This is a genomic window from Novosphingobium ovatum (assembly GCF_009909235.1).
GTDB classification, from domain to species: Bacteria; Pseudomonadota; Alphaproteobacteria; order Sphingomonadales; family Sphingomonadaceae; genus Novosphingobium; species Novosphingobium ovatum.
In genome coordinates this window covers 229,803-909,361 of record NZ_JAAAPO010000001.1, presented here as the reverse complement: position 1 = coordinate 909,361, position 679,559 = coordinate 229,803, and the positions used below count along the sequence as shown (strand labels likewise).

General features: G+C 65.2%; 633 protein-coding genes, 7 tRNA genes, 1 other RNA gene, 4 pseudogenes and 3 riboswitches. Of the genes and pseudogenes, 306 read left to right on the top strand and 339 right to left on the bottom strand.

The genetic code is table 11. The features are described 5' to 3' along the window. Together GTZ99_RS04225 and GTZ99_RS04220 are read right to left on the bottom strand one after the other, a co-directional pair. A pseudogene (locus tag GTZ99_RS04225) lies at positions 1–148 on the bottom strand (electron transfer flavoprotein subunit beta/FixA family protein); the annotation flags it as partial. A gap of 96 nt (positions 149–244) precedes the next feature. Beyond that, positions 245–1,102 carry a MaoC/PaaZ C-terminal domain-containing protein gene (locus GTZ99_RS04220; protein ID WP_161716998.1) on the bottom strand — a complete coding sequence of 286 codons (858 nt, stop codon included), beginning with the start codon at positions 1,100–1,102 and terminating at the stop codon, positions 245–247. 222 nt (positions 1,103–1,324) lie between these two features. Here GTZ99_RS04220 and GTZ99_RS04215 point away from each other — a divergent pair, with 222 nt between their 5' ends. Continuing rightward, on the top strand, positions 1,325–2,128 hold the full coding sequence (locus tag GTZ99_RS04215) for an SDR family NAD(P)-dependent oxidoreductase (protein WP_161716997.1): 804 nt from the start codon (positions 1,325–1,327) through the stop codon (positions 2,126–2,128). 115 nt (positions 2,129–2,243) lie between these two features. Here GTZ99_RS04215 and GTZ99_RS17010 read toward each other — a convergent pair whose 3' ends face one another. Next, on the bottom strand, positions 2,244–4,100 hold the full coding sequence (locus tag GTZ99_RS17010) for a methyl-accepting chemotaxis protein (RefSeq protein ID WP_320076627.1): 1,857 nt from the start codon (positions 4,098–4,100) through the stop codon (positions 2,244–2,246). Positions 4,101–4,312: 212 nt separating this feature from the next. Between GTZ99_RS17010 and GTZ99_RS04205 the strand changes: the two genes are divergently transcribed. The 4 genes from GTZ99_RS04205 (at position 4,313) to GTZ99_RS04190 (ending at position 9,093) form a co-directional block, all read left to right on the top strand. Continuing rightward, entirely contained in the window at positions 4,313–5,416 is a 1,104-nt protein-coding gene (locus GTZ99_RS04205; protein WP_161716995.1) for a hypothetical protein, read from the top strand. Positions 5,417–5,504: 88 nt separating this feature from the next. Then, positions 5,505–7,184: an energy-dependent translational throttle protein EttA gene (gene ettA / locus GTZ99_RS04200; protein ID WP_161716994.1), complete on the top strand. Its 1,680-nt coding sequence runs from the start codon at positions 5,505–5,507 to the stop codon at positions 7,182–7,184. 178 nt (positions 7,185–7,362) lie between these two features. Next, positions 7,363–8,463: an RcnB family protein gene (locus GTZ99_RS16955; RefSeq protein ID WP_264960536.1), complete on the top strand. Its 1,101-nt coding sequence runs from the start codon at positions 7,363–7,365 to the stop codon at positions 8,461–8,463. A gap of 96 nt (positions 8,464–8,559) precedes the next feature. After that, the gene (locus GTZ99_RS04190) at positions 8,560–9,093 is read left to right on the top strand and encodes a hypothetical protein (RefSeq protein WP_161716993.1); all 534 of its coding nucleotides are present in this window, start codon (positions 8,560–8,562) and stop codon (positions 9,091–9,093) included. Here the strand turns inward: GTZ99_RS04190 and GTZ99_RS04185 are convergent. Together GTZ99_RS04185 and GTZ99_RS04180 are read right to left on the bottom strand one after the other, a co-directional pair. Beyond that, positions 9,087–9,641, bottom strand: a complete 555-nt coding sequence (locus GTZ99_RS04185; protein ID WP_161716992.1) for a DUF1003 domain-containing protein — start codon at positions 9,639–9,641, stop codon at positions 9,087–9,089. The genes GTZ99_RS04190 and GTZ99_RS04185 overlap by 7 nt on opposite strands. Before the next feature lie 44 nt (positions 9,642–9,685). Beyond that, positions 9,686–11,290: a lysine--tRNA ligase gene (locus GTZ99_RS04180; RefSeq protein ID WP_161716991.1), complete on the bottom strand. Its 1,605-nt coding sequence runs from the start codon at positions 11,288–11,290 to the stop codon at positions 9,686–9,688. Between the two features lie 163 nt (positions 11,291–11,453). On the opposite strand from GTZ99_RS04180, the gene GTZ99_RS04175 reads away from it, so the two are divergent. The 3 genes from GTZ99_RS04175 (at position 11,454) to GTZ99_RS04165 (ending at position 15,074) form a co-directional block, all read left to right on the top strand. Continuing rightward, positions 11,454–11,603: a hypothetical protein gene (locus GTZ99_RS04175; RefSeq protein WP_161716990.1), complete on the top strand. Its 150-nt coding sequence runs from the start codon at positions 11,454–11,456 to the stop codon at positions 11,601–11,603. A 70-nt stretch (positions 11,604–11,673) separates the two neighbouring features. After that, the gene (locus GTZ99_RS04170; RefSeq protein WP_161716989.1) at positions 11,674–14,508 is read left to right on the top strand and encodes an ATP-dependent DNA helicase; all 2,835 of its coding nucleotides are present in this window, start codon (positions 11,674–11,676) and stop codon (positions 14,506–14,508) included. Then, positions 14,505–15,074, top strand: coding sequence for a SixA phosphatase family protein (locus GTZ99_RS04165; RefSeq protein ID WP_161716988.1), 570 nt, complete (start codon positions 14,505–14,507; stop codon positions 15,072–15,074). Before GTZ99_RS04170 ends, GTZ99_RS04165 begins: the two co-directional genes overlap by 4 nt. On the opposite strand, the gene GTZ99_RS04160 is transcribed toward GTZ99_RS04165, so the two are convergent. The 5 genes from GTZ99_RS04160 to rpmF all read right to left on the bottom strand — a co-directional run bounded on the left by GTZ99_RS04160 (position 15,071) and on the right by rpmF (position 18,399). Further along, the gene (locus GTZ99_RS04160; protein ID WP_320076626.1) at positions 15,071–15,661 is read right to left on the bottom strand and encodes a MerR family transcriptional regulator; all 591 of its coding nucleotides are present in this window, start codon (positions 15,659–15,661) and stop codon (positions 15,071–15,073) included. The genes GTZ99_RS04165 and GTZ99_RS04160 overlap by 4 nt on opposite strands. Before the next feature lie 34 nt (positions 15,662–15,695). Further along, positions 15,696–15,992: an integration host factor subunit alpha gene (locus GTZ99_RS04155; RefSeq protein WP_161716987.1), complete on the bottom strand. Its 297-nt coding sequence runs from the start codon at positions 15,990–15,992 to the stop codon at positions 15,696–15,698. 138 nt (positions 15,993–16,130) lie between these two features. Further along, the gene (locus GTZ99_RS04150) at positions 16,131–17,117 is read right to left on the bottom strand and encodes a beta-ketoacyl-ACP synthase III (protein ID WP_161716986.1); all 987 of its coding nucleotides are present in this window, start codon (positions 17,115–17,117) and stop codon (positions 16,131–16,133) included. Continuing rightward, positions 17,114–18,187: a phosphate acyltransferase PlsX gene (gene plsX, locus GTZ99_RS04145; protein WP_161716985.1), complete on the bottom strand. Its 1,074-nt coding sequence runs from the start codon at positions 18,185–18,187 to the stop codon at positions 17,114–17,116. The genes GTZ99_RS04150 and plsX overlap by 4 nt, the downstream gene beginning before the upstream one ends. A 32-nt stretch (positions 18,188–18,219) precedes the next feature. After that, positions 18,220–18,399, bottom strand: a complete 180-nt coding sequence (gene rpmF / locus GTZ99_RS04140; protein WP_161716984.1) for a 50S ribosomal protein L32 — start codon at positions 18,397–18,399, stop codon at positions 18,220–18,222. A gap of 215 nt (positions 18,400–18,614) precedes the next feature. Here rpmF and GTZ99_RS04135 point away from each other — a divergent pair, with 215 nt between their 5' ends. Further along, on the top strand, positions 18,615–19,007 hold the full coding sequence (locus GTZ99_RS04135) for an MAPEG family protein (protein ID WP_161716983.1): 393 nt from the start codon (positions 18,615–18,617) through the stop codon (positions 19,005–19,007). Positions 19,008–19,049: 42 nt separating this feature from the next. On the opposite strand, the gene GTZ99_RS04130 is transcribed toward GTZ99_RS04135, so the two are convergent. Both GTZ99_RS04130 and GTZ99_RS04125 read right to left on the bottom strand, forming a co-directional pair. Beyond that, entirely contained in the window at positions 19,050–19,712 is a 663-nt protein-coding gene (locus GTZ99_RS04130; RefSeq protein WP_161716982.1) for an MBL fold metallo-hydrolase, read from the bottom strand. 51 nt (positions 19,713–19,763) lie between these two features. Further along, positions 19,764–20,474, bottom strand: coding sequence for a S24 family peptidase (locus GTZ99_RS04125; RefSeq protein ID WP_161716981.1), 711 nt, complete (start codon positions 20,472–20,474; stop codon positions 19,764–19,766). A 93-nt stretch (positions 20,475–20,567) separates the two neighbouring features. Here GTZ99_RS04125 and GTZ99_RS04120 point away from each other — a divergent pair, with 93 nt between their 5' ends. The 3 genes from GTZ99_RS04120 to GTZ99_RS04110 all read left to right on the top strand — a co-directional run bounded on the left by GTZ99_RS04120 (position 20,568) and on the right by GTZ99_RS04110 (position 21,978). After that, a complete protein-coding gene (locus tag GTZ99_RS04120) occupies positions 20,568–20,774 on the top strand; it encodes a hypothetical protein (RefSeq protein WP_161716980.1) in 207 nt (68 codons plus the stop codon). Then, entirely contained in the window at positions 20,764–21,177 is a 414-nt protein-coding gene (locus tag GTZ99_RS04115; RefSeq protein WP_227711049.1) for a hypothetical protein, read from the top strand. Before GTZ99_RS04120 ends, GTZ99_RS04115 begins: the two co-directional genes overlap by 11 nt. 87 nt (positions 21,178–21,264) lie before the next feature. After that, positions 21,265–21,978 (top strand): TonB-dependent receptor, encoded by a 714-nt coding sequence (locus GTZ99_RS04110; protein WP_161716979.1) that lies wholly within the window; start codon positions 21,265–21,267, stop codon positions 21,976–21,978. Positions 21,979–22,014: 36 nt separating this feature from the next. Here GTZ99_RS04110 and cysS read toward each other — a convergent pair whose 3' ends face one another. The 4 genes from cysS to fsa all read right to left on the bottom strand — a co-directional run bounded on the left by cysS (position 22,015) and on the right by fsa (position 27,163). Then, positions 22,015–23,490, bottom strand: coding sequence for a cysteine--tRNA ligase (gene cysS / locus GTZ99_RS04105; protein WP_161716978.1), 1,476 nt, complete (start codon positions 23,488–23,490; stop codon positions 22,015–22,017). 40 nt (positions 23,491–23,530) lie between these two features. After that, entirely contained in the window at positions 23,531–24,496 is a 966-nt protein-coding gene (locus GTZ99_RS04100) for a hypothetical protein (protein WP_161716977.1), read from the bottom strand. Between the two features lie 173 nt (positions 24,497–24,669). Then, on the bottom strand, positions 24,670–26,484 hold the full coding sequence (gene cobT, locus GTZ99_RS04095; RefSeq protein WP_161716976.1) for a cobaltochelatase subunit CobT: 1,815 nt from the start codon (positions 26,482–26,484) through the stop codon (positions 24,670–24,672). Between the two features lie 28 nt (positions 26,485–26,512). Beyond that, complete coding sequence (gene fsa, locus GTZ99_RS04090) at positions 26,513–27,163, bottom strand: fructose-6-phosphate aldolase (protein WP_161716975.1); 651 nt, start codon at positions 27,161–27,163, stop codon at positions 26,513–26,515. 188 nt (positions 27,164–27,351) lie between these two features. Between fsa and GTZ99_RS04085 the strand changes: the two genes are divergently transcribed. Further along, the gene (locus tag GTZ99_RS04085) at positions 27,352–29,523 is read left to right on the top strand and encodes a primosomal protein N' (RefSeq protein WP_161716974.1); all 2,172 of its coding nucleotides are present in this window, start codon (positions 27,352–27,354) and stop codon (positions 29,521–29,523) included. Between the two features lie 30 nt (positions 29,524–29,553). Here the strand turns inward: GTZ99_RS04085 and GTZ99_RS16950 are convergent, their stop codons facing one another. Then, the gene (locus GTZ99_RS16950; protein ID WP_161716973.1) at positions 29,554–30,084 is read right to left on the bottom strand and encodes a methylated-DNA--[protein]-cysteine S-methyltransferase; all 531 of its coding nucleotides are present in this window, start codon (positions 30,082–30,084) and stop codon (positions 29,554–29,556) included. A gap of 381 nt (positions 30,085–30,465) precedes the next feature. On the opposite strand from GTZ99_RS16950, the gene GTZ99_RS04075 reads away from it, so the two are divergent. The 5 genes from GTZ99_RS04075 (at position 30,466) to GTZ99_RS04055 (ending at position 35,247) form a co-directional block, all read left to right on the top strand. Then, positions 30,466–31,020: a F0F1 ATP synthase subunit delta gene (locus GTZ99_RS04075; protein ID WP_161716972.1), complete on the top strand. Its 555-nt coding sequence runs from the start codon at positions 30,466–30,468 to the stop codon at positions 31,018–31,020. A gap of 64 nt (positions 31,021–31,084) precedes the next feature. Next, positions 31,085–32,614 (top strand): F0F1 ATP synthase subunit alpha, encoded by a 1,530-nt coding sequence (gene atpA / locus GTZ99_RS04070; protein WP_161716971.1) that lies wholly within the window; start codon positions 31,085–31,087, stop codon positions 32,612–32,614. A 30-nt stretch (positions 32,615–32,644) separates the two neighbouring features. Then, positions 32,645–33,520, top strand: a complete 876-nt coding sequence (locus tag GTZ99_RS04065) for a F0F1 ATP synthase subunit gamma (protein ID WP_161716970.1) — start codon at positions 32,645–32,647, stop codon at positions 33,518–33,520. A gap of 29 nt (positions 33,521–33,549) precedes the next feature. Continuing rightward, positions 33,550–34,986: a F0F1 ATP synthase subunit beta gene (atpD, locus tag GTZ99_RS04060; RefSeq protein WP_161716969.1), complete on the top strand. Its 1,437-nt coding sequence runs from the start codon at positions 33,550–33,552 to the stop codon at positions 34,984–34,986. Positions 34,987–34,989: 3 nt separating this feature from the next. After that, entirely contained in the window at positions 34,990–35,247 is a 258-nt protein-coding gene (locus tag GTZ99_RS04055) for an ATP synthase F1 subunit epsilon (RefSeq protein WP_161716968.1), read from the top strand. A gap of 832 nt (positions 35,248–36,079) precedes the next feature. Here the strand turns inward: GTZ99_RS04055 and GTZ99_RS04050 are convergent. After that, positions 36,080–36,415, bottom strand: a complete 336-nt coding sequence (locus GTZ99_RS04050; RefSeq protein WP_161716967.1) for an HNH endonuclease family protein — start codon at positions 36,413–36,415, stop codon at positions 36,080–36,082. Positions 36,416–36,552: 137 nt separating this feature from the next. On the opposite strand from GTZ99_RS04050, the gene GTZ99_RS04045 reads away from it, so the two are divergent. Continuing rightward, a complete protein-coding gene (locus tag GTZ99_RS04045) occupies positions 36,553–38,079 on the top strand; it encodes a CpaF family protein (protein WP_161716966.1) in 1,527 nt (508 codons plus the stop codon). 22 nt (positions 38,080–38,101) lie between these two features. Here the strand turns inward: GTZ99_RS04045 and GTZ99_RS04040 are convergent, their stop codons facing one another. Next, a complete protein-coding gene (locus tag GTZ99_RS04040; protein ID WP_161716965.1) occupies positions 38,102–38,326 on the bottom strand; it encodes a hypothetical protein in 225 nt (74 codons plus the stop codon). A gap of 72 nt (positions 38,327–38,398) precedes the next feature. Here GTZ99_RS04040 and GTZ99_RS04035 point away from each other — a divergent pair, with 72 nt between their 5' ends. Beyond that, entirely contained in the window at positions 38,399–39,343 is a 945-nt protein-coding gene (locus GTZ99_RS04035; RefSeq protein ID WP_320076625.1) for a DMT family transporter, read from the top strand. Positions 39,344–39,363: 20 nt separating this feature from the next. Here GTZ99_RS04035 and gcvPB read toward each other — a convergent pair whose 3' ends face one another. From gcvPB to GTZ99_RS03985, 10 genes are all read right to left on the bottom strand, one after another. Then, a complete protein-coding gene (gene gcvPB, locus GTZ99_RS04030; protein WP_161716964.1) occupies positions 39,364–40,935 on the bottom strand; it encodes an aminomethyl-transferring glycine dehydrogenase subunit GcvPB in 1,572 nt (523 codons plus the stop codon). Next, entirely contained in the window at positions 40,935–42,290 is a 1,356-nt protein-coding gene (gene gcvPA / locus GTZ99_RS04025) for an aminomethyl-transferring glycine dehydrogenase subunit GcvPA (RefSeq protein ID WP_161716963.1), read from the bottom strand. Before gcvPA ends, gcvPB begins: the two co-directional genes overlap by 1 nt. 5 nt (positions 42,291–42,295) lie before the next feature. Further along, the gene (gene gcvH / locus GTZ99_RS04020; RefSeq protein WP_161716962.1) at positions 42,296–42,682 is read right to left on the bottom strand and encodes a glycine cleavage system protein GcvH; all 387 of its coding nucleotides are present in this window, start codon (positions 42,680–42,682) and stop codon (positions 42,296–42,298) included. Next, positions 42,679–43,866: a glycine cleavage system aminomethyltransferase GcvT gene (gene gcvT / locus GTZ99_RS04015; protein WP_161716961.1), complete on the bottom strand. Its 1,188-nt coding sequence runs from the start codon at positions 43,864–43,866 to the stop codon at positions 42,679–42,681. The genes gcvH and gcvT overlap by 4 nt, the downstream gene beginning before the upstream one ends. 32 nt (positions 43,867–43,898) lie before the next feature. Continuing rightward, positions 43,899–44,015, bottom strand: a riboswitch (glycine riboswitch). Next, positions 44,016–44,121, bottom strand: a riboswitch (glycine riboswitch). Positions 44,122–44,207: 86 nt separating this feature from the next. Then, positions 44,208–45,401, bottom strand: coding sequence for a deoxyguanosinetriphosphate triphosphohydrolase (locus GTZ99_RS04010; RefSeq protein ID WP_161716960.1), 1,194 nt, complete (start codon positions 45,399–45,401; stop codon positions 44,208–44,210). A 51-nt stretch (positions 45,402–45,452) separates the two neighbouring features. After that, complete coding sequence (locus GTZ99_RS04005) at positions 45,453–45,755, bottom strand: hypothetical protein (RefSeq protein WP_161716959.1); 303 nt, start codon at positions 45,753–45,755, stop codon at positions 45,453–45,455. A 64-nt stretch (positions 45,756–45,819) separates the two neighbouring features. Then, complete coding sequence (locus GTZ99_RS04000) at positions 45,820–47,202, bottom strand: NAD(P)(+) transhydrogenase (Re/Si-specific) subunit beta (protein WP_161717065.1); 1,383 nt, start codon at positions 47,200–47,202, stop codon at positions 45,820–45,822. A 62-nt stretch (positions 47,203–47,264) separates the two neighbouring features. After that, positions 47,265–47,561 (bottom strand): proton-translocating transhydrogenase family protein, encoded by a 297-nt coding sequence (locus GTZ99_RS03995; protein ID WP_161716958.1) that lies wholly within the window; start codon positions 47,559–47,561, stop codon positions 47,265–47,267. An 11-nt stretch (positions 47,562–47,572) separates the two neighbouring features. Then, entirely contained in the window at positions 47,573–48,706 is a 1,134-nt protein-coding gene (locus tag GTZ99_RS03990) for an NAD(P) transhydrogenase subunit alpha (protein WP_161716957.1), read from the bottom strand. A gap of 10 nt (positions 48,707–48,716) precedes the next feature. Further along, the gene (locus GTZ99_RS03985) at positions 48,717–48,842 is read right to left on the bottom strand and encodes an aa3-type cytochrome c oxidase subunit IV (protein WP_161716956.1); all 126 of its coding nucleotides are present in this window, start codon (positions 48,840–48,842) and stop codon (positions 48,717–48,719) included. 289 nt (positions 48,843–49,131) lie between these two features. Between GTZ99_RS03985 and GTZ99_RS03980 the strand changes: the two genes are divergently transcribed. Further along, positions 49,132–50,550, top strand: a complete 1,419-nt coding sequence (locus GTZ99_RS03980; protein WP_161716955.1) for a sigma-54-dependent transcriptional regulator — start codon at positions 49,132–49,134, stop codon at positions 50,548–50,550. A gap of 4 nt (positions 50,551–50,554) precedes the next feature. On the opposite strand, the gene folP is transcribed toward GTZ99_RS03980, so the two are convergent. The 3 genes from folP to GTZ99_RS03965 all read right to left on the bottom strand — a co-directional run bounded on the left by folP (position 50,555) and on the right by GTZ99_RS03965 (position 53,760). After that, positions 50,555–51,661 (bottom strand): dihydropteroate synthase, encoded by a 1,107-nt coding sequence (gene folP, locus GTZ99_RS03975; RefSeq protein ID WP_161716954.1) that lies wholly within the window; start codon positions 51,659–51,661, stop codon positions 50,555–50,557. A 21-nt stretch (positions 51,662–51,682) separates the two neighbouring features. Beyond that, on the bottom strand, positions 51,683–52,897 hold the full coding sequence (locus GTZ99_RS03970; RefSeq protein ID WP_161716953.1) for a site-specific DNA-methyltransferase: 1,215 nt from the start codon (positions 52,895–52,897) through the stop codon (positions 51,683–51,685). Positions 52,898–53,163: 266 nt separating this feature from the next. Continuing rightward, on the bottom strand, positions 53,164–53,760 hold the full coding sequence (locus GTZ99_RS03965) for a ribonuclease HII (protein ID WP_161716952.1): 597 nt from the start codon (positions 53,758–53,760) through the stop codon (positions 53,164–53,166). Between the two features lie 119 nt (positions 53,761–53,879). Here GTZ99_RS03965 and GTZ99_RS03960 point away from each other — a divergent pair, with 119 nt between their 5' ends. From GTZ99_RS03960 to GTZ99_RS03935, 6 genes are all read left to right on the top strand, one after another. Next, on the top strand, positions 53,880–54,410 hold the full coding sequence (locus GTZ99_RS03960) for a GNAT family N-acetyltransferase (RefSeq protein WP_161716951.1): 531 nt from the start codon (positions 53,880–53,882) through the stop codon (positions 54,408–54,410). 77 nt (positions 54,411–54,487) lie between these two features. Continuing rightward, complete coding sequence (locus GTZ99_RS03955) at positions 54,488–55,057, top strand: DUF1285 domain-containing protein (protein WP_161716950.1); 570 nt, start codon at positions 54,488–54,490, stop codon at positions 55,055–55,057. Beyond that, entirely contained in the window at positions 55,054–55,656 is a 603-nt protein-coding gene (locus GTZ99_RS03950; RefSeq protein WP_161716949.1) for a CoA pyrophosphatase, read from the top strand. Before GTZ99_RS03955 ends, GTZ99_RS03950 begins: the two co-directional genes overlap by 4 nt. Next, entirely contained in the window at positions 55,649–56,869 is a 1,221-nt protein-coding gene (locus GTZ99_RS03945; RefSeq protein ID WP_201742350.1) for a CCA tRNA nucleotidyltransferase, read from the top strand. The genes GTZ99_RS03950 and GTZ99_RS03945 overlap by 8 nt, the downstream gene beginning before the upstream one ends. Continuing rightward, positions 56,866–57,693, top strand: a complete 828-nt coding sequence (locus GTZ99_RS03940) for a retropepsin-like aspartic protease family protein (protein WP_227711048.1) — start codon at positions 56,866–56,868, stop codon at positions 57,691–57,693. Before GTZ99_RS03945 ends, GTZ99_RS03940 begins: the two co-directional genes overlap by 4 nt. Before the next feature lie 148 nt (positions 57,694–57,841). Beyond that, on the top strand, positions 57,842–58,471 hold the full coding sequence (locus GTZ99_RS03935) for a retropepsin-like aspartic protease family protein (RefSeq protein WP_161716948.1): 630 nt from the start codon (positions 57,842–57,844) through the stop codon (positions 58,469–58,471). A 38-nt stretch (positions 58,472–58,509) separates the two neighbouring features. Here GTZ99_RS03935 and GTZ99_RS03930 read toward each other — a convergent pair whose 3' ends face one another. The 6 genes from GTZ99_RS03930 to GTZ99_RS03905 form a co-directional block, all read right to left on the bottom strand. Then, positions 58,510–58,677, bottom strand: coding sequence for a hypothetical protein (locus GTZ99_RS03930; protein WP_161716947.1), 168 nt, complete (start codon positions 58,675–58,677; stop codon positions 58,510–58,512). Between the two features lie 12 nt (positions 58,678–58,689). Then, positions 58,690–58,881, bottom strand: a complete 192-nt coding sequence (locus GTZ99_RS03925; RefSeq protein WP_161716946.1) for a hypothetical protein — start codon at positions 58,879–58,881, stop codon at positions 58,690–58,692. 61 nt (positions 58,882–58,942) lie between these two features. Continuing rightward, a complete protein-coding gene (gene parC, locus GTZ99_RS03920) occupies positions 58,943–61,240 on the bottom strand; it encodes a DNA topoisomerase IV subunit A (RefSeq protein ID WP_161716945.1) in 2,298 nt (765 codons plus the stop codon). A 52-nt stretch (positions 61,241–61,292) separates the two neighbouring features. Beyond that, positions 61,293–61,625, bottom strand: coding sequence for a 2Fe-2S iron-sulfur cluster-binding protein (locus GTZ99_RS03915; RefSeq protein WP_161716944.1), 333 nt, complete (start codon positions 61,623–61,625; stop codon positions 61,293–61,295). A gap of 3 nt (positions 61,626–61,628) precedes the next feature. Continuing rightward, a complete protein-coding gene (locus tag GTZ99_RS03910) occupies positions 61,629–62,726 on the bottom strand; it encodes a cysteine desulfurase family protein (RefSeq protein ID WP_161716943.1) in 1,098 nt (365 codons plus the stop codon). Next, positions 62,723–63,775, bottom strand: coding sequence for a cysteine desulfurase family protein (locus tag GTZ99_RS03905; RefSeq protein ID WP_161716942.1), 1,053 nt, complete (start codon positions 63,773–63,775; stop codon positions 62,723–62,725). The genes GTZ99_RS03910 and GTZ99_RS03905 overlap by 4 nt, the downstream gene beginning before the upstream one ends. Positions 63,776–63,949: 174 nt before the next feature. Between GTZ99_RS03905 and GTZ99_RS03900 the strand changes: the two genes are divergently transcribed. Next, positions 63,950–64,606 (top strand): alpha/beta hydrolase, encoded by a 657-nt coding sequence (locus GTZ99_RS03900; protein ID WP_161716941.1) that lies wholly within the window; start codon positions 63,950–63,952, stop codon positions 64,604–64,606. 64 nt (positions 64,607–64,670) lie between these two features. Here GTZ99_RS03900 and GTZ99_RS03895 read toward each other — a convergent pair whose 3' ends face one another. The 4 genes from GTZ99_RS03895 to GTZ99_RS03880 all read right to left on the bottom strand — a co-directional run bounded on the left by GTZ99_RS03895 (position 64,671) and on the right by GTZ99_RS03880 (position 67,923). Next, on the bottom strand, positions 64,671–64,868 hold the full coding sequence (locus GTZ99_RS03895) for a hypothetical protein (protein ID WP_161716940.1): 198 nt from the start codon (positions 64,866–64,868) through the stop codon (positions 64,671–64,673). Positions 64,869–64,917: 49 nt separating this feature from the next. Continuing rightward, the gene (locus GTZ99_RS03890; protein ID WP_161716939.1) at positions 64,918–65,436 is read right to left on the bottom strand and encodes a hypothetical protein; all 519 of its coding nucleotides are present in this window, start codon (positions 65,434–65,436) and stop codon (positions 64,918–64,920) included. Between the two features lie 275 nt (positions 65,437–65,711). Further along, positions 65,712–66,071 carry a hypothetical protein gene (locus tag GTZ99_RS03885; protein WP_161716938.1) on the bottom strand — a complete coding sequence of 120 codons (360 nt, stop codon included), beginning with the start codon at positions 66,069–66,071 and terminating at the stop codon, positions 65,712–65,714. Between the two features lie 217 nt (positions 66,072–66,288). After that, positions 66,289–67,923 carry a phosphoenolpyruvate carboxykinase gene (locus GTZ99_RS03880; protein ID WP_201742349.1) on the bottom strand — a complete coding sequence of 545 codons (1,635 nt, stop codon included), beginning with the start codon at positions 67,921–67,923 and terminating at the stop codon, positions 66,289–66,291. Positions 67,924–67,949: 26 nt separating this feature from the next. Here GTZ99_RS03880 and GTZ99_RS03875 point away from each other — a divergent pair, with 26 nt between their 5' ends. The 8 genes from GTZ99_RS03875 to GTZ99_RS03840 all read left to right on the top strand — a co-directional run bounded on the left by GTZ99_RS03875 (position 67,950) and on the right by GTZ99_RS03840 (position 73,887). After that, entirely contained in the window at positions 67,950–68,288 is a 339-nt protein-coding gene (locus tag GTZ99_RS03875) for a hypothetical protein (RefSeq protein WP_161716936.1), read from the top strand. 1 nt (position 68,289) lies between these two features. Beyond that, positions 68,290–69,075, top strand: coding sequence for a response regulator transcription factor (locus GTZ99_RS03870; protein ID WP_161716935.1), 786 nt, complete (start codon positions 68,290–68,292; stop codon positions 69,073–69,075). Further along, positions 69,075–70,709, top strand: coding sequence for a sensor histidine kinase (locus tag GTZ99_RS03865; RefSeq protein ID WP_227711047.1), 1,635 nt, complete (start codon positions 69,075–69,077; stop codon positions 70,707–70,709). The genes GTZ99_RS03870 and GTZ99_RS03865 overlap by 1 nt, the downstream gene beginning before the upstream one ends. After that, positions 70,706–71,146 (top strand): HPr kinase/phosphorylase, encoded by a 441-nt coding sequence (locus GTZ99_RS03860; RefSeq protein WP_161716933.1) that lies wholly within the window; start codon positions 70,706–70,708, stop codon positions 71,144–71,146. The genes GTZ99_RS03865 and GTZ99_RS03860 overlap by 4 nt, the downstream gene beginning before the upstream one ends. A gap of 85 nt (positions 71,147–71,231) precedes the next feature. Beyond that, positions 71,232–72,179: an RNase adapter RapZ gene (gene rapZ, locus GTZ99_RS03855; RefSeq protein WP_161716932.1), complete on the top strand. Its 948-nt coding sequence runs from the start codon at positions 71,232–71,234 to the stop codon at positions 72,177–72,179. A gap of 77 nt (positions 72,180–72,256) precedes the next feature. Beyond that, complete coding sequence (locus GTZ99_RS03850) at positions 72,257–72,661, top strand: PTS sugar transporter subunit IIA (protein ID WP_161716931.1); 405 nt, start codon at positions 72,257–72,259, stop codon at positions 72,659–72,661. 11 nt (positions 72,662–72,672) lie between these two features. Continuing rightward, a complete protein-coding gene (locus tag GTZ99_RS03845) occupies positions 72,673–72,951 on the top strand; it encodes an HPr family phosphocarrier protein (protein WP_161716930.1) in 279 nt (92 codons plus the stop codon). Between the two features lie 132 nt (positions 72,952–73,083). Then, positions 73,084–73,887: a TrmH family RNA methyltransferase gene (locus GTZ99_RS03840; RefSeq protein WP_161716929.1), complete on the top strand. Its 804-nt coding sequence runs from the start codon at positions 73,084–73,086 to the stop codon at positions 73,885–73,887. Positions 73,888–73,896: 9 nt separating this feature from the next. On the opposite strand, the gene GTZ99_RS03835 is transcribed toward GTZ99_RS03840, so the two are convergent. From GTZ99_RS03835 to recR, 5 genes are all read right to left on the bottom strand, one after another. Next, on the bottom strand, positions 73,897–74,685 hold the full coding sequence (locus GTZ99_RS03835) for a hypothetical protein (protein WP_161716928.1): 789 nt from the start codon (positions 74,683–74,685) through the stop codon (positions 73,897–73,899). Between the two features lie 9 nt (positions 74,686–74,694). Further along, entirely contained in the window at positions 74,695–76,152 is a 1,458-nt protein-coding gene (gene rmuC / locus GTZ99_RS03830; RefSeq protein WP_161717062.1) for a DNA recombination protein RmuC, read from the bottom strand. 60 nt (positions 76,153–76,212) lie between these two features. Beyond that, positions 76,213–76,782 carry a peptide deformylase gene (gene def, locus GTZ99_RS03825; RefSeq protein ID WP_161716927.1) on the bottom strand — a complete coding sequence of 190 codons (570 nt, stop codon included), beginning with the start codon at positions 76,780–76,782 and terminating at the stop codon, positions 76,213–76,215. An 81-nt stretch (positions 76,783–76,863) separates the two neighbouring features. Next, positions 76,864–77,403 carry a hypothetical protein gene (locus GTZ99_RS03820; RefSeq protein ID WP_161716926.1) on the bottom strand — a complete coding sequence of 180 codons (540 nt, stop codon included), beginning with the start codon at positions 77,401–77,403 and terminating at the stop codon, positions 76,864–76,866. A gap of 148 nt (positions 77,404–77,551) precedes the next feature. Beyond that, positions 77,552–78,148, bottom strand: a complete 597-nt coding sequence (recR, locus tag GTZ99_RS03815; RefSeq protein ID WP_161716925.1) for a recombination mediator RecR — start codon at positions 78,146–78,148, stop codon at positions 77,552–77,554. A gap of 54 nt (positions 78,149–78,202) precedes the next feature. On the opposite strand from recR, the gene fmt reads away from it, so the two are divergent. From fmt to GTZ99_RS03800, 3 genes are read left to right on the top strand one after another with little or no spacing between them, the layout of a single operon-like run. Beyond that, positions 78,203–79,108, top strand: a complete 906-nt coding sequence (fmt, locus tag GTZ99_RS03810) for a methionyl-tRNA formyltransferase (protein ID WP_161716924.1) — start codon at positions 78,203–78,205, stop codon at positions 79,106–79,108. After that, positions 79,105–79,854: a tRNA pseudouridine(38-40) synthase TruA gene (truA, locus tag GTZ99_RS03805; RefSeq protein ID WP_161716923.1), complete on the top strand. Its 750-nt coding sequence runs from the start codon at positions 79,105–79,107 to the stop codon at positions 79,852–79,854. The genes fmt and truA overlap by 4 nt, the downstream gene beginning before the upstream one ends. A gap of 43 nt (positions 79,855–79,897) precedes the next feature. After that, on the top strand, positions 79,898–80,146 hold the full coding sequence (locus GTZ99_RS03800; RefSeq protein ID WP_161716922.1) for a hypothetical protein: 249 nt from the start codon (positions 79,898–79,900) through the stop codon (positions 80,144–80,146). Positions 80,147–80,170: 24 nt separating this feature from the next. Here the strand turns inward: GTZ99_RS03800 and cobS are convergent, their stop codons facing one another. Then, a complete protein-coding gene (gene cobS, locus GTZ99_RS03795; protein WP_161716921.1) occupies positions 80,171–81,163 on the bottom strand; it encodes a cobaltochelatase subunit CobS in 993 nt (330 codons plus the stop codon). Between the two features lie 101 nt (positions 81,164–81,264). On the opposite strand from cobS, the gene GTZ99_RS03790 reads away from it, so the two are divergent. The 5 genes from GTZ99_RS03790 (at position 81,265) to GTZ99_RS03770 (ending at position 84,354) form a co-directional block, all read left to right on the top strand. Further along, positions 81,265–81,891: a glutathione S-transferase family protein gene (locus GTZ99_RS03790; protein WP_161716920.1), complete on the top strand. Its 627-nt coding sequence runs from the start codon at positions 81,265–81,267 to the stop codon at positions 81,889–81,891. Between the two features lie 98 nt (positions 81,892–81,989). Further along, complete coding sequence (locus GTZ99_RS03785; protein ID WP_161716919.1) at positions 81,990–82,736, top strand: VOC family protein; 747 nt, start codon at positions 81,990–81,992, stop codon at positions 82,734–82,736. Between the two features lie 48 nt (positions 82,737–82,784). Next, positions 82,785–83,417 carry a glutathione S-transferase family protein gene (locus tag GTZ99_RS03780; protein ID WP_161716918.1) on the top strand — a complete coding sequence of 211 codons (633 nt, stop codon included), beginning with the start codon at positions 82,785–82,787 and terminating at the stop codon, positions 83,415–83,417. Continuing rightward, the gene (locus GTZ99_RS03775; RefSeq protein WP_161716917.1) at positions 83,414–83,917 is read left to right on the top strand and encodes a VOC family protein; all 504 of its coding nucleotides are present in this window, start codon (positions 83,414–83,416) and stop codon (positions 83,915–83,917) included. Before GTZ99_RS03780 ends, GTZ99_RS03775 begins: the two co-directional genes overlap by 4 nt. After that, positions 83,917–84,354, top strand: a complete 438-nt coding sequence (locus GTZ99_RS03770; protein ID WP_161716916.1) for an SRPBCC domain-containing protein — start codon at positions 83,917–83,919, stop codon at positions 84,352–84,354. The genes GTZ99_RS03775 and GTZ99_RS03770 overlap by 1 nt, the downstream gene beginning before the upstream one ends. A gap of 31 nt (positions 84,355–84,385) precedes the next feature. On the opposite strand, the gene GTZ99_RS03765 is transcribed toward GTZ99_RS03770, so the two are convergent. Beyond that, on the bottom strand, positions 84,386–84,988 hold the full coding sequence (locus GTZ99_RS03765) for a J domain-containing protein (RefSeq protein ID WP_161716915.1): 603 nt from the start codon (positions 84,986–84,988) through the stop codon (positions 84,386–84,388). 104 nt (positions 84,989–85,092) lie between these two features. Here GTZ99_RS03765 and GTZ99_RS03760 point away from each other — a divergent pair, with 104 nt between their 5' ends. Then, positions 85,093–85,365: a BolA family protein gene (locus tag GTZ99_RS03760; protein WP_161716914.1), complete on the top strand. Its 273-nt coding sequence runs from the start codon at positions 85,093–85,095 to the stop codon at positions 85,363–85,365. Positions 85,366–85,428: 63 nt separating this feature from the next. Next, positions 85,429–86,352, top strand: coding sequence for an alpha/beta fold hydrolase (locus GTZ99_RS03755; RefSeq protein ID WP_161716913.1), 924 nt, complete (start codon positions 85,429–85,431; stop codon positions 86,350–86,352). Between the two features lie 6 nt (positions 86,353–86,358). On the opposite strand, the gene GTZ99_RS03750 is transcribed toward GTZ99_RS03755, so the two are convergent. Further along, on the bottom strand, positions 86,359–87,429 hold the full coding sequence (locus GTZ99_RS03750) for a DUF2332 domain-containing protein (protein ID WP_161716912.1): 1,071 nt from the start codon (positions 87,427–87,429) through the stop codon (positions 86,359–86,361). A gap of 42 nt (positions 87,430–87,471) precedes the next feature. Here GTZ99_RS03750 and hisG point away from each other — a divergent pair, with 42 nt between their 5' ends. The 7 genes from hisG (at position 87,472) to GTZ99_RS03715 (ending at position 95,581) form a co-directional block, all read left to right on the top strand. Then, entirely contained in the window at positions 87,472–88,146 is a 675-nt protein-coding gene (gene hisG / locus GTZ99_RS03745; protein ID WP_201742347.1) for an ATP phosphoribosyltransferase, read from the top strand. Beyond that, positions 88,143–89,438 carry a histidinol dehydrogenase gene (gene hisD / locus GTZ99_RS03740; protein ID WP_161716911.1) on the top strand — a complete coding sequence of 432 codons (1,296 nt, stop codon included), beginning with the start codon at positions 88,143–88,145 and terminating at the stop codon, positions 89,436–89,438. Before hisG ends, hisD begins: the two co-directional genes overlap by 4 nt. An 11-nt stretch (positions 89,439–89,449) precedes the next feature. Beyond that, positions 89,450–89,920, top strand: a complete 471-nt coding sequence (gene nusB, locus GTZ99_RS03735) for a transcription antitermination factor NusB (RefSeq protein ID WP_227711046.1) — start codon at positions 89,450–89,452, stop codon at positions 89,918–89,920. A 75-nt stretch (positions 89,921–89,995) separates the two neighbouring features. Continuing rightward, positions 89,996–90,880, top strand: a complete 885-nt coding sequence (gene thiL, locus GTZ99_RS03730; RefSeq protein ID WP_161716910.1) for a thiamine-phosphate kinase — start codon at positions 89,996–89,998, stop codon at positions 90,878–90,880. A gap of 171 nt (positions 90,881–91,051) precedes the next feature. Continuing rightward, positions 91,052–93,160, top strand: coding sequence for a sodium-translocating pyrophosphatase (locus tag GTZ99_RS03725; protein ID WP_161716909.1), 2,109 nt, complete (start codon positions 91,052–91,054; stop codon positions 93,158–93,160). Positions 93,161–93,518: 358 nt separating this feature from the next. Then, positions 93,519–94,739, top strand: a complete 1,221-nt coding sequence (locus GTZ99_RS03720; RefSeq protein ID WP_320076624.1) for a GNAT family N-acetyltransferase — start codon at positions 93,519–93,521, stop codon at positions 94,737–94,739. Then, positions 94,736–95,581, top strand: coding sequence for a cupin-like domain-containing protein (locus tag GTZ99_RS03715; protein ID WP_161716907.1), 846 nt, complete (start codon positions 94,736–94,738; stop codon positions 95,579–95,581). Before GTZ99_RS03720 ends, GTZ99_RS03715 begins: the two co-directional genes overlap by 4 nt. 30 nt (positions 95,582–95,611) lie before the next feature. Here GTZ99_RS03715 and uvrC read toward each other — a convergent pair whose 3' ends face one another. Both uvrC and GTZ99_RS03705 read right to left on the bottom strand, forming a co-directional pair. Then, positions 95,612–97,564: an excinuclease ABC subunit UvrC gene (gene uvrC, locus GTZ99_RS03710; RefSeq protein WP_161716906.1), complete on the bottom strand. Its 1,953-nt coding sequence runs from the start codon at positions 97,562–97,564 to the stop codon at positions 95,612–95,614. A gap of 89 nt (positions 97,565–97,653) precedes the next feature. Continuing rightward, positions 97,654–100,254, bottom strand: coding sequence for a TonB-dependent receptor (locus GTZ99_RS03705; protein ID WP_227711045.1), 2,601 nt, complete (start codon positions 100,252–100,254; stop codon positions 97,654–97,656). Between the two features lie 302 nt (positions 100,255–100,556). On the opposite strand from GTZ99_RS03705, the gene infA reads away from it, so the two are divergent. The 7 genes from infA (at position 100,557) to GTZ99_RS03670 (ending at position 104,286) form a co-directional block, all read left to right on the top strand. After that, positions 100,557–100,799: a translation initiation factor IF-1 gene (gene infA, locus GTZ99_RS03700; RefSeq protein WP_161716905.1), complete on the top strand. Its 243-nt coding sequence runs from the start codon at positions 100,557–100,559 to the stop codon at positions 100,797–100,799. A gap of 5 nt (positions 100,800–100,804) precedes the next feature. Then, the gene (locus tag GTZ99_RS03695; protein WP_161716904.1) at positions 100,805–101,392 is read left to right on the top strand and encodes a Maf family protein; all 588 of its coding nucleotides are present in this window, start codon (positions 100,805–100,807) and stop codon (positions 101,390–101,392) included. Then, positions 101,392–102,447 carry a ribonuclease gene (locus tag GTZ99_RS03690; RefSeq protein WP_161716903.1) on the top strand — a complete coding sequence of 352 codons (1,056 nt, stop codon included), beginning with the start codon at positions 101,392–101,394 and terminating at the stop codon, positions 102,445–102,447. Before GTZ99_RS03695 ends, GTZ99_RS03690 begins: the two co-directional genes overlap by 1 nt. Further along, positions 102,444–102,620 carry a DNA gyrase inhibitor YacG gene (gene yacG / locus GTZ99_RS03685; RefSeq protein WP_161716902.1) on the top strand — a complete coding sequence of 59 codons (177 nt, stop codon included), beginning with the start codon at positions 102,444–102,446 and terminating at the stop codon, positions 102,618–102,620. The genes GTZ99_RS03690 and yacG overlap by 4 nt, the downstream gene beginning before the upstream one ends. 103 nt (positions 102,621–102,723) lie before the next feature. After that, a tRNA-Phe gene (locus tag GTZ99_RS03680) sits at positions 102,724–102,799 on the top strand. A gap of 218 nt (positions 102,800–103,017) precedes the next feature. After that, positions 103,018–103,512, top strand: a complete 495-nt coding sequence (locus tag GTZ99_RS03675) for a nuclear transport factor 2 family protein (protein ID WP_161716901.1) — start codon at positions 103,018–103,020, stop codon at positions 103,510–103,512. A 24-nt stretch (positions 103,513–103,536) separates the two neighbouring features. Next, complete coding sequence (locus GTZ99_RS03670) at positions 103,537–104,286, top strand: SDR family oxidoreductase (RefSeq protein ID WP_161716900.1); 750 nt, start codon at positions 103,537–103,539, stop codon at positions 104,284–104,286. 56 nt (positions 104,287–104,342) lie between these two features. On the opposite strand, the gene GTZ99_RS03665 is transcribed toward GTZ99_RS03670, so the two are convergent. The 4 genes from GTZ99_RS03665 to GTZ99_RS03650 all read right to left on the bottom strand — a co-directional run bounded on the left by GTZ99_RS03665 (position 104,343) and on the right by GTZ99_RS03650 (position 107,599). Beyond that, positions 104,343–104,531, bottom strand: a complete 189-nt coding sequence (locus GTZ99_RS03665; RefSeq protein ID WP_161716899.1) for a YgaP family membrane protein — start codon at positions 104,529–104,531, stop codon at positions 104,343–104,345. 98 nt (positions 104,532–104,629) lie between these two features. Next, positions 104,630–105,235 carry a Crp/Fnr family transcriptional regulator gene (locus GTZ99_RS03660; RefSeq protein WP_161716898.1) on the bottom strand — a complete coding sequence of 202 codons (606 nt, stop codon included), beginning with the start codon at positions 105,233–105,235 and terminating at the stop codon, positions 104,630–104,632. Positions 105,236–105,282: 47 nt separating this feature from the next. Beyond that, positions 105,283–106,809, bottom strand: a complete 1,527-nt coding sequence (locus GTZ99_RS03655) for a glycoside hydrolase family 30 protein (RefSeq protein ID WP_161716897.1) — start codon at positions 106,807–106,809, stop codon at positions 105,283–105,285. A gap of 127 nt (positions 106,810–106,936) precedes the next feature. Further along, positions 106,937–107,599 carry a TetR family transcriptional regulator gene (locus tag GTZ99_RS03650; RefSeq protein ID WP_161716896.1) on the bottom strand — a complete coding sequence of 221 codons (663 nt, stop codon included), beginning with the start codon at positions 107,597–107,599 and terminating at the stop codon, positions 106,937–106,939. A gap of 123 nt (positions 107,600–107,722) precedes the next feature. On the opposite strand from GTZ99_RS03650, the gene GTZ99_RS03645 reads away from it, so the two are divergent. Genes GTZ99_RS03645 through GTZ99_RS03625 form a run of 5 tightly spaced genes read left to right on the top strand, consistent with a single transcriptional unit; the run spans position 107,723 to position 112,086 of the window. Then, on the top strand, positions 107,723–109,312 hold the full coding sequence (locus GTZ99_RS03645; protein ID WP_161716895.1) for an FAD-binding oxidoreductase: 1,590 nt from the start codon (positions 107,723–107,725) through the stop codon (positions 109,310–109,312). Continuing rightward, positions 109,312–109,677: a c-type cytochrome gene (locus tag GTZ99_RS03640; protein WP_227711094.1), complete on the top strand. Its 366-nt coding sequence runs from the start codon at positions 109,312–109,314 to the stop codon at positions 109,675–109,677. The genes GTZ99_RS03645 and GTZ99_RS03640 overlap by 1 nt, the downstream gene beginning before the upstream one ends. Next, positions 109,674–110,078 (top strand): hypothetical protein, encoded by a 405-nt coding sequence (locus GTZ99_RS03635; protein WP_161716894.1) that lies wholly within the window; start codon positions 109,674–109,676, stop codon positions 110,076–110,078. Before GTZ99_RS03640 ends, GTZ99_RS03635 begins: the two co-directional genes overlap by 4 nt. Before the next feature lie 5 nt (positions 110,079–110,083). After that, complete coding sequence (locus GTZ99_RS03630; RefSeq protein ID WP_161716893.1) at positions 110,084–111,718, top strand: FAD-binding oxidoreductase; 1,635 nt, start codon at positions 110,084–110,086, stop codon at positions 111,716–111,718. Then, complete coding sequence (locus tag GTZ99_RS03625) at positions 111,715–112,086, top strand: c-type cytochrome (protein WP_161716892.1); 372 nt, start codon at positions 111,715–111,717, stop codon at positions 112,084–112,086. The genes GTZ99_RS03630 and GTZ99_RS03625 overlap by 4 nt, the downstream gene beginning before the upstream one ends. 19 nt (positions 112,087–112,105) lie before the next feature. Here the strand turns inward: GTZ99_RS03625 and GTZ99_RS03620 are convergent, their stop codons facing one another. Then, positions 112,106–113,572, bottom strand: coding sequence for a carotenoid oxygenase family protein (locus GTZ99_RS03620; protein WP_161716891.1), 1,467 nt, complete (start codon positions 113,570–113,572; stop codon positions 112,106–112,108). A gap of 145 nt (positions 113,573–113,717) precedes the next feature. After that, positions 113,718–114,467, bottom strand: a complete 750-nt coding sequence (locus tag GTZ99_RS03615; RefSeq protein WP_161716890.1) for a response regulator — start codon at positions 114,465–114,467, stop codon at positions 113,718–113,720. A 543-nt stretch (positions 114,468–115,010) separates the two neighbouring features. Here GTZ99_RS03615 and GTZ99_RS16945 point away from each other — a divergent pair. Further along, positions 115,011–117,107, top strand: a complete 2,097-nt coding sequence (locus GTZ99_RS16945; RefSeq protein WP_161716889.1) for an ATP-binding protein — start codon at positions 115,011–115,013, stop codon at positions 117,105–117,107. Beyond that, on the top strand, positions 117,104–117,988 hold the full coding sequence (locus tag GTZ99_RS03605; RefSeq protein WP_161716888.1) for an autotransporter outer membrane beta-barrel domain-containing protein: 885 nt from the start codon (positions 117,104–117,106) through the stop codon (positions 117,986–117,988). Before GTZ99_RS16945 ends, GTZ99_RS03605 begins: the two co-directional genes overlap by 4 nt. Here the strand turns inward: GTZ99_RS03605 and GTZ99_RS03600 are convergent. The 9 genes from GTZ99_RS03600 to GTZ99_RS03560 are packed head-to-tail and all read right to left on the bottom strand — an operon-like array spanning position 117,985 to position 126,642. Further along, positions 117,985–118,740 (bottom strand): sulfotransferase family protein, encoded by a 756-nt coding sequence (locus tag GTZ99_RS03600; RefSeq protein WP_161716887.1) that lies wholly within the window; start codon positions 118,738–118,740, stop codon positions 117,985–117,987. The genes GTZ99_RS03605 and GTZ99_RS03600 overlap by 4 nt on opposite strands. Then, the gene (virB11, locus tag GTZ99_RS03595; RefSeq protein ID WP_161716886.1) at positions 118,737–119,762 is read right to left on the bottom strand and encodes a P-type DNA transfer ATPase VirB11; all 1,026 of its coding nucleotides are present in this window, start codon (positions 119,760–119,762) and stop codon (positions 118,737–118,739) included. Before virB11 ends, GTZ99_RS03600 begins: the two co-directional genes overlap by 4 nt. Then, positions 119,762–120,817, bottom strand: a complete 1,056-nt coding sequence (locus GTZ99_RS03590; RefSeq protein WP_227711044.1) for a TrbI/VirB10 family protein — start codon at positions 120,815–120,817, stop codon at positions 119,762–119,764. Before GTZ99_RS03590 ends, virB11 begins: the two co-directional genes overlap by 1 nt. Then, complete coding sequence (locus tag GTZ99_RS03585) at positions 120,814–121,521, bottom strand: TrbG/VirB9 family P-type conjugative transfer protein (RefSeq protein WP_161716885.1); 708 nt, start codon at positions 121,519–121,521, stop codon at positions 120,814–120,816. Before GTZ99_RS03585 ends, GTZ99_RS03590 begins: the two co-directional genes overlap by 4 nt. Beyond that, positions 121,521–122,357 (bottom strand): virB8 family protein, encoded by an 837-nt coding sequence (locus tag GTZ99_RS03580; protein WP_161716884.1) that lies wholly within the window; start codon positions 122,355–122,357, stop codon positions 121,521–121,523. The genes GTZ99_RS03585 and GTZ99_RS03580 overlap by 1 nt, the downstream gene beginning before the upstream one ends. Beyond that, positions 122,354–123,592, bottom strand: a complete 1,239-nt coding sequence (locus GTZ99_RS03575) for a type IV secretion system protein (RefSeq protein ID WP_161716883.1) — start codon at positions 123,590–123,592, stop codon at positions 122,354–122,356. Before GTZ99_RS03575 ends, GTZ99_RS03580 begins: the two co-directional genes overlap by 4 nt. Continuing rightward, a complete protein-coding gene (locus tag GTZ99_RS03570) occupies positions 123,592–125,991 on the bottom strand; it encodes a VirB4 family type IV secretion/conjugal transfer ATPase (protein WP_161717056.1) in 2,400 nt (799 codons plus the stop codon). Before GTZ99_RS03570 ends, GTZ99_RS03575 begins: the two co-directional genes overlap by 1 nt. Next, positions 125,991–126,290: a type IV secretion system protein VirB3 gene (locus GTZ99_RS03565; protein WP_320076622.1), complete on the bottom strand. Its 300-nt coding sequence runs from the start codon at positions 126,288–126,290 to the stop codon at positions 125,991–125,993. The genes GTZ99_RS03570 and GTZ99_RS03565 overlap by 1 nt, the downstream gene beginning before the upstream one ends. A 10-nt stretch (positions 126,291–126,300) precedes the next feature. Next, the gene (locus GTZ99_RS03560; RefSeq protein WP_227711091.1) at positions 126,301–126,642 is read right to left on the bottom strand and encodes a TrbC/VirB2 family protein; all 342 of its coding nucleotides are present in this window, start codon (positions 126,640–126,642) and stop codon (positions 126,301–126,303) included. A gap of 415 nt (positions 126,643–127,057) precedes the next feature. Between GTZ99_RS03560 and purC the strand changes: the two genes are divergently transcribed. From purC to purQ, 7 genes are all read left to right on the top strand, one after another. Further along, positions 127,058–127,840: a phosphoribosylaminoimidazolesuccinocarboxamide synthase gene (gene purC, locus GTZ99_RS03555; RefSeq protein ID WP_161716881.1), complete on the top strand. Its 783-nt coding sequence runs from the start codon at positions 127,058–127,060 to the stop codon at positions 127,838–127,840. A 200-nt stretch (positions 127,841–128,040) separates the two neighbouring features. Further along, entirely contained in the window at positions 128,041–131,025 is a 2,985-nt protein-coding gene (locus tag GTZ99_RS03550; RefSeq protein WP_320076621.1) for a M16 family metallopeptidase, read from the top strand. Between the two features lie 130 nt (positions 131,026–131,155). Continuing rightward, complete coding sequence (locus tag GTZ99_RS03545) at positions 131,156–132,352, top strand: efflux RND transporter periplasmic adaptor subunit (RefSeq protein WP_161716880.1); 1,197 nt, start codon at positions 131,156–131,158, stop codon at positions 132,350–132,352. Positions 132,353–132,362: 10 nt separating this feature from the next. Further along, positions 132,363–135,569: an efflux RND transporter permease subunit gene (locus GTZ99_RS03540; RefSeq protein WP_161716879.1), complete on the top strand. Its 3,207-nt coding sequence runs from the start codon at positions 132,363–132,365 to the stop codon at positions 135,567–135,569. Beyond that, positions 135,566–136,954, top strand: a complete 1,389-nt coding sequence (locus GTZ99_RS03535) for an efflux transporter outer membrane subunit (protein WP_201742345.1) — start codon at positions 135,566–135,568, stop codon at positions 136,952–136,954. Before GTZ99_RS03540 ends, GTZ99_RS03535 begins: the two co-directional genes overlap by 4 nt. Before the next feature lie 100 nt (positions 136,955–137,054). Next, complete coding sequence (gene purS / locus GTZ99_RS03530) at positions 137,055–137,300, top strand: phosphoribosylformylglycinamidine synthase subunit PurS (RefSeq protein WP_161716878.1); 246 nt, start codon at positions 137,055–137,057, stop codon at positions 137,298–137,300. Next, positions 137,300–137,977: a phosphoribosylformylglycinamidine synthase subunit PurQ gene (gene purQ, locus GTZ99_RS03525; RefSeq protein WP_161716877.1), complete on the top strand. Its 678-nt coding sequence runs from the start codon at positions 137,300–137,302 to the stop codon at positions 137,975–137,977. The genes purS and purQ overlap by 1 nt, the downstream gene beginning before the upstream one ends. Before the next feature lie 109 nt (positions 137,978–138,086). Here the strand turns inward: purQ and GTZ99_RS03520 are convergent, their stop codons facing one another. The 3 genes from GTZ99_RS03520 to glmU form a co-directional block, all read right to left on the bottom strand. Beyond that, entirely contained in the window at positions 138,087–140,462 is a 2,376-nt protein-coding gene (locus GTZ99_RS03520) for a putative bifunctional diguanylate cyclase/phosphodiesterase (RefSeq protein ID WP_161716876.1), read from the bottom strand. Positions 140,463–140,618: 156 nt separating this feature from the next. Further along, the gene (gene glmS / locus GTZ99_RS03515) at positions 140,619–142,442 is read right to left on the bottom strand and encodes a glutamine--fructose-6-phosphate transaminase (isomerizing) (RefSeq protein ID WP_161716875.1); all 1,824 of its coding nucleotides are present in this window, start codon (positions 142,440–142,442) and stop codon (positions 140,619–140,621) included. A gap of 136 nt (positions 142,443–142,578) precedes the next feature. Further along, on the bottom strand, positions 142,579–143,952 hold the full coding sequence (gene glmU, locus GTZ99_RS03510; protein ID WP_161716874.1) for a bifunctional UDP-N-acetylglucosamine diphosphorylase/glucosamine-1-phosphate N-acetyltransferase GlmU: 1,374 nt from the start codon (positions 143,950–143,952) through the stop codon (positions 142,579–142,581). 62 nt (positions 143,953–144,014) lie between these two features. Between glmU and GTZ99_RS03505 the strand changes: the two genes are divergently transcribed. Together GTZ99_RS03505 and GTZ99_RS03500 are read left to right on the top strand one after the other, a co-directional pair. After that, the gene (locus tag GTZ99_RS03505) at positions 144,015–144,707 is read left to right on the top strand and encodes an HAD-IA family hydrolase (protein WP_161716873.1); all 693 of its coding nucleotides are present in this window, start codon (positions 144,015–144,017) and stop codon (positions 144,705–144,707) included. A gap of 92 nt (positions 144,708–144,799) precedes the next feature. Beyond that, a complete protein-coding gene (locus GTZ99_RS03500; protein ID WP_161716872.1) occupies positions 144,800–145,492 on the top strand; it encodes a DUF4328 domain-containing protein in 693 nt (230 codons plus the stop codon). Between the two features lie 8 nt (positions 145,493–145,500). Here GTZ99_RS03500 and GTZ99_RS03495 read toward each other — a convergent pair whose 3' ends face one another. From GTZ99_RS03495 to GTZ99_RS03480, 4 genes are all read right to left on the bottom strand, one after another. Next, the gene (locus GTZ99_RS03495; RefSeq protein WP_161716871.1) at positions 145,501–145,878 is read right to left on the bottom strand and encodes a DUF2794 domain-containing protein; all 378 of its coding nucleotides are present in this window, start codon (positions 145,876–145,878) and stop codon (positions 145,501–145,503) included. Between the two features lie 8 nt (positions 145,879–145,886). Then, a complete protein-coding gene (epsC, locus tag GTZ99_RS03490) occupies positions 145,887–146,585 on the bottom strand; it encodes a serine O-acetyltransferase EpsC (RefSeq protein ID WP_161716870.1) in 699 nt (232 codons plus the stop codon). A 26-nt stretch (positions 146,586–146,611) separates the two neighbouring features. Further along, on the bottom strand, positions 146,612–147,202 hold the full coding sequence (locus GTZ99_RS03485) for a P-loop NTPase family protein (protein ID WP_201742344.1): 591 nt from the start codon (positions 147,200–147,202) through the stop codon (positions 146,612–146,614). Between the two features lie 151 nt (positions 147,203–147,353). After that, positions 147,354–148,712: a heavy-metal-associated domain-containing protein gene (locus tag GTZ99_RS03480; RefSeq protein WP_227711043.1), complete on the bottom strand. Its 1,359-nt coding sequence runs from the start codon at positions 148,710–148,712 to the stop codon at positions 147,354–147,356. 69 nt (positions 148,713–148,781) lie between these two features. On the opposite strand from GTZ99_RS03480, the gene purM reads away from it, so the two are divergent. Both purM and purN read left to right on the top strand, forming a co-directional pair. Beyond that, complete coding sequence (gene purM, locus GTZ99_RS03475; RefSeq protein WP_161716868.1) at positions 148,782–149,897, top strand: phosphoribosylformylglycinamidine cyclo-ligase; 1,116 nt, start codon at positions 148,782–148,784, stop codon at positions 149,895–149,897. 10 nt (positions 149,898–149,907) lie between these two features. Continuing rightward, a complete protein-coding gene (gene purN, locus GTZ99_RS03470; protein ID WP_161716867.1) occupies positions 149,908–150,858 on the top strand; it encodes a phosphoribosylglycinamide formyltransferase in 951 nt (316 codons plus the stop codon). A 296-nt stretch (positions 150,859–151,154) separates the two neighbouring features. On the opposite strand, the gene ndk is transcribed toward purN, so the two are convergent. The 3 genes from ndk to GTZ99_RS03455 form a co-directional block, all read right to left on the bottom strand. Next, positions 151,155–151,577, bottom strand: coding sequence for a nucleoside-diphosphate kinase (gene ndk, locus GTZ99_RS03465; RefSeq protein WP_161716866.1), 423 nt, complete (start codon positions 151,575–151,577; stop codon positions 151,155–151,157). Positions 151,578–151,694: 117 nt separating this feature from the next. Next, positions 151,695–152,132 carry a DNA polymerase III subunit chi gene (locus GTZ99_RS03460; protein WP_201742372.1) on the bottom strand — a complete coding sequence of 146 codons (438 nt, stop codon included), beginning with the start codon at positions 152,130–152,132 and terminating at the stop codon, positions 151,695–151,697. Positions 152,133–152,162: 30 nt separating this feature from the next. Further along, positions 152,163–153,659, bottom strand: a complete 1,497-nt coding sequence (locus tag GTZ99_RS03455; protein WP_161716864.1) for a leucyl aminopeptidase — start codon at positions 153,657–153,659, stop codon at positions 152,163–152,165. Positions 153,660–153,831: 172 nt separating this feature from the next. Here GTZ99_RS03455 and GTZ99_RS03450 point away from each other — a divergent pair, with 172 nt between their 5' ends. The 4 genes from GTZ99_RS03450 (at position 153,832) to rsmA (ending at position 159,604) form a co-directional block, all read left to right on the top strand. Continuing rightward, positions 153,832–156,108 carry an LPS-assembly protein LptD gene (locus GTZ99_RS03450; protein ID WP_227711042.1) on the top strand — a complete coding sequence of 759 codons (2,277 nt, stop codon included), beginning with the start codon at positions 153,832–153,834 and terminating at the stop codon, positions 156,106–156,108. Between the two features lie 226 nt (positions 156,109–156,334). Continuing rightward, positions 156,335–157,741 carry a peptidylprolyl isomerase gene (locus tag GTZ99_RS03445; RefSeq protein WP_406818574.1) on the top strand — a complete coding sequence of 469 codons (1,407 nt, stop codon included), beginning with the start codon at positions 156,335–156,337 and terminating at the stop codon, positions 157,739–157,741. Positions 157,742–157,757: 16 nt separating this feature from the next. Further along, positions 157,758–158,771 (top strand): 4-hydroxythreonine-4-phosphate dehydrogenase PdxA, encoded by a 1,014-nt coding sequence (gene pdxA / locus GTZ99_RS03440; RefSeq protein WP_161716862.1) that lies wholly within the window; start codon positions 157,758–157,760, stop codon positions 158,769–158,771. A gap of 5 nt (positions 158,772–158,776) precedes the next feature. Then, positions 158,777–159,604, top strand: a complete 828-nt coding sequence (rsmA, locus tag GTZ99_RS03435; RefSeq protein WP_406818577.1) for a 16S rRNA (adenine(1518)-N(6)/adenine(1519)-N(6))-dimethyltransferase RsmA — start codon at positions 158,777–158,779, stop codon at positions 159,602–159,604. Between the two features lie 3 nt (positions 159,605–159,607). Here the strand turns inward: rsmA and GTZ99_RS03430 are convergent, their stop codons facing one another. Beyond that, on the bottom strand, positions 159,608–160,123 hold the full coding sequence (locus GTZ99_RS03430) for a PilZ domain-containing protein (protein ID WP_161716860.1): 516 nt from the start codon (positions 160,121–160,123) through the stop codon (positions 159,608–159,610). A gap of 97 nt (positions 160,124–160,220) precedes the next feature. Beyond that, a complete protein-coding gene (locus GTZ99_RS03425) occupies positions 160,221–162,377 on the bottom strand; it encodes a malate synthase G (RefSeq protein ID WP_161716859.1) in 2,157 nt (718 codons plus the stop codon). A 307-nt stretch (positions 162,378–162,684) separates the two neighbouring features. Here GTZ99_RS03425 and GTZ99_RS03420 point away from each other — a divergent pair, with 307 nt between their 5' ends. Next, positions 162,685–162,936 (top strand): hypothetical protein, encoded by a 252-nt coding sequence (locus GTZ99_RS03420; RefSeq protein WP_161716858.1) that lies wholly within the window; start codon positions 162,685–162,687, stop codon positions 162,934–162,936. Positions 162,937–163,091: 155 nt separating this feature from the next. Here the strand turns inward: GTZ99_RS03420 and ssrA are convergent. Both ssrA and mscL read right to left on the bottom strand, forming a co-directional pair. Next, positions 163,092–163,456, bottom strand: a transfer-messenger RNA (tmRNA) gene (gene ssrA / locus GTZ99_RS03415). 41 nt (positions 163,457–163,497) lie between these two features. Further along, positions 163,498–163,932, bottom strand: coding sequence for a large conductance mechanosensitive channel protein MscL (gene mscL / locus GTZ99_RS03410; RefSeq protein ID WP_161716857.1), 435 nt, complete (start codon positions 163,930–163,932; stop codon positions 163,498–163,500). A gap of 146 nt (positions 163,933–164,078) precedes the next feature. Here mscL and GTZ99_RS03405 point away from each other — a divergent pair, with 146 nt between their 5' ends. From GTZ99_RS03405 to GTZ99_RS03395, 3 genes are all read left to right on the top strand, one after another. Then, complete coding sequence (locus GTZ99_RS03405; protein WP_161716856.1) at positions 164,079–164,660, top strand: NUDIX hydrolase; 582 nt, start codon at positions 164,079–164,081, stop codon at positions 164,658–164,660. Next, positions 164,657–165,427 (top strand): SDR family oxidoreductase, encoded by a 771-nt coding sequence (locus tag GTZ99_RS03400; RefSeq protein WP_161716855.1) that lies wholly within the window; start codon positions 164,657–164,659, stop codon positions 165,425–165,427. Before GTZ99_RS03405 ends, GTZ99_RS03400 begins: the two co-directional genes overlap by 4 nt. A gap of 109 nt (positions 165,428–165,536) precedes the next feature. Continuing rightward, a complete protein-coding gene (locus GTZ99_RS03395) occupies positions 165,537–166,619 on the top strand; it encodes a LacI family DNA-binding transcriptional regulator (protein ID WP_161716854.1) in 1,083 nt (360 codons plus the stop codon). A gap of 74 nt (positions 166,620–166,693) precedes the next feature. Here the strand turns inward: GTZ99_RS03395 and GTZ99_RS03390 are convergent, their stop codons facing one another. Both GTZ99_RS03390 and GTZ99_RS03385 read right to left on the bottom strand, forming a co-directional pair. After that, on the bottom strand, positions 166,694–168,226 hold the full coding sequence (locus GTZ99_RS03390) for a DEAD/DEAH box helicase (RefSeq protein WP_161716853.1): 1,533 nt from the start codon (positions 168,224–168,226) through the stop codon (positions 166,694–166,696). Between the two features lie 230 nt (positions 168,227–168,456). Then, the gene (locus tag GTZ99_RS03385) at positions 168,457–168,918 is read right to left on the bottom strand and encodes a hypothetical protein (protein ID WP_161716852.1); all 462 of its coding nucleotides are present in this window, start codon (positions 168,916–168,918) and stop codon (positions 168,457–168,459) included. A 254-nt stretch (positions 168,919–169,172) separates the two neighbouring features. On the opposite strand from GTZ99_RS03385, the gene GTZ99_RS03380 reads away from it, so the two are divergent. After that, positions 169,173–170,651, top strand: a complete 1,479-nt coding sequence (locus tag GTZ99_RS03380; protein ID WP_161716851.1) for an FAD-binding oxidoreductase — start codon at positions 169,173–169,175, stop codon at positions 170,649–170,651. Between the two features lie 117 nt (positions 170,652–170,768). Further along, the gene (locus tag GTZ99_RS03375) at positions 170,769–171,551 is read left to right on the top strand and encodes a SapC family protein (RefSeq protein ID WP_161716850.1); all 783 of its coding nucleotides are present in this window, start codon (positions 170,769–170,771) and stop codon (positions 171,549–171,551) included. A gap of 334 nt (positions 171,552–171,885) precedes the next feature. Here GTZ99_RS03375 and GTZ99_RS03370 read toward each other — a convergent pair whose 3' ends face one another. After that, positions 171,886–172,920, bottom strand: coding sequence for an N-formylglutamate amidohydrolase (locus GTZ99_RS03370; protein ID WP_161716849.1), 1,035 nt, complete (start codon positions 172,918–172,920; stop codon positions 171,886–171,888). A gap of 229 nt (positions 172,921–173,149) precedes the next feature. On the opposite strand from GTZ99_RS03370, the gene cpdR reads away from it, so the two are divergent. The 4 genes from cpdR to GTZ99_RS03350 all read left to right on the top strand — a co-directional run bounded on the left by cpdR (position 173,150) and on the right by GTZ99_RS03350 (position 176,401). Next, the gene (gene cpdR / locus GTZ99_RS03365) at positions 173,150–173,524 is read left to right on the top strand and encodes a cell cycle two-component system response regulator CpdR (protein WP_161716848.1); all 375 of its coding nucleotides are present in this window, start codon (positions 173,150–173,152) and stop codon (positions 173,522–173,524) included. 158 nt (positions 173,525–173,682) lie between these two features. Beyond that, a tRNA-Val gene (locus tag GTZ99_RS03360) sits at positions 173,683–173,757 on the top strand. A 182-nt stretch (positions 173,758–173,939) separates the two neighbouring features. Then, positions 173,940–175,004 carry a glycosyltransferase gene (locus GTZ99_RS03355; RefSeq protein ID WP_161716847.1) on the top strand — a complete coding sequence of 355 codons (1,065 nt, stop codon included), beginning with the start codon at positions 173,940–173,942 and terminating at the stop codon, positions 175,002–175,004. A 173-nt stretch (positions 175,005–175,177) separates the two neighbouring features. Next, positions 175,178–176,401, top strand: a complete 1,224-nt coding sequence (locus tag GTZ99_RS03350) for an NADP-dependent isocitrate dehydrogenase (protein WP_161716846.1) — start codon at positions 175,178–175,180, stop codon at positions 176,399–176,401. A gap of 204 nt (positions 176,402–176,605) precedes the next feature. Here the strand turns inward: GTZ99_RS03350 and GTZ99_RS03345 are convergent, their stop codons facing one another. Next, positions 176,606–177,415: a tetratricopeptide repeat protein gene (locus GTZ99_RS03345; protein ID WP_161716845.1), complete on the bottom strand. Its 810-nt coding sequence runs from the start codon at positions 177,413–177,415 to the stop codon at positions 176,606–176,608. Between the two features lie 190 nt (positions 177,416–177,605). Here GTZ99_RS03345 and GTZ99_RS03340 point away from each other — a divergent pair, with 190 nt between their 5' ends. Further along, positions 177,606–179,378 carry a cation:proton antiporter domain-containing protein gene (locus tag GTZ99_RS03340; protein WP_161716844.1) on the top strand — a complete coding sequence of 591 codons (1,773 nt, stop codon included), beginning with the start codon at positions 177,606–177,608 and terminating at the stop codon, positions 179,376–179,378. A gap of 32 nt (positions 179,379–179,410) precedes the next feature. On the opposite strand, the gene GTZ99_RS03335 is transcribed toward GTZ99_RS03340, so the two are convergent. The 11 genes from GTZ99_RS03335 to GTZ99_RS03285 all read right to left on the bottom strand — a co-directional run bounded on the left by GTZ99_RS03335 (position 179,411) and on the right by GTZ99_RS03285 (position 192,404). Continuing rightward, positions 179,411–179,719 carry a hypothetical protein gene (locus GTZ99_RS03335; protein WP_161716843.1) on the bottom strand — a complete coding sequence of 103 codons (309 nt, stop codon included), beginning with the start codon at positions 179,717–179,719 and terminating at the stop codon, positions 179,411–179,413. A gap of 70 nt (positions 179,720–179,789) precedes the next feature. Beyond that, positions 179,790–180,260 (bottom strand): DUF1775 domain-containing protein, encoded by a 471-nt coding sequence (locus GTZ99_RS03330; protein WP_161716842.1) that lies wholly within the window; start codon positions 180,258–180,260, stop codon positions 179,790–179,792. Next, the gene (gene alaS / locus GTZ99_RS03325) at positions 180,257–182,908 is read right to left on the bottom strand and encodes an alanine--tRNA ligase (protein ID WP_161716841.1); all 2,652 of its coding nucleotides are present in this window, start codon (positions 182,906–182,908) and stop codon (positions 180,257–180,259) included. Before alaS ends, GTZ99_RS03330 begins: the two co-directional genes overlap by 4 nt. A 340-nt stretch (positions 182,909–183,248) precedes the next feature. Further along, on the bottom strand, positions 183,249–184,322 hold the full coding sequence (gene recA / locus GTZ99_RS03320) for a recombinase RecA (RefSeq protein WP_161716840.1): 1,074 nt from the start codon (positions 184,320–184,322) through the stop codon (positions 183,249–183,251). Between the two features lie 97 nt (positions 184,323–184,419). Next, a complete protein-coding gene (locus tag GTZ99_RS03315) occupies positions 184,420–186,930 on the bottom strand; it encodes a hybrid sensor histidine kinase/response regulator (RefSeq protein ID WP_227711040.1) in 2,511 nt (836 codons plus the stop codon). An 8-nt stretch (positions 186,931–186,938) separates the two neighbouring features. After that, positions 186,939–187,484 carry a DUF2062 domain-containing protein gene (locus GTZ99_RS03310; RefSeq protein WP_161717049.1) on the bottom strand — a complete coding sequence of 182 codons (546 nt, stop codon included), beginning with the start codon at positions 187,482–187,484 and terminating at the stop codon, positions 186,939–186,941. 65 nt (positions 187,485–187,549) lie between these two features. After that, the gene (smpB, locus tag GTZ99_RS03305; RefSeq protein ID WP_161716839.1) at positions 187,550–188,032 is read right to left on the bottom strand and encodes an SsrA-binding protein SmpB; all 483 of its coding nucleotides are present in this window, start codon (positions 188,030–188,032) and stop codon (positions 187,550–187,552) included. Positions 188,033–188,183: 151 nt separating this feature from the next. Next, positions 188,184–189,392: a type III PLP-dependent enzyme domain-containing protein gene (locus tag GTZ99_RS03300; RefSeq protein WP_161716838.1), complete on the bottom strand. Its 1,209-nt coding sequence runs from the start codon at positions 189,390–189,392 to the stop codon at positions 188,184–188,186. Between the two features lie 227 nt (positions 189,393–189,619). Then, entirely contained in the window at positions 189,620–190,804 is a 1,185-nt protein-coding gene (locus GTZ99_RS03295; RefSeq protein ID WP_161716837.1) for a carboxynorspermidine decarboxylase, read from the bottom strand. A 26-nt stretch (positions 190,805–190,830) separates the two neighbouring features. Beyond that, positions 190,831–191,175, bottom strand: a complete 345-nt coding sequence (locus tag GTZ99_RS03290; protein WP_161716836.1) for a DMT family protein — start codon at positions 191,173–191,175, stop codon at positions 190,831–190,833. Positions 191,176–191,192: 17 nt separating this feature from the next. Continuing rightward, positions 191,193–192,404, bottom strand: coding sequence for a saccharopine dehydrogenase family protein (locus tag GTZ99_RS03285; RefSeq protein WP_161716835.1), 1,212 nt, complete (start codon positions 192,402–192,404; stop codon positions 191,193–191,195). 180 nt (positions 192,405–192,584) lie between these two features. Here GTZ99_RS03285 and GTZ99_RS03280 point away from each other — a divergent pair, with 180 nt between their 5' ends. Both GTZ99_RS03280 and GTZ99_RS03275 read left to right on the top strand, forming a co-directional pair. Next, positions 192,585–193,826: a DUF3419 family protein gene (locus GTZ99_RS03280; protein ID WP_161716834.1), complete on the top strand. Its 1,242-nt coding sequence runs from the start codon at positions 192,585–192,587 to the stop codon at positions 193,824–193,826. Positions 193,827–193,831: 5 nt separating this feature from the next. Continuing rightward, on the top strand, positions 193,832–194,497 hold the full coding sequence (locus GTZ99_RS03275; protein WP_227711039.1) for a class I SAM-dependent methyltransferase: 666 nt from the start codon (positions 193,832–193,834) through the stop codon (positions 194,495–194,497). Between the two features lie 11 nt (positions 194,498–194,508). Here GTZ99_RS03275 and GTZ99_RS03270 read toward each other — a convergent pair whose 3' ends face one another. From GTZ99_RS03270 to GTZ99_RS03260, 3 genes are all read right to left on the bottom strand, one after another. After that, on the bottom strand, positions 194,509–195,663 hold the full coding sequence (locus tag GTZ99_RS03270; protein ID WP_227711086.1) for a class I SAM-dependent RNA methyltransferase: 1,155 nt from the start codon (positions 195,661–195,663) through the stop codon (positions 194,509–194,511). A 73-nt stretch (positions 195,664–195,736) separates the two neighbouring features. Next, complete coding sequence (locus GTZ99_RS03265; RefSeq protein WP_161716832.1) at positions 195,737–197,119, bottom strand: NAD(P)H-hydrate epimerase; 1,383 nt, start codon at positions 197,117–197,119, stop codon at positions 195,737–195,739. 4 nt (positions 197,120–197,123) lie between these two features. Continuing rightward, positions 197,124–197,561, bottom strand: coding sequence for a hypothetical protein (locus GTZ99_RS03260; protein ID WP_161716831.1), 438 nt, complete (start codon positions 197,559–197,561; stop codon positions 197,124–197,126). A gap of 207 nt (positions 197,562–197,768) precedes the next feature. Between GTZ99_RS03260 and GTZ99_RS03255 the strand changes: the two genes are divergently transcribed. Further along, positions 197,769–198,263, top strand: a complete 495-nt coding sequence (locus GTZ99_RS03255; RefSeq protein WP_161716830.1) for a hypothetical protein — start codon at positions 197,769–197,771, stop codon at positions 198,261–198,263. Positions 198,264–198,267: 4 nt separating this feature from the next. Here GTZ99_RS03255 and GTZ99_RS03250 read toward each other — a convergent pair whose 3' ends face one another. The 4 genes from GTZ99_RS03250 to GTZ99_RS03235 form a co-directional block, all read right to left on the bottom strand. Next, positions 198,268–199,776, bottom strand: a complete 1,509-nt coding sequence (locus GTZ99_RS03250; RefSeq protein WP_161716829.1) for an ArnT family glycosyltransferase — start codon at positions 199,774–199,776, stop codon at positions 198,268–198,270. 41 nt (positions 199,777–199,817) lie between these two features. Then, complete coding sequence (locus GTZ99_RS03245) at positions 199,818–200,573, bottom strand: N-formylglutamate amidohydrolase (protein WP_161716828.1); 756 nt, start codon at positions 200,571–200,573, stop codon at positions 199,818–199,820. Beyond that, positions 200,573–201,427: a 4-(cytidine 5'-diphospho)-2-C-methyl-D-erythritol kinase gene (locus GTZ99_RS03240; RefSeq protein WP_161716827.1), complete on the bottom strand. Its 855-nt coding sequence runs from the start codon at positions 201,425–201,427 to the stop codon at positions 200,573–200,575. Before GTZ99_RS03240 ends, GTZ99_RS03245 begins: the two co-directional genes overlap by 1 nt. 62 nt (positions 201,428–201,489) lie before the next feature. Beyond that, entirely contained in the window at positions 201,490–203,139 is a 1,650-nt protein-coding gene (locus tag GTZ99_RS03235; RefSeq protein ID WP_161716826.1) for an electron transfer flavoprotein-ubiquinone oxidoreductase, read from the bottom strand. Between the two features lie 129 nt (positions 203,140–203,268). Here GTZ99_RS03235 and GTZ99_RS03230 point away from each other — a divergent pair, with 129 nt between their 5' ends. The 3 genes from GTZ99_RS03230 to moaB all read left to right on the top strand — a co-directional run bounded on the left by GTZ99_RS03230 (position 203,269) and on the right by moaB (position 206,604). Then, positions 203,269–204,126 carry a uracil-DNA glycosylase family protein gene (locus GTZ99_RS03230; protein WP_161716825.1) on the top strand — a complete coding sequence of 286 codons (858 nt, stop codon included), beginning with the start codon at positions 203,269–203,271 and terminating at the stop codon, positions 204,124–204,126. A gap of 107 nt (positions 204,127–204,233) precedes the next feature. After that, positions 204,234–206,027: a lytic transglycosylase domain-containing protein gene (locus GTZ99_RS03225; RefSeq protein ID WP_161716824.1), complete on the top strand. Its 1,794-nt coding sequence runs from the start codon at positions 204,234–204,236 to the stop codon at positions 206,025–206,027. 37 nt (positions 206,028–206,064) lie between these two features. Further along, entirely contained in the window at positions 206,065–206,604 is a 540-nt protein-coding gene (gene moaB / locus GTZ99_RS03220) for a molybdenum cofactor biosynthesis protein B (protein ID WP_161716823.1), read from the top strand. A 4-nt stretch (positions 206,605–206,608) separates the two neighbouring features. Here the strand turns inward: moaB and GTZ99_RS03215 are convergent, their stop codons facing one another. From GTZ99_RS03215 to GTZ99_RS03200, 4 genes are all read right to left on the bottom strand, one after another. Further along, complete coding sequence (locus GTZ99_RS03215) at positions 206,609–207,514, bottom strand: arylamine N-acetyltransferase family protein (RefSeq protein WP_161716822.1); 906 nt, start codon at positions 207,512–207,514, stop codon at positions 206,609–206,611. A 906-nt stretch (positions 207,515–208,420) separates the two neighbouring features. After that, the gene (locus GTZ99_RS03210) at positions 208,421–209,230 is read right to left on the bottom strand and encodes a DNA adenine methylase (protein WP_161716821.1); all 810 of its coding nucleotides are present in this window, start codon (positions 209,228–209,230) and stop codon (positions 208,421–208,423) included. A gap of 158 nt (positions 209,231–209,388) precedes the next feature. Then, on the bottom strand, positions 209,389–210,483 hold the full coding sequence (locus GTZ99_RS03205; RefSeq protein WP_161716820.1) for a phage portal protein: 1,095 nt from the start codon (positions 210,481–210,483) through the stop codon (positions 209,389–209,391). 14 nt (positions 210,484–210,497) lie between these two features. Then, on the bottom strand, positions 210,498–212,414 hold the full coding sequence (locus GTZ99_RS03200) for a terminase large subunit domain-containing protein (RefSeq protein WP_201742343.1): 1,917 nt from the start codon (positions 212,412–212,414) through the stop codon (positions 210,498–210,500). A 158-nt stretch (positions 212,415–212,572) separates the two neighbouring features. On the opposite strand from GTZ99_RS03200, the gene GTZ99_RS03195 reads away from it, so the two are divergent. From GTZ99_RS03195 to GTZ99_RS03060, 28 genes are all read left to right on the top strand, one after another. Continuing rightward, positions 212,573–213,412, top strand: a complete 840-nt coding sequence (locus GTZ99_RS03195; protein WP_161716819.1) for a GPO family capsid scaffolding protein — start codon at positions 212,573–212,575, stop codon at positions 213,410–213,412. A 51-nt stretch (positions 213,413–213,463) separates the two neighbouring features. Further along, complete coding sequence (locus GTZ99_RS03190; protein ID WP_161716818.1) at positions 213,464–214,585, top strand: P2 family phage major capsid protein; 1,122 nt, start codon at positions 213,464–213,466, stop codon at positions 214,583–214,585. Between the two features lie 116 nt (positions 214,586–214,701). Beyond that, entirely contained in the window at positions 214,702–215,451 is a 750-nt protein-coding gene (gene gpM, locus GTZ99_RS03185) for a phage terminase small subunit (protein ID WP_161716817.1), read from the top strand. A gap of 113 nt (positions 215,452–215,564) precedes the next feature. Next, positions 215,565–215,777 (top strand): hypothetical protein, encoded by a 213-nt coding sequence (locus tag GTZ99_RS03180; protein WP_161716816.1) that lies wholly within the window; start codon positions 215,565–215,567, stop codon positions 215,775–215,777. Next, positions 215,774–216,265: a head completion/stabilization protein gene (locus tag GTZ99_RS03175; RefSeq protein ID WP_161716815.1), complete on the top strand. Its 492-nt coding sequence runs from the start codon at positions 215,774–215,776 to the stop codon at positions 216,263–216,265. The genes GTZ99_RS03180 and GTZ99_RS03175 overlap by 4 nt, the downstream gene beginning before the upstream one ends. Further along, complete coding sequence (locus tag GTZ99_RS03170) at positions 216,262–216,537, top strand: hypothetical protein (RefSeq protein ID WP_161716814.1); 276 nt, start codon at positions 216,262–216,264, stop codon at positions 216,535–216,537. Before GTZ99_RS03175 ends, GTZ99_RS03170 begins: the two co-directional genes overlap by 4 nt. Next, entirely contained in the window at positions 216,534–216,749 is a 216-nt protein-coding gene (locus tag GTZ99_RS03165; protein ID WP_161716813.1) for a tail protein X, read from the top strand. The genes GTZ99_RS03170 and GTZ99_RS03165 overlap by 4 nt, the downstream gene beginning before the upstream one ends. Before the next feature lie 4 nt (positions 216,750–216,753). After that, positions 216,754–217,218, top strand: coding sequence for a phage tail protein (locus tag GTZ99_RS03160; RefSeq protein WP_161716812.1), 465 nt, complete (start codon positions 216,754–216,756; stop codon positions 217,216–217,218). Continuing rightward, positions 217,218–217,697, top strand: a complete 480-nt coding sequence (locus GTZ99_RS03155; RefSeq protein ID WP_161716811.1) for a phage virion morphogenesis protein — start codon at positions 217,218–217,220, stop codon at positions 217,695–217,697. The genes GTZ99_RS03160 and GTZ99_RS03155 overlap by 1 nt, the downstream gene beginning before the upstream one ends. Positions 217,698–217,765: 68 nt before the next feature. Next, positions 217,766–218,614 carry a baseplate assembly protein gene (locus GTZ99_RS03150; RefSeq protein WP_161716810.1) on the top strand — a complete coding sequence of 283 codons (849 nt, stop codon included), beginning with the start codon at positions 217,766–217,768 and terminating at the stop codon, positions 218,612–218,614. After that, positions 218,604–219,242 carry a phage tail protein I gene (locus tag GTZ99_RS03145; RefSeq protein WP_161716809.1) on the top strand — a complete coding sequence of 213 codons (639 nt, stop codon included), beginning with the start codon at positions 218,604–218,606 and terminating at the stop codon, positions 219,240–219,242. Before GTZ99_RS03150 ends, GTZ99_RS03145 begins: the two co-directional genes overlap by 11 nt. Position 219,243: 1 nt before the next feature. Continuing rightward, positions 219,244–220,170, top strand: coding sequence for a hypothetical protein (locus GTZ99_RS03140; protein ID WP_161716808.1), 927 nt, complete (start codon positions 219,244–219,246; stop codon positions 220,168–220,170). A 22-nt stretch (positions 220,171–220,192) separates the two neighbouring features. Next, positions 220,193–221,836, top strand: a complete 1,644-nt coding sequence (locus GTZ99_RS03135; protein WP_161716807.1) for a pectate lyase family protein — start codon at positions 220,193–220,195, stop codon at positions 221,834–221,836. Between the two features lie 10 nt (positions 221,837–221,846). Beyond that, complete coding sequence (locus GTZ99_RS03130; RefSeq protein ID WP_161716806.1) at positions 221,847–222,062, top strand: hypothetical protein; 216 nt, start codon at positions 221,847–221,849, stop codon at positions 222,060–222,062. Further along, entirely contained in the window at positions 222,052–222,597 is a 546-nt protein-coding gene (locus tag GTZ99_RS03125; RefSeq protein ID WP_161716805.1) for a TIGR02594 family protein, read from the top strand. The genes GTZ99_RS03130 and GTZ99_RS03125 overlap by 11 nt, the downstream gene beginning before the upstream one ends. A 9-nt stretch (positions 222,598–222,606) precedes the next feature. Further along, positions 222,607–222,864 (top strand): DUF7940 domain-containing protein, encoded by a 258-nt coding sequence (locus GTZ99_RS03120; RefSeq protein ID WP_161716804.1) that lies wholly within the window; start codon positions 222,607–222,609, stop codon positions 222,862–222,864. Continuing rightward, a complete protein-coding gene (locus GTZ99_RS03115; RefSeq protein ID WP_161716803.1) occupies positions 222,861–223,301 on the top strand; it encodes a hypothetical protein in 441 nt (146 codons plus the stop codon). Before GTZ99_RS03120 ends, GTZ99_RS03115 begins: the two co-directional genes overlap by 4 nt. 2 nt (positions 223,302–223,303) lie before the next feature. Beyond that, positions 223,304–223,582, top strand: coding sequence for a hypothetical protein (locus tag GTZ99_RS03110; RefSeq protein ID WP_161716802.1), 279 nt, complete (start codon positions 223,304–223,306; stop codon positions 223,580–223,582). Between the two features lie 310 nt (positions 223,583–223,892). Next, positions 223,893–224,396 carry a hypothetical protein gene (locus tag GTZ99_RS03105; RefSeq protein ID WP_161716801.1) on the top strand — a complete coding sequence of 168 codons (504 nt, stop codon included), beginning with the start codon at positions 223,893–223,895 and terminating at the stop codon, positions 224,394–224,396. A 129-nt stretch (positions 224,397–224,525) separates the two neighbouring features. Further along, entirely contained in the window at positions 224,526–225,080 is a 555-nt protein-coding gene (locus GTZ99_RS03100) for a phage baseplate assembly protein V (RefSeq protein WP_161716800.1), read from the top strand. An 88-nt stretch (positions 225,081–225,168) separates the two neighbouring features. Beyond that, positions 225,169–225,534: a GPW/gp25 family protein gene (locus tag GTZ99_RS03095; RefSeq protein ID WP_161716799.1), complete on the top strand. Its 366-nt coding sequence runs from the start codon at positions 225,169–225,171 to the stop codon at positions 225,532–225,534. A gap of 13 nt (positions 225,535–225,547) precedes the next feature. Further along, positions 225,548–226,708: a phage tail sheath subtilisin-like domain-containing protein gene (locus tag GTZ99_RS03090; RefSeq protein WP_161716798.1), complete on the top strand. Its 1,161-nt coding sequence runs from the start codon at positions 225,548–225,550 to the stop codon at positions 226,706–226,708. Positions 226,709–226,753: 45 nt separating this feature from the next. Then, positions 226,754–227,263, top strand: coding sequence for a phage major tail tube protein (locus GTZ99_RS03085; protein ID WP_161716797.1), 510 nt, complete (start codon positions 226,754–226,756; stop codon positions 227,261–227,263). Positions 227,264–227,383: 120 nt separating this feature from the next. Further along, positions 227,384–227,773 (top strand): phage tail assembly protein, encoded by a 390-nt coding sequence (locus tag GTZ99_RS03080; protein WP_161716796.1) that lies wholly within the window; start codon positions 227,384–227,386, stop codon positions 227,771–227,773. Beyond that, positions 227,683–227,910: a GpE family phage tail protein gene (locus GTZ99_RS16720; protein ID WP_201742342.1), complete on the top strand. Its 228-nt coding sequence runs from the start codon at positions 227,683–227,685 to the stop codon at positions 227,908–227,910. Before GTZ99_RS03080 ends, GTZ99_RS16720 begins: the two co-directional genes overlap by 91 nt. Then, on the top strand, positions 227,907–230,147 hold the full coding sequence (locus GTZ99_RS03070; protein ID WP_161716795.1) for a phage tail tape measure protein: 2,241 nt from the start codon (positions 227,907–227,909) through the stop codon (positions 230,145–230,147). The genes GTZ99_RS16720 and GTZ99_RS03070 overlap by 4 nt, the downstream gene beginning before the upstream one ends. Continuing rightward, positions 230,147–230,548, top strand: a complete 402-nt coding sequence (locus GTZ99_RS03065) for a phage tail protein (RefSeq protein ID WP_161716794.1) — start codon at positions 230,147–230,149, stop codon at positions 230,546–230,548. The genes GTZ99_RS03070 and GTZ99_RS03065 overlap by 1 nt, the downstream gene beginning before the upstream one ends. Beyond that, a complete protein-coding gene (locus tag GTZ99_RS03060; protein ID WP_161716793.1) occupies positions 230,548–231,543 on the top strand; it encodes a contractile injection system protein, VgrG/Pvc8 family in 996 nt (331 codons plus the stop codon). Before GTZ99_RS03065 ends, GTZ99_RS03060 begins: the two co-directional genes overlap by 1 nt. Here GTZ99_RS03060 and GTZ99_RS03055 read toward each other — a convergent pair. From GTZ99_RS03055 to GTZ99_RS03045, 3 genes are all read right to left on the bottom strand, one after another. Further along, positions 231,540–232,238: a hypothetical protein gene (locus GTZ99_RS03055; RefSeq protein WP_161716792.1), complete on the bottom strand. Its 699-nt coding sequence runs from the start codon at positions 232,236–232,238 to the stop codon at positions 231,540–231,542. The genes GTZ99_RS03060 and GTZ99_RS03055 overlap by 4 nt on opposite strands. Before the next feature lie 99 nt (positions 232,239–232,337). After that, complete coding sequence (locus GTZ99_RS03050) at positions 232,338–232,952, bottom strand: hypothetical protein (protein WP_161716791.1); 615 nt, start codon at positions 232,950–232,952, stop codon at positions 232,338–232,340. Positions 232,953–232,961: 9 nt separating this feature from the next. Further along, positions 232,962–233,714 (bottom strand): XRE family transcriptional regulator, encoded by a 753-nt coding sequence (locus tag GTZ99_RS03045; RefSeq protein ID WP_161716790.1) that lies wholly within the window; start codon positions 233,712–233,714, stop codon positions 232,962–232,964. Here GTZ99_RS03045 and GTZ99_RS03040 point away from each other — a divergent pair. The 14 genes from GTZ99_RS03040 (at position 233,701) to GTZ99_RS02975 (ending at position 240,430) form a co-directional block, all read left to right on the top strand. Further along, the gene (locus GTZ99_RS03040; RefSeq protein WP_161716789.1) at positions 233,701–234,009 is read left to right on the top strand and encodes a transcriptional regulator; all 309 of its coding nucleotides are present in this window, start codon (positions 233,701–233,703) and stop codon (positions 234,007–234,009) included. The two genes, GTZ99_RS03045 and GTZ99_RS03040, sit on opposite strands and share 14 nt — an antisense overlap. After that, entirely contained in the window at positions 234,006–234,464 is a 459-nt protein-coding gene (locus GTZ99_RS03035; RefSeq protein ID WP_161716788.1) for a hypothetical protein, read from the top strand. The genes GTZ99_RS03040 and GTZ99_RS03035 overlap by 4 nt, the downstream gene beginning before the upstream one ends. Further along, positions 234,461–234,835, top strand: a complete 375-nt coding sequence (locus GTZ99_RS03030) for an ogr/Delta-like zinc finger family protein (RefSeq protein ID WP_161716787.1) — start codon at positions 234,461–234,463, stop codon at positions 234,833–234,835. Before GTZ99_RS03035 ends, GTZ99_RS03030 begins: the two co-directional genes overlap by 4 nt. 96 nt (positions 234,836–234,931) lie before the next feature. Continuing rightward, positions 234,932–235,189 carry a hypothetical protein gene (locus GTZ99_RS03025; RefSeq protein WP_161716786.1) on the top strand — a complete coding sequence of 86 codons (258 nt, stop codon included), beginning with the start codon at positions 234,932–234,934 and terminating at the stop codon, positions 235,187–235,189. Further along, a complete protein-coding gene (locus GTZ99_RS03020; protein ID WP_161716785.1) occupies positions 235,186–237,837 on the top strand; it encodes a bifunctional DNA primase/helicase in 2,652 nt (883 codons plus the stop codon). The genes GTZ99_RS03025 and GTZ99_RS03020 overlap by 4 nt, the downstream gene beginning before the upstream one ends. Beyond that, the gene (locus GTZ99_RS03015) at positions 237,834–238,373 is read left to right on the top strand and encodes a hypothetical protein (protein WP_161716784.1); all 540 of its coding nucleotides are present in this window, start codon (positions 237,834–237,836) and stop codon (positions 238,371–238,373) included. Before GTZ99_RS03020 ends, GTZ99_RS03015 begins: the two co-directional genes overlap by 4 nt. Then, positions 238,363–238,554: a hypothetical protein gene (locus GTZ99_RS03010; RefSeq protein ID WP_161716783.1), complete on the top strand. Its 192-nt coding sequence runs from the start codon at positions 238,363–238,365 to the stop codon at positions 238,552–238,554. The genes GTZ99_RS03015 and GTZ99_RS03010 overlap by 11 nt, the downstream gene beginning before the upstream one ends. Before the next feature lie 12 nt (positions 238,555–238,566). Beyond that, entirely contained in the window at positions 238,567–238,785 is a 219-nt protein-coding gene (locus GTZ99_RS03005) for a hypothetical protein (protein ID WP_161716782.1), read from the top strand. Further along, on the top strand, positions 238,782–238,991 hold the full coding sequence (locus tag GTZ99_RS03000) for a hypothetical protein (protein ID WP_161716781.1): 210 nt from the start codon (positions 238,782–238,784) through the stop codon (positions 238,989–238,991). Before GTZ99_RS03005 ends, GTZ99_RS03000 begins: the two co-directional genes overlap by 4 nt. Next, complete coding sequence (locus GTZ99_RS02995) at positions 238,984–239,223, top strand: hypothetical protein (protein WP_161716780.1); 240 nt, start codon at positions 238,984–238,986, stop codon at positions 239,221–239,223. The genes GTZ99_RS03000 and GTZ99_RS02995 overlap by 8 nt, the downstream gene beginning before the upstream one ends. 72 nt (positions 239,224–239,295) lie before the next feature. Continuing rightward, positions 239,296–239,661 (top strand): hypothetical protein, encoded by a 366-nt coding sequence (locus tag GTZ99_RS02990; RefSeq protein ID WP_227711037.1) that lies wholly within the window; start codon positions 239,296–239,298, stop codon positions 239,659–239,661. Continuing rightward, positions 239,654–239,953, top strand: coding sequence for a hypothetical protein (locus GTZ99_RS02985; RefSeq protein WP_161716778.1), 300 nt, complete (start codon positions 239,654–239,656; stop codon positions 239,951–239,953). The genes GTZ99_RS02990 and GTZ99_RS02985 overlap by 8 nt, the downstream gene beginning before the upstream one ends. Continuing rightward, positions 239,950–240,225 carry a hypothetical protein gene (locus GTZ99_RS02980; RefSeq protein WP_161716777.1) on the top strand — a complete coding sequence of 92 codons (276 nt, stop codon included), beginning with the start codon at positions 239,950–239,952 and terminating at the stop codon, positions 240,223–240,225. The genes GTZ99_RS02985 and GTZ99_RS02980 overlap by 4 nt, the downstream gene beginning before the upstream one ends. A 16-nt stretch (positions 240,226–240,241) precedes the next feature. Beyond that, entirely contained in the window at positions 240,242–240,430 is a 189-nt protein-coding gene (locus GTZ99_RS02975; protein WP_227711036.1) for a helix-turn-helix transcriptional regulator, read from the top strand. 3 nt (positions 240,431–240,433) lie between these two features. On the opposite strand, the gene GTZ99_RS02970 is transcribed toward GTZ99_RS02975, so the two are convergent. Both GTZ99_RS02970 and GTZ99_RS02965 read right to left on the bottom strand, forming a co-directional pair. Continuing rightward, positions 240,434–241,765, bottom strand: coding sequence for a tyrosine-type recombinase/integrase (locus tag GTZ99_RS02970; protein ID WP_161716776.1), 1,332 nt, complete (start codon positions 241,763–241,765; stop codon positions 240,434–240,436). Between the two features lie 152 nt (positions 241,766–241,917). Continuing rightward, positions 241,918–242,007 (bottom strand) — tRNA-Ser (locus GTZ99_RS02965). 153 nt (positions 242,008–242,160) lie between these two features. On the opposite strand from GTZ99_RS02965, the gene hspQ reads away from it, so the two are divergent. Beyond that, positions 242,161–242,541, top strand: coding sequence for a heat shock protein HspQ (hspQ, locus tag GTZ99_RS02960; RefSeq protein ID WP_161717044.1), 381 nt, complete (start codon positions 242,161–242,163; stop codon positions 242,539–242,541). Positions 242,542–242,631: 90 nt separating this feature from the next. On the opposite strand, the gene GTZ99_RS02955 is transcribed toward hspQ, so the two are convergent. Beyond that, positions 242,632–243,537: an ABC transporter permease gene (locus GTZ99_RS02955; RefSeq protein ID WP_161716775.1), complete on the bottom strand. Its 906-nt coding sequence runs from the start codon at positions 243,535–243,537 to the stop codon at positions 242,632–242,634. Positions 243,538–243,616: 79 nt separating this feature from the next. On the opposite strand from GTZ99_RS02955, the gene GTZ99_RS02950 reads away from it, so the two are divergent. From GTZ99_RS02950 to GTZ99_RS02930, 5 genes are all read left to right on the top strand, one after another. After that, positions 243,617–244,348: a GcrA family cell cycle regulator gene (locus GTZ99_RS02950; RefSeq protein ID WP_161716774.1), complete on the top strand. Its 732-nt coding sequence runs from the start codon at positions 243,617–243,619 to the stop codon at positions 244,346–244,348. A 107-nt stretch (positions 244,349–244,455) separates the two neighbouring features. Further along, positions 244,456–246,204, top strand: a complete 1,749-nt coding sequence (locus GTZ99_RS02945; RefSeq protein ID WP_161716773.1) for a hypothetical protein — start codon at positions 244,456–244,458, stop codon at positions 246,202–246,204. A 65-nt stretch (positions 246,205–246,269) separates the two neighbouring features. Beyond that, positions 246,270–247,475 (top strand): GGDEF domain-containing protein, encoded by a 1,206-nt coding sequence (locus GTZ99_RS02940; RefSeq protein ID WP_161716772.1) that lies wholly within the window; start codon positions 246,270–246,272, stop codon positions 247,473–247,475. Between the two features lie 300 nt (positions 247,476–247,775). Then, entirely contained in the window at positions 247,776–249,419 is a 1,644-nt protein-coding gene (locus GTZ99_RS02935; RefSeq protein ID WP_161716771.1) for a hypothetical protein, read from the top strand. Positions 249,420–249,458: 39 nt separating this feature from the next. Next, complete coding sequence (locus tag GTZ99_RS02930; RefSeq protein WP_161716770.1) at positions 249,459–249,986, top strand: DUF1993 domain-containing protein; 528 nt, start codon at positions 249,459–249,461, stop codon at positions 249,984–249,986. An 82-nt stretch (positions 249,987–250,068) separates the two neighbouring features. Here the strand turns inward: GTZ99_RS02930 and pnp are convergent, their stop codons facing one another. The 13 genes from pnp to pspF form a co-directional block, all read right to left on the bottom strand. Then, positions 250,069–252,378 carry a polyribonucleotide nucleotidyltransferase gene (gene pnp, locus GTZ99_RS02925; protein ID WP_161716769.1) on the bottom strand — a complete coding sequence of 770 codons (2,310 nt, stop codon included), beginning with the start codon at positions 252,376–252,378 and terminating at the stop codon, positions 250,069–250,071. A gap of 325 nt (positions 252,379–252,703) precedes the next feature. Next, positions 252,704–252,973 (bottom strand): 30S ribosomal protein S15, encoded by a 270-nt coding sequence (gene rpsO, locus GTZ99_RS02920; RefSeq protein ID WP_161716768.1) that lies wholly within the window; start codon positions 252,971–252,973, stop codon positions 252,704–252,706. A 5-nt stretch (positions 252,974–252,978) separates the two neighbouring features. Beyond that, complete coding sequence (gene truB / locus GTZ99_RS02915; RefSeq protein WP_161716767.1) at positions 252,979–253,917, bottom strand: tRNA pseudouridine(55) synthase TruB; 939 nt, start codon at positions 253,915–253,917, stop codon at positions 252,979–252,981. Then, complete coding sequence (locus GTZ99_RS02910) at positions 253,917–254,507, bottom strand: thymidine kinase (protein ID WP_161716766.1); 591 nt, start codon at positions 254,505–254,507, stop codon at positions 253,917–253,919. Before GTZ99_RS02910 ends, truB begins: the two co-directional genes overlap by 1 nt. A gap of 9 nt (positions 254,508–254,516) precedes the next feature. After that, positions 254,517–254,933 carry a 30S ribosome-binding factor RbfA gene (rbfA, locus tag GTZ99_RS02905; RefSeq protein WP_161716765.1) on the bottom strand — a complete coding sequence of 139 codons (417 nt, stop codon included), beginning with the start codon at positions 254,931–254,933 and terminating at the stop codon, positions 254,517–254,519. Next, positions 254,933–255,472, bottom strand: a complete 540-nt coding sequence (locus tag GTZ99_RS02900; protein ID WP_161716764.1) for a DUF1697 domain-containing protein — start codon at positions 255,470–255,472, stop codon at positions 254,933–254,935. The genes rbfA and GTZ99_RS02900 overlap by 1 nt, the downstream gene beginning before the upstream one ends. Before the next feature lie 188 nt (positions 255,473–255,660). Then, positions 255,661–258,315 carry a translation initiation factor IF-2 gene (infB, locus tag GTZ99_RS02895; protein WP_161716763.1) on the bottom strand — a complete coding sequence of 885 codons (2,655 nt, stop codon included), beginning with the start codon at positions 258,313–258,315 and terminating at the stop codon, positions 255,661–255,663. Positions 258,316–258,331: 16 nt separating this feature from the next. Next, complete coding sequence (locus GTZ99_RS02890; RefSeq protein ID WP_161716762.1) at positions 258,332–259,141, bottom strand: DUF448 domain-containing protein; 810 nt, start codon at positions 259,139–259,141, stop codon at positions 258,332–258,334. Then, on the bottom strand, positions 259,122–260,768 hold the full coding sequence (gene nusA, locus GTZ99_RS02885; protein WP_161716761.1) for a transcription termination factor NusA: 1,647 nt from the start codon (positions 260,766–260,768) through the stop codon (positions 259,122–259,124). Before nusA ends, GTZ99_RS02890 begins: the two co-directional genes overlap by 20 nt. A gap of 2 nt (positions 260,769–260,770) precedes the next feature. Continuing rightward, positions 260,771–261,349, bottom strand: a complete 579-nt coding sequence (gene rimP, locus GTZ99_RS02880; protein ID WP_161716760.1) for a ribosome maturation protein RimP — start codon at positions 261,347–261,349, stop codon at positions 260,771–260,773. A 170-nt stretch (positions 261,350–261,519) separates the two neighbouring features. Beyond that, positions 261,520–262,410, bottom strand: a complete 891-nt coding sequence (locus tag GTZ99_RS02875; protein ID WP_161716759.1) for a hypothetical protein — start codon at positions 262,408–262,410, stop codon at positions 261,520–261,522. A gap of 12 nt (positions 262,411–262,422) precedes the next feature. Then, entirely contained in the window at positions 262,423–262,911 is a 489-nt protein-coding gene (locus GTZ99_RS02870) for a hypothetical protein (protein ID WP_161716758.1), read from the bottom strand. A 19-nt stretch (positions 262,912–262,930) separates the two neighbouring features. Further along, complete coding sequence (gene pspF / locus GTZ99_RS02865) at positions 262,931–263,992, bottom strand: phage shock protein operon transcriptional activator (protein WP_161717043.1); 1,062 nt, start codon at positions 263,990–263,992, stop codon at positions 262,931–262,933. Between the two features lie 350 nt (positions 263,993–264,342). On the opposite strand from pspF, the gene pspA reads away from it, so the two are divergent. Genes pspA through GTZ99_RS02825 form a run of 8 tightly spaced genes read left to right on the top strand, consistent with a single transcriptional unit; the run spans position 264,343 to position 267,412 of the window. Then, the gene (gene pspA, locus GTZ99_RS02860; protein ID WP_320076629.1) at positions 264,343–265,074 is read left to right on the top strand and encodes a phage shock protein PspA; all 732 of its coding nucleotides are present in this window, start codon (positions 264,343–264,345) and stop codon (positions 265,072–265,074) included. A gap of 4 nt (positions 265,075–265,078) precedes the next feature. Further along, positions 265,079–265,348, top strand: a complete 270-nt coding sequence (gene pspB / locus GTZ99_RS02855; protein ID WP_161716756.1) for an envelope stress response membrane protein PspB — start codon at positions 265,079–265,081, stop codon at positions 265,346–265,348. After that, positions 265,345–265,719, top strand: coding sequence for an envelope stress response membrane protein PspC (gene pspC / locus GTZ99_RS02850; protein WP_161716755.1), 375 nt, complete (start codon positions 265,345–265,347; stop codon positions 265,717–265,719). Before pspB ends, pspC begins: the two co-directional genes overlap by 4 nt. Positions 265,720–265,745: 26 nt before the next feature. Then, the gene (locus GTZ99_RS02845) at positions 265,746–266,006 is read left to right on the top strand and encodes a hypothetical protein (protein WP_161716754.1); all 261 of its coding nucleotides are present in this window, start codon (positions 265,746–265,748) and stop codon (positions 266,004–266,006) included. 19 nt (positions 266,007–266,025) lie between these two features. Beyond that, complete coding sequence (locus GTZ99_RS02840) at positions 266,026–266,307, top strand: hypothetical protein (protein WP_161716753.1); 282 nt, start codon at positions 266,026–266,028, stop codon at positions 266,305–266,307. Positions 266,308–266,333: 26 nt separating this feature from the next. Beyond that, the gene (locus GTZ99_RS02835) at positions 266,334–266,576 is read left to right on the top strand and encodes a hypothetical protein (RefSeq protein ID WP_161716752.1); all 243 of its coding nucleotides are present in this window, start codon (positions 266,334–266,336) and stop codon (positions 266,574–266,576) included. 55 nt (positions 266,577–266,631) lie between these two features. Beyond that, positions 266,632–267,054: a SufE family protein gene (locus GTZ99_RS02830; protein ID WP_161716751.1), complete on the top strand. Its 423-nt coding sequence runs from the start codon at positions 266,632–266,634 to the stop codon at positions 267,052–267,054. A gap of 7 nt (positions 267,055–267,061) precedes the next feature. Next, positions 267,062–267,412: a YbaN family protein gene (locus tag GTZ99_RS02825; protein WP_161716750.1), complete on the top strand. Its 351-nt coding sequence runs from the start codon at positions 267,062–267,064 to the stop codon at positions 267,410–267,412. 218 nt (positions 267,413–267,630) lie between these two features. Here the strand turns inward: GTZ99_RS02825 and GTZ99_RS02820 are convergent, their stop codons facing one another. Continuing rightward, complete coding sequence (locus tag GTZ99_RS02820) at positions 267,631–268,149, bottom strand: sterol desaturase family protein (protein ID WP_161716749.1); 519 nt, start codon at positions 268,147–268,149, stop codon at positions 267,631–267,633. Between the two features lie 173 nt (positions 268,150–268,322). Here GTZ99_RS02820 and leuC point away from each other — a divergent pair, with 173 nt between their 5' ends. The 8 genes from leuC (at position 268,323) to GTZ99_RS02785 (ending at position 273,723) form a co-directional block, all read left to right on the top strand. Continuing rightward, positions 268,323–269,756: a 3-isopropylmalate dehydratase large subunit gene (leuC, locus tag GTZ99_RS02815; RefSeq protein ID WP_161716748.1), complete on the top strand. Its 1,434-nt coding sequence runs from the start codon at positions 268,323–268,325 to the stop codon at positions 269,754–269,756. Positions 269,757–269,913: 157 nt separating this feature from the next. Further along, positions 269,914–270,129, top strand: coding sequence for a hypothetical protein (locus tag GTZ99_RS02810; RefSeq protein WP_161716747.1), 216 nt, complete (start codon positions 269,914–269,916; stop codon positions 270,127–270,129). 81 nt (positions 270,130–270,210) lie between these two features. Further along, positions 270,211–270,381 (top strand): hypothetical protein, encoded by a 171-nt coding sequence (locus GTZ99_RS16715; RefSeq protein ID WP_201742341.1) that lies wholly within the window; start codon positions 270,211–270,213, stop codon positions 270,379–270,381. Between the two features lie 36 nt (positions 270,382–270,417). Then, complete coding sequence (gene leuD, locus GTZ99_RS02805) at positions 270,418–271,008, top strand: 3-isopropylmalate dehydratase small subunit (protein ID WP_161716746.1); 591 nt, start codon at positions 270,418–270,420, stop codon at positions 271,006–271,008. A gap of 267 nt (positions 271,009–271,275) precedes the next feature. After that, on the top strand, positions 271,276–271,599 hold the full coding sequence (locus GTZ99_RS02800; protein ID WP_161716745.1) for a DUF1476 domain-containing protein: 324 nt from the start codon (positions 271,276–271,278) through the stop codon (positions 271,597–271,599). 166 nt (positions 271,600–271,765) lie between these two features. Then, positions 271,766–271,999, top strand: coding sequence for a BolA/IbaG family iron-sulfur metabolism protein (locus GTZ99_RS02795; RefSeq protein WP_161716744.1), 234 nt, complete (start codon positions 271,766–271,768; stop codon positions 271,997–271,999). A 129-nt stretch (positions 272,000–272,128) separates the two neighbouring features. After that, positions 272,129–272,458 carry a Grx4 family monothiol glutaredoxin gene (gene grxD / locus GTZ99_RS02790; RefSeq protein ID WP_161716743.1) on the top strand — a complete coding sequence of 110 codons (330 nt, stop codon included), beginning with the start codon at positions 272,129–272,131 and terminating at the stop codon, positions 272,456–272,458. 470 nt (positions 272,459–272,928) lie between these two features. Further along, positions 272,929–273,723, top strand: coding sequence for an NUDIX hydrolase (locus tag GTZ99_RS02785; protein WP_161716742.1), 795 nt, complete (start codon positions 272,929–272,931; stop codon positions 273,721–273,723). On the opposite strand, the gene GTZ99_RS02780 is transcribed toward GTZ99_RS02785, so the two are convergent. Beyond that, entirely contained in the window at positions 273,720–274,058 is a 339-nt protein-coding gene (locus GTZ99_RS02780) for a PilZ domain-containing protein (RefSeq protein ID WP_227711035.1), read from the bottom strand. The genes GTZ99_RS02785 and GTZ99_RS02780 overlap by 4 nt on opposite strands. Before the next feature lie 122 nt (positions 274,059–274,180). Here GTZ99_RS02780 and GTZ99_RS02775 point away from each other — a divergent pair, with 122 nt between their 5' ends. The 3 genes from GTZ99_RS02775 (at position 274,181) to GTZ99_RS02765 (ending at position 278,629) form a co-directional block, all read left to right on the top strand. Further along, positions 274,181–275,968 (top strand): gamma-glutamyltransferase family protein, encoded by a 1,788-nt coding sequence (locus GTZ99_RS02775; RefSeq protein WP_161716741.1) that lies wholly within the window; start codon positions 274,181–274,183, stop codon positions 275,966–275,968. Positions 275,969–276,203: 235 nt separating this feature from the next. Next, complete coding sequence (locus GTZ99_RS02770) at positions 276,204–278,057, top strand: methyl-accepting chemotaxis protein (RefSeq protein ID WP_161716740.1); 1,854 nt, start codon at positions 276,204–276,206, stop codon at positions 278,055–278,057. A gap of 269 nt (positions 278,058–278,326) precedes the next feature. Beyond that, positions 278,327–278,629, top strand: a complete 303-nt coding sequence (locus GTZ99_RS02765; RefSeq protein WP_227711034.1) for an energy transducer TonB — start codon at positions 278,327–278,329, stop codon at positions 278,627–278,629. A 100-nt stretch (positions 278,630–278,729) separates the two neighbouring features. Here GTZ99_RS02765 and GTZ99_RS02760 read toward each other — a convergent pair whose 3' ends face one another. Next, positions 278,730–279,266, bottom strand: coding sequence for a GNAT family N-acetyltransferase (locus GTZ99_RS02760; RefSeq protein WP_227711033.1), 537 nt, complete (start codon positions 279,264–279,266; stop codon positions 278,730–278,732). Between the two features lie 311 nt (positions 279,267–279,577). Between GTZ99_RS02760 and GTZ99_RS02755 the strand changes: the two genes are divergently transcribed. Next, complete coding sequence (locus GTZ99_RS02755; RefSeq protein ID WP_161716738.1) at positions 279,578–281,209, top strand: DEAD/DEAH box helicase; 1,632 nt, start codon at positions 279,578–279,580, stop codon at positions 281,207–281,209. Between the two features lie 127 nt (positions 281,210–281,336). On the opposite strand, the gene GTZ99_RS02750 is transcribed toward GTZ99_RS02755, so the two are convergent. From GTZ99_RS02750 to GTZ99_RS02740, 3 genes are all read right to left on the bottom strand, one after another. Further along, positions 281,337–282,857: a helicase HerA domain-containing protein gene (locus tag GTZ99_RS02750; protein WP_161716737.1), complete on the bottom strand. Its 1,521-nt coding sequence runs from the start codon at positions 282,855–282,857 to the stop codon at positions 281,337–281,339. A 79-nt stretch (positions 282,858–282,936) separates the two neighbouring features. Next, entirely contained in the window at positions 282,937–284,571 is a 1,635-nt protein-coding gene (locus GTZ99_RS02745) for an NAD(P)/FAD-dependent oxidoreductase (protein WP_161716736.1), read from the bottom strand. A gap of 107 nt (positions 284,572–284,678) precedes the next feature. Beyond that, positions 284,679–286,298: an MFS transporter gene (locus GTZ99_RS02740; protein WP_227711032.1), complete on the bottom strand. Its 1,620-nt coding sequence runs from the start codon at positions 286,296–286,298 to the stop codon at positions 284,679–284,681. Between the two features lie 364 nt (positions 286,299–286,662). Here GTZ99_RS02740 and GTZ99_RS02735 point away from each other — a divergent pair, with 364 nt between their 5' ends. The 3 genes from GTZ99_RS02735 (at position 286,663) to GTZ99_RS02725 (ending at position 289,084) form a co-directional block, all read left to right on the top strand. Next, positions 286,663–287,778, top strand: coding sequence for a branched-chain amino acid aminotransferase (locus GTZ99_RS02735; RefSeq protein ID WP_161716735.1), 1,116 nt, complete (start codon positions 286,663–286,665; stop codon positions 287,776–287,778). Between the two features lie 203 nt (positions 287,779–287,981). Beyond that, positions 287,982–288,848, top strand: coding sequence for a glutathione-dependent disulfide-bond oxidoreductase (gene yghU / locus GTZ99_RS02730; protein ID WP_161716734.1), 867 nt, complete (start codon positions 287,982–287,984; stop codon positions 288,846–288,848). Positions 288,849–289,009: 161 nt separating this feature from the next. After that, a tRNA-Gln gene (locus tag GTZ99_RS02725) sits at positions 289,010–289,084 on the top strand. 72 nt (positions 289,085–289,156) lie between these two features. Here the strand turns inward: GTZ99_RS02725 and GTZ99_RS17100 are convergent. Together GTZ99_RS17100 and GTZ99_RS02715 are read right to left on the bottom strand one after the other, a co-directional pair. Beyond that, a pseudogene (locus tag GTZ99_RS17100) lies at positions 289,157–289,369 on the bottom strand (helix-turn-helix domain-containing protein); the annotation flags it as partial. Positions 289,370–289,384: 15 nt separating this feature from the next. Further along, positions 289,385–290,224, bottom strand: coding sequence for a site-specific integrase (locus GTZ99_RS02715; protein WP_161716732.1), 840 nt, complete (start codon positions 290,222–290,224; stop codon positions 289,385–289,387). 196 nt (positions 290,225–290,420) lie between these two features. On the opposite strand from GTZ99_RS02715, the pseudogene GTZ99_RS02710 reads away from it, so the two are divergent. The 3 genes and pseudogenes from GTZ99_RS02710 to GTZ99_RS02700 all read left to right on the top strand — a co-directional run bounded on the left by GTZ99_RS02710 (position 290,421) and on the right by GTZ99_RS02700 (position 295,219). Beyond that, a pseudogene (locus GTZ99_RS02710) lies at positions 290,421–291,521 on the top strand (IS3 family transposase). A gap of 222 nt (positions 291,522–291,743) precedes the next feature. Continuing rightward, the gene (locus GTZ99_RS02705) at positions 291,744–293,504 is read left to right on the top strand and encodes a GTPase (RefSeq protein WP_161716731.1); all 1,761 of its coding nucleotides are present in this window, start codon (positions 291,744–291,746) and stop codon (positions 293,502–293,504) included. Positions 293,505–293,554: 50 nt separating this feature from the next. Continuing rightward, positions 293,555–295,219 carry a LeoA/HP0731 family dynamin-like GTPase gene (locus GTZ99_RS02700; RefSeq protein WP_161716730.1) on the top strand — a complete coding sequence of 555 codons (1,665 nt, stop codon included), beginning with the start codon at positions 293,555–293,557 and terminating at the stop codon, positions 295,217–295,219. A 40-nt stretch (positions 295,220–295,259) separates the two neighbouring features. Here the strand turns inward: GTZ99_RS02700 and GTZ99_RS02695 are convergent, their stop codons facing one another. Next, a complete protein-coding gene (locus tag GTZ99_RS02695; RefSeq protein WP_161716729.1) occupies positions 295,260–296,168 on the bottom strand; it encodes a LysR family transcriptional regulator in 909 nt (302 codons plus the stop codon). Positions 296,169–296,261: 93 nt separating this feature from the next. Between GTZ99_RS02695 and GTZ99_RS02690 the strand changes: the two genes are divergently transcribed. From GTZ99_RS02690 to GTZ99_RS02675, 4 genes are read left to right on the top strand one after another with little or no spacing between them, the layout of a single operon-like run. Next, positions 296,262–296,957 carry a nuclear transport factor 2 family protein gene (locus GTZ99_RS02690; RefSeq protein ID WP_161716728.1) on the top strand — a complete coding sequence of 232 codons (696 nt, stop codon included), beginning with the start codon at positions 296,262–296,264 and terminating at the stop codon, positions 296,955–296,957. 1 nt (position 296,958) lies between these two features. After that, complete coding sequence (locus GTZ99_RS02685) at positions 296,959–297,717, top strand: SDR family NAD(P)-dependent oxidoreductase (RefSeq protein ID WP_161716727.1); 759 nt, start codon at positions 296,959–296,961, stop codon at positions 297,715–297,717. A 17-nt stretch (positions 297,718–297,734) separates the two neighbouring features. Then, entirely contained in the window at positions 297,735–298,244 is a 510-nt protein-coding gene (locus GTZ99_RS02680; RefSeq protein ID WP_161716726.1) for a DUF3237 domain-containing protein, read from the top strand. A gap of 1 nt (position 298,245) precedes the next feature. Continuing rightward, complete coding sequence (locus GTZ99_RS02675; protein ID WP_161716725.1) at positions 298,246–299,070, top strand: MBL fold metallo-hydrolase; 825 nt, start codon at positions 298,246–298,248, stop codon at positions 299,068–299,070. Between the two features lie 367 nt (positions 299,071–299,437). On the opposite strand, the gene GTZ99_RS02670 is transcribed toward GTZ99_RS02675, so the two are convergent. Next, entirely contained in the window at positions 299,438–300,418 is a 981-nt protein-coding gene (locus tag GTZ99_RS02670; protein ID WP_161716724.1) for an SDR family NAD(P)-dependent oxidoreductase, read from the bottom strand. Positions 300,419–300,510: 92 nt separating this feature from the next. On the opposite strand from GTZ99_RS02670, the gene GTZ99_RS02665 reads away from it, so the two are divergent. The 3 genes and pseudogenes from GTZ99_RS02665 to GTZ99_RS02655 all read left to right on the top strand — a co-directional run bounded on the left by GTZ99_RS02665 (position 300,511) and on the right by GTZ99_RS02655 (position 305,364). Continuing rightward, complete coding sequence (locus GTZ99_RS02665) at positions 300,511–301,428, top strand: AraC family transcriptional regulator (RefSeq protein ID WP_161716723.1); 918 nt, start codon at positions 300,511–300,513, stop codon at positions 301,426–301,428. 256 nt (positions 301,429–301,684) lie between these two features. Continuing rightward, positions 301,685–304,327, top strand: coding sequence for a hypothetical protein (locus tag GTZ99_RS02660; RefSeq protein ID WP_161716722.1), 2,643 nt, complete (start codon positions 301,685–301,687; stop codon positions 304,325–304,327). Between the two features lie 279 nt (positions 304,328–304,606). Next, positions 304,607–305,364: pseudogene (locus GTZ99_RS02655) on the top strand (IS5 family transposase). Between the two features lie 93 nt (positions 305,365–305,457). Here the strand turns inward: GTZ99_RS02655 and GTZ99_RS02650 are convergent. Together GTZ99_RS02650 and GTZ99_RS02645 are read right to left on the bottom strand one after the other, a co-directional pair. After that, positions 305,458–306,357 carry an HNH endonuclease gene (locus tag GTZ99_RS02650; RefSeq protein ID WP_161716721.1) on the bottom strand — a complete coding sequence of 300 codons (900 nt, stop codon included), beginning with the start codon at positions 306,355–306,357 and terminating at the stop codon, positions 305,458–305,460. A gap of 237 nt (positions 306,358–306,594) precedes the next feature. After that, complete coding sequence (locus GTZ99_RS02645; RefSeq protein ID WP_161716720.1) at positions 306,595–307,068, bottom strand: TetR/AcrR family transcriptional regulator; 474 nt, start codon at positions 307,066–307,068, stop codon at positions 306,595–306,597. Between the two features lie 223 nt (positions 307,069–307,291). Here GTZ99_RS02645 and GTZ99_RS02640 point away from each other — a divergent pair, with 223 nt between their 5' ends. Continuing rightward, on the top strand, positions 307,292–308,155 hold the full coding sequence (locus GTZ99_RS02640) for a 3-keto-disaccharide hydrolase (RefSeq protein WP_161716719.1): 864 nt from the start codon (positions 307,292–307,294) through the stop codon (positions 308,153–308,155). A gap of 3 nt (positions 308,156–308,158) precedes the next feature. Beyond that, positions 308,159–309,070 carry a sugar phosphate isomerase/epimerase family protein gene (locus tag GTZ99_RS02635; RefSeq protein ID WP_161716718.1) on the top strand — a complete coding sequence of 304 codons (912 nt, stop codon included), beginning with the start codon at positions 308,159–308,161 and terminating at the stop codon, positions 309,068–309,070. A gap of 91 nt (positions 309,071–309,161) precedes the next feature. Here the strand turns inward: GTZ99_RS02635 and GTZ99_RS02630 are convergent, their stop codons facing one another. From GTZ99_RS02630 to GTZ99_RS02615, 4 genes are all read right to left on the bottom strand, one after another. Beyond that, positions 309,162–310,373, bottom strand: coding sequence for an MFS transporter (locus GTZ99_RS02630; protein WP_161716717.1), 1,212 nt, complete (start codon positions 310,371–310,373; stop codon positions 309,162–309,164). 74 nt (positions 310,374–310,447) lie between these two features. After that, entirely contained in the window at positions 310,448–311,272 is an 825-nt protein-coding gene (locus GTZ99_RS02625; RefSeq protein ID WP_161716716.1) for a hypothetical protein, read from the bottom strand. Next, positions 311,269–312,309 (bottom strand): Gfo/Idh/MocA family protein, encoded by a 1,041-nt coding sequence (locus tag GTZ99_RS02620; protein ID WP_161716715.1) that lies wholly within the window; start codon positions 312,307–312,309, stop codon positions 311,269–311,271. Before GTZ99_RS02620 ends, GTZ99_RS02625 begins: the two co-directional genes overlap by 4 nt. A 66-nt stretch (positions 312,310–312,375) precedes the next feature. After that, the gene (locus GTZ99_RS02615) at positions 312,376–314,613 is read right to left on the bottom strand and encodes a TonB-dependent receptor (protein ID WP_161716714.1); all 2,238 of its coding nucleotides are present in this window, start codon (positions 314,611–314,613) and stop codon (positions 312,376–312,378) included. 456 nt (positions 314,614–315,069) lie between these two features. Between GTZ99_RS02615 and GTZ99_RS02610 the strand changes: the two genes are divergently transcribed. From GTZ99_RS02610 to GTZ99_RS02600, 3 genes are all read left to right on the top strand, one after another. Next, complete coding sequence (locus GTZ99_RS02610; RefSeq protein WP_161716713.1) at positions 315,070–315,576, top strand: YaiI/YqxD family protein; 507 nt, start codon at positions 315,070–315,072, stop codon at positions 315,574–315,576. Between the two features lie 268 nt (positions 315,577–315,844). Further along, the gene (locus GTZ99_RS02605) at positions 315,845–316,363 is read left to right on the top strand and encodes a (2Fe-2S)-binding protein (protein WP_161716712.1); all 519 of its coding nucleotides are present in this window, start codon (positions 315,845–315,847) and stop codon (positions 316,361–316,363) included. Beyond that, the gene (locus tag GTZ99_RS02600; protein WP_161716711.1) at positions 316,363–318,750 is read left to right on the top strand and encodes a molybdopterin cofactor-binding domain-containing protein; all 2,388 of its coding nucleotides are present in this window, start codon (positions 316,363–316,365) and stop codon (positions 318,748–318,750) included. Before GTZ99_RS02605 ends, GTZ99_RS02600 begins: the two co-directional genes overlap by 1 nt. 39 nt (positions 318,751–318,789) lie before the next feature. Here the strand turns inward: GTZ99_RS02600 and GTZ99_RS02595 are convergent, their stop codons facing one another. From GTZ99_RS02595 to GTZ99_RS02575, 5 genes are all read right to left on the bottom strand, one after another. Then, on the bottom strand, positions 318,790–319,884 hold the full coding sequence (locus GTZ99_RS02595) for a helix-turn-helix transcriptional regulator (protein WP_161716710.1): 1,095 nt from the start codon (positions 319,882–319,884) through the stop codon (positions 318,790–318,792). A 179-nt stretch (positions 319,885–320,063) separates the two neighbouring features. Continuing rightward, complete coding sequence (locus tag GTZ99_RS02590; protein WP_161716709.1) at positions 320,064–320,972, bottom strand: aldo/keto reductase; 909 nt, start codon at positions 320,970–320,972, stop codon at positions 320,064–320,066. Positions 320,973–321,027: 55 nt separating this feature from the next. Continuing rightward, complete coding sequence (locus GTZ99_RS02585; protein WP_161716708.1) at positions 321,028–322,014, bottom strand: sugar phosphate isomerase/epimerase family protein; 987 nt, start codon at positions 322,012–322,014, stop codon at positions 321,028–321,030. A gap of 98 nt (positions 322,015–322,112) precedes the next feature. Further along, a complete protein-coding gene (locus GTZ99_RS02580; protein ID WP_161716707.1) occupies positions 322,113–322,655 on the bottom strand; it encodes a VOC family protein in 543 nt (180 codons plus the stop codon). Then, a complete protein-coding gene (locus GTZ99_RS02575) occupies positions 322,652–323,407 on the bottom strand; it encodes a glucose 1-dehydrogenase (RefSeq protein ID WP_161716706.1) in 756 nt (251 codons plus the stop codon). Before GTZ99_RS02575 ends, GTZ99_RS02580 begins: the two co-directional genes overlap by 4 nt. Before the next feature lie 145 nt (positions 323,408–323,552). On the opposite strand from GTZ99_RS02575, the gene GTZ99_RS02570 reads away from it, so the two are divergent. The 7 genes from GTZ99_RS02570 (at position 323,553) to GTZ99_RS02540 (ending at position 332,683) form a co-directional block, all read left to right on the top strand. Then, on the top strand, positions 323,553–325,178 hold the full coding sequence (locus GTZ99_RS02570; protein ID WP_161716705.1) for a GMC family oxidoreductase: 1,626 nt from the start codon (positions 323,553–323,555) through the stop codon (positions 325,176–325,178). A gap of 154 nt (positions 325,179–325,332) precedes the next feature. Then, a complete protein-coding gene (locus GTZ99_RS02565) occupies positions 325,333–326,346 on the top strand; it encodes a phytanoyl-CoA dioxygenase family protein (protein WP_161716704.1) in 1,014 nt (337 codons plus the stop codon). Next, positions 326,346–327,932: an HAD family hydrolase gene (locus tag GTZ99_RS02560; RefSeq protein WP_161716703.1), complete on the top strand. Its 1,587-nt coding sequence runs from the start codon at positions 326,346–326,348 to the stop codon at positions 327,930–327,932. The genes GTZ99_RS02565 and GTZ99_RS02560 overlap by 1 nt, the downstream gene beginning before the upstream one ends. Before the next feature lie 222 nt (positions 327,933–328,154). Next, the gene (locus GTZ99_RS02555; RefSeq protein WP_161716702.1) at positions 328,155–329,135 is read left to right on the top strand and encodes a DUF459 domain-containing protein; all 981 of its coding nucleotides are present in this window, start codon (positions 328,155–328,157) and stop codon (positions 329,133–329,135) included. Then, on the top strand, positions 329,132–330,622 hold the full coding sequence (locus GTZ99_RS02550) for a GDSL-type esterase/lipase family protein (protein ID WP_161716701.1): 1,491 nt from the start codon (positions 329,132–329,134) through the stop codon (positions 330,620–330,622). The genes GTZ99_RS02555 and GTZ99_RS02550 overlap by 4 nt, the downstream gene beginning before the upstream one ends. A gap of 65 nt (positions 330,623–330,687) precedes the next feature. Beyond that, positions 330,688–332,109 (top strand): MBOAT family O-acyltransferase, encoded by a 1,422-nt coding sequence (locus GTZ99_RS02545; protein ID WP_161716700.1) that lies wholly within the window; start codon positions 330,688–330,690, stop codon positions 332,107–332,109. 19 nt (positions 332,110–332,128) lie between these two features. Continuing rightward, positions 332,129–332,683 carry a hypothetical protein gene (locus GTZ99_RS02540; protein ID WP_161716699.1) on the top strand — a complete coding sequence of 185 codons (555 nt, stop codon included), beginning with the start codon at positions 332,129–332,131 and terminating at the stop codon, positions 332,681–332,683. Position 332,684: 1 nt separating this feature from the next. Here the strand turns inward: GTZ99_RS02540 and GTZ99_RS02535 are convergent, their stop codons facing one another. Then, complete coding sequence (locus GTZ99_RS02535; protein ID WP_161716698.1) at positions 332,685–333,713, bottom strand: aromatic ring-hydroxylating dioxygenase subunit alpha; 1,029 nt, start codon at positions 333,711–333,713, stop codon at positions 332,685–332,687. Then, a complete protein-coding gene (locus tag GTZ99_RS02530) occupies positions 333,710–334,762 on the bottom strand; it encodes an aromatic ring-hydroxylating dioxygenase subunit alpha (RefSeq protein ID WP_161716697.1) in 1,053 nt (350 codons plus the stop codon). Before GTZ99_RS02530 ends, GTZ99_RS02535 begins: the two co-directional genes overlap by 4 nt. A 129-nt stretch (positions 334,763–334,891) precedes the next feature. Between GTZ99_RS02530 and GTZ99_RS02525 the strand changes: the two genes are divergently transcribed. Beyond that, complete coding sequence (locus GTZ99_RS02525) at positions 334,892–335,470, top strand: TetR/AcrR family transcriptional regulator (RefSeq protein WP_161716696.1); 579 nt, start codon at positions 334,892–334,894, stop codon at positions 335,468–335,470. A 9-nt stretch (positions 335,471–335,479) separates the two neighbouring features. Here GTZ99_RS02525 and GTZ99_RS02520 read toward each other — a convergent pair whose 3' ends face one another. The 3 genes from GTZ99_RS02520 to GTZ99_RS02510 form a co-directional block, all read right to left on the bottom strand. After that, positions 335,480–336,634, bottom strand: coding sequence for an oxidoreductase (locus GTZ99_RS02520; RefSeq protein WP_161716695.1), 1,155 nt, complete (start codon positions 336,632–336,634; stop codon positions 335,480–335,482). A gap of 17 nt (positions 336,635–336,651) precedes the next feature. Further along, positions 336,652–339,117, bottom strand: coding sequence for a TonB-dependent receptor (locus GTZ99_RS02515; protein WP_161716694.1), 2,466 nt, complete (start codon positions 339,115–339,117; stop codon positions 336,652–336,654). Between the two features lie 127 nt (positions 339,118–339,244). Next, positions 339,245–339,835 carry a TetR family transcriptional regulator gene (locus GTZ99_RS02510; RefSeq protein ID WP_161716693.1) on the bottom strand — a complete coding sequence of 197 codons (591 nt, stop codon included), beginning with the start codon at positions 339,833–339,835 and terminating at the stop codon, positions 339,245–339,247. Positions 339,836–339,903: 68 nt separating this feature from the next. Between GTZ99_RS02510 and GTZ99_RS02505 the strand changes: the two genes are divergently transcribed. From GTZ99_RS02505 to GTZ99_RS02485, 5 genes are read left to right on the top strand one after another with little or no spacing between them, the layout of a single operon-like run. Then, complete coding sequence (locus tag GTZ99_RS02505; RefSeq protein ID WP_161716692.1) at positions 339,904–340,773, top strand: SMP-30/gluconolactonase/LRE family protein; 870 nt, start codon at positions 339,904–339,906, stop codon at positions 340,771–340,773. After that, positions 340,748–342,004, top strand: a complete 1,257-nt coding sequence (locus tag GTZ99_RS02500) for an MFS transporter (RefSeq protein ID WP_227711031.1) — start codon at positions 340,748–340,750, stop codon at positions 342,002–342,004. Before GTZ99_RS02505 ends, GTZ99_RS02500 begins: the two co-directional genes overlap by 26 nt. Next, positions 342,001–343,551 carry an FAD-binding oxidoreductase gene (locus GTZ99_RS02495; RefSeq protein WP_161716690.1) on the top strand — a complete coding sequence of 517 codons (1,551 nt, stop codon included), beginning with the start codon at positions 342,001–342,003 and terminating at the stop codon, positions 343,549–343,551. Before GTZ99_RS02500 ends, GTZ99_RS02495 begins: the two co-directional genes overlap by 4 nt. Then, complete coding sequence (locus tag GTZ99_RS02490; RefSeq protein ID WP_161716689.1) at positions 343,551–343,976, top strand: c-type cytochrome; 426 nt, start codon at positions 343,551–343,553, stop codon at positions 343,974–343,976. The genes GTZ99_RS02495 and GTZ99_RS02490 overlap by 1 nt, the downstream gene beginning before the upstream one ends. A 5-nt stretch (positions 343,977–343,981) precedes the next feature. Next, on the top strand, positions 343,982–344,326 hold the full coding sequence (locus GTZ99_RS02485) for a GFA family protein (RefSeq protein WP_161716688.1): 345 nt from the start codon (positions 343,982–343,984) through the stop codon (positions 344,324–344,326). Here the strand turns inward: GTZ99_RS02485 and GTZ99_RS02480 are convergent. Both GTZ99_RS02480 and GTZ99_RS02475 read right to left on the bottom strand, forming a co-directional pair. Further along, positions 344,315–345,526 (bottom strand): BaiN/RdsA family NAD(P)/FAD-dependent oxidoreductase, encoded by a 1,212-nt coding sequence (locus GTZ99_RS02480; protein ID WP_161716687.1) that lies wholly within the window; start codon positions 345,524–345,526, stop codon positions 344,315–344,317. The two genes, GTZ99_RS02485 and GTZ99_RS02480, sit on opposite strands and share 12 nt — an antisense overlap. Before the next feature lie 5 nt (positions 345,527–345,531). Next, entirely contained in the window at positions 345,532–347,361 is a 1,830-nt protein-coding gene (locus tag GTZ99_RS02475) for a DEAD/DEAH box helicase (RefSeq protein ID WP_161716686.1), read from the bottom strand. 274 nt (positions 347,362–347,635) lie between these two features. Between GTZ99_RS02475 and GTZ99_RS02470 the strand changes: the two genes are divergently transcribed. The 13 genes from GTZ99_RS02470 (at position 347,636) to GTZ99_RS02410 (ending at position 362,360) form a co-directional block, all read left to right on the top strand. Further along, a complete protein-coding gene (locus GTZ99_RS02470; RefSeq protein ID WP_161716685.1) occupies positions 347,636–349,672 on the top strand; it encodes an acyltransferase family protein in 2,037 nt (678 codons plus the stop codon). 184 nt (positions 349,673–349,856) lie between these two features. Continuing rightward, a complete protein-coding gene (locus GTZ99_RS02465; protein WP_161716684.1) occupies positions 349,857–350,204 on the top strand; it encodes a hypothetical protein in 348 nt (115 codons plus the stop codon). Between the two features lie 219 nt (positions 350,205–350,423). After that, entirely contained in the window at positions 350,424–350,687 is a 264-nt protein-coding gene (locus tag GTZ99_RS02460; RefSeq protein ID WP_161716683.1) for an STAS domain-containing protein, read from the top strand. Further along, positions 350,684–351,052 (top strand): response regulator, encoded by a 369-nt coding sequence (locus GTZ99_RS02455; RefSeq protein WP_161716682.1) that lies wholly within the window; start codon positions 350,684–350,686, stop codon positions 351,050–351,052. Before GTZ99_RS02460 ends, GTZ99_RS02455 begins: the two co-directional genes overlap by 4 nt. Further along, positions 351,049–353,091, top strand: a complete 2,043-nt coding sequence (locus tag GTZ99_RS02450; protein ID WP_320076620.1) for a chemotaxis protein CheA — start codon at positions 351,049–351,051, stop codon at positions 353,089–353,091. The genes GTZ99_RS02455 and GTZ99_RS02450 overlap by 4 nt, the downstream gene beginning before the upstream one ends. Positions 353,092–353,094: 3 nt before the next feature. Next, positions 353,095–353,604: a chemotaxis protein CheW gene (locus GTZ99_RS02445; RefSeq protein WP_161716680.1), complete on the top strand. Its 510-nt coding sequence runs from the start codon at positions 353,095–353,097 to the stop codon at positions 353,602–353,604. 57 nt (positions 353,605–353,661) lie between these two features. Beyond that, positions 353,662–355,482, top strand: a complete 1,821-nt coding sequence (locus GTZ99_RS02440; RefSeq protein ID WP_161716679.1) for a methyl-accepting chemotaxis protein — start codon at positions 353,662–353,664, stop codon at positions 355,480–355,482. A gap of 144 nt (positions 355,483–355,626) precedes the next feature. Continuing rightward, positions 355,627–357,348: a methyl-accepting chemotaxis protein gene (locus GTZ99_RS02435; RefSeq protein WP_161716678.1), complete on the top strand. Its 1,722-nt coding sequence runs from the start codon at positions 355,627–355,629 to the stop codon at positions 357,346–357,348. After that, a complete protein-coding gene (locus tag GTZ99_RS02430) occupies positions 357,345–357,872 on the top strand; it encodes a chemotaxis protein CheW (RefSeq protein WP_161716677.1) in 528 nt (175 codons plus the stop codon). The genes GTZ99_RS02435 and GTZ99_RS02430 overlap by 4 nt, the downstream gene beginning before the upstream one ends. Further along, the gene (locus tag GTZ99_RS02425) at positions 357,872–358,747 is read left to right on the top strand and encodes a CheR family methyltransferase (protein ID WP_320076619.1); all 876 of its coding nucleotides are present in this window, start codon (positions 357,872–357,874) and stop codon (positions 358,745–358,747) included. Before GTZ99_RS02430 ends, GTZ99_RS02425 begins: the two co-directional genes overlap by 1 nt. Before the next feature lie 14 nt (positions 358,748–358,761). Next, a complete protein-coding gene (locus GTZ99_RS02420) occupies positions 358,762–359,832 on the top strand; it encodes a protein-glutamate methylesterase/protein-glutamine glutaminase (protein WP_161716676.1) in 1,071 nt (356 codons plus the stop codon). After that, on the top strand, positions 359,832–361,595 hold the full coding sequence (locus GTZ99_RS02415) for a hypothetical protein (RefSeq protein ID WP_161716675.1): 1,764 nt from the start codon (positions 359,832–359,834) through the stop codon (positions 361,593–361,595). The genes GTZ99_RS02420 and GTZ99_RS02415 overlap by 1 nt, the downstream gene beginning before the upstream one ends. Positions 361,596–362,000: 405 nt before the next feature. Beyond that, entirely contained in the window at positions 362,001–362,360 is a 360-nt protein-coding gene (locus GTZ99_RS02410) for a hypothetical protein (protein WP_161716674.1), read from the top strand. Between the two features lie 315 nt (positions 362,361–362,675). Here the strand turns inward: GTZ99_RS02410 and pgsA are convergent, their stop codons facing one another. Beyond that, positions 362,676–363,269, bottom strand: coding sequence for a CDP-diacylglycerol--glycerol-3-phosphate 3-phosphatidyltransferase (pgsA, locus tag GTZ99_RS02405; RefSeq protein WP_161716673.1), 594 nt, complete (start codon positions 363,267–363,269; stop codon positions 362,676–362,678). 143 nt (positions 363,270–363,412) lie between these two features. Here pgsA and GTZ99_RS02400 point away from each other — a divergent pair, with 143 nt between their 5' ends. After that, entirely contained in the window at positions 363,413–364,723 is a 1,311-nt protein-coding gene (locus tag GTZ99_RS02400; RefSeq protein WP_161716672.1) for an MFS transporter, read from the top strand. 82 nt (positions 364,724–364,805) lie between these two features. On the opposite strand, the gene GTZ99_RS02395 is transcribed toward GTZ99_RS02400, so the two are convergent. Together GTZ99_RS02395 and GTZ99_RS02390 are read right to left on the bottom strand one after the other, a co-directional pair. Beyond that, complete coding sequence (locus tag GTZ99_RS02395) at positions 364,806–365,141, bottom strand: hypothetical protein (RefSeq protein WP_161716671.1); 336 nt, start codon at positions 365,139–365,141, stop codon at positions 364,806–364,808. Positions 365,142–365,257: 116 nt separating this feature from the next. Further along, positions 365,258–365,650: an EVE domain-containing protein gene (locus GTZ99_RS02390; RefSeq protein ID WP_264960535.1), complete on the bottom strand. Its 393-nt coding sequence runs from the start codon at positions 365,648–365,650 to the stop codon at positions 365,258–365,260. Positions 365,651–365,752: 102 nt separating this feature from the next. On the opposite strand from GTZ99_RS02390, the gene GTZ99_RS02385 reads away from it, so the two are divergent. Next, complete coding sequence (locus GTZ99_RS02385; protein WP_161716669.1) at positions 365,753–366,688, top strand: isopenicillin N synthase family dioxygenase; 936 nt, start codon at positions 365,753–365,755, stop codon at positions 366,686–366,688. A 235-nt stretch (positions 366,689–366,923) separates the two neighbouring features. Beyond that, entirely contained in the window at positions 366,924–367,241 is a 318-nt protein-coding gene (locus GTZ99_RS02380) for a hypothetical protein (protein WP_161716668.1), read from the top strand. A 242-nt stretch (positions 367,242–367,483) separates the two neighbouring features. Here the strand turns inward: GTZ99_RS02380 and recG are convergent, their stop codons facing one another. After that, a complete protein-coding gene (gene recG, locus GTZ99_RS02375; RefSeq protein ID WP_161716667.1) occupies positions 367,484–369,550 on the bottom strand; it encodes an ATP-dependent DNA helicase RecG in 2,067 nt (688 codons plus the stop codon). Positions 369,551–369,768: 218 nt separating this feature from the next. Here recG and GTZ99_RS02370 point away from each other — a divergent pair, with 218 nt between their 5' ends. Continuing rightward, positions 369,769–370,155: a host attachment protein gene (locus tag GTZ99_RS02370; RefSeq protein ID WP_161716666.1), complete on the top strand. Its 387-nt coding sequence runs from the start codon at positions 369,769–369,771 to the stop codon at positions 370,153–370,155. Between the two features lie 84 nt (positions 370,156–370,239). After that, entirely contained in the window at positions 370,240–370,548 is a 309-nt protein-coding gene (locus GTZ99_RS02365) for an FAD assembly factor SdhE (RefSeq protein ID WP_161716665.1), read from the top strand. A gap of 102 nt (positions 370,549–370,650) precedes the next feature. Here the strand turns inward: GTZ99_RS02365 and mfd are convergent, their stop codons facing one another. Both mfd and GTZ99_RS02355 read right to left on the bottom strand, forming a co-directional pair. Further along, on the bottom strand, positions 370,651–374,163 hold the full coding sequence (mfd, locus tag GTZ99_RS02360; protein WP_161716664.1) for a transcription-repair coupling factor: 3,513 nt from the start codon (positions 374,161–374,163) through the stop codon (positions 370,651–370,653). A gap of 153 nt (positions 374,164–374,316) precedes the next feature. Continuing rightward, positions 374,317–375,678: a bifunctional diguanylate cyclase/phosphodiesterase gene (locus tag GTZ99_RS02355; RefSeq protein WP_161716663.1), complete on the bottom strand. Its 1,362-nt coding sequence runs from the start codon at positions 375,676–375,678 to the stop codon at positions 374,317–374,319. A 200-nt stretch (positions 375,679–375,878) separates the two neighbouring features. On the opposite strand from GTZ99_RS02355, the gene GTZ99_RS02350 reads away from it, so the two are divergent. Together GTZ99_RS02350 and GTZ99_RS02345 are read left to right on the top strand one after the other, a co-directional pair. Beyond that, positions 375,879–376,658, top strand: a complete 780-nt coding sequence (locus tag GTZ99_RS02350) for an NAD kinase (RefSeq protein WP_161716662.1) — start codon at positions 375,879–375,881, stop codon at positions 376,656–376,658. A 250-nt stretch (positions 376,659–376,908) separates the two neighbouring features. After that, positions 376,909–376,983, top strand: a tRNA-Asn gene (locus GTZ99_RS02345). Positions 376,984–377,153: 170 nt separating this feature from the next. On the opposite strand, the gene GTZ99_RS02340 is transcribed toward GTZ99_RS02345, so the two are convergent. From GTZ99_RS02340 to GTZ99_RS02320, 5 genes are all read right to left on the bottom strand, one after another. Further along, positions 377,154–379,604 (bottom strand): TonB-dependent receptor, encoded by a 2,451-nt coding sequence (locus GTZ99_RS02340; protein WP_227711030.1) that lies wholly within the window; start codon positions 379,602–379,604, stop codon positions 377,154–377,156. A 306-nt stretch (positions 379,605–379,910) separates the two neighbouring features. After that, on the bottom strand, positions 379,911–380,147 hold the full coding sequence (locus GTZ99_RS02335; protein WP_161716661.1) for a hypothetical protein: 237 nt from the start codon (positions 380,145–380,147) through the stop codon (positions 379,911–379,913). A 132-nt stretch (positions 380,148–380,279) separates the two neighbouring features. Then, a complete protein-coding gene (locus GTZ99_RS02330; RefSeq protein WP_161716660.1) occupies positions 380,280–380,924 on the bottom strand; it encodes a PilZ domain-containing protein in 645 nt (214 codons plus the stop codon). Positions 380,925–381,218: 294 nt separating this feature from the next. Next, a complete protein-coding gene (secA, locus tag GTZ99_RS02325; protein ID WP_161716659.1) occupies positions 381,219–383,912 on the bottom strand; it encodes a preprotein translocase subunit SecA in 2,694 nt (897 codons plus the stop codon). Between the two features lie 106 nt (positions 383,913–384,018). Beyond that, positions 384,019–384,348 (bottom strand): hypothetical protein, encoded by a 330-nt coding sequence (locus GTZ99_RS02320; RefSeq protein ID WP_161716658.1) that lies wholly within the window; start codon positions 384,346–384,348, stop codon positions 384,019–384,021. Between the two features lie 55 nt (positions 384,349–384,403). Here GTZ99_RS02320 and GTZ99_RS02315 point away from each other — a divergent pair, with 55 nt between their 5' ends. From GTZ99_RS02315 to GTZ99_RS02295, 5 genes are read left to right on the top strand one after another with little or no spacing between them, the layout of a single operon-like run. Continuing rightward, entirely contained in the window at positions 384,404–385,447 is a 1,044-nt protein-coding gene (locus GTZ99_RS02315; protein ID WP_161716657.1) for an acyltransferase family protein, read from the top strand. 32 nt (positions 385,448–385,479) lie between these two features. Continuing rightward, complete coding sequence (gene argJ / locus GTZ99_RS02310; protein WP_161716656.1) at positions 385,480–386,706, top strand: bifunctional glutamate N-acetyltransferase/amino-acid acetyltransferase ArgJ; 1,227 nt, start codon at positions 385,480–385,482, stop codon at positions 386,704–386,706. A gap of 11 nt (positions 386,707–386,717) precedes the next feature. Then, positions 386,718–387,341 (top strand): glutathione S-transferase family protein, encoded by a 624-nt coding sequence (locus GTZ99_RS02305; RefSeq protein WP_161716655.1) that lies wholly within the window; start codon positions 386,718–386,720, stop codon positions 387,339–387,341. An 11-nt stretch (positions 387,342–387,352) separates the two neighbouring features. Next, positions 387,353–388,153, top strand: coding sequence for an inositol monophosphatase family protein (locus GTZ99_RS02300; RefSeq protein WP_161716654.1), 801 nt, complete (start codon positions 387,353–387,355; stop codon positions 388,151–388,153). Continuing rightward, positions 388,150–388,419 carry a DUF1294 domain-containing protein gene (locus GTZ99_RS02295; protein WP_320076618.1) on the top strand — a complete coding sequence of 90 codons (270 nt, stop codon included), beginning with the start codon at positions 388,150–388,152 and terminating at the stop codon, positions 388,417–388,419. The genes GTZ99_RS02300 and GTZ99_RS02295 overlap by 4 nt, the downstream gene beginning before the upstream one ends. 64 nt (positions 388,420–388,483) lie before the next feature. Here GTZ99_RS02295 and trxA read toward each other — a convergent pair whose 3' ends face one another. The 9 genes from trxA to GTZ99_RS02250 form a co-directional block, all read right to left on the bottom strand. Beyond that, a complete protein-coding gene (gene trxA, locus GTZ99_RS02290; RefSeq protein WP_161716652.1) occupies positions 388,484–388,804 on the bottom strand; it encodes a thioredoxin in 321 nt (106 codons plus the stop codon). Positions 388,805–388,866: 62 nt separating this feature from the next. Further along, a complete protein-coding gene (gene addA / locus GTZ99_RS02285) occupies positions 388,867–392,415 on the bottom strand; it encodes a double-strand break repair helicase AddA (RefSeq protein ID WP_161716651.1) in 3,549 nt (1,182 codons plus the stop codon). After that, positions 392,412–395,507 (bottom strand): double-strand break repair protein AddB, encoded by a 3,096-nt coding sequence (gene addB, locus GTZ99_RS02280; protein WP_320076617.1) that lies wholly within the window; start codon positions 395,505–395,507, stop codon positions 392,412–392,414. Before addB ends, addA begins: the two co-directional genes overlap by 4 nt. Then, a complete protein-coding gene (locus tag GTZ99_RS02275; protein WP_161716649.1) occupies positions 395,504–396,250 on the bottom strand; it encodes a nucleotidyltransferase family protein in 747 nt (248 codons plus the stop codon). Before GTZ99_RS02275 ends, addB begins: the two co-directional genes overlap by 4 nt. Beyond that, entirely contained in the window at positions 396,247–397,266 is a 1,020-nt protein-coding gene (locus tag GTZ99_RS02270; protein ID WP_161716648.1) for an aminoglycoside phosphotransferase family protein, read from the bottom strand. Before GTZ99_RS02270 ends, GTZ99_RS02275 begins: the two co-directional genes overlap by 4 nt. After that, positions 397,247–397,723: a tRNA (adenosine(37)-N6)-threonylcarbamoyltransferase complex ATPase subunit type 1 TsaE gene (gene tsaE / locus GTZ99_RS02265; protein WP_161716647.1), complete on the bottom strand. Its 477-nt coding sequence runs from the start codon at positions 397,721–397,723 to the stop codon at positions 397,247–397,249. Before tsaE ends, GTZ99_RS02270 begins: the two co-directional genes overlap by 20 nt. Before the next feature lies 1 nt (position 397,724). Then, entirely contained in the window at positions 397,725–400,106 is a 2,382-nt protein-coding gene (locus GTZ99_RS02260) for a sensor histidine kinase (protein ID WP_161716646.1), read from the bottom strand. A 130-nt stretch (positions 400,107–400,236) separates the two neighbouring features. Then, on the bottom strand, positions 400,237–401,652 hold the full coding sequence (gene ahcY, locus GTZ99_RS02255) for an adenosylhomocysteinase (protein WP_161716645.1): 1,416 nt from the start codon (positions 401,650–401,652) through the stop codon (positions 400,237–400,239). A 246-nt stretch (positions 401,653–401,898) separates the two neighbouring features. After that, on the bottom strand, positions 401,899–402,411 hold the full coding sequence (locus GTZ99_RS02250) for an S-adenosyl-L-homocysteine hydrolase (protein WP_161716644.1): 513 nt from the start codon (positions 402,409–402,411) through the stop codon (positions 401,899–401,901). Positions 402,412–402,651: 240 nt separating this feature from the next. On the opposite strand from GTZ99_RS02250, the gene GTZ99_RS02245 reads away from it, so the two are divergent. Then, positions 402,652–403,131: a peroxiredoxin gene (locus GTZ99_RS02245; protein ID WP_161716643.1), complete on the top strand. Its 480-nt coding sequence runs from the start codon at positions 402,652–402,654 to the stop codon at positions 403,129–403,131. A 113-nt stretch (positions 403,132–403,244) separates the two neighbouring features. Here the strand turns inward: GTZ99_RS02245 and GTZ99_RS02240 are convergent, their stop codons facing one another. The 4 genes from GTZ99_RS02240 to plsY form a co-directional block, all read right to left on the bottom strand. Beyond that, positions 403,245–403,988, bottom strand: coding sequence for a ParA family protein (locus tag GTZ99_RS02240; protein WP_161716642.1), 744 nt, complete (start codon positions 403,986–403,988; stop codon positions 403,245–403,247). A 235-nt stretch (positions 403,989–404,223) separates the two neighbouring features. Beyond that, a complete protein-coding gene (locus tag GTZ99_RS02235; protein WP_161716641.1) occupies positions 404,224–405,021 on the bottom strand; it encodes a hypothetical protein in 798 nt (265 codons plus the stop codon). A gap of 136 nt (positions 405,022–405,157) precedes the next feature. After that, complete coding sequence (gene dprA / locus GTZ99_RS02230) at positions 405,158–406,339, bottom strand: DNA-processing protein DprA (RefSeq protein WP_320076616.1); 1,182 nt, start codon at positions 406,337–406,339, stop codon at positions 405,158–405,160. Between the two features lie 38 nt (positions 406,340–406,377). Continuing rightward, on the bottom strand, positions 406,378–407,001 hold the full coding sequence (gene plsY / locus GTZ99_RS02225; RefSeq protein ID WP_161716639.1) for a glycerol-3-phosphate 1-O-acyltransferase PlsY: 624 nt from the start codon (positions 406,999–407,001) through the stop codon (positions 406,378–406,380). Between the two features lie 122 nt (positions 407,002–407,123). Between plsY and murI the strand changes: the two genes are divergently transcribed. From murI to hemA, 3 genes are all read left to right on the top strand, one after another. Further along, on the top strand, positions 407,124–407,930 hold the full coding sequence (gene murI, locus GTZ99_RS02220; RefSeq protein ID WP_161716638.1) for a glutamate racemase: 807 nt from the start codon (positions 407,124–407,126) through the stop codon (positions 407,928–407,930). 5 nt (positions 407,931–407,935) lie between these two features. Continuing rightward, positions 407,936–408,940 (top strand): polysaccharide deacetylase family protein, encoded by a 1,005-nt coding sequence (locus tag GTZ99_RS02215; protein WP_161716637.1) that lies wholly within the window; start codon positions 407,936–407,938, stop codon positions 408,938–408,940. A gap of 188 nt (positions 408,941–409,128) precedes the next feature. Then, positions 409,129–410,343, top strand: a complete 1,215-nt coding sequence (hemA, locus tag GTZ99_RS02210; RefSeq protein WP_161716636.1) for a 5-aminolevulinate synthase — start codon at positions 409,129–409,131, stop codon at positions 410,341–410,343. 83 nt (positions 410,344–410,426) lie between these two features. Here the strand turns inward: hemA and GTZ99_RS02205 are convergent, their stop codons facing one another. From GTZ99_RS02205 to GTZ99_RS02195, 3 genes are all read right to left on the bottom strand, one after another. Then, entirely contained in the window at positions 410,427–410,951 is a 525-nt protein-coding gene (locus tag GTZ99_RS02205) for a DUF4402 domain-containing protein (RefSeq protein WP_161716635.1), read from the bottom strand. Positions 410,952–410,962: 11 nt separating this feature from the next. Continuing rightward, complete coding sequence (locus GTZ99_RS02200) at positions 410,963–411,511, bottom strand: DUF4402 domain-containing protein (protein ID WP_161716634.1); 549 nt, start codon at positions 411,509–411,511, stop codon at positions 410,963–410,965. 264 nt (positions 411,512–411,775) lie between these two features. Next, positions 411,776–413,680: a methyl-accepting chemotaxis protein gene (locus GTZ99_RS02195; protein WP_161716633.1), complete on the bottom strand. Its 1,905-nt coding sequence runs from the start codon at positions 413,678–413,680 to the stop codon at positions 411,776–411,778. 299 nt (positions 413,681–413,979) lie between these two features. On the opposite strand from GTZ99_RS02195, the gene GTZ99_RS02190 reads away from it, so the two are divergent. Continuing rightward, positions 413,980–414,438 carry a hypothetical protein gene (locus GTZ99_RS02190; RefSeq protein WP_201742338.1) on the top strand — a complete coding sequence of 153 codons (459 nt, stop codon included), beginning with the start codon at positions 413,980–413,982 and terminating at the stop codon, positions 414,436–414,438. 224 nt (positions 414,439–414,662) lie between these two features. On the opposite strand, the gene GTZ99_RS02185 is transcribed toward GTZ99_RS02190, so the two are convergent. From GTZ99_RS02185 to GTZ99_RS02165, 5 genes are read right to left on the bottom strand one after another with little or no spacing between them, the layout of a single operon-like run. Continuing rightward, positions 414,663–416,039, bottom strand: coding sequence for an LLM class flavin-dependent oxidoreductase (locus GTZ99_RS02185; RefSeq protein ID WP_161716632.1), 1,377 nt, complete (start codon positions 416,037–416,039; stop codon positions 414,663–414,665). Beyond that, positions 416,036–417,352, bottom strand: a complete 1,317-nt coding sequence (locus GTZ99_RS02180; protein ID WP_161716631.1) for an MFS transporter — start codon at positions 417,350–417,352, stop codon at positions 416,036–416,038. The genes GTZ99_RS02185 and GTZ99_RS02180 overlap by 4 nt, the downstream gene beginning before the upstream one ends. A gap of 5 nt (positions 417,353–417,357) precedes the next feature. Next, positions 417,358–418,536, bottom strand: a complete 1,179-nt coding sequence (locus GTZ99_RS02175) for a M24 family metallopeptidase (RefSeq protein WP_161716630.1) — start codon at positions 418,534–418,536, stop codon at positions 417,358–417,360. Between the two features lie 11 nt (positions 418,537–418,547). Further along, positions 418,548–420,293, bottom strand: a complete 1,746-nt coding sequence (locus GTZ99_RS02170) for an N-acyl-D-amino-acid deacylase family protein (RefSeq protein WP_161716629.1) — start codon at positions 420,291–420,293, stop codon at positions 418,548–418,550. Positions 420,294–420,296: 3 nt separating this feature from the next. Next, positions 420,297–421,655 (bottom strand): LLM class flavin-dependent oxidoreductase, encoded by a 1,359-nt coding sequence (locus GTZ99_RS02165; protein ID WP_161716628.1) that lies wholly within the window; start codon positions 421,653–421,655, stop codon positions 420,297–420,299. A 206-nt stretch (positions 421,656–421,861) separates the two neighbouring features. On the opposite strand from GTZ99_RS02165, the gene GTZ99_RS02160 reads away from it, so the two are divergent. The 9 genes from GTZ99_RS02160 to GTZ99_RS02120 all read left to right on the top strand — a co-directional run bounded on the left by GTZ99_RS02160 (position 421,862) and on the right by GTZ99_RS02120 (position 432,488). Continuing rightward, a complete protein-coding gene (locus GTZ99_RS02160; protein ID WP_161716627.1) occupies positions 421,862–423,136 on the top strand; it encodes an MFS transporter in 1,275 nt (424 codons plus the stop codon). Continuing rightward, on the top strand, positions 423,133–423,948 hold the full coding sequence (locus GTZ99_RS02155) for an alpha/beta fold hydrolase (protein WP_161716626.1): 816 nt from the start codon (positions 423,133–423,135) through the stop codon (positions 423,946–423,948). Before GTZ99_RS02160 ends, GTZ99_RS02155 begins: the two co-directional genes overlap by 4 nt. A 190-nt stretch (positions 423,949–424,138) precedes the next feature. Then, entirely contained in the window at positions 424,139–426,121 is a 1,983-nt protein-coding gene (locus tag GTZ99_RS02150; protein ID WP_161716625.1) for an MFS transporter, read from the top strand. A 21-nt stretch (positions 426,122–426,142) separates the two neighbouring features. Beyond that, on the top strand, positions 426,143–427,258 hold the full coding sequence (locus tag GTZ99_RS02145; RefSeq protein WP_227711028.1) for an LLM class flavin-dependent oxidoreductase: 1,116 nt from the start codon (positions 426,143–426,145) through the stop codon (positions 427,256–427,258). A gap of 21 nt (positions 427,259–427,279) precedes the next feature. Beyond that, entirely contained in the window at positions 427,280–428,113 is an 834-nt protein-coding gene (locus GTZ99_RS02140; RefSeq protein WP_161716623.1) for a phytanoyl-CoA dioxygenase family protein, read from the top strand. A 45-nt stretch (positions 428,114–428,158) separates the two neighbouring features. Beyond that, a complete protein-coding gene (locus GTZ99_RS02135) occupies positions 428,159–429,103 on the top strand; it encodes an alpha/beta fold hydrolase (protein ID WP_161716622.1) in 945 nt (314 codons plus the stop codon). 114 nt (positions 429,104–429,217) lie between these two features. Further along, complete coding sequence (locus GTZ99_RS02130) at positions 429,218–430,339, top strand: LacI family DNA-binding transcriptional regulator (RefSeq protein ID WP_161716621.1); 1,122 nt, start codon at positions 429,218–429,220, stop codon at positions 430,337–430,339. An 89-nt stretch (positions 430,340–430,428) separates the two neighbouring features. Beyond that, on the top strand, positions 430,429–431,910 hold the full coding sequence (locus tag GTZ99_RS02125; RefSeq protein ID WP_161716620.1) for an MFS transporter: 1,482 nt from the start codon (positions 430,429–430,431) through the stop codon (positions 431,908–431,910). Continuing rightward, positions 431,907–432,488: a cupin domain-containing protein gene (locus tag GTZ99_RS02120; RefSeq protein ID WP_161716619.1), complete on the top strand. Its 582-nt coding sequence runs from the start codon at positions 431,907–431,909 to the stop codon at positions 432,486–432,488. The genes GTZ99_RS02125 and GTZ99_RS02120 overlap by 4 nt, the downstream gene beginning before the upstream one ends. Before the next feature lie 78 nt (positions 432,489–432,566). Here the strand turns inward: GTZ99_RS02120 and GTZ99_RS02115 are convergent, their stop codons facing one another. Then, positions 432,567–434,741 carry a TonB-dependent receptor gene (locus GTZ99_RS02115; protein ID WP_161716618.1) on the bottom strand — a complete coding sequence of 725 codons (2,175 nt, stop codon included), beginning with the start codon at positions 434,739–434,741 and terminating at the stop codon, positions 432,567–432,569. 355 nt (positions 434,742–435,096) lie between these two features. Between GTZ99_RS02115 and kdgD the strand changes: the two genes are divergently transcribed. Further along, positions 435,097–436,023: a 5-dehydro-4-deoxyglucarate dehydratase gene (kdgD, locus tag GTZ99_RS02110; RefSeq protein WP_161716617.1), complete on the top strand. Its 927-nt coding sequence runs from the start codon at positions 435,097–435,099 to the stop codon at positions 436,021–436,023. Between the two features lie 17 nt (positions 436,024–436,040). Further along, positions 436,041–437,387: an enolase C-terminal domain-like protein gene (locus GTZ99_RS02105; RefSeq protein WP_161716616.1), complete on the top strand. Its 1,347-nt coding sequence runs from the start codon at positions 436,041–436,043 to the stop codon at positions 437,385–437,387. 90 nt (positions 437,388–437,477) lie between these two features. On the opposite strand, the gene GTZ99_RS02100 is transcribed toward GTZ99_RS02105, so the two are convergent. Next, positions 437,478–439,136, bottom strand: a complete 1,659-nt coding sequence (locus GTZ99_RS02100; RefSeq protein ID WP_227711027.1) for a tannase/feruloyl esterase family alpha/beta hydrolase — start codon at positions 439,134–439,136, stop codon at positions 437,478–437,480. 219 nt (positions 439,137–439,355) lie between these two features. Between GTZ99_RS02100 and GTZ99_RS02095 the strand changes: the two genes are divergently transcribed. Then, on the top strand, positions 439,356–440,384 hold the full coding sequence (locus tag GTZ99_RS02095) for an alpha/beta hydrolase (RefSeq protein ID WP_227711026.1): 1,029 nt from the start codon (positions 439,356–439,358) through the stop codon (positions 440,382–440,384). A gap of 45 nt (positions 440,385–440,429) precedes the next feature. Here GTZ99_RS02095 and GTZ99_RS02090 read toward each other — a convergent pair whose 3' ends face one another. From GTZ99_RS02090 to GTZ99_RS02075, 4 genes are all read right to left on the bottom strand, one after another. Continuing rightward, positions 440,430–442,211 (bottom strand): CocE/NonD family hydrolase, encoded by a 1,782-nt coding sequence (locus tag GTZ99_RS02090; RefSeq protein ID WP_227711025.1) that lies wholly within the window; start codon positions 442,209–442,211, stop codon positions 440,430–440,432. After that, on the bottom strand, positions 442,211–443,761 hold the full coding sequence (locus GTZ99_RS02085; protein ID WP_227711024.1) for an alpha/beta hydrolase domain-containing protein: 1,551 nt from the start codon (positions 443,759–443,761) through the stop codon (positions 442,211–442,213). The genes GTZ99_RS02090 and GTZ99_RS02085 overlap by 1 nt, the downstream gene beginning before the upstream one ends. A gap of 193 nt (positions 443,762–443,954) precedes the next feature. Further along, positions 443,955–445,247 (bottom strand): MFS transporter, encoded by a 1,293-nt coding sequence (locus GTZ99_RS02080; protein WP_161716615.1) that lies wholly within the window; start codon positions 445,245–445,247, stop codon positions 443,955–443,957. Positions 445,248–445,260: 13 nt separating this feature from the next. Next, positions 445,261–446,421, bottom strand: a complete 1,161-nt coding sequence (locus GTZ99_RS02075; RefSeq protein WP_320076615.1) for an L-talarate/galactarate dehydratase — start codon at positions 446,419–446,421, stop codon at positions 445,261–445,263. A gap of 170 nt (positions 446,422–446,591) precedes the next feature. Between GTZ99_RS02075 and GTZ99_RS02070 the strand changes: the two genes are divergently transcribed. Continuing rightward, complete coding sequence (locus GTZ99_RS02070) at positions 446,592–447,500, top strand: LysR family transcriptional regulator (RefSeq protein ID WP_161716613.1); 909 nt, start codon at positions 446,592–446,594, stop codon at positions 447,498–447,500. A gap of 42 nt (positions 447,501–447,542) precedes the next feature. Here GTZ99_RS02070 and GTZ99_RS02065 read toward each other — a convergent pair whose 3' ends face one another. Further along, on the bottom strand, positions 447,543–447,959 hold the full coding sequence (locus GTZ99_RS02065; RefSeq protein ID WP_161716612.1) for a hypothetical protein: 417 nt from the start codon (positions 447,957–447,959) through the stop codon (positions 447,543–447,545). A gap of 354 nt (positions 447,960–448,313) precedes the next feature. Between GTZ99_RS02065 and GTZ99_RS02060 the strand changes: the two genes are divergently transcribed. Continuing rightward, entirely contained in the window at positions 448,314–448,598 is a 285-nt protein-coding gene (locus GTZ99_RS02060) for a site-specific integrase (RefSeq protein WP_227711023.1), read from the top strand. Here GTZ99_RS02060 and GTZ99_RS02055 read toward each other — a convergent pair. Further along, a tRNA-Met gene (locus tag GTZ99_RS02055) sits at positions 448,593–448,669 on the bottom strand. The genes GTZ99_RS02060 and GTZ99_RS02055 overlap by 6 nt on opposite strands. Positions 448,670–448,928: 259 nt before the next feature. On the opposite strand from GTZ99_RS02055, the gene GTZ99_RS02050 reads away from it, so the two are divergent. Next, entirely contained in the window at positions 448,929–449,351 is a 423-nt protein-coding gene (locus GTZ99_RS02050) for a sugar transporter (RefSeq protein ID WP_161716611.1), read from the top strand. 12 nt (positions 449,352–449,363) lie between these two features. Here GTZ99_RS02050 and mltG read toward each other — a convergent pair whose 3' ends face one another. The 4 genes from mltG to aspS form a co-directional block, all read right to left on the bottom strand. After that, a complete protein-coding gene (gene mltG, locus GTZ99_RS02045) occupies positions 449,364–450,335 on the bottom strand; it encodes an endolytic transglycosylase MltG (RefSeq protein ID WP_161716610.1) in 972 nt (323 codons plus the stop codon). Between the two features lie 108 nt (positions 450,336–450,443). Continuing rightward, positions 450,444–451,709: a beta-ketoacyl-ACP synthase II gene (gene fabF, locus GTZ99_RS02040; RefSeq protein ID WP_161716609.1), complete on the bottom strand. Its 1,266-nt coding sequence runs from the start codon at positions 451,707–451,709 to the stop codon at positions 450,444–450,446. Between the two features lie 374 nt (positions 451,710–452,083). Further along, positions 452,084–452,320: an acyl carrier protein gene (locus tag GTZ99_RS02035; protein ID WP_161716608.1), complete on the bottom strand. Its 237-nt coding sequence runs from the start codon at positions 452,318–452,320 to the stop codon at positions 452,084–452,086. 137 nt (positions 452,321–452,457) lie between these two features. Beyond that, on the bottom strand, positions 452,458–454,269 hold the full coding sequence (gene aspS, locus GTZ99_RS02030; RefSeq protein WP_161716607.1) for an aspartate--tRNA ligase: 1,812 nt from the start codon (positions 454,267–454,269) through the stop codon (positions 452,458–452,460). Positions 454,270–454,488: 219 nt separating this feature from the next. Between aspS and rnd the strand changes: the two genes are divergently transcribed. Next, on the top strand, positions 454,489–455,748 hold the full coding sequence (rnd, locus tag GTZ99_RS02025; protein ID WP_161716606.1) for a ribonuclease D: 1,260 nt from the start codon (positions 454,489–454,491) through the stop codon (positions 455,746–455,748). Further along, a complete protein-coding gene (locus GTZ99_RS02020; protein ID WP_161716605.1) occupies positions 455,749–456,645 on the top strand; it encodes a hydrogen peroxide-inducible genes activator in 897 nt (298 codons plus the stop codon). Between the two features lie 139 nt (positions 456,646–456,784). Here the strand turns inward: GTZ99_RS02020 and GTZ99_RS02015 are convergent, their stop codons facing one another. Then, complete coding sequence (locus tag GTZ99_RS02015) at positions 456,785–457,855, bottom strand: 2-oxoacid:ferredoxin oxidoreductase subunit beta (protein WP_161716604.1); 1,071 nt, start codon at positions 457,853–457,855, stop codon at positions 456,785–456,787. 11 nt (positions 457,856–457,866) lie between these two features. Further along, complete coding sequence (locus GTZ99_RS02010; protein WP_161716603.1) at positions 457,867–459,747, bottom strand: 2-oxoacid:acceptor oxidoreductase subunit alpha; 1,881 nt, start codon at positions 459,745–459,747, stop codon at positions 457,867–457,869. A gap of 407 nt (positions 459,748–460,154) precedes the next feature. On the opposite strand from GTZ99_RS02010, the gene GTZ99_RS02005 reads away from it, so the two are divergent. Continuing rightward, positions 460,155–460,655, top strand: coding sequence for an RNA pyrophosphohydrolase (locus tag GTZ99_RS02005; protein WP_161716602.1), 501 nt, complete (start codon positions 460,155–460,157; stop codon positions 460,653–460,655). A gap of 66 nt (positions 460,656–460,721) precedes the next feature. Here the strand turns inward: GTZ99_RS02005 and GTZ99_RS02000 are convergent, their stop codons facing one another. The 5 genes from GTZ99_RS02000 to GTZ99_RS01980 form a co-directional block, all read right to left on the bottom strand. Further along, positions 460,722–461,273: a tetratricopeptide repeat protein gene (locus GTZ99_RS02000; protein ID WP_227711022.1), complete on the bottom strand. Its 552-nt coding sequence runs from the start codon at positions 461,271–461,273 to the stop codon at positions 460,722–460,724. Between the two features lie 92 nt (positions 461,274–461,365). Then, positions 461,366–462,541, bottom strand: a complete 1,176-nt coding sequence (locus GTZ99_RS01995) for an RsmB/NOP family class I SAM-dependent RNA methyltransferase (RefSeq protein ID WP_161716600.1) — start codon at positions 462,539–462,541, stop codon at positions 461,366–461,368. A 269-nt stretch (positions 462,542–462,810) separates the two neighbouring features. Beyond that, positions 462,811–464,277 (bottom strand): IMP dehydrogenase, encoded by a 1,467-nt coding sequence (gene guaB / locus GTZ99_RS01990; RefSeq protein ID WP_161716599.1) that lies wholly within the window; start codon positions 464,275–464,277, stop codon positions 462,811–462,813. Between the two features lie 221 nt (positions 464,278–464,498). Beyond that, on the bottom strand, positions 464,499–464,948 hold the full coding sequence (locus tag GTZ99_RS01985; protein ID WP_201742337.1) for a hypothetical protein: 450 nt from the start codon (positions 464,946–464,948) through the stop codon (positions 464,499–464,501). 142 nt (positions 464,949–465,090) lie between these two features. Then, positions 465,091–466,608 (bottom strand): M20/M25/M40 family metallo-hydrolase, encoded by a 1,518-nt coding sequence (locus GTZ99_RS01980; protein ID WP_320076614.1) that lies wholly within the window; start codon positions 466,606–466,608, stop codon positions 465,091–465,093. A gap of 264 nt (positions 466,609–466,872) precedes the next feature. Here GTZ99_RS01980 and ypfJ point away from each other — a divergent pair, with 264 nt between their 5' ends. Continuing rightward, entirely contained in the window at positions 466,873–467,781 is a 909-nt protein-coding gene (ypfJ, locus tag GTZ99_RS01975) for a KPN_02809 family neutral zinc metallopeptidase (RefSeq protein WP_161716597.1), read from the top strand. Between the two features lie 162 nt (positions 467,782–467,943). Here the strand turns inward: ypfJ and sdhA are convergent, their stop codons facing one another. Genes sdhA through sdhC form a run of 3 tightly spaced genes read right to left on the bottom strand, consistent with a single transcriptional unit; the run spans position 467,944 to position 470,546 of the window. Then, positions 467,944–469,749 carry a succinate dehydrogenase flavoprotein subunit gene (sdhA, locus tag GTZ99_RS01970; RefSeq protein ID WP_161716596.1) on the bottom strand — a complete coding sequence of 602 codons (1,806 nt, stop codon included), beginning with the start codon at positions 469,747–469,749 and terminating at the stop codon, positions 467,944–467,946. Next, positions 469,749–470,132: a succinate dehydrogenase, hydrophobic membrane anchor protein gene (gene sdhD, locus GTZ99_RS01965; protein ID WP_161716595.1), complete on the bottom strand. Its 384-nt coding sequence runs from the start codon at positions 470,130–470,132 to the stop codon at positions 469,749–469,751. Before sdhD ends, sdhA begins: the two co-directional genes overlap by 1 nt. 12 nt (positions 470,133–470,144) lie before the next feature. After that, positions 470,145–470,546, bottom strand: a complete 402-nt coding sequence (gene sdhC / locus GTZ99_RS01960) for a succinate dehydrogenase, cytochrome b556 subunit (RefSeq protein ID WP_161716594.1) — start codon at positions 470,544–470,546, stop codon at positions 470,145–470,147. A 295-nt stretch (positions 470,547–470,841) separates the two neighbouring features. On the opposite strand from sdhC, the gene GTZ99_RS01955 reads away from it, so the two are divergent. Further along, positions 470,842–471,795 (top strand): 50S ribosomal protein L11 methyltransferase, encoded by a 954-nt coding sequence (locus GTZ99_RS01955; protein ID WP_227711073.1) that lies wholly within the window; start codon positions 470,842–470,844, stop codon positions 471,793–471,795. Between the two features lie 43 nt (positions 471,796–471,838). Here the strand turns inward: GTZ99_RS01955 and GTZ99_RS01950 are convergent, their stop codons facing one another. The 6 genes from GTZ99_RS01950 to GTZ99_RS01925 form a co-directional block, all read right to left on the bottom strand. Continuing rightward, a complete protein-coding gene (locus tag GTZ99_RS01950; RefSeq protein WP_161716592.1) occupies positions 471,839–472,618 on the bottom strand; it encodes a hypothetical protein in 780 nt (259 codons plus the stop codon). Positions 472,619–472,695: 77 nt separating this feature from the next. Then, the gene (gene ligA / locus GTZ99_RS01945) at positions 472,696–474,792 is read right to left on the bottom strand and encodes an NAD-dependent DNA ligase LigA (RefSeq protein ID WP_201742336.1); all 2,097 of its coding nucleotides are present in this window, start codon (positions 474,790–474,792) and stop codon (positions 472,696–472,698) included. 49 nt (positions 474,793–474,841) lie between these two features. Further along, on the bottom strand, positions 474,842–476,524 hold the full coding sequence (gene recN / locus GTZ99_RS01940; protein ID WP_161716591.1) for a DNA repair protein RecN: 1,683 nt from the start codon (positions 476,522–476,524) through the stop codon (positions 474,842–474,844). 61 nt (positions 476,525–476,585) lie between these two features. Beyond that, on the bottom strand, positions 476,586–476,972 hold the full coding sequence (locus GTZ99_RS01935; protein WP_161716590.1) for a hypothetical protein: 387 nt from the start codon (positions 476,970–476,972) through the stop codon (positions 476,586–476,588). Positions 476,973–477,058: 86 nt separating this feature from the next. Further along, positions 477,059–477,559, bottom strand: a complete 501-nt coding sequence (locus GTZ99_RS01930) for an RrF2 family transcriptional regulator (protein WP_161716589.1) — start codon at positions 477,557–477,559, stop codon at positions 477,059–477,061. 236 nt (positions 477,560–477,795) lie between these two features. Beyond that, entirely contained in the window at positions 477,796–478,605 is an 810-nt protein-coding gene (locus GTZ99_RS01925) for an outer membrane protein assembly factor BamD (RefSeq protein WP_161716588.1), read from the bottom strand. 318 nt (positions 478,606–478,923) lie between these two features. Between GTZ99_RS01925 and GTZ99_RS01920 the strand changes: the two genes are divergently transcribed. After that, positions 478,924–480,882, top strand: a complete 1,959-nt coding sequence (locus GTZ99_RS01920) for a GGDEF domain-containing protein (protein ID WP_320076613.1) — start codon at positions 478,924–478,926, stop codon at positions 480,880–480,882. Positions 480,883–480,895: 13 nt separating this feature from the next. On the opposite strand, the gene GTZ99_RS01915 is transcribed toward GTZ99_RS01920, so the two are convergent. From GTZ99_RS01915 to dapA, 3 genes are all read right to left on the bottom strand, one after another. Beyond that, positions 480,896–481,495, bottom strand: coding sequence for a TetR/AcrR family transcriptional regulator (locus GTZ99_RS01915; protein WP_161716586.1), 600 nt, complete (start codon positions 481,493–481,495; stop codon positions 480,896–480,898). Between the two features lie 318 nt (positions 481,496–481,813). Next, complete coding sequence (locus GTZ99_RS01910) at positions 481,814–482,737, bottom strand: CmcJ/NvfI family oxidoreductase (protein ID WP_161716585.1); 924 nt, start codon at positions 482,735–482,737, stop codon at positions 481,814–481,816. A 164-nt stretch (positions 482,738–482,901) separates the two neighbouring features. Continuing rightward, positions 482,902–483,783 carry a 4-hydroxy-tetrahydrodipicolinate synthase gene (dapA, locus tag GTZ99_RS01905; RefSeq protein WP_161716584.1) on the bottom strand — a complete coding sequence of 294 codons (882 nt, stop codon included), beginning with the start codon at positions 483,781–483,783 and terminating at the stop codon, positions 482,902–482,904. Between the two features lie 138 nt (positions 483,784–483,921). Between dapA and GTZ99_RS01900 the strand changes: the two genes are divergently transcribed. The 6 genes from GTZ99_RS01900 (at position 483,922) to rlmN (ending at position 490,518) form a co-directional block, all read left to right on the top strand. Beyond that, positions 483,922–486,246 carry a lytic transglycosylase domain-containing protein gene (locus GTZ99_RS01900; RefSeq protein ID WP_161716583.1) on the top strand — a complete coding sequence of 775 codons (2,325 nt, stop codon included), beginning with the start codon at positions 483,922–483,924 and terminating at the stop codon, positions 486,244–486,246. Positions 486,247–486,292: 46 nt separating this feature from the next. Continuing rightward, positions 486,293–486,805: a GreA/GreB family elongation factor gene (locus tag GTZ99_RS01895; protein ID WP_161716582.1), complete on the top strand. Its 513-nt coding sequence runs from the start codon at positions 486,293–486,295 to the stop codon at positions 486,803–486,805. 12 nt (positions 486,806–486,817) lie between these two features. Continuing rightward, a complete protein-coding gene (locus tag GTZ99_RS01890; protein WP_161716581.1) occupies positions 486,818–487,006 on the top strand; it encodes a hypothetical protein in 189 nt (62 codons plus the stop codon). Positions 487,007–487,292: 286 nt separating this feature from the next. After that, positions 487,293–488,627, top strand: a complete 1,335-nt coding sequence (locus GTZ99_RS01885; protein WP_161716580.1) for an ammonium transporter — start codon at positions 487,293–487,295, stop codon at positions 488,625–488,627. A 55-nt stretch (positions 488,628–488,682) separates the two neighbouring features. Beyond that, positions 488,683–489,186, top strand: a complete 504-nt coding sequence (locus GTZ99_RS01880; RefSeq protein WP_161716579.1) for a hypothetical protein — start codon at positions 488,683–488,685, stop codon at positions 489,184–489,186. Positions 489,187–489,249: 63 nt separating this feature from the next. Continuing rightward, positions 489,250–490,518 (top strand): 23S rRNA (adenine(2503)-C(2))-methyltransferase RlmN, encoded by a 1,269-nt coding sequence (gene rlmN / locus GTZ99_RS01875; protein WP_161716578.1) that lies wholly within the window; start codon positions 489,250–489,252, stop codon positions 490,516–490,518. Between the two features lie 89 nt (positions 490,519–490,607). Here rlmN and folE read toward each other — a convergent pair whose 3' ends face one another. Further along, positions 490,608–491,228 (bottom strand): GTP cyclohydrolase I FolE, encoded by a 621-nt coding sequence (gene folE / locus GTZ99_RS01870; RefSeq protein WP_161716577.1) that lies wholly within the window; start codon positions 491,226–491,228, stop codon positions 490,608–490,610. 213 nt (positions 491,229–491,441) lie between these two features. On the opposite strand from folE, the gene GTZ99_RS01865 reads away from it, so the two are divergent. Continuing rightward, a complete protein-coding gene (locus GTZ99_RS01865; protein ID WP_161716576.1) occupies positions 491,442–492,356 on the top strand; it encodes a glycosyltransferase in 915 nt (304 codons plus the stop codon). 13 nt (positions 492,357–492,369) lie between these two features. On the opposite strand, the gene uvrA is transcribed toward GTZ99_RS01865, so the two are convergent. The 5 genes from uvrA to GTZ99_RS01840 all read right to left on the bottom strand — a co-directional run bounded on the left by uvrA (position 492,370) and on the right by GTZ99_RS01840 (position 499,995). Next, the gene (gene uvrA, locus GTZ99_RS01860) at positions 492,370–495,285 is read right to left on the bottom strand and encodes an excinuclease ABC subunit UvrA (protein WP_161716575.1); all 2,916 of its coding nucleotides are present in this window, start codon (positions 495,283–495,285) and stop codon (positions 492,370–492,372) included. A 117-nt stretch (positions 495,286–495,402) separates the two neighbouring features. Further along, on the bottom strand, positions 495,403–496,185 hold the full coding sequence (locus tag GTZ99_RS01855) for an ABC transporter ATP-binding protein (RefSeq protein WP_161716574.1): 783 nt from the start codon (positions 496,183–496,185) through the stop codon (positions 495,403–495,405). After that, complete coding sequence (locus GTZ99_RS01850) at positions 496,182–497,180, bottom strand: FecCD family ABC transporter permease (RefSeq protein ID WP_161716573.1); 999 nt, start codon at positions 497,178–497,180, stop codon at positions 496,182–496,184. Before GTZ99_RS01850 ends, GTZ99_RS01855 begins: the two co-directional genes overlap by 4 nt. Next, positions 497,177–498,082 carry an ABC transporter substrate-binding protein gene (locus tag GTZ99_RS01845; protein ID WP_161716572.1) on the bottom strand — a complete coding sequence of 302 codons (906 nt, stop codon included), beginning with the start codon at positions 498,080–498,082 and terminating at the stop codon, positions 497,177–497,179. The genes GTZ99_RS01850 and GTZ99_RS01845 overlap by 4 nt, the downstream gene beginning before the upstream one ends. An 11-nt stretch (positions 498,083–498,093) precedes the next feature. Further along, positions 498,094–499,995 (bottom strand): TonB-dependent receptor plug domain-containing protein, encoded by a 1,902-nt coding sequence (locus GTZ99_RS01840; protein ID WP_161716571.1) that lies wholly within the window; start codon positions 499,993–499,995, stop codon positions 498,094–498,096. A gap of 122 nt (positions 499,996–500,117) precedes the next feature. Beyond that, a riboswitch (cobalamin riboswitch) is annotated at positions 500,118–500,342 on the bottom strand. A 396-nt stretch (positions 500,343–500,738) separates the two neighbouring features. Here GTZ99_RS01840 and GTZ99_RS01835 point away from each other — a divergent pair. The 10 genes from GTZ99_RS01835 to GTZ99_RS01790 all read left to right on the top strand — a co-directional run bounded on the left by GTZ99_RS01835 (position 500,739) and on the right by GTZ99_RS01790 (position 514,707). Next, positions 500,739–501,872 carry a cell wall hydrolase gene (locus GTZ99_RS01835; RefSeq protein WP_227711021.1) on the top strand — a complete coding sequence of 378 codons (1,134 nt, stop codon included), beginning with the start codon at positions 500,739–500,741 and terminating at the stop codon, positions 501,870–501,872. 423 nt (positions 501,873–502,295) lie between these two features. Then, complete coding sequence (locus GTZ99_RS01830; RefSeq protein ID WP_161716570.1) at positions 502,296–502,616, top strand: hypothetical protein; 321 nt, start codon at positions 502,296–502,298, stop codon at positions 502,614–502,616. A gap of 324 nt (positions 502,617–502,940) precedes the next feature. Next, positions 502,941–504,812: a putative bifunctional diguanylate cyclase/phosphodiesterase gene (locus GTZ99_RS01825; RefSeq protein WP_227711020.1), complete on the top strand. Its 1,872-nt coding sequence runs from the start codon at positions 502,941–502,943 to the stop codon at positions 504,810–504,812. A gap of 460 nt (positions 504,813–505,272) precedes the next feature. Next, positions 505,273–506,235 carry a malate dehydrogenase gene (mdh, locus tag GTZ99_RS01820; protein WP_161716569.1) on the top strand — a complete coding sequence of 321 codons (963 nt, stop codon included), beginning with the start codon at positions 505,273–505,275 and terminating at the stop codon, positions 506,233–506,235. Positions 506,236–506,244: 9 nt separating this feature from the next. Further along, positions 506,245–506,847: a hypothetical protein gene (locus GTZ99_RS01815; protein WP_161716568.1), complete on the top strand. Its 603-nt coding sequence runs from the start codon at positions 506,245–506,247 to the stop codon at positions 506,845–506,847. Positions 506,848–506,972: 125 nt separating this feature from the next. Continuing rightward, positions 506,973–507,863: a succinate--CoA ligase subunit alpha gene (gene sucD / locus GTZ99_RS01810; protein WP_161716567.1), complete on the top strand. Its 891-nt coding sequence runs from the start codon at positions 506,973–506,975 to the stop codon at positions 507,861–507,863. Positions 507,864–508,026: 163 nt separating this feature from the next. Beyond that, complete coding sequence (locus tag GTZ99_RS01805) at positions 508,027–510,879, top strand: 2-oxoglutarate dehydrogenase E1 component (protein WP_161716566.1); 2,853 nt, start codon at positions 508,027–508,029, stop codon at positions 510,877–510,879. A 33-nt stretch (positions 510,880–510,912) separates the two neighbouring features. Then, positions 510,913–512,133: a 2-oxoglutarate dehydrogenase complex dihydrolipoyllysine-residue succinyltransferase gene (gene odhB / locus GTZ99_RS01800; protein ID WP_161716565.1), complete on the top strand. Its 1,221-nt coding sequence runs from the start codon at positions 510,913–510,915 to the stop codon at positions 512,131–512,133. Positions 512,134–512,153: 20 nt separating this feature from the next. Then, the gene (gene lpdA, locus GTZ99_RS01795) at positions 512,154–513,554 is read left to right on the top strand and encodes a dihydrolipoyl dehydrogenase (protein ID WP_161716564.1); all 1,401 of its coding nucleotides are present in this window, start codon (positions 512,154–512,156) and stop codon (positions 513,552–513,554) included. Positions 513,555–513,693: 139 nt separating this feature from the next. After that, positions 513,694–514,707 (top strand): LLM class flavin-dependent oxidoreductase, encoded by a 1,014-nt coding sequence (locus GTZ99_RS01790; RefSeq protein ID WP_161716563.1) that lies wholly within the window; start codon positions 513,694–513,696, stop codon positions 514,705–514,707. Positions 514,708–514,729: 22 nt separating this feature from the next. On the opposite strand, the gene GTZ99_RS01785 is transcribed toward GTZ99_RS01790, so the two are convergent. From GTZ99_RS01785 to rpsL, 33 genes are all read right to left on the bottom strand, one after another. Further along, entirely contained in the window at positions 514,730–516,877 is a 2,148-nt protein-coding gene (locus tag GTZ99_RS01785) for a prolyl oligopeptidase family serine peptidase (RefSeq protein WP_161717030.1), read from the bottom strand. 182 nt (positions 516,878–517,059) lie between these two features. After that, the gene (rplQ, locus tag GTZ99_RS01780) at positions 517,060–517,473 is read right to left on the bottom strand and encodes a 50S ribosomal protein L17 (RefSeq protein WP_161716562.1); all 414 of its coding nucleotides are present in this window, start codon (positions 517,471–517,473) and stop codon (positions 517,060–517,062) included. Between the two features lie 141 nt (positions 517,474–517,614). Then, the gene (locus GTZ99_RS01775) at positions 517,615–518,676 is read right to left on the bottom strand and encodes a DNA-directed RNA polymerase subunit alpha (RefSeq protein ID WP_161716561.1); all 1,062 of its coding nucleotides are present in this window, start codon (positions 518,674–518,676) and stop codon (positions 517,615–517,617) included. 125 nt (positions 518,677–518,801) lie between these two features. Then, complete coding sequence (rpsK, locus tag GTZ99_RS01770; RefSeq protein WP_068091513.1) at positions 518,802–519,191, bottom strand: 30S ribosomal protein S11; 390 nt, start codon at positions 519,189–519,191, stop codon at positions 518,802–518,804. Positions 519,192–519,246: 55 nt separating this feature from the next. Continuing rightward, positions 519,247–519,615, bottom strand: a complete 369-nt coding sequence (gene rpsM, locus GTZ99_RS01765) for a 30S ribosomal protein S13 (RefSeq protein ID WP_161716560.1) — start codon at positions 519,613–519,615, stop codon at positions 519,247–519,249. A gap of 433 nt (positions 519,616–520,048) precedes the next feature. Next, complete coding sequence (locus tag GTZ99_RS01760; protein ID WP_161716559.1) at positions 520,049–520,696, bottom strand: adenylate kinase; 648 nt, start codon at positions 520,694–520,696, stop codon at positions 520,049–520,051. A gap of 42 nt (positions 520,697–520,738) precedes the next feature. Next, complete coding sequence (gene secY, locus GTZ99_RS01755) at positions 520,739–522,106, bottom strand: preprotein translocase subunit SecY (RefSeq protein WP_161716558.1); 1,368 nt, start codon at positions 522,104–522,106, stop codon at positions 520,739–520,741. 120 nt (positions 522,107–522,226) lie between these two features. After that, positions 522,227–522,694, bottom strand: a complete 468-nt coding sequence (rplO, locus tag GTZ99_RS01750) for a 50S ribosomal protein L15 (RefSeq protein ID WP_161716557.1) — start codon at positions 522,692–522,694, stop codon at positions 522,227–522,229. A gap of 91 nt (positions 522,695–522,785) precedes the next feature. Continuing rightward, positions 522,786–523,814 carry an acyltransferase family protein gene (locus GTZ99_RS01745; RefSeq protein WP_227711070.1) on the bottom strand — a complete coding sequence of 343 codons (1,029 nt, stop codon included), beginning with the start codon at positions 523,812–523,814 and terminating at the stop codon, positions 522,786–522,788. A gap of 199 nt (positions 523,815–524,013) precedes the next feature. Next, the gene (rpmD, locus tag GTZ99_RS01740) at positions 524,014–524,190 is read right to left on the bottom strand and encodes a 50S ribosomal protein L30 (RefSeq protein ID WP_161716555.1); all 177 of its coding nucleotides are present in this window, start codon (positions 524,188–524,190) and stop codon (positions 524,014–524,016) included. Positions 524,191–524,195: 5 nt separating this feature from the next. Next, positions 524,196–524,915, bottom strand: coding sequence for a 30S ribosomal protein S5 (rpsE, locus tag GTZ99_RS01735; RefSeq protein WP_161716554.1), 720 nt, complete (start codon positions 524,913–524,915; stop codon positions 524,196–524,198). Positions 524,916–524,917: 2 nt separating this feature from the next. Beyond that, entirely contained in the window at positions 524,918–525,268 is a 351-nt protein-coding gene (rplR, locus tag GTZ99_RS01730; RefSeq protein ID WP_161716553.1) for a 50S ribosomal protein L18, read from the bottom strand. Continuing rightward, positions 525,268–525,801 carry a 50S ribosomal protein L6 gene (gene rplF, locus GTZ99_RS01725; RefSeq protein ID WP_161716552.1) on the bottom strand — a complete coding sequence of 178 codons (534 nt, stop codon included), beginning with the start codon at positions 525,799–525,801 and terminating at the stop codon, positions 525,268–525,270. The genes rplR and rplF overlap by 1 nt, the downstream gene beginning before the upstream one ends. Next, complete coding sequence (gene rpsH / locus GTZ99_RS01720; RefSeq protein ID WP_161716551.1) at positions 525,801–526,196, bottom strand: 30S ribosomal protein S8; 396 nt, start codon at positions 526,194–526,196, stop codon at positions 525,801–525,803. Before rpsH ends, rplF begins: the two co-directional genes overlap by 1 nt. Before the next feature lie 12 nt (positions 526,197–526,208). Continuing rightward, positions 526,209–526,514, bottom strand: a complete 306-nt coding sequence (gene rpsN, locus GTZ99_RS01715; RefSeq protein WP_161716550.1) for a 30S ribosomal protein S14 — start codon at positions 526,512–526,514, stop codon at positions 526,209–526,211. A gap of 32 nt (positions 526,515–526,546) precedes the next feature. Next, on the bottom strand, positions 526,547–527,125 hold the full coding sequence (rplE, locus tag GTZ99_RS01710) for a 50S ribosomal protein L5 (RefSeq protein WP_161716549.1): 579 nt from the start codon (positions 527,123–527,125) through the stop codon (positions 526,547–526,549). Then, positions 527,118–527,438, bottom strand: coding sequence for a 50S ribosomal protein L24 (gene rplX / locus GTZ99_RS01705; protein WP_161716548.1), 321 nt, complete (start codon positions 527,436–527,438; stop codon positions 527,118–527,120). The genes rplE and rplX overlap by 8 nt, the downstream gene beginning before the upstream one ends. Further along, positions 527,439–527,807: a 50S ribosomal protein L14 gene (gene rplN, locus GTZ99_RS01700; protein WP_161716547.1), complete on the bottom strand. Its 369-nt coding sequence runs from the start codon at positions 527,805–527,807 to the stop codon at positions 527,439–527,441. It abuts the gene before it with no gap. Positions 527,808–527,937: 130 nt separating this feature from the next. Then, entirely contained in the window at positions 527,938–528,207 is a 270-nt protein-coding gene (gene rpsQ, locus GTZ99_RS01695; protein ID WP_161716546.1) for a 30S ribosomal protein S17, read from the bottom strand. Positions 528,208–528,217: 10 nt separating this feature from the next. Further along, on the bottom strand, positions 528,218–528,421 hold the full coding sequence (gene rpmC / locus GTZ99_RS01690) for a 50S ribosomal protein L29 (RefSeq protein WP_161716545.1): 204 nt from the start codon (positions 528,419–528,421) through the stop codon (positions 528,218–528,220). Further along, positions 528,418–528,855 (bottom strand): 50S ribosomal protein L16, encoded by a 438-nt coding sequence (gene rplP / locus GTZ99_RS01685; protein ID WP_161716544.1) that lies wholly within the window; start codon positions 528,853–528,855, stop codon positions 528,418–528,420. The genes rpmC and rplP overlap by 4 nt, the downstream gene beginning before the upstream one ends. An 18-nt stretch (positions 528,856–528,873) precedes the next feature. Beyond that, entirely contained in the window at positions 528,874–529,569 is a 696-nt protein-coding gene (rpsC, locus tag GTZ99_RS01680) for a 30S ribosomal protein S3 (RefSeq protein WP_161716543.1), read from the bottom strand. Between the two features lie 3 nt (positions 529,570–529,572). Next, positions 529,573–529,950 (bottom strand): 50S ribosomal protein L22, encoded by a 378-nt coding sequence (gene rplV / locus GTZ99_RS01675; protein ID WP_161716542.1) that lies wholly within the window; start codon positions 529,948–529,950, stop codon positions 529,573–529,575. Further along, entirely contained in the window at positions 529,950–530,228 is a 279-nt protein-coding gene (rpsS, locus tag GTZ99_RS01670; protein ID WP_161716541.1) for a 30S ribosomal protein S19, read from the bottom strand. Before rpsS ends, rplV begins: the two co-directional genes overlap by 1 nt. A gap of 6 nt (positions 530,229–530,234) precedes the next feature. Further along, on the bottom strand, positions 530,235–531,071 hold the full coding sequence (gene rplB, locus GTZ99_RS01665; RefSeq protein ID WP_161716540.1) for a 50S ribosomal protein L2: 837 nt from the start codon (positions 531,069–531,071) through the stop codon (positions 530,235–530,237). 11 nt (positions 531,072–531,082) lie between these two features. Continuing rightward, entirely contained in the window at positions 531,083–531,388 is a 306-nt protein-coding gene (locus GTZ99_RS01660) for a 50S ribosomal protein L23 (protein ID WP_161716539.1), read from the bottom strand. Beyond that, positions 531,381–532,004 (bottom strand): 50S ribosomal protein L4, encoded by a 624-nt coding sequence (rplD, locus tag GTZ99_RS01655; RefSeq protein ID WP_161716538.1) that lies wholly within the window; start codon positions 532,002–532,004, stop codon positions 531,381–531,383. Before rplD ends, GTZ99_RS01660 begins: the two co-directional genes overlap by 8 nt. Positions 532,005–532,007: 3 nt before the next feature. Beyond that, positions 532,008–532,730: a 50S ribosomal protein L3 gene (rplC, locus tag GTZ99_RS01650; protein ID WP_161716537.1), complete on the bottom strand. Its 723-nt coding sequence runs from the start codon at positions 532,728–532,730 to the stop codon at positions 532,008–532,010. 315 nt (positions 532,731–533,045) lie between these two features. Then, positions 533,046–533,357, bottom strand: coding sequence for a 30S ribosomal protein S10 (gene rpsJ / locus GTZ99_RS01645; RefSeq protein WP_091146544.1), 312 nt, complete (start codon positions 533,355–533,357; stop codon positions 533,046–533,048). Positions 533,358–533,484: 127 nt separating this feature from the next. Then, a complete protein-coding gene (gene tuf, locus GTZ99_RS01640) occupies positions 533,485–534,675 on the bottom strand; it encodes an elongation factor Tu (protein WP_161716536.1) in 1,191 nt (396 codons plus the stop codon). A 161-nt stretch (positions 534,676–534,836) separates the two neighbouring features. Then, positions 534,837–536,909: an elongation factor G gene (gene fusA, locus GTZ99_RS01635; RefSeq protein ID WP_161716535.1), complete on the bottom strand. Its 2,073-nt coding sequence runs from the start codon at positions 536,907–536,909 to the stop codon at positions 534,837–534,839. A 147-nt stretch (positions 536,910–537,056) separates the two neighbouring features. Next, positions 537,057–537,527 carry a 30S ribosomal protein S7 gene (rpsG, locus tag GTZ99_RS01630; RefSeq protein ID WP_161716534.1) on the bottom strand — a complete coding sequence of 157 codons (471 nt, stop codon included), beginning with the start codon at positions 537,525–537,527 and terminating at the stop codon, positions 537,057–537,059. A gap of 142 nt (positions 537,528–537,669) precedes the next feature. Next, complete coding sequence (rpsL, locus tag GTZ99_RS01625) at positions 537,670–538,041, bottom strand: 30S ribosomal protein S12 (RefSeq protein ID WP_161716533.1); 372 nt, start codon at positions 538,039–538,041, stop codon at positions 537,670–537,672. Between the two features lie 555 nt (positions 538,042–538,596). Between rpsL and GTZ99_RS01620 the strand changes: the two genes are divergently transcribed. Beyond that, complete coding sequence (locus tag GTZ99_RS01620) at positions 538,597–540,054, top strand: hypothetical protein (RefSeq protein WP_161716532.1); 1,458 nt, start codon at positions 538,597–538,599, stop codon at positions 540,052–540,054. Between the two features lie 195 nt (positions 540,055–540,249). On the opposite strand, the gene GTZ99_RS01615 is transcribed toward GTZ99_RS01620, so the two are convergent. Next, positions 540,250–541,446, bottom strand: a complete 1,197-nt coding sequence (locus GTZ99_RS01615; RefSeq protein WP_161716531.1) for a Vps62-related protein — start codon at positions 541,444–541,446, stop codon at positions 540,250–540,252. Positions 541,447–541,755: 309 nt separating this feature from the next. On the opposite strand from GTZ99_RS01615, the gene GTZ99_RS16710 reads away from it, so the two are divergent. Next, positions 541,756–542,883 (top strand): hypothetical protein, encoded by a 1,128-nt coding sequence (locus GTZ99_RS16710; protein WP_201742335.1) that lies wholly within the window; start codon positions 541,756–541,758, stop codon positions 542,881–542,883. Between the two features lie 25 nt (positions 542,884–542,908). Here the strand turns inward: GTZ99_RS16710 and GTZ99_RS01605 are convergent, their stop codons facing one another. Then, positions 542,909–544,423 (bottom strand): glycosyltransferase family protein, encoded by a 1,515-nt coding sequence (locus tag GTZ99_RS01605; protein WP_320076628.1) that lies wholly within the window; start codon positions 544,421–544,423, stop codon positions 542,909–542,911. A 132-nt stretch (positions 544,424–544,555) separates the two neighbouring features. On the opposite strand from GTZ99_RS01605, the gene GTZ99_RS01600 reads away from it, so the two are divergent. The 3 genes from GTZ99_RS01600 (at position 544,556) to GTZ99_RS01590 (ending at position 547,590) form a co-directional block, all read left to right on the top strand. Next, positions 544,556–545,008, top strand: a complete 453-nt coding sequence (locus GTZ99_RS01600; RefSeq protein ID WP_161716529.1) for a tRNA (cytidine(34)-2'-O)-methyltransferase — start codon at positions 544,556–544,558, stop codon at positions 545,006–545,008. A 67-nt stretch (positions 545,009–545,075) separates the two neighbouring features. After that, entirely contained in the window at positions 545,076–546,629 is a 1,554-nt protein-coding gene (locus tag GTZ99_RS01595) for a hypothetical protein (RefSeq protein ID WP_161716528.1), read from the top strand. Positions 546,630–546,759: 130 nt separating this feature from the next. Next, positions 546,760–547,590 (top strand): hypothetical protein, encoded by an 831-nt coding sequence (locus GTZ99_RS01590; RefSeq protein ID WP_161716527.1) that lies wholly within the window; start codon positions 546,760–546,762, stop codon positions 547,588–547,590. Between the two features lie 15 nt (positions 547,591–547,605). Here the strand turns inward: GTZ99_RS01590 and GTZ99_RS01585 are convergent, their stop codons facing one another. The 25 genes from GTZ99_RS01585 to GTZ99_RS01465 form a co-directional block, all read right to left on the bottom strand. Next, complete coding sequence (locus GTZ99_RS01585) at positions 547,606–548,535, bottom strand: carbon-nitrogen hydrolase family protein (protein WP_161716526.1); 930 nt, start codon at positions 548,533–548,535, stop codon at positions 547,606–547,608. Continuing rightward, a complete protein-coding gene (locus GTZ99_RS01580; RefSeq protein WP_161716525.1) occupies positions 548,532–549,131 on the bottom strand; it encodes a GNAT family N-acetyltransferase in 600 nt (199 codons plus the stop codon). The genes GTZ99_RS01585 and GTZ99_RS01580 overlap by 4 nt, the downstream gene beginning before the upstream one ends. A 203-nt stretch (positions 549,132–549,334) precedes the next feature. Further along, positions 549,335–549,676 carry a hypothetical protein gene (locus tag GTZ99_RS01575; protein WP_161716524.1) on the bottom strand — a complete coding sequence of 114 codons (342 nt, stop codon included), beginning with the start codon at positions 549,674–549,676 and terminating at the stop codon, positions 549,335–549,337. 238 nt (positions 549,677–549,914) lie between these two features. After that, the gene (locus GTZ99_RS01570) at positions 549,915–551,204 is read right to left on the bottom strand and encodes a DUF3422 family protein (protein ID WP_161716523.1); all 1,290 of its coding nucleotides are present in this window, start codon (positions 551,202–551,204) and stop codon (positions 549,915–549,917) included. A gap of 15 nt (positions 551,205–551,219) precedes the next feature. Then, on the bottom strand, positions 551,220–553,604 hold the full coding sequence (gene hypF / locus GTZ99_RS01565) for a carbamoyltransferase HypF (protein WP_161716522.1): 2,385 nt from the start codon (positions 553,602–553,604) through the stop codon (positions 551,220–551,222). Continuing rightward, a complete protein-coding gene (locus GTZ99_RS01560; protein WP_320076612.1) occupies positions 553,604–555,106 on the bottom strand; it encodes a nickel-dependent hydrogenase large subunit in 1,503 nt (500 codons plus the stop codon). The genes hypF and GTZ99_RS01560 overlap by 1 nt, the downstream gene beginning before the upstream one ends. Then, positions 555,103–556,131: an NADH-quinone oxidoreductase subunit B family protein gene (locus GTZ99_RS01555; protein WP_161716521.1), complete on the bottom strand. Its 1,029-nt coding sequence runs from the start codon at positions 556,129–556,131 to the stop codon at positions 555,103–555,105. The genes GTZ99_RS01560 and GTZ99_RS01555 overlap by 4 nt, the downstream gene beginning before the upstream one ends. Further along, complete coding sequence (locus GTZ99_RS01550) at positions 556,128–557,603, bottom strand: sensor histidine kinase (RefSeq protein ID WP_161716520.1); 1,476 nt, start codon at positions 557,601–557,603, stop codon at positions 556,128–556,130. Before GTZ99_RS01550 ends, GTZ99_RS01555 begins: the two co-directional genes overlap by 4 nt. A gap of 7 nt (positions 557,604–557,610) precedes the next feature. Then, complete coding sequence (locus GTZ99_RS01545; protein WP_161716519.1) at positions 557,611–559,161, bottom strand: sigma-54-dependent transcriptional regulator; 1,551 nt, start codon at positions 559,159–559,161, stop codon at positions 557,611–557,613. A gap of 12 nt (positions 559,162–559,173) precedes the next feature. Continuing rightward, positions 559,174–560,217: a hydrogenase expression/formation protein HypE gene (hypE, locus tag GTZ99_RS01540; RefSeq protein ID WP_161716518.1), complete on the bottom strand. Its 1,044-nt coding sequence runs from the start codon at positions 560,215–560,217 to the stop codon at positions 559,174–559,176. Continuing rightward, a complete protein-coding gene (gene hypD / locus GTZ99_RS01535; RefSeq protein WP_161716517.1) occupies positions 560,214–561,371 on the bottom strand; it encodes a hydrogenase formation protein HypD in 1,158 nt (385 codons plus the stop codon). Before hypD ends, hypE begins: the two co-directional genes overlap by 4 nt. Continuing rightward, positions 561,368–561,634, bottom strand: coding sequence for a HypC/HybG/HupF family hydrogenase formation chaperone (locus GTZ99_RS01530; RefSeq protein WP_161716516.1), 267 nt, complete (start codon positions 561,632–561,634; stop codon positions 561,368–561,370). The genes hypD and GTZ99_RS01530 overlap by 4 nt, the downstream gene beginning before the upstream one ends. A gap of 29 nt (positions 561,635–561,663) precedes the next feature. Then, positions 561,664–562,677, bottom strand: coding sequence for a hydrogenase nickel incorporation protein HypB (gene hypB / locus GTZ99_RS01525; protein ID WP_201742334.1), 1,014 nt, complete (start codon positions 562,675–562,677; stop codon positions 561,664–561,666). Next, entirely contained in the window at positions 562,677–563,018 is a 342-nt protein-coding gene (gene hypA, locus GTZ99_RS01520; protein ID WP_161716515.1) for a hydrogenase maturation nickel metallochaperone HypA, read from the bottom strand. The genes hypB and hypA overlap by 1 nt, the downstream gene beginning before the upstream one ends. Beyond that, positions 563,018–564,010 (bottom strand): hypothetical protein, encoded by a 993-nt coding sequence (locus GTZ99_RS01515; RefSeq protein ID WP_161716514.1) that lies wholly within the window; start codon positions 564,008–564,010, stop codon positions 563,018–563,020. The genes hypA and GTZ99_RS01515 overlap by 1 nt, the downstream gene beginning before the upstream one ends. Beyond that, positions 564,007–564,507, bottom strand: coding sequence for a [NiFe]-hydrogenase assembly chaperone HybE (gene hybE, locus GTZ99_RS01510; protein ID WP_161716513.1), 501 nt, complete (start codon positions 564,505–564,507; stop codon positions 564,007–564,009). The genes GTZ99_RS01515 and hybE overlap by 4 nt, the downstream gene beginning before the upstream one ends. After that, positions 564,504–564,755 (bottom strand): rubredoxin, encoded by a 252-nt coding sequence (locus tag GTZ99_RS17005; protein WP_161716512.1) that lies wholly within the window; start codon positions 564,753–564,755, stop codon positions 564,504–564,506. The genes hybE and GTZ99_RS17005 overlap by 4 nt, the downstream gene beginning before the upstream one ends. Then, a complete protein-coding gene (locus GTZ99_RS01500; protein WP_161716511.1) occupies positions 564,752–565,588 on the bottom strand; it encodes a hydrogenase expression/formation protein in 837 nt (278 codons plus the stop codon). The genes GTZ99_RS17005 and GTZ99_RS01500 overlap by 4 nt, the downstream gene beginning before the upstream one ends. Next, a complete protein-coding gene (locus GTZ99_RS01495; RefSeq protein ID WP_161716510.1) occupies positions 565,585–566,061 on the bottom strand; it encodes a thioredoxin domain-containing protein in 477 nt (158 codons plus the stop codon). Before GTZ99_RS01495 ends, GTZ99_RS01500 begins: the two co-directional genes overlap by 4 nt. Before the next feature lie 22 nt (positions 566,062–566,083). Beyond that, positions 566,084–566,395: a HypC/HybG/HupF family hydrogenase formation chaperone gene (locus GTZ99_RS01490; RefSeq protein ID WP_161716509.1), complete on the bottom strand. Its 312-nt coding sequence runs from the start codon at positions 566,393–566,395 to the stop codon at positions 566,084–566,086. Beyond that, positions 566,395–567,102, bottom strand: a complete 708-nt coding sequence (locus GTZ99_RS01485; protein WP_161716508.1) for a HyaD/HybD family hydrogenase maturation endopeptidase — start codon at positions 567,100–567,102, stop codon at positions 566,395–566,397. Before GTZ99_RS01485 ends, GTZ99_RS01490 begins: the two co-directional genes overlap by 1 nt. A 258-nt stretch (positions 567,103–567,360) precedes the next feature. Further along, complete coding sequence (gene cybH / locus GTZ99_RS01480; RefSeq protein WP_161716507.1) at positions 567,361–568,089, bottom strand: Ni/Fe-hydrogenase, b-type cytochrome subunit; 729 nt, start codon at positions 568,087–568,089, stop codon at positions 567,361–567,363. A 13-nt stretch (positions 568,090–568,102) separates the two neighbouring features. Next, positions 568,103–568,675, bottom strand: coding sequence for a HupE/UreJ family protein (locus tag GTZ99_RS01475; protein WP_227711018.1), 573 nt, complete (start codon positions 568,673–568,675; stop codon positions 568,103–568,105). 20 nt (positions 568,676–568,695) lie between these two features. Next, a complete protein-coding gene (locus GTZ99_RS01470; RefSeq protein ID WP_161716505.1) occupies positions 568,696–570,495 on the bottom strand; it encodes a nickel-dependent hydrogenase large subunit in 1,800 nt (599 codons plus the stop codon). Beyond that, positions 570,495–571,622, bottom strand: coding sequence for a hydrogenase small subunit (locus tag GTZ99_RS01465; RefSeq protein ID WP_161716504.1), 1,128 nt, complete (start codon positions 571,620–571,622; stop codon positions 570,495–570,497). Before GTZ99_RS01465 ends, GTZ99_RS01470 begins: the two co-directional genes overlap by 1 nt. 121 nt (positions 571,623–571,743) lie before the next feature. Between GTZ99_RS01465 and GTZ99_RS17000 the strand changes: the two genes are divergently transcribed. The 4 genes from GTZ99_RS17000 to GTZ99_RS01445 all read left to right on the top strand — a co-directional run bounded on the left by GTZ99_RS17000 (position 571,744) and on the right by GTZ99_RS01445 (position 577,918). Continuing rightward, complete coding sequence (locus tag GTZ99_RS17000) at positions 571,744–572,088, top strand: DUF4169 family protein (RefSeq protein ID WP_320076611.1); 345 nt, start codon at positions 571,744–571,746, stop codon at positions 572,086–572,088. Between the two features lie 191 nt (positions 572,089–572,279). Next, positions 572,280–575,039 (top strand): TonB-dependent receptor, encoded by a 2,760-nt coding sequence (locus tag GTZ99_RS01455; RefSeq protein ID WP_320076610.1) that lies wholly within the window; start codon positions 572,280–572,282, stop codon positions 575,037–575,039. Then, the gene (locus GTZ99_RS01450) at positions 575,039–576,103 is read left to right on the top strand and encodes a phytase (RefSeq protein WP_227711017.1); all 1,065 of its coding nucleotides are present in this window, start codon (positions 575,039–575,041) and stop codon (positions 576,101–576,103) included. The genes GTZ99_RS01455 and GTZ99_RS01450 overlap by 1 nt, the downstream gene beginning before the upstream one ends. Positions 576,104–576,247: 144 nt before the next feature. After that, complete coding sequence (locus GTZ99_RS01445; protein WP_201742333.1) at positions 576,248–577,918, top strand: carboxylesterase/lipase family protein; 1,671 nt, start codon at positions 576,248–576,250, stop codon at positions 577,916–577,918. Positions 577,919–578,046: 128 nt separating this feature from the next. Here GTZ99_RS01445 and GTZ99_RS01440 read toward each other — a convergent pair whose 3' ends face one another. The 5 genes from GTZ99_RS01440 to GTZ99_RS01420 all read right to left on the bottom strand — a co-directional run bounded on the left by GTZ99_RS01440 (position 578,047) and on the right by GTZ99_RS01420 (position 586,041). Further along, complete coding sequence (locus tag GTZ99_RS01440; RefSeq protein WP_161716501.1) at positions 578,047–578,427, bottom strand: helix-turn-helix transcriptional regulator; 381 nt, start codon at positions 578,425–578,427, stop codon at positions 578,047–578,049. 192 nt (positions 578,428–578,619) lie between these two features. Further along, positions 578,620–579,807: a CaiB/BaiF CoA transferase family protein gene (locus GTZ99_RS01435; protein WP_161717026.1), complete on the bottom strand. Its 1,188-nt coding sequence runs from the start codon at positions 579,805–579,807 to the stop codon at positions 578,620–578,622. Then, positions 579,807–580,799, bottom strand: coding sequence for a hydroxymethylglutaryl-CoA lyase (locus GTZ99_RS01430; RefSeq protein WP_161716500.1), 993 nt, complete (start codon positions 580,797–580,799; stop codon positions 579,807–579,809). Before GTZ99_RS01430 ends, GTZ99_RS01435 begins: the two co-directional genes overlap by 1 nt. 113 nt (positions 580,800–580,912) lie before the next feature. Beyond that, positions 580,913–583,012: an alpha/beta hydrolase family protein gene (locus tag GTZ99_RS01425; RefSeq protein WP_201742332.1), complete on the bottom strand. Its 2,100-nt coding sequence runs from the start codon at positions 583,010–583,012 to the stop codon at positions 580,913–580,915. Positions 583,013–583,089: 77 nt separating this feature from the next. Beyond that, positions 583,090–586,041: a TonB-dependent receptor plug domain-containing protein gene (locus tag GTZ99_RS01420; protein WP_161716499.1), complete on the bottom strand. Its 2,952-nt coding sequence runs from the start codon at positions 586,039–586,041 to the stop codon at positions 583,090–583,092. Positions 586,042–586,869: 828 nt separating this feature from the next. Here GTZ99_RS01420 and GTZ99_RS01415 point away from each other — a divergent pair. Further along, positions 586,870–587,862 (top strand): LacI family DNA-binding transcriptional regulator, encoded by a 993-nt coding sequence (locus tag GTZ99_RS01415; RefSeq protein WP_161716498.1) that lies wholly within the window; start codon positions 586,870–586,872, stop codon positions 587,860–587,862. A gap of 96 nt (positions 587,863–587,958) precedes the next feature. On the opposite strand, the gene lepA is transcribed toward GTZ99_RS01415, so the two are convergent. Further along, positions 587,959–589,779, bottom strand: coding sequence for a translation elongation factor 4 (gene lepA, locus GTZ99_RS01410; RefSeq protein ID WP_161716497.1), 1,821 nt, complete (start codon positions 589,777–589,779; stop codon positions 587,959–587,961). Positions 589,780–589,923: 144 nt separating this feature from the next. Then, on the bottom strand, positions 589,924–592,632 hold the full coding sequence (locus GTZ99_RS01405) for an EAL domain-containing protein (protein ID WP_161716496.1): 2,709 nt from the start codon (positions 592,630–592,632) through the stop codon (positions 589,924–589,926). A gap of 220 nt (positions 592,633–592,852) precedes the next feature. On the opposite strand from GTZ99_RS01405, the gene GTZ99_RS01400 reads away from it, so the two are divergent. Continuing rightward, positions 592,853–594,172 carry an FAD-dependent oxidoreductase gene (locus GTZ99_RS01400; protein ID WP_161716495.1) on the top strand — a complete coding sequence of 440 codons (1,320 nt, stop codon included), beginning with the start codon at positions 592,853–592,855 and terminating at the stop codon, positions 594,170–594,172. A 98-nt stretch (positions 594,173–594,270) separates the two neighbouring features. On the opposite strand, the gene tig is transcribed toward GTZ99_RS01400, so the two are convergent. The 3 genes from tig to sppA all read right to left on the bottom strand — a co-directional run bounded on the left by tig (position 594,271) and on the right by sppA (position 597,892). Then, entirely contained in the window at positions 594,271–595,689 is a 1,419-nt protein-coding gene (gene tig, locus GTZ99_RS01395) for a trigger factor (RefSeq protein ID WP_161716494.1), read from the bottom strand. Positions 595,690–595,747: 58 nt separating this feature from the next. Then, positions 595,748–595,832 (bottom strand) — tRNA-Leu (locus GTZ99_RS01390). A gap of 110 nt (positions 595,833–595,942) precedes the next feature. Then, positions 595,943–597,892 (bottom strand): signal peptide peptidase SppA, encoded by a 1,950-nt coding sequence (gene sppA, locus GTZ99_RS01385; RefSeq protein WP_161716493.1) that lies wholly within the window; start codon positions 597,890–597,892, stop codon positions 595,943–595,945. A gap of 123 nt (positions 597,893–598,015) precedes the next feature. On the opposite strand from sppA, the gene GTZ99_RS01380 reads away from it, so the two are divergent. Both GTZ99_RS01380 and GTZ99_RS01375 read left to right on the top strand, forming a co-directional pair. Continuing rightward, complete coding sequence (locus GTZ99_RS01380; RefSeq protein ID WP_161716492.1) at positions 598,016–599,071, top strand: aspartate carbamoyltransferase catalytic subunit; 1,056 nt, start codon at positions 598,016–598,018, stop codon at positions 599,069–599,071. Further along, a complete protein-coding gene (locus tag GTZ99_RS01375) occupies positions 599,068–600,303 on the top strand; it encodes a dihydroorotase (RefSeq protein WP_161716491.1) in 1,236 nt (411 codons plus the stop codon). Before GTZ99_RS01380 ends, GTZ99_RS01375 begins: the two co-directional genes overlap by 4 nt. 123 nt (positions 600,304–600,426) lie before the next feature. Here the strand turns inward: GTZ99_RS01375 and GTZ99_RS01370 are convergent, their stop codons facing one another. The 4 genes from GTZ99_RS01370 to GTZ99_RS01355 form a co-directional block, all read right to left on the bottom strand. After that, entirely contained in the window at positions 600,427–601,173 is a 747-nt protein-coding gene (locus tag GTZ99_RS01370; protein WP_161716490.1) for a 3'(2'),5'-bisphosphate nucleotidase CysQ, read from the bottom strand. Positions 601,174–601,177: 4 nt separating this feature from the next. Next, the gene (cysN, locus tag GTZ99_RS01365) at positions 601,178–603,124 is read right to left on the bottom strand and encodes a sulfate adenylyltransferase subunit CysN (protein WP_161716489.1); all 1,947 of its coding nucleotides are present in this window, start codon (positions 603,122–603,124) and stop codon (positions 601,178–601,180) included. Between the two features lies 1 nt (position 603,125). Next, on the bottom strand, positions 603,126–604,031 hold the full coding sequence (gene cysD / locus GTZ99_RS01360; protein WP_161716488.1) for a sulfate adenylyltransferase subunit CysD: 906 nt from the start codon (positions 604,029–604,031) through the stop codon (positions 603,126–603,128). 114 nt (positions 604,032–604,145) lie between these two features. Beyond that, complete coding sequence (locus tag GTZ99_RS01355; protein ID WP_161716487.1) at positions 604,146–605,018, bottom strand: sulfite exporter TauE/SafE family protein; 873 nt, start codon at positions 605,016–605,018, stop codon at positions 604,146–604,148. 331 nt (positions 605,019–605,349) lie between these two features. Here GTZ99_RS01355 and GTZ99_RS01350 point away from each other — a divergent pair, with 331 nt between their 5' ends. From GTZ99_RS01350 to GTZ99_RS01340, 3 genes are all read left to right on the top strand, one after another. After that, positions 605,350–608,691, top strand: a complete 3,342-nt coding sequence (locus GTZ99_RS01350) for a glycosyltransferase (RefSeq protein WP_161716486.1) — start codon at positions 605,350–605,352, stop codon at positions 608,689–608,691. Between the two features lie 98 nt (positions 608,692–608,789). Further along, positions 608,790–610,001, top strand: coding sequence for a toxic anion resistance protein (locus GTZ99_RS01345; RefSeq protein ID WP_161716485.1), 1,212 nt, complete (start codon positions 608,790–608,792; stop codon positions 609,999–610,001). A gap of 4 nt (positions 610,002–610,005) precedes the next feature. Further along, a complete protein-coding gene (locus tag GTZ99_RS01340; protein ID WP_161716484.1) occupies positions 610,006–610,755 on the top strand; it encodes a hypothetical protein in 750 nt (249 codons plus the stop codon). Here the strand turns inward: GTZ99_RS01340 and GTZ99_RS01335 are convergent, their stop codons facing one another. The 9 genes from GTZ99_RS01335 to GTZ99_RS01295 form a co-directional block, all read right to left on the bottom strand. Continuing rightward, the gene (locus GTZ99_RS01335; protein ID WP_161716483.1) at positions 610,756–611,196 is read right to left on the bottom strand and encodes a DUF2721 domain-containing protein; all 441 of its coding nucleotides are present in this window, start codon (positions 611,194–611,196) and stop codon (positions 610,756–610,758) included. Positions 611,197–611,310: 114 nt separating this feature from the next. Continuing rightward, positions 611,311–611,598 carry a DUF2218 domain-containing protein gene (locus GTZ99_RS01330; protein ID WP_161716482.1) on the bottom strand — a complete coding sequence of 96 codons (288 nt, stop codon included), beginning with the start codon at positions 611,596–611,598 and terminating at the stop codon, positions 611,311–611,313. Positions 611,599–611,614: 16 nt separating this feature from the next. Then, entirely contained in the window at positions 611,615–612,274 is a 660-nt protein-coding gene (locus GTZ99_RS01325) for a PadR family transcriptional regulator (RefSeq protein ID WP_161716481.1), read from the bottom strand. Positions 612,275–612,375: 101 nt separating this feature from the next. Beyond that, positions 612,376–614,190, bottom strand: coding sequence for a glycogen debranching protein GlgX (gene glgX / locus GTZ99_RS01320; RefSeq protein WP_161716480.1), 1,815 nt, complete (start codon positions 614,188–614,190; stop codon positions 612,376–612,378). Further along, the gene (locus GTZ99_RS01315) at positions 614,190–615,833 is read right to left on the bottom strand and encodes an alpha-D-glucose phosphate-specific phosphoglucomutase (protein WP_161716479.1); all 1,644 of its coding nucleotides are present in this window, start codon (positions 615,831–615,833) and stop codon (positions 614,190–614,192) included. The genes glgX and GTZ99_RS01315 overlap by 1 nt, the downstream gene beginning before the upstream one ends. Continuing rightward, on the bottom strand, positions 615,830–617,329 hold the full coding sequence (gene glgA / locus GTZ99_RS01310) for a glycogen synthase GlgA (protein ID WP_161716478.1): 1,500 nt from the start codon (positions 617,327–617,329) through the stop codon (positions 615,830–615,832). The genes GTZ99_RS01315 and glgA overlap by 4 nt, the downstream gene beginning before the upstream one ends. 4 nt (positions 617,330–617,333) lie before the next feature. Next, on the bottom strand, positions 617,334–618,599 hold the full coding sequence (gene glgC, locus GTZ99_RS01305) for a glucose-1-phosphate adenylyltransferase (RefSeq protein ID WP_161716477.1): 1,266 nt from the start codon (positions 618,597–618,599) through the stop codon (positions 617,334–617,336). Positions 618,600–618,638: 39 nt separating this feature from the next. Next, entirely contained in the window at positions 618,639–620,834 is a 2,196-nt protein-coding gene (gene glgB / locus GTZ99_RS01300) for a 1,4-alpha-glucan branching protein GlgB (protein ID WP_161716476.1), read from the bottom strand. Then, on the bottom strand, positions 620,835–623,213 hold the full coding sequence (locus GTZ99_RS01295) for a glycogen/starch/alpha-glucan phosphorylase (RefSeq protein ID WP_406818576.1): 2,379 nt from the start codon (positions 623,211–623,213) through the stop codon (positions 620,835–620,837). 429 nt (positions 623,214–623,642) lie between these two features. On the opposite strand from GTZ99_RS01295, the gene GTZ99_RS01290 reads away from it, so the two are divergent. Together GTZ99_RS01290 and GTZ99_RS01285 are read left to right on the top strand one after the other, a co-directional pair. After that, positions 623,643–625,265 (top strand): alpha-glucosidase, encoded by a 1,623-nt coding sequence (locus GTZ99_RS01290; RefSeq protein ID WP_161716474.1) that lies wholly within the window; start codon positions 623,643–623,645, stop codon positions 625,263–625,265. Between the two features lie 76 nt (positions 625,266–625,341). Beyond that, positions 625,342–626,253: an XdhC family protein gene (locus GTZ99_RS01285; RefSeq protein ID WP_161716473.1), complete on the top strand. Its 912-nt coding sequence runs from the start codon at positions 625,342–625,344 to the stop codon at positions 626,251–626,253. Here the strand turns inward: GTZ99_RS01285 and GTZ99_RS01280 are convergent. Continuing rightward, positions 626,229–626,684: a hypothetical protein gene (locus tag GTZ99_RS01280; protein ID WP_161716472.1), complete on the bottom strand. Its 456-nt coding sequence runs from the start codon at positions 626,682–626,684 to the stop codon at positions 626,229–626,231. The two genes, GTZ99_RS01285 and GTZ99_RS01280, sit on opposite strands and share 25 nt — an antisense overlap. A 159-nt stretch (positions 626,685–626,843) precedes the next feature. Further along, positions 626,844–628,940, bottom strand: a complete 2,097-nt coding sequence (locus tag GTZ99_RS01275; RefSeq protein ID WP_161716471.1) for a RelA/SpoT family protein — start codon at positions 628,938–628,940, stop codon at positions 626,844–626,846. 216 nt (positions 628,941–629,156) lie between these two features. Here GTZ99_RS01275 and GTZ99_RS01270 point away from each other — a divergent pair, with 216 nt between their 5' ends. Next, the gene (locus GTZ99_RS01270) at positions 629,157–629,804 is read left to right on the top strand and encodes a hypothetical protein (protein WP_161716470.1); all 648 of its coding nucleotides are present in this window, start codon (positions 629,157–629,159) and stop codon (positions 629,802–629,804) included. Positions 629,805–629,814: 10 nt separating this feature from the next. On the opposite strand, the gene hemF is transcribed toward GTZ99_RS01270, so the two are convergent. Then, the gene (gene hemF, locus GTZ99_RS01265) at positions 629,815–630,699 is read right to left on the bottom strand and encodes an oxygen-dependent coproporphyrinogen oxidase (protein ID WP_161716469.1); all 885 of its coding nucleotides are present in this window, start codon (positions 630,697–630,699) and stop codon (positions 629,815–629,817) included. 80 nt (positions 630,700–630,779) lie between these two features. Here hemF and pdeM point away from each other — a divergent pair, with 80 nt between their 5' ends. Further along, on the top strand, positions 630,780–631,490 hold the full coding sequence (gene pdeM / locus GTZ99_RS01260; protein WP_161716468.1) for a ligase-associated DNA damage response endonuclease PdeM: 711 nt from the start codon (positions 630,780–630,782) through the stop codon (positions 631,488–631,490). A gap of 151 nt (positions 631,491–631,641) precedes the next feature. Next, positions 631,642–632,163 (top strand): translation initiation factor IF-3, encoded by a 522-nt coding sequence (gene infC, locus GTZ99_RS01255; RefSeq protein WP_161716467.1) that lies wholly within the window; start codon positions 631,642–631,644, stop codon positions 632,161–632,163. A 234-nt stretch (positions 632,164–632,397) separates the two neighbouring features. Here the strand turns inward: infC and pstB are convergent, their stop codons facing one another. The 4 genes from pstB to pstS are packed head-to-tail and all read right to left on the bottom strand — an operon-like array spanning position 632,398 to position 636,144. Then, entirely contained in the window at positions 632,398–633,222 is an 825-nt protein-coding gene (pstB, locus tag GTZ99_RS01250) for a phosphate ABC transporter ATP-binding protein PstB (protein ID WP_161717024.1), read from the bottom strand. A 35-nt stretch (positions 633,223–633,257) separates the two neighbouring features. Then, positions 633,258–634,121 carry a phosphate ABC transporter permease PstA gene (gene pstA / locus GTZ99_RS01245; protein WP_161716466.1) on the bottom strand — a complete coding sequence of 288 codons (864 nt, stop codon included), beginning with the start codon at positions 634,119–634,121 and terminating at the stop codon, positions 633,258–633,260. Further along, positions 634,121–635,098 (bottom strand): phosphate ABC transporter permease subunit PstC, encoded by a 978-nt coding sequence (gene pstC / locus GTZ99_RS01240; RefSeq protein ID WP_161716465.1) that lies wholly within the window; start codon positions 635,096–635,098, stop codon positions 634,121–634,123. The genes pstA and pstC overlap by 1 nt, the downstream gene beginning before the upstream one ends. A gap of 11 nt (positions 635,099–635,109) precedes the next feature. After that, the gene (pstS, locus tag GTZ99_RS01235; RefSeq protein ID WP_161716464.1) at positions 635,110–636,144 is read right to left on the bottom strand and encodes a phosphate ABC transporter substrate-binding protein PstS; all 1,035 of its coding nucleotides are present in this window, start codon (positions 636,142–636,144) and stop codon (positions 635,110–635,112) included. 509 nt (positions 636,145–636,653) lie between these two features. Here pstS and GTZ99_RS01230 point away from each other — a divergent pair. From GTZ99_RS01230 to GTZ99_RS01195, 8 genes are all read left to right on the top strand, one after another. After that, positions 636,654–638,033 carry a hypothetical protein gene (locus GTZ99_RS01230; RefSeq protein WP_161716463.1) on the top strand — a complete coding sequence of 460 codons (1,380 nt, stop codon included), beginning with the start codon at positions 636,654–636,656 and terminating at the stop codon, positions 638,031–638,033. A 128-nt stretch (positions 638,034–638,161) separates the two neighbouring features. Beyond that, positions 638,162–638,806 (top strand): nucleotidyltransferase family protein, encoded by a 645-nt coding sequence (locus GTZ99_RS01225; protein ID WP_161716462.1) that lies wholly within the window; start codon positions 638,162–638,164, stop codon positions 638,804–638,806. Between the two features lie 29 nt (positions 638,807–638,835). After that, positions 638,836–639,618 (top strand): 3-hydroxybutyrate dehydrogenase, encoded by a 783-nt coding sequence (locus GTZ99_RS01220; RefSeq protein WP_161716461.1) that lies wholly within the window; start codon positions 638,836–638,838, stop codon positions 639,616–639,618. A 208-nt stretch (positions 639,619–639,826) separates the two neighbouring features. Continuing rightward, entirely contained in the window at positions 639,827–641,008 is a 1,182-nt protein-coding gene (locus GTZ99_RS01215; RefSeq protein WP_320076609.1) for an efflux RND transporter periplasmic adaptor subunit, read from the top strand. 5 nt (positions 641,009–641,013) lie between these two features. Then, complete coding sequence (locus tag GTZ99_RS01210; protein ID WP_161716459.1) at positions 641,014–644,136, top strand: efflux RND transporter permease subunit; 3,123 nt, start codon at positions 641,014–641,016, stop codon at positions 644,134–644,136. Further along, complete coding sequence (locus tag GTZ99_RS01205; RefSeq protein WP_161716458.1) at positions 644,133–647,357, top strand: efflux RND transporter permease subunit; 3,225 nt, start codon at positions 644,133–644,135, stop codon at positions 647,355–647,357. Before GTZ99_RS01210 ends, GTZ99_RS01205 begins: the two co-directional genes overlap by 4 nt. Next, positions 647,354–648,808 carry an efflux transporter outer membrane subunit gene (locus tag GTZ99_RS01200; RefSeq protein WP_161716457.1) on the top strand — a complete coding sequence of 485 codons (1,455 nt, stop codon included), beginning with the start codon at positions 647,354–647,356 and terminating at the stop codon, positions 648,806–648,808. Before GTZ99_RS01205 ends, GTZ99_RS01200 begins: the two co-directional genes overlap by 4 nt. 815 nt (positions 648,809–649,623) lie before the next feature. Next, entirely contained in the window at positions 649,624–650,322 is a 699-nt protein-coding gene (locus GTZ99_RS01195) for a hypothetical protein (RefSeq protein WP_161716456.1), read from the top strand. An 11-nt stretch (positions 650,323–650,333) separates the two neighbouring features. On the opposite strand, the gene GTZ99_RS01190 is transcribed toward GTZ99_RS01195, so the two are convergent. Next, positions 650,334–651,140, bottom strand: a complete 807-nt coding sequence (locus GTZ99_RS01190) for a LysR family transcriptional regulator (RefSeq protein ID WP_161716455.1) — start codon at positions 651,138–651,140, stop codon at positions 650,334–650,336. A 62-nt stretch (positions 651,141–651,202) separates the two neighbouring features. Further along, a complete protein-coding gene (apaG, locus tag GTZ99_RS01185) occupies positions 651,203–651,601 on the bottom strand; it encodes a Co2+/Mg2+ efflux protein ApaG (protein WP_161716454.1) in 399 nt (132 codons plus the stop codon). A gap of 130 nt (positions 651,602–651,731) precedes the next feature. On the opposite strand from apaG, the gene GTZ99_RS01180 reads away from it, so the two are divergent. Beyond that, positions 651,732–652,169 carry a DUF6628 family protein gene (locus GTZ99_RS01180; RefSeq protein ID WP_161716453.1) on the top strand — a complete coding sequence of 146 codons (438 nt, stop codon included), beginning with the start codon at positions 651,732–651,734 and terminating at the stop codon, positions 652,167–652,169. 66 nt (positions 652,170–652,235) lie between these two features. On the opposite strand, the gene GTZ99_RS01175 is transcribed toward GTZ99_RS01180, so the two are convergent. Further along, on the bottom strand, positions 652,236–653,444 hold the full coding sequence (locus GTZ99_RS01175) for a trans-sulfuration enzyme family protein (RefSeq protein ID WP_161716452.1): 1,209 nt from the start codon (positions 653,442–653,444) through the stop codon (positions 652,236–652,238). 136 nt (positions 653,445–653,580) lie between these two features. On the opposite strand from GTZ99_RS01175, the gene GTZ99_RS01170 reads away from it, so the two are divergent. Together GTZ99_RS01170 and GTZ99_RS01165 are read left to right on the top strand one after the other, a co-directional pair. Beyond that, on the top strand, positions 653,581–654,930 hold the full coding sequence (locus GTZ99_RS01170) for a phospholipid carrier-dependent glycosyltransferase (protein ID WP_227711015.1): 1,350 nt from the start codon (positions 653,581–653,583) through the stop codon (positions 654,928–654,930). Next, the gene (locus GTZ99_RS01165; protein WP_161716451.1) at positions 654,909–655,718 is read left to right on the top strand and encodes an aspartate/glutamate racemase family protein; all 810 of its coding nucleotides are present in this window, start codon (positions 654,909–654,911) and stop codon (positions 655,716–655,718) included. Before GTZ99_RS01170 ends, GTZ99_RS01165 begins: the two co-directional genes overlap by 22 nt. A gap of 12 nt (positions 655,719–655,730) precedes the next feature. Here the strand turns inward: GTZ99_RS01165 and GTZ99_RS01160 are convergent, their stop codons facing one another. The 3 genes from GTZ99_RS01160 to recO all read right to left on the bottom strand — a co-directional run bounded on the left by GTZ99_RS01160 (position 655,731) and on the right by recO (position 658,854). Next, positions 655,731–656,867, bottom strand: coding sequence for a glycosyltransferase (locus GTZ99_RS01160; protein ID WP_161716450.1), 1,137 nt, complete (start codon positions 656,865–656,867; stop codon positions 655,731–655,733). 243 nt (positions 656,868–657,110) lie between these two features. Then, complete coding sequence (gene leuB / locus GTZ99_RS01155; protein WP_161716449.1) at positions 657,111–658,169, bottom strand: 3-isopropylmalate dehydrogenase; 1,059 nt, start codon at positions 658,167–658,169, stop codon at positions 657,111–657,113. Positions 658,170–658,215: 46 nt separating this feature from the next. Further along, entirely contained in the window at positions 658,216–658,854 is a 639-nt protein-coding gene (gene recO, locus GTZ99_RS01150) for a DNA repair protein RecO (RefSeq protein WP_161717022.1), read from the bottom strand. A gap of 164 nt (positions 658,855–659,018) precedes the next feature. Here recO and GTZ99_RS01145 point away from each other — a divergent pair, with 164 nt between their 5' ends. Beyond that, on the top strand, positions 659,019–659,840 hold the full coding sequence (locus GTZ99_RS01145) for an EF-hand domain-containing protein (RefSeq protein ID WP_320076608.1): 822 nt from the start codon (positions 659,019–659,021) through the stop codon (positions 659,838–659,840). Between the two features lie 52 nt (positions 659,841–659,892). On the opposite strand, the gene GTZ99_RS01140 is transcribed toward GTZ99_RS01145, so the two are convergent. Then, positions 659,893–660,435: a J domain-containing protein gene (locus GTZ99_RS01140; protein ID WP_161716448.1), complete on the bottom strand. Its 543-nt coding sequence runs from the start codon at positions 660,433–660,435 to the stop codon at positions 659,893–659,895. Between the two features lie 161 nt (positions 660,436–660,596). On the opposite strand from GTZ99_RS01140, the gene GTZ99_RS01135 reads away from it, so the two are divergent. Continuing rightward, on the top strand, positions 660,597–660,776 hold the full coding sequence (locus GTZ99_RS01135; protein ID WP_161716447.1) for a hypothetical protein: 180 nt from the start codon (positions 660,597–660,599) through the stop codon (positions 660,774–660,776). A 116-nt stretch (positions 660,777–660,892) separates the two neighbouring features. Here the strand turns inward: GTZ99_RS01135 and pal are convergent, their stop codons facing one another. The 13 genes from pal to hisB form a co-directional block, all read right to left on the bottom strand. Beyond that, the gene (gene pal, locus GTZ99_RS01130; RefSeq protein WP_161716446.1) at positions 660,893–661,429 is read right to left on the bottom strand and encodes a peptidoglycan-associated lipoprotein Pal; all 537 of its coding nucleotides are present in this window, start codon (positions 661,427–661,429) and stop codon (positions 660,893–660,895) included. 56 nt (positions 661,430–661,485) lie between these two features. Further along, on the bottom strand, positions 661,486–662,877 hold the full coding sequence (gene tolB, locus GTZ99_RS01125) for a Tol-Pal system beta propeller repeat protein TolB (protein ID WP_161716445.1): 1,392 nt from the start codon (positions 662,875–662,877) through the stop codon (positions 661,486–661,488). A gap of 2 nt (positions 662,878–662,879) precedes the next feature. Further along, positions 662,880–663,899 (bottom strand): energy transducer TonB, encoded by a 1,020-nt coding sequence (locus GTZ99_RS01120; RefSeq protein WP_161716444.1) that lies wholly within the window; start codon positions 663,897–663,899, stop codon positions 662,880–662,882. A gap of 5 nt (positions 663,900–663,904) precedes the next feature. Then, entirely contained in the window at positions 663,905–664,444 is a 540-nt protein-coding gene (locus tag GTZ99_RS01115) for a biopolymer transporter ExbD (protein ID WP_161716443.1), read from the bottom strand. Between the two features lie 4 nt (positions 664,445–664,448). Beyond that, complete coding sequence (gene tolQ, locus GTZ99_RS01110; RefSeq protein WP_161716442.1) at positions 664,449–665,180, bottom strand: protein TolQ; 732 nt, start codon at positions 665,178–665,180, stop codon at positions 664,449–664,451. A gap of 22 nt (positions 665,181–665,202) precedes the next feature. Next, a complete protein-coding gene (locus GTZ99_RS01105; RefSeq protein ID WP_161716441.1) occupies positions 665,203–665,670 on the bottom strand; it encodes a YbgC/FadM family acyl-CoA thioesterase in 468 nt (155 codons plus the stop codon). A 70-nt stretch (positions 665,671–665,740) separates the two neighbouring features. After that, positions 665,741–666,118 (bottom strand): histidine triad nucleotide-binding protein, encoded by a 378-nt coding sequence (locus tag GTZ99_RS01100; RefSeq protein WP_161716440.1) that lies wholly within the window; start codon positions 666,116–666,118, stop codon positions 665,741–665,743. A 26-nt stretch (positions 666,119–666,144) separates the two neighbouring features. Continuing rightward, entirely contained in the window at positions 666,145–666,489 is a 345-nt protein-coding gene (locus GTZ99_RS01095) for a phosphoribosyl-ATP diphosphatase (RefSeq protein WP_161716439.1), read from the bottom strand. Between the two features lie 83 nt (positions 666,490–666,572). Continuing rightward, positions 666,573–666,761 carry a hypothetical protein gene (locus GTZ99_RS01090; RefSeq protein WP_161716438.1) on the bottom strand — a complete coding sequence of 63 codons (189 nt, stop codon included), beginning with the start codon at positions 666,759–666,761 and terminating at the stop codon, positions 666,573–666,575. A 198-nt stretch (positions 666,762–666,959) separates the two neighbouring features. Next, positions 666,960–667,736, bottom strand: a complete 777-nt coding sequence (hisF, locus tag GTZ99_RS01085) for an imidazole glycerol phosphate synthase subunit HisF (protein ID WP_161716437.1) — start codon at positions 667,734–667,736, stop codon at positions 666,960–666,962. 1 nt (position 667,737) lies between these two features. Continuing rightward, a complete protein-coding gene (gene hisA / locus GTZ99_RS01080; protein ID WP_161716436.1) occupies positions 667,738–668,469 on the bottom strand; it encodes a 1-(5-phosphoribosyl)-5-[(5-phosphoribosylamino)methylideneamino]imidazole-4-carboxamide isomerase in 732 nt (243 codons plus the stop codon). Between the two features lies 1 nt (position 668,470). Continuing rightward, positions 668,471–669,091, bottom strand: coding sequence for an imidazole glycerol phosphate synthase subunit HisH (hisH, locus tag GTZ99_RS01075; protein WP_161716435.1), 621 nt, complete (start codon positions 669,089–669,091; stop codon positions 668,471–668,473). An 11-nt stretch (positions 669,092–669,102) separates the two neighbouring features. After that, positions 669,103–669,711, bottom strand: coding sequence for an imidazoleglycerol-phosphate dehydratase HisB (hisB, locus tag GTZ99_RS01070; RefSeq protein WP_161716434.1), 609 nt, complete (start codon positions 669,709–669,711; stop codon positions 669,103–669,105). 155 nt (positions 669,712–669,866) lie between these two features. Between hisB and GTZ99_RS01065 the strand changes: the two genes are divergently transcribed. Genes GTZ99_RS01065 through gmk form a run of 3 tightly spaced genes read left to right on the top strand, consistent with a single transcriptional unit; the run spans position 669,867 to position 671,361 of the window. Further along, a complete protein-coding gene (locus tag GTZ99_RS01065) occupies positions 669,867–670,358 on the top strand; it encodes an SspB family protein (protein WP_161716433.1) in 492 nt (163 codons plus the stop codon). Continuing rightward, the gene (locus GTZ99_RS01060) at positions 670,355–670,660 is read left to right on the top strand and encodes a hypothetical protein (RefSeq protein WP_161716432.1); all 306 of its coding nucleotides are present in this window, start codon (positions 670,355–670,357) and stop codon (positions 670,658–670,660) included. Before GTZ99_RS01065 ends, GTZ99_RS01060 begins: the two co-directional genes overlap by 4 nt. 41 nt (positions 670,661–670,701) lie before the next feature. After that, the gene (gene gmk, locus GTZ99_RS01055) at positions 670,702–671,361 is read left to right on the top strand and encodes a guanylate kinase (RefSeq protein WP_227711014.1); all 660 of its coding nucleotides are present in this window, start codon (positions 670,702–670,704) and stop codon (positions 671,359–671,361) included. Between the two features lies 1 nt (position 671,362). Here the strand turns inward: gmk and GTZ99_RS01050 are convergent, their stop codons facing one another. The 5 genes from GTZ99_RS01050 to GTZ99_RS01030 form a co-directional block, all read right to left on the bottom strand. After that, entirely contained in the window at positions 671,363–671,668 is a 306-nt protein-coding gene (locus GTZ99_RS01050; protein ID WP_406818573.1) for a GNAT family N-acetyltransferase, read from the bottom strand. Positions 671,669–671,695: 27 nt separating this feature from the next. Next, on the bottom strand, positions 671,696–671,842 hold the full coding sequence (locus GTZ99_RS01045) for a hypothetical protein (RefSeq protein ID WP_161716430.1): 147 nt from the start codon (positions 671,840–671,842) through the stop codon (positions 671,696–671,698). 34 nt (positions 671,843–671,876) lie between these two features. Further along, positions 671,877–672,131: an accessory factor UbiK family protein gene (locus tag GTZ99_RS01040; protein ID WP_161716429.1), complete on the bottom strand. Its 255-nt coding sequence runs from the start codon at positions 672,129–672,131 to the stop codon at positions 671,877–671,879. Between the two features lie 135 nt (positions 672,132–672,266). Then, the gene (locus GTZ99_RS01035; protein ID WP_161716428.1) at positions 672,267–672,821 is read right to left on the bottom strand and encodes a TspO/MBR family protein; all 555 of its coding nucleotides are present in this window, start codon (positions 672,819–672,821) and stop codon (positions 672,267–672,269) included. 361 nt (positions 672,822–673,182) lie between these two features. Further along, complete coding sequence (locus GTZ99_RS01030) at positions 673,183–673,977, bottom strand: TlyA family RNA methyltransferase (protein ID WP_161716427.1); 795 nt, start codon at positions 673,975–673,977, stop codon at positions 673,183–673,185. Positions 673,978–674,049: 72 nt separating this feature from the next. Here GTZ99_RS01030 and GTZ99_RS01025 point away from each other — a divergent pair, with 72 nt between their 5' ends. Then, on the top strand, positions 674,050–674,634 hold the full coding sequence (locus GTZ99_RS01025; protein ID WP_161716426.1) for a hypothetical protein: 585 nt from the start codon (positions 674,050–674,052) through the stop codon (positions 674,632–674,634). 576 nt (positions 674,635–675,210) lie between these two features. On the opposite strand, the gene GTZ99_RS01020 is transcribed toward GTZ99_RS01025, so the two are convergent. Continuing rightward, complete coding sequence (locus GTZ99_RS01020) at positions 675,211–676,656, bottom strand: SPOR domain-containing protein (protein ID WP_161716425.1); 1,446 nt, start codon at positions 676,654–676,656, stop codon at positions 675,211–675,213. Between the two features lie 371 nt (positions 676,657–677,027). On the opposite strand from GTZ99_RS01020, the gene GTZ99_RS01015 reads away from it, so the two are divergent. Both GTZ99_RS01015 and GTZ99_RS01010 read left to right on the top strand, forming a co-directional pair. Continuing rightward, a complete protein-coding gene (locus tag GTZ99_RS01015; protein ID WP_161716424.1) occupies positions 677,028–678,305 on the top strand; it encodes an SPOR domain-containing protein in 1,278 nt (425 codons plus the stop codon). Between the two features lie 15 nt (positions 678,306–678,320). Further along, on the top strand, positions 678,321–679,556 hold the full coding sequence (locus GTZ99_RS01010) for a DUF418 domain-containing protein (protein ID WP_161716423.1): 1,236 nt from the start codon (positions 678,321–678,323) through the stop codon (positions 679,554–679,556). The last annotated feature ends 3 nt before the right edge of the window (positions 679,557–679,559 follow it).

The window sequence follows — 679,559 nt, the reverse complement described above, 5'->3', positions numbered from 1 at the left end:
TCAGGCGAATCGCTTCCTCAACCGCGATCTCGTCGAACGGGTTCATGCTCATCTTGACGTTCGCCAAGTCCACACCCGAACCATCCGCCTTCACCCGAGGCTTCACGTTGTAATCCATCACCCGTTTGACCGGGACCACTATCTTCATTGGATGTCTCCCAGACGCCCGCCATACAACGGGTCGTTAGCCTGTCAGAGCTGCGCTATAGGCGTTTTTGGACAATGTTCGAAACCGCCCTTTTGATCAGGGGGCGGGGGAAAATGACAGGTGGGCGCGACCCTGGCTCAAGACCGCGCGGCCCGCCACATCGGCGGAAAAACGCAGCGCCGCGCCATCGCGCCACGCCGATATCGCCAGCCTGTCGCCCGGATAGACGGGCGCGGCAAAACGCACCGCCAGCGCGCCGGGCACAGCATCGCCCCACACCCGCCCCAGCGCCGTCATGACATGGCCCAGCGTGGCCAGCCCGTGCAGGATCGGCCGGTCAAACCCCGCCGCGCGCGCCGCCGCCGGATCCACATGCAGCGGGTTCATGTCGCCGTTCAACCGATAGAGCAGCGCCGCCTCTGCGGGTATCGCGCAGGCCACCGCCACATCGGGCGCACGATCGGACGGCGCGCTTTCCGGCAAGGGCGGCAGTACGCAATCCGGGCATGCCCATGCCTCCCCCTGCCCCACATCGCGCCAGATCAGCCCGGCGCGTGATGTCGCCAGCAAGGCGCCGGTATCGGCCCGCCGTGTCTGCCGCTCAACCGTCATCAGCCCATGCCCGCCGCGCAACGGCCGCCAGCCGACGACCCGGTTGGACGACAGCAACGGCATATCCAATGGCACGGGCGCATGCAGCCACAGCGCCTGTTCGCCATGCAGCGGCCCGCCCGGCGGCAGGCCCAGCGCCGCCTTGTCCCACCACGGCCCCGGATCGCCCAGCACCAGCGGCAGCGTGGGCGCCAGCCGCAGGCCCGCGCCTTCGTACACCGCCGCCAGATCCGCCGCGCCATGGCCGATCGAGAGCGCATACAGCAACGCCGCGCGCAGCTCCAACCGCTCGGCACGGTCGGGCAAGGCGATGGCGTGCAGCGCTTGCAAATCCAGCGGCATTCAAACGGCTCCCTGACGGCCGCGACGCGGCCTTGGCCACTGATATACGCCCCGGCCTCCGCCGCGCCTGACGCAAAGAATAGGTCTGGAGCACCCGGATTTCATCTATCATTGTTCGATAAAAATCAGGCCATGGTTCAGCGCGGCTGGTCATGGACAGAGGATGGCGTGTTTCACCTCTCCGGGCGCACCGGGGACCTATGTATGGGCAGGATAACTAGCATGAACGATAAGGGCGTATCCGCGGCCAACCGGCTGGATGGCAAGGCCGCGATTGTCACCGGCGGCGGCATGGGTATGGGCGCGGCAACCGCGCGCATCATGGCCGGCTATGGCGCCAGCGTGCTGGTGGCCGATCGCGATCTGGCCGCGGCGCAAAACACGGTGGCCGCGATTGTGGCCGCAGGCGGCGTGGCCAGCGCGGTGGCCTGTGACGTGGGCGAGGAAGACCAAGTGGCCGCGATGGTCGCCACTTGCGTTGCCACCTATGGCCGGCTGGACTGTGCGGTGAACAATGCCGCCATCGCGCCTGACCTGCTGCCCATCCACGAGGCCGACATGGCGGTATGGGACCGGGTCATTCACATCGATCTGCGCTCGGTCATGCTGTGCATGAAGCATGAGATCCGCCAGATGCTGGCGCAGGGCGACCGGCCCGATCGCGCGACCTATTCAGTGGTCAACATCGGCTCGGTGTCGTCGGTGCGGCCCCAGCCGGGCAATTCGGCCTATGTCGCGGCCAAGCATGGCGTCATCGGCCTGACCAAGACCGGCAGCATCGAATATGCGCCCAAGGGGATCCGCGTGAATGCGGTGATGCCGGGCGCGATCGATACGCCCATGCTGCGCGGCGCGCTGGCGGACACCGGCTTTACCGAGGCCGATTTCGCCCCCGCGCTCAGCCTGTTTGGCCGGTTTGGCCGCCCCGAGGAAGTGGCCGAAGCCAGCGCCTGGCTGTGTTCGGACGCTTCCAGCTATGTCACCGGCCACGCGCTGGCGGTCGAGGCGGGCTATCTGACGCGTTAAGCACGATACTTTTTCGGGCCCGCGACCGCTCTCCATATCGCGGGCCTGATGGTGCGGAGGCGCTGTTGCGGCGCCTCCGCATTTGCCGCAGGATCGGTGGCCCGTCAGGCGCGGATCAAAAGTCGGCCCAATCGCCGTTGACCACGGCCCGGATGCTTTCCCCCTGCGCGGCGATGGATTCGGCCGTGGCCGAACTGCGGCGCAGCATCACCACATTCTCGTCCTTGGCGGCCATGCCCTTCTTGCGCTTTTCAGGATCGCGGGTGCGGAACGTCTTGACCAGCTGGGACAATTGCTCCGCCTCGGCCGACAGGGCGCGGGTCGCGGCCGAGGTTTCCTCGACCATGGCGGCGTTTTGCTGCGTCACCTTGTCCATGTCGTTCATGGCGGTGTTGACCTGCTGGATGTTCAGCGCCTGATTTTCGGCGGACACGACGATTTCCTCGATCACGCCGTTGATCGTGCCGACGCGGGTCAGGATATTGTCCAGCAACACGCCGGTTTCGCGCACCAGCGCCACGCCGCCCGACACCTGCTCACCCGATGCCTGGATCAGTGCCTTGATGTCCTTGGCCGCGTCCGCGCTGCGCTGGGCCAGCGCGCGCACCTCGGAGGCCACCACGGCAAAGCCGCGCCCGGCGTCCCCTGCCCGCGCCGCCTCGACGCCAGCGTTCAGCGCCAGCAGGTTGGTCTGGAACGCGATGCCGTCGATCACGCCGATGATGTGGCTGATGCGTTCGGCCGATTGTTCGATGGCGGCCATGGATTCCACCGCGCGCATGACCACCGCGCCGCCCTCGTTGGCGGCCTGATGGGTGTCCGCGATCGAGCGGCGCACTTCAGCGGCGCGCAGGGCAGTGTCGCGCACCCCCTCGGTCACTTCGCCCAATGCGGCGGCGGTTTCCTCCAGCGTCCCGGCCTGTTGCGAGTTGCGGTGCGCCAGATCGTCGGCCGCCGCGCGGATTTCCTCGATCGAGGTGGTGACGCTGGCCGCGCCCACCCGCACCGTGCCCAGCGCCTTGGCCAGCGCGATCACCGCCTTGTTGAAATTGACCCGCAGCGTTTCGTAATCGGCGGGGAACGGATCGTTCAGGCGGAATTCCAGATCCTGTCCGGCCAGTTTGTCCAGACCCACGCTCAGTTCATTGACCACCGCGCGTTGTTCGGCATCGGCCACCTGCTTGTCCAGCGCGGTCTGGCGGAACACGGCGGCGGCGGCATACATGCGCTGCACCTCGTCGCCGTTTTCATCGCCCGACACCTCGCGCGAGTAATCGCCACGGGCCATCGCCAACAGCTCATCGGTAAAGGATTCCAGCGGACTGACCACCGATTTCCACACGAACAACCCGGCCCAGCCCAGCGTTGCCGCGCCCACAACAATGGTTGCCATCACCGCGGCAAAGGCAATCCACACCAGCCGGTCCTGATCGCCGCTTTGCGCGTTGAACTCGGCCTTGATGGCGTCGCCCAGATCGCCCTGCGCTTCCTCGAAACGGGTAAAGGCCAGCTCGAAGGTGGCCTTGTCGGCGGCATAGTCACCACCGCCCGCGATCTTGTCGCCCAGCGCGCGGGCCGCAGCGATATAGGCCTGCTCATCGGCCGCCCCGGCGCGGGCCTTGGCCTTGAGGCCGGCGGAGACCTGCGCCGCCAGCAACGCGGCATAGGCCCTTTGCAATTCGGCGATATCCTCGTTCAACCCCTCGCGATATTGCTGCAACGCGCCCTGATCCTGCTGTTGCCGCGCGGCGGCCATGTTCAACGTCACGGCGCGGATCGAGTCATGCTTCATGTCGGCGGCCATCTGTTCGCGCATGGCCAGCGTCGTCTCGCGCTGATCCACGCTGGAGCCGTGGATGCTGTATTGCAGGAAGCCGGACACCGACACCTGCACCACACTAACCGTCACCAGCGCCGCCAGACACACAGCCAGCCGCTGCTTGATTGATACCGTTCCGCTGTTCCAAAACACGTTGGCGATCCCTGTCTTGACGCGTTCAGACCAAGCCATTGGCCAGATGGATGGCTCCTCGCGCCCGCATGAGCCATTGCCTCTACACCCAATGGCCCAAAACATCGGTGACAGGCCTGTAACGTAAAAATCCATAGTCACGCTTGTCTCACAGGGCGGATTTCGCCGCATTGCCCCTTGCCAGCGGGCGCGGTTTGCCCAAAAGAACGCGCGTGTTAGCCCGTCTCCCCCGCCCGTTCGCCATTGCCTTTGTCGTGCTGATCGCCGCGATCGCGGCCTGGTGCGCCACGGCCACGCCACCACCGATCAAAACCGCCAAAAAGGGCGGCTATACCGATGTGCGCCTGTACCGCGACATATCGGCGCAGGTGGCGCAGGGCGTGCCCTATTATCAGGCCGCCGCGCAATTGCAGCGCGAACACCGCTATCCGTTGAAACCCGCCGTCACGGTGCGCCCCGGCACGCTGGTGATCGGCGCGGCGTGGATCGGCTGGGGTGGCATCCAGAAACTGTGCATGGCCGCCCTGATGGTGGCGGTGTTTGTCTGGGCGATCTGCCTGGAAACCAGCTTGCACTGGGTGGAACGCATCGGGCTGGGCTTTGCCATTGGGGCGGGCGGCGGCGGCGTGCTGCGCGACGTGCTGATGAGCCTGCATGAATATCCCGCCGGGCTGTTTCTGGGAATCGCCTTGGCCGGGCAGATCGGCTGGCCACGCAAATGGTGGTGGGTGGTGCTGCCTGCCGCGATTGGCCTTGCGGTGCGCGAACTGGTGTTGCCGTTCATTCTGCTCTCGCTGGCCTTTGCCCTGTGGGAACGCCGCTGGCGCGAGGCCGCCGCATGGAGCGCGCTGATCGCCTGTTTCGGCGTCTATCTGGTCTGGCATATCGCACAGGTCGAGGCGGTGCTGCGCCCCGGTGACATCGCCTCGCCGGGGTGGCATGCGATGCAGGGCTTCTCGGGCTTTTTGAAGGCGGTGATCTTTACCTCGGTGTTGCAGGGGCAAAAGCTGCCGGTGGCGCTGACGCTGGCCAGTCTGCCCTTGCTGGGCTGGCTGGCGATGGACGGGCGGCGGGGGGCTTTCGCCATCCTGATGGTGGTGGGCTATGCCGTGATGATCGCAGCGTTTTCGCGGCCCGACACGTTCTATTGGGGGGCAATCATGCTGCCGTGGTATTTTGCCGGTTTCGCGCTGGTGCCGCGCGCGCTGGTGCAAATCTATGGCGCGCTGCGGGGGCAAAGGCTGGGGGTGATGCCACCCGAAACGCCATTGCTGCCCGCGCCCGAGGCCGACACGCCCAAAACAGCCGCCTGCTGACGCGCACGCCCGCTTGGCAAGCGGGCGGCCAGCCTGTAGAGGCAGGCGCAATTGACCGACACCCGTTTCATCTTGCGGAGAACACCCAGTGGCCGCCCAATACGCCTTCGTCATGAAGAGCATGACGAAAACCTTCCCCGGCGCGCAAAAGCCGGTGCTGAGCAACATCAACCTGCAGTTCTATCAGGGTGCCAAGATCGGCATCGTTGGCCCCAACGGCGCGGGTAAGTCGACCCTGATCAAGATCATGGCCGGTATCGACACCGATTTCACCGGTGAGGCTTGGCCCGGCGAAAACATCACTGTCGGCTATCTGGAGCAGGAGCCGCAGCTGGACCCGACCAAGACCGTTCTGGAGAACGTCAAGGACGGCGCGCGCGCCACTGCCGATCTGGTCGACCGGTTCAACGAAATCAGCAACATCATGGCCGACCCGCCAGAAGATTGCGATTTCGACGCGCTGATGGAGGAAATGGGCGACCTGCAGGGCAAGATCGACGCGGTCGATGGCTGGACGCTGGACAACCAGCTGGAAATCGCCATGGAAGCGCTGCGCTGCCCGCCCAGCGACTGGCCGGTGGACAGCCTGTCGGGCGGTGAACGTCGCCGTATCGCGCTGACCCGCCTGCTCATCCAAAAGCCGGACATCCTGCTGCTCGACGAACCGACCAACCATTTGGACGCGGAAAGCGTGGAATGGCTGGAAAACCACCTCAAGGAATACCACGGCGCGGTGCTGATGATCACCCACGACCGCTACTTCCTGGACAATGTGGTGGGCTGGATTCTCGAGCTCGATCGCGGGAAATACTTCCCGTATGAGGGCAACTACTCCACCTATCTGGAGAAGAAGTCGGCCCGTCTGGCGCAGGAAGACCGCGAGGCCACCGGCCGCCAGAAAGCGATCAACGACGAGCTGGAATGGATCCGCGCCGGCACCAAGGGCCGCCAGACCAAGTCCAAGGCCCGTATCAAGAAGTTCGAGGAGCTGGTGTCCGGGCAGGAAAACCGCAGCCCCGGCAAGGCGCAGATCGTCATTCAGGTGCCCGAACGTCTGGGCGGCAAGGTGATCGAGGCCAAGAACATCTCCAAGGCCTTTGGCGACAAGGTGCTGATCAACGACCTCTCGTTCCTGCTGCCGCCGGGCGGCATTGTGGGCGTGATCGGGCCGAACGGCGCGGGCAAGTCGACGCTGTTCAAGATGATCACGGGGCAGGAAACCCCCGATTCCGGTACGATCGAGATCGGTCAGACCGTGCGTCTGGGCTATGTTGACCAAAGCCGCGACCACCTTGATCCGACCAAGAACGTCTGGGAGGAAATCTCGGACGGGCTGGACTACATGAAGGTCAACGGCTTCGACACCTCGACGCGCGCCTATGTCGGCGCCTTCAACTTCAAGGGTCAGGACCAGCAGAAGAACGTCGGCAAGCTGTCGGGCGGTGAGCGCAACCGCGTCAACATCGCCAAGATGCTCAAGCGTGGCGGCAACGTGCTGCTGCTGGACGAACCGACCAACGACCTTGACGTCGAAACGCTGGCCGCGCTTGAAGAAGCGATTGAAAACTTTGCCGGTTGCGCCGTGGTCATCAGCCACGACCGCTTCTTCCTGGACCGTCTGGCCACCCATATTCTGGCGTTCGAAGGCAATGGCCATGTCGAATGGTTCGAAGGCAACTTCGAGGCCTATGAAGAGGACAAGCGCCGCCGTCTGGGCGATGCGGCCGACCGCGCCAGCGCCGGGGCATACAAAAAGCTGACGCGCTGATCGGCGCTACAGCGTTGCAACAAAGGCCCTCGCCGCACCACGCGGCGGGGGCTTTTTGCTGGCGCAATTCTGAACAATTGCCCATGCAGGCGGTTCAGCATCCAGTCAGTCCGGCTGACATATTTCAGCAAACATGACGAGAGCGGCGCCGTTGCCTCGCTCTTTGGGAGGACAAGAGATGACCCGTTCGACACATAGCAAGGGGATGCGGCGGCGCGATGGTGTCAAGCTGGCGCTGGCCCTGACGGCATTGGCCGTGCCCTTTGCCGCAGAGGCCCAAGACCGCACCCGTGGTGATGACCGCGGCGGCGCCATTCCCGGCCGCCATGGCGCCCCTGCCCCGCAAGGTGGCGGTGGCAGTTGGGGCGGCGGCGCGCCCGCACCGGCACCAGCGCCCCAAGGCGGTGGCGGTGGTGGTGGCTTCAGCCCGTTCGGCAATTGGGGCGGCGGTGCCCCTCGCCCTGCGCCAGCCCCTGCTCCTGCTCCGGCCCCCGCGCCTGCGCCGGCCCCAGCCCCGCAAGGCGGTGGCTGGAATGGTGGCGGTCGCGTCACGCCACAACCCGCTCCCGCTCCTGCCCCGCAAGGCGGCGGTTGGAACGGTGGCGGCCGCATCACGCCACAGCCTGCTCCCGCTCCTGCCCCGCAAGGCGGTGGCTGGAACGGCGGTTGGAATGGCGGCGGTCGCGTCACGCCGCAGCCCGCCCCCGCGCCGCAGGGCGGTGGCTGGAGCAGCGGCGTTGGAGGCCCCGGCGGCCGAGAAGCGCCTCGCCCCGGTGAGCATGGCCGCGCCGCCCCTGGCGGATGGGACCGTGGAAGCCCGGATCGCGGTGGCTGGGATCGGCGCGATGCCGACCGTGGCGGCTGGGATCGGCGCGATGGCGACCGCGGCGGCTGGGATCGGCGCGATGGCGGCTGGGATCGGCGCGATGGCGGCCCGGATCGGCGCTCCTATGCCTATGGCGCGGGGCGGTCGTGGGATCGCGGCTGGCGCGAGGATCACCGCTATGACTGGCGCGGCTGGCGCGACCAGAACCGCAGCACCTTCCATATCGGCCGCTATTTCGCGCCCTATAATGGCTATTATTACCGCCGGTTGAGCGTCGGGTTCTTCCTGGAACGGCTGTTCTTTGCCCAGAACTACTGGATCTATGATCCGTGGAACTATCGCCTGCCGCCGGTCTATGGGCCGTATCGCTGGGTGCGCTATTATGACGATGCGCTGTTGGTGGACGTGCAGACCGGCATGGTGGTAGATATCGTCTACGACCTGTTCTGGTAAGGCATCGGTCCGCAGGGGCGGATCGGCACGGCTAAACGGGGAGCGGGTGGCTGTCGGTTGCGGCGGCCACCCGTTCCGTCATGAAAGGGGTATGTGATGCGATCTGTTATCGGCGCGTTGGGGGCGGTTCTGGCCTTGGCGATGGTGGGGCCAGTCGTGGCCATGCCGCGCGACCACCTGCCCGAAGACGATGTGTTTTACCGCTTTGCCACCGCGTTTCAGGGTGAGCGGATGCATCTGGACATCATCAATGGCGGGCCCGACAACAACCGCGCCGTGCTGGCCCGCGCGGGCAATTATTCGGGGCAGATGTGGGTGGTGCATCCCGCCGAGGACGGCCGGGGCTATCGCCTGACCACGCAGTTTCGCGGCGGGACGATGTGCCTGACGGCCATGCCGCGCGATGGGCGAGCGATGCTGATGCGTTGTGGGCCGATGCCAGGGCAGGTATGGGATCTGCGCCAGGACCGCCAGCGCCCGCAATATCTGCGGCTGATGAACCGCGACATGGGGCGCGGCATGTGTCTGGATGTGGAGCCGCGTCAGTTGTTTACCGTGGTGCGCCCCTGCGCCCAATATTCGGGCCAATTGTGGATCAGCATGCGCACCGATACGCCGGTGCGTTATTGATCGGCGGGTGGATCTTGCACCGGCAGGTGGCTGACGATCTGGCTGCCTTCGCGTTCCAGCCGGTGCAGATTGACCAAAATCAGGTCCACCTTGCGCTTGAGCAGCAGGATTTCCATCGTCGTGCGCAGGTTCACTTCGTAATCGTGGCGGCTGGCGATGCGGTCTTTCAATGACTGACGGTTCTGGCTCATCATGATGACGGGGGCCTGAAACGCGGCCAGCATTGAGAGCATCAGGTTGAGGAAGATATACGGATAGCCATCCCATGACGGCACAAAACGCGCCATGGGCGGGCTGTTCAGCACCATCCAGCTGACCAGCACCACGCCGAAAAAGATGATGAAGCCCCAACTGCCGCCCACCGCCGCCACCCGGTCGGCCAGCCGCTCGCCATAGGTCATGTGGATCTGTTCGCGCTCGTCCGGGTCCAGATCGGTGGTGTGATCGGCGACGCGGTGCAGCACGCGCTGCTCCACCGCGTCCAGATCGTGATAGGGGCGGCCCAGCAATTCCTCGGCCAGGCGTTCGGGCGAATGGTCAAAACGCATCGCTATCCTTCCTGTTCAAGGTGCCGGGCCTGCCCCGGTTACGATCACCCCTGATCCAGCGCCTGCGCGATCAGCGCCCGCGTGTTGCCGATGCCGTACAGCGCGATGAACGAGCCCATGCGCGGGCCAGCCGACGAGCCGAGCAGCGTTTCATACAAAGCCTTGAACCAGTCGCGCAGGTTCTCAAAGCCGTAATGCGGGTCCTTGCCGATCTCGTACACGATGTTCTGCAACAGGCTGGCGTCGGCGTCATCGCTGGTCGCGGCCAGTTCCTCGTCCAGCGCGGCCAAAGCGGCCGCCTCGTTCGCGTCCGGCTTGCGCCGGTGCAGCGTCGGGGCGATGAAATCGCGGTTATAGGCCAGCGCGCAGGTCACCAGCGTGTCCAGCGCCGGATGGGCGGCAGGATCGGCATCCTCGACATAATTGGCCAGATAGGACCACACCTGATCACGCGTGGCATGCGCGCCCAGCACGCCCACCAGATTGAGCAGCAGGCCATAGGTCACCGGCAGGCTTTCGCCCGCGCCGCCCGCCTGCGGGTCATTGGCGCGCAACAGGTGCCAGACCGGGTTGCCCAATTGCTGCTCGATCGGCTGGGTGGCCAGCTTTTCACGGAACTGCCAATATTCGTCCACCGCGCGGCCGATGATGCCGGTGTGCAGGCTCTTGGCGCTCTTGGGCTCGCGGAACAGGTAGAAGCCGAGGCTCTCCTCGCTGCCATAGGTCAGCCATTGTTCGATGGTCAGGCCGTTGCCCTTGGACTTGCTGATCTTTTCGCCGTTCTCGTCCAGGAACAGCTCATAGATCAGCCCTTCCGGCTTGGCCCCGCCCAGCACGCGGGCGATCTTGCCCGACTGCGTCACGCTGTCGGTCAGATCCTTGCCGCACATTTCATAGTCGACGCCCAGCGCCACCCAGCGCATCGCCCAGTCGACCTTCCATTGCAGCTTGGCGCCGCCCTTGAACACGCAATGTTCGATCACGGTGCCATCGGCGTCCTCGAAACGGACGATGCCGTTGTCAGCGTCCACCACCTCGATCGGCACCTGCAACACAACGCCCGTGGTGGGCGAGACCGGCAGGACCGGCGAATAGGTCTTGCGGCGCTCCTCACGCAGGGTGGGCAGCATGATCGCCTGAATGGCGTCATAGGCGCGCAGCACGCCGCGCAGCGCATCGTCAAACGCGCCCGAATTGTACCGCTCGCTGGCCGAGACAAACTCGTAATCAAAGCCAAACCGGTCAAGGAATTCGCGCAGCATCGCGTTATTATGCGCGGCAAAGCTGTCATGCGTGCCAAACGGATCGGGGATGCGGCTCAGCGGCTTGCCCAGATTGGCCTCCAGCACGGCCTTGTTCTCGACATTGTCGGGCACCTTGCGCAGGCCATCCATGTCGTCCGAAAACGCCACCAGCCGCGTCGGCGCGCCGCCGGTCAGCGTCTCATAGGCGCGGCGCACCAGCGTGGTGCGCAACACTTCCTGAAACGTGCCGATATGCGGCAGGCCCGAGGGGCCATAACCGGTCTCGAACAACACCGGCTCTCCGTTCGGTTTCCCGTTCGGATAGCGCTTGAGGATCTTGCGGGCCTCCTCGAACGGCCAAGCCTTGGAAACCTGTGCGGCGGCGATCAGTGCGTCATCAGTCATAGTGCCTGCCCTTTTGCGGAAAGGGCGCATTTGCGCAAGCATCAATGCGCGGGGCGGCCCTTCCTGCGTGTTCTGCGAGGCCTGTGATTAACCCTGCGGCAAGCCAGCCTGTGTCACCTTGTGTCCATCGTGGCCGCATCCGGCCATTGGTGAGGTTGTTGCCATGTCGTACCAAACCCACACGCCATCCCCGCGCGCCACAGCCAAGGCCGCCCCGCCACCGCTGGACCCGCGCGACCGTCTGCGCCGCTTTGGCCCGATCCGCCCGATGCAGCACAGCCCCAGCCTGATCGAACGCATCCTGTTCAGCTAAGCGCTGCACGGCGGACAAACACCGCGCGCCGGATTTACTTTGCGTGCAGCGCCCGGCATCAGCACAGGCGATGGACGAGAACGCCCTGCCCCCTGCCGATGACGCCGCCGCGCTGCCGCCCCCTTTGGGCCTGCCCGCATTGCACGCCAGCCATGGCGGCTGCTGGCTGCGCGAGGGACGCAGCGCCGATTCCATGGCCACCCGCCCGATTGGCAAGGGCGAGGCGATCATCACCGCCGCCGACACGCCGCTGTTGCTGTTGAACGCGCCGCTGGTGGCCAGCCGGCTGGGCTATCCCGACCTGTCGGGGCTGGACCTTTTGGAACTGTTCGCCTTTGTCCACCCGGCGCGGTTTGTGGTGCCAACGCCCAAGGGGCTGGCCCATGCCTTGGGCCTTGCCGAGCCAGCCGATGATGGCGCCGTCCCCGCCTTTTACCAGCAGGCCGCCGCGCTGTTGCTGGCCCAATGCGCCGCGCCCGACTGGGCCGAGCGCGAGGGCGCATGGACATCGCTGCAAGGGCTGATCCGCCTGCGCTGGCCTTGGGCCACGCTGTTGCAGGGGGCTATTGCCAAACCCTTGCGTGCCGAACGCTGGCTGTTCACCCGCCTGCCCGAATGGGACGAAACGCCCGAACGCCCCCAACCCGCGCAAATCACCCTGCCCGATGCGGCCGTGCATGACCGTCTGGCCGAAATCACCGGCGTGACCGCCGAACCCCGCCCGGCCCAGCGCGCCTATGCACAGGCGACAGCGCAGATCTTTGCCCCGCGCGCCACCGGGGCCCATCCGGCCGACCGCAGCCCCCACATGCTGCTGGCCGAAGCTGGCACCGGCACGGGCAAGACGCTGGGCTATCTGGCGCCCGCCTCGCTGTGGTCGGAACATGCGCAGGGCACCGTCTGGGTCAGCACCTATACCAAGGCGCTGCAACGCCAATTGCGCCGCGAGGCGGCCCGCGTCTGGGGCCCGGCCCCGGCGACCGGGCGACAGGCGGTGGTGGTGCGCAAGGGGCGCGAGAATTACCTGTGCCTGCTGAACCTTGAGGACGCGCTGCAGGGCGGGTTTGGCGGGCGGGCGGCGGTGCTGGCGCAATTGGTGGCGCGCTGGGCGGCCTATACGCAGGACGGCGACATGATCGGCGGCGATCTGCCGGGCTGGCTGGGCACCTTGTTCCGCCAGCGCGCGATCACATCGCTGACCGACCGGCGCGGCGAATGTGTCTATGCCGGGTGCCCGCATTACCGCAAATGCTTCATCGAACGCGCCGCCCGCGCCAGCGCCGAGGCCGATCTGGTGATTGCCAATCACGCGCTGGTGATGGTCAACGCCGCGCGCGGCAAGGACGCGGCGCAGCGCCCCACCCGCATCATCTTTGACGAAGGCCACCATGTGTTCGAGGCCGCCGATTCCACCTTTGCCGCCGAACTGACCGGCAGCGAGGGCGTGGAATTGCGCCGCTGGGTGATCGGCCCGGAAAAGGCGGCGCGCGGGCGGCGGCGTGGACTGTCGGCGCGATTGGCCGATGTCTCCAGCTATGACGAGGACGGCGCGGCCGCGATCACCGCCGCGCTCGAAGCCGCCGAGGCGCTGCCCGGTGAAGGCTGGCTGGCCCGCGTGGTCGAGGGCAACCCCTCTGGCCCGTTGGAGGAACTGTTGGCAGCGGCGCGCACCAGCGTCTTTGCCCGCGACGAAAGTGGCGGTCAGGACGCGGGATATGCGCTGGAGACCGAGGCCGCCGGGCTGGACGGCCCGTTTCTGGAGGCCGCCGCCAATGCGCAGGCAGCCCTTGCAGCGCTGCGCCAGCCGCTGATGCGTCTGGGCGCGCGGCTGGAGGCGATCATCACCGATCCGCCCGATTGGCTGGACGGCCAGGGCCGCGCCCGGATCGAGGGCGCCCGCGCCTCGCTGACCTGGCGGGTGGACCTAATTGCCGCGTGGGAGGCGTTGCTGGCGCGGCTGGGTGGGCCAGCCGATCCGGCCTTTGTCGACTGGCTGGCGGTGGACCGGGTGGACGCGCGCGAATATGATATTGGCATTCACCGCCATTGGCTGGACCCGATGCAGCCCTTTGCCGCCACGGTTCTGGGCGGCGCGCATGGCGTGATGATGACCAGTGCAACGTTACGCGACGGGCATGGGCGGGATGGACCCGACGATTGGGACGCAGCCATCGCCCGCTCCGGCGCGGCACATCTGACCCGCGCGCCGTTGCTGGCGGCGTTTGACAGCCCGTTCGATTACGCCGCACAGGCCGAAGTGCTGATCGTCACCGATGTTGCCAAGGGCGACATTCCCGGCCTTGCCAACGCCTATGCCCGGTTGATCGAGGCATCGGGCGGCGGCGCGCTGGGCCTGTTCACCGCGATCCGCCGCCTGCGCGCGGTGCATGGCCGCATCGCCGACCGTCTGGCGCGCGAAGGCCTGCCGCTGTTTGCCCAGCATGTCGATCCGATCGACACCGGCACGCTGGTCGATATCTTCCGCGATGATCCGCGCGCCAGCCTGCTGGGCACGGATGCTTTGCGCGATGGGGTGGACGTGCCGGGCCATTCGCTGCGGCTGGTGGTGATGGAGCAGGTGCCATGGCCCAAGCCGTCGATCCTGCACCGCGCGCGGCGGGCGGCCTATCCGGCGGGCGGTCAGGCGCATGATGACCGCATCATCCGCGCCCGTCTGGCGCAAGCGTTCGGCCGGTTGATCCGTGGCCGGGAGGACCATGGCCATTTCGTTGTCCTGTCGGCCGCGTTCCCCTCGCGCCTGCTCTCGGCCTTTCCGGCAGCGGCGCCGGTGCATCGCCTGTCGCTGGATGAGGCTTTACAACGGGTGCGCGCCGGTGTCTCTGGCCGTGCGATCACGCCCGCCGATGTGCAGAATGTTCCCGAAGATCCGGATGTATTACGATGAAAACCCTAGGCCTTTTCCGTCATGCCAAATCCGATTGGTCGGACGCGCGGGCGCGCGATTTTGACCGCCCGCTGAACCGGCGCGGGCAATTGGGCGCGCCGCTGATGGGGCGGCACATCCGCGATTACTGCGCGGAACGGGGCATGGTGTGGAACAAGGTGATGTCATCGCCCGCCGTGCGCGCCGCCCAGACGATCGAAATGGCAGCCGCTGGTGCGGGCATGGACGCGGGCCACAGTTTTCCCATCTCATGGGACCGGCGGATCTATCTGGCGTCTTCGGCCTCGCTGGCGGACGTCCTGCGCGAACAAAGCGACACGCTGAACACCATCCTGATGGTCGGCCATAATCCGGGGCTGGAGGATCTGATCTTTGATCTGGTGCCCGACGATGGCAGCAGCCCGTTGCGCGATGTGGTCGAGGCGAAATTTCCCACCGCCACCTTTGCCGTGCTGGACATCGACATCGACCGTTGGGCCGATCTGGACGAGCGGCAAGCGCGGCTGGTCCATCTGATGCGTCCGCGCGATCTGGACGCCGCGCTGGGGCCAGAAGTGTTCAGCTAACGCCCCTCGTCGCTGGACAATGCCTGTGCCAGCCGGGCGCGCAATTGCCGCATTTCCTGCAACAACCGGTCATCACGAACGGGCTGCGCGGGCATCGGAGCAGGTGTCAGCACCGCCGCCGAAACGGTGATCGGTTCCGACCTCTGCGGCATGGCCACTTCGGGCGCAGGCTCTGCCACCTCTGTCGCCAGCCGTCCGGCGTGGCGCTTGCTCCACAGGTCGCGCCCCTCACCCTCCAGCCATTGCCGCGCCCCGCGCAAGGTATAGCCCTGCGTGTGCACCAGCCGGTCAATCAGCGCCAGCAGCGTCACGTCCTGCGGCCGGTACAGCCGCCGCCCGCCAGCCCGTTTGACCGGGCGCAGCATCGGGAACTGTTCCTCCCAATAGCGCAGAACATGGGGTTTGAGCATCAAGGCGCGCGACACCTCACCGATGGTGCGGAATGCCGAGGGCAACTTGCCATCCATGGCCAGCGCCTCCAGCACCGCCTCGGCCGGAGAGGCGGCGTCACCCACCGGGTCATAGCCGAGATCCACCGGCGGGACAGCATCGGCCGCCCCGTCCCGGGTCATCGCGTTTTCAGTCATGCCGCAAAGCCTTCATCGCGGACATACGCCGCCATCAACCGTTGGCGACGCGGTCCTTCAACATCTGGCTTGCCCGGAAGGTCAGCACGCGGCGCGGCGTGATCGGCACTTCGACGCCGGTCTTGGGGTTGCGGCCGATGCGCTCGCTCTTGTCGCGCAACAGGAACGTGCCAAAACCCGAGATCTTGACATTCTCACCAGTGGCCAGCGCCTCGGTCATCATTTCAAGGATGGATTCAACCATCGCCAGAGAGTCTGTCCGCGACAGGCCCAGACGGCGATTCATCGCTTCCGCCAGATCGGCACGCGTAAGGGTACTCATGGAGCGCATATCGCCTCCCTGCCTTTCTTTCCAGACCCTCCCGACTCGAAGGGATAGCAAAATGGTAAGAAAAGACAATGCCATCCCGCCATCTTTTCAGACGGGATAGCGCCAAAAATCCGGCATTTTGGAACGAAAGGATCCGGATCAGACCCGGATCAGGCTGGCGCCCCAGGTAAAGCCGCCGCCCATCGCCTCGATCAGGATCAGGTCGCCCGCCTTGACCCGGCCATCGCGCACCGCCGTGTCCAGCGCCAGCGGCACAGACGCTGCCGAGGTATTGGCATGTTCGGGCACCGTCACCACAACGCGGTCGGGCGACATGTTCAGCTTCTTGGCGGTCGCCTCCAGAATGCGGGCATTGGCCTGATGCGGCACCAGCCAGTCGATGTCATCGGGCGTGTGCCCGGCATCTTCCAGCACCTCACCCACGACACTGGCCAGATTGGTGACGGCGTGGCGGAACACCTCGCGCCCCTTCATCCGCAGGTGGCCGACGGTTTGCGTCGTGCTGGGCCCGCCATCGACGAACAGCAACTGGTTATGCGCGCCATCGGCGTGCAGGCGCGTGGCCAGAATGCCCGCGCCGCCGTCCTGCGCGCTGTCCTGCGCCTCCAGTACCACGGCGCCCGCGCCATCGCCAAACAGCACGCAGGTGGTGCGGTCTTCCCAGTCCAGAATGCGGCTGAAGGTTTCCGCGCCGATCACCAGCGCGCGCCGGGCCATGCCCGAACGCAGCATGGAATCGGCCACACCCACCGCATAGACAAAGCCCGAGCACACCGCCGCCACGTCAAAGGCGATGCCGCCATTGGCGCCGATGGCGTTTTGAACGATGGTCGCGGTGGCGGGAAAGGTCTGCTCGGCCGTGGCGGTGGCCAGCACGATCAGATCGATGCTGCCGCCTTCCACGCCCGCCGCAGCCAAGGCAGCCTTGGCCGCATCGATCGCCAGCGAGGCGGTGGTTTCGCCTTCCCCGGCAATATAGCGCTGACGGATACCGGTGCGCTCGACGATCCACTCATCCGTGGTGTCGACCATCGCCGCCATTTCGGCATTGCTGACACAGCGCTGCGGCAGCGCGCTGCCGGTGCCGATCAAAACCGAGCGCCGCACGGTGCCCTGCCCGCTCATTGGGCGGCCTCGCCGGCGACCTTGCGGGGGCTGCGAAGCGTCTCTGCACCACCAAGGCGGGCGAGATCGGCGGCAATGCGCTCGTTCAGGTTTTCCTCCAGCAGCCGCGCGGTCAGGCCCACGGCGTTGGCCACACCCAGCGCGTTGGCGCTGCCGTGGCTTTTCACGACGATCCCGTTCAACCCCAGGAACAATGCCCCGTTGTGGTTGTTCGGGTCCAGATGATGCTTCAGCAATTCGGTCGCCGGGCGCGAGATCAGGAAGCCGATCTTGGACCGCAGCGAGCTGGCAAACGAGCGGCGCAACAGGTCACCCACGAAACGCGCCGTGCCCTCCACCGCCTTCAACGCGACATTGCCGGTAAAGCCGTCGGTGACAACGACATCCATTTCGCCGCGACAGATCTTGTCCGCCTCGGTGAAACCGTCAAACCGCATCGACAGGCGCTCGGCCGCGTCCTTCAGCACAGCGGCCGCTTCGCGCAGATCCTCGGTGCCCTTGATTTCCTCGGTGCCGATGTTCAGCAAACGGACGCGCGGCACCTGCTGGTTGTTGACGATACGGGCATAGCAGGCCCCCATCACCGAAAACTGCACCAGATTGCGCGAATCACATTCGGTATTGGCCCCCAGATCCAGCATCACGACATCGCTGGGCTGCAAGGTGGGCAGAATGGCGGCCAGCGCGGGCCGGTCGATGCCGGGCATCGTGCGCAGCGCCAGCTTGGCAATGGCCATCAGCGCGCCGGTATTGCCCGCCGAAACCGCAGCCCCGGCCGAGCCATCCTTGACCGCATGGATCGCCATGCCCATCGAGGTGCTCTTGGCCCGGCGCAGCGCCTGACTGGGCTTTTCCTCGCCGCTGATGACATCATCGGCATGCAGCACTTCGGCCACCCCGCCCCGCAGGGTGGGATGGCGATCGAGCGCTTTTTCAAGACGTGGGGCATCCCCCACGAGCAGCAGACGAATGCGCGAGTCGCGCTCGTGCGCCATGGCCGCACCAGCGACCATGGTCCGCACGCCATCGTCCCCGCCCATCGCATCCACAGCGATACGCGGCAGACTCATGGCGTGACTTCCCCCTGCTTATACGTGACGGATCAGAGACCGACCGCGATCACTTCGCGACCATTGTAATGGCCGCAAGAAGGGCAGAGGTTGTGCGGGCGCTTCAGTTCGCCACAGTTCGAGCACTCATGGAAGGCCTCAACCTTCAGCGCGTCATGGCTACGACGCATGCCGCGACGAGAGGGGGAGGTTTTCCGCTTGGGGACAGCCATTTCGGCACCTGTTCCTGAAAATACGAGTCAGACACAAAAAGCCGCCCTGGGCCGCATGAAGCGATGGGCGGATGCGAAGGCGCGCCTATAGCGAATTTCGCGTGTCATGCAAGCGGCTCTGCTCTATCGAGCGCAGATCGCGCAAGAAATGTTGCGGCAGGGCGCGCCCGTTGTGCCACCCCTGCCCCTGCCGCACTGCCAAGGAAAGGGCCACAATGCAGCTGTTACCCACCACTTTATGCCTGAGCGGGGCCGCCGCCGTGGTCAATTTCTGGCTGGCGACGCGGATTGGCCAGATCCGCATGGCAAAAAAGATATTCATTGGTGACGCGGGCGATGCGCAGCTGATCGCGCGCATGCGGGCGCAAGCCAACTTTATCGAACAGACGCCCATCACCCTGATTCTCTTTGCCTTGGTCGAACTGGCCGGCAAGGGCGGGGTGTGGCTGGCGCCGTTGGGCGCGGCATTCATGCTGGGCCGGGTGGCGCATGGCTTTGGCATGGACGGCCGGTTCAAGGCGGGGCGCCCTATCGGCATGGCCACGGCGATCATCACGCAACTGACGCTGGTGGTGGTCGCGGTACTGGCCACCATGGGCCGTATCTGATGACGCGAGCGGGGGCGCACATACCGCCCCCGCCCGACCCGTTCAACCGTAACGGCCGCCGACAAACGGGTTGGTCAGCATTTCATGACCAAAGGTGCTGTGCGGGCCATGACCGGGGACAAAGGTCACATCCTTACCCAGCGGCCACAGTTTTTCCGTGATCGAATCCAGCAATTGCTGATGGTTGCCCTGCGGGAAATCGGTGCGCCCGATGCTGCCCTTGAACAATACGTCGCCCACAATCGCCAGCTTGAACGGGGCGTAATAAAACACCACATGGCCCGGCGTATGACCGGGACAATGGATCACCGACAGCGTCAGATCGCCCACCGTGACGGTATCGCCATCGCTCAGCCAGCGGTCGGGCTCGAAACTTTGCCCCTCCAGCCCCATGCGGGTGTGGGGATCATCCAGCCCCTCGATCCAGAAACGGTCGCCTTCATGCGGGCCCTCGATCGGCACGCCGATATCGGCGGCCAAAACCCCCGCCAAACCACAGTGGTCCATATGGCCATGGGTGATCAACAGCTTCTCGATGGTGACGCCCAGACGGGCGACTTCGGCCTTGATCCGGTCCAGATCGCCGCCCGGATCGATCAGCGCCCCGCGCATGCTGCGTGTGCACCAGATCAGCGAGCAGTTCTGCTGAAACGGCGTGACGGGGATGGTGTGGATGCGCATCGGCATGTCAGAAGCATCAGTCATGCCCCGCCCGATACAATAGGCCGGGCGCCGATCCAATCCGCCTTTTGACGGCTATAGCCGCCCGCCCTTCCACACAACGCGACCAATGATCGCCACCTCTTCGCGGGGGAGATCCAGCGGGCGATAGGCGGGATTGTCGCTGATCAGCCCGATCCGCCCCGGCTGCGCCAGATCCAGCCGCTTGACCAGCAAGCCATCGCCCACCCGCACCACATGGATGCCGTCACGCATCGGGCGGGGAGTGCGGTCGACCAGGATCTCGTCACCATCGCGCAAGGTGGGCTCCATCGAATCACCCGTCACCGCGATCGCGGTCAGCATGGCCGGATCGAACCCCTGCCCGCGCAGCCAACTGGCGGCAAAGCGCAGCGCGCCAATCGCCTGTTCGCCCACGGCAAAGGCGCCCGGCCCTGCCGAGGCACCCAGTTCCAGCCGGGGCACATCGAACCATTCGGCCATGGGGCGCCGCGCGGGCACGGGCGGTTTTGCGGGCGCAACAGAACGCTGCCGCCCTGCCGCTGCGGGTTCGAAGGAAATTTCCTGCACAGAATCGCCCGTTCCGCCCAGTTCCGATTCGGCCACGCCAAAGAACCGCGCCAGCGTCCGCCGGTCGTCCTCCTCCAGCTTACGCGGACTACCCTTTCGTACAAATTGCTGCAAATATGTCGAATTTCTGCCAATCAGCGCCGACAGGGACGCCAGGCTGACGCCCTTGTCCGCCGACAGCTTCAGCAAATTTGCCCGAGGATCAATCTGTTCCATAACGGCGAACATACCATAGGAAATTTCCTAGACAACCCCCTCCAGATATGAGAACAAACACTGAACACAGCGAATCAGAACAGGAGGGGCAAAATGCTGCTGCTTCAGATCGAGAATTTTCTGCTTCAGTCCGGCATGAGCTGGACCCGCTTTGGCCGGATCGTCGCGCACGATCCGCGTCTGGTGGGCGACATGCGCAATGGCCGTCAGCCGCGCCCGGCCCTGACCCGGCGCATCATCGCCTTTATCACCACCCATCATCAGAACACCGCGACCACGGAGACCACCCATGCGCTTTGACGCCCGCAACACCCCCAGCCACCAGCCGCTGTTCGGCCATCCGCAGCCCGATCTGCCGCCGGTGGGGGCCGGCGCGCGTGGAGCACGGCTGCGCCATCCCTCGCTGCAACTGCTGCACGCGCTGTTGCGGCTGGCGGGCGACAAGGCCGAATTGATCAGCCACGCAGAACGTCCATGGGCCAGCGCCACCTTTCACGGCACGCGCCACACCGTCACGCTGGAGTTCAACGGCGTGGACGGCATCGCCGCCGCAGACGAGCTGATCGCCACCCTGCCCGAACATGAATTCACCATTCGCGGCCAGTTGGTGGCCGACGCCGTGGTGGCCGAAGTGACGCAATGGCAGATCCCCGCCCCGCGCATGGTCGTGGAATGCGAGCTGTTGTTGTTGGCCGATATCTGACATTTGGCGCGGCTTGACAGGTCGCGCCCCGGCCCACACCCTCCCGCCACAGCGCCAACAGAACGGCCGCACGTGGGAGGGACAAGCATGCGACATTTCATCACCGCCGCGCTGGCAGGCGCACTGATCGCGCCATCACTGGCCAGCGCGCAGGATCTGGGCAGCATGGAGGTGATCGTCACCGCCCGCCGCCGCTCTTCCGACGATTACAGCCCACAGATGCCCGCCATCGGTCTGCGCCGTCAGGCCGATTTTGCGGTGCAGGGCGTGGTGGTGCGCGGCGACACCCGCGATTCCGCCCAGCGCGAGCAGGAAATTTACGCGATGGTGCGCGGCGCGGTGGCGTTGGCGGGCAAGCAGGGCCTGCAACTGGCCTTTGGCGAGGAGGTGCTGCAACCGCTGACCGCCGCCAATGTCTCGGCGTTGGGCATTCAGCGTGACAGCCGCCCCGACAGCGCCAAGATCACCTTTCTGGTCAAGGCGCCGCTGTCGGCGGGCATGACGGCGCAGCAAGCGCAGGCGCGCATCACCGCTTTCCTAAAGGCCGTAACCCCGGTTGGCCGCGCCCAGATCGAGGCGGTCGATGACCTGACCTTTTCGGTCGTGGGGCCCGACCAGTACCGCCCGGCCATCAGCGAGGCGATCGCCGCCGACGCCCGCGCCATGGCGGCGCGCGTCGGGCCGGACTATGCCGTGCAGATCGAAAACCTGCAGGCCCCGGTCGAATGGGCCCGCAGCGGGCCTAGCGAGGTGTTCCTCTACCTGCCCTATCGGCTGAGCGTGCTGCCCCGCCGGCCATAGGCTGACCATAACCGGCGCGGGCCATCACACCCGCCATCACCCCTGCAGGAAAAACGCCAGGTTCCATTCCCAGCCCAACGGATCGCCATCCATCACCGCCACGCCCTGCGTGCCCAGTTCGTCGCGCAGGGCATCCAGCCGGGCAAAGTCCTTCTCGGCCCGCGCTGCCTTGCGCTCGGCCTGGATGGCCTCGATCGCGTCCTCGGTGATGGTGGCGGCCTTGGGACGCAGGCGCAGGTCCTCACGCGCCAGCTCCATCAGGTTCAGCCCCAGCACGCCGTCGATCACGCCAATGGCCGCCAGTTTTTCGGCGGCGGGCACCTTCTTGGTGGCGATCACCTCCTCCAGCGCGGTCAGCGCGACCGGCGTGTTCAGATCATCGCTGATCGCGGCGGCAAATTTGTCCATGGCGGGGGCAATCTTGGGCCCCCACGCCTCGGCGGTTTCGGCCCCGGCCTGCGTCCGCAACAGGCTCACCGCCATCAACAGCCGCTTCAACCGCACCAACGCCGCGTTCAGCCCGTCCCAGCTGAACTCCAGCTCTGACCGGTAATGCGCCTGCAGGCACATCATGCGATAGGCCAGCGGGTGAAAGCCCTTGTCGATCAGCAATTGCAGCCGCAGGAACTCGCCCGAAGACTTGCTCATCTTGCCGCTGCGTTCGACCAGGAAATTGTTGTGCATCCACATCCGCGCGCCCGAATGTGCGGGCTCGTCCAGCCCACCGGTGCAGCACACCGCCTGATTCTGGGCGATTTCGTTGGGGTGGTGGATTTCGCGGTGGTCAATGCCGCCGGTGTGGATGTCGAACGGAAAGCCCAGCACCTCGCCCGACATGACCGAGCATTCCAGATGCCAGCCCGGCGCGCCACGGCCCCACGGGGAATCCCATTCCATCTGCCGCTTCTCGCCATCGGGCGTCTTGCGCCAGATGGCAAAATCGGCCTGATTGCGCTTGCCATCGACCGCCTCGATCCGGCCCTCGCCATCCTCGGTCTGGGCGCGGGCCAGACGGCCGTAATCGGCCACCGTGGACACATCGAAATACAGCCCGCTGTCCAGTTGATAGCAATGCTTGTCCGCGATCTTTTGCGCGAATTCAATCATCTGCGGCACGTAATCGGTGGCGATCGTCCATTTGGCGGGCTGACGGATGTTCAGCGCGCGAATGTCCGCCCAATAGGCCTGCTTGTAATGCTCGGCGATGTCCCAGATGGATTGCGCCTGTTGGCGCGCCATCTTTTCCATCTTGTCCTCGCCCGCGTCGGCGTCATCGGTCAGGTGCCCAACATCGGTGATGTTGATCACATGCGTCAGCCGGTACCCCTTGTACGACAGCGTCCGCCCCAGCACATCGGCAAAGACATAGGCCCGCATATTGCCGATATGCGGGTAGTTATAGACCGTTGGCCCGCAGGAATAGACGCGCGCCTCGCCCTCATGGACGGGCTGGAACGGTTCGACTTGGCGGGTCAGGCTGTTGAACAGCTGCAAGGGACTGGCATCACTCATGCCCTGCCGGTTGGCAAGCCGCGCCCCAAACGTCAAGTGTTCACGGGCGCGGCGGGCCAATCGGTCCATCGGGCACACGGTCGGGTCGCAGGGCATAGCCATGGGGCTGGGCCGCGCCCATGTCATCAGCATCCACCGGCTTCAGCCGCTGGCCCAGAAACTCGCCCTCATCGGCCGGGCGGATAAAGGGGCGGGCGATCAGCGCGCTCATCCGCATGCGACACACGACAAAGCGGGTTTCGTCCGGCTCCACCTCCATCCGCAATTCGTCCGTGGTTTCCCCCGTCACCCGGAACGTGTGCAGGCCCGGCCGCGCAACCATGGCAAACCAGCGCCCATTGCCCAGCGAGCTGACCTTTTGCCCCTCTTCCTTGACCGTGCAGCCGATCCCGGCCCAATTCATCGATCCGGGACGGAAGAACACCACCAGCCCCGATCCGCGCGGCGGCATGGGCAGGCCATTGGGGCGCCGCGCGGGATGCGGCGGCTCTATCGCGACAGGGGGCGGCGGCGGGGTGAAATCGACAGCCTCCATGGTGCGCGCGATGATGCCGCTGCCCGCGCCCAGCGCGATCTCGCCGCCCTTGGTCACCGCGCCGATCATCCCGCGCGCGGCCGCCGTGGGGCTGACCGCCAACAGCGAATGCCGGGTGGTTGACCGGTCGATCTGCGCGACCCGGTCCTCGCCCACCGTTTCCGCCTCGGTCGAGCGCAGGCGGATCTGCCGCCCGCCCTGTTCGATATAGCGCACCGCGATGATCAGCACCCCCGGCCCGCCGCCATTGGTGGCGCGCTTGGCCTCGACCACCTCGCCCACGCCCAGCGCGCCAGCAGGCACCACCACTACACCGCCCACCACCAAAGGCGCGGCCAGACGCACCGGAAAGGCATCGCCGGGCCGGTTGCGCGCGCTGGACAATTCGGACAACAGCACCATCCGCACCGGAGAAAGCGCGGGCAGGATCAGCGCGCGCCCAGGCGTGGCTGAATCAGGCGTTACAGGCACAGGCTGAACAGCAACGGTCGCTGGCCTCGGCTGGGCACTGGCCCACCCGCCTGTTGCCAGCCACAAGGCCCCAATCAGGCCCCACAGCACCTTGCGACCGCTCCGTTGCCCCGCCATAGCCCCTCCGTATTTTTACGAAGGCTATGCCCGGTGGCGGGGCGCGGCAAGAAAAACTATTCGTCCTCGAACAGCGCGGCCAATTGTTCGATCATTGTGCCGCCCAATTGTTCAACATCCATGATCGTCACGGCGCGGCGGTAATAGCGGGTGACATCATGGCCGATGCCAATCGCCACCAGTTGCACGGGCGATTTCTTTTCGATCCAGTCGATGATTCGCCGCAGATGCAGTTCCAGATAGCCCGCCGCATTGACCGACAGCGTCGAGTCATCCACCGGCGCGCCGTCCGAAATCACCATCAGGATGCGGCGATCCTCGGGCCGGGCCAGCAGGCGGTCATGCGCCCATTTCAGCGCCTCGCCGTCGATGTTTTCCTTGAGCAGCCCCTCGCGCATCATCAGGCCAAGGTTCTTGCGCGCCCGGCGCCACGGCTCATCGGCCTTTTTATACACGATATGGCGCAAATCGTTCAACCGGCCCGGATGCGCGGGCTTGCCCGCCGCCAGCCACGCCTCACGGCTTTGCCCGCCCTTCCACGCACGGGTGGTAAAGCCCAGAATCTCGGTCTTGACGCCGCAACGTTCCAGCGTGCGCGCCAGCACGTCGGCCGAAATCGCCGCGATGCTGATCGGGCGGCCGCGCATCGACCCGGAATTGTCGATGAGCAGCGTGACGATCGTGTCCTTGAACTCGATGTCGCGCTCCACCTTGTACGACAGCGAGGAACCGGGCGCGACGACGATCCGCGACAGGCGGGCGGCATCCAGAATGCCCTCCTCCTGATCGAAATCCCAACTGCGGTTCTGTTGCGCCATCAGGCGGCGCTGCAAACGGTTGGCCAGACGGGTGACGATGCCCTGCAACCCCTTGAGCTGCGCGTCCAGATAGGCGCGCAACCGGCCCAGTTCATCATCGTCACACAGGTCAGTGGCCGAGACCACCTCGTCAAATTTGTCGCTAAAGACGGTATAGTCGAAATCGGCGGGCAGATCGGTCCAGGGGCGGTTGGGGCGGACGGGCAACATGCCCTCCTCGGCCTCCTGCGCCTCCTCGTCGGTGTTGGCGTCGTCGTCGACCTCGGTCTGCTCTTCGGCCTCGCCCTGATCATCGCCCTCGCGGCGCTCGGCGGCCATCTCGACGGGCTGCTGCTCCTGCCCCGCCTGCTCCTCGCCCTCGTCCTGTTCCTGCTCGTCCTCGGCCTCGTCATTATCCTCGTCATTGCCCGGCTCATCCGTGGGCAAAGGCAAGGTCAGGTCCAGATGGCGCAGCATGTCCAGTGTCACGGCCTGAAACGCCTGCTGGTCCTGCAAATTGGCGGCCAAAGCGTCAAAATCCGCGCCTGCGCGTTCGCTGATCCACTTGCGCATCATCTCGACGCCCATGCGGGCGGCCTCGGGCACCGGCTGGCCGGTCAGCTTCTCGCGCAGCATCAGCGCCAGCGCGGCCTGCATCGGCACTTCCTCGGGGCGGGCGGCGCGGGTGATCGGGTCCGCGCCCATCCGCACCATCAGCGCCGCGTCCAGATTGTCGCGCATCCCGGCATAATCATTGCTGCCGATCGCCTCGTACCGCACCATCTCAACCGCGTCATAACAGGCGCGGGCGGCGGGTTCGGAGGGGGCATTGCGGCGGTGCAACACCTCATTATGGTGATGCAGCTTCAGCGCGTAGCTGTCGGCAAAACCGCGCGCCTCCATCGCCGCGGCACGCGGGATGCTGCGGCCGGGCATCGGCACGCGCATATGCGTGCCGGCCAGAACCGGGGCATCGGCGGTCCATGTGATCTCCACCTCTGGATTGTCGGCAATGGCGCGCGATGCGCCCGTCAATGCCGCCTTGAACCTGTCGAGAGGAGTTTCGTCCGCCAATGCCCTGATCCGTCTTTACAATATCAACTTACAGCTTCTGACCGGTCTTGGCCCAGTCGGCAAGGAAACCTTCGATGCCCTTGTCGGTCAGGATGTGCTTGAACAGGCCCTTGATCACCGCCGGGGGGGCGGTCATCACGTCGGCACCGATCTTGGCGCATTCCAGCACATGCACGCCGTGGCGGATGCTGGCAGCAAGGATCTCGGTTTCATACGCATAGTTGTCATAGATCAGACGGATGTCGCGGATCAGGTCCAGCCCGTCAAAGCCGTTGTCGTCATGGCGGCCGATGAAGGGCGAGATGAACGAGGCGCCCGCCTTGGCCGCCAGCAGCGCCTGATTGGCCGAGAAGCACAGCGTCACATTGACCTTGGTGCCGTCCGAGGTCAGCGCCTTGCAGGTCTTGAGGCCGTCGATCGTCAGCGGCACCTTGATGCAAACATTGTCGGCGATCTTGCGCAGGATTTCAGCCTCGCGCATCATGCCTTCGTGGTCCAGGCTGATGACTTCGGCCGACACCGGGCCATCGACAATGGCGCAGATTTCCTTGGTCACTTCCAGGAAATCGCGGCCCGACTTGGCGATCAGCGACGGGTTGGTGGTCACGCCGTCCAGCAGGCCGGTGGCGGCCAGATCCTTGATGTCGGCGATTTCGGCGGTGTCGACGAAGAACTTCATTGGGGTGTCCCCTTTGGTTGTCACGCCACGGGAGGGCGGGCGCGATTCTGTCTATGGCTGGCGGCCAGCCTATAGGCAGGTGCGCGCGCTAACCCAAGCCCCCTTTCGGCACCCTTTTGGTGCAAGGGTTGGGGGCAAGCACCAAGCGGCCCCTTGTCGCGCGCGGCGGGCTTGCGCATAGGACAGGCATGACCCGCGCCCGCCTGCTTGTGTTGAACGCCGCCCTGCCGGTGCTGGACTATCGCGTCCCGCACGGGATGAGCGTTGAGCATGGCAGCGTGGTGGTCGCCCCATTGGGCCCACGCCAGATCATCGGCATCGTGTGGGAACCCGAACGCCTGCCGACCGAGGAGGTGGGCGACAACCGCCTGCGCAACCTGTTGCAGGTCTTGCCGGTGCCGCCGCTGTCTGCGCCACTGCGGCGGTTGATCGAATGGACGGCGGATTACTACTGCGCCTCGCTGGCCTCGGTGGCGCGGATGGCTTTGTCCTCCACCGCCGCGTTGCAGGGCGGGCGGACGATGACCGAATACCGGCTGGCCAGCGACGCCCAGCCCCCCGCCCGCCTGACCCCGCAACGCGCCGCCGCGATCGAGCGGCTGGCGGGCGAACAGGCCACCATGCGCGAACTGGCCGAAATGTCGGGCGTGACCGAAGGCGTGCTGCGCGGCATGGTGGGGGTTGGCCTGTTGCAGGCGGTGCAGGTGGATCTGGACCGCCCCTATCCCGCCGCCGATCCAGACCATGACGTCCCTGCCCTGTCGGCTGGCCAACAGGCGGCCGCGGACGAGATGGTGGCGGCGGTGGCGACCAGCGGCTTTGCCCCGTTCCTGCTGGATGGCGTGACCGGTTCGGGCAAGACCGAAACCTATTTCGAGGCGGTGGCGCAGGCGATCCGCATGGGTCGTCAGGTGCTGGTGCTGCTGCCCGAAATCGCCCTGACACAAAACTTCCTCCACCGTTTCGAGGACCGCTTTGGCGTCACCCCCGTCCTGTGGCACTCCAGCCTCAAGGCCGCCGAACGCCGCCGCGCATGGCGCGCCATCGCCAGCGGTCAGGCGCAGGTGGTGGTGGGCGCGCGCTCGGCACTGTTCCTGCCCTTTGCGCGGCTGGGCCTGATCGTCGTCGACGAAGCGCATGAGGTGTCGTTCAAACAGGACGAGGGCGTGCGCTATAACGCGCGCGACGTGGCGGTGATCCGCGCCCGGTTCGAGAGCATCCCGGTGGTGCTGGCCAGCGCCACCCCGGCGCTGGAAAGCATGACTCTGGCCGAGGCGGGCGTATATAAGCGTATCGTCCTGCCCGACCGTTTTGGCGGGGCGCAATTGCCCGACATCCAGATCTGCGACCTGACCCAGCAACCGCCGGAGCGCAACCACTGGATCGCCCCCCCGCTGGTCGAGGCGTTGAAGGCCCGGCTGGAGCGCGGGGAACAATCGCTGTTGTTTTTGAACCGGCGTGGTTACGCGCCGCTGACGCTGTGCCGGTCCTGCGGCCATCGGTTTGAATGCAACACCTGCAGCGCGTGGCTGGTCGAACACCGCCTGTCGCGGCGGCTGGCCTGTCACCATTGCGGGCAGGAACAGCCCATGCCCACCGCCTGCCCCGAATGCGGCGAGGCCGATTGTCTGGTCGCCTGCGGCCCCGGCGTCGAACGCATTGCCGACGAAGTGCGCGAAATCCTGCCCGAGGCGCGGGTCTTGCTGGCCACATCGGACACGCTGAACTCGCCCGAAAAGATCGGCGATTTCGTCACTGCCGCGCAGGAAGGCATGGTGGATGTGATCGTGGGCACGCAATTGGTGACCAAGGGCTATCACTTTCCGGAACTGACGCTGGTGGGGGTGATCGACGCCGATCTGGGGCTGGAGGGCGGCGACCTGCGCGCGGGCGAGCGCACCTATCAACAGATCGCGCAGGTGGCGGGCCGCGCGGGCCGTGGGGAAAAGCCGGGCGAGGTGGTGATCCAGACCCGCCACCCCAAGGCGCCGGTGATCGCCGCCTTGGCGGCGGGCGACCGCGACGCCTTTTACACCGCCGAAACCGAAGGCCGCCGCGCCGCCCACGCCCCGCCCTTTGGCCGCTGGGCCGCGATCATCGTTTCCAGCGAGGATGAGGCCGAAGCCCGCGAGGCCGCCCGCGCCATTGGCGGCACGCGGCCCAACCTGCCCGATGTGGCGGTGCATGGCCCCGCGCCCGCACCGCTGTCATTGTTGCGGGGCCGCTATCGCTATCGCCTGTTGATCAACGCGCGGCGCAGCGCCGAATTGCAAAAGATCATCCGCGAATGGCTGGGCGGGCTGAAATTCCCCGCCAGCGTCCGGGTCGGCGTCGATATCGACCCATACTCCTTTGTATAGGGGCGGCTAAACCGCGTCATTCAAGGGCGGCTAAACCGCCACGCCCTCGCGGCGCAGCAGGGCGCGCTTGATCTCCACGCCCCAGTGGTAACCGCCCATCGCGCCATCGCCGCGCAGGACGCGATGACACGGCACCAGCACCGCCACCGGATTGGCACCATTGGCCGTGCCCACCGCCCGCGCCGCGTCCGGCTGGCCGATGGCGGCGGCTACCTGTGCATAGCTGCGCGTTTCACCAGACGGAATGGCACGCAGCGCCGCCCACACATTCTGTTGAAAAGCCGTGCCGCGCAGGTCCAGCGGCACGTCCGCCCCATCCCCCCGCCCCTCAACCACGGCGACAACGGCGGCCACCCATGCGGCAAAAGCGTCATCAGCCCCCGCCTCCACCCGCGCGCCGGGATAGTGTGCGGCCAAACTGTCCGCCCCCTCGGCAAAGGCGACGCGGCATATCCCGCGCGAACTGGCCGCAATCAACACCTTGCCCAACGCGGTGGGGACGATGGCATGGCGGATCACCTCTGCCGCACCACCCCCGGATCTGTTACGGTTCCCCTCCATGGCAGGCTCCCAAAGGCGCGCGGATCTGAACGCGCGGTGAATCGAATCGGGACGCGCCGCCCCATTGGCACGATGATGCGCCCAATCGGAACATCATGGCAACCCCACCCCTTGCACGCCCGCCGGCAAACCGCAAAATCCGGGCAATCGCGCCAAAGGGGCGGTGCATCCGCGCCACCGTGGGATCGGAATGGGGCACAGATTGGAGGGAATGGTCCCGCCCCGCTTGCATCCATTCCTATTCATCGCTATGCGCGCCGCGAACTGAGGGTTGTCACGCAGGTTGCGCGGCAGTTCACCCGTCAGCGACTATTGGCTCCTGACCGTCCGGCAAAGAGGCTGGCGGGCATGGGGCGAACCGGCAAGAGGGGACCGACGCGCGTGGAGAATTCCGCCGGCATTACCGCCAGTCTGCAAGGGCGTTACGCTGCTGCCCTGTTCGAACTGGCCAGTGAAAAGGGCGCCGTGAGCGCCGTGGAGGCGGATCTCGAGACGCTGGGTCAGGCAATCGCCGGCTCGGAGGATCTGTCCGCGCTGATTCGCAATCCGCAGATCACCCGCGATGCGGCCGCCCGTGCGGTCGATGGCGTGGCCGCCCTGCTGGGCCTGTCTGATCTGACCAAGAACTTTCTGGGCGTGTTGGCGGGCAATCGCCGCCTTTCGGCCCTGAGCGACATCATCGTCGCCTTTGCCTCGATCGCGGCGGCTGCCCGTGGCGAGGTGTCGGCGCAGGTGACCAGCGCCCACCCGTTGAGCGATGAGCAGCTGTCGGCCCTGTCGGCCAAGCTCGCCGCGCGCGAGGGCAAGACCGTCAAGCTTCAGGCGAGCGTCGACCCGGATCTGCTGGGTGGCCTCGTTGTCCGCATCGGGAGCCAGCAGATCGACAGCTCGATCCGCACCCGTCTCAATTCTCTCGCCCAGGCCATGAAGGGCTAACGCCCTTTTCGGTTTTGGCCGATGAAGGGCTAAGGCCCGCACAAGGTTCGATGAAAGGCTGAACATGGAAATTCGCGCCGCAGAAATTTCGAAGGTCATCAAGGACCAGATCGCCAATTTCGGCACCGAAGCCCAGGTTTCGGAAGTCGGTTCGGTGCTCTCGGTTGGTGACGGTATCGCCCGCATCCACGGTCTGGACAAGGTTCAGGCCGGTGAAATGGTGGAATTCGCCAATGGCGTTCAGGGCATGGCTCTGAACCTCGAAGCCGACAATGTCGGCGTCGTGATCTTTGGCTCGGACTCCGAGATCAAGGAAGGCGACACCGTCAAGCGCACCGGCGCCATCGTGGACGTGCCGGTGGGCAAGGGTCTGCTGGGCCGCGTGGTGGACGCGCTGGGCAACCCGATCGACGGCAAGGGCCCGATCGTGTCGGACCTGCGCAGCCGCGTCGAAGTCAAGGCGCCGGGCATCATCCCCCGCAAGTCGGTGCACGAGCCCGTGCAGACCGGCCTGAAGGCCATTGACTGTCTGGTGCCCGTGGGCCGTGGCCAGCGCGAGCTGATCATCGGTGACCGTCAGACCGGCAAGACCGCCGTTGCGATCGACACCTTCATCAACCAGAAGACCGTCAACGCCGGCAACGACGAGTCGAAGAAGCTGTACTGCATCTACGTCGCCGTTGGTCAGAAGCGTTCGACCGTGGCGCAGATCGTGCGTCAGCTGGAAGAAAACGGCGCGATGGAATATTCGGTCGTGATCGCCGCGACCGCTTCGGAGCCCGCTCCGCTGCAGTATCTGGCGCCCTACACCGGCGCTGCCATCGGTGAATTCTTCCGCGACAACGGCATGCACGCCGTGATCGTGTACGACGACTTGTCGAAGCAGGCTGTGGCCTATCGCCAGATGTCGCTGCTGCTGCGTCGTCCCCCGGGCCGCGAAGCTTATCCGGGCGACGTGTTCTACCTGCACTCGCGCCTGCTGGAACGCGCTGCCAAGCTGAACGATGACAATGGCGCCGGTTCGCTGACCGCTCTGCCGATCATCGAAACGCAGGCGGGCGACGTGTCGGCCTACATTCCGACCAACGTGATCTCGATCACCGACGGCCAGATCTTCCTGGAAACCGGCCTGTTCTATCAGGGCGTCCGTCCGGCGATCAACGTGGGTCTGTCGGTGTCGCGCGTGGGTTCGTCGGCGCAGACCAAGGCGATGAAGAAGGTCTCGGGCTCGATCAAGCTGGAGCTGGCGCAGTACCGCGAAATGGCGGCGTTTGCCCAGTTCGGTTCGGACCTCGATGCTTCGACGCAAAAGCTGCTGAACCGCGGTGCGCGCCTGACCGAGCTGCTGAAGCAGCCGCAGTTCTCGCCGCTGGGCTTTGAAGAGCAGACCTGCGTCATTTTCGCTGGCACCAACGGTTATCTGGACAACGTCCCGACCAACCGCGTCACCGAATATGAGGCCGAGCTGCTGAGCTTCCTGCGCAACAGCCACGCCGACCTGCTGACCCTGATCCGCGACACCAAGGATCTGGGCGACGAGGCCAAGGGCAAGCTGGTTGCCGCTCTGGACGCTTTCGCCAAGCAGTTCGCTTAAGTCCGGCAGCCCTACGAAAGGTAGTTGGCTATGGCCAGTCTCAAGGAACTCAAGGGCCGGATCAACTCGGTCAAATCGACCCAGAAGATCACCAAGGCCAAGCAGATGGTGGCCGCCGCGAAGCTGCGCAAGGCGCAGTCCGCGGCGGAGGCCGCACGCCCCTATGCCGCCCGTCTGGCAGAAGTGATGGGCTCGATCGCCTCGCGCATCGTCGTGAGCGAGAACAGCCCCAAGCTGCTGGCCGGCACCGGCAAGGATGCGGTGCATCTGTTGGTCGTGGCCAATTCGGACCGCGGCCTGTGCGGCGCGTTCAACTCTAACATCCTCAAGGCAGCCCGTCTCAAGGCTCAGGCTCTGGAAGCCGAAGGCAAGACGGTGCTGTTCTATCTGGTCGGCCGCAAGGGTCGCGCGGTGATCCGTCGCGAATATCCCAACGCCATTCTGGCCCAGTTCGACACCACCGAGGTGCGCGAGCCGGGTTATGGCGAGGCCGAAAAGATCGCCGATGAACTGGTCGCTCTGTATGAGGCCGGCAAGTTCGACGTGGCGCACCTGTTCTTCAGCAAGTTCCGCAGCGCGCTGCTGCAGGAGCCGACCGAACAGCAGATCATCCCCGTCCCCACGCCCAAGGCCGAAGCGGCCACCGGCGGCGCTGTGGTCGAGTATGAGCCCGAGGAAGAAGAAATCCTCGGCGCGCTGCTGCCGCGTTACCTCAAGACGCAGCTGTTTGGCGCGTTGCTGGAGAACGCGGCGAGCGAACAGGGTGCATCGATGACCGCGATGGACAACGCCACGCGCAACGCCGGCGACCTGATCAGCAAGCTGACCATTCAGTACAACCGCAGCCGTCAGGCCGCGATCACGACCGAACTCATCGAAATCATCGCTGGCGCCGAAGCGCTCTGACGACGAGATAGAAGGCAAGGAAAAAACCCATGGCCACCAACACTGGCAAGATCAGCCAAGTTATCGGCGCCGTCGTCGACGTGACTTTCGACGGCGAACTGCCGGCGATTCTGACCGCTCTGGAAACGGACAACAACGGCAACCGTCTGGTGCTCGAAGTTGCCCAGCACCTGGGTGAAAACACCGTCCGCACCATCGCTATGGACGCCACCGAAGGCCTGACCCGTGGTCAGCCGGTGTCGAGCACCGGCGCACAGATCTCGGTGCCGGTCGGCCCCAAGACGCTGGGTCGCATCATGAACGTTGTTGGCGCGCCCATCGACGAACGTGGCCCCATCGGTGCCGAACAGAGCGCCCCGATCCACGCCAAGGCTCCCGACTTCATCGACCAGTCGACCGAAGCGGCCATTCTGGTCACCGGCATCAAGGTCATCGACCTGCTGGCCCCCTATGCCAAGGGCGGCAAGATCGGCCTGTTCGGCGGCGCGGGCGTGGGCAAGACCGTGTTGATTCAGGAACTGATCAACAACATCGCCAAGGGCCACGGCGGCGTGTCGGTGTTCGCTGGCGTGGGTGAACGTACCCGCGAAGGTAACGACCTGTACCACGAATTCCTGGACGCTGGCGTTATCGCCAAGGACGCTGACGGCAATCCGACCCCGGATGGCTCGAAGGTGGCTCTGGTGTTCGGCCAGATGAACGAACCGCCGGGCGCGCGTGCTCGCGTGGCTCTGTCGGGTCTGACCATGGCTGAATACTTCCGCGACCAGGAAGGCCAGGACGTGCTGTTCTTCGTGGACAACATCTTCCGCTTCACGCAGGCCGGTTCGGAAGTGTCGGCTCTGCTGGGCCGTATTCCTTCGGCCGTGGGTTATCAGCCCACCCTGTCGACCGACATGGGCGCGCTGCAGGAACGCATCACCTCGACGACCAAGGGTTCGATCACCTCGGTTCAGGCGATTTACGTGCCCGCGGACGACCTTACCGACCCCGCGCCGGCCACCTCGTTCGCCCACTTGGACGCAACGACCACGCTGAACCGCGCGATTTCGGAACTGGGCATCTATCCCGCCGTGGACCCGCTGGACTCGACCTCGCGCGTGCTGACGCCCGCCGTTGTCGGTCAGGAGCACTACGAAACCGCCCGCCGCGTTCAGGAAACGCTGCAAAAGTACAAGTCGCTGCAGGACATCATCGCGATCCTGGGCATGGACGAGCTGTCGGAAGAAGATAAGCTCACCGTTGCCCGCGCCCGCAAGATCCAGCGCTTCCTGTCGCAGCCCTTCCACGTGGCCGAAGTGTTCACCGGCATCAGCGGCAAGTTCGTGCAGGTCGAAGACACCGTCAAGTCGTTCAAGGCTGTGGTCGACGGCGAATACGACCACCTGCCCGAAGCCGCGTTCTACATGGTTGGCGGCATCGACGAAGCGGTCGCAAAGGCCAAGAAGCTGGCCGCGGAGGCCTAAGACATGGCACTGCAGTTCGAACTCGTCACGCCTGCGCGTCTGGTCCGTTCCGAGAGCGTCCACATGGTGGTCGTCCCCGGCACCGAGGGCGAGTTCGGCGTGCTGGAGGGCCACGCGCCCTTCATGGCAACGATCCGTGACGGCGCCGTCAAGGTCTACACGACCGAGAGCGGCGCCCCCGAGGAGATCGTCGTGCGCGGCGGTTTCGCCGAGGTGACGCCCAAGGGCCTCACCCTGCTGGCCGAGGCTGTCGAGGGCTAAGCCCAACGCGCCCCGCGTGCAAAAGGTTCAAAGGGTCGGGAGAGGTTCGCCTTTCCCGGCCCTTTCCTTTTGCGCGGTGCGCGGATGAAAAGGGGAAAGGTGCCTCCGGCGGGCAAAGGGCGGCGGCCCTTTGCAATCCCGATAATGGCCGCGTGGCGTCTCGCTCCATAGCGATGTGCACAGCGCAACCTTTGGTGAATAAGCCACTTGGCGGGAAGATAAATGGACACTGCGAACACGGCGAGATTTTGGACGTTAAGCGCGACCGCTTAGGCTATGACGTCCAACATCCGAGTGGTGATCCCCATATGCCCGGGGCCGATAGCCGATCCAGGTCGATACCCCAGAAAATCAGAAAGCGATCATATTCTGGCTGATATACAAGCCAATTGCCAACCGTACAGGCCACGCACATGCCGTGGATCGTAGACCCTACAGGAAACTGGGGGATACCCTGCCCCTCAACGATAGCCCTTATGGGGAATGGCGAACATATTGAATCGCGTAGCCCTTCTTCTACGCTCTTCAAATAGCTGCCTTCATCCCATCCCGCGCCAATATAGACATCCGACGTATCGCTCATACAGGCGTCAAGCCGCTCAAGAGGATCAACGTCCATGTCTGGACGATCTCACAGCAACGGCCAAACCACAAGCGTGCTTTGTCTCCCATCGCCTTCTCCCCAAAACCCACCGCGCAGCGGCCTTCAACATCGGCTACCTCACCGCGTCGCGCGACATCGCCACGCCCACACAATGCCGACATTCCCGGGATTGCAAAGGGCCCCCGCCCTTTGCCCGCCGGAGGCCCCTTTCCGCACTTACATCCCCAATCACCGCCCCTTCTTCGCGGTCGGCACGTAAAAGTCGGGGTCTTTGCCCTCCACCCATGTCAGGAATTTGGCCACACCATCGTTCCGGCGCAGCGCGTCCAGATCCATCGCGATGCGGGCCAGTTCGGCATTGGTGAAATTGTTGTGCAGCGCCTGATGGCAGATCGGGTGCAGCCGCACCGTGTCGCGCCCGCCGCGTGATTTGGGCACCGGGTGATGGGCCACCACTTCGCTGCCCAGCGGGCGTTCGCACAGCCAGCACGGTTCGGGCGGCGGAGCCTCGGCCTCGTCCTCGACATCCCAGTATGGGTCATTCTTTGCGCGGCGTTTCGCCATAATCCGTACTTCCCCTTTGTCAGACCTTCGCCATTAGCAAATCTTCAAAGTTTGCGCTCTATCAACGAAGTTTAAGAACCGACTGACGGCCCGACTCTGTCCAGAGCGGGTCTATAGCATCGAGGGAACGACAGGGTATGAGCGCATTCGGCCGCCGCAATGGCCCCGGAAGCTTTGGCCAGACCGCAGCGCGGCCGGCATTTGGCGTGGCACGCCCGATGCGCACCGCCGAAGGCACGTTGCCGCCCGCAGGCCCCGGCGGCGATCAATTCCCTCCGCTGCCCAACGCCGATCTGCCCGGCGCCGCCCCTGCCGAGCCGCTGTCGCGCAATTCGGACGCGATGGCGCGGCTGGCCGATCGCATGAACGCCACCAACGACGGCCCCAAAGCCGCCGAGGGGTTCGAGGCCAGCGTGCACAAGATCAAGGAGCAGGTGCTGCCCCGCCTGCTGGAGCGCGTCGACCCCGAGGCCGCCGCCACCCTGACCAAGGATGAACTGTCGGAGGAATTCCGCCCGATCATCATGGAAGTGCTGGCCGAATTGAAGATCACCCTGAACCGGCGCGAACAATTCGCGCTGGAAAAGGTGCTGATCGACGAGCTTCTGGGCTTTGGCCCGCTCGAAGAGCTGCTGAACGATCCCGACATTTCCGATATCATGGTCAACGGCCCCGACCAGACCTATGTGGAAAAAAAGGGCAAATTGCAGCTTGCCACCATCCGTTTCCGCGATGAAACACATCTGTTCCAGATCGCCCAGCGCATCGTCAATCAGGTCGGCCGCCGCGTCGACCAGACCACGCCGCTGGCTGACGCCCGCCTGAAAGACGGCAGCCGCGTCAACGTCATCGTCCCGCCGCTCAGCTTGCGCGGCACGGCGATCTCGATCCGTAAATTTTCCGAAAAGCCGATCACCATCGACATGTTGCGGGATTTCGGCTCGATGTCGGATCCCATGGCCACCGCGCTGAAAATCGCGGGCGCGTGCCGGATGAACATCGTTATTTCGGGCGGTACGGGTTCGGGTAAAACGACGATGCTCAACGCCTTGTCGAAAATGATCGACCCGGGCGAACGCGTGCTCACGATCGAAGACGCGGCCGAATTGCGCCTGCAACAGCCGCACTGGCTGCCGCTGGAAACCCGCCCTCCCAACCTCGAAGGCCAGGGCGCGATCACCATCGGCGATCTGGTCAAGAACGCCCTGCGTATGCGCCCTGACCGCATCATCCTGGGCGAAATTCGTGGATCGGAGTGCTTTGACCTGCTGGCGGCGATGAACACGGGCCATGATGGCTCGATGTGTACGCTGCACGCCAACAGCCCGCGCGAATGTCTGGGCCGTATGGAAAACATGATCCTGATGGGCGACATCAAGATCCCCAAGGAGGCCATCAGCCGCCAGATCGCCGAATCCGTCGACCTGATCGTGCAGGTAAAACGCCTGCGCGATGGCAGCCGCCGCACCACCAACATCACCGAAGTGATCGGCATGGAAGGCGATGTCATCGTCACGCAGGAGCTGTTCAAGTTCGAATATCTGGACGAAACGCCCGAAGGCAAGATCATCGGTGAATGGCGCTCGTCCGGCCTGCGCCCGTACACGCTGGAAAAGGCCCGCCAATTCGGGTTTGATCAGGCCTTTTTGGAAGCCTGCCTGTAACGCGCGCCGTCGGGGCGCGTCGTCACGACGCCCCCGACAGCCGCATCGCCAGCCCGGCCAGCACCAGCACCCCGGCGCAGGACCAGAAGGCCACCGCGCGCCACGGCATCCAGCCCACAGCATCCGCATCGGCCCGGCGCATCCGCCGCCGGTCGGCCCACCCGGCCACCACCGCCAGCGCGATCATCGCCCCCAGAGCCGCGTAAATCCATGCCGGATCACTATCCATGGCATTCCTTTTGCGCATCGCGGCATCGCCTGCCGCCTTGTTGGCAAACACGTGCTTGCCTGAACCGCGCCAGCGGGTAAACGCAGGCGCGTGTCGACGCAACCCACCCCCAACGCCCCCCGCCCCAACCGCCCGTTTCTGGCGATGGGCCTGCGACTGTGTGCGGCGCTGATGGTCTCCACCCTGTTCCTGCTGGTGAAACTGGCGGGGCAATCGGGGGTCAAACTGCCCGAAATCATGTTCTGGCGACAGGCGATCTCGCTGCCGCTGATCGGCGGCTGGCTGGCGGCGCAAGGGCAATTGTCGCGCCTGTCCACCCGCCGCCTGCCGATGCATGCCGCGCGCGCGGTGTCGGGCACGATCGGCATGGTGTGCAATTTCAGCGCCTCAATCCTGCTGCCGCTGGCCGTGGCGACCATCTTGGGCTTTACCACGCCGATGTTCGCGGTGCTGCTTTCGGCGCTGTTGCTGCGCGAACATGTCGGGCCGTGGCGCTGGGTCTCGGTGGCTCTGGGCTTTGCCGGGGTGCTGCTGATCGCGCTGCCGTCGGGCGGCGTGTCGGGGATCAACCCGCTGGGCGTGGCGGCAGGCATCGCCAGCGGCTTCATGGTGGCGCTGATCTCGATCCAGATCCGCGACATGACCCGCACCGAACATTCGCCCGCGATGGTGTTCTATTTCGCGCTGTTCGGCACGCTGGTCACCGCGCCGCTGTTGCCGCTTTACATGACCGCGCATAGCCCCGCGCAATGGGCGATCCTGATGGGCGTGGGGCTGGTGGGCACGGCGGGGCAATTCCTGCTGACGGGCGCGCTGCGCTTTGGCGCGGTCAGCAGCGTGATCGTCATGGATTATACCTCGCTGATCTGGACCACCCTGTTTGGCGAGGTCATTTTCAACCAGATGCCGCCCGCGACAGTGTGGCTGGGCGCGCCGCTGATCGTCGCGGCGGGGCTGGTGATCGCGTGGCGCGAACACCGCCTGCACCTGTTGCGCCAACGTCTGGCCGCGCAGGCCGAGGGCAGCGCCGCCTGAACGGCGCCGCCCCCACCCGATCACCCCTGCCAGACCAGCCGAGGCTTGCGCGCGGCCAGCGTTTCATCCACCCGGCGGCGCGGCGTATAATGCGGCGCGGTCTTCAGACTGGGGTCACCCGCCTTGGCGCGCGCGGCCAGTGACCGCATGCTGCTGATGAAGCGGTCCAGTCCGGCGCGGCTCTCGGTCTCGGTCGGCTCGATCAGCATCGCGCCATGCACGACCAGCGGGAAATAGACCGTCATCGGGTGAAAACCTTCGTCAATCAGACCCTTGGCGATGTCCAGCGTGGTCACCCCCTCACCCAGTTCGTCGTCGGTGAACAAGGCCTCATGCATGCAAGGCCCGGCGTCCGCAAAAGGCGCGTGCAGCACATCCTGCAATGACCGCAGCACGTAATTGGCGTTCAACACCGCATCATTGGCCACCTGCGCCAACCCGTCACCGCCATGCGACAACATATAGGCCAGCGCCCGGACGAACATCCCCATCTGGCCATGAAACGCCGCCATCCGGCCAAAGGGCGCGGCGCCCGGCAGGCTGGAAAGGTCTTCTTCTTCAACCAGATGCGCCACACCATCATCATCCCGCCGGACAAAGGGCAAAGGCGCATAGGCCGCCAACCGATCCGACAGCACCACCGGCCCCGACCCCGGCCCGCCGCCGCCATGCGGGGTCGAAAACGTCTTGTGCAGGTTGATATGCATCGCATCGACGCCCAGATCGCCCGGCCGCACCCGCCCGACGATGGCGTTGAAATTCGCTCCATCGCAATAGACATAGCCGCCGGCCGCATGAACGGCGGCCGAAATCGCCGGCATATCGCGTTCAAACAAACCACAAGTGTTTGGATTCGTGATCATAACCCCTGCGACATCACCCCCTGCCCCATCGGCCAGGCGGGCGGTCAGCGCGGCCAGATCGACGCGGCCATCATCGGTCGCGGGAATCGCCTCGACCCGGAATCCGGCAAAGGCGGCGGTGGCCGGATTGGTGCCATGCGCGCTGGTCGGCACCAGCACCACCGGGCGGTCCTCGCCCCGCGCCTCAACCGCGGCGCGGATCGCCAGCAAGCCGCACAATTCCCCATGCGCCCCCGCCTTGGGCGACAGCGCAACGCCCGCCATGCCGGTCAGCACCATCAGCCAGTCGGCTAATTGGGCAATCGCCTCGATCGCGCCGGGCACGGTGGCGCGCGGTTGCATGGGGTGGATATCGGCAAAACCGGGCAGCCGGGCAACGCGTTCATTCAGCCGCGGGTTGTGCTTCATGGTGCAGCTACCCAGAGGAAACGGCCCCAAATCAATGGCATAGTTCTGTCGCGAGAGACGGGTGTAATGGCGCACCACCTCTGGCTCGGACAGGCCGGGCAGCGCGGGCGGGGTTTTGCGCAAGTGGCGCGACAGGCCCGCGACCGGCGCGGCAGAGGCCTCTGGCAGGTCCACGCCTGTCCCCCCCGGCGCGGCCAGTTCAAAGATCAGCGGTTCTTCCAGCGCCAATCCACGGTCGCCACTGGCGGTAGCGGGCAGCGGCGTGGCGGCCCCATTGCTGGTCATTTCGGGACGCCATCCGGCGGTGTTCGGAGCGTTCATCACAGCACCTCCTGCAGCGCGTCAACCAGCGCGGCGATGTCGTCATCAGTCGTACATTCACTGGCCGCGATCAGCAGACCATTGGCCAAACCGCTGTTATCCGGGTACAAACGCCCCAGTGGCACGCCACCCAGCACGCCGCGCGCGCCCATCGCCCGCACCGCCGCGCGGGCATCCCCCGGCAGGATCACGGTGAATTCGTTGACATAGGCCTGGTTCAAAACGGACACGCCGGGGATCACCGCCAGTGCCGCCGCCGTCGCCTGCGCCCTTGCGTGGTTTTCGGCCGCCAGACGGGCCAGCCCCTCGCCGCCCAGCAAGCTCATGTGAATACTGAAGGACAGCGCGCAAAGCCCTGCATTTGTGCAGATATTGCTGGTCGCCTTTTCCCGGCGGATATGTTGTTCACGGGTCGACAGCGTCAAAACAAACGCCCGCCGCCCATCGGCATCCACCGTTTCGCCGCACAACCGGCCCGGCATCTGACGCACGAATTTCTCGCGGCAGCCGAACAGGCCGAGGTACGGCCCGCCAAAATTCAGGCCTACGCCAAGGGCTTGGCCCTCACCCACGACGATGTCGGCGCCCAGATGGCCCGGCGCCTCGATCAATCCCAGCGCGACCGGTTCGGTCACCACCACGATCAGCAATGCCCCCACCGCATGGGCCGCATCAGCCAGCGCCGCCAGATCCGGCACGCGGCCCAGCACATCGGGGTACTGCACCACAACCGCGCTGGTTTTGTTGTCAATGATAGCAATAAGGTCGGCACAATCTGGCGTTTCAACCAGCCTTGTCGGCAGCACATCCAGCACGTCACCGGTGAACCGCGCCATGCCCTGCGCCGTGGCCACATAATGCGGATGCAGCCCGCCGCTGATCACCGTCCGCCCGCGCCGGGTGATGCGGGCCGCCATGGCGATCGCCTCCCAACAGGCGGTCGAGCCGTCATACATGCTGGCGTTGGCGATGTCGGTGCCGAACAGGCGCGCCACCTGCGTCTGGAACTCGAACAGCACCTGCAACGTGCCCTGCGCGATTTCGGGCTGATAGGGGGTATAGGCGGTCAGGAACTCGCCGCGCTGGATCAGGTGGTCGACGCTGGCCGGGATGTGGTGGCGATAGGCCCCCGCCCCCAGAAAAAACGGCGCGGTGCCTGCCGACAGGTTTTGCGCGGCAAGCCGGGTCATGTGACGCTCGACCGCCATTTCGCTGGCATGGGCGGGCAGGCCGGGGATGGGTTCGGCCAGCAGAGCGTCTGCGGGCACATCGGCGAACAATTCGTCGATATGGCCCGCACCGACGCGCGCCAGCATCCCCGCGCGGTCCGCAGGGCTAAGAGGCAGATAACGCATGGGAATTACAGCCCTTCGATATGTGCCTGATAGGCGGTTTCGTCCATCAACCCGGCAAGGTCGGCCGGATCGGCGATCGTCTGACGCCACAGCCAGCCCGTCCCTTGCGGATCGGAATTGACCAGTTCAGGGGCATCGGCCAGCGCTTCGTTGACCTCTGAGACCTCGCCCGAAACGGGGGCGTAGATGTCGCTGGCGGCCTTGACGCTGTCGATGGCGCCGGCGGTTTCAGCCTTGGTCAGCGCGCCGCCCACCGCGGGCAGATCGACATAGGTGATGTCGCCCAGCGCGTGCTGTGCATAGGCGGTGATGCCCACGGTCGCGATCTGGCCAGCGGTGGCCTCGCCGTCAAACGCGATCCATTCGTGGTCAGCGGTATAAAGGACGGTCATTGGGCGGCTCCTTTGCGATGGTAAGTATGCGGAACAAAAGGCAAAGTGGTGACGGTGGCGGGTAGTTTGCGCCCCCGCACATCGATGAAAACAGCGGTGCCGGGGATGGCCTGCGCCAACGGCAGCGCCGCCATGGCGATGGCATGGTTGCAACTGGGGCCAAACCCGCCAGAGCTGACCGTGCCGATCGGCGCGCCATCGGCGTCCAGCACAGCGGCGCCTTCGCGCGCGGCCTGACGGCCCTCCAGCGCCAGACCGACGCGGCGGGTGGGCGTGCCCTTGGCGATCAGCGGCAGCACCGCATCGGCGCCAATAAACCCGCCCGTATCGCGGCGGCGGCGGCTGATGGCAAAGTCCAGCGCGGCGGTGACGGGATCGACGCCTTCATCCATGTCGTGGCCATACAGCGGCAGTCCAGCCTCCAGACGCAGGCTGTCGCGCGCGCCAAGGCCAATGGGGCGCACCGCCGGATCGGCGCACAGGGCATCGGCCAGCGCGGCGGAATCATCGGCCAAAAGGCTGATTTCAAAGCCATCCTCGCCGGTATAGCCGCTGCGGCTGATCCACAGCGCGACCTCGCCCCATTGAAACGCCCCCGCCTGCATAAAGCCCAGCGCCGCCACGTCCGGCACCAGCGCCGCCAGCGCCTCGACCGCCTGCGGCCCCTGCAACGCCAGCAAGGCATGTTCGTCCAGATGGGTCAGCGTGATGTCATCGGGCAGATTTTCGCGCAAATGGCCAATATCGTCCCATTTGGTCGCGCCATTCACGACCAGATAAAACCCATCGTCCCGGCGCGTGACCATCAGGTCATCCAGAATGCCGCCGTCTTCGCCCAGCAACAGCGAATAGCGCACCCGCCCATGCCGCAGCGCAGCAAGATCGGCAGGCAACAGCCCCTCCAGCGCGGTCTGCGCGGCGGCCTGATCGGCCATCGGCGCGCCGTCCGCGTCCTCCACCCGGACCAGCAACTGGCCCATGTGGCTGACGTCAAACAGGCCCGCATGTTCGCGCGTCCACAGGTGTTCGGCCATGATGCCGCCGCCCTCTGCGTCATATTGCACCGGCATCCAATAGCCGGCGAATTCGACCATCCGGCCACCACGCGCGCGGTGCCAATCGTCCAGTGGCAGGATCAGCGTTTCGGGCGCTTCATCATCGTTGGGATTGTAAGTGTCGCTCACAAATATGTTTTCCGTACAAGAGTGCACCAAACGGTGCCCCCTCTGTCACGGAAACCTGAGAGCTTGGTCCGCGGGCATCAGCCTCGCGGATTTACCCCTTCGGCGGCCCCGTGCGGCAATCCGCCGGGACACTTTCCAGAGTATCGCTGTTGACCCACACGGTCCATGGTGCCTGAGAGATTCCGGGGCGGTTGCTCCTTCGGCGTCCTGCGATCCGGGGCAACCGAATCGCGGGAACTCTCCCGCATGGGTCAGCGACGGCCAAGCGCTTCCCATGTTGCGGCGCAAAAGTCAAACCCGGCTGTCACCATTACTAACAGGATTGGATCTACCCGCCCAAATCACACATTGCTCAACCGCTCGGGCACTTCACCATGGATGCGCTGATAGCTGGCGATGGCAAAGCGATCCGTCATGCCCGCGATGTAATCGGCAATGTGGCGCGCGCGGGCCGTGGCGTCATCAGGTGCGCGGGCGGCCCATTGCCCCCCCATCAGTGCCGGATCCTGCGCAAAGGCGGCAAACAGCCCAGCCACCACCTGACGCGCGCTGGCGGCGGCGGCCAATTGCTCGTCATGCAGATACAGGCGCTGATACATGAAGCGTTTCAATTCACGCTCCGCCTCGGCCAGCGCGGGCGAGAAGGTGGCGCTGACCTGCCCGGCGGCGCGCACATCGGCAAGGCTCTCCATGCCCACGGTGCGCAGCCGCGTCTGCGCGATCACGTCATTGACCATGATGCCGATCTGGCTACGCACCAGCTCGCGCAACTGGCGCTCACGCGGGGCGCCGGGATGGCGGCGTTCGACCGCATACCATTGCTGCGCAACGAAAGGTTGCTCCATCAGATGGTCCAGCGTCAGGAACCCGGCGCGCAAGCCATCGTCAATGTCGTGGTTGTCATAGGCGATGTCATCGGCAATCGCGGCGACCTGCGCCTCCAGCCCGCTCCATTCGCGCAAGTTCAGCGGAAAGGCCGCGTCCAGCTGCGCCAGCGCCCAATTGGCCGCCCGCCCGCGCCCGCCCAATGGCTTGGTGTCTGCACCCACCGGGCCGTTATGCTTGGCCAGACCTTCCAGCAATTCCCACGTCAGGTTCAACCCGTCATGCTCGCAATAGGGGCTGTCGAGCAGCATCAGCACCCGCAGGCAATGGGCATTGTGGTCCCACCCGCCATGGTCGGCCAATGCTGCGTGCAGCGCGTCCTCTCCGGCATGGCCAAAGGGCGGGTGGCCGATGTCATGGGCCAGACACAGCGCCTCGGTCAGATCCTCGTCCAGACCCAGCTGGCGGGCGATGACGCGGCCGATCTGCGCCACTTCCAGACTATGGGTCATGCGGACGCGATAGTGATCGCCATCGGGGGCGATGAACACCTGCGTCTTGCTGCGCAAGCGGCGGAAGGCGATGGAATGGACGATGCGGTCGCGGTCGCGCTGATAACAACTGCGCGGGCCGCGCGCCAGCGCGCCTTCCATCGGGAATTGACGGCCACGGGTTTGCGCGGGATCACAGGCAAGCGGGGAAAGCGGCATGGCCCACCGGTTAGCCGCTTACCCCCACAAAAACCAGCCGAAAAGCGCCGATTACCGCCCGACCAACAGGCAGGTCCCGGCGGCCACCACCAGCTCTTCGCGCACCTGTGGGTCGTCAATCCGGCCCAGCGCCATCAGCATCGAGGGCAGATCGCGCCCGGTGCCCTTCAGCGCCTCCAGCTTGCGCAATTGGGCCATGGTCAGGCGGTCGACCAGATGATCGGCCATGCAGGCGGCGGGCGCGGGCGCCATGCCGCGCGCGGTCAGAGCGTTGGTGATACGGTGGCGGGCGGTATTCTCGCCACAGCCGGCCAAGGCCAAGGGCAGCATCAAACACAAAACGGCGCGGGTCACATCGGTCCTTTCAGGTTGCCGCTGTGGCCCGCGCCGCTTGGCGTGGGGGATGTCAGGTCCGGCGTTAGTGCGCCATCGCCTTGACGATATCCTCCACCATCTTCTTGGCGTCGGCCAACAGCATCATCGTCTGGTCCATATAGAACACATCATTATCGACACCTGAATAGCCCACGCCGCCCATCGAGCGCTTGACGAACATGACCGTCTTGGCCTTGTCCACGTCGAACACGGGCATGCCATAGATCGGGCTGGACTTGTCGGTCTTGGCCGCGGGGTTCACCACGTCGTTGGCGCCGATGATGAAGGCGACATCGCACTGGCCGAACTCGGAGTTGATGTCCTCCAGCTCGAACACCTCGTCATAGGGGACGTTGGCTTCGGCCAGCAGCACGTTCATGTGGCCGGGCATACGGCCCGCGACGGGGTGGATGGCGTATTTGACGCTGACGCCTTCCTTTTTCAGCAGATCGCCCATTTCGCGCAGGGCATGCTGTGCCTGAGACACCGCCATGCCATAGCCCGGGATGATGATGACGCTTTCGGCTTCCTTCATCAGGAAGGCCGCGTCCTCGGCCGAGCCGCGCTTCCACGGACGCTGTTCCTTGGGCGCGCCGCCGGCGCCAGCCTCGGGCGCGGCGCCAAAGCCACCCGCGATCACGCTCAGGAACCCACGGTTCATCGCCTTGCACATGATGTACGAGAGGATCGCACCCGAGGAGCCCACCAGCGCGCCGGTGATGATCATCGCCGAATTGTGCAGCGTGAAGCCCATCGCGGCGGCGGCCCAACCCGAATAGGAGTTCAGCATCGAGACGACGACCGGCATGTCCGCGCCGCCGATCGGAATGATCAGCAGGAAGCCGATGATGAACGAAAGCAGCGTGATCACGCCAATGACCCACAGCGACTGGTCAACGGTGAAATAGCCCACCAGCCCCAGAATGGCGATCAGCGTGCCCAGGTTGAGCACATGGCGCCCCGGCAGCAGGATCGGCGAGCCCGACATCTTGCCCGCCAGTTTCAGGAAGGCGATGACCGAGCCGGAAAAGGTGATCGCGCCGATGGCGATGCCCAGGCCCATTTCCACGCTGCTTTGCGCATGGATATGGCCGCCTTCGGCAATGCCAAAGGCCTCCGGATTGAGGTAAGCCGCCCAGCCCACCAGCACGGCGGCCAAACCCACCAGCGAGTGGAACGCCGCGACCAGTTGCGGCATCGCCGTCATGGCAATGCGCCGCGCGATGACAAAGCCAATGCCGCCGCCAATCGCCAGCGCCACCGCGATTTCCGGCAGGCTGGCGATGTTGTGCGTCACCAGCGTCGTCACCACCGCGATCACCATGCCGACCATGCCATAACGGTTGCCCGCGCGGCTGGTGGCGGGCGAGGACAATCCGCGCAGCGCCAGAATGAACAGCACGCCCGACACCAGATAGGCAAACATCGCCCAATCGGGCACCGCATCATGGGACACCGCCGCAGCCGCGCTAAGAAGCTGGAGAACCATCACTTCTTCTCCTTCTTCTTGTACATGGCCAGCATGCGGGCCGTCACGGCAAAGCCGCCAAAGATATTGACCGAGGCCAGCACCACCGCGCCCAGCCCCAGCCATTTCGACACGCCCGCGCCCTGCCCCAGACCGCTGGCGGCGGCCGCGATCAGCGCGCCCACCACGATGACGGACGAGATCGCGTTGGTCACCGCCATCAGCGGCGTGTGCAGCGCGGGCGTCACCGACCACACCACATAATAGCCGACGAAACACGCCAGCACGAAGATCGAGAGGATCGAGATAAAGTCCATGTGTCCCTCCATCAGCCCAAAAGGCGCGGATTGACGACCGCGCCATTGGCGGTCAGGCGGATGGCGTTGCCGATTTCCTCGTCCAGAACAGGCTTGCCCTGCTCCTTGTCCCAAAAGGCCGAGAGGAAATTGTACAGGTTGCGCGCGAACAGCGCCGAAGCGTCCGCCGGCAGATGCGCGGGCGTGTTGCTATAGCCCATGATCTTGACGCCATGACGCTCAACGATCTGGTCGGGCACGCTGCCTTCGACATTGCCGCCCTGTGCGACGGCCAAGTCAAAGATCACGCTGCCCGGCTTCATCGTGGCGATCTGCGCGTCAGAGATCAGGCGCGGCGCGGCGCGGCCCGGAATCAGCGCGGTGGTGATCACAATGTCCTGCTTGGCGATATGGGCGCTGACCAGTTCGGCCTGCGCCGCCTGATATTCCGCGCTCATTTCCGTGGCATAGCCACCGGCGCCCTCGCCCTCGATGCCTGCGACCTTTTCAACAAAGATCGGTTTCGCACCCAGCGACATGATCTGTTCCTTGGTCGCGGAACGCACGTCGGTGGCCGACACCTGCGCACCCAGACGCCGCGCCGTGGCGATCGCCTGAAGCCCCGCCACGCCCACGCCCATGATGAACGCCTTGGCCGCAGAAATGGTGCCTGCCGCCGTCATCATCATCGGAAACGCCCGGCCATAGGTGGCCGCCGCCTCGATCACCGCCTTGTAGCCGGCCAGATTGGACTGGCTGGACAGGATATCCATCGACTGCGCACGGGTGATGCGCGGCATGAACTCCATCGCCAACGCTTCAAAACCGGCCGCCGCATAGGCGTCCACACGGGCGCGCTGGCCAAAGGGGTCAAGGCCCGCCACGATCCACGCCCCCGGCTTTGCCCCCGACAGCAGCGCCACGTCCGGCCCCTGCACGCCCAGAACAATGTCCGCCTCCGCAATCGAGCCGCTGCCATCAAGGATCTGCGCGCCCATCGCGGCATAGTCCGCGTCTGCAATCGACGCGGCCAGACCAGCCCCCGCCTCGATCGCGACATTCGCGCCCAAAGCCTTGAATTTCTTTACAGTTTCGGGTGTGATCGCGACACGCGTCTCCCCGCTCGCCCGTTCACGCAGAACGGCGAGTTTTACAGCCTCGCTCATGTCAGACCTTTCAGCGGGTGATCAGGAAAACAACCAGAGCCGCAATCACAGCGACCACCGGGGTCGAATATTTGATCAGGCTGATAAACCCTGCATAGGTCGCCTCAGCCGCCTTCATGTCATGCCCATTGGCCATATTCGTCTTCCCCGTGCCCGCACGCCATTTTTGGCGCTCATGTCATTTATCGTCATGTCATACCACGCCCTTGACGTGGCTCAAGCCCTGGATACGCAGGTCGGATAGTCGGCATAAAGTTTACTGCGCCGCGCGCACCCGTCCATTTGATCAGGCTGGCACAAATACCAATGCCCGCACGCGTGTCTTACCGGGGGTGTGGCCACCCGCGCTTAACAGGCTCTTTACCCGATCAGTCTAGAAACGGGACGATCTGATAAGCGCATGACCACAGGGACCCCCAACCACAATGGCCGACACCGACACGCGCCTGTTGATGCTGATCGATGATGAGCCCGCGCAAAGCCGGTTGATCACCGCGCTTGCCGCGCGCGACGGCTGGCGCACGATTGTCGTGGCGGACGCCGAAACCGCGATCGCCACGCTGGGCACACGTCAAGGCATGGCTTTGGGGGCCATCATTCTGGATCAATGGGTTCCGGGCGATGGCGCGTGCGATCTGATCCAGCAATTGCGCCAACGCCGCCCCGGATTGCCGATCCTGATGCTGACCGCCAGCGCCTCGCCGCTGTTGGCGGTCGAGGCGATGCGGGCCGGCGCGACCGACTATCTGATCAAGCCTGTGGCCCCCGACCGCCTTCTGACGGCGCTGCGCAATTCCACCACGCGTGAGGCGCCGCGCGATGAATTGCAGCCGCTGACCGAAAAGATTACCGGCCCGGCCGATTTTGACGCGATGATCGGCGCGGCCCCCGCGTTCCGCACCGCTTTGGCCATCGCCGCCAAATCAGCGCGCGGCCATGGCCCCATGCTGATCGAAGGCCCCAGCGGCACCGGCAAGGAAATGCTGGTGCGCGCCGTCCACGCGGCATCGTTGCGGGCGAAGATGCCGCTGCGCATCATCAACGCCAATTCCACGCCCGCCAATTCGATCGAATCGATGCTCTTCGGCCATGAAAAGGGCGCTTTCCCCGGGGCCTTCGACCGCCAGATCGGCGCGTTGCAGCATTGCGACGGCGCCACGCTGGTGATCGACGAGGTATGCCGCCTGCCGCTGGGCGTGCAACAGCGCCTGTCCGAATTTCTGGCCACCGGCGCGGTGCGCCCGATCGGCGCGCGCCATTCGTTCCGCGTCGATGTCCGCCTGATCGTCTGCGCCAACCTGAACCTGAAAGAACTGGTCGGTTATGGCGAATTTGACGAAACGCTGTTTGACCAGATCAGCCAGACCACCGTCGCCCTGCCGCCCTTGCGCGAACGCCCCGGCGATATTCCGGCGCTGGCGCGCTATTTCCTGGCGCGGATTGGCGAACAGCCGGGCCTGCGCGAACTGGGCATTACCGAAGGCGCGCTGGCGCTGCTGTCCGCCTATGACTGGCCGGGCAATGTGCGGCAATTGCAGGCGGTGCTGTTCCGCGCGGCGGTGTTCTGTGACGGTGACGCGCTGACGGCGGACGATTTCCCGCAATTGTCCAGCATGATCAGCTCCGACCCCCTGTCGGGCGGCAATCAACACGAAAGCGCGGGCGTCATGCTGTTCACGGCGGACGGCAACCTGCGCCCGCTCGAAGAGATCGAGGCCGATGTCATCCGGCTGGCCATCGGCCATTACCGTGGCCGCATGACCGAGGTCGCGCGGCGGTTGGGTATTGGCCGATCGACGCTGTATCGCAAGCTGTCGGATCTGGGGATCAGCGAGGCGGGGTGACGCGTTACAGCGGCAACTGGCTGAAATCGGTCAGCGCCGCATCGCGCATCCCGCGCCAGACATGCGCCGCCTGCACCGTTTCGGGCACGTCATGCACGCGGATGATCTGCACGCCCGCGTCCATCATCCGGCAGGCCAGCGCCACGCTGCCGCCCAGACGCTTGTGCGCGGCCGCCTCGTTTGACAGGGCGCCGATCATCCGTTTGCGGCTGGCCCCCACCAGCAACACGCAGCCCAGCGCATGGAACAGCGGCAGCGCATTCATCAGCGCCAGATTTTCCGCAAGGCTTTTGCCAAAGCCGATGCCGGGATCCAGCAGGATCTTCGCGCGCGGAATACCCGCCGCCTGCGCCGCGTCACGCCGTTCACGCAGCCAGTCGAACACGTCCAGCACGACATCGGCATAGATGCCATCGTCATGCAGATCCTCGCCACTTCCGGGCGCGTGCATCAAGCAGACGGGCGCGCCGCTGCGGGCGGCAAATTCCATGCTGCGCGGATCATGGCGCAGGCCCGACACATCGTTGATCAGATGCGCGCCGGCGGCCAGCGCTTCCTCCATCACCGCGACACGGCGGGTGTCGATGCTGATCGCCGCGCCCATTTTGGCGCAATGGCTGATGGCGGGGATGACGCGCTTGATCTCGTCGCCTTCCCATACGGCGGCGGCGCCCGGGCGGGTGCTTTCGCCGCCAATGTCGATGATCGCCGCGCCCGCCTCCAGCATCATGGCGGCATGTTCATGGGCCACATCGGGGCGATCCATGAACTGTCCCCCGTCAGAGAAACTGTCGGGCGTGACGTTCAAAATGCCCATCACCTGCGGCTGATCCAGCCGGATGGTGCGCGGTCCCATCTGCAACGGCGCATGGGCTTTGCGCAGATCGGCCCATTGCGCCTGCGCCTGTTCGCGCGCCGCATCGGGCATTGCGGCGATGGCGGCATCCATGCCCGCAACGCCTGTACGCTCGCGCGCGACAATCCGCCCGCCGTCCCGCGCGATCAGCGCGAAACGGCTGGCATAGACCAGACCACCCGCCAGTCGGACGGCCTCGCCCTCCTCGGCCTGCGGGCTGTCACATAGGGCGATCGGGCGAAGATAAACCTGCATGGATCAGGGCTATAGCCGCGATCAGTCCTCGGTGGCCAGCAGGTAAAGCTGACGGATGGCGTCCAGCGGCTTGACCTCGCCCTGATGCGTCAGGTGCCAGAAGGTCCAGCCGTTGCAACTGGGCGCGCCCTGCAATTGCGCACCGCAGGAATGGATCGAGCCGGTGGTCTTGTCCGACACCAGCGAGCCATCGGCGCGCACGGTGGCGCTGAAACGGCCCTTCTTGTCCGACAGCACCGTGCCCGGCGCGATCCAGCCCGTCTCGATCAGTGTGCCGAACGCCACCTTGGGCGCGGCCTTCTTGCTTTGCATCGTGGTCAGCGCGCTCTCGTCCAGCGGCAATGCGCTCTCGATCCGCTCCAGCGCGGCCTCGCGGTAATTGCCCTCGCGCTCACACCCGATCCAGTGGCGGCCCAGACGCTTGGCCACAGCGCCCGTGGTGCCCGTGCCAAAGAAGGGGTCTAGCACCACATCGCCCTTGTTCGTGGTGGCCAGCATCACGCGATACAGCAAGCTCTCGGGCTTTTGCGTCGGGTGGACCTTGGTCCCGCCCTTTTTCAGCCGCTCCGACCCGTTGCAGATCGGCAGGACCCAGTCGCTGCGCATCTGCAATTCATCGTTCAGCGTCTTCATCGCGCGATAGTTGAAGGTGTATTTGGCGTCCTCCCCCATGCTGCACCAGATCAGCGTTTCATGCGCGTTGGTGAAGCGGGTGCCCTTGAAATTGGGCATGGGATTGGCCTTGCGCCAGACGATGTCGTTCAGGATCCAAAAGCCCAGATCCTGCAGGATGGCGCCCACGCGGAAGATGTTGTGATAGGAACCGATCACCCACAGGCTGCCATTGGGCTTGAGCACGCGGCGCGCCTCGGTCAACCATTCGCGGGTAAATTTGTCATAGGTGGCAAAGCTGTCAAACTTGTCCCAGTCATTGGTGACCGCGTCCACATGGCTGCCATCGGGGCGGGCCAGATCGCCGCCCAGTTGCAGGTTGTACGGCGGATCGGCAAACACCATGTCGACGCTGGCGCTGGGCAGCGAACGCATCGCCTCGATGCAGTCGCCGTCCAGAATGCGCCCTACCGGCAGATCGGCACGGGCGGGCGGTGGCGGGGCCAGGGCCTCGACCGGCAAGACGTCAACAGGAAGCGCGCGCGTGATCTGCCGCGCCAGCTTTCGCGGGGCACGGCGGGCGCGGGTGACGGTGGCGCGCTCCTGAACGAGGATCTGACCCATGGGATTCCTGTGAATAACTGTGACTAACAGCCCCAAGGGTGAGTCATTTGCGGAGTCACGTCAAGAGGCGACTCGCGCGAGTCCGCCGAGTCGCATGGAACAAACCGAGTCAATTGCCACGGGAACAGAATGAGTCTGACACAAGGGATAGAGTCCCGCACCCCCATCAAGACTCAACATCTTGTGTCCGCGACCGGCGCGATGGGGGTGAAAAATAAACGTCACAATGGACCCAACGATGGCCGCAAAGCCCGTATGCGCCGCGCTCAAATCAGCGACAATTGCGCCACGGGGGCAAAACTGCGGCGGTGATGTGGCGTGGGGCCATGCTGGCGCAGGGCGTCCAGATGTTGTGCCGTGCCATAGCCCGCATTGCGCTCCCAGCCATACTGCGGATGGTCCTGCGCGAGCGCCGTCATGATCCGGTCGCGGTGCTCCTTGGCGATGATGCTGGCGGCGCTGATGACGGGTTCCAGCGCGTCACCACCGACGATGGCACGGACCGGCCAGACCCATTCGGCCACCCGGCCTTCGGGCGTTTTGTTGCCATCAATCAACACGATATCGGGGCTATCGGGGATCTGCGCCACCAATCCGGCCACCGCCCGCGTCATCGCCTGCATCGTGGCGGCAAAGATGTTGATGCGGTCGATCTCGTCCGCCTCCACCACACCCACGGCCCAATGGCACTGGTCCTTGATCGCCGCCTCCAGCGCGGCGCGGCGCTTGGCGCTCAGCTTTTTGCTGTCGTTCAGCCCGGCGATGTCCGCCCCGTTCAGCCACACCGCGCCCGCCACCACGGGGCCTGCCAAAGGGCCGCGCCCCGCCTCGTCCACGCCGATGATGATCTGATGCTGTGCCATGGCGGCTGTGTGGGATGGCGCCTCGCGCCCGTCCAGCCCTTTTTCCGCACGCTTTTCCCGGCAGGTGGCCATGGTTTGTGTTGCGTTGCCCGCCCCCCTGCCCTACGCGCCAGCGCGCTATGACCCAGAACGCCGCGCCCACGCCCACGCTGATCCCGCTCGACAATGTCGATCCCGCCCTGGTTGAGGCGCTGCTGGACCGCGCGTTTGAACCAGAACGCCGCCAGCGCACCGCCTACAAGGTGCGCGGCGAGGCCGACTGCCTGCCCGCCCTGTCCTTTGCCGCAATCGACGAGGATCAGCATCTGGTGGGCACGATCCAGTGCTGGCCGGTGGCGCTGAACGATGCCGATGGCCGCGCGCATCCGATGATCATGGTCGGCCCAGTGGCCGTCCTGCCCGAACAACAGGGCCGCGGCTATGGTCAGGCGCTGGTGAGCGCGGCGATTGCCGCGCTGAACCCACAGGCGCCGCTGCCGCTGGTGATGATTGGCGACCCGGAATATTACGGCCGCTTCTGGGGCTTTACCAATCAGCACACCGCCGGCTGGCAATTGCCGGGGCCGTATGAACAGCACCGCCTGCTGGTGCGCGTGGCCAATCCGGCCGTGCTGCCCGCCAGTGGCATGCTGGGGCCGTGGACGCGCTGATCCTTGGGGGAAAAGCGGGATTTGCCCTCCGTGGCCTCTGGCATGGCGGGGCGATTGCCCCCATATGATCGCCCACCATGCCTATGGAATTGCTGCCTGACCTGACCGACCTGACGCTGGAGCAGATCCGCGCGGTGATCGCGCGTCGCCGTCTGCCGCCCGTCGAACGCTGGCACCCGGCCGAAGTGCTGGACAGCCAGATGGAAATCCGCGCCGACGGCAGTTGGTGGCATCAGGGCGGGCCGATCACTCGCCCCGCGATGGTCCAGACCTTTGCCGGATTGCTGATGCGCGATGATGCGGGGCAGCATTGGCTGGTGACACCACAGGACCGCCAGACGATCGCCGTGCAGGACGCGGCCTTCATCGCGGTGGACGTGTTTGCGCGCGATGGCGCGCTGGTGTTCCGCCTGAACACGGATGAGCTGGTGATTGCCGACGCTGACCACCGGCTGACCCTGCGTGGCACGGATGACGCGCCCGCTGCCTATCTGCATGTGCGCCACGGGGTAGAGGCGCGGCTGAACCGGTCAACCTGGGCACAAGTGGTGGATATGGCTCTGGACAGGCTGGAGACAAACCCCGGTACAGACGGTGGACTGGCTGTGGAAAGCCTGGGGATAACTTTCCCCCTGAGCGGCGCATGACCGGCCTCATCGGCCGCCTGACGCGCGCGTATGAGGCAGGCCATGCCGCTCCCGCGCCGCGCCTGTGGCCCGATCCGCGCACCGAGCAGATCGCCAGCTTCAAACCCGCCGCCGTGCTGATAGCGGTGACCGACCGGCCTGATCCGGGCCTGTTGCTGATCCACCGCCCCGGCACGATGCGCGCCCATCCGGGACAGGTTGCCTTTCCCGGCGGGCGTTTGGACCCCGGCGAAACCCCGGTGGAGGCGGCGCTGCGAGAGGCGCATGAGGAATTGGGCATCCCGCCTGACGCCGTTCAGGTGATTGGCGAGAGTGACCTGTACCAGACGGGTTCCGGCTATGCCGTGACGCCGGTTCTGGCCGTGGTGCCGCCCGATCTGCCGCTGGTCCCCAACCCGCATGAGGTGGCCCAATGGTTCGAGGCGCCGCTGTCTTTCGTTCTGGACCCCGCGCAGCACCAGACCGGCGCGATGGAATGGGCGGGCGAGATGCGCCGCTATGTCGAAATGCATTGGAACGGTCACCGCATCTGGGGCGTGACCGGCGCGATTATCGCCAATCTGGCACAACGGTTGAACTGGACGTCTGCGCATGACTGATACCCCCTCCGCCCGCTCGCTGCCGCTGGATGGCTGGATGGCGCGTGATGATCTGGCGATGCTGGTGGCCGCGCTGGGCTTGGACAACATCCGCTGGGTGGGCGGCGCGGTGCGTGACACGCTGTTGTGCCTGCCGGTCAAGGACATCGACGCGGCCACGCCCCTGCGCCCCGAAGAGGTGGTGGAGCGCTGCGCCGCGGCCGGCATCCGCACCGTCCCCACCGGCATCGAGCATGGCACGATCACCGCCATCCTGCCCGGCGGCCCGGTCGAGGTTACAACGCTGCGCCATGATGTGTCGACCGACGGGCGGCGGGCCACTGTGGCCTTTGCCAGCGAATGGCAGGACGACGCGGCGCGGCGCGATTTCACCATCAACGCGCTGTATGCCGATCCGCAAACCGGCGCGGTGCATGACTATTTCGGCGGGCTGGAGGATCTGGCGGCGCGGCGGGTGCGGTTCATCGGTGACGCGCCTCAGCGCATCCGCGAGGACCATCTGCGCATCCTGCGTTATTTCCGGTTTCAGGCGCGGTTTGGCGGGCAACCGGCCGACGCGCAGGCCGAAACCGCCTGTGCCGAACTGGCCGCGACGCTGAAGGGGCTGTCGCGCGAACGCATCGGCATGGAGGTGATGAACCTGCTGGGCCTGGCCGATCCCGCGCCGACTTTGGCGCGGATGGCGCAATTGGGCGTGCTGGCGGTGATCCTGCCCGAAGCGACGCCTGAGGCCCTGCCCGCGTTGATCGCCGCCGAAACCGCGCAAGCCATCGCGCCGGACGCGCTGCGGCGGCTGGCGGCGCTGATCCCGGCCGATGTCGCGCTGGCCGAAAGCATCGCCAGCCGGTTCCGCCTGTCGGGCGCGCAAAAAAAGCGGCTGGCCCAGGCCGCCGCGCGTTCCGATAATGACGCTGCCGCCGATCCGCGCGCGCTGGCCTATCGCTTGGGGCTGGACGGGGCGCTGGACCGGCTGTTGATCGCGGGGGCGGGTATTGCGCCCTTGCCCGATTGGGCGATCCCCGCTTTTCCGCTGAAGGGCGGCGCCATTGTCGCGCGCGGGGTCAAGGCCGGGCCGATGGTCGCGCGCCTGTTGCAGGCAACCGAAGCGCGCTGGATCGCCGAGGGCTTTCCCGATGCGATGCGCGCCGAGGCCTTGCTGGACGCGGTACTGGTGCAGGAAGGGCTGTTGCCCGTGGCCCCCGCCCGCGAATGAGCGCGCCCGCGCCCGATGCCGCCGCCCGCGCCACCAGCGCCTCGGCCGATGTGGCCGATTGGCTGGACCGGACGCTGAACGCAGAGGCACCGGCCCATGCGGCCACCCCACTGGACACACCGGTCAGCGCGGCCGCAACACAGTCCCCCACCGACCGCCTGATCGATCAGGCCGCCGGTGCCGCGCTGGACTATGGCGCGATACTGTGGGCCCAGCCTTTGTTCCGCATCGCGTTGGCGGCGATGGCGCTGGTGGTGCTGGGCGGGATGGTGCGGCGGGTCATCCCATGGCTGGGCGGGCTGATGCGCTTTATCGGCAATCTGGGCGTGATCGGCGTGATGCTGGCGGTGATCATGCAGGTTGTCGCCAAAGGCCCCGTGGTCTGGCGCAGCCCCGCCGCCTCCGCCGAGGCGCAGCAGACCATCACCGGCACCGACACCCGCATTCCACTGGCCGGTGACAACCATTTCTGGGTGCGGGCCGAATTGAACGGCGCGCGGCGGCGGTTTCTGATCGATACGGGCGCGACGCTGACGACAATCTCGCCCGCCAGCGCGCGGGCGGCGGGGATCGATCCAGAGCAGGGCGGGCAAACCATCGTGCTGAACACCGCCAATGGCACCACCACCGGCACGGTCGTGCGCCTGCATCAGATGCGCGTGGGCAATATCATCGCGCGCGATCTGGACGTGGTCATCGCCCCGGGCATGGGAGACACCAATGTGCTGGGCATGAATTTCCTGACCCGGCTGGCCAGTTGGCGGGTCGAGGGGCGCACGCTGATCCTGGTGCCGCATCACCCACAGGCCTCGCCCAAGCCATGAGCCTTGTTGTCCCAGCCTGATACGGTCCCGCTTTGACACACAGGCGGGCGGGCTTTGGCGTTGCCCGCATCCGCACAAATCCGGATCATGGCGGCATATATCCCCCCGCGCGGGCCTGATGGCCGGCCGTCAGGGGTAGCTTGACAGGATGGCTATGCTCAACACGCTGATCGAACTGCCCAACCCGCTGGTGCTGGGCGCGGCTTTTGCCTTTATGGCGCTGGTGCTGGTGGGCGGGATCATCCGCAACGAAGTCAGCGCCGGGATGGGCATGGTGCTGCGCGTGATCGGCAACACCGGGCTGGCGATCTCGTTTGGCGTGACCCTGTTGCAACTTGGCGGGGCCTTCACCGGCATGACCAGTGCCGCCCACGCCGCCGAGGTGGACGTGAACGGCATGGAAACCCGCATCCCGATGGGCAGCGATGGCCATTTCTGGATCACGGCCAAGATCAACGGCGTGGATCAGCGCTTTCTGGTAGACACCGGCGCGACCTATACCACCGTCTCGTCCGATGTGGCCGACCGCGCCGGGCTGGTGCCGGTGGAAGACGAAAAGGCCGGGATTGGCCGCGTCATGCTGCACACCGCCAATGGCGACACGCCCGCTGACATGGCCCGCATCGACCATGTGCAGGTGGGCAGCATCGACGCCGAGCGCATGCCCGCCGTGATCGCGCCGGGGATCGGCACCACCAACGTGCTGGGCATGAACTTCCTCTCGGGCCTGAAGAGCTGGCGCGTGGAGGACAACACGTTGATCCTGATGCCGCGATAAACGCGGCGGGATATCCTGATGCCGCGCTGAACGCTGCCCTACAGGGTGATCTTGTCCGGGTCGGTTTTGTCCACCCGCACGTTCAACGACTGGCCCTGCTCGACGGTATAGAACGCAGGCTCGGCCGCATCGATCACCAGGCGGCTTTCGTGCCACTGATTGTCCTGCGGCGATTGATAGCGCAGCAGGACCGTCGCGTGGCCCACCAGATGCTTTTTCTAGACCTCTGACGGATCGGCGCGCAGCCGGGAAAATTCCGCCTCACGCGTGCAGTCGTGTGACACCGTGCTGGTACGCTCGACACGGCCCTGCGCGCCATAGGTGGTGGCCGCCTTGCGCCCTTCGCCCAGCAGGGCGACACCGGCCACCATCGCGCCCACCAACACCAATCCCTGTACGGAAATCCCCATGTCGCCCCCGCACAATACATGTCTGCGCGGGGGAAACTACGGTTGCAGGCTTAATAAGTATTTATGCGAGAGGGAACTTGTTGTCGCGCGGGAAACCCTGCGGCGGGAAAGAACCTGCCGCGCCGCGCGCCACCTTCCACTGGCGCAGATCTTTCTCGGTACGGGTGCGGCCGGTTTCGCCACCCATGGCCCAGCTCAGCCCGTCTTCCAGCTTCAGCGTGATGACATCCGACAAACCGCCATCGCGATAGCGTTGCAGCGTCACCCCCTGCCCCTTGGCCAGCACCGGCAGTTCGGTCAGGCTGAACATCACCAAACGGCGATTTTCGCCCATCACCGCCACATGGTCATGCTCGGGCGGGATTTCGCGCACCACGGCCAGTTTCACGCCGGGCTTGACGCTCATCACGCCGCGTCCTTTACGGGTTTCGGCCAGCAATTCATCCGCCTCGGCGGCAAAACCGCGCCCGGTGTTGGCCGCCAACAGCAATTGCGCCTTGGGCCGATAGACCAGCAGGGCGACGATCTGCGCGTCGGCGTCAATGTCGATCGTGCTGCGCAATGGCTCGCCAAAGCCGCGCGCACCGGGCAATTTGTCGGCCCCCAGCGTATAGAACCGGCCATTGTCACAGGCGATCAACAGCTTGTCCGTGGTCTGGGCATGCAGGGCAAAGGCGGGGCCATCGCCCTCCTTGAACTTCCACTCCTGCTCCAGCGGCAGATGCCCCTTGGCCCCGCGAATCCAGCCGCGCGCCGACAGGATCACCGTCACCGGCTCCTTCTCGATCATCGCGTCCATGGAAAATTCGCGGGTGGGCGCGGCTTCCTCAACCGTGGTGCGGCGGCGGCCCAACACGGTGTCGGGGCCATATTCCTTGCGCAGGGCGGTCAGGTCGCGCTTCAGACGGGTGCGCTGACGGGCGGGGCTTTCCAGCAGCTTTTGCAGCTCGTCCTGCTCTTTCAGCAGGTCGTCCCGCTCCCCGCGCAGCTCCATCTCCTCCAGCTTGCGCAAAGACCGCAGCCGCATGTTCAAGATCGCCTCGGCCTGCCGGTCGGTCAGGCCAAACTCGGCCATCATCACCGGCTTTGGCTCATCCTCGGTGCGGATGATCTCGATGATGCGGTCCAGGTTCAGATAGGCAATGATATAGCCTTCGACCAGCTCCAGCCGGGCGGCGATCTTGTCCAGACGGTGCTGGCTGCGGCGTTGCAGGATGTCGATCTGGGCCACGACCCAGTTCAGCAACATCGGCTTCAGCCCCAGAACGCCGGGCGTGCGCGTGGCGTCCAGCACGTTCAGGTTGATCGAGAACCGGCTCTCCAGCTCGGTCAGCTTGTAAACGCTTTCCTTGAGCAATTCGGGATCGACGTTGCGCGATTTGGGCACCAGCACGATGCGGATCGCCTCATCCGATTCATCGCGCACATCCTCCAGAATGGGCAGCTTTTTGTCTGCGATCAGCGCGGCCAGCTGCTCGATCAGCTTGCCCTTTTGCACCATGTACGGGATTTCAGAGACGACCAGTTGCCACTGACCGCCGCCCAGCTTTTCAACGCCCGTGGCTTCCCACGCGCCGGCCTCGTCCCGCCCGGTCGAGAAACGCGCCCGCACCCGCACCGCGCCCTTGCCGCTTTCATAGGCGGCCGAAATCATCGCCGGACTGTCGACCACGATGCCGCCCGTGGCAAAATCGGGACCGTGGAACACGCTCATCAACTGGGCATGTTCGGTCTGTGGGTTGTCGATCAGCATCATCGTCGCGTCCAGAATTTCCGCGACATTGTGGCTGGGGATGCTGGTGGCCATGCCGACGGCGATGCCGGTCGCGCCATTGGCCAACAGGTTGGGGAACAGGCCGGGGAAGATTTCCGGCTCCTCTTCCTCACCATTATAGGTGGGGATGAAATCGACGGTGCCTTCTTCCAGCCCCGCCATCAACTGCATCGCGGTCTTGGTCAGGCGGGCCTCGGTGTAACGATAGGCCGCCGCGCCATCGCCATCGATATTGCCGAAATTGCCCTGCCCCTCAACCAGCGGGTAACGCAGCGAAAAGTCCTGCGCCAAACGCACCATCGCGTCATAGACCGAAGCATCGCCATGCGGGTGGTATTTGCCGATCACGTCACCGACAACGCGGGCCGATTTCTTGTAGGCCTGCGCCGGGTCCAGTTTCAATTGCCGCATCGCCCACAACAGGCGGCGGTGCACCGGCTTTAGCCCATCGCGCAGGTCCGGCAATGACCGCGCGGTGATCGTCGAGAGTGCATAGACCAGATAGCGCTCGGACAAGGCGCTGTCGAACGGCGCATCGACGATGGCGTCAAAAGGATCGGGCTCGGGGAAAGTTGTCTTGCTCATCGCCCCGACACGCTAGCAGCAGGCGCGCGCCCCGGCCAAGGGGCACGATGCCTCAGCCGCGCTGCATATCGTGGCTTTCCCCCGGAATTTTCACCAAGAGGCCATCCAGAGCCTGCGTCAGGGTGATCTGGCAGGCCAGACGGCTGGTGGCGGCAACGCCCGCGGCCAGATCCAGCATGTCCTCTTCGTCGGCCGAGGCGGCGGGCAATTTGTCAAACCATTGGGGCGCAACAATAACATGGCAGGTCGAGCAGGCCATCTGCCCCTCACACGTGCCCTCTAGCGGCATACCGCGAGCCTGCGCCACCTCTAACAGGCGGCTGCCCACGGCGCCTTCGCCCGCGACGCGATCGCCGCTGGCGGTGATGAATTCAACCCGAACCACGCTTTATCCTTCCTGCGCCGCTACGGCGGCATCGATTCGCGCTATGGCCTCGGCAAACTCCCCTTGCGCTGTATAGCGCCCGAAACCGATGCGAATAGAAGATTTTGCCGCAGCTGGCGAAAGCCCTAGGGCCGAGAGGACATGGCTGGGCCGCCCCGATCCGCTGGCGCAGGCCGACCCGGCGGAAAAGGCAATGTCGCGCAGGTCGCTCATCAGCCGGGCAACATCCAAAGGACCGCGGTCATCGGCACGGCGCAGGTTCAGATTGCCATGCCAGCGGCGCGTCGGGCCTCCATTCAGCACCCAGCCCGATCCGGGGCGCAGCAGCGTGGCGCAGGCGGTTTTCCACAGGCTGTCCACATGTTGCACATCACTTTCCCACCGGGCCTTGCACAGGGCGGCCGCCGCGCCAAACCCGGCGCACAACGCAGGCGACAGCGTGCCCGAACGCAGCCCCCCCTCCTGCCCGCCACCATGCAGCAACGGCACGATCTCTACCCCGTCACGCACCCACAGCGCGCCAATGCCCTTTGGCCCGTACAGCTTGTGCGCGGAAATGGCGATCAGATCGGCCCGCGCCGGGGCGGCGATTTTGCCCGCGCCCTGCACCGCATCGCACAGGAACAGCGCGCCCGCCGCATGGGCCGCATCAGCAAGCGCGTCGACTGGCTGGATCGTCCCGATCTCGTTATTCACCTGCATCACCGCGACCAGATCGGTACCGGGGACAAAACGGGTGGCGGCATCCACCACGCCATCGCCCCCCACCGGGATCAGCGTCAGCCCATCGGCATGGGCACGCGCAGTGTCCAGCACGGCGGCATGTTCGATGGCGGACGCAGCGATATGGCGCGCGCGGGTGCCGGCAATGGCCAGATTGATCGCCTCGGTCGCGCCGCTGGTGAATATCACGCGGCCACCGGGCGGGCACAGTGCCGCCACCTGTTCGCGCGCCACCTCCACGGCCGCCGCCGCCGCGCGCCCGGGCCTGTGCGGGCTGTGCGGATTGGCAAAACCATCCTCGCTGCCCAGCCAGCGCAGCATCGCCTCGCGCGCTTCGGGCGCCAATGGGGTGGTGGCCTGATAATCCAGATAGATCATGCGTGCAGGCGCTCCCACGCATCGGCAAAGGCGTCCAGCTCCGCCACCGTGCTCGACCAGCCCAGCGAGACGCGGATCGTGCGCCGCGCCACATCAGGGTCAATGCCAAAGCCTTGCAACACGCGGCTGGGTTTCAGGCTGCCGGACGAACAGGCACTGCCCGCCGACACGGCAAAGCCCATAGCGTCCAGCCGGATCAGCAAGGCCCGCGCGTCAAACCGGGGGCTGGCGATGGCGATGATGTGGTCGGCGCGGTCCTCTCCCCCCAGCAACACGCCCTGGCGCGCCAAACGCTCGGCAAAGGCGTGGCGGTCGGTAATGGTGGTCTGCCAACAGCTATGCCCATCTTCCAGCGCCGCCGCCAGACCCAGCGCGCCGGGCAGGTTTTCCGTGCCGGGACGATAGCCGCGCTCCTGCCCGCCGGTGGGGTGCAGCATGGCCAGATCCCGCACCAGCAACGCGCCGATACCGATTGGCCCGCCGATCTTGTGGCCGCTGATCACCGCCATGTCGACGCCCGCGGGCAAGCTGCGCCCGATGCCCATCTGGCTGTCATCACACAGCACCAGCCCGCCTGCCGCATGGGTGATCTGCACCACCGGATTGGGCGCGACATGCATCAGATAGCCGCCGGTTTCCGAATTGGTCGCCTGCACCGCCACCAGCGCCCGCCCCGGCCCGTCCAGCAAAGCGGCCAGCGCATCGCCATCGACCAGCCCATCGCGGATCGGCGCCACCGCCGCATCGGGCGCGGCGCGGAACACCGCCTCATGCTCGACCGCGCTGATGATACGGCGGTCAACGGCGGCGCGGGTCAGGGCAATGGCCAAAGCCTCGCTTGCGCCGCTGGTCAGGATCACCTCGCCATCCCAGCCCAGCGCGGCAGCGATGCGCGCGCGCGCGTCCTCCAGCGCGGCGCGGGCGCTGCGGCCCGGCGCATGCGGGCTGGACGGGTTGGCCCACAGGTCAAACCCGCAAAGCATTTGCGCCCGCGCATGGGGCAAAAGCGGCGTTGTGGCCGCGTGATCCAGATAAATGGCGTGGCGCATCCGGTTCAAATCATTCCGTTATGGCAGAACTTCGCAGAAAACTTGCGTTTTACAGTACCATTCCTATATAGCGCTTCGCTTCCAATCACAGTCCCTGACGCAAGGATATGCGCGGCTTTTCGCGCCCTTGGCCGGGGCCATTCGACCAACCATTCCGCTCAAGGGACAAAACCCATGCCCGCAGTGATCTTTCCCGGTCCCGAAGGCCGGCTTGAGGGCCGCTTTCAGCCCGGCACCCGCCCGCGCGCACCCGTGGCGATGATCCTTCACCCGCACCCGCAGGCCGGGGGCACGATGAATGATCGCGTGACGCAGGCGATGTACAAGACCTTTGTCGCGCGCGGCTTTGCCACTTTGCGCTTCAACTTCCGTGGCGTCGGCCGCTCGCAGGGGTCGTTTGACAACGGCATCGGCGAATTGTCGGATGCGGCGGCGGCGCTCGACTGGGTGCAGTCGATCCACCCCGAGGCCAGCACCACCTGGATCGCGGGCGTCAGCTTTGGCGCGCTGATTGGCATGCAATTGCTGATGCGCCGCCCGGAAATCCGCGGCTTTATCAGCGTGGCGCCGCCCGCCAACATGTATGACTTCAGCTTTTTGGCGCCCTGCCCGGCCAGCGGCATCATCGTGCAGGGAACGCATGACACCGTGGTCACCCCGACCGCCGTGCAAAAGCTGGTGGACAAGCTGCGCACGCAAAAGCACATCACCATCCACCACGATGAAATCCCGCGCGCCAACCACTTCTTCGAGAACGAGCTGGACGAGCTGATGCGCGCCGTGGACAATTATCTGGACATGCGTCTGTCGCCCGATTGCCCGATCAAGTGATCGGCGCGGGCCATCGGTAAATGCGAAAAGGGGGCCGCAACGCCCCCTTTTTTCATGGTCAGGATCAGCTGCGCGCGGCCTGCGCCAGTGTTGCACCGCCAGTGACAGGCGCGCTCCACAACACGACATTGCCCGCCATCACCACCGCCAACAGCCACATCAGCCCAGCCTTTGCCCGCAGGCCACGCCGCCACAGGATGATCCCCCCGCCCACCAGCGCCGCCGCCGTCATCACGGCCAGGGACAGGATGGCATCGATCATCTGGGCATACTCCGCTAAGCCGGGCGGCCCGACGCGGACCATGGGTGCATTAACGCGGGGAATTGTCCAGCAAGTCAAGCGCGTTTGCCGCCGCGCCAATGGCCAGCCACGCTTCAACCTGCGGCAGAGCGTCAACGCTGGCCAGCGCATCGCTTTCAAGCCGGGCCCCCATATAGCCACCGACCAACATGGCCAGCAGGTTCAGCAGAAGGCTCAGGCCCTCCTCACTCCACCCCGGCGCGGCCGCGTCAACATGGGCCAACAGCCTGACACGCAAGGAGGGCGTCATCATCGCGTCGATCAGCGCCTGCCCGCTGGCCCCATCATGCGGACCGGGCGCCATGACGGCCATCGCCATGTCGCCGCCGCCATATTGGTTCACCAGATCGCGCAAATGGGCCACACCGGCCGCCCCTCGCCCGGCCGCGTCAAACTCGCGCCGAAACGCCCCCAACAGCAACGGCAGCATCGCCTGCACAGCCAACATGGTGACCGGCGGCTTTTGCCCCAGCTTGCGAGAGAGCGATTCGATACCGCCACTTTGACGCAGGGTTGGAAGGATGGGCATGAAACGGTGGGGGCTACTCGTTACGCGAACAAGACACGGTAGCGAGAAATTTGGACAGAGAATAGGGGTTTTTCCGACAAAAGTCGCATTGCGCTGAAAATGAAATGCTTTCCATCACCCCCATGCGCGAGTCGTCCATGGACAACGCCCCACCTACGACACCCCACGGACAAGCCTCCACATAGGCAAGGGAAAGGCCCCGCAGGCAGCTTGTCCCACGGGGCCTTGTATGCCCGATGCGGTATCACAGGCCGCGCAACGCGACCTGATCAGGATCAGGATTTGCCGAAAAAGCCCTTGGCCATGCCCAGCACGTCGTCGATCGCGCTGCCATCGCCATTGCGGTCCAGCATGCCCAGAACGCTTTGAAACTGCGGATGGCCAACAACCTGCTGCGCCAACTGGCCCAGATTGCTCTCGCCCCCCATGGCACCGATCACCTGTTGCAGCGTGGCCGCATCCAGCCCGGTCTGCGCGGCGGCGGCATCCACCGTGTCGCCCGGCTGTGCATGGGCCTGCGACAGCGCGGCCACGGCATTCTGCGCCACAGCAGGATCAATCCCCACCTTGGCCGCGATCGAGGCGATGTCGACGTTACCGCCCAATTGGCTCAACACACTATCCAGCACGCTCATGCTATTGCCCCTATGGCCATTGGTTAATGCCGCTTTAATGCCATAGTTTTGCCCGACACGCCAATGGTCTGTTGGCATGCGCGCGCGGTTTGCACGGCGCCCGGAAAAAGAGATGCGCCGGCGGCTGCGTGGCCACCGGCGCTCCTCTCCAACCGTATGGGGCGGTGTGTGGCCGCCCCGGTCTGGCGTGGCGGGACGCCAGCGCCCCGCCGATCGCTTAGGCCGTCACCGGCACCACAGGGGCGGCGGCACGCACGGCCTCGTCCACATGGTCGGCGAACTGGGCAAAGTTCTCGACGAACTTGCCAGCCAGTTCGGCGGCGGTCTTGTCATATTCGGCGGCATTGGCCCATGCGCCGCGCGGATCCAGCAGCTTGCTGTCCACGCCCGGCACCGACACCGGCACTTCAAAGCCGAAGATCGGGTCCTTCTTGAACTCGACCTCGTTCAGCGAGCCGTCCAGCGCCGCGTTCAGCAGGGCGCGGGTGGCCTTGATCGGCATGCGCTTGATGCCTTCCTGCGTGGCCTTGCCGCCCGACCAGCCGGTGTTGACCAGCCAGCACTTCACGCCGCCCTTGTTGATGCGCTCCTTGAGCAGGTTGCCGTACACCGAGGGGTGACGCGGCATGAAGGCAGCGCCAAAGCAGGTGCTGAAGGTCGCCTGCGGCTCGGTCACGCCGATTTCGGTGCCCGCCACCTTGGCGGTGTAGCCCGACAGGAAGTGGTACATCGCCTGTTCGGGCGTCAGACGCGCGATCGGGGGCAGCACGCCATAGGCGTCCGCCGTCAGGAAGATCACGTTCTTGGGCACCGGGCCCAGATTGTCGACGCTGGCGTTGGGGATGAAGTCGATCGGATAGGCGCCGCGGGTGTTCTCGGTCTTGCTGGCGTCGGTAAAGTCCAGCTCGCGCGTAGCCATGTCGACCGTCACGTTCTCCAGGATCGTGCCGAACATCTTGGTCGTGGCATAGATCTCCGGCTCGCCCTCGGCCGAGAGGTTGATCATCTTGGCATAGCAGCCGCCTTCGAAGTTGAAGACCGCCGAGTCCGACCAGCCGTGCTCGTCGTCACCGATCAGCGTGCGCGAGGCGTCCGCCGACAGCGTCGTCTTGCCTGTGCCGGACAGGCCGAAGAAGATCGCCGTGTCGCCATCCGGGCCAATGTTGGCCGAACAGTGCATCGGCATCACGCCTTGCGCCGGCAGCAGGAAGTTGAGCAGGCCGAACACGCCCTTCTTCATCTCGCCCGAATATTCGGTGTTGCCGATCAGGATCAGCTTCTCGGCAAAATTGACCGAGATCACCGTGTCGCTGCGGCAGCCGTGACGTTCCGGATTGGCCTTGAAGCTGGGCAGGTTGATGATGGTGTATTCGGGGATGAAATTCGCCAGTTCCTCAGCCTTGGGACGCACCAGCAGGGTGCGCACAAACAGGCTGTGCCAGGCCATCTGGGTGATGACGCGCACATTGACGCGATATTCGGGCTGCGAACCGCCGAACAGGTCGGCCACATACAGCTGCTTCTGGTCCTTGATCGCCTCCAGGAAGTCCGCCTTGAGGTTGGCCCAGTGCTCGCGGCTCATCGGCTGGTTGATGGCGCCCCAGTTGACGGCGGCCTCGGTCACCTCGTCGCGGACGATATACTTGTCCTTGACGCTGCGCCCGGTAAACTTGCCGGTGTCGACCAGCAGCGCGCCGTCCTTGGTCAGAATGCCCTCACCTTTGGCAAGCGCGTGCTCCACCAGCGGCGCGGTGCCCAGGTTGGCAAAGATCTCGGCCGAGGTGGCAATGCCCTGACGGTCAAGCGGATAGCTGAGCGAGGCAGTCAACGTAGTCTCCCGAAGTAGGACCATCCGGAAGGGGGTTCCGGATGCTAAGGATGTGGTTCCCGCAAACGTATTTTGCATTGCACCATTGCGCCGCAGCACAAAAATGGGAAACGCATACGAATGCGAGTGTCGGTTTCGCGCATAATGCAGCCTTGGGCGCGCGTCAAATGGGCAAAATCAAGATTCCCGACACAATCGCGGCGCAATCGTTCATCACGCGGATATTGACGCATTTGCCCGAAGATATCGGCATGATCCGCCGCCGCCCGCAACCCCGCGGCGCCCGGCCGATCACGCGCGCGGACAGCATGCGTGATTGCCTTGGCGCTGCGGCTTGGGTAACGCATGGGGCCTGTCCCTTTTACCAGCCGGATGCCGCGCGCCCCTGATATGGTCGAGCCCAACAGCCCCACGCCCGAAGCCGCCCCGGACGCGTCCACGCGTCAAACACCAGCCGACGACGCCCCGCGCCAGACGATCGCGCTGGTCGATGATGACCGCAACATCCTGACCAGCGTGTCGATCGGGCTGATGGCCGAAGGCTTCGCCACGCGGGTTTATGCCGATGGCGCGACGGCGCTGCGGGCGCTGCTGGACAATCCGCCCGATCTGGCGGTGTTTGACATCAAAATGCCGGGCATGGACGGGCTGGAACTGTTGCAGCGCCTGCGGGAAAAATCGGCGCTGCCGGTCATTTTCCTGACCAGCAAGGACGAGGAGCCCGACGAGGCGCTGGGTCTGGCGATGGGGGCGGATGACTATATCACCAAACCGTTCAGCCAGCGCCTGTTGGTGGCACGCATCCGCGCCATCCTGCGCCGCGTCGAACTGGCCCGCAAGGACGAGGCCGAAAGCGCCGATCCCGCCCCCAGCGAGACGGTCCACCGGGGGCGGTTGGCGATGGACCCGGCCCGCCACGAGGTGCGCTGGGCCGGGCAGCCGGTGTCGCTGACGGTCACCGAATTCCTGATTCTGGAGGCGCTGGCCCAGCGCCCCGGCGTCATCCGCAGCCGCAATCAACTGATGGACTGCGCGTATAGCGACGACATCTATGTCGATGATCGCACCATCGATTCGCATATCAAACGGTTGCGGCGCAAATTCCGCGCGGTCGATCCGGCTTTTTCCGCGATCGAAACGCTGTATGGCGCGGGCTATTCGTTTACCGACGGATGATGTCGCCAGCCACCCCTGCCCGCCGCCACCGGCCACCGCCATGGCGCGGCGTATCGCTGACGACACGTATTCTGGTGATGAATGTCATCGCCTTTGCCATTCTGGCATTCAGCCTGCTGTATCTGGATTCGTACCGCAACCAGTTGCTGGCCGAAAGGTTCCGTCACGCCCGCACCAGCGCCGAGGTCATCGGTGCGGCTTTGGCCCGCCTGCCCACCGCCGAGCGGCGCGACAGCCTGTTGACGCAGGTGGGCGCAGACCAGCACTGGCGCTTGCGGCTGTATGACGAACAAGGGCAGCTGGTGGCCGACAGCTTTGCCCTGTCGCCGACGGGCCCGTCCTTTGCTCTGGTCGACCCCGAGCAGGACAGTGTGCTGGCCTGGGCGGCGCGGCTGCTGGACCGGGGGATGGACTGGGTTCTGGGTGCGCCCCAAGTGCGCCCCTATGCCGAGCCCCCCGTCGTGGACTCAGCTGCCCACTGGCCCGAAATCGCCCTGGCCAGCAAACTGCCCGGCACCGTGGTGCAGTTACGCTATGCCAGCGACCGCACGCCGATCATCACCGCCGCCACCCCCGTCCAGCCCGAAACCGCCAGCATGTGGCCGGGTCGACGCGCTTTTCGCGGCACCTTGCTGATCCTGTCGAATGACCGCGACATCACCCAATCAGTGCGCGACGCACGCCAGACCTTTGCGCTGGTGGTGCTGGCGGCGCTGTTGCTGACGGTGTTCCTGTCGCTGTTTCTGGCGCGCACCATTGTCCAGCCCCTGCGCGGGCTGGTGCGATCGGCGGTGCGGGTACGGCTGGGGCGTGACCGCGCGGTGGTGGTGCCGCGCCTGCCCGAACGCGGCGACGAGATCGGCCTGCTGGCCCGCGCCCTGTCCGACATGACGCGCGCCCTGCATCAGCGCATGGATGCGGTCGAACGCTTTGCCGCCGATGTCGCGCACGAGATCAAGAACCCGTTGGCCAGCTTGCGCAGCGCGCTGGAATCGCTGGACAAGGTGGATGATCCTGATCTGCGCCGCCAATTGGCCGACATCGCCCACCACGATGTGCAGCGCATTGACCGTCTGGTGACCGAAATCGCCGAGGCAAGCCGGATCGATGCGGAACTGTCGCGCACCACCTTTGTGCCCGTGGACATGCACGCGCTGGCCGTGGAATTGGCGGGGGAACGCACGCGGCGGGGGGCCAATGGCGCGTGCCAATTGCGGATCGTCCAGCGTGGCACCGAGCCCACTCTGGTCGACGGCGCGCCCGCCCGGCTGGAGCGGGTGCTGCACAATCTGATCGACAATGCCGTCTCGTTCTCGCCGCCCGATGGCACGGTGGTGGTCAGCGTCCATGGCGATGGCGGCGAAGTGACGCTGGAGGTGGAGGACGAAGGCCCCGGCATCCCGCCGCACCAGCGCGAGCGGGTATTCGAGCGGTTCCATTCCCTGCGCCCCGCGACCGAGGATTTCGGCGCCCATTCCGGGCTGGGTCTGGCGATTGCCCGCACCATCATCGAGGCCCATGACGGCACGCTGACCGCGCAAGAGCCGCGCATTGACCGCGACCATGGCCGGATCGGCGCGCGACTGGTGATCCGCCTGCCCGCCTATGCCCCGCCCGGAGAGGAAACCGAATGAGCCCGCCCGTCCCGCATCAGGCCAGTTGCGTCGTGATCGGCGGGCGCGCGGTGCTGATCGAAGGGCCGCCCGGTATCGGCAAATCCAGTCTGGCGCTGGGGCTGATGGATCGCGGCGCAGTGCTGGTGGGCGATGATGGCATATTGCTGCAACCGGACGGCGACGGGTTGATCGCCCTGCCCCACCCTCGCACGCGCGGCCTGATCGAAGTGCGCAATCTGGGTCTGTTGCCCATGCCGGTGTGCGATCGCGCGCCGGTGGCGCTGGTGCTGCGGCTGGACGTGCTGGCCCCGCGCTTTATCGAGTCTGCCCCCATCACCACGCTGCATGGCGTGCCATTGCCGGTCATCCGCCTGTGGCCAGACAGCCCGGTGCTGGCGCTGCGGGCGGAAATGGCGTTGGCCCATCACGGCCTGCCGCTCCGGCAAGTCACGTAAAGAGGCCATAAAAAGCGGCAATCTTGTGGGCCTATAGCATGACGGGGCTTTCCTTTTGCGCGGGCCCGGCGCAGTAGAACGCACCATGGTCGCCATCCTAACCTCAGACAAAGCCCCCGCTTCTGCACGACAACGCGTGCTGCTGGTTACTGGCGTGCTGGGCGCGGGCAAGACAACCGCGCTCAACGTGCTGGAAGATCTGGGCTGGGAGACGATCGACAACTTTCCCATCCGCCTGCTGGACCGCCTGATCGACAGCGGTGAGGCGCCGGCAGGTGATGGCGCGATCCACGCGCCGCTGGCGATTGGGTTCGATTCGCGCACCCGTGGGTTCAACCCGCATGAGGTGATCCAGTTGGTCAAACGGCTGACGGCGCGCGCCGATCTGGAGCTGACCACGCTGTATCTGGACTGCGCCACCGGAGAACTGGAGCGCCGCTATAACGAAACGCGCCGCCGTCACCCGATGGCCAGCGACCTGCCCGTGGTCGCCGGCATCAACGCCGAGCGCGAGATGATGGAGCCGCTGCGCCGCTGGGCCGACATCGTCATCAATTCGACGATGTTCAGCGCCAATCAGCTGCAACAGGCGATCCGCGAACAGTTTTCGCCCGATTCCGGCCCGGAATTGACGTTGACCGTCAGCAGCTTCGGCTTTTCGCGCGGGATGCCGCCGGTGGCCGATTTCGTGTTCGACATGCGGTTTTTGAACAACCCGCACTGGGACACGGTGCTGCGCCCCATGACCGGGCGCGAGGCGGCGGTGGGCGATTTCATCCGTCAGGACCCCGCATTCGACACCGCCTATGTCCAGATCCGCGATCTGTTGCTGACCGTGCTGCCCCGTTTTCGCGCGCAGGGCAAAGCCTATGTCCATGTCGCCTTTGGCTGCACCGGGGGGCGCCACCGGTCGGTGTTCATGGCCGAACAGATCTCCGCCGCCTTGCGCGCTTCGGGGTTTTCCCTCACAATATTGCACCGCAATCTGGGTTCGCGCGCGGCTGACCTTGTCGAAGGCGCGACCACGCGCTAACCCCAATGCCCGCCTTGTGTCGGATGGCCTGATTGGCCGCCGGCGCACAGGCCCCACTACCGGAGCCTATTTTCCGCATGATCGGTCTGATCCTGGTGACACACGGCAAGCTGGCCGAAGAATTCGTCCATGCCATGGAGCATGTGGTGGGCCGGCAGGAACAGGTCGCGACCGTTTGCATCGGCCCCAACGATGACGTCGAACGCCGCCGCCGCGAAATCGCCGATGCGATCCGCGTGGTCGACACCGGCGAAGGCGCGATCATCCTGACCGACCTGTTTGGCGGCACGCCGTCCAATCTGGCGATCTCGTTGATGCAGGCGGGCAAGGTCGAGGTGATCGCGGGCATCAACCTGCCGATGCTGATCCGGCTGGCAGGCGCGCGCAAGACAGGCGGCGTGCAGGCGGCAACCGTGGCCGCACGCGACGCAGGACGCAATTACATAACCATAGCGTCCGAATTTCTGGGACAAGATGCCTGAGAGAGGGTGTGATGGCAGAGGCACGCGAAACGATTGAAATCGTCAACGCCAAGGGACTGCATGCGCGCGCCAGCGCCAAGTTCGTCAACATGGTGGCGATGTTGCCCACGGGGTTGGAGGTTACCGTCGCCAAGGACGGGACCGAGGCGGCCGGTGGCTCGATTCTGGGGCTGATGATGCTGGGCGCGGCGCGCGGCGACACGGTGGAAATCACCGTGCGCGGCGAGGATGCCGACATGGCGCTGGCCAAGCTGTCGGGTCTGGTCAAGGACGGTTTCGGCGAGGATTGACCGCGCCCGACCAATGCCTGCCTGTCACCCAAGGATTGATTGCGCGCCCGTCAGCCTATAGGGGCGGTGCCGGCGCTGTTGCGGCTGATGCTGTTGGCCGCGCGCCCCTTTCCCTTGCTGACAGGCTGATCCATGCGCCGCGCGATTACCGGTTTTTCCAATCCCACTGTCAAACTGCTGCGCTCGCTGCGTGAAAAAAAGCACCGCAAGCGCGAGGGCCTGTTTCTGGCGGAGGGCCTGCGCCTGTTGACCGATGCGCGCGACATGGGCCGCCTACCGCAAACGCTGGTGATGGCGCAGGGACGCGACGCGCACCCCCTGCTGGACGAACTGGAAGCCGCCGTTGACGCCAATGGTGGCGAAATCATCGAAACCACCGACGACATTCTGGCCAAGATCACGGGCAAGGACAATCCGCAGGCGGTGTGCGGTGTGTTTGCCGAATTCGACACATCACTGGCGGGCGTGGACCGCCATGCCGCGCCACTGTGGCTGGTGGCGCAGGCGATGCGTGATCCGGGCAACCTGGGCACGATGCTGCGCACGGCGGACGCGGTGGGTGCGGGCGGCTTGATCCTGATCGACGACTGCGTTGACCCGTTCAGCGTCGAGGCGGTGCGCGCCAGCATGGGCGCCATTTTCACCCAGCATCTGGTGCAAACCCGCTGGGAGGAATTCCTGCCGTGGCTGCGTGACGGGCGCGGCGGCCAATTGGTCGCGGCCAGCCTGCGCGAGGCGGTGCCCTATCGCGGCGCGCCCTATGCCAGGCCGTGCTTTGTCATGGTGGGCAACGAATCGCGCGGCCTGCCCGAAGACTATGAACTGGCCTGTGACCTGCGCGTGACCATGCCAATGAAGGGCCGCGCCGACAGCCTGAACGCAGCGGTGGCCGGCGCGGTGCTGGCCTATGAAGTGCTGGCCTGTCTGGAGGGCTAAGCCACCGGTTCAGTCCCCTGCGACAAAGGTATCGATCCGCCAACCGCCAGCACCACGATGCACCGTCAGCCGGTAATCCACCACCGAGCGCAACCGTGACAAGGCGGCAAAACCGCTTGGGCCGGCCGGGCTGATCACTTTGACCCGGACGTCCTTGACGCCCTCATCGATCGATCCGGGCACCTCAACCAGCGCCCATGACAGGCGCGCGACCAGTCGTCCGCCACCGGCATGGTCATAGAGCGGCACATCCGGACCAACCGCCAGCATTGTGGAATAGGGCTCGGCCTCGCCAATGTCCTGCGCAAAGAACCAGGGGATCGTCGCGCCGCCATCCTGTTGCGCACAGCCCAGCGCCAGCGCCGCGTCCAACGCCTTCCACAAATCCGCGCCATCGGCCGAACGCAGCCGAGCGGACAGTTCCCTGCGTCCGGCTCCGCCGCCATAATCCAGCATCACATTGGCGTCAGCCAGCGCCGTCAGCGCCGCGACATCGCGCCCCCGCACCGCATCACCCAACCGCGCGCGAAAAGCGGCAAAGCCGGGCAAGACCCCACATTCATCGCGCGGCGCATAACGGCCCGCGATCAACGGCGCGGCCTCCACCGCGGCCGACGGCGCGACTGTCGGCGTCACGGTCGGCGTCGCGCTGGGCGGCACGGCAGGCGCGCTGGCTGCGCTGGCTGGATCATGCCCGCCCGTCAACCAACGGTTCACCCCGCCCTGCCACGCCCAGGTTACCACGGCCCCCACCGTGATACCCGCCACCAACAGACCACCCGCACCTGCCCACCGCATGTCGCCCCCTTACTGCGCGTTCAGTGGCAAGGCCGCCGGATCGGCCGCTTCCGCCACATCTTCCGGACCATAGCGCGGCGCCGTCTCGATCAAGGCGATCTCCTCGATCTCGCGCTTGCCCACCTCGATCCCCTTGTCTCGCAGACGCCTCCCAGCCGACAAGACGTTGCGCTCAAAGCTGCCGACGAACTTGTTGTAATTGTCGACCGCGCTGCTCAGCCCGCTGCCCATACGCTTCAAATGCTCGGCCGCAACCGCCAGACGCTCGTGCAATTCGCCGCCCATCCGGCCAATTTCGCGTGCTTCCTGCGCCAGCTTGTCCTGCTTCCACACCATCGCCACGGTGCGCGCGATCGCCACCAGATTGGTCGGACTGGCCAGCAACACGCGGCGGTCAAAGGCGAAATTCCAGATCTCGGGATCATGTTCCAGCGCGGCGGCGATAAAATGTTCGCCCGGCACAAACATCAACACATAGTCGGGCGCGTCGGGGAACTGGCTCTGATAGCTTTTGCTGGCCAGCGTCTGGATATGGGCGCGCATCGAAAGCGCATGCGCCTTCAAAGCCGCCTCGCGCACATTGTCCTCCTGCGCCTCGAACGCCTCCTGATAGGCGTTCAAGGACACCTTGGCGTCGATCACCAGCTTCTTTTGCCCCGGAATGTTGACGATGGCGTCAGGGCGCAACCGGCCTTCCTCGGTGTTGACGGAATGCTCGGTGACGAAGTCGGTGTGCTCGGCCAAACCGCATTGTTCCAGCACGTTACGCAACTGCTGCTCGCCCCAGCGCCCCCGCGCCTTGGGCGCATTGCGCAAACTGTTGCCCAGTCGCGCCGCCTCGGCCCGCACGGCCTCCTGACCGGTGCGCAATTGCTCGATCTGGCCGAACAACTGGCCAAAGGCATCCACCCGCCGCGCCTCCAGCGCCGCGACCTGCTCCTCATACCGGCGCAAGCGTTCGCCCACCGGGGCCAGTACGGTCTGGATGCGAGCCGCCTGTGTCTTTTCGCTTTCGGCAAAACGGGCATCCGCGCGGGCCAGAAAAGCCTCCTGGGCCTGCGCCAGCACGCGGGCCCCTGCCCGTTCGAACTCGCCCTGCAACTTGGCCTGCGACTCCAGCAACAGGCGCTGCTGTTCCTCGAAATGGCGGGCGTCAGCCTGCATCCGGGCCAGTTCCGCCCGCAGCGCCTCACGCTCGGCGCGGGCATCATTCAGTTCCAGCGCCAGCGAATCAGCCCGCGCCGCGCGTTCGCCCGCCGCCGCCAGTTCCACGATCGCACGACGAAACTTCTCGTCCAGCGCGCGGGCCTCGTCCTCGCGCTGGCGAGCGTCGATATCGCGCTGCCGCGCCTCGGCGTCGCGCGCTTCGAACCGGGCGCGCCAGTCAGCCACCGGCCGCCCGCCCAAAAACCAGCCCAGCGCCAAACCGGCGCCCAGACCCACAATAACAGCGATTACAGGAACCAGCGACTCCACACCACACTCCAACCAGAACGGAGCGTGAACGTAGAGCCGCCCGTCAAAACGTCAAGCGAGCTTGCGCGCCTTTTCCAGCTTCTTGAGCGCCATATTGCGCTTGAGGCGCGAGAGGTGGTCGATGAACAGCACGCCTTCGAGGTGGTCCATCTCATGCTGGATGCAGGTGGCCATCAGGCCTTCCATCTGCTCCTCATGGGTGTTGCCCTCCAGATCCTGCCAGCGCACGCGACAGGCGGTGGGGCGTTCGACATCGGCGTAAATGTCGGGGACCGACAGGCACCCCTCCTGATAGACCGAGAATTCCTCTGCCGGATCAAGGATTTCGGGGTTGATGAACACCCGAGGTTCCTTCTTGGTCGGCTGATGGTGGTGATGGTGGCCGCCATGCGCGGTGCACACTTCGGGCTCGGCATCGGGGTCTTCGGGTTGCAGGTCAATCACCACGACCCGCTTGGCCACGCCCACCTGAATGGCGGCCAGACCGATGCCCGGCGCGTCATACATCGTCTCGAACATGTCCGAGACCAGCTGGCGCAGTTCGTCGTCAAACGCCTCAACCGGCGTGGAAATCTGCTTCAGGCGCGCATCGGGCGCCTCGATGATCGGAAGAATAGCCATGGCCCCCAATATAGCGGGCGCGCCCATCAGGCAACAGGGCGCGCCCGCGATTGTGGCGATTGGTCAGAACGCTTTTTCCGATCAGGGTTTGCGCGCGGGCGCAGGCGCCGGAGCGGGCGCACCACCGGCAGGAGCGGGCGCGACGGAAATCAGCCCTGCGTCAATCGCCGCGCGCACTGTCACGCCAAAGCTTTGGGCAAAATTGTCCAAAGCAAGACGCAAGGCATCACGCTGCATACCCTGAGGGAACATCGGATAGGTCACCAGAACGATACCCGCGTCATTGACCAAAACCTTGCCCAAGCCATTGGTCTTGTTCGTTTTGGCCAACCACGCGTCAGTCACGTTCAGCTTGCCAACGCCGCCCAGCATGCTGACCAGATGGCAGCCCTGTCCGTTGGTGCAACCGCTGACGACCGCCTGCACCGGCAATTGCCCCAGCTTGACCAGAAAGCGCGCGCTGACGCCCGGCACCACCTGCTCGACCGGCCCGACTTCATAGCCCATTTCCTTGAGCACGGTGGCAAATGCCTCGGGCGTGCTGGCGTCAACCACGGCCACGCCCGGCGCCGCCACCGGGGCCGCCATCACGCGCGCAGGTGCCGCCATTACGCTGGCCATCAAGGCCGCTGCTGCTATCGTCTTGAAATACATGTCCACTCCCACCCGGCATTCGCCAACATCGGCGGGAATGGCACGTGGTCGCGCCTGCCGTCAATCAGGCCGGGGCGATAATGCGATCAACCGCGCGCAAAACACCTCCCGCGCCTCACACCATCGGCCGCCGCGCGCGCAAGGCCTGCGCCAGCGTGCCCTCGTCCAGATAATCCAGTTCGCCCCCCACCGGCAGGCCATGCGCCAATTGCGTGACGCGCACTGGCAAGCCTTCCAGCCGCTCGGCGATGTAATGGGCGGTGGTCTGGCCCTCCAGCGTGGCATTCATGGCCAACACCACCTCGTCCACGCCGCCGCCCTGCACACGCTCGATCAGCGCGGGGATCGACAGATCCTCTGGCCGCACCCCGTCCAGCGCCGACAGCCGCCCGCCCAGCACATGATAGCGCCCGGTAAACAGCCGCGCCCGGTCCAGCGCCCACAGGTCGGCCACATCCTCGACCACACAGATGCTGCGCGCATCGCGGCGCGGGTCGGCGCAGATCGCGCAAGGGTTGGTCGTGTCGACATTGCCACACGTGCCACATTCCACCAGCCGGTCGCGCAATGCCTCCAGCGCGCCCAGCAACTGGACCAGCGCGGTTTCGCGCCGCTTGATCAGCCACAGCACGGCCCGCCGCGCCGAACGCGGCCCCAACCCCGGCAGGCGGGAAAGCGCCTGCGCCAATGTCTCGATCTCTTGCGATGCCATGGCGGTGCAGATAGGGCATCGCCAAACCCTAGGCCAAGAGCCGGAAAGAGACTTATGCGCATCATCTATATGGGCACGCCCGAATTTGCCGTTCCAGCGCTGGAGGCGTTGGTGGCGGCGGGGCACGAGGTGGTGGCCGCCTATAGCCAGCCGCCGCGCCCCGGTGGGCGGCGCGGGCGCGAACTGACGCCCAGCCCGGTGCATAAACGGGCGCTGGAACTGGGGATCGAGGTCCGCCATCCCATCAGCCTGAAAGGCGCCGAGGAACAGGCCGAATTTGCCGCGCTGAACGCTGATGTCGCGGTGGTGGCGGCCTATGGGCTGATCCTGCCGCGCGGCATTCTGGAGGCACCCAAGCATGGATGCCTGAACCTCCACGGCAGCCTGTTACCGCGCTGGCGCGGGGCGGCGCCGGTGCAGCGGGCAATTCTGGCCGGCGACGATGAAACGGGCGTTGGCATCATGCAGATGGAGGCCGGGCTGGACACTGGCCCCGTCCGGCTGGAAGGCCGCACCGATATTGGCGACAAGACCACGGGCGAACTGACCAGCGAACTGGCCGCGATGGGCGCGGATCTGATCCTCCGCGTCTTGGACAATCTGGACGCCCACCCCCCGTTGGCGCAGTCCGCGGACGGCATTACCTATGCCCACAAGATCGACAAGGCCGAGGCACGCCTGGACTTCTCGCTCAGCGCAGAACAGGTGCTGCGCCAGATCCGCGCCTTCATGCCTGCGCCGGGCGCCTTCTTTGAACTGGAGGGCGAGCGGTACAAGGTGCTGGCCGCCGACATCGCTGCGGGCGCGGGCGAACCGGGCGTGACGCTGGACGACACGCTGACCATTGCCTGTGGCACCGGCGCGATTCGGCTCACCACCATCCAGCGCGCCGGCAAACCCGCCATGCCCACCGCCGACCTGTTGCGCGGTCGGCCCATCCCGGCGGGCACGCGCCTATGACCCGCTTTGCCCTGACGCTGGAGTTTGACGGCACCCCCTTCATGGGGCTGCAACGGCAGGCGCACGGTCCGTCCATTCAGGGCGCGGTCGAGGCGGCGATCCATCGCGTCACCGGCGAAACGGTCACCATGGCCGCCGCCGGGCGCACCGATGCGGGGGTCCACGCGCTGGCCATGCGCGCCCATGTCGATGTGGCCAAGGACATTGCCCCCTTCCGCCTGATGGAGGCGGTGAACCATCACCTGCGTCCCGATCCCATCGCGGTGCTGGACTGTGTGGCGGTGCCCGATGACTGGCACGCGCGATTCAGCTGCATCGGGCGGTCATACATCTATCGCATCGCCAACCGCCGCGCGCCGCTGACCCTTGGCCGGGACCGTGCGTGGCTGCTGGCCCATCCGCTGGACGCCGATGCGATGCACCGCGCCGCGCAACATCTGGTCGGGCTGCATGATTTCACCACCTTCCGGTCGGTCCATTGCCAATCGGCCAGCCCGGTGAAAACATTGGACAGCCTGAACGTGCGGCGCGAAGGCGAGGCGGTGATTATCGAGACGGCGGCGCGATCCTATCTACACCATCAGGTGCGCTCGATGGTGGGGTGTCTGGCGCTGGTGGGCATGGGCCGCTGGCGCGAGGAACAGATGAAGGAAGCGCTGGACGCCCGCGAGCGGCAGGCGCTGGGCCTGAACGCGCCATCCTGTGGCCTGTATTTCAATCAGGCGGTCTATCCCGAACAGGGCTAGGCATGGTATCGCGCGCGTTCCATTCCAACGCGAGATTTGGCCAATGACGCAACGGCCCACCTATTGGTTTCCGGCAAAGCAATATGGCTGGGGTTGGGGGCCGCCCACCTGCTGGCAAGGCTGGGGGGTGATGGCGGCGTTTGCCGTGGTAATGGCGGGCAATGGCGTGTGGCTGGGCCGCACCCACGATCAGGTGACGTTCCTGATCGTCACCGCGCTGGCCGTGGCTGGGCTGATCGCCATCTGCTGGGCCAAAGGTACGCCGCCCCGCTGGCGCTGGGGCGGCGATTGATCCTGTAACGGATGGTGGCCGGCCTTACGCCTTGGCCACCACGCTTTCGGGCAGGTCGGTGCCGAACACGCGCTGATAGTATTCGGCCACCAATACGCGCTCGGTCTCGTCGCACTTGTTCAGGAACGACAGGCGGAAGGCAAAGCCGATGTCCTTGAAGATCTGGGCGTTCTGCGCCCAGGTGATCACGGCGCGCGGGCTCATCACGGTGGAAATGTCGCCGTTGACGAAACCCTTGCGCGTCAGGTCGGCCACCTTGACCATGTCGGCGATGGTCTTTTCCGGCAGGTCCGTGACCTTTGCGTGGACGATGCCACTTTCCACGTCCTGCGGCAGATAGTTCAGGCCCACCACGATGTTCCAGCGGTCCATCTGGCCCTGATTGATCGCCTGCGTGCCGTGGTACAACCCGCTGGTGTCGCCCAGACCCACCGTGTTGGCGGTCGCGAACAGGCGGAAATTGGCGTTCGGGCGGATGACGCGGTTCTGGTCCAGCAGCGTCAGCTTGCCCTCGGTCTCCAGCACACGCTGGATCACGAACATCACGTCCGGGCGGCCCGCGTCATATTCGTCAAACACCAAGGCGACCGGGTGCTGCAACGCCCAAGGCAGCAGGCCTTCGCGGAATTCGGTGACCTGCTTGCCATCCTTGAGCACGATGGCATCGCGCCCGATCAGGTCGATACGGCTGATATGCGCGTCAAGGTTGATGCGGATGCACGGCCAGTTGAGGCGCGCGGCCACCTGCTCGATATGGGTGGATTTGCCGGTGCCGTGATAGCCCTGCACCATCACGCGGCGGTTGAAGGCAAAGCCCGCCAGAATCGCCAGCGTCGTATCCGGATCAAACACATAGGTGTCATCGCGGTCGGGCACACGCTCATCCGCAACGGAGAAAGCGGGCACCTGCATATCGATGTCGATCCCGAACGTTTCACGCACATCCAGCGTGATGTCAGGAGCGGACAGAACGGTGGTCGAAGCGCCCGGGCGCTGCATGTCAAGAATCTCGGTCATCGCGCAAATGGCCTATACGTGCGGGCGCTTGGCTGCAATATGTTTGCGCTGGCCCTGATGGGAATATCAGGGTCTTGTCCGAATGGCGGGAGATTTGACCGATGATCGTGTTTGGCGCGCTGCTGTCGCCCTATGTCCGCAAGGTGTGCGTGGCCCTGGCCGAAAAAGGCGTGGACTATGAGCTGAAACTGTCGCGCCCTCGCAATCCCGATCCCGATTTTCTGGCCGCCAGCCCCTTTGGCAAGATTCCGGCGATGAAGCATGGCGACTATACGCTGGCCGATTCCAGCGCGATCGTGGCCTATGTCGATGCGGTCTGGCCCGAACCGGCGCTGATCCCGGCCGATCCCAAGCTGCGCGGGCGGGCGATCTGGTTTGACGAATTTTCCGACACGATCTTGGCCGGATCGGGGCTGAAGGTGCTGTTCAACCGTTATGTCGCGCCGGTGGTGTTCAAAAAGGAGGGCAATGAGGCCGTCGCGCAGAAGGGGATGGAGGAATTACCTCCAATCTGGGCCTATCTGGAGTCGCAAGTGCCCGAGCAAGGCTGGCTCGTGGATGCGTTTTCCATTGCGGATTTGTCCATAGCCTCGATGATCCGCAGCTTGGAACATGTCGACGCCCAGCCCTGCGCCACGCTCTACCCCCGCACGGCGGCGTGGTATCAGCGCGTCTGCGCCCGTCCTTCGTGGATACAGGTTGCGGCCGAAGACAGCGCCAAGGGGTAGGCTGGCACGAGCGCTGGCCAAACCGCGCAACCGGAGAGAGATGTTTAATGAGCCAGTCACAGCCCAGTTTGCAAGGCGCATGGATCTGGTACGAATTGATGACCCCCGATGCCCCGGGCTCCCGCACCTTTTATCAGGACGTGGTGGGCTGGGAGATGACGGTGGGGACAAAGCCGCCGCTGTTCTATGGCGCGATCAACCGCGCCGACGGGCGGGCCATCGGCGGCGTGATGCCGCTGGGCCCGGACCTGGTCGCCCAGGGGGCAAAGCCGCGCTGGGTGGGGTATATCACGGTTGATGATGTGGATGCTTCGGCCGGGCTGATCACGCGGCTGGGCGGCCACATCCTGATGCCGCGCATGGATCTGGAGGTGGGCGCCTTTGTGCTGGCAGCCGATCCGTGGGGGGCGTGTTTTTACATCATGACGCCCAATCCGGGCGCGGGTGATGGCGCGTCGCAGGCTTTTTCCCCGACCGATGTCGGCAGCATCGGCTGGAACGAGGTATTTACCGACGACCAGCCGGCCGCGCTGGCCTTTTACCGCGAGGTGTTTGGCTGGGAAGAAGCCGGGTCGATGGATTTGGGGGCGTTGGGCAACTATGTGTTCCTGTCGCGCCGTGGGGTGCTGATTGGGGCGGTCATGCACCGGCAGCGCAACACACACGGGTTTGGCTGGAACCACTATATCCGCGTGGCCAATATCACATCGGCGCATCGGGCCGCGATCGCCGCCGGGGCCAAGGTGTTCCACGGTCCGACCGATGTGCCCGGCGGTGAGCAGATCATGAATGGCGTGGACCCGCAGGGGGCCACCTTTGCGATGATCGGCATGAAGGGCGATTGACGCGCCCGCCGTTCCGTGTACGTTCCAAACCACACAGGGGGGGACGGCATGGCGGATTACACCTTTTTCACCAATCCGATGTCGCGCGGCCAGATCGCGCGCTGGGCCTTGCACGAGGTGGGGGCCGATTATGCGACGGTGATCGTCGCCTATGATCAGCCGCGCCCCCCTGCCCTGCTGGCCGCCAATGCCATGGGCAAGTTGCCAACGCTGATCCACCACACGGCCGGTGGCGACTATCCGCTGGCCGAGGGGGCGGCGATCTGCGCCTATCTGGCCCAGACCGAGGGCGATGGCGCGCTGGCCCCAACGGCGCAGGAACGGGCCGCCTATTACCGCTGGCTGTTCTTTGCCGCAGGGCCTGTGGAGCAGGCGATCACCGCGCGGTCCATGGGCTTCGAACCGACCGAGCGGCAGCAGATGAGCGCCGGTTTCGGCAGCTATGACCGCGTGGTCGATTGTCTGGCGGGCCATTTCGCCGCATCGGATTTCGTGTGCGGGGCGCGGTTCACCATGGCTGATGTCTATGTCGGATCGCAGGTGTTGTGGGGGCTGGCCTTCGGCACGCTGCCCGACCACCCGGCCTTTGCCGCCTATGCCGCAAGGTTGGTCGAACGCCCCGCCTATGCCGCGGCCAAGGCGATCGACGATTCGTTGATCCGCGAAAGCGCCACGACATGACCACCCGGCCCAAGGCGCTGATCTGCCTGTGGTATGACACGGCGGTCCACGGCGGCGCGGAAAGTGCGGCGCGGTTTTATGCCGATCTGTTTCCCGACAGCCATGTCGGCGAGGTCAGCCGCGCGCCGGGGGATTTTCCGGGCGGTCGGGCAGGCGACGCGCTGGTGGTGGATTTCACCGTGCTGGGCATTGCCTGTATGGGGCTAAACGGGGGCGCGCATGCCCAGCATTCGGACGCGTTCTCGTTTCAGGTGGCCACCGATTCGCAGGCCGAAACTGACCGGTACTGGGACGCACTGATCGCCGATGGCGGGCGGGCGCTGGCCTGTGGCTGGTGCGTTGATCGCTGGGGCCTGCGCTGGCAAATCACCCCCCGCGCCTTGAGTGAGGGAATGAGCGACCCCGACCCGGCGGCCCGCGCGCGGGTATTTGCCGCGATGCAGACCATGGTGCGCATCGACATCGCCGCGATCGAGGCCGCGCGGAGGGGAGAGCTGTGATGCATGAATTGTCGATCACCCGCCACATCGCTGCGCCGCCCGCACTCGTGTGGGACGTGCTGGTCAACCGGCAGGCGGAATGGTTTTGCCCGCACCCCTGGCGCGCGGTGCCCGGCCATCAGGACCGCCGCGCGGGTGGCGTGTGCGAAATGGTGATGCACGGCCCCAATGGTGAGGTGATGCCCAATAACGGCGTCTATCTGGCATGGGACGAGGGGCGGCGTTTTGCCGTGACCGATGCGGTGACCGGCGATTTGCAACCCGCCGGCCCGTTCATGATCGGCATCTGGGAGATCGCGGCGGAGGGGAATGGCACACGCTATACCGCCACCGCCCGCCACTGGACGGAGGACGCCTGCGCCCAGCATGCGGCCATGGGCTTTACCGCGGGATGGGGCGCGGCCGCCGACCAATTGGCCGCCTTGTGCGAGGGGTAGTGCCCCCACCCCTCCGCCCGGCACATCCGGTTCAGGCAAAGGCTGGCAGGCGGCGCAGCAGTTGATAGGCCTCGACCACCTGTTGCAACCGCGCCTCGTGGCGGCGGTCGCCGCCGTTGCGGTCAGGGTGGAAACGGTGGACCAGATCGGAATAGCGCACCCGCAATGCGCGGCGGTCGGCATTCGCCTCCAGCCCCAGCGTGGTCAATGCCGCCTGTTCCTCGGCCTGTATCAGCCGCCCGTCGGGCCATGTGGCCGGCGCGGCCCGCGCCGCACGCGCGGCGCGGAAATCGCGGGCGCGGCGACTGATGGCCTCCAGCGGATCATCGTAATCGGCCCAGCGCGGCGTTTCATCCACCCCCGCCGTCGGGCGAAAGGCACGGGTTTCGCGCTCCCATCCGGCGATGGGCGATTGTGCGGCCCAGATCTCCTCGGCGCTCATCCCCTCGAAATAGTCGTATCCCGCGTTGAAGGCGCGCACATGCTCCAGACAGAACCAGCGGTAGTCGCCCGGCCCGTCAAATCCGCTCGGCTTGATACCGGGCGCGCGGAACTCGCCCGTTTCCTGGCAATTCGGCCAGTCGCAGATGCGCCCCGTTCCACCAACGCGGCCATGGAATCTGTCTCTAGTCATCATTTCCCCATGACCGCAGACGGGCTAGAAGAAAAGCCTGCGTTTACTCCATGCCTGTACGGACATGCCGCCATGCCCGGGCGCAAGCACATGATGAGGTTTCGATGACCACCCCCATTGCCGATGAAATCACCCGGAAACTGACCGCCGCGCTGCAGCCGACCCAATTGGCCGTCATTAATGATTCCCACCAACATCTGGGGCATAGTGGCCATGACGGCACCGGGGAGTCGCATTTCACCATCGAGATCGAAAGCCCAGCTTTTGTCGGCGTCTCGCGCATTATGCGGCAACGTATGGTGAATGCGGCGCTGGGCGATATTCCGGGCCAAAGAGTACACGCGCTGGCGATCCGCGCCCGCGCGCCGGGAGAATGATCTGACCGTTCGCTTTGGCGCGCGGTTTGCGATATTCTTGCCCCGAACCGAAAGGCTTTCCTGATGAACTCCTCGCTGCGCCCCGTGCGACTGGCCAGCGGCATGCAACTGGCCGTATGGGAATCCTCTCCGCCCCGCCTGGTACAGCGCTGGAACAACCGCCCCGCGCTGATCTTTCTGCATGGCTTTCCCGAAAACCACCGGACGTGGCGACATCAGATCGGGCTGTTGTCGCAAACCCACCGCTGCATCGCGCCTGATCTGCGCGGCTTTGGCGCTTCGGACAAGCCGCAGGACCCGCGCGAATACACCACCGCCAAACTGGTGCGAGACGTGTTCGAACTGGCCAATGCGATGCAGATCGACCGATTCATCCTGATCGGGCATGATTGGGGCGGCGTGATCGCCTGGTATGCCGCCATGCTGGAAGCGAACCTGCCCGAAAAGGACCGCCGCATTCAGCAATTGGTGGTGGCCAACGCGCCCCACCCGGCAGTGTTCCAGCAATTGCTGTTCACCGATCCGGCACAGCGCGCCGCCGCGCAATACATCACCTTGTTGCGCGACCGGGCAATCGACGCGCAGGTGGCCGCAGAGGGTATCGCGCCGCTATTGGTCCGCGCCTTTGGCGCCGGCACCTTCAGCGCGATGGAGCAGGCCGAACGCGCGTTGTTGCTGCAACAATGGCGCTCGGCCGAAACGGGGATCGCCATGCTGAACCTGTACCGGGCCAGCGACATCATCGTGCCTTCGCCCGCCGCGCCGCCAGATGTTCCGGCGCAATGGCAGGCCCCGCCCTATCCGCGGCTGAGCGTGCCGACACAAGTGCTGTGGGGCATGGCGGACCCGGTGCTGCTGCCCGCCAATCTGGATGGGATGGAAGCCCATTGCAGCCAGTTGCACATCACCCGCCTGCCCCAAGCCGGCCATTTCGCCCCGTGGCAGTCGTGGAGCAACGTCAACAGCTTGCTGAAACTGCCGACATAGGGCGCGTCAACCGCCGGTCCATTCCACCCACGCGCCATGGGCATGGGCAGTGCCCAGAAACGCCTCGCCGCTGTTCCGTCCGGTCCAATGGCCGACCCGCAATTCATGGCGGAATGTCTGGCGATTGGTTTCCAGCCGCACCCACGCCAGCGGGCGTTCGGGCGTGGCGCGGGCGGCGGCGGCGGCCATCGCGGCGCTGATCCGCGCGCGCCCGGCGGGGGGGATATATTGCCATACGATCGAATGGTACAGCACTCGGCACACGCCCTCTGCCTGCGGCGCGGCCAAGCGTTGCTCCACCCAGTCGGCGGCATCGGCACGGGTCAAATCGGGGCGTTGTTGCCGGGCCAGCGCGACCACCGCGTCCAGCCGGTCCATCCGTTCGCTCACTTCGGCCCAGACATAGGATTTCAGCCGCAACGCCGCCGGTGGATCGGTCAGGTCGATGGGGGACAGGTCACAGCCCGCGATGCGCTCGATCCGTACATCGGCGCGGGGCGGCGGAGCGCCGCGCCATTCGGGCCTGATCTGCACCGGCGAGTCCATCGCCCCCACCCGCACCCCGCCCAGATCATAGCCATAGCGATCAATCATCGTGTTCGCACCCGCGCTGGCGCCGATCTCGTTCAGGTCAAAGCGCGGCCCCACCCGCCCCGACAGCCACAACAGCCCCGCCATGATCCCGGCCGAACGCCCCGCCTCATTGGTTTGGGGCGGGCCGTCAAACCACGGCAACAGCGCCGCGTCATGGGTCTGCGCCACCGCCACGATCACCGCGTCCACCGCCCCCTGATCAACCAAGGCACCAGAATACACCGGCACCAACCGCGCATCCGCCCCGGTCAGGTGCAGGTAATGAAAGCCTCCCGCCAGACGCAGCGGCATCGCGTCCTCCAGGCTCAGCCCCGGCCAGTCGCGCATGCGCCGCGCCACCTGTGTGTCGCCCGCCAGCAACGCGTTGAACGCGCGCACCACCCGGCCCGTCAGCGGCGCGCCGTTCTTTTCGGCATGGGCCGCCTGCCAGTCCAGCGCATGGGCGACATTGCCGATTTCCATGATCGCTTTTCCGCTGTCCATACGATGTTGCCCTTTTGCGTCAGGGAACGTAATGCGCGCCCTATGTCTGACACTTTGCCCCAGCTGACTTTCGCCGTGCCCAAGGGCCGCATTCTGGACGAAGCCTTGCCGCTGATGGCGCGTGCGGGCGTTGTGCCCGATGCCGAGTTCCACGACAAGAAGTCGCGCGCCCTGTCCTTTGCCTGCGAAGGCAGCGACATGCGGCTGATCCGCGTGCGCGCCTTCGACGTGGCGACATTCGTGGCCCATGGCGCGGCGCAAATCGGCATTGTGGGTTCCGATGTGGTGGATGAATTCGCCTATGCGGACCTGTATGCGCCGGTTGATCTGAACATCGGCCACTGCCGCCTGTCGGTGGCGGAACCGGTGAATGCGGATGCCGCCGCCCGCGCCTCGGCCAGCCATTTGCGCGTGGCCAGCAAATACCCCAACCTGACGCGCCGCCATTTCGAACGGCAGGGCATTCAGGCCGAGGTGGTCAAGCTGAACGGCGCGATGGAACTGGCCCCGGTGCTGGGCCTTGCGGGGCGGATCGTCGATCTTGTCTCGACGGGCCGCACGCTGAAAGAGAACGGCTTGGTCGAGACGGACGTGATCATGCAGATTTCGGCCCGGCTGATCGTCAACCGCGCCGCGCTCAAGACCGACCCCCGCGTGGGTGAGGTGGTCGAGGCGTTCCGCGCCATGGCCGCCGCCGCCAAGGACGCCGCCCAATGATCCGCCTGAACAGCCGCGATCCCGGCTTTGATCAGGCGTTTGCCCGCATCGTGTCGGATCGGCGCGAGAGCGATGCGGGCGTCTCGGACACGGTCGCGGCGATCCTGCGCGATGTGCGGGCGCGGGGCGATGCGGCATTGGCCGAATATACCGAACGCTTTGACGGCCACCCGCTGACCAGCGATGCCGATTGGCGGATCGATGCCGCCGCGTGCAAGGCCGCCTTTGACAACCTGCCGCCTGATCTGCGCGGCGCGCTGGAATTGGCGGCGCAGCGCATCACCGCCTATCACGCCGCGCAAAAGCCCGAAGATCGCGACTATACCGATGCCGCCGGCGTGCGTCTGGGCGCCAAATGGGGCGCGGTGGACGCGGCGGGGCTTTATGTGCCCGGCGGGCGCGCGGCCTATCCCTCCAGCCTGCTGATGAACGCCATTCCCGCCAAGGTTGCGGGCGTGGGCCGACTGGTCGTTGTCACCCCCACCCCGCGTGGCGCGGTCAACAGCCTTGTGCTGGCCGCCGCCCATCTGGCAGGCGTGGACGAGATCTGGCGCATCGGCGGGGCGCAGGCGATCGCGGCGCTGGCCTATGGCACCGACCGCATCGCGCCGGTCGATGTCATCACCGGCCCCGGCAACGCCTGGGTCGCCGAGGCCAAGCGCCAGCTCTATGGCGTGGTGGGCATCGACATGGTGGCCGGTCCCAGCGAAATTCTGGTGATTGCTGACGCTGCCAACAACCCAGCGTGGATCGCGGCCGACCTGCTCTCGCAGGCCGAGCATGATCCCGTTGCCCAATCGATCCTGATCACCGATGATGCCACTTTTGCCGATGCGGTCGAGGCGGCGGTCGAGACCGAATTGCAGGGACTGGCCACGCAGACCACCGCGCGCGCATCGTGGAACGATTATGGCGTGGTGATCGTGCTGGATGATCTGGCGGCACAGGCCCCCGCGCTGGCCAATGCGCTGGCCGCCGAGCATGTCGAGATCGCCACCGACGATCCCGATGCCCTGTTCGCCCAGATCCGCCACGCCGGCAGCGCCTTTCTTGGCCGCCACACACCCGAGGCTATCGGCGATTACGTTGCCGGGCCCAACCACGTTCTGCCCACGGGCCGCCGCGCGCGTTTTGCCAGCGGCCTGTCGGTGCTGGATTTCATGAAACGCACCAGCTTTTTGCAACTGGATGCAACCAGCCTTGCCGCGATCGGCCCTGCGGCCGTATCCTTGGCCGATGCCGAAGGGCTGCCCGCCCACGGGCGCTCGGTCAGCATCCGGCTGGGCCAATAAGGATTAGAGTGATGACGTCGCGTACCCCCGCCCCCAAAATGCCCGCCCGTGGCATTGCCCGCTCTGCCGCGCGTCTGGCCGCCGTGCAGGCGCTGTATCAGCAACAGATGGAGGGCACGCCCGAAGCGCAGTTGCTGGATGAATTCCACCGCCACCGTCTGGGCGCCGAGATCGAGGACGTGCAGTTTGCCGATGCCGACCGCGTCCATTTCGACGATGTGGTCAAGGGCGTGCTGGCCCGGATCGAGGAAATCGACGCCTTGTTGAGCGAGCGTCTGGCCGATGGCTGGCGTCTGGACCGTCTGGACAAGACGATGGTGCAGGTGCTGCGCGCCGGGGCCTATGAATTGCTGGCTCGCGCCGATGTGGCGACGGCCACGATCATCACCGAATATGTCGATGTCGCCCACGCCTTTTTCGAAGAGCGCGAGGCCAAGTTCGTCAATGGTGTGCTGGATGCGGTGGGCAAGGGCGTCCGTTGACGCCCTGCCCGGCCTGACGCCAATGTCTGGCCTGACGCCAATGTCCGGCCTGACGCCCCTGACCCGCCGCGCCCGATGAGCGCCGAGCTGGACTTTATCGCCGCGCTGCGCGCGCTGGCCGGTGATCCGGCGGCGCGGGGCTTGCGCGATGATTGCGCGGTGCTGCCCTTTGGCGGGCAGACGCTGGTGCTGACCCATGACACCATCGTCGCGGGCGTGCATTTCCTGCCCGACATGGACCCGGCCGATATCGCGTGGCGGCTGGTGGCGACCAATATCTCGGATCTGGCGGCCAAGGGAGCGGCGCCTGTGGGCGTGCTGCTGGCCTATCAGCTGAACGGGGCCGAGGCGCGGTTTCTGGAAGGGTTGCGCGCGGCGCTGGCGGAATATGGCGCGCCGCTGCTGGGCGGTGATACAGTGGGCATGCCCGATGGCGCGGCGCAAACGCTGGGGCTGACGGCGATTGGCCGGGCCACCCATACGCCAGTGCCGGGGCGCGATGGCGCGGCTTTGGGCGATATTTTGTACATCACCGGGCCGGTTGGCGGCGCGATGATCGGGCTGGAGGCTTTGCGCGGCGGCGACAACGGCGCGGCCAGCGCCGCCTATCGCCGCCCACAGGCGCAATTGGCCGCTGGCATCGCGCTGGCCCCGCATGTGGGCGCGATGATGGATGTGTCGGACGGCGTGCTGCTGGACGCGGCGCGCATGGCAACCGCCAGCCGCGTCACCATCGCCATCGACTCTGCCGCCGTACCGATCGCCGCCCCCGAACCCCGCCGGGCCGAGGCCTTGCGCTGGGGCGATGACTATCACCTGCTGTTCACCGCCGCGCCCGATGTGGTGTTGCCGGTCCACGCCCACGCCATTGGCCGGGTGATCGCGGCGGGCAAGGCCCCGATCCTGCTGGACGGCGCGCCTTTGTCTCTGGGCGACGATCTGGGCTTTGCCCACGGCTGAACGCCCCCTTTGCCCCGGCAATCCCGTTCTGGAACAGGCGCTCGCATCAGCACTTGCGCCGCTTTACCATCGGCCTATACCTAAGCCTCGATGGGTACTGTTTGAACAACAAGAACAGGCCCGGGGGTGTGTAGCGGATTACCGGGAACACCAAAGCAGAGGGGATACATAATGGACCTGGTGCTTATGGCCATAGGCTTTGGCCTATTGGCGGTTATTTACGGCTTTGTCACGACACGTCAGGTATTGAGCGCCGATGCGGGATCGGCCCGCATGCAGGAAATCGCCGCTGCCATTCAGGAAGGCGCGCAAGCCTATCTGAAGCGGCAATACACCACCATCGCCATCGTCGGCGTGGTTGTCGCGGTGATCATCATGGCGACGCTGGGCGGCATTTCGGCGGTCGGCTTTGTGCTGGGCGCACTGTTGTCGGGCGTGGCGGGCTTTATCGGCATGAATGTGTCGGTGCGCTCGAACGTGCGGACGGCGGCCGCGGCGCAAAACGGCTTGCAGGCCGGGCTGACGCTGGCGTTTCGCGCGGGCGCGATCACCGGCATGCTGGTGGCGGGTCTGGCGCTGCTGGCGATTGCGGGCTTTTACGCGTGGCTGATCGGACCGGGCGGACATGCCGATGTGCAAAATGACCGCACCGTGGTCCAGGCGCTGACGGCCTTGGCCTTTGGCGCTTCGCTGATCTCGATCTTTGCGCGCCTTGGCGGCGGCATCTTTACCAAGGCAGCCGATGTCGGCGCCGATCTGGTAGGCAAGGTCGAGGCCGGTATCCCCGAGGATGACCCACGCAACCCCGCCGTCATCGCCGACAACGTGGGCGACAATGTGGGCGATTGTGCCGGCATGGCGGCCGACCTGTTCGAAACCTATGTGGTGACGGTTGGCGCAACGATGGTGCTGACCGCTCTGCTGGTCAAGGGCGCGGGGGCGGCGTTGATGCCGCTGATGTCGCTGCCGCTGTTGATCGGCGGGGTGTGCATCGTGACCAGCATCATCGGCACCTATTTCGTCAAGCTGGGCGCCAGCAACAACATCATGGGCGCCATGTACAAGGGCTTTGCCGTGACGGCATTGCTCTCGATCCCGGCGATCTGGTGGGCCATTTCCACCGCGCTGGGCGGCGATATGGCGGCCCCCATCGGCGATCAGGGCTTTACCGGCAATGCGTTGTTCGGATGCAGCCTGCTGGGTCTGGGTATCACCGGGCTGATCATCTGGATCACCGAATATTACACCGGCACCAATTACCGCCCGGTGAAATCCATCGCCAAGGCTTCGGTCACCGGCCACGGCACCAACGTCATTCAGGGTCTGGCCATCAGTCTGGAGGCCACCGCCCTGCCCACGTTGGTGATCGTGGCGGGCATCATCATCGCGTATAAGCTGGCCGGGCTGATCGGCATTGCCTATGGCGCCACGGCGATGCTGGCGCTGGCGGGGATGGTCGTGGCGCTGGATGCCTATGGCCCTGTCACCGACAATGCGGGCGGCATCGCCGAAATGGCCGGGCTGGACGACAGCGTCCGGGAAAAGACCGACGCGCTGGACGCGGTGGGCAACACCACCAAGGCCGTGACCAAGGGCTATGCCATCGGTTCTGCGGGTCTGGCCGCGCTGGTGCTGTTTGCCGCCTATACCACTGACTTGCGGGAATTCTTCCCCAGCCTGAACGTCAATTTCAGTCTGGAGAACCCCTATGTCATCGTCGGCCTGCTGCTGGGCGCATTGCTGCCCTATCTGTTTGGCGCGATGGGGATGACGGCGGTAGGCCGCGCGGCAGGGGACGTGGTGGTCGACGTGCGCGACCAGTTCCGCGAGAACCCCGGCATCATGGCGGGCACCTCCAAGCCCGATTATGCCCGCACCGTCGATCTGGTGACCAAGGCGGCGATCAAGGAAATGATCATCCCCAGCCTGTTGCCGGTGCTGGCCCCGATCGCGGTCTATTACATCGTGGGCGCTGTGGCGGGTCAGGACAACGGCTTTGCCGCGCTGGGGGCGTTGCTGTTGGGCGTGATCGTTGGCGGTCTGTTCGTCGCATTGTCGATGACCAGCGGCGGCGGCGCGTGGGACAACGCCAAGAAATATATCGAGGACGGCCACCACGGCGGCAAGGGCTCGGACGCCCACAAGGCGGCGGTGACCGGCGACACGGTGGGTGATCCGTACAAGGATACGGCAGGCCCGGCGGTCAATCCGATGATCAAGATCACCAATATCGTCGCCTTGCTGTTGCTGGCGGCTCTGGCTGGCGGTCACGCTGGCTAAGTGTTAGCGATGGTCCGGGGCGATGCAGTATCGCCTTGGCCATCGCCACACACTCCACGCGGTGCATCACGCACCGCCAAGGCGGCCTGACCGCCCGATTACAGGGACGGCATTTGCCTGCCCTGTGTGCCTTGCTCCCGCCCCGGTTTCACGACCCACCCACCGGGGCGGGATGCTTTGCCCCTCCCTCGATTGGCCATCATCGACAGTGCGTTAGCATTTCCTTCGCGCTTGGCTGTTACCTGCATGTCAGCGGCATATGCGAGCCGCGAAAGACAGGAACACCTTGCCCCAGCACCCCAATAGCGCGCGCCGCGACAGCGCGTATGAGGCATTGCCGGACGTGAAAGGGCCGGACGTGGATTGGCCGAACGTGGCCGCCACCACCGCGCCGCCCGCGCCCGCGCCCGCGCGCCTGGCACAGGCGGACGCAATCCGCCTGTGCACGCCCGACCAGATGGCCGACCGTGACACGGTGCTGGCGTGGGACGCGCTGGCGCAACGGGCCGCCACGCCCAACCCCTTTGCCGAAAGCTGGTATCTGCTGCCCGCGCTGCGCCTGATGGCGGGCGAGGAGGTGGTGCATATCCTGCGGTTTGACATCGGCGGCGATCTGGCGGGCGTGATGCCGCTGGTGCGTGCGCACCGCTATTACGGACGGGCAATCCCGCATCTGGCGGCATGGACCCACCCCAACGCCTTTTTGGGCGCGCCGCTGGTGGCGCGCGGGCTGGAGCGGGCATTTTGGGCGGCCGTGCTGAATTGGGCCGACCACCATGCCGGGGCGGGACTGTTCCTGCATCTGGCCGATGTGCCGCTGACCGGGCCGCTGCATGACGCACTGGCCGATGTGCTGGCCGGGCAAGGCCGCCCCGCCGCGCTGGTGGCGCAATCGGAACGGGCGATGCTGCAATCCGACCTGTCGCCCGACGCCTATCTGGAGGCGTCCCTGTCGGGCAAAAAGCGCAAGGAACTGCGCCGCCAGACCGCCCGCCTGTCCGAACTGGGCACGTTGCGCGTCGAACGCCATGCCGACGCCACCGGGCTGGACGCGTGGTCACGCGATTTCCTGACGCTGGAGGCCGCCGGATGGAAAGGCGCGGCCGGATCGGCACTGGCCAGCCAGCCCGCCACCGCCGCATTGTTCACGCAGGCCCTGCAAGGCGCGGCGGCGCGCGGGCGGCTGGACCGGCTGGCGCTGTTGCTGGACGGGCGGCCGATCGCCATGCTGGCCAGCTTTGTCACCGCGCCCTTGGCCTTTTCGTTCAAGACCGCCTTTGACGAGGCCTATGCCCGGTTTTCGCCCGGTGTGCTGTTGCAGCGCGAAAACCTGCAATTGCTGCGCCGCCCCGGTATCGCCGCCTGCGACAGTTGCGCGGCCGCCGGCCACCCTATGATCGACCATCTGTGGCGCGAACGCCGCCCCATCGGCAGCCTTTCGATCGCCATCGGCGGAGCGCTACGCCGGGGGCTGTTTGCGCCTTTGTCGCGCATGGAGACCGGCCGCTGGCCGACCCCGCGCCCGTTCCTCCCATCCCCCGCAACGCCCGCAACCCGCCCAGAAGGAGGCCAGTCATGAGCACCTTTCCGCCGCCATCGCGTGAGCTGTTTGCCCGCGCCTATCCTGAAACCCCGCACAAGTTGATCCATCAGTTGGACCATCACCCGCTGCTGGACCTGGACGCGCTGGCCGCCCTGGCTGAAAGCCTGCCGACCACCAGCGTCGAATATAACAAGGCCGATCTGCCCATCGGCATCGATGGCAAGCCCGACCCCACCGGCATCCCCATCGGTGACACCATCCGCCGCATCGAGCAGACCGGCAGTTGGGCCGCACTGAAGAACATCGAACAAGTGCCCGCCTATGCCGATCTGTTGCACAGCCTGCTGGAAGAGCTGCGCCCGCAGATCGAGGCCAAGACAGGCAAGATGTTGAAAACCCAAGGGTTCATCTTCATCACCTCGCCCAATGGCGTGACGCCGTACCATTTCGATCCCGAACACAACATCCTGTTGCAGATCCGCGGGTCAAAGGTGATGACGCAATTCCCCGCCGATGACGCGTTCTATGCCCCGCTGTCGGTGCATGAAAGCTATCACACCGGCGGCCCGCGCGAATTGAAATGGACCGAGGACATGCACAAGGGCGGGACCGAATTCCCGCTGCAGGCTGGTGAAGCGCTGTTCGTTCCCGTCATGGCCCCCCATTTCGTGCGTAACGGCCCAGAGGCCTCGGTCTCGCTGTCGATCACCTGGCGTTCGGAATGGAGCTTTGCCGAGGCAGACGCCCATGCGTTCAACAGCGTGCTGCGCCGTGTCGGACTGGACCCGGAACGCCCCGGCCGCTGGCCCGCGCAAAACACGGTCAAGGCGATGGGGTGGCGGATCATGCGCCGCATGGGCTATACGCCCGGACATTGATCGGCGGGCGGGGTAACGCGCCCCGCCCCCTCACCCGCCGGGGTGGTAAAAGTCATACACCGTCTGCGCCACCGCCTCTGACACGCCGGGGGTGCGTTTCAGATCGTCCAGCGCGGCGGCGCGCACCCGGCTGGCGGTGCCAAAATGCAGCAACAGCGCCCGTTTGCGCGCGGGGCCAATGCCGGGGATTTCGTCCAGCGGGCTGGCGGTGATCGCGCGGGAACGCTTGTCCCGGTGGGCGCCGATGGCATAGCGATGCACCTCGTCGCGCAAGCGTTGCAGGTGGAACAGCACTGGCGAGTTCACCGGCAGCATCTTTTCCCGCCCGTCGGGGAAATGGAACACCTCGCGCCCCTCGCGCCCATGGTGCGGCCCCTTGGCGATGCCGACCACCGCCAGATCCTCGACCCCCAATTCGGCCAGCACGCCCATCACCGCCGACATTTGCCCCTTGCCGCCGTCGATCAGCACCAGATCGGGCCACATGCCCTTTTCGCGGTCGGGGTCCTCCTCCATGGCGCGGCCAAAGCGGCGGGTCATCACCTCGCGCATCATGGCAAAATCGTCGTTGGTGGCCGCTTCCTTGATGTTCCACTTGCGGTATTGGCCCTTTTGAAAGCCCTCCGGACCGGCACAGACCATCGCCCCCAGCGCGTGGGCGCCCTGAATATGGCTGTTGTCGTAAATCTCGACGCGGGCCGGTTCCTCGCCCAGCTCCAGAAACTCGGCCATTTCGCGCCAGACCTTGGCCTTGCTGCCGCTTTCGGCCATGCGGCGGTCCAGCGCCTCGACCGCGTTGCGTGTCGCCTGCTCAACCAGCCGTTTGCGGTCGCCGCGCTGGGGGGTGGAGATCTCCACCTTGCCGCCCGCGGCCTCCTTCAACGCCTCGGCCAACAGGTCGCTTTCGGGCAGGGCGCGGTCCAGCAGGATGACGCGGGGCGGCGGCACCTCCTCGTAAAACTGCGCCATGAAGCTTTGCAGGACCTCGGCGATCTCCATCCCCTCGGTGCGGGTGGGGAAAAAGGCGCGGTGGCCCCAATTCTGCCCGCCCCGGATAAAGAACGCCTGAATGGCGATCTGCCCCGCCTTTTCCGCGCAGGCAAAGATGTCGGCGTTGGGCAGGCCTTCGGCATGGATCGCCTGCGACCCCTGAATAAAGGTCGCCGCGCGCAGCCGGTCGCGCAACATCGCCGCGCGTTCAAAGTCCAGCGCCTCGGCGGCCGCGCTCATCTGCGCCTCGATCTCGCGCTGCACGGCGTTCGATTTTCCGCCCAGAAAGTCCTTCGCCTGCCGCACCAGTTCGGCGTAATCGTCTTTGGCGATGCGGTCGACACAGGGGGCGCTGCACCGCTTGATCTGGTACAGCAAACAGGGCCGGTCACGCCGCGCGAAAAAGCTGTCGGTGCAAGAGCGCAGCAGGAACAGTTTTTGCAGCGCGTTGATCGTCGTGTTGACGCTGCCCGCGCTGGCAAAGGGGCCGTAATAATTGCCCGCCGCCTTGCGCGCGCCGCGATGCTTCATGATGCGGGCGAAATCGTGATCGGTGCGCAACAGGATGAAAGGAAAGCTTTTGTCGTCGCGCAGCAGGACATTGTAAGGCGGGCGGAACCGCTTGATCAGCTGCGCTTCCAGCAGCAGCGCCTCGGCCTCGGAATTGGTGGTGATGATGGTCATGCCGCGCGTTTGCGACACCATCCGTTGCAGCCGGATCGGCAACCGGTCGACCTGGGTGTAATTGGCCACCCGATTGCGCAGCGCCCGCGCCTTGCCCACATACAGCACATCGCCGCGCGCGTCCTGCATCCGGTACACACCCGGCCGCGCCGGCAGGGTCGCCAACACCTCGCGGATGGCGGCAACGCCCGCGTCCAGATCGGGGCGTTCGCCCTCGCCGCGCAACAGGCTGGTGGCCTTGTCCTCGTTGAACCGCTGATCGGAATAGGGCGAGGCGTCAGGCGAAAACGGATCAGGCGTGTCGGACATGCTTCCCAAATAGGCGTGCGCCAGCAAAAAGGGGAGAGGGCCAGCGCCCCCTCCCCACATCTTCTTCACCCGTCAATGGTCCGGCGGGATCAGAACATCTTGCGGAATTCCACCCCGATCACGCGGCCTGACGCGTCCATGTAATAGGGCTGATAAGCGGTGGGCGTCGCGCCGGTGCCATCGGTCACGCGCTGGCGCTGATCAAACAGGTTGTTGGCCATGATCGAGAAACGCGCGCCCTTGAAGAACGGCGCCTGTTCAACCAGCGTTTTCTGCTGGCCCAAATCAACGAACACGCGGGCGCTGACCTTGAACAGCGCGCCAAAGCGCAGGTCGCTGCTGCCCGGAACGCCACTGGCCGTGACGCGGGTGGGCGCGGTCCAGCCACCGTTCAGCCGTATCCCGGCGCCGGAATAGAAAAACCCGCCCTCGACCTCGACCGTGTGGCGCGCGATGCCCGCGCCCGACAGCGCATCGCCATTCAACAGGTTCAGCACCGGGCCTCCGGACGCCACCGTCACCCGGTCGACCAATTGCACCGTGTGATAGGCCGACAGGTTCCATCGCCCCGGATAGCGCACACGCGGCGCGCCACCCGGACCACCGGGACCTCCACCGGGCGGGCCAAAGCCGCCACCGGGGGGCGGGCCACCCGGCCCACCGGGACCTCCGCCAAAACCGCCCCGGCCGCCACCGCCAAATCCGCCCGGCGGCGGGCCTCCGGGCGGGGGACCGCCGGGGAATCCCTCGGCGCCAAAGCGGCGGGGCATCGGCATCGCCTTGCCCAGATTGCCGCCAATGTTGATGCCCCAGCGAATGCGCTCCTCGTTCTGCTGGGCCAGCGTGATCGCGCGGCGGTCGATCGCGGTGATGTTGCCCGCACTGTCGCGGCCCACCCGGCCGGGGAACGCGGCTTCCAACTGCGGCGTCAGGATGGTGGGGAAACTGGTGGTGACATTGTTCGACCGGTTGTTGAAATATTCGACAATCAGGTTCGAATTGCCCGACAGGATCGGCAGCGTCCAGTTCAGCCCCAGCTTGATGTCATGGCGGCTTTCGCGTTGCAGCGCCGGGTTGCCGCCCGACAATGTCGTCACCAGCGCCGAGCGCCCGGTGGCAAAATCATAGACCGACACGTTATACGCATAGGTCAGCGGCCCGCCCAGATTGGACAGTGACGGGGCGGCCTCGGCATACATATAGCTGGCCTGCAGGCCCAGTTTCGAGGTCAGGTTCCACGTCAGCCCCGCGTTCCAATTACCCAGCCAGCCAAAGTCGGACAGGTAATTCGCCCCGGCCGAGACATTGGCGCTGATATTGCCCAGCGCCTCGGCGACATGTTCCTTGGTGCTGGTGATCGGCAGGGCCAGGTTGGCGCTGGCCGACACATTGCCCCGCCGCAGCGTATTGGCCGCCGCCAGCGTGCTGGCGCTGTCCAACTGACTGTAATCATAGCCGGTCTTGAACGTCATCCCCGCCTTGCCCGCAGGCAGGCTCAGCGGGCGGCCCATCAGTGTGGCCATGCCCGACACGGTGGTCGTCTTGCTGGTGGAGAGCGTATAGCCCGCGTCCCCCACATCAGGCAGCGCGCCCAGAATGTTCAGCGTGCCGGCAGCGGCGGCGGCGGTCAGCGCGCTGGTGTCGGCGCGGTTGCTGCTGCGCTGGCGACTCTCGGCGCGGCTGGCGTCCATGGTGGCGGACAATTGCCAATCGCCCACTGGCTTGTTCAACCCCAGCCCCAGCTGGAACGTGTCGGTCTGCGTCACGCGGGCCAGCGCGCCCGGCAGGCTGCGCAGCACGCTGCTGCCATCCGGGGCGGTCAGCGTGACGGTGTTCAGCCCCGACAGGCTGGTGCTGTCCGCGCGCGAGGCGGTGGCGTTGAGCGTGAAGTTCCCGCCACTCACCCCCTGCCCGAACGGCTTGGTATAGGTGCCGTTGAGAACGTAATTCTCGGACCGGGCCACCAGCGTGCGGTTGGCCGCCGGATCGGGGTCGCTCGCCACACCCGGCACACTGCTGGCCGACTGGCTGACCCCGCGCTCGGCCTCGGTCAGGGGCGAGGTGTGGTCCACCTTGGCGGTCAGGTTGACGCGCTGCCCCTTGTCGATGCGCAGCACACCGGCCTGCCCCTTGACCGTGGAATAGCCGCCCACATCCGGTTGCAGGAACTCCAGCTCGGCATTGCGGGCGCGGAAATGGTCCTTCAGGATGAAATTGACCACCCGCTGATCGGCCGAATAGCCATACCGCAGCGCCACTTCCTCGGGCAGGATCTCGACCTTACGGATGGCTTCGGGCGGAAAATCGCGCATTTCGCGGAAAGAGGCGATGCGTTGGCCATTGACCAGAATCACCGGCATCGTCGCCCCGCGCCCGCGCCCGGACCCCGTCTGAGGCGAAATCGCATCCAGCAGATCGGTGATCGAGGACACGCCATAGGCGGCAATATCTTCTTCATCCAGCACGGCGATGGGCGGCTGGGGCGCGTCGACCTGGGCCTTCAGGCGGGTGGCGATCACCACGATCTCGCGCTTTTTGGCGGCATGTTCGGCGCTGGCGCCATCGGTCGCAGGCGCAGCCGCCGGATCGGCCGCCTCGGCAGGCGCCTCGGCCAGCGCCAAGCTGGGGGCCATCGCCAACGACAGCATCGTACCGGCCAACAGGCTGGAGACACACGACAACTTGCGCAATTCTCATACTCCCTGACAGGCGATGTGATCCACGCGCAGGGGATGCGCGCGGGCCCGGCCCATTTCAGTCTGGTGCAATGTCCACCGCCCGCCGGATGCGCGATCGCCCCCCGTTTTGCCAAGCGCGGCAAGGTAACATTTTGTCGCCGCATGGTTACACTGTGCGGACAGCCTGCAGAAAAAGCCGCAAGAACGCCCAGTTTGCCCACGCCAAGGCTTTCCTTTTGGCCTGCGTGGGGCTATGGGCGCGCCTGAGAACACCGCCAATTCCCGCAATTTTTATACGGACACCGATAAACCGGATGGCTAAAGAAGAACTCCTTGAAATGCGCGGCCAAGTGGTCGAACTGCTGCCCAACGCGATGTTTCGCGTGCGGCTGGAGAACGATCACGAGATCCTGGGCCACACCGCCGGCAAGATGCGCAAGAACCGCATCCGCGTGCTGGTGGGCGACGAGGTGCTGGTCGAGCTGACGCCCTATGACCTGACCAAGGGTCGCATCACCTACCGCTTCATGCCGGGTCGCGGCGGGCCGAGCTACTGAGCAAGATGACCACCTCTGGCGCCACGGCGCTGGTGCTGGCTTCTTCTTCGCCCCGGCGGCGCGAGCTGTTGGGGCGTTTGGGCGTTGAGCCCACTCGCATCGCCAGCCCCGATATCGACGAAACCCCGCTGCCGGGCGAAAACCCCCGCGCCTATGCCCTGCGTCTGGCGCAGGAAAAGGCGCGCGCGGTGCCTTTGGCGGCGGGCGAGATTGTGCTGGCGGGCGACACCACGGTGGCCGTGGGTCGCCGCATCCTGTCCAAGGCGGAAACGCCCGAGGAACAGCGCGCCATGCTGCGGCTGATTTCCGGGCGGCGGCATCAATGCATATCGTCGGTCTGTGTGATCGATGCCAATGGCCACGCCCGCGCCCGCCTGTCGCAAACCATCGTCATCTTCAAACCGCTGAGCACGGCCGAGATCGAGGCCTATGTCGCCTGTGGTGAAGGGCTGGGCAAGGCGGGCGGCTATGCCATTCAGGGCGCGGCCGAGGCGTTGATCCGCCGGATCGACGGCAGCCATTCGGGTGTGATGGGCCTGCCTTTGTACGAAACGCGGGCGCTGTTACGCGCCGCCGGGATGCCTTTGGGCTGATGGCCCCGCCCGCTGCCCCCCACCTTGCTGGCCCCGTCTGGCTGGTCGAGGACGGCATTGGCGAAACCCGCGCCGTTCTGGTGCCGCAGGACGGCATCACCAATGGCGCCCCCTGTTATGGCGAACCGATCGCGGCGCGGCTGGACTGGCCCGACACCGGCGGCGCGGCGCGCGCGGGCGCGGTGGTGCAGGCGCGGCTGATCCACCGCGCGGGCGGTGCGCGGCGCGGCGTGGTGCGGCTGGAGGATGGTCAGGAGGCGCTGGTCGACCAGTTGCCCAGAGAGGCCAGCGAAGGCGCGCCGATTCGCGTCCGCATCACGCGTGAGGCGATTGCCGAAACCGGCCGGTTGAAACAGGCCCACACCCGCCCGACCGATGACCCGCTGGCCCCCGCCCCGCCTCTGGCCGAGCAATTGCGCGCCACCGGCCTGCCGGTGCGCGTGGTCCACCACATGCCCGCCGGCCTGTGGGAAGGCGTGTGGGACGACGCGCTCTCGGGCCAGATCGGTTTTGCCGGAGGCAGCCTGATCGTGTCGCCCACGCCCGCCATGACGCTGATTGATGTCGATGGCGCATTGCCCCCGCGCGCGCTGGCGCTGGCGGCGGCACAGGCCGCGGCAGAGGCGATTCTGAGGCTGGATCTGGCCGGGTCCATCGGCATCGATTTCCCCACGCTGGAGGCCAAGGCCGACCGGCAGGCGGTGGACGCGACTTTGGCCGCCGCCCTGCTGGAAGGGGCGCTGCCCTATGTCCATGAACGCACGGCGATGAACGGCTTTGGCTTTGTCCAGATTGTCGCGCGGATGGAGCGCCCTTCGCTGCCCGCGCGGATGCGGCGTGACCCGCTGGGCGCGGCGGCGCGGATGCTGCTGCGCCGCGCCGAAAGGGTAGAGGGCGCAGGCGTGCTGTTGATCACCTGCCCCCCCGCCCTGCGCGCGCGCATCACGCCTGCGTGGGAGGCCGACCTTGCCCGGCGCAGCGGGCGGGCGCTGGACTGGCGGCTGGACGATTCGCTTGCGCTGGCCGGCGGTTTCGCGCAGGCCGTGGCGCGATGACCCAGACCTCCACCCGCAAATGCCCGATCTGTGGCCGCCCCCGCGTTCAGGCCCATTCTCCTTTTTGCTCAACCCGTTGCCGGGACAAGGACCTGGTGCAATGGCTGTCGGACGGTTACGCCCTGCCCGCCGGCCCGGCCGAGGAAGAGGATAGCCCCCGGCCTGACGAATAAGTTGTCCACAGGCGGTATTTTTGTCTTGCCAAGATCGTTTCGCTTGGCCATAGGCGCCGGACCGCAACGACGGTGGCAGCGAAAACCTCCTGCCAGACGCGATGCCCGGATAGCTCAGTTGGTAGAGCAGCGGATTGAAAATCCGCGTGTCGGTGGTTCGAATCCGCCTCCGGGCACCACTTCCCCCCATGGGGATCGGTGGTGACGCCTCGCTCGGTACTCCCCATAGATGACAGTGCGCAGACAGGGCGAAGGCATTGTGCCGCTCGCCCCTTTGCCTGTTTGGCCATCGGCGCCGTGGCCGCGCGGTTTATTTCTGACACCTGTCATTTGTCAGCCTTGCCCACGGCCGCCCCCACTGTCACCCCTGCGTCAAACAGCCACGCAGGAGAGGCCCATGCCCGAGACCACAGCCCTGCGCGCCGCCAATTGCGAACTGGCGCGCGCCTATCTGGATGCGGTGAATTTCTGGAAACTGGACGTGATCACCGCGCTGTCGACGCCCGATGTGGTGTTTGACGTGCCATTCTGCCCGCCCGGCTTTGAACGCACCACCCACGGCCGCGACCGCTATGTCGAGGTCTTGCGCCAGGCCAGCACGGTGATGATCGACGGCCCCGAAGGCCTGTATGACATCGCGCTCGACACGCTGGCCCATGACCCCAACCAGGTCATCGCCACCTATCGCAGCGCGATGATGCTGCGTTCGGGCGTGGCCTACAGCAATGAATATCTGGCGCGTTTCACGATTCGCGACGGGCGCGTGGCGCGCTTTACCGAATTTTGCGATCCCATCCGCCTGTACACCGCGATGGGTGGCCATGTGCCGCCGCTGCAATCGCTGGACGACACCTCCATGCTGCCCGAATTGCTCAGCACGGACAGCCAATAACCACACACATCCGGGAGAGAGACAATGCACAAACCCCTGAGCGGCAAGACCGCATTGGTAACAGGCGCCTCGCGCGGGATTGGCCGGGCGGTGGCGCTGCGGCTGGGCGCGGATGGCGCGCGGGTGGCGGTGGGCTATCGCAGCGGCGAGGCCGAAGCGCAGGCCGTTGTCGCCCAGATCCGCGATGCGGGCGGCCAGGCCTTTGCGCTGGCGGGCGATGTGGGCCATTTGCCCGCGATCGAGGCGATGTTCACCGCCTTTGACGCGCAGACCGATGGGCTGGACATTCTGATCAACAACGCCGGGATCGGCACCATGGCCGCGCTGGCCGACACGGACGAGGCCTGTTTCGACCGCCAGATGGACGTGAATGCCAAAGGCCCGTTCTTTGTCACCCGCGCCGCCCTGTCCCGGCTGCGCGATGGCGGGCGGATCGTCAACATCTCCTCGATGGTGGCGCAGGCGGCATACCCCTCCTGCCTCGCCTATGCGATGAGCAAGGCGGCCATCAACCACTTCTCGGTCTCGCTGGCGCAGGAACTGGGGCCGCGCGGGATCACGGTGAACGCGGTCGCCCCCGGCGCGACGATCACCGATTTCGCCCCCGATCTGTTCAATGATCCGGCCACGTTGGATTATCTGGCCAGCATGGCCGCGTTAAAGCGCGTGGGCCAGCCCGAGGACGTCGCCCGCATCATCGCCATGCTGTGCGGCCCCGATGGCGCGTGGATGACCGGCCAGGTAATCGAGGCATCAGGCGGCATGCACCTGTAACGCAACCGGGGGGCAAGGGCGCGACAAACGCCCCGCCCCCCGTCATGCCACGCGGATCAACCGCGCGGGCAGGTGTTCAGCCCCAGCACCGTATACAGCGGGCAAAAGCCCATCAGCCCGGTCAGCAGCGGCACCACGCCCACCCAGCCCCACGGCGTCTGTGGCCCGACAAACACCAGCGCGATCAGCACCAGCCCGGCAATGACGCGCAGCGCGCGGTCGATGGTTCCTTCATTGGTCGGCATCTTGGGTCCCTCCGATTGATTTCGATGGACCCGGTGTAGACGCCCGCCACGAGTCGGTCTGTGACATGGTCACGCAAACCGGCGGCGTGGGCAAAAATTCACCCCGCCTCGGCGATCTGACGCAGGGCGGCCGGGTTGGTCAGGCCCAAATGCCCGCGCCCGCTTTCGATCAGGCCGCCGCGCGCCCAGACGGACAATTGGCGGCTGACCACCTCACGCGCGGAGCCGATCTCGCTGGCCAATGTTTCATGCGTCACATCTACCTGCGCCCCGCCATCAGCCAGTCGCAACAGCGCGCGTGCCAGCCGCGCCGGAATGCCGGTCAGCGCCACTTCCTCGACCAACCGCTCCATATCGGCAAAGCGCCGCGCCACCGCGCCAAACAGGCGGGCGCGGAAATCGGCGTCCTGTGCCACCAGCGCATGGAAACGGGCGGGCGGCAGGATCTCGATCGTCAGGGCGGTTTCGGCCACCCCCTGCGCGGCATAGGGCGTGCCATCCACCAGACAGCCAAAGGTCTGCAAACAGATGTCGCCGGGCGCCACGCGGTACAGCACGATCTCGCGCCCGCTTTCACCCGTCAGCGTCACGCGCACCACACCATCGCGCACCACGACAAAGCCGGTGCAGTCCTGCCCGGCGCGGAACAGCACTGTGCCAGCAGGGACGGTGATCGGGGGGGCCAATGTGTCGGTGGTACGCATCGCCGCGCAGGCTGACAGCCCGCGCGGCGATGCGCAAGCGCAGACTATCAGGCCAGCATCGCGGCCGGCAGCACCACGGTGGACAGCGAGTCAGCCGGCAGTTCCAGCGCCAACATTTTGCCATTCCACGTATAGCGCACCTTCTGCGCCGACCCCAATGCGTTATTGGCCAGCAGCACCAGCGACCCATCGGGATTGCGGAAGACCATCTGGTCGTCAAAGCCCATGAAATTGTTGGCCGGCACCATGCGCGCGCCGGGCCGGACATAGGCCGCCAGATGGCGCATCAACCAATAGTCCTGCGTCACGCGGAAGGCGCGGGTGGCCGGGTCCACCACGATCAGGCTGTTCTGAGCCCAGCCCCAGTTCGACATGCCCCCGGCGGTCAGCGCAATGTTCCAATAGGTCCACGCGCTGGCGCCATGTTCAAAATAGCGCTTCATCGTGTTCCAGTTGTAGCGGGCGTAGCGCCAGTCATTGGTCCCCGTGCCGCATTCCTGCTCGCTGCCCCACAGTTCGACGTTGGGGAAACGGCGCGCCAGATGCGGCAAAGTGCCCTTGCCCGCCCATTGCACGCCGATCCCCTTGACCACGGCGGCCGCGGCCGGATCGGCCATCACCGCCTCGAACAGCGCGGGGTTGTTGCGCTCCAGCGTGCCAAAGAACACCTTGGTGCCCAGCTTGTCCATCTCGCGGCCCAGATGCGGCAGGAACCGCGCCAGTCCCTGCGGCGTCCAGCAGCAGGACGGGAACGGCTGGGCCGAGTTGAACTCGTTTTGCGGCATCACCGTGTCGATGCGGATGCCGGCCTTGGCGTATTCCTCGACATAGCGGCGGAAATACAGGGCATAGGCGGCGAAATAGCGCTCTTCCTGAATGAACTGGTCGGTGCCTTCGGCGCCCACCTGTTCCGGCTTGATCCCGTTCGACGGCGCCCCCGGCCATGCGGGCGCCATCGCGTAATGCCCGCCCTTTTTCATCCAGCTGGGCGGCGACCATGGCGAGGCCCACATGCGCAGATCCGGATTGAGCGCCTTGGCCGCCTGCATGAAGGGGATCAGCGTCTGACGGTCATTGGCGACCGAGAATTTGGCCATGGCAAAATCGCCCGGCGTTTCGTTGTACGAATACCATTGGCGGGCAAAATCGCTGGCCCCCATCGGCGTGCGGCACATCGAGAACGCACAGCCATCCTGCCCGAACAGCAACTCCATCGCCCGCGCCCGATCGGCCGGCGAGAGCAGCGCCAGCGCGTCCCAGCTCTTTTCACTGAAAGCCGCGCCAAAACCGGCGATCGTCTGCTGCGGCTTGGCCAGATCTAGGGCGACATCGCGTTCAAACAAGCCAACCGAATCGGCCGCGCTCAACGCGGGCACCGCGCGCTGCGTCCATGCGTTGTTCTCGCTGGTGGCAAACCACAGCGGCCCTGCGGCCCCACGCGGAACGGCAGGCACGCTGGGGGCGGCCTGTGCCACGCCCGCGCCAACGCCTGCGGACGCAGAAGCCGCAACCGCAGCCGTTCCGGCCAGTTTCAACGCGTTACGCCGCGACAGTTCAGGCGTTTTCAAAGTCATGCTGGGCTCCTCCAAGGATCGGGCGATGAAATGGGCCGCATGGCCCTGCCTCTGATTGGCGCCCTGTCTGACATCGCTGTCGGAGGTGGTCAAGCAAAACTGGTAACGCTAACAATGAAGCCAGATTTCATCCCCGCAGGGCATGGGCGGCAAAGCGGCGGAACTGCGCCAGCCGCTCGCCCCGGTCCGCCCGGCGCGAGGCCAGCCGCTCCGCGTCACCATCCTGCCCGCCCTCACCCATGCGCGTCGAGCGGGGCGGAATGTCCAGCGCGGCGGCCGTGACAAAGCGGATGCGCCAGTTCAACGTCTCAGGCTCAACATCGGGCAGACAGGCCGCCAAGGCCGCCCCCACGCGCGCCACACCATCGGCAAACACCGCCCAGATCTCGCGGTGCAGGCCGGGCGCGGCGCGCGAAAACATCTCGTCCAGCACGACAATGGCCCGGTATTCGGGCGACATCGCCGCTTCGGTCCACAGCGGCAGGACCAGCGCGTCCACGGCCGCGTCAAACCCCGCCGCATCCTCCAGCAAGGCCAGCCGCGCATCGGCAATCCGCGCCGCATTGCGCAGCGCCAGATCGCGCAACAGCCCGTCCGTCCCGCCAAAGTGATAGCGGATCAGCGCCGAATTGACCTGCGCCGCATTGGCGATCCGCCGCACCGACAGGGCATGGACGCCCTCGCCCACCACCAACCGCTCGGCGGCCAGCAACAGGCGATGGCGGGTGTGGGCGGCAGTGTTGGGCGTTACGTCAACAGGCGCGGTATCGGCGGGTGGGGTCGCATCCATGGGCCACTCCTAACAAATCGGCGCGGCAGGTCAAACGGGAGGGAGGGCAGGCTTGACCATGCCGCCGCGCCGTTTTACACGTTTGTGTAAGACGCGATCAGCGCCGATCGAGAGGATACCAGCATGACCACCCCACCCGGTCTAACGGCCGCCGTGTTTGACGATGCCCTGCGCGAGATCCGCGCGGCGGTGGGGGATGAATGGGTATTCACCACACCTGCCGACACGGCGCTGTACCGCGACGCCTATTCGCTGTTCTGGGACGAGCCCGAGGAGCGGCTGGCCAGCGCCGCCGTTGCCCCGGCCACTGTCGAGCAGGTGCAGGCCGTCACCCGCGCCTGCAACGCGCGCGGCGTGCCGCTCTATCCGATCAGCACCGGGCGCAATCTGGGTTACGGCGGCAGCGCCCCGGCCTATTCCGGCAGCGTGGTGCTGGACCTCAAACGCATGGACCGCGTGATCGAGGTGGATGAGCGCAACGGCTCGTGCATTGTCGAGCCCGGCGTGTCCTATTTCGACATGTACCGCCACCTGCAATCGCGCGGATCGCGGCTGTGGATCGACGTGCCCGATCCGGGCTGGGGCAGCATGATCGGCAATGCGCTGGATTTTGGCGGGGGCTATACCGCCAACCCCTATCGCAACCATTTCGAGGCCCATTGCGGCATGGAAGTGGTGCTGGCCGATGGCGAGATCCTGCGCACCGGCATGGGCGCCTTGCCCGGCGCGCAGACGTGGCAGCAATACCGCTATGGCTTTGGTCCCTATCTGGACGGCTTGTTCAAACAATCCACGCTGGGCATCACGACCAAGATGGGTTTCTGGCTGTTCCCCCAGCCCGAGGCCTATTTCACCGCCAGCATCAACCTGCCGCGCTATGACGATCTGCCGATGCTGGTCGACACCATTGGGGAATTGGAGAACGCCAATATCTTCAACGGGATGCCGGGCATATCCTCGCCCGTATTGTTCCGGGGTGGCAAGAACCCGCTGGACTTCCCCGAAATCCCCGAAGGCGCCGAGATGGACCGTCTGGCGCGCGAGACCGGCCTGCCCTGCTGGTCGGCGCGGCTGACCTTTTATGGCCCGGAACAGGTGATCCGCGCCCAATGGGCCTATGCAAAAAGCCGTTTCCCCACCGCCAGTTTCACCGAACACGCGCTGGTCAAACTGCCGCTCTCGCCCGCTGACATGGAGCGCATCCACAAGCCCAGCTTTGGCATCCCCAGTCTGGAGATGTTCGCCATGGGGGCCCGCAGCGCCCATAACCCCAACCCCACCGACGGCCATTTCTGGTTTTCGCCCATCATCCCGCGCACCGGCGAAGGCTTTATCGCGGCCAACCGCATCATCCGCCAGACGTGCCAGCGGCTGGACATTCCGGTGCTGTTGTTCAGCCCGCCGGTCAGCAGTTGGTGGCGCGCGTTCATTCTGGTGATGGCCATCCCCGTGCACAAGGACCCCGCCCGCAACCAGCACCTGCGCGCCGCGGTCAAGGAGCTGATCCGCGTTTGCGCCGATCACGGCTGGGGCGAATACCGCACCGCGCCCGCCTTCCACGACGCGGTGATGGACACCTACAGCTATAACAACCACATCGTCCGCCGGGTGAATGAGCGCATCAAGGACGCGCTGGACCCTAACGGCATCCTGTCCGTCGGGCGCTATGGCGTATGGCCCAAACGCCTGCGCGAACAGGGAGGGCGCAAGTGATGCGCGTGCTGACATTAATCGCGGCGCTCGCCATGGCCACCCCCGCCACCGCCGCCACAGAACGCCCCGCCCCCCGGCCCGATCCGGCCAAGGGCGCGGCGGTATTTGCCAAATGGTGCGCCCCCTGCCACGCGCCGGGGATGCGCCACCCCGGCACGGCGGCGCTGGCGGCCAAATATAATGGCCAATTGCCGCCCGAACTGGAACGCCGCAGCGATCTGACGCCCGACATGGTGGCGCTGTACGTGCGGGCCGGCATCAGCCTGATGGCCCCTTTCCGCAAGACCGAGATTTCCGATCCGCAACTGGCCGATCTGGGCGCCTATCTGTCCCCCCGCCCCCACGCCAAGGGAGCCCGCAAATGAGCCATACCCCCCTGCTGACCCACCGCCGCGCCGTGCTGAAGGGCGGCGCGCTGGGGCTGATCCCGGCGCTGAGCAGCGCGCCCGCATGGGCCGCCATCGCCCCCGGTGTGTTGATCGACGCGCATGTGATCGACCGGCGCGTGTGGCCCGGCGCCTTGCCTCGATCGGACGCGCCGGTGCTGCCGTTTGATGGCGATATCACCGCGCTATGGTATCACCGGCTGGACCCGCGCTGGCGGCGGCCGGGCTTTGTGCTGGGCGGGATCACCGGGGCCGACACATTGTTCGTACTGGAACAACTGGCCCGCACCCGCCACCGCGCCGTGGTCAGCCGCCGCCCGCTGTCGGCCGGTGCCACGCAATGGGTGATCGCGCCCGCCCATCCCTCGATCGCAGGATAACACCGATGGCCGTGCTTCCCCCCGGCGTCTCCGCCGCCGATTTTGCCGCCGCCCTGTCGCAAATGGCCACCGCGCTGGGCGCGGACTGGGTGTTTTCCTCGGATGATGATCTGGGGCCATACCGCGATTCCTTTTCCCCCGTATGGGACACCGCCCGCGAACGGCGCGCGGGCGCGGCCGTCGCGCCCGCTGATGTCGCGCAGGTGCAATCGGTGGTGCGCATCGCCGCGCGCTATGGCATCCCGCTGTTCCCGATCTCCACGGGCAAGAATTTCGGCTATGGCGGGCCATCGCCCAACGTCAACGGCAGCATCGTCGTTGACCTGAAACGCATGGACCGCGTGATCGAGGTGAATGACCAGCGCCACTTTGCCCTGGTTGAACCGGGCGTGTCCTATTTCGACCTGTACCGCGCGGTGCAGGAACGCGGGGCCAAGGTGTGGATCGACTGCCCCGATCCGGGCTGGGGCAGCCCGGTGGGCAATGCGCTGGAACGCGGGGTGGGCTATACCATGGGCCATTTCCGCGACCATTTCGGCGCCCATTGCGGGATCGAGGCCGTCCTGCCCAATGGCGAAGTGGTGCGCACCGGCATGGGCGCCCTGCCCGGATCGCAAAGCTGGCAGGAATACAAATACGGCTTTGGCCCGGACCCGGCGGGCCTGTTCGCACAGGGCAATTTCGGCATCGTGACCAAGATGGGCTTTCGCCTGATGCCCGCGCCCGAACATTACCGGTCAGGCCTGATCACCGTGCCGCGCCGGCGCGATTTTGTCGCGCTGGTCGATCACGTGAACTATCTGTCCGACAGCTTCATGGTGGGCGAGGCGGTGTATGGGTCGCCGCTGGCCAGCTTGATGGGGCGGCCCGATTTCCTGGCGCTGGCAACCAAACCGGGCGGCGCGTCCGACACCGATCTGGACGCGGCGGCCAGCGCGGCGGGCCTGCCCAGTTGGCAGGTGGAACTGCAATTCTATGGGCCAGAGGCGGCAACGGCGGCGCAATGGGCCTATGCCCGCGACCGCATCTGCAGCGCCATCCCCGGCGCGAAAGCGGTGGCTGGCGAGCACTTCTCCCTGCCGCCCACGCCCGACCAACTGGCCAACACCACCCAGCCCTATCACAGCCTGATCCGCCGCAATGGCGCGATGGGGGTGCCGTCGCTGGGCATCTGGAAAATCGTGCGCGACAATGGCCATGTCGGCTTTTTCCCGGTCCTGCCGCGTTCGGGTGAGGCCTGTTTCGACATGCAGCGGGTGATGTGCGACGCGCTGCGCGAATTCCCCCTGCCGCCCTTTTTCAGCGCGGTGACGGCGCCGCTGTACTGGCACACGTTCGCGTTCCAGATGGTGTTCGCGCCATCGGTCAAACGCGATGACCCCGCCCATAACGCCATGGTCGACCGCGCCATGCGCAAAGCGGTGGAGGTGGCGGCCAAGCATGGCTGGGGCGATTATCGCGCCGCGCCGATCTATCAGGATGCGGTGGCCGACACCTACAGCTTTGGCGACCACGCGCTGCGCCGGATGCTGGAAAGCATGAAGGACGCGATCGACCCACAGGGCATTATCGCGCCGGGCCGGGGCGGCATCTGGCCCCGCCGTTACCGAGAATCTCGCGATGGGAGGACCAGCGCATGACCCGCCCGATCCTGTGGCTGATCGCCGCCTTGGCCCCGGTGACACTATACGCCAAGCCCGCGCCCGCGCCATCGGTCCAGCGCGGTCAGGCGGTGTTTGGCAAATGGTGCGCCCCCTGCCACGGGGCGGGCCGGGGCGATGATGGCGCGCCGATGCTGCCCGGCACGGCGGCGCTGGCCGCGCGGTACAAGGGCGCGGTGCCAGCCGCCCTGCAATCCCGCCGCGACCTGCCGGCCGAGGCATTGCAGGTGTTCGTGCGCGGCGGGATCGGCGCAATGCCCATGTTCCGCCGCGCCGAGGTGTCCGATGCCGATATCGCGGCCATCGCCGCCTATTTGCGCTTTACCAGCGCGGGGGCAAGGCGCTAGCCCGCCCCCGCGCCGCGGATTACGCCTGCCCCAATTGTGCCGCGCTGGACCAATTGCCATGCAGCCCCTGCCGGATGCGCACCGGCAGTTTGGCGCGGGCGAATGGGCCTTCGTCCACCCGCTGTGCATCGAAAAAGCACAGTTCGGTGTAATTGGTGACATGGTTGTCGACCAGCGCGATGACATAACCATCGCCTTCGGGCGCGGTGGCGTTGCGCGGGACAAAGCACGGCTCCTGAATGGCGCATTGGGGGCCGGCCCACCACGTCTGTTCCGCGCCCGTGGCCAGATCCTTGTGGCACAGCGAATTGGTGATCGCCATGAACGCCCCGCCCGGGCCTTCGTAAGGCTTGGTCACGTCAAACACCAGCATCCACCCATGGCGATAGGCCTGCGTGGCATAGCGGTCATCGATGCGGGGGAACTCGTCGGCCTGATCGGTCAGCTTCTCGATTCTGTCAAAGCTCTCGCCATTGCTGGCCAGATCGACTGTCCAGCGCGTCAGATAGCTCATCCCGCCGATGGGGTCGAAGGGCGCGCCGGTGACATCGGGGAAAAAGGGAAAGCTGTTTTTCGCCGCGATCGGCAGGTCGAAATGGATGCGCGTCCCGTCCTGAAACGCGTTCATCACATGGCCGGTAAAGCAATTGGCGGGCGCCTTGAACCAGCGGATGTCCTTGGCCGACGCGCCCGCCTTGCGCGGGACCACGGCCAGCCACACCGGCATGGCATGGTCAAAGCCGAAATAGGGCATGCCCTTCTCCAGCCGTTCCAGATTGGTGATGCAGGGCATGACGTTGAACACGGCGTAATCATCGGTCACGCCAAAGTCGTGCATCATGCACAGATATTTGTTTTCAAAGGGGATCTCGAACAACACCTCACCGCTGGGGCTGATCTCGAAATAGCTCATGTCCAGCGTCAGATAGCCTTTGGACATGTATGAAAAGGCGCACATATTGCCGGTCTTGGGGTCGATCTTGGGATGCGCGCAAAAGGTCTGCGCCGCCAGCCGCCCGTCAAACTGGGTATAGCCCTGCGTCTCCAGCGTATTGGGGTCCATCAACAGGCAGGGGCTGTCCTCCTTCATCGCGTAGAGCCGTCCGGCGTGGACCATCACATTGGTGTTGGCCGTGCCGCGGATCTTGCCTGCCACGGATGGATCATCGGTCAGATGGTTGCGATAGGCCCCAAACAACGCGCGCCCGGCGGCGTTCTCGATCTTCCACTTGTCGGTCTGGGCATAGCGCTGTTTGAAATCGACCTTGCCGTTCTTCACGCGGAACATGCTGACCATGCCATCGCCGTTGAAAAACTGATCGTTGGGGTCATAGGGGGTGAATTGCGGGTCGGGGTGGACGCGATGGAACGCGCCATCCAGATCGGCGGGGATTTCCCCTTCGATCTCCACGTCCAGAATGTCGCCCTGCAACCGCAACGGCCGCATCGCGCCCTGAAAACCAGGGTTGGCCGGAAAATGCGCCATGGTATGATCCTCTCCTTTGTATGTGATACATACTAGGTCAGGATCGGCGGCAATTGTTGATCCAGATCAAAACCCCATGCAAAAGAGCGCCCCAGCCACATGGCCAGAGCGCTCCAATTCGAACCGTCATGCCGCCTGCGCGGGCCTATTCGCGGTTGACCGACGGGACAAACAAATAGCCCTCGTTGCGGACGGTGCGGATGATGTCCTCACTGCCGCGCCCGGTGGCCAGCTTGCGCCGCAAGCGCGAGAGCTGCACGTCGATCGCGCGGTCGTAATGCTCGGTCTCCTCGCCGCGCGACCATTCCAGCAGTTGGTCGCGGGTCAGCACCCGGCGCGGATGCTCGGCAAAGGCGCGGAGCAGGCGAAACTCGCCATCAGACAGACCGATCATCCGCCCTTCGGGGTCAAACACCATGCGCAGACCCAGATCCATGCGCCATCCGGCAAACATCAGATTGTCGCCCGAATTGGGCCCGCTGCCCGCGTCATCATTGGCCGGCGCCATCGCCACGGCCACGCTGGTGCCCGCCCGGCGGCGCAGCACGGTGCGGATGCGGGCCAGCAGTTCGCGCGGATTGCAAGGTTTGGCCAGATAGTCATCGGCCCCCATCTCCAGCCCGACGATGCGATCCACATCGGTCCCCACCGCCGAGAGCATGATCACCGGCGGCGCGTCCGGCCCCATGTTGCGCAGCGCGGTCAGCCCGTCCTCACGCGGCATCATCACGTCCAGCACGATGAGGTGGTAATGCTCCTGCGCCAACAGGTCGCGCATTTCGAACGGATCGGCGGCGGTCGCGGTGGCAAAACCGTGCTTGGCCAGAAATTCCGAAATCAGCGTGCGGATGCCTTCGTCGTCATCGACGATCAGGATGCGGGTTTCCATGTCCATGGGGAGGCGTTTTAGGTTCATTCGCCCCTGATACCAAGCCTGTTTGCCCGCCAGTTTTCAATTCCGCGCTTTTTTGCGGTGCAACATGTCAGACATTGCAATGCAGGTGAAACACGCGCGAAATTCGCCCGCAAACCCCACCGCCCAGAAAGCTGGTCATGCGGCACGGACCAACAGTGTCTTGGCACGGCAGCGCTTGTCACAAGCGCCGTACCTGCCCCACGGCGCCCCTTGCGCCGGGGCAAGTGCTGCAACGAAACTCGATGCGGGCGGATCGCATGACGCCTGCAACGATGAAGGGACCGTCGGTCGGTCGGGGTCACATGTCGCACCCGACCCGGCCGGCCGGCGGTACCGGATGGTCGGTCGCCTGCTCAAACCCTGCAAAGGATCGCCGCCCCCCCTGGTCCCTTTGGCAGATTGAGACGGCGGCCGACACCACCGGCCCCCACCGACAGATCACCGATCAGGCCCGCCACTGGCGCAAAACCGCGTCCTGTGGCACAGACCGCCCGCCCTGCCCCGCGTTTCGGAACCCCGCCCATGACCGTCACTGACCTGCGCCGCCGCCTGCCGCTGCCCACGGGCCTGCCTTTTGGTGTGCAACTGATGGCCCTGATCGTGTGCGCGCTGCTGGCCGCGCAACTGGTGACGCTGGGCCTGACGGTGCTGTTCCCGCCAGAGGCCCCGCGCCGCTGGGATCTGGCACAGGTCTCGCGCGCCTTGGCCGGGGGCGAGGTGGCCGACACGCTGGAAGTGCGCCGCATGGCCGGCCCGCCCGACATTTCACAGGCCGGCTGGCTGGTCTCGCAAAGCTCGCACAGCGCGCTGGCCCAGCAATTGCGCCTGCCCGAACACGCGGTGGTGCTGGGCTTTTACACGCAATTGCCGGTGGGCGGGGTGGCCGTGCCCGCCACTGCGCTGTTGAACCCGATGCACGCGCCGGGCGACAACGCCAGCAACGGCATGGCGCTGATTCCCCCCGCCCGCGCGCAGGGGGCTGGCGGGCCGACGCCCGGCGGACGCCTGCCCGGCGGCAGTTTCCCCGGTGGCGGCATGCCCGGCGGCGGTCTGCCCGGCGGTCACATGCCCGGTGGCGTCCTGCCCGGCGGCCTGCCCGGTGGACATATGCCGGGCGGTGGCCCCGGCGCGATGGCCGGACGCGGCATGCCCGGCGGGATGACTCCGGGCGGCACCAGCCCTGGCGCCGCGATGCCCGGCGCCGCAATGCCCGGTGGCGGCGGCGCGCAAATCGCCACCAGCCCCAGCGCCAATATCCAGCGCGGCGTGCCCACCATGGGACAGGGCGGCATCGGTGCCGCCGCCGCGGGCCAAGGCGCCATGGGGGGGGCAGGCCTGTCCCGCGCGGGACTTGGCGCCAGCGCGCCATTCAGCGCGCCGGTGTTGCGCGTGCCGCTGACCATCACGCCACAGGCGCTGCCGACCACCATTGCCAGCCCCGCGCCAATCATCATCCCGTCCGCCGCGCCCAGCGCCCCGGCGGCGCTGGCCCGCCACATCGCGCCGGTGGCCACGCCCAGCGATCTGGCCGCGCCCGCGCCGCATGTCACCACACCCAGCGCCGCGCCCGTACCCGCGCCCGTGGCCCACACCGCGCCCGCCGTTCGCCCGCTGCCGATCCCCTTCCGCCGGGCGAGCGGGGGCATCCTGTCGCTGGCCTCGCCCCCGTTCATCGAAGGCGACTTCATCGCCGCCGCGCGGCAGGCCGATGGCACATGGCTGGCCGTTGCCCCCCGCGCCGAACCCTTTCCCAACCGCTGGCAGGCAAAGGTGATGCTGTGGTTCATCCTCTCGCTGCTGGTGGTCAGCCCGCTGGCGTGGCTGTTCGCCCGCCGCATCGTCCACCCGCTGGAAGGCTTTGCCAAGGCCGCCGAAGCGCTGGGCCGCGACCCATCAGCCACCATTCTGCCGCTGTCGGGCCCGGCCGAAATCGGTCGCGCGGCCTATGCCTTCAATCAGATGCGCCACCGCCTGCGCGCCTTTGTCGATGATCGCACGGCGATGGTCGGCGCGATCAGCCACGATCTGCGCACGCCTTTGACACGCCTGCGTTTCCGCATCGAGGACGTGCCCGAGGACAGCCAGCCCGGCCTGTTGAAGGAAGTGACCGAGATGGAGCAGATCATCGCCCATGTCATCACCTTCATCCGCGATGCGGCCACGCCCGGCCCGCGCGAAACGGTCGATCTGGGCGATCTGGTGGCGGGATCTGTGAATGACGCAAGGCTGATCGGCGGCGACGTGGAATTTGAACAAACCGCCCGCCTGCCGGTCGAGGTGGACCCGGTGGGGATGCGCCGCCTGCTGGGCAACCTATTGGAGAACGCTGTGAAATACGGCACCCACGCCAAGGTGCGCCTGACCCTGCGCGATGGCGCGGCCGTGGCCGAAGTGATCGACAACGGCCCCGGCATCCCCGAAAGCGAATGGTCCCGCGTGTTCGAACCCTTTTACCGCACCGAGGCCGCCCGCAAATCGGGCAAGCCGGGCAGCGGTCTGGGCCTTGCGGTATGCCGGTCCATCGCGCGGGCGCATGGCGGCGATGTCGCGCTGGAACGGGGCGAGGAAGGCTTTGTCGCGCGCGTGTCGGTGCCGCTGGTGCTGCGGGACGCGGCATGAGGGGCGTGTTGCGACTGATGGCGGGCGCCGTGGCGCTGATCGCCGCGCCCGCTTTTGCCCAGACGACGGACGGCGGCGCAGCCGACCTTGGCACCACCACCGAACCGATCCGCATGTGGTCGGCCGAAGTCTCGGGCGGCTATGCCAGCCGCGATGACGGACCAAAGGGCGCCTTTGCCGTCACCGGCCTGACGCGCCAAATTGGGCGCTATTATGTGCGCGCCGCGCTGACCACCTATCGCAGCACGGCGCACCAACTGGATATGGCGCTGCCCTCGACCTATGTGGTGGGGACGCTGGGCGCGGGCGGCAATATCAACAACTGGGTGTTTGACGGCTGGATCAGCTATGGCCGCCAGATCTATGGCCAGATCGACACCGGCCAAGGCACGCGTGCCAGCACCAACGGCACCGGAGCTCCCTATTGGGCGGTCGGTGGCGATTTCGGCCGCATCCTGCCGCTGGGCCGGGATTGGTATCTGACACCCACGGTCATGGTGAACTATGCCTATGACCGGCTGCTGCGGCCTTCGCCCGATCTGGCCTATTGGGCCGATTACCAATCGCGCGAAGCCACCGTGTCAGGCGCGGCCACGCTGCGTCTGGACAAACGCATCGGCCCGGACAAACAGCACCTGATCGGCGTGGCGGCCGGTTGGCATGTGTCGAACAACGGACTGTCGATCCTGATCCCGCCCGAAGCGGGCAGCGGCGGCGCCTTTGACACGCGCCACTATACCGATGGCTGGGCGCAGATCGGCGCCAATGCCAGCCTGCGGCTGAACGCCCGCGCCCGGCTCGAAGGCTCGGTCACGCGCAGCATCGGCGCGGCGGCGGGCGATGCGACCTCGGTCTCGGCCGGGCTGCGCATCGCGTTTTAGGCGGGCACGGGGGCATAGCCCCAGGCCGAGACGTCGATCCCGGTGATCCGCTGCAACCGCGCCATGTCATCGGCCCAGATCGCGCGCAAATAGGCCACGTCATCCGGCGGCGGCGCGCCCAGATCCGGCCCGACATGGGCATGGATCGGCGCGCCATCGGCAAAGGGCGCGATGTTCAGAAACGCGGCAACGCGCGACAGCGTGTTAACGGGGTCTAACGCCAGTCTTATTGTTGTCAGGAACAACAAATTTTCGCGCGGGAACAGCGCCAGCGCCCGCAGGATCTGGGCCGCGTAAAACCCCCTTTCGACATAGCTCCACCGGCGCAAAGCGGTCAGATCGCCCCCCCACAACCGCCGCCGCCCATCGCGGATGGCGATTGAAAAGTCCAAATCCTCCCACCCCCGCGCGCGCTCCATCCGCCAATGCGACCACGCCCGCTCCACCGGATCGCGCAAGATCCAGATCAGCCGCGCATACGGGTTATAGCGTTGAATTCGCGCCAAAGATCCCGGCCAAAAGCCATAGATCGGCGTGGCATCATAGCGAATCCGCCCCGCATCCCCCGCCGCAAACGCCCCATGCAGCGCGGCATAATCCGGCGCATCCCAATTTATGCCCTCATCATCAAATACATGCAGCTCTTTTTGCGCGGGCGGTGACATCTGTGGATGCGCCGCCAAATAGGCGTGCAGCGTGCTGGTCCCGCCCTTTTGCGCCCCGCCAAAAAACAGCCCGACCCGCGCACTCACGCCCCATTTTCCCGCGTCAACGCGATGCGCGATACCCGCCGCCTGCCCCCCACCCGGTCCAGTTGCACGATCACATCCACCACCTGATGCAGGTAATGCACCACATCCGCGCGGGCCAAACCACACCCCGCCTGCAACGCCAACAAGGCCAATTGCTCCACCGCGCCTTCGGGGCTGTCAGCATGGATCGTGGTCATCGAACCGGGGTGACCAGTGTTGACCGCCCGCAGGAAACTGAACGCCTCAACCCCGCGCAATTCGCCCAGCAACAGCCGATCGGGCCGCAACCGCAGCGCCGCCTGCAACAGATCCTCCACGCCCACCCGCGCCTCACCCATCGCGCCGCGCACCGCCAACAGACCCACCGCATTGGGATGCGCCATCATCAATTCAGGCGTATCCTCGATCAGGATCAGCCGCTCCTCCAACGGGATTTCGGCGATCAGAGCGTTCATAAATGTCGTTTTCCCGCTGGATGTTCCTCCCGAAATCAACACATTGCGCCGGTCGCGCACAATTTGCGCCAACCATGCCGCCAATGCGGCGCCATCGCCCTGCGGCGGCGGTGGCACCGGCGCGCGCAGCCCCGCCCGCGCCACCACCACATCGCCCAGCCCGCCCGCACGCGCATAATCACCCAACCGCATCCGCGCCGCCACATGCCGGCGGATGGCAATCGCCATCCCCGCGCGCGTGGCTGGCGGCGCCACCACCTGCACCCGCGATCCATCGGCCAAAGTCGCCCCCATCAAGGGATGCTCACGACTGATCCCCTGATGGTTGGCCGCCGCGATCTGACGCGCGATACGCCACAACCGCGCCTCGTCCAGATCGTCCATTGCCTGCCGCTCGATCGCCCCGCCGATGGTTTCGACCCACACCTCACCCGCGCGGTTGATGAACAGGTCGGTCACATCATCCCGCGCCATCAGCGGCAGCAAAGGCGACAGCCACGCCTGCAAATAGTCCCCATCGGGCGCGGGAGGGGCCTCCACCGGCGAAGCGCGTGGCCATCCCGTCATCAGCGCAACGCCGGCATGCCTGAAAAGTCCAAGTCGCGCGCCACCAGCACAGCGATATTGGCCCCTTCGCGCACCTTGATCGTGTTGCCGCGTTGGGTGCCGGGCACCAATTGCTGACCCAACTGATTGTTTTGTAAAGGATACGTCATCCAGACCGCCCCACCATCCCCCAACCTCGACGCCACATTCACCCCCACCGTCAACGCCGATTGCAAAACCGCCGAGCTAAACCGTTCAAAAGCATGGCTATTCACCGAACCCGTCACGCCCGCGCCGCCCATACTGTCCGCCACCGGAGAACCAATCCGCACCGCCACCCCATCCGGCCGGATCAGCCTGCTCCACATCACCAGGATCCGCCGCTGCCCCGGCGTCGCATCCGCCTTGAACTCACCAATCAACCGGCTGCCACGCGGTATCAGCACCCGCGTCCCGTCAAACCCGCGCACATCCTGCGTCACCATGGCCCGCGCCATGCCGGGACGATCTGAATTCAAAGGGGTTTCCAGCACCGCCGCGATGATTGCCCCCTGCGGCACGGTGGCGCTGCGGGCGCGGATCAGTGTGGCGCGGGCGGTATCCTCACCCGTCATCACCCCACTGCCCGGAGGCCCCGCCGCCCCGGCCCCGCCGCCGTCCCCCGCCCCAGAGGTCAGGTCGATCACCAATCCCACCTCACCCGCGCCACCACGGCCCACCGCCCGTCCGGGCAAAGGCTCCTCGCCCACCAGTGAGCCGGCCGGCATAACCATCCCCGGCCCGACCGCGCTCGGCAAAACCGCCACCGGCGGGTGGTCCTCCCGCCCCACCGCCACGGGCGGGACCGGAGGCAATGCTGCCACCGGCGCGACCTCCGCCACAGCCGGATAGGCCAAAGGTGGCACAATAAAATCAGCCTCTTGCTCCACCACCGGCGGCGTGGCGGGCGGCACGCGCCGGGCCGAGAGCACCACTCCCGCGCCCAGCATCACCGCCACCAGCCCCAACACGCCCAGCGGCACACGCGGCGCGGGCAAGGGCACGACCGGACGCGGATCACCGGCCTCCCGGCTCATGGCCGCGCCCCCTCTGACGGAATGCGCGTGGCCGCCGCTCGTTGCCCGCCCGCCACAAACACCAACCGGGCATGCACCCCCTCGATCACATAAACCCCATCGCGCATCAGCCCGTTGACCAGTGCCAAAGCCCCGCCAGCCCCCTGCGCATAGATCGCCGGCAACCTCCGATCCGCCGCCCAGCGCATGCGGGTAAAGGTGCCGTCATCCGACATTTCCTCGGGCCACAGGGCAGCCTCACCACTCAACCGATAGCGCCCCTGCGCCGCCCCATCGGCCCGCGCGCCGCCGCCCGCATTGGCCCCCATATTGGCATCGCCATAGGTGAAACTCAGCAAATATGGCTGCACCCCATCCCCCGGCGCCGCGCCATACAACGAAAAGCCATAGGCGCGCTGATCGGTAATCACCGTCAGATTGGTCACCCGCCCCGGCGCCAGCGGCCGCACCACAAGTTGATCGGCGCGGCGGTTGGCCTGTACGCTCCACCCCGCCGGATCGCCCAGCGTCACCGTCTCGATCCGTTCATCCGCGCCAAACCGCAACACCACGGCAAAGCCATTGGCCACATGCAGCGCCACCACCTGTTGCGGATCATAGGCCACCGTCTGGATATGCGGATCGCCGGGACCGGGCGTGGGCAACACCTCGGCCCGCGCCGCGCCGCACCACAGCGCCATCAGCACCAACAGGCACCAGCGCATCACCGCACATGCCCCCGCATCCGCCCTACCACACCGCGTGCGGGTTCGGCAGGCCGTTCAGGCGGCGGCATCAGCGCGGCGGGCGCGGCCGGGCCGGGTGCGACAACCGGCGCGGCCACCACTGGCGCGGGGCTGGACGCCGCCACCGGCGTCATCGGCACCGCCTCTGGATCGCGACGGTAACTGGTCACGGCAAAGCCCAAAGGATTGGCCAGCCGCGCCTCCATCGCCATCGGCGCGCCGCTGTACCGCCAGCCCACCACCGCCACCCAATGATCGCGCGCCACCGCGCCGGTGGGATCACGCCGCTCCCGCGCAAACCGCACCAGCGCCGTATTGGCCGACAGTGGCGAAATGCTGGCGACCTGCACCGCCACCAAGGTCCCGCGCGGATAGGCGTTCAGCGGGCTTTGCGGATTGTCCCGCGCCATCGCCGCCAGATAGTCGGCCCGCACCGCCCCCTCGCTCCACCGCGCGACCTGTTGATAGCGGTCATTCAGCGCCAGCGGATCAAACCCCTCGCGCGCGACCACATATTGCGCCAACAGCGATTGCGTCAGCGCCGCGTCAATGCCGATCTGTGGCGCGCGGTCGCCCTGCAACGCCTGTACATGGCCCGTGCTGCGATCCACCAGCAACGTATAGGGCACCGTGGTTTTCAGCGGCGTCAGCGCGATCAACGCCATTGCCTCCAGCCCCGCCACACCGCAGGCCAGCGCCGCGATTGTCCACGCCAGCCGTGTATGCCGCCGCCGCGCCACCTCGGCATTGTCGGCCCAGCCCTGCGCCATGGGGTAATAGCTTTCGCGGCTGATCGCCGCCTCGGCCCCGCTCATCGCCTGATCCCCCCGCTGCGGCGGCGCGCCATGCCGCCGTGCCGCCCATCCGTCCGTCGCCCACCGGGCAAAGGCGATGGCAGTGGCGATAGCGATGGCGCGGCATCCGCCACCGCCGCCCGCGCCCGGGGCCACAGCCCGCGCGGCGCTGCCATGTGCGCCGCCGCCTCCGGCCGGGTCAGCGCCGCCACCCGATCCGCCAAGCCGCGCGCGCGGGGCCATTCGCCAGCGCCAGGCATGGGCAAAGCCGCCGCGGGCATCACAGGAGGCGCGGCAGGCTGGTCATGCCCGCTCCACAAGTTCTCCCTTTGCTCACCCCGCGCCACCCAGCCGCCGCCGCGCCCCATCGCCCACACCAGCACGCCCGCGCACAAGGCCAGCGTCCACGCCAGCACCCACGCGCTGACCACCAACGGCATCACAAAGGGCGCCACCGCCGCCCCGCCCTCATACCCGGCGCGCAACGTGGCCAATTGCGGTTCAACCACCGACAGCATCAGCGCCAGCACCAAAGGCACCACAGCCGCCCCCAGCATCACCCCCACCAGCCCCCGCGCCCAGCCCAGCCAGACCCAGCGCAGCGCGCCATCCAGCACGCCATCGAACACCGCCAGCGCCACGCAAATCGGCCCCACCGCCAGCATCCCGCCCAGCCCGACATGCAGCCCCACCAGCGCCACCAGCGCGGCCACCGCCACCACGCGGGCGGCCTGTGCCAGTCCCGCACGGTCTGCATTGGTGATCTGTGGCGGTTTGTCCGGTGTCAGCGCAACGCGCGGATTGGCGGGCGCGGCACGCCGCTCCCCCTCCACCGCATAGCGCGACCATGCCTCCAGCGCGGTGACCACGCCATCCACCCGCCCGGGCAAGCCACCAGCCGCCACGCCCGCAGGCGCCAGCATCCGCGCCGCCAGATCCTGTGGCCCGCGCAGCGCCGCATTGGCGACCACCGCCTGCCACGCGCTCCATTGCCCGCACAGCGCCAGCACCACGCCAATGCGCGCCACCAGCCCCAGCGCCATCCGCGCCCCGCCGCCATGGCCCAGCAGCCAGCGATAGCCCAGCGCCGCCACCGCCAGCGTGAACAGCCCGGTCGCCCATGCGCCCCCCAGCGCGCCAATGCCCAGCGCCTGCCAGCCCTGCGCCGCGATATCGGCCACGCGGCAATCGGCATAGTCGACCATAGGCGCCACCATTTGCCCGCCCGCCCCGGCGGCATAACCCGCGCAGCCCATCACGCCACCTGCAACAATTGCGGCAACCAGTCGGCCGGATCATCTCCACTGCGCGCCCGGATCTCGTCCAGCAGGCGCACCGTCCGTTCCCGCCCCGACAGCACCGTCAGCACGCCCTCCTCTCCGCCCAGATCCAGCCGCGCCACCACACTGTCGCGCCCGTGCTTCACCAGAAAGCACCGCGAGTCCGCCGGCAGGCTGCGCACCAGCGCGAATTCCTGCGCCGACAGGCCAAAGCCATCCATGTAATCGCCCGCCCGCGCGCGCGGATTGGGGGTGAACACCTGAGTCGCGGTCTGCTCGACAATGGCGCTGGCGATCCGGCTTTCCAGCGCGTCCGCCGCATTTTGCGTCACCAGCCCGACGATCCCGCCCCGTTTGCGGATGGTCTTTTCCCAATCGCGGATGCGCGCGACGAACACATCATCGTCCAGCGCCTTCCACCCCTCGTCCACGACAATGATCGCCGGATCACCGTCCAACCGTTCGTCTACCCGGTGGAACAGATACAGCATCGCCGGCGTGCGCAGCCGCGCGTCATCCAGCAGCGCCGTCATGTCGAACCCCACCGTGCGCTGCGCCAGATCGGCTGCATCCCCGCCCCCGGCCAAGGGCGGATTGTCAAACAGCCACGCATGCTCACCCGTCCCGCACCACGGCCGCAGCCGGGCGTACAGGTCATCACCATGGGGCCGATGCCCACCGCGCAACAGCCCGACAAAATGCGACAGGCGGCGCAGATGTAGAGGCGCGGCGTAATTGGCCTCCACCGCCTCGCGCAATTGGGCCTGTTCGGCGACACTCAACCCACCACCCGCCAACAGACGCAGCCATTCGCCCAGAAAGGCCCGGTTGCCCGGCGTATCGTCCAGCAGCAAAGGGTTCAGCCCGCTGCTCATCCCATGGCGCAGCACCATATACCGCCCACCGATGGCGCGGATAAACAGTTCCCCCCCGCGATCCTTGTCAAAGAACACCGTGCGCGGGGCAAAGCGCTGTGCCTGTGCCAGCAGGAAATTGACGATCACCGTCTTGCCACTGCCGCTGGGACCGATGACGGTGAAATTGCCCAGATCGCCACCCGCCCCATCGCCCGCGTGGAAATTGAAATGGTATGGCCCCGCCGCCGTCGTCTCAAACGTGGTGACGGCATCACCCCACAGATTGCCGGTTGCGCGGCCCACCGCGAAATTATGCCCACTGGCCAGCGCGGCGAAATTGGCCGTCCCGACCAGAGCCCGCCGCGCGATATGGCCGAAATTGCCCGGAAACTGCGCCCAGAATGCCGCCTCCAGCCCCAGATCCTCACGCACGCTGACCAGACCCAGATCGGCCAGGCCGGCCTGCACCTGCGCCACATGGGCGTCGACCTGCGCCGGACTGTCGCCCTCCACCCGCACCGTCAGATGATGTTCGCCATAGGCCGCCCGGCCCGCCGCCACCGCATCCTTGGCCGCCGTCAGTTCGCCCCGCAGGCTGATCGCCGCATCATCGGCCGCCCGCATCCGCCGCAACGCCAGATCCATGCGCGACAGGCTGTCGGCCCGGTCGACAAAGGCGAAACTTTGCGTGACAGCCATCTCACAAGGCAGGCGCAACAGCGCGTCCAGCATCCCCGGAGACGTCTCGGCCGGGTAATCCTTGATCGACACCATCGCGGCAAAGCGCCGTCCCTCGCCCCCGCCAGCGCCCCATTCGACCGTGTCCGCGCCAAAGCTGATCCGCCGCCACGCCAGCGCATCGCCCATATCACCCAGCGGCAGGCGCATCGGCTGCCCCGCGCCGTTCACCAGCGCACCCAGCATCTCCATCACTTCGCTACATGGCCCGTGGGGCGTGTCGTACACCTCCAGCATCCGCGCGCCATAGGGGGCCAGAGCGGCCAGCAATTGGTCCCCCGCCGCCTCAATCCCGCGCAATGCCGCCATTCGGGCCGCCGCCCGCGCCGCGCCATCACCCGCCGCGCCCCGCCACCATGGCGCGCGTTCAGGCCGCCGGATCAGCGTCAGAAACAGGCTGTTGCCATACATCGCCCGCGCCGCCAGCCGCGCCACCCACATGGCGTCCAGATCACGGGCGAAACCGGGCACAAAGTCCGCTTCCCGCGCCGAGACCGGCGGCAAACGGCGGCGCAGCACATGGTGGTACAGCGCATGCCGCCCATCGCCCACCGCCCGCAGCATCGCGTCGCGCAAGGTGGCGCGGTGGTTCAATTCGGCCGTGTCCGCCGTTTCAAACAACAGCCCATCCAGCCGCAGCCCCAGCATCAGCGATCCATCGCGCAGCGCCACCACGTGGTCGTTCACATGGCGCGCATAGGGCAATTGCGCGCCCACCGCCCTTTCCCGCGCGGGATCAGGCGCGCGCGCCCCGCCCCCGGCCCCGCCCAAGGCGCCCATCAGGCCCGATAGGAATTGCATCGCCAGAACCGATGATTGGGCACCGCGCGGCAATGGCGCGCACGGATCACCCATAGGTCAATCAGGCGCGGTTCGCGCCGACAGGCCAGCCACGCCGCCCCATGCGCGCCCAGCGCCAGCCCCACCACCCAGACCGTCCGCAACAGCAGGAATGCCTCTGCACACAGGATCAGGTTGAGCACAAAGAAGCCATAGGTCACCCCGCCGAACATCTGCGGCCGGGTCAGCGCGACAAACAACCGGTCGCGGCGCAGCGGTTCGTCCATCGGGTCGGCCACCACCCTCTCCCTAATGCCCCAGCGCGACGGCGGACTGGATGCCCGCCACGATGCTGGCCGCGCCAAACAGGATGAAACAGCCCAGAATGACCGTCACCCCATGCCGCCAGTTCATCCGCCCGCCCAGCATCATCAGCCCGACAAAGGCCACCGCGATGATCGCCACCACGCTGGCCACCGTGCCCAGCAAGGTTTGCTGTACCCAGCGCACCGCGCCAATGATCGGGCCAGACCCGGCCGGATCCACCCCGCCTCCACCCGCGCCATATCCTCCGCCATAACCCTGCGCATGGGCCAGCGGCAGGCCCGGCACGATCAGCGCCACGGCCACCACCAGCGCGATCAGCCCCAGCCAGCGCAACGCCCGCCTGCCCGCGACATTCCTGACCCCGACCGGCCTGTCACCACGACCAAAATCCCGCTCTTTTTCCATGCATACCGGGATACGGCAGGGGCCACAGCGCCCACAATGCTTTGCCCCCACTATGGACCTTCCTGCGGGGGTTGCCCGGTGGTCTGGATCAATCCCCCGCCGCCTGTCCCGCGCCCGCCACACCACGCCTGCGCCCAGTGTTGAAGAACCGCGCGCTTTGGTATAAAGGCCCGCCTCCGCTTTTGCCGTCTAGGCCGTCTGGCGCAATGCCTGCCCCACATCGCAGGTTGCCGATATCGGTCGGGGCGGCGTATGCTCTCATCCGGCCCGGACGCGGCGCGTGCTGCCCGTTTGTGCCCGCCCGTGTCACCGCTTTGTTCGAAGAGGAATGCCCATGTCCCGTCGCCGCCAGATCTACGAAGGCAAGGCCAAGATCCTCTATGAAGGTCCGGAACCGGGCACGATCATCCAGTATTTCAAGGATGACGCCACCGCCTTCAACGCCCTGAAAAAGGGCACGATCAACGGCAAGGGCGTGATCAACAACCGCATCAGCGAGTATGTGTTCACCCGTCTGAGCCACATCGGCATCCCGACCCATTTCATCAAGCGCCTGAACATGCGCGAACAATTGGTGCGTCAGTGCGAGATCGTGCCGATCGAGGTGGTGGTGCGCAATGTGGCGGCTGGCTCCATCAGCAAGCGTCTGGGCATCCCCGAGGGTGAGCCGCTGCCCCACACCCTGATCGAATATTACTTCAAGGACGACGCGCTGGGCGATCCGATGATCGCCGAAGAGCACATCGCCTGCTTTGGCTGGGCCAGCAACGAGGAGATGCAGGACATCTCGTCGATGGCGATCCGCATCAACGATTTCATGTGCGGCATGTTCGCGGCGATCAACATCCGTCTGGTGGATTTCAAGCTGGAATTCGGCCGTATCTGGGACGGCGATTACAGCCGCGTCATTCTGGCCGACGAAATCAGCCCCGATGGCTGCCGCCTGTGGGACATGGTCACCGGCGAAAAGCTGGACAAGGACCGGTTCCGCCGCGATCTGGGCGGCGAAGAGGAAGCCTATCAGGAAGTGGCGCGCCGTCTGGGCCTGCTTGACAATGAGGGCGGCCCGTCGGAAGTCTTTGACCTGTCGGTGCATCGCAAGCTGCGCGGCAAGTAAGACACGACACAAAGGGGCGGACGCAAGGCATGCGATGGAATTTTCGGAATGCCTTGCCCGCCTTGGCGGGTAAACCTGTGACTGCGCCCGCCTTGGCGGGTAAACCTGTGACTGCGCCCGCCTTGGCGGGTGCCCCCGTGACTGCGCCTGTGGGGGATGGGCGGAAGGCGGCCTTGCCTGCGCTGCGCGGGATTTGGCCTGTGGCGTTGGCCACGGCGCTGTTGATCGGCGCGGGGATGGGTGACGCGCTGGCGGTGGCGCCACGCGCCCACTCGGCCGCCCACCTGGCCCCCCACGCAAAGCCTCTGCCACCACGCCCGGCGCCCTATCGCCCCACAGCACCCGTCCCCGCCGCGCCCACGTGGCGCCTGCCAGACAGCGATATTCCGCTAGATCCGGGCTGGACCTTTGGCCGGCTGCCCAATGGCATGCGCTATATCATCCGCCACAACGCCACGCCGCAGGGTCAGGTGGTGCTGCGGCTGCGGATGGATGTCGGCTCGCTGGACGAGGCCGAGGGCGAACAGGGCTACGCCCATTTCATCGAGCATATGGCGTTCCAGGGCAGCACCCATGTCGGGCGTGGCGAGATGATCCCGTTGCTCGAACGGCACGGGCTGGCCTTTGGGGCGGACACCAACGCCTTTACCAATTTCGAAAACACAACGTTCCATCTGGACTTGCCCAAAAACGCCGCCGGGCTGGTGGATACCGCGCTGATGCTGATGCGCGAAACCGCCAGCGAACTGTCGTTCCTGCCCACAGCGGTCGACAATGAGCGCGGGGTGGTGCTTGCGGAAAAACGGGACCGTAATTCCGATGGCTATCGCGCCAGTGTCGCAGCCTCGGCGTTCTTTTACCCGCAGGCGCGGCTGAACACGCGCTGGCCCATCGGCACGGATGAAACGCTGAACGCGGCCACGGCTGAACGGCTGCGCGCCTTTTACCGCCGCCATTATGTCCCGGCCAAGGCAACGCTGGTGGTGGTGGGCGATGTTGATCCCGCCGCGATCGAGGCGATGATCAGGCAGCGTTTTGCCAGTTGGGCCGCCCGCCCCGCGCCGCCCCGGATGAAGGCGGGACCGATCGATCCGGCCGATGGCGGGCGGGTGTCGGTGCAATTGAACCCCTCGCTGACCGAATCGGTGACGCTGCTGCGCACCGGCCCCATTCAGGACGAGCCCGACACGCTGGCCACGCGCCACCGCAATCTGCTGCGCGCCATCGGCTATGGCATCATCAACCGCCGGTTGCTGCATGTCGCCCGTCAGCCCGACGCGCCGTTCCGCGACGCGGCGTACCGCACCACCGACAATCTGCACGCGTGGCGCACGACGATGCTGGACGTCGACGCGATCACCGGGCGTTGGCGCAGCGCGACACAGGCGGCGATCACCGAATTGCGCCGCGCGCTGGAACAGGGCTTTGCCCCGGCCGAGGTGGCCGAGCAATTGGCCATTCTGAATGGCCGGGTGGAGGCCGCCGCCACCGGCGCCGACACCCGCAGCCACGAGGCGCTGGTGCGCACCGCTCTGGCCGTGGCCGAGGGGGATTTCCTGCCCGCCAATCCGCGCGCGCTGCGCGACTGGCTGGCAACGCAACGCGCGACCATCACGCCGGAAACGGTGCTGGCCGCGTTGAAGGCCGAAGCATTGCCGCTGGATAATCCGGTGATCCTGTTTCAGGGCCGCACCGCCCCGCCCGGTGTCGAGGCGCAGTTGCGCCCGGCCGTGACCGAGGCCTTGGCTGCCGCCCTGCCCGCGCCGCGCCCGGTGGTGGCCGGACCGCCGCCGGCCGCCTTTGCCTATACGCAGTTCGGCACGCCGGGCCGCGTGGTCGAGGATCGCCGCGAGGCGGAACTGGGCATCCGCATGGTCCGCTTTGCCAATGGCGTGCGGCTGAACATCAAGCATACCGACCTGACGCGCGGATCGGCGCTGGTGGAAATGAATGTCGATGGCGGGCAGATGCTTGCCACGCAAAAGAACCCGCTGGCGGTGGAACTGGTCAGCGCGCTGCCCAGCGCGGGTCTGGGCCGCCACAGCCGGGACGAGCTGGAGAGCCTGTTGGCGGGCCATCCCGTTGCTCTGGGCCTGCGGGCAGAGGATGAGACATTCGTGTCGCGCGCGCAGGTGCGCAGCGGCGACATTGGCCTGCAATTGCAGGTCATGACGGCGCAAATCACCGATCCGGGCTGGCGTGGCGAAGCGGTGGAACTGTACCGCCAAAGCACCAACGCCCATTTCCAGCGCATCCGCGCCACGCCCGAAGGGGTGCTGGGCGCGCGGCTGGGGGCGATCCTGTCGGATGGCGACCCGCGCTTTTCGCTGGCCCCGGTCGAGGCGTTCCGCGCCCTGACATTCGAGCGATTGCGCGCCGATATCAGCGACCGTCTGGCCCATGGCGCGATCGAGGTGGCGATCGTGGGCGATGTGGACGAGGCCGAGGCCATCCGGCTGGTCGCCGGGACGCTGGGCGCGCTGCCCATGCGCGAGGCCGATTTCCGCCCCTATGCCGATCAACGCAGCCGCAGCTTTACCTCCAACCGCGCGCTGCGCACGCTGTACCATGCCGGCCCTGCCGACAAGGCGTTGATCCACATCACATGGGCCACGCGCGACGACAGTGATCCCGATGAAAAGCAGGTGCTGAACATGCTGCACCACCTGATGCGCATTCAACTGATGGACGCGCTGCGGCAACGGTTGGGCAAGGTCTATTCGCCCTCGGTCAGCAGCATGCCCAGCCGCATCTGGAAGGGCTATGGCACATTCATGATCCAGCTGTCGGTGGCGCCGCAGGATGTGCCGATCGCCCGCGCGGCGATCAATGACACGCTGGCGGCGCTGCGCCGCGCGCCGGTGTCGGACGACCTGATGCTGCGCGCCCGCGCGCCTTTGCTCGAAGATTTTGATTCGGTGTTCAAATCCAATCTGGGCTGGCTGTCTGTGGCCGATCGTGCCCAGACCAACCCCGATGGCATCACCCGTCAGTTGAAAGCGCCCGGCCGTCTGACCCGCGTCACCGCCGCACAGGTGCAGGCCGCCGCCGCCCGCTATCTGACCGACGAGGGCGCGGTGAATGTGCTGGTTCTGCCTGATCAGGTGCTGACCGGGGACGATACCCGCAAGGACAGCACCGCCGCGCGCAAGGATGGTGGCGCGTTGGGACGCCCTGCTCCCTGACCAACACGCGACCTTGCCGGGAATAGATGTGGCCATAGTCGTCAGACGGAAACATTTCTCGTCCTTTGCCTATCCGCGTTCACCCAGAAGCATTGACACACCGCTTGGCGCCAAGCGAAGGACCATCCCCATGCCCGCCACCGTATCGCCCCCCTCCGCCGCGCTTGCGCAACCTGCCGCCCGCCTGTCACGCGTGGCTTTGCTCGCCCTTGCGGGGGCGGCGCTGACCCTGACTGCCTGCAGCAAGGATGACGCCAAAAAGCCCAAGGGGCCCGCGCAGGTCGGCTTTGCCGTGCTGAGCGAGAGCGATGTGCCGCTGGAGGTCGAGCTGCCGGGCCGCACCGCCGCTTTCCGCATCGCGCAGGTGCGGCCGCAGGTGTCGGGCGTGATCCAGCGCCAATTGTTCACCGAGGGCGCGTTGGTGCGCGCGGGGCAGCCGCTGTACCAGCTGGACGCCAGCCTGTACCGCGCATCGGCCGCGCAGGCCGCCGCCAATGTTTTGAGCACACAGGCGAGCGCCGAGGCCGCCCGCGCCAAGGCGGACCGCTATCGCCCGCTGGCCGAGGATCAGGCCGTGTCGGCGCAGGATTACACCGATGCCGCAGCGCTAGCCCGCCAGACCGCAGGCGCTGCCGCACAGGCCCGCGCCGCGCTGTCCACCGCGCGGATCAACCTGCGCTATACCACCGTGCCCGCGCCGATCACCGGCCGGATTGGCCGCTCGCTCTATACCGAAGGCGCGCTGGTCACGGCCAATCAGGCGGACGCGCTGGCGACCATCTCGGTGCTGGACCCGATCTATGTCGATATTCAGCAAAGCGCGGGCGACCTGTTGGCGCTGCGCCGCCAGTTGGCGGGGGGCGGCGCCGTCCCCACCGCGCCCAAGGTGACGCTGCGGCTGGATGATGGCAGCGACTATCCCCTGCCCGGCGTGCTGGAATTTTCCGAAGTGACCGTGGCGGCCGACACCGGCACCGTGGTCCTGCGCGCCCGTTTCCCCAATCCGCAGGGGCTGTTGCTGCCTGGCCTGTTCGTCCGCACCCGCCTGACGCAGGCCAGCCAGAGCAAGGTCATCCTTGTCCCGCAATCGGCCCTGTCGCGCGATGCGCGCGGCAATGCGACGGTGATGGTGCTGGCCGGGAACAAGGCCATGCTGCGCGATGTCACCGCGCCGCGCACCTATGGCAATCAATGGGTCGTCACGCAGGGGCTGAAGGCCGGGGACAAGCTGATCACGCAAGGGTTGGGCAAGATCAAGCCCGGCGATGTCGTGCGCCCCGTGCCCGAAACCACGCCGCAACATCCCATGATGAAGCCGCGCAAGTAAGGCTGCCCGCATGTCACGCATCTTCATCGACCGCCCGATTTTCGCCTGGGTGATCGCGATTGTCACCATGCTGGTGGGGCTGGGCGCGCTGTACACACTGCCGATCCAGCAATTCCCCGACATCGCCCCGCCACAGGTCAATATCAGCGCCACCTATCCGGGCGCATCGGCGGCCACGCTGGAAGGCAGCGTGACGCAGATCATCGAGCAACAGCTGACCGGGCTGGACGGGCTATTGTACTTTTCGTCCACCTCCAGCTCGTCGGGGCAGGTGTCGATCAGCGCCACCTTTGCCAAGGGGACCGACCCCGACATCGCCCAGGTGCAGGTGCAGAACAAGGTGCAGCAGGCCATGAGCCGCCTGCCCGCCAGCGTGCAGCAGCAGGGTGTGCGCGTCACCAAGTCGAACCCCGACTTTCTGATGGTGGCGACCGTCTATGATGCCACCGACCGCGCCACCAATCTGGACATTTCGGACTTTCTGGTCAGCCGGATGCAGGAACCGATCGCGCGCATTCCGGGCGTGGGTCAGGTCAGCTCGTTCGGGTCGCAATATGCGATGCGGGTGTGGCTGGACCCGGCCAAACTGGCCGCCTATCAGCTGATCCCGGCCGATGTGAACAGCGCCATCGCCGCGCAAAACATTGATGTAGCCGCTGGTGAAGTGGGCGCCACGCCATCAGCGCCGGGGCAATTGCTGAACGCCACCGTCACCGCGCAATCGCGGTTGCAGACGGCATCGGAATTTGCCCAGATCGTGGTCAAAACGCTGCCCAGCGGCGCCAATGTGCTGTTGAAGGACGTCGCGCGGGTCGAACTGGGTTCCGAGAATTACAGCCTGGTCAGCCGCGTCAACGGCCACCCCGGCGCGGGCCTGCCCATCAGCCTGACACCCGGCGCCGACGCGCTGAAGGTGGCTGAACTGGTCAAGGCTGAATTTGCCAAGCAGAAGAAGGACTTCCCCCCCGGCTACGAATATGCCTTCGCCAATGACTCGACGCGGTTCATCACCAAATCGGTCATGGACGTGGTCACCACCCTGCTAGAGGCGGTGGTGCTGGTGGTCATCGTCATGTTCGTGTTCCTGCAAAGCTGGCGCGCCACGCTGATCCCGGCGATCGCGGTGCCGGTGGTGATGCTGGGGACATTCGGCGTCTTTGCCATGGCGGGATATTCGATCAACACATTGACATTGTTCGGCCTTGTTCTGGCCATCGGGTTGCTGGTGGATGACGCCATCGTCGTGGTCGAAAACGTCGAGCGGTTGATGGCCGAAAACCCCGGCATGACCCCGCGTGAAGCCACCATCGAATCCATGCGCGAGATCAGCGTCGCGCTGGTCGCCATCGCGCTGGTGCTTTCGGCGGTGTTTTTGCCGATGGCGTTCTTTGGCGGGTCGACGGGGGTGATCTATCGCCAGTTCTCGCTGACGATCATTTCGGCGATGGTGCTTTCGGTGCTGGTGGCGCTGGTGCTCTCGCCCGCGCTGACCGCCACGCTGCTCAAGCGGCCCGAGGAGGAGGACCACACCTCGCCCATCGGCCGCGCCAGCCACTGGATGCGCGAGCGGTTCGAGCATCATTTCAACCGCCTGCTGAACTGGTATCACCCCCGCGCCGAATGGATCGCGGAAAACCGCCGCTGGCCGCTGGTGGCCTATGGCGTGGTGCTGCTGGCGCTGGCGGGGCTGTTTGTGCGACTGCCCACCGGCTTCCTGCCGTCAGAGGATCAGGGCATGGCCTCGCTGACGTTCAACCTGCCCGCTGGCGCGACGCAGGAGAGGACCAAGGCGGCGGGCGATGCCATCCAGGACTATTTCCTGAAGAACGAGCGCGACAGCGTCGAGACCATCCTGACGGTCGCTGGCGGCGCGCAGGGCGGCACCAACGGCCAGAACGCGGGCCGCGGCTTTATCTCGTTAAAGGACTGGGACGACCGCCCCGGCAGCGAACACACCGCCGAAGCCATCACCCGCCGCGCCACCGCCGCGATTTCGGGCGGCTATCGCGATCTGGAATTCTATGCGCTGCAACCGGGCATCGTGCGCGGTCTGGGCCAGTCGGGCGGCTTTACCGCCGAATTGCTGAACACCGGCGATCTCAGCCGCGAGGCCTTTGCCAAGCTGCGCGACCAGATTTTGGCCGAAGCGCGCGCCGATCCGGTGCTGGCCAACGTTCGCCTGTCGAACCTGCCGGATCAGCCGACGCTGAAGATCAGCACCGACACGCAAAAGCTGACCGCGATGGGGTTGAGTGTGGCCAATGTGAACGCCACGCTGTCGACCGCGTGGGGCGGCAGCTATGTCAATGATTTCGTTGACCGGGGCCGGGTAAAGCGCGTCTATGTCATGGGTGATGCGCCCTTCCGGTCAAAGCCGGAGGACCTGTACCAATGGCAGGTGCGCAACACATCGGGCCGGATGGTGCCGTTCAGCGCCTTTGCCACGATCACATGGAGCAAGGCGCCCTCGGCCGCCTTCCGTTTCAACGGCATCTCGAATTACGAAATCAACGGGCAGGCAGCCCCCGGCGCGTCCAGCGGGCAGGCGATGAAAGCGATCGAGGATATCGTCGCCCGCCACGACGGCGTCGGGCTGGCATGGTCGGGCGCGTCCTATCAGGAACGGCTGTCCTCGGGTCAGGCGCCGGTGCTGTATGGCTTGGCGCTGATCGTCGTGTTCCTGTGTCTGGCGGCCCTGTATGAAAGCTGGAGCGTGCCGATCGCGGTGATGCTGGTGGTGCCGTTGGGCCTGATCGGCGCGGTGCTGCTGGCCAATCTGCGCGGTTTGCAGAATGACGTCTATTTGCAGATCGGCCTGATCACCACGATGGGGCTGGCGGCGAAAAACGCCATCCTGATGATCGAATTTGCCGAACAGGCAGAAAAGCAGGGCAAGCGCATCATCGAAGCCGCGCTGGAAGCGGCCAAGATCCGCCTGCGCCCGATCCTGATGACGTCCTGCGCCTTCATCTTTGGCGTGATGCCGCTGGCGCTGGCCACGGGCGCTGGCGCCAATGCGCGCATCGCCATCGGCACGGCGGTGATTGGCGGCATGCTGACCGCCACCGCGCTGGCGCTGCTGTTTGTGCCGCTGTTCTTTGTCATGGTGCGCCGCACCACCCGCGACACGCTGAACAAGCTGAAGGCGCGCAAGGGGCCAAGTGCCCCGCCGCCGCCCCCGCCCCTGACACTGGACGATCCCGAGGTGCAGGCATGATCCGCGCATTGTTGCACAGCGCCGCCGTGGCTGGCCTGATCGCCGCACCGCTGGCACAGGCCCGGACCAAGGCGCCGCCGGTGGCTGACATCCCCGCCCGTTTCGACGTGGCCGCCAGTGACGCGGCCCTGCCCGCCTATGGCTATGCGCAGGTATTGGCCGATCCGCGGCTGGTGCGGGTGATCGATCTGGCGCTGGCGCATAATCAGGACCTGTCGGCGGCCATGGCCAATGTCGAGGCCGCCCGCGCGCAGGCCCGCATCGCTGGCGCGCCGCTGTTGCCGCAAATCGATGCTTCGGCCGGGTTCAACCATGGCGATGGCGATGGACGCTACACCTCGGGCGCCAGCACCAAGGGGGATCTGGTCTCGCTGTCAGGCTCGGTTGCCAGTTACGAGCTGGACCTGTTTGGCCGCGTGCATGGACTGGCCGCCGCAGGCCGGGCGCAATATCTGGCGCAAGGCGCGGCGATGCGCGCCGCGCGCATTACCTTGATCGCCAATGTCGCCAATGGCTGGCTGCAACTGGCCGCCGACCGCAGCCTGCTGCAACTGGCTCAGGACACCGCCGCCTCTGCCCGGCAGAGCGTGGCCCTGACCACCCGGCGCGTGGCGGGCGGGATTGCCCCGCTGGCCGATCAGCGCAAGGCGGAGCTGACCCTGCGTCAGGCCGAGGCGGACATCGCGGCACAAACCACCGCCGTGGCACAGGATTTGAACAACCTGCGCCTGTTGGCAGGGACGGATGTGCCCGCTGACGCCCTGCCCTCTGGCATTGATGATGCCGCCGCCCGCCTGACGGCTGTCGCGCCGGGGCTGGACTCTGCCGTACTGCTGCGCCGCCCCGATGTGGTGCAGGCCGAATTTCTGCTGCGCGCGGCGGACGCCAATGTCGATGCCGCCCGCGCCGCGCTGTTTCCCAAGATCACGCTGACGGCGGTGGCGGGGACGGCCTCGCTGGCGCTGTCCAGCCTGTTTACCGGCGGGTCGTTTGCCTTTGGCGGGGGCGGCACGCTGTCCTATCCGATCTTCCGCAATGGGGCGTTGCGCAATGCGGCCAAACAGGCGCAGGCCCAGCGTGACGCGGCCACCGCCGCCTATCGCAAGGCGGTGCAGGCCGCGTTCACCGATGTGGCCAATGTGCTGGCCCGCCGCGCCACGATCGAGGCGCAATTGACCGCGCAAAGCGGCGCGCGCGATGCGGCGGCGGACAACTGGCGGCTGACCGATCGGCGCTATCGCGGCGGGGTGGGTACGTGGCTGGACGCGCTCAGCGCGCAGCAATCGTTGTATGCGGCGGAAAAGACGCTGGTGGCCGCCCGCCTGTCGCGTGGGGCCAATCTGGTGGCGCTGTATCGCGCCGTGGGGGGCGAAACGGCGCAATAAGCGCGCTGATCGGGGTTTCTCCCCCTTGGCTTTTGGCGCGCCACGCGCCATAGGCTGCGCCTGATTCCGTAATCCGCCAGCAGAAAGGCCCTTTTCGCCCATGCCCAGCACCACCAAAGTGCGCGTGTTCGTCAGCCTCAAGAACGGGGTGCTTGACCCGCAGGGCCGCGCCATCACCCACGCGATCGAAGGTCTGGGCTTTTCGGGCGTGACCGATGTCCGCGCCGGCCGCATGTTCGAGCTGGAGGTGGACGCCTCTGTCACCGATGCCGCGCTGGACGAAATGGCCTCCAAGCTGCTGGCCAACATGGTGATCGAAAACTATCGCATCGAGCGGGTGGCGTAATGGCGTTCCGCTCGGCTGTCATCACCTTCCCCGGCTCGAACTGCGACCGCGACATGGCGGTGGCGATCGAGCAGGTGTGCGGCGGAGAGGTCCACCGCGTGTGGCACGGCGAGGCTGCCCTGCCCGAAGGTCTGGACTTCATCGCCCTGCCCGGCGGGTTCTCGTATGGTGACTATCTGCGCAGCGGCGCGATGGCCGCCCGCAGCCCGATCATGCGCGCCGTGGTCGATGCCGCCAATCGCGGCGTCAAGGTGCTGGGCGTGTGCAACGGCTTTCAGGTGCTGACCGAAAGCGGGCTGTTGCCGGGCGTGCTGATGCGCAACGCAGGGATCCGCTTTGTCTGCCGCGAAGTGGGCCTGACCGTTGCCAACAACACCAGCGTGTTCACGCAGCGCTATTTCATGGGTCAGAAGATTACGATTCCGGTGGCGCATCATGACGGCAATTATTTCGCCGATGCCGACACGCTGGACCGGCTGGAAGGCGAAGGCCGCGTGGCGTTCCGCTATGCCGAAGCGGTCAATGGCTCGGCGCGGGACATTGCAGGCGTGCTGAACGAGGGCGGCAATGTGCTGGGCATGATGCCCCACCCCGAACGCTTTATCGAGGCGGCGCATGGTGGCATCGATGGCCGCGCCCTGTTCGAAGGCGTGGTGCGCGGGCTGGTAGAGGCCTGATCGGGGCCTGATCGGGGCCGGATCCCACATAACCGAAAGCAAAAAGGGGGCGGTGCGAACCGTCCCCTTTTTCATGCGCGCCTTTTGCATGGCGGCGGCGGGCCGTGGGTCAGACCGCCACGATGGCCTCGTCCGGGCCCGGTTGCGGCAGGACTTCGGTGCGGCCAAACAGTTGCTCGACCTCGGACAGGCGCATCGGGCTGCCATAGCAACTGCCCTGAATGCGGCCACAACCCAGCCCCGTGGCGACATCCAGATCGGTCTCGCTCTCCACGCCCTTGGCCGTCACCGTCATTTCCAGATTGTCGGCCAATGCCACAGCAGCGCGGATCATCGCCACGGATTCGGGATTGCCCGCGGCGGCGCCCTTGATCAGGCCGCGGTCCAGTTTCAGCCCGGCATAGCGCAATTCGCACAGATGGGTCAGCGCCGACGGGCCCGAGCCAAAATCATCCAGCGTCACCGTGCAGCCCAACGCCACAACGCGTTCCAGCATGGCGCGCACCGATCCGGCGTCGCGCTGGAACGCGCTTTCGCGCACTTCCAGCACCAGACGCTGCGGGGCCAGCGTGCTGACCGACAACGCCTTGACCACGTGATCGATGAAATGCGGGTCCAGCAACTGGCGGCCCGAAATATTCACCGCCACGCGCAGATTGGCAGGCCATTGCGCCGCCAGACGGCAGGCTTCTTCCAGCACCCATTCGCCAATCGGCAGGATCAGGCGGCTTTCCTCGGCCAGGCTGAGGAAACGGCCGGGCGAAAGCTGCCCATGCTCGCGCGTGTTCCAGCGCAGCAGCGCTTCCAGACAGATGATGCGGTCATTGCCGGCGTTGACCTCGGGCTGAAAAGCCAGTTCCAGTTCGCCATTCTCGATCGCCTGCCGCAGCGCCACCTCCATCTCGCGGCGGGCGCGGGTTTCGACATGCAGCCCCTCGTCAAAGGCGCAGTGACGGCCGCGGCCGCCCTGCTTGGCGCGGTACAGGGCAAAGTCGGCGTTGTGCATGATCTCTTCGACCGTGCTGCCATCGCGCGGCCCCAGTGCGGATCCGACGCTGGCGCCGATCGACAGCACATGATTGCCGATGTGATAGGGCGCCGACAGGCTGGCAATGATGTCGCGCGACAACCGCCCGACATAGCCCTTTTGCGAGGCATCGCGGATCACAACGCAGAATTCGTCGCCCCCCAGACGGCCGCACAGGGCGTTTTCGTCCATCAGCGCCATCAACCGTTCGGCCACAGCAGCCAGCAACTGGTCGCCCACCGGGTGGCCCTGGGTGTCGTTCACCGCCTTGAACCGGTCCAGATCCATCATCAGGAACGCACAAGGATAATTTCCGCGCACCGCCGCCTCGACCGCATCGCCCAGCGCGTCAGTCACCATCATGCGGTTGGGCAGGCCCGTCAGCGTGTCGTATTTGGCCAGCCAGGTGATCTTTTGCGTCGTCTCGCGCTCATCGGTGACATCGCTGGCCACGCCGCGATAGCCCAGGAACTTGCCGTCCTCGTCGGTACGCACCGTTGCGGTCAGTTCCCACCAGCGCGGCTGACCGCCCACCGTTACCCGCACCAGCAGGTTGGCAAAGCTTTCGCGGCTTTTCATCCTTTCGGACAGCGCATGCAGGCTGGGATCGGCGGGCTGGTTGGGGTCATGCGGGCCGGAAATCAGCTTGATCAGGCTCTCGCCCTCGATCTGTTCAGGCGCCAGCCCCAGCGCCTCGGCAAAGCGGCGGCTGACCTGACGCACGCGGCGCTGCGGATCGGTCAGCCACAGCCAGTTGGCATCGTCCTCGTCAAATTCGCGCAGCAACAGGCGAACCACCTCGCGGCCTTCGTTCACCCGTTCGGCCGCCAGACGCGACATCAGGAACAGGCGCGAGGCGCTGATCGTGCCGACGCCCACGCTGACCACGAAAAGCGTCGAGACCACCGCCATCCCCGGTTGGCCGCCAAACGCGAATTGCGCCACCGACGCTCCGCCGACGATCCCCGAAAACAACAGCGTTGCCAGCGGCACCGTCGGCAGCATCACCGCCGAAACGGTCATCAGCATCGCCAAAACGGTCCACAGTTCAAACCGCAAATGGATCATCGCATGCGGCGCAAAGGCAACGACCGGCACAGACCAGACCAACGCATTGATTACCGTGCCCAGCGCCTGACGCCAGAATTCCTGCCGCGTCATGGCGCGCTGATCGGTATCGCCCAACGCCCAATCGGTGCGTGTGGTATAGGTCAGCGAACCGCACAGCGCCCCCAGCCACCCGGCTATAAGCCCATACCCCACCACCGGTGTGAACAGCAGGATGGTCATCAGGGCCGCCATTGCCTGCGTCAACAGGCGCGCCCGCGCCACCTTGGCCAGTTGGGCATATTGCAGCCCGCGCAAACGCGACCATTCCTCGGTTTCATGGCGCGTTAGGCCAATCACCGACCAAATCGAGAGTTCACGGGTTTGCGGAGAGGAGTCTACGGCGTTCATCTTGGCGACAACATAGGCCGCCAATGCTTATCGCGGCGTAAACCAGCGGCCCGCAGCGCATGAAATATCGGTTACACAGTGTTTAAGTAAATGCCATATAGGCACAAAAAAGGCGACAGAGCAGCGCCCTGTCACCTTTTGTACGAAATATGCGAATTACTCGACAGTCACCGACTTGGCCAGATTGCGCGGCTGATCAACGTCCGTGCCCTTCACACAGGCCACGTGATAGGCCAGCAATTGCACCGGCACGGCATAGACCAGCGGCGCGATCAGCGGATGGACCTTGGGCATCTCGATCGTGGCGATGCAGCCATGGGCCGCCTCGGCCAAGCCTTCGGCGTCAGAGATCAACACGATCTTGCCCCCGCGCGCGGCGACTTCCTGCATATTGCTGACGGTCTTTTCAAACAGCGGGCCGGACGGGGCGATAACGATCACCGGCACATTCTCGTCGATCAGCGCGATGGGGCCATGCTTCATTTCGCCCGATGCGTAACCTTCGGCGTGGATATAGCTGATTTCCTTCAGCTTTAGCGCACCTTCGAGCGCCAGCGGGTAATCCTGGCCACGGCCCAGATACAGCACGTCGCGCGCCGGGGCGATCAGGTGGGCCATCGCCGCAATCGCATCGTCATAGGCCAGCGCCGCATTCAACGCGGCCGGAGTCTCGATCAACTGGCTGACCACATGGCGCTCTTCCTCGCGGGTCATGCGCCCGCGCTTGACCGCCAGATGCGCCGCCAGTGCGGCCAGAACCGCCAACTGACAGGTAAATGCCTTGGTGCTGGCCACGCCGATTTCGGGACCCGCATGGGTGGGCAGCAACAGATCCGCCTCGCGCGCCATAGTGCTGGTAGGCACGTTGACGACGACAGCGATGGTCTGGCCGTTGTCCTTGCAATGGCGCAGCGCGGCCAGCGTGTCGGCGGTCTCGCCCGACTGGCTGATGAAAATCGCCAGACCGCCCGGCTCCAGCACGGGATCGCGGTAACGGAATTCGGACGCCACATCGATGTCCACCGGCAGGCGGGCGAAATGTTCGAACCAATATTTGGCCACCAAACCCGCGTAATAGGACGTGCCACAGGCCACAATCGTCACGCGGTTGATGGTCGAGAGGTCAAAATCAATCTGCGGCAGCGCGACGCTTTCATCGTCACGGCGCACATAGCTTTGCAGCGTTTGCGCCACGACGGTCGGCTGTTCGTAGATTTCCTTTTGCATAAAGTGGCGGAAATTGCCCTTTTCCACCGCCGCCGCGCTGGCGCCGCTGGCCACCACCGGGCGCTTGACCGGATTGTTGTCCTTGTCAAAGATTTCGGCGCCGTCACGGCGCACAATCACCCAGTCGCCTTCTTCCAGATAGCAGATGCGCTGTGTCAGCGGCGCCAGCGCCAGCGCGTCCGAGCCCAGATAGGTCTCGCCCTCGCCAAAGCCCAGCACCAGCGGCGAGCCAAGCCGCGCGCCCACCAGCATGTCGGGGAACTGACGGAAGGCAATCGCCAGCGCAAACGCGCCGCGCAGTTCGGGCAGCGAGGCCTTGACCGCCGCGATCGGGTCCATCCCACCCTCAACCTTGTCCGAGATCAGATGGGCCACCACCTCGGTGTCGGTCTGCGATTCGAACACGCGGCCCTTGGCCTCGAGCGCTTCGCGCAAGGGGCGGAAATTCTCGATGATGCCGTTGTGCACCAGCGCCAACACGTCGGTGGCGTGGGGGTGGGCATTGGCGGCCGTGGGCGCGCCATGCGTGGCCCAGCGCGTGTGGGCGATCCCCGTCAGGCCGGGCGCGGGATTGACCACCAGTTCCTTGACCAGATTGTTCAACTTGCCCGGCGCACGGCGGCGGATCAGTTCGCCACCCTCGATGGTGCAGACGCCGGCCGAGTCATAGCCGCGATATTCCATCCGGCGCAGACCGTCGACCAGACGATCCGCCACTTCCTCTTTGCCGACGATGCCGATGATGCCGCACATGCGCGTGTATGCCCCTGATTCGTGTCGCTATGGGGCACAGCCCCGTCCTCGCCCATGGCTATACAGCCAGAGGCTTTCTGTTGGCTTAAGCGCGAAGATATCGCCGCGCCAAGGGCTTTAACCGGCCAGACGCCGCTTATCCGCCCTTCTTTTCGGCCTTCTTCTTTTTCATCGCGTCGTGGAAACGGTCGGCCCAACCCGGTTTGACCAGTTGTTCGGCCCGCACCAGACGCAATTCGCCATCGGCCACATCGCGCGACACGGCACTGCCGGCTGCCACAATGGCATCGGCCCCGATCCGCACCGGCGCGATCAGCGCGCTGTTCGACCCGATAAAGGCGCGCTCGCCAATCACGGTCTTGTATTTGAAATAGCCATCATAATTGCAAGTGATCGTGCCCGCGCCCAGATTGGCGCCCGCCCCGACCTCGGCATCGCCGACATAGGTCAGGTGGTTGGCCTTGGCCCCCTCGCCCAGCACGGATTTCTTGATCTCGACAAAATTGCCAACCTTGGCCCTGGCGCGAATGTCGGCGCCGGGGCGCAGACGAGCATAGGGGCCGATGTCGGCCTTGCTGGCCACCTTGGCTCCCTCCAGATGGCTGAAGGCATGGATCGTCACATGGTCGGCCACGGTGACGCCGGGGCCAAACACCACATTGGGCTCGATCACCACATCGCGGCCAATCTGCGTGTCCCAGGCAAACCACACCGTTTCAGGCGCGATCAGCGTGGCGCCATCGGCCATGGCGGCGGCGCGGCGGCGGTCCTGCCAGCGCCGCTCGGCCAAGGCCAGTTCGCCACGGCTGTTGATCCCGGCAACCTCATGCTCGTCATCGGTGACAACCACGGCGCACACCCGGCCATCAGCGTTGGCGATGTTGACGATATCGGTCAGGTAGTATTCGCCCTGCGCGTTGTCATTGGTCACGCGGGAGAGCAGCGCGAACAGGTCGCGCGCCTTGACCGCCATCAGCCCGGAATTGCACAGGCGGCAGGCGCGCTCGGCCTCACTCGCGTCCTTGTGCTCGACCATTTTGGCGATGACGCCATCACTGGCGATCACTCGGCCGTATTGCAGGGTGTCTTCAGGTTCAAAGCCCAGCACCACCACAGCCGGCGCATCGGGCGCGTTCAGCCGGGCGATCATCGCGCCCATCGTCGCGCTGCGCACAAAGGGCACATCGCCATACAGGATCAACACGTCACCATCGGGCGCGAATTCGGCCAGCGCCTTTTCCGCCATCTGTACCGCATGGCCGGTGCCCAATTGCGGATCCTGCACCGCGATCGTGGCGCGGCCATTCAGCGCCGCCTCCAACTGATCGCGGCCATGGCCGGCGACCACCACCTGCGCCTGGGGCGTCAATTCAGCAGCATTGGCCAGCAGATGTTCCAGCATCGGGCGCCCGGCGATGGGGTGCAACACCTTGTGGGTGTCGCTTTTCATGCGGGTGCCCTTGCCGGCGGCCAGAACGATGATGGCGAGCGGAGTATCTTGCGCGGTCATGAAGCGGCCCTTTGCCAGCAAATCCTTGCAGATTTCATACGAGCAAGGCATCGCCCACCGCAATGACCCAATTTCCTTTTTCCCTTATCGGATTCGACCTTGATGGCACGCTGCTGGACACCTCCGGCGATCTGGGTGTGGCATTGAACCATGCGCTGACGCAGGGCGGCTTTGCCTCGGTGCCGATGGATCAGGTGCGCACATTGGTCGGCGGCGGGACCAAACAGATGCTGGCCAAGGCATTGGCGCTGGATGGCGTGGTGCTGGACGCCGACGCGATGACCCGCCTGACGCAGGTGCTGGTCAGTCATTACGAGGCCAATATCGCCGTCCACAGCCGCCTGTTTCCGGGCGGAGAGGCGATGCTGGACGCACTGGACGCGCGCGGCGTCAAAATGGCGGTGGTCACGAACAAGATGGAGCATCTGGCGGTGCGCCTGCTGGACGAAATCGGCCTGTCGCACCGTTTCGTCACGATCATCGGCGGCGACACGCTGGGCCCCGGCCGGGCCAAGCCCAAGCCCGACCTGTTGCAGTTGATGCTGGAACGCGCGGGCGTTGCGGCTTCGCGCGCAGCCTATGTCGGGGATACCACATTCGACACCGGCGCGGCGGCGGCGGCGGGATTGCCCTGCGTTGCGGTACGCTTCGGCTTTTGCGACAAACCGGCCGATGACTTGGGCGCGGACCGGGTGATCGACCATTTCGATGATCTGGTCGATACGCTGGCGGATATGGGCCAAATCGCCGCCTGATTGGCAAATATACTCAGGAAACCGGCGATTGACCTGCCCGTTTCCATCCCTATCCTACCCGGCAGACCAAGACATCTGCCGGGGGGACGGGCATGTTTTCAAGCCAATATTTGGATGGCGCCAACAGCCTGCGCCGGATGACGACCATCCTGCGTGTCGGGATTGCCGCGTCATTGCTCTATGTCGCATTGCGGCTTTGCGCCATGATCGCGCTATTCGCGATGGCGCGGGGACTGATCGTTGTGGATGCTTGGCACCTTGGCGACGATACCCGGGCCAAGCTGCTGATCGCGGCCAGCATCGGCATGGTGTTGATGTTTCTGGCGGTGGCAGGGACATTTCTGCTGTTTCTGGTCTGGGTGTGGCGGGCACACGCCAATCTGCGGCTCAGCGGCATTGCGGGGTTGCGTTATAGCCCGGCATGGGCGGCGCTGAATTATCTGGTCCCGGTGGTAAACCTGATCGTGCCGCCGCGTGCCATGCGCGAATTGTGGAACCGCAGCCATGGCGAAAACGAATGGCTGGGCGACAGCGATGTGCCAGAGGTCGGCGCATGGTGGACGTGTCAGGTGGTGGGGCTGTTGATCGACAGCTTCATCGTGCTGGTGGTGGTCAACAACGCGCTTTCGCCGATCAAAATGACGGCGCCACCAATGGCCACGCTGCTGCTGATGGGGTTTGCCGTGGTTTTGCAGGCGATGGCGCTGATCTATCAATGGAAATTGGTGGGGGCGATCGCCACGGCGCAGGAAACCACGACAGGGATCAGCGAAACCTTTACCTGAGCGCGGCGTTACCCCTCGACGATCTTCATCAACCGCCGCTCGATCACACTCAACACGCCGGCCAGATCATGCCCGCGCTTGAGCACCTGCCCCGCCTCGCCATACAGCGCCCACATGCCCTGTTTGTTGCGCAGCGCGGGGCGCTTTTCGATGCGGGCCTGCGGGCGTTCGGCGCTGCGTTTGAAGGCGGCGAAACTGGCCGCTTCCTTGCCAAAATCCATGGCATAGTCGCGCCACTGACCGGCTGCGACCATCCGGCCATAGACATCCAGAATGCGCATCAGTTCGGCCCGTTCAAACGCCACCTGTGTGGGCGCACGGGGAAAGCTGACGATGTTGGCGTTCGCCGGGATGGTCGATGCCGGGGGCGGGCCGCTTGGCTCCATCCCGGAGATCAGCCCTTGGTGCCGTCACGCGGGGTGTCGCTGCACCGCGCCAGCACCTCGGCCAGTTGCCCGCGCAACGCGGCAACTTCTGCCTCCAGCGCTTCGATTCGCGCCACGGCCGGCTCGGCATCCTTGCACGGCTCCTTGCACGGCGTGCCATAGGGGATGAAGTCCTTGGCCCATGTCTCGGCCGCAACCAGCGTGCTGCGCGCCTTGACGCCCACCATCGTCGCGCCTTCGGGCACATCCTCGGTCACGACGGCATTGGCCCCCACGCGCGCGCGGCGGCCCACCGTGATCGGGCCCAAAATCTGCGCGCCCGAACCAATGATGCTGTCATCGGCCAGCGTGGGGTGACGCTTGCCCCCGATGCCGTTGGCCGGGTTCGTCCCGCCCAGCGTAACACATTGATAGATGGTGACGTTATCGCCAATCTCGGCCGTTTCGCCGATCACGGTAAAGCCGTGATCGATAAACAGATGCCGCCCGATCGTCGCGCCCGGATGGATATCAATCGCCGTCAGCAACCGCCCGATATGGTTCACCAGCCGCGCCAGAAAGAACAGGCGGGCCCGGAACAGACGATGCGACACGCGGTGGAACGCCACCGCCCAGATGCCGGGGTACAGCAACACCTCCCAGCGCGAACGAGGCGCCGGGTCACGCGCGACCACCGAGTCCAGATAGGCAAGCAGACGTCCAACCATAGTTCCCTAATCCCACGTCGCGCGGATCAAAGCAAGCTGGGCTGATCCGGCCCGATCATCACTTCCAGCGCCTCGCGCCAGACGGCAGCACCGGGCGCGCATTTGCGTTCCAGACTGATACGGTCGATCTCGGCCACCAGCCTTTCGGCCCCCATGTGGGAACGCTCGCACCGGCTGGCAAGGTATCGCAGGCCATCATCGGGCAAAATCAGCCCGCGCGCCTCGGCGTGGGCGGCGATCAGATCCGCCAGCATGGCGTCATCGGGCGTGTCGATTTCCACCCACAGCGACCCACCCATGCGTGAACGCAGATCGGGCAAGGCGATCGACCACACCGCGCCCTCTGCCCCCAGCGTGGTGGTCAGCAGCAGCGGCACGCCATCGGCCTGCGCCCGGTTCCAACGGTGGAACAGCGCGGTTTCGTCCATCTTGTCCGCGTCATCGATGGCATCCCCCATCCCGCTGTCCATGAACCATTTGGCCAGCAGGCTTTTGCCACTGCGCGGTTCGCCACACAGCACGGCGGTGCGATAGGGCCAGGTTTCGGGATGGGACAAAGCCTCGACGGCGGCGGCATTGGCATCGCCCACCACCACCCGGCGCGGTTGACCGGTCATTGCCGATCCCAACGGCAAGGCGATCTGGCCGCCGGATGCGTGTGCTCTGCTCATAATAATTCCATCATGCGTTCGTTTGCTGCTGATACTCGGTCAGGGCCATAGCCGGGCCATCGCTGGCCCGATCCGCTGCGCCCCGATTGCGGTAGGATCAGCGCTTGATCCTTAAAGTGGTGCCGCTGACGCTGACCTGCCAGCCCCGGCTGCGCAGCGCGGCGGCCACCGCCTCCAACGAGCCCGAGACGGTCGCGCGCATCACGCTGGTCCCGCCGATGGCGATGCTGGTGGTGCCCGCGCTGTCGACGCCGGGTGCGGCGCGCACCGCCGCCAGCGCCTGATCCACCGCCCGCGCATCGGGCGAGGCGAATTGCACTGTCACCGCCTGCGGCGCGGCTGCACTGGGCGAGGCCTTGGCGGCGGCCTTGGGCTCTGGCGATGGGGTAGCTACCGGGCTGGGCGTACCGCCGCTGACCGATGTGTCCTCCGCCGTGTCCAGCGCCTGCGCGCTGATCGCGGCGACATCGGCGGCCTCTGCCGCGCGGCCCAGCGCGATCAGTCGGGCAAGGCCGGGGTCCATATCAGGCTGTGCCAGCGAAAGCGTCGGATCGGCACGCAGCGCGCCCCGGTTAAGCGCGTCCGTGAACAGCTGATCCATCTTGGCCAGCGCCTGCCCCAGCATGGCTGGCACCCCCGCCTCGTCCGGCGCGGTCAGGGTAAAGCTGCCCAGCAACACATTGTCCGCGCCAAACCGGCCGGTAAACGTGCCCTTGACCGGGCCGCCGGGCCATTGCCGTTCCAGCCGCGCGGCCGCCACCAGTACGTCGGACGCGCCAAACTGATCCAGCAGGCCGCGCAGCCACACCCGGCTGCGCCGCCCCGGCTGCCCCGCCGTCAGCAGCAGCGAATCGCTGCCCGAGCCCGTCGGGCGGACGTAATCAATCGCGCTGGCCCCGGTGCGGAATTCGGCCCACACCTTTTGCCAGTCGCCGCGCACCTCGTACACTTGGCCCACGCCGCCGCTGTACAGCACGGGGATCAACAGCATCGGAGCGGACCGGCTGACAAAGCTGCCACCGCCCGAAATGAATTGCGCCGCCTTGCCGCGGTCGAACACGACGGTCAGCCGCGCCTTGTACCGATGCGGGCCGATCTGCTCCTGCTCGACCACCACGGCGGACACCAGCGCCTCGATCGTGGCGGCGTCCAGCGCGGGGCCATGCGCCTTGTCCCAGGCCAGCTTATAGGCCTCGCGGTAGCCGTTGGCGCGGGCCTCCTGCGCGGTGCGGCCGGTGGCGTTCACCTCAATGCCGCCGATTTCGATGTCACCACTGGCGACAACCGGGGCGATGCCACGCTCCCCCTCGATCTGGGCCGCGAGTCGCGCCCCGCCAAAGGCTGCCAAAGCCAGCGCACAGGCCGCCACCCCCGCCCACAGGGCGCGCGAACGGCCACTTTGGGGCAGAAAAGCGCGGAAATTGCGCGAGCGAAGGGGGTGGGTTGTGCTGGTCATGGCAAATTTGCGCGCCTTTTGCCCAAACCGGCATGGAAATCCAAGCGCGAAAGCGCTACGCGGCGCAGCATGTCAGAGAAAACCGAAAACACCGCTGCCCCCGCCTCGTACACTTATGAGAGCGCGGGCGTGTCCATCGCCGCCGGCAACGCGCTGGTAAAGGCTATCGGCCCGCTGGCCAAAAGCACGCGCCGTCCCGGCGCGGACGCCGATCTGGGCGGCTTTGGCGGCTTTTTCGATCCGCGCGCGGCAGGCTACAAGGACCCGCTGCTGGTGGCGGGCAATGACGGCGTGGGCACCAAGGTCAAGCTGGCCATTGACCATGACCGCCATGACAAGATCGGCATCGATCTGGTAGCGATGTGCGTCAACGACCTGATCGTACAGGGCGCCGAACCGCTGTTCTTCCTTGACTATTTCGCCACCGGAAAGCTGGAAAATGGCGTCGCCGAGCGCGTGATCGCCGGCATCGCCGAGGGTTGCCGCATCGCCAATTGCGCGCTGATCGGCGGCGAAACGGCCGAAATGCCGGGCATGTATGGGCCAGGCGACTATGATCTGGCGGGCTTCTGCGTTGGCGCGGTGGAACGCGGCGAACAACTGACCGGTGACAAGGTGGCGGCGGGCAACGTCCTTCTGGGCCTCGCCTCGTCCGGCGTGCATTCGAACGGCTATTCGCTGGTGCGCCGTCTGGCCGCGGACAAGGGCTGGAAGCTGGACCGCCCTGCCCTGTTCGACAACGAACGCCTGTTGATCGACTATCTGATCGAACCGACCCGGATCTATGTGAAGAGCCTGCTGCCCTTCATCCGTTCCGGCCGCATCAACGCGCTGGCGCATATCACCGGCGGCGGCTTGCTGGAAAACGTCCCCCGCGTCCTGCCAGAGGGGCTGCATGCCCATATCAGCGCCGACGCATGGGAACAGTCGCGCCTGATGGCCTTCCTGCAGGCGCAGGGCAATATCGAGCCGGGCGAGATGGCGCGCACGTTCAACTGTGGCATCGGCATGGTGCTGGCGGTGGAGGCGGACGCTGCCGACGCGCTGGCCGCCGATCTGGCCGCTGCGGGTGAAACCGTGTTCCGCATTGGCGAGATCCGCTTGGGGAAGCGCGGCTGCACCGTCACCGGCAGCGCCGAAGTGTGGAGCGCCCGCACGGCATGGGAAGCCACGCATAATGCGTGAACGCGCAGCTATGCGTAAAGTCAGGGTCGCCGTGCTGATTTCGGGCGGCGGTACCAATATGGCGGCGCTGCTCTATGCCAGCCGCGCCGCCGACTGCCCGTACGAGATCGTGCTGGTAGCCAGCAACAACCCGGACGCAGGCGGCCTGAAACTGGCCGCCGCCGAGGGCGTGGCCACCTATGCCCTGCCGCACAAGGGCATGGCGCGGGCCGATCACGACATGGCGATGGACGCGGCGATCCGCGCATCGGGCGCGGAATATGTCGCGCTGGCCGGCTATATGCGCATCCTGACGCCGGAATTCGTCGCCGGGTGGGAGGGACGGATGCTGAACATCCACCCCAGCCTGCTGCCCAAGTACAAGGGCCTGCACACCCACGAACGCGCGATCGAAGCGGGCGACAGCCATGGCGGCGTGACGGTCCATCTGGTCACGGCCGAACTGGATGACGGGCCGGTGCTGGGCCAGACTCCGGTGGCGATCCTGCCGGGGGATACGGCCGACACACTGGCGGGCCGCGTGCTGTTTGCCGAGCATCAGTTGTACGCGCGCTGTCTGGAACGACTGGTGACGCAACCCTATCGCGCCGACTGGCTGCTGGAACGGGTGGGCACGCTGGCCAACGCCCTGCCCGAAGTCGAAGAGCGCGACAGCCATGGTGCCCCCGGTTGGCGCGTGGGCGGCAAATTCTTTGCCTATTTCAACGATCAGCACCACGGCGAACCGCATATCGCGCTGCTGGTCAAAACCAGCGGTCAGGACGAAATGGCCGCCCTGATCGATGCCGATCCTGACGCCTGGTTCCGCCCCGCCTATTACGGCGCATCAGGCTGGGCCGGGCTGATCCTGAACCGCGCGGAAGTGGACTGGGATCAGGTGGCCGACTGGCTGACCCGCAGTTGGCGCGCCGTTGCGCCCAAGCGGCTGACGCGGCTGATGGATGCGGCGGATCAGTTTTAAAGGGTTTGGCGGGATTGGGGCCTCCGGCGGGCAAAGGGGGTTACCCCCTTTGCAATCCCGATACTGTCCACGTGGCACGTCTGATCAGCCTCGCGCAAAGTCGCCGCGCCGCAGGCAATAAACCGCTTCGCGGGATGGCGCTGTATCGCCGGTCTGGTGTCCCACCATTAACCGGATTGCAAAGGGCCCCCGCCCTTTGCCCGCCGGAGGCCCCCATCCCCGCACCCCAAACCAAAAAGCCGCCGGCGGGTCACCCCACCGGCGGCCTTTTCGTGGCCAAAAATGGCGTCAGGCGATTAGCCGACGATTTCTTCCGGCTTGAAGAAATAGGCGATTTCGATCGCGGCGTTTTCTTCCGAGTCCGAACCGTGCACCGAGTTGGCTTCGATCGATTCGGCCAGTTCCTTGCGGATGGTGCCAGCGTCAGCGTTGGCGGGGTTGGTGGCGCCCATGATGTCGCGGTTGCGCTTCACGGCGTCTTCGCCTTCCAGCACCTGCACGACCACGGGGCCGCTGATCATGAACGAGACCAGATCGTTGAAGAAGGGACGCTCGGCGTGGACGGCGTAGAAGCCCTCGGCCTGTTCCTTGCTCATCTGGATGCGCTTGCTGGCGACGACGCGCAGGCCGGCCTCTTCCAGCATCTTGGTGACAGCGCCCGTCAGGTTGCGGCGGGTGGCATCGGGCTTGATGATCGAGAAAGTGCGGGTAACCGCCATGGTACAATTCCTTGCGAAACGAAAAGGTGATGGGATTTGGCCGCGCCCCTAGCCGGAATGACAGGTGCGATCAAGGCTGGGCGTATCGGGAACGGTGTCCCGGCGCGAAACGGCGCGTTATGGCCCCTGTACCCAGCGCCCGTTCTGCTGCTTCCAGAACTGGCGCTCCACCCCGTCGCGGTCGGCCAGCAGGCGCCATGTGTCGCGCGCGCCGCCGATGGTGGCCTCGTCAAACAACAGCATGACGCGCTCGGTCCCCGGCGGCGGTTCGCGCCACACCCCATCGGCATAGGCGACAAAGCTTGCGCCATTGGCCGGCTCCCCCTCGCCCACGTCAGGGCGGATCAGGATGGGCTGACGCGTGTCATGGTCACCGCCCGACAGGCCATTGGCCAGAAAGGCCTCCTCCCGCCAGCCCCACAGCGCGTCAGACAAAGCCTGCGCGCGCGTGGGATCGGCCTCGACCACCAGCAACCGGCTGCCCCGCTCCAGCGTTTTGGACGCCAGCAGGGGCAGCGCGGCGGCCACCGGGCTTTCGCTCAAGCGATAGAACATGACCTGCACGCGCCGCGCCCCTGCCGGGCCTTAGCCCTCATACCCGCGGACAAAAGCGTCCAGCAGCCGCACGCCATAGCCGGTCGCGCCCTTGGCCCAGGTCGCGCCGGGCTTGTCCGCCCAGACGGTGCCCGCGATGTCCAGATGCGCCCAAGGCGTCGCCTTGCCGTCAGCGCCCTTCTCGACATAGCGCGCCAGAAATTGCGCCGCCGTGATCGAGCCGCCAAACTTGCCGCCCACATTCTTCATGTCGGCAATCGGGCTGTCGATCATCTTGTCATACACCGGCCCCATCGGCATCCGCCACAGCTGGTCGCCTGTGGCCTGCCCCGCCGCCGTCAATTGCGCGGCCAGATCGTCATTGTTGCTGAACAGACCGGCATATTCATGGGCCAGACTGCCGATGATCGCGCCGGTCAGCGTCGCCAGATCGATGATCAGGCGCGGCTTGTGCTCACGCTGCACCCAGGTCAGCGCGTCACACAGCACCAGGCGGCCTTCGGCATCAGTGTTGATCACCTCGATCGTCTGACCGGACATGCTGGTCACCACGTCACCGGGGCGCTGCGCATTGCCATCGGGCATGTTTTCCACCAGCCCCATGACGGCCACGACATTCGCGCGGGCCTTGCGGCGGGCGATGGCCAGCATCGTGCCGGCAACCGCGCCGGCGCCGCCCATGTCCCACTTCATGTCCTCCATGCCGCCAGCGGGCTTGAGACAGATGCCGCCGGTATCGAACGTCACGCCCTTGCCCACCAGCGCCACCGGAGCATCGCCCGCCGCGCCACCGTTCCAGCGAATCACCAGCAGGCGCGGCGTGCGCACCGAGCCCTGCGCCACGCCCAGCAGCGCGCCCATGCCCAGCGCGCGCATCTCGGCCTCTTCCAGCACGCTGATCTGCGCGTCAGTCCCGGCAAAACGCATGCGGCACCGTTCGACAAAGCTTTCGGGGTAAATGACATTGGCCGGCTCGGTCACCAGCTCGCGGGTAAACTCGACACCTTCGGCCAGCGCGGCAGCCTCGGCCCAGGCGGCCTGCGTGCCGTCGGCGGCGTTCAGCACCTCGATCCGGGTCAGCGAAGGCGTCTGGTCGGCACTCAGACGGGTGCGATAGACATCATGGCGCCAGCCGCGCAGCCGCGCCGCCAGCAAAAAGGACGCCGTATGCGCTGCATCCAGCCCGCTGTCGGCAAAATCCACCGCCAGCGCGCCCACGCCCGAGGTCTGGTACTGCGCGCTCAACGCCGCGCCCGCCTTTTCCGCCGCCGCGCGGGGATCGGCCTCGTCCGCCGCGCCCAATCCCAGCAGCACCAGCCGCAACACGCCGCCGTCCTGCGCCACGAAGCCTTCGCACAACTGCCCCGCCTTGGCCGCAAAGCGCGCCGCGCGGGCCGCCTCGGCCAAAGTTGCGGGCAAATCGGCCTGCCCGGCCGCGAAAGCCTCGGCAGTCAAGGGCCGCACCAGCACCCCGGCCCCCGCATCAGCGGCGGTCAGAAAGGCGATCTGCAACGGGGTATAAGGCATGTCATGCTCCGATTGATCGCGTGGCGGTCCGGGCAATCGCCTGTGGGCAATCGACCAAGCTCTGCAACGCAAGGGACTCTTGTGCATTGCAGTTAGGCATCCACTTTGCGATAGGCAACCCATGCAGCCTGTCTGGTGGCCTTTGAGCCCTGTGTCTTTCGCATCCATTTCCATGCCGCGCCCCACCGCGCAGGCATCCCTGCTGGCGTTGGCGCTGGGCCTGTGCCCGGCGTTGGCCCCAGGGCTGGCCTACGCGCAGGCCCCAGGGGCGGCCAACGCGCAGACGCCTTCCCCGCCGCCATCGGCCATGGCCCCCACCCCGCCGCCCGCCGCCGATGACATCCAGCGCAAGATCGATTTCGAGGCTGATACGGTCGACTATGACACCGACCATGACACGGTTACCGCCACAGGCCGCGTATTCCTGCGCCAGACCGACCGCACCGTGCGCGCCGACAAGGTGGTGTGGAACCGCAAGACGGGGCAAGTAATCGCCTCGGGCGGGATTCGCGTGGTCGATGGCAGCGGCAACGAACTGCTGACCGAGCGGATGGAACTGACCGACGATCTGGCCATGGCCACGACCGAAAACATGCTGATGCTGATGCGCGAAGGAGGCCGTCTGGCCGCCGCCACCGGCCAGCGTGAGGCCGATGGCACGCTGGTGCTGCGCCGCGTGGCCTATACCGGCTGCGATGTGGTGGACGCCGAAGGCTGCCCCAAAAAGGCAACCTGGCAGGTCACCGCCGCGCGCGTGGTCTATCTGCCCGAGCAAAAGCTGGTGCGGTTTCACAACGCCAGCCTGGCGGTGTTCGGCCTGCGCATCCTGCCTCTGCCCACGCTGCGGCTGGCGACCGACGGACGGGCGATTTCGGGCTTGCTGATGCCCGATCTGCGCCATTCGGCCACCAACGGGTTCGAACTGTCGTCCACCTATTACAAGCGTCTGGCCGATGACCGTGACCTGGCCCTGACCGGCTATGTCTTCACCAAGGCGCAGCCGATGATCAAGGCGCATTACCGCGCCCTGACCGATATCGGCGCCTATCAGGTGACTGGCTATGTCACGCAATCGACGGTGATCCCGGTCTCGGGCGACACCGCCTCGGCCAGCAAGCAGTTGCGCGGCTATCTGGACGCCAATGGCCGGTTCCAGTTCACCCCCGAATGGTCGCTCAACTTCTCTGGCCGATTGGCGTCCGACCGCACCTTCCTGTCGCGCTATTACATCAGCGGCGATGACCTGCTGCGCTCGACCATCAGCGCCGAACGGGTGGGCGAGCGGTCCTATCTCTCGATCACCGGCTGGGCGTTCCAGACGCTGCGCACGAACGAGGTGCAGGGCTTGGTGCCGGTGGCGCTGCCAGTGGTGGATTGGCGGCTGCGGCCATCGCGGCTGATCGCGGGCGGCACGGTGGAGTTTCAGGCCAATTCGCTGGCCATCACCCGCACCGCGGGCGAGGACGTGCAGCGCGCCTTTGCCAGCGCGCGCTGGGACATGCGCCGCATCACGCCATGGGGTCAGGTGGTAACGCTGACCGGACTGGTGCGCGGCGATGCCTATCATTCCAGCGACAATGCGTTGACCACCACGACCACCTATCGCGGGCTGCCGGGATGGCAGACGCGCGCGGTGGCATTGGGCGCGGTGGACGTCAAATGGCCGCTGGTGGGATCGGCGCTGGGCGGGACGCAGGTCCTGACCCCCCATTTCCAGATCGTCGCCGCGCCCGCCACGCGCAATCTGGCCATCCCCAACGAGGACGCCCGCGCGATCGAGCTGGAAGACAGCAACCTGTTCGCGCTGAACCGTTTCCCCGGATACGACCGGATCGAGGACGGCACGCGATTCACCTATGGTCTGGAATGGCAGTTGGAGCGGCCCCGTTGGCGGGTGAATGCAGTGATCGGGCAATCCTATCGCCTGAGCGCTGACGCAACGCTGTTTCCCAACGGCACCGGCCTGTCGGCGCGCACGTCGGACATCGTTGGCCGCACCGAGATCCGCTATCGCGACCTGATCAAGCTGACCCACCGCTATCGCATCGACAAGGACAGCTATGTCTTTCGCCGCAACGAGGTGGACGCCGCGGTCGGCTCTGACCGCACCTATTTCGAGCTGGGCTATGCCCGCCTGAACCGCAACATCGACAGCTCGCTGGAGGATCTGTCCGACAGCAACGAGGCCCGCGCCACGCTGCGCGTCGCCTTTGCCCGGTACTGGTCGGTGTTTGGCTCTGGCGTGTTTGACCTGTCGAACACCAATCTGGTGACCAACACGCGCATGTCCTCCTTCCAGCCGCTGCGCACGCGGTTGGGGGTGTCGTTCCAATCGGACTGCTTCCAATTGGATTTCACATGGCGGCGCGATTACGTGACGATTGGCGATGCCGCGCGCGGCAGCAGCTTTGAACTGCATTTCGCCATCCGCAATCTGGGGTTCCACTGATCGGGGGTACGCAGGCCGCTTGCCAAGGTTGGCAGGGGGCGGCAAACAGGCTATCGCCGCGTCCGACAGGGCGATCAGGCAGGCTGACGGGGCGCTCAGCCAAGGTTCAGCCGCCCCAGTTTACCACGTCCGTACAGGTGTTGACCTGATCGGACACAGCGCAGCGCGGGTGCCGGACGGGGCCAGCGCTGTTGATACGGGATTGAACGCGAAGGTGACGGGTCAGATGATGCAGGGCGGATACGGGCACGATCGCGGGCATGGGCGCGGAAATGGGCGCGCCAAGGGACTGCGTGGCGGCAAACTGGCGCTGACCGGCGTGGCGCTGGCAGGCTTTGCGCTGGCGCTGGGCGCGGTGGCGGATGTCGCCCGCGCGCAGGGTGGCGGTGCCGGTGGCCTGACGCTGCCGCAGAACATCACCATGCTGGGCACGGCCAGCCCCAATTTCCGCCGCGCGACCGCCGTGGTCAACGGCGATGTCATCACCGGCACCGATGTCAATCAGCGTCTGGCGCTGATCATCGCGGCCAATCAGGGCCGCCTGTCCCCGGCCGAGATCGAGCAGTTGCGGATGCAGACGCTGCGCAACCTGATCGATGAATCGCTGCAGATCCAGGAGGCCAAGAGCCTGGAAGTGTCGGTTGACGAGGCCGAGATGGACGCGACCTATGCCCGTTTCGCCACCGAAACCTTCCGCCAGACGGTCCCGGCACTGGACGCCTATCTGGCCAAGATCGGCTCCTCGCCCGCCTCGCTCAAGCGCCAGATCCGCGCCGAACTGTCGTGGCAGCGCGTTCTGCGCCGCAATGTTCAGCCCTTCGTCAACGTCAGCCAGGAAGAAGTGAAGGAGCTGTTGCAGCGCCTGAACGCCGCTAAGGGCACCGACGAATACCGCGTGGGCGAAATCTTTTTGTCGGCCACCCCCGAAAGCCGTCAGATCGTCTCGGAAAACGCGCGCCGCATCTATGACCAGCTGCGCGAGGGCGCCAGCTTTGTCGCCTATGCCCGCCAATATGGCGAAAGCTCGGCCAAATCGGTGGGCGGCGATCTGGGCTGGCTGCGTCTGGGCCAATTGCCCAACGAACTGGCCACTGTTGCCCGCGACATGCAGCCTGGCCAAATGGCCGGGCCGGTGGAACTGCGTGGCGGTTTCTCGATCCTCTACATGATCGACCGCCGCAAGGTGCTGACCGCTGACCCGCGCGATGCGGTGCTCTCGCTCAAGCAGATCACCATTTCGCTGCCCGCGAACCTGACCGATGCGCAGGTGCAGGCCCGCACTGCCGAGTTTGACAAGGCGATCAAGGGCGCCGGTGGCTGTGGCGGCGTGGGCGCCGTGGCGGCGCGTCTGGGCGCGCAGGTGGGCAGCAACGACCAGATCCGCGCACGTGATCTGCCCGCCCCGCTGCAACAGCCGATCCTGTCGCTGGCCGTGGGTCAGGCCACTCCGCCCTTTGGCAGCAAGGAAGACGGCATTCAGGTGCTGATGCTGTGCGGCCGTGACGATGCGGCGGCCAGCTCTGGCCCGAATTTCGACCAATTGATGTCGCAGATCGAGGATGAACGCGTGAACAAGCGCGCGCAGGCCTATCTGCGCGACCTGCGCCGCGATGCCATCATCGAGTATAACTGATTTGACGGCACCCGATATGCCCACCCCGCTGGCGCTCTCGTTGGGCGATCCGGCGGGGGTTGGGCCGGAACTGATCGGCGCGGCATGGCATGCGCGACAGGCGCAGGGGTTGGCGCCGTTCATGGCGGTGGGTGGCGCGCGCCTGTTGCAGGCGGCGGCCGCCACACGCGGGATTGCCCTGCCGGTGCAGATCATCACCGATCCGGCGCAAGCGGCAGACGTGTTCCCCCATGCCCTGCCGGTGCTGGGCGATGCGGATGGCGATTACACCCCCGGCGCGCCCTCCCGCGATGGCGCCTTGCTGGCGCTGGCATCGCTGAACCACGCCGCCGCGCTGGCCCGTGACGGACTGGCGGGCGCGATCGTAACCGGGCCGATTGCCAAATCCCATCTGGCCGCCGTGGGCTTTGCCTATCCGGGACAGACCGAATGCGTGGCTGACGCCTGTGGCGTGGCCGCCGATGACGCGGTGATGATGCTGGCCGGCCCCACGCTGCGCACGGTGCCGATCACCGTACATGTCGCGCTGTCCGCTGTGCCGCCGATGCTGACCAGCGATCTGATCCTGCGCCGCGCGGCGATCACGGCGGCGGCGCTGGAGCGCGATTTCGGCATTGCCGCGCCGCGTCTGGCCATCGCCGCGCTGAACCCCCACGCGGGCGAAGACGGCCGCATGGGGCATGAGGACGCAGCCATCATCGCCCCGGCGGTCGAACGGCTGCGCGCCATGGGGATCGATGCCACCGGGCCGCATCCTGCCGATGCGATGTTCGCCCCGCGCAGCCGCGCCAGTTTTGACGTGGCCATCTGCATGTATCACGATCAGGCGCTGATCCCGTTGAAAGCGCTGGATTTCGATAATGGCGTCAACACCACGTTGGGCCTGCCGGTGATCCGCACCAGCCCTGACCACGGGACCGCCTTTGCCATCGCGGGGCGCGGTCTGGCCGATCCGGGCGCCACCATCGCCGCCATCCGCATGGCGGGCCAATGCGCCGCCCGCCGCGCCGCGCAAAAGGCAAACGCATGACCGACCTGCCCGACCTGCCGCCCTTGCGAGAGGTAATCAACGCCCACGGCCTGTTCGCGTCCAAGGCGCTGGGCCAGAACTTTCTGTTTGACGAGCAATTGCTGGGCCGCATCGCCGCCATTCCGGGCCGTTTGCGCGACACCAATGTGCTGGAGGTTGGCCCCGGTCCCGGCGGCCTGACCCGCGCCGCGTTGCGCGCCGGGGCCCGCGTCACCGCGATCGAGATGGACAAGCGCTGCATGGCGCCACTGGGCGATCTGGCGGCGGCCTTCCCCGGCCAGTTGACGGTGATCGAGGGCGACGCCACCAAGGTGCCCGCCGACAGCCTGTTCCCCGGCGAACCCTATGCCATTCTGGCCAACCTGCCCTATAACGTCGGCACGCAATTGTTCACCGGCTGGATGGGGGGAGAGGCTTGGCCGCCGCGATGGTCCAGCCTGACGCTGATGTTCCAGCTGGAGGTGGCCGAACGCATCGTCGCGGCGCCCGGCAGCGATGCCTATGGCCGGTTGGCGGTGCTGGCCCAATGGCGCGCCACGCCGAAAATCGCGCTAAAGGTGCATCGCAGCGCCTTTACCCCGCCGCCCAAGGTGATGAGCGCGATGGTCCATGTCGTGCCCGGCGAAATGCCCGAAGGCGTCAGCGCCCGCGTGCTGGAGCGCGTGACCGAGGCAGCCTTTGGCCAGCGGCGCAAAATGTTGCGGCAGAGCCTGAAGGGGATGCCCGGCGCGCTGGCCGCGCTGGAGGCGCTGGAGATCGACCCGGCCCGCCGCGCCGAAACACTCAGCGTGGCCGAATTCGTCGCCATCGCGCGGATATTGACCGCCGCCTGATCCTTAGTGCGCGTGCGCGTTGCCGGTGGCAATCGCGGTGGTGACAGTCTGGAATACCTGCAACTGATCGGCGACGATCTGCGCCACCAACAGCGATGCCGCCATGCTGGCCCCCGCGACAAAGCCGAACTCGATCCGGCGGCCCCATTGGCGGGCGCGTTCGGCGTCCTCGTCGGGGCGGTGCGCATGTACCGGCGCGACCGAGGCCAACACCGGCATGGCCCGCGCGCGCGGCCGTGGCGCATAGTCCCCAGAGGCCAGCCGCGTCACGTCAATCGGATCGTAAAGCGTCAGGCCAAAGCGCCGCTCGCCCGCCCATTCGACATGGCCAACATAGCTGTCGCCAGCGATGCGCAATTCGACATATTCGCCGCGCGCCGGCGGCCGGGCGCAGGTCACCAGCATCCCGTGCGACGAAGCATCCATCACGCAGGCGTCATGGTCTGGCCCTCCGGCACGCAGGCGCGCGCGGATCAGCACCTTGGTCCGTGCCTCGCGTCGCTGCTTGCCCGTTGTCACACCGTCACCTGTTTCTGCCCCTGATGCATGACGTATCATGCACGCAGGGGCAGCATTAGGTATTGATGCTTATTCCTCGGTTAATTGCGGCGAATATTCATTCGGCAGCCTGCAATTGCGCCAGTGCCAAAGCGGCCTTTTTCTTGGCGCGCCAGGCGTGCAACAATGGTTCGGTATAGCCATTGGGCTGATCCACACCGTTGAACACCAGATCACACGCCGCCAAAAACGCGAAACTCTCGTCCCAGCGCCCGGCCATCGGTTCATAGCTGGGGTCGGCGGCATTTTGCGCGTCCACCTTGGCCGCCATCCGCTTCAACGCGGCCATCACCTGATCGCGACTGACCCAGCCATGCAGCAGCCAATTGGCCATATGCTGGCTGGAGATGCGCAGCGTCGCGCGGTCCTCCATCAGGCCGACATCGTGGATATCGGGCACCTTGGAACAGCCCACGCCCTGATCGATCCACCGCACGACATAGCCCAGCAACCCTTGCGCGTTGTTGTCCAGTTCTTCCTCGATCTCGGCGGCGGAAGGGCGCGTGGTGGCCAAGGGGATGGTCAGCAGCGGGTCCAGCCCCGGCACCGGTTCGACCGCCAGTTCTGCCTGACGGGCAAAGACGTCGCACTGGTGGTAATGCATCGCGTGCAACGTTGCGGCGGTGGGCGAAGGCACCCATGCCGTATTGGCCCCGGCGCGCGGATGGGCGATCTTTTGCGCCATCATGTCAGCCATCATGTCGGGCGCGGCCCACATGCCCTTGCCGATCTGCGCCCGGCCCGACAGGCCCGCGCCCAGCCCGATGCCCACATTGCGCGCCTCATAGGCGGCGATCCACGCGCTGCCCTTGATCGCAGCCTTGCGGATGACGGGGCCGGCGCGCATCATGGTGTGGATTTCATCGCCCGTGCGGTCCAGAAAACCGGTGTTGATGAACACGATCCGGTCGCGCACCGCATGGATGCAGGCCGCCAGATTGGCGCTGGTGCGGCGCTCTTCGTCCATCACGCCCACCTTGACCGTGTGGCGCGGCAGCGCCAGCAGATCCTCCACCGCGTCGAACAAGTCATTGGTAAAGGCGCATTCCTCTGGCCCGTGCATCTTGGGCTTGACGATATAGATGCTGCCGGTCCGGCTGTTGCGATAGCGGCCCAGCCCCGCGAGATCCTGCGCGCCGATGGCGCTGGTGATGACCGCATCCATGATGCCTTCGGGAATTTCGCCGCCATCGGACAGGCGGATCGCCGGATTGGTCATCAGATGGCCGACATTGCGCACGAACAACAGGCTCCGCCCCGCAAGGCTGAGCCTGGCCCCATCCGCCGTGGTCCATTCCCGGTCGGGCGCCAGCGCGCGGGTGATGGTGCGGCCATTCTTGCTGAAGGTTTCGGCCAGATCTCCGCGAATGACGCCCAGCCAATTGGCATAGGCGGCCAATTTGTCCTGCGCATCGACCGCCGCGACCGAATCCTCCAGATCGACGATGGTGGTCAACGCCGATTCCAGCGCGACATCGGCAATGCTGGCCCGGTCAGTCGCGCCGATCGGCACGGTGGCGTCAATCGTCACCTGAATGTGCAGACCGTTGTGGCGCAGCAACAGAGCGCCGCGATGGCCATCGCCCCGCATCGCGACCAATTGCGTGGGATCGGCTAGCGGCGGCGTGGGCACGTCGGCACTCACCCCCTGCCAATCGGCCCATGACAGCCCGTCCAAAGGCGCGGCCTGATCCAGAAACGCCTTGGCCGCGGCGATCACCGCCGCCCCGCGTGCCGGGTCATAGCCACCGGGCGCGGCCGCGGGCGCGTTCAGCGCGTCGGTGCCATACAGCGCGTCATACAGGCTGCCCCAGCGCGCATTGGCAGCGTTCAACAGGAACCTTGCGTTCAGCACCGGCACGACCAATTGCGGCCCGGCCATGGAGGCGATTTCGGCGTCGACGTTTTGCGTGCCGATGGCAAAGGGCGCGGGCGCATCGACCAGATAGCCAATCTCGCGCAGGAATGCCTGATGGGCCGCCGAATCGAACGGCTGACCTGCACGGGAATCATGCCACGCGTCGATCTGCGCCTGCAGCGAATCGCGCCGCGCCAACAGTGCCCGGTTGCGCGGAACAAAGTCCGCCAGCAACGCTTCAAAGCCCGCCCAGAACCCGGCCACATCCCGCCCCAGCGGAGCAAGCACCTGATTTTCGATAAATTCCGCCAGCGCCCGATCGATTGTCAGCGCGCCGCGCATCTCCATTCCGTTCATCTGTCTCACCATAGGGTCTGCGGCCCATGGCGTATGCCATGACCGATCAGCAAAAGGGGACTTCCGGGGAGGAGGTGCGGCGCCATTATGCCGCAATGCGGCACGCCGCGCAATGGGTTGCGGACATCGGCCTGTAACGGGTGTTTCATGTACCACCATGGCACAGGCAGGGTCATTTGTCCCGAATGCGGACAATACATGGTTAACAACCCATTACCTATCGCTTGCAACCTAGGGGCAAACACCACAAAAACGAGTCACAGACCAAGGCCGGTGCGACGGTGATCTGGAGCTGTTCGAGGATGTGATGCTGAAAAAGATCAAACGCCTGTTCGTCATCAAGACCAACCTGGAAGCCTATATGGTGATCTTCGCCTTGGCGACGGGCGCGGTTCAGCGGGGTCAGGTCTATCTGACGCAGTTCCCCGGTTTCGGCGGCAAGCTGTTGTTTCTGGCCTGTACCGGCGCGGTGTTCATGGCCGGTGGCAAGGTGCTGGACTGTCTGAAGTTCGAACGGGCCCGCGACGCGCAGGCCGTGGTGGCCCAAACCGCCACCTGATTCCCTCGCCCGCAGCATACCCCATCCCACTGCAAAAGCCGGACCACAGCGTCCGGCTTTTGCGTATCTGGCCCAGACGTGAACTCCCGCCCAGCCGATCAACCATCCATGTCAGGAAAGGTGGGGGTTTCTGTTGCTAGGCACCCCCGGGCCCCCGAATTCCCTTCTGTTACCCGGTGGGTTCAACCGTGTTCTGTATTTGTAACTTCAGACCGTTAGGTCCTAGAATTACGCAGCCAGAGCAAGTGCTTCGTTGTCGTTGGCACTTATGAGTTTTGAGCCTTGAACGGGTTACTCAGCCCGGGCGAAAACAGCGTTTTTCAACACACGTCGATCCTAGTTCGGCCCCGTCAACACCCCTGCGACAACAGGGCCCCGGCCAAAATTCCGGGTGGTGATGGTGGAGCCGCCGGGTACCGCCCCCGGGTCCGCTGCGCCTATTGCACGCCGCAGTTTATCGCCATATCCGGTCGAAACCGGCAGAACCGCATATAGGCCTGTGCGCCAAAAAGAAAAGGGGGCGCGATGGCCCCCTTCCCCATTTAGCTGAAATGACGCCGCTTATTTCTTCAGCGCGTCACGGATCTCGGTCAGCAGATCGATCTCGCTGGGGCCAGCGGGCGCGGCCGGTGCCTCGGGCGCGGCGGGCTTTTCGGTGGCCTTGTTGGCCGCCTTGACGATCAGAAAGATGACAAAGGCCATGATCAGAAAGTTGATAACCGCCGTGATGAACGAGCCATAACCCAGCATCGCCACGCCCGCCTTTTTCAGCGCGGCGTAATCGGTCAGCGAGCCGGTGTAGCTGGCCGGAACATCGCCCAGCAGCACAAATTTCGACGAAAAATCGATGCCGCCGGTAACCTTGCCAATGATCGGCATCAGCACATCATCGGTCAGCGACGCGACGATTTTGCCAAATGCGCCGCCGATGATCACACCGACCGCCAGATCCAGCACATTGCCTCGTGCGATAAAGGTCTTGAATTCCTGCAACATGGGCGCCCCCTTAAAGCCTCGTTAACCCTGCCGCCGGTCTGCCACAGCCGCCGGCCCTCCGCAACCGCCGCCAAGGCGCAGAATGGTTGCGCCTCGCCCCGCAGCGGTTATGCAGGACGCCCGAACGTTCAGCGACAGGACCAAGCATGGCCGACACCCCCACCCCGCATGACGCCCCGATCACCCAGACCTGGCGCAGCGCGCAGGAGGAAGTGGTGTGGCAGGGCCGCTTCATCACCACCAAACAGCGCGGCAATTGGGAATATGTCAGCCGCGCGCGCAACATCCGCGCCGCCGTGATTCTGGCGGTGGATGCCAATGACCACGTCCTGCTGGTCGAACAATTCCGCGTGCCGCTGGGCCGCAATTGCATCGAACTGCCCGCCGGATTGGTGGGCGACGTGGCCGCCAGCGCCGACGAGGACGCCACCGAAGCAGCCAACCGCGAACTGGAAGAGGAAACCGGCTATCGCGCCGCCCGGATGGAGGTGGTGGGGGACTTTTATTCCAGCCCCGGCATGGTCACGGAAAGCTTTACCCTGCTGCGCGCGCATGACCTGACGCGGGTGGGGCCGGGCGGCGGCGTGGACGATGAAAACATCATCACCCACCGCGTCGCGCTGGCCCATATCCCGCAATTCATCGCCGCGCGCAGGGCTATGGGCGATGCGATCGACGTCAAAATCCTGATGCTGCTGGCCCCGCATATTCTGGGCACGGCGCGGTGAAACTGGCGGGACGCGCCGCGCTGGTAACGGGGGCTGGCGGCGGGATCGGCGCGGCGATCGCGGCTGCCTTGGCCGCGCAGGGCGCACAGGTGTTGTGCAGCGATATCGATGCCGCCGCCGCCGCCGCCACGGCCGATGCGATTGGCGCCTCGGCGCTGTCCTGCGGGCTGGACGTGACCGATCAGGCGCAATGGGCCGCCGCACTGGACCTGTGCCAATCGACGCTGGGCGGACTGGCCATTCTGGTCAACAATGCCGGTATCGCCAGCGGCGGCCGGTTTGACGAGGTGGCGCTGGAAACATGGCGCGACACTTTTTCCGTCCATGTCGAAGGCACCTTTCTGGGCTGCCGCATGGCATTGCCGCTGCTGCGCGGCGCGGGCGCGGGGCTGGCGGGGGGCGCGGCCATCGTCAACATGGCCTCCTCGGCGGCGTTTTCGGCGCGGGCGGAACTGGCCGCCTATGGCGCGGCCAAGGCGGCGGTGTGGGCACTGACCCGCGCCATCGCCGTGGGCGAGGCACAGGCCGGCCACCCCGTGCGCGCCAATTGCGTCATCCCCGCCTATGTCGACACGCCGATGCTGGACCATTTTGCCCCCACCATGGCACCCGACGCCTTGCGCGCCCGGCTGGGGCGGCAATTGCCGATGGGCCGCATCGGCACCCCGGCCGAAGTCGCCGCCGCCGCGCTCTATTTGGCCGGCCCTGATGCCGCCTTTGTCACCGGCAGTGAAATCCGGCTGGATGGCGGGCTGGGCGCAGTGTAAGACCATCGCGGAGAGGACAGCGCAAACCCGCAGATTTCTTCCCCAAAAGGCACCGCAACGGCGCGATGCCCTCTGGACATTTTGCCCAAGCTGCTGACAAGACAAAACCATGGCGGACGAAAGCGACATCTCGATCAAGACCCCGTTCAGCGCCGCAGCGGCCGACCCGGCCAAGCGGCGCTATCGCGTGACGTCATTCGACGTCGCCGCCGAGGCGGGGGTGAGCCAGTCGACCGTCAGCCGCGCGCTGGCCGGTGACCCGGTGGTGAGCGAGGCGACACGCGCCCGCGTCGCGGCCGCCGCTGCCAAGCTGAACTATCATGTGGACGAGAACGCGGCCCGCCTGCGCACCGGCAAAACGGGCACGCTGGCGGTGGTCGTGGTCTGCCGCCCGGATGAAGAGTTCAAGAGTTTCAACCCCTTCCATTACGCCCTACTGGGCAGCGTCTGCGCAGCGGCGTCACGCCGGCGGCACGAAACGCTGGTCAGCTTTCAGGGCGCTCCCGACCGTTTGTGGGGCCTCTATCAGGAGCAGCGCAAGGCGGACGGGTTGATCGTCATCGGCACCAGCGAGAATCGCCCCGCGTGGGACTATTTCCACACACTGGGGCAAAGCGGGGCGCATCTGGTCTGCTGGGGCAGCCCGCATGAGGATCTGGACTGGATCCGATCCGACAACCACGGCGGCGCGCGCATGGCGACCGAACATCTGCTTGATTCGGGCTATCGCGATATCGTCTGCATCGCGTCCGAAACCTCGGCCCAGCGGCAGTTCTGGGAGCGCTATGAGGGCTATGCCGAATGCATGGTCGCCAATGGGCTGAAGCCGCGCCTCGCCCGGTTCGAGGAAGGCCACACGCGTGAGGAACAGGGCCGCCGCGCGGCGGTGCAACTGATCCGCTCGGGCGAGCCGTTTGACGCGATCTTTGCCTGCTGCGACGAAATGGCGCTTGGGGCGCTGAACGTGCTGCGCGAACAGGGGATTGCCGTGCCTGAACAGGTGGGGCTGGTCGGGTTTGACGGGATCAAGGCGGGGATGCACTCGGCGCCTCCCCTCTCCTCGGTCGAACCGGATTTTCAGGCGGCGGGCGAAATGCTGGTGGACCGCCTGTTGTCGGTCATCGCGGACAAGCCCAACGAAAAACAGCGCGTCCCCGTCCGCCTGCTGCCGCGTGGGAGCAGCCGGCGATAAAGCCCCAGCCCCAAACGGAAAAGGCCGCCCGGTAACAGGCGGCCTTTCGTGTTTTCAGCCTTGCGGCGCGGTGATCACACCAGCGCCGACACGCCGAGGAATTCGGGGATCGGGCCGTTCCATTCGCCCGGCTTTGACGGCGGGTCGTTGTCGCGCCAGCGGCCACGGCTGCGCTCTTGCTCGCGGCGGGGCTGTTCGTAACGGTCGTCACGGCCATAGCGGCGGTCCGAACGCTCGACATGGGCGTCGTTGCGTTCATCGCGCGCGCGCCGCTCGGTGCGGGTTTCGCTGCGCGGCGCAACGCTCTCCACCTCGGCACGCGGCGTTTCGGCAACAGGCTCGGCGCGCGAACGGTCGCGGCGGTTGCCACGGTCGCGGCTGCGTTCCTCACGCGGCTTCTCGTCGCGGGGGCGTTCCTCGCGGGGACGGTCCTCACGCGGCTTGTCCTCGCGGCCCTGACGGCGCACGCCCTTTTCCTCACCCTTACCGTCAAAATCGACGGTGATTTCAGGGATCGGGCTGCCGGTCAGCTTCTCGACATTGGCGATCGCTTCGGCGTCTTCGGAGGTATAGATGGTAAAGGCCCGGCCCGTCGCCCCGCCACGACCCGTGCGGCCGATGCGGTGGACATAGTCATCCGGGTGCCACGGCGTGTCGAAATTGAACACATGGCTGACGCCCTTGACGTCCAGACCGCGCGCGGCAACATCTGACGCCACCAGAATGCTGATCGAACCGTCCTTGAACCGGTCCAGTTCGGCGATGCGGCTGGACTGGTCCATGTCGCCATGGATTTCACCAGCGGCAAAACCGTGTCGCTTCAGGCTCTTGGCCAGTTCGCGCACGGTCGTCTTGCGGTTGGCGAAAATGATCGCGGTGCTGACATTGTCGGTGCGCAGCAGGTGACGCAGCAATTCGCGCTTCTGCTTGCTGCCGCATTTCACCTTGTGCTGGGCGATGCTGGTGTTGTTGCTGGCCGGGCGGGCAACCTCGATATATTTGGGATTGCTCAGGAAGCGGTCGGCCAGCTTCTTGATCGGCGGCGGCATGGTGGCGCTGAACAACAGCGTCTGGCGCTGGGCCGGCAGCTTGGTGCAGATGTTCTCGATGTCGGGGATGAAGCCCATGTCCAGCATGCGGTCGGCTTCGTCGATGACCAGCAGGTTGCACCCCGTCAGCAGGATCTTGCCCCGCTCGAACAGGTCCATCAACCGGCCCGGCGTGGCGATCAGCACGTCCACGCCCTCGGACAAAGCCTTGACCTGATCGCCCATCTGCACGCCGCCAATCAGCAGCGCCATCTTGAGATCATGGTTTTTGCCGTATTTCTCGAAATTCTCGGCGACCTGGGCGGCCAATTCGCGGGTCGGCTCCAGAATCAGGCTGCGCGGCATCAGCGCGCGGCGGCGGCCATGCGCCAGAATGTCGATCATCGGCAGCACAAAGCTGGCGGTTTTGCCCGTGCCGGTCTGCGCGATCCCGATCAGGTCGCGCATCATCAACACGCTGGGGATCGCCTGCGCCTGAATGGGCGTGGGCGTGTCATATCCCGCGGCAACAACGCTTTGCAGCAATTCGTCGGACAGGCCGAGATCGGCGAAACTCATGGCGTTTATGGTAATCCGGAAATAAGGGGATGGCACCATCCAGCCCGTTGGGGAGGTGCGACAATCGCTGCTACTACCCGAAAACAGCAGCGCGGGCGTTTGGCCTAAGCCAAATTGCCGGGCAAAAGTCAAGAAATTCGGCACATCCGCGCCATTTCGGCACGACGGCGTGACATCATCGCCGCAAAAACCGCCATTATCACCGCCAAATTGGCAAAACCGCGCGCGTTTCAGCGTTGAGACCAGCCGCGAATATGGCAATCAGTGCCACTGCGGGCGCGCAACCGGTCACGGTTGATGCACACCTGCCCATCGGCGTTACGCTCAATGTAAAAGCCGGAATAGAAATCCTGCGCCCGGCACACCTTGTCCAGCAAGGCGTCCAGCCTCCGGCCATCGCGCAGCATCAGGCTCAACACATGGCTGCCATCGCTGATAACCCCGACAATCGCGGCAGCAGGCACACAGCGGCCGATCGGACGGGCCAATCGGCGCGGATCGGGTTCGGGGGGACGCATCGGCATCACGGGGTTGAACGGCATCACCGGGCCCGGCGCGACGCGGATGGTGATGCGCTGCTCGACATGCACCTGCCGGGCGGATGTGGCCGCGTCGGGCAAAGGATCAGCCACAGCGCCGATCTGCGCCAGCGGCATTTCGACCGCGCCATGCGCATATCCCGCCAGCACCATCAGGCCCCCGGCCAACGCCACAGCGCTTGCCCGCCGCCAAGACGCCCTGCGCGCCCGCCAAGATGTGTGTTGATCCGTCATGACCTGCCTCGACCATCGCGCGGCGCCCCCATTGCGGGGCTTGCCGTTGACGGTCGTTTGCGACCTCACTGTTATGCGTTCCCTGTGGCCTGCCTTATCCTTGCCACAATTTGAACCGTGGCTGAACCTGCGCCCCACTGGCCCCACCCGCCCGGCTGTGGCATAGGCGCGCCATGACCCAGACCACCGTTTACGCCCCCTCGCCCGCCGATCCTGCCGCTTTTCTGGCCGAAGCCGCCGCCCTGCTGGGGCCGCGCGGTTTGACCGTGGACGCCGATCTGATGGCGCCATGGCTGACCGATTGGCGCGGGCGCTATCAGGGCGCGGCGCTGGCGCTGGCGCAACCGGCCGATGTGGGCGAAGTGGCCGCGCTGATGCGGCTGTGCAGCCAATATGGCGTTTGCGTTGTGCCACAGGGCGGCAATTCGGGCATGTCGGGCGGCGCCACACCCGATGGTGGCGGCCATGCGCTGCTGCTTTCGCTGCGGCGGATGGCCACCATTGGCCCGGTTGATGTCGACAACCGTCAGGTCACCTGCGGCGCGGGGGTTGTCCTGCAAAACCTGCACACCGCCGCCGAGGCCACCGGCCTTCGTTTCCCCCTCACGCTGGGGGGCAAGGGATCGGCCACGGTGGGCGGACTGATTTCCACCAATGCGGGCGGCACACAGGTGCTGCGCCACGGCAACATGCGCCAGCAGGTGCTGGGCCTGCAGGTGGTGCTGGCCGATGGCAGCGTGCTTGATTCGCTGACCCCGTTGAAAAAGGACAACCGTGGTTTCGACCAAAAGCAGTTGTTCATCGGCAGCGAAGGTACGCTGGGCATTGTCACGGCCGCCACGCTGAAGCTGGTGCCGGGGCTGGCCGATCGCCGCGTGGTATGGGCCGGGGTGGAGAGCATTCAGGCCGCTCGCCGTCTGATGCTGCATTGTGAAAACGCCGTGGCCGAGGCACTGGAAGGGTTCGAGGTCATCCCCGATCCCAGCCTGAGCGCGGTGTTTGATTATGCCCCCGACATGCGCCACCCGTTGCAGGGCCGTCACCCGTGGTACGCCCTGATCGAGGTGGTGGCCGACCGCGCCAGCGCCGACACCCTGAACGAGCGGGTCGAGGCGATGCTGGCCGAAGCCTTCGAGGCGGGGCTGCTGGACGATGCGGTGATCGCCGCCAGCGAGACTCAGGCCGAGGCGTTCTGGGGTTTGCGCGAAACGGTGCCGATGGCCGAGCGGTCCAAGGGCCCGGCCAAGCAGCACGACATTTCGGTGCCGGTGGACCGCATGCCCGATTTCATCACCCACGCCAGCGCCGCGATCGAGGCCGAGTTCCCCGGCTGTCACGCGGTGGCCTTTGGCCATTTGGGCGATGGCAATGTGCATTTCCACATTCTGGCCCCCGCCGGCGCCGATGCCGCCATGTGGGAGGCGGGTGATGGCGCGGCGATCAGCACCCGCGTGCATGATCTGGTGGTGGAATGGGGTGGATCAATCAGCGCCGAACACGGCATCGGTCAGCTCAAGCGCGCCGAACTGGCCCGCCTGTCCGATCCGGCCAGCGTCACCGTGCTGCGCACCGTCAAACAGGCGCTTGATCCGCTGGGGCTGCTCAATCCGGGCAAGCTGGTGCCGCTGGACCATGAGCTGACCAAGGGCTGAACCGTCACGCGGCTAGTGCTTGCGCCGATGCCGTCCAGCGCCTAAAGCCGTGCGCGATGTAACCCGCGCGGATTTTGGGCTTATTCGGACCCAGCGCGCCAATGGAGAGACGAGTTTATGGCCAGCGCGCCGCAGAACGCCAATTTGCCGCTGTTCTACAACGATCTGGTGCCGCTGAACAGCCGGGACCACGCCACCTGGAAGAGCCACACCACCGACAAGGCCTCGTGGCTGGTCGGTCAGCACGCCATCCCCCTGACGGTTGAGGAATTCCCGCAGGCGCAGCGCAATTTCCCGATCGTCTTCTCGGTCGGCGATCAGCCGGTGCCGCTGGCGCTGATGGGCCTGAACGAAGGCGTGAACGTGTTCGTCGATGACGAGGGCAAGTTCATCGAGAACGTCTATGTCCCCGCCTATGCCCGCCGCTACCCCTTCCTGCTGGCCAAGCTGACGCCGGACGCGCAGGAACTGTCGCTGTGCTTTGACCCGACCAGCGGCCTGCTGGGCGAGGATGGCGATGGCGCGCCCCTGTTCGACGGCGAAACCGCCACCGAAACCACCCAGGGCATGCTCAAGTTCTGCGAGCAGTTCGAGGAAGCCGGCATGCGCACCGCCGCTTTCGTCGAAGAGCTGAAGAAGCACGAACTGCTGATCGACGGCGAAGTGGCCATCCAGCAGGAAGGCAACGACCAGCCCTTCGTGTATCGCGGCTTCCTGATGGTTGACCAGAACAAGCTGCAGAACGTGCGCGGCGATGTGCTGCGTGGCTGGAACCAGTCGGGCTTCCTGCCGCTGTTGATCGCCCACCTGTTCAGCCTGGAACTGATGCGCGACGTGTTCGGCCGTCAGATCCAGCAGGGCAAGATGCCCCAGCCGCAGGTGGCGATTCCCGCCGCCTGAACCGGCCATGTTGCGGCACAGGCTACCGGCCTGACACCGTAGCGCTACGCTTCACACAGCCCCGCCAAACTGTTGCAGTTTGGCGGGGTTTTGTATTCTGCGCCTACAATTTGCGACACTCTGCCCCCATGGCGGGGGTTGCCAGCACCGGGACGCAAGCGTAAGACATGAGCGTCCGTTCGTTACTTCCCTCATGGTGGCGAGCGGGCTGGTGCAATCACTTGCACCTCCTCCCTGAACCTTGGCCACCTCGCGCACCCTATGCGCGGGGTGGTTCTTTTCAAACGGTTCGGAAATACGCCATTTCCCGGGGTTTTTCCCGTGCTGGACGCGCCTATTCGGCCGCGTCCGCCCACCCCTGCGACAGGCTGCCACCCGTGGCGCGGGCGCCGATCACGGCCACCTCTTCGGCCAGCGAGCGGACGATTCCCGCCACCATCCCGGCCACCGAATCGAACCCCGCCCCCAAATCCACCAACCGCGAATCGAGATAGGTGGCGCGGCAGATCTCGACCTGAAAGGCATGGATGCCCCGGCGCGGCGCGGCATGGCGATCCAGCACATAGCCCCCGGCATAGGGCCGGTTATGCGCCGCCCGCCGCCCGCAGGCCGCGACCCGGGCAAAGGCGGTCGCGATCAGCGCGCCCGAACAACTGGCGCCAAAGCGATCCCCCAGCACCAGTTCGGCCGCTCCACCGCCCTGCCCGACAGGCGCAGGCAGCGGCGGCATCGAATGCAGATCGATCAACAGCGCCGCCCCCCACCGCACCCGGATATCCTCCAGCGCGGCGCTCAGCGCGGCATGATAGGGGCGGTGTATCCCGTTGATTCGCGTAGCCAATTCCTCGGGCGACAGGCGGCCTTGCCACAATTCGCCCAGCCCCGGCACACGGCGCGGCACCAGACCCAGCCCCGCACGAGCACGGCCATTGCCCATCATCGCCGCCCCCGGCAGCGCCGGCGTCAGCCCCGGCAATTGGCCATTTCGCGGTGCGCCTGTGCCCAGCATGTCCCAATCAATGTCATCCTCGGCCCGGTTCAGGTCGATCACCGCGCGCGCCGCCCGCGCCACCAACAGGCTGGCCCCGGTTTGCGCCGCAACCGCCTCGCCAATCCGGTCGACCAGTCGATCCTCCAGCCGCAGTGCCGCCATTTCGGGCCGCCGCAACCGCGCCAGCACATCGGCCGGGTAACAGCGCCCGGCATGGGGCACCGCGATCAGCACGGGAATCGCGCTGGCCGAAGCCGCGTGCAGGGCATAGGCCGCGCCTTCCGCGCCCGCGATCCACCCACCATCACTCTGGCGCAGGGCCAGACCGGGGGAGACAAAGCTGTGTTCAGGCGCGCCCGGCGGCGGTGGGGTCTGCATCGATACAACCTGCCCCGCTTTGGTTCCCAAGTCAAAAACCGGCGCTGTGCTGGTCTTTTCGCGCATTGCCCGGCCCCCGACAAAGCGTCACCGGGCGGCCACGTTAACGCCACCTGTTTACTACCGGCATGAGGGGCTGTTCCAAACAGGGGCAGGCCGAAAAACACGCAAGAAAGTCTTTACGATTGGCGTTATACCGACAGCACACGCAATGAGAGGCACGAGCCCGATGATCCGAATTCTGCTGGCCGAAGATGACGCCGCGATGCGCACCTACCTCAGCCGCGCGCTGGAAAACGCCGGTTACGAAGTGGTTTCGGTTGATCGCGGCACAGCGGCCCTCCCCTTTCTGGAGCAGCAGAAGTTCGACCTGCTGCTCTCCGACATCGTGATGCCGGAGATGGACGGGATCGAACTGGCCCAGCGCTGCGCCGAGGTGTCGCCCGCGACCAAGGTGATCTTCATCACCGGCTTTGCCGCTGTCACGCTCAAAGCCAGCCGCGAGGCCCCGCAGGCCAAGGTGCTGTCCAAGCCGTTTCACCTGAAGGATCTGGTGCTGGAGGTGCAGCGCGTCTTTGGCCAGCCCTCGCAGGCCAGCATCTGAACCGCCGCCTATGGGTTTTCCACAGGCATTTCAGGAGAGTAACAAAAAATCGCATTTCCGATCAAAAGGGTGCTTGCCAAGCACGAGAAGTCGGACTAGAGGCCGCCTCCTACCCGGCGAGGACGAAACATCCCGCCTCGGTAGAGACGAAATAGCGTGGGCGTATAGCTCAGTGGTAGAGCACTGTGTTGACATCGCAGGGGTCGGAAGTTCAATCCTTCCTACGCCCACCATTTCCTCCCCCTTCTTATGACATGGCAGGCATAACGGGTTGAAACGGCGCGCTATTGCGTTCGTGCCTTCGCCGCCCCCAACGATCCATCCGCGTGTAGCACCGCATCCGGCCTGTCCGGCATGCCTGGTGACCGGCGGGTTCCATGCCGCGTTTTGCCTGCCGCCTTTGGCCCGGCAACGCGTGGACCGAACGCCAGCCTTTGGCCCGCCCTGCGGGCTGCACACCGGAGCCGCCCCCGCCATGCCCATTTTGCGCAACCCCGCCGCACCACCGCTCAGCGTGGCGATGAGCGTGTATAACGCTGGTCCCTATGTACGGCAGGCGATTGATTCGATCCTGAATCAAACCTTTGGCGATTTCGAACTGTTGATCGTTGATGACGGGTCAACCGACGAATCGCCGGCCATCATTCTGGACGCGGCGGCCCGCGATCCGCGCATCCGCCCGATCCTGCGCGAAAACCGTGGGCTGGTGGCCAGTTTGAACCAGATGCTGCATCTGGCCCGCGCGCCATGGGTGGCGCGGATGGATGCCGATGATCTGTGCGCGCCCACACGCTTTGCCCGCCAGATGGATTTTCTGGCGCAAAATCCGGACCATGGCATCATCGGCACCGAATGCGCGACGATCGGCCCGGATGGGGCCCCGCTGGCCCGCCCGCCGATTGTCCGCCCCACCACGCATGCCGGTCTGATCGACGCGCTGGAACTGCGCCCGACACTGAACCACAATGCGGTGATCTATGCCCGCGCGCTGGTGCTGAATGCGGGCGGCTATCGCCCCGCCTTTGCCCATGCCGAGGATTACGACCTGTGGCTGCGCCTGTCACAAGTCACGCGCATGGCCAATCTGGCCGATCCGCTGGTGTCCTATCGGGTCTATCCGGGCCAGGTGTCCGACCGCCATCTGATCACGCAGGCCTATAATGCGGGCGTGGCATGGCTGTGTCACCGCGCGCGGCTGGATGGGTGGCGTGATCCGGTGGGCAATGATTCATGCCTGCCGCAAGTGGATGAACTGGATGGGATTTTCGGCGCAGGAGCGGCAGCCTATGTGCGCCGCCGGGTGATCGAACGCGCCCTGTATGCGCCCGATGCCTTGACGCGGGAGGCATGGGACATGCTGTTGACGCACGCCCATGACAACCCCGGTGACGGGCGGCTGTGGCGTTTGGCGGGGCGGATTCTGCGCGCGGGCCAGCCCTTGCGGGCAGGTCGATTGAGCGCCGCATTGATCGGCGCCTGATCAGCGGCCTGACGCTTGTGACAGGGGCGGCCCGCCACGGCCGCCTCCGCACCTATTGCTAAGGCTTCGCAGCAGCAAAAATAACCTTGCACCCCCGGTTTCCCGCTGACTTGCGCTGTTTTCCCGGTCTGCTAAGGGGGCTGCATTCATCCACCCCGGGGAAAGTAAAGAACATGGCCAAGATCAAGGTTGCCAACCCCGTCGTCGAGATCGACGGCGATGAAATGACGAAGATCATCTGGCAGTGGATCCGCGAAAGGCTGATCCTGCCCTATCTCGACATCGACCTGAAGTATTATGACCTGTCGGTGGAAAAGCGCGACGAGACCAACGACCAGATCACCATCGATTCGGCCAATGCGATCAAGCAGTATGGCGTCGGTGTGAAGTGCGCCACCATCACCCCGGACGAAGCCCGCGTTGAAGAATTCAACCTGAAGGAAATGTGGAAGTCGCCCAACGGCACGATCCGCAACATCCTGGGCGGCGTGGTGTTCCGCGAACCGATCGTGATCAGCAACGTGCCGCGTCTGGTGCCGGGCTGGACCGACCCCATCGTGGTGGGCCGTCACGCCTTTGGTGACCAGTACCGCGCGACCGACTTCCTGGTGCCGGGCCCGGGCAAGCTGCGTCTGGTGTGGGAAGGCGACAACGGCGAAGTGATCGACCGCGAAGTGTTCAAGTTCCCTTCGGCTGGCGTTGCCATGTCGATGTATAACCTGGACGATTCGATCCGCGATTTCGCCCGCGCCTCGTTCAACTATGGCCTGTCGCTGGGCTGGCCGGTGTATCTGTCGACCAAGAACACCATCATCAAGAAGTATGATGGCCGCTTCAAGGACCTGTTCGCCGAAGTCTTCGCCACCGAAGGTTTCAAGGAAAAGTTCGACGCCGCCGGGATCATCTACGAACACCGCCTGATCGACGACATGGTCGCCTCGGCGCTGAAGTGGTCGGGCAAGTTCGTCTGGGCGTGCAAGAACTATGACGGCGACGTGCAGTCGGACACCGTGGCGCAGGGCTTTGGCTCGCTGGGCCTGATGACCTCGGTTCTGATGTCGCCCGACGGCAAGACCATCGAGGCCGAAGCCGCCCACGGCACCGTTACCCGCCACTATCGCCAGCACCAGCAGGGCAAGGCGACCTCGACCAACCCGATCGCCTCGATCTTTGCCTGGACGCGCGGCCTGATCTATCGCGGCCGTTTTGACAACACGCCTGACGTGGTCAAGTTCGCCCAGACGCTGGAGCGCGTCTGCATCGAGACCGTCGAAAGCGGCAAAATGACCAAGGATCTGGCGCTGTTGATCGGCCCCGAACAGGGCTGGCTGACGACGGAGGCTTTCTTCGAAGCCATCGTGCAGAACCTGGAAGCCGAGATGGCCAACTGGGCGTAATCGCCCTGGCCTTTGGCTGAACACAATGGGGGCCTCGGGAAACCGGGGCCCTTTTTGTTTGGGCGGCGGGGGCGCAGGCGGCGCGTGCTTTTGTTGTCAATGATAGCATTATCGAGGCATCTAGACGCACATAACGCCCGCACAGCAAAAGGCCGGCAACGCGGGAAACGCGCCACCGGCCTTTTGCCTGCGAAGAGGTGCGAATCAGGCCCCCGGTTGCGCCACCGTCACCGCCACGGCGGCGGCCCGCTTCTTGGCAATCAGCGCCAGTTCGGACGCGGCCACGCGGCTGTCGGGATCATCCTTCAGGCTGGCGCGATAGGCAGCCTCTGCCCCGTCCCAATCCTTGGCGTCGAACAACAGGAAACCGATGCCGCGCAGCGCCGCCGCGCGATAGCCGCCAAACTGCGCCGCCCGGCCTGAGTCATCAACAATCTGGCGCGCCTGCTGATAGGCGGCCATCGCCTTTTGCGGCTGCCCGGCGCGGCGATAGGCAAAGCCCAGCTCGACAAAATACTGCGGATAGGCGGGCGAGAGCGCCGTCAGTTGCTCCAAAGCGGCCACCGCATCGGCGCGCTGCCCCATCTCGGTCAGGGCAAAAGCGCGCAAATACAACGCGTCACAGTCATCCCCCGGCAGAATGTCCGCCGTTGCCCCCTGCGGCGCCATGCCCATATAGGTCAGCGCCTCAACCTGATCATGCGCGCAATAGGCCGCGCGGCCATGGGTGCGCGTGGCAGCATCGGCCAGCACCGGCGCGATCTGGGCCAGCGCCTCGGCATGCTTGCCCGCCATCAGCAATTCACGCGCGCTTTGCACCAATGTCGCCGCATCCGCGCCCAAAGCGCCCGAAGCCACCGGCGCGGCGGGCACCGCGCGCACCAGCCCATTGCCCGCCGGCGTTGCCTGCGCAACCGCCATCGGCCACGGCAAAGCCGCCAGCAACAATCCAGACAGAACGGGGGCCAGCCCGGAACCGCGTCCGGGCACCACCACCCGGAGAATCTTCTCCAAGCGCCGCATGCATCCTCACAATGTATGATTATTATCGGCCGAGTGTATCACAGATGCCCGGCCACAAAAGCGTTATTTCACCGTGTCTTTGCGGCGGAGCAGGGCGTTTGGGTAAAAATGCCATAGGCCCGCGCCAATTCGGCACAGGCGCGCCTTGCATCGCCTGCCCCCTTGCCGCAGGCTGGCGGGCATGGCTCATCCTGTGTTTGTCCCCTCCTCGCCTCTGGGCGATGCGCTTGTCATTCTGGGCGCGGCTGGCATTGTCATCCCGGTCTTTGCGCGCGCGCGCATCACGCCGGTCATCGGCTTCATTCTGGTGGGCCTGTTGGTCGGGCCCTATGGCCTGGGGCGCTATGTGTTTGATCAGCCGTGGCTGGCCTATATCACCATATCCTCCCCCGAAAGCCTTGATCCCTTTGCGGAATTTGGCATCGTCCTGCTGTTGTTCTCGGTCGGGCTGGAACTGTCGTTCGACCGGTTGTGGGCGATGCGCAAACAGGTGTTCGGGCTGGGCGCGGCCGAATTGCTGGTGGCGGCGGGGCTGATCGGCTTTGCCCTGTCCTTTGCCGGAGAGGCAGTGCCGGGCGCGGTCGGGCTGGGTCTGGCGCTGGCGATGAGTTCGACCGCGCTGGTGCTGCCGATCGCGGGGACGCAAACGCCGGTGGGGCGCGCGGCGCTTTCGATGCTGTTGTTCGAGGATCTGGCGCTGGTGCCGATCATCTTCCTGCTGGGCGCGCTGGCCCCCAATGCGGCGGGCGGGCTGGACGCCATGTGGCATACGCTGTGGCTGGGGCTGCTGGTGGTGTTGGCGCTGCTGGTGTTCGGCCGCTATCTGTTGCCGCCCCTGTTCGCACAGGCCGCCCGCACCAAAAGCCCGGAATTGTTCCTTTCGGCCTGCCTGATCGTGGTGATCGTCTCGGCACTGGTGACGGCGGGGGTGGGCCTGTCGCCCATCGTCGGGGCGCTGATCGCCGGGCTGCTGATCGCCGAAACCGAATACCACACCGAGGTCGAGGGCCTGATCGCCCCCTTTCGCGGGCTGGCGCTGGGCGTGTTCCTGATCACCATCGGCATGAGCATCGACCTGACGATGGTGGCGGCCAACTGGCTGGCGATTGTCGGCGCAACGATAGCGGTGCTGTTGGTCAAGGCGGTGGTGACGGCGGGGCTGTTGCGCCTGACCGGCATGCGCGCGGGCGCGGCGACAGAAACCGGCATTCTGATGTCATCGCCTTCGGAATCAACGCTGATCGTGCTGGCCGCAGCCGGCAGCGCCAGCCTGATCCAGCCCGGCACCGGCCAGTTCTGGCAGATCGTCACGGCGCTGGGCCTGACGGTGACACCCGCGCTGGCATGGGTCGGGCGGCGGTTGGCACGCCGGGTCGACGGCCATGGCCACGCCCACACGGCCGGCGACAGCGACGCGCCGCGCACCGTCATCATCGGCTTTGGCCGGGTGGGGCGGCTGGTGGCCGACATGCTGACCACCCATGGCAAGTCCTATGTCGGCATCGACACCGACCCCGATCTGATCCGCAGCGCGGTACGGGCGGGCTATGCGGCGATGTTTGGCAATGCCAATGCCACCCATGTGATCGAACGGCTGCATCTGGAGCGCGCGCAGGCGGTGATCCTGACCATGGACGAGCCGCGCGCGGCCCAGCGCATCGTCAAAAAACTGCGCGCGCTGCACCCGGACCTGCCGATTCTGGCCCGCGCGCGCGATTCGGTCCATGCGGCCGCTCTGTATCGGGCCGGCGCCAGTCAGGCCATTCCAGAGGCGCTGGAGGCCTCGCTGCAATTGTCCGAGGCGGCGCTGGTGGAGCTGGGCGTGCCGATGGGCTTTGTCATCGCCTCGATCCATGAAAAGCGCGACGAATTCCGCGAAACGATCATGGAAGAAGGGGGCTTAAGCGAAAAGCCCAAGCTGAAAAGCAGTTCCCTGCGCGATCGGCTGGAGTAGCGGCGGGGCAGCGCCCGCCCCGTCCCGCGCCGTCAATCGTAGCGGCTGCGCACCTCGGCCAACAGGCGGGCAATACGCGGATTGGCGCGATATTTGGCGCGCAACACCTTGAAATCGGCGCGGACATAGTCACAGCGCCCCTTCTTCCACATGCGCTCGATCTGCTTGGCGCGCTGTTGTTGCGGGTCCACATCCTTGTCGGGCACAGGCTCACCACCCCAATGGTTGCAGCCCTCCCATCGGTCAATGAACGCGACCACATCGGCGGGCGCGCGGCTGCGCGCGGCGTCAAACTGCGGATCGCTCATCCCCGCCACCGCTGCCAACATCCACAACATCATGGCAAATCCCCCATCATTTGGCCGCCCCATCGCGCGGCGATCGCATCATCGCCGCCACCAGGCCCCGGCGTCAATGGCCGGAATGATCCATCGGTGCGGCGACCGCTGCAATCGTCACGCGCGGGGCGGGCGTGCGGCTCCCCACCTCGCCATTCCACGCCACGACCTCGCCATTGGCATAGGTTTGCCTGGCCGACAGGCGCAACTCTGCCGCCGTCGCGGGATTGACCGCCATCAGCCCGAATTCAACATATTGATCAGGAGGCAACGCCCCGGTCCAATGTACCGCGACGATCGCTCCGGTGGCATCGCGATCAATCACCAAGGTCCAGCCGGGCGCCTGTTGCAGGCCCGTCACACGCAATGCCGCGGGAATTTGCAGATCCAGCGCGACCGTATCGACGCGCCGTTCATTGGGCATGCGCACAACATAGACCTGACGCGCGCCCGCCACGCCCTGCGCGGGCGAAAGCGTCACATGGGCCTGTACGGACGGCGCCAACATCAGCGCCGCCGTACCAAAGGCCCAACGCCCGATCATGCCCCAGCGATCACCGCCCGCAGCGCGGCGATGGCATCGGCGGCCTTGTCACCATCCGGCCCGCCGCCCTGCGCCATGTCCGGGCGACCGCCGCCGCCCTTGCCACCCAGCGCCGCAACGCCCGCGCGCACCAGATCGACGGCGCTGACCTTGGCGGTCAGATCCTCGGTCACGGCGGCCGCGATGCTGGCCTTGCCTTCGTTCACAGCGACGATCGCGGCCACGCCGCTGCCCATGCGCTGCTTGGCCTGATCCAGCAGGCCGCGCAATTCCTTGGCGTCCAGCCCCTCGATCACCTGACCGCTAAAGGTCACGCCGTTAATCGTCTCATCAGCCGCCTGCGCCGCGCCGCCGCTGCCACCCAGCGCCAACGCCTTCTTGGCCTCAGCCAGCTCACGCTCCAGCTTCTTGCGCTCGTCCAGCAAGGCCGCAACGCGCGCCTCGACCTCGTCCGGCGTGGTGCGCAGCGCGGCGGCGGCCGCCTTCAACTGCTCCTCGCGGGTGACGAACCACTGGCGCGCGCCTTCGCCGGTCAACGCCTCGATGCGGCGCACGCCGCTCGACACGGCGCTTTCGCTGACGATGCGGAACACGCCGATATCACCCAGCGCGCGAACATGGGTGCCGCCGCAAAGCTCGACCGAAAAGTCCTTGCCCGCCGCCTTGCTGCCCATTGACAGGACGCGCACTTCCTCGCCGTATTTTTCGCCAAACAGCGCCATCGCGCCGGCCTCGATCGCGTCTTCGGGGCTCATCAAACGGGTGTTAACCGGATTATTCGCGCGGATTTCGGCGTTCACCTCGGCCTCGATCACGGCGATGTCATCGGCGGTCAGACCAGTCGGCTGCGAAAAGTCAAAGCGCAGACGTTCGGGCGCCACCATCGAGCCCTTTTGCGTGACATGCGCGCCCAAACGGTTGCGCAACGCGGCATGCAACAGATGCGTGGCCGAGTGATTGGCTCGGATCGCATCACGGCGCGCCACATCAATGGCCAAGGCCACCGCGTCACCCACCTTGACGCCACCAGCCCGGATCGTGCCGTTGTGCGCGTGCAGCCGGCCCAGCGGCTTGGCCGTGTCGGTGATCGAAATATCCAAGCCATCGCCACCCGAGATCACCCCCGCGTCGCCCATCTGACCACCCGATTCGCCATAGAACGGCGTCTGGTTGGTGATGATCGTGACAGTGTCACCCGCCTGCGCGGTGTCCACCTCGGCGCCGTTCCTGACGATGGCCACAACCTGCGCCTCGCCAGTGGTGCTGGTATAGCCGGTAAATTCGGTCGCCCCCACACGCTCGGCGATGTCAAACCACACCTCGCCGGCGGCCGCTTCGCCGCTGCCCTTCCACGCCGCGCGGGCCAACGCCTTTTGCTGCGCCATCGCCGCATCAAAGCCATCCTTGTCCACGCCAATACCGCGCGAACGCAGCGCGTCCTCGGTCAGGTCATAGGGGAAGCCATAGGTGTCATAGAGCTTGAACGCAGTCTCGCCCGGCAAGGAAGCGCCCTCGCCCATGTCGGCGGTCGCCTCGTCCAGCAGCTTCAGCCCCTTGTCCAGCGTCTGGCGGAACTTGGTCTCCTCGCGCTCCAGCACCTCCTGGATCAGCGCCTGCGCGCGGCCCAGTTCGGGATAGGCGGCACCCATTTCGGTCACCAGCGCGGGCACCAGACGGTGCATCAACGGCTGCTTGGCCCCCAGCAGATGCGCATGGCGCATGGCACGACGCATGATGCGGCGCAGCACATAGCCGCGCCCTTCGTTGCTGGGCAACACGCCATCGGCCAGCAAAAAGCTGGTCGAACGCAAGTGATCGGCAATGACGCGGTGGCTGGCGCGGCTGTCGCCCTGCGCCCGCACGCCGGTCAGCGATTCGCTGGCGGCGATCAGCGCCTTGAACGTGTCGATGTCGTAATTGTCATGCTCGCCCTGCATGACAGCGGCGATGCGCTCCAGCCCCATGCCGGTGTCGATGCTGGGCTTGGGCAGGCTCAGCCGCGTGCCATCAGCCTGCTGCTCGAACTGCATGAACACCAGATTCCAGATCTCGATGAACCGGTCACCATCCTCTTCCGGCGACCCCGGAGGACCGCCCCAGATGTGATCGCCATGGTCGAAAAAGATCTCGGAGCACGGACCGCAAGGCCCGGTGTCGCCCATCGACCAGAAGTTGTCGCTGGTCGGGATGCGGATGATGCGGTCGTCGGACAGACCGGCAATCTTCTGCCACAGGCCAAACGCCTCATCGTCGGTATGGTACACCGTGACCAGCAGCTTGTCCTTGGCCAGCCCCCATTCCTTGGTCAGCAGCGTCCAGGCATGCAGGATCGCCTGCTCCTTGAAATAGTCGCCAAAGGAGAAATTCCCCAGCATTTCAAAGAAGGTATGGTGCCGCGCCGTATAGCCGACATTGTCCAGATCGTTATGCTTACCCCCGGCGCGCACACATTTCTGGCTGCTGCTGGCGCGGGGCGTGGCGCGGGTTTCAAGGCCGGTGAACACGTTCTTGAACGGCACCATCCCCGCGTTGGTAAACATCAACGTCGGGTCATTATACGGCACCAGCGGCGCAGAGGCGACCACTTCATGCCCATTCGAGCCGAAGTATTCCAGAAACGAGCGGCGAATATCGTTGGTCGAGATCATGGCCGTTGCCGATAAGCCAGCGCGCGCCCGCAAACAAGCGGGAACACCGTTTTACAGAACACGAAAACGCAGGTTTTTCGGCAGGCGATACCGAAAAGCCGCCAATGCCCCCCGCCCAGCCGGAATCTTGGTGCGAACACGTGCCCAAACCTGACCGTTTGCACAGGTACGTTCACGACGAGGCGCAGACATCGCTCCAATTCACCCCGACAGCACAGCCAAACTAAATCCGCGCCGCATGCTGCCAGCCCGCAAACGAAAACACGCCAGCATCAGCATGCGTATCAGCATCAGCGGCAGCGCGGACCTTGCCGGCCGCCGCTAATGCCCGGCGGGACTCTCAGCTATCATCCTCCGCATCGGCGCCGACCATCATTTCGCCTGCCAGGCCTTCCATCTGGCCGCGAATGGCCGCCTCGATCCGGTTGCAGACGTCAGAGTGTTCACGCAGGTAATTCTTGGAATTCTCGCGCCCCTGACCGATGCGGATCGAATCATAGCTGAACCACGCGCCCGATTTCTCAACGATGCCGGCCTTGACGCCCAAGTCCAGAATTTCGCCGATTTTCGAAATGCCCTCGCCATACATGATATCGAATTCGACCTGCTTGAACGGCGGCGCGACCTTGTTCTTCACCACCTTGACGCGGGTAGCGTTGCCCACAATCTCGTCGCGATCCTTGATCTGACCAGTGCGGCGGATATCCAGACGCACCGAAGCATAGAACTTCAGCGCGTTGCCGCCCGTCGTGGTCTCGGGGTTGCCGTACATCACGCCGATCTTCATGCGCACCTGGTTGATAAAGATCACCATGCAGCGCGAACGGCTGATCGAGCCGGTCAGCTTGCGCAGCGCCTGACTCATCAGGCGGGCCTGCAGGCCGACGTGGCTGTCGCCCATCTCGCCCTCGATTTCGGCGCGCGGCACCAGCGCCGCCACCGAGTCGACCACCAGCACGTCGATCGCGTTGGAACGCACCAGCGTATCCACGATCTCCAGCGCCTGCTCACCCGTGTCGGGCTGCGAGACGATCAGTTCGTCGATGTTCACGCCCAGCTTGCGCGCATACACCGGGTCCAGCGCGTGTTCCGCGTCCACAAACGCCGCCGTGCCGCCAGTCTTCTGCGCCTCGGCGATGGCGTGCAGTGCCAGTGTCGTTTTGCCTGAGCTTTCCGGCCCATAAATCTCGACAATACGGCCACGCGGCAGACCACCGATCCCCAAGGCAATGTCCAGCCCCAGTGAACCGGTCGAAATCGCCTCGACCTGCATCGCCTGTTTCTGGCCCAGCTTCATCGCCGAACCTTTGCCAAACGCGCGATCAATTTGCGCCAATGCCGCTTCCAGCGCTTTTTGACGATCCATGTCTTTGTCTTTGCCTTCCTGAATCAGTTTCAGCTGTGCAGCAGCCATGTTCCGTCTCCATGCGTAAGGTGTTGCCGGCAAAGGTCAACTGTCACGCATGTACCACGGATGTTCTGTTGGAACAAGAGCGGAACAAACCGCCCAATCAACCCTTTTGCGCCGCAGCATCAGCCAGTGCCCCAGCCACCTTTTCCGCGATCTGCTGTACGGAAAAAGGCTTAGGCATGAAGTGCATATTATCGAGGCTAATCTCTTTTCGCAGTTGCTCTTCGGCATAGCCCGACATGAAAATCAGGGGCAATCCCGGCTCCAGCTTGCGGATGGCGCGGGCCATTGCCGGGCCGTCCAGCACCGGCATCACCACGTCCGAAACGATCAGATCGAACATTGCCATGCCCGAGTCGCGCCGGTGCTCCACCGCCTCCAGCCCCGCCTCGCCATCGCTGGCGCAGGTGACGTTATAGCCCGCGCGGGTCAGCGCGCGCTCGGCCACGACACGCACCGCGTCCTCGTCCTCGACCAACAGGATGTCGCCGCCACCGGCCCATGTCGCCGTGCCCTCACGCGGACGCGGGCTGGCCACCTCGACCGCGCCGTGATGCACAGGCAAATAAACGACAAAACGCGCGCCCTGCACGCCGCCGGCCGCCGTCGCGACATTCTCGGCAAAGATGAACCCGCCCGACTGTTTGACGATGCCATAGACCGTCGAGAGACCAAGCCCGGTGCCCTTGCCCTGCTCCTTGGTGGTGAAAAACGGCTCCCAGATCTTGCCCAGCACGTCTGGCGGAATGCCGCCACCTGTGTCCTCGACCACCAGCGCGGTATAGTCGGCGATGGGCAGGATGTCGCTGCGCATGGCGCGCACGTCCTGCGCCGACACCCGCCGCGTATAGACATTCAGCCGCCCGCTGCCGTCGCGGCCGTGGCGCTGGCTGTGCTCCTGCATGGCATCGCGCGCGTTGACCACCAGATTGACGATCACCTGCTCCAACTGCGTCGGATCGGCGCGCACCGCGCCCAGATCGCGGTCGTGCGTCACGTTCAGCTTGATCTTCTCACCGATCAGGCGGCGCAGCATCTGGCTGATTTCGCTGACGATATCGGGCAATTGCAAAACCTGCGGGCGCAAGGTCTGCTGCCGGCTAAAGGCCAGCAATTGCCGTGTCAGACTGGCCGCGCGGTTGCTGCTGGCACGGATCTGCTGGATGTCGTCATAATCGCTGTCGCCCGGCGTATGGCGCAACAGCATCAGATCGCAGGTGCCGATGATCGCGGTCAGCACATTGTTGAAATCATGCGCCACGCCGCCCGCCAACTGGCCCACGGCCTGCATCTTGGTGGCTTGGGCCACCTGCCGCTTCAACCGGGTTTCCTCGGTCGTGTCGGTCAGCCCCAACAGCACCGCCGCATCGCCCAAGCCGCGCACGCCAGCCAGCGACAGCGAGACCGGATCGTCGGGCTGTGCGGACAGCCGCACCGCCACGTCTCCGCTGGTCGCCGGGCCTTGGCCGAAGCGGCGGACGGCATCGGACAGCGCGGCCTTGTCCTCCTTGACCACCAGATCGGTGGGATAGGTGGGCGGATCCTGTCCATCGCGCCCGGCCGCGCGCATAAAGGCGGCATTGGCGAACAGCAGCCGCCCATCGCGGTCGGCCATTGCCAGCCCCAACGGCAATTGCGCCAGCAACGCCTCCAGATGCGGCGCCGCTGCGGGGCCAGCATCAGCGCCCCCGCCCATGCCCACGCCGGCATCGACCAACAGCATCAGCGAAGGGCTGCTTTGCGGATCGGGATAGGGTTCGACGTCGGGATCGGCCAGTGGCAGGTAATACAGCGTCAGCGCGGCGGCCTGCCGGTTGTCACGTTCCCAGAAAATGCGGCCCGCATCGTCCTGCGTGAACAGCGTCACGAATTCAACGTCGATCAGACTGGCCTGCGGCTCAACCCCGCTGCGCTGAACAAAGCCCTCGTTGCAGGCCCGGATACGGCCATCGGTGCCGACAATGGCGGCGGCAAAGCCCGCCTGTCCCAGCATCCGCCCGGCCTTGCCCGCCAATTGGCCCGCCATATCGGCCACCGGATCGGCGGCCACCACCGGATCAAAGCGCCAGATCAGGTAATCCTCACCCCGGCCGGACCGCAGCGCGCTGGCACGCCAACGGCGCGGGACCAGCCCCTCACCCTCCGCGCCCAGCAATTGGTCGACACTGCCGCGCCCATCGCGCCACGCCACCCGCGCGGCGGCAGCCAAGGCATCGCCCCCGCCCCCCGCCAGCGGCAAGGACGGCGGCACCGCCACGCCAAACACCTGTTCCCACGCGACATTGGCGCACACCATGCGCCCCGCCCGGTCCACAATCGCCACAGCCGGGGCATCATCCCCGCCCAATTGCTCGATCGCGGCGATGGTGACAGACCAGTCCTGCGCCTCCACCTCGGCCACAGGAGCGGGGCGCGGGCGCATCATGACGGCGGCAAACAACGCGCCCAGCGCGATCAGCCCGCCGGCAAAGGCGGCCACCACCGCAGGCTGGCGCACCACTGCGGCCACCGCCAACAGGCTGAGCGCCAAGCCGCCACCCACCAGCGCGGCCATCATCCACCGCGTGTCAGGTGCCGCCTGTGTGTTCGTATCTGATCCCTGTTCCCCCATGGGGCGGACTATATCGCTGTGTCGGACGGGTGCAACCGGTGGCGCCACTTACGCACAATCCAAAGCCGCCACAGTGCCATCGCCAGCACATAGCCGACCGCCGCCGCCACCGCCGAGATGGTGAACAGCCCGACCAGCAAGGCGGGCGCGGCATCCGACACCACCCAACCGGCCCACTCCGCCAATCCGGCGTGATGCGCCATCAATCCGTTCAGCGTCGCCAGATCGGCATGAAAGCCCAGCCCATTGCCGACAAAGATCGAACCAATCAGGATGAAGGGCGTGGTCGCCGGATTGGACAGGAACGTCATCGCCGCGGCCAGCGGGATATTCCCGCGCCCCGGCACGCACATCAAAGCCGCGCCCACGATCTGGACACCGGGGATCAGCGCGAAAATGCCGACAAACAGCCCCATCGCCACCCCGCGCGGCACGCTGCGCCGGGTAAAGCGCCACAATTCGGCCCGCAGCACCAAATGGGCAAAGGGCCGGATGAGCCGGCTTTCCTCCAGCGCTTCACGCGTGGGGACATGCGTGGCCATCCAGCGCGCCATCCGTTCCCATTGCCGGGCGAACCAGGTGACATCGGCCTCAACAGGGCGTTCAGGCCCGGCCGCGCTCACTTGTACTCGCGCAGGATGCGCTGCTGATCGCGCTTCCAGTCGCGCTCTTTCATCGTTGCACGCTTGTCGGCCGCGTTCTTGCCCTTGGCCAGCGCCAGTTCCACCTTGGCCCGGCCGCGCCCGTTGAAATAGATCGAGAGCGGCACGAGCGTCATGCCCTTGCGCTCGACCGCGCCGGTCATCTTGGCGATCTCGCGCTCGTGCAGCAACAGCTTGCGGGGACGCTTGGGCTCGTGGTTGTAACGGTTGCCGTGGCTGAATTCGGGGACGTTCGAATTGACCAGCCACACCTCACCGCCCTGCACCTCGGCATAGGATTCGGCAATCGACCCCTCGCCAAAACGCAGACTCTTCACCTCGGTCCCGGTCAGGCAGATGCCCGCCTCATAGGTCTCGTCGATGTAATAGTCGAAGCGCGCGCGCCGGTTTTCGGCGACGGTCTTTTTCTTGTCAAAGGCGGCGGGAGTTGGTCTGGCCATAGTATCCGCGCATGTAGGGGCGATCAGGGCAAAGCGAAAGGGGCAATCGGGTACGTTTCCGACCAATAGTGCCGCCCATCGGTTAAGGACACGCAAAGGGCGAGAGCGGCCATGCCGCCCTCGCCCCGAAATAGCGTCCGTTTACCGCGCTTCAGCGCAGCGAGACGACATTGTCCTTGGCGCGCGGGTGGACCCGGTCGCCACGATACTGGCTGTTCATCGGCTCATCGCTGACATCGACCGACAGGCCGGTACCAAAACCGTTGAAGCGCGTGCGCATGGCCGCGCCATAGGCGCCCAGCATGCCGATCTCGATATAGTCGCCCGGCTGGATGTCGGCGGGCAGACGGAACGGGCCTTCCATGTAATCGGCGTCATCGCAGGTCGGGCCGTAGAAGGCGAATTCCTCGGCCGCACCCTCGCGCGTCTCGTTCAGGCAGCGCACGGGGAAACGCCAATCGACATGGGCCGCATCATACAGCGCGCCATAGGCACCCTCATTGATGAACAGCTCGTTGCCGCGACGCTTTTCCACCTGCACGATCATCGAATTGAATTCGGCCGACAGGGCACGGCCCGGTTCGCACCACAATTCCGACGAATAGGACACCGGCAGCGATTCAGCCGCGCGGTGGATCGAGGCGAAATAATCCTCCATCGGGGCCGGTTCCATGCCCGGATAGATCGAGGGGAAGCCACCGCCCACATCAATGATATCCACCGTCACCGACGCGTCGACAATCGCCGCACGCACGCGCTCGAGCGCCTGCACATAGGCAAAGGGCGACATCGCTTGGCTGCCCACATGGAAGCAGATGCCAAGGCAATCGGCGACCTGACGCGTGGCCTGCAACAGCGGGGCGGCATCGGCCAGATCGACGCCAAACTTGGACGCGAGGCTGAGTTCGGAATATTCCGAGGACACGCGCAGACGCACGCACAGCGACAAGTCGGTGGCGTCATTGCCATCGCGGTCGCGGGTCGCTTCAACGATCTTTTCCAGCTCTTCGTGGCTGTCCAGGCTGAAGGTGCGCACACCGTGGATGTGATAAGCCTCATGGATGGCGGCCACAGGCTTGACCGGGTGCATGAAGCACAACACCGCGTCCGGCCCCAAGGCCTCGCGCACCAGACGCACTTCGGCGATGCTGGCGGTGTCGTAATGGGTCACGCCTGCGTCCCACAGCACGGCCAACAGGTCGGGCGACGGGTTCGCCTTGACGGCATAGAGCGACTTGCCCGGAAACTTCTCGACAAAGAAGCGGGCCGCGCGGGCTGCCGCCTGCGGACGATTGAGGATAACGGGTTCGGTCGGCGAAAAGGCGCGAACTACAGCCGGTGCATCTTGGTGAATGGACAACGCAAGGGACCCCCAATAGGCCTTTCGGCCAGATAAACACGAAGACGAAGCTGCCTTGCGGTTTGGAAGTCCCCATGGGGCAGCGAGGGGGGTGCGTATAGGCCATTTTGCGGGGGGTGCAAGGGGATTTTTGCGCCCTGCCCCCGCGCGGTTTCGCGGTCCAGGCGCCATGCGGCCTATTCTGCCGCATGGCGTTGAATCATTGCAGGATTATGACAGTTTTCCGCTTAACTCAGCCGGTCGCGGAAGGTGGTCCAGTCGAACCGTTTCACGCATTCCAGCGAATCATCCGCGCTGTTCCATAGCCAGATCGAGGGCAGCGGCACGCCGTTGAAGGTCGTGGTCTTGACCATGGAATAATGCGCCTGATCCAGAAAGGCGAAACGCTGCCCCGGTTCACACGGCACCGGCAGGCCATAGTCGCCAATCACATCGCCCGCCAGACAGGACGGCCCACCCAGCCGGACAGGCTCCACATCGTCCCGCTCACCCAGCATGGCCGGGCGGTAGGGCGCCTCGATCACGTCGGGCATGTGGCAAGTGGCCGAAATGTCGACAATCGCCACCGGCACGCCATTGGTGTGCGTGTCCAGAATGGTGCCGATCAGGATCCCGGTGTCCAGCGCCACCGCCTCGCCCGGCTCCAGATAGAGCGTACAGCCGGTCTGCACCTTCACCGCCTTCAGGAATTCGACCAGATCGTCGCGCTGATAATCGGCGCGCGTGATATGGTGCCCGCCGCCAAAGTTCAGCCACTGGATCGGCCCGCCATTGGCCACCAGATAGGGCGCGATCATCGGGAACACCGCCGCCCATGTGCGCTGCAACGGTTCGAAATCCTGTTCGCACAGGGTGTGGAAATGGATGCCGGTGACGCCTTCCAGATCTTCGGGCGTCAACTGGTCGATCGGAAAGCCCAGGCGCGAGCCCAGCGCGCAGGGGTCGTATTTCTCGACCTCGCCCTCGCGGTGCAGGGGGTTGATGCGCAGGCCCACGTCAAATTCGCTGCCGCCCTTGCGCGCGGCGGCCAGTTCAGGCGCAAAACGGGCGATCTGCATCGGCGAGTTGAAGATCACATGGTCCGACATGCCACAGATTTCGGGCAGATCCTGCGCCTTGTACCCGGCGCAATAGGTGGCGATCTCGCCCTTATAGTGTTCGGCCGCCAGCCGCGCTTCCCACAGGCCGGACGTGCATACCCCGTCCAGATATTCGCCGATGATGGGCGCGACGCGCCACATGGAAAACGCCTTCATCGCGGCCAGCAGGCGGATGCCCGCCCGGTCGCGCACATCGGCCAGCACCGCCAGATTGGCGCGCAACCGTGCCTCATCCACCACGAAAGCGGGGGAATCGACGCGGTTCAGATCAAAATGCCGGAACGCGCCGGGATCGCCTGCCCTAGTTTCCATTGGGGGTTTCCATCGGGGGTCTCCAATCAGTGACTTTTGAATATCAGCGCGGCGCCCGCCGCGATCAGCGCAAAACCGAGGAGATGGCTCCACCCCGGCCTTTGCCCGAACATCACCCACGCCATGCCGACAAATGTGGCCAGCGAGAGCACTTCCTGCATCGTTTTCAACTGCGCCAGATTATAGGCCCGCGCGCCGATGCGATTGGCCGGCACCGCCAGCCAATATTCGAAAAAGGCAATGCCCCAACTGACCAGAACGGCCACCCACAGCGCCTTTGCGGGCGTTTTCAGGTGGCCGTACCAAGCCAGATTCATCAGCACATTCGACCCCGCCAGCAATACCGGCGGCAGGATCAGGTTCCAATTCATCAATGCGCTTGCCCGGATCAGAACGCGACCGGGCCGTCCAGTTCCTCGACCGTCCAGGGCAGGCCGTGGTCATTCAGCATCGCCATGAAGGGATCGGGATCGAACTGTTCGATGTTGAACACGCCCGCCCCGGTCCAGATGTCCTGCATCACCATCGCCGCGCCGATCATTGCCGGAACGCCGGTCGTGTAGCTGACGGCCTGATTGCCGGTTTCCTCATAGCAGACCTCATGGTCGCAGATGTTCTTGATATAGAACGTCTTTTCGCCCGAACCATCCAGCGCCTCGCCGGTGGCGATGTCGCCGATGTTCGTCTTGCCCTTGGTCGTCGCGCCCAGCGTGCTGGGTTCGGGCAACACGGCTTTCAGGAATTGCAGCGGGATGATCTCCACCCCGTTATACATCACCGGATCGATCCGCGTCATGCCGACATTCTGCAACACGGTCAGATGCTTGATATACTCATCGCCAAAGGTCATCCAGAACCGGCCACGCTCCAGCTCGGGGATGAACTTGGCCAGAGATTCCAGCTCCTCATGGTACATCATGTACATGTTCTTGGGGCCGACCTGATCGAAATCGAACGTCACCTTGTTCGCCATGGCGGGCGTTTCGATGAACTGGCCGTTTTCCCAATGGCGCGCCGGGGCGGTCACTTCGCGGATGTTGATTTCGGGGTTGAAATTGGTGGCGAACGCCTGACCATGATCGCCGCCGTTGCAGTCCAGAATGTCCAGCTGACGGATGGTCTTGAGCTTGTGCTTTTTCAGCCACATGGCGAACACGCTGGTCACGCCCGGATCAAAGCCGCTGCCCAACAGCGCGGTCAGGCCGGCTTCCTTGAAGCGGTCCTGATAGGCCCACTGCCAATGGTATTCGAACTTGGCCACATCCTTGGGCTCATAGTTGGCGGTGTCCATGTAATGCGCGCCCGCGATCAGGCAGGCGTCCATGATCGTCAGATCCTGATAGGGCAGCGCCAGATTGACCACCAGTTTCGGCCCGATCTGCTTGATCAGGGCGGCCAGCGCGGGCACATCCTCGGCGTCGATGGCATAGGTGGCCACGTCAACGCCGGTGCGCTCCTTGACCGACTGGGCGATGGCGTCGCACTTGCTCTTGGTGCGGCTGGCCAGATGAATGTCCGAGAAGATATTGGCGTTCATCGCCATCTTGTGCACCGCGACCGAACCGACGCCGCCCGCGCCAATCACCAGAACCTTGCCCATGCGGGGACCTCCATAGCATGCGGGCGCGCACAAAGGGCGCCCGAAAAATCCGAATGCCGCCATATAGAGCCGGATTGTGACAGCACAACCGCCTATGCGTCCGCATCGCCTTGCATGACTGACGCCAAAGCGTCACGCAACCGTCACGGCGGCGCAACGCGGCGGCGATAAGGCACCGCCATGACCGCAACAGCCGCCCTGCCCTTTACCGCCCCTGCCCCGCACATCATCGACGCCGCCGTGGTGCGCCACCATGCGGGCTTGCGCCAACGCCTGATGGACCGCGCCTTTGCGCTGGCCTTTCGCGGGCTGGTCTATGCCCAGATCTGGGAGGACCCGGTGGTGGACATGCAGGCGCTGGATATTCAGCCGGGCGACCGTATCGTCACCATCGCGTCCGGCTCGTGCAACGCGCTGTCCTATCTGGTGGCCGATCCGGCCCAGATCACGGCGGTGGATCTGAACACCGCGCATATCGCGCTGGGCCGGTTGAAACAGGCCGCCTTTACCCATCTGCCCGATTATGCCGCGCTGCGCCGCTTTTTGATCGAGGCTGACCATCGCGACAATCCGGCGACCTATGCCAGCACGCTGGCCCCGCATCTGGACGAGGCCACCCGCCGCTATTGGCAGGGGCGCGACGCGATCGGCCGGCGGCGGATTGGCGGCTTTGCGCGGGGGATCTATCGGCGCGGGCTGTTGGGGCATTTCATCGGCGCGGCGCATCTGCTGGCGCGGGCCTATGGCGTGGATCTGCGCGCGGTGCTGGCCGCGCGCGACATGGCCGAACAGCGCGCCATCTTTGACGCGACCATCGCCCCCCTGTTCGACAAGGCCTTTATCCGATGGCTGACGAACCAGCCCGCCAGCCTGTTTGGTCTGGGCATTCCGCCTGCGCAATTCGACGCGCTGGCTGGCGATGCGCGCATGGCCCATGTGTTGCGCGCCCGGTTGGAGCAACTGGCCTGCGGCTTTCCGATCACCGACAATTACTTTGCCTGGCAGGCGTTCAACCGGGGCTATGGGCGGGACGCGGACGCGCCGCTGCCGCCCTGTTTGCAGGCCGCCCATTATGACACGCTGCGCGACCGCGTGGGCCGGGTGGAATGGCGCCACACCAGCTTTACCGACCATCTGCGCGCCCAGCCCGCCGCCAGCGTTGACCGCTATATTCTGCTGGACGCGCAGGACTGGATGGATGACGCGCAATTGACCGATCTGTGGGCGCAGATCACCCGCACCGCCCGCCCCAACGCGCGCGTGTTGTTCCGCACCGCCGCCGAGGAAACGCTGTTGCCCGGCCGCGTGCCCGACACGATCCTGTCGCGCTGGGCTTATGACCCGGCACAAGCCCGCGCGCTGGTCGCGGCGGACCGCTCGTCGATCTATGGCGGGCTGCATCTCTATCGGTTTGCGGGGTAAGCGCGATGGCCACTCTGCCCCTGAACGATACGCCCGCGCGGCATGGCGCGCTGATGGATGATGTCTATCGCTGGCAACGGCACATCTATGACGTGACGCGCAAATATTTCCTGTTTGGCCGCGACCGGATGATCGCCGGGCTGGATCTGGCCGATGGCGCGCATGTGCTGGAGATCGGCTGTGGCACGGGCCGCAATCTGGCGCAGGTGGGCGATATCTGGCCCCACGCGCGGCTGTATGGCTTTGACATTTCCGAACAGATGCTGGCCACGGCGCAGGGCCGCCTGATGGCGCGCGCCCATCTGGCCCAGGGCGACGCCTGCGCCTTCGATCCGGTTGCCCTGTTTGGCCGGGCGGAATTCGACCGGGTGTTCATCTCCTATGCGCTCTCGATGATCCCCGACTGGCAGGCCGCATTGCACGCCGCCTGCGCCGTGCTGGCGCCGGGCGGAGAGCTGCATATCGTCGATTTTGGCGATTGCGCGGGCGTGCCGCAACCGTTGCGCGCCGGGTTGCGCGCGTGGCTGCGGCATTTCCATGTGACGCCCCGGCTGGACCTGTCGGAACGCGCTGCCGGCGCAGTGGCCACCCGCCGGTTCAAGATCCGCACGCGGCGGGGGCCGTTGGGCTATTATCAGCTGATCGTGCTGAAACGCCGCAAAAAGGGCTGATCAGTCGCGGTTCAGTCGCGGATAAAAAGGCTGGCCAGTTCGACATGGGTGGACCAGCGGAACTGGCCCACCGGGCGCAATTCGGCCAGACGATAGCCAGCCGCCACCAGCGTGGCCGCATCGCGTGCCCAACTGGCCGGATTGCAGCTGATATAGACGACGCGCCCCACGGTGCTGGTGGCGATACGCCCCACCTGTTCACGCGCACCGGCGCGCGGCGGGTCCAGCACCACCGCGCCAAAGCGGTTCAGTTCTTCGGCCAGCAGCGGGTTGCGGAACAGGTCGCGGTGCAGCCCATGCACCGGCAATTGCGCCCGCCCTGCCGCTGCCTTGCACGCCAGATGGGCGGCGCGGTCGGCCTCTGCGGCCAGCACCTTGGCCCCGCCCTGCGCCAACGCAAAGGCAAAGGTGCCAAGGCCCGAGAACAAATCTGCCACCAGCTTGACGCCAGCCAGCCATTCGACCGCCGCGCCCACCAGCGCCTGCTCACCATCCAGCGTCGCCTGCAAAAACGCGCCCGGCGGCAGCGGCACCGACACGCCCGACAGGCTCACCGACACGCCATCGGGTTCCCACATGCTTTCCGGGCCATAGCCCTGATCCAGCGACAGGCGGGCCAACCCCTGCGCCTTGGCGAAATCCATGACCGCCTCGGTCTGTTGCAGCCCTTCGACCGTCAGGCCCTTGATCGCCACGTCAACGCCCTGCTCGGCCAGCGTCATGTCGATCTCGACCGAGAGCCGCCCATCGCGCCGCGCCAACAGCCGCCGCAAAGGTCCCAGCAGGGCGGCCAGTTCGGGCACCAGCACCGGGCATTCCTTCAGGTCGATGATCTTGTGCGATCCGCCTTCGGAAAAGCCCAGCGCCACCGCGCCCCCCACCCGCGCCGCCCGCAACGAAGCGCGCCGCCGCGATTGCGCGGGCGAAAGATGCGCAGCCGTCACCACGCCCGGCGTCAGCCCCTGCCCGCTGGCGGCATGGGCCACCCGGTCGCGGACGAAATCGGCCAAGGCGTCATCACCCACATGTTGCAACTGACACCCGCCGCAAGCGCCGAAATGGGCGCAGGCGGGCGCGGCATGATTTGGCCCCGGCGTGATCGCGCCATCGGCGTCCACCATGTCCCCCGGCGCGGCCCCGGCGATATAGCGGCCATCGGCGGCCATGCCATCGCCCTTGGCGGCAAGGCGCAGGATTTGGGTCTGGGTCACGATGGGCACACTTTCACGTAAACGGGGATCAGAGGCAGGCGCGATAGGCGCTGGCCACGCTTTGCGCCAGCCCCAGCGCGGAAAAAGGCGCGTCCGTCTCCGCGGCCGCCGCGCCATGCAGCCACACGCCCTGACAGGCCGCGTCAAACGCATCAACGCCCGCTGCCAACCGCGCGGCAATCACGCCCGCCAACACATCCCCTGTGCCCGCAACGCTGAGCCAACTGGACGCGCGCGGTCCCGCCGCCCAGCGCCCATCGGGCGCGGCGATCACTGTGTCGGCGCCCTTGGCCACGATCACCATGCCGCTGGCCCGCGCCAGATTGCGGGCGCGGTCAATCTTGCTGGCGTCAGGGCTCAGACCCAGCGTCCGCTCCATCGCCGCCAGTTCGCCCCCATGCGGGGTGGCGATCGCGGGCACGGTCACCGGCATCATCCGCCGTGTCAACAGATGCAGCGCATCGGCATCCACCACCAAGGGCCGCCCACTGCCAAAGGCCTCTACCAGCGTGAAATGCCCAGAGGCGTCACGCCCCAGCCCCGGCCCGACCAGCAACGCGCCGATCCGGGCGTCTGTCACATCCACGGGCGCCACCACCACATCAGCGGGCACGGTCACACCCGCCACCGCGCCCAAAACCTTGACATAGCCGGCGCCCGCGCCCTGCGCCGCACTGGCCGCCAAGACCGCCGCGCCGGGCATTGCCCCCGCCATCACCGCCACCAGCCCGCGCGTGTATTTATGCGCGTCCGCCGCAGGCGCCTGAAACCGGGGCCGCGCCAGCATCTGCCCCGCGCCCTCTACCGCGCCACAGCCGATGTCCACCCGCCGCAAATGCCCCATCCGCGCCGCCGCCGGCATCAGCACATGCGCCGGTTTCCAAGCCCCCAGCGCGATGGTCAGCGCGTAATCGGGCAAGCCTTCGTTCAAAGGCACGCCGGTATCGGCATCCACCCCGCTGGGCAGATCAATGGCTATGCGCGTGGGGTGGCGCGCCGCCAGCCCCCGCAACAGCCCCAGATCCGCGTCCGACAATCCCCGCGTCAGCCCCGTGCCATACAGGCAATCGACCAGCACATCGCCCGCCGCCGCGCCATCCCCCACCGCCCCGCCATAGGCCGCCCGCGCCGCCATGGCCGCCGCGCTGCGCGGATCAGCGGCGACCACCACCGCCACTTGCGCCCCGCGCGCGTGCAAGGCTTGCGCCAGCACCCAGCCATCGCCGCCATTATTGCCCGGCCCGGTCAGCACCGTCACCCGGCGCAAAGGCCCCGCCACGCGCCAGACATACTCCGCCGCGCCGCGCCCGGCCGTGTCCATCAAGGCCTCGACCGAGGTGCCGCCGTCAATCAACCGCTGTTCGGCCGCGCGCATCTGCGCCACGGTCAGGATCTGATCACCGCAGCGCATCTGTTCAACGCAGGGCAAGGCCGCCCCCCGCCGCCATTTCCGCCACCGGCAAACGATAGCGGTTGCCGCCCACGGCCAGTTCCACCACACCCCTGCCATCAGCCCCGATACCATCGGACCACGCGCCATCGTCGGCCCCGTCCGCCGCCCAATGGCCGCCGCTTTGACGCAACACCACCACCGCCCCATCGGCATGGGTCAGCGCGATCACGCCGCCTGCGCGCTCCATATGACAGGCCGGCGCCCAGCCTGCCTCGCCCACCGCGCAATCCACCTGAGTACCCAAAGGCGCAACGGCGACCGCCTGATCCTGCACCTGCGCACGGCTGCCATCGGGGTGCCACGAACACCCCGTCATCGCGGCAAAGCTGGTCCACAGCCCAATCAGCGCGGATTTCATGCCCACCCCGGGCGAGGCATATTCGGCAAGGCGGTGCAGCACGCGGGACACTTTCTGAAATGGCGCAAAGGAATGCGGCCTCATACCCCCGTTCGCGCCACCATGCCACCCGCATGGGAGGCCGCCTGCGCCCGCCTGTCCCGCCTCAGGACATCTATGGAATTTTGCCTAAAGCCCGCTTGTCCCCTTGGCCATGGCCCCGTAGTATTACGGCGGAATATGGTTTCCCCATCCTGAAAGCCCGCCCCCATGCCCCGCCGCGTCATCCTCGGAGCCTATCTCAAATATCTGGTCTATGCGCTGGGCTGCACGCTGTTTGTCGCTTTGGGCGTCCATCTGCTGAACGAGCCCAGCCTGCACCCGTCCGACCGGATGCTGGCATGGGCATGTGTGCTGATGTTTGGCACGGCAACCGCGGTGTTCACCACGCTGTTGGCGCGGCCGCAAAGGCTGGTGCTGGATCAGGACGGCTTTACCATCAGCGGCGGGCTGACCAACACGGTGATCAGCGCCCGCTGGGCCGAGATTGACCGCATCTATGTCTGGCAACCGCCCAGCGGCGGCGGCTTTATCGCCTATGCGCTGGTGCGCCCGACCGGCGAGGGCAAGAGCCGCCAGACCCATGGCGCGCTGCCCGGTGGCTGGCCGATCAAGCTGGAGGAAATGGCGGCACTGATGCGGGCCTATCTGGACGCGCACCACGGGCGCGCGATGGGTTCTGCCCCGGCGGCCATCGCGGCGTAAGCGTTCAGCGCGGGCAATCGCCCCACACGTCAATGGCAAAGCTCTGCACCGCCTCGGCATAGTGGTAGGTGCCCCAATGGCGGCAGGCGCCGACATAGGCGCGGACCTGAGACGCCGTGCGCGGATTTTCCTCCGCCGCCGGCCAGTCGTGATAGGTCACCACCACACTGGGGCGCCACGCCAGAATACGCGCCATTTCGGCGCCCGTATCCCACGGACTCGTGTTGTTTTCGGGCGGGAAATACAGGTGGAAATTGTCCAGCAGCGGGCTGGGCGGCGGCGCCCCCACAAGGCCATAAAGCGCCATCGGCCCTTCATACACCAGCAGGCGCGGTGCGGGATCACGCGCGGCAATCCGCGCCGCCAGACCGTTCAGTACGTTGCGTGAAGCCTCTACCCGGTCGCGGTCCAGCGCCGGACTGGCCACCACCATGATCCACACCGCAACGCCACCCGCCACCATGCCATATGGCCGCCCCCGCATGGCATAGCCCGCCGCCAGCGCCACCGGCAGCAACAGCGGCAGGACATAATGGTGATAGAAATTGGGCACGATCACAAAGCCCACCAGCCCCGCCATCAGCCAGCCCACGGCAAACCACGCCTGCGCCCGCGGCGCGCGCCACAGCGCCAGCCCTGCCCCCACCACCGCCAGCGCAAAGGCAGGTGCGCCACTGATCGCCAGCGCCTGAATGCGGGTCCAATGGTCGTGCGCGGGGTTGTATGTCTTGGTCAGGTTGCTGGTGACCATCGCGTGCCAGAACAAATCAAAATGCCCCGCCGCCACATAGGCCAGCCCAAACAGCGCAAAGGGCGCACAGCCCGCCGCCGCCAGCAATACCGCACGGCGCGCCAGCAGTGGCCACGCCACCCCGCCCGCCGCCATGCGGCCCAGCACCCATATCCCCAGAAAGGCGGCCTCTGGCGCAACGGTCTGTTTGAATGTCAGGGCGAAACCAGCCAGCCCCATCGCCGCGATCACCCCGCGCGGGCAGCGCCCCGCCAGCAGATCCGCGTCGCGCCGCCAGATCAGCCACACCGCCGCCATCACCGGCAGGTTATAGAACACCGGGCTTTGCCCGCCGCCGCCGCCGAACATCGGCAGGCAGGCCAGATAGAGCGTTGCCGCGCCAACAGCCCCCGCCGTCCCGACCATGCGCCGCGCCGTCAGCCCCATCAGCCACGCCGTCGCGCTGGCCGCCAGCCAACCGCCGATCTGGAACGCCAGCACCGATCGCGACACGCCGCTCATCAGCCAATAGGTCAGGAACAGGCCCGGCCCCTTGCGGTCCCAGACATCAACATAGGGCAATGCCCAAGCATGATGGGCGCCATCATGCAGGCGCAGCGCCGCCACCCAATAGAACGTCTCGTCATTGAAATAGGCCAGATCGCCAAAGCCCGCCCCGCGCGTCAGCAGGCCAAAGCCCAGCAGCCACAGCGCCAGCCATGCCGCCCAACGGCGCTCGGCGGCCCGGTCAAAGGCGGGGATCAAGGCGGTGTCGGCGGACATCGCATGGTTAATGCCTCGCGCGCCTTAACATCGGGTGAGCATCATTCGCCCAGAGTAATCGCCACCTGATTGCATATCCGCGCCAGCCGCTCGGCCCATTCGGCCTGCCCGGCAGGCGTGGTGATCAGGTCCTGCCGGATCTCGATCCCCAGATAGGGGCGGCCATCAGCCTCGGCATGGCGGTTCATGGTGGCGTTCAACACTTTGCCGGAATAGGGCTGTTGATCGCCCACCACCAGCGGACCATGCGGCCCAACCTCGGCCTGCAACAGGGGAATCGCGATACGCGCCGCGCGCTCGTCCGCGTTATACAGCACCCCCACATGCCACGGGCGCGCCTGATCGGGATGGGTCGCCAGTTGCGGGGTAAACGAATGCAGTGACAGGATCAGCGCGGGCGGCGCGTCCATCAGCAACTGCTCCAGCCCGGCGTGATAAGGATCGTAAAACCGCGCCAGCCTTGCCGCGTGCCCGGCCTCGTCCATGGCGTTGCCGGGGATCGCGTGGCCATCGCTGATCTGGGGAAAGATCGCCGCGTGCAGATGCGCATCGCGGTTATAGTCGCACACCAACCGGCTGACATTCCCCATCCACCCCGCGATGCCGGGGCGTTGGCACATGATGTCGGCCACGCCCGCCACGCCAATGTCCACCGCGATATGCAGGCCCAGTAAGGCCGGATCGATCCCCAGATCAATGTCATCAGGCACACGCGCGCTGGCATGGTCGGACACCACCAGAATGCCGCCAAAGCGGGGCGTGCCGATCAAGCGGGCGGCCTCGTCGGTATAGGCCATCACCGCAGCCTTCCTGCCATCTGCCACCAGCCGGGATGGGCGGCCGCAATCTGCGCGGCCGCCTGCGCCATGGCGTCCGGCGTGTCGTAAATGGCAAAACAGGTCGCGCCGCTGCCCGACATGCGGGCGCAAACCGGCGCGGTCGCGCGCAAAGCGGCCAGCACATCGGCAATCGCCGGGCACAGCTGGATCGCGGGCGGCTCCATATCGTTGCGGCCATTGAGCAGAATGTCGCGCGCGCTGCCCTGTGGCAGAGGGCCGTGGTCGATCTGGTCCCACGCCTTGAACACCGGGCCGGTGGAGAGCGGCACGCGCGGATTGACCAGCAGACAGCCCGCGCCCAGCAGGTCGTGATCGGCCAAAGGTTCCAGATGGGTGCCGGTGCCGCGCCCGACCATCGGCTGGCTGACGACACAGGCGGGCACATCCGCGCCCAACGCCTCGCCGATGGCCTGCGCGCGGTCGGCCCCCACGCCCAGCAGGCGCAACACCGCCCCCGCATCAGCCGAGCCTCCGCCCAGCCCCGCCGCCACCGGCAGGCGTTTGTCGACATGGATGCGCAAGGGCGGCAGGGCGCCATCGGCTGTCCCACAGGCCGCCACGGCCGCCCGCGTCACCAGATTGTCGGCCACCGGCCCCATCGCGGCGGCAAATTCACCCGTTTCGATCAGTTCGAACGCATCAGCGGGCGCGATGGTGATCGCATCGCCCGCATCGACAAAGGCGAACAGCGTCTCCAGCTCGTGATAGCCATCATCGCGCCGCCGCCGCAGATGCAGCGCCAGATTGATCTTGGCATAGGCGGTGCCGGACACCAGGCCGGAAAGGGGCGCGCTCAACACAGGAACAGTCATGGCATCAGGCTTTGGCGCGGGGCGCCCGTTTGGGCAAGTCCCCCCGCGCCTCATGCCGATGATTACATGTTCGGATAGTTCGGGCCGCCACCGCCCTCGGGCGCGACCCAGGTGATGTTGCCGGTCGGGTCCTTGATGTCGCAGGTCTTGCAATGCAGGCAGTTCTGCGCGTTGACCTGCAGGCGCGGACCGCTGCCGTCGGGATCAACGAATTCATACACCCCCGCCGGGCAATAGCGCGCCTCCGGCCCGGCATAGAGCCGCAGGTTGGTCTCCACCGGCACCGCCGGATTGGCCAGTTGCAGGTGGCAGGGCTGCTCTTCCTCGTGGTTGGTGAAGGAATAGGAGACGCTGGTCAGGCGGTCAAAGCTGATGACGCCATCGGGCTTGGGATAGGCGATGGGCTTGTACAGGTCCGCGCGGCCGGTGGCCTCGGCGTCGGTGTGGTGCTTCATCGCGCCAAACGGATTGATCTTGAGATAGCGCGCCCACATGTCCGCGCCCGCCAGCACGGTGCCCATGTCGCCACCAAACTTGGCAACCAAAGGCTGGGCGTTCTGCACCAGCTTCAGTTCCTTGGCGATCCAGCTGTCGCGCAGGTTCGCCTCGTAATCATCCAGTTGCGTGTGTTCGGCGCCGCCGGCGATGGCGGTGGCGATGGATTCCGCCGCCAGCATGCCGCTCTTCATCGCGGTATGGCTGCCCTTGATGCGCGGCACGTTGACGAAACCGGCCGAACAACCCACCAGCACGCCGCCCGGAAACGCCAGATGCGGCACCGATTGCCAGCCGCCCTCGTTGATCGCGCGCGCGCCATAGGCGACCCGCTTGCCGCCCTCAAGGATGGCGCGGATGTCGGGGTGCTGCTTCCAGCGCTGGAATTCCTCGAACGGATAGACGTGCGGATTTTTGTAATCCAGCGCCGTGACAAAGCCCAAGGCGACCTGACCATTGGCCTGATGGTACAGGAACCCGCCGCCCCAGCTATCACTTTCGGACAAGGGCCAGCCCTGCGTGTGCAGCACGCGGCCCGGCACATGCTTGGCCGGGTCGATGTCCCACAGTTCCTTGATGCCCAGACCATAGACCTGCGGCTCGCAATCGCGCTCCAGGTCATACTTGGCCTTCACCCGCTTGGTCAGATGGCCGCGCGCGCCCTCGGCAAAGACGGTGTATTTGGCCACCAGATGCATGCCGGGCTGATAGTCGCCCTTGGGGTTGCCTTCGCGGTCGACGCCCATGTCGCCGGTTTGCACGCCGATCACCGCGCCCGCGTCATCATACAGCACTTCGGCGGCGGGGAAGCCGGGGAAGATCTCGACGCCCAGTTCCTCGGCCTTGCCCGCCAGCCAGCGGCACAGATTGCCAAGGCTGCCGGTGTAATTGCCATCGTTGCTCATGAACGGAGGCATCAGGATGTGGGGAACCGAGGTCTTGCCGTTCTTGCTGAGCACCCAGTGCCAGTTATCCGTCACCGGGGTCTGCGCCATCGGGCAATCGTCATTGCGCCAATCGGGCAGCAGTTCGTCCAGAGCCTTGGGATCGACCACCGCGCCCGACAGGATATGCGCGCCGATCTCGCTGCCCTTTTCCAGAATGCAGACCGACAGCTCGGCGTTCAATTGCTTGAGCCGGATGGCGGTCGACAGGCCGGCCGGACCGCCGCCCACGATCACCACATCATACGGCATCACATCGCGTTCGATCGTCATCACGTCATCCTCAAAACTGCTGGCGCACGCTGCTGGCATCCGGGTCGGGCGCCGGCCCTGCCATCAAACGCACATCAGCCCCCTTGTTGCTTTCGCCTTGATTGCTGGGTGAACACAGGTCAAGACCCGATGACGATGAATGCCCCCCCTGCCTCTCCCTTTGATCAGCCCGCAAACGCCCCTGCTGGCGCGATGATCGCCGCCGCACTGGATTGGTGGCGGCTGGCGGGGGTGGATCTGGACTATACCGAGGAACCCGCCCCATGGCTGATCGAGGCCACAGCGGACGAGGGCGAGCCCCTGCCCGGCGCCGGGCCGGTGCCAGAGGTCAACGCGGCCTATCTGGCCAGCGCGCCCGACCCGGCGCAGGCCGCCAGCGATGGTGCGATCGGCGGCGAGCGGGGGCAATGGCCGCAAACGCTGGAAACATTCGCGCCATGGTGGCTGAACGAGCCCAGTCTGGACGATGGCCATACCGAAGGCCGCGTGCCCCCGCGCGGGGAGGCCGGGGCCGATGTGCTGATCCTCCTCCCCTATCCCGAAGCGCAGGATGCGGCGGCGGGCCGTCTGGGCGCGGGACCGCAGGGGCAGATGGTGGCCGCGATGCTGGCGGCGGGCGGAGTGGAGCCGAATCGCGTCTATTGGGCCAGCGCCCTGCCGCGCCACACCCCGCATCCCGATTGGGCTGCGCTGGAATCGGCGGGCCTGGGTGGGGTACTTTTGCATCACCTGACGCTGGCCGCACCCAAACGGGTGGTGGTGATGGGGCGGATGCTGCTGCCGCTCGTCAACCCATCGCTTACCGGCCACAACCCGGCGCAATCCTCTGCATTTTTACGGTTGGTTAACGCAACGGGTTCAGACAAAGGTAACGAAGGTTTACCGCTCCTTGCCGCGCATGCCCCTTCGATGGTGCTGCAAAGGCCAAGGGCAAAGGCGATGCTGTGGCGTCAGTGGCTGGATTTCACCGCCAACAGCACGACATGAACGCTCCCGTCCGATGGGACGGCGGCAGGACAGTGACAATTGCAGGACGGTTACGGATGATCGCAGCGGGGGCGAGCACTATGGTTCGAACGGCAAGGCAGCGACGCATGGCCCGGATCACCGCTTGGGCGGGCGCGGTGCTGTGCGCCTGCGCGCCGTTGATGGCCCCGGTGGCACAGGCCAACAGCGCGGCCGAATATTTCATGGGCCGCGCCGGCCGCACCGCCGTCCCCCGCCTGTTGTCCGAGGATGAGCGCGCCTATTACAAGGACCTGTTTGCCGCGATCAAGCGCGCCGACTGGACGCGGGTGCAATCCATGTTCGCGGCCAAGCCCACAGGGCCGCTGCATCAGGTGGCGCTGGCCGAATATTATCTTGCCCCCACCAGCCCCAAGATCGATCTGGAAGCGCTGAACGCTTGGCTGAACGCGGGCACCAGCCTGCCTCAGTCCGAACAGATCACCGCGCTGGCCGCCAAACGCGGCGCGCTGGCCCTGCCCGCCTTGCCGCAGGCGCAGGCGCTGGTCACCCTGCCCACCACGCCGCGCCGCACCCGCCCGCGCAGCATCGCCGATGGCACCATGCCCGCCACGGTCGCCGCCGCGATCAATGACCGGATCAAGGCCGATGACGTCTTGGGCGCGCGCACGCTGCTGGACGGCATCGACAATTTGCTCTCGGCCGAGGCGCGGGCCGAATGGCGGCAAAAGGTGGCCTGGGCGCATTACATCGTCAATCAGGATGCTGATGCCTATACGCTGGCGCTGACGGCCGCACAGGGTGGAGGCGTCCCTGTGGCGGGGCCTTGGGTCGCCGAGGCATGGTGGACCGCAGGCCTTGCCGCTTGGCGCATCGGTGACTGCCAAAAGGCGGTCGAGGCCTTTGGCGGGGCGACACAGGCGTCGAACCCCGAACTGGTCGCGGCGGCCCATTACTGGCAATCGCGCGCCATGGTGCGCTGCCGCCAACCCGAAAGCGCGGCCGCCCCGCTGCGCGCCGCCGCCCGGCTGGACGAAACCTTGTATGGCATGTTGGCGGCCGAGCAATTGGGCCTGCGCCTGCCTGCCACCCACGCCACGCCCGATTTCACGCAGGGTGACTGGCAGGCCTTGCGCGACAATGGCAATGTCCGCGCGGCCGTTGCGCTGGCCGAAATTGGCGAGGACGCGCTGGCCGACGAGGTGTTGCGCCATCAGGCCCGCATCGGCACGCCGGGGCAATATCAGATGCTGACCCGGCTGGCCCGCGATCTGGGCCTGCCCGCCACCCAATTGTGGATGGCCTATAACGCTCCGCCCGGCGGCAGCCCCGCCCCCGCCATCCGTTTCCCCACGCCCAAATGGACCCCGGTGAACGGCTGGCAGGTCGATCCGGCGCTGGTCTTTGCCCATACGCTGCAGGAATCGGCCTTCCGCGCCACGGTGGTCAGCCCGGCAGGCGCGCGCGGGCTGATGCAGATCATGCCAGCCGCCGCGCGCGACCATGCGCCGACCATTGGCGTGGCGGGGACGGCCGGTGATCTGACGCGCCCTGAAATCAATCTGGCGTTCGGCCAACAGCATCTGAACACGCTGCGCACCGCGCCCGCGACACAGGGCCTGCTGATCAAGGTGATGGCCGCCTATAACGCGGGCCTTGCCCCGGTGGGGCGCTGGAACACGCAGATCCGTGATGGCGGCGACCCGCTGTTGTGGATGGAATCGGTGCCCTATTGGGAAACGCGCGGCTATGTCGCGATCGTCATGCGCAATTACTGGATGTACGAGCGGCAGGCTGGCGGCAGTTCAAACAGCCGCAGCGCGCTGGCGCAGGGCATGTGGCCAACCTTTCCGGGGCTGGAGGGCAGCCGTGGCGTGCGTGTGGCGGCCAATGGGCAACTGGCGGGGACGGCGGGCTTCTGATAGGGCGACGCGGATACGCCGGATGGGAGCATGAGACGTGGCCATTGATGAATCGCGGGTTTTCAAGCCTATCCGCATCGCGCTGTTGACGCTGTCGGATACCCGCACCCCCGAAACCGACACCAGCGGCGACATTCTGGCCGCCCGCATCACAGCCAAGGGGCACGAGTTGGCCACCCGCACCATCCTGCGCGAGGATGTGCCCGCGCTGGTGGCGCAATTGTCGGCATGGATTGATGACCCGGCGGTGGATTGCATTATCTCGACCGGGGGCACCGGGCTGACCGGCCGCGACGTCACGCCCGAGGCGCTGGACCAGATCATCGCCACGCGCGGGGGCAAGCTGATCCCCGGCTTTGGCGAATTGTTCCGCTGGCTGTCCTATCAGACGATCGGCACCAGCACGGTGCAATCGCGCGCCATGGCGATCACCTGCGATGGCACCTATCTTTTCGCGCTGCCCGGATCGAATGGCGCGGTCAAGGACGGCTGGGACGGCATCCTGAACGAGCAATTGGACAGCCGTAACCGCCCCTGCAACTTTGTCGAACTGATGCCCCGCCTGAAGGAAGCGTAAGGGATCAGAACAGCCCCAGCGCCGCCACCTGTTCATCGCTCATCTCGATGCCGAACAGGTCGGCGGCCATCTGCTGCCAGTCCTGCGCGCTGGCGATCTCCATCACATCGCCGCGCCCGCCGTGGTGCATCGTCAGCCGCCGCCCGTTCAGCGAGACAAACCCATCGGGCAGCACGATGCTGGCGATGATCGCGCTGGTGAAACGGGTGTTGGGCCGGGTGCTGGTCCAGTGGTTGGACATCTCCAGATCGACCGGCGCGACCTCTGACAGGTCAAAGCTGTATTGCGGCACCCAGGTGTCGGGCACCGCCGCGCGGCCATCGGTGGCCGACAGCGGGCCAAACCGTTCCAGCACCCATTCGCCATCGCGCGCGCCCGTCACGCCGATGCGCAACAGGCGGTGGCAGGCGCCATCGGCGGTCATTGCCTGCGCGCCATGCTGCAACGGCAAGGGCGGAACATAGGACGCGCCAAAGCCCGCGTCGGCAATCCACGGCTCGCCACCCACATCCACCAGCCGCAGCGTGTGGGTGCGCGGCGGGGCGTCTCCGGCATCGGGCGCAGCGCCGATCCACACCCGCCCCAGCAAGGGCCGGTTGGCAAAGCCCAAGGCGGCCAGCATTTCACCAAACAGGCGGTTGTGTTCAAAACAATATCCGCCGCGCCCGCCGGTCACCAGCTTGGCCGTGATGGAGGGCAGATCGATGACGATCGGGCGCCCCAGCGCAATGTCCAAATTTTCAAACGCGATGCTGGTGCGGTGCGCCATCTGCAGCGCGCCCAGCCCTTCGGGCGAAACGGGCACGGGCGCGTTCACCCCGATGCGCCGCAGATAGGCCGCCAGCAAAGCCGCGCCCGTGGGGGCGGCCTGATCCTGCGGGCGGTCACTGGTCTGTTGCGCGTCGCTCATGCCGGTGGGGTCCTGTGCACTACCGGAGCGCGCCTTAACCGCCCGCCCCGGCAAAGGCCAGTGACAAAACGGGCAAGGACGCAGCCCAAACCACCAGCCCCATGCGGCGGCGGGCCCGAAAAATCGAGCCCGCATCGCAACATCCATGTCCGGATACCCCAAAAGGGGTAAGTGGCGGAGAGGCAGACCTCCAAAAAAACGGCATATACCATTAATATCATGTCTATATTTTTTAGGCGTAAATCAAAATACCATGGATTTTACCATATAAGGCAAGGCATTCGCATCAGAGGCATTCGAACTGCCTCTGGCGCGCACGGATATGCATGGCAGCTTCATGCGCGACGGATGACTCCACTGACTGAGAAATTTCGCAGTTTCCCCACAGGACGCCTATACCAGACACTGGCAGAGGGGCTTGTTCGCAAGTTGGTAACATTGGTAATATCATATATTTTTCAATGCCTTACTAGGTCACATTTGGGTAATATAGAGGTAATCAGATTACCTTGATGATAGGTAATTTACTTGGATAGAAAATGCTCATAAAATCAAATGGATGACCAATCCTCCTAAAAATGATTACCTCCATATTACCTCTTTAAGGTAACCTGAAAAACGGCCGTTTTCTGCGGCTTTCGATAGCAGTCAGATAGGGCGATTACCGATATTACCTCATTGCGAAATGGGGGGGGCTGGCCCGGATGTATGATGAGGATTTCACCGCCCCCCGAGATGCACGATTTTCGATGATGAAGCGGCAAGCGAGGCGGGGGGGCGAGGGCGGCGCGCGCCCTTCCCCAGCCATGCCACAGCCCCAGCCCGCCCCGCCTTCTGGGCAAACGAAAGGGGGCTACGGCATCGCCGCAGCCCCCTCTCCGGGCATGAATGCGCAAGGCGGCCCAATCAGTTCGAGATGATCAGCTCCCGCGCCATGTGGGCGTTGCTGGTGCCGCCCACGGTATAGCGCACGCCCACCGGCTCGATGTTGAAACCGGCGAATGTTCCGCGGATCTCGGGCGTGTCGTTGATCGAGAGGATGAAGCGCCCGGCGATGCCGCGCAGCTGGTCGGCCATGGCGGCGAACTGATCGCGGGTGAACATCCCCTCGCCATAGTCCGCCTCGCAGCCATGGTAGGGCGGATCGAGATAGAACAGCGTGCCCGGCCGGTCATAGCGCGCGACAAAAGCAGACCAGGGCAAACGCTCGATCACCACGCCCGACAGCCTCTCATGCGCGGCCTCGATCATCGGCCCCACTTTTGAGATATCGAACCGTGCGGGCCGGTCCAGCGCCACGCCAAAGTTCCGCCCGGTCACCTTGCCGCCGAACGCGATGCGCTGCAGGTAAAGGAACCGGGCCGACCGCTCCAGATCGGTCAGGCTGTCGGCGGGCATCGCCAGTAGCTTTTCGAAACCTGCACGGCTGGTCACCTGCCAACGCAGCATCTCCATGAACGGCACGTAATGGCGCTGCAGCACCCGGAAAAAGGTGCTGACATCCTCGCTCCAGTCATTGATCACCTCACAGGCCGGGCGCAGGTCACGGCGGAAAAACACCCCGCCCATCCCGACAAATACCTCGGCATAGGTGGTGTGCGAGACCGCGCTGATCCGTTCGATCAGGCGCTTGGCCAGATTGCGCTTGCCGCCCATATAGGGGGCCAGCGGGCGAACGGCCGCGACAGGGGTCAGGCCGTCTTGCAGATTCGACATTGCGACTTTTGTTCCTTATACGTTCCCGCGCCGGACCGGCAGGCGGGATGGCACCGAGTCGGCGCCGATCGGGATCATGGTGGCCCTGTTCCACCGGCATGGGGCGCGCCAACGCCCCTGCCCCCGCCTCCATTTTCCGGCGACGGGGGGAATGGGAATCACCCCAGCCGCGCCGCCCGCGCCGCGCCCGCCGGGATCTTGGTGCCGTCCTGCTGGATGATCGTGCCATCGGTGCAGACGTAATCGCGAAACGCGATCAGCCCGACGCCAGCCCAGTCATTGGCGCGCAGCATCCGGCGCTGGATCGGCACGATCTCGGTCTCAAAAAAGGCATCGCGCGCCTCGCTCACCTTGCCAAACCCGCCAGCATTGTTCGGGATGATACCGATCAGTTGGGGCGGCACGCGCTGGGCGGCCAACAAGTCGTCGCGGCTGATGGTCTTGATCGCGGAAAACTCGTCCTTGGCCGCCACGTCCGAAATCGGGATCAGCTGCACGCCGTCCTTTTTGCCGCCGGGGATATTGACGAACAGGTTCCTGAAATTGCCCCTGCCCTTTGCATCGTTCAGGGCACGATCGATGGCCTCTGCCGTCTCGGCATCGGCCAACCGTTCGGACAGGTAGAAGATGAAACCGGCGTGCGCCCCGTTCAGGTAATAGCGTCGGCGAAACAGCGTGGCGTTTTCCGACAACAGGCCCGACTGCAACGCCGACAGCCATTCGGGCACGCCATAGACCTCCTGCGCCACATCGGGCTGCATCAGGTGGAACACGCGGTTGGCGGCGAATTCATATTCCTGCCCCACCGCGCCATTGGTGAACCAATATTGCCCCTCGCGCAGGCCCGCCCGCAGATACAGCGCCGGGGCATATTCGGCCCGCGCGATCCGCCCGGCCATGTTGGGCACCCATTCCAGATAGGCGTTGCCCATGTGGATGAAGTCCAGGGCGAAGCGCTCGAACGCGTCAGCGGTCAGCCAGCGCGAGGGCACCAGCTGCGCCACCAGCATGTTGACCTTCAGCGCGACAGCCGATCGGTGATAGGGCGACATGTTGAACGCCTGCGCGATGCGGCCCAGCGGCAGCGGCGGCTCATACCAGCGGCCATTGTGCCAGATCTCGAAATATTGGGCCAAATCGCGCTGATCCATCACGCTGACCGCATCGCCAAAGGCAAAGGCGCGGGTGGGCGCTCCGGCGGACGCAGGGGCGGCCTGATCGGTCAGGGCCACAGAATGGGGCGTGTCGGTCATGTCATAGGCTCCTGTCAGGAATAGATTTTGACGATGGCGCCGCCGGTCGCCTCACTGGTGGTCCCGGCGTCCAGAGGTTCGTTCGAAAGGGCGTGCAGAATCGCCCAGGCCACGTCCGCATGGCCGATCTCGCCATTGCGCTTGGCGATATAGGTCACGCCGCGCTGGCTGGCGGTCAGCGCCGGGCGGATCGCCATGAAGGCGGCCATCACATCGGTCCAATTCTCGTCAAACTCGATGCGGCCCGCGCTGAACACATGCTGGCCCTTGATCACCAACGCGGTCTTGCTGGCCACGGAATAGTCGATGCGCCGCACACGCGGGAACCAGTGGCTGACCAGCTCGTGCACGGCCAGCCCGTGCCCCGTGGTGTCGATGGCGATGTCCTGCACGTTGTATCGGGCGCAGACCTGCTTGATCGCATCGGCCTGCCCGGCAAAATTCCGCCCATTCATGCGCAGCTTTTCCAGCACGCGGAACTTGCCCTTGCCGGGCTGTTCGGGCGGGGCCACCACCACCAGCGCGGCATCGTCGCGCCCCTGTTTGTTGGGGTCGTATCCGATCCACACCGGCTTGTCGCCAAAGGGCCGCCCGCCCGGCATTTCGACCAGCGCGGGCTTGAAATCGCGCCACCGCTGGAAACTGTCGACCCGCGCCGGCGCGATGCGGGAGAACGGGAAACTGCTCTCGCTGTCATCGACAAACTGGCAGTTATAGAGGTTCTCGAACTCCTCCTCGCTGCATTCGTCGCGCAGCTCCTCCTTGTTGATGCGGGCGCCCGCGCCGCCCGCGATCGCATCGTCCAGCGTGACGATCTGGCACCAGCTGCCATCCGGCATGATTGCGCCATGGCGCAGGTTGCGGTGGGAAACGTCGAACTGGCGCTGCTTGTCCCTCTTGCGCCCCCGGTTCCACTCCTCGCCGCTCCAATAGGCGTGGGCCTCATGCGTCTTGGTGCTGGGGGTCGAGAAATAGGTGCGCTTGTAGGACGTGAGCGTGGCCATCGCCGAGGCGACTTTGCGCAACTGGCGAAAGCCATGGACCCAGAAGAATTCGTCGAAATACAGGTCGCCCGTTTCGCCCTGGGCGGTGTTGCTGTTGGTCGACACCGGATACAGGCCGACATCGTCCAGCCGGATTTCCGCCGTGCCCGCCGCCTCATCCGCCGGGTGCAGCCCGGAAAAGTCCAGCATGACGGGATTGCCTTTCAGCTCGACCCCGGTCACGCGCTTCACCCATCCGGTGATCTCGCGGATGAACTTCTTGGCCTGCCGCTCACTGGCCGACAGGAAAATCTGGTTGCGCGGCTGCTCCCCGGCCAGCACGGCCTCGGCAATCTTGGCCATCGCCTCGCGGGCGAAATACCATGTCGCACCGATCTGGCGGCTCTTCAGGATCTTGCGGGTGCGCTGTTCACGCTGCGCCCACCAGCCATCCTGATAGGCGTCATTCTTCTCGTGGAAATCATCCAGAAGCGCGGCCCACTGCTCCTGCGTCAGGTGGTTCTTGCGCTTCTCGGCCCGCTTGGCCTTGGCCTCGTCATTGTTCCGGCGACCGATCTTCTCGTTCAGATCGCCCTCTTTGCCGGTCTCGTTATATTTGCGGATGCGGGCGGCTCGCTCCATCTGGCGCATCAGGAAATCGACGCGCTTCATGTCGCCTTCGGTCAGCGGCTCCTTGACCAGATAGGTGGCAATCGCCAGCTCCAGATGGTCCTCCACCACCTCCAGCGGGCTGTCGTCATCCCATTTGTGCCGCACCTTCCAGCTTTGGACGGTGTTCGCATTGACGCCCAGCTCGGCCGCGATCTGCGTCACGCTCCACCCACGATGATACAGCGATTTGGCCTGTCGGTTTTGCGCGCGCATCACCTGCCGGCTGGGTGCGGCGGTGGGCGTGTCGTCGGGATCTGGGGCGGCGGCGGGCGGCATGTGCCTGCCATGCACCCCAGCCCCCCGCCCGCGCGAACGCCTGACCCGGTAAAGCGCGCCATTACCGCGCCCGCGCGTTGCAGCATCGCCCCAGCCCCGCCCATCAGGGACGCATTGATCGCCCCGCCCTGATCATCACCCCAACGGGAGCTGCCCGAATGAAGACCAAACCGATCCTGCTGGCCACCGCCGGTTCCACCGTGGATGGCCGCGAAATCACCGACATGGAGCTGGAACAGATCGTCTCCAGCTTTGACCCCAAGACCTATGGCGCGCGGGTCAATCTGGAACACATTCGCGGCATCAGCGGTCAGGCCCCGTTTCAGGCCTATGGCGATGTGCTGTCGGTCTCGCTGGGCGAAGTGGACGTCAACTTCAACGGCAAGATGGAGAAGCGCAAGGCGCTGTTCGGCGTTCTGGACCTGACCGACAATGCCAAGGCGCTGATCGACGCGGGCCAAAAGGTCTATCCCTCGATCGAGATCTTGCCGAATTTCGGGGGCAAGGGTTTCAGCTATCTGGGCGGTGTGGCCCTGACCGACAGCCCGGCCGCCATCGCCACCGAACGGATGCAGTTCAACCGCTTCCGCCCCGACGCGACGGTGCTGTCTGCCGATGCCGCCACCGCGATCGAGGCCGACGATGGCGAAGGCACCACCGAAAGCGTCAGGGGTCTGATCGCCGGCTTCTCGGCCATGCTGGACAAGGTCGCCGCGACCTTCGCACCCAAGGTCGAGAACCAGACCCAGCCCGAAACGCCCGCCACCCCCGCCCCGGCGGATTTCAGCGCCCTGCGCCCCGCGCTCGAGGCATTTGGCCAAACCGTTGCCGCCTCGATCGAAGGCCTGCGCACCGAATTCCGCGCCGAGGCCGACACGCTGGCGGTCAAGCTGAAGAAGCTGGAGGAGACGCGCGAAACCACGCCCGCCACCAGTTTCCGCGCCCGCCCACTGGCCGATGGCAACGCCCAGAACACCGGCGCCTACGCCGGGTTCTGATCCCCCTTCCACGCCGCCGCCCCGCACCCCTTCCGACACAGGACATTTCCCATGGGTTACACTCTTTCCGATCGCGGCCGTCTGGCGCTGGACAACATGTTCGCTCAGGTGCTGGCCGCCAACAATGGCCGCGACATCGCCCGCCAGTTCACTCTGGCCCCCTCGGTCGAACAGCGGCTCGAGGATCTCCAGCGCGAAAACGTGGGTTTCCTCTCCCGCGTCAACGTCATCCCCCAGCGCGATCTCAAGGGTCAGGTGCTGGGCCTCGGCACGGTCAACATGGTCGGCTCGCGCCGCTCGCGCGCCAATCTGCCGCGTCAGGCGCGCTATGCCGGGCAGATGCAGGACCGCAGCTGGGAGGCCTTCCCCACCCTGTTCGACACCATGCTGCCGTGGGAAATGATCGACGCCTGGTCACGCTTCCCGGATTTCGGCGCGCGCTATGCCCGCCATGTCGCGATCTCGGTCGCCTGCACCCGGATCATGACCGGTTGGAACGGTGTCGAGGCGGCCGATGACACCGATGCCGAGGAGCACCCGTTGGGTGAAGACCTGAACATCGGGTGGCTGCAAAAGCTGCGTCTGGAAAAGCCCGACCATGTGATGGGCCGCGCCACGGTCACGGCGGGCGGCAAGACCACCGCCACCGGCGCCGCCGCCCCGATCTACATCGGTGCCGGGGCTGACCATGACGATGGCGACTACAAGAACCTCGATGCGCTGGCCTATGACCTGATCGCGGGTATGCCCAGCTGGGCGCGCGCCAGCACCGATCATGTCGTGGTGGTGTCGCAGGATCTGGTGGACGAGAAATACTTCCCGATGATCAACCGCCCGCTGGCCGACACGATCGACGGCGGCAAATCGACCAGCGACCAGACGGTGACCGACATCGTCATGTCGACCAAGCAGCTCGGCGGGCGCCCGGTGGCTATGGCGCCATTCTTCCCCGAGGGTACGATGCTGGTCACCCCGTTGGGCAAGGCGAACGCCTCCGACAGCTCGAACCTGTCGATCTACTATCAGGAAGGGTCGCGCCGCCGCTACGTCAAGGACGAGCCGGAAAACATGGCCGCGCTGGTCGACTATAACAGCGTCAACGAATGCTATGTGATCGAAAGCGCCGACCACGCGGTGCTGGCCGAAAACATCACCTTCGCCGCCCGCCCGTAACGCCTCCGCTGCGATGACGGCCCACCTGCCGTGGCAGGCGGATGGGCAACAGCCACACTCCACCGGCGCGGATGCCACAGGCCGCGCCGGACCATTCCAGACAGGATCGCCCCGCCATGGTCAGCCCATTCCGCCGCCACCAGATGCATGTTCGTGGCCTCACCTCTGGCGCCACGGTGCGCGCCGCGTCCATCGCCCCCGATATCCGCCCCGACACGCCGCAGGGGCTGGAATATGCCGCCCTGCGCGTTGCCCTGCATGATCAGCTGCGGACGCTGCACGACATCCAAAGCATCGAGGCCCGCAACCCCAAGAAGCGCGAATATGCCCAGACCTATGCCGATTGGATCGATGGCGTCCTGACCGCTGGCGAACAGGCCGGCACCGCCGCCCAGGACGAAATCCTGATCACCAATATGATCTGGGCCATCGACTATCGCGATCTGGACTATGCGCTGGCGCTGGCCACCCACGCCATCCGCTTCAATCTGGCCATGCCCGAACGGTTCAAACGCTCGGTCGCCAGCTTTGTCGCCGAACAGGTGGCCGAACTGGCGCTGGCCACGGCCGAGGCGGTCACGCTGGAACAGCTGATGCGCGTGGCCGAAATGATCGACGGCGCCGACATGCACGATCCGATCCGGGCCAAGCTGTATAAGGCCATCGCCCGCGCCATGGCCGCCCGCGCCGACACGTTCGATCCCACCGCCGACAATGCGCCTGCCGGGGGCAAGGCCGCCTATCTGGATCAGGCCATGGGCTATTACACCCGCGCCGCCAAACTGGACCCCGGCGTGGGCGTGAAAAAGGACATTCAGGCCGTCGAGCGCGCGCAAAAAGCGCTCGCCAAAGAAGCCGCCAGCTAACCCTCTCCGCCCCCGGCGCTCGGGGGGCGGTTGGCGCTGTCCTGGTCTGGCCTGCCACGATCCGAACAACCCCATCCTCACCCCCCGTAAACCGGCAACAGAAAGCCCCGCAAATGCTTCAATCTGCAGCCGCCAACCCAGCCCTGTCCCTGTCCCTGATTTTTGCTCTCGGCATGTTGGTGGGCTGGAAGCTGAACGCTTTTCTCGGCGCGATATTCGTGCGCGCCATGACCCGGCTTATCATCTCCGGCGTCGGCCGTGATCATATGGTCGATCTTGTCGAACGAGGCTTTGACAAAATCGAACAGGGCAGGCGCGCGCCATGACCGGCCTGATCGCCACCCCCATCGCCCCGCCCGACACCCCCGGCGCCAGTGTAGCCGCCGATGGCTGGTTCCCGGCGGTGGCGCTGGCCGATGTGCGTGCCCATCAACAGCTGGGCGGCAGTTCCCTGACCGAAAGCCAGCTGATGTTCGCGGTCGAGGGCGCGATGCTGACCGCGATGCGCGCGCTGGCCACATGGCGCGCCGACCGTATCGCCGCCGGGGCCGACACGCTGGCCGATGCCACCACCGACACTATCGGCGGGCAAAATCTGGCGGTGCGGCTGTGGACGCGGGCGGTGGCGCTGTATGCCGCCGCCGATCTGGCCGCCGACAACCGCGACATCACCGCCACCGACAGCGCCCTCACCCGCGCCGCCGAAAAGGACACCGCCGCCGACGAGCTGCGCCGCAAGGCCCACGCCGCCATCGCCGATCTGTTGTCGATCGGCGGCACGCCGGTGCCGCGCAACCGGGTCAGCCTGATATGACCGACACCCCCACTCCCCTGTGCGTCAACTGCCGCCACCACTGGCTGCGCGTCTCCAGCGGTCAGGCCATCTGCACCCGCCCCTATCGCACGGCGGTGTGCCGGGTGTTCGGATCGCGCAACATCCCGCTGAACGCATTGGCCGAACACGAACGCAGCGCCTTTACCGGCCTCACCTCCACCCGCCTGAAATGCGGTCCACAGGGGCGCTTCTTTGATCCCGCGCCCCCTGCCACCCCGCCGCATCAGGGCAGCGGCGGACAACGCCCATGACCACCACCGCCACCGCCCTGTCCGGCGAAACCGTGGACGAACTGTGCTGGCGCGTGCTGGGCAAAACCGCCGCCGTCACCGAACAGGTGCTCGCTCTGAACCCCGGCCTTGCCGCGCTGGGGCCGCGCCTGCCGGGCGGCACTGTGGTGGTCCTGCCCGCGCTGGCCGATACCGCCAGTGCCACGATCGACATCGTCCAGCTGTGGGATTGACCCGGTGAACAAGATCAACGCCCTGCGCGCCTCCCTGACACAGGCTATGCCCGAACTGGCCGCCAGCCCCAAAAACCTGCGCATGTGGGTGGATCGCGGCACCGTTGGATCGCGCCATACCGCCACGCTGGGCTTTGGCTTCAAATACCGACTGAACGTCTTGCTGGTGGATTTCGCGTCCGACATCGCCGCGCTGGTGCTGCCGATCTGGATCTGGGCGCGGCTGCATCAGCCCGACCTGCTGGAACCCAAAACGGACGGCCTGTCCTTCGATGTCGATTTCATGTCCGCGACGCAGGCTGATATCCTGATCCAGATGGACCTGACCGAAAATGTCACGGCCACGGCACAGGACGGCGGCTACCGCCTGACCTATCTGCCCGAACCAACGCCCATGTTTGCCGATGATCTGCCGCCCGGCGGGCTGGAGGCAGTGCCACTGCTGTCCGCCATCCGGTTCGATCCCTGATGGGCGATGACCTTGCCCGGCTGGAGGAATGGTTCGGCCAGATCCTGCGCGGCCTGTCCCCCGCCGAACGCCGCCGCGCCACGCTGAAACTGGGTCAGGCCCTGCGCAAATCCAACCTTGCCCGCATCCGCGACAACGTCCAGCCGGACGGATCGGCGATGGAGCCGAAAAAGGCACGACTGGACAAGCGTGGCCGCCTGCGTGTGGCCGCCGGGGGCAAGATGTTTCAGGGCCTGCGCTATGCCAAACACTGGCGCATCGATGCGGCCGAGGATGGCGTCGAAATCCTGCCCATTGGCAAGGTCGCCACGCACACCGCCAGCATCCATCATTTCGGCGAAACCGTTACCGTGGGCCGCCTGCGCAATGGCGGCCGCATCCGTGCCAAACTGCCCGAACGCCGGATGCTGGGCTTTTCCGAGGCCGACATACAAACCGCCCTCTCCATCGCCGCCGACCTGCTGGAACCGGACGCGTGACGCGGTAAAGCCCGCCTTTACCGCCCCGCGCGCTCCCCGCGCGCGCGAAGTGGGGGCACGGTGTCGCCATGGCCGACACCACCACCGCGATTGATCTGTCCCAACTGCCCGCCCCCACCGTGGTCGAGACGCTGGACTATGCCACCATCCGCGCCGCGATGATCGCGCGGGTGCAGGAAACGCTGCCCAGCTGGGACGCAACCGTGGTCAGCGACCCTGCGGTCAAGGTGCTGGAGGTGGCGGCCTATCGCGAATTGCTGATCCGCCAGACGTTCAACGAGCGGGCCAAGCAGGTAATGCTGGCCTATGCCACCGACAGCAATCTGGACCATCTGGGCGCATTGCTGGGCGTGGCCCGGCTGGAGGATGAGAGCGACGATGATCTGCGCGCCCGTATCCAGCTGGCGCCCGACAGCTTCAGCGTGGCCGGCCCCGCTACCGCCTACAAATACCACGCCCTGTCGGCGGACAGCACGCTGGCCGATGCCTCGGTCACCTCGCCCACGCCCGGCGTTGTCCTGGTCTGCCTGTTGTCGGCCTCCGGCGATGGCACCGCGACCGAGGATCAGATCGCCAATGTCACCGCCGCGCTGGATGGCGTGCGCCCCCTGACCGATCAGGTGATCGTCCAATCGGCCACCATCGTGCCCTATGCGATCACCGCCGATCTGACGCTTTTCGATGGGCCGGACGCCAGCGTGGTGCTGGCCAGCGCACAGGCCAATGCGACAGCTTTTGTCACCTCTGCCCGGCGAATGGGGCGCAGCATCAACCGCGCCAATGTGTTCGCCGCGATCACCGTGGCGGGCGTGTCGAATGCCGCCCTGACCGGCCCGGCCGCCGATATCGCCATGGGCGCCACCGAATGCGGCCATTGCACCGGCATCACGATCACGGTGGCGGGCCGTGGGGAATAACGTCTCCCTCCTGCCGCCCAACGCCACCGCGCTGGAACAGGCACTGGCATCGGCCACCGCCACGATTGGCGAGGTGCCCACGCCCCTGCCCGAACTGTGGAACCCGGCCGATTGCCCGCTGTCTGTCCTGCCATGGCTGGCGTGGGGCCTGTCGGTCGATCGCTGGCGGCAGGACTGGACCGAGGCGCAAAAACGCGCCGCCGTGGCCGATGCCATCCCATCCGCCCGGATCAAGGGCGCGCGCGCCACGGTAATGGCCGTGGTGGCCGAATATGATCCGCGCCTGACGCTGACCGAATGGTGGCAGGACGGCGGCAGCGGCACGCCCCACACCTTTCACGTCACCGCCCCGATGAATGATGGCGGCGCGGCCACATTTACCGCGGACTTTGCCCGCGACCTGCATGCCGCCGTCAGCCGGGTCAAACCCGCCCGCGCCCATTTCCACCTGCGCCAGAGGGTTGACGCGGCCACCACCCTGCCGGTGGTCTGCTACGCCCGCGCCTATCGCTACGAACGGCTATTTGCCGCCACCGCCCCCGACAATCCCGACGCCGATCTGGCGCTGCAGACCGAATATGGCGAACCGATCGAGGGCGCCGATGGCCTGACACTGGAGGACCACTGACATGAGCGCCATTCAGGTCACATTGACCCGCGCGGGCCTTGCTGCGCTGATCGCCGATGAAGGCGCCGCCTTCAGTCCTGCCGTCATAACCCAGATCGGCCTGACGCATGCGGCCTTTACCGTGGCATCCACCCTGACCGCGCTGCCGGGTGAGTTCAAACGGCTGTCGGTCAGCGGTGAGGCGGCAGGCGACGATGTGCTGCACATCATCGCCCTGGACGACAGCGCCGACATCTATGCCTATTCCGGCTTTGGCATCTATCTGGACGATGGCACGCTGTTCGCGGTCTATGGTCAGGCCGATGACATCGCGGGCAAGGCCGAAGTGTCGGCCACCTATATCGTCACCGATATCGCGCTGGGGGCCGGGCAGAGCGCCAACGTCACATTTGGCGACACCACGATCACCAATCCGCCTGCCACCACCACCCGGCAGGGCGTGGTCGAACTGGCCACCAATGCCGAGGCCAAGGCGGGCGTGGACGCCCTGCGCGCCCTGACCCCGGCAGCGGCAAAGTCGGCGGTGCTGGACTGGATCGGTTATACGCCGCTGGACGAGGCCGATTTCACCGGCGCGGCGGTGCTGGCCCTGATCACCCCCATGCTGACCACCGGAACCACGAATGGCGTCGAATGGGAACGGGGCGCGGGCGATGTCTTGCGGCAATGGGGCCAGATCACGCTGACGGGCGGCACCAATGTCGAGACCGGAACGCTCCCCCTGCCCCATGCGTTCCAGGCCGGGACATGGGCGCCCAGCGGCAACCTGCATTTTCCGCCACAGTCCAATTGGCACAACGGCACGGTCATCCTGCGGGTCGAAAATGGCGATCAGTTGGTCTGGACCGCCGATACCACCGACATCGGCCACCAGTTTCAGGCCGGACAGACGTTCTCGTTCAGCATCATTGGCCGCATCGCGGCGTGACCCCCGGCCATAGGATCTTGCCATGGTGAAAATCACCGATCTCCCCATCGCCGAAAGCCTGACTGGCAACGAGGTTGTTGTCCTGGTCAAGGATGGCGCCTCCCATCGCGCGCCCATCTCGGGCCTTGTCGACGCCGCTGTCGCCCCTGCGCTGGCGACCACCACCATCGCCCGCAATCAGGCCGTGGCCGCGCGGGATGTGTCGACGGGGGCGCTGGATGCGGCCATCGCAGCGCGCGATGCGGCGCAGGTGGCCAGTGCAGCCGCCGCAACGGCGCGTGATGCGACCACCACCGCCCGCGATCAGGCCATGGCCGCGCGGGATGTGGCCACCACCGCGCGCGATGCGGCGATCGCGGCGCGCGATGCCGCCGATGCCGCCAGCGCCTCTACCGCTGCGGCGGTGGGGGTAGAGGCCACCCGCGCGCAGGCGGCCGAGGCCGCGCTGGCCGGTGCCGGGTTCATCACCGCGTCATCGCTGGGCATCCTGCCCGACAGCGCCACCGACCACACCGCCGCGATCAACGCCGCGCTGACGGCGGGCAAGCCGCTGTTGCTGGATGGCAGCCCGACCGGGGTTTACATGGTCAGCAACATTGTTGTGCCCAATGGCGCGGTGCTGATGGGGGCCGGACGGGGCCGCGCCGTCCTGCGGCAAAAGGCGGGCAGCACCGGCCCTGTGGTGGCGAATGCCACCGGCAATGACGCCAACATCACCATCGCCAGCCTGACCATTGATGGCGCGAACGTAGGCAGCGCGAACATCGGGCTGGACCTGAATTTCACCGGAACGTGGACTAGCCACGCGAACACGAACCGCTTTGGCAAGGGCGATCCGCGCAACAGCGTTTATGACGTGCTGATCCTGAACACCACTGGCTCTGGTATGCGGGTGCAGGGCAGCGGGGCCAATTATTTCGACCGCATCTGGACGATGGATTGCGGCGGACATGGCTTTGAATTGCTGGGCTATGACAGCTTTTACAGCAATCTGGACAGCGGCGCATCGGGCAAGTGCGGGTTCTATTTCGGCTCAACCTTCGCCAACAACCGCGTGTCCAATATCAAGGCTTGGTATTCCGGCCAGAGCGACCGCAGCACATACGGGCAAGGACTGTTTCTGGACGGTTCTTTCCGCAACCAGTTCGGCCCGATTGAGGTGCAGAACAGCGGCACGACCGGGGTTTACCTGAAAGTGGCGAATTACAACATGTTCGGCGCGATCAATGTCGAAGGCCCCCCCGGATATTCGGCAACGTTCACGGCCACAAGCCACCCGTTGCCACAGGCATTTGACGGGCTGGTGCTAGAGGACAGCAGCGGCAACGTTTTCCCGGCCGTGCTGATCGCGGATCGGGGCAGCTCGCCCTATTCGCTACGTTACGGCATTGTGATCCGTAAAACCGCCACCGGCACGGGCACCGCGTCCAACAACATCACCGCATCGATCTGGAACAAGACCGGCAACACCATCAGTTTGGAAGGCAGCAACTCGCAAGGGTCCAACCTGGTCTGGATCAACGGCGGCGAAATGCGCCTGAAGCAATGGTATGTGGGCGACACGCCCCGCTATGCCAATGACACGGCGGCGGCGACCGGCGGTTTGATCGTGGGGCAAACCTACATCAACACCGCCACCGGCGCCCTGACGATGCGCCTGACGTGAGGGGGCCGGGATGCGCCACCTGATCGACCACCTGTCCGATGGCGCGAAAACCGCGCTGGACGCCATCAGCATCACCGCCCTGGTCGGGAGTATCGTCAGCATGTTCCCGGCCGTCGCCTCGCTGCTCACCATCATCTGGACCGCCATTCGCATCTACGAAACGGACACCGTGCAGCGGTGGGTGGCGGGACGCGCTTTGCCAAAGGACCGCCCCGATGCCGAATGACCTGCAAAAATACCCCCATCTGACCGCGCCCGATGCCCCGCGCATGATCGCGGTGGCCGTGCCCCTGTTGGGCGTGGCCGAGGTGGTGGGGCATGGATCGAACGCCACCATCATCAGCTGGCGCGACGAACTGATCGCCTCCGGGGCCAACGTGGCCGGATTGTCCGATGATGATGTGCCGTGGTGCGGGCTGTTCGTGGCCCTGTGCGCCCATCGCGCGGGCAAGCCCGTGGTGGCCGATCCCCTGTGGGCGCGCAACTGGAGCAAATTCGGGACCCGCGCCGACCGGGTGTCGCTGGGCGATGTGCTGGTGTTCAGCCGCAAGGGCGGTGGCGGCCATGTCGGCCTGTATGTGGCCGAAGATGCCCAGCAATACCACGTCCTGGGCGGCAATCAGGGCAACCGGGTGGCGATCGAAACGATCCCCAAATGGCGCTGCATCGACCGCCGCCGCCCGCCCTATCATCAACAGCCCGCCAGCGTCCGCCCCTATCAGGTGGCCGCCGGGGGCGTTGTTTCCATCAGTCAGGCATAGGAGGCCGACATGCGTTTGACCCTGATCGAAAATTGGGCGCGGCATCTGTGGGCCGCGTGGTCGGTGCGGATCGCCTATCTGGTGGCGCTGCCCGGCATCGTGTGGCCAGTCATCCCGGATGATGTGCGCGCCGCGTTGCCGCCCGAATATGTCCAGATTTTTGCCATCGTGGCCGCCGTGTCGATCGCGGTGGCGCGGGTGGTCAATCAGCCCAAATTGACCGGGGCGGGCCAGACGGGGGCGGAACAGTCGGGGGCGGGCGAATGAGCGCCGCCGCGATCTGGGCCGCCGTGCGCGCGTGGCGGCTGTGGCGCGGGCTGGGCGGGGTGTGGCGCTGGCTGATCGCGGATCAGTGGCGATTGGCCGCCGTGGCGCTGGGGCTGGCGCTGGTGATCGATCACACGGGCGCGCACCGGCGCGATCGGCAATGGGCGGCGGCGTTCGCCCGGATGCAGCGCGCCTATACCGTCACCACCGATGCGCTGATCCGTCAAAACGCGGCGGTCGATCGATGGCGCATCGCCGCCCAGGCGCGCAAGGATGCCGCCACGCGGGCGCTGGCCAGCGCGCGCCAGGACAACCGCAGCCTGTTGGCCGGGGCCGCGCGGATTGAACAGGCCGCGCCGTCCCATGGCGGTGGCACCGCACCCACCGACCAATGCACCACCCCGCCCGAAGTGCTGGCGGCAAAGGGGGATTTATGATCGTGCGATACATTGCATCGATGGTGGCGCTGGGCGCTTTGCTGATTTTGGGCCTGGGCGGATGCGCCCCGGCGATCCAGCCACCGCGCAGCGTATCGGTGCCGATCGCCACACCATGCGTTGACAGCGCCCAGATCCCGGCCGAACCCGCCCGCGCAGGCCCGGCATTGACGGGCGAGGCGCGCCACGACGCCAGCATCCTTGCCGCCAGCAACCTGCGCCTGCGCGCCGCGTTCCGCGAGGCGCGGGCGTTGCTGGTGGGGTGTGTGGCGGGGGAATAGTCCAAGCGGTCCGCCCAAGTGCGTCAGCTCGACAAGCTGCGGATCAATGCGGGGTGGCAGTAAACGGCTGCTCAAATTTGTGTGCATCTATTGCTACGTTCTCGACTCGTGCGTTTCCATCTGCTGACGTATTCCTTTCTAAAGCAGGGGATTCGAAGTGGCAGACGAAAATTCTAAGGGCAAAGATCAGAGCTCGCAAAACCGTCATGACATGGCAAATGACAGTACACAAAAATTTAACAATCAGGATCGTGCAGGGCGCATTTCATCATTCGATCGCCCTGCACCAAAGCCAAAGAAGGATTAAGGCGTGACGCGCGACGATTTGGAATTCTGGGCCGAAGTATCCGCTCGCTATCACCGTCGTCGCGCCGCCTTTTTAGCTCGGGCGAGTGCTTTCATGTCCGCGGCAACGCTTTTTGGCGGTGCTGGCGCATTTGCAAGCCTTTTCGGAACCGAAACGCTATGGGCAAAAATCATCACACTTTGCCTGACGTTTTTGGGGGTACTGCAAATTGTGTGTCAAATAGATCGCAATGCAGCTATTCATGAGCGCTGGCTATCTCAGTGGAATGAGCTTCTTTTTGAGCTGCATGTAACACCGGAAAGCAACGAGCATGATCTACGCCGATGGACTGAACGATTTTATCGCATAGAAAGCGAATGCATCGGCCACATGAAAGCACTTGCGAATGACTGCTTTAACAGCGCAATGTTGGGATTAGGCAGAGAAGACAACAATCCTTACAGGCTAAAGCTATACCATCGCCTATTTATGCATTTTTTATCATTTGAAAACGGAAATTTCAAATGATTGCGGCAATTGCACGAAATTCATTAGATGTTGAACTTACCGGACGGTAGGGATCTCAAAGCAGGTAAACCCGCCCATTACCGCCCCACCCCGCCCCGCGCGCGCCCTGCCGATGATACGCCTGCGCCCATGGATAGCGACGAAGACATCCCGCTCGACCCGTCCACGCTGATCCGGTTGGGCGTGGTCACACAGGTCACGATGAACCCGCCACGATGCCGGGTGCGGTTTGGCGATCCTGATGCAGACGATGGCGATGTCGAAACCCCGCCCATCCGTTGGCTGGCCATGCGCGCGGGCAAGACGCGCAAATGGTCGCCCCCGGACGAGGGCGAGGAGGTCGTGCTACTGACGCCCGATGGGCAGATCGGCAACGCGGTCGCGCTGCTGGGGCTGAACAATGACAACGCCCCGCCGCCCGGATCAACCACCGGCGATCTGACCGAGTATGAGGACGGCGCCCGCATCAGCTATGACCCGGCCACCCATGCCCTGAACGCGGAACTGCCCGATGGTGCCACCGCCCTGATCCGCGCCGCCACCATCACGCTGGACGGCAATGTGCATGTCACCGGCACGCTGAGCGCCGACACAGACGTCACCGCCGCCGGGATCAGCCTGAAGGGCCACCGGCACGCGGGTATCCAGCGCGGGGGCGGCACCACCGATCCGCCCGCCGCCTGACCCGCACCCCAGACCGGCGCAAAGGTAAAGCGCGCCATTACCGCCCCGCCCGCTGGCCTTGCGCGCGCGAATGCCATCTGGTGCGCGCATGAACGGAATGGACGCCTCCACCGGAACGGCCCTGTCGGGCAATGCGCATCTGGCGCAGTCGATCGGCGATATCCTGTCCACGCCCATCGGCACGCGGGTGATGCTGCGCGATTATGGCTCGCTGTTGGTCGAACTGATGGACCGCCCCATCAATGCCGCCACCGCCATGCTGATGCGCGCGGCCACCGCCACGGCAATCGCACAGTGGGAGCCGCGCATAACGCTCACCCGCGTCCAGATCGGCGGCACGCCCGCCGCTGGCAACCTGTCGATCCAGATCACCGGCACCCTGACCGATCAGGCCAGCAAGACCCAGCTGGCCCAGCTCACCATCCCCATCCGCCGCTCTGCCGCCTCCAGCTAAAGGACTGCCCCCCATGACCCACGGCCTGACCCTGACCGAAAGCGCCACCAGCGCCCGCACCACCAGCCCCGTGTCGATGTCGACCATCGGCATCATCGCCACCGCCACGGCCGCCGCTGGCGCGGCCACCACGGCGCTGGACGCGGCCTTTCCGCTCAACACCCCGGTGCTGGTCACCGACATCGATGCGGCGCTGGGCAATGCAGGCACCGGCGGCACGCTGGCCCCGACGCTGGAGGCGATTGGCGATATCACCACGCCCGTCCTGGTGGTGGTGCGCGTGGCTGCTGGCGAGACCGAGGCGGCGACCAACGCCAATGTCATCGGCGGCACCGATGGCAACCACTACACCGGCATTCAGGCACTGCTGGCGGCCGAACATATTCTGGGCGTGCGCCCACGCATCATCGGCGCGCCGGGGCTGGATACGCAGGAGGTAACCGCCGAACTGGCCATTGCCGCCCGTCGCCTGCGCGGGCGCGTATATGCCCGCGCCATCGGGGCCGATGCGGCCGCCGTGAATGCCTATCGCGATGAATTTGCCGACCGCGAACTGACGCTGATCTGGCCCAACACCGGCACGTTTGTGGGCGATGCCACCGCCCGCGCGCTGGCCCTGCGCGCCATGATCGACGAGACGCAGGGCTATCACAAAACGATCAGCAACGTCGCCATCAGCGGCGTGACCGGCCTGACGCATGACGTGCATTTCGACCTGCTGGACCCCAGCACCGAGGCAGGCGTGCTGAACAGCCACGATATCGTGACGCTGGTGCGCTATGGCGGCGGCTATCGCTATTGGGGCAACACCACCTGCGCGGGGGCGGATCAGACCGAATACCGGTTCGAAAGCGCGGTGCGCACCCTGCACGCGCTGCAGGACATCCTGATCTCCGTGGTGTTCCCCTATTTCGACAAGCCGATGACCGTCGCCCTGATCAAGGATCTGCTCGAGACGGCGAACAAGGCCTACAAGGCGGAAAAGACCGCCGGGCGCGTCATGGGGGCCAAGGTCTATTTCGACGAGGACGCCAACACCTCGGCCGAGCTGGCGGCGGGCCGCCCCAAGTTCCGCATCGAGTTCACCCCCTGCGCGCCGCTGGATAATCCGACGGTCAACCTGAACATTTCCGACATTTTCTACACCGGCTTTGCCGATGCGGTGAACGCCTGACGGGCGCGCCTGTCCCCTCCCCCTCTTTGCTGAAAGGATACCGCGATGGGCCTGCCCCGCGAATGCAAAAACTGGAACATCTATGGCAACGGCGCGTCCTATCTGGGCATCGCGTCCGAGTTCGAGGAGCCAAAGCTGGCCATCGCCATGGAGGACATGCGCAATGGCGGCATGATCGGCCCGGTAAAGGTCGATCGCGGGCTGGAGGCGATGGAGGCCAGCGCCACCATGTCGGGCCATGTGGTCGAGCTGATCCGCAATTTCGGCACCACCGACATCGAGGGCACCCGCCTGCGCTTTGTCGGGGCCTATCAATCCGATGACGGCAGCGCCGCCCAGGCGGTGGAAATCTATATGGGCGGCCGGTTTCAGGAGATCGATTTTGGCAAGGCCAAGCCAAAAGACGGCACCGAGCACAAGTTCAAGCTGCCGCTGAACTATTACCGCCGCGTGGTCGACGGCACGACCGAGGTCGAGATCGACATGCTGAACGGCGTTTTCATCGTCGGCGGCATCGATCGCTATGCCGAGATCATGGCGATCATCACCAGCTGATCCTGATCAGATCCGGCGCGCGGTCCTGTTGCGGGGCGCCGCGTGCCGGTGGGGCGGTGGCCATCTGCCCTTGGTCACCGCCCCCATCCCGCCCCGCAATCCGCATGAAAGGCCCCGCACATGACCGACACGCCCATCCCCACCGAACCGGCCACCGATGCCAGCATTGCCGATGCCGCCGCCCCCGCGCCGCGTCCGCGCACGCACACCATCATCCTGACCGACCCCATCCAGCGCGGATCGACCCAGATCACCCAAATCACCCTGCGCAAGCCCAAGGCGTTCGAGCTGGACGGCCTGTCGATGCCCGACATCGGCATGATGCAGACCAAAACCGTGATCGAGCTGGTGACACGCTTTTCCGAACCCACCCTGACCAAGGTCGAGGCGCGCAATCTGGACGGCGATGATCTGATGGAATGCGCCGGTGCCTTCCGCGATTTTTTTATGACCAAGGCCGAGCGGCAGGCGTTCGAGGCGATGATCGCGCAACAGATGTCTGGGATCTGATCGCGGATATCGCGTTCATTTTCCATTGGCCGCTGGCCGATCTGCGCGCGCTGGACTGTGACGAATTGCTGCACTGGCACGAACTGGCGCTGGACCGCTGGCAAAAGGCCAACCCACCACCAAAGGACGCCCCATGAGCGACAAGAAGCTGTCCCTGCTGGTCAATTTCATCAGCATCGACAAAATCACCGGCACGATGAAAGGCATCGTCGGGCTGGGTCGCGATGGGTCGAAATCGATCAAGGCGCTGACCGGCGAGACCAAGAAGCTGGATAACCAGATGGGCAGCCTGCAGAAAAAGCTGGCGGCCAGCATCCAAAGCAACAGCGCCAACATGACCGAACTGATGGCGCAGCACCGTCAGCTGGCGGCCGAGATCGCAAGGGTGAACGCCCAGCTGGAACGGCAAAAGCGTCTGGCCGTGATCAGCGCCGATCACCGCACGATGCAGCGCCATGGCGCCGAAATGCGCGATCGCGGGTCGGCCAACATGATGGGCGGCGTGGGGATGGCCACGCCCTTCATTCTGGCCAGCAAGCAGGCGATGGATTTTTCCAGCGGCATGGTCGACATCCAGCAAAAGGCGAACCTGACCAACGCCGAAACAGCGGCGATGACGGTCAATATCCTGCGCCTGGGCAAGGCCGCGCACCAAATGCCAGAGGATATGCGCGCCGCCGTCGATGTGCTGGCATCGCGCGGCATGGACCCGCGACAGGCGGTGCAGATGGTGGGCGCCATTGGCCGTCTGGGCACCGCGTTCAAGGTGGAATTGGCCGATGGCGCGGCGGCGGCCTATGCCAATATCGACAACCTGAAGGTGCCGATTGCCGAAACATCGCGCGCGCTGGACATCATGGCGGCGGCGGGCAACGCGGGGGCGTTTGAGGTAAAGGACATGGCCCGGCATTTCCCCGGCCTGACCGCGCAGATGGGCGCGCTGGGGCAAAAGGGCACACCCGCCGTGGCCGACCTGTCCGCCGCCCTGCAGATCGCGTTCTCGTCCGCCCGCGATGCGGATGAGGCAGCGAACAATATCAGCGGGTTGCTGAGCAAAATTTACGCCCCCGACACCGTCGAAAAATTCGCAAAGGTGGGCATCAACGTTTTCGCCGAAATGGAAAAGGCCGCGAAAAAAGGCATCACCCCGTTGGAAGAGATCGCCCTGCTGACACAGCGCGCGACCAAGGGCGACCTGAAAAAAATCGGCAATTTCTTTGGCGAGGAGCAATCGACAAAGGCCCTGCAGGCCCTGATCCCCAACATGGACAAATACCGCCAGATGCGCGCCCAGATCAGCAAGGCGGACGGCACCACCGACCGCGCCTTTGCCCAGCGTGAGGCGCAGGATGCCACGGTCAAATGGCGCGATTTCATGGGATCGGTACAGCGGTTGGGCATTGTCCTGGGCAACGGCTTTTTGCCTGCCGCCACGCAGTTCATGGATGCCACCACCGGCATGATGACGGCGGTGGGTGAATTTGCCCAGGCCAACCCCGGCCTCACCTCCACACTGATGATGCTGGCTGGCGGCGCGGTGGCCGCACGCATCGCGGTGGGCGGCCTGCAATGGGTGTTTGGCGGGCTGATCGGCCCCATCGCCGATGCGATCAAATTGTTCCGAACAGCAAAGGAGTTGGGAACGTTCGCCACCATCGCCTCGCGCACGGCATCGATCGCAGGCACAGCGTTCTCGATCCTACGTACCGGCGCGCTGTTCCTTGCACGCGGGGTAATGCAGGCTGGCATGATGATGCTGGCTAATCCTGTTGTGGCAGCCATCGTCGGCATCATCGCGGTGGTCGGACTGGCTGGGTATATGATCTATACCCATTGGGACACGATCAAGGCCGCGTTTAATCAGGGCATCGCATGGGTCACCGCCAAGCTAACTGCCGCCAAGGACTGGCTGTCCAATCTGGGATCGATGATGATGCAGGGGCTGTTGCTGGCGCTAAACCCGGCATTGCTGGCGAATAAGCTGATCCAGATCGCGCGCAGCGGCATCACCGCGTTCAAGAATTTCTTCGGGATCAAATCACCATCGCGCCTGATGCTGGCGATGGGCGGGCACATCACCACCGGCCTGTCGCGCGGGATCGATGGCGGGGCGGGCGATCCAATCCTGTCGGCGCGGCGCATGGCCAATGGTGTGGCGGCGGCGGGCACCCCGCCGATGATCGGCGCGGGCCGCATCACCCCGGCACGGGGCGCAGGCATCACCAGCGGCCCCGCCCCCACCGCCGGGCCTATCACCATTCAGGTCTATGGCGCGGCGGGGCAATCTGTGGACGCGCTGGCCGATGCGGTGATCCGGCGGATCGAACAGAAAACCGGCGTGCGCGCCCGGTCCAGCCATGATGGGGGCCGCTGATGGCATCGGCCGCCCTGTCGCCCGCGCATCTGATGACGCTGGGCATGTTTGTGTTTGGCATGGACACCGCCGCCTATGACACGTTCACCCATCGCATCGGGTGGCGCCATGAACAGACCGAACGGTTCATGGCCCTGCCCGCATCGCAATTCGTCGGGCCGGGCGAAACCGCCGTAAGCCTGTCTGGCATCGTCGTCCCGGAAATCGCGGGCACATATTCGGCCCTGACCACGCTGGAACAGATGGCCGACACCGGCGCCTATTGGCCGCTGCTAGACGGCATGGGCAATGTGCTGGGCCATTTTGCGATCATCAGTCTGGATCGGGCCTATCAGGCGATCATGGCCGGCGGCATCCCGCGCGCCATCGCCTTTACCCTTGAACTAAAACGGATGGCCTGATGCAGCCCAATGTCCCCGCCATCCGCCTGACCCTGCCCGATGGCACCGATCTGGCCAGCGGCGTCAATCCGCGGCTGATCGAAATGACCCTGTCGGAAAAGCGCGGAGGCGAGGCCGACACGCTGGAGCTGACGCTGCACAACCACGATGGCCGGTTGCCCGCCCCGCCCAAGGGCAAGATCCTGAAGCTGGAGATGGGATGGACCAGTGGCGAACAGGTGGCCATCGGCCTGATCAACAAGGGCCGGTTCAAGGTGGACGAGGTGGAGGAGAGCGGCCCCCCGGACAAGATCACCATCCGCGCCCGCGCCACCGATCTGGGTAGCACGGCATCGCGCCGCCGCACGCGCGCCTGGCATGACACCACGTTGGGCGCGGTCCTGACCGAAATCGCCACGCGCAACAATGGCACGGTCAGCATCCACCCCGATCTGGCCGCCCTGCCCATTGCATCGCTGGAACAGAACAACAAATCGGACATGGCGCTAGTTCAGGATCTGGGCCGCCGTTTTGACGCACTAGCCACGTGGAAGGACCGGCGGCTGGTGTTCATGCCCATGGGCAGCGAAACCACGGCCAGCGGCAAGACGATCCCCGCCGCCACCATCACCCGTAACGCCGGGTGGGCATGGCGTTTCGTCGCGGCCGACCGCAACGCACAGGATGGCGCAGAGGCGCAATACCACGACCACGCCACCGGCCAGCGCAAAACGGTATCGACGGGGGGCGATAACCGCCACCGCCTGAAACGCGTCTATGCCACCAAGGCCGAGGCGGAACAGGCCGCCAAATCCGCCGCGTCACAGCGCGCGCGGGGCAAACGGACGTTTGAATATGATCTGGGGCTGGCCGATTGCACGCTGCGGCCAAATCAGCGCGTCACCCTGTCGGGCTGGTCCGATGCCGTCACCGCCACCAAATGGCTGATCGACAGCATCGAAACCCACATGGGCGCCAGCGGCATGACGCAAAAGCTGACGTTCGAGGGGGCTTAGGGGCGTCCCCGTTTGATCATAGTGATGTATGTGTCTGCCTTGGTTGCCGCCATTTCACGGCTGGTCTCATTCAATCGCCCACAATCTGACACCAGACTGGACGCGTCCACGTCCTGCGCAGCCACGGCATTCATACTGCCGATCACCAAGCGCCACGCACATCCATCGATCTTGTCAATTATCACGGCTCCATCGCAACCCGTGGTGCGACAATACGCCGCATTGCGTTGCCCCTGATAATCACCACGCCACGCCTTAGGCCAGTCACTGCGCGAAAACTTCACCCTAGTGGTCTCGCACATCGCGTCCTGACACAATCCTGTGACCGGCGCCTCTGGTGCGTATTTGGGCAGTAGGATCTGTTCCCAATTCGCCTCGGCCTCGGTCCTCGCTTGCTGCAGGGTTGCATCGCTCACTTCTGCCTCGACCGGCGAAGGCGAAGGTGCCGCCGACGAAGTGGCGATTGTAATGGGTTCATCATTATCCGAACGACTGGTGCACCACGACAACGCCCCAATAATTAGCAACAGCAATAAGCAGCCCAGCCCAAACGCAGTGCGGTGATCGCTTTTCCGCTTAACGATTTCGGCATCAGTAAATGTCTGCTGACAATGCGGGCAACGCACCGCCGCGATCGCAATGGGTTCCTTGCACCAAGGGCAAGGGGTTTCATTCCACTCTGGCTTTTTGGGCACAAGATATTCTCACGATCTAGATAGCTGATCGACAGCATCGAAACCTGCATCGGCGCCAGCGGCATGACGCAAAAGCTGACGTTTGAGGGGGCTTGGCTACTATCCTGCCTGCCAATTGGTAATCTTGTCGTAGCTAAACCCAACCTCACTTTTTGACTTTCTCACCCAGCCGCGCACTTCTTTTGAATATGCCTTCCACATGGATATGTCGTGCGTTTTGATTTCACCATCTGCATCGGCGTACTGAAATCTGGCCCACTTCCCAGATTTACCCATCCATTCAGGCCTATCCCCTTTTTCACGGATCTGTCTATTCACCCACCCGAGGCGCCACTTTCCAGCTTCAAGATCCTCATCCGCCTTTTCTCGCTGTGCCTCGTAATCGTCACGATCCATATCCCGGCGCGAATTACGAAGGCTTTCAATCTCGATTTTTGCCAGATCGATCTCCAGCTCAATTTGCGATTTATAGTCCTCAAGCGAGATTTTTCCGGCCTGCATGGCATCATAGTGCTCTTGCAGTCTGCCATCCGTCCCCTTCGCCTCGTCTATGGCCCATTTCGCGCGTATTTCGACCATCAGCGCCTCAGCTTGACGATCCTCTTCGCGCTTTTTCGCAAGGCTCGTTTTTCGCTCCTGCTCTCGCTTTTTGCTCTCTAATGCGGCGGCGTCTAACTTCGCTTTGATTTCACCGAGCCACGACCGAATGCCCACAATGCCCCCTCAGATTTTCCGAACGATAGCGACAACCCGGCCCAGCAGGTGCAATTCGCCGTCATAGGCGACATCTTCGCGGACATGGGGGTTGTCGGACATGATCCGCACCCCAGCGTCCTTTGTATAACGAAGCCGCTTGATCATCCCCAGCCCGCAATAGGACAGCGCCCAAATCTGATCCGCCACGCGCATTGTGGTTTCGGAGGTATCAATGAGCAGAATGTCGCAATCCAGAATGGTCGGCATCATCGAGTCGCCAGCCCCCCGCGCAAAGTATAATTTGTCAGGAGATGTAGTTGTGAAATTCTGCAACCAACGGCGTGAAAATTGTGCGCGCTGGGCCGTGACCGGCATGTCCATGAAGGTGGCGCCCATGCCAAAGGCCAGATCCAATTCCGGTAATTCGACCAAATCATGATCAACTGGCGCGATGATGCGCGTCACACCAGTCTCGCCAAAATCCTCGACCTCACCGGATAGATAGGCTGGTGACACATCTAACGCCGTGGCGATCTCATAGATATGGGACGAACTTTTCGCGCGGCCATTGATCAATTTATTGACCATGTTCGCACTGATCCCTGCCGCGCGCGCCAATGACGACTGGCTCATGTCCCTGCGTTCTAGCGCGGCCTGAAGGCGGTCGGGTCGAATCATCGCCAGCACCCTACAACCGAAGTTGCAGGACTGCCCCATGTGACTTTGGCTATTGACATTAGCCAAGGTGGATTTCATACCTTCAACCATGGTTGCAGACATCACCCCTTACGAAGCCCTCATGCTGGCGGTGGATCGCGCAGGATCGCAATCCGCCTTGGCACGGGAATTAGGCACATCTCACACAGCGGTCTGGAAATGGGTTCAAAGCTCCAAGCGCCTCCCCGCCGAACACGTCTTGGCCGTTGAGGCCGCCACCGGCGTTTCGCGCCACCATCTGCGCCCAGACATCTACCCCATCGAGCTGCCGCCTGTCGGGCGCTGGTATGGTGTAGATCAAACCACATCGCGCGCCCATTTCAATGGACGAGACTTTCCGAAGGGAGCCGCCGCATGACAAAGCGCCGCGAACCCCTGACCTATCACCACACCCTGACAAAGGTGGCCGCCCGGCTGGGCTGGGACCGGTGCGCCGCGATCTGTGGCGTGACCGAACGCATGGTGCGGTACTGGTCCGATCCCGATTGCGAGACCGAAATCCGCATGATCGATGCCGAACGGCTGGACCGCGCATATATGGACCATGGCGGTGATCATGCGCCGTTCCAACGCCTGATGACGCTGCGGCTGGATCTGGCCGGGCGGCAACATCACGCCGATCTGGCCCACGCCAGCAGCATGGCGGCAAAGGAAGCCGGCGAGGCCATCAGCGCCATGATAGAGGCGACCACGCCCAACTGTCCCGCCAGCATCCGTATGCGGGCAAAGGTGGAGGCGGAACAGGCCATCGAGGCCCTGACCAACGGCATCGCCGCACTGAACGCGGCCGAGCGTAAGGAGACGGCGCAATGAGCGGCGAAGGACACCTGCGCGCGCGCCCTTTGATCCACGCGCCGCTGGAAATGCGCCTGCGCAGCGGGGGCACGCTGGCCAAGGACCGCGCATTCGCCACATGCCCCGATTGCGACGCGCCGATGATCATCCGCCGGTCTGAACGCATGACCCACACGGTCAAAACGATGGATGTGATTTGCAGCAACCCCGGATGCGGCACCACCGGCGCGATGGAGCTGACCTTCACCCACACCTATACCCGCAGCCGCACCCCGCGCCCCGGCCTGCACCTGACCGAATGCCCGCGTGACCGCGTGCCACAGATCATGCCGCCCCGCCCCGGCGCGGACGACGATGATCAGTTGAGCATGTTTGCCCCGCCGGGCTGATCCAGTCCGGCCACCACCACCCGAAATTCTGACACCACACACGGCGGCAAACCCGCCGAGGGGGATGCTTTGTCCTACGAAAACCCGGCCCAATATATGATCGACACCGCCGCGATGGCGCCACCGGTCAATCCCGCCATCGATCGGATGGAACGCCAGATCGCGGCGATGCGCCACATGGCCGTGGCCGCCTATCGCGCCGCGCTGATGCTGGCGGCCACACTGGCCGCGCTGCTGATCATCATCCATGCCTGCCGCATGTGGCCATGGGCCGCGCCGGTGATGCAGGGCGCGGGCCTGACCATGGCCATCGCCGCCTATGCCACGGCCCTGATCCGGGGGCGCGGCCGGTGAACCTGTCAGACGAGATCATCAAGGGCCTGAAGGCCCGGTTTCAGTTCCGCAAGACGCGGGGCGCGTGGATGCAGGAGGGCAAATGCCCGCAATGCGGCAAAATGGAGGCATATTGCGCCGCCGAAGACCCCAAGGTCATCAAGTGCAACCGGATCGAAAAATGCGGCTGGGAAGACACCGTCCGCAATCAGTTGCCCGACCTGTTCGAGGATTGGTCGAAACGCCACCCCACCACCCCGGAAAATCCCACCGCGACGGCTGACGCCTATTTGCTGCACGAACGCGGGCTGGATCTGCGCCTGCTGCGCGGCAGCTATACGCAGGAGCTGTTCCGCGATCAGAAGACCGGCGCCACCAGCGCGACGGTGCGGTTCAAGGTGGGCGAGACCCATTGGGAACGGATCATCGACAAGCCGGGCCGGTTCGAAAAGAAGGCCCATTTCACCTATGGCGGCAGCTGGAAGGGCCACGTTTGGGCGCCCCCGGCCACCACGCTGGAGGTGCAGGCCCGCGCCGATGAAATCCTGATCGCCGAGGGGATTTTTGACGCGACGGCCCTGACACAGGTGCACCGGGTGGCCGTGTCGGCCATGTCGGTCAACGTCTGGCCGGATCGCTGGCTGGCCGAACTGCGCGCCGAATGCGTGCGCATCGGCCGCAAGGATTTCCCGCGTCTGGTCTTTGCCTTTGATGTCGGCGCGGCCGGGGTCAAATGGACCCGAAACTTTGTCGATCGAGCGAAAAAGGAAGGCTGGGAAGCCGAGGCGATGCAGGTGCGCCCCGATGGCGAGGGCACCAAGCTGGACTGGAACGACCTGCTGCTGCGCCATCTGGATTGGGATGGCGAGGGCCAAGACCCGATGGGCGACGAGGCGTTCGCGACCTATCGCTATAACGGGGCGATCACCATCGCCAAAACCGCCCGCGAAAAGGCCATCCTGATGGCCGACCAAAAGGTTGCCGTGGCCGCGTTCGAATTCCGCCACGGCAACCGGCTGTGGTGGGCCAAGGTCACATTCGACGAAGACAGCGATCCGCCCAAACGCCGGGTGCAGGTGGAGGAGATCGCCAACTGCGCATTCCGCCTGCTGTATCGCGAACGCGACGAGATCGAGGATGAGACGAACTATTTCTTACAGGTCGATTTCCCTGATCAACCGACGGTGAAGGCGCGCTTTACCCACGGTGCATGTGCCAACAGCAGCGAGTTCAAGAAACGGCTGATGGCGTTTGCCGGGATGTGGAAAGGTTCTGGCGAACAGCTGGACCGGATCATGGGAACCCAGATGCGCCGGCTGAAGGTCGTGCGCCCCATCGCCTTCACCGGATACAGCCGCGAGGACGAGGCTTGGGTGCTGGGCGATCTGGCGGTGCGAAATGGCCGCATTGAGCAGGTCAATGCTGACAAATATTTCGACTTTGGAAAATCTGCGGTCAAATTGCGTAGCGCCGAGCGTCTGCTCGACATCACCTATGATCCCGATCGGCTGAAATTCGACTGGCTCCCTCTGCTGTGGACGGCGTGGGGAGCGAAGGGCGTGGTCGCACTCGCATTCTTCACCATGAGCCTGTTTGCGGTGCAGATCCGAAAAAGGGATGGGTCGCTCGGCTTTCTGGAAATCACGGGCGAGGCAGGCGCGGGGAAATCCACACTGGTGGAATTCCTCTGGCGGCTGTTCGGCAGGCTGGAATACGAAGGCTTTGACCCGAACAAGACCACGCGCGCCGGTATGGCCCGCGAATTGGTCAAGGTGTCAGGACTGCCGGTCGGCCTGATCGAGGGCCGCCGCGACGATGATAAGCGCACCGGTCAGGCGCAGTTCGATTATAACGAGCTGCTGGTCCTGTATAATGGCCGCGCACCGCGCACCATCGGCGCGAAAACGGGGGGATACGAAACCTACTCTCCCCCGTTCCAAGGCTCGATCTATCTGATGCAGAACGAGCGGATCGACGGCATTCCGGCCGTGCTGGAACGCCTGATGTCGATGCGCATCGACAAGGCATCATGGTCGCCCGCGACCAAAGAAGCCGCGACGAAGCTTAAGCGCTGGCCTCTGACTGATGTCAGCGGGACCATCGTGCATGTTGTCCGGCAAGAGGCGGCATATCTCGACCACTTCTTCAAGCGGTTCGAGATCCACGATGCCGAGATGCCCAAGCGGGTGGCGGGCCTGCACAATGCCCGACCGATCATGTGCCACGCCCAGTTGGCCGCCGCCGTGGAATGCCTGCCCGGCCTGTTCCCTGCGATGCGCCCCGAATGGGTGGCGCAAACGCTGGAACTGGTCGACGCGATGGCGCTGGACCGTCAGGAAAGCGCGGGCGGCGATCACCCGACCGTGGCTTCATTCTGGGAGAAGGTGGATTACCTGATCAGCCGCGAAAGCGCGACCGATCACGGCGATGGAAAGAGCCTGAACCAGCACCGCGATGCCGAGAGCCTGATGGCGATCAGCCTGAACGATTTCGAGGCGCGCTGCCGCCACGCGGGCATCAGCACCCCGGATATGGACACCCTGCGCAAGGCCCTGCGCGGCAGCAAATCGCGCAAGTGGCTGGCGACCAAGGCGGTGAACAACCCCGCCGGGCGCAGCGTCAAATGCTGGGTGTTTGAACAGCCCAAGCGTCAGGAGCGCGTAATATGACCGCGCCCCGCCGCCGCCCGGCCGCCGCGCCCACCGCGCCCGGCCGCGTCAGCTATGACATCAGCCCGCCCGCCCTGCGCGTGTGGCACGGCATCGAGGCCGAAGACCCACCCGCGCGACGCCATGACTATCCGGCCCTGCTGGAGATGGCCGAGCGGATGCTGGCCCAACGCACCCGGCGCTATCCCGACATGGTGCGGGCCGGTCAGATCGGCGCCGACGCGGCGCAGGCCGAGATCGATACATGCCGGGCCATCGTGGCCGATTGGCAATGGATCATCAGCGGCGCAGGTGCCCCGGCACCGCTGACCACGCTGGCCGCCCGCGCCGATCTGTTGGACCGGGCCATCCAGACCATCGCCGACATCGCCCGCGATGCAGGCGGTTTTACCGATGATCTGGCCGACGCGGCGCAGCTGGTGATCGCCATGCGCTGGCACCTTCTGCCGGAACGCCGGACCCATTCCATCGCCCGCCTGAACCACGAACTGCGCGCGGGCACTTTCTTTCAAGCTGGAGGCAATCATGCACGCTAAACTGCATACGCTGGACTGCGCCTGTCACCGGTGCGTCAACGCCCATCCCCACCCGTCTGATCACCGTATGGCCCGCCACGGCTGGACCGGGATGGCGCTGTTCCTTTTCCTGTTCTGGGCCTTCCCCGGCCGCTGGCTGCTGGCCGCCGGTTGGGCCGCGCTCTCCACCATCATCCGCTGAAAGGATCGCACCATGCCGCATCCCATCACCCATTCCCGCCTGTCACCCGGCGCGGTTGGCCGCCCTATCCCCCAGCCCATCGCGCTGGTCATCTGCACCGGGTGCGAAGCCGAGGCCTTCACCAAGCCCGGCCACCTGCCGCACGATTGGCAGGTGGAGGCCCATGGCGACATGCATTTCGCATTCTGCCCCGATTGCGCCATCGATCTGCCAAAGGGCGACGGCCAGTGAGCCGGGCTGATAGGGCTGCGCAGCTGCGCGCGCGCATCGCCACGCTGGACGCCATGCGCATGGCCCGCCCCCTGACGCCAGAGGAGCGCGCCGAGGCCGACCAGCTGACCCACCGGCTGTATATGAGCGAATACCACCGCAACGCGGCCGGTCGCCTGACTGACAGCCGCCGCCGCGCCCGGATGATCACGGCCTGCCATGGCTAAGGGCCAGTCCAGGGCGGAACATCTGCGCGAACACCGCGCGGTCTTTGAACTGGCGATGCAGCTGGGCTGTTCGCTGGATACCGCCGCCCAGGAACTGGCCCGCCGCCGCGCATGGGCGCGCCTGAACGCCTCCACCGCCCGCCTGCGGGCAAAGATGGCCGGCGCGCCAACCACCACCTCCCAACCAACCCCACCACCGGCCAAACCGGCCCCGTGGTGGGTCGAACTCTAACAACAGGAAGCCCCGCAAATGCCTAAATCTTGTCACGTCCAGTTAAAGCGCTGCCCATTTTGCGGAGAGGAGATGGCGCGGAACAAGAGCAAATTTAATCCCTACGCATACTGCGACACCGAAGGATGCTGGTTGGCTGATCGCAAAATCTCAATCCCACTGGATGATCCGACCCAAGTCGCATCATTCAATAAGCGTGCGATCGACAAGGTTATTGAGACAATAAACCTGCGCCTACAGGAAGGCGGGAGGCAGATTTCGCGTTTGGCCATGCGCCTGACGACCAATGAAGCACTGCAGGCGCCTACCCCGCGCTGGGCTGGCCTTCATCCTTTCCAACGGGCCGAAGAAATCGGGAAGGCCAAAGCAGAACACGATCAAGCCATTCTCGATGCGAGAGCCTTCGTGGCCGATCTGGAGGGCAAAACCGATGCCTAAGCCCCTCACCCACACCATGCGCCAGCGGCTGCTGGCGGCCTATGATCACGCGGCAGAGATGGCGAAGGCGGGATTTCATCCGCTGGGCATCATCCGGTCTCTTCAGGCGAACCACCGGGCGACCTATGGCTATGCCTGCGGCACCGAACGGCTGCGCTGTGCCGGGGTGGAGGTGACCTGCACCAGCGGCACCCACCCCAAGATGCTGAACGCTTGGATGGCCAAGGCCGCCGCGCGCCTGGACGAAGAAAGGGCCGCCGGATTGGAAAGTCTGACTGGAGGGAAGCAATGATCCGCACACCACGTTACGGCGATGCGCCCCCGAATGCCCGCAGCCGGATGGCAAGGCGGCGCTATGAGATCAAGGAAGCCGCCCGCAAGCGGCACCGGAACTATAGCATCGGGTTCGCATCGGCCCTGCAATTCTGGAAAGAATACCCCAGCCCAGAGTGCTGGGGCTGGACCACAGAAGGCCCCCTGCCGCGCCGCAAAATTGTTAAGCGGCATAAACGCCGCGTCAACATCGCGAAGTTTCGGGCCGAGGCGCATTGGCTGCCATTCTGATGCCAAGGAGTGAAGGTTGAATAATACCGGTAATGCCCGGCTCCTGCGCATCACGGATGTCATGGAGCGGACCACGCTGTCTCGATCGTATATCTATGCCAAGGTGCGGCGCGGTGAATTTCCCGCGCCGATCAGCCTCGGCTCTAAATGCTCCCGCTGGCATGTGGCCGATGTCGACGCATGGATACGAGAGCGCCAATCCTGAAACCTATCGTCGGGGCCTGCCCGGCCCCGACGCAGCCCAGCGGATCGGCTGCCCCATGTGGACCTCTGGCGGCCACATGCTTTGCATCAGGATCTGCGCCCATTCACAGGCCAATTCGCGCCGCCGGTCCATATAGGATGCCCGGTTATAGGCGCCCTCCACCTGATCTTTGGGGACATGCGCCAGCATCAGGTCGATGATCGCGCGATCGGGCGATGCCCCCTTGTGACCAGCGTCCCGCCATGCACGTTCGCAGCGCTCATTCATGATCGTCGAGAAGGCTGAACGGAAACCATGCGGGACATGCCGCTGGTAATAGCCGGCGCGGATCAACAGGGCGCGCAGCGTGTTCTCTGACATCGGTTTGTGCGGATGCCGATCGCTGGGCCAGATCAACTCCAGATCACCCGTCAACTGTTCCATGCACCGCAGGATCGCCACCGCCTCGGGCGCCAGCGGCACAAGGTGATCGCCATCCTCCTCTGCCTTTCGGTCCTTGTCCCCCTTCATCCGCGCGGCCGGGATGCGCCACAGCGGCGCATCGCCATCCAGCCCTTCCATTTCACTCCAGCGCGCATCGTGCAGCTCGTTCGCGCGCACGGCCGTCAGGGCAAGGAACCGCAGCGCCAGCTTGGTGCTGGCGCGACACCGTTCGGCCTCACAGTCGACCATCAACTGGCGCAGGGCATCCAGATCGATAATCGCCGGCTGCTTTTTAGATTTCGGCACGGGCGGTAGGGCGATGACCAGCTTTGCCGCCGGATCATTCAGCACCTCACCCTTCGCCACCGCATAGATGAAAATGGCACTGATCCGCTGACACACCCGGTGCGCCGTCTCGATAGCGCCTCGATCGACGATGCGTTGAAGGACCGCATATACCTCGGCAGCCGTGATATCAGTGATAGGACGCGCGGCCAGATAGGGATACACATCGATATCAAGCCGATCGAGAACGTTCTGGGCATGAACAGTCGACCAGCGCTTGGCCTGCAATTTATACCAGGCGCGGCCCATCTCACCGAATGTCATTCGGGCGGCATCGCCCTTGCGGAACAGGTCGGAGGGCTTGGGCTCGACGCCCTTCGCCAACAGAGCCTTGGCCACGTCGCGCGCCGCGCGCGCATCCTTCAATGATATCGCTGGGTATGGACCGATGGTCAGCGTCTTTTGCGCGGGCTTTCCCTGACCATTTCGGCCGAACTGATAGTTCATCCGCCATGATCGGCCGCCGGTGGCCGAAACATGCAGATAGAGCTGCTCGCCGTCCGTCAGCTTGTAGGCCTTACCCGTGGCCTTCGCATTGCGCAGCCGCGTGTCCGTCAGACCGGCCATACCATATCACCCGAATCGCATACCATAGATCAAACCATAGCACGGCGTGGATGCATGAGGACAAATGGAGACGCATGTGGATGAATGACACACGGAAACCCTTGGGTTTCCGGCTCATTCTAGAGCCATACGCATGCATGTGGATGAGAAATTGGCGGAGAGGCAGGGATTCGAACCCTGGATACCCTCACGAGTATGCCGCATTTCGAGTGCGGTGCATTCGACCACTCTGCCACCTCTCCGCAGAGGTTTTGGATGAAACCGCAAGGGCTTCGTCCCGGTCGGGAGCCGCCCTCTAGCCAACGAATCGCCCCTTGCCAAGCCCTTATTTTCGCTTGCGTGATTTTCCTGTGTGGTCGCTTGTTTCGCGCCCGCACAAAACCTATATTCGCCATATGGAACGCGCCAGCTTCTTCTCCCCGCAGGCGGGCCGACACATCGATATGCCTCGCGCCTCACGCGCGCGGTTTGGCATCGGTGATGTGGTCCGCCACCGCCAGCATGACTTTCGCGGCGTGGTGTTCGATGTCGACCCCGTCTTTTCCAATAGCGAGGAATGGTACGAATCGATCCCGCAGGACCGCCGCCCGGCGCGTGAACAGCCCTATTACCACCTGTTCGCCGAAAACGAAGAACAGAGCTATATCGCCTATGTCAGCCAGCAGAACCTGGTTGCCGACGCCGATGGCGGGCCGATCGACCACCCCCATCTGGACGAGGTGTTTGAGCAGTTCGACGGCGAACGCTACCGCCTGCGCGCGGCCTTTAGCCAGTAACGCGGGCTCGACCGCCGCAGTGCAACAAAAAAGACCCGCCGGGCTGGAACGCCACGGCGGGTCTTTTTGCGTCAGCGCGTCAGGTGTGGTTCAGCCCTTCAGCTTCCAACCGGACCGCAGCACGTAATAGGTCACCACCGCCACCGCCGCGTTCAGCAACCCGATGCCCAGCGCCCCGTGCAGCACCGCCATATTGGTCGCGCCAATGTCGCTTTGCCCCAGAAAGCCAAAGCGGAAGCCCGAGATGATGTAGAAAAACGGGTTCACCCGGCTGATCGCTTGAAACGCGGGGTGCAGATTGTCGATGACATAAAACGTGCCCGACAACAGAGACAAAGGCTGGATGACGAAATTGGTGATCGCCGCATTGTGATCAAACTTTTCCGCCCAGATCGACGAGAGCAGCCCGATCAACGCCAGCAGCAGCGCGCCGTTCAACCCAAACCACACCACCGCCCAGGGATGCGCCATGGCCAACGACACGCCCGGCCACAAAAGCATCGCCCCGCCCAGCGCCAGCGCCACCATCACGCCGCGCGTGATCGCGCCAGCCACCATGCCCACCATCAGTTCGGCGGTCGACAGCGGCGGCATCAGGAAATCGATGATCGTCCCCATCATCTTGCCCGACAGGAAACTGAACGAGGCGTTCTGGAAGGCGTTGTTCATCATCCCCATCGCGATCAGCCCCGGCGCGATGAAGGTGGCAAAATTCACCCCCAGCACCAAGCGGTCCCCCCGCCCCATCGCCAGCGAGAAAATCACCAGAAACAGCAGGGTCGTGATCGCGGGCGCCCAGACGGTCTGAGTCTGGACTTTCATGAATCGCCGCACCTCTTTGGAGTACAGCGTCCACAGCCCCAACCAGTTGACGCCATGGATCGTGGGCTCTCCATGCGCGGGAAAATGCCGCAAAACGGCAGCGCCGGATGCAGAATCAGCGGAAAGGGCGTCATCGGGCAGCGGCCCGGTGGTGAAGCGGGGTTGATCGGCCATACACAGGCGACTATCGGAGGGTTTCACGCGTGGCAAGCCTTGGCGGTTTGCCGGCCTATAGAGAAGTTGCGAAAACCCGATGAGCTGGACCGAAGAACGCATCGAAAAGCTGACCAAGATGTGGGAAGGTGGCGCCACCGCCAGCCAGATCGCCGAAGAGCTGGGCGGGGTGAGCCGCAATGCCGTTATCGGCAAGGCGCACCGTCTGGGCCTGAAGGCCCGCCCCAGCCCGGTCAAGGCCGCCGAACGCAGCGAGGACGAGGCCCCCGCGCCCAAGCCCGCCCGTGCGGCCGCCCCGCCGCCTCCACCGGCCGAACCCGCGCCCGCCCCTGCGTCGCAGGCCGCCGCGCCATCGGCCGCGCCCACGCCGCCGCCCGCGCCGCGCGCCGCCCCTGTGGCACCGCCGCCGCCCGCAGCGCCCGTTCAGGCCGCCGCCCCTGCCGCTCCGTCCGATGCGCCGCCCGCGCCGCCCGCACCGCGAATCGTCTCGGTCGGGCCGGGCGGGTTCCTGCGTCAGGGCCCCGGTGAGCAGCAAGCCCCGATCCCGCCCGCGCCCCCGCGCCGTCTGGTCCCGGCCAAGCCCAGCCCCGAGATCGCCGACAAGACCAGCCTGCTGGATCTGAACGACCGCATCTGCCGCTGGCCCATGGGCCACCCCGGTGAGCCTGACTTCCACTTCTGCGGCGACAAGGTGAACCCCGGTTTCCCCTATTGCGTCGAGCATTGCGGCCGCGCCTATCAGGCGCAATTGCCGCGCGGCCATCGCCGCCCGCCGCCGCCGCTGCCGTTTGGCAATCCGCGCGTGCGCTGATTCGCGCCGCCGCCATCACCTGATGCCTTGCCGCCGGATGGAACGCCCATGTTCTGTCCGGCGGTGATCTTTTGCCCCTCCCGCTTTTCAGGCGCACCGCCCCAGCCATGACCCGCTCCCCCGGCACCTTGTTCGACCTGCTGCGCAAAGGCGTGGTGGCGCTGTTCATGCTGGCGCTGCTGTGCGGCATGGCGCTGCCGCTCTACAGCGACGAGGTGGGCTGGCGGTTGCAGGAACGCGCCGGGCTGGACGGGCTGGACAAGCTCTACGCCGAGCAGTGCGGCCCCAACACGCTGGCCGTGCCACCGTTCTTCATGTGGCCGGTGCGGTGGTATTCGGCCTTTTTCAACACGCTGCTGCCCGATCCGTTCTGGGTGCGGGTGTCGGGCGTGGGCTATATGCTGGTGTGGGTGTGGCTGGTGCTGCGCCTGATCGGACGAATCGGGCGCGACACGGCCCAGCGGCAGGTGATGGCGATCATCGCCCTCTCGCTGATGGGCTTTGGCGTGCTGCCGCTGTTGCTGGTGTGGAGCCGCCCGGAACAGCCGATCCTGCTGGCCATCACCGCAGCCCTGGTGATCGCGGCCAAGGGCTGGCGCAGTCCGGGCAATGTCTTTGCCCCCTTTGCCGGCGCGGCCTATGCCGAGGGGGACGACAGCCCGGCCACCGCATGGCGCCGGTCATTGGCCATTCTGGCGCTGGGCATCATCGCCCTGTCCTATCATTTCAAGGCGGTACTGCTGATCCCCGCCTTTGCCGGGGCGATCATGTTTGCCAGCCGCGGGCGGCGGGTGATGCCGATCCGGGTGCTGGCGATGGTGCTGCTGTTTGCCGCCACGGCCGCCTCGTGGAGCTATTGGACGCAGCGGCTGGCCTGTCCCAATGACCCGATCATCGCGGCCGCACATGCCAAGGAAAATCTGGGTGGGCAGATGGTGTCGGGGGACCGCTCGAAACTGGCGATTCTGGGCGATGTGATCGCCAATTACCGGCCGCACAAATATGTCGACATGGCCGCCCCCACGGTCAAGCCGATGACCTTCTGGCTGCCGCACAACCGCGTCTCGGACGAGGAGATGCATGGCTGGCAGGGCGGCATGGCGGCGATCTGGGCGCTGGCGCTGGCGCTGGGGGCGGTCAGCCTGCTGGCGGGCCTGTGGAACGCATGGCGGCACCGCGTGCTGCCGCCCGAACCGGTGCTGGCGCTGTTGCTGTATGGCGGCGCATCGGTGTGGATGGTCAGCCAACTGGTGCGGCACGCCTATGAATCCAGCTTTGTCCTGCCGCTGGTGATGCTCTCGATCGTGCTGGGGCTGGCCGCGCCGCACAACCGGCCGATGCTCCGTCAGGCGGGCGAAGTTCTCTCCCTAGCCTTTGCCCCGCTGATGGCGTTGAGCCTCATTCTGGTTGCCGGCTATTACGGCACGCCACTGGTACAGGCCACACGGGCGCGCGGCTATATCGTCGCCAACAGCCAGTTCTGGTCGGTGCCGCTGTATGGCTATGGCGCGGTGCGCGATGACCTGACGGCGCTGGCGCGGCAATGCCACCTGCCCCCGCCCGAAAACGCCAGCCATGTGCTGATCGATGACACGACCTATTTCACCTATATGCGCGCGCGCCTGCCACAGCACCATCTGGCGGTGACGATGGGCATCCTGAGCGGCACGGTGCAGGACCCGGTGGCCTATTTGCGGGCCAAGCATTCGTCAGGAATTCTGGTGGGTTGTCATTGGCTTCCGGCCCATTTGCGGGAACGCGCACACACCCGTGGCATGTATTGCTGCCTGACCCCGGCCGACTGGGACAAGCCGCTGCCCGCCCCCTTGACCAAGCCCGCGCCGTCCACGCGCTGAGGGCGGCGCATTTTTTCCGCGCGCTGCCCTTAACTCTTGGCGTTAACAACCGTTCTGTGTCGCGCATGACCGCTCACGACCCCTCCCTCCACGGCCGCCCGGCGCGTGGCCTGCTCGACTGGATCCGCAAGCCCGCGCGGACCGCACAGACCGAGGCCAGCACACCTGCGCCACAGGAAGAGGCCGCCCCGGTCAGCGAGGTGCCCGACACCTTGCGCATGACGCGGGCGCAACTGCTGACCGACATCACCGATTTCCTGATGGCGCATGACTTGGAAATCAGTGGCTTTACCCTGACGGTGGCGCATGATTACCTGACCGGCGGCGATGGCGCGATCATGCGTGAAATCGACCGCCGCATCCAGTCGCGTCAGGCCGTCACGCTGGAATGGCTGGAACAGACTACCCGCGAAAGCCGCAGCCAGGATGGCGAAATCCTCTCGCGCATGATGCGCAAGCTGGAAAGCAATATCGAGGAATTCGGCCGCACCACCACCGCCGCCAAATCCGCCGCCAGCGATTACAGCGCCGCGCTGACCGATCATGTCGACGAATTGGGCAATGCGGCCCAAAGCTGCGCCAAGGCCAGTTGTGAAGTGATCCGCAGCGGTGATGGCATCGGCGTGGCCGAACTGGTCGATCTGGCCCGCGCCATGCTGGACCGCACCCGTGGTCTGGAACAGGAAATGGCGCGCAGCGTGTTGCAGACCCGCGCCCTGCGCCGCAGTCTGGAACAGGCCCGCCGTACCGCCGAGGAAGACCATCTGACCGGCCTGCCCAACCGCCGGGCCTTTGAAACGGTCTATACCCGCGAATATGCCGCCGCCCGCGAAAAGGGCGAGCAATTGTGCGTGGCCTTTTGCGACATCGACAATTTCAAACGCATCAACGACACCCATGGCCACGAAGCGGGCGACCGCGTGCTCAAAACCGTTGCTTCGGCGCTGGCCAAGATATCGAACGACCGCTGCCATGTTGCCCGCCATGGCGGCGAGGAATTTGTCGTGCTGTTGCGCGGCCGGTCGGTGCATCAGGCGTGGGAATTGATGGACGATGCGCGCATGGCCATGGCCGAGCGCAACATGGTCAACCGCGCCACCGACACCCCCTTTGGCAAGGTGACGTTTTCCTGCGGGCTGGCCGATGTCTTTGCCTTTGCCGATCCCCGCACCGCCCTGCGCGCCGCCGACAAAGCGCTGTATCGCGCCAAATCCGAAGGCCGCAACAAGGTCAAGATGGCCGACCCGCAAAGTGACGGATCAAATCCCTGATCAACACATCCAGTTTGACGCAGCAATATCATGAATGCCATGACTGACCCGTGACATGCGGCCTGTGCCGCAATTGGGGGGACAGTCTTGACAACGCTTATACGCAAAGGCCGGATCACGGCTCTGTTGGCCGTGCTGTGCAGCAGCAGTACCGCTTTTGCCGATCCACGGCCGCCCGTTGCGCCGGTTTCTGTGCCACTTCCCCCACCTGTTGCGGTCGTGCCACCTCCCCCACCTGTTGCGGTCGTGCCGCCGCCGCCGGTTGCCCTCACCCCGCTGCCGCCCTCGCAGGACAAGGATGTGGCACGCGACAAGGTCGAGCCGCCCCTGGCCGCCAACGATCCGCGCCAGTTTCAGGCTTGCGACGGCTATGGCGCCCCTAACGAGAACGGTGATGGCATTTCGCGCATCGCGATGGGCTGGCTGGGGCTGTTCGTCCCTGCGGCCGGGGCGGGCAACACCACGGCCAGCACGCCGGCCTTTTCAAGCTGGGGGATTGCCGCTTGCAATGGGGCGCTGGCCAATCCGCGTCTGGCGCCAACCTACCACCTGCGCCGCGCCAGCCTGCTGCGCGCCCGGGCCATCCACAGGCTCAGCGCGCAGGACAACGCCGGGGCGCTGGGCGATCTCGACGCCGCCGACGACAGCGCGGCAAAGGCCGCCGAGCCGCTCTATGCCCGCTCGATGGGGCTGGGCAGCCAGTTGTTGCGCGCCTATCTGGCGATGCAGGCTGGCCACCGCGACGAGGTGCTGGCGCTGACCGCCCAGACCCGCAACGCCCGCCCCTATGTCTATCGCGTGCAACAGGTCAGCGACTTTCTGGCGCTGTCGGCCACGCATGACGCGGACGCGTTTTATGCCGCGCTGGACCGTCAGGCGACGCTGAACCCGGAATCGCGCCGCGCGCTGTTCCAACTGGCCATCGAACGGCGCGATTGGGCCAAGGTGATCGCCACCCGCCAACAGCTGGACTTTACCCCGCCCGCCGCGCAACAGGGCGGTTTCCAGATCCAGCATTTCCATACGCTGCTGGTCCAGTTGTTCAGTGATGAACTGGAGGCCGATCAGGCGATGGTCTTTGCCCTTGCCGCCACCGGCAAGGACGATGCGGCCAAGGCGTTGCTGGCGCAAATCGACACACGGATCGAGGCACTGGGCAGCGAACTGCCCAAGCGCGCCGATGGTTCTTCCCGCCCGCGCGCCGAACGCGATGCACACGCCATACTGGGCGGACAACAGGTGCGTTTCCGTGCCCAGTCGGCAGTGACGCGGCGCCTGCTCGACCTGCTGGTGCCGGCCCGCGCGGGTGATAACGACGCCTTTAATGCCTTGCTCAAGGCGGGGCAGCCTACACCGCCGCTCGACGGGCGCAGCATCTTTCTGATGGAAACGCTGCGCGATGCCACCCACGGCCCCAAGGCGCCATTAAGCAACACCATCAACGCCATGCGGGCGCGCGCCGACATCGCCCTGGACAAATTCCGTCTGCCGATGGACCGGCTGTATCAGGCGATGCCCGCCCCCGAAACGCGCGAACGCCTGCCCAAATTCCGCGAGGCCAAGGGGCTGTTTGGCGATTACGATGGCAATGGCTTTGTCGTCACACAGGACGGCCCCGTCACCAAGGTCAGCTTTGGCGGGCTAAAGGCCGCCGAAGCCACGGTCGAGGAACTCGCGCTGCTCAAGGCCGCCGAACTGACGCTGGCGGCGGGCCACGACCGCTTTGCCATGCTGGACAAGCGGATCACCGCCCGCACCCTGACCCATACGTCGATCTATGGTAGCTGGAGCATGCCCGAAGGCTATGTCGCCGATATCCGCATCCTGCCGTTTGATGCCAACGCTGTGCCCAAAGGTTATGAGGCCTATGCCGAGCGGCCGGTCATCGCGCGCGATGTGATTGCCGCGCTGGCACCGATCTATCACCCCAGCCCGGCCCCGTAACCACAGCCAAGTCGCGAATTTTCAAAAGGAAACAATGCAATGACCATTTCGCTATACGATATGACGGCGGGTGCCTGCCTGCAAATTCTGGCCTGCACCGCCGATCTGATGGACAAGGCCAAGGCCCATGCCGACGCGCAAGGCATCCCTGAAGCCGACCTGATGGCCGCCCGCCTGGCCCCTGACATGTGGGATCTGGCCATGCAGGTAAAGGCGACCGTGCTGTTCTCGGCCGGGGCGCTGGAAGGTGTGATTGCTGGCGAATTCGTCCCCGCCATGCCCGATGACCTGCATGATCTGGCCGCGCTGAAGGCCCATGTCGAACAGGCCATCGCCCGCATCACCGCGCTGGACCGCGCCGCGGTCGAAGGCGTGGTGGGCAAGGACGCCTGCTTCAAGGGCCGCATGTCCCAGATGGACTTCACCGCCGAAGCGATGCTGGCCACGTTTGTCATGCCCAATTTCTATTTCCACGCGACCACCGTGTACGACATTCTGCGCGCACAGGGCGTGCCGCTGGCCAAGCGTGACTATATGGGCGCACCGCGGCTCAAAACGCCCGCCTGATCAGCGGCGCACCGGACAGCAAAAAGGCCCGCCTCTCGTCTGAGAAGCGGGCCTTTTCGTTACCTCAGGCCTTGGCCCGCGATCAGTCGTCCGACTTCAGGAAAGCCGGCATGTGATCGGGGTTGCCACCCTCTTCGCGGTCACGACGAGGACGGTCACCACCTTCACGGCGGGGACCACGGTCGCCGCCGTCACGGCGCGGACCACGATCGTTGCGCGGGCCACGGCGGTCGCTGCCACGGTCGCCACGGTCACCACGCGGTTCGCGCGGTTCACGCGGCGGACGGGTGTCCTCCAGCTCGGCGCCGGTGTCCTGATCGACGACGCGCATGGACAGGCGAACCTTGCCACGGTTGTCGATTTCCAGAACCTTGACAAAGACTTCCTGGCCTTCCTTGACAACGTCGGTCGGCTTTTCGACGCGCTCGTTCTTCATTTCGCTGACGTGGACCAGACCGTCCTTGCCACCCATGAAGTTCACGAAAGCGCCAAAGTCGACGATGTTGACGACCTTGCCCTTGTAGACCTTGCCGACTTCGGCTTCCTCGACGATGCCCAGAATCCAGTTCTTGGCAGCCTCGATCTGGCCCAGATCGCTCGACGAGATCTTGATGATCCCTTCGTCGTCGATGTCGACCTTGGCGCCGGTGGTGGCGACGATCTCGCGGATCACCTTGCCGCCGGTGCCGATGACGTCACGGATCTTCGACTTGTCGATGCTGATCGTCTCGATGCGCGGGGCATGGGCCGACAGTTCGGTCCGGGCCTCACCCAAAGCCTTCAGCATCTCACCCAGGATATGCGCGCGGCCTTCCTTGGCCTGCGTCAGGGCTTGCGCCATGATTTCCTTGGTGATGCCGGCGACCTTGATGTCCATCTGCATCGTGGTGATGCCCTCGGACGTGCCGGCCACCTTGAAGTCCATGTCGCCCAGGTGATCTTCGTCACCCAGAATGTCGGACAGCACGGTGAATTCGTCACCTTCCAGGATCAGGCCCATGGCGATGCCCGACACCGGACGCACCAGCGGCACGCCCGCGTCCATCATCGAAAGCGAACCGCCGCAGACGGTAGCCATCGAGGACGAACCGTTCGACTCGGTGATGTCCGAGAGAACGCGGATGGTGTAAGGGAAGTCTTCCTTGCTCGGCAGCACGGGGTGCAGCGCGCGCCACGCCAGCTTGCCATGGCCAACCTCGCGGCGGCCCGGCGCGCCAAAGCGGCCAACTTCGCCAACCGAATACGGCGGGAAGTTGTAGTGCAGCATGAACGGCTGATACGACAGGCCGTCCAGACCGTCGATCATCTGCTCGGCATCCTTGGTGCCCAGCGTGGTGGTGCAGATCGACTGCGTTTCACCGCGCGTGAACAGCGCCGAACCATGCGTGCGCGGCAGGAAGCCCACCATCGACTCGATCGGACGGATCTGCGTCGTGGTGCGGCCGTCGATGCGCTTGCCGTCCTTCAGGATGGCGGTACGCACGATTTCGGCTTCCAGCTTCTTCATGGTCTTGATCGCGACCATCTGGGTCTGGGCACCCTCGTCGGCAAAGGCAGCCTTGGCCTTGGCGCGTGCCTCGTTCAGCGCGTTCGAACGGGCCGACTTGTCGGTCAGCTTGTACGCGGCGGCAATGTCCTTGCCCACCAGCGTCTTCAGCTTCTTCTTCATGTCGGCGGTGTTGTCCGACAGGTCGATTTCCCACGGATCCTTCGCGGCCTTTTCGGCCAGCTCGATGATCGCGGCGACAACCTTGCGGCTTTCGTCATGGGCGAACATGACCGCGCCCAGCATTTCTTCCTCGGTCAGTTCCTTGGCCTCGGACTCCACCATCATCACGGCGGAATCGGTGGCGGCAACGACCAGGTCCAGACGACCCTCGGCGACCTGCGCCATCGAGGGGTTCAGCTGGTATTCGCCATCCTTGAAACCGACGCGGGCGGCGCCGATCGGGCCCATGAAGGGCACGCCGCTGATGGTCAGCGCAGCCGAAGCGGCGATCATCGCGACGATATCGGGTTCGGTCTCGCCGTCATAGCTCAACACCTGAGCGATAACGTTGATTTCGTTATAGAAACCTTCGGGGAACAGCGGGCGCACCGGGCGGTCGATCAGGCGGGAAACCAGCGTTTCCTTTTCCGTCGCGCCACGCTCACGCTTGAAGAAGCCGCCGGGGATACGGCCGGCAGCCGAAAACTTTTCCTGATAGTGGACGGTCAGCGGGAAGAAATCCTGGCCTTCCTTCACAGACTTGGCGGCGGTCACGGCGCACAGCACCACGGTTTCGCCATAGGTGGCCAGAACAGCGCCGTCGGCCTGACGGGCGATACGGCCGGTTTCGAGGGTGAGGGTCTTTCCGCCCCACTCCAGCGATACGGTCTTGACGTCGAACATCATTTTTCCTTCAGCCCACAGGCCCTATTGCCTTGCGGGGCTTGCTTATGCCGGGATATCCGCCCGGCGGCGGTGCGGGGCAACATGCTCTCGCGCCCCAAGGCCTTCCACCGGATTGCGGAAAAGCCCCTGAAATTCGGTCCTGCCAAAATGCACAACAGCCCCATGATGGGGCCGCGCGTCTCTTAGCCGACAATTGCCCCCCAAGCGAGGGGAAGATGCAGCCATTTGCGAGTGCCGGTGTAGACCGGAAAAATCGCCGCAAACGCCACAAAGAAGCAGCGCCCCAATCCCGGTGGGGAAAGGGGCGCTTGATCCATCAGGCTTACTTGCGCAGGCCCAGCTTGGCGATGAGAGCGTTGTAACGCTCCACATCCTTCTTCTTCAGGTAGGCCAGCAGGGTGCGGCGCTTGTTGACCAGCTGCAACAGACCACGACGCGAGTGGTTGTCCTTGGCGTGGGTCTTGAAGTGCTCGGTCAGGTTCACGATGCGCGTGGTCAGGATAGCGACCTGCACTTCGGGCGAACCGGTATCGCCAGCCTTGCGGGCGTTGTCGGCGATAAGTTCCTGCTTCTTTTCGGCGGTAACCGTCATGTGCTCTACTCCGCGACATCCTGATAAAGGTTGAACCCCCGCTCGACCGTGGCCGAGCCGCCGTCAATCTGCATCAGCGCGACCGGCATATCGCCACAGCGCGCCCAATACAGCCCGTCGGCATGGGACTGCCCGGTCAGAACGCGGCCCTGTCGGACCGCCCTTGCCTGTTCCGGGCTGAGGGTAAGAGCCGGGATGTCGACCAGCCCTGCCTCCAGCGGCAAGAGAATGTTCTCAAGCGGTGCGCCCTTACCGATTTCGTTCAACAAGTCCAGCGAAATCGCCTGATCCATGCCAAACGGCCCGGCCTGTTCGCGCCGCAGCATCGTCACATGCCCCACCGTCCCCAGCGTCAGCGCGATGTCGCGCGCCAGAGAGCGGATATAGGTGCCCTTGGACACATGCGCGCGGAAAGTGGCGTGGGTGCAGGCATCGCCCTCCCCCGCCACCGCATCCACCAACGCGATGTCATGCACGGTGATGTCGCGCGTGGGCATCTCGACCACCTCACCGGCGCGTGCCCGGTCATAGGCGCGCGTGCCGTCGATGCGGATGGCGCTATAGGCGGGCGGCACCTGTGCGATCGGCCCGGTAAACTGCGGCAGAACGGCAGCGATGGCGGCGGCGGCGGGGTGCATATCGCTGCTGGCCACCACCGCGCCTTCCAGATCCAGCGTGTCGGTCTGCGTGCCAAATGCCACGGTAAAGCTGTAGACCTTGGACGCGTCCAGCATGCGGCCCGTCAGCTTGGTCGCCTCACCCAGCGCGATGGGCAGAATGCCACTGGCCAGCGGGTCCAGCGTGCCGCCATGGCCCACCTTGATCCCGCCCTTCAGCTTCATGTTATAGCCCGCCTCGCGCAGGTTGCGCTTGACCGCGCTGACCGCCTGCGTGCTGCCCAGCTCCAGCGGCTTGTCCAGAATGATCCAACCGTGCACGCCCATCACGCCGCGCCATACATCCCGCGCGCGGCGGCAAAATGGCGGCGGCACAGCGCAACATAGCGGTCATTGCCGCCAATCTCGGTCTGTGCCCCGGCGATCACCGCGCGGCCATCGGCGTCCACCCGCAGGTTCATCGTCGCCTTGCGGCCGCAATGGCACACCGCCTTGAGCTCCACCAGCGAGTCCGCAATGCCCAGCAGCACCGCCGAGCCCGGAAACAATTCGCCCTGGAAATCGGTGCGCAGGCCATAACACAGCACCGGAATATTGGCCTCATCGGCCAGACGCGCGCATTCCCACACCTGTTCGGGCGTCAGGAATTGGGCCTCGTCCACCAGAACACAGCCGATGGGCGTGGTTTCATGGGCTGCCAGCACCGCCGAATACAAATCCGTGGCTTGCGCGAAACGGTGCGCATCGGCATGCAGGCCAATGCGGCTTTCGATCGCGTGATCGCCGCCACGATCATCAATCGCCGCCGTCCACAGCATCGTCGCCATGCCTCGTTCGGCATAGTTGAACGCCGCCTGCAACAGATTGGTCGATTTGCCCGCATTCATGCTGGCATAATAGAAATAGAGCTTGGCCATGGGCGCGGCTCAGTCCTCGTCACCCTCGTCGGCAGCGTCCACATCGCGGCGCACGCGGGGGTCGGCCAACAACGCGTCGATCCGGCTTGCCTCGTCAAAGCTTTCGTCGGCCAGAAACTTGATCTTGGCCGCGTATTTCAGCTTCAGCTTGCCGGCCACTTCCTTCTGGAAAAAGGCGGTGTGGGTGCGCAAGGCTTTGAGCACCACCGCCTCGTCCTCGCCCAGCAGCGGCTTTACGAACACCGCCGCGTGGCGCAGATCAGGCGACATGCGCACCTCGGTCACGCTGACGGAATGGGCCGAGAGCACATCGTCATGTACCATCTGGCGGGTCAGCAATTCGCTGATGACGTGGCGCACCTGCTCGCCCACCTTCAACAGGCGGACCGAACGGTTTTCGGGGGTCGAGATCTGGTGACGAGCCATCAGTGTTCCATCTTGTCCAAAATGCGCCGCAGACTGCGGATATTGCGCGCGGTGCCCGGATAGCCCAGCCGCCGCTCGATAAAGGCGTTGGTCAGGCGCGAGCGCCCCACACCCTCGACATAATCAATGTAAAGGCAACGCGCGCCCAGCGCCAGACGCTCTGGCCCGCGCGGCGCATGGATTTCGGCCATGGCCGAGAAAGTCAGCGCGCCGGGATCGCCCGCCAGAAACATCGTGTGCACCTGCGCCGGATCGCCGGTCGCGGCAAAGGGATTGTCCTCAATCGCGCTGCGCAATTCGTCCACCGAGCGCACCGCGACAAAGCTGGCGATATCGAACCGGTCAGCCATCATGTGCGACAGCATGTCCTCCAGCCCATCGGTGGGGCGCTGGTCATAGTCGAACAGCACATTGCCGCTGGCCACGACGGTTTCGATATTCTCGAACTCCTCGCGCGCCATCGCATGGCGCAAATCGGCCATGGTCAGCCGGTTGTCGCCCACATTGACGCTGCCGAAAAAGGCGATGTAGCGGGTCATCCCAGCTTTCCCATGGCGCAAACGGCCAACGGGGCAACGGCCAATGCCGCCCATATGGGCAAACATCCCGCCGTTACCCCGCTATCGATACCAGACCAGATCGAACGCCGGTTGCGGGCCCACCAGCCGCCCTTGCGGGCAGGCTTTTGCGTGGTGGGCCTTTCGCGCTTCCGGCTGACGGGCATGCCTTACAGCGTGCGCTCGCGCATCTCGACCTCGAACACTTCCAGGCTGTCGCCGGGCTTGATGTCGTTGGTGTCCTCCAGCACGACACCGCATTCCAGACCGGCCCGCACCTCGGCCACGTCGTCCTTGAAACGGCGCAACGACTTGATGTGGGTCTTGGAGACGATGACGTCCTGACGGGTGAGACGGGCGTACAGGCCCTTCTTGATGTAACCCTCGACCACCAACAGACCAGCGGCCTTGTCGTGCTTGCCCGCGGGGAACACTTCCTTGACATCGGCGCGGCCAACGACCGTTTCGATGCGCTCGGGACCCAGCTCGCCGGCCATTTCCTTGGCGATGTCGTCGGTCAGGTGATAGATGACGTCGAAATACTTCATCCGCACCTTCTGACGCTCGACCATCTCGCGCGCCTTGGCGTTGGGACGCACGTTGAAGCCGACGATCGGCGCGCCAGTGGCACCGGCCAGCGTCACATCGCTTTCGGTGATGGCGCCCACGCCCGAATGCAGGATCTTGACCTTGATCTCGTCGGTCGACAGGCGGTTGAGCGCGTTGCAGATCGCCTCGGTCGAGCCCTGCACGTCAGCCTTGACGACGATCGGGTACTCAATGACGGTCTCCTTGGCGCGCAGCGCCGAGAACATGTTCTCAATGCTGGAAGGCGCCTGCGTCGTGCGCTTGGCGGTGGCCTGTTCCTGACGGAAGGCAGCCACTTCGCGGGCACGGGCTTCGCTCTCGACCACGGTCAGCGTGTCACCGGCCATCGGCACGCCGCCAATGCCCAGCACCTCGACCGGCAGCGCCGGCGGGGCGGCCTTGATCTGGCGACCCTTGTCATCCAGCATGGCGCGCACGCGGCCCGAATGGGTGCCGACCACCAGAATGTCGCCGACCTTGAGCGTGCCACGCGTGATCAGCACGGTGGCCAGCGGCCCCTTGCCCTTGTCCAGCTTGGCCTCGACCACGGTCGCCTCGGCGGCGCGGTCGGGGTTGGCCTTCAGCTCCATCAGTTCTGCCTGCAACAGGATCTTCTCGATCAGCTCCTGCAAACCAGCGCCGGTCTTGGCCGAAACCTCGACGTCCTGCACTTCACCCGACATCTGCTCGACGATGATCTCGTGCTCCAGCAGGCGCTCGCGGATCTTCTGCGGGTTGTATTCCGGCTTGTCGCACTTGGTGATCGCCACGATCATCGGCACGCCGGCGGCCTTGGTGTGGTTGATGGCCTCGATCGTCTGGGGCATCAGGCCATCGTCACCGGCCACCACCAGAATGACGATATCCGTCACATTGGCGCCGCGCTGACGCATTTCACTGAAAGCCTCGTGGCCCGGCGTGTCCAGGAAGGTGACCAGATCGCCACCCTTGGTCTTGATCTGATAGGCGCCGATGTGCTGCGTGATGCCGCCCGCTTCGCCCTTGACCACATCGGTCCCGCGCAGCGCGTCCAGCAGGCTGGTCTTGCCATGGTCAACGTGGCCCATGATCGTGACGACCGGCGGACGGGTCTTCAGCGTTTCTTCGGCATCGACGTCGACGGTGGTGTCGATGTCGACGTCATTCTCGCTGACGCGCTGGATGTTGTGGCCAAATTCCTCGACCAACAGCTCGGCGGTGTCCTGATCGATGGTGTGGTTCAGCGTCACCACCATGCCCATCTTGAACAGCGACTTGACCAGATCCGCGGCCTTTTCAGCCATACGGTTGGCCAATTCCTGCACCGTGATCGCCTCGGGCACGACCACGTCGCGCACCTGCTTTTCACGCTGCTGATACTGGCCGCTGAACTGGGCGCGGCGTTCCTTTTCGCGGGCGCGCTTCAACGCGGCCAGCGAACGGGCGCGTGCACCCTCGTCCTCGTTCAGCGCACGGCTGACGGTCAGCTTGCCACCACGGCGGTCATCGCCCTTGCGGTCGCGGTTGGGCGCGGGCTTCTTGGCGGCCGCGCCAGGCGCTTCAGGCTTGCGCGCGGGGGCGGCAGGCGACTGCACCGGGGTAAAGCGGCGCGGCGCGGGCGCGGGGGCCGGAGCGGCCGCACGGGCGGGCGCTTCCTGACGCGCGGCGGGCGCGGGCTTGGCCTCGGCCGGAGCGGCAGCGACAGGCGCGGCGGGCTTGGCCTCGGCCGGCGCGGCAGCGACAGGCGCGGGCGCGGCTTCCTCAACCGGAGCGGGCGCGGGCGCGGCTTCGGCAGCCTCGGCGGCACGGCGGTTTTCCTCGGCGCGGCGGCGCTCTTCCTCGATCGCGCGGGCCTTTTCCTCCTGCTCGCGGCGGCTGGCAGCTTCCAGCGCGGCCATGCGCGACTCTTCAGCCTCGCGCAGCAGGCGGGCCTGCATTTCCTGACGCGTCTCGTTGCGCGGCGGGGCCGGGCGGGGTGCGGGCGCTGCCGGGCGCGGGGCGGGCGGCACCGGGGCGGCGGCCACCGGAGCGGGCGCGGGCGCGGGAGCCGGCGCCGGAGCGGGTGCGGGTTCAGCCGCCTGCGGCGCGGGCGCGCCGCCCTCACCCGGCTTGCCCAACACCTTGCGGCGCTTCACTTCAACCACCACCTTGTTGGTGCGGCCATGGCTGAAGGTCTGCTTGACTTCACCCGCTTCCACCGAGCGCTTCAGCCCCAGCGGCTTGCGGCCCAGTGTCGGTTTGTCGTTACTATCGGTCATCTCGTCAAACAGCCCTTCACATCAATACGTCGTCATCGGCGCCCACGGCGGCATCGGCCACCGGTTTGCCCTGAATATCCTGCCCGTCCGCATCCGGACGGTCCAAATAATGAAGCAGGCGCCCAAGCAAGGGGGCCAGCCGATCGGCCACGGCCCGGTCAGTCAGCGCCAGATGCACGACGTTCTCGCGGCCCAATGCCACAGACAACCCCGCACGGTCCAGAGGTAAGGTGACCCCGGTCATTCCGCTGCCCTCGGCCTCCTGGCCCACGCGCCATGCCTGATCCAGCTTGCGGTTGCCATCACTGCCCGCGTCGCTGGCATGGGCCAGCCAGACCACCCGGCCCATGCGCGCGTTTTCGGCGATGCGGTCAGACCCGACCAACACCTGCCCGGCGCCATAGGCCAGCCCCAAACGGTCATAAAAGGCGCGAGTCAGCGCCGCCTCGATCAAATCGGGCAGATCGTCGGGGATCGACAGCTTTGCGCCCTTATAGGCACGGGCCAGCGCGCCCTTCAGCTTGCCCTTGGCGATCGCCACTTCCAGCTCGGCGCGGGTGACGCCGATCCATGCCCCGCGGCCCGGCGCACGCGCCAGCACATCGGGCAGAACCATCGCCACGCCGTCCGGCCCGTCGGGCGAAATCGCCAGACGGATCAGCGAATCGCGCGCGTCATGACGCCCGGAAAGGATGCATTTCCTTTCCGGCCCGTCCTCGACGCTGTCGGCGCCTTTCGGCCCGCGCGGTGCTTGCGTGTGTTTGGACCCGGCCGCTTTTGCGGCTCCGGGGCCGCTACCTACGCGTTCATTGCGAGGAGTCCGCATCGGCGGCCTCCCCATTGTCAGCGGCGCCCTCGGCGGCCGGTTCGTCGTCGAACCAGTGCGCGCGCGCGGCCATGATGATCTCGTTGCCCTGCTCCTCGCTCAGGCCATATTCGCCCAGCACACCGCCACGGCTCGCTTCTTCGCGCTTTTCGTCGCGGTCGCGCTTGTCGTTGCGGCGGCGCTGATCGTTGACGCGCTTCTTGGCGATCAGTTCGTCGGTGGCCAGATCGGCCAGATCGTCCAGCGTCTTGATCCCCGCCTTGCCCAGCGTAACCAGCATAGCCTCGTTCAGGTGGGGCAGCTCGGCCAGCTCGTCATCGACGCCCAGCGCGCGGCGCAGTTCGCGATTCGCGTCCTCGCGGCGCTCCAGTGCCTCGGCGGCGCGGCTTTGCAGCTCCTCGGCCAGCTCCTCGTCAAAGCCTTCGATCGTGGCCAGCTCGGCGATGTCGATATAGGCCACTTCCTCCAGCTCGGTGAAGCCTTCGGCCACCAGCAGCTGCGAGAGCGTCTCATCAACGTCCAGCTCTTCCTCGAACATCTTCGAGCGTTCGGCAAATTCCTTCTGCCGCTTCTCGCTCGCTTCGGCCTCGGTCATGATGTCGATCTGCTTGCCCGTCAGCTGGCTGGCCAGACGCACGTTCTGACCGCGACGACCAATGGCAAGGCTCAGCTGATCATCAGGCACCACCACCTCGATGCGGGCGTCTTCCTCGTCGATCACCACGCGGCTGACGGTGGCGGGCTGCAACGCGTTCACCACAAAGGTCGCGGCATCCTCGCTCCAGGGGATGATGTCGATCTTTTCGCCCTGCAATTCCTGCACGACGGCCTGCACGCGGCTGCCCTTCATGCCGACGCAGGCGCCGACCGGATCGATGCTGGAATCGCGGCTGATCACGCCGATCTTGGCACGGCTGCCCGGATCGCGGGCGGCGGCCTTGATCTCGATGATCGAGTCATAGATCTCGGGCACTTCCTGCGCGAACAACTTCTTCATGAAGTCGGGGTGCGCGCGGGAAAGGAAGATCTGCGGGCCACGGTTCTGGCGGTCCACCTTCAGGATGATGGCGCGCACACGCTCACCCACGCGGGCGGCCTCACGCGGGATCTGCTGGTCGCGGCGGATGACGCCTTCGGCGCGACCCAGATTGACGATCACATGGCCAAATTCCACCGACTTGATCACGCCGGTGACAACCTCACCCACGCGGTCCTTGAACTCGGCGAACTGACGGTCACGCTCGGCGTCGCGCACCTTCTGGAAAATCACCTGCTTGGCCGACTGGGCATCAATGCGGCCCAGATCCACCGGCGGCAGCGGATCGACGATGAAGTCACCGATCTTGGCGTCCTTTTGCAGCTTTTCAGCCTGCTTCAGGTCGACCTGCTTGAAATAGTCGTCGACATGCTCGACCACCTCGACCACGCGCCACAGGCGCAGATCGCCGGTGCGCGGGTCCAGCTTGGCGCGGATGTCATTCTCGGCGCCATAGCGGTTGCGGGCAGACTTCTGGATCGCCTCTTCCATGGCCTCGATGACGATCGCCTTGTCGATCATCTTCTCGGTGGCAACGGCGGTGGCAATCGCAAGCAGTTCGGCGCGGTTCGCGGAAATCGCACTGGCCATGATCAGTCTTCCTGCACTTCGGTGGGTTCGTCGGCTTCGTCAAACTCGTCCACGTCGCCGATGTCGATGGGTTTGGTGGCGGCCAGCAGCCGGTCGGTCAGGACCAGCTTGGCCGAATGGATGTCGGACAGGGTAAAGGTCACCCGCCCGGATTTCTTGTCGTCAAACAGGACCGTCTCGCCCTCCAGCCCGGCCAGTTCGCCAGCCAGCGCCTTGCGGTTGCCCTCGACCGGGTTGATCAGGTTGATCTTGGCCTCATGGCCCACCCAGTCGGCATAGTCCTTGAGCCGGGTCAGCGGCCGGTCGATCCCGGGCGAGCTGACCTCCAGACGATAGGCCTCGACGATCAGCGACTCACCAGCCTCCTCCAGCGCGTCGATCCGGTCGGAAATGCGGTGCGAGAGCACAACGCAATCCTCCATGATCAACTGCCCGGTGTCGGGACGCTCGGCCATGATCTGCAACGTGTGCTCCTCATCGCCCACCTCGCTCTTGCCGAACAGGCGCACGCGCACCAGTTCAAAACCCAAGGCCTTCACCTCCGGTTCGACAATCTCGATAATGCGGGCAATATTGGTCATCACGTCTCCATCAACAGCCCTGTCCGGGCCCAATACCGACCAGGTGCGAACGGCAAATCGCGCCGGCGCCTTGCGGTGCCGGCCCGGCCTTGTCGGTTCACAATGTCGGGATTGATCGGGCCATTACCCGCATTCCCCACAAATAGCAAGAGGCTGCTTGCGCGCCCGGTTCAGGACGGCTTGGCGGGCGGCGCGGCGTCTGCGGCGGCGGGCGGCAAGGGGCGGTGATCGTTCAGCCTGCCATCATGCCATATCCACATCTCGCCATTCGGCGTTGTGGCCACCATCAGGTCCAGATGCTTCAATGCGCCCAGCTGGCGGCTGATAAAGGCGTGGATTTCGGTGGGTGCCGGGTCCATCACATGGGTAACCCCCAGCGCTTTGGCGCCCGTCTGATTGACGTCCATGTTCAGGCACCCACGGGTAAAGGCGCGCTCGGCCACCAGATGCCCATCGGCGGCAAAGTCGAACCGGTAATGCCCGCCCATGGGATAGCGCGACCAGTCGCGCGAGGCGCTCATCACATAGGCCGACAGGCCGCCATCCGCCTCGGGCAGGATCAGCGTATTGGGGCGATCACGGGAGCACACCCCGTGGCCGGGCGTGCCCATGCGTTGCCACATCGCCTGTTGCGCGGCCACCATGCGCAGCCCCAGCGCGGTCAAGGGCTGGCCACCGCCCAGCGTCGCGCCGCCCGGCGTCATGTCCCCCTGCGCCGCATCGCTGGCCGGGTCATAGCCGAACACCGCGATGGCGCGCGCCACCCCGCCCCGCGCCACGAAAAAGGTGACGGTCAGCGCCTTGCCCTTGCCCGGTTCAACGACATAGCCGGCCTCGCCCCCCTGCAACAGCGCCGCCAGATCCAGCCCCTTGGCCTGCACCGTCGCCATGAAGGCATCAGTGCCGCGCCACGCCGCGCGGTCATACCACCACATGCGCTCGGCCCGCTGCTCGGCACGCTCTGCCGCCGCCAAATCGGCCGCACCCACCCCTGCGGCCGCCGGAACAACCGCAACAGACATTGCCACCAACGCCAGCCCGATCACCACACGCAAAGCCATGCCCCCCTTTTCTCAAGCCAATGGCGCAACCGCCTGTGCACGGATCAGCACGCGCCGTTCCAGCCACGCATAGCACCCCGCCGTCGCCGCGCCACATGTGGCGCCCAACGACAGAAAATAACTGTGCGCCATGGCCGGCCAAACCCCACGCACCCACAGTTCCGACACCCCCGCCATGGCCCCGCCCAGCACTCCGCCACACATCACCATAGCCACCACCCAGCGCCACGCCACCAGCCGATCGCCGATCCAGCCGCGCAATGGCGCCCCCAGGCACGACAATGCCGCCAAACCGACCAACGCCCCACCCATGCACACCATCAGCGCGCCCGAGAGCATTACCACGCACGCGCCCAGCCGATAGCCTAGAGAAAAAGACGGATCCTCGCCCGTCATACCCCACGCGCCATACATCCAGACCGGCACCACCACCACGCACGGCCCCATCAGGCTGGCATACAGCATGGGGCGGCGATCACCGCCTCGGTCGCCATAGGCCATCAGCCCCGCCCCTGTCGCATCACCCCTGCCCCTGATCGTTCAGCCCATGTTTGCGCAGGGCATGACGCAACTGGTCATAACTCAGCGAGAGCGCCTTGGCCGTCGCGCGCTGGTTGAAACGGTTGCGCTCCAACGCGGCCTGCAGGATGGCGCGCTCATGCGCCTCGACCGCGGCGCGCAGATCGGTCACGGCATCGACATCGCCGGGCGCAGGCATCGCAGCGCCACCATCGGCCAGATCGCGCACCGAAGCGGCCATGTCGCGCACCGGGTCAGGCGCGGCCGCGCGCATCGACTGCACCGGTTTCCACGGCGACTCGAACGGGTCAAACACCACCTCGGCAATCGGGCGGGCGGGCGCCCCCCAGCGGTACACCGCGCGTTCCACCACATTGCGCAATTCGCGCAAGTTGCCGGGCCAGCCATAGGCCTCCATCGCCGCCATCGCCGCCGGGGTAAAGCCGGGCCACGCGCCCCACTCCAGCTCGCTGGCCATGCGGCGGCCAAAATGGTCGGCCAGCACCGGCACATCGCCCTCGCGCGCGCGCAGTGGCGGCAGGGTGATCACCTCGAAACTCAGCCGGTCCAGCAGGTCGGCACGGAAACGGCCCTCGGCGGCCATGCGGGGCAGGTCTTCGTTGGTGGCGGCCACGATGCGCACATCCACCCGGATCGGGCGCGAGGAACCGATGCGGCACACCTCGCCATATTCCACCGCGCGCAACAGGCGCTCCTGCGCGCCCATCGACAGCGTGCCCAATTCGTCCAGAAACAGCGTGCCGCGATGGGCTTCCTCAAACCGGCCGGCGCGGGCGCGGGTGGCGCCGGTGAACGCGCCCGCCTCATGGCCGAACAGCTCCGCCTCGATCAGGGTTTCGGGCATGGCGGCGCAGTTCAGCACGATCAACGGCTCGTCCCAACGCGCGGACAAGCGGTGCAGGCGTTCGGCGATCAGCTCCTTGCCAGTGCCGCGCTCACCCACCACCAGCACCGGGCGGCGCATGGGGGCGGCCCGGCTGGCGCGTTCCACCGCATCCAGAAAAGCCCCCGATTGCCCGATGAATTGCGTGTCGCGCGCCAACATCATCACCGCCATAGCCGTTGAACAGTTCCCAACCTATGGCATATTTCACCCACAGGTGGCAAGAATTCCCACCATCTGTTTTGCACCCCACAGCCCGAAATCGCCAGTTTTCCGCCACCTGCGCCAATTGGCACGGCCGTTGCGATAGGGTGGGCATGACCCAACCCAACTCTTCCGGCCTCAGCCCTCTTGCCCCTGCAGAGGCTGGCGTGGTGCCTCCCCTGTCGCCACCGTCCAGCAGCCCTGAGGCCGGCGCGGGTCCGGGGCGCCGCCTTTCCCCGCTGCCTGCCGTACCCCCGGCCGTCAGCGGCCACGGCGCCCCGACCCGTTTCCGACTTGACACCGAGATCGAAAAGTTTCGCCATACCCCCAACATCCCTTCCGCAGCCGGAGCACCCCTGATGGGCATCTTTTCCCGCACCCGTGACATCATCGCCGCCAATTTCTCCGACCTGCTGGACAAGGCCGAGGACCCCTCCAAAATGATCCGCATGATCATTCTGGAGATGGAGGAAACGCTGGTCGAAGTCCGCGCCAGCGCCGCCCGCACCATCGCCGACCAAAAGGAAATGCGCCGCCACGTCGAGAAGCTGGACCGGCTACAGGCCGATTGGGGTGACAAGGCGCAGCTGGCCCTGTCCAAGGACCGCGAGGATCTGGCCCGCGCCGCGCTGGTGGAAAAGCGCAAGGCGGGCGACATGGCCGACCAGTTGAACGGCGAGATCGCCGTGCTGGAGGACAGTTTGCGCGCCTATGAGGCCGACATTGAAAAGCTGCAAACCCGCCTGCGCGAGGCCCGCAGCCGTCAGACCGCCATCGCCGCCCGGCTGGAATCGGCCGAGAACCGCGTCAAGCTGCGCACGCTGCTGGCCAGCGAGCGGGTGGACGAGGCGATGGCCCGCTTTGACGCGCTGGAGCGCCGGGTGGACTTTGCCGAGGGCCGCGCCGACGCGCTGAGCCTGGCCGAGGGCAAGACGCAGAGTCTGGCCGACGAGATCGCCGCGCTGGGTCAGGCCGACAAGGTGGACGAGGAGCTGGAAGCGCTCAAGCGCCAGCTTTCCGCCAAGAAGGAGGGCTGAGCCCATGGCCGAGGATATTCTGGTCCCGATCTTTGTCTGCGGCTTTCTGTTTGTCGGCATGCCGTGGATCATCCTGCATTACGTCACCAAGTGGAAAACATCGGCCACGCTGACCCGCGATGACGAGGCGATGCTGGAGGAACTGTACCAACTGGCCCGCCGTCTGGACGACCGCATGAACACGGTCGAGCGGCTGGTCCGCGCCGATCACCCCGATTTCACGCCGGCGGGCAGCTCCGCCGAACGCACCTTTGCCGAAAGGACCCAGCCGTGAGCACGCTGCACACCCGCTTTTACAAGGACAAGGCCAACGGCAAGTTTCTGGGCGTGTGCGCCGGCCTTGCCGATTACACCGGCATTGACGTGCTGTGGGTGCGCGTCATCACGGTCACGCTGTTCTTCACGGTCGGCTTTGTCGTGCCGATCTATTTTGCCATCGCCATCCTGGCCGATGACAAGCCGCAAGAGCTGTACGCCGATCGCGCCGAACAGCGGTTCTGGCAGGGGGTGCGTCAGTCGCCCACCCGTACAACGCGCGAAGTGCGCGCCCAGTTCCGCGACATCGACCGCCGCCTGGCCGCGGTGGAAGCCTATTATGTCTCGTCCAACCCGCGTCTGGCGGCAGAGATCGAAAACCTGCGCTAAGGCGCAATAATGGGGGGAATTGCATCATGGCCATGTTCTGGTCGTTTCTGATCCCGATGCTGGCGCTTTCGATCCCGATTGTCGCCATCGTCACCAAACACCGCCAACGCATCGCCGAAATCGCCGCGCAGGCCGCGATGCAGGGCCATGCGGTGCCGCCGCAACTGATCGCGGCCCAGACCGAGCGCCTGCGCGAGCTGGAAGAACGCGTGCGCGTGCTGGAACGCATCCTGACCGACGAGCGCCAGAGCCGCGATCTGGCCGCGCAAATCGAAAACCTGCGCTGATTGTCCGTGGAGAGCTGACGTGCATCACCAATATGGCATTATCGTTCCGCTGATCTGGGCCGGTTTGTTTGCCGGCATGATGGTCCTGCGCCACCGCCGCAAAATGGCACTGATCGCCATGGGCGGCGGCCAGCGCCCGCCCTTTGCCGCCCCATCCCCCGCCGCCGATTGGCGCGACGCGGAAATCGCCCAGTTGCGTGAACGGGTGCGCGTGCTGGAACGCATCGCCACCGCGCCCCACACCGACGAACGCCGCAGCGCCGATCTGGCCGCGCAAATCGAAGCCCTGCGCGACCGCTAAGCCGCCCTCATCCGAAAGGCCATCCCATGCCCGCACCTGACCTCTATTTCGCCCTGAGCGGCCTGATCGCCGTCACCGTCTGCGCGCTGGTGGGATTGCGCGGATGGCAGGGCTGGCTGGCGCTGAAATCGCGCGAACTGGAACTGATTGGCGGCGGCAGCCCGGTCGATCCCCAGCCCTATACAGCGGCCGCCAGCCGGATCGAACTGGCCGACCTGAAAGAACGCATCCGCAAGCTGGAAGCGATCGCGGCCGGGGTGGATCTGTGACCATGATGGGCGCTTGGGGTTGATCTGCAACCCGGTTGAACGCTATCGCGGGTCCATGCGCACGCTGAATGACATTTTCGAGGAATATGACTTCCTTGACGCCGATGAACGCTATCGCCTGCTGATCGAACTGGGGCGCGCGCTGGAGCCGATGCCCGACGCGCTGAAAACCGACGCGACGCTGGTGCGCGGCTGTTCGGCCAGCGTATGGGTCTATCCCGCGCCGGGCGAAGCGGGCCGCTTGCACTTTCTGGCCGACAGCAACGCCGCCATCACCAAGGGCATCATCGCGCTGGTGCTGGCCGCGGTGCAGGGCCAGCCCGCCGCCGATGTCGCGGGCATGGACATTGCCGCCGCTCTGGCCCCGTTTGACCTGAAGAACCAGTTGTCCAGCAACCGCACGCAGGGTGTGCCCAACATGATCGCCCTGATCCGGCAACACGCCGCCCGCATCGCCGGGCTGGACGTTCAGGCCTGATCGGCCGATGCGCCGCCACCTCTATCGGGCGGCGGGCCTGTTCTTTGTCGGTCTGGGGGTGGTGGGCGCTTTCCTGCCACTGCTGCCCACGGTGCCGTTTCTGCTGCTGGCGCTGTTCTTTTTCGCGCGGTCGAACCCGGCGTGGGAACAGCGCCTGTTACACCACCCCTCCTATGGCCCGCCGCTGCGCCAATGGCGCGAACGCCGCGCCATCCCCCGCCGGGCCAAGATCGCCGCGCTGACCGCCATGGGCGTGTCTGTGGCGATCACCGCGCTGACCGCTGGATGGCCATGGGTGCTGATCCCTGTGGGCGTGATGGCGCTGTCGGGCTCGTGGATCTGGACCCGCGCCGAATAGCCTGCCCGCGCGGCCCCGCCTGATGCGAGTTTTTCCATCGTCACTGCCACCATCCCCCAAACGGGGGATGCAGCGCCGTAACGCACTGTATATTTACCTAACGCGACCCGAAGGATGATCAGCTTGCTGAAATCCTTTATACTTGCCCGGACCGCACATGCGCGGTCCGGGCTTTTTTTTACGGCAAGAGGTTCGGGTTCTGTATCACATGGGCGCGCTCAGCCCAGATCGGCCTCGCGCACCACGGCGATGCCGGCCTTGCGCTGCTCGGCCAGATCGCGTTTCAACGCGGCCGGATCGCGGGCAAAGACGAAGCCGAACGAGACGCCGCCTTCCTTGCCCACGGTCGCATGGTGCAGCTTGTGCGCCTGCACCAGCCGCTTGGCATAGCCGCGCTTGGGGACGTATCGGAAATAGCGCTGGTGGATCAGCCCATCGTGGATCAGCGAATAGACCACGCCATAGGCCAAAATGCCCAGCCCGATGAACGTGCCCGGTGCCCAGGCGTTCGCCCCCATGATCATCGGGCTGCCGATGACAAAGGCGCTGATGCTCATCGCCGCGCCCACCAGCGCGTACAGGTCGTTCTTTTCCAGCAGGCGGTCGTGGCGTTCGTGATGATCCCGGTGCCAGCCCCAGCCCCAGCCGTGCATGATGTATTTGTGGGCGGACCACGCCACGCCCTCCATGATCAGGAAGGTGGCAATGATGATCGAGAGCGCGGCAAGGGTCGACATGGCCGCCACCATACCCCCACCGCCTGCGCCTGACCAGACGGGCAAAAGGTCACACCCGTTTTCCGCCTGTCGGACAGGGCCGCGCCCCGCCCCCGCGCTGCAAAGCTTTGCGCGCTTTGACGCAAGCACAAACCCTTGCCATTCGGCGCGCCCGGTCCTAGGTCGGCGGCATTATGACCAACACCGCGCGCACGCTTTACGAAAAGATCTGGGACGCCCACGTTGTCGAACGCCGCGACGATGGCACCTGCCTGATCTATATCGACCGCCATCTGGTGCATGAAGTCACCAGCCCGCAGGCTTTCGAGTCGCTCCGCACGTCAGGCCGCAAGGTTCGCCGCCCCGACCTGACGCTGGCGGTGCCCGATCACAACCTGCCCACCACCCCGCGCCGCACCGCGACAGGCGCCCGCGTGCCGATCGCCGATGCCGAAAGCGCGCAGCAGCTCGAAGCGCTGGAGGCCAATGCCCCCGCTTTTGGCATCCGCTACATCGGTGACGCGGACGCGGAACAGGGCATCGTCCATGTCGTCGGCCCGGAACAGGGCTTTTCGCTGCCCGGCGCGACGATCGTGTGCGGCGACAGCCACACCGCCTGCCACGGCGGTCTGGGCGCGCTGGCTTTTGGCATCGGCACTTCCGAGGTCGAACATGTGCTGGCCACCCAAACCCTGCTGCTCAAGCAGTCCAAGACGATGGAAGTGCGCGTCGAGGGCGACCTGCCCGCCGGCCTTTCGTCCAAGGACCTGATCCTGCACATCATCGGCGTGGTTGGCACGGCCGGCGGCACGGGCCATGTCATCGAATACCGCGGCAAGGTGTTCGAGGAGATGAGCATCGAGGGTCGTCTGACGGTGTGCAACATGTCGATCGAGGCTGGCGCGCGCGCTGGCCTGGTCGCGCCGGACGCCAAGACCATCGCCTATGTCCAGGGCCGCCCGATGGCGCCCAAGGGCGAGGCATGGGACAAGGCCGTGGCCTGGTGGAACAGCCTGCGCACCGACGAGGGCGCGACCTTTGACAAGAGCGTGGTGATCAACGCGGCCGATGTACAGCCCACCGTGACATGGGGCACCAGCCCCGAGGATACCGTCGCCATCGGCGGCGTGGTCCCCGCGCCCGAAAGCTTTGCCGATGCGTCCAAGCAGGACGCCGCGCGCAAGAGCCTGGAATATATGGGCCTGACGCCGGGTCAGCGCATGGACGAGCTGGAAGTGCAGAACATCTTCATCGGCAGCTGCACCAACAGCCGCATCGAGGATCTGCGCGCCGCTGCCGAAGTGCTCAAGGGCCGCAAGAAGCACCCGAACATCAAGTGGGCGATCATCGTCCCCGGTTCGGGTCTGGTCAAGGCGCAGGCCGAGGCCGAAGGTCTGGACAAGATCTTTGTCGAGGCCGGGATCGAATGGCGCGAGCCGGGCTGTTCGGCCTGCCTTGGCATGAACCCGGACAAGGTGCCCGCTGGCGAGCGTTGCGCGAGCACGTCGAACCGCAACTTTGTCGGGCGGCAAGGTCCGGGCGCGCGCACCCATCTGGTGTCGCCCGCCATGGCCGCCGCCGCCGCCGTCACGGGCAAGCTGACCGATGTGCGCAGCCTGACCAACTGAACCAACCACCCCTCTGGCGGGACGCCCCACGGCCCCCGCCAGAGAAGGTAAACATTTGACCGGATTTCCGTTAACCCTGATCGGGAACCAAGGCTTCAGCGTCATCGGGCCATGACATCCCTGCGGCAAAGACGCCGTTGGGGGATCAAGGCTCAGCATGAACCATTTGGTTGAAACGGTGATCGGCGGCGTGCTGGTGATAGGCGGCGTGGGTTTGCGCCTGCTGCTCTCGCCCCGGCTGCACCGTTCGATCCACCGCTCGATCCGCCAAAGCTCGATCGAGGCGATGGAGCACAATCTGGCGCTGTATGAACAGGCCAAGGCCGCCCGCGCCAAGGGCCAGCGCCCGGTTCACCCCGAGCACTGGCAATAGGCCACAGGGGGCACGGAAACGGTCAGAATTTCGGGAAGCCACCTCTTGCGCGTGCCGCTGGGTGGATACATATGAAACGGTATGACTGAACCCAAGGAAAAGTCCGCCAAGACCTGGACCAACGCTGCCGCGCTGGCCGGTGCCGCCATCGGTTCAGCCGCGCTGGCCGCGGCGGTCCTGTACGTCTCGCGCCGCAAGGCCAAGGCGAACGAGACTCCCAGTCATCCCGAAGATGCGCCCGAAACCGATTGATGTCCCGCTGATTTGTCGACCAAAGGCTGACCACCCATGAACCCCATCCGCCAAGTTTCCGGCCGCGCGATCCCGTTCGGCCGAAAGAACGTCGACACCGACGTCATCATCCCGGCCCGCTGGCTGAAGACCATCACGCGTGAGGGTTTGGGCAAGGGCGCGTTCGAGGCGCTGCGCGAAGACCCGGCCAATATTTTCGATTCGGCCGAATTTGCCGGCAGCCCGATCCTGATCGCGGGCGACAATTTCGGCTGCGGCTCCAGCCGTGAGCACGCCGCATGGGCGCTGCTGGATCTGGGCATCACCTGCGTTATCGCCCCCAGCTTTTCCGACATCTTTTCGGGCAACGCGTTCAAGAACGGCATCCTGACCGTGTGCCTGCCGCAGGAGGCGATCGACCGCCTGATGGAAGTGGCGCAGGAGCAGCCGATCGACATCGATCTGGAAACCCAGACCGTCACGACGCCGTTCCAGGACCGTTTCAGCTTTGAGATCGACCCGTTCCGCAAGCATTGCCTGCTGGAAGGTCTGGACGAGGTGGGGCTGACGCTGGCGCGCGACGCCGCCATCGCCGCGCATGAGGCCAAGGTGGCGCAAAACCTGCCGTTTCTGGCCGGCGCCGCCTAAACACCGGCCGCCCGCCCCAACGCCAAGGCCCCGCCCCGGCATCGTCCGTGGCGGGGCTTTTGTCTTTACGCACCACGGCTTTGCGCCCGCGCAATGACATCGCCCCCGCACCCTGCTGCACTGCCCTTAGCGACAGGGCCATAGCAACAGGGCCCATAGCGCCAGAGCCGGTTCGGCGGGGCACCACCGATCAGGCGCCAATCAGGGATTGACCCTGTGCGGCATCGGGCTCTATCGCCTATAGGAAACAAGGGGACACCGCCTGACATGACTACCTTCAACGACCGCGAACGCGCCGAGGAAGCCAAGTTTGCCCATGATGAGGAAATGGAATTCCGCATCCATGCCCGCCGCAACCGCCTGATGGGCGCTTGGGCGGCCGAGCGCATGTCGCTCTCGCCGGCAGAGGCGGAGGCCTATGCCAAGAGCGTGGTGCAGGCCGATTTTGAGGAAGCGGGCGACGAGGATGTCATCCGCAAGATTCTGGGCGACCTGATCAGCGCCGGGCTGGACGCCGATGAGGCGCAGGTGCGCGCCGCCATGAAGGTCAAGGAAATCGAGGCCCGCCGCGCGCTGATGGGCGAGGCGTAAGGCATAACAAACCCACGTCACCGTCGCCGGAGGCCCTGCGCGGGGCCATCGGGCGGCGGCCTGACGCCTGATGGCGCGCCCTCTTGGCAGACGCGCCGCGCGCCCCCATATGCGGGCCTAACCGCAGGCCAGTCCGGCCCGCCGATTGCTGTACAGGAACGCCCCCATGCCCATGCCCGCTCATCAGATCGAAGAGCTGATCCGCGCCGCTTTGCCCGATGCCCAGGTGACCATCACCGATCTGGCGGGCGATGGCGATCATTACGCCGCGCATGTCGTTTCGGCAGCCTTCACCGGCAAACCCCGCATCGCCCAGCACAAGCTGGTGTTTGCCGCTTTGGGCGGGCGCATGGGCGGGGAATTGCACGCGCTGCAACTGACCACCGCCCTGCCAGCCTGAACCAAGCTGGCCTGAACCAAGCGGGCGTGATCGCCCCGCCCCCCGGTTGACGCGGCCGGCAAAGCCGCGCATTTTCCCGATACCCCCGATTTTCCCGCCGCCCCCGGCGCAGCCATCAGGACACCGACCATGACCGACACCAACGCCCGCATCGCCGACATCGTCAACAGCCATGACGTCGTGCTGTTCATGAAGGGCACGCCGCTGTTCCCGCAATGTGGCTTTTCCAGCCGCGCGGTGGGCATTCTGGAACGTCTGGGCGTGGAGTTCCACGGCGTGGACGTGTTGCAGGACATGGACATCCGTCAGGGCATCAAGGCCTATTCCGACTGGCCGACGATCCCCCAGCTGTATGTGAAGGGTGAGTTTCTGGGCGGCAGCGACATCATGATGGAGATGTATGAGGCGGGCGAACTGGCCGCCGTGCTGGCCGACAACGGCATCGCCGCACAGGGCTAATCACGGGGCCAAACGCCCCACCCCATGACGCGACAAAGGCCGCCCTGTCCGGGGCGGCCTTTTTGCTGTGCGCTGTTTGGGGGAAAAGGGCCCGCGGCCGCCCCGATGATGGAGACTGGGAAAACATCATCGGGGCGACGGGGGGACTGGCGGGGCCGAGGAGACCGTTTCGGCCCCGCCATGTTGCTCGAAACGGGAAGGAGGGCATCGCGGAGACCGGGTGCGGTGCCCCCCAATTCGAGACTGCTTGGGGTACAACAGACTATGCATAGCCCGTGCCAATTTCGCAGAACCGCAGAAAATCGGCATTTTCACCGCTTTGGCAAAAATCACCGCCGCGCCAAGTGTAAAGTGTTCCGACAAATCCCCCGCCTCCCCCTGTAAAAAAGCCGACACCTGCCCCCGATCCCACCATCCTGCCCCTTTTGCCGCTTGCCAATCGGGCGGGCGCTGCGCCACCACTGCGCGCCATGAGCCATACCCCTGACGAGAACGCCCCTTGGGTGCCCGCCGCCACGCTGGTGATCTTTCGCCATGGTGCGGCGGGCGGCCCGCCCGAATTGCTGATGGTGCAACGCGCCCGCGCGATGCGTTTTGCCGGGGGCGCCTGCGTCTTTCCCGGCGGTCGGGTGGACCCGGCCGACATGGATCTGGCCGCCACGCTGGCCAGCGCCCACCCCGCGATCGAGGCCGAGGACATGGCCGGACGCATCGCCGCCATCCGCGAAACGCTGGAGGAGACCGGGCTGGCGGTGGGGTTGCGCGCGGACAATGGCGCAGCGATCACCGCGGCCTGCGCCGCACGCGCGCGCGATGTGCTGCAACAGGCGGGCGCGCTGGCGCCAATGCTGACGGCGATGGGCTGGCAGGTGCTGCCCGACGCGCTGGTGCCTTTTGCCCGGTGGCGGTCCAATCCGGTGCGGCGGTTCGACACGCGGTTCTATCTGATCGACATCGGCACGGGCGCGGTGGACATCGCGGCCGACACCACCGAAAACACCCGCGCGTTCTGGAGCAGCGCCGCCGATACGCTGCGCGGGGATGAGGCGGGGGAATTGTCGGTGATCTTTCCCACCCGGCGCAATCTGGAGCGGCTGGCGCGCTTTGCCTGCTATGCCGATGCGGCCGACCACGCGCGCGCAACGCCCATGCCGATCATCCGCGCCCGCATCGTGCAGCAGGCGGGCGAGGAATGGCTGACCATCCCCGAAGGGCTGGGCTATCCGGTGGTGGCCGAAAGGATGGCGCTGGCCAAACGCGGTTAGTCCGGCGCGCCAGTCCCGGCCGCGCGCGCCGCGTCATAGGTGCGGGCCAGAAAATCGACCACCGGCCCATACAGCGGCGCGTCAAATTCCACCCCCACCTGTTCGCCCGCGATCCAGCGCACAACGCCGGGAATGGCTTCCAACCCATCAGGGCGGATCAGCACGCGCATCCCTCTTGTCACATGCAAACTGTGCAGCCGCAGGCCACAGCCCTGCGTCGAAATATCGGTCAGCACCGCCGCATCGCGCATCCCGGCAGCCGTGCGGCACCGCGCCATCAGATGGACGGGCAGTCGGGGCATGCGACGGGGATCGGCAGGGCTGGTGGCGGTCATCTGCGCAGACCTACCATGGCCACGCTTAACACTTTGCCAAGGCGGCCGGATATCCCTATCCTGATCGGCCGCCTCACGGCCCCCGCCCGCCTTTCGGAGAACATCGCGTGCCCCGTTCCGCCATGCCCCTGCCCATCGCCCCTGTTGTGCCGCGCCGCCGCTGGCCAGTGGCGCTGGTGCTGGCGGCGCTGACCGGGCTGGGCGCGCCCAGCGCCCTGCCCGCCCAACCCCTGCCCGCCCAACCCCTGCCCGCAAAACCCGCCTCACGCCAAGCGGGCGTGGCGGCCCATGCGATGGTGGTGGCGGCCAATCCGTTGGCGGTACAGGCAGGCTTGCAGGTGCTGCGCGCGGGCGGCACGGCGGTGGACGCGGCGGTGGCGGTGCAGGCGGTGCTGGGTCTGGTCGAACCGCAAAGCAGTGGTTTGGGCGGCGGCGCGTTCATGGTGCATTACGATGCCAAAACGCGCAAAGTCACCGCCTATGACGGCCGCGAGGTCGCGCCAAAGGGCGCCGATCCGCGCCAGTTCTATGGGCCGGACGGGCGGCTGATGACCTATCCGGTGGCGGTGACGGGGGGCATTTCCACTGGCGTTCCGGGCGCGGTCGCCATGCTGGAAATGGCGCAAAAAGACCATGGCCACCTGCCATGGCGCAGCCTTTTCGTGCCCGCCCGGCAATTGGCGATGGAGGGCTTTATCGTTTCGCCCCGATTGGCAGGCATGATCGCCAGCGGCGCGCCACAGGCCCAAGGGGCGGACGCCACGGCCTATTTTACCAAGCCGGATGGCACACGCTATCAGGCGGGCGACCGGCTGATCAACCGCGCCTATGGCCAAACGCTGGACCGCATCGCGTTAAAGGGCGCGGCGGGCATCCTGACGGGACCTGTGGCCGAACGCATCGTCGCGCGGTTGCGTCAGGGGCCCAACCCGTCCAGCATGACGCTGGCCGATCTGGCCACCTATCAGCCCCGCCGCACCGAGGCGCTGTGCCGCCCCTATCGCCGCCATGTCATCTGCTCGCCCCAGGCGCCGTCGGGCGGCGTGGTGGTGCAACAGGGGCTGGGCATTCTGGCCCATACCGCGATCGACCACAGCGGCCCCGCCGATCCGCAGGGCTGGTATCTGTTGGCGCAGGCCAGCCGCCTGGCCTATGCCGACCGCGACCGTTACGAAGGCGACCCCGCCTTTGTGCGCTTTCCGGCCGGGTTGCTGGCCAATGATTACCTCAAGGCGCGCGCCGGGCTGATCGGGCCGATGGCCACGCCTGTGACCTATGGCACGCCCGCCGACGCGCCCTGTCCCGGCGCGGCATGCCCCGCGCCCGATGCCACCCGCGAACCGGGCGGGACCAGCCATTTCGCCATCGTCGACACACAGGGCAATGCCGTGTCGATGACCAGCACGGTTGAAAGCCTGTTTGGCAGCGGGCGGATGGTTGACGGCTTTTTCCTGAACAACCAGTTGACTGACTTTAGCTGGGCGCCGGTGGCGCAGGACGGCACGCCGGCCGCCAACGCGCTGGCGCCGGGCAAGCGTCCGCGCTCCAGCATGAGCCCGCTGATCATCCTGACCCCGGATGGCCAATTGGCGGGCGCGGTGGGATCGCCGGGCGGTTCGTCGATCATCGCCTATGTGTTAAAGGCGACGGTGGCGATGCTGGACTGGAAAATGGCGCCGCAGGACGCGGTGGCGCTGCCCAATCTGGTGGCCAATGGCGATCGCTATGGCGCGGATGCCTTTGCGCCGGACATCGCGGCCGCACTGGCGGCGCGGGGGATGCCGTTGCAATCGGGGCGGGGCGAAAATTCGGGCCTGCATGCCTTTGTCGTGCGGCGCGGGCCGGGCGGCGAGCGGCAATATGTCGGCGGCGCAGACCCCCGGCGCGAGGGCCTCGCGCGGGGCTTTTGACCCGCGCGGACGAAATGGCACGCGGGGTTTTTAACCCGCGCGGACCAAATGGCACGCGGGGCTTTTGACCCGCGCGGACCAAATGGCACGCGGGGCTTTTGACCCGCGCGTCAGGGCATATCCTAGGAGAATGTAACCGGTATTCCCCGTAATGCTCCCCAATCCGCGCCGACGATTCCGTGAGTATTTGTCCGATATAGGCAGATCTGCGCGAATTGTTTTGGGGAGACATGGTTTGCCTCGTCTGGGAATATCGGCCAAATTGCTGGCCTGCTTTGCCGTCCTGCTGCTGGCGATGATCGGCATGGGCGGATTTGCCTTGGTCAAGATCGGGGAAGTCAACGAGCGGGCGATGGAACTGCGCAGCCGCTGGTTGCCCGCCTCGCAGTTGATCGGCGACATCCACGCCTATGCCTCGCAGTACCGCATCCGGCAAAGCGAGCATGTGACCGCCGAAACACCCCAGAAAAAGGCCCGTGGCGCCAAGCTGATCGCCAATGCCCAGCAGGCCATCGACCGCATGCTGAGTGACTATGGCAAGCTGGTCACCACGCCCGAACAAAAGGCCGCCTTTGCCAAGCTGCAACAGGATTGGGGCACCTATACCGCCGAAAACGAACGGCTGCTGGCGATGTCCAGCGCGGGCGATGCGGCGGCGGCCACGCTGTTTGCCGGCGATTCGCTGTCGAATTTCTACACCATGGAGGATGACATCCTCCAACTGATCGACCTGAACACCAAGGGCGCGGCCGCTGTGTCCGCCCAGGCCGAACAGATCTATGCCCAGGCGCGCCAGTTCATCATCGGCGCTGCGGGCGGGGGCGTGCTGATCGCGCTGGCGATGCTGGGCCTGTTGATGCAGACGCTGGCCCGCCCGATCGCCCGCATGAGCGAGGCGGTCAAGCAATTGATCGCGGGCGACCTGCATGTTGATGTCCCGGGCACCCACCGCAGCGATGAACTGGGCAGTCTGGCGCGCGCGCTGGACAGCTTCAAGGACCTGTTTGCCGCCGATTCCAACCGCAGCGCCGCCGAAGCCGAGCGCGCCCGTCAGGCGCAGGTGACGATCGATGCGCTGGGCGGCGGGCTGACCGCGCTGGCGCAGGGCAATCTGACCTATCGCGTGGCGGAAAACGGCCATGGCGAACTGGGCCGCCTGCATGTCACCTTCAACGAAGCCGTGACGCGTCTGGCCCATGTGATGAACGACATCGTAACCGGCTGCAACGCCATCCGCGCCGGCACCGACGAGATCGCCGCCGCCTCGTCCGACCTGTCGCGGCGGACCGAGCATCAGGCCAACTCGCTTGCGGAAACCTCGCGCACACTCAACGAGTTTTCGAACACAATTCAGGTGACGGCTGAAAACACCCGCCAAACCAGCAGCCGTCTGGCCACCACCCGCCGCACCGCCGAAACGGTCGACGCCACCGCCCATCAGGCGATCAGCGCAATGCGGGCCATCGAAAGCTCCAGCCGCGAAATGGCCGAGATCATCGGCGTGATCGACGGCATCGCGTTCCAGACCAACCTGTTGGCGCTGAACGCCGGGGTCGAGGCGGCGCGTGCCGGTGACGCGGGCAAAGGCTTTGCCGTGGTGGCCAACGAGGTGCGGGCGCTGGCCCAACGCAGCGCGGACGCTGCCAAGGATATCAAGGCCTTGATCACCACCAGCAACGAACAGGTTTCGGGCGGCGTGGAACTCGTGGCCAGCAGCGGCGACGCGCTGCGCCAGATCGTGGGCGAAGTCGCCGCCATCTCGCATCTGGTGGACGAAATCGCCGAGGCCGCCCAGCGGCAGGCCAGCGGCATCAACGAGATCTCGTCCATGGTCACATCCATGGACGAATTCACCCAGCAAAACGCCGCCATGGTCGAGGAAAGCTCGGCCAGCACGCACAACCTGTCGGAGGAAACGGTGCGTCTGGTCGATCAATTGGGCCGTTTCCGGCTGGACGGCGGCGGCAATGCCCCAGCCCCGGCGCGCAGCGCGCCCCCTCTGGCCGCGCCCCCCACCCGCCCGCGGAGCCAGCCCAGCTTTGACGGCAACGCCGCCGTCAAGATCAAAGAGGACTGGTCTGAATTCTGACCAGAGGCAAACCAAATCATCCGTAAAAATACAAGGCCGCATGGGGAAACCCCTGCGGCCTTTTCGCTGGATTTGCGCCGGCTCCGTCAAAATATCACGCAATTTTACCTATGACATTGCGCCAATATGCCAACCACCTTTCTAAAACCCGATTTAGATACCGCGAATCTATACAGACATCACGCGAAGGGAACGCCAAATTCAACGGAAAGAAAGGCATATACATGCTGTCTTTTAAGCAGACGATTGCAGTAGGGGTTTTGGGTGCAATGCTGGCACCGGCGGCGGCAATGGCCGATACGCCCGACTGGCAGCGCGCCGTGGCCCGCGCACTGGCAGCCAAGCAAACCTATCCCACCACCGCCCAGATGCGCGGCGAAGAAGGCACCGCCAAGGTCCGCATCTTTGTCGGCGCCGATGGCAAGGTGCAAAAGGCAGAACTGGTCTCGGGATCGGGTTCGGCCACGCTGGACAAGGAAGCGATGGCCATGCCGGCCCGCGCCGGACAATTGCCGGTGCCACCGGGCGGCGCTGCGGCGGTGATCGTGCCGGTCACCTGGAAGCTGCTGTAACGCTGTACCAGACAGGTTCGCCCATCGGACCTGACCAGAGACCATGAAAAGGGGATCGGCGCCGGGCCGGTCCCCTTTTTCGCGCATTCACAACCGCCGCCTATCCCCGCCGCAGGATGAATTCATCATCGCGGCAATCGCCCACGACAAATTGATATTCCCCCACCCGGTCAAAGCCATAGGCGGCGTAAAAGCGCTGTGCCGGCAGGTTCTGGCTCCAGACGCCGATCCAGATAGCGCCCCCCTGCGCGGTCAGAAACGCCATCGCCGCATCCATCAACCGCCGCCCCAGCCCCAGCCCTTGGGCGCGGCGCAGGACATAGATCTGGTACAATTCACCATCGCCCTCCCGCACATCGGCATGCGGCAATTTGCACGGACCAACATGGGCATAGGCGATCAACGCCCCGTCACTGTCCTCGACCACCCAGGTACCATGGGCGGGATCGGCGATTTCGGCGGCGATGCGCGCGTGGCCATAGGCATCGGCCAGAAACGCCGCCAGATCGGCCGCCGGATAGGGGATGGCAAAGCCGGTGGGGCCAAACGTCTCGACAAAAGTCGCGCGCTTGAGATCGGCCAGCGCGGCCAGATCATCGGCCCGCGCGGGGCGCAACAAAGGGATGCGTGTGTCCATCCCCCGGCGATAGCCCAAGGCCACAGGCCCCGCAATCGGCCACCATCACGCCGCCCGCGCAATAATCTTGCATTGGCGCGAAATATGCTGTACCGCAACATGTGAAATCGGCGCAAAGGGCATCCCCCAGCGCGGAACAGGCAGCGTGAGGGCAGCGTTTTTCCATCGCCGCCCGCCCCGTTCCCCGGACCATATCCGGCGTAAACTGTTGTCACCCAACGCTTCCTCGTCACGCAGGGTTGCGGCATTTGCCCCCTGCCTTTTCGGCCTGGCGTTTGCCGGGCCGCGACGGCGCATTTTGAAAGATTTCCATGTCCTATTTTTCGCAACTCGGCCTGGCCGACCCTTTGCTGCGCGCTCTGGCCGACAAGGGCTATGACGATCCCACCCCGATCCAGCGCCAGTCGATCCCCGCGTTGATCGAAGGCCGCGACCTGCTGGGTCTGGCCCAGACCGGCACTGGCAAGACGGCGGCCTTTGCGCTGCCCTCGCTGCACCGCCTGATCGCCACCCCCAAGCCGCGCAAGTCGGCCTCGTGCCGCATGCTGGTGCTCTCGCCCACGCGCGAACTGGCGGCGCAGATCGCCGAAAACATGCGCGGCTATGCCAAGCATGTGCAGATGAACATCCAGTGCATCTTCGGCGGCGTCCCGGCTGGCAAGCAGGCCCGCGCGCTGGTGCCGGGCTGCGACATTCTGGTGGCGACGCCGGGCCGCCTGCTGGACCTGATCGACCAGCGCGCGCTGACGCTGCGCGATGTGGAAATCTTCGTGCTGGACGAAGCGGACCAGATGATGGATCTGGGCTTTATCCAGCCGTTGAAGCGCGTTGCCCGCCTGCTGCCGCCCAACCGCCAGAGCCTGTTCTTCAGCGCCACCATGCCGCAGGCGATCGAGGAATTGGGCAAGCAATTCATCAACAACCCGGTCAAGGTTGAAGTGGCCCCGCAGGCCACCACCGCCGAACGCGTGACGCAAAACGCGATCTTCGTCTCTCAGGCCGAAAAGCAGGCGCTGTTGACGATGACGCTGCGCGCCGGTCTGGCCGAGGGCGCGCAGGACCCGATCGACCGCGCCATCATCTTTACCCGCACCAAGCATGGCGCGGACCGCGTGGTGCGTTTCCTGACCCCGGCGGGGATCGAGGCCGCCGCGATCCACGGCGACAAGTCGCAGTCGCAGCGCACCGCCGCGCTCAAGGGCTTTCGCGATGGCCGGATCAAGGTGCTGGTGGCCACCGACATCGCCGCGCGCGGCATTGACGTGTCGGGCGTCAGCCACGTCTTTAACTTTGAAATTCCGAACGTTGCCGAACAATATGTGCACCGCATCGGCCGCACCGCGCGCGCCGGGGCGGACGGCATCGCCCTGTCCTTCATCGCCGAGGACGAGCGTCCCTATATCCGCGCCATCGAGCGCCTGACCGGCGTCAAGCTGACCGTCCTGCCGCTGCCCGCGAACTTCCTGGTGGAGGCCTCGCGCCTGCCCGCCCCGGCCAAGCGCATGCGCGGCGGCGTGGAAGTGTCGGACGCTCCGCGTCAGGCCCGCGGCCGCAATGACCGCGGCGGTGACCGCGGCGGCCGCAACGGCGAACAGCGCCGTGAAAAGCATCGCCCCGGCGCCGACCGTGACGGCGCCCGTCCCGGCGCGCGCAGCCACAGCCAGCGCGACAATGACCGCGCCCGTGGCGAACGCCGCGACGCACAAGAGCGCGCCCGCCGTGGCGGCAGCAGCTTTGACCCGCTGGCGGTGAACACCGAAGCCGCACCGCGTCAGGCCCGCCCCAATGACGCGCGCCCTGCCCCGCGTGGTGATGCGCGTCCCGCTCCGCGCGGTGACGCACGTCCCGCCGGTCAGCGTGATCAGCGCCGCGATGGTGGCCAAGACCAGCGTCGTGACGGCGGCCAGCGTGGCCCGCGTCAGGGTCAACGCCGTCAGGGCTGATCCCGCGCCATCACCGGCATGACAAAAGGGCGGCGTAACTGGATTGTTACGCCGCCCTTATTGTAGTCATTGACAACAAAATCGCCCGCCCGCGCCCGGCGCGGTCACGCCGCCCTTGCGGGCGCGATCAGACCGCCGCCGTGGTCACGCCCAGATGCGGGATGCCAATCGCGCGCCGTCCGGCATAGTCGTTTTTCACGACAATCAGCTCGTTTTTCTCCAAATGCTCCAGCAAACGGCGGATGCGGCCGGGGCTGCGCGTGCCATAGGCCACGGCCAAAGCCTCATCGTCCGGGCAAGGCGCACCATCCAATGCGGCGCGCGCCATCACCAGGAACGGGGCCAGCAAATCATCCGGCACCCGCGTGGAAAGTGCAAGCAGCTCTGCCCATTGCGGATCGGTCGGATCCATGATCCCGGCCACCGCCATGGCAAAACGGCGGCGGAATTGCGTGACATCACCGACATGCGCGCCAATCCGCTTCATCCGGCAACGCACAGTGTAATCCTGAAACAGCGAACTCAATGGCTGAAAAGTGCAACCCGGCTCCTCCACCATGTCGCTCATGATCTCGCTCATGATGACAATCGCTTCGGCGGGCGGGACGGCGGGCGGAGCCTTGACGGCGGCGATCTTGAACAGATCGGGACCCAGCTCGTCGTCGCTCTCCTCCTCGCTACCGGCCAGCGGGGCCAGCGCAAAATTCGCAATCTCGCTGATCAACACGTCCGAAGGCTTTGGTTCGGAAAGGAAATGTGGGATGGGCGCTCCCTCCGCCGCCAGTTCCTCCGCCGTGGGGGCAGCGTGCAAAATGGCGTGTAATTCATCACCTGACGACTCCGGCAAAGGCATCAGGCCGCTGCCGATACTGCGCGCCTTGGTCCGCACTCCGCCGATCTTGACCGACACCGAACGCCGGCTGATCGCCGGGCCAAGACCCAGAAAATGCCCCCGATCCAGATCGCGGATCTCTTCGGCCTGACGCCGTTCCATGCCCAGCAGGTCTGCCGCCCGCTGCATGTCGATGTCCAGAAAAGTCCGCCCCATCAAGAAGTTGGATGCCTCGGCCGCGACATTCTTGGCCAGCTTGGCCAAACGCTGGGTGGCGATCACGCCCGCCAGACCACGCTTGCGCCCACGGCACATCAGGTTGGTCATCGCCGACAGCGAGAGGCGCCGCACCTCGTCCGTGACATCGCCAGCCGCGGCCGGGGCGAACATCTGCGCCTCGTCCACCACCACCAGCGCTGGATACCATTGTTCGCGCGGAGCATCGAACAGCGCGTTCAAAAACGTCGCGGCACAGCGCATCTGCGCCTCGATCTCCAGCCCGTCCAGCGCCAGAATGACGCTGGCGCGGTGTTGCCGGATACGCGCGGCCAACCGGGTGATTTCGGCCGTGCCATAGTCCGCACCGTCCACCACGATGTGGCCAAATGGTTCAGATAGCGTGACAAAATCCCCTTCCGGGTCGATCACCACCTGTTGCACCAAAGGCGCGGATTCCTCCAGCAACCGGCGCAACAGATGCGATTTGCCCGACCCCGAATTGCCCTGCACAAGCAATCGCGTGGCCAGCAGTTCTTCAATATCGACCCGCACCGGGCTGCCCCGGCGGTCTTCCCCGATGATAATGGATGCGCTCACGGTTTCTTAATACTCAGCCAGGCCCCCCGCGACTAGGGGGCAGCCCTTGGAAATTTGACGTATTTGTCCCCAGCCCGCGTCAGGCCAGAACCGCGCCCGCCAGCGCCTCGGCGACGCGGATGCCGTCGACCGCGGCCGACAGGATGCCCCCGGCATAGCCCGCGCCTTCACCGGCCGGATACAGGCCGCGCGTGTTAAGCGACTGAAAATCCTTGCCCCGCGTGATGCGCAGCGGGCTGGACGTGCGCGTTTCCACCCCGGTCATCACCACATCGGGATGGTCATAATTGGGGATCTGACGGCCAAACACCGGCAGCGCCTCACGGATCGCCTCGATCACATAGGGCGGCAGGCAGGCCGACAGGTCGGTCAGCTTTACCCCCGGCTTGTAGCTGGGGATGACCGCGCCAAAATCGCCCGAAGACGCGCGGCCCGCCAGCAGATCGCCCACCTTTTGCCCCGGCGCGCAATAGTCGCCGCCGCCCGCCTGAAACGCCAGACTTTCCCATTTGCGTTGAAATTCAACGCCCGCCAGCGGGTCTTCGGGGTAATCCTTGCCGGGGTCCACCGTCACCACCAGCCCGGAATTGGCGTTGAATTCGGCGCGGGAATATTGGCTCATGCCGTTGGTGACCACGCGGCCTTCCTCTGACGTGGCGGCAACGACGCGCCCGCCCGGACACATGCAGAAACTGTACACCGCCCGCCCGTTTGACGCCTGATGCGCAATGGCATAGGCCGCCGCGCCCAGTACCGGATGGCCCGCGCAGGGGCCAAACCGCGCCTTGTCGATCCAGCTTTGCGGGTGTTCGATCCGCACGCCGATGGCAAAGGGCTTGGCCTCCATGAACACGCCGCGTTCGTGCAGCACGGCAAAGGTATCGCGCGCCGAATGGCCCAGCGCCATGACGCAATGGCTGGCGGGCAGAAAGCTTTCCGCCCCGCTGGCCACATCGCGCAGGTGCAGGCCGGTCAGGTGGCGGTCATCGCCCTCGCCCTCAATCGCAAAGTCCTCGACCCGCGTGCCGAAACGGTATTCCCCGCCCAAAGCCTCGATCGTTTCGCGGATCGACATCACCATCGTCACCAGACGGAAGGTGCCGATATGAGGGTGCGCCTCGTACAGAATGTCATCGGGCGCGCCCGCTTTGACGAATTCGGTCAATACCTTGCGCGAGAGGTGGCGGGGGTCCTTGATGCGGCTGTAGAGCTTGCCATCCGAGAAGGTGCCCGCCCCGCCCTCGCCAAACTGGACATTTGATTCAGGCGTCAATTCGTGGCGGCGCCACAGCGCCCAGGTGTCCTTGGTCCGCTCGCGCACCGCCTTGCCACGTTCGATGATGATGGGTTTCAGCCCCATTTGCGCCAGAATCAGCGCCGCCAGCAGGCCGCAAGGCCCCGCGCCAATCACCACCGGGCGCTGCCCATCCCAGCCATCGGGCGCCATCACCGGGAATTTATACGCCGTGTCGGGCGCCGGGCGGATGTGGCTGTGACCGGGGAATCGGGCCAGCACCTCCCCCTCATCTTCGACCTCGACATCAAAGACATAGACCAGCTTGATCGCCGATTTCTTGCGCGCGTCATTGCCCCGGCGCACCATATGGACGCGCCGCAACCGTTCTGGCGCAATGGCCAAAGCGGCGCAGATCGCGGGCTCGATCGCATCGGCGGGATGGTTCAGCGGCAGGGTCAGGTCAGACAGGCGGATCATGCCAGGCCGCTTATGCCAAAAGCGCCCGATTGGCCACCCCTGCCCATTTCGGCCCTGCCCATTTCGGCCCTGCCCATTTCGGCCCCGCCTGTTTCACCCCGCCCGCCTTACACCGGCTCGCCAGCGGCGCGGGCGCGCGGGATCAGCATTGCCTCATCGCTACGCACCCGCAGGCCCAGCGCGATCAACAGCACGACGATCACCACCGCCACCAGATTGATCGACAGGATGGCCGTGCCCAGATTGCCGCCCACCGCGTCGGAAATCATCCCCACGACATAGGGCCCCACGCCCAGCCCGCAGATCGTCATCACCACCACATAGGTGGACGCGGTAATCCCCCGCATGCGCGGCAGCACCTGATCATACAGCGTGGCATACAGCGGCGGCAGCCACATCGTCAGCACCAGACTATAGGGCACGAACCGCCAGAAAAAGCTGCCCGCGTCAGGGGCATGGTACACCCACACCGCGATCAGCGGCGATCCGCCCATGGCAAACAGCGCCAGACCCACCCGGCCCCAATTGGCAAAGCGCACATGCGCCCAATCGGTCACCGGCCCGGCGATCAGCGGCCCGACCACGCCCAGCCCGGCCGACAACAGCCCGAACTGGAACCCCGCCTCGGCCGGGGACAGATGATAGGTTTTCATCAGGAACGCGGGGGTGAAGGCCATGCAGCCGTAGTTGATCGTGCTTTGCAACGACCCCACCGCCATGCAGATCATCAGCGAGGGGCTGCGCATCACGGCATGCACCGGCGCGTCGGTCAGTTTCAGCGATTGCACCAGATTGACCACGACATACAGGCCAAACCCCACCACCGCCCATTGCAGCGCATGCGGGCTGACCAGCAAGCCGCCCAGATCCAGCGGCGGGCGGGGCGAGGCCGCCATGCCCAGCCGGGCCAGCCCCACCATCGCCGCCACAATCAGCACCAGCGCGCCCAGATTGGCCACCCACTGGCGCGGACTGGCGCCTTGGCGGGCCAACGCCAGCCAGTTGGTCACCGGCAAAACCGCCGCCAACAGCGCGCCCCCTGCGCGGAACGGGGCGGGATCAGGCGGGGTGACGATGCCTTCGATTTCGCCCCGGCGCGGTTCGGGCATGCGCCACAACAGCATCGCCAACGGCAGCCCCGGCAGCGCGGCAATGACAAAGGCGAACTGCCAGCCCTTCATCCCGCCTTCGACCGCGTGATGGGTGTCCCACCAATCGGCCGCCACCCCGCCCAGCATGCTGGACAAGCCCAGCCCCACCGCGATCGCCGCGGCAATGATCGCCATGGCAAAACCGCGCCGCGCCTTGGGAAAGTAATCGAAGACCAGACTGGTCCCGGCCGGCTGGCTGGCCGCCTCGCCAATGCCCACGCCCAGCCGCGACAGGGCCAGCAGCGCGAAACCGGCGGCAAAGGCGGCAAGGCCCGTCGAGATCGACCAGAAGCCAATGCACAGCGCCAACAGCCACGTCCGCCGCCACCCATCCGACAACCGCCCCAGCGGCAGCGAGAACAGCGCATAGAACAGCGCAAAGACGGTGCCGTAGAGCAGCCCCATCTCAGCATCGCCAATGCCCAGATCCTTTTTGATGCGGGGGGAGAGAATCGCCAGAATGTTGCGGTCCAGCAGGCTGAGCAATTGCGTCAGCGACACCAGCGCCAAAGCATACCATCCCCCCCGCGCAACGGCGGATTTGGCCGCCATCGGGTCCTGCGTTGGCTGATCCATCTCTCTTTTGTCCTTCTCCCGAACCGGCTTTGCGCCGGCCCCCCTTATGGCCTGCGGAGCGCGCGCGATCCGCGCGCCGCCCCGTGGCATGGGGTGATGCATAAAGTCGCGCGGGCCGCTTGCCTAGAGCAGAAAGCGTAGCAATCCTGACATTTTACCCTCCCGCTGGCGGGCAGGCCGCCTTGCCCCCAGGGGCCAGCGGCGGCAAAATCGCAAACAGGGGCATGACAGCCTTGCGCGGGATGCTAAAGGGAGTGGTTGAAGCTCTGCGCTGGCGCGCGCGTAAGTTTTTTTATTGCTTGCGGGTTGCATGGCGCGTAATTTTCGTTCAAAGGGCGACGCAGCAGTCCCCAGGAGTCCACCCATGGCGAACGCCGCCGATACCACGCTTGATGCCCCCGCCCTGACCTTGTCGCGCATGGCCCACCCCGCCCCCACCTCTGCCGAGGCGCGTGCGGCGGTATTGGCCAATCCCGGATTTGGCACCCATTTCACCGACCACATGGTGGTGATCGAATGGACCGAAGGGCGCGGCTGGCATGATGGCGTGATCGGCCCGCGTGGCCCCATCGCGCTGGATCCGGCGGCCAGCGTGCTGCATTATGCGCAGGAAATCTTTGAAGGTTTGAAGGCGTACACCCACCCGGACGGCAGCATCGCGCTGTTCCGCCCCGAGGCGAACGCCGCCCGGTTCAACGCCAGCGCCGCGCGTCTGGCGATGCCCGCCCTGCCCGAGGAAACCTTTGTCGAGGCGGTGAAGCAGCTTGTTCTGGCCGACCGCGACTGGATCCCGGCACAAGATGGCGCCTCGCTGTACCTGCGCCCCTTCATGATCGCCACCGAGGCGTTTCTGGGCGTGCGCGCGGCCAAGAGCTACAAGTTCATCGTCATCGCCAGCCCCGCCGGCAATTATTTCAAATCGGGCGCGCCGGCCGTGTCGATCTGGGTCAGCGAATATACCCGCGCGGCGCCGGGCGGCACGGGCGCTGCCAAGTGCGGCGGCAATTACGCCGCGTCGCTTGTCCCCACCGCCGAGGCGTTCCAGCGCGGGCATGACCAGGTGCTGTTCCTGGACGCGGCCGAGCACAAGTGGGTCGAGGAACTGGGCGGCATGAACCTGTTCTTTGCGCTGGACGATGGCAGCCTGATCACCCCGCCGCTGTCGGGCACGATCCTGCCGGGCATCACCCGCGACAGCCTGCTGACCATGGCGCGCGAGGAAGGGCTGAATGTGCGCGAGGAGCGCTACAGCATCGACCAGTGGCGCGCGGACGCCGCCTCTGGCCGCCTGCTGGAATGCTTTGCCTGTGGCACGGCGGCGGTGGTGACGCCGGTGGGCCGCGTCGCGCAGGGCGATAGCGATTTCACCATCGGCAGCGGCGGCCCCGGCCAACTGACCGCGCGGTTGAAGGACCGTCTGGTCTCGATCCAGCGCGGGTCGGCGCCCGATCCGCATGGCTGGGTGGTCAAGATCGGCTGATCCCCGCCACTTTGGTGTGCAAAACAGGGGCGGCGCCTGACGGTGGCCGCCCCTTTTGTGTTGTTCGCCCTGCGGTCAAACCGGCGCGGGCGTGGGAAAAATCTGCGCTGTCCACTCTGGCGCGGGGGCGGGCGCGTGCCTACCTTTGGCGGCGACACCCCCGCGCCCGCCCTTCCCCGGCACGGCGCCAGCAGGAGCCCGTGATGAGCGACGACTACACCCCCCCCAAGGTCTGGACCTGGGACGCCCCCAGCGGCGGCGCCTTTGCCAATATCAACCGCCCGGTGGCTGGCGCCACGCATGAGGCCACGCTGCCGGTGGGTGCGCACCCCTTCCAGCTCTATTCGCTGGCCACGCCCAACGGGCAAAAAGTCTCCATCATGTTCGAGGAACTGTTGGCCGCCGGTGTGACTGAGGCCGAATATGACGCGTGGTTCATCGACATTTCCAAGGGCGACCAGTTCGGCAGCGATTTTGTCGACATCAACCCCAATTCCAAGATCCCCGCGCTGATGGATCGCAGCAGCGACACCCCGGTGCGCGTGTTCGAATCGGGCGCCATTCTGGTCTATCTGGCGGAAAAGTTTGGCATGTTCCTGCCCTCGTCAGGCGCCGCCCGCGCTGAATGCATGAGTTGGCTGATGTGGCAGATGGGCAGCGCGCCGTTTCTGGGCGGCGGTTTCGGGCATTTCTACCACTATGCCCCGGTGAAAATCGAATATGCCATCAACCGCTATGCCATGGAGGCAAAGCGTCTGTTTGACGTCGCCAACCGCCGTCTGGCCGACAGCCGCTTCTTGGCTGGCGAGGACTACACGATCGCTGACATCGCCACCTATACGTGGATCGGCAATTTCATGCGCGGCGAGGCGTATAATGACGCGGCCACCTTCCTGTCGTGCCACGAATATGAACACGTCCAGCGCTGGGTGGCCGAGATCGACCCGCGCCCCGGCGTGCTGCGCGGACGATTGGTCAACAACCGCAAGGGGTTGATCGAACGCCACAACGCCGCCGATTTCGACACTCTGCCCCCCGAAGTGCTGAACCGCACGGTCAAGGGGTTCTGATCGCTCTCCCGGCGGCGGGGCTTGATGCACCGCCGCCGGAGATGATCCTGTGTGGTGGAAAATTTGCGCGCTTTCCTCTTGCCCTTTGCCCCCGATTGCGGCTAGAGGCGGCGCTCCCGACACAAGCGGTCGGTGAATTGTGGACATCTGATCCACCCTGCTGGGGCGTAGCCAAGCGGTAAGGCAGCGGTTTTTGGTACCGCCATGCGGAGGTTCGAATCCTCCCGCCCCAGCCAAGTCTTTCCAAAGACTTATGCATGTTCCCACAGGATATCCACAGGGGCAGTTCGCAGCCCAGTTCGCAGGCATCATCGCATAGCCTCCAATTTGGCAACCGCAGAATTACTCTGCGTCGCAGTCATTGCCTGATACCGGTCAAGCATCTGATTGACTGTCGATACCGTCCATCCCAGCATGGCAGCGATTTCACTCGGCGTGCATCCGGCATCAGCCAGCATCGTGCATGTGGTTCCGCGCAGGTCATGAAAGTGCAAACCATCCAGACCCGCTGCTAGGGTCGCCCTTCGCCAATGGTGCTAAAAATTGATCTTGCCCCAAGGCTGCCCCGCCGATGTTGTCATGATCGTTGCCGCCTTGATCGGCAGCGCATCGAGCAATGCTTTTAGCGAGGCCTCAACTGGCATGTCGATTTTGCGCTTGCGCTTGCCCTGGCGAAATGACAGGCGCCCATCCTTGTACGCGCCCCACTCCAGTGCCAACAGATCACCTTGTCGCTTACCGGTCCACAAGGCCAACTCGAGAGCGAGACGCAAAGGTTCATCAGCCACCGCGCGGAACGCGTCCAAATGCTGTGGCAGCCAAAGCTTATCAGAGCGGTCCGCCTTGTAGACTTTCTTTGGTTGCGTGGCGTGATTGTGCGAGATCATACCGCGATCCCTCGCCCACTCGAGAATGATCCTAGGCACGCCAAAGGTTGCATCCGCCTGCCGCGGAGAACTTTCAGCCATCTTGTCCCGCCAATCGAGAAGTCGACGCCTGATTTTGGGATCCTCCAACGTATCCAAAGGATATGTTGCGAACGCTGGTGCCTTCTCAGTAAGTCTAGCATTTTGTATTTTTGCCAGATGTTTGAGGTAATCAGATTTCGTTCGCGGTGCGAGACCTGAGAATGCCGAACTTTTTTGGTACCCATCAATGATTGATTGCAGCGTACCGGTGGTACGAGCCTTTCGCGGTACGTCGATAGCAGCGTGGTAGGAGCGCATGAAAGCTGGCGAACCGGGGTAGAAAGATTCACCGTCATCCTCTCGTAACAGCTTGAGAGCGCCGAAACCTCTAAGAAAATAATATGATTTCAGGCGGCCATTGCTCAATTTCTTATGTTGGGCATAGACCCCTTTCAGCTTAAGCTGCATGGCCTTGCTCCCATGCTTCAAGCGGTGAAAGAGAGGTCGATACGGCACGCTTTTCGAGCCCACTAATTCGATCCAATGCTCGATCATGCGCAGGTATGTCGTAGCGATTTGTCCCCGGCACTGGCCCCGGCACAATGGCCTGCTGCCGGTTTGCTGGACACCGAGATAAGGTGTTTTCATCAACCGGAGAGCATCGATGCAACGAAGGAAGTTCAGCCGCGAGTTCAAGCTTGAAGCGGTAAGATTGGTAAAGGAGCGCGGGGTAGCGGTTGCACAGGCCGCCCGCGATCTTGATGTGCATGAGAACGTGTTGCGCAAATGGGTTCGGGAGTTTGCGGCCGACAAGCAGGATGCCTTTCCTGGGCACGGCCAGATGAAGACCGAGCAGCAGGAGATCCAGCGCCTGCGTCGAGAGGTGGCCAAGCTCAAGGCGGAGCGTGATATTCTAAAAAAAGCCGCGGCCTACTTCGCGAAGGACTCGATATGAGGTTTGCCTTCATCGCGAAGCATCGGGGGATCTGGCCGGTATCGTGGCTTTGCGGGGCTCTCGGTGTCTCGCGCAGTGGCTTTCATGCCTGGCTGGTGCGTGCCCCATCGGCGCGCGCCAGAAGCGACATCGAGGTGGGGCGCAAGGTCAGGGCAAGCTTTACACTGATCGACCGGACCTATGGCGCGAGGCGGGTCTGGCATGACGTGCTGGCTGACGGTGTGAATTGCGGCCTGCATCGCATCGAGCGCCTGATGCGCCAGCAAGGATTGCGCGCCAGACCGCGCCGGCGTGGCCTGCCCAAGGATCATGGCGAAAAGTCAGTGGTCGCGGCCAAAGTGCTGGATCGTCAGTTCGTGGCCGATGCGCCGAACCAAAAGTGGGTGGCAGACTTCACGTATATCTGGACCGCCCAAGGTTGGCTTTATGTCGCGGCGGTCATCGACCTGTTTTCGCGCCGTGTCGTGGGCTGGTCGATGAGCGCGACCATGACGGCCCAACTGGTGGCGGATGCCATGATGATGGCCATCTGGCGCCGGGGCAAACCCGATGCCTTGCTGCATCATTCGGATCAGTGCAGCCAATATGCCAGTGAGCAATTCCAGCGCCTGATGCAGGATAATGGCGTGACCTGCTCCATGAGCTGATCGGGCAATTGCTGGGATAACGCGGCGATGGAGAGCTTCTTCTCCTCCCTCAAGACCGAACGGGTTCGATTATATCGAGCGTTTCTACAATCCCACCCGCAGGCATTCGACCCTGGGTTATCTCAGCCCCATCGACTTTGAACGCCAGGCTGGGGTAGCCTAAAGAAGCTTATCTCGGTGTCCAGCAAACCGGCAGCAGGCCACTGATAAGAAAGCCATTGTGAAAGAGATGGTTGAGTATTTAATGGCTTTCGCTAGGCGCGCTCAAAGGGATATGGGTACATCAAGCCTTCGCGCCGGCGACGGAGACTCGGCCTTACGGGCGCATCTTCAGTCGCAGCTATTTGTGTGAGGAGGGCCTATTTTTCGTGAGGTTAAATGGCCAATGTTTCGGTTTGATCAGTCAGTCCAAGATACCTCATCTTCGGCAACAAATGGGAGCGAAGACGATTTTGGCCCACAAGTCGCAGCAAACCGTCTTGTAAGCGAGAGTAAGCAGCGGCTCGACGAAAAACTTAAGGAAATCTGGCAATCTCTCGATTGGAAAGAGCCGAACATCGCCTTTTATGGCGAGACGAACGCAGGCAAATCCACATTGATTGAGGCATTGCGCGCCCTATTTGACGCTGCCGAGGAAAATCAGGGTGATTCAATTGGTAATGGTTTGCCTGACTACACGCGTAAGGCCACCTCTTATCCTTGCGAATATGATGGCGCGCGCTTCAACCTTATCGATGTTCCCGGCATCGAAGGGAAAGAAACCGAGGTCATTGCGGAGATCGAACACGCGATAAATAACGCACATGCCGTATTCTACGTGACCGCCGATGCTCGTCCCCCGCAGGGCGGAGATGAGCATCGAGAAGGAACGTTAGAAAAGATCAAGCGACAGCTCAAGCCTCAAGCAAAAGTATGGGCTATTTATAATAAAAAGATAAAAAATCCACGCGCCATCAATTCAGCATTGATCAATCATGGTGAAGAGGAAAGCCTATCAAAGGGACCTCACTCCCTCGACGGTAAAATGCGTGAAGTGCTCGGCGAGCATTATCAGTGCCACATTGCTGTGAGCGCTCTTCCCGGATTCTTTGCGCTGGCTAATAGCTTGCCGACCAATAGCGATTTCATTTCCCAACGTGAAAAATTTGTGACGATGATCGGTATCGAAAAATTGCTGGAATGCAGCAGCGTCGAAAAATTGGGAAAATTGCTGAGGCAGAACGTCCCGTCTCAAGATGATATCATCAACGCAAACATCAAGAAACTGGCGCCTCCCATCGAAGAGGCGATTTCATTGCTGGATCAAGAAGCCGAGAAGCAGTTTGCTGTTCCAGTTCGGGAGCTTTCTAATCAACTAGATAAGCTAGGGCCTGAACTTGAATTGATCGCCGATGACGCCTCGAAAGGCATGAATCGTCTAACCGATGAATTGACAAACGGCTGCGTTAAACGCGTGCGAGAAAAAATGCTGGAGGCAATCAAAAGTGGGTTAGGCGGAGACCAGGAGCTGAAAATCAAACTTGAACAGATACTTGAAGAAGAAAAGGCGAGGTTGCCCGATACTGTTAATGCAAGGGTGAGCGGCATCGTTAAGCGCACTTACCAATCCTGCAAGGAAGCGCTCTATCTAGTCGAAAAGCATCTGAAAGATGCACATGCTTTCGAAAGTCCGTCCTTTGCCTCCTCATTTTTGCATGCCGTCAATGTTGATACAAGTAGTGGAATAAATTGGGGTGGTTTATTGGGAGTTGCTGGTGGAATCGCCATTACGCTACTCACTGGAGGAACGTTTGGAGCCATTGCAGCTATTACTACTGCATTTAGCTTTGTGCGAAGCGTTTGGAATTTTTTCAGTCGTGACTATATGAAGGATCAGCAGCGTCAATCTTTGAACAAAAATCTCGACAGCATTAAACCTAATATCCAACGTAATATCGTTGAGGCACTGAAGACAATGGAAGACAATCTTCGAGCCAATGTCCTTGGATTGATGAACCCACTGCGAAGCGTTGAAGAGGAACTTCAAAATGCCGATCGATCTGTGAGGCGCGCCTCTCACGAGTTAAAGTGCTTGATCAGCGACAACGCTCGGATCTGCTGGTACGTAGAAGGAGTTTTGTCTCCGGGGTTAGAGACCGCCATGTAGGCGCTGATGAACAATGACAAATTCAACTGATCTATCCGTGAGGATTCAACATGACTGCCAATGAGCATGCGCGCGACGTGACCGATATCCTGAATTTCCTCGAAGTTGGCGAAAATCTTGGGATTCAGCTCCCACCCCATCTGAAGGAAAAAATTAGCAAATTAGAGGCTGTCGGTTCAGGCAAGCTTAAAGTTGCTCTGGTTGGTGGTTTTTCCGAAGGCAAGACATCGCTCGCGGCCGCATGGTTGGGCATGTTGCCCGGTGATATGAAAATCAGCCAGAGCGAATCGTCAAATGCCGTCACGATTTACGATGCCAGCGACGAGGTGGAACTGGTTGATACACCAGGTCTGTTCGGCTTCAAGGAAAGTAATATCAGCGATGGCATCGGCGAAAAATATAAGGAAATGACGCGGAAGTACGTGAGTGAGGCTGATCTTCTTCTCTACGTTCTCAATCCCTCAAACCCCTTGAAAGAGAGTCATAAAGAAGAATTGAACTGGCTCTTCCGCGAATTGAACCTGTTATCGCGGACGGTGTTCGTTATCGGTCGATTTGATATGGTGGCCGATGTCGAGGATGATGCTGATTATGCAAGACACCTTGAGATCAAGAAAAATAATATAATATTGCGCCTCAAGGATCTGGTAAATCTAACCATTGAGGAGGAGGGCAGCCTTTCTATCGTCGGCGTCGCAGCCAATCCGTTTGATGAAGGGATTTCAAGCTGGTTTGGACGCCCTGACGAATATGCGCGACTTTCGCATATTGGCGACCTGCGACTGGCTACAGCTGAGAAAGTCAGAGCTATCGGAGGGGCGGAAGAGGCAAAGCGCCAAACCGCAGTAACAATCCTTCGAGACGTGACAGAGCGCTTACTTCTCCCCGCGCGCCAAGCGGCAGAAGATTCCGAGAGGCAAGCCGCAATAGCTGAAGGAAGGGCCAAAGAGGAGCGGCCACGACTAGCTCGCTACCAGCGCGAAGCTGCTGAGGCACAGATCGCGCTTCGCCGGGAAGTGGTGGACTACTTCGGAGACCTCATTACCGAAGCTAAGAATACCGACATTGACAGCTTCGAGGAATTCTTTGACCGCAAGATCGGGGCGGATGGGGTTGTAGTGAAAGCGGCGATCACGAACATGTTCACGCGCGAACTTGGCCCAATTAGTCAGCAACTCGTCACCATGAGCGCTGATTTCGTCGCAACTGGTTCAGGCGGTGGGGCTGTAACCGGGATGCTGAGCAAAGTTGCTAACAAAGCTAAAGGTGTCACGATCAACAACACGATGATCCTGAAGGCTCGCGATTGGGTGATGCCGGCTTTCAAGTTCAGGCCTTATGGTGCGGTTAAGGCCGCACGGTTCGCTAATGGTGCTTTAGCTGGAATAGGCTTGGTCATTGAAGGTTGGTCAATGTGGCGAGATCACCAAAAAGCCGAAAAATTCTCAAAAGATCGGCAGGCTATTGTCGATGATATGAATCAACAATTTTCTGCTATTCTAGCGCAAATTGACACGCCTGATTTCTTGTTGATCTACTTCCCACAAATCGAGGCCATGCGGAGCCTGTTTTCAGCCCTCGCAGCCGCTTTTGCTGAAGCTACCGAACGCAACCGCAAGATGCAGGAGTGGGCCAAGAAGGCGGACACCCTTCGGCTACGCTTCGATGGTGGTTCGTATCGCCTGACGGGCGAGAGCGTCACAGTCGACCTGTGAACGGAAAGGTGACCGAAATGGCAAAATACAAAGTTCTTGTTCAGATGACTAGGCTCAATCGCGCCATTAGCCATTGCCCCGCAGCGCCTGGAGGCTGGTTGGCGCGGTGAAACAGCGACCAAGGCTGCGCGCCCAATGCCCGCGTGGCAGGATGTAACCGCACCAAGCGTCCAGCCGCGATTTCGCCTTGCGCGGCGTGCAGCGGCAAATAGGCCCAGCCGATGCCCTCGCGCACCAATGCCACCTGTGTGGCCAGATCATCCACTCGCCAGACACGCGCCGAATTCACCGCCACATCATGCGCATCGCCCGCGCCCTCCAGCGTCTTGTTCGAGACCTGCACGTATTCGCGCAAAAATGCGTTGGGAATAGGCGCCGAATGCGCCGCCAGTGGATGGCCGGGGGCAGCCACTGCCACGATCTCTACTTGGCCGAAATCCGTCGCCTCGATGCCCTGCGGCCATGCCCCATCAATCGCGCTTAGCCCCAGCATTGCCCGTTTTTCTGCCACTGCCGCCAACACATGATCGCGCGAAGCCACACGAATATCAGCCAGCACCGAGGGAAAAGCCTGCGCCATGTCCGACACAGCGCTGGCCAGCGCATCGGTAGGATAAAACGTGTCCACTGCCAAACTGAGAACCGTTTCAACCCCGGCCTGACTGCTGGCGACGCGCGCTTCCATTTCGTCGGCCAGCATGCAGATGCGCCGCGCATAGACGGTGATCGCCTCACCTGCTGGGCTCAACACAGGACGCCGCCGGTCACGCAGGAAAAGACCTGCGCCCAACTGGCCCTCCAGCGTGGCGATGGCATAGGAAACCGCCGGCTGGCTGCGCCCTGTGGCACGTGCAGCAGCGGTAAAGCTGCCCGTATCCACCACCGCCAGCAACAGGCGCAAATGGTCGAGCGAAGTGGGACCAGAGGGCGGCATAGATGTGTCTTTCATAAAAAATCCTGATCAAAACTATTCAATCAGCGCCGCTGTTCAACAGGTTTTTCTCTGGCATCTTCTACCCAACACACAAGAGGATACCTCAGGATGAGCGACAGGCTGGCGCAATTGGAAGCGCAGGTGGCGGCGATGGCTGTTCGGCTGCAACGGCAGGAGGACGAAGCCGCGATCCGCCGCCTGCACCATGCCTATGGCTATTTCATGGACTATTGCTGGTATGATGAGGTGATCGACCTGTTCGCTCGTGATGGCGAGGCGGTGTTCCTGTCGGGCGTTTATCGCGGCCATGCCAGCTTGCGGCGGCTCTATGTCGATTTTCTGGGGACGGCCTATACCGGCGGGGCGCGAGGACCGGTGCATGGTTTTCTTGCCGACCACTTCCTGTTGCAGGATGTCATTTCCGTTGCCCCGGATGGGCAAACAGCAACCGGCCGTTTCCGCGCGCTGTTGATGCTGGGCAGCCACGAAAGCCGCCCGGGCGGTAATGGGCCCCTGCCCGCACAGGTCTATGAGGCCGGGCTATATGAAAACGCCTATGTGCGCGAGGGCGGCGTCTGGAAGATCGCAAGGCTGGAATATGCGCTGCAATGGCAAGCGCTATATGACAAAGGTTGGGCGCATACGGTTACCGATCTTCCGCCTGCGCTGCCCCCCTATCCCGAAAGCCCGATTGGCCCGGATAGGTTGCTGCCCGCCACCCGCAAGGTCTGGCCTGAGCGTTCTGCCTTGCCGTTATCCTATGCGCATCCGGTGACAGGCCGCGCTTTGCCGGTGGAGGCCTGAGATGACACAGGAATTTGTCGGAAAATGCGTGGTCATTACCGGGGGCAGCAGTGGCATCGGGCTGGAAACGTCGCGGGCCTTTGCGGCGGCTGGAGCAAAGGTGGCGATCATTGGGCGAAATGCGGATCGGTTGAACGCGGCGGTAGCGGAGCTGGGAGCTGGCGGTTTGGCGGTGGTGGCCGACATGGGCGATGTGGCGCAAATCAGCCGCGCCATCGATCACATCGCCGCCGCTTTTGGCCAGATCGACGTGGTCTTTGCCAATGCCGGCACCGGCGCGATCATGCCCTTTGATTCCGTGGACGAAGCGCTGTGGGACAATGTGATGAACGTGAACCTAAAGGGCACGTTCTTTCTGGCGCAGCACGCGTGCCGGCACATGACTGCTGGCGGCAGCATCATCCTGTGCGGATCGGTGGGCGGATCGCGTATCTGGCCGGGTGCCGCCGTCTACTCCGCCAGCAAGGCCGCGATCGAAGTGCTGGGCAATGCCTTGGCCGGCGAATTGGTGAGCGCGGGCATCCGCGTCAATGTGGTGGTGCCCGGCGGCATTGATACGCCGATCATGCAGCACACCCCTGGCATCCCGCCCGAAGCAGCAGGCGCCGTGATGGAGCAGATGGCCGCAGGCACGCCGATGCGCCGGCTGGGCGCGCCGCGCGAAGTGGCCGATGCCGTGCTGTTCCTTGCCTCGCAGCGCGCCAGCTATGTAACCGCCACGCGTCTGGTGGTGGATGGTGGGCTGCTGGGCGCGGCATAAGACAACAGGAGAGACAGATGCCTGATTCCGAACCGCTTGATCCGTTCATGCCGCGCTGCCAATTCGCGCTGGAAGTGCGGCTGCGCTTTCGCACCCTGCCCAAAGTCGCCCGCATGCCGCAGGGCTCTTCACGGGGCATGGTTGCGCTGGATGGCGGCGAGTTCGACGGACCGCTGGTGTCCGGCCTCGCGCTTCCCGCAAGTGGCGGCGATTTCGCGCTGTTTCGCGACGATGGCGTGATCCAGGGGGATGCGCGCTATATGCTTCAGGAGCGCGATGGCAGCGTGTTCATGCTGAACACGCGCGCCTATATCTGGGGCCGCAACGCGCAGGTGATGCAGGCTTTTGAACGCGTGGCCCAAGGCCGCAGCCGCGAGACCATCGACCCGGCCGATGTCTATTTCCGCACCATGACCACATTCGAAGCCCCCACCGGAAAGCACGACTGGCTGGCACGCCATGCCTTTGTGGGCGTGGGGCGGCGAACGGAAATGGGCAATATCATCCGCTATTACATGGTGCTTTGACATGACAGAATTGACCTATCAGGCGATCCGCACATCTGATCGCTCCTTTGCGGCAAACATGGTGCTGTTAAAGGGCGCTAAAAAAGCGATGCTGATCGACACGCCCTTTACCCGCGCCGACGCGCATCGAGTTGTTGCCGAGATCCTCGATTCAGGGCTGGAACTGGAAACGATATACGTCACACATAACCACCCCGACCATTACTATTCGGCAGAGGTGGTGCGGCAGGCATTCCCGAACGCGGCATTTGTGGCCCATCCAGAGGTTGTCGCCGCGATCTGGCATTCGCTGCCGTTCAAACAGGCGCGCTGGACCGATCTGGGCGCCAATGGCCCGCGCTTTCCCACCGCCCCCGCGCCGCTGCCCCCCGGCACCGACACGCTGTGGCTGGAAGGCAACGAGATCCGCATCCTTGGGCCGATGCAGGGCGATCATCCGACTAACACCGCGCTATGGGTGCCCTCGATCCGGGCGCTGTTCCCTTCGGATCTGGTGCATAATCAGGTGGTTTTGTGGTTTGTGGAATCGACGCCCGAGCAGATCGCCGAATACGCGTGCAATATCGATATGCTGCTGGCACTTGATCCGTTGATCGTTGTGCCGGGTCACGAGAAAAAGGGCATGCCGCACGACCGGTCTGGGCTGGAATTCACCCGCGATTATATCGCAGCATGGCCCGAGATGGTTGCGCAGGCCAAGGACAGCACCGATCTGATCCAGTTGATGAAAGCCCGGTTTCCCGATGCCGGCGACCCGAACAAGGATTTCGCGCTGATCACCTCGGCGCAGGTGGCGATGGGTGAGGCGCCGCGATGGGACGAATAGACGCCCTGCTGAGCCTTCGCGGGATTGGGCGGCATCACACATAGGATAACTTCTGAGTGGCTTGGGGTCACGCGTCCACTGCGAAAATTCGCTACGCGCACAGGCCAGAGGCTGCACCAAATGTTTCGACGACGGACAATCAGCAGCCTGGCATAAGGGCCAAGCATCACCTGCTCGAAAGCGGTGCTCGCCCAAGGGCCTGTGCATAGCGACGCGCTGCATTTCAGACGCACTGCCAAAGGCAGGAGGCGACCAGATATTGCCGTTCCAATAGGACGGCAGGAGTGGCGGTTGACGCCAATACCGACCATTTCAGTGCCAGGCAGACCTCCAATAATGAAGGCCCGCCCGCACAGTGACGTTCGTCTCAATCCAAGGCTACCCCGCTTAGCTGCTCGCAGATTTGCCACAGGCGCCCAGCGCTGACTTGATCAATCACAGAGGGGGAAACCGCGTTTGTTGTCAGTGCCTGATTGCCTGGTTCGACCAGCGCGCTGATGTTGCAATCCGCACAATAGACGCCGCCAATCGCCGCCAACATCGGGCTGGTTGCCGCCCAGATTGTGGTGGCCGCGCCTTGCTGCGAATTCTTCCAGCCCTTTTCCGGTGCGATGATCGGGCGGCCTTCCTTGTCGATCATGCCATAGGCCTCGGCAATGGCGGGATCCATGTGACGGGCCAGATCGGTTTCGAAGATGCCGCCCGGGTGGACTGGATAGGCCCGCACGCCCTTGCTCCGCCCCAGTGCATCCAGCGCCACGGCAAACAGGGCGGTGGCCGCCTTGGACTGCGCATATGCCTGCCACGGGTCATAGGGGCGACGCGCAAAGTTGGGATCATGCAACAGGGCAGCGATGTCGGCATGGTGATTGGCCGAACTGAGCGCCACAACCCGCGCCCCTTGCGCCGCCGTCAATGCGGGCCACAGGCGGCAGGTCAGATGGAAATGGCCCAGCACATTGGTGGAAAACTGGCTTTCATACCCGCGTCCATCGCGCAGCAAGGGGCCCGCCATCGTGCCCGCATTGTTGATCAGCAGATCCAGCGTGGGGTGATCGGCCAGCACGCGCCCAGCAAAGTCATCGATCGAGGTCGGATCCATTAGATCAAGCGGTTCGATCCGCACATCAGGCATATCGGCCAGATTGCGCCGTGCCTTCTCCAAATCGCGGGCGGGCACGATCACTTGCGCCCCGGCCAGACGCAGCACGCGCACCGTTTCCAGTCCCAATCCGGCATAGCCGCCGGTGACGACCGCGCATTTTCCGGAAAGATCGATGCCTGCAATCACCTCCTGCGCGGTGCTGCTGGCGGTAAAGGGCGAGGCGATGGGGGCTTGGGCAGACATGGCAACTCCTTGTGACAGGATTTCACCATGGCACCACCGGCTTTGAACGATGAAGGCTTGAACATTCAAAACTGATGCTGGATAGTTCAAAATTGACCGACGATCTCCTTTCCGATATCCTGCGTCTGATGCAGGTGCGCGGCGGCGTGTTTGGCCGGATGAACGCGGGCGGGCGATGGGCGACCCCGCTGTTCAGCTCCGATACGGTCAAGTTCTGTGCCGCTACGCATGGGGAGGCATGGTACGCGCTGGGCGATAGCGCGCCGGTGCGTTTTCAGGCAGGCGATGTGCTGCTGGTGAACAGCGCGCTGCCGCTGGTGATGGCTGGCGACGCGGCATGGATCGCCAATGCTGCCGATTCTTGCCCAGAGCCGGATGAGCATGGCCATTTCCAATATGGCGCAGGCTGCGATTTCTCGATGGTAGCGGGCGGCCTGCACATCGATGCCGACCATGAAGCGCTGCTGCGCCGCAGCCTGCCGCCGCTGATCCATGTGCGTGGAGATGTGGCCGAAGCGGAACCGCTGGGCTGGATCGTGCGGCAATTGGTAGAGGAGATGGCCCCCAACGAACAACCGGGGCGAACGACAACGATCAGCGCGCTGGCCCAATTGCTGTTCGTGCAAACCTTGCGCGCCTATATGGCCCATGCCTCGGCCGATGAAGCCGGATGGCTCAAAGTATTTGGCGACAGCCGCCTGACTGCCGCACTGGAGGCGATGCATGGCGATCCGGCGCGGCCATGGCGGCTGGGCGAATTGGCGCGTCATGCGGGTCTTTCACGCACCGGTTTTGCGGTAAAGTTCCATGCCGTGATGGGCGTGCCACCGCTGACCTACCTGATGCAATGGCGCATGCGTCTGGCCCAGAATGCGCTGCGCTCCGGTCGATCCGTAGCGCAGGCTGCGGCCCAAGTCGGCTATCAATCTGAAAGCGCCTTTGCCGCTGCATTCAAACGGGCCACAGGCGTTGCCCCCGGCATATGGAAAGCAGCCGTTGGGAACAGGTGAGGATGATAAGGACGTAAAGGATGCGTCAGGGGCTCCACCCGACCAGATTTCGCCGTTTCGACGCAATGCCGGGAACGTCGTCCGAAGCCAATACCGGCCATCCCAGTGTCTGGCTCTACCGATCGCCAACGGCGGTTTGGAGTAACTTTGGCAGATACATGGCTAATTCTCCGAGGGGCTTGATTAGTCATGTTGACTATGTAGGCTAACGGAAATTTTAAAGTAGTTCATTGGAGAATTTATGCCGGCCAGTGCAATGGAGCAGATCTACGACCGTCTTGCCGAGGTTTTCGGCAGCAGCAACCCGAATCAGTTATTCACCATGCTGATGCCCGGCACCGTGCTCAATTCCGATGATTTCAGCTACGACCTTGCCGGTTTCAAACCAGACATCGTGCGCGAAGCGGAAGGCCGGCTGGTCGATCAAATGTTCGATCTGTCCAAAATTTCGGCCGGCTCGAACGGGCGTCGCGTCTCCACGCAGTTTCAGGAAGCTTTGCGCGTGTTGGTGCCCGATGGCAACCCGGTCATGCCCGAGGTCAAGAATGCCTTGCGCGCTTTCCTGAACCAGCCGGTGGCCGAGGGGGCGATGCTGGATGGCAAGCCGTTCGCTGGCAGTTTGAGCACTTATTATTTCGAGCTCTATCAGCGCTATATCGACCAGCGAACCCGCTGGGAGCAGGAGATCCTCGACAAAAAGACCGAACTGGCAGCCAAGGGCGATGATCCGCGCGAGGCATTTGTCGAATGGTATGAATCGCTGGCCGAAGGGCGGCTTGCCGGGATCGAGGCCGCGCGTGCCCGCGTCACCGCAGTCTGCTCGCCTGCGGATATGGATGCCATACTCGCCGCGCTAGAAGCAGGCCCTTCGGGCGGAACCGAGATCGAGGAAGCCATGGCCGCCTTGCGCAATGCGCGCATGCCCAATTCGGATGGCGGCTATTTCTATCCAGTGGAATTCACGCCCTCGGACTGGTTTCTCTATCTCAACAGCGATGCCAATCCCGATGATATGCTGCAAGATCCACAATTTCTGACCGCCGCGCTCAAAACCAAGCGTGAGGCCCTGCAGGCCAGCTTGTCGCAATTGCAGAGCCTGTTCTCGTCGATGCCGACCGACGATGCGCTGGCCGCCGCGGCCAAACGCTTCAGCGATGCCCAGGCCGCACATGATGAAGCACAGCAGGGCCTGATGAATACGGGCAGCGATGCCGTTGCTCTGGGGGCCGAGCTCTATCTCAAATCCGAATATCCGTTTTCCACCGCCTTCGAACAATCGATGGCCGCCAATCAGGACAAGGTGGTGGATGCTTCGGTAGCCGAAAAGGTCAAAAGCAATTCCTATGCCGTAGCCGAAGCGATGAGCGGCGAGATTGCCGACGAGCTGGAGGGGCGCCCCTTCGGCGTTGATGATGTAAAGGCGGTGATCGAACAGCAGAAAAAGGCGATCAAGGCGCAATTCGATCTGGAACGCTCGGCGCAGGAGCTGGCCGAGGCCTCGCGCAATTCGGTAGCGCTGCAGGCCGCGCGTTTCTCCGGCGTGAAATCGATGATCGCGCGGGTAACCCAGCAATTGCAGGATCTGCGCGAGGCGCAGGACGAAGTGGGCCGCGCCGCGCTTGCCGCCGAAAAACGCACGCCGATCGCCCTCGGGCCCGTCCCCACCGAGCAGACAGCTGCCGACAAGGCCACCGCCAAGGCCCAACTGCTCAAGGCGCTGGACGCAGCCAAGTCGAGCGCTGCCACCGGCGCTACCGTCAAGGATACCTTCACGTCGTCTCTGACCGATGCGATGAAATCGGCTTTCCAGAGCTATGTCAGCGACAATAACACCGCCAGCAACGATGCCACGGTCCAATCCATGGTCAATCGCCTGAAGGCGCTGAGCAAGTCCAAGGTGGATGCGCAATCCGAAACGCTGGCGCTGGCTTTGGCCGCCTTCAAGGACGCCGGTGAGGCACTGGTGGCAGATGCCCAACTGGATGCCGCGATCGAAAAGGCCAAGGCCGCCATTGCTGGCAAGCGCGGCGCACAGGCCATCCAACATGTGCTCGACAGCAAGACCGCGATCTCGTCCAAGCGCATGCTGGATCTTATCAAGGATTTTGTCGCCAGCCTGCCTGACAAGTCCACCAGCAAGAAGTCTGATGTCTCGCCCCGTTTCATGGAGTTGCAATTCAGCTTCTCGGCCTCGGAGACAGAAAGCTCGGAAGTTTCCGATTCCTATTCCACCCAATGGCGCCATTCGGGCTGCGCCTTCTTCGGCAGCGGCAGCGGCACCCATTCCACCAGCAGCGCCACCAAGGCCAGCCAGGCGCTGGATAGCAACACCGAAATCCGCATCGCCTTCAAGGCCGCCAAGGTCGAAGTGTCGCGCCCTTGGCTCGATCCGGGGGTGCTGGCGCTGACCCAAGGCATGTCCAAGACCACCGGCGCTACCATCTCGCATGGCAGCTTTCCCATGAAGGATGGCGTGATTGACTGGGCGGCGGTGAATGCACCTTCGGGCGGGCTCAACGACGCTATTTTCCCAGCGCTGCCCACCGCTTTTCTGATCGTGAAGGATGTCGAGATCACCTTCAAGGCTACCGCTTCTTCCACCAGTGCGGTCCATTCGCTGGTGGAATCGCGCTCGGCCGCAGGCGGGGGCTTTTTCTGCTTCAGTTCCTCGGCCAGCGCCTCCTCAAGCCACGAGAGCCAGTCGATGAAATCGCGGACCGAGGCGCAGAATGTTCATATCCGCATGGCCGCACCGCAGATTCTGGGCTGGTTCCTCAGCCTGACCCCGCGCGATCAGGCACGGCGCTTGAGCACGACGCAGGTCTCTTCCACCGTGGCACAGGACACGATCTCGATCACCGACTATGTGCGCCAACTCAAGCTGTTCCCGCAGGCATAACCGACACACTCTTGTTATTTGGCGCATGATGGAGTTTCGGCGCCCCCGGTAGAGCTTTGATCAAATCGTTGACCCATCGCACCGCCGGTGGGTCAACATTCACTGGTTGGATGAAAGGGGGCTACTGTTGTCGCAAGCAACGGCCCTCTGGCGACTGGCGCACATCTGGGCCAGCCTGTTGTCTCCGGCTGCGACCATGGGCCTATGTGCATTGATTAGGCTCAGGCCCCATTGATTGGCGGGCGGCGATGTGATTCAGGCTTCGGGAGGAGACTGATCATGAGCAACCTGTACTGGCTGACGGACGAGCAGATGGCGCGGCTTGCGCCGTATTTCCCCAAGAGCCACGGCAAACCCCGGGTCGATGACCGTCGGGTGCGGAGCGGGATCATCTTCGTCAATCGGAACGGGTTGCGTTGGCGGGATGCGCCCAGGGAATACGGGCCGCACAAGACCTTGTATAATCGCTGGAAACGGTGGGGCGAGATGGGCCTGTTCACCCGGATGATGGAAGGCTTGTCCGCCCAGAAGGTCGAGCCTCAGACCGTCATGATCGACGCGACCTATCTCAAGGCCCACCGCACGGCTTCCAGCCTTGGGGTAAAAAAGGGGGGCTCGGACGCCTGATCGGACGTACCAAGGGCGGTATGAACACCAAGTTGCACGCCATCACCGATGCCAATGGTCGCCCCTTGAGCTTTTTCATCACCGCCGGCCAGATCAGCGATTACACCGGCGCGGCAGCCTTGCTGGACGATTTACCCAAGCCCAATGGATGCTGGCCGACCGGGGCTGTGACGCCGAATGGTTCAGGGACGCGCTTGAGCAAAAGGGCATCACACCCTGCATTCCGGGCCGGAAATCACGTTCTTTTCCTGTCCATTACGACAAGCGGCGCTACAAAACGGCGCAACCGCATCGAGATCATGTTCGGCCGCCTGAAAGACTGGCGCCGTGTCGCCACCCGCTACGATCGCTGCCCAACCGTGTTCTTCTCCGCGCTCGCTCTGGCTGCCACCGTGCTCTTATGGCTGTGATCAACGAGTCCTGAGCCTAACGCCACAGACAATCTCCATATCTCTATTGGTCAAAGCACTACTCCCCTCGACTTGAGCGCCGTGATCGCCACGTTAAAGCTTGAAGCAGTTATCCCTATGCCATTTCAGGAAATGGGGATGTGGTCGATCGCCGGGGCGAAGTGGCGGAAGCGCGCGCCCACTGCGATTGATCAGGCTATTGATACTATCTGGATCGTTGGCGTGGCGCGAAACCAGAATGCTGAGATCATCATCCAGGCTGATCAGGCCCCTATCGAAGAGCCAGTGAACCGTTCCCGATAGTGCAATACCATTGCCCACCACATCGGGGCCATTAGCTTCGACCGGTTGAATGTGGGCCGCTTCTGCCTCCGCCCTGCCCCCGCCATTGATCAGCTTGAGGCCGGTAATGGCGCAGCGCTCATCGTAAGCTCGCAGCACAACGCGGCGGAACACCCGGTCGCGCACGGTTCGCGAGGTAAGCATCCTTTGCCGTTCCACCGGCATGCCGAAGTCAAAGGTGGCCCGCTCTTCTCGCACCACATTCTGGTCGGCGGCTTCGTCCACGCGCGGAAGTAGCGGTGCCTCTTCCCGCAAACCAGCGTCCACAATCCGGTAAAAGTCGGAAGGCGACAAAGGCCGGACAGCCGATTGTGCGCGCCCCGAAATGCCGCCCGCCTCATTGAGCACGCCCAGTTCCATGATACCGTCCGGACCACGGAAGGGAACGGGCGTGGCAAAATCGAGATAAGTGCCAGGCTCGATAATCGCCAAGTACATGCCAGGAGCACTAGGATCAGGAATAACCTGCTGAACCTTGGCAACCGCGAAATAACCGCGCGTGTCTTTGACCTTGCTGGGCTCGAGATAGATGATCCAATCGCCCACGCATTGCTCGATCCGCCCGAGATATTGGGGCGGGAACTGATAGCGTTCAGCGGGGCTATCATTATAGATCGAGTCTGATCGATGGATGAAAACGCCAAAGGTCATGAAAGCACCTTAGCGCATTGGCTTGATTGGCAAAGTCCTGAAATCGTCGAAGCAGGCCGTCGCCCTCACCGCCCCCTCGCCCGCCTGATCGAGCCAGTCTGCATCAGCTTCCCAAACGTGACCACTTGGGCAGACTGCACAGCACTGAAATGCAGCGATTTTCCTCCCGCCCCAGCCAGCACTTAGCGACACCTGCCGCCCGCGTTCCTTTTTGGCCTGACGGGGCAAGGCTGCGGATCATACGCGGCGCAGCTTTTGCACGGCCAATCGCATATGGCCAATCGCGTCGATCGTCGGATCAATCAGTGATTGCAGTTGCAGCCCGTCAGCCATGGCGATCAGCCAGCGCGCTTCCGCGTCCGCGTCAGCCTCGGGGGGGATGGTATCCTCGGCCTGCTCCTTGCGGATGGCATTTGCCAATACCGTATGCAATTGCTCAAAACGCTGCTGAATGAAGTCATGCGCCGGATGCTGGGGATCGACCGCTTCAGCGGCGAACGCAAGGTAGAGGTGTACGATACCCGGCTTACCCACGTTCAAACCGATCGCCGCCAGATATTCATCGATGCCCATTTTCTCGCCGTTGTCGCTTCGCCAACCTGCGGCGGCATCCTCGTCCCAGCGGCGGATGACCGCCTGCATCAATTCCTCGCGGCTGCCAAAGTAATACAGGATATGCGCCGGCTCGATCCCCAGCGTCTGCCCGATCACGCGCAAGGGCGGGTTGCGCAATTCCCCCCGCGCCAAAGCCCCCATGAGCCCGGTCAGGATTTCTTCGCGTTTGGCGGCACCTTTGGAATAGCTGCGCGCTTCGCCGCGGTCGGATTTTTTCCGCGTTTTGGGTGTTTGAAACGCATTTTGGGGCTGGCGCAAAATTTTTAATCCCATTAAATATTCTTATTCCAGTCTGCAGACATAGCACGAAGGGACGAGGATGAATCTGGAATCTTTTGACGAGACAGGCTTTGTCAGCCTGTTCGATGGCGAAAGCCTGAGAGGCTGGCACGCCGAACCGCGCGTCTATGGCAGCGTGTACCCCGGCGGACCAAGCGTTGACGCGATATTCGCCGCCCATGGCATCACACCGCCCGTCGAACCCGAAAAGCACCCTGCGGCATGGCATGTCGAACACGGCGCCGTGATCGGCCAACAGGCTACGCCCGGCTATGGCGGCTATCTGGTCAGCGACGAGGCATTTGGCGATTTCGAGCTGGTTCTGGAGGCAAGGCCTGACTGGCCGGCCGACACGGGGATCATGCTGCGTCGCCGCTTTCAGGACTGGACCGGCTATCAGGTGCTGCTCGACCATCGTGAATCGGGTGGCATTGGTGGTTTTTTCGGCAATGGCCTTGCCAGTTTTTCCGCGGTGCCCTTTGCCGTGCGCGCGCGCAAGAACGCGGCGGGCGAGGTGATCGGCCTGGAAGCCGACGACCCTGCCACCTCGATGGAGCCGGTGACGCAGGAGAAAATCGACCGCCTGTCCTATGCGGGCTCGGTCGAGGATTTCCTGAAGGTCTGGAAGTGGGATGACTGGAACGAAATCCGCATTCGCTGCGTGGGCGCTTTGCCGGTTATCACCACCTGGGTGAACGGGCTGAAGGTCGCGCAAATCGACACAGCCACCATTGATATGCCCGATTATGACCCGCAGGCGGTGCTCGATTACGTCGGGACACGCGGCCATATCGCGCTGGAAGTGCACGATAATGACGCCTTTTTTGGCGAATCCCGGTGGGGCCACGGCGCGAAATGCCGGTGGCGCGCCATCCGCATCAAATCGCTTGATTCAGGAGCCTGATCCATGCCCACGCTAGCCGTTTCCAGTTTTAGTCTGCACAGCCAACTTGGCCCGCTCCACCTTGAACGGCGCGAGGCCGATGGCACATTGGCCTGCACGACCTATCCATTCCCGCAGGACCATTCGCTAGAGGAATTCGCCGCCCTTGTGCGCGAGAGACTGGGCGTGAAGGCGGTGGAACTGTGCCAAATCCAGTTTGACGCCAAGGATCCCGCGCGCATCGCTGCGTTGCGCAAGGGGTTGGACGATGCCGGCGTACGCCTGTTGACCCTGCCGATTGATCTGGGCGATTTTGGTGGGACGAACCCGCAATGGCGCGCCGATGATGAAGCCCGTTCGATCGAATGGTTCCGCATCGCCGCGCAATTGGGCGCCGAATTCGTGCGCGTCAACGCTGGCGCGCCGGGCGGCACCCTCTCGCCGGAGGTGCGCCCGGCTCTGGTGGACAGCCTGCGCCGATTGGGCGATGCGGCCAACGCTCTGGGGCTGACATTGCTGGTCGAGAACCACGGCGGCACCAGTTCAGACGTCGATTTCCTGCTCGCCTTGCTGCAAGATGTCGGCCCCGAACGCCTGGGCCTCCTGCTCGATCTGGGCAATCTGGAGCCCTTGGTTTCGCTCTCGCACGCCCGGTTTAGCGATCCGAGCATGGACGTCAGTGAGATCAACTTTGAACCGCTGTATGACAGCATCGCCAAATTGGCACCCCATGCCCGTTTGGTCCATGCCAAATCCGTAGACCCCGCCAGCGACGGCCGGCCCCTTCCCGATCTGCCCAGAGCCTTGGCCATTGTCGCGGCCGCAGGCTATGCCGGTCATGTCAGCATCGAATGGGAAGGCCGATTGGGCGATCCATGGGAACAGACCGCTGGCGTCATCGCGCAGGTGCGTGCCGCCTTCCCCGATCTGGACTGACACCCGCATTGCCAACGCGTCAAAAAGGCCGCCAGTCTGCAATGACTGGCGGCCTTTCCTGTGCCCCGGTGATGGCTGATTTACCGCCCTGTCATCGCACCTTGCGGATAGGCAGGATGGCCATCGCCCCCACCAATGCCATCATGCTGGCAAAGGCAAACAGCGCGGGGTAATTTTGCCCCGCCAACCCGCCCAGCGCCAGCCCCAGAAAGACCGGTGCGATCGTCGGCGCCAAGGATTGCGGCAGGGAATTGGCGATCTGCAGCACCGCCATGTCGCGGGCCGCAAAGGCGCGATCGGGCAACACTTCGACACACAAGGCAATATCAACCGCATAATACAGGCCCTGACCGATGCTGATAAGCGCGGCCGCGATCAGGAATTGGTCAAAACTGGTGGCCAATGCCATCAGCAGCAGGCCAATCGCCATCATCACCGCCGCCAGCCCGACAAAGGGTTTGCGCCTGGCCACCCGGTCTGAAATCCATCCGCCCACGCAGGATATGGCAAAGGTCAAACTGCCCATCAGCGAGGTCGATGTGACCATGAAGGCGGCCACTTGCGCCTGTGGCACATGCAAATGATCGGTCAGATAGAAGACTTGGTAAGTGAGGGAAAAAGCCGCGCCAAACACCACCAGGAAACGGCTGGCAAAGGCCCATGCAAAATCGTGGTGGCGCAAGGCGCCCAGCCCGATATTGCCAAAGATCTCGCGCAGGGACACCCGGGGCGGGGTGACGATATCGGCGGGACTGTCCGGCACGACCCACAGGAACAGGAGCACGGCGGGGATGCTGACCAACCATGGCACAACGAACATGGCCAGCGACGAACCTTCGGTATATTGGGTCAGGAACACCCCGCATACCATTGCCGCCGTCATCGATGCGCCCAGCAAGGCCGACATCACGCCATGCTGATTTTCCGGGACAATGTCGCTCATCACTGCATTGAGTGCGGCCTGCGCGGCGTTAGACCCGATTTGGCAGATCAGCCAGCCAAGCCCAAACACCAGCGGGGTGCGGGCCATCGCCATCACCACCAGCCCGGCCAGCAAGGCCAGCGAACCAATGGCAACCCATGGTTTGCGGCGGCCCCATCGCCATGTCGTCCGGTCTGAAATCACGCCCCAGACCGGCGCGGATACCATGGCCAGCGCCGCGCCCACCCCAAGGATCAGGCCCAGCCATTGCGCCTTGCCCGCCTCGCCGGCGATAAGGCTGAGTTTGAGGGCGATCGTGATGATCAACGGCGTCAACAAGGCCAGCCATGCGGCAAATTGTGCCAGCCAATAGGCCGCCATGACAGGCCATCCGACACGAGCGCTTGGTGTGTTTTTATCTGCGCTTGTCATTGTTTCCCCTCCCCTCACATCGCTCAGCCCGTGCCCAGCAGCGTATGCGCACAAGCCAAGTCTTGCGCCAATGTTGCCAGATCAAGGCTGGCGGACGGAGCCTCGGCGCCGTCCAGCGCAGCAAGCAGGGCCTGGCGAAATCCGCCGTGGTGGATGGCAGGCAATTGGCGCAGGCCCTGGCTGTCAGCGACCGACAGGTCTACCGGGCGCGCGTCGGCGCCGCCTTGCCACGCCAGCCGCAGCGTAGCCTCTGGAGCAAATGCGGTCAGATGCATGGCGCAATGGCGCGAACTTGCCGCACCGGTCAGGCGCAGCACATGCTCTGCGCCGCCGCGTGCCGCTTTGCCTTCGATGATGAAGCTGGCGGCGGTGCGGCCGATGGTTGCCATGCCCGACACGTCCAGCCCCAGTGCCCGCGCCAGCCACAATTGGCGCAGCAACACCGCCACAAGCGCGCTGTCGTTGCGGTCAGGTGTGGCGTGAATGACAATCTCGCCATGGTCCTGGGTCAGCAGCCCGCGCAATTGTGCCACGGCGGCCGTGTCGGCCAAAGCGGACACCAGTTGCACATGGGCGCCTTGGGCGTCGGCCAGCGCGATCAATGTCTCGATGGCGGCCATGGGCACCAGCCCCGGATCCACCACAAGGATGTGCCCGGTGCCGCTCTGGATGGCGTGTGCGGTCGGTGCGGTCCAGTCCTGCCCGCCCTCGACAATGACCAGATCGAGGCCTGGCGTGACCTGTTCGGCAAGGCGCAGACTGCGCGGGAAAGACGCGACACATGCACGGCCCCAGACCCCGTCTGCGCTAAGGATTGCGATGTGTTTGGGCGTTGCATCGCTAGTCATGCGACAGTCTCCTCGGTCACCATGCGGGCGGCCTGCTCGGCGATGGCATGGGCAAATGCGAAATCCTTGGCGACCTCTACCGGGCTGGGCAGAGCCTGCGTCCCGTTCAGCATGCGCGCGATGGCATGCCATTGTTCGGCATAGCCGTTGGTGTCAGACGGCAGGTGCACATGGGTGCCCGCCGCCCCATCCCACTGCATCCGCCCAGACCCTGCCGAGACAAAGGAGGGCGTGAACTCCACCTGCAATGCGCCTTGCGGCCCCTGCGCCTCCAGCGTCCAATCGGTTTGCCAATGGCCGTGGATCACCCCCGAGATGTCGACCAGAGTATCGCCGACGCGCAAGGCAATGGCATAACCAAAGGGCTGACGAAAACGTGCCGCCAAAACCGTGACGGGACCATCAGACGGCAACAGCGCGCGCACTAGCGGCAGGTCATGAATGGCCAATTCCAGCACACACAGACGCATCAAGTCATCTGGCGCCATCGACATGGGCGAAGCCCCGGCCGCTGTTGCCGGGACCAAGGGTTCGGTGGCCCAATGTTCGAATTGGGCATTGGGTGGCAAGATGATGGTGGAACGGATCAGGTCTGGCGCAAAATCGCTGCCCTGCACCGCCTGTCTGGCCGCGATCCATGCCGGATCAAAGGCATGCATGGTCCCCACCAGCAACGCGGTGCCGTGCTTTTCTGCCTCTGCGGCGATGGTCTGAGCCTCCGCATTGGTCAGGCACAAGGGCTTTTCCACAAGGACGGCGCGTTTGCCGGCGCGTATCGCCACCAAGGCCTGTTCGGCATGGAAACGCGCGGGACTGGCGATGACGGCCACGTCGACGGACGGATCGGCAAACAGCTCTTCGCAACTGGCCGTTGCGCGTGCGCCCAGCCAATCAGCGGCCTGTTGCGCCCGGCTGGCGTCTGGGTCCCAAACAGCGGTGATGGCGAATTGGTCGGCCAAACCAGCCAGTGTGCGGGCATGTATCGCCTGAAAAGCCATGCCCGTGCCCGCGATGCCAACGCCAATTGGTTGGGTCATATCAGTGCCACTTTCATTATGAAAAAAGGCCGGAAACCGTGGTTGCGGTTTCCGGCCAGGCTTGGTTCAGAACTTCACGCCAACGCGTGCGCCAAAGACTTGGGGATCACCAAAGGAGACCAGCCCGAAGAAGCCGGCCGTGGCATTGGTCACCACCACATTGTTCTCGATGTTGTGGATATAGGCGCTGACGAAATACCGATCCTTGGGCGCGGTATAGGTCAGAGACAGGTCGGATTTGGTATAGGCGGGCTGATAGAAATAGGCATAGGTCGCCATATCAGCCATTTCATAGCGGCTGCTGAAGCGGGTTTGCCCCGACAGAACCAACCGGCCATCACCCACGGGCATGCCATAGTCAAAGCCAACGGTGGCGGTCCATTTGGGGCTGCGATCCAGCGGGCGGCCAGCAAAATTCACGCCCGGCTCGGGCACGAACTGCGCATAATGCGCATCCAGATAGTTGGCCGCCAGATGCACCGACAGGTTTTCCGAAGGCCGCAATTCGGCATCCAGTTCGACGCCATCCACCTTTGCCGAAGCGGCATTGCGCGTGATCTGGCACAACAGATCGCCATTGGGACCGCAGATATAGGCGGCCTGGCTGAGTTGCAGGCCCTGATAGTCATAATGGAACAGCGTGGCATTCAGGCGCATGGCCGGGCTGAAGCGCAGCTTTGCGCCCACTTCATAGGCCGTCAGCGTTTCGGGTTGATAATACAACGCGCTGGCACGCTGATTACAGCCCGGACCGGTGCCGACTTCGCAGCCATCGTTAAAGCCGCCCGCCTTGTACCCGGTCGAAACCGAGGCGAACACCAGACCCAGAGGCGTGGTATAGTCGAGGCCAAGGCGCCAGGTGGTCTTGCTGAAGGTGCGCCTGGCAGCGGTCGATTCCTGCGTGGCACGCCCCAGGAACGTGCCCAGCTGATAGGCATTGGTGATCGAGGTGTAGCTGTCGATCGCGGTCGAGCCATAGCGCGACTTGGTATCGCTGGAATAGCGCACGCCGGCGGTGAACTTCAGGTTGTCCATCAGGGCATAGGTCGCCTGACCAAACACCGACTTGTTGACCGCGATCGTCGGGTTGCGCAGGAACAGGTAGTCCAGATTCGGCCCAAGCAGATTATAAAGGTGCAGCGTGATATTCGACTGCTCCTCGAAATAGTATCCGCCGACCTGAGCCTGCAACCGGCCAGTGTTGATCAAGGCCGCGCGCAATTCGTGCGACGTCTGCCAATAGGTGCCGGGGAAATAGGCCATAACGGCGCCATTGGCGTAGTTGTAGATTTCATCGCGGATATTCTGGCGGTAAGATCCCACATAGGTCAGGCGCACATGGCTCAAATCATAATTGATTTCACCCATCACGCCCTTGTCGTCGTTGTTGCGGCGACTTTGCTGGTTCTGGACATTGCTCAGCGTGCGATAGTCCGCGCTGGTGCGATCGAGGAATGTCGGCGCCTCAAACGTCGAACGAGCCCCGGTGATGATATTGCCATAGAAATTGCCGGGCGGCACGGTGGCGTCCATCGCGCCCTTCAGCTTGCTATAGTCGCCCACGACATAAAAGCTGAGCGCATCGGTGGGCTGCCACAACAGCGACAGACGCGCGGAAATATTGTCCTTGAAGGGGTTCAGGCTGACGTGGTCGCCCGGATTGCCATCAATGACATAGTTGTTGCGCCGGTCATAGTTGACAGCGGCGCGCATCGCCAACGTGCTGGAGATGGGAACGTTGATGACGCCCGTCATGTTGAAGGCGTTAAAATTGCCATAGGAGGCTTCGAGCGAGCCGCCAAACTGGAACTTGGGCTTGGCGCTCAGGACATTGACCACACCCGCGGTCGAGTTGCGGCCATAGAGCGTGCCTTGCGGACCGCGCAGAACTTCGACGCGCTCCACGTCGAAAAAGGCGACTTCCTGTGATTGCGGGCGCGCAATATACACGCCGTTCAGCATAAAGGCGGCCGAGGGGTCACCCTTTTCGGTATTGTCGGTCGAGGTCACGCCACGAATGGTGATCTGCAGGCCGCCATTGCTGCGGTTGATGGTCAGGTTGGGGACGGCGCTATCAAGCTGGGTCGGGTTGACGATACCTGACTTTGCCAAGGATTCGCCGGTCACGGCGGTCATGGCGATAGGCGTCTTGGACAGGAACGATGCGGTGCGGCTGGCCGTCACGACAATATCATCGGCGGTTGCGGGCGGGGCGTCGGCCGCGAATGCCGTGCCGGTCGACATCAGGGCAACCATCCCCGTGCAGGCCAGCGAAGCCCATTTCAGGCGTTGAATACTTTTCATGCTTACTCCTCCTCCACATTCCCCCATTCGGCGGGGTATTTAAAATTTTACGGAAACAGGGCCTGCCTCAACGCATGTGTTCTTTGCGAAGGCGCGGCCGTCCAATGGCACAGACATGAAGGTTGCGACGCGCAATCTGGCACAGCGACAGGGCCGCCCTCCCCGGCGGCGCTCGGTATCCTGACATGTCACTCCCCCAAGCGATCCTGATTCTTTAATTTGATTAAACTTTGTCGGCAGAAGTGTAAAGCGCCCGTGTCAAGCTCCGGGCCAATACGCATTCGTAATCAAGCCATGCGATCTGCCCCTGCCCGGGCTGCTGCCTGTTTGAATGGCGTGAAGGCCCCGAACGCCTATTGCACCTTGCCCGCTGGACGGGGGCGGTGCATGCCCGACAGGCCCCGCCGCCCCGGATGCGCCCCGCCCACCCAACGCCCCCATGCCAGAGCTTGTCCGATGACCGTCCCTGATGCCTCCACCGCCCCTACCCCAGCCGCCAACCGGCATGTGCTGGTCGATGCCGATGCCTGCCCGGTAAAGGAGGAGATCTACAAGGTCGCGCTGCGGCATCAGGTGCCGGTGACCGTGGTCAGCAACCGCCCCCTGCGCGTGCCTGATCACCCGCTGGTGCGGCGCGTGGTGGTCAGCGATGCCTTTGATGCGGCCGACGACTGGATCGCGCAGGCCAGCGACCCGGCCAGCGTGGTGATCACTGCCGACATCCTGCTGGCCGACCGCGCGATCAAGGCGGGCGCTTGGGTTCTGGGCCCCACGGGCAAGCCTTTTACCGCCAACTCGATCGGCGGGGCAATCGCCACGCGCGCGATCATGGCCGATCTGCGCGCCGGGGCCATGGGTGAAGCGATCGGCGGCCCGGCGCCTTTTTCCAAGGCCGACCGGTCACGGTTCCTGAGCGCTCTGGACGAGATGCTGGTCCGTCTGGCGCGGACAGGCGCGCGTTAAGGGGCAATCCCGGCCCGACCGGCCTTGCTGGAATGCCGTTGCCCGCGCGCCGCCATTCATGAGCAGGCTGCATAGATCCAATCACAAATCGGCGTCTAATCGGCAAGCCTCATCCGGTTTATCCTGCCGCCACCACCCGTGTGGGGCCTCGGCCGCGCAAGGGCAGTTGGCACAGGGTGGCAAACGCCTCTCTTTGGCCAATGCGGCAACAGCAGGCGGGCCAACCCGCCCCTATTGAACACTCGGCCTCACGCGGGAGACGCAAACCATGGCAACCATCACCGTCAACGGACAACAGCGCGAGGTCAAATCGTCGCCTGACACGCCCTTGATTTATGTCCTGCGCGATGAATTGGGCGTGATGGGGGTGAAATTCGGCTGTGGGCTGGCGCAATGCGGCGCCTGTTCGGTGCTGCTGGATGGCGAGGAAATCCGCGCCTGCGTCACGCCGCTCGCCGCGCTGGAGGGCAAGGTGGTGACGACTGTGGACGGGCTGGCCGCCCGCTGGGCGCGGCAAAAGGGCGTGCCGGTTGACCCGGCGCGATTGCATCCGGTGCAGCAGGCCTGGGTGGACGAACAGGTGCCGCAATGCGGGATCTGCCAATTCGGCATGATGATCAAGGTCACCGAACTGCTGGAACACACCCCCAAGCCCACCGACGCCCAGATCGCGCAGGCCCTGACCGAATCCGGCCCCTCGCCGCATCTGTGCCGCTGCGGCTCCTATGCCGCGATCCGCGATGGCGTGCATCGCGCCGCCGTTCTGATGGCACAAGGAGCCGCATGATGAACAGCCAACTGTTTCAATTTGGCGGGGCCCAGCCGGCCGCAATCGACATCGACATCCACGGCGCGCGCCTGACCGCGCTCAGCCGCCGGGGCTTTTTGGGCACCAGCGGCGTTTTGATGGTGGCTTTGGGATTGGCTGGCCCGATGGCGGCCCATGCCGCGCCCGCCAACGCGCTGGACGCCACGCAACCGGCCAGCTGGATCGATATCCATGCCGACAGCACAATCACGCTGCGCACGGGCAAATGCGATTTCGGGCAAAGCTCGATCTACACCGCCTTCCGCCAGATCTTGGCCGAGGAATTGGGCGTGCCGGTCGAGGCGATCACACAGGTCATCTCGGGCGACACCGACCGCACCCCCGATGGCGGCGGCACCTTTGGCCTGTTGCGCAATGCGGGCGGCAATCTGCGCAAGGCGGCGGCCTATACCCGCGAGGCTGTGCTGACACTGGCGGCAGAGCGCTTTGGCGTGCCGCGCGCGCAGGTCAGCGTGGCCGATGGCGTGATCCGTGGCGGCGGCCAGCAGGCCCGCTATGGCGAGATCGTCGCGGGCAAGGATCTGCGCCTGACCATCCCGGTGGCGGGCGAGTTGACCAGCATGTTCGGTCTGGTGGTGACGGGCAACCCGCCACTGAAAAAGCCGGCTGACTATACTGTGGTGGGCCAACCCGTGACCAACCCCATCATCCGGCCAAAGGTTTCGGGCGAGACGGTGTGGGTGGGCGATGTCAAGCTGCCCGGCATGCTGCACGCCCGCACCATCCACCCGGCCACGCTGGGATCGACCCTGATCGCGCCGGGCAAGCTGGACGCCAGCTTGTTCCCCGGCGCCAAACTGGTGCGGCTGGGCAATCTGCTGGCGGTGGCCTCGGCCAATGAATGGGAGGCGGTGCAGGCCGCCATGGCCGTTGCCGCCGACACCAAATGGAGCGAGTGGAAAGGCCTGCCCGGATCGGACCACCTGCAAGACCATCTGCGCAAGGGCGTCGACTGGTCGCAGACCAAGGCCAACAAGAGCAACGCCAGCAAGGGCGATGTGACCGCCACCCAGGGCGTCAAACAGCTCAGTGCCAACTATTTCGTGCCTTTCCTGAAGCATGCCCCGATCGGCCCGACGGTATCGCTGGCTGATGTGCGCCCCGATGGCAGTGTGACGGTGCACACCCACACGCAAAACCCGCAGTTCCTGCGCCGCGCCTTGGCGCTGATGCTGGGCATCGGCGAAGACAAGCTGGTGGTCCGCACCTATCCGGGGCCGGGCCATTTCGGGCGGTCGAACGGGGGCAACGCGGGCAGCGAGGACGAGGCGGTGCTGTTGTCGCGGGCGCTGGGCGTGCCGGTGCGCGTGCAATGGATGCGGGCCGATGACATGCAATGGTCCACCCAATCCTCACCCATGACCGCCGACATTCGCATCGCGCTGGACGCACAGGGCCGCATCGCCGCCTATGAGGCGATCCATTCCGGCCCGCCGATGCAGGATGACCGGCCGATCGGCGCTCTCCTTGCCGGGCTGCCGACGATGGATGCGCCCCATCCGGCCAATCCCTCGCCACTGCACACCACATCGATGAATATCGCCGATCAATGGGTGTATGGCGCGGTACCTGCCGTGCTGGAAACGGGGCGCGGCACCTATCAGATCGGCGAAAAGGAATCGCCCATCCGCGTGGGTCTGCGTGACCATTCGATGCGCACGCCGATCCAGTTCCAGCAGAATTTCCCACGTGAAGTGGCCATCAGCGAGGCAGCCGCACTGGCCGGTATCGACGCCCTGCAATTCCGCATCGACCACGCCACCGATCCGCGTGTCCGGGCGGTGCTGGAACGCCTGCGTGTCGAGGCGGCATGGGACAGCCGCCCCTCACCCGCGCCCGCACCCAAGGCCCGCGCCAAGGCGGGCAAAGCCGGGACAGGCGTGTTGCGCGGGCGCGGCGTTTCGGTGATGCTGCGCGATCATGGCTATTGGGCCTGCGCCGCGCATATCGCCGTCACCCCGGCCACCGGCGTGGTCCGGGTGGAACGGATGACGCTGGTGGTTGACCCGGGCATCGTGGTCAACCCGCTCCAGCTCAAACGGCAGGCACAGGCGGGCTGTCTGATGGGCGTCAGCGCCGCGCTGCACGAAGAGGTCCGCTTTGATCAAGGCGCGATCACCAGCGTGGATTGGCAAAGCTATCCGATCCTGACCATGGCCGAAATGCCCGAACTCAAGGTGGTTCTGGCCCCTGCTTCGGGCAGCGATATCTATGGACAGGGATCGGAAAGCGCCAATGCGCTGGCCGCGCCGGCGATTGCGGGGGCCTTTCTGGACGCCACGGGCAAAGCGATCCGCCGGATCCCGCTGACGCCCGAATATGTCAAGCTGGCGCTGCGCGGCTGACCCCACAGCCTGTTGCCCGATACCGGGCGGGGCGGCGCGTCAGGATGCGCCGCCCCGCATCCGGGGAAAGGTCGCAAACAGCCGGATCAGCGAGCTTTGCCGGTTGACGCCGGTCTTGGCGAACAGGGCCTTCATCTGGGTCTTGATCGTTTCGCGCCCGACCCCGCGCTGGGCGGCAATCTCCTCGGGCGTGTGGTCGGCCAACAAGCCCTGCACCAACACCGTTTCCATCGCTGACAGGCCATAGGCCCCCTGCAAGGCGGCAAAGGCGGTGACGGGGGCGCTGATGTCGGGATCGTCGATTTTCAGGATTGCGCCGGCATCGCCGTCAAAACCGGCAGGCATCACCACCAAGCGATAGGCGCGCGCGCCCGACGGCCGGTGGCACAAAAAGCCCGTTCTGGCATCCACGCGCCTATCGATGACCGCCGCAACGGCCGCACGCAGGGCGCCTTCCAATTCAGGCCGCGCCACCAGATGGTTGCGGCTCAGGCTCAATCCATCGCGCTGCTCCAATATGCGTTGCGCAGCTGACGACAAGGCCAGAACGCGCAAATCGCGGCCCAGACGCACCAAGCCCTCGTCCGCCTGATCCACCAGATCCTGTAACGTGCTGGCCCGGTGGCGCTGGCGCTCCATGGCGCGGCGCAACGGGAGGATGCGCTGGATATGGCCATAGATCTCGTCCAGTCGCGCCTGATCCTGCGCCGAGAATGCCTCGTCGCTGGCCGCGCGGTGCACCGCCATCATCACTCCCTCACGCCCCAGATGCGGAATCACCCCCATGCAGCGCCCGGTATCGTCGCCATAGGGACGGTAAAGGTCGTTGTAGATCTCGGTCTGCCTGAAGGCATCGGGCGACATGCGCGCATCCAGCGCTGTCGCCCGGCCAAAATTCCCGATATCGACGGCCAGCGCCGTCCACGGATCCTGTGCCACGAACCGCCGCAGATAGACCGAGATCACGTCCTGATCCCAATAATTGGCCTGCAACGAAGTAGGCGCCCCCGCCGCCGTCAATTCAACAAAGACGGCAGAGCGGGTTCCGGCCGCTTCGGCGATACGGCTGGACAATTGTTGAAACGCGCCGTCATTATCAATGGCGGCATACATGCCGTCCAGATCCATTCGCATACACATGCCTGCCCAACAAATGTCGCCAGCCTATGTTATACGTAGATATACAAATATTTCATCCGAAAAAATGAAGACATGCGCAACAACGGCGCCCTCTCCCTGTAATTCCTGTCGGCCGGAAACAATGCCAGCGCCGCGTCCATGGCACGCAAGGCCGCGTCAACCCGCCCTCCGCGTCAGGGCAAGCGTTCGCCCCGCGCCGCCGCCAGCACAGCGTACCATTCACCGCTGGTCCATTGCACCGCATAGGCATCGCGGGCGGCCAGAATGCGCAGCGGGCTTTGCGATCCGACGATGGGGACAATGCGGGCGGGATGCACCATCATCCACGACAGCGCCGCCGCCGCCGCGTCCACGCCATAGCGCGCGCCCTGTGCCGCCAACAGGGCCGCCGCCGGGTGATCGCCGCCCACCAGCGCCCCGCCGCCCAGCGGGCTCCAGGCCAGCACCGCCATGCCGCGCGCCATCGCCTGATCCAGCGTGCCATCATACAACGGCTGATAGCGCAGCGCCGAGAACTCGGGCTGGGTGGACACCAGCGGGAAGGGCAGAAACGCCTGCAAGGCGTCCACCTCGGCCGGGCTGTAATTGGAGACGCCGATATGGGCGACCTTGCCACTGTCCACCATCGCGGCCAGCGCGGCGGCCACATCGCGCGGGTGGGTCAGGAAATCGCGGCGGTGGATCTGGTACAGCTCAACCCGCTCCACCCCCAGCCGCGCCAGTGACGCATCCAGCGCCGCGTCCAGATAGGCGGGCGAGGAATCATATGGCTTGCCCGGCCAGATCCCGCCCTTGGTCGCGATCACCATCCGCGCGCGCAGATCGGGCCGCGCCGCCAATGCCTTGCCCAGCAACACTTCCGCCCCGCCAAAGCCGATGGGTTCGCCCGCGCCATAGATGTCGGCGGTGTCGAACAGGGTGATCCCCGCCTCCAGCGCTGCCTCGATCCGGGCGATGACCGCGCCGATATCGTCGTGCCCATCCGGGCTGGCCAGCCGCCACATGCCCCAGGCGATGGGCGAAATCGGCAAGGTGCCCAGCATCAGCGGGCGGGCGTCGGGGGAGAGGATCATGTCAGCCATCGCCGTCCCATGTCACACTTGGCGGCGCGGCAAAAGAGCCCCTCCCCGTCAATGTTTAACGATAACCCAGCTTTTGCATGAAGGCCGCGCTGCCCTTGAGCGCCACCATCAGATCGTCAGCCCGGTCCTGCTCGACAAAGAAATGCTCGACGCCGGTATGACGCGCCACATCAATGATGCCCTTCATGTCCAGCGAGCCGTCGCCCAGATAGGTGAGATGCGGGAACATCGCGATCCAGTCTGACGCCCCGCCGCCATCGCCGGCAAAGCGGTGATTGCCACGCATGTCCTTCAGGTGGACCATGCGGTAACGGCCCTTGTACCGGGTCAGGAAATCCTTGGGATCGGCCCCGCCCGCAATCGTCCAATAGGTGTCGAGTTCAAAGAACACGCTTTTGGGATCGGTGGCCGACAGCAGGGTGTCCAGCGGGCGCACACCATTGACCGGCACAATACCATAGCCATGGTTGTGATAGGCAAAGCGCACGCCGTGGCGCGCGGCATCGCGGCCGATGGCGTTGAACATGTCGGCGGCGCGCTTGTAATCGTCAAACGTCTGGCGGTGATCGGCCGGCAGACTGGGCAGCGTGACATAGGTCGCCCCCAGCGCATGGGCCGCCGCCGCCAGTTCGCCCATCCGCGTTTGCAGCGTGAACAGATCGGTGTGCAACGAAGGCACGCGCAGCCCGTGACTACGGAACAGCTTGTTCAACTGCGCCGTGCTGCGCCCGTAAAATCCGCTACCCGAAAAGCCCAGCGATTTGGCCGTCACCTGCCAACTGGCGATCTGGCGCGGGTCGCTGAAACTATAGGGGCCAAACATCTCCAGTTCGCGATAGCCCAGCCCCGCCAGCATGGCGATCGTGCCGTCAAAATCGCTCTCCAACTGCTTGGCCACCGACCACAGCTGAATGCCAAAGGCGTGAGTTTTAGCCCGCGTTTTCGCCAGTGTCTTGGCCCCCGCTTTGGCCAGTGCCGTCCCGCCGACACCGGCACCGATCAGGGCCGCGCCCGTCCCGGCCATAAATTGCCGTCGTTCCATGATTTGTTCCGCTCCTCTCTTGCTTTATCGTTGCCGCGCAAGCTCTGCCTTCAGGCCCACGCGGTCAAGCCTGCATTCGTAGCGGTAAACCGGCCCAATCAGGAAAAGGCGACATCGATCAGGGCTGGGCCATCCTGCGCCTCACGCGCGGTCCGGGCCACCAGATCGTAAAAGCCCGTCAGCACCGGCACCGGCGCGTACAGTTCGACCATATGCCCCAGCGCGGCGCTGGTATCGACAAAGGCAAAGACAAAGCCATCGTTCATCACGCTGCGCTGCGCCAAGGGAAAGCCCAGCGCGCCCAGCCGCGCCACCTCTGCGTCCACATCGTCGACGAACAGCGCCATATGGTGCAGCCCATACCGTCCGCCATCTGCCGGGAACAGATCGTGGCAGGCCGATGGGGCGGGGTTATGCTGGCACACGAACTCCACCATCACCTCGCCCCATTGGCCATAGGCGGCGGAGTGGTCGAACGGCCGCTCCACCCCGCGATGCACCGATGCGGCCAGTGGCACGTGATCGGCGACATAAAACGGCCCCGACCCAAACGCGGCGCGGTGGGCCAGCGCGGCGGCGCGCACATCGGCGCAGAAATAGGCCACCTGCCGCACCGGGCGATCAAACAGGACGCCGCTCATATCGTGCTGCCGCCATCAATGCGGAACTCGGCGCCCGTGGCAAAACCGCTCTCGTCACTGGCCAGATAGACGCAGATGGCGGCGATTTCCTCTGGCCGGCCCAGACGTTTCAGCGGATGCACATCGACAAAGGATTGATACAGCGCGGCCGGATCCTCGGACTGGGCCAGCACCTTGTCGATGATCGGCGTGTGGATCGCGCCGGGATGCACCGAGTTGCAGCGGATATTGTACCCCTGCTGGGCAAAATGCAGCGCGCAGCTTTTGGTCATATGCGTCACGGCCGCCTTGGCCGCGTTATAGGCCACCAGATTGCCCTGCGCGCGCACGCCGGTCATGCTGCTCATGTTGATCACCGATCCGCCGCCTGCCGCGCGCATCAGCGGGATCACATGCTTGGTCCCCAGAAACACGCCCGCCACGTCGATGTCGAATTCATGGCGCAACTGGTCCAGCGTCACCTCTTCGATACTGCCCAGCGTGGTGATGCCGGCATTGTTGACCAGCACGTCCAGCGCGTCACAGGTGGCGAAGGCCTCGATCCACTGCGCTTCCTCGCGCACGTCCAGCGGCACGAAACGCCCGCCCAGTTCATCGGCCAGCGCCTGCCCCTCGGCCACATCGATATCGGCGATGATCACCTGCGCACCCTCGGCGACATAGGCGCGGGCGATCGCCGCCCCCAGCCCCGACGCGCCCCCGGTGATGAAACAACGCTTGCCGGCCAAACGGCCCGCCTTGCCTTCGCTCATGTCATGCTCTCCCAATTATGGCGGCACTCTATCGCGCGGGCGCGGGGGCGAAGGCTGTCCTTAACGCTAGGTGGGCGAGCGTCGCGCGGACGGGCAAAACCTGCTCCAAACAGGCGTGGCCCGGCCCCACGCGCGAGAGGGACACATGAACGGCACTTTTGACTATATCATCGTGGGCGCAGGGTCTTCGGGCTGTGTGCTGGCGAACCGGCTGTCGGCCGATCCGCGCGTGCGGGTGGCGCTGCTGGAGGCGGGCGGGAATGATTCCAGCCCGCTGATCGCCATTCCCAAGGGCGTGGGCAAATTGGTGCTGGACCCGCGCCACGCGTGGCATTTCCCCGTGGCCGAGGCGCGCGTCCCCGGCGATCCGGCCAGCGAGGTGTGGATCCGGGGCAAGGTGCTGGGCGGATCGTCCTCGATCAACGGGATGATCTGGATCCGCGGCCAACCCGAGGACTACGACGACTGGGAAGCGCGCGGTGCCAAGGGCTGGGGCTGGGCCGAGATGAAACAGGCCTTCCGCGCGATCGAGGACCACGAGCTGGGCGATGATGGCGTGCGCGGCAGCGGCGGCGCGGTGCATGTCAGCACCGGCAAATACCGCTACCCCCTGTCCGAAGCCATGGTGCAGGCCGGCGTCGAGATGGGTCTGGACCGCCGCGAGGACCTGAACCGCGAGGATCAGGAGGGCGTGGGCTATTACAACCACAACATCAAGCGCGGCCGCCGGGTGAGTTCGGCGCGCGCTTTCCTGAAACCCGTGCGTGGGCGCGCGAACCTGACGGTGATCACCGGGGCGCTGGTGGATCGCGTGCTGTTTGACGGCACCCGCGCCGTGGGCGTGGCGGCCAAAGTGAACGGCGTGGAACAGACGATCCGCTGCCACGGCGAGGTGATCCTGTCGGCAGGCGCGATGATGTCGCCGGTCATCCTGCAACGTTCGGGCATTGGCGATAGCGCGCATCTGGCGGGTCTGGGCATCCCCGTGCTGGCTCATAGCCCCGATGTGGGGATGCGGATGCGCGAACATCTGGGCTTTTCCATGCCCTATCGCATCCGGGGCGATATCGGCATCAATCACCGCTTTCACGGGCTGGGGCTGGTGCGCAGCGCGCTGGAATGGGCCTTGCTGCGGCGCGGCCCGCTGGCCACCGGCCCGTTCGAAGTCGGCGCCTTTGTCCGCACCACGCCGCAGGTGGCGCGGCCCGATTTGCAGCTCTACCTTTCGGGCTTCACCTTTGCGCGGGGGGATGACAATTTCCCCGTGCCGCTGGGCAGCATCGAAAAGGTGCCCGGCATGACCATCTATGGCCAGTTGCTGCGCCTGACCAGCGAGGCCGAAGTGCGCATCACCAGCCGCGACATGGCCGCCCTGCCCCATGTCACCGCCAACTGGCTCTCCACGCCCGAGGACCAGCAGGCCGCGATCGACATGGTGCGCTATATGCGCCGCTATATGCAAACGCCCGCCATGGCGCCCTATACCGGCGAGGAAATCCTGCCCGGCGCCCATGTGCAGGACGACGCCGAGATCCTGCACACGGTCCGCCGCCTGTCGCTGTGCGGCATCCATGCGGTGGCCAGTTGCCGCATGGGCGATGATGCCTCCGCCGTGGTGGACGCGCGGGCGCGGGTCAATGGCGTGCAGGGGCTGCGAGTAGTCGACTGTTCGATCATGCCCAGCCCGGTGTCGGGCAACACCAACGCCCCGGCCATGGCGGCGGGGTGGCGCGCGGCCGATCTGATCCTGGCTGACGCCCGCGGCGGATAAGGGCATCCACTGATCCCTGGCAAAACCGCATATTTGCCATGTCTGTTCATCTTTGCCCGCGCCACCGGCCTGTTCCGGTCGGCGTGGGCAAAGGGGACATGCGGCGCGTCCCGTGCCGCATCCGCCACGCGCCGCAACGAATGGGGCGTGGGCAATGGGAACGGGATTTGGCCATCAGGGCTGGGTCGGGCTGGACCACCAGCCAGAAGCAGGCGTGCTGTCATGGATGGCGCAGGTCGAACGGGGCGAGCGCGCCGCGCAAGGGGCACTTTCGCGACTGGGCTTTCTGGCGCGGCTGAATTACGCCCATTTCTATATCCACCGCATCCGCAAACACTCGAATGACCCGGCATGGCTGGGCCGCGCGGCGCAGATGGAACGCTGGCTGACCGAGCCGCTGCACCCGCACCCCGCCCCGACCGAGCGCGCCCGCAAATATCTGGACATGGACTATCACGTCGAACGCGCGGTACTGGCCCCGGCCGTAGTGGGCGCGATGCGTGACGCGCTGTTCAGCCAGCCGGTCTATAATGATCCCTATATCCCCGGCTGGGAATATCGCGGCCATCCCGACCATTGCGCCCACCCGATGCTGTATATGGACCCGCAAAGCCTGATGCACAGCGCGCCCTTTCTGGCGATCTGTGCCAATCCCGACATCATCACCTTTTGCCGCGAAGTGCTGGGTCCGGCCGCCGCGATCAGTTGGGCGTGGAGCTGGATCAGCAACCCCACCGCGCAGAATTACCAGAACCAGAACTGGCACCGCGACAGCAGCGAGCCTTTGAACTTCATCCGCATTTTCGTGCCATTGGAAAATATCGCAACAATGGAGGACGGCCCGACCGCATTGATCCCGGGCACATCGGGCCACCGCGATTTCTATGATGTGCGCCGTTTCTCGGACGAAGAACTGGCCCCATTGCAACAGGCAAAGGGCGCGGGCGTGGTGATGGCCGATGTCGGCGATGTCTATTTCGTCAACACCTTCTCGATCCACAAAGGCGTGGCGCCGCGCAAAAGGCGGGCGATCCTGACGCTGCTGGCCTCGATCAACCCGTCGCACCGCACGCCCACGCTGCAACGCCTGCCGCTGACCCAGGTGCCAGAGGATTTGCGCGATTGCGTTGCGGCCAACCGCCGCTTTTTCCGCTATCTGGTGCGCTGATGGCGGCGGTCAAACTGGTCGTCTGGGATCTGGACGAAACGCTGTGGGCGGGCACGCTGGCCGATGGCGACACGGTCGCGCCCTTCCCGGCGCGGGTGGCGCTGATCCATGCGTTGAACGCGGCGGGCGTGGTCAACAGCATCTGTTCCAAAAACGATCCCGCCGCCGCGCAGGATGCCCTGCGCGCGCATGGACTGTGGGACGCCTTTGTCTTTCCCCACATCGCCTTTGCCCCAAAGGCCGAGGCATTGCGCAGCCTGATCGCCGCGATGCAATTGCGCCCGGCCAATGTGCTGTTCATCGATGACAACCGGCTGAATCTGGAAAGCGCCCGCGCCGCCCTGCCCGATCTGCAAATTCTGGACGCGACCGACCCGCAAACGGACACCGAGCTGCACGCCATTCTGGCCGCCCAACCCGCCGGCGCCCGCAGCCGGCTGGCCGAATATCGCGCACTGGAGGCCAAATGGCGTGACCGGGCCGCCTTTGCCCCTGCCGACGCCACCGGGGACGCTGACGAAGCCTTTTTGCGCGGCTGCGACATCCATGCCTGCGCCCCATTCCTGATGGACAATCTGGACTTTGCCCCGCGCATTGCCGAATTGATTAACCGTTCCAACCAGTTGAACTATACATCCAGCCGCGTCGAGCCCGATGCCTTGGCCGCCGCGATCATCGATGTGGTGGCCTATGACAGCTGGTCAATCTTTGCCTGGGACCGCTATGGCGACTATGGGCTGGTCGGCTTTTGCATGGTCGATCGGCGCAGCAAGGCGCTGATCCATTTCACCTTTTCCTGTCGGGTGATGCATATGGGGCTGGAACGCTATGCCATTGCCCAGATCCGCCAGAAACAGCCCCAGACCGATTTTGCCGTGCTGGCCGGTCGGGTGCCGCTGACGCCGGTGGATTGGGTGCGCGATGTCTCGTTCCATGCCCCCGATGTGCGCGCCCGGCTGATCGCCATGCTGCGCCCGGACGCCGCCGATACGGCGCAGGACATCCGCGTGATGTTCGATTGCCAATCAGGCGGCATCGCCCATTTCAGCCAGCACCGTGCCCGCATGGATTTCGACAACGCCCCGCGCCTGTTCGCGCTGCGCCACATCCTGCCCGGCTGCACCGAACACGAAGGCCTGCCCGATCCCACCTTTGCGCCATTGCTGATTTACGGCACCGGGGTGGATTATTCCGATCCGCGCTGGAAAGATCTGGTCGATCTGGTGCAAGACGGCAGCCTGTTTGCCGGTTGCGTGCAATTGCTGTGCCAGCGCGTGGCGCAGGAGGGCGCGCACATGCTGGTGATCCTGCCGCCAGAAGACGCCCCCGATGGCCATTACCGCCCCCACATGGGCCACACCCGCGCCCGCACCGCCCTGTTCAACCAGATCTGGCGCTATGAGGCAGCGGCCTATCCGCAAGTGACCCTGTTTGAACTGACCGGATTTGCCGATGCCAGCGACATGCCGGACGTCAGCCATTACTATGCCGGTTTCCTGCAAAGGCTGGCGGGGGTGGTGGACGATTGGATCAGCGCCCAAGGCCGCCTGACGCAGCCCCAGACCCACTCCCGCGACGCGGCCTGAGCCTGCCGCCCCATCGGGGGCAAAAAATGCGCCTCTCCGGCGCTTTCCCGCCCTTGTCGCTGGGCGCAACCTTGTGCATTAGGGCGCTTGGACGGGAATCGACGAGGCGGCATGGGCTCGCCCCGGCGCAAGTGCGCGGGGGTTGACGGTCATGCTGTTGGCCAATGCGGTTGCCGCCCACGGCCACCCATCCTTGCCCCTGCCCTGCCGGAGCCTTGTGCGTTGAATAAGCTGTTCCTTGTGCTGGACCGCACACTGGCGGTCTTTGTCGGTCTGGGCATGGGACTGGTGATCGGCCTGTCCTATGGGACCGAGGGACACCCCTGGCGCCTGTTGACCGAGGGAGGGAGCAAGGCCGAGCCGCTGCCCGGCCCGATCCAGCCTGCCTCGGCCTCGGTATCGGCCTGCCCTGCCGCCCCGTTGGCCTCGGGCAATGTCGCCAACGCCTTGCGTGAAGGGCGCGCGCTGCATGTCGGCGTGTTCGGCGACAGTTTCGGCGAAGGTCTGTCGGCCGCGACGCATAACACGCTGATCCGCGACAAACGCTTCATCGTCCACGGTTTTGCCAAGCAGTCCACCGGCTTTACCCGCTACCGCTCGCTCAACCTGCTGGACGATGCCACGGACAAGCTGAACCGGCAAAAGATCGACATCGCGATCATCTCGTTCGGGGCGAATGACACGCAGGGGATCTGGGCCAACGGCCATGTCGCACCATATATGAGCGAGCCGTGGAAGCAGGTGATCAAGGATCGCGCGGGCGATCTGGTCCACCTGTTGCAATCGCGCGGCGTGGTGGTGGTGTGGGTCGGGCTGCCGGTCATGCGCAACCCCGATTTCGACCGCCAGACGCGGGCGATGAACGCGTTTTACAACGACACCATGTGCCAATTGGGCGTGCGTTACATCAACACCCTGCCCGCCAGCGTGGATGGTCAGGGTCGGTTCAACACCTTTCTGACAGACCCCAAGGACGGCCAGCGCTTTCAGGCGCGCGCCATGGATGGGGTGCATATGTCGATGCGCGGTTACCGCATGCTGATTGATCCGCTGCTCAAGGATATGCAGTCGCTGAAATTCGCCGGTGGCGTGGGGCAACCGGCCGCCGCGCCCGAACGCGGGCAGGAACGCGGCCGGGGCCATGCGCAGCCGCATGATGCCAGCCAATCGCCAGACCACGCACGCGGACCTTCGCCGGCGTGATCGCGCCACGCTGGGCCTTGGCGGCGGGGCGCGGCCTGCGGCGGGCCGTGGCGGCGGCGCTGATCGGCGGGGCGGTGCTGGGCCATGGGCTGCACGCGCAGCCCGGCGTTGTGCCCCCGCCCGTGAGTGATCCCTATGGCCGGGTGATCTCGCCCGCCGAACCGGCCTATGTCCCGCAAACCCCGGCAGAGGTTGACCGCCTGCCTTGCGCCGAGCGGTTGTGCAACGCAGGCGCGCTGGCCCCGTTTTTGCGGCGGCTGCGCAATGGCGGCAACACGCCGATCCACATCCTGCAAATCGGCGATTCACTGACCATTGGCGACATGATCCCCAATGGCTGGCGCCGCCCGCTGCAACTGGCCCATGGCGCGGCCGGGCGCGGGGTGATGCCCGCGGGCAAACCCTTCACCGGCTTTATCAGTTGGGGCGTCACCGCCAGCCAGAGCGTGGGGTGGAGCACCAGCGCGATCTATCGCCCCGGCCCCGCCCTGCCCGTGACGAGCCCCATCGGCATCGCCGGTTTCACGCAAAGCACCAGCCTGTCGGGGGCCAGCATCGCCTATCGCGCCGATGATCCGGGCAACCGGTTCGACCGGGTGACGGTCTGTGCGCTGACCGGCCCGGGCGCGGGGGGCTTGCGAGTCAGTCTGGGCGATGGGGTGCTCAACCCCTTGCCCAGTGGCGAAGGCGCTTTGGCCGCGCCCTCATCAGCCTTTGCCGCCGCCTTTGGCATGCCCGCGCCCGCTACCCCATTGCGGGACGCGGCAGGCGGCACGCTGATCGACCTGAACACCACAACCCCTGCCGCGCGCTGTGTCGATATCGACAGCCCGGCGCTGGTCGCGGGCGTCACGATCACCACCACCAGCGATGCGCCCGTCACGCTGACGTCAATCGCGCTGATGCGGCGCGGGCCGGGGGTGATACTGTCCAATCTGGGCGTGGTGGGATCGCAAATGATCCACCACCTTCAGGCCAGCAATCTGGTCTATGCCATTGAAATGGCGCATTATCGCCCCGATCTGGTGGTCATCGCCTTTGGCACGAACGAGGCGTTCAATCCCCGGCTGGAGGCAGCCGCTTTCCGCAGTTCGCTGCGCGCCACCATCGCCCGCATTCGTGGCGCACTGGGGCCGGACACGCCGATCCTGTTGATCGCCCCGCCCGACGCCGCGACCCGTCAGATGGCCGTCGCGCGGATCGACACCGGCCTGTCGCATGCCTGTGACCGTGGGCTGATGGTGCCCGCAGGACTTGCCATGGTGCGGCAGGAACAACTGGCCACGGCAACCGAGCTGCGGCTGGGTTTCTGGAACGCGGGGCTGGCGATGGGCGGGCCGTGCTCCAGCCTGAGCTGGCAGGCGCAGGGGCAGATGCTGGGCGATCTGGTGCATATCAACCGCGCGGGCGGCGACCGCCTGGGCGCGATGCTGGCCGCCGATCTGGAATCCGCCGCCGTTTCGCCCGCCGCCGGCCCACAACGATGACCGTCCGCCTGTTTCACCGCGCCCGGCCCTGCCCGGCCCGCCCCAACGCCTGAGCCGCCTGTCCAATGCTGTTTCCCACGCTTGCCTTTCACCTGTTCTTTGTGGCGGTGTTCCTGTTTTCATGGAGCCTGCGCGGGTCCGCGGAATGGCAGATCGAATGGCGCAAGATCGGCCTGCTGGTGGCCAGCTGGATTTTTTACGGCGCGTGGGACTGGCGCTTTGTCAGCCTGCTGCTGCTCTCCAGCGCGCTGAACTGGATAGCGGGCAACGCGATCCACGCGAATGAAGGGCAACAGGGGCGGCAAAAGCTGTGGCTGACGGCGGGTCTGGTGTTCAATCTGGGCGTGCTGGGCCTGTTCAAATATTACAACTTCTTTGTCCTGCAACTGGCGCCCGTGCTGACCTCGATGGGGTGGGAACGCGATCTGCCGGTGCTGGAGATCATCCTGCCGGTGGGGGTGTCGTTCTTCACCTTTCAGGGGATCGGCTATCTGGTGGACATCTATCGGCGCGACACGCCCCCGGCGCGGTTGCTGGATCTGACGCTGCTGATGTGCTTTTTCCCGCATCTGCTGGCCGGGCCAATTGTCCGCCCCACCCATCTGATCCCGCAGTTCCAGACCGCCCCCCGCCTGACGCGCGAGATGGTGGCGATGGGGCTGTTGCTGATCGTGTGGGGCGTGTTCAAAAAGGCGGTGATCGCCTCGGAAATCTCGATCGCCTTTGTCGACCCGCTGTTTGCCGACCCGGCCAAGCATGGCAGCCTTGATTTGCTGCTGGGCGCCTATGCCTATGCGGTGCAGATCTATTGTGACTTTTCCGCCTATACCGATACGGCGATCGGGCTGGCGGCGCTGCTGGGATACCGTTTCCCGCGCAATTTCGATCAGCCCTATCGCGCGGCCAGCTTGCAGGATTTCTGGCGGCGCTGGCACATCTCCCTGTCCAGTTGGCTGCGCGATTACCTGTATATCCCGCTGGGCGGATCGCGGCACGGGCTGGCGCGCACCTGCCTGTCGCTGGGGCTGACGATGGTGCTGGGCGGGCTGTGGCATGGGGCCAGCTGGAACTTTGTCATCTGGGGCATGATCCATGGCGGCATGCTGATCGCCGAACGCCTGTGGAAGGAATTCCGCCCCGCCAACCTGCCCCATGTGCCGCACTGGCTGGGAGTGGTGTTCACCTTTCACATTGTCACGCTGGCGTGGATCTTTTTCCGTTGTGCCAGCTTTGCCGACAGCATGGCCTATCTGGGCGGATTGGCGGCGCTGGCGCCGGGCGCGGTGACCGCGGGGCCGCTGGTGGTGGGGCTGATGCTGCTGGGCATGGGGCTGCATTTTGGCCCGCCGCGCCTGATGCCCGCCATCGCGCTGCGGCTGCGTCTGGCACCGGCTTGGGCGGTCGCGCTGCTCTTGGCCGGATGCCTGATGCTGGTCGAGGCGATGCGCCCCGATGGCGTCGCGCCGTTCATCTATTTCCAGTTCTAAACACCGGGGAGGACACGCGATGAGCAAGAACCGCAAGACGCCGACCCGCCCGGCGCGCAAACCATTGAAGGCCAAACCCCGCATCGCCCGCCCCAAGGCCAAGCCGGTTGAGCTGGAAGCGGACGTGGCAGCGCAAATCGCGGCCGAGATCGACACCGCCCCACCAGCCCCCGAACCCGAACCAGCCCCGGCGCCCGCGCCCAGACCCGCGCGCGTTGCAGCCTGTGGCCTGCCGTTTGGCCATTCGCCGGTGGACATTGGCGATCCCCGGATCGAGGAAGCGCCTTTATGGGCCGCGCCGCGTGTGTCGGCGCTGCGTTGGGCGCTGGGGATCATGCTGATCAGCCAGCCGGTGCTGTTGCTGGGCAATACGCATGCGCTGACCAATTGGGCCAATCAACAGCCGGTGACGCCCTTTTCCGCGCCGGTGCTGACCGCGATCCAAAGCTGGCATGATGCCACCGCCCGCTATGGGCTGGATCAGCCGGTGGCGCGGGGCGCGGCGACGTGGCGCGCCTTGCGTGAGGCGCGCTGGCCGGGGCAGCCGCCTGCCCGCCCCGACCAAAACGGCTGAACTAGGCCTCCTGCGCCACCATCCGTTCCACCAGGCGGTTGAACAGCGTCACGGCGCGGTCATGCGCGGTGGGCATGATCGGTCGGGACGGATCGCGGGCGATTACCTTGGCCTGCGCCTCGATCATCACCTTGTCCTCGGCAAAAGCCTGTGCGGCCAGCGCCATCATCCCGTCGCGCATCGCCACGTCGCCATGTGCCCGGTGCGGCCCCCAGTTGAAGAAATAGCGCGCCGTGCCATCGCTCATCGGCGTCACCGCCTGGCTGGTGTGGTTCAACCCGGTCAGCGCCGCGCCCTTGTCCGGCACGCCAAAATCCAGCGCCACCGCCGTCCCTACGGCATAGCTGGCCGACCACATCAGCAACACGCCCGGCAGCAGGAAATCATAGCACATGTAATTGTCGTAAAGCTCAGGCGCACTGCGGGCGCGCTGGGCAGGCGTGTTCTGCGTCCAGCGCGAAATCCGCACGCCGCGCGCCAGCGGCTCGATCACCGGCAGGCTTTGCGCGAACACCGGCCCGGCCTGAAAACTGGCCGCGTGAACATAGGTCAGATGGCTGAAATCCAATAGGTTATCGTTGATCAGCCGGGCGGGCGCATCATAATCCAACTGGCCGTGACCCAAGATGTAATCGCCATCGTCATAGCCCACCGCCGGCGGAATCAGCGCCACATCGGCCAGCGACGGATCGCCCATCCACACCCAGATCCAGCTGTGCCGCACCATGACCGGATAGGCGCGGACACGGGCCTGCGGCGGGATTTTCTCCTGTCCGGGGATTTCGCTGACCACGCCATCGGGGCCAAACAACAGCCCGTGGTACATGCAGCGCAGATTGGCCCCCTCGCACCGGCCCAGCGAGAGCGGCGCGTGGCGGTGGACACAGCGGTCCTCCAGCGCATGGACATCGCCCGCCCCATCGCGCCAGATCACCAAAGGCTGGTTCAGGATGGTGATCGCCATTGGCGTATCCACCGCCAGATCCATCTCCCACCCGGCGACATACCAGACATTGCGCGCATAGGTCATTGTGCGGCCTCCCGTTCGGCGCGTTCGGCATCCATCATGCGTTGCAGCGCGCGGCGGCCCAGCACCGCCGTGCCATCGCTTTTCAGCATCAGTTCGCTCGGCAATTCGTCCAGTGTGGTGATGATCTTCTCGATCTCGACGGTGGCGAAAATGTCCTCGGCCAGAACGGGTTTCAGATATTCCACCGCGTCATCCACGCTGTCCCGGTCAGGGCTGGCCATGCCAAAGAAATAGTTGGTGGTGGTTTTGGTGGCCGGTGTCACCGCGTGCCACACCCGGCTGGAGCGCAACAACGCACCCGCGCGCGGTTGGCCCTCTGCCACGCGCACATCGCCGATCCCCGCGTGGAACCCCGGAAAGTGGAAATCCATGCCCGAAATCCGGTCAATCGGCCCCTCGACCCAGCCGCGCTCCTGCATCACGGGCGGGGGCGGCGTGTTGCGCATATAGCGGCGGCTGCGGATATAGCGGTCGGTCACCTCGCGCTCTTCGGGGGTGGCGGCGTCATCGGGCGTGCCGATCGAGCTGGCGTGCAAATAGCCCAGATGCGTCAGATCCAGCAGATTGTCGTTGAGCAATTGATAGCGCCCCTCGACATGATGGTAATAGAACGGCCGGGCGTAATAGCCGGGCAGGTCATAGCCGATCTCGGTCATGTCAGGGATCAGGCTTTCATCCGCCTTGTCCGGGTCGCCGGGCCAGATCCACGCCCACAGGCCGCGTTCGACCAAGGGATAAGCGCGGATGCCATAGACGCCCGGCACGGTCTGCTGACTGGGGACAAAGGTGCATTTGCCGCCCGCGTCAAAGGTGATGCCGTGATAACCGCATTGGATCGCGTCGCCCACCCGCTTGCTGGCGCCCAGCGGATAGTGGCGGTGCGGGCAGCGCCCCTCCACCGCCACCGCGGTGCCATCGCCCTTGCGGTACAGCACCACCGGCTGGTTCAAAATCCAGCGGCTGAGCAGCTCTTCGCCGATCTCGTTGCAAAAGGCGGCCACGTACCAGCCGTTCGCGGGCGCATAGCTGCCCGGGGTAAATGGATACATCACGCTCTCCCCTACCGGTCTGGCGGGATGGAGACGCAGCGTTTATGTCTCCGTCCGAACAGCGCCGCCGGCTTCTCTAACACTGTTAGGCGATTCGCCGGATATGGTCAAGCACAGGACAACACACCCATGCCCGCCACCCCGGCAAAGGCGAAAAAAGCCGCCCCCGGCATCACCCGCGAAGGCGTCATCGCCACCACGATCGCGCTGCTGCACGAAGAGGGGCCAGAGGGCCTGTCGATGCGCAAACTGGCAACCCGGCTGGGGATTTCCGCACCGACACTCTACTGGCACTTTCCGGACAAGGCCGCACTGATGGCCGCCGTCATGGAGCACCTGTTTTCCAGTTGCCTGACGCGCATCGGCGCCTGCAACAGCGCGACCGAATGGCTGCGCGCCTTTGGCCGGGCGATCTGGCAGGTGCAGTGCGAAACGCCGCATGTCCCGTTGCTGATCCTGTCCACAGAGCAAAGCGCGGACGGCTATGATCGGATGCAGGCGGCATTGCGCGGCGGATTGGCACCCTTTGCCCGTGACGCGGCGGATATGGAGCGGCTGATGCAGTTGCAGGCGGCGGTGCAGTCGCTGGTGACCGGCTGGACCACGCTGACCCAGGGCAAGGGCCGCCGCCTGAGTGCGCAATATGATGTCGAGGCGGTGGCGATGCGCAGTCTGGACGCGCTGATCGCCGGTTGGCCGCAGGGTTAAAGCGCCGCCTTATTCGTGATGGGCGCCCTCGACAATGTCGGCGTCCCATTCCATCTGGCCCAGATCCGCCCGTACAAAGCCGCGCACATCCCCATCCCGGCCCTCGCCCACCTTGGCAACGAAATCGGGGTCACCGATCAGCGCGCGCCCCACCGCCAACAGGTCAAACTCACCCGCCGCCATCCGCCGCTCGGCCTCGGCCATGGTTTCGGCCACGCGCGGGCGCGGTTCGTCGCTGCCGGTGAAGGTGGCCATCACGTCAATATCCAGCCCGGCGCTGCCCACGGCGATCACCGGCTTTCGCGTGAACGCCTTCAGCCACCCGGCCAGCCCACGCGGATCGCCCTCCCACTCGGGCGTCCAGAACCTCCGGGTCGAGGCATGGAACACATCCACCCCCGCCACCTCGAAGGTCGTCGCCAACAGCGCCAGATCATCAGGCGTTGGCGCGATGCGGGCGGTGTAATCCACCTCTTTCCATTGGGAAAAGCGCAAGGAAATCAGAAAGTCCGGCCCACAGGCGGCGCGCACCGCGGCCACCACCTCGGCCGGAAAGCGCAGGCGGTCAGCCATGACATCCCCGCCATAGCCATCCTCGCGCCGGTTGGTGCCTGCCCATAAAAACTGGTCCAGCAAATAGCCGTGGGCGCAATGCACCTCGACACCGGCCGCGCCGATATCCTGCGCCCGCCGCGCCGCCGTGGCATAGGCCTCGCGCAGCTCCACCAGTTCGGCCAGCGTTGCCGCGCGGCCATTGTCCTGCCCCGGCCGCGCCAGACCCGAAGGGCTGATCGTGCCGCCATCATCGGCCCGGCGCAGCGCGCCCTCGTGCCACAGCTGGATCAGCAAATGCCCGCCCGCATCGCGCACGCCCGCCACACAATGCGCCCATGCGGCCTGTGTATCGGCGGCCATGCGCGCCGCCGCCGGTTGGCACGTGGCCGAGGGGTGATCGATCGCACAGCTTTCGCCGATGATCAGCCCCACCCCGCCCTGCACCCGCCGCCGGTAATAGTCTGCCAATGCGGGCAAAGGGGCACCCGCAGCGCAGGCCCCCCTTTGCATCGCGGGCATGACAAAGCGGTTGGCCAGCGCAACGCCCCGCGCCGCCCATGGCGTGAACAGCACCGATCGCCCGATGCGCGCGCCTTCCGCCTGTGTCATGCCCGTTCCCTCCGCGATCAGAAGTTGCGGCGGACCGAGACCGACCACTCACGCGGGCGGCCCAGCACGCCGGTCACCACACCATAATTGCTGGCGTTTTCGTTCACGGCATTCATGTAATATTTGTCGAACAGATTGGTGACGCCCAGGCTGACGCTCCACACCTTGTCCGCCGGTTCATAGGTCAGGCGCGCGTTGAACAGGCTGCGGCCCGCCACATTGTTCAGCGGCAGATTGACCGCGTTGTTGTAGAAGCTGGAACGATAGTCCCAGTCCAGACGCGGCGTCAGGCTGCCCCCGGCAAAGGGCATACGATAGGAAATCCCCGCCGATGCCTGCCATTCGGCGTTGAATGGCGCCTTCATGCCGGCGGTCACGCCGGTGTTCGGGTCCACACGCCCATATTCAAAGTCCAGATAGCCGATATTGGCATCAATGCTCAGCCCCTCGACCGGGCGCAGCGAGGCCTCCAGTTCCAGCCCCTTGACCTTGGCGTTGCCAGCATTGGCGCGCAGCGAGCAGGGGCTGGGCGAAACGCTGACCGGGCAGACATAGAGCGTCATTTGCATGTCGCGGTAATCGTTATAGAACGCCGCGCCATTCAGCCGCAGCTTGCGCCCGAACAGGTCCGCCTTGAAGCCGATTTCATAGGCCGTCACCTTTTCCGGGTTAAACGACCGCGCCTGATCGGCAACATAGGGCGTGGGACTGATGCCGCCGCCCTTGAACCCGGTGGACACCTGCGCATAGGTCATCAGTTCCGGGCTGAAGCGGTAGTTCAGGCCAATGCGCCAGTCGACCTGCCCCTTTTTATAACGGCCAGCCACACCATCCAGCCCCGCCACCAGAAAGTTCTGCGGGAAGATCAGCCGTGCCGGACCGCCCAGCGGCAACGCCACCCACGATGCCGGATAGCTGGTGCCCGCCACATCGACGAAAGGCCCAGCCGTCGGCAACGACCCGTCGGTGTTGTAGCGGTGGAAGGTATAGGTCTTGTCGTCATGGGTATAGCGCAAGCCACCGATCAGGTTCAGCTTGGGCGCCAGATGCCATTCGGTATGGGCAAAGACCGATACGCTTTCATTGCTGACCGGGTCATTGGTCAGGAAGTCCATCATCACGCTGGGGATTTCCACCCGCATCGCCTGACGGTCGCTGGCCTTGTAATAATAGCCGCCCAGCGTGAAATCCAGCAGCCCGCCCATCTTGCCCGACAGGCGCAATTCCTGCGTGAACTGCTTGTGGCTCATCCGCACGCTTTCGGTCAGGATATCCAGTGGCGAGCCGTCGACATCGATCCCGGCCTCACCCTTGGCCTCGCGGTAGGCGGTGATCGATTTCAGCGCCAGGCTCTCGCTCAGCTTGTAATCGATGGCCGCCGACACGCCCCAACTGTCCGCGCTGGAGGTCGGGCTGGCGCAGAAACCGGGCGTCACCTGATAGGGGAAGCCAAACACGGTCGTGTAATTGCCGCCGTTGCAATAGCTGGCGTATGAAGTGTAGCTGCCGGCAGGCGTGATAAAGCGGCTGTCGAACGGCACGCCCCCGGTGGGATTTGCCGCGACATAGCTGCGCACCGCGCTGTTGTTGGCGTACAGCAGCTTGGTCGCCACGGCCTCGGACTTGTCAGTCGAGACGTCAGCCGAAATGTTGACCTCCCACGGCGAACCGGCAGGTGCGAAACGCAGCGCGGCGCGCAGCGCCTTGACGTTGCCGCCACCTTCGCTGCCGGTCTGGCAATTGCCACCCGACCGCGCCTGCGAGGCAATACCGCTGCCCGGATTGGCACAGCCATAATCCAGCAGCTTCATGTACCCTTCGCTGCCCTTGGCGATGCCCGAAATGCGGACGTACCAGCCATCGGCCAGCTTGAAATTGCCGCTGGCGCGCAGGTCATAGCGGTTGAAGCGGCCATAGGTCGCCTCGACATAGCCGGTGTCGGTGTCGTTGGGCTTCTTGGTATACAGCTTGAGCGCGCCGCCGATCGAGTTCTTGCCCGCCAGCGTGCCCTGCGGCCCGCGCAGGATTTCGGCGCGTTCCAGATCGGTCAGATCCATCACCGCGCCAAAGGTGGTGCCGTAATAGACATCGTCGATATAGATGCCAACGCCCGGTTCCAGCGCGAAATTCGAGTCATTCTGGCCCACGCCGCGAATGAACGCCGACACCGCGTTGCCGTACAACGAGCTGCCCTGCGAGATGTTCACATTGGGCGCGAACTGGCCCAGATCGGCGATCGAGCGCTGATCGCGCGCCTGCAGCGTGGTGGCCGTCACCGCCGTGATCGAGAGCGGCGTATCCTGCAACCGCTGCGAGCGGAACTGCGCGGTTACGACGATTTCGGCAGTGGTGGGGCCGCTGGGCGCCTGCGCCATGTCATACCCCGGCGAGATTTGCGCCTGCGCGCCGGTGGCGAGGCCACCTGCCAGAGCAATAGCCAGCGCACCCGCGCCGGCCCGGAATCGAGCCATGCTGGTTGTCATCTTCCTCTCCTGTGATCGCCGGATTGTTCCGGCTGATTCTGAGGCTCAGACTATCAGTGCTAAATAAACCCGCAACCAAAATCGTATCAGATGTTAGAATGGTATCCAGACCACCCGCCCCGCCCCATCAGTAGTTCACCGCAATCCCCTTGACATAGCTGTCCAGCGCAAAGGCAAAACCATAGGCCGGCTCGTGGTAGGAGGCCATAAAGGCATAGGTTTCAGGCCGTTGCTCATAGATCACCCAGCCCAGCACCAGACTGATCAATCCACCCGCCGCCGCACTGGCCACGCGTGGGGCAAAACCTTGTTGCAACAACGGGCCCATCAAACGCGGAAAAACCTCCTCGCGCACACGGTCACTGGGCGGGGCCAGTGTGGCAATTATGCCGCTATCCCGGTTGGATAGCAGCAAACCGTGCTGTCGCATCGCCATGTCGTGCAGCCACTGCTTCCAAGGCAAATTCTCGTCCACCCCGTCAAAGCTGTGACGCAACAGATGCTCCATCATCAGCGCGAACAGCTCCTCCTTGCTCTTGACGTGCCAGTACAGCGCGGGGCTCTTGACGTTCAGCGCGGCGGCCAGTGCGCGGGTGGACAAAGCCGCCACCCCTTCGCGATTAACGATCGCCCAGGCCTCGGTGGTGATGCGCTCGACATCCAGCCCGCGCTCGTCGCGGCGGGGGCGTCCGGCACGGCTTACTCGCTTGACCTCCAAAACACGCTTCCTTATCGTCGATAAATATAAACACGCGGAACCATACCGCGATTCGCAGAGGATGGCCCATGAAAATTGAACGCGTGCCAACCGTACACTGTCTGGTTGGCGAAGGCCCGCTATGGGATGAAGCCGAACAGGCGCTGTATTTCATCGATATCGTGGGCAAGGCGGTGCACCGCTATGACCCCGCCACCCAACAGACGCAAAGCTGGGATACCGGCGCGATTGTCGGCTCGATGGCACTGCGGCGTGATGGCGGAGCGATTGTCGCGCTCAAGGATGGGGTGCACACGCTGGATTTCACCACCGGCGCGGTCAGCATGCTGGCGCCAGCCAGCCATATCCACCCCCGCGCCCAGATGAATGATGGCAAGGTGGACCGCGCGGGCCGCTTTATCGTCGGCTCTGGCGACAGCGACATTGGCGACTGCCAGCCCTATGGCACGCTGTACGCACTGGACGCGGACCATGCCTTGCGCGAACTGGATCGCGGCATCGCCATCAGCAATGGGCCATGCTGGTCGCCGGACAATCGCACCTTGTACTTTTCGGACAGCCTGCCGTATCATATCTATGCCTATGACTATGACATCACCACCGGCACGGCGCACAACCGCCGCCTGTTTGCCGACACGCGCGATCTGGGCGGGATCCCCGATGGCGCGACGGTCGACGCCGACGGATTGATGTGGATCGCCATCTGCGAAGGGGCAAAGGTGGTGGCCTATCGCCCCGATGGCGGGATCGAGCGGATCATCGACATGCCCATCGCCGCGCCCAGCAGCGTGATGTTCGGCGGGCCGAACCTTGATGAACTCTACGTCACCTCGATCGATCTGGCGCTGTTGCGGCGGCCCAATGATGGCGGGGGGGACACCTTTGTCATCACGGGCCTAGGCACACGCGGCATTGCGGAGCCGCGCTATGCCGGGTGACCGGCAACCCGCAAAGCCGGCTGATAGCCCCAGCGCGCCTGGCCTGCCATGGGGCTCGCTGCTCTTGGTGCTGACCATCGTCTTCATCAACTTTGCCGGCTTCAGCCTGATCATCCCATTGCTGCCGTTCTATGGCGCGGCGCTGGGTGCCAGCCCGGTGCAGATCACGCTGTTGTTCGCGGCCTATTCGCTGGGCGGGGTGTTTGGCGAAACGCAATGGGGCCGCTTGTCCGACCGGGTGGGGCGGCGCCCGGTGCTGATCGGGGCCACGGCCTGCGCCGCGCTGTCCTATGGCGCGTTTGCCTATGCGCCGGATCTCTACAGCGCGCTGGCGATCCGGGTGGCAACGGGGTTCTTTTCGGGCGTGATGGGCGTGTGCGCGGCCTATGTCGCGGATGTGACCCAGCCACAGCAACGCGCCCGCGCGATGGGGCTGATCGGGGCGGCGCTCAATCTGGGCTTTGCGATTGGGCCGGCGATGGGCGGATTGCTGGCAACGCCCGCCGATGGGCTGGCCGGATTTCGCCTGCCGATTCTGGTGTCGGGCGCGGTGGCGCTGGGCGCCTCGGCGTGGAGCGTGTTTGTCCTGCGCGAAAGCCATCCGCCCGGCGCGGTCCGTCCCGCCACCGATTTTGGCGCAGGCTTCCGGGTGGTCGGGGCCAGCCCCTTGCTCGCGCGGCTGTTTGCCATCACCTTTATCGGCATCGGCACCTTTGCCGGGATGGAGGCGGTCTATGGCCTGTGGACGGCGCGCAATTTCGGCTGGACCACGCATGAGGTCGGGCTGGCGTTCATCGCGGTGGGCGTGGCGGGCTTTACCGTGCAGGTGACGGCCATCGGCCCGGCCACCCGCCGCTGGGGCGAGGCGCGGGTGATCATCGCGGGGCTGTGCGTGCTGGCGGCCTCGATGGCGCTGATGCCGGTGCTGCGCGCGCCTTGGGCGGCGGTGGCGCTGATGGCCAGCCTGATGATGGGCCACTCCATCGCCTTTCCCAGCGCGGGCGGGCTGATTTCGCGCAACACGCCGCCCGCCATGCAGGGCGCGGTCAATGGCCTGTCGATGGCCACCAACGCGCTGGGCCGCATCTGTTTGCCGCCGCTGTTTGGCGCGATCTATGCCATTGCGCCCGACGCGCCCTATGCCGCGGCCACCGCGCTGGTGGCGCTGGCCGTGGTGATCGCCGCGCAGGTGTGGCGGCTGACTTCCTCCAATCAAAAGGCTGGATCATGACGATATCTCCCGCAGCGTTGAAGGCCGCGCTGGCCGATTGGCGCGCGGCGCTGGGGCGTGACGCGGTGTTTGACACCGCCGATGACCGCGCCGCCTATGCCGACCATTATTCCCCGGACGAGGCCACCCACATGCCCGGCGCGGCCATCGCGCCGGCCAACACCGCGCAGGTGCAGGCCGCCGTGCGCATCGCCAACCGCCATCGCATCCCCCTGTGGCCGATCAGCCGGGGCAAGAATTTTGGCTATGGCGGGGCGGCCCCGGTGCAAAAGGGCGCGGTGGTGCTGGACCTGACCCGGCTCAAGGCGATCAGCGTCGACGCGGACGCGGGCACTGTGCTGGTCGAACCGGGGGTCGGCTTCTTTGACCTCTATGACCACCTGCAACAGCGCCGCCTGCCGTTCTGGCTGTCGGTGCCGGGCAATTCGTGGGGATCGGTGGCGGGCAACGCGCTGGACCGGGGCGTGGGCTATACCCCCTATGGCGACCATTCGGCCCAGATCTGCGGGCTGGAGGTGGTCCTGCCCACTGGCGAGATCTTCCGTACCGGCATGGGTGCGATGGCCGGATCGCCCAACTGGCAATTGTACCGCAACGGCTATGGCCCCGGCTGGGACCAGATGTTCTGCCAGTCCAATTTCGGCATCGTCACCAAACTGGGCCTGTGGCTGATGCCCGAGCCTGAGGCGGTGCTGGGTTACGACATCGAGTTCGACAAGCCCGAAGACCTTGGCTGGGCGGTCGACACCATCGCCCCCTTGCGCCGCGAAGGGATCATCCGGCAATCGCCCTCGATGGGCAATTGGCTGCGTTCGGCCGCCGTCATGACCACCCGCAGCCAGTGGACCGACAGCAAAGGCCCCTTGGGCGAGGACGTGATCACCGCCATCCGCCGCAAATTCGACATCGGCTGGTGGAGCGTCCAATTGCGCACCTATGGCCCGCTGGACATGGCCGAGGCCGCCCTGCGCCAGATCGAGCGCGCCTTTGCCGGCAAGCCCGTGCTGAAGATGAAGCCCAAACGCTGGGTCAAGGGCGATGGGCTGGAAGGCTCGCCCTTTTCGGGCGTGCCCGTCAGTTTCCCGCTGGCCAACGCCAATTGGCACGGCGGGCGCGGCGGGCATGTCGGCTATTCCCCGGTCCTGCCGATGAAGGGCGATCTGGCAATGGACCAGTTCCGCCGCACCTACGCCCTCTATCAGCAATATGGCATGGACTATCACGCCAGCTTTGCCTTTGGCGAAAGGTCGATCACCAACGTCAACCAATTGCTGTTCGACCGCGATGACAGCGCGATGATGGGCCGGGTGGACGCGATGTTCCGCGCATTGGTGGCCGACGCACAGGCGCATCATTACGGCGAATACCGCACCCATATCGAATATATGGATCTGGTGGCCGACACCTATGACTATGGCGGGCACGCGCTGCGCCGGTTAAACGAGCGGGTGAAGGACGCGCTGGACCCCAACGGCATTCTGGCGCCGGGCAAAAGCGGCATCTGGCCCGCCACCAGCCGCGCCCAATCCAAACGAAAGGCAAAGTGATGAACCGCAAGGGGTTAGCGGCACTGGGTGCCATCATGCTGGGCGTGGCGGGTATGGGCGCGGCGGTCGCGCAATCGCCCGCCCCCTCACCCACCCCGGCCCCTGCGCCTACTGATGGCGGCACGCAGATCCGCAACGCCACCGGCGGGGCGATGCAGGACCGCTCGTCACGTTCGGCCCCAGAGGCGCTGTTTGTCGCAAAATGCGGCATGTGCCACCGCCAGATGGGCATGGGCACGGTGATTTTGGCCCGCCGCATGGCGCCTGCCATCGCCATGCTGGAGGCGCGCGACGACCTGACCCCCGACCTGATCCGCGCGGTGGCCCGCAACGGCATGGGCAACATGCCCCGCATCCCGCGCGGCGAAGTGTCGGACGCGCAACTGGCCACCATCGCGGCCTATCTGAGCAAAGGGAAAAAGTAGCGCCCATGCAGAGCTATCACGGCGCCTGCCACTGCGGGGCGGTGACATTCACCATCCGCACCGATCCGGCCCACAGCGTGCGCTGCGACTGCTCAATCTGTCGGCGGCGCGGGGGGATCATGCTGCGCTGTGACGCGGCCGATCTGGACATCCTGTCAGGGCGCGAGCATCTGGCCACCTATCGATTTGGTACACAGGTGGCCCAGCACCATTTCTGCCGGGAATGCGGCGTCTACACCTTTCACCGCATGCGCAAACTGCCGGATAAATACGCGGTCAACGCCGGGTGCCTGACCGATCTGGACCTGACCAGCCTGACCCCGATCCTGATAAAGGGATCAGAGGTTTAGCGCCGCAATATCCACCGCCGCCGCATGGGCGCTGGCCCATGCCCATTGGAAGTTATAGCCGCCCAGCCAGCCGGTGACATCCACCGCCTCGCCGATGGCGTACAGGCCCGGCACGCCCTTGAACGCCATGGTTTTGGATGACAGGCCATCGGTGGCGATGCCGCCGGCGGTCACCTCGGCCTTGGCAAAGCCTTCGGTGCCGGTGGGGTGGAACGGCCAGTCGGCCATCCGCCGCGCCGCCGTCAGCAACACCTTGTCGGTGATCGCCCCCATCTCGCCCGACAGGTCCAGCCGTTCACACAGCGCCTGCACCAGACGGTCGGGCAAAGCCTCGCCCAGAATGCGGCGCGGTTGGGCGCGGGGATGGGCGCGCTTGGCAGCGGTCAGCCAGTCCTCGGCCCGGCCGGGGGTAAAATTCACCGCCACCGCCTGTCCGCGCTGCCAATAGGATGAGATTTGCAAAATCGCCGGACCCGACAACCCGCGATGGGTGAACAGCGCCGCCTCGGCAAATTTGGCCTTGCCCAATTCGGGGTGGCTGGTGCGCACCTCGACCGGGGCGGCCACGCCCGACAATTCGCGGAACAGCGCTTCCTCTGGACCCAGCGTCAACGGCACAAGCGCCGGGCGCGGCTGCACCACCTTTTGCCCGAATTGCCGTGCCAGATCATAGGCAAAGCTGGTCGCGCCCATTTGCGGGATCGCCGGACCGCCCGTGGCGATCACCAAAGCGCGGGCAACAGCCACACGCTCACCATGGGCCACGCGGAACAGGCCATCGCCATGGGCCACCTCGCGCACCGGGCAGGCCAGCGCCAATTGCACCCCGCCCGCCTCGCACTCGGCCAGCAGCATCGCCACGATCTGCCGCGCCGAACCATCGCAAAACAGCTGGCCCAGCGTCTTTTCATGCCAGGCGATGCCGTGTTTTTCCACCAGCGCCAGAAAATCGGCGGGCGTATAGCGCGACAGGGCCGAACGGGCGAAATGGCGGTTTTGCGACAGATACCGATCATGGGTCGCGCCCAGATTGGTAAAGTTGCAACGCCCGCCACCCGAAATCAGGATCTTCTTGCCCGGCGCTTCGGCGTGGTCGATCACCAGAACACGCGCACCGCGCTGACCGGCAAGAGCGGCGCACATCAAGCCCGCCGCCCCCGCGCCCAGCACGATCACATCATGTGTCGCACCACGCTCCATTGCCGTCAGTAGCCGCCGCGATCCCCACCGGCGCTGCGCGGACCACGCGGGGCGCCACGGCTTTCGCCGTAACCACCGCGTCCACCGCGACCGCCCTCACCGCCCGGGCCCCCACGACCGCCGAATTCACGGCCGCCCTCGCGGTTGCCACGCGGGCCGCCCGAACCACCGGGACGAGGCCCACGCTGCGGACGATCATTGCCACCACGCGCATTCGTGCGGGCGACTTCGCGCGGAGTGTCGGGCGACAGCTCGATGTGGATGCCGCTCTCGTCCTCGGCGCCTTCCTGCGCGGTGCGGGCCAGCGCGGCACTGAACCGGGCGGCGATCGCATTGGGGATCTGGAAATGCGTCTGATTGGCCGAAATGCGGATCGCGCCGATTTCATTGCGCGACACATGGCCACGGCGGCACAGCAACGGCAACAGCCAGCGCGGATCGGCGTTCTGACGGCGGCCGATGTCCATGCGGAACCACACCACCTCGTCAAAGCCTTCGCGGCGGCGGCCACGTTCGGGCATTTCGCCCGTGTCGGCCATGTCCTCGGGCTGCGGCAGGGTGGCCATATGGGCGCGCACCAGCGCCAGCGCCAGTTCCTGCGGGGTCTTTTCGGCCAGCAGGCGCTCGGCGGTGGCCAGCTCGTGCTCGCTCGGCTCCTCGACCGTGGCGATCATGCGGCCCAGCATACGCTCGGCGTCACGCTCGCGGATGGCATCGGCGCCGGGCACCGGCACCCATTCAGCGTCAATGCGCGCGCCGCGCAGCATCATTTCCACCCGGCGACGGCGCGGATAAGGCACGATCAGCACGGCCGTGCCCTTGCGGCCGGCGCGACCCGTGCGGCCCGAACGGTGCTGCAAGGTTTCAGCGTCACGCGGGATTTCCACATGCACCACCAGATTCAGCGTGGCGATGTCGATGCCGCGCGCGGCAACGTCCGTGGCCACACACACACGCGCGCGGCCATCGCGCAGCGCCTGCAACGCGCGGTTACGCTCGTTCTGGCTGTGCTCACCCGACAGGGCAACGGCGGCAAAACCGCGCTCGTTCAGCGTGGCGTGCAGGTGGTTCACATTGTCACGCGTGGCACAGAACAGCATCGCCGTCTCGGCCTCGTGGAAGCGCAGCAGGTTGACCACGGCATGTTCGATGTCGGACGGCGACACGGCCATCGCCTGATAGGTGATGTCGCCATGGCCCTGACGCTCGTCGATGGTCGAGATGCGCAGCGCGTCGTTCTGGTAACGGCGGGCCATCGCCACGATCGGCTTGGGCATGGTGGCAGAGAAGAGGAACGTGCGGCGGGTTTCGGGGGTCGCGTCCAGCAACTGCTCCAGATCCTCGCGGAAGCCCATGTCCAGCATCTCGTCGGCTTCGTCCAGCACGACAAAGCGCAGGGCCGACAGGTCCAGCGCGCCGCGCTCCTGATGGTCGCGCAGACGGCCCGGCGTGCCGACGACGATATGCGCGCCGCCATGCAGCGCGCGGCGTTCGCGGATCGGGTCCATGCCGCCAACGCAGGTGACGATGCGCAGGCGGGCCTGGGCAAACAGCCACTCCAGCTCCTTGGACACCTGCAGCGCCAGTTCGCGCGTGGGCGCCACCACCAGCGCCAGCGGCGCGGTGACATAGCCGGGGCCACCATCGGCCAGCAAGTCATTGGCCATCGCCAGACCAAAGGCGACCGTCTTGCCCGAACCCGTCTGGGCCGAGACCAGCAGGTCACGGCCGGTGGCTTCGGGTTCCATCACGGCGGCTTGGACGGAGGTAGGCTGGGCGTAACCCTTTTCAGTAAGGGCAGCGACAATCGGTTCGGGCAAAGTCGAAAAAGGCATGCAGCACTCGGCAATAGGGGGCTGGCGGCGCCAGCACCGGGGAAGAAAAGGATAACGGCGGTAGAGCAGGCGCAGTCCTTCACGCGCCTGACGATTCCGGCCTGTCGCTATCCGTTCGACCCTGCCAGAAGCGCCGCCCCTTAGACGTGTTTGCCCAAATGCGCCACCCCCTGAATTCACACAGGGGTCAATTAATCCGTGCCGCTTTGGGATTGGGGGGTGTGGCGGGGTGGCTGATCTGGACAATCGCCCCGCCCCGCGCCAAGGCAAAACCATGTCCAGCCCCGCCCAGCCCGCGCCCAAAACCCACGCCTATCGCCCCGATATCGACGGGTTGCGGGCGATCTGTGTCGGGGTGGTGGTGGCCTTCCATGCCTTTTGGCGGCGCGATTTTGGTGGCTTTGTCGGGGTGGACATCTTTTTCGTCATCTCGGGCTATTTGATCAGCGGGATCATTCTGGACGATCTGGCGGCGGGGCGGTTCAGCTTTGCCGGGTTCTACGCGCGGCGCGTGCGGCGGATCTATCCCGCGCTGGTCCTGGTGGCGGGGGTGACGCTGGCGGCGGGCTGGCTGCAATTGTTCGACGACCACTTCCAGCAATTGGGCCGCCATGTCGGCGCGGCGGCCGGCTTTGTCAGTAACATCGTGCTGTATGGTGAAAGCGGCTATTTCGACGCGGACAGCGACGTCAAACCGCTGTTGCACCTGTGGTCGCTGGGGGTCGAGGAGCAGTTCTACATCCTGTGGCCATTGGCGCTGGCGGCGGCATTTGGTTGGCGGCGGGGAAATGGCGCGATGGGGCGCGCGGGCTGGGTGCTGGGCGTGGCCCTGCTGGCCTCGCTGGCGCAGGCGGTACATCTGATGCGGGTGGACGCCTCGGCGGCGTTCTATTGGCCCACGCCCCGGTTCTGGGAAATGCTGGCAGGCGCGGGGCTGGCCTATGCCGCGCGGCGCTGGCGGCTGTCCGATGGCGGATGGGCAGGCCATGGCCTGTCGCTGGGCGGCATGGCCCTGTTGGCCGGCAGCCTGATCTGGATCACGCAGCGCGTGCCCTTTCCGGGGTGGAGCGCCCTGCCCCCGGTGCTGGCGGGGGTGATGCTGATCGGCGCGGGGCCGCAGGGCTGCGCCAACCGCTGGGCGCTGTCACTGCCGCCGATGGTGTGGCTGGGGCGGATCTCCTATCCGTTGTATCTGTGGCACTGGCCGGTGCTGGTGCTGGCGCGGACATCAGGCTTTACCGGGCCGGGGGCGATGGCAGGCGCGGTGGGGATCGCGGTGGCGCTGTCATGGGCCACCGCCCGCTGGGTTGAACCACCCCTGCGCCACGGCGGACACGGTACGGTCAAGACATGGGGCCTGCTGGGCGCGATGGCGCTGCTGGGGATCGGCGGGCTGGCGGTGGGCTATGGCGGGGGGCGTTCGGCCACATCGGCCACCAGCGCGGCGGCGGCCCGGCAATTGCAATGGCAGATCCCCGTGGGCAGCCCGGCGCAGATCGCCGCCTGTCGCGCGCTGATGCCCGAACGCGCCGCGCTGCGCGGGGGTGAGAACGACTTTTGCTATATCGCCCATCCGGGGCGGGCGGCAGACGTGATGCTGGTGGGCGATTCGCTCAACCTCTCACTGTTTCCGGGGCTGGCGGCGCGGGGGGACATGAACGTCTTGGTCGCCGCAGCCAGCGAGGCCGCGCCGCTGTATGACACCACCACGACCGAGCGGTTCGACACCACGCGCCTGAACAACTGGCGGTTGACCAATCAGGCGCTGGACCATGCGGCACAGACGCCCAGCGTCCGGGTGGTGGTGCTGTCCTATGTGAACGGCGACGCGCTGACACAGCCGGGCGCGATGCACGCCATCACCGACCGGCGCGGCGGCAATGTGGTCCCCGCCAACAGTGTCGATCAGGCCCGCGCCCTGTTCACCGCCCGCCTGCGCGAAACGGTGGAGCGGCTGACCAGCGCGGGCAAGGCGGTGGTGATCGTCCTGCCCAATCAGCGCATGGATTTTGAAATCGCCGATTGCCTGAACGGCCTGCGCCCCATCCACGCCGCCCCCACCCACCCTTGCGCGGCCACGCCATCAACGGCGCGGGCGGCCTATGCCGGCTGGGTGCGCGCCGCGGTGGCCGGGCTCGACCGCGTGACGCTGATGGATCTGGGCGATAGGCTGTGCGCGGGGCACACCTGCCCGGCCATGCGCCAAGGGCAATTGCTGTACCGCGACCGCGTACATCTGTCGGATGACGGGTCGCGGCTGGTCGCGCCGTCCGTGGCGGCGGTGATCCATCATGCAGCCATGGCGAAATAATACAAAACACATGCATCAAATAACCAAAACGGAAAATGACAGGTGATACCCAAGTATTAAACAAACCAAACAAGCAATTTACATCAATTCGTTTTAAGCCCCATCTTCCCATAGAGGGAAATACGTGATCATATTGCAACGCGACATAACTGGGCAGCGATTCGCAGCCCCGCTGGAGTCCGGCATGAGGAAAGCGGCACTCGGAACATACGGCTATATCATCGCACATTCGGCGTTCATCGCGTTGTTGACCATTGGTCTGTTTTTCCTGGCGGGCTGTGACGCACAGGTGGACAAGGCCCGCGCCGCCGATGGCGCCCGCATCCTGCGCGTTGCGGTGATTGGCCCGGCCCGCGCCGACTGCCTGTCCGACAGTGATCGCTGGCCCGCACGCCAACGCGCCTATGCCCAACGGTTGAGCCAGAGCATGGGACTGGCCACGCAGCTATGCGCCTATCCCACGCGGGAGGCGGCGGCCACCGCCCTGTCCCAGCGCGAGGTGGATCTGGCGCTGCTGGAACCGCTGCGCTGACGGACCGGACGGCACCTATCGCCCTGAACAAACCGGCGCGCACCACGATTGCGCGCGCGGCGATGCGGTTGCCTGCCAAATATCGGCCTAAACTACGGCGCTTCCCATAGATATCGCCTCGGCAACTGTAAATTGCGCCTGACATATACCCCCATCCGGCAACGGACTGGGGAAATTCTGATGCGCCTGACATTGACCGACGTACAGGACGCTGGCTGCATGCAAACGATACGCGCGCAGCTGCTGGACGCTTTGGCGCAGGACGCGCCGATCGAGATGGATCTGACCGGCGTGACGCGGATCGATCTGGCCGCGATCCAGTTGATCGAATCCGCCCGCCGTCAGGCGGTGGGCACTGGCCAACCCTTTACCCTTGCCGAACCGACCCCCGCCTGCCTGCGCAACACGCTCAAGCTGGCGGGCTTTAATCATGCGGCCGATCCGGCCCTGCGCGCTTTCTGGTTTAACGGAGACCCCCAATGACCGCCTCGATCCTGACCGTCGATGACAGCGCCAGCGTGCGTCTGGCCATGCGCATCGCGCTGACCGGCGCGGGCTATACCGTCACCGAGGCCGCCGATGGCAGCGAAGGGTTGGCCAAGGCGCGTCAGGCCCGGTTCGACATGATCGTCACCGATCTGAACATGCCGCGCATGGATGGCCTCTCGATGATCCGCGAGATCCGCAAGTTGCCCAATCAGGCGGGCGTGCCGATCATCTTTGTCACCACCGAAAGCGACGATGGCATCAAGGCACAGGCCAAGGCAGCCGGCGCCACCGGATGGCTGGTCAAGCCGTTCCAGCCCGACCAGATGATCAAGACCGCCAAGCGGGTGCTGGGCCGGTGAGCGATCAGGACGAACAGATCACCGCCTTTCTGGTCGAGGCGGAAGACGTACTGGACCAGACCGAACAGGCGCTGCTGGACCTGGGTTCAAACCTGGGTAATGGCGATCTGGTCGACGCGGTGTTTCGCGGGCTGCACACGATCAAGGGATCGGGTGCCATGTTCGGTTTCAACGAACTGGCCGATTTCACCCACAAATGCGAAACCGCCTTTGACAAGGTGCGCAAGAATGTCGTGCCCGCGACCGGCGAACTGGTTTCGGTCATTCTGGCGGCCTGCGACCATATGCGGGCCATTCTGGCCGGTGACGCCAATGAATCGCGCGGACGCGCCATTCTGGGCAACCTGTCCGAAGCCATGGAGGCGGCCAGCTTTATCGACGCGCCTGTCGCCCTGCCACAAGGCCAGTCGGGCTGGCATCTGACATTCCGCTTGCCGCCCGGCGCGCTGGGCACAGGGGCGCAACCGCTCTCGATGCTGGCCGAACTGGCCGACATGGGCGACGCGCGGGTGATGGCCCTGACCGATGCCATCCCCCCGCTGTGTGATCTGGATCTGGGTGAATATTACATCGGCTGGGACATCACGCTGGTCGGACCGATTTCCCGCGATCAGATCGAAGATGTCTTTCTGTTCATGGCCGATGACATGGACATGTCGTTGGTCCCGTTGGCCGAGGAGGGCGCGATGAGTGAGGTCCAAACCCCTACCCCGGCTGCGGAAACCTCTGCCCCGGTCGCGGACGCCGCGCCCGCCCCTGCCGCCCCAGCGATCAATGTCCCCGCCCTGCCCGACCATGCCGAAGCCGCGCCCGCCGACAGCGGTCCGCGCGGGGCCGACCCGATGGCCCGGCAAGCCGCCGCCATGGCCGAAACCGTGCGCGTGCCCGCCGACCGTCTGGACGAGCTGATGAACCGCGTGGGCGAACTGGTCATCGCGCAAAGCCGCCTGTCACAATTGGCGGGGCTGTCCGATGATCTGGCGCTGCGTTCCGTGGCCGAGGAAATGGAGCGTCTGTCCGGCGACCTGCGGTCCACCACGATGGTGCTGCGCATGGTGCCGGTGTCGCAATTGTTCAGCCGTTTCCGCCGCTTGGTCCACGATCTGGCGCGCGAAACCGGCAAGGGCATCGAACTGGTCACCGAAGGCGAAACGACCGAAGTGGACAAGACCGTGGTCGAGCGCCTGTTCGATCCGCTGGTCCATATCATCCGCAACAGTTGCGACCACGGGCTGGAAGACGCGGCCGCGCGTGCCGCCAGTGGCAAGCCGGCCAGTGGCACCGTGCGGCTGATGGCACATCAGGCGGGCGGTCAGGTGGTGATCACCATCGCCGACGACGGGCGCGGCATCGACACCGCCCGCGTGCGTGCCAAGGCCGAAGCGCAGGGTCTGATCGACCCCAACGCCACCGTGTCCGAACAGGACATCATGCAACTGATCTTCCACCCCGGTTTCTCGACCGCGGCGCAGGTCACCAACCTGTCGGGCCGCGGCGTGGGCATGGACGTGGTCAAGCGCACGATCGAAATGCTGCGCGGCCAGATCGAGGTGCAGAGCCGCGCGGGCCAAGGCACCGAAATCGCCCTGCGCATCCCGCTGACGCTGGCCATTGTCGAAGGCCTGCTGGTGCGGGTGGGGCAACAGGTCTATGTCATCCCGCTCTCGGCGGTCGAGGAATGTCTGGAACTGAGCGGGGAGGACGACCGCCGCTCACGCGGGCGCAACCTGCTGACCATCCGCGACCGTCTGGTGCCGTTCCTGCGTTTGCGTGAGATGTTCTCGCCCAACGCGGTGGCCGACCTGTTCCAAAAGGTGGTCGTGGTCGCCAGCGGCGACACCCGCGTTGGTTTGGTGGTCGATCAGATCATCGGCAGCCACCAGACCGTCATCAAGTCGATGTCGCCCTTGCAGCATCAGGCCTCGGCCTTTGCCGGGGCGACCATTCTGGGCGACGGCACCGTCGCGCTGATCCTGGACATCGGCCACCTGCTGAACGTTGCCAGCCCCAAGGAGGAGCGGCTGCGCGCCGCCGGATAAGCCATGGACAAAACCGTGATCAATTGGGCCGAAGACGGCACGCTCGAAGCCTTGACCTTTGACATCGGCGGCGAAACCTTTGCTCTGGAGGCAACGCTGGTGCGCGAGATCCTTGATCCGCTGCCGGTAACGCATGTGCCCGGATCTGAACCGCTGGTGGGAGCGGTGGTGAATTTTCGCGGGCGGGTGATCCCGCTGGCGGATCTGCGCATGGCCTTTGGCATGGCGCATACGCCGCCCGGCCCTGACGCCCGCATCGTGGTGATCGAAATCAATCTGGACGACGAGCCGGTGTTGATCGGCCTGTCGACCGACCGCGTCAACGAAGTCACCAGCCTGTCGCGGCAGGACGCCGAACCGCCGCCCGAACTGGGGCTGAGCTGGCCGCGCGAAAATGTGCGCACGATGGTGCGCCGCGCGGGCGACGTGCTGCTGGTGCCTGATCTGGTGCGCATCTTTGGCCGCTGCCTCAAGGGCGCGGGCGATACCGCCGATTTCGCCCTTTCCGCCTGATCCGCCGCCTATTTCCGTATTTCCGTATTTCCGTATTTCCCGCCGGAGTCCTTTGTCATGCGCGCCACTATCAAGCTGAAACTGGCAGCCATCTTCACGATCCTGATCGTCATTCTGGTCAGCATCGTCGCGCTGTCGATTTCGCGTCTGAACAGTTTGAACAGCGAAATCACCGACATCATTGCCGGTCCTGTCAAACGGCTTGAACTGGCCCGCCATGTGCAAAGCAAGGTGAACCATGTCTCCTTACAGGAAAAGAACATGGCGCTGACCGATGATCTGGTGGCCACCGCCCGCTTTGCCGACGAAATGATGAAAGCGCGCGGCGAGGTGCAGCAATTGCTGACGCAGGGGATGACCCTGACCGATGACAAGGGCAAGCCGCTGTGGACGGGCCTGCAGCAAAAGTGGGCCGCCTTTACCCAGGTCAATGACCAGATCAACCGTTTGGCCAGCGCCAACAAGAATGCCGAGGCCGCGGCCCTGTCGATGGGCAAATCGCGCGAGTTGATCGACGACATCGCCACCGACGCTGGCGAGATCATCGCCATGACCGACGCCGGGCTGAAGGAGGCCGACGAGCGCACCAACGTCCTCTATGCTGAATCGCGCAACATCCTGATGATCAGCTCGGGGCTTGCCGTAATGGTGGGGATCGCGGGCGCGATCTGGGTGTCGCTGACGGTGTCGAACGGGCTCAAGCGGGCCGGTGAAGCGCTGGCGCTGATTGCCGAAGGCGATCTGGACACGCAGGTGCAGGTCAGCGGCAATGACGAAATCCGCGACCTGATCGATCAGGTGAACAGCATGGCCGACAACCTGCGCAAATCGGCCGATCTGGCAGAAACCATCGCCAATGGCGATCTGACCCGCGACCACAAGCCGCTGTCCGACCGCGACAAGCTGGGCCATGCGCTGGTGCAAATGGTCGAACGCCTGCGCGAGGTGCTGGGCAATACCGCCGATGTCGCCCAGCAGGTCGCCGCCGGCAGCCAGCAATTGTCGGCCACCGCGACGCAGATGTCGCAAGGCTCGACCGAACAGGCCGCCAGCACCGAAGAGGCCAGCGCCTCGATCGAGCAGATGGCCGCCAATATCAAGCAGAACGCCGACAATGCCGCGCAAACCGAAAAGATCGCCCGCCAGTCCTCGCGCGATGCCGAGATCAGCGGGAACGCGGTGCAAAACGCCGTCAGCGCCATGCGCACCATCGCCGAAAAGATCAGCATCGTGCAGGAAATCGCCCGCCAGACCGATCTGCTGGCGCTGAACGCGGCCGTCGAGGCGGCGCGGGCCGGCGAGCATGGCAAGGGCTTTGCCGTGGTGGCCAGCGAAGTGCGCAAACTGGCCGAACGCAGCCAGAGCGCGGCCGCCGAAATCAGCAGCGTGTCGGCCAGCACCGTGTCGGCCGCGACCGAAGCAGGCGAGATGCTGACCCGTCTGGTGCCCGACATCCGCCGCACCGCCGAACTGGTGGCCGAAATCAGCGCCGCCTGCCGCGAACAGGACATCGGCGCGGCCCAGATCAATCAGGCCATCCAGCAGCTGGACAGCGTGACGCAACAGAACTCGGCCGCGTCCGAGGAAGTGTCGAGCACCGCCGAGGCCCTGTCCGACCGGTCGGACCAGTTGCAGCAGAACATCAGCTATTTCCGCCTGTCGAATGCCCGCCCTGTAGCCGTCACCCGCGCCGCGCCGCGCGCCGCCGCCCCTGCCGCGCGCCGGGCCAAGGCGCGCCCGCCGATGGCCGCTCCCGCCCCCGCGCCCAGCCGCGCCGGATCGGTGGCGGATCAACAGGCCCGGGTGCGCGGCTTTGCGCTGGATCTGAACAACGGCGGCCCCGATGCCGAAGACAGCGAGTTCGGCCAGGTCGCCTGATCCCGCTCCAAATACGCACTGTTGCCTAGGAGGGCATGGGGCAAGCCTTGAAGCCTCTGTGCCATGCTCTCCTGACAAGCGCGACAGATCAGCCACCGCCCAGTGATGGTGCTGGCGGCCCGCACTGGAAAGTTATTGCCCATGATGAGCATAAAGAAAAAAAGTGCCATTGGGGGCGCCGTGGTGGTCGCGGCGATCCTGCTGACGATGGTGATTTCCGGCTTTGGCCTGAACCGCATCCGCATCGGCGGCCCGTTGCAGGCCCGCAGCGACCTGATCAACCTGTATATCGCCGATATTCTGCCGCCCTCGCAATATCTGGTCGAACCACAGATGAACGCGGCCTCGCTGCTGGTCGGGCCGGACGACTATGCCTTCCACCGCGATGAATTCGCCCGGTTGGAAAAGCAGTTCCGCGATGGCGCGCAAGGCTGGAAAAACTCGGCGCTGGATCAGGATATCCTGACCCAGGCCGAAAGCCAGTCGGTCGCTACCGCCAACCAATATTGGCAGGAAGTCGACACCAGCCTGCTGCCCGCCGCGCAAAAGGGCGACCGCGCCGCCATGCGCGCCAGTTTCGACCGGCTGGAAAAGCTGTACACCACCCAGCGCCAGCAGATCGACGCGATGACCACGCTGGCCAATCGCCGCAAGGGCGAGATCGAGGCCAATGCCTCCTCGACGCTGACCCTGGTGGTCGGGTTCCTGGCGGTCATGGCTTTGTTGATCCCGGCGATGGTGATCGGGCTGGTGATGTTCATGCGCCGCCTGGCGGTCAACCCGCTGCATGATGTGATCCACGCGGTCGACACGGTGGCCAATGGTGATCTGACACAGGATGTGGCCACGCCGCGCGACGATGAAATCGGCGAGGTGATGAACAAGATCCACGAGATGACGCTGCGCCTGCGCGATGTGTTGGGCACAACGGCCAATGTGGCCCAGCATGTGGCCGCCGGCAGCCACCAATTGTCGGCCACCGCGACCCAGATGTCGCAGGGCGCCACCGAACAGGCCGCCAGCGCCGAGGAAGCCAGCGCCTCGATGGAGGAGATGGCCGCCAACATCAAGCAGAACGCCGACAATGCCGCGCAAACCGAAAAAATCGCCCGCCAGTCGGCGCGCGACGCGGAAAACAGCGGGAACGCGGTGCAGAACGCCGTCAGCGCCATGCGCACCATTGCCGAAAAGATCGGCATCGTGCAGGAAATCGCCCGTCAGACCGACCTGCTGGCGCTGAACGCGGCCGTCGAGGCGGCGCGGGCCGGCGAGCATGGCAAGGGCTTTGCCGTGGTGGCCAGCGAAGTGCGCAAACTGGCCGAACGCAGCCAGAGCGCGGCCGCCGAAATCAGCGCCGTATCGGCCAGCACCGTTGCCGCCGCGACCGATGCGGGCGAAATGCTGACCCGCCTGGTGCCCGACATTCGCCGCACCGCCGAACTGGTGTCGGAAATCAGCGCCGCCTGCCGCGAACAGGACATCGGCGCGGCCCAGATCAATCAGGCGATCCAGCAACTGGACGCGGTGACGCAGCAGAACTCGGCCGCGTCCGAACAGGTGTCCACCACCTCCGAGGCGCTGTCCGACCGTTCCGAACAGTTGCAGCACAATATCAGCTTCTTCCGCATTGACAGCAACCAGCACGGCACGCCCGCCTGGAACAGCGCTCCCGCGCCCGCCCGGCGCGCGGCCGAGGGCCCTGTCCGCACCGCAGCGCCCGCCCGCCGCAAGCCCGCGCGCGCCACGTTCTCCACCGCACGCAGCGGCTCGATCGCGGATCAACAGGCCCGCGTGCGCGGCTTTGCATTGGATCTTAGCACCGGCGGCCCCGATGCCGAGGACGCCGAATTCGGGAAAGTGGCATGAACGCGACCACACACGCCCATTTTGACAACGCCACACAGGCCGGAGTTCAGGCTGTGGTTTTCGGCCTGCGCGCCGAAAGCTTTGCCCTGCCGGTGACCATGGTGCGCGAAATCCTGGACCATACGCCCGCCTTTCGCATGCCCGGCGCGCCCGAATGGGTGCTGGGGATCATCGATGTGCGCGGGACATCCATGCCGGTGATCGATCTGGGGCTGCGGCTGGGGCTGGGCCTGACAGAGGTCACGCTGGCCACCCGCGTGCTGGTGATCGACCTGCCGCAGGGCGGGACCGGCGCGCCCGTGCCGGTGGCGTTGCTGGTCGACCGGGTGGTGGATGTCTGCGACTTTGCCCCCGCCGTGATCGAGCGCCTGCCCGAAGTCGGCAGCCGCTGGCAGGCCGATTATGCCCGCGCGGTGATGCGGCGCGACAGCGGCTTTGTCGTGCTGCTGGATGCGGGCGCGATCTTTGGCGACGGGTCCGATTTGCCGATTTTGGCGCACAACGATTCGGCGGCTACGCACTGATGGCACGTAACGCCCCCCTTTCGATCAACATTGCCGATCCCGGCGGCGAAGCCATGCCGGGCCTTTCGCCAGCGAATTTCGAACGTCTGTCCGACTTTATCCGCAGCCAGGCGGGCATCCTGATGCCGCATTCCAAACAAACCCTGCTGGAGGGCCGCCTGCGCCGTCGTATACGTGAAACCGGCCATGAAACACTGGACGATTACACAGATTGGGCCTTTGGCGAAGGGCGGGCAAACGGCGAGATGACGCATTTGATCAATGCCGTCACCACCAACAAGACCGATTTCTTTCGCGAGCCGGCCCATTTCGACTTCATCCGCGAAGTTGTCCTGCCCGATTTTCTGGCACGCGGGCAACAGGCGGTGCGGGTGTGGAGCGCGGCGTGCTCGACGGGGGCGGAACCCTATACGCTGGCGATGGTGCTGGACCAGTTTGCCGAAACGCATGGCGGGCCCAATTTTGGCCTGCTGGCCACCGACATCGACACCGATGTGCTGGAGACCGCCCGGCGCGGGGTCTATCCCTGGCAGATGTTGCAGGACGTGCCGGTGGCCCTGCGCCAGCGCTATGTGCTCAAGGCCTCGGCGCCCAAGCGGCAGGAGGGGCGGGTGATTGCCGATCTGCGCGCGGCGGTGGGGTTTGCCCGGCTGAACCTGTGCGACGCGGCCTATCCGGTGGGTGATCCCATGGACATCATCATGTGCCGCAACGTCCTGATCTATTTCGACAAAGCCACCCAACGCAAGGTCGTTTCGCAATTGGCGCAATGCCTGCGTCCGGGCGGCTATCTGTTTCTGGGCCACGCGGAATCGGCCGCCGGTGAAGGCGTTGGCCTGACCGCGCTGGGCAATACCGTGTACCAGCGGCCATAAGGGAGGGGGAACAGATGGCACGTATCCATGCCCTGGTAATCGACGACAGCGCCAGCGTGCGCCAGGCGATGACCACCATCCTGAGCGCCGATCCCGACTTTGACGTCCAAACCGCCAGCGACCCGATCGTTGCCGCCCGGCTGATCCGCGACCGCGTGCCCGATGTCATCACGCTGGACGTGGAAATGCCCCGCATGGACGGCATCACCTTCCTGCGCAAACTGATGGCGCAATGCCCGGTCCCGGTGGTGATGTGTTCCTCTTTAGTAGAAGAGGGCACCGAGACGCTGTTTCAGGCGCTGGAAGCGGGCGCGGTGGACATCATCCTGAAACCGCGCATGGGGGTGGCTGATTCGTTGATGGAGGCGCACCAGCGCATCCGCGACACCGTGCGCGCCGCCGCCCGCGCCCGCCCGCGCAGCCGCCCGCACCACGAAATCCGCACGCCCCCGCCCAAGCTGTCGGCCGACGCGGTGCTGCCTCCGCCCACCGGCCGCGCGATGAGCCGCACCACCGAAATGGTCGTGTGCATCGGCGCCAGCACCGGCGGCACCGAGGCCCTGCGCGAGGTGCTGGAGGCGCTGCCCGCCAACAGCCCCGGCATCGTCGTGGTCCAGCACATGCCCGAAAGCTTTACCCGCGCCTTTGCCCGCCGCCTGAACGATTTGTGCGAGGTGGACGTCAAGGAAGCCGAGGACGGCGACACGGTGATGCGCGGCCATGTGCTGATCGCGCCGGGCGGATTGCGCCACACCATGCTGGAACGCCAGGGCGCGCGCTATGTCGTCTCGGTCAAGGAAGGGCCGCTGGTCTCGCGCCACCGCCCCTCGGTCGATGTGCTGTTCCGGTCGGCCGCGCGCAATGCCGGGGCCAATGCTGTGGGCGTGATCATGACCGGCATGGGCGATGATGGCGCCAAGGGCTTGCTGGAAATGCGGCAGGCCGGCGCGCGCACCATCGCGCAGGACGAGGCCAGTTGTGTCGTGTTTGGCATGCCGCGCGAGGCAATCGCGGCCGGTGCTGCCGAGAAAATCTCTCCCTTGTCGCACATCGCGCGCGACCTCTTGTTGATGGCGAACCGCTGATGGCCTCTCTCCCCCTGCCCTACACCGCCTTTGACGACGAGCCGCAACTGGCGCTGGGCGATGCACGCACGCAACTGGCGCAGATCGCCGCCGGTCTGGACCAGCGTTTCGTCCACAGCGGTGAGGCGCTGGCCCGCTCGGTCGACAGCATCCGCACCCTGCTCTCGGGGCTGGAGGAAACCGCCGAAGCCCTGTCCCCCACACAGGCCGGGGCGGCAGTGTCGCATCTGCGCAACGCGGCAGAGCAATTGGCGCAAATGCCCACCGCCCTGCGCGCGCGCGATGCCGATCTGGGCCGGGTGGCGACGATCTCGACCCAGTTGCGCGGACAGGTGGCCGATATCCAAAAGATGCTCGTGATGCTGGGCATCTATGGCATGAACATCAAAATCGCCGGGGCTGGCGGCAATTTCCGCATCTTTGTCGATGACATGAGCAGCCGGTTGAAAATCGGCGAGGCTGAATTGTCCCAATTCGCCAAGCGCCTGAGCGCGATCACCGCCAGCGTCGCCCAGGTGCGCAAGGTGGACGCCAACCTGCTGGCCAGCCAATCATCGGGCAGCGATGGCGTGCCCGTCCACATCCAGCGCTGCGCCGACCGGCTGGGCGCGCATGTCGAGCGCGTGTCAGGTAGCGCGGCGGCCTTGATGCGCATCACCCGCGATGTCGAAATGGCCGTGGGCGGCGTGTTGACCGCCATTCAGGTGGCCGACAGCACCCGCCAACGCATCGAACACGCAGTGGGCGCGATTGACGTGCTGCGCGGGGCGCCTGCGGGCATGGCATCGGCCGCGCGGGTGGCCGCGCTGATTTCGGCGCAGATCGCCATGGCCGGGCGCGATTACACCGAACAGGCGCGGCAATTGACCGGATCGCTGGAACGGCTGACCCGCACCAGCGCCGACCTGGCCCAACTGGCGCGCAGTGGCGCGGGGCTGACCAAAGGGGCCGAAGGCGGCGAGGCGCTGCGCGATCTGGAAGGCCGCATCGTCGACATCGACCGCATGACCGGCGACCTGCGCGCCAGCGTGGCGCGGTCGGGTGAAATGGCGCAATGTATCGGCGAAGGCATCGAGGACCTGCGCCTGCGCCTGGAAAGCATCGACCAGATCGTGCGCGACGTCAAAGAAATCGCCATCAACACCCGCCTGCTGTGCCGCCGCGAGCGCGAGGCAGGGCAAGCCGTGGCCGTCATCGCCGTCGAAGTCGCGCAACAGGCCAAAGTATTACAAGAAATCGCCAACAACATCGACGGCGCGATCGCCGAATTCGGCATGTTGAACGACCATTTGCGGCTGCGCGACGAAACCAGCCTGAACACGGATCTGGGCGTGGTGCTGGCCGAAGCCTTGCAGGTGGTGCGCGCCGCCGTCGAGCGCGGCAACCAGTCGATGGACGCGCAGGGCGCACGCACCCGCGCGCTGCTGGAGGAACTGGACGTGGCGACCGATGGCGTCGCGCAGGACCTGTCGCTGGGCGGGCAATTGGCCCAGTTGAGCCAAGCCATCGACGCGGCCCCCGCCGCTTTGGACCAGGATGGCGCCTGCGACTGGCTGCGGCAGGCGCTGACCCGGATCAGCGCGCTTTACACCATGGCCGCCGAGCGCGAGGTACACGCCCGGTTCTGCCCGCCGGGCATGGGGCTGGCGGCGCCCGTCCTGGCCAGCAAGTGGGCCCCCGCCAACGCAACGGCGGCGGACGAGGATGGCCTGTTTGATTCTAATGATGCCGACGCGGACACCGACGAGGACGGTCTGTTCTGAGCGCCGCACCAAAAACCACCAATACGGTTGCTCACTAAGCAAATTACGAACCCATTCAGCCAAGACGCTAGGCACCGCGCCTTGTCACGCCCGCGTGACGGCCCATTGCCGCACGACAATGCCCCTATCATGCGGCAATTGCCCGGATGCCCCTCACCGGCGGCCGGCATGGATGGCCAACAACCAAAGAACCATTTTCATTCAAATACCTGAATACCCCGAACGGCCACCACGACAGCGACATCCGGCGCAATTCACGCCCATGAATTACCAAACAGGTGCCATCTCACCCGCCTTGCACACCAAAAAACCTCTCGCATCTGCGGAAAAATTTACGTTCTCCATATAGACGGGAGCACGCAAATACGTGTATGTACTGATCCATCAATTCATGGAGACATCCTCATGGCTACTCATCTGCTGATCGCTTTGGCGGCGTCGAGCCTGACGGTTCCGGGGGCTGCCTCCGATACCCGTTCGGCACAGGCTCTGCCCACCGCCCGTACCAATCTGGCCGCCGTCGCGGCTGTTGCCCGGTGCGAAGCCGCGGCCAAGACCGCCGCTGCCAAGCGCGCCTGCGCCGTCTCGAGCTCCAATGCCGATTTGCTCAAGCCCAAGGGCGCAGGCAGCTTGGTCGGGCAGCCGTCGCCGCCGCCCCCCATCAACCCCGTCACGGCCTTCACCGTAGTATCGTCGGCGACCACCTTGGGGCTGACGATCAACAATACCTTCAAACAGTGCAACTACGCCAACTCGACCTGCTAAGCGGGGACGCGTGGTCGGCTGACACGGTTGGCCACTGACATAAAAAGGGCTCCCGGTTCACACCGGGGGCCTTTTTTATTGGCCGCCTTGCGCGCAGGCACGATGCGCCGTGTTGATGCGCCGATAACGCCGCCTTATTGTAGTCATTGACAACAAAATCCACACGCCAAGGCCATAGCTGCACTTGGTCAGGGCGCAGGCATTCCTGCCCATGCACGGCAACGCCCAAGCCCCGCGTGACGCAGATCGACGTTACCGCCAGACGCCGAATCCAGCCGGGATGAATCGTCTGGAAGGGGTGGGGGGAACGCCCCCTCAATCCATGTGTTTCAAACCAACCCGCAGGTAATCCCAGCCGGTGATCAGCGTCAGACCCGCCGCCGCCCACAGCGTGGTCAGCCCCACCGTATGCGGCAGGTTGAACGTGAACCCACCCAGCGTCAGGGTCCACCACGGCATCCCCTGCCCCAGAATCAGCGCGCCAAGGCAAATGATCTGGAACGTCGTCTTCCACTTGGCCAGTTTGGACACCGGCACCGACACCTGAATGCCGCCCAGAAATTCGCGCAGACCCGATACCGCGATTTCCCGCAACAGGATGATCAGCCCGGCAATCACATGCAATTCATCCACATAGGGGCCGGTCAGCACGCCCTTGGCGGTCAGCACCAGAATCACGGCGGCGACCATGATCTTGTCGGCAATGGGGTCCAGAAACACGCCCAGCTTGCTGACGGCGCCTTGCGCGCGGGCCAGATAGCCGTCGAAATAATCGGTCACCCCCATCAGCGAATAGACGCCAAAGGCCACCAGATAGCCAAGGCGCCATTCTGGCCACCATAAAAGCCAGACAAGAACCGGAACGGTGACGATTCGCGACAGGGTGAGCAGGTTGGGCAATGTCAGCATGGCCGAATCGCCATAGCGCCTAATCGCTGTGCGAAAAAGACACGGCGAATGCCTCTTGCCCGTAACAATTCACACGCTAGGACAACCCGCAAGAGAGGCCCGGTGGCGCAAGCCCTCGGACACCAAAGGGTAAGCGCACACACATGACCACATCGACACATCTGCTCCGTCGGCGCCGTTTCCTGCCGCTGTTCGTGACGCAGGCGCTGGGGGCGTTCAACGACAACCTGTTCAAGAACGCGATGGTGTTCTTCATGGTCTATGGCGTGTTCAATTCCGAAAAGGACGAGGCGACCTTTTCCGGCGTTGCGTCGGGCGTGTTCATCCTGCCGTTTTTCCTGTTGTCGGCGCTGGCGGGCCAATTGGCCGACATGCGCGACAAGGCGATGATCGTCCGTTACGTCAAACTGGCCGAAATCGGCATCATGAGCGTGGGCGCTGCCGGGCTGTTGCTGGCCTGGAAAGGCATTCTGGTGCACGCTTTGGCGATGCCGCTGATGCTGGCCGCGCTGCTGGGCATGGGGGTGCATTCGACCTTTTTCGGGCCGATCAAATACGCCATCCTGCCGCAACACCTGAAACAGGAAGAAGTGCTGGCAGGGACCGGACTGGTGGAGGCGGGGACCTATCTGGCGATTCTGGCAGGCACGATTCTGGCCGGGTTCGTCCCGGTGGAATGGGCCGCAGGCCTGGTCGTGGGCGTGGCGGTGATCGGCTATTTCGCTGGGCGACAGGTGCCCGCGGCCCCGCCCGTGATCGCCGCCGAACCGCTGGATTACCACCTGCTGCGCGCGCCCGTCCAACTGGTGCGCAACACCATGCATGACCGCCGCGTGTTTCTGGCCATTCTGGCGATCAGCTTTTTCTGGACGGTCGGCGCGGTGTTGTTCATCGAATTCCCGCTGCTGGCCAAAAACGTGCTGTGCGCCAGCAAGGAAGTCGCCAGCCTGTTTCTGGTGATCTTCTCGATCGGGGTGGCGCTGGGGTCGGTATCGATCAACGCGCTGCTGCGGGGCAAGGTCTCGGCGCGCTATTCGCCGGTTTCGGTGCTGGTAATGGGCTGTTTCATCGTCGCGTTCGAACATGTCTGCGGGCTTTGGCAGGCGCTGCCCGGTGGCCAGTTGATGGACATCCAAGGCTTTATCCACCACCCGCAAATGTGGATGCTGGTCGGCACGCTGGGCGGGATCGCGGTGGCAGGCGGCATGTTCGTCGTGCCGCTCTATGCCTTCCTGACGACCTTTGTCGACAAATCGCAGACCGCCCGCACGATCGCTGCCAACAACATCGTCAACTCGGGCGCAATGGTGGTGGGCGCGGCGCTGGCGGTGGCTCTGTCGGCGGCGGGCATTTCGGCGGTTCAGCAATTGCTGATGGCAGCAGGGATGTGCCTCATTTCGGCGTGGCTGGGCTGGCTGCTGTATCGCGCGGAAAAGGCGGCGGTCGCAGGCTGACCTTCCCACTCTGACACCAACGCAAAAGGGGCGCGCCGGATGATCGGCGCGCCCCTTTTTGCTGTGCCCTGTGGTGTGCGTATTACCAGATAAACGCGCTGATCGCCAGAAAACAGGCGCAATAGGCCAGCAGGAAATCGCGCCCGTCCTGCATCGTCAGCCGCATCGGTTGGCGCTGTGAGCGGTGAATGCGCCAGCGGCGGAACAATGCGTGATAGACCGCATGCCCATGCCGAGCAAAGCTGCCGCGCAATTCATCACCCGCATGGCGCGCCGCCTCGCCCATACGTTCGCTGTGGCTCAGCTCTGGCGCGGGGCGCAAAGTCACCGGCGCCGCGTCAGTGCGGATGTGGGCCGGCAGGGTTTGCCGAAAGGGGTGACGGGCGACCTCATCGCCAAGGACCAGCGCTCTTCTCATGCAGTCGGGCTTAAGGATTTGTTTACCAGCCCGAAACCATGCCGATTTGGTTAATCCGTCCCGAATTGCGACAAGCCGCGCGCCGCCCCATTGTGGGACAATGCGCGGCGCCCGCGTCATGCCTCGGACAGGGCCAGAATGTGGTCCCATTCGTTTGGCAAAACCACCCCCACCGACAGGCGCGACAGGCGGATCAGCTCCATCTCGGCCAGCGCGGGATCGGCCTTGATCTGCTTCAGGCTGACGGTGCGCTTCAGCTTGCGCACGGGCTTCACCTTGACGCAGGCCCAGCGGCCGGTTTCGTCAGTGGGATCAGGCAGGCCCGACTGGCTGATCTCGACGATCCCGACGATCTCCAGCCCGATGTTCGAATGGTAGAAAAACGCCAGATCCCCCACCTGCATCGCACGCAGATTGTTGGCGGCGCGGTGGTTGCGCACCCCGTCCCAGGTGCCCTCGCCCTCGGCCACCAGATCGTCATACGAATAGACATCGGGTTCCGATTTCATCAGCCAAAGGGATTTGATTTTGGTCATGCGCATTGGTCCCAAATCGCCTAAACAGGCAGCATTCAGGCGGCCATAACGCCTTAAACCACACAGGACCACCCCATGGATATCGCTGCCATTCCCGTTCTTTCACTGACTGATGATCCCGCCAGCTTTTCCGCCGCGATTGGCGCCTCGTTCCGCAATTTCGGCTTTGCCATGGTGCGCGATCACGGCATCGACGCGGATCTGATCGCGCGCGGCTGGGAATTGAACAAGGCGTTCTTTGCCCTGCCCGAGGAAGAAAAGCGGCGCTATTACAAGGCCGAAATCTTTGGCCAGCGCGGCTATACCCCGTTCAAGACCGAAATCGCCAAGGGCGCCGACCGCCACGACCTGAAGGAATTCTGGCATGTGGGCCGCGATCTGGCCCCCGGCAGCGCGCTGGCCGACAGCATGCCCGCCAATGTCTGGCCCGACCGCCCCGAAGGCTTTCACGAGGTGTTCAGCGCGCTTTATGCCGCGTTTGACGCGGCGGGCGCGACGATCCTGTCGCGCATCGCGGTGCATCTGGGGCTGGACGCGCATTGGTTTGATCCCGAAATCGCCGAGGGCAATTCGATCCTGCGCCTGTTGCACTACCCGCCGATCGAGGGCGCGACCGATGGCGCGATCCGCGCCGGCGCGCATGAGGACATCAACCTGATCACCCTGCTGCTGGGCGCCGAGGAAGCCGGGCTGGAGCTGTTGGCCAAGGACGGGACGTGGAAAAGCGTGGCCGTGCCGCCCGGCGCCATGGTCATCAACATCGGCGACATGCTGCAACGGCTGACCAACCACGTGCTGCCCAGCACCACCCACCGCGTGCGCAACCCCGATGCGCAGCGCGCCGCGCACAGCCGCTATTCGATGCCGTTCTTCCTGCATCTGCGCAGCGATTTCTGGTTCAAGACGTTCCCGCAATGCGTGTCGGCGGAAAACCCCGACCGCTACCCGGTGTCGATCACGGCCGATGACTATCTGAACGAGCGCCTGCGGGAGATCGGGCTGAAGAAATAGGGGTGTTCGGGGGCGGTGGTGCCTCCGGCGGGCAAAGGGCAATCGCCCTTTGCAATCCCGGGAATGTCGGCGTCGGTGGTTTTCCGCAGCCTTGCGCGGGGGCGCGGCGTGGCGGGAATTGAGGGCCGCTTCGCGACGAGGGTATGGCCGAAAGGTTGGGAGAGCGGAGGTCGCGCAACGCTAGCTACGGCTGAAAATGCTAGGAAGCTGCCCTTAGATGGAACAGAGTGGGTACATGAAATACAAACCCTACGATCTTGGAGTCTGGCTAGGCGACGTTGACGTCAATGTGCTTTCCGATGGTGAGGCAAATATTCTCGCGCAATTTGCCCCTTCCTCCGAGGAGGGGCTCGACCGGATCGCCAAGTGTTGGTGTCGCCCGCGCTTTGAGAGATGGAACGAGCTAAGCAGAGCCTCAATGCTCGCCATTCTATCGATGTCCAAAGATTGGAGCCGGGCACAACTCACCCCAATATTTGCAGAGTTTGCTTTTCCGGGAGCGGATATGGATTTTGGCCGCTTTGTAAAAGCTTTGAGGCGAGAGTTCCTGTAATAATAGTCCGCAACCGTTCAGCAGGCGATGTCAGCAACTGGGCGCTTGTTGCCACACTGGCAACGGCAGCTTTGACACCGCATCCGCAAGGCCCACTTCTTTTCCGCGAAGCGGTATAGCCCGCATCCACGCCGCAGCTTCACGCCACGCCGACCCCACACATCAACGCAGACATTATGGGGATTGTTAAGGGTGTAACACCCTTAACCCGCCGGAGGCCCCTTCCCCAAGCACGCAAAAAATCACCCCCCGCGCAACAGTTGCACGCCCCAGTCGCGTTCGAACAGGTACAGCAGCACGCGGGCGGCATCGGCGCGCGGGGCGCTGTCCAGCCCGCCCTGATGTTCGACCAGCAACCGCGCGTCGTCATGGGCGATGGGCAACAGGCGGGTGATCTGGTCCAGCGTCGCCACCCGAAAAGGCGTGTCGCCCGACTGCCGCGTGCCCAACAATTCGCCGCCGCCGCGCAGCCGCAGGTCTTCCTCGGCCAGACGGAACCCGTCCTGCGTCTCACGCATCAGCGCCAGACGCTCGCGGGCGATCTCGCTCAAGCCATCCCCGCGCAACAACAGGCAGGTGGATTTTTCACTGCCGCGCCCGACCCGCCCGCGCAATTGGTGCAACTGCGCCAGACCAAAGCGTTCGGCCTGCTCGATCACCATCAGCGTGGCGTTGGGCACATCCACCCCCACCTCGATCACGGTGGTCGCCACCAGCAATTTGGCCGCCCCGCTGGCAAAGCGTTCCATGGCCGCGTCCTTGGCCTCTGGCCGCATCTGGCCATGCACCAGCACCGCGTCATCGCCAAAACGCGCGGCCAGTTCGGCATGGCGAGCCTCGGCCGCAGCCAAATCGGCCATCTCGTTTTCGCGCACCATGGGGCACACCCAATAGGCCTGCTGCCCCGTGGCAAAATGGCGTGACAGGGCCGCCGCCACATCGTCCAGCCGTTCCGCTGCCACCACCCGCGTGTCGATTGCCTGCCGGCCGGGGGGCAGCTCGTCCAGCTTGGACACGTCCATCTCGCCATATTGGGCAAGGGTCAGCGTGCGCGGGATGGGCGTGGCGGTCATCGCCAGACAATGAGGCGTGCGGCGGCCCTTTTGCGTCAGGCTCAACCGCTGGCCCACGCCAAAGCGGTGCTGTTCGTCAATCACCACCATCGCCAGATTGCGGTACTGCACCGCCTCCTGAAAAATGGCGTGGGTGCCCACCACAATGTCGATGCTGCCGTCCAGCAGGCCCATCAGGATCGCCTCACGCGCGCGGCCCTTGTCACGGCCAGTCAGCAGGGCAATGGTAACGCCGGTCGGCGCGGCCATGCGGCGCAGCGTGTCGTAATGTTGACGCGCCAGAATTTCGGTCGGAGCCAACAGCGCGCCCTGCGTGCCCGCCTCCACCGCGATCAACAGGGCGGAGAGCGCCACCACCGTCTTGCCGCTGCCCACATCGCCCTGCAACAGGCGCAGCATGGGGGCAGACTGGGCCAGATCGCCCTCAATCTCGGCGATGGAGCGCGTTTGCGCGCCGGTCAGTTGAAACGGCAAGGCCAGACGCGCCCGCAGCCGCCCGTCGCCCACCAGCGCCTGCCCCGCGGCGCGGCGGTTGCGGCTGCGCACCAGCATCAGCGCCAGCGCATTGGCCAGCAATTCGTCATAAGCCAGCCGGTCGCGGGCCTCCTTGTGCTCCCCCCGATGGGCCTGCGTCATGGCGGTGTGCCAGTCGGGCCAGCCCATCCGTTCGACCAGCGCCGGATCGATCCATTCGGGCAATTGCGGCAAATGCGTCAATGCCTGCGCGATCAGTGCCGTCAGCCGCCCCTGCGTCAAGCCTTCGGACAGAGGATAGACCGGCTCGGTCAACTGGCCCAGACTCTGGCCCTCGCCCTGTGGGTTGACGTGATCGGGGTGGACGATCTGCAAGGATGGGCCAAACTGATCCAGCCGCCCCGCCACCCAGCGTTTTTCATTCAGCGGCAATTGTTTGCGTGCCCATCCCGAATTGCGCCCGAAATAGGTCAGGGCGCAAACCGCGCCCGCCGCGTCCTCGGCCATGACGCGAAAGGGCGCGCGGGCCGATCCCCCGCCGCGATATTCCACCGGGGTCAGGGGGATCACCACCTGTTCGCCCACGGTGGCCTCGGACAGGCAGGCAACCACGCGGCGATGCACGAAACGGTCGGGCAGATGGTAGGCCAGATCGCGCACCCGCGTCAGCCCCAGCTTGTCCAGCGGACGCTGCACCCCCGGCCCCACGCCCTTCAGGCTGGCGGCTTCGACAAACAGGGGGTTGAGCAGATCGGGACGCATAGTGCATCCGCCTTTAGCCCAGCGCGCGCGTTTCGCCACCCCATTGCCGCGCCCGCTTCCCCGACAAAAACCGCCAAATTTCCGCCGAATTGACTCAGCGCATGGAAAATCTGCCCAACAGCGCGCCCTATGGACCTCCCGGGCGGTAGAGGGTCCGGGTGGGGCAGGGAAAGCCCCCAAACCGGGCATTCCTTGCTGACAAGCAATGGAGAACATGAATGCTTTTGCCCCATGGCACCGTCATCGCCGTCATCGATGGCCGCAATTTCCACCTGTTTCGCAACAGCGGCGACGAGGCGACCCCGGAACTGACCGATCTGCCCGCGCCCAAGCTGGACACGCACAATCATTCGGCCGGCAGCCATCATGGCTCCACCGCAACCATGACCGAGGATTCGCACGCCATCGCCGCCGTCGAATGGTTGGCGCATGAAGTGCAGGGCCACCGGATCGAGCATCTGGTGGTGATCGCTCCGCCCCGCGCGATGGGCGAATTGCGCAAGCATTACACCAAGCCGCTGGAAAAGGCGTTGCTGGGCGAGGTGTCCAAGGATCTGTCGGGCCGCAAGGGGTCGGAGATTCTGGCCCAGCTGCGCGGTCGGTAAAGGGCTTCTTGCCAGAGAGGTGGCAGGGGCGGCGGAGCGCTGGAGAGTTGATCTGGCGCTCCGCTTGGCCTAGGCGCATTGGCCATGACCGACAGCACCACCGCCGCCAACGAAGCCCGTATCAAGCGCCTGCGTTTCCGCGCCTGGCATCGCGGCACGCGTGAGGCGGATTACATGATCGGCGGCTTTTTCGACGCCTATCACGCCAAATGGTCGGACGCGGAATTGACGTGGTTTGAAACCATGATCGAGGAAGAGGACGTCGACATCATGGGCTGGGCGCTGGGCACGCTGTCGATTCCGGCCGAATATCAGGGGCCGATGATGGAAGCCTTTTGCCGTCTGGACTATGTCGACGTGCGCAACGGCCCCACCGGGTTCGAGGGCCGCTGACCCCACCTGATGGGCGAAGGAACGGGGCGATGCCATGCGGCACCGCCCCTTTTTCATGCCTTTTTCGCCTTCTTGGCACTCACTTTTTCGCCTTCTTGGCGCTTACTTTTTCGCCTTCTTGGCGATGGCGCTCAGCCCCTTGGTCAACTGCAACAGGCCATGCAGCCGCGCCTTGGGATCGCCCCATGCGCGTTGCACCACCAGCTTGGAATCGGGGCGCAGCTTGATCGTGCCTTCCAGCCGCGCGGCATAGGCAAACAGCCCCGCCGGATCGGGGAAATGGTCGTTGTGGAACGCCACCAGCGTCCCCTTTGGCCCAACGTCGATCTTGGCGATATGCGCCTCGATGGCCTGCCGCTTGATGCGGATCAGACTCACCAGATTGGCGGTGGCGGTGGGCAACGGGCCAAAGCGGTCGATCATCTCGGCCGAGAGCGATTCGATTTCGCCCATGTCCTCGGCATCGTTCAGGCGGCGGTACAGCGCCATGCGCACCGCCAGATCGGGGACATATTCCTCGGGGATCATGATCGGCGCATCAACGGTGATCTGGGGCGAAAGGCCGCGCGTCGATTCACGCTCCAGCCCGAATTCGCCCGCCTTGGCCGCCAGAATGGCCTCCTCCAGCATCGACTGGTACAGTTCAAAGCCCACCTCGCGGATATGCCCCGACTGTTCATCGCCCAACAGATTGCCCGCGCCACGAATGTCCAGATCGTGGCTGGCCAATTGGAACCCCGCGCCCAGCGAATCGAGATCGCCCAGCACCTTGAGCCGCTTTTCCGCCGTTTCGTTCAGCACGCGCCCCGCAGGCGTTGTCAGATAGGCATAGGCGCGCAGCTTTGACCGGCCCACCCGCCCGCGCAGCTGGTACAATTGCGCCAGACCAAAGCGGTCGGCGCGGTGGATGATGATCGTGTTGGCCGAGGGAATGTCCAGCCCGCTCTCGACGATGGTGGTCGACACCAGCACGTCATATTTGCGCTCATAGAACGCGCTCATCCGCTCTTCCACCTCGCCCGGCGACATCTGGCCATGGGCGGCGATATATTTCACCTCGGGCACGGCGGCGTGCAACCAGTCCTCGATCTCGGCCATGTCGCTGATGCGGGGCACGACGATAAAGCTTTGCCCGCCGCGATGGTGTTCGCGCAGCAAGGCCTCACGCATGACCACCGGGTCCCATTCCATGACATAGGTGCGCACGGCCAAGCGGTCGACCGGCGGGGTCTGGATGGTGGACAGTTCACGCAGCCCCGACATCGCCATTTGCAACGTGCGGGGGATGGGCGTGGCGGTCAGCGTCAGCATGTGGACGTCGGCGCGCAACTGCTTCAGCCGCTCCTTGTGATTGACGCCAAAGCGTTGTTCCTCGTCGACAATCACCAGCCCCAACCGCTTGAACTGGACGTTTTTCGACAGGATCGCATGGGTGCCCACCACCACGTCCAGCGTGCCCTCGGTCAGGCCGGCGCGGGTGGCGCTGGCCTCCTTGTCCGGGACCAGACGCGACAGGCGGCCGACATTCAACGGGAACCCGGCAAAGCGCTCGGCAAAGCCGCGATGGTGTTGGCGCGCCAGCAGCGTGGTGGGCGCGACCACCGCCACCTGAACGCCCGCCATTGCCGCGACAAAGGCCGCACGCAAGGCCACCTCGGTCTTGCCAAAGCCGACGTCACCGCACACCAGCCGATCCATCGGGCGGCCCGATGCCATGTCCTCCAGCACATCGGCAATGGCCGCTTCCTGATCCTCGGTTTCCTGCCATGGAAAGCGGTCGCAAAAGGGCGCGAAACTGGCCGGATCGCTGTTCAGCACCATGCCCTGCTTCAACGCCCGCTGAGCGGCGGTTTTCAGCAATTCGTGGGCAATCTCACGGATGCGTTCGCGCAGCTTGGCGCGGCGCTTTTGCCATGCCTCCCCGCCCAGCCGGTCCAGCGCGGCGCCCTCGTGGTCGCTGCCATAGCGCGACAGCACGTCGAGGTTTTCGACCGGGATATACAGCTTGTCCCCGCCGGCATAGGTCAGCATCACACAGTCATGCGGACTGCCCCCGACCGGCACTGATTGCAGCCCCTCGTACCGGCCGATGCCGTGATCCATGTGAACCACCAGATCACCCGGCGTCAGCGCGGCCAGTTCCGCCAGGAAGGCATCGGCCGACTTGCGCTTTTTCTTGCGGCGGACCAGGCGGTCGCCCAGCAAGTCCTGCTCGGTCACCAGATCGATGTCGGCATTGGCAAAGCCGGTGTCGAGCGGCAGCACCACCGCCGCCACCCGGCCCCGCGCCGCCTGCCCCAGCGCCTCCTGCCAGCCATCGGCAGGCACGGGCGAAGGCAGGGCCAGTTCATGCGCGGCCTCGGCCAGAATGCTGGTGATGCGGGCACGGCTGCCATTGGAATAGCACGCCAGAATCGCCCGCCGCCCACCCTTGGCCGAAGCGGACAGATGGCGGATCGCGGCCTCATACACATTGTCGCCGCGCGCCCGTTCGGGGGCGAAATCACGCGCCCCGGCAAAGCCAAAGTCGATGACCGAACCGCTGTCCGGCTGGGCAAAGATGTCAGTGCGGTGGGCGCGGGCGTCGGCAATGCGCTGGGCCAGCTCGTCCTGTGTCAGATACAGCGCCTCGGGCGTCAACGGGCGGTACGTGCCCGCCGCGACGCCCTTGGCCCCCTGCCCGGCCTCGGCGCGGGCGGCGTGGTAATCGGCAATGTCGGTCAGGCGCTCGTCCGCCGCCGGTAGCGCCGATCCGTCCAGCACCACCAGATCGCCCGGCGCCAAGTGGTCAAACAGCGTGACCAGCCGGTCCTCCAGCAGCGGCAGCCAATGCTCCATCCCCGCCAGACGCCGCCCTTCTGAGACTGCCTGATACAGCGGATCGCCGGTGGCATTGGCGCCGAAACGGTCACGGTAGCGGGCGCGGAACCGCTTGATGCTGTCATCATCCAGCAGCGCCTCGCTGGCGGGCAGCAGCAGGTGCTGATCGACCGAACCAACGGTGCGCTGTGTATTCGGGTCAAACAGCCGCAGCGTCTCCAGCTCATCCCCGAAAAAGTCCAGCCGCAGCCCGTTTTCCAGCCCACTGGGGAAGATGTCAAAGATCGAGCCGCGCACCGCATATTCGCCCGCATCCGCCACGGTGTCAGTGCGGGCATAGCCGGCGCGGGCCAACAGGCCGGTCAGCGTCTCGCGGCCAACCTCCACCCCCGGTTTCAACAGACGCACCGATTCGCGGATGCGGAACGGCGTCAGTACCCGTTGCAGCACGGCATTGATCGTGGTGACCAGCAATTGCGGCCCGCCCGCCTTTTGCTGCAAGCGGTGCAAGGCGGCCAAACGGCGGGCGGAGATCGTCAGCGCCGGGCTGGCGCGGTCATAGGGCAGGCAGTCCCATGCCGGAAACTCGATCACCTCCAGTTCCGGCGCAAAGACATGGGCCGCGTCCGCTATGCCGCGCATCGCCGCATCGTCAGGCGCGATGAACACCGCGCGCGCCCCCTGATGCCCCACACTGCGCGCCAGATCGGCCAGCACCATCGGCTGTGCCCCTCGCGCCAGACCCGACAGCGTCAGCGGCGTCTGGGCGGACAGGATGCGGGTCATATCGGGCATGAACGGGGGCCTTGGATCAGAACGGGGATCAAAACGGGCGGAACAGGCGCAAAGCAGACCACCCGCCGCGCCGATTCGGCGGGCGGGGGACAATGCGTCCCCGTCCATAGACGAGGATCGCCAACATGGGAAACCAGCCCCGTCGGGCAGAAATCAGGCCGTTGCCCGCTGCGCCAATGCCAGAAAGTCCTGCGCCGCCATCGGTTGGGCGCGGACAAAGCCCTGATAACATCCCGCCCCTTCGCGCGCGACGGCCATGCGCTGGGCCTCGGTCTCGATCCCCTCGGCAATGACGGACAGGTCCAGCGCATGCGCCATCGCCACAATCCCGCGAAACACCGCCAGATCGCGGGCGTCCTCGGTGATGCCATCGACCATGGATCGGTCCAGTTTCAGGTAATCGAGCGGCAGCGCCTTGAGGTAGCGAAAGTTGCAGAACCCGGCGCCAAAATCGTCCAGCGCGATGCGGATGCCCAGCCGTGACAGGTCGGACAGCGAGCGTTCGGCCAGACCGATGTCAGCCACCAGCACCTGCTCGGTCACCTCCAGTGTCAGACGACCGGTGGGAAAGCCGGTCTTGCCCAGCGCGATCCCCAGATCAAAGGTGAACCCGCCCGAGGCCAGATCGGCCGCCGTGACATTGATCGACAGACGCAAGGGCGCCGGCCAGGCCGCCGCCGCCTTTAGCGCGGTTTCGCAGATATGGCGCGACAGGGGCACGTCATGGTCGGCGCGTTCAGCAATGGCGAACAGCGCCCCCGCACCGATCCGGCCCAGCTTGGGGTGGTTCCAGCGGGCCAGCGCCTCGGCCCCGGAGAGATATTCGCTGCCATCAGGGGCTAGCGCGAATTGCGGCTGAAACAGCACCTCGATCTCGCCCTTGTCGATGGCGCGCAGCAGGTCGGCCTCCAACTGGGCGGCCGTGCGCCCGGCCCGCATGGTTTCGCCATCGCACCACATCACGCGACGGGCGGTCTGGCCGTTGACCACCGCCATGGTCTGCGCCAGTCGGTCCAGCGCGCTTTCAGGCCCCTCGCCCACCAGCACGCGCAACAGCGCGACGCGCGGGGTCAGGCGGATATTGCCATGCCGCCCGGCGATCGGGCGGGCCACACGGTCGGCCAGTTGTTCGGCAAACATCTGCCAGCGTTCGCGGCTGCATGCCTCGTCGGCCATCAGGAAAAACGTGCCGCCCGGCCCGCGCGCGGCCATCCATGGGCAATCCAGCTCGGCCCCGGCAAAGCGCGCGATGCGGCCCGCGATCTCGATCAGCGCGCCATCGCCCACCGCCTCGCCATAGGCCAGATTGACCGCTTCGAACCGGCGCAGGCCCAGCAACAGCACATGGACGCGGCCACCCGAATCATGGTCGGTGGCCTGCGCCCCGCCCTCGACCCATTCGCCCAGACGCTGACGCGCCACATCCATGCCGGGCAGCCCCGTCAGCGGATCGCGCGGGTGATCATCGGCAATACCAGCCGCCGCCTCGGCCAAGGGATCGGGCAATTCGCTCATACGCGCGGGGATTAGGCCATTTTCCCCGCGCGCGCCATAGGGTTGCACAGGCGCCGGCAGGCGCGCCGCCCCAAAACGGGCCATGCCGCCAACGCAAAGCTATGATCGGTGCGGATTGCCAACGCCCCCTTGCCCGCTCTATGCAGCCAACCCGGCCATGGGGCAAAGGCGCCCCCGGCCGCTGCGATGGAGCGGTTTGCATGTCCACCCCCTTGCGTCTGGCGCTGATGGTGTCGGACACACCGCAGGCGCAGGCCGCCGCTCAGGCGCTGGGCAGCGAACATGACTGGGTCTCCCTGGCCGAGGCCGAGGCGGTCGTGGTGGTGGGCGGCGATGGCTATATGCTGCATGTGCTGCACATGATGCTGGACAGCGGGCGGGTGATCCCGGCCTATGGCCTCAATCTGGGCACGGTCGGGTTCATGATGAACAAGATCCGCTCAACCCGGCCCATCGGTCAGCGCGTGGCCCGCGCCACCCGCATCGCCATCAGCCCGCTGGAGATGACCGCCACCACCTGTTCGGGCGAAATCCACCGCGCCTATGCCATCAACGAGGTCTCGTTGCTGCGCGAAACGCGCCAGACCGCCAATCTGGAAATCGCGGTGAATGGCAAGGTACGCATGGCCAGTCTGGCCTGCGATGGCATCCTGTTGGCCACGCCCGCCGGATCGACGGCATATAATCTGTCGGCCAATGGTCCGATCCTGCCGATGGGCAGCGCGATGCTGGCGCTGACCCCGATCAGCCCTTTCCGTCCCCGTCGCTGGAAGGGGGCGATCCTGCCTGAAAGTTCCGAGGTGGTGTTCCGCGTGCGCGATCCGGCCAAGCGCCCGGTGGCCGCCGTCGCCGACCAGAAGGAAGTGCGCGACATCGCCGAGGTGCGAATCGTGGCCGAGCGCGCGCACAAGCTGACGCTGATGTTCGACCGGGCCAGCAGTCTGGACGAGCGAATCTTTGCCGAGCAGTTTCAGGTCTGACCCCAAGGTGCGGGGGCGATGCCCCCGCGCATCACGCCGCCGAGCATTTTTTCCGCCGTTCCGGCGTGATTGACCGCAATGCCGGCGCGACCCAGCCCCCTTCCTGGCCCGCCACCTGTGGATAAATCCGATTTTTTTCATGGCACTACCAAAAAAATGCCATTCGATGCCAATCAGGGGTTGTCATCGCCGGAAGTGGTGTTATTAGCGCGCACCTGCCCGGCAGCAATGACGGACAGAAACGAAATGTTCCCTGATAGCTCAGCGGTAGAGCTCTCGACTGTTAATCGAGCGGCCGTAGGTTCGAATCCTACTCAGGGAGCCATTTCCTTCTTTGGAAGATGAAAAAGCGGCCTTTCAAACTGCGGTTTGAGGCCGCTTTTCCTTTGTGGGGCCTCCAGGCAGCGCAGGGCCGCAACCGGCCCACCCCTAACGGCAAACGGGGGCGGCGCCTGATGGCACCACCCCCGCCGATGCGTCGTCTGATCCGAGGGCTCAGAACTTCAACGACACCTCAATGCCATACTGCGCCCGCGTGCCGGGCGAGATGAACGAACCACCGAATTCCACCGCCGGGATGACTTCGGCCAGATATTGCTTGTCCAGCACGTTGGTGCCGAACAGCGTAGCGCTCCACCCATTGCCCGATACGCCGGCGCGGATGTCGACCAGACCATAAGCCTTGCGCTGCGTCCCGGCATAATTGCCCGCAACGCCAAAGATCGTCGGGTTGTCCTGCGCCTGCACCACATGGAACCACGTCGGGCCGGTCAGGCGGTAATCGACGCGCAACAGGCCGGTCAGCTTGGAACTGATCGGCGCCTCATACTGCGCGCCCAGATTCAGGGTGTAATCGGCCGAATAGGGCGACTTGTTCCCCACGGTCGATGGGCGCACGCTGTTGGCCTTGATCTTGGAATCCAGCAGGTTGCCCGATGCCGACAGCGTCAGCCCCGGCGCCGCGCGCCAGTTCAGGCTGGCTTCCAGGCCCTTCAGCTCCACCTTGTCGATGCTTTCCACCACGCGCAGCAGGCCGAACGCGCCGACATAGAACTCAAAGAACTGCATGTTGCGGATCGTGTTGTGATAGGCCGCCAACGTATAGTCGACCTTGCCCAGACGGCCCTTGACGCCCACTTCGAACGAACTCGACCGTTCGGCCTTGTAGATGTCCTCGATCCGCGCCTCAGACCCGATCGCGCCGAAATAGCTGGCCACGATCGCCGCCGCGCCCTGATTGTTGAACCCGCCCGATTTATAGCCCACGCCCCAGGTGCCATAAACGGTCGCCTCGGGGCCAAAGCGATAGCGCAGCGACAGCTTGGGCTCGAACATCTGGAACGTGCGCGATTTGGGCGTGATCGCGGTGCAGGTGCTGCCCAGCCCCTGACCGGGGTTCAAACAGTGCCCGCTGAATGGATCGAGCAGCAACGGCACATTGTTGCGCACGCTGCGGTCCTCGACGTCATAGCGCAACGCCACGCTGCCGGTCAGCGCGCTGGTCACGTTGTAATCGCCGCTGGCAAAGGCGGCATAGGCATTGGTCTTGAAGAAATCGTCGAACAGCTGGTTGGTCGGGCTGCTGCTGGTCGGCGCGTTATAGGCGCTGGCCAGACCGCCCAGCCCCTTATCCGCCTGCGAGGCAACCACCGCGCGGCGGTCGATATGGGTGAAATACAGCCCCGCCTGCCACGAGAGCGGCCCGCCCGGCTTGGACGCCAGACGGATTTCGGTGCTGATGTCCTTTTGCTCGCGGCGCTGATACTGACTGCCGTCACACGTGGTGGGCGAATAAGGCCCGAACAGCGACCCTGCCGCCGTGCCCGCGATATAGGTCGGGCTGGCCATGGGGTAACCAGCCAGCGAGGTGACCGAGGCCGCGCAGGTGCTGGCAACCGAAGCCACCGCCGAATTGGTATAGGACGTGAACAGCTGGAAATCGGCCGAGGTGCCATCCGCCATCAACCAGTTGCGGATGTCATTATAGGCCACCCACGCGGTCAACGTGGCAAAGTCCATGTCATGCGTCAGCTTGGCCGACAGTTCCAGCGTCTTCTGCTCGTTGACCGGAACGATGTTGTTATAAAACTTCATCGGGTGGTCGTTGACGTTCTCGTTGAAGGTCGAAATGCCGGTAAAGGCGGCAAAGCCGGGCAGGTTGAACGCCGCGTTGAACGCCAGCGACGCGCCCTTCAGGCGGCCGAAATGCGCCTTGGCGTCCAGCGTTGTGCTGCTGCCCAGATCGGCCACCAAACGGCCCGACAGGTTCCATGAATGCTGGTAATCCACCAGCTTGGCATTGCCCAGATAGGCGTTGCGATAGAAACCATCGGTCGTCGAATAATCGCCCGACACGACAAAGCCCACACTATCGCTCAACGGCCCGGCCAGATAGGCCTCACCCTTGGCGGTGTTCTGCGAGGCATAGGACATCTTCAGCCCGCCGGTCAGCACATCGGTGGGCTTGCGCGTCTGGATGATGATGGCGCCTGCGGTCGCGTTGCGGCCATAGATCGCGCCCTGCGGACCTTTGAGGATTTCGACCTGAGTCAGCAGGCCCTGCCCCTGCCCCAGCGAGGCTGTATTCGTTTTCAAAATACCATCAACAACAAGCGCGACCGAGCCTTCGGCATCGCGCGCGCCGTTCACGCCGCGGATGTTGATCTGCACATCGCCCGCCTCGGACGTGCCCGACACCACCGTCACACCCGGCGTCAGCTTGACGAAATCATCCGTCTTGGTCACGCCCGCCTTGGTCAACGTCGCTTCGGTCAACACGCTGACCGACGCCGGGACGTCAGTCAGACGTTCATTCACGCGGCGGGCCGTCACCACCAGTTCGCCACCAGCATCAGCGGCAGGCGCCTGTTGCGCCATGGCCGGAGTGGCCATCATCACCCCCAGCAGGCTGGCGCTGGCCCACAGATTCTTGCGCAAAATCGACATTACCAAAACCCCCATTGCGTATCAGCGATGCCTTTGCGCATCCATTCCCGACGGCTGCCCCATATATGTGCCGTTTTCACGCCGTCGGGCGCGGGGCGGTCTGCCCTGCAATGCCCGCTGCCCCGACGCGATGGGCCGCCATCCCCATGAAGGAACGCGAACCAAACCGGGTCAATACGCATTTTTTGCGTAGCATCAGATAGTTATGGCTGTTTCGGATAGAGCTTCCGGCAGGCGGATAGTTGCTGTTGCCTGACGATAAATCGGACGTCCCGCCCCCGGTCAATCACCCAAAGATGCAGGAGATCAGGCCATGCCGCCGCCCACCGGCGCGGCCGGTTCACCAACCATATCGGCACATCTTGTGGAATCCGCGGCCATATCCAGCGGCCACCCCATCCGCTGCAAAGCGTGAACCAAGGCCGCCCCATCGCGCAGCAGCGCCCGTTGCCCCACATCGCCCCGGGCATAGGCATTGGCCACCAGTTGAAACCGGCGGGCCGCGCGGGCGGCATCAGTCAGGGCAGGATCGTTGCGCCGCATGGCTTGTCTGTACCACGTCGTCCGCGCCCCGCCGCCGTCAGACCGGTCCGCAACGGGCGCTTCGGCCGCCCCAACGGAAAAGGGGCCCGCAATGCAGGCCCCTCTTCATCGGTTTTGGATCGACAGCGCGATTCAGGATGCGGCGCGCATCTGCCCGCCGCCCGGCCCACGTCCCGACACATGCAAGGACAGATCGTGCATCTTCATGATGTTGTTGGCCAGTTCGTCCAGACCAAAGCCGGTTTCGAACACCAGCCCGTGGCGCGGCTGTTGCCGCCAACACACCTTGGCATAGATCGCGGGGAATCCGGGCATCTCCAGCTTGATCAACTGGCGCAGCATCAGCCGGTGTGAAATCTCGACACAGGCGCCCTGCTGCGAGATGTCGCGCACGGTCACCTCATGCGTCTGCCCATCGGCGTACAGATAGCCCTTCTGCTCGACCCGCACACGGATCTGGCGCTTGGGATAAATGCCGCGATTGTCCTCGATCAGGCGATGGACGTCGATTTCGTGGTGAAAGCGAAAACCGGCATGGTCATCGCGATACCACATCAAATCCATGGGATAGCGGTCACCGCTGCCGGTCTCCAGCTCGATCTGCCGGGCCTGCGGCATGGCATGGAACAGCTTGACCTTGCAGCCCGTGGCGGACGCATCGCGCAGCACACACAGATATTCGCGCCCGTCCACCACCAGCTTGGCCATGCGGACCAGCAGGGTAAAGCGCGGTGCGCCGCGCAGCTCCTCGACCGACGGGGCCTTGCCCTCGATCACCGGCTGCGTGTTTCCTTCGTTTGAATCCCGATCCAGCACAATAGCCATCCCACAGCGAAGAACCCACCACAACCCCTCACGGGGCCATTTCTACCGCTTGCAGGATTACCATCGCAGCGAATGGTAAATTGCTAATGAACAGACAGGTAAATTTCCGTAGTCAAAGGAAAATCAGCACAGCAAAACGCGCATTGCGCATCACGCGCCCGCCGCGACGCCATCCCAAACCACTGCCCAAAAGGGCAATCGTGCAAGGGAGGGCGGCCGCTCGACCGCCTCCTCCCCCACGCAAAATCAGACCACAGCGCCGTGGCAGTGCTTGTACTTTTTGCCCGAACCGCACGGGCAAGCCGCGTTGCGCGACAGGCCGGCATCGGCATAGGCGTCAATTGGCGCGTCCTGGCCGACCAGCCCGGCAACCCGGCCCGCTTCGTTTTCGCCCGAGAATGGATCGACGTGAGTCGTCATGAAATCAGGCAGTTGCGGCAGCTCAGCCGCCTCGGGCTGGGGCGCGAACTGCAATTCGGCCATGCACAGGATGCGCGTCACATCCTCGCGGATCTGACCCAACATGCGCTCAAACAGGCCGAATGCTTCCTGCTTGTACTCGTTGATCGGCGTCTTTTGCGCGTATGCCCGAAGGAACACCACCTGACGCAGCGCGTCCAGCGTGGCCAGATGCTCCTTCCAGTAATGGTCCAGACGCTCCAGCATCACGCTCTTTTCGACCTGACGCCAGATCGACGCGTCATTGCCTTCCTGCTTTTCCGCCATCCGCGCATCGACCAACTCGACAATACGCTCCTCGATGGTGTCGGGCTCGATCCCGTCCTGCGTCAGCCATTCAGCCATCGGCAGGTCGATTCCCAGCACAGCGGCGGCGCGCGCCACCAGCCCATCGGTGTCCCACTGCTCCGGATACGACCCCGGCGGGCAGGCATCAGCCACCAGCGCGTTAACCGTGTCACGCCGCATATCGGCCACCACATCGGACACGTCCTCGCTGTCCATGATGTCGGCGCGCTGCTCATAGATCACCTTGCGCTGGTCGTTCATCACGTTGTCGTATTCGACGACCTGCTTGCGGATGTCGTAGTTGCGCGCCTCGACCTTCTTCTGCGCGGTTTCGATCGCCTTGGACAACCAACGCGACCCGATGGCCTCACCATCGGCCAGATTGCTGTTCATCATGCGCGCGAACAGCGTGTCCGGACCAAAGATGCGCAGCAGGTCGTCCTCAAGGCACAGATAGAACTTGGACAGGCCAGGGTCGCCCTGACGGCCCGAACGGCCGCGCAACTGGTTGTCGATGCGGCGGCTTTCGTGGCGCTCTGTGCCGATGACGCACAGGCCGCCCGCGGCCAGCACCTTGGCCTTGGCTTCCTCGATCTCGGCCTTGATCGCCTCGATCGCGGCATCACGCTCGGCCCCTTCGGGCATGTCGCGCAATTCGTCGTCGATGCGGAATTCCAGATTGCCGCCCAGCTTGATGTCCGTGCCGCGCCCGGCCATGTTGGTGGCAATGGTAACGGCGCCCAGACGGCCCGCCTGCGCGACGATATGGGCTTCCTTCTCGTGGAAGCGGGCGTTCAGCACGTTGTGCTCCACGCCTTCCTTGTTCAGGAATTCGCTCAGCAATTCCGACTTTTCGATCGACACGGTGCCCACCAGCACGGGCTGGCCGATCTCGTGTTTTTCGCGGATCAGCTTGGCAATGGCGGCGAACTTGTCGTCAGTGTTCTTGTAGAACTCGTCTTCCTCGTCCACGCGCTGCACCGGCAGGTTGGTGGGGATCGACACGACGTTCATCTTGTAGATGTCAAAGAATTCGGGCGCCTCGGTCGCGGCGGTGCCGGTCATCCCCGACAGCTTGGGATACATGCGGAAATAGTTCTGGAAGGTGATCGAGGCCATCGTCTGGTTTTCCGGCTCGATCTTGACGCCTTCCTTGGCCTCGACCGCCTGATGCAGGCCGTTCGACCAGCGGCGGCCATCCATCATGCGGCCGGTGAATTCATCAATGATGATCACCTTGCCGTCCTTGACGATATAGTCGATGTCACGCTTGAACATGACATTGGCCTTCAACGCCTCGTCCAAATGGTGGACGACCTGGGTGTTTTCAATGTCATACAGGTTGCTGCCGACCAACAGCCCCGCGTCTTCCAGCAGACGCTCGGCCTTTTCCACGCCATCCTCGGTCAGGGTGACGCTCTTGGCCTTTTCGTCGGTTTCGTAGTCCTCTGGCACCAGATGCTTCACGATGGCATCGACCGAGACATACAGGTCACTCTTGTCATCGGTCGGGCCGGAAATGATCAGCGGGGTGCGCGCCTCGTCGATCAGGATCGAGTCCACCTCATCGACGATGGCATAGTTGAACGGGCGGTGGACCATCTGGCTGCGCTCATGCTTCATGTTGTCGCGCAGATAGTCGAACCCCAACTCGTTGTTGGTGGCATAGGTGATGTCGCAATTATAGGCGTGGCGGCGCTGTTCCTCGTGCAGGTCCGGGACAATCACGCCCACGGTCAGACCCAGGAAGCCGTACAGCACACCCATCGTTTCGGCGTCGCGCTTGGCCAGATAGTCGTTGACCGTGACGACGTGGACGCCCTTGCCCTCCAGCGCGTTCAGATACACCGCCAGCGTGGCGACCAGCGTCTTGCCCTCGCCGGTTTTCATTTCGGCGATTTCGCCCCGGTGCAGCACGATGCCGCCGATCATCTGCACGTCGAAATGGCGCATCCCCATGACGCGGCGGCTTGCCTCGCGCACCACGGCAAAGGCTTCGGGCAGGATGTCGTCCAGCGTTTTGCCCTGCGCCAGTTCCTCGCGGAAGCTGGCGGTCATGCCGCGCAGTTCCTCATCACTCATCGCCTCAACCTGCGGCTCAAAGGCGTTGATCTGGCGGACGATCTTGTCCAGCGACTTGACGTAACGGTCGTTGGACGAGCCGAACAGCGAACGGGCGATCTTGGCGAACATGCGCGAAATTCCTGCGATTGAAATGGGGTGGCGACGGGCGCGGCGCGCCACAACTGACGCCCGCCGGGACCGGCCGAAACAAAGGGATCAGGGGAACAAAGGCGCCCTATTCGCGGGCGCGATCAACCCGCAGATGCACGGTGTCCACGCGCGGCACCGCGCGCATCGGCACCGACAGTGCCATCATCAACGGCTGGGCCGGGCGCGTCACCTCGGCGGCATGGGCCACCACATGGGCCGAAACGCGGGCCGCGCCAGCGTCCTGCCACATGGCCGAAATCTCTGCCCCGCGCGCGGAAAAGGCGCGCGCATCCGCATCCGGACCCGACACCGTCAGACCCGAAATCAGCGCCAGCAAAGAGAGCATCAGCCGCAGCATGGTGCTGGCGATATAGGGGCGCGGATCGGCTCCGTCCAGTATGCGTATGCCGATCATCGCGCACAGGCCACCTTGCCCTGCGCGCGCGCATCCGGCAAAGGCCCGCGCGATCATGGCCCATCCCGCCCCCTCTCCCGCCCGCCTGCCCTTGCTGGACGGCCTGCGCGGTTTTGCCGCGCTGGCGGTGCTGTTCCATCACGAACCGGGTGTCTATGGCTCGCACGGGTTGTTGGGACGCGCCTATCTGGCAGTGGATTTCTTCTTCATGCTGTCGGGCTTTGTGCTGGCACTGGCCTTTGATGACCGGTTTCGGCGCGGGCTGGACCCCGACAGCTTCATCGTCGCGCGGCTGGGGCGGTTGTGGCCGGTGCTGGCGCTGGGCGTGCTGATCGGCGGGGCAGCCCATCTGTGGGCGGGCGAAGGCAGCGTGGTGATCTGGCTGACGCTGTTCAGTTTGGCGCTGGTGCCGGTGGCGCGCGGCGAATGGGCAATCTATCAATTGAACGGCCCGCAATGGTCGCTGACGTTTGAAGTGTTGGCCAATTACGCCCATGCCACCCTGTTGTGGCGGTTGAGCAACCGGGCGCTGCTGGGGTTGACGCTGGCATGTGGCGCGGTGCTGGCATGGTGCGGGCTGGGCTGGGGCAGTCTGGGCGTTGGCGATGTTGCGGCCAATTGGTGGGGCGGCTTTGCCCGGATTGGCTTTGGCTATGGCATGGGACTGTGGCTGGCGCGGCGCTGGCGGGCCGGGACCGGACGCCCGCCGGCCTGGGCCGCGTGGAGCGGCGCGATGATCCTGCCCGTCACGCTGACAACCGGGGCGTTCTGGCCCGGATCATGGGTGGAGGTCGACATGGCCTGCGTGTTCCTCCTCTTCCCGATCTCGCTGTGGTGCGCGGCGCATGTGTCGCTGCGCGGGGGCATTGTGGGCTGGGCCAGCGCGCTGGGGGCGGTATCCTATCCAGTCTATGCGCTGCATGTCCCGCTGTTGTGGTGGGGGGGCAAGATCGCCCGTCTGCATCCCGAACACCAATCGGCGATCCGTCTGGGCACGCTGGCGCTGATCATCGCGCTGTCGGTGGCGGTGGCGCGCAGCCCGCTGGCGCGCGGGTGGCGGCCGGGCAAAAGCTTGGCGCTGCGGCCTTCTGCCGGTTGAACCGCGCGCGATGACAGGCTAACCCGCAGCCCATGTCACACGCTGTCTCTCCGCTCGCCACGCCGTTCCCCGCCCTGCCCGCGATTGCTGGCGCGACGCCCCGCGTCGCCCGCGCCCGGTACAAGGAATGGGACCGCTGCGACCTGACCTTTGTCGAACTGGCCCCCGAAACGGCGGTGGCGGGGGTGTTCACCCGCAACGTCTGTTGCAGCTCCGAGGTGGAGCTGGGCCGCGCCAACGTCAAACAAGGCCGCGCCCGTGCGCTGATCGTCAATGCTGGCAATTCCAATGCCTTCACCGGCTATCGCGGGCGTGAGGCGGTCGAGCAGATCATGGGTCAGCTGGCCGCCCATCTGGGCTGCGCCGCCGAACAGGTGTTCGTCAGCTCGACCGGGGTGATCGGCGTCCCCCTGCCCAAGGACAAGGCCAAGGCCGGTGTCGAGGCCGCGTTGAGCGCCGCCCCCTGCACGTGGGAGGATGCCGCCAACACCATCGGCACCACCGACACCTTTGCCAAGGGCGCGACCGCCACCGCCATCGTCGGCGGCAAGACCGTGACCTTCAGCGCCATCATCAAGGGGTCGGGCATGATCGCCCCGGATATGGCGACGATGCTGGGCTATATTTTTACCGATGCGGCGATCAATCCGGCCTATTTGCAGGAATTGCTGTCCAAGGCCGCTGATGAGACGTTCAACTGCATCACGGTCGATTCGGACACCTCCACCAGCGACACGGTGATGGCCTTTGCCACCGGCGCCGCTGGCAACACGCCGATCAACTGTGGCGGGTGCGAGGGCGCCGATGCCTTTGCCGCGGCGTTGACCGATGTGTGCCGCCAACTGGCCCATCTGGTGGTCAAGGATGGCGAAGGCGCGCAAAAGTTCATCGCCGTTTCCGTGACGGGTGCCGTGTCGGACGCCAGCGCGCGCAAGATCGGGCTGGCCATCGCCAATTCGCCGCTGGTCAAAACCGCCATTGCGGGTGAGGACGCCAATTGGGGCCGCGTGGTGATGGCCGTGGGCAAAGCGGGCGAGCCGGCGGACCGCGACCGCCTGTCGATCGGCTTTGGCGGGACATGGGCGGCCAAGGATGGGCAGCCGCTGGCCGATTATGACGAAGCGCCTGTCGCCGCCCATCTGCAGGGCCAGAACATCAGCATCGAGGTCGACATCGGCCTTGGCGAAGGGCGCGCGCAGGTGTGGACCTGCGACCTGACGCATGGCTATATCAGCATCAACGCCGATTACCGCAGCTAAGGCGCCGCGACATGTTGACGATCTGGGGCCGGTTGAATTCCCACAACACGAAAAAGGTGGTCTGGGCCGCCGTTGAGGCCGGCATCGATTGGGAACGCCGCGACATGGGCGGCGCGTTTGGCTATACGCCGGACTATCTGGCGCATAACCCCAACCGGCTGGTGCCCGCGATCCAGCAAGGCGATTTCTGGCTTTGGGAATCAAACGCCATCCTGCGCTATATCGCCGATGCCCACGCGCCCCATCTGTGGGCTGGCACCCCGGCACAGCGGGCGCAGGCGGACAAATGGCTGGACTGGCAATTCACCTTTGCCGATGCGCAGCGCGAAGGGTTCCTGCAAATGGTGCGGGTGGCCGCCCCCGACCGCGACATGGCCAAGATCGCCCGCACCACGCAGGAAACGGCCAAGCTGATGGCGATCATGGACGCGGCGCTGGCCGATCAGCCCTATTTGTCGGGCGCGGATTTCGGTATCGGCGACATTGGCATGGCCACCTATACCAATACGTGGCTAAAGCTGGGCTTTGACCGGGATGGCGATGGCGCGCCTTTGGCGGTGCCGCATGTGCGCGATTGGTTCGCCCGCGTCAGCCAGCGCCCCGGCTTTGCCGCCATCGACATCCCCCTGACATAAAGGCCGCCCCCATGACTGACTCACTGTCCGAGGCCATCCATGACGTGATGCAGGACGCGGCGCAGCGTGCCATCCGCCCGCGTTATCAGCGTCTGTCCGCCTCCGAAATCGTCGAGAAGGCCGCCGATGACATGGTGACCATCGCCGACAAGGAGAGCGAGGCGATCCTGGCCGAAGGCTTGGCCCGCATCCTGCCCGAGGCGGCCATCGTGGGTGAGGAAGCCGCCCATGCCGATCCCTCGATCATGGCGCGGCTGGGGTCGGACCTGTGCTGGATCATCGATCCGCTGGACGGCACCAACAATTTCGCCGCCGGCAAACCGCCCTTTGGCATTCTGATCGCCTTGTCGCAGGGGGGCGAAACGATCGGCGGGTGGATCTATGACGTGCTGACCGGCCGTTTCTGCCACGCCCGCCGGGGTGAAGGCGCCTTCATGGATGGCGAACGGCTGCACGCCCGCAGCAGTGGCGAAACCCCGCCGATCGCCTCGATCAGCGTGCTGTTTGCCGATCCGGCCCGCCGCGCCGCGATCGAGGCCCATATCGCCCCGCATTACCAGATGGTCCCCATCCCCCGCTGCGCGGCCGAGCAATATCCGCGACTGGCTGTGGGTATCAATGACGTGTCGATCTTTGAACGCACGCTGGCGTGGGACCATGCGGCGGGCGTGCTGTTCCTGAACGAGGCGGGCGGCAAAGCGGCCCGGTTCGACGGCACCCCCTATCGCGTGGACGAGGACCGGCGCGGGCTGATCGGCGCAGCAAGTCCGGCGCTGTGGGACGATCTGGCGGCGCGCGTCGCGGGGATGTGAGCCAGCCTGCGCTGTATTGGCTGGTGGGCGTCAACCTGCTGACGCTGGCCCTGTTCGGCTGGGACAAACATTGCGCCCGCGCCAAACGCCGCCGGGTGCCAGAGGCGCGGTTGCTGTGGCTCTCGGCACTGGGCGGATCGCCCGCAGCGCTGATCGCCCGTCCGCTGTTCCGCCACAAAACCCGCAAACAGCCGTTTAGCGCGTGGCTGTGGGTGATTGTCGTGGCGCAGGCCGCCATCGCCGCATGGGGCGTCACCCGCCTGTAAACGCCGCGCGGCAAAAAGGGGCACCGTTGCCAGCGCCCCCTGCATCACCACTTAAGCACAATGCTTAAAGCGCGCTTTCGATCCACGCCTTCAACTGGCTCTTGGGCGCGGCGCCCAGCTTGTCGGCGACCGGCTTGCCGTCCTTGAACACCACCAGATAGGGGATCGACTGCACACCAAACTTGGTGGCGGTGTCGGTGTTCTCCATGATGTCCACCTTGGCGATGATGACGGAATCGGCCAGCTCGTCGCTGATCTCTTCCAAAGCGGGGCCGATCATCTTGCACGGGCCGCACCAGTCCGCCCAGAAATCGACCAGCACGGGCTTGTCAGCCTCCAGCACATCGGCGGCAAAGCTGGCGTCGGTAACCTTGATCGTGGCCATGGGTATCTCCTTTGGTCTCTAAAATAGGGATGTTGCGCGCGCGCGCAACCTGTCGCCCACCCCTATAGCGCCAAGCTTTGCTGCGGGGCGGCAAAGCCGGGCTTGTGCGCGGCCAGCGCGTCTTGGGGCAGTTCGATCAGATGCGGGCCGTGGGTATAGAGCACCCCTGCCTGCACCCGCCGCCCCGGATAGGCCACCTGCAACGCGGCGACATAGGCCGCCATCTGCCGCCAGATCGCCACCTGCACGCCGCTGGCATCACGTGGCGGGCGGCGCGTGGTTTTGAAATCAATCAGGTGGATCGCCTCGGCCGTGACCCGTAAACGGTCGATCGTGCCCGACACCACCTGATCCCCCACCAATGCGGCAATCGGCGCCTCGGCCAATGCGTCGGGGCCGAACAGATCGGCCCAGCGCGGGTCCTCGATCACCATCAGCGCGGCCGTCGTCATTTCGGCGCGGGCGGCATCGTCCCAATCAGCCGCCATCCGCGCCAGCCATTTGTCAGCCGCCGCGCGGCGTTTGTCAGGCGCAACCGGTGGCAAGCGCTCCAACAAGCCATGGATCAACGTGCCCCGGCGGGCGGCATGGGCGCGCGCCTGCGCATCGCCCGCCCCGGTCCATTGCGGCGGGGCCGAAGACGCATCCTCACCCAGCGACGAGGGCGCCAAGGGGCGTGGCGGGCGCGGCTCGTCTGGGGCCATGCGCTGAACCCAGCCGGGCAAGGCCTCCAGCATGGGCAGAGCCAGCGTCTGCGCGCCCCCCGCAGGCAGCGCCGGGATCGGCGCCAGTTCGGCCCGCCCGCCCCAGATCGGGTCCTCGACCCATTGATCCAGACCGAACAATTCGGCCAATTGCCGGTACCAACTGTTCTTGGCAGGCTCCTTCTCCCGCAGGCCCAGCGCCCCGCCGATGAACAAAGCCTCCTCCGCCCGTGTCATGGCAACATACAGCAGCCGCCAATGCTCCTCGCTCTCGGCGCGGGCAGAGGCAGCGTCCGCCTCGGCAATCGCGCCGATCTTCTCGTCCTTGCGCAGCGGCGGCAAAGGCACGCGGCGTTCATCACCCGTCAGCGCGGCGACAGGATCAGGCACCGCCAGCGGGCGGCCCAAGCTGTTGTCGGGATTGCCCGCCGCATCGGCCAGAATGACGATCGGTGCCTGCAAGCCCTTGGACCCGTGGACAGTCATAACCCGCACCATGTCACCCGCGCCGCCCGCCTCGCGCTTCAACTCGCCATCGCCCGCGTCAAACCACGCCAGAAACCCCGCCAGCGAGGATGTCGCCGTGGCCGCATGGGCCAGCGCCGCATTCACCAGCTCGTCCAGCGGGTCGTTTGCCTCTGCCCCCAAACGCCCGACCAGCGCCCGCCGCGCCGCCCAAGGCCCGGCCAGCATCCACTGGATCAGCGCCGGCACCGGTTCGAAATCGGCGCGGGCCAGCAATTCGGCCAATTGCGCGCAGGTGCGGACAACCAACGGATCAGCGCTGGATTGCAAATGGTCCCACAGCCGGATCTGCGTGCCGCGCCATGCGTGCCGCAACAGGTCGTCCTGGCTCCAGCCAAAGATCGGCGAGACCAGCAGCGCGGCCAGATGCAGGTCATCCCCCGGCTGCGCGGCAAAGCGCAACCCCGCCACCACATCGCGCACCGCCAGCGGCGCGCCCAGACGCAGCCGGTCCACGCCCGCCACCGGCACCCCCGCCGCATGCAGCCGCGCGACAATCAGCCCGGCCAGTTCGCGCCGCTTGCGCACCAGAATCATCACGTCACCAGGGGTCGCGCGGCGCGGTGGCTCACCCTTTTTGCGGCCCTTGACCAGCGGGAAGCCGCTATCCATCCACGCCCTGACCTGCCGCGCGATGCGGTCGGCCATGTCGCGTTCCGGGCGCGAGAGCCAGCTTTCGGCCGCGCTGTCGCTGTCCTCCGTGGTGTCCTCGTCCTCGGTCTTGCCCCCCACCGCGCGCCACAGCACGACATGGCCGGGGCGGTCCTGTCCCTTGTGCGGCTCTGGCATCTCGCGCAGGCCATAGGCGGCGGCCCCCACATGACCGATCGCCGCGTCGACAAAGTTCAGCACATCGCTGGCCGTGCGGAAGGACTGCTCCAGCCCCAGTTCCACCAGATGCGCCGCCTCTGACGCATCGCGCAACGCCTCGGCATTGTCGGCCGCGATGTTCATCCGCTCGCGCACCCGCAGACGGGCGGCCTCGAAATTCTCGGGACTGGTCCCCTGAAAGCCAAAGATCGCCTGTTTGTAATCGCCCACCACAAACAGCGTGCGCGCCGCCTGACCATGCGCGCCCTCGCCGGCAAAGAACTCCTCGGTCAAGGCCTCGATGATGCGCCATTGCGCGGCATTGGTGTCCTGCGCCTCGTCCACCAGAATGTGATCGAAACGCCGGTCCAGCTTGTAGCGGATCCAGTCTGCCATGTCCGATTGCGCCAACAGGTCGGCAGCGCGGGCGATCTGGTCGTCAAAATCGATCAGCCCCTCGCGCGCCTTGGCCGCCTCCCACGCGCGGGCAAAGGCGCGCCCCAGACGCAAGGCCGGCGTCAGCCACGCGGCCAGTTGCAGCCGCGCCCGATGCAACCGCACCGCCTGGATCGATTCTCCCACCCGCGCAACGTGATCGCCGTAATGCGGGTCAATCTTGACCAACGAGGCCGCCGCGCGCGGCTCATCCTTTTGGGTGTAGAACACCGCCCACAGATCATCCAGCAACCCCACGCGCGCCGCCGGATCAGCCGCCAGAAAGTCACCGATGGCGTTGGCGTTCGCTTCGCCGGTTTTGGCCTTCCACTGCTGATTGGCCACCATGGTCGCGCGCAAGGACCGGACATCAAACCTAAAATCGGTGCACAGGCCGGGCAGATCGTCCATGCTGGCATCGCTGCGCAACCCCAGCAGGCGGCGCACCGGCACCACCAGATCGCCCTGCGCCCAATCGCCCCGCCCCTGCCACAGCGCGCCCGCCCCGGCACAGCGCATCAAATAGGCCTCCACCGCGTCCGGCCCCATGCGCAGCGACAGATCGGCCACCGCATCGGTAATCGCCCGGTCCCCCGCCGTTTCGGCATCCAGCAACAGATCGCCCAACACCTGCCGCGAGAGCAGCGCCTTCTCCTGCTCCTCCATCGGGCGGGCGCCCGCCGTCAGCCCGGCCTCCTCGGGGAAAGCGGCCAGCAGCCATTGCGCAAAGGCGTGGATCGTGTCGATCCGCAAACCGCCACCCGGACAATCCAGCACAGCGGCAAACAGCGTGCGGGCGCGGTCCTGCACCTGTGGCGCGATATCGGCGCCAATCGCGTGCAATTCCATCGCCAGTCGCGCCGGATCGGCCCGCACCCAGCGCGCCAGTGTCTCGTTGATGCGCGCGGCCATCTCGGTCGCGCCCGCCTTGGTAAAGGTCAGGCACAGGATCTGTTCGGGGCTGACCTGCGGCTCCAGCAACAGGCGCAGCACGCGGGCGGACAGCACCTGCGTCTTGCCCGTGCCCGCGCTGGCGGACAGCCACACCGTCTGGCGCGGATGCACCGCCAGCGCCTGATTGCCGGCCAACGGATGGACGGTGGGCGCATCACCGGACACGGATTTGGGCGCGCTCATGCGGGGGTTCCTTCGTTCTGGTCGTCATCCCCCAACCAGCCGATCCATTCGTCCAGCCGCATCAGTTGGTCATAGTCGTTATAGCCCACCATGTCGGGGCGCAGCATCGCGGTGAACGGATCATTGCCGATCAGCCAATGCGCGATGGCATCGCGCAGGAACACCTCGGTCCGGTCAAGGAACTCGTCACGCGGCAGGCCGGACTTTTTCTTGCCGTCCAGCACCGGCTCCTCGACATAGCCGAAACCGCCCCCCTTTTTGGCGCGGGCCAGCGACCAATATTCAAACCGGGCTGGCGTGCCCCCCACCGCGCTGCCATCGCGCGCCTTGAACCCGTCCTGCGCCGCGATCATCCCCATCAGCCCCAATTGCAGAGCGAAACCCGCCTCAACCTTCTTGCCGCTGGGGGGCGTGCCGGTCTTGTAATCCACCACCGCCACGCTGCCGTCAGGCAAACGGTCCAGCCGGTCGATGCGGCCATGGACGCGGATGCCGTCCACCACCATCTCGCCCGACAGTTCTGTGCCGATGACGCGGCGGCCGGTGGCGGTGATCGCCACCATCTCCTGATCGATCCAGTTCAGCGCCGCCAACAGCCGGGGCCGCCACAGGCTGCGGGCCAGTGGATGGGCGCTCATCATATCCAGCGTGCGGTCGGCGCTGGCGCATAATGTGCCCGGCACCGCGCCATCCTTGTGCCAATTTTCCAATATCTTGTGCACGGCGGTCCCACGCCATGCGGGGCTTGGCTCGGCGTCCAGAGCGTCCAGTTTCGACAGGCGCAGGATCGCCTGCGCGTAAAAGCCATAGGGATCGGCGCGCAGCCCATCCAGCGCCGTCACCCGCACATCCACCCGGCGTTGTTCGGCGCTGGGCATGGGCGCGGGGCGCGGCGCGGGCGGCACGGCAGGGTGGCTGGCGTTGGGCGCGTCGATCGCCTGCGCCAGCGCGATGGCACGGGTTTCGCGGTGACGCTCGGCCAGATCGGCGCCCAGCATCGCCTGCACGCGCAAGACAAAGCGCGAAGGGATCACCGGCCCGCCTTCGTCGCGGCGCGCCCATGACAGCACAACCTGCGGCGCGCCCAATGCCCCGGCCAGATCGTGCGCTGCCAGACCAATGCGGAAATCGGCCCCCGGCACGCCCAGATGGCGCAGCACGGCGGGCGGCAACAGCGCGTCGGTAGCGGGCGCTGCGGGCCAGTTGCCCTCGGTCAGGCCGCCACAGATCACCAGATCGGCACGGCTCATCCGCGCCTCCAGCAAGCCATAGATCGCCACGCGCCCATGCCCGCCCCATGGCGGGCGCACCGCCACCATGTCCATCGCGTCGCGCAATACCGCCGTGATGTCGCGCCGGGGCAGCATCGTGCCCACCTCACGCGCCGCCTCACGCAGGTCCTCGACCATGGTGGACAGCGCGCGGCCGGGTGCCTCGGCCCAGATCGCCTCGCCACACAAGGTTTCGGCCGCCAGCACCAGCGCGTCCAGCATCTCGGCCAAAGGCGCATCGGCGGGCATGGCCAACAGCGGGTTCAAGATCGCCTCGACCTCGTCCCACCAATCGCGCAGACGCCCCCGGCCATCCTTGGTCAAACGGTCGATCACGGCGCGGATCGGGCCTGTCCCCACCCCCGGACGCGGCCCGCGCAGCGCCCGGTCCAGCGTGCGCACATGGTCCAGCCACAGCCCGCGCCCCATGCTGCCCCGCGCCAATGGGTGCGACAACAGCGCGATCAGCGGCACCGGCGGCGCGTCCTCGGCCATCACCTCGGCCAGCAACAGGAACAACCGCCCCGCTGCCGTCTGGGGCAAAGGCCGCCCCGCCGTGTCATTGGCCATGATGCCCCAGCGGTGCAAATGCGCCACCACCCGCGCCGCCAGCCCGCGATTGGGCGTGATCAATGCCACGCGGCGTTCGGGCGTTTCCAATGCCTCGCGCATCAGGATGGCGATGGCTTGGGCTTCCTCGCCGGGGTGTTCTGCCTCCATCAGGCGGACGGCGGCCAGACGGCGCTTTTCCGGCGGCAGATCCACCCACCGCGCCGATGCCTTGGGCGGCAGGAACAGCGCCGAAATCGCCTTTGACCGTTCGGGCGGCGCGGCGGCGACACCGGCGCGGTGCCAAGGCTGCACCTCCTTGCGCGACAGGCCCATGCGGTTCAGCAGCAATTTCAAATGGTATTGCGGATGAGTCAGCACATCGTCCCGGCCAAACGGCGCGCCGCCCGGCTCATCGGGCACGCCCGCCTGCCCCAATTCGTCCCACACCGCATCGTCCAGCGACAAGTCCAGATCGGGCAGCACCACCCCGCCCTGCGGCAGATCGGCCACCACCCGCAACAGCCGCGCCAAGGCGGGCGAGGCGCTGGTGATCCCCACCGCCAGAACGGCATGCGGCGGCGGCGACAGTTTCCATGCAGAGGCGGCATGATCGAACAGCGCGTTGCGGCGCATGGGCGCATCCACCACCCCCTGCTGTCCGGCCAGATCCCGCCACAACGCCTGCAATTTCAGGAAATCGCGGGTCGCATCGACCCAATGCTCAGCCTGTTCGCCGACGATAGCCTTCACCTGATCCGACAACAGGTCCGCCGCCGAAACGTCTTCCACCAACAAGCGGTCGATGGTCTGCGCCGCGTTGCGCGCCCGGCGCAAACGCGCCGCGCCACCGGGCGCCTCCTCCGGCTCAACCAGCGCCATCAGTTCGGCCAAATGCAGCCAGCGCCGCGTCGCATCCGCCGCCGGCAACACGTGGTCAGCCGCGCCGATCGGGTCCAGCAAAGCGCCCAGCGTCTCGTCCAGATCCAGATCGCCCACCGCCACCATGCGCGGCAGCAACAGCCCGGCGCGCGTGCCATCGGCCCCCGCCACCGCGCCGTTGCGAATGAACGCCTCGGTAATGGTGCGGGCGGCGCGTTGATTGGGCAGCAACAGCGTCAGCCGCGCCAGCCCCAGATCGCCATCGGCATAGCGCGGCAACAGCCCCGCCACCAACGCATCGGCAAAGCCGCGATGCGCCGGGATCGACCAGACCTGCGGCCGCCGCGCCGCTTTACCCGTGACTGCCCCCGTGGCCTGCGCGCTGCTCACCCTTGGCCCAACCGCATTTCGGTGGGGGCGATATGTTCGGGCGCGCCCACCTCGAACCATTCGCCGGTATGGACGATGCCATACAGGCGCTGTTCGGCAATGGCGCGGGTCCAGAACAGGTTGGTGGAAAAGGCCCCTTCGGGCGCGTCGCGCAGCAACCGATGCGACACCAACTGGATGCCGGTATAGATATAGGGCGCCACCCGGCGCTCGCGCCGCCGCGTCACCCGGCCCAGCGGATCAAGGCAGAAATCACCCTGCCCGTGGTAATTATGCGCGCCCGTGTGCCGCACCATCAGCAACAGCCCATCCATCCGCGCCGGATCCCACGCCGCCGACAATTCGGCAAAGACATTGCGCGGGCCATCCAGCCAGATGTTATCGGAATTGAGGCAAAAAAACGGATCGGGCAATGCCCCCGCCTTGGCCGCCTTGACCATGCCGCCGCCCGTTTCCAGCAACAGATCCCGCTCGTCCGAGAGGGTGATGGCAGGCGCGGTGCGACCGCGCAGATGCGCCTGCAACTGATCGGCCAGATAATGCACATTGACCACCGCGCGCGCCACACCAGCATGTGCCAGACGGTCCAAAGCGTGATCGATCAACGGCTTGCCCGCCACCTGCACCAACGGCTTGGGCCGGGTGGTGGTCAGCGGCCGCATCCGCTTGCCCAGCCCCGCCGCCATCAGCATGGCCGTATCGCTGGCCAAGCCAGCGGGGGCCGTATCGCTGGCCGACGTCATGCCGGTACCCGTCCGCCATGCGCGCCACGGATATCGGCCGGGATGTTGGCGTCAAACCACGCCGCCACCGGAGCCAGCGCGGGATGGGCCAGATCACGCTCCATCAGCGCCCAGACGCGCGGGATCAGGTCCAGATAGCGCGGCTTGCCATCGCGGCGGCACAGGCGGACAAAGATGCCGACGATCTTGGCGTTGCGCTGTGCGCCCAGCACCGCATAATCGGCCATGAATTCAGCCCTGTCAGCGCCAGTCGCGGTCAGGTAATGCGCCAACATCGCCGCCTCCAGCGCGGGTGAGACATCGCGGCGCGCGTCCTGCAACAGGCTGACCAGATCATAGGCCGGGTGCCCCACCAGCGCGTCCTGAAAGTCCAGCAACCCTTGCGCGGCGACATCAGGCGCACCCTCAGCCCCAGCCAGCAACATGATGTTTTCCGCGTGATAATCGCGCAGCACCGTGACCCCGCCAGTGGCATTATACGCCGCCTGCCGCGCCAGCACCGGCGCCATCACCTGCGCCCAGGCCGCGTCATACGCCGCCGCATCAACGCTCAACCCCATGGCGGGCACATACCACTCGGTCAGCAACCGGACCTCACGCAGGTACACCGCCATGTCATAGGGCGCCCAAGGCCCGCCCGGCAGGCCCGCCAGTTCCACCAAAGCATCAACCGCGGCGGCATAGACCGGGGTTTCATCGGCGGGGTGGATGTCCAGATGGTCGCGCACCCGGTCGTTGCCGAAATCCTCCAGCAGCACCCAGCCATCGGCGCCACGTTCATGCAGGATGGCAGGGGCGCGCAAACCGTTTGCACTCAACCACTTGGCTACGGCCAGAAAAGGCGCGGGATCCTCGTGCGGGGGCGGGGCGTGCATCAGCATCGCCGTCTTCGCCCCATCGCGCAGGCGGAAATAGCGCCGGAACGAGGCATCGCCGGGCAGCGGCTCAACCGCGGCCGCGCCCCAATTGGCTTCGGTAATGAATGCGTGCAGGCCCTCAGGCAGATTCGCTGTCATTCCACCGGGATAGCCAATCCGCCCCCGGCTGCACAATCGCCCTTCGCGCCGCATCCCCCGATTCCGGTGTGGGGGTCTGGATCGTGATCGACAGGCACCCCGCTTCATGGCCAAAGCCGCCCGCGTGATCGGGCCATTCGGCAATTAACGCCGCACCATAGCGATAGTCATCCAGCCCGATTTCCTGCGATTCTTCGGGCGATTTCAATCGGTAAAAATCAGCATGGACCAATGGCACCGGCAGGTGGTCATAGGTTTCGATGATGGTGAAGGTGGGCGAGGGCACCTCACCCTGATGGCCGGCGGCATGGATGATGGCGCGCGACAGCGTGGTCTTGCCCGCGCCCAGCCCGCCCGTCAGCGCCACCACATCGCCCGCCCGCAACAGGCCCGCGATCCGCGCGCCCAGCGCCTGCGTTGCCGTCAGGTCCGGCAATTCCACCGTATATTCAACCATATCAGGGCAGTTCCACAATCGCTGTCGTGCCATGGCCGGGCAAGGATTCGACGTCCAACTGGCCACCATGCGCCTCGATCAACTGGCGCGCCAAAGGCAAGCCCAGCCCCTGCCGCCGTTCGGCCGTCAACCCATCCGCGCCCAGTTTCAGCCCGCCCAGCGCCCGCGCCAAAGTGGCCGCATCCATGCCCGGACCGTTGTCACTGACAACAATTCGGACGCGGTTAGCCCCGCGCAAGCGGTGCCGTGACAGTTCCACCAGCACCCGCCCGCCACGCGGCACAGCGGCGATGGCATTGTCGATCAGATGACCAACGGCGCGCCCCAACCGGCGCGGGTCACCCTCGATCCGCCCGGCGCCGGGATCGCCGCGCAGATCGAACTGGATCCCCGCGTCCAGAATGCGCGCCCGCCGCTCCTCGACCAGTTTGGTGACAAAGGGGAAGACCTCGATCGCCTCATGGGACAGCGGCAACATCCCCGCCTCGGACTGCGAGAGATCCAGCACATTCTCGATCTGGTCCGACAGCCGCGCGACCGAGGTCAGGATGGCATCGACATATTCGCGCCCCGGCTCGGTCAGATCACCGCCAAGGCCCGCCTGCAACAGTTCGGCAAAACCGCCGATGCTGGTCAGCGGCGTGCGGAATTCATAGCTCATATTGGCCAGGAAGCGGGTCTTCAACTGGTCCGCCTCCACCAGCGCGGCGTTGCGTTCGCGCAAAGCATCCTCTGCCTTTTGCGAATCGGTGATGTCCAGCACCGTCAGCAAACCATTGCCATCAGGCAGCGGCACCCCCGCAAATTCCAGCGTCCGCCCATCGGCCAGCGCCACCCGCCCGCCGGTCTCGCGCCGCTCCAGCGTGGCGGCGCGCACAACGTCGCCCACCGCCTTGGCCTGTGCTGGCCGAGCCAGACGGGCGGCGATGCGCTGCAACAGATCGGCCACCTTGGGATGTGTGTCGATGAAATCGGCGTCCAGCCCCCATGCCGCGGCAAAGCGGCGGTTCCACAATTGCACGCGGCCATCGGGGGCAAACACCGCGATCGCCTCGAACAGGCTGTCAAAGGTGGCGGTACGGGTGCGCAGCAGCGTGTCGCGCATCGCCGAAATGCGCAAGGTTTCGGTGCGGTCCTCGACCACCAGCAACAGCCCGCCATCGGGCATGGGCTGAGCCACAACCCGCAGATGCGTGCCATCGGACAGCGGCCACGCCTCTTCCTGCACGCTGCTGGCGGCAAACCAGCCCGCGCGCTCACGCCGCCACGCGGGGTAATCGCGCATTTCGGGCACGCGGCCGCCCTCGCGCGCGGTGTCGATCAAGCGCTCGAACTGCGGCGGGTTGATCACATCGGCAGGCTTCATCGCCAACAGTCGCTGGAACGGCTGATTGGCGAAAATCAGGCGGCGGCTTGCGTCAAACTGCGCGACACCCGACGACAACAGGTCCAGCATTGACCGCTGCGCCTCGCGGAAGGCCCGGAACGAGCGGCCCAGTTCCTCCATCTCCTCGATGTCGATGGCGTAACCGGCCACACCCTCATCACCCAACGGCAGGTCCAGCACGCGCAAGGCGCGGCGCTGCCCGTCGATCGTGGTCGAAATGATCCGCTCGATCGGTCGTCCCGCGCCAGCAGCCTGTTGCGCCACCTGCGCCGGGGTCAGCCCGTCGACCACCTCGATCAACTCCACCCCGTCCTCCACGACGGCGCGGGCGTTCTCGCCCCCCACCGCGCGGACATAGGCGGTATTGACCAGCCGCAGCCGCCCATCGGCCTCGCGGAACCACATCGGAATGGGCGCGGCCTCGATCAAACCGACCAGCGCGGTAAAATCGGACCGCGCGCGATCGGTTTCGGCACGCATGCGGGCCAGTTGCGTTTCAGCGTCGCTGGCGTCAAACACCCAGACCTGCGCTGCCCCGCGCGGCCCGATCAGCGGATCGGCCAGACACCCCCGCAACGCCAGCGTCCGGCGCGAGCCATTGGGGTTCAATGACAAGCGGAACGGGCGGCTGGTGCGCTGCGTCGTCAGCACCGCTTCGGCCAATGCCTCGACCTGTTCGGGCGGCAGGCCACGCCCGCCCTTGGCCACCCCACCCCGCGCCGGATCGGCCGCCAGCTCGGTCAAAAACTGCGGCAGCGTTTCAAACCCCAGCCATTGCGCCAATCGGGGCGAGCCTTCGATCCGGCCATCGGTGCGCACCATCAGCAATTGCGCCGGGCTTTCCTCGGCCATGCGGGACAGGCGGCGAGCGTTGCGCAGCGCGGCCTCTGCGCGTTTCTGGCGGGCGTGCGCCACCACGATCGCGGCCCCAGCGGCCACCATCCACGCGGCCAGCAACAGCCCCAGCAACACCATGGCAATGGTCGATAACGTCATTACCCCATTGGCTAGGCCGTGGGCGCGCGCTTGGCAATGGGGAAAGCCCCTTGGGGGCGCGCGCCGCCCACAGCAAAAAGGGGCGCCCCGCAGCCGCGAAGCGCCCCCATTTGTCACACTGAACGCCGGATCAGTAGCGATAGTGTTCCGGCTTGAACGGCCCTGCCTGCGTCACGCCGATATAGGCGGCCTGCTTGTCGGTCAGCTTGGTCAGCTTGACGCCCAGCTTGTCCAGGTGCAGCGCGGCCACCTTCTCGTCCAGATGCTTGGGCAGCACATAGACGCGGTTTTCATACTGGGCGTTCTTGGTGAACAGCTCGATCTGGGCCAGCGTCTGGTTGGTGAAGGACGAGCTCATCACGAACGAGGGGTGGCCGGTTGCGCAGCCCAGATTCACCAGACGGCCCTTGGCCAGCATGATGATCTGCTTGCCATCGGGGAATTCGACCAGATCGGTGCCGGGCTTGACCTCGGTCCACTTGTAGTTGGACAGGGCGGCGACCTGAATTTCACTGTCAAAATGGCCGATGTTGCACACGATCGACATCGGCTTCATCGCCTTCATATGCTCGGCGGTGATCACATCCTCGTTGCCGGTGGCAGTGACAAAGATGTCGGCGCGGGTCACCGCGTCTTCCATCGTCACGACCTCATAGCCTTCCATCGCGGCCTGCAACGCGCAGATCGGATCGATTTCAGTCACCAGCACGCGGGCGCCGCCATTGCGCAGCGAAGCGGCCGAACCCTTGCCCACGTCGCCAAAACCGGCAACGCAAGCCACCTTGCCAGCCAGCATCACGTCAGTGGCGCGGCGGATCGCGTCGACCAGCGATTCCTTGCAGCCATACAGATTGTCGAACTTCGACTTGGTCACGCTGTCGTTCACGTTGATCGCCGGGAAAGGCAGCTTGCCGTCCTTGGCGATCTGATACAGGCGGTGAACGCCGGTGGTGGTCTCTTCCGACACGCCCTTGATATGGGCGACGCTGGCCGACAGATAGCCCGGCTTGCGCTTGATGAATTCCTTCAGAGCGCGGACGAATTCGATCTCTTCGGCATTGCTGGGCTCGAACAAAGGCTCACCCGCCTCAACCCGGGCGCCCCACAGCGCGAACATGGTGGCATCGCCCCCATCGTCCAGGATCATGTTGGCGGTGCGGCCCGTGCCATCATCCCAGTCAAAGATGCTGCCAACATAATCCCAATATTCGGCTAGGCTCTCACCCTTGACCGCGAACACCGGGATACCGGCGGCGGCGATGGCGGCGGCGGCGTGGTCCTGCGTCGAATAGATGTTGCAGGTCGCCCAGCGCACATCAGCGCCCAGCGCGACCAGCGTCTCGATCAGCACGGCGGTCTGGATCGTCATGTGCAACGAACCGGTGATACGCGCGCCCTTGAGCGGCTGCGACGGGCCGAATTCCTCACGCAAAGCCATCAGGCCCGGCATTTCGGTTTCGGCGATGGCGATTTCGGCGCGGCCAAAATCGGCCAGACCGATGTCGGCGATCACATAATCCTTCGTGGCTTCGAGCGTGGTCGACACTTCAACAATCTCCTGAGCACCACGACGCGCGGCGGAAAGCGGCGCACGTCGAACGTGCGCTGCCTTAGCCGCTCGCACCGCAACACGCAATGAAATATAAAGATCGCTTTATATCCCATTTGGAGCCTTTGCCGCGGATCGGGCGGCCAACGGTCCGCGGGGTGGCGCACCCTGCGATGCGCCACCCCGCCTTCCTGCTCACACGTCATTGCCGGCCCTCTCCATAGGGCGCGGCCACCGCTGGGCTTACGGCGCTATCGCCAGGCGCGGGGCCTGCTCTGACAGCGCGTAATCGGCAACCGCCAATAGATTGGCGGCGCCATGCATCTGCGCCAGATCCCTGGTCATGGCGCCTAACTCGGCACAACTCATCCACGGATGGCCACCGCCGTAACGGTTGGCCATCACCACGCTCATCCGATCAGCGGCGCGATCAGCCTCGGCCGGGCCACCAGTGTGGCCAGCGGCCAGCCGCAAGGCCTGTGCCGCCGCGTTCAGTTCGGCCATATGGGCGGCCTCGAACCGCTGGAAATCGGCCTGAAAGTCATCGCCCGTGTGGCGACAGCGCAGGCTGGTGACCATCAACATGATGTCCAGTTCGCGCAAGGCGGAGGCCTGTGCCACGCCCCGCGCTCCAGCCCATCCGGCCGGCTGCGCCGCCACAGGCGCCGCCACCAGCGTCAGCACACTTGCCACACACGCCGCAATCCGGCCCGCGCCTGACCGATAGCGGCGCGCTTTTGCGATCCCTTGACCCATCTTGGCCTCCCCGGAAATGGCTTTTCGCCGTCCGTGCAGCCACCATCGCAGGACGCGGTTGCTGGTGTGTGCAACGATCCGGTTAATCCCGCATTTGCCGCAATTTCTTTCTTTAGCCCTTGGAGCGGGTGTCTTGCCGCTGCCACAGGCGCGCCTATATGTAAGCAGGCATAACACGGGGGCACCAAGCCCCTCCCCACGCGGCGGCGCCACAATGCCGCCAACCCCAAGGAGAAAGTCATGACCATCGCCGTTGGCCAGCCCATCCCCGACGTCAAGCTGGTGAAGTCCACCGACAGCGAACGCACCCCCGTGCAGACCGCCGAATATTTCAAGGGCAAGAAGGTCGCGCTGTTCTCGGTGCCGGGCGCCTTCACCCCCACCTGCTCGGCCAAGCACCTGCCGGGTTATGTCGACAACGCCGCCGCGCTGAAGGCCAAGGGCGTGGACGAAATCGTCTGCACCGCCGTCAACGATCCCTTCGTCATGGGCGTCTGGGGCAAGGCTTCGGGCAGCGATGACGTGACGATGCTGGCCGATGGCAATGGCGACTTTGCCGAAGCGCTGGGCCTGACCATGGACGGCACCGGCTTTGGCCTGGGCAAGCGTGGCCAGCGTTTCGCGCTGGTGATCAACGATGGCGTGGTCGAGCAGGTGTTCGTCGAGGCCGCGGGCGAGTTCAAGGTGTCCGCCGCCGAGCACGTGCTGGAAAACCTGTAATCCGGCCGGGCCATCACTGGCCCAAAACAAAGGGGCGGCGCCATCTGGCCCGCCCCTTTTGCTTGCCCCTACAGCGGGCCGGATGACGTCAACGGGTGCCATCCCCATACGCATCACGCCGCCCTTGCGCCCTGCACCTTGGCCTCGATCACGCGCCACAGCCGGTCCAACGCCTGCGCCGGTTCGGCATGGGGGGCAAATGTGCCAATCGGCGCACGGCGGAACGCGGTTTGCTCAATCGCGCTGGACCACGGGATCGCGGGATAGGGCGCCATCTCCCCCTCACGCAAATCGCGATGCGCCTTGCGTCGGCCATCATACATCGAGAGCACCGGCAACAACGGCGGATGGCGGCCATGCTCGCGCTTCAACTCACGCCGCAGCGTGTCCAGCGCGCGGAACGACAAAGGCGACACCGGCAAAGGCACGATCAGCACATCGGCCGCCGCGATGATCTGGTCCGACACCTCACCCAATAGCGGCGGGCAGTCCAGAATGATCCGCGAATAGCGCCCGCGCAGCATGTTGGTCAGATTGGCCAGCCGCCGCTTTTGCCCGATGCGCGCCAGATGCAGTTGCAACGAACGCAAACTGTCATCGGCCGACAACAGCGACAGATTGGGATAGGCGGTTTCGCAAATCAGTTGATCGGGCCGTCCCTCGCGATGAAAAACACCGGCAGCGCGCAGTCGCGGCTGTTCATCCTCGCCCAGCAAGTAGCCCGCGCCACCCTGAACATCCAGATCCCACAGCAATGTCTTGTGCCCGCCCAATACCGCCGAGCGCCAGGCCAGGTCGACCGACAAGGTCGTCTTCCCCACGCCTCCCTTGGTACTATAGACTGCTATGACCGACATTTTACCCAGACTATCGCCAGAGTGATCCCGATGATCGGTCTGACATATTTTGTCTGAGTCGCAACCGGCGATTCCACCCTGTCCCAAATCAGGAAGTTGCCACGGCCACCTCTTAACACGCGGCAAGGGCGGCGACAGGCCGCCAGCATCGTCCCAGGCCTCGTCCAAACCGTCCTGCGCCACCAGCAAAGCCATCGCTCACCCCCTTCTCGTGCCTGACGAACAGGTGCCGCGTTCAATACATCGCCATGGATGTGGGAATATCGCCGCTGGTCAGCGTGTTGTTGCCATAGGATTTGCCCACCCCGCCCGTTTGCAGATCCAGCGCCTTGGTGCTGCCCAGAACATTGTTGCCCGCCATCAGCACGTCATTGCCGGTGCCCACCACCCGCACACCCGCGTCATAATTGGCCAACAGCAATGACCGGAACAGTTTCAGATGCCCCGCCCCGCCATTGGACGACACCAACACCCCCACCTGATTGGCATAGACCGTGGAATTGTCCAAAGTCACCCGCACCGTATAGGCCGAGACAATCTGCACCCCCGTTGCCGCGCCCGCGCGGTAATAGCGGATACCGACATTCTGCAACAACACCTCCAGCGCGCCGGTCACCTTGACCCCGTATTCATAGGCGATGCCCGATGCGGTGGCCGTCCCCTCCAGATCGACGTCGGAAATGACAAAGCGGTCCTGCGCCCCGCCCGCCAGCGTGATCTGCGCCACCATCACCGGGCGGCCGATTTCTGATCGGATGCTCATCGGGCGGGTGATCGTGGCCGCGCCATACACCCCTGAATCCATGACAAAGATCGTACCGTTGGTGGCCGTCATCGTCACCGCCTTGGCCAGTGTCAGACAGGGGTCCATCGCCTGACAGGTGGCCGCATCGCTCCCCTCGGCGGCGATCCACGTCTGATCAATCAGGGCATAGGCCGGGCTGGACACCAATGCGCCACCACCCAACAGGCCGGCCGCCAGTACCGCCCTCCACCCGCTGCCCTGCCTGCGCGTTGCCTGCACCTGTGCCATGCCCATCCTCCTGTCCTGCGCGCCCGCTCTTTGGGCGCCGGCCTACGGTAATGCACAGAGGCAGGGCTTTGCGACCCCAACCACTTTCACTTTGGATTAACCATAACGGGATGCATCCGCCCCGCAAAAGGCCCCTTCACACCCGGCGCGCGACACCGCCGCCCGGATCGCGGCGGACCTGGCCCATCAGTTCCAGCTCGATCAACGCCGCCTGCACCGCCCCGGCGTCCACGCCGGTCTGCTCGATCAGATCATCCACCGCCACGGGCACCGGCCCCAGCAAACCGACGATCCGGTCAACCAAAGGCGCGCTGTCCGCCGCCGGGCCAGGGGCGATGACGGGCGCTGGATCAGCAGGCTCTGTCGCCGCGTCGCGGGCCCGATAATGCGAATGCGGCAAAGGGGTTGGCGCGGCCTCCTCGTCCAGCGCCTCAGCCATGGCAAAGTCGGCGATCATGCCCAGCACGTCATCGGCCGATTGTACCAGCACCGCGCCATCCTGAATCATCCGGTTGCTGCCGTGGCAACGCGGGTCCAGCGGAGACCCCGGCACGGCCATCACCTCGCGCCCATCCTCCGCGGCCCAGCGCGCCGTCACCAGCGCGCCCGATCGCTCGGCCGCCTCGACCACGACAACCCCCGCCGATAGGCCCGCGATGATCCGGTTGCGCCCATGAAAATGCCGGGTCGAAGGCGCGGTGCCGGGCGGCAATTGCGTGATCAACAGGCCACTTGCGGCGATCTCCTCGATCAGCGCGGCATGTTCGGGCGGATAGGGCACGTCGATCCCGCCCGGCATCACGCCGATGGTGCCTACGCCGCCGCCCAATTGCCCCTCGATCGCGCCGCGATGGGCCGCCGCGTCAATCCCGCGCGCAAGGCCCGACACCACCGCATGCCCCGCCCGCGCCAGATCGCGCGCCATGTCGCGGGCCATGCGCAATCCCCCGGCCGAGGCATTGCGCGCGCCCACCAGCGCCACCGGCAGCCGCCGCGCCAGCCCCACATCGCCGCGCATGATCAGGATCGGCGGCGCGCCCTCGGCCATGCGCAAGGCGGGGGGATAATTGGGCTGATCATGGAACAGATATCGCCCGCCGATGGCCATGACGGCGGCCATCTCGTCCTCGATCCGGGCAGCTGTCACGGCGTGCCATGGGCTGCCATCGCGGGTTTTGGGCGGAGCATCGGCCAATGCCGCCAGCGCGGCCTGTGCGCTGCCATGCGTGTCCAGCCATTGGCGAAACGCCACCGGCCCGATCCCTGCCGAACGCAACAGGCGGATGCGCGCCACCCCTTCGGCGCGCGTCAACGTCAAGCGGGGCGCAACATCGCTGCCTCCCCGCCCGGCCATGGTCAGGCCGCGTCCTTTTTCTGGCCCACGCGCGGTTCGGTTCCGGCGCGCAGCCGGGCGATATTCTCGCGGTGCTGAAACAGCACCAGCCCGGCCAACAGCACCAGCACCGGGGCCATATTGGCATGGCCCGTCGCCAGCGCCGCGATCGGCGCGGCCACGCCCGCGCTCATCCCGCCAACGCTGGAAATGCGCGACAGTTTGAACATGCCAACCCACGCCAGCAGGCACAGCACGCCAATCGGCCAAGCCAGCCCCAGCGCCACGCCCAGCATGGTCGCCACGCCCTTGCCCCCGCGAAATTTCAGCCACATCGGAAAGCAATGGCCCACCAATGCCCCTACCGCGCCCGCCAGCGCCAGCATCGTCGCGCCATCCGCCCCATCGGCAAAGGTGCCATGCGGCAACAGGCGGGCGATGCACACCGCCGCCGCGCCTTTGCCCGCGTCCAGCAACAAGGTCGCCGCCGCCAGTCCTTTGCGTCCGGTGCGCAGGACATTGGTGGCCCCGATATTGCCCGAACCGATGCTGCGCAGGTCGCCCGCGCCAAACGCGCGCGTCAGCAGCAGCCCAAACGGCACCGAGCCCAGCCCGTATCCCAATACACCCGCAACAATCAGCGACATGCTCTTTCCCGCAAAAACGCAACGGGCCTACGCCCCTATACCCTGCGTATTTACCGATGATCGCGTTTTTGTCGAACCCTTCCTCTTTTCTTTTTGCCGCCCCCCGCCATAGAAGGGCCGCCATGTCCCAGACCACGCCTGATCCTGCCGCGCCGATCCTGATGTTTGATTCGGGCGTGGGGGGATTGTCGGTGCTGGACGCGCTGCGCGGCGTGCTGCCACAGGCGCCGGTGATTTATGCCGCCGACAACGCCGGCCTGCCCTATGGTGAAAAGACCGAGGCGCAGATCGCCGCCCGCGTCTCTGGCCTGCTGGGCCGCATGACCGAGCGATTGCGCCCGCGTCTGGTGTGCATTGCCTGCAACACGGCCAGCACCATCGCCCTGGCCAGCGTGCGCGAAGTGCTGGAGGTACCGATCGTCGGCACCGTCCCCGCCATCAAGCCCGCCGCCGCCATGACCCGCAGCGGCGTCATCGGCCTGCTGGGCACACAGGCGACCATTCGTCAGGCCTATGTCGACCGGTTGGAGCATGAATTCGCCCGCGACCACCGCCTGATCCGCTATGGCGCGCCCGAACTGGTCGGCGCGGCCGAGGCCAAATTGCGCGGCGAACCCGTCGATCCGGCCGCCATTGCCAGCGCGATCAATGGCTTGCGCGCGCAGCCCGACGGCGATCGGATCGACACGGTGGTGCTGGCCTGCACCCATTTCCCGCTGCTGACCGCCGAATTGGGCGCGGCCTTTGGGCCGGACGTGCGGTTTATCGATGGCGCACAGGGCATCGCGCGCCGGATTGCCTTTTTGACGCAAGGGCAGACTTTCGCCCGCACCCGTTCCGATCAGGCTCTGTTCACCGGGGCGCAGGGTATAGACGCCCTCACCCCTGCGCTGCGACTGCGCGGGCTGGAACAGATCGAGGTTTTCTGATGCGCATGTCTTTTGCTTCGGTTTCCGCCGTCTGTATCGCGGCGCTGACCGCCCTGACGCTGGGTGGCCCTGCCTCGGCCAAATCCGCCACCCCCCACCCGCACGCCCATCAGGCCGAAGTCGCGCTGACCATCGATGACATGCCCGCGCTGATGCTGGACGACACGCCCTCGATGACCCTGCGCCAGCGTCAGGCCTATATCGACGATTACATGCAGCGCCTGACGCGCGGACTGGTGCGCCATCACGTCCACGCCATCGGCTTTGTCAACGCGGGCAAGTTCGAGGCGGGCATCGCCAGCCAGCAAAAGCGCGTGCTGACGCGCTGGCTGGCGGCGGGGCTGGATCTGGGCAACCACACCTATAGCCACGAAACACCCGAAACGCTGGGCGCGAAAGGCTATGTGCAAGACATCGCCCATGGCGAAACATGGCTGCGCCCGATGATGGCGCATTATGGCCGGTCATTGACGTGGTTCCGCCACCCATACCTGAAAACCGGAGCAACGGCACAAACCCGCGCGACGATCGAAAACTGGCTGGCCAAGCATGGCTATCGCGTGGCCCCGGTGACAATGGACGCCGACGACTGGCTGTTTGCCGAATGTTATGATCACGCGCTGGAGCATGGCGATACCGCACTGGCGGCGCACATCCGCCACGATTACCTGCAATTTGCCCGCGCACGCATCACCTGGTTCCGCCAAGCCTCGCAGCTTTTGTTCCACCGCGACATTTCCTATATCTTCCTGATGCATGCCACGCGGCTGAACGCCGATGTGCTGGATGCCTATCTGGCCATGCTGAAACGACAGGGCCTGCACACGGTCAGTCTGGAACGGGCGATGCGTGATCGCGCCTATCGTTCGCCCGACCGTTTCCTTTCGGCCAAGGGGACCGACTGGTTGTCGCGCTGGGCCCAGACGCGCGGCATCGACATCCCTAAAGACGAACCCGAGGCACCCGCCGATCTGGAGCGGCTGTACCACCGGATCGACCCAGACACCTGAGCGTCTGGACGCAGGCCCAGCGTTCCGTCTGGTGGAGATGGGACAATTTGCCCGCGCCTTTCGCCCCGTTTTGGCCGGCATAGGGGATTCATCCGGGTCTTTGATACTGGTCATATTCGGGCAACTGGTTTATGTGGCAGCGGGCGGCAGACCCCGCCAGAGGGTCGCTTTGCAGGATGACAGAGCCAGTGAACTACGATCAGATTTTCGATTCTGCGATCCAGCGCCTCCATACCGAGGGTCGCTATCGGGTTTTCATCGACATCCTGCGCAACAAGGGGCAGTATCCCAACGCGCGGTGTTTTGCCGGGCACAACGGGCCCAAGCCGATCACGGTGTGGTGCAGCAATGACTATCTGGCGATGGGTCAGCACCCCAAGGTGATCGAGGCGATGGAGCAGGCGCTGCATGACGTGGGTGCCGGCAGTGGCGGTACGCGCAACATCGGCGGCAACACCCATTACCACATCCAGCTGGAGGAAGAACTGGCCGACCTGCATGGCAAGCAGGGCGCGCTGCTGTTCACCTCGGGCTATGTCTCGAACGATGCGACGCTTTCGACTCTGGCCAAGATCCTGCCGGGCTGCGTGATCTTCTCGGACGAGCTGAACCACGCCAGCATGATCGCCGGCATCCGCAATTCCGGCGCGGAAAAGAAGGTGTGGCGTCATAATGATGTCGAGCATCTCGAAGAGCTGCTGGCCGCGACCGACCCCAGCCTGCCCAAGCTGATCGCGTTCGAAAGCGTGTATTCGATGGACGGCGACATCGCCCCCATCCACGCCATCTGCGATCTGGCGGAAAAGTATAACGCCCTGACCTATATCGACGAAGTGCACGCGGTGGGCATGTATGGCCCGCGCGGCGGCGGCATTTCAGACCGGGACAAGGCGGCGCACCGCATCGACATCATCGAAGGCACTTTGGGCAAGGCGTTTGGCGTGATGGGTGGCTATATCGCCGCCGACACGCGCATCATCGATGTCATCCGCTCCTATGCGCCAGGCTTCATCTTCACCACCTCGCTCTCGCCGGTGCTGGTCGCGGGCGTGCTGGCCAGCGTCCGCCATCTGAAAAGCAGCAGCGTCGAGCGCGATGGCCAGCAGGCCGCCGCCGCCACGCTAAAGCGCCTGTTTGCGCAGGCGGGGCTGCCGGTGATGCCATCAACCACCCACATCGTCCCGCTGATGGTGGGCGACCCGGTCAAGGCCAAGAAGATCAGCGACATCCTGCTGGCCGAATATGGCGTCTATGTGCAGCCGATCAATTTCCCCACCGTGCCCCGCGGGACCGAGCGTTTGCGCTTTACCCCCGGCCCGGCCCACAGCGAGGCGATGATGGCCGACCTGACCGCCGCCTTGGTGGAAATCTGGGACCGTCTGGCGCTGAAACTGGCCGCCTGATTCACCCTGCCCGCATGACACACGCAAAGGGAGGCCCCCTACCAGAGGCCTCCCTTTGTCATATCAGCCGCACACGCGGGTAATCACTGATAGGTGGCGCGCACCACATAGCTGCCGGAATAGACGCCCACCGGCATGTTGCTGGGCACCGAGAGCACACCCCCGACCTTCAGCTGCTTGACCCCGGCGCTGTCCAGCACGGCCGAGCCAAACTGCACCTGCGGCGTGAAGTTCATCTGTCGAGAACCATTGCTGACCGATCCAGACGACACCAGAATGCCGAACAGACGGCTGGGCTCACCTGTTATGACAAAGCTATCGACGCTGGTCGAGGAGCCCGGAACATGGTTCACGCTCCCGCCCGTATAGGCAAAGCCTGAGGTCTGCACCGTCACACTGCCCGAACCAACCGCCGTAAACTTGCCAAAATTCAGCGTGGCAGCCGAACCATCCAGATTGCCGTGCGTAATGCGGATCGGCTTGACCACCTGCGCCTGACTGCTGCCACCCTGAGACGACTGATTTCCGCTGGCCGCCATCGCCGGCGCCGCCATCAATCCCACCCACACGACCACACCGCGCAAGGCGTGCTTTGCGATTTTGCGCATGTTGCCAGCCCTCACTGATAAGCGGCGGTGACGTTATACGTCCCGCGATAGACGCCCGGCGTTGCCGCTGCCGGCACCGTCAGCGTGCCACCCACGACAAAGCTTTGCACGCCATGCCCTGGCAGTGTCACCGTGCTAAACTGCGGCACGGTGGTAAACGACATGCTGTTGCTGCCCAGCGTCACCGAACCGTTGCCGGTCGTAATGCCAACCACGCGGTTGCCGCCGGCCACAATGTAAAAGCTGTCTGGCATCACATAGCTGCCCGGCACAAACGAGACATCGCCACCCGTGCTGCCGCCTCCCGCAGGCAAGGCTACCACGGTGACGGTCCCACCCGTGCCCGCAGTGAACTTGCCAAAGTTCAGCGACGATACGACGCCGCCGCGCCCAGCGTGTACCAAACGGATCGGCTGCACCACTTCGGCGGTAGAGCTGCCCGCAGCCGTGGACGTGTTGCCCGACCCGCCGCCAGCCGTCACATTGGCCATCGCTGGCCCACTGGCCAAGGCCGCGATCGTCGCGATCAGGCCTCCCCAATGTCGAATTTTCTGTCCCATTTCTTTCCCCGGTCTCTATCGCCGGGGTCCCCACCCCTGCGATATCCGGGCAATTACGGTGACGCCATTTACCACTGGGCTAAATGACACTGTTAAGAAATGGTGAATCAGATTTTTTGTCGCGCGGAAAAAATCCCGCAAATCCGCGGCATTGCACCGAGCCCCGCAGCTGCTTTGTGATCCAGCGAGTTAACCGCCGCGCCCCTTTTCACCGATCCGCCCGCGCAGCGTTAAGGTTTGCGCGCGGGCGGGCGGGGGCGGAAATCAGAAGCTGCTCCAGTCGTCGTCCTTGGATGATAGCGCCAGGTTACCGGTGACCGGCGGCGGGGCCGTGCGGCGCGCGGCCAGGTCTGGCAAAGGCAGGACGTCCACTGTTGGCGCGACAGCCTGAAGGCTCGGCACCTCGTCCAGCGCGGTCTGCCGCCGCACCGCTGCCGCGGCGGTGCCGGTCAGGTTCGCGCGGGCGGCCCGGTCACGGGTGCGGAACTGCGCCACCAGTTCGGTCAGGCGCGTAGCCTCGTCAGCCAGACTGCGCGTTGCGGCCGAGGATTCCTCAACCATCGCCGCGTTCTGCTGCGTCATGCGGTCCATTTCGTTGACGGCGTTGTTGACCAGCGAGATATTGCTGGCCTGCCGGTCGGAACTCTCGGCGATCTCGGCGATCAAGGTGTTGATCTCGCCCACCTGATCAACGATCTGGCGCAACATCATGCCGGTTTCGCCCACCAGCGCCACGCCTTCTTCAACCTGATGCGAAGAATTGGCGATCAATGCCTTGATATCGCGGGCGGCGTCGGCACTGCGCTGCGCCAGCGCTCGTACCTCGCTGGCCACCACGGCAAAGCCCTTGCCCGCATCGCCTGCCCGTGCTGCTTCCACCCCGGCGTTCAACGCCAGCAGGTTGGTCTGGAACGCGATGCCGTCGATGACATTGGTGATCTGGCTGATTTCCTGCGCCGATTGCTCGATCGCGGCCATGGCGGCGGTGGCCTTTTCCACCACGGCCCCGCCCTGACTGGCCTTGGCATGGGCGGCATCGGATGAAGCCTGCACCACCTGCGCGCTGCGGGCCGCATCGCGCACCGTGCTCGACACCTCGTTCATCGAAGCCGAAGTTTCCTCCAGACTGGCGGCCTGCTGTTCGTTGCGGCGGGCCAGATCCTCGCTGGCGACACGGATTTCCTGGATCGAGCGCATCAGGCTGGCCGAGCCCACCCGCACCAGCCCCAGCGCCTTGGCCAATTCCTCGACGGCGGCGTTGAAATTGACCCGCAGGCTTTCATAGCTGGGCGGGAAAGCGGTGTTCAGGCGGAATTCCAGGTTCTTGGCGGCCAGCTTTTCCATGCCTTCCTGCATGGCGGCCACCACCTGCTGCTGCTCAACCTCGGCCTGCTGCTTGGCAATGCCAGCCTTGCGGAACACTTCCATGGCCTGCGCCATCACGCCGATCTCATCATGGCGGTCCTGCCCGTCAATCGCCACCTGATAATGCCCCTCGGCCATACGGCTCATGGTGCTGGCGGTATCGCTCAACGGCTGCGTGATGCGCGCCACGACCTGGCGCCCCATCCACCACACCGCCACCATCAGCGTCAGCGCGATCACCGCCACCAGCGCCAGGGCCCCGTTGATCATCAGGTTGTCGCCACGATTTTCCTCCGACCGATAGGCGTTTGAATAGTCAACGAGTTTGAGGATCGCCTGATGCTGAGCCAGATAGGCTGGTTCAAGCTCCTGATCGTGCAGGGTCTGCAGCGCGGCGCGGTCACCGGAACGCGCGGCCGGCAAATAGCGTTCGTTCACAACCTTCCAGAACAGCTCTGCGGCAGTCTGGCTTTGCTGCAACAGAGCCAATTCCTCTGCCGGGATTGGCGCGGTCTGCCAATAGGCCTTGCGCTGGCGATAATCGGCCTCCAACGCCTGCAAGGCCTTGATATGAGTATCGGTGGTTTGCGGGTTGGACAGGATCAGTGTGGCCTGCAGATAGGCCTCGACCAGATAGGCGGGCGGCGGCAGGATATCTGCCAACAGTTCGTCCTGCAAAGCGTGCTTCTTTTGAATCGGGCCGCCAAAGCGCACCTGAAACAACACCAGCCCCGCCACGGCTACCGTAATGAGAACCAAGGCAATCAGCGCCTTGGATGCCATGCGTGCCTGTTCCTGTATCATGCCGAACGGCTCCCGATCGTGTAAATTCGTTGCCGCTGATTAATCTGCATAGGCTTTATTTGGCGTTTGACCCAAATTACATGGGAATGCGGATATACTTTGGCGCGGGACGATCGCATTCTGTACGCCGCCCGGCTCCCCTGTGCGAAAGGCCGCAGCCGTTGGGCCCAAAGCTGAACAATGGCTGCATCGTCCATCCCGGAGCCGTTCAGCAAGCACAGGCTAGAACGCGAATCACGGACAAGACGAGGGAAAGGAAGCGGGGGCGCTTCTTCCACCTTTCGTCAGGGAGAAGCGACATGACCACCATCTTCAGGAAATCGATCATCGGCGCGGCCCTTGCCGCCAGTGTCATCACCGCCATCGCTGCCACCCCGGCCATGGCACAGCCCTATGGCGGGCGCGGCGGCTGGGACGGCGAACGCGGTGGCCATCGCGGCGGCGACTCCACCGGCGCGGCGATCGCCGGAGGCATCATTGGTCTGGCGATTGGCGCGGCCATCGCCTCCAACCACCGCGAGCGTCGCTACGAACCCGCCCCGGTCTATGCCCCGCCGCCGCCGCCGCCGGTGGTCTATGAACCTGCCTATGAGCCGGCCTATGCGCCCGCTTACGCGCCAGTCTATGAACCTGCCTATCGACCGACCTATGTGGTGCGGCCCAGCTGGGTGTGGCGCGATGGCTATTACTGGGATCGCGGCGGCAACCGCTATTTCCGTGATGGCCGTCCGTTCCGCCACCATCATCACGGCTGGTAATTACGGTATCGGGATGCCGCGGCGGCCCCTCTCCCCGCAGCATCTCCTCCCCTCTTCCCGTCACCCGCGCGCTGTCCCCTCGCAAGGCGGCGCTGCCGGGTGACCGCCCTGCCCGCCTCCCCTCTCCATTGGGCGGGGCATTTCCGGCGCATGGACGATCCGCACCCCACCAGAGATGCCTCTGCCGCGGATCGGCCATGCGCCTTTTTTGCGCGTTCAGGCGATCACGCCCACAGGTCGGGCTCTGCCCCCAGCGATGGATCGGCGGCAAAGCTGTTGGCCGGGCGCGGCAGGCCCAGATTGTCGCGCAAGGTGGCGCCTTCGTAATCTGTGCGGAACAGGCCGCGCCTTTGCAGGATCGGCACCACCTGATCGACAAAATCGTCCAGCCCGCCCGGCTGATAATTGGGCGAAAGCGAAAAGCCATCGGCTGCGCCCGAACGGAACCAGTCCTCCAGCGTGTCGGCCACGTGTTCGGGCGTGCCCGCCATGGCAAAGCTGGCGCGGCTGACCGTGGCGCGGCGCGCCAACTGGCCCAGCGTCAGATTGTCGGCGCGGGCGATGCGCATCAGTTCCTGCTGCACCCATTGCCCGCCATTGGTCAGCGGGATGTCGGGCATGTGGTCATCCGGGCCATAGCCCGCTGCGCCAAAGTCAAACCCCATCTGCATGCACAGCGTGCTCCACGCCAGCGCGTCGGGGATCAGTTCCAGCAATTCCTCCTCGGCGGCGCGGGCCTCGGCTTCGGTAGAGCGGACCATCAATTGCACCGAGGGGATCACCGCCAGATGCGCCGGATCGCGGCCAAAAGCGGTAGCGCGGGCCTTCATGTCGGCATAGAACGCCTGCCCCTTGTCCTTGGACGACTGCGCGGTAAAGATCATGTCGGCCGTGCGCGCCGAGAGCGCCCGCCCCGGACCTGATCCGCCCGCCTGCACGATCACCGGATGACCCTGTGGCGGACGCCCCACATTCAGCGGCCCGGCCACGTTGAAAAACCGGCCACGATGGTTCAACTGGCGCAGCTTTGCCGGGTCAAAGTAACGCCCCGCCGCCTTGTCGCGCAGCACCGCGTCATCGGCCCAGCTGTCCCACAAATGCTTGACCACATCGACAAATTCCTCGGCCCGCTCATAACGCAGGTCGTGGTCCATCAGATCCTCGGCGCCAAAATTACGCGCCTCTGACGCGCCCGCCGAAGTCACGACATTCCACCCCGCGCGCCCACGCGTGATGTGGTCCAGACTGGCGATGCGCCGGGCCACGGCATAAGGCTCGTTATAGGTGGTCGACACTGTGCCGATCAGGCCGATATCGCTGGTCACCATCGCCAGCGCGGCCAGCAATGTCGTCGGCTCCAGCTTGCCGGCGTAATCGGTCGCGGCATAGGCGTCCGCGCCCTTGATATAGGGCAGCCCCTGTTGATCGCCCGAGAAATAGCAGTGCAGCTTGCCCTCTTCGGCCTTTTTCACCAGCCGGACGTAATGCTGAACGTCATGCTGATCGGCGCCCGCGCTGGCGCCATAGCGCCACCCGCCCGGATGCGCGCCGCTGTTATGGATAAAGGTGGCCAGAATCATCCGGCGTGGCCGCGTGTTCATGGAAATTGCCTTTCAGGAGTGATCGCGCCCCCGCGCGCCTGTGCCCAGGCCAGCGCGAAACACGCACTGGCCAGCAACAGCGCTGGCAGGCCAACATACAGAAAACCAAGGCCGATCCGCGCCGGATCAGCCGCAACATGGGTCGAAACAAAAGCCACCGCCCACGGCCCGCCAGTGCCCGCAACAATTGCCGACAGCAGCCCCAGCGTGGCATAGGCAAAGCCACGCATCGCATTGGGCACGACGTCCTGCACCGTGGCATTGGTGGCCACGTTGATGATCGGCATCACCGTGCCAATCGCCGCCAGCAACATCAGCGCACCGTTCAAACCACCCGCAAACCCGGCAAAGGCGCTGGGCAGCGCCAGCAGCGGCAGCACCGCCAACAGGGCGATCCGCCCGCCCGGCCGCCGCATGGGCGCGGCATCGGCGACAAAGCCGCTGATGATATAACCGCCCATCCCCGACACCAGCAGCATCAGCCCCATTTGCGGCGCGAATTGCGGCACGCTCAACAGGAAATGGCGGCCCAGAAAGGTGGCGGTCCAACTGGTGATGCCGATCAGTGCGACATAGAACAGGCAGAACCCGGCAAACAGCGGCAGCAACGGCCAGCGCATCGCCCATAGCGAGGCCAGCTTTGCCCCCAAACCAATACCCCCCGCCCCATCGGCGGCAAAGCCGTGGCGGGCGGGTTCGCGCACTGTCAGGAACAACAGGCCAATCACCGGCCCCGCCGCGCCACACAGGACAAAGGCCGCGCGCCACGGCTCCACCGTCCCATAGAACGGCAGCCACAGGTGCAGATCCGCCCCGATGATCCAGCCCGGCACCACCGATGACAGTCCCGATCCGATGCTGGCCCCGATCAGATAGGACGAGAGCGCCCGCCCCCTCTGCCCCGGCGGGAACAGATCGGCGATCAGCGACAGCGCGGCAGGCGCCAACGCCGCCTCGCCCAATCCCACCAGCGCGCGGAACACGAAAAAGCTGGCAAAGCCGGGGGCCAGCCCACAGGCCATCGTCGCCACGCTCCACAGCGTCAGGCTGCCCGCCAACACCATGCGCCGCGTGCGATGGTCCACCAGCCAGCCCAGCCCCAGCCCCAGCACGCCCGACAGCACGCTATAGGCCAGGCCCAACAGCAGGCTCATCTGTTGATCGCCGATGGCAAAGCTGTGGCGGATGGGTTCGGCCAGCACGCCAACGATATTCTTGTCGATGGAATAGATGTTGGCCGCCAGAAACAGCAACACCATCGGCCATAGTGCCGATTTGAAAGGCGGGTATTCAGCGGGGGGCGTCGCTGTCATTGGGGTTACTCCACGGGGACGGCACGGCCATCGACACAGGCCAGCAAACGGCCATCGGGATTGTTCAAAATCTCGACCTCGCCGTTGTTGAGGTAGATGATGTCCTCGAAATGGAACTTGCCCACCGCCGGGCCAATCCATGGCAGGTCGCAGGAAATCACCATGCCATCGACCAGCTCGAACGTATGCATGCCGCCGTTGGGGTGCGGGTGGTCGGTGTGCTCCAGCCCCACCGAATGCAGGCCACAGCCCTTGAACTCGGGGTTGCCGGCGGCCTGGATGCAGGCGGTCACGGCCTTTTCCACGTCGGTCGACAGGCGGCCGGGGCGGAAATGCGGCAATGCCGCGCGCCAGCCCAGACGGGTGGCGTTGAAGACGCGCAACTGATCGGCATTGGGCCAGCCGATGACAGCGGTGCGGCCAATGTCGCTGGTATAATGGGCATATTCGGTGGTGGCGTCAAAGGTGATCGTGTCGCCCTCCTGCAACGCCGCCCCCTTGTCCAGACGGCCAAAGCCGGGGCGATAGGGGGTGATCAGCAGGAACACCGGCCGCCCGCCCGTCAACGCGGTGGCCGACCAGAACACCCGTTCTGCCTCGGCGCAGGTGGCGCCCGCGGCAATCGCCTCGGCGCTGATTTGCAGGGCCAGCTCGGTCTTGCGTGCGGCGGCGCGCATATGGCCCATTTCTTCGGGCGTTTTGACCATGCGGATGTCGCGCAGGAAATCGCGCGCCCCCACCGCCTCGATGGCCCCGCCCAGCATTTCGGCCACGTCCAGCCCCAACCCGCGATCCTCGAAGGCGATGCGCGCGCCCTTGGCCAAGCCGATCTCGCGCAGGTAGTCGGCCACCGCCTCGGGGTGGTTCTGCGGCAGGCCTTCGGATGTCATCACCCCCTGCACCCCGCCCGCGCCAATGCCGGGCTTGCGGGCATAGCCGCGCACGATGCGCATCCATGTGCCGCCGCGCTGCTGGGGCTGGCCGGTGTCGACCTCAACCGTCAGAACGGCGGCTTCCTTGGCGTGGTCGCGCGGCAACAGCGCCAGCGCCAGATCGCCAAAGCCCCAACTGGCATCGGTCGCCCAGCTGGACAGGTAATAGGTGTTGATCGGGGTCGAGGCGACGATGGCGTCAATGCCATCTCGGTCCATCAATTCATCAGCGCGGGGGCGGTTCAGAAGCATCAATCGGTCTTTCAGGCGTTATGGGGAACGGCGCGGCGCAGCAGGCGGCCGGGCAGATTACCGGTGGGCGCGTCATTGCGGTGCGTCGCCACACCCGACACGATGGTCGCGGCATAGCCCACCGCATCCTGTGTCAAGCGGCGGCCACCAGCGGGCAGATCGAAACTGGCGCGTGGGCTGCGCAGCGCCAACCGGTCATAATCGATGATGTTGAAATCGGCCTTCATCCCCGGCGCGATCACGCCCCGGTCGTTCAGGCCCATGACGCGGGCGGTGTGGCGGGTCATCATCTCGACCGCTTGCGGGATCGACAGCCGGTCGCCCACCCGGTCGCGCGTCCAGTACGACAGCATATAGGTCTGCATCGACCCATCGCAGATCGCCCCGCAATGCGCACCGCCATCGCCCAGCCCCAGCACCGTGTCGTCGCGCGTCAGCATCTGATGCACCACGTCCAGATTATAGGCGGTGAAATTGCGCGCCGGGAAATAGAGGATCGCCTGCCCCTCCTCCTCCAGCAACAGGTCATAGGCCAGTTCGGGCAGCGTCACCCCGCGCGCGGCGGCCAGATTGTCCAGACGGCGGCTTTCGGGCGGGGAATAGTCGGGGTCGGCCCCCATCGGGTAACACAGGTGGATGAACCGCATGAAGGCGGGGTATTTCGCCGGGTCCAGCCTGGTCCCCTTACCATCCGGGCCATATTCGCGCAGGATCGCCGCGCGGGTGTCGGGCTGGCGCATCGCCGCCACGCGCTGTGGCAAAGGCAGGGCGTCAATCGCGTCATAGCTGGGGCAGCCACGGAACGGGTGCAGCGTCAGTTGCAGCCCCATCAGCACGCCCACTGGGCGGCCCACCACCTGCCCCAGCATGTCGGCGCCGCCTGCGCGGGCGGCACGGGCATATTCGGCGATCTGGTGCCAGCGGTCGGGCGCTTCGTTATATTGCAACAACGGAAAGGTGACGGTGTGGCCAGACGCCTGCGCCACGCGCTGCAACAGGTTGAACTCGCCCGAAAAGCCATGGGTCGTGTCAAATTCCGACGCCGACATGAACAGCGCTTTGCCATAGGGCTTCATGGCCAAAGCGATATGCATCAACTCGTCCTCGCTGGCGGTGGTGACGGGCAATTGCTGCCCCCCCGCCGTGCGATGGCCGATCACCCGCGTCGTGGAAAAGCCAAAGGCCCCTGCCGCCATACCCTCGGCGACAATGGCGGCCATGCGGGCCATGTCGCGGGTGGTGGCGGGCTCACGGTCGATGGCGCGCTGGCCCATCACCCACACGCGCACCGGGATATGCGGCACCGCCACGGCAAAATCGGCATCCATATGCCGCTGTGCCAATGCGTCCAGATAATCGGGAAATGTCGTCCAGTTCCACGGCAAGCCTTCGGCCATGACGATGCCGGGGATGTCCTCGACACCCTCCATGACATTGATCATTTCCTCGCGCATGTCAGGCTTGCAGGGCGCAAAACCCACGCCGCAATTGCCCAGCAATACGGTGGTGACGCCATGGTTGGTCGATGGGCTGAAATGGCTGTCCCACGTCACCTGCGCATCATAATGCGTGTGCAGATCGACAAAGCCGGGAGTGACCAGCATGTGGCGCGCGTCGATTTCCTCGACGCCCTTGGCCGGGATCTCGCCCACGGCGGCGATGCGGCCATCCTGCACGGCGATATCCGCCTCACGCAATTCGCCGCCGGTGCCATCGGCAATCGTCCCGCCACGAATGATCAGGTCATAGGCGCTCATCACTCAGGCTCCATTGCCGATGAATTCGGGACGCACGGGCGCATAGGCCCCGCTGGCATAGCCATTGTCTGGCCGCGCCAATCCCAGCCGGTCACGCAACGTTCCGGGCGCATATTCGGTGCGGAACAGGCCGCGTTGCTGCAACAATGGCACCACGCCATCGACAAACAGCTCCAGCCCGGCAGGCAGATAAGGCGCGGCAATGACAAAGCCGTCTGCCGCCCCGCTGGTGTACCACGCCTCCAATTCGTCCGCGACATCGGCGGCGGTGCCGGTCACGGTGCGGCTGGTGCGGCCACCGGCCACTTGCGCGGCCAATTGGCGGATGGTCAGCCCCTCGCGCCGGGCCAGACCCACCACCTGCTCCCAGGTGGATTTCGACATGCCGCTTTCGGGCACATCAGGCAGCGGGCCATCGGGGTCATGCCCCGACAGGTCGACATTGCCCAGCAACCCCTCCAGCTTACCCATCGCCACCGGCAGCGGGATCGCCGCGTCCAGCGCGGTGCGCGTGGCCTGCGCCTCGGCGGCCGAGGCGCCGATGATCGGGGTGATGGCGCACATGATCTTGCAACTGTCGGCGCTGCGCCCGGCCTCGCGCAACAGCTCGTGCATCTCGGCCCGGAAGGCCTGCGCCGTTGCCATCGAGGAATGCGAGGTAAAGATCACCTCGGCATGGGCGGCGGCAAAGCGTTTGCCCACATCGGACGCCCCGGCCTGCACCAGCACCGGATGCCCCTGCGGCCCGCGCGGCACGTTCAGAGGCCCAGCCACCTGGAAATGCACGCCCTGATAGCCCACGCCATGGATACGCGCCGGATCGGTGTAACGCCCCGCCGCCTTGTCAGCCAGCATCGCCCCATCTTCCCAGCTGTCCCACAGCCGTTTCGCCACATCCACAAATTCGCCCGCCCGCGCATAGCGTTCGGTGTGGTCGTAATGGCTGGCCAGCCCGAAATTATGCGCCTCGTTCTCCATGGTCGAGGCCACGATGTTCCAGCCAATGCGGCCACCGGTAACATGGTCCAAACTGGCGAAACGGCGCGCCAGTTCAAAGGGTTGCGAATAGGATGTCGAGGCTGTGCCCACAAAGCCGAGATGCCGCGTGGTGGCCGAGAGCGCCGCGATGATCACCGCCGGGTCCAGCTTTGGCGTTTCCAGACAGGCGAACACATCGTCGCCCCGCGCCGGGGGATAGCCCACCGAATCGGCGATGAACACGCCATCAAACAGCCCACGTTCGGCCACAGCCGCACAATGCTGGAAATAGGCGATGTCAGTCAGCGCAGCAGGAGCCGCATCGGGGTGGCGCCATCCGGCCATGTGGCCGCCGGTCTGCATCAGGAAGGCAAGAAGTTTCATGCACACTTTTTGCCAAGGCATTGCACAAATTTGCAGACACCAATGCAAAATGTTCGCCAGGCGGAAACCGATGGCATTCCCGTTCCCCCGCCCCGCATTCCCGCCGAAGGAAAGCACCAACAACACCGTTTGGCAAGCGCTCCAACGGGGAGAAAGACATGCAGAATATTGCACAGATACCCGCGCCAGCCCCAGCGCGGATACCGGTGGCACGAGCATGGGCGGCGGTCGCCGTGCTGTGCCTGGCGCAAGTGGTGGCCTATGTGGATCGCGGCATATTGGCGCTGGTCATCGATCCGGTGCGAGCTGATCTGGGAATTGGCGATGTCCAGATCGCCGTCCTGCAAGGCTTTGCCTTTGCCGTGTTTTACGTCAGCGTTGGCCTGCCGCTGGGCCATCTGGCCGATCGGGTGAACCGCCGCATGTTGCTGGCCGCGGGCATCGTGGTGTGGAGCGCGGCCACCATCGGTTGCGGCCTGTCGCGCGGGTTTGGCGACATGTTTGTCGGCCGCCTGTTCATCGGCGTGGGCGAGGCGGTGCTGGGCCCATGCGCGGTTGGCATCATCGCCGAAATGTTCCTGCCCGAACGGCGCGGCCGCCCGATGGCGCTTTATGTGCTGGGCAGCATGGTGGCCTATGGCGTGGGATCGACGCTGTGCGGGATGATCCTTCAGGCGGTTCCGGCGGGCTTTTTTGCCGGGTGGCCGGTGGTGGACGGGCTGGCGGCGTGGCGCGTGGCCTTTGTCGTGCTGGGGGCCTGCGGCCTGCCGGTGGCGCTGCTGTTGTGGCTGGTGGGCGATGGCAGCCGCAGCGCCACGCTCAAGGCGCAGGCCGCTCCGACCGGGCCGATCTGGCCCGCGCTGGCCGCGCGTGCCGGAGTGCTGGTGCCGCTGTATCTGTCGGCCGCGCTGTTCGCGCTGGGCGCGGCGGCGATCACGGGGTGGAGCGCTGCCATGCTGACCCGTCAGATGGGCATCGCCGCCACCGCCGTGGGTAAAGAGCTGGGCCTGTTCCAGATCGCTTGGGCGCTGATCGGCGCGGGGTTGGCGGCGCTGATCGTCGACCGCGTCGCGGCCCGTTACGGCACGGCGGGCAAGGTCACGCTGGCGGGCATCGTCGCGCTGGCAACGCTGCCCTCGGCGCTGGCCTATGCCATGCCGGGGCCGCTGGGCGCGATGGTGCTGGCGGCCCAAGTGATGGGTGCCAGCGCGCTTTACGGCACCACCATGCTGTCCGTCATCAGCGAGATCGTACCCGCCCAATCACGCGGGCTGGCGGTGGCGTTTTACGCCTTTGTCATGACGATGATCGGCGGTTCGCTGGGACCGCTGGCGGTGGCCGGGCTGACGGCGCGGGTGTTTTCAGGCCCTGCCGCCACCGGCCAGTCGATCGCCACCGTTGCCGCGCTGGCGCTGGGCGGATGCCTGATCGCCGCGCTGATCGCCGCCCGTTCCATATCCCGGATGAAAGCCCCCGCATGACCATCACCAAAGCCTATGCGCCCAGCCGTTACGGCCAGATCCATTACCGTCTGTGCCTGCCCCAAGGGCCGGTCAGCGCGCCGCCGATCCTGTGCCTGCACCAAACACCCAGCAACAGCCATGAATGGCGCGCATTGATGCCGCATCTGGCGCAGGGCCGCGTGGTGATCGCCCCCGACACGCCCGGCTATGGCATGTCCGACCCGCCGCCCGCGCCAACCACCATCCCCGATTTTGCCGAACACATGCTGGCGCTGACCGATCATCTGGCCGGTGCCGGGGTGATCGATGGCACGCGGATCGATGTCATCGGCATGCACACCGGATCCCTGATCGCCACGCAAATGGGGCTGACCGCGCCTGATCGGGTGCGCAAACTGGGGCTGTTCGGTCTGGCCGCCTATCCCGAAGACGTCCGCATGGCGCGTCTGGCCACCCTGCGCGACAAATTCCCCGCGCCCGACCGCAGCCTGCGCCATGTCGAGATGCTGTGGGCGATCTTTGGCGAATTGGGCGAGGCGCGGATGACCCCGGAATACCGCCACGTAGCCATGGCCGAATGCCTGCGCATCGGCCACCGCATCCCGTGGGGGTATGAGGCGGTCTATCGCTATGACTTTCTGGGAGCGCTGGCGGCGCTGAGCCAGCCCGCGCTGGTGGTCAATGCACAAGATGACCTGTGGGACGTCACCCACCGCGTCGCCCATCTGATCCCGCATGGGCAGATGCTGCCCCTGCCCGGCCGCGCCCATGGCTATATGGAGTTCGAGGCAGCCGATATCGCCGGGCAATTGCTGGCCTTTCTGGACTGACCGCGCGGGAGGGGCTGCGCTGCCAGCGCGCACCGCTATCCACCCTGCGAACACTGCACAGACTTTGCAAAATCTGTGCAGTGTTTTTGCAAAACTTTGCCCAAGGCGGGGTCAACATGCCACCGCCCGCACAACAACCGCCCGGTACGTGCCGGGCCGATGCGTCCACAATCGGCGCACGGGAGAAAACATGAAGCGCAAGGCCTTGATCGGATGGGGCGTGGGCTCCTTTACCTCGGCGGCGCTGGTGGGGGCGGTTGGCCTGCTCCACCTGCGGTTCATGACCGATTCGCTGGGGCTGGCGATGGGCATGGCCGGGCTGCTGGTGGTCGCGTCCAAGATCTATGACGCGGCGATCGACCCGGTAGTGGGTGTGCTGGCCGATCGCACCCGCACCCGTTGGGGCCGCCACCGGCCCTATCTGGTGGGCGGCGCGCTGTTGGCGGCGGTTTCACTGGTGATGCTGTTCAACGTGCCAACGGGGCTGTCATACACTGGCCTGCTGGTATGGAGCGGTGCCTCACTGCTGATCTTCTCCACTGCCTATACGCTCTATCGCATCCCCTATCTGGCGATTGGCCGGGCGATCACCCAGGATTTCCACGAACGCTCGCGGCTGATGACGTTCAGCGTCTATGGCTCCTCGTTTGGCGGGCTGGCGGCAACGGCGGCCGCGCCATGGATGCTCTCGCTGATGGGAGGAGACCGGGCGGCGCATGGGCTGCTGGCGATGGTGCTGGCGGGGCTGGTCGCGCTGGGCGGGATCGCCACCTTTCTGCTGATTGACGCCACCAGCGAGGGCCACGCGGCCACCACCCCGCACATCACCTTTCGCCAAGCCGCTGCCGCGATTGCCGCCAACCGCCCGTTTCGCGCGCTGATCGCGTTCAAGGTGACGATGTTTGCCGGACTGACGCTGCATGGCGCGGCGCTGCCATTCTATACGCGCCACGTGCTGCATGCCGCGGACAAAAGCCTTGGCTCGATCTTTCTGCTGCAAACGCTGGGGATGATGGCCAGTCAGGCCGGATGGGTGCGGATCGCCGGGCGGATCGGACGGCGGCAGGCCTTGATGCTGGCCGCGCTGGCCGAAGCGGCCGCTATGTGTGCGTGGTATCTGGTCCCGGCCGGGCACCCGATGCCGTGGGCGCTGGTGCTGGGCGGGGTCGAGGGGCTGTGCGTGGGCGGGCTGTTCTTTGGCCTGTACACGGTGCTGACCGACACAATGGACCATGCCCGCCACCACGGCCCCGCCAGCGCCGAGGGCGTGTTGGCGGGCGTGTTCGTCATGGTGGAAAAGGGCACGGCGGCCTTTGGCACTTGGGTGTTCAGCGCGATCCTGTCGGCGGTCGGCTTTGTCTCGGCGCATGATGCGGGCAGCGTGCAATCGGCCGGTGTGGTCAATGGCATCGTGCTCTCGCTCTCGGTGCTGCCCGCCGTGGCGGCGGTGCTGGCCTGCCTGTTCCTGCGCGCGCCAGCCCAAGGGCAAGCCGAAACGGCAGGCATCCCACAGCCCCCCGCCGTGGTCGATCAGGACGCCGCGCTGAACACCGCCCTGCCCACCGCGATGGTGGCGGGCGCGGTGGCGATGGTGATGACGCTGGCGCTCTCGTCCTCTCCGGCGCGGGCCGATGCCGCGCGGCCGGGCGCGCCTCCATCGCCGCCCCCGGCGATCAGCGCGCCGGCAACGCCCGTTCCGGCCAATGGGGTGACGATCCCGCGCATTTCGGCCGGGGTGGATGGCAAATCCTATCTGGACACGGTCACCCTGCCCCGCGCGCCCGGATCAGACCCGCTGGCGATCAACGCGCGGCTCTATACCACCGACACCGAGATCGGCGTCTCGCCCCCCGGCACCTTCATCGACTGGCACCGCGTGTCCAGCCCGCGCCTGTTGATCGTGCTGTCCGGCACGCTGGAGGTGGGACTGGGCGATGGGTCCGTCCACCGCCTGCAACCTGGCACGATCGTGCTGGCCAATGACACGGTGGGTCAGGGCCACACCAGCCGCTCGGTCGGCAGCGTGCCGGTGATGGCGATGACGGTGCGCCTCCCGCGCGAAGACCCGCTGCGCAGCCGCGCCTCGTCCTGCCCGGACGGCGTCGCGCCCGAGCAATGCGTGGCCAACAGCCTGAGCATCCAGCACAACCCCCAACCCGTCCCCAAGCCATAACTCTTTGCCGTAAAAGGACGAATGCCTATGCCTGTCGAGATTTCGGGACTTGTCACCCACAACCGGGGGACCCCCTTGCACCCCGCGCCCCAGGACCAGTTTGACGTTGCGGCGATCACCGCCTCGGCACAGGCGCAGGAAGCGGCAGGCTATGACCGGGTGCTGATCGCCAACGCGTCACTCATGCCCGATAGCCACACCATCGCCACCCATGTGCTGGCCAACACCACGCGCCTGCGAGTGCTGCTGGCGCACCGCCCCGGCTTTATCGCGCCCACGATGGCGGCGCGGATGCTGGCCACGGTGCACCAGCTCTCGGCAGGGCGGATGAGCGTGCACATCATCGCGGGGCCCAGCGACAAGGAGCTGGAGGCGGACGGCGATTTCACCACCAAGCCGCAGCGCTATGCCCGCGCGCTGGAATATGTGCAGATCATGCGCCGGATCTGGACCGCCGATGCGCCGGTGGACCATGACGGCGCCTTTTACCGCCACGCTCAGGCCTTTGCCCCGATCAAGCCGGTGGGCGGCGCGCTGGAGGTGTCATGGGCGGGGACCTCGCCTGAATCGATCGACGCCTGCGCCCAAACGGCCGACCTGTTCGCCATGAGCGGCGACAGCATCGCCCATATCCGCGCCCATATGGACCGCGTTACCGCTGCTGCCGATGGGCATGGGCGTCAGGTCGGCTTCATGATGACCTGTCTGGTGATCCTGGGCCAGACCGAGGACGAGGCATGGGCCCGTGCGGACGCCGTGCTGGCCGATTTCCACGCGATGATGGCGCGCCAATCGGCCGCGCCGCAACAGGGCCCGTCCAACTTTGCCGACAGCACCCATGCGGGCGACCATGTGTTGGCCACCGCCCGCGCCGCCACCCGCCATGACCGCTGCCTGTGGATGGGCGTGACCGAAGCCGCGCAGGGCAAATATGGCAATCAGGCCTGTTTCGTCGGCACCCCGGCCCAAGTGACCGAGGCGCTGATGGACTATTACCGCATGGGCGTGACGCGCTTTCTGATCCGCGGTTTCCGCCCCGACACCGACATCCCCGAATATGGCGAACAGTTGTTCCCGCTGCTGCGCGCCGCTGCTGATGCGCATGATGCGGCCCAAACCGCCGCGATCCCCGCCTGACGATTGACGAGAGGACTTCCCATGAACCGCCATCCGCTTTCCCCCATTACCCAGGAGCACATCGACACCTATGCCCGCGACGGCGTGGTGCTGATCAAAGGCTTGATCGATGCCGAATGGATCACCCGCATGCAGGCCGCCATCGCCCGCGTCGCGGCTGATCCGGGGCAATATGGCCTGCTGGGCCCGTCCAACGGGGCGATGCTGTCGGTCTGCTATATGTGGCGCAAAGACCCCGATTTCCGCGCCTATGTGCAGGACAGCCCGATTGCAGAGGCCACCGGCCGGGTGATCGGCGCGGACTATATCCGCATGTATCACGATCACCTGTTCTCCAAACCGCCGCGCAGCCCCTCGATCATGCCGTGGCATTGCGACGAGACCGCATGGCCCGTGCGCGGCGAGATGGCCCCCAACATCTGGACCGCCTTTACCCCGGTGAATGCCGAAAACGGGCGGATCGAATATGTCGCGGGCTGGCACCGCCATTGCGTCGACAAAGGGCTGACCTTTGGCTTTCGCCCCGATCAGGCCGATGGCCTGTGCCCCAATTTCCAGGAGCAGCGCGACAATCCCGACTTCCCCTTCCGCTTTGTCAGCTTTGACATGGAGCCTGGGGACGCGGTGATCTTCCACCCGCACACGCCCCATTTTTCCAAGGGCAATGACAGCGAAACGCTGGCGCGCACGGGGCTGGCGGTGCGCCTGTTTGGCCATGATGTGCGCTGGCACAACGCTCCCTACAAGGCCGCCATCCCCGGCATCGAGACCATGCCCGAGGGCGAGCTGGTGAGCGGGGGCGAGGACACGCTGCCGATCCTTTGGCGCCGCGAAGGGACGGCTCTGGCCGCATAAGGCGGGCTGTGACACATTACCCCCAATGAAAGGACATACCCCACGATGATCAACCGCCGCGATCTGGCCAAGGGGCTGGGCATGATCGGCGCCTTGGCGGCCGGGCCCGCCATCGCCCGCCCCCGCCCCGCCACGCCTGTGCCGCCCGTTGCCCTGCCCACGCCGCCCGCCGGCCCGTGGAGCGGCTTTGGCCAGATCCGGCGCGGCGGCGGCGTGCTGCATTACGCCACGCTGGGCACGGACACGTCGCGCCCGCCGGTGGTGGTGCTGCACAAGCTGGGCGGGTGGCTGTCGGACTGGCGGCATGTCGCCCCGGCGCTGGCCGATGGGCGGCGGGTGATCGCGTTTGACCTGCCCGGCCATGGCGGGTCGCGGATGGATGGCGCGCCGCCCTATATCCACACACTGGCCGAAACGGCGGCGATGCTGGTCGGCGCGCTGGACGAGATGGCGCTTGCCAAGATCGACCTCCTGGGCACCTCGCTGGGCGGGTGCGTGGGCGTGGTGATGGCGGCGCAACATCCCGACCGGGTGCGGCGTCTGGCGGTGATCTCCAGCGCGCTGGGCGGGCGCAAGACGCTGGCCGAGGTGCGCGCGGCGGTCGAGGAGAAGCTCAAGCCGATCTTTGACGCGCAGGGCATGCCGCTGCCCACGCCGCCCGAATTGCTGGTCAACACATTCGGCATGGTCCACCCCGATGCGATCAACCCCGAAGGCATCGCCAGCCGCCGCGCCGCCGGCCTGTGGCTGCAACCCAGCGAACGGGGCGTGGGCGTCACCGATCTGCGTGCCGCGCTGCGCCGGGTGGAATGCCCAACGCTGCTGGTCTATGGCCAGTTCGACAAGGCCTATCCCCGCTTCCGCCCCTTTGCCGAGGCGGCGCTGCGCGATGCCCGAACCGAGGTGGTGCCCAATTCGGGCGCCTTTGTCATTCAGGACAATCCAGAAGCAACCGCCCCCATCCTCAAGGCTTTTGTCGAGGGGGCCTGAACGCAAAAAACCACCGCCCGCCATCCGATCATCGGGCAAAGCGGCAGGAGTTCCGGCCAATCTGGCGGGCGGTGACTTGACGGGCGGGCAAAGGCCGGGCAGCGATGGGCCGACATGACCCGTCGCCCGCCCGATCCCGCCTCTGCCCCCAAACGCGCCAGCAGCAGCCGCCCATCTGGCAGCCGAAAGGTGAACGCCAATGACGTGGCGCGCATGGCACAGGTCTCGCGCTCGGCGGTGTCGCGCACCTTCACGCCCGGGGCCAGCGTTGCGCCCGACACCCGCGCGCGGGTGCTGGCCGCCGCCGCCGCGCTGGGCTATCGCCATGGCAAACGGGTCGAGGACATCAACGGCCTCCCCACCCGCCGCGCAGCCGTGGTGATGGCCAATCTCTACAGCCCCTATTTCTGCCACATGTATTCCATGATCGAGGACGAGCTGACCCTGCGCGGGTTCCAGATCGTCTGGCGCATCGTCAGCGATCACGCGATGCTGGACAGCGTGGTCGAGGAACTGATCGAGCAGGACATCGACGGCATGCTGGTGCTTTCCGCCGTGCCGGGGGCCAGTGTGCGCAAAAAGGTCCGCGCGGCCGACATCTCGCTGGTGGTGCTGGACCGTCAGGACGCGGTGGATGGCGCGGCGCTGGTGTGGATCGATGGGCCGGATGTGGGCCGTCAGGTGGCGCGGCTGATGCTGGCCGAGGGGCGCAGCCGCCCCGCCTGCATCGCCGCCAACCCCCACCGCCTGACCGAGCTTCAGGCCTTTGCCGCCGCGATGGAGGCGGCCGGCTGTGCGCCCACGCGCTGGGTCGATACCGGCTGGACCTATGAAAACGGGGTTAGCGCGGCGCAACGGCTGTTTTCGGGCAATGGGAAGGGGGGGGATGGCCCTCCGCCCGACGCGGTGTTTGCTGCCAGCGACTATCTGGCGATCGGCGTGGTGGATGCGGCGCGGCAAACCTATGGCCTGCGCGTGCCACAGGATGTGTCGGTTGTCGGCTTTGGCGACACGTCGCAATCGCGCTGGCTGTCGCACACCACCAGCTCGGTGCATCTGCCGCTGTTGTCGATGGTGCAAACGGCGGTGGCGACGATGGCGGCGCGGTTGGGCCCCGCCCCCGGTGGCCCCGCGCCGCGCATCTGGCTGGCCTGTGACGTGATCGAGCGCGAGACGACCAAGGGCCTGACCTTTCCGGCTGCCCAAGCCGCGCAAACGCCTCCACTGCCAGAATAAAGCCACCCTGCGAACAGTCGGCATGGGCCGCCTCGACAGGGGGCCTGCCGCCCCGGACGCTGTGCCCTCCTCGCTGACTGGAGAGCCACATGTCCGCGCGTCTGTCGATTGATGAAGGCGACCTGTCGCCCCCCGTCGAAGTGCCGGTAATCGATCCGGCCGATCCTCCCGCCCCGCCTACCGCCCTCTCGCGCGGGGATCTGCTGACCTATGGTCTGGCCGCGTTCGGCCCCGGCCTGCTGCAAAGCCCGATGACGCTTTATGTGCCCCAGCTTTATGCCAAGGAATTTGGCATCAGTCTGGCGGCATTGGGCACGGCGCTGGTGGCGCTGCGGATCGTCAATGCCTTTACCGATCAGCTGATTGGCTGGATGTCGGATCACACCCGCACCCGCTGGGGCGCGCGCAAGCCATGGATCGCGGTGGGCGCGGCACTGATGCTGGTGGCCGCGTTCTTTCTGCTGCGCCCGCCGCCGGTGGTGGGGCTGGCCTATCTAGTTGGCTGGAAAGTGCTTTATGACTTTGCCTATACGCTGACCGACATCAGCTATACCGCCTGGGGCGCCGAACTGGCCAGCGACTATGACAGCCGGTCGCGCATCACCGGCATGCGCGGGCTGATCAACCAAGTCGGCAATCTGGCCAATGACGCGCTGCCGATCGTGCTGGCGTGGGGCGGATTGGTGGCGACATCGGCCTATTCCATCCCGGTGCTGGGCTATTTCTTCATCGTCGCGCTGGTGGTGATCCCGGCGACCACCGCGCTATGTCTGGCCCGCGCGCCCCAAGGCCGCCCCCTGCCGCCCCAACGCATGCCGTTCTGGCGCTTTGTCGCGTCCACCCGGCACAACCGGCCGCTGTGGCTGTATCTGGCGGCGTTCAGTCTGGGCGGCATGAGTCTGGGCGTGCTGCAACTGATGTTCATGTTCTATGACGGCTATATGCGGCTGGGGCCGTATTATCCGTGGCTGATGACGCTGTTTGCCATCGTCATGACGGGCACCACGCCGATGTGGTCATGGGCCGCCACCCGCATGGGCAAGCATCGAGCCTATGTCGTCTCGGTGGTGATCGTCTCGCTGGCAACGCAAGGCTATTGGTTTCTGGACCCGGTGGCCATGCCCAAATCGCTGATCATCGGGGTCAGCGCGGTGATTGTCAGCTTTATCGGCATGGGGGCCAGTGCCATTCTGGTGCTCTCGCCCGCGATATTGGCCGATGTGGTGGATTATGGCCGGCTCAAGACCCATGAACAGCGCACTGGCGGCTATTACGCATTCTATATGCTGACGACCAAGATCGCCACGGCATTGGGCGCGGGGATGGGTTTCCTGCTGCTGCATGCCTTTGGCTATGACGCAAAGGCTGGCGCGGTGAACACCGGATGGGCGGCGTTTGGCATATTGTTCACGGTGGCCGCCCTGCCCGCCGTGCTGAAAGTGGGGGGCGGGTTGATCATCTGGAACTTTCCGCTGGACCGCCGCCGCCACGCCATCATCGAGCGCCGTCTGGCCCAGCGCGCGGCCCGCGCGGCGCGCGCAACAACAGCAAAATCGGGAGACATCACATGACACAGCCGCAAGAGACGACCCGGCGCGATGCCTTGGGCGATCTGGGGGCTTCGCTGGCCGCGATGCTGGCGCTGGGCGCGGCCGCGCCCGCCCTTGCCGCCACCACTGGCGCTACCACCGGCGCACCGCCGCCACCTGTGCCTCTGGACTTTCGCGGGTCGGGGCAGATGCCGTGGTTCCGCCGTGTCTTTCACCTGTATACCGGCCCGGACGGCCTGACCCGCGCCGAACAATTGCCCACCAACGCCCCTCTGTCGGGCGAAATCGCCATGTTCCTGCGCCGCAAGGCCGAACGGGTCAGCATCGGCGGATCGGCCCCCAACAGCGGCTTTGATTTTCACGTCGCCAATCAGCCCACGCTGCTGATCCCGATTCTGGGGCGGATGATCATCGGTCTGGCCGATGGCACGACCCATGATCTGGTCCATGGCGACATCGCCTATGCCGAGGATTGCACCGGCAAGGGCCACATTTCGAAAAGCGGCCCGGAAGGCTCGTTCATGGTTTCGGTACAATTGCCCAAACCGCTGTGCCCGGCCGTGGGCAGCAGCGACCGGGCCAAGCTGTGGACCGACTAGGCCTGGCAGCACATGACAAAAGGGCCGCCACCGGACACCCCGGCAGCGGCCCTTCGCCATCATGCGGTCAGGCGCGGTTTAGAACGTGTACGACAGCGCCGCCCCGAACTGGCGCGGCGAGCCAAGGCCATAGGCCCCGATGCCATCGGTCGCGGTCGAGGACACGGCGATATAGGTCTTGTCGAACAGGTTGGTGACATAGGCCTGCAGCTTCCAGTTGCGCTCGGCCTTGTACGTCAGGCGCAGGTCAACCAGCGTGCGCGCGTCCATCCGGTGGTACGGCAGCTGGAAGAACGAGGACCACTGGCTGGCGGTGTGCGAGACGCGGACGCTGGGGGTCAGCGTGCCGCCGGGCATGGCAATGTCATAGCCAAGCCCGGCCGCAGCGCTGAACTTGGGCGCATAGTTCACCTGACGCCCGCCCACATTCACCGGCAGGGTGGTGGTGTTGCCATAGGCGCCCACCGGCAGGAAAATGGTCAGATTGCCAAATTTGGCATCCAGCACCGAAAAGCTGACATCGGCATGCAACCCATTGATATGGGCTGCAAGCTGCGCCTCGACACCCTTGATTTCGGTGTTGTTGATGTTCTTGGTGTCGCGCGTGGTGGGGTTGTCGGGATCGGTGGCGATCGAGGCCTGGAACCCGTCATACTTCATGTAAAACGCCGAGACCGAGGTCGTCACCTTGCGGTCCAGAAACTCACCCTTCCAGCCCAGTTCGAAATTGGTGACGGTTTCGGAATCGTAATTGTCGCCGGTCGGCGTGATCCCGCCCGGCTTGTACCCCCGGCTGACGGTGCCATAGATCAGATGGTCATCCGAAGGCTTCCAATTGACCAACACGCGGCCCGTCACATTCTTGAACCGCTGATAAGGCGGGGTAAAATACGAGGACGGCGCGCCATAGATCCCGGTGGTACGATAGGAATCGGTGTAGAAACCGTTGACCTCGTGGTTGTAACGGGCGCCCGCCTTCACCTGCACGCGGCCAAACTGGTAGCCCACTTCGGCAAACAGCGCGGTGTTCTGGCGGAAGGCGTCCAGATACATATAGGTGCCGTTGCCCGCCGCGATCTGCGTGCCCTTGGGCGTATAAAGATAGGCCTTTTGGCGATAGTCCAGCGTGGTGGCACCCACCGTCCATTCAAACGGCCCGCTGCCCGATGACATCAGGTTGACTTCGCCGGTGAAATAGCGGTCGCGGATGTCAAATTGCGAATATTCCTGCCGCACGGTGGGATCGACCAGCGTGCTGGTGCGGTCGCTGTCGATGCGCTGATCGTTGCGGGTTTCCTGATAGGACGCGTTGACGTTCAACCGCGCGCCGCTGAACACATCCCAGCGCATCGCGCCGGTGGTGCGGTGATAGCGCACGCGCTGCAACGTGTCGGTGGTGTCATAGTTCAGCACATAGGGCCGCGCCAGATTGGCCGCGGTATAGGCGTTGCGGGGGATGCCGTCTGAATCGACATTGCTGTACTGATGGATCAGGCGCAGTTCCAGACTGTCGACCGGCTTCCACAGCAATTGCACCCGCCCCAGAAAGCGGTTGAGGTTGCCCGGCTGCGAGGACACCACCGCGCCAGCCGAGCCGGTAGGGCCACGGTTGGTGTAGAAACTGTCGCGTGCCTCGGCCTGAAGCGACACGCGCACGGCCAGCGTGTCGGTCAGTGGCGTGCTGACCGCGCCGCTGAACTGCTTGCGCGCGTAATTGCCCAGCGTCACCTCGGCAAAACCATTGGTGCGCGTCAGGCTGGGTTTGGCCGAGTTGATGAAGATCGCCCCGCCCGAAGCGTTCTGCCCCGAATAGGTGCCCTGCGGCCCGCGCAGCACCTCGACCGTTTCGACATCGAAAAACGCATCGTTAAAGGTGAATTCGCGCGCGATATAGGCGCCATCCAGATGCACCGCGACGGCCACCGACTGGTTGGGGGCGGCCTCGGTCAGGCCAACGCCGCGGATGTTCAGGAATTTGGAATTGCCATTGTCGACAAAGGACAGCGAAGGCACCTGCGATTGCAGGTCGTTCAAATCGCCCACGCCCCGGTCGCGCAGCATTTCGGCATTCATTGCGACGATCGAGACGGGCATGTCCTGCACATTGAGCGCGCGGCGTTCGGCCGTGACGATGATCGGCGCGTCGGCATTTGCCTGTGCCTGGGCGGGAGCCGCCTCGGCGGCGTAGGCGGTGTGGGCCATCATCGGCACCATGGCCAGCGCCGTGGTGCAGGCCAGTACAGTCTTCATCATCCAATCCCTCCCTCAAATCTATGCCGGTGCTTGCTTTTTGCGGGTGGAAAAGGCGGCAAGGCCGCGCCGGTCAGCGCGAAACGATGATGTCTGCCTGCCCTGTTGCGCCCTCTCCGGCCCGGCATGTATGCGCTTGCAAATGCCATCAGGCGGGCGTCGCCTCCAGAACGGTGCTGGGATGGATCGATACGAAAAGCGTATTGATGCCACGCCGGCGGACAAAACCGCCCATCGATCCCGAATTGGCATCAATTGATCCAGCCCCGGTTTTGGACTTGCCCCCCGCCCCCGCGCCAAAGCGGCTGCCAATGCGGCATGTTGTGTTGGCCGCGCTGACTATTTTTGGAGACAAGCGATGGCCCATTTCGCCCCGCAAGCGGCCGCGGACCTGATTGGCAGCGGGCTGCTGTCCTTTCCGGTGACGCATTTCACCGCCACCCACGCCTTTGACGAGGAGCCCTATCGCGCCCATTGCGACTATATGCTGGGCCATGCGATCACCGGGATCTTTCCGGCGGGCGGTACGGGCGAATTCTTCTCGCTGATGCCGGACGAGGTCGAGCGCGTGGTGCGCGCCGCCGCCGAGGTGACCGCTGGCCGCGTGCCGGTGATCGCGGGCTGTGGCTATGGCACGGCGCAGGCGGTCGATCTGGCCCAGCGCGCCAAAAACGCCGGGGCGGACGCGCTGTTGCTGTTGCCGGCCTATCTGGTCAATGCCACGCAGGAAGGGCTGGCCGCGCGGATCGAGGCCGTGTGCCGCGCCACGGATCTGGGCGTCATCGTCTATAACCGCGACAATGGCATCGTGACCGAGGACACGCTGGCCCGCCTGTGCGAGCGCAACCCCAATCTGGTGGGGTTCAAGGACGGGGTGGGCGACATCGAACTGATGATGCGCATCTATGCCAAACTGGGCGACCGGCTGACCTATGTCGGCGGCTTGCCCACGGCCGAAACCTTTGCCCCGGCCTATCTGGAGATGGGGGTTACGACCTATTCCTCGGCCATTTTCAACTTCATGCCGGAATGGGCGCTGCGCTTTTACGCGGCGGTGCGGGCGCGCGACCATGGTCGGATCATGTCGGGCCTGCGCGATTTCGTCATGCCCTATCTGGCGATCCGCAACCGGGGCACGGGCTATGCCGTCTCGATCGTCAAGGCAGGGGTGCGATCGATCGGGCGGGACGCCGGGCCGGTGCGCGCGCCCTTGACCGATCTGTTGCCCGCAGAGCAGGAGGCGCTGGACGCCCTGATCGCGGCCAACCGCGACGCATTGGCCTGAAGGCGAAAGGACGCGCCATGACCCCATACGCCACCAGCACCGGCCTGCCCCGCATCACCGACATGCGCGTGGTGCCGGTGGCCGGACGCGACAGCATGTTGCTGAACCTGTCGGGCGCGCATGCTCCGTGGTTCAGCCGCAACATCCTGATCCTGCACGATGAATCCGGCCGCATCGGGCTGGGCGAAGTCCCCGGCGGAGAGGCCATCCGCGCCACGCTGGAGGACGCCCGCCCGCTGGTGGTGGGGCAAAAGCTGGGCCAGCACGCGGCCATCCTGCGCCAGATCCAGCAGGCTTTTGGCGGGCGCGATGCCGGTGGGCGGGGGTTGCAGACGTTTGACCTGCGCATCACCGTCCATGCCGTGACGGCGGTGGAAAGCGCGCTGCTGGACCTGTTGGGCCAGCAGCTGGAGGTGCCGGTGGCGGCCCTGCTTGGCGAGGGACAACAACGCGCCTCGGTGCCGATGCTGGGCTATTTGTTCTATGTCGGGGACCGCGCCCGCACCGATCTGCCCTATGACGATGGCGCGCAAGCCACGGATTCATGGGAATATTTGCGCCATCAACCGGCCATGGACCCGGCCGCCATCGTCGCCTTGGCACAGGCCGCGCAGGCCCGCTATGGCTTTGCCGATTTCAAGCTGAAGGGCGGTGTTCTGGCCGGTGAGGACGAGGTCGCCGCCGTCACCGCGCTCAAATCCGCCTTTCCCGATGCGCGCATCACGCTGGACCCCAATGGCGCGTGGAGCCTGGACGAAGCGGTGCGTTTGTGCCGCCCCCTGCGCGACATTCTGGCCTATGCCGAAGACCCCTGCGGCGCGGAAAACGGCTATTCCGGGCGCGAAATAATGGCGGAATTCCGCCGTTCCACCGGGCTTCCCACCGCCACCAACATGGTCGCCACCGACTGGCGGCAACTGATGCATGCGTTGAAACTGGACGCGGTGGATATCCCGCTGGCCGACCCGCATTTCTGGACAATGGCGGGCTCTGTGCGGGTCGCGCAAACCTGCGCCGAGGCCGGGCTGACGTGGGGATCGCATTCGAACAACCACTTTGACATATCGCTGGCGATGTTCACACAGGTGGCCGCAGCCGCGCCGGGGCGCATCACAGCCATCGACACCCACTGGATTTGGCAGGATGGCCAATATCTTACACAAAATCCGCCGCGCATCATCGGGGGCGAAGTCGCGGTGCCTGACGCCCCTGGCCTTGGCGTCACGCTGGACGAGGACGCGCTGGCCGCGGCCCATGAGCTGTACAATCGGCACGCGCTGGACGGGCGGGATGACGCGCTGGCGATGCGCTATCTGATCCCCAACTGGACCTTTGACCACAAACGCCCCTGCCTGTTGCGCTGACCGATCCGGCGCGACAGCAAACCCCCGGTGGAGCGATCCGCCGGGGGTTTTTGTTGTCAATGACTACAATAAGGCGCGCGCAAGACCGCGTTACGCCCCGCCTTTTGCCCATGGCGACGACCGCGCCTTGGGCATGGCGCAGCGATAGGACGCCGCGTCCCAGATATCGCCCCCGCGCCCGGCATATTCCGCCCGCATCGGATAGGCACAGATCGGCCGGGTATAGGCCCCCGCCCCCACCCCAGCCTTGCGCTGGCCGGTGGCGATGATCGTGTCGGGGGCGCGGCCCTGCTCCACCCAATCGATCAGCGCCCACAACATGTCGCGTTGCGGGTTGCCGGGCCATGTCTCGTGCCCCGATCCGCCAAAGGCGTCCGGCCCCGCGCCGCCCCGGCAATGGTACATCCCCGGCACCATGAACAGCCGCACCGACTGGCCCAGCGCCGCCCGCCCACCGCGCGCCCGCGTCAAGGCATCGTAATAGTCCAGCGTCGGCCCGGCGTTGGTCGATGGGTCGGCCCAGCCCTGATAGATGATCGCCTTTGCTCCGCGCGCGACAAAGGGGCCGATGGCGGTGCTGTTGGCGGCCAGTTGCGGCATCAACCGATAGGCCGCGTTCAGGTCATGGGTGCGGCGGAATGTGTCTTCGTTCCAGTCGGGATTGTCATAGACGCCATCGGCCCACATCTGGCGCAACAGTGGCGAAGGCGGCCCCGGACGGGTGCGCACCCCGGCAAACAGCCCGCGATCCATCGGGCGGCCGTGTTCGTCGGGCATGGGACTGATGATTTGCCGCAGCATCGCCAGCTTGGGCGCGGAGAGGCAGGTGCCGCCCCCATTGCCCGCCGCGCCTCCCGGCGCGCAGGCCAGCCGCGAGATGTCCACCCGGCAGGCGGGCGGGTATGCGATCACCCCATCCTTTACCCCGTCCAGCCCATCGCATTGAGAGACAGCGGTTTTTTCATACAGATCCCAATCAGCATCATTCAGCGCGCCTGCGGGTGAGCGTTTGGCCTGCAAGGCGAACCACAGCATCCGCACCGATTGGCGCGGCATGTCCGGCCCCGGCGCGCCGGCAATGATGCCGTCATAGTCGCCCGGATATTGCTGCATTTCCTTCAGCCCCTGACGCCCGCCGCCCGAGCAGCCCAGAAAATAGGCTTTGCCCGGCGCGCGCCCGTAAAAGGCCTCGGCCACCGCCTTGACCGCCAGAGTCGAAAGGTGGGTGGCGCGATGTTCGTAATCCACCCGCGCCTTGGGCAGTGACATCCAGCGCTCGAACGCCTTTTTATGGCCGCTGTCGGTGGAGAAGGTGGCAAAGCCTTCCTGCGCGCGGCGCGACATGTCGCGGTAATTGAACTGGCCCGCCGGGCCGCCCACCCCGCCTGCCAACAACCGTCCGTTCCAGTCCAGCGGCAGCCATGCCTCGACCCCGATATTGCCCTCGATCGCGCCTTCGACGCGGCACAGCGGGCGGGTGACGGGGACGGGGACATAGGTGCTGTCGCTCTGCGGCGCCCAGTTGGGGGCGGGGGTGATCAGCGTGGCGCGGGTGATCTCCATCCCGCCGATCCGGCCCGACAGGCGGGCGCAGGCCTCACCGGGCGCGGTGCCGGGCGCGGGCGCGCCGCGCGTGACAGGGGGCAAAGGCGCGGGCGAAGCCGCCTGTCCGCCCTGCGCCGCCCATCCCGCGCCCAATGCCACACCCATCGCCATTAGCGCCGCGCCGCCGATCCACCGCTTGTCCATGCTTCCTCTCCTGCCTGTTATGCCGTTGCCCACCGGATACACGCCAATGCACCCGCTTGCAAAGGCAGCACCCCCGCTTGCCGCAGCGTATTTTCCTATGAATTCCGTCATTCATGCCATTGCCACAACCCTGCATGCCGCATTAGCATCCATGCAAGCCATTGCATAACCCACCCATCCAACGGCACAACAGCCCCAAATCCAAAACCGGAGAGAGTGATGACTCAAAGCTGGAAGTCCCTGATCGCAGCGCTGCCGCTGCTGACGCAAAGCCTGCCCGCCGTGGCGCAAACCGCCGCGCCGGCCCCGGCCCCCGCCGCCAAACCCGCGCCTTTTGCGCCCTTTGGCGGGATCACGCTGGATCAGGCCCGCGATGTCGAAGGCGACCTGATCCGCGACGCCTATGCCGGCATGCCCGACATGCCCGGCACCGGCCCCTATCCCGCCATCCGCGAAGTATCGCCCACGCTGGCCGATCATGTGGTCTATCGCCCGCGCGATCTGGCCGCGATGGGCGGGAAAAAGCTGGGCGTGCTGGTGTGGGGCAATGGCGGGTGCCGCGATGATGGCGCAGCCGCGCGCATGCACCTGATGGAGATCGCCTCCTATGGCTATCTGGTGGTGGCGCCGGGGGGCAATTTCTCGGGTCCGGGTGCCACGCCGCGGGCCAAGGGCGCCGATGGCCGCCCCATCGTCACCAAAACCACCCATGCGCAGGTGCTGGCCGGGCTGGATTGGGCGCTGGCCGAAAACCGCCGCAAGGACAGCCCGCTGTTTGGCCGCATCGATGAAAAGGCGATCGCCGCATCGGGCCATTCGTGTGGCGGCATTCAGGCGCTGGCCGCCTCGACCGATCCGCGCATTGCCACGACGATCATCCACAACAGCGGCATTTTCAACGATTTGCGCGCGGTGAACGGGGTGGCGCTGGAAAAATCCCACCTGCAGAAACTGCACGCCCCGATCCTGTATGTGATGGGCGGCCCGACCGACATCGCCTATGACAACGGCACCGACGACTATCGCCGGATCAAGCATATTCCCGCCGTGCTGGTGGATATCAATGTCGGCCATGGCGGCACCTTCCGCAGCCTGCTGGGCGGGCGGGCGGCGCAGATCGACATCGACTGGCTGGAGTGGCGGCTGCGCGGCGACGCGGTGGCGGGCCGCAGCTTTACAGGGCCGGTGTGCCGCCTGTGCACGCAGGTTGACCTGCGCGTGCAAAAAAACATGATCGACCCGCAATAAGGCCAAAGGGCCGGCGGGGGATCGCGCCCCCGCCGGCCCCGGATATTATCGCACCACCGGCAGGATCACCTGCGCCGCACGGTCCGCCCCGCCCAGAATGGTGATGCGCGGCGCCTTGGCCGGTTCGCGCAACCTTTCGCGGTGGTCGGCGCCGGTGATCGTCACCTGCATCCGGTGGCCTTTTTGGAACACCCAACTGGTGGGCATCATGGCAAAGCGCAAATGCACAGCCTCACCCGGCGTCAACGGCTGAGCGTCCTGTGCATAGGCGCGCATCCACGGCACCCCCGCCGGCAGCGCCCAAGGCGCCTGCGATGTCGCCCGCAGGGACGCCTTGATCCGCCCCTCGGTCACGACACGCACCGTGCCATCGGGGGCCACATCCTCCAGATAGGCAAAGACATTGGCGTCCGAGCCATCCGCCGCCACCCAGACATCCACCAGCGGATCGCCCGTCACTTCGGTATCACTCAACACCGGCCGCCCGGCAAAGCCCGGCCCCGCGCCCACCACATGGCAGGGCTGCACCCGCGACCCGCTGCCCGCATCAGGGCAACGCACATCATAATTGGCGGCAAAGCTCAGGCTCCACGGCGCCTTGACCGGGGTGGCCGCCATCGCCCCCACCTGCCCCTTGGCGCTCAGGTGAAACGGCGTGGGGGTCGCGCCCGCCACCGGCCAGCTTTGGCTGGCGCGCCATTCACTGCCCTTGGCCGCGTTCATGGTGAAATAATGGATCGGCGCCTGCGCATCGATGCCGGTGTCGATCCCCTTCAAATGCCTGTCGAAAAAGCGCTGCATCTCCTGCAACAGGGCAAAGTCGTCATTGTCGCAATGCTTCCACGGGCCGATCAGGATGCGCGCCCCCGGCAGGTTCATCCGTGCAATCAGCCCCTGATCGCGCAATTCGTCAAACCAGCCGCCCTGGATATAGACCGGCACCCCCGACAGGCGCATCTGGCTGGCGTATGAGGCAATCGAACCCTCGCCCCAGAAGCGGCTGAACACCTGCGGCGACCAACTGTCGCGGTAGGGCAGGCTCTTCCACATCTCGAACAGGTTGGTCGAATTGCGGTGCTGCTGCGCGGCCACGGCCAACAGGCGCTTGTCCCCATCGCCATCGACGGGGGCGACGGCCATGTCCTGTTCCAGCGTGCGCGACGGCCCCGTGCCCCATTGCGCAAAGATCCCGCCACGGCGGAACGCATCAAATTTGTGCCAGCTGAAACAGCCCGCCCACACCGCCTTCAACGCCGGGGGCCGCACCGTCAGCGACTGCATCGCCGCATCCCCGGTGTTCGAACAGCCATACATCCCCACCTTGCCGTCCGACCACGGCTGGGTGGAGAGCCACTCAACCATTTCAAAGGCATCCTGCGTTTCGTTGCGGTCGTGATAGCCGCGCATGGCGCCAAAGGACTGGCCATTGCCGCGCCGCGCCACCTGCACCACGACATAGCCGTGGCGCACCAGTTCCTGCACCCGGCGATAGTCGCTGACGCGGTCCCCGGCGCCATCAGCGGCCGCCTGCGAGATCGAGAGCGAGTGGTGCCAGATCACCGGGAAGCGGCCCTCGACCAGCTTGCCCCCCTGTGACGGCCGGTCGATCCGCACCGCCAATTGCACGCCATCGCGCATGGTGACGTATTGGGACGCGCTGATGATGCCGTCAAACTGCGCCGCCGGGGAGTAATGGCCAAATTGCGGCCCGGCCAGCACCGGGGCCGTTGCCGGAACCGGCCCACCCGCCACCGCCATGCCGCCTGCCATCAGGGCCGCCGCCATCGTGCCCACCATCAGCCCCGCACCCAGAATTTTGGCCCGCATCACTTGTCTCCCCCGCCAAAGGCTTCATACGACCGCGCCCGGGCGATCTGCTTCATCTCGCGCGCGTCACCGGCCAATAGCCAGCGCCCCGCCACCGCCCGGTCCACCGCCGCGTCATAGCGCGCCAGATAGGCCGCCCGCGTGCCATATCGCGCCCGCAATTGCGCCGGTGTCAGGTCATTGCGGACAAAGATCGGGCGGCCAGCGGTGGGGAAGCACCCCGGCTTGTCCGTGCCCGCATACAGGCCATAACCCGCCAGCGGCACGGCAAACTCGACCGCGGGCATGCCGCCCAGCGGGTTGCCGGTGGCATCGCGCCGGATGCTGCGGATGTCGTTGGTCTGATCGGCGCGGATCAGTTCGGGGGCATGGGGCGGCTCCACCCCGCGCAACACCCATTGGCGCAGATTGTCCAGCGCCGCGCGGGCATAGGCGGGATGCGCCACATCGCTGATCGGCGCGCTGCACACGTCATCGCCCGTTTCGCCCCGCACCGCGTCCAAAGGATAGCCGCGCATCGCCAGTTGCGCGATATTGGGCCGCTCGCGCCGGGACAGGCGCGGGTCGGTCATGCTGCTGGAATGGATCGTCCCGCCCAATTGGTACAGGCGATGCCCGCCCGCGCGGCCATTGCGGTCGGCCAGTTGCGGACCAGCGCCGGTCGCCACCTCGAACTCGCTCATGAACTCGATCACGGGGGCGTCGATCTTGCGCCAGGCGCGGCGCGGATCGGCGGGCGGCGGCAGGGTTTCGGCACTGTTGAGCGGAACATAGCCGCCCCCGTTCCAGCGCGAGGAAATACCCACCAGATAGCCGTCAAACACCGCCCGCCCGCCGGGCAGACGGATGCGGTCATGGAAGCCTTCGTTGACATAGGTGCGCTGGATGCTGCCGGTAAACGACCAGCCGCCCACCAGCATCGCCTTTACCGCCCAGCCGCGCAGGGGGTTTTCGGCCCGGTCGCTGCGCAACAGGCGGCCGATATGGCCCATCACCTCATAGGCGATGCCGTCTTCTTCCGGCCAGGCCAGATCGGCATAGCGGCTGGGCGAAAACCATTTGAGCACCTGACTTTGCGCGGTGGGCGCGGGCGCGCTGCGCGAAATCCGGCGCGACGGCGCATCATCTCCCACCGAGGCCGCCACATACACATCCCCGCGCGCCATCGCATAGGGCGCCGTCAGGAACCAATGCGTCGTCCCCCCTTGCGAGGGGTGGATGGGTTCGAAATGCACAACCCCGCTGAACGCCGCGCGGTCGGCCGGGCGGCGCACAATGATCCGCGTGACATAGGGGACGGCCGATGTCTTTACCCGCATCCGCCCATCGGCGCGTTCCCACGCATCGGCGGTGCCGGTGATGAAATATTCCTCCTCGACATAGCCATGCGGCGCCAGATCGACCGACAGCCCCGCCCCCGGCACAAAGGCCGCGCCAAACACCGGGTTCTGCGCATTGGCGGGCACGGGCGGCGACACGCGCGTCACATCGGCCCATGCGGCGCTCGCCGCTCCGGTCAGCGTCACGGCCGCCATCAGCCCTGCCAACATCCCCCTGCGCGCGCGCGCAACCCTGCTTGTCCTGCCCATCTGTCCCGTCCTCTGGTGGTCTGGCCCCTGTTGCCGGGGCGATCCTGCGCCGCCTTGTGCGATGGCACCGGGCGGCGCGCAAATGTTAAATGCCATACGATATTGTCGACAATATCGGTCCATGGCGATCCGCGCCGCCACGTCAGGCAGAGGCTCAATCGGTCAGTTCGATCCGGGTGATCCGCCCCATCACCGCCACCACGCATACCACCGATGCCAGCGCGCAGCCCGCCACCAGCGCCAGCACCAGATCAAACGAGCCGGTCACCTTGAGCACATAGCCAATGACAATCGGCGTGATGATCGCGGCCGAATTGCCGAACATGTTGAAGATCCCGCCCGACAGCCCGCCCGCCCGGCGCGGCGCGACATCGGCCATCACCGCCCAGCCCAGCGCGCCCACGCCCTTGCCGAAAAACGCCGCGCTCATGCACAGCAACACCATCGCGTCGCTGGTGACGTAATTGCAGCCCAAAATGGACAGCGCGATCAGCATCCCGCTGGCCATGGGCACCTTGCGCGCGACGGTCGCGCTGGCGCCGCGCCGCAACAACCAGTCCGACCATACGCCCCCCAGCACGCCCCCAACAAAGCCGCAAACCGCCGGCACCACCGAAAACAGCCCCGCGTCCACAATCGAGAGGTGGCGTTCCTCGACCAGATAGACCGGGAACCATGTCAGGAAGAAATAGGTCAGCGTGGTGATGAAGAATTGCGCCAGATACAGCCCGACCAGCGTGCGGTCGGTCAGCAACACGCGCAAGGCGCGGCCCATCGGCACAGGCGCAAGCGTGGCCGGGTCGGCGGGCGGCGCGCCCTCGGCGATCAGCGCGCGTTCGGCATCGGTCAGGCGGGGATGATCGGCCGGATCGCACACCACCCGCGCCCAGATCACCGCCACCCCCATCCCCACCGCGCCCATGAACACAAACACCCAAGGCCAGCCAAAGCCATGGATGATCCACCCCATGATCGGCGCAAACAGCACCGTGGCGAAATATTGCGCCGAATTGAAAATGGCCGATGCGGTGCCGCGCTCGCGCGCCGGGAACCATGCCGCAACGATCCGGGCATTGCCGGGGAACGATGGCCCTTCGGCAAGCCCTACCAGAAAGCGCAGGGCAAACAGCAGGGTGATGGCGGTGCTGCCGCTGGCCCAGACCACCGCGCCCTGCATCGCCGTGAACGCCGACCACAGCACGATCGCGGCCAGATAAACGCGCGGCGCGCCAAACCGGTCGAGCAGCCAGCCCCCCGGCACCTGCACCGCGACATAAGCCCAGCCAAAGGCCGAAAACACCACCCCCAGCGCCAATTTGTCGATGCCCAGATCGGCCGACAGCACCGGCGCGGCCAGCGATAGCGTCGCGCGATCAGCGTAATTGATCAAGGTTGCGACAAACAGCATCGCCAGCACGCCATAGCGCACGCGCCCGGTGGATATCATCTCCCGGCTCCGTTCAGCAGGAATGATCGGTAATGCCAGCCGGGGTAAGGCTGCACCGCGCCTGCGTCCAGCGGCGCGCCTGTTCGCTGATCGTGGCGCCCAGCCCCGGACGGTCAGGCACCAGCATCTTGCCCCCGGCGATCTCCAGCCGCTCGTCAAACAGCGGTTCCAGCCAGTCGAAATGTTCCACCCACGCCGCATGGGGATAGGCCGCCGAAAGGTGCAGGTGCAGCTCCATCGCAAAGTGCGGGGCCATGTCCAGATGGTGTTCGCGCGCCATGGCGGTGACGCGCTGGAATTGAGTGATGCCGCCCACCCGGCCCGCATCGGGCTGAATGAACTGCACCGCGCGGCCCTGGATCAGGGCGAAATGTTCAGGCGCGCTGACCAGCATCTCGCCCGTGGCGATCGGCGGGCCGTCCATCGCGGCCAGCATCGCGTGGCCTTCGGTGTCATAGGCGTCCAGCGGTTCTTCCAGCCATGTCAGGCCGAATTCATCCAGCGCGCGGGCCATGCGTTTGGCGGTGCGGCGGTCCCATTGCTGGTTGGCGTCGGCCATCAGCGCCACGCGGCCATTGATCTGTCTGGCCACCGCCGACACCCGCGCCAGATCCTGCGCCGGGTCGGGATGGCCCACCTTCAGCTTGATCCCGCCGATCCCGGCCTCGATGGATTTCTCCACGTTCTCCAGCACTTCCCCGATGGGCGAAGAGAAGAACCCGCCCGAGGTGTTGTAGCAGGCCACCCCCTCGCGCTGGGCGCCCAGCAGCTTGGCCAGCGACAGGCCGGCGCGGCGCGCCTTCATGTCCCACAGCGCATTGTCGATCGCGGCCACCGCCTGCGTCGACAGGCCCGCCCGCCCCACCGAAGCCCCCGCCCAGACCAGCTTGGTCCACAGGCGGTCGATGTCATTGGGGTCCTCGCCGATCAGATTGTCGGCCACTTCGCGGGCGTGGGCGTACATGCCGGGGCCACCGGCACGCTTGGAATAGCTGAAGCCCATGCCGGTGTGGCCATCGCGGCTGCGGATCTCGGCAAACAGCATGGCCACGCGGGTCAGCGGTTTTTGCCGCCCGGTCAACACCTTGGCATCGCTGATCGGGCGGTCCAGCGGCAGGAACACCAACGAGATGTCCACCTGTTCGATGGCGTCCTGATATGGGGCGCGCGTCATAGTCATCCTCTGTCGTCACTGGTTCTATATGGGCGCCTGTGTCCTGCCACGCGCCGTCTGGATCAAGCGCTTGCATGGTATCAATCCATAGCCAATTGGAAATGATGGCGGGTGTTTGATACCCGTCTGGTATCTTGCGCCCACCGCCCGCGCGGCATAGCCTGCCTTGTGTGTTTGAACTGATCCAACTGCGCTGTTTCGTGGCCGTCGCCGAAGAACTGCATTTCGGCCGCGCGGCCCTGCGCCTGAACATGTCGCAACCGCCGCTCAGCCGCCATATCCAGGTGCTGGAGCGCATCCTGCAGGTGCAATTGTTCAACCGCTCCAGCCGGTCGGTGCGGCTGACCGCCAGCGGCAAGGCCTTCCTGCCCGAGGCGCAACGCATCGTCCACATGGCCGACAGCGCGCTGGTCACGGCGCGCGCGGCGGCGGCGGGGCAACAGGGGCTGGTGACGATCGGCTTTACCGCCGCCTCGCTCTATCGCTATGTCCCGGCGCTGATCGGCGCGTTGCAGGCGCAATTGCCCGATGTGCAAATGCTGCTGCGCGAATCGGTCAGCGGCGATCTGGTCGAGGGATTGTTGCGCGACAGTCTGGATCTGGCGATCCTGCGCCCCCCCGTCCGCCGCGAAGGCTTTGCCTGCCGCCATATCGCCAGCGAGCCACTGGTGGTCTGTTCCCCCGCCAGCGTCCCGCCCGAAGAACGTCCGCGCCGTCTGGGTGATTTCGACGGGCGGCCCTTTGTCATGTATTCGCCCGACAAATCGCGCTATTTCCATGAATTGGTGGCGGGCTTGCTGACCAGCGCCGGGGCGCAGCCCAGCGTGACGCAGCACCTGACGCAGATCCATTCGATTTTGGTGATGGTGGGGGCCGGCCACGGCTTTGCCCTGGTGCCCGAAAGCGCGTGCCAGTTGCGGCCCGTGGGCGTGGAATTCAGCCCGCTGGAAGATGTCGGTCCGGTGGTGGAATTATATGCCGCGTGGCGCGCGGATCATGCCAATCCCGCCCTGACGCCGGTGCTGCAGGTGATTGATCAGCAATTGGCGGCGCGCGGCGGTTTGTCACCGGCGCCATAACCGGCACGCGGGGCGTTATTGGGAAGGCGCCCCGCTGCCCGGTCAGGCCGCCAACGGAGGCCCGCGCAAGGGTGGGCGCAAATGGAACAGCCGCCGGACAAACGCCGGCAACAAGGGCGCAAACACCAGCGCCAGCGCCAACAACAGCGCCATCGCCAACAGCACCGGATCGCCATGGTCCAGCGTGGGCTGACCCAGCACGCCAAAATGGCATGGCGCGGTCGCGTTGCCCTTGCCATCGTGGCTGGCGGGAAACGGCCCATCGCCCCGCATCGGCAAAGCCAGCGTGATCTGGCGCGCGGGCAGGTTGGCGTCCGAACAGATGCGGATGGTCACCGTTTGCTGCCCGCCCTCCAGCATAAAGCCACCGGGCACCAGTGCCTTCATCGCCAGCGACACCACCAGCACGGCCGCCGTCAGCCCATGCCGACGCTGCAAAAAGGCGCGAATCCGCTTCATCTGCCCCAGCCCTAGCATTCGCGATTCGCCCGCGTCACCCGATTGGATCAAATTTGGCAAAGGCTTGGACGATTTACGCCCCAGTCACGCCATTTGCGGCGATTACCGCGAATTGGAGCGCCACCCCTTGCCCCATCTTACCGCCTCAAGCTTGAACTCGCGGCTGAACGTGCTTCGTTGCATCGATGTGCTCCGTCCGATGACATCACCTTATCTCGGCGTCCATCAAACCGACAGCAAGCCACACCGATCCTCCCAGACCTTCGCGGGTTGCTGGACTCCATCGGCACTGGGTCAGGCCCAATCCTGAGAAACAGTCGCGGCGAGCCTTGGACCGAAAGCGGACTGGGAAGCGTGTTCCAGAAGGCCAAACCTGATGGCTTCGACCGCACCATGCATGACCTGCGTGGAACCTATGCAACCTGGCTCGCCATGCGCGGGCTGACCGATGAAGAGATCGCGCGAACCATTGGCTGGACGGCCAAACGGATCAGCGAAATTCGCAGCCGCTACGTCGATGAAGCAGGTGTCATTGTGTCGATGCTGGAGCGCCTGAGCGCCTGGCGGTTTACGACAGTTTGTAAACCGTCCCTGATCCGCGGGGACCACGATGGCCCTAAGCCATTGTTTTTATGGTAGCGGAGGAGGGACTCGAACCCCCGACACGCGGATTATGATTCCGCTGCTCTAACCTGCTGAGCTACTCCGCCACACTGGCAAACCGGCGTTAGTGAGCGGTGAAAACCGCCTTTCGCGCTGGGCAGGCGCGCCCATTAGCCAGCCCTGCCGCCCCGGTCAACAGGGCAAATGCCTCTTTTTGCTGCAAAGGTGATTTTTCTTTCCCGGCCAAGCGATTTCCACCCAGCATGCCTTCGACACCCACCCCATGACAAGGCTTGCCCCATGCGCGAAATCAGGCATCCTTGCGCCACCGCCCTGCCCCCACCACTGCTTGCCTTCAGGTGCCCGATGTCGCCCCAACCCAACCGCCGCCACCGCGCCATCACCATCGCCTTTCTGGCGTGGAACGCGCTGGGCGTGGCCGCCTTTGCGATGCAGTCCACCGCCGATCCGGCCACACTGGCCGCCGGAGACCCGGTGACAGCGCGGATCTGGGCGGCGATGCCGGTATGGGCATGGGGCGCCTATGCGCTGGCCACGCTGGGCGGATTGACGGGGGCTGTGGCGCTGGCGCTGGGGCGCGGCCGGTTGGCGCTGGCGGCCAGTGCGGCGGGCGTTCTAGGCGTGTTGGTGCAATTTGGCTGGAGCCTGCTGGCCACCGACCTGCTGGCGGCCAAGGGCATGGGCGCGGCGGTGTTTCCGGCGATCATCCTGACGCTGGCGGTAGCGCAAACGTGGTACGCCGCCCACCGCCTGCGCGCCGCCTCTTAAACGCCAGAGCCGTCAGATCTCGCCCTTTGACCGGCGGATGACAAACCACTTTTCAACGTTGGCGTTATGCTGTTCCAGCGTCGTGGCAAAGGCGTGCCCGCCCGTGCCATCGGCCACCATATACAGCACGTCGGTCTTGGCCGGGTGCAGCACGGCCTCGATGCTGGCGCGGCTGGGGTTGGTGATCGGCCCCTTGGGCAGGCCCTGCATGGCATAGGTGTTATAGTCGTTGCGCGCCGCGATCTCGCTTTTCAGGATGCGGCGGCCCAGCGGCTTGCCCTTGGTGATGGGATAGATGATCGTCGGATCGGCCTGCAACATGATGCCCTGACGGATGCGGTTGGAATAAAGCCCCGCCACCATCGGCCGCTCGGACGGCTTGCCGGTCTCCTTCTCGACGATCGAGGCCAGAATCACCGCCTCCTCGGGCGTGCGGGCAACGGTGTCCGGGCCGCGCTTGTCCCACAATTCGGCCAGAGTCCGGGTCATCGCGCCCTGCATCCGCGCCAGCACCGCCGCGCGCGTCTCGCCCGCCTTGATGTCATAGCTGTCGGGCAGGATGCTGCCCTCGGCAGGCATCTGGATCTCGCCGGTCAGATAGGGCTGTGCCATCAGCCGCTCGTGCACCATGATCGCGGGCATGCCTTCGGGCACCGTGACAAAGCGGCGCAGGGCCTTGTCACCGCTGATGATTTCCAGGATTTCCGATTCGCTGGCCGCTGCCGGCAACAGGAACTCGCCCGCCTTGATCTCATGCCCACGGCCCAGCAGGCGCGCATGGAAATGGAACGCGCGCGCCGAATAAACCGCGCCCGACTCCTGCAACTTGGCCGCGACAATCCGGATGTTGGCGCCATCAGGCACGGTAAAAACGCGCTCGGCCGGCAAAGGCCCCGCGCCATACCAGCCCTGAAACAGGCTGGCCGTCAGCCCGCCCAGCCCCAGCACCACCACGCCCAACACGATCAGCAGGATCTTTTTCATGGCATCCCATTACGACAACGGGGTTGAGATTCGGTTCCACACCGCGTCCCAACCCCGTCCATCATTCCCGTCTGTCCGGCCACGCGCACAGGGGTGGCCGATCAGCCCTTACTCCGCAACCCGCGTCATCACCAGCGAGGCGTTGGTGCCGCCAAAGCCGAACGAGTTGTTCAGCACGGCGCGCACTTCGCGCTTCTTGGCGACATGCGGCACCAGATCGACGCCGATGCAGCCATCGCTGGGGTTGTCCAGGTTCAGCGTCGGCGGCACGATCTGGTCACGCAGCGCCAGGATGCAGAAGATCGCCTCCACCGCGCCCGCGCCGCCCAGCAGGTGGCCGATGGCGCTCTTGGTCGAGGACATCGAGACATTGCCGATGGCATCGCCAAACAAACGACGCACCGCGCCCAGTTCCAGCTCGTCACCCAAGGGGGTGCTGGTGCCGTGGGCGTTGATATAGTCGATGTCTTCCGGGTTCAGACCGGCCTTCTTCAACGCCATCTGCATCGAGCGGAACGCGCCCGAGCCTTCGGGGTGCGGCGCGGTCACGTGATAGGCATCGCCCGACAGACCATAGCCGATCACCTCGGCATAGATCTTGGCGCCGCGCGCCTTGGCGTGCTCATACTCTTCGAGCACGACAACGCCGGCGCCCTCACCCATGACGAAACCATCGCGGTCCTTGTCATAGGGGCGGCTTGCCTTGGTCGGATCGTCGTTAAAGGCGGTCGACAGGGCGCGGGCCTGCGCGAAACCGGCAATGCCGATGGGGCAGATGGTCGATTCGGCGCCGCCTGCCAGCATGATGTCGGCGTCATCGTCGCGGATCATGCGCGCGGCGTCACCGATCGAATGCGCGCCGGTCGAGCACGCCGTCACCACCGCGTGATTCGGGCCCATCAGACCATACTTGATGCTGACCTGACCCGAGATCAGGTTGATCAGGCGGCCATGGACGAAGTGGGGCGAGACGCGTGCCGGCCCCTTTTCGGCCAGCACCAGCGATTCGCTTTCGATGCCCGGCAGGCCGCCGATGCCGCTGCCGATGCTGCAACCGGCGCGGTAACGCATCTCTTCGGGCATGTCGGCCAGGCCCGCGTCCTCGATCGCCTGACCCGCCGCGTCGATGCCGAACACGATGAACGGATCGACCTGACGCTGGATCTTGTGATCGACACGCTTGCCCGCGTCAAAGCCATACTCGTGATCGGCAGGCTTGACCTCACAGGCGATGTGGCACTTCTGCCCGGTGGTGTCGAACTTGGTAATACGGCCCGCACCCGACTTGCCCGCCAGGATATTGGCCCAAACGGTCTCGACATCCGCACCCAGCGGAGTGACAAGGCCAAGCCCGGTAACGACGACACGACGCATTCTGGTATTCTCCGAGAGTGGCGGCACGGGGCAATCCATCCCCCGCACGCGCGTCCGAAACGATCTGGCCAGACAGTCCGCCCAAAACGATCCGCCCGCATATGCAACAGGCCCAGCCCCACGGGGCCGAGCCTGCTTTTACCCGGCTGCCGGCGTGTGGCAAGCCTGTGGCTGCGCGATGCGACCCGCTGATGGTTGAAACCGCGCCGGCGTGGGCTGCCGCAGCCCAATCCCAAAACGGGGTGTCACCACCATCGAGCCATGCAGCCTGCCGGGCGGGCGCCTGCCCGAACGATCGCCAAAGGGACCGTAACGGGCAGGATCAACCCGCCTCCCCCGGCGCGAGGCGCCGGGACGGGCCGGGCTGGCCAAAATCAGGCCTTGGCGGCCTCGATGAACGAGATCGCGTCCTGCACGGTGGTGATCTTCTCGGCGGTGTCGTCGGGGATTTCCACGCCGAACTCTTCCTCGAAAGCCATCACCAGCTCAACAATGTCCAGGCTGTCAGCGCCCAGGTCGTCGATAAAGCTCGCCTCGGGCGTCACCTTGTCTTCCTCGACACCCAGGTGTTCGACGACGATCTTGCTAACCTGTTCCGCGATGGTGCTCATGATATTCCCCTCTGGATAGCGGCAAAAACTGAAACGCAATTCGCGCCCTAATGGGTGGCGCGGATGCTGGCAAGCGGCATAACGCGCCCCAACCACACAGGAATGCGAATGCATGTGCGGTTACAGCGCGGTAATGGTTATCCCTTGGACGGCTCGACCACGCGGATGTGCAGTTCGCGCAGTTGCTTGAGCCCGGCGGGCGCGGGGGCATTCATCAACAGGTCCTCGGCGCGCTGGTTCATCGGGAACAGCGTGATCTCGCGCAGGTTCTGCGCGCCGCAGATCAGCATGACGATGCGGTCAACGCCGGCGGCCATGCCACCATGGGGCGGCGCGCCATACTGGAACGCGCGGTACATCCCGCCAAAGCGGTCCTCGACGTCCTGCTTGGACAGGCCCACCATCTCGAACGCCTTGACCATCAGGTCGGGGTGCTGGTTACGGATCGAGCCGCTGGCGATTTCATAGCCGTTGCAGACCAGATCGTACTGGAACGCCTTGATGCCCAGCGGATCGCGGCCATCGGTCAGCGCCTCGATCCCGCCCTGCGGCATGGAGAAGGGGTTGTGGGCGAAATCGATGCTGCCCGGCTCCTCGCCTTCCTCGAAGAAGGGGAAGTCGACGATCCAGCACAGGTCAAACCGGCTTTCGTCAATCAGGTTCAGCAGCGTGCCCACGCGAGTGCGCGCGGCGCCTGCCAGCTTGGCGGCCTGATCGGCCTTGCCCGCGGCAAAGAACAGCCCATCGTCCGCGCCCAGCCCCAGTTCGGCATAGAGCTTTTCCATGCCTTCGGTGCCGTGGTTCTTAGCAATCGGGCCGCCAAATTCGCCGCCCTTGCGCGTGACATAGCCAAGGCCGGCATGGCCCTCGCTGCGCGCCCATTCGTTCATTTCGTCAAAGAACTTGCGGCTCTTGTCCGCCGTGTTCGGGGCCGGAATGGCGCGCACCACGCCGCCCGTGCCGACGATCTTTTCAAACAGGCCAAAGCCGCTGGTGGTGAAGTGATGCGACACGTCCGAGATCAGGATCGGGTTGCGCAGGTCAGGCTTGTCGCTGCCATATTTCAGCATGGCATCGTCATAGGCGATGCGCGGGAAGCTGCCCGAAGGCGTCACGCTGCGGCCATCGGCAAACTTTTCAAAGATGCCGCCGATCACCGGCTCCATCGTTTCCCAGATCTCTTCCTGCGTGACAAAGCTCATTTCCAGATCAAGCTGGTAGAACTCACCGGGCAGACGGTCGGCGCGGGGGTCTTCGTCGCGGAAGCAGGGGGCGATCTGGAAGTAGCGGTCGAAACCGGCCACCATCAACAGCTGCTTGTACTGCTGGGGCGCCTGCGGCAGCGCAAAGAAGGTGCCGGGGTGGATACGGCTGGGCACGAGGAAGTCGCGCGCGCCTTCGGGGCTGCTGGCGGTCAGGATCGGCGTCGAATATTCGGTAAAGCCGATGTCCTCCATCGCGCGGCGCATCGAGGAGATCACCTGCGTGCGCTTGACGATATTGGCGTGCAGCGTCTCGCGGCGCAGGTCAAGGAAGCGGTACTTGAGGCGGATTTCCTCGGGGTATTCCTGCTCGCCAGCCACCGGCATCGGCAGTTCGGCGGCGGCCGACAGCACGATGGCGTTGCGGGCAAACACCTCGATCGCGCCGGTGGGCAGGTTGGCGTTGACGGTCGATTCGCTGCGGGCCTTCACCTCGCCCTCGATCGTCACCACGCTTTCCACACGCAGCGATTCGAGCACCGGCAGCGCCGGGCTGTCGCTGTCAGCGACGATCTGGGTGATGCCGTAATGGTCGCGCAGGTCCACAAACAGCACGCCGCCATGATCGCGCTTGCGGTGGACCCAGCCCGACAGACGCACGCTTTGCCCCACATTCTGGGCATTCAGCGCGCCGCAAGTGTGCGAACGATAGGGATGCGCCAGAGTTTCGGCTTGGGGCGATTGCATGACAACTCTTTCCATTCGGCCCATTGTCGGGCAGGGATGACCATAGCGGCAATCAGGCGTGCCGCGAATGCGCTGGCTAACAATCCAATGCCGCGTGTTTGTCAAGCCGAGAGGGGCCTGCCCTCACCCACGCAACCCGTGCGAAAGTGGCTGTAGCGCGCATTTTGCGCCCCATCCACCCAGCGAAGCGCCCGCATCCGGGCCAAAGACAGAAAAACGATGAAGATACACAAACTGATCACCGACTCCGACGAACTGGCTGCCCTGTGTGAACGACTGGCCCGCGCCGACTTTGTCTGCGTCGACACCGAATTCATGCGCGAAAGCACCTATTGGCCCGAATTGTGCCTGATCCAGATCGCCGATGTGAACGAGGCGGCCGCTGTCGATCCGATGGCGCCGGGGCTGGACATGTCGCCATTGCTGGACCTGCTGGTCGACAATGAGGATGTGCTGAAGATCTTTCACGCCGGCGGGCAGGATGTGGAAATCATCTACAACCTGACCGGCAAGACGCCGCACCCGATTTTCGACACGCAGATCGCCATGATGGCCATCAGCCAGAGCGAGCAGATCGGCTATTCCAATCTGGTCGAAAGCTGGCTGGGCTTTGCCATTGATAAGGGCGCGCGGTTCACCGACTGGTCGCGCCGCCCCCTGACCGAGCGGCAGATCGAATATGCGATCGGCGACGTCACCCATCTGGCCAAGATTTTCCCGCGCATTCTCAAGCGGTTGATCAAGACCAACCGGGGCCATTGGCTGGACGCCGAGATGGAGAAGCTGGCCGATCCCGACAATTACCGCAATGACGCGGGCAACGCCTGGCTGAAGATCAAGGCGGCAGGGCGCAACCCGGCGATGCTGGGCAGGCTCAAGGCTTTGGCCGCCTGGCGCGAGTATGAGGCGCAGGACAAGAACATCCCGCGTGGCCGCATCGCGCGCGACGAAACGCTGGCCGATATCGCCAGCCACCCGCCCAAGGCGCAGGCCGATCTGGCCAAGGTGCGCGGTCTGTCGCCGGGTTGGAAGGACAATGAAATCGGCAAGCGCCTGATGCAGGCGATCGAGGCGTCCAAGCCCCTGACCGAGGCGGAAATGCCGCCCAAGGCCCCGCGCGGCGCGCCGTTGGGCAAGGAAGGCGCTTTGGTTGCCGACCTGTTGAAATTGCTGCTGAAAATCCGCGCGCGCGAGATTGACGTCGCCGCCCGCCTGCTGGCCCGCAGCGATGATCTGGAACTGTTGGCGGCCGGTGTGCGCAAGGATGTCTCGATCCTTGAGGGCTGGCGCTATGAGGTGTTCGGCAAGGACGCGCTGGAGTTGGTCGAGGGGCGTTTGGCCTTTGCCGTGGTCGGCGGACGGTTGAAAATGACCCATGTCGACGAGTTGCATGACGACATGCGCGAGGCCAACGCCCTGCCCGCTGAAGAGGACGAGGACGGCCCCTTGCCGCTGACCGAGGATGACGCGGAGGCGTAAATGAGCGTCTATCAGCCCACGCTCAAGCAGTTGCAATATCTGGTTTCTTTGCACGAGCACGAGCATTTCGGCCGCGCCGCCGAGGCGTGTCACGTGTCGCAATCCACCCTGTCGGCGGGGTTGCGTGATCTGGAAAATCTGCTGGGCGTGGTGCTGGTGGAGCGGACGAAGCGGCATGTCCGCTTCACGCCTTTGGGCAATGCGGTGGTGGCCAAGGCGCACCGCATCCTGCGCGAGGCGGAGGAGCTGTCAGACCTGATTCACGCGTCTTCTCAACCACTTTCGGGTGAAGTGCGGATGAGCGTGATCCCCACCATCGCCCCCTTCCTGCTGCCCCGCATGTTGCCCCGTTTGCGCCGCGAACGCCCGCATTTGCGCCTGTTCCTGCGCGAAGAGCCCAGCGCGCAGGCGATCGAATCGCTGCACCATGGGCGGGCCGATTGCGTGCTTTTGGCGCTGCCCTACCCCACCGGGGAGGTGGACAAGGAGACGATTGAGCTCGACGCCTTGTTCGTCGCCTTTCCCAAGGATGACCCGCGCGACCCGCCCGAGGAAATCAGCCCGGACCTGATCGACGAACACCGCCTACTGCTGCTGGAAGACGGACATTGCCTGAAAGATCATGCACTTGCCGCCTGCAACCGGCCTGAATTGCGGGCCAGCGCGACGATGATCGGCACCTCTTTGCACACGCTGGTGCAGATGGTGGACAATGGGCTGGGGCTGACGATGCTGCCCGAAATGGCACTGGATGCGGGGATCTTGAACGGCACCAATGTCGTTGCCCGCCCGCTGCGCTCTGACTCCGCCAATCGCGAAATCGCGCTGGTGTGGCGCCGCAACAGCCCCCGCACGGATGAATTCCGCCTGTTGGCCGAGGAACTGCGCGCCGGATGATCCGCCCCTGCCCGCGCGCCTGATTTTGTTGTCAATGACTACAATATGGTGGCGTTTAACCCGCATCAACGCCGCGTCATGCCACACACGCAAAAGGGGGCGGTCGCCCGCCCCCTTCGCATCCTGAATCAGCCTGTGATCACACGCCCGACAGCGGGCCCTGATCTTCTTCGGCCACCGACCAGGTCTGGCCCTTGGCGAACAGCTTGGCCAGATCGGCGGTCTTGCCCGCGCGGGCCTGTTCGTCCTGCGCCAGCATCGCGCCTTCATAGGTCGGGCGCGGATCGTCATAGATCACGCCCAGCGCCACCGGGAACGGCCCCATCGGCAATTCGACCAGCATATGCGCCACGCCACGGTTGGTCACGTCATGCACCAGCACGCCAGCAGCCTGCCAGTCGGGCTTGCCATCCTCGCCCACGGCCACGTCCACAACCTTGAGCGCCAGCTTTTCCGTGTCCAGCGCAATGCCCTTGAACCCGCCCGACTTGACCGAACCAAACAGCATCGGCTCGCCATTCTTCAGCCACAGCTGGCCCTGATCGGCCACCGCCTTCTCGGTAAAGTCGGCAAAGCGGTCCTTGTTATAGACGATGCAGTTCTGGAAGATTTCGACGAAAGCCGCGCCCTGATGGGCATGAGCGGCCTTGAGCACGTCGGTCAGGTTCTTGGACGTGTCATAGGCGCGCGCAACAAACGGCGCGCCCGCGCCCAGCGCAAAGGCGCCCGGCTGCAACGGACGGTCCACCGAGCCCAGCGGGGTCGTCGGCGAAGGCGTGCCCAAACGGCTGGTGGGCGAATATTGCCCCTTGGTCAGGCCGTAAATCTCGTTGTTGAACAACATGATCTGGCAATTGATGTTGCGGCGCAGGAAATGCATCGTGTGGTTGCCGCCGATCGACATGCCATCGCCGTCACCCGTCACCAGCCACAGGTCCAGTTCGGGATTGGCCAGCTTGATGCCGGTTGCCACCGCCGGCGCGCGGCCGTGGATGGTGTGGAAGCCATAGGACGCCATGTAATAGGGGAAGCGGCTGGAGCAACCGATGCCCGACACGAACACCGTCTTGGCCGGGTCCGCGCCCAGTTCGGGCAGGGTGCGCTGCACCGCCTTGAGGATCGCATAGTCGCCGCAACCAGGGCACCAGCGGACTTCCTGATCCGATTCCCAATCCTTGAGGGTGGTCTTGATCGTGGTCATCTCGTTCATCTTGGGTCCCCTCAGGCCAGAGCAGCGTCGATGGCGGCTTCGATTTCCGCGATGGTGAAGGGCTGGCCCGACACCTTGTTCAGCGGACGCGCATCCACCAGATACTGATCGCGCAGCACGGTCTTCAACTGGCCGGTGTTCATTTCGGGCACGATGATCTTGTCATAGGACTTGAGCAAGTCGCCCAGATTGGCGGGCATCGGCCAGATGTGGCGGATGTGGATGTGGCTGACATCCTGCCCCTTGGCGCGGGCGCGGCGGACGGCCTGATGGATCGGGCCGAAGGTGCTGCCCCAGCCGACAATGGCCAGCTTGCCGCCTTGGGTGCCTTGGCTGACCTCCTGCGCCGGGATGTGGTGGGCGATGCCGTCCACCTTGTCCTTGCGGGCGTCGGTCTGCATCTGGTGCACGGCGGGCGAGTAATCGATGTCGCCGGTGTCAGGCGCCTTTTCAATGCCGCCGATGCGGTGCATCAGACCGGGGGTGCCCGGCTTGATCCACGGGCGGGCGCCCTTTTCGTCGCGCTTGTAAGGCAGCGGCTTGCCACCGTCGGGCGCGTTGTTTTCAGTCAGGAACGTCACCGGGAACGGGGTAAAGGTGGCCGGGTCCGGCACCTTCCACGGCTCGGCGGCGTTACCAATATAGCCATCGGTCAGCAGCATGACGGGCGTCATGAACTGCACCGCCAGACGGCACGCCTCGATCGCGCATTCAAACGCGTCGGCGGGCGAACGGGCGGCGATGACGGGCATCGGCGTGTCACCGTTGCGGCCATACAGCGCCTGATACAGGTCCGACTGCTCGGTCTTGGTCGGCAAACCGGTCGACGGGCCGCCGCGCTGCGAGTTGACCACCACCAGCGGCAGTTCGGTCATCACCGCAAGGCCCAGCGCCTCACCCTTGAGCGCAATGCCCGGACCCGACGAGGACGTCACGCCCAGCGACCCGGCATAGGACGCGCCAATCGCCGAAGCGACAGCGGCGATTTCATCCTCAGCCTGGAAGGTGGTGACGCCAAACTCCTTCATCTTGGCCAGATAATGCAGAATGGCCGAGGCGGGCGTGATCGGATAGCCGCCAAAGAACATCGGCAGATCAGCCAGCTTGGCGCCAGCGACCAGACCAAGGCTGATCGCCTCGGCGCCGGTGATAGTGCGATACAGGCCCGGCGACTGGGGCGCGGGCGGCAGGTGCTGCTGCTTGACCTGACCGCCGATTTCGGCCGTTTCGCCATAGGCATGGCCCGCGTTCAGCGCGGCGATGTTCGCCTCGGCCAGAACGGGGTTCTTCTTGAACTTGTCGTTCAGCCAGTCGATCAGCGGCTGACGGTCGCGGTCGAACATCCACAGCGCCAGACCCAGCGTCCACATGTTCTTGCAGCGCAGCGCTTCCTTGTTGCCAAGGCCGAAGGGCTTGACCGCCTCCAGCGTCAGGGCGCTGATGTCGAAGGCCAGCAACCGCCACTTGGCAAGGCTGCCATCGTCGATCGGGCTGACCTCGTACTTGGCCTTTTCCAGGTTGCGCTTGTTGAACTCACCGGTGTCCGCGATGATCAGCCCGCCCGCCTTCAGCGAGGGCAGGTTCACCTTGAGGGCGGCCGGGTTCATCGCCACCAGCACGTCGGGCTGATCGCCCGCGGTGGTGATTTCGGTGCTGCCGAAATTGATCTGGAACGCCGACACGCCAAACAGCGTGCCCTGCGGCGCGCGGATTTCGGAAGGGAAGTCCGGGAAGGTGGCCAGATCATTGCCCGACAGCGCCGTCGAGAGCGTGAATTGCCCGCCCGTCAGCTGCATGCCATCGCCCGAGTCACCGGCGAAACGCACCACCACCGCTTCGGGAGTATTGTCGGTCGAATGCGCCTGCGCGCCCGCATCGATCACAGTAGCCATTCTCTTCCTTCCATTGCCCGGAGGTGTTCACCCGGACAGCATGCATGTGTCAGCCCGCCCATGCGCGCCCGGACAGTTGAGTCCCGCCCGTTCTGTCGCACATGTGCCCTGCCCCTTTTACCCAAATCAGGCAAGCGGCAAGGCAGGCCGCAGTCTGGCCCCTTGTCCCAATGCGAACCCATGGCGCAATCCAGAAAAACTGTCAGGCCGCAAAGTCCGCGTGGGTTGCCGCCTGCCAGCCCGGCAAGGCGCGTCGGACACAGGCCGACTGCACGCCCCCAAAACCTGTTGCGCCCACTAGTCAAGCGGCAATCGCCCAACCCCGCACCAACCCGGCGCAATTTCCAGCTTTATACGCGGGGGACAGGCGTTTATGCTGGGGGGCAACATCAGGACAGGTTTGATTGATGACCGATTTTTCCGCACTTCCCTATCGGCCCTGCGTTGGCGTGATGCTGGTCAATCAGCATGGCCGGGTGTTCGTTGGCCGCCGAATCGACCAGCGCGAGAGCGAGGTGGGTCAGGACGGCGATTTCTGGCAAATGCCACAGGGCGGCATCGACGAAGGCGAGGATCTGCGCGCCGCCGCCTATCGCGAATTGTTTGAAGAAACCGGCGTGGATGAGGCGAACGCCACCATACTTGCCCAAACGCGCGAGGAAGTGCTGTACGACCTGCCCGACCACCTGATCGGCAAGCTGTGGAAGGGCCGCTATCGTGGCCAGCGCCAGTTCTGGATACTGATGCGCTTTACCGGACAGGACAGCGACATCAACCTGAACGCCCATGAACCGGCCGAATTCGACGCGTGGAAATGGGCAGAGCCCGAACATCTGCCCGAGATGATCGTGCCGTTCAAAAAGCGCGTCTATCGCGCGGTGCTGGATGAATTCCGCGACCTGATCTGAGACGCCAATGACGCGCGGGGCGCCGGCGGAGCGCCCCCGTTTCTGCGCTACCTGTCAGCGCGCGCCTTACTTGTCGGCGCGCACTTCGGCCTGCGGCTTGACATCGTCCACCGTAACGATGCGCGGCGTTGCCGCCCCGCCGCTGGCCGCGCCGCCCGCCGGGACCCGCGCCACCACGGCCGCAATCGCCGCGTCCAGCGCGCGCGTCTGATCACAGCCGCTGCCGCACAATCCGCCCAGCCGCGACAGGTTCTTGCGCGCCTTTTCAATCGCGCCCTTCTCGGCCAGCGCCTGCCCCTCACCGGCAATGGCGTCCAGATCCTGCGGGCTGCGGGCCAGAACCACGCGGTAATAATGCAGCGCCTTGCCCTGCATCCCCTGCCGCCGCGCCACCTCGGCCAGCTTCATCACCAGCGCGTTGCTGCCCGGCTGGATCGCCAGCGCCGCCTCGAACCCGTCCACCGCGCCATCCAGATTGCCTGCGTCCAGCGCCACCTGCGCCTGCTCGACCAAGGCCATGGCGCGCGGGTCCAGCACCTCGGCTGGGGCGGATTGCAACGAACTGGCCGTAATCGCCAGCGCAACCGACAGGCAGGCGGACACCGGAGCAAAACGCATGAAAACTTCCTTGGCCGAGGCAGGGCGAAACCGCCGAGTGGGGGGCGAGGCTTCGAACATAACGGGTTACGCTAACACAGCCGACAGGGCGATCACAAGAACGCCCGGCCAACGAAAAAGCCATCGGTGCCGTCCAAGGCTGGGGACAAACGCCACCCCGCACCCCGCGCGCGCCCCAGCGGCAGGGTAATGGCATCGGCCCGCGCGCGCGGCTCGCGCGCCAGAAAGGCGTCGAACTGCCCCGCGCCCTCGGCGTCCAGCAGCGAGCAGGTGACAAACACCAGCCGCCCGCCCGGCCGCACCAGCCCCGCCGCCACATCCAGCAAACGCGCCTGAATCGCTGTGATCCGCGCCAATTCGGCAGGCGTCAGGCGCCAGCGGCTTTCGGGATTGCGCCGCCATGTGCCCGTGCCGGTGCATGGCGCGTCGATCAGCACCAGATCGGCTTTGGCGGCATATTTGGCCAGTGCCTCCACCTCACGCCCCGGATTCATCAGCACCGTGTCATGCACCATCGCGCCCGCGCGCGTGGCGCGCGGCGCCAGACGTTGCAACCGGGCGCGGTCAACATCGCACGCCACCAGCGTGCCCCGGTTCCCCATCGCGGCGGCCAGCGCCAGCGTCTTGCCGCCAGCCCCCGCGCACAGGTCGATCACCGTTTCGCCGGGGCGGGCGTCGGCCATGGCGCAAACCAGCTGCGATCCCCCGTCCTGCACCTCGATCCGGCCGTCGGCATAGGCGTCCCAGCCCTCGACCGGGGTGTTGGCGGGGTAACGCAAGCCTTGTGCGGCGGCCAGCGGCTCGCCCTCCAGCGGCAGGGTCAGGCTGGCGCGGTCCGCCTTTAGCGTGTTGACGCGGATGTCCAGCGGGGCGCGCTCCATCAGCGCTTCGGCCTCGGCCCCGGCAATGCCGCTGTCGGCCAAGGCCTGCGCCAACCAAGCGGGCGCGATGCCGCCGTCAGCCACCGGCTCTGCCGGATCAATCGGCGCGGGGGCGTGGCGGCCTCCGTCAAACAGCACCGCCAGTTCCGGCTGAGCCTGCGCCACCCGCAGCATCGCCGCCCGGCCCGACACCGGCACCGGCCCACAGGCCCGCACCGCCGCATAGACCAGATCGCGCACCGCCCGCCGGTCCTTGCTGCCGGCAAAACGCCGCGTGCGAAACCAGTCGCTGATCAGCCGGTCGGCCGGCGCGCCCTGCGCCCGCGCCGCGCCGATCACCGCGTCCAGGATGTCGATGGCGGCTTGGATGCGGGCTTGGGGGGTCATTGGGCGCTGCCTAAAGTCGGGAAAAAAGAGAATGCGAGGGACTCGTCCCTCGCGCTCCCAATAACGTCTGCGTGGCGCGGCGATTCAACCGCAGTCGAACGTCATACCGCCGGAGGCATTCAATGAAAGCCTGCGGCGCAAAGGTGTCGGCAGGAAACCCCATTTTCGGGATTGTTAAGGGCCCAACCGATTTCTCTTGAGAAATCGGCACAACTGACTTGCCCTTAACCCGCCGGAGGCACCTTCGCCCCTGCCCTTTCCTTCCCGGCTTAGCGGGTCGGGTAATTCGGCGCCTCACGCGTGATGGTCACGTCGTGGACGTGGCTTTCCTTCAGGCCCGCGTTGGTGATGCGCACGAACTTGGCGTTCTTGCGCAGCTCGTCGACGGTGGCGCAACCGGTATAACCCATCGCCGCCTTGATCCCGCCAACCAGCTGGTGGACGACATCCTTGGCCGGGCCCTTGTACGGCACCTGCCCCTCGATGCCCTCGGGTACCAGCTTCATCTGGTCCTTGATGTCCTGCTGGAAGTAACGGTCGGCGCTGCCGCGCGCCATCGCGCCCACGCTGCCCATGCCGCGATAGGCCTTGTAGGCGCGGCCCTGATACAGGAAGGTTTCGCCCGGCGCTTCCTCGGTGCCCGCCAGCAGGCTGCCGACCATGACCACGCTGGCGCCTGCCGCCAAAGCCTTGGCGGCGTCACCGCTGGTGCGCAGGCCGCCGTCACCGATGATCGGCACGCCCGACTTTTCGGCTTCCTCGGCCGCTTCCATGATCGCGGTCAGCTGTGGCACGCCCACGCCCGCGACGATGCGCGTGGTGCAGATCGAGCCCGGCCCGATCCCCACCTTGACCGCATCGGCGCCCGCATCGATCAGCGCGCGGGTGGCCTCAGCCGTGGCGACATTGCCCGCTACGACCTGCGCGTGGGGATAGAGCACCTTCACCCGCTCGACCGAGCGGGCAACGTCCTTGTTATGACCATGGGCGGTGTCGATGATGACGACATCGCATTCCGCCTCGATCAGGGCAGACGTGCGGGCAAAGCCCTTTTCCCCCACGGTGGTGGCGGCCGCCACGCGCAGACGGCCAGCGGCGTCCTTGGTGGCGTTGGGATAGGTGACGGCCTTTTCGATATCCTTGACCGTGATCAGGCCAACGCAGTGATGCGCGTCATCGACCACCAACAGCTTTTCAATGCGGCGGGCGTGCAGCAGGCGGCGCGCCTCTTCCTGATTGGTGCCCAGCTTCACCGTGGCCAGATTTTCGCTGGTCATCAGTTCGCGCACGGGCTGGGCCGGGTTGTCGGCAAAGCGTACATCGCGGTTGGTCAGGATGCCCACCAGCTTGCCGCTGGCCTCGACCACGGGGATGCCGCTGATGCGGTTGGCCAGCATGATGGCCTGCGCCTCGCCCAGCGTGGCGTTGGGGTCGATGGTGATGGGGTTGACCACCATGCCGCTCTCGAAACGCTTGACCGCGCGGACGGCGGCACATTGTTCCTCGATCGTCATGTTCCGGTGCAGCACGCCAATGCCGCCCATCTGCGCCATGACAATCGCCATGTCAGCCTCGGTCACGGTGTCCATCGCGGCGGAAATCACCGGAATGTTCAACGCGATGCCCTTGGTCAGCCGGGTGCTGGTGTCGGCCATCGACGGCACGATGTCCGATGCCGCCGGGCGCAGCAGCACGTCGTCAAAGGTAAGGCCGAGGGCGATGTCCGTAATTGCCACGCGAGAAACTTTCGTCTGAGGGGCGCCCTGCAGCGCCAAGGGATTCGTGGCGGCCCATGTAAACAAGCCGCCGCAAATATGCCAGAGGGCATTTTCAGGGCATTTTGCCCGCCCATGCGACCGTGTGATGACAGGCGCCAGCAACCCCGGCCCCAAACGCGAACCGGCGCGCATGGTGTCCCACGCGCGCCGGTGTTGTTCAACAGGTCAGGCCCGTGTCGTCAGGCCGGGCACTTGATAAAGCGGCCATTGCTGTCCTTGCACGGTGCCTTCTTGGCGGCAGGCGCCGGAGCGGGCGCCGGGGCGGGCTTGGCCGCAGGCGCAGGCTTGGGCGCGGGCGCCGGAGCCGGAGCGGGCTTGGCCGCAGGGGCCGGCGCGGGCGCGGCGCCGCACTTGATAAAGCGACCATTGGCGTCCTTGCACGGGCCAGCCTTGGGCGCGGCCGGCGCGGGAGCGGGCGCAGGAGCCGGCGCGGCCTTGGGCGCGGGCGCAGCCTTGGGCGCGGGGGCCGGAGCGCCGCTCTTGCGGACATATTGCGAATCAGGAACAGCGCCCGGCGTGCCACACTTGGCAAAACGGCCGTTAGTCTTGTCACGGCAGGTTTCGGCATTGGCGGCGGCGGGCAGCGCGAAAGCGGCCACGACGGCGAGCGAAAGCAGAATCTTCTTCATCAGTCCCTCCTGTGTCACGCAGGGTGCGACGCCGATGTGCCCCACCGCGACGCGTGCTGTGGTAATCGCGCGCCAGTGGCGCGTCAATGAACAGCCAGTTCACGCCCGATACAGCAACGCCGCCCGGAACTGGGCCGCCGCGCTATCCTCCGGGCCGGACGTAACGGCGCATATCGGCGAAATACTGGATCAACGCGACATGGAACAGCACATCCTGCGCCGCCCCGCCCAGTTCGATCCCCGGTTTCACCACATCCTGAGGGCGGTGGTAATCGGTGTCGAAAAACGTCTCCAGCAAGGCGATGTTGCCATAGGCCGATGTCACCATCACGGCCGGCACGTCATGGTTGATCAGCGCCCAGCCGTCCTGTCGGCGGATATACTGGTTGGGGGCGGTGCTCTCGGACAGCTTGCGCTTTTGCTGGCGGGCGACGGCGGCGATGGCGGCATCCAGCGGCGTCATCCCCTTGCCCACAATGCCCAGCGGCGTGTCAGCGGGCGCAATCGCCACCGAATCGACATTCAGCGCCGCGACGATATTGCTCAGCGGGATCGGCGGTTTTTCGGCAAAGGCCTCCGCGCCCAACAGGCCCAATTCCTCAGCCGTGGTGGCCAGAATATAGATATCGCGGTCATAGGGCACCGCGGGCCGCGCCAGACGGCGGGCGATTTCCAGCATGGCGGCCACGCCGCTGGCATTGTCCACCGCGCCATTGCACACCAGATGTTCGGCCGGAGGCGCGCCGCAAATGCCGAAATGGTCCCAATGCGCCAGCAACAGCACCGCCCCCGCCTCTGGATGGCGGCCGGGGATCTTGCCGATCAGATTGTGGGTGCGGATGGTGGTTTCGCGCGTGGTGGCCTCCAGACTGGCGCTCAGGTCCAGCACGCGCGGGACGAAATCGGGGCGGTCAGCCTCGGCCTCCAACTGGTCCAGACTGACCGGCCCGCCCGCCAACAGCCGCGCCATGCCGACGCGGGTAATGAACCCCTCCAAGTCGCCGCCCAGCGCCTGGCTGGCCAGCGCATAGCCCGACCGTTTGCGCCGCCCGGCCACGCTGGCCAGCGTGCGATCGCCATCCAGCACCGTGATCACCGCCAGCGCGCCCCCCGCCAGCAACGCGTTTTGCCGCGTGCTGGATTGCCGGTCGCGCGGCACATCGCCCGTGGCGGCGGCGGCGCGGGCGGCGGGCGTGTCCGCGTCCAGCATCACCGCCACCCGCCCGGCCAATTCGGCCCGAGGCGGCACGCTGCCCCCGCGCCCGACGAAATACAGCGGCGCCTTTTGCACCAGACTGCGCCGTCCCGATGTCAGCATCAGCACATCGTCATCACCCACCGCCACCGGCCGCCCGCGCCGCGCGAACTGCGCCACCGAGGCCGCCGGTTCGCGCGCCACCAGCGTGACCGGCGCAAACCACGGATGGCCCGGGTCATTGGTCCCCGACACCATCCCCATCTGGAACAACTGCTGGCCGATATAGCGCAGCGTCTTGCCCTCACCATCGGTGCCCGGTTCACGGCCGGCGAAATCATCGCTGGCCAACACGTTGATATGGGACAGCATTTGCTGGGCGATCTGCTGCTCTGCCCGGTTGGGGCGGGCGTTTGCCTGCTGCGGCGCGATCCACGCCAACGCCGCCGCCACAGCCAGCCCCACGCCCGCCCGAAGGGGGCCCGCAAGGTCACGTCCTGTCGCTCGTGGAGGTCGGCTCATCGTCTTTGTCTACACCAACCATGCGCGCCGACAAGGCCACCCCCGCACGATATCCGATGCGATTTTTCACCCCTTGGATGCAAAGCCGGATGACGTGGGCCAAGCCGCCAACAGCGCCTTGGCAAACCGGGTGAAAACCCCCAGATAGATGGCCAAGGATCAGGACATGGCGGGCCAGCGCCCGACCATAGCGACAGGATTGACCCAATGCGGCTGGACGATTTTGACCCCAATGACGTGGATGTCGGCGATCAGCGCGGCAGCGGCGGGTTTGGCGGCTTTGGGGGCGGCGGCGGTCAGGGGCTGCATCTTGGCGGCGGCGGGCTGGGTCTGGGGACGATCCTGTTGCTGATGGCGGGGGCATGGGTGCTGGGCTTCAACCCGCTCTCGGTTCTGGGCATGATCGATGGCGGGACCAGTCAGGTGGCACAGGCCATCCCCGATTCGGGCGAAACCCCCACCCCGCGCGGCAGCGATGCCTCGTCCAGTTGCGCCGTCGATCCCCTCAGCCGCGAGGCCTGTCAGGCGCTGTCCTCGCTGAACAAGACATGGGCGCCGATGTTTGCTGCGGCGGGATATGCATTTTCCAAACCGCGCCTGTGGTTTTACAGCCAGAACGGGCGGTCGGGCTGTGGCGCGGCGCAAAGCGCGATGGGCCCGTTTTACTGCCCGGCAGACAATGGCATCTATATCGACACCGATTTCTATCGCGTGATGGAACAGGAATTGGGCGCCAAGGGCCAGTTTGCCCGCCTGTATGTAATGGCGCATGAATATGGCCACCACATCCAATCCCTGCGCGGCACATCGGACCGCGTCCACCGCCAGCAGCAGGAAAACCCCGATGCGGCCAACGCCCTGTCGGTGCGGCTGGAATTGCAGGCGGACTGTTTCGCGGGGGTGTGGGCGGCCAAGAACCGCGACCGGCTGGAACCGGGCGACATGGAAAGCGGGCTGAACGCGGCGCATCAGATTGGCGATGATGTGCTGTTGAAATCGGCGGGCCGGGCGGTGAACGAAAGCGCGTTCACCCATGGCAGCGCCGCCCAGCGCATGGAATGGCTGCGCAAAGGCATGGACAGCGGCGATCCCAAGGCCTGCAACACCTTTGGCTGAACGCAGCGCGGCGGCGGCCCGGCGGGGCCGCGCCTGGCCAGCGGCGGGGCCAACCCGCCGCGCCATCCGCCCATAACCCGATCATGGCCCAACCGGACCGCAACAGAAAAGGGCGGCAGCCTTGCGGCCCCGCCCTCTCCTGTCAGCCTGTGATGGCGCGGTTTAGTACACGCGCTTCTTGGGCTTGATGTAGTCGACATCCTCGGTCAGCGTGAATTCGTGCACCGGACGATAGTCCAGCGACACCGCGCCGCCCTTGCCGCCCCAGCCCTCGAACCAGCCGACGGTGTGCTTCATCCACTCGGCGTCGTTGCGGTCGGGGAAATCCTCATGCGCATGGGCGCCGCGCGATTCCTTGCGGGCGTGGGCGCCATGCAGCGTGACCGAGGCCTGCGAGATCAGGTTGTCCAGCTCCAGCGTTTCCACCAGATCGCTGTTCCAGATCAGCGAGCGGTCGGTGACCTTGATGTCCGCCATCTTGGCATAGGTGTCGGCCAGCTTCACCTTGCCTTCTGCCATCAGCTCGTCGGTGCGGAACACCGCCGCGTGGCCCGACATGGTGCGCTGCATCTCGGTGCGGATTTCCGCCGTCGACGAACCGCCCTTGGCGTTGCGGAAGTGGTCCAGACGCGTGAGCGCCAGATCAGCCGAATCCTTGGGCAGTTCCTTGTGCGCTTCGCCCGGCTTGACCAGTTCCTTGAGGCGGTGGCCAGCAGCGCGGCCAAACACCACCAGGTCGATCAGCGAGTTCGAGCCCAGGCGGTTCGCGCCATGGACCGACACACAGGCCGCCTCGCCCACGGCGAACAGGCCCGGCACCACCGTTTCAGGGTTGCCGTCCGCACCAATCGTCACGACTTCGCCGTGATAGTTGGTGGGGATGCCGCCCATGTTATAGTGCACGGTCGGCACCACGGGCAGCGGCTGACGGGTCAGGTCGACACCGGCAAAGATCTTGCCGCTCTCGGTGATCCCCGGCAGACGCTCGGCCAGCACCTTGGGATCGATGTGATCGAGGTGCAGGTAGATGTGGTCCTTGTGCGGACCAACGCCGCGCCCTTCGCGGATTTCCATCGCCATCGACCGCGACACAACGTCGCGCGAGGCCAGATCCTTGGCGCTGGGGGCATAGCGTTCCATGAAACGCTCGCCTTCCGAGTTGGTCAGATAGCCGCCTTCGCCGCGCGCGCCTTCGGTGATCAGCACGCCCGCGCCATAGATGCCGGTCGGGTGGAACTGCACGAATTCCATGTCCTGCAACGGCAGGCCAGCGCGCAGCACCATGCCGCCGCCGTCACCCGTGCAGGTGTGCGCCGAGGTCGCGGTGAAATACGAACGGCCATAGCCGCCGGTGGCCAGCACCACGGCCTTGGCCTTGAAGCGGTGCAGCGTGCCATCGTCCATGCACAGCGCGATCACGCCACGGCATTCGCCGTCTTCCATGATCAGGTCGATGGCGAAATATTCGATGAAGAAGTCCGCGTCATACTTGAGCGACTGTTGGTACAGCGCGTGCAGCATGGCGTGGCCGGTACGGTCGGCCGCGGCGCAGGTGCGCTGCACCGGCGGGCCTTCGCCCATGTTCTGCATGTGGCCGCCAAAGGGGCGCTGATAGATGGTGCCATCGGCGTTACGGCTGAACGGCACGCCCGCGTGCTCCAGCTCGTACACCGCCTGCGGGGCCTCGCGCACCATGTACTCAATGGCGTCCTGATCGCCCAGCCAGTCCGACCCCTTGACGGTGTCGTACATGTGCCACGTCCAGTGGTCGGGCGTGTTGTTGCACAGCGATGCCGCGATGCCGCCCTGCGCCGCCACGGTGTGGCTGCGGGTCGGGAAAACCTTGGTGATGCAGGCGGTCTTCAAACCGGCTTCTGCGCTGCCCATGGTCGCGCGCAGGCCCGAACCGCCCGCGCCCACCACCACGGTGTCATAGGTGTGGTCGATGATCTTGTACGCGGCGGTCATTACGCGGCTCCCAGAGCAAGGCGGGCGACGCAGAACAGGCCAAAGGCCACCGCGCCGAACACAACCAGATTGAGCGCCGCCAGAGCGGCGAACTTGTTCCCGTGATCGTGGAGGTAATCCTCGATCACCACCTGCAAACCAACGCGGGCGTGCCAAAAGGTGCTGATGATCAACAGCGCCATGCCCGAGGCCGACACCGGCGAGGCAAACCAGTCACGCAGCGTGGTATAGGCAAAATCGGGCAGCAGCAGCAGCGAGACCGCAAACCACACCGTCAGCACCAGATTGCCGATGGCGGTAAAGCGCTGGATCAGCCAGTGATGCGCCCCGTTGTGCGACGAGCCCAGCCCGCGCACGCGACCGATGGAGGTTCCGTTACCCATGGATCAGACTCCTTAACGCAGCAGCAGCACCGCCCAGAAGGCGGCGGTCAGCAGGGCGCCCAGCACGATCGACACGATCGACCAGATGTTGTTGCTCTTGACTTCGAAGCCGGCGCCGATGTCCAGAACGAAATGGCGCAAACCGCTGCACAGGTGGTTGAAGAAGGCCCAGCTGATACCGATCAGCACGATGCGGCCGTACCACGTGCCGGCCTGCGCGGCGAAGTTGGCATAGGAGGCCTCGCCCCCGACCAGAGCGCCGAGCCAGCACAGCAACGCGCCCAGACCCACAACCGCCAGGCCATTGCCCGAAACGCGGTGCAGGATCGACACGGCCATGGCCGGACCCCAACGCCAGATTTGCAAATGCGGCGATAGCGGCCGCGCTTTGCGGCCAGTGCTGGCTTGGGCCATTTCGACGAATCCCCTTGGCTTGCTGCAATGCGGGATCACCCCGCTTCTCGCCCTCCCCCTTAGACAAATCGTGCAGCGGTGCAAGCATCAGAACGCGCTATTGCCCAATAGGAGAGGGCGGTTGCCGCAGTGCGAACAGGCAAATGTCAGGACTGCATACAGATGTGCCCCTCTGGCGCGCCCCCTTGGCAGGCGCGACACAGCGGCCTATTTGCGGCCCATGCCCAAAAAAGCCAAAACCCCCGCCCCTGCCGCCGAAACGCTGTCCGATGACGCCGGTCAGAACTGGAAAGTCATGGTCTATGCCCCACGCGTGGCGACCGAAGCGGCGCTGATCGCGCATGAGGATGCGTGGGACTGGGACCACGAAATCGTCCTGTCGGGCTGTGAAGTGGCCAAGGACCAGCCCGAGGACTGGCAATTGGAGGCATGGCTGCCGCGTCAGCCGACCGATGATGACCTGAGCGCGATTCGCGCGCTGTTTGATGATGCGCCCGATGGCCATGTGCCCGAACTGATCGTCGAACGCCTGCCCGATGTCGACTGGATCACCCTGTCACAGGAAGGGCTGAAGCCCATCCATGCGGGCGTGTTCCGCGTCCACACCCCCGAACATCCCCTGCCCCCGCAGGACGGCCTGCGCGATTTCTGCATCCCGGCCTCCTGCGCCTTTGGCACGGGGCATCATGAAACCACGGCGGGCTGTTTGACGATGCTCTCACGCATGCGGGCCGAAGGGCTGGCGGTGCGCAATCTGGCCGATATTGGCACGGGCACGGGCCTGCTGGGCTTTGCCGGGCTGCATCTGTGGCCCTATGCCCATGCCACGGCCAGCGATATCGATGCCGCCTGCGTCAAGGTGGTGCTGGACAATGCCCGCGAAAACGACATGCCCATCGGCGCCGACCGCGGCGAGATGACCATGGTGGTGGCCGACGGCATGGCCGATCCGCTGTTGCAGGCGCGCGGGCCGTATGATCTGCTGATCGCCAATATTCTGGCCGGGCCGCTGATCGAACTGGCCCCCGATTTTGCCCGCGCCATCGCGCCGGGCGGGTCGCTGTTGCTGGCGGGCCTGCTGGAGACTCAGGAGGCGCAGGTGCGCGCCGCCTATGCCCGCGCGGGGATGCGCATCGCGCGGCGGCTGGTCAATGGCGACTGGTCGATCCTGTGGCTGCGCAAACGGCGCCATGCCGGGATCCGCGCCAGTCGCCCCCGCGCCCTGGAGGAATGGTCGCGCCGCTGGTAAGGCACCGGCAGCGCCCTGGCAGCGCGCCGGAGCTGATCGGGCGTTATTGCCCGCCGGGCATGCGCGGGTCCAGCGTGCCCACTTTGGCCTCCCATGACATGTCGGGCCGGCCGGGGGTGGCATCGCTGACGCCGCGATAGATCTGCTGCGTGCCGGGCGGCGGCGGCGTCACGCCGGTGTCGATAAAGGTGGTTTTGGGCCCGCCCTGCGCCCCACCCAGTACCGTAGCGCCCGCCGCGCCACCACCGCCCGGCCCCATGCGCGAAGGCCCGTGGTCCTGCACCAGACCCTGCAACAGCGCCAGCTTGGCCGGGTCAACCGGGGGCAGCGGCTTGTCCTCGCCAGACAGCGTCTTGATCACGTGATTGACGGTCGAACTGACGAACAACCCGTTGAGATCGGCGTTCTTGTCCAGAATTTCGCGCACCTTGCCCTCGGCCGGGCCGGCGGCGGGTTCGACGCGGATATAGATATGCGAGCCACCGCCCTCGGCAGGCTTGGGCTCGGCTATCAGACGGATCAGGTCATGCTTGCCCTTGTCCTGAAACAGCCAGACCGCATTGCCCGCCTCGTCACGGCCGGCCAAAGTGGTGAACCCGGCGTCTTCCCACGCCTTGTCAGGCATATACGATCCAGCCAGCCGCGAGAGCGCGCCCGCTGGCGCGATCTGGAACACAGGGTCGGTGTTGCCCGCCTCGCCACATCCGGCCAGCGTGATCGCCGGGACGCAGGCCACCGCCGCCCAAGCGCGCCCGCGCGCCGGCGCGGCCAGTGCCGCCGCAACACCCGCCACCATTCCCTGCCAGCCTGAGCGAACCACCACCAAATGCCCTCTTTGCGCCGATAATTACGCACAGATACATAGACACGCCGGGTTAAGATTTGCCTGTAATGCCGCCCCTATCCAGCGCGGGCGACGATCTGCGCCCATTCCGCCTCGTCAATCACCGGGATGTTCAGCGCGGCGGCCTGCTTCAGCTTGCTGCCAGCCCCGGGCCCTGCCACCACCAGATCGGTCTTGGCGCTGACACTGCCCGATGCGCGCGCGCCCAGCCGTTCGGCCTGCGCCTTGGCCTCGTCGCGGCTCATCGTCTCCAGCTTGCCGGTAAAGACGACCGTTTTGCCCGCCACCTCGCTCTCGCGCGTTTCCACGACATAGGGCGGCGGGCTGACCTCGTTCAGCAAGTCTTCCCACACCGCCACATTATGCGCTTCGTGGAAAAACTCGCCCAGCGCCTGCACCACCGCCGGGCCGATGCCGTCGATCGCCGCCAGATCGGCAAAGGCCGCCTGCGCCCCCACCGCGTCGGCATGGTCGCGGGTCTTTTCCGCCACCTCACGCAGCGCGGGCAAGCTGGCATAGCGCTTCATCAGATCGCGCGCCGTCACCGCGCCGACATGACGGATGCCCAGCCCAAACAACAGGCGGGCGGCATCGGGCGCGCGCTTGGCCTCGATCGCTGCCAACAGGTTGTCCACAGACTTATCCTGCCAACCCTCACGCCCGACGATATCACCACGACGCCCGCGCAGGCGGAAAATATCGGCCGGGCTGTGCAACCAGCCCAGTTGGAAGAACTCCTGAATGGTCTTTTCGCCCAAGCCTTCGATGTCCAGCGCGGCGCGGCCGACGAAATGCTTCAACCGCTCGATCCGCTGGGCGGGGCAGATGAGGCCGCCGGTGCAACGCACATCAACCTCGCCCTCCTCGGCCACGGCCTCGCTGCCGCATTCGGGGCAGTGGTCAGGGAATGGGAAAGCGGGGCGGTCCTCATCCCGCGTCAGGTTTTCCACCACCTGCGGGATCACGTCACCGGCGCGTTGCAACACCACCCGGTCGCCCACCCGCACGCCCAGCCGGCCGATCTCGTCCCGGTTGTGCAGCGTCACATTGGTGACCGTCACGCCCCCCACCAGCACCGGCGCCAGACGCCCCACCGGAGTCAGCTTGCCCGTGCGGCCCACCTGAATGTCGATCGCCTCCAGCGTGGTTTCGGCGCGCTCGGCGGGGAATTTGCGCGCGATCGCCCAACGCGGCGCCTTGGCGACAAAGCCCAGTCGCTCCTGCAGCGCCAGATCATCGACCTTCAACACCACGCCGTCGATCTCATAGGGCAGATCGGGCCGGGCGGCGCCGATGGCGCGGTAATGAGCGACCAATGCCTCCACCGATCCGCACAGTGCCAAGCGGGGCGAGACCGGCAGGCCCCACGCGCCGATCTGTTGCATCATGGCATATTGGCCACTGGCGGGCACATCGCTGGCCGCGCCCCAGCCATGCGCCAAAAAGCGCAAGGGGCGCTGCGCCGTGACCCGCGCATCCTTTTGCCGCAACGACCCCGCCGCCGCATTGCGCGGATTGGCGAATGTCTTCTCGCCCGCCGCCTCTTGCGCCGCATTCAACGCGGCAAAGGCGGCGCGCTCCATATAGACCTCGCCCCGGATCTCGAACAGCGCGGGGGCATTGCCGGTCAATTTCTGCGGGATATCAGGGATATGGGCAACGTTGGGCGTCACATCCTCACCCACCTGCCCATCGCCGCGCGTGGCCGCGCGCACCAGCCGCCCGTCCTCATAGCGCAGCGACAGCGACAATCCGTCGATCTTGTCCTCGGCCGTAAAAGCCAGCGGCGCGTCGGACGAAAGCGACAAAAACCGGCGGACGCGCGCGACGAATTCGCCCACCTCCTCATCGGAAAAGGCGTTGTCGAGGCTCATCATCCGCACCGCATGGGTGACCTTGGACAAGGGCGAGGCGCTGACCTCATGGCCGACCGCCGCGCTGGGGCTGTCGGGGCGGATCAGGTGTGGGAACGCGGCCTCCAGTTCGGCATTGCGGCGGACCAGCGCGTCATAGTCGGCATCGCTGATCTCGGGCGCATCGTTCAGGTGGTACGCCTTGTTCGCCCGCGCGATTCTGCGCGCCAGCCGCATCAGCTCATTGGCGGCATCGGCCTCGGACACATTCAACAACGGCAAATCAGGCTTATCGGTCATCCCCTGCCCTTAACGCGATTGGCGGCGCGGGCAAATATGGCGCGCCCGCTTATACCCCTTCCAGCAGGCGGTCGGCCTGCGCGCGCGCCTCTGGCGTGATTTCGGCGCCCGAGAGCATGCGGGCGATTTCCTCTTGCCGCCCGGCGCCGTCCAGTTGCACCACGCCCGTGCGAGTGACGATGCCGTCCGATGATTTGGCGATGAAGTAATGCTGAGTCCCGCGCGCGGCGACCTGTGGGCTGTGGGTCACGGCCAGCAATTGCCCGCCGTTCGCCCCCCCGCCAACGCCCGCCAGCCGGGCCAGCCGCTCACCAATGGCCTGCGCCACCGCGCCGCCCACGCCCCGGTCGATCTCGTCAAAGATCATCGTCGCCGCGCCCCCTTCCTCGGCCAGCGCGACCTTCAACGCCAGGATAAAGCGCGACAATTCGCCGCCCGAAGCGATCTTGGCCAAGGGTGCGAAATCCGCGCCGGGGTTGGTGGCGATCATGAATTCCACGCGATCCATGCCGCCCGCGCCCCATTGCCCCTGCTCCAGCGGAGTAACGGCGGTGCGAAACCGCGCCGCGTCCAGCTTGAGCGGGGCCAGTTCGCCCTTGACCGCCGCGTCCAGCCGGCCGGCCGCCTCGGTCCTTGCGGCGCGCGCCGCCTCGGCCAAGGCGCGCCAGACCCGGCCCGCTTCCGCCGCCGCCTGTTCCAGCGCGGCGACCTCGGCCTCGCCGCCCTCGATCGCATTCAGGGCGATGCGCATGTCGGCGGCCTTTTGCGGCAGATCCTCCACCGCGCAGGCGTGTTTGCGCGCGGCCGCCCGCAGTTCAAACAGCCGCGTCTCCACCCGGTCCAGCGCCAAGGGATCAAAGGCCAGCGCGTCCAGCGCGCGGTTCAGCTTGTCCTCGGCGTCGTCCGCCTCAATCATGGCGCGGTCCAGCGCGGCCAAAACCTCCTCCAGCAGGGGATGTTCACCCGCGATGCGGTCCAGCCGCCGCGCCGCCACGCGCAGTTCCGCCAGCGGCGAATCGGACCCGATGAACACCTGTTGCACCGACGAGAGGTCACCGGCCAGCCGCTCGCCCTTTTGCATGGTGGCGCGCTCACCGGCCAGTTCCTCTTCCTCGCCCGGCTGCGGGGCCAGCGCGACCAGCTCCTCCAGATGGGCGATCAACAGGTCCCGGTCCTCGGCCGCCTTGGCGATGATGGCGCGCTGCCGCTCCAGCCGCTCCTCGGCCAGCCGCCATTTCTTCCACGCCGCCTCGATCGCTGTCGAATCGACCCGCGCATACCGGTCCAGCAAAGCCCGGTGGCCGCGCGGATTGACCAGCCCGCGGTCATCATGCTGCCCATGGATTTCGACCAGAAACGGCGCCAATTCGCGCAACAGCGCCACGCCCACCGGCGCGTCATTGATATAGGCCTTGGACCCGCCATCGGCCTTGAGCTGGCGGCGGATGATCAGCGGCTCGCCCGGCTCCACCTCGACCCCGGCGTCCGTCAAGGTTTCGGCGACATCGGGGGCCAGCGCGCCCATTTCGAAACTGGCGGTAACGCTGGCGGCGGCTTCCCCTGCGCGGACCAGCCCGCTGTCGGCCCGCATCCCCAGAATCAGGCCCAGCGCGTCCAGCAAAATCGATTTGCCCGCGCCCGTTTCGCCCGTCAGCACGCCAAGGCCGGGGGCGAAATCCAGATCAAGCGCCTCGATCAGGACGATGTTGCGGATGGACAGATGGTGCAGCATGTTCGCTGCGTGTTCTAACGCAGCCGCGCGCGTCCGTCCATTTGCTTTCGCGCGTGATCCGTCATTTCATCAGGCGCCACACCGCCAGCCCCACCGCCCCCAGCCAGATCGCGGCGATCGCCACATGTTCGGGATGGACCAGCGGCCCTGTGGGCTCGGGCGGGCCGGCGACATAGGAATCGCGGCGCAGGCGGCGGCGGATGCGCGGCGCGGCGTCATCGGCATCGGGGGCAAAGGCGTCACGCGCGGCAGCCTGCATCCGGGCGGCCTGCGCGGTGGTCATGTGCTGGCGCGCCTGAGGATCCACCACACGCCCGTCCAGCAGGCTGGCATGGCCGCCATCGGCCCATTGCTGCCACATCTCGGCGGCGAGCTGCGCATCCAGCGCGTTGCGTTCGGCCAGATCCGCCTGATCATCTGCCACCGGAAATCCGCGAGAATAGCCCACATCCGCCTCCCAAGAATCGTTGCAGGCAGGCTATGGCAAACAGGGTGAACGATAGCTGTCACCCCGTTTAGGCATAAGCGCGTAAATCAGCCCTGTGGCGCGGAATCGGATGCGATTTCAGCGGCAGCGGCGGCGTCTCTAGCGGCAGTGGCGGCCGCCTCGCCAAAGGGCGGCTCCACCTCGATCGGGTCGGCCAGCGTCAGGCGGTCCAGCATGGCGGCCATCTCATCGCGCAGCGCCAGCATCAGCCCGCGCAGACGGCAATCGGCCTCTGGCAGGCAATTGGCGCAGGTTTCATGGGCATAGCGACTGGCGCAAGGGACGAGTGCCAGACTGCCGCGCGTCAGGCGGATGATGTCGCCATAACGGATGTCCACCGGCGGCAGCGCCAATTCATAGCCGCCCTCACGCCCGCGATGGCTGATCACCAAGCCCTCGCGCACCATTTCCGACAGAATCACCGTCAGGAACTTGCGCGGGATGTTCTGCGCCTCGGCAATGGCGTCCAGCCGGATCGGTCCCTGACGGAACTTGTCAGCCAGATGCTGCAGCGCGCGGATGGTGTAGCGGGTTTTCTGGGAAAGCATGTCGCATCAGCCGGGCAGCGGCATATGGCGCTGCTCTTTCGCCCGGCATATCGGATAGGAAACGTATAAAAGTCAATTCTACTGGTAGAAAAATATGCGCGTGAATGGGGGTATCGTCGCCTCCCTCGCCCGATCCCACCCGCCGCGTGCCCGCGCGCGAATCGTCCGCGCACATGATACAGGGCCTCGCGGGGGTTCCCGCAAGGCCCTGTATCGCATCACCAAACCGTGGTGGTTCAGATCGCCCGCGTGTTCGGCGCGTGGCGCTGCATCAGGCCATAAGCCTTCTGATACCACTCGCTGCCGGGATAGTTCTTGCCCAGAACGGCGGCGTATTTCTGCGCTTCTTCGGGGATGCCCAGCGACAGGTTCGTTTCCACCAGACGGAACAGCGCCTCGGCGGTGTGGCTGGTGGTCTGATACTTTTCCACCACATTGCGGAAGCGGATGCCGGCGGCCAGCCAGCGGCCCGAACGCTCATAGAAACGGCCGATGTCCATTTCCTTGCCGGCCAGATGGTCGTTCACCAGATCGATCTTCAACCGCGCGTCCACGGCATAGCGCGTGTCGGGATAGCGGCGGGCGACATCGGTCAGCGCGGTCAGGGCCTGCTGCGTCACCTTCTGGTCGCGGCTGACGTCGTTGATCTGCTCGTAATAGCTCAGCCCGATCAGGTAATAGGCATAGGCCGCGTCCTTGTTGCCCGGATGGATCGACAGGAAACGCTGCGCCGACTGCACGGCCTTGGCGTAATCCTTGGACGCATAATAGGAAAAGGCGCTCATCAGCTGGGCGCGGCGGGCCCACGGGCTATAGGGGTGCTGACGCTCAACCTCGTCGAACAGGGCGGCGGCCACCTTGTGGTCGCCCTTGTCCAGCGAGGTCTTGGCCGCAAGGTAGAGCGACTCGACGTCGCGCGCGACGTAAGCGGTGTCCTTGGGCTTGCCTCCACGGCCCGCGCAGCCCGCGGTCAGCGCCATGGCGCCAGCGGCGGTGGCAAGGAGGAGGACGCGAAGCGGCGAGTTGCGGTGCGAAGTGTCGGCCATGGACTTGCCTATAGCCAGCCCCAAGCTGAACGCCAAGTGAAAGGGAGAGGCAAAAGGCATTCGATCTGCAAGCGGCCGCCATCGGCCCCGGCGCGGCGCGCGGGTACCCCATGGTGGGGCAAATGCGGCATATACAAGCAAAATTGCGTAATTCGCGTGCAACCATACAGCAAATATTAGCCATTACCGTTTACTCCAGGGACCATGTTCGAGCGAACAGCCCTATTTCTGTCGCCCTTGTCCCGATTCCTGGGCGCGCCAGGCCTGACCGGGCCCGCGCCTTCGCGGCCTGCGCAGGCTGGACGCGGCGGCTGGGTCGTGGCGTTGATCGCCACGCTGTTGATGCTGTGGCAATTGCCGATGATGCAGGCCACCCAGCGCAGCGATGCCCAGACAGCGAATTGGGTGGCAGGCGCAAACAGCGCCCCTTCCGCCTTTGCCCGTCAGACCATCGCCCTGATGCCGTGCGTGGCGCGCGCGCGGACGGGTGATGACCCGCTGCCCCTGCTGCAAGGCCGGGGCGCGATGACCTGCACCCAAAGCAGTCACCAGTTCGGGCCGGGGGACTATTGGGTGCGTCTGGACCTGTCGGGAACGCTGGGCGATCAGTCCCGCACCCAGGACGCGGGCGGGATGCATCTGCGTTTCCTGCCCGACTGGCAACGGAACGCGCAACTCTACGCGCTGTTGGCCGATGGGCGGATGGTGGCGGTGTCGCTGGACAATCACCACCTCTCGGGCCTTAGCCGGATCGGCGGCCATATCAGCCTGCGTCTGGGAATGCTGGCCATGCTGGGCGATGCGCCCGATCAGCCGGTGCGCGCCGTGTTGCTGCGCGTCGAGGGGGCGATCAACAGCAACGGCCCGATCAGCCAGCCCCTGTTGATGAGCGACACCGCGATCGACCATGGCGAATTGCTGGAGATGGCGATTTATGGCGCCTATGCGGGGATTTGCTTCGCGCTGCTGATCTATAACCTGACGATCTGGCTCCCCGTGCGCGAGCGCTTTCAGTTGACCTATTGCCTGATGACCGTGGCCATGATGGCCTATGGCTGGGCGCATTCGGGGGCTTGGTCGCTGCTGTGGCCCGACAGTGACATGGACCACAGGCTGCGCTTCAACTACGCCGCGATTGCCGTCACGGCGGCGCTGGCGCTGCAATTCTTTCAGGACTTTCTGGACGGGAACCGGCTGGGCCGCCATGTCCGTCTGGCTGGCGTGGCGACACATCGCCTGTTGTGGGCGGTGGCGGTGATGATTCTGGTCGTGCCGCCGCATCTGCTGCCGCTGGCCGACCGGTTGTTCACCTATGCCTTTGCCCCTTTGCCGGTGGTGGTCAGCGCGCTGTTGATCGACGGCATGCGCCGCAATCACGACAGCGCGCGTTTTCTGCTGCTCAGTTGGGCCGTGCCGGCGGCGATCAGCCTGGCGCATATCCTGCATTCGCTGCACCTGCTCGACCTGAGCGTGCTGTTCGAGCATCTGACCATGCTGGCGATGACCGCACAGGCCTTGTTGAGCGCGCTGGCCATGGCGATCCGCATCAAGACCATCGTGCAGGAACGCGACGCCGCCCGCGCGCAGGAGCAATCGGCCCGCATTCTGGCCGATATCGACCCGTTGACCGGGCTGTTGAACCGCCGCGCGCTGCTGGAACGCACGCTGCTGGCCGGGCCAGAAGCCGCCGATGATCCCGCCAGCGTGCCGGGCCGCCGCTGGGGGCGTCGTGCCGAGGACCGTCAGCGGGCCTTGCTGGGCGTACCGGGAGCCGGGCCGCGGCTGCGCCTGTTGCTGCTGGACATCGACCATTTCAAATCGGTCAATGATGAACACGGTCACAATCTGGGCGATGAAGTGCTGCGCCGTCTGGCCGAGGTGCTGCAACGCCACGGCAGCCATCGCGGGCTGGTCTCACGTCTGGGGGGCGAGGAGTTCGCGGTGCTGGGGCTGACCAGTCAGGTGACGCCCGAACTGGCCGAAGCGCTGCTGGCGGCGGTGCGCGAGATGGCCTTGCCCGAGGGCCTGCGGATCACCGCGTCGCTGGGCATGGCGACCGGCACGGCGGCACGGATCAGCGATTGGCAGGCGTTGTATGAAAAGGCCGACGCGGCCCTGTATCAGGCCAAGGCCGATGGCCGTGACCAGATCGTCGATAGCGACCATCCGGCCAGCGAAGGTGAAAAGCCACGCATGGAATACGACACGGCCAAGCCCGCTCTGCCGCCAGTGCAGATGCAGCAACCACGCCGCACCATCCCCGGCGCGCCGCGCTGAACAGCGCTTCAACCTAGCTGTTGCGTAGCGTATCGAGCGCCAGCAGGCGGGCCTGTTCGCGGGCAAAGCGCTGCGCGATCAGCGCCTCGCTCTCCTCGGGGCGGACGGAATTCTTGAACACGCGCGGTCCGATGAAGGCGGCGGCGACCAGCATCACGCACCACACTTCGGCATCGGCCTCGGCGTCAGGGAAGATCGCCTGCATCGCCCGCGAAATCCCCGCAACCATGCTGTCCCAATTGGGATAACGGTCGCGAATGTCGCCCGGTGCGATGAAATCATCGATCCACAATTTGATGACTTCGGGATTGGACAGGACGAAATTGACAACATTGTCCAATTTCTGCCGCCGTTCGATCGCCTGATGAAACCCCTGCGCCAACTGGTCTCGCGACCACCCCTTGACCGAGGACAACAGCGCCTCGCGGCTGTCGAAATGATAGTAAACGGTGGAACGATTCATCCCCGCCTCACGGGCCAGAGCCGCCACGGACAGCGCCTCCACCCCATCGCGGGTGATCACCATCACCGCCTTTTCGATCAGAATGCGATGCGTTTCGGCGTAGTTACGGTTACGCCGCTGATCGCTTATCGGAAACCTTGCCTCGTCCATACCCTCGGCGAATGGCATTCAGCGCATGAAATCAAGGCTTTTTACGATTTGCCCTGTGGATTTGCGATGAACAAATGGTTATTCGCCGGTATTTCGCGCAAACCATCAGACAAAATCCGAAATCCTGCGGCAATGCTCGTCCGGACAGGCCCAAACGCGCACAGACCGATTTCGGTCATGTCCCGCAATGCTGTCCGATTCCCTAACAACAGTCGCCCGCTCGGTGCAACTGATTCTGCCGCGCCGCAACAAAAAGACGCATGACCCGTGATCATGCGCCCTTTGGATTTTCCGCCCATCGAACTCGACAGGAACACTTCAATCGAAAAATGCCACCGCGCGCAATTCGATGCTTGAACGCGTCTGCGCGCCGGGCAGACTGTTGTCATGAAAAGCGGTATGCGGGCAACGCCAGGTCTTGCTGTGGTCGCTGTCGTGGAACTTGAACAGCAAAACATCGTCCTGAACCATGTTGCTAAAGTACCACCAGCGGTGTTCGGGGCGGTGATTGAAGATATAGGCGGCGATCATGTCGTCCTCGCCGGGCACGGGGGCGGTCAGCGCCTCGCCCTGCGGGAACTGGTCGACGACAAACAGCGTGTTCGACTTGCCCTCGTCATCGCCCACGCTGCGCCCGTCACACACGGCCAGCGGCCAATCCTGCGGGCCGGGGCTGAACGTGCGCCACAGCGAAACGCAGATGAACCGGCCATAGCCATCGGGCGTACCGAAATGCTGCTCGTGCATACGCGCGGCGGCTTTGTGGGCGGTCTTGGTGTTGTAATCGACATGCGCCTCGCCGGCCGGGGGCTGGATGCCGCCCGAATGCTGATAGCCCTGCGTCTGTTCGGCGGCGCGGGCCGACAGGTCGGCGCTGGTGCGGCGCATCCAGCCCTGCGGCGCAACGCGGTCGGCCCCGGTCAGGCGCTTGATGATCTGCGCCGCCTCGGCGTCATAGATCGCGGCGACCTCCTCGTTGTTCCAGAAGTCCTGCACCGCGGTCGCGCCCTTGCCCAGCACAAAGCCATGGGTGTCGAACTGGAAATGATCGCGGAACGGCATGCCGTCGCGGATTACGCAGTCATAGTCGCGGTATTCGCCCGTGTTGATCTCGGCTCCGGCGCGGACATAGCGGCGGGTGACGAAATCGCCCGGCGCCAGATAACGGATCAGCGCGGGCGTCTGCCGGGCGGTTTCCTCGATCGAATCATACACCACCGCCTCGGGCGCCATCGTAGCCATGCATCCACTCCATGTTTGCGCCGCGCGTCATCGCGGCATCATTGGCGCGGATGGTAACAGATGGGATGATTTATACAATCGTGTAAGCCGTCGACGCGCCGCAAAAAAGGCAGGACAGCCCGCGCCGCCCTGCCTTTTTTCACCGTTCCAGCCGATGGCGCCGATCAGATCAGCCCGGCATTGGCCAGCGCCGCATCCACCGCATCGCGCGCGCCCTGATTGCAGGGCACCAGCGGCAGGCGCAGTTCCTCGCGGAAATCGGCATGCACGCGGCTGAGCGCATACTTGACCGGCCCGGGCGAAGCGTCCTCGAACATGGCGTAGTGTAGCGGATAGAGCAGGTCGTTCAACCGGCGCGCTTCGGCCAGATTGCCGGCGGCGCAGGCGGCCTGGAAATCGGCGCACAGGCGCGGCGCGACATTGGCCGTGACCGAGATGCAGCCCACCCCGCCAGCCGCCGAATAGGGCAGCGCCAGTTCATCATCGCCCGACAATTGGCAGAAATCGCCGGTGATCCCCATGCGGTGATCAGTCACGCGCGACAGATCGCCGCTGGCGTCCTTGATGCCGATGATGCGTTGCGGGAATCGGTTGGCCAGTTCAACCACCGTCTCGGGCTTGATATCGGTGACGGTGCGGGCGGGCACGTTGTACAGGATGATCGGCAGATCGCTGTGCTCGGCCAGATAGCTGAAATGCGCCAGCAGCCCCGCCTGTGACGGGCGGTTGTAATAGGGCGCCACGACCAGCGCGGCGGCCGCCCCGCACTTTTTGGAAAAAGTCATGTGCAGCAGCGCGTTTTGCGTATCATTGCTGCCGCAACCGGCGATCACCGGCACGCGGCCGGCGGCCTGCTCGATGCAGACCTCGATCACGCGGTGGTGTTCGGCGTTCGACAAAGTGGAGTTTTCACCCGTGGTGCCACAGGGCACCAGCGCCGACGAGCCGTTCTCGATCTGCCAGTCCACCATGCGGCGGAAAGTCGGCTCATCGAACGCCCCGTCGCGGAAAGGTGTCACCAGAGCGGGTATCGAACCGGAAAACATGGACTTTATCCTCAGGGTTTGCCCACCTATAGCACACGGCGCAACTTTTCGCCGCCAGAATGGGCGCATCAACGCATGCCTGATAAGGAGCCATCGGCCATTATGTCCAGCACCATGATTGATCGACGTACCTCTACAATGGTCGGGGCCGTGCCTGCGCGCCGCGATTCGCAGGGGGCGGCGATGGGGTTGGGCCGTGGCCGATGGGCCGCTGCAACGGCGGCTTTGGCGCTGGGGCTGAACGGATTCGCACCCGCCTTTGCCCAATCCGCGCCCTATCCCGCCCAGCCTTATCCGCCCCAACCTTACACCGGACAGCCTTATGCCGGACAGGCCGCCCCGCAGGCGCCCTATCTGGTGCCCAGCCCGATGGTGCAGCCGATTCCCGCCGCCCCAACGCCTCCGCCGCCGCCGCCGATGGATGCGTGGGACCGGGCGCGGGCCGCTCATCTGGCGACGCCGGGTGGGGCGATGGCCGGGGCGATCGCGCGCTGGAAACAACTTGCCGGGACCGAGAATCAGGGCTTTGACGCCTACGCCGGTTTCGTCATGACCTATCCCGGCTTTCCCGGGGAGGAGGCGATGCGCCGCGCCGCCGAGAAGGCGCTGGCGCTGACCAATGTCGACACCGCGCGGCTGGTGGCGTTTTTTGACCGCTTCCCGCCGCTGACCAATCCGGCGCGGGCGCGCTATGCCTTGGCGCTGGCCGATATGGGCCGGCACGAGGCGGGCGATGTCGCCCGCGCGGCATGGCGTGGCGGGGTGATGAGCGATGGGTCCGAGGCCGCGATGCTGGCCCGTTGGGGCAGCCGGATGAGTCAGGACGATCACGATGCGCGGTTGCAGGCGCTGTTGTGGGACGCGTCGAGCGCGCAGGCAACGCGCGCGCTGGCCCGTGCCTCGGCGCCGCTGCGCGGTCTGGGCGCGGCGCGTCTGGCGTTGCAGGCGCTGGGCGCTGCCGCCCCGGCCCCGCGCCCCGATGTGCCGATGGTCGGCCCTGACGCGATGGAGCAGGTCGCCGCCGCAGAGGCCGCGCGCGCCGCCGCCCAGCCCTCGGTCGAGGACGATGACGATGGCCCCACCCCCACCGTACAGCCTTTGCCCGCGCCCGGCGCGATGGACCCGCTGGCCGCCCCGCCCGCCGATCCCGCGTTCATGCGCGATGCGGGCTATGTCTATGACCGGGCACGGGCGCTGATCCGGCGCGGGCGGATGGCGGATGCGGCAATGCTGCTGGCCTCGCGCCCGCCGCTGGCAACGACCATGGGCGACGCGCGCAAATGGGTGACGCTGCATCTGGTGACGGCCAAATCGGGTGGACCTTCGCTGGCCGCGCGCATCGCCGCCAACGCGGTCGAGGGGTTCGCCCCCAACGCCGATATCAGCACGATGGCCTTTGGCGTGCGCGATGATTTCACCACGCTGATGTGGCTGGGGGGCACGTCCGCGTTGTGGCAGTTGAACGATCCGGTTGCCGCCGCACCCTTGTTCTATCGCTATGGCACGGCGGCGCGCTCGCCCCAGACGCGGGCCAAGGGGTTCTATTGGGCGGGCCGCGCCATGTCTCAGGCGGGCCGGGCGGACGCTGCCACCCGCTATTTTGCCGAAGCATCGCAATATGCCGACCAGTTCTATGGCCAATTGGCGCTGGAACGGCTGGGGCGGCCAATGCCGCTGTTGCGTGATCCGCCCCATGTTGCCCCCACCCCGGCCCAGCGCGCCGCCTTTATGGCGCGGCCCATCGTGCAGGCGGTGATGGAGGTGTCGCGCGATACCGAGTGGCAGACCAGCGTCCGTTTCTTCAAGGAGATCGCGAGCCAGGGCAAGACCGAGCTGGACTTTGTCCTGTTGGCCGAACTGGCGCAGCAGATCGGGCGGCGAGATCTGGCGGTGATTGCCGGATCGGCGGCGGGCAATGCCGGGCTGTTGACGTTCCGCGAACTGGCGTTTCCCACCATCTTGCCGCCCGATGGCGCCGACTGGACGGTGGTACACGCCATCAGCCGTCAGGAAAGCCAGTTCGCCCAGAACGCCATCAGCCGCGCGGGCGCGCGGGGCTTGATGCAGTTGATGCCCACAACCGCCGCCGATCAGGCGCGCAAGCTGGGGGTGGATTTCTCGGTCGGGATGCTGACCAGCGATCCGCGCTACAACATGCTGCTGGGCGATGCGTTCTTTGCCCGTTTGATGAAGATTTATGACGGCTGCTGGCCGCTGGCGATTGCGGCGTACAATGCCGGTCCGGGCAATGTACGGTCTTGGATGGGCAAGATTGGCGACCCGCGCACCCCCGGTACCGATTGGGTGCAGTGGATTGAGCGTATCCCCATCAGCGAAACGCGCGGCTATGTCACCCGCGTGCTGGAGAACGTCGTCAGCTATGAGGCGATGTATCCCGACAAGGCGAAGTATCGCGGCCCCAATCCCGCCAGCCACTATCTGGGCAAGGATGGGCCGGGCTGATGGCGGGGACTTGCCCCGCCCGGCGTTCAGGGCCAAGGGCGCGGGGATGAGCGCGATCCCCTCCAAGGCCGAAGGCCCGCCGATCACCCCTGCCGGCATGGCGGCGTTGCGGGCGCGGTATGACCATCTGCTGGGCACCGAACGCCCCGCCATCGTCGAGATCGTCAGTTGGGCCGCAGGCAATGGCGACCGCAGCGAGAATGGCGATTACCTGTATGGCCGCAAGCGGATGCGGGAAATCGACCGCGAGCTGGCTTTTCTGGCGCGGCGGATGAAGGCGTGCCGGGTGGTTGATCCCGCAAGGCAAAGCGACCACAGCCGGGTGCTGTTTGGCGCCAGCGTCGAAATCGCCGACGAGGACGACAACCGCAAGCATCTGACGCTGGTGGGCGATGACGAGCAGGACGCCAGTAAGGGGCTGATCGGCTGGTCGGCGCCGATTGCGCGGGCTTTGCGGGGCGCGCGGGTGGGCGATTTGCGCCGCGTCCATCTGCCTTCGGGGGAAAAGGAATGGGAGGTCATGAGCATCACCTATCCCCCCGCCAGCACCGCGCCATAGGGACATTGGACGATGGAACGCTGGATCCTGCCGATCTTTTCGCTGGCGCTGACATTGGCGGCGGCGCGGGGCCTGTTGCTCGCCTGGCGCGATGGCGGGGCGCAGGACGCGCGCCGGGCTGATCCCTTGCTTTACGCCGGTTTTCTGGCGCTGGCGGTGGTGGTGGCCGGGTTCATGGGGTGGCAGGTGCTGCACCACTGATCCGCCCGCCACATACGTAAAGCGGCATAAAAAATGCCGGATTTGCGCCAAATTTAGCTACGTATTTGTCAGCAAAAGGGCTTGAGGCGCAGGCATTGCGGCCCTATGCCTGCGCCTATCCAAGGTTCAGGCCCGTGCCTGTCCGGCCGGGCGCAGGACGCATGGCCACAACAGACGGGCCCGCGAGATGAGGAGTCTGTGAAGAATGCGCCAGAGCCGTCAGGCGCGCAGGGGTGAGCATGCGCGCGTTACGCGCCCCGCCGCCTGCGAAATGTCCCAGCACAGCATGGGCCAAGCCCTGCGTCCCGCCAGCGCGCGCGCGCGCTTTGGCCGCTGGACGATCAGCGCCGTCTTGGCCGCCGCCATGCCGGTGGCCGCACAGGCGCAAACCGCCGCGCCGGCCGCCAATGGTGCGGATACGGTGTGGATCATGGTCTGTTCGGCGCTGGTGCTGCTGATGTGCCTGCCGGGGCTGTCGCTGTTCTATGGCGGTCTGGTGCGGGCCAAGAACTTCCTGTCGGTGATGGTGCAGGTCGGCGGCATTGCGGCGGTGGCTTCGCTGCTGTGGGTGGTTTGCGGCTATACGATGGCGTTCGGGCCGGTCAGCCATGGCTGGCTGGGCGGGTTTGATGCGGCCATGCTGGCCCATCTGGCGCCGCTGCGCAGCGGCACGACCATGCCGGAAAACACCTTTGCCCTGTTCCAGCTGTGCTTTGCCGCGATCACGCCGGCGCTGATGGCGGGCGCATGGGTGGACCGGGCGCGGTTTGGCTGGGTCATCGGCTTTTGCGCGCTGTGGGGGCTGGTGGTCTATGCCCCGGTCGCGCATTGGATCTGGGGCGGCGGGTGGATGTACACCCGCTTTGGCACGCTGGATTTCGCCGGTGGCATCGTCGTCCACACCACGGCGGGCGTTTCGGCGCTGGTGGCCGCTTGGCTGCTGGGCCCGCGCACCGGTTTCCCCAAAACGCTGATGCTGCCGCACAGCCCGTCACTGACGATGCTGGGCGCGGGGCTGCTGTGGGTGGGCTGGTTCGGCTTTAACGGCGGCAGCGCGCTGGCGGGCAATGCCACGGCCACCAACGCCATTCTGGCCACCCACACGGCGGCCAGCGCGGCGGCCTTGCTGTGGATTCTGGTCGAACGCATCCATGTGGGCAAGCCGACCAGCGTGGGCTTTGCCACCGGCGCGGTGGCGGGCCTGGCGACGGTAACCCCGGCGGCGGGCTTTGTCTCGCCGGGCGCGGCGGCGCTGTTTGGTCTGGCGGCCACGGCGATCTGTTTCCCGATGATCCAATTGGTCAAGGCCAAGTGGAAGGTGGACGATTCGCTGGACGTCTTTGCCGTGCATGGCGTGGGCGGCATGACCGGCTCGATCCTGCTGGCGGTGTTCATCGCCCCCGCGCTGGGCGGCACGGGTTACGCCACCGGCATGACCATGAACAGCCAGTTGCTGGGTCAGGCCGTGGGCGTGGGTGTCACCGCGCTGTGGTCGGCGGTGGCAACGCTGGTGCTGGCCTGGGGGCTGGCCCGCGTGTTGCCGATGCGCGCGACCGAGGACGAGGAACGCGAGGGGCTGGACATCACCGCCCATGGCGAGCGCGCGTGGGAAATGGATTGATCCCCCACGCTAAATCCCATGGCGTGACGCGCCAGCCATGATAAAGGGTCGGGTGATGCAACGCCCGGCCCTTTTCCTTTGCGTGATGGTGACGATGCTGGTGGCCGCGCCCGGAGCGATCGCGCGCGATTCGCTGGGCATGTTTGGCCGATGGGGCGCGTTTCGTGATGCGGGCGTGCCGCGCTGCTATGCCATTGCCATGGCGCATGCCGGACGGGGTGACGCGCGCGGCGATTTTCAGCCCTATGTCGATGTGGCGTGGTGGCCAAAGCGCGGCGTGCGCGGGCAATTGCATGTGCGCCTGTCGCGCCGCCCCGGCGATGGGCCGATCACGCTGACCATTGGCGATCAATCCTTCCGTCTGGTAGGCGGCGGGGGTGAGGCCTGGGCGGCCGACGAGCGGATGGAAGCAGCCATTCTGGCTGCGATGCGATCAGCCAGCGGCCTGCGGATCAGCGCGCGCGGCGGCAACGGGCGCGGCTTTACCGACCATTACGATCTGACCGGGGCGCCCACCGCGATGGACGCGGCAGCGATGGGCTGCGCGGGGGCACGCTGATTGGGCGGGCGGGTTTTGGCGGATACTGGCCTTTTGCCCGATTCGCGGCTATGGGCCGCAGGCATGAGCACCCCCCTTCCCACCTCGATGCCGATTGCCGGCCATATTGATCCTGTCGTCACCGCCCGCGATATCACCGCCCGCGCCGATGGCCGTGTCGACCTGTTGGGCCTGCCCCGCCCGCGCATCACCGAAATCCTGGCCGAAGCGGGCCTGGACGCCAAGGCCGCCAAGCTGCGTGCCAAGCAGGTGTTCCACTGGATCTATCACCGTGGCGTCACCGATTTTGACGCGATGACCGACATCGCCAAAACGATGCGCCCGTGGCTGGCCGAACGCTTTGTCATTGGCCGCCCGGACATTGTCGTGTCGCAGCATTCGACCGATGGCACACGCAAATGGCTGTTGCGCACCGCCGACGGGCACGAGTTCGAGATGGTGTTCATCCCCGATGCAGATCGCGGCACGCTGTGCGTCTCGTCTCAGGTGGGTTGTACGCTCAACTGCCGGTTCTGCCACACCGGCACGATGCGTCTGGTGCGCAATCTGACGCCGGGCGAAATCGTGGGTCAGGTGATGCTGGCGCGCGACGCGCTGGGCGAATGGCCCAAGGCGGGTCAGGCCGACTTTAGCGAGTTGGGCGACGATCTGGTCGACGAGGATGGCGGCTATTCCTCGGACGGGCGGTTGCTGACCAACATCGTGATGATGGGCATGGGCGAGCCGCTGTATAACTTTGACAATGTGCGTGACGCGCTGAAGCTGGTGATGGATGGCGATGGGCTGGCCCTGTCCAAGCGCCGCATCACCCTGTCGACCAGCGGCGTTGTGCCGATGATGGCCAAGTGTGGTGAGGATATTGGCGTCAATCTGGCCGTGTCGCTGCATGCCGTGACCAAGGAGATCCGCGACGAGATCGTGCCGATCAACCGCAAATACGGCATCGAGGAATTGTTGCAGGCCTGTGCCGACTATCCCGGCGCGTCGAATGCCCGCCGCATCACGTTTGAATATGTGATGTTGAAGGACAAGAACGACAGCGACGAACACGCCCGCGAGCTGGTCCGCCTGATCAAGCAGTACAAGCTGCCGGCCAAGGTCAACCTGATCCCGTTCAACCCGTGGCCCGGCGCGATTTACGAATGCAGTACGCCCGAACGGATCAAGCGTTTTTCCGACATCGTGTTCGAGGCCGGGATCAGCGCCCCTGTGCGCACGCCGCGCGGGCGCGACATTGACGCGGCCTGTGGCCAGTTGAAAACCACCGCGCAAAAGATGAGCCGCGCCGAACTGGACCGTCTGGCCGAGGAAAAGCAGGCCGCGCTGGGCTGACCGCTACGCCGGATACCGACACAAAAAAGGGGCAGCGCCGCGTGGCCTGCCCCCTTTTTTCATGCGCGGCGCTGTGGCCGCTGCGCGGGTTAATAACCCATCAGGCTCAGCACTTCCTTGCGGCTGCGCGGATCAGACAGGAACGTGCCGTACAGACGGCTGGTGACCATGCCCACGCCCGGCGTGCGCACCCCGCGCCCGGTCATGCAGCCATGCTGCGCCTCGATCACCACGGCCACGCCATGCGGGCGCAGATTGTCCCAGATGCACTGCGCCACCTCGGCCGTCAGGCGTTCCTGGATCTGCAACCGGCGGGCATAGCCGTGCAGCACGCGGGCCAGTTTCGAAATGCCCACCACCTTGTCGCGCGGCAAATAGGCTATCGCCGCCTTGCCAGTGATCGGGGCCATGTGGTGTTCGCAATGGGACTGGAACGGAATGTCCTTCAACACCACGATCTCGTTGTAACCGCCCACTTCTTCAAACTGGCGGGCCAGATGGATGGCCGGGTCCTCGGCATAGCCGGCGCAATATTCGCGCCATGCCCGCGCGACCCGCGCCGGCGTGTCCAGCAAGCCCTCACGCGCGGGATCATCACCTGCCCAGCGGATCAGCGTGCGGATCGCCTCCTGCACATGATCAGGCACCGGCGGCTTTTCGCTGGCGGCGGGGACCACGGGGCAATCGTCATCGTCGGCGGGGCAGGTCATGCGTTCTCTCCGAAGGCTGGGGGCGGACACCACATCCGCCCTTCGCCCAACGCCGCCGCTTTTGCGCCTATGTCCGCGCAACGCAAGCCCAAATCACCCCGCGTCCCCTATGGGCATTGCCCCAAGGGGCCGGGGGGCTCTGACGTTATTTGGCTCCGGGGCGGAGGCAACGGAACTGGCCGAATGCCACGCCGATGGTCCAGAATGCACGGCATGACACGCCCCATCCTGCTGTTCCATCGGGACTATCGCGCCTTTCAGGGCGGCCATCAAAAGGTGGCGGACTATATCGCCCACACGCAGGCGAGCGCCCATTTCACCCCGCGCCTGTATCTGGCGCCCCACAGCCTGTCCGATCACCCCTTTGCGCTGGAATGCCTGACCGCGCTGTGGCAGCCGCAACGCGCCGATGCGCTGTTTGTGGCCGGAATGGATTGGGACGCCCTGCCACAGGGGCTGGAGGCGCGGGTGCCGGTGATCAACCTGATCCAGCATGTGCGTCACGGGCGGGCGGGCGATCCGCGCCATGCGTTCCTGTCGCGGCGGGCGCTGCGGATCTGTGTGTCTGACGCGGTGGCGCAGGCGATCGAGGATAGCGGGCGCGTAAACGGCCCGGTGATGACCATTCCGGCGGGAATCGATTTGCGCGCCTGTGCCCCCGCGCCCAAACGGGTGGCGGTGGTGATCGCCGGGGTCAAGGCGCCCGATCTGGCGCAGTCCGTGGCGGCGCTGTTGGCGCGCGAGGGGGTGGAGGCGGACTGTTTGACGCGCGCCCTGCCGCGTGATGTTTATCTGGCGCGGGTGGCGGCGGCGCGGGTGGCGATCACCCTGCCCGACCCGGCGGAAGGCTTTTACCTGCCAGCGGTGGAGGCAATGGCCGCGCGCTGTGCGCTGGTATGCCCGGACGCGCTGGGCAATCGGGGGTTCTGCCGGGACGGGGAGACATGCCTGATGCCTCCTGCGGCGGCCGACGATCTGGCGGCGGCGGCGCTGCGCCTGTTGCGCGATCACGCGCTGGCCGAAAGGTTGATCGCCAACGCCGAGGGGGAGGCCCGCCGCCACGGCCTGATGGCCGAACGCGCGGCGTTTCAGGCGGTGTTGCAGGACATGGTCCGCGCCGCCGCCTGAAACGCGGCCCCCGCTAGCCCCGCGCCAACAGTGGTTTCAGATAGGCGCCGGTAAAGCTGGCCTTGTTGGCCACCACCTGCTCGGGCGTGCCTTCGGCGACGATCTGCCCGCCGCGCACGCCGCCCTCGGGCCCCATGTCGATCAGCCAGTCGGCGGTCTTGATCACGTCCAGATTGTGCTCGATCACCACCACGCTGTTACCCTGATCGACCAGCCGGTGCAGCACCTCCAGCAGCTTGCGCACGTCCTCGAAATGCAGGCCCGTGGTGGGTTCGTCCAGCACATAGAGCGTGCGGCCCGTTGAGCGCCGCGCCAGTTCCTTGGCCAGTTTGACCCGCTGCGCCTCACCGCCCGACAGGGTGGTAGCCTGCTGCCCCACCTTGACATAGCCAAGCCCCACCTCGTTCAGCATATGCATCCGGTCGCGGATCGGGGGGACGTTGGCAAAGAAGCTTTCGGCGTCCTCGATCGTCATGTCCAGCACATCGGCGATCGAGTGGCCCTTGAACTTCACCTCCAACGTCTCGCGGTTGTAGCGCTTGCCGCCGCATTCCTCACACGTCACGTAAACGTCTGGCAGGAAATGCATTTCAATCTTGATCAAGCCATCGCCCTGACAGGCCTCGCACCGCCCGCCCTTGACGTTGAAGCTGAAACGGCCCGCCTTGTAGCCGCGCGCCTGCGCCTCGGGCAGACCGGCAAACCAGTCGCGGATCAGCCCGAACGCCCCGGTATAGGTCGCCGGGTTCGAGCGCGGCGTGCGGCCGATGGGCGACTGGTCGATCTCGATCACCTTGTCACACCATTCAAGGCCCGTAATGCGATCATGCGCGCCGGCAATCACCCGCGCCCCGTTCAGCACCCGGCTTGCCCCCGCCTGCAATGTGTCCAGCGTCAGCGTCGATTTGCCGCTGCCCGACACGCCCGTCACGCAACAAAACGTCCCCAGCGGAAAGCGCGCCGTCACGCCCTTCAAATTGTTGGCGCGGGCGTTTTCCACCACGATCGATTTGCCATTGCCGGGGCGGCGTTCACGCGGGACGTCAATCTTGCGCACGCCGGTCAGATATTGGCCGGTGATGCTGTCGGGGCTGGCCAGAATGTCCTCCAGCGTGCCTTGGGCCACCACTTCGCCGCCATGCACCCCCGCGCCCGGGCCCAGATCGACGATGTAATCGGCATGGCGGATCGCGTCCTCGTCATGCTCGACCACGATCACCGTATTGCCCAGATCGCGCAGGCGTTTGAGCGTTTCCAGCAGCCGGTCATTGTCGCGCTGGTGCAGGCCGATGCTGGGTTCGTCCAGCACATAGAGCACGCCCGACAAGCCGCTGCCGATCTGTGACGCCAACCGGATACGTTGCGATTCGCCGCCCGACAGCGTGCCGCTGGTGCGGTCCAGATTCAGGTAATCCAGCCCGACATTGTTCAAAAAGCCCAGCCGCTCGTTGATCTCTTTCAGTATGGCCTTGGCGATCTGCTGCTGCTGGTCGGTCAGGCGCTCGTTCAGCGTCGAGAACCACGCCAGCGCGTCCGACACCGACAGGCGCGTGACGCTGGCGACATCGCTATCGCTCACCTTCACACACAAAGCTTCGGGTTTCAGGCGCTTGCCCTCGCACACCTCACACGGCTGCGAGGTCTGGAACTTGCCCAGTTCCTCCTTCATCCACGCGCTGTCTGTTTGCAGGATGCGGCGCTGCAGATTGCCGATCACGCCCTCGAACGGCTTGGTGACGGTGTACAGCTTCTTGCCGTCCATGAAGGTCAGCGGCACCGGCGCCTTGCCCGTGCCGTACAGGATGACGATCTTCACCTCGACCGGCAGATCGGCCCACGGCGTCTCGATGCCAAAGCCGTAATGCTTGGCCAGACTGGTCAGCACCTGCATATAATAGGGTGAGGGAGGGTTCGATTTGGCCCAAGGCACCACCGCGCCTTCCTTGATGCTCAACGCCTCGTTCGGGACGACCAGCTGGGGGTCGAACAACAGCTTCTCGCCCAAACCGTCACAGGCCGGACACGCCCCCTGCGGCGCGTTGAACGAGAACAAGCGCGGCTCCAGCGCGTCCAGCGTGAAGCCGCTGACCGGACAGGCGAATTTCTCGGAAAAGACGATGCGGTTGGCGGGGATCCCGGCGCCCTTCAACTGCGCGCCCTTCTTCTTTGATCCTGCGCCCGCCTCCTCCTCACGGCCGGGCACCACGCCCTCGGCCAGATCGACATAGGCCAGCCCTTCGGCCAGTTTCAGCGCCTGTTCAAAGCTGTCGGCCAGCCGGCTCTGGATGCCATCCTTCACCGCGATACGGTCGACCACCACCTCGATGTCATGCTTGAACTTCTTGTCCAGCGTGGGCGCGTCCTCGATCGCCACCAGTTCGCCATTGACGCGCAGGCGGGTGTAGCCTGCCTTTTGCCACTCGGCGATTTCCTTGCGGTACTCGCCCTTGCGCTGACGCACCACGGGCGCCAGCAGGTACAGCCGCGTCCCTTCGGGCAGGGCCATCACCCGGTCGACCATTTGGCTGACGGTCTGCGCCGCAATCGGCAGGCCCGTGGCGGGCGAATAAGGTACCCCCACCCGTGCCCACAACAGACGCATGTAATCGTAAATCTCGGTCACGGTCGCGACGGTGGATCGCGGGTTGCGGCTGGTGGTCTTCTGCTCGATGGAAATGGCGGGCGACAGGCCGTCGATATGCTCGACGTCCGGCTTTTGCATCATCTCCAGAAACTGCCGCGCATAGGCCGAGAGCGATTCGACATAGCGCCGCTGCCCCTCGGCATAGATCGTGTCGAACGCCAGCGACGATTTGCCCGACCCCGACAGGCCGGTGATCACGATCAGCTTGTCACGCGGCAGGGCGATGTCGATGCCCTTGAGGTTATGCTCGCGGGCGCCCCGCACGGTGATATGGGTCAGACTCATGGGTGGCGGTGTTCCAGATTTGTTCGCGCAGCGCAAGGGGCGGATTCGCCAGCGCAGCGATTGGCCGCCTATGTGCCGCCCTGCCCGCCCCACGACAAGTGCCCCTGCGGGCCGACTTCAGCCGCTGATCGCCAGCGCCCATTCGCCCACATCGCCCAGCCACCGGCCGCGCACGCCCCAGACCTCGTGCAGCACATCGGGCGAGAGCGCCTCGACCGGGGGGCCATCGGCGACGATCCGACCCTCGTGCATCACCACCACGCGCGCGGCATGGTTCATCGCCATCGTCAGATCATGTACCACCACCGCCACGCCCACGCCGCGCCGCGCCTGCGCCCGCAACGCGGCCATCAATGTGCGCGCGTGCGACAGGTCCAGATGGGCCAGCGGCTCGTCCGCCAGGATCCAGCGCGGCTGCCCCGCCAGCACCCGCGCCAACAGCGCCCTTGCGCGCTCACCACCAGACAGGGTGGAGACGGCGCGGTCCGCCATCGCCATCAGGTCCATCGTGGCCAGCGCGCTGTCCACCCGCGCGGCCTGTTCCGCCACGCCAATGCCGGGTCGCAAAGGCGCCGCCGCCCAAGGCATCACCCCCAGCCCAACCAGCGCCCGGACCGACAAGTCCCACGCCACTTCGCCCGCCTGTGGCAAATAGCCGATGGCACGCGCGCGGTCCCGATCAGCCATTTGCGCCAATTCGCCGCCGTTAAGCCATACCCGCCCGTCCTGCGGCACCAACAGCCCGGTCAGCGCGGCCAGCAAGGTGGATTTTCCCGCCCCATTGGGGCCACAGATCGCCGTCACCTGCGCCGGTGCCAGCGTCAGGCTGACATCCGCCAGACGCCCCGCCACCTGCACCCCCTGGGCGCTCAATTCGTCGCGCGGCTGCCCGCTGCTCATATCCAGCCTCCCGTAGCGCCCGCCTGTAATCCGCGCGCGCGCATCCGCCACAACAGCGTCAGGAAAAACGGCGCGCCCAACAGGCTAAGCGCAATGCCCAGCCGCAATTCGCCCCCCGCCAGCGGCCACAACCGGCACAGGCTGTCGGCCACCACCAGCAACAGCGCCCCGCCCAGCGCGCTGGGCAGGATCAGGCTGGACGGGCGGCGGTCGGTCAGCGGGCGCAACAGATGCGGCACCACCAGCCCGACAAAGCCGATGATCCCCGCCACCGCCACGCTGCCCCCGACGCTCAGCCCCACGCCCAGCACCAGCAAAGCCTGCAACCGGCGCGGCTCGACCCCCAGCGAGCGGGCGGCCGCCATGCCCAGGCTCATCGCGTCCAGATCACGCGCCACCAGCACGAAACACGCCGTCCCCAGCAAGGACAGCGGCAGCGCCACCCAGACATCGGTCCATGACCGATCGGCCAGCGCCCCCATCAGCCACGCGACGATCTCTGACAGGGCAAAGGGCGAAGGCGAGAGCGAGATCGCCAGGCTGGTCAACGCGCCTGAAAGGCTGGCGATCATCATCCCGGCCAGCGTGAACAGGATCGCCCCCCCCCGCGCCGCGATCAGCCCCAGCAAGGCCATCGCCCCGCCCGCGCCGATCAGCGCCAGCACCGGCACGCCCCACGGCCCCACCGGCACACCCGCCGCGCCGAGCCAGATCGCCCCCACCGCGCCCAGCGCCGCGCTGGGGGCGATGCCGAACAGCCCCGGATCGGCCAGCGGATTGCGCAAATAGGCCTGCATCGCCGCTCCCGCCGCGCCCAGCCCGCTGCCCACCGCCACGGCCAGCAACACGCGCGGCAGGCGCAATTCGATCAGGATGGCGGCAACGCGCCCGTCCTGTGACAGCGCCAGCGGATTGACCCATACCGGCCCGGCCAACAGCGACACTCCCGCCGCCAGCAACAGCACCATCGCCAACAAGCCATTCAGCCGGGTCATCGCATATGGTCCTGTACATAGGTGGCGCGGATCCGCACCAATTGATCCAGCGCCAGCGGGATGGTTGGCCCGCCACAATATTCCAGTCTGGGCGGCACGGTATAGACCGGCATGGCCCGCCCGCTGACCGGACTGCGCATGGCGGACAGCGCGGGATGGTTCAACACGCGGTCCTGCGCGGGCGCATGGGCAATGGCCAGCACCAGATCGGGCGGATCGGCCAGCACGCGCTCCAGCGGCAGGATTTGCGATTGCAGATAGCCGCGCTGGGCCCCGAAGGAGACCATCCCCGTATGGGCGACCAGATCGGCGATCAGCGTCTGCGGCCCGGCAACATGGCCGCCCCCCTGCCAGATCAGCGCGCGCGGGCGGCGCGCGGAGGACGCAGCCGCACGCACCGCCGCGTTGATCCGTTCCACCAGTGCCTCGGCCCGGTCGGGGTGGCCCAACAGGGCGCCCATGCGCCGCACCTGCGCCACGCTTTCAGCAATCGTGGCGGGCATGGCAAAAGCCTCGCGCCGCAAGCCCAGCCGGGCATAGGCCGCCGCCGTCGCGGGGGCCGCATAATTGCCGTCCAGCACCAGATCGGGATGCAGCCCATAGGCTTCCTCGACACTGCCGCTGACCGCGCGGAACCGCCGCGCCACCGCCACGTCGGTCGAGCTTTGCATCCGGTCATGGCTATAGGCCGACACCGCCAGCACCTGCGCCGGATCGGCCAGTTCCAGCACCAAGGCATCGGTACAGGGGTTTTGGCTGACAACACGGGGCAGGCGCGGAGCGGTATCGGCCCGCCCCTGCCCCGTGCCCGGCGCGCAGGCCGCAACGCACAGGCCCAGGCCCGCCAGCAGCCCCACCGCCGCCAGCCTGCCCTGCCCTGTCCGTTCCGGCCCGCGCCGCATCGCCTGCCTCCTTACAGCTTGGCCCGCACCCCGATGGTGGCGCTGCGGCCCGGCGTGTTATAGCCCGATACCACCGTATAGCGCGCATCGGTCAGGTTCTCGATCCGGCCATACAGTTCGATGCCGTGGCCCATCTGCCATGCCGCCCGCAGGCCCACCAGCACATAGGAATCCAGCCGCACCGTATTGGCCGCATTGTCAAAGCTGTCGCCCACCATGCGGACATCAGCCCCCAGATCAAAGCCCGACAGCACCGTCACATCGCCTGCCAGCGTCAGCATGTCGCGCGGACGGCGGGCCAGATCGCGCCCGTAATTGGCATTGCCCACCGTGCGGTTCTGGCTTTGCAGATGGGTATAGGTGGCGGTCAGGTGCAGCGCGCTGGTCGGACGCACACCGCCCTCGATCTCGATGCCTTCGGCGCGGGCGCGGCCGGTGTTGGCATAGACGCCATAGGGACGCGATGCGCACAGGCCCAGCGACGAACACGACACAAAGTCGATCTGGTTGGTGGTGTCGCGGTGGAACCAGGTCAGCGCGCCATGTACGCGGCCATCGCGGCGGCCATATTCCACGCCCGCGTCATACGACCGGCTGGTTTCGGGAGCCAATGCCTTGTTGCCGTAATCGGACAGCAATTGGTACAGCGTCGGCGCCTTGAAACCTTCGCCATAGGAAGCGCGCAGGCGCAAGCCGTCCAGCACCGTCACCGACCCGTTCGCGCCAAAGCTGGTGTGGATGCCGAATTGCGAATGGTCATCCACCCGCACGCCCGCGGCCAGCGCGACGCGGCCCTGCGTCCAGCCCAGCAGCGCATGGCCCGAAGACAAGCGCGTCTGTGCCGACAGGCCCGGCCCATAGTAATAGGTGCGCGCCCGCGCCCATTCGGTGTCCGCGCCAAAGTCCAGACGGAAGCCGGCGGGCAGCACGGCATAGCCGGTCAGGTCCAGCCGATTGGTGCGGCCCATATAGGTCTGATAGGGCTGGGCATCGCCGCTGTAGAAATAGCCACGGCGCTGATCGGCCACCGATCCGCCCAGCGTCAGACCAAAGGCGCGGCGCGTGAATTCCAGCGCGGCCCGGCCCGAAGCCTGCTGATTGATCTGATATTCGCCGATATTGCCATAGATCGAGGCATAGGTGACCGGGTCATAGCCGGTATAGCTGTCGATCGACAGGCGGCCATCGACATAGCGGCCCTGCGCGCTCAGCTTCAGCCCTTCGGCCAGGTTCAGGCGGGCCTTGCCGCTCAGGCGTAACTGGCGGAAGGGGTTGGCGCCGGCCACGCTCGACATGGTCGAGATGCCATCGCTCGACACCTTGCCCACGTTGACCGAGACGGCATAGCGGTCACGCTTGATCCCCGCCCCGCCCTCGGCGCTCCATGTGCCGTTGCTGCCATATTCGACGCTGCCCTGCAGGCCATTGGTTTCGCGCGTGGTGATGCCCAGCACGCCGCCAATCGCGTTCGAACCCCACACCACCGAGTTCGAACCACGCAGCAGTTCGACCTTCTGGATGTCCCCCGACATCAGCCCGCCAAAGTCATAGCCGCCCGATGGAGCCGAGATATCCTCGACCTTGACCCCATCGACCAGCACGGCCAACTGCTCGGACTGTGCGCCGCGCACGAACACGGCGGTCTGGCCACCGAACGTGCCGCTGCGGTTGACCGACACACCGGGCAGGCGGCTCAGCACGCGGGCGATGTCGGCGCCCTGAATCTGCGCCAGTTCCTCTGCGCCCACCACGGTGATCGCCTGACCCGACAGGTCAACCGGGGCGCTGTGGCCAGTGGCCAGCACGGTGATTTCGGTTTCAGCCGCAGGGGCGGCGATGGTTTCGGCGCGCGCCGCCGGCACAGCCCCGATCAGCCCCACAACCGAGGCCGCGACGAAATAACGATGTTGCATTGTAACCCTCACTCAACGAACGAAAAGCCGCTCGTGGCGAGAGAGGCCGCCCGCCGCGCCCCCCATGGGCACAGCCTACCAAGGCGGCATCGCGCTGCATCTCCGGTACACCCCGCCCGGCGCTGAACGACCGCACGCCGGCAGGTCTCCTGGCTACTCCGGGTCATGGCGCGATCCTTGGCCTTCCCAGCCCGCTTGCGGGGCCAGTGGCACGAATAAGGCGCGCTGCCGGATACAGTTGCGGGGGCAGCTTCGGTGCCATGACGTCGGGCGCATGGCCCGGCCGCATGATCCGAATTCCCTCTTTGGCGCGGGGGGATTCGCTGATTGGCGAGCCCTCCTGCGCCTCTCGCCCCTCTCGGGGCACCGGTGGCGTGCCGGCCCGATAGACCCGACACAGCCCCTTCGCAAGTGCGAAAGAGATAGGTCCACACCCCGCACAGGCCCGCCAAACGCGTCCAAGCCCATGAATAACCGCAGATTAACCCTGATCCGGCGACCGAATGTTAAGCCGTTAAGGATTAGGGGCATGGCTCGTACCGCGATGATACAGCGCGGAATCGGCGGATGCATGCGGGAAAAAGGCGGTTTAGGCCATCCTTACCCGCCATCGCAAACGCCGGACAACTGGGATGAACCTGCCTCGTGCACTTGTTGCAAATGCCTATGTCGCCCAGCCGCAATGGCCGCAAGAAGACCCGCGTCCCCGTGATTTCCACGCTCTGTTCCTGCGAGATTTCCCGATGAGCATCGCCGCCACCCAGACCAAGGCCAGCCAGCGCAAATGGATGCGCCAGGCCGCCGCGCTGGCCGTGGCCGCCGCCACGGTGATGAGCATTCAGGCCGTGCGGGGCGCCGGCGGGGCACAGGCGCTGGCGGGCACGCTGACGCGCGATGACTATGTGGCCGAAGACGCCGAAATGGCCCCCATGCCGTTCGAGCAACCCGGCGGCAGCTTTCCCGGTTCTGCCTATTACTACCTGGCGTCCGACAGCGATCCGGCCCCGGCGCGTGACGGCACATTCCGTTCGGCCATTTCCAGCCTGATCCCCGGCAGCCATTGGGACGGCGAGGCCGCCCCTGCCGATGACCAGCCCGGCGATGGACTGACCACCCCCGGCCCCGCCGCCCGCGCGCTGGCGCAAATGGGCAGCGCCGAGGACAAGGCCCGCGCGCTGCAATGCCTGACCGCGGCCATCTATTACGAATCAGCCAGCGAGCCCGACGGCGGCCAGCGCGCCGTGGCGCAGGTGGTGTTGAACCGTGTGGCCCACCCCTCGTTCCCCAATACGGTGTGCGGCGTGGTGTTTCAGGGGTCGGAACGCAACACCGGCTGCCAGTTCTCGTTCACCTGTGACGGCGCGTTGATGCGCAAACCCAGCCGCTATTTCTGGGACCGCGCGCAAAAGGTCGCGCAGGCGGCCCTGGCCGGTTACGTCTATCGCCCGGTGGGGCTGGCGACGCATTACCACACCTTTGCCGTGCACCCCTATTGGGCCGACAGCCTGAACTTCATCGGCCAGATCGGCGCGCACCGGTTTTACACCATGCGCGGCCCCGCTGGCACGCCTGCGGCTTTCCGCGTCAATTACACCGGCATCGAACCGCTGGCTGTTGCCCATGCCCGCAATTCGCGTCCCGACCCACAGGATCTGGCCGACCCGCTGGCGCAGGAACGCGCCTATGAGGCCAGCCTGCGCCTGACCGCCGCGCCGCGCGGCACGGTGCCCGCTCCGGTCGCGGCCGCCCCCGCCTATACCAGTGATGTGATTCGCCACGGCGGCGACGCGGCCTATCGCGCGCGCGCATTGCCCGGCACAGAGGCCGTTCGCCCCGAATATCAGGACAGCGGACGCTGGATCGGCAGCCCGCAATAACCAATACGGCGACAAGAGCGCCACGTCATCAACAGCTTTGTCACCCTTGGCCCGACAAATATTCATTTCGGCCGAAAAAGCCGATTGCATCATCCATGCGGTTGCTTATGGGTGCCCCACCCCGGCTGTGACAAGGGGAGTGGGAGACACATCGCGCATGCCATCGATCATGGCTTGACGCATAGCTCTCGCCTCCAGCCGGGATAGGGTCGAGCAAACAATCTATGACTGTCATGTTCTGTCCGGTGCGGCTGATTGCCTCCCCGAGTACACCGGAGCAACCGCTCCGATGATTCTCCGGTGATCCCGCGTTGCCTTGTATGCAGGTTGATAACCACGCCGGATCACAAAGGTTTAGTGCCCGAGAGTGTATATCCGCCGCGTTAGTGTTGCACCTGTATAGCCAATGGGGAGTTGAGCCCGATGTCAATCCGATTTGCCGCCGCCGGAACAGGCGAATGCAGCGCGGTGGCTCGGGCCTTGTGCTATCATCGGCCCCCTCAACCGGCAAACGACTGTGAGGCGGGCATTGCCCGCAACGTGCTGTTGCAATCAGCGCTGCGCCATTTCGCGCGGCACGGGCTGGGCGCGGCCGAACGGGCCCGCGCCAATGCGGAAAAGGCGTTCTTCAACGGTGACCGCGATTCGTACCGCCACTGGCTGGCGGTGTGCCGCACGCTGGACCGCCGCATGGCCGACGCGATCAGCGCCCGCCGCCATCCCTCGACGGCGGCCGAACGGTAGGCGCTATCAGTTTTCCCGCCCATAGAGGCATCACGGCGCGCCATTAACCTTCGTTTATCTGCACACCCGCCGCCCCTAGGGATGAAATTTCGCGCAAATTAACCAATCGGTGACTCCTGACCGGATAGTTTTAACCGACTATCCGAGGGAGTTTGCCCCATCACCCGGTTCAAAAACAGCCTGCGCGTCCTGTTCAGGACGACTGCCATCGACGATCAGGTCCGCGCGATTCTGGTCTCGACGCTGTACACGCAGCCCGCCAGCCTGGCGATCGGCGCAGCCTGTGGCATCGTCACCAGCCTGACGGCAGCGCGAGTGTCGGATATGCCGCAACTCTATCTGGCGGCCTATACGCTCAGCGCGGTGGCGCTGTTGCGCGTGGCGGCCAGCCTGATCCTGCCGCGCCTGCGCAACACCAATGCGCGCGTGCTGGAATTCATCTACGAACTGGGCGCCTATAGCTATTCCACCGCCATCGGCATGATGGCGACACTGACTGTGCTGTACAAGGTGCCGCCGGTGGCCGAGACGCTGATGGTAGCCAATGCCATCGGCTATGCTGTGGGGATCGCCGCGCGCAATGCGGGCCGTCCGGCGATCGCCATCGGCCAGATGATCCTGACGCTGACGCCGGTATGCATCGCGCTGGCCATGCGCAGCGAAATCGCGGCCAAGGTGCTGGCCTTCTCGATCACGCTGCTGTTGCCGGCAATGACTTCGATCACGATGAACGTGTTCAAGACGCTGCGCGATTCGATCTCAGCGGCCGAAACCAGCCAGCGCCTGGCCGACAAGATGCAGCATCTGGCCCGCACCGATGTCGTCACCGGCCTGCACAACCGCGCGGGCCTGAACCATCAACTGGTCGAAAAGCTGATGGATCTGGAGCCGGGCCGCCGTCTGGCCCTGTTCTGGCTGGATCTGGACAAGTTCAAGGAAGTGAACGACACGCTGGGCCATCAGGTGGGCGACCGCCTGTTGTGCGAGGTGGCCGCGCGCCTGCGCAAGCAATCGCCGGCGGACGCCTGCATCGCCCGTTTCGGCGGCGACGAATTCATCATCGCCTGCGAGGCGGACGCGCGCGAGGACATCCAGCGCCTGGCCGACGAATTGCTGGCCGAGATCATCCGCCCGATCCGCATCGACAATGACCGGCTGGAGGTTGGCTGCTCGATCGGCATCGCGGTGCTGCCCGATGACGGCACCGATCTGGAAACCGTGCTGCAAGGGGCCGATCTGGCGCTGTTCCAGTCCAAGGTGAACGGGCGCAAGCAAGTGACCTTCTTTGACGCGGCGATGACCCGCGCGCTGGTCCGCCGCCGCGAGATCGAGGCCGAACTGCGTCTGGCGCTGCAGCGCGACGAATTGTCGGTGTTCTTCCAACCGCTGATCGACCTGAACACCGGCCGCATCCGCGCGTTCGAAACGCTGGTGCGCTGGTTCCACCCCGAAAAGGGCGAATTGCGCCCCGACGAATTCATCCCCGTGGCCGAGGAATGCGGCGCGATCATCACGCTGGGCAACTGGATCACGGCGCAGGCGGCCAAGGTCGCGGCGACATGGCCCGATCACGTCACGCTGGCGGTCAACCTGTCGCCGTTGCAGATCAAGGCACCGGGCGCGGCGCTGGGCATCCTGAACGCCCTGCGCGAGGCCAAGCTGGACCCGACCCGGCTGGAACTGGAAATCACCGAGACCGTCCTGCTGGAACACAGCCCCAACACCGACGCCTTTATCAAGCAATTGTCCGAGGCGGGCGTGCGTTTCGCGCTGGACGATTTTGGCACCGGCTATTCCTCGCTGGGCTATCTGGACAAATATCCGTTCAAGAAGATCAAGATCGACCGCAGCTTTGTCTCGGGCATCAATGTCGGCACAACCAGCACCGCGATCATCCGCGCCGTGTCGGGCATGGGGCAATCGCTGGGCATGGAGATCGTCGCCGAGGGTCTGGAGACGCTGGAGCAGGTGCAGGCCGTGCGTCAGGCGGGCTGCACGCTGGGTCAGGGGTGGTATTTCAGCCGCGCCGTGCCCGATTATCTGGCCGCGATGCTGCTGGCACAAGAGGCCCGCCGCTTTGACGAGGACACCCCGGCCGCGATCGAGACCAGCGACGAAAGCATGCCGCGCATCGTCACCCCGCCCGCCACCACCTTGCCCGACCCAGACAAGCAGCGCCGCCGCCGGTCGGCCTGAACCGGCCAGATCGCCTCCCAACGCGGCAATCACGCCTCGGCTCGATGACGGCCGGGGCGTTGTGCTGTATGACCCGGGTGCGATTCCCGCGCATACGGATGCGGTGACGCAAACCGGCTGTTCGCTGGGTGGAGAGTCGACAGATGGCCGCCGCGTGAAGGTGCCAATGCGGAACATGGATTAGGTGAAATGGCGAGGATTTAACCAATCTCACATAGATAAATGCTATTGCGAATAAGTCGCACAAACTTGTCGCGGATTCGACCTTTTCATAGCTTGCATTGCGCAAAAGACAGGAATAGGGCGAGCCTCGAAGCCGGACCCATGCCCGGCCCACACGATCAACACCGAGGCTTCGCGCGCTTGCGGGACTGCGCGAAACACCCTCGACACGCTCTCGCTCTCATCCGGCAATGAAGCCGGAGGGAAGCCCCGCAAAAGGGAAGGACTGGTTTTCCCCATGGCACGCAAGAAGATTGCCCTGATTGGCGCCGGCAACATCGGCGGCACCCTCGCTCACCTGGCCGCTCAGAAGGAACTGGGTGACATCGTGCTGTTCGACGTGGTCGAAGGCGTGCCTCAGGGCAAGGCGCTGGACCTGTCGCAGTGCGGCCCGGTCGAAGGCTTTGACGCCAAGATCACCGGCTCGAACGACTATGCCGACATCGCTGGCGCAGACGTGATCATCGTCACCGCCGGTGTCGCCCGCAAGCCGGGCATGAGCCGCGACGACCTGCTGGGCATCAACCTGAAGGTCATGAAGGCCGTGGGCGAAGGCATCCGCGACAACGCCCCCAACGCTTTCGTCATCTGCATCACCAACCCGCTGGACGCGATGGTGTGGGCGCTGCGCGAATTCTCGGGCCTGCCGCACAACATGGTCGTGGGCATGGCCGGCGTGCTGGATTCGGCCCGCTTCAGCCACTTCATCGCTGACGAGTTCAACGTCTCGGTCAAGGACGTGAACACGTTTGTGCTGGGCGGCCACGGCGACACGATGGTGCCCGTCACCCGTTACTCGACCGTCAACGGCATCCCCGTCCCCGATCTGATCAAGATGGGCCTGTCGACTCAGGAGCGCATCGACGCCATCGTGCAGCGCACCCGTTCGGGCGGCGGCGAGATCGTGGCCCTGCTCAAGACCGGTTCGGCGTACTATGCCCCGGCCACCTCGGGCATCGCCATGGCTGAAGCGTACCTGCGCGACCAAAAGCGCATCCTGCCCTGCGCCGCCTATGTCGATGGCCAGTATGGCGTTGACGGCCTGTATGTCGGCGTGCCGGTGCTGATCGGCGCCAATGGCGTCGAAAAGGTCATCGAGATCGAGCTGGACGACGCGGACAAGGCGGGCCTGCAGGTGTCGGTTGACGCCGTGAAGGAACTGCTGGTCGCGTGCAAGGGCATCGACCCCTCGCTGGCCTAATCGGACAACGTGCCACTGATCAGCCTTGTTGCCGCCGCGGCGGCCGCCACAGCGCCCCTGCCCTCGACGCAGGACAGGGCGTTGTTCGCGGCTTTCCGTCAGGTGTGCGGTCAGGTGCGCGACTATGCGCATATGGCCGCCACCGCGCGCGGGGCAGGCTGGTCAGCGGTGCCCGAAGACGCCCATCCGCGTCTGGCCACGCTGATTGCGCGCGGCCGTGACGCCGCGATGAAGGACGCGCCCGAGGCCACTTTTGCCAGCGCTCAATACACCCGCACCGTTGCGGGGCGTGTGTTGTGGCTGGTTCAGTCGCGCTATGTCGATCAGGGGCGCACCGCCGCTCCGGGCCTGTGGGCCAACGGCTGTCGCGTCTATGATTTCGATGCCGCCGCCCCGATCGCCTCGCGCCAACTGGCCCGCCTGATCGGCAAGCGTCACACCGGCACGCTGCCGCTGCCCGATGGCGGCACGCAATATCTGTGGGAGCCCGGCTTCCACTCCGGCCACTCGGTCGAGGTCAGTTTCCTGCGCGGCGACGATGCCGTGTCGGCCAGTTTCGCGTTGCGCGGACTGGTGCTGACCACCCAGGCCATCGGAGGGCATGTGTCATGACCCCCGCCATTTTCTGCCACCCCCGGCGCAACGCAGCGCCTACCTGCGCCGCCGCGGTGGCAACACCAGACCACCTGCACCTACTATCCACAATCGGCTTGATTTAACCAAGGACCACCGATTCCATGTCGATCCTGATCAACAAGAACACCAAGGTCATCACCCAAGGTATGACCGGTAAGACCGGCACGTTCCATACCCAGCAGGCGCTGGCCTATGGCACGCAGATGGTTGGCGGCGTGACCCCCGGCAAGGGCGGCACCACGCATGACGAAACCGGCTTGCCCATCTGGAACACCGTCGCCGAGGCGAAGGCTGTTTCGGGCGCGACCGCTTCGGTCATCTATGTTCCGCCGCCATTCGCCGCTGACTCGATCCTGGAAGCCATCGATGCCGAGATCGAACTGATCGTCGCCATCACCGAAGGCATCCCCGTGTCGGACATGGTCCGCGTCAAGCGCGCCCTGTCGGGCAGCAAGTCGCGCCTGATCGGCCCGAACTGCCCCGGCGTGCTGACCCCGAACGAGTGCAAGATCGGCATCATGCCCGGCAGCATCTTCTCGAAGGGTTCGGTGGGCGTTGTGTCGCGTTCGGGCACGCTGACCTATGAAGCGGTGTTCCAGACCACCAACATCGGCCTGGGCCAGACCACGGCTGTGGGCATCGGCGGTGACCCGGTCAACGGCACCAACTTCATCGACGTGCTGGAACTGTTCCTGGCGGACGATGAAACCAAGTCGATCATCATGATCGGTGAAATCGGCGGCAGCGCCGAAGAAGAAGCCGCTCAGTTCCTGAAGGACGAAGCCAAGCGTGGCCGCAAGAAGCCGATGGCTGGCTTTATCGCGGGCCGCACGGCGCCTCCGGGCCGCCGCATGGGCCACGCGGGCGCGATCGTTTCGGGCGGCCAGGGCGGCGCCGAAGACAAGATCGCGGCCATGGAAGCCGCCGGCATCCGCGTCAGCCCCTCGCCCAGCCTGCTGGGTGAAACGCTGGCCGAAGCGCTGAAGGCCTAAAAACGACTGCGTTACCGGGCAAGGGCATAGGCTGGCGGCAATCGCCGGTTAACCTTGCCCGGTGACAATTGGATAATGACCATCGCCATGTCTCCTCCCCGGGGCAGCGGTGGCGACAAGCAAATGACCGGCGCCCGAGCGCGGCGCGACACAAGGTGAGGCCATGGGTAGCGAGAGCCACGATTTTCTTCCCGACATGGGTCAGGAAGCGCCACAAGCCGGCCCCAGCTGGCAACGCAAGAACTGGCCCTTGGTGGGCGGCGGCGCAGAGGATGATCTGACGCAGGCGCTGGACCCCATGGTGCTGAAGGCCGCGATCAAGGCCGACGCCAAAAAGAAGGGCACGCCCGTCAGCGACGCGTCCGTCGAAGAGGCCGCCAACGACACGCTGCGCGCGATCATGCTGATCCGCACCTATCGCGTGCGCGGGCATCTGGCCGCCGATCTGGACCCGCTGGGCCTGCACAAGCGTGACCTGCCCGCCGACATGACGCCGGAATATTACGGCTTCACCGGCGCTGCTCTGGACCGCAAGATTTTCCTGGGTGGCACGCTGGGCATGCAGTGGGCCTCGATCCGCGAGATCGTCGACATCCTGCGCGCAAATTACTGCGGCAAGGTCGGCCTGGAATACATGCACATCACCGACGTGGACGAGCGCCGCTTCCTGCAGGACCGCATGGAAGGCGCCGACAAGCACATCGAATTCAGCCCCGAGGGCAAGAAGGCGATCCTGTCGGCCGTCGTGCGCGGTGAGCAGTACGAAAAGTTCCTGGGCAAGAAGTACGTCGGCACCAAGCGCTTTGGTCTGGACGGCGGCGAGGCCATGATCCCCGCTCTGGAAGCCGTGATCAAGTATGGCGGCCAGCTGGGCGTCAAGGAAATCGTCTATGGCATGGCCCATCGTGGCCGCCTGAACGTGCTGGCCAACGTCATGGCCAAGCCGTACAAGGTGATCTTCCACGAATTCTCGGGCGGCAGCGCCAACCCTGACGATGTCGGCGGTTCGGGCGATGTGAAGTACCATCTGGGCACCAGCACCGACCGTGAATTCGACGGTATCAAGGTGCACATGAGCCTGATGCCCAACCCTTCGCATCTGGAAACCGTTGACCCTGTCGTGCTGGGCAAGGTGCGCGCCTATCAGCAATTGCGCGATGATATCGGTGACGACATCGGCCCTGGCGCCCGCCACAAGCAGGTGCTGCCCGTGCTGATCCACGGTGACGCGGCCTTTGCGGGGCAAGGCATCGTGTGGGAATGCTTTGGCCTGTCCGGGGTCAAGGGCTACAACACCGGTGGCTGCATCCACTTCATCATCAACAACCAGATCGGCTTTACCACCAGCCCGCAGTTCTCGCGCGGCTCGCCGTATCCCTCGGACGTGGCCAAGGGCGTGCAGGCGCCGATCATCCATGTGAATGGCGATGATCCCGAAGCGGTCACCTTTGCCTGCAAGCTGGCGATTGACTACCGCCAGACCTTTGGCCGCGATATCGTCGTGGACATGTGGTGCTATCGCCGCTTTGGCCATAACGAAGGCGACGAGCCCGGTTTCACCCAGCCGCTGATGTATCAGAAGATCCGCGCGCATAAGGGCGTGTCGGAAATCTACGCGCAGCGCCTGCAGTCGCAGGGCGTGATCGACGGCGGTTTCCTGGCCGAGCAGATCACCGCCTTTACCAACCATCTGGAAGAACACTTCGACGCCTCCAAGACCTATAAGGCCAATGAGGCCGACTGGTTTGGCGGCCGCTGGAGCGGGTTCAACCAGCCGATGGACCCCGAAACCGCCCGCCGCAACGTGCCCACCGGGATCGAGCAGAAGCTGTTCGACAGCCTGGGCCGCACGCTGACGACCGTCCCTGACGACCTGACCGTCCACAAGACGCTGAACCGCGTGCTGGACGCCAAGCGCGAGATGTTCACCAGCGGCGAGGGCTTTGACTGGGCCACCGGCGAAGCGCTGGCCTTCGGTTCGCTGCTGTCCGAAGGTTATGCCGTGCGCCTGTCGGGTCAGGACTGCGGCCGTGGCACCTTCAGCCACCGCCACGCCGTCTGGGTTGACCAGAACACCGAGCGCAAGTTCGTGCCCTTGAAGACCGTGCCGCATGGCTTCTTCGAGGTCTATGACAGCCCGCTGTCCGAATATGGCGTGCTGGGCTTTGAATATGGCTATGCCAGCGCCGACCCCAAAACGCTGGTGCTGTGGGAAGCGCAGTTCGGCGACTTTGCCAACGGCGCGCAGATCATCTTTGACCAATATGTCGCCTCGGCCGAAAGCAAGTGGCTGCGCGCGAACGGTCTGGTGATGCTGTTGCCCCATGGCTACGAAGGTCAGGGTCCGGAACACTCGTCCGCCCGTCTGGAGCGTTACCTCCAGCTGTGCGCCGAGGACAACATGCAGGTGTGCAACGTCACGACGCCGGCCAACTATTTCCACCTGCTGCGCCGGCAGATGCATCGTCCGTTCCGCAAGCCGATGATCATCATGAGCCCCAAGAGCCTGTTGCGCCACCCGCTGGCCAAGTCGAAGGCCGAGGAGTTCATCGGCGATGGGCACTTCATGCGCATCCTGTCGGACACCAACGGCGCGGCCGATGCCGATACCAAGCGCGTTGTGCTGTGCACCGGCAAGGTGGCCTATGACCTGATCGAGGCGCGCAACAACGCCGAGATCACCGACACACAGATCATCCGTCTGGAACAGCTCTATCCCTTCCCGGGTGAGCCGCTGGCCGCCCGTCTGGCCCGCATGCCCAATCTGGAAGACGTCGTGTGGTGTCAGGAAGAGCCGAAGAACAACGGTTCGTGGTTCTTTGTCGAGCCGCTGATCGAGGAAGCGCTGAGCGCGGCCAAGAGCAAGGTGGGCCGCGCCCGCTATGCTGGTCGCCATGCGTCGGCCTCGCCGGCGACGGGTCTGGCCAAGCGCCACGCTACCGAACAGGGCGCGTTGGTGGCTGATGCCCTGCACCTGTCGGCGCGCGGTGAAATCCGCCGCCAGAAGAAGAACTGATCCTTCCCCCTTTTCATCTCGGAATATTGAACCATGTCCACGGAAATCAAAGTCCCCACGCTGGGTGAATCGGTGAGCGAGGCCACCATCGGCCAGTGGTTGAAGCAGCCTGGTGAAGCGGTCGCTCTGGACGAGCCCATCGCCAGCCTGGAAACCGACAAGGTCGCGATCGAGGTCAACTCGACCGTTGCGGGCGTCATGGGCGCGCATCTGGCCGAGGAAGGCGCCACCGTGACGGTCGGCGCTGTGATCGCCACGATCGAGGCTGGCGGCGCTGCGGCTGCCGCGCCCAAGGCTGCTGCGCCGGCGCCCGCCGTTGCCGCGCCCGCCACCCCGGTCGCCCCGGTTGAGGCCGCCAGCGAAAGCAGCGATCCGGCTGTGTTGAGCCCGGCCGTGCGCCGCGCGGTGCTGGAATACGGCATCGATCCGGCCACCATCAAGGGCACCGGCAAGGACGGCCGCATCACCAAGGAAGACGTTGTCGCCGCCGCCCAGTCGCGCGCGGCCAGCGGCGCCCCTGTGGTGCCCGCCGCCGTCGCCGCCCCGGCGAACGAACGCCGCGAAGAGCGCGTCAAGATGACCCGCCTGCGCCAGACCATCGCCAAGCGTCTGAAGAGCGCGCAGAACGATGCCGCGCTGCTGACCACCTTCAACGACGTCGACATGTCGGCCGTCATGGAAGCGCGCAACCGCTTCAAGGACAGCTTTGAAAAGAAGCATGGCGTCAAGCTGGGCTTCATGTCCTTCTTCGCCAAGGCCGCCTGTCTTGCGCTCAAGGACATCCCGGCCGTCAACGCCCAGATCCAGGGCGATGAGATCGTCTATTTCGACTATGTCGACCTGTCGGTGGCCGTCTCGGCTCCCAACGGTCTGGTCGTGCCGGTGGTGCGCAACGTTGACAAGATGGGCTTTGCCGACATCGAGAAGGCCATCGCCGACTATGGCAAGAAGGCCAAGGACGGCGCGCTGACCATGGCTGACATGGCTGGCGGCACCTTCACCATCTCGAACGGCGGCGTGTTCGGCGGTCTGATGTCGACCCCGATCATCAACCCGCCCCAGTCGGCCGTGCTGGGCCTGCACCGCATCGAGGACCGCCCCGTGGTCCGCAACGGTCAGATCGTGATCCGCCCGATGATGTATATCGCGCTTTCGTATGACCACCGCATCATCGACGGCCGCGAAGCCGTGACGGCGCTCAAGACGATCAAGGAAGCGATCGAGGATCCCACCCGTCTGCTGATCGACCTCTAAGCGGATAAGGACTGAGCATCATGGCTGATTATCAATACGACGTCCTTGTCATTGGCGCTGGCCCCGGCGGTTACGTCGCGGCCATCCGCGCCGCGCAGCTGGGCATGAAGACCGCCTGCGTCGAGGGTCGCGCCACGCTGGGCGGCACCTGCCTCAACGTCGGCTGTATCCCGTCCAAGGCGCTGCTGCACGGCAGTGAGCTGTTCGAGGAAGCCGCGCACGGCACGCTGGCCAAGTTTGGCGTCAAGACCGGCCCGGTCGAGCTGGACCTGTCGGTGATGCAGGGCGAAAAGGATACCGTGGTCAAGGAACTGACCGGCGGCATCGAATTCCTGTTCAAGAAGAACAAGGTCGACTGGAAGAAGGGCTATGCCACCTTCAAGGACGCCCACACCGTTGAGGTGGCCGGGCAAACCGTGACGGCAAAGCATATCGTCATCGCCACCGGTTCGTCGGTCACCCCGCTGCCGGGTGTGCCGGTGGACAATGATGCGGGCGTGATTGTCGATTCGACTGGCGCTTTGGCGCTGGACCGCGTGCCGAACCACATGGTGGTGATCGGCGGCGGCGTGATCGGTCTGGAGCTTGGCTCGGTGTGGCGCCGTCTGGGCGCCAAGGTCACCGTGGTCGAATTCCTCGACCAGCTGCTGCCCGGCATGGACGGCGAAGTCCGCAAGGAAGCCGCCAAGATCTTCAAGAAGCAGGGCATGGACCTGATGCTTTCGACCAAGGTCACGGGCGCTTCGGTCGATGGCGGCAAGGCCACGCTGACCGTGGAACCCGCCGCTGGTGGCGAGGCTTCGACGATCGAGGCCGATTGCGTGCTGGTGGCCATTGGCCGTCGCCCGAATGTCGATGGTCTGGGTCTGGACAAGATCGGTCTGGCGCTGAACGCGCGCGGCCAGATCGAAACCGACCATGACTTCCGCACCGCCGTCGATGGCGTGTGGGCGATCGGCGACGTGATCCCCGGTCCGATGCTGGCCCACAAGGCCGAGGACGAGGGCATTGCCGTTGCTGAAAACATCGCGGGCCTGACCGGCATCGTCAACCATGACGTGATCCCGGGCGTGGTCTATACCACGCCGGAATTCGCGGGCGTGGGCCTGACCGAAGAAGCCGCCAAGGCGCGCGGCGCGATCAAGGTGGGCAAGTTCCCGATGATGGCCAACAGCCGTGCCAAGGCCAACCGCGAGCCCGAAGGCTTCGTCAAGGTCATTGCGGACGCCGCCACCGATCGCGTTCTGGGCGTGTGGGCGATTGCCAGCGTTGCCGGCACGATGATCGCGCAGGCCGCGCAGGCGATGGAATTTGGCGCCACGTCGGAAGACATCGCCTATACCTGCCACGCGCACCCGACCCATTCGGAAGCGATCAAGGAAGCCGCCATGGGCGTGCAGGGCAAGCCGATCCATATGTGATCGCTGCCTTCCTTGGGCACATAACATCACGCGGGCGGGGGCAACCTTCGCCCGCGTTTTGTTTGGGCCCGCGCTTTGTTTGGAGCTGGACACACTCTACGCCTTGCCCAGCGCTACGCCTGCCCCCACATTGGCGGGCATGACACAGCTCTCCTTCCTCGATCTGGTGCCGATCTGTCAGGGCAGCACGCTGACCCAGGCTTTTGCCAACGCCGCCCAAGTGGCACAGGCCTGCGAGGCCGCCGGATACCACCGTTATTGGGTGGCCGAACATCACGGCATGCTGGGCGTGGGCGCGGCGGCGACATCGGTGGTGCTGGCCCATGTGGGCGCGCACACGCAAACCATCCGGATTGGCGCGGGCGGCATCATGTTGCCCAACCACGCGCCGATGCAGATCGCCGAACAGTTCGGCACGTTGGACGCACTTTATCCCGGCCGGATCGATCTGGCGCTGGGCCGTGCGCCGGGCTCGGACGGGCGGGTGGCGCAGGCGCTGCGGCGCGGGTTGCAGGGCGGCGCGGATGGGTTTGTGCAGGATGTGCTGGAGCTGCAGGCGATGTTCGCGGGTGATCCCTCACTGGGCGTGACGGCAGTGCCGGGCGCGGGGGCAAATCCGCAGATCTGGATCCTTGGCTCGTCTACCTATGGCGCGCAATTGGCCGCCGCGCTGGGCCTGCCCTATGGCTTTGCCAGCCATTTCGCACCCGCCATGCTGGAACAGGCGCTGTTGATCTATCGCCACCAGTTCCAGCCTTCCGAGCATCAGCGCAAGCCACAAGCCATGGTGGCAGTCAATGTCTTTGCCGCCGACACCGCCGAGGAGGCCGAACTGTTGGCGTCCTCGATGCAACAAGGCTTTGTCGCGCTGCGCTCGGGATCGGCGCCCACGCGCTTCCGCCCGCCGGTGCCGGGCTATTACGCCAGCCTGCCCCACCCCGCCCGCGCCATGCTGGACGAGATGTTGCGCTATTCCGCCGTGGGCACGCGCGAACAGGTGGCCGACCAACTGCGCGCCATCATCGCCCAGACGCAGGCTGACGAGATCATCCTGTCCAGCCAGATCTATGACCACGCCGCGCGGCTGCGCTCGATCGATCTGGCCGCGCAGGCCTTTGCGATGGCGACACAGGCACCCGCCCCGGCAGAGTGAGGCCCCTGCGCCCCCGGCAGCCCTATTGCGCGGGCGTCAACCCGCTGTAATGGGCCAGAAAGGCCAAAACATCGGCGCCTTCCTCGATCACCTTGCCGGTGGGTTTGCCCGCGCCATGACCGGCGCGCGTTTCGATGCGGATCAGATGCGGCTTGGCCCCAACAGAGGCGGCCTGCAACGCGGCGGTATATTTGAAACTGTGCCCCGGCACCACGCGGTCATCCGTGTCCGCCGTCGTCACCAGCACCGCCGGATAGTCCAAGCCAGAACGGATGTTGTGATAGGGCGAATAGGTCCGCAGATAGCGCCAATCGGCCTCCTTGTCCGGATAGCCATAGTCATCCACCCAGTACCGCCCCGCCGTGAACTGGTCAAAGCGCAGCATGTCCATCACGCCCACGCCCGGATTGGCCGCCGCGAACAGGTCGGGCCGTTGATTGACCACCGCGCCCACCAACAAGCCTCCGTTCGACCGCCCCTGCACCGCCAAGCCGCCGCGCGGGGTAAAGCCATGGGCGATCAGGTATTCGCCCGCCGCGATGAAGTCATCGAACACGTTCTGCTTGTGCAACCGGCGGCCCGCATCATGCCACGCCGCGCCATATTCGCCGCCCCCGCGCAGATTGGCCATGACATAGGCGCCCCCTGCCCGCAGCCACGCCATGTTGGTGGCCGAAAACGTGGGGGTGAGCGAAATGTCAAACCCGCCATAGCCATAAAGCAGCGTCGGCACCGGCTTGCCCGAGGTGGCGATTGCGCGCGACCGCACGATGAACATTGGCACCCGCGTCCCATCGCGTGAGGTGAAGAACCGCTGCTCGACGACGAAATCATCAGGATTGAACGCCAGTTGGGGCGCGGCAAAGACGCTGGCTTGCCCGCTCGCCACATCCAGCCGATAGATCGTCGCCGGACGGTTGAAGCTGGTAAAGGCATAGAAAGTCTCGGTATTGCCCGGCTCGCCGCCAAAGCCACCGGCCGTGCCGATCCCACCCAGCTTGATCTCCGCCGGAGCACTGCCATCCAGCGCGCGGGTTTCCACGATGCTGGCCGCATCGCGCAACATCCCCAGCACCAGCCGGTCGCCCACGATCGAGGCATCCTCCAGCGTCTCGGCCCGCTGCGGCACCACTTCGCGCCATTGCGGCGTGGTTTCGGCCAGATCGATCGACACCACCCGGCGGCGCGGCGCATCCTTGTTCGTCACAAACCACAGCCGCGTGCCCACACTGTCGATCAGCCGCCAGTCATGGTCAAACCCGCTGACCAACTGCCGCACCGGCCAGCCCTTGCCCCGCCCTTTCAGGTCGATCACGCGCAGTTCGAACCGGTTGTCCGTCCCCACCGAGCTGATGATCACCGCATAATGCCCGTCCGACGTCACGCCCGCCGAATGGTTGGTCGCGGGCTGATCGGGGGTGGAGAGCACCAGTTGATCGACGCTCTGCGGCGTGCCGATGCGGTGGTAATAGACGGCATGGTTGTAATTGCGCGCCTGAAAATCCTGCCCCTTGGCCGGTTCGGGATAGCGCGAATAGAGAAAGCCATCATTGCCGACCCACGCCATGCCGGAGAACTTGACCCAGCGGAGCTCATCGGCCAGCGGTTTGCCGGTGTTGACGTCCAGCACGCGCAGGCTGCGCCAGTCGCTGCCGCCGTCCTGCACACTATAGACCAGCCGCTTGCCGTCCTTGGAGGGCGTCCAGCCATCCAGCGCCGTCGCACCGTCCGCGGCCCACGACGCCGGGTCCAGCAACAGGCGCGGCGTGCCGGTCAGCCCTTCACGCACCAGCAATTGCGCCTGATTCATCAGCCCCGAATTATAGGTGTAGAAATAGCGCCCCCCGGCCCGCACCGGCAGACCATACCGGGCATAGTCCATCAACGCCTTGATCTGACCACCAAACCACGCGCGGGCCGGCAGTTGCGCCAATTGCGCATGGGTCAGCGCGTTCTGCTGCTCCACCCACGCGGCAACCTCTGGCGCGGTGCGCACATCCTGCTCCAGCCAGCGATAGGGATCTGCCACGCTCTCACCAAAATGGGTTTCGGTCAGGCTGTCGCGCCGCGTGGCGGGATAGGCTGGCCCGGCAGGCACCGGCGCGCTCACCGCAGGGGCTCCGGCTGGTTGTGGCTGCGCCAGCGCGCTGCCCACCGCCACGGCCGCCAAAGCCACCCCGGCCGCCCATCTTGTCCCCCGGCGCCATGGCTGCGATCGGACAAGGGGCTGAAACGGGCTGGGCTGCACATGGGTCTCCTATCGCACCACAAACAAAAACGGCCGTGACTGTATCAGCCACGACCGTTCTTGCAATTCCCTGACACCGGAGTCAGCCCCGGCATCGGAAAATCTTATTCGGCGTCGTCAGCGCTCACCACCGGGCCCGAATCCTGGCCCTTGGCGGCAACGTCGCGATCCACCAGCTCGATCACCGCCATCGGGGCAGCGTCCGACGCGCGCAGACCTGCCTTGATGATGCGGGTGTAACCGCCGCTGCGGTCGGCATAGCGCGCAGCCAGCACGTCAAACAGCTTCACCAGCTGCGCGTCGTCCTGCAGACGAGCGTGCGCCAGACGGCGGTTCGACAGGCCACCATGCTTTGCCAGCGTGATCAGCTTTTCGATGTAAGGACGCAGTTCCTTGGCCTTGGGAGCCGTGGTGATGATCTGCTCGTGCTTGATCAGCGAAGCCGACAGGTTGCGCAGCAGCGCGGCGCGATGCTGGCTGGTGCGGTTCAGCTTACGCTGGCCATACTTATGACGCATGATTTAGTCCTTCGTTCGTAGGGGGGCCGGATAGCCGGTCCGGAAATGGACAGGCTGGTACCCCGATCCAGGCAGCGATTACGGTTGCCGCCCAAAACCGTTTTGGCGGGAAAGGCTTTCGCCCTCCCCGCCCAAACCGGATCAGCCGAGCAGTTCCTGCTCCAGCTTCTTGGCCATTTCCTCAATGTTCTCAGGCGGCCAACCGGGGATATCCATCCCCAGACGCAGCCCCATCGAAGACAGCACTTCCTTGATCTCGTTGAGCGACTTGCGGCCGAAGTTCGGCGTGCGCAGCATCTCGGCCTCGGTCTTCTGGACCAGATCGCCGATGTAGATGATGTTGTCGTTCTTCAAGCAGTTGGCCGAACGGACCGACAGTTCCAGCTCGTCCACCTTCTTCAACAGATAGCGGTTCAACTGGTTGGCGTCGCTCTCTTCGGTCGCGGCTGCCGGCACGCCACCGATCATCACCGGGGCGCCAACAGGGGCGATGTCTTCGAAGTGGACGAACAGCGCCAACTGGTCCTGCAGGATGCGCGCGGCATAGGCCACGGCGTCTTCAGGCGTCACGGTGCCGTCGGTTTCGACCGTCAGGTTCAGCTTGTCATAGTCCAGCTCCTGACCGATACGCGCGTTATCGACCTTGTAGCTGACCTGACGCACCGGCGAGTACAGCGAATCGACCGGGATCAGACCGATCGGCGCATCCACCGGGCGGTTCGACACAGCCGGGACATAGCCCTTGCCGGTGTCGGCCGTCAGTTCCATGTTCAGCGAAGCGCCATCGTCGAGGTGGCAGATCACCAGATCCTTGTTCATCACCTCGATGTCGCCGGTGACGGCGATATCACCAGCCTTGACGACGGCGGGGCCGGTCATCGACAGCTGCAGGCGCTTGGGACCTTCACCCTGCATCTTCAGGGCGATCTGCTTCACGTTCAGAACGATGTCGGTCACGTCCTCACGCACACCGGCGAGCGACGAGAATTCGTGCAGCACGTTCTCGATCTTGATCGAGGTGATGGCCGCGCCCTGCAGCGAGGACAGCAGCACACGGCGCAGAGCATTGCCCAGCGTCAGACCGAAACCGCGCTCCAGCGGCTCAGCGACGAAGGTTGCCCGGCGCTTGGGGTCGTTGCCCGGCTTGATCTCAAGGCTATTGGGCTTCTTCAATTCCTGCCAGTTCTTGGTGTTGACAGTCATGGACTTCCCCTAGAGTTAATCTGGCGTGTATTTCTGGCGAGAAAAGCCGGGCATCCCGCATGGACACTCGGCCATTTCCCGTAAGCCGCAGGTGGTGGCGGCCGCCACCACCCACGTATGCTCGATCAGACGCGGCGGCGCTTCGAGGGACGCACACCGTTGTGCGGGATCGGCGTCACATCGCGAATCGAGGTGATGGTGAAGCCAACCGCCTGCAGCGCGCGCAGCGCGCTTTCGCGGCCCGAACCGGGGCCCTTCACTTCGACTTCCAGCGTGCGCACGCCGTGTTCGGCGGCCTTCTTGCCGGCGTCATCAGCGGCGACCTGAGCGGCATAAGGGGTCGACTTGCGCGAACCCTTGAAGCCCATCATGCCGGCCGACGACCACGAAATGGCGTTGCCCTGCGCGTCGGTGATGGTGACCATGGTGTTGTTGAAGCTGGCATTCACATGAGCGATGCCGCTGGTGATATTCTTGCGCTCCCGCTTACGAAGGCGCTGGGGTTCACGTGCCATTGGATAAGATCCTCAAAGTCCGGTGAGACAGAATAAAGTGAGCCTTGAAAAAGGCTTACTTCTTCTTGCCAGCGATGGGCTTGGCCTTGCCCTTGCGGGTGCGGGCGTTGGTGTGGGTGCGCTGACCGCGGACCGGCAGGCCCTTGCGGTGACGCAGGCCGCGATAGCAGGCCAGGTCCATCAGACGCTTGATGTTCATCGCGGTTTCACGACGCAGGTCACCTTCAACGGTGTGCTCAGCATCGATGGTCTCACGGATGTGCAGGACTTCGGCGTCCGACAGATCCTGAACGCGGCGGGTGTGATCAATGCCCAGCTTGTCGGCGATCTGCTTCGCCTTGAACGAGCCAATACCGTGAATATAGGTCAGCGCGATGATCACGCGCTTGTTAGTGGGGATGTTTACCCCGGCAATACGTGCCAACTGTTTTCTCCATGCTCCACAGGCTGTGCCAGAGCGCGCGAAACAACCGCTTGCGCCAGCACCCCTATCTCAACGCGACACTCACACGAACCACAAACGGAACCATAACGGCAAAAAAGCCCGACTGGACCACAGCAAAACAGTGGTACCCGCCGGACTGACCCGTTGTTATTGTGTGAACGGCGCGACTAGACCGATTCGCAGGGCCTGTCAACGCCAGAGGCGAACCAATCCCTAAAAGATTGGCGCACAGAAAAGAGCATGTGCCCCATCCTATACCTCATGCCGAGACGCCCGTCAAAACGCCTTTTTCGCACGCCAGCCCATGTCCGCCGCAAAAAGCGCCCCATTCGGCGCCTGCCCTCAAAGGCAAACGGCGCCTGCGGCCATTTTGACCGCTGGCGCCGCCTGAATTGAATGGGCCGCGAAGACCTTAGCGCGCGAGAATTTTTTCCAGCGCGACGGTCACCTCTTCCATGTCGGCCATGCCGTCGACGCGGGCAACGATGCCACGCGCGTCATAGATCGGCAGAATCGGCGCCGTTTTGGCGCGATATTCGGCCATGCGCGTGCGCACCGTGTCCTCATTGTCGTCAGGACGGCGCTTGAACTCGGTCCCGCCACACTTGTCACAGGTGCCCGGCAGCTTGGGCTGCTCGAACGTGTCGTGATAGCCCTTGCCACAGCTGGCGCAGGTGAAACGCCCGGTGATCCGCTCAACCAGCGCATCCTCGTCCACCACCAGTTCGATGACATGATCCAGCGAGCGGCCACGCGATTGCAGGATGGCGTCCAGCGATTCGGCCTGGGCGGCGGTGCGGGGATAGCCGTCAAAGATGGCGCCCGCGTCCGGCCCCATCGCGTCCAGTTCCTCACCAATCAGCGCCGAGACGATCGCGTCGGACACCAATTCGCCACGCTCCATGACCGCCTTGGCTTCCAAACCGACGGGCGTACCCGCCTTGACAGCGGCGCGCAGCATGTCGCCGGTCGAAAGCTGACGCATGCCATGGCGTTCCACCAGACGTTGCGCCTGCGTGCCCTTGCCAGCGCCCGGAGGGCCAAGCAGGATGATGTTCACGGGTAACCTCCCCAGTTTATCGTTAGACGCGCCGCTGCGACCTCAGCGCATCCGCCCCTTGAGTTTCGCCTTCTTGATCAAGTCGCCATACTGGTGTGCCAGCAGATGCGACTGGATCTGGGTGATGGTGTCGACCGTGACGTTCACCACGATCAGCAGGCTCGTGCCGCCAGCCACCACCAGCCGCAACCCGGTTTGCTCCATGAAGAACTCGGGCACAACACAGACGATGGTAATATACGCGGCACCCAGCACGGTGATGCGGGTCAGCACATAGTCCAGATAGTTCGAGGTGTTCTTGCCCGGGCGGATGCCGGGGATGAAGCCGCCGTTGCGCTTGAGGTTGTCGGCAGTTTCCTCGGGGTTGAACACGATCGCGGTGTAGAAGAAGCAGAAGAACACGATACCAATGGCATAGAGCGCCATATAGGCAGGCTTGCCATGGCCAAGGTGCATGTTCAGCCACAAAATCACCTGCCCCCAGGTGGTGTCCTGATTGACCGACTTGCCCGCAAATTGCGTGATCGTCAGCGGCAGCAACAGCAGCGAACTGGCAAAGATCGGCGGGATCACGCCCGCAGTGTTGATCTTGAGCGGCAGATGGCTGCGGTCGGCCTGCATCATGCCGTTCTGGGTCGCACGCTTGGGATACTGGATCAACAGACGGCGCGTCGCGCGCTCCATGTGGCTGATGAACAGGATCATGCCGACGACCAGCGCCACCATGCCAAAAATGACAAAGCCGTTGGTCTGACCCGAGCGGCCACCTTCGAACAGCTGGACAAAGAACTGCGGCATCTGCGCCACAATGCCCGCCATGATGATCAGCGAGGTGCCGTTGCCGATGCCACGGCTGGTGATCTGCTCACCCAGCCACAGCAGGAACATCGTGCCGCCGATCAGGCTGATCACGGCGCAGATGCGGAACATCATGCCCGGAATCACCACCGCCTGCATCCCGGCCGAGGCGCCATAGGCCTCCAGACCGGTGGCGATGGCATAGCCCTGGATCGCCGTCAGCAGCACCGCGCCATAGCGGGTGTACTGGTTCAGCTTCTGGCGGCCGCTTTCGCCTTCCTTCTTCAGCGCAGCGAGCGCGGGATGCAGCGAGGCGGCCAATTGCACCACGATCGAGGCGGTGATGTACGGCATCACGCCCAACGCGATGAGGCTCATGCGCTCAAGGCTGCCACCCGAGAAGGTGTTGAAAATGTCGAGAATGCCACCCTTGGTGTTGGCGTACAGCTGCTCCAGCACCTTGGGGTTGACCCCGGGCAGCGGAACAAAGCTGAGAAAGCGGAAGACGATCAGCGCCCCCACCGTGAACCAGATGCGGCTCTTCAGCTCAGTCGCCTTGGAGAAGTTCTCCAGGCTCAGATTGCTGGCGATATTATCGGCGCGTGATGCCATGGAAATAGGAAGCCTTGCACAGGGCGGCGCCGTGGGCGCCCGCCGTCCCCAACGTTAACCGTTAGGGAGATAAAGAAAGTGGGCGGGGATGCAAGAACCCCCGCCCATCATTCGTATGTTTTATTCGGCAGCGGCCGGAACGTCGACCGAACCACCAGCAGCCTCAACAGCCGCCTTGGCACCGGCCGAAACGCCGGCAACCTTGAAGCTGACCTTGGCTTCCAGCGCGCCCTTGCCCAGCAGGCGGACGCCGTCCTTGCCACCACGGGCCAGACCGGCGGCCTGCAACGCGGCGTGATCGACAACAGCGCTGATGTCCAGCTTGCCGGCGTCGATCGCCTTCTGGATCATGCCCAGGTTCACTTCGGCATAGTCCTTGCCGAACGGGTTGTTGAAACCACGCTTGGGCAGACGCATGTGCAGCGGCATCTGACCGCCTTCAAAGCCCTTGATGGCAACGCCCGAACGCGCCTTGGCACCCTTCTGGCCGCGGCCAGCGGTCTTGCCCTTGCCCGAGCCGATGCCGCGACCCACGCGCATACGACCCTTGCGGGCGCCATAGTTGTCGGAGATTTCGTTCAGTTTCATGTGATGCACTCGCTTTCGCTTTTAGACGCGCTAAAGGAAGGGGCGGCCCTTATCGCACAGATCCGCCCGTGTCACGCGTTTTTGCCCCGCGTCACACCTTGGTCGCAACGGCACCGCCCGAATCAAGCTCTTGCGCCATGCGCCCGGCCAGCCAAGCCCGCCTTTTGCGCTCGATCGGCCGGTCATACCAACGCCACACCGCCGCACAAAACGCCCCCAGCACCACCAAAAGCGCTGCCATCTCCAGGGGTGATTCCCACCCCCCCTTGTATATCAAGGTGATCACCGGCCAGTGCAGGACATAAACGATATAGCTCTGATCCGCGCACCATCCGTCACGCGCATCGGATGGGCGATGCACCGTCCACAATCCAAAGGGAATCAGTGCAACCCCCAGCACCAGATTGGCCAGCGGCGCCGAGGGGCCCGCATGGGCAATCCAGATGCCAGCAGGCGCCCATACCGCCGCCACCGCCAGATAGCCTACCACCGCGCCAAACCCGCCCCAAGCCAGCCAGCGCGGTGGCGCCCATTGATGGCGCGCAGCCAGCATGCCGATCAGGAAAAACGGCAGAAAAGACGGCAGCACCGTCCCCCATCCCCCCAGCAGCGCAGCGACAAACACAGCATAACCCACCACGCCGACCGCCCAACCGCTCCAGCGCCGCACCACCCACGCCAACACAGGCAAGGCGACATAGAACTGCATTTCGACGTCCAGCGACCACGCCGGCCCCACCGGCCGTGTCGGCAATTGCCCATAGCCCAGCACGGTGAACGGCGCGATTCCCTGCGCCCAAGGCGTTGTTCGCACCAGCGCCCAGTCCGAATCACCCACCCATAGCTGTGCGCCGATGCAGCCCACACTGGCCAACACCAGCAAGGGCGCCAACCGCCACCAACGGCTGATGACAAAGTTGCGCCACGCCTGCGGCAGGTGGCGATACCGCCCTTCCCACACACGCGTCACCCAAAAGCCCGACAGCGCAAAGAACACCAGCACCGGCGCCTTGCCGATTTCCACGCCGGTCAGATGATGCACCACCACCATCAGCGCCAGCCACAGGCGGAATGCTCCAGGCCCCGCAGGCCACAGCAAACGGCAGACAAAATCGCACATCACGCGACGCACCCATACGACCACGCGCGGTGCCGGATCGGGCCCATGACGGCAGACATCAGCATCAGCATCCCCCGGCCATAGCGCCCGGCCCGTTAACACCGCGTAGCCCCTGCCCCGCCGCCGCGCATCGAAAAAGGGCCCCGGATCGCTCCGAGGCCCTTTTCGTGTGGGGTTTCCCCCTGACAAAGCGGAAAGCTTAGTCGACCACCTTCACCATGTGAGGCAGCTTGGCAATGGCACCCAGCACTTCGGGCGTGGCTTCACGCTCGACGATGCGGTGCATCTTGCCCAGACCCAGACCAATCAGGATCTGTTCCTGCTTGTTCGGGCGGCGGATCGGCGAACCGATCTGCTGGATCTTGATCTTCGCCATCGCGCTTACTCCGTAATCGCGGCGGCAGCGGCTTCCAGCTGCGCCTCGCTGTGGTGATGACCATCACGGTTCAGCAGGTCGGTGACCTTCTTGCCGCGACGCTGCGCCACCGACTTCGGGCTCGACTGGTCGCCCAGCGCGTCGAAGGTGGCACGGATCATGTTGTAAGGGTTCGAAGTGCCGACCGACTTGGTCACCACGTCGTGGACGCCCAGGCTTTCGAAGACGGCGCGCATCGGGCCACCGGCGATGATGCCGGTACCAGCAGGCGCCGAACGCACGTTGACCTTGCCAGCGCCGAAGTGGCCCTTGCCGTCATGGTGCAGAGTCCGGCCTTCCTTGAGCGGAACGCGGATCATCTTCTTCTTGGCCGAAGCGGTCGCCTTGGTGATGGCTTCAGGCACTTCGCGCGCCTTGCCATGGCCAAAGCCGACACGGCCCTTGCCATCGCCCACAACCACCAGAGCGGCGAAACCGAAGCGCTTGCCACCCTTCACGGTCTTCGACACGCGATTGATGTGGACCAGCTTTTCGATCAGCTCTTCGCCCTGTTCCTCGTCGTTCTTGTTGCCACGGCGATCATCGCGGCGACCACGACCGCGGCCTTCGCCACGCTCGCCATCACGGCCACGGCCACGGCCACGACGACCTTCACGCTCGCCACCCTCGGGGGCAGCGGCTTCGAAACCAGTGGTTTCGACTTCGGTGTTGTTCTCGTCAGCCATGATCAGAACTCCAGACCGCCCTCACGGGCGGCTTCGGCCAGCGCCTTGACGCGGCCATGGAACAGGTAACCGCCGCGGTCGAACACGACAGTGGTGACGCCAGCGGCCTTGGCCGCTTCGGCCAGTTCCTTACCCACAGCGGCAGCGGCTTCGACGTTGGCGCCGATCGCCTTGCTGCCAGCCTTCAGCGAGGAAGCCGAAGCCAGCGTGCGGCCGGCGGCATCGTCGATGATCTGAGCGTAGATGTGGCGACCCGAACGGTGCACCGACAGGCGGGGACGACCACCAGCGCGAGCCTTCAGGGCGGTGCGAACGCGGCGACGGCGGCGTTCGAAAAGTGACAGCTTGGCCATTACTTCTTCTTCCCTTCCTTGCGGAAGATGAACTCGCCGGCGTACTTGATACCCTTGCCCTTATAGGGTTCGGGCTTGCGCCAGCGACGGATCTCCGCGGCCACCTGGCCGACCTTCTGCTTGTCGATGCCCGAGATTTCGACCGTGGTGTTATCCGGGGTCTTGATCTCGATGCCTTCCGGCACGTCAAAATTGACGTCATGGCTGTAGCCGAGCTGCAGCTTCAGGATCTTGCCCTGAGCGGTCGCACGATAGCCAACACCGGTGATCTGCAGGGTCTTCTTGTACCCTTCGGTCACACCAGCCATCAGATTGGCAACCAGCGTGCGCTGCATGCCCCAGAAGGCGCGAGCGCGGTTGCCATTGTTGGCCGGCTTGACCGTGATGGTGTTGTCTTCGAGGGTATAGGTGACTTCGTCAACCAGACCCAGCGTGAGCGTGCCCTTGGGGCCCTTCACGGTCAGGGTGCCGTCAGCGATGCTGGCGGTCACGCCGGCCGGAATGGCGACGGGCTTCTTGCCAATGCGGCTCATCAGAACACCTCCGCCAGCACTTCGCCACCGACGTTGGCAGCGCGCGCTTCGGCATCCGAAAGCACGCCACGCGGCGTCGAGACGATGGTGATGCCCAGGCCATTGCGCACAATCGGCAGTTCCTTGGAACCCGAATAGACGCGGCGACCCGGCTTGGAGACGCGGGCCAGATGCTTGATCGCGGGCTGGCCTTCGAAATACTTCAGCTCGATGCGCAGCTGCGGATGGGCGCCGGTGGCGTCCTCCGAAAAGCCACGGATATAGCCTTCACGCTGCAGCACTTCCAGCACGCGGGTGCGCAGCTTGGAAGCCGGCGACAGGACGGAGTCCTTCTTCGCCTGCTGGCCGTTGCGGATACGGGTGAGCATATCACCCAGAGGATCGGTCAATGCCATCGCTTGGGTTCCTTACCAGCTCGACTTGGTGACGCCGGGGATCATGCCCTTGTTGGCAAGATCACGCAGCTCAACACGGCACAGGCCGAACTTGCGATAGTAGCCGCGCGGGCGGCCGGTGGTGACGCAGCGGTTGCGAACGCGGGTAGGATTCGCGTTGCGCGGGATTTCCGCCAGCTTCAGGCGAGCGATCAGACGCTCGGTCTCGTCAACGCTCTCGTCGTTGGCGATTGCCTTCAGCTTCGCGTACTTCGCGGCATACTTCTTGACGAGGGCCTTACGACGCTCGTTCTTGTTGATCGAACTCAGTTTCGCCATGGACTTAAGCTCTCTTTCTCAATCTTGCTCGCTCACGCCGCCTGCTTGGCTTCGGTGGTGGCAGTGAACGGGAAACCGAACAGACGCAGCAGCTCACGCGCTTCTTCGTCGGTCTTGGCAGTGGTGGTGACGATGATGTCCATACCACGCACCTTTTCGATCTGATCGTAGCTGATTTCCGGGAAGATGATCTGCTCCTTCAGACCCATGGCATAGTTGCCACGGCCATCGAAGCTCTTCGGGTTCAGGCCACGGAAGTCGCGGATGCGGGGCATCGCGATCGTGATCAGACGGTCCAGGAATTCATACATGCGTTCACGGCGCAGCGTGACCTTGCAACCGATCGCCATGCCTTCGCGCAGCTTGAACTGGGCGACGGACTTCTTGGCGCGGCACACCACCGGCTTCTGACCGGCAATGGCTTCCATTTCGGCGGCAGCGGTCTGGACCTTCTTACGGTCCTGCGTGCCTTCGCCTACACCCATGTTCAGGGTGATCTTTTCGATCTTGGGCACTTCGAACGCATTCTTGTAGCCGAACTTTTCGGTCATCGCCTTGGCGATTTCCGCATCGTACTTGGCGCGCATGCGCGGCGTGTACTTGTCAGCCATCGATAGCCTCCCCGGACTTCACGGCCACGCGGACCTTCTTGCCGTCCTTGTCTTCGAAACGAACGCGGGTGGCGACACCCGTCTTCGGATCGACCAGGCCGACCTTGCTGATCGCCATCGGCGCTTCACGACGGTCGATGCCGCCCTGAGGATTCGCCTGGCTGGGCTTGCGGTGACGGGCAGCGATATTCACGCCACCGACGACAACCTTGCCCTCCTTGGGGAGGACCTGCAGGACGGTGCCGGTACGGCCCTTGTCCTTGCCCGAACGGACGATAACGTTATCGCCCTTCTTGATCTTGGCAGCCGACATTTAGAGCACCTCCGGAGCCAGCGAGATGATCTTCATGTAGCCCTTGGCGCGCAGTTCACGAACCACGGGGCCAAAGATACGCGTACCGATCGGCTCGGCGTTCTTGTTGATCAGCACAGCGGCGTTGCCGTCAAAACGGATCACGCTACCATCGGGACGACGCACGTCCTTCTTGGTGCGCACGATCACCGCACGGTGAACGTCGCCCTTCTTGACCTTGGCGCGCGGCTGCGCCTCCTTGATCGACACCACAATGATGTCGCCAACGCCGGCGGTGCGGCGCTTGGAGCCGCCCAGTACCTTGATGCACTGGACGCGCTTGGCGCCGCTGTTGTCGGCGACGTCAAGCTGGGATTGCATCTGGATCATTGATCCGGTTCCTTACGTTAGGCTTGCCGGAACCAGTCCGGCAGTTCCAAAAAAGGGGCAAATACAAAAAAGGTCCGGCGCCCTAACCCAGAAAGGGCTAGAGCACCAGAGGCTTTTTTTGCAAAACCGCTTAGACGTCGGCGTCAACCGCCGCCGTCTTGCCGGCCTGGACCCGCTCGATGACCTTCCAGGTCTTGAGCTTCGAGATCGGCGCGGTTTCCTCGATGCGGACAACCTCACCAGCCTTGTAGCTGTTGTCCTCATCGTGGGCGTGGTACTTCTTCGAACGACGGATGATCTTCCCGTACAACGGGTGCTTCACCTTACGCTCGACCTTGACCACCACGGTCTTGTCGGTCTTGTCGGAAACAACCGTCCCGATCAGAATACGCTTCGGCATGGTTGTCTCCTTACGCCTTGGCCGCAGCCGAACGCTCCGACTGGAGCGTCTTGATGCGGGCAATATCGCGGCGTACTTCCTTGATGCGGGCAGGACGCTCCAGCTGGTTCGTCGCGGCCTGGAAGCGCAGGTTGAAAGCCTCGCGCTTCAGGTCGGCCAGATCAGCGTTCAGCTGGTCGTCGCTCTTGGCGCGCAGATCAGCGATCTTGCTCATTCGTCACCTCCCAGGTGCGAGGTGTCGCCCAGCTTGGCGACGATCTTCGTCTTGATGGGCAGCTTCATCGCGGCGCGTTCGAACGCACCAGCCGCCATCTGACCGCTCACCCCGTCCAGTTCGAACAGGATCTTGCCCGGCTTGACGCGCGCAGCCCAATATTCGATCGAACCCTTGCCCTTACCCTGACGGACTTCGGCAGGCTTCTTCGACACGGGCAGATCGGGGAACACGCGGATCCACAGGCGGCCCTGACGACGCAGGTGGCGCTGAATGGCGCGACGCGCGGCCTCGATCTGGCGGGCGGTGACCCGCTCCGGCTCGAGGGCCTTGAGGCCATACGAGCCGAAGTTCAGATCGGTGCCACCCTTGGCGTTACCGTGCAAACGGCCCTTGAAGGCCTTGCGGAACTTGGTCTTTTTCGGTTGCAGCATGATCTTTTACCTCAAGCCTCAGCGTGCCGGACGCACGCCGGAGGTCTGAGCCTCCATCATGAGACGATCCTGCGCCATCGGGTCATGGCCAAGGATTTCACCCTTGAAGATCCAGACCTTGATGCCGATGATGCCATAGGCGGTCAGCGCCTCGGCTTCGGCATAATCGATGTTGGCGCGCAGGGTGTGCAGCGGCACGCGACCTTCGCGGTACCATTCCACGCGGGCGATTTCCGCACCGCCCAGACGGCCCGAGCAGGTGATCTTGATGCCTTCGGCACCCAGACGCAGCGCGGACTGAACGGCGCGCTTCATCGCGCGGCGGAAGGCGATACGACGGATCAGCTGATCCGCGATGCCCTGGGCGACAAGCTTCGAATCGATTTCCGGCTTGCGGATTTCGACGATGTTCAGCTTGACGTCGCTGTCGGTCATCTTGGCCAGCTGCGCACGCAGCTTCTCGATGTCCGCACCCTTCTTGCCGATGATGACGCCCGGACGGGCGGCAAAGATCGACACGCGGCACAGCTTGGCAGGACGCTCGATCACCACCTTCGAGATCGCGGCCTGCGGCAGCGCCTTGATGATGAACTTGCGGATCTTGAGGTCTTCCTCAAGCAGCTTGCCGTAGTTGCGGCCTTCGGCGTACCAGCGGCTGTCCCAGGTACGGTTGATCTGCAGGCGCAGACCAACGGGGTTCGACTTATGACCCATGGATCAAGCCTCCTGAACTTCGCGCACCACGATGCGCAGACGGCTGAAGGGCTTCAGAATGCGGGTGGACTTGCCACGGCCGCGGGTATGAAAGCGCTTCATGGTGATCGACTTGCCGACCGAAGCCTCAACCACGACGAGGCTGTCCACGTCGAGGTTGTGGTTGTTTTCGGCGTTGGCGATGGCCGAGGCCAGCACCTTGCGAGCTTCAACCGCCATAGCCTTCTTCGAGAAGGCCAGGATGTTCAGCGCGTCTTCAGCCTTGTGGTTGCGGATCAGGGCCGCCACCAGGTTCAGCTTCTGGGCCGAACCGCGGATCTGCGTGCCGACCGACAGGGCTTCGTTGTCGCCAACGCGACGGGGAGCTTTAGGCTTGCTCATCAGCGCTTGCCCTTCTTGTCAGCGGCGTGACCCGGGAAGGTGCGCGTGGGCGCAAATTCACCGAGCTTGTGGCCGACCATGTCCTCATTCACGGACACGGGGATGAACTTATGCCCGTTGTAGACGTTGAACGTCAGACCAACGAACTGCGGCAGGATCGTCGAACGGCGCGACCAGGTCTTGATCGGACCGGCGCGGTTGCCAGCATCCTGCGCGGCTTCCGCCTTCTTCAGCAGGTGCAGGTCGACGAAAGGACCTTTCCAAACGGAACGAGCCATTGTCGATTACCTCTTCTTCTTGGCGTGGCGCGAGCGGATGATGAACTTGTCCGTCCGCTTGTTGTGGCGCGTGCGCGCACCCTTGGTCGGCTTGCCCCAGGGGGTAACCGGGTGACGGCCACCGCTGGTGCGGCCTTCACCACCACCGTGCGGGTGGTCGACAGGGTTCTTGGCCACGCCGCGGGTCAGCGGGCGACGGCCCAGCCAGCGGTTGCGGCCTGCCTTGGCCAGGTTCTGGTTGGCGTTGTCGGGGTTCGACACGGCGCCAACGGTGCCCATGCAGTCGCCGCGCAGGTAACGCTGCTCGCCCGAGTTCAGGCGAACGATAACCATGCCACGGTCACGACCCACGACCTGCACATAGGTGCCGGCCGAACGGGCGATCTGACCGCCCTTGCCCGGCTTCATCTCCACGTTGTGGACGATGGTGCCGACGGGCATCTGGCTCAACAGCATCGCGTTGCCGGGCTTCACGTCGGTCTTTTCGCCAGCAATGATGCTGTCACCAACGTTCAGGCGCTGCGGCGCGATGATATAGGCCTGCTCGCCGTCCGCATACTTCACCAGAGCGATGAAAGCGGTACGGTTGGGGTCGTATTCCAGACGCTCGACAGTCGCGGCGACGTTCCACTTGCGGCGCTTGAAATCGATGAAACGATAGCGCTGCTTGTGGCCGCCGGCGATGCCGCGGCTGGTCACGTGACCCTTGTTGTTACGGCCACCGGTCTTGCTCTTACCTTCGGTAAGCGCCTTGACCGGCTTGCCCTTCCACAGGGCGCTCTTGTCGACCAGGACCAGGCCACGACGGGCCGGGCTGGTCGGGTTGTAGCTCTTGAGTGCCATTATCCGACCCCTCAGATCCCGCTGGTGATGTCGATCGACTGGCCTTCAGCCAGCGTCACAACAGCCTTCTTGACGTCGCTGCGCTTGTAGGGCTTGCCCTTCCAGCGCTTGGTCTTGCCCTTCTGGGTCAGCGTGTTCACGCCAACGACCTTCACGTCGAAGAGCGCTTCGACGGCGGCCTTGATTTCGGGCTTCGTGGCCTTCTCAGCCACCTTGAAGACAACCGCGTTATGCTCCGAGAGCAAGGTTGCCTTTTCGGTGATGTGGGGCGCCACGATCACGTCATAGTGACGCGTGTCGATGCTGTCCTTAGCCATTGAAACGGGCCTCCAGCTTCTCGACAGCGGCGCGGGTCAGCACCAGCGTGTCATGCTTCAGGATGTCGTAGACGTTCGCGCCCATGGCGGGCAGAACGTTCACGCCGACGAGGTTGTTGGCGGCGCGGGCAAAGCCCTCGTTCACCTGCTCACCGTCGATCACCAGCACCTTGCCGTTCAGACCGGCCTGGGCAAAGGTCGCGGCCAGCGCCTTGGTCTTGGCATCAGCCAGTTCCAGGCTGTCGACAACCACCAGGTTCTGCGCCTTCGACGACAGAGCCATCTTCAGACCCAGCGCGCGGATCTTCTTGTTCAGCGAGATGTTGAACTCACGGACGCGGGGGCCCATGGCCTTGCCACCACCGATGAAGATCGGCGCCTTGCGGTCGCCGTGACGAGCGGTACCGCCACCCTTCTGACGGCCGAACTTCTTGCCGGTGCGGGCAACGTCCGAACGCTCGCGGGCGCCACGGGCGATGCCGCGACGGTTTTCCAGCTGCCACGTCACAACGCGGTGCAGGATGTCAGCGCGCGGCTCCAGGCCGAACACCGCATCGTTCAGTTCGATTTCGCCAGCAGCGGCCGAACCGTCGAGATTCTTGATCTGGACCTTCACGGCTTAGCCCTCCTGACCTTCAGCGGCTTCGGCAGCCGGGGCAGCAGCAGCGGCGGTCAACAGACCAGCCGGATACGGCGCTTCGGCGTGACGCGAAACCTTCACCGCGTCGCGAACCAGCAACCAGCCGTTCTTCGCGCCGGGCACGGAGCCCTTCACGAAAACCAGGCCGCGCTCGTCATCGGTGCGGACAATTTCCAGATTCTGCTGGGTGCGCTGGCGATCACCCATGTGACCAGCCATCTTCTTGTTCTTGAAGACGCGACCCGGATCCTGACGGTTACCCGTCGAACCATGCGCACGGTGCGAGATCGACACACCGTGGGTGGCGCGCATACCGCCGAAGCCCCAGCGCTTCATAGCGCCGGCAAAGCCCTTACCCTGGGTGTGACCGGTGATGTCAACCAGCTGGCCAGCGACGAAGTGCGAGGCGGCGATGGTCGAACCAACTTCCAGCAGGGCATCATCAGCCACGCGGAATTCAGCGACTTCCATCTTCAGCTCGACCTCAGCCTTCGCGAAATGCTCGCGCTGCGGCTTGGCGACGTTCTTTTGCTTGGCCTGGCCTGCACCCAGCTGCAGCGCGACATAACCGTCACGCTCAGCGGTACGAACCGAGACCACCTGGCAATTTTCAAGCGACAGGACGGTGACCGGCACGTGCCGACCATCTTCCTGGAAAAGGCGGGTCATACCCACCTTTTTCGCGATCACGCCGGTGCGCATGATCCTGTACTCCATACAGAGGCCTGCAGGGGCCCATCCCCCACAGGCGTGTTCAGCCCAAAAAGTCGAAGCGCGCCCCGTCCGGGCTGAGTGCCGACCTAGCGCAGAGGCGCTGGACCGACGAGACGGGGGACGCTTTCCCGGCGGAACCGGACCCTGAGGCCCGATGGAAGCCACCGGAGGTATCCCAATGTCTACACAGGATTGCCCTGTGGAGGGGCGCCGCAGGATGGCAGCGCCCGAATCGCGTAGCGATGTGAAGGGCGGCCCTTAACAGAGGCCCACCCAATACGCTAGCGGATTTCGTCGCTCGCCTTAGGCCAGCTTGATTTCGACGTTCACGCCGGCAGCCAGATCCAGCTTCATCAGCGCGTCAACGGTCGCGGCGTTCGGCTGAACGATGTCCAGCAGGCGCTTGTAGGTGCGCACTTCAAACTGCTCGCGCGACTTCTTATCGATGTGAGGACCGCGGTTAACGCAGAACTTCTCAATCTTCGTCGGCAGAGGAATGGGCCCACGAATCAGAGCGCCCGTGCGACGGGCGGTGTCGGCGATCTCGCCGGTGGCCTGGTCCAGCACGCGATGGTCGAATGCCTTCAGGCGAATGCGGATGTTTTGAGCTTCCATGTCCTGCTACCGATGAGAAAGAGCTAAAAAGAAATCCGACCACCCGACCCGTCAAACGGGCCATTGGGTAGCCGGCTGAAAAACGAGCCCGCCGGTAGACCGAAATCCGCCGGCGGGCAAGCTTTAATTACTTGGTGATCTTGGCCACAACGCCCGAGCCGACGGTACGACCGCCTTCACGGATAGCGAAGCGCAGACCTTCGTCCATGGCGATCGGAGCGATCAGCTCGACCTGCAGCTTCACGTTGTCGCCGGGCATGACCATCTCGGTGCCCTCGGGCAGCGTGACCGAACCGGTGACGTCCGTGGTGCGGAAGTAGAACTGCGGACGATAGTTGGCGAAGAACGGCGTGTGACGGCCACCTTCGTCCTTCGACAGCACGTAAACTTCCGATTCGAAGTTGGTGTGCGGGGTGCAGGTGCCGGGCTTGGCCAGAACCTGGCCACGCTCAACGTCTTCACGCTTGATGCCACGGCACAGAGCGCCGATGTTGTCGCCAGCTTCACCCTGATCGAGCAGCTTGCGGAACATTTCCACGCCGGTCACGGTGGTCTTGGCGGTGGTCTTCAGACCAACGATTTCGACTTCTTCACCAACCTTGATGATGCCGGTTTCGATACGGCCGGTCACCACGGTGCCGCGACCCGAGATCGAGAACACGTCTTCGACGGGCATCAGGAAGGGCTTGTCGGTGGGACGCGGGGGCTGCGGGATGTACGAGTCAACAGCGGCCATCAGCGCGTTGATCGAGTCGCGACCAATGTTGTCGTCACGGCCTTCCAGAGCGGCCAGAGCCGAACCCTTGACGATCGGAATATCGTCGCCCGGGAAGTCGTACGACGACAGCAGTTCGCGCACTTCCAGCTCGACCAGCTCGAGGATTTCCTCGTCGTCGACCTGGTCAACCTTGTTCATGTACACGACCAGAGCCGGCACGCCGACCTGACGGGCCAGCAGGATGTGCTCGCGGGTCTGCGGCATCGGGCCGTCAGCAGCGTTCACCACCAGGATCGCGCCGTCCATCTGGGCGGCACCGGTGATCATGTTCTTCACATAGTCAGCGTGACCCGGGCAGTCGACGTGCGCGTAGTGACGGTTGGCGGTCTCGTATTCCACGTGGGCGGTCGAGATCGTGATGCCGCGCTCGCGCTCTTCGGGAGCCTTGTCGATGTTGGCATAATCGGTGAACGTAGCGCCACCGGTTTCAGCCAGCACCTTGGTGATGGCAGCGGTCAGCGTGGTCTTGCCGTGGTCGACGTGACCGATGGTGCCGATGTTGCAGTGCGGCTTGGTCCGCTCAAACTTAGCCTTAGCCATGTTTCAAACCTTCTTTTCGTAACGTTCGATTTCTGTCCGAGACGGCACCCGCCAGACTCGCCTGAAATTCAGGCGCCGCCCCTAGCCTGATCTGCGGTTGCTGGCAAGCACCTGTTGTGCTTCAGCCCCCGGCAGATCAGACATTTTTCGACTTTTTAGCCTCAGGCCAACTTGGTCTTCAGCTCGGTGGCCACGTTCGCCGGCACTTCGTCATAGTGCGAGAACTGCATCGTGTACTGGGCGCGGCCCTGGGTAAACGAGCGCAGCTGGTTCACGTAACCAAACATGTTGGCCAGCGGCACCATGGCTTCGACAACCTGTGCGTTGCCGCGGCTGTCGGTGCCCTGGATCTGACCACGGCGGCTGTTGATGTCGCCGATGACGTCGCCCATGAATTCCTCAGGGGTGACGACTTCCACCTTCATGATGGGCTCCAGCACCTTGATGCCGGCCTTCTGGGCGACTTCGCGCATCGCGCCACGGGCGCAGATTTCGAACGCCAGAGCCGACGAGTCGACGTCGTGGTACGCGCCGTCATACAGGGTGATTTCGAAGTCGATGATCGGGAAGCCGATCAGCGAGCCGGTCGCAGCCGTTTCACGGAAGCCCTTTTCAATCGCGGGGATATATTCCTTCGGAATGTTACCGCCCTTGATTTCATCCTTGAAGATGATGCCCGAACCGCGCTCACCAGGCGCAACCTTGACCTTCACGCGACCAAACTGGCCGGTGCCGCCCGACTGCTTCTTGTGGGTGTGGTCCAGATCGACCGGCTTGGCCAGGTATTCGCGATAAGCCACCTGCGGCGCGCCGACGTTGGCTTCCACCTTGAACTCGCGACGCATACGGTCGACGATGATGTCCAGGTGCAGTTCGCCCATGCCCTTGATGATCGTCTGGCCCGACTCGTGGTCGGTCGAAACGCGGAACGAGGGATCCTCAGCCGACAGGCGGTTCAGGGCGATGCCCATCTTTTCCTGGTCAGCCTTGGTCTTGGGCTCCACCGACAGCTCGATCACCGGCTCGGGGAATTCCATGCGCTCCAGCACGATCGGCTGACGCTCGGCGCACAGCGTGTCGCCGGTGGTGGTTTCCTTCATGCCGGCCAGCGCGATGATGTCGCCAGCGAAAGCCTCTTCGATGTCCTTACGCTCGTTCGCATGCATTTCCAGCATACGACCGACCTTTTCCTTCTTGTCCTTCACCGAGTTCAGGTAGGTGCCCTTGGTCAGCGTACCCGAATAGATGCGGATGAAGGTGAGCGAGCCCACGAAGGGATCGTTCATCACCTTGAAGGCCAGCGCCGAGAACGGCGCATCGTCGGTGGCGGGACGGCTGTCGGCCTCGTCGCTGTCCATCTTGACGCCCTGGACGTCAGGAATGTCGAGCGGCGAAGGCAGGTAGTCGACCACAGCGTCGAGCAGGGGCTGCACGCCCTTGTTCTTGAACGCCGAGCCGCAGCACACCGGCACGAACGACTGGTTCAGCGTGCCCTTGCGGATCAGCTTCTTCAGCGTGTCGACGTCGGGCTCGTTGCCTTCGAGGTAGGCTTCCATCGCCTCATCATCCTGCTCGACAGCAAGCTCGATGAGGTTGGCGCGGTACTCGGCAGCTTCGTCAGCCAGTTCAGCCGGGATCTCTTCATAGAAGAACTCGGCGCCCAGCGACTCGTCCTTCCAGATGATCGCGCGGTTGTTCACCAGGTCGACCAGACCCTTCAGGTCGGCTTCCAGACCGATGGGGATGTACAGCACGGCGGGCTTGGCACCCAGGCGGTCGATGATCGACTGCACGCAGTACTTGAAGTTGGCACCGGTGCGGTCCAGCTTGTTGATGAAGCACATGCGGGGAACGCCGTACTTATCTGCCTGACGCCACACGGTTTCCGACTGCGGCTCCACGCCGGCCACGCCGTCGAAACAGGCAACGGCACCGTCCAGCACGCGCAAGCTGCGCTCCACCTCGATGGTGAAGTCCACGTGGCCCGGGGTGTCGATGATGTTGATGCGGTGGTCGTTCCAGAAGCAGGTCGTCGCGGCCGACGTGATGGTGATGCCGCGTTCTTGCTCCTGCTCCATCCAGTCCATGGTGGCGGCGCCGTCGTGGACTTCGCCGATCTTGTAGGACTTGCCGGTGTAGTAAAGGATACGCTCGGTGGTGGTGGTCTTACCGGCGTCGATATGCGCCATAATACCGATGTTACGGTATTTCTCGAGCGGATGGCTGCGGGCCATGGGGTGTTCCTTGGGTTCGGGTGGAGGCTTGCGCCGTCTGCCCTTAGGTTTGGTTCGATGACAACCTTGTGACGGTAAAGCCCGACCGACGCCCGGCCCCCCGCCAACATGTGACGAGGCCGCATGCGCGGCCCCGCCCCAAGTCTTTTACCAGCGGTAGTGGCTGAACGCGCGGTTGGCGTCGGCCATACGGTGGGTGTCTTCGCGCTTCTTGACCGCGTTGCCACGGTTGTTGGCGGCATCCATCAGCTCACCCGACAGGCGCGCGGCCATCGTGGTTTCGCTGCGGTTGCGCGCCGCCGTGATCAGCCAGCGGATCGCCAGAGCCTGCGCGCGCTCGGGGCGCACTTCGACCGGAACCTGATAGGTCGCACCACCAACGCGGCGGCTGCGCACTTCGATCTGCGGCTTGACGTTGTTCAGCGCGTCATGGAACAGCTGCAGCGGATCGGCCTTGGCACGAGCCTGCATGGTGTCGAGCGCACCATACACGATGGCTTCGGCCACCGACTTCTTGCCGTCCAGCATGAGGTTGTTCATGAACTTCGACAGCACCTGATCGTGGTACACGGGATCAGGCAGGATTTCCCGCTTTTCGGGACGACGACGACGTGACATTTGATAAACTCCTTCGGAGTGCGGCGACCACATCCGTGCTCGCCTAGCGGCTCCGGCCCTCTCCCCCTACCCTGCCACCCAACAGCATACCCGATAGGGTAGCAGGGCAGCGGAAGAGGGCCGGAGCCGAAACCGATTGACCTTACTTCGGACGCTTGGCGCCGTACTTCGAACGGCTCTGCTTGCGGTCCTTCACGCCCTGGGTATCCAGAACGCCGCGCAGGATGTGGTAACGCACACCGGGAAGGTCGCGCACACGGCCGCCACGGATCAGCACCACCGAGTGCTCCTGCAGGTTGTGCTTTTCACCCGGAATGTACGAAATGACTTCGCGGCCGTTGGTCAGACGGATCTTGGCCACCTTGCGAAGCGCCGAGTTCGGCTTCTTCGGGGTCGTGGTGTACACGCGAGTGCAGACGCCGCGCTTTTGCGGGTTCTGCTCCATCGCGGGAACCTTGCTCTTGGCCTTCTGCGGCTCGCGACCCTTGCGGATCAGCTGGTTAATCGTAGGCATTGAATCTCTTCACCTTGTTTGCGTGACGGCCATACGCCGCCACAAAAGCGCCCATTGCGTGCAAGCCATGGCCATTGCGGCCCGCCCACACCCGCCGGTGCGAAAAACCGGATCATGGCAAGGATGGCCAACGGCAAAACCGCCAACCAAAACCCCCGCCGCCACCGGCAAGTACCCGAACATGTTGATGAAGGATTGCGCACCCGCAACCGCCGAATCGCCCGCGCACAAACGCAGGCATCCCACGGAAACGAACCGAAACGCTCCACCCATGCCACAGGCACCGGGTTACTTTGACGGAGAACGCCGTGGGTTTTCAGCGGTTTGCACCACCCAATCCCCACACCGGCACGCCCCGCCAATGTTCAGCTCTGCGCGGCAACAGGCCAAAGCCCCCCGCCACGAACCCGCGCGCCTTAGGCCTGTTGGCGCGAAAGGTCAAGGTTGGGGGTGGGAGGCAAAGGCCAACAGCCCCCGCACACTTAATCTTGAAATCGACCGCCGAAGGTAACATACCAGATAACGCTCTAAATCAAAATTTACACAAGGAAAAATATGCAAACCTTTTCAACCTCATTCCCCATCAAGCAACAAAAAAATCGCGCAGCATTTCCAGCACAAATTGTTGCATGGCTCAGAGGGATTCCCAATAGCACCGTTTTGACATTGAATGCGGAACACGAGCTGGAAAGCGAGAATGCACACCTAGTTGCAGACAGCGGCGAAGAGTTACGTATCCGAGAGTTGGTCCAAGAAGGCAGACCCATTGCAATTGGATTCCAACACAATATGCCAGACAATAAAGGGCGCATTTGGCGCACTGAAGCGGTACTTTGCTACGGCGAAAAAAATGACTTTATCGGACTAACAACGCAGTGCCTCGCAGGGCAACACGGCGCATTTCTAGAACAACCTAAAAAGCCCTACCTCATAAAGTCGATCCTAAAGGCAGAATGGGGCGATTTCGACGGCGAAATAGAGGTCATGGACGAGCCTCTTTGGCTGAAAGAAAACAACGATGATTTGAATTTTGCACAACTTGTACAAAATGGCAAAGCAAGCGCCCATCTCCCTGTTGTATACGTTTCATCAACAGGAAAAAACGAATGGATTCTCGATAAGGATGAAATTGAAAAAATTGCCTACGACCTAGGAGGAATCGCTCATATCGTGGTCGAGCCGAGTAGAAACTTTTCATTTTCTTTAAAAGAACTATGCAATGGCAATAATGTATACAACGGGACAATTGGTATTTTTATACCAGGTATAGGTTTTGTCAGAAGATTTTTCATTGGACATCAATTTGAGAATGTCCAAATTTTAATTGATGGGATTTGCGAAAGCGCCCGTCGACTTATAAGCTCTACACCTTCACCTGCATGGAGCTGGTCCGACCTCCAAGAACAGGCGTTACGGAATCAAAGAGATTCTTTAAAAGATGCCATTTCGCAAGAAGATGCCAACGACCTTCTAGAACAATATACAGACGAGCTAAAGAGCGCCCAAGATGAAATTCGGCGTCTAAAAATGGAACTGAGCGACCAATCCCTTCGCAATATACAAGTAGAGGACAACCACGTTATAAGAGAAAATGATTTATCCAGCTACTGCCAAGAAATTTATGACGGAGAAGTCAAAGACCGACTCCGCCTTGCTGCACAAATTGCACAAAATAACGTCGAATCGCTAGGAATTGATGCGCGAACTGTAGCCGTTTGGAAGAAATTTGTTGAATCATCATCTAGGTCATACGGACTCAATGAGTTAACTGAAAATTTGAAAGCAGCCACTCGTGATGGAAAAAATCTAGCCGATCGCGTCGCTTATTTATTAATCAGACATGGATATCACAATAAATCTGATAATAAGCACGTTCGTCTCGAACCAAATTCAGGTTACGACGGCCTTCAAAGCATTACCCTCCCAAAAACGCCTAGCGATCATCGCACAAGCAAAAATCAATATGCTCAAATTTCCAAAACGCTTGGATTGCGAAACCTTCTAGCCGATTGAGGAAAAGTTTTTTAGAAGCGCGAGGGGGTAACCCCCTCGCATTTCCGCTTCTCCTTCCCTTCCCCCCTCCCCTGCAAAATCGCGCAGCGACCGGCGCCTTGCCCGCCCCCCCCTCCCCGCGCCGCCGCATGGAAAAGGGTGGAGGCCCGGTCACAGGCCCCCACCCTTTCGGTATAAAGCGCGGTCGTGCGGCGATCAGTCGGCCATGGAGACCTTATCCGCCGACACGCCTTCGCCATATTGGTCATGGGCAAAGCTGTTGGCGTCAAAGATCAGGTCGCGGCCGATGCTGGTGCCATCGGCGCGGGTGGCGCGGAAGGCATAGGTGGCCGTCCATAGCGCGGCGGCGCAATCGGGCGGGGTGACCAGTGTGCGGCTGATGGTGTCGCTGGTCAGATCCTCGCGGCCGGTGGTTTTGGAATAGGTGAACTGATAGTTCAGTTCGACGTTCCATTTGGTGCCCACGCCCCATTCGGCGCTGACCTTGATCCCGGTGCTGTGTTCGAACGTTTCCGATGCCGATTTGGTCACGCCAACGGTGGTTTCCTTGGTCTGGCTTTGGCTGACCGAGGTGGTGTTGTCGTCGAACATCACCAGCGACCAGCTGACCCAGCGTTCCACCCGGCAAAAGGGGTTGTCGATGCGGTTCAGGCTGGGCCGGTCGTTGCGGTCAAACATGGCGGTAAAGGGCAGCAGCACGCTGCGATCCCGGACGGCGGGGGTGGTGGGTTCGGGGGCGTTGCGGCTGGTCAGTTTGGGCCGGGTGGGCGCGGTGCCCACTTCGGCCACCACGGGCACCACCAGCACCTGTGCCAGGCCGCCGCTGGGTTGCGCGTCATAGGAGGCCACGCCACGGAAGGTATCGGGCGCGAACACCGCCTTGGTCGGGTCGGTTGCGGGCTGGCCCACCTCCACCGACCATGCGGCAATGTCATGCTCCCCGCCCGATCCGGCGTCCTGCCACGGCTTTGCCGCATAGATGCCGTCAGCGATCAGATCGGTACGGACGCACCAGATGTCGGCGGTGCTGGGTTTGTCATGGTTGGGCATGGCGACATCGCCCAAGGCCACATAGCCCGCAGGCGCGACAGGCCGCCAGACCGAGCCATCCCAATCCGCGCCAGAGCCGCTGTCGTCCCAGATCCACTGATAATCCACAGGCGCGGCCACCGCGCCATTGCCCGCGTCCGCCACCAGCATCGAGGCGCGCGCGCCGTTGATATCGTCATAGCCGGCGACGCAAATGCTACCCAGCGGCTTGAACCGCTCATCCCCCACGGGGTGCCAGAACGTGCCGTCCATATGGGCGCCGCTGCCACGATCGGGATAGCGCACCTGATAGGCAGAGGTCAGCGTGATCAGAAGATCACCATATTGTTGCGATTGATTCATAATACACAACTCCCGACATATTCGCGTTTTGAATTATCATGGATAAGGCCGCAGCAGCATTATTGGACAAAATAAGCAAAATGTTCTGAATTATGCGTTGCAGCGGTGAATAGGTCACATTCAATCAGCAGACCGTCCAATACAGACCTGTCCGAATTGGTGTGATGCCCTGCGGCAACCGGCGCGGCATTGCCGGTATGCGGATTGCGCCCCGCTTGACACCGCCACATGTTCCCGTTTCGTTTTCCTACGCCGCCCTGTGTGTGATAGGACGTTTGGTCCTGCGTTGGTGGTGAAAGGGCGTGTGTGATGGCGGTGTGTTTGGGTGCGGCGATGGCGGCGCGGCGGGGGCAGGCGGCTTGGGCCGAGGCGGGGCTGGGCACGGCGGACATGGGCGCGCCCTTCCCTGCGCCTTCACCGAATGCCCCCTCCCCCAACGCCGCCGTCCATTGCGCCCCCGTCCATTGCAACAGCGTGCGGCCGGGGCGGCGGACCAGTCGGGTGGCTTTTTCAGGCGACGCGCCGGATGCGGATGATCCACTGTTGGGCTTTGCGCCCTATCTGCACAAACAGCCGCGCCGCAATGCGATCACGCCCGATCGTCAGCGCGCCTTTATCGCGGCGCTGGCGGCCAGTGGCATTGTGACGCAGGCGGCGCGCAGCATTGGCGCCAGTCTGGAGGCTTTATACAAATTGCGCAATTTGCCGGGGGCAGAGGGTTTTGCCACGGCGTGGGAGGCGGCGGTGGATCGCGGCATGGCGCGGTTGGAGGATTGCGCGTTGGAGCGTGCCATTGCCGGCGAGGAGCGCGTGGTGATGCGCGGCAGCACGGTGGTGGAGCGCTATCGGCGGCATGATACGGCTTTGTTGATCTTCCTGCTGCGCAATCGGCGGGGGCGGCGGTACAGCGCGGCGGCCTCGGTCACGTTGGAGCAGATGCGCCAGCAGCGCGCCGAGGCGGAAGCGCGGCGGCTGGTGGAGGTGGACGAGGACGCCATTCTGGCCAGCATCAATGCCAAGCTGGAGCGGATGCGGCAGCGGCAAATGGCCGGGCTATCGCTGGATGGCGACGATGATGATGGCACCGATGCCGAGGCGCGGGCCGCGGCCGCAACGGACGCGCAGGCGTTGGACGATGCCTTGGCGGCGGAAGGGATAGCGGCAGAAGGAATGGCTGACGCCGCCGATCTGCACCCCGCGCCGGGGGTGCGGGTGATCCCCGATCTGTATAATGACGGCGACCGGGCTTTGCGCCCGCCGCGCTATCCAGTGGCGTATCGGCATGAACCGCATGGCGAAATGCGGCGGTTATTGGCCAGTCGGCTGGACCCGCCATTGCCGCATGAACTGTTTCAGGCCGAATGGCAGGACCACCAGAACGCGGCCAACGCCGCCGCGCGGCGGGCGGCGGCCAGCAACGGCAAGGCCCAGACGTAGCGCGGCGCCCAAGCCTGCGCGCTGATCAGTACCCCATGCGCCGCATCTGCGCCACATATTCATGCGGCCCCGCGCCGCCGTGGCACGGGCCGGGCCGGGCAAAGATGCACAGCCCCTGATCGGCCAGCGGTTTGTGCATCTGGCGCGGGCAGGTGACCAGGGCAAAGCCGGCAGGCAGCGCGCCCGCATCGCCGCGCGCGGCCAGCACCACGTTGAAACGCGCCCGATCGGCGGCCATTTGCGCGGGGGCTTGTGGTCCGTCAAACAGCAACAATGGCACCGGGCGCTGGATCAGCGCATGCGCCAGCGCCGGATGATCGGGCATGGCATAGGCCGCCAGCCCGCACAGCCCCGGCTGCTGCCCGGCGGCGACCTGCGTGGCGATGTTGGTGCCGCCCAACCCCCAGTTCTCGACAAAACCATCGCCCACCGCCATCGTCACTGACAAGGCGAACAGGCCTGCCATCAATGCCGCCAACAGGCGCGGCGTGGGCGCATCGACCGATGGCAGCGCAGCGGCAGGCATGGGACCATCGGCGCGCATATGCGCCTGCCGCGCGCGCCAACGGCCCAGCATCTGCGCCGCATCAGCCGCGCCCAACGCCGCCAGCAACAGGCTCAACACGCTGGCCAGCAGGACAAAGCGCAGTTCCTTATGCGCGATCAACGCATGTTGCGCGACCACCACTACCACCATCGCCATCAGTTCGGGGCGGCGACGCATGCCAATCAGCATCAGCGGCACGATCACCCATGCCGCATGGCTCCACGCGCGCAGCATCTGCTCCACCAGCCACAGCGGCGGTTCGACACCATAGTGATTGGCGCGGCCTTGTACCAGATTGATGGTCACGTTCTGGACAATCCAGCCCAGCGGTGGCCGCCCCATCAGCACATCGCCTAAACCGCCCAGCGCCAGTCCCGCCAACGCCCCCGCCCCCACGATCAAGGGCAAACGCACATGAGCACGCCAAGGCCATGCCATCCAAATGCCGAACACCAGCAGCGCCGGCACAAACTGGAACCGCGCCACCGCTCCCAGTCCCAGCAGCAGCCCCGCCAACAACGCCTGCCGCCACGCGCCACTGGCCCGCGCCCGCGCGCCCCATGCCAAGCCAGGCAGGATCAGGCTGATCGCGATGGCTTCGCCGGAACTGCGGACGGCAAAGAACAGGATGTCCGGCCACACCGCCGCCACCCACAGCGCCAGCCACGCGTGCAGCCGGCCAAACGGCCGCGCCAGATCATGAAACGCCCACACCACCCCCAGCGACGCGAAAGCCAGCGTGGCACGCACGGCATAGACATGCGCCTGCCCATCCGCCGACAGCCACAAGCCCGCCCGTACCGGCAGCGACAGCGCCACCGGCAGGAACCAACCGCGAATGCCCGCGACATAGTCCCACGTCTCGACCCAGCGCCCGGTGGCCACGCCATAGGCTGGCTCCAGATACTGCCATATCTCATCAGCATGATAGATGACGGACTGGCTGGCCATGCCCAGACGCAAGACAACAGCTATCGTGACGACAATCGCCACGAACCGATTATTGAACCACAATTTTGTCGCACCTTAGAAATATCGGGTCAGAAGAACACAGCCAAGCCCCCCATACAAGACTTATCAGCCACTGCTCTTGCGCGGGGCGGGCGGGGGTGCGATGGGGCGGCCATGCGCATTGCCCTTTACCAACCAGAGATCGCCGGCAACGTCGGCGCCGTCCTGCGTCTGGGCGCTTGCCTTGGCGCGCATGTTGATCTGATCGAACCCATGGGTTTCCAATGGGATGACAAGCGCGTGCGGCGCGCGGCGATGGATTATATCGACCATGTGTCGATCACCCGCCACGCCGATTTCGATGCGTTCCTGCAAACGGTGGGCGATGGGCGGCTGGTGCTGTTCACCACCAAGAGCACGCAGTCGGCCTATGACTATCGCTTTGGCGCGCAGGACATCCTGATGTTTGGCCGGGAAAGCGCGGGCGTGCCCGACAGCGTGGCGCAACTGTGCCACGAACGTCTGCGCCTGCCGATCCGCGCCGATGTGCGATCGATGAACATGGCCACCGCCGCCGCACTGGCTTTGGGTGAGGCACTGCGCCAGACGGGCGGGTTGCCGGGATAGGTACAGCGCGAGGGCGCCACCGCGCCGCGTTAACCATATTTGCGTACCCCCGCGTTAGGGTGGCTGTATGGAGGATTTGCCCCACCCCAACGCCGCGCCGGAGAGCTGCGCGCCCTGCCCTGCCCCGGCTGGCGTGTCCTTGCGCGCGGTGATCATGGCGCTGTTGGGCGCGTTGGCGGTGATGCAGGTGGGCGTTTGGGCGTTTCTGGGGCTGTCGCTGTGGTGGTGGGCGCTGGGCGGCGGCGCATTGGGCATCGCGCTGATCGTGGTGGCGCGCGCGCCCGGCTGGGGCGCGATGTTGTCATGGCGCGATCTGGCGCTGTGCGGCGCGGTTTCGGTCTTGCTGTTGGCGCTGGGGGGCGAAGGCCGCCAGTTTTACGCCAACACTGATTGGCAGGTGCGTCTGGCGGTGCTGCGCGATCTGGTGGTGCAGCCTTGGCCATTTGCCTATGACGTGCCGGGCGGGCCCAGCGTGCTGCGCGCGCCTTTGGGCATGTATCTGGCGCCCGCGCTGGTGGGCAAGGCGGCGGGCGGGCTCTATGCCGCCGAGCTGGCGCTGTGGGCGCAAAACAGCCTGTTGCTGACGCTGGTGCTGGGCGCGGGATCGGCGCTGTTTGACGGCGCGCGCGCGCGGGCTGTGGCGCTGGGCGTGTTTCTGGGCTTTTCGGGCATGGATGTGGTGGGGCAGGCGATCGCCAGCCAACCGCTATGGCTGCATCTGGAGCAATGGGCGGGGTTTCAGTTCACCGCCGCCGTGACGCAACTGTTCTGGGTGCCACAGCATTGCCTGACCGGATGGATCTTTGCCGTGGCCTATCTGGGCTGGCGGCGCGGATGGGTGCCGCGTGTGGCACTGGCGGTGATGCTGCCGCTGTTGCCGCTGCTCTCGCCATTGGCGGCGGTGGGCTGCGCGCCCTTTGCGCTGCATGCCTATGGCGCCGGGTGGCGCGGGTTTGGCGCGCGCGATTGGTGGCGCGATCTGGGCTGGCCGGTGCTGGCGGGTGTGGCGGCCCTGCCGGGGTTGCTCTATCTGGTGGTGGCAGGCGATACGGTTGGCGGTGCGAGCGCGCCTTTGCCGATGTCGTCCTATCCCACATTCATCCTGCTGGAAATCGGCGGCTATCTGTTGGCGCTGCGGCTGCGGCGCGGCGCGGGCGACTATGGCGCGGCGGTGGCATGGATCGTGGTGGGATCATTGCTGGTGATCCCGTTTGGCCGGGTGGGCGCAGGCATGGATTTTGCCATGCGGGCCAGCATCCCGGCGCTGGCCATTCTGGCGGTGCTGGTGGCCGAAGTGGTGGTGCGCGGCGCGCAAGATGCCGATTGGCGGGCGGCGCGGCGCGTGGCGCTAACGGTGTTCTGCATCGGACTGGTCACGCCCGTGGGCGAAATCGGCCGGGCGATCATCTGGCCCCCGGCGCCTGCGGTGACTTGCGGTTATTACGGCGTGGTGCCGGGGGGCCTGGCCACCTATGTCGCGCCGCTGAACCGGTTTCCGGCGGTGATCGCGCCGGCTTTGGCGCCGCGCATCGCGCCGCATGATCCCGCCCATTGCTGGAACGGGCGCTGGCCCGATGCGGTGGATGGGCGCGATGTACAGGCCCATCCGGGGCGGGGGTAATTTGCACAAAGGGGGATGGATCGAACAAAAATTATTTAAAATTGCTGAAAATAAGTAAAAATACCTTGATAATTGAAAATTAACGCCATTCATTGCCCCGGCGATTTTGGGGAATATCGCTGGAGGGTTTATGAAAAAATGGATTCTGCTCACGCTGACATGCGTGACATTAAGCGGCTGCACCTTGGTCAAACAGGATTTGCGGTACCCGGGCGGCGCCGTTGGCAGCATTGTCGATGATCACACGCCGTATAAAGCCAATGGTTCGAAACAGATGATCGTCTATCGCGCGATCGTCGGACTGATGCTGATGAGCAAGGTGGCGCAGGCCACGGTGGTGGATGGGCAGGAGGCCGATGCCATCGTCGAATATATGTCGGCCGTGTCCAAGGACATCAACAATCTGGCCGGGCATTTGGAAACCTCGGCGTGCGATGGGGAAAAGGTTGCTCTGGCCGTAACCTGCACGGACTATCCCATGCTGTTCGAAAGCGATCTGCCGCCGCTGGAAGGGCACATGATCCGGCTGGGCGTCGCCGCCCTCCCGCGCAAGGAGGGCGCGAAATTCCTCAAATCCTTTACGTCGCAAAACCCGCTCGACATCTTGAGCTCGGCCTGGCGTCTGGGGGGCAAGGTCGTGATTGCCGGACACAATGCCGCCGCCTCCTACCGTTCGGAGCGCGAAATTCTGGCAGTGCTGACCATGCCAACTGGGGAAACCCCGCCAGCCAACATCGAGAAAGCGCTAGAGCAACTGGCGGAACCCGGCAGAGGCAGCGTTGCCCTGAAACCGGAAAATGTCGAGCCGCTGTACAAGCTGATCCGCGATGTCTGCCTGCGCATGCCGCTGAACATTTCGACCGACACCACCTCGGACGCCGCCACTGTGCAAGACACTCGTAGAAAGAAGTGCAAAGCCATTTCCTACACGCCCACCAAGGACCGTTACCCAATGTTGTAACCGGCCAGAAGGCAGTCAGCCCGGCTGGCTGCCTTCGTTGTGGCGCAGATCCACCACCTCCACCAGCGGCAGATCGCCCGCCCCCGGCTGCGCGGCCCAGTCGCGCGCGTTCAGCACCATGCCATCGGCGCGCAGCGTGGCGATATGGGCCAGATCGATATCGGCATACAGCCATTGCGCCGCGTCCATCACCCCCAGCGCGATCACGCCATCAGCGGGCATGCCATGGTCGGGCGGGGCAAACACCCCCGCCGCGCCGCGATTGACATCCACCGCCGGTGACCATGGCGCATCGCCCACGGTGGGGGACTGGATGACATAGCACTGGCTTTCCAGCGCGCGCGACTGGCACCCGATCCGCACCCGCCAATAGCCATGCGGCGTATCGGTGCAACTGGGCACCAGGATCAGTTGTACCCCGGCCTGTACCATCGCGCGGGCGATCAGCGGAAATTCGCTGTCGTAGCAAATGGCAATGCCGATCCGACCCAGCGCCGTGTCAAACACCCGCAAAGGCCCGCCACTGGACACGCCCCACGCCTCGTTTTCGAACCGGGTCATCACCTGTTTGTCCTGATGGCCATGGCGGCCATTGGGGGCGAACAGGCGGGCGCGGTTGACATGGCGCGCCGAGGCATCGGCCACCCGGCACGGCGCGCTGGCCGCCAGAATATGCACGCCGTGGCGCGCGGCCAACGCGGCGTGCAGCGCGTCCACCTGTGGCAACAGCGCCGACACGCTGTCCAGCGAGGCGGCCAGATCCGCCCCGCCCGTGCCGTCCAGCGCGGCCAGTTCCATCGCGCCATATTCGGGAAACACCAGCAATTGCGCGCCATCGGCCACCGCGCGTTCCACCCAATCGGTGATCTTGGCCACATAGGCCGCCCAATCAGCCAGCCGGTCGATCGGATATTGCGCGGCGGCGATGCGTAACAGGCCGCTCATAACTGGCGCAGCCAATATTGCATCGCCTTGGGGCTTTCCTGTGCCTCGCCATGCTCTTTCCACGCCAATTGGGTGGTGAACCCGTCAACCAGAGCATAGCCGCGCCCGCGCCAGAACGCGTCCAGCGGTTGATAGCCCTCTGGCCGCGCGGGATGGTCATCGGCGCGGATCACCGCGGCAAACGTGGCGGCGGAGGCGCCCTGCGCGCGGGCCTGCGCCTCACGCTGGTCAAAGAACGCATGGCCGATGCCGCGCCCGCGATAGCGCGGCAACAGCACGCTTTCCCCGAAATAGAACAGCGCGCGCGTGTCGATCCCGCGCTGTTCAAAGGGCGCGCGGAATTCGGCTTTTTGCGCCCACATCGGGCTGGCCGTGGCCGCGCCGACAATGCGCGCGCCATCACAGGCCGCCACCATCACCCCGCCCGGCGCATCGACAAATTCGCGCAGATAGTCCGCCTCATACGCCGGATCGCCATCATACAGATAGGGGTATGCGGCAAAGACCGCGATGCGCAAGGCGGCCAGATCATCAATCGCGGCGCGGATTTCCTCACCCGTCAACGGGCGAATGGTGATGGAGGATGTATCGCTCATGCCGGGCAGGATAACGTCCGTTACCTTTTGAGCAAGGGGTGGGCGAGCGGCCCATGGGCCCCCGCGCGCCTGCCGGTCACTGACAAAGGGCATCCGCACGGTTGCGCGGGCCGCCATGCGCGCAGCGCGGTATCTGCGGGCAACGCGTCACATCGGGCAATGCTTCACCCTTGGCCACGCGTCACGTCATGCGATGTGCCCTCTCAGGCGATGGGGCAACCGCCGCGTTCGTCATGCAGCACAGTCGTGGTGGGTGCCACCACCATGTCGACCATCCGCCCGGCCCGTCGCCGCCCGCGCATCGCGCGCCACTGGGCAAAGCTGCTGGCAAAGGCGGTGCGCAGCGATTGCCAGCACGCCTCGCAATAATCGCCCGCCCCGTCGCTCAGGTCGAACTCCTCCCGGTCCAGATAGTGCCACCCCATGGGCAGCGCTGTCTCGTACAGATCATGAAACTCGTTATACGGCGCGGCAATCACCTCTGCGTTGCCGCAGCATTCGCACACGCACTCAATCAGCACATGTTTCATATCGGCCCCCGCCATCACACCTCATCCAACAAGGGCACTATATGTATTAGTTATTAGGCATTCATCCCTGATTGCCTCCGTTTTGAAACAGCCGTCACAGATCGATTCGCCGGCGCGAGTCAAAATACGCCAAAAGCCTCGGAAAAGCTGGGTTTTCCGCGCTCATCCATTCCGGATCATTGCCGTTTGAAACGTTTGCACAAATGCGACATCGCTGGACCATCACCCCCGCTTCGTCCAATTGCGGGCCGCCCTAATGGTCGCCCAGCAAACGGGCTTTCATCCGGTGGATTCCCCAATACATGCCGCCCAGCACCACCGGCACCAGCCCCCCGGTCAGCGTTGTCGCGGGGAAGTCGTGATCCACCTTTTCCCACGCTTTCAGCATGTAACCAATCAGGCTGAGGCCGTAATAGGACAAAGCCACCACCGACAGCCCCTCGACCAGCTGTTGCAGGCGCAATTGCAGGCTGCTCGACCGCTCCATCGAGCGCAGCAATTGTCCATTCTGGTTCTCGATCCGGGTTTCGACGCGGGTGCGCAGCAAAGCGGTGAAATCGGCGGCCCGCGCCGTCAACTCGCCCAGCCGCCGGTCAAAGGCGCCGCAGGTGCGCGCGGCGGGCAGCAGGCGGCGCTGGGTGAAATGCACCAGCGAGGGATAGCCCGGCACCCGCCGCACATTCAGCCCGGCCAACCGCTCCTCGACCAATTGGGCATAGGCGGCAGTGGCGCTCATCCGGTAGCGCGTTTGGGCGGTGATCGACATCAGATCCAGACTGAGCGCCGAGACACGTTCCAGCAGCATGTCATCGGTCACTTCGGGGCGGGCGACATCCTGCCCCAATTGGCGCAGCGCCGCCTCGGCCGCGTCCAGCCGCCCCCAATGCGCCTGCGCCACCGGCAGGCCCAACAACGCCAGATTGCGGTAATTGCCCAATTCCTGAAAGCGTTGCAGCAGGCGCGAGAGGTCCCCGTCAGGCATGTCATCGGCCGCCACCAGCGCCACGCCAAACCCGTCCGGCCCGATGCGGAAATCCGACCACAGCCGCACGCCCCCCGCGCCCGCCTCGTCCCCGCCAATGCGGCAGGACACCAGATCCGATCCCACAAAGCCGACCTCGGGCAGCAGCGCCTCGGCCGCCGCCTCATCACGCAGGACATGCAGCCACGTCGCGCGGATCACCTGCCCCGGAAAACGGCCCGCCCATGCCAGCGCGTCCTCGATGCTCATCGCCGGGGCATCGGGCGCGCCACCAACGCCGGGGCGGTGGAACAGGGTGATGCCGCTGGCCTCGGAATGGTGCTCAATGGCAAAGGACAGGCCGGGGGCCAGATCGCCCTCGACATGGCGGGGGTTTTCACCCGGCGCCAGATAGGCCCCGGCCGGCAGATCAGCCAATAGCGCCGCCTCGGCCGCGCGGTCTTCGGGGGTAAGGATGCGCAGGATCTGGATCACCTGCGCGGGCGCGGACAGGCGCGGCCAGCGGCGCAGATGCATTTCGCCCACCACCTGCCGCCGCAACGGATGTTCGTTCAACTGCACCCCATGCCTCCCCTGTTATGTTGTATGCGCCAGATGCGCGGCGATCACCGCCTGCCCCAGCGCCAGCCCGCCATCATTGGCCGGCACCTGCCCATGCGCCAGAACCCGCAGCCCCATCGCGCCCAGCATCTGTCTCAACACCGGGACAAGCACACGGTTCTGCATCACCCCGCCCGACAAAGCGACCTGTGTGCCGGGCGGCAGGGCATGATCGGCCATCGCCCGCGCCACAGCCTGCGCCACAGCCGCCGCCACGCCATGGTGGAACCGCGCCGCGATCCGCCCCGGCGCGACGCCTGCCGCCACATCGCCCAACAGCGCCCGCCACAGCGGCGCCCAACCGATGGTGGGCAATGGGTCGCCGGTGATCTCCACCTGATAGGCGTGCTCCTCCGCCGCAAAAGGCCGGGCCAGCGCCTCCAGCGCCATGGCGGCCTGTGCTTCGTGACTGATTTCGGCCGGGTACAGCCCCAGCGCCGCCGCCGCCGCGTCAAACAATCGCCCCGCGCTGCTGCATGGCGGGCAATTGGTGCCGCTGTCCAGCATCGCCTGTGCCATGCTCAGCCGCGCCGCATCGGGCAGATGCGCGGCCACCGGCGCGGCCTGTGCCTGCCAATCCGCACCAAAAGCGGCGTGCAGATGCGCCACCAGATTGCGCCACGGCTGACGCATTGCCGCGCTGCCGCCCAACAAAGGCACCGGCGCAAACCGCCCCACCCGCGCCGCGCCATCCAGCCCGCCCAGCAGGATTTCCCCGCCCCACAGCGTGCCATCATCCCCCATGCCCAGCCCATCCAGCAACACGCCCAGCGTGGGCGCGTCCCAATCGACCGCTTGCGTCACGGCGGCATCGGCCATCGCCGCCGGGCAGGCGGCATCCACCATCGCCGCCACCATATGCGCGTGGTGATGCCCCACCCGGATCAGCCGCGCCCCCGTCTCCTCTGCCAACGCCTGTCCCAGCGTGGTGGACAGATAGGCCTCATGCGCGTCCACCGCGATCACGGCGGGCACGAACTGGTGCAGGTCGCGGTACAACGTCAGCATGGCGCGGTAATCGGCCAGCGCCTCGGCCTTTTCCAGATCGCCGATATGTTGCGACACCACCGCCGCGCCATCGCGCAACAGACAGAAGGTCGCCTTTAGCTCGCCCCCCATGGCCAGCGTCGCGGGCCAGTCCGCCGCCCCCGGCACCGCCACCGGCAGAGGCGCGGGCGCATACCCACGCGCGCGGCGGATCGGCATCACCGCGCCCGTATCATCCAGCGCCACCACGCTGTCGTCCAGCCGGTTCCAGATCGGCCGGTCATGCAGCAACAGCGCATCGGCAATCGCGGTTAAGCCAGCGCGGGCGGCGTCATTGTCGGTCACTTGCGGTTCGTCGGACAGATTGCCCGATGTCATCACCAGCACCCGCCCGCCCCGCGCGGCAAAGGCATCGCAGAGCAGATGGTGCAGCGGCGTATAGGGTAGCATCCAGCCCCAATGGTCCTGATCGGGGGCCAGCGCGGGCGGTAAAACCGGCGCATCGGCGCGTGGCGGCAACAGCACAATGGGCGCGGCAGGCGATGTCAGCGCGGCGCGGGCGGCGGGCGACACCTGCGCATAGGCCTGTACCACCGCCAGCGGGGCCATCAGGGCAAAGGGTTTGGCATCGCGCCGTTTGCGCGCCCGCAGCATGGCCACCGCTTCGGCATCCAGCCCGTCACACGCCAGATGGAACCCGCCCAGCCCCTTGACCGCGACGATCCGCCCCGCCGCCAACAGGTCAGCCGTGGCGGCGATCGGGTCGGCGGAGGGATCGGCATCCGCCCCCTCCAGCCACAGGCGCGGGCCGCAATCGGGGCAGGCGATGGGTTGGGCGTGGAACCGCCGGTCGGCCGGATCGGCATATTCGGCGGCGCAGGCATCGCACATCGGGAAAGCCGCCATCGCGGTGCGCGCCCGGTCCCATGGAATGGCGCCAGCAATCGTCAGCCGTGGCCCGCAATGGGTGCAATTGGTAAAGGCATAGCCATGCCGCCGCTGCCCAGCATCGCGGATTTCGGCGGCACAGGCGGGGCAGGTGGCCGCGTCCGGCACGATGCCCGTGCGCACCGCTCCGCCATGGCTGGCGACAATGACAAAGGGGCCAGCGGGCGGCGGACCATCGGCAGGGGCGGATGCCACCGCCGTGACACGGGCCAGCGGCGGGGCATCATCCACCAGCCGCGCGGCAAATGCATCCAGCGCCGGGCCATCGCCCCACACCGCGATATCCACCCCATCGCCATCATTGGCCACCCAGCCCGACAGGCCCAGATCGCGCGCCACGCGCCAGACATGCGGGCGAAAGCCCACCCCCTGCACCAACCCGCGCACGCGGATGCGGCGTCCGGTGATGGTGGGGGCGTGATCCATCAATGCACCGTGCACACCATGCAGGGGTCAAAACTGCGGACGATATGCTGTACCGCCACCGGATCACTTTCCCCCGGCAAGACCGGCGCGCCAACCAGCGCCTGTTCCAGCGGCCCCGGCGTGCCCGCCGCATCACGCGGGGAAAAGTTCCATGTGGTGGGCGCAATGATCTGGTATTGCGCGATCCGCCCCCCCTCCAGCCGCAGCCAATGGCCCAGACTGCCGCGCGCCGCCTCGGTCAGACCGGCGCCTTCGCCATGGTCGGCCAGCGGGGCGGTATCGGCAAAGGGGGCGGCCGGGTCCACCGCACCCAGCCAGCGCTCCATCGCCAGCACCACCAGCGCCACCTCGATCAGGCGGGCGATGACGCGGGCCTGGGCATTGGCGCCGCCCCCCATCGCCACCAGATCGCGCAGCAAGGGATGGCCCGCCACCAATTGTCGGGACAGCGCCCCCACCTCGGCCACAGCGCCGCCCAGACGCGGAGCCTTGCACCAGCTATAGGCCGCGTCCGACGACATGTCGGGCAAGGTGGTGCCTTGCTGCGGGCGCGCCGGACCGCCCTCGGCACCCATGTACCACGCGTGGCTGACGTCCTCGGCGATGGTTTCGATCGGCAAAGGGGCCACCGCCCCCGCGCCCGCATCATACACCCCGCGCGCGAACAATGGCCCGTCCGCGCTGGGATAGGCGCCAAAGGCGATATGCCGCAGCCGCGTCACGCCCAGCCGGTCCAGCCCGGTGGCGCGTGCAATCTTCAGGAAATGGGCAAAATCCCCCCGCGCGCCCGGCCCATCGGCAAAGGCCTCCAGCGCCGCCACGCTGGAGAGCGCCGCCACCTGTTCCAGGGGCGCGGCAAACAGCACGTCCTGCAAAAACCCGCGAAACCCCGCCAGCATCAGCCGCAACCGCGCCTGTTCGGCCCGGCTGATCGGGCGCGTGCTGCCCCCCGGCTGGATCGAGAGCGTGTGCGGCCATTTGCCCGCCAGCACGCCCATCATCCGCATCAACCCGGCGCGCGCGGGCAGCATCTGCGCCGAAGCCGTGCCGGTGATGGCGCGAAACCGGGTGGCGGCCGCCTCATGCCAATCGGCCCGCGCATAGACGTCCCGCGCGAAATCGGGCATGAAAAACAGATAGAAATGGGTGATGTGGTCGGCCACATTCTCGATGGCGTGGACCAGATTGATGGCCAGCGCGCCATTGGCGGGCATCATCGCCCGCGCCTGCCCCGGCGCGCGGACTCCGGCCAGCGCACGCGCCGCCGCCACGCTTTGCGAGACGGAACAGATGCCACAGATGCGCGGCGCATAGACCAGCGCGTCCGCCGCCGGACGTCCCACCAGCATCGTTTCAAACCCGCGAAACAGCGGTGACGTCACGCGGGCCGATTGCACCGCGCCATCGGCCACGTCGATCCGCACCTCCAGATCGCCTTCGACGCGGTTGAACGGGCCCAATATCAGGCGGCTGCCGGGGGCGGCGGGGCCGTCATCACTCACGGGGTCTTCCTTTTGTCACGGGGCAGGATCACCGGCGTCGGGCGCGCGGCGTTTTCTTTCAGGCGGCGGGGCGTGGCCGCCTTGGACAGGCTGGCCAGCGCGACAAACCACGCCTTGGGCATGTCGGTGGGCAGGCCGATGGGAATGCCGCTGATCTTGGGCGTGACGTCAAACCCGTGGCCTGGTTCCTCAAAACCGGGCGCGGTGCAGTTGATGCAGGGGTAATTGCCGTCCAGACAACTGCCCGATCCGTTCCACGCGCGGATGTTGCAATCGGCGCGGGCCTGCGTGCCCTTGCAGCCCAGATGCTCCATCATGCAGCCCATGTCGCCCAGCGTTTCGGCGCTGGCCTTGAATTCATAGAATTCATTGCGGGCGCAACCGTGGTGGACCAGTTGCGCGGTATAGGCCAGCGGGCGTTCCCATTCATCCAGATCGGCGCGGGTCAGTGTACCGGCCGCGATCTGCAACAGCGTGTCGACAAACCAGCCGGGGTGGATCGGGCAACCGGCGATGTTGATCACCGGCAGCCCCGCCGCGCCCCGGAAATCCGTGCCCAGCAATCCGCCCGGTGCCGTCCCGTCATAGGCCAGCCCGCCCGCCTCTGACGGATTGCCGCCGCCCGCGGTGATCCCGCCAAAGGCCGCGCAACTGCCCACCGCCACCACATGGCGCGCGTGGGACGCGATGGCGGCGATCATGTCGCGCATCGGCGTGCCAGTGCCCGCCATCAGATGAAACCGCCCAGAGCCCCCCGGCCCATGCACCACCGCGCCTTCCAGACACAGGATGTCCACCCGCTCGCGCCCCTCGGCGGCGGCGGTCAGGATGGCGCGGGCCTCAACCCCGCTCGCCTCGGACAGCGAGGGGTGCCACAAGACCTCGACATTGGCGGCGCGCAGGGTGGTGAGGATATCCGGCCCCTCTGCCCCCAGCAGCGAGAGCGTGCAGCCGCCACAGCCCCCCGATTGCAGCCACAACAGGCGCAAGGGCGTGGTTCCGGGCGTGGTTCCGGGCACGCTCATGCCGCGTCCTCGGCCGGGGTCAGCGGCAGGCGCAGGGTGAACACCGCGCCGCGCCGGCCATTGTCACCGCCTCCCCCGTCTCCGGCCTCCCCGTCTCTGGCCTCCCCGTCTCTGGCCCCATCGGCATGTTCCAGCGCCCCGCCCAGCTTGCCCGCCATGTTGTACGAGACATAGAGCCCCAACCCGGTCCCCGCGCCGATCGGCTTGGTGGTGAAAAAGGGCTCGAAAATCTTGTCCTGATTGGCCGGTGACACGCCGGGGCCATTGTCGGTGACGGTGACGGTGATCTGGTCGTCGCCCTGCGCGGCGGTGATGGCGATGTGGCCATCGGCCCCTTCGCGCAATTGCGGGGCCAGCGCGTCCACCGCGTTCTGCACCAGATTGACCAATATCTGATGCAACTGCCCCTTGCGGCTGGTGATCTCCAGCCGTTCGGGCAGGTCAAACGTCACCTCTGGCTTGATCCGCTGCGTTTTGACCACCCAGTCGGTGGCGGTATGGATCAACCGCACCAGATTGAAGCTTTCAGCCGGTTCGCGCTGGCTGGCGGAAAAGCGGCGCAGGTCCTGGACGATGTCGCGCACCCGCTCGGCCCCTTCCAGAGTGCCATCGACCAGCGGGCCGATGTCGGACAGCACCCGGTCGATCTTCAACTGTTCGCGCAATGCCGCCAGTTCCGCGCCGGGACGGCCCGCATCCACCGCCGCCAGATATTGCGTGATCGCCCCGCCATAGCGTTTGAGCGCATACATGTTGCCAAAGACAAAGCTGATCGGATTGTTGAGTTCATGCGCCACCCCCGCGACCAGACGGCCCAGCGCGGCCATTTTCTCGCTGGTCAGCAATTGCTGTTGCGTCTGGCGCAGGCGTTGATGGGCGTTGTCCAGTTCGCGATAGGCGCGTTGCAATTCACCGATCGGGCGGCCCACCACCACCATCCCGGCAAAGCGGCCCGATGTGTCATGCCGCGCCGCGCCATTGACCGAGAGCGCCGAAGGGCTGCCGTCCGCCACGATCAGATGCCATTCGCGCGCCTCGACCGGCGCGCCGCGCGCCACCCCGTCCAGACAGGCCAGAATGTCGCCCCGATCGTCCCCGGCAAACAGCGCCAGCAAAGGCGTGCCGATCAAATCGCCCTCCCCCTTGCCCACCAGCGCCGTCAGGGCGGCGTTCACCTGCTGGATCGCGCCGCGTGCGTCACAGGCGATCAGCACATCGGTCATCGCCCCCAGCACCGAATCCAGAAAGCCACGCGCCTGCTCCAGCGCGCCATTCTGCTCCTCCAGCGCGACCTGACTGGCCACCAGATCGGCATAGACATTGTCCATCTTGCGGATCACATCGATCCACATCTCCTCACCGCTGGTGGACATGTCGGGGAACATCGCCAAAGCGGGCACCATGTCAGGATCGGCCGCGTCATCGCCGCCGATCAGGCCAAAATGGGGCAGTCTGGGCGCGGGTCCAGTCATGGCCCGCCTATGCCGCGCCGCCCGCGCGCCGTCCACCGGCCTGCGCCGGGGCCAGCGGGTGGACATTCTCCAGCCCGTACCGCTCCAGCTTGGCCCGCAGGCCCACGCGCGACAGGCCCAGTTCACGCGCGGCCTGTGATTTGTTCCAGCGGTGGCGGATCAGCGTTTCGCGGATAATATGCGCCTCCATCGCGCTCACGCGCTCCTTCAGGTCGCCGCTCAGCGCGGCGATGGCGATGGCCGGATCGTCAAGAGCAGCGGGCGCGATGACAGGCGCAGGCTGCGGCGGCTGGGCGATATGGTCGGACAACACCTCCACCCCCAACCAGCGCCCTTCGGCCCCGCGCACCAGCATGCGGCTGATCTCGTTCTGCAATTCGCGCACATTGCCCGGCCAGTCATAGGCCGCCAGCCGCGCCATCGCCTCGTCCGACACGCCCGGCACGCGCTTGCCCATCAGGCCCATCGCCCGGTCCAGCAGCGCCTGCACCAGCACCGGCAGATCGCCCCGCCGATCGCGCAGCAACGGCAATCGCACGATCATCCCGGCCAGACGATAGAAAAGATCGGCGCGGAAGCGGCCTGCGCGCGCTTCCTCCTCCAGATCGCGGTTGGTGGCCGCGATCACCCGCACATCGACCCGCCGCGTGCGATTGCCCCCCAGCGGGCGGATCTCGCCCTCCTGCAACACGCGCAGCAATTTGACCTGAAACGCGGGCGAGACCTCGCCGATCTCGTCCAGAAACACCGTGCCGCCGTCCGCGCGTTCAAACAGGCCGATGTGATCGTCAATCGCCCCGGTGAACGCGCCCTTCTTGTGGCCGAACAGCTCGCTTTCCAGCAATTCGTCGGGCAATGCGCCGCAGTTTTCCACCACGAAGGGCTTGTTCCAGCGCAACGAGCCATAGTGCAGCGCGCGGGCGGCCAGTTCCTTGCCCGTACCCGATCCGCCGATCAGCAACACCGGCACGTCATAGGGCGCGACCTGCGCCAGCGCGTCGCACACCCGGTCCATCGGGCTGCCGTTGGCGCGGATGATCCCATCGTCAAAGCCATAGGCGCGCCGCACCTGATCCTTGCGCGAGGCGACCACGGCGGCCGCCGCCTTTGGCGCCATGCGCAATTCCACCGCCAGCAATTCGTTCTGGCGTTGCAGATCGTACAACCGGCAGGCCGAATGCAGCGTCAGCAACAGATGCTCTGGATGCCAAGGCTTGGTGATATATTGGAAAATGCCCGCGTGATTGATGCCGTCGATGATGTCATGCGCATCGGCATAGCCTGAAATGATCATGCGGATGACATCGGGCCAGCGTTCCTTGACCTCGCTCAGGAACTCCACCCCGCTGCGTTCGGGCATGCGCTGGTCGCACAGGATCACCTGCACCCAATGGTCGGCCAACAGGCCCTCTGCCTCACGCGTGGAGGCCGCCGTCAGCACGGTGAACTCGTCCTCCAGAATGCGGCGCAGCGATTCCAGACTGCGCAGCTCGTCGTCCACCACCAGCACAGTCGGCAGGCGGAGCGCATCGGCGGCGGGCGGATTGGGCAGGCTCATCGCGGTGATCCCTTAACAGATGCGCGGCAATTGTTCGCCCGCCAGCCAGTCGACAATGCGCATGCCCCCGATCAGCGTGGTCATGCGCAACAGGCCCGGTGTGCCGGGCGCGGCGGCATCCCCCACCGTGCCGATGCGCGCGGCGTCCCCTCCCTGCGGATGGGCGCGCATGATGGTCAGCAAAGGCTCGGCGTCCTCCTCGGCGCAGATGCAGATCATCTTGCCCTCGTTGGCGATGTGCAGCGGGTCCAGCCCCAGCATCTCGCAGGCGCCCGCCACCTCGGGCCGGATGGGGATCGCCGCCTCGTTCAGGGTGATGGTGTGGCCGCTGGCCTCGGCCAATTCGTTCAGTGTCGCCGACAGCCCGCCGCGCGTCGGATCGCGCAGCACCGCAATGCCGGGGACGGCGGCCACCATATCGGCCACCATGCGGTGCAGCGCGGCGCTGTCCGATTGGATGCCGGTGCCAAATTCCAGCCCCTGACGGCGCGACAGGATGGCGATGCCGTGATCGCCCACCGTGCCCGACAGCAGCACCGCCTGCCCCGAACGGATGCGTTGCGGGCTGATCTCCACCCCATCGGGCACCACGCCGATGCCGGTGGTGGTGATATAAACGCCATCGCCATGGCCGCGTTCCACCACCTTGGTGTCGCCGGTGGCGATCGGCACGCCCGCGCTGCGCGCCGCCGCGCCCATGCTGGCGGCGATGCGGTCCAGATCGGCCAGCGGAAAGCCTTCCTCGATAATGAAGGCCGCCGACAGGGCGATCGGCCAAGCCCCGCCGCAGGCCACATCGTTCAGCGTCCCATGCACCGAAAGCGAACCGATATCCCCGCCCGGAAAGGTCAGCGGCGAGACGACATGCGCGTCCGTGGTCATCACGATGCGGCCCACAGGGCGCGGCAGGACGGCCGCATCATGCCCCTGATCCAGCAAGGGATTGGCAAAATGCCGGGCGAAAATCTGACGGATCAGCCGCGCGGTCGCCCGCCCACCGCCGCCATGGGCCATCTCGATCACCGCGCCGGGGCGGATCAGGTCTTGGGCCGTCATTGGGCCGGCTCCAGCGCCGGGGCGGGTGTGCCCATCGCCTCGGCCCGGCGATAGGTGTACCATGCCGCACATGCCCCTTCGGAACTGACCATGCAGGCGCCCATCGGGGTTTCGGGGGTACAGGCGCGGCCGAACAGCTTGCAATCCTTGGGTTCCTTGACCCCGCGCAGGATGGCGGGGCATTCGCAGCTCTTGGTTTCGCGGCTGGCCTTGTCGCTGATGGGGAAACGCTGTTCGGCGTCAAACGCGGCATATTCGGGCGCGATGGCAAAGGCGCTGTCGGGCACGCTGCCCAGCCCCCGCCATTCAAACGCGGGGCGCAGGGTGAACACCTGCGCCATCACGCCTTGCGCCTTTTGGTTGCCGGTGTCGGTGACGACGCGGGTATATTGGTTCTCCACCTGCGCCCGGCCATCATTGACCTGACGGATCAGCATCAAAACCGCCTGCATCACGTCCAGCGGTTCAAACCCGGCGATCACCACCGGCTTGCCATAACGCGCCACCAGCGGGGCATAGGCATGCGCGCCGATCACCGTGCTGACATGGCTGGGGCCAAGGAACCCGTCCAGCCGGACCGCCTGTTCTGGGTCGATGCCCGGCGCCTCCAATACGTGGCGGATCGCCGGCGGGGTCAGCACATGGTTGCATAACACGCTGAAATTGGCCAAGCCTTCGGCCTGCGCCTGAAGGATCGCCATGGCGGTGGCGGGCGCCGTGGTTTCAAAGCCGATGCCCAGAAACACCACCTGCGCCTGCGGATTTTCCCGCGCCAGCGCCAGCGCGTCCAGCGGGGAATAGACCATGCGGATGTCGGCCCCTGCGGCCCGCGCGCTGAGCAGGCTGCGCCGTCCGGTGCCCGGCACGCGCATCATGTCGCCATAGGCGCACAGGATCGCGCCATGCTTTTCGGCCACCTCGATCGCGTCATCCAGCCGCCGCACCGGCAAGACGCAGACCGGGCACCCCGGTCCATGCACGAACCGCAGGTTCTTGGGCATCAGGTCATGCACGCCATAGCGAAAGATCGCATGGGTATGCCCGCCGCAAAACTCCATAAAGGCGTATTGCCGCGCGGGGTCCGCCTCTGCCGCGATCTGCCGCGCCAGATTGCGGGCCAGCACCGGATCGCGGAATTCGCTGACATATTTCATGCGCCCTGCCCCCCGCTGGTCCCGGCCATTTCGGCCAGTTCATCCTGCAACAGGCCGGTTTGCGCCATCATCCGCAGCGTTTCGCGCGCCTCTTCCTCACTGATCAAATGCAGCGCATAGCCGACATGCAGCAGGACATAATCGCCCACCGCCACCGCCTCCAGCAACGCCACCGAAACATCGCGCGTGACGCCCCCGGCGTTTACGGTGGCCATCGCCCCATCATGCAGGGCGGTGATCCGGGCGGGAATGGCTAGACACATCGGGGCGGCTCCTGTGGCGAAAGGCGGGGTCAGTCGTGGTGGTGATGGTGGCCGTGATCGTGGTGATGCCCTTGGTCATGGTGATGCGCGTGGTCATGGCCGTGGTCATGGCCACAGCCGCATCCCCCGCCGGGGTGGTAATTGGCGGCGTGATCGCGCGATGCCTGCTCCTCCTGCGCGGCCTCGCGCATGGCCTGCGCCATGTTGCGCCCGGCGCGCAGCCATTTCATCCAGCCCTCCATGCCCTCGCCGCTGCGGGCTGAGACGCGCAGCACGCGCACGCGCGGATTGACGCGGCGGGCATTGGCGATGGCCGCGTCCACGTCAAAATCGACATAGGGCAGCAGGTCGATCTTGTTGATCAGCACCAGATCGGCGCTGGCGAACATGTCTGGGTATTTCAACGGCTTGTCCTCGCCCTCGGTGACGGACAGGATCGCCACCCGCGCCGCCTCACCCAGATCGAACGCCGCCGGGCACACCAGATTGCCCACATTTTCAATGAACAGCACGCTTTCGGGCGCCAGCGTCAGATGGTCCAGCGCATGGCCCACCATATGCCCGTCCAGATGGCAGCCCTTGCCGGTGTTGATCTGGATCGCGGGGGCGCCGGTCGCGCGGATACGGTCGGCGTCGGCGCTGGTCTGCTGGTCGCCCTCGATCACGGCCACCGGATATTGGTCGCCAATCATGTTCAGCGTCGCGCACAACAGCGTGGTCTTGCCCGAACCGGGGCTGGACACCAGATTGAGCGCCAGAATGGCATCGGCCGCAAAACGCGCGCGGTTCGCCTCGGCATAGCGGGCGTTTTTGGCCAGAATGTCGGTTTCCAGCTGGATCAGCCGCGCCTGGCTGACGCCCGCGACATGCACGCCCGCCGCCCCCGCGCCATAATCCAGCGCGCCATCGCCATCGCCATGGTGGTGGTGCCCATGGTCATGATGGTGCCCGTGCCCGTGGTCATGATCGTGGTAATGATGATGGTGATGGCCGTGGCCCTCCACCTTGGCACCGCCATCGGAACATCCACATACCGTACACATCAGACAACCTCCACTTCGCGGATGGTCATATCGCTGCCACCCGTGACCTGTAATTGATGCGAACCGCATTTGGGGCAAGCATCATATCGCGCCGCAATCGTCACGCTGACGGCGCAAGGCAGGCACCAGGCCGTGCCGGGCACATCCTCGATCTCCAGCCGCGCGCCATCGGCCACGCTGCCCGCCATCGCCACGTCAAAGCCAAAGCGGATCGCCTCGGCCTCAACGCCCGAGAGCGCGCCAATCGCCAGTTTCACCCGTTCCACGCGGGTAAAGCGCTGGGTCGCGGCCTGTTCTTCCAGAATATCGCGGATGCTTTCGCATATCGCCATTTCATGCATCAGACGGCCTCCGTTGTGGCGGCAGGGTGGCGCGTGGCGACGGCGGGCGCAATGGCGCGCGTCAAAATGCTCCAGCCCACGCAAGGGTTCAGCCCCAGCATCGCCCATGTCGCCAGATCGCGCCGCCCAACAGGGTCGGATATGCCCGCATCGGGCGCGCAGATGGTGGCCAGCACCGCCTGCGCCGCGCCACCAGTGGCATAGGCGCGGTCGGTCGGGGCATCGATCCGGGCCTCGACAATCAGCCCCGATTGCAGCCGCAGCGCATGGGTCAACGTCCCGCGCGAACAGGGGACGCTCGCACCCAGCCGCCCGGCCACCGCCATCTGATCGGGCACTGTGGCCAGATCCAGCAATTGCGCCACCAGCCGCGCCAGCACGCTGCCCGGCGGCAAGGCGGCGATCAGGGGATGGGTGGCATGGCGGTGCAACAGGCTGCCCGGCTCGACCGGGGCGGGTTGGCACAGGGTGGGCCGCGCCATGACATGAGCGATGGCGCGCGCCGCCAAAGTCGCGCCGCCCCCCGCCCAATCGGCCAATTGCCCAGCGCAGGCGGTACGCGCCCAATCGCGTGGCCGCATGGCAAAGACATGCCGCGCCGACCAATCCCCCAAGCCCGCCGCATCAGGCCCGCGACCCGCATCCGGCGTGGTCAGCGCCAGCAAAGCCCGCGCCGCATCGCCCTGCGCCGCCCGCCCCAGCGCGACCGCCCAATCCATGACGATGCGCAGGCCCAGTTCGCGCGCGATTTCCGCCCACAGCCATCCCGCCTGATACGGCGCGGGCGGCAGATCCGCGCCCCCCGCCTGTAACGCGCCCCGCAGCGCCCAGCCCTGCGCCATCGGGCACAGCGCATAGAGCCGCCCGACCAGCGCCAGCGCGGCCATCGGCGTCAGTCCCACCAGCGCGCGGGCCACATCCTGACGGCCAAACGGGGCAAGGGTGATGCGCGCGCCGTCATCGATCAGCGTGATGGTAGGATTCAGGCTCACGCCTGCGCCTCCGCGCCTGACAGGCGGAACAGCCCCCGGCGTGACACCGGCGCCTGAACGGCGGCGGGCATTTGCGGTTCGGGGGCGGGCGCGGGTGGCGGCGGGGCGGTCATCACCTCGGCCATGGCGGCGTCGGCGGTGGCGATGGCGGCATCCATATCGGCAAAGGCGAACATCGGCGAAAACAGCGACACCGTCCAAAACCCGCCCAGCGCCGGTTCATGCGCCCAGATCGCCTCATACCCGCCCGAAGGCAGCGCCAGCATCGCCTTTTCCCCCACGCGCCGGGTTTCCGCCTGCGCGGGAAAGGCCACCAGATTCATGAACCACGGCGTCACCAGCACCCCCACGACACAGCCCTCGTGCAACGCCGCCCCCCGCATCGCCACCGACAGGCCGGGATGCACCACCGGCAGACCCGCCATGCGCGTGGCGGCGATATCGGCAAACACCGCCTCGGCTTGGGCGGCGATGTGGGCGGGATCAGGCGCGTTCATCCCGACACCACCATGAACCCGGCGCGGGGGGAATCGCATTCCGGGCAGCTCCAGTGATCGGGCAGCGCGGCAAAGGGCGTGCCGGGCGGGATCTGCCAATAATCGCACCCCGCCGCCGGATCATAGACATGCCAGCAGATCTTGCACTCCAGCCGCGTGTCGGGGGCGATCTTGGCCGCGTCCCCCCCGTATGATCCGGCGAAAAAATGGTCCGCGCCAGAGGCGTTGGGGGCGACAGGCGCGCTCACCGATAGATCGCCATGATCTCGGCCAGCCGCTCGACACTGTCGTGCAGATCCTCGGCGGCGGCCATGGCGACAGCGGGCAACGGGCTGACCTCGATCGTGTGCAGGATCAGCGTGTCCTGCGAATTGAAATAGCGCACCCACCACACGTTGCGGGTGGCGGTGGCATGGATGCGGCAATTGCCATAGCCGCGCGACAGGATGATCAGATCGCCCCGGCCCAGCGCCTCGTCCAGAAAATCGATGTCGCCCTCGGTATGAGGCAGCAGCGAGAGGTTGATGACATGGGGGCCCTCGCTGGTAAAAGCGGGGGTGTGGGCCAGCGCCTCGTTGATTTCGGCCACCAGCGGGGGAGCGTTGAACACGCCCTCGCGCGCGGTTTGCGGCAACAGCGCGGCCGCGCGGGCGGTTGCAAAGGCGCGTGCCTGCATGCTGGCCGGGAAGGCGCCGATCTCGACCGTGTCGCGGCGGCGGCCGTCAATGGTGGCGCGCAGCCGCCATACCCCCGCCAGCACCGATTCCTGCGCCTGAAGGTCCGCGCCCAGCACCACCGACACCTCACCCTCGCCCAGCAATTGGTCGACAAAAGCCAGATTGTCGGCGTCCAGATGCGACAGGTCCACCGTTTCCCCCGCGCCGCCATGGGCCACACGGCGCAAAGCCGCCAGAATGGCATCGCCCGCCGCCACGCCATCGGGCGTGTCCTGCGCCTCGTCCGCCTCTGGCACCAGCGCGCTGGAGAAGATGCGCATCGTGTCAGGCATGACCATATATTCCAGCGCGCCCCCGTCGAAATCTGTGGGCTGGCTACCGGGGCCGGTGATGGGGCCGATCATTGGGCGTCTCCTGTCTGGGGGGCGGTGTTGGCGGGGGCGGATTGCCAGCCGGCGGGAATGCGGAAAGGCGGCGGGGCACCCGGTTCGCGCGTCAGGATTTGCGGGATCTCGCGCATGTAATCGGCCCAGTCGCGGATCCCCTCCAGCGTGCCCAGCCATTCACCATTGCGCAGGAACACCAGCGCCGGGAAGGCATTGAAGCGGAATCGTTTTTGCAACGCGCGTTCGGCGGCGCGGGCTCCCACCATCACCGCCACATGGCCGCCCATCGCCTTGTCCAGCTCGGGCAGGATGGCGGCCACGTCATCGCTTTCGGCCAGCCGCCACCAGTCGCCTGCCAGCAACAGCATGACCAGCGGCGCCTCCGCCGCATCCAGCGCGGCCTCGTCCACGATTTGGTAGGCATTGTCGGCCATCACCCGCGCCAACAAAGGCGAATGGGCGGTGCGGTCCGGGGCGGTCTCGATATCCATGCGTGGCTCTTTCGTTGGGGGATCAGGCGAGGTTTTGGATACGCAGATGTTCGGGCAATTGCGGTTCGCGCCCGATCAGATCGGCAAAGGCCGCGTCCAGATCGACCGCCTCGCCGCGCAGCAGCGCCTCCAGCGCGGTGACCGCGGCCAGCGACTGGCGGGCGGCGGTCTCGTCCATCTTTTCCCGCGCGGCGCCCAGAAAGGTCATCAGCCATTCGCCGGGGTGGCATTCCCCCACCAGCGCGATGTCGATGCAATGCACCGCCCCGTCATGTGCACACAGCGCCATCCCCGGCCGGACCGAGACGACCTGCATCGGGATGCCCACGCACATTACAGCGACACCGAGCGGCGGTCGCGGCCCAGCAGGGCGTCAATCTGCGCCTCATGCGCCTGCGCGCTGGCGGGGCCGGCCCATTGGTCGGAGGAGAGCACCCGCGCATCCCCCAGACGGGGCGCGGCATCGGGGTCGGGGCGCTGGGCCTCGTAATGCTCGATCAGCATTTCCAGACTGCCGATGCCCTGTTCGGGCGGCAGCGGCGCGGGGCGGCGGTGGCCGTGAATGCCGCGCTGCGCCAGCCAGTCCAGCGCCTCGGCGATGGCGGGTTCGATCTGGTCGCGCACGGCCGGGCGCAGCGATCCGCCAAAATCCTCCAGCTCCACCGGCTGTACGCCGATCAACAGCAGTTCGGCCGGATAGTCGCCCATCATCTCGGCCATGGCCAGCACTTCCTGAAAGCCGGTCTGATGCAGCGAGACCTTTTTCGCGCCCATGAAGCGGGGGACTTCCTCGCCCTCGACCAGCTTCATCGTGGCGGGCGGCAGGCCGTAATCCACCGCGTCAAACACCACCAGCATGTCGGCGTCGCGGATGTCCTGCACCAGATAGATGCCCTGTGTGCCGCCATCCAGCAGGCGCACATTGGGCGGGAATGCCCAGTGACGGTGCAGGTGCTCGACCGCGCGCACGCCAAAGCCTTCGTCCGCCCACAACAGATTGCCGATGCCCAAGATCAGCACATTGGGCCGCAGATCCGTCATCCCCGCCATCCTTCCCCTGCGCCAACGCCCCGACGGTTGGCTGCCATTGTGGAAGGAGATTTAGCAAAGCCTGTGCCAACCGTTAGGAAGGCGTTGATTTCATGGGGCAGGACATAGGCAGGATTGCGGATATGCGGACAAATACCTTCCACTATGGAAAGCAATATAGGAAAGTATCCTTCCACACGCAAAAAGGGGAAGCCATGGCCCGGCCTCCCCTTTCGCTGCGCCCCTGCAGGCCCGATGATCCGCCCGTGATCAGACGTCGTGATCAACCGGTTTGGTATCGCGGAACGACCGCCACCCCGAAATCATCGAGGAAATGATCGACTGACGCGACATGATATCCTCGCGCACGGCGGCATAGATGTGGACGATGACAAAGCAGACGATCACCCACATCCCCAGATGGTGCCAGGTGTGGATCGTCTGGCTGTTATTGCCAAACAGCCACAGCACCGGCCCGGTAAACAGGCTGTGGATCCAGCCCGGCCCTTGGCCCTCGCCATACAGGGCAAAGCCGGTAATGATCATGAACAGCCCGCCCCACACAAACAGCAAGTGCATCGAAATCACCGCCAGCGGGTTGTGCCCGACATATTTGCGCGGCGCGCTTTCCATCATCGCGTACCAGCGCATTTCGTGCAGCACGCCCAGCCAGAACGCCTTGCTGGTCAGCGGCGGGCGAAAGATCTCGCGCGCGTGGGCATTGCCGACAAAGCTCCACCAGAACCGCATGACCATCCCCACCGCCAGCAATTGCCCGGCGGCAAAATGGAAAAAGCGGATCCAGCCGAACTGGTAATGCAGGCTGGGTTCGCCCCCGATGCTGGTGGGCGGCGATCCGATCAGATAGCCGCTGATGCACAGCACGATGATCGCGGCCGCATTGATCCAGTGCCAGATGCGGATCGGGGCCTCATAGACATAGACCGCCTGTTCAGTGGTGATCAGCGGTGTTTCGGGTGATTGCGCCGTATTGGCCATGGCATGCCCTCCCTCATGCGGCCAACAGGCCAAGCCCCATCACACCCCCGGCCACCGTCAGCGCGACGCCAGTGGCCACGCGCGCATGGCGCATGGCAAACAGCATCCGCCCCAATTGCCAGCCCGCGCCGTGCAACAGCGCCGAGGCGATCAGGAAACCCGCGACATAGGGGGCAACCGGGCCGGTGGCCTCGGCCCCATGGGCGATGCCGTGCAACGCGCCGCTGGCCGCGATCAGGCCCAGCGCCACGCCAGAGCGCACCCGCAGCGCCAACAGCACCAGCGCGCCCAGCACCGCAAGGCTGGCGGCGATCATCGCCTCTGTTCCGGGCACCGCGCCCAGCGTCAGGCCAACGCCCGCCCCCGCCGCCAGCGCAGCCATGAACGCGCCGGGCGCGGCCCAAGCGGCGCGCGCCGGGCGGGTGGCGGCAAACAGCCCCACCGCCACCATCGCGGCCATATGGTCCATGCCTGTCAACGGATGAGCCAGCCCCGCCAGCATCCCGCCATCATGGCCCGGATGCGCCATGGCCGGCACAGCGCCAGCAATCAGGGCAGAGGCCGCCAGCACAATCTTGGTCTTCATCGTCATCATCCCTCTCCCTGTCAGCGCACCTTGACTTCGGCCAGTTCCTGACCGTCCGGGCCCATCACATGGGTCGAACAGGCCAGACACGGGTCAAAGCTGTGCAGCGTGCGCAAGATCTCCACCGGCTCCTCCGGGCGCTCGACCTTAGTGTTCATCAGGCTCGCCTCGAACGCGCCGATGTTGCCCTGATTGTCGCGCGGCGAACCGTTCCACGTCGTGGGCACGACGCATTGGTAATTGTCGATCTTGCCGTCCTTGATCTTGATCCAGTGGGCCAACGCCCCGCGCGGCGCTTCGGTAAAGCCCACGCCCTTGACCTCTGACGGCCAGGTTTTGGGATCGAATTTGGCGGTGTTGGCGGTGGCGGTGTCGCCCGCCTTGATATTGGCGATCAGCTTGTCCAGGAAATACTTCTGCTTGCGCGCGGCCCACTGGCATTCCAGCCCGCGCGCGGCGGTGCGGCCCAGCGTCGAGAACAAGGCGTCGATCGGCACGTCCAGCGTTTTCAGCGCCCAGTCGACCTGTTCCTTGATCTCCTTGTTGCCCTGCATATAGCCGATGACATAGCGGGCCAGCGGCCCCACCTCCATCGCGTGGCCGCGCCAGCGGGGCGCCTTGATCCAGCTGTATTTCGCGCCCTCGTCCAGCTCCTCGATATTGGTGCTGGTGCCCTTGGCCTTGGGGCCCAGCTGATAATGCGGTTCGGTCACGCCGTCCCACGGGTGCAGCCCCTTGCTCTCGTCCGCATATTTGTACCAGCTGTGCGGCACGAATTCCTGCACCTGCGCCGGATCGGTCAGGTCAACGGGCAGAACCTCGCTCAGCTTGCCATCAATGATCGCGCCACGCGGCATCAACAGGTTGGCGGCGCTGTAATCATTGGCCTTGTCCGGGATGTCGCCATAGGCCAACAGCGACTTGTTCGACAGGCCGCCACCATACAGCCACCCCTTGTAGAACGAGGCGATGGCCATCAGGTCGGGGATGTAGACGTTCTCGACAAATTCGATGCAGCGGTCGGTGATCTTTTGCACGTAATTCAGGCTGGCCATGTTGACGGGCGCGCCCGCGGCCATGTCGCCATCCAGATTGATCGCACAGGGCACGCCCCCCACCAGCCAGTTGGGATGCGTGTCCTTGCCCCCAAAGATGGTGCGCACGGTCATGATTTCCTTTTGGAAATCCAGTGCCTCCAGATAATGGGTCACCGCCATCAGATCGGCCTCTGGCGGCAGCTTATAGGCCGGGTTGGTCCAGTAGCCGTTCTTGAACGGGCCCAGTTGGCCGCTTTCGACGAACTTCTTCAGCCGGGTCTGGATGTCCCGGAAATAGCCGGGCGAGCTGTTGGGGTGATGGGGCGATACCTTTTGCTGCAGCGCGCTGGTGGCAACCGGGTCTGCCTTTAGCGCGTTGACCGGGTTCACCCAATCCAGCGCGTGCAGGTGATAGAAATGCACCAGATGGTCATGCACCTGCAACGACAACTGCATGATGTTGCGGATGGAATTGGCGTTTTCCGGGATCATGATGCCCAGCGCGTTTTCCACCGCCCGCACCGAAGTCAGCGCGTGGGTGCCGGTGCACACGCCGCAGATCCGCTGGGTAAAGGCCCATGCGTCACGCGGATCGCGCCCCTTCAGGATCACCTCCAGCCCGCGCCACATCGTGCCGGTGGACACCGCGTTGCGGATGACATTGGCGCTGTCGATGTTCACCTCGCAGCGCATGTGGCCTTCGATGCGGGTGACCGGGTCCACCACCACGCGGCGACCGCTGGTGTCCAGCGTAAAGCCATTGGGGGTTGCAAGCGTGCTCATCAGTCCTGTCCCTCAAATTCGTTGGTGGTGGGCGCTGCGCCCTCTTCGCCGGGGTCGCCAGCCTTTTGGCGGGCGCGCTTGACCGCGCTGGCGGCGGCATGGGCGGCGGCGGCCACCCCCACGATGCCGGCTGCCGTGCCGCCGATCTGGTCGGCGTTGGCCTCGATCCCGAAACCGTGGATGTCGGTCAGCCGTTCATAGAACGAGCCCTTGTCCCAGAAGCCATCCTCGGAACAGCCGATGCAGGGGTGGCCCGCCTGAATGGGGAAGGACAGACCGCCATTCCACCGCACCGTCGAGCAGGCGTTATAGGTCGTGGGCCCCTTGCACCCGACCTTGTACAGGCAATAGCCCTTGCGCGCGCCCTCGTCGTCAAAGGCCTCGACAAACTGCCCGGCGTCAAAATGCGGGCGGCGATAGCATTTGTCGTGAATGCGCTGGGAATAGAACATCTTGGGCCGCCCCTGCAGGTCCAGTTCGGGGAAGCGGTCAAAGGTGAGGATATAGGCGATCACCGCCGTCATCACCTCGGCGATGGGGGGGCAACCGGGGACCTTGATGATCGGTTTCGACGGCAGGCCGGGCACCTTGTGGATGGGGGTGGCCTGTGTGGGGTTGGGGTGCGCGGCCTGCACACAGCCCCAACTGGCGCAGCTGCCCCAGCTGATGATCGCCTTGGCATGCTCGGCCGCCTTCATCAGCTGTTGCAGATAGGGCTTGCCCGCGATGATGCAGCTCATGCCCTCCTGGTTCAGCGGCGGATTGCCTTCACAGGCCAGAATGAAATTGCCGTCATATTTGGCGATCGTCTCGTCAATAATCGCCTCGGCCTGATGGCCGGCGGCGGCCATGATCGTGTCGTCGTAATCCAGACTGATCATCGAAAGGATCACGTCCTTGGCAAGCGGGTGCGCCGAACGGATGAAGCTTTCCGAACAACACGTGCATTCCAGCCCGTGCAGCCACAGCACCGGAATGCGCGGCTTGGTTTCCATCGCCTTTTGGATCTGCTGCGCATGGGCCGGTGACAGGCCCAATGCGGCGGCGGTCAGGCTGCAAAACTTGGTGAAGCTGCGCCGGGTGATGCCCTGTCGGCGCATGACTTCGTAAAATGTCTCGGTGGCCATTGGCGGCGTCCCCCTCCTCCTGTCGGCCACCACGCAAACATGCGTATGGGCCTGTTCAGACTTGCGCAGGACGGGTAAGCAACGCTTGTGCCATTTTGGACAAAGCGCCAAAGCCTGCGGTATGGAACAGGTTGGCGACCGGCAAGGCGCGGCGGCAGGCGGAAAGTTGCTTTCCGCTTTGCCGGGGCAACTTACCACCGTATCGACCGGCGCAAGCGTTGCTGCCACTGCAAGGGGACTGACCACCATGGCCCAGATCATCAACCTGCGCACCGCCCGCAAGGCCAAGGCGCGCGAGACGGCCGCCAAACAGGCCGATGCCAACCGCGCCAAGCACGGCCAGACCAAAGCCGAACGCGCCGCGCAAAAAGCCACACAGGACCGCATGGACCGCGTGGTGGACGGGGCAAGATTGGACGGGGCTGGGCTGGACGGGGAAAAACCGGATGAGGCCAGCCACGATTAGGCCGCCCCCGCGCTGTCGCGGGCATGAGGCCAGACAGCGTACATAACCGTAATGTCATAATTTCATTGCGAAACAGTCACAACACTTACACAGCATTGCCACAAGCCGTGACTACCGCGCCCCTATCCACACAAGGGGGGCATCCCATGTCGTATAATGTGATTCGGCGCCTTTGCGCGCATCGTAGCCACGTGCTGCTTTCGTCCAGCCTGCTGGCCCTGACGCTGGCCAGCCCGGCGCTGGCCAATGATGATGCGGACACCATCGTCGTGCTGGGCAGCCGCCCGATCGCCGAGTCCGAGGCAGCCGCGCTGACGATCCAGCGCAAAGCTGATTCGCTGGTGACGGTGGCCGCCGCCGACGGCGTGGGCCGCCTACCCGACCAGAACATCGCCCAGGCCGCTGGCCGCCTGCCCGGTCTTGCGGTCGAGCGCGATCAGGGGCAGGCGCGTTACATCAGCGTCCGTGGCGCCCCCAACTACTGGACCACGCTGTCGTTCGACGGCATCAACATCGTCAGCCCCGAAGGCCGTGACGCGCGTTTTGACTCGATCCCTTCGGCCATCGCCGCGCAGATCGTCGTGTCCAAGGCCGTCACGCCCGACATGCCGGGCGAAACCGTGTCGGGCAATGTCAATATCGTCACCCGTTCGGCGTTTGACTTTGCCGGCCGCCACCTGGCCGCCAAGATGGGCTATGGCATGGCGCAACTGGGCGATCGTCCGGAAAAGGAAGCCTCGATCGTCCTGTCCGACCGTTTTGCCGTGGGCGGCGGCGAATTGGGCCTGTTGATATCGGGCAGCTATTACCAGCGCGACATGGTAACCGACAATTTCGAAAGCGACTGGGAACCGGTCACCAACGACGCCTATGCTGGCAATGCCACCCGTTTCTGGGCGCATGAGACCGAAAACAAGCTCTACCGCCTGACCCGCAAGAACTGGTCGATGTCGGGCCGCGCCGACTGGAAGCCGAACGCCAACCACACCATCTCGCTGCGCTCGCTTTTCACCATCTTCACCGATGACGAAGCGCGCGACAACTACCGCTTCGACCTGGATGACAAACAGTCGGAAACCTCGGCCACGGTCACAGGCGCCTGCGCGATCAGCCCGACCGGCACCGTCACCGGGTCGGGCTATGCCAACATGTGCGTGGGCAACACCCCGCAGCAGGGCACGATCTATGGCATCGACATCCGCCAGCGTTCGACGCTGCGCGCCTACAAGCAGTCGATCTTTACCAACACGCTGGAAGGCAAGCATGATTTCGGCAATGGCTGGAACCTGCACTGGCTGGGCAATTACACCCTGTCCAAGGATGACCGCTCCGTTCTGGGCGAGGCCAGCTGGGAAAGCCCCAGCAGCCGCACCAGCCGTCCGACGGTGGCGTATAATTTCAGCAATCCCAACGTCTCGCTGCTGAACCTGTACACCACGCTCAATCCCAGCAGCGGCGTCTATTCGGCCGGCACCGCCGTGACCGACATCGACAGCTTTTCCAAGCCGCTCAGCTCGATCACTTTCCTGGACGCGGTTGACCGTACCCGCGCCTATACCGGCAAGCTGGTGGTGAGCAAAAAGACCCAATTGCTGGGGGCAGAAGCCAGCTTCAAGCTGGGCTTCCAGTTCGATCAGCGCACCAAGATCGTCGATGAGCGCAGCCTGTCGATCTCGGGCACCGACAGCACGCGCCTGAGCGCGATCGGCATGCCCACGGACTATAACCAGTTCAACATCGCCACGCCGTTCCGCGGCGCGCTGCAGATGGGCTATACCTTCCATTATTTCGACATCGACAAGATGCGCGCCGTCGCCGCCAAGGCGCGTGCGCTCTATGCCTTCAGCGCCAACACCGCCAACAATTACAACGTGCGCGAACAGGTCTATGCCGGTTTCGCGATGGGCACGCTGCGTTTTGACTGGGGCTCGCTGCTGGGCGGCCTGCGGATCGAGCATGTGACCAACCGTGGCGATGCCATCGGCACGGTCAACACCGTCAACACGCCGGTCACGTCCAGTTCGAACCACACGCTGCTGTTGCCCAGCGCGCATCTGAACATCAATCTGGACCAGACGAAAAAGCTGCGCATCTCGTTCAGCACCGGCGCCGCGCGCGCCGATTACGACCAGATGCGCCCCAATGTCGTGATCAGCGACACCAACCTGACGATTTCGGGCGGCAACCCCTCGGTCAAGCCCGAACGCACCTGGGGTCTGGACGCCTATCTGGAATGGTATCGCCGACCCAGCGGCTATTTCATGATCGGCGCCTTCTACAAGCGCGCGTCGAACGTGCTTTACAGCCAAAGCCGCAGCTTTGGCTCGCATGCGCTGGACAGCGACGGCATCGACCGTTCGGGCTATACCTATAGCGGTGTGACCAACGCCGGTTCGGGCCGGTTGTACGGCATGGAAGTGGCCGTGCAGCAGAGCCTGGAACCTTTCATCCAGGGCACGGGCGTCCCGGCGTGGATGGGGGGGTTTGGCGTTTCGGCCAATCTGACGCTGAATGACAGCCGCATGTACAAGCCGGCGGTCTATTCGGGCAGCACCTTGCTGATGGCTGGCCGCAACGTCCGCCTGCCGGGGACGTCGGACCTTGTGTACAACATCGGCGGCTATTACGAAAAATACGGCCTGACCCTGCGCCTGCAGTATCAGCGCCGCAGCATGTGGATGGACGGCGTGGCCGACACGCTGGCCGATGCGGGTGACACCTATTGGGACGCCGATGACGAGCTGGACTTCTCGGCACGCTATGCCGTGACGCGCCATATCTCGGTCTATTTCGATGCGTCGAACCTGTTGAACAACCCGGGCCGCCGCTTTGCCGAACCGGGCAACATGCTGACCGCCAGCGGCACGCCCACCCCCTTCACCCGCGGCTACACCATGGAGTGGGAACGCTTTGGCCGCCGCTTTTCCGGCGGTGTGCGGGTGACGTTCTGATGAGCGCACGCGGACTGGCCTTTGGACTGGTCGGGGCGGGATTGATGACTTGCGCCATGGCCTGCACGGCTGTGGCGCAGGTGGCGCAGCCCACCGGCACACCTGTTGTCACGGCCGATGTGCAGGCGCGCGGGGAAACGCGGCCCGTCGCCTCTGGAAAGGGCGACGCGGCCGATGATCCGGCGATCTGGCGCAACCGGCATCAGCCGCGCCGCAGCCTGATCGTCGCCACAGACAAAAAGGCGGGCCTGTATGCCTATGGCTTGGACGGACGGATTCGCGATTATTCCGCCGACGGCCGGTTGAACAATGTCGATCTGCTGGACATGGGCCGGCATGGCGTGATCGTCGTGGCCAGCGACCGCAACGACCCGGCACGGGCGGCGCTGCGGCTGTACCGGCTGGACACCACCCACGCCCGCCTGCGCCCGCTGGGCACGGTACCGGGCGGCATGGGTGAGGCCTATGGCGTGTGCCTGATGCCCGCCGGGCGCGGACTGCATGCCTTTTCGGTGCTCAAGGACGGGACCATTGCGCAGGTGGCGATCCGCCTGACCCGCAATGGTGCGCGCGGACGCGTCGTGCGCCACCTGCAACTGGCCAGCCAAAGCGAGGGTTGCGTGGTCGATCCGCGCAGCCGCACGCTGTTTGTGGGCGAGGAAGATCGCGGCATCTGGGCCTTTGACGCGCGTGCCAACGGCGCCCGTCAGGGGCGCCTGTTCGCGCCGGTTGATCAACGCCACCTGTTCGCCGATGTCGAAGGGCTGGCCATCATGCCGCGTGGGCGGCACGGTGGTTGGCTGATCGCCTCCAGCCAGGGGGACAATGCCTATGCGCTGTTCCGCCTGCGGGACGGACAACCTGCCGGGCGTTTCCGTATTGCCGCCGGACGTTTCGGCGCAACCCAGGAAACCGACGGCATCGCGGCGGCGGCGGGCCATTTCGGGCGGCAATACCGCCACGGCCTGTTCATCGCGCAGGATGGCGACAACGCACCCGATGCGCAGAACTTCAAACTGGTGTCATGGGCCGACATCCGCCGGGCACTGCGCCGCGCGCATTGACACGGACGGCCCTGCACGGACGGCACGGCACGCGTGACATGAAATTGGGCGATGGCACAATGTACCATATGGTTCATTTTCAGCCATTGCCCGATCAGCCAATCGGGCGCACACCTGTCGGCAAAACAGACAGGAGAGATGCGCATGCGTACCCTTTACCGCCATATTCTGGCCTCTACGGCGGGTTTGGCCGTCACCATGGCCGCCGCCAGCGCGCTGATGGCGGCCGACCGTTCGATGCAGCCCATTATGGGCGATCCGGTACAAACCGAAAGCGGCCGCATCGCCGGAACGCAATTGCCCTCTGGCGTAAGGGCCTATCTGGGCATCCCCTATGTCGCCGCGCCGACCGGCGATCTGCGCTGGGCTCCGCCGCAACCAGCCAAATGGACCGGCATTTTCAACGCCGACCGCAAAGGCCCCGCCTGCATTCAGGTGCTGCGCCCGCATGACATCAACCACTATTTCGGTGAGGAAGCCACGGCCGAGGACTGCCTGACGATGAACATCTGGGCGCCCGCCGCTGCCTCACCCGCGCAAAAGCGCCCGGTGGTGGTGTTCATCTATGGCGGCGGGTTCACCATCGGCTCGTCCGGCATGGCCAATTATGACGGCGAGGCCATGGCCAAGGCCGGCGCGGTCTTCGTCAATTTCAACTATCGCGTTGGCACCTTTGGCTTTTTGGCGCACCCGGAACTGACCCGCGAACAGGGCGGTGCTTCGGGCAATTATGGGTTGATGGACCAGACGGCGGCGCTGAAATGGGTGCGCGCCAACATCGCCCAATTTGGCGGCGACCCGGACAAGGTGGTGATCATGGGCCAGTCCGCTGGGGCCGGATCGGTCGCGGCACAGGTGTTGTCTCCGGCCGCGCGGGGCCTGTTCCGCGCCGCCGTGATGAGCAGCGGGTGCAACCTGCGAGCGCCCAAACAGACGCTGGCCGATGCGGAAAAGACCGGCGTGGCGATGCAGGAAAAGCTGGGCGCGGCCTCGTTGGCGGCGATGCGGATGCTGCCCGCCGACCGCATTCTGGCGGCGCAAAGCGAGACGCAATTGGGTCTGTCGGTGTCGGGTGTGCGGATTGGCGGGCCGATTGTCGATGGCCGCGTATTGCCGCGTCAGGCGGCGGACGCCGTGGCGGCGGGCGATTTTGCCCATGTGCCGCTGGTGGCGGGGTACAACAGCGATGACATGGCCTTTGGCTTTGAAGCGCTGACCAGCGCCACCACCATGGCCGAATACACCGCCGCCGCGACCAAGCTGTTTGGCGCGGATGCCGCGGCGTTCCTGAAACTTTATCCCGTGAAATCAGATGCTGACGTGCGCTCCACCGCCCGCCGCGCCGCGCAGGATGCCAATCTGGCCGCCAATGCGCGGGGCTGTGCCAGCGATGTCGCCGGGGCGGGCGTGCCGGTTTTCATCAACTCCTATACCCGCCGCCATCCCTATGTTCCGGGGGTGAAATTGGCCGATCAGGACACCGCCACGGTGGGTGCGTACCACACCGCCGACATCCCCTATTGGTTCGGCACACAGGACGCCTATAACAGCATCCGCCCCACCCGCGTGTGGACCGAATGGGACCGCACGCTGTCGCGCCAGATGATGAACGCGTTGATTGCATTGGCGGAAACGGGATCGCCATCGACCGCCGCCATGCCGTGGCAGGCGTGGAGCGCCAAGAATGACAGCGTGCTGTTGCTGGGCGACACTGTGACGACGGCGCGGTTCAATGTGGCCGGACAGCAGTGGCTGGCCACCCACCGCCCCGCGCCCAGCGCCACGCCGCCCAGATTGTCGCGCCCGCGCGATTGACGCTTGTCGCGCCCGCGCGATTGATCACGCCAAACGGGGCGCTGGTGGCACCGGCGCCCCTACGCGGGGTAAAATTGTTGTCAATGACTACAATATGGGCGCGTTAAAACCGCCTCACCGCGCGCGCATCACGCCGCCTGCACGTGCATCCGCCGCCACGCCCCCGGCGTCACGCCAAACCGCCCCTTGAACCGGCGCGAAAAATGGCCCGCATCGCGAAAGCCCGCGTCCCATGCGATGTCGGCCAAGGGCCGCGTGGCGCAGGCGGAGTCTTCCAGCAGGCGGCGGGCATGGTCCAGCCGGGCCTCATACAATACGGTGGCGAAACTGGTGCCCGCCTGCGCCATGACCTTGTGCACATAGCGGATCGAGATCGACAGGCAGGCGGCCAGTTCGGCCACGTCCAGATCATGATCGGCATGGCGCGCACGAATAATGCACAACATGCGGTGATACAGCGGCGGCGCGCAAATCGGCACCACCGCCCCGCCCGCCGATCGCAGCGGCATTTCACCGCGCGCGTGTAACGTGTTTTGTCCTGTCCGCCCGGCCGTTGTCAGCTGTGCCGCACACCCCATTCTGTCCCCCACCTGTGCCGGTGTCGCATGTCGGCACGGGGGGAAATTAGGCGATCAGCGGCGAGGGCAGAAGCAGAAAACTGTACCAAATTGTACAGCCTTTCGCCACTTCTGCGACAGGTGTCAGATGGCGCCGGCCGCTTCCAGCGCGCGCAGATCCTCGGCGCTCAGGCCCAGTTCGGCATAGACCTCGGCGTTGTGCTGACCGATGACGCTGGGGGCGGGACGGTGGACCCCGCTGGGCGTTTTCGACAGGCGGGGGAACGCGTTCTGCATTTTCAGCGGGCCATAGCGTTCGGTCTCCACCTCGACAATCGCGCCGCGTGCCTGAAAATGCGGATCGTCCAGCATGTCGGGCGCGCGATAGATGCGGCCTGCGGGGATCGAATATTCGATCATCAGCGCGTCGACCTGCTCGATGGTGAGCGTTTTGGTCCAGTCATTGATCAGCGCGTCCAGCTCGATCTGGTGCTCACCGCGCGCCAGATGGGTGGCATAGCGCGGGTCATCGCCCAATTCGGGGCGGCCCATCGCCTCGGCCAGCCGCTTCCACAAGCTGTCCTTGTTGGCGCCGATCATGAACTCGCCGTCCTTGCAGCTATAGACGTTCGACGGCGCGATACCCTTGAGGAACGAGCCGGAACGTTCGCGGATCAGGCCCATGCGGTCATATTCGGGGACCAGCCCCTCCATCACCTGCAACACGCTTTCATACAGCGCGGCGTCGATCACCTGACCTTGGCCCGTCTTTTCGCGCACATGCAGCGCGGCCAGAATGCCCATCGCGCCATAGGTGGCGGTCATCGTGTCGCCAATCGACACGCCCATGCGGCTGGGCGGACGGTCGGGGTCGCCCACCAGATAGCGCCATCCGCCCATCGCCTCGCCGATGCCGCCAAAGCCGGCGCGGTCAGAGTACGGCCCGTCCTGACCATAGCCCGACATGCGCGCGATGATCAGCCCCGGCTGCTGCGCCAGCAGGACATCGGGCCCCAGACCCCATTTCTCCAGCGTGCCGGGCTTGAAATTCTCGACCAGAATGTCGGCGGTGGCGATCAGCTTGCGCACCAGCGCCTGGCCTTCGGGGATGCGCAGATTGGCCGAAACCGAACGCTTGTTGCGGGCGATGACCTCCCACGTCACCTTGTCCGCGCCCTGCCCCCAGTCGCGCATCGGGTCGCCGGTCTTGGGCGGCTCGACCTTGATCACATCGGCGCCCATGTCGCCCAGCAATTGCCCGCAGAACGGCCCGGCGATCAGCTGGCCCAATTCCACCACGCGAATGCCGCGCAGCGCCCCGTTGTTGTTCATCATGCCTTTTCGCTCACCTGAATATCGTTTTGTGCGGCCAGTTTGGCCGCGGCGCGGGCGGCGGACGCCGCCACCACGCCTGTGGGAAACAGCGGCGCGCGTGACACCATCGCGGGCAGGCCGCGCCCCATCACGCCGCCCAGCCATTGGGCCGCATCCACCATTTGCGGCAGGTCGTAACCGGTGCTGACCCCGGCGCGCGCCAGCATATAGGCCACGTCTTCACCCGCGACATTGCCGCTGGCGCCGGGGGCAAAGGGGCAACCGCCGATCCCGCCCAGTGACGCGTCGATGATCCCCACCCCCGCCTGCACCGCCGACCAGACATTGGCCAGCCCCGTGCCGCGCGTGTTGTGGAAATGGGCGCGCAGCGGGATATCGCCCACCACGGCGCGCACGGCGGCAAACAGCCGCGCGACATGGGCCGGATCGGCCACGCCAATCGTATCGGCCAGCCCGATTTCGGCCGGGCCGCATTGGGCCAGCGCGGCCGCCATCTCGACCACCAGCGCTTCGTCCACTTCGCCGGTAAAGGGGCAGCCGAAGGCCGCGCCGATCGTTACCTGACCGCTTTTGCCCGCCGCCTTGGCCGCGCTGACGATCTGGCTGGCGACCTCGACCGAGCCCATCGCGGTCTGGCGCTGATTGGCATGGGCAAAGGCGTCCGAGGCCACCGCCACCGCGCCCAACTGATCGATCCGCCCGGTGGCCAGCGCGCGTTCGGCCCCGCGCAGGTTCATCACCAGCCCGACATAGGTCACATCGTCGCGTTCGGGCAGGCCCGCGCAGACCGCGTCGGCGTCGGCCATTTGCGGCACGGCCTTGGGGCTGACGAAACTGGTGACCTCGATCCGGCGGGCGCCATAGGCGATGGCGCGGGAGATCAGCGCCAGCTTGTCGGCGGTCGAAATCTCGGTCTTTTCGTTTTGCAGGCCGTCGCGCGGGGCGACCTCGACGATCTCGACACGGGAAAGGGCAGCAGAATGGGACATTGGCGCGGCGCTTACGCTGTTTTGCCCCCTTCTGCCAGCCCTGATGACAGGTCCGTGACGCTGTTTGTGATACAAACGAACGCCACGGCCATTATGTGCGCAGTTTTATGCGCTTACAGCCCGCCCCCGCCGCAACCGGTCTTGAACCAGTCGTCGATATAGGTCAGCTGCTGGGCAAAGATCGCGCGGGTCCATGCGGGCCCGTGCGCGTAATCGGGCATGAAGTGGTACTCGACCACCTGCCCCGACTTCTTGGCCTTGTCGACGAACCATTCGGCCTGTTCCACCGGCACACGGTCATCGCGGTCGCCCTGATAGACCATGATCGGGATCTTGATCTGATCGGCAAAGTCCACCGGGTTCAGGCCCTTGACCGTGCCCATCTGACGGTCGCGGAAAAAGGCGTTGTCGTAATATTTGCGCCAGATGCGTTTGATGTCAGACACGCCCGCGCCCGAAATCGCGCATTTGTACAGGCCATTGGGCCGCACCGCCGCCGCCATCGCGGCATAGCCGCCATAGGAAAAGCCGAACATCGCCATATGGCCGGGCTGGGCGATCTTTTGGTCGATCATCCACTGCGCGCCATCATCCTTGTCGTCCTGCATCTTCTGGCCCCATTCGCGGTCGCCAGCCTTCCACAGTGCGCGGCCCCAGCCGTCCGATCCGCGATATTGCGGGCGCAGCACCGCCATGCAGCGCGACGCCATCAACGGCACCCAGCCCGACCAGTCATAATTCATCTCGTCCCGCGCCCACGGGCCGCCATGGGGATGGACCACGGCCTTCCACGGGCCGGCGCCGCACAATTCGACATTGGGCGTGGTCAGGAATGCCGGAATGTTCATCCCGTCGCGCGCCTTGTAATAGACCAGCTTTGTCTCACCCAGCGCGGCGGTGTCGATCTCGGGCGCGGTTTTGGCCAGCAGGCTCAGCTTGCCATTGTTCAGCAGGTAATATTCGGGCGGCGTGGCGCTGCCCTCGACGCGGATGACGATCTTGCTCAGATCGGCTGAATAGCTGGTAATGCGATAGAATTTGGTGGCGTCATAATTCTGCGTCACCTCCTTGCCGGTGGCCGTGTCGACAAAGCGCACCGGGGTCTGGGTAATGCCCAGCGCGGCGCGGATCTGTTTGTCCAGCGCCTGGAACGTCGGGTTGGCCCAGATCACATCGCCGCCATTGGGCCCTTCATAGGTCACGCCCAGAATTTCGCCCTGCGCGGCCACCTGACTGCCGCCATAGCGATAGGTGATGGCGTTGCTGGCGTCGAACATCTGATGTTTCAGGATCGGCGCGCCCAGTTTCAACGTGGTGGTGTCGAACTCATACAGGCCGATCTTGTCCTGACCGATATTGGTCGCCACGATCGCGATGTTCGGATCATCGGCAAAGCCCAGCACGCTGAAGGTATCGCGGTCCTTGACATAGGAGCGGCCCGCCTCCTTCCACGCGCCGCCATTGGGTGCGCGCACGTCCATCGCGACATAGGCGCCGCCATTGTCCTCGCCAAAGCGGCTGCGGATGCGGATATTGCCTGCGCGGTCGGCGATATAGTCGCCAGTCTCCGGCTCGGTGCGCAGCACGCGTTCGGCAAAGGGGCGGTGGACCGACACCTTGTAGATATCGGCTTCCTCGAACGCGGGGCCGGACATCACCAGAATGTGGTCGGGATCATCGGGCAGGCTGGAAAGCACCTGCGGGTTGGACAGCGCCTGCAAGCGCGCCTCGACATCGGTGTTGGCGCGCGCCTTGGGGATCGGATCGCGCCAGTTGCGCCCGTCCAGATCAACAAACATCAGCTTGTTGATGAACAGCTTGTCCACGCTCAGCCCCAGCCGCGCATCGTAACGCTGCCACAGGCTGACGGCCAGCACGTCATTCTTGACGAATTGCACCCCCACCACACGCATGTCGGTGGCGCCAAACTCGATCGGCTTGGCCTGCAGATTGTCGGTCGACCAGACCAGCACATGGCGGTCATCACCAAAGGCCTGCAACGCCACCAGATGCTTGCCATCGGGCGACACGTCAAAGCTGGAGAATTTGGGATTGGCGGCCAGTTGGGCGATCGTGGGCGGGGTGGGCTTGGCGATGGCGGCAGCGCCAGCCATCAGGGACACCGCGGCGATGCCGGCAAGCAGGAATTTCATTTCAGGATCGCTCCACACAACAGGCAACAGCAAACTGGCGATGTGCGAAACGGCGCGCATGGCGCCCGCCCGCGAACACCAGAAAGAACGAGGCGGGCGCCCCATCACAGGACGCCCGCACCCGGTATTTTGACAGCTTAGAACTTGGCCGTCACGTTGGCGTACAGGCGGCGACCGAAATAGTCATACGCGCTGTACAGCTGCGAGTTGCCGATACGGCTGTAGTAACCAGCCGAGATCGACGGCGGATAGGTGTCGAAGATGTTGTCCACACCCACCGTCAGCTTGTACTTGTCCAGCTTCACCGAGATCGACGCCTTGTGCAGGAAGTAATCCGGCGTGGCGAAGTTGTAGATCGAGGTCGCGGGATCTTCCTCGAGGTACTCGTAGCTGCTCTGGCCCTGAACATAGGACACGCCATAGAAGAACGAGAACTTCTTGTACTTCAGCGTGGCATTCAGTTCACCCGTCCACTTGGGATACTGCAGCGTGCCGTTGTATTCGGTCGGTGCCTGATCCTCGAACAGCTGGAACTTCTGCGAGGTGTAGCGGCTGGCCTGCGCCTCCAGCGTCAACCCCACCGCGCCAAAGTCGCGCTTGTAGGTCATCTGGATGTCAAAGCCCTTCACCCACTGGTTCGACAGGTTGATATAGCTGTCATTGACGGTCAGCTGGTTGTTGGTCGAATTGCGGCTGACCAGACGGCAATAGGTGGCCTGCGCCGTGCCGAAATTCTGATCGTCATAGCAGTTGCGCAGGATGTACGAATAGCCAGCCTTGTCGACGGCGTTCGAGATCTTGATGCTGTAGTAATCGACCGACAGCTTGAGCGAACCGACCGAGGAAGGCAGTTCAGGCTGCAACACGATGCCCGCCGTGAAGTTCGACGAGGTTTCCGCCTTCAACCCAGCAGCCTGACCGCCCAGCGTGTTGACGCGGATCGAGCTGGTCTGGTTGAAACCAGCCGGCAGGCCCTGCGACAAGCAGTTCTGGTAACGGGTCGGGTTCGACACCATCAGCGCTTCGTAGTTGTTGCAAGGGTCGTTGGTCGCGGAAACAAAGCCCGCGATCGCGCCCTGGAACTGTTCCTTCAGGCTGGGCGCGCGGAACGAGGTGCCATAGGTGGTGCGCAGCGACAGCCACTTCACCGGCGAATAGGTCCCGTTCAGCTTGTAGGTCCAGCCCGAACCATACGAGCGATAGTCGCTCATGCGGGCCGAGGCGTTCAGCGTCAGGTCTTCAAAGAAGGGCTTGTTGCGGATCAGCGGAATTTCCACCTCGGCAAAGGCCGAGAACAGACGGTCCGAACCGCGCGTGATCGCCGAGGTCGAGTAGTTCCACAGGTTGCTGTTGATGCTCTCGGACGAGGGCGTATCGTTGATCTTCATCCACGAATAGTCGACGCCGATGGCGCTCTTGACCGGGCCGAACGGGGCCTGGATCAGCGTGCCGTCCAAGGTCAGCGAGTTGGTGTAATAGTCATAGGTCGTCGTGCCATAGACATCGGCCATGACAAAGTTCAGCCAGTTCTGCGGCACCTGACCCATCAGCACGCCCGAAGTCAGCGCGGGCGCGGCCACGCAGCCATTGGCCGTGTTGACGCAATTATACCCACCCGAACCGTTCGACACGACATACAGCGACTGGGCCAGACGATCGATCAGGAACTGCTGCGACCAATATTTGCCCGACGAGCGGCTGTAGCCGAAATAGGCGTCATAGCGCCAATCGCCCACGCCCGTCTGACCCTTGATGCCGCCATCAGCGCGGAAATATTCCACCTGCTGACGGTTGCTGGTCAGGCCAAAGCCGGTAAAGGCGCGCACGCCGGTGCCCGAGGTCGGGTTGATCGCCGAGGTGCCAGCCGCCGAATAGAAGGTCGAGAACGCGAGGTTCGTCGGGATCAGCGGGCTGCCCTTGGGATAGTCGATCGTCAGCTGACGGTAGGATTCCTGATTGGAATCGCGCTTGTTGACCAGCACGCTGAAATAGAGCTCGGCATTGCCCAGCGCCTGCAGGTCATAGCTGCCCGCCACCATGCCGGTGTACAGGTCCATTTCCGGCACGATCGGTTCCTGCAACATGCGCGGATCGAACGTGTCGCGCACCGCCAGCGACACGCCCGTGCCGCCCACGCCTTCCCAACCGGCGATGCCGGTGGTCACCGAAGAATTGGGACGCCAGCGGTTAAAGCGGGTCAGCGTGCCGGTGCCGGTCGCGCCCACGCCCGTGGCGGTGCTGGTGCCGATGGTGTTGATCGTCACGCCGTCGGTGCCGCTGCCCGTGATGGTATAGCACTTGGGCGCGCCGGTGCGCGGATCGATCGTTTCGGCGCCCTGCAGGAAGCCATCGGTCTGGCACAGCGCCCAGGGTTCATCCCCCACGGTCAGCTTGCTCTGATGCGTCCAGGCAAACGAGGCGACCAGGCTGAAGCGGTCCGAGCTGAACCCGCCCGAAACGTTGAGCTGACCCGTACCGCCCGCGCCGTTCATCGTCATCGAGTTCGAGCCCGACAGCTCAAAGCCCTTCATGCGCTTCTTGGTCACGACGTTGACAACGCCGGCCACCGCGTCCGAACCATAGATCGACGAGGCGCCATCGCGCAGCACTTCGATACGGTCGATGATGCCCATGCCGGGCAGCACGTTCAGGTCGACCGCCTCAACCCCGCCCTGCACGCCCGCGGGCGCCAGACGGTGGCCGTTCAGCAGCACCAGCGTGCGCGTCGCGCCCAGACCGCGCAGGCCCAGCGTGTTCACACCCGGACCGCCATCCACCACATAGCCCGAATAGGCGCTGGTGATCTGCGAGTTGCCGCCGGTGATGGCGTTGCTTTGCAGCACGGCCGTGGCCGTGGTCTGGCCCTGATCCAGCTTTTCGTTGGTGGTGATGATGGTGATCGGCGCGGCAGAGTTGAAATTGGTGCGGCGCAGGCGCGAACCCACGACGACGATCGTCTCCTCCGCCGCGCTGGTGGGCGCGGCGGCGGGCGCGGCCACCGGCGCGGCATCCTGCGCCATGGCCGTTGCGGACAACCCCAGCGCGACGCTCAGCGCCGCTGCCGAAGTAAAGAACACAGTCTTGGTCATCAAAACCCCCTTGATCGGTTGTTCCATCGCTGGCCCAGCCAGCAATCCAGACATCGCCTCCGTTCTCCTCCTGTCGGGGTGGACAACCACCACTCCGGCAGGCTCCCCTGTTCGGGAGGCAGTGTCAGATGGGCCGAGCATATGTGCTACTGACACGTTTGCAAGTGACACAAAGCGGAAACATGACGCTGGCTCAGCAATTCGGGAAAAGGCATTTTTGAGTCAAAAACCTAAACGACTCTACGCAAGCATCTGGCACTAAACGATTTTTCGATTTAAACCCGTTTCGGCCGGAATTTTCAGACAGAGCAGCAAGGGCGTCCTTGGCAAAACGATCGCATCACATCGCATCGCAGCAGCGATCTGCGGCCAATTTCTGGAATGAAAAAGTCATGAAATTTACATTGATGTCATCTCGTTCGGTGCAGGCAAAAATTTCATAATGTTGCATGAATTTGACATATTCGATCAAAATGTCGCAACACCGCCACAAACCCACACACCGCCCCCTGCGGCGGCAACACCGCGCAGCCAGACACATTGTGGCAGTTGCGCAACAGAGGCGAAGTTTTTGCGCGCCGCTCCGCCAGCGCCCTCGCCACCCCCTGTCCGCCTGGCGGCCATCGGCTGTTCGCAGCGCGAGCAAAGCTTGCAAAACCGCGGTTGCGCGCGCAAAGGCGGGGCATAGCAGCCAATCGCCTCGTCATGGCCAGCGCTTGCGGCCCAACCTCCGCAAGGCCCCATGCCACAGGCGCGTGACCGGGCCGGACCTACGGTTCCCGGCACATCCAGAACGATCCGGGGCATTCAGTGGCAACCATCAGGGACGTGGCAAAAGCGGCAGGCGTTTCGGTCAAGACCGCCTCTCGCGTGTTGAACAATCAACAGACGGTGCGATCCTATCTGCGCGCGCGGGTGGAGCAGGCGATCGCCGACCTGAACTATGCCCCCAGCATGGCCGCGCGCCAATTGGCCAGCCAGCGATCCTATATCATCGGGCTGATCGTGCCGCGCGCGGGGGTGGGCTATTTGCCCCGGCTGATCTCCACCCTGTCGGTGGTCTGCCGCGAGATGGGGTTCCAGCTGATCACCGAAGCGGTCGAGAATGGCGACAAGATGGACGCCTTTGCCCGCAAGACGCATTTCGCCTTCCGGCCCGACGCGATCATCCTCTCGCCGCGCTATGCCGATGATCCCGACCTGTTGACCCGGTTCGAGGCCGAGGGCATCCCGCTGGTGCGCCTGTCGGGCAGCGATGAGTCCTATGGCACGGTGCTGCACATCCCCGACGCGCCGGGGGCGGCGGACATGACGCGCCATCTGATCGGCCTGGGCCATCGCCGCATCGGGCTGATCGCCATGCCGCCGGTCAACCGCACCGCGCGCGAGCGTTATCAGGGCTATATCGAGGCCCTGACCGAGGCGGGCATTGCCGTCGATCCTGATCTGGTCGTCTATGGCGACTATTCCTACCAGTCGGGCGGAGAGGCGATCACCCGGCTGATGGCGCTGTCGGAACGGCCCACGGCGGTCTTTGCCACCAGCGACACGATGGCCACCGGCGCGCAGGCACAGGCACAGCGGCTGGGCTTTCGCGTGCCAGAGGATGTGGCGATTGCCGGATATGACGATTCGCCCGTGGCGCGGGCCTGTTTTCCGCCGATCACCTCGATCAGTTTCCCCCTGACCGACATCGCGCGGGCGGCGGCGCAACTGGCGATCACCGGCGAATGCGCCCCCCTGCCCAACCGGCGTGAAGTGATCGCGCGCGGATCAACCACCGGCGACCGTCAGCCCAGCGAAGACCCCTACGGGTTCTAAAACGCCGGGGTCGGCCATGATGCAAAAAGGGCGCGCCCGGCAAGGACGCGCCCTTTTGTGTGGCCCATGTCGTTTGGCCAATTGCCGGCGGGGTGTTCAGCCCTCGTCCCCCATGCGCAGCGCGGCGATGAAGGCCTCCTGCGGGATCTGGACGCTGCCATATTCGCGCATCCGGGCCTTACCCTTCTTCTGCTTTTCCAGCAGCTTCTTCTTGCGCGTGATGTCGCCGCCGTAACATTTGGCGGTCACGTCCTTGCGCATGGCGGCGATGGTTTCACGCGCGATCACCTTGCCACCGATGGCCGCCTGAATGGGGATCTTGAACAGGTGGCGCGGGATCAGGTCCTTCAACCGCTCGCACATGTGGCGGCCGCGATCCTCGGCCACGCCACGGTGGACGATCATGCTCAGCGCGTCGACCGGCTCGTTGTTGACCAGAATGCCCATCTTGACCAGATCACCCTCACGCAGGCCGATCTGTTCATAGTCAAAGCTGGCATAGCCACGGCTGATCGACTTCAACCGGTCATAGAAATCGAACACCACCTCGTTCAGCGGCAATTCGTAATTCACCTGCGCGCGGCCACCGACATAGGTCAGGCCGGTCTGGATACCACGGCGGTCCTGACACAGCTTCAGGATGGAGCCCAGATATTCGTCGGGGGTATAGATGGTGGCCTTGATCCACGGCTCGTCGATCTGCTCGATGCGGCTGGGATCGGGGTAATCGGCGGGATTGTGCAGATAGATCTCGCCCTCTTCCTCGGTCCGGCTGGCGCGCAGCTGGATGCGATAGACCACGCTGGGCGCGGTGGTGATCAGGTCCAGATCATATTCGCGGCTCAGGCGCTCCTGGATGATTTCCAGATGCAGCAGGCCCAGAAAACCGCAGCGGAAGCCAAAGCCCAGCGCGGCGGACGTTTCCATTTCAAAGCTGAAGGACGCATCGTTCAACCGCAGCTTGGCGATGCTCTCGCGCAGCTTTTCAAAATCGGCCGCGTCCACCGGGAACAGCCCGCAGAACACCACCGGCTGCACTTCCTTGTACCCCGGCAAAGCCTCGGTCGCGCCGGCCTTCACGGTGGTGATCGTGTCACCCACCTTGGCGGTCTCGACCTCCTTGATCTGGGCCGTGATGAAACCGATCTCGCCCGGCCCCAGCTCGGCCAGTTCCTCGCGCTTGGGCGTGAAACAGCCCACGCGGTCGACCAGATGCTCGGTGCCGCCGGCCATGAACTTGACGTTCAGGCCCTTTTTGATGACGCCATCGATGACGCGCACCAGAATGACAACGCCCAGATAGGGGTCGTACCATGAATCCACCAGCATCGCCTTGAGGGGCGCGTTGCGCTCCCCCTTGGGCGCGGGGATCTTGGCAACCACGGCGTCCAGAATTTCCTCGATGCCGATGCCGCTCTTGGCGCTGGCCAGCACCGCCTCGGACGCGTCCAGACCGATCACTTCCTCGATCTCGGCCTTGACCTTTTCCGGCTCGGCGGCGGGCAGGTCGATCTTGTTGATCACCGGCACGATCTCGTGGTCATGCTCGATCGACTGATAGACGTTGGCCAGCGTCTGCGCCTCAACGCCCTGCGCCGCGTCCACCACCAGCAGCGCGCCCTCGCACGCCGCCAATGACCGCGACACCTCATAGGCAAAGTCGACGTGGCCGGGCGTGTCCATCAGGTTCAACTCATAGGTCTCACCGTCCTTGGCCTTGTAATGCAGGCGGACGGTCTGAGCCTTGATGGTGATCCCGCGCTCTTTCTCGATGTCCATGTTGTCCAGCACCTGCGCGCTCATCTCGCGCTCGGTCAGGCCGCCGGTGTACTGGATCAGGCGATCGGCCAGCGTGCTTTTGCCGTGGTCGATGTGGGCGATGATGGAGAAATTGCGGATCTTGGACTGTTCGGTCATCGGGCGGCTTTGGCTATCACTCTGCGCGCGGGAAAGGGACAGGCCGGATGGCCGCCCGCGCAAGCCTGCCCCGTTAGCAGCCGTTGGCCCTGCTGTCCAATGCAGGCTGCACGCCGGCGGCCAATACCGGCCCCACGCCGCGCGTCAGACCGCGCGCCGTTTGGCCTCGGCCGGGGCGTTGCGGTCCAGCACGCGCTGAGGCACGATCGTCCCGCTTTCGTCAAAGGCCATCGGCTCCAGAAAGGCGACACCCGTGCGGCCATATTTGCTCCACCGCACAACCACCTGCACCACCATGTCCTCTGACATTTCCAGATTGGCTTCCAGCCCGATGGGCACATCCAGCAAGCCTTCGAACATCGCGCCCGTGGACGAGATGTTGCGGATCGTCACCGGATAGCGTTCGCCATCCGATTCCAGATTGACCTTGCGCAGCATGCTGCGGCGCACCGGGCGCGCGGCGCGCGGGCCGCTGGCCACCATGCGCAGATCGCCCGCCGTGCGTTCGTCCGCCTCCAGCCGGGTCAGCGGCTTGGCATAGATATAGCCCTGCACATGGCTGCAACCCAGCGCCCGGACCAGTTCCAGCTCGTCCAGCGTCTCGACGCCCTCGGCAGTGGTTTCCATGCCCAGCGCATCGGCCAGACTGACGATGGCCGCGATGATCGCGCTGTTGCGGTTGCCTGCCATGGTCGCGCCGCGCACAAAGCCCTGATCGATCTTGATCTTGTCGAAGGGCGCCTTTTGCAGATAGCCGAGCGAGGAATAGCCCGTGCCGAAATCATCCAGCGCCAGACGCACGCCAATGCGTTTCAGCGCGGTGAACATCGCGTCGGTGTCGGCGCTGTCGTTCAGGAACACGCTTTCGGTGATTTCCAGCTCCAGCCGCGCCGGATCCACCTGGGCCGCGGCCAGCGCGTTGGTGACGATGCCGGGCAGCGACGGGTTGGCAAATTGCAGCGGCGAGACATTGACCGCCACGCGCACGCTCTCGGGCCAGCGCGACAGGTCGTGACAGGCGGTGCGCAACGCCCATTCGCCGATGGGCGCGATCAGGCCGCAATCCTCGGCAATCGGCACGAATTTGGCCGGAGACAGTCGGCCCAGACGCGGGTGATTCCAGCGCAACAGCGCCTCGAAACCGGTGATCTTTTCGGTGCCGGTGTGCACCACCGGCTGATAATGCAGCTCCAGCCCGCCATGGCTCAACGCCTCGCGCAGGTCATGCTCCAGCTGGCGGCGCTCCTCGGCGTCCGAATGCAGGTCCTCGGCATAGAAGTGGTGGCAGCCGCGCCCGCGATCCTTGGCCGCATACAGAGCCAGATCGGCGTTGCGGATGACATCCTCGCTGGTCATGCCATCGTCGGGCGACAGGGCGATGCCCACGCTCGCGCCGATCACCACGCGTTTGTCATCAATCGAATAGGGCTGCGACAGGTTGCCAATGATCCGGTCGGCCAGCGCGGCCAGTTGTTCGCGCGCGATGCGGCCGGGCAGGATCACCTGAAACTCGTCCCCGCCCAGACGGCCAACGCGGCCCATGTCGCCCACGGTGTTCTGCAACCGGTTGGCCACCTGTTTCAACAATGCGTCCCCGGCCGGGTGGCCCATGGTGTCGTTCACATGCTTGAACCGGTCCAGATCCAGCAGGAACACGGCGCAATCGCGGTGGTCGATCTTGGGCGCGGTCAGGATCTTTTCCAGCGACTGGCTCATCTGGAACCGGTTGGCCAGCCCGGTCAGCGAATCGAAATGAGCAAGGCGCGTGGCATGCTGCTCGCTGCGGCGCTGTTCGGTCAGGTCGCTGCCCGCACCGCGAAAGCCCAGGAAATTGTTGAACGCATCATAGGCCGGGCGCCCGGTGACCGACCACCAGCGCTCCTCGACCTGGGTGGCGGCGCGCACCGCCACGTCCTGAAACGGCGATCGCGCCGTCAGGTGGAATTGCAGCGTGCGCTCACCCTCGGCGCAGCCATTGCCGTCCAGCACGAACAGATCGGTCAGGGGGCGGCCCTGCAGGCTGTCGGCCTCGCGGTTCAATTGCTTGTAAATATGCGGCGAGACATAGGTCAGCAGGCCCTGCCGGTCGGTTTCCCAGAACCAGCCCAGACCAGCCAGTTCGAAGTCGGCCAGGAATTCCTCTGCGCGCAATTGCTTGCGCCGCTTTTCACGCAGCTCGGCCTGCGCCGCACGGTCCAGACGGGCCTGATGGATGGTGGCGATTGCCCCCACCACCCCGCCAAAGAACAGCGTGATCACCGCCCCGGCCGACCCGGAACACAGCACCGGCACGCTCCACAGCGCAACCGTGGCCAGCACCAGCGAGAGCATCCGCCCCGACAGCGCTACCGAAGCCACCAGCCCGACCACCAGCAATTGCCCGGCCAGTTCCAGCGAATCGAGCACCTCGCGGTTGGCCTGCCACACCACCAGCCCCGCGCCAAACAGCACCATCGGCAGCGCCACACCAGCCACCAGCGCCATGTACCGCATCGCCGCCGACCGCTTGGACGAGCGCTCGAACCGCACAAACAGCGGGCCACAGGCCGAGACCGTGATCGCCAACGCCAACAGCGCGGTGGCCATCACGCCGGGCAGGTGCATCTCGTTCAGCGCCAGCAGGGCAATCGCCATGCCCATCGCGGGCGAGGTCATCGCCCAGCCTTCGGAGATGAAGAAATAGCCCGGATAGGGTTCGGCCATGCGGGAATCGGCATCCGAGCGCCGCCGCAGCCGCGCGATATCCACGCCGGGCAGCGGCACGGGCGAGCTGTCCTTGCGACGCTCGACCACCACACCTGTCGCTCCGTCCAGAGCCTGCGCGCCCTGGGCCGTACTGCCCCGTCTTGCCATGAACACTAAGCCCGTTTCGCACGTATAAAAAATGGACACCGGGATAATGCCAGAGGGCTGTTTGAAATTGGGTTAATTGTCAGCCATGTCAATGCGCCGAACGGACGCAAATATGCTTGCCAGCGGGAGAAAACAGGTATGTTCTGACCAAAAGGGCCGGTTACGGCAACATATCAGGGCCGGTGACGGCTGCCGGCCATCCATGCGGGAGAAATGGGTGATGCTGCATATCGCGGTGATCGGTTCGGGACCGGCGGGCTATTACACCGCCGAGGCCGCGCAAAAGCGCTGGGGCGATGCGGTGCGGGTGGACATCTTTGATCGCCTGCCCGTGCCCTACGGCCTGATTCGCACCGGCGTTGCCCCCGATCACCAATCGATCAAAGGTGTCGCCCGCCGCTATGAGGCCGTGGCCCTGACCGACAATGTGCGCTTTATCGGCCATGTGGCGGTGGGGCATGATGTCGCGGTCGCCGAATTGCAGGGGCTGTATGACGCGGTGGTGCTGGCCACAGGCGCGCCGGCCGACCGGCCCTTGGCGCTGCCGGGGGCGGATCTGGGCAATGTCTTTGGCAGCGCGGGCTTTGTCGGGTGGTACAACGGCCATCCGCAATATGCGGCGCTGAACCCGGATCTGTCGGGTGGCCATGCCGTGGTGATCGGCAATGGCAATGTGGCGCTGGATGTGGCGCGCATTCTGGCCAAAACGCCCGACGAATTTGGCGGATCGGACATCGTGGCCCATGCGCTGGACGCGCTGAAGGCTTCGGGCATCAGCGGGGTGACGATATTGGGGCGGCGCGGGCCGCATCAGATCGCCATGACGCCCAAGGAGCTGGGCGAGCTGGCCCATCTGGCGCGGGGTGGGCCGGTGGTCGATGTCGCCGACCTGCCCGACCCGGCACAGGACGCCGGGCTGGAGCCGGGGTTGCGCAAATCGGTCGCGCTGTTGCGCGGCTTTGCCGCAGAGGCGGGCGGGGCGCGGGATTTCCCAATCACGTTCGATTTCTTTGCCGCGCCGCGCGCGCTGAACGGCGATGGGCAGGTGGCCTCCGTGACTGTGGAGCGCACAAGGCTGGACGCGGACGGCAATGCCATCGCCACGGGCGAAACCTATGAGATCGCGGCCGCGCTGGTGGTCTCGTGCATTGGCTATCAGACCACGCCCATCGCGGGGGTGCCCTATGACACGCGCGCCGGGCGTTTTGCCAATGTCGATGGGCGGGTCGCGCCGGGGATGTATTGCGTCGGCTGGGCGCGGCGGGGGCCATCAGGGACGATCGGCACCAACCGGCCCGACGGCTTTGCCATCATCGACCGCATTGCCGAAGATGTCGAGGCGGGCGTGTTGTCGGCGGGCAGCGGCAAGCCGGGCCGCGCCGGGTTCGAGGCATTGGCCGCATCGCGCGGGCTGGATTTCGTGACGTTCCGCGACTGGCAAAAAATCGACGAGGCCGAGGTGGCCCGCGCCCGCGATGGCGCCCCGCGTGAGAAATTCGTGGATGTGGGCGCGATGCGCGGGGCCGCGGGCAAGGAATGACACGCGGCCCCGCCCGCAAAGTATGACGCGCAAATAGGAAAGGCCCGGCCACCCACATGGGAAGCCGGGCCTGATCCTGTGGCCAGAGCCGCGCGCGATTACTCGGCGGCGGGTTCCTCGGCGGCCTTCTTCTTGGCCGGAGCCTTCTTCTTGGGAGCGGCCTCAGCGGCTTCCTCGCCCTCGGCGGCTTCAGCCTTCTTCTTGGGCGCGGCCTTCTTCTTGGGCGCGGCTTCGGCGGCGTCAGCCTTGGCGCTGGTGTCCTCGGCTTCGATCGCGGCCTGCAGCTCTTCCTTGGTCACTTCCTTTTCGGTGACTTCGGCCTTGTCAAACAGGAAGTCGACGACCTTTTCCTCGTACAGAGGGGCGCGCAGCTGGGCGGCCTGCGCCACCAGCATCTGCATTTCCTGCGCGGTGATTTCCACCCCGTTCTGCTGACCGATCTCGCTCAGCAGCAGGCCCAGACGGACGCGGCGCACGGCGATGGCGCGATAGTCGTCCTTCTCGGCCTCGATCTCGGCCAGAGCTTCCTCGGGGTTTTCCTCGCGCGAGGCTTCCTGGGTCAGCTGCTGCCAGATCTGGGCGAATTCGGCTTCGACCATGCTGGGGGGCACGTCAAAGTCATGACCTTCGGCCAGAACGTCCAGCAACTGGCGCTTCATCTGGGTGCGGGTCTGGCCAGCCGTTTCCTGCTCCAGCTGACCGCGCAGCAGGCCCTTGAGCTGCTCCAGATCAGTCAGGCCCAGCGACTTGGCGAATTCGTCGTCGATGACGGTTTCGCCCGCGACCTTCACGGCGTGGACGGTGATGTCAAAGGTGGCTTCCTTGCCAGCCAGATTGGCGGCGGGATATTCGGCCGGGAAAGTCACGGTGATGACGCGGGTCTCGCCAGCCTTGGCGCCGACCAGCTGCTCTTCAAAGCCGGGGATGAAGCGGTTGGCGCCGATTTCCAGCGCCTGACCTTCGGCCGCGCCGCCGTCAAACGGCTCGCCGTCCAGCTTGCCCAGGAAGTCGATGGTCAGCTGGTCGCCGTTCTGGGCCTCGCGGCCTTCCTCGGCGTCGACAAAACGCTTGGCGTTCGAGGCGATGCGGGCGACCGCTTCGTCCACTTCGGCATCGGCCACCGGCACGGTCAGCTTGTCCAGCTTGAGACCGGTCAGGTCGGGCGCGGTGATCACCGGCAACACTTCCAAAGCGATGGTCAGGACAGCGTCCGAACCCTCGGCATAACCCTCGCCCAGGCTCACTTCGGGCTGGGTGGCGGGGCGGATCTGCTGATCGGCGACCAGCTTGTCCATGGCCTCGCGGATCGAGCCCGACAGCGCGTCCTGGTGGATCTGCGCGCCAAAGCGCTTCTTGACCAGATTCGCCGGGACCTTGCCGGGGCGGAAGCCGGGCAGCTGGACCTGCGGAGCGATCTTGGTCACCTCGCTCTCGACCTTCTCGGCGATCACAGAGGCGGGGATCGTCACCGTATAGGCGCGCTTCAGACCCTCGTTCGTGGTTTCGACAATCTGCATGGTATTGAAAACCTTCCCAATTCGCCGCCGCGCCGCGCCGGGGCCCAATGGCGGAGACTGGTGCGGGCGAAGGGAATCGAACCCCCACATCTTGCGATACTGGAACCTAAATCCAGCGCGTCTACCAGTTCCGCCACGCCCGCGTATGCGTCGAAGCTACAGAAATTCAGGGGGTGGCCCTTAGAGTGCTATGGCCAAAAGGGCAAGCGCCCCGAGGCAGAAATCCGCGCCACCCCACCCGAAACACCGCGTTTCAGCGTATGGAGGGGGCCGCAGCCGCCCCCTGCCCGCCCGCCAGCATCAGCCACATCCGCGCCCACCAGCCCGGCAAAGCGCCGTCCACAGCCCCGGCACGCGGCGCCAGATCGGCATATCCGGCGCAGTCCAGACAGGTCGCCTGCGCGCCCTGCACCGCGAACAGCGATTGCACATCGCGCGCCACGCGGGCCAGCGATTGTTGTTGCTGATACGCGATCGCCCCGGCCCAATCGCCGCTAATGCGCGCGTCGGCGCCGTCTTCACCCGCGTCCTCGTCCTCGTCCCCGCCCAGCCGTTTGAACAGCCCCGACAGGCCGCCCGCATTTTCGCCCAGATACAGCGCGTGCCATTCGCCATCCTTCAGCCGGGCCGCCTTGGCCGCCGCGTTCAGCGCCGCGTCCAGCCCGCCGATCTCGTCCACCAGACCGATGCGCTGGGCGGTCAATCCGTCCCACACGCGGCCTTGGGCGATGGCGTCGATCTCTTGCGGGGTTTTGTGGCGGGCGGCAGCCACCAGCCCCAGAAACCGGCCATAGCCCGATTCGATATTGGCCTGCAGCATCCCCTCGACCTCTGGCGAAAGGCCGGTCAGCACATCGGGCTGGCCCGACAGCGCGGTGGACCGCACCCCGTCGCCCTTGACGCCATAGGCGGCCAGCACCCGTTCAAAGCTGGGGATCACCGCAAAAATGCCGATCGAGCCGGTCACCGTGCCCGGCTGGGCAAAGATGCGCGTGGCGGGCGTCGACACCCAATAGCCGCCGCTGGCCGCGACATTGCCCATCGAAACAATGATCGGCAGGCCCTTTTTCTTGTGCCGCTCGATCGCGACGCGGATCGCCTCGGACCCATTGACCGAGCCGCCGGGCGAATCCACCCGTACAACCAGCGCGGCCAGATCCTTGTCCGCCGCGCGGTCGATCAACCGGGCGATGCGCGCGCCTCCGGCCTCACCGGGGCCTTCGCTGCCGTCAACAATGCCCCCCGCGATGGTCACCACGCCAATGGCACGGCCCGGCGTCTTTTCCGGGTTCGCCTTTAACCACGCCGCCAGCGAGGTATGGGCAAAGCTGCCGGGGCGCTGTTTGGCATCGTCGCCCCCGCCCACGATGCTGGCCACATGCGCGCCAAATTCGGCCCGCGTGCCGATGCGGTCGATCAGCCCGGCGGCCAGTGCCGCCTTGGCCGCATCGCCGCCCGATGCCTTGAACCAGCCCACCGGATCGCGCACCACCATGTCGATATTGGCGCGCGGGCGCGCCGTGGCCACATCGGCGCGCCATTGACCAAAGGTGGCGTCATACAAGGCCTTGCGCGCCTCGCGGCTGGGGTCGGACATGCCATCGCGCAGGAACGGCTCGATCGCGTCCTTGTAGGTGCCAACGCGATAGATATGGGCATTGACCTTCAGCCGGTCCAGCAGCCCGGCGTAATAGAGCCGCATGCCCCCCGGCCCCTGCAGCACCGCCCCGCCCAGCGGATCGACCCACGCCTGCGTCGCATGGGCGGCCAGTTGGATGCCATCGTCCCCCATCATCGTGCCAAACAGCAGTATCGGCTTTTTCGTCGCGCGGAAGCTGTCCATCGCCGCGCCGATCTCGGTCATGTGGACCAGACCGCCGCCTTCAAACTTGCTCAGGTCCAGCACCAAGGCCTTGACCTTGGCGTCGGTGGCCGCGCCGCGAATGGCGCGCAGCAAGTCACGCTGGGCGATTTCCTTGGGATTGTCGCCCGATTTGAGCGCCGCCAAAGGGTCGGTGTCATGCGGCTCCTCGACCACCACGCCGTCCATGCGGATCAGCAAGGCCCCCTCGCGCACCCTTGGTTCGGCCGGGCGCATTGTCAGCACGCCGTACAAAGCGCCGAAAAACAGCAGCATCGCCAACAGGACCAGCCCGTCCTTGATCGCGACCAGCCAGCGCCATACCTTGCGCGCGAAATCCATGGGTTTGTCCCTGTCCATGCACCCCGCCATCGGAGCGCCCGTCGCGCCCCTTAAAACACAAGTGGATTAGCCCGCAAAGTGGGCTTGAGCATCTGCCCACCGGGGCGTATGGGCCAGACCTTGATGACATCGCCACACAACACCAGCGCGGGCCCGTTTCCTTTGGGCGCCGCCGCTTTTCCGCACCGGGGCTTGCTGGGCATTGCCGGCCTTGCCCCGCACGAGATCCTGTTCCTGCTGGCCGAGGCCGAGCAATGGGTCGAGCTGAACCGTCAGCCAACCAAGCGCGTTGACCATCTGCACGGCCTGACGATCATCAACGCCTTTTTCGAGAACTCCACCCGCACGCTGCTGTCCTTCGAGATCGCGGGCAAGCGGCTGGGGGCCGATGTGGTCAACATGCAGGCCGCCACCAGCAGCGTGAAAAAGGGCGAGACGCTGATCGACACCGCCATGACGCTGAACGCGATGCGGGCGGACGCGATCGTCATCCGCCACGCCAGTTCGGGCGCGGTGCGGCTGATCTCGGAAAAGGTGGATTGCCCCGTGCTGAACGCGGGCGATGGCCAGCACGAGCATCCCACGCAGGCGCTGCTGGACGCGCTGACCATCCGCCACGCCCTGCGCGAAAAGGGGCTGGGCGAGAGCTTTGTCGGGCTGACGGTGGTGATCTGTGGCGACATCCTGCACAGCCGCGTGGCGCGGTCAAACATCCTGTCGCTGACGGCGCTGGGCGCCAATGTCCGCGTCTGCGCGCCCCCCGCCCTGATGCCGGCCGAGGTCGAGCAGATGCGCGTCACGCCCTTTTACGACTTCAACGCGGCGCTGAAGGGCGCCGATGTGGTGATGATGCTGCGCCTGCAAAATGAACGGATGCAGGGTCAGTTCATCCCCTCCCCACGCGAATACCGCCACCTGTACGGCCTGACGCTGGACCGGTTGGCGCTGGCCGCGCCGGGCGCTTTGGTGATGCACCCCGGCCCGATGAACCGCGGCATCGAGATCGATTCGAACGTGGCCGACATGCATATGAAAAACGGCGAAGGCCAAAGCCTGATCACCCGCCAGGTGGAAATGGGCGTGGCCGTGCGCATGGCCTGTCTGGAAGTGCTGACCCGCAAGGCGCGCAAGCTGGAGGGCTGGGACATGCCCGCCAACAACAAGGGAAGCTGGGCATGACCAAGGCGGCAGGACTGACGATCACCGGCGGCTTGCTGGTGGCCGCCGATGGCGCGCCGTTTCCGGGCGCGATCCGTTGTGAGGGCGACCGCATTGTCGCGCTGGGCGGCGATGTGGCGCCGCAGGACGGCGACCGGGTGGTGGATGCGGGCGGCAAATTGATCGCGCCGGGTCTGGTCGATCTGGGCGTCTTTGCCATTGATAAGCCGGCGTTTCATTTCGGCGGGATCACTCGCGCCGCGCTGATGCCCGATCAGAACCCGCCGCTCGATCGTTCCTCGACGGTGCGCTATGCGGCGCAAAGCGGCAAGCCCGATTTCTGGGTCCACCCGCTGGCCGCCGCGACACGCGGGCTGGACGGGACCGAACTGGCCGAAGTGGCGCTGATGCGGGACGCTGGCGCGCGGGCGGTGTCCACCGGGCGGCGCTGGATTGCCGATTCGGGCATCATGCTGCGCCTGTTGCGCTATTGCGCGATGCTGGATCTGGTGGTCGTCACCCATGCCGAGGATGGTGGCATCACCGGCAATGCGGTCGCCACCGCCAGCGAGATGGCGACCCGTCTGGGCCTGCCCTCTGCCCCGGCGCAGGCCGAGGCGCTGGCCGTCGCGCGCGACATCGCCCTGGCCGAGATGGCGGGCGCAAGGCTGCATGTCCGTCAGGTCACCACGGCGGCCGCGCTGGACCTGATCCGCGCCGCGCAAGGGCGTGGCGTGGCGGTGAGCGCCGGTGTGACGCCTGCGCATTTCATGCTGTCGGACACGGCACTGGCCGATTTCCGCACTTTCCTGCGCTTTTCCCCGCCGCTGCGTCAGGAGGCCGACCGCAAGGCGGTGATCGCCGCCATCGCCGACGGCACCATCAGCGTCATTTCCTCTGGCCACGACCCGCGCGGACCAGAGGACAAGCGCCTGCCCTTTGCCGATGCCGAGCCGGGCATGGCAGGGGCTGAAACGCTGTTGCCGCTGACGATGAATCTGGTGCGCGATGGGGTGATCGACATGGCCGCCGCCTTCCGCCTGATCGCCACCAACCCGGCGGCGCTGCTGGGCGTGGATGCGGGCGTGCTGACCGTGGGCGCACAGGCCGACATCGCCCTGATCGACGCCGACCGCCCGTGGATCGTCAGTTCGGACAAGATGGCGGCCCAAGCGGGCAACACGCCGTTTGACCGTCAGCCCATGCAGGGCCGCGTTCTGGCCCTGTGGAAGGGCGGGATGCAGGTGGTGTAAAGCCTTTTTCCGATCGTTCAGTATCGGAAAAAGGCGATTAGCCCGCGCGGCGCTTGAGCGTCGCTTTTCCGTTCGCGCCAGCTTGAACGGAAAAACGCACAAAACTCGGTAGGCCGGGCGGCGTTACGCCAGCCCGGCCACCAGTTCCAAAACGCGCGCCGCATGTTCGCGGCGGCAGATCAACAGGTCGGGCATATAGGTATCGGCCTGATTATAGACCAGCGGCGCGCCATCGATGCGGCTGCAATGCAGGCCATGCGCCAGCGCCACGGCCACCGGCGCGCAGCTGTCCCATTCATACTGTCCGCCCGAATGCAGATAGATGTCGGCCTCGCCCCGGATGATCGCCATCGCCTTGGCGCCGGCGCTGCCCATGGGCACCAGCTGCGCGTTCAGTTGTTCGGCCACGGCCACTGCCTGTGGCGCGGGACGGGTGCGGCTGACCACCATGCGCAGGGTTTGGGGCGCGGGCGGCACGGGCACGGGCGCATCGCTGCGGTACACCGCATCCGCGCCGGGCAATGCCACCGCGCCCAACGCCGCCACGCCATCCACCGCCAGCCCAACATGCACCGCCCAATCGGCGCGCTCCTCACCATATTCGCGCGTGCCGTCGACCGGATCGACAATCCACACGCGTGACTGGCTCAGACGCTGCGCATTGTCCTTTTCCTCTTCGGACAACAGGCCATCGTCGGGCCGCGCGCTGCGCAGGGCGTGGCACAGGAACTGGTTGGCGGTGGCGTCCCCCGCCTTGCCCAGTTCCTTGCCCGTGAACACCCCCGCCTGACGCACGGCGATCAGGATATCGCCCGCAACTTGCGCCAGATGGGCGGCCAGATCACCGTCCCGCGTCAGATCAACGGCCATGCGATCAGATCTCCGGCATCCAGTGGCCCAGCAGGCGGTCGACGATCATCTCGGCGGCGTCTTCGGCGCTCATGCGGGTGGTGTCGACGTGGATTTCGGGGTTTTGCGGCGCTTCATACGGGCTGTCGATGCCGGTAAAGTTCTTGAGAGCGCCCGAACGCGCCTTCTTGTACAGGCCCTTGACGTCGCGCGCCTCGGCCACGTCCAGCGGCGTGTCGATGAACACCTCGTTGAACTCACCCTCGGCCATCAGGCTACGCACCATCTCGCGCTCGGCGCGGAAGGGGCTGATGAAGGCGGTGATGACGATCAGGCCAGCGTCCGTCATCAGACGCGCCACCTCGCCCACGCGGCGGATGTTCTCGATGCGGTCGGCCTCGGTAAAGCCCAGATCCTTGTTCAACCCGTGGCGCACATTGTCGCCGTCCAGCAGGAAGGTGTGCTTGCCCAGCGCGTGCAGCTTCTTTTCGACCAGATTGGCGATGGTCGATTTGCCCGAACCCGACAGGCCGGTGAACCACAACAGCGCGCTCTTCTGGTGCTTTTGCTCGGCGCGGGCTTCACGCGTGACGTCCAGCGCCTGCCAATGCACGTTCTGCGCCCGGCGCAGGCTGAAATGCAGCATGCCGGCGCCAACCGTGCTGTTGGTGATCTTGTCGATCAGGATGAAACCGCCCAGTTGCCGGTTCTCGGCATAGGGTTCGAACACGATCGGCTTGTCGGTGGTAACCTCGGCCACGCCAATGGCGTTCAGCTCCAGCGTCTTGGCGGCGCAATGCTCCATCGTGTTGACGTTGATGGTGTATTTGGGCGCATGCACGGTGGCGGAGACCATCTGGCTGCCCAGTTTCAGCCAATAGGCGCGGCCCGGAATCAGCGCCGTGTCGGCCATCCACACAAGGCTGGCCTCGAACTGATCGGCCACCTGCGGCGGGGCATCGGACAGGGCGATGACATCGCCGCGCGAACAGTCGATCTCGTCGGCAAAGGTCAGCGTGACCGACTGGCCCGCGACCGCCTGATCCAGATCGCCATCGAGGGTAACGATGCGTTCGACCGTGCTGGTCTTGCCGCTGGGCAACACGCGGATCTCATCGCCCGGACGCACGCTGCCCGTGGCCACCTGCCCGGCAAAGCCGCGGAAATCCAGATTGGGGCGGTTGACCCATTGCACCGGCATACGGAACGGGCGGGCCAAATCGCGGGTGGTGTCGACCTCTACCGTTTCGAGATGATCGATCAGGCTGCGGCCGAAATAGGCGGGCGCGCGATACCACGGCGTGTTGTCCGACAGCGTGGTGATATTGTCGCCCATATAGCCGGAAATCGGCATGGCGACAAAGTTCTCGATCCCGATGCTGGTGGCAAAGGCGCGGTAATCGGCGACGATCTGGTCAAACCGTTCTTGGCTATAGTCCACCAGATCCATCTTGTTCACCGCCAGCACCAGATTGCGGATGCCGATCAGATGGGCGAGGAACGAATGGCGGCGGGTTTGCGTCAGCACGCCCTTGCGCGCATCGATCAGGATCACGGCCAGATCGGCGGTGGAGGCGCCCGTCACCATGTTGCGCGTGTATTGTTCATGGCCGGGGGTGTCGGCGACGATGAACTTGCGCTTTTCGGTGTTGAAGAAGCGATAGGCGACATCGATCGTGATGCCCTGCTCGCGCTCGGCGGCCAGACCGTCGACCAGCAGCGCGAAATCGATCCCGCCGGCCTGCGTGCCGACCTTCTTGGAATCGTTCTCCAGCGCGGCCAGCTGGTCTTCAAAGATCATCTTTGAATCATACAGCAGACGGCCGATCAGCGTCGATTTGCCATCGTCCACCGACCCGCAGGTGATGAAACGCAGCATCGTCTTGTGCTGATGCGTGTCCAGATAGGCGTCGATATCCTCGGCGATCAGGGAATCGACGACATACACGGGCTCGTTCGTGGTGTCGGTCATCTCAGAAATATCCCTGCTGCTTCTTCACTTCCATGCCGGCACCGCCAGCGTCCTTGTCGATGGCGCGCCCCTGCCGCTCGCTGGTGGTGGTCAGCAGCGTTTCCTGGATCACCTCGGGCAGCGTCTTGGCGCTGCTTTCGACCGCGCCCGTCAGCGGGTAACAGCCCAGCGTGCGGAACCGGATCGAGCGCATCACCGGCTCTTCACCGGGCTTGAGCGGAAAACGGTCGTCGTCGACCATCAACAACATGCCGTCACGCTCGACCGTGGGGCGGGGCGCGGCGAAATAGAGCGGGACGATGGGGATGTTGTTCAGGTGGATATATTGCCACACGTCCAGTTCCGTCCAGTTGCTGATCGGAAAGACGCGGATGCTCTCACCCTTGGCCTTCTTGGCGTTGTACAGGTTCCACAATTCCGGGCGCTGGTTCTTGGGGTCCCAGCCGTGCGAAGCCGTGCGGAAGGAGAAAATGCGCTCCTTGGCGCGGCTCTTTTCCTCGTCCCGGCGCGCGCCACCAAAGGCCGCGTCAAAGCCGTATTTGTCCAGCGCCTGCTTCAACCCTTCGGTCTTCCACATGTCGGTGTGCAGCGCGCCATGGTCGAACGGGTTGATGCCGCGCTCTTCGGCCTCGGGGTTGTGATAGACCAGCAGGTCCATGCCCGACAGCTCGGCCATCTTGTCGCGCAATTCGTACATCGCGCGGAATTTCCACGTGGTGTCGACATGCAGCAGCGGGAAGGGCGGCGGGGCGGGATAGAACGCCTTGCGCGCCAGATGCAGCATCACGGCCGAATCCTTGCCCACCGAATAGAGCATCACCGGGTTTTCCGCCTCGGCGACCACTTCGCGGATGATGTGGATGCTTTCCGCTTCCAGTCGTTCCAGATGGGTCAGGGTCTTGGACATCAGTCTTCCATTACATCTACAATGCAGCGCGCCCTGCCCGATGGGGGCAGGCCGCGCAAACAAATCCTGCTTTTGCCCCCCATAGCCACGGCTGGGGCACAGGGGGAAAAGCGCTTAACGCGAGGTGGCGGTGGCCGGTGCGGCGCTGGCGGCGGCACTGGCGGCCGGCTTGTCCTTGGCGGCAACGGCCTTGCTGGCCTTGAGATAGAGCTGCCAGGCCGAAACGGCCAGCACCATGCCCAGCAGCACACGCAGCACCCGGTCAGGCGCACGGCTGGAGATCAGGCTGCCCACGATCACGCCCGGCACCGAACCGATCAACAGGTTGGCCAGCAGCGCGCCATCGACATCGCCGATGATCCAATGCCCCATCCCCGCCACCAGCGTCAGCGGCACGGCATGGGCAATATCGGTGCCCACAATGCGCGCCACGGGCTGATTGGGATACAGCATCAACAGCGCCGTCACGCCAATCGCCCCCGCCCCGACCGAGGTCAGCGACACCGCCAGACCAATCACCGCGCCCAGCGCAATGGTGGCCAGCGCCGCCTGCTGCGCGGTGCGGATGGGGTGATGGTGCATGCCATAAGCGATCAGCTTTTTCTGAAAGAACACCGTGGCCGAGGTGATCACCAGCATGACCGACAGGCCGATCATCATCTTGCCCTGGGTCGCGCTGGACAATTGCCCCACGCGCGAAAGCACCAGCAGGGTGAACAGCGCGGCCGGAATGCTGCCCAGCGCCAGACGCTGCATGATGCGCCAATCGACCGTCGCGCGCCAGCCATGGACGCCCGACCCCACCATCTTGGTGGCCGAGGCATAGAGCAGATCGGTACCCACCGCCGTCGTCGGATTGACGCCAAACATCAGCACCAGCAGCGGAGTCATCAACGACCCGCCGCCAACCCCCGTCAGCCCCACCAACAGCCCGACCAACAAGCCGGCAATCGCATGCAATCCGTCCAAATGCTGGAACAGCGCCATTCTTGTGTCCTTTACTGGCTGCCCTTGTGGGCTCACCCTTGCACCCCTGTCGTCCGGCGCCGCGCCCCCTCCTGCAGGTTGCGCGCGACGCTATGCCGGACGATTGGCCGCCCGCCTAGAGGGCGAATTAGTCTATAGGCAAGATAGAGATTTTACCGGGCGGATAGAATTTCTGTATGCCGCCATGGCAAACGCGACAAAGCGAGCCTAACGCCCGACCGCCCGCACAACTTTGCATGTGGCCTTGCCCCCTGCGCAATGATAAGGCGGCGCACCCATGCCTACCCGGTCGCAATCGGTTGGCAGGCGGGCTCCTATTGCGGATAGCTGCGTGGCAAAAGCGATTTTCTTTGATCCCTCGGGCAAGCGGCGCAAGCGCACGCGGCGTCTGATTTTTGCCGGACTGCTGGCACTGTTGGTGGCGGCCATCGCATTTGCCTCGACGGTGGTGTCGGTGCCCGCCCCCGCGCCTTTGCCGATCGAAGTCGAGCGGCGCACACCGCTGCGTCTGCGGGCGCAGGTGTCGAACCTGTCTCACGCCATTACGCGCCTGTTCCAAGCCCCGCCCCGCAACAGCCAATTGGGGCCCAAGTCCAAGCCGATCACCGTCGGTTTTTATCCCACCTGGTCTGAAACCAGCGCGCTGTCGCTGGCGCGCAACATCAATCAGCTGGATTGGGTCGCCCCCACGACGATGTCGCTGACGCCGTCCGGGCATCTGTCGGTGAACGAAAACGGCCCCATGCGCCGCATCATCCATTCCAGCCTGCACCGCCCGCTGGTGATGTCGGTGTTTCAGAACACCGTGGATGAATCCTTCAACGCCGCCGCCGGTTCGGCCCTGTTGCGCAGTTCGGCAAAGCGCCGCACCGTCATTGCCGAACTGCGCGCCTATCTGGCGCGCAACAACGACGGCGGGGTGATCTTCGACTTCGAGGATTTGAAGCCCGAGGACATGCCGCTCTACCGCGACTTTATCGGCGAGGCGGAAAAAGCGCTGAATGCCGACGGGCGGATCACGGCGGTCACGCTGATGATGCAGGGCGAAGGCTGGTCGCCGGCCGATTTCGCCAAGGTGGCCGACAAGATCATCCTGATGGCCTATGACGAGCACTGGATGACAGGCACGCCCGGCCCGATCGCGTCCAATGGCTGGTTCGCGCAAAAGGTCGCCAATGCCACGCGCGGCATCCCGACGGACAAGGTGATCGTTGCCCTTGGCTCCTATGCCTATGACTGGCACGGCGAGAAGGAGGCACAGTCGCTGACCATCGAGGAAGCGCTGCTCTCGGCCCATGATTCCAGCACCATGCCGGTGTTTGACAAGGCCAGCGGCAACACCGGCTTCTCGTTTCTGGAGGACGACAAGCGGCATGATGTGTGGCTGCTGGATGCCGCCGCCAGTTGGAACCAGATGCGCATCCTCAAGCAATTGGGCCTGACGAATATCGCGCTGTGGCGATTGGGGTCAGAGGATCCGGGCTTTTGGACCACCTTGCGCGACTGGCGACGCGGCGCCAACACCACCGACATCTCGACTCTGGCGCAAAAGAGCAATGTCGATGTGCAGGGCCAAGGCGAGTTGGTGCACATCGCCGCCACGCCGACCGAAGGCAAGCGCCAGATCACGCAGGACCCGCGCACCCACCTGATCACCGACATGCAATATACCGCGCTGCCCACGCCCTATCAGGTGCGGCGCAACGGCGCGCGCGACAAGATGGTGGTGCTGACCTTTGACGATGGGCCAGACCCCATCTGGACCCCGCGCATTCTGGACATTCTGGAGCAGTACAAGGCGCCCGCCACCTTCTTTGTCATTGGCGAAAACGCCCTGCCCAATCGCGCGCTGTTGCAACGCATGGTGGCATCGGGGATGGAGCTGGGCAATCACAGCTACACCCACCCCAACATGGCGCTGTCAACCGAAACGGCGATCTCGCTGGAGCTGAACGCGACGCAGAGGCTGGTCGAGGCCTATACCGGCCGGTCCATGCGCCTGTTCCGCGCGCCCTATTTTGGTGACGCAGAACCCACCACCGCCGATGAACTGGTCCCCGCCTCGATCGCGCAGGCGCATGGCTATACGGTTGTCGGCCTGCATGTTGACCCCGACGACTGGAAGCGACCGGGCGCGCAGGCGATCGTTGACCGCACATTGCGGCAGGTGATGTCGCACAATGATCAACGCAGCGAAAACATCATCCTGCTGCATGACGGCGGCGGCGACCGCGCCCAGACCGTGGCGGCGCTGCCCGGCATCATCGTGGGCCTGCGCAATGCCGGGTACAAGATCGTCACCGTTGCCGAACTGGCCGGGTTGAAGCGCGATCAGGTGATGCCGCCGCTCGAAGGGTATGATCTGGCGGTGGTGCGGGCGGATGTCTTTGCCTTTTGGGCGATCAGCACGACGGTGCTGGCGGTCAACTGGACGTTCTTCTTCGCCATCTTTCTGGGCGTGTTCCGCTCGGTCTCGCTGGTGGTGCTGGCGCTGCTGCCCAGCCGTCGCAGCGCCCCGGCGATCTCCCCCGATTTCCAGCCCACCGTCACCGTCATCATCCCCTGCTTCAACGAAGAGAAGGTGATCGAGGCATCGGTCCGCCGCATTCTGGAATCGGACTATCCGAACATGGATGTGATCGTGGCCGATGACGGGTCCAAGGACCGCACCAGCGCCATTGTTGCCGAACATTTCGGTGACCATCCGCGCGTGCGGCTGATGACCATGCCCAATGGCGGCAAGGCGGCCGCGTTGAACGCCGCGCTGCAACTGGCGGTTGGCGAAATCATCGTCGCGCTGGACGCCGACACCCATTTCGAGCGCGAGACGATCAGCCGCCTGGTGCGCTGGTTCACCGATCCCAAGATCGGCGCGGTGGCCGGCAACGCCAAGGTGGGCAACCGCGTCAATCTGGTCACGCGCTGGCAGGCGGTGGAATATGTCACCGCCCAGAATATCGAGCGCAAGGCGCTGACCCGGCTGGACGCGATCATGGTGGTGCCGGGGGCTGTGGGCGCGTGGCGCCGCCGGGCGCTGGTGGATGTGGGGGGCTATCCCGAAAACACGCTGGCCGAGGATCAGGACCTGACCATCGCCATCCAGCGCAAGAAGTGGAAGGTCGCCTATGACGAGGACGCGGTCGCCTGGACCGAAGCGCCCGAGACCTTCCGCGCGCTGGCCAAACAGCGGTTCCGCTGGTCCTATGGCACGCTGCAATGCCTGTGGAAGCACCGCAAGGTGATGTGGAAGGGCAAGCCCAGCGGTCTGGCCTTTGTCGGCATTCCGCAGGCGTGGCTATTCCAGATCCTGTTCGCCTGCATCTCGCCCGCGATTGATCTGGCGCTGCTGATCTCGATTCTGGGCACGATCACCAATGTCATCCAGCACGGCTGGGCCCAGACCGAAACCGACCTGCTGCGCATGACAGTCTATTGGCTGGCGTTCTCGTCCATCGACGCGGTGTGCGGCTGGATCGCCTATCGGCTGGACGTGCGCGGGCAGAAATTCCCGCTGTTCCTGCTGCTGGCGCAACGCTTTGTCTATCGTCAGCTGATGTATTCGGTGGTGCTGCGCGCGGTCAGCGCGGCGATCCATGGCGTGGGCACCGGCTGGGGCAAGCTGGAGCGCACCGGCCGCGTCAGCACCCAGCCCGAGGGCAAGGCGATCCCTTGAGGGGCCGCAGCCCTCTTGCGATACGTGCTATAGTGGCGTAATACACCTGCGCGCGGCGGCGCGTTTCTGCGCCGCCCCTCAGGAGCTTCGGACCACCCATGGCCACCACGCCCGGCGAGATTGACACAGCGCCCCGCATCACGCTGACCCCGCCCGATGCGCCACAGCCCGTCGCGCCCATCGCCCCCGCGCAGGCCGCCGGGCTGGTCCCGCTGAACGCGGAGCAGACCGCCAAACTGGACGCCAAGGTCGACAGCTTTGTCACCGATCTGTTGGCGCAGGGGCCGCATTCGCCCGAATTTTCCGCCCGCGTCGATCAGTTGACCAACATGGGCCGGACCGAGATTGCCGCCGCCGCTGGTCTCTCCAACCGCTTTCTGGACCGCCCGGTGCGTGCCATGGACAAGGAGGATGGCGTTTCGACCGCGCTGGTCGAACTGCGGCGCACGATCGAGGATCTGGACCCGGCCAAGGCGGGCAAATCGCGCAAACTGCTGGGCTTTATCCCGGTGCCCGGCGGCATGCGGCGCTATTTTGACGGCTATGTCAGCGCGCAGGGGCATATCCGCGCCATTCTGGACCGGCTGGCCAGTGGCAAGGACGAATTGCTGAAGGACAACGCGGCCATCGATGTTGAACGTGGCAAGCTGTGGGAGGCCATGGGCCAGTTGGAGCAGATGATCCACATCTCGCGCCGGCTGGACGCGGTGCTGGAGGCCAAGGCCGCCGAGCTGGACATTGCCGACCCCGCCAAGGCCAAGGCTGTGCGGGAAAGCGCACTGTTCTATACCCGCCAGCGCGCGCAGGATCTGTTGACGCAGATGGCGGTGACCATTCAGGGCTATCTGGCGCTGGATCTGGTCAAACGCAGCAATGTCGAACTGATCAAGGGTGTGGACCGCGCCAGCACCACCACCATCGCCGCGCTGCGCACCGCCGTCACCGTATCGCAGGCGCTGGCCGGGCAAAGGCTGGTGCTGCAACAGATCACGGCGCTGAACACCACCACCGCCAACATCATCGATTCCACCAGCCAATTGCTGAAGGAACAGACCGGCGCGATCCACCAGCAGGCCGCCAGCAGCACCATCCCGCTCGAGACGCTGCAACGCGCCTTTGCCAATATCTATGAGACGATGGATGGCATCGACACGTTCAAGATCAAGGCGTTGGACGCGATGAAGCAGACGGTCAACACCCTGTCGGCCGAGGTGGAGAAGTCGCGCGCCTATATCGCCCGTGCCGATGGCTCCACGGCGGCCAAGGCGCTGGCCGACACGCCGCCCGACCTGTTGACCGCCGAGCGGTAAGCCCATGCGCGACCGACCGCCTTCGCATGACAGTGACGCCATCCTGCGCGCCGCCCGCGCCAGCCTGAACGCGCAGCGCGGCGGCGGGCGGCGAAGGGGTGGCGGCGCAGGCGGCGTGGTCTATGCCAAAAGCTTTCGCCTGCGCGGGCCCTTTGCCGTGGTGGCGGTGCTGGGCATATTGCTGCTGCTCTCGCCGCTGTTGCTGATGATGGCGTTGGCGCTGGGGGTGGCGTTGGTGGCGGTGGCCGCCGGGGTGGCGATCTGGCTGTGGCGGGCGATGCGCCGGGCACAGCGCATGGCCGCGCCCGTGGTGGTCACCTCACCCGATCAGGCGCGCGGCGATCCCCTGCCCGAACTGGCGGGTAAGACGGCGCTGTGGCTGAATGCGCAACGCATCGCCCTGCCCGCCCCGGCGCAAGGGTTGGCCGATCAGATCGGCGCGCGCCTGTCCGATCTGGGCGGGCGGCTGGGCGGCGTGCCCGATACCGCGCCAGAGGCCGCGCAATTGCGCAAGCTGTTGTCGGATGACCTTCCCGAACTGATCACCGCCTATGCGCAGGTGCCGCCCGATCTGCGCGCCACGCCCCATGCCGGGACCAGCCCTGATGCCGCGCTGGCCAATGGCCTGTCACGCATCGCGGGCGAGTTGGACGGCTTTCACCACAGCGCCAGCACCCCGGCGATGGACCGGCTGGCGGTGCATTCGCGCTATCTGGACTATCGGTATGGAGACGGAGGCCAGACGGCAGACTGATTACAGATCGCGGTGCGATTCCAGATAATCCTCTGGAATCCGCAGGATCGAGGCCGCCACCTGCGTTTCGCGCAGGAACAGCCACAGCCCCCACATCAACAACGTGATCGCCAGCAGGAAGAACACGCCGGCCACCCGCTCCAGCTTGTAATCGAACATTTCCTCGACAAACAGGATCGCCACCGTGGTGCCAATGCCCAAACCGGCCAGCACCAGCACGCGGATCGCCTCGGTATTCAGGCGGATGCGCTGATCCACGGCGCGCATTTCCAGCACCACCAGATCATGCGCCTTGCCCGTGGTTTCGCCATGCAGTTTCTGCAAGGCGCGGGCGCGGTCAACGATCCGGCCCAGACGGGTGGACAGGATGTTCATGATATTGCCAATGGCCACCAGCACGAACACCGGGGCCAGCGCCAGCTGGATGGTATGAGCGATCATGCCCCACCTTTAGGCGAGGCGGCGCCCAGGTCCAACCCGCATTTGCCCGCGCATACGCTTGCACGAGGACGGGTTGGCCGTTGGGCGGTCAAACAGGGTGCTTGATCGGGCGGATTATTGCCAGGCGAACACCAGCTCCCCCTCACGATGGGCAAAACGGTTGAGGTGATCGGCCACCACCTGCTGCATCCGCGCCACATCCGTGTCGGGATTGGGATGCAGCGTAACGGTCAGCGCCATGTCACCGGCGCGCATCTCGATCGGACCCATGGGAAAGGCGATGCGGCCCTGCGCGGGGTCAAAGGTCACCTCGAACTTGTGGCCCCAATGCTTGCACAGCTGTTGCAAATAGCGGCTGGCGTTGTCGGTGGGGACGATGGCGGTGGATTGGGTGTTGCTCATGGTGTGATCCTTTGGCTTACAGGCGCTCGATCTTCTGGGCGGCTTCGTCCAGAATGCGGGCGACCTCGAAAATGGTGTCCGGGCTGGCGCCTTCGCGGGTCAGGCGTTCGATGCTGGCGGCGCGCAGGTTGTGGAACGCGCGGCGCACGGGGGCCGCGTCCACCTTGCCATTGGCCTCGGCCAGGGCGGCCAGACGGGCGAACAGCGCGGCGATCCGCTCGGCTTGCGCTGAAACTTCGGCCTCGCCCGCCTCGGTCAACTGGTACGAGCGGCGGCTGGACGCGCCCTCACCCGCGACTTCGGCCAACAAGCCCATGTCGGCCAGCAGCGTCAGCATCGGGTACAGCACGCCGGGGCTGGGCTGATAGGCGTCCCCACTGCGCGCGGCAAAGGCGCGGATCAGTTGATAGCCATGCTGGGGCGCTTCGTCACGCAACAGCGCCAACACCATCAGCCGCAGTTCCTCGCCGTCAAAACGCTTGCCACGCCGGCCGCCATGGTGCCCGCCTCCATGACCGCCGCCCCGACCGCGACCGCCAAACGGCCCGCCAAAGCCATCACGGCCAAAGTCATCCTCACCGCGCCCACCGAATGGCCCGGCCCCCATCATCGCGGCCATGCGACCGCCAAAACCGCCACGGCCCTTGTGGCCGCGCTCTCCGAGGAAACCACGCATTGCTTTTTGCTCCATGTGTTTGTTCATGGACGCCTAGATAGCGCAGTCTTACGTGATTTCAAGATATATCTTGTATCAATCTGTAGTGTTCCGAAACACACTCATCCCGGCCCGGCCCGCCGCGCCAGCCGGTCCACGACAAAGCCCAGCGGCCGCTCGGCATCTTGTGAAAGATAGCGTAGCCCCGGCAGATCGGGATTGCCCCAATCCCCCGGCCCCAGCGGCGCGCCACTCATCTGTTGCCACACGCCCGCGCGCGGAAACTGGGCAAAGGCGCCCGGATGCGCCGCCATGATCCCTGCCCGCCACGCCGACAGCCCTGCCACATGGCCCTCCAGCACCAGATCGCGGCCCGCCCAGTCCACCCAGCCGATCGGGCTATCCTGACAATAGGCATTGTTGTTGCCACGCTGGGTCCGTCCAAACTCGTCCCCGGCGGTCAGCATGATCGTGCCAGTGCTGGCAAACAGGCACCCCAGCAGCGCCCGCACATCACGCGCCCGCGCCGCCATCACCTGCGGGTCATCGCTGGGGCCCTCGACGCCGCAATTCCACGAATGGTTGGCGTGGTGGCCATCGCGGTTGTTTTCGCCGTTGGCGTGGTTGTGGCGCTGTTCATAGGCCACCGTGTCGGCCAGCGTGAACCCGTCATGCGCCGCCAGAAAATTGACGCTGCGACAGGCCTGCTCGCCAAAAATGTCGGCGCTGCCCGCCAGCCGCGTGGCCAATGCGCCAAAGCCCGCCGCACCCTGCCAGAACCGCCGCACATCATCGCGGAACACATCGTTCCATTCCAGCCAATGCGGCGGGAAATGGCCCAATTGATAGCCTCCGGGGCCGATATCCCACGGCTCGGCAATCATGACCCGGTCGGCCAAAAACGGATCGGCGGCGATTTCGGCAAAGATCGGCGCGGCCGGATCAAACCCCGGCCCGTATTGCCCACCTCTGGCCAGCACCGGCGCCAGATCAAAACGGAAGCCATCCACCCCGCAATGCGCGACAAAATGCCGCAGCGCCGCGACCGTCAGCGCCCGCACCGCGCCTTGCGCAAAGTCTAGCGTGTTGCCACAGCCGGTGTCGTTGATAAGGCTACCGTCCGCCGCATGGGCATAGGCCGCATTGTCCAGCCCGCGCAGCGAAAGCACCCCGCCATAGATGTCGCTTTCCCCGGTATGGTTGAACACCAGATCCAGCAGCACGCCGATCCCCGCGCCATGCAGCGCGGCCACCGCCTCGCGCAATTCGGCCACGCCACCGGGGCACAGGCCGGGGTCCAGCGCCATCATCGCCACGGGATTATAGCCCCACGCATTGCGCAGGCCCAGCGGCGGCAAGTGCCTTTCATCCAGCCAGGCGACGATGGGCAGCAATTGCACCGCGCTGACATGCAGGCGGCGCAGATGGGCAATGACCGAGGGATGCGCCAGCGCCGCCACCGTACCCCGGATCGGTTCGGGCACGTCGGGATGCAACAGGGTGAACCCGCGCACATTGACTTCATAGATCAGCCCGCCACGGGTAAACATCGGCGGCGCGGGTTCCACCAACGGCAGGGCGCCCGGCACAATGGCGCGCGGCACGATCGCGGCAGTGTCGACACCATGTTGTGCCAGCGCGGGGGCCTGTTCAAACCGCCGGTCCAGTTCCACCGCATAGGGATCGACCAACAATTTGGCCGCATCGAACCAGCGCCCCTGATCTGGGGCCCAGTCGCCATCGGCGCGATAGCCATAGCGCGCGCCCGCATGGTCTCCCGGCAGCGTGATCCGCCAATCATCGCCCTCGCGCACCATGGGCAGGCGGGTTTCGGCATCGTCCGCGTCAAACAGGCACAGCCACACCGCGCGGGCCAACGGGGCGCGCAAGGCAAAATGCGTCGCCCCATCCTGCATCCACGCGCCCAGCAGCCCCATCAGGTGATGACGCTGGGCTGGCTGCGCCCCGTATGGCGGGTAATCCCGGCGATAGCATCGGCCGCCGCGATCAGATCGGCCAGCATGTCGCTTGTCTGCGCCGCCAGATCGCCGCTCTCGGGCTCATAGCGTTCCAGATAGACGCGCAGGGTGGCTCCTTCCGTCCCGGTGCCCGACAGGCGGAAGACGATGCGGCTGCCGCCCTCAAACAGCACCCGCAGCCCCTGATTGGCGCTGAGCGAGCCATCCACCGGATCGGTATAGGCAAAGCTGTCGGCGGCCTCGACCACCAACGGGCCAAACGCGCGGCCCGGTAAAGCCTCCAGCGAAGCGGTCAGGTCAGCCATCAGCGCATTGGCGGCCTCGGTCGGCAGCGCTTCATAGTCATGGCGCGCGTAATAATTACGGCCAAAGCGCGCCCAATGTTCCGCCGCGATCTGCGCCACCGATTGCCCGCGCACCGCCAGAATGTTCAGCCACAACAGCACCGCCCACAGCCCGTCCTTTTCGCGGACATGGTCGCTGCCGGTGCCGGCGCTTTCCTCACCACAGATGGTGCACATCCCGGCGTCCAGCAGATTGCCAAAGAATTTCCACCCCGTGGGCGTTTCAAACGCCGGGATGTTCAACGCCGCCGCCACCCGGTCGGCCGCCGCGCTGGTGGGCATGGAACGGGCGATACCCTTTAGGCCCCCGGCATAGGCGGGGGCCAGATGCGCATTGGCCGCCAGCATCGCCAGACTGTCGGACGGCGTGACAAAGATGCCGCGCCCAACGATCAGGTTGCGATCCCCATCACCATCGCTGGCCGCGCCGAAATCGGGGGCATCATCGCCAAACATCGTGGCAAACAGATCGGCGGCATGGACCATGTTGGGGTCGGGGTGATGGCCGCCAAAATCCTCCAGCGGGACGCCATTCTTCACCGTGCCGGGGGCAAAACCCAGCCGCCGCTCCAGAATTTCGTGCGCATAGGGGCCGGTGACGGCGTGCATCGCGTCAAAGGTCATCGTCAACCCGCCCGCCACAGCGGCACGGATCGCGGCGAAATCGAACAAGCGCTCCATCAGCGCGGCGTAATCGGCCACCGGGTCGATCACCTGTACCGCCATGCCCGCCACGTCTGTTTCGCCGATCGTGTCCAGATCGACATCGGGCGTTGCCACCGTCAAATAGCTGTCAATGGCGGTGGTGCGGATATAGATCGCCTCGGTCACGCTTTCTGGGGCGGGGCCGCCATTGGCGATGTTGTATTTGATGCCAAAATCCTCGTCCGGGCCGCCGGGGTTGTGGCTGGCCGACAGCACCAGACCGCCGCTGGCGCCATATTGGCGGATGACATGGCTGGCCGCTGGCGTCGACAGGATACCGCCCTGCCCCACCAGCACCCGGCCATAGCCATTGGCCGCCGCCATGCGGATCGCGGTCTGGATCACCTGACGGTTCAGATAGCGCCCGTCGCCGCCGATCACCAGCGTGGCGCCCTCGTCACGCTCGACGCAATCGAACACGCTCTGGATAAAGTTTTCGGCGTAGTGGGGTTGCGCAAACACCTTCACCTTTTTGCGCAGGCCCGACGTGCCCGGCTTTTGCCCGTCGAACGGGGTGGTGGCGATGGTGGCAATGGCGGTATCGATGATCATGCGGGCTCCGCTGTCAGATTCGCGTAAATACTGGCATAGGCGGCCCCGCTTTGCGACCACGTAAAGTCAGCGCCCATCCCGTTTTTCTGTATACGCCGCCATGTATCGGCGTTGTGATACAAAGTGATGGCACGGGTAATCGCGCCCGACAGGCCGGCATGGTCGACATCGGAAAACTGGACGCCCGTGGCCACGCCTGCCGCAACGGCGGCATGGTTGGCATCGATCACCGTATCGGCCAGCCCGCCCGTGCGCGCCACCACCGGCACACAGCCATAGGCCAGACCATACAATTGCGTCAGGCCACAAGGTTCAAACCGGCTGGGCACCAGAATGGCATCGCCGCCTGCCTGCATGCGGTGGGCCAGGTGCTCGTCATAACCGATGCGCAGTGCGACACGGCCCGGATGGCGTTCGGCCGCCGCCGTCAGTTCGGCCACGATCCCCGCATCGCCCGATCCCAGCAGCGCCAGACGTCCGCCCAGCCCCACCAAATGGTCCAGACATTGCCCCAGCACATCCATCCCCTTTTGCCAGGTCAGGCGGCTGATGACGACAAACAGCGGGCCATCATCACGGGTCAGGCCAAAGCTTTTTTCCAGCGCGCGCTTGTTCGCGCGGCGGCCGGCCATCGCCTTGATCGAATAGGGTCTGGCCAAGGCCGGATCGCTGGCCGGGTTCCATTCGGCCGGATCAATGCCGTTCAGCACCCCATGGACATGCGCCCCGCGCGCATTGATCAGCCCCTCCAGCCCCATGCCAAAGCGCGGCTCGCGGATTTCCAGCGCATAGGTGGGCGAGACGGTGGTGATGGCATGGGCCGCCTCCAGCCCCGCCTTGAGCATGCCCACGCCGCCGTGATATTCCACCCCATGCATCGACCACGCCCGCAGCGGCAGGCCCAGCGCGGGAAAGATCTCTGGCCCGAAATGCCCCTGAAACGCCATGTTGTGGATGGTCATCACGCTGGGGATCGCGCGATCACCAAAGGGCGCGAATTTCAGATAGGCCGGGGCCAGTCCCGCCTGCCAGTCATGGGCGTGCAGCAGGTCAAACCCGCCCAGCGCCGCCACCGCACCGCCCGCAACATCGGCCGCCGCCCGCGCCAGCACGGCAAAGCGGCGCCAGTTGTCGCCCCAATCCTGCCCGCCCGGATCGCCATAGGGGCCGCCATCACGCGCGAACATCTCGGGCGCGTCCAGCACCAGCAGGCGCGGCCCATCCTTTGTCCCGTCAATCGTCGCCGCGATCAGGCTGGCCCGCACCCCCAGAATGTCATCCCACACATGGATGGGCTTGGGCAGGCTGGGCTTTTTCGCGCGGCCCCGCACCGCCATCAACTTTGACAACACCGAGGGGTATCCGGGGATCAGCGTGGTCATCACCACCCCATGCGGCGCGACCGCGGCGGGCAAGGCGCCCGCCACGTCGGCCAGCCCGCCGGTCTTGATGAACGGCACCGCCTCTGACGAGACGGACAGAACGTTCAGCGCCATCAATTCACCCCATATCCAGCGCGTCAATCATGCGCTTGGTGATCAGGCATACGCCGTTTTCGGTTCGGCGGAAACGCTTGGCGTCCAGTTCGGGGTCTTCACCCACCACCAGCCCCTCGGGGATGCGCACGCCTGAATCGATGATGACGCGCGACAGGCGGGCATGGCGGCCGATGTTGCAATAGGGCAAAATCACGCCCTCACTCACCTGCGACCAACTGCCCATCTTGACGCCGGTGAACAGCAGCGAGCGGAACGCCGTCGCCCCCGACACGATGCAATCCTGCGAGATCAGCGAGCGGATGGCATGGCCCCGGCGGCCTTCCTCGTCATGGACGAATTTGGCGGGCGCGGCGACCACCTGATCGGTCCAGATGCGCCAGTCGCGGTCGTACATGTTCAGCATCGGCACGGTGTCGGTCAGATCAAGGTTGGTCTCGAAATAGGCGTCCAGCGTGCCGACATCGCGCCAATATTCGCCGATTTCATCAGCCGCGCGCACACAGCTTTCGGTGAAACGGTGGGCCACCGCCTTGCCGCCCTTGACCAACTGGGGAATCAGGTCATTGCCGAAATCATGCGTGCTGGTGGGGTTGGCCGCATCCTCGCGCAGCAGGTCGAACAGGAATTTCGTGTCGAACACATAAATGCCCATGCTGGCCAGCGACCAGCCGGGCTTGCCGGGGATTTCGGGCGGGTTGGCGGGCTTTTCGACGAAATCGGTGATGACGTCATTGCCGTCCACCGCCATCACGCCAAAGCCGCTGGCCTCCTTTTGCGGGACCACCAGACAGCCGATCGTCACATCCGCGCCGCTGTTCACATGCTGGCGCAGCATCAACTCATAGTCCATCTTGTAGATGTGGTCGCCCGCCAGAATGACCATGTATTTCGGGCTATAGGACTCGATGATGTCGATGTTCTGATACACCGCGTCGGCCGTGCCCTCATACCACTGCGTTTCGGACACGCGCTGGCTGGCGGGCAGGATGTCAAAGCTTTCGTTACGCTCGGGCCGCATGAAGTTCCACGCGCGGTTCATGTGGCGGATCAGGCTATGCGCCTTGTACTGGGTCGCAACGCCGATGCGGCGGATGCCCGAATTGATCGCGTTCGACAGGGCAAAGTCGATGATGCGGCTCATCCCCCCGAAATAGACCGCCGGCTTGGCACGATTGTCGGTCAGTTCCTTCAACCGGCTGCCACGCCCGCCCGCCAGCACATAGGCCATCGCGTCACGCGCCAGCGGCTGCCCATACGATTCACGCATTCCCAGACCCCTCCTGTCAAAACCGTGTCCGGCCGCGGATCAATCCGCCGCCACAAACATAAGCGTCGCCAATGGCGGCAAGGTGACAACCGCACCGCCCTCGCTGGCCACCACCTGTCCCAGATTGCCCATCCCGCTGCCACCGTAACAGGCCGCATCGGTATTCAGCACCTCGCGCCAGACACCGCCCTGCGGCAGCGGCAGGCGATAGGCACCATGCGGCTGGGGCGTCATGTTGCACACCACCACCACGGTGGGTTCACCCGGCGCCTTGCGCGCCCAGGCAAAGACACTGGCATCGGCGTCATCCACCACCAGCCATTCAAACCCCTCGCCCTCGCAGTCGCGGGCGTGCAGGGCGGCATATTCGCGATAGGTATGGTTCAGATCACGCACCAGCGCCTGCACCCCGGCATGGGCCGGATCGTCCAGATGGAACCAGTCCAGCCCCCGGCTTTCGGCCCATTCGCGGTCCTGCGCGAACTCCTGCCCCATGAACAACAGCTTCTTGCCCGGATAGCCCCACATCAGCCCGTAATAGGCGCGCAAATTGGCAAATTGCTGCCAGCGGTCGCCCGCCATCTTGTTCAGCAGACTGCCCTTGCCATGGACCACCTCGTCATGGCTGATGGCCAGCACGAAATTCTCGGCAAAGGCGTACATCAGGCCAAAGGTGATGTCGTTGTGGTGGTGTTTGCGGTGGATCGGATCACGCCCCATATACCGCAAGGTATCGTGCATGAAGCCCATGTTCCATTTGAACCCGAACCCCAGCGCGGTGGCCTGACCGCCGCCGCCCGGCGCGTCATGGGCAGGCTGAGTCACACCCGGCCATGCGGTCGATTCCTCGGCCACGGTCAGGAAACCGGCATGGCTGCCGTACACCGCCCGGTTCATCGCGCGCAGGAAACCCACCGCCTCCCAGTTTTCGCGCCCGCCCTGTGCGTTGGGGATCCATTCGCCCGATTTGCGGCTGTAATCGCGGTACAGCATCGAGGCCACCGCATCCACGCGCAAGCCATCGACGTGATAGCGCTCGGCCCAGAACAGGGCGTTGTTGATCAGGAAACTGGCCACCTCGCGCCGGCCAAAGTTGTAGATCGCGGTGTTCCAGTCCGGGTGATAGCCCAGCCGTGGGTCTTCGTGTTCATACAGCGCCGTGCCGTCGAACCGGGCCAGGCCGTGTTCGTCGGTGGGGAAATGGGCGGGCACCCAATCGATCAACACCCCCAGCCCGGCGCGATGCGCCCCATCGACAAAGCGGGCAAAGCCTTCGGGCGCGCCAAACCGGGCCGAGGGCGCAAACAGGCCGGTCGTCTGATAGCCCCATGACGGGTCATAGGGATGTTCGGACACCGGCAGGAATTCGACATGGGTAAACCCCATATCCACCGCATAGGGGATCAGTTCGGCCGCCATCCGGTCCCAGTCATAGAACCAGCCGTTCTCGTCCTGCCGCCACGATCCGGGGTGGACCTCGTAAATGCTGATCGGCACGCGGCGAGGGTCTTGCGCAGCCCAATGGGCGCGGTGGCTTTCATCGCCCCAGTCCATCTTGACCGGGTGGGCGGTGATGCTGGCGGTGCTGGGGCGCACTTCGCTGGCCAGCGCAAAGGGATCAGCCTTGAGCGGCAGCACCGTGCCGTCGCTGGCGGTGATGCGGTATTTATAGGCCCGGCCCACGCCGATATCGGGGACGAAAATCTCCCAGATGCCGGTGTCCAGACGGCGGCGCATCGCGTGGCGCGCACCATCCCAATCGTTGAAATCGCCCACCACGCTGACATGGGCCGCATTGGGCGCCCAGACGGCGAAATGCACGCCGTCAACGCCCTGATGGTGGATGCAATGCGCGCCCATCTTGTCAAACAGGCGGGTATGGGTGCCCTCGACAATCAGGTAATCGTCGGTCGGGCCCAGCACCGGGGCAAAGGAATAGGCGTCACCCACCCACCAATCCGCCCCCAGTGCCCCGGCACGATATTTGACCGGGCCGGTAAAGTCAGCTTTCCCCGCCGGATCGGCAATCAGCCCTTCGAACAGGGCGCTGTCCCCCACCCGTTGCAACGCGCCCAATGGCGTGCCGTCAATGGCAAAGGCCTCGGCCACCTCTGCGCCCGGCAGGACCACGCGGGCAAATGCCCCCTGTGGCCCGCGATGCACACCCAGCAACGAAAAGGGATCGGCGTGGGTGCCATCCAAAAGCGCGGAAATGGCCGAAGCGGAAGGTTTCACTTAGACTCCCCAGATGTCTTTCGCATATTCGCCGATGGTGCGATCAGAACTGAACCAGCCAACATTGGCGATGTTGTGGATCGCCGACTTGCGCCAGCCGGCCTGATCCATCCAGCGCGCGTCAACGCCACGCTGGGCCTGCGAATAAGCTTCGAAATCGGCACAGCACATGAACCAGTCATGGTCGTACAACCCGCCAATCAGCCCCTTGTAGCGGTCCGGGTCGTCATGGCTGAACACGCCGCTGGCGATGGCGTTGACCGCCTGCTGCAGCTCGCGGTGGCCCTCGATGATGGCGCGCGGGTTATAGCCGTTGGCACGGCGTTCGTTCACCTCATCCGCGGTCAGGCCAAAGATGATGATGTTCTCATCGCCCACATGGTCCTTGATCTCGATATTGGCGCCATCCAGCGTACCGATCGTCAGCGCTCCGTTCAGCGCGAACTTCATGTTGCCGGTGCCCGACGCCTCCATGCCCGCCGTGCTGATCTGTTCGGACAGATCGGCGGCCGGGATGATGCGCTCGGCAAAGGAGACGTTGTAGTTCGGCACAAACACCACCTTGAGCAACCCGCCCACGCTGGGGTCGGAGTTCACCCGGCGGGCGATGTCATTGGCCAGTTTGATAATCAGCTTGGCATTATGGTAGCTGGGCGCGGCCTTGCCGCCAAAGATCTTGACCCGCGGCACCCAGTCACGCTCGGGATGGCTGCGGATCTGGTCATACAACGCCACCGTCTCGATCAGGTTCAGCAACTGGCGCTTGTATTCGTGGATGCGCTTGATCTGCACGTCAAACAGCGCATCGGGGTCCAGACGGACACCCATCAGTTGCTTGATGTGGTTGGACAATGCCACCTTGTTCGCCCGCTTCACCTCGGCCACGCGTTCAGCAAAGCCGCTGTCGCCGGCAAAGGCATTGAGCGCGGTCAGTTTTTGCGCGTCATTCAGGAATTCATCGCCAATCGCCTCACGCACCACGCGCGTCAGGCCGGGGTTGCACTGCTGCAACCAGCGGCGCGGCGTGACTCCATTGGTCTTGTTGTTGATCCGGGTGGGGTACAGCTTGTGCAGGTCGCTGAACACCGTCACCTTCATCAGATCGGTGTGCAGCGCAGCCACGCCATTGACCGAATGCGCGCCGACAAAGGCCAGATTGGCCATGCGCACACGGCGCTCACCGCCTTCGTCGATCAGGCTGATGGCCGAAATCTGCGCGCCATCCATCCCCGCCCGGCGCGCCTCACGCAGCACCCGGCTGTTAATCGCATAAACGATCTGCATATGGCGCGGCAGCAGGCGTTCGAACAAAGGCAACGGCCAGCTTTCCAGCGCCTCGGGCAGCAGGGTGTGGTTGGTATAGCCGACCGTTTTTTTGGTCACCTCCCACGCCTCGTCAAACTCCAGCCCGTGGACGTCGATCAACAGCCGCATCAGTTCGGCCACCGCCACGCTGGGGTGGGTGTCGTTCAACTGGATCGCGGCCTTGTCCGGCAGGGTGCGGATATCGCCATGATATTGCACATGGCGGCGCACGATGTCCTGAATGCTGGCCGACGAGAAGAAATACTCCTGCCGCAGGCGCAGTTCCTGCCCTGCCGGACTGCTGTCGGCGGGATAGAGCACGCGCACCAGGCTGTCAGCCTTGACCTGATCGGCCAGCGCGCCAAAGTGGTCGCCCGCGTTGAACGCGTCCAGCCGGAGCGGGTCCAGCGCCCATGCCGTCCACAGGCGCAGCGTATTCACCCGCTTGCCCTGCCAGCCGACGACAGGGGTGTCGACTGCCGATGCCTCGACCTGCTCGGCCGGGTGCCAGGTGACGCCGGTGTCCGATTCCACCACCTCGCCGCCAAAGCCCACGCGATAGGCGCTTTCGCGGCGGTCGAACTCCCACGGGTTGCCATGGGCCAGCCATGTTTCGGGCAATTCGACCTGCCAGCCATCGTCAATGCGTTGGCGGAACATGCCGTTGACGTAGCGGATGCCATAGCCATAGGCCGGGATGTCCAGACTGGCCAGGCTCTCCATGAAGCAGGCAGCCAGCCGCCCCAGACCGCCATTGCCCAGCGCCGCATCGGGCTCCAGTTCCTCCAGCGCGGCCAGATCAAAGCCATGCGCGCGCAGCGCCGCTTCCATCTCGCGCGTCAGCCCCATGTTCGAGAGCGCATCGCGCAGCAACCGCCCGATCAGGAACTCCATCGAGAGGTAATAGACCCGCTTGCCCCCCTTGTCATAGGTCTCGCGGGTGGATTCGAACCAGCGGTCGATCACCTTGTCGCGCAGCGCCAGCACGGCGGCCTGAAACCAGTCATGCGGCTTGGCTGCGCGTTCATCCTTGCCCACTCGGTGGCGCAGGACATCCAGCACCAGCGTGTTGATGTCATCATGGGCGGCGGCGGTGGTCGTGGTCTGGCTGTTGGTCAAGGCCGAAACTCCCCTGTATTCTCGGCCCACCGGAACAAGGTCCGATGGCGTGGACGTTGGCCTCTCCCGGACCGACCTGCATCGCGTGGCCGGCTATATCCGGCAAAACGCCAAAGCGGTCGGTTTCCTTTCACCATACAGGCTAAGCCAGTGAGGGCGTCTTTCACAAGCACCCATGTTGGCTCGCATGAAATATATGTGAAGTCGATGCCCGCCTGTTTCGCCTCCGCAACATATACGTATGCTTGGCAAGCGACTGCGGGATTGCCATGATGGCGGGAAAGCGATGCGCGTGGCATGCTGCAATCGATCGGCAATAAGGCGTGCACGCCCTTGCGCCGCGCCATTTTCAGCACGCTCCCCGCCCCAGACAAAGGCCGCCCGATGACCCAGCCCAGCCCCGCCAGCGCCCCCGCCCAGACGCAGCCCTGGTGGCGCGGGGCCAGCATCTATCAGATCTATCCGCGCAGCTTTTTCGACAGCAATGGCGATGGCGTGGGCGATTTGCCGGGCATCACCGCGCGGCTGGACCATATTGCCGCGCTGGGGGTGGACGCGATCTGGATCAGCCCGTTCTTTACCAGCCCGATGGCCGATTTCGGCTATGACGTGGCCGATTACTGCGATGTTGATCCGATTTTTGGCACGCTGGCCGATTTTGACGCGCTGATTGCGCGCGCCCATGCGCTGGGGCTGAAGGTGACGATCGATCAGGTCTTTGCCCATACGTCCGACCAGCATCCGTGGTTCATCGAAAGCCGCCAGTCGCGCGACAACCCGCGCGCCGACTGGTACGTCTGGCAGGATGCCAAGCCCGACGGCACACCGCCGTGCAACTGGCAATCGGTGTTTGGCGGCCCGGCATGGACATGGGATGCGCGCCGCTGCCAATATTACATGCACCAGTTCCTGAAGGAGCAGCCGCAACTCAACGCCCATAACCCAGCTGTACAGGACGCGCTGCTGGACGCGCTGCGGTTCTGGCTGGATCGCGGGGTGGACGGGTTCCGGCTGGATGCGCTCAACCATGCGATGTTCGATCCCGCCTTTACCGACAATCCCGTGGCCCCGGCCGACCGCCCCCGCACCCGCCCTTTCGACTTTCAGGACAAGCTGCATAGCCAAAACCACCCCGGCGTGGTCGATTTCATCCGCCGCATCCGCGCGCTGTGCGACGGCTATGGCGCGGTGTTCACCGTGGCAGAGGTGGGCGGCAACGACATCGTCCCCCTGATGAAGGCTTATACGGCGGGGGAGGCCCATCTCTCCAGCGCCTACAGCTTTGAATTCCTCTATGCGCCCGAACTGACCCCGGCGCTGGTGAAAAAGACGCTGGCGCAATGGCATGACCGCCCCGGCCCCGATGGCTTGGCCGAGGGCTGGCCCAGTTGGGCGTTCGAAAACCACGATGCCCCGCGCCATATCTCGCGCTGGTGCGCGCAGGCAGCAATGCGCCCGGCCTATGCGGCGATGACGGCCTGTCTGCTGGCCTGCCTGCGCGGCAACATGTTCCTGTATCAAGGGCAGGAACTGGCGCTGGAGCAGGACGAGATCCCGTTTGAACTGTTGCAGGACCCCGAAGCCATCGCCAACTGGCCCCTGACCCTGTCGCGCGATGGCGTGCGCACGCCGATCCCATGGACCGCCGAGGCGCCGCAGGGCGGGTTTACCACCGGCACGCCTTGGCTGCCGGTATCCCCCGGCAATCAGGCCCGCGCGGTGGACCGGCAACAGGGCGATGACAGCCCGCTGGCCCACACCCGCGCCGCGCTGGCCCTGCGGGCGGCGCATCCGGCGCTGCGGCTGGGCGCGATGGAGGACGTCCACGCGCGCGGCGACATCCTGACCTTCACCCGCCGCCATGGCGACAGCGTGATCCATTGCGCTTTCAACCTGTCGGCCCACCGCCATGCCCATGCCATGCCGCCGGGCGCGGTGCTGCATGCCGTCAATGGCGCGGACGCCGCGCATCTGCCGCCCTATGGCGCGGTGGTGGTGCAAGGGTAATGCCGCGCGCATGCCCCCGGTGGCCAGTGCGCGTCCAGCCCTTGCAGCAAAGCCCATGCGCGCGCATCACGCAGCCATGACTCACACCCCCGCCCCCACACCTTTGGCTGATGATGATCTGTCCGCGCTGTATGCCGTGGCCGATCATGGCGGCGCGCTGTGCACGGTGGTGGGGATCGACGGATCATGGTCGCGCCGGCTGGGGGCCCAACTGGCGGTGCTGCCTAATGGCACGATGCGCGGCAGTCTGGCTGATGGCTGTCTGGAACGCGCGCTGGCCGATCAGGCGCTGGCGGGGGGGGCGGCGCGCGTGCTGCGCTATGGCGCGGGGTCACCATTCATCGACATCCGCCTGCCTTGCGGATCGGGGGTAGAGGTAATGGTGGACCCGGCCCCCGATGCCGATGCCGTGGCGCAAGTGGTGGCCGATCTGCACGCGCGGCGCGTTGGACGGTTGGCGGTCGGCGATACGCCCGGTGGGCATTTCACCCGCACCTATGCCCCACCCTTGCGCTTGATCGTGATGGGCAGCGGGCCGGAATTGCGCGCGCTGGCCGGATTGGCGATGGCTCAGGGCGTGGCGGTGCTGACCTGCGCCCCCATGGGCGAGCCTGCCGATATCGCCCTGTCGCTGGGACAACCACCCGCCCTGCCCGATGGCTGGCAACCTGATCCGTGGACGGCGGTGGTGGTGCTGTTCCACGATCACGAATGGGAACGCACGTTGATCCCGTGGGCGCTACGCAGCGACGGGTTTTATGTGGGCGCGCAAGGCGGCGCCCGCACCCGCGCCAGCCGGGCCGATTATTTGCGCGACATGGGGCTGACGCAGGCGGCCACGGGTCGGTTGCGCAGCCCTGTGGGGCTGATCCCGGCGGCGCGCACGCCTTCGGTGCTGGCGCTCTCGATCATGGCCGAACTGGTCGCCGCGCATGAGGCGGCGATCAGCACACTGGCCCTTGATCAGTTGACGAACACCTCGGGCTGAGCGTTCAGGACAATCGGATCGGCCATCACCACCTTGCGCGGATTGCCCATCAGGCGTCGCCACCAGATCTCGGGCTCCAACCGATAGGGCACATAGACCAGTTGCGCATTGCCCGCGCTTTCCAGCCGGACACGGATGCCATCGGGCCATTTGGCGGCCAGATTGCCGGGCATGTTGACGTTTACCGCAATGGCCGCGCCCGCGATCTCGCCCTGACCGGCGTTATCCGACAACTCATCGATCAGCATCTGGTAAAGATCGGCCGCGCGCGAATGCTCATCGCCGTCCCACCCGGCCAGCGCGTTCACCTCGCCATCACGCGCGACCACTGCCCCGAACGGATAGAACTCGCCCGCTTGCCGCAACATCTCGCAGGCAAACTCGACGCAATAGGTCAAGGCGGACTGCAAATTACCGGCCCTATAGCTCACACTCGCCCCCCTCTTCGGGTCAATTCCGTGACGCACCGCGACATCGGCCGCGATGAATCACAGTCTTGTACGCCCTCTGAGCGATGATAAGGCCACTTGTTTCAATTAACTATGCAAAAATGCGTGGGTTGATAAAATTTGCCGCAGCGCCACATCGCCTTACAGACGATCTGCCTGCGCGACCGCGTCACTGGCGCGCAAGGCACTGACAATGCGGGTCAAATGCGCCAGATCGCGGACCTCCAGATCGACCTCGTAGGTGCCGAAAAGATCGTCGCGCTGAGTCATTTCCAGATGGACGATATTGGCCATGTTCCCGGCAAAAATGCCCGTCACCTGTGCCAGCGTGCCGGGGCGGTTATACAGCACGCAACGCAAACGCCCCACCGCGCCATTGCTGCGTTCCCCCCACGACAGGTCCAGCCAGTCGCGGTCCTGCCCATTGGCCAGATCCTCGCAAGCGATCGAGTGTACCTCGACCCCGACGCCCGGACGGCGCACGCCCACGATGCGGTCGCCCGGCACCGGGTGGCAGCAATCGGCCAGATGAAACGCCATCCCCGGCGTCAGTCCCCGGATCGAAATCGCCCGCTCCTGTTTGGGCCATTGTTCGGGATCGGGCAGCGCGGCGGTGCTGCCGGGGACCAGCGCTTCCATCACCTGCCGGTCGTCCAGCTTGGCCGTGCCGATGGCCACCATCAGGTCCTCGTCCGAACGATAGCCCAGCCGCTTGACCGCACTGGTGATCGCCTTTTTGCCCACCTTGCCAGCGGGCAGACGCTCGACAATCTCGTCAAACAACTGGCGGCCGATCTGGGCCACTTCGGCGCGTTCCTTGGCGCGCACGGCGCGGCGGATGGCGGCGCGCGCCTTGCCCGTGACGCAAGACCCCAGCCACGAGAGTTGTGGGCTGGCGGTGCGGCTCTTGATGATTTCCACCACATCGCCATTGGCCAGCGTGGTACGCAAAGGCACATGGCGGCCGTTGATCTTGGCCCCCACCGCCATGCTGCCCAGATCACTGTGCACGGCATAGGCAAAGTCGATCGGCGTCGCGCCCTTGGGCAACTGGAACAGCGCGCCCTTGGGCGTAAAGGCAAAGATGCGATCCTGATAGATCGCCATCTTGGTGTTTTCCAGCAGCTCCTCTGCGTCATGGCTGGCGTCCAGCACCTCGACCAGATCGCGCAGCCAGCCCACCTGCCCATCGGGCTGTACCACGCCCTGTTTGTACGCCCAATGCGCGGCCAGACCGTATTCGTTCGTTTCGTGCTGGTCCCAGGTGCGGATCTGCACCTCGATTCGCATCGAGCGTTCATAGATCATCGAGGTGTGCAGCGACTTGTAGCCGTTGCTCTTGGGCGTGGAGATGTAATCCTTGAACCGGCCGGGGATCGCCTGCCACGTGGTGTGCAGGATGCCGATGGCGCGATAGCAATCGGCCACGTCATCCACCAGCACGCGAAAGGCCATGATGTCGGTGATCTGGTCAAAGGCGACATGGCGCTCGGCCATTTTCTTCCAGATCGAATAGGGGTGCTTTTCGCGGCCCCACACCTTGCAGCGCACACCCGCCTCGGTCATGGCCTGACTGATGGCCAGCGCAATGGCGTCCACCTGCCCGCCGTCACTCTCGCGGATCTGTGTCAGGCGCCCGGTGATGGTGGCATAGGCTTCCGGCTCCAACTGCTCGAACGCCAGCAGGTGCATCTCGCGCATGTATTCATACATGCCCACCCGCTCGGCCAGCGGGGCATAGATCTCCATCGTCTCGCGGGCGATGCGGCGGCGCTTGTCCTCGCTCTTGATGAAATGCAGCGTGCGCATGTTGTGCAGCCGGTCGGCCAGCTTGACCAGCAACACGCGCAGGTCCTCGCTCATGGCCAGCAGGAATTTGCGCAGGTTCTCGGCGGCGCGCTCCTTTTCGCTCTGCGCCTCGATCTTGGACAGCTTGGTCACGCCATCAACCAGCCGCGCGACATCGGGGCCGAACAGCTTCTCGACCTCCTCGATGGTGGCCAGCGTGTCCTCGACCGTGTCGTGCAACAGGGCGGTGATGATCGTGTCCTGATCCAGCTTCAGCTCGGTCATCAGGCCTGCCACCTCGACCGGATGGCTGAAATAGGGGTCACCACTGGCGCGCTTTTGCGTGCCGTGTTTCTGGACGGTATAGACATAGGCGCGGTTGAGCATCGCCTCATCCGCGTCGGGCGCGTAGGCCTTTACCCTTTCGACAAGTTCATACTGGCGCAACATCGCCCCTTGATGGGCGAAGGAGGCGCCCAAGGGCAAGACTAAATGCGGATTTTCTTTGGAAGGCAGGCGCGCTTTTGCGCAAGATGGCGCGGGCTTGGGCAAAATGGACGCAGCCCGGATTGACGCCAAGCCCCCCACCCGCAACAATGGACCAAAGCAAACCGGCAACACGCGACAATAGCGGCGTGCGCCCTGCAAATACCGGGAAGGAACACCATGGTTGCCCCCAACATGATCCCCGCGATCAAGGCCACGTTGCGTGCCAATGAAATCGGCAATGGTTCACCCTATGAACTGCGTTTTGCGCGTCTGGGGAAAAGCGGGGCCAGCTTTGGCTATATGCAGGGGGATACCAATGTGTCGCAATTGGCGCGCGATACCTTGAAAAAGATCCTGATCGCCAATGGCAGCAGCGATGGCGCGGCCGGCGCGATCATCACCGCGCTGGCCCGCCCCCTGCCCAATGGCAATCCGCTGTCGGCGGGGGACACGGCAACCGTTTCGGCCGCGCTGAAGTCGGCCAAGGGCAAGAGCATCGTTGACGCGATGGATGCGCAGTTCTTTGACATTGTGATCAAAGGGCTCGACACGCTGATCAGCGCGGCCAAAACCGCGCGGATGGGTGTGGAGCCGCTGGCCATGCTGTATGCCGCCGCATGGATCAACATGACCGGCGCGCCGGTGACAATGTGCAAATGGGTGGGCGGCATGACCGCCAATGGTGTGCCCGCACCGATGCCGCCGATGCTGGGTTTTCACGACATCGTGTCCTATTTGCAGGCGACGCCGTTTTACACGCAAAACCCGGCCAATTTCGATCACCTGGCCGGGGCAGTGCGGGTGGGGATGCCGTTGTTGCCCTAAGGCGTGGAGCTCAGCTCCACACCACCTCGGGCGGCAGGCTCATCAGGATGGCGTCGACATTACCGCCGGTCTTCAACCCGAACAGCGTGCCCCGGTCATAGACCAGATTGAATTCGGCATAGCGCCCGCGCCATTCCAGCTGCTGGCGCTTTTGCTCAGGCGTGAAGTCCATCCCCATGCGGCGGCGCACCAGCATCGGGAACACCTGAAGGAAGGTTTCGCCCACCGCCTTGGTAAAGGCGAAGTTGGCGTCGAAACCGGCCGCGTCCGCGCATTCCAGATGGTCGTAAAAGATGCCACCCACGCCGCGATGCACCTTGCGGTGGGGGATGTAGAAATATTCGTCGCACCACGCCTTGTATCGGCCGTAATAATCATCGCCCCCCGCGCCGCCCGAATGCGCATCACACGCGGCCTTGAACGCGGCGTGGAAATCGGCCGTGTCTTCGTCATAGGGGATCGGCGGGTTCAAATCCGCGCCGCCGCCAAACCATGCCTTGGTTGTGGTCAGGAAACGGGTATTCATGTGGACGGCGGGCACATGCGGATTGGCCATATGCGCGACAAGGCTGATGCCGGTGGCGGTAAAGCCGGGATTGTCGGGCGAAGCGCCATTGATCGTGGCGGCAAATTGCGGACTGAACGCGCCATGCACGGTCGAGACATTGACGCCCACCTTCTCGAACACGCGGCCCTTCATCAGGCCCTGCACGCCGCCACCCGTATCAGCCTCTCCGGCCACGGCGTCACGCGTCCACGGGGTGTATTGGAAGGCCGCGTCGCTGCCCGCCTCGCGCTCGATCGCCTCGAACGCGGCGCAGATGGAATCGCGCAGATGTTCAAACCACGCGCGGGCGGTGGCGGTGCTGGCGGTCCAGTCGGGGGTCGGCGTCATGTCGGGCGGCTCCGGCAAAAGTTGGGCGTTGCGAAAGGCGCTCGCTTGCCATTGCGGCGGCGGCGCGGCAAGGGAAAGTGATGGCTCACACTGTGTTCGCCCCGTTTGTGTTTGCCGATCGGACATTCGCCATCGCCGAAAGTCGGGCGGTGTGGTGGGCGGATCAGCGCGCGTTGCTGGTGGCGGACCTGCATCTGGAAAAGGCCAGCTGGTTTGCCGCGCGCGGACAGATGCTGCCCCCCTATGACAGCCGCGCGACGCTGGAGCGGTTGAGCGCGGCGGTGGCGGCAACGGGCGCGCGGACGGTCTATTGCCTGGGCGACAATTTCCACGACAGCGATGGCCCCGAACGGATGGAGCCGGTGGCGCGCGCGCTGTTGGCCGAACTGGCGCGGCAGGTGGCATGGGTGTGGATCACCGGCAACCACGATCCTGATGTCGGCAACCTGCCCGGCGATGTGGTGGACGAGACACTGGTGGACGGCATCGCCCTGCGCCATCAGGCGGCGGTGGGCGTGCCGCCCTGCCCCGAGATTTCTGGCCACTACCATCCCCGATTGCGGTTGCGGGTACAGGGGCGGATGATCGCCCGGCCCTGCGCGCTGATCGGCGACTCGCGCATGGTGCTGCCCGCCTTTGGCGCGCTGACGGGCGGGATGGACGCTGCCGACCCGGCCCTGACCGCAGCCATGGCCCCCGCCCGCCGCATTCAGGCGATCGTCCCCGCACAGGGCCGCGCGCTGCGTTTTCCCGTCACGGATGGCGCAAATCCGGCCTCTGCCTGCGGCTAAGGCCGTGCGCGCGATGCCACACCGGCGTCACAATCGGCGGACCAGCGGGCCTCTACGCAAATATTCGCTTTTGCGCGGACACGCTTTGTTTTAAAGGCGCGCGCGTAGAAACAGTTCAGGAGATCCGGACATAGCTCCCCCACCACGGCGCATGATGGCGCCCCCCGTCAAGAGCGGGCCTCGCTATAACGAGATGATCAACGTGCCGCGCGTACGCGTGATTGATGACGAGGGCGAGAACCTTGGCATCATGTACACGCGCGAGGCAATCGCACAGGCCTTTGAGAACGGTCTGGACCTGGTTGAGGTCTCGCCCAACGCCGATCCGCCAGTCTGCAAGTTCCTCGACGTGGGCAAGTACCGCTACGAGGCGCAGAAGAAGGCCAATCTGGCGCGCAAGTCGCAAAAGACGCAGGAGATCAAGGAGATCAAGATGCGTCCCAACATCGACGACCATGACTATGACGTCAAAATGCGTGCCATGAACAAGTTCATCGGCGAAGGGGACAAGGTCAAGGTGACGCTGCGTTTCCGTGGCCGCGAACTGTCGCACCAACAGCTGGGCATGAACCTGCTCAAGCGCGTGCAGGAAGACATTGCCGAAGTCGGCAAGGTTGAAGCCTATCCGCGCATGGAAGGTCGCCAGATGCTGATGGTGATCGCGCCCAAGTGATGCTATGAACGTCTGACCTCGCCCGTGTGGCTGGCCATTTCAGGCCTATCCCCCACCGGGCAGGATCTACGAAGAGGCGCCGTACCCCATCGCGGGTCCGGCGCCTTTCGTTTGTGCGGCATTGGCCCGTTTGCCCGGCGTTGATGCGCCCGCCAACCGCGTCGCCACCTGAAACGCGAAGACCCCGCCGGTGGTGGCCGACGGGGTCCTCTCGCAAACGGGTGTTGCCGGTGATCAGCCGTAACGGCCGGTCACATAATCGCGCATCGCCTCGGTCTCGGGCTTGATAAAAGCCTCGGACGAAGGGCGGAATTCGACCATTTTGCCCAGCAGCATGAAGCCGGTGTAGTCACTGATGCGCGCGGCCTGTTGCAGGTTATGCGTGACGATGACGATGGTAAAGCTGTCCTTCAGCTCCATCAGCGTCGCTTCCAGCTTGGCCGTGGACATCGGATCCAGCGCCGAAGCCGGCTCGTCCAGCAACAGCACTTCGGGTTCAACCGCGATGCCGCGCGCCACGCACAGGCGCTGTTGCTGACCACCCGACAGGCCCAAGCCTGACGTATGCAGCTTGTCCTTGACCTCGTTCCACAGCGCCGCGCGGGTCAGCGAGCGCTCGACGATCTCGTCCATCTCGGCCTTGCTGGCCTTTTGATGCAGACGCACGCCAAAGGCGATATTGTCATAGATCGACATCGGGAACGGCGTCGGGCGCTGGAACACCATGCCGATACGCGCGCGCAGGCGGGCCACGTCACCCTTGATCGGCACGCCACCGGCGTTGGCCATCTGGCTGGCGTCCACCTCGTCACGCGGGTTCAGCATGTTTTCGCCGTTGAACAGGATCTGGCCCGTGGCGCGCTGACCGGGGTACAGGTCATAGATCTTGTTCAGCGTGCGCAGCAGCGTCGATTTGCCACAGCCCGAAGGCCCGATCAGCGCGGTGATCTGGTTACGGGCCACCGGCAGATCGACGTTGAACAACGCCTGATTCTTGCCATAGAAAAAGTCGAGACCACGCACGTCCACGACGCGCTCGGACTGCGGCGGCGCGACCATGACGGTCGGCGTGTCGGCCTGCGTTTCGTCAAAGCTCACTTGTTGCTCCCGCGCGCCAGAGCGCGCCCGATGATATTGGCGGAAAGAACGGTGAAAGAAATCAGCAGCGCGCCCACCCATGCCAATTGGCGCAGGTCGTCATAGGGGCTGTTGGCAAAGTCATAGATGACCTTGGGCAACGCGCCGATCGGCTGAGTCAGATCCCAGCTGGTAAAGGCATTGCCAAGCGCCGTGAACAGCAGCGGCGCCGTCTCGCCCGAGATACGGGCAAAGCCGAGCAGCGCGCCAGTCACAAGGCCGGTGCGGCTGGCACGCCAGATGATCGCGCGGATGACATAGCCCTTGCCCGCGCCCAGCGCCATGCCGGCCTCGCGCAGGTGGTTGGCTTGCAGACGCAGGATGTCCTCGGTCGTGCGGGTAACGACAGGTGCGGCCAGACAGGCCAGCGCCGCCGCGCCCGCAATCGCCGAGAAGCCGCCGAACGGGGCTACCAGAATCTCGTAGATGAACAGGCCGACGAGGATCGAGGGCGCGGACAGCAGCACGTCGTTCAGGAACCGCACCGCCGAGGCCAGCTTGTTGCCTTCGCCATATTCGGCCAGCCACGTGCCGGCCAGAATGCCGACCACCACCGCACCGATCATGCCCATCGCGCACAGCACCAGCGAGCCGAGGATGGCGTTTTTCAAACCACCTTCGGTGCCAGCCGCCGGCTGATCCATGGTAAAGATGTGCAGGCCAAGGCCGCCCAGACCATTCTTCATCAGCGAACCAAGGATCATCACCAGACCCGCCACCGCCACCAAAGTGGCCAGCGTGGTCAGGCCGACAAAGATATAGTTCACCAGCTTGCGCCGCATGTGCCGGTCAAAGCCGGCGGATTTCACGGGGGCGGACATCAGTGCTTCTCCCGGCCGATCAGCAGGCGGGCAGCCGCCAGCACGACAAAGGTGATGACAAACAGCACCAGACCCAGCGCCACCAGCGCGGCCGAATGCATGCCGGTCGCCTCGGCGAATTCGTTGGCGATGGTCGAGGCGATGGTCGAGCCCGAGGCAAACAGGCTGGTCGGGAATTCATGGCTGTTGCCAATGATAAAGGTCACCGCCATCGTTTCACCCAGCGCACGCCCCAGCCCCAGCATCACCGCGCCAATCGCGCCGCGCCGGACATAGGGGATCATGATCGAGCTCACCACCTCGAACGGAGTGCAGCCCATGCCATAGGCCGCCTCGCGCACATGGGTCGGCACCGACAGCAACAGCTCGCGGAAAACCGAGGCGATATAAGGCAGCACCATCAGCGCCAGAATCAGCGAGGCGGTGAAGATATTGGCGCCATTGGGGATGCCATAGAACAGCTTGCCCCAGAAGCTTTCGGGGTCAAGGGTCATCAGCAGCGGCATCTGGACGTTTTCGGCAAACCAAGGGGCCAGCACGAACAGGCCCCACATGCCGTACACGATTGAGGGAATGCCCGCCAGCAGCTCGACCGCCACGGCCACCCAATGGGCAATCGCGCGCGGGCAGAATTCCACCAGAAAGACCGCGATGCCAATCGCCAGCGGCACCGCCATCACCATCGCCATGAACGCCGTGATCAGCGTTCCGACAATCGGCCCGGCCGCGCCATATTCGTCGGCTACCGGGTCCCACACGCTGCTGGTGAAAAAGCCCAGGCCGAAGTGCGACAGTGCCGGCCACCCGCCGATCAACAGCGAGATCAACAGCCCTGCCAGCGTCGCCAGCAGCACCATGGCCGCCGAAAAACACAGGCCATGAAAGATTGCGTCGTTACGCCCGGCGCGGGAAACGCCCCGCGAATTATCCATTCGCGGGGCGGTCTCTCCGGCTGGAGCCAGATGTGCTTCAGCCATGTTCATTACTCTTACTTGCTCACATAGACCGGCTTGCCGCCCGCCTGGATCTGCAGCCACTGCTTGCGGATCAGAGCCTTGACGGGAGCAGGCATCGGCACATAGTCCAGACGGTCAGCGGCAGCATCGCCGTTCTTGTACGCCCAGTCAAAGAACTTCAGCACATTGGCAGCCTTTTCAGCATTGGCCTGCTGCGTGTGCATCAGAATGAAGGTCGCACCCGAGATCGGCCACGACTTGGGACCGGGCTGGTTGATCAGCAGGACATAGTTGCCCGGCGCACGACCCCACGGCGCACCAGCGGCGGCCGCGGCAAAGGCTTCGGCTTCAGGCTTGGGGAACTGACCAGCGCGGTTCTGCACCAGCGTGTAGGCCACGCCACCCTTGCGGGCATAGGCATATTCCACATAACCGATCGAGCCGACGGTCTGCTTGACGAAAGCGGCGACGCCATCATTGCCCTTGCCGCCCAGACCCACCGGCCAGTTGACCGAGTCATTGGCACCCACGCGCTGCGACCACGAAGGCGAGGTCTGCGACAGGAACGAGGTGAAGATGAACGAGGTGCCCGAACCGTCCGAACGGTGCACAACCGTGATCGGCAGCGGGGGCAGACGCAGGCCGGGGTTCAGCTTGGCAATGCGCGGATCGTTCCACGCCTTGACCTGACCCAGGAAGATTTCGCCCAGCAGCGCGCCGGTCAGCTTGATCTGACCCGACTGGATGCCAGGCAGGTTGACGATGGGCACAACGCCGCCGATGACGGTCGGGAACTGCACCAGACCAGCCTGCGACAGCTCACCAACCATCAGCGGCTTGTCCGAGGCGCCGAAATCGACGGTCTTGGCCTTGATGTTCTTGATGCCGCCACCAGAGCCGATGCCCTGATAGTTCAGCTGGTCACCGCCAGCCGCCTTGTAGGCCTGCGCCCACGCCAGATAGATATCCTTGGGGAAGGTAGCGCCAGCACCAGTGATGGTATCGGCATGGGCAGTACCGGCAGTAATGGCCACAGCGCCCAGCGCGATCATGAATTTGCGAAACATGGTATGACTCCAATTGTTCGGGTCCGTTCCTGATCTGGGCGCTAGACGCGCTTCATTACGGCTTTGTGACAAAAAGGTTGATAGGCACCCCGCCGGGCATGGTTTTGATGACCTCTATATACGGGCCTGAACCGAGCCAATCCGCCCGCCATCGTCAACTCACGTGTTTATACGGATATTTCTGTTGCCCCAGAGCCACACCAACATGGCCTATTAACCATACTTGCCACCTTCCCCCATCCAGACGGACACATGTTTGTAACATAACGGGACTAACCGCCCCGGTGGAAAGGCAGCGCGCTTTGGCACTGCCGGTCTGGGTATGTAGGGCGAGTGAAGAATTTCTACCAATGAGGTAGAGTTTCTGAGTCGCGGACGGGACACGCCTTCCGCTAGCACCCCCTCACACACGCAACACGGGCAGGCATCAGCCTGTCTGGCAAGAATTCAGGGATTACCGGCACTGCGGTTGCGGTGTCGGCAGGGCATCTACAGAGGGAGTTTTTCCAATGACGATTCGCAACTCGATTGCGCTGGCGGCTGTCGCCACCGTTCTGGCCGTGCCCAGCATGGCGCAGGCCCATGCCGGTCACCACACCACCGTGACCAAGAAGAAGAAGGCCCGTCCGGCCCCCGCCGCCGAAGCCGCCGAAGCCGGTCTGACCACCGCTGAACAGCTGCAGCTGGCCCAGCAGCAGCTGGCCATGATGCAGGCGCAGCTGAACGACATGCAGGCCAAGATCGCCGCTGCTCCGGCCAAGACCGACGTGGCTGACGCCGCCAAGGCCGCCGCCGCCGCGCAGGCCGCCGCTGTCAAGGCGCAGGCCGCTGCCGACAAGGCCAACACCTCGGCCGCCTCGACCGCCAAGACCGTGGGCACCATGAGCTGGGCCGCCAAGACCAAGCTGTCGGGCCGCATGTATTACAACGTCAGCTCGATCACTGCCGAAAACACCGCCGGTACGTCGGTTGAAAAGGACGGCGGCATCCAGATCAAGCGCTTCTACATCGGTCTGGACCACCAGCTGGACAAGACCTTCTCGGCCAACATCACGCTGGACGTCGACAACCTGCTGCGCAGCACCTCGGGCGCGACCGACGTCGCCATCTTCGTCAAGAAGGCTTATGTGCAGGCCAAGTTCTCGCCGGCTCTGACGATCCGCGCCGGTGCCGCCGACATGGCTTGGGTGCCCTACGAAGAATCGCTGCAGGGCTTCCGCCACATCGAGAAGACCTCGACCGACTATCTGGGTCTGGGCACCTCGGCTGACTGGGGCGTGCACGCTCTGGGTTCGTTCAGCGACGGCCTGATCAGCTACCAGATCTCGGCTGTGAACGGCGCTGGCTATCGCACCGCCAGCCTGACGCAGACCATCGACATCGAAGGCCGCGTCTCGCTCAGCTACAAGGGCTTCAACGTCGGCGTTGGTGGCTACACCGGCCGTCTGGGCGCCAATGTTCAGAACACCACGACCTACAAGAACGGTGACCGCTTCAACGTGATCGCCGCCTACAAGGGCAAGCTGGGCAAGGCTGACTTCACCGTTGGCGGTGAATACATCTACGCCAAGAACTTCACCACCACGCTGATCAAGTCGGCCACCTCGAACGACAGCACCGAAGCCTACTCGCTGTTCGCCTCGGTCTCGCCGGCGCCCAAGTGGACCGTGTTCGGCCGCTATGACTTCATGAAGGCCAGCAAGGACCTGAACCCGGCCCAGCACCTGAACTTCTACAACGTCGGCCTGCAGTTCTCGCCCGCCAAGATCTTTGATCTGGCGCTGGTGTACAAGCGTGACCAGGGCACTGCCAGCCTGGTCAAGGGCAACCTGGTCTCGGGCCAGGCCAGCCGCGACGAAGTGGGCATCTACGGTCAGTTCCGCTTCTGATCGGGCGGCGCCCGGAAGGGGGCGCCACCTGTCGAAACGAACGACAAATGGGGCGGGCGGGACATCATGTTCCGCCCGTTTCCTTTTGGCCAGTTGCCGCGCGGCCGGGCCTTGGGCACTATGAACGGGTGAATGACGCGCCCGCCCCTGCCCACGATCTGACCGTTGTCCTGCTGGCGGCGGGGGCATCGCGCCGGATGGAAGGGGCGGACAAGCGGTTTTTGCCCATCGCGCGCGCCGATGGCGGCGGATATTGGCCACTGCTTTGCCACACGCTGGCGCTGTATCGCGGCTTGGGCCTGCCGGTGGTGGTGGTCACACCGCCCGAATCGACGCCCATCGCCCATGCCATCGCCACCCATTTCCCCGATGACACCGCGATTCGCCTGATCGCCAATCCGGCGCCCTCCGATGATCAGGGCGAATCGGCCCGCATCGGCCTGTCGCATGTGCCCGCCGCGGCGCTGATCGCGCTGGTGGATCACCCGCTGTTGCGGCCCGCCCATGTCGCCGCATTGATTGCCCATGCGGGCGAATCGGCGATTGTCATCCCCCGCCACAACGGCGCACGCGGCCATCCCGTCCTGCTGGGCGCGGCCCATGTCCGCGCGATTCGCGCCGCCCCCGCCCTTACCCCGCGCCAACACATCGCCGCCATGGGGCACGATATCCTCTGGCTGGACAGCCCCGATCCTGCCTATACCACCGACATCGACACGCCCGCCGACGCTGACCGGCTGATCCCCGGTTGGCGGCACGCGGGCCAACCCTGAACCGAACAGCGCGACGAAAGAGCATCGGCATGAAACTGCACAACAAGGTTTGCATCGTCACTGGCGCGGCCAGCGGCATTGGTCTGGGCATCGCCCGCCGTTTTGTCGCCGAGGGCGCGCGCGTCGCCATCGCCGACCTGAATGGTGACGCCGCCGCCAAGGCCGCCGCCGACCTGAACGCCGCCGGCCCCGGCGCGGCCATGGCGCTGACCATGGATGTCACCAGCGAGGACGCGGTGAACGCGGGTGTCGCGCAAGTGGTGGCGCAATGGGGCACGGTGGACGTGCTGGTGTCGAACGCAGGCGTCCAGATCGTCAATCCGGTCGAACAATTCGCCTATGCCGACTGGAAAAAGATGCTGGCCATCCATCTGGACGGCGCATTCCTGACCAGCAAGGCGGTGCTGCCGCATATGTATGCACAAGGGTCGGGCACGGTGCTGTTCATGGGCTCGGTCCATTCGAAATTGGCCAGCCCGCTCAAATCCGCCTATGTCACCGCCAAGCACGGGCTGATGGGTCTGGCCCGCACCCTGACCAAGGAAGGCGGCACCAAGGGCTTGCGCGTCAATGTCATCTGCCCCGGCTTTGTGCGCACGCCTTTGGTGGACAAGCAGATCCCCGAACAGGCCGCCGAGCTGGGCATTTCCGAGGAGGAGGTGGTCAAGAAGGTGATGCTGGGCCAGACGGTCGACGGCGAATTCACCAGCATCGAGGACATCGCCGAAGTCGCGCTGTTCTTTGCCGCCTTCCCCACAAACGCGCTGACCGGGCAATCGCTGATCGCCAGCCATGGTTGGTGCATGGAATAAAGCGCGCAGCACACCGCGACAATCGGCCCCGTGATCCATGCGGATTGCGGGGCCGTATTGTTACGGGCCGATACAAATTATCAATATTTGCGGTTTGAGTGCCACGCCACCGCCAGACACAAGCACAATATCACATAGGCAGCCCTGCGGGGCGCCCTTTTGCCGCTTTTCATCGCGCCTGTGCCGCGTTCTGTCTGGAGACATCCTCGTGTCCACCCCTGCTGACCATACCGCCACCGATCGCCCCCGTTCACGCTGGACCACCTATGGGCTGGTGCTGGCCGGATTGGTGGCAACCGGCGGGCTGGCCAAATATGTGGCCAGTTCCAGCGGGCAAAAAAGCATGGGCGGCCGCCCCGCCGCCGCTGTGGGTGTGGCGCGGGTGGATCTGGCCGATGTGCCGGTGCAGGTGGCCGCGCTGGGCACGGTGACGCCGGTCGACAGCGCGACGGTGCGCACGCAATTGTCGGGCAATGTCACGGCCGTGCTGTTTGCCGAAGGACAGATCGTGCAACAGGGCCAAGTGATCGCCCAGATCGATCCGCGCCCCTATCGTCTGGCGCTGGCACAGGCGCAGGGCACGCTGGCGCGCGACATGGCGCAACTGGAATCGGCCCGTGCCGATCTGCGCCGGTACGAAACGCTGGCCGGGCAGGATTCGATCGCGCGGCAACAGGTTGACACCCAACGCGCCAGCGTCAAGCAATTGGAAGGCACCGTTGCCTATGACCGCGCGGCGGTGGGCACGGCACAGCTGAACCTGCAATATACCGCGGTCAAGGCGCCCTTTACCGGGCGGATCGGCCTGAAACAGGTCAGCGTGGGCACCTATGCCACGCCGTCCGACACCAATGGCATTGCCGTGATCACGCGGGTTGATCCGATCGACGTGGCCTTCTCGGTGCCACAGGGCACACTGGCCGCGATCCGGCAAAAGCCGCAGGGCGGCGCGGGCCTGCCGGTTACCGCGCTGGATCAGGACGGCAAGACCACGCTGGCCAGCGGCAGCTTCCGCACGCTGGACAACCAGATCGACACCACCACCGGCACCGTCAAGGCCAAGGCCCGCTTTACCGGAGCCTCGGACCGTCTGTTCCCCAATGCTTTTGTCAACATCCGCATGCAGGTCGACACGTTGCGCCAAGTACCGGTGGTGCCGGTATCGGCGGTGCGGCACGGCGCTCCGGGCGATTTCGTCTTTGTCGTACGGCCTGACAACACGGTAAAGCTGACGGTGGTGAAAACCGGCCCCAGCGATGGCACCCGCACGGCAATCCTGTCGGGCCTGACGCGCGGCGCGACCGTTGTGGCCGAAGGCGCCGATGGGCTGGATGATGGCTCAAAGGTCAGCCTGCCCGGCGCCAAGCCCGCCGCCAAGGCCGGGCAGTAAGCGCCATGGACAACGCCGTTCCCAACGCGGGGCTGGACACGCCCAGCCCGTCGCGCCCGTTCATCCTGCGCCCGGTGGCCACCACCCTGCTGATGCTGGCGGTGCTGCTGGCGGGGATCATCGCGTGGCGGCAATTGCCGCTCTCGGCGCTGCCGCAGGTGGATTACCCGACGATTCAGGTCCGCACCCTGTACCCCGGCGCCAGCCCCGATGTCATGGCGCTGACCGTCACCAGCCCGCTGGAGCGGCAATTGGGCCAGATGCCCGGCCTGACGCGGATGACGTCCAATTCCTCGGCCGGGGCCAGCGTCATCACCCTGCAATTCGAACTGGGTCTGGAACTGGACGTGGCCGAGCAACAGGTGCAAGCCGCGATCAACGCCGCCAATTCGCTGTTGCCCTCTGATCTGCCCGCCCCGCCGATCTATGCCAAGGTGAACCCGGCCGACGCCCCGATCCTGACGCTGGCCGTGACCAGCGCCACCCGCCCGCTGGGCGAGGTGCAGGGCATCGTCGAGCGCCAATTCTCGAACAAGATCGCGCAGGTATCGGGCGTGGGCCTGGTCAGCCTGTCGGGCGGGCAAAAGCCGGCGGTGCGGATTACCGCCAATGTCCCGGCCATGGCCGCGCGCAGCATCAGTCTGGAAACGCTGCGCACCGCGATCAGCAACGCCAACGCCAACATGGCCAAGGGCAGCTTTGACGGCCCCACCCGCAGTTGGACGATCGACGCCAACGATCAACTCTCCAGCCCGGAGGATTACCGCAATCTGGTGATTGCATACACCAATGGCGCGCCGGTGCGGTTGGGCGATGTGGCCACGGTCGCGGCGGGCGTTGAAAATGTGCGCACCGCCAGCTGGATGAACAAGCAGCCCGCCGTCATCATCGATGTCCAGCGTCAGCCGGGTGCCAATGTCATCGGCACAGTCGACGCGGTCAAGCGTGACCTGTCAGGCCTGACCGCGCAATTGCCCGCCGACGTCAAGGTGACCATCCTGACCGACCGCACCACCGGTATCCGCGCCAGCGTGCATGACGTGCAACTGGAACTGGCGCTGGCCGTGGTGCTGGTGGTCGCGGTGATCTTTGTCTTCCTCGGCTCGCCGCGCGCAACGGCGGTGGCGGCGATCTCGGTGCCTTTGTCACTGGTGGGCGCGTTTGCCGCGATGTGGGCACTGGATTACTCGATCAACAATCTGACGCTGATGGCGCTGACCATCGCCAGCGGCTTTGTGGTGGACGATGCCATCGTGGTGATCGAAAACATCGCCCGCCATATCGAACGCGGGATGAAGCCTTTTCCCGCCGCGCTCAAGGGCGCCAGCGAGATCGGCTTTACCATCATCAGTCTGACCGTCAGCCTGGTCGCGGTGCTGATCCCGCTGTTGTTCATGGGCGATGTGGTGGGGCGGCTGTTCCGCGAATTTGCCGTGACGCTGGCGGTGACGATTGTGCTGTCGGCGGTGGTATCGCTGACGGCGGTGCCGATGCTGGCGGCCCGCTGGCTGCAACCCGAGGCGCAGGAACACCACCCCCGCTGGGTGGCGGGCAGCATGGCCGCGTTTGACCGGCTGACGGCGCGCTATACCGCCGCGCTGGATTGGGTGATGGACCGCCCGCGCCAGACGATGGCGGTCTTTGCGCTCAGCCTTGCGCTGACGGGGCTGTTGTTCTGGGCGATCCCCAAAAACCTGTTCCCGACACAGGACACCGGGCAAATCAACGCCACGATCATCGCCGCCAATGACAGTTCGTTTGGGCGGATGAGCCAGTTGCAACAACAGGTCGCGGCCAAGATGCTGGCCGATCCGGCGGTCGACAGCCTGTCGTCCAGCGTGGGGGTGGATGGCGTCAACCCGATGGTCAATCAGGGCCGCATGGTCATCAACCTGAAAGACATCGGCGAACGCGATGATCAGGACACCGTCATCGCCCGTCTGACGGCGGCGGCCGCGCAGATTCCCGGCGTGCAATTGTATCTGCAGCCGGTGCAGGACCTGACGGTGGATACTGAAACAGGCCTGACGCCCTATCGCTTTGTCCTGCAATCGGCCGATCAGAACGCGGCCAACCTGTGGGGCGCCAAACTGGCCGCCGCGCTGCGCGATGCGCCCGAACTGCGCAATGTCAACGCCCATGCGCTGGCCCAGGGCCGCGCGGTGATCGTTGATGTCAACCGCGACGCGGCCGCCCGGCTGGGCCTGTCGACGTTGGCCATCGACAATGCGCTGTATAATGCCTTTGGTCAGCGGATCATCTCGACCATCTATGGCCAGTCCAGCCAGAACCGGGTGATCCTGACGGCGGACGGGGCGATGATGGCCGATCCTTCGGGCCTGTCGCGGCTGTATCTGCCGCTCTCGGGTGGCGGTCAGGTGCCGCTCTCGGCCATCGCCACCATCCGCGAGGCACAGGCCCCGCTGGTGCTCAGCCGTCAGAGCCAGTTCCCCGCCGCCTCGATCGGGTTTGACACGGCCCCCGACGTTTCGCTGGGCGCGGCGGTCAGCGCGATTGAACGGGTCGAGGCGCAGATCGGCCTGCCCGCCTCGGTCACCACCGATTTCTCTGGCGCGGCCAGCGCGTTCCAATCGGCCCTGTCCAACGAGCTGTGGCTGGTGATGGCCGCGATCGTGGTGGTCTATATCGTGCTGGGCGTGCTGTATGAAAGCTTCATTCACCCGGTGACGATCCTCTCCACCCTGCCCTCGGCGGGCATCGGCGCGCTGCTGGCGCTCTCGCTGTCGGGTTATGGGTTGGGGGTGATCGGCATCATCGGCATCGTCCTGTTGATCGGCATCGTCAAAAAGAACGCCATCATGATGATCGACTTTGCCGTGGCGGCGATGCGCGATGACGGGCTGGACGCCGACGCGGCCATCCGCCAGGCCGCCCATCTGCGTTTCCGCCCGATCATGATGACCACCTTTGCCGCGCTGTTTGCCGCATTGCCGATGATTTTCGGCAGCGGCATGGGGCATGAGTTGCGCCAGCCGCTGGGTCTGGCGATTGCGGGGGGGCTGATCCTGTCGCAAATCCTGACGCTGTTCACAACGCCTGTGATCTTTCGCGGGTTCGAACGCTGGCGCGCGGCGCGCGCGGCCAATGCGGCGCAGGTGGCGGCATGAACATCTCGGCCCCCTTTATCCGCCGCCCGGTCGGCACCATCCTGCTGACCATCGGGCTGGCGCTGGCGGGAATTGCGGCGTTCTTTCAACTGCCGGTCGCGCCTTTGCCCAAGATCGACATCCCCACGATCATGGTCAGCGCCAGCCTGCCCGGCGCCAGCCCGTCGACCATGGCAGCCACCGTTGCCGCACCGCTGGAACACAAGCTGGGGACGATCGCGGGGGTTACGGAAATGACCTCGCGTTCGTCGCAGGGTTCGACGTCGGTCATTCTGCAATTCGACATGGCGCGCAACATCGATGGCGCGGCGCGTGACGTACAGGCCGCGATCAACGCGGCGCGGGCCGATCTGCCCAGCACGCTGAAAACCAATCCCACCTATCGCAAGATGAACCCCAATGACATGCCGATCCTGATCCTGTCATTGACCAGCCGCACCCGCGCGCCGCACGAAATCTATGACACGGTGTCGAACATCGTCCAGCAAAAGCTGTTGCAGGTCAAAGGCGTGGGCAATGTCGAGATCGGCGGCGGCGCTTTGCCCGGCGTCCGGGTCGAGATCAACCCGATGGCCGTGTCGCGCGCGGGCATCGCGCTGGAGGACGTGCGCACCGCGCTGCAATCGGCCAGCGCCAACCGCCCGCGCGGCGTGATCGAGGGGATGGACGTATCGGGCCACGGCCGCAGTTGGCAGATCTATGGCAGCACCGCCGGGGTCAAGGCGGCTGACTATGCCGGGCTGGTGATCGCATGGCGCGATGGGGCGCCGGTGCGCCTGTCCGACATCGCCACCGTGCGTGACGCCCCCGAGGACGAGCGCACCATGGGCCTGTTCAATGGCAAGAAGTCGGTGCAGATCATCGTCAGCCGCCAACCCGATGCCAATATCGTCGAAACGGTCGACGCGCTCAAGGCGCAGATCCCCAGCCTGTCGGCGCAATTGCCATCCGACATCAAACTGGCTGTGGCCAATGACCGTACCGTCACCATCCGCGCCAGCCTGCATGAAGTGGAGATCAGCCTGCTGGTTTCGATCTTGCTGGTGGTGGCCGTGGTCAGCCTGTTTTTGCAAAGCTGGCGCGCCACGCTGATCCCGACCTCGGCGGTGATCGTCTCGCTGCTGGGGACGTTTGGCATCATGTATATGGCGGGCTTCCTGCTCGACAATATTTCGCTGATGGCACTGACGGTGGCGACAGGCTTTGTGGTGGATGACGCGATCGTCGTGGTCGAAAACATCGCCCGCCATATCGAAGCCGGCATGCGCCCGATGGAGGCCGCGCTGAAAGGCGCGCGCGAGGTGGGCTTTACCGTGCTCTCGATGTCGGTCAGCCTGGTGGCGGTGTTCGTGCCGCTGATCTTCATGAGCGGGATCGTGGGCAGCATCTTCCGCGAATTTGCCCTGACCATGACGGCGGCGGTGATGATCAGCCTGGTCGTGTCGGTGACAACCACGGCGATGATGTCGGCCCGCATTCTGGCCCCACATGACGATACGCAGCCCATGCCGCGCCTGTTTACCGCGTCAAAGGCGTTTTTTGACCGGTTGCAGGGGCGCTATGCCCGGCAACTGGACTGGGCGCTGGCGCATCGCGGGCCGGTGCTGCTGCTGCTGGCGGGGACGCTGCTGCTCAACGTCTATCTGCTGGTGATCGCGCCCAAGGGGTTCTTTCCGCAACAGGACACAGGCAGCATGATGGGCGGCATGCGCGTTGACCAATCGATGAGCTTTACCGCCACGGCGCAGAAGTTCACCCAGCTGGTCGAAATCATCCGCAAGGACCCGGCGGTGGACACCGTGGTCGCGTTCACCGGCGGGGGCCGCGCGGGCAGCGGGATGATGTTCATCAACCTGAAACCGCGCAGCCAGCGGCCCGAAATCAACAAGGTGATCGCCCGCCTGCGCCCACAACTGGCGCGGGTGCGGGGTGTGAACCTGTTTTTGAACCCGGTGCAGGATCTGATGGCGGGCGGGCGGCAAACCACCAGCCAGTATCAATACACACTGCACGCCGAAAACGCCGCGCAATTGCAGGACGCGGGCGCGCGTCTGGTCGCCGCGCTCAAGACACAGCCCAAGGCGATCACCGATGTCGATATCGATCAGCAGGACGCGGGCGTGTCGGCCTATTTGCAGATCGACCGCGATGCGGCGGCGCGGCTGGGCATTGCGATGACCACCATCGACAACACGCTGTACGACGCCTTTGGCCAGCGTCAGGTGGCCTCGATCTATCAGGGGTTGAACCAGTACCATGTGGTGATGGAGGCCGACCCCGCCTTTGCCGGCAAGCCAGAGGCACTGGAGAACATCTATCTTCCGGGCGGCGGGGGCGTGGCGACCAAGGCCACCTCCAGCAACAGCTCGCTGGGCCAGAACGCGGCGACGGGCAGCGCCGTATCGACCAGCGCCAGCACGATGGTGCCGCTGTCGGCCATTGCCCGCTGGACCGACCGGCCCACCGCCGCAGGCGTTACCCACACCGATGGCGAACCTTCCGCGACAATCTCGTTCAACCTGCCGGCCGGCGTGTCGCTGGGTCAGGCCTCACAAACCATCGCCGCCACCATGGCCGCGCTGCACCTGCCCGCGACCGTCCATGGCGATTTTGGCGGCACGGCCAAGATGTTCCAGCAAACCACCAGTTCCACCCCGCTGCTGATTCTGGCCGCGATCCTGACGATCTATGTCGTGCTGGGGATTTTGTATGAAAGCGCGATCCATCCGCTGACGGTGCTCTCCACCCTGCCCTCGGCGGGCGTGGGCGCGGTGCTGGCGCTGATTTTGGCCGGGGCACAGTTTGACATGATCGCGCTGATCGGCGTCATCCTGTTGATCGGCATCGTCAAAAAGAACGCGATCCTGATCATCGACTTTGCGCTGGACGCCGAAAGGTCGCGCGGGGCCACCCCCGAAGCCGCCATCCGCGAGGCCTGCCTGTTGCGCTTTCGCCCGATCCTGATGACCACGCTGGCCGCCGCGCTGGGCGCTTTGCCGCTGGCGATCGGCTTTGGCGATGGGGCCGAACTGCGCCGCCCACTGGGCATTGCCATCGTGGGCGGGCTGATGGCCAGCCAGATGCTGACGCTGCTGACAACGCCGGTGGTCTATCTGGCGCTCAACCGCTGGCGCCGCCGTTCCCCGCACGAAGCCCTGCTGGCCCGCCACGACACCTCCCTTCCCGCGCCCGATGGCGCCCACAAAGGTCTGACCGCATGATTGCCCTGTCCTCTCGTTCCGTGGCCGCGCTGGCGCTGGCGCTGGCGCTGCCGGGTTGCTCGATGGCGCCTGCCTATCGCGTGCCGACTCTGTCGGGCGATGGGCGCGCGGCGGTGACCGATGCGTTCAAGGCCGATCCGGGCTGGCAAGCCGCTCAACCCGCCGATGCCATCGCCAAGGGCGCGTGGTGGGAACTGTTTGGCGATCCCACGCTGAACGCGTTGACCGCGCGGGTGGCGGTGACCAATCAGACGGTCGCGCAATATCGCGCCGCCGTGGTGCAGGCACAGGCCGCCTATCGCCAGTCGCGCGCCGCGCAATTGCCCTCGGTCAGCGCCAGCGGCACCACCAGCAGCAGCGCCAGCATGGCGGGCGGCGCACGCACCGACGCCAACGCCCTGAGCGCCAGCGCCGCGTGGGAGGTCGATCTGTGGGGCCGTCTGGCCGACACCGCCCGCCAGTCTGCGGCACAGGCACAGACCAGCGCCGCCGATCTGGCCAACGCGACCCTTTCGGCGCAGGCCACACTGGCCGGTGATTACCTGCAATTGCGGGCCCTCGACGCACAGGCCGCCATGCTGGACGAGACCATCGCCGGATACACCCGCGCGCTGGACATCACCCGCAACAAGCTGAACGTGGGCACCGTCAGCCGCGCCGATGTCGACACGGCCCAAACCACCCTGTCGAACGCATTGGCATCGCGTGAGGATCTGCGCCGCCAACGTGCCGCGCTGGAGGCCGCCATTGCCGTGCTGGTGGGCGAGAACCCCTCGGCATTCACGCTGGCGGTGGTGGCCGACTGGCGCCAGAATGTGCCCGATGTCCCCGGCCTCCTGCCCGCCGACCTGTTGCAGCGCCGCCCCGACATCGCCAGCGCCGAGCGCGCCGTGGCCGCCGCCAACGCCAATATCGGCATCCAGCGTGCCGCCTTTTTCCCCACGCTGTCGCTGTCGGGATCATTGAGCAGCAGCGCCAGCAACAGCGCGCAATTGCTGTCGGCAGGGACGTCGGTGTGGTCGCTGGGCGCATCCAGCGCGCTGACCCTTCTGGATTTCGGCGGGCGCGCGGCCAAGGTGAAACAGGCACGCGCCGCCTATGACCAAACGGTTGCGGCCTATCGCCAAACGGTGCTGAGCGCGTTTCAGGAGGTGGAAACGCAATTGGCCGCCGCGCAATCCTATCGCGCAGAGGCCACCCATTACGCCACTGCCGTGCAATCGGCGGGCCGGGCCGAAACCATCGCGCGCAACGCCTATGTGGCGGGGACAGCCGATTACACCACCGTCACCAGCGCGCAGGCCACCGCCTATGCCGCGCGGGTGAACCTGATCCAGAACACATTGAATCGCCAACAAACCGCCGTCACCCTGATCAAGGCGATCGGCGGACATTGGCAGGATGAGAATGGCAGTCCGGGGATGCAGCTGGTGCCACAGGGGCGGCACTGATTGTAAGATAGTACCTGATATTACTACCTAATCCCTTGAAAGACATGCCGCCCTATCGCGACAAAATCGGAAAAAAGCAACCATAGAACCGCAAATATCCCCCAATGATTGCTCCAAATAAGGGACATCTCGACTTCGGATGAAACAGCTTTCATGCAATCGTTATGTCGATCCGGTTTGGGTTGGCTGACACGCCTTCTTGCCCGCATCGATATAGTGCAGGTCAATCGCCACAGGCTCGCCTTGCGCCCTTCGGGATCGCCAGCGCAGGTGCCGATTGACGAATGCAGATCTGGCCGGGGCTGACCTTGCGATGCAGGGTCGGTACTTCGGGGCGGGCAGGCCCCTTGCTTCGGACGGGGACGGATCTGGCGGCGCTGTATCGGCGGGGAGGGGGCGGACGGATGGCCCGGACCGGATCAGTCCACCGCTCTGCCAACACGCGGACGCACACATGGTCATGGAGCAGCCATGGTCCCGAAGTGGTGTAGGTGGCGCAGGGATGGGGATCGGCCATCTGGCCAGCGCAGGGCGCACCGGCACCGCAAACAGCCGGCGACCAGCACCAGCTTTATGCCGATCCCCTCCCCTTTGCCACCCGGCAGGGGCAGGGCCGAAGACCGGCGGCGACACCCCGCCAAGATGATTTTCCCTATTCGGTATCAACACTTTGGGGGAAGTGTGAGATGTCCAGGAACAGCAAGGCCAAACATCAGCGAAGACAGCGCCACCGCCATACCGGCGCGCGCGCGGCATCCCATGCCCACCCGCATGGCGAACATGGGCTGCCTCATGCGCCCCATGCCGCACTGCCTGTGACGCGGGCTCACGCCGCGCTGCCTGTGACGCGGGCCAACGCTGCGCCGATCCCGGCCAGCCCGCCGCCTGCTGTGCCGCCGCCCGCTTTTCCGCGCGACATTTCCGTGCCGCAACGCCCGCTGGAGATCGCGCGCGGCGATGTGCCGCTGCCCGGTGCCTTGCCGCCCATCCCGCGCAAAGCCGCCGCCCATCGCCCGCCCGCGCCACAGGCCGCCGCCAGCCACACGCCAACACCTGATGCCGCAACGCGCCCCGCGCTGCCCTTGCCGGTTGCGCCCGCCAGCGCCGAATATCTGGTGACGCAGGCGTTAGACACCTCCTCCTTGCCAGAACAGGACAGCACCTTGCCGCAAGCCCCTGACAGCATCCTTCCGCGCAACCGTTCGTTGGCGGTGCCCACATCCGGGCTGGCCTGCGCCATCGGCAACTGGCTGCGCAGCGCGGCCAATCTGCTGCCCTGGCGGCGGCGGCCCCGCGCGGCGCGCCCGCTGGATGAAGGGCGCGGGTTTGGCGCCCCCACCCGCCGCAAAGACGGCCAGCCATCCCTGCGGGAACAGACCGAGATGACGCAATTACGCGCCGAAAACCGCCGGTTGCGGCAACAACTGGACACGCTGGAAACGCTGCGCCAGGCCGAGGAACGCGCGCGTGAGGCCGCCGCCGCCGCAAGGGCGCGCGAACATTCGCAATGGTAGGCTGACGCGGCTTACCCTGCCGTCAGATGCGCGACCAAGGCCTTGATTTTCTTTTGCCGCCATTGCGGCAAGGGCGCGACCAGCCAATAGCCGCGACGGCATGGCTGCGGCGTGCCAAATTCCACGATACGCCCCAGATCGCGCCAGCCCTGCGCCAGCAACAGCGGCACCCGCGCGCGGCCCATGCCCGCCGCCGCCGCCGAGATCGCCTGCCCCGCGTCACCCACCTGGATCAACGGGCCGTCATCCCCCTCTGACGCGGTATCACCATCCTCACCGGGGCGCGGGTCGCCGCTCCAGGCGATCCATGGGCCGCTGCCCACTTCGACCCACAGCGGATCCCCCAAAGCCACCCCTTCCAGATCGCCCGGCCCTTCGGTCAACCGGATGGCAAGGTCCAGATTCGCCTCGGCAAAATCGGTGGCATCGCCATCCACCAGCACCAGCCGCACATCTGGATTGGCCGCGCGATAAGCCGCCATGCGCGGCGCCAGCCACGCCGCAAAAATGTCGCGCGGGGCAGCGATGGTATAGACATGGCTGGATTGCCCCGCCTGCATCGCCTGCACCGCGTCTTCAAATTGCAGGAAACCGGCGCGCAAAGCCGACAGGCCCGAATGCGCTTCATCGGTCAGTTCCAGCCCCTTGGTCGTGCGGCGGAACAGCACCACGCCCAGCAAATCCTCCAGCGCGCGGATCTGCTGGCCGACAGCCGCGGGCGTCACGGCCAGTTCGTCGGCGGCGCGGGTAAAGGACAGGTGCCGCGCGGCGGCATCGAACACGCGCAGGGCGTTCAGCGGCAGATGGGTACGCTTCATGGCGCCGCGTGATGCGCTTGGCGCGCGTTCACGTCAAGCCGCGCCGGTCCGGGCGGTCGCCATCACCCGGCAGTGGCTGGCGCGACCAAGGTGAAATGCGGGATTTGCACCTGCAAACTGCTCCCATCCTCGCGGTGGAAGGTGTAATGCCCCTCCATGCTGCCATGCGAGGTGGTCAGCGGGCAACCCGAGACGTAATCATGGCTTTGCCCCGGGGCCAAAGTCGGCTTTTCCCCCACCACGCCTTCGCCCTCGACCAGGTTCAAACTGCCGTGACCGTCGCGGATCCGCCAATGCCGGGTGTGCAGGTGGATGGTGTGGGGCGAATCATTCTCGATCCGGATGTGGTACACCCAGAACCATTTGCCGGCCTCGATCCGGGACTGCTCGGGCAGGAAATTGACCGCAACGCGCACAGTGACGCCCTCGGTCGTTTCGGCATGTTGGAACAGTTCCTTCATATGGCACAGACTAACGCGAGTTTTGCCCGGCTTCAACCACGCCAAAGGTGCATAAGGCATAACGCGCAGATCATTTATTATTGCGAACGACTCGCAATAGCGATAATCAAGCCTCAGCAAGGAGGCTCCGATGACCACGCCCAACACCAATCCGCTGACCCGCATCCTGCCGCATGAGGCTCCGCCCTGTGATGCCACCCGCCGCCTGTTGATCGCGGCGCGGCGAATGGCGATCCATGGCGTGTATGATGCGCAGGCCGCGATGCTGCTTTTTTGTTGTCATGGACTACAATTTCGACGCAGTTTGGTGCTGTTACGGGCGCTGATGCTGGACGTGTCGGCCGCCGCGCGCGCGCCGATCCAGATTGCCCCCTGTTGCGTGGGCCGGATGACGGCGCACGAACACGCGCTGATCACCGCCATCGCCACCGCCGGGCGCGACACGCCGCGGGCGATGGAGGCGCTGGACCGGCTGACGGGCGGCGGCGATTCGGGGGGCTTGCTGGCGACAACCATGGTGCTGGCCGATGCGCTGCGGCAGGCGGGGCATCCCGCGATGGTGGACTGATCCCACACGCAAAAGGGGCGCGCCATCGCTGGCACGCCCCCTTTTTTATTCGGCGATGTCAGCCTTTTACAGGCCGACGCTGCGCAGCGCCTGATCCAGATCGTCCTTCAGATCCTGCACATCCTCCAGACCAACGCTGATCCGCACCATACCCTCGGTCACGCCCATGGCGGCGCGAGTTTCGGGGCTGATCGAGGAATGCGTCGTGCTGGCCGGATGGGTCATCAGCGATTTGGCATCACCGATATTGTTCGAAATATCAATCAGTTCCAACGCATTTAGCAGCGCCATCGCCGCCTCGCGCCCGCCATCAACCTCAAACGAGAAGATCGAGCCGGCCGCCTTCATCTGCGCCTGCACCAACGCGTGCTGCGGATGCGAAGGCAGGCCGGGGTGCAGCACGCGCGGCACCCGCGTTTCCAGCCAAGCGCCCACATCCAGCGCCGCGGCCGACTGTGCCTGCGCGCGCAAATCCAGCGTTTCCAGCCCCTTGAGCACCACCCACGCGTTGAACGGCGAGAGCGTGTTGCCGGTGTTGCGGATATAGGGGTGCAGCACGGTGTTAATGAAATTGGCGTCCCCCGCCACCGCGCCCGCCAGTGTCCGGCCCGAACCGTCCATCAGCTTGGTCGCGGCATAAGCCACCACATCGGCGCCCAGCTCCAACGGCTTTTGCAAGGCGCTGGTGGCAAAGGCATTGTCGACCACAACGCGGATGCCGCGTTCATGGGCGATGTCGCAAACCGCCCGGATATCAACGATATCCATCGTCGGATTGGCGGGCGTTTCGAAAAAGAACAGCTTGGTATTGGGCTGGATCGCGTCACGCCACTGATTCAGGTCCGCCCCGTCCACCGCCGTGCAGGCAATGCCAAAGCGCGGCAACAGATTGTCCGTCACCCAGCGCGTCGGGCCAAAGGCGGCCTTGGCAATCACCATATGGTCGCCCGCCGACAGCGCGGCCAGCATCACGCTGGACATCGCCGCCATGCCGCTGGCCATGCAACGGCAGGCCTCGGCGCCTTCCATCAGGGCGATGCGTTCTTCCAGCATCTGCACGCTGGGGTTTTGCGTGCGCGAATAGGTCATGCCCGGGATCTTGCCAGCAAAACGGTCGGCCACCGTTTCGGCATCGTCATAGCAATATCCGGACGTCATATAGATCGCCTCGGACGTTTCGCCCTGTTCGCTGCGCCAAGTGCCGCCGCGCACCGCGCGGGTGGCGGCACGCCATTTCGTGGTGATCGTGCGATCTTGTCCAGTGGTCCGTTTCATGGCTTTGCCCTTACGCCCGCGCGCCCTTTTGCGCAAGAACGCCCGCCCCGGCAAAGCGCCGCCCACATGCGACAAAACGCCTCAGCCGCGCCCCACCGCCCTTGCCGCCCGGTATCCCCCGGCCTAGGCTGACGGGATGATCCTGCGCATGCCTGCCGTCCCGTTCCCGCGCCTTGATGGCGGCGATGTTGATCCGTGGCGCTGGCATCTGGCGATCACGGCGGTGTTTGCGGCGCTGGTGTGCTGGCGGCTGGGCATTCCGTCAAAAATCTATTTTGATGAAGTGCATTACGTGCCCGCCGCGCGCAAAATGCTGGCCCACCTGCCCGCCAATGCCGAACACCCCCTGTTGGGCAAAAGCGCGATTGCCGCCGCGATTGCGTTATGGGGGGACAGTCCGGTGGTGTGGCGCATCCCCAGCGCGGTGATGGGGGTGGTTGGCCTGTTCGCCTTTGGCCGGATGCTGTGGTGGGCGGGACATATTGGCGGGCATGCGCGCGGGCGGGTGGCCTCTGTCGCCGGGATGGTGCTGCTGGCAACCGATTTCGCCTGGTTCATTCAAAGCCGGATCGCCATGCTGGACATGGTGATGGCCGGCTTTGCCATGATGGCGCTGTGGCTGGTGGCGGCGGCTTGCGCCCTGCCCGCTGGCACGCCGGTTTGGCAGCGGAGCGTCAGATTGGCGCTGGGCGGGGTATGTCTGGGGCTGGCCATGGGCGCGAAATGGAGCGTTCTGCCGGTGGTGGCGCTGGTCGGGCTGTTTGCGGTGGCGGCGCGGGGGCTGACCGGCGGGCGAGCGGCGATGGCGCGGGCCGACCTTGCCCCCTTCCCCGGTGTCTCGCTGGTCGAGATCCTCTTCTATCTCGGCTCGGTGCCGCTGATTGCCTATGTCGCGACGTTTTTCCCCGCGTTCGGCTGGAGCCAGAATGCGCCCAGCCTGATCGGCCTGCCGCAATGGCACACATACATGCTGGAGCTGCAAGCCAGCGTCATCAAACATCACCCCTATCAAAGCGTTTGGTATCAATGGGTTGGGAACTGGCGGGCCATCTGGTATTTGTATGAAAACGTCGATGGCGCGCAGCGTGGCGTGGTGCTGATCGGCAATCCCTTCAGCATGCTTGTGGGATTGGGGGCGCTGGCCTGGTGCGGCTGGGCGACAGTGCGCCCCGGCGGGCGGCAGCGTTGGGACACCGGACTGGTTGTGGCCCTCTATGCCGCCTGCCTGATGCTGTGGATCGTCGGCGCAAAGCCGGTGCAGTTCTATTATCACTATCTGTTGCCCGGCACCTTCCTGATGGCGGCGCTGGCCTTGGCGGTGGAGGATCTGTGGCAGGCCGGGCCGCGCTGGCGGCGCGAGGCATTGGGCATTGTGGTGATCGCTGTGGGGATATTCGTGTGGTTCTGGCCGATCATCGCCGCCATGCCACTGCATAAGGGCGCGATGAGTTACGAGGACTGGATGTGGCTGAAGAGCTGGCAATAGGGCTGATCGGCACGCCGCGCGCGATTGGCGCGCCGCGCCGTGAACTGGCGGCGGGACTGCCGGATGGATACCGGCTGACGGCTTGGCCCAGCCGGGTGGGGGTGTTTCCCGCAACGCCCGTCGAACGCGCGATGCAGGACATCGGCCATCTGGAGGCGGGGATCGCCGCCACGCGGGCGGGCTGTGCCGCTTTGGTGATCGATTCGCTGGCCGATTATGGGTTGGCCGCGTTGCGGGCGGCGGTGCCGGTGCCGGTGGTCGGCGCGGGCGAGGCCGGATTGGCCGCCGTGGCGCAGGCGGCAGGCGATGGGCGCTTTGCCATCGTCACCGTCTGGCCTGAAAGCATGGATTTCCTGACGCATGACCTGTTGCGGGCGCATGGGATGGCGGCCCGCTGTCTGCCGATCCGCCATGTGGGTGATGAGGCCGCGCTGGAGAACCTGTCCGGCCCCGATGGCTATCTGAGCCAGATTGGCCGCGCCGCCGATGCCATCGTTGCCCGGGCGCGAGCCGAAATCGCCGCCGCCGTGCAGGACGGCGCGCAGGCGGTGTTGCTGGGCTGTACCTGCATGTCGCCCATGGCGGCGCGGGTGGCTGATGGCGCGGCGGTGCCGGTGATCAATCCGCTGGCCGCCGCCGTGGCGCGCGCGGTGGCCGCCCCGCCCGCGCCGGGCGCCGAGGCGATCACCCACCGCGCCGATCTGATCGCCCGCATGGTCGATGGCCTGGCCGATGCCCCGGATGAGGCCTGCCCGGTTTGCGCCGTTGCCTCAGCCTTTGACGGCTGAGGCCGCGCCGTATCAATTGCCGTATTTGCCCCAGACAAACTTGCTGGACAGGGCGAAATTCCACACCGCCGCCAGCACGATGCCCACCAGCACCGCCAGCACGTCATGCACATGCATGCGCTTGAGCGCGGCCGTGGCGCCGATGTTGGTCAGCAGGCCCAGCGAGCAGGTCAGCCCGAACTGGAACCACCCGCGCAGCAGCTCCTTGGGCCCGCGCAGACGCTTGTCGGCATAGGTCAGTTCGTTATTCAGGACAAAGTTGAACGTCATCGCCACCAGCGCGGCGATGGTGTTGGCGATGTTGAAGGTCGTCTCGTCGCTGGACCAGTGGCCATAGACAAAGCGTTCGCCAAACACCGCCGACAACAGGAACCACAGCGCGGCGAATTGCACCACCACGCCCAATGCGCCTACCGTGCCGAACAGCGCAAAGCGTGTCGGGATGATACGGCCCAGCCATTTGTCATACAGACCGATCAGGAATTCAAACACAACGGTGCGATCCAGTTTGCTTTCGCCCTCGGCCCGCGCGGCGAAGTTCATGGGGAATTCCTTGACCCGCAAGGGTGTGTCGACAGTGGCGAGAATGTCGAGCAGGATCTTGAAACCAACGCCCGACAAACGGTGCGCGTCCGCGCGCAGCGTTTGCGCGCGCAGCATGAAATAGCCGCTCATCGGATCGGACAGGTCCACGCCGGTCACCTTGCGGGCGATGGCATTGGCCACGCCGCTGGCCTTGACGCGGTCGGGGCGGCCCCATTCCTCGGTGCTGGCGCCTTCGGCAAAACGGCTGGCATAGGCGACATCGTAATGGCCGCTTTCGATCGCCGCCAACATGCCGGGCAACAGATTGGGGTCGTGTTGATGATCGGCGTCCATCACGGCCACAACCGGGGCGGCAGTGGCGCACATCCCTTCGATCGCGGCGCTGGACAGGCCACGCCGACCGATCCGTTCGATCACGCGCACACGCGGATCAGTTAATGACAGGGCACGCGCCTCATCCGCGGTGCCATCGGGGCTGTTGTCGTCGACAAAGATCGCTTCCCAGACGATGCCGGTCAGCGCCTTGTCCAGACGCTCCACCAACGAGCGCAGGTTCTTGCGCTCGTTGAACGTGGGCATGACAACCGCAAGTTGCAGGCTCATAACGTCAGACCAGTCTTTCCCTTGTCGGATTGGCAGCCCCCCGCCGATCCGTCATCCCTACGCACCCACGCGCCATAGGGGATATACAAGCTGCAAATCAATGCGACTTGCGCGGGGCATGGCGCGAATTGATACATTTTACTGGATGAACCCAGACTTTATGTCGCAATCCGCGCCGAATGCCGCATGCCTGACGCCGGTGCGCCACTCTGGCGCCCCCGGCCAGCCCCTATGGGCGGGCCCTTAGAGGCGGGCCAGAACCGCATCGCCCACTTGGGTGGTGGTGGCGGTGCCGCCCAGATCGCCGCCCTTGATGCCGTCGACCAGCGCCTTTTCCACGGCCGCCTCGATGCGGGCGGCCTGCGCCTCCAGCCCCAGCGAGTGGCGCAGCAGCATCGCGGCCGACAGGATCGTCGCCATCGGGTTGGCCTTGTTCTGGCCGGCGATGTCGGGGGCGCTGCCGTGGATCGGCTCGTACAGGCCCACGGTGCCATATTGCGTCTGGCGCGTGCCCAGCGAGGCGCTGGCCAGCAAACCGATCGAGCCTACGCACATGCTGGCCTGATCCGACAGGATATCGCCAAACAGGTTGCCGGTCACCACCACGTCAAACTGGCCCGGCCCCTTGACCAACTGCATCGCGGCATTGTCGACATACATATGGGTCAGCTCGACATCGGGATAGTCCGCCGACACCTCGATCACCACATCGCGCCACAACTGGCTGGTTTCCAGCACATTGGCCTTGTCGACGCTGCACAGCTTCTTGCCCCGGCCCTGCGCCGCCTTGAAGGCGACATGGGCGATGCGGCGCACCTCGTCCTCGGCATAGGACATCAAGTCCCAGCCCTGACGGCGGCCATCCTCCAGCGTGCGGATGCCCTTTTCGCCGAAATAGACATCGCCCACCAGTTCGCGCACGATCAACAGGTCGATCTCGCGGGCGACTTCGGGACGCAGGGCGCTGGCCCATTCCATGCCGGGCATCAGCTTGGCCGGGCGCAGGTTGGCAAACAGGCTCAGCGCCTTGCGCAGGCCCAGCACGGCCTGTTCGGGGCGCAGCGCGCGTTCCAGATGATCGCAGGAATAATCACCCACCGCGCCAAACAGGATGGCGTCCGCGTCATTGGCGATGTCCAGCGTCACCTGCGGCAGGGGATGGCCATGCTTGTAATAGGCCGCGCCCCCCACATCGCCATAGACCAGTTCCAGCCCGGCGATGTTCAGCGCTTCCAATACGCGCACCGCTTCACGGGTCACTTCGGGGCCGATGCCGTCACCGGCGAAAACCGCAATCTTCATCGCTCAAACCTTCTTCTATGGGTGGCGGGCTGGCGGCACGCCGCGTTCACGGGGCGGCGATCCGGCGCAGGCGCTCGCACAGGCGGATGCGCGCCCCCATAACATCGCCGTGCGCTTCGGCAAGCACATAGCGCGACAAGGCCACCCCCAGCCGGTCAAAAGCGTCCAGAATGCGCGGCCAGTCGCCCCCCTGCCCCAGCGCCAGCAGGCGTTGGCCATCAACGCCTGCGCCAAATACATTGCCATAGCCCAGCTCGCGCAGCACCAGCGCCTCATAGGCCAGCATCGCGCCTGCCCAGCCGCGCGCCGAGGGCGCATGGCACACCGCGTCCAGCAAGGCCTCCAGCGCGGCGTGGATCGCCGGATAGGCATGGCGTTCGGGCAGCGCGCTGGCCGCCAGCGTGGTGGCCCAGCCGATCGCCACGGCGGGCAAAGGCTCGGTCAGAAAGGGCGCGCGGCTATGGGTCAGCTCGATCCGGGCCGATGGCATTTGCGCTGGCGTGCGGGCGCGCATCTCGGCTTCCACCCCATTGCCGGGGATCAGCACGGGCCGCATCTCGCGCCCACGCCCGCCCGAGACATAGGCCGCCACCATGCCATAGCGCTCGGTCAACAGGCGCACGATCACCCCCACCTCGCCATGGGGGCGGGCGGCGCAGACAAGGGCGGAGGCGCGGATATGCATCGCGCAGGCCATAGCCCGCCCCTGCCCAAATTGTCGCCCAATTTGTCGCATCCTGTCGCACAGCCGCCGCGGCGCGGATCTGTTCATCCACGCGACAGCTAAACCCCGCCAACCGGGGCGTGGGCGCGACGAACCGATATTCCCACAGCAGAAAGGACGCGCGCGTGCGCAGCAAGACATTTCAAACCGCGATGGCGATGGGCGTTCTGGCCCTGACGCTGGGCCTGTCAACACCCGGCCTGGCCCAAATGGGCGGAATGGGCGGCGGTGGCGGCGGCATGGGTGGCATGGGCGGTGGCATGGGCGGTGGCCCGGGTGGCGGCATGGGCGGCGGCCCTGATGGCGAAGGCGGCCCCGGTGGCCCGGACGGCGGTATGCGCCGCCCGCGCGAGATGAAGCCCATCCCGCTCAAAACCTTTGAAAAGGCGGTGGAAGGCATGTTCCGCGTGGCCGATGCCAACCACGACGGCATCGTCACGCTGGCCGAGTTCGACACAGTGATCACCCTGCGCCGCAATGATGTCATCCGCGCCCGTTTCGCCACGATCGACACCAACCGCGACGGGCGGATCGACGTGAATGAATTCATCACATGGCAATCGCGCAAGGGCACGGTGGCCTTTTCCGACGAACCGGCCGAGGACTTTTCCGAAGTCGTCCCCGCCAGCATCGAGCCCGATCTGGGCACTGGCGAGCGGGATCTGGCGCTGATGCTGGCCGTCGAACCGCTGAACGCGGTGGTGATCGCCAAGGCCAATGCCAATTACGATCTGGGCCTGTGCCTGGAGGAGCTGATGACCTATGAACGCGCCCGCTTTACCAAGGCGGACAGCAACAAGGACGGCGTGCTCTCGCGCGAGGAAATCGAGGCGATGCGGCCGGCTCATGGCGGCCGTCCCGGCATGCGCGGCCCCGGCGGCCCCGGCGGCATGGGTGGCCCCGGCGGCGCGGGTGGTCCGCCGATGGGCATGCCCGGTCAGGACTGATGGTAACGCCGGGCGGTGGGGATGACCCTGCCGCCCGGATCACGAGCGCCGATTACCCGGCATGCCCCTTCCACTGGCGGCGATCCTCGGCACTGCGCAGCACGTCATAGGCCAGTTGCAGCGCCTGAAACGCCTTGGCCGCCTCGGCGTCATTGGGGCGCACGTCGGGGTGCACCTCCTTGGCCTTGGTGCGCCACGCCTTTTTCACCGCGTCGAAATCAGCGTCCGGCTCCAGCCCCAGCACCTCCAGCGCACGCAGCTCGTCCCGGCTGCGGCTGCCATCGCCCGACCCGGCCCAGCCGTAATAGGCCGATTCGCGATAGCCCGCGTTGGTCTGCTGCTCGGCCTTTTCGCGCACCTTGGTCTCCTCGGCGTCCAGACCGGCGAAATAGTCCCACCCCGCGTTGTATTCGGCCGCGTGTGGCTGACAGAAATACCAGCGTTCCGGGCTGTTGGGGGATTTGGGCGCGGGACAATTGCCCGGCTCGTTACAGCCCGCCTTGTCGCACATGCGCACATTGGCGGCCTCGCGGCCACCTTCATAGCCGCGCCAGCGAGGAAAACCCCAATCATTGTTTCTACGGACGCGGCTCATGGGCGGCAGGTTTTGCAGGCAAGCGAGCGATTGCGCAAGACGGCTATGGCGATTTGCGGCAAGCGGGGCGAAAAAACCCTGTCGCCGCGCCCTGTTCCATGGGGCAACCGGGCCACGCCGCATTGCATAAGCGGACAGTTTGTATTACTCACACGCCTGTCATGAGCCGCCAACTGACCATCTCTGCCTGCTTCTCGATCGCCGCGATGGCGCTGTTGGCGCTGTCCTCACGCTGTGGCGCGTTCGAGGAAGCCGCGATGCAGCGCGAAAGCCTGTGGCACCTCTCGGTCGAGGCGCCCTCCGACCTGCTCCCCGCCCGCCTGCTGCCGGCAACGCGCTGATTTCGCGGCGCTGACCGGCGCGCGGCGCCAAAAGCGCAGCATACGGCCCCAAACGCAACAGGCGCCGGAACCGGTTGCCCGGCGCCGACGCCTGTTGTGCGGTCAAGCCCGCTGGATCAGTCGATCACCACCGTCACGGCGCGACGGTTCTTGGCCCAGGACGCCTCGTCCGAGCCCAGCGCCACCGGGCGATCCTTGCCATAGCTGACCACCGTCAGACGGGCCGCATCCACGCCCAGCGACACCAGATAGTTCTTGGCCGCCGTCGCGCGACGCTCACCCAGCGCGATGTTGTAATCGCGGGTGCCGCGCTCGTCGGCGTGACCCTCGATCGTGGCGCGCTTGCCGGCGTAACGCATCAACCACTGCGCCTGCGCCTGCAACGAGGCGGCCGCGACCGGATCGATGTTATATTTGTCATAGGCGAAATAGACCGTGTCACGGCCCATCATCGTCGCCAGATAATGCGCAGCCGATCCCTCGGCCGGGCCGGGCGGGGTCTGCGGCGGGGTTTCCACCGTGCTGCTGGCCACGGCAACGGGTGGCGGCGGCAGTTCCTTGGGCGTGCTGGCACAGGCGGCCAACGCCAGCGCCGACACCGTCAGCGCGACCAGCGCGCCGTGACGACGGGCCAGTTGGGGCATGTTCGGCATGGTCTTCTCCTTAGTCAGTTGGGATAACCTAACCGGTTCCCCCCGGTCCGGAAAGTTCATTCGCGAATCGGCCCCCACGCGGGGTCCGATCCGTCAACAGGTGTGGGCAGGCGGCGTTCGTTCCGGCCGGTCAGATCGACCTGCCACAGGCTGGTACGGCCCGAATTCGCCTCTGTCCGAAAGAACTGGATGATGCGGCCGTTGGGCGCCCAGGTCGGTGCCTCATCCTGCCAGCTGTCGGTTAGATGGCGGAACGATCCCCCATCCACCGGCATCACCGCAATACGCAAATTCCCTGCGATGTGGGTAAAGGCGATCTGATCCCCGCGCGGGCTCCATTCAGGCGTGGCGCTGCGCCCGCCGAAAAAGCTGAGGCGGTGCTGATTCGTGCCATCAGCGTTCATCAGATAGATCTGCTGCGTGCCCGAACGGTCGCTTTCGAACACGATGCGGCGGCCATCGGGGCTATAGCTGCCGCCGACATTGATGCCGGGCGTATCCGTCAATTGCTGCGGCTGTCCACCGGCGGCGGCAATGCGATAGATATTGGTGTTGCCCGCCACCGCCATCGAATAGAGCAGCCACTTGCCATCGGGCGACCAGCGCGGGGCAAAGGTGGGGCTGCCGGTCTCGATCACCAGCCGCTGTGTGTTGCGTTCCACGTCATAGACATAGATGCGCGGGCGGCCGTTGAGGTACGACAGATAGACGATCGATTTGTAATCGGGCGAAAAACGCGGCGTCATCGCCATCGCCTGACCCGTGGTGATATAGCGGTGGTTGGCCCCGTCCGAATCCATGATCGCCAAGCGCTTCATGCGGAAATTCTTGGGCCCGGTTTCCGCGATATAGGCGATGCGGCTGTCGAAAAACGGGCTTTCCCCGGACAGGCGGGCATAGATCTTGTCCGCGCATTTATGCGCCGCGCGCCGCCAGTCAGCCGCGGCAAAGGCCCAGCTGTCATGCACCAACTGCTGCTTGAGCGCGATGTCATACAGGTTGCACACCACCGTCAGCCGCCCATCGGCCCCGGCGCTGACGCTGCCATGGACCAGCATTTCGGCGCCGCGCGCGCTCCACCCGGCAAATTCGGGCGCATCGACCTGCGGCAATGGCACCTGCGGCAGCGCGTCCGGCCCGGTCGGCTTGAACAGGCCATTGTTCTTGAGATCGGCCGTGATCACCGTCGAGATCGCATGGCCCAGCGCCGCTGTCCCGCCCGCGCTGGCCGCCGTGGGCACATCGGCCGGCGTGGCCATGGCTGGGATGGCGATGCCCAATGACTGCCACGCCGAATCGTCCGACACCGTGCCCGTCAGCGGCCCGCCCACAGGTTCAGGCGCCGCAGGCGCGGCGTTGACCAAAGGCGCGGGCGTGATGGTCTGGGCAACAGCGCCGCCCGCCAGCAACAGCGACAGCAGCGACACGGCAGGAAGGGCTTTACGCATGATCATTGGGAAAGGTTCCTGTCAAAGCTCCACTCGATGTTCTTCCATGCCTCGTAATATTCAGGAGGCAACTGAAAAGGTGCGGCAAGGCGCACCGCGCGAATGGCGTTTTCCTTGTGCAGATCGGCCTGACGGCGATTGGCATCGGTGATGCCACCCTGACGCACCACGCGGATCGGCCCGTTGATCGAGCCATCGCGGTTCAGGTCAAAGGCCAGCGTTGTTACCAGTTCGTCCGTATCCACCCCCTGCGGCACGCGCCAATGGGGTTTCAATGAACGGGTGATCGCCCCCTTTAGCGCGGAACGCACATTCGGGCCAATGGTAGCGCCCGGCGGTGTCTTGGCCTTGCCGGTGTCGGCGCCCAACCCCTTCATAAAGTCGGCACCGATGCGGGTGCCGCCCGGCTTGTCCTGCGGCTTGGGACTGGCGGCGCTGCCGCCCTGACCGTTGCGGCTGGGGCTGGCCGTGGCGCGGGGGCCGGGGGCGGGTTGCGCGCGCGGGGTGGGCGCGGGCGGCGTGTGCGCCATCAACCGGCCCAGCGGATCGGGCACGGGTGTCGCGCGCGGCGCGGGCTTTGGCGGGGCGGGTTGCGGCTTTGGCGGCACCGGCACGGGCTTGGGCGGCGGCACCGGCATGGGCTTTGGCACCGGACGCGGCGGGAAAAGCTCCGGCTTGGGCGGCGCGGGTTTGGGCGGCACGGGTTTGGGCGGCGGGGGCGGCGGCAGCGGTTTGGGCTCAGGCTTTGGCTCTGGCATTGGCGCGGGGGCGGGCGGCGGCGGCGCGGCCTCTCCCGGTGCGCGTTCACCCAAAGTGGGCGCCAGATCGGGCGCGGCAGCCTCACGGCTGGGCGATTGCGAGGTCAGCCCGACCGCATCGCTGATCGTCACTTCCATCCGTTCGGGCGGACGGGCGCGCGGAGGCACAGGCTGCATCGCCAGCACGACGATCAGCGCCACATGCCCTGCCGCCGCCAGCAACAGCGCCGCGCCTTCAATCCCTCTGAACCGGGCGGTGGCCATGCGGATTACTGCCCGCTCCCCGTCGTGGTGGCAGGCGCTGGCGCCGTGACACCAGCCCCAGACGGCGCGGGCGCCGTCACGCCTGCCCCAGACGGCGCGGGCGCCGTCACGCCTGCCATCGTCACCAGCGAGATGGTGGTGATCCCGGCATGGTTCAATTCACCCATCAGCGCGACGACGCGGCCATATTCCAGCCCCTTGTCCGCGCGCAGCGTCACCAGCGGCATCTGCCCATCGGCCCCGCGCGGCAGTGCGGCGATCCGGTCGCCCAGCTCTCCGTTCGAGATCGGCGCGTCGTCCAGATAGACCGTGCCGTCCTGCGCCATCGTCACCGTCACCTGCTGCGGCGTCTGGTCCAGCGGCTTGGCCCGGCTGTCAGGCAGATGGATCGGAATCCCCGCCTTGAGCAACGGGGCCGTCACCATGAAGATGATCAGCAGCACCAGCATCACGTCGACCAGCGGCGTGACGTTGATCTCGGCCATGGGGGCGCGGCCACCCCGGCCCCGGCCCCGCTTGCGATAGGAATGCAGGCCCATCGCCATCGGCTTACATCCCATCCAGTTCGCGCGACAGCGTGGCGTGGAACCGGTCGGCAAAGCGTTGCAGCCGCGCCTCGAACCCGTTCACCACATGGCTGAAACGGTTATAGGCGATCACCGCCGGAATGGCCGCGAACAGGCCGATGGCGGTGGCAAACAGCGCCTCGGAAATGCCGGGGGCGACGACCGCCAGCGAGGAATTCTGTTGCTGCCCGATCTGGAAAAAGCTGTTCATGATGCCCCACACCGTGCCGAACAGGCCGACAAAGGGCGCGACCGATCCCACCGTCGCCAGAAAGTTCAGCCGATCGCCCAGACGCTCGCTCTCCTGCGCCACCACGCTGTCCATCACGGCGGCCAGACGCGCGCGCGCGCCCTCACGGTCCACCTTGCCACCAACGCTGCGGCGCCATTCGGACAGGGCCGCGCTCACCACCTTGGCCACCGGCAGATCAGCCGTCTTGCCGCCGGAACGGGCGTTCTGGAACGCGTCAATGTCGCGCGCCTTCCAGAACTCGGCCTCGTACTCATCGCTGCCCCGGCGCAGCACGCTGACGCGGATGCCAAACGAGAGGATGATCATCCAGCCCCAAACACTGGCCGCCGCCAGCGCCGCCAGCACGCATTTGACCACGATGTCCGCGTTCATGAACAGCGCCAGCGGATCAAGATGCGAAGGCGCGCCGCCCCCGGCAGGCAGCGAGGCGGCGGCAAGGGAAAGCAGCGAAAGGTCGGTCATGTGTGGCTCTGGCCTTTGGACATCAGGACGGGTTGGTGGCCGCGTGGGCGGCCATGAATTGGGCAAAAGCCGCGCGCCAAGGCGCAGGCTGGCGGCGCGGGCGGCCATCGGGCGCGACAAAGCCGACCCGCACGCTGGCCTGTGCCAACAGCACGTCGCCCCTGAACGCAAGCTGACGCATGCGACAGGAGGCCGCGCCCAGCTCCTCGACGCTGCTGCGCACCACCACCACATCGTCCAGCTTGGCCGGACTGGCGTAACGGATGGTCATCTCGGCGACGGCATAGGCACCCTCGCCCGCCTCGACCGCGGCGCGCTGATCAATGCCCAGCAGGCGCAGCAGGTCAGAGCGCGCGCGTTCGAACCATTTGAGATAATTGGCATGATATACCACGCCCGACAGGTCGGTATCCTCGTAAAAGGCGCGCACGGTATACAGGTGCGTCGGCCCGTCGAGGGCGCCGGAGGGTGGGGGCGGTGGCTGGCTCATCGTGACACAGGGGTCTAGACGCAAGCCGCCCATCCCCGCAAGGGCGCTCACCCGTTCCGGCGCGGATTTTTCAGGCCGAAATCATCCGCCCCAGCGGCGCGCCGCCAAACAGGTGGATGTGCAGATGGGGCACTTCCTGCCCGCCATCCACGCCGATATTGGCCAACAGGCGATAGCCCGGATCGACCAGACCCAGTTCCCGCGCCACATGTCCCACCGCGCGCACATAACCCGCGATCAAATCGGCGGGCGCATGGGCGGAAAAGTCATCCCAGCTGACATAGGGCCCCTTGGGGATCACCAGCACATGCACCGGCGCCTGCGGGGCGATGTCGTGGAAGGCCAGCGCGAAGTCGTCCTCATACACCTTGTTGCAGGGGATCTCGCCGCGCAGGATCCGGGCAAAGATATTGGCGTCGTCATAGGGCTGGCGGGGGTCGATCGGCATTGGCGGAAACCTTGTGCTGTGGTGGATCAGGCCTTGGGGCGGCTGGCCTTTTCGGCGATGCCGCTGGTGCCTTCGCGGCGGTCCAGTTCGGCGCAGACATCGGCCAACGCGACGCCCTTGTCCGCCCACAGCACCATCAGGTGGAACAACAGGTCGGCGCTTTCCCCGATCAGCCCGGCGCGGTCGTCAGCCATGGCGGCGATCACCGATTCCACGGCTTCCTCGCCCACTTTCTGGGCGATCTTGGGTGTGCCGCGCGCGCTCAGCTTGGCGACATAGGATGTGCTGGGGTCGGCCTGCCGCCGCTGGGCGATGGTGGCTTCCAGACGGGCAAGCGTGGCCAGAGCGGCAATGTCAGCGGGCGATTCCATGGCGCCAGCGATGCGGTCTCCGCACGCATTGGTCAAGCCATCATGCAGGCCCCATCCGCACCGACGGGGCCTGCCTGATCATTTCAGTCCTCGGGCTGGATACGCTTGCGGCTTTGCCCGCCAATATGGCCCAACATCAGCCCCGCCAGCCCCAACGCCATCAGCGAGAGATCCGACGTCCCGGTAATCGGCCCGCCCGTTTGCGCCAGCACCGGCTGGGCCAGCATCACACTGAGCAGCAGCCCTGCCGAAAGGTTAAGGAATGTCCGCATGGTTAACACCTCCCTGTGTCAGGATCGTTAACGCAAAGGCCGTGCCATTTACCAAAAAGGCCGAAAATGCGGGCGCGGGATGGTTAACGCCGCAGCCCGGACGCGCGGCATTGGTAAATTTCCCGACAAGGATTTGCCGAAAGGCGGCCTGCCCGTGTCAACCCCACCGACAATACGGCAGGGCGGCCAAAGCCCGGATCAATGCGCGCGGGCGGGCAATCCGGCGGCGCGCAATGCGGCATGCGCCTGGGCAATGGTGTGCTTGCCAAAATGGAAAATGCTGGCCGCCAGCACAGCGCTGGCATGGCCCTGCGTAACGCCCGCGACCAGATGGTCCAGATTGCCCACGCCCCCGCTGGCGATCACCGGAATGCTGGCCGCGTCGGCAATCGCGCGCGTCAGTTCCAGATCATAGCCCGCCTGCGTGCCATCGCCATCCATGCTGGTCACCAGCAATTCGCCAGCCCCCAGCGCGGTCAGCCGCACCGCATGTTCCAGCGCGTCGATGCCGGTGGCCTTGCGCCCGCCATGGGTAAAGATTTCCCAGCGCGAAGGCTCACCGGGCGCGTTCACCCGGCGCGCGTCGACACTGGCGACGATGCACTGGCTACCGAACTTTTCCGCGATGTCGCGCACCACTTCGGGGCGGCTGACGGCGGCGCTGTTCACCGCCACCTTGTCCGCGCCGGCCAGCAGCAAGGCGCGCGCGTCCTCGGCCGATCGCACGCCGCCACCCACCGTCAGCGGCATAAAGCACACCTCGGCCGTGCGGCGCACCACGTCCAGCAAGGTGCCGCGCCCTTCGTGGCTGGCGCTGATGTCCAGAAAGCACAATTCGTCCGCGCCCGCCGCGTCATAGGCGCGGGCCTGTTCCACCGGGTCGCCCGCATCACGCAGATCGACAAAGTTCACGCCCTTGACCACACGCCCATCGCGCACGTCCAGACAGGGGATGACGCGGACACGGACGGTCATCTCAGTTGTCCTTCATCGCCATGGCGATGGCGGCGGCCAGATCCAGCTTGCCCTCGTACAGGGCGCGGCCAGTGATGACGCCCTCGATCCCGTCCCCGGCGTGCAGCGCCAACAGGCGGATATCGTCCAGCCCCTTGACCCCGCCGGACGCGATCACCGGAATGTCCACGCGGCGCGCCAGATCAACGGTGGCGTCAATGTTCACGCCCTTTAGCAGACCATCGCGGCCAATGTCGGTGAAGAGCAGCGAGGCCACGCCCGCATCCTCGAACCGGCGGGCCAGATCCACCACCGCCACGTCCGACACATCGGCCCAGCCCTCGGTCGCGACAAAGCCATCGCGCGCGTCCACGGCCACAACGATCCCGCCGGGGAAGGCGCGCGCCATGTCCTTGACGAATTCGGGATCCTTCAGCGCGGCAGAGCCCATGACGACGCGGCTGACGCCCAGATCGAACCAGCCCTCGACGGCTTCGCGGGTGCGGATGCCGCCGCCCAATTGCACATGGCCGGGAAATTCGGCCAAAATCGCCTGCACCGCCGCCGCGTTTTCCGCGCGCCCGGCAAAGCTGCCGTCCAGATCGACCACATGCAGATACTGGCTGCCGGCATTGGCAAACAGCATCGCCTGCGCCGCCGGATTGTCACCATAAACAGTGGCGCGATCCATATCGCCTTCGGACAGGCGCACAACCTGACCACCCTTGAGGTCGATGGCGGGAAATACGATCATCTTACGGCTTCCATGTCAAAAAGCGGGACAACAGCTCCAGCCCATAGGACTGGCTCTTTTCCGGGTGGAATTGCACGCCCACGATATTGTCGCGCGCCACCGCCGCGACCAGCCCGCCACCGTGATCGGTGACCGCCGCGCTGTGATGGCCATTGTCGGGGACAAAGTGATAGGAGTGCAGGAAATAGGCCTCACCACCCTCGATCAGGGGCGCGTGGGCGGCGGGCAGGACATCGTTCCAGCCCATATGCGGGATCTTGATCGCGGGGTCCGTGCGTTCGATATGGCGGACCTCGCCGCCGATCCAGCCAAGGCCCTGCGTCACGCCATGTTCAACGCCCTGCGTGGCCAGCAATTGCATCCCCACGCAAATGCCCAGAAACGGCGCGCCGCCCTCCAGCACGCGCTCTTCCATCGCGGCGATCAGGCCGGGGATGGCGCGCAACCCCTCGGCACAGGCGCGGAACGAGCCAACGCCGGGCAGGACAATGCGGTCGGCGCCGCGCACAACCTCAGGGTCGGCCGTCACACGCACGCCCTGCGCGCCCGCCGCCTTCAGCGCATTGGCCACCGAATGCAGATTGCCTGCGCCATAATCGATCAGCGCCAGAACCTCAGCCATGGTCTGCCCCGTCAGCCTGCCAGCGAACCGTCACCCAGCAACCCCTTGGTGCTGGGGATGGCGCCGCCCTTGCGCGGGTCCAGTTCCACCGCCGTCCGCATCGCGCGGGCAAGGCCCTTGTAGACGCCCTCGATGATGTGGTGGTTGTTGCTGCCGTACAGCAATTCGATGTGCAGCGTGATGCCACAGGCCTGCGCAAAGGACTGGAACCAGTGCTCGAACAGCTCGGTGTCCATTTCGCCCAGACGGGGCTGCGAGAACGGCACCTTCCACACCAGCCACGGACGGCCAGAGATGTCCAGCGCCACGCGGGCCAGCGCCTCGTCCATGGGGGAATAGACCTGACCATAGCGGCCAATCCCGCCCTTGTCGCCCAGCGCCTGTGCGATGCACTGGCCCAGCGCGATGGCGCAATCCTCGGTCGTGTGGTGTTGATCGACATGCAGGTCGCCCTTGATATGGACGGTCATGTCGATCAGCGAATGGCGCGAGAACTGCTCGACCATGTGGTCAAGGAAGCCGATGCCGGTCGAGACATCATACTTCCCCGTTCCATCGAGGTTCACGTCCACGAGAATATCGGTCTCGTGCGTCTTGCGGGCGATACGGGCGGTGCGCATGGCCTGCCCCTATACGCGCGGAGGCCCCAATGGCAAGGCCGCGCGCGCCCTTTGCCCGCCCTTTCGGGCCAAAACCGCGCCGATCGGGGCGGATGTGGCGCGCCGCGGGCAATCCCCCCTTGACCGCGCGGCCCCCAAGCGCCACTTGACTGCGCATGACTGACAACATGCCCGACAGCCTCATCCCCTATGACGAAATCGTGCAGGAGGCCCTGCGTGCGGTGGTCGGCCGTGTGCTGGGGCAGGTGGAATCCTCTGGCGGCAATCTGCCGGGCAACCACCATTTCTATATCACGTTCAAGACGCAGGCCCCCGGCGTCGACATCCCGCAGAACCTGAAAACGCGTTTCCCCGACGAGATGACCATCGTCCTGCAAAACAAGTTCTGGGACCTGCATGTTGAATCCGATGGCTTTACCGTGGGCCTGTCGTTCAACCAGCTGCCAGCCAAGCTGGTGATCCCGTTCTCGGCGATCACGGCCTTTGTTGATCCGGCGGTGGATTTTGGCCTGCAATTCCAGGCCTCGGTCGAGGATATGGAGCACGAACCGCATGAGGATGCGGAGAACGATTCGCCCGACGGCCCTGTCGCCGTTGCCGAGGATGGGTCGAATGTCGTGACCGTCGATTTCGGCCGCAAGAAATGAGCAAGGCGTTGCTGGGCAAGGTGTTGCGCGACAACGGAACCAAGCTGGTGGCCAAGGCGGTCGACAGCGTGGTGCTGACCGCCGACGCCACCAAGGGCCAGCAACGCATCAGCCTGCCGCGCAAGATCGCTGGCGCCGCGCTGTTGCGGGTGGCGACCAAATCGGTGCCCGGCGCGATCGTCGTGGGCGGCGCGCTGTTGGCCAAACATCTGTACGACCGCAAAAAGGCGCGTGACGCCGCCGCGCGGACCGAGGGCACGCAGGCTGCCCCCGCGCTGACTGACCAGCGCAAGGTGGACTGATCCCCTCTTGATCGCGGCCCCGGCTTGCGGCATCGGGCGCTATGCCTGATACGATCTCTGCCGCCGCCAATCGCCTGCAACGCCGTGGCCTGATGCTGATCCTGTCCAGCCCATCGGGCGCGGGCAAAACCACCATCGCCCGCCGCCTGCTGGCCGAGGATAGCGAAATCCGGCCCTCGGTGTCTGTCACCACACGCGCCCCCCGCCCCGGCGAGGTCGAGGGCAAGGACTATTATTTCGTCAGCCGCGATACCTTTGACCGCATGGCCGAGGACAACGCCTTTTACGAATGGGCTACCGTTTTCGGCAATTCCTACGGCACGCCCAAGGCACAGATCCGCGAAGGGCTAAAGGAAGGCCGCGATTTCCTGTTCGACATCGACTGGCAGGGCACGCAGCAATTGAGCCAGAAGGCCGGAACCGATGTCGTGCGCATCTTTGTCCTGCCGCCCAGCATTCAGGAACTGCACCGCCGCCTGTCGGGCCGCGGCACCGATTCGGCCGAAGTCATCGCTGACCGCATGGCCCGCGCACAGGCCGAAATCACCCACTGGGACAGCTATGACTATGTCGTGGTGAACGATGACATCGACGCCTGTTTCGCCCAAGTACGCGAAATTCTGGCCGCCGAGCGCATGAAGCGCACGCGCCAGACCGGGCTGATCCCCTTTGTCCGCGAGCTTTTGAAACCACAGGGCTGATTCAGCCTGCCGCGCGGATCATCACCATTCGCTGTGGGGTAAAGCCCAAGGCGGCATAGAACGCCTGTGCTGACGGATTGATCGCCCACACGTCCAGCGCCAGATCGCCTGACCCACGCCGCGCCGCCTGATCGCCCACATAGGCGACCAAGGCGCGGCCGATACGCTGCCGCCGCGCCGATGCGGCCACCGCCATGTGGTGACTATAGGCCCGCGCCCGCGCCGGGCCGAGCAGATGGGCGGGCCGCACCTGCCATTCCCACCAGACATAGGCGCATGGCCGCGTATCGGCGCGCACCACCGCCACCTGATGATCCGCCGCCGTCAGCCGCGCCTACCAAAACGCGACAGCGGCATCAGGCGCCAGTTGCGCATGAAACAAATGCGGCAAAGCGGCCGCATGTGCCGCCTGCACATCCGCGTTCAGCGCGATAATCCCGGCGATATCGGCCGCTGTGGCAGGATGGATCGCCACAGACATGCCAGAAACCCTGTGTAGGACCGCGCCTGTCGGTTTAGCCTTGCGCGTTCAGCTTGGCTTCCAGCGCGGCGATGCGGGCCTTCAGGTCCTCGGCCTCTTCACGCGCCTTGGCTGCCATCTGCTTGACCGCGTCAAATTCCTCACGGCTGACGAAATCCACCCCGCCGAACGTCTCACGCAAACGCTCACGCGCCGAATCGCGCGCTTCCTTGGTCGCGCCCGCCAGCGTGCCCGCCGCGCTGTTCATCAGCTTGACAAAGTCGGCGATCAGGGGGTTTTCGCTTTGCATCTTGGCGCCATTTTCCGTGTTTGATGGACATTTGCGCGCGGCCCGCGATCACCGCGCGGCCGCACCGCGCCCTAAATGGCGCTGCATTGCCCGCCGCGCAAGGGGGCACACTGCCCGCGCTGCAATTTGCCCCGCCTACAGCTTCATCCGTGCGACGACCGAGGATGTGGCCAGCCCGTCCGCCCCCGGATTGAGCACCAGCAATTGCCACGTCAGCACCCCGGCAAACAGCACCCACGCCAGATAGGGCGCCATCAGCCATGCCGCCACCGGCCGCACCCGGCCAAACAGCGCCATCGTCGCCGCAATGCCCACCGCAATCGCCAGCAACAGCGACAGCGATGCGCCGATCTGATGTCCGCCAAAGAACAACGGCGACCACACCAGATTAAGCAGCAATTGGGTGATGAACAGCATCACCGCCAAGCCACGCCCGGGCGCGGCCCGCGCCGCAATGACGATGGCCAGCGCCACCCCCATCATCAGGTACAGTACGCTCCACACCAGCGGAAAGACGATTGGCGGGGGATATAGCGCCGGTTTGACCAGCGCCGCAAACCACGGATTGTCCGCCGCGCTGCCCGCCAGCCGCCCGGACAAAAAGCCCAGCAGCATCACCCCCGGTACAGTCACCAATGCCCATCGCGCAAAACCCATGCGCAATTGCCACGAAGAAGCAATCTCGGTCATCTTGGCACAACGCTCCCGCGTCAGCCGGACACCATCACGGCGCCGGCGTCACACCCTCCATACGCGGACGACCCGCGCAGCCTGAACCATGCAGGGAATCCCCACAGGCCCTCTCAACAGTGCGGAACCGGCCCGCACCCTCCTCAACCTCTCCCGCGGGGGCGTTGTCCGCCCGGCGCGTATCATGTTCCAGATTCCGGCGGGATTGCGGGGGCGAATCCGAATTCCCGCGGCCAGAAATGCTTAATTCCGTATTTACCCCCTACGGCCGGGCACGCAATGCGATCAAGGTCGGCCCCACCAAAATGGAGCCATTTCGCGCCCAGAGGAAGCAATGCGCTGGAATTGATCCGGTTCAGCCCTATTCCGCCACATCCCCTGCCGCCCCGACCGGACGGCCACGCCATGCCGAGATCAGGAATTCGACATTGCCTTCTGGTCCGGTGATCGGGCTTTCCACGATGCCATCGACCGTAAAGCCCAATCCTTCCACCCAGCCGCGCACCTCGTCGCAGACCCGCGCGTGCAACGTGGGATCACGCACCACGCCGCCCTTGCCCACCTCGGCCCGCCCCACCTCGAACTGCGGCTTGATCAGCGCGACCAGACGGCAATCGGGCGCGGCCAGCGCCAAGGGCACGTCCAGCACCTTGGCCAGCGCGATAAAGCTGGCGTCGCACACCACCCACGCACAGGGCGCGGTGATATGATCGGCGGTCAGGATACGGGCGCTGGTCTGTTCCAGCACAGTGACGCGCGGATCCTGACGCAGCTTCCACGCCAGTTGGTTGGTGCCCGAATCCACCGCAAAGACATGGTCCGCCCCATGCGTCAGCAACACATCGGTAAAGCCGCCGGTGCTGCTGCCGATGTCCATCGCGTTGACGCCGGTCGGGTCCAGCGCGAAATGGGCGATGGCATGGGCCAGCTTGATCCCGCCGCGCGACACCCACGGATGGTCGCGCCCGCGCGCCTCCAGCGGAGCGTCGGCGGCGATGGTCTGGCCCGCCTTGGCGATCTTGGTCTCGCCCGAAAACACCACGCCGGCCAAAATCAGCGCCTGCGCCCGCGCGCGGCTCTCGGCGATGCCGCGTTCCACCAGCGCCTGATCAACACGGATCTTGGCGGCGGGTTTGGGCTTGGGAGTGTGGGTCAAAGTGTGTCGCCGTTGGGAAGAATGGAGGACAAAGCGGTTGTCTGGGCCGCGCCCTCATTCCATACCGGCGCGATGAAGGCAAATCCTGCGCGCCGCGCGCCCGTCATTTCCACGCTGGTCCTGTTGTGCGGGGCCTGCGCCCTGTCCGCCTGTGACGAGGCGGCAGCCCCCGTGATCAGCGCGCCGCCGCCCGCGCCAGCGCCCACCGTTGCGCCAGTTGCGCCACCACCGCCGCCCGCCCCCACCGTGCCATGGACGCAGGCGCCGATCAGCGCGGGCGCATGGAGCGTTGGCAGCGGCGCCGTGCCCCCACAGGCGGCCTATCGCGGGGCCGAGGGCGCATTCGCCCTGCGTTGTGACCCGGCGCGTGGCGGGGTGGTGCTGGAACGCAGTGCGGCGGCGGGCGGCCCCGCCCCCTTCATCCCCCAGATCGAAATCAGCACCGCCACGCAAAAGCGCACGCTGAATGCCGCGCCACTGGCCACCGGCGGCGCGATCGGTGTACAGGCGGTGCTGCCGGTGGGCGATCGCCTGCTGGACGCCATGGCCTTTACCCGCGCGCGGTTGATGGTGGCGGTGCCGGGGATGACGCCACTGTACCTGCCGGCCGATCCGGCGGTCGGGCGCGTGGTGGAACGGTGCCGCGCGGGGGGCTGATTCGCCTCAGCCCAACGGTTGTTGATAAATGGCCCGGCGCAATCGGCCGCATACCGCCGAGCGGGCGCGCAACCCATTGACGCGCGGCGCAAATCACCGCCCCCTTTGCGGCGCGAAGACTCCATTCTGACGACAAAATATTTTGCCGCAAGACTTGTTGTGCAGGGGCGAATGCGACACATTGTGGCCAAGGCCCCAGCGCCTTTCGGTGCTGACCGGCCCCGTCGAATGGCGGCCCAGCCCGATCGCGCGGACGGTGATGCGTCCCGGTCCGGGCGGCCTCTTTCGGCTCTTGGCTCAACAGCGCGAAAGGAGGTGATCCGATGTCTCATGGTTCAGCAGAGAGGTCGGCAATCCGCAGCGCGAGGCATTATCGCTAATCCCTGTTCTTCCTGGCGATAAAGGCTTCGTGGGCGGCACTTTCCGGCCGCTGACCATGTGAAGGGCCATACCGCGCTGATGCCGGTGTGGCCCTTCTCACATCTGCCGTGCGCGCGCGTTGCCGACATGCGAAAAGCGGGCCGTTGCCAGCCCGCTTTCCACACGCAACAGGCGCCCCGCGACAGGGCGACAGGATCAGCGCGAAGCCAGCGCCGGGCCGGTTTCCCCCGGCAGCGAGCCGGCGGCAAAGGCCATGCACACCGCGCCCTTTTTCTGCACGGTGCCGCATTTTTGCGCGGCGGCCACGGCGGTATAGCCCTTGACCTGCACGCGCCAGAAATTGCGACCATTGACCACGGCCTTGGCGATGACGATCTCGCGGCCGCGCAGATCGGCGTCGCGCTGGGCAAAGGTCGCGCGGGCGCGTTCGGCATTGGCCGCGCTGGAAAACGAGCCCAACTGGACCGCATGGGCCCCGCTGTCACCGGCCGCTGCCGGCGCAGGCTTGGCCGAGACCGGCTTGGTGGCCAGCGCGACATTGGCCATCGCCACGCGCATCGGGCGGGTCTTGGCCGCGACGCGGACCGGCTTGGGCGCGATGGCCGCCGGGGCCGCGTCCACCGGCGCGGCATCAGCCAGCGCGGCGTCCGGCTTGGGCTTGGTCTTGCCCGTCTTGGGACCCAACTTGGCGTTGGCCTTGGCCAGACGTTTGGCGGCAACGGGGGCCGGGGCGGCCTTGAGCGGCACCGGCTGGAAGACCGGGGCCGGCGCGGCCGCCATCATCGGCGCAGGCGCCACAGGCTCAACCGTGGCAGGCAGTTCGGCCGCAGGCACAGGCTGTGCAACGGCGGCAGGCATCGGCGCAGGTTCAGGCGCGGCGGCGGCCAGTTGCACGCCGTTCTGCTGGCCGCTCAACGCCAGAGCGACCGGCATGCCGGCGTCTTCACGCGCGGGCACGCCCAGCAATTGGGCAACGCGGTCCTTGGCCGCTTCGGGACGGGCCAGTTGCGCCCATTCGGTCATGCGCGCATCCACTTGCGCGGCAGGCAGATCCATCGCCACCAGATTGCGCGCTTCGCCCCATTTGCCGTCCAGCGCATAGGCATAGGCCAGATTGGCCCGCAACTTGTCCGAACGCTCGCCAGCGCGCACCGCGTCCAGCAGCACCGCAACACCACGGCCCGGCTCACCGGCCAACGCCAGCGCCAGCCCCAGATCGGCCGCGGGCACATCGGCCTTGGCACGGTCCAGCAGGGCGATGGCATCGCTCGAATGGCCCGAGGCGACCTCGGCCAGCGAGAGCATCAGCAGCGTGCGGCCCGAGGTGTCACCCAACGTCATGGCATCGCTCAGCGCCGTTTCGGCCGATTGATAACGCCCCGCCTTGAGATAGGCGCGACCCAGTGCGACGCGGGTGGCAACGTCACGCGGACTGGCCTGCACAGCCGATTCAGCCATGGCCACCGCCGCATCGGCCGCGCCGCCCGTCAGCGTGGTACCGGCACCGCCCGCAGCGGCCTGCGCCGATACGGGCGCACCCATCGCCATCAGCGCCAGCGCCAGACCAGCGCTGGAGGCCAAGGGCAGCAGCAGCCCCGAACGGGCGGGGCGGCGGTGAGGAATGAAGCACTTAGCAGTCATCGTCGGTATCCCTGCCATCCTGGGCAAAAGCCGGGGTGAATCAATTATCCGCACGATCCGCCGGAAACATTGATCCCAAACGGACGCATGAATTTCTGCGGGAAACATTGCAGAACGTTCCTAATTTTGGGTTAATGCCGACCTGCTCCGTGGTAATTTTGGTAAGGATTGGCGCGGAGAAAGAATTTGATAACCATGTGCTGTCAAACGGGCGGGAATGGTTGCCGGAAACTGAACGCGCCCACACGCTATTGGCCGCAGCCAGCACAGGCTGAATCTTCGGCTGGGGCAGGACGAAAGGTGTTACAATGCAGCAGCAGCATCGCTTTTTGGATGACGCATTTGCAACGGGTTGGCGCGCATTGCGACCGATGGCGCTGGCAGGTGTGGCGGGGCTGTGGCTGCTGGGCGCGCCGGCAATGGCCGATGTAAAGGCGGGGGCCGACGCATGGGTGCGCGGCGATTCGGCGATGCGGGCGGGCGATTCGGCCACGGCTACGCGCGAATTTGGTGCAGCGGTGAAAGAATGGACCCCGCTGGCCGAACGCGGCGATGCTGATGCGCAATTCAATCTGGCACAGGCGTACAAGCTGGGACGCGGCGTGCCGCAGGATCTGGCCCGCGCCGAAATGCTGTATGCCAAGGCCGCCGGACAAGGCCATTTGCAGGCGGCCGACAATTACGGCCTGCTGTTGTTCCAGCGCGGCCAGCATGCCGCCGCCATGCCCTATATCAAGACCGCCGCCGAGCGGGGTGATCCGCGCGCGCAATACCTGTTGGGCATCGCCCATTTCAACGCCGAGGGCATGCCCAAGGACTGGGTGCGTGCCTATGCGCTTGAAAGTCTGGCGCAGCAGGCCGGACTGGCGCAGGCGCGTCAGGCGCTGGCGCAGATGGACCGCTTTGTCAGTCTGGAGGACCGCCAGAAGGCGATGTCGCTGGCCACCGAAATGGCCGCCCAGATCGAGGCGAATCGCCGCCGCCAATTTACCGCCGCCGACCTGGGCACGCCCCAGCCGATGCCAGCAGGCATGGCTGGCCCCGCCGCCCCAGCGCCGGTCAGCGCGCCGCCGCTGGCGATGGCCGCGCCGCAACCGATGATCGCGCCACAGCGCCCCGCGCCGCGCCCCGCGCCTTTGACCATTCCGGCACCGATGGCCGCGCCTTCGCCGATGGCCGCGCCCGCGCCGATGGCAGGCCCAGCGCCGATGGCTGGTACGCCGCGTGGCCTGCCGCCGGTGCCCACCCCGCTGCCCCGCACAGCAATGCCGCGCCCCGCGCCTGTCCCCGCGCCCAGCTTCCACGCGGTGACACCGCCGCCGCCGGTTGCCATGGCGCGCCCCGAACCTGCCCGCCCCGAACCGATGCGTGCCGAACCGGCCCCGCGCCCCGCGCCCAAGCCCGCCCCGCGCGCGGCAGAGGGTGGCCCGTACAAGATCCAGCTGGGCGCGTTTGGCGTGGCCAGCAATGTCGAAGCGCAGTGGAAACGGGCCAAGGCTTTCCCCGAAGTCGCCGGTCATCAGCGTCAGACCATCCCGGTTGGCGCGGTCACGCGCCTGCTGGCCACCGGCTTTTCCGAGGAGGCGGCCCGCGCCGCCTGTCGCAAGCTGACGGCCGCCGATATCACTTGCGTCGTGGTGCGCGACTGATCCAAGAGCGGGGCCATGGCACAAACGCTGGGCCCCGCCGATTTGACCGCGACTGACCGCATCGTCACGCTGGACCTGATCCGGGGTGTGGCGGTGCTGGGCATATTGCTGGTCAATATTGCCGGTTTTGCCGGGCCGCCCGCCGCCACGCTGTCCCCCGACATGCCCGCGCCCGGATCATGGGCCGATCATGCCGCCTATGTCGCGGTGTTCGTGCTGGCCGAGGGCAAGTTGCGCGCGCTCTTCAGCCTGTTGTTTGGCGCCAGCCTGTGCCTGTTCGTCGAACGGGTTGACGCGCGCGAACGCCTCGCTGGCCTGCGCCTGCCCAGTGGCGAGGAGATGCAGTTGCGCCGGCTGGGCTGGCTGCTGCTGCTGGGCTGGCTGCATTACATCCTGCTGTGGTGGGGCGATATCCTGTTCACATACGCGGCATGTGGCGTGCTGGCGCTGATGCTGCGGCGGGTGCCTTTGCGGGCGCTGTGGATTGGTGCTGTGGTGTTTTTCCTGTTGTGGCACATGGGCAATCTGGCGGCGGGCTGGCCGTTGTTACATGCCCCCACAGCCGTCGATGCCGCCGAGTTGACCCGCCACGCCCAGCAGATGGCCCGTGACATCGCGCAAGGGCAGATGGGGTTCTGGACGCTGATCGGGGACAAGCTGGCCCATAGCGCGCTGTTTCCGCTGGTGATGTGGCTGTCCAGCATTGGCGAGACATTGCCGCTGATGCTGATCGGCGTGGCGCTGTATCGCGGCGGTTTCTTTGACGGTGGGTGGAGCAGGCGGGCGTTGTGGGTGAGCGTTGGCGGCGGAATGGCGCTGGGCCTGCCGATGGCGCTGGGGCTGGCGTGGTGGATATGGGCGCAGGGCTTTCCGGTGCTCTCGATGCCGGTGGTGCTGGCCTATGCCGCCGGGCCAGAGCATCTGGCGATGGCGCTGGCCTATGCCGCCGCGCTGGTGCTGGCTACGCCCGCGCTGGCCCACAGCCCGATCGGCGCGCGATTGATCGCGGCGGGGCGCATGGCCTTCAGCAATTATATCGCCACCACAGTGTGCATGTGCGCCTGTTTCTATGGCTGGGGGCTGGGCCTGTTCGGGCGGGTTGGCCCGGCCGCGCAGATGGGCTTTGTCGCGGGCATGTGGGCGCTGATGCTGGCGTGGAGCGCCCCATGGCTACGCCATTTCCGCATGGGGCCGCTGGAATGGCTGTGGCGCTGCCTGACCGAAGGGCGTCGCCTGCCGTTCCGGCGCTGACTA

Excerpts from the sequence above, each read along its gene's own strand:
- GTZ99_RS04220 (WP_161716998.1), bottom strand. The coding sequence starts at position 1,102 with ATGCCGCTGGATTTGCAAGCGCTGCACGCCATCGCCTTGCCCGACCGT.
- GTZ99_RS04215 (WP_161716997.1), top strand. The coding sequence starts at position 1,325 with ATGAACGATAAGGGCGTATCCGCGGCCAACCGGCTGGATGGCAAGGCC.
- GTZ99_RS16955 (WP_264960536.1), top strand. The coding sequence starts at position 7,363 with ATGACCCGTTCGACACATAGCAAGGGGATGCGGCGGCGCGATGGTGTC.
- GTZ99_RS04190 (WP_161716993.1), top strand. The coding sequence starts at position 8,560 with ATGCGATCTGTTATCGGCGCGTTGGGGGCGGTTCTGGCCTTGGCGATG.
- GTZ99_RS04185 (WP_161716992.1), bottom strand. The coding sequence starts at position 9,641 with ATGCGTTTTGACCATTCGCCCGAACGCCTGGCCGAGGAATTGCTGGGC.
- GTZ99_RS04180 (WP_161716991.1), bottom strand. The coding sequence starts at position 11,290 with ATGACTGATGACGCACTGATCGCCGCCGCACAGGTTTCCAAGGCTTGG.
- GTZ99_RS04175 (WP_161716990.1), top strand. The coding sequence starts at position 11,454 with ATGTCGTACCAAACCCACACGCCATCCCCGCGCGCCACAGCCAAGGCC.
- GTZ99_RS04170 (WP_161716989.1), top strand. The coding sequence starts at position 11,674 with ATGGACGAGAACGCCCTGCCCCCTGCCGATGACGCCGCCGCGCTGCCG.
- GTZ99_RS04165 (WP_161716988.1), top strand. The coding sequence starts at position 14,505 with ATGAAAACCCTAGGCCTTTTCCGTCATGCCAAATCCGATTGGTCGGAC.
- GTZ99_RS04160 (WP_320076626.1), bottom strand. The coding sequence starts at position 15,661 with ATGACTGAAAACGCGATGACCCGGGACGGGGCGGCCGATGCTGTCCCG.
- GTZ99_RS04155 (WP_161716987.1), bottom strand. The coding sequence starts at position 15,992 with ATGCGCTCCATGAGTACCCTTACGCGTGCCGATCTGGCGGAAGCGATG.
- GTZ99_RS04150 (WP_161716986.1), bottom strand. The coding sequence starts at position 17,117 with ATGAGCGGGCAGGGCACCGTGCGGCGCTCGGTTTTGATCGGCACCGGC.
- plsX (WP_161716985.1), bottom strand. The coding sequence starts at position 18,187 with ATGAGTCTGCCGCGTATCGCTGTGGATGCGATGGGCGGGGACGATGGC.
- rpmF (WP_161716984.1), bottom strand. The coding sequence starts at position 18,399 with ATGGCTGTCCCCAAGCGGAAAACCTCCCCCTCTCGTCGCGGCATGCGT.
- GTZ99_RS04135 (WP_161716983.1), top strand. The coding sequence starts at position 18,615 with ATGCAGCTGTTACCCACCACTTTATGCCTGAGCGGGGCCGCCGCCGTG.
- GTZ99_RS04130 (WP_161716982.1), bottom strand. The coding sequence starts at position 19,712 with ATGACTGATGCTTCTGACATGCCGATGCGCATCCACACCATCCCCGTC.
- GTZ99_RS04125 (WP_161716981.1), bottom strand. The coding sequence starts at position 20,474 with ATGGAACAGATTGATCCTCGGGCAAATTTGCTGAAGCTGTCGGCGGAC.
- GTZ99_RS04120 (WP_161716980.1), top strand. The coding sequence starts at position 20,568 with ATGCTGCTGCTTCAGATCGAGAATTTTCTGCTTCAGTCCGGCATGAGC.
- GTZ99_RS04115 (WP_227711049.1), top strand. The coding sequence starts at position 20,764 with ATGCGCTTTGACGCCCGCAACACCCCCAGCCACCAGCCGCTGTTCGGC.
- GTZ99_RS04110 (WP_161716979.1), top strand. The coding sequence starts at position 21,265 with ATGCGACATTTCATCACCGCCGCGCTGGCAGGCGCACTGATCGCGCCA.
- cysS (WP_161716978.1), bottom strand. The coding sequence starts at position 23,490 with ATGAGTGATGCCAGTCCCTTGCAGCTGTTCAACAGCCTGACCCGCCAA.
- fsa (WP_161716975.1), bottom strand. The coding sequence starts at position 27,163 with ATGAAGTTCTTCGTCGACACCGCCGAAATCGCCGACATCAAGGATCTG.
- GTZ99_RS04085 (WP_161716974.1), top strand. The coding sequence starts at position 27,352 with ATGACCCGCGCCCGCCTGCTTGTGTTGAACGCCGCCCTGCCGGTGCTG.
- GTZ99_RS16950 (WP_161716973.1), bottom strand. The coding sequence starts at position 30,084 with ATGGAGGGGAACCGTAACAGATCCGGGGGTGGTGCGGCAGAGGTGATC.
- atpA (WP_161716971.1), top strand. The coding sequence starts at position 31,085 with ATGGAAATTCGCGCCGCAGAAATTTCGAAGGTCATCAAGGACCAGATC.
- GTZ99_RS04065 (WP_161716970.1), top strand. The coding sequence starts at position 32,645 with ATGGCCAGTCTCAAGGAACTCAAGGGCCGGATCAACTCGGTCAAATCG.
- atpD (WP_161716969.1), top strand. The coding sequence starts at position 33,550 with ATGGCCACCAACACTGGCAAGATCAGCCAAGTTATCGGCGCCGTCGTC.
- GTZ99_RS04055 (WP_161716968.1), top strand. The coding sequence starts at position 34,990 with ATGGCACTGCAGTTCGAACTCGTCACGCCTGCGCGTCTGGTCCGTTCC.
- GTZ99_RS04050 (WP_161716967.1), bottom strand. The coding sequence starts at position 36,415 with ATGGCGAAACGCCGCGCAAAGAATGACCCATACTGGGATGTCGAGGAC.
- GTZ99_RS04045 (WP_161716966.1), top strand. The coding sequence starts at position 36,553 with ATGAGCGCATTCGGCCGCCGCAATGGCCCCGGAAGCTTTGGCCAGACC.
- GTZ99_RS04040 (WP_161716965.1), bottom strand. The coding sequence starts at position 38,326 with ATGCGCAAAAGGAATGCCATGGATAGTGATCCGGCATGGATTTACGCG.
- gcvPB (WP_161716964.1), bottom strand. The coding sequence starts at position 40,935 with ATGAACGCTCCGAACACCGCCGGATGGCGTCCCGAAATGACCAGCAAT.
- gcvPA (WP_161716963.1), bottom strand. The coding sequence starts at position 42,290 with ATGCGTTATCTGCCTCTTAGCCCTGCGGACCGCGCGGGGATGCTGGCG.
- gcvH (WP_161716962.1), bottom strand. The coding sequence starts at position 42,682 with ATGACCGTCCTTTATACCGCTGACCACGAATGGATCGCGTTTGACGGC.
- GTZ99_RS04010 (WP_161716960.1), bottom strand. The coding sequence starts at position 45,401 with ATGCCGCTTTCCCCGCTTGCCTGTGATCCCGCGCAAACCCGTGGCCGT.
- GTZ99_RS04000 (WP_161717065.1), bottom strand. The coding sequence starts at position 47,202 with ATGTTTGCCTATCTGGTGTCGGGCGTGCTGTTCATTCTGGCGCTGCGC.
- GTZ99_RS03995 (WP_161716958.1), bottom strand. The coding sequence starts at position 47,561 with ATGGACTTTATCTCGATCCTCTCGATCTTCGTGCTGGCGTGTTTCGTC.
- GTZ99_RS03990 (WP_161716957.1), bottom strand. The coding sequence starts at position 48,706 with ATGAGCGAGGCTGTAAAACTCGCCGTTCTGCGTGAACGGGCGAGCGGG.
- GTZ99_RS03985 (WP_161716956.1), bottom strand. The coding sequence starts at position 48,842 with ATGGCCAATGGGCATGACATGAAGGCGGCTGAGGCGACCTATGCAGGG.
- GTZ99_RS03980 (WP_161716955.1), top strand. The coding sequence starts at position 49,132 with ATGGCCGACACCGACACGCGCCTGTTGATGCTGATCGATGATGAGCCC.
- folP (WP_161716954.1), bottom strand. The coding sequence starts at position 51,661 with ATGCAGGTTTATCTTCGCCCGATCGCCCTATGTGACAGCCCGCAGGCC.
- GTZ99_RS03970 (WP_161716953.1), bottom strand. The coding sequence starts at position 52,897 with ATGGGTCAGATCCTCGTTCAGGAGCGCGCCACCGTCACCCGCGCCCGC.
- GTZ99_RS03965 (WP_161716952.1), bottom strand. The coding sequence starts at position 53,760 with ATGGCACAGCATCAGATCATCATCGGCGTGGACGAGGCGGGGCGCGGC.
- GTZ99_RS03960 (WP_161716951.1), top strand. The coding sequence starts at position 53,880 with ATGACCCAGAACGCCGCGCCCACGCCCACGCTGATCCCGCTCGACAAT.
- GTZ99_RS03955 (WP_161716950.1), top strand. The coding sequence starts at position 54,488 with ATGCCTATGGAATTGCTGCCTGACCTGACCGACCTGACGCTGGAGCAG.
- GTZ99_RS03950 (WP_161716949.1), top strand. The coding sequence starts at position 55,054 with ATGACCGGCCTCATCGGCCGCCTGACGCGCGCGTATGAGGCAGGCCAT.
- GTZ99_RS03945 (WP_201742350.1), top strand. The coding sequence starts at position 55,649 with ATGACTGATACCCCCTCCGCCCGCTCGCTGCCGCTGGATGGCTGGATG.
- GTZ99_RS03940 (WP_227711048.1), top strand. The coding sequence starts at position 56,866 with ATGAGCGCGCCCGCGCCCGATGCCGCCGCCCGCGCCACCAGCGCCTCG.
- GTZ99_RS03935 (WP_161716948.1), top strand. The coding sequence starts at position 57,842 with ATGGCTATGCTCAACACGCTGATCGAACTGCCCAACCCGCTGGTGCTG.
- GTZ99_RS03925 (WP_161716946.1), bottom strand. The coding sequence starts at position 58,881 with ATGGGGATTTCCGTACAGGGATTGGTGTTGGTGGGCGCGATGGTGGCC.
- parC (WP_161716945.1), bottom strand. The coding sequence starts at position 61,240 with ATGAGCAAGACAACTTTCCCCGAGCCCGATCCTTTTGACGCCATCGTC.
- GTZ99_RS03910 (WP_161716943.1), bottom strand. The coding sequence starts at position 62,726 with ATGATCTATCTGGATTATCAGGCCACCACCCCATTGGCGCCCGAAGCG.
- GTZ99_RS03905 (WP_161716942.1), bottom strand. The coding sequence starts at position 63,775 with ATGCGCCACGCCATTTATCTGGATCACGCGGCCACAACGCCGCTTTTG.
- GTZ99_RS03900 (WP_161716941.1), top strand. The coding sequence starts at position 63,950 with ATGCCCGCAGTGATCTTTCCCGGTCCCGAAGGCCGGCTTGAGGGCCGC.
- GTZ99_RS03895 (WP_161716940.1), bottom strand. The coding sequence starts at position 64,868 with ATGATCGATGCCATCCTGTCCCTGGCCGTGATGACGGCGGCGGCGCTG.
- GTZ99_RS03890 (WP_161716939.1), bottom strand. The coding sequence starts at position 65,436 with ATGCCCATCCTTCCAACCCTGCGTCAAAGTGGCGGTATCGAATCGCTC.
- GTZ99_RS03885 (WP_161716938.1), bottom strand. The coding sequence starts at position 66,071 with ATGAGCGTGCTGGATAGTGTGTTGAGCCAATTGGGCGGTAACGTCGAC.
- GTZ99_RS03880 (WP_201742349.1), bottom strand. The coding sequence starts at position 67,923 with ATGGTCCTACTTCGGGAGACTACGTTGACTGCCTCGCTCAGCTATCCG.
- GTZ99_RS03875 (WP_161716936.1), top strand. The coding sequence starts at position 67,950 with ATGTGGTTCCCGCAAACGTATTTTGCATTGCACCATTGCGCCGCAGCA.
- GTZ99_RS03870 (WP_161716935.1), top strand. The coding sequence starts at position 68,290 with ATGGTCGAGCCCAACAGCCCCACGCCCGAAGCCGCCCCGGACGCGTCC.
- GTZ99_RS03865 (WP_227711047.1), top strand. The coding sequence starts at position 69,075 with ATGTCGCCAGCCACCCCTGCCCGCCGCCACCGGCCACCGCCATGGCGC.
- GTZ99_RS03860 (WP_161716933.1), top strand. The coding sequence starts at position 70,706 with ATGAGCCCGCCCGTCCCGCATCAGGCCAGTTGCGTCGTGATCGGCGGG.
- rapZ (WP_161716932.1), top strand. The coding sequence starts at position 71,232 with ATGGTCGCCATCCTAACCTCAGACAAAGCCCCCGCTTCTGCACGACAA.
- GTZ99_RS03850 (WP_161716931.1), top strand. The coding sequence starts at position 72,257 with ATGATCGGTCTGATCCTGGTGACACACGGCAAGCTGGCCGAAGAATTC.
- GTZ99_RS03845 (WP_161716930.1), top strand. The coding sequence starts at position 72,673 with ATGGCAGAGGCACGCGAAACGATTGAAATCGTCAACGCCAAGGGACTG.
- GTZ99_RS03840 (WP_161716929.1), top strand. The coding sequence starts at position 73,084 with ATGCGCCGCGCGATTACCGGTTTTTCCAATCCCACTGTCAAACTGCTG.
- GTZ99_RS03835 (WP_161716928.1), bottom strand. The coding sequence starts at position 74,685 with ATGCGGTGGGCAGGTGCGGGTGGTCTGTTGGTGGCGGGTATCACGGTG.
- def (WP_161716927.1), bottom strand. The coding sequence starts at position 76,782 with ATGGCTATTCTTCCGATCATCGAGGCGCCCGATGCGCGCCTGAAGCAG.
- GTZ99_RS03820 (WP_161716926.1), bottom strand. The coding sequence starts at position 77,403 with ATGGCCAGCGTAATGGCGGCACCTGCGCGCGTGATGGCGGCCCCGGTG.
- recR (WP_161716925.1), bottom strand. The coding sequence starts at position 78,148 with ATGGCATCGCAAGAGATCGAGACATTGGCGCAGGCGCTTTCCCGCCTG.
- fmt (WP_161716924.1), top strand. The coding sequence starts at position 78,203 with ATGCGCATCATCTATATGGGCACGCCCGAATTTGCCGTTCCAGCGCTG.
- truA (WP_161716923.1), top strand. The coding sequence starts at position 79,105 with ATGACCCGCTTTGCCCTGACGCTGGAGTTTGACGGCACCCCCTTCATG.
- GTZ99_RS03800 (WP_161716922.1), top strand. The coding sequence starts at position 79,898 with ATGACGCAACGGCCCACCTATTGGTTTCCGGCAAAGCAATATGGCTGG.
- cobS (WP_161716921.1), bottom strand. The coding sequence starts at position 81,163 with ATGACCGAGATTCTTGACATGCAGCGCCCGGGCGCTTCGACCACCGTT.
- GTZ99_RS03790 (WP_161716920.1), top strand. The coding sequence starts at position 81,265 with ATGATCGTGTTTGGCGCGCTGCTGTCGCCCTATGTCCGCAAGGTGTGC.
- GTZ99_RS03785 (WP_161716919.1), top strand. The coding sequence starts at position 81,990 with ATGACCCCCGATGCCCCGGGCTCCCGCACCTTTTATCAGGACGTGGTG.
- GTZ99_RS03780 (WP_161716918.1), top strand. The coding sequence starts at position 82,785 with ATGGCGGATTACACCTTTTTCACCAATCCGATGTCGCGCGGCCAGATC.
- GTZ99_RS03775 (WP_161716917.1), top strand. The coding sequence starts at position 83,414 with ATGACCACCCGGCCCAAGGCGCTGATCTGCCTGTGGTATGACACGGCG.
- GTZ99_RS03770 (WP_161716916.1), top strand. The coding sequence starts at position 83,917 with ATGCATGAATTGTCGATCACCCGCCACATCGCTGCGCCGCCCGCACTC.
- GTZ99_RS03765 (WP_161716915.1), bottom strand. The coding sequence starts at position 84,988 with ATGACTAGAGACAGATTCCATGGCCGCGTTGGTGGAACGGGGCGCATC.
- GTZ99_RS03760 (WP_161716914.1), top strand. The coding sequence starts at position 85,093 with ATGACCACCCCCATTGCCGATGAAATCACCCGGAAACTGACCGCCGCG.
- GTZ99_RS03755 (WP_161716913.1), top strand. The coding sequence starts at position 85,429 with ATGAACTCCTCGCTGCGCCCCGTGCGACTGGCCAGCGGCATGCAACTG.
- GTZ99_RS03750 (WP_161716912.1), bottom strand. The coding sequence starts at position 87,429 with ATGGACAGCGGAAAAGCGATCATGGAAATCGGCAATGTCGCCCATGCG.
- hisG (WP_201742347.1), top strand. The coding sequence starts at position 87,472 with ATGTCTGACACTTTGCCCCAGCTGACTTTCGCCGTGCCCAAGGGCCGC.
- hisD (WP_161716911.1), top strand. The coding sequence starts at position 88,143 with ATGATCCGCCTGAACAGCCGCGATCCCGGCTTTGATCAGGCGTTTGCC.
- nusB (WP_227711046.1), top strand. The coding sequence starts at position 89,450 with ATGACGTCGCGTACCCCCGCCCCCAAAATGCCCGCCCGTGGCATTGCC.
- thiL (WP_161716910.1), top strand. The coding sequence starts at position 89,996 with ATGAGCGCCGAGCTGGACTTTATCGCCGCGCTGCGCGCGCTGGCCGGT.
- GTZ99_RS03725 (WP_161716909.1), top strand. The coding sequence starts at position 91,052 with ATGGACCTGGTGCTTATGGCCATAGGCTTTGGCCTATTGGCGGTTATT.
- GTZ99_RS03715 (WP_161716907.1), top strand. The coding sequence starts at position 94,736 with ATGAGCACCTTTCCGCCGCCATCGCGTGAGCTGTTTGCCCGCGCCTAT.
- uvrC (WP_161716906.1), bottom strand. The coding sequence starts at position 97,564 with ATGTCCGACACGCCTGATCCGTTTTCGCCTGACGCCTCGCCCTATTCC.
- infA (WP_161716905.1), top strand. The coding sequence starts at position 100,557 with ATGGCTAAAGAAGAACTCCTTGAAATGCGCGGCCAAGTGGTCGAACTG.
- GTZ99_RS03695 (WP_161716904.1), top strand. The coding sequence starts at position 100,805 with ATGACCACCTCTGGCGCCACGGCGCTGGTGCTGGCTTCTTCTTCGCCC.
- GTZ99_RS03690 (WP_161716903.1), top strand. The coding sequence starts at position 101,392 with ATGGCCCCGCCCGCTGCCCCCCACCTTGCTGGCCCCGTCTGGCTGGTC.
- yacG (WP_161716902.1), top strand. The coding sequence starts at position 102,444 with ATGACCCAGACCTCCACCCGCAAATGCCCGATCTGTGGCCGCCCCCGC.
- GTZ99_RS03675 (WP_161716901.1), top strand. The coding sequence starts at position 103,018 with ATGCCCGAGACCACAGCCCTGCGCGCCGCCAATTGCGAACTGGCGCGC.
- GTZ99_RS03670 (WP_161716900.1), top strand. The coding sequence starts at position 103,537 with ATGCACAAACCCCTGAGCGGCAAGACCGCATTGGTAACAGGCGCCTCG.
- GTZ99_RS03665 (WP_161716899.1), bottom strand. The coding sequence starts at position 104,531 with ATGCCGACCAATGAAGGAACCATCGACCGCGCGCTGCGCGTCATTGCC.
- GTZ99_RS03660 (WP_161716898.1), bottom strand. The coding sequence starts at position 105,235 with ATGCGTACCACCGACACATTGGCCCCCCCGATCACCGTCCCTGCTGGC.
- GTZ99_RS03655 (WP_161716897.1), bottom strand. The coding sequence starts at position 106,809 with ATGACTTTGAAAACGCCTGAACTGTCGCGGCGTAACGCGTTGAAACTG.
- GTZ99_RS03650 (WP_161716896.1), bottom strand. The coding sequence starts at position 107,599 with ATGGATGCGACCCCACCCGCCGATACCGCGCCTGTTGACGTAACGCCC.
- GTZ99_RS03645 (WP_161716895.1), top strand. The coding sequence starts at position 107,723 with ATGACCACCCCACCCGGTCTAACGGCCGCCGTGTTTGACGATGCCCTG.
- GTZ99_RS03640 (WP_227711094.1), top strand. The coding sequence starts at position 109,312 with ATGCGCGTGCTGACATTAATCGCGGCGCTCGCCATGGCCACCCCCGCC.
- GTZ99_RS03635 (WP_161716894.1), top strand. The coding sequence starts at position 109,674 with ATGAGCCATACCCCCCTGCTGACCCACCGCCGCGCCGTGCTGAAGGGC.
- GTZ99_RS03630 (WP_161716893.1), top strand. The coding sequence starts at position 110,084 with ATGGCCGTGCTTCCCCCCGGCGTCTCCGCCGCCGATTTTGCCGCCGCC.
- GTZ99_RS03625 (WP_161716892.1), top strand. The coding sequence starts at position 111,715 with ATGACCCGCCCGATCCTGTGGCTGATCGCCGCCTTGGCCCCGGTGACA.
- GTZ99_RS03620 (WP_161716891.1), bottom strand. The coding sequence starts at position 113,572 with ATGGCGCATTTTCCGGCCAACCCTGGTTTTCAGGGCGCGATGCGGCCG.
- GTZ99_RS03615 (WP_161716890.1), bottom strand. The coding sequence starts at position 114,467 with ATGGACATGGAAACCCGCATCCTGATCGTCGATGACGACGAAGGCATC.
- GTZ99_RS16945 (WP_161716889.1), top strand. The coding sequence starts at position 115,011 with ATGACCGTCACTGACCTGCGCCGCCGCCTGCCGCTGCCCACGGGCCTG.
- GTZ99_RS03605 (WP_161716888.1), top strand. The coding sequence starts at position 117,104 with ATGAGGGGCGTGTTGCGACTGATGGCGGGCGCCGTGGCGCTGATCGCC.
- virB11 (WP_161716886.1), bottom strand. The coding sequence starts at position 119,762 with ATGACGGGATGGCCACGCGCTTCGCCGGTGGAGGCCCCTCCCGCGCCC.
- GTZ99_RS03590 (WP_227711044.1), bottom strand. The coding sequence starts at position 120,817 with ATGAGCCGGGAGGCCGGTGATCCGCGTCCGGTCGTGCCCTTGCCCGCG.
- GTZ99_RS03585 (WP_161716885.1), bottom strand. The coding sequence starts at position 121,521 with ATGCGCTGGTGCCTGTTGGTGCTGATGGCGCTGTGGTGCGGCGCGGCG.
- GTZ99_RS03580 (WP_161716884.1), bottom strand. The coding sequence starts at position 122,357 with ATGAGCGGGGCCGAGGCGGCGATCAGCCGCGAAAGCTATTACCCCATG.
- GTZ99_RS03575 (WP_161716883.1), bottom strand. The coding sequence starts at position 123,592 with ATGGGCTGCGCGGGTTATGCCGCCGGGGCGGGCGGGCAAATGGTGGCG.
- GTZ99_RS03570 (WP_161717056.1), bottom strand. The coding sequence starts at position 125,991 with ATGGGCGCCTTGGGCGGGGCCGGGGGCGGGGCGCGCGCGCCTGATCCC.
- purC (WP_161716881.1), top strand. The coding sequence starts at position 127,058 with ATGTCCCGTCGCCGCCAGATCTACGAAGGCAAGGCCAAGATCCTCTAT.
- GTZ99_RS03545 (WP_161716880.1), top strand. The coding sequence starts at position 131,156 with ATGCCCGCCACCGTATCGCCCCCCTCCGCCGCGCTTGCGCAACCTGCC.
- GTZ99_RS03540 (WP_161716879.1), top strand. The coding sequence starts at position 132,363 with ATGTCACGCATCTTCATCGACCGCCCGATTTTCGCCTGGGTGATCGCG.
- GTZ99_RS03535 (WP_201742345.1), top strand. The coding sequence starts at position 135,566 with ATGATCCGCGCATTGTTGCACAGCGCCGCCGTGGCTGGCCTGATCGCC.
- purS (WP_161716878.1), top strand. The coding sequence starts at position 137,055 with ATGCCCAGCACCACCAAAGTGCGCGTGTTCGTCAGCCTCAAGAACGGG.
- purQ (WP_161716877.1), top strand. The coding sequence starts at position 137,300 with ATGGCGTTCCGCTCGGCTGTCATCACCTTCCCCGGCTCGAACTGCGAC.
- GTZ99_RS03520 (WP_161716876.1), bottom strand. The coding sequence starts at position 140,462 with ATGAACGCCGTAGACTCCTCTCCGCAAACCCGTGAACTCTCGATTTGG.
- glmS (WP_161716875.1), bottom strand. The coding sequence starts at position 142,442 with ATGTGCGGCATCATCGGCATCGTCGGCAAAGAGGAAGTGGCGGATCGT.
- glmU (WP_161716874.1), bottom strand. The coding sequence starts at position 143,952 with ATGACCGCGCAAGATACTCCGCTCGCCATCATCGTTCTGGCCGCCGGC.
- GTZ99_RS03505 (WP_161716873.1), top strand. The coding sequence starts at position 144,015 with ATGACCCAATTTCCTTTTTCCCTTATCGGATTCGACCTTGATGGCACG.
- GTZ99_RS03500 (WP_161716872.1), top strand. The coding sequence starts at position 144,800 with ATGTTTTCAAGCCAATATTTGGATGGCGCCAACAGCCTGCGCCGGATG.
- GTZ99_RS03495 (WP_161716871.1), bottom strand. The coding sequence starts at position 145,878 with ATGGAGCCAAGCGGCCCGCCCCCGGCATCGACCATCCCGGCGAACGCC.
- epsC (WP_161716870.1), bottom strand. The coding sequence starts at position 146,585 with ATGGTTGGACGTCTGCTTGCCTATCTGGACTCGGTGGTCGCGCGTGAC.
- GTZ99_RS03485 (WP_201742344.1), bottom strand. The coding sequence starts at position 147,202 with ATGACCGGTCAACCGCGCCGGGTGGTGGTGGGCGATGCCAATGCCGCC.
- GTZ99_RS03480 (WP_227711043.1), bottom strand. The coding sequence starts at position 148,712 with ATGACCAGCACAACCCACCCCCTTCGCTCGCGCAATTTCCGCGCTTTT.
- purM (WP_161716868.1), top strand. The coding sequence starts at position 148,782 with ATGTCAGAGAAAACCGAAAACACCGCTGCCCCCGCCTCGTACACTTAT.
- purN (WP_161716867.1), top strand. The coding sequence starts at position 149,908 with ATGCGTAAAGTCAGGGTCGCCGTGCTGATTTCGGGCGGCGGTACCAAT.
- ndk (WP_161716866.1), bottom strand. The coding sequence starts at position 151,577 with ATGGCGGTTACCCGCACTTTCTCGATCATCAAGCCCGATGCCACCCGC.
- GTZ99_RS03460 (WP_201742372.1), bottom strand. The coding sequence starts at position 152,132 with ATGTTCTATCGCTTGAGCGAAAGCCCGGTGGCCGCCGCGCTGCCCCTG.
- GTZ99_RS03455 (WP_161716864.1), bottom strand. The coding sequence starts at position 153,659 with ATGCCTTATACCCCGTTGCAGATCGCCTTTCTGACCGCCGCTGATGCG.
- GTZ99_RS03450 (WP_227711042.1), top strand. The coding sequence starts at position 153,832 with ATGCCGCGCCCCACCGCGCAGGCATCCCTGCTGGCGTTGGCGCTGGGC.
- GTZ99_RS03445 (WP_406818574.1), top strand. The coding sequence starts at position 156,335 with ATGATGCAGGGCGGATACGGGCACGATCGCGGGCATGGGCGCGGAAAT.
- pdxA (WP_161716862.1), top strand. The coding sequence starts at position 157,758 with ATGCCCACCCCGCTGGCGCTCTCGTTGGGCGATCCGGCGGGGGTTGGG.
- GTZ99_RS03425 (WP_161716859.1), bottom strand. The coding sequence starts at position 162,377 with ATGAACGGAATGGAGATGCGCGGCGCGCTGACAATCGATCGGGCGCTG.
- GTZ99_RS03420 (WP_161716858.1), top strand. The coding sequence starts at position 162,685 with ATGCTGAAAAAGATCAAACGCCTGTTCGTCATCAAGACCAACCTGGAA.
- mscL (WP_161716857.1), bottom strand. The coding sequence starts at position 163,932 with ATGTTGCAGGAATTCAAGACCTTTATCGCACGAGGCAATGTGCTGGAT.
- GTZ99_RS03405 (WP_161716856.1), top strand. The coding sequence starts at position 164,079 with ATGGCCGACACCCCCACCCCGCATGACGCCCCGATCACCCAGACCTGG.
- GTZ99_RS03395 (WP_161716854.1), top strand. The coding sequence starts at position 165,537 with ATGGCGGACGAAAGCGACATCTCGATCAAGACCCCGTTCAGCGCCGCA.
- GTZ99_RS03390 (WP_161716853.1), bottom strand. The coding sequence starts at position 168,226 with ATGAGTTTCGCCGATCTCGGCCTGTCCGACGAATTGCTGCAAAGCGTT.
- GTZ99_RS03385 (WP_161716852.1), bottom strand. The coding sequence starts at position 168,918 with ATGGTGCTGGCGGGATATGCGCATGGCGCGGTCGAAATGCCGCTGGCG.
- GTZ99_RS03380 (WP_161716851.1), top strand. The coding sequence starts at position 169,173 with ATGACCCAGACCACCGTTTACGCCCCCTCGCCCGCCGATCCTGCCGCT.
- GTZ99_RS03375 (WP_161716850.1), top strand. The coding sequence starts at position 170,769 with ATGGCCAGCGCGCCGCAGAACGCCAATTTGCCGCTGTTCTACAACGAT.
- GTZ99_RS03370 (WP_161716849.1), bottom strand. The coding sequence starts at position 172,920 with ATGCAGACCCCACCGCCGCCGGGCGCGCCTGAACACAGCTTTGTCTCC.
- cpdR (WP_161716848.1), top strand. The coding sequence starts at position 173,150 with ATGATCCGAATTCTGCTGGCCGAAGATGACGCCGCGATGCGCACCTAC.
- GTZ99_RS03350 (WP_161716846.1), top strand. The coding sequence starts at position 175,178 with ATGGCCAAGATCAAGGTTGCCAACCCCGTCGTCGAGATCGACGGCGAT.
- GTZ99_RS03340 (WP_161716844.1), top strand. The coding sequence starts at position 177,606 with ATGGCTCATCCTGTGTTTGTCCCCTCCTCGCCTCTGGGCGATGCGCTT.
- GTZ99_RS03335 (WP_161716843.1), bottom strand. The coding sequence starts at position 179,719 with ATGATGTTGTGGATGTTGGCAGCGGTGGCGGGGATGAGCGATCCGCAG.
- GTZ99_RS03330 (WP_161716842.1), bottom strand. The coding sequence starts at position 180,260 with ATGATCGGGCGTTGGGCCTTTGGTACGGCGGCGCTGATGTTGGCGCCG.
- alaS (WP_161716841.1), bottom strand. The coding sequence starts at position 182,908 with ATGATCTCGACCAACGATATTCGCCGCTCGTTTCTGGAATACTTCGGC.
- recA (WP_161716840.1), bottom strand. The coding sequence starts at position 184,322 with ATGGCTGCTGCACAGCTGAAACTGATTCAGGAAGGCAAAGACAAAGAC.
- GTZ99_RS03315 (WP_227711040.1), bottom strand. The coding sequence starts at position 186,930 with ATGGGGGAACAGGGATCAGATACGAACACACAGGCGGCACCTGACACG.
- GTZ99_RS03310 (WP_161717049.1), bottom strand. The coding sequence starts at position 187,484 with ATGGCGCGCTGGATGGCCACGCATGTCCCCACGCGTGAAGCGCTGGAG.
- smpB (WP_161716839.1), bottom strand. The coding sequence starts at position 188,032 with ATGGCCAGACCAACTCCCGCCGCCTTTGACAAGAAAAAGACCGTCGCC.
- GTZ99_RS03295 (WP_161716837.1), bottom strand. The coding sequence starts at position 190,804 with ATGGAAACTAGGGCAGGCGATCCCGGCGCGTTCCGGCATTTTGATCTG.
- GTZ99_RS03290 (WP_161716836.1), bottom strand. The coding sequence starts at position 191,175 with ATGAATTGGAACCTGATCCTGCCGCCGGTATTGCTGGCGGGGTCGAAT.
- GTZ99_RS03285 (WP_161716835.1), bottom strand. The coding sequence starts at position 192,404 with ATGGGCAAGGTTCTGGTGATTGGCGCGGGCGGCGTCGGTTCGGTCGCG.
- GTZ99_RS03280 (WP_161716834.1), top strand. The coding sequence starts at position 192,585 with ATGACCGCAACAGCCGCCCTGCCCTTTACCGCCCCTGCCCCGCACATC.
- GTZ99_RS03275 (WP_227711039.1), top strand. The coding sequence starts at position 193,832 with ATGGCCACTCTGCCCCTGAACGATACGCCCGCGCGGCATGGCGCGCTG.
- GTZ99_RS03270 (WP_227711086.1), bottom strand. The coding sequence starts at position 195,663 with ATGGCCGCCGATGGCCGCTATATCGCCGGGGCCGCGCCGGGGGACATG.
- GTZ99_RS03265 (WP_161716832.1), bottom strand. The coding sequence starts at position 197,119 with ATGCGCTGCGGTGATCAGATCCTGACCGTGGCGCAGATGCGCGCGGCC.
- GTZ99_RS03255 (WP_161716830.1), top strand. The coding sequence starts at position 197,769 with ATGCCCCGCCGCGTCATCCTCGGAGCCTATCTCAAATATCTGGTCTAT.
- GTZ99_RS03250 (WP_161716829.1), bottom strand. The coding sequence starts at position 199,776 with ATGTCCGCCGACACCGCCTTGATCCCCGCCTTTGACCGGGCCGCCGAG.
- GTZ99_RS03245 (WP_161716828.1), bottom strand. The coding sequence starts at position 200,573 with ATGGCCTATACCGACGAGGCCGCCCGCTTGATCGGCACGCCCCGCTTT.
- GTZ99_RS03240 (WP_161716827.1), bottom strand. The coding sequence starts at position 201,427 with ATGACTGTTCCTGTGTTGAGCGCGCCCCTTTCCGGCCTGGTGTCCGGC.
- GTZ99_RS03235 (WP_161716826.1), bottom strand. The coding sequence starts at position 203,139 with ATGACGATCGAACGCGATGTGATGCCGTATGATGTGGTGATCGTGGGC.
- GTZ99_RS03230 (WP_161716825.1), top strand. The coding sequence starts at position 203,269 with ATGACGATGAATGCCCCCCCTGCCTCTCCCTTTGATCAGCCCGCAAAC.
- GTZ99_RS03225 (WP_161716824.1), top strand. The coding sequence starts at position 204,234 with ATGGCCCGGATCACCGCTTGGGCGGGCGCGGTGCTGTGCGCCTGCGCG.
- GTZ99_RS03215 (WP_161716822.1), bottom strand. The coding sequence starts at position 207,514 with ATGAGCGACGCGCAACAGACCAGTGACCGCCCGCAGGATCAGGCCGCC.
- GTZ99_RS03210 (WP_161716821.1), bottom strand. The coding sequence starts at position 209,230 with ATGTCGAATCTGCAAGACGGCCTGACCCCTGTCGCGGCCGTTCGCCCG.
- GTZ99_RS03205 (WP_161716820.1), bottom strand. The coding sequence starts at position 210,483 with ATGACCGACACGCCCCATTCTGTGGCCCTGACCGATCAGGCCGCCCCT.
- GTZ99_RS03200 (WP_201742343.1), bottom strand. The coding sequence starts at position 212,414 with ATGCCGCCCGCCGCCGCCCCAGATCCCGACGACACGCCCACCGCCGCA.
- GTZ99_RS03195 (WP_161716819.1), top strand. The coding sequence starts at position 212,573 with ATGAAGACCAAACCGATCCTGCTGGCCACCGCCGGTTCCACCGTGGAT.
- GTZ99_RS03190 (WP_161716818.1), top strand. The coding sequence starts at position 213,464 with ATGGGTTACACTCTTTCCGATCGCGGCCGTCTGGCGCTGGACAACATG.
- gpM (WP_161716817.1), top strand. The coding sequence starts at position 214,702 with ATGGTCAGCCCATTCCGCCGCCACCAGATGCATGTTCGTGGCCTCACC.
- GTZ99_RS03180 (WP_161716816.1), top strand. The coding sequence starts at position 215,565 with ATGCTTCAATCTGCAGCCGCCAACCCAGCCCTGTCCCTGTCCCTGATT.
- GTZ99_RS03175 (WP_161716815.1), top strand. The coding sequence starts at position 215,774 with ATGACCGGCCTGATCGCCACCCCCATCGCCCCGCCCGACACCCCCGGC.
- GTZ99_RS03170 (WP_161716814.1), top strand. The coding sequence starts at position 216,262 with ATGACCGACACCCCCACTCCCCTGTGCGTCAACTGCCGCCACCACTGG.
- GTZ99_RS03165 (WP_161716813.1), top strand. The coding sequence starts at position 216,534 with ATGACCACCACCGCCACCGCCCTGTCCGGCGAAACCGTGGACGAACTG.
- GTZ99_RS03155 (WP_161716811.1), top strand. The coding sequence starts at position 217,218 with ATGGGCGATGACCTTGCCCGGCTGGAGGAATGGTTCGGCCAGATCCTG.
- GTZ99_RS03150 (WP_161716810.1), top strand. The coding sequence starts at position 217,766 with ATGGCCGACACCACCACCGCGATTGATCTGTCCCAACTGCCCGCCCCC.
- GTZ99_RS03140 (WP_161716808.1), top strand. The coding sequence starts at position 219,244 with ATGAGCGCCATTCAGGTCACATTGACCCGCGCGGGCCTTGCTGCGCTG.
- GTZ99_RS03135 (WP_161716807.1), top strand. The coding sequence starts at position 220,193 with ATGGTGAAAATCACCGATCTCCCCATCGCCGAAAGCCTGACTGGCAAC.
- GTZ99_RS03130 (WP_161716806.1), top strand. The coding sequence starts at position 221,847 with ATGCGCCACCTGATCGACCACCTGTCCGATGGCGCGAAAACCGCGCTG.
- GTZ99_RS03125 (WP_161716805.1), top strand. The coding sequence starts at position 222,052 with ATGCCGAATGACCTGCAAAAATACCCCCATCTGACCGCGCCCGATGCC.
- GTZ99_RS03120 (WP_161716804.1), top strand. The coding sequence starts at position 222,607 with ATGCGTTTGACCCTGATCGAAAATTGGGCGCGGCATCTGTGGGCCGCG.
- GTZ99_RS03115 (WP_161716803.1), top strand. The coding sequence starts at position 222,861 with ATGAGCGCCGCCGCGATCTGGGCCGCCGTGCGCGCGTGGCGGCTGTGG.
- GTZ99_RS03100 (WP_161716800.1), top strand. The coding sequence starts at position 224,526 with ATGGATAGCGACGAAGACATCCCGCTCGACCCGTCCACGCTGATCCGG.
- GTZ99_RS03095 (WP_161716799.1), top strand. The coding sequence starts at position 225,169 with ATGAACGGAATGGACGCCTCCACCGGAACGGCCCTGTCGGGCAATGCG.
- GTZ99_RS03090 (WP_161716798.1), top strand. The coding sequence starts at position 225,548 with ATGACCCACGGCCTGACCCTGACCGAAAGCGCCACCAGCGCCCGCACC.
- GTZ99_RS03085 (WP_161716797.1), top strand. The coding sequence starts at position 226,754 with ATGGGCCTGCCCCGCGAATGCAAAAACTGGAACATCTATGGCAACGGC.
- GTZ99_RS03080 (WP_161716796.1), top strand. The coding sequence starts at position 227,384 with ATGACCGACACGCCCATCCCCACCGAACCGGCCACCGATGCCAGCATT.
- GTZ99_RS16720 (WP_201742342.1), top strand. The coding sequence starts at position 227,683 with ATGCGCCGGTGCCTTCCGCGATTTTTTTATGACCAAGGCCGAGCGGCA.
- GTZ99_RS03070 (WP_161716795.1), top strand. The coding sequence starts at position 227,907 with ATGAGCGACAAGAAGCTGTCCCTGCTGGTCAATTTCATCAGCATCGAC.
- GTZ99_RS03065 (WP_161716794.1), top strand. The coding sequence starts at position 230,147 with ATGGCATCGGCCGCCCTGTCGCCCGCGCATCTGATGACGCTGGGCATG.
- GTZ99_RS03060 (WP_161716793.1), top strand. The coding sequence starts at position 230,548 with ATGCAGCCCAATGTCCCCGCCATCCGCCTGACCCTGCCCGATGGCACC.
- GTZ99_RS03040 (WP_161716789.1), top strand. The coding sequence starts at position 233,701 with ATGGTTGCAGACATCACCCCTTACGAAGCCCTCATGCTGGCGGTGGAT.
- GTZ99_RS03045 (WP_161716790.1), bottom strand. The coding sequence starts at position 233,714 with ATGTCTGCAACCATGGTTGAAGGTATGAAATCCACCTTGGCTAATGTC.
- GTZ99_RS03035 (WP_161716788.1), top strand. The coding sequence starts at position 234,006 with ATGACAAAGCGCCGCGAACCCCTGACCTATCACCACACCCTGACAAAG.
- GTZ99_RS03030 (WP_161716787.1), top strand. The coding sequence starts at position 234,461 with ATGAGCGGCGAAGGACACCTGCGCGCGCGCCCTTTGATCCACGCGCCG.
- GTZ99_RS03025 (WP_161716786.1), top strand. The coding sequence starts at position 234,932 with ATGATCGACACCGCCGCGATGGCGCCACCGGTCAATCCCGCCATCGAT.
- GTZ99_RS03015 (WP_161716784.1), top strand. The coding sequence starts at position 237,834 with ATGACCGCGCCCCGCCGCCGCCCGGCCGCCGCGCCCACCGCGCCCGGC.
- GTZ99_RS03010 (WP_161716783.1), top strand. The coding sequence starts at position 238,363 with ATGCACGCTAAACTGCATACGCTGGACTGCGCCTGTCACCGGTGCGTC.
- GTZ99_RS03005 (WP_161716782.1), top strand. The coding sequence starts at position 238,567 with ATGCCGCATCCCATCACCCATTCCCGCCTGTCACCCGGCGCGGTTGGC.
- GTZ99_RS02995 (WP_161716780.1), top strand. The coding sequence starts at position 238,984 with ATGGCTAAGGGCCAGTCCAGGGCGGAACATCTGCGCGAACACCGCGCG.
- GTZ99_RS02990 (WP_227711037.1), top strand. The coding sequence starts at position 239,296 with ATGGCGCGGAACAAGAGCAAATTTAATCCCTACGCATACTGCGACACC.
- GTZ99_RS02985 (WP_161716778.1), top strand. The coding sequence starts at position 239,654 with ATGCCTAAGCCCCTCACCCACACCATGCGCCAGCGGCTGCTGGCGGCC.
- GTZ99_RS02980 (WP_161716777.1), top strand. The coding sequence starts at position 239,950 with ATGATCCGCACACCACGTTACGGCGATGCGCCCCCGAATGCCCGCAGC.
- GTZ99_RS02970 (WP_161716776.1), bottom strand. The coding sequence starts at position 241,765 with ATGGCCGGTCTGACGGACACGCGGCTGCGCAATGCGAAGGCCACGGGT.
- hspQ (WP_161717044.1), top strand. The coding sequence starts at position 242,161 with ATGGAACGCGCCAGCTTCTTCTCCCCGCAGGCGGGCCGACACATCGAT.
- GTZ99_RS02955 (WP_161716775.1), bottom strand. The coding sequence starts at position 243,537 with ATGGCCGATCAACCCCGCTTCACCACCGGGCCGCTGCCCGATGACGCC.
- GTZ99_RS02950 (WP_161716774.1), top strand. The coding sequence starts at position 243,617 with ATGAGCTGGACCGAAGAACGCATCGAAAAGCTGACCAAGATGTGGGAA.
- GTZ99_RS02945 (WP_161716773.1), top strand. The coding sequence starts at position 244,456 with ATGACCCGCTCCCCCGGCACCTTGTTCGACCTGCTGCGCAAAGGCGTG.
- GTZ99_RS02940 (WP_161716772.1), top strand. The coding sequence starts at position 246,270 with ATGACCGCTCACGACCCCTCCCTCCACGGCCGCCCGGCGCGTGGCCTG.
- GTZ99_RS02930 (WP_161716770.1), top strand. The coding sequence starts at position 249,459 with ATGACCATTTCGCTATACGATATGACGGCGGGTGCCTGCCTGCAAATT.
- pnp (WP_161716769.1), bottom strand. The coding sequence starts at position 252,378 with ATGTTCGACGTCAAGACCGTATCGCTGGAGTGGGGCGGAAAGACCCTC.
- rpsO (WP_161716768.1), bottom strand. The coding sequence starts at position 252,973 with ATGACGGTTACCGCCGAAAAGAAGCAGGAACTTATCGCCGACAACGCC.
- truB (WP_161716767.1), bottom strand. The coding sequence starts at position 253,917 with ATGGGCGTGCACGGTTGGATCATTCTGGACAAGCCGCTGGAGCTGGGC.
- GTZ99_RS02910 (WP_161716766.1), bottom strand. The coding sequence starts at position 254,507 with ATGGCCAAGCTCTATTTCTATTATGCCAGCATGAATGCGGGCAAATCG.
- rbfA (WP_161716765.1), bottom strand. The coding sequence starts at position 254,933 with ATGGCTCGTCACCAGATCTCGACCCCCGAAAACCGTTCGGTCCGCCTG.
- GTZ99_RS02900 (WP_161716764.1), bottom strand. The coding sequence starts at position 255,472 with ATGACCCGCTACATCGCCTTTTTCGGCAGCGTCAATGTGGGCGACAAC.
- infB (WP_161716763.1), bottom strand. The coding sequence starts at position 258,315 with ATGACCGATAGTAACGACAAACCGACACTGGGCCGCAAGCCGCTGGGG.
- GTZ99_RS02890 (WP_161716762.1), bottom strand. The coding sequence starts at position 259,141 with ATGCGGACTCCTCGCAATGAACGCGTAGGTAGCGGCCCCGGAGCCGCA.
- nusA (WP_161716761.1), bottom strand. The coding sequence starts at position 260,768 with ATGGCCAGTGCGATTTCCGCGAACCGCGCCGAACTGCTTGCGATTGCC.
- rimP (WP_161716760.1), bottom strand. The coding sequence starts at position 261,349 with ATGACCAATATTGCCCGCATTATCGAGATTGTCGAACCGGAGGTGAAG.
- GTZ99_RS02875 (WP_161716759.1), bottom strand. The coding sequence starts at position 262,410 with ATGGCTTTGCGTGTGGTGATCGGGCTGGCGTTGGTGGCAATGTCTGTT.
- GTZ99_RS02870 (WP_161716758.1), bottom strand. The coding sequence starts at position 262,911 with ATGGCCTATGGCGACCGAGGCGGTGATCGCCGCCCCATGCTGTATGCC.
- pspB (WP_161716756.1), top strand. The coding sequence starts at position 265,079 with ATGGCCGAGGATATTCTGGTCCCGATCTTTGTCTGCGGCTTTCTGTTT.
- GTZ99_RS02845 (WP_161716754.1), top strand. The coding sequence starts at position 265,746 with ATGGCCATGTTCTGGTCGTTTCTGATCCCGATGCTGGCGCTTTCGATC.
- GTZ99_RS02835 (WP_161716752.1), top strand. The coding sequence starts at position 266,334 with ATGCCCGCACCTGACCTCTATTTCGCCCTGAGCGGCCTGATCGCCGTC.
- GTZ99_RS02830 (WP_161716751.1), top strand. The coding sequence starts at position 266,632 with ATGCGCACGCTGAATGACATTTTCGAGGAATATGACTTCCTTGACGCC.
- GTZ99_RS02825 (WP_161716750.1), top strand. The coding sequence starts at position 267,062 with ATGCGCCGCCACCTCTATCGGGCGGCGGGCCTGTTCTTTGTCGGTCTG.
- GTZ99_RS02820 (WP_161716749.1), bottom strand. The coding sequence starts at position 268,149 with ATGTCGACCCTTGCCGCGCTCTCGATCATCATTGCCACCTTCCTGATC.
- leuC (WP_161716748.1), top strand. The coding sequence starts at position 268,323 with ATGACCAACACCGCGCGCACGCTTTACGAAAAGATCTGGGACGCCCAC.
- GTZ99_RS02810 (WP_161716747.1), top strand. The coding sequence starts at position 269,914 with ATGAACCATTTGGTTGAAACGGTGATCGGCGGCGTGCTGGTGATAGGC.
- GTZ99_RS16715 (WP_201742341.1), top strand. The coding sequence starts at position 270,211 with ATGACTGAACCCAAGGAAAAGTCCGCCAAGACCTGGACCAACGCTGCC.
- leuD (WP_161716746.1), top strand. The coding sequence starts at position 270,418 with ATGAACCCCATCCGCCAAGTTTCCGGCCGCGCGATCCCGTTCGGCCGA.
- GTZ99_RS02800 (WP_161716745.1), top strand. The coding sequence starts at position 271,276 with ATGACTACCTTCAACGACCGCGAACGCGCCGAGGAAGCCAAGTTTGCC.
- GTZ99_RS02795 (WP_161716744.1), top strand. The coding sequence starts at position 271,766 with ATGCCCATGCCCGCTCATCAGATCGAAGAGCTGATCCGCGCCGCTTTG.
- grxD (WP_161716743.1), top strand. The coding sequence starts at position 272,129 with ATGACCGACACCAACGCCCGCATCGCCGACATCGTCAACAGCCATGAC.
- GTZ99_RS02785 (WP_161716742.1), top strand. The coding sequence starts at position 272,929 with ATGAGCCATACCCCTGACGAGAACGCCCCTTGGGTGCCCGCCGCCACG.
- GTZ99_RS02780 (WP_227711035.1), bottom strand. The coding sequence starts at position 274,058 with ATGACCGCCACCAGCCCTGCCGATCCCCGTCGCATGCCCCGACTGCCC.
- GTZ99_RS02775 (WP_161716741.1), top strand. The coding sequence starts at position 274,181 with ATGCCCCTGCCCATCGCCCCTGTTGTGCCGCGCCGCCGCTGGCCAGTG.
- GTZ99_RS02765 (WP_227711034.1), top strand. The coding sequence starts at position 278,327 with ATGCTGGCACCGGCGGCGGCAATGGCCGATACGCCCGACTGGCAGCGC.
- GTZ99_RS02760 (WP_227711033.1), bottom strand. The coding sequence starts at position 279,266 with ATGGACACACGCATCCCTTTGTTGCGCCCCGCGCGGGCCGATGATCTG.
- GTZ99_RS02755 (WP_161716738.1), top strand. The coding sequence starts at position 279,578 with ATGTCCTATTTTTCGCAACTCGGCCTGGCCGACCCTTTGCTGCGCGCT.
- GTZ99_RS02745 (WP_161716736.1), bottom strand. The coding sequence starts at position 284,571 with ATGATCCGCCTGTCTGACCTGACCCTGCCGCTGAACCATCCCGCCGAT.
- GTZ99_RS02740 (WP_227711032.1), bottom strand. The coding sequence starts at position 286,298 with ATGGATCAGCCAACGCAGGACCCGATGGCGGCCAAATCCGCCGTTGCG.
- GTZ99_RS02735 (WP_161716735.1), top strand. The coding sequence starts at position 286,663 with ATGGCGAACGCCGCCGATACCACGCTTGATGCCCCCGCCCTGACCTTG.
- yghU (WP_161716734.1), top strand. The coding sequence starts at position 287,982 with ATGAGCGACGACTACACCCCCCCCAAGGTCTGGACCTGGGACGCCCCC.
- GTZ99_RS02715 (WP_161716732.1), bottom strand. The coding sequence starts at position 290,224 with ATGCAGCTTAAGCTGAAAGGGGTCTATGCCCAACATAAGAAATTGAGC.
- GTZ99_RS02705 (WP_161716731.1), top strand. The coding sequence starts at position 291,744 with ATGTTTCGGTTTGATCAGTCAGTCCAAGATACCTCATCTTCGGCAACA.
- GTZ99_RS02700 (WP_161716730.1), top strand. The coding sequence starts at position 293,555 with ATGACTGCCAATGAGCATGCGCGCGACGTGACCGATATCCTGAATTTC.
- GTZ99_RS02695 (WP_161716729.1), bottom strand. The coding sequence starts at position 296,168 with ATGAAAGACACATCTATGCCGCCCTCTGGTCCCACTTCGCTCGACCAT.
- GTZ99_RS02690 (WP_161716728.1), top strand. The coding sequence starts at position 296,262 with ATGAGCGACAGGCTGGCGCAATTGGAAGCGCAGGTGGCGGCGATGGCT.
- GTZ99_RS02685 (WP_161716727.1), top strand. The coding sequence starts at position 296,959 with ATGACACAGGAATTTGTCGGAAAATGCGTGGTCATTACCGGGGGCAGC.
- GTZ99_RS02680 (WP_161716726.1), top strand. The coding sequence starts at position 297,735 with ATGCCTGATTCCGAACCGCTTGATCCGTTCATGCCGCGCTGCCAATTC.
- GTZ99_RS02675 (WP_161716725.1), top strand. The coding sequence starts at position 298,246 with ATGACAGAATTGACCTATCAGGCGATCCGCACATCTGATCGCTCCTTT.
- GTZ99_RS02670 (WP_161716724.1), bottom strand. The coding sequence starts at position 300,418 with ATGTCTGCCCAAGCCCCCATCGCCTCGCCCTTTACCGCCAGCAGCACC.
- GTZ99_RS02660 (WP_161716722.1), top strand. The coding sequence starts at position 301,685 with ATGGAGCAGATCTACGACCGTCTTGCCGAGGTTTTCGGCAGCAGCAAC.
- GTZ99_RS02650 (WP_161716721.1), bottom strand. The coding sequence starts at position 306,357 with ATGACCTTTGGCGTTTTCATCCATCGATCAGACTCGATCTATAATGAT.
- GTZ99_RS02640 (WP_161716719.1), top strand. The coding sequence starts at position 307,292 with ATGAATCTGGAATCTTTTGACGAGACAGGCTTTGTCAGCCTGTTCGAT.
- GTZ99_RS02635 (WP_161716718.1), top strand. The coding sequence starts at position 308,159 with ATGCCCACGCTAGCCGTTTCCAGTTTTAGTCTGCACAGCCAACTTGGC.
- GTZ99_RS02630 (WP_161716717.1), bottom strand. The coding sequence starts at position 310,373 with ATGGCGGCCTATTGGCTGGCACAATTTGCCGCATGGCTGGCCTTGTTG.
- GTZ99_RS02625 (WP_161716716.1), bottom strand. The coding sequence starts at position 311,272 with ATGACTAGCGATGCAACGCCCAAACACATCGCAATCCTTAGCGCAGAC.
- GTZ99_RS02620 (WP_161716715.1), bottom strand. The coding sequence starts at position 312,309 with ATGACCCAACCAATTGGCGTTGGCATCGCGGGCACGGGCATGGCTTTT.
- GTZ99_RS02615 (WP_161716714.1), bottom strand. The coding sequence starts at position 314,613 with ATGAAAAGTATTCAACGCCTGAAATGGGCTTCGCTGGCCTGCACGGGG.
- GTZ99_RS02610 (WP_161716713.1), top strand. The coding sequence starts at position 315,070 with ATGACCGTCCCTGATGCCTCCACCGCCCCTACCCCAGCCGCCAACCGG.
- GTZ99_RS02605 (WP_161716712.1), top strand. The coding sequence starts at position 315,845 with ATGGCAACCATCACCGTCAACGGACAACAGCGCGAGGTCAAATCGTCG.
- GTZ99_RS02600 (WP_161716711.1), top strand. The coding sequence starts at position 316,363 with ATGAACAGCCAACTGTTTCAATTTGGCGGGGCCCAGCCGGCCGCAATC.
- GTZ99_RS02595 (WP_161716710.1), bottom strand. The coding sequence starts at position 319,884 with ATGCGAATGGATCTGGACGGCATGTATGCCGCCATTGATAATGACGGC.
- GTZ99_RS02590 (WP_161716709.1), bottom strand. The coding sequence starts at position 320,972 with ATGGCTGACATGATCCTCTCCCCCGACGCCCGCCCGCTGATGCTGGGC.
- GTZ99_RS02585 (WP_161716708.1), bottom strand. The coding sequence starts at position 322,014 with ATGGAACGACGGCAATTTATGGCCGGGACGGGCGCGGCCCTGATCGGT.
- GTZ99_RS02580 (WP_161716707.1), bottom strand. The coding sequence starts at position 322,655 with ATGAGCGGCGTCCTGTTTGATCGCCCGGTGCGGCAGGTGGCCTATTTC.
- GTZ99_RS02575 (WP_161716706.1), bottom strand. The coding sequence starts at position 323,407 with ATGAGCGAAGGCAAGGCGGGCCGTTTGGCCGGCAAGCGTTGTTTCATC.
- GTZ99_RS02570 (WP_161716705.1), top strand. The coding sequence starts at position 323,553 with ATGAACGGCACTTTTGACTATATCATCGTGGGCGCAGGGTCTTCGGGC.
- GTZ99_RS02565 (WP_161716704.1), top strand. The coding sequence starts at position 325,333 with ATGGGAACGGGATTTGGCCATCAGGGCTGGGTCGGGCTGGACCACCAG.
- GTZ99_RS02560 (WP_161716703.1), top strand. The coding sequence starts at position 326,346 with ATGGCGGCGGTCAAACTGGTCGTCTGGGATCTGGACGAAACGCTGTGG.
- GTZ99_RS02545 (WP_161716700.1), top strand. The coding sequence starts at position 330,688 with ATGCTGTTTCCCACGCTTGCCTTTCACCTGTTCTTTGTGGCGGTGTTC.
- GTZ99_RS02540 (WP_161716699.1), top strand. The coding sequence starts at position 332,129 with ATGAGCAAGAACCGCAAGACGCCGACCCGCCCGGCGCGCAAACCATTG.
- GTZ99_RS02535 (WP_161716698.1), bottom strand. The coding sequence starts at position 333,713 with ATGACCTATGCGCGCAATGTCTGGTATGTCGCCGGGTGGGAGATGGAT.
- GTZ99_RS02530 (WP_161716697.1), bottom strand. The coding sequence starts at position 334,762 with ATGTATCCATTTACCCCGGGCAGCTATGCGCCCGCGAACGGCTGGTAC.
- GTZ99_RS02525 (WP_161716696.1), top strand. The coding sequence starts at position 334,892 with ATGCCCGCCACCCCGGCAAAGGCGAAAAAAGCCGCCCCCGGCATCACC.
- GTZ99_RS02520 (WP_161716695.1), bottom strand. The coding sequence starts at position 336,634 with ATGACACAGGCGGAAGGCGCGCGCATCGGGCGATCGGTGCTGTTCACG.
- GTZ99_RS02515 (WP_161716694.1), bottom strand. The coding sequence starts at position 339,117 with ATGACAACCAGCATGGCTCGATTCCGGGCCGGCGCGGGTGCGCTGGCT.
- GTZ99_RS02505 (WP_161716692.1), top strand. The coding sequence starts at position 339,904 with ATGAAAATTGAACGCGTGCCAACCGTACACTGTCTGGTTGGCGAAGGC.
- GTZ99_RS02495 (WP_161716690.1), top strand. The coding sequence starts at position 342,001 with ATGACGATATCTCCCGCAGCGTTGAAGGCCGCGCTGGCCGATTGGCGC.
- GTZ99_RS02490 (WP_161716689.1), top strand. The coding sequence starts at position 343,551 with ATGAACCGCAAGGGGTTAGCGGCACTGGGTGCCATCATGCTGGGCGTG.
- GTZ99_RS02485 (WP_161716688.1), top strand. The coding sequence starts at position 343,982 with ATGCAGAGCTATCACGGCGCCTGCCACTGCGGGGCGGTGACATTCACC.
- GTZ99_RS02480 (WP_161716687.1), bottom strand. The coding sequence starts at position 345,526 with ATGGAGCGTGGTGCGACACATGATGTGATCGTGCTGGGCGCGGGGGCG.
- GTZ99_RS02475 (WP_161716686.1), bottom strand. The coding sequence starts at position 347,361 with ATGCCTTTTTCGACTTTGCCCGAACCGATTGTCGCTGCCCTTACTGAA.
- GTZ99_RS02470 (WP_161716685.1), top strand. The coding sequence starts at position 347,636 with ATGTCCAGCCCCGCCCAGCCCGCGCCCAAAACCCACGCCTATCGCCCC.
- GTZ99_RS02465 (WP_161716684.1), top strand. The coding sequence starts at position 349,857 with ATGAGGAAAGCGGCACTCGGAACATACGGCTATATCATCGCACATTCG.
- GTZ99_RS02460 (WP_161716683.1), top strand. The coding sequence starts at position 350,424 with ATGCAAACGATACGCGCGCAGCTGCTGGACGCTTTGGCGCAGGACGCG.
- GTZ99_RS02455 (WP_161716682.1), top strand. The coding sequence starts at position 350,684 with ATGACCGCCTCGATCCTGACCGTCGATGACAGCGCCAGCGTGCGTCTG.
- GTZ99_RS02445 (WP_161716680.1), top strand. The coding sequence starts at position 353,095 with ATGGACAAAACCGTGATCAATTGGGCCGAAGACGGCACGCTCGAAGCC.
- GTZ99_RS02440 (WP_161716679.1), top strand. The coding sequence starts at position 353,662 with ATGCGCGCCACTATCAAGCTGAAACTGGCAGCCATCTTCACGATCCTG.
- GTZ99_RS02435 (WP_161716678.1), top strand. The coding sequence starts at position 355,627 with ATGAGCATAAAGAAAAAAAGTGCCATTGGGGGCGCCGTGGTGGTCGCG.
- GTZ99_RS02430 (WP_161716677.1), top strand. The coding sequence starts at position 357,345 with ATGAACGCGACCACACACGCCCATTTTGACAACGCCACACAGGCCGGA.
- GTZ99_RS02425 (WP_320076619.1), top strand. The coding sequence starts at position 357,872 with ATGGCACGTAACGCCCCCCTTTCGATCAACATTGCCGATCCCGGCGGC.
- GTZ99_RS02420 (WP_161716676.1), top strand. The coding sequence starts at position 358,762 with ATGGCACGTATCCATGCCCTGGTAATCGACGACAGCGCCAGCGTGCGC.
- GTZ99_RS02415 (WP_161716675.1), top strand. The coding sequence starts at position 359,832 with ATGGCCTCTCTCCCCCTGCCCTACACCGCCTTTGACGACGAGCCGCAA.
- GTZ99_RS02410 (WP_161716674.1), top strand. The coding sequence starts at position 362,001 with ATGGCTACTCATCTGCTGATCGCTTTGGCGGCGTCGAGCCTGACGGTT.
- pgsA (WP_161716673.1), bottom strand. The coding sequence starts at position 363,269 with ATGCTGACATTGCCCAACCTGCTCACCCTGTCGCGAATCGTCACCGTT.
- GTZ99_RS02400 (WP_161716672.1), top strand. The coding sequence starts at position 363,413 with ATGACCACATCGACACATCTGCTCCGTCGGCGCCGTTTCCTGCCGCTG.
- GTZ99_RS02395 (WP_161716671.1), bottom strand. The coding sequence starts at position 365,141 with ATGAGAAGAGCGCTGGTCCTTGGCGATGAGGTCGCCCGTCACCCCTTT.
- GTZ99_RS02390 (WP_264960535.1), bottom strand. The coding sequence starts at position 365,650 with ATGAAATCGGAACCCGATGTCTATTCGTATGACGATCTGGTGGCCGAG.
- GTZ99_RS02385 (WP_161716669.1), top strand. The coding sequence starts at position 365,753 with ATGGATATCGCTGCCATTCCCGTTCTTTCACTGACTGATGATCCCGCC.
- GTZ99_RS02380 (WP_161716668.1), top strand. The coding sequence starts at position 366,924 with ATGAAATACAAACCCTACGATCTTGGAGTCTGGCTAGGCGACGTTGAC.
- recG (WP_161716667.1), bottom strand. The coding sequence starts at position 369,550 with ATGCGTCCCGATCTGCTCAACCCCCTGTTTGTCGAAGCCGCCAGCCTG.
- GTZ99_RS02370 (WP_161716666.1), top strand. The coding sequence starts at position 369,769 with ATGCTTTTGCCCCATGGCACCGTCATCGCCGTCATCGATGGCCGCAAT.
- GTZ99_RS02365 (WP_161716665.1), top strand. The coding sequence starts at position 370,240 with ATGACCGACAGCACCACCGCCGCCAACGAAGCCCGTATCAAGCGCCTG.
- mfd (WP_161716664.1), bottom strand. The coding sequence starts at position 374,163 with ATGCCCGATATGACCCGCATCCTGTCCGCCCAGACGCCGCTGACGCTG.
- GTZ99_RS02355 (WP_161716663.1), bottom strand. The coding sequence starts at position 375,678 with ATGAGCGAATTGCCCGATCCCTTGGCCGAGGCGGCGGCTGGTATTGCC.
- GTZ99_RS02350 (WP_161716662.1), top strand. The coding sequence starts at position 375,879 with ATGTCCACCCCCTTGCGTCTGGCGCTGATGGTGTCGGACACACCGCAG.
- GTZ99_RS02340 (WP_227711030.1), bottom strand. The coding sequence starts at position 379,604 with ATGTCGATTTTGCGCAAGAATCTGTGGGCCAGCGCCAGCCTGCTGGGG.
- GTZ99_RS02335 (WP_161716661.1), bottom strand. The coding sequence starts at position 380,147 with ATGCGGCGCAACGATCCTGCCCTGACTGATGCCGCCCGCGCGGCCCGC.
- secA (WP_161716659.1), bottom strand. The coding sequence starts at position 383,912 with ATGTTCGCCAAGATCGCCCGTTCGCTGTTCGGCTCGTCCAACGACCGT.
- GTZ99_RS02320 (WP_161716658.1), bottom strand. The coding sequence starts at position 384,348 with ATGATCGGCATACGCATACTGGACGGAGCCGATCCGCGCCCCTATATC.
- GTZ99_RS02315 (WP_161716657.1), top strand. The coding sequence starts at position 384,404 with ATGGCCCATCCCGCCCCCTCTCCCGCCCGCCTGCCCTTGCTGGACGGC.
- argJ (WP_161716656.1), top strand. The coding sequence starts at position 385,480 with ATGTCACACGCTGTCTCTCCGCTCGCCACGCCGTTCCCCGCCCTGCCC.
- GTZ99_RS02305 (WP_161716655.1), top strand. The coding sequence starts at position 386,718 with ATGTTGACGATCTGGGGCCGGTTGAATTCCCACAACACGAAAAAGGTG.
- GTZ99_RS02300 (WP_161716654.1), top strand. The coding sequence starts at position 387,353 with ATGACTGACTCACTGTCCGAGGCCATCCATGACGTGATGCAGGACGCG.
- trxA (WP_161716652.1), bottom strand. The coding sequence starts at position 388,804 with ATGGCCACGATCAAGGTTACCGACGCCAGCTTTGCCGCCGATGTGCTG.
- addA (WP_161716651.1), bottom strand. The coding sequence starts at position 392,415 with ATGAGCGCGCCCAAATCCGTGTCCGGTGATGCGCCCACCGTCCATCCG.
- GTZ99_RS02275 (WP_161716649.1), bottom strand. The coding sequence starts at position 396,250 with ATGACGTCGGCCAGCGATACGGCCCCCGCTGGCTTGGCCAGCGATACG.
- GTZ99_RS02270 (WP_161716648.1), bottom strand. The coding sequence starts at position 397,266 with ATGACAGCGAATCTGCCTGAGGGCCTGCACGCATTCATTACCGAAGCC.
- tsaE (WP_161716647.1), bottom strand. The coding sequence starts at position 397,723 with ATGGTTGAATATACGGTGGAATTGCCGGACCTGACGGCAACGCAGGCG.
- GTZ99_RS02260 (WP_161716646.1), bottom strand. The coding sequence starts at position 400,106 with ATGACGTTATCGACCATTGCCATGGTGTTGCTGGGGCTGTTGCTGGCC.
- GTZ99_RS02250 (WP_161716644.1), bottom strand. The coding sequence starts at position 402,411 with ATGGGTCAAGGGATCGCAAAAGCGCGCCGCTATCGGTCAGGCGCGGGC.
- GTZ99_RS02245 (WP_161716643.1), top strand. The coding sequence starts at position 402,652 with ATGACCATCGCCGTTGGCCAGCCCATCCCCGACGTCAAGCTGGTGAAG.
- GTZ99_RS02240 (WP_161716642.1), bottom strand. The coding sequence starts at position 403,988 with ATGTCGGTCATAGCAGTCTATAGTACCAAGGGAGGCGTGGGGAAGACG.
- GTZ99_RS02235 (WP_161716641.1), bottom strand. The coding sequence starts at position 405,021 with ATGGCACAGGTGCAGGCAACGCGCAGGCAGGGCAGCGGGTGGAGGGCG.
- plsY (WP_161716639.1), bottom strand. The coding sequence starts at position 407,001 with ATGTCGCTGATTGTTGCGGGTGTATTGGGATACGGGCTGGGCTCGGTG.
- murI (WP_161716638.1), top strand. The coding sequence starts at position 407,124 with ATGTCCCAGACCACGCCTGATCCTGCCGCGCCGATCCTGATGTTTGAT.
- GTZ99_RS02215 (WP_161716637.1), top strand. The coding sequence starts at position 407,936 with ATGTCTTTTGCTTCGGTTTCCGCCGTCTGTATCGCGGCGCTGACCGCC.
- GTZ99_RS02205 (WP_161716635.1), bottom strand. The coding sequence starts at position 410,951 with ATGCGCAAAATCGCAAAGCACGCCTTGCGCGGTGTGGTCGTGTGGGTG.
- GTZ99_RS02200 (WP_161716634.1), bottom strand. The coding sequence starts at position 411,511 with ATGGGACAGAAAATTCGACATTGGGGAGGCCTGATCGCGACGATCGCG.
- GTZ99_RS02195 (WP_161716633.1), bottom strand. The coding sequence starts at position 413,680 with ATGATACAGGAACAGGCACGCATGGCATCCAAGGCGCTGATTGCCTTG.
- GTZ99_RS02190 (WP_201742338.1), top strand. The coding sequence starts at position 413,980 with ATGACCACCATCTTCAGGAAATCGATCATCGGCGCGGCCCTTGCCGCC.
- GTZ99_RS02185 (WP_161716632.1), bottom strand. The coding sequence starts at position 416,039 with ATGAACACGCGGCCACGCCGGATGATTCTGGCCACCTTTATCCATAAC.
- GTZ99_RS02180 (WP_161716631.1), bottom strand. The coding sequence starts at position 417,352 with ATGACAGCGACGCCCCCCGCTGAATACCCGCCTTTCAAATCGGCACTA.
- GTZ99_RS02175 (WP_161716630.1), bottom strand. The coding sequence starts at position 418,536 with ATGCTTCTGAACCGCCCCCGCGCTGATGAATTGATGGACCGAGATGGC.
- GTZ99_RS02170 (WP_161716629.1), bottom strand. The coding sequence starts at position 420,293 with ATGAGCGCCTATGACCTGATCATTCGTGGCGGGACGATTGCCGATGGC.
- GTZ99_RS02165 (WP_161716628.1), bottom strand. The coding sequence starts at position 421,655 with ATGAAACTTCTTGCCTTCCTGATGCAGACCGGCGGCCACATGGCCGGA.
- GTZ99_RS02155 (WP_161716626.1), top strand. The coding sequence starts at position 423,133 with ATGACCATCACCAAAGCCTATGCGCCCAGCCGTTACGGCCAGATCCAT.
- GTZ99_RS02150 (WP_161716625.1), top strand. The coding sequence starts at position 424,139 with ATGAAGCGCAAGGCCTTGATCGGATGGGGCGTGGGCTCCTTTACCTCG.
- GTZ99_RS02145 (WP_227711028.1), top strand. The coding sequence starts at position 426,143 with ATGCCTATGCCTGTCGAGATTTCGGGACTTGTCACCCACAACCGGGGG.
- GTZ99_RS02140 (WP_161716623.1), top strand. The coding sequence starts at position 427,280 with ATGAACCGCCATCCGCTTTCCCCCATTACCCAGGAGCACATCGACACC.
- GTZ99_RS02135 (WP_161716622.1), top strand. The coding sequence starts at position 428,159 with ATGATCAACCGCCGCGATCTGGCCAAGGGGCTGGGCATGATCGGCGCC.
- GTZ99_RS02130 (WP_161716621.1), top strand. The coding sequence starts at position 429,218 with ATGACCCGTCGCCCGCCCGATCCCGCCTCTGCCCCCAAACGCGCCAGC.
- GTZ99_RS02125 (WP_161716620.1), top strand. The coding sequence starts at position 430,429 with ATGTCCGCGCGTCTGTCGATTGATGAAGGCGACCTGTCGCCCCCCGTC.
- GTZ99_RS02120 (WP_161716619.1), top strand. The coding sequence starts at position 431,907 with ATGACACAGCCGCAAGAGACGACCCGGCGCGATGCCTTGGGCGATCTG.
- GTZ99_RS02115 (WP_161716618.1), bottom strand. The coding sequence starts at position 434,741 with ATGATGAAGACTGTACTGGCCTGCACCACGGCGCTGGCCATGGTGCCG.
- kdgD (WP_161716617.1), top strand. The coding sequence starts at position 435,097 with ATGGCCCATTTCGCCCCGCAAGCGGCCGCGGACCTGATTGGCAGCGGG.
- GTZ99_RS02105 (WP_161716616.1), top strand. The coding sequence starts at position 436,041 with ATGACCCCATACGCCACCAGCACCGGCCTGCCCCGCATCACCGACATG.
- GTZ99_RS02100 (WP_227711027.1), bottom strand. The coding sequence starts at position 439,136 with ATGGACAAGCGGTGGATCGGCGGCGCGGCGCTAATGGCGATGGGTGTG.
- GTZ99_RS02095 (WP_227711026.1), top strand. The coding sequence starts at position 439,356 with ATGACTCAAAGCTGGAAGTCCCTGATCGCAGCGCTGCCGCTGCTGACG.
- GTZ99_RS02090 (WP_227711025.1), bottom strand. The coding sequence starts at position 442,211 with ATGCGGGCCAAAATTCTGGGTGCGGGGCTGATGGTGGGCACGATGGCG.
- GTZ99_RS02085 (WP_227711024.1), bottom strand. The coding sequence starts at position 443,761 with ATGTTGGCAGGGCTGATGGCGGCCGTGACGCTGACCGGAGCGGCGAGC.
- GTZ99_RS02080 (WP_161716615.1), bottom strand. The coding sequence starts at position 445,247 with ATGATATCCACCGGGCGCGTGCGCTATGGCGTGCTGGCGATGCTGTTT.
- GTZ99_RS02075 (WP_320076615.1), bottom strand. The coding sequence starts at position 446,421 with ATGACGCGCGCCCCATATCAGGACGCCATCGAACAGGTGGACATCTCG.
- GTZ99_RS02065 (WP_161716612.1), bottom strand. The coding sequence starts at position 447,959 with ATGAAGCGGATTCGCGCCTTTTTGCAGCGTCGGCATGGGCTGACGGCG.
- GTZ99_RS02050 (WP_161716611.1), top strand. The coding sequence starts at position 448,929 with ATGTCGCCCCAACCCAACCGCCGCCACCGCGCCATCACCATCGCCTTT.
- mltG (WP_161716610.1), bottom strand. The coding sequence starts at position 450,335 with ATGAAAAAGATCCTGCTGATCGTGTTGGGCGTGGTGGTGCTGGGGCTG.
- fabF (WP_161716609.1), bottom strand. The coding sequence starts at position 451,709 with ATGCGTCGTGTCGTCGTTACCGGGCTTGGCCTTGTCACTCCGCTGGGT.
- GTZ99_RS02035 (WP_161716608.1), bottom strand. The coding sequence starts at position 452,320 with ATGAGCACCATCGCGGAACAGGTTAGCAAGATCGTCGTCGAACACCTG.
- aspS (WP_161716607.1), bottom strand. The coding sequence starts at position 454,269 with ATGCAATCGCCCCAAGCCGAAACTCTGGCGCATCCCTATCGTTCGCAC.
- rnd (WP_161716606.1), top strand. The coding sequence starts at position 454,489 with ATGAAGATACACAAACTGATCACCGACTCCGACGAACTGGCTGCCCTG.
- GTZ99_RS02020 (WP_161716605.1), top strand. The coding sequence starts at position 455,749 with ATGAGCGTCTATCAGCCCACGCTCAAGCAGTTGCAATATCTGGTTTCT.
- GTZ99_RS02015 (WP_161716604.1), bottom strand. The coding sequence starts at position 457,855 with ATGAACGAGATGACCACGATCAAGACCACCCTCAAGGATTGGGAATCG.
- GTZ99_RS02010 (WP_161716603.1), bottom strand. The coding sequence starts at position 459,747 with ATGGCTACTGTGATCGATGCGGGCGCGCAGGCGCATTCGACCGACAAT.
- GTZ99_RS02005 (WP_161716602.1), top strand. The coding sequence starts at position 460,155 with ATGACCGATTTTTCCGCACTTCCCTATCGGCCCTGCGTTGGCGTGATG.
- GTZ99_RS02000 (WP_227711022.1), bottom strand. The coding sequence starts at position 461,273 with ATGCGTTTTGCTCCGGTGTCCGCCTGCCTGTCGGTTGCGCTGGCGATT.
- GTZ99_RS01995 (WP_161716600.1), bottom strand. The coding sequence starts at position 462,541 with ATGACCCCCCAAGCCCGCATCCAAGCCGCCATCGACATCCTGGACGCG.
- GTZ99_RS01985 (WP_201742337.1), bottom strand. The coding sequence starts at position 464,948 with ATGAAGAAGATTCTGCTTTCGCTCGCCGTCGTGGCCGCTTTCGCGCTG.
- ypfJ (WP_161716597.1), top strand. The coding sequence starts at position 466,873 with ATGCGGCTGGACGATTTTGACCCCAATGACGTGGATGTCGGCGATCAG.
- sdhA (WP_161716596.1), bottom strand. The coding sequence starts at position 469,749 with ATGACCGCCGCGTACAAGATCATCGACCACACCTATGACACCGTGGTG.
- sdhD (WP_161716595.1), bottom strand. The coding sequence starts at position 470,132 with ATGGGTAACGGAACCTCCATCGGTCGCGTGCGCGGGCTGGGCTCGTCG.
- sdhC (WP_161716594.1), bottom strand. The coding sequence starts at position 470,546 with ATGGCCCAAGCCAGCACTGGCCGCAAAGCGCGGCCGCTATCGCCGCAT.
- GTZ99_RS01955 (WP_227711073.1), top strand. The coding sequence starts at position 470,842 with ATGGTCTATGCCCCACGCGTGGCGACCGAAGCGGCGCTGATCGCGCAT.
- ligA (WP_201742336.1), bottom strand. The coding sequence starts at position 474,792 with ATGACCGATAAGCCTGATTTGCCGTTGTTGAATGTGTCCGAGGCCGAT.
- recN (WP_161716591.1), bottom strand. The coding sequence starts at position 476,524 with ATGCTGCACCATCTGTCCATCCGCAACATCGTCCTGATCGAGGCGCTT.
- GTZ99_RS01930 (WP_161716589.1), bottom strand. The coding sequence starts at position 477,559 with ATGCTTTCCCAGAAAACCCGCTACACCATCCGCGCGCTGCAGCATCTG.
- GTZ99_RS01925 (WP_161716588.1), bottom strand. The coding sequence starts at position 478,605 with ATGGCCGACACTTCGCACCGCAACTCGCCGCTTCGCGTCCTCCTCCTT.
- GTZ99_RS01915 (WP_161716586.1), bottom strand. The coding sequence starts at position 481,495 with ATGGACGAGGCAAGGTTTCCGATAAGCGATCAGCGGCGTAACCGTAAC.
- GTZ99_RS01910 (WP_161716585.1), bottom strand. The coding sequence starts at position 482,737 with ATGGCTACGATGGCGCCCGAGGCGGTGGTGTATGATTCGATCGAGGAA.
- dapA (WP_161716584.1), bottom strand. The coding sequence starts at position 483,783 with ATGTTTTCCGGTTCGATACCCGCTCTGGTGACACCTTTCCGCGACGGG.
- GTZ99_RS01900 (WP_161716583.1), top strand. The coding sequence starts at position 483,922 with ATGGTCGGGGCCGTGCCTGCGCGCCGCGATTCGCAGGGGGCGGCGATG.
- GTZ99_RS01895 (WP_161716582.1), top strand. The coding sequence starts at position 486,293 with ATGAGCGCGATCCCCTCCAAGGCCGAAGGCCCGCCGATCACCCCTGCC.
- GTZ99_RS01890 (WP_161716581.1), top strand. The coding sequence starts at position 486,818 with ATGGAACGCTGGATCCTGCCGATCTTTTCGCTGGCGCTGACATTGGCG.
- GTZ99_RS01885 (WP_161716580.1), top strand. The coding sequence starts at position 487,293 with ATGGGCCAAGCCCTGCGTCCCGCCAGCGCGCGCGCGCGCTTTGGCCGC.
- GTZ99_RS01880 (WP_161716579.1), top strand. The coding sequence starts at position 488,683 with ATGCAACGCCCGGCCCTTTTCCTTTGCGTGATGGTGACGATGCTGGTG.
- rlmN (WP_161716578.1), top strand. The coding sequence starts at position 489,250 with ATGAGCACCCCCCTTCCCACCTCGATGCCGATTGCCGGCCATATTGAT.
- folE (WP_161716577.1), bottom strand. The coding sequence starts at position 491,228 with ATGACCTGCCCCGCCGACGATGACGATTGCCCCGTGGTCCCCGCCGCC.
- GTZ99_RS01865 (WP_161716576.1), top strand. The coding sequence starts at position 491,442 with ATGACACGCCCCATCCTGCTGTTCCATCGGGACTATCGCGCCTTTCAG.
- uvrA (WP_161716575.1), bottom strand. The coding sequence starts at position 495,285 with ATGAGTCTGACCCATATCACCGTGCGGGGCGCCCGCGAGCATAACCTC.
- GTZ99_RS01855 (WP_161716574.1), bottom strand. The coding sequence starts at position 496,185 with ATGAGCAGCGGGCAGCCGCGCGACGAATTGAGCGCCCAGGGGGTGCAG.
- GTZ99_RS01850 (WP_161716573.1), bottom strand. The coding sequence starts at position 497,180 with ATGACCCGGCTGAATGGCTTGTTGGCGATGGTGCTGTTGCTGGCGGCG.
- GTZ99_RS01845 (WP_161716572.1), bottom strand. The coding sequence starts at position 498,082 with ATGCGGCGCGGGCCGGAACGGACAGGGCAGGGCAGGCTGGCGGCGGTG.
- GTZ99_RS01840 (WP_161716571.1), bottom strand. The coding sequence starts at position 499,995 with ATGCAACATCGTTATTTCGTCGCGGCCTCGGTTGTGGGGCTGATCGGG.
- GTZ99_RS01835 (WP_227711021.1), top strand. The coding sequence starts at position 500,739 with ATGAGCATCGCCGCCACCCAGACCAAGGCCAGCCAGCGCAAATGGATG.
- GTZ99_RS01830 (WP_161716570.1), top strand. The coding sequence starts at position 502,296 with ATGTCAATCCGATTTGCCGCCGCCGGAACAGGCGAATGCAGCGCGGTG.
- GTZ99_RS01825 (WP_227711020.1), top strand. The coding sequence starts at position 502,941 with ATGCCGCAACTCTATCTGGCGGCCTATACGCTCAGCGCGGTGGCGCTG.
- mdh (WP_161716569.1), top strand. The coding sequence starts at position 505,273 with ATGGCACGCAAGAAGATTGCCCTGATTGGCGCCGGCAACATCGGCGGC.
- sucD (WP_161716567.1), top strand. The coding sequence starts at position 506,973 with ATGTCGATCCTGATCAACAAGAACACCAAGGTCATCACCCAAGGTATG.
- GTZ99_RS01805 (WP_161716566.1), top strand. The coding sequence starts at position 508,027 with ATGGGTAGCGAGAGCCACGATTTTCTTCCCGACATGGGTCAGGAAGCG.
- odhB (WP_161716565.1), top strand. The coding sequence starts at position 510,913 with ATGTCCACGGAAATCAAAGTCCCCACGCTGGGTGAATCGGTGAGCGAG.
- lpdA (WP_161716564.1), top strand. The coding sequence starts at position 512,154 with ATGGCTGATTATCAATACGACGTCCTTGTCATTGGCGCTGGCCCCGGC.
- GTZ99_RS01790 (WP_161716563.1), top strand. The coding sequence starts at position 513,694 with ATGACACAGCTCTCCTTCCTCGATCTGGTGCCGATCTGTCAGGGCAGC.
- rplQ (WP_161716562.1), bottom strand. The coding sequence starts at position 517,473 with ATGCGTCATAAGTATGGCCAGCGTAAGCTGAACCGCACCAGCCAGCAT.
- GTZ99_RS01775 (WP_161716561.1), bottom strand. The coding sequence starts at position 518,676 with ATGACTGTCAACACCAAGAACTGGCAGGAATTGAAGAAGCCCAATAGC.
- rpsK (WP_068091513.1), bottom strand. The coding sequence starts at position 519,191 with ATGGCACGTGAACCCCAGCGCCTTCGTAAGCGGGAGCGCAAGAATATC.
- secY (WP_161716558.1), bottom strand. The coding sequence starts at position 522,106 with ATGGCATCACGCGCCGATAATATCGCCAGCAATCTGAGCCTGGAGAAC.
- rplO (WP_161716557.1), bottom strand. The coding sequence starts at position 522,694 with ATGAAACTGAACGAAATCTCCGACAACTATGGCGCCCGCAAGGGTCGT.
- GTZ99_RS01745 (WP_227711070.1), bottom strand. The coding sequence starts at position 523,814 with ATGTGCGATTTTGTCTGCCGTTTGCTGTGGCCTGCGGGGCCTGGAGCA.
- rpmD (WP_161716555.1), bottom strand. The coding sequence starts at position 524,190 with ATGGCGAAGATCAAGATCCAGCAGATCGGTTCGCCGATCCGCCGCCCG.
- rpsE (WP_161716554.1), bottom strand. The coding sequence starts at position 524,915 with ATGGCTGACGAGAACAACACCGAAGTCGAAACCACTGGTTTCGAAGCC.
- rplR (WP_161716553.1), bottom strand. The coding sequence starts at position 525,268 with ATGGCCAAGCTGTCACTTTTCGAACGCCGCCGTCGCCGCGTTCGCACC.
- rplF (WP_161716552.1), bottom strand. The coding sequence starts at position 525,801 with ATGAGCCGCATTGGCAAGAAGCCCGTCGCCATTCCGGCCGGCGTGACC.
- rpsH (WP_161716551.1), bottom strand. The coding sequence starts at position 526,196 with ATGGCATTGACCGATCCTCTGGGTGATATGCTCACCCGTATCCGCAAC.
- rpsN (WP_161716550.1), bottom strand. The coding sequence starts at position 526,514 with ATGGCGAAACTGAGTTCGATCAACAAGAACGAGCGTCGTAAGGCCCTC.
- rplE (WP_161716549.1), bottom strand. The coding sequence starts at position 527,125 with ATGGCTGACAAGTACACGCCGCGCATGCGCGCCAAGTACGATGCGGAA.
- rplX (WP_161716548.1), bottom strand. The coding sequence starts at position 527,438 with ATGTCGGCTGCCAAGATCAAGAAGGGCGATAACGTTATCGTCCGTTCG.
- rplN (WP_161716547.1), bottom strand. The coding sequence starts at position 527,807 with ATGATCCAGATGCAATCCCAGCTTGACGTCGCCGACAACAGCGGCGCC.
- rpsQ (WP_161716546.1), bottom strand. The coding sequence starts at position 528,207 with ATGCCGAAGCGTATTCTGATCGGGACGGTTGTTTCCGACAAGACCGAC.
- rpmC (WP_161716545.1), bottom strand. The coding sequence starts at position 528,421 with ATGAGCAAGATCGCTGATCTGCGCGCCAAGAGCGACGACCAGCTGAAC.
- rplP (WP_161716544.1), bottom strand. The coding sequence starts at position 528,855 with ATGCTGCAACCGAAAAAGACCAAGTTCCGCAAGGCCTTCAAGGGCCGT.
- rpsC (WP_161716543.1), bottom strand. The coding sequence starts at position 529,569 with ATGGGTCATAAGTCGAACCCCGTTGGTCTGCGCCTGCAGATCAACCGT.
- rplV (WP_161716542.1), bottom strand. The coding sequence starts at position 529,950 with ATGAGCAAGCCTAAAGCTCCCCGTCGCGTTGGCGACAACGAAGCCCTG.
- rpsS (WP_161716541.1), bottom strand. The coding sequence starts at position 530,228 with ATGGCTCGTTCCGTTTGGAAAGGTCCTTTCGTCGACCTGCACCTGCTG.
- rplB (WP_161716540.1), bottom strand. The coding sequence starts at position 531,071 with ATGGCACTCAAGAGCTACAACCCGACCAGCCCGGCCCGTCGTGGCCTG.
- GTZ99_RS01660 (WP_161716539.1), bottom strand. The coding sequence starts at position 531,388 with ATGGCTAAGGACAGCATCGACACGCGTCACTATGACGTGATCGTGGCG.
- rplC (WP_161716537.1), bottom strand. The coding sequence starts at position 532,730 with ATGCGCACCGGCGTGATCGCGAAAAAGGTGGGTATGACCCGCCTTTTC.
- rpsJ (WP_091146544.1), bottom strand. The coding sequence starts at position 533,357 with ATGGAAGCTCAAAACATCCGCATTCGCCTGAAGGCATTCGACCATCGC.
- tuf (WP_161716536.1), bottom strand. The coding sequence starts at position 534,675 with ATGGCTAAGGCTAAGTTTGAGCGGACCAAGCCGCACTGCAACATCGGC.
- fusA (WP_161716535.1), bottom strand. The coding sequence starts at position 536,909 with ATGGCCCGCAGCCATCCGCTCGAGAAATACCGTAACATCGGTATTATG.
- rpsG (WP_161716534.1), bottom strand. The coding sequence starts at position 537,527 with ATGTCACGTCGTCGTCGTCCCGAAAAGCGGGAAATCCTGCCTGATCCC.
- rpsL (WP_161716533.1), bottom strand. The coding sequence starts at position 538,041 with ATGCCTACGATTAACCAGCTGATCCGCAAGGGTCGCGAGCCGCAGAAG.
- GTZ99_RS01620 (WP_161716532.1), top strand. The coding sequence starts at position 538,597 with ATGCAAACCTTTTCAACCTCATTCCCCATCAAGCAACAAAAAAATCGC.
- GTZ99_RS01615 (WP_161716531.1), bottom strand. The coding sequence starts at position 541,446 with ATGAATCAATCGCAACAATATGGTGATCTTCTGATCACGCTGACCTCT.
- GTZ99_RS16710 (WP_201742335.1), top strand. The coding sequence starts at position 541,756 with ATGGCGGTGTGTTTGGGTGCGGCGATGGCGGCGCGGCGGGGGCAGGCG.
- GTZ99_RS01600 (WP_161716529.1), top strand. The coding sequence starts at position 544,556 with ATGCGCATTGCCCTTTACCAACCAGAGATCGCCGGCAACGTCGGCGCC.
- GTZ99_RS01595 (WP_161716528.1), top strand. The coding sequence starts at position 545,076 with ATGGAGGATTTGCCCCACCCCAACGCCGCGCCGGAGAGCTGCGCGCCC.
- GTZ99_RS01590 (WP_161716527.1), top strand. The coding sequence starts at position 546,760 with ATGAAAAAATGGATTCTGCTCACGCTGACATGCGTGACATTAAGCGGC.
- GTZ99_RS01585 (WP_161716526.1), bottom strand. The coding sequence starts at position 548,535 with ATGAGCGGCCTGTTACGCATCGCCGCCGCGCAATATCCGATCGACCGG.
- GTZ99_RS01580 (WP_161716525.1), bottom strand. The coding sequence starts at position 549,131 with ATGAGCGATACATCCTCCATCACCATTCGCCCGTTGACGGGTGAGGAA.
- GTZ99_RS01575 (WP_161716524.1), bottom strand. The coding sequence starts at position 549,676 with ATGGCGGGGGCCGATATGAAACATGTGCTGATTGAGTGCGTGTGCGAA.
- hypF (WP_161716522.1), bottom strand. The coding sequence starts at position 553,604 with ATGGATCACGCCCCCACCATCACCGGACGCCGCATCCGCGTGCGCGGG.
- GTZ99_RS01555 (WP_161716521.1), bottom strand. The coding sequence starts at position 556,131 with ATGAGCGTGCCCGGAACCACGCCCGGAACCACGCCCTTGCGCCTGTTG.
- GTZ99_RS01550 (WP_161716520.1), bottom strand. The coding sequence starts at position 557,603 with ATGACTGGACCCGCGCCCAGACTGCCCCATTTTGGCCTGATCGGCGGC.
- GTZ99_RS01545 (WP_161716519.1), bottom strand. The coding sequence starts at position 559,161 with ATGAGCCTGCCCAATCCGCCCGCCGCCGATGCGCTCCGCCTGCCGACT.
- hypE (WP_161716518.1), bottom strand. The coding sequence starts at position 560,217 with ATGACGGCCCAAGACCTGATCCGCCCCGGCGCGGTGATCGAGATGGCC.
- hypD (WP_161716517.1), bottom strand. The coding sequence starts at position 561,371 with ATGAAATATGTCAGCGAATTCCGCGATCCGGTGCTGGCCCGCAATCTG.
- GTZ99_RS01530 (WP_161716516.1), bottom strand. The coding sequence starts at position 561,634 with ATGTGTCTAGCCATTCCCGCCCGGATCACCGCCCTGCATGATGGGGCG.
- hypB (WP_201742334.1), bottom strand. The coding sequence starts at position 562,677 with ATGTGTACGGTATGTGGATGTTCCGATGGCGGTGCCAAGGTGGAGGGC.
- hypA (WP_161716515.1), bottom strand. The coding sequence starts at position 563,018 with ATGCATGAAATGGCGATATGCGAAAGCATCCGCGATATTCTGGAAGAA.
- hybE (WP_161716513.1), bottom strand. The coding sequence starts at position 564,507 with ATGAACGCGCCTGATCCCGCCCACATCGCCGCCCAAGCCGAGGCGGTG.
- GTZ99_RS01500 (WP_161716511.1), bottom strand. The coding sequence starts at position 565,588 with ATGATCGGCCCCATCACCGGCCCCGGTAGCCAGCCCACAGATTTCGAC.
- GTZ99_RS01495 (WP_161716510.1), bottom strand. The coding sequence starts at position 566,061 with ATGGATATCGAGACCGCCCCGGACCGCACCGCCCATTCGCCTTTGTTG.
- GTZ99_RS01490 (WP_161716509.1), bottom strand. The coding sequence starts at position 566,395 with ATGTGCGTGGGCATCCCGATGCAGGTCGTCTCGGTCCGGCCGGGGATG.
- GTZ99_RS01485 (WP_161716508.1), bottom strand. The coding sequence starts at position 567,102 with ATGACGGATCTGCGGCCCAATGTGCTGATCTTGGGCATCGGCAATCTG.
- cybH (WP_161716507.1), bottom strand. The coding sequence starts at position 568,089 with ATGGCCAATACGGCGCAATCACCCGAAACACCGCTGATCACCACTGAA.
- GTZ99_RS01475 (WP_227711018.1), bottom strand. The coding sequence starts at position 568,675 with ATGAAGACCAAGATTGTGCTGGCGGCCTCTGCCCTGATTGCTGGCGCT.
- GTZ99_RS01470 (WP_161716505.1), bottom strand. The coding sequence starts at position 570,495 with ATGAGCACGCTTGCAACCCCCAATGGCTTTACGCTGGACACCAGCGGT.
- GTZ99_RS01465 (WP_161716504.1), bottom strand. The coding sequence starts at position 571,622 with ATGGCCACCGAGACATTTTACGAAGTCATGCGCCGACAGGGCATCACC.
- GTZ99_RS17000 (WP_320076611.1), top strand. The coding sequence starts at position 571,744 with ATGGAACAGGTTGGCGACCGGCAAGGCGCGGCGGCAGGCGGAAAGTTG.
- GTZ99_RS01450 (WP_227711017.1), top strand. The coding sequence starts at position 575,039 with ATGAGCGCACGCGGACTGGCCTTTGGACTGGTCGGGGCGGGATTGATG.
- GTZ99_RS01445 (WP_201742333.1), top strand. The coding sequence starts at position 576,248 with ATGCGTACCCTTTACCGCCATATTCTGGCCTCTACGGCGGGTTTGGCC.
- GTZ99_RS01440 (WP_161716501.1), bottom strand. The coding sequence starts at position 578,427 with ATGCCGCTGCGATCGGCGGGCGGGGCGGTGGTGCCGATTTGCGCGCCG.
- GTZ99_RS01435 (WP_161717026.1), bottom strand. The coding sequence starts at position 579,807 with ATGAACAACAACGGGGCGCTGCGCGGCATTCGCGTGGTGGAATTGGGC.
- GTZ99_RS01430 (WP_161716500.1), bottom strand. The coding sequence starts at position 580,799 with ATGTCCCATTCTGCTGCCCTTTCCCGTGTCGAGATCGTCGAGGTCGCC.
- GTZ99_RS01425 (WP_201742332.1), bottom strand. The coding sequence starts at position 583,012 with ATGCGCGCCGTTTCGCACATCGCCAGTTTGCTGTTGCCTGTTGTGTGG.
- GTZ99_RS01420 (WP_161716499.1), bottom strand. The coding sequence starts at position 586,041 with ATGACCAAGACTGTGTTCTTTACTTCGGCAGCGGCGCTGAGCGTCGCG.
- lepA (WP_161716497.1), bottom strand. The coding sequence starts at position 589,779 with ATGACCGAACAGTCCAAGATCCGCAATTTCTCCATCATCGCCCACATC.
- GTZ99_RS01405 (WP_161716496.1), bottom strand. The coding sequence starts at position 592,632 with ATGGCAAGACGGGGCAGTACGGCCCAGGGCGCGCAGGCTCTGGACGGA.
- GTZ99_RS01400 (WP_161716495.1), top strand. The coding sequence starts at position 592,853 with ATGCTGCATATCGCGGTGATCGGTTCGGGACCGGCGGGCTATTACACC.
- tig (WP_161716494.1), bottom strand. The coding sequence starts at position 595,689 with ATGCAGATTGTCGAAACCACGAACGAGGGTCTGAAGCGCGCCTATACG.
- sppA (WP_161716493.1), bottom strand. The coding sequence starts at position 597,892 with ATGGATTTCGCGCGCAAGGTATGGCGCTGGCTGGTCGCGATCAAGGAC.
- GTZ99_RS01380 (WP_161716492.1), top strand. The coding sequence starts at position 598,016 with ATGACATCGCCACACAACACCAGCGCGGGCCCGTTTCCTTTGGGCGCC.
- GTZ99_RS01375 (WP_161716491.1), top strand. The coding sequence starts at position 599,068 with ATGACCAAGGCGGCAGGACTGACGATCACCGGCGGCTTGCTGGTGGCC.
- GTZ99_RS01370 (WP_161716490.1), bottom strand. The coding sequence starts at position 601,173 with ATGGCCGTTGATCTGACGCGGGACGGTGATCTGGCCGCCCATCTGGCG.
- cysN (WP_161716489.1), bottom strand. The coding sequence starts at position 603,124 with ATGACCGACACCACGAACGAGCCCGTGTATGTCGTCGATTCCCTGATC.
- cysD (WP_161716488.1), bottom strand. The coding sequence starts at position 604,031 with ATGTCCAAGACCCTGACCCATCTGGAACGACTGGAAGCGGAAAGCATC.
- GTZ99_RS01355 (WP_161716487.1), bottom strand. The coding sequence starts at position 605,018 with ATGGCGCTGTTCCAGCATTTGGACGGATTGCATGCGATTGCCGGCTTG.
- GTZ99_RS01345 (WP_161716485.1), top strand. The coding sequence starts at position 608,790 with ATGGCCACCACGCCCGGCGAGATTGACACAGCGCCCCGCATCACGCTG.
- GTZ99_RS01340 (WP_161716484.1), top strand. The coding sequence starts at position 610,006 with ATGCGCGACCGACCGCCTTCGCATGACAGTGACGCCATCCTGCGCGCC.
- GTZ99_RS01335 (WP_161716483.1), bottom strand. The coding sequence starts at position 611,196 with ATGATCGCTCATACCATCCAGCTGGCGCTGGCCCCGGTGTTCGTGCTG.
- GTZ99_RS01330 (WP_161716482.1), bottom strand. The coding sequence starts at position 611,598 with ATGAGCAACACCCAATCCACCGCCATCGTCCCCACCGACAACGCCAGC.
- GTZ99_RS01325 (WP_161716481.1), bottom strand. The coding sequence starts at position 612,274 with ATGCGTGGTTTCCTCGGAGAGCGCGGCCACAAGGGCCGTGGCGGTTTT.
- glgX (WP_161716480.1), bottom strand. The coding sequence starts at position 614,190 with ATGGGGCTGCTGGGCGCGTGGATGCAGGATGGGGCGACGCATTTTGCC.
- GTZ99_RS01315 (WP_161716479.1), bottom strand. The coding sequence starts at position 615,833 with ATGATCATCGATACCGCCATTGCCACCATCGCCACCACCCCGTTCGAC.
- glgA (WP_161716478.1), bottom strand. The coding sequence starts at position 617,329 with ATGGCGCTGAACGTTCTGTCCGTCTCGTCAGAGGCGGTGCCGTTCATC.
- glgC (WP_161716477.1), bottom strand. The coding sequence starts at position 618,599 with ATGCGTGAATCGTATGGGCAGCCGCTGGCGCGTGACGCGATGGCCTAT.
- GTZ99_RS01290 (WP_161716474.1), top strand. The coding sequence starts at position 623,643 with ATGACCCAGCCCAGCCCCGCCAGCGCCCCCGCCCAGACGCAGCCCTGG.
- GTZ99_RS01285 (WP_161716473.1), top strand. The coding sequence starts at position 625,342 with ATGACTCACACCCCCGCCCCCACACCTTTGGCTGATGATGATCTGTCC.
- GTZ99_RS01275 (WP_161716471.1), bottom strand. The coding sequence starts at position 628,940 with ATGTTGCGCCAGTATGAACTTGTCGAAAGGGTAAAGGCCTACGCGCCC.
- GTZ99_RS01270 (WP_161716470.1), top strand. The coding sequence starts at position 629,157 with ATGGTTGCCCCCAACATGATCCCCGCGATCAAGGCCACGTTGCGTGCC.
- hemF (WP_161716469.1), bottom strand. The coding sequence starts at position 630,699 with ATGACGCCGACCCCCGACTGGACCGCCAGCACCGCCACCGCCCGCGCG.
- pdeM (WP_161716468.1), top strand. The coding sequence starts at position 630,780 with ATGGCTCACACTGTGTTCGCCCCGTTTGTGTTTGCCGATCGGACATTC.
- infC (WP_161716467.1), top strand. The coding sequence starts at position 631,642 with ATGATGGCGCCCCCCGTCAAGAGCGGGCCTCGCTATAACGAGATGATC.
- pstB (WP_161717024.1), bottom strand. The coding sequence starts at position 633,222 with ATGGTCGCGCCGCCGCAGTCCGAGCGCGTCGTGGACGTGCGTGGTCTC.
- pstA (WP_161716466.1), bottom strand. The coding sequence starts at position 634,121 with ATGTCCGCCCCCGTGAAATCCGCCGGCTTTGACCGGCACATGCGGCGC.
- pstC (WP_161716465.1), bottom strand. The coding sequence starts at position 635,098 with ATGGCTGAAGCACATCTGGCTCCAGCCGGAGAGACCGCCCCGCGAATG.
- pstS (WP_161716464.1), bottom strand. The coding sequence starts at position 636,144 with ATGTTTCGCAAATTCATGATCGCGCTGGGCGCTGTGGCCATTACTGCC.
- GTZ99_RS01230 (WP_161716463.1), top strand. The coding sequence starts at position 636,654 with ATGACGATTCGCAACTCGATTGCGCTGGCGGCTGTCGCCACCGTTCTG.
- GTZ99_RS01220 (WP_161716461.1), top strand. The coding sequence starts at position 638,836 with ATGAAACTGCACAACAAGGTTTGCATCGTCACTGGCGCGGCCAGCGGC.
- GTZ99_RS01210 (WP_161716459.1), top strand. The coding sequence starts at position 641,014 with ATGGACAACGCCGTTCCCAACGCGGGGCTGGACACGCCCAGCCCGTCG.
- GTZ99_RS01205 (WP_161716458.1), top strand. The coding sequence starts at position 644,133 with ATGAACATCTCGGCCCCCTTTATCCGCCGCCCGGTCGGCACCATCCTG.
- GTZ99_RS01200 (WP_161716457.1), top strand. The coding sequence starts at position 647,354 with ATGATTGCCCTGTCCTCTCGTTCCGTGGCCGCGCTGGCGCTGGCGCTG.
- GTZ99_RS01190 (WP_161716455.1), bottom strand. The coding sequence starts at position 651,140 with ATGAAGCGTACCCATCTGCCGCTGAACGCCCTGCGCGTGTTCGATGCC.
- apaG (WP_161716454.1), bottom strand. The coding sequence starts at position 651,601 with ATGAAGGAACTGTTCCAACATGCCGAAACGACCGAGGGCGTCACTGTG.
- GTZ99_RS01180 (WP_161716453.1), top strand. The coding sequence starts at position 651,732 with ATGACCACGCCCAACACCAATCCGCTGACCCGCATCCTGCCGCATGAG.
- GTZ99_RS01175 (WP_161716452.1), bottom strand. The coding sequence starts at position 653,444 with ATGAAACGGACCACTGGACAAGATCGCACGATCACCACGAAATGGCGT.
- GTZ99_RS01170 (WP_227711015.1), top strand. The coding sequence starts at position 653,581 with ATGATCCTGCGCATGCCTGCCGTCCCGTTCCCGCGCCTTGATGGCGGC.
- GTZ99_RS01160 (WP_161716450.1), bottom strand. The coding sequence starts at position 656,867 with ATGAGCCTGCAACTTGCGGTTGTCATGCCCACGTTCAACGAGCGCAAG.
- leuB (WP_161716449.1), bottom strand. The coding sequence starts at position 658,169 with ATGAAGATTGCGGTTTTCGCCGGTGACGGCATCGGCCCCGAAGTGACC.
- recO (WP_161717022.1), bottom strand. The coding sequence starts at position 658,854 with ATGCATATCCGCGCCTCCGCCCTTGTCTGCGCCGCCCGCCCCCATGGC.
- GTZ99_RS01140 (WP_161716448.1), bottom strand. The coding sequence starts at position 660,435 with ATGAGCCGCGTCCGTAGAAACAATGATTGGGGTTTTCCTCGCTGGCGC.
- GTZ99_RS01135 (WP_161716447.1), top strand. The coding sequence starts at position 660,597 with ATGAGCCGCCAACTGACCATCTCTGCCTGCTTCTCGATCGCCGCGATG.
- pal (WP_161716446.1), bottom strand. The coding sequence starts at position 661,429 with ATGCCGAACATGCCCCAACTGGCCCGTCGTCACGGCGCGCTGGTCGCG.
- tolB (WP_161716445.1), bottom strand. The coding sequence starts at position 662,877 with ATGCGTAAAGCCCTTCCTGCCGTGTCGCTGCTGTCGCTGTTGCTGGCG.
- GTZ99_RS01120 (WP_161716444.1), bottom strand. The coding sequence starts at position 663,899 with ATGGCCACCGCCCGGTTCAGAGGGATTGAAGGCGCGGCGCTGTTGCTG.
- GTZ99_RS01115 (WP_161716443.1), bottom strand. The coding sequence starts at position 664,444 with ATGGCGATGGGCCTGCATTCCTATCGCAAGCGGGGCCGGGGCCGGGGT.
- tolQ (WP_161716442.1), bottom strand. The coding sequence starts at position 665,180 with ATGACCGACCTTTCGCTGCTTTCCCTTGCCGCCGCCTCGCTGCCTGCC.
- GTZ99_RS01105 (WP_161716441.1), bottom strand. The coding sequence starts at position 665,670 with ATGAGCCAGCCACCGCCCCCACCCTCCGGCGCCCTCGACGGGCCGACG.
- GTZ99_RS01100 (WP_161716440.1), bottom strand. The coding sequence starts at position 666,118 with ATGCCGATCGACCCCCGCCAGCCCTATGACGACGCCAATATCTTTGCC.
- GTZ99_RS01095 (WP_161716439.1), bottom strand. The coding sequence starts at position 666,489 with ATGGAATCGCCCGCTGACATTGCCGCTCTGGCCACGCTTGCCCGTCTG.
- GTZ99_RS01090 (WP_161716438.1), bottom strand. The coding sequence starts at position 666,761 with ATGCGGACATTCCTTAACCTTTCGGCAGGGCTGCTGCTCAGTGTGATG.
- hisF (WP_161716437.1), bottom strand. The coding sequence starts at position 667,736 with ATGACCGTCCGTGTCCGCGTCATCCCCTGTCTGGACGTGCGCGATGGG.
- hisA (WP_161716436.1), bottom strand. The coding sequence starts at position 668,469 with ATGATCGTATTTCCCGCCATCGACCTCAAGGGTGGTCAGGTTGTGCGC.
- hisH (WP_161716435.1), bottom strand. The coding sequence starts at position 669,091 with ATGGCTGAGGTTCTGGCGCTGATCGATTATGGCGCAGGCAATCTGCAT.
- hisB (WP_161716434.1), bottom strand. The coding sequence starts at position 669,711 with ATGCGCACCGCCCGTATCGCCCGCAAGACGCACGAGACCGATATTCTC.
- GTZ99_RS01065 (WP_161716433.1), top strand. The coding sequence starts at position 669,867 with ATGACTGACAACATGCCCGACAGCCTCATCCCCTATGACGAAATCGTG.
- GTZ99_RS01060 (WP_161716432.1), top strand. The coding sequence starts at position 670,355 with ATGAGCAAGGCGTTGCTGGGCAAGGTGTTGCGCGACAACGGAACCAAG.
- gmk (WP_227711014.1), top strand. The coding sequence starts at position 670,702 with ATGCCTGATACGATCTCTGCCGCCGCCAATCGCCTGCAACGCCGTGGC.
- GTZ99_RS01045 (WP_161716430.1), bottom strand. The coding sequence starts at position 671,842 with ATGTCTGTGGCGATCCATCCTGCCACAGCGGCCGATATCGCCGGGATT.
- GTZ99_RS01040 (WP_161716429.1), bottom strand. The coding sequence starts at position 672,131 with ATGCAAAGCGAAAACCCCCTGATCGCCGACTTTGTCAAGCTGATGAAC.
- GTZ99_RS01035 (WP_161716428.1), bottom strand. The coding sequence starts at position 672,821 with ATGACCGAGATTGCTTCTTCGTGGCAATTGCGCATGGGTTTTGCGCGA.
- GTZ99_RS01025 (WP_161716426.1), top strand. The coding sequence starts at position 674,050 with ATGAAGGCAAATCCTGCGCGCCGCGCGCCCGTCATTTCCACGCTGGTC.
- GTZ99_RS01020 (WP_161716425.1), bottom strand. The coding sequence starts at position 676,656 with ATGACTGCTAAGTGCTTCATTCCTCACCGCCGCCCCGCCCGTTCGGGG.
- GTZ99_RS01015 (WP_161716424.1), top strand. The coding sequence starts at position 677,028 with ATGGCGCTGGCAGGTGTGGCGGGGCTGTGGCTGCTGGGCGCGCCGGCA.
- GTZ99_RS01010 (WP_161716423.1), top strand. The coding sequence starts at position 678,321 with ATGGCACAAACGCTGGGCCCCGCCGATTTGACCGCGACTGACCGCATC.